The following is a 922,746-nucleotide window of genomic DNA, read 5'->3' on the forward strand; positions in this document are numbered from 1 at the left end:
AGTCTTGGTTATAACTCATGATGAAGAGATTTCAAGAGTATCGAATGGCAAGGGATATATAAAAGATATGACCTTAAAGGAGCTTAAAGATCTTGATTTTAGAAATGGTATGGAGGAATTTGCCCTAGATGATGATACAAGGATACCGACCTTGGAGGAGTTTTTTGATTGGTTTAAGGATACTAATTTCTTAATCAATATAGAACTAAAATCATCTATGATTAGATACGAAGGAATGGTTAATAAGACTATGGAAATGATTAAGGCCTATGATTTAGTTGATAGGGTTATTATTTCATCTTTTAACCATAGGGATGTTGTTTTAGCAAAAGAACTTGTTCCAGAAATTAAGTGTGGATTTTTGACTTGGTCATTATTTTTAAATCCGGGCAAATATACCAAATCTTATGGGATAGACTATTATCACCCAGATTTTAATGCTATGGATGATGAAGATTTTGATGATTGTAAGAAAAATGGAATAGGTATATTGCCTTACACAGTAGATGAAATATATGATATGAAAAAGCTTGTTGACAAGGAAGTTCTATATATTATTACTAACTATCCAGATAGGGCAGTTGGCTTAATAGGAGGAAATCATGCTTAAAAATCCTCAAAAAAGACCAGCCTTTCTTAGACCTGGCAGAATTGGATCTTTTCTTTCTATAGTTTTTGCAGGTCAGCTTGCCTATGCATCATTTGAGGCCTTCAAGGGATCTCTTATGCTACCTTTGACCCAAGCCTTGGGGATAAATCTTCAGGAGTTTTCTTACATGATGAGTATGCTTGGTATTGCTACATATCTATATATACCAGGTGGTTGGGTTAATAATAGATTTTCAATTAGATCTATCCTCGTAACTTGGCTATTTTGGAGAATGGCTACAGGCTTATTTATATTTTTAGTTCCAAACATATCCTTTTCAATCCTCGTTGCTATTGCAATATCGTGGGGTGTGTGGGATGCTATAGGTTGGCCTGCCGTAACTAATGGAGTAAATTTCGTATCATCAGATGCTAACAAAGAGGGCAAGGGTCTTGCCATGGGACTACTTGAATCTATCAGAAGAACCTTAGAATTTGTCATGAATGGAGTTATAATCATCATGATCGCTATTTGGCCTGACAAGAGTCAAATGATAATGAAGATTATGGGTATAATCTATACCTTGACTATGCTTCCAAATATCCTAGCTATACTTAAATATGTTCCTAAAAATGCTATTGCAAAAGTTGAAGGAGAATCTAGCAATGTCGCAGCACTTAAGGGACTAGTAAAGGTTATGAAGATGCCAGCTATTTGGCTAGCGGGACTTTCTGGTCTATGCCTTTATTGGTGTTATATGAATCTTATTTATTCATCAGCTCCATACCTTTCCCTTGTATTTAATGCGTCAGAAGCCTTATCTGGAACATTTGGAATTATAAATACAGGTTTTATGGGAATAATTGGGGGAGCTTTGGCAGGATATTTGGCTGATTATTTATTTAAATCTTCGACAAAGATGCTTGCTGTTGCCCTAGGACTTACATCTCTTGGATCGCTTTTAGTTTACATCCTTCCTAAACAATCAGGCATGTGGATTTCCGTAGTTTTACTTATGGTTATGTCTATAGGAGTATTTATGGGTAAGGCCGTAATGATGGCACCAATTGCAGAGCTTAACTTAGATGAAAGTATAAGTGGTTCAGCTATGTCAGTAGGTTCATTTTTAGCCTACGCCTCAATTTTTTGGGCGCCAATTATTAATGCTAAGTTTATAGAAGCAAGCTACGGTCCTGCTCAAGGTTACAAGTATGTATTTTTAACTACAGTAATCGTTGCAGCTGTCGGTGCAATTTGTGCAGTGCTATTAATCAACTACAAGAAGAAAGCTAAATAAACCTTAACCTCTTATGGTATAATGAAGTAATGTTATACTTTGAGGTGACTAATGAGAAAAAAACTTTATACTATAGGAAATGTAGCTAAAAAAGCGATGATATCTACAAGAACTCTAAGATATTATGAAAAGCTTGGTATAATAGAGCCAGATTTTGTTGGAGATAATTCCTACAGGTATTATGAAGAAGATACCATCTTAAAATTAACTATAATCAAATACTTTAAGCTGATTGGCTTTAGCTTAGAGGAGATTAAAGCTCAGCTTATAAGTCAAGATGTAAACAAAATGATAGCTACGTTTGATAAAATCCTTGCTAGAAGCGATATAGATATAGAAGAAATAATTCAAAGAAAAGAAATCGTAAATGACTGGAAGGATCTCCTCGAAGAAAGCAAGATGCTAGAATTTCATAAAATCGAAGATGTAAATGTTAGATATATGGCTGAAAAAAATCTAATTTCATTTCCTTTTGTCTTTGATTTTGATTATAAATCATCTATCTTAAACCTTGAATTTTCTAGTTTCATAAACAAGAAAAATAACACAATTTCAGGGCCTGTAATGTTTTATTTTGATGATATTAATAAAAGAATTGCCTCAGATGATAAGAACGATAAGATTTCAGCAAACTACATCCAAAAGGCTGTAAAGAAAATAGATTCAGACCTAAACTTTCATTTAGAGCCTAACTTTTGTGCATGTCTATATCACTATGGGTCTTTCGATAGCTTATATTTATCTTACAAGAAACTAATAGATTGGCAGAAAAAGAGCTCATATAAGTTTGTTGGACCAGTGATAGAAAGATTTGTCTTAGATTATTGGACTAGTTTTGATGAAGAAAAGTTTATAACAGAATTGATTGTTCCTATAGAAAAGTTTTGATAAAAAACCAGAGGCTTTGTAGCTTCTGGTTTTTTATTTAAAATATATATGCCTGTTTCCATCAAAATCTCTTATGTCTGTTTCCATATCAAATATTTCTCTAAACATTTTTTCATCCATGACTTCTTTAGAAGAACCTTCTTTATAAATCTTTTTATCATTTATTAAAATTATATGATCGGCAAATTTTTCTATGAGGGCTATTTGATGGAGGCTTATTAGGGTTGTTAGATTTAACTTATAGGTTAAATCTTTTATTATTCTCATTATCTCGTATTGGTTTTTAAGGTCTAGAGCGCTTACTGGCTCATCTAATAGGAGTATCTTGGGATTTGATACTAGAGCCTGACCTATAAAGACCTTTTGTACTTCTCCTCCAGATAACTCATTTATAAATCTATTCCTGTAGCTAGTTAAATTTAATAAATCTAATATTTTTTCTACGTCTTTTTTATCCTCGTCACTTATCTTAAGAGAAAGATTAGCTACCTTGCCTAACAAGATAGTGTCAAAAACTGTAAATCTTATTTTGGAATTTATATTTTGATTTAGGTAGGAGACTTTTCCCGAAGTTTTTATATCTCCATTGTATGATTTGATACCACTAATGGCGTTTAGGATAGTGGACTTGCCTGATCCGTTTCTTCCCATTAGGATATTGACCTTGCCTTCTTCTAGCTTAAATGAAATGTCATCTATTACCTCTTTGTCATAGGATATGGATAAATTTCTAACTTCAATCATGTTTTCCTCCAAAGAAGAATATAAATATTAAAGGAAGTCCTACCAAACTTGCTATGATTCCTATAGGAAGGATTGCTCCCGGTTTAACTAGCTTTGATAATCCTGAGGAGATTACAAGCAGTATCGCTCCAACAAGGCTTGATGATATGAGATAATATCTTTGGTCCTCTCCTATGATTTTTCTTGATATATGAGGTGCTATAACTCCTATAAAGCCAATCACACCTGCAAAGCTAACTCCTATTGAACATAGGATTGAAACTATTATAAAAGTTTTAATCTTTAGAGTTTTTACATTCACTCCAAGGCTTCTTGCTCTGTCTTCACCAAATCTTAGGGTTGTTAGTTTGTGGCTATCCTTTATGATAATTATAAAAGAGAGCAAAAAGGATAGGAGAAGAATTATAATCCCCCTTGGTTTGGTGTTTGAGACCGAACCAAAGAGCCAAAAGACAATAGATGAGAGGGTCTCATCTGTAGATATGTATTGCATGAGACTTGTAAGCGAGTCAAAGAAAAACTTCACTGCAATTCCTGCTAGAATCATTGAGCTTGTATTGGCAAAATTTCTCCTAGATATTAAATATACAAATATTATCGCTATAAGTGCAAATCCAATTGCACCTATAGGAATAAAATTTATAGAAAATCCTAGGAGAAGGAAGAAGGACGCTCCAAAACCCGCAGCAGAAGAAACGCCAAGGGTAAATGGAGATGCTAGTGGGTTATCAAGGATTGTCTGCATACAAGCACCAGCAAGCCCCAAAATAAGTCCTAAGATTAGGGCAGTAGTCATCTCTGGCATTCTTATTTTAAAAAGAATAGTTCTTTGGAGATCGCTTAGACTAAGAATGTCCACTGGCTTAAGATCTCCTACTCCTATGAACAAATCTAAGATAGAAACTAAGGCACTTATGAGAATAAGGATTGAAATCTTCTTATTCTTACTCATATTTAGTAAACCAACAGCCTTCATATTCTATAGGCATGAAATTTTCATAGAAGTCTTTCATATCAGCCTCTGGATCTACATCATCGAATAAATCTGGATGAAAGGTTTTGGCAAGAGATTCATAAGCATAAAAATCACTCATATCACGGGCGAGGTTTTGTCCAATTACATAGACATCCTTATCTTTCATAGCCTTTAGACTTTCCCAGCCATTTCTAGTCTTATACTTTTCAATCTTTTTATTTACATCTTCTGGACTAATACCAAAGCCCATTTTCATAGATTCTGGCTTTTCTACCCATTCAGCACCTGTTAGAAAAATTAGGTCAGGATCGTTTGATAGGACAAATTCTTCTGATACAGGAGTAGCTTCCTTTTCTCCAAGAACATCGCCTGTTAGGTTGTGTCCGCCTGCATCGTTTATAATTTTGCCCCACATCATATTATTTCCATAGGAGTTGCCATAAGCATGTTCTCCTTCATAACCGTGTTCTAGGTAGACATTAGGCTTATCTTTCACATCTTTTAGTTTTTCTTTCATGTTATCAATTTTTTCTTTGTAAAATCCGTTTAATTTATCAAGATTTTTATCAAGACCTGTCGCCTTGGCTATTATTTCAGTTGATTTTATATGATCATCAAAGTCTTGGTTGTGATAGTCTACGTAAAGGACAGGGATATCTAGCTTATCTTCTATGGCATCAATTTGAGCCTTATAAGATACAGGAGCAATAATACCGTCGGCATCTATAGACAACAATTCTTCTACAGAAAAGTCATTGTCGGCAAAGTTTGAAACTCTTTTTATATCTTCAAGCTCTGGAATTTTATCTACTAATCTTTTGTAAAGGTCATTTCTGTCTTTTCTAATTCCATCGTCCATGCCAGCTATTTTCTTGTAGAAGTTATCCTTATCCAGATACATCATAGTCATAAAAGGACCACCTGAACCTGATCCTTGGATTATTACCTTATCTAGTGGCTTATCTAATTGGACTTTTCTACCTAATACATCTTCTATTTCTATTTTTCCTTTGGCTTCTTCTTTTGATTTAGCATCTTCGTTTTTTGCTCCACAAGCTGTGATTATTAACAAAAAAATTGCTAGTAGGCTAATATTTCTTATCTTATTTTTCATAATTTTCTCCATAAATTTGATTTAGTTTATTGAAGGATTCTTTTATAGAAAATCCTTCCTTTTTACAAAGATCTATTGCTGACTGATATTCTGGGTAAACATAGGTATTGCTTTTGTGACTTACTTTCTTATATTTTAAGTTAAGATTATCGTAAGATATATTTATCATTTCCCTATCTAGGATTGTTCTTTCGACAGGGATTTTTCTTATGCCGATAGATGTTGTATTAGAAAAAATAATATCTTCAACTTCTTCTATTTTGTCATAATCGCATAGGACAGAAAGTTTGTAGGCTGGACGGTTTTTCTTCATATATATAGGTGTATAGAAACAATCTCTTGCTACATTCATTAATTCATCCATTACAAAACCTAAGACTTCACCAGTGGAATCGTCTATATTTGTTTCAGCTAAAATTAATCTTTTTTTTTAGAATCTGATACTTCCATTACTCGTAAAACATTAGTAGATTTTTCAAAATCTTTGTTTCCTGCGCCAAGCCCTACTTTTTTGATATTAAACTCATCTAGGGTTTTATTTTTATTAAAGTATTTTACAATAGCTGCTCCAGTTGGAGTGATGTGTTCGCCATCTTCATTTATTATATTTAGGCTAATATCTGATCCTTCTAGGATATTGATAACTGCAGGAACTGGAATTGGCATAAATCCGTGGGCACATTTTTGTCTTCCAATGCCTTCGTATAATTTTGAAAAGTAAATATTTTCTACGCCAAGATCTTCTAGTAGGACACAAACACCGACAATATCAATTATTGAATCTATTGCACCTACTTCGTGGAAATGAACTTCGCCTTTGTCTATGCCATGAGCCTTAGCCTCAGCATCTGCGATGATATCAAATATACCTAAAGAGTCTTTTTTAACCTTTTCGCTTAGTATGTCAGATTTTGAGATAATTTTTTCTATGTCAGAGATATTTCTGTGCACATGGCTATGAGTGTGATTTTCTTTTTCATCATGGTGATGATGGTGATGGCTGTCCTCGTGGTGGTCATGGTGATGATCTTTTAATAAAACATCGAAATTATAAGCATCTATGCCACTTTTTTTAACTCTATCAAAGACTAGCTCGTAACCTTCGATACCTAGAGATTTTATTGCATCAATTAGTTTTTCCTTGCTAGCACCAAGATCTAAAAGAGCACCGATAGTCATATCTCCAGCGATTCCTGAATACATTTCAAAATATAAGTCCATTTATTTCTCCTCTATAAGTTTATTTATTTGACAGGCTGTATAGGCTGCACCATAACCGTTATCTATATTTACAACAGAAATTCCCTCAGCACAAGTTGATAGCATTGTTAAAAGGGCAGATATGCCGTTAAAACTTGCTCCATATCCCACAGATGTAGGCACAGCTATGATTGGCTTATCTACAAGGCCTGCCATAACTGTAGCAAGAGCGCCTTCCATGCCTGCTATTGCTATAATTACATTTGCTTGTTTGATTTGATCGATTTTATTAAGCATTCTGTGAAGTCCTGAAACTCCAACATCATAAAACCTATTTACCTTAGCTCCAAAAAACTCAGCTGTAAGGGCAGCCTCTTCTGCCACAAATAAATCAGCAGTTCCTCCTGTACAAATGGCAATATTACCAATTTGTGGCATTTCTTCGTATTTTAAGGAAATTATCCTCGCTGTCTTATCATAACTTGCATTTGGGATTGCCTTACTTACAAGCTCGTACTGGTGTTGGCTTGCTCTTGTTCCTATAACTGATTGTTGTCTTTTGTCAAAGGCCTTAAAGATTTCCACAAGGGCAAAGTCCTCCTTGCCCTGGCAGAAGATTGTTTCAGGAAATCCTCTCCTGTTTTTTCTCTGGAAATCAAGTTTAGCTATGTCAATATCTTTAAAGTTAAAATCTTTTAGGTAATCTAGACCTTCTTCTATTGACATTTGACCGTTTTTTATATTCTCTAAAAATTCTCTATCTTTCATTTTCTAACCATGGGTTAAGCTTTAGCTTATCTTCCTTACTTACTACTTCATCCATTGATCCTGACCTGTATCCAGCTAAATCTAGGTTTACATATTTAAAACCGAGATTTTTAAGTTTTTCATTTATTTCATCTACTTTTTCAAAAACTATGCCAAAATCTTCTCTGTCTACTTCTATTCTAGTATTATCTCCATAAACTCTTACTCGAACATTCCTAAGACCTAAATCTTTTAGGTAGCCTTCTGCCTTATTTATAGCTTCAAACTTTTCTGTATCTATCAATTCATTATAAGGAAATCTTGTCGCAAGACATGGAGCAGATGGTCTTTTATAAACTGAAACACCTAGCTCTTTGGCGTAGGCTCTTACCATTTCCTTGGTAAAACCGCATTCTTTTAGAGGACTTACAACTCCCTTATCATTTAGAGCCTTTACACCTGGTCTAAATACCTTGTTATCATCTAGATTTGATCCATCAACTACATATTTGTAGCCTAATTTATCCTTTAGTTTGAAAGCTTGGTCGAAAAGAAAGCTCTTGCAGTGATAGCATCTGTCTATGGTGTTGTTTTTGATGTGCTCATTATCAAAGACGTCAATATTTACAACTTCAAGTTTAACTTCCATCTCATTGGCTAAGTTTTGGGCATTGTCCAAGTCGCCATCTGGTGTAGTATTTGTGTTATACATAATAGCTACTACGTCTTTTTCTTCCTCTCTTAAATCGCTTGCAAGCTTTAAGATTAGGGATGAGTCCACACCTCCAGAGAAGGCAAGTACAAACTTATCTTCTAAAAGTTCTTTTATTCTATTATTCAGTTTTTCTTTATTTTCATTAAAGTTGTCCATAAATACTCCTAACTTAAATATTCTAACTATAAAAAAGGGCATAGGAAAAAACCTATACCCTCATGGTTACACATTTAGCTTATACTAAGTAACTAGCTTCATACTAGCATTTTTATAATAACATATTAAAAAAGTGAGGTCAACTAAGGTCTAATATGATAAAATGATTGTATATAAAGGAGAGGACTTATGAAAATTGTTATTATAGATGGACAAGGAGGCTCTATAGGGGCAAGTCTTGTTAGCAAGATTAAGAACAAAAATATAGACTGTACTATATACGGGATAGGAACAAATTATTTCGCTAGCAAGGCTATGAAAAAATCTGGAGCTGATATAATTGCAACAGGAGAAAATGCATCAATAGTTAATTCAAAAGATGCGGACTACATATTGGGCACAACAGGAATAGTAATAGCTGATTCTCTCCATGGAGAAATAAGTGAAAAGATGGCTGTTGCTATAGGAAGGTCAAGTGCCTATAGGATTCTCATTCCTTTTGATTGTTGCAAGACTCACATAGTAGCTACAGAAAAATCAACTATAGAAGAACTCCTAGATATAGCCATAGAAAAATTAATAGAAAATATAGAACAAAAAAAGGGACTATAAGCCCCGTTTATATGTAAATAGCTCCGATTGGAGCTATACATAAACAATGTATCTTAGTGTTAACGATAATTGTAATGCACTAATATTGTACTTATTACAAAGAAAAAAAGCAATCTAATCTTAACTTAACATAGGGCTTTGATCTATGGTATACTTTTACTAGAATAAAAAAAGGAGTGTATATGAAAAACAACGCAAAAAGATGGATAGCTCTTGGTATAACCTTGTTAGTATTTGTGATATCTGCATTTGCCAAGGATAAACAAGATCAGATGGAAGAAGGCATTAGAGATAAGTATATCAAGGATATAACTAGCTTCTCTAACTATACTGAGGAAGTTTATAAGGGAACTAACTCAAAAGAAAAAATTAAAATTGTGGATGTAGATGGAGTAATTCAATCAAATGATGCAAATGACTTTGTTGTTGAAGAGTTAAAAAAAGCCAAAGAAGATCCTCTAGTAAAAGGAGTAATCCTAAGAGTAAATTCACCAGGTGGATCAGTTTATGCATCAGAGAAAATTGCTAATCAAATAAAAGCATTGAAAGAAGCTGAAAAGCCAGTATACACAGTTATGGAAGAGATGGCGGCAAGCGGTGGATACTATATATCTGCACCTACTGACAGAATATATGCGTCAAATGAAACATGGACAGGTTCAATTGGTGTAATCATCCAATCAAAATCTCTCCAAGGCTTGTTTGAAAAATATGGAATAAAAGAGCAAAATATCACGACAGGAAAGATGAAAGATGCAGGAAGTGTCGGTCGAGACATGAATGATGAAGAAAAAGCCTACTTCCAAGGATTAGTTGATTCTGCCTTTGATAGATTTGTACAAATTGTTGCTGAAGGAAGAGGACTTTCTGAAAGAGAAGTTAGAAAGATCGCTGATGGTAGGGTGTACGATGGTAACCAAGCCTTAGACATAGGTCTAGTAGATAAGATAGGAGATCTTGACCAAGCTATTTCAGAGATGGCAAGCGAAAATGGACTACAAGATCCAATGGTTATAGAAAATAATGACGTGATGAGCTCATTTAACTCACTATTTTCAATGGCTATGGACCTTAAGAAAGAATCATCAGACCTTGCGATTTTGGATAAAATGATCAAAGAAAATGATATGAAGCCAATGTATTTATATGGAGCATACAATGACTGAAGTAAACCTAGATTTTAAAGAAAGAGATTATACTTTTGCATATGCTGGGTTTTTTATAAGGCTTGTTGCCTTTATCATAGATATGTTAGTGGTAGGAGCAATTTTTACGATAGTTAAGACCTTCCTTCCAACAGATGTAGAGATTTTATCGTTTAAGCTAGGAGATATTTTAGAAACATTAATAACTCTTGCCTATTTTTGTCTAATGACGTTTTTTACAAATGGAAGGACTTTGGGAAAGATGATTCTAGGACTTAGAACTATATCACTAACTTCAGATAAACTTAGCATATCTCAAGTGCTTTTAAGAGAAATTGCTGGAAGGTATGTAACAAACAAATTTAAAATATTATATTTAATAGTTGGTTTTAGTCCTAAAAAACAAGGACTATTTGATGTTCTCCTAGATACAACTGTAGTTAAGGAAGATATTTTTAACCACCTATATAAAAATTAAATATATTTTTAAAAACTGGTTAAATAGCACAAAATTAGTGAAAAAGCTAATTTGTGCTATTTTCTATTACTTTTAAAAACCACAATATATGGTATGATAATAAGCGGCAAATGAAATAATAGCACTACATATAGTGTTTATAATATATAGTTAATTTAATTAAGGAGAGCCCATGCAGATTATAAAAAGAGACGGAAACAAAGTGGACTTTGAGAAAATCAAGATAGAAAGAGCTATTTCCAAGGCGTTTTTCTCTGTTGATAGTAGCATTACAGAAGAAGAGCTAAGAAAGATGTCCGATAGAATTGAAAAGACAATTAAGCAAAAGTATCCCAAAGACCATATTCCAACAGTAGAAGAGGTCCAAGACCTAGTGGAACTTACCTTAATTGATGAAAATTATTATAGAGAAGTAAAGTCCTTTATTCTATACAGGGCTAAACACAATATGGATAGAAAGGTTTTGGCTGATTTTTCAAGATATATAGAGGATAAGAAGGTCCTTAATATAATAACCGAAGTCCAAGAAGAATTTGACAACCAAAGGTATCCAATAGAGTCTTTGTTATTTAAGTTTGAATCTTTCCTTAAGCCAAACATGACAGAAGAAGATATGCTAAAGGCTCTAACTAGAGCAGCAAGCGAGCTTACCAGCAAGGAATCTCCAGATTGGGAGATTATAGCGGCAAGATTTTTGATGTATCAAATAGATCTTGAAATAGAAAAAAGCGAAGAAAGATACGAACTTTTTGATTTTAAGTCAAAAATTGAGTTTCTAACAGAAAAGGGCTTGTATGGAGCTTATATTTTAGAAAACTATTCATCAGAAGAAATAGATGAGTTAGAAAAATACATGGACTATTCTAGAAACAATATCTTTACCTATTCAGGACTTGACCTACTTAGGAAAAGATACCTAATTACTAATCACAAGGGTGATTTGATAGAAAGAGTTCAAGAAATGTTTATGGGAATAGCCATGCATCTTGCTATACCAGAAACTGACAAGGTAGCCTTTGCCAAAAGACTTTATGATATCTTGTCAAACTTAAAAGCAACTATGGCAACCCCAACTATGACCAATGCTAGAAAGCCATTTAACCAACTTTCCTCATGTTTCATAGATACAGTTCCAGACACATTGAAAGGGATTTATCGTTCAGTAACAAACTTTGCGGAAGTATCAAAACACGGTGGTGGAATGGGTCTATACTTTGGAAAAGTAAGGGCCAATGGATCAGATATTCGTGGCTTTGAAGGAGTTGCAGGAGGAGTAATCCGTTGGATAAGACTTGCTAACGATACAGCAGTTGCAGTTGACCAACTTGGAGTAAGACAAGGAGCTGTGGCAGTATATCTTGATATTTGGCACAAGGATATACCAGAATTCTTGGGACTAAGAACTAACAACGGTGATGACAGAATGAAGGCTCACGATGTCTTCCCTGGAGTTTGTGTGCCAGATCTATTCTGGAAATTAACTAGAGATGATATAAATGCTGATTGGCATATGTTTGATCCTCATGAAGTAGAGAAAAAATATGGAAAAGCCTTAGAAGATACCTATGGTGAAGAGTTTGAAGATTTTTACCACAAGCTTGTAGCTGACAAGGATATTTCAAGAAGAACAATGTCTGTCAAAGATATGGTGAGGCTTCTAATAAAATCATGGACCGAAACAGGAACTCCATTTATATTTAATAGAGATATTGTAAATAAAGCAAATCCTAATAAACATAAGGGAATGATTTATTCATCAAACCTATGCACAGAGATCGCCCAAAACATGAGCCCATCAGAATCAATTTCTACAGAAATAGTAGATGAAAATGGCGATACGATTATTGTAAATAAGACAAAACCGGGAGATTTTGTTGAATGTAACTTAGCGAGTTTAACTTTAGGTAAGGTAGATGTCAATGATCCTACAGATTTGGAAGAAACTGTAAGAACAATCGTTAGAGCTTTGGACAATGTAATAGACTTAAACTACTATCCAACTCCATATGCCAAGGTAACTAACAAAAAATATAGGGCTATTGGACTTGGAACAAGTGGCTACCACCACATGTTAGTTAAAAATGATATCAGATGGCAAGATGAGAAGGCTCATGAAGAATTTGTCGATAGAGTATATGAAGATATAAACTACTACGCGATCAAAGAATCTATGGAGATTGCCAAGGAAAAAGGATCTTATTCTTGTTTTGAAGGAAGCGACTGGCAAACAGGAGCTTATTTCGACCAAAGAGATTACAAATCAGAAAGATGGGAAAAATTAAAAGAAGAAATAAGAGACAGTGGACTTAGAAATGGATATCTAATGGCAGTAGCTCCAACAGGATCAACATCAATTATATCCGGAACATCAGCAGGAGTAGACCCAATTATGAGTCGTTACTTCCTAGAAGAGAAAAAAGGTGCGATTGTACCAAGAGTTGCACCAGGACTTACAACTAAGACTTTCTGGCTTTATGAAAACGCCCACGATATTGACCAAAATATCTCTATGAGAATGGCAGGTATTAGACAAAGACACATCGACCAAGCTCAATCAGTAAATATTTATATAACAACAGAATACACTATGAGACAGATCCTAAATGTATATATAACAGCTTGGGAATCTGGAGTTAAATCAATCTATTATGTAAGAGGAAAATCCTTAGAGGTTGAAGAGTGTGACTCATGTGCAAGTTAAAAATTAAATAAGATTATAAGAAGGACCTAAAAAGGTCCTTTTTAATTTTCATTAATGGAAGTTATACCATCAATGATAAAGTTTAAGACTATGTAAGATAAGGCTAAATAAATAATATAAAATCTTTGATTATCATTTAAGAAAGTAAAAAAATCAATATTTAGCTTATCTTGGATAATTGATAGAAGAATTGTGGCAAAAATTAATATAAATAACGCCAATATCTTATTTCTTCTAGTCTTCTTTCCTCTATAAATTAAATTTTTCTCTCTAAGGGCAGAAATGAAAAATAAAAACATAAGAAATATAAGTATGTAAGTAGGAATTTTCATAAAAAATCCTAAGATAAGAGCAAGTAGATACAAAATTCCGCTAATAAAAATCATAAGACTCCTCCTTTTTAAAATATTGTACTTTAGAGGAAAAAGTTTTCTATCTTGCTCTTATTTTTTAATCTAATATAATAATACAAACAAGAAAAAGGAGTTATTATGATATTATTTATAACAAACACCATAGCTCTTTGGCTTATGAGTTACTTCATCACTCATATTTCATTTGATAAACCAATGGCTTTGGTCTTAACAGCAGTTGCGCTTACAATTATAGAAACATTTGTAAAACCAATCTTAAAGTTTTTATCATTCCCAGTGACAGTTTTAACCTTGGGTCTATTTAACTTGGTTATAAATGCCTTCGTCTTATATTTAGCCTTCAAATTTGTCGATGGAGCACATATAGACAGCAACTTATTTAGCATGATTTTCGCAAGCATTATACTTGCAATACTTGCATCTATTATTCAATCAATATTATAAAGGAGGATTACATGGAAGAAAGCAAAAGAAAAGAAGTTGAAAAGCGTGGTATTTTCAATGAAGATGGTGATATTGATCTAGCAAAAAGAAAGATTATTCAAGGAAATACAACCAACCTAAATGATTTTAACAACTTAAAATACACATGGACTAGTGATTGGTATAGACAAGCTATGAACAACTTCTGGATTCCAGAAGAAATCAACCTAAACCAAGATATAAAAGACTATAGAAACCTAGATGAGCATGAAAAAAGAGCCTTTGATAGGATTCTTTCTTTCCTAACTTATCTTGATTCAATTCAAACAGCCAATTTACCTAACCTACAAACATACATTACAGCAAACGAAATAAACCTATGCTTATCAATTCAAACATATCAAGAATCAATCCACTCTCAATCTTACTCTTATATTCTTGATACAATTTGTTCTCCAGAAGAAAGAACAAGAATTCTTTACCTATGGAAAGAAGACGAACATCTTCTAAAAAGAAATGAATTTATTGGAGAACAATATAATGAGTTTTTGAAAAATGATGACGAATTTAGGTTTATGAAGGCGCTTGTGGCAAACTATATCCTAGAAGGAATTTACTTCTACTCAGGATTCTCCTTCTTCTATAACCTTGGAAGAAATGGCAAAATGCCAGGTACAGTTCAAGAGATTAGATACATCAATAGAGATGAAAACACCCACTTATGGCTATTTAGATCTCTTATAAATGATTTGAGAAAAGAAAGAGAGGATCTATTTACTAAAGAACATCAAGAATACTATAGGGATATGTTAAAAGAAGGTGTAGAGCAAGAGATAGCTTGGGGCAAATATGCTATAGGAGATAATATAGCAGGCCTAAGCGAGAAAATGATAGAAGATTATATCAAGTATCTAGGAAACCTAAGAGCTAAAGGCCTTGGCTTAGAAGCTTTATATGAAGGATACACAGAAATACCAGATTCTATGAAATGGGTAGATGAATACTCAGATCCAAATGCAGTTAAGACAGACTTCTTCGAAGCGAAAGTAACAGCATATTCCAAATCATCAATCATAGAAGATGACCTATAAAACTAAAGCCTAGCTATAGCTAGGCTTTTATGTTTCACATGAAACATTATTTTATGGAGTTTATTATAGATGTAGTCATTATTTTTGTTTGAGCAGTATTTGTTATAGGACCTAGGATAAAGATACTTATGAATTTATCTTCTCCTTCTATGACGATTTTATCCCCTTTTAGACTATAAGCTGGCATGTATAGGTTTGCACCAGATTTTAGATAAGGGAAGTTTCTGACAGTTCCTGCTTCTACTAGACCCTTATTTACGATATTTGCAGGATATATTATAGATCCTGAGTTCTCATCAAAAACATCATTTAGCTTCTTATTATCTTTATCTTGGACTTTTACTATAATTTCTGAAACAATAGTTCCATTTTTCTTTGAAACATATGCTTTCATATCATTTTCATCTTGATTTAAGATGAAATTATCTGGAATATTTAGTGAAAAACTATCTAATTCTACTTTATTTCCTGCGTATATATCAACCGCATCAGTATAATCTGTAAAGTCTTTTCCTACCTCGAGAGGATCATCGTTTGTTGTATAGATTCCTGTTAGGATATCTGCCATAAGGTCGTCTGCTACTTTACTTAAATTTCTATCTTCTTTTATAGTAAAATGTATTTTGGAAGTAGGTGTTTCTACTAAAAAATGAACTAGATAGTAGTCGTTTTGTTTACTAATAAAGTAAGCGGATTTTATATTTGACATGGGGTTACTAGTTATCTTGCTTATAACCTGCTCTTTTGACCCGAGACTTGCAGTTAACATTTCACAAGACTTTATTAAATCATCTTCTTTAAGAATTTCGACATTTTCTATCTTTCTAAAGCTAATATCTAGATTGTATTTGTCAGACTTTGGTAATTCTATCTTGTAAGTTTTATCGTTTTTATTAACTTTAGCTCTAGAAGGGATTCTAATATATACATTTTCAAAGAAAAATTCTTTGCTATAATCTAAATTTTCAAGCTCTTTTAATGAGTAAGGCTCGTTTTCTTTGGTTTGAATATTTGATGGAATACTCAGAGAGCTTGACCTAGTTTCGATATTCCTTTGATTTTTATTGTTTGTTTCTCTTTGATAGGCAATTTCTTCTTTTTGCCCGATGTTTTCTTTAGTTTTTGGGGTATTATTTTGACAGCCTGTAAGTAAGACAGACAAAATTAGTATTGTTAATATTTTCATAATAAGGTTCCTTATATTTATAAATTTATGTTTAAAAAGCTTATTTATCGGTTAATTATATCATATATAGGTATTTTATGATATAATTTTAATAAGGCAAATAGGGGGTGAAAGATGGCTGACGATATTTTATTGAAAGTCAAGGAAGCTGAAGATAAGGCGACTGAGACTATCGATAATGCAAAAATTAAAGCTCGTGAAATAGTCGACCAAGCGAAAGCGAAGGCTGACGAAGAATACAAAGATATTATTGCGAGTGCCAAAAGTAAAGCTACTAAGATTCTTAAAGATGCAGAAGAAGCTGCAAATAAAGACAAAGAGCCTACTATCGAAGAAGCGAAAGCTTATAGCGATAAGATTAAGGATCAAAGTAAGGAAAAAATTGATAGTATAGTTAACTCATTAAGCGAAAGGATTATAGAAAATGGCAATAGTTAAAATGAATAAGTTTAACTTGCTAGCTTTTAAATCCGACAGGGATGAACTACTAAATTCCCTCCAAGCTTTTAACTACGTTCACTTTAATGATCTTAAGAGAGATGAAGAAAAAACTTACCTAGAAGAGGTTAGAAATACAGAAAGACTAAACGCTTTGGATTCAGATATGACAAAGGTTGATTATGTGATATCTATTATTGAGTCATATATGAAAGATAGAGGATTAGATCTTGATAATGATTTTAGTGAACTTTCCCTAGAAGGCGTAAAGCAAAGGGGAGAAAATTTTGACTTTGGCTTAGTTTATGGAAAAATTAAGGACTTAGTCGAAAAAAGAGAAAATGCCTTAGCTAAAAGAAGTGATTACCAAAATAAGCTAAGCGCTCTAAAACCTTGGAAGGATATTGATGTAGATATCGAAAAACTCTATGATTCTAAGAGAGTTTTTGTTGAGACTGGAACTGTTTCAAGTCAGTTTTATGAACAAATACAAAAAGCTCTCGTAGAAAGAAATCTAGAAAAATCTTTAGTTTACAAGGTCTCAGAAGCTGACAAGACCAATTATATTGTCGCAGTTTCAAGCCTTGATGAAAAAGACGATTTAATAGATTTAATCAGAGAGTTCGGTTTTAGCAGAGTTAAAATTAATTCTAACAAGAGGATAGTAGATGAAATTGACGATCTATCCTACAATTTAAAAGAAAATCAAGAATCTATAGATAGTATTGAAAAAGAAATCGTAGATTTTAAAAAATATTTAAAAGATTTATACATCTACAAAGCTTATATCTTAAATAAGAGAAGAAAGGAAGAATCGAGCGAATTTTTCCTTGAGACAAATCTTATGAATGTAATCGAAGGTTATGTTCCGGTTGATAAAACTGAAAGATTTAAGAAAGATGTAAAGGATGTTTTAGGAGAAAACTACATTCTTGATATCAAAGAAGCCGACAAGGATGATAGTAAAGTTCCTATAATACTTAAAAACAACAAATTGGTTGATCCATATGAGGAAGTTGTTAAAACTTACTCTTTGCCAAAATATAACGAGATTGACCCAAGTGGACTTGTGGCTATATTTTATACAATATTTACGGGTTTCATGATAGGAGACTTAGGCTATGGAGCGCTTGCTGTTATAGCAATACTTCTAGCCCTAAAATTCAAAAAATTCCCAGAATCTACTGAGAAGACGCTGAGGTTATTTTTAAGAATATCTATATCAGCCTGTGTTTTCGGATTCATATTTGGATCTGTCTTTGGCGGAATAATAGATGTTCCATTTGGCTGGATTGATACAGCAAAAGACATCAACGAACTAATCGTTATGAGCTTGGTAATTGGTGGTATTTCTCTATTTACGGCTCTTGGAGTCAAGGGATATATGTACCTAAGGGATGGAAAGCCAATGGATGCCTTCTACGATGTAGGCTTTATGTATATGGCAGTAGGTGGAGCTATCGCTCTAGCACTTACCAAATCACCAATAGCCAAATGGGTTATGATAATTGGTATAGTTGGAATCTTGTTATTTGCAGGAAGAGATGCTGCCTCAATAGGTGGTAGACTTGGTTCAGGTGCCTATGATGTATATGGACTAACTGGTTGGATAGGAGATTTTGTATCATTCCTAAGACTTATGGCTTTAGTTCTATCAGGAGGTTTTGTTGCTTATTCAGTAAACATAATCGTAAAGATGGTAGCAGGAGCTGGAATTGGAGGACTAATAGCTGGAGCTATAATATTTATAGTATTCCAATTATTTAATATGTTCCTTTCTTATCTTTCAGCATATGTTCACGGCCTAAGGCTAATATATGTAGAGATGTTCAATAAATTTTATGAAGGTGGCGGAGTTAAGTTCCGTGAAATGATCGAAGATACTAAATTTGTCAAAATATTAAGAGGAGGAGACAATGAGTAATTTTTTTATTGAAAATGGTGGAATAGTACTAGCAGTACTAGCAGCAGCAGTAGCAACATTTTTAGCAGGTATGGGTTCTGCTAAGGGAACAGGTATGGCAGGTGAAGCAACAGCAGCACTTACAGTAGAAGAACCAGAAAAGTTTGGTAAGGCACTTATCTTACAACTTCTTCCAGGTACTCAAGGTCTTTATGGATTCGTAATTGGATTCTTTATTTACCAACAAGTAATAGGTGGAGATATAGATTTTGCTAAAGGACTTTATCTATTAATGGCAGCACTACCAGTAGCAATAGTAGGATATTTCTCTGCAATTAGACAAGCAAGAGTTGCTATAGCTGGTGTAAATATTCTAGCTAAAAATGAAGATGAGTTCATCAAGGGTGTAATTTATTCTGTAATGGTTGAGTTATACGCTATCCTTGGATTCGTTATTTCCCTACTACTTGTACTAAATGCTTAGTATTAGGATAAGATTATGAATAATCTTGATTTAATATTACAAAGCATAAAGGATAAAGCAAGCACAGAAGAAAATCAAATAATAAACGCTGCCAAAGACCAAGCTTCAAGCATTCTAGAAGAATCTAGTGCAAAAGCAAAGGCAGAAGCAGAAGAAATCACTGAAAAAGCCAACAAAGAAGCAAAACTTATCTTAGAAAACGAAAAAGTTTCAGCTAAAAGAGAGGCTAGAGATTTAGTTATTTCCGGCAAAAACCAAGTCATTGATGAAGTTTTGGAAAAACTAATTTCAAATCTTAAAAATATGGACAAGGATTCTTACAAGAAGTTTGTCCTAAATACTATCCAAAACTCTAATATAGAAAAGGGAGAAATTCTCCTTCAAAAAAACCTAAAAGACGCTCTAACAGAAACTGACCTTAAGGGACTTACAATTTCTGATGAGAGCGTGGATGAAGGTTTTATAATTAGAGATGGCAAGATAGAATATGATAATAGATTTTCTTCACTAGTAAAATATAAGATGGACGATATTAAAAAGCAAATATCAGACAGTTTATTTAAGTGAGGTGATTAGATGAAAAAAGATGACTATATAGGCGCATCTATTTCTACAAGAATGTATGAAAAAAACCTCCTTACCAGAGCAGATCTTGAGAGACTAAACGATTATGATTCTCTAAGAGATGTTCTAAATCAGCTAAATGATACAATCTATAGAGAATCTATAAATAACTTAGCTAGGCCAGAAGAATATGAAAATATACTAAAATCTGAGCTTAGAAGGTCTTATGAGGTAATTAGAGATATCGCTCCAGATAAGGATATCTTAAATTACATGCAAGAAAAATATAACTTCCATAATTTAAAAGTTCTTATAAAAGAAATCGTCCAAGACAAAGATTACTCAAATCTTTACTTGGATATGGGAGATATAGATTTTTCTTATATTAAGAAAAACCTCATCAAAGAAGAAGATAAGTCCAATATTTTTGATAATATTGAGGGACTAAAATCTAAAAAAGAAGTAGAAATTTCTAAAAATGTAAATGATACTTACTTAGCTTTTGCTAAAAAAGCTTTGGATAAATTCAAAGAGACTAACAACCCTCAAGATATAGATATATCCTTAGACAAGAGCTATTATGAAAGACTCTTAGAAGATGCTAATAACCTTGGATTAGAAAGTTTGATAGACTTTACCAAAGAGAGAATAGACCTTATGAATTTAAAGAGTCTATTGAGAATAAAAAGCCAAGAAGAAAGCATAGAAAAACTTGATGAAGCACTAATAGATGGTGGTTTTATCGAAAAAGATAAATTTAAAGAATATTTTGATTTTGATATAAATACCCTTCAAGCGGGTCTTTCTAGCCAGAAAGTAGGCAAATACGTCAAAGACGTACTAACAGATAAGGATAAACTCGATAATAATATTCTAAATCTTGAAAAGGCTATAGATGCTCACATGGCAGATTTCACAAGGGATTCTAAGATGGTTACATTTGGACCTGAAGTTTTGATGAATTATATAATTTCCAAAGAAGCTGAAGTTAAAAACTTGAGGATTCTTCTTGTATCTAAGCAAAACAAACTGCCAAAAGAGTTTACTTTAGAAAAGTTGAGGAAATCTTATGTATAAAGTAGCAGTAATAGGAGATAAGGACTCAATCCTTGCATTCAAGGCATTGGGTGTTGAAGTATATACAGCAATAGATGGAGAAGATGCAAAAAAAACTATCAAGAAATTAGCAAAAGGCGAGTATGGAATAATATTTATAACAGAAGCCTTGGCTAAAGAAATTCCATCTACTATTGACAAATATAGAGAAGAAATGACTCCAGCCATTATCCTAATCCCATCCAACAAGGGATCTATGGGTATAGGACTTGCTGATATCAACAAATCTGTTGAAAAGGCAGTTGGAGCAAATATTCTAGATTAAAGGAGCTTAATTTGAATAAAGGTAAAATTACAAAAGTATCTGGACCATTGATAGAGGCAGAGGGATTATCCGAAGCTAATATCTATGACGTGGTCGAGGTATCAAAAGATAAGCTCATCGGCGAAATAATTGAGATGAGAGGGGATGTTGCCAGCATCCAAGTTTACGAGGAGACAACTGGAATTGGACCTGGCGATGAAGTAGTATCTACAGGTCATCCCCTATCAGTAGAACTTGGACCAGGTATGCTTGAGAGAATGTACGATGGTATCCAAAGACCACTTGAAAAACTTGAAGATCTTGCTGGAGAATTCCTAACAAGAGGTGTAACAAGCCCAGCCCTAGATAGGGACAGAGTTTGGGAATTTAATCCAACAGCAAGTGTTTCTGATAAGGTAGAAGCAGGTGATATCATTGGAGAAGTAGAAGAAACAAGTGTAATCACTCATAAGATTATGATTCCACTTGGAATATCTGGAACAATCAAAGATATCAAGGCTGGTGAGTTTAAAGTCGATGAAACAGTTGCAATTATAGAAACTGAAGATGGGGATAAAGAAGTAACTATGGTCCAAAAATGGCCAGTAAGAACTGCCCGCCCATCTAAAAGAAAACTTGACCCTAATGAACCACTAATTACAGGTCAAAGGGTAATAGATACATTCTTCCCAGTAGCTAAAGGTGGTACTGCAGCAATCCCAGGACCTTTTGGTTCAGGAAAGACTGTTGTTCAACACCAAATCGCAAAATATGCTGATGCCGACATAGTTATCTATGTAGGTTGTGGTGAACGTGGAAACGAGATGACTGACGTACTTAATGAATTCCCAGAGCTAATCGATCCAAAAACTGGTGAATCAATCATGAAACGTACAGTTCTTATTGCAAACACATCAAACATGCCAGTAGCTGCCCGTGAGGCAAGTATTTATACAGGAATTACTCTTGCTGAATACTTTAGAGATATGGGATATAACGTAGCTATGATGGCAGATTCCACATCCAGATGGGCAGAGGCCCTCCGTGAGATGAGTGGTCGTCTTGAAGAGATGCCAGGAGATGAAGGTTTCCCAGCTTATCTTGCAAGTAGAATCGCAGACTTTTACGAAAGAGCTGGTAAGGTAGAAGTTTTAGGATCTAGAGATGATATAGGTTCATTATCAGTTATTGGAGCTGTAAGCCCTCCAGGAGGAGACTTGTCAGAACCAGTAACCCAAGCTACCCTTCGTATAGTAAAAGTATTCTGGGGACTTGATTATGACCTATCTTATCAAAGACACTTCCCAGCTATAAACTGGCTATCATCTTATTCTTTGTATCAAGATAAGATGGATAAGTATATCGATAGTGAAGTAGATGAAGATTTCTCTAAAAATAGAAAAAGATCAATGAGTCTCTTGCAACAAGAATCAGGACTTCAAGAAGTAGTAAGGCTTGTAGGACGTGATGCTTTATCTGATGATGACAAACTAAAACTAGATGTTACAAAATCAATCAGAGAAGATTACCTCCAACAAAATGCCTTCCACGATGTAGATACTTATTGTTCACTTAAAAAACAAGATAAGATGCTAAATGTGATACTTTATAACTACGATAAGTCACTAGAGGCATTGTCAAATGGAGTAGAACTAGAAGATATTGAAAAACTTCCAGTTCGTGAGAGAATAACAAGACTAAAACTAATCTCAGAAGATGATATAGATCAAATTAATGAGATTAGAAGTGAAATAGATAAGCAAATTGATGAGCTTATAAGGGAGGCATAATGTTAAAAGAATATAAAACAGTTTCTGAAGTAGTTGGCCCTCTTATGCTCGTTGAGGGAGTAGAAGGTGTCAACTTTGATGAGCTTGTAGATATCGAAATGCAATCTGGTGAACGCCGCCGTGGACGTGTTATAGAAATTAACAAAGATCGTGCCATGGTCCAACTTTTCGAAGGATCTACAGGAATTAACCTAAAATCTACATCAGTTAGATTTTTGGGAAGACCACTTGAGCTTGGTGTATCTGAAGATATGATAGGACGTGCCTTTAATGGTTTAGGTGAGCCAATCGACGACGGTCCTTCTATAATTCCAGAAGAAAAAAGAGATGTAAATGGTACAGCAATAAATCCAGTATCAAGAGATTATCCATCAGAATTTATCCAAACAGGAATTTCTACTATAGATGGACTTAACACTCTAGTTCGTGGACAAAAACTTCCTATCTTTTCAGGGAACGGACTTCCACACAACCAAGTAGCAGCACAAATTGCTAGACAAGCTAGAGTATTATCTGATGATGAGGGATTTGCGGTAGTATTTGCAGCTATAGGTATCACTTTCGAAGAGGCTCAATTCTTCATGGATGACTTTAGAAAAACAGGTGCTTTGGATAGGTCTGTTCTATTTATGAACCTTGCTGATGACCCAGCAATAGAGCGTCTATCAACACCAAAGATGGCCCTAACTGCTGCAGAATATCTTGCTTTTGAAAAGGATATGCAAGTTCTTGTTATAATGACAGACATGACAAACTATGCAGAAGCCCTTCGTGAGGTATCAGCTGCTCGTAAGGAAGTTCCAGGTCGTCGTGGATACCCAGGATATTTATATACAGACCTTTCAACTCTCTATGAAAGAGCAGGAAAACTTCGTGGCAAACCAGGAACAATTACACAAATTCCTATATTATCCATGCCAGAAGATGATATTACTCACCCAATCCCAGACCTAACAGGATATATTACAGAAGGACAAATAATCCTTGATAGAGGTCTCTATAATCAAGGAGTAGAACCACCTGTATCTATCCTTCCATCCCTATCAAGACTTAAAGATAAGGGTATAGGAAAAGGAAAAACTAGAGAAGACCATGCAGATACTATGAACCAAATCTATGCAGCCTACGCATCAGGTGTCGATGCTCGTGAGCTACAAAAGATCTTGGGTGATTCTGCTCTATCAGAAGCTGACCTTGCCTTCGCAAAATTTGCCAAGGAATTCGAAGAAAGATATATAAACCAAGGTTATTACACAAATAGGACTATAGAAGATACCCTAAACCTAGGTTGGGAACTACTAAAAATAATACCAAAATCAGAGCTTAAGAGAATTGACGATAAGTTAATTGAAAAATATTTAGATTAGGAGATAGCCATGGCAAGATTAAAAGTAACGCCAACAAGGATGAATCTAAATACATTAAAAGAAAGACTTGCAACTAGTAAACGTGGCTACAAGCTACTAAAAGATAAGCAAGATGAGTTAATGAGACAGTTCTTAGAGCTAATTAGAAAAAATAAAAAATTAAGGGAAGAAGTAGAAAAAGAACTAGAAGATTCTTTTTCTGACTTCCTAATCGCAAGTGCTTTTATGAGCCCAGAGTTTCTAGAAGAAGCAGTAAGCTTTCCTACACAAAAACTTGGCGTTGATATAAGTATAAAAAATGTCATGAGTGTAAGAATTCCTAAGATGGAATTTAAGGTAGAAGAAAATGAAAATGCCAGCATGTTTCCTTACGGATATGCAGAAACTTCTGCAGGTCTAGATAAGGCAATAAAGGGATTAAATGAAGTAATGAATAGGCTTCTAGAACTTGCTGAGCTAGAAAAAACTACTCAACTTATGGCGGATGAAATTGAAAGCACAAGAAGAAGAGTAAACGCCCTAGAATATAGGACTATTCCAGATCTTGAAGAAACTATCAAATATATAAGGGCAAAACTAGAAGAAAACGAGAGAGCAACAATATCAAGACTGATGAAGGTAAAAGATATTATCTCAGATCAATAAAAGTAAGAAGGCCAGTTAGGTCTTCTTTTTTATATTGTTTAAGAGGTAAAAGACCTTTAATATATATAAAAAATAAGTATAGTATAAGACGCACGGCAATTTATTTGAGTTTATTGTAAGAATTAAAATGTAAAGGATACGACACATGTTCTTTGGCATTTTGTTAGTAAAGCCTGCCTTATAAATATTTAAAACTCATAGAGAGGTCTTTATGGATAGTAAAAAATTGAAACCAGCCCTAGGGATTGCTATTTTATCTCTAGGACTTGCTATATATATTTCAAATACAGGAGTTGTTACTGAGGCTAGTATTTGGTCGCTTTTCCCACCATTGGTAGCTATTTTCGTAGCTTTGTTTACTAAAGAAGTTTTTTCTTCTTTGTTTTTAGGAATAGTAACTGGAGCAATCCTTGCATCAGGTGGATCAGTCGCAGCTTTTCTAAATAATGTAGTATATGAAGGATTTATTACTTCTATTTCACAAACGTCAGGTATATTTATATTTTTAGTTGTACTTGGAATTATGGTAGTGTTAATCAATTTTTCTGGAGGATCCAAAGCTTTTGGAAATTGGGCTAACGCTAGGATTAAAACAAGGAAACAATCGCAGATAGCGACCTTTTTCTTATGTATAATGCTATTTATTGATGATTATTTCAATTGCTTGACAAGTGGGTCTGTTATGAAGTCTATAACTGATTCTCACAAGGTATCAAGGGCAAAGCTTGCCTACATAATAGATGCAACTGCAGCACCAGTTTGTATGATAGCTCCTATATCTTCATGGGCAGCTGCCGTTTCTGGTTACGCAGAAAATAGCCACATGTCAGGTATAGAGCTATTTGTAAAGTCAATCCCCTTTAATTTCTATTCGCTTTTAACCTTGGTTTTTGTAGTATGTATTATTGTTTTTGACAATGATTTTGGTCCAATGAAGACCTTTGAAGAAAAAGCTATGAATGAAGGAGAATTAGGAATAAGTAAGGACGTAACAATAGATGCATCTCATGGACATGAAAGTGGATCTGTAATTGATTTGGTTTTTCCAATTATTACATTAATTGTATCTTGCGTTATGAGTTTAATTAATGTCGGAGGATTTTTCGATGTTAAAAGTCCTTACTATCACGATTTTGTAAATGCTTTTGCAAATACTGATTCATCAGTAGCTCTAGCTATGGGATCACTTGTTGCACTTGTAATTACGATTGGGTTTTTTGTAGGGAAAAAAGCTTTGACTTTTGAAAAGTCAATGGATGCTATTTCGGAAGGTTTTTCTTCAATGGTATCTGCCATTTTGATTTTGACAATGGCAACAAGCCTTAAAAACATATCTAACGACTTATTAGGATCAACTGAATATGTGGGTGGTCTTATGGAAAATGCAGCAGGAAGTCTCAATTCATTTTTACCTGTTGTAATCTTTGTTGTAGCAATATTTCTTGCCTTTGCAACAGGGACTAGTTGGGGAACCTTTGGGATTTTGATACCAATTGTAGTTTCTATGTTTGAGCCTACAAATCCAATATTTTTCATAGGGATATCTGCAACTTTATCAGGAGCCGTTTGTGGAGACCACCTATCACCAATATCAGATACAACTATTATGTCATCGACAGGAGCAGGTTGTATTCATATAGACCATGTCAAAACACAACTACCATATGGTATGACTGTTGCAGCTATTGCTTCTGTGGCTTATATTATAGCAGGATTTACTCACTCAGCAGCCATATCTCTAGCCTTTGGTATAATTGCAATTTTAACTTTGATGTATATATTAAAAACAAGAAATAAGAAGGAGCTTAGCCTATAAAAGGCTGGCTTTTTTTTGTACATAAATGTTTTGACAATAGTAATTTTATTGTATATAGTTATTCTTAGATATAGAAAAAAGAACGGAGAGATATTATAAATGGACCAAGGACCCTACCATAGTTTAGTTACAAGTCTTATTACAATTTTATTTTTAGTAGTTAATGGAGCTTTTACAGCTATACATACGGGATTAATAACATTAAATCCAAGCAAGTTGGAAGAAGAAAAAGAAAACGACGCAAGAGCAAACACTATTTTAAAAGTTATATCTAATCAGGATAGACTAAATCAATCTTTTGATATAATAAACATCATCTTTTCACTTTTAACAATTGCTTATTTTGCCAAAAGATTAAGTGAAGTTAGCTCTGATGGATTTTTCTTTGGTGGTTTCTTATCTTTAAGGTGGATGACCTTTATTGCAATAGTTATATACGCAATCCTTAAAGTTATATTTGTAGATAAAATACCCCAAAGAATTGGAGTAAGATTTCCTATGGAAATAACTAGATCTACTGTAGGTATTACTAAATTTGTAATGTTTTTGACCAAACCTTTGGTTACTATAACGACTTCTGTTACCAATCTTTTGATGAATATATTTGGAATAGAAGCTAAGAATATCCAAAAACAAGTTACCAATGAACAGATCAAGTCTATAGTTCAAATAGGTGAAGACCAAGGTATTCTAAGACCAATGGAGTCAAAAATGATTCATTCTATAATGGCCTTTGATGACCTATTAGCAGAAGAGATAATGACAGCGAGAACTGACGTATTTATGATTGATATAGCTGATAGGGATAGGGAATATCTAGATGAATTTGTAAAGATTAAACACGCAAGGATTCCTGTATATGAAGATGAACTTGATAATATATTAGGGATCGTATATACAAAAGATTATCTACTAGAGGCTACCAGGGTTGGACTTAGAAATGTAGATATAAAGGAAATACTAAGACCTGCCTACTTTGCCCCAGATAAGATTGAAACAGACAAGCTATTTTCTGATATGCAAAAAAAACACATCCATATGGCTATTTTGATAGATGAATATGGTGGATTTTCTGGAGTTGTGACTATGGAAGACCTTATCGAGGAGATAGTCGGAGATATTGATGATAGTTTTGATAATGATACTCCAGAGATAAAAGAAAATGGAAAAAATGTATTTGTTGTAAAAGGGTCTATAGGAATTAAAGATTTAAATGAAAAGGTAGATATAGACATAGACGAAGATAACGAAAACTACGATTCTCTTGGAGGTTTTATAATAGATAGGTTGGGTTATATACCAGATGAAACCTCCAATGTAACCTTAAATTATAATGGTTATGAGATAAAAATCCTCTACATTGAAGAAAATAGGATTAAAGCAGTTAGACTTAGAAAATTAAAAAAACAAAACCAGAAAGAAGACTAAAATAACCCTATTTAAGATGATTTAGAAGTTATCTTGATAGATTTTTTGTAGACTTACTAAAAAACATTTATAATAGAATTAGCCCTAAAGGATGAGAACAATTCTCAAATCCCTCAGGGCTTTTATTTTAATAAAAATGATATTATTTTTTATAATAATAAGAAAATAAAAGAAGTATCGGAGATTTTACTCTTACATTTCTAATACTTATATATTTTTATCAATCATATTTGTTTCAGCCATCTTATCGTATTTTTCGAAAAAGACAAAGGATCCATCTAGAATATAAATATTATCAAAGCCGTAATTAGCTAACAATTTCGCAGTATTTGATGATTTTCCTCCATTTGTATCATATAAAACAATTTTCTTATCCCTAGGAAGAAAAGAGTGGTCATCTCTAAAGTTTATTCCATCAAGGGATTTGGCAGTCTTTATATGAGCTTTTTCATAAGAATTTTTATCTCTTAAATCATAGATTTCATAGGCTTTATAATTCTCTATCAAGTCTTTTATTTTAACAGCTTTAAGTTTACCTTCAAAAATATTTATTGCCTGATTGGCTAGGATATTTGTAGCATCTTCTACAGTTGAATATAAGGGTTGGTAGGCAAGTTCTAAGTCATAGAGATCATATATTGTGGCTTTTCTTTTAATCATTGAAGCTATAACGTCAATTCTCTTATCAACTACACCATATCCTAGGCCCTGAGCTCCATAAATTGTCCCATCATTCTTATCAAAAAGTATTTTTAGGTATATTGGTTTGGAGTCGGGCATAATAGCAACAGAATCCCTATGGGAAATAAGAACACTTTCGTAGGAAAATCCCGACTTTTCTAAACTAGCCTCATTAAGACCAGTCATGGCTATATTTAGGTCGAAGCTTCTTAGGGCAAATGTTCCTATAAATTCAGGAGGATTGGCTTTTTTACCCAAAAGATATTTTGCAAGAAATTTTGCTTGCCTGTGGGCAGGCCAAGCGAGATTAAGCTTAGTTTTTTCCTTTGTTATAAAATTTATAGGATTTATTACATCGCCTATTGCAAAGATAGCTTCATCACTTGTCCTAAAATTAACATCTACACTTATGGACCTGTCTTCTTCGAGATTAAGTCCCGCATTTTTTGCAAGATCACTTGAAGGTCTTGCTCCAAGGGCAAGAATTACTAGGTCGGCGTTTTCTTCTGATCCATCATCGAATTTAACAAAATTCTTATCGATTTCTACAAGAGATTTCCCCTCGATAATATTTACATTATTTTCTTTGATATTTTCTTTAATAAAACCCTTAAGGTCCATATCTATAATTGATAAAAGAGAAGTGTTTTTTCTTATAAGCATAGAAATATTGATATTTCCAAGCTTATGGATTGATTCGGCAGTCTCTATTGCAACAAAACCACCACCTGCTATAAATACATTCTTTACCTTTTCTTCTTCAATATAGGACCTTATTTTCTCAACATCAACTACATTTTTGACAGAAAAAACATGAGGGTTATCATAACCGCTAATAGAAGATGGACGATTTTCCTTACTTCCTGGAGCAAGGATTAGATAATCATAAGTTTCGTTAAAGATGGTATTATTTTCTTTATCTAAAACTTCTACATATTTTTCTTTTCTATTTATTGAAATAACCTCGTGGTATCTCTTAGCTTTTATATTGTATCCCTTCAAAAAAGATTCGGGAGTTCTATTTATAAGAGAAGAGGAGTTTTCTATTTCATAAGAAAGGTAGTAGGGAATCTCACAATTACCGAAAGATAGGTCCCTATCCTTTTCAAACATTACTATTTCACAAGTTTCATCTAACCTTCTAAGATTTGCTGCAAAGGTTGCTCCACCCGCAACAGCTCCAACTATAACAACTTTCATATATACCTCCTCTTTCTTCTTTCTTTTAAAGTTTTACCCTAAAGGAGGAAATTTATTCTTTTTTTAAGTCCTTAGTCTATTATTTTTCTAAATAAGATATTTATAACTAAAACTCAGGTCTTAAAAATAAGCAAAAAATATGTCAGAAGTATTTTGTTACTCCTGACATATTTATTCCTAGAATAAAGCATTTTCATCTATCGCTTTATCTTCATGTAAAGTTCTTACATCTATACTAATATTTTTATCGTTAATTTTCTTAAGAAAAACTTTATCTTCTTCTCCAAGATAAACATTGTCGGTTATCTTCTCTTTGTTAGGTAGACTTCTAATGTTTCCAACATTTACGCTTTTTATATCAAGACCTGCTTCTACTAATTTGTAAGCATCCTCTGGACTTTCAACAAGGATCATTGCCTTTTTATCTTCAAAGCTATCTTCTAGGTCTCTTGTTGTTCTATCAATCGTCCAGAATACTGTTTCTGCAAAAATTGGTGTAGCTATATTCATTAATTTTTGTTGGTCTCTATCTTCTGATATTATATCATTAGCAACTACTATAAGATCGGCACCCTCTTTTTTGACCCAATCTCTACCAACTTGCCCGTGAAGCAATCTATCATCTATTCTTGTAAATACTATTTCTGCCATAATTTACTCCTCATAATTCCTATTTTTAAGTCATCCTATAATTTATATGCTATATTATAAGGTGAAAAAAACTTTTGTCAAATGTTTAAATTTAAATATTTAGAGGAAATTTTCTGTAAATAAGTGGGAAAATATTTCCAATAAAAATTACTATATGAAAGTTTATTTCTAACCCTCGTAGCCGTTAGGATTTTGTGATTGCCACCTCCATGAATCAGCACACATTTCTTCTATTCCATTTTCTGCCTTCCAAGCTAAGAGTTTATAAGCTTTCTCGGCATTTGCGTAGGAAGTTGCTATATCACCATCTCTTCTTTCTACTACCTCGTAAGGGATATTTTTACCTGAGGCTTTTTCAAAAGCCTTTACTACATCTAAGACAGAATATCCATTTCCAGTAGCAAGATTAATTATTTCTAGTTTATCTAAATTATCGAAATTTTCTACAGCAGCGAGGTGACCTTTAGCTAAATCTACTACATGGATATAGTCCCTAACACCTGTCCCATCAGGAGTATCATAATCATCACCGAATACCTTTAGGTAAGGAAGTTTACCTGATGCTACTTGGGCAACATAAGGAAGGAGATTATTAGGTATCCCCTTTGGATCTTCGCCAATTTTTCCCGATTTGTGAGCACCTATTGGGTTAAAGTACCTTAAAAGGACTATCTTCCATTCTGGATCAGAAATGTGTAAGTCAGTCATTATTTGCTCCATCATAGACTTTGACCAACCATAAGGATTTGTACAATCTCTTTTTGGAAAATCTTCTGTAATTGGGAATTTGTCAGGATTCCCATAAACTGTGGCAGAGGATGAAAATATTATATTTTTACAAGAAACTTCATCCATAGCTTCTAAGAGGCAAAGAGTGCCAGCTATATTATTATGATAGTACGAAAGAGGTAATTTTACTGATTCGCTAACTGATTTAAGGGCTGCACAATGAATTACTAGGTCAATTTTTTCATTTATAAGAACATATTTTAGTTTTTCCTTATCTAATATATCAGCCTTATAAAATTTAAGTTTCTTATTAGTAATCTCTTCTACCCTATCGAGGGACACTTTTGATGAGTTTGATAAATTGTCATAGATTATGACTTGGTAGTTGCTATTTAATAATTCTACGGCTATATGGCTTCCTATATAGCCAGCTCCTCCTGTAATTAGTATGTTTTTCATATAATCTCCTATAGTTTGTATGTAGATAAAATTTATTTGTATTCTGTTATAGATCTCTTGCTTGTTCTTAGAATTTCTTCTACAAGGTGATCTTTATCTTTAATATCTAAGGTAAGTGCTTGGTAGAGCATTTCAAAATTTAACCCACAGATAAAACTTACATTTTTCTTCTTAGAAAGTGTTAGGACAGCTCTATTAAAGGGAGTTCCGCCTGTCATATCACAAAGTACTAAGATGTTATCGCAAGAATGTAGGTCTTCGTAGGCTTTAAGTAAATCTTTATCTAAATTTTCGAAGTTTTCTCCATTGTGAAGTTCACATATTTTAACGTTTGGAAAATCTCCAGCTATCATTCTAACGCTAGAATAAACGCCTGAGGCAAGATTTCCGTGACTAGTTAGTATAATTCCGTTTGACATTTAATTTCCTCGTTATTTGTTATATATCTATTATAATTGATAGCAAACTATGGGTCAATTTGCAGTAAATTTAATAAAAATTTGAAAATGTCAATTTTAACGGTAATATAAGTTTATAATTAATATTTGACTAAGATAGGGACCTTTAATTATAGATGTATTTACAGAAAGAAACGGTAGTTGAGATGTTTCAGTACAAAAATTAAAGTACCACCCTAGAGTTTTTCATGTAATGTGAAACGTTTGGGCGCGATAAGCCTTCTAATGAGTTAAAAATTAGGTGGAACCACGAACGAAAGACGTATCGTCCTATAGCCAGACTGGCTGGGAGATACGTCTATTTTTATTTTAAAGGAGATTTTATGATTAATATTAAGTTACCTGATGGATCAAACAAAGAATATGAAAGTGGAGTTCTTGTTGGTGATGTAACAAAAGATATTTCTATGGGTCTTTTTAGAGCGGCAGTTGGTGCTGTTGTTAATGGAAGAGTCATGGGATTTGCTGAGCCAATTGAAGAAGATTGTGATTTTAAAGTAGTGAAATTTGATGATAAAGAAGGAAAAGAGATTTTCTGGCATACATCATCACACGTTATGGCAGCTGCTATAAAAGAACTTTATCCAGATACAAAATTTGCAATAGGACCTGCTATTGATGACGGTTTCTATTATGATATGGAACTTGACCATAGATTTGTACCAGAAGATTTGGAAAAAATTGAAAAGAAAATGCTTGAGATTGCAAAACGAGATCTTAAGCTTGAAAGAGTTGAAATTTCTAGAGAAGAAGCTTTGGAAATGTTTAAAAAAGAAGGTCAAGACTACAAGGTTGAGCTTATAAATGATCTTCCAGAAGATGAGTTGATTACTCTTTACAAAATGGGAGATGCTTTCACAGACCTTTGTAGAGGACCACACCTTCTATCAACAAAACAAATAAAGGCTGTTAAGCTTAAAACAATAGCTGGTGCTTATTGGAGAGGTGATTCTGATAGACAAATGCTTCAAAGAATCTACGGTATTACTTTTGAAAAAGCTAAACAACTAGAAGAGTATGAAGAACTTCAAAAAGAAATTGAAAAAAGAGATCACAGAAAGATAGGTCGTGAGATGAACCTATTTGCCTTCCACGAAGAAGGACCAGGATTTCCATTCTTCCATCCAAATGGAATGATACTAATGAATGAACTTCTTGGTTGGTGGACAGATGTTCTTAATGAAAATGGATACGGAGAAATCAAAACTCCTCTTATCCTAAATGAAGCCTTGTGGCATAAATCTGGTCACTGGGATCATTACAAAGAAAATATGTACTTTACAGAAATAGATGGTGAAGCATATGCTGTAAAACCAATGAACTGCCCAGGATCTGTTCTAACATATGCTGCTAACCAACACTCTTATAGAGATCTTCCTATTAGACTTGCTGAGTATGGACAAGTTCATAGACATGAACTATCAGGTACTTTACACGGACTTTTCAGAGTTAGAACATTTACCCAAGATGATGCCCACGTTTATTGTACGCCTAACCAAATCAAGGAAGAAGTTTATAGAATGATCGACCTTGCTGACCTTCTCTACTCAACATTTGGATTCAAATATACAATCGAGCTATCAACAAGACCAGATGACTTCATGGGAGATATCAAGGATTGGGACTTTGCAGAAGAGCAACTTAAAAAAGCCTTAGAAGAACGTGGAATTGAGTATGAAATAAACCCAGGCGATGGTGCTTTCTATGGTCCAAAGATAGACTTCCATTTACTAGACGCAGCTAAGAGAGAATGGCAATGTGGAACTATCCAACTAGACTTCCAACTACCACAAAACTTTGATTTAACATATATAGATGAAAATGGTGAAAAACAAAGACCAGTAATGCTTCACAGAGCACTTCTAGGTTCTATCGAAAGATTTATCGGAGTTCTAACAGAACACTTTGCAGGAAGATTCCCACTATGGTTAAACCCACAACAAGTAGAAATAATTCCAGTATCAGATAAATTCATAGACTATGCCGAAGAATTAAAACAAAAAATCAAAGAAGCTGGTTTTAGAGTAAATATAGACTACAGAAATGAAGGTGTAGGATATAAGATAAGACAAGCTCAACTTATGAGAACAAACTACATGCTAGTAGTTGGTGAAAAGGAAGAAACTTCTGGAAAACTAACTGTAAGAAACAGAGACGGAGAAGAAACACCAGATGTATCCTTAGATGAGTTTATAGAAAAAATCTCAGAAGAAAAAGCTTCTAAGTCAAAAGAATCTATATTTTAATCATAATATTTAACGAAATTAGGGTTATAATGAATGTACGAACTTTTAGTTCCGTACCATTATTTCCCTTATTTCTTTGACTTTGTAAATTATATAATTTATATAAATAATAGACTAGGAGCTTAAATTTTATGAAAAAATATAATGTAATAATTCTAGGAACAGACATAGCGTGCTATTCACTAGCAAGAAGCTATTACGAAGCATTTGGAGAGAAGGCAATAGTATGTGCCCAATCGATCCTAATTCCCTTTGTAAATACCAAAATAGCAGATATTTACCTAAAAGATGACTTTGCAACAAGTGCTAAAACAGATGACGCGTTTGTAGAACACTTAAACGAAGTAGCCAAGAAAAATCCAGCAGAAGAATATGTAATATTTCTCCCATACGAAGAATACCTAAACAAACTTCAAAGAAATATGGACAAACTAAACTTCAAAGTAAAAATTCCATATCCAGACCAAGAAAGAGCAAATAAACTAATCCACAAATCAGAATTCTATGCATACCTTGAAACAATAGGAGTAAACTATCCAAAAACTCAAGTAATAGACAAAAACACAATAGAAGAGTTAAAACTTGACGGAGATTTGTTTATGAAGCCAGACAACTTCGAAGAATTTGAGAACCTACAAGGCTTAGAAAATCTCAAAAAAGGCTATAAACTATCATCAAGAAAAGAATGCATAGAAACACTAAAAGAAATATACCAAACAAACTACTCCTCAAAAATGATAGTACAAGAATACATAAACGGCGGAGACGGCACAGAGTATTCAATAAACGGCTATAGAGGAAAAAACGGAAAAATATCAATGGTCTTAGCAAGAAACCTATTATCAGATCATAGAGATATGTGGGTAGGTAACCACCTAATCCAAGTAGACTATGAAGATAACAGACTATATGACCTAGCCAAAAAAATAGTAGACGGAATGAACTACAGAGGACTATTTAACCTAGACTTTAAAATAGACTCTAAAACAGGAAAAATATACGTCTTTGAAATGAATATAAGACAAGGCAGGACCTTCTATTACACAACCCTATCAGGAGTAAACCTAATAGAAGCAGCAGTAAAAGACCTAGTATATGAAAAAGCAGAAGAAAAAAGACCAGACAAAGAATTTATGCTAAGAACCCTAAGCGATTCATGCCTAAAGGATAAAATAAAAGATGAATTCAAAGATATCTATGAAAAGAGAGTAGATATTAGTTTAAATCCTATGGAAAATAATTTAGAAAAGTCTCTAAAGAGAAAGTGGCTAGTTCATAGAAGTATAAAATCACTTGAAAAAGAAATATATGGATGATAAAACATATTTGTGTAAGTGATAATTTATTTGTACGAATATAATCGGATGAAATAGAAGAGAAAAGGTGTAGTATTTTATGAAAAAATATAATGTAATAATTCTAGGAACAGACATAGCGTGCTATTCACTAGCAAGAAGCTATTACGAAGCATTTGGAGAGAAGGCAATAGTATGTGCCCAATCGATCCTAATTCCCTTTGTAAATACCAAAATAGCAGATATTTACCTAAAAGATGACTTTGCAACAAGTGCTAAAACAGATGACGCGTTTGTAGAACACTTAAACGAAGTAGCCAAGAAAAATCCAGCAGAAGAATATGTAATATTTCTCCCATACGAAGAATACCTAAACAAACTTCAAAGAAATATGGACAAACTAAACTTCAAAGTAAAAATTCCATATCCAGACCAAGAAAGAGCAAATAAACTAATCCACAAATCAGAATTCTATGCATACCTTGAAACAATAGGAGTAAACTATCCAAAAACTCAAGTAATAGACAAAAACACAATAGAAGAGTTAAAACTTGACGGAGATTTGTTTATGAAGCCAGACAACTTCGAAGAATTTGAGAACCTACAAGGCTTAGAAAATCTCAAAAAAGGCTATAAACTATCATCAAGAAAAGAATGCATAGAAACACTAAAAGAAATATACCAAACAAACTACTCCTCAAAAATGATAGTACAAGAATACATAAACGGCGGAGACGGCACAGAGTATTCAATAAACGGCTATAGAGGAAAAAACGGAAAAATATCAATGGTCTTAGCAAGAAACCTATTATCAGATCATAGAGATATGTGGGTAGGTAACCACCTAATCCAAGTAGACTATGAAGATAACAGACTATATGACCTAGCCAAAAAAATAGTAGACGGAATGAACTACAGAGGACTATTTAACCTAGACTTTAAAATAGACTCTAAAACAGGAAAAATATACGTCTTTGAAATGAATATAAGACAAGGCAGGACCTTCTATTACACAACCCTATCAGGAGTAAACCTAATAGAAGCAGCAGTAAAAGACCTAGTATATGAAAAAGCAGAAGAAAAAAGACCAGACAAAGAATTTATGCTAAGAACCCTAAGCGATTCATGCCTAAAAGATAAAATAAAAGATGAATTCAAAGATATCTACAGCGAAAGGGTAGGTATTAGTCTAAATCCTATGGAAAGTTCTTATGATAATTCACCTAAAAGGTTNTATTACACAACCCTATCAGGAGTAAACCTAATAGAAGCAGCAGTAAAAGACCTAGTATATGAAAAAGCAGAAGAAAAAAGACCAGACAAAGAATTTATGCTAAGAACCCTAAGCGATTCATGCCTAAAAGATAAAATAAAAGATGAATTCAAAGATATCTACAGCGAAAGGGTAGGTATTAGTCTAAATCCTATGGAAAGTTCTTATGATAATTCACCTAAAAGGTTAGAAGGTGTTAAAAAGAGCATAAGTAGACTTGAAAAAGAAATATACAGTTAAAATATTTTAAATAAACATCATTTTTAAAGAAAAGCCTAAAAATTATGGCATCTAGTAAAAAATAGAGTTTAATAGAAAGAGTCGAAAAACTTAGTGGGAATTTGTTTAACTAAATAAGATGTAAGGAGATATCGGCAGGTCCGGTATCTCTTATATTGCACAATTTGAAGGAGGTTTTATGGAAAATATTGAAAGTAATAAAGAAAATATAATGGGTACCATGCCCGTTGGACAACTTCTTGTTAAGATGAGTATTCCAATGGTAATTTCAATGCTTGTCCAATCAATCTACAACGTTGTGGATTCTATTTTTGTGGCAAGAGTTTCTGAAGAAGCTCTTACGGCAGTATCTCTTGCATTTCCTGTTCAAAATATTATGCTTGCCTTTGCTATTGGTATTTCAGTTGGAGCTAGCGCTCTTTTAAGTAGGTATCTCGGTATGGGAGATAAGAGAAGAGTTGGGTCTGTTGCCATGCACGGAGTTGCCTTATCTTTGATTGCGTATGTAGTATTTGCTCTATTAGGATTTTTCTTTACAGATTTTTTTGCAAATAGTCAGGCAGCCAGTAGCCAAATTGTAGCATATACCAAAGATTATTTATGGTTAATAACTGTATTTGGGATAGGAGTATTTTTCCAAGTACTAGCTGAGAAACTACTTCAAGCGACATCGCTTACTTTTTATACTATGATTGTTCAAATATCAGGGGCCTTGATTAATCTTATCTTAGATCCTATTTTTATATTTGGCCTTTTTGGTTTTCCAAGAATGGAAGTAAAAGGAGCTGCCCTTGCGACTGTTATAGGACAAGTTGGTGGAGCTATTATTGGTCTTATTTTAAATAAAACTAAAAATACTGACATAGTTGTTGATTTTAAACATTTTAGGTTTCATGGAGATATTTTAAAGCAAATATTCTGGATTGGTATCCCATCAATAGTTATGAATGCTATATCATCTGTAATTATTTTTATCCTAAACTCTATGCTTAGAGTATTTGGTCAATCAGCCATAGCAGCCTATGGAGTAATGTTTAAACTTCAATCATTTGCTTTCTTGCCAATTATAGGAATATCAAATGCTATGGTATCAATCATATCCTTTAACTACGGAGCAAGACATGTTTCAAGGATCAAAAGATCAATCAAACTTGCCCTAATATCTGGATTTGCCCTAGTAGGAATTGCTACAATAGCCTTGTGGATTTTACCAAATCAAATCTTTGATTTATTTAATGCAACTGAAAATATGAGGAAAATAGGTGTACCTATGATTAGGATAGTATCATTGTCATATATAGTTGCCTCAGTTTCTATAATATCCGTCGGCGTTTTCCAAGCTTTGGGTAACTGGAAGTCAGCTATTTTACAATCATTTTTAAGACAGTTTTTTATACTTCTGCCAACATTTTATCTATTATCACTAACAGGTAATATTAATTTGGTTTGGTGGTCATTTTTAATATCTGAGGGTCTAAATACAATAATGTGTATTTATTTCTTAAGAAGAGATATAACAAATAAAATAGAAGTTCTAGAAGAAAGATAAGAAGATCCAACTAAGCTTAAGCCTAGTTGGATTTTTTAGTTGATTCCTACAAAAATATAGTTAATAAATTTAATTTTAAAATAAAATAAGATTTGTCCTATAAAAAATGTTATGAGAGAAGCTAGTACAAGGATAATAGCAGTATCTGTAATAACAAAACTATTTAGAGCAAGATAAACTGATGGGAAGATGTATATATAGACAAAAATCATAAACTTCTCAAAAGTTAACTCTTGAGGGTTTCTAATTTGTTTTAATACCAAATAAATTATAGCCAAAAAAGAAACCAAGTATCCATAGCTTAGAGAAAATCTCTTGTTTATATAAATTTCTCCAATTAATAATACTATAGCTAAAATATAAAGAATAGGATTTATCTTGTTAGCTGCCCTAACTCTAAGCGCCATAACATATACCGAAAAGTAAAGAAATACATCCTTAAAGCTTACAAGATTAATTAAAAGCTTGCTGTAATCGTAATAGAAGAAAACACCTAGGCATAAGATTCCTAGTATGCTCGTAAAGGTATTTCCAAATATTCTATTTGATAGAAATTCAATTAGGAAAAATATACCCACAAGCCCTATCAAATCATAGAAGTTTCTTATATTTAGGTATATATCTGTAACTAAGTCCTTATTTATATTTGGAGTAAAGCCGTTTACAATAAATAAGTTAATTATAGTAAAGGTTAATAGCGGCAGAAATAAGAGGAGGACTTTTTTAGTATCCATAAAAGAAATCATATAGGCAAGATAAGCTATAAGGTAAGAATTAATTAGCCTAAAGATGGTATCTGTATTTAATTTTATTAAAGGAGCAAGAATTGGGGTAAAAAAACTAGTAATTAGAAGTATCAGCCCTAAAAAACTTGCTAGGTGGATATTAATCTTTTTCATATAACAATAATATCATAAATCGCAAAAAAGTTTAATTAAATGATATAATACTTATAAGAGAGGTAAGTATGAGTAAACAAGACAGATCAAACTATGATTTTAGCTACGATATTGATAGAGATAAACAAAGAGAGTTAAAAAGAAAAGAGAGAAGAAGAAAAAAACGTAGGAGAGAGGCGATAATTCGTCTACTTGCTAGTTTAGCCTTGATTGTGGTAATTATTTTTGCTGTAAGTAAGCTATTTAATTCAAATAAAAAAACTGTAGCAAAGATAGAAACAGCAATAAAGACAAATGATAGGGATTATATAGATAAAAATATGGATAGGCTAGGCCTTATCATGGATGCCCTTAGGACTTCTTATTCAGAAGATGAAAACGAAGGCAAGGAATTTCTAAGCAATTGTTTTAAAAACCTTAAATTAACTTATATTGAGGAAAAAAAGGTAACTGGTGGCAAGGAAATCACATTAGAGATAGAAAATATAAACTATGTCGACGTCTATAACAGCCTAGGTGAGGATAAGAGTCACAAAACTTATATGAGTCTTTTAGCTGATGAGAAAAGTCCAAAGAAAAAAGCTAGAGTTACAATTTTTGTTAGAAATAAAGTTTTCAAGAAAAAAATATATGAGTCCAGACCTTTTGTAAATGCTATCTTGGGAGGAGCATTAGACTATGCAAACTAAGGTAGACTTTATTGAAAATGAATCAATTAAAGAAACTTATAGGGTGATGAAGGATAGAAATCCTGTAATCTTCACCCTTATTCTTTTTCTTATAATGCAAGTTGTAGCGGCTCTTGGGATTTCTCTTTTAGGATTATTAGGTAAAAATATTTTAAATATAGAGTTAAAAGGCGACAGCTTAAATATAGCTATTCTAATATCAACTCTTATGGTTAGCCTAGCTACTTATTTTTTTGTAAAAGTCTATCAAAAAAGAACAACTAAGTCCATGGGATTAGCTTCTGATAATAAAATAAAGTCCTATTTTTTAGGAATAGGGATAAGTTTTATTATGCTTAGCCTAGCATTTTTCTTGGCTACTTTTTTTGGTGGTTATGACATAAAGGTAAATACTGAAAATGTAAACCCTCTTGTGTTTGTATTTTTTATATTTGGATGGATGTGTCAGGGTTTTGAGGAAGAATTTATAGTAAGATCTGCTATAATGAATTATTTTGCTAGTAGAAGTGGCGTATTTGTTGGACTTGTTGCTAATAGCCTTATTTTTGCAATCCTACATTTAGGCAATTCATCTTTTAATCTTTTAGCTTTTATCAATTTATTTATAATAGGCTTAGTGTTTTCTATGCTTTTTTATCTCACTGATAATATATATACATCGGCAGGAGCCCACAGCATGTGGAACTTCATGCAAGCAAATATAGTTGGGATAAATGTTAGTGGAATTATAAGTTCTAAAAATTCGATATTTAAGTCTAACCCAACTGGATACTCTTTAATCAGCGGGGGAGCATTTGGGATAGAAGCAAGTATTTTAGTAACTTTTGTTGGACTCATAAGTCTTGTGATTTTATATAAAATAGCTATAAATAAAAACCTTATAAAAAAATCAAATTAAAAAGACCCTGTGAAGGGTCTTTTGTTTTGCTCTTAATAACCAGGTTTTCCTAGAAGTTTAAACATTTGTGCCTTGTATTCTTCAACCCCTGGTTGGTTAAATGGATTTACTCCAAACATATATCCAGAAACTCCAACTCCTATTTCAAAGAAATAGAATAGTTTTGCGATTTCTTTTTCATCAACCTTATCCATTATAATTCTAATGTTTGGAACATTTCCTTTGACGTGGGCTATAGTTGTTCCTTCCATGGCTTGTTTGTTTACAAAGCTCATAGTCTTTCCAGCAAGATAATTTAGTCCGTCTAGGTTGTCCTTATCTTCTTTGATAGTTAAATCTGATTCTTGGTTTTCAATTTCTATTACAGTTTCAAAGAGATTTCTCTTTCCTTCTTGGATCATTTGTCCTACTGAGTGAAGGTCTGTTGTGTTGTTTACAGATACAGGGAAGATTCCTTTGCCATCCTTACCTTCACTTTCCGCATAAAGTTGTTTCCACCATTCTGCTATATATTTTAGTTTAGCTTCGTAATTTACTAAAACTTCTATATCTTTTCCATCTTCTGCTAGCATGTTTCTAATGGCTGCATATTTTATAGCTGGATTGTCGAAAGATTTTTGAGTATATTCATCCATTCCTTCTTTGAATCCTTCCATAAATTTATCTATATCAAGACCTGCTGCTGCAAGTGGCAAAAGACCAACTGCAGATATTACGGAAAATCTTCCACCGATATCATCTGGAACTACAAAAGTTTCGTAACCTTCTGCATCGGCAAGCTCTTTTAAAGCTCCCTTTTGTCTATCAGTTGTAGCAAAAATTCTTTCCTTAGCTTCCTCTTTGCCGTATTTTTCTTCAAGAGCTTCTTTTAAAAACCTAAAAGCAATAGCAGGCTCAGTTGTTGTACCAGATTTAGAAATAACATTTAAACTGTAGTCCTTATCTTTTAGATAATCTAAAAGCTCACTTAGGTATTGGCCAGAAATTTGGTTTCCAGCATAGATTAGCTTAACTTTTCTCTTAGAGTTAAAATAAGAATCACAAGCTACATCTACTGCCTTGATACCTAGGTAGGATCCACCGATTCCAATTGAAACAAGAACATCAGAGTTTTCGTTAATCTTTTTGGCTGCTTTTTTAATTCTGTCAAACTCTTCTTTGTCATAATCAACTGGTCTTTCGATCCAGCCTAGAAAATCATTTCCCTCTCCGCTTTTATTCATGAGGGTATCAAAAGCATCTAGGGCTTTATTCTCATAGCTATCAATTTTGTCTAAGTTTACATTAGTAAAATCTAATTTCATATTCTCCTCCTATTTTCTATATACACATTATACCCGTAAAAGCTATTTTACATTAGCAAAATAAAAGGCGAAGAGTATGGAAAATGTAATAAAATTGGGATATTCGTAATTATAAATTGTTAAAATATTCCAACAAAAATTATATAAAAGAAATTACAAAAATAAAATTATGAACAAGTAAGTGAGAATGATTATACTTATCATATTTAGAATGATAAAAACTTTAGAATGATTCTTGACAAATTAAAAAATAAATACTATAATATGAATATCAGATGAAAAGTGAATGAAAAGGAGATTACATATGACATTAAAAGGAACAAAAACAGCACAAAACCTTATCACTTCATTTGCAGGTGAAAGCCAAGCAACAATGAGATATAGATATGCAGCTAAAGTAGCTGACAAAGAAGGTTACAAACAAATATCTGCTATCTTTGAAGAAACAGCTAGAAACGAAGTTGAACACGCAGCAAGATTCTACAAATTCTTAAAAGAAGAATTCAAACTTGATGCTATCGAACTAAACCCAGAATACACAGCATTCCCAGTAGTATTCCACGATACACTAACAAACCTACAAGGTGCAATCGACGGAGAAAATGAAGAATGTGAACACATGTATCCATCATTTGCAGACGTTGCAGAAGAAGAAGGATTTGATGAAATCGCTAGAGCATTTAGAAACATCGCTAAGGTTGAAGGTGCTCACAGAGATAGATATCAAAAACTACACGACAATGTAGAAAATGGAAAAGTATTCGAAAAAGACGAAAAAGTTATTTGGAAATGCGGAAACTGTGGATTCCTTTACGAAGGAAAAGTAGCTCCAAAGATTTGTCCAGCATGTGCTCACAAACAAGAATGGTTTGAAGTAGCTGCATTTAACTATTAATATCGATATATCTAAGACTCAGGTTTATCCTGGGTCTTATTTTTATGAAAGTACTTGCTAAACTAATGCATGACTTTGAAAGTATAGCACTTTGACTTTGAACCTGTATAATCTTAATAAGTAAAAGAATTATATAAGGAGCTAAAATGAAAGTTATAGTATGCAAAGACTACGATGATATGAGCAAAAAAGCAGCTGATCTTGTGATTTCAAATATAAAAGAAAAACCACAAATTAAACTAGGACTTGCAACAGGATCATCTCCAATCGGACTTTATAAAAACCTAATAAGAGCAAATGAAGATGGGGAAATATCTTTCAAATTTGCAAAATCTGTAAACCTAGACGAATATATTGGTATTGATCCAGCAAATGACCAATCTTACCAATATTTTATGAATGAAAATCTATTTAACCACGTTTCCTTTGCTGATACAAAACTACCTTACGCACCAGAAAATGACGAAAAGTATGCAGAAGAATACAACAAGTATTTAGATGATTTTGGACAAAGGGATATTCAAATCCTAGGTATTGGGGAAAATGGCCACATAGCCTTTAATGAACCAGGCGAAGTTTTAAATAGAAGAACATCTATTGTAAAACTATCTCAAAGCACAATAGAAGCCAATTCTAGATTTTTTGAAAGTGAAGAAGATGTTCCAAAATACGCAATCTCTATGGGAATGAGCGATATTTTCAATGCTAAAACCATAATATTGCTTGCCAATGGAAAGAAAAAACACGATGCTGTAAAAAAACTAATCGAGGGAGATACAATAGATCCTAAACTTCCAGCAAGTTTCCTTTCACTTCATCCTAATGTATACATCTACGTTGATGAAGAAGCTTATAGAGGATAAATAAAAAATAACTGCCAGAGCTATTGCTCTGGTATTTTTTTTGTTTACACTTGACAAATAAACTTGTCAAATATATAATAATGACAATAATAGTTGTCAAAAGAAGGGAGGATTTATTGAGATTAGTTAATAACCTTTCTAGTTTGAGGAAGGAAAAAGGTATGAATCAGACAGAGCTTGGAGAGAAGGTTGGAGTTTCTAGACAGACCATATCTCTAATAGAAAGGGGAGACTACAACCCATCTATTGTGGTTGCCCTAAGTCTTGCTAGGGTGTTTGAAGTAAAAGTCGAGGATATTTTTAGTTTGGAGGAGATTAATGAATAAGAAAAAATTTGTAATGTTAATTATAGGAGGACTTCTAGTTGGAGCCTTTTCTGGTTGGATACTTGAAAATGTTAGACTAAGTGATTTAGGAGAAGTTATTAAGTTCTTCTTAATAAAAAATGTATATAAGATAGTTCTTACAGTAATAATAATGAGTATTTTGATAGCATTTGGTCTTTATAGGAAATCTAAGGTAGAAATCGAGAAAGGCCTTCAAGGTGATGATCCGATTACAACAAAATACACCAACTATAGCCTAATGGTTAGAGATATAAGTATTTTTCTAATCTTTGCACTTTATTCCGTATTGGCTATGTCTATGGGAGTGTATTCCAATGAAGCTTGGATTAATCTAAGAGAGTCTGTAATTTTGATAGGGGCCTTAGTAGCCTATATAATTCTTATTTCAGTGATTTTTCAAAAAAACTACGAGCTTATAAAGAAAGTAGAACCAAATAGGAAGGCTGATACTCTTGACTTTAGATTTAATAAGAAGTTTATTGAAGAATCTGACGAGATGGTCAAAGCCCATTATTACAAAAAAGGTTACAGAGGCTATAGGGCAATAATTCTTACAAATTTAATAATGCTAGTAGTCCTAGCAGGTCTAGCCCATCATTTAGATGTAGGAATAATCGCACCAATATTTATAGCAATATCTTCAGTTATTGGAATTTAGCAGCAAATAAATAAAAAAAGAAGGCTTCTGTCAATTGCTAACAGGAGCCTTTTATCTTACTTACAGGAAATAGACCTTATTATTGAAATTTAAAATACCTAATCTATAAACTTAGAAATCATCATCCAAGATATCTTCTAAATCTTCTGAAATATTTTCTTTATTTTCTTCTTTTACGGTAGATTTTAGGAAGGAAGAAATATCCTTATAAGTAAGCTCGTAAATTCCCACATAGGCTTGTTCGAAATAAAGTTTTTTATCTTCTTCATAGATGGTATTTCTTATGTAGCCGCCTTCTGACATTTTGATACTTACTAGGATAAACTCGTCTTTATTAGGAAAATCTGATACGCTTTCTTTCTTTGTCTTCTTGGAATCTTCTAGGGTTTGTAGAAATTTTTCTATATCATCCTTATCACTAATCGTACATCTCTCAAGGCCTCTACCATCTACGATATTATAAGGCTAAGGCTTTCTACATCATCTTTCTTAGGAAGATTTGGTCCTTCATTATTAGGTCTTATCTTCTAATAAAAATACTTTTGTCTTTTTATATTGCATATAGAAAGACCTATAAGTCTTATAAACTAATTAAGCTTACCAGTCTTAGATTAAAAAATTTAAATTTGAAGATCGAGTATATATCCCTTATTTAAGTCGTAATTTATAATAAAGAGGCTCTTATGATCTTTTTTATCGACATCTTCTTGGTATACATAGATAGTATTAGGGTCTTTCTCCAGAAGCTCTATTGAATGAAGAATATCGTCATAGTCATCTATTTCTTCCTTACTAGTTTTCATAATTTGCTTAAGGCCTTTTGATTTTTTGTAATAATCATCATCTATGATCTTTCCTTCAATTATATTCTTGTCATCAATTATAATTTCATAGATATCAAAATAATCATCACCAAAGGCCCTCTGAGATTTGTATATTTCTTTTGCCTTATAAGATTTATTTTTCTGTGAATTTATCTTGAATATGGAAAATACAGCTACAAAGCCTAGGATTATGAATGTCAGTATTTTAAATTTCTTATTTTTCATGAGTAACCTTTCTTTTATGTAAAATTTTAATTTAAATTATCTGGGATAAATTGTAAACTTTATCTATTAAAGGAGCTTATTATTTTTTTTTAAGCTTAATCAAGGATAAAATACTTCATTCTAGGTTTAAAACAAGCTCGGTTTCCCGAGCTAGTCTTTATTTGGATAGTTTCTTATTTACCTCATCAATAGTTTTTTTGTCATGGAAGTAGTAAATTATCCCGATTATTATATAGATTATTATAAAAACGCCTATTGGATATATAAGGATTTTGGATGCTTGAAACCATCTTAAATAGATTCCTGCAAATATAAAGTATGAAATTAAGATTAAGAAGTGAATTATTTGTTTTCTTCCACTATATTTTTCTCTTAACTTTAATATAATTGAGCTAAGTTCAGGGATTATGCCAAATCCGCCGTAAATTAAAACTTGGATTAGTCTTCCTGTACCTGGATTTACACTAGAAATAAATTCGGGATATCCTACAAAATCAAAGCCTAGATATAGGGATGCTATTGCTTCTATTATTCCTCCGATTCCAACGCCTACTAGAAATTGTATTAGTAAATTTTTAATATTTTTCATCATTTTCTCCTTATAGACCTAATATTTTCTTAAAATCCTTTAATCTTCTTCTTGAAACATAAGATACTTCATCATTAGTAAACTCTATTGCGATTGTTCCAATAAATGACAGATCTAATCTCTTGATGTAATCAATGTTTACAATTTCAGACCTAGATATTCTTATGAATTTTTTCTTATCAAGTCTTTTTTCAAGTTCAGTTAGGGTAAGCCTTACTTTATAGATTTTATTGTTAGTTTTTACAAAAACATCCCCATCTTGAGCGAAAATTCTTATGATTTCATCAAAGGATATGATAAAAATTTCCTTATCGTAAAAGGCTACGATTTTGTCTAATAATCTATCGGTTAGCATGTCTCTTATATTTTCGATATCTTTAGAATATTTTTTGGCATAAATTGTGATCGTATTTTCATCTAAAGATTCATCAATGATGACTTCAACTTTCATACCCACCTCCTACTTATATTATAGACACTTCTTCGTAGGAAAGCATCAGTTTTTGGATAAGTGGCGGTAATAGAGGTATGAGTGGTAATTTTAGGCACAAAAAAAAATCCTACAAGTTAGCTTGTAGGATTAGTTTTTAGATGGCCCAGTTGCCGTCTTCAAATATTTTAACTTCTTCGTCGTTTTTGTAAGCTGTAATCTCTAGATCATTTGTTCCAACCATGAAGTCTACGTGGATTAGGGAATCATTTAGGCCTGCATTTTTGACTTCGCTATCAGCTAGGTCGCTTGCTCCCTTAACTGTGGTTGGATATGCCTTACCTAAGGCAAAGTGGCAAGATGCATTTTCGTCAAAGAGAGTGTTATAGAAAAGAATGTTAGAGTTTGATATTGGTGAATCATAAGGAACTAGGGCGATTTCTCCTAGGTATTTGCTTCCTTCGTCACTTTCTAACATTTTTCTAAGGGTATCTTCTCCTTCTTTGGCAGAGAAATCTACTACCTTGCCGTCTTTGAAGGTAAATTCAAATTCATTGATTACAACACCATTGTAAACTAGAGGTTTGCTTGCTACAAGTCTTCCGTCTACTCCGTCATATTGTGGAGAAGTAAAAACCTCTTCTGTTGGCATATTTGGGATGAATTCATCGCCTTTGGCATTTTTAGATCCAGCTGACATCCAGATATGATCTTTTGGAAGTTTAACCCAAAGGTCTGTTCCGTTTGATGATGTGTAGTGAACCTTGTCAAATTGGTGACTATTTAAGAATTTTGATTTTTCATTTAGAGTCTTGATGTGCTCTTTCCAGTTTTCCTTAGTTTCTTCCCAAGATTCTGATACTCTTGATACATCAAGGATTGTTTCCCAAAGTTTGTCATAGGCATCATCCTCTTCTAGGTGTGGGAAGACTTTCATTGCCCATTTTCTAGTAGGTACAGATATAACAAGCCAAGATAGGACGTCATTCATTGTATATTTGACGAACTCTTTTGTTTTCTTGCTATTTTCTTTGATAGCTTCGGACACTTTTTCACTATCAAGCCCATTTAATAAATCAGGATCTTCTGCATAGATAGAAATTCTGTTGGATTTTTTGTCGGCAATCTGATATTGCATTTTAGCTATCTTCCAATCAGGAACTTCGTTTAATGTTTCTTGGTCTTGGTATTCGTAAGTTAACCTTGTAATGTCATCATCTTTCCAGTCGATTGCAACATTTCTAGCTCCTTTTTCATAGGCTGCTTTTGTCATTAGTCTTGCAAGTTCTGGGTTTTCTATAGGAGATGTGATTAATACATCTTCTCCTTTTTGTACATTTACACCAATTTCTACAGCAAGTTTTGCGAAATTTTCTATTCTTTTATCCATATATACTCCTTTTTATTTTCTCCTATTATATTCCTACCCCAAATTCCAAATTATGAACTAAGATGCTAAGTTTTTTTAATTGGGTAAAATTAATAGTGAATATTATTAATATATGCTTATTTTTAAGAGGAGAAATTATGAAAAAAAGAAGTGAAGTTGACCTAAAAGAAACTTGGAAAATAGAGGATATGTATGCAAATGATGAAATCTTTTATAAAGAAATAGAAAATGTTAAGAAAAAAGCATTAGATTTTTCTAATAATTATAAAAAGATTGATTCTAAAGAAAAACTCTATAAATCTCTCAAGGAATACTCTGATATTATTGGACTTATGGATGATTTATATACCTTCGCTGGCATATCAATGGAAGTTGATACAACTGATGAGTCTATGGCGAAGAGATATGCCAAACTTTCTGATGAAGGGTCAGATATTTCTGGTATTATTTCTTTCTATGAACCTTACCTATCTAGACTTAGCGAGAAATTATTAGAAGAAACTAAAAATGAGCATCCAGAATTTGCTTATTTTATTGAAAATATAGAAAAGAAGAAAGCTCACCTTCTCGGTGATGAAACAGAAGCTGTGCTTGCAAAGCTTGCCCCAACACTTGATGCTCCATACAAAAACTACAATGATATGCGTTATGGAGATATGGAGTTTGATAACTTCACTTATAATGGGGAAGAGATTGTTCTAAACCACAATACCTTTGAGGAATATTTGGAAACAGATCCAAGGACTGACCTTAGAAGAGAAGCTTTCAAAAGATATCATGATGTTTTAAGAAAATATGAAAATGCAGATGCTTCTGTCTATAATACTCAAATTACTAATGAAAAAAGAGAAGCAGATATTCGCGGTTATGAGTCAGTTTTTCATTTTCTTCTAGCAAGACAAGATGTTGATTTTGATATTTATGAAAATCAGCTAGATACAATTATGGAAAAACTTGCTCCACATATGAGAAAGTACGCCAATATTATCAAAAAACACTACGGTCTTAGCGAAATGACTTATGCTGATTTAAAACTTGGTATAGACCCTAGCTATGAGATTGAAGTAGATATAGACAAGGCTCGTGACTATATTTTAGATGGACTTTCTCCTTTGGGCGAAGAATATGGATCTTATCTAAAAAAAGCCTTTAGCGATAGGTGGATTGATTATTCTCAAAATATCGGGAAAAGGACAGGAGCTTTTTGTGCAAGTCCTTACAATTCTCACCCTTATATAATGACAACCTACAATAACTCTATGAGCCAAGTTATGACACTTGCCCATGAATTGGGGCACGCTTGCCAAGGAATTTATACAAACGACAACCAAGAGGCACTTGTAGCTGATATGAGTATGTACTTTGTAGAATCGCCTTCAACAGCTAATGAAATAACTATGGAAAGGTATTTGTTAAATAGAGCAAATGATAAGAGAGAAAGACTCTGGGTTTTATCAACTATGATTGGAAAAACCTACTACCACAATTTTGTAACTCATTTTCTTGAGGCAAGCTTCCAAAGGGATGTCTATAGATGCATAGAAAAGGGAGAAAGTCTCGGAGCTAATGATTTTAATAGGATTTTTAGAGAAAATTTGGAGAAGTTCTGGGATAATTCTGTAAAACTAAACGATGGAAGTGAACTAACTTGGATGAGGCAACCTCATTATTATATGGGACTTTATCCATATACTTATTCTGCAGGTCTTACAATTGGTACTGTTATTTCAGATAAGATTGTAAATGGAAGTGACAGCGATAGAGAAAAATGGATTGAAGTATTAAAGATGGGCGGATCAAAAGGACCGATAGATCTTGCCAAAGAAGCAGGAGTTGATATGACAAATACCAAGGCTATCGAAGAAACTATAGACTTTATCGGTTCAATCATAGATGAGATAGATAGCCTGTTAGATGAACTTGGTATGTACAAATAGAAAGAGAGATGAATGAAGTATAAAGATTTTATCTATGGAATAATGGCGGGAGTTGTAGTTGGCTTTGGTGGAATCATAAAGCTAAGTGTAGCCAACGAAACTCTCGGTGCCTTCCTTTTTGCAGGTGCACTTTTTATAATACTAAGCTTAGAATATAACCTCTTTACAGGAATGGTTGGCTATTATTTCTATAACGAAAGAATACCTTATATAAAAAGGCTAGCTGTAATTCTTCTGGGAAATCTCATCGGAACTTTCCTTATAGCTAAGCTAATCTTACTTACAAGATATGGTGAAGGACTTAGAATACTTGCGGAAAAATCTGTTGCAGTCAAACTTTCTGATAATCTTTTGAGTATGTTTATTTTGGCGATCTTCTGTAATATGTTTGTAGTAAATGCAACTCATCAGTTTAAGTACAATTCCTTCCAAGTTGGAAAATATCTTGCGATTTTCATATCTATCATGACTTTCGTCTTGTCAGGATTTGAACATTCGATCGCTGATAGTTTCTACTTCTTCTTGGCAGGGGATATAAGTCCTAGAATTATTACTATCTTTTTGGTAGTTCTTTTTGGAAATATTATAGGAGGCGTTATCATACCAACAGTTGCACTTATATATGATGACAGCTTTTATTTGAAAGGTTAGGATTACTTAATATATTTTGCTAGTTTATAATCTTGACAATATTGATTTTTAGAGTATATAGTGGTATAATCAAATAAGTTAGGAATAAGGGGGAGTGTTTACTCTCCCTTTGTTTATCTATTTACTTATATTTTACTTAAAAAAATTTAAGATTTAATATATAATAGTAAGAGAATATATTATTTATAGGAATAAATTTATAGTAATAGAATAGAAATAATAATTAAGGAGAAAAAATATGGGAAATGTAAGAGTAAGATTTGCACCATCACCAACAGGTTACTTGCACATTGGAGGACTAAGAACAGCTTTGTTTAACTACCTCTATGCAAGACATACTGGTGGAGATATGCTTTTAAGAATCGAAGATACAGATAGAACAAGATTTGTAGAAGGAGCTTTGGAAAATCTTCTAAAGGCTTTAAAATGGTCAGGTATCGAGATTGACGAAGGAGTTATGCTTGATGAAAATGGAGAAGTAACTCAAAAAGGAGATTGCGGTCCATACATCCAATCAGAAAGAGTGGAAAAGGGCATATATGACAAATATATAAACCAACTTATAGAAGAAGGAAAGGCATACTATTGCTTCTGCTCTCAAGAAAGAATTGACAAGGTTCGTGACCAACAAAGAGCAGACGGTCTTACTCCAAAATATGATGGACTTTGCCGTTCAATCCCACTTGAAGAAGCTAAAAAGAGAGTTGCAGCTGGTGAACCTCACACAGTTAGACTAAAACTACCTGTAGATCGTGACATAACCTTTAACGATAGAATCAAAGGAAAAATCACCTTTAACACTGATGACCAAGACGATCAAGTATTAATAAAAAGAGATGGATTCCCAACATATCACTTTGCTGTAGTAGTAGATGATCACCTAATGGGAATTACTCATGTAGTTCGTGGAGATGAATGGGTTTCATCAACACCAAAACATGTTTACCTTTATGAGGCATTTGGCTGGGAGGCACCAGAATACATCCACCTACCAACCGTACTAAATAAAGATCACAAGAAATATTCAAAGAGAAATGGTGATGGAATGGTAGAAGATTTCATCGAAGAAGGCTATATGTCAGAAGGACTTATAAACTTCCTAGCTCTTCTAGGATGGTCACCAGATAGTGAAGAAGAAATATTTACCATGAAACAATTGGCTGAACAATTTGATTTCGATAGGGTAAATAAAACAGGAGCTGTTTTTGATAAGAGAAAACTAGACTGGGTAAACGGTCACTATGTAAGAGACTTATCTGTAGAAGAATTAGCAGAAAAAATCAAACCTTACCTAATAAAGTCAGGCTTAATAGATGAATCTTATCCAGAAGATAAACTAAACTTGCTTGCAGCAACATGGCAATCAGCCATAGACAAATTCTCAGATGCACCAGAGCTTGCTAAAAACTATTTCATAAAAGATGAAGATATGATCTGGGATGAAGAAGCTGTTGAAGCAATAAAGACAGAAGATGCTAAGAAGCTAATAGATTCTTTCCTAAATCACTTAGAAGAAGTTGACGAAATAGACAGTGAATTTGCATCAACAATCATGAAGAAAATCCAAAAAGAAACTGGTATCAAAGGCAAGAACCTATGGTTCCCAGTTAGAGCTGCAGTTACAGGATCAGTTCATGGACCAGAGCTATCAAATGCTTTTGTAATTATGGGCAAGGAAAAGATTAAAGAAAGACTAAACTACGTAAAGGAAAATTATTAATGAAAATTCATAACACGCTTACTAGACAAAAAGAAGAATTTATTCCTATAAATGAAAATGAAATAAAAATGTATGTCTGTGGGCCTACTGTTTATGATTATATGCACATTGGAAATGCTAGACCTTTAGTTGTATTTGATACCTTTAGACGTTATATGACCTTAAAAGGCTATGATGTAAAATACGTTGTAAACTTTACAGATGTTGATGATAAGATAATCAACAAATCCATAGCAGAAGGAATAACAACCAAGGAAGTTACGGATAAATATATAAAAGCCTACATGGAAGATGCCAAAGATCTTAATATAGACGAAGAAAATACCATCCACCCAAGGGCAACCGAGGTTATGGATGATATAATTGCCTTTGTCAAAGGCTTGGTGGATAAAAATATGGCCTACGAATCAGAAGGAGATGTTTATTTTGATGTCTCAAAGGCAGATGATTATGGCAAACTTTCAGGTAAAAATATAGAAGACTTGGTTCATGGAGCAAGCAATAGACTAGATACTGCCGATGGATCTAAGAAGAAATCTCCAGTAGATTTTGCTCTTTGGAAAAAGACCAAAAAAGAAGGCGAAATCAGCTGGTCTTCTCCTTGGGGAGAAGGTAGACCTGGTTGGCATATAGAATGCTCAACTATGAGTAAGAAAATCCTAGGAGAAACTATAGATATTCACGCAGGTGGAGAGGACTTAGAGTTTCCTCACCATGAAAATGAGATTGCCCAATCAGAAGGGTTAAACGAAAAGACCTTCGCCAACTACTGGATGCATAACGGCATGATTCAAGTAGATGGAACTAAGATGAGTAAATCCTTGGGAAACTTCTTTACTTTACATGATATAAAGAAAGAATATGACCTAGGTGTAATTAGATTTTGGCTACTTACAACTAATTACAGACAACCAATTAACTTTACAAGAGAGATTATAGAGCAAGCCAAAGCATCTCTAAATAGATTAACTAATGCATATTTTAGGTTAGAAGATTTAATAGCTAAGGCAGAGGAGAAAGCTATTAGTGAAGAAGAGAAAAATCTTTTAGAAAACCTAGATAAGTTTAAGGAAAACTTCATCGAAGTTATGGATGATGATTTAAATACAGCGGATGCTATAACAGTCTTATTTGATATGGCTAAGTTTATAAATACAAAGCTTTCTGAGACTACTTCCAAAGAAGTTTTAGAAAAAACTTTTGACCTATACAAAGATCTATTTGCTAGTTTGGGACTTGTTGCTAAGAAAAAAGAGGCTGATGTAGATGTTGAAAGAATAGAAGAGCTTATAGAAAAAAGATCTCTTGCCAAAAAGAATAAGGACTTTGCCACAGCTGATGCGATTAGAGATGAGCTAACAGCTATGGGTATTACAATAAAAGACACAAGAGAAGGTGTCAAGTGGGAGATTAGCTAATGGATAAGATATACGGCAGAAAACCTGTTTTAGATACACTTGATACTGATATTAAAATCTATAAGGCCTATATTTTAAAACAAAACTCCAAGCTAGTAAACAAAATTATAGGAAAGCTCGAAGAAAAAAATATTGAAATATCTTTTGTAGATAAGAGATTTTTTGATAAGATAGATATAAACCACCAAGGTGTGATGATTGAAGTTGAATCTTTTAAGTATGAGAGCTTAGATGATCTATCAGATGAAAAAAGACTTATAATCCTAGATCAAATAGAAGATCCTCACAACCTAGGTGCTATAATAAGAAGCGCAGAAAGCTTTGGTTTTGATGGAGTAGTAATCCCTGAAAGAAGATCAGCATCTGTAACAAGCACAGTTTATAAAACAAGTGCAGGTGCCATAAACAACATCAAAGTCTATAGGGTAAAAAACCTAACTAGATCTATAAAAGATTTGAAAGATAAAGGATTTTGGATTTATGGTTTGGCAGGAGAGGCGGATTCTTCTATAGATAAGGCAGATTTGACAGGTAAAGTTGGACTTGTTGTTGGCAATGAAGGATCTGGTATATCTAGACTTGTAAGGGACAATTGTGATATGCTTGTAAATATTCCAATGTTAGGAAGGGTTAATAGCTTGAATGCATCAGTAGCAGCAGGAATTTCCATGTATGAGCTATTAAGACAAAATGGCTTTAACTAAAAGAAACATAACCTTTGTAGATGGATACAATGTAATAAACAAATGGCCCAACTTGAAGGATTTATCCAAAGAAAATTTAGCTGATGCAAGAGATCTACTAATAGAAGAGCTTGCAGAATATAAATCTCTATCGGGAGAAGAGCTTGTAATAGTATTTGACGCTTACAATCTCGATAGGATAAAAGAAACTATAATCGAAAAATATGGAATGAAAATTGTCTTTACTAAAAGATTTCAAACGGCTGATACCTATATAGAAAGACAACTAGCAAAGACAGATAGACATCACAACATCAAGGTAGTAACTGACGATGGTGCTGTTCAAACCCAAGCCTCAGGTAAAGGGGCAAGCAGGGTTACCGCTCTTGAGCTTAGGAGCGACTTAAACACTATGAGATCGAAGATTAAAAGACAAAGGAAAGAGGACTTCAACCAAAACTTCAAAACTTTCCCTATATCTGAGAAGGTAAGTGATATCATAGACAAAATAAAGGAAGATTTGGAAAATTAGGTAAATAAATTCAAATGGGTGGTAAAATGGATAAAATAAATTTAAAAGATAAACAAACCCTAGAGAAGTTAAAAGAATATCTAAACTCAGAGGACTTGAGTGAAGAGGAAATCTATACAATTCTTGAGGGACTATCGCAAGAAGAAAAAGATGAAATAATTGATATCATAACTGACGATGAGGAAGATGAAGAAGACGATGATGAATTTATTGGTAGAAATAAAAGTGGAGTCAATACATCTATAACCCCAATTAAACGCAAGGATATGATGAAATTATCAGATCTAACCAATGAACAAATAGTAGAACAATTTCAAATAGGCAATCAAAATGCTCTAGCAGCTCTTGTAGAAAAAAACCAAGGACTAGTTAGGTCTAGAGCCTCATATTTCTTTAGATCTCATGGAAATGACCTAGACCTTGAAGATTTGGTTCAATCCGGCATGCTTGGAATGATCCGTGCAGCTGAAAAGTTCGACCTATCCTTAGGATATAAATTTACAACCTATGCCTACAAGTGGATAGATAAGGCCATAAGAAAGGCAATAAACAAGGAAGGTCATACTATAAGAATACCTGCGGGAAAATATTTGAAATTAAATAAATTAAAACAAATTCTAAAGGCTAATCCTGAAGCAAGTGATGAAGAACTTTATAGGATTTTGGAAAATGAAGGAATCGATAAAAAACAAGCTGACGATCTTTTCCTAATCAATAGAAATCAAGTGAACTCAACATCCTTAAACATCAACCTAGACAGTGAGGATTCGACAGGTGATGAGCTAATGGATATGGTAGGAGATGAATCAACTCCAGTTGATATGCTTATTCTTGAAAAAGATATGGAAAACTTCCTATTAAAGGCCTTAGACCAACTAACCGATAGAGAAAAACAAATAATTATATATAGGTATGGTCTAGATAACGAAAAACCAAAAACCTTGGAAGAAATCGGCAAAATTTATGATTTATCTAGAGAGAGAATTAGGCAAATAGAAAATCAAGCCCTAGGCAAACTAAAAGAATTCTCAGAAAGAGAAGAGTAATAAAAGTGGTAGATACTTATCTGCCGCTTTTTTTGTTTGGGAAAACCTAAGGAAAGCTTGAATCGCTCTAAGGTTGTTGGATTTTAAATAATTAATAAAAATACCAAAAACGTTTGCATTTTTTAATAAAAACTAGTAATATAATAATAGATTATAGAAAAGGAGGTACCTATGTACGAACAAAAAGTAACACTTTCTAATGAAATAGGTTTACATGCTAGACCAGCATCTATCTTTATCAGACAAGCCGTTAAGTTCCCATGTGATATTACAGTTGTTAAAGCTGGTAGAAGCTACAATGCTAAATCTATCATGTCAGTTCTTAGCATGAGTGCTTCTAAAGGCGATGAGATAGTGATTAAAGCTGATGGCGATGGCGAAGAAGATGCAGTCAATTCACTCATTGATTTAGTTGAGAACAAATTAGGAGATTATTAAATAATTGAATAATTTTTACATAAAACGATCTAAGAATTTAGCTCGTTTTTTTGTGGTCAATTTTAGACTTAGATATGTTTAAAAGTATTACAAAATAGGGTAAATTGATATGAGGGAAGTTTGATAATCCCTAGCAAAAGAGTATACTTTAAATAGATTTTTAAAATAATTTACGAAAAAGAGGTAGCTATGACTAATTTATTAAAGATAGAAGATCTTCACGTTTCCGTTGGAGATAAGAAGATTTTAGATGGTATAGATTTAGAAGTAAATAAGGGTGAAGTTCACGTAGTTATGGGATCAAATGGATCTGGTAAGTCCACCCTAATGAATACTATTATGGCAAATCCTGTCTATGAAGTTACAGATGGAAAGATCTTCTTTGAAGGAGAAGATATTACAGATGAATCAGTAGACAAGAGAGCTAGACGTGGTATATTTATGAGTTTCCAACATCCAGACGAAATCCCTGGAGTTAAGCTAAATGATTTTCTAAGAATATCTAAAGAGCAAAAAGATGGCAAGAAACCATCTATCCTTGCTTTTAACAAAGAGCTTGGCAAAGAAATGGCTGATCTTAAGCTTTCAGAAGACTATGCAAATAGATATGTCAATGTTGGTTTTTCTGGTGGTGAGAGAAAGAAATCAGAAATCCTTCAAATGAAGATGCTAAATCCAAAACTTGCCCTCCTAGATGAGACAGACTCAGGTCTTGACGTAGATGCGGTAAGGATTGTAAGCAAGGGAATAAAGGACTTCTTAACAGAGGATAATGCAGTAATTATCATTACTCACCATAGAGAACTTTTGGCAAATATTAAGGCAGATTATGTTCACATCCTAAAAGATGGAAAAATCCAAGAAACTGGTGATGATAGCCTAATGGATAAGATCGAAGAAGAAGGATACGAGTGGGTGTAATATGAAAGAAATTAATATTGAAGATCAACTAAAGGAGCTAGATCGAGGATACTACGACTTCTTTAATGAATTTGAATATGCAGATATAACCGATAAGGGTATAAATGCAGATATTGTTAATGAGATTTCTGATAAGAAAAATGAGCCTGATTGGATGAGAAGAAGGAGACTAAAATCTCTTGCTTTGTATGAAAAGATAGACAATCCTTCATGGGGACCAGATTTATCTGAGCTTGATATGAATGATATTACAACTTATGTTAAGCCAAAATCAGACAAGAAATCTAACTGGGAAGCTCTACCAGAAGATATAAGAGATACCTTTGATAGACTTGGAATCCCTCAAGCAGAACAAGAATCTCTTGCAGGTGTAGGTGCTCAATACGATAGTGAGGAAGTTTATCATTCTATACAAAAACACCTATCTGATCAAGGGGTTATCTTTATGGATTTCTCTACTGCTGTTAGAGAGCATGAAGATATAGTAAAGGCATATTTCCAAAAGGCAATCCCTCCAACACTTCACAAGTATGCAGCCCTTCACGGAGCAGTTTGGTCAGGCGGATCTTTAATCTATGTTCCAGAAGGAGTTGAGGTTGATATTCCGCTTCAATCATATTATAGGCTAAATGCTCCAGGAGCGGGTCAGTTTGAACACACTATGATTATTGCAGAAGATAATGCCAAGGTTCACTTTATAGAAGGTTGCTCTGCACCAAGATATAACGTAGTTAACCTTCACGCAGGTTCTGTAGAGATTTTCGTAGGGAAAAATGCTGAGGTAAGATTTTCTACAATAGAAAACTGGTCAAGAAATATGTACAACCTAAACACCAAAAGAGCCATCGTTCAAGAAGGTGGAAAGGTAATTTGGGTATCAGGTTCTTTCGGATCTAAGGTGTCTATGCTTTACCCAACAAGTGTTCTTGTAGGAGAAGGTGCTAGTGCAGAATACACTGGTATAACATTTGCATCAAACGGTCAATATATAGACAATGGTTGTTCTATGATTCACCTTGCCCCAAATACTTACTCAACAGCCTTGACAAAATCAATCACAGCTGGATCTGGTAAGAGCATGACAAGATCTCTTGTTCAAATGAAGAAAAAATCAGCTGGATCAAGATCAACAGTAGATTGCGAAAACCTAATGATTTCAGAAGAATCTCAATCAGATACAATCCCTGTTCTAGATATTAGAAATGATGATGTAGACTGCGGTCACGAGGCAAAAATCGGTTCAATCGACCAAGGTCAAATCTTCTATCTAATGAGTAGGGGTATTCCTGAAGAAGAAGCAAAATCTATGATTGTAAGAGGATTTGCTGAGCCTATATCTAGAGAACTTCCACTAGAATATGCTGTAGAGATGAATCACCTAATCGATATGGAACTAGAAGGAGCAAACGGCTGATGGCAAGAATTAACGAAATGAGAATGCCTACTTGGGCTACTCTTGGTTTAAATTACCTAAAAGAGGAAAAAGTTGGCATAGAAAATATAGAAAAGAAACCTTATTTCAAAGAAAAGGCTGCGACAGGTATAAAAGAAGTAGAAGAAACTTTCAAAGGATACAAGATCGGAGTTTCAGATATTTCAAATAAGGAAAATAAAGATTACCTTAACTTTGGTCTAGACTTTGAAATCGACGGCAAGAAAGAAACTGAGTTTATTAACTTAGAACTAAATAAAGAAAATAATACCCTAGTATCAAATATAGATATCAATAGCAAGAAATCTAGCGAGTCTTCTTTCCTTGTAAGTATCTTTGATGACGGATCAGATAACATCTACCTAAACTCAAGGATTAATGCAAGACTTGAAGAAGACAGCTTTGTAAAACTTGTTGTAGTAACAAACTTAAATGAAAAAGCAATTAATATCAACTCAATAGCAACCTATCTTAACGATAGGGCAATCCTTGATGTAACTTACATCGAAGTAGGTGCTGGAAAATCTCTAGTAAATATTACCAATATACTAAAGGGAGAAGAATCTCAAGTAATAGAAAATGGTGTTTACTTTAAATCTGGTGATGATTTCCTTGACCTATTAGCTACAAACGAACACTTTGGCAACGACACAGATTCATCTTGTATGTTTAACGGTGCCCTAAAAGATAGGGCAGAAAAGAACTTCAAGGGAATAGTTGACCTAAGAAGAGGATGCAGCAAGGCTGATGGCAAGATTGGAGATTACTCAATGATGCTATCAGATGAAGTGATCAACAAATCTGCTCCAGTTCTTCTTAATGAGGAAAAAGAAGTATCAGGTAATCACGCAGCAAGTGTTGGAAGACTTAACAAAGAAATGCTATTTTATATAATGAGTAGAGGTTTTAGCAAAAAACAAGCTGAGGCAATGATGCTTGAGGCAAACTTCGCACCTGCTCTTGATAAAATAGAAGATGAAAACCTAAGAGCTTCTATCAAAGAAAAAGTTCACCACATGAACACAAGGATAGATTTATGAATGTAGAAGAAATAAGAGCTGATTTTCCTTACCTAAATAGCGAAAAGGTAGGCAAGGAAGTCATCTATTTAGATACAGGCGCTACAAGTCAAAAGCCAGAATATGTTATAGATAAAGTAGCAGATTATTATAGGTATTCAAACGCCAATCCTCATAGAGGAGCCCACTTTCTAAGTTGGAAGGCAACAGAAGCCTACGAACAAACGAGAGAAGTTGTAAGAAAGTTTATAAATGCTAATAAAGCGAGTGAGATTGTATTTACAAGATCAACAACAGAGGCAATAAACCTTCTAGCTTACTCATATGGATTAAACAATCTAAATGAAGGCGACGAAATTTTAATTAGTATCCTTGACCACCATGCTAACCTCGTTCCATGGCAAATGGTAGCCAAAAAAACTGGAGCAAAATTAGTATATGCTTACCTAAATGATGATTATAGCTTAGACTATGATGACTTAAAAAGTAAGATTAACGAAAATACTAAGATAGTATCAATCACAGGCGCAAGCAATGTAACAGGTGAGCTAATAGATTCAAAACTAATCACCAAGTGGGCCCATGAAGTTGGAGCAATATCTATAGTCGATGGAGCTCAGCTTATCCCACATGTAAAAACTGATGTTTCTGATATAGATTGTGATTTCTTAGCTTTTTCAGGTCATAAGATGTTCTCACCTATGGGGATAGGAGTTTTGTATGGTAAATACGAGCTTTTAAAAGACCTTGAACCTTTTAACCTTGGTGGAGATATGATAGAATATGTTTATGAGCAAGAATCAACCTACCAAGAACCAGCCCTAAGATTTGAAGCTGGAACTCCAAATGTCGGAGGAGTGATAGGATTAAAGGCTGCTATAGAATATATAGAAAAAATAGGCATGGATGAAATATTTACCTATGAACATGAACTAACTAAATACGCTTATGATTTGATAAAAGATATACCAAATATCAAAATCTTTTATCCAGAAAATGGAAGAGCAGGATCTGTAATATCTTTTACCTTTACAGATATCCATCCTCACGATATAGCGACGATATTAGATAGCAAGGGAATCGCTGTAAGAAGTGGTCACCACTGTGCTATGCCACTTCACCAATACCTAGGTGTATCAGCAACAGCTAGAGCATCATTTTCTATCTACAATACAAAAAAAGAGGCTGAGATTTTTGCCGAAGAATTGAAAAATGTGAGAAAGGTGATGGGCTTATAATGAATATGGAAGAAATATACAGTCAAATAATATTAGATCATTCAAGAAATCAAGCCAACAAACACGACCTAGCTGATGCAGACATCAAAGAGCCAGGCCACAATCCATCTTGCGGAGATGAAATAGTTCTTCAACTAAAGATGGATGGAGATATAATAAAAGAGGCAGCTTTTACAGGAGATGGCTGTGCCATAAGCCAAGCTGCAACTAGCGTTATGTGTGATATCATAGTTGGAAAAACTAAAGAAGAAGCGAAAAAACTTGCTGATATCTATGTTAGAATGATCAAAAGAGAAGAAGTAACAGATGAGGAGTTGGAATTATTGGAAGATGCAGTAGCCTTCAAGAATATCCAAAACATGCCTCAAAGGGTAAAATGTGCACTTCTATCTTGGAAAACACTAGATCAAACTATTTAATATGGATAAGAAAAATTTCGATAGGCTAGAATTTATAACAAGCTTAGTAACTGCAATCTTGCTTTTTGTTTTAACTTTCCTTCAGTTTAAAAAACAGAGAACTTTTGCTTGGCTTATCCTACTAGCAGCTATAATGATGGCTGCAAATGCCTATACAAAATACAAAAAATATAAAGATTAATGACTTAGCCCCTAGAATCTAGGGGTTTTATTTGTTTAGACAGATTGATACCTAAGTATAATTGAAAAATATCATGAATTGTTTTATAATATAAGCAGCTAGGGGTGCAATTTAGCTGAGAGATGGAATTTCCATTAACCCTTTAAACTTGTTAGGTTAAAACCTGCGTAAGAAAGCTATGATTAAGTGAAAGTTTAAAGACCCCTAGATGGGGTCTTATTTTTATGCTTGAAAGGCAATAGATAAACCCTATAATTTAATAAACTTGTGATGATATTGGCACTGAAGGGGCATACCACCTCGGGTATGGTTGTCCTTTTTGTGCCTTTTTTTGAGGGGGTGAATAAATGCTTACTATAAATGATAAGAAGGTAGAGTTTGTAGAAAATGAAACTTTGAGAGATTTTCTTATAAGAAATAATTTTGACCCGGATTTTTTAGCTTGTGAAGTTGACGAAAAACTTGTAAAGAAAATAGACTTTGAAAAGTTTATTGTAGAAGATGGATCAAAAGTTGAAGTGTTTTCCTTTGTAGGAGGGGGTTGATTTGAGAGATAAAATTCTTAAAAGACAAGATTCATATGTAAATGAAATCTTAAAGGACGCCTCTGTATCCATCCTAGGTTGCGGAGGTCTTGGATCAAATATCGCCATGAGTCTTGCAAGGTGCGGAGTTGGAACTATCTATCTGTATGATTTTGACAAGGTAGAATATTCTAATCTAAATAGGCAAAATTACGATCAGGATGATTTGGGAAAGAGTAAAGTACTTCAAACTAAAAAGAAAATTCATGAAACTATTCCTTACACCAAGATTTACGCTAATGAAGTTTATGTTTCTTTGGATAACCTAGATGAAATAAGTGAAAAGACAGACATTTTCATAGAAGCTTTTGATAAAAAGGAGATGAAAAGCCTAGTTTTTGACTATTTTTTAGGGAAAAAAGACAAGAAATTAATTATAGGCTCAGGTCTTTCTGGTCTTGGAGATTTGGAAGATATAAAAATTAAAAAAATAGACAATGTGACTATGATTGGAGATTTTACATCGAGTCCAGAATCTGGCTTGTACCTACCTTATGTAGGGGTTATTGCAAGTCTTGAGGCACTTTATGCTGTAAAAATAATAAAAGGAGAATATGATGGAAAATAAGGATTATTTGATACTTGGAGATAAGAAATTTGAATCAAGATTCATACTTGGTTCGGGTAAATACTCACCAGAACTAATTGATGCTGCCATAAAATCAGCAGGATCTCAAATGATTACAGTGGCTCTAAGGAGGGCGAACACCAAAGATGTGGCAAACATTTTAAACTATATACCAAAAGATGTAACTATTATCCCAAACACATCTGGAGCAAGAAATGCTGATGAAGCCATAAGAATAGCAAGACTAGCTAGAGAAATGGGCTGTGGCAATTTTGTTAAAATTGAGATCATGAGAGATAGCAAATATCTTCTCCCAGATAATCACGAAACTTTAAAGGCAACTGAAGTTTTAGCAAAAGAAGGCTTTGTAGTCCTACCTTATATGTATCCAGATTTAAATTATGCAAGAGACTTAAGAGATGCGGGAGCTGCTGCGATTATGCCTCTAGCAAGTCCTATCGGATCTAACAAGGGTCTAGCTACCAAAGACTTCATCAAAATTATAATAAATGAAATAGATCTTCCTGTAATAGTTGATGCAGGAATTGGAGTTCCAAGTCAAGCAGCCGAGGCAATGGAAATGGGAGCAGCTGCTATTATGGCGAATACAGGAATAGCAAGTGCTAGCGATATAAATATAATGGCAAGAGCCTTTAAGCTAGGAATAGAAGGAGGAAGACTAGCCTACCTTGCAAAGCCAGGTAGAGTTTTAGAATCAGGAGCAGATCCATCTTCTCCATTGAGGGATTTCTTTGACTGATATGAATATTAAAAGTGTAAATGATTATTTTCCAGAAATGGATATAATCGACTCAGATATAAAAGATAAGGTTAAGAATTCTTTCGAAGAAGTTAAGGAAATTGAGGTAAGCAGAGCGGATGTTATCAGCAGTCTAAAGGCATCTGATCTAAATGAGAGAGACCTTTACAATCTTTTAAGTGATACTGGCTTAGAATATTTAGAAGACATGGCAAGAGTCGCAAAGGATAAGAGGATAAGATATTTTGGTAATAATGTGTGCCTGTTTTCTCCAATTTATATAGCAAATTACTGTGAAAACTCCTGCAGGTATTGTGGCTTTAGAGCTAAAAGTGATATTAAAAGAGCAAAATTAACATACGATGAAATTGAAGAAGAAATGAAGGCTCTTGCTAAAACAGGCATAGAAGATGTTTTGATCCTAACAGGAGAATCTAAAAAATTTTCTTCTGTTGAATATATAGCAGAGGCTTGTAGGATTGCCAAGAAATATTTTAAGGTGATAGGTATAGAAGTTTACCCTGCTAATGTTTCTGATTATGAGATATTAAGAGAAGCTGGGGCTGATTTTGTGACAGTTTTCCAAGAATCTTACAATCCAGAAGTTTACGATTATTACCATCCTTATGGGCACAAGAGAAGTTTTCCTTATAGGTTTGACACCCAAGAAAGAGCGTTAAAGGCAGGTTTTAGAGGAGTTGGATTTGGAACGCTTTTTGGACTTGGAGATCCAATCGAAGAGGCCTTCAAGCTTGCTATGCACGCAAAAGAAATTCAGAAAAAATATCCCCACGCAGAAATTGCTATCTCTCTACCGAGGATTAGACCAACTCATGGAGCAGATGATAGTCTAAATTTTAATCTAGTAGATGATAAGAAGTTCTTCCAGATAATGCTTGCCATAAGGATATTTTTGCCATTTGCATCTATTACTCTTTCCACTAGAGAATCTAAGGACTTTAGAAATCTAGCTGTTCAATATGCAGCAACTAAGATATCTGCATCAGTCGATACTTCTATAGGCCACAGGTCTAAGAAAAGTACAGATGAGGGCGACGAGCAATTTGAGATTGATGATTCACGTTCTACTAACGAAACTTGTGATGATTTAAAAGAAGTTGGCATGACTCCTGTATTTACAGATTACATCGACCTATAGGAGAGAATATGGAGAATAAGAAAAAAATACTGATACTTGTTACATTATCGATGTTTGTGGCAATCGGAGTTGTGATTTCACCTATCCTAAGATTTGAAGGATTCGCTCCGACAGCTCACTTTGTAAATGTAGTTTGCTCTGTGTTTCTAGGTCCTTGGTATAGTTTAGCCAATGCAATTATCACAGCTGCAATAAGAATGACCCTCATGGGCATACCTCCACTTGCTATAACGGGTCAAGTTTTTGGAGCTTTTCTCTCAGGTTTTCTGTATAGAAAAAGCAAGGGGTCAATACTCGCATGTGTAATAGGAGAGGTAGTAGGTACTGGTATCATAGGATCTATAGCATCTTATCCTGTAATGAAACTTTTGTGGGGAAAGGGAGATATCACTTGGTATTTTTACTTGCCAAGTTTTCTAATAGCGACTCTAATAGGTGGAACTGTTGCCTTTATCTTTCTAAAGACCTTGCAAAAATCAAAAGTTTTATATAAAATACAAGAAAACTTGGGAGTAAATGTCTATGAAAAATCTAAAGCAAATCCTAAAAGCTAGAGAAAAATTAAGAGAAGAAAGTCCGCTTATCCATGCCATAACAAACCCTATAGCCATAAATATGCTTGCAAATTCTATTCTTTTTTTGGGGGCAAAGGCAATATGTGCAGCCCACCCAGAAGAAGTAAGTGAGATAACAAGTATATCATCATCTCTCAGTGTAAACCTAGGAAATATAACTAGTGAGAGAATGAAAGCCATAGAACTTGCCGCATCTACTGCCAACAAGAAAGCTATACCGCTTGCCATAGATATGGTTGGGGTAGGATCTTCCACTTTGCGTTATAATTTCGCAAAGAAACTCTTGGATACCAATAGCTTTGATTTGATCAAAGGAAACTCCTCAGAAATAAGGGCCCTTGCCTTGGGTAAATCTCAAGCAAAGGGTATAGATGTAGGAGAAGCTGACAAAATAGAAAAAGAAAATATAGGAAAAATTGCCGAAGAAGCGAGAGATTTAGCTAAAAAATATAAGTCTACAATCCTAATTACAGGAAAAACTGACCTAATTGTAGGCTCTGACTCATATATAATAGTAGATAATGGAGTAGAAAACCTAAGCAAAATCACAGGAACAGGATGTATGCTAACAGGTATTATATCAAGCTTTATGGCAGTTGAAGATCCTGTATCAGCAAGTGTTTTAGGACTTCTCATATTAGAAATTGCCGCAGAGATTTCTGATACAGATAGGCTATATACTTTTTTTGTGAATCTTATGGATGGGGTTGCAACGATCAAAGATGAGGATATTATAAAAGCGGCAAAAGTAAAGGAGATTATATTTTGAAAAAACTTTACCTAGTGACAAACTCTGATAAGCATAGTGAAGAAGAATTTCTCCAAAGGGTAGAAAGTGCTCTAAAAGGAGGAGTCGATATACTACAACTAAGAGAGAAAGGAAAAACAGATATCGAAATACTGGAGCTTGGGAAAAAAGTAAAAAAACTTTGCGATTCATATAATGTTCCTATGTTAATAGATGACAAGGCTCACCTAGCGTGGGCACTTGGGGTTGGGCTTCATCTGGGGGCGGACGATATGCCAGTAGCATTAGCTAGAAAACTTCTAGGTGATAAGGCTATAATTGGAGCAACCGCCAAATCTGTAGACGCAGCGACCCTTGCTCAAAATGAAGGCGCAAATTACTTGGGAGTAGGTGCGATATTTGAAACTAAAACCCATGTCAAGACCAAAATAACTAGTGTAGAAACCCTAAAGGAAATAAAGAAAAGTGTGGGTATAGATGTATACGCTATTGGTGGATTAAATATAGACAATGTCGATGTCCTTGAGAACTCCCATGTAGATGGAATCTGCGTTGTTAGGGCTATAATGGATAGTGATGATGTAGAAAATGACACGAGGAAGTTAAAAGAAAGAATAAATAAAATTTTATAAAAAACGAAAACTAAGGATTTTGAAAGTTTTATGAGAAATTATATTTGGCTTTAACTTAGGCATTTGAATACTTTTCCTAATTTAAAGAATATAGTTGATAAAATTTTGAAATCCTTATTTATTTAGGAAAACATTATTATTTACAAATATACATTATTCGAATCTTATGATTTGAATGTTTGTTTTTGTAAGAAAAAGTTGACAAAATTTCTTTTATAGGTTATATTTGGAGTAGAATAGCAGGGGAATATATATCTACCCTTGCCTAGAACGATTTGCACAATAATCATAAATATAAGGAAATCGTTTGTTACAATATTCAAGGGAGGAAGTTATGAATATTAAAAAAATTACAGGACTTGCACTAGTTATGGCACTTTCTTTAGGCCTTACATCTTGTGGTGGCAACAACAATGCTGATAACGGCAAAGAAGAAACAAAAACAGAAGATCAAGCTAATGCAACAGAAGGAAAAGAAGAATCTAAAGATGAGAAAAAATCTGATGGCAAAGCAAAGAAAATAGCAGTTCTTCTTTACAATGGATCTGATACTTACATAGCATCAGTACGTCAACAACTAGAAAAAATTGACGAAGAAGATGATTCTATCGAACTAGTATTCCAAGATGGTCAAAACAACCAAGGAACCCAAACAGACCAACTAAACAATATCATAGCTCAAGGTGTAGATGGCATATTTATGAATATAGTTGATATATCTGCAGCTCCAACTGCTATGTCTACTATAAAAGCTAGTGGTATTCCAACAACTTTCTTCAACAGAGATATGACAGAATCTATGACAGAAGAAGATTTGAAAGATTTCTTGTTTATAGGAACAGACGCTCCAGAAGCAGGAAAGATGCAAGGGGAAATCCTAAAAGACCTTTGGGAAAAAGGTGACATGGATAGAAATGGTAACGGAGTTTTGGACTATGTAATGCTTAATGGTGGACTTGATAACCCAGAAGCTCAAGCTAGAACAGAATTTTCTGTTAAGACTCTAGAAGAAAATGGAGTTAAAGTAAATGAAGTTGCTTTCCAAGATGCAAAATGGGATACAGACAAGGCAAAAACAGCTATGGATACTTGGCTACAAACAAACCAAGACGATATAGATGCAGTTATAGCTAACAACGATGGAATGGCAATAGGTGCTATTTCAGCTCTTCAAGCTGTAGGTATGAATACAGGTTCATCAAAAGATAACATGGTTGTAGTTGGTGTTGATGCGACAGATCTTGCAGTTGCAGAAATTGACAAAGGAACTATGGCAGGAACAGTTAAACAAGATGCTGAAGGAATGGCTAAAGCTTTAGTAGACACAATGAAAAACAGACTAGAAAAGGAAGATTTCATTGAAGGAACTGAATACAAACTAGGTGAAGATAAAAAATCAATTAGAATTGATTATCAAATTTACACAGGTAAATAATAAAAAAACCCAGCCTATATAAGTCACTTATATAGGCTGTAATACTATAAAGAGGAAGTTATGAGCAATTTATTAGAAATGAGAGGGATTACCAAAACTTTTCCTGGAGTTAAGGCTTTAGATAAGGTCGATTTTACCCTAAAAAAAGGAACGGTTCACGCTTTGATGGGCGAAAATGGTGCAGGCAAGTCTACTCTTATGAAGTGCTTGTTTGGAATTTATACTCCTGATAGTGGTGATATTTACATAGATGGAGAAAAAGTTTCTTATAAAGGAACAAAAGATGCCTTGGATAGTGGAGTGGCAATGGTTCACCAAGAGCTTAACCAAGTATCTATGAGATCAGTTGCAGAAAATATCATGCTTGGTAGGTTTCCTGTTAAACATGGGCTAGTTGACTCAAGGAAAATGTATAAAGAAACCAAGGATCTTTTTGATAGATTAGGTCTTGATTTTGATCCAAAAAAAATAATAGGCAAGTACTCAGTTGCAGAAAGACAGCTTATAGAAATTGCCAAGGCAGTATCATACGATGCCAAAATCTTAGTTTTAGATGAGCCTACAAGCTCGCTTACCGAAAATGAAGTAGATAAATTATTTGAGATTATAAATAAACTAAGAGATGAAGGTGTTGGTATTATCTACATATCTCATAAGATGGAAGAGATTTTATCTATATCTGATTATGTTACTGTAATGCGTGATGGCCAGTTTATAGCAGAAAATAAAGCGAGTGATTTGACCAAAGATGAGATTATAAGACTCATGGTTGGTAGAAAGCTTGACGCAACGACTTTTAATGCGGACAAATACGTAAGAGATGAGATTTTACTTGAAGTTAAAAACTTGACTGGAAAATATAAGCCATCGGCAAATGACGTAAGCTTTACCCTAAGAAAAGGTGAAGTCCTAGGACTTGCAGGTCTTGTTGGTTCAAGAAGAACAGAGCTTGTCGAAACTATCTTTGGAATTAGACAAAAACAAAGTGGACAAATAATCCTTCACGGAAAAGAGATTGAAAACAAAAGCCCAAAAGATGCCATTAAAAATGGGTTTGCCTTAGTAACCGAGGAAAGAAGAGCAACAGGAATCTATCCTTACGCAGACATTAGATTTAACTCTACTATAGCAAATATCAAAGCCTACGCCAAAAATGGTGTCGTAAACGACAAGGCTCTTAGAGAAAATACCGATAGAGTTATAGAATCTATGAAGGTTAAAACACCTAGTCAACATACTAAAATAATGAATCTATCAGGTGGTAACCAACAAAAGGTCATCATTGGTAGATGGCTATTGACTGACCCAGAGGTCTTGCTCTTAGATGAACCTACTAGAGGAATAGACGTAGGTGCAAAATACGAGATTTACAAACTAATAGAAGAGCTAGCAAGTGCAGGAAAATCTGTAATATTCATATCATCCGAAATGGCAGAGCTACAAATGATCTGCAATAGAATTATGGTAATGAGTAATGGCAAGCTTGCTGGAATAGAAGATAACGACGAAAACTTGACTCAAGAAAAAATCATGGCCTTACAGGCTAAATATGTATAGGTGAATTATGGAAAACACAAATAAGAAGCAATTCAATTTTAAGGAATTCATATTAAACAATGCTCTGATAATTATAATTGCAGCCCTTATTGTGGGAATAATTATAGTTGATCCGACTTTTATAACAAATCCAAGAAATATAATTAACATTTTGTCTCAAACAGCTACGAGACTTTTCATAGCCCTAGGAACTGGAGGATTATTAATCCTTGCTGGAACTGACCTTTCAGCTGGTAGAATTGTTGGTTTTACTGCAGCGATAGCAGGTGCTCTTCTTCAATCACCAGACTTTGCTCAAAAATTCTTCCCTAATATTCAAAAACCATCAATACTTGCAGGTCTATTTGCGGCTGTTGCAATAGGAGCGCTATGTGGAGCTTTCAATGGTTTTGGTGTAGCTTACCTAAAGCTTCACGCTTTTATTGCGTCACTTGGTGTACAACTTGCTATATTTGGTATCCTCCAATTATTTATAGCAGCGAACCCTTACGGTCCACAACCAATTGGTGGTTTCGATGAGAAATATGCCAATTTGGTAAGAGGTGGGTTTACTATTCCAGGAACTGAACTTCAATTTCCATATCTTATAATTTATGCTGCGATAGCATCAGTTGTGATGTGGTTTATTTGGAATAAAACAGTCTTAGGAAAGAACATGTTTGCTGTCGGTGGAAACCCAGAAGCAGCAGAAGTATCAGGTATAAATGTAACTAGAACAATAATGATAGTTTTCATCATTTCTGGTATCATGTACGGTCTATCAGGTTTCTTAGAAGGGCCTAGACTTGGTTCTGTAACTACAACTACAGGAGAGGCCTACGACCTTGACGCTATCGAAGCTTGTCTAATAGGTGGAGTATCATTTTCTGGTGGTATAGGAACAATACCTGGTATAGTTTTAGGATCAATTATCCTACAAGTAATAAACTACGGACTCTTATACATAGGACTTAACTCTTATGTACAAATAATAATAAAAGGACTTCTAATAATCTTAACAGTTGCCCTAGATACAAGAAAGAGAATAGTTAAAAAATAAGTAAACGATAGGTTAGGTTAAGGAGAAAATGATGAGAGATATTTACCTTGGAGTAGATGGAGGTGGAACAAAAACGGCCTTTCTCTTGGATGTAGAAGGAGAAAGGTATGAGTCCAAACAAATAACCATCCATCCCAAACAAATAAGTAAACAACAGTTTTTTGAAATAATGAAACTAGGTGTGGGAGAAGTATGTGAGGAAGCTTCAATAAAACCAGAAGAGATTTCCTATACTTTTGTCGCAGCACCAGGTTACGGCCAATATCCAGATACAGAGGCCTATATTGACCAAGGAATAAGAGAAGCTATCGGATCAGACAGGTTTACTGTAGCTAATGATTGTGTAAATGGTTGGGCAGGAAGCTTAAATGCTAAACCAGGTATAAATCTAGTATTAGGAACAGGACAAATCGGATATGGAGTTGATGAAAAAGGAAACTCAATGAGATCTGGCGGTTGGGGCCCTCTCTTAGGAGATGAAGCAAGTGGATATTATATAGGACTTAAGATTTTAAACCATTTTACAAAAATGAGTGATGGAAGAGCTACTAAAACTGTCCTATATGACCTTATCAGGGAAAGATTAAACCTCGATAATGATATGGAAATCATAGACCTTGCTGAGAATATGAAAAGGGATGAAATAGCAGACCTATCAAAAGTATTTACCAAAGGACTTGAAGAAAAAGATAGCTATTGTGAAAGTCTCCTAGAAGAAATTGCATATGAGTCAGATCTAGTAATTGATTCTATCATAAAAGGTTTAGATTTTGATAATGAAGTAAAAGTATCATACTCAGGTGGAGTATTTAACTTAGGTGATAAGTTGATAAGTAAAATTGAAGAAAAATCGAAAAATCAAATAAAAATACTAGAGCCTTACACAAATCCTTCAGAAGGTGCATTGATACTTGCTAAAATGAACAAGGACCTCCAATAATCGGAGGTCCCTTTTTATGTTTTAAATTAAATTATAAAAAATCTACTTCACTCTCATTGATAACCTTAGAAGGAACACCGACCCTACCAGCCTTCCTAGCCTCTTCGTAACCTTCTAGCCTATCTCTAAAATACAAAAATCTCTTTAGGTTTGCCATATTTTCTGTAATATTGTAAAAAGAAATTCCCTCATATTTCTCAGGATTTTTTGTCCTATCTGCCATGATTAATGTACAATCTGGGCACTTATCACTTACAAAAATTTCGATTTTTTCACTCATTTAACCCTCCTATATGTCACATATTCAAAAGATACCCCATCTTCGGTGAAAATATCAGATTTCTCATAGACTTTCCAACTATGATCATCGTCAAAATTATGAAGGAAGGTATCAGCCTCTTTTTCACCATCAATTTTGGTTATTATAGCCTCATCACAATAGGGAAGAAACATCTCTACAATTTTTTCTCCTCCAATAACAAAAGCTTCTTTGTCACTATATTTAACATAAGAAAGGACATCTTTTGGATTAGAAAAAACCAAACCATCATCAATCTTAAAATCCTTATTTCTAGATAAAACCAAGTTTTCCCTAGAAGAAAGACCGCCACCCATAGACTCGTAAGTTTTTCTTCCCATTATGCAAATGTTATTTATAGTAGTATCTTTAAAATGCTTGAGGTCGGATTTAATATGATAAAGCATCTCCCCATCCTTACCAATCCCCCAATTTTTATCAACAGCTAGAATAATTTTCATACCTTCTCCTTACAAAACAAATTTCTCTAAATAATAAGCTATACCGTCTTCTTCGTTTGTTAGGGTTATGAAATCTGATATTTCTTTAATTCCTTCTACTGCATTTCCCATAGCAACACCAACTCCTGCCATTTCTATCATTGATTTATCGTTCATTTCATCTCCGAAGGCTATAATATTTTCATAAGGGATACTATAGATATCTGCTATTTCATAGAGACTTTTACCTTTGCTTACGCCTTTTGGCATTATTTCATAATACCAAGGGGTTGACCTTACTTGATGGGTTATGTCTTTGTATTTTTCGTAGATTATCCTTGATGGTTCTTCTATTCTATTAGGGTTTTGTGATAGCAATATATTGTTGGGTTCAAAGTCTATATCGTCAATTAGATTTTCTCTTAGGACTATTTCTTGATTAGTTTGATCTGCGGTCTCTTTTAGCCAATAGGTGTCCATACTATTTGTATATATTTTTCCATCGTAGTAAATCATTATATCTATGTCAATATTTCTTATAAAATCTAGAAATTCTCTCATAAAGTCAAGACTTAGGGTGTGATTTGCTATGATTTTTCTGGATTTAAAGTCAGTTATCCTACCTCCATTAAAGTTTGATAGGAAACCTCCATATTTTTGAAAATCTAATTCTTCTGCTAGAAATGTAGTTCCGCTATAGTCTCTTCCACTTGCTATCACAAGTTTATGACCAGCTTCTCTTATTTTTTTTAAAACTTCTTTATTTTTATCGCTTATTCTTTTATCATCTGTTAAAAGTGTACCATCTATGTCAACGGCTATTAGTTTTTCCATAATATTCCTTTCTATTGTAAGTCGTCTTTATTTTATTATAAGATAAATATATATAAACTCCACACAAAGATTTCCTTGTATTAATTTTACTTCTTTACTAGAAGGCATATAAAGCTTTAAATTATGACGAAAACTCCTAACAAAGCAAATTCAATTAAAAGGGAAAATGTTTGTGTTGAGGTTTTTTGTGGATTTTATATAATTTAATTGAAAGGTGGAAAGATGATAGAAACTAGAACAAAAGAGATTTTTGATTTTTTGACAAGTGATTATAAGTTTCATAGTTCAGAGGAAATTGGGAATCATCTTGAATTAAGTTCTAAAACTGTTCAAAAAGAAATACTTATTCTTAATTCCTATATTAGGGGGAAGGGGGCGATTGTAGAATCTGAGCCTGGAAAAGGATATCAGTTTATAATCAATGATAAGAAAAAATTTAAAAATTTCTTAAAGCATGATTGGTTTAGATATGCTTATTTCCATCAAGAAAATCCAAGTAAAGATTTCAGGATAGAAAACATATTAAAATTGCTTTTATTTTCTAATTCATATATCAAACAACAAGAGCTTGCAGATATGTTTTATGTTTCCTTGTCTTTGATAAATAAGGATATAAAGAAAGTAAGAAAGCTATTAAAAGATTATAATATCGAGCTTATAAGTAAACCATACTATGGGATGAAAATTAAAGGGAATGAGAAGGATATAAGGCTTGCTATTAGAAATGAAATCGGAGAGGATCCTTCGATATTTGGAGGAGATAACAAAGAATATTTATTTAAACAAATCCAAGCTATAATTAATGATATTGACTTCCCGGATTCATTTTACATGCCTTATGCAAATTTCAAGAATTTGGTCATCCATATTTATATATCTATACTAAGAATAAAAGAAGGAAAATATATAAATCTACCTGAAGATCTTTCTAAAAGAGCCATATCCAGAGATGAGTTTGATATTGCAAATAAAGTTGTTGACGAACTTAGCAGAAAGCTTTATATAGAATTTCCCAAGGATGAGATTTTGTATTTGACAATGCATCTTATAAGCAAAAACGCAGTTACTAATTATGAAAAGGTATCTCAAGAAATATCCGAGCTTGCCCAGTTAATGATTGATGAGATATACAAAGTAACCAAGTATGATTTTAGATCTAATATAGACTTATTCTTTGCCCTTTCCTTACACATTGGTCCTCTTATTGAAAGACTACGATATGGGCTAACTATGAAAAATCCGATACTTGAAGATATCAAGAAAAATCAAATAGCCTTTATGTTAGCAACCATTGCTACAAATCCAATAAGTAAGATTTATAAAAAGAAGGTTTCAGATGATGAGATCGGATATATTGCCCTACACATAGCAAGTGCTATGGAGAGAAACTTTTTAGAAAAAAGAGATATCTTGGTAGTTTGCGGATCAGGTAATGCATCAGCTCAAATAATGAAAACACAAATAGAAAGAAGATATAAGGAAGAGATCAACAGCATAACTCTAACAGATGTTAGCAAACTAGACCTTTATAATTTAGATAAATTTGATTTCATAGTATCTTCCATAGAAATAAAGGGAAAAACTCGAACACCTATTGTCTATGTAGATGTTATATTTAAACAAAAAGATTTTGACTTGATTGAAGATGCTATAAATATTGATGGTATGGCTGAAATCAATAATATATTCATCAACTCTATATTTGTTAGAGATATTGATATAAAAGATAGGAGCGAAGCTTTAGACAAATTGTCGGAAATTGCATCTGAAAAAACAAATCTTTCAAAAGATGAGATAAGAGATCAATACGAAAAAAGAGAGAAGATGGCATTTACCGCTTATGGAAAAGTTGCAATCCCTCATATTCTCGAACAAGTCGAAGTAGAAAGCTTTGCAATTATTCTAATACCCCAAAAAGCTATCAAATGGAATGATAAAGATGTAAATATTATATATTCACTATTTGTAAAAAAAGATATAGGAGATATGAATGCCTACTATGAAAAGCTTGGAGATTATCTAAATAATGATGAACTCATTTACGAGTCAATCAAGTCCAATAACAAAATCGAATTTATGAATATATTTTTAGGAGGAAAGAATAATGAATGATGAAAAATTGTATGAGTTAGCCTTTCAAATCATAGTTCACGCTGGCGAATCGAGAAGCTTATCTAGTGAAGCTATGGATGCCGCAGAAAACTTTGACTTTGACAAGGCAGAAGATCTATTAAAAAAGGCAAACGACGAGTTTCTAGAATGTCACCAAGTTCAAACAGATCTTTTAACCAAAGAAGCTAACGGTGAAAAATCTGATATAAATATCATCTTAGTCCACTCACAAGACCACCTTACAATGGCAACAATGGCAATGGACAATGCCAAAAGATGGATCACATTAAACAAAAAATTACAAAAAATGGAGGAGAAATAATATGAAAAATGTAATGTTGATATGTAACGCAGGAATGAGTTCTTCAGTAATGGCAAAAAAGACTACTAAGTTTTTACAAGAAAAGGGTGAAGATATACAAGTAGACGCAACAACAGTGGCATCTGCTGACAAAGTATTTACATCAGATAAATATGATTTGATACTAGTTAGTCCACAAATAAGAATGAAATTTGATGAATTTAGCAAAAAAGCAGAAAAAAATAACAAGAAACTAGCTCAAGTTCCATTCAATGCTTACGCACCAATACCATCAGGTGTAGAAGCTATGGCAAAAATTGTTCTAGAAAACATCTAATGGCTAAAATAAACGATAAGATAGAGAAAAGTTTTAAGATACGAAGGTACACCCTTCTTAGATATCTAAACGCCTTACTTTTCTTTATGTGTTTACACTGGAGTATAGGATTATTTGTCTATGAAAAATATCTACAATTACTTATCCCAGTAATCATTATGGTTTTAATCCTTGTTACAGTAAAAGACCAATATGCGTCATTTACTGATAAGAAAGTAGATATTAGCAGATCTAAAAAAATATACTTTATTATCGTAATCGGACTTTTGCTAGTGGCCTTTGTATCTATTAGTAATTATAAAATATTTTTCCCATATCTTGGGCAAAGAATGTATTTTTATATCATTTATTTTCTAATGATTGTTATAGCGGTTAGTTTATATATAAAATCCAAGAAGATATATGAAAATACTGATTCGACATATAAAAAGTATATAGAAGTATTAGATAAAGATTATAGTAAAATCAAAAATTTAAAAAGAAAGTGAAGGAAATTATGTTTGAATTTTTAGAGAAATATTTGATGGGGCCTTTGACTAAACTATCTCAATATAAATTAGTTAGAGCTATCCAATCTGCAGGTATGGCATCCATATCTTTTGTAACAATTGGTTCCCTATTTTTAGTATTAAACGTTTTGCCTATGGTTATTCCGGGGCTAGAAGGCTTTTATGCAAGCACTTTTGATAAAGTTACTCCTTTATACATGTTAGCAAATGTTGCTACTATGGGAGTAATCGCCCTATACTTCTTGTTGGTTATAGGTTTTGAATATACTAGATTTATAGCAGAGGAAGAAGATTTAGATTTAAGTCCTATCACAGGAATGCTTTTATCATTATTTGGATTCTTTATGCTAGTTCCTCAACTAGTAAAAGGACCTGAAGGTATATCTAAAGTAAATGATGCAGAAGCAGGAATAATAAATGGTTGGGCTATAGGAGATGCTCCAGCTAGATTTGGAGCTACAGGGATATTCACAGCAATCATAGTTTGTTTTGTAACTGTAAATATTTATAAGTTCTTTATAAAAAGAGATATCAGAATAAAAATGCCAGATTCTGTTCCAGAAGGTGTTGCCAACTCATTTTCTGCCTTGATACCAGTTATAGTAATTTCAATTATATTTATAGTGGTAAATGGAATACTCGTATCACTTGGAACTGATATATTTGGATTAGTTGCTATACCATTTGGTTTTGTTGCTAACCTAACAGGATCATGGATAGGAATGATTATAATTATACTTTTCATCCAAGCTTTATGGCTAGTTGGTATTCACGGTGCAACTATAATAGGCTCAATACTTACCCCTATTTATTTATATAATATGGAGTTAAATGGCTCAGGATCTCATATACCTCTAGCTGGAGAGTTCATGAATGCCTTTTCATATAATGGTGGATCCGGTGCTACACTTGGTTTAGTTATAATGATGGCTTTTCTTGCTAAATCTCAACAATTAAAGTTATTAGGTAGAGCTTCAATAGTACCTGGAATCTTCCAAATAAATGAACCAATCATATTTGGCTTACCTATGGTTTACAACCCAAACTTTGCAGTTCCATTTTTAGTATCACCAATGGTATCAGGAAGTATTGCTTATTTTGCTATCTCATCAGGTTTAGTAAGACCTGTAATTGCTCAACAACCTTGGCCAACACCTGTAGGAATAAATGGATTTATAGCAACAGGTGGAGATTGGAAAGGTTTAGTTCTATCACTAGTATGTGCTATTGTTAATGCTTTGATTTATTATCCTTTCTTTAAAAAACGTGATAACGAACTTTATAAAGAAGAATTAGAATCTGAACAATAAATTAATAGGAGGAGAAATGACATTTAGAGAAAATTTCTTATGGGGAGGAGCGACTGCTGCAAACCAATGCGAAGGAGCTTATGATGTAGATGGAAGAGGTCTTGCAAATGTAGATTTGTGTCCAGTAGGAGCTGATAGAGAGGCTATTATAACTGGTCAAAAGAAGATGTTTGACTTTGATGAAGACCACTTTTATCCAGCAAAACATTCTATAGATATGTATCATTCTTACAAAGAAGATATAGCTTTGTTTGCTGAAATGGGCTTTAAGGTTTACAGATTTTCTATAGCTTGGACTAGAATTTTCCCAAATGGAGATGACGAAAAGCCAAATGAAAAGGGACTTGAGTTTTACGATAACCTTATAGATGAATGTCTAAAACATGACATAGAACCTCTTATTACTATAACTCACTTTGACTTCCCAATGCATCTTGTAGAAGAATATGGCGGTTGGAGAAATAGAAAAGTAGTTGACTTTTATAAAAACCTAGTTACTGCTATATTTACTAGATTTAAAGGTAAAGTTAAATATTATCTAACCTTTAATGAAATCAATGTTATCTTGGCAGCTTCATTTATGGGCGCAGGTTTATATTTCGAAGAGGGTGAAGATGTTGAAAAAACAAGAGCTCAAGCTATACATCATGAACTAGTTGCAAGTGCTTATGCAACAAAAATAGCTCACGAAATTGATCCAGAAGTAAAGATAGGTTGCATGCTTGCTGCAGGAACCTATTACCCACAAACTTGTAAGCCAGAAGATGTATTTGCTGCTCAACAAGCTAATAGAGAAAATTATTTCTTTGTAGATGTTCAATCAAGAGGTTACTACCCACAATATAAATTAAACGAGTACGAAAGAAAAGGCATAATGCCAGAAATGTGCGAAGAAGATGAAAAAATACTTAGAGAAAACACAGTAGATTTCATTTCTTTCTCATATTATACAACTAGAACTATATCCCACGATGCTCAAGAGTTTGATTCTGCAAATCTTGTTAGAACAGTTGATAATAAATATTTAGAAAAAACAGAATGGGGTTGGCAAATAGATCCGCTTGGATTTAGGACAACTATAAACGAAATTTATGATAGGTATCAAAAGCCACTATTTGTAGTTGAAAATGGTCTAGGAGCCAAAGATAATCCGGATGAAAATGGTTATGTGGAAGATGATTACAGAATTGATTATCTAAGAGATCATATAAAGGCTATGAAAGATGCCGTAGAAATAGATGGAGCAGATATCTTAGGATACACAACTTGGGGACCAATAGATCTAGTTTCAGCTGGTACAGGCGAGATGAGTAAACGTTACGGATTTATATATGTAGATCGTGACGATTATGGAAATGGTAGTCTAAAGAGAAGCAAGAAGAAATCATTTGATTGGTATAAGAAAGTTATAGCATCAAATGGAGAAGATTTAGACTAGTTAAATCTTAAAGGAGATTAAATGAAACATACTTTAGGTATTTCAGTATATCCAGATATTAGTTCATTAGAAGATATAAAAAAATATATAGAACTTTCATCTAAGTACGGATTCAAAAAGATTTTCTCATCTATGTTTTCTGTAGAAGGCAGCAAGGAAGAAGTACTAGATTATTTTGAAGAATTGATAGATTTCTCCCATAAACACGGAATGATCGTGGATTTGGATGTAAATCCAGACCTTTTTAAAAGGCTAGATGCGAGTATAGATGATTTATCAGTTTTTTCTGAAATTGGTGTCGACATACTTAGAATGGACCAAAGTTTTGGTAAAGACAAAGACTTTGAGCTCATGAACAATAAATATGGAATAGATATTGAATTTAATTCTAATATCAAGGTTGTTGATGGACTAGTTAAAGCTGGCACAAACCCAGAAGATATCCTTGTTTGTTACAACTTCTATCCTCAAAGATATACAGGATTTGGTTGGGATGTATTTAGGGAAATGTCAGCTGAGTTAAAAAGCTATGGTGATGTCAATATTGGAGCTTTTGTTAGCTCAAATAATTCCAACACTCATGGAGTTTGGGACTCAAAAGATGGGCTACCAACAGTAGAAAGGCTTAGGTATTTGCCTATAGATACTCAAGCGAGAATTTTACTTGCCACAGGTCTAATCAATGACATTATCATTGGTAATGCCTACGCTAGTGAAGATGAGTTAAAAAGCTTAAAAGAAGTTTATGATAATCATTCATTTGATATTTGTAATGAGGGATTAAAAGAAAGTATCGAAAGTGGAACTTTTACTGTGAATTCATCACAAATAATCCAGCTAAAACCTGAGATTTACGAGAAGGTAAGCGATGTAGAAAAGGATATACTCTATAACTTCGCACCTCACATTTCGATTGAGAGAAATAATGAATTTATCTGGAGATCGAGGATGTCTAGAATAGAAGATGAAAGAGCTATTGAACCTAGAACTTCAGATAAAAAATACTTTGACCGAGGAGATGTTTTGATAGTTAATGACAACTACAGACACTATGCTGGTGAAGTTGAAATAGCCTTAGGAAAAGTTGAAAATGATGGAGAAAGAAACTTAGTAGCTAGAATAAAGGAAGATGAGCTAATGATGCTCGATCTGATTGATTCTGGTATTTTAGTTAAGTTTATTAAATAAGTAATCTGCCTGCGGGATATAAATATGTATACCGCAGGCTTTTTTAGGAGATACTATGAGAAAATTATACTTAGTTCGTCACGGACAAACTTTATTTAACCTAAGAGGAAAGACTCAAGGTTGGTGCGATTCTCCTCTTACAGAACTGGGCATCAAACAAGCTGAGATTACAAGATCATTTTTCACAGATAATAATATCAAGATAGAAGAACTTTACTCTTCAACATCTGAAAGAGCGATAGATACTGCAAATATTATATCAGATCTAGAAGTTAAACCTAGAAAAGGACTTAAGGAATGGAATTTTGGAAAGATGGAAGGGACCTTCAAAAGGTACCAAGACATGAGGGGCAAATAACCCATGAAGATTTTTTTGTTCCTTTCGGTGGAGAATCAGATAGACAAGCAGGCGATAGATTTTCATCTGAGATAGACAATATTTTACAAAATACAGATGCTAAGAATATTTTATGCGTGGCTCATGGTGGAGTTTTGTGGCTATATTACCTTAGAAAAGTTGAAAATAGAAATCCAGAAGATAGCAAGTATTTTGGCAATTGTTGTGTTTTAGAGTTCGACATTGATGATAATAACAAAGTTACCTTTGCTAATATTTATAATCCAACAGTTGATTAAAAAGTTTCTATTAATAACAAAAACAGAGCGTAGACAAAATCCAAAAACGCTTACTAAGCTACAGAAATTTAGAAATTCTAAATCTCATAATACTGTAAATCGCAAACTCGCTAATGCTCAAACAGTGCGATTTACGGGCGTATTATTTCGATTTGAATTTCTTAAAATTTCTTCTGAATGGAACGCTTCCTTTTGGATTTTGTCACTTTGTCAACAGCCTGATTTTATTTGTTATTTTCTAATAGATTTTTATAAAACAAATTTTTCTAGATAATAGGCTATGCCGTCTTCGTCGTTAGATAGAGTTATGAAATCTGCTATTTCTTTGATTTTTGGGACAGCATTTCCCATAGCGACACCAACGCCTGCCATTTCTAGCATTGATATATCGTTCATTTCATCACCGAAGGCGATAATATCCTTTTGGTCTATATCAAATATTTCTGCTATTTCTAATAGGCTTTTCCCTTTAGATGGTCCTTTAGGCATTACCTCGTAGAAATATCTGGCTGACTTCATTTGTTCTGTTTCTTCTCCGAACTTTTCCTTTAATTTTTTGATTGGAGGATCTATTCTATCAGGATCTTGGGCAAAGAGGATTTTATTTGGGCAAAAGTTAACTATATCTTCTAAGTTTTCTACCACCTCTAGGTTCATGTTTACATTTTTTGCTTCAGAAACTGCATATTTTCCCTTATATCTTGAATAGATTGTTTCCTCGTAAGGAAGGATAATTTCAAGGTCTAAATCTTTGGAAAATGCTACGATCTCTCTTGCAAGCTTCATATCCATAGGATGACTTGTCAGTGTTTTATTTTCCTTGCAATCTGTGATTGCTCCTCCGTTATAGGTAGAAAGGAGTCCTCCATATTTTTTAAAGTCTAAAATATCTGCCAATTCTCTAGCTCCTGGAGTGGGTCTACCTGTAACTATTACTACCTTGTGGCCTTCTTTCATAGCTTTTATCAGGGTGGTTCTAGTTTTTTCACTTATTTCTTTTCTACTATTGATGAGAGTCCCATCAATATCTAATCCAATTAATTTCATTATTGTTCCTTTATTATATATTCATTTACAAAGTGGGCGATGCCATCTTCATCGTTAGATTTCGTTACAAAATCTGCTATATTCTTTACATATTCTGATGCATTTCCCATGGCTACACCTACACCTGCCATTTTTATCATTTCAATATCATTTATTTCATCACCAAAGGCGTAAGTGTCCTTATGATCTATTTTATAATAATCAGCTATTTCAAGGATGCTTTTACCCTTGTTTATACCTTTTGGCATTAAATCGAGAAATTGGGGCATGGCGTGAATAGGATTTATATCATTTACAAATTGTTTTGCCAACTTTTCTTTATTCTTTTCTATTATCTCTGGCTTTCCCGTAAAGAGAATTTTATTTACAGGAAAGTTTAAATCCTCCCCTAGCTTAGGCTCGATTTCTACGGACATTTTGTTTTTATTTGCTAGAAATTCTAGGCTATAGGTATCTTTCTTTTCTGCAAGAATTTTTCCATCGTGATAGATTATTAGATCAAATCCTAGATTTTTCCCGAAGGATATTATTTCCCTAGCTAAGATATAATCAATTGTGTGATTTATTATTGTCTTATTTTCTCGTGGAGAGTAAACATTGCCACCGTTTGATGAAGAGATAAGACCGCCATATTTTCTAAATTCTAGCAAATCGCCAACGTAGCTTGCTGCATAATAATCTCTACCGGTTATGATTACAACCTTGTGACCTATTTTACTAGCTTTTATTAGGGTCTTTTTGGTAAAGTCTGTAAGATTATTTTTGCTTGTTAGAAGGGAGCCGTCGAGATCTACTGCTATTAGTTTCAAATAATTCTCCTTTCCAATAAAAAAAGGGCTGTTGAGGAGTCCCGCAACAGTCCTAACAATTATTCTTCTAGCTTAACTTAATTAAATCATCTCCGTGGTTTACTTGACCTAAGTTTAATTTTTCCAATGTTTTGCCATCTGCATTAGTTATTATAACTGGAGATTGAGTTTCCTTGCCGCTAGCTTTTATTTCGTCGATGTTAAATTCTATTAGAAGATCACCACGTTTTACTTCTGCTTCGTTTGCTACTTTGATTGTAAATGGTTTACCTTCTAGCTCAACTGTATCTAGCCCAACGTGGATTAGTAGGTCAGTTCCGTTTTTAGATGTGATTCCTACAGCGTGTCCTGTTTCTGCTAGCATGGAAATCTTGCCGTCTACTGGAGCAAACACTTTTCCTTCACTTGGAACTATTACAACACCCTTGCCAACTATTTCTTGGGCAAATACTGGGTCTACACATTCTTTGATGTCTTTTACTTCTCCAGTAATTGGTGCAAGGATGATTTCTTCTGCTCCTACTGTTTCTTTTACTTCTTCTTTTACATCTTCTATTTTTTCGTTAGCGTCGTCTTTTATTTCTTCTCTTTTTTTATCAGAAGAAAATGCTCCTTTTATCTTATCTAAAAATGACATACAAGCCTCCTTTTTGCCTTTATTTATATCATTACTTATATTTAATATACTAACTTTTAAAGAAAATTCACTTTCTGTAACATATGTTACAGAAATAGCTATATAATTATTATATAATGGTGATAGTTAGAAGAAAGATATTAAAATAAAAAGGAGTTACATATGTTTTGTTTTCAATGTCAAGAAACAGCAAAGAATGAAGGATGTACAGTAAGAGGTGTATGTGGCAAGAATGAAGATACTGCTAACATGCAAGACCTATTAGTTTTTGTAACAAAGGGACTCGCTGAAGTTATTAATAATAGTAAAAATGTAGACCCTAAATATTATGATAAGGTATCAAACAACCTTTTCGTAACAATTACAAATGCAAACTTCGATACAGATGCAATCCTTGCCATAGTAAAAGAAACTATAGCTATGAAAGATGAGCTATTAGAAAATATTGATGATAAAGAAAGCTTATCCAAATTTGCCAAATATAGTTCAGATGACGATGAAGAACTAAAGAGAAAAGCTATCGAAGTTGGAGTTTTAAATATAATAAATGAAGATGAAAGATCTCTAACAGAGCTAGTTATCTACGGTCTAAAGGGAATGGCAGCTTACAACCACCATGCAAATGTCCTAGGATATAGAGATAATGAAGTTGACGAGTTTATTTGTAAGGCCCTAGAAGAAACTACAAAAGGTTACACAGATATAAACAAGCTAATAGACCTTGTTATGGAAACTGGTAGTCACGGAGTAAAGGCTATGGCCCTTCTTGATAAGGCAAATACAACTAGCTACGGAAACCCAGAAATAACAGAAGTAGATTATTCTGCAGGAGATAAACCAGGAATATTAATCTCAGGTCACGATCTTCACGATATGAAAAATTTACTAGAACAAAGTAAAGATAGTGGAGTAGAAATATATACTCACTCAGAAATGCTACCTGCAAACTACTATCCAGAATTTAAGAAATACGACCACTTCCACGGCAACTACGGCAATAGCTGGTGGAGCCAAAACGAAGAGTTTGAAAAGTTCAACGGCCCAATTCTTATGACAACTAACTGTATAGTTCCAATGAAAAAAACTAATACCTACAAGGACAGAATGTTTACAACAGGAAATGCAGGATATCCAGGAGTAAGTCATATAGAAGCAGATGAAAATGGACACAAGGACTTTACAGAAATAATAGAATTAGCTAAAACTTGCAAGGCTCCAACAAACTTAGAAGATACAAAGGTTGTTGGTGGATTTGCTCACAATCAAGTCCTAGCTTTAGCTGACAAGGTTATAGAAAAAATCAATGCTGGAAACATCAAAAAATTTGTTGTAATGGCAGGTTGTGATGGTAGAAGCAAGGAAAGATCATATTACACTGACTTTGCTAAAGCCCTACCAGAAGATTATGTAATCTTAACTGCAGGTTGTGCAAAATATAGATACAACAAACTAGGTCTAGGAGATATAAATGGTATTCCAAGAGTATTAGATGCTGGTCAATGTAACGACTCATTCTCTCTTGTTCAAATCGCTCTTGCCCTAAAAGATGCCTTTGGACTTGATGATATAAATGACCTACCAATAGAATATAACATAGCTTGGTATGAACAAAAAGCAGTTATAGTTTTACTATCACTTCTAAGCCTAGGCGTAAAAAATATCCACCTAGGACCAACTCTACCAGCCTTCCTATCACCAACAGTTGTAGACTTCTTAGTTGAGAACTTTGGTATAGCAGGAAATACAAGTGTCGAAGAAGATATGGAAATCTTCACTAAATAACAATAAACTCTAAGAGAAATAAACTTATAAAGCTTTAAAACTACTTGTTTACATGATTTAAATTTAGTATAATTAAATGCGAATTGACATGTAAAGGAGAAAATATGAAGGCAAAGAAAATACTAACAAGTGCAATGGCGGTGCTTTTTGCTTTTAGCTTGATGGCTTGTTCAAATACTGATCAAGAAACCACAGACACAAAAGAAGAAACCAAGGTAGAAGAAAAAGATGCCACAGAATCTAAAGAAGTAAGCAAAGACGCTAACAAGGAAGAAAAGAAATTCGATAGTCCAATTTATGATGTAGAATATTCTTACCTACCAGAAAACTTTGAAGAAAACTTTAGAGATGAGAAAAAAGACCTACTAACCATAGAATTTGGTGAAAAGAACAATCCAGCCAAGAAAATTACAGTTCAACTTTCTGACAACAAAGAAAGATTTGACAAGCTATTTACTATGCCAGAAGATAGCGAAGATGTAAAAGTAGGCGATAAGGACGGCAAATTCTGGGATGATGGTTCCTTTAGACATCTTGTAGTAGAAAAAGATGGATACTCAATCTATGCTAGATCAAGCCTTGACAAGGACGAAACAATTAAGGTTGTAGAAGAAGCAAAATAAGATAATGAAATTAAGACTTGCGTGAGCGAGTCTTTTTTTGTACTCATATTTAGGTAAATTAATTCAAATTTCGGGTAATATTTTATTATCATGAGCTAAGGAGAAGATATGGATCTTAGAAAAATACCTATATTTAATAATTTATCAGAAGATGAAATAAAAGAAATACAAGATATAGCAACTATAGAAGAGAAAACTTACGAAAAAGGAAGTCACATTTTCAAAAAAGGAGACATTAAAGAAGACTTTTACTATCTAGTAAAAGGTAGCATCAAGGTATATAAAATCGACCCTGAAGGCAAAAGATATATAATAGCAAGTTTTAACAAGCCTGTTATTTTTGGAGAAGTGTACTCCTACCTAAAAGAGCCCTTTGACTTTTGGGCGGAGGCAGATAAGGACAGCACAGTTGTAGTAATATCTGATTTTAGAAATCTACTAGGAAGCCTTAAATCTAGAAGCCTGGGCCTAAACTTTATAGATCTTTTAGCAAGAAAAAGTCTGTCCTTATCTAAAAAGAATCAAATAAACTCCCAAAGTACGTTAGAACAAAAAATCGCAGCATATGTCTTAGAAAACGAAAAAGACGGAGTAGTGCACCTGAATATATCAAGAGAAGAACTAGCAGATTACCTAGCAGTAACAAGACCATCCCTATCTAGGAGCCTGTCAACTATGGCAAAAGAAGGATTAATAGCTATAAAAGATAAACAAATAACTATTGAAAATATGGAAGGATTAAAAAGTATTGTCTAGGAAAAGATGTTATATTGTTCTAGACAGTCATACAAATCATTATATATCTTTATAAAAAAGATAAGGAATATAAAAGAACCCAAAATAATTTGGGTTCTCATTGCTTAAAATCTTGGATTGCTTTGATTATATCCTCTACAAATCTTATTTAGGTTTTTGATTGTTATATTTCTTGCTACAAACAATCCTAGTCCACATACCCATCCTCCAAGGAGCCACCATAATAGGAAGTTGGTTCCGTTTTCTTGGATGTTGTATCCATACCTTGATCCATTAGCAGCTAGCCTATTAGCTAGGGCGTAGTCCCAGTATATAGCATATAGACCACATGTTAAGACAGAAAGTATGATATATTTTAAAAGACCACTTGTATTGTCGCCATCTCCATTGCATGCTATGTTAGTATCTTTTGCTGCAGAGTAGACAAAGTAGAATTTATATATACCGAGTGTAATTATATTTAGAACAATAAACAATAATAAAGATCTTTTCTCATTTAACATTCCCTTGAAATCTCCTGCTTCTTCAGTATATTTGTAAGCCTCTTGGTCGCTGGCGCTTTTGTTTTCTCCGATATCCTTGGATACCTTATTGCTGATTTTTTCGAGTTGGTCAATAAAAAGTCCAAATGAAGCCATAATCTCAGACTTTAGGAACTCTTTATTCTTTATTTTTTCAAAGTATCCATCTTCATATATAACCTCACCTGAAGAAGTAGTGATAAAGTATATAGCTACAGGCACTCCAATAGCTATGAGGACTAAGAAAAGACTTAACAATGGTTTGAACTCATAATCGCTAATACTTTTTACTATAAAATCGAAAATTCTTACTAGAACTAAGAAAGCTCCACTGACTACTAATAAGTTAAATAAATCTTGCTTATCGCTAGTAGCCCATTTTTTAGATATAGTGAAAAGACTATAGGCTACAAAGGCTATAGATCCTATTGTAAGCACATTAGCCACCAGGTTAAACATGGTTAAAAATAAAAATCCGAGCATTAGAATATACCTCCTATTGAGTAAAATATCAGCCTAAAAGTATCTATAAGGTAAATAATTGCAAATATTGCCATAACTACCATAGCTACTAAAGATATTGATTTTATGAGACTAGAATCATTTGTAGCTCCCTTGGTATTATCGCTAACTCTTGGCTTTACATTCAGATTATCCCCTGCATTAAAATCTTTGCTATCTGTATTAGAAGGGTTAGTTTTATCTGTTATGTTTTTTTCATTAGGGGATTTGTTTACTTCTTCTTTTACTTCCTCTAATTTTTCTAAGACAGGATCTTTTTTCTCTTCATTTCCACTTGCTGTATTTTCATACATATCTGAAACCTTTGCTCCACATTGGGTGCAGAAATTCGCTCCTAGTTCAAGTTCAGATCCACAATTTTTACATTTCATTAGATCACCTCTTTCTTGTTACTTGTTTAAGATCTGATAGGCCTGATACAATAAAGATTGGTCAGGTCTAAAAACAACGATAGTATTGTTAGGATCCGCCATTCTCCAGATATAGACTATAAAAAACAAGCCTATGATAATTCCAAGGCCAATCTTTTTGCTCTTGTAAGACACTATATTTGGATATAGATAAGCCATTAGAACAAAGGCTGGTAAAGGAAATAGCGGGTGGTAGTAGAAAGCTCTTCTAGGATTTAATCTAAGAAGAGATATCCATGCTCTAGTCATTCCACATCCTGGACAAGATATTCCCGTCAAGGCCTTTATAGGGCAAGTGACACCTAAGAAAAATAGAAAACTATAAAATACTATCATAGCTAATATAAATAATGTAAATTCTCTAAACTTTTTTCTCATATCGGTTCTTCCTACCAATAAACAAACTATATACATAATATTATATCATATTAAAATACTAAACATCAAAAAAACAACAAGCCTTATACCTATCTCAATAAAATGTAATAATAAACACTTATCTTTGCTTTTCATATAAACTAATATGGAAAATATTTTTATAGAAATTCATCTAATTATTGATAAATATAGAATATGTTATAATTCCCTAAAGTAAGCCATATAAAAGACTTTATTAGCTTGCTATTTTTGGGGTTAGAGGTATAATTTTTCTATATATTTTAGTTAAATAAATTATTATAAAATTTTATTATTAAACAGTAATTAATTTATTAAAATAAATAAAAAAAGGAGTAAAGATGAACAAGAAAAAGAACCTCTTAGCTTTAGCCTTGTCAGTATCATTTGTATTGGGTGCAAATAGTATCTCTTATGCAGAAGAAGATATTAATCAAATCCCTCAAGCCAAGGAAGAAACCCAGAACTTAGATAAGGCAGTCAATGAACTTGTAGTAGAAGACAAAGAACAGGAAGAAGTGCCTGCTACAGATAAAGCAGTAGAAAACTTAGAGGAAGAAAAAACTACACCAGTAGATGCTTCTAACAAAGAAAACGAATCTCTCCAAGTGTCTGATGCAGTTAATCCTGAAAATGTTGGAGCAATAGAAGCTGATTTACCAGCACAAGCTTTAGATACAGCTGACCCTAATGATAGGGTTCAAGAACCAACAGATACAAACTATAGCAAGGATGAAAAAGGAATAAAGGACTATAGTGGATCTGAACGTTATAAGGAAACGGATCTTGAGCCGGGAAATACAAATCAAGAATTCGATAAAACTGATGCAAAAGTAGAAAAAGATGGTTTTAAATTTGAACTTAGTAACCCATCTGAAACTTCTCCAAGCAAGACTAAATACGGTTACCAAATTACCATAGACAAGAAGACTGGCCAAAGAACCTATACTAAGGTTTATGTTACAGATTCCGGTCTTATACCTGTAGATCCAGGCGAAAAACCAATGATGGGTCAAGGAGATAGATTAACTTCTGAATCTCCTAATGTAACCTACAAACCAGATAAAAACACTATAATAGAGGCTTCTAGATCACAAAGGAATTTGAATTATGGAGCAAGCGAAGAAACCTTAAAGCACATCAACAACAAGGACAATGACTCTACTTCCTTTGGTTTTAAAGATGATTATTCAAAAGACAACCCAGGAGTTAAGTTTTTTGGTGGTAGCTTTGCTTTAGGTTACAAGGTTAATCCATGGCCAAATGAAAATGACAGCCTTAAGATAATGAAATTAAATGGAGAGTATAACGAAAAAGTCTTTGTCCAAGGTCAAGATATTGACACTGGTATTAAGGTAGAAAATATAGATGAAAATGCCAAAGAAAGATTAGTTGGCCAAGTTTACCATCCAGTAACTGGCAAAGTTGTGCCAGGAGCTAGTGCTTATATTGACGATAATGGCAAGGTACATGTAAAGATGCCAGCAGGCGCTCTAAAATTAGAGGGTGGCAAGTATGTAGTAAATGAAGATTCTATCTTTGCTAAAGATCCAGATTATAAGGGATTAACCCACTTAGATGTAAAATTCTTTGCCCGCCCAAGAACCAAGGATGAATTTACAAATATAGCCAACACACCAGATGAGTTTGGTGAAACAGGAACTTACACAGAAACAGGTGCAGGATCTGCCGACATCAACCATAAGGGAACTAATGTTAAAATCGACAAGCAAGGCATAGACCGCTACGACCACTACAATCTTATTGGCGACTTTAGCCTAAACCTTGACGATACTAGATACTATGACCAAGAATTCAAAGATGAAGATGGAAATAAAATTGATCCAAATGAATCTACAGGTGTAAATCCTGGGAAAAAAGCCACTATAAGAATTTTAGATCCAAGTACACCTGGTGGAACTCAAAAAAAGGGATCGGAAATGGATGCTGCATATAAAGCTGGAGAAGCCACAGGAAAACTTAAGGAAGAATACCTTATAGCAGCAAATAAAAAAATCGCAAGAGAATTAGGAATATCTTACGATGAATTGATGAAGGAAGAAAACAAGGACAAGAGATGGGTTATTGATGGTAAGTCTGACAATATTTCATATTTTGACATAACTGCACCAAAAAACGCAAAGCCTGGAGATACCATAGCCCTACCTGTTGTATATACTTATACCAATGGCTCAACCGATACACGTTGGTTCCACTTTGTAGTACAAGAATCAATATTAAACAAACCAGAGTACGCGGCTCAAGTTAACTTCCCTTCAGAAGAACAGACCTCACTACCAGTGATTACTGAAGATGAAAAGAAGGAAAGCCCTGCAAGATACTCTATAAAAGATGGTTTTGATTATAAGGACGACCACGGCAATGAATGGACTGTTTCTATTGATGAAAAAACTGGCCAAGTAACTGCTCAGCCAAAAAATAGTGGGAACTTTAATGGTGGAGAAAAGCTTTTTGTCCCAGTAGTTGCCCATTATAATGATCCAAAACAACCAGATGAGGACATCACCGATGAAACATTTGCTGAATTTATCATCAAGCAAAGAGCCAACATGACTGTTCGCTATAATGCCAAGGCAGGTAAGACAGGTGATGTGCTTTCTTCTGTTGCTATACTAAACTTGGAAGATGAGTTCAATAGAAAACCTACTAAATTTACCCTTAGTACAAATGCCTATAAAGATGATAATGGAAATATTTGGCAAGTTTCAATCGACGAAGATACAGGTAGAGTTACAACAACTGTCCCAGATGGGGAAAATATTGACGGTGCTCTTCTAAACGTGCCGGTAATTGCTCATTACTTTGAAGGCAACACAGAAGTTGGCACAAGAGAAACAGAAGCTCAATTTGTGGCATCTGGCACAAAAAATACTATCATACACAATGAAGAAATCCCATTTGAAACAGAAGTCGTAGTTGTAGACGACCTAGCAAAAGGCGAGTGGAGATACAAAAAAGTTGACGGTGTTGAGCTTAAAGGTAAAGCTGGAAGTAAAAAAACCACCTATACTATAAAAGACTCCAAGGTTGTAGATACTAAAGTAGATGAAACAAAACCAGAAGCCGCTGTAATAGAAGTTGGTGGAAAAGACTTCGAAGGTGAAGTAGAGCACGTTGAAGAAATACCATTTAAATATCAAGTTAAAGAAGTAGACACACTTAAAAAAGGCGAGTACGAAATTGTAAAACCTGGTAAGGTTGGAACTAAAACTACAACATGGAAGATTGTAAACTCTGAGGTTAGTGGAGAGCCAACAGTCACAACAGTTGATGCAGAAGATGCAATTATTAATGTTGGTAAGGGAACAAATAGCGGTACTCACAAAGTTACAGAAAAAGTTGAAGTGCCATTTGAAACAATAGTAGAATTTGACGACAGCCTAAAACCAGGTGAACAAAAAGTAACCCAAGAAGGTGAGTTAGGTGAAAAAACTAGGACAAATACCCTTACTATAGAAGATGGCAAGGTGACAAAAACTGAAGAAGGCGCATACACTCAAACTAAAGCACCTGTAAATAGAATCATCAAAGTAGGTAGAAACACCGAAGGCAGCCACACTTACGAAGAAAAAATTCCATTTAAATACAATTTCTCTTATGACGAAAATCTAAAATCAGGTGAATACGTAATAGATGTTGAAGGAAAAGAAGGAACAAGAAAGACTACTTGGACTATCAAAAACTCTGAAATAGTTGGAGATCCAAAAGTTGAGACTACTGGTCCAGTAAACGCTGTGATTAGAGTTGGTAAAAAAGACTACACTGGAGAATTTTCTCACAAAGTAACAGAAAAAATTCCATTTACAGTAAGAGTTATAGAAGATGAAACTCTAGAAGCTGGTAAGAGTGAAGTAGTAACTCAAGGACAAGCAGGTTCAAAAACTACTAAGTACACCCAAGCTATTAAAAATGGAGAAGCTGATGGCGAACTAAAATCAGAAGAAACTGCGAGAACTGAGCCTGTAGAACACGTAATAATAGTTGGTAAGAAACCTGCTACAAATAGTGTGACAAAAGAAAGCACTGTTCCAGTAGATATTGTTTATAAATACGACCCTAATTTGGATGTTACTGTTGCAAAACAAGGTAAATTTACTCCTGGAGAAGTAAAGACAGTTGTAACTAATGATTACAATCCAGAAACTGGCAAGATTGAATCTAAAGAAGAAACAGTGGTTAAAAATGCTACTCAAGAAATAATTGTTGGTACAAAGAAATATACTGGTGAATTTAAAAACGTAATTGAAGAAGAAATTCCATACGAAACTGAAGTTATCTTCGATGATGAACTTAAAACTGGAACTATGGTAGTTGATCAAGCTGGTAAACCAGGAAATATCAAAAAAGAATTTATCCAACACTTTGAAAATGGTGAACAAAAATCTACAGAAGAGAAAGAACTCGAAAGAACAGAACCAGAAAAGAGAATAGTAAGAGTTGGATCTAAGACTGAAGGAACTCACCAACATAAAGAAGAAATTCCATTTGGCTACAAAGTAGTATATGACCCTGATATAGAAGCTGGAAAATATGAAGAAGTAACTCCAGGCAGGGTTGGTGAAAGAATAACCACTTGGACAATTAAAAATTCTAAGATAGTTGGAGAACCAAAAGTTGTAGAAACTAAGCCTGTTGACGCAGTAATTAAAGTAGGAAGCAAGGACTTCACAGGTACTTTTGAAACCAAAAAGACTGACTTTATAGAATTTGAAACAGAGTACATTGTAGACAACACTATGGAACCAGGTACAACTGAAGTAATTCAAGAAGGTGAGCATGGTGAAATAGAAACAACAGTTACTCATACAATAAAAAATGGAGAGGTAACCGAGTCTAAAGATGGTGAACCAAGGACAGTAAAAGCAGCTAAAAATAGAAAAGTGAAAGTAGGCGCTGCAAAATCCAACGGAACACATGAATATACCAACAAGATTCCTTATGATGTAGAAGTAAGGGTAAATCCTAACCTTAAAAAGGGCGAATACAAGGTTATCCAAAAAGGAGAACCAGGAGAAGAAAAATACACCCTTACTATAGTAGATTCTAAGGTGACAAATACTTCTGAAGCATCAATAATAAAAACACCAGTTAAAGAAATTATCGAAGTAGGTAGCGAGGACTTTACTGGCTCTGTAGAATCTGTGGACAAAGACCCAATTCCATTTGAAACTGAAATCATAGTTGACCCAAGCCTAGCACCAAATCAAATCGTAGAAGACCAAAAGGGTGAACTTGGTGAACAAGAAACTAAGATTACAAGAACAATTACAAATGGTGAAGCAGGCGAAGAAGTACGTGGAGAAACTAAAGTAATAAAAGAACCAGTTACACGAAAGTTAAGAATAGGATCAAAAACTAATGGCCAATACAAGGAAACAGAAACTATTCCATTTGAAGTAGAAGTTAGAAAAGACCCATCACTTAAAAAAGGTGAGTGGAAATATAACGAGATTAATGGAGTCAAACAAACTGGTGAAAGCGGCCTAAGAGAAAGAACACTAACCATTGAAAATTCTCAAATAACAAACACATCAGAATACACAACAGTTAGAGAACCTAAAAAGGCTGTTATTCTTGTAGGTGACGAGGACTTTACAGGTGTTGTAAAACACACTGAACACTTTGAAATTCCATTTGAAGTTGAAGTTAGATACAACAGTGAACTTCCAGCTGGAACCAGCAAAGAAATTCAAAAAGGTGTCCAAGGTTCCTATGATATAGAATTTAACCAAAATATTAAAAATGGTGCTCCAGATGGTGAATTGCTTAAAGTTGAATCCAACAGAGTAGATCCTAAAAAGCACATCATCGAAGTAGGAACAAAGGTAGAAACTCCTGAAAATAACTACTCCAAGGATGTGGAAGTTGAAATCGAATATGTATACGACGACACAAAAGACAAGGGAGTAGTAGAAACTGGAGAGTTAACACCTGGTAAGGTAGAAACTAAGGTTATTGATAAATACAACCCAGAAACTGGTAAAATCGAACAAACTACAGAAGAAGTGGTGACAAAGGCTAAGCAAAAAGTTATTGTAGGTACAAAAGACTTCACAGGTAAGTACGAATACAGCAAGACTTGCCCAATTCCATTTGAAGTAGAAATCATCGAAGATGACACCTTAGAAAAAGGTAAAAGTGAAGTAAAACAAAAAGGAGTACCAGGTTCTAAGACTACAAAATATGAACAAGACATTAAAAATGGTCAGCCAGATGGTGAAGCTAGGAAAATCAGCGAAGAAACAAGTAAAGAACCTGTAAAACACATAGTTCGTGTAGGAACAAAAGCTGCTGAGCCAACAGAAGGTGAAACTACTAAGACTATCGAAAGAGAAATTCCTTACGAAACAAGAGTGATCTATGACGAAACCCTTGATGCGGGTAGTCAAGTTATAGAAAAAGAAGGTAAGCCAGGTAAGGAAGAATTAACCATTACTCAAAAGGTTAAGGATTCTAAGCCAGTTGGTGATCCAACAGAAGAAACAAAAACTATCACTGAGAAAGAAGATAGGGTAGTAAAAGTCGGTGTAAAACCTGTTGAAAAGATTGTAGAACTTGGTAATGATACCGAATACAGACACAACCCAGACCTAGAAGAAGGCGAAACAAGGGTAGTAGAAGAAGGTTCTAAGGGATTTGTAAAATACACCACAACCTTCAATAAGGAAACTGGTGATCTTGAAGTAACAGAAGAAAGAACTGAACCTACAAACAAGGTTGTTGAATATGGTTCTAAGACTGATGGTGAGTTTACCTACGAAAGTGAAAAGGCTTATGATATTATCATTAAAGAAAACCCAGACCTTGAAGCTGGAAAGACCAATGTCATCCAAGAAGGAATAGTAGGTAAGACTGAAACTACTGTTAAGATTGAAAACTCTAAAGAAGTTGACAGGACTACTAAAACAATCACAGAAAAACAAGATAAGATTATAGAAATCGGAACTAAAAACGTATGTGAAATCCCACCAGTAGAACCTGAGGATCCAACCAATCCAGAAGAACCAGGCGAAGAAGATCCAAAAGATCCAGAAGAACCAGGTGAAGAAGATCCAACCGATCCAGAAATGCCGGGTGAAGAGGATCCAACTGATCCAGAAAAACCAGGTGAAGAAGATCCAACCGATCCAGAGGACCCAGAAGATCCAAAAGACCCAGAAGAACCAGGAGAAGAAGATCCGAAAGATCCAGAAAATCCAGAAGGTGAAGATCCAAAGGATCCAGAAAAACCAGGTGAAGAAGATCCAACCGATCCAGAAAAACCAGGTGAAGAAGATCCAACCGATCCAGAAAAACCAGGTGAAGAAGGTCCAACTGATCCAGAAAAACCAGGTGAAGAAGATCCAACCGATCCAGAAGAACCAGGAAAAGAAGATCCGAAAGATCAAGAAACTCCAGGAAAGCCTGAAGATCCAAAGGATCCAAAACCAGCTGATAAAGATCCAAAAGAGTCACAAAAACCTTCTGACAAATCTAACGACGACAAGGTTATAGTACCTAGCCAACAAGTAAGCAAGGTTGTTAGTAAAGAAGGATCTAAGTCAACCTCTAAAAACAAGAGTCCAAAGACAGGTGTAACAGGTATGTCGAATGTCCTAGGAGGACTTGCTATATCTGTAGCTGGAATTCTTACAACTAGAAAGAAGAAAGAAGACTAATAAAAAAGAGACCCTAGGGTCTCTTTTTTATTCATCTATTTTTTCTTTGATTTTCTTCTCCGCCTTTATCCTCAAGTTAGGGAAGGCTCTAAGGATTCTTCGCTCACTTGATTTTTCAAATATTTCCTTAAGTTTTGCTCTAGCTTCTTCGTTTCTGTGGTCGATTTCTTTTGCGAGTGGAGTATTTTCAAACTCTTCTTTTCTTTCCTTGGCATCGAAGCTTTTCTCAGCGACTCTTACCCCGATTTTATCAGAAAATTCTCTAATCTTTTCAGATGATTCTTCGATTTGTTTGAATTTCTTGTTTATACCCAACAAAGTATTTATAGTTTGAAGAAGGTCAACTAAGAGGACGACAGTCATTATTATGTTAAATACCAGTAAAACATTAACAGAAAAATAACTGACAAGCTTTACTATTAGAGGGTGGATTGCTTCGTATAAGATAAAGGCTAGGGCCGCCCATATTAGGGAAAACTCTAAGCATATGTAGCCACCTATATTAAGAAGCTGGTTTGAATAATCCCACCATTTTTCGTGGAAAAGTTTTTCTAAGATAAAACCTGTTATTAGTTCAAGAACTGTAGTTATTATAAAAGAAGCAAGTAGGATAATTAATTTATTCTCCCCACCAACCCACGATAAAAAACTTAAAACAAGGACGGCGCCTGTTCCGTATATTGGGCAATATGGTCCATTTAAAAATCCACTATTTATATATTTACCGCGACTCATAGCCTTGTAGGATACTTCTAATATCCACCCTACAAATGAGTATATAAAAAAGTAGCTTATAACATGTATTAATTCCATAACTTTTCTCCTTATCTTTTATATAAATTATACCTAGCTGGTATTTTATTTCCAAGATTTGTCCTATCATTTTATATATTAACTAAGAACTATTTGAAAAATTTCAAAAATAATTTGTAATCTCAAAATTTCCTAGTATATTAACAAGCAGCTAGTAAATAGCTTAATTTTTATAAACTAAAAAAAGACAGTCGTTTTCACTAAGAAACGCCTAAAAAATCGTGAAAAAGACTTGATTTTTTAATGTTTATGATGTATTATATATAAGTGCTGTGAAGCGAGATGTTGCTTATGTTCTAGGCCAAAGACATAAGGAAACTTTCGCCAAGCGAGCTTAGGAATGATCCTAAGTGATTTCCAATATTATTATCAAACGCCCGGATGGGCGTAAAGAAAGAGAGAGGGAAAATGGCTAATCAAAAGATAAGAATTAGACTAAGAGCATATGATCACGAAGTGATTGATAGCTCAGCAGAAAAAATCGTAGAAGCGGTTAAAAGATCCGGAGCTGAAGTAAGTGGACCAATTCCATTACCAACAGAGATAGAAAGAGTTACTATCTTAAGAGCGGTTCACAAATACAAAGACTCAAGAGAACAGTTTGAACAAAGAACACACAAGAGATTAATCGACATCATAGGACCTAATGCAAAGACATTAGATGCACTTAAGAAATTAAACTTACCTGCAGGTGTTGATATCGAAATTAAGCTATAACTGTAATTAGGATGATTGAAGATAATCTAGTCATTAAGTAATGACAGATCATCAATCCGCTGTAATTAAGGAGGTACTCAAGTGAAGAGTATATTTACAACAAAAGTAGGCATGACTCAAGTCATCGACGAAGATGGAGTTATTACTCCTGTTACTGTCCTAAAAGCTGACGAAAACGTAGTTGTACAAGTTAAAACAGTAGAAACAGACGGTTACAACGCTATTCAAGTTGGTTACATGGACAAAAAAGAAAAAAATGTTAAAAAACCAGTAAGAGAACACTTCAAAAAAGCAAATGCTGCCACAAAAAGATATCTAAAGGAAGTTAACTTTGGAGAAGAAACTCCAGAATTAAACCTTGGTGATGTTATCACAGTTGAACAATTTGAAGCTGGAGATATCGTTGATATCGTAGCAACAAGCAAGGGTAAAGGAACTCAAGGTGCCATCAAGAGATGGAACTACGGAAGAGGTCCAGCAAGCCACGGTTCTAAATCACACAGAGTTGCAGGTGCAAGAGCTGCAGGTTCAGATCCAGCAAGAGTTTTCAAAGGTAGAAAAGGTTCAGGAAAGATGGGTAACGAAAGAGTTACTATCCAAAACATTGAAGTCGTTAAAGTAAATGTTGAAGATAACTACATCTTAGTTAAAGGTGGAGTTCCAGGACCTAAAGGCGGACTTGTTCAAATCAAACAAGCTATAAAAGCCTAATTAAGGAGGAATAAATGCCTAAAGTAGATATTTTAAACATTAAGGGAGAAAATGTTGGTTCTTTAGAGCTAAACGAAACTCTATTTAATACTGAAATAAGCGAACACACAGTTTATGAAGTAGTTAAAAACCAACTAGCAAATAAAAGACAAGGAACACAATCTGCGAAAACTCGTTCAGAGGTTCGTGGTGGTGGACGTAAACCATTTAGACAAAAAGGAACAGGACGTGCTCGTCAAGGTTCAATCAGAGCTCCTCACTACACAGGCGGTGGAGTTGTATTTGCACCAAAACCAAGAGATTATAGTTACAAAGTTCCAAAGAAACTAAGAAGAAAAGCATTATATTCAGTTCTTACATCAAAGGTTAATGACAATGAACTAATCGTACTTGAAGACTTAAACCTAGAAAATGCTAAGACTAAAGAAGCAGTTGCAGTTCTTAATGCAATCGATGCTGGCAAGAAAGCATACATCGTTACAGCTGAAAATGATAGCAATGTATATAGATCATTTAGAAATATCGAAGGTGTTGATGTTTCAGCCGCAAGCTTAATAAATGTTTATGACTTAGTAAAACACAACAAGTTAGTAATTACTAAAGATGCAGTTGCTAAACTTGAGGAGGTATTTATCTAATGAAATCACCTTACGAAATAATCAAAAGACCAATAATCACAGAAAAAAGCATGGAAATGCTTGATGAGAACAAATACACTTTTGAAGTAGACAAGAATGCAAACAAACCAGAAATCAAAGCTGCAGTAGAAGCTATTTTTGACGGAGTTAAAGTTAAAAATGTAAGAACTATGAACTTTACTGGTAAATCTGTTAGAACAAGATACGGATACGGTAAAAGAGCTGACTGGAAAAAAGCTATCGTTACATTAACAGAAGATAGTGCAGAAATTGAATACTTCGATGGACTATAAGGAGGGTTTAAATGGCTATTAGAAAATTAAAACCATCTTCAAACGGTCATAGAAATATGTCTGTTTCAACATTCGAAGAAATAACTACAGATAGACCAGAAAAAAGTCTTACAGTTGATCTTAAATCAAAGGGTGGTAGAAATAACACAGGTAGAACAACAGTAAGATTCCGTGGCGGCGGAGTTAAGAGAAGATATAGAATAATCGACTTTAAAAGAGATAAAGATAATATCCCAGCAAGAGTTAAAACTATAGAATACGATCCAAACAGATCAGCAAACATTGCTCTAGTAGCATATGCAGATGGAGAAAAAAGATACATCCTTGCTCCTAAAGGACTAAAAGTAGGCGATGTAATCGAATCAGGATCTGAAGCTGATATCAAAGCAGGAAACGCTCTTGAACTTAAAGATATTCCGGTAGGTACAACAATCCACAATGTAGAGCTTAAAGCAGGAAGAGGAGCAATCCTTGTAAGAAGTGCTGGAGTTGGTGCTCAACTTATGGCTAAAGAAGGAAACTTCGCAACACTTAGACTTCCTTCAGGCGAAATGAGAATGGTTCACTTAAACTGCAAAGCTACAATAGGAGTTGTAGGAAACTCTGAACACGAACTAATTAGAGTTGGTAAAGCTGGAAAGAGCAGATATATGGGCAAGAGACCTCACGTCAGAGGATCTGTAATGAACCCTGTTGACCATCCACATGGTGGTGGTGAAGGTAGAACACCAATTGGTAGACCAAGCCCAATGACACCATGGGGTAAAAAAGCTATCGGTGTTAAGACAAGAAACACTAAAAAACAATCTGAAGCTTACATCGTAAGAAGAAGAAACGAAAAATAGGGGGATATAATGGCAAGATCTATTAAAAAAGGACCATTTGTCGATGATCATTTAATAAAGAAAATTGACGAATTAAATGAAAAAAATGAGAAAAAAGTTATAAGAACTTGGTCAAGACGTTCTACAATATTCCCTGAATTTGTAGAACATACTATCGCAGTTCATGACGGTAGAAAACATGTTCCAGTATATATAACTGAAGATATGGTAGGCCACAAACTAGGTGAGTTCGTACCAACAAGAACATTCAGAGGCCACGCTAAAAAGGCTACTGAAATGAAAAGCAAATTAAGATAGGAGAGAAACGATGGAAGTTAAAGCAATAGCTAAGTATCAAAGAATTTCTCCTCTAAAAGTTCACTATATAGCAAGAGAAATCAGAGGCAAACAAGTAGATGAAGCGCTTGATATCTTAAGATTTACTAACAAAAAAGGTGCAAGACTTCTTTCAGACGTACTAAAAAGTGCAATTGCCAATGCAGAAAACAACAATGGACTAGACAGAGCAAATCTTTATGTTAAAAAAGCATACGCAAATGACGCTCCAACTATGAAAAGATGGCACCCAAAAGCTAAAGGTGCTGCATACCCAATACTAAAAAGATCAAGTCACATTGGTGTTGTACTAGCAGATATAGAAGATACGGAGGAATAAGATGGGCCAAAAAGTAAACCCAAAAGGATTTAGAGTAGGTGTTATCAAGGACTGGGATTCAAAATGGTTCGCAGACAAAAAAGATTTCTCAGATCTACTAGTAGAAGATTATAACATCAGAAAAATTGTAAAAAAAGAAGTATATGATGCAGGAATTGCAGATATAGAAATCGAAAGAGCAGTAAACAACCTTAAAGTTACAGTATTTGCTGGAAAACCAGGAATGGTAATTGGTAAAGGTGGTGCTGGAGTTGAAGAACTTAAGAAGAAGCTAGAAAAAGCTGCACCAGGTAAGAGAATTATCATTAACGTTGAAGAAATCAAATACCAAGACCTTTCTGCACAACTTGTAGCTGAAAATATCGCAGGCCAACTAGAAAACAGAGTAGCTTTCAGACGTGCAATGAAACAATCAATGCAAAGAACAATGAGAGCTGGAGCTAAGGGTATCAAAACAATGGTATCAGGTAGACTTGGCGGTGCTGATATGGCTAGAAGCGAAGGATATTCAGAAGGAACAATTCCACTTCAAACACTAAGAGCAAACATTGACTACGGATTTGCAGAAGCAGATACAGAATATGGTAAGATCGGTTGTAAAGTTTGGATCTACAAAGGCGAAGTTCTTCCAGGAGAAAAAGCTCAAAGAGAACCAAAAATGAAACAACCTAGAAATAACAGAAGAAGAAGAAATAATAGACGTCCTAACAATAAATAAGGATATCGCTATTTAAAAGAATTAGGAGAGAATCATTATGTTAATGCCTAAAAGAGTTAAATATCGTAGACAACACAGAGGCAGAATGAAGGGGTTTGCTCACAAAGGTAATGAGCTAGCTTATGGAGAATATGGTCTTCAAGCTACAGAAGCTACATGGATGACTGCAAACCAAATCGAGGCTGCTCGTCGTGCGATGACAAGATATATAAAAAGAGGCGGAAATATTTGGATTAAAGTATTTCCAGACAAGCCAGTTTCAAAGAAACCAGCAGAAGTAAGAATGGGATCTGGTAAAGGTGCTCCAGAATATTGGGTTGCTGTAGTAAAACCAGGTAGAGTATTATTTGAGATGAGTGGTGTTAGTGAAGAAGTTGCAAGAGAAGCTATGAGACTTGCTGCACAAAAACTTCCAATTAAGACTAAATTCATCCAAAGACTTGAAGTTACAGGTACGGAGGAATAAGGATGAAAGTAGCAGAAATCAGAAATTTATCAGACCAAGATTTAGATAAACAATTATATGATTTACAAAGTGAGCTTTTCAATCTTCGTTTTAGACTTGCAACAGGACAACTTGAAAATCCATCAGCTATAGGAACTGTTAAAAAAGATATAGCTAGAGTTAAGACAATCCAAACAGAAAGAAAGCTTAATTTAAATAGGGAGGCTTAAGTTTCATGGAAAGAAATAATAGACACATACTGAAAGGTGTTGTTGTATCTGATGCAATGGACAAGACAATATCTGTTCTAGTTGAAGAAAAGATCCAACACCCAGTATATAAAAAGAGAATTAATAGAAGCAAGAAATACAAAGCTCACGATGAACTAAATGAAGCTAAACTTGGCGATACAGTAGAAATAATGGAAACAAGACCACTATCTAAAACAAAAAGATGGAGACTAGTTCGCGTTAGCCAAGCGGCAGAAATTGTTTAATTAGATATAGGAGATTATTATGATACAACAAGAAACTCGTATGAGAGTTGCAGATAACTCCGGAGCAAGAGAACTTTCAGTAGTTAAGGTTCTTGGAGGAACTGGAAGAAGATATGCTAATATCGGAGATGTGGTAACTTGTTCAGTTAAAAGTGCAACACCCGGAGCAGCGGTAAAAAAAGGTTCTGTAGTTAAAGCTGTTATAGTTAGAACAAAAAGAGGTCTAAAAAGAGCTGATGGTTCAACAATTAGCTTTGATGAAAACGCAGCTGTAGTTATAAAAGATGACCTATCACCAGTAGGAACAAGAATCTTTGGACCAGTTACAAGAGAATTAAGAAGTGAAGGATTCATGAGAATCATCTCACTTGCACCGGAAGTATTATAGGAGGATTATATGCACATTAAAAAAGGCGATAAAGTCCAAGTAATATCAGGTGAATATAAAGGACATGTAGGTGAAGTTATAAAAGCCCTACCTAAAGAAAACAAAGTAATAGTTGAAGGTGCAAACGTAAGAATCAAACACCAAAGAGCAACTCAAATGGGTGGCGAAAGCGGAAGAATCGAAAAAGAATGTCCAATCGATGCTTCTAAAGTACTTCTATATTCAGAAGAACTTAAAAAAGGTGTTAGAACTAGAGTAGAATTTGTAGACGGCAAAAAAGTTCGTGTATCTACTAAGACAGAAGAAAAATTCGACTAGTTCAAAGGAGATATTATGACAAGTAGACTTAAAGAAAAATATCAAAACGAAGTTGTTGGAAAACTTATCGAACAATTCGGTTACGAAAATGTTAACGAAGTTCCAAAACTTACAAAAATTGTTATAAATGTAGGACTAGGTGAAGCTAAAGATAACCAAAATCTTTTAAATGCAGCTAAAGATGAACTTGCTCTAATCACAGGTCAAAGACCAATAGAAATTAAAGCAAAAAAATCAGTAGCTAACTTTAAACTAAGAGAAGGTCAAGCAATTGGTACAAAAGTTACACTAAGAAGAGAAAAAATGTATGACTTCCTAGACAAACTTATAAACATTTCTCTACCAAGAGTTAGAGACTTTAGAGGAATCAATCCAAACAGCTTTGACGGACGTGGAAACTATTCACTAGGAATCAAAGAACAATTGATCTTCCCTGAAATCAAATATGATGATGTTGACTTCCTACACGGAATGGACATCACAGTAGTTACTACAGCAAAAACAGACGAAGAAGCAAAAGCATTCTTACAACTAATGGGAATGCCTTTTAAGAAATAACTAAGGAGCAAAAATGGCTAAAAAGTCACTAAGAGCTAAACAACAAAGAAAACAAAAATTCTCCACAAGAGAATATTCAAGATGTAAACTTTGTGGAAGACCACACGGCTACTTAAGAAAATATGGAATCTGCCGTATTTGCTTTAGAGAACTTGCAAATAACGGACAAATTCCTGGAGTTAAAAAAGCAAGCTGGTAATTAAGGGGGAATAATAATTATGATGACAGATCCAATAGCGGATATGCTAACAAGAATCAGAAATGGTAACAAAGCAAACCATACAAAAGTTTCATTACCATCTTCTAATGAGAAAAAAGCTATTGCCCAAATTCTGCTTGATGAAGGCTTTATTACAGGATTTAACGTAGAAGAAGACGGCAAACAAGGTATTCTTACAATTGATTTAAAATATACTGAAAATGGTGAAAAAGTAATCTCAGGTCTAAGAAGAATTTCTAAACCAGGCCTTAGAGTTTATGTTAAAGCAAATGAAGTTCCAAAAGTACTTAACGGACTAGGAACAGCAATCATTTCAACATCAAAGGGACTATTAACTGACCGCGCTGCAAGAAGCGAAAATGTAGGTGGCGAAGTTATTTGTTACGTATGGTAAGGAGATATATATGTCAAGAATAGGAAAACTTCCAATTGAAATACCTTCTGGAGTAACAATAGAAATAAACGACCGTACAGTTGTTGTAAAAGGACCAAAAGGCGAAGATAGCCTTGAAGTTTCAAAAGGTGTAGAACTAGAATTAGCTGAAAACGAACTTTTAGTTAAAATTCCAGAAAACTACACAAAAGCACAAAACATAGACCACGGTCTATACAGATCTCTAATTAACAATATGGTAGTTGGAGTATCAGAAGGATATGAAAAAACACTTCAAATCGAAGGTACAGGTTACAGAGCTATGAAACAAGGTAACAACCTAGTAATGAACTTAGGTTTCTCACACCAAGTAACAATGGCTGACCCTGAAGGAATCGAAGTAGAAGTACCAAATGATAGAACAATTGTAGTTAAAGGATTTAACAAACAATTGGTTGGTCAACATGCAGCAAACATCAGAAACTGGAGAAAACCAGAACCATACAAAGGTAAAGGTATCAGATACGTTGATGAGCATGTTAGACGTAAAGTTGGTAAAACAGGTAAGTAGGAGATAGTAATGGCTAAAAAAACTAAACAAGAAAGACTTTTAACTCGTAAAAAAAGAGTAAGAGCTAAAATAAGTGGTACTCCTCAAAAACCAAGACTAAGTGTTTATAAATCAAACGCTAATATTTACGCTCAAGCAATTGATGATGTAAATGGTGTAACACTTGCAAGTGCAAATACCTTACAAGAATCAGTTTCAAATGGAGCTAAAAATAACGCTAATGTTGAAGCTGCTAAAAAAGTTGGCGAAGCAATAGCAAAAGCTTTAAGTGAAAAGGGAATCGAAGAAGTAGTATTCGACAGAAATGGTTACCTATACCACGGAAAAGTTAAGGCTATCGCTGAAGCAGCAAGAGAAGCTGGTCTTAAATTTTAATTGGGGAGGTATTAGATGAATTATTTATTAAGAAGCGAAGTAGAAAAACTAAACCTCGAAGATAGAGTAGTAGCGATTAACAGAGTTGCTAAAACTGTAAAAGGTGGACGTAACATCAGATTTTCAGCACTAGTAGTTGTTGGAAATGGAAATGGTTATGTTGGAATCGGAACAGGTAAAGCTACAGAAGTACCAGAAGCTATTAGAAAAGCTAGTGAAGATGCTAAAAAACACATGATCAATGTGCCATTAGTTGGAACAACAATCCCACACAGAATCCACGGACACAAAGGAAGCGGTAAGGTTCTATTAATGCCTGCAACAGAAGGTACTGGAGTCATCGCTGGTGGTCCAGTTCGTGCAATCTGTGAACTAGCAGGATATAAAGATATTAGGGCTAAGAACTTAGGTTCATCAAACCCAAGAAATATTATCAATGCATGTATGGAAGCATTCGCTAACATGAAAACTGTAGAAGAAGTTGCAAAACTTCGTGGTAAATCGGTAGAAGAATTTGATTATTAAGGAGAGTAAAATGGCAAAACTTGAAATCACATTAAAGAAATCTTTTATCGGTAAAAAAGATGGACAAATTGCAACATGTAAAGCTCTAGGCCTAAAAAAAATTGGCCAAAGCGTTGTAAGAGAAGATAATAAAGCAACCAGAGGAATGATCAAAAAAGTTTCATTCATGGTTGATGTAAATGAATTAAACTAAGGGGTGTAAGATGAAACTACATGAATTACAACCTAATGCGAAGTTAAAAAAAGCTAAAAGAAAAGGTAGAGGTCCAGGTTCAGGAAACGGTACTCGTGCAGGTCGTGGACAAGACGGACAAAACTCAAGAAGCGGTGGTGGAGTAAGACCAGGCTTCGAGGGTGGTCAAATGCCTCTATACAGAAGACTTCCAAAAAGAGGTTTTAAAAACATCAACAGAAAGATTTATGAAACAATCAACGTTGAAACATTAAATGCTTTCGAAGATGGAACAGAAATAACACCAGAACTATTATTTGCAAACAAATTCTTAAACGAGAACAAAGCAAAAGCTGGAGTTAAAATCCTAGGTGATGGAGAACTTAACAAAAAGCTTACAGTAAAAGCTCACAAATTCACAAAATCAGCTGTAGAAAAAATCGAAAATGCTGGCGGCACTATCGAAGTAATCGAAGCTAAAAAATGGGTAAAACCATCAAAAAAAGCTTAACAGAAAGCATGGTGAGCAATGCTAGAAATAATTAAAAAAGCAGCAAAAGAAGAGGAAATCAGAAAAAGATTTTATTTCACTCTTCTAATGCTAGTCGTATACAGACTGGGAAATAATATTCCTATACCATTTATAGATACAAAAGCACTAGCAGATGCATATCAAAATATTCAAGGAACTCTTGTTGACTACCTAAACATGTTAACAGGAGGTGGACTATCCACACTTTCAATCTTTGCTCTAGGTGTACAACCATACATCACAGCTTCAATTGTAATGCAACTTTTAACAGTTGTAATTCCAAGACTTGAAGAGCTTTCAAGAGAAGGAGAGCAAGGAAGAAAAACAATTCAAAAATATACAAGATATGTAACAATTGCACTAGCTATATTCCAAGCAGTAGCAATAACAAACGGACTTTATGGAGCAGCCCTATCATCTGCGACTGGATTCCAAAAGGTTGTAATGAACATAGTCCTAATCGGTGGCACTATGTTTGTAACATGGATGGGTGAAACCATCACTGAAAAAGGTTTGGGAAATGGTACAAGTCTTATAATCTTTATGGGTATCATTGCATCATTCCCAAGAACAATAGCTAGATGGCAACAAGGCCTCCACTATGACACAACAAGTATTCTATCAATCATAATAATGGCAATAATTGTTGTACTAATAGTGTTTGCTGTAGTTGAAATATCTGAGGGAGAAAGAAAAGTACCAATCCAATATGCTAAAAGAGTAGTTGGACGTAAGATGTACGGTGGTCAATCAACCCACATTCCAATCAAGGTTAACATGGGTGGAGTAATGCCAATAATCTTTGCATCAGCAGTACTTGCTATACCATCAACCGTTTCACTATTTTTCGGTGGCAACGGAGAAAGTTCAATAGCAAACTTCTTCCAAAACTCAAACTTTGGATTTGCAGTATATCTAATAATCCAATCTATATTAATCCTAGTATTTGCTTATTTCTACAACCAAATTCAATTTAACACTGTAGAATATGCAAAACAACTTCAACAAAACGGGGGATTTGTCCCTGGAATAAGACCTGGAAAACCAACTAGTGATTTCCTAGCTAATGTATCAACAAAGATTACATTTATAGGCTCAATCGCACTGGCACTATTGACCATAGTTCCAGCAATTGCATCAAGAATTTTAGGACTTCAAATCTCATTCGGTGGTTCATCAGTAATCATCGTCGTAGGAGTTATAATTGAAACAATCAAACAAATTGAAGCAATGATGACAATGAAACAATACAAAGGATTTTTAAACAGGTAAGAGATGAATATTATTTTATTAGGCCCACCAGGAGCTGGTAAGGGTACACTATCAAATAAGATCATAGACAAAAAAGAAGCAGTTCAGATAGCTACTGGAGATATATTTAGATATAATATCTCCAATGAAACTGAACTAGGACTAAAGGCTAAGTCCTACATGGACAAGGGCGATCTTGTACCAGATGAATTAACAATTGATCTGGTATGGGATGCTTTCGACAAGCACAAAGACGAAAGTAAAGAAGGAAAGATCATTCTTTTTGATGGATTTCCAAGAAACATTGAACAAGCAAAAGCGCTTGATTTAGGAATGGAAGAAAGAAATCAAAAAATAGATCATGTCGTATATTTTAATGTAGACGAAGAAATTCTAATACAAAGAATAACTGGTAGAAGGGTTTGTACAAACTGTGGCGCAACCTTCCATGTAACAAACAATCCTCCTAAGAAAGAAGGAATTTGTGATAAATGCGGAAGTGAGCTTATCCAAAGAAATGATGATAACGAAGACACAGTTAAAAACAGAATTGATGTTTACAACGCTCACACATCTGTGCTCATTGATTACTACAAGGAAAAAGGTATATTATTTAGTATTGATGGCACAAATTCTCCAGATGAAGTTTTTGAAGAATTTCTAGATAAATTAGGAGAATAATTCTAATTTATGCAAATAAGAAGGAAAGCGGCGATAGAATCTTTAAGAGATTTTTAGTCCTTGATGTCTTATTGATATAAGACAAGTAAAATGGCGTTCAATAGACATGGGAAAGAGAAAAGGAGGTTCTATCGATGTCAAAAAAAGATGCTATAGAAGTTACAGGAGTTGTTACTGAAGCACTACCAAATGCGATATTTAAAGTGGAGCTAGATAACGGACACGAAATCCAAGCTCACATTTCTGGAAAGCTTCGTATGAACAGCATTAGAATACTAGAAGGAGATAAAGTAACAGTAGAATTATCTCCATATGATCTAAGTCAAGGTAGAATAACTTGGAGAAAGAAGTAGTCCCATCATCTTGGGTGATAAATCGAAAGATTTTACATTGGGATACACTTCAAGATCTACTTATTCATTAAGAATAATCGAAAGATGAGGAGTCAAAATGAAAGTTAGAGCATCAGTAAAAAAAATGTGTGATAAATGCAAAATTATCAAAAGAAACGGTAAAGTTATGGTAATTTGCGAAAATCCAAAACATAAACAAAGACAAGGTTAGGAGGGGCTAATGCCAAGAATAGCTGGTATAGATTTACCTAGAGAAAAAAGAGCAGAAATTGGATTAACTTATATATATGGTATAGGTCGTTCAACTGCAAACGAAATACTAAAAAATGCAGGAATCAATCCTGATACAAAAATGAAAGATCTTACAGAAGAAGAATTAGGTAAAATCCGTGAACAATTAAACAACTACAACATCGAAGGAGATCTAAGAAGAGAAGTATCTATGAACATTAGAGCTCTAAAAGAAATCGGTAGTTACAGAGGATTAAGACACAAAAACAATCTTCCAGTAAGAGGACAAAATACAAAGAACAATGCAAAAACCAGAAAAGGTAGAAGGGGTTAAAGAGAATTATGGCTAACAAAAAGAAAGCTACTTCTAGAAGAAGAAGAGTCAAAAAAAATGTTGAACGTGGCCAAGCTCACATTAACTCAACATTTAACAATACAATGGTAACACTTACAGATATGCAAGGTAATGCATTATCTTGGGCTTCTGCTGGACAATTAGGATTTAGAGGTAGCAGAAAATCTACACCATTTGCAGCAAGTGAAGCAGCAGATGTTGCAGCTAAGAAAGCTATCGACCAAGGACTAAAAACTGTAGAAGTTTACGTTAAAGGACCTGGTTCAGGAAGAGAATCAGCAATCAGAAGTCTACAAGCAGCAGGACTTGAAGTTACAATGATTAAAGATGTAACACCAATCCCACACAATGGATGTAGACCTCCAAAGAGAAGAAGAGTTTAATAAGGAGAGATTATGGCAGTATCAAAAGATCCAGTATACAAAAAAGCTAGAGCTTTAGGAATTTCTCCAGCATACCTAGGATATACAGGAGAAAGTAACAGAACACTTCCAAGAAGAAGAGCTAAACTTTCTGAATATGGAATGCAACAAAGAGAAAAACAAAAAGCTAAATTCATTTACGGAGTAAGTGAAAAACAATTTAGAGGATACTACGAAGCCGCTTCAAAAATGAAGGGACAAACAGGTGAACAACTAATCATCCTTTGCGAAAGAAGATTAGATAACGTAGCATTTAGATCAGGACTAGCTAGAACAAGAAGAGAAGCTCGTCAAATCGTAACTCACGGACACCTTACAGTAAATGGTAAGCAAGTAGACATTCCTTCATACCAAATTGAAGAAGGAGATGTTATAGAAGTTCGTGAAAAATCTAGATCAAGTCAACTTTTCAAAGCAATCAAAGAAACAAACGCAACATTTGGTGTTGTTGAATGGTTAACAAGTGATATAGAAAACCTAAAGGTTACAGTAGACAGATTCCCTACAAGAGAAGATATCGACATCCCAGTTGAAGAACGTATGATCGTAGAGTTCTACTCTAAATAGGTAGAATTTAAGTTAGAACTAAGGAGTTACCATGATCGAAAAATTAGATACAAATATACAAATATTGGATATAGTCGAAGAAGAAAATTATGGAAAATTCGCTTTATATCCACTTGAGCGAGGATATGGTACAACCATTGGAAACAGTATGAGAAGGGTGCTTTTATCATCCTTACCTGGTTCTAGCGTCTCAAAAATACTTATAGAAGGAGTTCTTCATGAATTCTCCACAATAGATGGGGTTGTTGAAGACGTGCCTGAAATAGTTCTAAACATTAAAGGTCTAGACGTTACAAAACACACAGATGAAGATGTAACATTGTTTTTAGATGTAGAAGGTCCAAAGATTGTAACAGCAAAAGATATTAAGGCAGATAGCCTAGTAGACATTGCAAATCCTGACCACTACATTGCCACAGTTAACGAAAAATCCAGACTATTTATAGCTATGGATGTAACTGATGGTAAGGGATATAGAATCTCTGAAAACAATAAGGATGAATCAGACCCTATAGGTACTATAGCTATAGATTCATCATTCACTCCAGTTGAAAAAGTCAACTATACTGTAGAAAATACTAGAGTTGGAGAGTCAACTGACTATGACAAACTTATATTAGAAGTTTGGACAAATGGTACAATTTCACCACAAGAAGCCTTAAGCTTAGGATCAAATATCCTAATCGAGGACGTTTCATTGTTTAATAACCTTCCTGATATGAAGTTCCCTCCAGAAGAGGAAATTATTGAGGAAGAAGAAAACAATGAAGAAGAAGCACTAAGTGAAGACTTGAGTATGACTATAGAAGAGCTTGATTTAAGTCTAAGATCATTTAACTGCTTAAAACGTGCAGGATTTGATAAAGTGGCTGATATTGTAGAAGTAAGCGAATCAGAACTAAAATCAATCAAGAATTTCGGTAAGAAATCATTAACAGAAGTAATGGACAAGCTAGACGAATTAGGTCTTAGCTTAAAGGATGAATAGGAGGTAAGTATGGCCGATAAAAGAAAACTTGGCAGAAGAACTGACCACAGAAATGCTATGCTTAGAAACCTTGTGCAATCATTACTAGAAAATGGTAGAATTGAAACTACTGTAACTAGAGCAAAAGAAGCCCAAAAAATGGCTGACAAAATGATTACACTTGGAAAGAAGAATACACTTCACACAAGAAGACAAGCAGCAGCTTATTTATATAAACCAGAAACTGTTCAAAAGCTATTTGAAGAAATCGCACCTAGCTATGAAGACAGAAATGGTGGATACACAAGAGTATTAAAACTAGGACCAAGAAGAGGCGACGGATCTGAACGTGCTATTCTTGAATTAGTATAAGAATAAATACTTAAATTTAAGTATATATAACTTCTAGCATCTTTGAGAGATTGAAGGTGCTTTTTTTTTTGCAAAATTCTATTATTAAGCTTTTTAAAACTTGTAAAATGTGATCAAAATATGATAAAATTTTAACTAAGTATAGGTACTTTATTGATTAATCCATATTAAAAGATATAGTTAATATAACAAGTTTAAGGTAGGAAAAGATGGCAGGCAAAAATAATTTTACTCAGGATAAGAACTTTTTTATACTAAACGCAATGGACGATTGGGTTAGGATAGTTGATAAGGATGGCAAGACTATCTTTATTAACGACGCCTTCAAAAAGGAAAGTCAAAAATCTACCGAGCTTTTCAATTATATTGAGGAAAACTCAGCTATCATTCTTCCTACCAGAAACAAAGATATGAAAAATACAACTATGATAGAAGAAAGACTCATTGATGAGAGGTATTTTTCTATAAAAACTTCTCCAATCTACAATGGAGACGAGTTTTTAGGGATTGTAGAAGTATATAGGGATATAACCAGGGAAAGCCTTATGAAAATAGAGCTTTTCAATACTAATAGGGCTATGCTCGATGATGTCAGGTTTGTAAAGAAAATCCAATCCAATATCCTACCTAAAAATAAAAGCTACGGGAAAATTAGTCTAAAGAGTAAATACCTAGCAAGTGATGATTTGTCAGGAGATTTCTTTGATGTTATTAGGATAGATGATGACAAATACGCCCTATATATAGCTGATATCATGGGTCACGGAGTAAAGGCATCTATCATGACTATGTTTATAAAAGTAACCATGGGAGCCATCCTCGATAAACATCCGGATTATTCTCCATCAGAGATACTTTTTAAGCTAAGAGATAACTTCCAAGCCCTAGGCATGGAGTCATCTCAGTATTTAACAGCTTGGCTTGGTATATTTGACTTTGCTGATGATTCCCTGACCTTTTCCAATGCTGGGCACAATTGTCCGCCTCTTCTTTATTCAAGAAGAGAAGATAAGGTAGATTATCTTCTAGCAAGCGGAAGGATGATATCAAACATCATAGAGCCAGACAATTACGATGAAAAGAAGGTAAAGCTTACAAGTGGTGATAGGCTCTTGTTATTTTCAGATGGAGCTATAGAGGCTAAAAATGAGTCTAGGAAAGAGTACGGCCTTGAAAGGCTAAAGGAGATATTTACAAATTATCACGACTTAGACTTAACCTATGAAGATATAAAAATGTTTACATGGGGCAAGCAAGAGGACGATATAAGTCTTGTCCAAGTAGAATATAAGGAGATATAATGACTAAATTAAATTCATACATTGACCACACAAACCTAAAGCCAGAAGCACAATTAGACGATATCAAAAAACTAGTTGATGAGGCTGTCGCAAATGACTTTTATAGTGTTTGTGTAAATGGGACTTATGTAAAAGATATAAAAGAATACAACAAAGATGTTAAAATTGCTGTTGTTGTAGGATTTCCCCTAGGAGCTATGACAACAAAAGCCAAAGCATTTGAGGCAAAATGCGCCATAGAAGATGGAGCTAGCGAAATAGATATGGTAATAGCCATAGGTAGACTAAAAGATAAGGACTACGACTATGTGCTAGATGATATAAAAGCTGTAAAAGAAGCGATTGGTGATAAGACCTTGAAGGTTATTATAGAAACCTGCCTATTAACAGATGAAGAAAAAATTAAGGCTTGTGAGCTTTCCGAAAAAGCAGGAGCAGACTTTGTCAAGACTTCAACAGGATTTTCTACTGGTGGAGCGACTGTAGCGGATGTTTCACTTATGAAAAAAACAGTAGGAGATAGACTAAAAGTAAAAGCAAGCGGTGGCATCCACACAAGGGATGAAGCTCTATCCTTAGTAGAGGCAGGAGCTGAGAGAATTGGTGCAAGCAAGTCTATAGATATTTGTAAGGAGTAAGTATGGCAAATGAAGTCATGATGCAGTCTTTCGAGTGGGACACAGACGGCTCGGGAGATTTTTATAATAAATTAAAAGAAAACGCCAAAAACCTCAAGGAAAATGGAATAGATGCTCTTTGGCTACCACCAATGACTAAGGGTGGATCTGACATGGACGTAGGATACGGCGTGTATGACCTTTGGGATCTGGGAGAATTTGACCAAAAAGGAACCATAAGGACAAAATATGGTACCAAAGAAGAACTATTAGCTGCTATAAAAGCCTTACAAGAAGCAGGAATTAAGTGCTACGCTGACGTAGTGTTAAATCACAAGGGAAATGCTGATTTCAAAGAAGAATTTAAGGCAGTAATGGTAGATCAAAACAATAGGAGCCATGATGTATCAGATGTGATGGATATCGAAGCTTGGACAGGCTTTAACTTCGAGGGAAGAAATAAAAAATACTCCGATATGGACTGGCACTACTATCATTTTACAGGAGTTGATTACGACGTAAAATCTGATACCTCAGCCATCTTTAGAATTGTCGGCGATGGCAAATATTGGGACGAGGACGTATCAGGAGAAAAAGGTAACTTTGACTTCCTTATGAACTGTGATATCGACCACGATCACCCAGAAGTAAGAGAAGAAATCTTTAAGTGGGCAGATTGGTTTATAGATGAAACTGGAGTAGATGGCTTTAGATATGACGCCCTCAAACACATATCTTCAAACTTCATCCACGATTTGTCAGACCACATTATAAATGACAATGGAGAAGAAAACTTCTATCTTTTTGGAGAATTTTGGCAATATAACAAGGAAGAAATCGCCAAATACCTAGAAACTACCGACTATAATGTAGACTTATTCGACGTTCCCCTACATTTTCACATGCAAGAAGCAAGCAAATCCATGGGAAATTATGACATGAGAAAGATATTTGACAATACAATTGTGGCGGATTTCCCAGAACAAGCTGTAACATTTGTAGACAATCACGACAGCCAACCTGGTCAATCACTAGACTCTTGGGTTGAAGACTGGTTTAAAGAGATCGCATATTCTATGATTTTATTTAGAAAAGACGGCTATCCTTGCATATTTGCAGGAGATTATTATGGACTAATAGGAAATGTCAAGACAGACCCTAAAAAAGATCTTCTAAATAAGATGATGAAAGTTAGAAAAGATCACAACTACGGAGAAGAGGATAACTACTTTGACGATCCAGCTGTTATAGGTTGGGTTAGAAGAGGAGATGAAGATCACACACCACTTGCAGTTTTGATATCTATAAAAGATATGGCAGAAAAACAAATGTTTGTCGGAGAAAACGAAGCTGGAAAGACTTATGTCGACCTTTCAGGTAAAAATGAAGATGTAGTTATAGACGAAAATGGAAACGGACTCTTTACAGTTGCTCCTGGTTCTGTAACATATTGGGCAGCTAAATAAAATGAAATATTACGCAGTAAAAAGAGGCAGAAATCCCGGGATATATACATCTTGGGATTCTTGTCTTAGAGAAGTGAAGGGATTTTCCAATGCCAGTTACAAGTCTTTCAAGAAAAAAGAAGATGCCCTAGCTTTCCTAGAAGGTGATACTAAAGAAGTCACAGTAGATGACGATACCATAATCGCCTATGTAGACGGCTCATACAACCTAAACGAGAAAATATATGGAGCAGGTGCAGTCTACATAACAAAAGACGGGAAAGAAGAGCTATACGCTACTTTCACTGATGATTTCTATAAGCATAGAAATGTTGCAGGCGAGGTAAAGGCGAGCGAACTTGCCATAAAAAAAGCCTTAGATGAGAAGGCAAAGAAGATTGTGATCTATCATGACTATCAAGGAATTTCCTCATGGGCAAATGACGAATGGAAGGCAAATAACGATCTTACCAAATCCTACAAGGACTTTATAAAAAAGGCAAGAGAAAACCTAGAGATTGGATTTGTAAAGGTCAAGGGCCATTCCAATGACAAGTACAATGACTGGGCAGATAGACTTGCCAAAAAGGGAGCGCAAGTTGAATCTAAGTAATTTGTAAGTATAATATATCAGGGAAATGAAGTTCTTCCCAAAATTTATATTTTAAACCGCTATAAGCTAATGACTTCTGCACTTGCAGGGGTTGTTGGCTTTTTTTTATGTTAAGGAGGGTTTATGTTAGTTAATGTAGGAATAATACTCATAGCAGGTCTTGTTGGAGGTAAAATCTTTGAAAAAATAAGACTTGCCCCAATAATTGGCATGCTTTTGGCAGGGATTATCATAAGTCCCAATCTCTTAGGGCTTGTTAGAGGGGATATAACAAACTTATCAAAAGATCTAAGACAGATTGCCCTAGTCGTGATACTTACTAGAGCAGGTCTTTCTCTATCGTTTGAAAAGCTTAGAGAAGTTGGTATATCTGCAGTTCTTATGACCTTTGTACCTGCAAGTATAGAAATTATCGCCATTACTTTTTTTGCAGTAAAGATTTTTAACTTAGATATCCTAGATGCAGCTATCTTAGGATCTGTCCTTGCTGCAGTGTCGCCTGCCATAGTTGTTCCTAGAATGATAAGGTTAATAGAAGAAGGCTACGGCAAAGATAAGAAAATCCCAGAGATAATCCTAGCTGGAGCATCCATAGACGATGTATACACCATAGTTTTCTTTACAGTATTCCTAAACTTGAAACTAGGAGGAGATTTCTCTTGGGTCAATTTTGTAAATATCCCAATATCTATAGGTACAGGCATACTTTTTGGCGTACTTTTAGGACATGTTTTAAATATAGTGTATAGAAAAATAAACTTAACGAGTGTTTACCAGGCGATTGTTCTAATATCAATATCATTTTTTATAGTTAGTTTTGAAGATACAATAAACAACTACCTAGCATTTTCAGGGCTTGTTTCAATCATATCCATGGCTATGACTATCAAAAAACTAAACCCAGACCTTAGCTTGAACCTACTTAAAGTATATGGAAGTTTGTGGGAGATATTTGAAATATTTCTTTTTGTCCTAGTAGGAATAACAGTTGATCTATCTGTAATAGGCAAGGAATTTATTCCGGCTATGGTACTGATAACTATAGGACTTATCTTTAGGATGTTTGGAGTATATTTTAGCCTGATTCCATCAAAGCTTGACAGGAAAGAAAAGCTCTTTACAGGCTTTGCCTACCTTCCCAAGGCGACTGTTCAAGCAGCTATTGGCCCAGTTTGCCTATCCTACGGTCTAGCATCAGGCAAATTAATACTTGCAATCTCTGTTATAGCTATAATTTACACAGCACCTCTTGGAGCAATCCTTACAGATAAGACCTACAAGAGGCTCTTGACTAGACCATAAGCAGGACTTTAATTTATCTTAGATATTTCTTTGTGATATAATATTAGAAAAGCTAAGGAGTTTCATATGGATTTTTCACCAATACCAGTTTCAGATAAGAAATTTTTAAATTATATATTTATAGGCATAGTTGTAGGAGATAAGCCTGTAACAGCCATGTTTGATACTAGGGGAAATACCCTTATTCCTCAAAGTTTGGCAGATGAGCTGGACCTAACATACATTGACAAAGAGCCAATTGACGAAGTTAGAGGCTTTAGAAGAGCGAAACTTAAAAATATGGCAATCGGAGGACTAAAGCTAGAAGGAGTGCCAGTTTTAGTATGTAAAGATAGTGTAATTGACCTAGGAGAAGATCAATTCGGAAACAAATTTCCAGCAGATATGATCCTAGGTTGGAATATCATAAGCCAATTTGTCTTTAGAGGAGACCTCAGAAAGGGACAAATCGAGGTCCAAACCTCTGATTTTAAAAAATCAAAGAGAAAAGGAAAAGATAACACTCCTGTTTTTAAGATAATTTTTGAAGGAAGAGTCTACAAGGCAGCTATAGACACATCTAGACCACTAACAATAATTTCAGAATATATTTACGAAAAAATTAAAATAGAAAATAAAGATATCAAACAAACTATAGATATGCTTGATATAGACCATGACGATGTCATGTATGAAACAAAGTTTTCCTTCAAGATAGACGACAATATTGTAAATATCCCTACTACCCAAGTTGAAAAAGACCTAAATGATAAGGATATCCAAGTCGTATTTGGAGCAGACCTACTAAGAAATACATCTTGGGCCATGTATAATCCTATGGGATATATCAGAGCCAAAAACTAACTCTTATATATTATATATAATGAAGGAAATTGATTTTAATAAAAAAAGAAGGATATAATCCCTTCTTTTTTTATTCCTTAAACTTTATTTCGAATTATTAAAATAACATGCTAAATCCTTGTATTTTTCCCCAAAAACGTATAGAATTATAGTAGGAATATAAGTGAGAGTAGGCTTATTTTTAAATTAGCAGCCTAATATTTATATTAGGAAACTAATAAGTCTATCCAATGAAAATGTTTTATTAGATTATTATACATAAATGATGAAAGGGGTTATCATGAAAAGAAGATTGAGAGATTTTATAGTGAAGTTATTCTCTTTAGTTCTTGCCATAATTATGTGTATACCAACCAATGTATACGCTCTTGGCATAGGTGAATCAGAAGAAGAATATCCAACTATAATGACAGAAGATGAGAACGCTATAGATAGTGAAGAAAATCCTATCATAGAAGAAGAAAAGAGTGAGCCAAAATTAGAAACTGAGGCGAGCTTAAATGAGGCAAATGACACCATAATTTATAAGGTTAAGCTAACAGGAATGTTAAAAGACAAACAAGCAATCTTAAGCCTTGGACTAAACAAGAACCAAGATCTAAAATCACTCGCTGTAAGAGAAGTGAAAGATCTAGACACAGGTGATAGCATAGATTTTGAAGAAGGAAAAGACGAAGAGAGAAAAGACCTTGTTAGTCTATCAGTAAATACAATAGACACACAAAATCTTGAATACACAATAGAGGCTAAGATTGACAAGGACAAGATAGACGATAAGAAGTTCTACTCAATGGATATCTCTGTGGATAATGGAGAAGAAAATATCTTACTTGAAAGAACATCCCACAAGTTCATCGAAGAAGAATCTAAGGAAGATCCAGAAGTTAAAGAGCTAGTCCTAACCAAGGTTAAAGCTAGTGCAGATGATCTAAAGAAAATTTCAATAAAGAAAAACGAAGAAGATAACAAGGATTATATCACATACTCTGACTATATAATATCCAAGGAAAAATCTTCAGACCCTGATGACTCAAATAGAGAAATCACCTATAACATTTCTATAGATGAAAATCAAGATCCATCTACAGCTGAAATTGCCCTAGAATATTATAAGGCAAGCGGAACTGGATTTACTATTCAAAAGGAATTTTCAACCAAGATTCCTTACCAAGAAGAAACAAAGATCGATCTACCAGCAGGATATCTTCTAAAGATAACCTACACCAACCAAGTAGATCCTAAAAATACAAAAGCTAAATCTTACTCTGTAAACAATAGAGAAGTAAAGAACCCACACTTCGTAAAAGAGGAAAATAAATCTACTAAGGAAGATGACCCTCTACCTGAAGAAAATAAAAAAGAAGAAAACAAAGCTAAGGAAGAAAATAAAACTACAGAAAAAACTGATGAGGAACAATCAAAAGACAAAAAAGAAGTAGCTAACAAATCTTCAAAGGAAAACAAAGACCAAGAAAATAAAAAGGAAGAAAAACAACCCCAAGAAAAATCTGAAGAAAAATCAAAAAAGAAAGCAGAAACTAAAGAAGAAAAAAATCCTTTAGATAAAAAAGCAGAAGAAACAAAAACCCCTACACAAGAAAAACAAATAAATAAAAATGGACTAAGCCAAAGCCAAAGCAAAAATGCTGTAGCAGATTTCGAAGAAGAGCTAGACAAACAAACTAAAGAATCTTCCAAGGAACAAGAATCATCAGGAGTTTTAAATACTATTAAAAATGTATTTGGCATGTCTGACCTCCAAAAGGCAGACAGAAAATTAAAAGCTGCCTTAAAAGATGAAGCTAATGGACTTGTAGAAATTCAAAATCTGCTAACATCTTTGGGAAGTGAATATAACCTATCAAGATCTGACCAAGCTAAACTTATGGCAGACAATGAAGATGCCATAAAGGCTCTTATAGAAAAAGATGCTAACATAAACTTTGACCCAAGCCTGCTTTTTGCTAGAGCAAATGAAACTACTACTTCAAACTTAGAAGATAAAAAGTTCACTATAAGAACTCGTTTCGATACTTCTACTAGACAAGGTCCAATCAAGGCTGGTCAATATTTTAATATTCACCTAGATAAAAAACTAACTGTAAAAGATTCATCTAGCCTAGAAGATATTATCCACAATGGAAATGTAATAGCAAAAGCTCGCTATGACCAAGCTTCAAATACTATTAAGTACGAAATAGTAAGAGATATAGATGAAGATATAAATAAGCTTCTAAATATAGATGTCGACTACAACACAAAAAACATTCCAGATGGAGAAAGCTTTACTGTCATAAATAGCATATCTGGTCTAGGAGTTACAAATCCAAAATCTCTACCAGCAGAAAAAATAGACAAAAACGGAAATCCAGCAGGAACTATCATAGAAGAAGGTAGAGATGATGTAGTCCAAATAATTGGTGAAGATGACGAGAACTACAAGGTAAATATGGATATTGTAGGAAATCCTGTAGTTGAAGGAATTGATATGACTGGAATCAACTGGACACTAAGAGTTGACTCTACAGTAGACCTTAAAGAATTAGGCTACAAACTAAACCTAACTACAGTAGAAGGCTCTGGTCTTGGAGAAATCAAGGATGTTAAGGTAAATAGAAAATCTGTTGACCTAACAGATCAATTAGATGGAAAACTTGGAATATCAGACTCCAAACACCACGCTCTAAATGAAAGTGTCAAAACCCTTGTTTATACTTTCAATACTCCAGTAACAAATAAACAAGCTTCATATATGATCGATGTATCAACTATCCTTACAGCTAAAAATAATAAGGTTGGTGCCCTAAGACATATATTAAAAGAAGGATACCCACAAGAGAAAATAGAAGAAAACTCTCCTAACCGTACTAGTATGAATAACAGAACTACTATAAAAGGAGACTTCAAATCAGAAAAAACAGCAGAGTGGACTATAACAGATGCGGTATCTACAGGAGATACTAATAAGGGTCTCCCACTAGAAACAAGAAGTCTGGAAAACCAAACTTTAGCTACTGGCAAAAGAGCAGTTTATGGAATAAATACCACAAGTGGTCAGATGGAAGTTAAAACTGATGAAGCGACTATCTCAAATGTTCCAGCAAAAGAAACTGATCCAGATGGCACACAAGCAGTAGGAAATATCGGAGTATATAAGTTTGATACAAACTTAAATACACCAAATGACCCAGCTGATTACAGCGTTGGTGGAGTTACAATTTCTAAATATAAAGACATAATAGTTGACCAACACTGGTCCTTAGTAGACGGCTATGAGAAAATGCCAGCTCAAGATATAACTATCAAAGCTAATGATGGAACTAAGCTTGGGAAAACCAATGTAAATGAGGAAACTGGCTATCAAAGAGTAATTACAGTTCCAAATGTAAGATTTTGGAATATAACTGGTGACGGTCAAGCTTCAATGATCGACCACAAGGTGGACCAAACTTTACCAACTGAAATTATTTCAGTAGGTGATAAAAAGTATACATTTAAAGAAAATGCTAACTACTATGATGTAAACTCCAAAAATCACTACATCACAAATGCCTTGGTGGAAAATAACAATAAAACACCTGCGACCTTTACTGTAATAAAGGTAGATGCAAATAATCCTGAAAAGAGAATCTCTGGTGCAAACTTCTACCTACTAGGTGCAAAAATGGGAATAACTACAGATTCTAATGGTGAAGCTACCTTTAGTAACATCAAACCAGGTACCTATACTCTAAAAGAGACTAAAGCACCAGCAGGCTACAAGCTTGACCAAGAAGGAAAAACTATCACAATCTCAGATGAAGGCGAAGTTTCCATATCAGGCAAAAACGCTCAATTTTCTTCTGGTTCTGGTAAAACAGATATATTAGAACACTCTGACTATCCAAACTGGAAAGACTTCATGAATACTCAACATTATGGCAAAGTTGATGAAAATGGAAATCTTAAATTCTATGTATATCTAAAACCATATGACCAAAGAGTGGGCGGAAGAACTGACAAGGATACAACATTTAATATTTCAATCCCAGAAGTTAATTTACGAGATTCAAATATTAAAGTATATGATGTAAATCCTTCCAAAAGACCAGATATTTTTGCCTCTATGAATAATCAAAGCGTTGATCAAGAACTATCTAGTCTAGGTCAAATTACTCTAGGAGCTCCAAATAATAACGGAGCTATTGAAGGAAAAGCAAATGCACAAAATCCTTTATCAGGAAATAATGCTTACCAAATAACTTTCCCTCAAGGAAGATTTGGTGACAACTGGGGTTTCTTAGTTGAAGTAAGTGCCAATATTGGAGATAAAGATAGTACAGTTTTATCTTATGATTGGCTTGCAAAAGATGCCCCAGCTAATCAATCTAAGATTAGAGCAAATGTAAACTTAAGCAAAAATTCTGAGAAAAATGGACATCCAACAGTAACAATTTCTAATGAAGAGCTTCCAAAAAGTGAAATAGAAGTGGCTAAATTTGCAGACACTTCTACTGATGGAAACAAAGATAGACTTGCTGGAGCAGAATTTGTCCTAAAAGATGAAAATGGAGTTGTAATCGCCAACAAAATTACTGGCGAAGATGGTAAGGTAAGCTTTGGAAAATATCCAACAGGAACCTACTACCTAGAAGAAGAGAAAGCTCCAGAAGGATATGAAAAATCTAACGTATATTTCAGAGTAACTGTAAGTGATGACGGACAAGTTTCTTACGATGCTAAGTTTAAAGACTCAGATGCATCGCCAACAGCAGGAGTTGACTACTATATAGAAAGAGAAGAAGGTGGTCAAACAGAAGATACTGCTATAGTAACTCGTGTAAATCAAAGCATGGTTATAAATGATGATGAAGGAAGCGGTAACTTTAGAGGAGTATGGGAAGCATACAGACTAGAATCCCTAAAATATCACTTAGATGCTACCATAAGTAATGCAGCACCAGGATCTAGATTTGAAATCCAATTTGATCCTAACCTTGACTTTACCCAATACTTCAAGACTTTCCCAAACCTATATTTCGAAGGAAAGATGATAGCAGAACCATACTTTAATTATAAGACTAACCTATTAACTTATGTCTTTAATGAAAACTCACTAAGCAATGGTCTTACAACATTTAGTATAGATCTTAAGGGTATGATTCCATCTAAGTTCTATGCAACTCACTCTGGAGATTGGGACTTTACCAATGTAGTTGCTCCAAATCAAAAAGCAGGAACAATTGTTGGCAACCAAGTACAAAATATAACAGTCCATGCAGACTACGATGGTTATGATAAGCACACCACAGTAGGCAAATTCCCAAGTCAAGCCTACTACTTTAGAGATGTTTATAAGGCAGATGATGGAAATTGGTATGTAAAAGCTATTGGTTACTACAACCCACTAGGTGATTACAAAACTGGTAATGCCAACAAAATTTGGTTTAACTGGAAATTTGCAAACTACCAAGGTGCTAAGCAAGAAACTTGGCAAGGCCAATACGATCCTCCATACTACTTGGATGATGTTAAAATCTATGAAACAACTATTCCACCACTTAAAAGATACGAGGCTCACCGTGATTACTACCCACCAGTAAATGACTACATGCCATTGTCAATGGGTGTAAGACCTGAACAAAATCCAGATATTTATAGTCTTGTATATCATGCACAAATTGATCATGAAAAAGCTTACAATAGATCACAGGGTGGATTCAATCTAAGCTATGATCCAAGCAAAGTAACAAGCTCTGGTCCACTTTATGATACAAAAAATCCACCACTAACTATATCTGTACCTAAGATTAATCCTACAAAAGATGCTTATTTAATAGAGCAAACATTTAGGATTAGAGATATAGATGAGTTTAACACTCACTGGAGAGCCTTCTATATGGCAAATGGTGATGAAAATGGAAATAGAGCTAAATCACTTAACTCATCATTTGTAACAGGGCCTAATGATAACTATTCTAAGGCAGATCAAACAGGTGAACAATTACCTTCATTTGCCAAAGAAGTAGTTGGTATCATAAATAGAAAATTTGTACCAGGAAGTTTCAAGATAACTAAGCTAAATGAAGCAAACCAAAATGAAAAGCTTCAAGGTGCAACCTTTGTCCTAACAGATTCTGGTAATAACAAAATCTATAGAACATCAGATCAAAACGGAGAGATTAGCTTTGACAATCTTGCTCCTGGCAAATACACCCTAAAAGAATATAGGGCACCAGAAGGCTTCACCAAGTCTACTAAAGAATGGAATGTTACAGTATACAGTGATGGAAATGTGAAAATCACTTCAACTTCAATCATAGGTGGAGGAGAAGAATACACAGGAAAAGATACTATAAATATTCCAGTAACAAACAAGCCAGCAGGACAAAAATTTAGAGTCTACAAAAAAGACAGCGATGGAAAACCACTTGCTGGAGCGAAATTTAAGATATCTGATCCAGAAGGCAAAGATACAAACTTCCCAATATATGCAAAATCAGATCAAAATGGTATTGTAGACTTTAACGGAACTCCACAAGAGAATAAAAACTACGTCCTTGAAGAAGTAGAGCCACCAGCAGGTTACAAGCCACTTAACAAGAAATGGGTTCTAAGAATAGAAAATGGTAAAACAAAAATCTATAACTATTCAAAATCAGAAGGAAATACGATTAAATCAATTCTTGGTGAAGAAGGAACTCATTGGGTTAATGTAAAGGAAAGACCAACAACAGGCTGGTCAAGCTATGATAATAGACTTACAGGCTGGGCTGCAAACTCTAGTGAAGCTAGATACTTAGGTACAAGAATCGTAGCTATCAATAAAGATAAAAATTACGTTATCCAAAGATATGTAATAAACCCAGAAGCAAGACAAATTAGCGATTCTACAGCGATAATTCATAGAGAAAAACCAGAATATCCAAATATGGATTGGTATGACAATGAAGAATACAAAGTATTTACTATTGAACCAAAACAAGGTGGCAACACCAGTGGCAAAGTCACTGGATTTATCTCTGATTTAAGACTTGCGGACTTTAATGAAACAGATATAACTTCATCTGTAAGAAAATCAGTGGATGATTCTCATTATGGAGAAAAAAGGTTAAAACTAGACCTACCAGCTACTAATAAGCCAATAGTAATTGATGTCAAAATACCTTACCAAAGCATATACGGTGGAGTAGGTACAGGAATGGATTGGTACGAAGGCGGACAAACTTACTGGAAATCTGACTACTATGAAAGAGTGTCTGATATTCTAGAAAGTGACCCAACAACCAGAGAAGAAGGATCTATAGTAGGTTCTTACGTAGCAGAAGGATCACTTGATGTTACCAACGAGCCTAAAACTTATGGATTCAAGATTAAAAAGGTAAGAGAATTTGATAAAACTACACCAATCCAAGGTGCAGTATTTAAGCTAACTGGTCCTGACGATAGTCCAAATGAAAGATATATGACAACTGGCTCTGACGGTATGATTGCCTTTGATAACCTAAAACCAGGTGTATATAAATTAGAAGAATCACAACCTGCACCAGGCTATCAAAAGACAGACGAAACATGGACTGTAACTATTGCTAAAGACGGCAAGGCTTATATCAAATCAAACAAGACTAGTGAAGAAAGTACAAATAGAGTAGAAAAATCAAAAGAATTAGCTATAAATAGAGCAAGATATATCTTATTAGATAGACTTAATAAGTTTTCTGATACAGCAGATACAGGTCTAGAGATTGGACCAACTCTACCAGATACAAGAAATCCACTTGGAGCTAACACTAGTAAAATAGACTATGAAGTTTCAAATCTTAAAGATAATGAAAGATTTAGAAATCAAATAGATGTAACTTCAAGTGTAGAATATTTAGGCAATGATGAGTTTAGAGTCAGATATGATATGAAAAATATCACTGGCTCAACCCTATCTAACAAGAGATTCGAAGTAGCCTTCGATAACAATTCCACCTTTGTAGGTGGATCAACCCACACTTGGAAATGGAATACAGATGGAGAAAACGGTAATCCAAACAATCCAGAAAATGCCAGTAGATGGCATAGTGGCTATGATTCAAATCAAAAAATAATAGGGATAAGAAATAATGAGCTAACTATACCTGCTGGTGATACAGCTAGTATCACTTTTAAAGTTAAAGTTAAGTCAGACTTAGGAATAAATGATCCTGTAAATTTAGTCAAATATATTAGGTATGACGGTGCAAATATAACACCATATCCAAGAGTTAAGAAAGTTAAGCTTTATGGTATCAACTATGAGGCAGAAGGTGGAACAATCATAACAGAACCAATGGATTGGGCAACAAATGGACCACTTGTAGAGATAAAAGATGTAAGTCCTAAAGCAGGATATAGAAAAATATCTGGTCCAACTGTAACAAATAACACCACTGGTAGAAATATTAATATTAGAAATGACAATAAGTTCCCAATGCCAGCAAGTGATGTTACAATTTCTGCACAATTTGAAGCTAATACCTATACGGTGAAAAAGGGTAATATAGAAAATGGTTCAATGAGCCTACCAGCTAGTGCAAAAACTGACCAATTAGTTAATATAACTGATATTAGACCAAATGATGGTTATAAACTAGGTGAAATTACTGTAACAGATTCAAATGGTAAGCCTGTAGAAGTAAATAATAATACCTTTAAAATGCCAGCGGGTGATGTAACAGTTAATGCTACATTTGTAAGGAAAGCTTATAAAATAACTAAACAAAATCCTATCAATGGTACTTTCACAGTTCCAGAAACTGCAGAAGTAGGTTCTACTGTTACAATTTCTATAAAACCAAATGAAGGATACGAACCAGATACAATAAGTGTTAGGGGTGGTAATGGACCGATTCCGGTTAATGGAAATACTTTCACAATGCCAGCATCTGACGTTGTAGTTGATGTAACATTTAAGCCTATCCCACCAAAAGTATTTACTATAACAGTAGATCAAGCTACAAATGGTAGTGTAATTGCTAATAAGCAAAGTGCTAAGGAAAATGAAGAAGTTACTCTAACAGTAAAAGCAGATGAAGGATATGAACTCGATAAGCTTCTAGTAAATGGAAAACCTGTTGAAGTAACTAACGATACCCACACATTCAAGATGCCAAAAGGAAATGTAGTTATTTCTGCTACATTTAGGGAAAAACCTATCACTCCTCCAGAAGGATCAACCTTAATTCCAGATACTGGTTACAAGATTACCAACAAACAAACAGGTCTTGATCTTAAGATTATAAAAAGAGGTAGCGATGGTAGAATTCTTGAGAAGGCAGAATTTGAATTAGAAAAATACACTGATGGTACTTACGAAACTAAGGATGGTAACTTTACGAAAGTTCATGGTACATCAGATGCAAATGGTAATGTTAAGCTAGTAGATGATGATGGTAATCCAGTAAGCCTACCAGTTGGTTTCTATAGGTTAACAGAAACTAAGTCACCATCTGGATACAAGAAACCACAAGCTCCTTTTGATATAGAAGTGTACGAAGAAGCAGGTCAACTAAAGGCTAAATACAAGGGACCAGAACATACTTCTTATGACTATATACAAACTGATAAATCTTATGATAATACATCAGTTCAAACAGCAGATAATGGTATCAAGTATAAGTCTAAACTTGTAAGTATCAATACAGAATCTAAAACATATATTCAAAGAATATATATTGATACAAGAAGATATACTGGAAGAAGTGACAAGATTAATATTCAAATTAATCCAAAACACAAAAGAGAAGAAACTGACCGTGGGCCAGGTAATGCACCAACTATAGATGTAGAAGGTGTCAAAACTGCCTACAGATCAACCTACAAGATAACAGGTGCTCCAAATGATGATAGTTTTGCAGACAAAGTTCTAAACAATTATGACTTGTCTAAAAATGATGTAACTATGCTAAACACAGCAAGATGGAGACCATTTGATTGGGGATTTGATGAAGATATAATGAACCTCGATAAAGGTGGCGTATATTATATCGACGTTGAAGGTTTCTATGATGACGCAATTCTTACTGGAATTGATAGTAAACAAGGAAATATAAAGACTATTCCAGAAGAAGATTTGAAAAAACTTGAGCTTAACTTTGATTTCTACGATGGAGCGAGAGAGTTCCAACAAGCAGTCGGTAGAGATAATCGAGGAAATATAATATTTAAAAAAGTTGACAAAGGTTCTTACCAAGCTGGTAACTTAGCCCTTGGATTAACAAAATTTGAAAAATCACCAGATGGACAATTAGGTAAAACAGGTGGACGTATTTATCCTCCACTAAAAGAAAGTGAGAGAACAAGGGTACAAACAAGTATAGATCTTGAATCACTTTACTCATCCAAGTATTACACAAAAATTCCACAAAGTGGCATGAATGTAATAAACGAAGTAGAAAGATACAACGTAACCTTCTCTAAACACGGTCGTGACAATCCAAACGATAAGGTTGATAGTGAAAATGTAACAACAAACAGACTTGAAGGTGCAATATTCAAACTACAAAAGGAAATTGGTAATACCTACACCGATATACCAGGAGCATATGTAGGATCAGCCTTTAACGGATACTTTGGTTTTAGAAACTTAGAGCCAGGTCGTTATAGACTAATGGAAGTGAAAGCACCAGAAGGATATAAGCCAATCACTGATCCACTTCTATACTTCACAATCAAAACTGTAAAGACAAACACAGGGGAAGTAGTAGACCCAGAAAATGGAGATATAGTTGATATCAAAACTGTAAATGTTAGATTTGAAAGTGGTGGAACAACTTATAATCTATCTAACCTTGAAATGGTAGATCCAAAAGATTCTAATAATAAGATTAAAATTAGTGAAGTAGAATCAAAAGATATAAATATAGAAACAAGTAAAATAGTTAACCCTGATACAGGTGAAGAAGTTTTACTAAAAGATATGATAGTAGTAGGTAAGGAACAATTTGATGACAAAGGAAATTCATACTACAATGAATATCCAGTAAACCAAATCAAAATCGTCCCTGCATCTAGTGGTTATATCTCCCTAGAATATGACAATGCAAATGGTGTTTACCAATACGTTCCAGAAGACAAAACTTCTGCAAAAGATGGTAAACTTATAGACTTTGTAACAAGTGCAACTGCCAAGAACATGGGTAAAATCATAAACGAAAAACCAGGCGAAGGTGAAATGACAGTTAAAAAGGTCGACCAAAATGGTAATGAAATTAAGGCAAGCAATCTCTTAGCTGGTGCTAAGTTTAAATTAACTAACTTATCAAATGGTTCAATAACAACTAAAACTGTTGGCGAAGATGGTACTATACTTTTCGATAAATTGCCAATTGGTAACTACAGACTAGAAGAAATTGAATCACCAGATGGATATGTAAATACTAACCAAGTTTGGAACTTCACAGTAGGTGGAGAAGGCTTAGATCCATATGCAGGTCCTATCGCAAGAGATGGAAGAAATTTATCTGATAAGATTAAACTCAGTACTACAGATATGTATGTTCTAAATCCAGACAATAAGTCAAGAAAGAAGATAAACGAAATTCATCCTCACTTTGGTGAAAGTATGGAATTTGCCAACAAATATGAGGTTGATCCTAGTGTAAAGGTAAACCCAGGGGATTATTTCGTACTCAAGATGAGTGATGTAACAGACCTAAATGGAATCTTTGAAAGTGGAATCGAAAACTTAGACATCATTGCAGCTGGTATTGGTACTATAGCTAAGGCTGATTATGATAGGAAAAAGAGAACTATAACCTATACATTTACAGATTATGCAAAAACTTACTCTCTAGTAGAATTTTCAAACAAACTAACTTCCTTTATTGACCTATACAAGGTTAAACAAACAGACGGAAGGTTTAGTAATCAAAAAGTTGGATTCTATATTGGAAATGACACAAGTCAATTAAGGGATATGAAAGTTATCTATGACCTTGATTATGGTCATGAAGAAGATATCTATGGAAACAGGATCAACCTTGTTTCAAAGATTGTAAAATACAATCCAGAAACAGGTGAATTCCTTCATTACTATTATGTTAATAGACTAAAAGAAAATACAGCTGGTCCTGTTGAGTTAAGATATGTATCAGACCAAAATATAGAAAACTTCAATATGTCTGTAAGTTACTTATATAATAACTATGATGTTGCAGAAGATATGCCAGAATCATTTGGAGTAAATGAAAATAGTTCTAACCTATATCCTTTCGAGACTGTAAACTCTTTCCGTACTTTAGAAAAAGGATACTACGCAAGTGTTAACTTTAATAATGGAATATACAAGAATAATTCCTATATAATAAAGGTAACAGGAAGGGTAGCTGAAGAGGATAAGTCTGAGTATACAGCACACGGAACACTCCTTAAATTTAATACTAATTACTCACCAACCTACGCAGAAAGACATGATTCAGTCCGTCGATTTATAAATGAGGCAAGCGGTAGTGTTAAACCAGAAATAGTAGCAGTCAACTCAGAAAACAAAATATTGTTCAGGAAGGTTGACCAAGAAGGCAAGGCTCTAGCAAATGCTGAGTTTAAACTAAAATATAAACAAAAAGCTGTAGATGAATGGTCTTATGTCAAGGGTGAAAATAATGAGGATTTAGTAAAAACATCAGGCGAAGACGGTAAGTTTGAATTTACCAAACTAAAACCAGGCTTCTATGAGTTAGAAGAAGTATCCGCACCAAAAGGCTACAAGATTCTAACAAATCCTGTCTACGAGTTTGTAGTAAATAGTAACGGAAAGATAAAAACAAAAACTACAGATTCTGATGAAAATACTGGAGTAGAGGAAGAAGGACTTGTTCCAATTTATATAGAAAACAAGAAGGAACAAAAAATAAGCTTCAAGAAAGTTGACGCAGCTAATACAGATACTCCACTAAAAGGTGCTGAGTTTGAAATTTGGTATAAGAAGGACAAGGATGGAGAATACTCTAACGCACTTCTTAAACTATATGAAAAAACTACAGATGGAAAAGTTGAACGATTAGTTCTAAAAGAAGGAGAAACTCCTCCACAAGGATTTAACCCAGTAGATAAATTCACTACAGGTGCTGACGGTCTAGTAGACTTCACCTTCTACGAATCTGGATATTATGCCCTAAAGGAAATCAAAGCTCCTAGTGGATATATCAAACCTAAGGATTTCGTAAAAGAATTTGCGGCAATAGATGGCAAGGTAAAAGAGAAAACTAGAACTGAAACAACTATCAGTAAGATAGCAGGAACAACTAATGAAGTAGAATTTAAGTTCGATATAAATAAGGATAAGAATTCTATAACCTACTATCCAAGCGTTGCCTCTACCTTAACTATTAATAAAGATCCTAACTTAGAAGCACTTCTTAAGAGCGATAATTCTTCAATAATAAGCGCGGTAGTTGTTGGTGAAGATGGTAAAGAAAAAGATATAAGTGGTGTGATTTCTAAGAATTCAGCTAACTTTATCAAAATAGATCTTCATAGAGTAGTAGATATTCTATTAAACAATTCTATTGACGTGACTAATGCAAGCAAAGACCCTATCACAACAGATAAACCTATAACTATCAAGGTTAAAGCAAATCTTGCTGACAGCATGTTTGAAACTGGCAACCTAAAAGATGGAATTAAGCTAAGCCAAACTCTAAAACTAGCCAAGGCAGACTATGGCAAGGACTTGATAGAGAAAAGGACAATCACACTTTCATCTAAGGAAGATGGAACTATGATTGATTCTTATGAGGAAATTCCAGAAGGTAGCGATCCAATACAAATTGGAAACAACAAAACTGTTCTACCATTCACAGGCTCTGCTGGAGTTTGGATTGGATTTGCTATATTAGGTGTTATCCTAATGACCTTGGCAGGAATTTATCTTGCGATGAAGGGCAAAGAAAAGAAAACTATATAATAAAAGTTTTAAAGAAGGAAGGAAACTTCCTTCTTTTTTCATGCTTAGAAAAACATAGATAATATTTAACTAATTACTATACGAACTGTATGTAAAAATTATAACAAATTTTAGATTAATTGAAAATAAATATAAAAATTAAATCTTTCATATTTATAAACGTTGAAACTCTAGACTTTCTAAAAACAATCCAAAAAGAAGTTTTTAGATATATTGGTTTTTTGATAAATAAACCTAAAAACGCTGGTTTTTACTTGTAATAAATTTCCGTATAGGTTAAAATTATATTAAGAAAGTGTACTAAGTATATTAATTTAACTTAGGCTCTTGAATCGGTTATGCACATAAAACAAGTGCATATATATCAATTAAATCTCATATAAATAGATAAAAGACAAATGTGGAGGAGATTATGAAAAGGAGATTGAAAGACTTTACAGTCAAGTTATTTTCTCTAATCCTTGCTATTACAATGTGTATACCTACTAATGTATACGCCCTAGCAGATGATAGCGAAGAGGAAATGCCTACTATAATGAGGCTAGACGAAGATAGCGAATCAGGCCAGACAGAAGAAACTAGCGACTCGGAGGATATACCTACCATAAGCGAAGAAGATAGGAACAATTACGATATTTCCTACGATGCTAAGCTTAGCGACAGTTTTGATTCTATTATTTATACTATAAAGGTATCTAAGAAAGAAGAATCAATCCACGATCCAGAAAAGACTATGACACTTGCCCTAGCAACTAACAAAAACCAAAGCCTAACAGACCTACATATTGACGAAGTTAGAGACCTAGAAGAAGGCGAAGTAGATTATTCTGTAGATAAAGAAGAAGAGGGCAACCTACATACCTGTGCAATCACAACACCTACTGCGAAAAAGGGCGTAGAATATACAATCAAAGCTCCAATAGCTAAGGATGCGATTGATACAGAAAAATTATACTCCCTAGATATGTCGGTAGATATAGGCGATGTTAATATTGACCTTAAGAGAATTTCTTACAAATTCATGGAAGAAGCTAGTGAGGACAATCCGGAAGAAGTGCGCCTTGTTTTAACTAATATCAAGGAAGTTGATGATGCCTTCCAAAAGATAGCCTACAACAAAAGCGATGAAGAAGATAAGGCTGACACTCTTGTCTATACTGATTATCTAATATCAAAAGATAAACAAGATGAGGCATCTATTAGCGAGAGGAAAAACGAGGTAAGCTACAAGCTTATCCTTGATGAAAACCAAGACCCAAGTACAGCAAAGATTGCCCTTGATTACTTTAAGGCAAATGACAAGGGTTTTGTTTTACAAAAAGAATTCTCTACAGAAATCGCCTACCAAGAAGATCTTACTCTTGACGTGCCAGCAGGTTATTTATTGAAACTAACCTACACCAACCAAGCTGACAAGACAAAAACTAAGGTAGAAAACTACTCTGTAAACAATAGACAGGTCAAAAATCCTCGCTTTGTAAAAGAAGAAGAAAAGAAGGAGGATGAAGAAGAAGACCCTGCCCCAGCAGAGAAAGAAGAACCTTCCAAGAAGGAAGAAAAAGCTAAAGAGCCAACCAACTTAGAAAAGGCTGATGCAGAACTAAAGAAGGCTCTAGCTGATCCTAAAAACACAATTACAGAAATCCAAGCTCTCCTAGATACATTTGAGAAAAAATACAACCTATCACAAGCTGACCAAGAAAAGCTAATGACAGATAACGATGCTGCCATCAAGGCTCTTGTAGAGAAGGATAGGAAAGAAAACACTAGACTTAACAATCTAAGACAAGAACCTGCGAGAGCACCATCAAATGATTTTTCTAATAAACTTTTCCACCTAAATCTTGATATGAATGTAAAAGCATCTCCAACAAATCCAATCCCAGCTGGTTGGTATTTCGATGTTCAACTTGGATCATATCTAAAAGAAGATATAGGTCAACAACTAAAAGACCTAACAGATGAAAATGGAAGATTTGTTGCTTATGCTACTTACAACAAAGAAAGTCATACTATCAGATATAAATTTATAAGAGATATTACAAGTGAAACAACTCTTACTGTTGACCAATATTTAGGATTTGACACAACAAATATAGGAAATAAAGAAAGCATTGATATCAATATCAAGGTTGCACCAAAAAACAACCCTGTTCAATCAATGGATACTATAACTGTAAAGAAAGATGCACCTTCTCCAGTAGAATCTTCTTATAAAGTAGAAGAACAAGGGCCAACAACAGAAATAACCTACCCTTACCAACTTTCATATGAAACAAAACCTAGCCTTGTAAAAGATTCCAAAGACAATGAAATAAATAACGGAGCAGATTTAAACGGGGCTTATGTAGAATGGAATATAGAAGTTGATACATCAACTATTAATAGTAAATCTGATCTTGAATATAATAAGCTTAACCTAACTGTATTTGGATCAAATAAACAAGGACTTAAAAACTTTAAATTTAAGGCTGCTACAGATGAAGCTGACTTAGACAAAGATGGCGGATATAGATCATCAGCAGATACTAAAGAACTTTTATTCCAAAACTCACTTATAGACAAAAAAGATATTGGAGATAAGCTCTACATTAGAGTAAAGGGATATATTGATCCTAACCATCCACACCCAGAATATTCTATAGGATTTAGGATAAATCCAGACAACAACTATGTTACAAACATGTTAAAGGATATCCAAGATAAGTTTAACAGCCTTCCTACTCCACTAAAATGGCTTGAGGGAGTGGGAAGATGCTAAAAGATTTGCAGATATTCCATTTAACTTAGTAGAAACTATGATTCCTGCAAGAGTGAACCTAAGAGATAACTTTACAAATGAAGGATTCTATTATGATCATTCAAGAACTGTAGTTGCAACTGTAGAATCTAATACAAGAGTAGACTGGCATGCACTCGATTTACTTAGAATCGACGAAACAGAAGACCCTGCTCTTTCAAATCCAGAATTCTTGCTAAACGGATCAAACGAGAAAAATCCAGAAAGAATAAACAAAGTTTACTATGTGCCACTTCAAACAGGATCTTACAGAAGAACAACTAATATAAATGATGTACTTACAGATGAAGACAAGTTCTATCCAGGAACTATAGTAGCTTATGAGTACGTTAATCAAGAAGGTAACGCAGATGATGTCTACAACCTTATAGCAAATATCAAGGAGAAAAAAGTAGATAATTTTGATCCTTCATATAATGCGGCTACTGAAGGTGGACTATTAAACTTATTTATAGAAAGAGTTTCAAATAGCTCACTAAAGGATAACTATGTTGCCTATATTGAACACCCATACAGTATAATGCGTATCAATAAGAACTTCGATATGGTTCAATGTTTCAACTCTGGTATCCAAGATCCAACCTATAAGGGAAGTAAAGGAATCTTCCTTGATATACACGAAGATGTATCAGGTGATTATCTAATATCAAGACTTAATGAGTCAATTGGAAAACCAACTAATAAACACAGGTTGGTAGATATATTAAATGGAAAGCCATATGACGGCGTAAACTTTAACCCAACGGGTAAAGCTCAAGGCGAAGCCATGGAAGATTTGATGAAGAGAGTCTACTTCTATGGTGAAGAAGTTAAAAAACAATACGCTAATAACGACTATGGTGAAAATATCCAAAAAGAAGAAATGCATAGGATGATAGAAACATCCATGTACCAAAGGGTAGTTCACCACCTAACTGACGGCAAGAGCTTGGGAGAAGATTATTTCACAGCTCCTTCAGATTACAACATAAAAGAATGGAAAGTTCCTTATACTCTAACAGGTAAAAGAGAAACTTATCCAAAACAAGGCTATGAAGATCAATATACAGGTAATGGCACTCAAGAAGATCGTTACCTAACTAATCCAGATAAATTAAGAAAATTAAAAGATAATGAAAAACAAATAGCAGATTGGCCATCAGTTCAAGGAACTGAATATAGCATGGCTGAGAAATTGTGGGAGAAGGTAAAGGAATCTTATGGAGCAAACTCAAATTGGACCAAGGCTAAAGCTGATTCTGTTCAATTAGTATTCTACAGCCACACCGAATCAAAAAAATACCAAGAGCTAATCACAGGTCGTGTAACAGAACCAATCCAAATCGACAAATACGACGAATCTGGAAATAAAAAACTAGAAAACGCAGAATTTTCTTTCTACAATATCTACACAGGTGAAGAAGTAAAATGGACATCATCAAAAGATGATAAAGAGCACAAACTTTACCTAAAACCTGGTACTTACAGAGTAAGAGAAACAAAAGCTCCAACAGGCTATCAAAAACTAAAAGACTTCACTATAGAAGTTTCAAGAGAAGAAGTAAATGGAGATAAGGGTCCTTATGACTTTGTTAAACTTCCAGAAATTCATGTAAATGATGGATACAAAACAAAAATAAGCCTAGATGATGTACCAGTTTCTGCCACAGGCAAGAAAATGGTAGAAATTGATGAAAATAACAATATAAAAGTTAAAGTTATCAACATCCAAGACAATCTAGGGAAGATAAGATTTACAAAGAAAAATAAATACACCAAGCTAAATGGTGCAGAATTTACTCTAAGAAGAATAAAAGCTGATACACTTGAAGCAGCAAGAGCACAAGTTGATAAGCCAACTTATGACGAGAAAGCTTACAAACAAGTATCAACTGGTTCATATGGAAATTTCCAATTTGATCAAATTCCAACTGGCTTTTATGTATTAGAAGAAACAAAAACACCTGCTGGCTACAAAAAGGTAGATAACAAACTTATAGTAGCTACACCTGGAACAGACGCTCAAGGAAAAGCTATTATAGATGTCAAATTTGATGATGAAAAAGTCTATCAAAATGATGAAGCAGTTATCGTAAACGAGCCAAAAGATACAGAAATTAAATTTAGAAAAATTAGAAAAGAATATCTAAAGGATAAGAATATTGAACATTTAGGTCTTGCCAATGCTAAGTTCAGACTAGAGTCAATCTGGACTATAGACGGTAGTACCTACTCTAAAGAAGTATTCTCAAATCAACCAGAAAAAAGTGAAGGTGACAAAAAAGTCGACGATGAAAACCTAGTAGGTGGAGGATATTTCTCATTTAAAAACATTCCAATAGGAGAATATAAACTCATAGAGTTACAATCTCCAAGCGGCTATCAAAAAACAGACCTTGCTTATTGGAAACTTGTAGTAAAAGAAAATAAAGAAGAAGGTCATGTTGGTGAAGTAATCTATGAACTATATGAAGTTCCAAAAAATACCGATCCAAATAGCCCTAACCTAACAAAAGTTGATCTTGACCAAGTTCTCTACAATGGAGATAGAATCCCAGCCTTCCAAATTGGAAATGAGCCTAGAAAAAAAGATACTGAGTTTATCAAAAAACTAGGTGTAATCAAAAGAGAGGAAGATGGAAGCATTGTAAAAGGTGAAGACGGAAAGCCAGTTATAGATAAAACTGTCTATGACAGAACAAAACTTGATGGAAAAGATGGTAATCCAGTAAGCTTTAACCTATACAAGGCAGACTATTACGGAGCTATCTTAAAGGATAAAGACGGTAATCCTATCTTAGCTCAAGAAAATATCACCCAACAAGCTGATGGCAAGTTCCACCTAAAAGGACTAGAGTTTGGTGGCTACTATGTACTTAGAGAAATGAATCCACCAGCTGGCTATACAAATGCCAATGACATCTTACTAAAAGTCGAAGCAGAAGCCATTGCCAGTGAAGGTGAAATGAGAATAACTGTTAGAGACCCTAACACAAACACCGAATTTGGCGACCATGCAGTATTTGAAGGTGTAGTTGACTTTAAAGAAGGCGAACGACTGGGAGGATTTTCAATCAAGAAAACAGGTAGAGCCATCGACTATTACGACAAGGATGGAAACTTAGTCAAAGTAGACGAGAACAATCCAATAGACGTAGGATTAAGACGTGCATACTTTAGACTATATACTACCGATAGTAACTTTGAAATAATAAAAGAAGGAAACTTCGCTAAGGAATACATCCAAAAAGTAACTCCTGGTGAACCAATAATAAGATACGAGAAAAAACCTGACGGTTCATTTAAATTAGACAAAAATGGTAACAAGATAAGAATTGGTGTTGACCCATCAAGCCTACCAAAGAATCAAGGTATTGTTACATTTGATAACTTAACACCAGGCTACTATCTATTAGAAGAATACAGAGGACCAGCAGGTTACGAAAAAACTACCGACAAATGGTATGTTAGAGTTTTAGATAATGGAAGAGTAATCAGATCATCTGATAAGAACGATCCTGCCTTTACAGATACTTCCTTCAGATCAAGAAGACTAGTAGAAGTAAACAATCTAAACGTTGGAGATGTTTCAGCTGAAAGCCTAAGAAACAATATCCTAAAAGCACCAAAACCAGTTCCAGCTGACCCTAGGTTAAAAGAAGAAACCTACACAATACCAAGTGATGATGCAACAATCACATTAAATGCTGGTAAGGTTGATACAAGCACAGGTAGTAGAGATATTAATATTTCTATTAAACCAACAGGTCCAGTTTCAACTCTACAAGGAGAAAAAATCCACGCAGTATTTATGGTTGATAGACTAAAAGACCAAAGTGGTGGCAACTTAGATAAAAATATCAACTATTATATAACTCAGCTTGTAGATAGGGCAAAAGCCAATGGATCACAAATTGATTTAACTATCATGCAGTTTGATAATGGTCAAAATAACAATAGATTGTCAGATATTGTAACAAAAGATTCAGACACTATAAGTACAACAACTAAGAAATTTACTCAAGTTAACTTAGATGGAACAGAAGGTAGTGAAGTAAGCTTTAGAGATTACTTAGAAGCTGGAAAAGTTGATCCAAGGAAAACTAATAACCTGAAAGATCCTAGTGCTAGCTTAAAGGATAAATTTAACAACAACAAATTTAAAAAAGACTTTTTAACTAAAGAAGGATACAATAATAAGTATTTATTTGTTATAAATACACACAGAACTCCAACTAAAAGTTCAGCTGATAATTACAAAAATGTCATAGATCAATTTAAGAATAATGGATTTAATATCAAATTTACTCACATAGTAGGTGCAAGTGATTTGGTAGGTAAAACAAAAACCTATGTTGAATTAATGCAAGAAGCTTATGGAAATGACTTTGAACATTACCTTGGTGGTAAAGAATTAGGTAGTACTGGAAATAGTATGTTAGGTCTAGGTATCTTCCAACCATTAGCTGATTATAAATCACCAATAAAAGATACAACAATAAATCTAAACTTGGCTAATTCTATCAAGCTTAATGGAAATATGACTGAAACTATTGATGGAAATCAAAGTTCCGTAAGTCTAGATAATAGATCTTATACAAAGACTTTCTCACTTCCAAAGGCTGATTCAGAATATAAGCTTTCATATAAGATTTATGTAGATGAAAATGCAAAAGATTCTCACGATCAAATCCTTAAGATCAATGATTTGATTAACTTTAAGGCGAATACTACAGCAACAGAAACTAGCCTAGATCCAGATAATAAACTTGTAACTTATAGGCAAAAAGAAGAAGACACACCACAACCACCAGACCCAGAAGAACCTAGTGGCGATGTAGGTCTAAATGTCAAGTTTGTTTATTCAAATTCAAAGGATGGACAAATTGACAATACTATCCCTACTAGTCCAAAATATCCTGGTAGGATTAACCTACAAGTAGAAGAAAATGGAGCATATAGAACTATAAAAGAAGTTGACGCTTTATATTCTGGAAATCTTGATTTAGCAGATATTGAATCAAGCAAAAATTATAGATTAGTTTATAATAGAGATAGTAAAAAAGCTGAAGATTGGTCTTTACCAGTAACTTCAATTTACAACATTGATAGCAAAAACATTGATAAAGATACCAAAACTATTAACCTAACCATCCAAAATGGTAACACAATGGAAATCTTCAATATCGACGAAACTGGATTTAGAATTCCACTAAGAGTTACCAAAGTCAATGAAAACAAAGGATTGTTGACAGGTTCAAGATTTAAAGCTCGTAAGCTAGTCAATGGAGAGCCAACTCCAATCTATGAAGATGGAAAACCAACTGGTGAATCAGAATATCCAAAATATCACGCTGAAGAGTTTGATGCTACATCAGAAGCTACAGGTCTACCTGGAGATAACTACTTTAGAGAATTAACTCCTGGTATATATGAATTGTGGGAAGTTCAACCACCAAACGGTTCTTTCAGACTTCCAACAGATAAAAATGGAAACCCTGTAAAATGGTACTTCAAGGTAAAAGTTAACGAAGGCAAGAAACCATCAGATGATGACTACATGGATATCGAATTTAACTTTGAATATACATTTAAGGGTAAAAATGATAGTTCTTGGAATGATAAAGTTCCAGAATCAGATAGAAAAGCACTAGAAGGTAAAACTATCCACGGTCTAGAACGTACAGTAGATGGCAAGAAAGTTTTCGATCCATATACAGAAGTAGTACCAGATGACCACAGGTCAGACCCAGCCAGACCAGATGCTCCATACAAGGGCATAAACGACGTTTGGGTTACAAACTACATGACAACAACAGAACTTAAATTTATGAAAAAAGACGCCGAAACCCAAAAGAACTTGGAAAACGCAGTCTTTACTCTAAAGAAAGCCCTAGTTGATAAAGATGGAAATGTAGAATTTGATGCAAATGGCAAGGCTAAAGTTGACCCTCAAACAGGAGTAGAAGAAGCTAAAAAGGTAAAACCAGAACCATATAACAAAGAAAAAGGCTACGCAGAGGCTACTGCAAGCAAGGTATCCGGAGTTCAATTTACAAATATTGAAGCTGGAACATATATCCTAGAAGAAACTAAACCTGCAGATGGTTACAAGCTAAATGATGATAGCTTTATAACTATCAAATTCACACCAGGTGAAGACGGTTCTTGGACTCAAGAAGTCAAAGGATATAAGAAAGAAAATGGAAGATATCAAGAAATTCCTAATGCAGATACTTCACTATTTGTAAAATCTGAAAAAGGCGATTTAGAAAGTGTAGCAAACACTCAACTAAATATTGATCTTAACTTTACAAAGATGAATGCTTCTACCAATACAAAATTAAATGGTACAGGCTTTAGGGTAGTTGAAGTTGATAAAAATGGCAAGAGAATTACAAATGGTTACGACAGAGAAATAGCTGGATTTGGTAGTGCAAGTTATAACTTTAGAGATTTAACTGTAGGTCGTTATAGACTTGAAGAAACTACAACAATCGAAGGCTTTGCAAAACCAGAACCATGGTATTTTAAGGTAGTCCAAGATCCTGATAGCTTGAAACTAAAGATAGAATTTGAAAATAAAGATAATTCTATTGAATACAAGACAGATGATCAAGGAAATCTTCAAGATGTTCAAGTAAACAACTATCCAAAGATTCCACTAACTTTCAAAAAAGTAACAGGTGAAAATAAACCACTAAAAGATGCTTACTTTGTACTTAAAAAAGTAAGAGAATCAATGGATGAATCTAGCATGAGCTTTGATTATTATGCAAATGGTAGTCTCAAAAATCTAGTCAAAGATGGCAAGACCTATTCTTACCTAGAAAATGGTGAGCTAGATACAATTGATGAAGAAAAAGTAACTGGCGAAGCAAGATATGATTCTGTATCTGGAGCTACAAAGAAATACTATAAGTCAAATGTCAGATCTCAAGAAAACGGTGAAGTTAACTTCAGAGATTTGGACGAAGGTATCTACGAATTAATAGAAACCGACATCCCTGACGGCTACGAAGACGCAACCCAACAAATCAGATGGATTGTAGAAATTAAAAAAGGTGAAAATGGTCTAGAAGTTATTTACAATAAGGAAACTGAAGATACTTATTATAAAACTTACGATACAGAGTATTACAAGACCTATACAGCAAATAATTTCAAAAATATAAATAACTTTGAAAAACTTGATGGTGATTCTAACTTCGATTACAAATTAACCAACAAGAAAAACACAATTGATTTGCGATGGAAGAAATACAGCGGAAAGGATACAACTAATCTAATCAAAAAATACACAAGATTTGATTTGATTAAGGTCATCCCAGATCCAGACGATCCAAAGGCTGACCCTATGGATGAAAATATAGCTACAAGTGGCGTATCCTATGGCGGAACTAGAAATATAGCTGCAAGTACGAACGGTATATTTGAAGTAAAAGACTTATCCAAAGGTATTTATGTCCTATACGAAACTCAAGCCCCAGAAGGCTATGAGCTAATGGATAGACAGATAGTTATCAAAGTCTACGAAGATGAAAAAGATAACTACACACTAAAGAAGAAATTCTTTGAGATGAAAAAGGATGAAAATGGTAATAATACTTTAGTAGAGGTAGATAATTTTGAATATATCTTCACTCAAACTAATCGAAAAACTCAACAAGAAGAACCATTCATCCAAGACGGATACTTCTTCGTAAATAACCGAGAAAAAACATCATTTATCCTTTCTAAAGGATTTATGACAAAAGTTGATGGTAAGAGTACATTTAACCACATCGACAAGGGAGAATTGCAACTATCATTATACAAAGATCCAACAGATAATAAAAATACTGACACTAATATTTATAGTCACACTATAAACTTAGGTAAAGATCAGTATTACAAATTCCCACTAGGAAATATTCAGTATAATGTAAGATACCTCTTAGAAGAAACCAAAGCCCCAGCAGGCTACGCAAAATCTAAGAATAAATACAAGATAGAATTTAGAAAAGTCGGCACAACAGTTGCCCCATACCTAGTAGGAATAGTAAAACCTGACGGAAAAGATTTAAAAGATAAGGATGGAAAACTAATCACTGATACTGGGTTAAAGATTCCAACTGGTGGTCTAAAGATAGAGCTAACAGGAACACTTGCTGACCCATCATCAAGCTTCAAGATTGTAAACAACAAGACAGAAGTTGAATTTACAAAAGTTGGTAAAGATACTGTAAAAGAAGGAGACAAACTAGTAGATAAAGAAACTAATCTTAAAGATGTCAAATTCTACCTAGAAAAACAAGACCAAGATAGAAACTACTATCCAGTAACAAGCAACTTAGAATTTATCAAAAAAGATGAAAAAAGATACTATATCGAAAAAGCTAATGGCGAGAAAGATTATGGCAATGTCCTAAATCCAGTAAGCATAGAAAAGAGTGCTTACACCTTCACATCAGATGCTAATGGTAAATTCAAGATTGAAAATCTAAACGATGGTTTCTACCAACTAATAGAACCAAATGCTCCAAAAGATGAAAATGGCGAAGAATACATGAAAGTCCAAGGAGCAGTCAAGAAATTTAGAATTCTTGAAGGTGAAGTTTATATCGAAGATGACAAATCTGAGAAAAAACTAAATAATGCCACAGATGTTGAAAAAGAAAAACTTACCAAGATTACAAACGTAAAACCTGGTAAGGGAGAATTTGAATTAAACAAAACTGATGAAGATGGAGAAAGTCTCGATGGTGTAACTTTTGAGCTTTACGATTCTGAAGGAAAGGTTATTAGAACTGAAACAACAAAAGATGGTGGAAAGATTAATTTCACAGGTCTACCTTTCGGTTCATATTGGATCAAAGAAACAAAGACCAAAGACGGCTATGTAGTCGATAGGAAAATCAGACGAGTTCTACTAGGAAAAGATTGGAATGTACCAGAAAATCCAACAAATCCAAAAGATGTAACCAAAGATGTATTATTTGAAGATGACCTACCTGAACTTAAATCTATAGGAGGAGAATCTTCAAGCAGACAAACAGTTTATCCTAACCAACAAGAGGCAATGCTTGCCTACTTCAAATTCAATTTAAGAGAAGGAGTAGAAGTAAAACCGGGAGATACTTTCACCCTTGATTTCTCAGACAATGTTGACCTCTACGGTATATTTGTAGATAACAACGGTGGCGGAAAAGTTGAAGATGACAACTACTTTAACATAATTTCTGACGCAGGTCTTGTTGCAAAGGCACACGTTAATGATAATAAACATTCAATAACCTATACCTTTACTGAATATATTGATAACTACAAACTTGGCACTATGAAACTAAGTGCACAGTTGTATGTAAATAGGTACAAAGTTCCTAATTCACAAGAAATCACAGTTACAGCAAAAGCTGGAAATACCTACAGCGATAAAATAAAGGTAGATTACAGAGGAAATACTCCAGGACAAAGTCATGAAGGCTACCAAGATCCTAGGGTAGATGTTTCATCATATATGTTAAGGTTAAACCCAGAAACCAATACATTTACAACAATAGTATATGTAAACCAATGGAACAAGGCGACCTTCAACAAATATTTGACATTTTCAACAGATAAAGATGTAGAAATCACATCAATGAAAAAATACATCAAATTAGGTTACGGTAGTCACACTGATAAGTATTACGATGGTGATTTGCCAGATTCTTATGGAGTAGATTTGTCAGATACATCTAAATATAAATATGATGGTGACACTTTTGATAAATTAAACAACAGAAAATATAGGATGTTTATAGGAGCGAAAAATCCTAATACAGAATATTATGCTAACGCTTATGTTGTAGAAATCAAAGGAAGAATCACTGAGAAAGATGCTAAAAGCTTAAGAACTAATTCTTACCTATATGCTAATAAAATAGGTAATAATTGGTGGGCAAGCTACGACAATCCGTTTAGAGAGTATGACAACACATACACATATGGTTATTGGACAAATAAATATTGGGAGATAGGAAATTTCGAAACTTGGTCTCAATTCTACAAGCCAGAAGCATCAAGTGAAGGAAGCCTATTATATAACTTCATCAACTACAAAAACAGAATTGAATACACTAAAATCAATTCTGGAATAAGAGGTGAAGCTGTTGACAAGAAAGAAGAAGCTCAAAATGCTGAGGGCAATCAAGCAAGTGGAAAACCAGTTGGCTCTTCAAATGGAATTGGAAGTCCGCTAGCGAAAGCTACATTCGAACTTAGAAAGAAACCTACAATAGGTGCTGCTACAAAAGTAGAAGGATCAGAAGTAACATCAGATAAAAATGGTAAGTTTTTCTGGGAAAAATTAGCACCAGGCAAATATGAAGTTTGGGAAACAAAAGCTCCAGAAGGATTCAAAACACCAGATGAGGCAGTTTCAGAATTTGAAGTTGATAAAAATGGAAACATTATAAATATCAAAGATGGAAAACTAACCATAGAAAACTTCAAGAATGCTCAGATTAGAATCAAGAAAACTGACGAAAAAGGTAATTACTTGGATGGAGCAAAGTTCTTGCTAACACAAACAAGTGGATCAATAGAATATGAAGCAAATTACGGTAAGAAAGATGAAACTGATAACACACTAGTATTCGATGACCTACCAGTAGGAACTTATAAACTAGAAGAAAAACAAGCTCCAACAGGCTACAAGAAATCAGACCAAATTTGGCAGATTGAAGTAACCAAAGACGGCGAAGTAAAATGGCTAAACTCTTTCGATGATACAAATGATCAAATGAAAGCTACCCAAAACCTCACTTATCGAGGAGATAAAACAACTCACCTTGATATAGAAGTTATTGGTATAGATAAAGTTAACAAAACAAAAAGGTCAATAATAACAGTAAAAGCCAAACCAAGTGAACTAAAAAATAAGAGGATATTAGTTGAAAATGGCTCTGCTATCTCTCAACTAAACACCAAAGTTAGACTAGTAGTAAGTGACGATGGAAAGGCTATAAGTGATCCAGATGCCACAAGCTACAAGCTAGAAAGAACAAGTGGTTTCTCAATGGCTCTAACCATAAATCCTCAATTAGGAAATGATGCTGGTACAGCTGATGAGAAAGAAAGATACTACAAATTCATTGTAGACCTACCATATTCTCAAAAAACTGAAGCTATGCCAAAAGTAAAATACCAAGCACTTAATGAAAATGGCGAATTTACCGATGTAGAAACCATAAGAAAAACTTTGACAGCTATATCTTATGATAATATCACTGCTAATAAAGTACCTATGCCAGACGCAGGTAAATACCTAGCCCGTGATATCAACCTATTAACAACAGAAATAGGAAACAAGAAGCTAGTTAACCTATATTATAGAAAGGTAGACTACGCCGATAAGACTAAAGGACTAGAAGGAGCTGTATTTGAACTACAAAATAAAGATGGTACATCTCTAGATCCTAAACGTACTGCAACATCAGACAAAGATGGTTACTTCGAGTTTAAAGACATACCAGACGGTGAATACAAGATAACTGAAATAAAAGCACCGGATGGATATGCTCTTACAAAGAGAACTATAGAACAAGCATTTATCGTAGAAAATGACAAAGTTAGACGTAACAAAGTTACATTTACAAATACAAGTAAAGATAAGAGTAAACTAGTAATCAACCAAAAGGCTCTCTACCCACAAACAGGTGGACCAGGTACATGGCAAGGATTCACAATCATAGGAGCAATCCTAATGTCACTAGCTGCGATATATCTTGCCCTAAAGAAAAAACAACAACTAAACCAAGCTAACCCAACAAAATAACCCTCCATCACGGAGGGCTAGGGTCTAGCCAAACCCCGTCATTCCGAGCGAGCGAATGAAATGAGCGACGAGGAATCTCCAGTATGTACCACGGAGAAAAGGTAGAAATAAAAACCTACCCTAACCTAGTAATTCCAAATGGGCGTGGAAAATAAAATTCAAACGAGAACATTGCCCCAGCTCTGTCATTCCGAGCGAGGGAGGAACGACCGACGAGGAATCTCGAGTAACTACCGTGAGAAACAAACCAGCAATACGTCATTCCGACAGAGAACCCAGAGGGTTCGAGGAGGAATCTCCAGTATGTACCACGGAGAAAAGTAGAAATAAAAACAACCTCAACCCCGCCATTCCAAATGGGCGTAGAAAATAAAACTCAAAAGAGAAAAAATCCACTCATAGCTCTGTCATTCCGACAGAGCGAATGAAATGAGCGACGAGGAATCTCCAGTATGTACCACGAGATTAAACCAAGAACAAAAAACTTTTTAGGGAAATTTACATTTTTAGCAAAATAACCAATATACCTAAAAAATATCCCAGAAAAGTAACAAAAAAACGTACACAAAACAAAATATCTGATATAATATAGATATATAGTATGCAAACCATATAATATAAACATTAGAAATTAAATATCACAGGACAAAACAAATCCAACAGATATTTAATCTCAAAGACCAAGTCCATAGGACAATGAAATTGTATGTAAGCCCTGCCTGAGGGCAGGGATTATATAAAAAGAATGAATTCTCATTCACTTATCCAATCCGGTTGATAGTTGGACAAGTAGGGGAGCCTTACATAGAAGGTTATATCAACAAAATTGAAAAATAAAAAAAAGGAGAGGATTATGAAAAACAAATTATTTTCAATTTTCACAGCACTAGCAATGGTCCTAGGAATCCTAGTATCCCCATTCACAAGTGCTCATGCGGCTGATGAAGTTACAAATTCAGTAACACTTCATAAGATGTTAATTGACAAAGATAATCTAGATCAGTTTCCAAAAGAAGCTGGACAAGAAGGATTAGATAAGTCAATTTATGATGGTAATGCTCTAAAAAATGGATACTTCGGAGCAAATGCGAAAGACATAGGCGGAGTATACTTTGCATGGGCAAAGAAAGACACTGACGGCGAATACTACTGGGCAGACAAAGATGGTAATATCATTGGAGAGAAAAAAGAAGAAGCAGATACCAGAGTAAAAGCTGAAAAAGGCAAATATAAAGATATGCCAGAAAACACCTACGGTGGTCTTACAGAAGATAATAACGGTTTTAAATTTAATACTGCAAAATTTTCAGGAACCTACAAAATTTTTGAAATCGAATCAAAATCAACATATGTAGGTGAAAATAATGACTCAACACTAACAGGATCAAAAGCAGTTCCAGTAGAAATTACACTTCCACTAGTAAACGAAAAGGGTGTAATTGCAGATGCACACGTTTATCCAAAAAATACAGAAGATAAACCAACCACAAACAAAGACTTCTCTAACAAATTTGATCAAACAACTCCAAATGGAAGAGATTACAATACAGATGAAACAGAAGTCCAAGGGAATCCAGAAATATCAGAAAAAGAAAAGAAAGAAGCTTGGGAACCAAAAAACGTTGGTGACAAAGTGGATTACACAGTTAAAACAACAATTCCAGCAAATGCTAGATATGCAACAGCATACTGGAACGACGAAATGACTGATGGTCTTACACTTGACATAAATTCTGTTAAGCTTGCTTATACAGGTAATGATAATGTTACATTAACAATAGATCAAGACTATACTATAAAACCAACATCAAATGGCGGGAAACAAGGTTTCGAACTTGAATTTACTCCTACTGGTCTAGAAAAAATCAACAACAAGCCTAATGAAGGTACAATTACAATAACATACTCAGCAACACTAAACGAAAATGCAGTAGTAGCAGTACCTGAATCAAACGACGTTAACTTCTTCTATGGTAATAACCCAAGAAAAGGTAACACACCAAAACCAAACTATCCAGATGAAAATGGTAATTTAAAAGTTACAAAAACATGGGACGACGGAGTATGGGCAGAAGGCGAAAGTGCTACATTTAGACTTGTAGATGCTCAAACTGGTAAAATGGTTACAGCTGATGATCTAGTTCAAGGTAACGCTACAAAAGAAGATTTTGAAGCATACAAGAAAGAATTTAAATCTGAACAAAAAATTGGATACAACCAAGAAGATAAAACAGCAACATGGAAATACCTAGACAAAAACAAACAATATAAAGCAGTCGAAATTGACATGACAGCTGGTACAGAATCTTCATATGAAGTAAATAATAAAGGTGAGATTGTTGTTGTAAACCACAAAACAAACAACCCAGCACCAATCAACCCAACTGAACCAAAAGTTGTAACATACGGTGCAAAATTCGTAAAAACAAATGCTGATGGAACAGAAAGACTAGCTGATGCTGAATTTGCAGTTAAAAACTCAGAAGGTAAATTCCTAACAGGAACAGCAGCAGACCGTACAGCATATCAAGCAGCTCAAGATGCTTACCTTGCTAAAATTGAAGAATATAACGGCAAAAAAGCAGAAGAACAAACAGATGAATTAAAAGCAGAAATCAAAAAGCTTGAAGAAGCAAGAGACAAAGCTTGGAATGCAACACTAAAAGATATGACTCAATGGGGAGATAAAGATAATGCAATCAAATTAAAATCTAACAAACAAGGTCAATTTGAAATTGCTGGTTTAGCTCCTGGAAAATACACCTTAGTGGAAACAAAAGCTCCAGAAGGATACGTAAACGCAGAAAAAGCAACTCTTGAATTTGAATTTGAAGTTACAAAAGATGGTCAAAAATTAAAAAATATTGACTTTGGCGTAAAAGATGATAAAGAAGCTGACAATGCTCAACAAGTTATCAACAAGAAAGTAACAATCCCACAAACAGGTGGTATCGGATCACTAATCTTTGTAGTAGCAGGTCTTGCAATCATGACATTCGCATACACAGCCTACAAAAAAAGCCAATACCAAGAAGCTTAATTGATAATTAAGTAAATAAATAAAACAAAAAGGGCCTCAGGCCCTTTTCGTTTATAAATAATTACTTAATGGAATATTGTAAGAAAGTAGGATGGATTTAAAAATGAAACTAGATATAACTATAGGGATTGTAACTTTTATAAGGAAATTACATAATGATAGAAAAAACAAAGAATATAATTTAACAAAAAGATAAGAAAAATCTTGAATTTTGTAATACAATATTAATGGTTTTTAATCTTAATAGTATTAGAACAAAAATAGAAATATATAATTTATTTTATAATAAATATATAAAAATATTAATCAGTTACCAACATTCATACAATACGACTTTATTGAATTATATAAATATTACAATGAATATTAATTAGAACTTACATTATTTGGATCAAAATATTATAATGAATCACAACCTGAGGAGAAGATTCTAGATACTGAGAAATCTAGAGATGATCTATACAATCGATATAATAATATATATGAGATATACTGTAAAAACTTAAAATATTGATGAAAAAGTTATTTTATAGAAAGAAAAAATAAAAAAAGATCAAACTATTAATAATGAAAATATATATTATAATAGTTAATATATTAAATTTTTATAATTTTTATGAAATCCATGACTTAAATAATTTCTCTTATATATTTACATACTAAAATGTCATACATAGAATACTGATATTATAAGATAATTTTTAATTATTAGATATTATTGTAATCAATAAGTAACAATATAATATTGAAGTAGTTGAACGAAACTTATAACAAGTGATAAAAGTACTAGTAGTTATGATCTATATTTTATATAGCTGATATAATTAGGAGTTGAAGATGGTTGATTTTAGAAAAAAAGTTGCAAATAAAAATAAATTAAAAGTTACAGATCCTATTAAATTATATGATACACTTGATAGAAAAAGTATCGCTGGACCTTTGAGACCTATACAAGAATATTCTTTAAGAGAGTGGTATGAAAATAGAAAAGAAGAAAAAGACTTAATTATAAAACTTCATACAGGAGAAGGTAAGACATTAATTGGATTGTTAATTTTATTATCATCAATAAATCAAGGTTATGGTCCTTGTTTATATGTTTGTCCTAACATTTACTTAGTTAAACAAGTATGCAATGAAGCCGATAAATTTGGAATCCCATACTGTGTAATAAAAAGTAACAACGAAATTCCTGAAGAATTTATTTCAGGAGAGAAGATACTAATTACTCATGCACATAAAATGTTTAATGGCAGATCAATATTCGGAATAGGAAATAATTTTACGAAAGCAGGAACAGTAATTTTAGATGACTCACATGCGTGTATAGATGTTTTAAAGGACGCATTTACAATAATTATAAGCAAAGATACTAATAAAGCTGTTTATAACAAAATATTGACACTTTTTACTGATGATCTAATAGAGCAAGGGGAAGGTAGCTTTTTAGATATTAAATCTGGAGAATATGATACATTTATGCCAGTTCCATATTGGGCATGGAATGATAAAAGGATGGAAATGCTTAAAATTTTATCTGATAATTCAGCATTAGATGAAATTAAATTTGTATGGCCATTATTAAAAGATAAAATATTAGATTACTCATGCTTTATATCAGGTAAAAAAATAGAAATCTCTCCATATAATATTAATGTTGAGAAATTTGGAACGTTCTCAAAAGCTAGTAGACGAATCCTGATGTCTGCTACAACCCAAGAAGATATATTTTTTGTTAAAGGTTTGAATTTTCCTAGTAGCGTTATAAAAAATCCAATTAATTATCCTTACTCAAGGTGGTCTGGAGAAAAAATGATATTATTACCATCATTAATAGATGAAGATTGTGATAGGGATTTAGTTGCGGCCAGAGTAGGAGTGGGTGAATCTAATAAGCATGGTATCGTTACGATTGTTCCTAGTACAAAAAAAGCTGTATTTTATAATAATTTGGGTTCGATTTATCCTAAAAATAATGATCAACTTTTAAATGCCGTAGAGAATTTAAGAAAAGGAATTTTTGATCGAAATATTGTAATAAATAATAGATATGACGGTATTGATTTACCTGATGAAAGTTGCAGGGTTCTAGTTATTGATTCGATGCCATATTTAAATAGTTATTCAGATCGATATGAAGAACGATGTTGCCCTAACAGCGAAATAATCAATAAAAAATTAGCACAAAAAATTGAACAAGGACTTGGTAGAGCTGTACGTGGAGAAAAAGATTATTGCGCAATTTTAATTATAGGTTCAGATATTGAAAAATTTATGAGAGGAACACTAACTAGAAAATTTTTCTCGGCTCAGACAAAAAAACAAGTAGAAATTGGATTTGATGTTGCAAAAATGGCTAAAGAAGACATTAATGATGATGATCACCCAATGGATCAAATTTTTACACTAATAAATCAGATGCTAAATAGAGACGAAGGTTGGAAAGAATATTATACTAATGAAATGAATGATATTACTGAAGAAAGCATAGATACTAATATATATGATAGATATACTCAAGAAATTGCACCAGAGAAATTATTTTCACAAGGTGAATATGAAAAAGCGGTAGAAATGATGCAAGAATTTATTGATGGTTTTATAAAGGATAAACTAGAAAGAGGGTGGTATTTAGAGCACATGGCAAGGTATGCATATATGTACTCAAAAGAAAAATCCAAGAAATTTCAGAAAATAGCATTTATAAATAATCAACAATTATTAAAACCGAGAAATGTTATCGAGTATTCAAAAATTAGCTTTTTGAATGAGAATAGAATAACAAATTTTAAAAAGTATATTTTAAAATACCAAAGTATTGAAGATTTTCTTCTTAATATTAATGAAGTTATAGAAAATCTTTCGTTTGGGATAGAATCAGAAAAATTCGAATCAGCTTTAAAAGAACTAGGAGATTTTTTAGGATATGTAAGTCAGCGCCCAGATAAAGAGATTAGAAAAGGCCCTGATAATTTATGGAGTGTATCTAATAACAAATATGTTTTTTTCGAGTGCAAAAGTGAGGTCAAAGAGAATCGAGAATTTATAAATAAATATGAAGTAGGACAATTTAATAATCATTGTGGGTGGTTTAAGAGTCAATACGGAGAGATGGTAGATGTATTACGTATAATTATTATTCCTACGAATAAACTATCGTATAACGCAAATTTCACCGAAGAAGTTTATGTAATGAGTATATCGGGACTAATAAAACTTAGAAATAATTTAACAAAGTTTATAAATGAAATTAAACATTACGATTTTGATTCTCTATCCAATGAAAGTATTCAAAAATATTTTAATATGTACTATTTAAACGTTGAGGACTTTAAAAATAAATATCTTGAAGAAATATTAGAACATAAGGAATAATTGTCAATAATTTAGATGATGCTTTATTTTGAGTCAGGGATAACGAAACTGATTAAAGCCACCCAAATCGAGATAAGTTGATCTTATTATAGCTTATAGAAAATCACAATCTGTTTAAGCTTAAAAGATTAATAAAAAACTTAATTTTTAGTATTCCTATTAAGTAGTACAAAGTAAAAAGGGAATCCATTTTTTACTTTGTACCATCTAACTTTAGCAAAATATAATTTTAGAATATTAGGTGTATGCATTATAAGTATATAAATCGTTATTTACAAAACTAATTAATATAAGTTTTCCAAATTGACAATAATAAAATTTAAAAGTGTGGAGTTTATGATAATGATGATTGATATTAATTTCAGGGTGGTGAAAAAGCTTCACTTTTAATTCTTAAGAGAGCATATGAAATTTTTGGTAATTATAGAAGAGAGACTTAGCTTCGTGATTTTAAAGGAGCAGTGTTTGTATAAAAGGTGTGAACTTTGCAATAAGGAGTTTGATGAGTTACAATTGACAAAAGAACATTACCCAGCTAAAAGTGTGGGAAATAATGACTTGGTTCTTATAAATTTATTTGATGTGTGTGAGGATATGATACAAGCTCCTAATTAATTTAGATATATTTTTAATTCTGGTCTAGGATTTTCGGGAATTGAGAATTATTATTCAAATAGTGAAACGTCAGAGAGCATATATCCAGAAGGTAGGTATGCTAGGACTTTGTGTAAACAATGCAATAGTTTTTTAGGTAGATATGACGAGGCTTATAAAAAGTTTTATGATAATGATGGAGATCCAAAGAAGATTAAGTGTTTTTCTAGGGAGACCAAATTAAGAATAATAAAGGCTATTTATGGTAAATTTTTATCACTTCCAGAAACCAATGGAGAAGATTTAGATTTTAGAGATTTCATTTCAGAAGAAAGATGTGAAGAGTGTAGAGGTGAGTGGAGATTATTTTTTATAAAAAGAGATACAATTACAAGTGATATGCAAACTGCAAAACTAAATTATGATAATGGAGTAGTTTATCATTTGAGTTATGATAAATTTATTTTCGACTTATTAAATTTTGAAAAACCAAATAAATATTTTATGAATAATATTTTTGATATTTTGGAAAAAAATTACAAACTGCAAGTTAAATCTGTTGAAAAAGATGGATTTTATAGCGAAGCTTTTATTACAAATCTATTTAGGAATCTTCTCCAATACATAAAATGGAGATATTATTTGGGCAATAGGCAATTAAAATGTAATTAACAGCAAAGTGGAATGTTATCAGTGGTAGTAATATCTGTTTATTTAATAAATGGTAAGGTAAGGGAGGGAAATATCGGGAACTAAATTAAAATTGATTGCACAAGGATATGAAATTTAGGTTATTGCTTATGAAAATCAAGAGGATTATATAAGTTTGACCGATATTGCTAAACAGAAAAATCCGTATGCACCTGCTGATGTTATCAAAAATTGGCTTCGAAGCAGAAGAACTATTGAATACTGAGATCTTTGGAAACATTAAATAATTCTGACTTTATACTGGTCGAATTCGACCAGAATAAAAATGAGTCTGGCATCAATACTTTTGTATTAAGTCCTAAAAAATAGATCGATTCAACTATATCTAGAAAGCCAATGGACTTACCAATCTCAAAATAAACAGAACAATAGAGTTCCCTCGCGTTCGTTCGGGAAGGTAAAGGGGGGAGGTTGGGATGATAGTAGGGGATTCAATCACATTCTCAATATATTAAGAAAAAAGTTAAAGAAAACTACAACTGCAAAGCTTAGTAAACACATAACTCTGAGCGAGAGCATCAATTTTATCTCAACTGGACAGAGTAAAGCTCTGTCACTACCACCTCAACAGAGCGGAGCGACGAGGGGTCTCATAGTTCCCTTTGCTTTAGGTTCTGTTTGTACATTGGGATATTTATAAGGACTAATGTTCCAATCATTACAGATATGTTATAATATAAAAAAAGGAGATTTCCTTATGTATTATGTCTACATCCTAGTCAACAAATCTAACGGCAGAATATATGTCGGTCATACATATGATTTAAGAAAAAGAGTCTGGGAACACAAATACCACGTCAATCCAAATTCTTTTACAGCAAGATACAACATTACTAAATCAGTATATTTCGAGTATGGAGAGGATTATTACGAAACAAGAGCGAGGGAAAAGCAGATTAAAGGATATAGGCGTGAGAAGAAATATGCCTTGGTCGAATCGAACAACCTATATTTTAGAAAATTGTACTATGATTTGTTTTAGATAAGCTTATAAGTGTTACATATAATATATGGATACTAGTAATGTAACTACAACTGGGTATAATAATAGTAACCATGATGTTGTAGAAGTAAATGCATGGTTTCGACCAAACAAAAAAGACGAGCGTAGGGCTCGTCTTTTTTTATGCTAGTTATCATCGAGTTTACTATCTAGCCATTTGCAGATTAAGTGACCAACTACATCTACTGCGATAGTAACTATGATGTTGTAGATTTTTTGCATGATCTCACCTCCTTGCATGCTAATGGAAGCGATGATAACATATGTATTATACTATATTTGTATTAAGAAAAGGAAGATATTTACTGTAGATTCCTCGTCGAACCCTTCGGATTCTCTGTCGGAATGATTTATTTGAAATAGGCATGTAAATTCATACACTTATCAGATTATCATAAGATAAGGGATTAGATAATACTAGAAATTAATTTACAACTGGGTATAATATCATTAACCATGAATTCTAGAAATCTGCATGGTTTCAACCGAAAAAAGACGAGCCTGCACGCTCGTCTTTTTCTTTATGCTAGTTATCATCGTTTGCTTCTCTGTCTAGCCATTTGCAAATAAAGTAACCAACTATACTTGCTGCGACAGATATTATGAATTCTAGAAATTTTTGCATGATTTCACCTCCTTCCATGCTAATGGAAGTGATGATAACGTATATATTATACTATATTTGTATTAGGATAAGGAAAAATATTAACTGTAGATTCCTCGTCGAACCTTTCAGGTTCTCTGTCGGAATGACGTATTTGGGGGACTGTAATTTTTTTATATTAACTATGCCTCGACCTATCATTACTCCAAAAACCCGTCATCCTGAGGAGCGATAGCGACGTGAGGATATCGAGTTTGTAAATTTTGGATTTAACTGAACTGCAAAGTACTAGCTGTAGATTCCTCGTCGCTCCTTTTAGTCGCTCTGTCGGAATGACGTATTTGAAGTATAATTATTTTAACAATGATTTTGTAGAAGTAAATGCATGGTTTAAACCACAGAAAAAGACGAGCACTTTTTGCTCGTCTTTTTCTTTTGGCTATTATATATTCTAATTTACTTTTTTTCCTAGTCCTAATTTTCCCAATATCCATCCTATTACAAAACAGACTAGGGATGGGATAAACCATGTGAAGCCGAATTGGGCTAGTGGTAGGGATTTTATTATTTCTACTAGTGCTCCTAGTCCTAGTTGTTCTCCGAATGTTTCTATTACTGCGACTATCGTTACTCCTATTACCATTAGGATGTATGCCATGTTGTATGGTACTTTTTTGTCAAATATCATGTAGAATACTAGGGCAATTATTATTGGATAACCTATAGTTAGTACTGGTACTGCTAGGTTAATTATTGCGTCTACTCCGAGTGATGATAGTAAAAAGCTTATGATTGTTACTACGATTACTGTGTAGATGTATTTTACTTTGCCGTGGGTTAATTCTTCTATGAAGTTTCCTGCAGATGATGTTAGTCCTATGGCAGTTGTAAGGCAAGCTAGGGTTACGCATACGCTTAGGGCAAATTTGCCGAAGTTACCTAGAGTCATGTAAACTAGGCTTACTAGAATTTCTACACGAGAGTCATCTGCTGTAAATAAGGAGCTTCCGCTTGCGCCAAGATAGGTTAGTCCACCGTAGACAAGACTTAAAAATATTGATGCAACTATTCCTACTGAGATTATGAAGCTTAGGCGGTCTTTAGGGCTTTGCTTGCCATAGCCTTTTCTCATAAGATCAGCTACAACTATTCCTGTAAATAAAGGAGATGCGAAGGCATCTAGGGTTTGATATCCCTCGTAGAAGCCTTTGACAAAGTATCCGCCTTCTACTGGAACGTCTACTGGTTTTCCTATTGGACTTATTATAGCTTTTATTATTACTATAAATAGGAATACTAACAAGGCTGGAGTTATGTATTTTCCGATGATATTTACAACATTGCTTTCCTTGAAGGATAGGGCAAAGGTGATCGCGAAAAATACTATTGTTACAACCCAGATTGGTAGATTTGGGAAAAAACTTTGAAAGCCTACTTCATAGGTTGTGGCTGCAGTTCTAGGTATAGCAAAGGCTGGTCCTATGCAGATTATAGCTAAAAGTGTTAGGATTTTGGCGAATTTATCTCCTACCCTTTTTCCTATGTCTACTGCCCTTCCTCCGGCAGCTGCAGTTACTATTACTGTTAATATTGGAATAACGGGATCTGCTAATAAAAAACCAACCATTGTGGCAAGCCATCCGTCCCCAGTTATTACGCCCAAGTAGGGTGGAAATATTAAGTTACCTGCTCCAAAAAATATTGCAAATAGGGCAAGTCCACTTATTAATATGTCTTTTTTTCTATTGGTCAAAACTTACTCCTTAGTGTAATGATTATCTTAAATCGTATTATACCGCTGCAAGGATAAATGTAAAAAAATTCTTTTATATTTATTATTATGAATTATATTTTATTATTTTAATTTCCTGATTTTTCCTATCAATTAAATTCTAATATGATATAATTAGAGAGAGGTATTATGATTAATTTATTTTTCGATTATCTATTTATGCCACTTGTCATGGTTTGTGTGGCTATGACTTTGTTCAATTCTATTATGGAGAAGAAGAAGACTTTCATTATAGCTTCTGCTATAGTTTTGACGGTGGCTGTTGTGATAATAGCATTAGTGTATGACAAGCTTTACGAGAGGCTTTATATTCAGATATACTTATTCTTATTTATGTTATCTATTGGACTAGTTATCCTTGCCCTAAAAAAGCAGGAGGATACTTTTACAGTTATTGGAATAGTATTGATGCTCGCTATGCTTATTATTTTGTTTGAGTTTTCCTTATTTTAAGTTTTTGAAGAGGTATTATGATTGAGATTAATAATCTAAACAAAGTTTATGAAAATGGTTACGAGGCTCTAAAGAGAATCAACCTTGATATTGAAGATGGTGCCTTGGTTACGCTTTTAGGTCCTTCTGGTTGTGGCAAGTCTACGATCCTTAATATTATTGCAGGTATCCTAGATCCTACCAAGGGAGATATCAAGTTTGATGGGGAATCTATCGTGAATAAACACCCCAAAGATCGTGATATAGGAATGGTGTTCCAAAACTACGCCCTATATCCACATATGACTGTTCTTGAAAATATTATATTTCCCCTAACAGTGGGTAAGAACAAGATTAAAAAAGATAAGGCAATTAAGATTGCTCAAAAGTACATGGATCTTTGCTATATAGATGAGATAAAGGATAAGAAACCAGGACAAATTTCTGGTGGTCAACAACAAAGGGTTGCCATAGCTCGTGCTCTTATCCAAAACCCAAAGACGCTTTTACTAGACGAACCTTTGAGTAACTTGGATGCTAGACTTAGACTTTCTATTAGAGAAGAGATTAGAAATATAGTCAAGGAAGTTGGTGTTACAACTATATTTGTAACTCACGATCAAGAGGAGGCTCTGTCTATTTCTGATTATATCGCTCTAATGGATGGTGGTGTGATCCAACAATATGACAAACCACAAAACCTATACCTAGATCCAGCCAATCTTTTCGTTGCGAAATTCATAGGAAATCCTATTATCAATATTTTTGATTTCAAAAAAGAAGGTGATAGCCTAGTGACAGATGAGATAAAGATTAGCCTAAGTGATTTATCTAAGGATAGGTTTAGGGAAAGTTTGAGTCTGGATAAGTATCTAGTTGGTATTAGACCTGAACATTTCATTTTGGATAAGGACAGCCCAGTTCGTGTCAAGGTTTCATCTGTAGAGATGATAGGTAGATATATGGTAGTGCATTTCGATTTGAACAATCAAGCTACAAAGATGATTGTAGATAGCAAACTTGATATAAAACCTAACGATGAGATTGGCATAGCTATCGATTATTCGTCAATATATATATTTGAGGAAGACGGAAAGAGAGTCTACTAATGAAAAAGCTAAAGTATTCCGCAGAGAAAAATAACAAGGCTTGGTTGTATCTGGCTCCAGCACTTATTGCTATCCTTGTTTTTTCTGTTTATCCTTTAATCAGAACTTTTGTTATGAGTATGCAAAACAATAATATTTTAAATCCTACTTATGTTGGTTTTAAAAATTTCCCTATTGTTTTAAATGATCCGCTCTTTAGGAGGGCTATGGTCAATACCTTGGTGTATTCTGTAACTGTAGTTCCTCTATCAATAATTATTTCTATGTTTATAGCGCTTGTTTTAAACACTAATATCAAGGGTGGCAAGTTCTTTGAAACTTTGTTTTTTATCCCTTATCTAACAAGTGTTATAGCTATAGGTATTGTATTTAGATACCTTCTCCACGGTCAATATGGTTTTGTAAATTACCTCTTGGGTTTTGTGGGAGTTGGACCGATAGATTTTCTAAATGATCCCCAATACAATATGCTTGCCCTAATCATATTTGGAGTATGGAACGCCTTGGCATTTAATATTATAGTTATTCTTGCAGGACTAAGGTCTATAGATAGAAACTATTACAAGGTAGCTGAGATGTTTGGGGCAAGTCCATGGGAACAATTTAGAAAGATTACCCTACCTCAATTAAAGTCAATTATTACATTTTTGTTTTTGACAAGCTTTATTTCAGCTTTCAAGGTGTATAATTCAATCTTTGCTCTATTTAACGGAAGGGCAGGAGTAGGAAACAAGCTAGTAACAGCTGTATTTTACATCTACAACAAGTTCTATGTAGAATACAGGTACGGTCAAGCGATGGCTGCTGGTGTTATATTGTTCCTTTTCCTTTTGGTGTTGACTTTCCTACAAAAGAAGATCATAGAAAGGATTGGTAGATAATGAACAAGGTGCTAAAAGTAATTGGATATATATTTGTAGTTATCATGGCGATTATTACAGTATTTCCATTTTTATATATGATTTCATCATCTCTAATGAGCTTTCAAGAGGTAACTAGTATTCCGCCAAAGCTTATTCCAGAGAAGCTTATGTTTGAAAACTACAGGGAGGCTATGAAGGTTGCTCCTTTTGCTAGATATTTTATGAACACTATTGGAGTTTCTTTAGTAAATACACTAGTTACTCTATTTACGACAACACTTGCAGCCTTTGCCCTTAATTTTATGAATTTTAAATATAAAAAGCTCCTCCAAGGCTTTATGTTATCCCTACTTATGATTCCTTTTGAGATAATTATATTTACGAACTTCTCAACCATAGCAAGGTTAGGTCTGATTGATACTTACGCTGCCCTTATAATTCCATTCTTGGCGTCAGTATTTTATATCTTCTACCTAAAGGAGTTTTTAAGTTCTATTCCTATGGATTTTTATAAGGCAGCCAAGGTAGACGGAGCAAGCGACTTTGAGTTTATAACGAGAGTTATGATCCCAATGAGCAAGTCCACCCTATTTACTATTGGACTACTAAACTTTATTACAGGTTGGAACTCATTCTTGTGGCCAATCCTTGTAACAAACTCAACGAACATGAGGTTAATTTCAAACGGTCTATCTGCTTTTGCTACAGAAGCAGGTCAGCTAATCCACCTTCAAATGGCAGCAAGTACAATAACTATAATGCCAATTTTAATATTATATTTCATATTTAGAAAGCAAATCCTAAGCGGAGTGTCCTATGGAGGTATCAAGAGATAACTTGTTAAAGCTTGATTAAATAGTATATAATACTAGTGAAGGAAATATTTGTAAAATAAAGGAGATTTTATGAAAAAGAAATTATCGTTATTGATGGCTTTAGTTTTGTCATTAGGAGCTTTCACAGCTTGTGGATCTAACAATGACAAAGAAGCTGATACTTCAACAGATACTAAGGTTGAAGAAGAAGCTAAAGATACTAAGGAAGAAGCTGGCAAAGAAGAAACTGGAAAAACCGACGGTCAAACAGAAATAGTATTCTGGCATGCTATGGGTGGTGGACAAGGCGAAGCTCTTGAAAACTTGACTAAAAAGTTTGAAGAAGAAAACCCAGATATCAAGGTTACTCTACAAGGTCAAGGTAAATACGGAGACTTAAACCAAATTTTAGTTAACTCAATGCAATCACCTAAAGATCTTCCAACAATCACTCAAGCATATCCTGATTGGATGATCCAATTTAAAGATGCAGACATGGTAGCAGATATAACAGACTATGTTAAAAATGACATGGACGATTATGATGATATCTTGCCAGGTGTAAGAGAAGAGCTAGAAAAAGATGGCATGATAGAAGCTCTACCATTTAACAAATCAACAGAAGTATTTTGGTATAACAAAACTCTTTATGATGAACTAGGATTAAAAGAGCCTACAAGTTTTGAAGAGTTAAAGGAAAATGCTAAAAAAATCTACGAAGAAAAAGGAATCCCAGGAGCAGGATTTGATTCACTATCAAACTTCTACCTAACATATCTAAAAAACAAGGGAATCGAATTTGATGAAAATCTTGATGTTGCTTCTCCTGAATCTATCGAAGCTGTTGAATATTACCTAGAAGGTATCAAAGAAGGATACTTTAGAATAGCAGGAACAGACCAACACTTATCTGGTCCATTTGCAAACGAACAAGTTGGTTCATTTGTAGGATCAAACGCTGGTGAAGTATATGTAAAAGAAGCTCTAAACGATAAGTTCGAATACGCTGCAGCTCCTTATCCAGCAGAAGAAGCCTTCCAACAAGGTACAAACATTTATATGTTTGATAAAGCAAGCGATGAAGAAAAACAAGCAGCATTCAAATACATGCAATTCTTAGCTAGCAAGGATTCACAAGTTGAATTTGCTATAGCTACAGGTTACATGCCAGCAAGAAAATCTGCTGTAGAAGATGAAACATACAAATCATCTGACTCAAAGATTGCACCAATCCTTGATAAGGCAAGTGAGAAATTATTCTCAAGACCACTTGCTCCAGGTAGCCAACAAGCTTACAACGATGTAGCAAGCTTACTTGAAAGCATTCTTTCAAACCCAGATGCAAATGTAAAGTCAGAGCTTGAAGCTTTTGCTCCACAATACAAGGCAGATTTTGAGCAACAATAATAAGCAAGTAAAAAAGGCAAGGAAACTTGCCTTTTCTTATGCCTAAATTTATGTAGAAAATATTAGTCTAGGTCTAATTTTAATTGGATATTGTATTCGTCTTTTATCTTTTTTATTAGTCTTTGAGCTATTTCTTCTATATCTTCATCTTTTGTAATTTCTTCTTCTTTCAATTTGTCAAAAGGCAAGAGGATATAGGAAAGCTTGCTGTTTTTGATAACTCCAGCATAGCCATTTTCATCTGCATGTCTTGCAAGCTTTGAAAAGTTGGAACTTATTTCTGTTATTGAATAAAAGTTTTCACTGTTGATTTTCATATTGGCCTCCTATTTGATATATAGCCATTTTTAGGAGATTTTAACCAAAAGAAAAAGGGGATGTTGCAAAACTATGAATAATCATCGTACCATCGTTAGAAGGTTCTCTTAGCAAATTTTCAGTGGAGCCTGCCGGCTAATGGAGGCAAAATTTCCGTGGAGGTTCTTCTAACGATAAAGGTACGATTTATTCATTCTACAACATCACCTTAAAAATTTTTTATAAGCTCATTGCATCAACGATTAGTTGTAGGTAGTTAGCTGTATCTTTTAGAGTAGCTCCTGTAACTGCATCGATTGTGCCGTCTTCTTTTTTAGAATCAATTGCTTCTTTGATTTCATCAGCTGTTTTGCCAGCAACGAAGTTTTCTATAGCTTCAAAGTTATCTTTGATAGATACTGTTGATTTTCCTTTTTCGGCCATTTTTTCTGAGTATTTTTCGTTGTTTTCAAGTTTTGAACCAAGAACTTTGTTTTCTTCTGCATATCCTTGTGTGAAGTCAGTTCCTTCTTTAGCAATTCCCATTCCATCTTCGATGTATTGGAATTCGTCAAAGCTTGCAGCAACAACTTTGTCACCTTCCATAGCAACTACAGCATCAGCGAATGATTTTTCTCCGTGTGGAGCACCTACTATAGATTTGAATGTGATTTCTTCTGGGTTTTCAGCGTGACCTACAGAAACGAAATCTTCACTCTTAGCTACTTCTACGACTTGGTTTAGTAGAGATGGTGTAGATTTGAATGTTGCACCTGTTACAGCTTCTATGATTTCATCATCTGATTTTTCTTTTAGGAAATCTTCTAATTCAGAGATTGTTTTTCCTTTTGCAAAGTTTGCGATTCCTTCGTAAGTTTCTTTTAGACTTGTAGGAGATCCAGCTTCTTTCATTTGAGCTGAGTATTTTTCTTCGTTAGCCATTTTTGAAATAAGAACTTTGCCTTCAGCTGTTCCTTCTCCAAATTCCTTGTCAGAGTTGTTTACTCCTTCAAAATCTCCATCTGCTGAATCGTATTGATATTCGTCAAGAGAAACACCAACGATCGTATCTCCACTTGTTGCTACAACGATTCTTGGGAAAGATCTTGATTCATCGCTTTTTGGGTATCCTCTGTGAAGCATTAGGTTACCTTCATCTGTTTCAGCGTCAGTAGATTTTACTTCTTCGTCTTTTTTATCTTCTTTAGCTTCGTCTTTTGTTTCTTCCTTGTTAGCATCATCTTTTGTTTCTGTTTCAGCTTCTTGGCTTACTTCAGTTTCAGCTTTGTTATCAGCTTCTTTCTCGTTTGTATTTGAGCAAGCGCTTAGTACTAAAGCAGATGCTAGCATTAGAGTAGCTATATTTATTTTTTTCATATTTTCCTCCTAATAATATAATAGCCTAATATATATATTATATTATTTAAAGATAAAAAAGCAAATCAAGACAATGGTAACAATTGCATAAAAGTCTTTTATTTTTCTAAATAATTTGATATAATAAATTTATAAAATTAAAGATATTGGCAAGGCTAATTGATTATAGGTAGTTTTTAAGTAAACTACCTTTTTTTTAGGAAATTTTAAGGAGTCTGTATGAAAAAAATCAATGTAAACAATGAAATTAAGCCACTAAAGAAGGTCTTGTTACATAGGCCAGGAGAAGAGCTACTAAATCTAACTCCAAATGCTCTTGATGAACTTTTATTTGACGATATACCAGATCTTGAAAAAGCTATAGAAGAGCACGACAATTTTGCCAAAATATTTAAAGATGAAGGAATAGAAGTAGTTTATTTAGAAGATTTGATGGCAGAAACATTAGACCAAAATAAAAATCTAAGAGAAGAATTTTTAGAAAAATATCTAAAAGAGGCGAATATTTCAGATGAACTAGCCTATAAGGAATCAAAGAAACTCTTAGAATCTATAAAAGATACCAAAGAATTTGTCCTAAAAACTATGAGCGGAATAACTCTCAAGGAATTAGGTATCAAAAATGATAAGGTAATCTACAACCAAAAATATACTGCAATCAACCCAATGCCAAACCTATATTTTACTAGAGATCCATTTTCATCAATTGCAGAGGGTGTATCAATTAACTCAATGTATTCTGTAACTAGGTCAAGAGAAACAATCTATGCTGATTATATCTTTAACTATCACAAGGATTACAAAGGAACTAAAAACTTCTACGGCAGGGGCAAGGACTATCATATAGAAGGCGGAGACATACTAAATATCAACGAGAACCTTTTGATGATTGGAATCAGCCAAAGAACTGAACTTGATGCTATTAGAGTACTCGCTAAAAACGTGTTAGAAGATAAAGATAATGATATAAATGAGATAATTGGGGTAAATATTCCGAATGAAAGGGCATATATGCACCTTGATACTGTCTTTACTCAAATAGATGTTGATACCTTTACCTATCATCCAGGTATAATTTCAACCTTCCACGCTGTAAAGTTTAGCCTAAGAGATGGGGAAATGAGTGAAGAATTTATAGAAAAATCCCTAGATGATTTATTAAAAGATGCCCTAAAACTAGACAAGATAAACCTCTTGCCATGTGGCGGAGGAGATCCAATAGCAGCCCTTAGAGAACAATGGACAGATGGATCTAATACCCTTGCGATAGCACCGGGCAAGGTAATTGTCTATAAGAGAAACACAGTCACAAATCAAATGCTTGAGCTAAACGATATCGAGGTTATAAAGCTAGATTCATCAACCCTAACCGTAGGTAGGGGAGGACCAAGATGTATGTCCATGCCTTTGATAAGGGGAGATTAATATATTTATAAAAAAATATTAAAATTTTATATAAATTAATTTGAAAATTAAATATATTCAAAGTATAATTGAGATATAGTAGAAAAAGGGTTGACCCTGAATTATAGAAAGAGGCTATAAATGTTTGATTATAAGAAAAAATATGATAAAAGAGAAGAAAATACTGTAGGCAAATATCTTTTCACTGCAGCAGCTGCAGTAGTAGGTGGCTATCTATATCTAAAGAATAATAATAAAATCGACGAAGTAAAAGATAAAGTAGACGATATAAAAGACGAAATAATAGATGCTGTAAAAGGCGAAGATCTTTTATAAGATTGCAGTTTAAATCAAAAGCTCCTGAGGGAGCTTTTTTGTTTGACAACATCCCTTTATTTTGCTATGATAATTGGTGAAAAATTTAGGGAGGTATTATGAAAAATTCTAAAAAAATCTACCATGTAGAAGACGAAGTTCCTTTTAAATTACTTTTACCATTGTCGATCCAACATACATTTGCAATGTTTGGAGCTAGTGTTTTAGTTCCTATTCTTTTTGGTATCAATCCAGGAATTGTATTGTTGATGAATGGTATCGGAACACTTTTATTTATATTAATTACTAAGAAACAGGCACCGGCTTATTTAGGTTCCTCATTTGCATTCCTAGCTCCAGGTACAGCTATTATTGCAAGCGAAGGATTTGAATATGCGCAAGGTGCTTTTATTGTACTCGGAATTATGGGATGCCTGCTCGCTTATATTATTTATAAGTTTGGAATAGGTTGGATAGATGTGGTCTTGCCACCTGCTGCAATGGGTGCAGTTGTTGCATTAATTGGTTTTGAACTTGCTGGAAATACTGTAACTGGCGGATCTATTGGAGCAAATCTTATGACAGATACAGCAAGTTCTAAAGACTTTATAGTGTTTTTTGTAACTTTGCTTACAGCGATTATTGGCTCTGTTGCCTTCAAGGGATTCTTCTCAACAATTCCTATTCTAATTTCAATAGTAGTAGGATATGTTACAGCTATATTTTTTGATATGGTAGATTTTACTCCTGTTAGAGAGGCTGCACTATTTACCTTGCCAGACTTTTCTTTGCCAAAGTTTTCAGCAGGCTCAATTCTTGCCATGTTGCCTGTTATTCTAGTTATAACAAGTGAGCATATTTCTCACCAAGTTGTTACTTCTAATATTATCGGAAAAGATTTACTAAACGAACCAGGCCTTCACAGGTCAATATTTGCAGATAACTTTTCATCAGCCCTATCTGGATTTCTAGGTGGAGTTCCAACTACTACTTATGGTGAAAATATCGGAGTTATGGCTATAACTGGAGTTTATTCTGTTCAGGTTATAGGAGGAGCTGCAGTTATTTCTATAATAATGGCCTTCTTTGGACCACTTGCAGCCTTCATCCAAACTATACCAGGAAATGTTATAGGGGGAGTTACCTTCCTTCTTTATGGAATGATTGGTACAAGTGGAATCAGACTTCTAGTTGATCAAAAGGTAGATTACTCAAAATCAGTCAATCTAATTTTAACTTCAGTGATATTTATAGCAGGTCTTTCTGGTCTATCTATAAAACTTGGTTCAATTGAGCTTTCAGGAATGGTACTAGCATCTGTAGTGGCGGTCGTACTATCAGCTTTTATGACTTTACTTAAAAAACTAGATTTGATTAACCAATAATTATTTTAACTAAAAAATCCCCAATTGGGGATTTTTTTTATATATGTAAAGGCTAGTTTGTAGCCATTTTAATTTTTTTATTATTGCAAGAACAAGTGTTCTATTAATATTTTGACTCCAAGACCTATAAGGATTAGTCCACCTATAAGCTCTGAAACTTGCTTGCTTTTTACACCTAGTTTAGATCCTATTTTAAAACCTATTATAGAAAGGATAGCTGTAACTATGCCTATAGTTGAGGTTGATTTTACTATATCTATATTTAAAAAGGCAAGTCCTACTCCAACTGCAAGAGCATCAATTGATGTTGCAATTCCCATTCGAGTTAGGCTCCTTAGGTCGAAACCGTGATTTACTTCGCAATAGGCTTCTCTAGATTCTTTTATCATTTGAAGACCAAGAAATCCTAAAAGAAAGAAAGCTATCCAATGGTCAATTGCTCTTATGGCATCTGCAAAATTTCTTCCTAACAAAAATCCAATAACTGGCATCAAAGCTTGAAAAAATCCAAATACAAAGCCAATGGAAAGACTGTTTTTTATTGAGTGAGTTTTTTCTGACAATCCCTTGCAAATGCTAGCTGCAAGGGCATCCATGGCAAGTCCGACCGATAAAACTAATAATGATCCTGTATCCAAAAAATCCTCCTAATATTTCGATAAATGCTTTACTATTTAACCATATCTTTGATAGATTGCAAGAAATGAGTAAATAAAAACCAGCTTAGTGCTGGTTTTAGTTTGAGTTATTATTGAAACATAGCTAAGTAAGAGTTAGCTTTTTCTATTAGTGCTCTACTATTGGCTGCGCTTGCCTCTGACTCGTTGATTATATTAATCAAATCATCTTCAACTGATTTTACTAAATCAGGGAATTGGTTGATTAATATACTAGCTGCTTCAGATTTGATTTCATTATCTTCGAGTGATTCTTCTAAATTTATCACTTCAATCTTTAAGCTAGCATAAGTAGCTAGACTTTTCTTTGCACTATTTATAGCAACAGTTGCAGCTCTAAGTTTTTCGTAATCGCCACTATTATTAGCCAAGATTCCCTTAGCGTTTGCCACTGCTTCGCTGTATGCATCTCTTAGTTTTTGAGTAACTAGACTATTGTAAACTTCAGTGCTTTTAACGTTAACTGAGTCATCGATAGCCTTTTGAAGTTGATTTTTTTGAGTTTCTAGATCACTTGTAGCTGACCTTGCGGCTCTTGCCATTCTTGGTCTTGGTGCTTCACTTACTTCAAGTTCGTCATCTAAGCTATAAAGGCTAACTTCTCCACCATATACAAGATCATCTAGGTTTTCAGCTGCATAGTAAGCTACAGCAAGATTTTGGGTGTTTTCGACATTTTCCTCTGTCTTAGTTTCCTTATCTTCTTTCTCTAAATCTTCTTTAGTATCCTCTTTTTTATCGGATTTTTCTTCTTCTTTGCTATCTTTTTTATTTTCTTCTTTACTATCTTTGTTTTCTTCTGTTGTATTTTCCTTCTTTTCTTCTTTAGAATCTTCCTTAGCTTCTTTTGTATCTTCCTTTACCTCTTCTTCAGCATAGGAAATATTTACTAGAGGGCTAGTTTCTGATAGACCAAGAACGGAGAAGTTAACTGCTAGTAAGCAAGCTAGTATTTTTTTGTTAGTCATATTAGTATCCTCCGTTTAATAGCTTGTCCGCTTTTTCTAATAAAGCTTCAGATTTAGCTTGAGATTCTTTAGAAGTCTCAACCAATCCTTCTAGATCTGATCTGATTGAACTTACTAGGTCTGGGAAGTTATTTAACAATAATTCACAAGCCTTTACCTTGATTTTATTATCTCTAACAGATTTTCTAAGGGCATCAGCTTGAGCTTGTAAAATTTCACTATCACTTGCAGCCTCACTTACAGCTGTAGGATTTAGGGTATTTACTGGTAAAGATGGTCCTATAACAAATGATGTAGCAAGTGTTAGGGCAAGTACAGCTTTGCCTAATTTATTTTTTCTCATATTTAACTCCTTTTTCTAAATAACTATTTACTTTATTATACCACATAAAAATTGAAGATAAATTATATATTATTTATTGAATAATAATATATGCCATCGGAATCTAGCTTTTCTACAATTTTTTCCTCAGCTACTAGGTGTTTTAGATGAGCTGCGGCCTCTCCTACAGCAAACCATTTTTGGCTTTCAGGAAAATCTGACCAGTTTTTAGCCCTTATATCCCAAGACATAGACTTTGCTATATCTCTTGTATTTGCCTTTTTTAGGCTTTTAACTATGGCTAAGGTATCATTTAATCTTTCTTCGTGGTGACAGATAAGTTCGTCTATTCTGCCATTTACGTCTTCTATTAAGAATCTATGGGAGGAGAATAGGTATTTTATATCAAGGTCTTTTATTTTTTCTATATTTCTTAAGTAAATACCAAGGCTATCGCCGTACTCATCTGCCCAATAGGTTATATTTGGGGTAATTTTTCCTAAGATGTGATCTCCACAAAATAAGATTTTTTTATCTTTTTCTAAAAGTCCAACCATGCCTGGAGTATGGCCAGCTTCATCTAGGATTTCAAAGGAAAACTCGCCTATATTTAATTTATCTCCTGGCTCTAATTTTGTATAAGTGAATTTTTCCTTAGGTCTATTTTTAAAACCCGGATGGTTATTTATATCAACATTTTCTTCTAGTAAACCTTGGAGTTTGGCGTTTTTAAGGATATTCTGCCACTGATAATCATCTACATTGATTCCGTTTTCTATGAAAAAACCATCAACTTTAGACATAAATATTTCTGATATTCCCTTATTTTCTAAATATTTGGCAAGACCAACGTGGTCTGAGTGAAGGTGGGTTAGGAAAAGTTTGGTCTTTGTCATATCAAGGTCAAGATTTTTGATCAAAGCGTCCATGTTTTTCCTATTTTCTTCGTTATTGAAACCTGTATCAATTATTAGATTACAATCTTCTGTCTTTATCACAAAAATATTTATAGACTTTAGAGGATTTCCTGTTAGAGGAAAGGTCGCTTGGTAAATATTTTTGTAAACTTCTTTAATCATCGTTACTCCTTTTTTACTGTCTTTATGTATTTCTTACCCATTTTTGTGATATGATATAGCTAGACTTAATGGAGGTATTATGAAAAAATTAGGAAAAATTATACTAGCTCTAATTTTGGCAGTTGGACTTAGTTTTGCAGGATTTGTAGTTGGTTTAAATCAAAAACTACAAGTAAATAATACAAGTGACCAAGCAGAAGGACATTTGCAGGAAATGGAAATGTTAAAGGGTCTCATTGATGAAAACTTCCTTTTTGATTATGAAGAAAAAGACCTTTATGATGGATCTTTGAAGGGAATGTTTGCAAATTTGGGAGATCCTTACACCCAATATTACACCAAAGAAGAGTTTAGTAAACTTATGGAAAGTATCGACGGAAGATACAAGGGAATTGGTGTATTAGTCCAAGCAAGCAAGGAAGGACTCATCAAAGTTGTCCAAGTCTTTGACGATTCTCCAGCCAAAGAAGCCGGAATGAAGGCGGGAGATTATATAACAAAGGTTGAAGGCGATGAATTTACTGCAGATCAGATGGAAGAAGCAGTAGCTCTTATGAAAGGCGATGAGGATACTACTGTAAATATTACCATCAAAAGAATCAGTGACGACAAGTCAGAAGGAGAAGATATAGACCTTAAGGTAGATAGACGAGATGTAAGAGTTGATACTGTGGATGAAAGCATAAAAGAAGTTGATGGAAAGAAGATAGGATATATTCATATAAAATCATTTGACGATGTAACAAAAGAAGATTTTGATAAATCTTACAAGAAATTAAAAGATGGTGGAATAGAAGGACTTGTTTTAGATCTAAGAAACAATCCTGGTGGATCTTTGGATGTTTGCCTTGATATAGCAGACAAATTCCTAGATGAAGGAACTATAGTTACTACTAAAGATAAAAAAGGAAATGTTGTTACAGAAGAAAGTGACGCTGAAATGGATGATATCCCAATGACTGTTCTCGTCAATGAAAACTCTGCTTCAGCTAGTGAAATCCTATCAGGTGCTCTAAAAGATAGGAAGAGAGCCAAGGTTATAGGACAAAAAACTTTCGGTAAGGGAATCGTGCAAAAACTCTTCCCACTAAATGATGGATCAGGGGTAAAGATTACCATAAGCGAATACCACACTCCAAGTGGAGCTAAGATAAATAAGGTCGGCGTTAGCCCTGATATCGAAGCTACAAATGATAATCCAGACCTTGAGATTAAGGGAGAAAACCTAGATAAGGATAGCCAATATCAAAAGGCTTTAGAAGAATTGCTAAAGGAAATGGGAGATTAGATGGATAGATACACAGATTATTCAAAAAGACTAGACGAGCTAAGGGATTTACTCGAGAAAAAAGACGGGACAAATCTTTCTAAGCTACTAAGAAGAACCAACCCAGTAGATATAGAAGAGTTTATATCTACCCTAAGTGCTGAAGATGCTCTCTTAGTTTTTAGACTTCTAAAAAAAGACGATGCCATAGAGGTATTCGCAGAACTAGAACAAGAAGATAAGGAAAAAATAAAGACTGGACTCAATGATGTAGAATATAGTCACCTCTTGGATGAACTAGACTTTGATGATATGATTGATACCCTTGAGGAGATGCCAGCATCAGTCGTTCAAAAGATTCTTAGAAATACAGATCCAGAGAAGAGAAAAAAGGTAAACCAATACCTTAAATTCCCAGAAGATTCTGCAGCAAGTCTTATGACTCCAGAATTTGTGGAGCTTAAAATAGGTATGACTGTAAAAGAAGCCCTAGATACAATAAAAAGAATCGGGCATGACAAGGTTACTGTCTACACCTGCTATGTGACTGATGAAACTAAAAAGCTTTTAGGTTACGTTTCCCTTAGAAATATCGTAACTAACGACATGGATACCAAGATTTCTACCCTGCTTTACGAGGATGTCATTACAGTCAACACTAGTGATGACCAAGAAGAAGTTGCCCATACCTTCCAAAAATATGGATTTACAGCCTTACCAGTTATAGACAAGGAAAAAAGATTAGTTGGTATTATAACTGTAGATGATATTATGTGGATAATCGAACAAGAGGCAACAGAAGACTTCCAAATAATGGCAGCTACAACACCAGAAGAAGAGGAATACAGCAAGATGAGTGCGTGGGACCTTGCCAAAAACAGGATTCCTTGGCTTATGTTTCTGATGATATCATCTGCCTTTACCTCAACTATTCTTAGAAGTTATGAGGCAGTTATCCAATCTATAATTGCCCTAAATATGTTCATACCAATGCTAACAGACTCAGGCGGAAACGCAGGAAGTCAGGCGTCAACCCTAGTTATCCGTGCTATGGCAACCAAAGATGTTGATTTGTCTGATTGGGCGAAGGTAGTATGGAAAGAATGTAGGGTAGGTTTAATATCAGGATTTTTTCTTGCTCTTGTAGGGTTTTTAAAATGTATGTTCTTTGACAAAGTAGGTCTAGAGATTTCGCTTATAGTTGCAGTTACCCTTTTATTTGTAGTTGTTACTGCAAAGATTGTTGGATCTCTCTTGCCTATGGGAGCAAGCAAACTAGGATTAGATCCTGCAATCATGGCAAGTCCACTCATAACAACTATAGTTGACTCTTTAGGACTTATAGTTTACTTTAATATTGCACAAATGTTTATAGCGGCAGCTCCGCTTTAGAAAATCGAGGTTAAATGATTTTTAATAAAAAATATACTGTAGGCCAAATGCACTGCGATCCTTATTCTAGGATTACAATCAGAAATCTAGCCTTGCTTATGCTAGATACTGCCCTTGACCAAGAAAAAATAGTAGAAAAAGACATCGACATGACAAACTTCAGGTGGATAATTTACAAGTGGGACATTGAATTTCTTGAAGAAATAAAAGAAGGTTATGATATAGAAATAGTGACAAAGCTTACTCACACAAGGAAGTTTTATGCCTACAGAGAATTTATAGTTACAAAAAATGGCGAAATTCTCGCAAGAGCCAGGGCAGTTAATATGTTAATTGATATAGAAAGATTAAGACCTGTCAAAATACCTGAAAAACTTAAAAAATCTTACGGCACTGATACTATTAGCTACAATCCTCTTAAGATAAAATACCAAGAAGATTTAGATCCTGTAGGCGAGATAGCTATTAGATTATCTGATATAGATTATAACTTCCATGTAAATAACGCAGCTTATTTTGATATAATCAAAGAAGTTACTGGAATATTTGACAAAGACATCCAGTATATCGACATAGTATACAGAAATGAGATTAGAAATAAGAAATTTGTTTTAGGAAGTATGAATAGAAATGGCAAGGAGATTGATTTTTCTCTAACAGATCCTAAAAAAGAGAAGACTTATTGCCTTGGAAAGATAAGGACATATGTATAAAGAAGGATACGGAAACATACCTAACAAGGACAAGATAATAGATTATTTAGAAAAAGCCTACGAGAATAATCCTGGAAAATGGATAGCTAAGGCTTGGAGAATGGGACAAATTGCTGAAAAAATAGCAGAAGATTTAGAACTTGATTCTGATATTGCCTTTGCCTGCGCATCTCTTGCTAGACTTTCTGACGGATACGAAGAAGGTTTTAAGGGAAATATTTGTGCCTACGAAATACTTAGGGCAGATTCTTATTTTTTCCCAGCAAGGATTTCCATAACTCGTTCATTTCCCATAAAAGATATAAATTATTGTATAAATGAACTTAATATTTCTGTTAAGGAAAAAGAGTTTGTTAACAATTTCTTGTACAAATATCCCTACACAGACTATGATTATCTGATCCAATATTTAGATTTTTTAGTTGGAAGGGAAGATTTATCTCTTGATAGCTTAAAGGATTTAGATCATCCTCACAGTGAAGAAATTTATTCTAGGATATATGACCTTCATGATTATTTCACTAAAAAACTAGAAAAACCAATAGAAACTTATATGCCAAAAACTAAGAGATACAAGTTTCCCTACAGGCTTTTTCCAAAAGATAAATAGGAATTTGGGCGGGGCTTGTGGTTTGCAAATGAGATAAACAGCAGTATATTATTAATGAATTTATTTTACCAAACCCAAGGAGGCTGTCGCGGAAGTTAATACTGCTTTTGCGCGGTCTCCTCATTTTTTATAAAGAAAGTAAGAGGTTTTATGCAGCTTAAAAATAACAAATATTATGATGATAAAACTCTCAAAAGATGGATAGAAGACGATAGTCTCACAGATGAGCTTAATAAAAAAGCTGACGCTATCAGAAAAGAAATCTATGGAGACAAGGTTTATGTCAGAGGACTTATAGAGTTTTCAAATATATGCAAGAATGACTGTTACTATTGCGGGATAAGAAAGTCAAATGATAGAGTCGAAAGATATAGGCTGACCAAAGAAGAGATTATATCATGTGCAAGGCTTGGCTACCAGCTTGGTTATAGGACCTTTGTCCTCCAAGGTGGGGAAGATGGACACTTTTCTGATGACATAGTTGTTGATATTGTAAAATCAATCAAAGAAATCCACGATGATGTTGCAATCACCTTATCTCTTGGTGAGAGATCTTATGAATCCTACAAGAGATTGTTTGAGGCAGGAGCCGATAGGTATTTACTTAGACAAGAAACATCTGACAAGGACCATTACGAAAAGCTTCATCCAGAATCAATGAGTTTTGAAAATAGGAGAAAGGCTCTTAGAGACTTAAAGGAAATTGGTTTTCAAGTTGGGGGAGGATTTATGGTTGGCTCTCCTTACCAAACTACAGAAAGCCTAATCAAGGATCTGAGGTTTTTAGAAGAATTAGAACCAGCAATGATAGGAATTGGGCCATATATGACTCAACATGATACACCCTTTAAAGATTTTCCAAATGGATCTTTTGAAATGACCCTAAGACTTGTTTCTATCCTTAGAATTTTATTTCCTTATGCCCTAATTCCAGCTACAACTGCCCTTGGCACAATCAATCCTTTGGGTAGGGAAAGAGGTCTTCAAGCTGGAGCAAATGTTCTAATGCCAAATCTATCTCCAACTATGGTTAGAGAAAAGTATTCTCTCTATGATAATAAAATATGTACAGGAGATGAGGCAGCAGAATGTAGAGCTTGCCTTGAGCTAAGGATAAAAAACGCGGGCTATGAAATAGTAACAGATAGAGGAGATGTAATAACCTACGACAAAGAAACAAGAAGATATTCATAAGAAAAAGACCCGAAAGCTAAAACTTTCGAGTCTTTTTTAGTTTGGAAGTTCAATTTCATCTAATATTCCCTTTAGATAAGCTATGGTTATACCATAATTTGTCATAGGGATATTATTTTCTTTTGCCTTTTCTACCTTGCTTAGCATAGTAGTTCTGTTAAACATACAAGCTCCGCAATTTATGATTAGGTCATATCTTTTATAATCAATTGGGTCAGTCCCTCTATTAAATTCAATCTCAATGTTAGGAAATTTTTTCCTAAGCATCTTTGGAATCTTGACTGTACCAATATCTTCATCTATTGGCGGATGAGTGCAGGCTTCTGATATCAAAACCCTATTTATTGGTTGGTCGAATCTTTTTACCGATTTAACAAAATAATCTAAATCGCCCTTGTAGGCTGAAAATAGAACTGAAAAGCTAGTTAACCTTGTTCCTTCTTCGATTATTTCCTTAGTTTCCTTAAAAACTTGGGAATCGCAAATTACAAGATCAGGCTTATCTCTTAAAGCCTTTAGGGTATTTTCTAGGTTAGTTAAATCGCAGGATATGGCAGTTGCATTTTTGTCAATCAATTCTCTTATAGTCATTACTTGGGGTTTGATAAGTCTACCCTTTGGTGCTGCTTTATCTTGAGGGATGACGAGAATAACCATATCGCCATCACGAACCAAATCCTTGGTAATGGTTAGGTCATCTTTTTTGTAAAGCTTTTTAATCTTATCAAAAATCTTTAACCTATCATCTTTATTTCTTATGTCGATCGCAATAGGATTTAAGTTTTTATATTTACTAATTATCTTAGAACCTTCGTCTATATCTTGTTTACTAGCAATATAGATTATAGGCTTATTTGTCTTTTTAATATCAGAAATAAACTTTAAATCATCATCTGAACTTAGGCAATATATGAAAATATCGCATTGGTCTAAAATTTCTTTTGTCTTTGACTCCCTAGCGGTGCCAAGGTCTGTATCATCGCCGACACCTGCTGTATCAATAAAAAGAACGGGACCAAAGTCTGTTATTTCCATGGCTTTTTTGATAGGATCTGTAGTAGTTCCTTTTATATTTGAAACTATGGCAGTGTCTGTTCCTGTCATATAGTTTAGGAGGGTGGATTTGCCGGAATTAGTTTTTCCGAAAATCCCTATATGAACCCTCTCGCTATTTTGTGTTTTCATATCTTAAATGTATAAGTCCCTTTGACCTTGTCTAATTTTTTCTAGATTTTCCTCTGTAGACTTACGAACTTCCGGATTTGGTATAGACATTAGCTCTCTTTTGATAAGAGCTTCTGCATCTCTTGCAGTTTTGTCGCTTGCGTAGTCCATCACATATTCTTCAAGAGTTGTTAGAGCGTTTGGATGGCAAATATTTCCTATACCGTGTTTTTTAACCATTCCCATAAAGGTTTCTCCAGTTCTTCCCATTCTGTAGCAAGCAGTACAGAAACTTGGCACATGGTCTTTTGAAATAAGCCAGTCTATAACTTCATCTAATGTCCTATTATCTGAAAGCTCAAATTGATCGCTGCCCTTCTCTTCGTTTTCTGTGTAACCACCAACTGATGTTTTAGATCCACCAGAAAGTTGGGAAATACCTAAATCAAGGAGTTTAGAACGAACTTGTTCGCTTTCTCTAGTTGAAACAATCATTCCTGTATAAGGAGCAGCAACTCTGATGCATGCGACGATTTTTTCAAACATTTCATCTGATAGAGAATTGTCAAAATCGTTAGGGTCGATATCATCAGCAGGTTGGATTCTTGGAACAGAAATTGTGTGAGGACCAACGTTAAATCTTGCCTCAAGGTGTTCTGCGTGCATCAATTGACCTATAAATTCATATTCATAAGAATCTAATCCATATAAAACACCAAGACCCAAATCGTCTATGCCACCTTCAAATGCTCTATCCATGGCTTCTGTGTGGTATTCGTAGTTGGATTTGGGACCGAACTTGTGAAGATTTTCATAGTTTTCCTTGTTATAAGTTTCTTGGAAGAGGATATAAGTTCCAATCTCTGCCTCGTGAAGCGTTCTATAATTTTCAACGGTAGTAGCAGCTATATTGACATTAAGTCTTCTGATAGCTCCGTTTTTGTGTTTGATATTATAGATTGTGTGAATAGATTCTAGTATGTACTCTAGTGGGTTATTTACAGGATCTTCTCCAGCTTCTAGGGCAAGACGTTTATGGCCTTGATCTTGAAGGGCTATAACTTGTTCACGAATTTCTTCTTGGCTTAACTTTCTTCTAGGGATAGTTCTATTTTGTCCGTGATATGGGCAGTATGAACAGCCATTTACACAATAGTTTGATAGGTACAAAGGAGCGAATAAGACGATTCTATTGGCGTAAAACTTGTATTTAAGTTCTTTTGCAAGTTTAAAAATCTCCTCGTTTAAGTCATCTTCCTTACAAGATAACAATACAAAAGCCTCTCTGTGGCTAAGACCCTTTGCTTTTTTTGCTTTATTTAAAATATCTATAATTAAATCACGATTATTAGCATTTTTTCTACCATAATCGATAGTTTCTAAAATTTCTTCATGGTTTATAAATTCACTAGCCTTGCTAGATTTTGGATTATATACTACCATATTACCTCCCTTTATTTCTTACATGTTATATTATAATACTTATGGACTTAAAAAGAAAATTTACTTATTTTTTAAGGGTAAATTTTTCCTAAAAAACACCTTCTTATAAAACAAAGTAAAACCTGTTATAATTATATTGTTATCATTCCTATACTGGTAACAGTTAGGAGGTGGGTTCGTGAGATTAGTATTTTCTTTATTAGTTGCTATCATGGCAAATATATTAAGCTATTATATTTGCAAGTGGTTAGATAGCAATTCTACAAATAATGATAACTAGCCAAAAATAAAAAAGCAGGAGGTGGTGCTCCTGCTTTTTTTGCTCGTGAGAACGAGTATTTTCTTTATCTGCTTATATTATACTTTGAGAGGAAAAAATAAGCAATAAAAAATACGATAAATATAATGTTAGAATCTAATACTTATACAAATAATTAATAATTTATTTGACAAGGCAAATAATCCATGGTATTATAAACTCATAAATGAGATATGAGTTTTAAAAAACCATTTGAAAAGAAGAGTAATCTAGGTTAATGTTCTACAGAGAGCCCTGTTTTGGTGAAAAGGGTGGACTGAGGTTTAGATGAAGATGGCCTTTGATGGGACGATTCGATATTAGAGTCGTACGGTTCTTCCCGTTACAGAAGTAGAGTATGTATGTACTTGATGAGAGCATAAGTGTGCGAACATTTATGAAATAAGGTGGTAACGCGAAATTTCGTCCTTAGTTTCCTTCGGGAAGCTAGGGACTTTTTTTTATTATTATTTTAGGAAGGTATAGATGATTGAGTTAAATAATATTACGGTTGACTTTGACGGATTTAAGGCAGTTGACGATGTTTCATTAAAAATTGAAAAACAAGATGCCTACGGGATTGTAGGATTTTCTGGAGCAGGAAAATCTACCCTAGTTAGAACTATAAATCTTCTTCAAAGACCAACTAATGGAGAAGTTTATGTAAATGGAGAAAACCTCCTTGATTTAAATAACAAAGAACTAAGGGATAGAAGAAAAAAGATAGGGATGATCTTCCAACATTTCAATTTATTGAATAATATTACAGTTTTGGATAATGTAATTTTTCCAATAAAAAAATCAAAATTGTCCAAAGAAGAAAAGATAAAAAAGGCGAAGGAGCTTTTAGATTTAGTAGGAATAGGAGATAAGGCTGATTCATATCCAAGAGAACTATCCGGAGGACAAAAGCAAAGGTGCGCTATAGCAAGGGCCTTGGCATCAGATCCTGAAATTCTTTTGTGTGATGAGGCAACCAGTGCCCTTGATCCAAAGACAACTAAACAAATCCTAGCCTTACTAAAAGATTTAAATGAAAAGTTAAAATTAACTATAGTTATAATCACCCACCAAATGGAAGTTGTAAAAGATCTTTGCAACAAATGTGCAGTAATGCAAGATGGAAGAATTGTTGAAAAAGGTTCGACCTTAGATATATTCTCAAATCCAAAAGAGGCTCTCACAAGAGAGTTTGTAGAAACATCAACTAACGTCGAAGATACTATAGAAGATGTTAAGGAAAATATCGGCATCCTCAGAGAAGATGAAACCTTAGTTAAGCTTAACTACTTAGGAGCTAGCACAACTGAGCCACTTATTAATGAAATATATGATAAGTTTAAGATTAAGACTAATATCCTCGCTGCAAATATTGAATTTATAAGCGGAACGCCAGTGGGGAATTTGATAGTAACCTTCAAGGGAGAAGATAATAATCTCGAAGAGGTTTTTAAATATTTAGACCAAAGAGAAGTTAGAGTAGAAATTTTAGGAGGTAAAGATGGGATACTTTGATTACGCCCTATCTATTTCAGATAGGATATTAGAAGAAACTAGGGCAACCCTTTATATGTTAATCGTATCTGCTATATTTGCAGGAATATTTGGTTTGATACTAGGAGTTATCCTTGTAGTGACAGATAGAGGTAGGATTTTAGAAAATAAAATCCTATATTCAATTTTAGATAAGATAACTAATACCTTTAGGGCAATTCCTTTTGTAATCCTACTAGCTTTGGTAGCGCCAATCACAAAAATTATAGTAGATACTAGGATTGGACCAAAAGCCGCAATTGTTCCTTTGATATTTTCAACAGTTCCATTTTTTGCTAAACAAGTTGAACAAGCCTTGGCAGAAGTTGATCCTGGAGTAATAGAGGCGGCGGAAGCCATGGGAAAAAGTCCCTTTGAGATAATATTTTCAGTATATCTAAGAGAAGGACTTCCATCATTAATAAGGGCATCATCCATTACCCTAATTTCGCTTTTAGGTCTAACCGCCATGGCAGGACTAATCGGTGGAGGAGGAATTGGTGACATGGCAATAGCTTTAGGTTACCAAAGATACAAAGACGATGTAGTTTTAGTATCTGTGCTTATAATTTTAATTATAGTATTTATAATTCAAGCAATATCTAATTTACTTATTAGAAAAACAAGTCATTAGGAGAAAATAATGAAAAAAATATTTAAAGGCCTAGCCATCCTATCCTTGGCTCTGTACTAGCAAGTTGTGGATCTAAGGATTCTAGTAAAAAGGCAGAAGATGACACACTAAAACTAGGTGTAGTTGGTGAAAGAAATGTAGAATATGAAGATGCCATAAAAAGGTATGAAGAAGATACAGGTAAGCACATAGAACTTGTAAGATTCAGTGACTATAACCAACCAAACGATGCCCTAAAGGATGGCGATATCGACCTATCATCCTTTGCGACCTATATATTTATAGAAGATTACAACAAAAATCAAAATGCTGGTTTTACCTATCTTGCAGATTCGATAATCTCTCCAATGGGAGTGTATTCTTCTAAGCTTAAAAGTGTAGATGAGCTAAAAGAAGGAGATAAGGTAGCTATCCCTGTTGAAACTTCAAATAACTCCAGAGCCCTCTATATCCTAGAGGCAGCTGGTGTGATAAAGATTAAAAAAGATGCAGGAGACTTTATAACAGTAGACGACATAGAAGAAAATCCAAAAAACTTGGAATTTATAGAACTACCTGCAGATCAAGTATCAAGAGCATTAGAAGATGTAGACATAGCTTTAATAAACTCAGATATGGCGATGGAAGCAGGCCTTATTCCTACTGAAGATTCTATATTTTTGGAAGATCCAGAAAATGAAAGATCAAAAAATTTCATCAATGTTATAGCAGTCAAAGAAGAAAACAAGGATAATGAAGACATCAAAAACTTCATAGAAAACTATTACTTGACAGATCAAACTAAGAAAATAATAGAAGAAGAATATAAGGGATCAGTTATCCCAATATTTAAAACACGTTAGGTTATTAAGATTTAAAATCTTTAATAATAAATTATAATTTCATTTAGGGAGGAAATAATGAAAAAATTCGCAAAAATAGCTCTAGCACTAGCAGTATTAGTTGGATTTAGTGCTTGTGGAGCAAAGGATAATGAAAGTAGCAAAGACGCTTCAGCGGAAACAAAAACGGAAGATAAGGCAGAAGGCACAACAATCAAAATAGGTGTAGTTGGTGAGTATAACGAAGTTTTAGAAAAAGTAATCGAAAGATATGAAGAGGCTACAGGAAACAAAGTAGAGTTACAAAAATTCTCTGACTATAGTCAACCTAACGAAGCTTTGATAGCTGGCGATATTGACCTAAACGCCTACCAACACCACAAATTCTTAGATGAATTTAACGAATCAAAAGGATCTGACCTAATCTCAATAGGTGATACAATGCTTGCACCAATGGGTCTATACTCAGAAAAAATCAAATCAATAGATGAACTAGAAGATGGAGCAAAGGTTGCTATTCCAAACGATCCAACAAACGGATCAAGAGCCCTTTTCCTACTTCAAGAAGCAGGACTAATCAAAGTTGACGGCCAAGCTGGAGATTTGATTGGAGTAGATAAAGTAACAGACAATCCAAAGAATTTAGAAATAATAGAAATGGACGCATCTACAACACCAAGAAGCTTAGAAGATGTAGACATAGCAGCAGTAAATGATACCTTTGCCCTAGATAGCGGACTTGATAAAGAAAAATCAGTATTCGTAGAAGATCCAAAATCAGAATCAGTAAAAGAATACATCAACCTAATCGCTGCAAGAAAAGAAGACGAAAACAACGAAGCTTACAAAGAATTTGTAAAATATTACCAAACAGAAGAAACTAAGAAAGACATGGAAGAAATAACAAAAGGTGCTTGGTTACCTGCTTGGGAATAAAATTTATTAAACAAAGCCACTAGCCTTTGAGCTGGTGGTTTTTTTATTAGATTATCTGACAACTACCAAGCTTATTGTATAATGGATATAAAGGAGAATGATATGACAAAAGTATATGACTTTACAGTTTTAGATAATGAAGGTAATGAAGTTTCTTTAGATAGATACAAGGGAAAGGTGCTTTTAATTGTAAATACTGCAACCAGATGTGGATTTACCAAACAATATGACGGACTTGAAGATTTGTATAAGACCTACAAAGACCAAGGTTTTGAGATTTTAGATTTTCCTTGCAACCAATTTGGCAACCAAGCTCCAGAATCAGATGAAGAAATAGATTCCTTCTGTGCTTTAAACTTTGGGACAAGCTTTGATAGATTTAAGAAAATTGATGTGAATGGAGAAAATGAAGAGCCACTCTATACTTACCTAAAGGATGAAAAACATGGTCTTGGCTCTAAGGCAATCAAATGGAACTTCACCAAATTTTTAATTGATAGAGAAGGTAATGTCGTAGCGAGATTTGGATCTAACAAGAAACCAGAAAATATGAAAAAGGATATAGAGAAGTTATTATAATGAAAGAAGATAAATTAGTTAAACTTGCCTTTGATTCCTTAAAATATTACCTAGATACTGGCAAGTATTTAGACGAATACGATGAAGAATTTAAGGATAATCATAATGGCGTAATCATAGAAATTAAATTTGGAGATAAGAGGGAAAGAGCAGGATCAATCTATCCTACTAGAGCAAATATAGCCCTAGATGTAATCTATGAAACTGTAAACTTGGGCATATTTAACAACGCCCTTGCCCTAAGAAAAGAAGATTTAGACGAAATATATATCCAAGTGCTAGAAATAAATAAGGTCAAACCTATTAAGAAACTAGAAGATTTTGGAGTATATCACGGTCTTTACCTAAACTATTCCAACAATCCAGTAATAGTTTATAGAAACGACTATGAAAGCGACTATCAAATGTTTGCTGATGCCAAGGACAGGGCAAACCTTGATGAGTTTGATGTATATAATATGGAAAAGTTTAAAATAGTAAGACACATTTAGATAATAATGGCAAAGTTGACAAAATAGCCTTTATTAGTATTATATAAATAACTAAATAGGACGATGCGAAGAAGAGTAACTTAAAATGAAGCTTTAAGAGAGGCAGGTAAGGTGCAAGCTGCCAGTGGAATTTTTTGTGAAGATCATCTTCTAGTCTAGTAAATGAATTAGTAGTTTATTACGTCACAATTGCGTTAAATTGTTTATTAAAACGGTGGACCGTCCTTTTTAGGACGGTTTTATTTTTAATAATTTTTAAAAAAGGAGAAATAGATGTCAGAATTTAAGTCTTTAGACAGCAAAGATGTTAGAAAAAGAGAAGCTGCCACAGAAAAATATTGGCAAGAAATCGACCTTCTCGACAAAACATTTACCACAAGGAAAGACGCCGAAGAATACATAATCTTTGACGGCCCTCCAACAGCCAACGGAAAACCAGGTATCCACCACGTCATAGCTCGTACCTTAAAGGATATGACAAGTAGATATAAAAATATGAAAGGCTACAAGGTTTTAAAGAAAGCTGGTTGGGATACTCACGGACTTCCTGTAGAAATCGAAGTAGAAAAAACTTTAGGTTTTCATGATAAAAATGATATAGAAGAATACGGCATAGAAAAGTTTAACCAACTTTGCAAAGAATCTGTGTGGAAATATTCAGACCAATGGAGAGAAATGTCAGATAGAATGGCTTATCTCTACAATATGGATGATCCATATATCACAATGGATAATGACTATATCGAAACAGAATGGTACCTACTAGATAAGGCCTTCAAAAATGGATACATCTATGAAGGCGCTAAGGTAATGCCATATTGTCCAAGATGTGGTACAGGTCTTGCAAGCCACGAGGTAGCTCAAGGTTACCAAATGGATAAGACTATAACCCTTACAGTTAAGTTTAAGAAAAAAGGAACAGATAACGAATACTTCCTAGCTTGGACTACAACACCATGGACTCTTCCATCAAACGTGGCTCTTTCAGTTAATCCAGACCTAGCCTATGTCAAAGTTTATGTCAAAGAAGAAGATTCTTACTATTATTGTGCCAAAACTCTTGTAGAAAAACTCATGGGCGATAGGGAATATGAAATAGCTAACGAGCTAAAAGGCTCAGATATGGAATACTGGGAGTATGAACAACTAATGCCATATGTAAATGTTGGAGATGACAAGGCCTTCATCATAACTCTAGCTGACTATGTTTCTGCAGAAGATGGTACAGGTATAGTTCACTCTGCTCCAGCCTTTGGTGAGGACGACTATCAAATCGGTAGAAAATACGGTCTTGCCTTTGTTCAACCAGTGGACCTTGAAGGAAACTTTACAACTACTCCTTGGAAGGGTGAATTTATATTCGACACAAACGAAAAAATATGGAGACACCTCCAAGAAGAAGGAAAAGTATTTAATAAACAAACTATAGAGCACAATTACCCACACTGCTGGAGATGTCACACTCCACTAGTGTATTATGCAAAACCATCTTGGTACATCGAAATGAGCAAGTTCTCAGATGCCATGGTTAAAAACAACGAGGGCGTAAACTGGTTCCCACAAACAATAGGAGATAAGAGATTCGGCAACTGGATTGAAAATGTCAAAGACTGGGCAATCTCAAGATCAAGATATTGGGGCACTCCACTTAACATTTGGAAATGTGATGATTGTGACCATACAGATACAGTAGGATCAAGAGCTGAACTAAAAGAACGTGCAATAGAAGATATATCAGAAGATATAGAACTACACAGACCTTATGTTGATAATGTATCTATAAAGTGTGATAAGTGTGGTGGAACTATGCATAGAGTCTCAGATGTAATTGACGTTTGGTTTGACTCAGGAGCAATGCCATTTGCCCAACTTCACTATCCATTTGAACACAAGGATGACTTTGAGGATTATTTCCCAGCAGACTTTATATCAGAAGGAATCGACCAAACTAGAGGTTGGTTCTACTCTCTAATGGCAATATCTACCATTACTACAGGTAAGGCTCCTTACAAAAATGTTCTTGTAAATGACCTAGTAGTAGATAAAAACGGTCAAAAGATGAGTAAATCTAAAGGAAATACCCTAGATCCATTCGAACTATTTGATAAATATGGGGCAGATGCCGTAAGATTTTATTCCCTATATGTATCTCCACCATGGATGCAAACTAAATTTGATGAAAAGGGATTAATTGAAGTAAAGAATAACTTCTTTAGAACCTTTGAAAATGTCTATAACTTCTTTGGCCTATACGCAAATACTGACAATCTATCAGCATCAGATATAAAAGAATTTACTGATATAGAACTTGAAAAAATAGATAGATGGCTATATTCTAAGCTTAACACATTGATAAAAGACTACATAGAATCAATGGAAGTATTTGACTACAACAAAGTTGTTCACATGATATCTGATTTCGTAGTAGAAGATTTATCTAACTGGTACATCAGAAGAAATAGAAAGAGATTCTGGAATTCAGATCTTACAGCTAGTAAAAAGGCAGTTTACAAGACAACCTATGATGCAATCCTTACTATTTCTAAGCTAATTGCACCAATAACACCATTTATAGCAGAAGAAGTATATAGATCTCTAACAGGAGAAGTTACAGTTCATACAAGCCTTCTTCCAGAAACAGATGAGTCATTGATAGATAAAGACCTAGAAGAAAGCATGGATCTTGTAAGAAAGATTGTAAACCTAGGTAGAGCATCAAGAGAAAAAGAAGCAATCAAGGTTCGTCAACCACTTGCTAAGATTATAGTAGATGGAGCTTACAAGGAAAAAATATCAGATTTAACTGGTTTAATCAAAGAAGAGCTTAATATCAAGGACGTAGATTTTGAAGATGACCTATCAGACTTTATGGATTACTTCCTAAAACCTGACTTTAGAGTTGTTGGAAGAATATTCCAAGCAAAAGTAAATGACTTTGCGAAATTCCTAGCTCAAACAGATGCCAAATCATTCATAGAAAAAGTAGAAGAAGGTCCACAAGAAATTATCCTTGGCGATGATAAATACGAGGTTACAAAAGACTACCTAGATATAAGAATATCAGCCAAAGAAGGCTTTGATGTTGAAATGGACGGCAATGTCTTTGTAATCCTAGATACAGAAATCACAGAAGACCTCCGTGATGAGGGATATGCGAGAGAATTTACATCTAAAGTTCAAAACATGAGAAAAGATAAGGACTTCGAAGTAACAGATAGAATCAACATTTTCTATCAAGCAGATGATGATTTGAACAAATCTTTAGGCAAATTTGCTGAGGAAATCAAGAAAGAAACTCTAGCAGAAAAATTTGAAAGAGTTGACCTTGATAGCGAAGAAATTGAACTAAATGATAAGACAGTTAAAATTGAACTTGAGAGATTATAAAAATTCGTGATTAACTTCCTTGAAATTTAATCGGCATAAAGATATTAAACTTTGTGCCGATTTTTTGATATTAATTTATATATAAATCTCTTGTTTTATAGAGTTGGTTTTTACTTGTCCAAGAATGATATAATAAATCATAATAGAAGTACCGATTTAAACATTACTAAATGTGATATTTTTAGAAGTATATAATTTTTAAATACTAGTCACTAAGACATGCGGAAACTGTGGTATTGATGCGACTAGTGAATTAGAGTGTGTTTATTAAAGATTGGAAGGAATTTTGTGATGCTAGATTCTTATAGACTAGATAATAAAAATATATTAAAAGGGAAGCGGGCTATTTCTTTAAATGAGTTGATTTCAGATGATGGGATTCTATCTGATAAGGCTGTGTCGGGTAATTTAGAATTAAATAATGGAAAAATAACTTTAGATTTGAATGGAAGGTTAGCTGGAGGATCATTTAGCTATATTGATGAGATTGAAAAAATATATGGGTACTTAAGTAATAATCTGTATGTAGTCTTAGAAAGATGCTATCTTACTAGCCAAAATATTATTTCTAATGGATATAATGTTGAGAGATATATTTCGAATTATGCATATATAATTTCATTAACTAATAATGATTTATCATTTCTTAAGGATAAAGATGTTTGTGCAACTAGAACTAAGTTTAGCTTCTCTTATCTAGATGATTGGTATAATATTGATCCTCCTGTATTAAACGATAATACTAGTAGAGATTCTTTTTCTATAAAATACGTTAATGAATATTCTAATGAAAACAGTTTCAATATTTTAGATAATGAATTTACTATAAAAATTAAGAGAGATATTAGGAGAATTTATAAAGTTAATAAAGGTTCTACTGTTAAAATGGATTATTATATAGAAGTTATATCTAATAATTACAAAGAGAAAACTATTAGTGAGTTCTATGAAATCTCACAATGGTTTATGAGACTGATTGATTATTTATCCCAATCTAAAAGAAAATTTTTACACTTCAAATTTTATCTAGAAGATGAAAATAATAAATTTAAATCTAAATATTTAGACAATGGAGATCATGATTATGGATATCCAATATATTATGGTCAGTATATATTTCCTCAATTAGATGCGCAAGTACTAGAACCTAAATTTTATTCATTGAGGTTGAGTGATATAAAAGAAGATTTAGAAGTTATAATTTATAGTTGGTTTAAATATAAAGATAATCTTAAACCTGTAATTGATTTATATATTCAAAATAATATTTCCAGCTTAGATATAGAAAGTATTCTTGTAAACCAAACAAGAATGATGGAAATATTTTATAATAATTTTTTCAATAGTGCTAGAGAAATTAAAAATAACTATACATCAAATTTAGACAATACTATTTTAGCAATTAAAAATTATCTAGATGAAAGTAACATAGAAATACCTATTAAAGAAGAAATAACCAAGAGACTAGGCACTAATAAAAAAAATAATCCTACTTTCAGAGAAAAACTAACTGTTATTTTAGAAAATGTTCCTGATCAGTTAAAAAGTGTATTTAATTTAGTAGAGAAGAAGTGGGAAAATGATAGTTCTATCGAAAAAAACTTTGCTAATAGGTTGAAAGATACAAGAAATCACCATATACATGGTCCTAGAAATAATAAGAATAAATCACGTCTAAAAACTTTTAATGAGTTAAATAATGCTAATACTATTTTAGAATATATAATTTATTACCATGTTGTTAGTCAATTAGGGATAAGCGATGATAAATTATTAAATTATCCATTTATTAAAAATAAAATATATCTCTAGTAGGAAATTAATTATTAATATATTTTAATTGGAAATAATAGAATTAAATGACAATTAATAAGAAAAGTACAGAAAGATTAAGTATTTGAAACGTTTGTAAAGAAAAAGGAAACGTAACAAATGCTTAATTTTGCAAAAAATGGAGAATATTTAATTGAAGAAAATACTAATAATTGAAGATGATAAAAATTTAAATAAAGGACTTTCCATAGCCTTAAATAAAGAATATGAAATTTTTTCTGTAAACACAATTAGTGAAGCTAAAAATTTTATTGATGATGCGGATTTGATTTTACTTGATATGAACTTACCAGATGGAGATGGACTTGAAATAATAAAATATACTAGACAATCTTCATCAATTCCTATAATAGTTTTATCAGCCATAGATCTAGAAGCATATATAATTTCAGCCATAAATTTAGGGGCAGACGACTATCTAACAAAACCTTTTTCTTTGGGGATATTAGAAGCAAAGATAAAAAGAGCTTTTGAAAAAATAGTGTCTAGTGATTTAAATCTTTATAAGAAAGATGGTCTAGACTTTAATTTCAATGAAAATACTTTTTATGTAGACAATAAAAATATAGATCTCACAAGGACAGAGACAATAATTTTACACTACTTGATAAAAAACAAGTCTCAAGTTATTACTAAGGAATTACTATTTGATTTTGTTTGGGGAGTAGATGATGGATTTATTGATCAAAATACATTGAGCGTCAATATTTCTAGGATAAGAAATAAATTAAAACCCTATGACCCAATAGAAACAGTTTTTGGAGTTGGATATAAATGGCAATTTTAATAGGTATTCTAGTAATTTTAATTGGAATTCTTTTATATAAATATATTGTTTTGAAAAATCAAATGAGTGAACTTTCAGCTTATATTGATAAGGCTTTGGATGGAAATTTAGAAATTACAGAATTTGATGAAAAGGAATTATCTAAAATAAAATCAAAACTCATTAAATTCTTATACGCAAACCAAGTAAAAGAAAAGAAGATAAATACAGAAAAAAGTAAAACAAAAGATTTAATAGCAGATATATCACATCAAACCAAGACACCAATTACCAACCTTTCTTTATACATTAGTCTTTTAGAAGATGATCCGAAAGATGAGTATATTGAAATTATAAAGTATGAACTTAATAAACTAGAATTTTTAATACAAAATCTAGTAAAATCTTCTAGGCTAGAATCCGATATTATTTCCTTACAAAAACATCAAGCAAATTTAAAAGACATAGTAGAAGATGTTTTGAGAGAATTTAAAGTAATATTATATGAAAAATGTATAAGCATAAATTTAAAAGACGAAGACTTAATTTTCAATTTTGACGAAAGGTGGCTTAAAGAAGCCATTCACAATCTTGTAGATAATGCTATAAAATACTCGCCCAATGGTTCTACTATTAATATTTCAATTTATAAATCTTACCTAAACTACAATCTAGACATAGAAAATGAGTACAAAGACTTATCAGAAGAAACTTTGCCAAAGATATTTGAAAGATTTTATAGAGGGAAAAATTCAGTTTCCAAGGACGGTTTGGGTTTAGGTCTATATATAGGCAGAGAAATTATAGAAAAACATGGTGGTAATATAAGAGCGTCTTTGGATGAAAATAGAATAAAATTTTCAGTAGACTTCCCTTTGTGAGAAGTCTTTTTTCTTACAAAACTGTAAGAAGTCTTGTAAGTACTTTGTAAGATATGAATGTTATATTAAATGTAAAGAGGTGATAGATATGTTAAAAGTAGAAAATTTAAAAAGATATTATAAGACAAATGACTTGGAAGTAAGAGCTCTTGACGGAGTATCTTTCGATGTGGAAAAAGGAGAATTTATTTCTATAATTGGAGCATCAGGATCTGGTAAATCAACTTTATTACATTTATTAGGTGGGCTTGATTATCCTACAAGCGGAAAAGTTTTAATTGATGATACTGACATTTATGCATTGAAAGATGATGAGAGAACCATTTTTAGGAGAAGAAATATTGGTTTTGTCTTTCAAGCATATAATCTTTTGCCAATGCTAAATGTATATGAGAATATAATTATTCCCTTTGGTCTTGATGGGGACAAAGTAGATAAGAAATATGTTGATTCCGTAATAGACATTCTAGAGATAAGTGATCAAAAAAATAAAATGCCAAACGAATTATCAGGTGGACAGCAACAAAGAGTTGCTATAGCAAGAGCCTTGGTTACAAAACCTTCTTTAATTCTAGCTGACGAACCTACAGGAAATTTAGATTCAAAATCTTCTTCCCAAGTTGTCTATTTATTAAAAAAGATTAATAAAGATCTTGGAAATACTATTCTTATGATTACTCACGATGATGCCGTCGCTCAAGCTGCAGAAAAAACTCTAAGGATAGAAGATGGAAGGCTGGTGGGAAATAATGAAAGTTAAAAATAGAGCTTACATTAAACGTTTAGCAAAAAATATTTTAAATGCTAATAAAAGCAGGAGAAATATTCTCTTATTAGCCATTGCTTTGACTTCTATACTATTTACAAGTCTGTTTTCTGTAGCCTTAGGTTTAGGAAAAAGCATGGAAACCCAAACAATGAAAACTATTGGAACAATCAGCCACGGATCTTTTAAAGAACTTTCTGACGAAGATGTAGAAATATTAACTCACGATAAGGATATAAAGGATTTTTCAGTAAGAGAGAAAGTTGGAATTCTTGACGATGAAAAAATAAGTGCAGAACTATCTTATATGGATAAGAAAGGATTTGAATGGTCTCTAATAGAAAAAGTTAAAGGGAAATTTCCTGAAAAAGAAAACGACGTATTTATAGATTTAGCAACTGCTAAAAAATTAGGTTATAAGGGTGAAATTGGAGAAGAGATAGAAATTCCATACAGTATTGAAAAACCTTACACAGGAGAGATTATTGAAAAGAAAAGTGATAAATTTATTATATCTGGAACTTTTTAAAATCCAATTGACTCCAATGTTGGTGTAGGACAAATCTATTTATCAAAAGCTTATGTAGATAAATTATCACTTCCAGAAAATAATAAAGATTTGGAAGTAATGCTAAAAAATTCCTTTATGATAAGGAATAAGCTTTTAAAAATTGCCGAGAAAAATGGTTATAAAGTGGTAGATGACCCTGGAAATTTATCCGAAAAGGAAATAAGAATTGGTGTTAACTTTGCTTATATTTTTTCTGGTGATAGTAGTTTTGATTTTAAAACATTTCTACCATACTTAGCTTTTTTGATTTTGGTAATAGTCGCAGGATACTTAATAATAAACAATATTTTTAAGATATCCGTTAATGAAGATATTAAACTTCTAGGACTTTTAAAAACAATTGGAATGACAAAGCCACAAATCAAAAAACTTGTTCATCTAGAGTCTATAGCAGCTTCCCTTCCTTCAATAATAGTTGGAGATATAGTGGGAATTTCTATCGGGAAAATTATTTTAAATAAAATATTTGCAAATAATGAGATGTTAACGGATGTAAAATTATCACTCATGGTAATAATCTTAATTATCTTATTTTCGACAGCCTTCACTTTGCTTACAGTATTTCTATCTGTTATGAGACCTGCTAGGTTCGCAGCAAAAGTTTCTCCCATAGATGCCAGCAGATACAATGAAACCACGATAAAAAAGAAATATAAGAGTGAGAATATTTCTCTAGGAAAACTTGCTAGAAGACAAGTCTTTTCCAATAAATTTAGATTTATTTCAATTATTCTATCTATGAGTCTATCCGCTGTTATTTTAAACAGTGTTTTAACTTATACTGGTAATATTGATCTAGAAAAGGGAATTTCTGATGTCATTACAACAGACTATAATATAGCAAGCCCAAAATACTTTAGGTATATGTATTTAGGTAGTGAAGAAGGAATTGATAAAAAGTTTATTGATGAGATAGAAAACTATAAGGGCTTTAAAAGTGGGGGAGCTTTATACTACTATGGTTATGAATACGATTATCCAGATATAAAAATAGAAGATAATAAAGTTGCTCCAATATTATTAGGAATAGATGATTATTTAATAAACAAACAAAAATTTATAGATGGAGAATTTGATAAAGACAAATGGCAAACAGGAAATTATATAATCATAGGAGAATATGGAGATGAAAAATCTGCATTTAAAGCTGGTGATAAAATAAAAATCAATGTTAATAATAAGGTCAAAGAAGTCCAAGTGATGGGCAAGTTTGAGTATAACTTTTCAAATGGTCTTAGATATTTTCCTGTGATTAAGGAAGATATAAATGACGAATCTAGTCCTACTTTAAGTTTGGAATATATTTATATGAATCCGAATGAGTATAGTAAGCTTACAGGAGATAAAAGTATAATGTCCTATGGATTTGATGTAGAAGATAGTGAAAAGGAAAATTTTGATAATCTATTAAAAACTTTTGAAAATGAGCCAGACTTTTCCTATGATTCAAGGGATCTTCAGATCAAATCTACAATGGAATTTAAAAACCTAATAGAATTTGCTGGTTACAGTCTATCTATAGTATTATTCTTAATATCTGTATTGAATTTTATAAATGTTATTGCTACTGAAATACTACGAAACATGGTGAACTTATCAATTCTTGAAGCTATTGGAATGACAAAGAAAAACATCAAAAAATATTTGGTCAAAAAGAATTTGATTTATTCTTTAAGTGGCTTAGTATTTTCTTTCATCATTATGCTTCTTGTAGATAAATTTATCTTGATGGATTTTATGGCAGCAACTAAGTGGACTTCCTATAAATTTGTAATCATGCCGCTTATCCTTGTAAACTTTGTAAATATAATTATTGGGATATTATTTACAGGTAGATTTTATGAAAAGCACAGTCAAAACAGTCTTGTAGATAGGATAAGAAGTTTAGAATAAATATGTTTTATGTTAACTAGAAATAAAAAAGGCTGTGAGCATTTAAACTCATAGCCTTTTATCTTGAAACCTACGACTCTCTAAATCAGGTTATCTAAAATACTTAATTCAATGAGCTTTTCGGCTCACTTTTTTTGTACAAACTTTTATATTTATCTTAAAAATATATAATAGATAGTAAAGGAGTTAGTATGGAAAAAGTAATAGTATTTGGATCTTTTGTTGTTGATCTTATGGCAAGAGCGGATAGGTTGCCAAAGGCTGGAGAAACTGTTAGGGGCAATTTCTTTAAAATGGGACCTGGAGGTAAAGGTTTTAACCAAGCTGTAGCTTGTCACATGGCAGGAGGAGACCTTACAACTGTAATTAAGCTTGGCAAAGACGAATTTTCAAAACTTGCAACAAATCTTATGGATGAGATAAATATGAGTAGGGACTATGTTTTATATAGTGATGACAAGCCAACAGGCGTTGCCTTGATTCCAGTAGATGAAGTAAGTGGCGAAAATCAAATTATGATTGTTCCAGGAGCTAGTGAAACAATAAGTAGCGAGGAAGTATACAAGTTAGAAGATATAATCGAAGATGCATCTTATATCCTTCTCCAATACGAAGTAAATCAAGACGCCAATGAACTTGTAAAAAAAATATCCCTAGAAAAATCCAAGAAGGTCATTGTAAACACTGCGCCTTATGTAGATGTTGACAAGAAGTTTTATGATGGTCTCTATCTTGTTACTCCAAATGAAAGCGAAGCAGAATCTCTTACTGGAGTTAAGGTAAATGATTTGAAATCTTTAAGGAAAGCTTCTAAGCTTATAAAAGATATGGGTGTTAAGAATGTAATCATAACCCTAGGAAAAGAAGGTGTCTTTGTAGATTCTGACGGAAAAAGTGAAATTATCCCTAGTTACAAGGTAAAGGCAGTAGATACAACTGGAGCAGGAGATGCCTTTAATGGAGGCTTGTTAGCGGCCCTATCGGAAGGAAAAGATATCTTTAGTGCAGCTAAATTTGCAAATGCTACAGCAGGACTTGCTGTTACAAAAATGGGAACATCTGTTGCTATGCCAACAAGAGTTGAGATAGACCAATTTATACAAAGGATGGATCATGCAAACTAGATTAATGAACATGGTTATGATAAAAGATGTAGAGAATAATCAAGTTTTGGTTTTGGATAAGGTCAAAAAGTACGGCTGGGAAGGTCTTACCTTCCCCGGTGGCAAGGTCGAAGAAAATGAAAGTCTAACCGATTCTGTCATAAGAGAAGCCAAGGAAGAAACAAACCTAGATATCAAAAATCCAAGGCTAGTTGGTCTTATAACTTGGATAGTTGAAGGAAGAAGAGATATGGGCTTTATCTATGAAACAGAGGAGTTTTCTGGAGAGCTGGTAGAAGAAAATAGAGAAGGCAAACTCTTCTGGACATCTTTTGAAAAGATGAAGGAGATGGACGGTCTAAGTGAATCCATGGATAAAATATTCATGATATATGAAAGACGTGCACAAGAAATCACTTGGTTTTATGATGAGGGAAGAGTAATCTATCAATAGTAAAGATGCTTGATTGAAAAAATATAAGCGATTTGTTATAATTAAAGAAGTGTATGACACAGACCATAACAGTTATTATTAAAATAAAAAAGTAATAATTTTACTTAAAATTTATTTTCAAAAAGCTATAATTTATTAAATTTGTAACTATTTTAGACATTGAGATGAGGTAAATATGATACTTGATAAGAATGATAAACAATTAGTAGAAAGATACCAAGATTTTGTTAAAAACTCACCTTATGGGCATTTTATGCAAGATATGCGTTGGGCAAATATCAAAAGTAATTGGGACAGCGTGTATTTTTACCATGAAGAAGATGGAGAAATCAAAGGAGCACTTTCTGTAATTTACATAAAGGACTCTAAGGTAGGAAAGAATTTCTTTTATGCACCAAGAGGACCTGTGTGCGATTTTAAAGATGTAAAGCTCGTGAAAACTCTTATAGAAGAAGCCAAAGACTTTGCGAGTGAAAACGACGGTTTTCTTCTAAGAATCGATCCTTTGGTTAGAAATGACGAAGATATAGTGAGCTTATATGCGGAAAATGGCATAGAAATTCGCCACGACAAGACAACTTCTTCCCAACCTTTAATGAATATGGTTTTAGATATTAAAGGAAGAGATATTGATGAGATTTTTGCTAATTTCTCTAAAAATACAAGAAAACACACTAGAAAATCTTACAGAGATGGAATAGAAACTAGGGAATTGGGCGAAGAAGGAATTGATATTTTATATTCTGAGGTCGTAGATACTGCCGAGAGAGCTGGCATAAACCACAGACCTTATGAATATTTCAAGAGTCTTTATGATAATTACAAGGATGAAATTAGATTATCAGGATGTTTCTATGAAGATGAGCCAGTATGCACATCAATGCTAATTTGCTATGGAAATAGGGCGACCGCTCTTTATGGTGGATCTAGCGATGAATACAAAAACATGGGTCAAAACTACCAAATAAACTACGAAGAAGTAAAATATGCCGCTGATAATGGCTACAGCCACTATGATATGGGTGGAATATTTGAAGATGACGATAGCGACGGACTATATAGTTTCAAGAGGAAATTTACAGAGGACAATGTAGAAGATCTCATAGGCGAAATAGACGTGGTTATAGATGAGAAACTTTATGACGATTATATAAAAGAAAAGAACCCACACTTTAAGAGAGAAGAAGAAAACTCTGAGGAATAAATGTGAGCCTAATTGAGATTAGGGGGCTAAAGAAATATTATAAGCTAGGAGATAATATTATAAAGGCTCTGGATGGAATAGACCTAGATATAGAAGATGGAGAGTTTGTAGCTCTCTTGGGAACAAGTGGATCAGGCAAATCAACGCTTCTAAATATGCTTGCAGGTCTTGAAAGACCAAGTAAGGGAACGATTAAATATGGAAATATATCCCTAACTGACTTAGATGAAAATCAAATTACAAAATTTAGAAACTTAAATGTTGGATTTGTTTTTCAATCTTATAATCTTTTGCCTTACTTATCCGCTTGGGAGAATGTTTCTTTGCCACTTACCTTTAAGGGGCTTGACAAAGAAGATAGAAAAAAGGAAGCGGCAAAAATCTTAAAGGAAGTTGGTCTTTCTGATAGGATGAATAACAAACCCAATGAGCTATCCGGTGGTCAACAACAAAGAGTTTCTATTGCTAGAGCCTTTGTTGGTAGACCTAGGATAATCTTTGCTGATGAGCCGACAGGAAATCTAGATACCAAGACGAGTTTTGAGATAATGAATCTAATAAAAAAGATAACCAGAGAAAATAATCAGACCTTTATTATGGTAACCCATGATGATGAGATGACAGAATTTGCTGACAAAGTTCTTTATATGAGAGATGGACACCTAGAAAAAGTCCACGAGAAATATACAATTGACGAGGTACTCAATAAATGATGGGTGAAGAAAACACACAGTATGAAACAGTAAGCAATAATGAAATTGCAGAAGAAAATAATAGCGAAAATACTCAATCAGCTATAAGAAATCAACCTAAGCTTATAATATCTGATTACGACCTAAGTCCAAGCATGGTTGAAGCTGGCAAGGATTTTAACCTATCCTTTACCTTGTATAACACCAATAGTGAAAATGCTATCTATAATCTAAAGGTAACAATAGATCAAACCCTTGCTGCAGCTCCTCAAACAAGCGGGCAAAATAACGCCAACTTGACTAGCGATGGATCAGTTTTTACTCCTATAGGTAGGTCAAATACCTTTTATGTAGCAAGTCTTTATCCTTGGGAATGGACTACCAAATACATAGATATGAATGTTCTGCCAAATGCTAATCCTGGAAGTTATGTAGTAAACCTAACTATGGAATACGAGGACTACTGGGGAAATCAATACAAAACTCAAGAATCAATCGGTATTCCTGTAACCCAAGAGGCAAGTGTCAACTTTGGCAAGGTTAAGATGGATGATATAAGTATAGGTGTTCCAAATTCTGTTTCTGTAAATCTATATAACACTGGCAAGTATAACCTAAATACTGTCATGTGTAGGGTAAAGGGCGATGGCTTTAGTGTAGATGAAGATGAGAGATTTATAGGAAATTTCAATGCTGGAAGTCAAGAGACCTTCTCCTTTAACTTGACTCCTGAAAAGGAAGGAAAGATTAAAGGAAAAATCGAGATAACTTATAAAGATTCTACAGGAAAAGAACATACTGATGTCAAGGACTTTGAAAAAGAAGTAAGCCAAAATTTTGACCAAGAGGGAATGATAGACCCACAAACAGGAGAGATGATTGGAGAAGCTCCAGTAGATAATTCTCCATCTCTTGTGACTAGCCCATTTTTATGGATTGGCTTGCTAGTTTTAGTAGCTTTAATAATTGCTCTTATAAGGAAAAAAAGAAAATCCAAAAAAGACGAGGAGCTTATTATAAGCGATGAAGATTAGAGATAGACTAGAGATGGCTCTAAGAAACTTGGTTAGGAGAAAATCAAGGACAATCCTAACTATTTTATCTGTAGTAATTGGGGCAAGCTCTATAATACTTATGATTGCCTTTGCCTTGGGCATCAACCAACAACAAAAAGATATGATTGACTCTTTTGGGGGCCTTAGCTCCATTCAAATCTTAACAGAAGGAAATGGCGGTACAGCAAAGATTGATCAGGCAAATATTACAAAGCTTAAAAACATCGAGGGAGTAGGGGCAGTTGTCCCATCTAAATCTTTCTTTAGTGAGATTTTGGTAAAAGGCGATGAAGATATCAAAATCAGCGGAGAAATCCAAGTAGTTCCAGATGATGTCATAGAAAATTTAAGTAAAGATATGATGGAGTGGGGAGATAGGATAAATAAAGCTGACGATGATAAAATTATCCTAGGATCTCAGCTTAGTGCAGGAAAAACCGTCAAAGATAGCTATGGTTTTAGTCAAGAACCAATCGAAGATTTTGATTTTAAAACTCATGAGTACATTCTAAGACTTGGTTATAAGGAAATGGACGATGACGGAGTTAACTTTACAAATGAGAATGAGGAAAATGGCGAGGAGAAAAAGGCTGATTATATAGATATACCTGTCCAAGTTACAGGCAAAATGAACTCCAAAGCATTTATTAATCCTTGGGCATCTGTGATTAATGAAAGTTTTTATAAGAAACTCAAAAAAGAAGATAAGAAACTTACGAACTCCCAACTTAACCAAAATTTCGATATGGACGGAAAACCTATAGAAGAAAAAGCTGGGGATGGAATTGCCTATGACAACTTGAAAGTTGTAGTAGAAGATGTAGAAAACCTACCCCAAGTAGAAGAAAGAATAAGAAAAGCAGGATTTGATACTCAATCTGAGGCGGGTTCTGCAGAAGAGATTAAGAAAAGCAATATGGTCGTAACAATGATCCTTGGAGGAATAGGATCTGTAGCCTTTATAGTTTCAGCGATTGGAATCATAAATACCATGCTTATGAGTATTTACGAAAGACAAAAAGAAATCGGTGTGATGAAGGTAATAGGAGCATCTGTAGATGATGTTAGGTCTATGTTTCTCATAGAATCTGGCTTTATAGGATTTTTTGGAGGGATTGTAGGATTGATTATTTCCCTATTAGTAGGCTTTGTAATTAATTCTCTTGCGGCAAATTCAGGGTTTTTCGGATCTATGAATGGCGAAGCGAGTAAGATTATCATAATACCTATTTGGCTATCTATCCTAGGAGTTGGATTTTCTTCAATGGTGGGTGTGCTTGCAGGATATATCCCAGCAAGAAGAGCTACGAGATTGTCAGCTATAGAAGCATTAAGATCAAATTAGCAAAATCGGTAGAGAAATCTATCGATTTTTTTATATAAAAAATACTTGGGTATAAATATAAAAAGACTTATAGGAGGATATAATGAGTAAATTAAGCCAAACTATCAAAAACTACCTAGAGGAAAATAATATAGGTCTAGAAGATATTAAGGATGAACTAAAGACAATTGATATTGACCTTGTAGGAGAAATGTTAAAAGATAAGGAAAATACCTATGTAATCAAAAAATCTGGTTCTGTAGAAAAATTTTCCAAAGAAAAAATCGAAAGATCAATTAAAAATGCAGCTGGAGATAACAAATACGACCTAAACACTTCAGACTTAGCTATAATCGTAGGTGATGTTATAAAGGCCCTAGATTCTGATCCAAGAAAGGTTTATAAGACTAGCGAGATTAAAAACTATATAAAAGATGCTCTAATCAAAGAAGGATACAGCCAAGTGTATAAATCTTTTATCTCCTACATCAAGGAAGATTAATGAATATAAAAATCGTAGCAGTAGGAAAGATTAAGGAGAAGTTCTACAAAGACGCTCTAGCTGAATATTTAAAAAGAATGGGAGCCTACAATTCTATCGAAGTTATAGAAGTAGCTGACGAGATGGCTCCAGAAAACTTGTCCTGTAAGGAACTAGAAGAGGTCAAGGACAAAGAGGCAGATAGGATTCTTTCAAAGATTAAGGATGATGCCTATGTCGTAAGCCTAGAAATCTTGGGAAAGGAAATGACAAGCGAAAACTTTGCGGGATTTATAGAAGATGAAATGCTAGATGGCTTTGGCAGAGACTTAGTCTTTGTAATCGGTGGATCCAATGGACTTTCAGCTAGAGTTAGCCAAAGATCAAACAAAAAACTATCCTTTGGCAAGATGACCTATCCCCACCAACTTATGAGAGTGATTTTAGCTGAGCAAATCTATAGGGCATTTAGGATTATCAATAACCACCCCTACCACAAATAGAAAGGATGATATATGAAGAAGTTTTTAGTTCTAGTCGCAAATGGCAACGAAACTATTGAAGTATTGACAGTAGTAGACTATCTAAGAAGGGCAGATATAAAAGTAGATATAGCATCGACAGAAGAAGGACTCGACCTTGTGACAAGTCACGATGTTACTTACAAGGCTGATATAATGTTTGATGATATCGAGGAAGATGACTATTTTGGCCTATATATACCAGGAGGAACCAAGGGAGCATATTCTCTTAGGGATAATGAGAATGTTCTTGATTTAGTTAGAAGATTTAACGATGAGGGAAAAATTATAGCTGCTATTTGTGCAGGACCTGTTGTTTTAAACGAGGCAGGTGTACTTTTTGACAAGAAAGCTACATCTTTTCCATCAATGAAAGATGAAATGGATAAGACTAAAACATATGTCGATGATGAGATTGTAGTAACAGACGGAAATATAACAACCTCAAGAGGTGCTGCTCTTACTAATTACCTAGCATTAAAATTAATAGAAATAATAAAGGATAAGGATACAGCAGGAGATATCAAACACCAAACCCAACATGAGGCAGTGGAAAAATATTTCGGCTTTGAATTTTAACAAAGATAAAACAGGATGATTTTATTCACCTTTTTAGAGCGTAGACAAAATCCAAAAACGCTTACTAAGCTACAGAAATTTAGAAATTCTAAATCTCATAATACTGTAAATCGCAAACTCGCCAATGCTCAAACAGTGCGATTTACGGACGCATTATTTCGATTTGAATTTCTTAAAATTTCTTCCGAATGGAACGCTTCCTTTTGGATTTTGTTACTTTGCAGGCAGCCTGACAGGATGATTTTATTCATCCTGTTTTTACTTTAATATTTTTGAGAATTGACCTTGAGGTACTCATAAAAGTATATGGCAAATAAAATGCTATAGATTAGGGAAAAGGCAACAAAAGATATGCTTAACGAATTGCTATCTAAAAGATTTCCCACAGAATTTATAAAAAATGGACTTACAAATCCGCCGATATTGCATCCTATAAAGATTAAATTATTAATAATTCTATTTTGACTACCTCTAGCAAACCTGCTTGCCTCTGAAAAAAGATAGGGAGTAGACATAGATAGGCTAAAGACATTCAAAACCATACCTAGAAGGTAGACATAGATATTCTCTCCCCAAAAGCCAACCATCATATTAGAGAAAATATAAATTAGTAGAGCCATAAGGATAGTCTTTCCCTTGAGTTTCTTATTGATATAACCAAAGGCAAAGCCAGATGCCATGCCAAATATCGGGATGATCGTCATGTAGAGGTTGGTGTTTATATCTATCCCCTTTGCCATAGTAGCAATTGTTGGAAACCTAACCATAAGACCGGTTAGATTCATAATCATAACTCCTGCAAAAAGAATATAAAATACCACTTGTCTATTCAAGATAAATCTATCATCATATTTTTCTTCTATTGGATCTTCTACATACTTAGTAAATAATACTAATATAAAAAATGCAATTAAATAAACTAAAAAAGCAAGCTCCCATTTTATTTTTATTAATAAACCTGCAAGGATTAGAAATAAAATTTGACCAATAAACTCCATGGAGTTTCTCATGCCATGTAGGCTCGATGCCTTTTCACCAGAGAAAAGTGCGCTGATGTAGTTTGCAGAATGACCATTGAAAAGTCCAATCCCTGCTCCAAGGATTATTCTCGATAGGAAAATACTAATATAAGTTTTTCTTATTACCGGAAGAAGCCCGCTAACAAAAACCAAGAGTAAGCCTATTTGCACGCATTTTTTCATGCCGATTTTCTTGGTTATCTTCTCACTTGATGCTATGGCGATTATGGTGGCTATGGATGATAGAGTTATAAGAAACTCAGCCATCTGTCTACTTATAGCAAGGTCTTTTTGCATAAACACCAAAACACCTGATATGCAACTGTTGCTTGCAGTCAAGAGGGCAATGGATAGAATCGCCATTTCTTCTAATTTATTTTTATCTAAAGTTTTCATAAAGCCTCACTTTTATAGTTGATAGATACAATCATAGCAAATTAAGTAAAACTAGTAAAGAGAAATCCTCCTTAATTTATAAATAATTTTCCAAATATTTATCAGCTTGACAAATCACCCTATTTGTAGCTTATAATGATTATATCAAAAGGAGAAATAATGAAAAATACTTTATTAAAATCGTACTTAAAATACTTAATACCAACTATAACAACTATGATATTATTTTCTACCTACACTATGGTAGATGGAATATTTGTGGGAAGGGGAGTAGGTGCAAGCGGGATATCTGCAGTCAATGTCTCAATGCCTTATGTAACTTTTGCCTTTTCCCTATCAATATTAATATCTGTCGGAAGCTTAAACCTAATAGGCTACCAGCTAGGAAAGGGTGATAAAGAAAAGGCAAATGAGTTTTTTTCTATTTGTATAAGTATGGCGCTTGTCGTTGCCTTTCTATTGGCATCTCTAAGCTATATTTTTATAGATAGATTAATTTACTTTCTAGGAGCAAGTCCTGAGATAAAACCTTTGGTTCATGATTATATTTCTGTAATCATATTTTTTACGCCTTTTTATATAATGAGCTATGCTTTTGAAATTATGGTAAAGGCAGATGGTAGACCAATCGTTTCTACTGTATGTATGACAATTTCTGCTGTGACTAATATAGTTCTTGACTATGTATTTATATTTAAGTTACACATGGGTGTTAGGGGAGCGGCGATTGCAACTGGTATTGCCCAAAGCTTACCTACTTTTGCCTATCTTTTTTATTTTTTATCAAATAAGGCAGGACTTAAATTTAGAAAATACGAGTTAAAGCTTTACAAGATCAAGGAAGTTCTATCTTATGGATTTCCAGCAAGCGTTCAGGAGCTTTCGTCTGGTTTTGTTATACTTTTATTTAACAATGTCATTTCTATATATTACGGAGTAGAGGGTTTGGCTGCCTTTTCTGTAATTTCTTATATAATGATATTTGTTGTAAATGTAATGCTTGCCATAAATCAATCCAGTCAACCTCTCTTATCCTTTTATTTCGGAAAAGAGGAGTATGAAAATGTCCTTGGTATCAGAAAATTTATGCTAAGAACAGTTTTAATCATAAGTATCCTTATGGTTTTAGTCATAGAACTTAGACCAGAGTTTTTTGTAAATGTATTTATAGCTGATTATGAGGAAAGCTTCTTGCCATTTGCAATCAAATCCCTTAGGATATTTGCCATAAGCTTTCTAATAATGGGCTTTAATATAACAAACGCAGGATATATGACGGCGGTTCAAAGACCGAGATATGATTTTTATATAACAATCCTAAGGGGATATGTATTAATGGCTGTCTTAGTTTATCTAATGCCAATGGCCTTTGGCAGGAAAATAATATGGAACGTAGCGACTATAACAGAGGCTATTACCATGATATTTTCGGTATTTCTAGTTAAAAGCGAGCTAAAAGAAATCCACAAACTAACCCAAAGACGAGATAAACATATCAAAGTTAAATACCAATAAAAAAGGACTGCTGCAAAACTATGAATAATCATCGTACCATCGTTAGAAGGTTCTCTTAGGAAATTTTCAGTGGAGCCTGCCGGCTCATGGAGGCAAAATTTCCGTGGAGGTTCTTCTAACGATAATGGTACGATTTATTCATTCTGCAACAGTCCTTTTATCTAGCATCTATTTCCTTGTATTTGTCATCTTCATCAAATTTCTTTACTACATATGAGCAAATTGGAAGGATTTTTTTATCATTTGCCTTGGCGTTTTTTACAAATTCATCCAAGAGCCTTCCTGCGATTCCCTGTCCACCGTAGGCTTTATCTACTACTGTGTGAGTTGCCTTCCATATATTTTCCTCTTCTTCGTATTGAAGAAAGCCTATTTTCTTATCATCATCAAAAGCTTGTGCTTCATTTTCCTTTTCATTAAATATAATTTTAATATCCATTTATATCACCTCTTTATTCTTATACCCATAATGACTCAATTTAGTTTATCCAAAATTGTCATATACTTTTAGGATTTCTTGTGGTAATTATCCATAAATGATATAATTTATTCAAAAGGAGGCTCTATGAAAAGAGAATACAAACTATCCTCTGTCGTTCTTGTGATTTTGATAGGAGCGGTAGTTTCATTTATAACAAGCATGCTATTTGAAAAAATCGGAGGAGATTCAACTGTTATTAAACTTATAGGAACAGCTTTGGCAAGCTTTTTGGCGTTTTTCTTCCAATATGCTCTATCTGCAGGACTTCTAAGAAATAGGATGGGATCTGTAGGAGAATATCTAAATCAAATTAATACAATTAACGGAAGATTTATCTTAATAAATATCATCATGTCACTTATAACAATTGGTTTTACCACATCTATAGGATTTCTGGGTGGTAATCTTGTTTATAATACTATGTTAACTAGTGAAGCTAGATCAGATAATGTCACAACCCTAGTTCTAATGATACTTTTATTTTTAGTATCAGTTGTTTTATCGCTATTGATAACTTATACAAACTTCTACCTAGCTGATGATAACCGTGGTTTAAAGAAAGAAAGCATAGTCACTTCCATTAAAACTATCTTTAAAATAGGTAAAGATCTTTTTGGAAAGACAATAAAGATATATTTAAAATATATAATACTACCTCTACTTATTTATGGAGTTTTGTTAGTTTTAACTATCATTTTTATACCAAATGACGGTTTGGGAGGAATATTTCTTTCTAGTCTAGTGACTGTAATTTTGGTAGTGTATTTGCTATTTGCATCAGCAATTGTTCTTGCGAGACTATCAGATGCCTACATTGACTACACTGAGGAAAAAATAGCAATTGAAGATTAATTTTATATTTTATAATGACAATCGTCCCATCATTGGAATATTTTTCTAGTGATGGGACGATTTATTTTAAGATTTTTTATTTTGTGATTTGGGGAGCCTTGTTTTCTTTTCTTAATATTTCTAGTCTACTTATGGCGTGGGCTTTGGCGTTTTCTGGTGCTTTTGCCATTTTTTTCATCTTAGTTTTGCCAAAGATATTTGTATAAGATCCGTCTGCCCAAAATATATTTCTCTTCATAAAAGCTGTAAGAAGGGCGTAGATTGGATTTAGGAGATTTACGAAGGCGAATGGGAAAAATACCAAAGGACTTACTCCCAAGGTTCTCATTTGATAGGCACCACATGCTGTCCATGGAAACATAACAGCCCACAAGGTTCCAGCATCTTCTAGTGTTCTTGAGAGCATATTTCGAGAAAGTCCCATTTCATCATACTTATCTTCATACAAGGGAGCAGGAACTCCTATTCCTAAGAATTGATCGCACATGGTAGCGTCACAAAATATGGAAGTAGCCATAGTTGTAAGGACAAGTCCTCCAACGGAGTTGATTCTTTCTTTTAGTTTTCTAAATAGTCTTTCTATAACGCCAGCCTTTTCTAAAGAACCTCCAAAGGAGACAGCAAGGAGAATTAAATTTATAGTCCACATTTGATTATCCATACCACCTTTTGCTAGAGCTTCATCTACAAAGTCATTGCCAGTTACAATATCAGGTCCATAGTGGAGGATAGCAAATATTTCTGCAAGAGATCTTTTTTCTTGAAATATCAGAGAAAAGATTATACCTGTAAGAACAGAAATCATAACACCTGCAAGTCCTTCTATTCTTAGAACACACACCAAAATAATTATTAGTATAGGAAAAAGAACTAGAGGAGTGATATTAAAATTGCTGGAAAGGGCAAGCTTTATGCCTTCTGCAATCTCTGGATCATAGTTTAGAGTATTTGCCCTAAGACCAATAAAGCTATATAAAACAAGAGATATCAAAAACACAGGTCCAGTTGTAGATATCATTGCACTAACATGGTCAAAAAGACCTGTCTTAGCTACTCCTGCCGCAAGGTTGGTTGTATCAGATAAGGGAGAGAACTTATCGCCAATGTAGGCACCTGATATAACCATGCCGGCAGTAATAGCAGGATTTATCCCAAGACCCTTGCCTATAGTCATAAAAGCGATACCTATAGTTGCTGTAGCAGTCCAACTTGACCCACAAGATAGACCAACTAGAGCTGTTATAATACAGCCGATAGGCAAAAACAATTTGGGAGAAAGTAGGTCAAGTCCATAATAAATTAGGGCAGGAATTGTTCCTGAAATCATAAATGATGAAACTAATATACCAACTGTTAGTAGGATTAGGATAGCATCTAGGGTTGTAGAAATCCTTTCAACCATTCCTTCTAACATTTCCTTAAAGCTTTTTCCAGTAATAAGACCTACGATACATGAAACAATTATCCCACACATCAAAGGAAGGTGGGCTGCGTCATAGATAGGTTCGCCATCCTTTTTGGCAAAGACAAATACATAGATCATTAGTGAAATCATAGTAACAATCGGAAGTAAGGCCTCAAAAATACTAGGAAGCCTTTTAGTTTTTTCTTTTTTCATAATAACTCCTTATAACATGGTAGCGTGATAAATCATATTTATATCCTACAAGAGATATGTACTTTTGTCAATAATAATCTAAATAGTTTAATAAATCATCAAAATAAAATAAATAAAAATCTTACTTGCTATCATCAATTGTTTTCGATATATTAAGAAAAGAATTTTATCAAAAATAATATAGAAATTAAATTTTACTAATGAGTTAATAGTATAGTTACCATAGAAAGAATCCTATACTTTATAGTTGATTTTAAACAGATAAGTGCTATACTAAAATAATTGTAGGAGGATTTATGAACATTATTATCTTGGGGGCTGGTAAGGTTGGCTCCTATCTTACTAGTGGCCTAGCAGAAGAAGGTCACGATATACTAGTTATTGACCATGATAAGGACGTTTTAGATAAATTATTAGCAAGTAATGATGTGATGGGCATAGTTGGAGACGGTAGAGATCCAGAAGTCTTGATGGATGCAGATGTTTCTTCTTGTGATTTGTTTATAGCAATTACCCTATCTGACGATGTAAACCTCATAGCATCAACTATAGCTAAGAAACTTGGAGCAAAAAATATAATCATAAGACTTAGAGAAAGTCAATATATCAACCAAAAGGAAATCATAGAGGATATAACCTCAGCATCTAGGATTATAAATCCAGAAATGATTGCAGCTAAGGATATCCAAAGGGCACTAAAGTACTCTCACGCCCTAAATGTTGAAAGCTTTTTTAGAGATCAGGCTATCATGATGGAGCTTGTCATATCTGAAGGTTCTAGCCTAGTTGGATCAAAGATATCTGATCTAAATGCATATTCAGCTGAATACCACACTCTAATTGGGATTGTCAACAACAATGGCAAGGTCTACATACCTCACGGGTCTTATGTCCTAGAACAAGGAGAGAAGATTTATATAATAGGAGCTAAAGAGGGAGCAGATAGGTTCTACAAGAAGGAAGTTTTAGATAGGATTGAGATTAAAAATGTGCTAATAATTGGAGCGGGTGCTATTTCAACTCACCTAACTGGGCTTTTACTAGAAAGAGGATTTGGAGTAACAGTTGTAGAAATAGATAAGAAAAGAGCAGAAGAGATTAGCGAGAAGTTCTCAGATGCGGTTGTTATAAATGCCGACGGATCAGACCCTGACGTTTTAGAAGAAGTTAGAATTGAAAACTTCGATGCTATGGTTTGCCTAACAGGAATGGATGAAGAAAATATCCTGATTTCTCTATTGGGTGAGAAATACGGAATAGAGAAAATCATTGCCAAGGTCAATAGAACTAAGCTTTTGAAGATGACAGGCATCCTTGATATAGACACAACATTTACTCCAAAAAGAGTTGCAAGTGACGTTATCAATAGAATCATAAGAAGTAAGGAAAATGCTAGAGGATCTTCTATTACATCTTTGTATAGATTAGAAGATGACCAGGTTGAAGTAATTGAATTTGCTGCCATAGAACATTCCGATATTCTAAATAAAAAGCTAAGAGACTTAAATATAAGAGAAGATACCTTGATAGCTTGTATCAAACATGAGGAGCGTGATGGACAAATCGAAGTTCCAAATGGAGATTCTATGATTTCTCTGGGAGATAGGGTTTTAGTTATAACAACTAACCATACTTTCCAAGTCATAGATGATGTATTGGAGTAGATATGAACGGTTCAATTATAAAATATACAATAGGAAAACTCCTTCAAGTCTTGGCTATGCTTATGAGCCTGCCTCTACTTGTTGGGTTAATCTATAAAGAAGGTTTTACTGATATTAGAAATTTTATAATTCCCATAGCTATTTCTCTTATATTAGGCATGATTTTAGTTAGAAGAGGATCTAGCCAAGGACACATCTTTACCAAAGAGGCCATGTTTATTACTGCAACCTGCTGGATTGTTTTCTCAGTTATAGGATCAATCCCCTTATATCTAACACCAAGTAACTATCCTAGCGTTATAGATGCTTTCTTTGAAATGGCAAGTGGATTTACAACTTGCGGGGCAAGTGTAGCTCACGATTTAGAACTTTTGCCTCATTCTGTTCTTTTTTGGAGATCATTTTCTCACTTTATTGGAGGAATGGGAATCCTAGTATTTACCCTAGCAATCCTCCCTAAATCAAACAAAGAATCATCAAACCTCATGCAGGCAGAAGTACCGGGTCCAACTTTTGGAAAGATAACTCCAAAACTATCTCAAACAGCAAGAGTGCTTTATCTAATGTATATAGCTCTTACTATAGTTACGATGATTTTCTTATTATTTGGAGGAATGGATTTATTTGATGCTATAATTCATGCCATGGGAACAGCTGGAACTGGTGGATTTTCAAACAGAGGTTCGTCCATAGGCTATTATGACTCAAGATATATTGAAATTATTCTATCCATTGCCATGTTAGCCTTTGGTGTAAACTTTAATATCTTTTATTTTGCCCTATTTCGTTCAGCCAAACAAGCCTTCAAGAGTGAAGAACTTTGGTGGTATTTGGGTATAGTTGGTGTTTCTGCCCTACTAATTTATTTTAACGTAAGAAGTATGTATCACGATGAAATCTACTCTGGAGTATCATCTATATTTACAGTATCTTCTATAATTACAACTACAGGTTATGTATCAGTAGATTTTGGATCTTGGCCATTATTTTCTAGAAATATATTGATTTTGCTTATGTTTATAGGTGGATCTGCAGGATCAACTGCAGGTGGACTAAAGGTATCAAGGTGCGTAGTTGTCTTTAAATCAGCTATCAATCAAGTGAGAAAGGCAATCAATCCTCTAAGAGTAAATGTAAATAAAATGGACGGCAAGAAAGTAGATAGAGATGTGGAAGATTCAATAAACAAATATATCCTTGTCTATATATTGTTATTTGTAGTATTTATGCTAATCATAACACTTGAAACTAACAACTTCGAATCAGCCTTTTCTGCAGTAGCTACAACCTACAATAATGTAGGGCCTGGACTAATTGATTTTGGTCCAATAACTACCTTTGAATCAATGAGTAAATTATCTAAACTAGTCTTAACCTTTGCCATGCTTTTTGGTAGACTAGAGCTTTACCCAATGATTCTTCTATTTGCACCAACCACCTACAAAAATTTGACAAGTAAAAACCACAGACTATTGTAGTTTGACAAAATTATACAAAAGAATTAAAATTGACTTAGAATATTGAAAGCAAGGGAGTTCTTGAAAGATCTGAGAGGAGGGTAGTACCCTCGACCTAACCTGATTTGGATAATGCCAACGGAGGAACGTGAGAATTTAGCAGAATGACTTTGTTTATGGAATAAAGTCTTCTGCTTTTTTTATGTAAAAATAATAGGAGGAAATATGAAAGTAGGACTAACAATTGCAGGATCTGATTCATCTGGCGGAGCAGGAATACAAGCAGACATAAAGGCTATGAGTTTTAATGGAGTATTTGCCGAATCGGCTATCACAGCCCTAACAGCTCAAAATACTACAGGCGTTACAGGAATAATGGATGTAAGCCCAGAATTTTTAAAAGAGGAAATTGATGCAGTATTTACAGATATTTTCCCAGATGCAGTCAAAATCGGCATGGTATCCGACAAAAAGCTAATAGAAGTAATAGCAGAAAGACTAAGTTACTACAAGGCTAAAAATATAGTCCTAGATCCAGTAATGGTCGCAACTTCAGGAGCGAAACTTCTAAAAGATGACGCTATAAAAACTTTGATAGAAGAACTCTTCCCTCTTGCGACTCTTATTACTCCAAACATACCAGAGGCAGAATTAATTTCAGGGATGAAAATCAAAAGCGAAGACGATATGGAAAAAGTAGCCAAATATATTTTCGAAAAATATGGGACAAATGTTCTCTTAAAAGGAGGACACGCCATAAATGATGCCAATGATTTTCTCTTTGAAAATAATAAGGGCTTTTGGATAAATGGAGAAAGAATTGATAATCCAAATACTCACGGTACAGGTTGTACCTTATCATCAGCAATAGCTGCAAATCTTTCTAAGGGATATGATCTCTATGAGTCAATTAAAAAGGCTAAAGCCTACCTTGAAGGGTGCCTAAGAGATGGACTAGACTTAGGAAAAGGATCTGGACCTATGAATCACGCTTTTGACCTAAAGGAAGAATATAAGAATTAGTAGAAAAAAGATAAATAATAGTTGACAAATCAAGGCTTTTGTAGTATTATATGTGAGTCGACTTAAGGTTTCTTTTATGAAGCTTTTCGATGAAATCGCAAATCCTGAATGCGATTATAAATAAATGTCAGGACGAGTAAAGCCGCCACCTACTAGGAGCGGTGTCTAAATATAGTAGGCGAAAAATTTATAGGAGGAATTTTATGAAACATCAAAAAACATGGACTGCAACTCCTGATCAAATCGACAGAAAATGGTATGTCGTTGATGCAGAAGGACAAGTTTTAGGTAGACTAGCTAGTCAAGTTGCAGCAATCTTAAGAGGAAAGAACAAACCTACATTTACTCCACACTATGATACTGGAGACTATGTAATTATTATCAATGCTGACAAAGTCGTTCTTACTGGTAACAAAGAAGACCAAAAAGAATACCAAAGATACTCAGGATACAGCGGCGGACTAAAGATTACTAAATTTAAGGATATGAAAGCTAAAAATCCTGAAAGAATCGTAACTCACGCTGTAGAAGGCATGCTTCCACACAACAAACTAGGCAGAGCTATGGCTAAAAAGCTTAGAGTGTATGCTGGCAGTGAACACAATCACGAAGCCCAAATGCCTGAAGTTTTGGAATTAAATTAAGGAGGACTTAGATGGCAGATATTATACAATCAACAGGAAGAAGAAAGACATCTGTAGCTAGATGCACTATGGTTTCTGGTAGCGGAAATCTATTAGTAAACGGAAAAAGCTTAGATGAATACTTTAACTTTGATACATTAAAAGTAATAGCTAAATCTCCACTTGAACTTACAGAAAACCTAAACAACTATGATATCAAAATCAATGTTAACGGTGGTGGATATACAGGTCAAGCAGGTGCTATTAGACATGCAATCGCGAGAGCTCTAATCATAGCAAACCCTGACTATAGACAAGCCCTAAAAAGAGCAGGATTCCTTACAAGAGATTCTCGTAAGAAAGAAAGAAAGAAAGCTGGTCTTAAAAAGGCTAGAAAATCATCTCAATTCTCAAAGAGATAATTATTTACTTTTATACAATATACAAAACACAAAACCGCAAGACTTATCTTGCGGTTTATTTTTTTATAAAGATTAGCTAAAACTAGTATAATAAATTTAATATTACGATATAGAGGTTTTATGCAGAAGATAAATTACAATCTCAAGATGGAAGAGATTATAAAAGAAAATAGAAAAAATGGGAAAAAACCCAAGCTTTTGATGCAAGTTTGTTGTGCTCCTTGCTCAACCGCTGTTATAGACAGGATATATGATGATTTTGAAATTGACATGTTTTACTATAATCCTATGATTTATCCAGCAAGTGAACTAGATAAGAGAGTTGACACCCTAAGAAAGCTAAAAGGCGATTTGAATATAGAATCAGAGATAATTTTTCCGGAAAATTCTATGGCTGATTTTGCTGAAATTGCAGAAAAAAGAAAAGACGATCACGAGGGTGGCGATGCTTGTTATGCTTGCTATAAATTAAGGCTTGAAGAGACTGCAAAATACGCAAGAGAAAATGATTATGAATATTTTTCTACAACCTTGTCTATCTCACCATATAAAAATAGCCAGTGGCTAAATGAAATCGGTAGGGACTTGGAAAAAGAATACGGTGTCAAATATTTGTATTCTGATTTTAAGAAGAAAAATGGCTACAAGAAATCCATAGAGCTTTCTAAAAAGTACGACCTCTATAGGCAAGACTATTGTGGATGCGTATTTTCTTTTAGAGAAATGGAAGAAAAACATAAGGAAAATAAAGAAAAAAACGATTAGTTATAAATAAAAGATAATAATAGTAAAAAGTTAGTTTTTTTGATAAATGGGTAATATTTTATTAGGAGAGGATTATGAAAGATTTACTGCTTATCAAAAAAATTATAGATGAGAAAGAGACAAGTGAGGTCTATCCTGTCACTTTCGACTTAGATGACAGTTTCAAAAGGTCTGTGGCCTTGGATATTTTTAAAGAACTGAGTGATAAAGCTATTATAAAATCTAATAGGTTTACAATCAAGGACCATTCTTTTACTATTGATATCCTCCCAAGCTCAATTACAAGGATAATTGAAGAAATAATCAGAAGAAACATGAAAATATATGGGATATATGTCCTATATGATAATTACATTGAAGAAGGAGAATGATTATGGACAAAAAAATTATGGATTTAATTAATGAACAAATGAACTTTGAGTTTGAATCTGCTTACCTCTACAAGGCTATGGCAGCTTACACAGATGACCTTGACCTTGATGGATTTACAACATGGTTAGACCACCAAGTATCAGAAGAAATCTTCCACGGAGAAGGTATGAAAAACTTCCTTCAATCTGTAGGATACAAACCAGTATATGAAGCAATCGCTAAACCACAAGGAGACTATGAATCAGTTCTTGATGTTATGAAATCTGCTCTAGAACACGAAAAAGAAGTTACTAGAAGAATCACAAACATTGCCAAAGAAGCAAACGGTGTTGATGAAAGAGTAAGAAGCTTTATCCAATGGTACATCGACGAACAAGTTGAAGAAGAAGAAACATTTAACAAAATCATCACAAGACTAGAAAGAGTTGGAGATGATTGGCACTCAATCTATATCCTTGATGCTGAACTTGGCCAAAGACCAGAACCAACAGAACCAAATATCGCTTAATAATGAAAACAATTAAAAATAATAAGCTAGAAGCTCATATAAATTTAGACGGGGCTTATGTGGAAGACTTATCTTACGGAGAAAAGTCTGTATTTTTCCCAAAATCTCGTCTAAAAATGGCTGATAGCTACAAAATTAGGGGCGGTATGCATGTATGCGCCCCTAATTTTTCTGATGATAATTTATTAAACGAACTAAAAAGCCACGGCTTTGGGAGAGACTTGACTTGGAAGAGCCTAGAAGAAGGCGAAGATTATCTTGTTTTGGGCTTGGAAGGAATAGGATCTTACGAAAATGTTTTATTTAAGATTAGTTACAAACTAATAGATAATAGGCTTGAAGTAAAACTTATAGTAGAAAATAAAGATGATAAAAAAGTTCCGCTAGCTCCAGCCTTCCACCCATATTTTAAGACAAGCTATGAAGATCTTTCCATCAGTGGTGTAACTATCAACAAGGAAGATCTTCCAGATTCAATTTTTATAGATAAGAAAGACTTATCATTTAAGATTAAAGATTTTTCTATAGATATTTTAGGCAAGGAAAATGTGTCGGTTTATACTATTTGGTCAGATTTTCTTGGAGAATACATTTGCCTTGAGCCAACATACAACGGCAAAAGCTTTATGGATTTAGACAAAGAAGTTTACTATCTTAATCCAAATGAAATATTTACTCAAAGCTTTGATATTGTAGTTAAAGAAAATTAAAATAATTAAAGAACAATTTAATATAAGTTAAATAACTTGAAAATTTTCTAAATATCTGTATAATGATATTAATAAAATTGATGGAGGAGATTATGATACAAGCATTAATAGCTCTTATACTATTACCAGTATTAGGAGTTGGGATTTTCAAATTTATATTTAAGCTAGGCTTTGGACTTCTAGGGCTAATTTTAGCTGTAGTTTGTCTACCAATCCTTCTAATTGTTGGTATACTTCTTCTTCCACTTATGTTAGTAGGAGGCTTTGTAGGCCTTGCAGTTAAGCTCCTACCAGTAGTTTTAGTAGGTCTATTAATATATTTTGGATACAGATATTACAAAGAAAATTACGAAGTTTGGTAGGGAAATTAGAAAAGAAAAAAGAGTTTGGAATTTATTCCAAGCTCTTTTTATTTGTTTAAAATAAATTTTTCTATTGCTTCTCCCACGGCTCCCTCGACGTTTGTGGATTCTGCTACGTAGTCGGCTGAGTCTTTTACTTGAAGTCTGGCGTTTTTAACTGCAACAGATGTTCCAGCTGCCTCAAGCATTTTGACATCATTATAGTTATCGCCAATGACTAGGGTATCTTTGATGTCTATTCCATAGTGGTCGCAGACTTTTTGTAGGGCGACTGCCTTGTTTACTCCTTTGGCGTTTACTTCCATAAACATATCAGAAGAATAGGCGATTTCGACATCATAGTTGGTTAGTTTTGCTATGTCTACCTCTAAACCTTGCAGATAGTTCATATCCTTGTTTTTTATTATAGCTTTTAGGATTATTTTATCCTTTATAAAGTCTATATTGTTATCTTCTAGGGCAGTTATTTGAGTTTCTGCATAGGAATCACGATCTAGGTTTAGACCGTACTTGTTATCTACAGTATAGATATAACAAGTTTGACCGTTAGCGTAGGCGTAGTCAAGGATTGCCTTGGCGTATTCATATTTTAGGCCCATGGAATGAACTATTTCTTTTGTTACGAGGTTCATTATTATTGCGCCATTGCAACAAATAACAAATCTGTCATCTTCTATGACACCAGCTTGCTCTGGTATATCAAACAACTCGTAAGTCCCGCGACCTGTGGCAAGCATTACGATAATTCCAAGATCCTTGGCTTTTTTGATGGCATCGATATTTCTTTGAGGTACGTTTTTGTCTATATCGACTAAGGTCTCGTCAATATCTGATGCTACTAACTTTATCATCTATTCTCCTTATTTATTTTCCTTTAGGAAAGTAATTATATCGTCTGATTCGTATAGATATTCGCCATCGTGGTAGAGGCAAGGAACTTGTCTTTTGCTACCTTTTTCTATTAATTCTTCCATAGCTTCTCTATTTTCATTTATATTTACAACTTCTAGTTCGATGTTTTCTTCTTCCATAAAGTTTTCTACTTTTTTACAGAAAGGACAAACAGTTCCTACAAATAATTTATAATCTTTCATTGTATACTCCTTATTTTTAAACTTTCATAATATCTTCATTATAGTATATTATACTAAGAATAAGATAAATTTAAAGATATGACAAAGGTGGTTAAATGAAAGAAACATTAAGAAAGGTTATTAGATTTATTCTTTTAATCGTAATCATAGTATGCCTAGCTATCCTTGGAAAGAGAGGCTACGATTATTGGACCAATATACAAAATAATAAACATATAGCAGGGCTTATCAAGGAAAGTCAAGACGAAATAGGTGATGGTGACGAAAACCTTAGTCCAGAAGAGAAGCTTAAAAAGCTAGAAAAACAAAACCTATATCTACTAAAGAAGTTTAAGGAAGAAAACTCAGATGTGGTTGCTGTTATAGAAATACCTGGCACACCTATCAAATACCCACTTCTCCATGCAGATGATAATAGTTTTTACCTAAGAAAAGGACTTAACAAGGAGTATGACTTGGCAGGATCCATCTTTATGGATACTAACAACAATACAGATTTAAATGATGATAATACCGTAATCTACGGTCACCATTTGGAGCTTGAGTCAATGTTTACTCCGCTTGACCAATATAGAAAGCAAGACTTTGCAGAAAAACATACTACAATGTATATCACAACAGAAGAAGGTCTTAGGGAATATGAAATATTCTCTGCCTACGGAATCCCTTCAGATTATGACTACAGAACCTTGGAGTTTATGTATGATGCTGACAAGATTCCATACTTTGAAAAACTTCAAAACAACTCAGAAGTAGACCTTGGAAGTAGAGAGTTTACAGAAGATGATACAATCGTAACTCTATCTACTTGCCAATATGACTATGACGATCAAAGACTTGCAGTACATGCAGTAAGGATAAAATAGTGAACAGATACCAAAGCTTAGAGAAAAGAAAGATAAATTTAGAAAAAACAGATGAGGGGCTTATCCTAAGGGAGGCCTCTTTTAATCCGACTCATATTTTTGAATGTGGGCAATGTTTTAACTTCCACAAGGAAGAAGATGGATCATATACAGCTGTTTTTTTAGATAAGATTATAAATGTTTTAGAATTAGAAGATGGTAGCAGCCTCATTAGAGATATCAGTGAAGAGGATTTCTATGAATATTTCTACGATTATTTTGACCTATCCACTGATTATGAGAAAATCAAGAAAGAAATAGCCATAGATGAAACACTTAAAAAAGCGACAGACTACGGCTATGGGATAAGAATCCTAAACCAAGAGCTATTTGAAACGACAATTTCCTTTATAATATCTGCCAACAACCAAATCCCTAGGATAAAAAAAGCAGTTAGGATAATCTCAGAAAGATATGGCAAGTTCATTGGAGAATATAAGGGGAGAAAATATTATTCCTTCCCAAAAGCGGAAGATTTAATGAATGTTAGTCCAGAAGAATTGAGAGAATATGCGAGAGTTGGATTTAGGGACAAAAGAATAGTAGAAGCAAGTCGCATGATTTATGAAGGGGCACTAGACTTTGACAAAGACCAAGAGCTAGACAGTGCTGATCTAAAGAAAAAACTAATGGAACTTCCTGGAATTGGTCCAAAGGTTGCAGATTGTATCTTATTATTTGCCTACCACAGGAGAGAAACATTTCCAGTAGATGTGTGGATCAAAAGAGTAATGGAAGCTTTATTTATTAAAAAAGAAGTTCCCAAAAAACAGGTAGACGACTACGCAAGAAAATACTTTGGAGATCTTGCAGGTTACACCCAACAATACCTCTTCTACTATGGAAGAGAAGAAAAAATAGGTAAATAAAAGTCTTTGGAAATAATTTAAACTTATTCCTAATATGTATGTAAAAAGAGCAGTATATAATTAATAACTGCTCTTTTTATTTGTCCTATTCGTTTTCTTTCTCAACCCTAAGCACCTCATCTAGGAGAGTTAGGTAGTATTTTTGTGCGGTTTCTATCTCAAATATCGAAGAATCATTAAAGTAAGTCAAGATTTCATCTATTAGACTTGTAACCTTCTCATCTTCGCCGTAAGTTTGTTTTAACCCTTCTGCCTTTTCTATTAGACTATTTATCTTATGGATCAGTCCCATAGTCTTTGCTTCTCTATCATTTTCCATAAGAAGCTCTCTGAGTGTCCATTTGACATTATTTTCTGTAATACCAGCCTTGTGTTGAACGCCAGCTCCATTTTCTCTAATGACATCTAAAAACTCAAACAGTTCTTCGTTTTCAAAACCATTAAACAAAATAAAATCAAAGTCTAGGTCGTAATCTTCCTCTTTAGCGGGAGTGTGACTTTCATCAAAACCTTCAATATTTAACAGATGTCCAATTTTATCATCAAGGTGGTCTTTGCCAACCTCAACAATCTTGATATTTTTTTCATCAGCAATTTTCTTAAATCTATCGTATTTATCCATATCTATTGGATTATAATATAAAATTTCAGCCATATTTACCTCTCTTTTTGTATATACATTATAACTATACTGATCATAAGCTATAAGACAAACTTTAAAAATTAAAGAAAATGGGTATAAATAAAGTAAATAATCCAATGGAGGATACAATGACTGAAACAAGACTAAAAATGGAAGAAGTAAACAAGAATAAAATCCAAGTTGACAAGATGATAATAAAAGCAAGATCTGTCCTAAGGCTATTAAACACAACAGGTAGAAAAGTTGGATCTAAATCTGACTTTACAGGTCTAAATATCTTTAGAGGAAATTTCTTAGGCAATTTCATGAGAGGAAACAAGGCTCACTCAGTAAATAAAAATCTAGATAGAAGTCAAAAAGCCATCCTAGATTTTCATAGAGACCTCTTGTTATTTGATGAGAAGCTTGCAGCTATGGTGTACTTACCAAGCAAAATTTCAGAATACTCTGACATAAATGGCAAGATAGCAGATATCGCATTTAGGACAAATATAAGAATGAAAGAGCTAGATATAAACAAAGCTGCAAGATCTATAGAAAAAATCATAAGACGACTAGAAGCACAAAGCAGAAAGTACGCCTACGAAATCAAAAAATATCAAGAACTAAAAGAACTATAGGAGATATGAGAGAGGGGAAATGTAGCCCCTCTTTTTTTGTTCTTGTTTTGAGGAGGGGATTTATAAATCTCCTTTTATTAAATGAGCGAGGTACAAACTGTAGATTCCTCCCCAACTTGTCATCCTGAGGAGCGAAGCGACGTAAGGATCTCCAGTAGGTACTTCGGGTTCAAATTAACTGCGTGGTACAAACTCTAGATTCCTCGTCGCTCCTTTAGGTCGCTCTGTCGGAATGACGGGATTGGGGGAGTGGAAATCCGTAAGGGATGTCATCAGTTCACTGACGTTCACTGTGACCAGACCCATTAGGAATGATAAAGTTGTGGGAATAGCAATCTATCAAACCAGTCATCCTGAGGAGGGAGTGAAATGACCGACGTGAGGATCTCCAGTAGGTACTTCGGGTTCATCTATACTTCGGAGTATGTACTCTAGATTCCTCGTCGAAACCTAGCAGTTTCTCTGTCGGAATGACTAATTTAGGAAAAAATCCCCAGAACCTGTCATCCTGAGGAAGGGCGAAAGCCCTGACGTGAGGATCTCCAGTAAGTACTTCGGGTTCAAATTAACTGCGTGGTACAAACTCTAGATTCCTCGTCGCTCCCTGTAGTCGCTCTGTCGGAATGACAGGGTTGGGAGGATTAATACTCTTCAATTTAGTCATCCTGAGGAGGGAGTGAAACGACCGACGTGAGGATCTCCAGTAGGTACTTCGAGTTCACCTAGATTGCGGAGTATAAACTCGAGATTCTTCGTCGCTCATTTAAGTCACTCTGTCGGAATGACATTCCCCAATTATTCCCAAAACAAAAAATCCAGCTTTAGCTCCTTTTTATTTATTTTCTTCTACATATTCAATTTTTTCCTTATCCATAACTGAATCTGGGATCATTTTCTTGTTATATAAATTAGAAATGGAAAGACGATTGCATCATCCAAAATTCCTAAAAAAGGAATCATATCATTTATCAAATCGGCAGGCATAACTGCTTATAGAAATTCTCTAAAGCTTTCAAAGGAAAAGGGAATAAAATCTATAGCCTTTCCTTTAATTTCTGCAGGTATTTATGGATTTCCAGAAAAAGATGCGTTTTTTGTAGCAAAAAGAACAATCGATGAATTTTTAAAAGATAATGAAATGGAAGTTTATCTTTCCACTTTTGTAAAAGATATCCTGTCTTTAATTATGGGATTGGAAAAAGGGATATGAAAATTGAAAAAAATAATTTTTTCCAGTATAAATATTATTGTAGAAAATTTACAAATAATTACCCGAGGAGGTAAAATATGAAAATATTTTTATCAATAAAAAATAGATGGGAAAAATTCTTGAAAAATCTAGCAGAAGAAAATAAAAAATCTTTTGGAAATGAAAGATTAGATTGTTGTTCAATGAACAAAAAAGAATATAAATAAAGAAAAAAATGACCATGGCGGAGACTGTGTAAAATTTTGTGTATAGAAACCTCCTGATTAGGGTAAGTGAAACTAATCAGGAGGAATTTTTATGCCAAGAAAAAGACCAGAGACAAAAAGAAGCAAAATAGCAAAAATGTGAATTGAAGAATATCAGCCTAAAAGTTCACAAGATATTCAAGAAGCACTAAAATATCTTTTAGGCGATACAATGGAAGAACTTTTAAAAGCAGAATTAGATGAGCATTTAGACTATGAATATGGAGAAAAACCACTATCATTAAATACAAGAAATGGTACTAGTAAAAAACAGTTAGATCATCATATGGAAATATAGATTTAAACATACCAAGAGATAGAGAAGGAACATTTGAACCACAATCATTAAAGAAATATGAAAAAGACATATCAAACATAGAAAATCAAATAATATCAATGTATGGCAAAGGAATACCCTCGCCTAATAATATCATCAACTCATTTCATTCGTTGGATATTATTGGCTGGGGCAGACCCTGACAACAAGAGACATATCATATCACATCAAAGATATTTATGGTTTTGGCATATCAGAAACAATGGTAAGTAAAATAACAAAAAAATACTACCAAACGTAGAAGAATGGCAAAATAGACCAATAGAAAAAATCTATCCAATGGTCTTTTTAGACGCTATACACTACCACGTAAGAGAAAGCAATATAGTAGTCAAAAAATCAGTCTACATTGACCTAGGCTACAACCTAGAAGGATTTAAAGAAATACTAGGACTATGGGTTGGAGAAAACGAATCAAGCAAATACTGGCTTTAGTATTAAATGATCTAAAAGAAAGAGGACTAGAAGCACAAAGCAGAAAATACGCCTACGAAATCAAAAAATACCAAGAGATAAAAGAACTTTAGAAAATATGAGAGAGGGGATTGCCCCTCTTTTTTTGTGTTGATTTGGGGGGGGTATGCAATTATAAGGATATAAATAAGCCAATAATTTACTGTAGATTCCTCGTCGCTCCCTATAGTCGCTCTGTCGGAATGACAGGGTTAATGGATTGATGCCTCCAAAATAAGTCATCCTGAGGAGTGAGCGATAGCGAATGACGTGAGGATCTCCAGTATGTACTTCGGGTTCATATATACTGCGGAGTATGTACTATAGATTCCTCGTCGAAACCTTGTGGTTTCTCTGTCGGAATGACAAAGTTGGGGGTATGTTCTCTCAAATAGTCATCCTGAGGAGCGAAGCGACGTGAGGATCTCCAGTAGGTTCTTCGGGTTCATCTATACTGCGGCGTATAAACTGTAGAATCCTCGTCGCTCTTTATAGTCGCTCTGTCGACAGTAGTTTTCGGGCTCAGCTCCGCTTCACCTCGAAAAGCCTTGATTAAGGGCTGTCATCAGTTCACTAACGTTCACTGTGACCAAACCCATTAGGAATGACGTATTTGGGGGGAAGATGGATTAGTCTATCATCAGTTTATTATCGAGACCCATTAGGAATGAAAAGTTACAAGAGAATATATCACTAATATCCTTGCTACAATCTTATTAGAAATATCTTCTCCAATTATCCCCAAACAAAAAATCCAGCTTTTAGCTGAATTTCTCTTTGTTATTTTTAAGGAGCATATCAATGGCGTGGCCTACTCCTGATTTTAGGTTAGATTTTGTTATATAGTCTGCGTGTTTTTTTAGCTCGTCTACGGCGTTTCCCATGGCTACTGCAAAGCCTGCTGCTTCTAGCATTGGTATGTCGTTTTTTTCGTTTCCTATTGCCATGACTTCTTCCATTTTGTAGCCGAGTTTGTCTGCCATTTGTGAAATGGCGTAACCCTTGTTGGTATTTTTGTTCATTATTTCTACCAAAAATGGTGCGGTTTGGACTGGATAGTAGTTATTTTTTATTTCATTAGGCATATTTTCTACAAATCTTTTTATCTCACCCTTAGATCCAAGTGCCATAAACCTCCCAAACTCCATATCTTCTGGCAAATTTTCATAGTCAACTATTTTTATGGGCATCTTGTGGATTTTGGCGTCTATCTTTGTATAAATATTTGCTCTTTTCTTGTTTGAATAGAAATTCTCCCCGTCCATGGCAGATATATCGAGCCTATAGTTTTCTAATAGCTTTGCTACTTTTACTAGGTCACTTGGACTTTGAAATGTTCCAAACATTGGCTTTTGGCTAAAGTTGTCGAATACATAGGACCCGTTTTGGCAGATTGTAAAGTGTCCCTTTTTATCAAGTCCCAATCTTTTGTTTAAATCTACCATGCTGTGAAAGGGCCTACCGCTGACTAAGGCTATGTGAATTCCGGCTTTTTTTGCCTTTTCAATGGCGGCTATATTTTCTTTTGTTAATCTTTTTAGTGGGGTAACTAATGTTCCGTCCACGTCTATAGTTATTAGTTTAATCATAGGGATACTATACCCCAAGAGATAAAAATTATTAAAATATAAAATTTTGGGTATAAATATATGTAGAGAAACGAAAACAGATTAACTAATTATAGGAGGAAATATGATAATAGGAGTACCAAAAGAGATAAAAGATCAAGAGTCCAGGGTTGCAATCATCCCAGGAGCAGTTTTAGAATTGACTAAAAATGATAATGAAGTTTTAATAGAAACTGGAGCAGGTCTTGCATCTGGTATAACAGATGACCAATATGAAGAGGCTGGAGCTACTATTGTAGATAGTGCAAAAGAGGTTTGGGAAAAGGCCGAAATGATCTACAAGGTTAAAGAGCCACTCAAGGAAGAATACAAATATTTTAGAGAAGGACTTATCCTTTATACCTACCTTCACCTTGCAAGCAATGAAGAGCTTACAGATGAGCTTATCAAAAACAAGGTAACAGCTATAGGTTTTGAGACAGTTCAACTTGATAACAAACTTCCACTTCTTCGTCCAATGTCAGAAATCGCAGGAAGAATGGCAGTACAAGAAGGTGCCCAATACCTAACAAAACCAAAGGGAGGAAGAGGAATCTTACTTCAAGGTGTACCAGGGGTTCGTCCTGCTAACGTTGTAATCGTAGGTGCAGGTACAGTTGGTACAGGTGCAACTAGGATTGCCGTTGGTATGGGTGCTAGAGTCACAGTTCTAGATGTTAACCTAGATGCTCTAACTGAACTACACAACCTATTCCCAGACAAGATTGAAACACTTTACTCTAACCCACTAAACATAGAAGAAGCTGTCAAAAACGCCGATCTTGTTATATCTACAGTTCTAATCCCGGGTGCTCGTGCGCCACAACTTATCAAAGAGGATATGGTTAAACAAATGAAGGAAGGATCTGTAATAGTCGACGTGGCAATAGACCAAGGTGGTTCAACAGACCTAACAAAGGGTAGACCAACTAGCCACACCAACCCAACATTCGTTGAATATGGTGTAATCCACTATGCCGTTGCCAATATCCCAGGTGCAGTAGCTATGACATCAACATATGCTCTATCAAATGCAACTACAAGATATGCCAAGGCAATAGCAGATATGGGACTAAGAGCAGCTTGTGAGAGATTCCCAGAGCTAATCAGAGGAGTTAACACATACGATGGCTATGTAACATATGAACCAGTTGCAAAAGATACTAACCACGAATACAAAGAGCTAGATATAGCTGAATAATATAAGAAAATCTCAAACTCCCAACCCCAACTTCCAACAAGAAAGGGTTGGGAGTTTTTTCTTTGATATAGACGAAAGTGTCCTAAAGACAGGATCTGAGTATTTTATAAGCTATGCTAAAAGATTTTTAGCTAAGATTTACCATAATATATAAAGATGTTATAATAAAATCATGGAAATAAATAAAAAACGTTATAGGGACTTGGATACCTATCTAAAACTTAAATTTAATAAAAAAATAATAAAACTCCCGCTAGATGGGGGATTTACCTGTCCTAATAGAGATGGGACTTTGGGATATGCGGGCTGTATCTACTGTTCAGAAACAGGTAGTGGCGAATGGACTTTAGCTAAGAAATCTATAGCAGATCAGATAAAAGACCAAAAGATAAAACTATCCAAAAAGGGAAGGGAAGAAGGATACATCGCCTACTTTCAAAACTTCACCGCAACCTACGGAGATATTTCCAAAATGAGAAAACTATTCTACGAGGCAATCGAACAAGAAGATGTATGTGGACTAATGATAGCCACAAGGGGAGACTGTCTATCAGAAGATGTTATAAGTCTCTTAGATGAGATAAACAAAAAGATTTTTCTTGTAGTAGAGCTTGGTATGCAAAGTGTAAATGATAAGACCATTTCACTCATAGAAAGAGGCTACACTCACAGGGAATTTGACAAGGGAGTAGATAAGCTTAACAAACTAGGTATCAAAACCCTAGTCCATGTCATAGTAGGCCTTCCTTATGAAACAATGGATGATTACCTAAGAGATGCAAGATATATCAATAAAAAAGACATCTGGGGGATTAAGATCCACAACCTATATCTCGAAAAAGATAGTCGCTTTTTAAAATTTTATGAAAAAAATGGCTTGAATTATTCCATGACTAAAGACGATTACGTAGGAATCTGCGTACAAATGCTAAGAAATCTCAAGAAAGATATAGTAATCAATAGACTAACTGGAGATGGCATCAGAGAAAAGATTGCCTATCCAACTTGGTCGAAGAATAAAGCGGGTATACTATCAAGTATAGACAAGCTGATGAAAGATGAAAATTATAGACAGGGGGACTTATGTCAAGAAAACTAGACTCTAAATTTTATGTAAACTCACTTCAAAACGACACTTATAGTGATAAAACCCACACACTACTTTTAGTAGTAGATGAACAACCAAAACTAATGGCTACCATGGAAAACGGAGAAGAAACTACAATAAACACCCTTGCCCTAATCAAGGCATTCAAACAATATGAGATGAAATATCTCGCAACAGAACAATATCCAAAGGGACTCGGTAGGAGCGATGAGAGAATATTAGAAGAAATCGAAGAAGATAAAATCTTTGCCAAAAGCCTCTTCGATGCTGCTATTCCAGAAGTAGTAGCTTATATTAAGGAAAATGACATTAGAAAAGTCCTAGTCACAGGAGCAGAAGGTCACATCTGTATCTATCAAACAGTCAGAAGCCTTCTAGATATGGGACTTGAAGTGTTCTTGGTAGAAGATGCAGTAGCAAGCTTTAAGGAAAGCCAAAAACAAACTGCAGCAAACACTTTGGAAAATATGGGAGCAGTTATAGTAAACACCGAAATGGTATTATTTGATCTCGCCCGAGATGCAAAGGATACTAACTTTAAAAATATATCCAATTTGGTGAAAAGCCTTAGATAATTATACACCCACCAGTAGTAGCTGGTGGGTATTTTTTTCTCTATTTTAGATTTATTTATTTTAAAAATCGAAAGTTAAGAAAATTAGGAAATGTGTATTTGATATATATATATATATATATATATATATTATATATCGCTTTATTAAGCGAAAAAGCGAAAGCGTTAAACAAATGAAATAGATAGTTCGGTAATCTATTTTTAGGAAAAATGGGAAAATAAGAAAATAAGGTCAATATATCTAAAAATTAATTGATATCACTTGCCAATGAAATATTTACATATATAATTATAAATAACCAGCGTGGTATATATATACGCTGATTAGTATTGTAGAGATAAAGGTTACTTTGTTTATTATTTTTTAGAAGGGAAATAATAAATGGTAATAATTAATCCGGAGGAATAAATGGATAACAAATTTAAAAGAATTATTGAGTTTAAAAAACAAAAAGGCTCAAACAGAAAACCAAGATACGCAACTAGAAAACTATCTATAGGACTAGTTTCATGCATGCTTGGTTATGCACTTTTAGTATCTCCATCCTCAGTAGAAGCAGCTGAACTTGATAGCGAAAATCAAACTGTAGCTGAAGAATCTGCTGAACCAGAGACTGAAGGTGAAGAAAATTTAGAAGAAAATAAAGAAGAAACACCAGCTGAAGGAAGTGTTGAAGAAAAAACTCCAGCACCAGCTGAAGAAAAACCAGTAGAAACAACAGAAAACACTGAAGCTCCTAAAGAAACAGAAGAAACTTCAGAAAAAGAAGCAGCTGTTGTAGAAGAAAAAGAAGCTTTCACACTAAGAGAAGAACAAAGACAAGCTCTAAAAGAAGCAGGCTACACTAATAGTGAAATCGAGAAGATCGAAGAAGAAATCTCTGGCGAAATAGAAGCTGATTCTAACTTCGATACAGATAGCTTCCTTAAAGAAATCATAGCACAAAAAGCATCAGAGATTGAAATGTCTGAAGAAGCTAAACCAGAACCTGTAGCAGCTGGAGAAAAGAAAATTACTGATATTCAAGGTACAATTGATGGAAATATTAAATCAGGTATTACTAAAGTAAAACCATTAGCTCAAGATGCTGGAGAAGATTATGATACAATCCTTAAAACAGCATTTAGCTTTGGTGTACCAGATTCAATTACAGGTGGAGACACATTTGAAGTAAAAGTATCAGATAACGTAAACCTTCACGGTATTTCAAAAGATCCAGAAATTGATGATTTATACTACAATGGTGAGTTATTAGCTAAAGCAGAGGTTCAAGCAGACGGTAGAACAATTATCTATAGATTTACAAATTATGTAGACAAAATAGCTAATATTAAAATGAATATTTCCTTCCCACTATTCATTGATAAGGTAAATGTACCAGAAAATAGTACGGAAAATGTAGTAGTAACAGTTGATGGAAATGAATTCTCAAAAACTTTCGATGTTGACTATACTAGAGATAGCTATTATAAGAATAAAGATGAAAAAGAAGATGTAGAAACATTAAGTGGTAAAGCAAATCTTGACACTGTAACTGATAAATCATATCACCACACTATTTATGTTAATACAAATAACCAAGAATTAACTAACTCAAAATTAAGAATCAGAAATCAAGATAACACAGATGGTGCAATATTTGATCAAGGTGTTCTTGATTCTGTTAAAGTTTACAGATTAAATGATGGTAAACAATTAAAAGATAGCTTTAACCTTGACTATAATGATTTAACAGATGTAACTGATCAAGCAACTATAAGAAAAGCTTTAGATGAAAAAATGGGAATATTAGTTGATATAAATCAAAAAAATGATAAAGCTTCTTATGTTGTAGTATATGATGGAAAAAGAAAGGAAAATACTAGTCTAAATACCATAGTTGATTTTGCAGCAGCAAACAAAAAGAGAATGGATGGAACTCCAGAAGGATCAATAGCTTTTGCAGATAAAAACTGGTCATGGAAAAATGATGTTCACTTTGACAGAGGTGATGGTAGTGCTACAGGAGAAGATAAAATCTACAAACTTGGTGATAAAGTTTGGATAGATGAAAATTGCAATGGAATCCAAGATCCTGGCGAAAAACCATTAAAAGATGTTTATGTATCTATTGTTGTAGGTGGACAAGAAATTATCCTAAGAACAGATGAAAATGGTAACTATACATTTAACAACCTTCCAAATGGTGAATATGAAGTTACATTTGCTAACTTACAAGGATATAAACCAACTAAAGCAAAACAAGGTACAGACGATGCTGTAGACTCTGATGCTACATTAGTTGATGGTATTTTAAAAACAACAGCTACAATAGCTGACGCTGACAACATGGATGTAGACTTAGGTGTAATCAAAGAAAAAACTTACACTATAGGTGATAGAGTATGGATCGACACTGATAAAAACGGAATCCAAGATGATGGAGAAGTAGGTCTAGCAGGTGTAACTGTAACACTAACTGGCGATGGCATAGACGAGAAAACAGAAACAACAGACAAAAACGGAAGCTACAAATTCGAAGGTCTAACAAATGGTAACTACAAAGTAACATTTGAAACACCAGCAGGTTATACAGTAACCAAAACAGGCCAAGGAGGAGACGTCACTAAAGACTCCGACGGAAATTCAGTTAATGTTACAATAAAAGATGCTGATAATATGTCAATCGATCTTGGTCTAATCAAAGAAACATCAGGATCTTTCGTAGAACACCACATCTATGAAGAATATAAAGATGGCAAACTTGTAAACACTTCTAAGATAGATATAGATAAGAAAACTGGCTCAGAAGATCAAACATTTGAAACATCAGCTAAACCAAACGGAACAGCTGATGATAAAAAAGAAGGATTTACTTTAGTTCCTAATAGAATAACCAAGTCAAAAGAAATCACTGGAAATATTACAGGTGATTCAGTAACAAGAAACTTTATCGATGGAAAAGACCTTGAAGTAACTTATGTATACAGAAAAGATACTACATCAGAAAAAGGTACCTTCCAAGAACACCACATTTATCAAACTGTAGATGAAGAAGGAAAGCTAATTTCTGTAGACTTCATAAATGATAGAGAAGTTAAAACTGGTAAAGTTGGGGAAGAATACACAACATCAAAGATAGATCAACCAACTTATGAACTTAAAGAAGTTAAAACTAAAAATGATGCAAAAGCAAATAAAGATGGTAGCGAAGCTACAGGAACATTTGTCAAAGATAAAAAACAAGAAGTAACTTACATCTACACTAGAGTTCAAAAGAATGGTTCATTCCAAGAACACCACAAATACATCACAAAAGATCAAGATGGAAAAATCATAGAAACAAAAACTGATGATGGTGAAACTACAAAAGGTAACGAAAAACAATCTTATACTACAGGAAAAGTAGAAAAAGATGGATTTGAATTCAAGAGAATTGAAAATCCAATTGGTGGACCAATCTACTCAGGAGATGGAGCACAAACTTCTGGAAACTATAAATCTGGAGTAAAACAAGAAATCACTTATGTTTATGAAAAAGAAGTTCCAAAAGAAAAAGTAGGATCATTCCAAGAACACCACATCTACAGAACTCTTAGAGAAGATGGAACATATATAGTAGATGAAAGAGTAGACGGAGATGTAACTTCAGGTAAAACTACAGATTCTTACAAAACAGCACAAAAAGATAGAGATGGATACACCTTTAATCCTGAAGCTACAATAACTAAAAACGGTGCAACAGCTAATCAAAATGGAAACTATGTAGCTGATAAGAAACTTGAAGTAACATATGTTTACGACAGAAAAGAAAGTCCAAAAGACATCTATGAAATGATCGAAGAAACAGAAGACTTCGAACAAGAATTAAAAGAAAATAAAGAACTTCCTCTTGGAACTATCAAGATTACTCAAGTAGGTAAGAACGCTAGATATAAAGTTCTTTACAAACACGTAAATCCAGATGATGTTCCAGGATTTGATAAAAATAACTTCAAAGAATTTGCTGGAAAATATTGGCAAGAAGTTTCAAGAGAAGAGATAGCTCCTGGTCAAAAACAAATAATCCAATACCACTTAGGAGAAACACCAACAACTCCAACTAATCCAGAAAAACCACTTAAACCAAACGAAACAAATATAACAGTAGAAGATGGTGTAGATGGTAAAAACGTAACAATCACAATCACAAACCCTAACGATGGTAATAAAGTTGTAAAAAAAGAAACATTCTTTATCCCAGATGGTAAAGAAGGTAAACCAGGAAAAGCTGGCGAACAAGGACCTAAGGGCGAAAAAGGTGAACAAGGACCTAAAGGTGACCAAGGTGAACAAGGACCTAAGGGTGACCAAGGTGAACAAGGACCTAAGGGTGATCAAGGTGAACAAGGACCTAAGGGTGACCAAGGTGAACAAGGACCTAAGGGTGACCAAGGTGAACAAGGACCTAAGGGCGACAAAGGCGACCAAGGTGAACAAGGACCTAAGGGCGACAAAGGCGACCAAGGTGAACAAGGACCTAAGGGTGATCAAGGTGAACAAGGACCTAAGGGCGATCAAGGTGAACAAGGACCTAAGGGCGACAAAGGCGACCAAGGTGAACAAGGACCTAAGGGTGATCAAGGTGAACAAGGACCTAAGGGCGACAAAGGCGACCAAGGTGAACAAGGACCTAAGGGTGACCAAGGTGAACAAGGACCTAAGGGCGACAAAGGCGACCAAGGTGAACAAGGACCTAAAGGTGACCAAGGTGAACAAGGACCTAAGGGTGACCAAGGTGAACAAGGACCTAAGGGTGATCAAGGTGAACAAGGACCTAAGGGTGATCAAGGTGAACAAGGACCTAAGGGTGATCAAGGTGAACAAGGACCTAAGGGCGACAAAGGCGACCAAGGTGAACAAGGAAAAGATGGTAAGGATGGAAAAGATGGTAAAGATGGCAAGGATTGCGATAATACAAGCGATCCAGGAAAACCAGGTGAAGGAGATTCATCAATCCCATGGACACCATTAGAACCTTCTGAACCAGTAGATCCAGAAAAACCAGGTGAAGGAGATTCATCAATCCCATGGACACCATTAGAACCTTCTGAACCAGTAGATCCAGAAAAACCAGGTGAAGGAGATTCATCAATCCCATGGACACCACTAGAACCATCTGAACCAATTGAAAAGGATCCAAAAGATCCAGAACCAGGTAAACCAGGAAAAGAAGATCCAAAAGATCCAGAACCAGGTAAACCAGGAAAAGAAGATCCAAAGGATCCAGAACCAGGTAAACCAGGTAAGAAAGATCCAAAGGATCCAACACCAGCTACTCCAGAACCAAGAAAACCAGAAGGTAAGACTTCTGAAGGCGTTAGAGTACCAAAGGTTGAAGGAAGCAAACAAACTTCATCTAAAGGATACAAAAAATCTAACAATCCTAAGATGGGTGTTGAGTCAGCATCTGGCGTAATAGCAAGTCTAGTAGCTGCAACAGGAGCTATGTTTGCTAGCAGAAAGAAAAAAGAAGACGAAGATAAATAAGTAAATTTATCTAGTCGAAATTAGTATCCAATCTAAATACGTAAAGCCTAGGAGTTACCTCCTAGGCTTTTTCCTTTACTTATTTTGATTATTTTTACAATCCCTACCTACCTATGATAAAATGAACGTGATAGAAAAGAATAAAATCGTATATTAGAAAGGAGTTTGTATGATAGAAGTAACTAATTTTTCCAAGGTCTATACTAACGGCAAAAAGGCTGTGGATGATATTTCCTTTACAGTTAATGATGGGGAGATATTTGGTTTTCTTGGACCTAATGGAGCAGGCAAATCTACTACTATAAAGTCTCTTGTGGGGATCAATTCCAAAAGTAAGGGTGAGATTTCTATAAATGGGCTAAAGCTCGAGGATGATCCAATAGCTTACAAGAGCGAGTTTTCCTATGTACCTGACAATCCAGACCTCTTTGAGAATTATTCTGGTAATGAATATATCAATTTCGTAGCGGATATTTACGGCTTGGATGCTGATACTAGAAAAGAAAGACTAGATTATTACCTAGATTATTTTGACCTAAGAGATGCCATGAATGAGCAAATAGACAGCTACTCTCATGGTATGGCACAAAGGCTTGCTCTAATAGCTTCTCTTATCAATGATCCTTTCGTTTTGATATTAGATGAGCCTATGGTAGGTCTTGATGCGAAGTCAGCCTACAACCTCAAGCAAATCCTTAGACAAAGGGCAAGGGAGGGCAAGATTGTATTTTTCTCCACCCACGTTATGGAAATCGCTCAAGAGCTTTGCGATAGGATTGCTATTATAAATAAGGGCAAGATTATAAGCGTAGGTACTTTTGACGAGATAAAAGAGGCATCTCACAAGGAAGGAAGCCTAGAAGAAGTATTCTTGGAGCTAACAAATGAATAGGATAGGGACAATAGTAAAATATGCTTTCAAGGAAGATCTTTTTGCCTTTAATCCCAAGAAGAAGATAGCCAATTTACCTAAAAACTATCTAGGAAGGCTCATCGTACTTTTGTGGACGTATTTGTTCTTAGGATATATATTTTATGGGGTAATGAAGGGAGCATTGCCAGTTTATATAAATCAAGGCGAAATTGCCATGTATTTTACGACCTTTGCTATTTTCGTTGGTCTTATAATATTGTTGATCTACGGACCTAAGATTTATGCAAGCTTTTTTGTTCCTAAGGCAATAAGTGACTATCAAACTATGCCAATTGGTGAGGGGGAGTTATTTATAGGAAAACTGATTGGAGCAGTTTTATCCTTTTTTGACTTCTTTATATTTTTTCTCCTAGGCTTATTTATATATTTTGGAGAGACTGGTTTCGATTTGTCTGTGCTAATTTTTGGTATACTAAACTTCTTTCCTATGGTATTTGTGCCATATAGTTTGATTGCCTTAATTATATTAATCGTAAAGAAGTTTACCAATGTCAACAGGCACAAGAAGTTGATGAAAAACTTAGGCTATGTCCTAATGTTTATCTTTATTGGAGTGATTTATTATTTTGCTTTTTCTTCTGGATATTCATCTGGTCAAAGTGGTGATCCTTCTGGTGGATTCTGGGGCAAGTTATCAACATCCTTTGCTGAGAGTTTAGACAGGTTTAAGGGTGTTTCTAATATATTTTTGCAAGCCAAGCTTTTTGGTCTTGCAGTAGGGGGAAGTATCTTAGTAAAGATAATAGCAAGCTTAGCCCTAATAGGACTTTGTTTAGCACTTGGTCTACTAATTTACAAGCTAGCAGACAGATACTACTATGAGGCGGTATTTGAAAATGAGGCTCTTCCAGAGAAAAAGACTAAAGAAACTAAGAAAAAGGAAGTATCTTTGGTTAAATCTAGCCAATTTATGGCTATATATAAGAGAGATCTAAAGATTGTAACTAGTAACCTTATGTTTTTGTATATGCCAATCCTTATGATTCTAATCTTTGGAATGATGTCATTTACAACAGGTAGACAGATCATAAAGGATGTCGATCCAAATAGCTTAAACACAGCCTACGCTAGACTAATGACCTTTGGTGGATCTTTCCTAATGGGAGTTTTGATTTGGGTAAATGGTTCTACTGCATCTACATCTCTTTCAAGAGAGGGCAAGGGATTTTATATCTTCCAAACTATGCCGATTGATCCCAAAAGCCACATGAGAGCAAGGCTAGCATCTGCTATGACAGTAGCAACTGTGGTTAATCTAATCATGGCCCTTGTAGTTGGATTTTTAATAAAAATTGGCTTTGTAAATAGCCTTATGATCTTTCTTGGACTAAGTCTAGCAAGTTTTGTATCAAACATGGTTGGAGTTTACCTATCAAGCATCAATATAAATACTAATTGGAAGACTCCAAAAGACCTCCTCCAAGGCGGGGTAAAGACTATAGGATTTTACTTTGGATCTATGATTGTAGTTGGAATACTCCTTGGACTATTTATCCTTATTTTAAGCCTAACAGAAGGAAATATATACCTTGCAAGTGGGGTTGATATAATCCTTGTAGGTGTGATTACCTTTATCTTTTATAGGCTCGCGAGATCTAAGTTTAGGGGAGGATTTTTGGATAAATAAATAGAGAGTTTAGAAGAAAGTCAGCTTTGAAAAAGGCTGGCTTTTTTAGTATAGTAAGGTCTGAGTGAGGAAAAATATGGAAAGAGAAAAAGCATTTATATATATAGATACAAATTTTAGTAATGATGAGGCGCTCATGCTCGATATGGCATTTAGGTCTTTTGATTTTGAGATAGTTGGCATATCTTCTGTGGCATCTTTCATGTCGGCTGATGCTGCCGCGAAGAATATCTTGGGGCTAAATGAAGATCACGACCTCTACCTACCTATAGCAAGTGGTAGTGAGGAAAGTCTTGCTGGCAAGGGCATTAGGACAAAAGGAGAAGACACCAGCTTTTATGATAGGCACAGAGATTATCTGGAAGAAGTCGACGTTACAGATCACATCTACGATATAGCATCTGATTGTGGCAAGATAGACATCCTTGCGACAGGGCCTCTTACAAATATAGCGAAGGCTATGGATGAGCATGAAGATCTCGAAGATTATATTTCCCATATTTTTATAAGTGGGGGCAATTTATATAGGCCAGATTCTAACTTCACAGAAGATGTGAAGGCAATAGATAAAGTTCTCAATTCTTCTATCGAGGTTTTCATTTTACCTAAAAACCTTGCAGAAGGAATTGAGTTAAAGGATTCTTTCCTTAAATCTTTGACTAAAGATGATAAGAATATGAAGATTATAAATAAGCTTATCATGGAGAAGAATAATCTATACGCACCCCTTCTCTTATATTTATTAGAAACACCAGAGGCCTTTATCTTTGAAGAGTCTGGTATCAAGATAGATGATAAGGAAAATATTGGAGAGATGATTAGAACTTCTTCTAGGAAAAAAGCCTATCTTGCCAACAGAGTAAACGAAGAAAGCTTCCTAGAATATATCAAGGCAAAGTTATGTCAATAAAAAAACCAGGGGCAAGGATTATAAAAACAGGTCTTGCCCTATTTTTGTCTATGATTGTATCAAGCCTAAGAGTAGCAGGTCTGCCTTTTTATAGTGGGATAGCTGCTATTATCTGTATGCAACAAGATGTAAAGAGCACCTTTACAAAAGGGATAAATAGGGCACTTGGCACTGTGATTGGTGGCTTTGTTGGACTTATTTATCTCTTAGTAGTAGAAAGATTTGCCCTAAGCGAGAGGGAAAATATTTTTTTCTTATCAGTCCTTGTGACCCTTCTTATTTGGATTTTGGCTAATTTTGAGAAAAACCTCGCCATAACCATAGCAGGGATTGTCTTTTTGTCAGTAACAATCAACCACGCCCACGATCTGGGTGGTCCAGTGAGTTTCGCTGTAAATAGGGTTTTAGATACTCTGATAGGTGTATTTACCAGCCTATTTGTAAATTGGGTCGACTTTGACTTTAGGAAAAGAATAAAAGCTAGTGGAAAGAGATAGTCTTAATTTATTAGTACAAAATTTTATAATATAAGAAAAAACTCCCAAAATGAGATGATCCTCAAAATGGGAGCTTTTATTTGAACAAAATGACAAAATTTAAAAGGAAGCGTTCCATTCGCAAGAAATTGTAAGAAATTCAAATCGAAATAAGCCGACCGTAAATCGCACTGTTTGAGCGTTAGCGAGTTTGCGATTTACAGGATTATGAGATTTAGAATTGCTCAATTTCTGGAGTTGGATAAGCGTTTTTAAATTTTGTTACTGTGGTATACGAGGAAAAATATAACAAAGCTATATTTTGATAAAGAAAAAACTCCCAGATTGGGAGTTTTATTTTGCTTAATTTTCTCTTTCTTTTATCTTGTAATTGATACCATTTACAAGCTCTACCTCGTATGGACTTTCTTCTAGGAAACCTTCTATAAAGGCAAGACGCAAGTCGTGGTAGGTTGAGTTTTCATTCTTTAAATTTTCTCCACTTACCTTTCCAACTTCAAAAGATTCGTGGTGGTCGTGGTCGTGACCTCCCTTACATGTATCATCTAGGGAATCTTCTGGATTTATTGCTTCTTTTTGATATTTAGCGTGAAGGTTATTATCTGTTATTAAAAGCAGATTTCCTTCTTCATCTATTCCTGCCCTTAGGGCCCTATCACAAGGCATACCATCTAACATTCTTTGGTTAAGTTTGTCAAATACAAGCTTTAGGTTAGATAGGTCCTCGCCTTTTCCTTCTAGTTTGCCAAGCTCATGCATTTTTTCTCTTGGATTAGCAGAAAGAGCCATAGCCTTTGCTAGCCTATTTTCTACTTGGTCGATCCTCGCTGATAGCCAGCCGTGGATATTGTCTTGGTCTATTAGATCTTCTAGGGGCAAATCTTTGACAGGAGCAAAGTCCTTGTCAACAGCCTCTGTATTGCCATCTAATAGGAAATTTGTTATTTTATCTTGAAATTTGATCTTCTCGTACATCATGTAATGTACTGGACCTAAATTTTTACTCATTATTCATCACCTCTTATATATATTACTAGAAAATTTGTGTTATACTAGAAGGGAAGTAAAAATAAGGAGGGTGTATGTTTAAAAAACTCACTACAAAAAAATTAGTTTATGTTGCGCTGTTTACAGCTTTGGTTTACATATTTTCTAGGTTTTTCCAAATACCTATTGCAACTCCATTTGGACAAACTAGATTTCACTTGGGCAATGTTTTTTGCCTACTAGCAGGTCTTTTGATGGGGCCAGGTTTTGGAGGACTTGCGGCAGGTCTTGGATCAGCTCTTTTTGACCTTTTCGATCCGGTTTATTTTACCTCAGCACCAATTACCTTTATCACAAAATTTGCCCTAGCTTTTGTAGCTGGCCTTATTTATAAGAAGAGGGCAAGTTTAATTGATAAGAAAAAATTAGTTCTAGCATCTATTTGTGGTCAACTTACTTATGTATTTTTGTACCTACTAAAATCGTTTATAACAAATAAGTTTATCATGGGCTTTACCAATGAAGCTGTTATGGCAGAACTTCTTCCAAAGGCAGGAGTTTCCCTAGTGAACGCACTTATTTCTGTAATCATCGCATCAATCATTGCTATTCCTCTCTTAAAATCAGTGAAGTTTGAATAAGGCAAAGCTTTTCGGGTATAAACTGAAAAGAAGTACAAAAGAGGTTTATATGAAAGAAAGATTAAAAGAATTTGAAATGACTTGTCCATCTTGTGGGCATGTATTTAGAGGAGAATTTAATACTGCAGTTTTCTCTGATACTGTAGAAAGAGAAGCGATATTAAAAAATGACTTTGGCGAGGTTACTTGTCCTGATTGTAATCACAAGTTTATCTTAAACTATAGGTTTGTCTATACAGATGACGATCTTAAATATATGATTATCAACGATCCTAAGTTTGTAGATTCTTCTAGTAGGCTTGCCCTTGTATCTTCCTTCAAGCTTTTGGATGCTGTTAGGAAAAACGAGGCCAAGAAGTTTAGAAGGGTGATGACAGCAGATATAAAAGATTTAAGAGAGAAGATTCTTATATTTGAGGCAGGACTAGATGACAAGGTCGTTGAGATTATGAAATATATCCTATTAGAGTCTGATGACTTAGCGATAGACCATGACGATGTCAAAGATTTTACCTACGATGGATTGGATAATTTCATCATAAAGACCAAGACAGGAGATGTTATGAATCTCCCATTTGTAAGGGAAGTTTATGATAGGATAGATGAAAGTTATAGCAAGTATTTTAACGAAAAGGTAGACTTGGTAGACAAGACTTGGGCGTATAATTTTCTTAAAAACCTTGGCTAAGGATTGATTTGTGCTGTAACAGTTAATTTCTTATAGGAGAATATCTAGTGAAATTTTATGTAGAAAATCCTAACAAGAGAAAACAAGTTTACGATATTTTAAATATATTCTTTGACCATGATGAGATAGTTTTTGACGAAAAAGCAAATCTTAAAGTCTTAGAAGAAGAGATAATCTATAACAACGATATTATCATCTATGATAAGGATAATCTAAAAAGAAAGCTCTATGATTTACTTAAAAGTGTTACAGGCTATGAGTCTCCATGGGGATATCTAACTGGATCAAAACCATCCAAGCTACTTAAAAGTTTAAGTCCTAATGAGATTAAAAATAAGTATGACCTATCTGATGATAAACTAAGACTCTTAGTAGAAGTCAAAGAAGAGCAGGAGAAGATTTCTATTGATCCTAGAGATTTCTCCCTATATATAAACATTCCCTTTTGCCCAAGTAGGTGCCACTATTGTTCCTATCCAACTATAGTTTCTCCTAGGGAAGATAGGAGTAAGTATATCGACTCTTTGATATATGAGATAGAAAATATAAGTCTACCTCGAAAGCTCGATGCGATTTATATAGGAGGAGGCACTCCTTCTTATATAAAGACAGATGATCTTAGGAGACTTCTCTTAGCTATTAACGAGAAATTTTCCTACAAAGAATTTACCTTTGAGGCAGGGAGGGAAGATACCCTAGATTTTGATAAGCTAAAGCTACTAAGAGAAAATGGTGTCGGAAGGATTTCCCTAAATCCCCAATCTTTTAACGAAGATATTGTTAAAAGAGCTGGTAGGACTTATGATTTTTCTCACTTTTTTGATATATTTAAAATGGCAAGAGACTTAGGATTTATAATAAACACTGACTTTATCATTGGTCTAATGGGTGAAAAAGCAGATGATTTTAAGAAGAACTTTCTTATCCTAGAAGATTTGATGCCTGATAATATCACCTTTCACACTTTAGCAATCAAGGTTAGTAGCAAATATTTTGAGAAAAATGCTAAGGCTAGTAGAAAAGACGTTATCCTTATAAGCGAAATGATAGATGATTTTGTAAGGAGAAATTCTTACAAGCCATATTACCTATATAGGCAAAAAAACATTGCATCTAACCTAGAAAATGTAGGCTATCAGAAAAATAACACTAGCCAGAGATATAACATTATCATAAATGAAGAATTAGAATCTATTATAGGTCTTGGTATGAATGCAAACTCCAAGCTACTTACTGGCAAGAAGTTTAGAAATTCAAGAAACTTAAGAGATTATTATGAGAAAGTAACAAGCGAAATAGATGCTAAAAATAAATTAATAAATGGGTATAGTAATAATAATTAGGAGGATAAAATGGATATTAAAAATTTAGAACCAAAAGATGTTTTTCAAAACTTTTATGAGTTGACACAAATTCCTAGAGAAAGTGGCAACGAAAAAGAAGTATCAGACTTCCTTGTAAACTTTGCCAAAGAAAGAGGACTAGAAGTAGTTCAAGATGAAGCATTGAACGTAATCATCAGAAAAGAAGCAAGCAAGGGTTATGAGGATAGACCAATCGTTGCCCTCCAAGGCCATATGGATATGGTTTGTGTAAAAGAAGATGACAGCGACCATGACTTTGAAAAAGACCCAATCAAACTTTTAGTAGAAGACGGTTGGCTAACAGCTGATGGAACAACACTTGGCGCAGATGATGGTATCGGAGTTGCCTTTATCATGGGAATTCTAGATGACGATAGCCTAGAGCACGGCCCAATCGAAGCAGTTATCACAACAGCTGAAGAAACATCAATGGTTGGTGCAAATGCCCTTGACCTATCACAACTAAAAGCAGATTATCTAATCAACATTGACTCTGAGGAAGAAGGAGTTCTTACAATTGGTTGTGCTGGTGGACTTGACCTTGAGGTTGAATTTGATAAAGAATATGAAAAAAGCGAAGGCGACTTTGTAGAAATATCACTTCAAGGATTTGAAGGTGGACACTCAGGTATGGAGATTGACAAGTTTAGATGTAACGCAATCAAATCTCTAGCTCGTATGCTTCACAATATTGAAGGAGTACAAATTGCAGAAATCACTGGTGGTGTCAAGAGAAATGCCATCCCAACAACTGCATCTGCAACAGTTTCAGTAGCTAACAAAGAGGAAGCTATCAAAACACTAGAAGAAAGAAAAGCAGAAATACTAAACGAATACAAAGACTCAGATCCAAAGGGAACTATCACTATCAAAGAAGCAAGCTTCGATAAAGACGTAGTTAGCAAAAAGGTAAGTAAAGACGTAATTGATGCATTATTTGCATTACCTGACGGTCTATACAAGAAATATAAGGATAATATAGTAACATCATCTAACCTAGGACTTTTGGAAAATAAAGAAGATACAATAAAGTTTAATACTATGATTAGATCAGAAGTGGATTCTGCTAAGCTAAACAGAGCAGAAATCGCTATAGAAATCGTAAAAAGATTCGGTGGCAAATACGAAGTTGTAAGCCAATATTCAGGTTGGCAAAGAGAAGAAACTCCATTAATCGACCTAGCCAATGAAACATGGAAAGACATCAATGGAAATGACCTAATAGTAGCTACAACTCACGGTGGTCTAGAATGTGGACTATTCAAAAAAGAAATCCCACATGTAGAAATGATTTCATTTGGACCAGAAATAGAAGGTGCTCACTCTCCAATGGAAAGAGTAAACCTAGAATCAGTAGCAAACAACTACAAGTTCTTAGTTGAACTACTAAAGAAAATAAAATAAAACAAAGAAAACTAATCCAGCTAGTTAGATATCTAGCTGGATTTTTTATTATAGAAATTTGAAAAGAATTATTATATTGGAGTAAAATAAAGCGAATAATTAAAAATAAAGGTGTATAATATAAATAAAAAGGAGTCTTTTATGAAGTTTAAAGATTTAAAATACCAAAGACCTGATTTTGACAAGATGGTAGCAGAGATTTCTAGCCTTTTAGATAGGCTAGAAGGTGCAAAAAGCAAGGAAGAGTTCTTCGATACCCACAAACAAATCGAGGAGAAATTTGCCGAATATGATGAGCTTTCGACCATTGCATACATCAGAAATACAATCAACACCAGAGATGAGTTCTACGATACAGAAATGAATGCCTTCTATGACAACGGTCCTCGTTTTGACGAGCTTAACCATAGACTCATGGGAATAAGACTAGAAAGTCCCTTTAGAAAAGATTTTGAAGATAAATACGGCAAAACTATAACCATGAGAGATGAGCTACAAAAAGATATATTTAGTCCAGAAATCATGGAAGATAAGGTAGCCGAATCCAAACTTGTAAACGAATATAACAAGCTAACTGGTGGAGCTGAAATTGAATTTAGGGGAGAGATTAAAAATATCTCAGGCCTTGTTGCCATCACCCAAGATAAGGATAGAGCTACTCGCAAGGAAGCTTTCGAAGCTCTAAATGGATGGTTTGCTGACAATTTGACTGAGCTTGATAGAATCTATGATGAGCTTGTCAAAGTTAGAACTAAAATTGCCAACAAGCTTGGCTTTGACACCTTCACGGAAGTTGCCTACAAACAAATGGGTAGGCTCGATTGGACTAAGGAAGATGCTAAAAAATATAGAGACCAAATCGTAAAGGACCTAGTTCCCCTAAGTCAAGAAATATACGCTGAGCAAGCGAAAAGAATAGGCATAGAAGATATGAAATACTACGACCTACCCCTTGCTTTTCTTTCAGGAAATCCAAAACCTATTGGAGATGAAGATATCCTAGTAGCTGCTGCAAAGAAGATGTATAGTGAGCTTTCTCCTGAAACAGATGAGTTCTTTACAGCTATGGTAGAAAAAGAAATGATGGATCTAACTACCAAAGATGGCAAGGCGCCAGGTGGATATATGACAAGTCTCGCTCTTACAAAAATGCCATTTATCTTCTCAAACTTCAACGGAACAAGCGGTGATGTCGATGTCCTAACCCACGAGGCAGGTCATGCCTTCCAAGGATATATAACTCGTGATATGTATCCATCTGAAAACAACGATTTGACGATGGAAATTGCAGAAACTCACTCAATGAGCATGGAATTTTTCACTCATCCATGGATGGAAAACTTCTTTGGCAAAGATACTGAAAAATATTACTACAACCATGTCATAGATGCCCTAAAATTCATTCCTTATGGAGCAAGCATAGATGAGTTCCAAGAATATGTCTACGAAAACCCAAACGTAAGTCCAGAAGAAAGAAGGAGAAAATATAGGGAAATCGAGAAAAAATACCTTCCTCACCTAGACTATGACGGCAATGATTACCTAGAAAATGGAGGCAGATGGCAAAGGCAACTGCACGTTTACAACTATCCTTTCTATTATATAGACTACACCATAGCACAAGTAGACGCCTTCCAATATTTCATAAAAGATATGGAAAATCACGAAAAAGCTTGGGAATCCTATCTAAAACTATGTAAACTAAGTGCAAAACTCCCAACCAAAGAAACTTTAAAAGAAGTAGGACTAGCAAGTCCATTCGAGGAAGGAACTATAGCAAAAATAACCCCACAACTAAGAAAATACCTAGAAAGCCTAGATATGGAGAAAATAAAATAGCAAGAAATATAAAAGTGAGCCTAAATAAAACAAGGCTCACTTATTTTTCTATAAAATTATTAACTTAACTTACCTAACTTGAATTATTGATATAAGAAACAAAATAAAAGCAAATCCACTTAAAACTAGGGTAATAAGCGGTAGCTTTGATTTTGATGTGTTTTTCCTAAACGAAATATAAGTAACACAAAGTAGGGCGAATGAGCCGATTGTACAAACAAGAGCAGAAACGAACCTGTCTTTAATAAACAAAAAACTAAAGACAATTAAAAATATACAAATAGCCTTTAAAATCTCTAAATAATTAATCTTCTTACTTCTCATATTATCCTCTCAAAATCTAAAATAAAAAATTTATTAACATTAAAACTTTACCCGACAAGAGATAATATAAACACTGAAGTATCTATATAAAAAGAAGATAATAAAAAAGCAATCCGTTATAGATTGCTGTTAATTGGTCGGGGTGAAAGGATTGGGATATTTATGAGCCTCACCTTCTCAAAGCCGCAACCATCAATCGTAAGTGATGTGTATATAATAAATAAAAAGAAGATAATTAGATAAGTTAACATAAAAAACCAGCTATTATAAGGGTATACCCATATTACAAAATCAGATCTTATTGATAAAGAAAACTTAATTTTGACTAAATAGAATTGACTAAAATAGAAATATAAAATCAGATTTATGAGAAGCTTTATTTTGCGTTTTGATAGGTTTTAAAATAAGCATATATGTAGGGAAATGAGGAGGACATTGAGTGGACGATTTGGATATGCTAGAGTTAGCACTACAGATTAAAAGTTAGGAAGACAAAAAGAAGATAATTAAAAATAAGTTAACATAAAAAAAGCAACCTAACTAGATTGGTGTTAATTGGTCGGGGTGAAAGGATTCGGATCTTCCGAGCCTCACCTTCTCAAAGCCGCAACCATCAATCGTAAGTGATGTGTATATAATAAATAAAAAGAAGATAATTAAATAAGTTAACATAAAAAAACCAGCCGATAAAGCTGGATAAGTTTTTGGTCGGGGAGAAAGGATTAGGGCCTTCCGAGCCTCACCTTCTCAAAGCCACAAGTACCAACCGACCGTAAGTGATATATATAATAAATAAAAAGAAGATAATTAAAAAATAAGTTAACATAAAAAAACCAGCTATCAAAGCTGGATAAGTTTTTGGTCGGGGTGAAAGGATTCGAACCTTCGACCTCATGTTCCCAAAACACGCGCGCTACCAAGCTGCGCCACACCCCGTAATCACTTACTTGTATAGTATACGACAATATTTTTCTTTTGTCAAATATTTTTTGGATTTTCTTTTAAAAACTTTATTATTTCTTAGTTTCTAATAGAAGAATCTGATATAATGATACCATAAGGAGGAGAAAAATGAAAGTAAAAAAGTATTTTTCTTATTTGCTTGTCTTTATCCTGTTGATTTTTACAGGTTGTACGCTAGGGCAAAATAATAATGTTGATATAAATAATGTTGAAAAAATTGAAATAGAGGAAAATAATAAGGCTAAAACAATCACGGAGGATGGCTCGTATTATAGCCTAGAAGATGTTAGCGAGTATTTAGTAAAATATAAAAGACTTCCTAATAATTATCTCACCAAAAAAGAGGCCAAGGATTTGGGTTGGATCCCTAAGGAAGGAAACTTGTGGGAGGTAACAGACAAAGGAGTTATTGGAGGAGATTATTTTGGTAACTTTGAAGGAAAACTTCCCGAAGGAGATTACAAGGAAGCGGATGTGAACTATGAAGGTGGCAGACGAAATGGGGAGAGAATTATCTTTGATGATGATATAAATATCTACTATACCAAAGACCACTACGAAAGTTTTGAAAGGATTAATCCATGATAGAAATAGATGCGAGAGATTTTTCTGATAAGGATAAATTTTACGATGTTTTAAATGAAAATATAGACTTTGACTACGAGGTTAGAAACCTTGATGCTTTGTTTGACCAGCTAATCTATGTTGATCCACGTCTAAGAATTATTAATTACAAGGAGATTTACAAGAACTTGGGCGATTATGCGCCTAGGGTGATGAGGGTATTTTTAGATAGTGTTAGAATGTATGATGTAAATATTGATTTTATTAGTTGAGGAAATATGAGATACAGGTCAAAGCAAAATGAGATTAGAGATTTTGTAGCTACAGGAATTATCAATGGTGATTTCAAGGATGGAGACAAGCTCTACGACAAGAGGTTTTTTACTAGCAAGTTTAAGGTAAATCCTAGATATGTAGAAAATGCCCTTTCTAGTATGGAAAAGGCTCATATGATTGAAAAGAGGATTGATTTTTATTATTTTACTATTGATGATACTCTTGTAAGTAGGCTAAAAAATGAGTTTTCCAATAGGTTTGTCAATGATTTCTTGGATGATTTAAAATCAATTGGCATTGATATAGATGATGCTATAAAACTCTTAGAGATGAGGAATGTGGCAAATGGATAAGATATTAGTATGTAAAAATTTGAAAAAATCATATAAGGATACTCCAGCGATTGACGGGCTAGACCTTGAGATTGAAAAGGGAAACGTAGTAGGACTTTTGGGGCCAAATGGTTCGGGCAAGTCTACCTTGCTAAAGCTAGTAGTAGGTCTACTTAAAAAAGATGATGGAGAAATCCTAATAGCAGGAGATAAGCCAAGTCATAAAACAAAGGCAAAGATAAGCTATTTACCTGATAGTTATTATTTGTTTGACAATATCAAGGTAAGTGAGGCAGTCGATATGTATGAGGATTTCTACAAGGATTTTGATAGGAAAAGATGTGATGAGCTTATTGAGATGTTGAAGATTCCAAAAGATAAGTCTACCAAAGATTTATCCAAGGGTCTTAGGGAGAGACTTCTAATAAGCTTGACGCTTGCTAGAAATGCAGAAATTTATATCCTAGATGAGCCAGTTGATGGGGTTGATTCTGTGGCTATGCAAGCTGTAATCAATATTATAATCGACAATATGGGAAAGGATAAGACCTTTATTATAACAACCCACCAGATAAGTGAGTTGGAGAATTTGTTTGAAGATGTCATTTTCCTAAATAGGGGCAAGGTCTTAATCCACAAGGACGCGAACGAGATAAGACAGGAAAATAACCTTGACCTAAGTGATTATTATAAGGAGGTTTTTGGTATCTTATGATTAAATTTATCAAGTATGATTTAAAATCTAACAAAAACTACCTAATGACCATCCTACTTATTCAATTGATAGCCTTGGTGGGATCATTTCTAGTAAGAATGTTTGTGCCTATGAATGTGCTATTTGCTGAAAAGAGGCTAACAGATATTATATTTATAACAAGTATAGTATTTTTTGTAGGGGTAAACTTTGTCTTTATGGCAAATTTTATCTACAAGGACTATTTTACAAAAAGAGCCATGCTTACCTTTAGCCTACCAATGTCGATTAAAAGCTTTGTTTTGGGAAAAGTTATTGGAATTAGCTTATTTTTTATAACAAGTGGAATTTTCCTAAGCCTAAGTCTTTTATTGTTAGGATATACCCTAGGCAGTGACTTTTTCTATTATATGATTTTTGCCTTTATTCTAATAAATGTACTTAGCCTTTGTCTTAACTTAAATATGGCAAGGTCAAGGTTTACTGGCAAGGTTTCATGGCTTGCTATGGTTATGACCCTAGTAGTGTTGATAGCTCCAATATTTATCTACACTAGTTTCAATGCCTTGGTTTTGATAGATGGAGATTTGATTAGGACAAGTGGGATGGGATTTTCCTTTATATTTCCATTTGCTGTTGGAGAAGGGATTCTTTATAAGATCCTTACACCTCTAATATATTATCTAGTAGCTGTCTTCATCTTGTATTTTGTAAATGTAAGTTATATATCAAAGAACTTGGATTTATCTTAGGAGGATTTTTTGACTGATATTAATAAAGTTAAAGAGATTATTAGAAATTCCAACAATATTGTATTTTTTGGTGGAGCAGGAGTATCAACTGCTTCAGGGGTTCCAGATTTTAGGTCAGCGACAGGACTTTACAATAGGAAGAATAACTCTGAGTTTTCACCAGAATATATGCTAAGCCATGAGTTTTTCGTAAATCATCCCGACAAGTTCATGACCTATTGTAAGGAAAATCTTATGTTAGATGGGATAAAACCAAATGCCTGCCACTATGCTCTTGCAAAGCTTGAGAAAATGGGTAAACTAAAGGCAGTCATAACACAAAATATAGATAGTCTCCACCAAGAGGCAGGAAGCAAAAATGTAATCGAGCTACACGGCAACTTGAGAGATTATTATTGCACCAAGTGTGGCAAAAGCTTTGACCTTTCTTATGTCAAAGGCTTTGATACAACTGCAACTTGCGATAGGTGTGGAGGAGTTGTTAGACCTGATATCGTCCTTTACGGTGAGGGGCTTGATCAAAACAACATCAACTATGCTATAAATCTAATAGCAAATGCTGATGTCCTAATTATAGGTGGAACAAGCCTTGTAGTCTATCCTGCGGCAGGATTAATTGATTTTTATAATGGTAATAAATTAGTATTAATCAATAAAGACATGACGCCACAAGATAGTAGAGCTGATTATTTGATAAATGATGATATCTCAAAGGTCATGGAAGAGTTAGTAGAGGGGTTAGATGAATAAAAAACACGGAATAGATGAATACGGGATATTTTTAGTATGGGTTGCAATTATCATAACTGTAATCTCATACTTTACTAAAAGTTCTATCCTAAATATTTTCTCACTTATTATAGTAGCCTACGCTGTATATAGAGCGTTTTCTAATAATCAATACAAGAGAGTAATGGAAAATAGGATGTTTAGGGAAAAGTTCCTAGATCCTATGAAAAAACAATTTAGGATAGGAAAAAGAAAAAGTAAAGATAAAAACTATAAATATATAAAATGTCCATCTTGCAAACAAGAGCTAAGAATTCCGAAAAATAAAGGGAAAATTAAGGTCAAATGTCCAAAATGTTCCCATAAATTTGATGCTAGAAGTTAATTTTAGCATCTTTTTATGTGAAATTATCTGAAATAATAATTTATTTTTTGTACAAATTTAGCAAAATATTTATTTAAGTTTTTTTCTAGGAAAAAAATTTGTTTTTATCATTTAAAAAATAATTTATTAAGGTATTTTATTTTAGGAAAAGTTTCCTAAAAGCTTTAAAATTCTTTAATAACACGCATTGTCAAGGGCTTTTAATTATTGTATAATTCAATCGAAAGGGGAATTAATTATGGAAAGAATAATTGGAACAGCAGCAATGGGCCTTAGAGCCCCAATAATCGAAGAAGGCGACGACTTAGTTTCTACAGTATTTGATGTAGTAAAAAGAGCAAGTGATCAAAAAGATATCACTCTTCGTGATAAGGATGTCGTATGTATTACAGAATCTCTTGTAGCTCGTGCTCAAGGAAACTATGTAACAATCGAAGATATCGCCAAAGACGTGAATGAAAAGTTTGAAGGAGAGGAACTAGCAATCCTATTTCCAATCCTAAGCAGAAATAGATTTTCTATCCTACTAAAAGCTTTTGCCCTAACAGGCAAGAAACTTCACATCTGCCTATCTTACCCACAAGATGAGGTTGGTAACTGGTTAATAGATGAAATGGACTTGTTTAACTCTGATGTTAACCCTTACCAAGATGTTTTGGATATGGATCAATATAAGAAACTTTCAGGAGATTACAAACACGAATTTACTGGAATATCTTATCCTGACCTATATAAGGAAATCGCACCAAACTCAGAAGTTCACTTCTTGAACAATCCAGTAGATGCCTTGAAATTTACAGATCAAGTTCTTGTTTCATCCATCCACACTAGAAATCTTGTAAAAAGACAACTAGAAGAAAACGGAGCAGGCAAGGTTTTAACACTTGATGAAATAATGACATCTTCAATAAACGGATCTGGCTTTAATGAAGAATACGGTCTATTAGGATCTAACCTATCTACAGGAGATAAGGTAAAACTATTCCCAAGAGATGGCAAGACATTTGTAGACAGCCTACAAAAAAGATTAATAGACGAGTTTGATAAACAAATTGAAGTTATGATCTACGGCGACGGAGCTTTCAAAGATCCTGTAGGAAAAATATGGGAGCTTGCTGATCCAGTTGTATCCCCAGCATACACAAGTGGACTAGAAGGAACACCTAACGAAATCAAGATTAAATACATTGCTGACAATGACCTAACAGAACTAAAAGGTGAAGATAGGGACAAGGCAATGAGAGATAGAATTTCTCACAAAGAAAGCGAACTAAAGGGAAAAGACGAAACCCTAGGTACAACACCAAGACAAATCACAGACCTACTAGGTTCACTATGTGATCTTACAAGTGGATCTGGAGATAAGGGAACACCAATCGTATTAATCCAAGGATACTTCGACAACTATTCTGACAATTAAAGGAGAGAAAATTGCAACAAGAACCTAATGAGAAGAGGAAACTCTCTCTAAATTCCTATATTGAAGATAGGAACAGGAGAATATACAACCACGACCCAATGACAAAACATAAGAGGGTATTTCTAATGAGTTTTGCCGCCATTTTTATGGCACTGGGAACACATTTTTTCAAATATCCCAACAGCTTTGTAATAGGTGGTGTCGAGGGAATGAGTATAATAGCGAGTATGTTTGTGCCCTTTTCGAGGCCTCAAATCACGCTTTTTATAAATGTTAGTCTTCTCGTGATTGCATTTTTTATCTTAGGCAAGAAATTTACCCTAAGAACAGGTTATGTTGCAATACTAAACTCACTTACAGCCCTACTTTTAGAAAAGATTGTTCCAATAGATGGAACCCTAACTGGAAATACCATGCTTGAATTGTTCTTTACTCTAATAATGAGTGCTGGAGGATCTGCGATTTTATTTAACATCGCAGCAAGCTCTGGTGGAACAGATATAATAGCTATGATCGTCAAAAAATACAGCCACATAGAAGTAGGTAGGGCCTTGTTATTTGTAGATTCCTTGTTTACTATAGCATCTATTTGGATATTTGGTATAGAAATCGGACTATTTTCAATATTTGGACTCTTGGTCAAGGGACTTTGTGTAGATATAATAATCTCATCCATGAACCAAGCCAAGATGTTTATTATAATAACATCGAAAACTGAGGAAGTAGGACACTTTATCAAAGATGATCTAAATAGGTCAGCAACAGTTATAAATGCCAAGGGTCTTTATAAAGGAAGGGACTTTACAGTTTATCTTTGTACAACAAGCAAAACCGAAGCTCCTAAGTTTAGAATATTTATAAAAAATATTGACCCAAAAGCTTTTATTACGATTTTAAATACATCTACAGTTATGGGCAAGGGTTGGTATCAGACAGATGAGCTTTCTGATTAAGTGATATGTAAAGTTGGAATTTAAAAAGAATAAAGACTTATGATTTTATAATTTACAAGTAACAAAACTTAAAAGGAAGCGTTCCATTCGAAAGAAATTGTAAGGAATTCAAATCGAAATAATCCGCCCGTAAATCGCACTGTTTGAGCGTAAGCGAGTTTGCGATTTACAGGATTGTGAGATTTAGAATTTCTCAATTTCTGTAGTTGGATAAGCGTTTTTAAGTTTTGTATACTATAAAGACTAGCGAAGAACCTCTTAACAGGGGTTCTTTTCTTATACTTGTTTTAAAAATAGGAATAAAAAAAGGGACCCTAGGTCCCTTTGGTTTCTAATTATTCTTGAGGTTCGAACATGTCCTTTGTAGCTCCACAAACTGGGCAAACCCAATCTTCTGGAAGTTGGTCAAATTCTGTACCTGCTTCGATTCCGTTGTCTACATCGCCTTCTTTTGGATCATAAATATATCCACATGCTGTACATACGTATTTCATATTAGAAAATCTCCTTTCAATTTGTCATCTCTCTATTTATATTATACCACGATTAACGATTTCTAAACATAATATTTGTCTAGCCTACTAAGTGGTATATAGTTTTTTGTATGAAAAAAGGGAGACAAATCTCCCCTAAATTTTATTATTCTTGAGCTTCGAACATGTCTTTGCCAACACCACAAACTGGGCAAACCCAATCTTCTGGAAGTTGATCAAATTCTGTACCTGCTTCGATTCCGTTATCTACATCTCCTTCTGCTGGATCGTAGATGTAACCACATGCTGTACATACGTATTTCATATTAGAATGTCTCCTTTCATCGATTATATTTATATTATACCACATATTTATAATTCTAAACATCGTTTGCAATTAATTATCGAAGATTGGTCTTGTAAATTTTGGGTATTATAAATATGGGAGAGCAATATGGATATTATAACTTGTAAGATCAATACAGATCTTGATGAAATTAAAAATTTTAATAAAGAAGTTATAGACTTATCGAAAAAAAGGTACGATGACGATGATCTAATCTTTAAACTAAGACTTATCTTGGATGAACTTATTGTAAATTCCTATAAGCATGGCAACCAGAAGATTTACGATAAGAAGATTGATTGTCTAGTCTTACTTGACAGCTCTTATCTTTATGTAAAAATAAAGGATGAAGGTTGTGGGATAAGTAGTGATAGACATAGGGATCCCTTTGCTGAAAATGGCAGGGGTATTATGCTAGTTGAGGCTATATCTGATAAGTTAATTATTAATGATAATACTGTTGCTGCCCTAATTTTTAACAAATAAATTGCAAATTTCTTATTTGTTTAGATAAGTAAATGCAAGTTTATATATAAATATAACAAAAAATTTGCGAATAATTGTATTAAACATCCGAAAAAGGATGTTTTTTTATCGTTTAATATTGATAAGATATTAACATGGGATATAATATAGTGGTAGATTTGTTAGAAGGAAAGAGGTTTTATGAAAAGAAACGATGTAAGAAATGTAGCGATTATTGCTCACGTAGATCATGGAAAGACAACACTCGTTGATGGACTACTCAAGACAAGTGGTTTGTTTAGGGATAACCAAGAGGTTAAAGAAAGGGTAATGGACTCTAACTCTATTGAAAAAGAGAGAGGAATTACAATTCTTTCCAAGAATACTGCGGTTTATTATAAAGATACTAAGATTAATATTATAGATACTCCAGGCCACGCCGATTTTGGTGGAGAGGTTGAGAGAGTTTTAAACATGGCAGAGTCAGTTGTCCTTGTTGTAGATAGTCACGAAGGACCAATGCCACAAACTAAGTTTGTACTAAAGAAGGCAATCGAGCTTGGTCTACCTGCTATAATTTGTATAAATAAGGTAGATAGACCTGACCAAAGGATAGATGAGGTTGAGGATGAAATCCTAGATTTATTTATCTCTCTTGATGCTGATGAGTCCTATCTCGAAAGTCCTTTTGTTTACGCATCAGCTAAACTTGGTTGGGCATCTAGTGAAAAGGGTGTCGAGAAAAACGACATGACTGACCTACTAGATACAATTATAGACTACACTCCAGCCTTTGAGTCAGATGAAGATGCTCCATTTAAGGTATTAGTTTCTACAACAGACTACAACGAATACCTTGGTAGAATTGCCATAGGTAAGGTTGAATCTGGTGTTATTAGAAAAAATGATAATGCTATTATTACAAACTATAACAATGAGGGCAGGAGATTAAAATCAAAGATTGTTACTATCTATGAATTTGACGGATTGGATAGAAAAGAAGTAGAAGAATCTAAGTTTGGTTCAATAGTTGCCCTATCAGGTATGGAAGATATCAACATCGGGGATACTATAGGTACAGAAGAAGATAGTGAACCAATCGAATTTACTAAAATCTCTGAGCCAACCCTATCAATGACATTTTCCGTAAATGACTCACCATTTGCAGGTCGTGATGGAAAATATGTAACAAGCAGACACCTAAGAGATAGACTAATGAAGGAAAAAGAAACAGATGTTTCCCTTAGAGTTGAAACTACAGATACAACTGAGGCATTTAAGGTATCAGGCCGTGGAGAACTCCACCTATCTGTTCTTATAGAAAATCTTAGACGTGAAGGTTATGAGTTCCAAGTATCAAAACCAGAAGTTATGTTTAAGGAAAATGAAGCTGGCAAAAAGACTGAACCAATGGAGATTGCAACTATAGATGTAGACCAAGAATATTCTGGATCTGTTATAGAAAAACTCGGTAGAAGAAAGGGCGAGATGATTGATATGAAACCATCAAGCTCAGGATACAACAGACTTGTCTTTAGAATTCCTGCCAGAGGATTAATAGGCTATAGGACAGAGTTTATGACTGACACCAAGGGAACAGGTATCCTAAACTCAGAGTTTGAAGGATACGACCTATACAAGGGAGATATGGATCATAGAAGCGTTGGATCACTTATAGCTAGTGAAACAGGAATAGCCACAGCCTACGGACTAAACTCAGCTCAAACAAGAGGACTCCTATTTATAGAACCAAGTGATGAAGTCTACGAAGGTCTAGTAGTAGGAATGAATGCCAAGGGTCTTGATATAGATGTAAATGTCTGCAAGAAGAAAAAGTTAACCAACACTCGTGCAAGCGGTAGCGATGATGCAATCATGCTAACCCCTGCAAAGAAAATGTCAGTTGAAGAAATGATGGAATTCGTTGAAGAAGACGAGCTAATAGAGATTACACCAAACAACCTAAGAATCAGAAAGAGAATCCTAGATTCAGGACTAAGATATAAATCAAAGAAAAATAAGTAGAGGTTTGTATGATTAAAACTAGCGAAAGAAACCTAAGTTTCACCCTAGCTGTGATGAGCCTTTTAGTATTTATCCTAACAATAGTTGGGGTATTTACTGAAAGCGCCATGTTATCTATCTTGTGGAATGTAGTTTTTGTAATATGTTGGGTTTTGATGTTGGTATTTGCCCTTGTAGTTTTGTTTGACAAAAACGCCTACAAGTTCTCAATCTTTGCGGCAGTTATAACAGGTATTGCCTTCTTGGCTCTAGCCATCCACGCTTTGATGATTTTATCAAAGTTTATCCCACAATTGCCAGACAGACTCATAGTACCAAACATGTTTTTAGTAGAATATAACCAGCTAATCTTCTACACAGCCCTAATAATAGTCTACTTTGTCCACTTTATAAACTTTTATAAACTAAACCCTGCTAGGGGTAAAAACGATTTATCGGATAAAGGAAAGGCAAAAGTAAAGAAAGAAAAGAAGAAAAAAGACATAAGCGAAGAAGATAGGGCCATCCTAAATTCTCACCTAGTAGATGACGAAAAATCACTATTTGAAACAGACAACGACTAAAAAATATAAATAGATTGGAGGAAAAATGACTAAGCAAAATATATCACTATCAGTAATCAAGAGATTGCCGAAATATTACAGGTACCTAGAAAGCATCAACGACAAGGGAATAATCAGAGTTTCATCAAAAGAACTTTCAGAAATCACAGGACTAACTGCAAGCCAAATTAGACAAGATTTAAACCACTTTGGTTGTTTTGGTCAACAAGGCTACGGTTACAATGTTTCTGAACTTATAAGTGAGCTTTCAAAAATAATCGGCGTTGACAAGAAATACTCCATGGTTCTAATCGGTTATGGTAATATTGGACATGCCCTTTACAAGTACAGATCATTTAGGGACTTAGGCTATGAGTTTAAGAGTGTATTTGACAAAGATCCTGACCTTGTATCTGAAAAGATCGACGGCGAAGTTGAAGTAAAAAACATAGACGATTTGGAAGATTATCTAAAGGAAGAAAAAATAGACATAGGAATCATTGCAACTCCTAAGGAAGTATCCCAAGATATATGCGATAAGCTTTGCGAAGGCGGAGTTAAGGGAATATGGAACTTCTCTCCAGTAGATTTAAAGGTTAAAAATGGAGTGGTAATAGAATCTGTCCACCTAGATGAGTCCCTCTTTACCCTAACTTACTTTATGAACTCGCCTGAGGACTTTATATTTTAGATGAATTTACTTACAGCATCAAATCTCGCGAAGTCCTATCCCCTAAAGGATATATTTGAAAATGTAAGCTTTAAGATTGAAAAGGGCGAGAAGGCAGGTCTAATAGGAGCAAATGGAGCAGGAAAAACAACTCTATTTAATATTTTAACAGGAGAGCTTCATCCTGATAGTGGAGATATTTACATAGCAGGTGATGTAAAGGTCGGCTATCTCAAGCAGATTCTAAGTCTTGATACAGATATGACCATCTATGAATTCATCCTAGGTGTCTTTGACGAAATGATCATGCTTGAAAAAGAAATGAGAGAGCTTGAGCTAAAAATGGCAGAAGAAACTGACCCAGACAAGCTTGATAGTATCATGCACACCTATGCTTTAAAATCAGAAGAGTTTTCTAGTAAAAATGGTTACGCTATCAAAAGCGAAATCGAGGGAACTCTCACTGCTATGGGTTTTGAGAAAAAAGATTTTGATAAAAATATCTCCGAGCTTTCTGGTGGACAAAAGGCGAGGGTAGAGCTTTGCCACCTTCTATTAGAAAAGCCAGATTTAATCTTACTAGATGAGCCGACCAACCACCTTGATATTGGGGCAATCAGATTTCTTGAAAATTTCATCAAAAACTACAAGGGATCTGTGATAGTTATCTCCCACGATAGGTATTTTTTGGATAATACAGTAAATAAAATCCTAATGATGGAAAATGGGAAACTAAGCACATACAACGGCAACTACACTTCCTTTATGACTCAAAGGAAAAAAGACCTAGAGGTTAGAATCCACCAATACAAATCCCAACAAAAAGAAATCGAACGCCAAGAAGAAATCATAGACAGACTAAAAAACCTCGGTGGATCTAAGAGAAAAAGAGGTATCTCCCAATCAAGATCTAGGCAAAAGCTCTTAGACAAAATGGTAAAAATAGATAAGCCAGTAGAGCTTAGAGATACCATGAGCCTTAAGTTTACCCCAAGAATCCAATCTGGAGTGGATGTACTTAAAGTAAGAGATTTAAGTAAATCTTTCGGCTATGATGAGATATTTAAGGGGATAAGTCTTGATTTATATAGACAAGAAAGATGTGCCATTATCGGAGAAAATGGAGTTGGCAAGACTACTTTGTTTAGGATAATCATGGGAGAGGAAAATAAGGATAGTGGAGAAGTTAGGATTGGATCATCTGTAAATATTGGATATTTTGACCAAGAGCAAAAGTCCTTAGACCTTGACAATACGATGTTTGAGGAGATATCTAAGGCCTATCCTATGCTAACTAACTTTGAGATAAGATCTTACCTTGCCAAGTTTATGTTCTATGAAGATGATGTAAATAGACTTGTAGGTGAGCTTTCCGGAGGAGAAAGAGCGAGGATTTCTCTACTTAAACTTATGATATCAGATACTAACTTTATCCTAATGGATGAGCCAACCAACCACCTAGATATTGACTCTAAGGAAATTCTAGAAGATGCTATCCTTGACTATGAGGGAACAGTCCTAATCATAAGCCACGATAGGTATTTTCTAAACAAGATTGCCACCAAGATATACGATATGAAAAAAGACGGCATGGACGAATACCTTGGCAACTACTCATATTATGAGGAAAAACTTAGGGAAAATTCCTTAGAAGATGTAAAGGAATCAACTCAAACCAAAACTCAAATCAAAAAGCAAAGACAAAAAGAAAATATCAAAAGAAGTGAGATCAAAAAAATCAAGGCAGAGATTAGAGATATAGAAAATAAGATGGAAGAAATCGACCTTGAAATTGAAAGACTAACTAATGAAAGTCTCGCCGAAGGTTTCTATGATGACCAGGACAGGGTCCAAGAAACATTCGCTAAAATTAAACAACTAGAAGAAAAAAAGGACAAGCTAGACCAAGATTGGCTAGAATTATCTCTAGAAATTGAATAAAAAGATTAAAGCACCTATTATGGGGTATCCATATACTAAAGGAGGGCTTATGGGAACATTTAAAAGAATAATATTTTCCCTGATGACTGTAGTATTAATCCTCTTGGGTGCTATTTTTGTATCAGTAGGACTTATAAGAGTCGATGTGCTATATGACATCCTCTACTATTTACAAAATCCAAACGTAAGAATTGGAATTATGATTGTGGGGGCGGTTTTACTTCTCTTTGCGATTATTACTCTAATCGATTTAATTGTAAGCTCCAATGCTGATTACGAATATCTCGAAAAAGACGAAACTGGATCTGTCCTTGTAAAAAGAACTTCTCTTGAAAATAGTCTAAGAGAAGCTGTAAGAAGCCAAGGAGCAAATCCAGTACGCCAAGATGTGAAGATACTTCAAGATGGAGAAAAGATTAAAGCAAAAGCTAAGGTCGAAGTCGATAAGGACACTGACCTAAACATTCTTTCTGAAAACCTAAAAAGAGAAATCAAAAAGAGCTTGGGTTATCTTACAGGGATAACTGATACTGACGTAAGCTTGTATTTCCAAAAGAAAGAAGAAAGCTTTGAGGAAAGATAAGAGGTAGTAGATGGATAAGATTAATAAGGAAAATCAAACAGGTTTTACTGTCTATGACCTAGAGATGAGAAGGATGGATAGGGAAGAAGAAGAAAAGAGAAAAAGACAACTTTTCTATAGAGAAAATAAAGGAAAGCTAATTGCTTTGGCACTTTCTCTACTAACCTTGTTTTGCCTCTTTAACTTTGGGTTCTTCAGGACAATTGGAATCTGGATTGTGATGGTTGTTGGCTACTCTATCGGAGCATACTTTGATAGGGATGTAAAATATATTAACTTTTTAAGAAGATTATTTAGGTAAAGGAGATAATTATGACAGAAAACAAAGAAAGAATTGACCAAGTAAACGACGGAAGAGAACTAGAATACGAAGAAAGCAAACTTATAATCGAAGATAAGGTTGTTGCCAAAATTGCAAGAATCGCAATCAATAGCGTAGACGGAATCCTTGAAATGAAAGGAAATATCGCAGATTCAATCGGATCTTTCTTCTCAAACTCAAATGAACAATCTACAGCTGGTGTAAATGTAGAAGTAGGAGAAAAAGAAGCAAAAATCAACCTAGATGTAATCATCGAATATGGTAAAAACGCTACAAGAATCTTCTCTGATATCAAAAAAGCAGTTGTAGGAAACGTAAAAGAAATGACAGGTCTTGACGTAGTAACAGTAAACGTTGATGTAGTTGACGTTATGACAAGAACTGAATACGAAGAAAGAAAAAGAAAAGCAAGTGATAAGGAAGAAGAAAGAGTAAACAACAGATACTAGAAATATCTGGGATAGTTTTTAATCCTATCATTTAGCTAAGCCTGCGGAAACGCAGGCTTTTAATTGGAGAAAATATGAGAAAAAGAGAGAAATTTCTCGATGAGAAAAACAAAAACATACTAAAAGTCACCATAATAAGTATTTTGGTATTCTTCGCCTTTTGGTATAAGAAAGATGTATCGGCAGGTTTTGTAAGAACATATGCTGTCATTAGACCAGTTTTATATGGACTAGTTATAGCCTTTATCATCAACCTACCAATGAACTTTTTTGAAAATAAAGTCTTTGGCAGATTTATAGATAGGTCTAAGCACAAACACCTAGCTTCTGCCCTTTCCCTAATCCTTTCATGGATAGTATTTTTCGGGATAATTACTATAATTATGACAGTTTTCATTCCAGAACTTGTAAATGCCATAAGCTCTTTGGTTGAAAACATCCCAATCTTTATGGATAAGCTAATAGAATACCTTAACAATCAAAGGTTATTTAAGGAAGTAAGTGCAGAAATTATAGCAAGGCTTAACAAACTAGATGTAGAAAACCTAACTAAGGAAATTACTGCCTTTTTAAATGGCAAAAACATAGGTATTTGGAATAAGACATCAAATATTCTTAGTTCTGTTTCATCTTGGCTAATCGCTGTAATCATGGGATTTGTCTTTTCCCTCTATGTATCGGCTAACAAGAAAGAGCTTCAGACTAATGCTAACAAGATCCTTCTAGCAAACTTTAGGGAAGATAAGGTAAATCACATAAACTATGTGGCAAAACTTTCCTATGATTCCTTCTCAAAGTTTCTAGAAACAAAACTACTTAGCTGTCTGTCTTTAGGTCTAATTTGTTTTATAGGCATGAAAATCCTAAAACTTCCTATGGCAGGTATGATATCAATCCTAGTTGGTGCTTTTGATATAATCCCATACTTTGGACCGATAATTGCAACTGGTGTCGGTATGATTCTAATCTTTATCCAATCACCAGCTCAGTCTTTGATTTTCCTAATATTTGTCCTAAGTATCCAACAAGTCCAAGAGAATATTATCTATCCACTTGTTATAGGAAAGCACCAAGGCTTGCCAGCTATTTGGATATTCCTATCAGTGTTTTTGGGAGCAGGTCTATTTGGTATAGCAGGAATGATAATGTCAATGCCTGTTGCAACTATCCTTTACACCCTAATCCAAGATAACACCAAGAGAAAGCTAAAGATGAAGGAAATAGACCAAAGTAAGGTAGACGAACTAAACCAAAAGTCCTACGAGACAATGCGTGAAGAAAGAATGAACATGGAATACTAAAAAAAGCTCCGATTTGGAGCTTAGAGCATAGAGAAAATCCAAAAACGCTTATCCAACTACAGAAATTTAGAAATTCTAAATCTCATAATCCTGTAAATCGCAAACTCGCCAATGCTCAAACAGTGCGATTTACGGACGTATTATTTCGATTTGAATTTCTTAAAATTTCTTCCGAATGGAACGCTTCTTTTGGATTTTTTCACTTTGTCAACAACGAAAGCTCCTACTTGGGGCTTTTTTCTTGTTTGCTTTTAAATATAAGTGTATGATATAAAAAATTATTAAGGGAGAAAATTATGAAAAATAAAAAAAGCTACCAAGTTCTAAGTGCAGCTCAGCTAAAATACCTAGCCTTTATTTCCATGTTCATAGACCATGTTAATAATGGACTGATAACACCTTTACTAGATGGAAGAGGATCGCTTTTAGTATTATCAAATATTTTTTCTATTCTAGGAAGGATTGCCTTTACTATCTTTATATTTTTTATAGTAGAAGGATATTTTAAAACGAAAAATAGGCTCAAATACCTAATAAGGCTCCTTATATTTGGAATCATCTCAGAAGTACCCTTTGATATGTTTACCTCAAAGGTCTACTATAATCCAAATTGGAACAATATGATCTTTACCCTAGCCTTGTGTTTACTTACAGTTTGGCTAGTTGATTATCTCAAAGGAAAAATCACAAATAAAATTATCTGGTATTTGTTGTCTTTTGTGATAGTAATAGGAATGTCTTTTTTAGCGATGGCACTAAGTCTTGATTATGACTACCACGCCATTGTCCTAGCCTATATATTTTATATCTTCTATGATAGGCTTATCCTTGGAGCAATCTTGGGATATTTATCTATAATAAAAGAAGTCTATTCCTTCTTGGGATTTGGACTAGTAACCCTATACAATGGCAAGGAAGGAAACCAATATAGATGGCTAAACTACGCCTTTTATCCAGCACATCTCTTAGTGCTTGGACTATTGAGGTTTTATTTTAACTTGTAGAATGTCAAAAGAGGGTAAATATTTAATGAGAGCTAAGGAGGAAATATGAAAGATAAAAATGAGATTAGAGAGGCTATTGCAGCTTGTGACGATGTTTTAAATAATATAGACAGAGCCTTGGCTGAATTGTCTAGTGCGTCAAATTGGTCATTATTGGATATGTTTGGTGGCGAGTTTTTCTCAAGTTTTATGAAAAGATCAAAGATAAATAAGGCAAATAGAAATATAAGTGCCTTAAAACTAAGTCTAAACCGTTTGAGAAAAGAACTATCTGATGTTGATATAGACCTACCTTTGGAGATTTCAAACAGTTTAGCTGACAATTTCTGGGATGTGTATTTTGATAATATCTTTACCGACCTTAGGGTTAGGTCAGAGCTTAAGACAAAAACAAAAGAGCTAAGAGATCTTAGAGATAAGATAACTTATATTAAAGGTCGATTAAAAAGAGAAATCTAATTCTTATATGATAAAAGGCTAAAGTTTATTAAAACTTTGTTGATAACTTGACCCTTAAAGCATATAATTTAGTTTATAATCAATTTTAGGAGGAATTATGTCAAAAGCGAAATCTAAACAAGAAATTCGTGAAAAGACTGGCGAGAACAAGGTATTTGGAACGCTTCAAAAGCTTGGCCAAACATTCATGTTGCCAATATCACTTTTGCCTATAGCTGGTCTTTTGCTTGGAATTGGATCTTCTTTTACCAATCCAAGTGTAATAGAAATGTATAATTTAGGAAATGTTTTATACGAAGGTGGAACCTTGTATGGAATACTTTCAGTCCTTGCAAGTGCAGGAAATATAGTATTTAGCCATTTGGGACTATTATTTGGTATTTCTGTAGCAAGTGGACTTGCCAAAAGAGAAAAGGGAGTAGCAGCTCTTTCTGCAATCATAGGCTATTTTGTAATGTATGCCTCAATGACTGCAGCTTTAAATCAATTTAGAGATATAGAAAGCCTAAAACAAACTCAAGGGCTTATCACATCTTACCTAGGTTTTGATAACACAATGAACCTTGGGGTTATGGGTGGAATTATCCTAGGTCTTGTTGTGGCAAACCTACACAACAAATACAATATGATAGAGCTACCTGAGGCTATATCATTCTTTGCAGGTACTCACTTTATTCCAATAATTTCATCACTCGCTGGTATTATTATTGGAATAATCATGACCTTTGTATGGCCTCTAATATCTGCAGGATTTTCATCAATCGGTCAAGTTATTTCAGGAATGGGTATATTTGGTATATTCCTTTATGTATATATCTATCGTGCCCTTATTCCATTTGGACTTCATCACGTTTTCTACCTTCCATTCTGGCAAACAGCTATAGGTGGAACTGCAGTAGTTAACGGACAAACAGTAGTTGGTGCACAAAACATAGTATTTGCCCAACTTGCAGCAGGCGTTCCAATAGATGCTCACGCAGCAGCACACTTTTCATATATGTTCCCAGTAATGCTATTTGGTATACCAGCAGCATGTAAGGCAATGTATGAATCATGTGATCCATCAAGGAAAAAGGACATGAAAGGTTTCTACACCTCATCAGCCCTAACATCCTTTATGACAGGAATCACAGAACCAATAGAATTCCCTATGCTATTTGCATCTCCAGTTTTATACTACGGAGTTCACTGTGTTCTATTTGGAATATCAGGTGTCCTAGCCTACCTATTAGGATCAGGAGTTGCACTAACATTTTCAGGTGGTGTAATTGACTTTATCCTTTACGGAGTTCTACCAGGAAATGCCATAACAAGATGGGTACCACTTCTAATCATGGGACTAGTATTTGGAGTAGTATATTACTTTATCTTCAAATTTGGTATCAAGAAATTTAACTGGAACGTACCAGGTCGTGACGCAATAGCAGCTGACGATGATAAAATCTCACAAAACGCTGACTACAGCAAGCTAAACGACAAAGAAAAAAGAGCCTACAAAATCGTAGCAGGCCTAGGTGGAGCAGACAACCTAGACGACGTAACAAACTGTGCAACAAGACTAAGAGTAAAAGTAAAAGACGGTAGCAAGGTAGACAAAGACCTACTATCAACAACAGGATCTTCAGGAACAGTAGTTCAAGGAAATAACGTCCAAGTCGTATACGGAACAACAGTACCAAACGTCAAAGCATCCGTAGAAGACTTAATCGACAGAGGCCTTGCCCCAAAAGCAGCTGATTTATCTAACGAATCCAAACTAGCAGATGAAAAAGTAGTAGAAGAAAATATAGATGAACCAAAAGTTAAAGAAAATAAAACTGCTGAAGGTAAAATTAAAACTTACGCTCCAGCAGACGGAAGGGTAGTAGAGTTAGAAGAAGTAAGCGATCCAGTATTTAGTGGCAAACTAATGGGAGACGGATACGCTCTAAGACCAACAGCTAAAGACATCTACGCTCCAGTAGCAGGAGAAGTGGTAATGGTAGCAAACACCAACCACGCCATAGGAATTAAAACCGAAGAAGGCCTAGAAGTTCTAGTCCACATGGGAATAGATACAGTAGCCCTAGAAGGACAAGGATTCGATATATCAGTAAAAGAAGGCGACAAAATAACAAAAGATAGCCATATAGCTGTAATGGACCTAGACTATATCAAAGAAAACGGCAAACAAACAGATATAATGGTAATAGTAACCAACAGCGAAAACATCGAAGGTATTCTACTAAACGAAACAAGAGATGTAAAAGCAGGCGAAGAAGTTGGCGAAATAGAAATAAAATAAAAGAAAAACAAAAAGCCCTAGCAAGGGCTTTTTTGCTTGGGGAAATGGCAATCCGCCAAACCTGTCATCCTGAGCCAGGGCGTAAGCCTTGGCGTGAGGATCTCCAGTTTGTGATTCGAGTTTTCCTTAACTGTGGAGTATATACTCTAGATTCCTCGTCGCTCCTTTAAGTCGCTCTGTCGGAATGACACTTCCAAACAGTCATCCTGAGGAATGGAAGCTGGTATAATGATTTCAAACAAATTCCTTAATGACAAAGGAGAGAGATTATGCCAAAAGACTTAAGAAGAACATTTGACCCAGAATTCAAAATAAACGTAGTAGAAATGCATTTAAAGGCAAACAAAAGTATAAGAGAACTATGTGAAATATATGATCTAGATAGGCAAACAATCCATAGATGGAAAAACCAATATCTAGAAAAAGGAAAGCAATCATTCACAAATAAAAATGTAATAAATGAAAAAGAACTAGTAAAACTTAGAAAACAACTAGACGATCTTAGAATGGAAAATGAAATATTAAAAAAAGCCAACGCATACTTTGCTCAAAAGAAAGAGAAAAGATAGACTTTGCCCTAGAAAAACTAAAAGAATATCCCGTAAGCAAAGTATGCAAAACATTAGAAATAAAGAAGACAAACTATTACTACAGGAAAAAACACCCATTAAACAAAAACTTTCGTAAAGAAGAAAAGAAAAATGTAGAAAAAGCATTCTACGAAAACTTTGGAACTTACGGAAGACGAAGACTTAGAATATACCTAAAAAACCATGGTATAAAAATGTCTGAAAACAAAATAAGCAAGATACTAAAAGAGTTAAAATTAGAAGCAAGATATAAGAGAAACAAAATTAAAAACATTCACACAAGCAACAACACAAAAGAATATAGAGCAGAAAACAAACTAAACCACCTAAGCAAAAATGAAAGAGACCAAGAAATATGGTCAATAGACTTCACAGAAGAAAAAATAGCAAACAAAAAAATATACATATGTGTAACAATATCAATAAACACAAGAATGATAGTAGGCTACACAATAAGCAAGAAAAATAACAGCCAAGTAGCAATAGAAACAATAGAAAAAGCCATAAACAAATACGGCATACCAACAATGATATCATCAGACAGAGGCAGTCCATTCGTAAGCAAAACATACCATGACACTTTAAAAGAATACAAAATAATCCAAAGTATGTCACGCCCAAGAAAAGCAGTAGACAATAGATATATAGAGACACTATTTAACAGCATGAAAACAGAAATAGGAAAAACAGACCACTTAAAAATGGACGAATACATCAGAATAGTAGAATATTGGATATACTATTACAACACCCAAAGACTCCATAGTTCAATAGGATATATAACTCCCTTATCCAAATATGTAAAAACCCAATATAGTGAAGAAGAAAAATATGACCAAATAAAGAAAATCCTCACTGAGAGTGAGTTTGTTGAACTAAACTCAAAGTGAGGTAATAAACTGTCACTAAAAATATGAAAAAATAGTTTGAATTTATGTACCACTTTCATGAGCGTAAGCGAATGACGTGAGGATCTACAGCTTATACTTTGGGTTCTCCTTGACTGCGAATTACAAACTCGAGATTCCTCGTCGCTTACTTCGTTTGCTCTGTCGGAATGACGTATTTGGGGGAATCGAATTATATCAAACTAATTCTCTTTAATAAAATTAAAGCTGAAATTATAGAAAATTATCCCCCCAAACCCGTCATCCTGAGGAAGGCTTTAGCCTGACGTGAGGATCTCCAGTTTATACTTTGGGTTCAATTTGACTGCGAGGTATAGACTGTAGATTCCTCGTCGAAACCTATCGGTTTCTCTGTCGGAATGACTGTATTAGGAGAGTATCATTGCCCACGAAATCAATCGTTCTTATTTTTTTCTAATATTTTCCCCACTTAAAAAGCCTCGCTTATAGCGAAGCTTTATTTTTATACAAATATGTTTAGTCCCAAATCTTGGGAGAGGATTTTGAATAGTTCTTTTCCTCTGATGGAGTTTCCTGTTTTGTCGAGTCTTGGTGAGTAGACTCCTAGGCCGCACACTCCTGGGACTACTCCTACTATGGCTCCTGATACGCCAGATTTTGATGGGATGCCTACGTTCATTAGATAGTTGCCGGAGTTTTCGTACATGCCGCATGATGCCATTTGGCTTACTACTAGTTGGACTACTGGTTCTGGTATTAGCATGCTTCTGTCTTCTATGTCGTAGCCTTTGTTGGCAAGGAGCGCTCCCATGGTGGCAAGTGCTGTTATGTTTGTGCCAATGGAGCATGCTTTTACATAAAGCTCTAGGACTTCTTCTGGATTTTGGTCAAATATGCCCTTGCTTTTTAGATAGTAGGCTATGGCTTTGTTTCTGTCTGTTGTTTTCATTTCTGAGTGAAAGACATCTTCCATCAAGTGGGCATCGGGATATTTTGCCATGCCCCTGTAGGTGTTTAGGATTCGTTCGAATTTCTCGTCGTTGTCCTTTCCGACAATCATTGATGTTGTTGTGATGGCACCTGCATTTATAAAGGGATTGGCTGCGGTATCTCCTATTGGTACTAGGGAATTGAATTCATATTTGGTTGGCTCGCTTCCAACCTTGCCGTAGACCTCGCTGGGGTTGTTGTCTGTAAGAGCCATGATTAGATCAATGACCTTGGATATTGATTGGATAGAAAAAACTGCCTCGGTGTCTCCGTAGTTGAAGCTTTCACCATTTGTTGTAACTAGCGAGAAGGCAAAGTTGTCGCTATCTACATTTAGTAGTTCGGGAATGTATGCGGCAGCTTCGCCTAGACCTATGTAATCCTTGCTTTTTTCTATAGCGTTTAATATTTTTTCATTAATTAAATCTCTGTTGTATAACATAAATTCACCTCTCTTATATGATACCCTTTATTAGATATGTTTTAGATGTACAATGATTAAAAGGAGTGATTATGAGAGTTATAGATATTTTCACCCAAGAAGATTGGGTTAGAACATATGATTTCTATGAGGATTTTACCTCATCAGCTTATTTTGATACTTTAAAGAAAGCCTACGAGGATTTGAATGAGGATATCCTCTTTGTATCTAACATTCACGGTAAAGATCACATAGAAAGAGTGATTTTCTTTGCGGTTTTATTATCCTATGCCTACAAGCTTGACGCTACTGATACCAATATTTTGGTAAATGCAGCAAGCCTTCACGATACTAGAAGGGTAAACGATGGTTGGGATACTGAGCATGGCAAGAGAGCTGCCCTTGATTCTATAGGATATGCTAATGGAATATGTGATAGTGATAAGGCGATTCTACAAGGAGTTATAGCCTGCCATTCTTGTGATGATAAGCTTATGGATGATACAATGAAGGAATTTGTAGAAGATGAAAGTGATATGGATAGGGCGATTAGACTTGCCAAGTTCTTTAAGGATGCTGACGGCCTAGATAGGGTTAGGATTAACCACCTAGACCCAGCTTATTTAAGAAATTCTTACTCCAAAGACCTAGTTGATTTTGCCTACGAATTTTATGACAAATTTTAGAAAAATCTCCCAAATAATTAGCCTTCTGTGTTATAATATATATAGAATAAAATTGGGAGAGATAAAGTGAAGTTAAAGAATAAATTATTGGCAGGTTCATTAGTATATTTGGGGATAATGGCAGTGGGCACACAAACATCCCACGCAGATCAGATAATCCTAGATAGGGATAAGACTGAGGGAGTTAATATTAGAAGTGAAAGATCCAATGACGCTTCTATCCTTGGTGGAATCGAAGATTATACAAGATATGATATCAAAGCAGAAGATGGCGATTGGTATCAAATCGAATATGACGGTGAGGCTGCCTTTGTTGGCAAAGATTGGTTTTATAGGATAAATGATGCCAACCTCATAAAAGATGCTGATTTAAAAGCTGAGGCAAACAAAGATAGCGAAAATAGCATTGCCTATACGCTTAAAAAATCAACCAAGGTCAATGTTCTAGCTTTTGATGATGAAACAAATTACGTAAAAGTGAGTTACAATGTAGATGATGCAATAAACAAGGGCATCAATCTTAAGGATAAAAAAGAGCTTGAAGAAAATGACAAGGGAGAAAAGATTGGCTACCTACCGCTTGATAGCCTAAGCATAAGCAAGAAGAAAAAAGAAGACCTTGATAGTCTAAAAGAAACTTACAAGAAACTAAACGAATCAATAGACAAGTACAATGAAATAGACGCAAGAAATAAGGAAGAAGAGGAAACCTACGAGGTAATCTATGTAACCTACTTTACTGATGAAGACGGCGAGGTCATAGACAATGACTCATCAGAGCTAGGCAAAAGCATATACAACTACGCCCTAGACTATGTAGGAAGTCCTTATGTATTTGGTGGAGTATCTAAAACAAACGGGATAGACTGTTCTGGACTTGTCCTAAGAACCTTTGAAAACTTTGGACTAAGCCTACCTCACAGTGCAAAAATGCAAGCAGAATACGGCGAAACCATTCCATTTGGTATGGAACAAGCAGGAGACTTGGTATTCTTCGGATCATCCTATGCCGACATCTACCACGTTGCAATAGCAGATGGTATGGGCAATATGGTCCACGCAGCAAGCCCAGGCCAAGGAGTAATAGTAAGCCCAATATACGATCCATTCGTAATAAAAAGAATATTTGAATAAGAAAACCCCAAGCTAGAAAGCTTGGGTTTTTAGGTTGGCATTTTATAAGGGATTAAATGAAATTGGGGATAGCAAGAGAGGAAATAATTTACTAAGACCCCGCCATTGCTTAGGGGATTTTTTGAGGTGAACGTTAGTAAATTGTTGATTGTTAAACTCGGTAATTTCTAATGGGACTTTTCACAGCGAGTGATAGTGAACTTACGACCGTCACTGTCATTCCGACAGAGCGAGGGACGAGCGACGAGGAATCTCCAGTTGGTACCTCGAGCAATGTTGAACCCAAAGTATACACTGTAGATCCTCACGTCGCTTCGCTCCTCAGGATGACGGGTTTTAGAGAATGTTATTTTCGTAATCCTGTCATTCCTAATGGATCTTTTCACAGTGAACGTAGTGAACTGCTGACATTAAAATACGTCATTCCGACAGAGAAACCGAGAGGTTTCGACGAGGAATCTCCAGTCGGTACTTCGTAGTCAAGTGGAACCCGAATCATAGACTGTAGATCCTCACGTCGCTTCGCTCCTCAGGATGACCGGTTTAAAGGATTAATGGCTCCATTAAAGATGACTCTTTGGAATATTATCATTCTCTCAAACTTGTCATTCCTAATGGGTCTGGTCACAGTGAACGTTAGTGAACTGATGACAGCCCTTAATCAAGGCTTTTCGAGGTGAGCCGTAGGCGAATCCGAAAACTACTGTCGACAGAGAAACCTTTAGGTTTCGACGAGGAATCTCCAGTCTGTACCACGCAGTAAAGCAAAACCCGAATTACCTACCATTCCAAACTAAGGTCTTTCCACTTGCTGTTTGATTCGTTAATCAAATCTAACTTTTTATCTCTACGATAGGCTTTAATTTGTTTTTCTCTTGCTATGGCGGATTCTACAGATTCACTTATTTCGTAGTAGACAAGCTTAGTGGTGTTATATTTACTCGAAAAGCCATCCACTAAGTGGTTTTTATGCTCGTATAGTCTTCTTTCAAGATTGTTGGTGACTCCAGTGTAAAGGACTTTATTTGTTTTGTTGGTTAGTATATAGACGAAATACATATGACTTCCTTTTTTGTTTTATTATACTTGTAACTTGATAAAAGTATGAGCGAGCTATGGAAATTTCAGTTATATTTCGAAGTTAAGTGTAATTCGTATAACTACTGTAGATCCTCACGTCATTCGCTTACGCTCATTCCTCAGGATGACTGTTTGGGGGTGTTATTTTATAATTACTATTACCATTCTATTAAGTATTGCAGGTTTTAAGATATCTTTATCCTCAATCCCGTCATTCCGACAGAGTGAAGCTGGTATAATGATTTCAAACAAATTCCTTAATGACAAAGGAGAGAGATTATGCCAAAAGACTTAAGAAGAACATTTGACCCAGAATTCAAAATAAACGTAGTAGAAATGCATTTAAAGGCAAACAAAAGTATAAGAGAACTATGTGAAATATATGATCTAGATAGGCAAACAATCCATAGATGGAAAAACCAATATCTAGAAAAAGGAAAGCAATCATTCACAAATAAAAATGTAATAAATGAAAAAGAACTAGTAAAACTTAGAAAACAACTAGACGATCTTAGAATGGAAAATGAAATATTAAAAAAAGCCAACGCATACTTTGCTCAAAAGAAAGAGAAAAGATAGACTTTGCCCTAGAAAAACTAAAAGAATATCCCGTAAGCAAAGTATGCAAAACATTAGAAATAAAGAAGACAAACTATTACTACAGGAAAAAACACCCATTAAACAAAAACTTTCGTAAAGAAGAAAAGAAAAATGTAGAAAAAGCATTCTACGAAAACTTTGGAACTTACGGAAGACGAAGACTTAGAATATACCTAAAAAACCATGGTATAAAAATGTCTGAAAACAAAATAAGCAAGATACTAAAAGAGTTAAAATTAGAAGCAAGATATAAGAGAAACAAAATTAAAAACATTCACACAAGCAACAACACAAAAGAATATAGAGCAGAAAACAAACTAAACCACCTAAGCAAAAATGAAAGAGACCAAGAAATATGGTCAATAGACTTCACAGAAGAAAAAATAGCAAACAAAAAAATATACATATGTGTAACAATATCAATAAACACAAGAATGATAGTAGGCTACACAATAAGCAAGAAAAATAACAGCCAAGTAGCAATAGAAACAATAGAAAAAGCCATAAACAAATACGGCATACCAACAATGATATCATCAGACAGAGGCAGTCCATTCGTAAGCAAAACATACCATGACACTTTAAAAGAATACAAAATAATCCAAAGTATGTCACGCCCAAGAAAAGCAGTAGACAATAGATATATAGAGACACTATTTAACAGCATGAAAACAGAAATAGGAAAAACAGACCACTTAAAAATGGACGAATACATCAGAATAGTAGAATATTGGATATACTATTACAACACCCAAAGACTCCATAGTTCAATAGGATATATAACTCCCTTATCCAAATATGTAAAAACCCAATATAGTGAAGAAGAAAAATATGACCAAATAAAGAAAATCCTCACTGAGAGTGAGTTTGTTGAACTAAACTCAAAGTGAGGTAATAAACTGTCACTAAAAATATGAAAAAATAGTTTGAATTTATGTACCACTTTCANAGTAGAATATTGGATATACTATTACAACACCCAAAGACTCCATAGTTCAATAGGATATATAACTCCCTTATCCAAATATGTAAAAACCCAATATAGTGAAGAAGAAAAATATGACCAAATAAAGAAAATCCTCACTGAGAGTGAGTTTGTTGAACTAAACTCAAAGTGAGGTAATAAACTGTCACTAAAAATATGAAAAAATAGTTTGAATTTATGTACCACTTTCAGNTATAGTGAAGAAGAAAAATATGACCAAATAAAGAAAATCCTCACTGAGAGTGAGTTTGTTGAACTAAACTCAAAGTGAGGTAATAAACTGTCACTAAAAATATGAAAAAATAGTTTGAATTTATGTACCACTTTCAGTGAGTGACGAGCGACGAGGAATCTACAGTTGGTACCTCGAGCAATGTTGAACCCAAAGTATACACACTGTAGATCCTCACGTCGGTCCTCCACGAGCCGGACGGGCTAGTTGCTCCTCGACGGTAGTTTTCGGATTCGCCTGCGGCTCATCTCGAAAAGCCTCGATTAAGGAGTTTCATCAGTTCGTTTCACTCACTGTGACAACTCCATTAAGGATGACGGGTTTTGAGGATTGTAATTTTGAAATTTATATTACCATTTCATTAAGGATGACAGGTTTTGGGGGGATTGTTATTCCCTTAATCTTGTCATTCCGACAGAGCGAGGAACGAGCGACGAGGAATCGCGAGTTTATACTACGCAGTCAAATGAAACCCAAAGGATAAACTGTAGATCCTCACGTCGCTTTGCTCCTCAGGATGACTGGATTGGAAGATTTTCCCCTCAAACCTGTCATTCTGACAGATCGAGGGACGAGCGACGAGGAATCTCCATTCTATATCAATTATTCCACAAATATTTCCATCCACAAAAAAACTGGCTCATTTTTAGCCAGTTTTTTTTGATATTACTATCTATTTTCCTTCTTTTTTGCTTGCTTCAAGGATTGCTTTTTGGAGGAGGTCGTTGTAGGCGTCGTAGGCTTCTATGTTTCCGTAGAAGTGGACTCCGTCTGTTCCGTAATAGAATTCTGGGTGGTCCATGGCGAGCTCTTCCCAAGGCATGTAAGTTATAAATTTATATTTTTCGCTTACTTTTTTCATGGCTTGGCTTACCCTGTGAGGTTGGTCGTATCTACTATCGTAACATGAGATAAAGATTAGTTTTTTTCCTTTTGGTAGATCTTTTACTATTTTTTCTAGACTTTCTTCTGGATCTTCTACGGCGTTTGTGCCAAGGGCTATTGCAACTATATCGCCTAGGTTGCCTTCTTCATCTATTTCTTTTATGATTTCAGGGGCTTTTTCTAAGAGCCTGCTTCCTTCGGCGTCGACATAGGTTCCGCCTATAGTTTCTTCTATATATTCTCTGTTTCCTAAGAGAACGGAATCAGCTAATATAGTTGTACTTATTGCCTCATCTTTGATAACCTCGTTTGGGTAGTCATTTTCTATGATGAAGTTGTCTAGCTTTTCCTTATCTTTCTTGATTTTTCCAATATCTTGGTTAATAGATGATAGCCAGATTTGCTTTTCTAGGCTTACCATATCGTCTGATGCTAGTGTTAGACTGATGGATGTTACAAAGGATATGATAATAACAGCTACTAGGGTTATTATCCTCGCTATATCAGGTGGGTTTTTCTTAAATGATAGATATCCAATTTCTTCTCCCCTAAATAGTGGTTCAAAGATATGGTGGTTTATCATTACCAAAACAGCTGTAATTATTATAGTTAATACTAGGGCAGATGGCTTGTTCATTAGGCTTGATGTTATGACATATACTGGCCAATGCATGAGATAGATTGAGTAGGTGTAAGGAGAAATTTTCTTTACAGCTAGAGGATCTCTTGCGTTTTCATCTGAGTAGGCTGCAAGGATTATCATAACTGTTGCAAGGTCAGTTATGAAAAACCCTAGGATGTAGGTTGTTTTCATCTCGTAGGAGAGGAAAAAGGCAAGGATTGTTATTAGGGAAAATGCTATGGCGCTTACAGTTTTGTAAGGGATTTTCCTAAATCCAAATCTTTTGACAAAGCAAGCCACAAAGGCACCTAGGAAAAATGATGACAACCTTGTAAAGTCCGCAAAATATATAAAGGAAATATTTTTGCCAAGACATGTAAGTACAATTGTTAGAGCAAAAGTGATTAGGTAAAGGATCAAACTTATGGCAAAGAACCTGTTGGAGAAGGTCTTTTTCACATTATTAGCCTTTTCACTTCTCTTGTATATAAATTTAATCAAAAGTGGCCAGAGGAGGTAGAAGTGAACTTCTATCGCCAAAAACCAAGTGTGTAGGAAAAGATGGCTTATAAATTGGGATTCGTAGGAGCCTCCTGTTAGGATTTCATAATAATTGCTGGTAAAGGATAGGGCAGCTAAGACTTGGTCAAAGTAATGGACTGTGTAATCTCTATTTACAAAAATTGCCATGAGGCTAACGACAAAGACCATAAACAAGACTCCAGGATAGATCCTCCTGTATCTTTTCTTGTAATAAGTTTTAAGGTCTATATCATCTGTCTTATACACTTCGTTTAGGAGGTGAAAGCTTACCAGAAAGCCTGATAGGACAAACATGATGTTTACCCCGAGAAATCCTGCTGGCAAGAATTCCTTGAAAATATGATAGATGACGACAAGGCTTATGCCAAAGACCCTTAGGTTGTCAAGTCCTTTAATTCTCATCGGAATCTACCTCCTTCCACTTATCTTTCTCTTTGACAAAGACTCTACCATTGTTGTATTTTATGGTGACTGTATCACCCTTTTTGATGTAATAGTAGTCCTTGCCAATAAAGATTCCGTCATTTACAAATCTACCATTTGAAAAATCGCCCTTATATAGTCCGTCCTTAGTAGCGAGGACGCCACTACCTTCAAACTTGTCATGGACAAGCTTTCCTGTATAGGTCATATCGTCATTTACCTTGTAGGAAGTAACTTTTTTTGTATCAGGTTTTATTAGAATATACATGCCAGCTACGATCATAAGTCCTAGGCTAAACTTGGCAAAGTATTCCATAAACTTCTTGTAGTCCATATCAAATTTCATTTAGGAAACCCTCCACGTCAGCGTCACTTGTCCTAAAGGTTGTAACGAGCCTTACTATATAATAGGAATCTTTTTCTTCCATAATTTCAAATTGAGAGATTTCCTTACAGTGGGAAAGGTCCTTGCTAGCTACCTTTACAAATACTTGGTTGGACTCGAAAGGATAGGCAAGGTGATAGCCTCTTTTTTCTAGACCTGCGGCAAGCTTTTTCGCTTGTTTGTAGGCTATCTTTGATCCTTTAAGGTAAAAATCATCTTCGCTAAAGACCCTCTCCCACATGATGCCTGAGATAAAGCCTTTGGCAAGCATGGCGCCTTTTTGTTTGATAAGCTTTAGAAAGTCACTTTTAAGCTCGTCATTAGTTATAACTAGAGCCTCGCCAAACATAAAGCCAGCCTTAGTTCCACCTAAATAAAAGATATCGCACATTTTAGTTAAGTCAGCTAGGCTATAGTCGCATTTGTCAGAGGCAAGGGCAGCTGCCATTCTCGCTCCATCTATAAATAAATACATGTCATTTTCCTTGCAGAAATCATAGATATCCATAATCTCAGCTTTGGTATAGACCTCGCCAAGCTCTGTAGTATTTGATATATAGACTTTCTTAGGTTTAGTAGTGAATTCATTGTTGAAGTTTTTGATTTCTCTTTCTAGTAGACTTCTACTAAGTTTACCTGTAGGAGAGCTAATTAGTTCTACCTTGATACCACAAGCTTCGATTGAACCTGCCTCATGGCCTTTGATGTGACCAGTATTAACTGCAAATACCGAATCTTGGGCACGCATACCGGCTGACACACCTAGAATATTAGCAGGTGTTCCGCCTGGGATAAAGTGGATATGGCAAGATTCATCGTCCAAGGCTTTTCTTATTAGCCTTCTGGCATTGTCACTGTGACTATCAAAGCCATAGCCGATATTTTTCTCATCTAAACAAGATTTCAAACTATCTAGGATTTCTGGATAGCAAATTGAATTATAATCATTAACAAAAAAATACATAGATACTCCTTTGTCTATATTATATCAAAATAGGTCATGTTTTTGAACTTGACCTAGGCTTAATTGTTGGTATATAGAAAAGGGGAAAATATGTAAATATTTAAATTTCAATATTTCATAAGAAATCCCCTTAAATCTATAAAAAAATATTAAAAAAAACGTCATTTGATATTGATTATTGTTTCAGATTGTGATATATTATTCCTAGATAAGGGAACAATATATTTTATTTATATTGTAATATATCTAAAATTTACTTGTAAATTTACATAGATTGGAGTGCATATGCCAATAACATTATTGAATGAAGGTGAGAAAGCGGAGATTATTTCCATTAAGGGAACCGATGCTACCAAAAAACACTTGAGTAACTTGGGTTTCGCTAAGGGAAGAGTAGTAAGCCTTCAAAAATTTGACGGAGTGAACTATATATTCGTTATTGATGATAATCGCTTTGCCTTGAGCAAGGATTTAGCAAAGAGAATTATAGTTAAGGAGATAAGATGAACACATTAGATAAGATTGAAGTTGGTTCTACAGTAGTAGTTGAAAAAATCCTTGGAGATTCCCCTACTAAAAGGAGAATTATGGATATGGGTATTACCAAGAAGACCGAAATTTTTGTAAGAAAGGTAGCCCCCTTGGGAGATCCTATCCAAATAAATATAAGAGGATATGAGCTAACTATTAGAAAAGAAGATGCGAAAAATATTAGGGTGGAAGAAAAATGAATTATAAAATAGCACTTGCAGGTAACCCTAACTCAGGAAAGACAACTCTTTTTAATGCCTTGACAGGATCAAACCAAAGAGTTGGTAACTGGCCAGGAGTTACTGTTGATAAAAAACAAGGAAATCTTAAGGGTCATAAGGACATTGTTATAGAAGACCTTCCAGGAATCTACTCACTTTCACCATATACTTTGGAAGAGGTAGTAAGTAGACAATACTTGGTAGGTGAAAAGCCTGATTTGATTATTAACTTGGTTGATGCGTCAAACCTTGTTAGAAACTTATATTTGACAAGCCAGCTTATGGAACTAAATATTCCAGTAATTATAGCTTTAAACATGATGGATGTTGTTGAAAGTAAGGGAGATAAGATTGATGTAGATGCTTTTTCTAAACTACTTGGATGTCCAGTTGTTAAGACTGTTGCGTCTAGACAAAAGGGTGTCGATGATTTAATCAAGACAGTTATAAAAGAAAAAGATAGGAAAAACAAACCAATCAAACTTAAATATAATGATGATGTAGAAAATGCTCTATCTGAAATTGAACAAAAGTACACAACAAACTTAGACAATGATTTATCAAGATATTATGCAATTAAACTTTTTGAAAATGACGAAGAAACATTAAAACATTTGTCAATGTCATCAAATGACCTTGCTGAAATCGACAAGATGAGAGATAAGATAGAACAACAAGAAGAGGATGATGCAGAAAGCATTATCACAAGCGAAAGATATGAGAAACTTGAAGAAATCTCATCAGAGATCTTAGTAAAGGCTAAGCCAAAACTTTCTCTAACCGACAAGATAGATAAGATTGTTACAAGCAGGATTTGGGGTCTTCCAATATTTGCCCTAGTAATGTTCTTAGTTTACTTCTTGGCAGTATTTGAAAAATCTCCAGGAACATTAGGTACAGAAGCCGTAAATGGATTCTTTGAGGAAAGTTTAATTCCTTGGGTACAAGCAGGAATGGAAGCTGCGAATATCCACCCAGTCCTAACAGGTCTTGTAACAGATGGAGCACTTGCAGGAGTGGGAGCAGTATTAGGATTCTTGCCACAAATGATGGTGCTATTTGCTCTATTAAGTATCCTAGAAGATATAGGATATATGGCAAGGGTTGCCTTTATCATGGACAGACTCTTCAGAAGATTTGGACTTTCAGGAAAATCTTTTATCCCAGCAATGGTAGCAACAGGATGTGGGGTACCAGGTATCCAAGCATCAAGGACAATTGAATCTGATAGGGATAGGAAGATTACAATCATGACATCAACCTTTATGCCATGTTCAGCTAAACTTCCTGTAATAGCCCTAATCGTAGGAGCCTTCTTCAAAGAGCATGCAGCTCTAGTATCATTCTCATTTTATATGATTGGTATAGCAAGCATAGTTGTATCTGGAATAATCCTTAAGAAATTCAAAGAATTACAAGCAGATCCTGCACCTTTTATAATGGAATTACCTCCATACCACGCACCTCGTGCAAAATCAGTCCTTACAGATGTCTACAACAAGTCTAAGGCTTATGTAAAGAGAGCAGGAACAATAATTTTCTTATCAACAATAGTTATTTGGCTCTTATCTAACTTTGACTTTAGACTAAACTTAGTAGAAGCCGAAACAGAAACATCAATCCTTGCAAGAATAGGATCAGCTATTGCAATAATATTTAGGCCAATAGGATTTGATTCATGGCAAGCAACAGTTGCTACAATCACAGGATTTGTAGCCAAAGAAAACGTAGTAGCGACTATGGGAGTAGTTCTAGGACTAGGAGCAGAAGTGACAGAAGAAAGTCAAGAACTTCTCATGGCCTTCAATCACGCCCTAGCTACACCAGTAGCAGGATATTCCTTCCTACTATTTAATATGCTATGTATGCCTTGTTTTGCAGCAGTTGGTGCAATCAAGACTGAAATGGCAGATAACAAATGGACAGCTATAGCCATAGGATATCAAATGGGATATGCCTATGTTATATCCCTAATATTCTATAACCTTGCAAACTATATTGCTTATGGAATATTTAATATTTGGACAGTAGTCGCTCTAATAGCTCTAGTTGGCTTTATCTACCTATTGGTAAGAAAACCAGACAGCGAGAAAAAAGAGATAAACTACGAAACTAGCAAGGTAAAAGCATAAAAAAATTCGCCCCGTTAATTCGGGGCTGGAATTTAGATAGATAGACAAAAGAAAGGAGAGGATATGAACCTACAATCAATCATCGTACTAGTAGTAATAGTGGCAGCTTGTGCCTATGTAATATATACAAGATTTATTGCAGAAGATAGCCATGGTGGATGCAAAGATTGTGCCGCATGTGCTAGTGGTAAATCAAATAGCAAGAGCAAATCTTGTGGATGTGGATCATAGAAGAAAAATTAGGGAGACTTAATTTTTTTTGGAAGAATAATGATACAAATTATCATTATCAAAATATTAATATAAATATAAAAAGGAGATAATTATGGCAAAAATAGCAGTAGTATATTGGTCAGGAACAGGTAACACAGAAAAAATGGCAGAAACTTTCCTAGAAGAAGTAAAGGCAAAAGGATGTGAGGGAGAGCTTTTCTTTGCGAATGAATTTAGTAGAGATAACTTGGGAGATTTTGATGGCTTTGCCTTCGGCTGTCCTGCCATGGGAAATGAAGCATTAGAAGATGGTGAGTTTGAACCAATGTTTGAAGAAGTTGAGACAAAATTAGAAGATAAACCAGTTGCAATATTCGGTTCATATGAATGGAATGACGGAGAATGGATGGATATTTGGCAAGATAGATGCAAGGATAATGGCATAAACCTTGCAGCAGATGGTGTAATTGCCTATGATGATCCAGACGATGAAGCCTTGGATAGGGTAAGAGCCTTGGCAGATTCTCTAGTAGAAAAAATCTAATGCGAGAAGATATCTTAATCGAGCACGCCTCGCCGGTCATAGCTGGCATAAAACCTGCAGGATTATTTCAAATAAGATCAACTGACATCAAATATGTAAGGAAAATCCTAAGCTCTTGGGAAAATTCTTGTAAGAAATGTCCAAGGTGTGATCTTAACTTCAGGTTAGTTTCCAAAAAGAAAAAAGGATTTCTAGTATTTGTCTACAGGAAAAGCCAGCTTTTAGATATCTTAAAAGACAAAGAAATAGAAAAATACATGACAAATTTGGGATACGATTCAAACAACCTTAACAAATGTATGTCATCTCTAACAAAAAGGTTGCAAATCACAGATTTCCCCCATGAAATTGGCATTTTCCTAGGTTACCCCCTAGACGATGTCGAAGGCTTTATCAAAAACAAGGGTCAAAACTTCCTTCTAAACGGTTATTGGAAGGTCTACTCAAACAAAGAAGAAAAAGAAAAAATATTTAAAGCCTACAAAAAAAGCAAAGTTTACAACAAAACTTTAATAAAAAAGGGCTATGACCTCGCCCAACTTGTAAATTAAAATAAAAATCATACGTATAATATTAGAATGCTGCTGCCCGAAATTCGGGCAGTATTTTTTTGCCTTGGTACAATAATATTAGGAGGAGATATGAAATACATTTACACAGAAATAAAAGCCAAAAACAACGACATAATAAGAGGAGTCTTAAACACTCCAGACACTTTCGATAAAAATAAAAAATATAAGAGTTTAATATTCTACCATGGTCTGATGGACGATAGAAACGGGATAAACTACATGTCAATCCAACAAGCCAAGTACCTGACAGCTGCAGGATACCTTGTCTTTAGATTTGACTTTAGAGGGTGTGGCGAAAGTGAGGGGAGCTTCTTTGACCTAACCTTTACCAGACAAATAGAAGATAGCGAGCTAATATACGATTGGGTCAAAGAAAATAACTTTGTAGATATCGAAAATATCTACATCAGAGCCCACTCCATGGGAGGAGCAGTAGCCATAAAAACTGCAGCAGACAAAAACCCAAAAGGACTAATCCTCTACGCTCCAGGCTCAAACTACTCCATCCAAAACTCAAACTTGATCAGAACATTAGATGAGAAAATAAAAAGCCAAGCTGCAGCAGAAAAAGACCTAGGAGGGCTAAAAATATCAGCCAAAATTGCAGAAGATAGCAAAAAATACGACTTCTTAGAAATAGCAAAAACCTACAAGGGAAAAGTCCTAATAGTAAGAGGCGACAAAGACCCAGTAATAGATAGAAAATCCGTAGAAAACCTAAGCAAATCCTTCAAAAACGCAAACTACCAAGAAATAAAAGACCTAGGCCACAACTTCACAAACTACGAAAAAAGACTAGAAATATTTGAACTAACTAATAGATTTATGGAAGAAGAATAGGATAGAACTTCTAAGTTGAAATATAAAGAGAGGTAAGTAGCTTGAACTTGACTGCGTGGTATAGACTGTAGATTCCTCGTCGCTCCATACAGTCGCTCTGTTGGAATGACAGTATAAAGGAAATTACAATCCCCAAACCCGTCATCCTGAGGAGCTAACTAGCCCGTCCGGCTCGTGGAGGATCGACGTGAGGATCTCGAGTATGTACTTCGAATTCACCTTGACTGCGAGTTACATACTGTAGATTCCTCGTCGCTCCTTACGATCGTTCTGTCGGAATGACGAGATTGGGGGGGATGGTAATCCGTCAAAACTGTTATCCTTGATGGAGTTATCAATCTGTCAAACCCGTCATCCTTAATGGAGTTATCAATCCGCCAAATCCGTCATCCTGAGGAAGGGAAGCTGGTATAATGATTTCAAACAAATTCCTTAATGACAAAGGAGAGAGATTATGCCAAAAGACTTAAGAAGAACATTTGACCCAGAATTCAAAATAAACGTAGTAGAAATGCATTTAAAGGCAAACAAAAGTATAAGAGAACTATGTGAAATATATGATCTAGATAGGCAAACAATCCATAGATGGAAAAACCAATATCTAGAAAAAGGAAAGCAATCATTCACAAATAAAAATGTAATAAATGAAAAAGAACTAGTAAAACTTAGAAAACAACTAGACGATCTTAGAATGGAAAATGAAATATTAAAAAAAGCCAACGCATACTTTGCTCAAAAGAAAGAGAAAAGATAGACTTTGCCCTAGAAAAACTAAAAGAATATCCCGTAAGCAAAGTATGCAAAACATTAGAAATAAAGAAGACAAACTATTACTACAGGAAAAAACACCCATTAAACAAAAACTTTCGTAAAGAAGAAAAGAAAAATGTAGAAAAAGCATTCTACGAAAACTTTGGAACTTACGGAAGACGAAGACTTAGAATATACCTAAAAAACCATGGTATAAAAATGTCTGAAAACAAAATAAGCAAGATACTAAAAGAGTTAAAATTAGAAGCAAGATATAAGAGAAACAAAATTAAAAACATTCACACAAGCAACAACACAAAAGAATATAGAGCAGAAAACAAACTAAACCACCTAAGCAAAAATGAAAGAGACCAAGAAATATGGTCAATAGACTTCACAGAAGAAAAAATAGCAAACAAAAAAATATACATATGTGTAACAATATCAATAAACACAAGAATGATAGTAGGCTACACAATAAGCAAGAAAAATAACAGCCAAGTAGCAATAGAAACAATAGAAAAAGCCATAAACAAATACGGCATACCAACAATGATATCATCAGACAGAGGCAGTCCATTCGTAAGCAAAACATACCATGACACTTTAAAAGAATACAAAATAATCCAAAGTATGTCACGCCCAAGAAAAGCAGTAGACAATAGATATATAGAGACACTATTTAACAGCATGAAAACAGAAATAGGAAAAACAGACCACTTAAAAATGGACGAATACATCAGAATAGTAGAATATTGGATATACTATTACAACACCCAAAGACTCCATAGTTCAATAGGATATATAACTCCCTTATCCAAATATGTAAAAACCCAATATAGTGAAGAAGAAAAATATGACCAAATAAAGAAAATCCTCACTGAGAGTGAGTTTGTTGAACTAAACTCAAAGTGAGGTAATAAACTGTCACTAAAAATATGAAAAAATAGTTTGAATTTATGTACCACTTTCANATATAGTGAAGAAGAAAAATATGACCAAATAAAGAAAATCCTCACTGAGAGTGAGTTTGTTGAACTAAACTCAAAGTGAGGTAATAAACTGTCACTAAAAATATGAAAAAATAGTTTGAATTTATGTACCACTTTCAGGCTTTAGCCTGACGTGAGTATCTAGAGTTTATAATTCGGGTTCACATTGACTGCGAGGTACAAACTCGAGATTCCTCGTCGAAACCTAACGGTTTCTCTGTCAGAATGACGGGATTGGGGGAACCGAATTATATCAAACTAATCCTTATTAATAAGATTATCGCTGGAACTATAGAAAACAATCCTCCAAACCCGTCATCCTGAGGAAGGCTTTAGCCTGACGTGAGGATCTCCATTTTATACTTTGGGTTCGCTTGATTGCGGAGTATCTACTGGAGATTCCTCGTCGAAACCTAACGGTTTCCCTGTCGGAATGACGTAATTTGGGGGAATGACGTATTTGGGAGTATGTAATCCCAATACTATCATCAGCACTAACGTTCACTGTGGAAAGACCCATTAGGAATGACGAATTTTAATTGTCATCACTTCACTGACGTTTACCATGAAAAGCTCTCCTTTTGAAATAACACTCTAGCCAAGTTTCCTGTAACTTACAAAAAAGACCACCTTTTTCTAGGTGGCCCTTTTTTATGGAAAGTTTATTTTGTTTAGGTATATTTTTGCGAGTGAATTTTGTTTGGTTATTTTTTCTTATTCTTTTCTATTAGCTAGGTTAAATCAAGTTGTATTCTTTTAGCATTTCTTCTATTTCAGTGCCCTCTATTTTCTTTCCTATTATTGCTTTTGCACCTAGTGGTAGGTCTAGGTCTGGTTTTTCGCCGTCGTTTAGGATGCTTGCTGCATCTAGCATGTATCTTACATCATATCTTGATGCGAATACTTCTGGAACTTTCTTTTCTACTCCTGTTAGGACGTAGACTGCTTCCATTGCGCATCTGCCTGAGTATTCTGTTGTAAATACTGTATCACGGCCTGGATCGTCTAGGGTTTCTACGAATTGTCCTAAAAATGCGAAGTTTACAGCATTTTTTGGTACTACATAAGGTCTATCGCCGAAGCTTCTTGGCATAAATTGGGCTGTGATAAATGGCATAAATACTGGTACGCTTGATGTTTCTTTTACAAGCTCTTCGATTTCGTCAGCTGGTACGCCTAGGTGGTAGAGCCATTCTTTGCTGATTTCTTCACCTGTACATTCTTTCATTGGCTTTTTGATATAATCGCCTTCTTTGTCAGTAAATAGGGCATATACCCATACTGCAAATTCGTCTTCTGGTTGGTCGATGTATTGACCTTGACGGTTGATAGTCCAGCTCATTAGCCAGCTTGAGTCAAGGGCAGTTACGATTCCTCCTGTTACAACCTTGCCTGTGTATGGACTTCTCTTGGTGATTTTTTGAATGTAGTCTGCGATTTTTTCACTTTTCACTGTAACTGTTGCAGATTCCCAGTTAGATTTGTCTATGTCAGATGTAAATACTTCTGGTCTACCAAAGTCGTCAGATTTCTTGGCGATATTTTTCCATAGTCTAAAGCTTTCTTCTGTGTCAATATCAAGGCTAGGTGCTGTTTCGTTGTCACCGTAGGATGAGCTTTCTACAAGAGATCCTGTTGTTACAAATACTAGGTCATTTTCTGTTAGGTCGATTGATTTATCTTCCCCAGTTTTGCTATCGCTTGCTACAATCTTTGTTGCGACCTTCTTAGAACTTGTGATGTCAAATTCTATATCTTCTACATTGTAGTTGTATTTGGTTTCAACTCCCATATCCTTTAGCCAATCCATCATTGGTACTACGATTGATTCGTATTGGTCGTATCTGGTAAATTGTAGGGCAGATAGGTTAGGTAGTCCTCCAACGTGGTGGATGAAACGGTTGATATATAGTTTTAATTCTAGGGCAGAATGCCAATTTTCAAAGGCAAACATTGTTCTGTAATAAGTCCAGAAGTCACTAGCTATAAATTCATCTGATAGGATTTCTTCTACGCTCACCCCTTGAAGTTTGTCATCTGGAGTTAGAACTAATTGGACAATCTCTTTGATTACGTCTTTTGATAGGTTGAACTTGCCGTTGTCATAACGTTCACCTTGGTTTTTGGTGATACGGCAGTTGCTGTAGTTTGGATCGTCGAGGTTGGTGTAGTATAGATAGTCAAGGATTGACATATCAGGATCTTCCCTAGATGGAATTACACTAAATAAATCCCACAATACCTCAAAGTGGTGACCCATCTCACGACCACCTCTCGCAACATAGCCCATATCTGCTAGGTAATGACCATCAAGAGCCCCGCCTGCTACGTCGTCTTTTTCCAAAAATACTATGTTTTTTGGATCCATCTTGGCATCTTTTACCAAAAATCCTGCCGCAGATAGGCCAGCAAGACCTGTACCTATGATGTAGGCTTTCTTATCGTCGATTCCTTCTGGTTTTCTGGAGTTTACAAGTCTATCATAATCTCCATTACCAAGCTTAAGTCTTTCGTCAAATGTTTTAATATTCATAATTACCTCCATTTGTTAACTTATCTGTTAGCTATTTTTAGTATAGCCTCATACAAAGACTGTTACAAAGGGCAAAATAAGGCTCTTGCAAAGCTTTGATGCAAAGAAAATAAATTGGCCAAAGTCTAGGCAAAGGTCCCGATTTGTTTAAAAGCATAAAAAAAGACCCAGAATAAATCTGGGAAATGTATATTAATTATTATGCCCGAAAGGATCTTTCCTAGTTAAATCTTCGCTAATCCTAAGAGATCTTTCGATATTGCCATCAAAAAGCTTGCCTATGCGATAGATTATTCTTTCTGGAGTCTCATTCATACCATCTTGGATCCACTTATCGAGAAGCCCTACCAGAGCCGCCCTATAAAAATCAATTACAATCCTCTTGTCAGAATCACTTGCCTTGATATTTTTGAGTTTACATTCATTTTCTATGTACTTTTCCATAACAGACTCGCAGACCTCATAAAGGTAAGCATCTGTATCCTTCCTGTCGATTGACCTAAAGATATTTTGAGCAGCCTTCTTGTTTTCAAGTAAGAAAGAAACCGCCGCCACCATGCTCTTCTCCCAAGAAGAAGTCGCATCAAACTCCAAATCAACCTTGTCTATCTCATCTGCCAAAAGCTCTTTGACCAAAGTATAGATATCGTCGTAGTGGTAGTAGAAAGTATTCCTATTAATCTCGCACCTATCTGCCAGCATAGAAATAGTAATGCTAGAAAATGGCATCTCCTCAAGCATCGAAATAAATTCTTTTTTGATAAGGTTTTTAGTGTACTGTTTTGCCATATAACCTCCTGATTAATAATAGATACCCGAAATAAGGAAAAACTATCGGGAAAGAATACTCACCTTGCTATATATAACTGAGGAGAAAGATATGAAAATAATTAGAAAAGACAAAAAAGACAACTTCACAACCATAGATAACGCCTACCTACAAAACAAAAAGCTAAGCTTTAAAGCAAAAGGAATCATGACCTACATCCTAAGCTTGCCAGACGATTGGGTCATATACATAGACCAACTCATAAAAACATCAAAAGACGGCGAAGGATCATTTAGGTCGGGATTAGACGAGCTAATCAAGGCGGGTTACATCAAGAGATATCCCATAATAGAAAAAGGACAAATCATAGCTTGGCAGACAGAAGTCTACGAGAATATAGGAGAGATAGAGGAAAATAAACTACTTGGCAAAAATCCAAACGTGGAAAAATCAGATGTGGAAAATACAGAGAAAGAAAAGAAAAAACCTAAAAATACCAAAAACACACCAAAACCTAAGGGAAATAAACTACTTAGCAAAAATCCACATGAGGAAAAACCACAAGAAGAAAAACCAAACGTGGAAAATGAAGATTTAGAAAAACCAAACCTGGAAAACTCCACCCTACTAAATACTAATAAACAAAATACTAACTATACAAATAACTTAGATAAGAAAAAGGCCATCATCGCCATAAATAAGCTGTGGATGAAACAAACAGGCACCCTAAAAGATGAGCTAATAGAAAAAGACACCAGTCAAAAAGCCATAGACCTCTTAGAAAAATACGGCAAGGATACCATGACAAAAGCCATCCTAAACACCAACCGCCTAGCCCACATGAGAAAAAATAAAATCAGCCTCAATTGGTTTGTCAGAGAAAATAACTTCAGAAGGGCAGCCTATTTGGGAAGGTGAGAAGATGGGATAAGTGAGAAGGATAGACTCAAGATTCCTCGTCGCTCCTTATAGTCGCTCTGTCGACAGTAGTTTTCGGGCTCAGCTTCGCTTCACCTCGAAAAGCCTTGATTAAGGGCTGTCATCAGTTCACTAACGTTCACTGTGACCAGACCCATTAGGAATGACAAAGTTGGGGGAGTGACGATTCGTCAAAACCCGTCATCCTGAGGAGCGAAGCGACGTGAGGATCTCCAGTTTATACTTTGAGTTTTCTATACTGCGTATTATAGCCTCTAGACTTCTCATCGCTCTTTTTATTTTCTCGATTATAATAACAGGTTAATGATTCATAGTCATTCGGAATGATAGAATAAATAGAATAACTTAAAAAAGGATTATTTTCAAAGTAAGGTGCGAATTGCTAAGACTTTCATAAATCATAATAAAACTTAATCTACTCTAATTAGTAGGTGTTACGATATACAAATAGATAATTATATTATATAATTAAAGTAATGAAGGGAGTGTGATATATGTTAGATAGTAAAGATATAATCGAAAGTAAAACCTATGCTCGAAATCCAACTAGTTTTTTTAAGGATGTTTCAGATTTAGCAAGACCTTTACTAGAAGATATGGCCAAAGATTTTTACAAGATTGAGGATATACTTTATAAAAGCCCTAGCCTAATAAATATTATAAATCAGGATAATTCTAAAATTAGGTTAGAAGCAGTTTTAAGTAAAGACCAAATGAGAAAGCTTGCTAATGGGAGCCTCAAACTCCTATCCAAAAAAGATGGATCGCTTATGGCGGCATTAATTGATCCCGAAAGTAAAAAAATTGTAGCTAACCTTCCCCTAAAAATGATAAAGGAAAATCCAGAACTTAACCAAGCTATGGTAGGCTTTGCTATGCAGATGCAATTAGCTCAAATAATTGAAGAAGTAAATTCATTAAATCTAGGTATAGAAAATATTATTAAAAGTCAAGAAGATGACAGGCTAGCTCTAGCTAATACTTGTAAGCAAAAATTTCTACAAGCGAGTTGTTTAAAAAACATAGATGTTAAAACATCTCTACTCCTACAAGTAATCTCAGATGCTGAAGAAAGTAGGAATCTACTTATGTTAAGCAATAAGGCTAGTCTTAAATATATCATAGACCAGCCAGAAGGAAACATTAAAAAGCTCTTTAAGGGAGATACACAAGAAAAAATTGACTCTAAAATTAATAATCTTAAGGTTAGTCTAAATGCTATAAATATGGTATCCCTAGTAGAAGCCCTAGCCTACAAGGAATTGGGAGAAGATGAGGCGGCTAAAGAGAGTCTTTTATACTTCTCAAACTTTATAGATAAAGAATACCTAGAAAATTCAAAGATTACAGAGCGTCTACAGTTGATTGACACTGGAAATTATAAGTTTTGGGAAGAGAAATTAACTACTATAAAAAACAATATCGAAATTCTACCCATATATAAACCAATGAAAGAAATTGAAGGGAAAAACTATGAAAAATAAAGAAACAAGAGTATGTAAGAATAAGAAATGTCAAAAACCCCTACCAGAAGATTATAAGCACAGCTACTGTGAAGCATGTAGGAACAAAAGATTTGATAAAATCAAAGATGGCAATAAAATTGCCCTAAGTGTACTGGGTTTAGGTATTATCTTTAAAAAAGCAAAGGACATCATATAAAATAAAGGTTGAAACAAGCTATAAGACTAAGACGGGATGACCGTCTTTTTTATTGGGAAAGAAAAGGCTCACCTAATACAACAATTCTTGGTATTTAGCCATATCAACCAACAGTTTATATAACTCAACCACAAATTCATTGACTTATTCATCACTCCTAGGATAAACTCAAGTTAAGGAGGATACTATGAAGCAAATTGACAAAAAACTCTTTGGAAGTTTCATTGCCCAAAAGAGAAAAGAAAAAAATATGACCCAACAAGACCTCGCTGACAAGGTCTATGTATCAGCTCAAGCTGTGAGCAAATGGGAAAGGGGCAAGTCTCTACCTGATATCACATTACTAATGCCTTTAGCAAATATCTTAGATGTAAGTTTAGTTAGCCTCTTGGAAGGAAAAGAAGAAGTCGACCCCAAAGCAGAAGGTCTTTTAGAAAAAATGGTTGGCATAAACGAAGATGTCAAGGTTAGCAAAGGAAAAATAAACAAAAAAAGATTAGGAATCCTACTAATAATCCTAGCCGCAGTTTGCCTAGAATACCTAATTCTTTACAAGAAATTTAACCTAGAGATAGCAAACTTCCTAACACCGGGCATCCTAGGGGTGATATTTTCAACCTACTTGTGGTTAGCTGTTGATGAGAGACTACCAAGCTATTACGATGAAAACAGAATCTCATTCGTAGCCCAAGGGATATTCAGGATGAACATGGTAGGAGTGTATTTCAACAACAAAAACTGGAAAAAGATTCTAACCTACCTAAGAATATGGATCATCTTACTAATGGTAATCTATCCAATGGCAGGATTTCTAAATGATAAATACGCAATGATAGCCATGTCTGTTGTGATAATAACAACCTTTGCCCCAATTTATGTGATAAGCATGAAAAACCAGTAAGCCTAATAGTATTTTAAATCCGTTAATTCTATCATTCTGAGCAATGAGCGATAGAGATTTATGTATTTTAGGAACTAACAATCCCATAAATCCGTCATCCTGAGGAGCGAAGCGACGTGAGGATCTCCAGTGTATACTTCGGGTATTTATATGCTGCGGAGTATAAACTGTAGATTCCTCGTCGAAACCTGGTGGTTTCTCTGTCGACAGTAGTTTTCGGGCTCAGCTTCGCTTCACCTCGAAAAGCCTTGATTAAGGGCTGTCATCAGTTCACTAACGTTCACTGTGACCAGACCCATTAGGAATGACAAAATTAGGGGAATGGTAATCCATCAAACCTGTCATCCTTAATGGAGTTATCAATCCGCCAAACTCGTCATCCTGAGGAAGGGAAGCTGGTATAATGATTTCAAACAAATTCCTTAATGACAAAGGAGAGAGATTATGCCAAAAGACTTAAGAAGAACATTTGACCCAGAATTCAAAATAAACGTAGTAGAAATGCATTTAAAGGCAAACAAAAGTATAAGAGAACTATGTGAAATATATGATCTAGATAGGCAAACAATCCATAGATGGAAAAACCAATATCTAGAAAAAGGAAAGCAATCATTCACAAATAAAAATGTAATAAATGAAAAAGAACTAGTAAAACTTAGAAAACAACTAGACGATCTTAGAATGGAAAATGAAATATTAAAAAAAGCCAACGCATACTTTGCTCAAAAGAAAGAGAAAAGATAGACTTTGCCCTAGAAAAACTAAAAGAATATCCCGTAAGCAAAGTATGCAAAACATTAGAAATAAAGAAGACAAACTATTACTACAGGAAAAAACACCCATTAAACAAAAACTTTCGTAAAGAAGAAAAGAAAAATGTAGAAAAAGCATTCTACGAAAACTTTGGAACTTACGGAAGACGAAGACTTAGAATATACCTAAAAAACCATGGTATAAAAATGTCTGAAAACAAAATAAGCAAGATACTAAAAGAGTTAAAATTAGAAGCAAGATATAAGAGAAACAAAATTAAAAACATTCACACAAGCAACAACACAAAAGAATATAGAGCAGAAAACAAACTAAACCACCTAAGCAAAAATGAAAGAGACCAAGAAATATGGTCAATAGACTTCACAGAAGAAAAAATAGCAAACAAAAAAATATACATATGTGTAACAATATCAATAAACACAAGAATGATAGTAGGCTACACAATAAGCAAGAAAAATAACAGCCAAGTAGCAATAGAAACAATAGAAAAAGCCATAAACAAATACGGCATACCAACAATGATATCATCAGACAGAGGCAGTCCATTCGTAAGCAAAACATACCATGACACTTTAAAAGAATACAAAATAATCCAAAGTATGTCACGCCCAAGAAAAGCAGTAGACAATAGATATATAGAGACACTATTTAACAGCATGAAAACAGAAATAGGAAAAACAGACCACTTAAAAATGGACGAATACATCAGAATAGTAGAATATTGGATATACTATTACAACACCCAAAGACTCCATAGTTCAATAGGATATATAACTCCCTTATCCAAATATGTAAAAACCCAATATAGTGAAGAAGAAAAATATGACCAAATAAAGAAAATCCTCACTGAGAGTGAGTTTGTTGAACTAAACTCAAAGTGAGGTAATAAACTGTCACTAAAAATATGAAAAAATAGTTTGAATTTATGTACCACTTTCAGGCTTTAGCCTGACGTGAGGATCTAGAGTTTATACTCTGGGTTCACCTTAATTGCGAAGTTCTACTGTAGATTCCTCGTCGCTCCCTTCGCTCGCTCTGTCGGAATGACAAAGTTGGGGAATGTCGATTCGTTAAACTAGTCATCCTTAATGTGGTTTTAAATCCATTAAACCCGTCATCCTGAGGAGGGAGTAAAACGACCGACGTGAGGATCTACAGTTTATAATTCGGGTTCACCTTGACTGCGGAGTACAAATTGGAGATTCCTCGTCGAAACCTCGTGGTTTCTCTGTCGGAATGACGTATTTAAGGTAATGGCGATCCCTAAACCTGTCATCTTAAATAGAGTTTTAATTCCGTTAAATCTGTCATCCTGAGGAGCGAACTAGCCCGTCCGGCTCGTGGAGGACTGACGCGAGGATCTAAAGTAGGTACTTTGGGTTTAACTAAACTGCGAAATACCCACTCTAGATTCCTCGTCGCTCGTTCCTCGCTCTGTCGGAATGACAGGTTAGGCTGTCATCAGTTTACTGATGTTTACTGCGACCAGACCCATTAGGAAAGACAGGTCTAGTGGAGTGATTCTAAAATAAGCCATCCACTCACTAGCATTCTATATCCCAATCCAATTATCCAATTTTTTCCCCAACTTTTAGGCAAAGTTGTGATAATGTCTATCAAAAACTAGTTTATTTTCTTAGAAGTGGAGTATAATGGTAGGGATAGGATTAGGCATTTATGTCTGATTCTTTCTTGAATTTTAGAGGATAATTTAGTTTATATATATTTTATAGATTTTGATAGAAAGGGATATTATGAAGTTAGCTATGGGGCTTGATGTGGGTTCTACCACTGTCAAACTTGTAATAATTGATGAAGATTATAAGATATTGGATTCTGTTTATATCCGTCATAGGTCTGATGTGAAGGAGACTGTCAAGAAAGTTTTCTTTGATTTTTATGACAAGTACAAAGACTGTGATATGAGTGTTAATGTGACAGGTTCTGGGGGAATGTTTTTGGCAGATGATTTGGGCATTGATTTTGTTCAAGAGGTCATAGCTGAAACTAGGGCTATTAGACAGTTTATTCCTGAGACTGATGTTTTGATAGAGCTTGGTGGAGAGGATTCTAAGATTACATATTTGACTGGTTCTGTCGAGCAGAGGATGAATTCTATTTGTGCTGGCGGTACGGGTGCTTTTATCGACCAGATGGCGTCTCTTCTTGATACTGATGCTAGTGGGCTTAATGAATTATCTAAGTCATTTACCAAGGTTTATCCGATTGCATCAAGGTGTGGGGTATTTGCTAAGACTGATATTCAAGCTCTTATGAATGAGGGAGCTAGCAGGGAAGATATTGCAATTTCTGTTTTTCAGTCTGTAGTCAACCAAACCATTTCTAATCTTGCTTGTGGTAGGCCAATCGAGGGCAATATTACCTTCCTTGGTGGACCCCTTCACTTTTTATCTTCTCTTAGGGATAGGTTCGTGGAAACCTTGGGAGATGATAATGGCAATACATTCTTACTACCAGAAAATGCTGAGATATATGTGGCTTTGGGTGCTGCCCTTACTTCTATGGAAGGTGATGCTGTAAGCTATAGGGATCTTGTTAAGAAACTTCAGCTAAATAATGCTGAGAGTAGAGAGGTTACCAAAAGACTTGAGCCACTTTTTGAATCTGAGTCTGAGTATGAGGATTTTAAGAAGAAACATGAAACAGGCAAGGTCAATTATGAAGATATAAGTACTTATGAGGGACCAATCTATGTTGGTATCGACGCAGGTTCTACTACCAGCAAGATGGTTTGGCTAAGCGAGGATGGCAAGATTCTCTTAGATGATTATAGGATGAACTTGGGTAGACCCCTTGAGATTGTTATAAAGATGCTAGAGGAAGGTTATGCCAAGAAAAATCCAAACGCCTATATAGCATCGTCTGGTATTTGCGGCTATGGAGAGGATTTTATCAAGAAGGCTCTTCATATAGACTACGGTGAGGTTGAAACTATTGCCCACTACAAGGCAGCCCAATTCTTTGATCCAGAGGTTGATTTTATCCTTGATATTGGTGGCCAAGATATGAAGGCTATGCATATCAAAGACGGGATAATTGATAGTATCCAGCTAAATGAGGCTTGCTCTTCTGGTTGTGGGTCTTTCCTTTCAACCTTTGCAGCATCAGTCGGTATGAGTGTGGAAGATTTCCAAAAAGAGGCTATTAAGTCAACTGAGCCTGCAGATCTTGGATCAAGATGTACAGTTTTTATGAATTCTAAGGTCAAACAAGCCCAAAAGGAAGGGGCAGAAGTTTGTGATATTGCGGCAGGTCTTTGCTATTCTGTAATTAAAAATGCCATCCAAAAGGTAATCAAGGTTAGAGATCCAAGGACTCTTGGCGAAAACCTAGTTGTCCAAGGGGGAACCTTCTATGGAGATGCAATCCTTCGTGCCTTTGAGAAAATTACCGGCAGGAGTACAACTAGACCTGAGATTGCAGGGCTAATGGGAGCTATGGGTATGGCTCTTATAGCAAGGGATAAGTCCACAGGAGCAAGTTCTATCTCAAGTCTTAGTGAACTAAAGGACTTTTCCTACGAGCAAAAATCTGCTAGATGCGGAAGATGTTCTAACAATTGCTCTTTGATTATAAATATCTTCCCAGATGGAACTAGGTATGTTACAGGAAATAGGTGTGAGAGAGGAGCTGGAGTCAAGACTACAGATGATTTCTCAGGCTACAATATGTACAAGGTCAAATACGACCTCCTCTTTGATAGAAAAACCCTAGGAGATAAACAAAGACTAGGCAGAGTTGGGATCCCTCGTGTCCTAAACATCTACGAGGACTATCCTTTCTGGCACAAGTTCTTTACAAGCTTAGGCTTTGATGTCATTCTTTCAGATAGGTCATCTAGGAAAATCTACGAGAAAGGAATAGCATCCATTTCTTCTGAGACAGCTTGCTATCCAGCCAAACTCGTCCACGGCCATATTGAAAATCTAATCGACAAGGACGTCGACATGATTTTCTACCCTGCTATATTTTACGAATACAAGCAATACAAAAACGCCAAGAACCAAATGAACTGCCCAGTTGTAAGCGGTTATCCAGACCTAATTTCAAATAACGTAGACAGACTAGAAAATGTAAACTACATGGCGCCTTACCTATCCTTCGAGTCAGAAAAGATTATTAGAGATAGGCTAATCGAAGTGTTTGAAGGCTATAGCCACGGTGGACATACCCTAACTAAGAAAGAAATTAAAAATGCTGTGGCCCTTGCTTGGGAAGAATTAGGTAACTATCATGAAGAGATTAAGAAAAAAGGTAGGGAAATCTTAGACTTTGTCAATGAAAATAAACTAAATGCCCTAGTTCTTGCAGGTAGACCTTACCATATAGACCCAGAAGTAAACCATGGTATTGCTGATTTGATTGAGTCAATGAATATCCCAGTCTTATCAGAAGATGCCATTGCCTACAATGCGGACGACCTATCATATGACCTAAGAGTTCTCGACCAATGGTCCTACCACGCAAGGCTTTATAGGGCGGCTCAGTATGTGGGAGATTGCGACAACCTCGAGCTTATCCAACTAAACTCCTTTGGTTGTGGGCTAGATGCAGTAACAAGCGATCAGGTAGCAGATATCTTAAAGGCAAAGGGTAAGATTTACACCCTAATCAAGATTGATGAGGTAAGTAATCTCGGTGCTGTCAAAATTAGGATCAGATCTCTCCTTGAGGCGCTTAACCAAAAAAGGATTGAGGGCATGAGCCTATCAGAAGACCCTAGCCTCTTATCCTATGATAGCCCAGAATTTACTAAGAAAATGGTCGAAGAAGGATACACTATCCTTGCCCCACAAATGGCAAGAGAGCACTTCTCAATAATGGAGCCTGTCTTTAACAAGTACGGTTTCAATATAGAATTCCTAGACCATATCGACTCAAATGTCCTAGATACGGGACTAAAATATGTAAATAACGATTCTTGTTATCCATCAATTACCGTAGTAGGACAACTCCTTGAGGCTGTCAAATCTGGTCGCTATGACACAGACAAGATCGCCCTACTTATGAGTCAAACTGGTGGGGCATGTAGGGCAAGTAACTATGTCGGCTACATCAGAAAAGGCCTAAGAGATGCAGGGCTTTCAGACATTCCAGTAATAGCCCTATCTGCCCAAGGTATCGAGACAAACGCTGGCTTTAACATTAGAAAAGCCTCATCTATACCAATGCTAGAAAAGCTTATCAAATCAATACTTTTAGGAGATTTGATAAATAGAGTATCAAATGCGACAAGACCTTATGAAGTAGAAAAAGGCGAGACTAACAAGCTCAAAAAAGCTTGGCTTAAAAAATGCCAAGAAATCGTCCCAGAAATGACAAACAAGGACTACAAGGCTATGGTAAATGGCATTGTAAAAGATTTTGATAATATAAAAAGGGAAGATAAAAAGCTTGTAAAAGCGGGAATCGTAGGAGAAATCCTAGTCAAATTCCTCCCAGAGGCTAATAACCACCTTCAAGATATCCTAGAAAGCGAAGGAGCAGAGGTAATCCTTCCAGACCTAACAGACTTTTTGATGTATTGTATGAAAAATACAGAACTAAAGGCAGCTTTTTACGGCAAGGAAAAGAGAAAAGGTTGGCTAGGAAGAATCGGAATATCTATGATCGAATCCTACAGAAAACCAATCAGAAAAGCTCTCAAAGAATCAAAGCACTTTGATGAACCTTGCTATATAGACGAGATTGCAAATTACGCCAAGGATGTAACAAGCCTAGGAAATCAAGCAGGAGAAGGCTGGCTACTTGCTGGAGAGATGGTCGAACTAATCCACCAAGACGCTCCAAACATAGTAGTAATCCAACCTTTCGGTTGCCTGCCAAACCACATCACAGGCAAGGGTGTCATGAAAAAAATCAGAAAAGAATACCCAAAGGCAAACATAGTAGCCATAGACTACGACCCAGGCGCAAGCGAAGTTAACCAAGTAAACAGGGTAAAACTAATGATGGCATCAGCAAGAGATGCTATAAAGGAAGATGCGAAAACAAGTAAATAAATCATAAAAAGTAGATGGCGTAAAACCATCTACTTTTACTTTGGAATATTTTAAATATAGATTTATGCTACGAATTTAACTTGAGTGCGTAGTACCAACTGTAGATTCCTCGTCGCTCCCTTGGGTCGCTCTGTCGGAATGACGAATTTGAGGGAATGGTATTATTCAAAAAGTCATCCTTAATGGAGTTGTCACAGTGAGTGAAACGAGCTGATTAAGGGCTGTCATCAGTTCACTGACGTTCACTGTAACCAGACCCATTAGGAATGACAAAGTTCAACAGCCACCAGTTCCTTCTACAAACAACTCTAAACCCAATATCCCATTCCCCTACACATCTATCCACCTATTGCCCGACCTATCCCCGTAGGCTACGTATCTTCTTTTGCCTGAGCTAAGTCCAATATATGACAGCCAAAGGTAGCCTTCGTTTTCTAGGAGTCTGTCGTAGTAGATTACATCTTTTGGTTGGTAGAGGGCCACTATTTGGCTTTTTATCGATGGGGCAGACCTTACATTTGTCGCTTCTCTCACATATGCGATTCCATTTTTTATTTTTTCAGTCCACTTACTATTAGCACCAATAGGTCTAAAGTATCTTTCTTCTTCACTTCTCTTACAGTCCAGATAATAGGTCAGATAGGAGCTTTCGTCGTTTATTGATACGCCCCTGTTTGTGTAGTTGCAGTGAATTATACTACCATTTCTTAAAAATATCCCCGTGTGTCCGTAGGCGCCGTAGCTTTTTCCTTCGACTCCTCTTATGAAGATATCGCCTCTTTTTACGTCTTTGTAATTATAAATTTCTCTAAAGACACTTCCCTTTAATTTGTAGAGGGATTCGGTGTTTCCAATGATATTTGTAGATGGGAGGAAACCTCCCGCAATTAGCGAATAATAGACAAATGACGAACAGTCCATATATTCTGGTCCGAGTCTATCAGGATAAGCCATAGAGTATCCGACCTTTCCCTTTTTACTTTGTGCAAATTCTATCATTTTTTCAATATTTCCCATATTTTATCCTTTCTTTAAGCTAGCTCTGGGATAAACCAGAGCTAACCTAACTTGTTTTTAATCTCCTTGATGTCGATTAAAATTTCCTCGATCTTGCTATTTACTAGAAAGATCATGATCAAACAAATGGCTATTGGAAAGCCAAGGTCACTAATAATTTTAATTAGATCCATTACATATTTCGGCTATTTCTCTTTTACAGAAATTTTCTTAAGAATTTTAGGAAAGTTGATCTCTTACCTATCAAAGTCCAAGAATTGTTAAGAAAGTGCGCCACTCCTTTCTTTTAAATTTCTATTTATAAAACCTCCTCACCTTTATATAACGAAAATCGCCCTTCTTCCCGTTTATCCTATTAGCCTTGTGTTCTATATAATTTGAAAATATTAGCAAATAAGAAAGATTTAGATTAAATAAAAGCCAATTAGCCAATTAAACTTTTTCCTAAAAATCCTTTACTATAAGCTTGTCGACACAAAGAGAGCTCTCGGAAAGGATAAATTATGCAAATAAATTTAGAAAATTCTGAGATGATATTACATGACTACATGCCGCTGATCCTTGCAACTGTTAATAGGTTCAGTAGATACGAAAAGGAAGAGTCCATGGACGAGGCGAGGATGATTCTAATAGAGTCAATCACAAGCTTCGATGATAGAAAAGGAAGTTTTGGCAATTACCTAAAAAACAGGCTAAACTACCATTTTCTCAATAAAGGCAGGGAAAAAAGAACGACTTCCCTTTACGAACTTGATTCAAAAGGTGTGGAACTTATTGAAAATGTGGCAGATCCTAGGGACTTTGAAGAAGAAATCTTCCATGAAGAAAGCATCGCTCATTTGGATACTTACCTTGGACTTTTAGCAAAAAAAGATAGGAGGCTAGTTGAGATGAAATACCTAGAGAAAATGACCAATAAAGAGATAGGAAAGTTGGTAAACCGCTCCCCAAAAACAATCGCCAACCGAATAGCCATGAGCCTTGCTACTATGAGAAAGGCTTGTAACTAGGATAATAAATCATTAAAAATGCTTGAAATCACCTTATAATCGTGCATATTCAATTACTTGGCAAAAATCCAAATGTGGAAATTATGGATGTGAATAATAACAGTTGGAAATTTCTATAAAAATCGACCTAAAATTATCCTATAGATGTGTGAACTCAACTACTTGATTATTTTTCCTATGTGGATAATCCAAATATGTTTTTTTCAAATGTGGAATATCCAAATGTGGTTTTTCTAGATTTAGATTTTCTAAACGTGGATAAACCCGCCCTACTAAGTACTAATATATAAAATACTAATAATACAAAAGACTAAATAATACAAAAGACTAAGAGAATAAACACTAACGGACTTTTAGAGTATATTTAGAGGTGATTTAAGAAACTTATTGATTTATTGTGTTTACTGGTGTATACTATAAGCACACTTAAAGTCTATATTTATATTATACAGGCTATTAGTGTCTGAAAGGAGGTAGAAATGACAGATGATATCATTGCTATCTTGCCTGAGTCTATCGCTGGCGTTGGGATAGGCTCAAGGATTTATAGAGTGGAAAGTACAGAGCTTGATACTAGAACACCAACCCATTATCTAAAGAATATGTACGATGCTAGGGGTAAGACTAAGAAACTCGTCGATAAGTATATCAACAAGCGTATTCAAATTGGAAGAAACTTCCCCTATGTGATTGATACTGACCATGTGTTTTTTGCTATCAAGTTTAGGACAAGCTCCTACGATGAGCAAACCCGTGCCTTTGTCAATGTGAAGTATGTGGATAGGATAGAGGATTCGTCGGTGGTTCTTGTAACAGGGGAGAGGATTGATTCTTTGAATGTAAAGGATACCCTAATTTCAAATAGGATAAATGCCTTGGTCTTTTATCTGGAGCTTATGGCAAAAAGTCTAGCTGATTGCAACAGAAACATAAACTACATCAGAGAAAAGTTTATGGATTAACTTTATATTTTTGTCTAAAGATGCTATAATGAAGGAAACAGTTTTACATGATTTTGATTGAAAATTGGCATAAATTGGGTATAATATGCTCATAAAAATGACAATTACATTGCATTTCTATATCTAAGTTGTGTAATGATTGTAATGAGTGCTTAGGTAAAATAAAGGAGAATTTTAATGAAAAGAAATAAAATAGCTGCTGGTGCTCTTGCACTAGCCTTAGGATTTGGTGCTGTAGCTCCAGTTCACGCTGCTGAAGATAATCCAAGCTCAGAATCAATTAAAGATCTTATTAATGAAATGAGAAACGAAAGAGAAAATCTAGATAGTAATAGCGAAAAAATCATGGATGCTTTGGGAAGAGCTCAAGAAATAGAAAGAGAAAGACAAAGAGCTGCTCAAGAGGGTGGATCCACTGTAGAAGGCAACGATTCCACAGGTGAAACAACACCATCTGATAATAAAGACAATTCAGAAACTGATAAAAATGGTAGTTCATCAAGCCAAAGTTCTGCAGGGAAAAAAGATACTGAAACTACAGATGATGGAAGTGATGGCGGTTCTTTAGATCTTTCACCAGCAGGAGATACAAATAATTTAGGTGCTGGTGCTGGAAAACAAGGAAGCACAGGCAATAATAACCAATCTGGAAAAGAAAAAGACGATAAAAACAAAGGCAAAAAGGATAAAAAAGTTTACGATTTAGCTGATAATGAAGAAAAAGGCTATGATACAAAAGCTGACGCTATCGCAGCTGCTAAACAAGCTCTAGCTGACAAAGAATTCAATAAAGCTGGAAACAACAGCTATGAAGTAGCTAAAAATGAAAATAATGGCAAATGGTTCTTCAAACTTGTAATCGATACAGATAAAGCAATCGCTGAAGAAAACAAAGAAGATAAAAAAGAAGGCAAAAAAGATAATAAATCTCAAGCTCCAGCTAGAAAAGCTGATAGCAACGCTCAAACAGGTGTTGCAGGACTAGTAAGTGTTGCAAGCATCCTTGGTGCAGCTTCAGTTGCATACGTTGCTAGCAAAAAAAGAGACTAATTAAATAACCTAGGGTGCACACTAGGAAATTTAGAAAAAAGAGTTGACCGCGGTACTCATAATTAGACCTCCTAAGGGAGGTCTTTTTTATAGGAAAATAGGGAAAAATCCAAACTTTTGGAAAAAGCTTTCCCTTTTGACATATTTCTTTGAAAGCTATATAATTTAAGTAAAACAATGAGTTAGGAGCGAATATGAAAAAGAGCAAAATAGCAGCTGGTGTACTACTACTTGCGATGGGACTAACACCTGTAAATAGTGGACTTAGCTATGCTGATGATATAGAAGAAACACAAGTAGAAACTAGTGCAGAAGAAAAAGACACTAACAAAGAATTAAGCGATGGATTAATAAAAAATACAAATGAAGAATTAAATACACAAACAAAAGATGTAACTGATGATGATAAAAATACCAATAAAACCGAAGAGGATTTGGAAATATCTGACCCAATATCAGAAGGAAGTCAACAAAAATCTGCCAATGAAAATAATTTTTCTGTTGATGAGTATATAGATGAAAAGGTCAAAGAAATAGAGGCTACTAAGCTATACAAGATAGCTTCAGCTGACGAAATAAAAACATTTGATGAGGCTATAGAAAAGCTAAAAGCTGAATACAAAGACCAAGGTGAAAACAAAACAGCAGAGCTAGATGAAAAAATAGAAAAGGCTCAAGCTGATTTAGGACGTACTGTAGTATTTGCTAAACCCGTTAGAACAAGACTTAGGGTTTTATCAAAGATTGCTGATAACAAATTAGCCAAAGAAAAAGATAGCGAGCTAGAAAAAGCTAACAATAAAGCTAAGGATTTAATCCATAATAAAAACTCAAATCTAGATGATTTATATACAGCTAGTGAAAATCTAGTTAAATTAGTTGGAACATACACACTAGATAAGGATAGCTTAGATGAGACCTATAACAAGGGTGGATATCCATCTGACCTATTAGAAACTTTCACAGAAAAAGATTACAAACGTGGACTAGATGAACTTGAACTAGAAAAAGAAGCCTACCTTGAAGATTCTAAAAGATACTCAGAAGATTCACTAAAACAATTAGAAGAAGGCGAACAATTAGTTACTGATCAAGCAAAAATAGTAAAAGTCTATAAAAAAGCCTTAGAAGATTTAAAAAATGCAGAGGGTTTGGACGGTATTAACGAAAAAATCAATGCCTTGACTCAACCTGCTTACGACATGGACAATATGGTTATCCAATATAATAAGAAGGTAAAAGGAAAAGATGAGGCAGAAGATAAATTACAAAAGGACATAGAAAAGGCCCTAGATGATGCAGACTTTAAAGAAAATGAAGCCTACAAGAGAACAAGTTCAGAAAATAAAGGTAAGTACGAAGAAGCCTATAAGAATTTAAAAGCAAACAAAACTTCTGAAAACCTAAAAGCTCTTAATGATATCAAAGAAGAAATAAAGACAAATACTTTCGAGGCTAAACTTGCACAATTAAGATCTTTAATAAACGATCCAGACGAGGTGAGTGTAAGTGAATCAAAGCTTAAAGAAATTCAAGAAAAATATCTTAAAATGCTTGATGACATAAAAGAAGACGAGACAAAGACTCTAGATGCTTTAAATGATTTTGAAAAAGATGTACTTCCAAAATTCTATGAAGAAGTAAATAAGTCAACAACACCAACTCCAAGAAAACAAAAGAGGAAAGTAGTTACCAAAAAATCAAAAGGCAAAGTTAGAACAGGTGTTGAATCTATCTTGCCAATAGCAGGTGGAGTAGCAGTAGTGGCTGCCATTGCCCTATTTTTAACTAGAAAGAAAAAGTAAGGAGACGCTATGAAAAACACAAAATATATATTCTTAGCCTTGGTTTTAAGTCTAGGTCTAACATCTTGTAACAACCTTAGCCAAAACACAAACAACAAGGAAGAAACTGCTCAAACAGAAGTAAGCGAAGAAAACAAAGACGCTAAGGACACCAAAGACGAGAAAAAAGACAGCAAAGAAGATAAAGAAGCTAAGAAAGATACCGACAAAGAAACATCTGACAAAGATGACGGCATGGAAGATGCCGACGAAGAAGAACTAAGGGAAGAACTTAAAACCCTTGAAGATTCTTTATTCGAAAACAAGGTACAAGTTAGAGCTTGTGAGATTTTATTAAAAGAAAATCCAGACCTAGTAGAAGGAATCAGTGATGATCTCGATAAATTAATAGAAGAATCAAATACCAGCATCGAAAAAAGTGAAGAATTAATCAGACAAGTAAAAGAATACCTAGGCGAAGAATAAAATAGGATAAACAGAGCTTCCTCGAAAGAGGGAGCTTTTTTTGTGAAAAAATTTATAAAAATCGGGAAAAACCTCTCCTCATGTTATATATAGGTGTAGGGCCTACAAAACAAAAAAAGGAGAAAGAAATGAAATTAAAAATAATCTTTGAAGTAAAATCAAAAATCACAGGACAAATGAAAGAAGTATACAAGACCTTCTCGAACTTCGCAGAAGATGTAACAGACGATAGACTCAAACAATTTGCCATAGCCTACGCAGGCCTAGTTGACAAAAACGCCTTTGAATCATACAAAATCATCACAGAACAACTAAACTAAGGAGAATGTAAATGACAAAAACAAGAATAAAAATGCAATTTAAAGATGAAACAGGATCTACAAGAATAATCACAATAGACAGACCTAGAGAAGACATTACAGATACTGACGTAAAAAGTGCCATGGAAGAAATCCTAGCATCAAAAGCCCTATCCACCAAAAACGGTCTATTAGTAGAAAAAGTAAAAGCATTCAAAGAAACAGTAGAACAAACCGACTATCAAATAGCATAAAATATAAAAAAGGTAAGCTAAAAACAAGGCTTGCCTTTTTGCCTGAGGAGAATTTCAATTAAGTTGAGGTTAAACCGTGCGAATTAATTCTCAAAAACACGTCATTCCTAATGGGTCTGGTCACAGTGAACGATAGTGAACTGATGACAGCCCTTAATCAAGGCTTTTCGAGGTGAAGCGAAGCTGAGCCCGAAAACTACTGTCGACAGAGAAACCTCAAGGTTTCGACGAGGAATCTCGAGTGGATACTCCGCAGTTAAGAGGAACCCGAAGCATCTAATGTAGATCCTCACGTCGCTTCGCTCCTCAGGATGACGGTATTTCGAGATTATCATTCCCCCAATTCTGTCATTCCGACAGAGAAACCGCAAGGTTTCGACGAGGAATCTCCAGTATGTACTTCGCAGTCAAGTAGAACTCGAAGTATACACTGTAGATCCTCACGTCATTCGCTAACGCTCATTCCTCGACGGTAGTTTTCGGATTCGCCTACGGCTCATCTCGAAAAACCTCGATTAAGGAGTTTCATCGGCTCGTTTCACTCACTGTGGCAACTCCATTAAGGATGACGAGTTTGGTGGATTTTCTATAAGCGCGTCATTCCGACAGAGCGACTATAAGGAGCGACGAGGAATCTCGAGTATGTACTTCGCAGTCAAGTGAAACCCAAAGTATAAACTGTAGATCCCCACGTGGGTCCGTTTTACGCCCTTCCTCAGGATGACAGGTTTGACGGGTCGACATCCCCCCCAAATACGTCATTCCGACAGAGAAACCGCCAGGTTTCGACGAGAAATCTCTAGTAGGTACTACGCAGTCAAGTGGAACCCGAAGTATAAACTGTAGATCCTCACGTCGCTTCGCTCCTCAGGATGACAGATTTAACGGATTTTAAACTCCATTAAGGATGACTAGTTTAGGAGTTTTATTCCCCTAATCCCGTCATTCCGACAGAGCGAGGTACGAGTGACGAGGAATCTCGAGTAGGTACTACGCAGTCAAGTGGAACTCGAAGTATAAACTGCAGATTCTCACGTCGCTTCGCTCCTCAGGATGACAGATTTAACGGATTTTAAACTCCATTAAGGATGACTAGTTTAGGAGGTTTTATTCCCCTAATCCCGTCATTCCGACAGAGCGACTATAAGGAGCGACGAGGAATCTCAAGTCAGTACTTCGTAGCCAAGTAAAACTTTAATCCAAGTCGTTCTTATATTCTCCTCCACAAATCATCCAAATTTATTGCAATTTTCTTCATTTTAGATGATAATTATAGTAAGAAGAGAAAGGATATTTTTATGAATGAATTGACTGTTTGCTTGATATTTGTGCTGGCAGTGATTAGTTTGATTTCGGCGCTTTTTACTGAGAAGAAGCTTCTTTTTATAGGGGAGGCTGTTATTCTTCTTGTTGTGTTTTACATTTTAAATAACAAGTACAAGGTAGCCGAGTCTTGGCCTTTGGCTATGTTTCTAGCAGGTGCAACTCTCCTTGCTCTTGAGATTTTTATTCCAAGTTTTGGAATTATCGGCATAAGCGGGATTGCCCTTGTGGGTTTTGCCCTTTACCATTCTTATTTTATGGATGGGAGAGAGATTTTCATCATGGTTAGCTCAAGCTTTGCTATCATCTTAACTTTGATAGTCTATGTTATGTTTGGCTTTAGGGTGAATATTTTCGATAGGGGCGTCTTAACTGAGGTCAATTCCAAGGCTAGAGGGTTTAATTCTAGGAAAGATCACAAGGACTTGGTTGGCAAGGTTGGAAAGACTATCTCTATCCTAAGACCAGCTGGAAAGATTGAAATAGACGGATCTTTGTACGATGCTACTAGCCAAGGTGGTTTTATAGAAAATGGAAAGACGGTTGAGGTTGTTAGTTTTACTAACGGAAATATTGTTGTAAAGGAGATACAATGAATTTTATAATTTTAGGTTTGGTAATTGTTTTAGTGGTCGTGTTTTTGACCCTTGTACCTATTGGTCTTTGGATAACTGCTAGGTTTTCTGGGGTTAATATTTCAATGGCAGCCCTTGTTGCCATGCGTTTTAGAAGACTATCACCATCAAAGATAGTTAATGCAATGATTAAGTCTCACCAAGCAGGTATCCAAATTCCTACAAATGATTTGGAAAGCCACTACCTTGCAGGAGGAGATATCAATCAAGTAGTTGACGCTCTAATTGCAGCAGAAAGGGCAAATATCGACCTTTCTTTTGAGCAAGCAGCAGCAATTGACCTTGCTGGTCGTAATGTGTTTGAGGCAGTCCAAGTGTCTGTTACACCAAAGGTTATCAATACTCCAGTCATAGCGGCAGTTGCTAAAAATGGTATCGAGGTTAAGGTTATAGCCAAGGTTACTGTTAGGGCAAATATTGAAAGACTAGTCGGTGGTGCAGGTGAAGAGACAATCATAGCTAGAGTTGGCGAGGGAATCGTAACTACAGTTGGTTCTTCTGATTCTCATGCCCAAGTTTTGGAAAATCCTGACAATATTTCCCAAACAGTTCTAATGAAGGGATTAGATAGTGGAACAGCCTTTGAGATTCTTTCTATAGATATAGCTGATGTGGATGTTGGTAGAAATGTCGGCGCCCAACTACAAAGAGATCAAGCTGAAGCAGACAAGAACATTGCCCAAGCTAAGGCTGAGGAAAGACGTGCCCAAGCTATCGCCCTTGAACAAGAAAACAGGGCTAAGGTTGTCGAGGCTGAAAGCAAGATTCCAACAGCTATTGCTGAGGCTTTCGAAAAGGGTAACCTAGGAGTGATGGACTATTACAACATCAAAAATGTCAACGCCGACACCAAGATGCGTGAGGCAATCTCTGGTGATGATGGGACTGAGATAGATGTTTAGGAAAAAGAAGAAAACAAAAAAGATCTCAAAAGAGACCTTCGACGAGTGGAAAAAGCGTGCAGATGATCTGATAGATAAGTACGTAGCCGAAGAAGGAGCGAATTTGTTTAATCCTACTAAGGAAAATAAGAAAGAGAAAAAGCCAGATAAAGTTATCATCAAAGATTCTGAGGGAGATAATCTATCAGAGGCAAGGATTAGGCAAAGTGAAGCGGCTAGAGAGAAGATAAAGAAAGATAAGCTTAGCAAAAAGAATGAAAGAAGAAAGAAATTAAGACAAGCACTGATTTTTAAAGAAGTGTTGGATGAGCCTGTCTCAAAGAGATCTAAGGCGAAACGAGTATAATATTCCTAATGGAGGGATAGTATTATAGAATTAATAGAAATTACCAGTCCCGATCAAGTGATTAGCTTGTTCGGGAACTTTGATAAGAACAGAAAATATATAGAAGATAGATTTGATACAAAGATTAAGCTAAAGGATAACAGGCTTGAAATAAAGGGAGATGAGGTAAACACAAGGCTTACTAAAAGCTTGATAGAGGGTTTACTTACCTATCTAAAGAAAAATAAGAGCCTTGATTTCCAACAAATCAAATACCAAGCAGACATGCTTGAAAGAGATAATAAGGACGTTATAAAGGGTATGCTTGACGGAGTTGTTGTAACTAGAGCCGATGGCAAGCCAATTAAACCAAAGACCCTAGGACAAAAATCCTACATCGACAAGATCAACTCAAACGACGTTGTCTTTGGGATAGGTCCTGCTGGTACAGGAAAAACATACCTTGCCGTAGCAATGGCTGTAAAGGCCTTCAAGGCTGGAGCGGTTGATAGGATAATCTTAACCCGTCCTGCTGTAGAGGCTGGCGAGAGTTTGGGATTCTTGCCGGGAGATTTACAAGATAAGGTAGACCCATACCTAAGACCTTTATACGATGGACTTTTTGATATCCTAGGCTATGAAACCTACCAAAACTTGGTGGAAAAGGGACTAATAGAAGTAGCTCCTCTTGCCTACATGAGAGGTAGAACCTTAGATAGGTCTTTTGTAATCCTAGATGAGGCACAAAACACTACAGGCGAGCAAATGAAGATGTTTCTAACAAGGCTTGGTTTTGGATCAAAGGCGATCATTACAGGAGATAAGACCCAAGTCGACCTACCAAGAGGAAAGAAAAGCGGAATCAAGGCAGCAGAACATATCCTAAAAGATGTGGAAGGGATCGCCTTTATGGAATTTTCTTCTGTCGACGTCGTAAGACACCCACTTGTTCAAAGGATAATAGATGCCTACGAAAAAGATGAGCAAAGAAGGATAGAAGAGAGAAAAAAGAGGGAAGATTCTTCCGAGGAAGATTAACTTATGCATCTACTCATAGAAAATAAAACAGATGAAGAAATAAAATTTGATATAGACCTTGAAAAGACAGTCGCCGAAGTCCTAAAAACTGAGGGGCTAGAGGATAATTACGAGGTATCTATCACTTTTGTCGATAGAAAAGAAATCCACAAGCTAAACAAGGAGTTTAGGGGAGTAGATAGGCCTACAGATGTCCTATCCTTTCCCCTAGATGATGAAATACTTATCCCTAACGAAGATATAATGTTAGGCGATATAGTAATTTGCCTAGATGTAGCCAAGGACCAGGCGATAGAATTTGGTCATTCCCTAAGAAGGGAGGTCATGTATCTTACATGTCATTCGACCCTACACCTCTTAGGCTACGATCATATGGAAGAAGATGAAAAAAGAGAGATGAGAACTCGTGAGAAGGAAGTTATGAAAAACCTCAGAGTTTTCAAATCAGACAGCAAGGAAACCTTCGACCATGCTGACAAAAACGACTACGCCAGAGAAAAAATCGACCCATCTGGCAAGATGACTACAGAAGAGTTTAAGAGCCTAAGAGATGATCTAAAAGAAGAAATAAAAGAAGAGCTTAGGATAGAACAGCGATATGCCAACGTAGATTATGGCAAGATCTACACCAAGGAAGACTTAACACACGGGCAGAAGTTTTTAAAAGGTTTTGACTATGCCTATGAGGGACTAGTCTTTGCCATAAATCACGAAAAGAATATGAAGTTTCATATCCTAGCCTGCGCTATAGTTTTAGTTGCAAGCTTATTTTTCAATATATCTAGGATAGAGATGATGTTTCTAGTCTTTGCTATAACAAGTGTAATCGCCCTTGAGCTAGTCAACACAGCCCTAGAAAATGCAATAGACATATCAACTGACGGTAGGTGGCTTTACCTTGCCAAGTCCGCCAAGGACGTATCGGCAGCTGCTACCTTTATATCAGCCTTAAACGCTTTATTTATTGGATATCTCATATTCTTTGACAAATTTCTAAACTTTTACGACTCAGTTATCCTAAGGATAGCCAGACGCCCTAGCCATTTGGCACTGATTTCCATATCTCTTATTATAATTATAACGGTATTTTTTAAGGGGATATTTTACGAGGGCCATGGAACTGCCTTTAGGGGTGGCTTTGTAAGCGGGCATACATCAGTCTCCTTTGGACTTGCCACAATGGGAATAATGATGGTCGACAATCCCCTAGTTAGACTAATCCTTTTGGGTCTTGCCCTAATAGTTGCTGAAAGCAGGTATGAGGCAAATATCCACTCAACCAAGGAAATAATAAGAGGAGCGATCCTTGGCATAAGCGTCGCCCTCGTGATATTTGGAGTTTTTTCATGAAAAATATAGAAGAATTAATACAAATTGCCCTAGATAATAAGGAAAATTCCTACTCTCCTTATTCAAACTTTAGGGTATCGGCAGTAGTTATGACTAAAAATGGCGAAATCTACAAGGGAGTAAACATTGAAAATGCTTCCTATCCTGCTACAATTTGTGCAGAAAGATCTGCCCTTGCAGCAGCCATTTCTGAAGGGGCGAGGGATTTTCATACTATAGTTATAACAGGCGATAGCGAGGACACCTATCCTTGTGGAGTATGCAGGCAATTTATGGTAGAAGTTTTGGATATAGACACCAAGGTTGTCATAGCAAACTCACCTACAGATTATAAAACATACTCTATGGAAGATCTTCTTCCTCATAGTTTTAGCAAAAAGGATTTATTATGATAAAATCAGGATTCGTCTCAGTAGTAGGCCGTGCCAATGTTGGAAAGTCAACTCTTATGGAGAAGATTTTGGGAGAGAAAATCTCTATCATTTCCAACAAGGCGCAAACTACTAGAGATAAGATACAAATTATATACAATGATGAGGATAGCCAGATAATATTCTTAGATACTCCAGGCATCCAAACTCCTAGGAACAAACTTCAAGAAAGGCTATTGACCTTCTCTGAGGAAAGCTTGGCAGAGTCTGATATCATAACCTTTGTTGTAGATGATTCAGAAGAGATTGGAAGAATAGATAGGGAAATCCTAGATATGCTTGGAAAAATCAAACTTCCAAAGATCCTTCTTATAAATAAAACAGACCTTGCCGATAGTGAAAAAATAGCAAAGATCAGAGCAAACTTCAGAGCCTATGACTTTGATAGGATTATAGAAATATCTGCCCTAGAGGATAAAAATATCGACATATACCTTGAAACAATCAAGGAAATGCTTGATTTTGGTCCAGCCTATTATGATAGGGACATGATTACAGATAGAAGCGAGAGATTTATAGTAAGTGAAATAATTAGAGAAAAGGCCCTTAGGAACTTATCCGAGGAAGTCCCTCACGGAATAGCTGTAAGGATTGATGATTTTAAACAAAGAGATAATAAGAAATTGATAGACATCAGAGCATCAATCATAGTAGAAAAGCCTAGCCACAAGGAGATAGTCATAGGAAAGAGTGGTTCTATGATTAAGAAAATCGGCATGGATGCAAGATACGAAATAGAGGCGTTTTTGTCATCTAAGGTCAACCTTCAATTGTGGGTTAAGGTTGAAAAGGACTGGCGCAAGAAAGAAAAGCTGGTGGATCGCTTTGGCTACAAGTGATCTCGATGATGTTACAGGTTTCGTCCTTAGAGAGTTTAAATACAAGGAATCAAGTAAGATTGTAGAAGTCTTTACTGAAAAGTTCGGGAGGATTTCAATTATAGCCAAGGGTGTACTAAAGAAAAACGCCAAAAACCTCTCATTGACAGCGAGATTTATGAAGGTAAACTTATCCTTGTACAAGTCTGGCAAGGACTTTTATGGGATAAAGGAAGGACATTTAGTAGAAACTTATAAGATTAGCAATAAAAGCTTCGATATAATCTTATACAAGTCCGCTATGTGCGATTTGCTCCTTAGAACAATTGATGAAACCCAGATACAAACAGTGTATACCTTGCTTGATAATAGTTTTTCTGCTTTTGAAAAGGCAAGGGATAATTACATAAATATCTTCCTAGCCTTTCTCATAAAATACATATCCTTTTCGGGGCTAAAGCCAAACTTTTCTACTTGCGGTATTTGCGGTAAAATTATAGGAAGAAGAGATGGATATTTTTCGATAGAAGAGGCCTCTATGATTTGTGATGATGATATGGCTAAGGTAGGTGATAAACTCTACCTAAACCACGATCAAATCAGATATTTTATGAAGCTATTATATACCAAATCAGAGGACCTATCTTCTATAGATCCCCCAGAGGATTATGAAAAAGTAGCTAGATTGATAATAGATTATTGCTTAAAAAGACTCGAGCTTAGGAACTTTTCTTCTATGGATTGGGTCTATAATAAATTAAGCGAAAGGAATTAGAATGTACTTTGAAGATTTAATATTAAAACTTGAAGAGTTTTGGAAGAAACAGGGATGCTCTGTTATGCTTCCTTATGATACAGAAAAAGGAGCAGGAACAATGAACCCTCATACTTTCCTTAGGGCATTGGGACCTGAACCATGGAAGGTGTGCTATGTAGAGCCATCCAGACGTCCTGCAGATGGTAGGTATGGAGAAAACCCAAACAGACTCTACCAACACCACCAAATGCAAATTCTTTTAAAACCAACTCCAGACAATATCCAAGAGCTTTACCTAGAATGTCTTGAATACATCGGCATCGACCCAAAAGAGCACGATATCCGCTTTGTAGAGGACAACTGGGAAAGCCCAACCCTTGGAGCATGGGGACTTGGTTGGGAAGTATGGCTTGATGGAATGGAAATCACCCAATTTACCTATTTCCAACAAGTTGGAGGAATCAACTGCGAGATAGAAAGCGGGGAGATTACCATAGGTCTTGAAAGAATCTTCATGTACCTAGAAGATGTGGACAATGTATTTGATATCAAATGGTCAGAGGCTTTGACCTACAGAGATATATTTGGACTACCTGAATATGAAAACTCCAAATATTCCTTCGAAGATGCAGATAACGAAGTCCTAGAAAACCTCTTTAACATCTATGAAAAAGAGGCAAACAGACTAATTGACCTAGGTCTTTGCATCCCAGCCTATGACAATGTATTAAAAACAAGTCACACCTTCAACACCCTTGATGCCAAAGGGGCGATATCAGTTTCTGAGAGAAGCCACTACATCAAAAGGGTAAGAGATGTATCAAGCAAGGTAGCCCACAAGTTTATTGAAAAAAGAGAAGAGTTAGGTTACCCTCTTCTAAGAAAGGATAATGATGAGTAATTACTTATTAGAAATCGGAGTAGAAGAGATACCTTCTGATTATGTCAAAAACACCAAAAATCAATTAAAAGAGAAGTTTGAAAAGCTAATAACAGATAACAAACTAACTTGCGATGAGATTGTTGTAGAATCAACTCCAAGAAGATTTGCCATATTTCTAGAAAATATAAATGCAGATACAGAAGAAAAGACAATTTCTGTCAAAGGACCAAGTGTAAAGATAGCCTATGATGAAGGCGGAGAGCCTAAAAAACCTCTCCTAGGCTTTCTAAAAGGTCAAGGAGCAGAGATTTCTGATGTTGTAATCAGAGAGTTTAAGGGAGAAGACTACATCTATGTAGAAAAAAAGGAAAAGGCAAAATCAGTCGCAGAAGTCCTAGAAGAAAATGTCTATGACCTCGTAAAATCAATATCTTTTCCTAGATCTATGAGATGGAGAGGCAAATCAATCCGTTGGGCAAGACCAATCAGATGGTTTGTTTCCTTATTAGATGATGAAATATTAGAATTTGATGCTGAAGATATCAGCGTATCAAACATTACCAAAGGTCATAGAAGTCTTGGTAGCAATTATATAGTAGTAGACAAGATAGAAAACTATGAGAAACTCCTTAGGGAAAACTATGTAATCCTAAGATACAAGGACAGAAAAGATTTAATCCTAAGAGGCCTAAATAGACTTTCTAGTGAAGTTGGCGGAGAATACATGAAAGATGCTGACCTCCTAGATGAAGTTATAAACATAGTTGAATATCCAACAGTCCTAATAGGAGATATAGATAAGAAATACCTAGAACTACCAAAGGAAGTTATCACAACTCCTATGAAAGACCACCAAAGGTATTTCCCAGTAGAAGATGAAAACAAGAACCTTCTTCCATACTTCTTACTAGTGAGAAATGGGGATGATACACACTCTGAAAATGTAGTAGAAGGAAACAAAAAGGTTCTAGTGGCAAGACTTGAAGATGCCAAGTTCTTCTACGATATAGACATGAAAAAGCCACTAGATGCTTATGTTGATGATTTATCTAATCTAGCTTTCTTCGAAGGTCTAGGCGATATGAAGCTAAAGACGAAAAGATTAGAAAGACTAGCTGAAAACTATAGACTTGCCCTAGATATTGGAGATGACATGGCTCATCCTATAGGAAGAGCTGCCTATCTATCAAAGGCAGACCTTGTAACAAAAATGGTAGTCGAATTTACCGAACTACAAGGAACTATGGGTAGGATTTATGCAGAAAAATCAGGCGAAGAAGAAAGAATATCAACAGCCATAGAAGAAGCCTACATGCCAAGGTCAGCAGGAGATAGACTACCTAAGACAATCACAGGGATAGTTCTTTCTATAGCTGACAAGATGGATACCATAGTTGGTCTATACGCTATAGAAAAATACGTTACAGGTAGCCAAGACCCATTCGGCCTAAGAAGAGCTTGCCTTGGAATAATAAATATCTTCCTAGAAAACTCAATAGATGTTGACCTAAGAAAGCTCATAGGAGATGCCCTTCTTATCTATACAGAAGAAAATGAGCTATCCTTTGACTATGATCTAGCAATGGAGAAAACCTTAGACTTCTTTAGAGATAGACTTAGAAACAAGCTAATAGATGACGGGCACAAGTATGACACTGTAAATGCTGTCCTAAAAGATGGCGAGCTAAACATCCTAAAACTAACAAAGAAAGTCGAAGCTTTAGACAAGTTCTTAGAAGAAAATGAAGATCAAATTTCCTACTTTACAAGAATAGTAAACCTATCAGATTCTAATATAGGTGAAGAAGTAAACAAAGACCTATTAGAAGGCGACCTTGAAAGAGACTTCTTTGCTGAAGTAAACGCCCTAGGAGAATATAAGGAAAGTAGCGAAACAGACTATCTCAAAGAACTAGAAAACATCAAGATGACAAGTGAGGTAGGAAACAACTACCTTGACAATACAATGATCAATGTAGAAGATGAAGATCTCAAGGCAAACAGAATTGCCATGCTTAATATCCTTGCCAGGAGGATAAGAGAAATCTTTGATGTAAAAGAGCTTGCAAGGTAGAAATGAAAGAGCTTAAGATCGTAATTGTAAGCGACTCCACAGGAGAGACCGCCCAAAATTATATCAAATCTGTAACTAGCCAATTCCCAACCCTAAAGGCTAATATAGTCAGAAAACCTGGCATCACGACTACAGATGAGATAGATGATATACTAAAAGAAATAGACGAAAAAACAATCCTTGTCCAAACCATAGCCACCAAGAGCCTATCAGACTACTTGAGGGCAGAATCTAAGAAAAGAAACATCGAAGATATGGACATCCTAAACTATGGGATAAGAAAAGTAGAAGAGGCGACAGGGCTTGAGGCTATCAGAGAGGTTGGCCTAACTAGAACCCTATCCAAAGACTATTTCAATATGATAGAGGCCATAGAGTTTGCTATCCAATACGACGATGGCAAAGACCCTAGAGGCTTTCCTCTATCAGACATAGTCCTAGTTGGAGTATCAAGAACAAGCAAGACTCCGACAACCATGTATCTTGCAACCAAGAACCTAAAAGTATCAAACCTACCTTTGGTACCTGAAGTAAGGCTACCAAAAGAGATATTTGAAGTAGATCCAGAAAGGATCATAGGTCTTGTCATAGACCCTAACAAACTATCAACCATAAGAGAAATTAGGAGCAAATCTTTGGGAATCATGGGAGAGTCAATCTATTATGAAGATGCAAGAATCCAAAGAGAGCTTGACTATGCAAGAGAAGTGTTCAAGGATTTAGACTGTAAGGTAATTGATGTAACAGAAAACACCATCGAGCAAACCGCCACAGAAATAGTCCAATACTACTTTGAGAAATTCCCAGAAGAACGTGACAAGCATATCCAATAGGAAAAGCTAAGGAGGTAGAATGAAGAAAGATAAAATATTAGTATTAAACTTCGGTGGTCAATACGACCAACTCATCGTAAGAAGAGTTAGGGAAATGGGAGTTTATGCTGAATTATTCGATTGTGACACACCTGTAGATGACCTTCCCCTAGAAGGAGTAGCAGGCATAATCCTAACAGGTGGCCCACAATCAGTAAACGACAAGAATTCCCTAAAAGCTGACGATAAAATATTCGATCTAGGAATCCCAATCCTTGGAATCTGCTATGGTCTTCAATATATCAACCACTACTACGGTGGAGAAGTTGAAACACCAAGAAACGGCGAATATGGAAAAACACCACTATTTGTAGATCAAAACAGCGAGCTTTTCAAAAACGTACCTCAAGAATCTGTAATCTGGATGAACCACAGAGACAGAGTATCACAAATTGCCGAAGGCTTTAAGAAAATATCTTGGACCCTAAACGCACCAGTAGCAGGAATAGAAAGCAAAGAAAAGAAAATCTACGCAGTCCAATTTCACCCAGAAGTAGTTCACTCAGAATACGGCCGTGAAATGCTAGAAAACTTCGTAATAAACATTGCGAAAGCAGAAAAAACTTGGACTATGGAAGACTTCGCCAAAGAAAAAATAGCAGAAATCAAAGAAAAATATGAGGGTGAGAAGATGATCTGCGGTCTATCAGGTGGAGTAGACAGCTCTGTCGCAGCAACAATCGTATCCAAAGCCATAGGAGATAACCTTCAATGTATCTTCGTAGACCACGGACTCCTTCGTAAAGACGAAGCCAAATCCGTAATGGAAACCTACAAGGACCTTGGCCTAAACGTAAAGATGGTCGACAAATCTGAAGAATTCTTAGGTCTACTAAAAGGCGTAGACGATCCAGAAGAAAAAAGAAAAATCATAGGTAACCACTTCGTAGAAGTATTTGAAGAAGAAGCCAAGAAAATCGGTGGAGCCAAATACCTAGTCCAAGGAACAATCTACCCAGACGTCATAGAGAGTGGGAAAGATAAGGCAAGCGTCATAAAAAGCCACCACAACGTTGGAGGACTTCCAGAAGATATGGATTTTGTAGGACTCGTTGAACCACTAAGAGAACTCTTCAAAGACGAGGTAAGAGCAGTAGGTGAAGCAATTGGAGTCCCACACGATATGGTATGGAGACAACCATTCCCAGGACCAGGCCTTGCCATAAGAGTAATGGGAGAAATCACCAAAGACAAACTAGAAATAGTAAGAGAAACCGACGCTATTCTAAGAGAAGAAGTAGAAAACTTTGGACTAAAAGAAGACATCTGGCAATACTTCACAGTTTGGACCCCAATAAAAACTGTAGGAGTAAAAGGAGATGCGAGAAGCTACGATAATGTCATAGCAGTAAGAGCCGTAACCAGCACCGACGCCATGACAGTAGAAGCAGCCAACCTCCCATACGACCTAATGCAAACCCTCTCCAACAGAATGATAAACGAAGTAGCCGGAGTAGGAAGAATAGTGTATGATATAACATCAAAACCACCAGGAACAATTGAATGGGAATAATCGCAAAATTTTCTAAAATGGCTTGATTACAAGCTATATAGAGAATAAAAAATGGCTACTGGTACTCAAATGGTACTGGAAGCTAAAAAGAATAAACTAAATAATAGTTCCAAGTGGTTTACATTTGGACAAAAAATTAGATCATAACTTAAGTGTTATGGTCTTTTTTATTTGATAGGTTGTACAATTAAAAGCGACATCTAGTATAAAATAAATTTAAAAAATCAACTAAAAATATACTCAACATATGAAGAAAAAGAAATTTATATTATAGACCTAGAACAATTTAGAGATTTACAATGGTCACTTTTAAATGCAACAAATAATATAAACCAGACCGTAAAAGCAACTAATACAACGGGAGTCATTTATAAGAAAGATATAGATTATATGAGAGAAAAAATAGAGAAAATATCCAAGGAGTTGTGGGATGTGCATTCACTATTATTAAGGAGGGAATGAAAAAATGTAGAAATTATGATAATATTTAAACTTCTAGTTCAATAATTAAAGTTTTATAATACTACGATATGCTCTATTTCTATAGGAGTGTATAGATATTTAAAAGCAAAAAATGTATCAACCCTTACCCTTATGTCAGGATTTAGGTTGATACACAAAATTATTTACAGCCCCAGTTAAATATAGACAATCAAGATTAACTAGTAATTATCATTTAATCTTAAATTAGTGCGTTCGATTTTAAATTGTACAAATAAGTGTTGACAATCCAAGGTGTAAAAGTTCGAGGCAAGTTGACCCGATGTGTAGAGGGGCAATAAATTAAAACTTATTTATTATCAATCTCAAATTTTTTTTGTAGCATTTCCAGACTTTGATAAACGATTTTATATTGTTCATCTGTCCATTCTGATGTTAACTTCTGATTAAATTCTTTTAATGCTCTACTTAAAGGTTCATATTTTAATCGTCCCCTTTCTGTAAGATATATTTTTTTGTTTCTTTTATCTTTAGGGTCTGTTTCTCGTGTGATATATCCTTTTTGCTCTAATGATTTAACCATTCGAGCCGTACCAGCCTTATCTACTTTCACAAGCTTTGTTAATTCATCCTGAGTCAATCCATCCTGTTTTGTAAGTGCCATGTAATAAGGCTCTTCTCCGACACTAATGTCAAATGGAACAACTACATTTTTTAATTCTTGCTGAATACATCTCGATAAATAAGTTATAAGTTTTCCGATACTTTTCTCCACTTTATGCCTCTTTTCTTCTTAAAACTTTGTCCAATATCACATTCCAAAAAATACTCGAAAAATATCCTAATACAACATTAATAGGAAATGAGGAAAAATATATTTTCCAGAAATTCTCATCATATCCCTTCATTCTTAACAATCCGCTTACAGACATAATTGTAGTAAAATATATCGCTGGAATTATTGATGAAAGAACTAAAAAAACAATATATGATTTTCCAGTATATAGTTTCTCTGTTACTTTTGCACCTATAAGTCCAGCCGGAAAAATCAAAGATGCTATACTTGCAACTATAGATTGCAATAACATCATTAAAAGTATAGACGGAAAAACAATTTTTCCAGTATTCATCTGAGACATAATGCAACTCATTGTACTCCCCATCAATATAGGGAAAATATAACGTTTATATTTCATTACTCTTACATCACTTTTCATAATAAGTGAAGTATACCACAAATTAGTTGATGCGTCAACTAATTTGTTTTTAAGTTTATATCTCTTAAAATAATATTTTAGTGGTGAATTTCGTAGTAAATACTGTTTCTATAAATTTTTCCTTTCAAAGGGTAGCTGGCGGCAGCCAGTGCAGGGGAAGCGTAGTGTCCTCTTTTTGATTTGGAACAGACCATGACTGCGGAAAATCACAGCCCTCTGGCGAGGAGCCTTCGGAGAACACAATGCACCAACCTCTGGGTGGTGTATAATTACGCCCTTAGTAAACTAAGGGATTTCAGGCTTCTCCCGTTACAGCTGTTTTTTCAATAGTTCCTGCGTGTCCTGCCTGTGAAAAATGAGTTTCAACAACAGCATGACATCATCATCATCATCTGTCAGGCGATCTGGTATGGATACAATAAATTGTGCTATTTATTGTATCCATACCAATTAAGCGAGAAAACCAGAATGGTTTTCGAGAGGAAAGTTGTAAAAAATGGCTACTGGTACTCAAATGGTACTGGGAGTAAAAAAAATAATTAAAATAATAGTTCCAAGTGGTTTACATTTGGACAAAAATTAGACCGTAGTTTCAAGCTACGGTCTTTTGAGTACATATTTTTATTTTAAAAATCTTGATTTTTTAGGATAAGATAACTTCCAATCTTCAAATTCCTCGTCTGTTATCTCATCGTTGTAATGCTTTTTTCTAATCTCATTCCATTCTATAAGAAAATTATTGAAGTCTACATCATTTGATAAAAGTCCATTAATTTCTCCATCACCTGCTAAAGGTCTAAACTTCATGTCTTTTTCATAATCAAATATTATATGCATTATTTCAAAAATAGAATTAGGTTCATGATTAATTAATGCTGATATATCACAATCAAGTGCTTCAGATATTTTTTGTAATTGTTCTTTACTTGGAGATCTATTTCCAAGTTCATAATTTCTTATGGCAGCATCTGTCAAACCAGACTTAATAGCGAGTTCTTTTTGAGTTAAGTTTCGCATAAGTCTTAACTTTTTTAATTTTTCTCCAGAAATCAAACTAACTCCTCCTTATTTCACAATAACTATAAATATTTTATCACAAAATGAACAAAAGCTCAACAAAACTGTTCTGTTGTAAATATTTGCAAGTATCTGAATATTTTAGAAAAAAATAAATAGAAAAAACTTGACAGAACAAATGTGAACTGTTATTATATATACATACCGTTCGATATTGAACGGAAATTGTAAGATATATAAATTAATGCTCGCCCTTTTGAGGATGTAGAACCTTACAAACTATAAAAGGAGGACATTATGAAAGGTATTTTTATGAATGCAAAAGATGTACAAGAATTTCTTGATGTAAGTAGGACAACAGCATATCAGATTATAAACGATATGAATCAAGACCTACTTAAATTAGGTTATCGTGTGCAAAGAGGAAAGGTAAATAGAGAATACTTTATGGAAAAGTATTGCTATAAACCAACAAATGCAAAGGAGGTTTAAAGTGCCAGCATTTAGAGATGAAAGCGGGAACAAGACTTGGTTTTGTAAATTTAATTATACCAACTGGAAAGGAGAAAAATTAACTAAGAAAAAACGCGGATTTTTAACAAAAAAAGAAGCATTAAAATGGGAACAAGAATTTTTAAATCAACATTCTGAATCAATTGAGATGAGCTTTAGGGAGTTTTTTGAACTTTACAAGAGGGATAGAAAACCAAGAATAAGAGAAAATACTTGGAGGACAAAAGAAGCAATTGTAAATCAAAAAATACTTCCTTATATTGGTGATTTAATGCTTAATGAGATTAATAATGTAACCATCATTCAATGGCAAAATGAGCTTATGAAGATTAAGGATAAGAATGGGAAGAACTACTCTCCTACTTATTTGAGAACTATTCATGCCCAGTTATCTAGTATATTAAATCATGCTTGTAGGTATTACAATTTAAAAACTAATGTTGCTCGTGATGTTGGTTCTATGGGAGAAAAAGAAGCTGATGAAATGCTCTTTTGGACTCAAGATGAATATGAAAGATTTATAGAAGCTATTAAAGATAAACCTGAGTCATTCTATGCTTTTGAACTTTTGTATTGGTGTGGTCTTAGAATGGGAGAATTATTAGCCTTAACAAAAGAGAAATTTGATTTTGAAAGGCATACATTAAAAATTGATGAATCTTTACAAAGGATTGATGAGAAAAATGTAATAACTGCTCCTAAGACTAAAAAAAGTATCAGGACAATAGTTATGCCTGAATTTCTAACTGAAGAGTTTAAAGAGTATATAGACAGTTTTTATAAGTTAAAACCAAAAGACTTAATATTTAATTTCTCTAAGAGCCACCTCCACCATGAAATGGATAGGGGATCTAAGAAATCTCAAGTAAAGAGAATTAGAATACATGATTTAAGACATTCTCATGTTTCGCTCTTAATTGAACTAGGATTTTCTGCAACGGCAATAGCTGATAGGGTTGGACATGAATCGATTGACATCACCTATAGGTATGCTCATCTTTTCCCTAGTAAGCAAAAAGAAATGGCTCTGTCTTTAACACAAGTAAGAAATAACAAGGCAAATGATTGGAAAGATTTATTAGAAGAGGACGATCAAGATGTTTAGAAGATATTCATTAGATGACATTTCACAAAAAACTAGAAATAAAGAGAAAAATAGAAAAAGAAATCGCATTTTAAATTTCAGAGTATCTGAAGAAGAATATGATTTAATAAACAAAAAGATTGAAATAAGCGGACTTAAAAAACAAGATTATTTTCTACAAATGTTATTAAATCACGAAGTTAAGTTAGTAAGTGATTACAGACTTTCTGATAATATAGCCAAGGAAATATTTCAACTAGCAAAAATTATTAAGAAGTTTGGTAAACTCAATGACGATGAAGCTGATATTTTAATCTATATTTTAGAAATATATGAAGAAATCAAAAAAGAAAAAAGCCCTTACTACAAAGAGTAAAGGCATACACTCCTGTGAGAAGTGTTCTATAGACAAGTTCATTTTACCACAGGAGTCTTATTTATACCAGACAGGAGGATAAAATGGAAAACACATATAAAACAATAAAGAAATTAGATGATTGTAAAAGGAGTGAGCATTATGACAGATTTTAAATTAAAATTCCCAGAAATAGATCAGACTTACGCCTTTTTAGACTTACAAACTACAGATAAGGGGACGGTTAGACAAATTACTGGGAATATTGTAACAGCTATTTTAAATCCCAAATATTGCCAAAATCAAAAAATCATTGATGGGCAAATATTCTTTGATAAATTTACCAATGAAATAAAATTCCAGGGGAAAATTATTGGAGAAAGAAATATAAAGGAAAATCAAATACGACTTTGGGATGATTCTTTAAATAATAGACTAGGCTTAGAGATAGAAAAACATTTTGGAATTAATTATAACGCCAATAAAATGTGGGAGGCTATTCGTTTTGTAGCTCATCAATATGAAGTGAGTCCACCAAAGCAATATCTTAAAATTTAAAATGGAATGGAGATAAAAATGCCATTAGAAAACTTTTACCAAGGTATTTGGGAGCAGATGATACAGAGCTAAATAATTGGATAATGGAACATATGATATTGGGTATGATAAGAAGAATTTTTAATCCAGGTTCTAAGTTTGATGAGATGATTGTTTTAGTTGGGGGACAAGGTATAGGCAAATCGACTTTTGCAAGATACTTGTCCATAACAGATGATTGGTTTTGCACAATAGAAAACATTCAAGGTAAGGATGCTATTATGAATCTTATGGGTAAAACTGTCGTTGAAATTGAAGAATTTGTTGCCTTAAGAAACGCAAAATCGGCTAATGAAGCTAAATCTTTTTTATCAAAATTAAGTGATAGGATAAGAATACCCTACGAAAAATATGCAACAGATGTGCCTAGAACTTGTATCTTCATAGGGACATTAAATGAAAGAACTTTTCTTAATGACCATACTGGAGAAAGAAGATATTTACCTGTTGAATGTAACTCAAATAAAAGAGAAAGGACTATATATCCGGATAAAAATAACAAGGAAAAACTTTCGGATAAAGAATATATGTCACGTATAAGAGAAGATTTTAATCAGGCTCTAGCCTTGGGATATGAGATCTTTAAAAACAAGACTCACGCATGGACTATACCAAAAAATCTCTTAAAAGACTTGTATAAGGAACAAGAAAAATTCAAATATCTAAACCCAGATGTGGAAGACATTAGATATTTCTTAGAAGAATATAAGCCGAAAAGTGCAGATCCAAATATAACTTGTTTCAAAGAACTAACCATGCAAGGCTACCAAATAAAATCAAAGTCTTTCTCAGAGATTATGGATAATTATTTCCAAGAATGGATTCCAGTTAGGTCATCAAAGACCAAGAGAATATCACCAAGTGGAGTCTCAATTCCAGTAAAACTATACTATGAAAAGAAAAAAGAAAATGAAACTGACTTTATAGAAGTTGACAAGAATTTATTGCCAGAAGAATGGAAAAAAGAAAATCAATTAGAAATAGATACAGCAAATCAAGTAAAGATGCAAATGTAACTTTGTAACCTGTAACCTACCGTTATAAATCTTCTTAAATTAGTATTACATAAATTAATGGCTTGATAATAGAGGGTTGACACAGACTCTTAAAACAAGCTCGCCTAATTTTGGAAGTTTATATTTTATAAGTTACAGTTACACTTATTAATTTCTATTTGAAAAATTATTAGAAAATAAATTAAAGACTTGTTATTAATAGCAAGCACAGTAAGTGAGTACCCACTTACGAAAAAATCAAAAAATCAATAGCTTATAAGGCTATCTAATTTTATGATTTTTACCTTGTTAGGGAGAACCCTAAGACCCCAAAAAACAAATATAAAGGAGAAATGTATGGATAATAGAACAAGAAAAAATCAACTGAAAATATATTTAACAGATGAAGAAAAAGAAATTTTTGAAAAGAAAATGAAACTTGCAAATTGCAAAACCATGTCCCATTTTCTTAGGAAATGCGTATTAGAAAAAGAAATTTATATTGTAGATCTAGAACCATTTAGAGATCTTCAATGGCTACTTTCAAATGCAACAAATAACATAAACCAGATTGCAAAAGCTACTAATATGACTGGTGTTATTTACAAAAATGACATACAGGCTATCAGGCAAGACGTAGACAAGTTATCCAAAGAAATCTGGGATATTCACAGCTTATTATTAAAAAGAATTCAAAAAATACAAGAATATCAGGAGTAAGAAAGAATGAAAATTTATATGAATGAACAAGGATTATTGGAAAAAGAAAGAGAATTATGTTTAGGTTTAGGAGGCATTGAGGATTTTATTAAGGAACTAGACGCCATGAGAGATACCTTCCAGGAAGTACAAGATCGTTACGAGAATTTTGAGAAAGTTTATCACTCAGATATGAAAAATATGTTAGAGGGACTATTCAAGTTTAATCAAAGTTTTGTTAGAAATAATGAAACTTTGATTGATAAAATCGAATAAATAAACCGAGGTGTCGTAGAAATACGGCACCTTTTTAAATGAGAAATTTGATTTTATCTGGTATAATAATCTTTAGTAAGTTGAAGATGAAAACGCTACGGAGTATCTCTATGAATTTTGAGAAAGAATGGATAAAACATTTTACAAAAGATGTCTCTAAAAAAGATTTAGATTTTAGAGTTAGAGATTCAGGTAATTTTATATGGCATGCTTTTTTGGATTTAATTGATAAGGGAAGTTACTTGGTCGGAAATGAAGCGAGAAAAACTTTTGACAAGGTAAATAAAGTAGGTACAATTTATTTTTTCCCTTGGGATGAAAATAAAGTTTTTGAAAATAACATTGAAGAAATTACTGCAGACATGCTCGATAGATATAACGAGGTATATCTTGTCGCTTCCGATTGGTCATGGACAAATATAAAAACGCATGAAGAAGAATTAGGACCTTATTTTTGCTCTAATACAGAGAATCATATTTAGGAGGCTTAGATGAGAAATATACAAAAATATGGCGGAACATGGAAATTTTTTGATAGTGAGAAAACTTTTCAAGGAGAACTGCATATTGATTCGGATAAAAATTTTATTGTTCTTGAATTAATTATTCCAGCCAGTGATAGTAATCCAATGCCTAGACCACCTTATAAAGGAAAGATTCCATATATATGTGGCACTTTATTTTCTGGAGCAAAAGTTTTGTTATATAAATGTGAAACGGGTAAAGAGCACACATATCTATTATCATATACACAACAAATTATTTACTCTGATTTTGCTTTCTGGGGGCTAGAAATAAAGTCTGAAGATGAGGTAATGTTTTCAAATGTTACCGTTGACTTTGGGGAGATAATAAATTGGTCTAGATTGTGCAAATATAACTGGGACTATTCCTCAAATTATGGTGTGAATTTGATTTGGGAACATGAAGATCCTGTTAATTTTAAATTTGGAGATGGTTTACTTATAAAATTTTATCCTGTACAGGGAAGTATGGAAAGCAATTCATATAGTAAGGAGATTATTGCACGTCAAAGTGTTCTTGTAGACTTTGTTTATAATCAACCTAAAGAGATTGATGAAATACTAGATGATATTTTATCTATTCAGTATCTTATAGGCCTTGGTATTGATAATGAGGTAGTTATTGAGAATATTAAATATCAACACCCAACAATATATTCAGAATTTGAAAACAAAGATGGATCTGTTACTAAACATTTTTTAAAAGCTGATTTGTTGTTTGGAAAGGGGGAGAAAAAATCTACTGCAAGTATTAGACCGTTCAAATTTATCTTTACTTTAAGAGATATAAATGATCAAAATATTTTTTTAAATTGGAATAATAGATATTCTAAACTTAAACCAGTCTTGGATCTTTACTTTACTGTTTTTTCTAATAAAATTACAGCACCAGAAGTCTTGTTTTTAAACTTGGTTCAAGCTTTAGAGACTTTTCATGCAAGATTTATCACTGATGATGTAAAAGATTACATTACTAGAGTTGAAAAAATTACTTATAATTTTTGTAGGGGTAATGAGAATCAGAATCAATGGCACGATTTTTTACTTGATGAGCATCAGCAAAATAGTAAAAAGATACATCTAAGAAGTCGCTTGGCTGATTTAATTTTTGCTGAAGGAATATTACCCTTCTGGCCTAGTTCTTACAATAAAGTAGAATATATCAGTAAGGTAGTAGATACGAGAAATTACTATACTCATTATAATATCGAAAAAGAAGAGAAGGCACTTTCAAGAGAAGAATTGCCTTTAGTAAATGCTGAACTAAGGATATTACTACAGTTCCATATTCTAAAGATTCTAGGTTTTTCTACTGACGAATTAAGGAAGAAAACAGTAGAAGAGATGAACAGGCTTAATGATATTAAATTTTTACAAGAAGGAACTCATGAGATAAAAGAGAGACTGTGAGTTAAAAAGCGTGAATAATAATATAGCAATGAAAGAGAAAAATACGGCATTTTATTACAGCAAACTTTGAAAGTTGCTTGACGAGAAGAAAATGTATAAAGAAGACTTAAGACTAGATACAGGGATGTCCTCAGCAACTCTTCATAAGTTAGGTAAGAATGAGATTGTTAGCATGGATGTTTTAGCAAGAATTTGTGAAAGTCTTAAATGTGATGAGGGAGATATTGTTAGCTATATAAATGAAGAGGGTGTGTCAGAATGACTAAATTCTGATACACTCTCTTTTTTATTTGATAGGTTGTACACTTAAAAGCGATATATAGTATAAAATAAATTTAAAAATCAACTAAAAATATATTTAACAGATGAAGAAAAAGAAATTTTTGAAAAGAAAATGAAACTTGCAAACTGTAAAACCATGTCCCACTTTCTTAGAAAATGTGTATTAGAAAAAGAAATTTATATTGTAGACCTAGAACCATTTAGAGATCTCCAATGGCTACTTTCAAATGTAACAAATAATATAAATCAGATTGCAAAAGCAACTAATACAACTGGTGTTATTTACAAGAAAGATATAGATTATATGAGACAAAAAATAGAAAAATTGGCAAAAGAGATATGGGATATACATTCCCTACTTCTTAATAAATCAAAAGAAAGTTATGGTATTTAGTATGGCAATTACAAAAATACATCCTATAAAATCAACTCTAAATTTGTCAATGGATTACATTGCTAAGATTGAAAGAATCTTAGTATATTCATTCAAATGTAATCCATCTATTGACCATATTCAGTTTATGAAAACACGAGAAGATAATGATATTAATGGTTCAGTTATGTCTGGAATTCTAATACAATCTTTTATTTTAGGGTAGTTTTGTGCTATAAAAAGGCTGTGAGTTTAATGCTCACAGCCTTTTTCTTATATACTCTTGAAAGTATTATCTGAGTTTTCATTTATTGTTTTAAGACCACTTTTTATTGCAAGTAAGACACCTGCAATTATAAAGACAAATACTATTAATATAGGAGTATAATTCATATTTATTAGCAGTTCTTTTATTCCAAAGCCTAATTCATAGTTACTCCTATAGGCTCTTAACACAATACCTATAGCAAACATGAAGATATATGCTAAGAAAATATTTTTAAATAATATTTTTACTTCAGCAAATACCATCTTTTCAACTTGTTTTTCTGTCATACCAGTAGTTGATAGAAGTTTAAAGTCATTGGATCTCGCTCGTAGATTTCCCTTAAAGCTATTATAAGCATTGGACAGAGCGATGGTTATAAGAATGATTTGTATAGCTAGGTTTAAAAGTCTTTCATTCCTTGTTTGCTCTTTGCTTGCTGCTTCTCTTAAAATTTCTGTAGCTGTTCCATGGTCAGACTTTGGTACATAATTTGAAATTACTTTTTCGGCATCTTCAAATACTTTTTCCTTGTTTTTTTCAGCCTTTATTTTTACAAAATAATAATAAACAGGATCTGATTTATCTATTCCATACTCATCAATAAATTTCTTCATATTACTTGTGCTTGTGTAGATGGGTATTTCATTATTATTATAAGCTTCTAAGTCATAAGGCATTTCATCAATACTTGCATCAATCTTTATATTCATTGATTTCCCCTGTGCATTATATTTTAAAGAAATATCTCCAGATTCCTTATCAGAAATTTTTATATACTCGCTAAAAGCATAAGGCGTTCTACTGTCTTTTCTTATCTTATTAAGCAGTAAGTAAGATGCATTAGAGATGTTATTTTCTTTTAAAATTTTTTCAAAATCTTCATCTTTTAAAGCATATAAACTTGCATATAGTCTATCTTTTGCTATTTTTCCACTATCAATAGAATTTTTTAAGTCTTTAGAAATAAAGTCTTTATTCTCGTCAAGGTAAAACTTAGTGTCATTTCTTTGATATAGGTGAAGCTCTTTTATTCCGTCAACTTTTTCTAAATCAGCTAATAAGTTTTCATCTAAATTCTTATCAGTGTAAATACTTGAATTAAAATTGTAAGGACTCTTATAAGAATTATATTTTTCATTCAAAGCTCTATAGGACTGACTAACTAAGACTGTGGTCAGTACAAAGGCAGACAGAGCCATTGAAATTACAATAATTCGATAGGTTGAACGATAGGATCTGTAATAATCTTTTGCTAAAGTTTTTTCTATAGCTCCATTTATTTTTGATTTTCCTAATTTAATATTTTTTTCTGTAATACCATTTAATCCCTCGATAACCTTTATCTTTGAGCTTTTCTTTGCAGGAATCAATGCTGAAAAATAAACCATTAACAAGGATAACAAAATAATTATTAAAATAGACCCAATACTTGGTATTACTAATTTAAAGCCTGGAGATTTTAAACTTTCTCCTAAAATATTTGATATTTTTTTATAAGAGATAGCATTGTTAAACCACAACAAATATAAGAGCAGATTTGCAAAAGCCCAAGATAAGACTGTCCCTAAAGCTATTGGCAAGATTGAAAGTTTAATTGCCTTCTTACGAATCATTTGCCTGACTTGCTTTTTAGTCATTCCAGTACTTTTTAAAAGAGCAATTTCCTTTAAATCTCTATTATTCCATACATTAAAAGCACCATAAATTATAAAGGCAAAAAGTACACAGAGAAAGAAAGCCATCCCATATTTTTCTATAGCTAAATTGATTACGCTTTTAGGTGGAATAATTCCTTTGGGATAAACCATACTATGCTCTAAAATATCTTTGTTGTAAAACACTCTTCCAGTATCCAATGCTTGTTTCTCATCAATATTCATTTCAGACAAAATTTTTCGAGTCTTTGTATAGGTATCCCTTATGCTTTTATACCAAATCCATGCTTCTATTCCATCATTGTTTTCAAATAGATAATCCTTTTTATTGCTATCTGCTAAACCTATAAGCATAGTATCTTCAAAAGAATATCCATAATCATCGTAAACACCAACTATGGTATATGTCTTTTTATTTTCAATAATCTCAGAACCTAAATCATACTCCTTATTTTTTAATAAAAATCTCTCTGGTACTAAAAGTTCATTTGAATTTTCTGGTTTTCTACCATTTTTGATTTCATAGCCGAGAAGACTTTCAGAATCTCCATTTTCATATATAACCGCATTTAAGTCTGTATTAATGATTTTATTAAAAGAAACTTTTTCTATGTCTGTATCGTTTTTTAATTTATCATAAAAACTTTCGTCAATTTCAGCTATATCTACATGATAATCTCCAATAGTTTTCTTTACATATTCATACTGTTCAGTGTTCATTGAGTCGAAAATAAAAATAACAGTTCCTAGTAAAATTACTGCCAAAAGTATGGAGATTTTAATGGCTAGAGTGTCTTTTTTATTATTTTTAACAGCTCCACTGGCAAGATCATTAATAATTGTCATAAGACTCATCTCCCAAGAAACTTAACCTACCATCAATCATCTTATAAACTTTATCACATGCATTTGCCACCTTTTCATCGTGGGTGATAATCATAATAGTAGAGTTCAATCTCTTATTTACTAGTCTAAAAAGTCCTGTGATTTCTTCAGAATTTTTTCTATCGAGATTTCCTGTGGGCTCATCCGCTAAGATTATTGCAGGTCTTGTAATCAAACTTCTGGCAATGGCAACTCTTTGTTGCTCGCCACCTGATAATTGTTTTGGATACCTATCAAGCTTTCCTTCTATTCCTAGTATCGATAAAATTTCCTTTAAATATTCTTCATCTGCCTTTTTATTGTCCAATAAAAGAGGAAGTAGGATATTTTTTCTCACATTAATATTTGGAATTAGGTTAAAAAATTGGTAGACAACGCCAATATTTCTTCTGCGAAATACTGTCATTTCGTCTTTGTTAAACTTAGTAATATTTTTATCTTGAATAAATATATCACCACTTGTTGGTGTATCTACTCCTGCAAGTAAATGAAGTAAAGTAGATTTGCCAGAGCCACTGTCTCCAATAATGGCAACAAGGTCTCCTTTTTCTAGTTCAAAGTTTACATTTGAAAGGGCATTTACTTCTACTCCGCCCTTATATGTTTTTGTTAAATCAACTGTTTTTACTATATTCATATTGTATCCTCCTTAACTTGTCTATATAATATTAGGCTTAAGTGACTGGAAAGTGACTAGAAAAAAACTGTGTCTTATTTTAGACACAGTCTTAAAATTTAATTATAAAATCTTAGTTCAAAGGCATTTGATTTCTTCCCCTTATGATATAAAAGCTCTCCATTTTGTCTTTCCATAACAGATTTTGCCATAGGAAGTCCAATACCATAGCCTTTTGAATTTGGATTCGCTTTATAAAAACGCCTAAAAACTTTTTCTAACATTTGTCGATCTAAGCCATCTGAGAAATCTTCTACTAATATGCTCTTATATAAGTTCGTTTCTTTTAAGTGAATTTCTATATGCCTATATTCTGTTGCTTCTAGACCATTTTTCATAACATTAAATGCTGCTTCATAGGTCCATTTCTTATCACATATAAGATTAAAATCATCTCCATCAAGGATAATTTCAACATTATCATTAATAAAATAATCTTTTAGCTTTTGTATGATATCTTCAATTAATTCTCGAGCAGATATCCTGTCTTTTGTCATTTCTATTGTGCCAGAATCAAGGGCGGCAAGTTTTAATAAAATATCAGATAAGTTGTGTAGTCTAATCAAATTATCTCTAAGTCTTTCTATATATTCTTCGGAAAAGTTGTCATCTTCGTCCTCTAATAAGTCTAACAATAATAGTGATCCAGTCAACGGAGTTTTTATTTGATGGGCAATGTCTTCAGTATATTTTTTTAAAGTTTCCTTATTTTTCTCTGCATTTTCAGCTATTTTCTTGTTTTCTATAATAATTTTAATAATCTCATCTCTGAGTTTGCCAAATTCATCGTCTATAATTTCGTAATTATCAGAGTTTATATCAAGTGAATGGAGGAGGCTAAATATATTATTAATCTTATCCTCTAGATCTATTTCTTTTTTCTTTTCAAATTTTCTAATAATTAGAAACAGAATTATATTTATAAGTAAAAAACCTATAAGTGTTAGAATATCAAATCTTGGATTGAGATAAACTACAAACAAAGACATTAATATATTTAAAATTAAGGCAAGTAAAATATTTTTGCTTTTATTCATTGTCCCACCTATATCCTATCCCTCTAAGAGTTTTTATATGACTGCCATAATCTCCAAGTTTAGATCTGAGTCTTTTTATGGTGACAGTTAGGGTATTGTCATTTACTTCATAAAAATCATAACCCCAAACATAATCTAAAATTCGCTCTCTTAGTAGATTTATATTTTGGTTTTCTAAAAGCATTTCCAATATAGCAAACTCTTTTAAGCTAAGGTCTAAATCTTTTCCATCTATCGAAGCTTGTTTTGAAATGAGATCTAAAGATAAATTTTTAAAAGTCAGCTCATTCACTTTTTTAATTTTTCTACTAAAAACATTGTCTATTCTCGCCTTTAGAATAGGAAGAGAAAAAGGTTTTGTAATATAATCATCTGCTCCTTGGGAAAGACCTTTTATTACATACTCATCTTCGTCTTTTACGGTGAGCATTATTACAGGAAGGTCAGAAAATTCCCTCAGCCACTTTAAAAAATTAAAGCCTGATCCATCTGGAAGATTGGCATCAAGTAGAATTAAATCAAAATCATTAAAATTAAGATTTTCTGTCTGAGAAAGATTGTTATAAATAATTGTTTCAATATTATGTTTGTTTAGGTAAGTTTTAACAGCAAAAGCAATTGTGCTGTCATCTTCAATCATTAGTATTTTCAATTCTATACTCCAATATATCCGATATATCACATTTAAAATACCTACAAATTCTACCCAGTATTTCCATACTAACATTTTCATCTCTTCCCATTTTAGCTATGGTATGAGGAGTTGTATTTATGGCTTTTTGTAAGTCTAATTTATTCATCTTTTCATCTATTAATTTTTTCCATAATTTATCATAGGAAAATCCCATAACTCACCTCAAATTAATCTTCTACTTTGTGCAGTATTTCTATAATATTATACCATGTTTATAAGTGATTTAATCTAAACACACTAAAATAGTCGACTTATATAATACATTATAATATCCGGTACTGGGACTGGGACGGGACTAAAAATCTGAAAACGTCCTATAACTAGTTGGATTTAGTGATACTCTAAAAAATAGAATGCAGTATTTTGAATGGTTTGTGATATATCGTACGTTTGGAAAAGAAGAATGGGAATAAAATAGCTTGGAAAGCTATTTTATGTCAGGATCCCATTGTTGAAACTTTAGTTTCAAGAATGAAAGGTCTGCCCTTCTGCAGGGAATAAAAGCCAACGCGACAAATAGGAGCGTTGGCTTTTCTGATTCGCTAATGGGATTGAAAATTACTTAGTAATTTTCAAGAATGATAGTGACCTGCTCAAAGGGAGAGAATGAAAAATGGCTACTGGTACTCAAATGGTACTGGAAGTAAAAAAGAATAAATTGAATAATAGTTCCAAGTACTTTACATTTGGACAAAAAATTAGACCGTAGTCTTTTAGGCTGCGGTCTTTTTGCTTACATATTTTTATTTTAAAAATCTTGATTTTATATAATTATGTAGGTTATTATAAATTAGATTATTAATTAAGGTGAATAAAATATTGGAAATATAAAGACCATGACAGAATATTTGATAGAACATTTAGATTATATAGCAAACAAGTGAATTATACGACAATAAAATGTCGGTTTGAGTGTCGGTTTGAATAAGATTTATCAAAAAGAAAATAAGCATTTTGCAAAAATGATAAGGCACTGTTTTAGTTTATAGATAAGTGGGAATTTTATATAGTGTATGGGCTTGACCTGTCCGTTGGGGACCGTGTTATCCTTTAATCATTGGAGGTAGATAACAATGTTAAGAAGTGAAATTCAAAAAGAAACTGGTCTAACTAGGAAGACAATAGAGTATTATGAGGATAAAGGACTTATCCATCCTAAGAAATCTGAGAATGGTTATAGAGACTATAGTACCAAGGATTTAGAAACTCTGAAAAAGATATCTATATTTAGAAAATTGGGAATGAGCATCTCAGATATTTATCAGTGTATATCATCAGGTGGTGATACCCTGTCTTCTGTTTTAAGGAAAAAACAACATCAATTGGACCTTGATGAAAAAAGGAAGGAAATACTAGAAATGATTGTTAAAGGTGAAAGCAGTGGACTAATCAATGAGAAAGTTTCAATACTTGAGGTGGAAGAAACTATATATGAAAACTAGAAATTGCTTTTCCAGGATATTTTGGACAAATGTTATTTGCTGCCTATCAACCATTTTTGAACGAACCATTAGAAAATGACGGTAAGGATTCCTTTTACAAATATATAGCTTATCTTGATAGGCTTCCTTCGTTTGAATTAACTGAAGAAGAGATAAAATACATTGAGAAGATGAGCTCACCCTTTGATATGAAAACTTTAAAGGATATAAATCAGGCAAAACTCGATGCTATAGAGAGTCCTGAAAATTGGATGAAAGATAATGAAGATGCAATTTCTTCATATGAAAGCTATAAAAATAGTGAAGAGTATCAAAATAGCATGATGAAACAGATCTAGGAAAAGCTTAAAAACTTTCTAAGTAAAATTATTATAGTGTTTTGTCCGGTACTGGGACTGGGACGGGACTAAAAATCTTAATATTACGGGGTGATTTTCAAGGATTCCAAAGTCCAACTAAAACGAAGTGCATATGAGTCCGAAAACTAAGGTAAGTAACTGATAGTTTCTGAGATTATATAGCAAGAGATCTTGTAAAGATTATAATCATGTAAACTAGGACGATTAGCAGACTAGCTATAAAGCTAAGTCTGGTTTTTTATCTTATTATTTTGTATTTCTTATTGTTTTTTAAATTTTTTTGATATATATTGAAACGAATAGGAGGCGGGAATGAAAGATTTTTGGGCATATGATAAAGATGATATTTTAAAAGAGTTAAATATAAGTGAAGCTGGATTATCAAGCAAAGAAGTTTGTGATAGGATTGAAAATTATGGTAAAAACGTTTTTGCGTAAAAGAAATCTAGCTCTAATTTTATGATTTTTTTATCGCAATTTAAAAGTCCAATAACTATGATCCTTATATTTGCGGAAGTTCTATCTATATTTTTGAAGGATTATTCTGATGGTGTTATCATTTTGATTATAATTTTTATTTCTTCATTTTTAAGCTATCTTCATGAAAGTAAGGCAAAGGATGCTGTAAAAAAGCTCCTTTCATCAGTAAGTGTAACATCTGCTGCTTTAAGAGATGGCTCTTTCAAAGAATTGGATAATGCAAATTTGACCATTGGTGATATCATTAGCGTAAAAACAGGCGACATGATACCTGCTGATTGTTTGCTTCTTGAAGGTAATTCACTTACGAACGATGAGTCAAGCCTAACGGGCGAGACCTTACCTGTTGAAAAGCTAGTTGGGAAAGTTCCTGCCGAGACTTCTCTTTCTGAAAGGAAAAATTGCCTTTGGATGGGAACCCATATTATTAGCGAATCAGGAAGGGCTATTGTTGTTAATTTAGCGAAGGATTCTGAGTTTGGCAAAATCACTTCATCTCTTAGCCAAAAGGATGCTGATACAGATTTTGAAAAAGTCATTAAGAATTTTGGAAACTTAATTTTACGTGTTATAACTATTTTAATCGGTTTAATATTTATTTTTAATATTATTTTAAATAAATCTTTCTTAGACTCATTTATGTTTGCCTTGGCTTTATCTGTTGGCTTAACCCCACAGATGTTGCCTGCTATAATAAGTGTGAATTTGTCACAAGGGGCTAATAGAATGTCTGAAGAAGGGGTAATTGTAAAAAAATTAAATGCTATAGAAAATTTCGGCTCCATGACGATTATGTATTCTGATAAAACTGGAACGATAACAAAAGGAAAGGTCAAGCTAGATAAGGCATTAGATTTTAATGGAGAAGAATCTGATTCTTTAGAAAAATTTGCGGCTATTAATTCATATTTTCAAGAAGGCTATAAAAATCCAATTGATGAAGAGATTTTAAGTTCAAATAAGGTCGATTTTTCATCTTATAAAAAGCTTTTTGAAATTCCCTACTCCTTTGAAAATAAACTTTTAAGTATAATAGTAAAGGCAGGATCTGATTTTTCAAATAAAAATTTGATGGTAACAAAAGGGGCCTTCGAAAACATTGTAGAAATAAGTAATTCTTATCAAAAATCCGATGGCTATATTGGAAACATTAATGAAATTAAAAGTCATATATTTGATTTATTTGATGAGTTTTCAAGCAAGGGCTACAGAGTCTTGGGCCTTTCTTATATAGAATTAAGTGATGATTGTAACTTCCAAAAACAAAAGGCGGAAGGCATGATTTTTAAGGGATTCTTGCTATTTATCGATCCATTAAAAGAAGATATAAAAGATGTAATTGAGCAAATGAATACCCTAGGGGTATCTTTAAAAATGATAACGGGGGACAATAAAGAAATTGCCAAAAATATTGGAGTACAAATTGGCCTTAATCCAGACAAAATTCTCCTTGGCGAAGATTTAAGCTCATATTCTATAAGTCAACTAAAAAAAAGTTCTAGACATTGATATTTTTGCTGAAATAAGTCCAAATCAAAAGGGAAAAATAATCAGAGCCTACGAAGAAGCAGGCGAGATAGTGGGCTATATGGGTGATGGTATAAATGATGCACCAGCCATTAAACAAGCTGATGTTGGAATATCAGTCGACACAACGGCTGATACGGCGAAAGATGCAGCATCCATTGTTCTTTTGTAAAATAGTTTAGAAGTTCTATTATCTGGAATAAAAGAAGGCAGAAGGACCTTTATTAACACTTTGAAATATATATTCGTTGCAACGAGTGCCAACTTTGGAAATATGTTTTCAATGGCTGGGGCAAGTCTATTCCTAAAATTTTTGCCACTTTTGCAAAAACAAATTCTACTAACAAATTTATTTACAGACTTTCCATCCTTGCAAATTGCATCAGACTCAGTAGACGATGATTGGTTAAAAAGTCCTGTAAAATGGGATATGAAATTCATCAAAAAATTTATGATTGTATTTGGAATAACATCTTCCCTTTTTGACTATCTAACATTTTTTATAATGATGATTTTCTTTAAGGCCGATGAAAAACTCTTTCAAACCGCCTGGATGTTAGAATCCGTAATCTCTGCAATGGTTGTAATGCTAATAGTAAGAACTGCAAGACCAGTATTTAAAAGCAAGGCGAGTAAGAAGCTTATAGTATCCATAATAGCCGTAAGTATATGCTTAATTGCAATAATTTACAGCCTTATCAACAGCTACTTAGGCCTAATTGCATTACCTATCAAGGTATTAATCGCTATGCTTTCTATATCCCTAATCTACGCTTCAGTCGCAGAAATAATGAAGAAAAGATTCTATAAACATAACTCCTTCTCTAGAAGACTACTAACTAGGCTAATAAAAGTAAATACAAGAGAAAGATAAAATTAAGACTTGCGGTCTTTTTGGCTTGAGGAAATAATTATTTACAATAGCGGCTAAGGCAAAATCAATACTTAATAACTATTAGTTAGAAAATTCAACTGTAAACTTAAAATTGACAGTTCAAAAGGAATGTGGAGAAAATTATAAAGAAGGATTAAGGACAGAGTTTAATCCGCAGAATCTTCTTTAACTACAATTCTAAAAAATCTAAATTATGACAAGCAAAATGAGGGTAAAAATGACGGTAAAAAGTTAAAGACAACAGACAGACGACATAAGAACTATTGAATTACCTCATATATTATTGGTATCTGTAAGTACGATTGAAAGAGATTTAAAAGTTCTTAAAATTGAAAAAACAATCGACTATAATGGCAGCGTTAAAGATGGATATTGGAAAGTAAATAAATAAAGTTAATAAAAAATCAAATTCTCCCGGAAATAATACAATATTCGGGAGAATTACTTTTTTGGTGTTGGCAAATAGGTAAGTCTGTTCTGCACATCACTTTTTTATTGCTTTAATAAATTAATCCCCTTAAAATATAGATTGATCTTCTTATCCATGCACAAATGATAATTATTATCAAAAAATAATTGACAAAAATAAATTGAAGAGCTACAATATAAATAGTTAGGCACGCCTAACTTTTATGGAAATATTAATTCATTGGAGGAAATATGAAATTTAAAAAGATACTTATTATGCTAGCGGTACTTATTTTTGCTAGTTCCTGTTCAAAAAATGATAATAAAGATGCTTTAGATATTAGAAATCAATCAAAGGAGAAGAAAGTTGTTACTGTTACAACTTCATTTTTATATGATATGGTATATAACCTAGTTGGGGATAAGGTTGATAGGGAACTTATAATTCCTGCTGGCGAGGACCCACACCTTTATACTGCAAAGCCACAAGATTTGGAAAAGATTAAGAAGGCTGACCTTCTTTTATATCATGGTTTACATTTTGAGGGAAAGATGGTTGATGTTTTAGAAAAGAGAGGCTCTGCAGTAGCTAGAAGCTTTAAAAAGGAAGATGTTGGGGAGATGGAGCAAGATGGAGAAGTTGTAGTTGATCCACATTTTTGGTTTAATATAAATCTTTATAAGGAAGCAACAAGAAATGCTGCAGAAGATTTAGAAAAACTTCTTCCTGAGGAAAAAGAGAACATTGAAAAAAACTTAAAAGACTATCTAGCTAAGCTTGATGACCTAGATAAAGAAAATAAAGAAAAAATAAATTCAATTCCAGAATCTAGTAGGTACCTAATTACCCCACATGATGCTTTTAATTATTTTTCTAGGGCCTATAACATACCAGTTAAGGCACCCCAAGGAGTTTCAACTGATAGTGAAGTTGCTAACAAAGATATAGAAGATACTGTAAACTTTATTGTAAAAAATAAAATTAAAGCTATTTTTGCAGAATCAACTACTGATCCAATGAGGATGGAAAAGTTAAAGGAAGCTGTTAACGCTAAAGGATTTGATGTTGAAGTTGTATCAGGCCAAGGCAAGGAATTATTTTCAGATTCTCTAGCACCAGAAGGTCAAGCAGGCGACTCTTATATAGATATGTACAAACACAACGTCGATTTAATTGTGGAAAACTTGAAATAGGTGGCTTATGAAAGATGTAATTATTAAAGTAGAGGACATGACAATTTCATATGCAGATAAGCCTGTTCTTTGGGATAATGATATTGAAATAATTAATAATTCAATTACAGCAATAATTGGCCCTAATGGAGCAGGAAAGTCAACCTTAATAAAGGGAATTTTAAATTTACAAAAAAAGTTATCAGGTTCAGTTGCTATTATGGGCAAATCTTTTGAAGAAGTTAAGAAAAAAATTGCTTATATACCTCAAACAGCATCTGTAAATTGGGATTTTCCAACAACAGTTTTAGATGTTGTGCTTATGGGTAGGTATGTCCATCTTGGTTGGCTCAAAAGACCGAGTAAGAATGATTATGATCTTGCAAGATCCGCCCTTAAAAAAATTGGTATGCACGATTTTGAAGACAGACAAATTTCAGAATTATCAGGCGGCCAAAGGCAAAGAGTGTTTATAGCAAGAGCTATTGCCCAAGATGCTGATATATATTTCATGGATGAGCCACTGGCTGGTGTTGATAAGGTGACAGAAAAAGTTATATTTGACTTTATGAAGGATTCTCAAATGAAAGGAAAGACATCCATAGTTGTTCATCACGATTTAAACACTATAGAAAAATACTTCGATCATATCATAATTTTAAATAAAAAAGTAATAGCTCAAGGTAAAGTCTCTGAAGTTTTTACAAAAGAAAATGTTGACAAGGCCTTTGTGAGGTAAGGATATGGATATTTTAAGAAATTATTCATTTATAATAGTAGCTTTAGGCACAATAATTCTAGCCATGGCTACTGGTATAATTGGTTCAATAAGCGTTTTAAAGGGGAAGTCTTTAATAGGTGATGCTATAGGTCATAGTACCTATCCTGGCATTGTCATTGCCTTTATGCTATCAATGGAAAAATCTCCAATCATACTTTTGTTTGGGGCTGCCTTTGCAGGTGCTATATCATTTTTCTTAATTGATATTATTTCAAACAACTCAAAAATAGACCTTGATGCTACTTTAGCCATCGTATTATCAAGCTTTTTTGGACTAGGCATGGTTTTAAAAAGTTTTATCCAAGGCAATCCTGACTATGCTGGAGTTTCCCAATCTGGTCTTAAAAACTATATTTTTGGCCAGGCTTCTTACATTATGAAAAACGATGTAAAGATAATATTTATAGTATCAATTTTTTCAATCTTAATGCTCATAGCCTTTTATAAGGAAATAAAAGTCTATGTATTTGATGAAGTTTATGCAAAAACAATTGGAATAAATCCAGGGTTGATGAATACTGTGATTTTAATTGCGACTATGCTTTTGATTACAACAGGACTTAAACTTGTTGGAGCAATATTGATTTCATCCATGCTTATAGTTCCTGCAATTACGGCCCTACAGTGGACAGATAGGTTTCATATTATGTTAATAATTGCAGGAGTATCTGGTGGAATTTCTGCATGTATAGGTACCTATATTTCCACAGCCTATGACGGTATGAGTACTGGATCTACAATTATTCTGATAATGAGCTTTATATCTTTATTATCAATGCTAGTTGGTCCAAGGGGGATAAGAAAAATGATTGTGAGGAAAAAATATGATTGATTTTCTAAGATACTCATTTATATCGAATTACCAAACCTTATTAGTGCTCTTAGTCACAGCTATAGCTTGCAGTCTTATTGGAGTTTTCTTGGTACTAAGGAGGCTATCAATGTTAGCTGATGCTATAAGCCACTCAATACTTCTTGGTATTGTAATTGCTTATTTTATCGTAAAGGATATTAGCTCAGTTTACCTAGTTTTTGGGGCGGCACTTTTTGGAATAATAACAGTATTTTCTGTAGAATCTTTATCGAAGACAAAACTTGTAAAAAATGATGATGCTGTGGGTATTGTTTTTCCAATGTTTTTCGCCTTGGCAGTTATACTTATAACAAAGTATGCGAGAAATGTCCACCTTGATGTGGACGTCGTCCTCATGGGAGAGGTCATAATGGCACCTCTAAATACTATGAATTTCTTTGGTTATGAAATTCCAAAATCCCTTTTTGAAATGTCTGTGATAGGGATATTAAACTTAGCCTTTATTATAGTTTTCTTTAAAGAGCTAAAACTAACAACCTTTGATACAGAATTTGCAAAAATTGCAGGATTTTCAGAAGTACTTTTATTCTACGCCCTAATGACACTTACTTCATTTACAACGGTGGTCGCCTTTGAGGCTGTGGGAGCTATTTTGGTAATATCATTTCTAATAGCACCTGCCGCAAGTGCATACTTGATAAGCAAAAATCTAAGGGTCATGATCATAATATCAGTCCTTTACTCAATAATAAATTCTGTTTTAGGATTTTTATTAGCCATGTATTTCAACCTATCTATGTCTGGAATGTCAGCAACCATGGCAGGAATTACTTTTCTTCTTACATTTTTATTTAACAAAAATGGATTTTTGATGAAAATATTAAGGCGTAAGAAAGATCATGTGGAATTTAAAAAGGATACATTTGTGATTCACGTTGGCAACCACCAAGAAAGAGCAAATGCAAGTGATGAGTTAGGACTTACAACAATCGCTAAGCATCTATCATGGCGAAAAGAAGATATAGAAAAATATAGTAAAATTTTGATATCAGAAAAAAAGATAAAAGTTGATGGAGACGTTTATAAACTAACTGAAAAGGGTAGAATATTATATATAAATTTGTTAAAAGATTACGCGCTATGAGGTAAACTATGAATTCTATCAGGCAAGATTACATCCAAGCCATATACAGGCTTTCAAAAGATAAGGGATATACAAATAATAAAAGCATATCTGATTATTTTTCAATAAGCAGGCCATCTGTTAGTGAAATGATTAAAAAACTAGTAGAAGATGGCTTAGTAATCCAAGATAAAAACAAGATATATCTAAGTGACCTAGGAGATAGGGCTGCTAAGGAAGTTTTATCAAAACACAGAATATGGGAATTTTTCCTTGTTAATGTCTTAGGTCTTGATGGGGAAGTTATCCATGACCAATCAGATTTATTAGAGCATGTCACAAGTGATGAAATGTTTCTTGCTTTAAATAAGTTTCTAGACTACCCTAAAAAATCTCCCAAGGGAAAAAGAATCTACACAAACGAGAATAAATAAAAATGTTAGAGGCAAGTTAAAATTTATGTATATAAACCTCCTGATTAGATAAAGAGAGACTAATCAGGAGGAATTTTTATGCCAAGTAAAAAAACAGAAACAAGAAGAAGCAAAAAGACCACAAGCTATGACTTGCGATCTTTTTGCCTTGATGAAATAATCAAGTAAAAGCTACTTAGAAAAGTCGATAGATTTTACTATATGATATAATATAAACATGATAATCCCGTATTAAATTGTTTGGGATAAATATGATAAGATTGTTTTAATCTCAGATGAATCTCACCATATAAATACTGTTACTAAGGGTCTTACAAAAAGTGAAAAAACAAACCTAGAAGAAAATGCCAAAAGCTGGGAATACACAATTGAAAAAATATTTAGAGCAAATAGAGATAATGCCTTGTTAGAATTTACAGCAACTGCTGACTTGAAAGACCCTAATGTTGAGAAGAAATATTTGGATAAAATTGTATATGATTACACCTTATCTAAGTTTAGAGAAGGTGGATATACTAAAGATTTTAATAATATGCAAGGTGATTATGGCAGGTGGACAAGAACGCTGCTATCGCTTGTAATAAGTGAATATAGGAGACATTTGTTTGGAGACAATAGTCAAAATATAAAACCTGTTGTTTTATTAAAATCAAAAACTATTAAAGAGTCAAAAGCATTTTATGATGATTTTTACCAAAAATTGAATAATCTCAAGGCTGATGAAATTCTAAAATATAAGGATTCTGATAATGAATACCTTAGAAATTCTATAGATTATTTTCTAAATAAAGACCCAAGTCTAAATGCTCTTGTATCTGATATAAAATTAGGATTTGCAACTGAAAACTCTATAATATTAAATTCTAAGAGTGAATCTGAAGAAAAGGAAAAACAGGTTGCTGTAAACTCTCTTGAAGCAAAAGATAATCCATATAGAATAATCTTCACAGTTGATATGCTAAATGAGGGTTGGGATGTATTAAATCTTTTTGATATTGTAAGGTTGTATGAAACAAGAGATGGAAAAAATGGGAAGCCTGGGAAAACAACTATTAGTGAAGCTCAACTAATAGGTCGTGGAGCCAGGTATTGTCCATTTAAAATTGAAGATGATCAGCCAAGAAATAAGCGTAAATATGATTATGATATATCTAATGAAAATAGGATATTGGAAACACTCTTGTATCATTCAATGCAGGATTCACGATATATTGGTGAGTTAAGGTATGCTCTAAAACAGACAGGTTTATTAGCAGATGCTCCGATGGAAACAAATTATATATTGAAAGATGAATTTAAACAAACAGATTTTTTCAGAGAAGCCTATGTATTTTCAAATAGAAAAGTTGAAAAGTCAAGAAAGTCAGTCACAGGAATAGATAAAAATATACAAAATAGTTATTGCCAGCATAAAGTTTCAACAGGAAGTTCTTTTATATATGGATTGTTTGATGAGGGAAAAGTAAAGGCTAATGGGATGACTAATACTTTTAACTATGAATTTAAAAATATACCTTTAAATATTGCTGAAGGTGCAATGTCAAATTTTGAGGTCTTAAAATTCAATACACTTAAATCATATTTTCCTAACTTAAAATCAAAGAAAGAATTTTTACAATCTGAAAGTTATTTAGGAAATATAAGTTTACAAATAGAAAGTCCATATAAAAAATTGCAAGCTAAGGATATCTATGATGGAACAATTAAAATACTTAAAGAAATATCATTATATCTACAAAAATTAGAGACTGAGTATGAAGGGACTAAGGAATTCTACGCTAAGAGGATTTACGAGGTTTTAAAAGATAAAAAAATATATATATCTAATCCACATGGTGAAGGAGTAGGAGTATCTCAATCCATGATTGCAAATGAAAATGTTTTGGATTTATCATACGAGCCATGGTATGTCTATAATGATAATTATGGAACAGGTGAAGAAAAAGCATTTGTGAAATACTTTAAAGGGATAGTTAAGGATTTAAGAAGTAAATATGATGAAATTTATTTGGTAAGAAATGAGAGAATTCCGTCCTTGGCTATTTATGAATTTGATACAGGAGAAAGATTTGAGCCTGACTTCTTGTTATTCCTACAAAAAAAAGGCACAGATGGATATCTGCAAGAGCAAATCTATATTGAGCCTAAGGGAAGCCATTTACTAGAAAAAGACAAGTGGAAAGAAGATTTTCTGTTGAAAATTGAGGAGCAAGGAATACCAAATAAAACGTATGTGGACGATAATAAATATAGGATAGTAGGACTTCCATTCTTTAATAAGGAATATAAGATGGGAGAGTTTGAAAATGCAGTGTTCGAAAAAATAATTGATTTTTAGGGAGTATAAATTGACAATAACTATTGAAAAAATTAGATTGATAAATTTCAAACGATTTAAGGATTATACAATATGTCCAAACAAAAGATTAAATATATTAGTAGGCGATAATGAAGTCGGAAAAAGTTCCGTGTTAGAAGCTATTGAATTAGTATCATCTGGGAATGTAAGAAGAGTTGAAAATATAGGATTAGATAAACTAATGAATGTTGAATCAATATTGTGCTTCAATAAAAATAGAAAATATGAAAATTTGCCTGAAATGATAATAGAATTATTTTTAAAAGGAAAATTTGATCACACTATGAATGGAAAAAACAATTCATTAGGTGTTATTTCAGACGGTATAAGATTAGTATGTTCTCCGAATGACGATTATAGAAATGAAATAAACGAATTTTTAAAAGAAGAAACTTTGGTATTTCCTTTTGAATACTATAAGATAAGATTTTCTACTTTTTCAGATGAAACTTATAGTGGCTACAAGAAGAAACTTAAAACTGTTTTAATTAATAGCAGTAATGTGGATTCTGAATATGCAACAAATAATTTCATAGAAAAAATGTATCAACGTTATACCGAAGAAAACGAGTTAGAGAGAATAGAACACAGAAGTAAGTTTAGACAAATGAAGTTTAAATTTTGTGAAGAGAATCTTAAACTATTAAATTCAAGAGTTCCTTCCGACAAAAAATATAAATTTGCATTGCAAAACAATTATTCTAAAATATTTAGTAACGAGTTAATGATTTATGAAGACTCAATTGCTTTAAATAATAGAGGAACAGGAGAACAGGTATTAATTAAAACTGATTTCGCTTTAGAGAAAGCGGGTGAAAATATTGATGTTATCTTGTTTGAAGAACCAGAAAATCATTTGAGTCATACAAATTTAAAGAAACTAATATCAAATATAGAGAATAAGCAGACTGGACAAATTTTCGTTACTACACATAGTAGTTTGATAAGTACAGGATTAGATTTATTTAATTTGATTATTTTATCACACAAAAAAAATGATGTTCCACTTTATCTGAAAACTCTAAATAAAGATACTTCAAATTATTTTTTAAAAGCGCCACCAGCAGGTATCTTAGAATTTATATTATCTTCAAAAGTAATTCTAGTGGAAGGCCCGTCAGAGTATATACTTTTTGATAGATTCTATAAATATATTACAGGCAGACATCTAAACGAAGATAGAATTTATGTTTTAGCTATTAGAGGCTTGAGCTTTAAGAGGTATTTGGATATAGCGAAAATAACAGGATCCAGGGTTGCCGTTATCACTGATAACGACTCAGATTACGAACAAAAGTGTATTAAAAAATATGAGAATTACAATTACGATAATATAGAAATATTTTTTGAAAATGATAATGATAAGCCAACGTTTGAATATTATATATATGATAAAAATAGATCTCTTTGTGAAACTAAATTTGGTGTAAATGCATTAGATCATATGCTGAAAAACAAAACGAATTCTGCTCTTATGTTAGCTGAAAGTGAAAACATAACAACACCAAAGTATATAGAAAGGGCGATTAATTGGATAAGAAAGTAATTTTTGCAGTGGCGGGTTCAGGAAAAACTAGCCATATAGTTGAAAATTTATCGTTAAATAAAAGAAGCTTAATTATAACATATACAACAGCTAATTATGACAACATAAAAGCAAAAATATTAAAGAAGTTCAATAATGAATTTCCAAGTAGTATAACTCTTATGACATATTTTCAGTTTTTATATTCATTTTGTTACAAACCTTTTTTATCCGATAGAATAAAAGCAAAAGGTATCATTTTTGAAAGCAATAAATATAAGTACTCAAAAAAAGAAAACCAGACCTATTATATGACGGATTCAGGATATTTTTATAGTAATAGACTTGCTTTTAGTTTTGAATTTTTTGGGATTCTTGATGATATAAAACAAAGAATAGAAAAATACTTTGATGAATTAGTTATTGATGAAATTCAAGATATATCAGGTAGAGATTTTAATTTTCTATTAAATATAATGAATTCTAGGATCAACATGCTTTTTGTTGGAGATTTTTTTCAGCATACTTTTGACACTAGCAGAGATGGTTCTGTTAATAAAAATTTATTTAATAATTATGAAAGTTACAAAAATAAATTTCTAATTAATGGCTTTACTGTTGATGAAACTACTCTAGATAAAAGTTGGAGATGCAATAATCTTACTTGCGATTTTATTAGAAAGAACTTAAATATAAATATCTTTTCCCATAGTAATTCAAGTGACAATATTAAAATTTCATATATAGATGAAAATAAAGAAATCAAAGAAATTTTAAATAATGACAAAATTATAAAGTTACATTATGAAAATTCTAAAAAGCACGGATATAGTCATAAAAACTGGGGAGAAACCAAAGGGGAAGATCAATACAATGATATTTGTATAATTTTGAATAAAACTACGGAAGAACTATTTTTAAATAATTCACTTAATAAATTAGCTCCATCAACAAAAAATAAATTATATGTAGCCCTCACCAGGGCTAGAAGGAATATATTTTTTATAAGCTATAAAAAATTACAAGATATTTAAAAAAACTGGAACTGGACGGGACTAAAAATTTGAAAACGTCCTATAATTAGGTGGATTTAGTGATATTAGAAAAAATAGAATATAGTATTTTGAATGTTTTTGAATACAGCTAACATTATAAAAAGAAAAGTGGGAGTAGGACTAGTAAATAGAAGAAACTTAGTAAAAAATTATCACCAGTATTTTTATAAAATTGATGGAAATGAAGAGAATAGGAGGATAAAGTTTGAATGTGTATGAACCTTGTGAATGTATGATTTGTAAAAATAATAAAAATTTTGATATGCCTGAAGAGATTATTGAGTCTGTTTTGAAAAATAATTTAGTTCTTTTTTGTGGTGCAGGTATAAGCACAGAGTCAAAATCCGTTTTTCCTGAATCATTTTACACCAATGTTTTACGTGAGATAGAAGATAAGACAAATAAGAAAGTTGATTTAGACACCAGTTTTTCTAGGCTAATGAGTTTATATATTGATACATTTCCCAATGGTCGTAGGAAATTGCTAAATAAAATCAAAGAAAAATTTGATTTTATAGATTCTTTTCCTCAATTATTAAATGCAGCTACTAGTTTTCATAGAGAAGTTGCTGCAAATCCTTTCATTCAAACGATAATTACAACAAATTGGGATACATATTTTGAAGATTATTGTGATTGTACGCCCGTAATTAATGATACTGATGCTACTTTATGGAATGTGTTTAAAAAAAGAGTGTTTAAAATACACGGATCAATTCATAATGTTGGATCAATAGTAGCTACTGAAAAGGATTATCTAGAATCATATAATAGACTTTCTAAGGATTTAATAGGAGATAGACTAAAAACTATTCTGGCGAGTAATACTGTTGTCTTTATTGGTTTTTCCTTTGGAGATGAGGATCTTAATAGGTTGTTAGATATATTGTCTGAAAAAATGGGGGATTTTAGCAATCAATTTTATTTAGTCACAATTGATGAAAAATGGAAAGAAAACGCAGACTCAAGATTAATCCCCATTATTACAGATGGAACTTATTTTATTCACCAATTAAACAATATATTAATAGCAGAAGGAAGGCTTGTTTCAAGTGATATTTATGATTATGCAGAAGAACTTTTGTATTTTATCAAAGAAGAGCATATGAAGCTTTTTGAATCAAATACATATAGAGATGAGATTAAAGCTTTTCCTGAATTACTATTATCAATAGCTTATCAAGATGCATTTATTCATGCTTTAGAAAGATGTGTTGCACATAGAAGCAATGGAGAATATTTGATTCCTGGTTACTTTGAGCCTAGGATTCAATCATACAAGAGTTATTATGATAAGCGTATATTAGAAGAAAATTATGCTCAAGCGTTCTATGATTTGGGATATTGTGATGGCTTAATCTCGCTATTATTATATGCAAATGATCCTGAAGAAGCAGGGATACCTGGATTATTTATATATGAAGAAAACTACTTTGAAACAAAAGATGATTTGTTTAAATATATATCAGAGAATAGAAATAAAAAACAATTTGAATATTGTTCAGACAAAGTGCAAAACATGAATGATGTAGTTCCTCATTTTATGCCTTGGTTTATTTAGCTGAAGATTATTTCAATCATTCTATTCACACCTAAAGGGTGTTCCGGTATATTAGTGGGGTAAGAATTTTCTTCCGGTACTGGGACTGGGACGGGACTAAAAATTTGAAAACGTCCTATAATTAGATGGATTTAGTGATACTCGAAAAAATAGAACCTAGTATTTTGAACGATTTGGGATATATCGGACGTTTGGAAAAGAAGAATGGGAGTAAAACTCCCCTGTGTGGGAGTTTTACCCGAAAAATAGCGCAGAGCGCGGTAAGCAGCTTTAGCTGCGATTTTCGTTAATCGCAAAAAAACAAAAAACTTTGTAAAATCAACGGTTACAGAAGATTAAAAACTGTAACTGGGATTAAAATGGGAACATTTGTAAAAAAGAATAAATTGAATAATAGTTCCAAGTGGTTTACATTTGGACAAAAAAAGACCGTAGTCTTTAGGCTGCGGTCTTTTTGCGTACATATTATGGGGATTAATTTATTTAGAGATCTCCAATGGTTACTTTCAAATGCAACAAATAATATAAACCAGATTGCAAAAGCTACTAATACAACTGGTGTTATTTACAAAAATGAAATTGAATCAATGAATAAACAGATAGAAAAATTATCAAAAGAAATATGGCAGATCCATTCCCTACTTCTTAACAAATCAAAAGAAAGTTCTGGTGATTAGTATGGCAATTACAAAAATACATCCTATAAAATCAACTCTAAATTTGGCAATAGATTACATTACTAAGAGTGAAAAAACTGATAAAAAAGTCTTGGTATCTTCATTCAAATGTCATCCATCTACTGCCCACATACAATTTATGAAAACACGAGAAGATAATGATACTAAAGGTACAGTTTTGGCTAGACATTTAATCCAATCTTTTCTACCAGGAGAGGTTGATCCTATAAAAGCTCACGAAATTGGAATGGAGTTATGCAAGAAAATTTTAAAAGAAGATTATGAATTTGTACTTGCAACTCATATAGATAGAGGACATATCCATAACCATATTATTTTTAATAATGTTAATTACAAGACTGGTAAATGCTACCAATCTAACAAAAAAACTTACCATAAAATCAGGTATCAAAGTGACGAATTATGTAAAGAAAATAAGCTTTCAGTTATTGATAAATACTATGAAGCTAACAAAAGAAAATATAAAACTGCAGGTAAATCCTGGTATGAGTATGACCAAAACAAGAATGGAAATTCTTGGAAATCTAAACTTCAATTTGATATAGATAGAATGATTAATAAATCTAGATCTTGGGAAGGATTTTTAGAAAATATGAAATCTCTTGATTATGAAATTAAGTTTGGTAAACACATTGCTTTTCGTCATAAAGATAAGCAAAGATTTACAAGAGCAAAGACTATCGGAGAAGATTATACTGAGGAAAAAATCAAAGAAAGAATAGATTTAGCTATTAAAAACAAAGCTAATCCTATTAAAAAACATGTAGGAAATGTTATTGATATATCTACAAATGAAAAAGCTCAGTCCTCTAAAGGTTACGAAGTCTGGGCAAGAAAACATAATATCAAAACAATGGCAGATTCAATAATTAAACTTCGAGAACAAGGAATTAATTCAATTACTCAACTCGATGACCTGATCAAAAAATCTGCTGATGATAGACAAGACTTATTAGATAAAATAAAGAAGATTGAAACTGAAATGAAGAGTTTATCCGAGAATATGGAAAATATAAATACTATAAATAAGTATCGTGAAATCTATAAATACCAAAAGAAAAATCCTGATGATAAGCAATTTGCAGAAGAATATTATAGCGAACTTTCCGTATATAAAATTGCCGCTAAAGAAATTTTAGAAAACTATAAAAAACTACCAAACACAAAAGAAATACTATCAAACCTCGATAAATTGCAAGAAAAAAAGAACACCCTTATGCTAGAGTATTCTTTGAATAAAGAACAATTTTCTGACCTTGTTCAATATAGGAAAAACTATGAAAATTATTATGGAAAGGAAGTNAAAGAAATACTATCAAACCTCGATAAATTGCAAGAAAAAAAGAACACCCTTATGCTAGAGTATTCTTTGAATAAAGAACAATTTTCTGACCTTGTTCAATATAGGAAAAACTATGAAAATTATTATGGAAAGGAAGTTGAGAGATAAAAAGATATAAGCGCATAAGCCTATAGCTTTTTTAAGATTATTTACAAAATTTTACTATAAACTTATTATCTTACTTAAAGAAATCCTACTAGATGACTAGCAAACATCACTATAGGAAGTAAAAAAATCAAAAGTAGATTCAATACTATAAATAATCTGCCCTTTTCCTTTACCCCAAATGTTAAACCTATTAGTCCAATAATTGGGCAGACAAACATTAAAGTGAGTCTAGTTTGTTTAAGACTTGTATAGCTTTCAAATATTTCTACTGTAAGTAGGTAAGAAATAACAAATATTACTAGTCCAAGTAGAAATATCTTCTTGCTTAATTTCTATTTAATAAATACTCCTCTTTCTTTGAAATTATTCTGTTCTAATCAAATCAATTGTTGGTCTGTCTAAAATTCTCTTTAAAGAAAAATTATAGATTAGTAAGTTGATTGCGTAAACCACAATAGAAAATCCAAGAAATAATTTATAGTCATAATATCTTATTAATATATTCAGACTTAAATTAGGAGCTATACGAGATATTACAATCATGACTCCTAATGTGGTTATTCCCGCAACAATAAATGATTTTATTTGCTCTCCTATAAACTCTTTTCGATAAATATTCTTTAACTCATCTACGTCCATACCGCATGAATAAAGGCTGCCAATTTCCTTCTTTCTACTCATAAGACTTAAATTAATGGATGAATAACCATTTGTCACATTAAGAATAAAAATAATGAAAGCCATCGCAAATTCGACTTTCTTTAAAGATTCTAGATCACTTTTTCGATTCATTTCAATATCTGCTTTTGTGTTAATATCGTACTTTTCATTTGGCATTATCGATTCTCTTATCTTATTATCCAAATAATCCTTTACATTTCTCATCTCCGAGTCTTTTACATTCATATTTAATACATACGGAGCATTAATAAGTTCTTCATCTTTTGACTCATCCATAAGGATGCACACATAATACCAATGTATTCTCCTTCATTTACGTCAAAGCTATATCATCAACGGTGCTGCTGATATTTCCCTTATTTCCATAATATTTTTTCAATATGATGAACTTTTAATATTGTTTTAATTTTCTGCCTACTTATACAATAGTGGTAATGTACCCGATCAAGGCCAGTATCCACAAATGAGCCGGATAGAATATATAGAAGAAATATTTGCTGAATTTTGTTTTTGGTCCCTGTTCTCCATTATATAAATACATAAATGGTAATGCTGTGAAAACCAACCAGTCACTGTTGAACATCATCATCTTTATGGTTGTGTCCATAGATGGATAAATCTCAAAAGTTAGAATGAACAGCAATACAGACAACACACAAATAGCAATATTTCGAATGTTTACTTTATTACGCAAAAAATAACAAATGAGCATAAATGGAACGACAGCCTGGCTGCCTTCATATGCTAGGCATGCATAAACAGTAATCGGAACTGCAACCAGAATACGCAATGCTAATATTACTTTCGAACTGATCTTGTCACTTTTTACAGGATAGCACCATACGTTTAATGCAAGCACTCCCATCGCCAATGTAAAGAAAATATTATTGTCAATTGTCAGGGAATCTACATTTAACAGATGGTTCACTCCAAAGTTACCCGCAAACATAATGCCTGCCCACAAGAACAGACGCCCATTATATTTCAACCTGCTTCGGGTATGAAGAAAGCCTTCAACTGCCATGTAAGCAAAAAATGGTGCAACACATCTTGTTATGACATGAAAGCTTTCTGCCCACCATGGTGGTAAAAGTCCCGGAATATGATCTAAATGATCAAGAACCATAAGCATTGCCATAAATAGTTTCAATTGAAATCCATTAAACCTTTTCATCATATCCCCCTAGCTTGATAGTTTTAAAATCATAAGAATACAAAAAATCTATATCGAAAGAAGGATGATAAATTTCACTTTCTTCCATATCTTTCTCCAATTCTATATTTACCTTTTTAAATATATAGATTATCCACCTAATTATAGCATATAACACAGATTCCTTTCAATCGTATGATTTACCGCGTTAAACTGAGCAAAAAAATAAAGGCAGTCCGAAGACTGCCGATATTTATCTTTCTGCACCTTTGCTATGGTCTTTCTTAGTTGACTTAGTTTTGTCATCTGTCTTAAAGCTTTTTATTTGCCCTAATATGGACTTTTTATCCTTCTCTTGACTCTTTACTTGTTCTTTTGCTTTTAAGGGCTTAGAAGACAAAATACGGACATTCTTATGTTCTTTCCCTTTGTTATCAATTCTTGTTTTTACTTGACCAAATATTTTAACAAAATCTCCTTACTTTAGGTTCTGTAGATCTTTTGTCTTATATACATAGAATGGATAATTACCATGTAATATATTTAGATTTAAACCCTCTAAGCAAAAAGTAAAAATGAACTAAATTCGAAGTGACATTAATTTGAAAACTTGATAAACAAGCTTAAGAGATATTATATTAAAACGATATTTCTCCGGTACTGGGACTGGGACGGGACTAAAAATTTGAAAACGTCCTGTAATTAGGTGGATTTAGTGATAATAGAAAAAATAGAATCTAGTATTTTGAATGGTTTGGGATATATCGGACGTTTGGAAAAGAAGAATGGGAGTAAAACTATTTTTAACTTAGTAACTGTAACTAACAAATAGCTATATTAGTATAAAGGAAATTTGGATAGCTAACCAAATTTCTATTTAAGTATATATTGCTTTGGGTTAAGCTTTAAATAGTATTGATGAAACTTGAGAAAATACTTATTTATAAGTATAATAATAATCATGTATATATTTAAAAGATGAGGGCATTCTCATCTTTTTTTATCATAATTTAATGATAAGGTTAAATGAATAAGAATAATTATATATAATAATATAGTGATATAAATTAATATTCAATATGGAGATTAAGTAATACATGAAAATAATAATATTATATATGTGATTAAACTTGATGATTCGTATATTATAATAGGAACTAATTTAAGGAGAAATTATTAGTAATATGGAACAACTAACCAATGAAAATCTAGCAACTATGGCGATGTCATTAGCTAATCTAGCAGTAAAGGGCACTGCATCTGCTGTTAATAAAAAAATAAAAGCGATTCGAGAAGAAAAGAATATAGATAATTTGCGCGCAACATATGATGAAATTACAAATGAAATATTATTAGAGAGAGAAGAAGCAGTAAGGATAGCGCAAGCATACAAATCGGAAATTGATAGAATACAAATTAAAGATGAAGATATTGAACACCTACACAAAACTGTTGAAAAAATATTAGAAATAATTAATAAATCTCAAATGAAAGAAGCAGAAAAAGAAGGAGAAGAGGCAATACAAAAAGCAAGAGAAACAGCAGAGAGTTTAAATCAAATAAAAGATTTAATTAGTGTAGATACTTTAAAGACTATGCAACTATTAGGTTTTAATTATAAAGCTGCAATCGGAGACCCACTTACACAATTATGTGCTCTTTCTATTCTAAACTGGGGCTCAAGTAATAATATAGAACAATAATAAAAAGTGTAAATAATGAATAATACTAATTTGTGCATTTTAGAACTAAGTTAGTATGTATAAAGAGGTAAAAATTTGCTAGATAAAAAAGGATTCGACTTATGGGCTTATGATTATGATACAATTGTTGGGTTACCTGATGATGATAATACCTATACCTTTGCGGGATATAAACTGATTTTAAATAAGGTTTATAATGAAGTGCTTGATTTGTATAGCAAAAATATTTTAGATATAGGATATAGTGCAGAGACAATTACAATCAAGCTTTATGAAAAATGAATAGAAGTTTACGAACAAGATTTTTCCAAAGGAATGCTTAACATTGCCCAAGCAAAGATGTTAAAAGCAAATCTTTATTTAAAAGATATTTCAGAAGATTTACGTGAGTCCTTAAAAGAAGGACAATATGATGCTATTATTGCGACTTACTCTCTACACCACTTAGAAGATAAAAATAAGATATCACTCCTAAAGTCATTGTTACCATTATTAGTGGATGGAGGAAAGATTTTTATTGGATATGTAGCCTTTGAAACTCGTAAAGAACTAGAGCATTGTAAGCAAGAAGCAGGTACATATCGGTATAGTGATGAAAATTATTTTGTTTATGATTAGATTTAAAGAAATCTTTCAAATGCCGATTTTGAGAAACTTTCACATTGTTTAGGCATAATCACACTTTCATAATGATATATTAAATTTTATAATTGAGATTTATCCACAAAATTGTCTAATCAATAGGAGGAACTAAAATTGCTAAAAATTATTATATTACTAATGTTTATAGTCCCAACAATCTATAATTTCATAAGCCATAGAAATAATATAATAAACATAAAAATGAAACCGATATTTGAATTTATATTAGCTATATTTGCTTTACTTGCTAGTGGTTTGTGCTATAAGCTTGATAATACGGTCTTAGGAAATGCAATTGCTATCACAGCAGTATTATTGATATATACCGTAATGTTCTTTACGGGTATCAGAAAAGATGGCTTCAATATTTTCTTAGGATCGAGTTCAATTTTAAAATTTGTTAGTTTTGATAAGGTAAAGGGTGTTGGCATTAAGTCAAATAAAAATAATGACCTAAAATTGACAATAAGGGCGTATGGCAATACTTATAGTCAAACATATGACTTAAAATATAAAGATTTTATTATAAAAATATTGAAAGAAAAACTAAGCAAAAAACAAATATTTGCACAATAAAATAAGAGTAGTATATTATCATCAACAAATACATACGGAGGTAAATTTATAGTGATTTTATAAGCAATATGGAAATTTTGATACTATTTTTAGCCTATTTAGGCTAGTTTTAGTATGCCATGTTGTGAATAAGATTGCTTTGTTTACGCGAGGAGAAGGTCTATTCACTTATGTGAGTAGGCCTTTTTTGTATTTTATTTTTGATATGGCATACATCCTTAAGGAGGATTTATGTTAGAGATAAGAGATTTAACTATAAAATTAATAGAAGATGATAGGATAATTCTAAAGGATTTTGATTTTACATTAAACGATGGTGATAAGGTAGGTCTTATAGGTGAGGAAGGTAATGGGAAGTCTATACTCATAAAATCAATTGTTAATATAGATGATGTAAAAAATTACTGTGATGTTAGTGGAAAAATATATCTGGGAAATGAAATAGTTGGGTATTTACCGCAAAGTTTAGATGAAGAATATTTTGATTTGACAGCTAATGAATATCTCTTTAGTAAAGTAGATGTAGGGCTTATAGACTATAACAAACTTTATAAATACCTAGCAGACTTTAACTTATCAGCTGATATTTTATCAAATGATATAAAAATGAGAGAGCTTTCTGGTGGTGAGAAAATAAAGTTTATTTTAGTAGTTGAACTATTAAAAAATCCAACTATTTTCCTATTTGATGAGCCTAGTAATGACCTTGATTATGAATCGTTATCTTGGCTTGAAAGTTTTATGAAATGTTTAGAAATTCCCTATATCTTTGTATCACACGATACAAATTTACTTTCAAATATATCAAATAGGATAATACACCTAGAACAAGTTAGAAGAAGGAGTGAGGCTAAACATACAGTATCTAATAATACTTACGATGAATATATAAGAAAAAGACAAAACTTTATAGATTCGGAAACAAATAGAGCCTGCAAGGAAAGAGAAGAATTTGATAAAAAAATATACAGATATAAGAGAGTCCACGATGCAGTCCAGCATGACATTAGAGCTACAAAAAATGATGTGGAAGGTAGGTTGCTAAAGGAGAAAATGCATACTGTAAAATCTATTGGAAGAAGACTAGAAAAAGAGGAAGCAAAGCTTACAAAAATACCTGATTATGAAGCTCCTATAGATATTTTCTTTGATAATAGTATAAAAGTAGCTAATAGCAAGCAAATCCTAGACTACAAATTAGATAGTCTAAGGGCTGGGGATAAGGTCTTAGCTAAGGATATAAATTTAAAAATAATAGGTCCTGAAAAGATATGTATCATTGGCAAAAATGGAGCTGGCAAGACTACACTATTGAAAAAATTAAAAGATCAATGTCAAAATTTAAATCTTAAAGTAGGATATATGCCGCAGTCTTACTTTGAATATGAGAAAAAAGATATAAATGCTATAGAATATATATCTGATTCATTTATAAAAGATAATCATACCAAAGCCTCAAATCTTCTAGCTAGCCTAAACTTTAAAAGAGAAGAAATGTATAGAAATATATCAGATCTATCTGGAGGACAAAAAGCAAAACTATTTTTCTCTAAAATGAATTTAGATAAGGCAGAAGTTCTAGTCCTAGACGAACCAACTAGAAACCTATCACCCCTATCTAAACCTGAGATAAACAAAGCTCTAAGAGATTATAAGGGAGCGATAATTGCCGTTTCTCATGATAAGGATTTTATAGATAAAGTTTTTGATAAGGTCTATGAATTAGGTCCTTTTGGACTAAAAAGAGTCAAGTAATCACTTTGATTATTTGTATTTAGCAACAATATGATTGAGCAAATCTGTCTTTAACAAGTATAGCAAGTAAAATAATATTAGAAAAAATAGAGATTTATCAAGCAAACTGTGTTTCTTGATACCTAAATATATAGATGAAGGAGGATGGTAATTAGATTCTCGAAATCCTTAGAATCCACTACAGGTATTCTGTGAGAAATAAAATCAAAGATCAAGTGTCCTGAAAATATCTTTAATGTGATTGATATGAGTATTTCTACTAACTATTATATATCCTGGCTGAAGTGGATGTGGGAAAATAACTTATAAAATTCTATAGAATTAGGCTCGGCATAAAAGATCTTAATCTAACAAATATTTACTTAAGCTCCAGATATCTAGCATGAAGTGCGAAGATAGATGGATGGCTGCCCTTCTGATTCGCTAATGGGATTGAAAATTACTTAGTATTTTCAAGAATGATGGTGACCTGCTCAAAGGGAGAGAATGAAAAATGGCTACTGGTACTCAAATGGTACTTGAAGTAAAAAAGAATAAATTAAATAATAGTTCCAAGTGGTTTACATTTGAAAGAAAAACAAAGACCGTGGTTTAAAACTGCGGTCTTTTTACGTGTATATATTTTTACATAACTTAGCAAACAAGTAAATTATGCGAAAATAAATTGTCGGTTCGGGTGTCGGTTTGAATAAGATTTATCAAAAAGAAAATAAGCACTTTAGAAAAATGTTTAGGCACTGTTTTAGTTTATAGATAAGTGGGAATTTTATATAGTGTATAGGGCTTGACCTGCCCCTTGGGGATCGTGTTATCCTTTAATCAAAGGAGGTATAAACCATGTTAAGAAGTGAAATTCAAAAAGAAACTGGTCTAACTAGGAAGGCAATTGAGTATTATGAGGATAAAGGACTTATCAATCCTCAGAAATCTGAGAATGGTTATAGAGACTATAGTATAAAGGATTTAGAAATTCTGAAAAAGGTATCTATATTTAGAAAATTGGGAATGAGTATCTCAGATATTTATCAGTGTATATCGTCAGGTGGAGATAGCCTGTCTACTGTTTTAAGGGAAAAACAACATCAATTGGACCTTGATGAAAAAAGGAAAGCAATACTAGAAATGATTGTTAAAGGTGAAAGCGATGAACTAATCAATGAGAAAGTTTCAATGCTTGAGGTGGAAGAAACTATCTATGAAAAACTAGAAATTGCTTTTCCAGGATATTTTGGACAAATGTTATTTGCTGCCTATCAACCATTTTTGAATGAACCATTAGAAGATGATGGCATGGATTCCTTTTACGAATATATATATTATCTTGATAGGCTTCCTTCGTTTGAATTAACTGAAGAAGAGAAAAAATATATTGAGAAGATTAGCTCATCCTTTGATATGAAAATCCTAAAGGAAATAAACCAGGCAAAACTTGATGCTATAGAGGGTTTTGAAAATTGGATGAAAGATAATGAATATGTAATTTCTTCATATGAAAGCTATAAAAATAGTGAAGAGTATCAAAATAGCTTGATGAAACAGATTCAGGATAAGCTTAAAAACTTTATGAAAGAAAATCAATATCATGAAATAGCAATTCCACTTATTAGAAAATTTAGCAAGAGCTATGATGATTACTATAAGAAGCTCATAAAGGCAAATGAACAGTATCTAAATAATAAATATCAATAATCATAGGTAATCACTTACTTGTACTTAGTAGGTGATTTTTCTATGCCCAAATGTAAAGAGTTTCAGGGTCAAGATAAATAGTTTAATTGTATCAAATATGGTTGGAAACTAGGCCTAGGTTGAGTTACTGGGATAGAGACGGGACTAAAAATCTGAAAATGTCCTATAATTAGGTGGGTTTGATATATTTGTAAAATAGAATCTTATATTTTGATTAGTTTGGAATATTTCTTATGCTTGGAAAAGAATAATGAGAGTAAAAGTATCTATAAAGGGTAGGATTTGGTTTACTATTTTTTTATTATTTATAATTTAAAGCTTTCTGCTTACTGGTATTATATTTTTTTAATAAAAAAAACTGGCCCTATTAGTTAGTTTCATTGCTAACTTTTAGGGTCAGTTTTTAAAAGATTATAAGATGCCTAGAACTTTTTCTAGTATTAGGGTTATGGATGTGATTGATATAAAGCACACTCCTCCTAAGGCTAGTGGTTTAGCTCCTGATTTTAATAGTTTTACTATATCACTATTAAAACCAATAGCTGACATTGCCATTACAATAAAAAATTTGGATAAGTCCTTAAAGGGTTTGAAAAATTCAATATTCACTCCTTTGGCTAGGGCTATGGTTGTAATCAAACTTGCAAGGATGAAGTAGATTATAAAGAATGGGAAGATTTGCATTATGGATATTTTTTTATTATCTTCTTGTTCAGTATTTCTCATTCTAATGAAGGCTAGTCCTAAGCATATTGGAATTATTGCTAGGGTTCTAGTCAATTTTACTGTTACAGCCTTATCAAGTGTCTGGCTACCTAGATTATACATTGTATCCCATGTTGATGCGCATGCTGTAACTGATGATGTATCATTAACAGCAGATCCTGCAAATATACCAAAGGCATTACCATCGGTAGTAGAAAATCCAATCATACGACCTAGGCTTGGAAATAAAATAGCAGCTAAGATATTAAAAAAGAATATCACGGATATTGCTTGGGCTATCTCATCTTCATCTGCATCTATAACTGGAGCGGCAGCTGCAATTGCAGAGCCTCCACAAATTGATGATCCAACTCCAACAAGAGTTGCAATATTTCCCTTTATAAGTCCAGACTTGTAGGCTAGGTATGCGATTATAAGTGATGTTGATATGGTAGATAGGATGATTGGAAGTGATTGTTTACCAGTTTTTAAAACAATTCCAAGATCAAGACCAAACCCAAGGAGGATCACAGCATATTGAAGGATTTTCTTTGATGTAAATCTCACACCACCAATATAAGGTTTTTTGTCTTTTATAATTTGACCTAGGAGCATTCCAATTAGAATACCAAAGACTGCTGGGCCTACTAGTGGAATTCTTTTGCCGATTATCTGGGATATTATTGCAATTATAAGGCAGAGAAGAATCCCTTTTATATTTTTTTCTATAGATTTTATCATATATTCTCCTTTCACTTTTTTTATTATATAATAAATATATATAATGTAAAATTATAATTATTTACTATATGATAAAAATTTATTATGATAAATGTGGAGGATGCTATGTTAGATTTTAGGATAGAAAGTTTTTTGGAAGTATGTAAATATATGAATTTTACAAGGGCTGCTGAAAGTCTTAATATAACACAGCCAGCCATATCTACTCATATTAAATATTTAGAAACCTATTACAATTGTAAACTTTTTTCTAGAAATAAGAGGAATTTGTGTCTAACAGATGAGGGCAAGATTCTAAAATCTGCTTTACTTTCTATGTCAAATGATCAAGATAAGTTGAAGACGATATTATCTGAGAAAAAAACTAAGAGTGAAAAAATTTCCTTGGGTTTTACTAGGTCGGTAGGAGAATATCTAATATTGGATAAGCTTATAGCCCTGATTAAAGAAAAACCTTCTTGTGATTTCCATATTTATTATGAAAATACGGACGAGATTTTAAGTGATATTGATAGTGGGAGGATAGACTTTGCTATTATAGAGGGATTTATAAAATCTAGAGATTATTTTATTAAAAAATACAAAAGCGATAGGATTGTTTGCATTAGCCACAAGGATCACAAGTTTAAAAAACAAGTAAAAAAGTTAACAGACTTATTAGATGAAAGAATTATTATCAGAGAAGACGGATCTGGTACTTTAGCTATATTAAAAAATTTTCTAAGAATGGATAATATTGATACGAAAGATTTTGCAAATATCATAGAAATAAATAATATGCGTTCCATAGTAGAAATGCTTAAATCGGATTGTGGAATAAGTTTTATTTTTGAATCTTGTGTAAAAAAAGAACTAGAAGAAGGTATTCTCAAGGTTATGGACCTAGAAGATTTCAATCTAGTTCATGATTTATCCCTTGTTGCCAGTAAAAATTCAATATTTACTGATTTGTATTTGCAAATAGCTGAAGCTTTTTATTAGAAAAAATTACATAGTATTAGGTTAAGCTAAGATGGGTAAAGAAAAATATCGTTTTATAAAAGCAAAAAAATGCCTAATCTCAAGTTTTAAGGTGTCTTACATTAGGTGATATCTTTTAGCGATATAATTAAGCTTAGAGAAAAAGGAATTAGCTCTATCATACAACTCGATGATCTAATCAAAAAATCTATTGAAGCTGAAATGAAGAGTTTATCTCAAGATATGGAAAATGTAAATACTATAAATAAGTATCGTGAAATCTATAAATACCACAAGAAAAACTCTGATGATAAGCAATTTTCAGAAGAATATTATAGCGAACTTTCCGTCTATAAAATAGCTGCTAAAGAAATCTTAGAAAATTATAAAAAACTACCAAACATAAAAGAAATATTAACCAAACTCGATAAATTGCAAGAAAAAAAGAACACCCTTATGGAAGAGTATTCTTTGAATAAAGAATAATGTTCTAACCTTGCTCAGTATAGGAAAAACTATGAAAATTATTATGGAAAGTAAGTAGAAAGATAAAATAAAATGAAATTCTAAACAAGTTAACATACAAAACAAAATTCTAATTATTATGGGAGTCAAGATATTTTTATATTTAATTCAAGATATTAAACATACTCATTTCACTTATACAATAATCCTTTGTTCATTTAGAGACTGTGTGAAATTTCCTAGGGGTAGGAGAGGAAAAAGAAATAGCAGAGCAAGCTTTAACACTAACTCTACTATTAGGTCCAACTTTGTGGGGGCACATTACTAATATAAATTGAGTTATAGGGTCAGTTTTTATAAATTTATTACAAATTTTTAGTTAATTTTTTCATGATTTTTCAAAATCATTTATTTTCATATTTTAAAAATTTATTAGATAGGTAAAGGAACACCATTAATTCGCCGAGGGCAAAAATAGCTAGCAAAGCTAAATCGTGTGAGCTAATAAACCTAAAGTTATTTGCTTCTATTGCCAAATAGCTTAATCCTATTATTTTTAGGGCCTTGTAGGAGGTAGCAAAACCAACCATGGTAAATACGCTGGATAAGAGAACTATTATACCAAAAGACCTTATCCTTATGGCAAGGGCGCCGAATATCCCTATAATAGGCAAAGCCAACAAGATGCTTAGTCCTGTATAATAAAAGTATATACCAAAATCAATTCTCGAAAAGCCTCCTATATATTTTCCTCCCAAGTAGAAAAGTCCTAGAAAGTAAGCTTGGCAAAGGCAAATAATAAGAAAGGCTAAAATCAACTTTGCCCCCACAAAGGCTATATTTTTCTTTGGGCTAAGTCTAATAAATTTTAGTCCTGCTCTGTGTTCTGTCGTCCAAAGACTTGCTATTATGATTGCAATTAAAGGGATATAGAAAAATGAAAAGTAAAATAGACTTACCTGGGTCCACAGACTCTGCCATTCTTGTGTCAATATTTGTCTATTTCCCATATAGTTTATAAGGCCAAATGCGTTGGCTAATAAGGGTATTATCAGACTTACCAACAAGATATTTGTAAATTTTATTTTTTTAAATTCTAATTTTAACATTTTTCCTCCTAGTCTTTATATAAATTGTAAGACTTCATTGCCCTTAGGTATGTTAGACAAGCTATTAAAAGAATAAGGGCAATTATTGGTGTATAAAAATTTATTGGATTTAGAACCTGGATAAATTTTCCACCTTCGTTTACATAGGAAATATTCATTAGACTTGCCATCCATGCGAATGGATTTACAAAAGAAAGAATTTGTGATGTTAGCATGGTGATTACTCCAGTTAGACCTCCAATTATCGCTATAAATGATAGGGTGTAGACTCTTTTTGATTTCATTTCTATTATCATAAATAGGCCCATAAAAAATAAATTTATTATTATGGCAGATATATTTACCAAGCCAAATCTTAATATCATGTCAGTATCCATATTAAAATGAGCTGACTTTTTTGCTAGTAGAAGAAAAACAATAGCTTCTACTATTTGCAGTAAAACTAGTTTTAGGGATAGGTTTTTAAATTTATTTATGAGTATAGAGTTTACTTTTTCTCCAAGACTTACTTGTAACTGCCACATCTTATTTTTTTCCTCGATTTCAATCACTTTTTTAACCAAAGATGAGATTAAAATTGGATTTATCAATAAGGAAATAAATAAATAGGTGTCTAAAATGTTGGCTAGGGGATAATTTCCCTCCGCAAATGATTTTGAATGGCTGACCCCTGCTACCATTAGCATTTGAGCGAAAAATACTATTAGAATTAGGAAATTTATCCCAAGTTTTTTGTATTTTTTTCTTTCTAAATTTGCCATATTAAGACCTGCTTTCTTCAATAAAGAGTTTTTCTAGGCTTTCTTTTTCTTCTTCAATTCTATATATATCAACCTTTCCGTGCAAGAAATTTACTATCTCAGAAATTTTTTGGTTAGAAACTTTGCCCAAAATGACCTTTTTACCATCTATCCTTACCTGATCTAAGTCTAAAAGATTAACAGCTTTTTGATTGTCAGATGTTTGGATTGAAATAAATGGTGGGTGGAGTTTCCTATAGTCTTCCAAGCTTCCATTATAAGTTAATTTTCCTCCCTTGAGGATGCCGATGTGGGTAGAAATTTTTTCTATCTCATCAAGAATATGGGAAGAAATCAGAATGCTTGTAGAAGTGTTTTTTACTATATTTTTAAATAAGCTTCTCATTTCCTCAATTCCCTGAGGATCAAGGCCATTTATAGGTTCATCTAGGATTAATAACTTTGGACTACCGATTAGGGCAATTGCTATTCCAAGTCTTTGCTTCATACCTAGCGAATAATCCCTAGCCTTTTTCTTGCCAACATTAGTAAGGCCAACAAGGTCAAGAGTTTTTGAAATTTCTGCCTTATCTATTCCCTTAAGCTCGCAAATTATTTCAAGATTTTCATAGCCACTTAAGTGGTCGTAGAAAGACGGATTTTCAATTAGGGCTCCGAGATTTTTGTTAAGGTCTTTTTGGTTTTTAGGACTTACTTCTTTGCCAAAAACCCTAATTTCTCCTCCGTCTTTTTTAACAAGTCCAAGTATAAGCTTCATAAGAGTTGACTTACCAGCTCCATTTTTGCCTATTAGACCATAAATAGCTCCTTCCTCTATTGCCAAAGAGTCAATATCTAGGACTTTCTTCTTGTTATATGATTTTTGTAGATTTTTTATTTCTAAGATTTTTTCCATAATTATTCCTCCTACAAAAAGGATACCAGGCTAAGATAAAAATAAGCTTTAAGCAAGGTCACTTTTACATCACAAAAACTAAAAATCAAAAGTTTGGTGTATAATTAGGGTAGCAAGGAGGACTTATGGATTTTAGAAATAATTTTTCTATACTAATAGTAGATGACGAAACAAATTTATTGGAAAATTTATATAATTTTTTGAAGGACAAGGGTTTTAATAGGGTTTATACTGCCAAAAACTTAAAGGAATCAAGGTTTAAACTAGCAAATTTAAAAATAGACCTAGTGGTCCTTGACCTGATGCTTCCAGATGGAAGTGGTTTTGATCTATTGAAGGAAATAAGGAAGACTTCAGATATGGCAGTCATAATCCTCTCTGCCCTTGATGGGATAGATGACAGGAAGGAAGGTTTTGAAAACAAAGCCGACGACTACCTAGTCAAGCCCTTTTTCCCTGATGAACTCCTTTGGAGGATTGATGCAGTTTTAAGAAGAAGCAAAAAAATTAAAAAAGAAGAAAAAATATCTTTAGGCAAGGTTATTTTCGATAAATCCAAGGGCATCCTTATAAAAAACAATGATGAAATTCCCCTAACTGCCACCCAATTTAAAATCCTTGCATATTTGGCTGATAATATGAATATGATTGTATCTATTGACCGTATTTTGGAAAATATCTGGGAAGATTCCTATGGTTATGAAAATACATTGATAACCCACATTTACAGGATTCGTGAAAAACTCGAAGACAATCCGAGAGAGCCAAAAATCTTGATAACTATCAAGGGTTTGGGCTATAAACTTGTGAAAGAAGACTAGTATGTTTAATTATATAATAAAAAGATTCAAAAAAATCGTCATAAGAATCCTTGTCCTGATGTTTTTTCTGACATTTTCGCTAATGGCTTTTCTCTACCTCAATTACAAGTTGGGAAATAAATATCCAAACCCTGATTATGTTTATACTTATATAGATAACAACAAAACAGATACCTATCTCAATGAAAAAAACAAGGAATTTTTAAAAGAAAAAGATATTTGGGCGATAAGGCTAGATAAAAATGGCGAAGTCATCGAATCCTTCAACAAGCCAAGAGAGATTAAAAATAAATTCGAGATCACAGATGTAGCTGGCTTTACCAGGTATTACTTAGCTGATTATCCCGTTTTCACCTATATTATTGAAGGTGGTCTAATCCTTTTTGCCTATCCAAAAAATTCTCTAGATAAGTTTCCCTTTAATTACTATAGCTACAAAAATTTAATTTTTAACCTGTGGATATTTGCCCTATTTTTAATTTTATTTTTACTCTTTGTCTATATTTTTTACAGAATAGATATAAGGAACATCCTTAAAAATATTCTTCCATTTCAAAAGGGAATTGATGAACTTTTTGAAGACGACTATGAAAAATTAGATGAAAGTGGAGAATTAAGAGACCTTGCCCTTTCAATTAACAAGGCAAACGAAAAATATAATAACTTAAAAAAATCACAAAGTAAGTGGATAAGGGGAGTTAGCCACGATGTGAGGACTCCTCTTGCAAAAATTTCCTGGGAACTGAATAAGGAAAACAAAAATGACCTCGATACAAAAAATATCCAAGACCAAGTTTTAAAAATTTCAAATATTTTAGAAGGCCTAAATTTAACTCTGTCCCTTGCCAATATCGATAAAGAAAGTTTCAAGGCAGATAATCCTTTAAAGATAATACGAAAACTAATAGTAGACAAATTAAATGAAAATCCAGGTAGACAGATCATTTTTGAAAATAAACTAGAAAACCAGGACTTGAGGATTAAAATGGATCCTACCTTATTTTATAGGATGAACGAAAACATCTTAAAAAATTCACTAATTTATACTGATGGGAAAATCAAGCTGACTCTTTCTGCTTATGAAGATAAAATAATTATAACTATCCTAGATCAAGGTCCAGGAATTTCCGAGGATATTATAAAAAAAATTAGCAAGGAAGATTTGACCAATGTTACAAAGCATGGTTTGGGGATTTTTATTGCTGAGCAAATAGCTAAATTGCATGATGGAAAATTTATCATAGAAAACAAAAACCCAGGTCTTAAAGTTTCCTTTATCTTTGACCTAGTGAATTGAAAATTTATTATAATAGATAACAATATTTCTACTTTACATGAGGAAAAAAATTAGACCATAGTTTCTAAACTTATCCCTAAACTTAGACCGATTAGCAGAGTTAGCGTTAAAGCTTACTCTGCTTTTTTTAGCTAAGATTATCCTTTTTTGTTATAATTATACTAACAAGGAGTGTATATATGGAAACTACTATTAATCTTTACCAAAAATTATGGCAGGCTTCTGATGATCTTAGGTCTCAGATGGATGCCAATGAATATAAGAACTATTTATTAGGAATAATTTTTTATAAATATTTATCAGATAAGATGCTTGATGAGGTTGGCAAGTTACTGGAAGTTGATGATGCTGATCTTAATGAGATTCAAGCCATGTATGAGGAAGAAATGCAAGGGGATGATGCTGACCTTATTGTTGATGAGCTTAGGAATAAATTTTCCTTTGTAATATCTCCAGACCATACCTTTACCCATTTTATAAAACAAATTGAAGAAGGAAGCTTCCAGCTAGATGATCTGGGTCAGGCTTTCAATGAAATCGAGCGAGCTGATAAGGACTTTAATGGATTGTTTGAAGATATAGACCTCTACTCAAACAAGCTAGGCAAGCTTCCCCAAGAGAAGAACAAACGCATATCAAAGGTTATGAAACAATTTGCCGAGGTTAACTTTGCCAACTATTCTGGCGATGTCCTTGGTGATGTTTACGAGTATATGCTAGCAAACTTTGCCTCAGAATCAGGCAAAAAAGCAGGAGAATTCTATACTCCACAGCCAGTATCAAGGCTTATGGCAATGATAGCTATGGATGGCAAGGAAGATAAGGCGGGACTTACTGTATTTGAAAAAACTGTAGCGTAAATGATACAATTTAACATCATAGAATATGGCTGTTTCAAGCCTTTATAAGATATTTGATTAGTATAGACCATAAAGATTAGGTCTTTTTTTATTGCTCATTTTCCTAAAATTTAGTTTATGCACACCCCTTGGAAATTAAATACTTATTCTTTTTAATGCTTATGAAAAAAAGGGTGTCTTTTGAAGTTGGCAGGGTTTTCAAAAATTAATAAATATTTCGGGACATTTTTCACTATTTTCATATCTATATGTAGAGGGTCATATTTATTAAGATTTATTAGGTGCATCTATATAAATATAGATGCTTGATTAATCTTAATAATAAAAACCTAATATTTTAAATAGGAGGATATTTTTGGAAAATAGTGTGATAATGAATAATGGATTTAATCCTAAATTAATAAAGAATGTGGATTTAGTTGGTAAGTACGATATGCCCTTAATACGCAATGAAGAAATAGGCAAATGTAAAAAGTTCATACCTTTTGATAAAAGAAAAGTATATGGTAATGAGAATGTAGTTGTTCACTTTTATCTTTATGATAGGTCGTTTAAGCAGATAATAAATAAACCAGAAAAATACAAAAATGAGCTTATGAGGTTTAAAGCAGTCGTTAGCCCAGACTTTTCTATTTGTTATGATATGCCTATTACCAGACAAATCTATAGCACATATATGAATAGGGTTTTAGGAGCTTACTATCAGAATCATGGCATAAAAGTAATACCAAATGTAAGATAGGGAGATTCAAGAAGCTATAAATTTTGTTTTGAAGGTTTAGAGAAAAATGGAACTTATGCTATTGGGTCTTATGTACAAATTAAAAAGAAAGAAAATAGATGCTACTTTGAAAAAGGTCTAGAAGAATTTTTCAAAAGACTAAACCCTAAAAAAGTTTATGTATATGGATCAATGCCAGAAAGTATATTTGGGAAATATAAAAAATATTCTAAATTAATTTCCATAGAACTATATATTTCAATAATCCATAGAGGCGTCATATAATGGGAGCAGGTAATAGTGGTTTATAAAAAAACAAATGGAGCATTAAAGCTAGAGCACCTAATGGAGGAGTTGAGACAAAAAGGGGTAAAATTTACAGAAGATGATGTTGTAATGGTGGCCAAAACCCAGACTGATGATCTTGCTTGGCTTGAAAAAGGCAATGAGACTGCTGGACTTGAGCATATTATGAATAAACATTGTGATCAATTTCTTCAGAAGGGTATTACAGCAGAAAGCATGCCTAACTTTTTAAAAACAGCTATAGAAAATGGAAGAATAGTAGGAAATCAAGGAAAATTTTATAGCCAGCCGAGAGTGATATATGAAGTTAATTACAATGGAGAGATGATAAAGGTGGCCATTACTATTAGTGATAATGGCTATATAGTTGGTGCAAACCCTAAATAGAAAGGATGATTATATGAAAACAATTAGTGTAGGATTAGAATGGGGATCTTACCCTTTTCAAGAATTAGACAATAACGGATTTGTTGTAGATGATATAAGTGCTGAAGAATTAGGTATGGATAGTGAATTTTGTGATAAAATTCAAAAATTACAAAATATGTATGATGATTTATTTGTAAATAATGAGAAAGAATTTTCTTATATAGGCAATGAAAAACCAGAAGAAGTAAAAAAGATAAAAAATATATATTTAGATCTAGTTGATGAATTGTTAGGTAAGCTAAATAACAAATTCAATTTTAAAATATTAGACTTAGATATTTAGATGGAAAGTAGCCTGTGAGAGATGATTCTTGCAGGCTATATTTTATATATTTATAGGATAGATTAGTTGATTGTCACATTAATCTAAGCAATATATGAAATTATTAGAGTCTATGGAAATTCAAACTAACATCCCTTTTTGTTATATTAATACCGACAAGTGTGTTTAAAATAATTTGAGAATGTTTGTTTCATAAGTTACTACATCTACAGGATTTCCATTAGTGCCCCAGAGTTCAACTTCACAATAATAAAAATTAGGATAAAAACTTACGATAATACCAATAGTGGTTAGTGGATATTCATATTTTTTTAACTAAAGTTTTGACTTTATCATATTCTTTAAATTTCTTTTTTAACATGATTGTGCGAATAAGCTAATTAAAACTTATTCGCACGAAATAATTTACGAGATTATTAAAATTGGGAAATGCCTAATTATAGCCAATTCTCCTGTGAAAAGAATAGTAAAATAATAATCACACAGAATAATTTTACGCGAATAACTATTCGCGTGATTATTCGCGTAAAATTTATTTGATTATTTTGTATTCTCGTAAAATGAATATATAATATTAATAGAGGTATATATGAAAGAAACATCAAATCTAGAATTAAAAGAAAAATTTAGCAAATCTTTTCTTAAAACTGTCAGTGCCTTTGCAAATTATGAAGGTGGAGAGATAATATTTGGAATAAATGATGATGGCAAGGTAGTGGGATTAGAAAATCCTGATATCCTTGCTTTAAATATAGAAAATACTATAAATGATTCTATAAACCCAAATCCTACATATAGTCTAAAAATAAATGATAATTCAACTTTAACTTTGAAAGTAGAAGCAGGTAAGTACAAGCCATACTTTTATAATTCAAAAGCCTATATTAGACATGGGACATCGAGTATTGAAATGGACATTCTAGAGCTTCAAAGCCTCATATTAGAAAGTTCTAATAAATCGTATGATTCGCTAAAAAGTAATCAAAAAGAATTTACATTTGATTATCTAGAAAAAGAACTAAAAAAAGAACTGAATATAAATGAATTAAATCTAGATATCCTAAAAACATTAGAGCTATACAGTAATGAATATGATTATTATTCAATTGCTGGAGAATTATTTTCTGATACCAATGATATGGTTGGAATTGATATAGCTAGGTTTGGCGAAGATATCAATACCATACTTGAAAGAAAAAATCTCAGTGGTCAATCAATTTTAAAACAGTTTGAAGATAGCCTAGCTATTTATAAAAGCAACTACCAATATGAAAAAATTGAAGGATCGAAACGCAACAAATATCAACAAATACCTGAAGATGCTTTTAGAGAAGCAGTTGCAAATGCCTTAGTTCATAGAAGATGGGATATTAAATCCAATATAAGAATTTCTATGTATGATGATAGGATAGAAATATCCTCGCCTGGAGGGCTTCCAAAAACAATAACTGAAGAAGAGTATTTGAAAGGTGACCTATCTGTAATAAGAAATCCAATTATTGCAAATATATTCTTTAGATTAGATATTATCGAACAATTTGGTACTGGTATTAGAAGAATAATTGAATCCTACAAAAAATATTATACAAAACCAAAGTTTAATATAAGCCAAAACTCTATTACAATAATACTTCCAGTAATTAAGAAGGTAGATTTAACCGATGAAGAAAACCAAATTTTATCATTAATAAGTAAAGGTAATGATACCACGAAATCCATGGCAGAAATAAGCGGATATAGCAGGTCCAAAGTTCTCAATTTGCTAGATGAATTAATAAATAAAAACTTGATTGAAAAAATTGGTGGCGGAAGATCAACTAAATATAAGAAAGTCATAACTTGAGGAGAATACAATGGGAAAAATTATCATAAAAGAACAAGTAATACCAGATATGGACAGTATCATGAATTTATATAGTGACGTTTCTTGGACGGCCTACACATCTAATCCATCAAAACTAGAACAAGCTATAAGCAACTCCTTGAAAGTTTGGACAGCTTGGGATGATGATTTGCTAGTAGGTTTAGCGAGAGTTGTAGGTGATAGCTCGACAATTATTTATATTCAAGATATTTTAGTTTTAGAAGCATACCAAAAAAAAGGAATTGGAAGTCAATTTTTAAAAATAATTCTTGATCAGTATCAGGATATTCGACAAATTATTTTGCTGACAGATGACACTGATAAAACGATAAAGTTTTATGAGAAGAACGGATTTACAAAGGTTAGCAAATATAAGTCTGTGGCTTTTATGAAATAGGGTTTGTTTTAAGTATTTTATCATTACAAAGCTAATAGCAAAGATATATTATGTTTTAGTACACACTGCATAAAAATAATAGGAGTATGATATGGATTTTCAAGAAATTTCAAAAATAGATGATGACTTAAAAAGAAATGAGGAGTTATATAAATTTTTTGATGAAGAAAAAAGACTTTTTAGTAAATCGGGGCAAGTTGAAAAGATTACAACATTAAAAGAAATTTATAGTCTTATAAATCAAGATTCAAAAATTCTAGATGTTGGAGCAGGGACTGGAGTTTATACTATACCTTTAGCGGAAAAAGTAAATGAAGTTGTCGCTTACGAGCCTGCAACAAATAACTATAAACAATTAAAAGAAAAAATCAAAAATAATAAGTTTCATAATGTTACAGTTGAAAATAAAAGTTCACTAGACATGGATGAACTCAGGGATAAGTATTTCGACATTGTCCTGCTTTTTGGTCCTATGTATCACTTGTCTAAAAAAGAAGATAGAAAACAAACAATTCAAGAAGCGAAGCGTGTCCTTAAGGATGGAGGTTATATCCTAGTCTCCTTTATAAACCATGACATGATTCCAATGACGGAAATGCTTTATGAATCAAATTATTTTGAAACAGAAGGATATAACCCTGGCACACAAAGACTTATTAATAGACCTTTTATATTCTTTACCTTGTCAGAATGTATTGAAATGCTTGAAATTGAAAACCTAAAAATCATTAGAAAAATTGCTTCTAGTGGATTTTCTGAATTGTTACAAAAACAGATTAATAATATGAGTGATCTATCTTATCAAAGATATATTGACTGGCACCTCGCTCATTGTGACAAAGAAGAATTATTAGGGGCAAGTAATCATTATCTATTTGTTTGTAAAACCAAGTAAAAATACTTAAAATGTTTGTTGTGGATCAGATTTATTAGTATAGAAGATAAAAAAATGGGAAGGTTTACGTATGTATTTTGAAAAAGTTGTAATTAGTCTATTGCCCATATCAGGGCTGTTTTTATCTTTTTATTATGAATACAAAGCAAAGGGGGATATTGCTAAATATAGTGGGTTTAGAACAGCATTAAGTACAAAATCAAAACAAAACTGGAAGCATGCGCATAAGTATGCAGCTAAACTTTTGAGATTATATGCGATATCTTTTATGTTACTAAATATTATAATAACGTTTAGTAATTGTCTAAATATTAAAACTATTACAATTATAGTTATATTACAAATGTTATTTTACTTCATCATTGGATACAAAGTTAATAAGGCTTTATCAAAAAAAGAAAATAGTTAGAATTTATTAAAAATTGAAGGAAGAAACTTAGAAGAATAATAGCTGGGTATCTTGGTGATGATATAAGCGTATATTAGAATGCTATGTAAGCTTTAAGATGATGTGACTGGTCATATTCTGCAACAGTATGGAGTGAAGCAGAAAACTTTAATAATTTATTAAAAAAATTAATCATCCAACTGGATTGTATGAAATGAGTATAAAAATCTCATAAATCAGCAAAATACAATGAAAAAGCTAAAAAATATAGGAAAAAGTGCCTAAGTTGCCCTATAGTTGCTAGCTTTTTTTGAAAAATTTCCTTACAATAGAAAAAAGGAGGTTTTATGATTGGAGAAAAAATTAAAAATAAAAGAAAAGAATTGAACTTAACCCAGGAATATTTAGCAAAGGAATTAAATATTTCAAGACAAGCTGTATCAAAGTGGGAAAAAGGACTTAGCGAACCATCTATGGATAATTTGCTTAAACTATCTGAAATATTCGGAGTTGATATAGACTATTTTAAAAAAGATAGTGATCAAGAAGAGAATAAGTCCCAAGCTTTAAGAATATTTTGGGATATTTTGTATGCAGCTATAGGACTGGTTTTCTATTTGATATATTACTTTGGCATAGTAGAGGGAGCCTTGAACAAAGATCCAAAACAAATGCCATTTTTAATACTAACAATTTTCCTAGTAATTTCAGTGATAGCTTTCCCACAAGCAGTGAAAAATATGGGAAACAAATTAGAAGATACAGATTATTTTACATTTTCAAAATTAATATTGCCTGTGGTTTTTATAATATCACCCTTTATAGTTTTTTATTACATTTTTAAGAAAGAAAGATAAAAAAACAATGGAAAAGTATACTATCTAAAAGTAGATTAATACTTATAATCAATTGTTAGTAGAACGGATGTCAGATATACAGCAACCAATTAAAACAAGATTATTAGATTTTATTGAAAAAAGTAGAGGAAGTCAATTCGTAATTCCCGTATACCAAAGAAATTACATTTTGATAGCTAATAAAAAGATCAAATAATGTTTAGATGATTTGAAAAGTGTTTTAAATGGATAATTCTCAGTAATTGATGGTGAGAAAACAGGAGTAGACTTCTTAGATATATCAGGAGGAATGTGCCTATACTTTTCCGATGATGACTACTCAGGATTCTTCGACTACCTATCAAAACCAATCTATGATGAGGTAGACATACCAGTAACCCTAACTGGTGGGATCAAAGCTGGCAAAGATATCGAAGATATCTTAAAGCGATATGCCTGCGACCAAGTAGGAGTAGGCGGGGCAGTATTTAAAGACTCTAATTGGATGGAAAATGAAGTAAAACCACTTATTGAAAATTGATTTGTAAATATAAAACTTATAAGCCTAGCGATAGGCTTATTTCTTTGGCTGAAAATTGCCTTTTTTGTTATAATTATACTAACAAGGAGTGTATATATGGAAACCACTATTAATCTTTACCAAAAACTATGGCAGGCTTCTGATGATCTCAGGTCTCAGATGGATGCCAATGAATATAAGAACTATTTATTAGGAATAATTTTTTATAAATATTTATCAGATAAGATGCTTGATGAGTTTTCTAAGTTACTGGAAGTTGATGAGGCTGACCTTGAAACTATCCAGCAAATCTATCAAGAAGAGATGCAAGGGGAAGATGCTGACCTTATTGTCGATGAGCTTAGGAATAAATTTTCCTTTGTAATATCCCCAGACCATACCTTTACTCATTTTATAAAGCAAATCGAAGAAGGCACCTTCCAGCAAGATGACCTGGGCCAAGCCTTCAATGAAATCGAACGAGCTGATAAGGACTTCAATGGCTTGTTTGAAGATATAGACCTCTACTCAAAAAGTCTAGCCAAGCAAACTGAGAAATTTAACCAGAAGTCAACGATATTCGTTAGGGCGACTCAAAAACAACTCAATTTAATATCTAAAATAAGTATCATTTAAAAACTTAGCCAGTGAAAATCTAGTAACCAATCTCAATTCCAGAATATTAATATTTTAAAAGGTTAATTTTAATATTATATTAATAGAGGAAATTATATAGATAATTATGACAACAAATAGAAATAATGGTAATAGGTTTAAATCATATACCTGAAATAAGTTAGATATTAAATTTAGTTAATAATTTATACTAAAATTTTCATAAAAACATAATTTTTTAATAGGAGGATTAATGTCAATACATGCTTTAATCGTAGGTGTTAGTAATTATGATCTAATTGGTGCACCAAATTTAGAATTTTGTAAAAATGATATAAAATATTTTTCTGAGGCTCTTGTTAAAGGTTTATCAGTAAAAGAAGAACAAATAGTTAAATTAGGAGAAAATGATGTTGTGAAAAAACAAAGTTTTATAAGCGCCTTAAAAAAATTTGATTTTGAAGTTGAGGAAGATGAGAATGAAGATACTTTTATTTTTTATTTTTCGGGACATGGTAGAATTAATTGCAATAAGCATCTTCTAACGTTTAGTGATGGATATTTAGAAACAGAAGATTTAATAGAACACATTAATAAAATAAATACAAAGAATAAGTTGTTGATTTTTGATACTTGTCATTCAGGACATTTTAAAATAAATGGTTTACCAGAAGTTGATTATGAATCAAGTTTAAAAGAATTTATCGGTACAGGATATGCTGTTTTAGCGTCTTCTTCAGCTAACCAGTTTTCATATAATTATCCAGATTCTAAAAAACAGTTAAGTCTTTTCACTAGTTTTTTAAACGATGCATTAACAGCTAGAATTTTATTAAAAGAAGGAAAGAAATCATTAGATGATATAATTAATTTGTTATTTCAGTATATGAAAATTCGGAATATAAAACACCCTGAACATGCTCAAACACCAATTTTCAGATCTAAATTAGGTGGCACAATATTCTTTTCAGTTGAAAAATATATACCCTATGTATCAAATAATTATTTTTTAGAAAAAGAAAAATATAGAATCTATAAAGTGGAACCTATTCATACTGCTAGAGCTAAAAGATATGTAGTTAAAGTAATCTTAAAAGATCCATTAACATTAGAAGAAATTTCAATAGTTCATAAAGAAATAGTAAGTATTATAAAAAATATTGAAATATATAAAAGTGAGAATTTTGAAAAGCATTGGAAAGATAAGTTAGCAAATATTATTTTTTGTCACTATGGAAAAAGTGAAGATGATATTTTAAACTCTAATTTTTTATGTAAAACTATTTGGGTAGATGATAATCAAGATAAAGATTGGTGGTATAACTTATCAAATAAATCAAAGTTTGTTAATGATGTGTATTTCGATATAAATTCAAATTACGAAGCATTAAATAAATTTTATGCAGACCATACTGCTGACGATACATATTTGATACAACAAACTAGAGATATAATTATTAATATGATTAATCTAGCAGAAAAACTAATTAAATCATTTGATGAATTATTAAATGAAGAAGCTACTGAAGAAGAATTTATAGAAGAATTTGAAGAAATAAGTCCTAAAATAACTGATTATTACTTTAAAGAATCTAATTTGGATTTACCAACTAAAAAATTAAAAGATTGGAGCTCTGCTTGTACAGGGTTATCAGCTACCATTTATGATTTTACCTTGTTCTATGGAGAACATGCTCTAAAAAATCGTACATATGATAATAGAATAGCCTGTATGAAAATGACAAAAAATCAATATTACAAAGATTTAGAAAAATTAAAAGAGGAAGAGGAGAAAATTAAAGATTTAATCAATGACGTTTTGTCATAGATTTAGAAAATAGATATCATTATTAACGATGATTTACTATGAAGATAATTTGAAGTTAGGAGATATCAGTATTACACAATTATATTTTTTGAACTTATTGATTGTGGAATAATCCATTATCAACGACCTAAGATGTGGGGCAGGAGGTATGTTTGTTCAATCAGCAGGCTTTGTAGAACGCCACCAGGGTAGGGTCAACCAGCTTTCTATCTATGGCCAAGAATTAAATGCCAATACTTGGAAGCTAGCTCAAATGAACCTTGCTATCCACGGACTAGAGGGCGACCTAGGAAAGGGAGCAGCTGATACATTTTTCGAAGACCAACACCAAGGCATGCGCGCAGACTATATCCTAGCCAATCCTCCCTTTAATATGAAAGAATGGGGTGGGGACAAATTAGTAGAAGATGTTAGATGGAAGTATGGTCTCCCACCAGCAGGCAACGCCAACTATGGTTGGATGCAACATATGATCTACCACCTAGCACCAAAAGGAAAACTAGGCTTAGTCCTAGCCTATGAAGATGAGCTAAGACTAGTTGTATATGAAAACAAATTCATTGTAAGCAATTGGCAAAAGAAGGAAGATATAACAACGCCCTCCAAGGCCTAGACCTTACTAAAGTTTGGGAGAACCTAGTAGCAGAAGTAGGGTCTATCAATATAGAAGAAGGAAATACCCTACAAGAACAAATAGAAATAGAAGGTCGAAAAAAACTAAGAAAGCTTATAGCAAGTACAGAAAAAAGGCACGCAGAGAAAAACAAGCCAAAAAGAAATTTGATTTATACAAAGAACTAAAACAATACGAAAAAGAATTGGAGGACCTATAAATGGATAAACTAGACATGCACAGTAGAAACCTAGCAGATGAGAAGTACCAGATTCTAAAAGAACTCTTTCCAAATGCTATCACAGAAACAAAAGATGCAAATGGGGAAGTAGTAAGGGCAATAGATAAAGATGTTCTTATGCAAGAAATCTCTACCCAGGTAGTAGAAGGTAAGGAAGAAAGATACCAATTCACCTGGCCAGATAAGAAAAAAGCAATCTTGAATGCTAATGCCCCTATCAACAAGACTCTTAGACCAGCTAGAGAAGAAAGTGTCAACTTTGATGAGACAGAAAACCTATATATAGAAGGTGATAACCTAGAAGTCCTTAAACTTTTACAAGAAACTTACCTTGGTAAAGTAGATGTAATATACATAGACCCTCCTTATAACACTGGTAAAGACTTTGTTTATAATGATGACTTTAAGGAAAGCGTAGAAGAATACCTAGAGAATAGTGGGCAATATGATGAAGAAGGTAATAAACTAGAAAAAAATCCTGAGACAAATGGAAGATTTCATACTGATTGGCTAAATATGATGTACTCTAGACTGACACTAGTAAAGAATCTTTTATCTGATGAGGGAGCTGTATTTATATCAATTGATGAAAGAGAGCAAGGTAATCTAAAGAAGATTTGCGATGAAATTTTTGGTGAACAAAATTTTGTTTCAAATATAATTTGGAATAAAAAATCAGGGGCTAAAGGTGTTCCCCCAAAAGATATGATTGTAAATGTACATGAATATTTATTATGTTATCAAAAATCAAACATGTTTAAATTTATGGGAGAGAAAAGAGATGCAGAAAAAGAAGGATTCAAAAATCCAGATAATGATCCTAGAGGACCTTGGAGGGAATCAAACATTAAAAGTACTGTTAAGCCTATCGAAACTGCATTTGTAATAACAAATCCAACAAATGGAAAGCAATATAAAAATACATGGGCATTCTCGAAAGAATCTTTAGAAAAAATGATAGAAGAAGATAGAATTATATGGAAAGAAAATTTACCTAAACAAAAAGAATTTCTTTATGAGATGACTAATGTTAATAAGGCTATTAAGAGCACGTGGGGAGTATTTGACCCTCAGAGTACTACTGTATATTTAAAGAAACTTATAAAAGAAGCTAAGTTTGATAATCCTAAACCATTAACACTGATGGATTACCTTTTAAAAGTTACAACCACAAAACAATCTATAGTATTAGATATATTTTCTGGTTCAGCAACTACAGCTCACGCATCTATGAAACTTAATGCAGAAGATGGTGGTAATCGTAAATATATCATGGTCCAACTTCCAGAAGAAACTGATGAAAAATCTGAAGCATATAAGGCTGGATATAAAACAATATCAGAAATAGGAAAAGAAAGAATAAGAAGAGCTGGAAAACAGATACTTGAAGAAAATAAGAATGGAGAAGAAATAGAAAAGCTTGATATAGGATTTAGGGTACTTAAGACTGACTCATCAAATATGAAAGATGTCTACTATTCACCAGCATATACTGAACAAAACTTCCTAGATGATTTGGAAGATAATATTAAAGAAGATAGGACTAGTGAAGACCTACTCTTCCAAGTGATGCTAGATTTGGGTGTATCCTTATCATCAAAAATAGAAAGTCAAACCATAGCTGAAAAGGAAGTATTTGTAGTAGAAGATGGGTTCTTGATAGCTTGCTTTGATAAGGATGTATCAGAAGATACTGTAAAAGAAATAGCTAATAAAGAGCCTTACTATGTAGTATTTAGAGATAAGTCTATGGCAAGTGATAGTGTTGCTGCAAACTTTGACCAAATATTTGCTAGCATCAGTCCAGAAACAATAAGAAAGGTAATCTAGCATGAAGTTTAATTTTAAAATTCAAGACTACCAGACAGATGCTGTGGATGCGGTAGTAGATTGCTTTGAAGGACAAATTTATTCTGATGGATTAACATATAGAAGAGACCTTGGAGATCTATTAACTACTAGCGGTATCCAAGCCTCAGTAACTACAAATGAAAAAGGCGAAAGCTACTTGGACGAAGATCTCTATGATACTGGATTTAAAAATGAAAAAATCACTCTATCACCAAACGATTTATTATCAAATATAAAGGAAATCCAACAGAATAATAATTTAAAGCTATCTAATAATCTTTTGAGAAATATTGGAGCTTGTACTTTAGACATAGAGATGGAAACAGGTACTGGTAAGACCTATGTATATACCAAAACTATGTATGAACTTAACCAAAAATATGGATGGTCAAAGTTTATCATAGTAGTCCCATCTATTGCTATCCGTGAAGGTGTCAAGAAGTCGCTAGAAATGACAGAAGACCACTTCATGGAACAATACAACAAAAAGATAAGATATTTTATATATGACTCAAAAAACCTTAACCAGCTAGATTCCTTTTCTAGCAACTCTGGCATCAATGTAATGATTATAAATATGCAAGCTTTTAATACTTCACTAAAAGAAGGTGGGAGAAGCAAGGATGCCAGGATTATTTATTCTAAACGTGATGGCTTTGGATCAAGGCGTCCTATAGATGTTATAGCTGCCAACAATCCAATTCTAATCCTTGATGAACCACAGAAGATGGAGGGAAAGGCAACTCAAAAAGCCCTACAAAACTTTAATCCTCTTTTTGCCCTAAATTATTCGGCAACCCATAAAACCCAGCACAACCTAGTCTATGCCCTAGATGCTGTGGATGCTTATAATCAAAGATTAGTTAAAAAGATTGAGGTAAAAGGCATTGAGGTCAAGAACTTAAGAGGAACTGATGGATACCTATATTTAGATGATATAATCCTATCACCAAAAGAGCCGCCAAAGGCTAGGATAGAGCTAGAGATAGGTCACAAGGGATCTATAAAAAGAGAAAGTAGAATATTATCAGTGGATGATAACTTATATGAAATCTCTAAAAACATGGACCAATACCAGGGATATAGAATATCGGAAATCGACCCAAGGGAAGCTAAAGTAAGCTTTACTAATGGAGTTATTATAAAAAAAGGTGAAGTTCTAGGTGATATATCTGAAAAAGATATCAGAAGAATCCAAATCAGAGAGACTATCAAGTCCCACTTTGAAAAGGAAGAAAAATTATTTAACCAAGGCATCAAAACCCTATCCTTATTTTTCATAGATGAAGTTGCAAAATATAGGCAATATGACGAAGATGGAAACCCTGGCTTAGGTGAATATGGAAAGATGTTTAACGAAGAGTACCAGCTTGCATTAAATGAATATATAACACTCTTTGATACACCTTACCAAAAATACCTAAAATCTATAAATGCGGAGGATACCCACAAAGGATATTTCTCCATAGATAAAAATGGTAAGTTAGTCGATGGAAAAATAAAGAAAACTACTGGTATGTCAGATGATATATCTGCCTATGATTTGATACTTAAAAACAAGGAAAGACTCCTAAGTTTTGATGAACCTACTAGATTTATATTCTCCCACTCTGCCCTTAGAGAGGGATGGGATAACCCAAATGTATTTCAAATCTGTACCCTAAAGCAAGGCCAATCTACAACAATGAAGCGTCAAGAGGTAGGGCGTGGTCTTCGACTAGCTGTAGATAAAGATGGTACACGTATGGATGCCAATACTCTTGGCAAATCTGAAGTCCACAAGCTAAACAAGTTAACGGTTGTGGCCAGTGAAAGCTATAAAGAATTCGCCCAAGACTTACAAAAAGAAATAAAAGAAAACCTAACAGACAGACCAAGGAGTGCATCATCAGAATACTTTGAAGGCAAAAATATCAAAATCGATGGGCAAAACCATGAGATCACAAAAGAAGAAGCTAAGATTATATATCTATACCTAGCTAAAAATGACTATGTAAGTAATGATGGTAAAGATAGGATTACAAATAAATATCACGATGATTTAGAAAACAAGCAATTGGCTCCATTACCAGAAAGCTTAGTTTACGCTAGAGATGGTATAGAAAAACTAATCCAAAGTGTATTTGACGATAAAGTCTTAGATGACATGCTTGATGACGCTAACAAGACTAAAGTATTTGAAAATGAATTGAATGATAATTTTTACAAAAAAGAATTCCAAGACTTGTGGTCAAAGATTAACCACAAATATACCTACACAGTATCATTTAATAGTGATGAATTAGTAGAAAAAGCTGTAAACTCAATCGATGATAAGCTATTTGTATCAAAACTCCAATACTCTCTGAGTACATCCGAACAAAAGGAAGACATTACAAGAGAGGAATTAGCAGGTGGAAATTCATTTAATCCAGTAACTACAAGTTTCAAGAATGTAGAATATACACAAAGAAGTCAAATTAAATATGACATGGTAGGAAAAATTGCCGAAAACACCAACCTAACTCGTAAGACAGTAGTTAAAATCCTAAAGGGTATCAGATCCGAAAAATTCTCAATGTATAAGAATAATCCAGAAGAGTTCTTCAAAGAAATATCTAGACTTATCAGAGAACAAAAGGCAACCATGATAGTAGAACATATTTACTATGACAAAATAGAAGATGAATATGATGCATCAATCTTTACAGCAGAAAAAAATACTACAATAGACAAGGCTTACAAAGCTCAAAAGCACATCCAACCTTATGTCTTCACAGATGGCACAGCAGAAGAGTCTATAGAAAGAACATTTGCAAAAGACCTAGACTCTCATGGAGAAGTATGCGTATACGCCAAACTCCCAAGAGGATTTAAAATTCCAACCCCAGTAGGCAACTACAGCCCAGACTGGGCCATAGCCTTTAACGAAGGAAGCGTAAAACACATATACTTTATAGCAGAAACAAAAGGAAGCATGAGAAGTATGGATCTAAGAGCGGTAGAAAAAGCTAAAATAGATTGTGCTAAGAAACTATTTAACGAGATATCCACTGAAGATGTTGTTTATCATGAGGTGGATAGTTATGAGAGCTTGATAGGGATAATGCCTACACTATAGAAAGGAATATATGTCAATTAATCAAAATATAAGAGATATTAAAAATATAAAAAGAAGAATATCAAGATTGCAAAAATCTAAAGTAGGTGCAGAAACAAGAGCGGCTAACTGTGATGTAGAAGCTGCTAAGATAAAAATTAATAGCAGCGATTCTAGTTCGAGGATTAAAAGTAAGCAAAGAAAAATGAATAAGCTACAAAATGATGCCTCAGACTATAGGAAAAAGTCTGCAAAGTACTCTAAAGATATAGCAAAAGAAAATAAAAAGTTGTTTGAAACGACTAACAAACTAGAAGACGAACGTCAGAAAGAGTCAAGAAAGCAAGAAAAAGCATTAAAAGATTTTCAAAATTTATATGAATCCAGAGTAAAAGATATGGAAGAAAATATGATTGCAGAAGATAATTTAAATAATGATGTATCAAATGATGAGTTTGATTTTTTTATATCTCATGCATATGAAGATAAGAAGAGCTTTGTAGATGAGTTTGTGAGAGAATTAAGAGAACTAGATTTAAAAGTATGGTATGACGATTCTAACATACCGTGGGGAGTATCTTTAAGAGAAGAAATCGATAAAGGTCTAAGAAATTCTAAATATGGTATAGTCATTTTATCGCCAAGTTATATTGAAGAAGGAAAATACTGGACTAAAAAAGAACTAAGTGGTCTATTCCAAAAAGAAAGTATAGATAAGGGAAAAATTGTTCCTGTTTGGTACAATTTAAATAAATCAGATGTTTACAATTATAGTCCAATGATATCTGATATGAAAGCATTAACTTCGGCCAATTTCACCCCTAGTGAAATGGCTAAAGAATTTAAAAAAATAATTGATATGACTAACTGATTAAATTATAAATAAAAAAATGTACTTTTTAATTAAAGTATAGGTGAGAATTTTTATTCTCACCCTTTTATATTTTTTATTAAATTTCCCTATTGACACCCCCAAATCCACCAGTAATATAACATATAGAGATATTTCTATATGAGGTGGATTATGAGTGTTGATTATGAAAATTTATCTAAAAAGCTAAGGGTGATTTCTGATCCTAAGAGGCTTAGGATTATTGATATGTTATCTTGTGATGAGCTTTGTGCTTGTGAGATACTTGAGAAGTTTGATATTACTCAGCCTACCTTATCTTATGACATGAGAAAGCTCGAAGAAGCAGGTCTTGTGACTAGCAGAAGAGAGGGGAAGAATACTTTTTACTCTTTAGATAAGGATAGTTTGGATGAGATTGAGGATAGCCTAAATTCTATATTTCATATCCAAGATGATTGTATTTGCAAGGAGTAAATCCCAAGCAAATATTTTTTACTCAAACATATAGAAGTATTTAAATATATCTATATGTATTTTCACATACAGGACGATTTTAATTTAAGGAGGATTTTATGAAAAAGATGTATATATATGAAGGTGCTATGTGTTGTTCAACAGGTGTATGTGGACCAAGCCCTGATGAGGAACTTATGAGAGTGTCTAGCCTAGTTGATAAGCTTAATAAAAGCGGAGCTAGCATTGAAAGATATAACTTAACTAACAATACTAAGGAGTTTGTAGAAAACAAAACTATTAATAATCTCTTAGATGAAAAGGGCGAAGATGTCCTACCAATTGTAATAGTGGATGATGAAGTTGTTATGACAGGCAAGTACCCTAGCAATGAAGAGTTTTATGAAATGCTATTTTTATCTGATGAAGCCAAGGAAGAGACAAATAGTGATGATGAATCTTGCTGTTCTGGCGGTGGATGCTGCTGCTAATATCAATAGTAAAAAGGAGGGAGTTTAAGTGAAACAATTTGATATTAAGGAAATTGATTTAACTAAATACTTATTTTTCACAGGCAAGGGAGGAGTAGGCAAGACTTCTACTGCCTGTGCCAGCGCAATAAGCTTAGCTGATATGGGAAATGAAGTCCTATTAATTAGTACCGATCCTGCTTCAAACCTTCAAGATGTCTTTGAAACTGAGCTTGATAACAAGGGTGTTAGGATAGAAGGTGTGGATGGTCTTACTGTTGCCAACCTAGATCCTATAGAAGCTGCCAATGAGTATAAGGAAAGTGTAGTTGGTCCTTACAGAGGGAAGCTGCCTGATAGTGTAATAGAAAATATGGAGGAGCAATTATCCGGATCTTGTACTGTTGAGATTGCTGCCTTTAATGAATTTTCTAAGTTCATAACTGATGCTGCCCTAAAGGACAAATATGATTATATAATATTTGACACTGCACCAACAGGCCATACCCTAAGGATGCTTCAGCTTCCTTCTGCTTGGACGAGCTTTATCAGCGAATCCACTCACGGAGCATCATGCCTAGGTCAATTATCAGGTCTAGAAGATGAGAAGGAAACTTACAAATTTGCTGTGGATACTCTAGCTGATGGCAAGCTTACAAGCCTAGTATTAGTTGCAAGAGCTGAGGAGACTCCTCTTCTTGAAGCAAATAGAGCATCTAATGAGCTAAGAGAACTAGGTATTAACAATCAAATTCTTATCATAAATGGTCTATTAAGTGCCCATGACGATGAAGTGTCAGAAGCTTTCTATAAAAAACAAAAAGAATCTTTAGATAAGATGCCAGAAGGTATTAAGGATCTTAAAACTTTCTTTATCCCACTTAGGGGATACAACTTAAATAGTATCGAGAACCTAAGATCCCTTCTCACTGAGGATAAGGACTATACTAGTGATGTAGATCTTAACATAGATGAAACCCCTAGCCTAAAAGATATTATAGATGACTTATACAAAAATGAGAAAAAAGTTATCTTTACCATGGGTAAGGGTGGCGTAGGTAAGACTACTATGGCATCTGCTATAGCCAAGGGACTTACCGCTAAGGGCGAGAAGGTCCACCTAACTACAACTGATCCAGCCAACCATTTGACTGGTATGGTTCGTGAAGATGACTTGTTAACTATAAGCCATATAGATGAAGAAGAAGAGCTTAGAAAATACCAAGAAGAAGTTTTAGAAAATGCTAGAAAAACCATGTCTGAAGATGATTTGGAGTATATAAAAGAAGACCTAAGATCACCATGTACCCAAGAGATAGCTGTATTTAGAGCCTTTGCGGATATAGTTGATAGGGCGGATGATGAGATTGTTGTAATCGATACAGCACCAACAGGCCATACACTTCTGCTCCTAGATTCTACAGAATCCTACAACACAGAGATAGAGAAAAACCAAGGTAATGTTCCAGAGTCAGCTAAGAAACTTCTACCTAGACTAAAAAATAGTGATGAAACAGAGGTCCTAATTGTAACACTCGCTGAGCCTACTCCTTTCTATGAGTCTCAAAGACTTGAAGAAGACCTAAAAAGAGCAGGAATTTATAGCAAATGGTGGATTATAAACTCATCTATAGCTAAGACTTGCTCTACTAACAAGACTCTACAAGCCAAGGCTAACAGTGAGTTAGAATGGATAAATAAGGTTAACAATCGCACTAATGGAAACTTTACAATAATACCATGGTCATCTGATGAGATAAAGGGATCTAATTTAGATAAATTAATTAGGTAGGTGGATATGACAGAAAAAACAAAAGTTGCCTTTATATGCGTTCACAATTCTTGCAGGTCTCAGATAGCTGAGGCCCTTGGCAAGAAATTTGCAGGAGACGAGATAGATTTTTACTCTGCAGGAACTGAGCTAGTCCCTCAAATAAACCAAGATGCAGTAAGACTTATGAAAGAAATACACGGGATAGATATGGAAGAAAGCCAGTATTCCAAGCTCATAGATGACCTACCAGAAGTAGACTATGTCATCTCTATGGGTTGCAATGTAGTATGTCCATTCCTTCCCTTTAAACACAAAAAGTATGACTGGGGGATAGAAGACCCTACTGGCAAGTCTGATGAAGAGTTTGTTAAGGTAATAGGAGAAATTGAAGGAAAGTTAAAGGACTTGATCAGTGAAATAGATGAGGAGGTAGATAGATGAAAAAACAAGAAGGTATAAGCTTTTTTGAAAAAAATCTTACACTTTGGGTTTTGATATGCATGGCCATAGGTGTTTTAATTGGACGCTTCATCCCTGCTATTCCTGAGTCTTTGGGAGAGCTTGAGTTTTACAATGTATCCATACCAACAACTATACTTTTATGGGTCATGATCTATCCTATGATGCTCAAGATTGATTTTAAGAGTATAAAAAATATCAAAAATAATCCTAAGGGTTTGTTTATAACTTGGTTTGCCAACTGGATTATCAAACCCTTTACTATGTATCTTATAGCCAAGTTATTTTTCTTCGGCATTTATAAAAATATCATCAGCGAAAATCTAGCATCAGAATACCTAGCAGGAGCAGTTTTGTTAGGAGCAGCTCCATGTACAGCCATGGTTTTTGTTTGGAGTAAGCTAACCAGAGGAAATAGTGCCTATACCCTAGTTCAAGTAGCGAGCAATGACTTGATTATATTAATTGCCTATATACCAATAGTAAGCTTTTTACTAAAGAGGGGCAATATCAATATACCTTGGGGAACTCTACTTTTATCAATCATACTATTTATAGTAGTTCCTCTAATCCTAAGCATGATTACTAGAAAATATGTGATAAAAAATAAGGGTGAAGATTACTTAAATAATGATTTTATCCCATCATTTGATAAGTACACTATGGTTGGGTTATTACTAACCTTAATAATCATATTCTCATTCCAAGGAATGAAAATAATCAACCAACCTTTAGATATTGCTCTTATAGCAGTACCACTTATACTTCAAACCTTCTTTATATTTGCCATTACCTTTGGCATGGCATACCTTGCAAAATTGCCTTATTCGATAGCTGCTCCATGCGGGATGATAGGAGCATCTAACTTCTTCGAACTAGCTGTAGCTGTATCTATCTCACTGTTTGGCCTATCATCAGGTGCCACTCTTGCAACAGTAGTAGGAGTATTAGTAGAAGTACCAGTAATGCTATTCTTAGTAAGAATCGCAAACTCAATGGAACATAAGTTTAATAGATAAGTGTATAAATAATTTAAAAAAATATCACAAAAATCAGCCTTAGTTATCCTAGGGCTGATCTTTTATTCTAAAACTTTAAGTGTAAACGATGCTAGATGACTGGATCTTTTTAATAGAAGCTTTTATCTTAATAAAAATGCAAGCTGGTATATTATAAATAACTATAATTTTTTGGAGATCTAATATAAAAAGAGTAAAAATTTCAATCTTTTTTAATGGATGGGGAGGCTACAGGTAGGATAAAGTGTAGCTTGTAAAAATAGACAGGCCTAGCTTAGAAAATTTCTAACCTGATAATTAGTAGATAAGCTAGAGACAATATAGGAGAATTTATAGTTTATTTAAGATTAATATTTACTAAGAATATGATACCAGCGAGACTTATAAGCCTAGGATTAGATCTTGCTGTTTTTGTATCTACTTTGAAAATTAGGGTATGTTTATAGTGGAAGGAGAGATTTTATGGTTTATGATAAATTATTTTCTCTGATTGATAAAAAGAAGGATCAGATGATTAAAGATAGAAGGTGGCTTCATGAGCATCCTGAGCTTTCCTATAAGGAAAAAAATACCAGTGAATACATAATAAAACACTACGAAAATAATAAAAATGTTAAGGTGGATACAAATATTGGAGGCTACGGGATTAAAGTAACGATAGATTCTGGAAAACCTGGCAAAACCCTAGCTTTGAGAGCAGATTTTGATGCTTTGCCTATAACAGAAGATACGGGGCTTGATTATGAATCTGTTAACAAGGGTGTAATGCATGCTTGTGGTCATGATGCCCACACTGCATATATGATGAGTCTGGTGGATAGTCTTTCAGAGATGAAGGATGATTTTAAAGGAAAAGTTGTTATAATCCACCAGCCAGCAGAGGAGATGCCTCCAGGTGGAGCAAGTCTAATGATCAAAGATGGGATCTTGGATGGGGTTGATAATATTTTCGGTTGCCATGTTATGAACCAACTAGATTTTGGTAAGGTATATTACCACAAGGACCCAACCCAGCAAGCCCGAGCAAAGTTTAATGTACTTGTGAAAGGTACTGGAGGCCATGGAGCTGCTCCTCACGAAGCAAATGATGCGATTGTTATTGCTAGCAACCTTGTAATGTGTATCCAAACCATTGTTTCTAGGAGACTAAACCCATTGACTCCAGGGGTTGTAACGATTGGATCCTTTGATGGGGCAGGTCAGTTTAATATTATTAAAGATTCTGTAAGGCTTGAGGGAGATGTTAGATGTATGTCTGATCAGGCAGGAGATCTTATAGAAAGAGAAATTAGAAATATCTGCGAGGGTCTTTCTAAAGCTTATAGCTGTGAGATTGAGCTAGATTATAAGAAAGACTATCCAGTTTTGGTAAATGATGATCAGATGACACAACTTGTTGTAGATGCAATAAATGAAGCAAATATTAAGGAAGTTGTCGGAGTAGAAGATTGTGGGCCACAGGCACAATCAGAGGATTTTGCCTACTATACCCAACATGTGCCAGCAAGCTTTTTCTACATTGGTGCAAGGCCAGATGGAAAAGCCTACCCTCACCACCACCGAAAGTTTGATATAAATGAAGATTCTATGATAATAGCTGCAAAGGCTATGGGTGCTGTTGCTCTTAAATATCTGAGGGAATGTTAAGCTAGAGGATTTTATGAAGTTTATCAAAAAAATTCCAGGTGGGACCCCTATACTTATTCAGCCATCCTCAATACTTTTTTTCCCGATTTGGTGAAAATAGGTGGAGTTACAGAATCATTTCCCCATTTGAAACGCCGGCTGTAGCTATGCTTATTTTTGGCCTTACCCAACCGACAAGTGTCGATTAGATGTCAATAGTATCCCTTGTGGTTCCCCTAGTTTTAGGTATTGTTATAGGAAATATTGACAAAGAGCTTGGAAGTTTTATTTTAACAGGGATGCCCTTTATGATATTTGCTCTAGGTTTTTCTGCAGGTCACGGGATCAATCTCCTGGATTCAGTAAGGGCAGGGTTTTCTGGAGTAGTAATGGCTATCCTTTATTATATCCTAGTATTTGTGCCTATGTTTTTTGTAGAAAGGAAAGTCTTTAAAAGAGCAGGACACTCTGCACCAGCTATTTCAACAATTGCAGGTTTGTCAGCCAGTGTTCCAATGCTTATGGCATCAAATTACCCTAAGCTAATGGCTTATGGACCGAGTGCAATTGCTATTGTAACCATATCATCAATAGTGTCTCCCTACTTATCTAAGAAATTATATAATAAAAACCATGCTAATAAAAAATAAATACCCACAAAAAAACAAACCCGAGTATGGGTTTGTTTTTATTATTTACTCATCTTTTTGATGATTTCGCTTATGTCTTTTTTGTTGATTCTGGATAGGCCTGATCCTTCGCTGTCGAATTTTCTGTTTTCGATTGGATGGCCGTATTCGTCTTCCATTACCTCAAGGACTCTATTTTTACAAAAAGCTCCTTGGCAAAAGCCCATGCCTGCACGGGTTCTTCTTTTGACTGCGTCAAAGCTTTCTAGCTCGATGCCACGATTTAGGGCATCTCTTATTGTTTTTTCGCTAACTTGCTCGCACCTACATACTAGCCTATCAGGATTGCCTAGAGGTAGGTCTACTAGGTCTTTGACTTTGTTAAAGTCTTCTAGATCCTTGTATTCTATGATTGGCTTTCTGTAAGGGTTGTATGTTTCATCTTCTGTTAGATTTATTCCCAAATCAACTAATATTCCTTCTACCATTCTCGCAATTTCTGGAGAGGATGTGACTCCTGGAGATTGGATGCCGACTACATTTATAAAGCCGTTTGTTTGGCTATTTTCTATGATGAAGTCGCCAGTTGAGCTTGCAGGTCTAAGTCCTGTAAATGATCTTATGAATTCTTTTAGGTTTAGGACATCGTCTTTGACAGACATTTGCGCAAGCTTGTAGATTTCCATTAGTCTTTCTTCGTGAGTGCCAAGGTCGATTTCTTCTTCGTCTATGGCATCTGGTCCTATCAAAATATTGTTGTGGTAGGTACGAGTTACAAGGATTCCTTTTGATTTTGGACTTGGAGTTTGGAAGAGAACTTGTTTTATCCTAGATCCAGTTCCTTTTTGCATGATTAGATATTCTCCGCTTCTTGGGTGAATATCAAAGTCAGTTTCTGTAATCAGACTAGAAACCTTGGCACCATTTAGTCCTGAGGCATTTATGACAAACTTAGATTCGTAAGTTTCACCTTTTGAGGTTTCAACCTTGAAAGTATCGTTAGATTTTTCAATATCAACTACTTCGCTGTTTAATTCTAACTTGACACCATTGTCTAAGGCATTTTCTACAAGGGCTATGACATACTCGTATGGGGAACATACTCCAGCTCCCTTACAATAAAGGGCACCTATGGCATCATCTGATACGTTTTCTTCTATAGATCTAAGTTTTTCTTGGTCTATAATTTCCATATCATCGAGTCCATTTTCTAGTCCCATTTGGTAGAGTTTATCCAAAGTTTTCATATCTTCCTCATCGAAGGCTAGAACAAGAGAACCATTGGCTAGAAAACCAAAGTTTAGCTCTTCGTTGAGTTTTTCAAAGCTTTTTCTACCTGGATAGCAAATTCTTCCTCTAAGTTCCTTGCCACTTTCGGCATAGCCACCGTGAACTATGGCAGAGTTGGCCTTGCTTGCTCCCATGGAGACGTCATTTTCCTTTTCTAATATTAGAATATCAAGTTTATATCTGGATAGCCTACGGGCAATAGATGCTCCACAAACTCCAGCTCCTATTATGATTACATCAAACATCAAATCACTTCCTATAAGTTTTATTTTTCTAAGCTATAAATATAAAGTTATATAGAAGTACAGCTATAATTCCTCCTATAATTGGTCCAACTACAGGTATCCATGAGTATGACCAGTTTGCATCAGCCTTGTTTTTAAATGGAAGAACAGCATAAGCGATTCTTGGTCCAAGGTCTCTGGCAGGGTTTATTGCATAACCTGTTAGTCCACCCAAACTCATACCGATAGATACGATTAGTGCATATACGAATAATTTGTCAACGCCAGCTGTTCCCGCACCATCAACTTGTGAGAATCCTAATATTGCAAAAACTAGGATAAAGGTTCCTACGATTTCTGAACATAGGTTTCTAAAAGTATTTGGTATAGTTGGAGCTGTACAGAAAGTTCCTCTTACATCAAGTGGTCTATCGCTAGTTGCATCGTAGTGGTCTTTAAAGAGAATATAGACGATAAGTGCACCAACAAAAGCACCAGCAATTTGAGCTATGATATAAGCAGGTAAATCTCCATAAGCTACATCACCTTTAAAAGCTAAGGCAATAGATAGGGCAGGGTTAAAGCTTGCTCCTGACAATTTGCCAAATATACAAGCTGGGATTAGTACTGCAAGACCCCAAGCAGTTGTAATTTGGACTGGGCCTGCACCTTTTTGTCCACTCTTGTTAAGCAAAACATTTGCTACAACACCGTCACCTAGAATAATAAGTAACATTGTTCCAAAAAATTCACCCATTATAATATCTCTCATAATTTCCTCCTATATGTATTTTGTGAAGTAGATATTGGAAAAGTAAACAAAAAGCAACAAATAAAATAAATTTGTTGCCAGGCTCCTCAGATATTAAGTTGTGAAAACATTTACACATTTAGTATAGCATGAGATTATTTATTTTGCAAGGAATTTTTTTAAAAATATTATTTATTTTTTAAGATAAAAAATTAGCTAAGTATTTATATACATTAAACTAGACAAATACTGAATTTTATTATAAAATTAGACTATAGCAGTAAACATAATTAGGGAGGAATATATGAAAATTAGTAAAATTATGTCTGTTGTTTCCGCACTTACACTTTCATTTGCACTAAGCTCATGTGGAGCAGATAAGGCAAACGATAGCAACGAAGATACTTCGAAAAACGAAACAGAAGTTACAGAAAATGCTGATACAGCTGATACAGCTGACGAAAAGAGTGAAACTCCAACAGGTGAAGTTGTAAAAGTAACTATGGTAACTGATGAGGGTGGAGTTAATGATAAGAGCTTTAACCAATCTGCTTTTGAAGGATTAACAAGCTACAAGGACGAAGGCAAGGCTGATTTTGACTATATAGAAAGTCACAGCGACGCTGATTACCAACCAAACCTAGAATCTGCACTTGATAGTGAATCAGATTTAATCTTAACAGTAGGTTATGCTTTATTCAACGATACAAGCGAGGCTGCTGATCAAAACCCAGATCAAAAATATGCGATCATCGACAATGCCAATGTAAATGAGCAAGAAAACTTGTTAGGTATAACATTTGCTGATCACCAAAACTCATACTTGGCAGGATATATTGCTGGTATGAAAACAGAAGCTAACCACGTTGGCTTTATTGGTGGCCAAAAATCAGACGTAATCGATAGATTTGAATATGGATTTAGGGCTGGAGTTAAGGCTGCTGCTAGAGAAAAAGATACTGATATCAAAGTTGACGTACAATATGCTAACAGCTACTCAGACCAAGCTGCCGGCAAGAACATTGCCAACCAAATGTACCAATCAGGAGCAGATGTTGTAATGCATGCTGCAGGTGGAGTTGGTATTGGAGTAATCGAAGCTGCCAAAGAAAACGACAAATGGGTTATAGGTGTTGACCGTGACCAATCAGACGAAGCACCAGATCATATGCTAGTGTCTACAATCAAGGGTGTAGGCGATGCAGTTAAACAAATAGTAGACGAACTAAACAAGGGAGAATTTGCTGGTGGAACAACTAAACAATTTACCCTAGCTGATGGTAAAGCTGTAGATATTGCCTATGCACCAAACGACTTGGTAGCCCAAGAAGTAAAAGATAAGGTAGAAGAACTTAGAAAAGATATCGTTGATGGAAAAATTGAAGTTCCTCAAAACGAAGAAGAATTTACATCAATGGGATATGACAAGTAGAGTTTAAAGTAGTAGGCAACTTACCCCGAGTGGGGTAAGTTTTCCTGCTCTTTTTTTGTCATGTTTTTTAAAATGTTATAACAGAATAAGAAAACTTGATAGAAATTAGCAGGATAAATTTATATAAGGGGATATTATGAAAAAATATTTTGACCAAGCCCCAGTAGTAAGTATGAGAAATATTTCTAAGAGTTTTGGAGATAACAAGGTCTTGGATAAGGTAGATTTTGACCTACATAAATGCGAAGTCCATGCCCTCTTGGGAGAAAATGGTGCCGGCAAGACTACTCTTATGAATATTCTTTATGGAATGTTTCCTCCAAGTGAAGGAACTGTTACTATAAATGGAAAGACCTTTGCTAAAATGACCCCTAAAAAGGCAATTGAGGCAGGTATTGGTATGGTTCACCAGCATTTCATGTTGATTGAGCCTCTAACTGTAACAGAAAATATCATCCTAGGTTATGAAACAACCAAGGGAGCCTTCATCAATAGAAATAAAGCTTACGCTGAGGTAGAAAAGTTAAGCGAAGAGTACAAACTAACCATCGATCCCAAGGCTAAGGTCGAGGATATATCTGTAGGTATGCAACAAAGGGTTGAAATCCTAAAAGCCCTCTACCATGGCGCTGATATTTTGATATTTGACGAGCCAACAGCAGTTTTAACACCTCAAGAGATTGTAGAATTTATTGAAATCATTAAAAGACTAACAGAGCTTGGCAAGTCAGTTATAATCATTACTCACAAACTAGCTGAGATAAAGGCTATGGCAGATACTTGTACCATAATTAGACGTGGTAAGTTTATCGACAAAGTCGATGTAGCTAGTGTAGATGAAAATATCCTAGCAGAAAAAATGGTAGGTCGTGACGTAAGCTTTAAGGTTGACAAGAAAGATATAGAAGCAGGTGGCGTTGTCCTAAATATAGCTGACCTTTGGGTTAAGGATAAGAGGGGAGTCGATGCCCTAAGAGGACTAAGCTTAAACCTTCATGCAGGAGAAATTTTAGGTATAGCTGGAGTGGATGGCAACGGTCAAACAGAGTTAATAGATGCCATAACAGGAATGACTAAGGTCAGCAAGGGAATTGTTACCCTAAATGGAGTAGATATAACAAACGCCTCTACTAGAAAAATCCTTGATGAGGGAATGAATTCTATCCCAGAAGATAGGCAAAAGCGTGGACTTATTCTGGATTATCCAATAAAGGATAACCTAATATTGGAAAGAGTTAACCAAGAGCCTTTTTCAACAAAGGGTAGACTTAACTTTAAAAACATAGATGACAATGCGACAGACTTGGTAGAAAAATTTGACATAAGACCAACTGATATCAACGAGAGAGCAGAAAGCTTATCTGGTGGTAACCAACAAAAGGTTATAATAGCAAGGGAGATTTCAAACAATCCTGATGTCCTAATTGCAGCCCAACCAACCAGAGGACTTGACGTTGGTGCGATCGAATTTATCCACCAATACCTAGTTGAACTTAGAAACCAAAACAAGGCAGTCCTTTTGATAAGTTTTGAGCTAGATGAGATAATGGACTTATCTGATAGAATACTTGTAATATACGATGGTCAAATCGTAGGTGAAAAAGATCCAAAGACTACAGATGAATTTGAGATAGGAAGATTGATGGCAGGAGGTAAGGATGAATAAGACAAGAAAAACTAATAGCAAACTTACCCGAGGTGCATCAAAGATTTCTTTTACCTTGATATCAATCCTTCTAGGATTTTTAATAGGAGCCTTAGTTTTAGTCATAGCAGGATTTGACCCATTAGAAGGTTTTAAGAACTTATTTTTAGGAGTATTTAAAACACCTAGACATATGGGCTGGGCGATAGTTACTTCAACTCCTATCATAATGACAGGTCTCGGTGTTTGCTTTGCCTTTAAGACTGGATTATTTAATATGGGAGCTGAGGGACAATTTATAGTAGGAACTATAGTTGCATTTTTAGTTGGCTACAAGTTTAACCTACCTCCAATAATCCTTCCAATAGTTGCCATTATCCTTGCAATGATAGCAGGAGCATTATATGGAGCTATAGCAGGCTTTATAAAAGCTAAATTTGGTATCCATGAAGTAATATCTACTATCATGTTAAACTGGGTAGCATATTATTTCCAAAACTTTATCGTTTACAGAAACAGACAACCAAACTCTATGGGGTCTTTCGATGTAAGTGACAATGCCAAGATTACACTATTTACTGATGCTGCCAAAAGATTTGATGGATTCTTTTCGAAATTTTTTAGAGCACCAATCCACTGGGGAACAATCCTTGCAATAGTTGCTGTAATCTGTGTTTGGTATATACTAAACAAAACAACCCTAGGTTATGAACTAAAGGCAGTAGGACTAAATGACGAGGCAAGTAAGTATGGTGGTATCAATTCATCTAAAAAGCTTGTCCAATCAATGGCTATATCTGGAGCCATATGTGCTCTAGCAGGTGTAACTCAAGTATTAGGATTTACCTACAACCTTTCAATCCTAACATCTATGCAAAACTTTGGTTTCGATGGACTTGCAGTAGCACTTCTTGCTAGCAACAATCCAATCGGGGTAATCTTTTCAGGATTATTCTTTGGTTCACTAAAATATGCAGGTAACAACCTTCAAAGAAGCATGGGAGTTCCAAGCGAGATTATATCAATAATCATAGGTACAATTATCCTATTTACAGCAGTGCCACTAGTATTTAGAATAGTAAAGGCAAAAGCGAAGAGAAGAAAAAATCTAAAAAAAGTAAATGAAGACAAAAAAGAGCTTATAGATAAAGAAAACAAGGAAGAAAAGATAGAAATAAAGGAGGATGTGGACAATGATTAATACAACACTACTAGCCCTAATTATAGGAAACACATTCTCAAATGCTGCCCCAGTTCTAATGACAGGACTTGGAGGAATGATTTCAGAAAAATCCGGAGTTGTAAATATCGGTCTTGAGGGAATGATGACCATAGGCGCCCTAACAGGAGCTGTCGTAGGATATTATCTAGGCAATCCTTGGATAGCTTTTCTTTGCGGGGGACTTGCTGGTGCTGTTTTTGGACTAATCCATGCCTTTGTTTCAGTAAGTCTAGCAGGAGATCAGACAATATCAGGTATCGCTATCAATACCCTTGCTCCTGGACTTTCCCTATTTTTGGCAAGATTATTCTTTAAGGGCGCAACTCAAACTCCATCTATTCCCCTAGAAGATAAGATTCCTAGGTTATTTAGAGGATTATCGTCAAATCAAGTATTTAACAATATCTTTAGCCAATATGCCACAGTTTATATATCACTAATAATGGTAGTTGTCCTTTATGTTGTTTTGTATAAAACTAAGCTAGGACTTAGGATAATAGCTGTAGGTGAACATCCAAAGGCAGCAGAAACTCTAAATATAGATGTAAAAAAGACAAGATATCTGTCTGTAATATTTTCTGGCTTTATGGGTGGTCTTGGTGGAGCGAGCATGAGTCTTGCGGTAGTATCAAGCTTTTCACCAACATTAATAGCAGGTCAAGGATACATTGCCCTAGTTACAGTTATCTTTGGTAACTGGAAACCTCAAGGAGTTGTCCTAGGATCACTATTTTTTGGACTAGCCCAAGCTATTGCAACATATTTAGGTTCAACTTCTGTAGGCATACCTATAGAATTTATATCAATGATCCCATACATCGCAACACTACTTATCCTTATTATATTTAAGGGAAGAAGTTACGCTCCAAAAGCAAGCGGCAAGCCATACCTTACTTTGGAAGATGTATAAGATAAGGGGAGGAGATTTCTCCTCCTTTTTTGTAGAGAAGAATTAGGAGGGAAGATGGATTTTAATAATGGCAAGAGCAAGAATATAGTAAAAATTATCATAGGAGTATTCTTTGCTCTTCTTATCTTGTTTGGGATATTTTCACTTTTCGTAAAACCTAGACTAAACAAGAAAGAACCTGTGGACATAAACCTTGCCGATTATGTCATAGTTAAAACAAGTGGGACAAATGGATCAGGCAAGATTAGTCCAAGCCTAAATAAAACTGCCTTTGTAATTGATTATGAAGGTCAAATATATGAAGAAGATAGCAAAAAACCAATCAAAGCTAGAAATTTCATAGAAAGCTTAGATAAAAACATCACCTATGCTATAAGCAAGGAAAACAACCTCAAAAATGGCGATAAGGTCAATATTGTGATAAATTATCCAGAAAATATCTATGACAAATTTAGGATAAACATTAGAAATACTAGCTTAAACTACGAGGTAGAAGGACTAAGTGAAGATAAACCTGCAGAAAATAATAGCGATACAAAAGAAAATGATAGCGAAGATAAGGAAAATAAAGAATCAGAAACAAAACAAAAAGAACCTAACGATAAGGCAAGTAAAGACAAGGCAAAAGACTACAAGACCTATATAGAAGATAGTTTTGAGTCAACAGATACAGTAGAACTCATATCTGTAAGATATGAAGGAAAGATAAAAAGAAGTGACGGAGAATACTTTGCCTATAGGATCAATACTAGAGAAAATCTTGAAAGCGAGAAGAAAGCATTTTCCTACTTTTTGGCTGTAAGTGAAACTGACAATAATAAAGAAATCATAGCATCTAACTTTATCCATAGGATAGCAGACGGCAAGGATAAGAAGATATACGATATTAGTTACGATGGCTTTAGTATGATGGATGATCTCTTAGCCTACCTAGATGATGGCAGCCTAGAGTTAGAAGATATTGAATATTCAGCAAACTTTAGCCCAGAAGATGAAGTAAGCGGCTACTATTATCCAGGAGAATTTACCTTATTTATGGGAGATGATCAAAATATTAGACTGGAAAATAACAATGTCTTATACACTGGATCTTGGCAGAGGAAAAATGGCAAGATTTACCTTGATATTCCTTCCTACAAAGACACAGAAATAGAGGCGACCCTCGATAGTGAAGGTCTTGTATTTGAAGGAGATGTATTTAACTAAAAAAACCAAGTTCAAACAAAGCTAGATATAATAGCCTTGTTTGACTTGGTCTTTTATTAACAGGATTTATCTTCAAATATCACAAGAGCCGCCCCATCACTAACTTCTATCTCAAAATCTCTCTGGTATGTTTCGTTAGATACTCCAAGGGAGTCATCAATAGTCATTGGATATGAGTCAAGCTCATAGTAAAGACCCCTGAGAGTAACTTTTGAGCTGTCTTTTAGGGAAAAAACTGACACATAAAAATCCTTGCCAGTATATTTATAGGAAAAACAATCGTTAACTACAAATAATTCCTTCTTTTCTGACTTGAGTTTTATATCTATCCCACAATTTTTATAGTGATAAATTGTTCTGATATTTGATATTGTGTGGCTCTCTCTGCCTCCCAAACCTCCATAGATGATGATATTTTTATATCCCATATCCTTTGCCATCTCGATTGCGGCAACTGTATCTGTAAAATCCTTGATAGGATTTAGGGAAACCACCTTAGCATCATTTGGCTTTGTAGATGAATCAAAATCGCCTATAACATAATCTACTCTTATATTTTTATCCTTGGCGAGAGTATAACCCCTATCGGCAGCTATCACCAAATCATCTTTTTTTATCTCATCGAAGAGACCATCAAAATCTCCTCCACTAATTATATAACAAGTTTTCATTTCCACTCCTTAATCATAAGTGTATTATAAATTGTAAATTTAGGCAATTATTCTTTGTATTCTATAAAAAATTTTTTTATGGTAAAATGATAATATACTATAAATATGGAGGTCTTATGGCAAGACTTGATAAGAAAAATCAGGATTTATTTAAAATTACTATATATGGAATTATTTTATTTTTTGCCTTTCGGTATTTTCCTGTAATTAAGGAGAGTATAGGGAAAATTCTTTTGGTATTCCAACCCTTTATAATAGGTGCAATGATTGCTTATATCGTTAGCATACCTATGAATTATTTTGAAAGAAAATTAAGTGAGAATTTCCCTGATGCTAAACACAAGAAGAAAATCAGAGGTTTATCTCTGTTTATAAGTTGGATAATAATCTTATGCGTTGTGGTGTTATTTTTAAATATCTTGGTACCTAGGATAATTACAGTTATTATTTCATTTTTTAACAGGTGGCCTGAGTTTGTTAGAGAAACATACGAAGCATTAAATAAATATGATTTGACCAAACCTTTTGCTGACAAGTTTTACGAGTATGTGAATTCTTTTAGCTGGTTTGAGCTTAGAAACAGGGTTTTGGATTTCTTGTCTGGAAACAAATCAAATATTTTAAGTGTAACTACAAATGTGATAAATTCGGTAGGGTCAAGTCTTGTAAATATCTTTACTATTTTTGTCTTTTCTATATTTGTCCTTATTTATAAGGATATGTTAAAGGTAAATGGAACAAAGATCATGTATGCTTTACTAAGTGAGAAAAAGGCAGATTATCTAAACAAGGTATTTTCCCTATCTTATCACACCTTCAAGGACTATATTTTCTCAAGACTAATAGCAGTAGTTACCCTATCAACTTTGACTTTTATTGGTATGTTTATTATGAGGATGCCAAATGCTGGGGTGATTTCTATATTTATCGGAGTGTCAGACCTTATTCCAATCTTTGGACCAATAGTTGGGGCGGGGCTTTCTGCAGTGATTATTTTTCTGGAAAGTCCAGTAAAGGCACTTATATTTTTGATATATGATGTTATAGTTCAACAGATCCAAGAAAATATCATCTATCCTGCCATAGCTGGCGAACAAATAGGACTTCCTGCAGTTTGGGTGCTTGCATCTATTACTATAGGAGGGTCTTTGTTTGGTATTTGGGGTATGCTTGTATCAATCCCAGTTGCTTCAATTATCTACACACTTTTCCATGAGTATATAGATAACAGACTAGATGCGAAAAATATAACCGATACTATAATAGAAATTAAGAAAAATAGAACTTACAGGATTGAGGATATAGATAACAATGAAACTAAGTAGGTCGAAATTTGGCGAATTTGTGCCAGTTATTGAAAATGACAAAACTTATTATGGAGGATATCAAAATTCTCTTATAAGTAAGGATGTATCCAAGTTTTATAGGGATAGGTCTTGTGTTGTAACTGCCTTTACAAATGTGTATTTTTATTTATTCCACAAGGATGATATGATTCCTATGGATTTATATAATGAATACCAATACTACTTCTTTAAGAGACTAAGACCTTGGGCAAATGGTGTGCCTACAGTTAAAAGTCTCGATAGGAGACTTGATAAGGTAAGGCGAGATATGAATCTAAACCTACTCTCTAAGACTTTGACTGAAACAGTTATTAATAGGAGACCTCTAAGTAGAAGGATAGAATTTATAGAAGAGGCTCTAGCAAATGATTCTCCGCCGATTATCATAAATTGGCTATCTAAAGACGTGAGCGTCTTGCGTCACCATGGAGTATGCATCACTGAGCTAAATAAAGTAGGCGACAAGCACGAGGTTGTTGTTTCTAGCTGGGGAAGGATGTATAGGTTCTTCCTGGAAGATTATCAAAAGCAATACAGAACATATAGCGGATTAATTTATTTTAAAGAGAGGTAATATGCTTAGACAAAAAAGACTAGAAAGAGGAAATGGAATTATCTTGCCGATATTTTCCCTTCCTTCTAATTATGGAATAGGAACTTTTGGCAAGAAAGCCTACGAGGCAGTTGATTTCTTGTCAGATGCAGCTGTTAAATACTGGCAAATCTTGCCTTTGGGTCAAACATCTTATGGCGATAGTCCCTACCAATCATTCTCAACCTTTGCAGGAAATCCATACTTCATCGACCTTGATATATTGATAGAAGATGGACTTTTAGAAAAAGATGAGCTAGAAAACCTAAACTTTGGTGACAATGAAAGATATGTCGACTATGGTATCCAATACAACCTTCGTTATAGGATTTTGGAAAAGGCTTATGATATAGCTAAAGATCGTTACAAGGATGAAATAGAAGACTTTAGAAAGGAAGAAGGCTGGTGGCTAGAAGATTATGCCCTATTTATGGCTATCAAAAAAGACAAGCTAGATGTAAGCTGGCTTGAGTGGGATGATAAGCTTAAAGGACGTGATCCAGAAGCTTTGGCTGAATTTTCTGACAAACACAAAGACCTAATAGACTTTTATATCTTCCTTCAGTATGAGTTTTTCAAACAATGGAAGAAACTAAAGGAATATGCCAACAGGAAAAACCTTCAAATCATAGGAGACCTTCCAATATATGTAGCGATGGACTCTTGCGATGCCTGGGTTTATTGTGATATATTAAAGCTTGATCCAAAGACCTTTGATCCACTTATAGTTGGAGGTGCTCCACCAGATGCTTATTCTGAAGATGGACAGCTTTGGGGCAATCCTGTTTATGATTGGGAAAAGTTAAAAGAAAGCGACTATGATTTTTGGGTCAAAAGAATAGGCGCTTGTCTAAGGTTGTATGATATATTGAGGTTAGATCATTTTAGAGGATTTGAAGCCTACTATGCAATACCAGCTAGTGATGACAATGCTAGATATGGAACTTGGGAGTTGGGTAAACCTTATGAACTATTTGACAAGATTATTAACACCTACCCAGATGCCCTATTTATAGCAGAGGACTTAGGATATATAACTAAAGAAGTAGATGATTTAAAGAATCACTACAACTTCCCAGGTATGAATGTCATCCAATTTGCCTTTGGCGAAAAATTCGACAGCAACTACCTTCCACATAACTATGTAAATAACTCTGTAGTCTACTCTTCAACCCATGACTCAGATACCCTACAAGGTTTTTTAGATGTGGCAGATGATGAACTTACTGAACTAATAGACAAATATTTTGGTCTCGATGAAGATGATGACAAACGTTGGAAGATAATCAGAGCCTTGATGGCGTCAGTGTCTGATATAGCCATGTTTGAAATTCAGGATATATTAGGCTATGGTAATGAGGCTAAGATAAATAGTCCTTCAACTATCGGTGTCAACTGGAAGTGGAGGATGCTGGATAGTGATTTTGATCCAGACCTTGCGAAAAGAATAAAAGAAATGTCAAAAATATACGGGAGATATGATAATGGACAAACTGAGAAAAAATAAATTTATAGAAACTTATACTGAAAACCTGCAAAGAATAACCCTAAAATCCTTCGACGAAACATCTGATAAGGATAGATACGATGCCCTTTGCGATACAATAATGGGACTTATTAACCAAGAGTGGAGAGATTGTAAGAGAAAAACTCGTAACCAAAGAAAGGCTTACTATTTTTCTGCAGAATTTCTAATCGGAAGATCTCTAGGTAATAACCTAATTAACCTTGGTATCTACGATGAGGTAAAAGAATTATTAGATGAAGTAGGAATTGACTTTGAAGCTATAGAAAACTACGAGGATGATGCAGCCTTAGGTAACGGTGGACTTGGTAGACTTGCGGCTTGTTTTATGGACTCAGCAGCAACCCAAGGACTAAACCTTGTTGGCTATGGTGTAAGATATAGGGAAGGGATCTTCAAACAAAAAATAGAAGACGGCTTCCAAGTAGAAAGGGGAGATAGCTGGATTAAAAATGGTGATGGTTGGTCAATTAGAGTTGACTCTGATGCCAAAATCGTAAGATTTAGAGACCAACAAGTAAAGGCAGTTCCATTTGATATGCCAGTAGTTGGCTTTGAAAATGGAGTTGTAAATACCCTTAGACTATGGCAAGCAGAACCATTCGAAGAGTTTGATTTTGGAAAGTTTAACAACTACGAGTACGACCAAGCTGTAAGTGAGAAAAATCGTGCCGAAGATATAACAAGAGTCCTATATCCAAACGATATGCAAAGAGCAGGCAAGGTTTTAAGACTTAAACAACAATATTTCTTCTGTTCTGCATCTATCCAAGATATGGTAGAAAAATACAAGAAGGACTACCCAGAAGACCTCAAGTTTGAAAACTTTAGCAAATACCATGTTATCCAACTTAACGATACCCACCCAATCATGGCAATCCCTGAGCTAATCAGAGTTCTAGTTGATGAAAATGGAATCTTCTTTGATGATGCCCTAGCTATAGCAAAAGAAGTATTTGCCTTTACTAACCATACAGTCCTCCAAGAGGCCCTAGAAAGATGGGATAGAGACATAGTCCTTGAAGTTAGCCCAAGGAGCCTTGAGATAATTGAAAAGATCAACCAAATATTAGTTAAAGAATTTAAGCAAAGAGGATACTCAGAAGAGCAAATCGACCCATATAGAATCGAAAGATTTGGTCAAGTCCACATGGCAAATCTCGCTATTTACGTTGGTTTTTCAGTAAATGGTGTAGCTGCCCTTCACACAGAAATTCTAAAAGACGATACCTTTAGTCATTGGTATAAGGTAAGACCAGAAATATTTAACAACAAGACAAATGGTATCACACCTAGAAGATGGCTAGTTTATGCTAATAGAGAACTAACAAGCTTTATTACCCAAAAGCTAGGAACTGACCAATGGAAATACGACCTATCCTTGCTAAAAGACCTAGAAAAATATTTAGACGATGAGAAAGTTCTAAACGAGCTATTAAACATCAAACAAATTAAAAAAGATCAACTAGCAAAATACATCCTAGAAAAAGAAGGAATCAAGGTTGACCCAACATCAATATTCGATATTCAAGTAAAAAGAATCCACGAATACAAGAGACAACACCTAAATATCCTTCACATAATCTACCTATATCACAAATTAAAGAAAAATCCTGACATGGACTTTACACCAACAACCTTTATCTTCGGTGGAAAGGCAGCGCCAGGCTACTTTAGAGCAAAAGGTATGATAAAACTTGCAAATGAAGTGGCAAGAGTCGTAAATGGTGATCCTGATGTAAACAAAAAACTAAAGGTAGTATTTGTTGAAAACTACAGGGTAACTTACGGTGAGAAGCTATTTCCAGCTGCAGATGTATCTGAGCAAATCTCAACTGCCGGCAAGGAAGCAAGTGGTACAGGTAATATGAAATTCATGTTAAACGGTGCCCTTACCCTTGGAACTTTGGATGGAGCAAATATAGAAATATTTGACCATGCTGGCGAAGAAAATAACTACAGATTTGGTGCTACCGTTGAAGAGCTAAACGAAATCATGGATACCTACAATCCGGTAGAATTTTATTCAAAAGATAGCGATATCAAAGATGTAGTAGATAGCCTTGTAAGTGGAGAGTTTAAGGATAATAACACCTACATGTTCCTTGATATCTACAATGAACTAATAAATCCACAAAATGGTCAAAGAGGAGATAGCTACTTCCTCCTAAAAGACTTTAAGTCTTATGCGAAGGCACACGAAAAGATTAACAAGGAATATAGAGATAGATTAGAATGGTCAAGAAAATGCCTTAAAAATATTGCAAATGCAGGATTCTTCTCATCAGATAGAACAATCCTTGACTATGCAAATGACATTTGGAAGATAGACCAAGAATAGGATGAGAAATGGATACACAAAGTATATTAGGTTTATTAATACCATTTTTAGGCACAAGCTTGGGAGCAGCTTGTGTCTACGTAATGAGAGATGAACTAAACAACAAAGTACAAAAGGGACTATCTGGTTTTGCAGCTGGAGTAATGGTTGCGGCAAGCATTTGGTCATTACTTATGCCAGCTATGGATATGGTAGAAGAAAAAATGGGTAGAATGGCTTGGACTCCTGCAGCTGTTGGTTTTATAGCAGGAATAATATTCTTACTTTTCTTAGACTCAGTCATTCCCCACCAACATATAGATTCAGATTCTCCAGAAGGACCAAAAAATGAAAGTCTAAGAAAGACAACTATGATGGTTCTTGCAGTGGTAATCCACAATATTCCAGAGGGAATAGCAGTTGGAGTATCCTTTGCTGGAGCAATCTACGGTCATGGGACTGTAACAATGGCAGGAGCTATGGTTCTTGCTATAGGAATTGCCATCCAAAACTTCCCAGAAGGAGCAATAATTTCCATGCCCCTAAAGGCAGTTGGAGTAAATAAACACAAGGCATTTATTTATGGAATCCTATCAGGAGCAGTTGAGCCAATAGCAGCAATTGTAACAATCCTCCTATCAGGAATAATGATTCCAATCCTTCCTTACCTACTAAGCTTTGCAGCTGGAGCGATGTTCTATGTTGTAGTAGAAGAGCTAATCCCAGAAGCAACAGGAGAAGGAGAAGATCACACAAATATAGGAACACTAGGATTTGCAGCAGGCTTTGTAATAATGATGATTCTAGATGTAATGCTAGGATAAAATATATAAGGCACAAGTTAGAGCTTGTGTTAGAGAGTAGACAAAATCCAAAAACGCTTATCCAACTACAGAAATTTAGAAATTCTAAATCTCATAATACTGTAAATCGCAAACTCGCTAATGCTCAAACAGTGCGATTTACGGACGTATTATTTCGATTTGAATTTCTTAAAATTTCTTTCGAATGGAACGCTTCCTTTTGGATTTTGTCACTTTGTCAACAGTCTGGCACAAGCTAAAGCTTGTGTCTTTTTGTTTACTCAAATATTTGTCGGGTAAGTAGGAGGTTATTATGAAGGATAAATTTATAAACAAGAGAAATGGACTAGCTATTGGAGTTGCTCTTGGATATTTTATTGGAAGTTTGATCGGTCAGCCGATTTTTGGTATGCTTTTTGGTCTAGCTCTTGGATCAGGATTGGGTAATTTATCTGAAAAGAACAATAAGTAGCTCATTTTATAATCTTGCCTTTATAGAATCTGCAGTAAAATAAAAATAAGGAGATTATATGAAGGATAAAAGTCAAGGGAAAAATATGATTATGGGCATCACTTTTGGCATCATTGTTGGAACCTCTATCGGAGCTAACAAGGGAAATATGGCTCTTTGGCTAGGAGCTTTCCTTGCTATTGGTATTGGTCTAGGATTTATGCTAGATCTTTATGAAAATAAAAGATAACTTTACACTTGTAGTCTGAAGATTCAGGCTATTTTTTTTATCTTTTTTTCACATTTCCTACCAATAATTTATTAGAATAGTACATTATTATAAGGAGGAAGTATGAGTTTTTTGGAAAATATTATAACATCTTTGATGTTAATTCGTGTGACAGATATTATTGATATCGCAATTATTGCCTTTGTTATTTATAAACTTTTCTCACTTCTTAGAAATACTAGGGCGGAACAAGTTTTAAAGGGTCTTATTTTTGTTCTTATTTTTGCATCTGTTGCCGATATTTTAAATCTGAATACTGTATCTTGGGTCATGAACCAATTTCTTACAGTATCCCTCGTTTTTATTATCGTTGTCTTTCAGCCAGAGCTTCGTTCAGCCCTAGAAAGACTGGGTAGAGGTAGGAGTATTTTTTCATCTGATAAAATCAAAAGAGATGAAAGAAGTGTAGACGAGATCGTTTCTGCTATGAGTTCTCTTTCAAGACAAAAGATAGGTGCTTTGGTAGTTCTTGAAAGAGAGGTAGGTCTTTCTGATATTATAGAAAGTGGAACCAAGCTTGACTCTGAGATTTCTAGTGAACTTTTGATAAATATTTTTATACCAAATACGCCCCTTCATGATGGAGCGGTTATCATTAGGAAAAACACTATAGCTGCGGCAGCTTGTTATTTGCCCCTATCATCTTCTAACACCATAGCCAAGGAGCTAGGCACAAGACACAGGGCAGCTATAGGAATTTCTGAGAAAAGCGACTCGTTAGTTGTTATAGTATCAGAAGAAACTGGAAATATATCAGTTGCAGAAAATGGCAAGATCAACAGATATTTTGATGAGGAAAGTCTAAGGATTAGGCTAAAAAATGACCTAGTCAATATCGATGAGAAGAAGGGAAATAAAGATGAAAAAGAAAAATGATATAGAGTTAATTATCCTATCAGTTCTTTTGGCAATAGTGATGTGGGCCTTTGTTGTGACATCTACCAACCCTTCAGTAAATAGAACCTTTAGAAATATTCCAATCCTAGTCCAAAACAAGGATGAGCTTGAAAAGAAGGGTTATACTATAACAGGACTAGAAGAGCTTACCAATGTCAACCTCAGAGTAGAAGGATCTAGGGATAAAATCGTAAATATCAAGGAAAATGACATACAAGCAAGTATTGATGTAGAAAATATCCGTGAAGGAATCCAAACTGTTGATGTCAAGGTCGAGACTCCAAGTGGAGTAAGCATCTCAATGATAGATCCACAAGATATAAATATAAATGTACAAAAGATTATTGAAAAGAAACTTCCTGTAAATCTTGTCATAAAAGATAGCCTAAAAGACGGCAAATCTGTAGAGGTCAACGAACAATCCCTAAAAGAAATTACAGTCAAGGGTCCAGTATCAGAAGTAAATAAGATTGACAGGGTAGAAGTTAACATAAATGATCCAGCTTACCTTGATGGCAAAATCCACAACCTCGATATCCATGTTTTAGATAAAAATAACAAGGAAGTTTCAAACATAGAAAAGTCAAATTCTGATATCAATATCTCCTTCAAGGTAACAGAAACCAAAAGATTTAAGGTAAACCTAAAGACCTATGGTGATGTAGCCGAAGGTTATGAGATAAAATCATACAATATGTCACCAGAAGATGTTGTTCTAAAGGGAAACGGTCAAGTTTTGGAAAACATAGAAGAGATCGACACTTATCCAGTAAATATTGATAACCTAAAATCAGATAGGCTAGGCGAGATTAGACTTAAGCTACCAGAAGGTGTGGAGCTTTACGATGGGCAAAATCCAATCAACTACAAAATAATAGTAGACGTAAAAGAAAAATAATGGATAAGCTAAATACTGATATTTCCTATGAAGAAATTATTAAAAGACTAGAGGCTAAGGGATATCCAACATATCCAGTTGGAGGATGTGTAAGAGATAGCATCCTAGGAAGGAAAATAAAGGACATAGATCTAACAACCCTTGCAAGACCCGATGAGATAAAAGAAGTTTTTTCTAGTGAAAAGCTTATAGATATAGGAAAAAAGTTTGGCACAATAAAGGTTATATCAAAGGGCGAAGAGTTTGAAATAACAACTTTTAGGTCAGATGGGAAATACCTTGACGGAAGGCATCCTGATGAGATTTCTTTTTCGGATAATCTCATAGATGATCTAAAAAGAAGAGATTTTACAATAAATGCTATGGCATATGACAAGGGAAAGATAATAGATCCCTTTTATGGAAGGTGCGATTTAGAAAAAAAGATTGTTAGAGCTGTTGGAAATCCCTACGATAGAATAGAAGAAGATTACCTAAGAAGCCTTAGGGCAGTTCGTTTTGCCACAAGGTTAGGTTTTGAAATTGATAAAGATTTAAAAAAAGCAATCAGTGAAAACTCTACAAATATAAATCTCATATCCAAAGAGAGGATTAGAGATGAGATATCAAAGATCTTAATAGAAGATAAACCATCAAGAGGGATTAGGCTTTTAGATGAGCTTTGCTTACTGGATAAAATCTTTCCTGAACTTGCAAGAACTAAGGGATTTGACCAACATTCTTCCCATCACAACCTAGACGTCTATGAGCATAGCCTAAAGGTTGTTGATAGGACAGAATCTGATCTAGTTACAAGAATAGCTAGCTTATACCATGATGTTGGCAAGGTCGATACATTTTTCCTAGATGAAAATGGAGAGGGAAGGTTTTTTGGTCACCAAAACCTATCAGAAAAACTTCTAGAGAAAAGACTCAAGGACTTGAGATTTCCTAAAAAATTTATAGAAGATGCAAAAAGCTTAGTCAAAAGGCATATGGATTGTTCCAACACCTACACCAAAAAATCCATCAGGAAACTTCTAAGAAGGATTGGCGAAGCGAATCTAAGAAGGCTTTTTAATTTGCAAAGGGCAGATATCTTGGCAACAGTCCATAGGGATATTTCAAATATTGACCTAGGAGAGAATATCTTAGAGGAAGTATTAATAGATAATACACCTAAGAAAAGGTCAGATCTTGCTATAAACGGCAATGATTTGATAGCCTTAGGATATCCCCAAGGAAAGATCATAGGCGATATATTAACTAAGATAGAAGAAGCGATTATAGATGATAAATTAGAAAATAATAGAGAGGATATACTGGCATTTGTTAGCAAGAGGAGTTAAACTCTTGATAGCTTAACAAACAAGTAGTATATTATTTCAATGAGTAAGAACTACCAGGAGGAAAAAATGACAGAATTAAAATCACATGAAAATAATATAGCAAAATTCGAATTCGATGTAAGCTATGATGAATTTAAAAAGGCAACAGACACTGTATATAAAAGAAACAAATCTAGATATAGAGTAGATGGATTTAGACCAGGTCACGTTTCTAGAAAAGTTCTTGAAAAAATGTATGGTCCAGAAATCTTCTATGATGAAGCAATCAAGATTGTTTTTCCTAAACCATACGAAGCTGCAGTAGAAGAATTAGATCTTGAACCAGTTGACCAACCATCAGTAGACCTTGACGATATCGAAGAAGGAAAAGACATCACTTTCAAGGTAGAAGTTGAAACAAAACCACACCCAGAACTAGGTAATTATTCAAAACTAATCGTTGAAGAAGTTCCGTCTGAAGTAACAGATGAAGATATTGAAGCTGAACTTAAAAGACAACAAGATGAGAATGCAAGACTTGCTCCAGTAGAAGAAGGCGAAGCTAAAATGGGCGATACAGTAAATATCGACTTTGATGGCTACCTAGATGGAGAAAGATTTGAAGGTGGTAAGGCAGAAAATTACGACCTTGAACTTGGATCAAATACATTTATCAAAGGATTTGAAGAACAAGTAGCAGGACATGCTATTGGTGATAAGTTCGATGTAAATGTAACATTCCCTGAAGATTATCAAGCACAAGAATTTCAAGGAAAAGACGCTAAGTTTGAAGTAGAAATTAATTCTATCACAAGAAAAGAACTTCCTGAATTAGATGACGAATTTGCAAAAGATATCTCAGAATTCGATACATTAGATGAACTAAAGGCTGATCTTAAAGAAAAAATCGCTAAAGAAAAAGAAAATTATGCTAAAAACATGATCCAAAACCAAGCTATCGAAGCTTTAGTTAACAAATCAGAAGTAAGTGCACCAAATGGCATGGTTAACTCAGAAATTGACTTTGAACTACAAAACCTTGACCAAAGACTACAACAAATGGGTATAACACTTGCTCAATATATCGAAATGACAAAAATGGATATCAACCAAATCCGTGACCAATATAGAGATCAAGCCGAAGCAAGAGTTAAGGCTAACCTTGTAATTGACGAAGTTGCTCTAAAAGAAGCGATCGAAGTTACAGAAGAAGAAAAAGAAGCTGAAATCAAAGAAGCAGCAGAAAACTATGGAGTAGAAGACTTAGAGAAATTCAAAGAAATCTTCGCTAAAAACATCTCTGATAAGACACTAGAAGAAAATATCAAGAGAAGAAAAGCTGTTGAAATTCTTGTAGCTAACGCTGAAGTTCTTCCACACGAAGAATACCACAAGGCTGTTGGTGAAGATCACGACCACGACCATGAGGAAGTCGAAGAAAACTAAGCTCCATATTTTAGATAAGGAGATTATATGAACGCTAAAAATTATTTAGTACCAACCGTAGTAGAGCAAACTAATAGAGGCGAGAGAGCCTATGACATATATTCAAGACTTCTAAAGGATAGAATAATCTTTCTATCTGGAGAAGTTCGTGATGAAATCTCGGATATAATCATAGCTCAACTATTGTTTCTAGAAAGTGAAGACCCAGATAAGGATATCCAATTTTATATAAACTCTCCAGGTGGAGTTGTGACAAGTGGTCTTGCCATTTATGACACAATGAATTATATAAAACCAGATGTATCTACAATCTGTATAGGTCAAGCAGCGTCTATGGCGGCAGTTTTACTATCATCAGGAGCTAAGGGCAAGAGATTTTCTCTACCAAGTTCAAACATCATGATCCACCAACCATCCGGTGGTGCTCAAGGACAAGCAAGTGATATAGTAATCCAAGCTGAACAAATAATTAAGATAAAAGAAAGACTAAACAAGATTCTTTCTGATAATACAGGTCAATCCCTAAAGAAGATAGAAAAAGATACAGATAGAGACTTTGCTATGAGTGCGCAAGAAGCACTAGAGTATGGTCTAATAGATAAAGTAATTGAAAGTAAGTAGGAATAAATGTCTGATTACGAACAAAAAGAAATAAGATGTTCTTTTTGTGGCAAGGATAGCTCTCAAGTAAAAAGAATAATTGCTGGTCCTAATGCGTATATCTGTAACGAGTGTGTCGATTTATGTAAGGAAATCATAAGTGAAGAAACTGACAACATTTCCTATGGTGATATTGATTTATCAACACCAAAAGAGATCAAAGACTTCCTAGATTCTTATGTAATAGGTCAAGACGATGCCAAAAAGACCCTATCAGTTGCAGTATACAACCACTACAAAAGAATAAATAGCAATGAAGAAGATTCTGATATAGAACTTCAAAAATCAAATATCTTGATGCTAGGCCCAACAGGATCTGGAAAGACCCTGCTTGCTCAAACCCTTGCTCGTAAACTAAACGTGCCATTTGCTATAGCAGATGCGACAAGTCTTACAGAAGCAGGCTATGTTGGTGAGGATGTAGAAAATATTATCCTAAAGCTAGTCCAAGCAGCTGACTATGATATAGAAGTTGCTGAGCGTGGTATTATCTATGTAGATGAGATAGATAAAATCACTAGAAAAAGCGAAAATCCTTCTATAACCCGTGATGTATCCGGAGAAGGTGTCCAACAAGCCCTACTTAAACTAATAGAGGGAACAGAGGCCAACGTTCCTCCTCAAGGAGGAAGAAAGCATCCAAGCCAAGAATATATCCAAGTTGATACAACTAACATCCTATTTATCCTAGGCGGTGCCTTCGATGGAATAGAAGATATAATTGGCAGGAGATTGTCAGAAAAAACTATAGGTTTTGGTGCAAATGTCAACAAACAAGAAAAGGCAAGCCTTAAGGAAGTAAGCACAGAAGACCTCCTTAAGTTTGGACTTATACCTGAATTTATAGGTAGGGTTCCAATAATAGTAAGCCTAGATGCCTTGGACGTTGATTCCTTGGTAAAAATTTTAAAAGAGCCTAAAAACTCCTTTGTAAGACAATACCAAAAGCTCTTTGAGTTAGATGGGGTAAAGCTTACATTTGAAGATGATGCTCTTTATGAGATAGCTAAGAAATCCTACGACCAAAAAACAGGAGCAAGAGGACTTAGGACAATCATGGAAAATCTTCTCCTAGATTTGATGTTTGAAATACCTTCGATAGATGATTTAGAAGAGGTAATCGTAACTAAAGAATCTATAGCTGACAAGGAAAAATTAATTTATAAGAAGAAATAAGAAAAGGGGACGGTATGCAGGAGTTTTGCAAACGTCCCTTTTGTAACGAGGTAAATTATGACAGATATTTATGAAATAAATAAAAAAGAATATCCTCTGATTCCCTTGAGGGGCTACTGGCCAATGCCAAGTACCTTCCTAAGTTTTGACTGCAAGAGAAGTATATCAACTAATGCTGTAAATGATGCAAGACTTAGGTCGACTAACTTGTTTTTAGTAAACCAAAAGGACGTTTTTGAGGATAATCCCAAACAAGACGACCTCTATGAATATGGAATAGTCGCATCAGTCAAGGAAATGTTTAACCTCCCTGATGGAAGCCTAAGAGTATTTGTAAATCCTATTGGAGTAGGTAGGCTTAAAAAGGTAAACATATCCGAAGGTTTCCTAAAGGCTGAATTAGAGGAATATATATACGATGAAGAAAGTGAGAAAGACGACTTAGAACTAGATGCTCTAAAGAAGATTCTAATTGATGATTTTAAGGAGTATGTAGGTCTAATAAATCAAAACCTAGATGAAATCACTTATTCACTAGTTGAGATTGAAAACTACCAAAGACTTGTAGATGTGATTTGCTTTCACCTAGAGCTTGCTCCAAAGGAGTATTACAGGATACTTTCCACATTAGATACTAAGGAGAGAATGAGTATCTTACATGAGATAATTAGAAAAGAAATCACCCTTAAAAATCTCTCATCAGAAATTGATAAAAAAGTCCAAGAAAATATCAACAAGTCTCAAAAGGACTACTATCTAAGAGAAAAGATGGAAGTTCTAAAAAAAGAAATCAGCGATAACAATGGTGAAGGATCAAGCGAGGCTGACTATTATAGGAAGAAACTTTCAAAACTAAAACTAGATAAGGAAAGCAAGAAAAGTCTTGAAAAAGATATAGATAGAATTGATTCTCTACCAGAGATGAGTCCAGACTATGGCGTGCTTTCTGCCTATCTTGACTTTGTATTCTCCCTACCTTGGAATAAAAAGAGCAAAGATATCATAGATATCAAAAAGGCAAGTACTGTTTTAGATAACGACCACTACGGCCTAACTGATGTTAAGGAAAGAATCCTAGAGTCAATTGCTGTTAGACAAAAAAATAAAAACTCCAAGGGAACTGTAATTTGCCTAGTAGGACCTCCAGGAGTGGGCAAGACTTCCATAGCCAAATCCATTGCCCGTGCCCTTGATAGAAAATTTGTATCAATGAGGCTTGGTGGAGTGACTGACGAATCAGAAATCAGAGGTCACAGGAGAACTTATGTTGGGGCAATGGCAGGTAGAGTACTTGCTAATATAAATAGAATAAATGTCAAAAACCCAGTCTTTCTTTTAGATGAGATAGATAAATTAGGTTCAGACTTTAGGGGAGATCCATCAAGTGCCCTTCTAGAAGTCCTAGATCCTGAACAAAACGATAAATTTATAGATAGATACCTAGACATTCCCTTTGACCTATCAGATGTATTTTTTATAACTACAGCAAACGATGCAAATGAAATCCCAGATGCCTTATACGATAGACTAGAAGTTATAGAGCTTTCTGGCTATACTATGAGCGAGAAAAAAGCAATCGCTAAAAAGTATCTTATAGATAAGGAAAAGAAAAATAACGGGCTTAGTGATAATGAACTAAGTATATCTGATTCTGTAATAGATTTGATTATTAAAAACTACACCAGAGAAGCAGGTGTTAGGGAGCTTGAAAGACTTATAGCTAAAATTTCAAGAAGGGCTGTAAAAGAAATCCTCGAGGGCAAGGAAAAAGTCAGAGTTACTAAAAATAACTACACCAAATACCTAGGCAAGGAAAGATTTTTTGATGATAATATCGAAAAAGAAAATCAAATAGGACTAGTAAATGGTCTTGCCTGGACCTCAGTTGGCGGAACTATGCTGCAAGTTGAGGCAAGTGTTATGGAAGGTAAGGGCAATGTCGAAATGACAGGATCTCTTGGAGATGTAATGAAAGAATCCGGTCAGGTTGCCATGGTATATATAAGAAGCAAAGCGAAAGATTTGGGTATTCGTGGCAAGTTCTACGATAACAAAGATATCCACGTTCATTTTCCAGAAGGAGCAACTCCAAAAGACGGTCCATCAGCAGGTATCACAATGACAACAGCTATGGTATCTGCCCTTACAGGTAAGAAAGTAAGAAGCGATATTGCCATGACTGGAGAAGTGACAATCAGAGGAAATGTCCTACCAATTGGAGGACTCAAAGAAAAAGCACTTGCAGCTTATTCTTATGGGATCAAAAACGTGATTATTCCAAAAGATAACCAAAGAGATACAGAAGATATACCAAAAGAAATTAGGGATAAGATAAACTTTATTCCAGTCGAAAATGTATCTGAAGTTATAAAAGAGGCCCTAGTATGAAATTTAAAGAAATAGAGCTAGAACAAGTAGCAGGTTTTAAGTCCCAATGGCCAAGTGAAGATCTAGTAGAGCTTGCCTTTGTTGGAAGGAGTAATGTCGGAAAATCATCCTTCATCAACTCCTTTCTAGGAAGAAAAAATCTAGCTAAGACTTCATCTAAACCAGGAAAGACCAGAACTATCAACTTCTACAGGATAAATAATAGCTTTAGATTAGTTGATCTACCAGGCTATGGCTACGCCAAGGTATCTAAAAAAGAAAAGGCAAAATGGGATAAGTTAATCAACGAGTACCTCTATGAAAGAGACAATCTCCGTGAGGTATTTCTTTTAGTCGATATAAGACACGAGCCAACAGCCCAAGATAAGCAAATGTATGATTGGATAATAGAATCAGGCTTTACAGGTTTTGTCATAGCCACAAAGTTTGATAAGATTAAAAAAGGTCAGATCCAAAAACACATTAACCAAATCAAGAAAAAACTAAATATAGAAGATGAAGGTCTAATATTTGCCTATTCATCAGAGACAAAACACAACAAAGATGTCCTAGAAGAACAAGTTGATGTGATAGTTAATTATTAAAGTCTAACCCCAAAGTCTAGAAATGTACTGACCCCTATTAGTTGGTTTTAAGTCCAACTTTTGGGGGCCAGTACAAAATAGATGGAGGGGATTTTCTATGGAAAAATTTTCTAACTTTTATTGTTAGTATTCTAACTATAGGTAAAACAGGAGAAAAGTTTATTGTAAAATTATTTACAATATATTAATAAAAATTGGGCTAATATCTGTAATATACACATATATCAAATATTTATAGAAAACACTTTAACCCGCTATTTGAAGGACTTGCAAACATTTCCATAATTTGTTATCATTTATAAGCAGTATTAAAAAGGGAGGATATATGAAGAAGAATAAAATTTTGCCAATTCTTTTATCAGCAGCTATGCTTTTTACTGCATGTGGAAATAACACAGCTGATAATAAGGATGGAGCTAAGGAAGAAACTGCTAAGGCAGAAAGCTTTAAGGCGACAGAAGCAGGACACAACGGAGACATAGAAGCTACAGTTAATTTCGAAGGAGATAAGATAGCTTCAATCGATTTAGTACATAATGAGACAGAAGGTCTAGGAGACGAAGCAGCTGATAAAATCGTAAAAGAAATAGTAGATAAACAATCTATAAATGTAGATACTGTTTCAGGAGCTACAGTTACATCAACTGCTCTAATCGAAGCAGTAAAGGCTGCCATTGAAGAAAGTGGTCGTGACCTTAAGCTTTATGAAAAGGAAAGTGACGAAGCTAACAAGGAAACAGAAACTAAGGACTATGATGTAGTAGTTGTAGGTGGTGGTGGAGCAGGATTTGCTGCTGCTATATCTGCCAAAGAAGCTGGCGCAAATGTTGTTCTTGTAGAAAAACTTGGCCAAGTTGGTGGTAATACACTAATCTCTGGTGGAGAATACGCAGCTCCAGTTAACGAACTTCAAGAAAAAGAAGGCATCGAAGATAGCAAAGAGCTTTATGCCCAAGATATTGAAAAAGCTGGTGGAAAGAAAGAACTTATCGAAGTACTAGCTGACAAGGCTACAGAAGATGCTTACTGGCTAAGAGATGACATCGGAGTAGAATGGCTAGATAGCTTGATGTTCTTTGGTGGTCACTCAGTTAAAAGATCACTTATTCCTAAAAACCACACAGGAAACGAACTTATCTCAAAATACAAAACAAAAGCAGAAGAGCTTGGTATTGACGTTCTAACAAACACAGATGTTAAAGAAATCCTAACAAAAGATGGAAAAGTTTCTGGTGTTAGAGCAGAAAGCGAAGATAAAGACTTAACTATAAACGCTAAGTCAGTAGTACTTGCATCTGGTGGATTTGGTGCTAATGCAGAAATGTGCTACGAAAACGATAACGAAGTTGATGAACACGTACTATCAACAAACTCACCAGGAGCAACAGGAGATGGTATAGTTATGGCTGAAGCTCTTGGAGCAGATACAGTAGATATGGATAAGATCCAACTTTACCCAATCTGTGACGTAGAAACAGGTAAACTTCTATATGTAGGAGATACAAGACTTGTTGGTGGAGCTTTATTAGTAAACAAAGAAGGTAAGAGATTTGTTGAAGAGCTTGACACAAGACGTGCAATCTCTATGGGAATCAAAGAACAAACTGACCACGTTGGTTACCTAATTTGGGATGAAAAATCTAACGAAAAAACTGGAACAATGAAATCAAATCCAGAAGAAGCAGAAAGCCTATACGAAAGAGGACTTCTATACAAGGCTGATACTATAGAAGAGTTAGCAGATCACTTTGAAATCGACAAAGAAGCTCTACTTGAAACAGTAAATAACTTCAACGAAAATTCTAAGAAAGAACAAGACCCAGAATTTAACCTAAGAATGTTAGGCTGGACAATCGACGAAGGTCCATACTACATGCTTAAAGCAGGTCCTGCAGTACACCACACAATGGGTGGACTTGCAATTAACCCAGAAGCAGAAGTACAAACAAAAGATGGTAAATCAATCGAAGGCTTGTATGCAGCTGGAGAAGTTACAGGTGGAATCCACGGTTCAAACAGACTTGGATCAGTTGCTATGGCTGATATCACAGTATTTGGTAGAATCGCTGGAGAAAACGCAGCAGAACACGCTAAAAACTAATAAAATATAAAACCGACCACTTGGTCGGTTTTTTTGTGCCCCAAAATAGGAGAGATTTATAGAACTCTATAGCTTTAATGTTATTATTTTTTTAAGACTTACTTATGTAAATTATTAAAAATGGCAAAAAAATAAGACTACCAAAAGGTAGCCTTAGAGCATAGACAAAATCCAAAAACGCTTACTAAGCTGCAGAAATTTAGAAATTCTAAATCTCATAATACTGTAAATCGCAAACTCGCCAATGCTCAAACAGTGCGATTTACAGACGCATTATTTCGATTTGAATTTCTTAAAATTTCTTCCGAATGGAACGCTTCCTTTTGGATTTTGTAACTTTGTCAACAGTCTGAGACTACCCAAAGGTAGTCTATATATTAATTTTCTTCTTCGACAAAAGTGATCTTTCCGTCTTCTAGTTTAGCAATTCTTGCTAGAGAATATACTTCTAGTCCCATATCATTTTCTATTACACTTCTACCATCGCTGAAGGATTTTTCTATAACTATACCAAATCCAACTGGGTTTGCTCCAGCTTGTCTTACAAGTGCAACCATGCCCTTGGCAGCTTGTCCATTTGCCAAGAAGTCATCTATCATTAGGACATTCTCGTCTTCTTTAAGGAAGTTTTTTGAAACGATTAGCTCATTTGTAACTTGTTTAGTAAATGAATAAACGCTTGAATGATATACATCGTCACCTGTAGTTAGGGATTGTTGTTTTCTAGCAAACACACACTTAACATCAAGCTCAAGAGCTGTAGCTAAGGCTGGTGCTATACCAGATGATTCTACAGTTAGAACCTTGTCTATCTTCTTATCTCTAAAGTGATCAGCAAAAGCCTTGCCCATTTGTTGAATCAAGTGACAATCTATTTGTTGGTTTAGGAAGGAATCTACCTTTAGGATATTTGGTCCAATGACGATACCTTCTTCTAATATTTTTTCTTCTAGTTCTTTCATATTCACTCCTTATGTAGAATTTATACGCTTTTAATAATTATAGTGTTTTTAAGAAATTAGTCAAATTCAGATAATTGAGAAAGGTTTTGAAAGAATTTGATTGATTTTGAAAGAAAATGGTGTTATAATGACAATATGATATTTGAAGAAAGACTAGATGTGATTTTAGACACACTAAATAAAGAAAAGAAAATATCCAACAAAGATTTAATCAAAAAACTTGAAGTTAGCGAATCGACCCTAAGAAGGGACTTAGACTATTTGGTAGAAGATGGCAAGATTAAAAGAGTCCACGGAGGAGCGGTATTAAATATCGAGGCAGAAGAGCTTAGCTTTGATACAAATGAGCTTACCAATCCAACTAGCAAGAGAGAAATTGGCAAAAAGGCAGCAAGCCTTGTAGAAGATAAGATGGTGATTTTCCTAGACGGTGGATCTACTTGTAATCTTGTAATCGACTATCTTAGGGGCAAGGACATAAGAGTTGTAACTCATGGCCTTATGCATATGGCAAAGCTTATGGAAAATAATATTCCTACAACGCTTTTGGGAGGAGATATCAAGGTTAAGACAAAGGTAAACCTTGGACTTGTAACCCTAGATCAACTTTCAAATTATAGCTTTGATATTGCATTTTTGGGAGCTAATGGTTACGACAAGGATTATTACTATACTGCTGATATAAATGAGGCGATACTTAAGAAAACTGCAGCAAAATTAAGCGAGAAAGCCTACATCTTGGCTGATTCAAGCAAGGAAAATCTCATCTATCATGCAAGGATATGTAAAAAAGATGAGTGCGAGCTAATAAGGGAGGATAAATGATTTATACACTTACGACTAATCCATCCATTGACTATATAATGAGATTAGATGAGTTTTGTGATGGCAAAACCCTTAGGTCAACTGCAGAAGAAAAATATGCAGGTGGCAAGGGAATAATGGTAGCAAAAATTCTAAAAAATTTGGGAGATGAACCAATAAACCTAGGTTTCTTGGGAGGCTTTACTGGAGAGTTTATAAAAAACGAGCTAGCTAGACTAGAAATAAAGGAAAACTTCACTAGAATAGCTGCTGATACCAGAATAAATGTAAAACTAAAATACAATACAGAAACAGAAATAAATGCTCAAGGACCTGATATCACAAAAGAAGAGATAGAAGATTTCTACAAGAAACTAGAAGATATCAACAAGGACGACTATCTTATAATCTCAGGATCTTTGCCAAAAAGCCTAGGAAGTGATTTTTACAAAAAAGTCATAGAAAAAACAGGCTGTAAATTTTCAATAGATATAGCAAACAAAGAAGTTTTAGATTATTTAAAATATAAGCCAGTTCTAATAAAACCGAATGAAGAAGAGCTAACTAACATCTTCGAAACTGAAATAAGTAGTGAAGATGATCTTATAAAATACGCCAAGAAGTTAAACTCCTTGGGAGCTAAAAATGTTATCGTATCTCTAGGAAAAGCTGGATCAATATTTGTAGATGATAAGAATATCTACAAGGCAGACGCCATAAAGGGCGATTTGATCAATTCAGTAGGTGCTGGAGATTCTATGGTTGGTGGTTTCATTTATGCAATTAGTAAAGGCTACGATAAGCTAGATGCCTACAAGCTTGCTATCGCTTGTGGAACTGCGACAGCTTTTAGTCCTGATATTGCAAGTCATAAAAAAATCGAGGAAATGAGTAAGAAAGTAGAGGTTAAGGAAATTGGAAATTAGGGATTTACTCAAAGCTGACCTTATGATTTTTGATCTAAAGGCAGATGACAAGATGGGGGCAATTAATGAGATTGCCAAGAATTTTCACGACAAAGGTTATGTGGAAAGCAAGGAAGAATTTAAAAAAGGACTAGTAGAAAGAGAAAGCCAAGGCTCAACTGCCCTAGGTGAATCCGTAGCTATCCCTCACACTAAAAACAAAACTGTCAAAGAACCTGCAGTATTATTTGCAAGAAAGATCGGTGGACTTGATTATGAAGCCCTAGATGGCGAGCCAACAGAAATATTTTTCGCAATAGGTGCTCCTGCCGGAGAAAATAACCTTCATGTAGAAACTTTGGCAGAGCTATCAAAGATGATTATGAAAGATGGTTTTATAGCTGATTTAAAAAAAGCTGAAAACCCAGAAGATATATATAAGGTTATAGAAAAATATTCAGAGCCTAAAAAAGAAGAAACAAAAGAAGTTGTTAGCCAAGAACCAACAAACGATATAAAACTACTAGCTGTAACTGCATGTCCAAACGGCATTGCCCACACATACATGGCGCAAGAAGCATTGGAAAAAGCAGCAACTAAGGCTGGAGTAAGTATCAAGGTAGAGACAAACGGATCTGACGGAACTAAAAACAAACTAACAGCAAGGGAAATAGAAGAAGCTGATGCCATAATCATAGCAGCCGACAAAAAAGTTGAAACAAACAGATTTGATGGCAAGAAAGTTATCCAAAGGCCAGTATCAGACGGGATAAGAAAATCTGACGAACTTGTCAAAAAAGCTATAGAAGGCGATGCTAAAATATTTCATGCAGAAGAAAAATCAAAAGATTCAGATGAGGATAAAGAAGGTCAAAGTCTATGGCAAAAGATATATGGCGATCTTATGAATGGAATAAGCCACATGTTACCATTTGTAATCGGTGGTGGAATCCTCATGGCAATTTCCTTCTTAGTAGAAAGATTTGCTGGAGATAGCTCCCTTGCCTTTACTTTCCTTAATGGACTCGGATCAGATGCCTTTAGCTTCCTAATTCCAATCCTTGCAGGATTTATTGCAATGTCAATCGGAGATAGACCAGCCCTAATGCCAGGTATGGTTGCAGGACTAATGGCAAGCCGTGGAGCAGGATTTATCGGTGGTTTAATCGGAGGATTTCTTGCAGGTTATGTAGTTAATTTACTAAAGAAATCCTTTAGAAACCTACCAAAATCAATTGAAGGCTTAAAACCAATGTTAATCTATCCTGTATTTGGCCTACTTTTAGTTGGTGCTTTGATGTATTTTATAGTAGATCCAATATTTACAGGAATAAATACTGTAATTAATAACTGGCTAATGAGTCTATCTGGTGCAAATATGCTCTTACTTGGAGCGATCCTTGCAGGCATGATGGCAATAGACATGGGTGGCCCAATCAACAAAGCAGCATATGCCTTTGCTATAGGTGCCTTTACAGATACAGGTATTGGTACATTTATGGCAGCTGTTATGGTTGGAGGAATGGTTCCACCAATCGCAATAGCAATTGCTACAACATTTTTCAAAGATAAATTTACAGAAGATCAAAGAAAAACAACAATCACAAACTATATCCTAGGACTAAGTTTCATCACAGAAGGAGCAATTCCATTTGCAGCTGCAGAACCAGGCAAGGTAATCCCAGCAAGTGTTATAGGATCAGTTATAGCAGGTGCAATCGTAGGAGGCTTTAACGTATCAGCTCCAGCCCCACACGGAGGAGTCTTTGTATTGCCAGCTATGTCAAGCTTAAGCCAAGCCCTAATCTTTGTAGGAGCTGTATTAGTAGGAGCAATAGTTGGTGGTCTAATCTACGGATTTATCAAAAAGAAAGACTAATCATAATAATCATAAAAAAAAGAAGTTTTCTATTGGGAAAGCTTCTTTTTTAGTGAAGATTAAATGAAAATTGAAAAAAATTTAAAAATATAGAGAAGAAATGAGATAATCAAATCTTCTCTATAAAGCAAATTTCTAATTTATACTTGAAAGATATTTGTAAACATATATAGGAGCAATCAAAGCACCCAATATACTGTTAAATCTAAATAATAGCCAACTTTCGGTCTTACCTTTATCTGTAGAAATATTTAGAGCTGGAAATATATAAGGGATTACTACAATAGAAAGTATTCGTAGAAATAAGACTAAATACTTATTTAAACTAGTAGTTCCCAAAAATACATTGACTGCGGAAACTACAACTATTACGACAATCCAAGCTATAACTGTAGCTATGTAATCTCCAGTTTTCTCGGGTTTTTCAACAGATTGCCACAAGGCTGCTTTTAACATTTTTATAGGCATTAAAACTCTCCTCTATAATTATAAATGCTTGTCGCTTTGGAAACGTCTTTCATTATTTTTACTACCCTAATATTTTTCAGAGTAAACATGTGATCTGTTGAATAGCAATTTATAATTAAGGTATACTCTATTTAGCCACAAGTCAATATAATTATTTCTTAAAGTATAATTAAATAAGATAATATGTATTGTAGGAGGGAGCATGGAATCAGAAGAATTTAGCTTGTCTAAAATAACTGAGAAAATAATAAATAGAATACAAAAATCAACTGATTTATCTTTTTCAAGCACGATTTTTATATGCCTACTTACTTAAAAAACTTAGAACGAAAAATATGGCATTTAATTTTAGACGACAAAAAAAGGCAGGATTTTAAGATACCCTGCCTTCCCTTATTATTTTCTAAGTAAATTTTTCTTTCGACTAAATAAAAGTGCATATACAGCACCTAAAATAGCCATAATTAATCTAGAAGCACCATAAGGTAAATTTATTCGTGGTATTAATATTACTTCTAGAACAAATAACATATCATAGTATACAATATTAGATTTATGTTTTTTGAATAAATCGTTGTTGTTCACTGTTAATATTATTAAGGATATTACAAATATAGAAATCCAAAAGTAAGACAATGAGTCTTCTCTGCCTATATTACTATAATATCCCACACTTGAAATTATCATAACGATATATGGAAGTAAGTTTAATTTTTTAATCATAATAATCTGTACCTATTAATAATATCCAATGTCTAATGGAGGATATGAAGCTACTGGTTTAATATATATTCCTTGATTTGTAGCTATTGCATAAGTTACTCTAACACATAATTCTGTTAAAGATGGTGCAGCTAATAATGATACTATTGTTGTTATAATTGATCCTACAGGGCCACTTAATGCTGTAGAGATAGATAATAAAGCTGAATACATAGCTGCAGGACCAGCACTAGAAGCTGCCGATAAAACAGCAAATGCACCACCCTGCAAATCACTATGTGAAATATATAGCGTACCATTTGATACACTAGCATATGGTGTTGCAACAGGTTTATTATCTTTTTCATCTAAATTTACCTCTTTGTTTAATACAGTTTCACTTAATGTTTGATAATCTTTTTCTGTAAAACCATATTCATTAATTAATTGATCTTTAGTAAGAGATATTTTTAGAATATTATCATCAAAATAGTAAAATTTACTTACAGAAACAACCTTATTTAAATATTTTAGATCTTCATCATTTAATTCTGCATCACTTGCGAAATATCTATTATCATTTTGATTAATATTAGAGTTATCACTTGCATATGAAATACTGCGTCCTATTGGAGTAAGGACAAATGATGCTACTAGTAGAATACTTAAAAATGATTTTAGTTTACTTTTCATTTATATATTTCCTCCTTTTTATTTTTTAAAATTATCACTTAACAGTTATTCTATTAAAGCTCGAATAACCGTCTTACTTTTTTGTTACCCGAATTGATATAACATAAACAAAAAATATTATATGCCTTAGCGCCTAAAAACGCTTAAAACGCAAAATATGAAGCATAATTGCTAAAGTTTTAAAATTATAATTCCTATAATCGATTATAAAGTATAGTCCTAATAGAAAAAGAAAGGAATGTTTATGACTGATAAGAAAAGAAAAAGTGGGAATGTATTTTTGAGGCTGATATTAGCATTATTTGTTATTTTTTCTGCTGGTATTGGCATGAATAAAGTGTTAAATACCGACTTTGAAGATTTGAGTGATTTGGATAAGGATGTTATTTCTGAGTATGACAAGTTCATAGCCAGTGGTGAAAGCTTGTGGAAAGATTACAAGCTAGAAGATAAGGACTTGGTATTTGTAAATAAGAATGCTTTTGGCAGGGCCTATCTTATCACTAAAAATGATATTTCTAGTATATTTGCGAAAGAGATAAATTTTTATAAGAAAAAACCTTACAAGGTCTATAGAATCTCTAGATTTTATCCCAAAAGAATTAACTATATAATGGGTAATTTCAACACTAATGGCAAAACTTATAAACTCTTAGGTTTAGATAATATTTTCTATGTCAAATACACAGATGAATCTATAAGTAAAAAGCTTACGAGCAAACACTTTATGCCGAATCTTGCTCATGAGGCATACCATTATTATATGCAAGGAGATTGGAAGAATCTAAGTTTTAGAGGTTTATCATATGATGAAGATGAGCTTAATCTTCTGGATAGAGAATATCAAATCTTAGATGAGATCAATAATGGTATTGATAATGATATTTCAAAAGATGAACTATTAGAGCTTACAAGGTCTTACCTTGATATCATGGATGAAAGAATTAAAAATACGGATAAGGAAAAGCTAGGAAGTGAACTTTTTGAAGAATCCATGGAAGGAATAGCAAATTATATTACTATAAAAACATCAAAGATAGTGGGATACGATTACGATGTAATGTATTTTGAAAATACAAAAGATGTCAATTTCTCTGATGTTGTTCCTACTATAAGAAAAGGAGACGTAGGTCAAGATATTTTAGGAGAAAAGATAGTTTACGAATCGGGAGCTGTCCTTACTAAACTAATCGAAAGGTTAGAAGATGACGATACTTGGCAAGATGAGATTAATAGGAGAGGAAGTAAGGATTTAACCTTATACAGTTTCTTAAAAGAAAATTATGGAAAATGAAGGAAATAAATAATTGGGTATCATATTAGTATGGAAAATAAAGAATTTATAAAAGATTTAATAAAATTTATTGACGAGAGTCCAGTTTCCTATTATGCGGTAGAAAATGCTCGCAAGATTTTAAAGGAAAATGGCTACACAGAACTATTTGAAAATGAAAAGTGGGATATAAAAGCAAAGGGCAAATATTTTGTAGTTCGTGACGGGACTGCTCTTTTTGCAATAAACCTTGGAGAAGATATTAAAGATGGTTTTGATATAATTGGCTCCCACACAGAAAGTCCAACTTTTAAACTAAAATCCAATCCGGAAATGGCAGAAAATGGATATCTCAAGCTAAATGTTGAAGTATATGGAGGAATGATTTATTCAACATGGCTTGATAGGACTTTATCACTTGCTGGAAAAGTCGTTTACGAAAAAGAGGGAAAGCTATTATCTAGTTTAATAAATATAGATAAAGACCTACTAACTATACCAAATGCTGCAATTCATATGAATAGAAGTGTAAACAAGGACTTTTCTTACAACCCACAGGATAATTTGTATCCTATAATTACTACTATAAAAGATACTGCCCAAAAGGACGGATACATCCAAAAAATTATAGGAGAAGAGCTAGGAATTGACCCAAAATCCATAATAGATTATGATTTGTCTTTATACGATAGACAAAAAGGGGTGGTCATAAATGACATGTATCAAATAGGTAGGATTGACAACCTTGGATCTGTCCACGCCTCACTTATGGCCTTTGTAAATGCTGATTCTACAAAGACAAATGCCTTAATTTTAAATGATAACGAGGAGATTGGTTCAAGGACAAGAACAGGTGCTTTCTCACCATTTTTAGGAGATTGCCTAAAGAGGTTTACTCTTTTAAGTGGGGGAAATGAGGAAGATTATCAAATAGCAATTGAAAACTCATTTTTGATAAGCGCCGACCAAGCTCACGCAATCCATCCAAACTTTAAGGGATTTTCTGATCCAACTAACGAGGTAAGGATGAATGAGGGACTAGTGATAAAGATTGCTGCAAATGGAGCTTACAGCACAAATATTACTAGCAAGGCAAGAATAGTTAAAATTGCAAGAGACTTAGGATTAAACTTACAAACCTTCCACAACAGAAACGATAAACAAGGAGGATCTACTATTGGTCCAATAGCCTCAGCAAATTTGGGTATAAGAAGTATAGATGTCGGTGAGCCAATTCTTGCCATGCATTCTATAAGAGAGCTTGGCGGAACCTATGATCACTTTGACGCTTATAAGATTTACAAGAGATTTTACGAGGAGGACTAGAAATGGCAGTAGTAGAAGTATGTCTAATACCAATAGGAACAAAAGAAACATCAGTGAGCAAATACGTAGCAGAAGCTGAGAAAATCTTAATGGCAGAAGGTGTAAAATATAAACTAAACCCTATGGGAACAGTAATAGAAGCAGATGCTGACAAGGCATTAGAAGTTATAAGGAAAATGCAAGAGTCTGTCTTTGACAAGGGGGCAGATAGGGTGTATTCTGTCATCAAAATGGACGATAGAAGAGACAAAAACGCTAGTATGGAACAAAAAATTAAATCAGTAGAAGATAAACTATAAATCAGGAATGAACCCTCTAGCGGTTCATTCTTTTTTTATCTAAAATCTTGTTAAAAGTTTATAAATATGTTAAAATATTGTCAATGAATCTTTTGGAGGCGATATGGAAAGGAAATAAAAAATGTCAAAAATAGCCCAATTTCTTTTAGTAAATAAATAAGATTTATGGGGAAAATATTATCTACTAAAGAAATTAAATTTGGCATTGATCGGAATGAAAAAAACAAAAATACAAGTACAATGCGTAAAGGAAATATGAAGGTTACTAGAAGTAAACCTAGTAAGGGCGTGCCTTTTTTATTTAATGGATATTGTTACAAAATTAACTAACAGTTAGATTTTAACTCACATATTAGGAGGAATTATGAAAAAGAGAAATGTACTCTTAGCACTAGCCTTATCTTGCATAATGTTTACATCATGTGGAAAGGCTGACAACACAACAGATGAAAATGCTGACAGTAGTAAACCACTAAAGGTTGCGATGTTTACAGAAATCGACTCCCTAGATCCCTTTAATGCTACAGCAGGAGATACCAAAACTATCATGGACCAAGTATTTGATGGTCTATTTGATGTAGATGAGGATGGAAATCTAGTGCCTGACCTTTGCGAATCTTACGAGATAAGTGAAGATGGTCTAACTTATGATTTTAAATTAAAAGAAGGCGTAAAGTTTCACAATGACAAGGACTTTACTGCAGATGATGTTTATTACACTTATGATACCCTAGCAGGGCTAACAAGTGGTGAACCTAAGTCAAGCAAATTCGCTCAAATCGAGTCAATGGAAGTAGTATCACCTACAGAAATTAAGATTAAACTAAAGGAAAAATCTAACTCCTTTATTTTCCTAAATACTCAACCAATCGTCCAAAAAGATTATGCTGACAACCAAACAAAACCAGTTGGTACAGGTCCTTTTGAGTTTGTTTCCTATACTCCAGGCGAGGGAATGAAACTTAAAAAGTTTGAAAATTATCACAGGAAAGATCACCTAGCAAACTTCGATGATGTAGAAATTATTAGAATTGCTGATAGGCAAACTCTAGTAATGGCTCTAAATAACAAGGACGTTGACCTTGCTACAGGTTTAACTAATGATGAGCTTAGTCAAATAGAAGATGATTGTGATATTCACTCTTTCCCTCAAAACCTAGTTCAAGTTTTAGGTCTTAACAACGCTGTTGCACCTTTTGATGATGTTAGAGTTAGACAAGCTATATCATACGCTATAGATAAAGACGAGATTATAAATACAGCTGCAGGTGGAAGAGCAACAAAACTTTACTCAAACTTCTCACCAGCTCTAAAAGAATACTTTAATGATATGGGAGAAAAATATCCATACGATCCAGAAAAAGCCAAAGAACTTCTAAAAGAAGCAGGTCTTGAAAATGGATTTAGTGTAAAACTAACAGTACCTAGCGATTATAAATATCACATGGATACAGCTGAACTTATCCAAGCTCAACTAGGTAAAGTTGGTATTGATGTAACAATCGACCCAATTGAATTTTCAACTTGGTTAAGCAAAGTATACAAAGATAAAGATTACGAAGCAACAGTATCAGGCTTTGTTGGATATGTTGACCCAATCAGAGTTATAGATAGATATGTATCAACAAATGACAAAAACTTTATAAACTACAAGTCAGAAGCCTATGACGCTGCTATAGAAGCTGCTCAAAGTGCAGATACTAAGGAAGATATAGCTAAAAATGTAAAAGATGCCCAAGAATTTATGGCAGAAGATGCAGGATCAGTTTTCCTAACAGACCCAGACAATAACCAAGCTATAAATAAGGACCTAGAAGGACTTAAATCCTATCCAGTCCAAAAACTAAACCTCGAGGATATAAAGAAGAAAAATGACTAAAGCAATAGTAAAAAAACTATTGTCCATTATATTGACCTTGTTTTTTGTATCTGCCTTAATATTTTTTGTGTTCCAAATAATTCCAGGAAATCCTGCAGAAATTATCTTGGGAACTGAGGCAGACCCAGCCCAAGTCCTAGCTCTTGAAAAAGAGTTAGGTCTTGATAGGCCAATATTTGAAAGATATATAGAATGGATAATAGGACTTTTTAGGTTAGATATGGGCATGAGTCTTAAATATCAAATGCCTGTAGCAAATCTTTTCTTAAAAAAGCTACCTGTAACCCTTTATTTGACCTTTTATTCCCTAGTGCTATCCCTACTGATAGCCATACCTCTATCTATTCAGATAACACTAAAATCAGATAAGTGGTACTCATCAATAATTACAGCCATAACCCAACTTGGAATTTCGATTCCTTCTTTTTGGTTGGCTTTTTTGCTGATTTATGTATTTGCAGTGAAATTAGATATATTTCCAACCTTGTCTTATAATATCATGGCAGGAAGTTTCGGACAGAAATTAAAGAACTTCTTTTTGCCATCCCTTGCCATAGCTATACCAAATATAGCAACTATCATAAGATATATGCAAGCGGCAATATTAGATGAGATTAACAAAGATTATGTTAGGACAGCTAGGATGAAGGGTCTTACCCTAAAAGAAATCCTATATAAACACGTCCTAAAAAACGCCCTTATTCCAGTAATCACAGTTATAGGAATGAGTCTAACATCAAGTGTTGGAGGTAGTTTGATAGTGGAAAATGTATTTTCCCTACCAGGAGTAGGTTCACTAATCGTAGCCTCAATTTCATCTAGGGATTTCCCACTGATTCAATCAGTTGTAGTGGCTGTTGCCTTCTTGGTAATATTTATAAACTTTGTAATTGATATTCTCTATGGAATAATCGACCCAAGGATTCGAGGTGGCAGATGATTAAGAATAATAAAATATCTATAAGAATCGGTGAAGTAATAATAGCCTTATATTTTATTGTATTTTTGGTGGCCTTATTTTGGACACCTTACGATCCAAACGCCATAGAAAGTGCAAACAAACTTATGGCACCAAGTCTCTCTCATCCATTTGGTACTGATAATATGGGAAGAGATATCCTATCAAGACTAATGGAAGGTAGCAAGTATGCTCTTATTTTATCCTTCGGAACTGTGGGTCTTGCCCTAGTTTTAGGATCAATTATAGGAGGTATAGCGGGATATTTTGGTGGCGTAGTAGATGAAATCTTGATGCGTTTTATAGATTCACTAATGGCTTTTCCTGGCATACTTTTTGCCATGATGCTTGTTACTGTATTTGGAGCAGGTCTAATAAATACAATTCTTGCTATTGGTATCATGTCAATTCCTTATTTTGCAAGAGTTGTAAGAAGTGGTTTCCTTCAAGTCAAGGGAGCACAATTTGTAAAATCTGCCCAAGTCAAGGGAGCAAGGCCATTTTACATTGCCAAAAATCACATTATTCCAAATATTAAAAACCAACTAATGGTGGCAATCGTCCTATCCATTTCCCAAGCAATCCTTGCAGAAAGTGGTCTGTCTTATCTAGGTCTTGGTGTTAGACCACCAAACCCATCTTGGGGAAGGATGCTAAAAGAAAGTCAGATTTATTTTAACCAAGCTCCATACTATTTTATATTTACAGGAGTTTGTCTAAGTCTATTGGTATTAGGATTTACACTTTTTGGTGAGAAGTTTAGAAATGAAAGATTGAAGGAGAAGGCTCAACGATGAAATTATTAGAAGTAGATGATTTGACAGTAGCCTTTCCTACTGCCAATGGTGATAAGAATGCAGTAAATCATATATCTTTTGACCTGGAGGAGCATGATTTTATAGGTCTTGTTGGAGAAAGTGGTTGTGGAAAGACAGTTGCAACCCAAACAATCTTAGGGATCCAGTCAAAAGATGCCATAATTAAGTCAGGATCAGTCAAGCTTAGGGGGATAGAAGTCTTAGGTTTAGATGATAAAGAGTGGTCAAAATATAGGTCAAGAAATATAGCCACAGTTTTTCAAGAACCAGCATCTGCCCTAAATCCTTTGATGAAAGTAGGAAAACAAATAGAAGAAGTCCTTGAAATCCACTACGATTTTGACAAAGACAAAAGAAAAAATCTAGTCCTAGACACAATGGAAAAGTGCGGACTAAAAAATGTAGAAAGCCTATATAACAAATATCCTCATGAGCTATCCGGAGGTATGCAACAAAGAATAGTAATCTGTATGAGTCTTATAGCAAATCCAAATGTTCTAATAGCAGATGAGCCAACTACAGCCCTAGATGCCAAGGTACAAGCTCAAATAATCGACTTATTTAAAGATATTAGCCAAATCTATAAGGGAGCTATAGTATTTATATCTCATGACCTTAACTTGATAGAAAGAATTTCAAAAAAAGTTATGATAATGTATGCAGGTAGACTCGTAGAAAAAGGCCCTACAGAAGAAATAATAAATGATCCTCTTCATCCTTACACCAAGGCACTTCTAAAAGCTGTTCCAAACTTTAGAAAAAGAGGAGAAAAGCTATATAATATAAAAGGCCATGTACCAGATCTTAAAAATAGGCCAAATGAAGGATGTCCTTTTGCCGATAGGTGCGATTTTGTAATGGATAAGTGTCTTAAAACTTATCCAGAAAAATATGTTAAGGCAAATCATTCGGTAAACTGCCACTTGTTTGGAGACTAAGATGGAAGATATACTTAGAATAGAAAATATAAAAAAAATCTACAAAGATTCAGCCATACTCTTTAGAAAAAAAGACAATGTAGCCTTGGATGATGTGTCGCTAACAGTAAAAAAGGGTGAGATATTTGGTCTAGTAGGAGAAAGTGGATCAGGAAAGACGACTCTTTCTAATATTATCCTAAGACTGGTAAAAGAAACTAGCGGTAAAATTTACTTTAAGGATAAGGATATAACAGAGTTTAGCAAAGAAGAGCTAAAAGAATACAGGAAAAATCTTCAAGTAGTTTTTCAAAATCCTTACCAAGCTCTAAATCCCAAAAAGACCATTGGTTTTTCAATGAGAGAAATCTTAGAAATCCATGATATTGGAAGTGAAGAAGAAAGAAATGAAAAACTCTATGAAATCTTAGGAGAAATCGAGATGGAAAGAGATGTGCTTAATTATTATCCGGGAAGTTTATCTGGTGGACAAAAGCAAAGAATAGCTATAGCAAGCGCTCTTCTCATAAACCCTGAGTTTCTAATAATAGATGAGGGAGTAAGTGCATTAGATGTTAGTATCCAAGCTCAAATCCTAAATCTAATCAAAGAACTTCAAGAAATCCACCACTTTACAACATTTTTCATATCTCACGACCTAAATGTAATCGCCTATCTTTGTGATAGGATCGGGGTTTTGTATAATGGAAAACTAGTAGATTTGTTCAAGACAGAAGATATAGCAAGTGATGATAGAAGCGAATATACCAAAGAACTTTTCAAATCAATAAGAATATAAAAATAATGAGGTCTATAGAATTAATTTTCTATGAGGCCTCATTTTTCTCTTCAAATATATTTTTCTATTTTTTTATATACATTCATAAGAACTATTCCAAATATTGAATTGACAATGATAGCTATAAGAACGACTGACAATGATGGGAGAAATAGTGCCATCTGATCAGTTATAAATAGGGCTAGGATTAAAAATACAAGACCACTAACCAAAGTACCTAGGGCAAAAAGAATGATTATCTTAGGTGTAGTAAGATTTTTCCCCAAAGCCTTTAATAAATAATAGCAAAATAAAGTCGTAATAATTTTCTCAACCATATTTGGAATTTGTCCTCCAGGAAAGCTTGTAGTTAGAGCACTCATTACACCTCCACAAAGACCAACAAGGATTGCCTCTTTGATATCATCTGTAATAATAAGACACATAAACATCATAGATAAGAGAAAATCAGGTTTTACTCCGCCAAAGATTGGGGGAACCAAAAAGTGCATTACAAGGCCAAGTGCCATAAAAATTGCTGAGATAGTTATGTTTTTAGTTTTCATAAAATCCTCCTTTTCTAAAAACAAAAAAGACCCGCTCCATATAAGGAGCGAGCCTAAGCCCACGGTGCCATCCATCTTGTCGTAAAGACATCTTTAGATACATACATATCCTATCCCTGTAAGGTGGGAAGACCCGCAGGCTACTTTTAATTCACCTTTGATCTAATAGATCCATTCACAAATTATCCGCCGAAAATTTGCATCAACCATTTTCTTTCTGTAGACTAAATAATTTGCTACTACTTCTATTTGCGACTATATTAGTATAAATATAAAACTTTTTTAGTATTTTGTCAAGTTTTATTTTGCCATTAGAATAGTGGCAATAGGTATCTTATGATAAATACGATAGCAAGGCCATATACAACTGGAGAAACTTCCTTGCCCTTACCAGTAAATAGTTTGATAACTGCATAAGAAATCATTCCGAATGAGATACCTTCAGCTATAGAATATGTTAGTGGCATCATTAGAATAGTCATAAATGCAGGAAAAGCTTCTGATATATCTGTAAAATCAATTTCCGCAACGGTTGTTATCATAAATAAACCTACTGTGACAAGAGCAGCTGCTGTTGCTGGTGCTGGAATTATTGAAAATATTGGGAAGAAAAATGCTGCAATCACAAAGCATGCTGCTGTTGAAAGTGCAGTAAGACCTGTTCTTCCACCTTCGGCAACTCCAGAAGATGATTCAACAAAGGTTGTAATTGTACTAGTTCCAAGTATAGCTCCAAAGGTTGTACCTACTGCATCTGACAAAAGAGCCTTGCTTGCTTCTGGAAGATTTCCATCTTCATCAAGCATATTTGCTTTAGTAGCAACACCAGTTAGAGTTCCTAATGTATCAAATAAATCTACAAACAAGAATGAGAACAAAACTGAAAACATTTCAAGTGAGAATATATTTGAAAAATCAAGTTTAAAAAACACTGGTTTAATAGATGGTGGTAGGGAAACAACGTGAGAATCAGGGAAATGTGTAACACCCAAGATTAGGGAAAGAACAGTTGAAACTAATATTCCCCACAACAAGGCTCCCTTAACGTTTCTAGCTGTTAGAACAACCATTATAATAAGTGCAAAAAAGAATATGAAACCATTAGCATTGGTTAGCTCACCTAAGGATAGGGAAATATCGCCAGGAGTGATTATTCCTGTATTTAATAGTCCGATTTCTGCTATGAAAAGTCCAATACCAACTGAAACTGCTTTTTTCAAATTGACTGGGATAGAATTAAATATTGCTTCCCTAACGCCAAAAAAGGATAAAAGTAAGAATAAAATACCTTCTAAAAATACTGCAGTAAGTGCGAATTGCCAAGATTTACCCATTTGCATAACGACTGTATATGTGAAAAATGCATTAAGCCCCATACCAGCTGATAGACCAAATGGAAGATTGGCATAAAATGCCATAAGTAGCATAGCGATAACACTTGCAAGTATTGTTCCTGTAAATACAGCTCCGTAATCCATGCCTGCTTCTGATAGGATTTGAGGATTGACTGCTAGAATATATGACATAGTCATAAAGGTTGTAATACCTGCCATTATCTCTGTTTTAACATCTGTACCATGCTTTTTTAATTTAAAAGCTTTTTCGAAAAACGAATTTTCTGCCATTTTTTCCTCCCTTTTTTATGATACATTTTCATTATATACTAAAACTACCTAAAAGCTAGATAGAAAGATATAGATTTATAATAATAAAGTTATTTGCATATAAGAAAATCATTAGCCTCTAAACTTATATTTTTAGGCTTTTAATTTATTGAAATCTACATTATAATAGAGTAAGGAGGAAGTTTTGACGAGTAAAAATATCATACAACTAATTCTGATTATAATGGGAGTATTGTGTTCTGCATTTTTCTCATCATCAGAAACAGCTTTGACTAGTATAAATACCTTCAAGGTAAGACAAATGGAAAAAAACGGGGTGAAAAACTCCCACATTCTTAAAAAACTTGTTGGAAATATCAACAAGGTTCTAACGACAATTCTAATTGGAAATAACATAGTAAACATTGTAACTACAACTATTGCGACTATTTTCTTTACTGATGTATTCGGTCCAAAGGGAGCAGTTATCTCTCCTATTGTACTTACAATCGTAGTTTTAATCTTTGGTGAAGTTACTCCTAAAAATATAGCGACAGCTAGCAGTGAGAGTCTGGCTCTTAAAGTTAGTAAACCGATAAGGTTTTTCAATGTTATTTTTACACCACTTTCTTATGTCTTGGGACTTATTACAGGTGCTATTTCTAAACTTTTCATAAATGAAAATGTTGATAATGACTTGGTTACAGAAGAAGATCTAAAAACTATAGTAGACGTATCTGAAGAGCAGGGAGTTATAAATAACGAAGAAAGCGAAATGATTAACAATGTTTTCGAGTTTGGAAACTCCGATGTATCTGACATAATGACAGCAAGAACAAATATGGAGGCCATAGCTTGCGATATGCCAAAAGATGAGTTAAAAGATTTCCTAAAGAAATCCAACCACTCAAGAATTCCGGTATATGGAAAAAATATCGACAATATATTAGGGATCCTTCATATGAAAGATTTGGTTAGCCATATGGTAGAAGATAGGGAATTAAAGCTTGTAGATGTGATTAGGCCTGCCTTTTATGTTTATGATAATATGCATATATTTGACTTGTTTACTACTATGAGATCAGAAAATCTCTCCCTTGCTATTGTTATAGACGAGTATGGTGGAACGAGTGGTCTTGTGACTATTGAAGATATTGTTGAAGAGCTCGTAGGAGAAATCGACGATGAGTATGACTCAGCCTATGAGACTATCTATAAGATTAATGATAAGGAATATTTGGTAAATCCTTCGATTCACTTAAATGACTTTAATGATTATTTTGATACTGACCTAGAGGAGATTAAAAACGATTCAATTGGTGGTTTTGTCATAGATAAGCTTTCAAGAATCCCAAAACAGGGTGATAGTATAACAGTTTCTAATATAAATATTTCTGTTCTACAAGTTGACAGGTACAAAATAGAGATGCTCAAAGTAAATTTCATATAAGGAGGAAATATGAGAGAAGTAGTTTATATTACTGGTCACAAGAATCCCGACACTGATTCTATTATGAGTGCCATAGCCTATGCTGATCTTAAAAATAGGCTGGGAGAAGTTAGGGCAATTCCAATTAGACTTGGGAAGTTAAATCCAGAAAGTAGATTTGTCCTAGATTATTTTGGAGTAGAAGCTCCTAAGATAAAAGAATCCATGCAGCTTCAAGTTAAAGATCTAGATATTGATACAGGAAATATCATAGATCCATCAATTGCTATAAGAAATGCTTGGGATATCTTCCAAAAAGGAGAAGCTCATTCCTTATCAGTTGTAGATGCTGACGGAAAGATAGTAGGAATTGCATCTTTGTCTAACATAACTCGTGCCTATATGGACGTGTGGGATGACAAGATATTAGGTAGAAGCAAGACTCCAATAGACAATATCATAGATGTACTTGCAGCTCACATCATCAATTTACCAGATAATCCTAGGTCCTATAATGGCAAGATGACAGTCTTTGCTATGAACGAAGGTGAGGAAAACAACCTAGAGGATGTAATCATTGAAGGTGATATAGTTATTTCTGGAAATAGGGATGATTATTATGAATTTTTGATAAAACAAAAGGTTGGGCTAATTATTCTAACTCATGGGGCGGTTATGAATGAAGAAATGGTAAAGCTTGCTAGAGAAAATAATGTGACTGTTTTATCAACTGAGTACAATTCCTTCATGACAGCTAGACTTTTGCCAATGACTATTCCAATAAGCCACGTTATGACAACTGACAACCTAGTGTACTTTACAACTGAAGATAACCTAGACCAAGTAAGAGATGCGATGGCAAAATCAAGGTTTAGATCATATCCTGTTGTAGATTCGTCAGAAAGAATAGTAGGGTCAGTTTCTAGATACCATCTTATTTCTTCTGAGAAGAAAAAGCTCATCCTAGTAGATCACAACGAGAGAAATCAATCTATAGATGATATAGAAGAAGCAGAAATCCAAGAGATAATCGACCACCACAGGGTTGCAAACATTCTAACAACAGGACCAGTATTCTTTAGGGCAGAACCTGTAGGATCAACTGCTACAATAATTTCTGAAATGTATTTGGAAAGTGGTATTAGACCAAGCAAGAAAATTGCAGGCATACTATGTGCAGCTATAATATCAGATACTCTTCTATTTAGATCACCTACAACAACAGAGACAGATAAGAGAATCCTAGATAGAATGAGCAAGATTGCTGACCTTAACCCAGAAGAATTTGCTGATAAGATGTTTAGAGCAGCCACATCTCTAAAGGGTAAATCTGCGACAGACCTTGTCGAAGGCGATGTAAAAACTTTTAATATCGGTGGAGAAGACTTTAGAGTAGGTCAAGTTATGACTATGAATCCAGAAGAGCTAATCCCTATAATGGATGAACTAAAAGATCTTATGGATAAAAAAATAAAGGCTAAAAATGAATCTACTTTCGTTTTAGTTCTAACAGATATATTTAACCAAAGAAGTGAGCTTTTAGTAGTGGGTGATCACTTTGACTCTATCAGAGAAGAATTTGGTGAGATAACTGAAAGAGGAACTATAAATGCACCAGGAGTTTTAAGCCGTAAAAAACAAGTAATACCAAAACTAACAGCTGCAATAATGGCTGATAAGTAAAATTTATCCTAGAATTTTCCTAAATAATTTAATAAGGGAAATTCTAGGATTTTTTATTATAAAGGAGTAGACCATGGAAATATTAGACTTATATGATGAAAACAGGATAAAAACAGGAAAAACTTACATAAGAGGAAGCAAGATGCCAGAAAATACCTACAGGCAAATTGTCCACATTGCCATATTTGATGATAAGGATAGGATGCTTATCCAACAAAGACAAAGCACAAAAACTATGGCAAATCTGTGGGATGTATCTTGTGGTGGAGCAAGTAAGGCTGGAGAAAGCTCAAAAGAAGCTATAGGTAGAGAAGTAAGTGAAGAACTGGGGCTAGCAATTAACTTTACAAACATAAGACCCATATTTACTGCAAACTTCAAATATGGTTTTGATGATTTTTATCTAGTTCATGAAAATATTGACATCGAGGACTTAGTTCTCCAAGAAGATGAAGTCCAAGATGCAAGCTGGGCAAGTGAAGATCAAGTCCTAAAGCTTTTGGATGAGGGAAAGTTTGTAAAATACAAGAGAAATTTCATAAAATTAGTATTTGACCTTGCCAAAGATTATAGAATAGTAGAGATTTAAAAAATAAAATCAAAATAATATCTAAATTTAATTTATAAGATAAGCAAATATCTAACGACGAAATTATCCTAGGACTTCCTCAAAGATTAGGCTATAAGTTTATTAATTGGCTAGCTAATGGCAACAAATACCTAGCTGGAAGTAGGGTTAAGGTTACAGATGAAATGATATTTACTGCTATTTGGGAAAAAATTACAATCCCTAAAGCTGACGCATCAGGTGATAATAACGATACTACGAAACCAATTGACAAGGATAAATCTGATAATAAGGATAAATCTAACAAAAATATTAACAAAGAAGATAATAATAGCAAGATAGTAGCTAAAAATATTAATGAAAATAATGCTACTGATAAATCTAACAAGAAAAATCCAAAAACAGGTATAACATCTATACTTGCCGAAGTTAACGCTCTTGTAGCTCTTATGTTTGGATACAAAAATCTAAAGAAAAAAGACTGAAAAATAGCCAACCTACATGATTAGTGTGGGTTGGCTTTTGTGCAAATTATTTGTAATCTTATTCAACTTTATGATATATTAATAATAGGATAAGGAGGAGCTTATGACAGAAAATAAAAAGGTCAAAAAATCAAAGTTAACCCGTAATATTTTTATTGCCCTTATTTCGGCGATTGTACTTGGACTACTCTTGCAGAGTCAATCGGAAATTTTAAACCTATACATAAAACCGATTGGTGATATTTTCCTAAATCTAATCAAGTTCATAGTAACACCAATTGTATTTTTCTCTATAATTGGCGGAATCGTTTCTATGAGAGATATCAAAAAAGTTGGAGAAGTTGGTGTATTTACCATAATTTATTATTTCTTTACAACTGCCTTTGCTATCGTGATTGGATTAGGATTTGGTAATATTTTCAAAGGGATCTTCCCAGTTATTGGAACAAGCAATCTAGAGTTTGAAGTACAAGATAAGGTATCATTTATGGATACTATCGTAAATATCTTCCCTAAAAACTTCCTTGCACCAATGTATGAGGCAAACATGCTTCAAATTATAGTGGGAGCTATAATTGTAGGATTCTCAATCCTTGTTATTGATAAATTAAAACAAGAAAAGGCCATCGGTGCTGTAGAAATTTTAAATGAAATATTTATGAAGGCTATGGAGCTTATCTTAAGACTTTCACCTATTGGTGTATTTTGCTTACTAATTCCAGTTATAGCTGAGAATGGTCCTATGATTATTGGATCTTTGGCATCAGTTTTACTTGTAGCTTACCTTGCATATCTAGTGCATGGACTTGTTGTTTACTCATTTACTATAAAAACTTTAGGACACCTAAATCCAATAGAGTTTTTTAAGGGAATGCTTCCTGCAATCATGTTTGCATTTTCTTCTGCATCATCAGTTGGTACTCTTCCAATCAATATGAAATGTTGTGAGGAATTGGGAGCAAACAAGGACGTTACAAGTTTTGTTCTTCCTTTGGGAGCTACTATAAATATGGACGGAACTGCAATCTATCAAGGTGTATGTGCAATCTTTATTGCATCTTGTTATGGAATAGATTTAACCCTTGGACAAATGGTAACTATAGTTCTAACTGCAACACTTGCATCAATAGGTACAGCAGGAGTTCCAGGATCTGGAATGATAATGCTTGCTATGGTTTTACAATCAGTAAACCTTCCTGTAGAAGGAATAGCTCTTGTAGCTGGAATCGATAGAATATTTGATATGGGTAGAACAACCCTAAACATAACAGGAGATGCAACAGCTGCAATCATCAACAGCAATAGACTTAGAAAAAAAGGAAAGATAGCATAAAAAAAGAATTCCCCAAAAATGGGGAATCTTTTTTATTGAAAAACTTCCAAAAGGATAGTTTATTATTTATTTAATTCAGTTAGTAGGTATTCGCAGTCCATACCGTGAACCATACAAGCCTCTTCAAGAGTTTCGTAAAGTGATGATGGACAAGCAATACAACCCATTCCTGCCATCAAAAGTGTGTTGATAGCTTCTGGTTTTATTTGAATTATTTCGCCTATAATCATATCGCGAGTGATCTTAGCATCACCAGTTTTTTCAGTTGTTTTGTTTTCTTCTAAAGCCATATATAGCCCTCCTTGTAGATATTATTTTACTATAAAAATTTTCATAATCAAAGTGTTTTACTAGGGTATGATTAAAGAAGGAGGATTTATGGAAGAAAGAGAAAAGATAATAAAAGAAATTGAAAAAGAAAGAGAAAATCTTTCAAAGATTCAAGAGCAAATGGACTTTAGGGATGGTGGAGTTTTCATCAGATTATTCTTTGAGTCACTTATTATAGATGCGCTAGTTCTTTTGATATTAAGCTTTACAAGGCTTGAAGATTATAAAAAGATTGGAATTTTGCTAGTAGGGTTTTTACTTATTTTTATCATTCTTGGAATGATTTATAAGAAAAAACTAACGAAAAAGAAAGATAAGCTCATAGAAGAAAGAATTGCTTGCCAAAAGAGAATAGTTAGTCTTAGCAAAAAATTAAACTAAATAATCTATTGAAAAAGACCTACTACTTAGTATAGTATTAGCAGTTGATGACTAAGAGTGCTAAGGAGGAAATATGAAACAAGAATTTAAAGCTGAAGCCAAAAAAGTAATGGATCTTATGATAAATTCTATATACACAAACAAGGAAATTTTCCTAAGAGAGTTAATTTCAAATGCTTCAGACGCACTAGACAAACTATATTATAAGGATTTAAAATCAGACAATTCAACTGACAAGTCTGATTATTATATAGAAATTATTCCAAACAAGGATGAAAGAAGCCTAACAATCCTAGATACAGGTATAGGAATGGATGAAAATGATCTAATAGAAAATCTAGGTACCATTGCCAAATCAGGTACAGAGGCCTTTAGAAAAAGTATAGAAGATTCAGATGTCAAAGATTTAATAGGTCAATTCGGTGTTGGTTTTTATTCTGCATTTATGGTTAGCGATAAAATCCAAGTTCTAACTAAGAAGTTTGGAGATGATAAAGCATATTTGTGGGAATCTGTTAATGCAGAATCTTACGAGATAAGTGAAGCTAATAAGGAAGAAAATGGAACAGAGATAAAACTTTTCCTAAAGGAAAATACAGAAGATGCCAATTATGATGAATATTTAGACCAATTTAGGATCAAGAACCTAGTAGAAAAATATTCTAACTACATCAGATATCCAATCAAAATGCTAGTAACAAAAACTAGAAAAGCAGCAGACTTTACAGATGATGATCCAAAATACGAAGATTATAAGGATTATGATATCCTAAATTCAAATGAACCAATTTGGAAAAAGAATAAAAATGACTTAAAAGATGAGGACTATGTAAACTTCTATAGAGAAAGCCACTATGGTTTTGATGAGCCTTTATCATGGATGCACTTTAATGTTGAAGGCTTGGTAGAATTTAAGGCATTGTTGTACATTCCAAAGAAAGCTCCTTTTGATTTCTACTCAAAAGATTACAAGAAAGGCTTGGAGCTTTATTCTCACGGGGTAAAAATCATGGATAGGTCAGAAGACCTACTTGATGATGCGTTTTCCTTTGTAAAGGGAGTTGTTGATAGTGATGATATTAGCTTAAATATCTCAAGGGAAACTCTCCAACAAGATAGACAAGTTAGGGTTATAGCTAAGCAAATCAACAAGAAAATCAGACAAGGTCTAAAAGATTTACTTAAAAATGATAGGGATAAATACGAATCCTTCTTCAAGGAATTTGGAAATAGCCTCAAAGTTTCAATCTATGAATCATATGGTGCTAATAAGGCTGACTTAGAGGATTTATTATTGTTTTATTCTAAAAAAGAAGATAAACTTATAACTCTAGCAGAATACAAGGATAATATGAAATCAACCGACGAAGAAATCCTATATGCTGTTGGAGATAGCTTAGAAAAAATAAAAGCATCACCAGCTCTAGCTATGGTAGATGATGATAGAGATGTCTTGCTTCTTGATGAAAAACTTGATGAGTTCTTGATTAAAATGCTAAAAGATTATAAGGAAATTCCATTTAAATCAATAAACCAAGAAGAAGATACAAATGAAGAAAAGGATGAAGAAGATACTAAGCTTGTTGACTTTGTAAAAGAAAATACCCCAGATGATGTTGTAGATGTTAGATTTACTGACAAACTAGTAGATATTCCAGCTATGATAAAGCAAAGAGGAGAAGTTTCAATAGAGATGGAAAAAACTCTAAAAGATCAACCTCAAGCCATGGGAATTAAGGCAGACAAGGTTCTTGAAATTAGCAAAAACACCAAGGCATACACAATCCTAAAAGAAAATGTAGGAAAAGATGACGATAAAGCTAAGATGATTACAAATCTTTTGCTAGATCAAGCAAGACTAATGGAAGGACTTGAAATAGAAAATCCTGTTGAATATTCTAAAAATATATGGAAATTAATCTAACTAATAAATAACTAATACGAGCGTAAGTTTATCTTAACTTTCGCTTGTATTTTTTTATATATATTTTTGCTTATAAAATTAATTAAAGCTTGTAATAGAGAGGTTTGGACTAGCTTAAAAAATTCAATAAAATATTTGACAAGGACTTTTACAAGCGTATAATTAATTATTTAATTTGACATTACTTATGATTCATAGTATAATAGTACACATAATGAATGAGAGGATGATTAAATGGCACATAAATCAGTTCAAGATATTAGAGATGAAGTAAGAAGTAATGTGGGTAAGGAAGTTATTCTCAAAGCAGATATGGGAAGAAAAAGGATTAAAACCAAAACTGGCGTGATTGTCAATGCTTTCCCAAGTGTATTTACAGTAAAGGTTAACAATGATTTTGATGTTGAAAGAACAGTATCTTATACATACTCAGATATCTTGACATCAACTGTTAAACTTGTAGCTAATTAAAAACTAACTGTTGCAAAAGCTTGCAGCAGTTCTTTTTTTGTCATAAAGGAATTAATATGAAAAAAATATACGCAGATTTACATTCACACACCAACCACTCAGATGGATTATTAGAAATAGAAGATGTTTTAAAAAGAGCCAAAGATAAGGGTGTCGAGGTCCTTGCTATAACAGATCATGACACGAGCAATCACTTTGGAGAAATCAAGAAAAAGGCAGGAGAAATTGGTATAAAAACCCTAAAGGCTCTAGAAATGAGCTGTTACGATTATGAAGTAGATAAGAAAGTCCACATAGTCGCCCTATTTTTGCCAGAAGAAACTCCTAATATTGATAACTTGTGCAATGATTTTCTAAAAAGAAGAGATAGCAATCACAGGAAATTGATTAAGGATTTAAATAAAAAAGGCTATGATATAAGCTATGCTGATTGCAAGAAATTCTCTCCCTATTCAATTGTTTTTAAGTCAAATATAATACAGGCACTTAAGGAAAAGTATCCAGAGAAAAAAGAAGAGATTACTTTTAGTAAAATCTTTGGATCTATGAAAGATAAGAAGAAAAACCTAGAAATGGGATATATTGATGTAGAAGAAGGGATTAAGGCAATCCTTGCTGATGATGCAATACCCATCATAGCTCACCCTTGCCAATATGAAAACTATCCAGAGATAGAAAAATACGTTGGCTTTGGTCTAAAAGGAATAGAGATTTCTCACTCAAAGATGAAAGAGATTGACTATAAGATAACTAAGGATATAGCTAACAAATACGATCTCTTAGAATCAGGAGGAACGGACTTCCATGATCCAGACAAACACCATTTTGGGGAATTTGGACTAAGCAAAGATGAGTTTGAGAGTTTGTTAGAAAAAGCTAACAAGACTATTTAAAAAGATAATACAGAAAGAAAAAACAAACTAGATGACAAAGACCCATAAATCAGAATTTTGGGATTTATGTCAAAATCTAGCTTGTTTTTTCTTTATATTTTCTTGTTAACCCAATCACCTTGGTAGAACCTGTATCTTAGGGTTACAAATCGTGACGTTTGATCTGCAAGGACTCCTGTCCAAATTCCTGCAAGTCCCATTCCTAGGATATGAACAGTAAATAAGGTTACGGCACTTCTTATAAAGGTTACTGAAATTAAGGCAACAGCGAGGGTGTATTTGACATCTCCAGCAGCCCTCAGACAACCTCCATAGATTGTTTGAGATATTTGTAGCAGAACGATTAATGTTAGAAATCTAGCTATGATAAGTCCATACTCAATTATGTGTTGGTCTTTAAAGAAGAGAGCGAATATATTTCTTCCAAATACTATTAATATTATTGAGACAACAACTGATATGATAAATCCTATTTGTTGGCAGACCTTACCATATATCTTGGCACCTTCTTTATCATTTGCTCCAAGTGCATTTCCAGAAAGGGCGATAGCTGCAACTTGCATACCATTACCAAAGGAAAATGTTAAAGATAAGAGATTCATACCTACATTGTGAGCGGCAAATATTTCTGTTCCAAGACCTGCTGCAGTAATGGCTGTTATCATAAATCCTATTCTTGCTGATATGTTTTCAACAAAGATATTAAAACCTAAGTTTGCAATTGATTTGGCAATTGTTTTGCTATAAGCGTATTTTGCTTTGATAATTTCTTTGAAGTTAATGTATGAATCTTTCTTAGTTAAGGATAAAAGACACATAATAGTTGCAACTACAGTTCCAAGCACTGTAGCTATGGCAGCACCTCTTATACCTAAAGCAGGAAATCCTAAGTTTCCGTAGATAAGTAGGTAGTTGAAGGTCATATTTACTATTGAGCTTACTAGGTTTGATACAAAGGCTATTTGAGTATTGCCACAACCTCTGTGAGCTGCATTTATCACCATAGCAAGGGCGTTAAATATCAAACCGCCCATTATTATTTGAAAATATGATATTGAAAGGTCATGAGTTTCTGGATTTGACCCTGCAAATTTCAAAATTGGCGATAAAAATGGCATCATTAGTAAATCAACCAATATTACAAAAAATATAACTATGTATATTGCCGTTATTAGAGTACGGTTAGCCTCTGTCCTATCACCTTCTCCTTGCCTTCTTGCAACCAAGGCTGATACAGCCGCATTTATAGCAAAGAAGAATGATAGTGCAATAAACTTTGGTTGAGTAGTTAGACCGATAGCTGCTACAGCTGATGGTCCCATACCAGATACCATGAAGGTATCTATGATATCTGCTATTGATATGAAGAAAAACTCCAACAGGGCAGGCCATGCTATTGAGATTGATTTCTTCCAATAATCTTTTTTCTGCAAAATCTCCTTCTTTCTAGTCTATAAGTGAGAGATATCTTTCGATATTGATATTTTCATCAGTTGAATATTCTATTACGTCCTTATATATTTTTGAGATGATCTCTACGGTTTTTTTGCAAGCTTCTTCTACAGATTTACCTTCAAGATAATAAATTATAAAGAGTCCATCGAATAAATCTCCAGTTCCTGTAAGTCTTTTAGGAAGTTTCTTAAAAGGAACTTTAAATTCATATCCATCGAATCCTTCTACATAATAATTGTCTCCATCTGAAACAGAAGTAATAAGATATTTTTGTCCATTTTGTTTGAAAGTGTCATAATCTATATCCAAAAACTTAGCTTCTGTAGCGTTTGGAGTTATGATATCAGCAAGCTCTACAAGAGATTTGTAATTGTCTAGGATAGTTTCATCTATAGTTTCATATAAAGAACCATCATCACCCATTATAGGATCAAATAGAACAGTAGTTTCATATGATAAGTTTTTGACATAATCATAGATTATATCTCTTTGCTTGGTATTGTGGATATAACCTATAGAAATAAGGTCAAATTTAAATCCTAAGTCCTCCCAGTTTTTTAGACAATCATCTAAGTAGTCAGTACAATCTAAAACTGCGTTTTTTCCATAGGAAAAGTTATTAGCAATCAAGGCAGTAGGCAAGAAAAATCCCCTGTATTCCTTATAAGAAAGAACAGAGTCCATCATTTTTCCGGCCATCTTACCTAGTGATACAAAGTCATTTATAATAAGTATGTTTTTCATCAATTTTCACCTCACCTTATATCTTATGAATAATAAATCTTATGTCAAATTATATATGTGTAATATCCAAAGGAAAGTGGTATAATTAACCTATGTACAAATTTAATAAAAACATTATTAATAAAATCAATGAAAATAAGTATGTGAAAAAGACCAGAAAGAGTTTGGGAAGTTTGATCTTCTCCCGTGTTGGACTTTTTGTATTTCTAATACTTATACAACTGGGGCTAATGGTCTACTTTTATCATTATCTAAAGGTAGATTCAACTTATCTTGTGGGTGGAGATACAGCATCCAAACTTTTGATTATGCTCATAATTCTTAATATGGAAGAAGTCTCCAATTCTAACAAGCTTTCTTGGTTTTTGCTTATTGCACTTGTTCCAACATTTGGAATCATTGCATTTTTGATGAGTCACTTTTCTATTGGCTATAGGAGGGAGCAAAGAAAAGTTTTAAAGCTAAATAATGATTCCAGAGCCTACACAGATCTTGACGATAAGCTAGAAAAGATGATAAAAAATAGAGAAGAAAGATTTTATCCAATAGCCAAATATTTAGATGATGTTGGCGGATTTCCTACATACAAAGATACATCTTCAACATATTTTAAGGTAGGAGATGATATGTTTGAAGCGATGCTAAAAGACGTAAAAAACGCCAAGGACTTTATCTTCATGGAGTTTTTCATAATAGATTATGGATATATGTGGGGGACTATACTTGAAGAGTTAGTTAAAAAAACTAAAGAGGGAGTAGAAGTTAGACTTTTAATTGATGGATCAAACTTGATTACCAGAGTTAAATCTAATTTCCCAGAGGAGATGGCAAGTCTAGGTATAGAATGTAGGGTGTTTTCTAAGATGTATCCTATAGTATCAACCTATCAAAACAACAGAGACCACAGGAAAGTTATGGTAATAGATGGCAAATGTGCCTATACCGGAGGGATCAATCTTTCTGATGAATACATAAATGTATATGAAAGATTTGGCCACTGGAAAGATTGCGGTGCACGACTAACAGGAAGTGCAGTCAAATCTTTTGCAATTATGTTTTTAAATATGTGGAACTCTATAGATAAAGAGGCGGAAGATTACACACCTTACCTAAAGACTTATCCTCAAACAGAAGGTAAAGGCTTATATATTCCTTTTGCAGACAATCCTTTGGACAATGAAACTATCTCAAAAAATGTCCTTATTGATATAATTAACAAGGCAAAGACCTATGTATATCTTATGAGTCCGTATTTAATAATAGATGAGGAAATTAGAAATGCAATAAAGCTTGCCTCCAAATCAGGCATAGATGTCAGAATCTGCCTACCTCATATACCAGATAAGAAGATTTCTTTTGCCCTAGCCAAAGACCACTACGAAGGAATGCTTGAGGCGGGAGTTAGGATATTTGAATATACACCAGGCTTTGTTCATTCAAAGACTTGGCTTGCCGATGATAGTATTGGCTTTGTTGGAACAATTAACCTTGACTACAGAGCACTTTATCAAAACTTTGAGTGTGGAGTTTTGATGTATGAGTCAAATAGTTTGGTAGAAATTAAAAATGATTTTGACATTTTCTTTGAAATTGCAACTGAAATAAATATGGAAGATGCAAAAAATATATCTAAGGGTGAAAAGCTTCTAGCAAAAATTGCTAAACCATTTTCAGTTTTGATGTAGAATTAAATATGATTTTTAGAACTCCGATATGGAGTTCTTAGAGCGTATACAAAATCTAAAAACGCTTACCCAACTACAGAAATTTAGAAATTCTAAATCTCATAATACTGTAAATCGCAAACTCGCCAATGCTCAAACAGTGCGGTTTACGGACGCATTATATCGATTTGAATTTCTTAAAATTTCTTTCGAATGGAACGCTTCCTTTTAGATTTTGTCACTTTGTCAACAGCCTTAGAACTCCGATATGGAGTTCTTTTTTTGTCTTGCAATATTTTCTTTGCGTGTTATAATATAAATAAGATATGTATGGTATATGACCATACACCATATGGAGGGAATATGTTTAATATAAATTATTCTTCTGAAGTACCTCTATACCAACAAATAGTTGAGCAAACCAAAGGAATGCTTGCGGCTGATTTATTAAAGGACGGGGACAAATTTCCTTCTGTAAGAGAAATATCCAAAAGCCTTTCAATCAACCAAACTACAGTGTCTAAAGCCTTCAAGGAGTTAGATAGGCTAGGCATTATAGAAACTAAGCCTGGTATAGGTACTTTTATTAAAATTGATGAAGAAAAAATAGAAAATAGCAAGGAAGAGTTTAGCTTAAAACTTGAGGATGAATTTAAACAAGCAATATTTTTGGGCTTTGACTTAGAAGAAATAAGTGAGCTTTACAAAAAAGTAGAAAGGAGTTTGTATGAAGATAAGGGCAAATAATGTTAGCAAGGCTTTTGATGATAAAAAAGTTTTGGACGATATCTCTTTTGACCTAGAAGAAGGAATGATAACAGGTCTTGTTGGAAGAAATGGATCTGGTAAAACCACCCTACTAAAGTGTCTGTCAGGTATATATGATATGGACTGTGGCAACTTCACTATAGATGAGAAACTGTTAGCCAAGAATCCTGATTTAATTAAAAACATTGGATTTTTACCAGACAGGTTTGATTATTTTTCTTATTTTAAGGTCAATAATATACCAAGTTTCTATAAGACAATCTATGATGATTTTGATGAAGAATTCTTCTTTGAGGAAATTAAAAAGCAAAATATCGACCCAAATAAAAATGTTAGGAATTTCTCCAAGGGACAAAAAAGTATCCTAGGTCTAATTACAATCCTTGCAACAAGGGCAAAAGTTATTTTAATAGATGAAATACTTGATGGAATGGATGTTTTAAACAAGAAGGAAATTGTAAATTACCTAATAGACGCCAAGGATAATGGCAGGGCAATCCTTGCCTCAAGTCACGAACTAGATCAGCTTTCTGGTATATGTGATTATATCTATTATCTAACTATAAATGGCAAACTTATTAATACGAACGATTCTACTATTAATAAAATCAAGAAAGCCCAAGTTGTATTTAAAGATGAGATTTCAAATGATTTTAGAGACAAAGTTATAGTAGTTAGTGAGATTGGTAGAGTTGCGACTATTCTAGTAAATGCAAGCGATGATAGACTAGAAGATTTATTAAATAGAGATGACATCATTCAATATGATATCCTAACCCCTAAAATAGAGGATTATTTCTATCTTGAAAAGGGAGGCGAGAAAGATGCGTAATTTTACAAAGTTATTTAAGTTTACTGCAAAGAGATTTTCACTATGGTTAGCCCTAATAACTGTATTTATGACTATGACTATAGGACTAACAAGCAGACGATTAATCCAAGATGACTATAAGAGATTTAATATGGATGCTATAGAAATATGGGAAGATATAGAAGGTAAAAAGTTCGACAAAGATTTCATCTTGGATGATAAAACTATGGATGAATTAGATGTTCATGCCATGAAGTACAAGGAAAAATATAAAATCATAGAAGATGATAAACTTTGGCAGATGGACTCAGACTATCAGACTGATTATTATGATAGGCTGGGTGAAGGAGAAAACGGACGAAATGCCCATTATACCTACAATGATTTTATGAGAATCTTCAATAGAACTAGTGATGGCAAGCTAAGTGCAAGTTCTTATTTAGATAATCTTGTTGCTCCAGTAATGGTTATCATAGCTCTTTTTGCAATAACAATTACAAGTATAGAAGAATCCATGCCTATATTTGAATTTACAAGAATGATGCCTTGGAAAAAACGAGACGATCTTTTGATGAAAATTGGGATTGTCTTTAGCTTTGGGATTTTGATCTTTGCAATAAATTCCATAATCCTATCATTTTTATTAAAATCATCTGGATTTGGACCTGTTGTAAGTATGAAAGAATCTTTTAGTCATATCGCTAAAGACATTCTAGTATTTTTGGCAACATCAATACTTTCAACATCACTCGGCTTTATTGCAGGTAACATAATCGGTCATATTGGTTTATTTATTCTAACTATCGGTGGCGTATCTTTAATAAAGGAAGATATCAGCATGCTCTCTAGAGTATTTTCAAACGAAGGTGCTATGGCAATTGACAATGCCTTTGCAAGCTTTATGGATGATAAAAATATATTTGTAAGAACCCTAATAAGCTTAACTAATATAGCAATAGATAACATCATGTCTGTTGGAGCATTTTTAATAATTTCAATCCTTGTGCTACTTTTAGCTCTAACAGTAAATAAAAAATCAACATCTGAAAGAAGTGGATATATGATAGTATCTAAGCCAATAGGGATATTTGCTAAAATAATGGGAAGCTTGACCCTTGCTAATATAATCACTTCAATCCTATCAAGTATGTTAGTTGAATCAGCTGGAGTAGTCTCTATAATAGTATTTGCCCTAGCTATGTTGCTAAGTTACAAATTCTTTGATATTCTATTTAAGATAAGACTTAAATTTTAAGGAGTAATTATGGCAAAAGATAGACTAAGTTGGCAAGAATATTTTATGAAACTTGCAAAAAATGTTGCAATGAGAGGAACGTGTGATAGGGCATATGTTGGTTGTGTTATTGTAAATGAGGAAAATAGAATAGTAACAACTGGATATAACGGATCTATATCAGGCAATCCCCACTGTGACGAGGTAGGTCACACCATGAGAGATGGGCACTGTATTGCAACAATTCACGCTGAGATGAATGCAATATTATATTGTGCCAAGGAGGGAATTGCTCTAAAGGATACTATATGTTATGTAACACATTTTCCTTGCCTTAATTGTACCAAGTCCCTTATCCAAGCAGGTATCAAGAAAATATATTACAACGTAGCCTACAGGATGGACGATTATGCAGTTGAGCTTTTAGAAAAGAACAATATATCCTATGAACAAGTAGAGGTATGTGATTAGATGAAAATTATAGCATCTGATTTTGACGGAACTATCTATATAGATGAAGGATTTAAGGAAAATGATTTAGAGGCTATAAGATCCTTCAAGGCTTCTTCTGGTATCTTTGGAATAGTAACTGGAAGAAGCTACTTTTCCCTAAAAAGCTTGATTGATGGAAAAATTAATCCTGATTTTGTTATAGCTAACAACGGCTCTCATATTCTCGTAAATGATAAAAAAGAGATGAGAGAAGTATATAAGAAGACTTTAGATAAGGATAGGCTAAGAGAGATAATTGATTATTACAAGAAAGATTATCCAATTAAGATATTTACAGATTTGGATAGAAAAATAGATAGATTAGATGATTTAAAAAAAGATGAAGAAGTCTATTCCCTAGCTATTTATAGTTATGATTTTTTAAACAATCCTTTCGGGGATTTATTCTCCTTCCATAAGTCAATTGGAGTAATAGATGTTATAGATAAAGATATATCCAAACAAACGGGTATTGATTTTATAAAGAAATTCTACGCTTATGATAAAGATATCATATCAATTGGTGATGACTACAACGACATAAGTTTTTTAAAAGAAACACCCTTATCATTTACCCTAAATTATGTGACAGAAGAATCTGTAGTAGATGTGTGTAATCATAGGGTAGAGGATATTAGTGAATTGATAGAAAAATACGGACAATAAAACCGACTCTAATTTGGAGTCGGTTTTATTTTTATATATTATTGAAGTTTTTCAATTTCTACCAAAGATAAGATATCCATTATCTCATCACGAGTTGCAAGATCTAATACCCTTGCAGTAGCAGATGCACTTGCTACAGACATTCTGTAGGATTCTACAGGATCTCCATCACGAACTATAGTTCCTAAGAATCCTGCTATCATGGCATCTCTACAAGCAACTGTATTTATGATTTCCTTATCATCTTCTACAGTTTTTGATTGGTAAACTTCATCTTTAGTAAAGAACATTGATCCGCTAGCTCCAAAGGATATGATGACGTATTTTGCTCCCATTTCTACTAGCTTCTTACCATATGGAATGTAGTCTTCTTTATTTTCAATTCTAACATTAAATATTTCTTCTATATCTTCACCGTTTGGCTTTACAAGAAGAGGTTTTTGTTTAACCATATCTAGTAAATATCTTGCAGGAACATCTGCCACGAAGTCTGCACCATTAGCAGTAGCGACTGATACAAGTCTTGTGTAAATATCATTATCTAGGCCATCTTCCATTGGTGGAACAGATCCTCCGAATATGATTGTATCACCTTCTCTAACTCTTGATAGATAATAAACTAGTTCATCTACTTCGTCAGATTTTATAGTTGGACCTGGGAAGTTTATCATAGTTTCTTGCTTGTTTTCAAATATTTTGATATTTGTTCTATTGTGGTTTGACATTTTCACAAAGTTGGTGCTGATATTTTCTTTAGTTAGCCAATCGGTAATGAATTCCCCTTGGAATCCTCCAACAAAACCTGTAGCTATTGTTGGAATCCTAAGAGATGAAAGGATTCTTGATACATTTAGGGCCTTTCCTCCTGGTAGGGATCTTTCAGCTAAGATATCATTTTGTTGGCCTAGGTTGAGATTTTTAAGTTCAACAAATAGGTCAATGGATGGGTTAAGAGTTACGGTATAAATCATTTTTACTCCTTATTCTTTTCTTTTCTTTTTCTATAATTTCAGATTTCCAATACTTTCTATAATTTCTTCCATGTGCATGCCATGACTTCCCTTTACAAAAACGAGAGTAGATTTTGTAACCAAGGATTTTAGTTTATCTATCAAATCGTCCTTGTCAGTAAAATGAAAAGCTCTGTCTTTTGGGAAATTATTTAAAGCACCCTTATACATATGATATGATAAATTTCCGAAAAATAAACAATAGTGAATATCTTTTGGATCGATATCAAGGCCTACTTCATAGTGTAGTTCATCTTCCTTATCTCCAAGTTCCAGCATATCACCAAGGACAACTATCTTGTTATTGTAGCCATCTAATAATTTACAAGTGGCAAGGCCAGATCTTAGGGACTGAGGATTTGATTTGTATGAATCGTCTAAAACGTCAAATCCATCAAGTTCAATCATGCTAGACCTGTTGTTAGCTGGTCTTACCTTAACTAGACCGCTTTTTACTTCATTTGTATCAAGGCCTAGGATATTTGCGATAAGTAAACAGCAAGCGCCATTATAGATATTGTGTCTACCTAAAAGTGGAATATCATAAGTTTCATCGTCATGGCTAAAAGAAACTTTAGCAGGTGTGCTAGGGACTTCTTTAACAACAAAGTCGTTAGCCTCTTCTAGTCCAAAGCTAATTATTTTTTGATCCACCTTATAAGAGGCGATTTCTTTTTTCATAGTTTCATCATCACCGTTGTAGATGAATATTCCATCATCACTTAGTCCTTCGACAATCTCCATTTTAGCCTTTAGGATTCCTTCTTTTGATTTTAGGTTGTGTAAATGGCTATCACCTATATTGGTAATTATTGCAATATCAGGAAGGGCTATATTTGATGTTAAGGATATATCGCCAAATTTATCTGTACCAAGCTCAACAACAGCAACTTCAGTATCTTCATTTAAAGAAAGGATAGTTTTTGGCACACCTATTTCGTTATTTAGATTGCCGATAGTTTTTTGGGTTTTGTACTTGGTACTAAGGACTTCATATAAAAGGTCTTTTGTAGTTGTTTTACCATTAGAACCAGTTATGCCAATTACTTTGACGTCTAACTCTTTTCTATAAGAACGTGCCAAGTCCTGGAGAGCCTTTAGGGTATCGTCAACTCTTATATAAGGAATACTTATATTATTTTTAATCTCATAATCTCTATCTATAAGAAAAGCACTTGCTCCCTTGTCCTCGCACTCTTTTACAAAGAGTCTACCATCAAAAACTTCTCCAACCAAAGGAATATATAAGTTATTTTCCTGAATAGTTCTAGAATCAGTTGAAACTCCGGAAATTTTCACATCTTTATAATTTGGATCGCAAAGTGATCCGCCTAACATTTCTGCTATTTGACCTAAAGTTCTTTCTATCATCTTTGCCCCCTTCTAAGTCCATCTTCTATTAGTATATCTAGAAGCTCAGAGAAAGATTTGTCATACATCAACTCACATAGCCTTGCAAAAAATGATGAAGGAGTAAAACCAGGGAAGGTGTTTATTTCATTTACATAGAAATTGCCATCATTAGCATAGAAGATATCAACCCTAGCAAAACCTTCGCATCCGCAAGCTACATAGCATTTTTTAACAAATTCTTGAGCTTCTTTTAATTTTTCTTCATCTAACTTATAAGGAAGGGATTCCTTTGTAGATTTAGAAAAATATTTTGCGTCGTAGTCAAGGAAGGTGTGATCTGAAATGTAAGCTCCAGGTTCTGATACATCTGGATTCATATCACCAACAACTGCAAACTCAATCTCTTGGCCTTCGATTAGCTCTTCTACTAAAACTTTTTTGTCATATTTTAGTGCCTCTAGAGCAGAATCTTTAAGCTCTTTTCTTGTAGTAACCTTGTTAACACCAACAGAAGAACCATTAGCAGAAGGTTTTACTATAAGGGGAAGGCCAATTTCTTCTATACATTTATCTAAGAAATTATCATCTAAACCTTCTTTATTAGTGTAGAGATATTTTGCTTGTCTTAGTTTATTTTTCTCAAAGATATCGTTACTTGTAACCTTATCCATGCAAATTGCAGAGGAGAGAAGTCCGTTTCCTATATAAGAAAGGCCAGCCACATCTAAAAAGGCTTGGATAGTACCATCTTCACCGTAAGTACCGTGTACTACAGGAAGAATGATAGTATTTGTAAGGTCCTCTTTGCTGATTATATCAAGGAAATTAGAAATTGATTTAGTCTTACTTTCCTTTATATCTTTTACCAGATCAAACTCATCATTAGTTTCGATTTTTTCGAAAGGTTCAGAAAAGGCTCCTTTCTTATCAATATATACAAGTTTAATATTATATTTATTCTCGTTTAAATTGTTGCTAATATTTAGGGCACTTCTAAGGGCGATGTCATGCTCACTAGAAGGTCCACCACATAAAATATAGACGTTTATCATTTGTTGCTCTCTTTCATTTTAATTCTAGGTTGATTATACTACATATTGAAAAGATGGGCGAATATTAGCCTTTTATATATAGAAATTTTAATAATAAAGAATTATTAGAAAATGAAAACGATATATTACAAAATTAATTACATTTGTAACAAATTAATAGCAAAATACATTTTAAAAATGTACAAAAAACTAGAATAGATTTAAAAATTATAGAAAAATTTGATTTATTTCAATTAAGAATCATTTACTTTTTTCTAGATAAGGTTTAAACTCCAACATTCAGAAAAAAATTATCAAAATACTAAAATCTACATAATATCTACACAATTAAAAGGTACAATATCAATTGTGAAAAATACTTGTTAACATTTTGTAACTATTGTAACAAGAAAGTCAAAATAATTTTATAATATATAAATAACAAAAGAAAGTAAGGAGATTATAAATGAAAAATATTACAAAGTACGCACTAGCAGCAGCCTTAGTTTTACCTTCGGTTTTTAGCATAGGAGCAAAAGAAGCAAAAGCAGATAGCGTTGTTATCAACAAAGAAGTAGCAGATGCAGTTAACGTTAGATCATCAGCAGAAGAGAAGGACAATGTTATTGGTCTTATAAATGATGAAAATAGATCTTATGAAATACTAGGAAAAGCAAATGGATTCTTCAAGATTGACTTTGAAGGAAGAGAAGCTTTCGTTGGAACACCTTGGTTTAATGTAACTAAGGAAACAGAAGTTCTTGCTCCATCTAACTTTAGAAAAGAAGATAACCTATCTTCAGAAATCATCAAAGTAGTTGCTGAAGGAAGCAAAGTAGAAGTTCTTGGTGAAGGACAAAACGGATATGTTAAGGTTAAATTTGAAGGTCAAGAAGGTTACATCTACAACAACCTACTAAGATCATTCAAAGAAAAGAAACAAGAAGCTAAAAAAGAAGCGCCAGCTCAACAAGCTCCTCAAACACAAAGCCAACAAACATATGAAGAACCTTCATATGATTACTATGAAGAAACAACATATTACGAAGAACCAGCTGATGCTTACTACGAAGAAGAAGTAAGCTACCAAGGAGATTCAAACTGGGCAAAAGAATGGATAGCTCAAAGAGAATCTGGTGGATCTTATACAGCATACAACCCAGCAGGTGGATACTATGGTAGATACCAACTTAACCCATCTTTAGTAAGCTATGGTGCAAGTCCTGCAGAACAAGAAGCTGCAGCTGATGCTTACGTAGCACAAAGATACGGATCATGGGAAAACGCTCAAGCATTCTGGGCAAACAATGGTTGGTATTAATCAAAAATAATATAAATAGCTAAGGCAGAAGATAGATATCTAATCTTCTGCTTTTTTCTTGGATAAAATACTCTTATTAGCTGGCACAAACTTTTTAATTAAAATTAATTCTGTACACTAATATATAAAAGGGTAAAATCTTAAGTAGATAAAGGCTCTAAGGAGGAGATTATGAAAGCCATACTAACAGTTATTGGAAATGACCAAGCAGGAATTATTTATAAGGTATCAAAAATCTTATACGAATATAATATTAATATTTTAGACCTAAGCCAAACTATCATGGAAGATCAGTTTGTAGGTATGTTTAATATTGATTTTTCAAAGGCTAGTGCAGATTTTTCTGAGATTAAAAAGGCCTTCGACAAATTAGCAGAAGAGACAAAACTTGAGATAAGAATTCAAAACGAAAAGCTTTTTGATGTGATGCACAGGATTTAATATGGATAAGAGTAATATTTTAGAAACAATAAAAATGCTTGATGAGGAAAATCTTGATATCAGAACCCTAACTATGGGGATTTCCCTTTTCGATTGTATAGACAAGGACTACAAGAAAGCTTGCGATAATATTTATAACAAGCTAATTAGAGAATCAAAGGATTTTATAAAAGCAAGCAAGGAAGTTTCAAGGATATATGGAGTACCAATCATCAACAATAGAATATCAGTTACTCCTATTTCATTGATTGCAGCAGCAACTGACCTAGATGATTACACTCCTTTTGCTGAGGTTTTAGATAAGGCTGCAGCAGATATTGGAATTGATTTTATAGGTGGATTTTCTGCTTTAGTTCAAAAAGGAATGACCAAGGCTGACGAGATTTTGATTAAATCAATCCCTAAGGCACTCTCAACTACAAACCTAGTTTGCTCTAGTGTAAATGTCGGTTCTACCAAGGCTGGGATTAATATGGATGCAGTTGGACTTTGTGGGGATGTGATAAAAGACTTGGCTAAAAGAACAGCTGATACAGACTCTCTAGGTTGTGCCAAACTAGTTATATTCTCAAACGCAGTCGAGGATAATCCCTTTATGGCAGGAGCCTTCCACGGAGTTAGCGAGGCAGAAACGGTTATAAATGTAGGTGTATCAGGACCAGGTGTTGTAAAAGAGGCAATTTCAAACAAGAAAGACCTTCCTATCAACGATATTTGCGAGATTATTAAAAAGACAGCCTTTAAAATTACTAGAATGGGTGAGCTTGTAGGAAGAGAAGTTGCCGATAGATTAGGTAAAAACTTCGGTATATTAGACTTATCCCTTGCACCAACTCCTGCTATTGGAGATTCAGTTGGTAGAATCTTGGAAGAAATCGGAATAGATAATGTTGGAGGACACGGAACAGTTGCAGCCCTTGCTCTATTAAATGATGCAGTCAAAAAAGGCGGACTAATGGCAAGTGCTTCTGTTGGTGGACTTTCTGGTGCCTTTATTCCTGTAAGCGAAGATGAAGCTATGATTAAAGCTGCAGACGGTGGGTTCTTAACCTTTGATAAGCTTGAAGGCATGACTTCTGTTTGTTCTGTAGGTCTTGATATGATTGCAATTCCAGGAAAGACAAGCTCAACTACAATTGCTGCAATGATAGCAGATGAGGCGGCTATAGGAATGATAAATGGAAAAACTACAGCAGTCAGAGTTATACCTGTAATTGGTAAAGATGTTGGAGAATACGCAGAGTTTGGTGGATTATTAGGTTATGCTCCTATAATAGATGTAGGAAATTCAAATTCGGATATAATGATTAATAGGGGAGGACACATACCTGCCCCAGTACATTCATTTAAAAATTAAGGAGTATTATATATGGAAAATAAGAACCCAATAGTTACATTTGAAATGGAAAATGGAGATGTGTTTAAGGCGGAGCTTTACCCAGAAATCGCTCCAAACACAGTAAGAAACTTCATTTCCCTAATAAATCATAATTTCTATGATGGTGTTATCTTTCACAGAGTTATAAAAGGATTTATGATTCAAGGAGGAGATCCAGAAGGAATTGGCATTGGTGGTCCTGGATATGCTATCAAGGGAGAATTTTCTACAAATGGATTTAAAAATGACCTAAAACATGAAAGAGGCGTTTTATCTATGGCAAGATCAATGATGCCTGATTCTGCAGGTAGCCAATTTTTCGTAATGCATAAGGATAGCCCACACTTGGATGGTCAATATGCAGGATTTGGTAAGGTGATTGAAGGAATAGACGTTGTAGATAAGATTGCAGAAACAAAAACTAATTTCCAAGATAAGCCAAAACAAGATCAAGTTATGAAGACAGTAACAGTTGAAACTTTCGGTGTAGACTACGACGAACCAGAAACAATTTAACTAAATTTAAAGATAGCAGGTAAAATGTCTGCTATTTTTTTTGATATATATTATATATAATATTTGCTGCTAAATATCTAATTTTGTGGTACAATGATTTTATAGTAAAATGATTTCATAATAAATTGTCAGAATTAGGAGGACTGACGGAAGAATAAAATAGATGTATTATATTGAATACGAAATTTATAGGAGAGAAATTTATGAATGGTAAAAAGAAATTTTCTTTATTATTATCAGCAAGTGCCCTATCAATGGCACTAATGCTACCAGGCATAGACACTTCTTATGCCATTTCTGATTATGATTTTGATGTAAATACAGATTGGACTATGTCAGATAACATCACAACTGACTTTACGGTTAAAGATGGTGTTGATGCCTATTCTACAGGAAAAGCTACAGTAGGCGAAATAGGAGTAACAGCAAAATTTGTTAAACAAGCTGATAGAAATGATGGAGCATCATATTTATCCGGTAACGGAAAGAATCAAGCAGATTATGCTGCAACATCAAAAATGTTTTACGCCAATCCAGATCCATCAACAATTCCAGCCTTAGCTATAAACGCCCAACCAAGTAATGGTGTTGGTGGTAGGTTAAACACATATCAAAAAGCTAACTATGGTGGTAGTGCTGAAGTTGGAACTGTAACACTTACATTTGACCAAACAGTAACAGATCCAGTACTAGACTTATCAGGACTAGGCGGATACGTTAACGCAATCGCTGGATTTCAATTACAAAATGGAGGTTCGGATGTAGTTGGTAGAGGATCGTTTAATGCTACTGATATAGAGCTAATCACAGATGGAGTTTCATTTGAAAAGGGAGCTTCAAATTCTAACCTAAAAGTTACTGATAAGATGATTAAAGTAAAAGATAGAAACACTTTTACTCACGCAACCTTAACACAAGGAGACCATATCATAACTGGACAATATAAAAGTCCAAAATTAGTACCAGCAGGTACAGGAAGTGTTATCTTAAAGGGAACCTTTAAAGAAGTATCATTAAAGCTTTATCACGATGCTACTCCATGGTCTAAATTCCCAACAGAGACTTATGGAACAAGTAGAGCTTTCTTCACCAATTATAATAACCCACAATTCGGTGACGGTATTAATGGTCTAAATGTGATTAATAATGAAGAAATATGGATTGGAAATCAACAATTTACTGGTTTACAAAACTGGGACAAATTCAGAATATCATTAAGATTACCAAAACCATCATCAATAGGTGATAAGGTATGGATGGATAAGGACAAAGACGGTATCCAAGGTGATGATGAAAAACCAGCAGCAGGTGTAACTGTAAAACTATTAGATAAAGACGGAAAACCTGTAAAAGATTTCAACGGAAATCCTGTAGAAGACCAAGTGACAGATGAAAACGGAAACTATAAATTTGAAAACTTGGCAGCTGGAGAATATATAGTAGAAATAGTACCAAAAGAAGGACAAAAATTAACTATTAAAGGTGATGGTAAAAACGCTACAGATGACTCTAACTTTGACAACAAAACAAACAGAACAGATTCAATCACTCTTGAACCAAACAAACATTTAACCGACATAGATGCAGGTTTGGTAGAAGATGACACCTACAAGGTAGATTATGAATTCCAACCATCAAAAGAAAAAGGAACACCAAGTGAATTACCACAAGGCGTAAAAGATCAACTACCAAAAACAGTAGAAAATCTAGAAGATGGTAAATCAGTTCCATCACCAAAAGACTTCACAGAAGTAAGAGATGATGAAAACAAAGGAACATGGACATTTGAAGCGTGGGACAAAGAAACTGCAACAATCGATGGAGCAGATGAACACGTAACAGGAACATGGGTATTCACAAAAGATCCAGTAAAAGAATACAAATTAGACTACGAATTCAAACCATCAGATGCAGAAGGAACACCAGACAAACTTCCACAAGAAGTATTAGATCAACTTCCTAAAGCACAAGAAAAACTAGCAGATGGAACAAAAGTAGACTCACCAAAAAAATTCACTGAAGTAAGAGACGAAGAAAACAAAGGAACATGGACATTTGAAGCGTGGGATAAAGAAACTGCAACAATCGATGGAGCAAACGAACACGTAATAGGAACATGGGTATTCACAAAAGATCCAGTAAAAGAATACAAATTAGACTATGAATTCAAACCATCAGATGCAGAAGGAACACCAAAAATACTACCAAAAGGAGTAACAGATCAACTTCCAGAAGCAAAAGGAAACTTAAAAGATGGTACAGAAGTTCCATCACCAAAAGACTTCACTCCAGTAAAAGATGAAATAAACAAAGGAACCTGGACATTTGAAGCGTGGGATAAAGACACTGCAACAATCGATGGGGCAGATGAACACGTAACAGGAACATGGGTATTCACAAAAGATAAAGAATACAAAGTAGACTACGAATTCAAACCATCAGAAGCAGAAGGAACACCAAAAACACTTCCACAAGGAGTAGAAGATCAACTTCCAGAAGCAAAAGAAAAATTAAAAGATGGTACAGAAGTTCCATCACCAAAAAAATTCACTCCAGTAAAAGATGAAATAAACAAAGGAACATGGACATTTGAAAAGTGGGATAAAGACACTGCAACAATCGATGGGGCAGATGAACATGTAACAGGAACATGGGTATTCACAAAAGATCCAGTAAAAGAATACAAATTAGACTACGAATTCAAACCATCAGACGCAGAAGGAACACCAGAAGTACTACCAAAAGGAGTAACAGATCAACTTCCAGAAGCAAAAGAAAAACTAGAAGATGGTACAGAAGTTCCATCACCAAAAGAATTCACTCCAGTAAAAGACGAAGTGAACAAAGGAACATGGACATTTGAAAAATGGGATAAAGAAACTGCAACAATCAAAGGAGCAGACGAACACGTAACAGGAACATGGAAATTCACAAAAGATGAAGAACCAAAACCAACAGAATACAAAGTAACTCACGAATTCAAATCAGGAACTAAAGGGAAAGAATTACCAAAAGAAGTTCTAGAATTAGTGCCAGAAAACCAAACAGGTAAAAAAGATGGAGATAAAGTAACTCCAACTCAACCAGCAAAAACAGAAGTACCTGTAGAAGGTGGAAAATGGGTATTCAAAAACTACGATGAAACAGATGCAACAATAGATAAAGCAGATGAACACTTCGTAGGAACATGGGTATTTGAAGAAGATAAAACTCCAGAACCAGAAAAAGAATACAAATTAGACTACGAATTCAAACCATCAAAAGCAGAAGGAACACCAGACAAACTTCCAGAAGAAGTATTAAAACAACTTCCTAAAGCACAAGAAAAACTAGCAGATGGAACAAAAGTAGACTCACCAAAAGACTTCACTCCAGTAAAAGATGAAGCAAACAAAGGAACATGGACATTTGAAGCGTGGGATAAAGAAACTGCAACAATCAAAGGAGCAGATGAACACGTAATAGGAACATGGGTATTCACAAAAGATGAAGAACCACAACCAACAGAATACAAAGTAACTCACGAATTCAAATCAGGAACAGAAGGCAAAGAATTACCAGAAGAAGTTACAAATCTATTGCCAGCTAACCAAGAAGGTAAAAAAGACGGAGACAAAGTAACTCCAACTCAACCAGAAAAAACAGAAGTACCTGTAGAAGGTGGAAAATGGGTATTCAAAAACTACGATAAAAAAGATTCAACAATAGATAAAGCAGACGAACACTTCGTAGGAACATGGGTATTTGAAGAAGATAAAACTCCAGAACCAGAAAAAGAATACAAAGTAACTCACGAATTTAAATCAGGAACTAAAGGAAAAGAATTACCAAAAGAAGTTCTAGAATTAGTGCCAGAAAACCAAACAGGTAAAAAAGATGGAGATAAAGTAACTCCAACTCAACCAGAAAAAACAGAAGTACCTGTAGAAGGTGGAAAATGGGTATTCAAAAACTACGATAAAAAAGATTCAGCAATAGATAAAGCAGATGAACACTTCGTAGGAACATGGGTATTTGAAGAAGATAAAACTCCAGAACCAGAAAAAGAATACAAAGTAACTCACGAATTCAAATCAGGAACTAAAGGAAAAGAATTACCAAAAGAAGTTCTAGAATTAGTGCCAGAAAACCAAACAGGTAAAAAAGATGGAGATAAAGTAACTCCAACTCAACCAGAAAAAACAGAAGTACCTGTAGAAGGTGGAAAATGGGTATTCAAAAACTACGATAAAAAAGATTCAGCAATAGATAAAGCAGACGAACACTTCGTAGGAACATGGGTATTTGAAGAAAACAAACCAGACCCAGCAAAAGAATACAAATTAGACTACGAATTCAAACCATCAGACGCAAAAGGAACACCAGACAAACTTCCAGAAGAAGTATTAAAACAACTTCCTAAAGCACAAGAAAAACTAGAAGATGGTACAGAAGTTCCATCACCAAAAGAATTCACTCCAGTAAAAGACGAAGTGAACAAAGGAACATGGACATTTGAAAAATGGGATAAAGAAACTGCAACAATCAAAGGAGCAGATGAACACGTAATAGGAACATGGGTATTCACAAAAGATGAAGAACCACAACCAACAGAATACAAAGTAACTCACGAATTCAAATCAGGAACAGAAGGCAAAGAATTACCAGAAGAAGTTACAAATCTATTGCCAGCTAACCAAGAAGGTAAAAAAGACGGAAGCACAGTAGGCCCAAGCAATCCAGAACAAACAACTGTAGAAGTAAGTGACGGTACATGGGAATTTAAAGGCTACGATAAAAAACAAGCTACAATAACAGGAAAAGACGAAAACTTCGTAGGAACATGGGAATTCACACCAAAAAAAGATAAAGGTAATGTATACGTAAAATACGTAGACGACGAAGGTAATGTTCTAGAAGAACAATCAGTAGTTAAAAAAGATGCTCCAGTAGGAGAAGACTACACAACAGAACAAAAAACATTCGACGGTTACACCTTCAAAGAAATGGATAAAACTTCAGCACCAAAAGAAGGCAAAGTAACAAAAGAAGACCAAACAGTAATATACGTATACACAAAAGAGAAAACACCAGAACCAGGAACTGATAAAGGTAATGTATATGTAAAATACGTAGACGATGAAGGTAATGTTCTAGAAGAACAATCAGTAGTTAAAAAAGATGCTCCAGTAGGAGAAGCTTATACAACTGAACTAAAAACATTTAATGGCTATGAATTTGCAAGAATGGCAGATGGTTCTGCGCCAGCAAATGGAGAAGTTCAAAAAGGTGACCAACAAGTAACTTATGTATACAAGAAGACAGAAGTCACACCACCTGTAGAAGAAATTGGAAGTGTGTATGTAAGATATATCACTGAAGATGGATCTGTACTTGAAGATTACACAGCTGTAAAGGAAGGCGCTCCTGTAGGAGAGAACTACACAACAGAACAAAAAATATTTGACGGATATGTATTTAAAGGGATGTCAGCTGATTCTGCAGGCGCTAATGGTAATGTAATTAATGGTGACTTGTATGTAACATATGTATATAAGCTACCTGAAACTCCTGAAGTTGACCCAGAAGGTGAGAAAGGTAATGTATACGTTAACTATATAACAGTTGATGGAGAACCTTTAGCAAATGATGTAGTTAAAGAAAATGCTCCAGTTGGAGAAGTTTATACAACAGAACAAAGGATATTTGACGGCTATGAATTTGTAAGAATGGGCGATGGATCTGCTGATGCTAATGGCAATGTTCAAGAAGGCGATCAATATGTAACTTATGTTTACAAGCCAATAGAAATTCCTCAAGTAAAAACTGGTAATGTTTATGTAAAATACGTAACAGAAGACGGAAACGTACTAGAAGCTGAAAAAGCAGTTCAGACAGATGCAGAAGTTGGAACAAAATACACAACAGAACAAAAAACATTTGACGGATATGAATTTACAAGAATGGGCGACGGATCTGCTGATGCTAATGGAAATGTAGTTGAGGGAGACCTCCATGTAGTTTATGTCTACAGAGAGAAATCAACACCAAAACCACCAACACCTGGTGCTGATAAAATCACTAAGTATGTTGATGAAAATGGAAATAAAATTTCTGAATCTACAAAAGGTGAGAATCCTAAGAAGGATATAGATGGTTATGAGTTTGTAAAAACTGAAAAAGATAAAGACGGTAATACTGTTCATATCTACAAGAAGAAAGAAACTCCTACTGTCGATAAAATCACTAAGTATGTTGATGAAAATGGAAATGAAATTTCTAAATCTACAAAAGGTGACAATCCTAAGAAGGATATAGATGGTTATGAGTTTGTAAAAACTGAAAAAGATAAAGACGGTAATACTGTTCATATCTACAAGAAGAAAGAAACTCCTACTGTCGATAAAATCACTAAGTATGTTGATGAAAATGGAAATGAAATTTCTAAATCTACAAATGGAGACAATCCTAAGAAGGATATAGATGGTTATGAGTTTGTAAAGACTGAAAAAGATAAAGACGGCAATACTGTTCATATCTACAAGAAGAAAGACTCACAAGTTACAAATCCATCAGGAAAGGCTACTGTAGTTTCTAGACCAGCAACTGTTAAGAAAGGTAATAAGGCAGTTAAAGGCAATGTAAGAACAGGAGTAGGTTCTTCATTAGGTGTACTTGCTACTTTAGCTGGTTCAGTACTCGCTTTATTTAAAAGCAAGAAAAGAAAATAATAGATAATTTGGCGAAAATTAAATATCTAGATTAGGTTAAAAATACCCTCTTTGCAGTATGTTCTGTAAAGAGGGTGTTTTTTATATTGAACTTTTTCAAATCGTGTTGGTAAATAAACGTCAACCAAATTCTTAATCAGGGATAGAAATTTCTATCCCTAAAATTCTAACTAACTAACGATTTCCTAGTAATGAATATTCTAGTTTAAAATTAGCAAAATCCCCGTAGATAAAAACTATCCACTTTAAAACCTTAATAAAATTATTAACTCCTTCAATTGGCACATTGAAATAATCACAGATAAATGAGTTCTTAATATATTCTAGATAATAAAAATAAGTTCCTATTGATGTTTTCATTCTATTACTAACTTTATTTTTAAAATACTTTAAATGAAATGTAAATAATTCAAAATTTATTTCTCAATATCTTCTCTCAAAAATTGAAAACAGTCATATGTATTTTTTAAAGTCTTATAAACATAAAGACTAATTTCAACAATATCATCATCAGATAATAGACTAGCTGTAAAATGAACGCGTTTAAAAAAGTGCATAGGATCAAGCAGCTTGCATGGTTGAAGGAATTGGTAAATAGCTTTATAATATGAAACCAATCAATAATAATTTTTACGTTAACAAATAGTTCTTTAATTAGTAAAACACAGGAGCTATACATAGCTATACATACATTTTTAACCTTATCTCCGATATACCAATGGTAGTATAGGAAATTTTTTTGGAATTTATCTGCCTATTCTCAAGGATATCAAGTACCTTGTTATTACCTGAATTTAGATAAATGAAACTCATAGTTCCATGAGCATATTTAGTTGGCTTAAATTCATCAAAGGATAAGTATTCTGACAGATTAGAAAATCTACATTGAATTCATTATCGAACTTAGCCATAAGCCTAGCAACAGTAGTAGATACATAATTATCATTATAAATATATTTCATTGATAATTTATTGGTTAAACAAGCAAGAAGATGTCTTTTTTTATGAAAAAATCGTGCTGAAAGAAGTATCATTTACTTCTACCAACACGATTTATTATATACACATTTAATATCTAATCATATATATCTAAAAACTTCTCTAAGACATCTATTTTTTCTCGTATTAATTGACCTTCATCAGTATCTTTTTTAAGCATCCTAGGAAGTAGGATTTCGACTTCTCTGATATTTGGAGTGTAGCTGGAAACATCATCTGTTATAGATTTGTATGATTTGTGTTCTGCAAGAGCTACATGGTGAGAGTTATATACTAGGGTGTAACCTGCTATTCCAGTTTTTGCTTGGTAAGGTTTTGAAATTCCGCCGTCTATAACATATAATTTGCCGTTTCCTTTTATTGGACTATCGCCCTTTTTAACCTTGACAGGAACATGACCATTTATTATCCTTCTTCTACTATCTTTTACACCAAACTCATCTAAGATCATATCCACGATCTCTTCTTTTTCACTGAGTTTAAAGTAAGGATTGTAGACTTCTTTTCTAAGGTCCTTGTTATCTACGAAGAGATTTTCAAAATAAGAATATTGACTCTTGCCAAAGATTGGAGAATATCTTCCATTTATCAGATACCACATCACATCTTTTGAGAACAAGTCATCAGTAAAGTAAGCATCTCTAACAACCTTATCCAATGCATCCATTAGTTTCTTACCTTTATAAGACTTGCCCTTTATTGTTATCTCTTGGAACTTTCCGTCTTCAGTTAGAGGGATACAGCCGTGAAATAGGAGTGATCCATTTTCTGTCTTATACATTTGTCCCTTTTTGTATAGGTATCTTATGTGACGGTTAAGTTTTTCTCCTTTTGTGAAATCACTTGTAAGAATATTAATCACAAATTCTTCTGCAGAGGTGAGCTTTAGAGGATCTTTAGGATCTATAGTTGGGAAATGAGTATCCTTCATAGGCTCGCCCTTGTAGGTTCTTTTTTCAAAGTCTATGTATTTTAGGCAATTTCTATCATCTACATTAAACTCTGGATTTCTATTTATAAGTTGACCGTCTAGCTTAAATCTTATTACAGAAATAGCCTTATACATTTTGGCTGCAACTTCTCCACTGACATTGTCATAGATATTTCTATCATAAACCCTTGGCATAAATAGTCTACATGGATCATCCCTGTAGGTTCTAAGGGCAAATTCGTGGAGAGGTCTTAGGTTAATTCCATATCCGTCTTCTAGCATATCGAAATTATTATAAGAAATAGCATTGGCAACACAAGCTGCAACTAGAGCTTCATTTCCGCTAGCAGCTCCCATCCATGCCACATCGTGATTACCCCATTGGAAATCAACATTTGGGAAGTTTAGGAGTTCATCCATTATGATATGTGGTGAAGGTCCTCTATCGTAGATATCTCCAACTATGTGAAGCTTATCAACTGAAACTCTTTGGATTAATTTTGAAATAGCAATTATAAATTCAGCAGCAGAATTATACTTAACTATATTTGCAACTAGGGATTCGTAATATTCTTTTTTATTAAACTCAGAATCATTAGTATATAAAAGCTCGTCTATTATATTAGTGTAGGAACCTGTAAATTTACTTTTGACGTAGGCCTTTGGATACTTGGTTGATACAAACCTAAAGAGATTTATAAGCCTATGAATAGTAATAGTGAGAAAATCATCAGTCAACAAATCGTTTTCTTTGTATTCTTTCAAAAACCTAGCAGGATCATAGATAAGTTCGGCCAATTCATCTTGGTCTTCTTTGATTAAAGTGTCTCCATAAAACTTGCTAATCTTATCTCTAATATTTCCAGAAGCTGACCTTAAAAGATGGAGAAAGGCATCACTTTCTCCGTGAATATCAGAGAAAAAATACTCTGTACCCTTTGGAAGGTAAAGCTTTGAATTCAATGAAATAAGTTCGTCCTTGATACTTGATTTTGTTGGGTAGATATCTTTAAGCAGTTTTAAGTAGTTTTTGTCCATAATTCTCCTCTTTTCTTCTTACAATATTATATACCCATTTTTGATAAGAAAAAAAGGATGATTTTTACCATCCTTTTTCATGTGTTATATTAATGTAAGCTTTTTCCTTATAACTTATTGATTTTCCTTATCAATTAATTTATCTTCATTTGATAAATCTTCTGTTGAGAGTTCTTCTCTAGATAAATTGTCTGCGATTTCTTCTTCTGGTAAGATATCATCTTTTGAAACTTGAATAGCCTCATTTTCATTATCTAAATCAACTATACTAGAATTTGATTTTTCAACTGTACTTTCTAGCTCATCATTTGTCTTGTTTGGAATAGTAACAGGCTCATCTGGATTTTGAGTTTTAGTTATATCCTTAGATTCTTCTATTGGCTTATATACTTCATCATCTCTGGCAAAATCAAGAGAATAATGAATATCTTCATCTATCATTTTCTCATTATCAATTTCTACATTCTCTTTATTTTCCTCTGCTGGTGTATCAGTTTTCTTTAGGTTTTCTTTTCTTCTTGCCTTACCCTTTCTTTTTTTAGGGCCTTTTTCTTTGAAGGTTTGTCCGTATAGACCTTTGGACTTAGCGGCAAGACCCAAAATTGATGCAAAAATTACTAGGATATTTATAGCTATTGGAACATATACTAGTTTTTCTCTAATAAATAAGAGAACTAAAAGGTCTATAACTATAAATAAAACTGAGAAGAATATATTGGATAAGTTTTTCTCACCAGTTTTTCCTGCATAAAATATGTTCCTAGCAACCCTAAAGTTAATTAGAAATCCAATAACTAAAAATACAATTGCTATAGGTTTTACAAAGCCTAAAGAAATATTAGAAAAACCAAGTAAATCTAAAAATCCTGCCAGTAAACTTTTATCTACAAAGGCTGCAAAGATACCTGCAAATAAAAATAAAATTGTAACAACAGACCTAAACAGCCCGCCTATTATCGTTAAAAATCTTGTAGTCTTTTTCATAATGCCTCCATTTATTATAATTATAGCATATAATATTGATTTGTTTATAAATTTTATTAGAGTATAATCAATCCAAAGATTTGCCGGAAGAAGGAGGGTTTTATGCTATTTGATCAAGTAATAGAAAAAAGGGTCTCATATAGGAAATTCACTGACGAAAAAGTTAGTGATGAAGATGTAAATAAACTTTTGGATGCAGCAAACAAATCTCCAATAGCAAATGGAGCCTATGATGATTGCAGACTCACTGTAATTAGAGATAAAGATATCTTATCTGAAATTGTTAGTGAATATCAAAATCTTACAGGAAAAACTAAGGATCCTTTGTTTGATACCAACCTATTTATTTTGTTTTCTTCAAAGAAGGATACCAACGCTAGATATGAAGATGCAGGTTGTATTATCGAAAATATTTGCCTAAAGGCTACTGAAATGGGTCTTGGCTCTTGTTATATTAGAGGTGCTATCAATTCCATAGGTAAAGATGGCAAATATATAGAAAAACTTTCCTTAGATGAGGGATTTTATCCAGTAAGTGGCGTAGTTATAGGCCATGTGGATAGTGAAATACCTCCTAGAAAGCATGAAATAAAAACGAATTTTATTGTATAAGGATTAAAATATATAATAGAAGACAGAAAGAAAATATTAAAAGATTAAAGAAAGGAATCTCGAAAAAGGACTTGAATGGTTGATTATAATATGGTATAATTAACAATTGCTAGAAATCTAATTATCGAGATTTTTTTATTTTTTTGAGTAGATATCAGCAAAGGCTTTTTGTTAGACTAAAAAGCCTTGAAACAGACAAGGAGTAATGATTAATGGCCCAATTCCATGAACAAATGTTTGGAAGAACTAAGAGAAAAAGTTTCTCCAAATTTCCTCAAGTATTAGATTTACCAAATTTATTAAAAGTCCAAAAAGATTCATATGAATGGTTTTTAAAAGAAGGTCTAGGTGAAATATTAGAAGATATTTCCCCAATTGAAGACTATAATGGAAACCTAATTCTAGAATTTATTGGCTATGAATTTGATGAAGAAACAAAATATTCTGTAAAAGAATCTAAATACAAGGATGCAACATATGCCAGAGACCTTAAGGTTAAGGCTAGACTTATAAATAAAGAAACAGAAGAAGTTAAGGAACAAGAAGTTTTCATGGGAGATTTCCCAATGATGACCGATTCAGCAACCTTCGTTATCAACGGTGCTGAGAGAGTTATTGTAAGTCAGCTTGTAAGATCTCCTGGGGTTTATTATGCGGAAGAGACAGACAAGAGCGGGGATATGATGTATTCTTCTACAGTAATCCCTAACCGTGGTGCTTGGATTGAGTTTGATACAGATGCAAGTCATACTGTAAATGTTAGATTAGATAGAACTAGAAAACTCCCAGCTACAACCCTAGTTCGTGCGCTTTTGTTTGAAAGCGATGAAGAAATAATAAACGCTTTGGGTGATACTAAACACCTAAGAAACACTCTAGAAAAAGAAAATTCTGAAACAAGCGAAGAAGCCCTAATAGAAATATATAGAAAGCTAAAACCAGGCGATCCAGCCAGCGTTGAGTCTGCAACAAATTTAATAAACAATCTTCTATTTGATGATAGAAGATATGACCTTGCTAGAGTTGGTAGATACAAATACAACTTAAAACTTGCCCTTGCTAATAGGATTGAAGGTCTTCGTGCAAAAGACGATATCATAGATCCAGAAACTGGAGAGTTTTTCGTAGCAGCTGGAGATGTAATATCCAAAGATACTGCTCAAGCTATTGAAAATGCAGGTGTTGTAACAGTAGATGTTATCAAAAAGGATGAATATTCCGGCGAAGATAAGGTACTTAGAGTTGTAGGAAATAACTTTGTAGATTTATATTCTTTCGAAGAGCTTAAAGATGTAGATGTAAGTGTTGATGACTTTAGCGAGAAAGTTTACTTCCCTGTTATGAGAGAAATAATAGATGAAGCAAGCTCTCCTGAAGAGATTAAAACTCTTATGGAAAGAAGAAAGAAAGAGCTCTGTCCAAAACACATCACAAAATCTGATATCCTAGCAGTAGTTAATTATCAATTTAACTTGTTTGAAGGAATTGGTTATGTTGATGACATCGACCACTTAGGAAACAGACGTGTCAGAGGAGTAGGTGAACTTCTTCAAAATCAATTTAGAGTAGGACTTGCCAGAATGGAAAGAGTTGTTCGTGAGAGAATGACAACTCAAGATCCAGATCTTGCAACTCCACAAGGCTTAATCAACATAAAACCTGTAACAGCAGTTATAAAAGAATTCTTTGGTTCATCCCAATTATCCCAATTCATGGACCAAACAAACCCAATGAGCGAATTAACTCACAAGAGAAGATTATCTGCTCTTGGACCAGGTGGTTTGTCAAGAGATAGAGCTGGTGTCGAAGTAAGAGACGTACACGATTCTCACTACGGAAGAATCTGTCCAATAGAAACACCAGAAGGACCAAACATCGGTCTGATTACATCTCTAACAACTTATGCTAGAGTAAATAAATACGGATTTATCGAAACACCTTACAGAGTTGTAAAAGAAGGTGGAGTAGTAACAGATGAAATCGACTATCTAACAGCAGATATTGAAGATAATTTCATCATTGCTCAAGCCAACGAACCATTAGATGAAAACAATAGATTTATAAATGACAGAGTTTCTGGTCGTGGACTAAAGGGTGAAAATGATATTTATCCAAGAGAAAAAATCCAATACATGGACGTTTCTCCTCAACAGATCGTATCTGTAGGAGCAAGCTTGATACCATTCTTGGAAAACGACGACTCTACTCGTGCACTAATGGGTGCCAACATGCAACGTCAGGCAGTTCCACTAATCAAATCTGAAGCTCCAATTGTAGCTACAGGTATAGAACACAGGGCTGCTAAAGACTCAGGTGTATGTGTAGTTTCAAGATCTAAGGGTGAAGTAGTTTACGTTGGAGATGAGCATATCAAGGTCAAAAGAGACTCTGATGGTGAAATCGAAGATTATGAATTACTAAAATTTGAAAGAGCCAACCAAGGAACAACTATTAACCAAAGACCAATCGTCAAAAGAGGAGATAAGGTTGAGGCTAATGAAATCCTTGCAGATGGTCCATCAACAGACAATGGAGAACTTGCCCTTGGTAAAAATATCCTAATAGCCTTTACAACTTGGGAAGGATATAACTTCGAGGATGCTATGCTTCTAAACGAAGAACTTGTTATGGACGATGTCCTAACATCAGTTCACATAGAAGAGCATGAGTGTGAAGCAAGAGAAACTAAACTTGGTGCAGAAGAGATTACTAAGGATATTCCAAATGTCGGCGATGATATGAAAAAAGATCTAGACGAAAATGGAATCATTAGAATCGGTGCAGAAGTTAAGAGCGGAGACATCCTTGTAGGTAAAGTTTCACCAAAAGGTGAGACAGAACTTTCACCAGAAGAAAGACTTCTTCGTGCAATCTTTGGAGAAAAGGCGCGTGAAGTTCGTGATACATCTCTAAAAGTACCACACGGTGAGAGCGGAATAGTAGTTGACGTTAAAGAATACAACAAAAAAGATGGAGACGAACTATCTCCAGGTGTAAATAAAGTAATCAGAGTGTATGTAGCTGCCAAAAGAAAGATCATGGTAGGAGATAAGATGTGCGGTCGTCATGGTAACAAGGGTGTCGTATCTCGTATTCTTCCTAGAGAAGATATGCCATTCTTGCCAGACGGAACTCCACTTCAAATCTGCCTAAACCCACTAGGTATCCCAAGCCGTATGAACCTTGGTCAGGTACTAGAAGTTCATATGGGTCTTGCTGCAAGAACTATGGGTTGGAAGATAGCTACTCCAGTATTTGATGGAGCGCTCGATACAGAAATAGAAGAAGTATTAGAAGAAGCTAAAAAGACAGCACCTTTCGTTAATAAAACAGGTAAAATCACCCTTCGTGATGGTAGAACAGGACTTCCTTTCGAAAACCCAGTTACAGTAGGTGTAATGTATATGCTTAAACTTCACCACATGGTTGAAGAAAAAATCCACGCAAGATCTATTGGACCATACTCACTTGTAACCCAACAACCACTAGGTGGTAAGGCGCAATTCGGTGGTCAAAGATTTGGTGAGATGGAGGTTTGGGCACTTGAAGCTTATGGTGCAAGTCATACCCTCCAAGAAATCCTAACTGTAAAATCAGATGATGTTACAGGAAGAGTTAAGACTTATGAATCAATAGTTAAGGGTGAAAATATTCCTGAACCAGGTACACCAGAATCATTCAAGGTTCTTGTAAAGGAACTTCAATCACTTGCCCTAGATGTAGAACTTCTTGACAATGAAGGTGAAGTAATCGAGCTTAAAGAAAATATTGATGAACAAGACAGATTTAGTCAAGTAGACAAGATCGATGCTTCAAAGATTAAAAGTATAACAGGAAATCTAGGCAAAGATACAAATAAAGAAAAAACAACTACAAAAGCTACTTCTAAAAAAGAAGGCGAAGAAAAACCAGCAAGTAAGATAGAAGAATAGGGGTATAAATGAGCGAATTAAACCAATTTGATGGGATGAGGATGAAAATCGCATCCGCTGAAAAAATTAGATCATGGTCTCACGGCGAAGTTAAAAAGCCTGAGACTATCAACTATAGAACCCTAAAACCAGAAAAGGATGGACTTTTCTGTGAAAAAATCTTTGGACCTACAAAAGATTACGAATGCTCTTGTGGAAAATATAAGAGAATCAGATACAAGGGTGTTGTTTGTGAAAAATGTGGGGTAGAAGTAACAAAATCTAAAGTTCGTCGTGAAAGAATGGGCCATATTGAACTTGCAGCTCCAGTAAGTCACATATGGTATTTCAAGGGAATTCCTTCAAAGATGGGACTTCTCCTTGACATGAGCCCAAGAGTTTTAGAGAAAATCTTATACTTTGCATCTTATGTAGTAATCAACCCAGGTTCAACAGACCTAATGGAAAAACAAGAAATCTCTGAAAATGAATACCAAGATGTCCTAGAAGCTTATCCAGATGACATGGAATTTAAGGCTGCTATGGGAGCTGAAGCTGTAAAAGAGCTTTTATCAAACATTGACCTTAAGAGAGAATATGAACTTCTACTAAAGGAACTTGACGAATCAACAGGTCAAAAGAAGGTTAGAGTTTCAAGAAGACTTGAAGTTGTAGATGCATTTTTAACAAGCGGCAACAAACCGGAATGGATGATTCTAGATGTTCTTCCAGTAATGCCACCAGAGTTAAGACCAATGGTTCAACTTGAAGGTGGAAGATTTGCAACAAGTGACTTAAACGACCTTTACAGAAGAGTAATCAACAGAAATAACAGACTAAAAAGACTACTAGATATTGGAGCTCCTGAAATCATCGTTCGTAACGAAAAAAGAATGCTCCAAGAAGCTGTTGATGCTCTAATAGATAATGGTAGAAGAGGACGTGCTGTAACAGGTGCATCTAACAGAAACATGAAATCTCTATCTGACCTACTTAAAGGAAAATCAGGTAGATTTAGACAAAACCTTCTAGGTAAGAGGGTAGACTATTCAGGTCGTTCAGTAATCGTTGTTGGACCAGACCTTAAATTTAATCAATGTGGACTTCCTCAAGAAATGGCACTTGAGTTATTCAAACCATTTATCATGAACAAGGTAGTAGATAGTGGAATAAGCCACAACCTAAAATCTGCTAAAAAAATGGTAGAGAAAAAAGACCCAAGAGTATATGAAATCCTAGAAGAAGTTATTAAAGATCACCCAGTACTACTAAACCGTGCCCCTACTCTACACAGACTTGGTATCCAAGCATTTGAGCCAAAACTTGTAGAAGGTAAGGCAATTAAACTTCATCCACTTGCTTGTAACGCCTTTAACGCCGACTTCGATGGAGACCAAATGGCTATCCACTTACCTCTATCAAACGAAGCACAAATAGAAGCAAGACTCTTGATGATGTCAACAAATAACATTCTTGGTCTAAAAGATGGAAAGCCAATCACAACTCCATCTCAAGATATGGTTCTTGGTGCATATTACTTAACAACAATCAAAGAAGGTGCCAAGGGCGAAGGAATGGTATTTGAATCTATAGATGAAATGATGAAGGCTCTAACAGCAGGATATGTTGAATACCAATCTAGGGTTTCAGTTAGAATCAAAAAAGATCCACAAGATCCAGGAAAAGTCGTTGAATCATCAGTAGGTAGATTTATCTACAATCAAGGAATCCCACAAGATCTTGGCTATGTAAACAGAAAAGAAGATCCATACTCTCTAGAAATAGATACAGTTGCAGATTCTGGAACATTAAAAGATATAGTAGATAAATGTTTCAGAAAACACGGCAATATCAAAACAGCAGAAGTGCTTGATTATATCAAACACACAGGCTATAAATACTCAACCCTATCAGGACTAACTGTATCAATGTCAGACGTTAACATTCCAAAAGAAAAATGGGATCTAATAGGAAAAGCTGACGATGAAGTTGATAAATACGATAAACTTTACAGAAGAGGTCTAATAACAGATCAAGAAAGATACGAAAAAGTAATAGATATTTGGGGCAAGACAACAAACCTTGTAACAGATGCTTTGCTTAACGACCTAAAATCAGATAACAACATCAAGATATTTGCTGACTCTGGTGCCCGTGGTTCTACAAACCAAATCAGACAGCTAGGTGGTATGCGTGGACTTATGAGTCAGGCCGATGGTAAAATCATTGAAATTCCAATCAAGGCTAACTTTAGAGAAGGTCTTTCTGTACAAGAATACTTTATCTCAACCCACGGATCTCGTAAGGGTCTAACAGATACTGCTCTTAGAACTGCCGATTCAGGTTACCTAACTAGAAGAATGGTAGATATCTCTCAAGACGTTATCGTAACAGAAGATGATTGTCATACAGACGGCTATGTTGTAGCTCACGAATTTAAGGACGGAAACGAACTTATAGAAAATCTTCAAACAAGAATTACCGGTAGAACATCTTTTGAAGAAATCAAGGATGAAAACGGAGAAGTTATTGTTCACAAAGATGAGCTAATAGATGAAGATATGGCTGAAAAGATAATTGATGCTGGTATAAAAGAAGTTAAACTTCGTTCAGTACTTGAATGTAAGGCTAAACACGGTGTATGTGCAGCATGCTACGGTAGAAACCTTGCAACAGGAAAACATGTCAACGCAGGAGAAGCTGTTGGAATTATCGCTGCTCAATCAATCGGTGAGCCAGGTACTCAGCTAACCATGAGAACCTTCCACTCAGGTGGTATCGCAGGAGTTGGAATTACTCAAGGTCTTCCAAGGGTTGAAGAGTTATTTGAAGCTAGAAAACCTAAGGGACTTGCATATATTGCAGAAAACTCAGGTACAGTAACACTTATCCAAAATGAAAAGAAAACAGACGTTGAAATCTTATCAGAAGATGGCTTTGCTAAAAAATACAACATTCCATTCGGTGCAAGAATTCTTGTAAAAGATGGAGACGTAGTGACTAAGGGAGACCAACTAACAGAAGGTTCTCTAGATCCACATGATGTATTAAATGTACTAGGTAAAGTCGGAGTACAAGATTATATAACCAAAGAAGTCCAAAAAGTATACAGGCTTCAAGGTGTAGAAATCGACGATAGACATATAGAAGTAATAGCTCGTCAAATGCTTAAGAAAGTCAAAATTGATGAATCTGGAGATACCAAATTCCTACCAGGATCTCTTCAAGATAGACGTGAAGTCGATATAGAAAACGAAAGAATGATTGAAGAAGGCAAAGAGGCTGCAACATATACCCAAGAGCTTTTAGGAATAACAAAAGCATCTCTAGCCACAGAAAGCTGGCTATCAGCTGCATCCTTCCAAGAAACAACAAGAGTTCTTACAGATGCATCAATCAAGGGTAAAATAGACGACCTCAAGGGACTAAAAGAAAATATCATCATCGGTAAACTAATCCCTGCAGGTACAGGACTAAAAACCTACAACGACGTAGAAATCGACTATGAAACAAAAGAAGCAGAAGACGCACAAATAGCTATGAATATAGAAGCTATCGAAGAAGAAGCTGAAAGCGAAGAAGCTATACAAAAATAAAACTAAGGCCCGAGCAATCGGGCTTTTCTTGTGGCTAAATTTATTTTTCTTCGTTTGGTATTGATAAAAATATAATATATTAGATTGAATATGATAGATTATGAATTTAGTTTCCTGACTATAATTTGAGAGAATTGTAAATTTCAATTGTAAAATTAACCTAGACAGAATACACTAAATTCATAAATTCTTCTAACGGTGTTTTGTAGTTCAAAAACTTTCTTGGGATATTGTTTCTGTAGCTATCTACAGAAACAATATCCTATTCACTTTTTATCCTAAAGTCAGTTTGTTTTGGTAGTCCATCTTTCCTTAATAAGCCATTTGAATTTTCATTCAATCTTCTTTGGCTTGGGCAGCCTGGATCTGCAAAGAATATTGATATATCATGTTTATTACATATATTTTTCCCATTTGAGAATTCTTTACCACAGTCAAATGACATGGATTTTACCAATTTTATTGGAATTTGTTTTAACCATTTATCTAATCTTTCTGCTATACTTTTAGCTGTACTATTTTTTGGTTTTAGGGTTACTATTGCCTTAGATACTTTTTCAACTATGGTTACCACGAGTTTTTATGATCTTTCCCAACAATTGCATCTCCCTCAAAGTGACCAAATTCAGTGGTAAAGTTTGGATAGTATTTATTTCTATCATGGATGATTCTTTTAAAGGCATGTTTTCCTCTTTTTTCAGCACTAGCATTCTTTTTTCTTTTACCCTTCATTGGTAGAAGTTTTACTTCTAAAGTTTCATCTTTGAACCTCTATAAAGTGTTCTTGAACCCAATGATAGTTTTATTTCATCTCTACCTATTATTACATCAGGAGTCCATTCTTTACTTATTTATCAAGAATATAATCATGTTCTTGATTACTTAATGTGTGATCGGCATGAGCATATTCTAATAGGTGGAAGTTCTAAGTGTACACGGTAGTGGGAAACACATAGCCAAAGGCAAGGGCTGCTAGACTTAGGAGAGATCCAGCAGAATCGGAAGCAAGAAAAATTTTTCTGGGATTTACATTAAGCCTGATAGATTTTTCGTAAATATAGATAATTCCATCGAGGACGTCATCCACATGGATTTTTAAAGTAACCCTCGGCAAAAGCCTGTAGTTTATATTAACCACATTCCCCCCCCTCTTAGTAAGAGAAATACAAAACTCCTAAGAAATCTCCTTAGTCTCATAAACAGTCCACCTCCTTGAAAATAAAGAAGGCTAGGAAGAGATTTTTCAGAAACTTTTCCATAATAAATATCAAAGTCATGGTACAAATCCCCATCGCTATTATAGGAAAGGTCGGAGGGGATTTCAATGCCATCAGTAGAATAAGAAGTATGTGCCAGACGCTTGCAATCTTTTTCCCCTAAAATTTTAATAATATCTTTTAAACCAAAATCAAGATACATATCACAAGTCATATAATCTTCCTTTATTATAATATGAATCATTATATTAGTTTTACAAAGGATGTAAATCTGATATTAACTATTAAATAATATTTTATAACTATATACGGTGATTTTAACAAATGTTAACAATGAATGTAGAAATAAGTGTAATTGACCACAGTTTTAACCTATTATATAATTGGGTCAAATAGATGATCTATTATTTAATCTTAGGGTGGTGATACAATCGAAAGACAATACAAGATATTAAAAATTCTATCTAATCATAATGAACCTATTTCATCTAGGAAATTAAGTGATTACTTGCAAGTGTCTAGGAGAACGGTTTTTAAAGATATCGATAGTTTGAGAACAATAGCAAATAGATACAATATAGATATTGTTAATATTCCTTCGAAGGGAATCTTGCTTAAAACAAATGATACTGAAAATATTTTAAAATTAGAGAAAAAGATTAAAGGAAGAATAGATAGTGATAATTACTCTGTCGATAATAGGAGAGTTTACATTATCAAGCAGCTTTTCTTGACACATAACAATCTAACCTTAGAGAGTTTATCTGAAGAATATCTTGTAAGTAAAACTTCAATTTATAATGATATAAAGGTTATTAATAAAGTAATAGAAGGATATGGATCAAAAATAGTTTCAAATACATCAGGAATTGAGTTAATCGGAGACGAGCTAAATATTCAACGCTCTTTAATAGAGATAATATTTCATTATTCAGATAAGGTTTCATACTTAAGTTCCATAAATAAAGCTCAGTTGGCATTTTTTGATGAAATTATAGTTAATAGCATATACGAAGAATTGTTTCTTAATAGTAAAGATTTGATAGAAAATCTCCCTGATTACTATATTCAATCATTCCTGACATCTGTATTTACATTATGTTCTAGAGTTAAGATAGGATATCATATTGAGGATGATTTTAACTATAATAATCCTGACTTTGAGGATAGTGAATCAGAGACAGTCAAAAGTTTTGTTGATTTTTTAAAAGATGAGCTAAAGCTTAATTTAGAGCCTAAGGATATCACATATCTTAAAAAACAACTTTATGCCCATAGGCTGGTGGATAAACAAATAGGCTACAGAACTGATAATTCTTTCATAGTAAATAAATTTATTGGAAGGATTAGCAAGATTGAAGGGGTTGATTTTAGTAATAATAAAGAGTTGGTTAAGGCACTCTCATATCATATATCAGCTATGGTTGAAAGATTAAAGCTAGGTATTCATATACAAAATCCTCTGTTGAAAAGTTTGCGTCAAGAGTACAAAACATTATTTAGTATAATTTGGTATTCGGCTAATACACTGGAGGACTTCTTTAAAATAAAGATGAATGACGATGAAGTATCTCTGATTTTAATACATTTTCAAATCCAGATAGAAGCCTTAAACAAAGCTAATAATATTTTAGTTGTATGCCAATATGGAGTTTCATGTGCTCAGCTTATATATAACAAAGTAAGAGGATTTCTTCCAGAAAAAGATAACTTATCAGTGAAAACATTAGATGATTTGAGAAAAAGTGATTTAAGTGATGTAGATTTTATTATTTCATCTATAAATTTAGACTATTTAGATTTAGATATACCTTATGTTTTTGTTAATCCTGTAATTAATAATGATGACTATATAAAAATAATATCTGAATATACAAAATTATTTAGTATGGAACATCAGATAAAGAAAGGCAAGATAAATATTGAAGGTAAAAATGATATAGACATTGCCCAGCTAATATCATTAGAAACTATATTTTTGAGCAAAGAATTTGAGAATAAAGAAAAATTAATCGAATATATTGGTAATTCATTAAAGAAAAATAAATTTGTTGAAGATTCTTACTTGAATTCTATCTTTGCTAGAGAAGCTATAGGAATTACCGCATTAGAATATGGGGTAGCTTTACCTCATGCAAGCTCAAAAACAGTTAAAAAAACCCATATAGCAATATGTACTCTTAAGAGTCCTATTGACTGGGATGGGGTTCCGACATCATTAGTTATTTTTATGAATTTTGAAGATGATGAAGAAGAAAATATTCGCTTTGTAGTAGATAAAATATATAAAAAGATAAACTCGAAAGATAAAGTAAATAAATTGGTAGGATTTAATAGCCCTAAGGAATTAATAGAAGAAATTAGAAGTATATGAGGTGAAAATGTATTTTAATAAGAATTTAATAAATACTTTTGTAAGCGTTGATAGTCAGGATGAGTTATTTAAATTTATGTCAGATTGTTTAAATAAGAGTGGATGTGTAAAAGATTCTTTTTATGATGGAATAATAAGTAGAGAAGCTGAGTATCCAACAGGTATACAAATAGGAAATGTTGGATTTGCTATACCACATACTGACTCAAAACACGTTTTGGAGTCACAAATTTGTTTCGCATCTTTAAAAAAACCAATGGATTTTGCGGACATGACAGATGTTAATAATAAATTCCCTGTCAATTTAGTATTTATGCTTGCTATGAAGGAACCTGGCGATCAAATAAAAACCTTACAAAAATTAATGGAAGTATTTGCTAATGAGGAAGTTATAAATTTCCTTCTAAAATCAGATGATAAGGATCAAATTCTAAATATTTTAAAAGAGAATGGAATTGACTAAAAATATAGTTTATCAAGGAGGATAAAATGTCAGTTTTAATTAATTCGTTTCAATGGTTCATAAGTCTTGGATCAAACGTTTTTTTACCAATAATAATCTTTATTTTAGGAATTATTTTTGGTTTAAAACCAGGAAAAGCTCTAATGTCAGGTATAACAGTAGGAATTGGTTCGATTGGTCTTGGACTAGTATTGAATTTATTGTCAGGTAGTCTAGGAAATGCAATTCAAGAAATGGGAAATCATTATGGAAGTTCTCTTAATATATTAGATTTAGGTGTGGGAGTTGGAGGACCTTTAGCTTTCTCTACATCTTTAGGCTTGATGATGATACCTATTTCACTTGTAGTTAATATATTGTTTGTATTTTTAGGGTTAACTAGAACTTTGAATGTAGATATTTGGAATTTTTGGTTTCCAATATTTATGGGAATGATTACTCAATCAATTACAGGTAATTTTGCGTTTGGTCTAGTAGGCGGAATTATTGCAGTGATGATTCAATGGTTACTTGCAGATATAAATCAGAAAAAAACTAGTGAGTTTTTTGGGTATCCAGGTATAGCAATAAGCCACATGATGGTTAATTCAGGAGCAATAATTGCACGTCCTTTAAATTGGGTCTTTGATAGGATCCCTGGTTTAAATAAAATTGATCTTGATGCCGAATCTTTAACTAAAAGATTTGGAATATTTGGGGATACTGTTTTTATAGGATTAGTTATAGGAGCAATAGTTGGTATTTTTGCTAAATATGACGCAGCTAAAGTAGGAAATCTTGCTATATCTACAGCGGCAGTAATGAAAATAATGCCTAAAATGGTTGCTATGTTTATGGAAGGTCTTGGACCAATAGCAGAAGCTGCTTCAGATTTTGCTAATAATAAATTAGGAGGCAGACAAGTTAATATAGGAATGGATGCTGCACTTGTAGTAGGACACTCTGCGGTTATGTCTACTTCAATATTATTAGTTCCAATTTCTTTAGCTCTAGCATTAGTATTACCAGGTAATCAAGTTTTACCTTTTGGAGATTTAGCGTTTTTTGCATTTGCTATAGCAATGATGGTTCCTTTCTTTAAAGGAAATGTTATTAGAACTGTGCTAGGAAGTGCTATATATGTTGTAGCTTGTCTTTATTTATCAACATGGTTAGCACCAATAATGACAGATGTATTTAATTTAGCTAGCTTTGATGTTGGAACAACAGGTTTGGTTACGATGCTACTAGCAGCTTTATGGCCAGTTGTTTTATATGTGTTAGCATTAAAATATTTAGGTATATTTGGGGTTATAACAATAGGAATATTAGTAATACTAATAATGTATTACATCAACAAGGTTAAGAAAATTTCTTATTTTCAATAGAGCATAAAATATAAAGGAGATAAAAATGAAAAAAATATTAGTAATTTGTGGAGCCGGTCATGCAACATCAACAATAGCTGTTTCTAAAATAAAGAATTGGCTAGAAGACAATAATTTAGCTTCTGATGTAAAAATTTATCAATCAAAAATAGCTGACGAACTAAATAAATTTTATGATTATGATGTCGTTGTAAGCACAACCGTTGTGCCGGATTCAGTAAAAGAAAAAGTGATTAATGGTGTTGCTTTATTAACTGGTGTAGGCAGGGATAAGGTGTTTGAACAAATACGTAAAGAATTGGAAAAATAATGATTATACATGATTCTATTAGATTGGAAACAGTTGCAGGAAGGCCATCCTTCCATGATATAACAGATAATATTAAAGCTATTGTAGATCAAAATTCTATAACAGATGGAATAATTGTCATATCAAGTTCTCATACAACTTGTTCGTTGTTTTTTGATGAGGACATGCATGATAGAAATTATTTTGGTGATGACTTTCTACATGTTGATATAGCTAAAATGATGGATAAAATCGCCCCACCAATGAAATCAGAGGGCGATTACCATAGCCCTGGAGAAAAACATATAGAATTTGGATTAAATCTAGGTGATTCGGAATTTCCACCAGAAAAATGGACAATGCTTAATACGGATGCCCATCTAAAATCCTCACTATTTGGAAGCAATTCTATGACTCTTATAATAAAGGATAAAAAAATCTTATTAGGAAAATTAGGAAAAGTATTTTTTGTTGATTGGGATCAGTTAAGAGAAAGAAATAGAAATATCAACATTATATTGCTGGGAGAAAAAAATGGTTGATATATTACCTTCAATTTTAAATAGCGATTTTTGGAATATCAAAGAAACGTTAAATGCTCTGAACAAAAGTAAGATTAAAGAGATTCATATAGACATAATGGATGGTAATTTTGTTGAAGACATGGCTTTTGGTCCCAAATTTGTAAAAACTTTAAGAGAACATACAGATTTAAAGCTAGATTTACACCTTATGATTATCAATCCAGAAAGAAAAGTTGAAAAATTTATAGAAGCAGGAGCTCATAGCATAACTTTTAATGTTGAAAGCACCTTTAATGTTATGAACATTATTCAAAAAGTTAAAGAATGTAATAAAAAAGTTGGAGTAGCTATTAGTCCGCATACATCAATATCCAGTATAGAAATGATTTTGCCTTTTGTAGATCAAGTATTAGTTTTAACGATAAAACCAGGAACTTCAAACTCTCATATAATTACAGAGATGTATAGTAAAATTAAAGAATTACATGAAATAAAAAATAGGAAAGAATATTCATATAGGATAATGGTTGATGGGAAAGTCGATGATAAAACACTTAGACCAATATTAGAAAGCGGAGCTGATGCAGTTGTTTCTGGTGGATATATTTTTAAAAATGAAAAAATTTTAGAAAATATTGAAACTTTAAGAAAGATAGGTATCAAATATGACTAGTCAATCTTATTCAGAATTAATAGAAGGTGAAATTTACGAGTTTTTCAAATTAAATAAAAATCTTGACTTTGAAGAACTATCAAAATATTTTAAAAAAGATAGAAGGATTTTTATAGGAGGGGTTGGGAGATCAAGCATGGCAGCTAGAGGGCTTGTAAATAGACTAGTTCATTTAGGGTACTATGCATATTTAATAGGGGATATTAGCACCCCTCTAGCTAGAAAAGATGACACAGTGTTGCTTATATCTAATTCAGGAAACACAAGCTCACTTTATGCAGTAGCAGAAAGAGTTAAGAAAGATGGAGTCAAAATTTTAAGCATAACTTCTAATAAAAATTCTAAAATTTTTGAGATTAGTGATTTTTCTTTAATATTAAAAGGGGCTGAAAAATCTGTTCAACCTATGGGAAGTTTATTTGAACAGGCTGCCTTGCTTATATCTGATGCGTTCATTTTATTTCTAATGAATCTTAACTCAGAAACTTCTGAGTCAATGAGAAAAAGACATTCAAATTTAGAATAAAAGTTCATTTATTAATATACTAGGTTAGACTATAATAGATATATTCTTCTTTAAAGTCTAACTTAATTTAAGAAAAACAACAAGAGATACTAAATTTAAATACAATTTTGTGAAACTGAAAAAAATTCGTATCTCTTTCGTTTGTAAAATTTTAATAATATCTCTAAGACCCAAGTTATCAGCTGAACCCCAAAATCTGGAATACGGATGGAGGGGTTCAGCTCAACTCTTAGGTCTATTTTAGCTTAATTTTATGCCAAATATTCATTAGCTTCCTTGAGATCTTCGATTATTTCTAGGTTTTGTGGGCAGATTCCTTCGCACTTACCACATTCTATACATTCTGTTGGACTTACTCCATCTTTTAGGTATTCTTGATAGTCTGTCTTGCTTTTTTCTTCTTCGTCATATAAGTATGCCTTATTCCATAGACCAAATACCTTAGGGATATTGATTTCTACTGTGCATGGGAGACAATACTCACAGGCAGTACAACCTATTTGCTCACGAGATTTGTAGATTTTTCTTGCATTTTCATAGAAGGATTCATCTTCCTTAGTGAGGGAATTATAAGAAACTTCGCTTGCTATTTCAAGGTTTTCCCTAACTTGATCTATATCGTTCATTCCGCTTAGAACAACCATTACATTATCTAGGCTAAGTGGAAATTTCAATGCTTCTTGAGCAGGAGATAGGTCAGTAAACTCTTTGAGAGAATTTTTGATTTCTTCTGGTGGATTTGCAAGTCTGCCACCTTTTACAGGTTCCATTATAACCATAGGAATTCCCATATCCTTAGCTAGATTGTAACCTTTCATTCCTGCTTGGTAGTTTATATCGAGATAGTTTAATTGAATTTGGCAAAAGTCCCAAGGATAAGATTTTATTATTTCTTCGAAAGCAGAATATTCATCGTGGAAGGAAAATCCGATGTTTTTAACAAGTCCTTTTTCTTTTATATCATTTAGAAAATCAAATACACCAAGATCTACCATTTGTCTAAATCGTTTGATATCTAGGGAATGAAGAAGATAGAAATCTAAGTAATCGTCCTTAAATTATCTAATTGCTCATTTAATATTTTGTAAAAATCATCATATTCTTTGACTAACCAACATGGAAGTTTGGTAGTTAATTTAATCTTTTCCCTTAAATTATTTTCTTCTAAGAACTCTCCAACGAACTTTTCGCTCATACCGTCATGATAAGGATATGCTGTATCTATATATGTAAGTCCCTTATCAATCGCCTCTAGGATAATTTTACTAGATCTTTCTTTGTCTATCTTTCCATTATCGTCATCTAAAGTTTTAAATCTCATACAACCAAAACCGAGCCTTGAGATTTTTTCACCCTTGTAATCAAAATATTTCATATGTACTCCTTTAATATTTCTATTATATCTAATTGTATCATAAAGCTATTTTATAATGTAGGCTTGATATAAATTCTCCTTAACTGATTAATCTTGTTTTGGTATAATAACAGGTAAGGAGGAGTTATGATAGACAAATCAAAAATTAGAAACGCTTACAAGTCAAATGGATTTCTTACAATCCTTTCCTTCATTATATCGGGAATTATAGTTGGACTAGTTATAGGTCTATTTAAAAAGGCAATCCATCTTCTATCTAGTAAAATGATGAATTTGTTTAATTTATCACATGATAAACCAATTTATATCATTTTTATTTTATTTTTATTTTTACTTATAGGAACTTTTATTTATTTTCTATCAAAGAAAGATCCCTACATAAATGGATCGGGAATACCTATAATATACGGTATGCTTGATGATAAGTTCGATGTTAAGTCAGGAAAAACTCTTATTAGAAAGTTTGTAGCAAGTATTTTAACTATCGGTTCTGGACTAACTCTTGGTAGAGAGGGTCCATCCGTACAAATCGGGGGACTTATAGGAGATATTGTTCACAAACACACAAAATCGAAGGAAGATAAGAGATACTACATAGGTTCATCAGCTGGAGCAGGAATTGCAGTTGCCTTCAATGCACCAATTTCTGGACTTTTATTTACAGTTGAAGAAATATTCAAAAAGACAGATAGAAAGGTGTTCTTATCTACTGCAATTACAGTATTTTCTGCAGTAATAACAGCAGATGTTTGCTTTGGCAACCGCCCAGCTTTGTTAAATGTACCTAAGTTTGAAATAATGAACCTATCTATGATAGGAATGCTTATTGTGTTGGGAATATTTGTAGGATTATCTGGAGTCTTATTTAACTATTGTGTAATTGGATCAAAAGGATTTTTCAAAAAGTTTAAGATTAATCCATATATAAAATATTTGATTCCGTTTTTGATAACAGCGATAGTTTTATTCATAGATATAGACTTGTTCTCATCAAGCGAGCCCTTTATATTCTTGCCACTTACAGGTAACCCAAGTCTTTTTAGGCTAATCTTTTTATATGTAGCAAAGATACTATTATTAGCTTTAGCTTTTGGTATGGGAGTACCGGGAGGAAGCCTAGTTCCACTACTTGTAATTGGTTCTTTATTAGGAAATATTGTAGCGACAAGCCTTGCTATGGGAGGACTATTGGATCCATCATATATATTTGTCTTTAGCATATTAGCCATGTGTGGACATTTCTCAGCCATAGTTAGAGCTCCAATCACAGCTATAATTTTAGTAGTAGAGATGACAGGCGGAGCCTTTGATTATCTATTAGGTATATCAATTGTAAGCCTTGTAGCTTATAGCGTCGCGGAAATATGTAAATCCAAACCATTTTACGAGCATCTTTATGAACTTATGATAAAATAATGAAATTCCATCATGTGATGGAGTTTTTTTATGCCTAAATTAATGAATAATATTTATCTAAGTTAAGATTAATTTAAAATAAACAAGACAATTAATGTACTTGTGGTATAATATAAGGACAGAAAGGAGGGGTTATGAATAAGGTTTCTACAATGGATAAGCTTAAGATTCTAACTGATGCAGCCAAATATGATGTATCTTGTTCATCTTCAGGTTCTTCCAGGAAAAATACCAAAGATGGTCTAGGAAACGGTGCTATGGCTGGTATTTGTCATTCTTGGTCAGAGGATGGCAGGTGTATTTCTCTGCTTAAGGTATTATTTACTAACAAATGCATTTACGATTGTGAATATTGTATAAATAGAAGGAGTAATGACGTCAAGAGAGCTACATTTAGTCCAAGAGAACTGGCTGATTTGACTATAAATTTCTATAAAAGAAACTACATAGAAGGATTATTTCTATCATCTGCTGTAATTAGAAATCCTGACTATACGATGGAATTGCTAATAGAAGTAGCTAAAATTTTAAGATATGAATACAAATATAATGGCTACATACATATGAAGGCAATCCCTGGAGCAAGTGAAGATTTGATAAAAATAATGGGAATATTGGTAGATAGGATGAGTATAAATATCGAGCTTGCCAAGAAAAAGGACTTGGCTCTCCTAGCTCCAGAGAAAAGTTACGACTCTATAATATCTTCCATGGGGGAAGTCAAGGAAAGAAAAAATCAAGCACAAAATGAAATAATGCTATACAAACACGCACCAAAATTCTTGCCAGCAGGGCAAACTACACAAATGATAATTGGAGCGAGTGGAGAAAGCGACCTAGATATAATTAGCCAATCGGAAAACCTCTATAACAATTATTCCCTAAAGAGGGTGTATTATTCTGCCTTTGTTCCAGTAGTTAAGTCAAAGTTTACACAAGGGATAGGTAAAACGCCACTTCTCCGTGAACATAGGTTGTACCAGGCAGATTGGCTTTTGAGGTTTTATGGATTCAAATCAAATGATCTTCTAAATGATAAAAACCCCACCTTTGATCTAAGGATTGATCCAAAGACCAATTGGGCAATTGATAATATTGATATTTTCCCATTAGAGATAAATACTGCAAGTTACAATGAATTAGTTAGAGTACCAGGCTTTGGTAGAGTATATGCAAATAGGATAATAGGAGCTAGAAAATTTAGAAAACTAGACATAAGTTCTCTAAAAAATCTTAAAATTTCCCTAAAAAGAGCCAAGAATTTTATCTTAGTTGATGGAAAATATTATGGAATCAAATTTTCATCAAATGCAGATCTTAAAAACTTAATGGCTTTGGGTGATCCCAAATCCTACGAGCAGCTTTCTTTATTCTAATGAAAATAATAAATTATGATGGGTCGTTGGCTGGACTTTTCACAGTTATTTTTGATTTTTATGGGGAGATTTTTGATATCAAAATTGAAGTTGAAAATAATCAGCTGGACTTTTTAGAGAAAATATTTATAAAAGCCGATGAAAATAAGGCTAGACGTGTAGAAAAAAAGCTAAGGGATAATATACCAGAGGAATTTTTAAGGCAGATTTTACTAAACTTTAAGTCCAAAGATACCAACAAAGATGATTTGATAGCTAGAGTAATAAAATTAAGCTTGTATTATGGTAGAGATTATATTACTTCCTCCCACAAATATGCTATTCGTTTTAGGGAAAACTGTAAAAACTATAGCTCTGAGCTACATGCTTACAAGGGTCTTGTGCGATTTAGACAAATCCAAGAAGGTTTTCTATTTGCAGAAATTGAACCAGAAAACAATGTACTTATTGATTTATCCAAACATTTTATAAAAAGACTTCCCAAGGAGAAGTTTATAATTTATGATAGGACGAGCAAGAAAGCACTAATTTCTATAGAGAGTAATACAGAAATCGTAGATATAATAGATCTTAATATAGAAGAAACCGAAGAAGAAAAATTCTTTCAGGACTTGTGGATAAAGTTTTATGATACGATTACTATAAAGGAAAGGGCAAATAAAAAACTAATGATATCAAATATGCCCAAAAAATACTGGAAATATCTTCCAGAAAAAAATAAGCCTAGGGATTGAGCCTAGGCTTTTAGTGTCTTAGATTAAATTTTTAACTTCTTCTAGTGCTTTTTCAAAGTTAACTTCGTTTGTAACTTCTGGAACGTATTCAACGTATTGGATTACGCCTTCTTTGTCAACTACAACTATTCCTCTAGCTAAAAGTTTTAGTTCGTCTATTAAGAATCCGTATTTTTCTCCAAATTCTCTTTCTTTATAATCAGAAACCATTTCTAAATTTTTGATATCTTCATTTGCACAGAATCTTTGTTGAGCAAATGGTAGGTCTTCTGTGATTGTAACGATTTTAACATCATCAGAAAGCTCTAGGGCGTCCTTGTTAAATTTCTTAGCTTGTAGGGCACATACGCTTGTATCAAGTGATGGTGCTATTGAGTAAACTACAATGCTACCCTTTAAATCTTCCGAATTAAAATCAGAAAGGTCATTTTTTGTAGCTGTAAATGATGGTGCTTTGTCACCTTTTTTAACTTCTGTTCCGAGTAATGTTACCTTGTCTCCTGCAAATGTAATATTCATATATCCTCCTAATATTATCTTTAACAATAATATTATACCCAAATTTTGTTAAAATATTATGTAATTTGTAATAATTTTATGAAAGTAAAAAATTAACAAATAGAAATAATGCTATCTTTTTAACAAATATTACAAACAAATTAAATTAATATGATCACTAATATAAGCAACTAGTTACTTAAATTAAAGTTATAAATCCTATTAAATACAAGACTCTATGGAAAAACGGATCTTATGTGAAATTTCACGAAATCTAAAAATCTTTTATATGCTTTCACTAAATCCCTATATTCCAAGCTTTGATGACTTATCTTAATAATAGTAATATCATATAAACATAAGATAATACGTTTTCACAAAGGAGGACGCCGTGAAAGAAAAAATTCAACGATTTGGTGGTGCCATGTTCACACCTGTAATGTTATTTGCAGTGTCTGCACTACTAATTGGATTTGGAACCCTATTTACTACAGAAGTAATTATGGGACCCATAGCCACAGAAGGTACAGTTTGGTTTGGCGTTTGGGATATGATCTTATCCGGTGCATGGGTTGTATTTAATCAATTGCCATTATTATTTGCGATTGCCCTACCGATAGGTCTTGCCAAGAAACAGAACGCTAGAGCCAGCATGGAAGCATTTGTTATTTATTTAGTTTTCCTAAACTATGTATCTACAATACTAAAACACTGGGGCACTACTTTTGGAGTAGATTTTAGCCAAGAGGTAGGTGGCGCTAGTGGACTTGCTATGATTGCAAATATCAAAACCCTAGATATGGGTATGATGGGAGCTTTGCTGATCTCAGGAATAGCAATTTATCTACATAACAGATTTTTCGATACTAGACTTCCAGAAGCTTTGGGAGTGTTCAAGGGTTCTGCCTTTGTGTTAGGTATTGGATTTATTGTTATGATTCCAGTGGCTTTCTTAGCAGTTTTAATCTGGCCTAAGATCCAAGCTGGTATGAATGTCTTTAGGGATTTGATTCTAGCATCTGGAACAGCGGGAGTTGGAATATTTGTACTGTTAGAAAGACTTCTTATTCCATTTGGGCTTCACCACTTGTTGTATGCACCAATGTTTTATGATAGCTTGGTTGTTCCTGGTGGAATATATGCTTACTGGGCACAAAATCTTCCGCAAATTGCAGCAGCCACAGGATCATTAAAGGAAATCGCACCTTACGCTCAACTTACAGCGACAGGTTGGTCTAAGATCTTTGGATGTGTGGGTGTGGGACTTGCCTTCTACAAGACAGCACTTCCAGAGAATAAAAAGAAAATTGCAGGTCTTATGATCCCAGTTGTACTTACTGCTATCCTAAGTGGAGTTACAGAACCAATCGAGTTTACCTTCCTCTTTATAGCGCCACAACTATTCGTAGTTCACGCAGTTCTTGCATCAATCCTAGCTATGGTTATGAATCTTGCAGGAGTAGTTGGAGTTTTCTCTGGTGGAGTTATCGAAATGGCATCCCTAAACTGGATACCACTTGCGGCTCACCACTGGAAGACCTATCTAGTAATGCTTGTGATTGGACTTGTAGCAATTGCAGTTTGGTATTTCGTATTTAGTTTCCTAATTACTAAATTTGATTTCAAAACTCCAGGTAGAACTACAGCAGAAGATTCTGCTAAGCTTTATACCAAAAAGGATTACAAGGCTAAGAAACAAGAAGAAGGCACTGAGGGTAAAATTGTGAAGTCTGCTGATAAGTTTGAAATAATGGCAGACGAAATCCTAGAAGGACTTGGTGGAGCAGAAAATATCAAAGACTTTACCAACTGTGTTACAAGACTTAGGGTAAATGTAAATGACCCAAGTAAGATTGCAGATGATAGTTACTTTAGAGAAATTGGAACATATGGTACTGCAAGAAGCGGAAATTCCATCCATGTAATCGTAGGTATGGATATCCAATATGTTGCAGATGCCTTTGGCGAATTGTTATAGAAATAGAATAGTTAGAAAATAATAAGTTAGAAATAAGAATAAATTTAGCGAAAAAATAAGGAGATTATTATGACACAAAAACATTCAATCGTAGTAGCTGGTGGTGGATCAACATTTACACCAGGAATTATCGGCATGCTTCTAGATAACCTTGATAGATTCCCACTTAGATCAATCAAGCTATATGATAACGATGAAAAAAGACAAGAAGTTATAGGAAAAGCACTAGAAATCCTACTTAAAGAAAGACACCCAGAGATAGATTTCGTATACACAACAGATCCAAAAGAAGGATTCACAGATGTAGATTTTGTTCTTGCTCAACTAAGAGTTGGAAAATACGAAATGCGTGATAGAGATGAGAAAGTTCCATTGAAACACGGATGTATCGGACAAGAAACATGTGGACCAGGTGGACTAGCTTATGGTATGCGTTCTATAGGTGGAGTTTTAGAAATTCTTGACTACATGGAAGAATATTCTCCTGAAGCTTGGATGTTAAACTACTCAAACCCAGCAGCAATCGTCGCAGAAGCTACAAGAAGACTAAGACCAGATTCAAAAATCATAAACATTTGCGATATGCCAATTGACTTAATGTACAAGATGGCAGACATGGTAGGACTAAAAGAATGGCAAGAGCTTGATTTCTCTTACTACGGACTAAACCACTTTGGATGGTTTACAGAAATCACTGACAAAAAAGGTAACGACTTAATGCCAAAAATCAAACAACACGTTTCTGTAAATGGATTTGCTGATGGAATCGGAACATCTCAACACCTTGATCCATCATGGGTTGAAACATTCACTAAGGCTAAAGATGTTTACGCTCTAGATCCAGAAACAATTCCAAACACTTACCTAAAATACTACTTCTATCCAGACTTTGTAATGGAACATACTGATCCAGAACACACAAGAGTAGATGAAGTTAGAGAAGGAAGAGAAAAAGATGTATTTGGTTTCTGCCAAAACATTATTGACAAGGGAACTGCAGAAGGAGTTGAAATCGAACTTGACGCTCACGCAACATATATCGTAGATTTAGCTATAGCTCTTGCAGAAAACACAAAGGAAAGATTCCTTCTAATAGTAGAAAATAACGGAGCAATCCCTAACTTCGATCCAACAGCAATGGTAGAAATTCCATGTCTAGTTGGTAAAAACGGAATCGAAAGAATCAACCAAGGTTACATTCCACAATTCCAAAAGGGACTAATGGAACAACAAGTATCTGTAGAAAAACTTGTAGTTGAAGCTTGGGTAGAAGGAAGCTACCAAAAAATGTGGCAAGCTCTAACTCTTTCAGCAACAGTTCCATCAGCAAAAGTTGCCAAAGAACTATTAGACGACCTAATAGAAGCAAACAAAGGCTACTGGCCAGAACTTAACTAATAAAAAAACCATCATAATATTAAAAATCTCTACTTGGCGTATAATGCTAGTAGAGATTTTTTGATTTGAGGTGATTGAAATTAGTTTAGAAAAACTTATCAGAGAAAATGAGAAAAAATTTACCCAAACTGACTACACCATAGCCAACCAGATTTTAAAGGAAGGATTAAACTACAATCTTACTATCAATGAATTTGCCAAAATTTGTTATACATCTAGGACATCCATCCTTAGGTTTGCCAAAAAGCTCGGTTTTAATGGCTATAATGACCTAAAATACTACATCCTAAATGAGTCTATAGATATAGTATCAAGTACAACCAGTCCTGTAGACGGCAAGTTGGCTGACCTTTATAAAAAGCTTAGACAGGTAAAAAGAGCCTTTGTCTATGGCAATGGAGCCTACGAAAATATAATAAAAGCAGCTATCAAAAGATATCTTTTTGACCTAGATATCCTTGCGGAAACCTATGCAGGAGCCCAGGAGATTGTAGCTTTTTATGGGGAAATGTTAAAGGATAGTCTGGTAGTGATAGTTGATTTTAACCAAGATAAAAGAAGTAGGGAACTTATGTTTCAAATAGCTAGTATAGATTGTATAAAGCTAATTGTAGGAAGTGAGTACCAGTCCATGACCAAGAGCGATTATAATATATTCTTGCCAGAAGAGAAGAGAAAGCTAAGGTTAATTAGCCCCTACATCCTTGAACTTGAGAAGTTTTTTGCGGGATATTTGGAGACCTTATAGATGTTTTTGCTAAATTTATTAAGAGAAAACTACGACAAACTAAATAAAAACGACCTTAGAATTTATTCTTACATAGTTCAAAACAAGAACGAAGTAATAGACTTAAACATAAATGAGCTAGCTGATACCTTGGATTTAAGCACCAGCTCCATTATGACTTTTACCAAAAAACTGGGCCTTGAAGGCTATAGCGAGCTAAGATATTTGGTAAAGTGGTCGGAAGATGAGTCTAAGACAAGCTTTGATGATAATGAGATAGAATATACAAAAAACGACATAAATCTAACCATGACCATGATGACCTCCCTAAACCTATCTGGGCTTTTTGAAAGCATAAATGCAGCTGAAAATATTTATGTTGTAGGTAATGGTTATACCCAGCTAAATGTAGCAGAAGAGCTTAAGAGAAACTTCTTCAATGTAGGCAAGATTCTAAATGTTATAGATGATCCAAGCTCTTATTATAGCTACAAAGCCTCTTTAAAGGATGGGGATGTGCTTTTTGCCCTATCCTTTAGCGGGGAGAATAAGGAGCTGATAGATCTTATCAATAGTTTAGATGAAAATATCTGTATAGTATCTATCACCGGACTATCTAACAACACCATCTCTCATATGTCTGATTATAATATTTCCTTTGTAACCCATGAGGTTTTTGACTTTGATCAAAGGGTGAAGATTTCTCCCATATCCCAATTTTATGTAGTGATTGACTTTATTATATTAAAATACCTGTCCTATTTGAATGGGAAAAATAAAAAAAGAGATTAAAAAATATGACATCGATCCTATTTTTTATAAATTGTTATCCTCAATAACAATTCTAGCAATTCTTGAGGCAGTCTTTTGGATACATCTTGCATCATTATTATCTAAGTCAGTATTTGTGATGATCATTCCAGTGATAAATAAATTTTTCAAGTATCCGTGTTTTTTGCTTAATGGATTGCACCTTGGCCAAGTTACAGCAATCCCCTTATTATCCTCATCTGCCATTATCATTTCGTTTTTATATAAAGATTCATATAGAGGGATTTTATTAGCTAGACTATCCAAATCAAGGTCAAATCCAGTACAGTTAATGACAATATCAGCTGACTTCTCCTTATCACCAATTAGAGTAAAACTTCCGTCATCATTTTTACTTACAGACTCGCTATTAGTTATGATATCTATTTTATCTTTATCATAAGCATCTAGTAGTAGTTTCATGCTATTGTGTGGAGTTTTGCCACCTAAAAAGGCTAAGTATTGGTAACACTCGTCCATGTATTTTTTTCTATCTATGGGATTCATAAAGTTGACTAAGTCAGCTATATATAAGGTAAATTGGATGAAATAATCTTCTGTGAAGGCAAGAGCTTGGTCGTTTTCTCTGATTGCCTTTCTGGATAAATCTAGAGTGTGATCTTTGTAAGTGTTGTAGGCATATTCTAATTCATAACCAGCCTTTTTGAAATCATCTCTAACGGTATCAAGCAAACAATCTAATTTGATACGAGAATCAGCTCTAAGTTTATCATCAATCCACTCTTGATTCGGTGTGTAATAATCATAAATATTTCCTTCATAAGGAATATCGACAATTTTGTATTCATTCTCTCCTGTGAAAAAGTTTATTGTTTTATCTATATTCTTTTTCTCATTAAGATATCTAAAGACATCAGTAGATGAGGCAGAAGTGCCGAGGATTGCTATACTTTTATCGTATGGAATATTTTTTAGTTTTTCTTCTAGTGGATAAGGATTTTCTATATAATTTTCCTCTCCATTTAACTTGTAAGGATCATTGTAGCAAGTTGCACCAGTAGCAAGAAAAACAAGGTCATAATTATTGCTGTGATTTTCGCTAACTATTTGATAACTTTCTTCTCCTTCTGACAAACTAACATTAATTTCAGTTGCTTCTTCATTTATTATATTTATGGATGGGTCCTTAAGGTAGGCTTTTGCTATATCTTTTAGATATTCTCCAAAATATACTCTAGGTGCCATTTTTTCTTCTGGATCAAGTTCTTTTCCATTTTCCTCCATCCATTTAGGAAAATCATTCCTTTTGATTGGAGGATATATCATTTCTGTGGAATCTACGTTCAAAAGTTTTACGAGGCTATCATTTTCATATGGTAGGCCTACAGAATATTCGCTTCTTTTCTCATAGATATCAATTGTAAGGTTATTATCATTCTTAGTATCTAATATTTCCTTTAGAAAATAAAAGCCTGAAAGGGCAAAGCCAACTATTGCGATTTTCATACAAGCTCCTTTTAATTATAATTGTTGATAATATTATACAAAAGCTTAGAAATATAAGCAATTTACTTGACAATTATATCAATAGCATGTAAAATATTTAAGGATTGGCATATATTGCCAATTATTTAATTATAAAAAGAAAAGGAGGTGCATTATGCCTACAATCAATCAACTTGTTAGAAAAGGTAGAAAGAGCGAACAATCTAAATCTGATACACCAGCTCTAGGTTACAACTACAACACACTTAAAAGTAGAATTACACCAAACCAATCACCACAAAAACGTGGAGTTTGTACATCTGTAAGAACTGTAACACCTAAAAAGCCAAACTCAGCTTTAAGAAAGATTGCCAGAGTTAGACTTACAAATGGAGCTGAAGTACTATCTTACATTCCAGGAATTGGACACAATCTTCAAGAACACAGTGTTGTATTAATTAGAGGTGGAAGAGTAAAGGACCTTCCAGGTGTGAGATACCACATCATCAGAGGTACTCTAGATACAGCAGGAGTAGACGGAAGAAAACAAGGAAGATCTAAATACGGAGCTAAAAAAGCTTAGTACTTAGTAAAATAAGTGCATAATGTACCTATTATATATAAAGGTATATGTGCACACTGACGGTTAATTTTAACCGAGTACTCAAGATATTACACATAATTGGTAAAGGAGGGAAGAAAAGTGTCAAGAAAAGGACATATACCAAAAAGAGAGGTAATGCCTGATGCTAAGTACAACGATAGAGTTGTAACTAAGCTAATCAATAACGTAATGTTAGATGGTAAAAAAGGCCTTGCTACAAAAATAGTTTATGATGCTTTTGACATTGTTGCAGAACAAACTGGCAACGATGCACTAGAAGTATTCTATCAAGCTATGGAAAACATAATGCCAACACTAGAAGTAAAAGCCAGAAGAATCGGTGGTGCAAACTACCAAGTTCCTATGGAAGTTAGACCAGAAAGAAGACAAACACTTGCCTTAAGATGGTTAGTAAACTTCTCAAGAGCTCGTGGCGAGAAAACTATGGTAGAAAGACTTTCTAAAGAAATTTTAGATGCTTCAAACAACGCTGGTGCAGCAGTTAAGAGAAAAGAAGAAATGCACAGAGCAGCTGAAGCAAACAAAGCTTTCGCACACTATAGATATTAATCATAGGGGGACAAATGAAAAGAGAAGTCTCATTAAAAGACACCAGAAATATAGGTATCATGGCCCATATAGATGCTGGTAAAACAACTGTAACAGAAAGAATGTTATACTATACCGGTAAAATCTATAAAATAGGGGATACCCATGATGGTACTGCAGTAATGGACTCCATGGACCAAGAAAAAGAACGTGGAATCACAATCGGATCTGCAGCTACAACCTGCTTTTGGAACGATCACAGAATCAACATCATCGATACTCCTGGACACGTTGACTTTACAGTAGAAGTTGAAAGATCACTAAGAGTATTAGATGGTGCAGTAGCATTATTTGATGCAAAAAGTGGTGTAGAACCACAATCAGAAACAGTATGGAGACAAGCTGATAAATACGACATCCCAAGAATTTGTTTCATCAACAAAATGGATGCTACAGGTGCTGACTTCTTCATGGCTGTTGAGACTATCAAAGATAAATTAAAAGCAAACGCAGTTCCTATAGAAATTCCAATAGGTGCAGAACAACAATTCGAAGGAGTAGTTGATCTTGTAACTATGGAATCTGTAACATATAACACAGAAGATTTAGGAGCTCACCCAATCAAAGGTGAAATCCCAGCAGATCTTGTTGATCAAGCAGAAGAATACAGAGCAAACCTACTTGAAGAACTTTCTGAAATTGATGATAACATCATGATGAAATACCTAGAGGGTGAAGAAGTTTCTGTAGAAGAAATCAACGCTGCTATTAGAAAAGGAACTATTGATAAAAAAATATTCCCATGTCTATGTGGATCAGCATACAAAAACAAGGGTGTTCAAGCACTACTTGATGCTGTAATTGACTTTATGCCAAGCCCACTAGACGTACCAGCTATAGAAGGTACAGATCCTAAAGATGAAGAAGTTGTTCTTGAAAGACACCCTGGAGATGAAGAACCATTATCTGCGCTAGCATTTAAGGTTGTTACAGATCCATATGTAGGTAAACTAATCTACGTTAGAGTGTACTCAGGTATACTTGAATCAGGATCATACGTATACAACGCTACAAAAGGTAAGAGGGAAAGAGTTGGACGTATCATGCAAATGCACTCTAACAAACAACAAGAAGTTGAAGCAGCATTTGCAGGAGATATCGTTGCACTATTAGGTCTAAAAGATACAACTACAGGTGATTCACTATGTGACCAAGATAATCCAATTATCCTTGAAAACATGGAATTCCCAGAACCAGTTATCTCAGTTGCTATTGAACCAAAAACAAGAGCATCTCAAGATAAGATGATTGTAGGTCTTCAAAAACTTGCAGAAGAAGATCCAACTTTCCAAACAAGATCTGACGAAGAAACAGGTCAAACAATCATCTCAGGAATGGGTGAGTTACACCTTGAAGTTATCGTAGATAGACTTCTAAGAGAATTCAAAGTAGAAGCTAATATCGGTAACCCACAAGTAGCATACAGAGAATCAATCACTAAAGAAGCTGAAGCACAAGGTAAGTTCGTTAGACAATCAGGTGGTTCAGGACAATACGGTGATGTTATTCTTCAAGTTATGCCTGGTGAAGAAGGTGCTGGAATCACATTCGAATCTAAAATTGTCGGTGGTGCAGTTCCAAAAGAATACATCAAACCAGTTGAAGCAGGTGTTAGGGAAGCTGCAGCAAGCGGAATCCTTGGCGGCTACCCAATGGTTGATATTCATGTAATCCTAGTAGATGGTTCATACCACGAAGTCGACTCATCAGAAGTTGCCTTCCACGTGGCAGGAAGCATGGGCTTTAAAAACGCAGTTGAAAAAGCTGGTCCAGTTCTACTAGAACCACTTGAAAAAGTTGAAATTACAACACCAGATGAATATCTAGGAGATGTAATGGGTGACGTTTCATCAAGAAGAGGAAAGATTGATGGAATGAATCCTAAAGATGGAATCCATGTACTAAACGCATTTATTCCATTATCAGAAATGTTCGGATATGCAACAGACCTAAGAAGTAAAACTCAAGGTAGAGCAACATACTCTATGCAATTCGACCACTATGCCCAAGTTCCAGAATCTGTAAAAGAACAAGTATTAGATAAATAATTAATATAGGAGAATATAATGAGCAAACAAACATTTGAAAGAAGCAAACCACATATTAATATTGGTACAATCGGACACGTTGACCACGGTAAAACAACAACAACAGCAGCAATCACACAAGCTCTAAACAAAAAATATGGTACAGGTGAATTCGTAGACTACGAACACATCGACAAAGCACCAGAAGAAAGAGAACGTGGAATCACAATCAACACATCAGTAGTAGAATACGAAACAGCAAACAGACACTACGCACACATCGACGCTCCAGGCCACGCTGACTACGTTAAAAACATGATTACAGGTGCAGCACAAATGGACGGCGCAATCATCGTAGTAAGTGCAGCTGATGGTCCAATGCCACAAACAAGAGAACACATCCTACTAGCAAGACAAGTAGGCGTTCCAAAAATCGCAGTATTCCTAAACAAAGAAGACCAAGTAGACGATCCAGAACTAATCGAATTAGTAGAAATGGAAATCAGAGACCTACTAAGTGAATATGACTTTGATGGAGACAATGCACCAGTAGTAGTAGGAAGTGCACTAAAATCACTACAAGAAGGTGGAGAAGGTCCATGGTCAGACAAAATCCTACAACTAATGGATGAAGTAGACGAATACTTTGACATTCCAGAAAGAGACAACGACCAACCATTCCTAATGCCAGTAGAAGACGTAATGACAATCTCAGGACGTGGAACAGTAGCAACAGGAAGAGTAGAAAGAGGAACACTAAAAGTAGGTGATACTGTAGAAATCGTAGGACTTGAAGAAAAAACAAGCCAAGCAGTAGTAACCGGAGTAGAAATGTTCCACAAATCACTAGAACAAGCAGAATCAGGAGATAACGTAGGACTACTACTAAGAGGAGTACAAAGAAACGAAATCTCAAGAGGACAAGTACTAGCAAAACCAGGAAGTGTAAACCCACACACAGAATTTGAAGGCCAAGTATACGTACTAACCAAAGAAGAAGGTGGACGTCACACACCATTCTTCAGTGGATACAGACCACAATTCTTCTTCAGAACAACAGACGTAACAGGAGATATTGAACTAGAAGAAGGCGTAGAAATGGTAATGCCAGGAGACAACGCAACATTCAAGATCAAACTACAAAAACCAATCGCTCTAGAAGAANGATACAGACCACAATTCTTCTTCAGAACAACAGACGTAACAGGAGATATTGAACTAGAAGAAGGCGTAGAAATGGTAATGCCAGGAGACAACGCAACATTCAAGATCAAACTACAAAAACCAATCGCTCTAGAAGAAGGACTAAGATTCGCTGTACGTGAGGGTGGTAGAACAGTAGCATCTGGAGTTGTTACAAAGATTATTGCTTAATCTAAATAACAAAACATTTTTAAAAACAAGCCTAATTTATAGGCTTGTTTTTTTGTAGAAAAATTTAATAAATTCAACAATATACATATAATTTTTGAATAATATATGATTATATTCAATATTTGGGTATATTATAAGTGACGGTAAAAAGTCTGCTATCAATTATATCAAGGAGGAAAACGATGCTAGACAAATTTTTAAGATATATAAGTGTAGATACACAAAGTGATGATACAAACACCAATTGCCCATCAAGTCCTGGACAGTTAGATCTTGCCAAAATCTTGGTAGACGAACTAAAAGAAATGGGTATAGATAATGCTCATATGGATGAAAATGGCTATGTATATGCATCTATAGAAGGAACTGTAAAGGATGCTCCAAAAGTAGGTCTAATTTCACATATGGATACAGCTCTTGAAATAACAGGTGCAGGAGTCAATCCACAAATCGTAGAAAAATACGAGGGTGGAGATATTATCCTTAATGATAAGTACAAATTAACTGAAGAGGATTTCCCATTCTTAAAAGAATTAAAAGGACACAAGCTTGTAACAACAGATGGTACAACACTTTTAGGAGCAGATGATAAGGCGGGCCTTGCTATAATAATGTCAATAGCAGAATTTTTCGTAAATAACAGAGATTTAGAATTTGGAGATATCAAGATTGGCTTCACTCCAGATGAAGAAATTGGTAGAGGTGCTTCTCTATTTGATATTGAAAAATTTGGAGCAGATTTTGCATACACTATTGATGGTGGACCTGTGGCAGAGCTAGAATATGAAAACTTTAACGCAGCTTCAGCTAAGATTCACATAGAAGGAAAACCAGTTCACCCAGGCTCAGCTAAAAACGTTCTAGTGAATGCTCTTCTAATTGCAAGCGAACTTAATGAAATGCTTCCAGCAAACGAAAGACCAGAGCATACTGAAGGCTATGAAGGTTTCTATATGCTTCAATCTATCGATGGAACTGCAGCAGAGGCTGACATGGAATATATTATCAGAGATTTCTTCAAAGAAGGATTCCAAGCTAAAAAAGATTTACTTACAAATGCAGTAGACTTTTTAAACAAAAAGTATGGTGATAGGATAAAACTTGAAATTACAGACTCTTACTATAACATGAGAGAAAAAGTAGAACCTCACATAGAAATAGTAGATCTAGCTAAAAAAGCCATAGAAGAAGTTGGATTGACACCAATAGTTAAACCAATAAGAGGTGGTACAGATGGTGCAACCCTATCTCACATGGGTCTACCAACACCAAACCTATTTACAGGTGGCTACAACTTCCACGGTAGATATGAGATTCTATCAGTAGATATCATGGAAAAATCATTTAACGTAATCAAAAATATCATTATAAATAACGCTAAGGATAATAAATAGCAAACAAAAAACAACTCCGCCGTGGAGTTGTTTTTCTTTGCTTAAATTTAGTTTTAATTATTATCTTTTGTATTGTTTGACTCTTCTGTTTCTTCTTTTGTATCTTCATTATTTTTAAAGATAAAGGATAGTTTAGTTTCTGATATTATAATAGCTGCAAATATCATTACAAAACCTATGATTGAATTAGTTGTTAGTTTTTCAATTCCAAGTAGAACTGGAATTAGAATACCAAATACTGATTCAAATCCTAAAATAATAGCAGCTGATGATTCATCGGTGTATTTTTGTCCGATGTTTTGTAGTAATAGTGCTATTGTTGTACAGAATATTGCTAGATATAATAATTCTGCAACTGGTTTATAAGATGTAATTGCTATCTGTGAATTATCTTCCAAAGTAAATGTTACAATTCCTGCTAGTACTGATGCAGAAGCAAATTGGAAGATAGTCATAAGTATTGGATCTTTACCTTTGGCTAATACGCTTACTGCTACGATATGAGCTGCGAATAAGAAACCGCTTAGTAGTGCTAGTCCATCACCTAGAATCATTTCCTTGTCTGCATCAAAAATTGATGTTCCTGGCTCTACACCAGATTTAGAAATGAAATAAATACCAATAACTGCAATTATAGCTGCTATGATATTGAACTTATCTGGTCTTTCTTTTGTGACAGCCCATGCTAAAAATGGAACAATAACACAATATGAAGCTGACAAGAATGCGCTTCTACCTGGATCTGCATGAGTTACACCCAGTGTTTGGGACGAATAAGCCATGAAAAGGAAAATACCAATTATTAATCCTACTTTTATATCTTTTTTACTAGCTTCTCTGATCTTCTTGTTAAAGATTATGGCAAGGATTATAGCAGATAGTCCGAACCTAACCATCAATATAAAGTTTGGTTCAAAGGTAGCTGATGATTGTTTAACAACTGTTAGGGAAGAACCCCACAAAATAGCTGTTATAAACAAACCAATCTTTGCCAGCATATTTAATTTTTTCTTACTTAAATTTTTCTTCATTATTTCTCCAATTATTTTTCAAGTTACAATCAAACATAATACATTATACGGGAAATATAGATAATTCAACTAATAAATTACATTTCCCATATATTCAATATACAAAAGATATCCTAATCTATATTTACCCAAAAATAGTTGAGATTAACGAGAAATTGTATATGAAATTATAATGTATTAAACATAATAGTATACATAAATTTAGTTATAATTGAATAATACTGTTAAAAAAGTATAATTAAATTTGGAGGAATTATGAATAAAAAAACAATAACTATAATGCTCGCCTATGTAGGAGTTGTAACTGGAGCAGGTCTTGCATCTGGTCAAGAGCTCTTGCAATATTTTGTAGGCTTGGGCCTAAAGGGAATAGTGGGCATTAGTATGGTAGCTATCTTACATATGTTAATTGGAGGATTGTTGTTACAGCTTGGTAGTCACTACCTTGCAAATGATCACTCTGAGGTATTTGATGAGATAACAAACAAATTTATAAGCAAATTTATGGATTTATCTTTGATTTTTACTTGTTTTGTAATCGGCTTTGTAATGATTGCTGGTGCTGGTTCTAATCTTAATCAAGCATTTGGTACACCAAGTGTAATTGGATCTATAATTTGTACAGTACTTATTATCGGTGTAGGTATGCTTGATTTTGAAAAGGTGAGCAAGGTAATAGGATCTTTCACTCCTTTTATTATAGTTTTCACCTTGATAGGAAGTATTTACACCTTTACTCATTATAAACCAGATTGGCAAGCCATAAGTGAAATTGCACAAAATCTACCTAGTAACTTTGATAATTTAGGAGTGTCTGTATTTAATTATTTTGGTATGTGTTTAATGACTGCAGTGTCTATGGCTCTTGTCTTAGGAGGAGATGAATTAAATACAGGTGAAGCTGGAATAGGAGGTCTTCTGGGAGGTCTTCTAGTTGGTATACTTGGTATTTTAATAGTCCTTACTTTATTTATAAGAGTAGATGAAGTTAAGAGTCTTGATATACCAATGTTATATATTATAGAAGATATAAATCCGATTTTAGGAAAGGTTATGGCAGCTGTCATATTTGGTATGATATTTAATACAGCTATTTCACTTTTCTATGCCCTAGCCAGGAGATTTTCCAATGGGGATGAGAAAAAGTTTAAGATACTTTTAGTTACCTTGACCTTAGTTGGCTTTGCTCTAAGTTTTGGTGGATTTAAAAAGCTAGTTTCAGTATTTTACCCAATTATCGGTTATGCAGGAATAATCATGCTTGTAGTTTTAGTCTTTGCTTACTATAGAGAAAAATCTGCTATAAAATATGAAAACATCAGAAGATTTGCTATAAATCATTACATGAGAAAAAAGCTTGACGATGATATGGATTATACCAAAGAGGATAAGAAAAAGCTTAAAAGACTTATAAATAGATCTCACATCGATAATGAAGATATGAAAGAAAAATCAAAAGAAACAGTAGAAGAAATACTAGAAAACGAAGATAACGAATAAGATTAACTACAAGTGGTTTACGCTTGTAGTTTTTTTCTTCCTTAATTTTAATAAAAACATTGTTAAAAATATAAAAAGTATTTTAGTATGCTTTATATTTGGGTATCTATCTAATATAAAAATAATAAGGAGGGAATATGGGAAAGTATTCTGAAGATGCAAGATTGTTGCATCAATATATAGGAGGAGATAGTAATATCTCATCAGTGACCCACTGCGTTACGAGGATGCGTTTTGTATTAAATGATCCAAAACTTGCAGATGTAGAAAAGATAGAAGATCTTCCTTCTGTAAAGGGATCTTTTACTCAAGCTGGGCAATTTCAAGTAATTATTGGTAATGATGTCGACCAGTTCTACAACGATTTTATGGAAATATCTCATGCTACTGAAAAGAGCAAGGATGAGGTAAAAAAAGATGCGGTCAAAAATCAAAATGCCCTACAAAGAATTTCTTCAGTTCTTGCAGAGATTTTTGCTCCACTAATTCCTGCGATTATCGTCGGTGGTTTGTTATTAGGATTTAGAAATATCTTAGGAGAGATGCCTTTTGATAGTCTCGGTGGCAAAACAATAATAGAGACATCTGTTTTTTGGAACGGTGTCAATGATTTTCTATGGTTAATCTGTGAGGCTATTTTCCATTATCTACCTGTTGGAATAACCTGGTCTATCACTAGAAAAATGGGTACAACTCAAATCCTCGGTATAGTCCTAGGTATTTGTTTGATATCGCCAAACTTACTTGCAAATGCATACTCAATTGCAGGTGGTGGAGAAGTTCCTGTGTGGGATTTTGGATTCTTTACAATAGATAGGATAGGATACCAAGCTCAAGTTATCCCAGCAATGCTTGCTGGTTTCTTATTAGTATATCTTGAAAGATTTTTCAAAAAAGTTATCCCACAAGCAATATCAATGATTTTCGTACCACTATTTTCATTAATACCTGCTGTACTTTTGGCTCACTTAGTTTTAGGTCCAATAGGCTGGAAGATAGGTGCTCTTATTTCACAAGGAGTTTATAGTGGACTTACATCTGGCCTAAACTGGTTATTTGCAGCTGTATTTGGTTTCTTCTATGCACCACTTGTTATAACTGGTCTTCACCATATGACAAATGCAATCGACCTACAACTTGCAAATGATTTTGGTGGAACAATTCTTTGGCCAATGATCGCCCTATCCAATATAGCTCAAGCATCTGCAGTAGTTGCTATAATCTTCCTACATATGGGAGATAAGAAGGAAGAACAAATATCTGTTCCTGCAGCTATTTCTGCATATCTTGGAGTAACAGAGCCAGCACTATTTGGTATCAACATCAAATATGGATTCCCATTCATAGCTGGTATGATTGGTTCTGCCCTTGCAGCTGTATTTTCAGTATCAACATCTACAATGGCATACAATATAGGTATAGGTGGACTTCCTGGAATTCTTTCAATCATGGGAGGATCTAGGTTAAACTTTGCTATAGCAATGGTAATTGCGATAGTAGTTCCTGTTATATTGACAGTTATGTTTGAAAAGAAAAACTTATTCCACAACAAGATAGAATTTAAAACACCAAGTTTTAGTTAGGAGTAATATGAACTTAGGAAAACAAGTAATCTACCAAGCTTATCCAAGGTCCTTCAAGGACACTAGTGGAAATGGCATTGGAGATTTAAAAGGAATCAAAGAAAAAATACCCTATCTTAAAGGATTAGGAATTGACATGGTATGGCTAAATCCATTTTTCATATCGCCACAAAATGACAATGGATATGATATAGCTGATTATTACCATGTAGATCCAGCCTTTGGTACAGACGAAGATCTTGATGATTTGATTAGTGAAATGGACAAGGCAGGTATTAAACTAATGTTTGATATGGTGCTAAATCATACATCGACAGAGCATGAATGGTTTAAAAAAGCCTTGGATGGAGATGAAAAATATCAAAACTATTATTATATAAGAGAAGGTAAGGATGGAGGATATCCAACAAATTGGCAATCAAAGTTTGGCGGCCCTGCTTGGAATGAATTTGGAGATACTGGAAAATATTATCTATGCCTATTTGATAAAACACAAGCTGACCTAAATTGGCACAATCCTGATTTAAGGGATGAACTATATAAGATAGTAAACTACTGGATAGATAAGGGGATAGATGGATTTAGGTTTGACGTATTAAATGTAATAGGAAAAGATCAAATACTTGAAGATTCTTCGGGCATAGAGAGTGAAGAGAAAAAATTATACACAGATACACCAATAGTTCACAAATGTATTAGAGAGTTAAACAATCATACCTTTGGCAAAAATCCAGAAATAATAACAGTTGGGGAAATGAGCTCTACCAATATAGAAAATTCTATAATGTATTCATCTGCTGAGGGAAACGAACTATCCATGGTCTTTAACTTCCACCATTTGAAGGTAGACTATGAAAATGGCGACAAGTGGACAGATGCCAGATTTGATTTTTCTAAGCTAAAAGATACCTTAAACAAATGGCAAGTAGAAATGCAAGAAGGCGGCGGTTGGAATGCTCTATTTTGGAACAACCACGATCAACCAAGAGCAAATAATAGGTTTGGAGATGTAGAAAACTTCCCTTATGAAACTGCTACCATGCTTGCTCAAACTATCCACATGATGAGGGGAACGCCTTACATCTACCAAGGTGAAGAAATAGGAATGACTGATCCAGATTTTAAATCAATTGACGATTATAAGGATATAGAAAGTCATAACGCCTACAAGAAGCTTCTTGAAAGCGGTAAAAACGAAGCTGAAGCCTTTAATATAATAAATAAAAAATCTAGAGATAACTCCAGAACCCCTATGCAATGGGATGATACAGAAAATGCTGGTTTTACAAGTGGAAAACCATGGATTGCTGTAAGTGATAATTATAAAACTATCAACACCAAAAAGGCTATGGCAGACAGAAGCTCAATATATTTCTACTATAGAAAATTGATAGAACTTAGAAAAGATGAAAATATAATCTCAGATGGTTTGTATTTCCCAATTCTTAAAGATGATGATAAAATCTTTGCCTATATCAGAGAATATGAAGGAGAAGTCCTTATAAATATGAACAACTTCTCTAAAGATTATGTAGAAGTAGATCTAGAAAATATCCTAGAAGATTATGACAAATTCACCTATCTTTTAGGTAACTATGGAGAAAAGAAAATAGAAAAAATAATAAAACTTGCTCCATATGAAAGTCTTGCTTTTATAAAGAGAGTATAAGAAAATATAGGATATAAAAAAGCTGGTAGATTGCTGCCAGCTTTTTTTTTTATTCTTGAGCTAAGGCCTTTACTGGGTCTTTTTTTGCTGCTATTGATGATGGGATTATTCCTGCAATGAGGGTTAGACCTACTGATATTAATACTAATATCAATCCTGCCTTTGGTGGAAGTGATGAGTAAATATTATCTATCCCGCTCATCTTTTGGATTAGCTTTGATATTGGAATATTTACAAGGGCAGTTGTGCCGATTCCAATTAAGCCTGATAGGAGACCTATGATAAATGTTTCTGATAGGAAAACTTTTCTTATGTCTTTTTTGCTTGCACCGATTGATCTTAGGATACCAATTTCTTTTACTCTTTCTAGAACAGAAATATATGTTATAATCCCAATCATAATAGATGAAACTACAAGGCTAACACCTACAAAGGCAATCAATAGATAGGAGATAGCTGATATTATCTGAGTGATTGATGATGAGATTAGACCAATATAGTCAGTATAGGCGATTTTTTCGTTCTCAGCTTTGCCATCGTTATATTGATTTATGAAGTCTTTTATCTTATCCCTATTTTCAAAATTTTCTACATAAATAGATATATTTGATGGTGCATCTTTAGATACTAGACCAAATTTCTCTAAATTTTTCTTATAGGATAAATCGCTTAGAAACTCTCCATAGATATCTAAAAACAAGGTCTTATCATTTTTCTTTATGGCGTAATCTATAAGAGCATTGTCAGATGCTTGATTTGAGCTTGTATCCTTATTTGCAAGTGCCATAGGATTTTGAGCTTGGATTTTTCTACTTTCTTCTTGGAGTTCTTCCATTAGCTCTGGCTTATTTCTCATAAGATAGGTATTTACTTTTAGCTTTTCGTTTTCTGGAATATTTTCTAGGTATGATTTAGCCAAGTTAATCTTTTCATCATCATTATTTGCTTTAAAGGGAAGGTTATTGAGGATATTTTTATCCTTGTTTTGTATTTGAGCTTGGGCAATATCTGAATCTCCTACATGTTTTATAAGAAGATCTGTCAGAGATTTTGAATATCCTAGAGGAGAATCTACGATTTGATTTTCATCGTTTGTCTTTTGCCTTGCAATACCAACAATCTTTCCAGTTATAGCATTTTTAATTAGGTCGTTTTTCTTAGCTTCATCATTTGAAATATCTATGAAGTTGTCTCCGTCTTTTTGATAATAATCTGAAGGAGTAAGAATTTTATATTCATGACCGATTATATCTTTAGGTTCGATATCCAAATCTTTTAAGTCAATTTTTTCGTTGTTATCTAATTTATTTAAGATTTCTTTATAGTCTTTACTTGGAAGCAAACCTATTTCATATAATTTTGATGTTATAACCTCATTATTGTAATCGGTAAATAATACTAGGTCAGTGGCTTCTTTTGGCCATGTTCCTTCTATTAGTTCATAATCATCAGTAATCATTTTAGATACATTGCCATTTTCATCTGATATTATTTCAGAGAAGTTTTTATTAGATCCTTGAGGTTTTAGGAGATTTTGCATGAAGTTATCTTGTTGCTCTTCAAAATCTGACCCATCTGTATTTATTAGCTGTCCATTAGGATCTTTAGTGAAAATGTCAAAGTTAGTATCGTAGGAATAAGTTATGAAGTTTCCTCCGATTTCGTTTTCTAGCTTATCTTTATTATCTTCTATATATTTCTTAAAAGGTGTAAGGTTATTTTCACTATAGGAAGTTTGTAGTTCACTTCTTCTTTCAAGAATCATATTGTTTGTCATAACCTTGTTAGTATTGTTTGTTTTATCATCCTTATTTGGTGGAGTCATTAGATTTTCAAGGTTTAGTGATTCCTTCTGTATTTGGATAGGATATGATTTTAGGGCGTTTTTTTGCGATTCTTCTATGAAATCATTAGCACCGTTTGATATTGAAATAACTAAGGCAATACCTATAATTCCTATAGAGCCTGCAAAAGCAGTAAGAATAGTCCTTGCCTTTTTGGTTAAGAGATTATTAAAGGAAAGGTTCAAAGCTTGACTAAGCCCTAATGAAAGTTTCTTGGTTTTGAAATTTTCTACATTTTCATTGGCATCATAGGGATCAGAATCATCTAGAATCTGTCCATCTCTAATCTTTACAATCCTAGTTGAATATTTTTCTGCAAGTTCTGGATTGTGAGTTACCATTATTACAAGTCTGTCTTTGGCGATTTCTTTTAAAAGCTCCATGATTTGCTTGGAAGTATTCGTATCAAGGGCACCTGTCGGCTCATCTGCAAGAACTATTTCTGGATTGTTGACGAGGGCACGAGCTATAGCGACCCTTTGCATTTGTCCACCTGATAGTTCGGCTGGCTTTTTATAAATGTGATCTTTAAGTCCAACCTTATCCAAAGCATCTATTGCTCTTTTTTTTCTATCTTCTTTCTTAACACCTGAAAGAGTTAGGGCAAGTTCGACATTAGATAGGATAGTTTGGTGGCTGATTAGGTTGTAAGATTGGAAGATAAATCCAACAGAAACATTTCTATAATAATCCCAATCAGAATCCCTAAAGTTTTTAGTAGACTTTCCATCTATAAGTAGGTCTCCTGATGTGTATTTATCAAGACCACCTATTATATTAAGTAGGGTTGTCTTGCCACCGCCAGATCTACCAAGGATTGAAACAAATTCATTTTCCCTAAAGGAAATATTCACCTTATCTAAAGCTTTTTGTTCAAAATCTCCAGTTTTATAAATTTTAGTAATATCTTTTAAAGTTAACATAAAACCTCTTTTCTACAATAAATAATTTATACCCTATTTGCCAAGACTTTCCATAAAATGTACATTAGATTTATGAAGAAAATAGAGTCTTTACTTATTTATGAGGAAGATACAAAACAATTAAATAAAATTTGCGAGAAGATAGATTTCTACAAGAAGATACCTATTGATACTGTAAAAATATGCTTATCAAATGACATAAATGAGAAATATCTAGAAGATTTATTGTATTTAAATAAAAAATTATCTTGTGAAAATCTACTATTAATGATTAAAATTAATCTTTTAGAAATATCTTCAAATCTCTTAGGAGTAAGTTATAAAAATGAAAGTTTTGACAATCCCAAAATACAAAAAGCATCTTTTTCTTTTCTAAACTTTTTAGTAAAAAGAGGAATACGAGCCTTTGATTTTGGGGATGTCGAATATTTGGTGAAAAATAATCCTAGCGATAAGAAAATAATTGAGACAAGTAGACTTATAAATAAAAATTTAAGAAGTCTTAGTAATGATGTAATAAGTCTTTGCGATTTATCTTATAAGTACATTGACTTTTATGATATCTTAACTGGTGATAGTGGTTTTGATTTTTCATATATTTGTAGACCAATAAATATATTTGATGAACAATCGAGGAAATTGCTAAAAGAAACTTACCAAAATGGTGGGAGAATTTCTTATAAGATAGGTTTTACTAAAAGTAGGTCAAAGAATCTCTCCTTTGTAAAAGAAAGTCTAATTTTAACAAGTCTTACCCTTTTAGATTCGCCTTTATATATGAAGGGTTCGGAATCGTATTTTGATGTAGTTGGACCAATTAAGTCCATCGAAGATTATTTGGAAGAAATTTATACTATAAAAGAAAATTTTTCTGATTTACCTAGAAAAGAGTTTTTTGAGATAATAAAAAAAGATAAGGACATCTTTGCCTATAGCCTAAAAATAGGAGATAATAAGTTTTTATTTATTGGAAACTTAACTCAAAAAGAAATTTTAGTAAATATCTCTATGTATGTTTCAAATTATAGTGAGTACAAACTTCTCCTAGGAAATTATGGAAAGAGATCTATGGTTAAAAATTTATTATTAAGATCATTTGAAGGATTAATTTTTGTCAGAAAATAATTAGAAATATTGGGTAATTATAATAAAAAGCAAAAATCGCCTTTTCTATTCCTATAAGAATAGTATGATATAGCTAATAAAATATAGGAGGGAATATGAAATTTGTTTCGTTATTAATAACAATAGCCCTATATTATGTCCTCAAGAAAATGGCTGATAAAAAAGTTTCATTTGGTAGGAGGGTTATTTTTGCGGCTATTATAGGTCTAGTTTTAGGTTATTTCTTCGCTGGATCTACTGAATATGTAGCGGTATTTGGAAGTATCTATATCAGACTTCTTCAAACTATGGTAATCCCATTGTTATTTGCTACAATCATTAGAACTATGCTAAATACAGGATCTCTGGGTAAATTAAAATCAATCGGTCTAAAGACTGTTGGTATTTTAAGTTTACACAATGTATTGGGATCTACCATCGGTCTTATCCTTGCGGTTAGTTTTGGAATAGGTAAAGGTGCAAATATTCCTCTACCAAAGGCAAGCGATGTAAAGGAAGTGCCAACTGTTGCTGAAACTATAACTAACTTCTTCCCATCAAACATAGTTGCTAACGCAGCTGATGGCATGGTAGTTCCAGTGATTATATTTTCAATATTTGTTGGTGTTGCAGCTTTAAAATTGATTGATAATGGAGAAGAAGGTAAAGTTGTTGCCTTTAAAGATTTTATAGATTCTTTTGCAGAAATTATCTATAAACTTACAAGCATGATTACAAGCTTTACTCCATTTGCAGTTTTATCGTTAATGGCTAATGCTGTTTCAGAGATTGATGTAGAAGCTGTTAAGCCATTATTACTAATTCTTGTATTAAATTATGTAGCAAGTGCTTTCCACTCATTTATAACAACAGGAGCTTTAGTTTCAATATTTGCCAAGGTAAATCCTGTAAAATACTTCAAAAATGCTTGGCCTGTCCAAGTAGTTGGATTTACTACTCAATCATCTATGGGTTCACTTCCAGTAAATATTGACAATCTTGAAAATACCCAAGGTGTTTCAGAAGAAATTTCTTCATTCGTAGCTCCAGCAGGTGCTACTATGGGTATGCCTGGTTGTGCGGGATTCTGGCCAGTTATGAATGCTGTTCTTACAATAAATATTATGGGACTAGATTTTGCAGGTTTTGATTATGTAAAACTAGTTCTAATAGCTTTACTCGTTTCTCTAGGAACAGTTGGAGTGCCTGGTACAGCTACAATAGCTACAACTGCTGTATTTGCAGCTATGGGTCTACCACTTGAGATGGTTGTACTACTTGCACCAATCTCATCTCTTGCTGATATGGGACGTACATCTACAAACGTAGTTGCAGCAAACTCTTCAGCTGTAATTGTAGCAGCAAGTGAAGGAAAATTAAATAGAGAAGTATTCAACAGTTAAGAATAAAGAAAACTAAAACCCTGATATTCATCTTTTGAATTGACGGGTTTTTTATTGTAAAAAAATTTACAGCCTGTAAAATATATGCTAGCAGTATGTTACCTACTTAAAATTATTAAAATACATAGTCGGAGGATAAAATGACAGAGAAAAAGTATATTCCCCAAGTTTACTCCAAACTTAGAAAATCTTTTATAAAAGTTCCAGAAGAAATATACAAGGCAAGCGGGATAATGATTTTTGAAAAAAGAATCAAATCCTTGCTCTTTACTACAGATCTTGCAATTATAAGAAATTCTAATGCAGATTCTATAATGGCAGTCTACCCATACACCCCACAAAACACCATAGCTAGGTCAATCATGGATGTATCTAATGTTCCTTGTTTTATAGGTGTTGGCGGTGGAACAACCCAAGGAATAAGATCAAAATACATAGCCATAGAAGCAGAGCTATCTGGTGCCTATGGAGTTGTAGTAAACTCCCCTATGCCTAACGAAGATATAAAGGCAATAGCTGATTTTGTTGATATTCCTGTAATTGCATCAGTTGTAAGCTTTGAAAATGACTATAAAGGAAAAATCGAAGCTGGAGCTCAGATCTTAAATGTCTCAGGTGGAAAATACACAGCTGATTTGGTTAGGGAAATTAGGAAAAACATAGGAGATGAATTCCCAATAATTGCAACTGGTGGAAAAACTGGTGAGCAAATACTTGATACTATAAATGCTGGCGCCAATGCAATTTCATATACACCACCATCAAGTGCAGAAGTTTTTGGATCTATGATGGATACTTATAGAAATGAGGATATACATTGATTTATCCGGGATATTTAACAGATGTGTGTGGAATAAAGCTAGGTCATGCCTCTGATTTTGAAGGAGGAACTGGACTAAGTGTAATCATTCCTGATCCAAACAACACAGCAGCAGTTGAAGTTAGAGGATCTGCCCCAGGAACTAGGGAAACTGACCTACTAAATCCAATCAATCAAGTAAGTGAGGTAAATGGAATTATTCTATCTGGTGGGTCTGCCTACGGACTAGATGCAGCAACTGGCCTTATGGAAGAGCTTGAAAAAGATGGGAGAGGTTTTGATGTTGGCTGCGGCATAGTTCCGATAGTAAGTCAGGCTGTTTTATTTGACCTTGCCTACAAAAATCCCAAGGCAAGACCAAATGCAAAAATGGCGAAACTAGCCTATAAAAATGCAAGCTATGATAACAAGGAATGTGGAATAATAGGAGCTGGAACTGGAGCTACAGTTGGAAAAGCAATGGGCATGGATAATGCCTTTAAATCTGGTCTTGGTCAGGCTTCAATGACCCTTGGAGACCTAACAGTTTCAGCTATAGTTGCTGTAAATGCCTTTGGAGATATCTTCGATTATGAAAAAGGTAAACAGATTGCAGGACCCATGGTAAATGGCAAGATGCTTTCTACTATGGATAATATAGAAAATATTGCCAAAAGTTTTTCTGAAGTTGAAGGCAAAAATACAACTATAGGTCTTGTTGCAACCAATGCAAGTTTTAATAAGACTGAGCTTACTAAAATTTGTCAGATGACTCATGACGGATATGCAAGATCAATTAATCCAGTCCATACTATGTTTGATGGGGATACTATATTTGCCCTAGCAACAAACAAGGTCAAGGCTGATGTTACAATAGTTGGGGCGTTAGCAAGTATGGTTATGTCAAGAGCCATAGCAAATGCTATTTACACTTCAAAAGAAAAGTAAAATATTATAAAAGTCAAACAAAATCCTTGACATTGAATATGTCATATAGTATTATACATAGGTAAATAATCTCTACTCCGTGAGGATTTAACGGGGTCAAAGACCATAGGGAGGTGAAAAAATGAATAAGTACGAAGCAGTATTGATTTTCAAAGCTGATATGAACGATAGTGACAGAGAAAATCTTCTTGATAGATTTAAAGAAATCATCGGTCAAGATGGTGAAGTAACTAACGTTGATGATTGGGGTAAAAGAAAACTAGCTTACGAAATTAATGACCTAAAAGATGGTTATTACTACATCGTAGACTTCGATTCTAACCCAGACCATATCAAAGAATTTGAAAGAAGACTTAGACTTTCAGATTCTATAATCAGATACATGGTTATAAGAAAAGAGGACTAATTAATGAACAAAGTTACCCTTATCGGAAGATTGACTAGGGATCCAGAGTTAAGATACACTCAATCCCAACAACCAGTGTGTACATTTACATTGGCAGTAGATAAGAGACTTAGCAGAGATAAAAGACAAGAAATGGAATCTCAAAATCGTCCAACAGCAGATTTCTTCAGAATTACCGTTTGGGGTAGACAAGGAGAAAATGCTAGTAGATATTTAAGAAAAGGAAGTCAATGTGCTATAGATGGTAGACTCCAATCAGGAAGCTACGTTGATAAAGAAACAGGTAAAACAATCTATACAACTGATGTTGTAGGTGATAGTGTAGAATTTTTAGGTGGAAAATCCGACAATATGGGCGGATCATCTTACAACAATTCTAATCCTTACGACAATCAAGACATCTATAAAAACGACTATTCACAAGTTAACAATTACCCACAAAACAATCAAAACCAAGATGGTTTCGTTGGGGATGATGATTTCTTTGATGATGACTTTACTGAAATAGAAGACGATGGAAGAATTCCATTCTAAAAATTGAGAAAGGAATTACAATGGCAGGAAGAAGATTCAGACCAAGAAAAAAGGTAGATCCATTTGTAAAAGATCCATCAAAAGTTATCGATTATAAAGATATTGAAACTTTAAAAAGATTCGTTACAGATAGAGGTAAGATCTTACCTAGAAGAGTAACTGGTCTTAATGCAAAACACCAAAGAGAAGTAACACGTGCTATCAAACGTGCTCGTCAAGTTGCATTATTACCATATGAAGAAAACTAAGATAATAATAGATTAAATATAAATAATTTTCAATAAGCAATATTAAGGGATACTCACTTAAGTATCCTTTTTTATTATAAAATTTGAATTTTGTGCCAGTTTACAAATTTTGATCTAAAAAGTTGTCAAAAACACTTTTTTATAATAAGATAAATAGGTGAATAAATAAGGAGGAAATTTATGTTCGTAGAAATTTTAGCTTTGATTGTAGCAATCCTAGCATTACTTTTTATGGGTTTTACAATCAAATCAAAAATTATGCCAGTGTCATCTGGTAATAAAAGAATGACAGAAATTGCTGGACATATTAAAGACGGCGCTATGACATTTATCAGCCGTGAATATAAGTACATTGCAATATTTGTCGTTGTTGTATCAATCCTAATAGCAATTTTTTTAAATGTTAAGGTTATGATTTGCTATATATTAGGATCAGTATTTTCAATGCTAGCAGGTTACATTGGAATGAGAGTTTCAACTGCAGCTAACGCAAGATGTGCTAACATGGCCCTAGAAAAGGGTAGTGATGGTGCATTAAATGTAGCATTTTCTGGTGGATCAGTAATGGGATTTGCTGTAACAGGTCTTGGATTCTTAGGAATTATGATAACTTACTTTATATTCAAAGATCCAGCAATCCTAATGGGATATTCTCTAGGTGCTTCTTCTGTAGCTCTATTTGCTAGAGTTGGTGGTGGTATCTATACAAAAGCTGCTGACCTTGGAGCTGACCTTGTTGGTAAGGTAGAAGCAGGTATTCCAGAAGACGATCCTAGAAACCCAGCAGTAATCGCTGATAACGTTGGTGATAACGTAGGTGACGTTGCAGGTATGGGTGCTGACTTATTTGAGTCATACTCAGGTGCTATTATCTCAGCTATTACACTTGGAATTATTGCAAGTGGTGAAGCAGGAATGAAATTTACATTCTTCTTAGTAGCTATCGGTATTCTTGCTAGTATCTTCTCAAGTATATTATTCCTAACAGGAAAACACAATAATCCACAAAAATCACTAATGAATACAATTTATATTTCAGGTGGAATTGTACTTGTAGCAGCCCTAATCCTTTCATTTACTTACTTTGGTAACTTCAATGCAGCTCTTGCTATTATTGTTGGTATCGTAGTTGGTATTTTGATAGGACTTTTGACAGAATATTACACATCAGATAAGTATAAACACGTTAAGGCAATTGCAGATGAATCTAAAACTGGAGTTGCTACAAATATTATCGCAGGACTATCAACAGGAATGCTTTCAACAGTTTTCCCTATTATCTTGATTGCTCTTGGTATTATGGTAGCTTACTGGGCTAATGGAGTATTCGGTATTGCTCTTTCTGCTGTAGGTATGCTTTCTACAACAGCAACAACAGTTACAGTTGACGCTTATGGTCCAATTACAGATAATGCTGGTGGTATCGCAGAAATGAGTTATCTACCAAGCAACGTTAGAGATATCACAGATGAGCTAGACTCAATAGGTAATACTACAGCAGCTATTGGTAAGGGTTTTGCTATTGGATCTGCAGCACTTACTGCACTTTCACTATTTGTAACTTATTCAGAAACACTAAACCTAGGAGCAATCTCAATTCTTGATGCTAAGGTTGTAGCTGGTATGTTTATTGGAGCTATGCTTCCATTCCTATTTACTGCTCTTACAATGAATTCTGTAGGAAAAGCAGCAACAGAAATGATTGAAGAAGTTAGAAGACAATTTAAGTCAGATGAAAGAATCCTAAAGGGAGAAAAGGAACCAGATTACGCAAGATGTATTGATATTTCTACAACTGCATCACTAAAAGAAATGGTTCTTCCAGGTGTACTTGCAATTATTGTTCCAATTATAGTTGGTAAAGTATTTGGACCTTACTCACTAGGAGGTCTACTTGCAGGTGCTCTAGTTACAGGTGTACTAATGGCTATCTTTATGTCAAACTCAGGTGGAGCTTGGGATAATGCTAAAAAATATATCGAAACACTTCCAGGAGAAGATGGAAAAGGATCTGACGCTCACAAGGCTTCAGTTGTTGGAGATACAGTAGGAGATCCATTCAAGGATACTTCAGGTCCATCTCTAAACATTCTAATCAAACTTATGACTGTTGTATCAGTTGTATGTGCAAGCCTATTTATGTAATAATTTATAAAAATATTTGACAAACATATTCTAGCCTGTACAATATAACCAATCAATTAATTCAGTTAGTAAATGTGTTGAAGAGAAGAGTAGTTAACTAAAAGCTTCAAGCGAATCCTAGATGGTGTGAGAGGATAAGCGGATAGTTAGTGAAAAGAACCTCAGAGCATATAGGTCGATACAAGGAGACCTATACGGGAACTCCCGTTATAGAGTTAGAGTATGGTTGTACTTGAAGAGGTTTATCTTGTGAGAGATAGATGAATATGGGTGGTATCACGAGCTTTCGTCCCTTTAGGGATGAGAGCTCTTTTTTATTATCAAAGTTCTTAAGGCACGTATAACATTAATTGATTAAATATTATAACAAGGAGAATATTATGTTAAAGAATGAATATCAAATGTTAAAAGAAGCGAACAAAGTTATACTTGCCTATTCTGGTGGGCTAGATACATCAGTGTTAAGCTATTGGCTAAAGGAAAATGGGGCAAGCGAGGTTATTTGCGTATCAGTTGATTTAGGACAAGTAGAAAATCCTGACAAACTTAAAGAAAAGGCTCTAGCAGCTGGAGCAAGCAAATTTTACAATGTAAATGTAGAAGATGAATTCATAGATAATTTCGCTTACAAATCTCTACTTGCAGGTGCCAAGTACGAGAATACCTATCTTTTAGGAACAGCTATTGCAAGGCCACTTATAGCCAAGGTCTTGGTAGATATTTACAAGAAAGAAGGAGCAGATCTCATAGTTCATGGCTGCACTGGAAAGGGAAATGATCAAATTAGGTTTGAGCTATCTATAGCTGCCCTAGATCCAGAAATAAAAGTTCTCGCTCCATGGAGGTTCTGGGATATAAAGGGTCGAAGCGAAGAAGAAGCTTATGCAAAAGAGCATGACATCAAGCTTGATTTTACCAAAGATGATGATTACTCAATGGATGAAAATATCTGGCATTTATCTCACGAGGGACTTGATCTAGAAAATCCAGAAAATGAAGCTAACCTTGATAAAGTTTTAAAATGGGTAACTCCACCTGAAAAAGCAATAGATAAAGCAGAAATCATAGAACTTGGCTTTAAAAATGGAAAGCCTGTTTCTTTAAACGGAGAAAATCTAAAGGGAAGTAGCTTAGTTAAAAAATTAAACGAAATCGGTGGCAAACACGGTATAGGTATAGACGATATTGTAGAATCTAGGGTTGTCGGCATGAAATCTAGGGGTGTTTATGAAAATCCAGCTGCAAGTATTTTATACTTTGCCCTAGAAAAACTACAATCTGTAACTATTCACCCAAACGCTCTAGCCTACAAACAAAAAATGAGCCTAGATTATGCAAATCTTGTTTATCAGGGAAAATGGATGACACCTCTAAAGGAAGCCATGGATTTATTTATGGAAAAAATAAATGAGAACACAAATGGCATAGTAAAGGTTAAAATGTACAAAGGAAATATGTACCCAGCTGGTATTTTTGCTGACAAACCTTTATTTGATGAAGAACTTGCAACTTTTGAAGAAGATTCTGTTTACACTCAAGCAGATGCTACTGGATTTATAAATTTATTTGGCCTAAGTACAAAAACTTATGCAAAAGCTATCAAAAAAGATTAGGAGTTATAAATGAAATTGTGGAGCGGAATGCTTACAGGAGATTTAAATAAATTAGCAGAAGAGTTTAACGATTCTATATCTGTTGACAAGAGGCTGGTGTTTTGTGATATAGAAGGATCAATTGCCCATGTGAATATGCTTGGAGCTAAAAAGATCATATCAAAAGAGGAAAAAAACCAGATAATAAATGGACTAAAGCAAATTCAATCTAACTTAAAAGAAGAAAAAGAAGAAGTAGACCAATCTTACGAGGATATTCACACCTTTATAGAAGCAAGACTCATAGAAGAGATTGGGCCAGTGGCTAAGAAAATGCACACAGCAAGATCTAGAAACGACCAAGTTACTACAGATTTGAAACTTTATATAAGAAACGAAGTAGACAATATAAAAAAAGATCTAAAAGGCTATATTGAAAGTTTGGTAAATAAATCAGAATCTAATACAGACACAATAATGCCAGGATATACTCATCTGCAGGCAGCTCAGCCTATTACTTTTGCCCATCATTTAATGGCTTATGCCATGATGGGCCTAAGAGATATTAGAAGATTAGACTCTTATAAAGAATCCATAAATGAACTTCCCTTAGGAGCTTGTGCTCTGGCAGGAACAACTTACGATATAGATAGAGAAATGGTTGCAAATGAGCTAAGATTTGATTCAATTATGGAAAATTCTTTGGATGCTGTAAGCGATAGAGACTATGTGATAGAACTTGCATCAATAATATCTATCATAGCTATTCACCTTTCAAGACTAGCTGAAGAACTTATAATATGGTCATCTCAGCCTTATTCTTTTGTGAAGATATCTGATGATTATTCAACGGGTTCATCTATTATGCCTCAAAAGAAAAATCCAGATATGGCAGAACTAATAAGAGCAAAAACTGCAAGGCTTATTGCTAATTGTAACCAAACAATGATAATGATGAAAGGCTTACCGCTTGCCTATAGTAAGGATATGCAAGAGGATAAAGAAGGGCTCTTTGAAAGTATTGATACAATAAAAATTTGCCTAAAGATAATGGCGGGTCAAATAGAAAGTTTAAGTGTAAATAAAGAACAAATGTATGAAGCATCTAAAAAAGGTTATCTAAATGCGACAGACCTAGCAGATTATCTTGTGAAAAAAGGAATGGCCTTTAGAGATGCCCATCATACATCTGCAAGACTTGTAAAATATGCCATAGCTAATAATATAAGTCTTGACGATATAGATTTGGATACTTACAAAAAAGAATCAGACTTATTTGATGAAGATGTATTTGAAGAAATTGACTTAAATAATTGTGTAAATAAGAGGACATCAAAAGGCGGACCAAGTAAAATAGAAGTTATGAGACAAATTTCTTTAGTAAAAGATAAGTTAGAAAAATGAAGGAGGAGATATGAGAAAGAAATTTTATAGAATTTTATCTATTATATTTATATTGACGATGTTTTTACCTGTAAGAGCATTTGCCAGCGAAGATATAGTAGATGATGGAGTAATAGACCTTGGAACAAGTGCAGACTTTCCACCATATGAATATTATGAAGGAGACGAAATCGTAGGAATCGATCCAGATATAATAAAAGCTATAGGAGATTATTTAGGTGTTGAGATAAAACTTCATGATATGGACTTTAACAATATCATAGCAAGTATTCAATCAGGAAAAATCGACGGTGGAGCTGCTGGTTTTACTGTAACAGAAGAGAGAAAAAAATCTGTTAACTTTACCGATTCTTTTACAAAAACATCTCAAATAATCATTAAAAGAAAAGATTCAGATATCAATGATGTAGAAGATTTGAAGGATAAGAAAAAAATAGGAACTCAGCTTGGGACAATAGGAGATACAATAGCTAAAGACGATTTTGGTGAGGAAAATGTAACTTCTTTTAATAAAGTACCTGATGCAATATTATCCCTTCAAAGTAAAAAGATCGACGCAGTAATCCTTGATGAACAATCTGCCAAAAATTTTACCTCTTCAAATAAAGATTTAGAAATAGTTGACACACCATATCTTGAGGAAGAGTACGCCATTGCTATATCAAAGGATAATCCAGAACTACTAGAAAAAATGAACGAGGCAATAGCAGCTCTCAAGGAATCTGGTGAAATAGACAAGATAATGGCAAAGTATGAGGCAAGTGATAATGATAATTCTGACCTTGGCTTGTTAGGGAGATTTAAGGCTAATATTTTAGATAATGGAGCTTACAAATATCTATTGGATGGTCTAAAAAAGACAGTAATAGTAACTCTAGCAGCACTTGTTATCTCCTTTACTTTAGGACTTATTATAGCTTTAGTAAGATCGGCTGCCCTAGATATGGGAAATGATGTAAGTGGATTTTCTGGTGTATTAATCAAAGTTTTAGATAAAATATTCGGAATTTTTGTAACAATAATACGTGGAACACCTTCTACGATCCAACTTTTGATTATGTTTAACGTAATTTTGGTAAATTTAGATAATATAATGCTCGTTGCGATAATTTCATTTGCTCTAAACTCTTCAGCTTATATGGCAGAGTTATTTAGAGGTGGAATTAATTCTGTAAGTAAGGGTGAAAAAGAAGCTGCACGTAGTCTAGGTCTATCTAATCTTCAAACAATGAGAAAAGTTGTTATGCCACAAGCTATCAAAAATTCTCTACCTGCCTTGGGAAATGAGATTATAACATTATTTAAAGAAACTTCCATAGCTGGATTTATAGGGCTTGCTGATTTAACAAGGGGAGCATCTATAGTAATCAGTCAAACTTTTGATGCAGCAACAGCTTATTTTTCAGCAGCCATAATCTATTTAGTGATAGTAATGATTATGGAAAAACTATTCAAAAAACTAGAGAAAGGATACCTATATGCTTAGAGTAAGAAATGTAGAAAAGTCATTCGAAGACCTAAAGGTACTAAACGGAATAGATTTAGATGTAGAAAAAACAGATGTAATCACTATAATTGGTCCATCAGGTTCAGGTAAGTCAACATTCTTACGTTGTCTAAATCTACTAGAAAAACCAGATTCAGGTGAAATATATTTTGAAGATAAAAAAATAAACGACAAAAATATAGATATTGATAGCTTAAGAGAAGAAATAGGGATGGTATTTCAAAACTTTAACCTATTTTCAAATATGTCTATTATAGATAATCTAACTCTTGCTCCAGTAATGAGAGGCAAAATGGATAAAAGCGAGGCTTATAGTGAAGCTATGAAACTTCTAGAAAGAATTGGCCTAGCGAGTAAAAAAGACGTTTATCCAGTAAGCCTATCTGGCGGACAAAAGCAAAGAGTAGCCATAGCTAGAGCTTTGATGATGAAACCAAAGCTAATGCTTTTTGACGAACCAACAAGTGCTCTTGATCCAGAAATGGTAGGAGAAGTTTTGGAGTTAATGAAAGAGCTTGCCCACGATGGAATGACCATGGTAGTTGTAACTCATGAAATGGGATTTGCAAGAGAAGTTTCAAATAAAGTAATCCTTATGGATAAGGGCGAAATAGTAGAGAAATCTCACAATCCAGAAGAATTCTTCAAAAATCCTAAAGAAGAAAGAAGTAAGCAGTTCTTATCAATGGTCTTATAAAAATTTGACAAAGGTAAATCTTAAGTGTATTATATAAAGGTAATACACGAGCGGGATTGGCGGAATTGGCAGACGCGCAAGACTAAGGATCTTGTGACCGGTTTTAAGGTCGTGGAAGTTCAAGTCTTCTATCCCGCACCAATAATTTATTAGAAGCGTTGAGAAATCAGCGTTTCTTTTTTTGTTTGTGGGAAAAATGTGGGAATTATATATTTTTTAAAATATATTTTGTTTATAGAATCACTTGAAAATAAAGCTTTGATTTAAAATAAAAATAATTAAACATTTATGTTATAATATCTTATGAGGTATACATATGGAAAGAAAATGTTATGCGAAGATTAATTTAACCCTAGATTCTCTAAAAAAAAGAGAAGACGGTTATCATGAGATTGATTCGATTATGACCAGAATTAATCTTTTTGATGAATTGATTATAAAAAGAAACGACGAGAATAGATTTAACTATATAGCATCAAAAGACGATATTTGTGATATAAAAGATAATTTAATATACAAGGTGTGGGACATCCTAAAAGATAGAGTAGATAAGTGTGGAGTTGACGTAAAACTTATCAAAAATATCCCAGTTGCGGCAGGTCTTGCGGGTGGATCAACAGATGCCGCTGAGATGATCAAAGCCTTAAACGAACTTTGGGATTTGAAAATGACTAGAGAAGAAATGATGGATATAGGCAAACAGCTAGGCGCTGATATTCCATTTTTCTTCCTAGAATCAAATGCTAGAGCAAGAGGCATAGGTGAGAAATTAACCAGTTTTTCAAACAAACTAAAGATGAAAATCCTCCTTATAAATGACGGTACAGCCATTTCTTCTGCCTTTGTTTATAAAAGATTAAAAGATTATGGAACTATTGATACTGAAAGAATAATAAAAGACCTAGAAGAAGGTAAGACTGAAGTTATCAAAGACTTTAGAAATGTAATGGAAGATGTAATTTATGATAACTTCCCACATTTATTGGACATAAGAAATAGACTATTAGACTTAGGAGCTGAAAATGCTTTGGTAAGTGGGTCAGGTGCGAGTATTTTTGCAGTATTTTTAGAAGATAAAGCCTTAGAAAAGGCCTATCACACATTAAAATATGACTACCAAAGAGTATTAAAGGTAGGACTTGTCGATGACTAGGATAGGAATTTTCGACTCAGGACTTGGGGGCCTAACTGTATTAAGTAAACTTATAAAAACTAATAAAGCATCATATTTTTACTTTGGTGATACACTTAGAGTTCCTTATGGTGGTAGAGAAAAGGAAGAAATAATATCATTTGCAGAAGATATAGTAGACTACCTAGAAAATTATAACATTGATTATTACATCATTGCCTGCAACACAATTTCGGTTCTTGCGACAGATATATTAAAGGAAAAATATAATAAAGATTTTATTCCAATAACAGATATGGGTCTTAGGGCGAGTCTTTCTTGTGAAGGTGATTTTTTAGTCCTTGGGACAAAAACAACTGTCAATAGTCATTTCTATAAAAACAAGATAGAAAAACTCAAAGATGCAAAGGTGTATGAAGTTGCAGCAACTAAGCTAGTCGATTTGATAGAATCTGGAACTTTAGACGAAGAAAAATTGAAGTTTTACTTAGATGAATACTTAAAAATCGCAAATGAGAAAAAGATACCAAATATAATTTTGGCTTGTACTCATTATCCAATCATAAGAGATAGCATAGAAAAAAGGTTGACCTACAAGGCAAATATTATAGATCCCGCAAGTTATGCCAGCAAATTTCTAAAAAGTGACGATGAAAATTTGGATATCAATATTTTTATGTCTAAAAAGACAGTAGCAACAGAAAATCTATTAGGAAAAATTCTCGATAGTCCATATAAATTAACCTATACTGAAGAAGTATAGAAGGCAGTCAATAGATTGGCTGCTTTTTTTTATTAAAACTTTTCTAATCATTATTTTTCTATTAAAAACTTACAGAAAATAAAAAAGTTTAAAAATCTATATATTTTTATAAAAATATGATAAAAATACCTCAAATTCTTTGAATTTAGACAAATTTACCCTATGTTTTTTTCATGATTCATGTTATAATTAAAGTAAGAATTTAGCAATCTAAAGCAGACAAAGGAAATTGAAATATATTATCCTAATTTGAAAAGGGTTGCTTATCCCAAAAGATTTGACTAAAATATTGAAATAAATAGAGGAAGGTTATGTCTAACAGAGGTATCAGAGAACTAAAGAGAAAAAAGAGAAGACAGAAAGCTAGAAGAAGAAAGAAAATCTTGTTATCATCAGGACTTGCCCTAACTTTGTTTTTAGGTGCAAAGTTTATTTCTAATAATCAGGATGATTTTGAGATTCAAAGGCCCTATGAATATAGGCAAGCCCAAGCAATAGAAGAAAAAGAAGAAGAGATTGAAGAAAGTCCATATAGAGACATTGTTCATGTTGCTACAGAGGCGGGCTTTGAAAATCTTAATATAAACGAAGATAAGAAAATAGAAGATGACAAGTATCAAAAAAGTTTGCAAAGATACGTTAGATGTGCAAAAACTCAATATGCCTACCAATATCCAAATGATTACTCTAAGACTGAGAAGTTTATTGAAGAAGGTGATTATTTAGCTTATTATGGCACTGAAAATGGTTTTTCTAAAATTAAATTAGATGACTCCTTTTACTATGTCAATAAATATGGACTAGAAGAGCTTGACTCTGACAAACAAGTAAAGGTTATAAGCGGTATAGCTTATGTTAGTGAGTCTTATCCGCTTCCAAGTGACTTTAGCCCAGGAGTAGATAAGACCGCCAAGAGAGCCTATGAAACTATGAGACAAGATATGCAAAGACAAGGGCTAGATATCAAAATTGCCTCTGACTTTAGAGACTACTCTTTGGAAGAGAAGATGAATAAAGCAGGCGATATAGATAGCGAACTAGCAGGTTTAAGTGAACACCAACTAGGACAAGCATTTGACTTTTTTACTGAAGCTGACAAATATTCAGAGAAATTTGCTACAACAAAAGAGTACAAGTGGCTTAGTGAAAATGCTTACAAGTATGGATTTATAGAAAGATATCCAAAGGGGAAGGAAGATTCCACAAACCACAAAGCTATGCCATGGCACTTTAGATTTGTTGGTGTGGAAAATGCCAAAGAAATCTATGAAAATGATTTAACATTAGAGGATTATTTGAAGGTTAATTAATTGTATTTTTTCTAAGATTAGATATAATATAAAGTGTAATGTAGTTACATTTTAGATTAAGGAGTTTTTTATGAAATCAATTAATACAAATGACGCACCAAAAGCAGTAGGTGCATACGTTCAAGGAATCGCAACAGATAATTTAGTTTTCACATCAGGTCAACTTCCACTTGATCCAAAAACTGGTGAACTAGTAACAGAAATTAAGGCAGCTACTAAACAAGCTCTATCAAATGTTGAAGCTATCCTTAAAGAAGCTGGTTCAGGAAAAGATAAGGTTATCAAATGTGTTGTTTATCTAAACGATATTAACAACTTCAAGGCATTTGATGAAGTATATGCTGAATTCTTTGCAGATCACAAACCAGCTAGATCAGCATTCGAAGTAGCAAATCTTCCAAAAGACGGTCTACTAGAAATCGAAGCTATAGCTAGCTTATAAAGAGAAATTTAAACGGCAGTTTTTACTGTCGTTTTTTTATACCTAAAGGAATATAGTATGAAAGGTAAGTATATACTAGAAGAAATCAGTAAAGATAAAAATAAATTAATTAATCAAAGAAGAAAACTCCACACTCTAGCCGAAGTATCATCTAAGGAATATAAAACATCAGCCTACTTAAAGGATGAAGTTAGAAAGTTAGGCCTACCTATAGTTGAAGTAGAAGGCACAGGTTTTTATGCAATCCTCGATAGCAAAAAAGAAGGAAAAACAATTGGTCTAAGAACAGATATAGATGCCCTTCCAATATATGAATCAGAAACTAACCTATATCAAAAAAGAATTGTTGTATCAGATGATAAGGAAGTCTTTCATGCTTGCGGCCATGACGGTCACATGGCAATTCTACTATCAACTATGAGGATCCTAAAGAAAAATATAGATAAATTGAAAGGTAAGATTATCTTTATATTTGAAGAGGGCGAAGAAACTGGAATTGGTGTATTTAAAATGATAGATAAATTAAAGGATGAAAACATAGATTTTTTCTATGGAAATCACCTAGCATCATTTTTAAAAACAGGAGAGATTGCCCTAGATCCTGGAGCTGTTATGGCAGGCTTTGCCATGGTAGATTTTACTATAAAGGGAGTCGGAGGTCATAGCTCAAGACCAGATAGAGCTATTAGTCCAATATTTGCCCAAGCAGCTGTAATCCAATCTCTGGCATCAGCTTTTGTCAATAGATTAGATCCAAACCAAACTGTAACCCTAGGCCTATCAACTATCCATGGGGGCAAAGCTCACAATGTAATAGCAGAAGAAGTGAGAATTGATGGAACTATGAGATATTTTGATAGAGAAGAAGTAGATAAAGCATTAGAGCTTATAGAAAATGTTGGAAGTCAAGTGGCAAATGCTCATGGTTGTAAGTTTATAGTAAATACCTTAGAGGCAGAATACGATCCAGTTATAAATGATAGCGATTTAAGTAGGATAATGAAGGAAGAACTAATAGATTATTTTGGAGAAAATCTCAAAGAAGGTATAAAATGGTACGCATCAGAATCCTTTGAACTTTACGGTAAGCTTGCACCAGCTTTATTTTCTTTGGTAGGAACCGCAAATGATGATAAGGGAAGTGGAGCAGAACACCATACTCCACTCTTTGACATAGATGAAGATGCCTTGGAAAATGCAGTTTTTGCCATGGTGAAATTTGCTATAAGATTTCTTTAAAATATATTTTATGAAATTTCTGATATAGTTGGGTATATATACTATGTAGAGATAACTAGGAGGTAATAATGACAATTCAAGTTAATCAAGAAGCAATAGATTTTACACTAAAAGATCAAAACAAAGAAGAAATTAAACTTAGCGAATTAAAAGGAAAAAAGGTAATTCTTTCTTGGCACCCATTGGCCTACACACCAGTTTGTACTGATCAAATGAGATCTCTAGAAAGAAACTATGACAGAATCCAAGAAAAGGGAGATACTGTAGTTATAGGAATTTCTGTAGATCCTTTCCCAGCTAAAGCAAAATGGGCTGATATTCTTGATCTAAAAGACATAAAAATAGTATCAGACTTCTTCCCATATGCAGAAGTAACTAAGGCATACGGATTATTCAACGAAGAAAATGGTGCAAGTAAACGTGCTAATGTAATAATCGATGAAGAAGGAAAAGTACAATGGGTTAAGGTCTATGGAGGAAGCGAACTTCCTGATGTAGAAGAAGTTATAGACAATCTATAGATAAGTATAAAGAATTTAAATCTCGCCGAGGGGCGGGATTTTTTCTTTGTTCAAATATGTTAAAAAAATAATAATTTATGATAATGCAAATCATTCTTGACAAATTATTAAAATAGTGCTATTATAAATTTATCAAGGAAAGTCATAAGAATAAAATAATGATTTACCTACATAAAAATAATAAATTAAGGAGATAAATATGAAAAAGAAAAATACTATTGCCCTAACAGCGATCCTATCATTTGGTTTAATCCTGGCAGCTTGTGGTAATGACCAAGCTCACGATAATGAGGTTAATAACAAAACCCAAGTAGAGGAGAGTAAAGAATCTAATGCTTCTCAAAGTGAAAATACAGAAAGTAAAGAAGAAGTAATAGAAGAATCTAAAAAAGAAGAAGCAAATGAAAAAGTAAGCCTAAGCGATTGGGAAGGAAATTGGAATTCCATGGAAGGATATCTGGATAAAGAAGAGGTCCAAGATGCATTCAAAACATTAGCAGAAAAAGAAAACACTGACCAAGAAACAGCAAAAAAAGCTTATTTAGAAAAAAGAAAATGTGACTTCAAAGGCTTAGAAATAGAAGGAGAAAAGGTAAAATTCTACCAAGAATTTCCAGAAGATTCTAGCAAAGAAAGTTCGGAAGTTGAGTATAAATTTATAGACAAAAAAGAAGTTAAACACGGTTCTCACATGCTAGAATGGGATATCTTTGAAGCAGTAAGCCCAGATGCTGAATATAAATATCTACTAATGATGCCAATACACGGTGAAGAAAGTCTAACACATTTTCACATGAGATATGGAAATGATGTAGACGAATTATTAGAAAAAGATGGTTGGTTCCCTACATTTGTTAAACCAAACACAACAGATTCACAAATTATTGATGAGATTACAGAATAAGTTTACTGGGGGATGGGTTAGCTCATCCCTTTTTGTTATTAAGGAGGACTCATGAAAAGACTCAAAAAAATAAGTCTTATTATTTTTGCCCTGATATTTTTCGTAGCCTGTGGCAAGAATGAAAAAGAGGATAAGAGACCCTTAGTTTACACTTCTTTTTATCCTATAAACGACTTAACTAAAAAAATTGCTGGAGATAGCTTAAATGTCCAATCATTTATGCCAGAAGAAAAAGAAGCCCACCTCTGGGAGCCTTCTGCAAAGGATATGAAAAAGCTTGCCAAGGCGGATCTTTTGGTTGTAAATGGAGCCAATATGGAACCATGGCTTGACAGTGTTAAGGAAAATCTTCCTAACCTTGATATTTTAAAACTCTCAGATTCAGTGGACCTTATTACCTACAAGGGCCAAGCTGCTATTGGAGATTTTCAATATATGGCAAGGATAGATGTGACAGATAAGGTTCAAAAGTTTGACTTTGCCCATACTCACGAAGATATGATGAGGGTTGCCTTTATCAAAGACGAGGGCCTAAGTCAGGAAGAACTAGTCAAAAAGGCCAAAGAGGTCATGAGCCAAAAGGGAGAACTAGTTTCTCAAAAATCAACCATCAATGTTGAGGAAGGAAAGGTATATGGCCTAGAAATGGGACATGAATCTGGTGAAATATTTTATAAAATGCCTAAGGCTGGCAAATGGATTTTTGTCTCAGATAGGATAAGCGAAGACCTCCTTCCTTATTATCTGATGGATGAAAATGGTGACCTTCTAAAGGATACCAACAGAGAAGAATCCCTAATGGAAGGCTCTTCATCTGGCTTTGATAAGATAAGTTACGATCCACATTCTTGGCTTTCTATAACAAACGGCAAAAAATACCTAAATGCTATCCAAGATAAGTTGATAGAGAAATATCCAGAAAATGAGAAAATTTATAAGAAAAATAAATTGAAATACGTTGACCAATTGACAGATATAGATGCAGAATATAAGGAGAAATTTAAGAAATTAGACCAAAGAGAATTCCTTACAATCCACTATGCCTACGCATATATAGCAAGGGATTTTGATCTGATTCAATACCCTCTGCAAGGTCTAACTAGCCTTGAAAGTCCGAGCCTTAAAACAATTAAAAAGGCCGTAAACTTTGCCAAGGATAAAAATATAGACACAATCTTTTATGAATTTGGGAAAAATCCAAAGGAAGCCAAGGCCTTGGCTGAAGAACTAGGTGGTAAAATTAGTCCCCTTGCTTCCATGGAGTTTATGACAAGTGAGCAAGAAAAAAAGAAAATGGATTATATAGACCTTATGAGGATGAACCTGGATAACCTATACGAGTCAATGAAAGGAGATGAAAGTGAAAGCAATTGAAATTAGCGACCTATCCTTTGCCTACAAGGATATACCAGTTATAAAAAACTGCAATCTTGATGTAGCTTGTGGAGAAATGGTATTGATAGTTGGGGGCAATGGATCAGGTAAATCGACCCTAGTTAAGCTTATGCTAGGTGAGCTTAAGCCTGATGAAGGAGAAATTAAAATATTGGGCAAGGATATATCTTCTTACAAATCATATAAAAAAATAGGGTATGTGCCCCAGATAAATATTGTAAATAAAATATCCTTTCCTATAACTTGTAAGGAACTTGTAGTATTAAATCTTTATGAAGACTTTAGCTTTATAAAGATAGCGAAAAAAAGCCACTACCAAAAAGCCTGCCAAGTTCTAAGGGATATGGGCATGGAAGAATATATAAATACCCCAGTCAACGAACTTTCCGGAGGTCTTGCCCAAAGAGCGATGATAGCAAGGGCTATGATAAATAATCCTGACCTTCTTATCCTAGATGAGCCGACAGCAGGAGTGGATAAGGAAAATAAGGAAAGATTTTATGAAACTATAAAAAGCCTACAAAAAAATCTGGGAATAACAATAGTTTTGATTACCCACGAACTTAAAGAAATTGAAGAGCTTGATATAGATAAAACGGAGTACAGGATGAATGAAGGGAGCTTAGAATTATGTTAGAATTTGCCTTTATGAGAAAGGCTCTTATGGTAGGTTTCCTCCTATCCATTATGATTCCTATCATTGGAATTGTAATGGTTAATAGAAAAACATCTATGATAGGAGATGCCCTATCTCATACAGCCCTTACTGGTGTAGGTTTGGGACTTATCCTTGGTTTTGATCCTCTTTTAGGATCAGCCATAGTATGTGTAATAGCAGCCTTTATGATTGAAATTATAAGGAAAAAATTTCCCCAATATGGAGATATGGCCACAGCAGTTATCATGAGTACTGGACTTGGTCTAGCAGCTATACTTTCAGATTTTGCCCCTGGGGGAAACTCCTTTGAATCGTATTTGTTTGGGTCAATTTCTTCTGTAACAAGTTTTGACCTAATAAATACCAGCATTATTTTTGTTCTGGTACTAATACTTTCAATAAGTAGGTATTCGGCTCTTTTAGCCATATCAATCGATACAAATACAGCTAGGCTATCAGGGGTGAGGGTTAACCTTATAGAGGCAATCTTTACATTTCTAGCAGCAGTAACCATTGCCCTAGCAGTAAAGATTATAGGAGCCTTGATGGTAACAAGCCTAATAGTTTTACCAGTTGCAACGAGTCTAATAGTATCAAGAAGTTACAAGCAGACATTTTTTATAACAATCATTTTAGGAATTGTATATATGATGGCAGGTATTATTCTCTCCTTCCAATTTGATATAAAACCAGGTGGAGCAATTGTAGTAAATGCAGTAGTTGGTATGTTGGTATTTACCCTTTATAAAAAACTAATCAAAAAATAAATTATCCTAAGCTAGCAGCATCCTCCCTAAAAGCTGCTAGTTTTTTATATTTAAATTGGGTATAAATATAGAAATAGACCTAAGATATGAAAATAGGAGGAAATAATGAGCAATTTGTACTCTATAATAGATAGACAAAGAGAGTTTTTCTACTCTGGTTATACTAAAACTGAGACTTTTAGAAAAGAAAACCTAGAAAAATTAAGAGATTTAGTGGATCTTTATGAAGATGAGATCTTAGCCTGTTTAAAGGTGGACCTTGGCAAGTCAAACTTTGAGGCTTATGTTAGTGAAATATCTTTTCTTAAGGAAGAGATAAAGTTTGCCTTAGATAATTTATCTGACTGGATGAAGGCAATAAGGGAAAAGACTCCTATCCAGGCTATGCCTGCAAAATCATATACCTTGTATGAACCTTTGGGAGTGAACTTGATAATAGCCCCTTGGAATTATCCTTTTCTTTTAGCTCTTGATCCTGTAGTTTCTGCTATAGCTTCAGGAAATACTGTAATCCTTAAAACTTCTTCTAAGACATTGGCTACAACAGAAGTTATTACAACGATGATTAACAATCATTTCCCAGAAGAATATATCTATGTAGTAGATAATGACAAAGTAAGTCACGAAGAGCTTTTAGCAGGTACTTACGATCATATTTTCTATACTGGAGGAAAGTCAGTCGGTAAACACATAATGAAAAAAGCAAGCGAAAATTTAACTAAGGTTACATTAGAACTTGGCGGAAAAAGTCCTTGTATAGTAGATAGGACAGCTGATCTTGATAATGCTGCTAAGTCAATCGCTTGGGGAAAAACATTAAACGCAGGTCAAACTTGTGTAGCTCCTGATTATATTCTTGTTGATTTTGCTATCAAAGAAAAATTTATAGAAAAACTTAAAAAATATCTAGTGGAGTTTTATGGACTCAATCCGCTTTTATCAAAAGATTATGTATCTATCATAAACACAAGTCACCTCGAGGGACTTGTAGATCTTTTAGATGGTCAAGATATTATTTTTGGTGGTAATTATGATAAGGATACTCTAAAACTTGAACCAACCATAGTCGATGGTGTTGATTTTGATAATAAACTTATGGAAGATGAAATATTTGGACCAATTATTCCAATCATTACCTACGAAAATATCAATTCTATTTTATATAAAATAAAAAGACTTCCAAAGCCACTAGCTTTTTATCTATTTGCAGACGATAAGAGACTGATAGATAAGGTTATGTATAATATGGAATATGGTAATGGTTGTGTAAATGATTGTATCATGCAAATTGCAAGTCCATACTTAGAGTTTGGAGGAGTAGGAGCAAGTGGCATGGGCGGATACCATGGCTACAATGGATTCGTTAATTTCTCCAACAAAAAATCCATCATGCATACACCTAAGAATCTAAAAGTTAATATAAAATATCCTCCTTATGAAGATGGGAAATTGAATCTAGTTAAGAAAATTATGTAAAGAAAAACCAAGGCTTATTTTGTAGCCTTGGTTTTTAAATTAGTTATTTTTGCTATCCATGTCAGCTTTGATTGCTTTAGCTAATTCTTTTATTAGTTCTACTTGTTCCATTTTTACACCAGAGTTGATTTTTACATCTTCTCCAACGTAGTCAAGCTTAGCAGAAGATAAAATTTCTTTAGATATTTCTAGACTTCTACCACCCCAAGACCAGTTGTTTAAGAATGAAACACTTCTGTTTGTATATCCTGTTCCAACTAATTCTCTTAGGAAAGCATCCATCTTGTAGTATAGACCTGAGTTGTAGTTGATTGGTGCAAATACTGAGTGAGAGAATCTGTGACAATCGCTAATTGGATATGATACGTCCCAGTCAGCAACGTCATAAGTTTTGATATTTTCTACTCCAAGTTGGGCAAGGTTTGTAGCAAGGATATCAGCAGCTTCTTCTGTATCACCATACATTGATGCGTAAACTATAACTACACCATCTTCTTCTGGAGTAAATGTTGACCATTTGTTATATTTATCCATGATAAACTCAATTGATTCTTGGTCAGTATAAACTGGTCCATGAAGAGGAAGGATAGCATTTATTGGAAGACCGTCGATCTTCTTGAAGGCATTTTGAACCATCTTTCCAAACTTACCTACGATATTGATGTAATATCTTCTAGCTTGATCTAGCCAATCACCCTTGTGCATTACATCTTTGGCGTGAATGTGACCTTCGATTACATTGAAAGATCCGAAAGCGTCAGCAGAAAATAGGATGCCCTCGTTTGTTTCATAGGTCATCATTACTTCTGGCCAGTGAACCATTGGTGTAAATACAAACTTAAGATTTCTCTTTCCTATATTTAATTCGTCACCATCTTTAACTTCGTAGTATCTATCTTTGAAATCATCATTGTAGAATTGTTCATAGAATTTAAAAGTTTTTGCATTTCCAACGAACTTAGCATTTGGCCATTCTTTCATACAAAAATCAATGTTTCTACAGTGGTCTGGTTCCATGTGTTCTATTACAATGTAGTCAAGTTCTTCTCCGTCTAGGGCAGCTTTGATATTTTCAAGATATCTTCTAGTAAAGGCAGCTTCTACTGAATCCATTAGGACATTTTTTTCGTCTTTTATGACATATGAACTGTATGAAACTCCATTAGTTAATTCGAACATGTTTTCGAATCTATCAATTCTTCTGTCGTTAACTCCGACCCAATAAATATTATCTAAAACTTCTATTATATTGTGCATTATTTCTCCTTTGAAAACTATTTTTTTAACTATATCTACTATACCAGTAAATCAGGAAAAATAAATTATATATAAATGATTATTATTATCGACAATAATCTAAAATAAATTAAATTTTAATATTAATTAAAAAAGTATGTTAGAAATAATTTATTTGGGTATATAATATATGAAAACAATTACAATGAATAATTTAAATGATATTAATATAAGGAGTAATTAAAAATGGGATACAATCTACCAGAAGATTTAGAAGAATTTAGAAAAGTTGTTAGAAGTTTTGCAGAAGAAAAAATCAAACCTATTGCTTTTCACTTAGACCAAAGCAAAGAATTTCCAAAAGAAATTGTTAAAGAAATGGGTGAGATGGGACTTATGGGAATTCCTTTCCCAAAAGAATACGGTGGAGCTGGACTTACTAACCAACATTACGCTATAGCTGTCGAAGAGCTATCAAGAGTGGATGGTGGTGTAGGTGTAATTTGTTCAGCACATACATCTCTAGGAACATGGGGACTAAATGAGTTTGGTAATGAAGAACAAAAGGAAAAATATCTAAGACCACTTCTTACAGGTGAATCAATTGGTGGCTTCGGTCTTACAGAAGAAAATGCAGGATCTGACTCAGCAGGAACAGAAACTACAGCTGTTCTAAAGGGAGATCATTATGTATTAAATGGTAAGAAGATTTTCATTACTAACGCACCAGAAGCTCAAACTTATCTAGTAACAGCGGTTACAACACCTGGTAAAGGAAACCATGGTATTTCAATGTTTATAGTTGATAAAGACTTTGAAGGATTTACTTTCTCAGAACCATATGACAAACTAGGTATAAGATCATCAGTTACAGCTGAGCTTCACTTTAAGGACGTAAAAGTTCCAAAAGAAAATCTACTTGGTGAAGAAGGTAAGGGTTTCAAATATGCTATGATGATTCTAGACGGTGGTAGAATCGGAATTGCATCACAAGCTCTTGGTATTGCTCAAGGAGCTTATGAATCAGCTAAGGAATATGGACTTGCTCGTGAACAATTTGGTGAAGCTGTAGCAAGAATGCAACACAACGCATTTATTCTTGCAGATATGGCAACAGAACTAAAGGCAGCAAGACTATTGATATATGATGCAGCTAAGAAAAAAGATGCTCACGTTCCTTACGGTATGGATGCAGCTATGGCAAAGCTATACGCATCTGATATGGCAGAAAAACTAACTTCTAAGGCCCTTCAATTATATGGTGGATCTGGATTTATCAAGGGTGTAGATGTAGAACGATACTACAGAGACTCTAAGATTACACAAATCTACGAAGGAACAAATGAAATCATGAGGCTCGTAATCTCAGGATATATTTTCCCAAGAATAGCTAAAAAAGAAGCTAAGAAAGATGCTCCAAAGAAAAAACAATCTCAAGTAGGAGATAGGAAACTTGAAATCTTTAAAGGCGATGAAAAAGAAGCCGCTAAAAAACTAGTAGAAGCATTAAAGGCAGAAGGATTTACCTTTGATAAGAAAGATGTTGATCTAGAAGGTGAGATTGAAAGTGCTGACTCTGTTGTAGCAGCAGGTATGGGAATTGGAGAAGAACAAAACTTAGAATTGATCAAAGAACTAGCTAAAGAAACTGGATCTGTTCTTTCATCTTCAAGACCAGCTGCCCAAGTTAGAGGATATGTCCCAACAAACAGATTTATCGGTCTATCAGGTAAGAAATTCTCTGGTAAACTATATATAGGTGTTGGTATATCAGGAGCTATGCAACACTTAAGAGGAATTCCAGATGCTGGAACAATTGTTGTAATCAACAATGACGAAAGCGCAGCATTCTTTGATAACTGTGACTACGGTATAGTAGGAGACTTCCACAAAGTAGTACCAGCTTTAATAGAAGAAATTAAAAATGCATAATTGATAAAATAAAGAGACCTTAATTGGTCTCTTTTATCTTACAGATTTTCTCTTATAAATTCTTTAAGTGCTTCTATCAAATCGTCAGATTTTTTATATATTCTTGGTTTGTCGAAATAATTTCCATTTTTATCTACATAAGATAAGCCAGTTATAAGTTTATTTATATACATAAAGTCATTTTGGAAGACATCTTTTTTTATTTCAGCTAGTTTATCATCTCTGTCATTTCCAGTTAGTCTTATATCTGTATATAGTTGAAATATAGGGATTCCTCTTTCAAAAGCGATTCCCATTTCACCTGCAAGGCCCAAATCAGTTGTATCCATCAAGGCTATTAGTAGATTTGAGCTTTTTAGCCTATCATAATCAGCTAAGAGTATATCAGCACCACTCGCAAAACCAGCAGATTTATCATTGATTTCCAAGTTATCAGCTGGATTGTAGAGGTCAATCTTATCACCAAATTCATTTTCCAAGGCATCTTGTACTTTTTTAGCTTGGAGTCTTTGACCTTCTATAAATAAATCACATCCTAAATATATTTTCATCATATCACCTCTAGATAATTATATCAGATTAGATTATTTACTAAAACTCCTTTATCCAATATAATAGGTAGAGAGGTAATTATGAAAAAAAATATAAAAATTTTATCTACGAATTTTGATATAGCCCTAGGTGATGTTAGAAAAAACCTAGAGACAATTAAAAATATAATAAGTAAAGCAGAAAGTGATGGCGTAAATATCTTATCCCTTCCTGAACTTTCATTAACAGGAGCATCCCTCTATGATTTGTATAAGGAAGATTCACTTATAAAAGCTGTGGAAGAAGCTATAGTAAAATTAAAAAACTATAGTAAAGATTTTGATCTATTAATTTCCGTGGGAGCACCACTTAGATCATCTGGTTTGGTCTATAACACAAGTTTTTTAATAAAAAAAGGAGAAATCCTAAATATATATGTCAAGACCAATCTAAAAGATTATGAGAAGACTGTATTTAGCGATATGATTCCTGAAAGTTTTTTAATTGGTGGAGAAAATATAGAAATAAATCCATTTTATCCAGAAAATATCGGTGGTCTAAAGATAGGAGTAAGCATAGGTGAGGATGAAAAAAGTATTATCCCTCAAAGTTTAACTTTTAAAGAACTGGGAGCTGATATAATTCTAAATCCTAATGCCTTTGAAAAAACAGTCCTATCAACTGAAAAAACAATAAATGATATTAAGTTTTTATCTAAAGATGTAGTTTATATTTCAACTGGTACAGGTATTGGCGAATCATCTACAGACTTTGTATATCAAGGATTAAACGCAATTATCGATGACGGTAAGATACAAGAAGTTTCAAATAATGATAGTGTAGTTTTTAATAAATTATTTGAAATAGATATAGACTCCCAAATAACTTTTACAAACTTTTCTGATAAAAATATAAAGCTTGACAAGTTTCCTTATATACCAAGAAAAGAAAAGGAAGATCTCTTTGTAAAAGATGTATTTGATATTGCATCAGCTGGACTTTTAACAAGGATGGGAAAGATTGGAGTAAAGGATGTATTTATAGGTGTGTCTGGTGGACTTGACTCTACAATGGCACTTTTATTCATTGACTATGCCTTCAAAAAAGTAGGCTTTGAGAGAGAGAACATTCACGCCTACACAATACCAGCCTTTGCAACGAGTAAAAGAACAAAGTCAAATGCAAACTTACTTTGTGAGGTTCTAGATATTAAGCTAAACGAGATAAATATATCTGAAGCTGTCAAAGTTCATCTAAGGGATATTGGTCATGATGGGATAAAACAAGATGTGGCATATGAAAATGCTCAAGCAAGAGAAAGAACTCAGGTTTTATTTGATTTAGCCAACATGCATGGAGGAATCGTAATAGGAACAGGAGATTTGTCTGAGATAATGCAAGGCTTTGCAACATTTAATGGAGATCACATGAGTAACTATTCCTTAAATGCAAGCCTAACTAAAACTCACCTTAGATTTATTGTAGGAAATGTTTCTAAAAATACAGAAAATGATAAATTAAAATCCGTCCTAGAAGATATATTAGCTACTCCAATATCACCTGAGCTTAAAAATGAGAGTGAAGAAACTATAAGCCAAAAAACAGAAGACATAATAGGACCTTATGAATTAATAGACTTCTTTATTTATTACCATCTAGCCTACAAGTTAAGTCCAGAGGATATTTATAAGAAGGCCATCCTTGCCTTTGAAGGTGATTATTCAAAAGATACTATCAAAAAATGGCTTAAATCATATTATAAGAGATATGCAAGTAGTCAGTTTAAAAGAGCAACTGCAGTAGATGGTCCAAGTATTACAGGACTATCAACATCACCTAGACTAGGTTACAAGATACCTTCTGATATGTCATCTAACATTTATTTAGGTGAAATAGATGAAGATTAGTAAGAAAAAGCTTGCTCTTGGCTTGGGGCTTAGTGCCCTAGGCCTAGGCTTTTATATTAATAGGCAATGTTTTCATGCTAAGGAAAAAAAGATCACTTTATACTCCCCAAAGATAGATAGTCCTATAAGGATCACGCAAATTACAGATTTTCATTCAAATGTCATATCGAATCTAGGAGAAGTTATAGAAAACATAAGACAATTTGCCCCTGACTTTATTATACTTACTGGAGATATCCTAGATTATGGAACAGATAGAAAGATTGAAAGAAGTCTGTTTTTTCTAAAAAACTTAAGTGCTTTAGGAATAGAAACTTTTTATATAACTGGCAACCACGAAGAAAGAGGTCCAAAGCTTGATTATTTCCTAGAAGAACTTGAAAAGCTTGGCATCAAATATTTAAAAAATGAATCAGTTCTTGTCAAAGATAATAAAATTAACTTGTATGGAAATACATTTTATACAAGGTCCTTTGACAATTATAAAAAAGATGATAATAAATTAAATATTATATTAAGCCATTATTCAAAACACGTAAGAGACAGAGATAATGTAGATTTTGATTTTGTGTTTTCAGGCCATACCCATGGTGGGCAAGTGAGATTTCCTATCTTAGGTGCACTCGTAAGTCCAGGCGAGGGATTTTTCCCAAGTTTTGACAAAGGGGTGTATCATTATAGAAATGGTATAATATATGTTGATAGTGGGCTGGGAAATACATTCTTGCCACTTAGGTTTCTAAACAAAATAGGATATTCTAATATAGAAATAAAAAATGGGTCTGTAGTTTAGTGGCAAAACAAGGGTGTCCGAAGCCAAAGATGGGGGTTCGATTCCCTCCAGACCTGCCAATTTAAGTTCGATTCGTCGAACTTTTTTTATTTGAAGAAATTATATAACAATATTCACTTTGATGAATTAATGCAAAATATTGATAAAATTTCGCAAAAGTATATAATAATACAATAAACGAAATAGAAAAGAGGTACTTATGATACTTGGAGTTAGAGATAAAATCTGGATAACAGGATCTCATGGTAGACTAGGATCTACTATATACAGATACCTGGATCCAATTGATGCTGAAATAGTAGCAACAGATAAAAATGAAGTTGATATAACTAATCAAAAGGAAGTGTCTACATTTATAGAAAGACTTAGACCAACCATTATTGTAAATGCGTCAGGTTTAACTAAGAAAAATGAATGTGAGAAAAACCCAGACGAGGCTTACTTATTAAACGCTATTGGAGCTAAAAACATAGCTATAGCTGCTAATCGTCACAAGGCAAAAATTGTCCAACTATCTACTGGAGATGTATTCGACGGCAATACCATAAATCCTTACAAGGAAATAGATACACCAAGACCTACAACAGTATATGGGAAAAGTAAGTTCTTGGGAGAAGAATTCGTAAGGAATTTCTCAAACTATTATTATATTATAAGAGTATCAAGACTATATTCTAGGGAAAATTCTTTTGTTGAAAATATAATTGACCAAGCAAAAAAAGGTAAAGTTGTGATGCCTAAAGACAGGATATCATCACCAACACCTGCCTTTGAGCTTAGTAAATTCTTGATAGAACTAATCAAAACAAATAACTACGGAACTTATCATGCCTCATGTGAGGGCTACTGTTCTCACAAAGACTTTGCCCAAGAAGTCATAGATTATCTTGGTCTTGATGCCGAAATAGAAGAAATTATTGATGAAAGTAGGGTAGATATGGTCCCAAGCTTTAGAGGAATAAGCAACTATTATCTAAACATAACTGATGGATATAAGTTTAACGATTGGAGATCTGCCCTTCATGAATATATAGAAAAGGAGGGACTGAATGGTAAAAAATAAGAAAAAGAAATTTGGACTCTCCCAACAAATATTTATATCGTTAATCATAGGAATAGTAGTTGGTATTCTCATACATTATTTCATGCCAGAAGGCCATTTCCGTGATGATATTTTGATAGAAGGAATATTTTACACAATAGGACAAGTTTTTATTAGACTCATGCAAATGCTAGTAGTTCCACTAGTGTTTTTCTCTATAGCAGATGGCTGTAGAAACCTAGGGGATACAGAAACATTGGGTAAGGTCGGAGTTAGAATTGTGGCGTTTTATATATGTACAACGGCCCTTGCAATATTTCTTTCCCTAATGCTTGCAAGAGTTATAAATCCAGGAAAAGGAATGAATTTAAGTCTTGGAGCTAATGAATTTGAAGTAGATAGCGGAGAGGAATTTTCAATATCTAAAACAATTCTAAACTTCGTTCCAACCAATCCAATTGGAGCACTAGCCAATGGAGAAATGATTCAAATTATAATATTTGCAGTTATTGTGGGTCTATTAATAGCATCTATGGAATATAGACTTATGACCCTAGGAAATGTCGTAACAGAAATGAACGATCTTATGATGGGAATGACAATGTGGGTTATGAAACTTGCTCCAATTGGTGTATTTTTCCTAATAACTAGAACCTTCGCATCATTAGGTTATGATGTAATCATATCTATGTTATCATATATGGCTACAGTTTTGGGAGGACTTGCTGTTCAACTAATTCTTGTTTACATGCTATTATTGGCAGCATTTACTAGAGTAAATCCAATAAACTTCTTAAAGAAATTTGCTCCAGTAATGACTTTTGCTTTTTCAACTGCCTCAAGTAATGCCACAGTTCCGGTAAATATCAAAACTCTAGAAGAAATGGGAGTGGATAGAAAAATATCATCCTTTACAATTCCTCTAGGAGCGACCATAAATATGGACGGAACTGCAATCATGCAGGGAGTTGCAGTAGTATTTATAGCAAATGCCTATAATATTGACTTAACAGCAGCAGACTTTGCGACAGTTATACTAACTGCGACAATTGCATCAGTAGGTACAGCAGGTATTCCGTCAGTAGGACTAATAACTCTATCCATGGTACTACAATCAGTAGGACTTCCGGTAGAAGGAATCGCTATGATTATGGGTATAGACAGAATTCTAGACATGGCAAGATCTGCCGTAAATATATCAGGAGATGCTTCAGGGACAATAATAGTAGCAAATTCTGTAGGTGCCTTTGATAAAGAAAAATTTGTAAGAAAAATAGAAAAATAAGAAAAAATCGGCAAAAGCTTATAAAAAGCTTGCCGATTTTTTTGAATTTGAAACAATTTCAGAATAAGGTTTTGAAAAAAGGAAATTATAAAAGAGGCATTAATCCTCATAAGTTAAAACTAAATGTGGGTCAAGATAGTAGAATTTATCATGATTCGCCTTATTTTATTTTCTTCTGACAATCAGGGCAAATACCTGTAAATTCGAAATTGTGGCCGTTTATTATAAAGCCAGTGTCTTCTTGTATTTTTTCTTCTATGGGATGGATTGGGCAATTATCCAGGATAAACTTTTTGTTGCAAATAGTACAAGTTATAAAATGTTTATGGTTTTCATTGTTTACTTGATAGTAGCTTATTCCGTCGACATTTGTTGTTTTTAATAAAATTTCATTTTCTTCTAGGGTATTTAAATTTCTATAAACGGTAGATAGATCTATATTAATTTTATCTTTTATTAAATCAAAAATCTCTTCTGCAGAAATAGGATGACCTTCATTTACCAAGGTTTCTGCTAACATCTTTCTTTGTCTAGTTAATCTCATTCCCTTATCTTTTATGAGTTTTTCTATATCCACGTTCTCACCTCTATAATATTATACTTTTATTTGACAGATAAAAAAATGAGCATATAATCTTAAATGCAAACAATTTGCAAGTAAAGGAGAAATTATGAAAGCAAAAAATTTATTTACGGTTCTTGCTCTAGTTGTTACACTTACAGCTTGTGGAGCAAACACAGATAAAAAGGAAAATGAAAATGTTGATGATTCTAAAAAAATAGAATCTAAAGTAGAAGAGGGAAATGAAAAAAATCAAGAGAATGAAAAAAGTGTAATTTACACATCATTTTTCCCTATATATAACCTTGCTAAACAAATCGCAGGTGACAAGTTTGAGGTAAGATCATTTACCAATCTAAAGACAGAAAGTCACGGCTTTGAACCATCTGCTAAAGAAATTGCAGAATTATCCAATGCAAAATTGATGTTTACAAACGGTGCCGGCATGGAAGAATGGGAAGAAAAGGTAAAAGAATCTACTGATGTTGAATTTGTAAATACAAGCGAGAGTATTGATTTAATAAAGGCAACAGAAGAAGACCACGAAGATCACGATCACGCTCACGAAGAAGACCATGAAGATGCGGATCACGACCATGAAGATGCGGATCATGACCATGAAGATGCGGATCATGATCATGAAGATCATGATCATGAAGAAGGTCATCATCACCACCATGGAGAATATGATCCACATACATGGTTAGATCCAGCTAATGGAAAGGCTCAGGCAAAAGTTATAGCAGATAAATTATCTGAAATAGATCCAGCCAATAAAGATTATTACATGGCAAATTATGAAAAGATTGCGACTGAACTTGATGAAATTACAAGTGAATACAAAGATAAGTTCGCTAATGTAGAAAACAATAAGTTCATTGTTCCTCACCAAGCTTTCGGATATGTAGCTCGTGAATTTAACTTAGAACAAATCCCACTAAATAGCTTGACTTCAACTGGTGAAGCAGGTAGCAAAGTTTTAAAAGAAGTTTCAGATATGGCAAAAGATGAAAAGATCAAAACTGTATTTTATGAAATGGGCGGATCAGATAAGGCAGCTAAAACCCTAGCAGATGAAATAGGTGCTGAGGCAAAACCAATCAGTACTCTAGAGTTTGTAACTGATGAAGAGCTAGACTCAAACAAAACTTACCAAGAAATGATTAAAGAAAATCTCGAAGCTATATACCAATCTTTGTCATAATATAGTATATTATAGTATATGAGATTACTAGAAATTAAAAACCTTAAATTTGGATATGAAGAAAATTTAATATTAAACGACATAAATTTAAATCTTGATGAGGGAAATTTCGTAGCCATCAGCGGAGAAAACGGATCAGGCAAGTCCACCCTAATCAAATTAATACTAAAAGCAATCAAAAAAGACTCTGGAGATATAAAGATTTTAGGAGAAAATATAGAGGACTTTAACAACTATGAAAAAATAGGCTATGTTCCTCAGGTAAACGACTCTTCAAAGATTTCCTTCCCTGTAACTTGCGAAGAGTACGTTAGCCTAGGTCTTTATAAGGAGTTTAACTTTTTCAATATGCCAACTAAAAAAACTAAACAAAAAGTAAAAAATGTATTTTCCTCCCTGGCTATTGAAAATCTTATGAAAAAACCCTTCAAAAATTTATCCGGTGGTCAACAACAAAGAGTTATGATTGCAAGAGCTTTGGTATCTGCCCCACGAATATTAATATTAGATGAACCAACGGTAGGAATTGATGCCAAACACAAGAAAGATTTTTTAGATTTACTTTATGATTTGAATAAAAATCATAAGATTAGTATTCTAATAATCAGCCATGAAATGGAACTTATCAAAGATTACGTTACAAAAACTGTATACCTAAAAGAAGGGAGACTTGTATATGCTTAGTTATGATTTTATGCAAAGAGCCCTTCTTGTAGGGCTTATGTTATCTATAATTATTCCAATGATAGGAATAGTTATGATAAATAGGAAAACATCTATGATAGGCGATGCGCTTAGCCATTCGTCCCTTTCTGGTATAGCTATTGGTTTGATATTCGGGATAAATCCCTTGTGGACGTCGCTTATAATATGTATCATTGCGAGCTTTGCAATAGAGATTATTAGGAGAAGATTTGACCAGTATGGCGATATGGCAACTGCAATTGTAATGTCAACTGGTATTGGTCTTGCGGCAGTACTATCAGATTTCACACCTGGTGGAACAAGTTTTGAATCCTTCATGTTTGGATCAATTACGACTGTTAGCGTAGATGATCTAATCCTTGTTGGTGTAATATTTGTTCTAGTTGTTGCAGTTTCTTTATATTTTTACAATGCTTTATTGTATAACTCTATAAATCCAATGATGTCTAGGCTATCAGGAGTAAAAACTGACCTTGTAGATTCAATTTTTACTCTAATGACAGCTATAACAGTTGCGATTTCTGCAAAGACAGTAGGAGCTTTGATGATAACATCACTTATGGTTATACCAGTTGCAACCTCACTACTTGTAACAAAATCATACAAATCGTCTTATATACTAGCGATAATATTATCCATATTATTTATGATTAGTGGTATAACGGCAAGCTTCTATCTAGGAGTAAAACCAGGTGGCTCAATAGTTTTAGTTGCTATAATAGTTTTAATAATAGTAAGTTTATTTACAATGATTAAAAGAAAAATGTTAGTTAGAAAATAAAATGAATATACGAGAAAGAGTAGGCTTAGGCCTACTTTTTTAGTGTAGTATAATAGATATATAAGGAAGGTAAATATGAAAATTATTATATCACCAGCAAAAAGATTCAAACATTTTGATAACATAGAAACAAGTTCTATATTATTTCCAGAAAAAACAGAACAATTAGTTAAGAAAATTAGAAAACTATCTATGAATGAGATAGGAAATTTAAATAAAACAAATGATAAGTTGACTGAAAAGGCGTATTTTGATTATCAAGAATTCGATTTTAATGATATGCCTAATCCAGCACTTTTTTCCTATGATGGACTCGTATTTAAACAATTTGACATGGGAGATTTTGAGGATAAAGATTATCTAAACAATCACGTTTATATTATCTCTGCTTTATATGGCGCACTAAAACCATTTACAGGAATAAGGGACTATAGACTTTATTTTGACAATGACATGATAGATTTATACAAGTTCTGGGCAGATGATATTTATAAAGAAGTTTTTAGGGATAATGATTTGGTAATAAATCTTGCTAGTAAAGAATATGCCAAAACTATAAAACCTTATCTTAAAGAAAATGATAAATTCATCACAATAGACTTTAAGGATGAGAAAAATGGCAAACTAAGGTCAGTTGTCGCTTGGACCAAACAGATGCGAGGAAAAATGCTTAGAGAAATAATTATAAATAAAATTACTGATTTAGAAGAAATTAAGAAAATTGAAATAGATGGATACAAATTCGAACCTTTTAACTCAACTGAAGATAATTTGGTATTTGTTAGGAGAGAAATTTGAGATTATTACACTTATCAGACCTTCATATAGGAAAAAGTATTGGTAACTATTCTCTAATTGAAGATCAAAGATATGCCTTAGAAGATATAGTTAAAATAGTAGAAAAGAAAGATATAGATGTAGTTCTCATAGCTGGGGATATTTTTGATACAAGTATCCCTAGTTCAGATGCCTTGAGTTTATATTCGGATTTTTTGGATGAGCTTATTTTTAGGCTAGATAAAAAAGTTCTAGCAATTGCTGGCAACCACGATTCTTCCAAGAGACTTGATATTAACAAGAACTTCTACAGGTCTAATAATTATTTTCTAGTAAGTGAGCTTGAAAGAGAACCAATCGTTCTTGAAGATGAATATGGAAAGATTAACTTTTATCTGATACCTTTTATTTCCCTTGCAAAAGCTAAGGCAGAAATTGATAGCGAGATAGAGAATTTTACAGATCTTTACAGACATATACTAAATGATATTTCCTATGAAGATAGAAATGTATTAGTTAGTCATTGTTACGCATCTAATATGGGAATTTACGATGAGGAAATTTATGATGATGGGCAAAAGCCACTTACAATTGGTGGAAGTGATGCAATGGATGCAAATTTATTTATGGAATTTGACTATGTAGCTTTGGGACACCTCCATAGATCACATTTCGTGATCGATCCAAAGATTAGATATTCTGGAACCTTTATGAAATATTCCTTTGATGAAGTATTAGGAGAAAAAAGCGTAACTATAATTGATTTGACTAAGGATATTGACATAGAAAAAATTCCTATAAAAAACTTGAGAGACTTTGAAGTTAGAAGAGGAAAATTTGAAGATATTCTAAAAAGTGAGGCAAGCGATAATTATATCAAGTTTATCTTAGAGGATGATTACACGATTGAAAATGCTATGGCAAAATTAAAGTCTAAATTTCCCCTAGCGGTTTCTATTAGCTATGCTAATAAGGCAGTCTTTAGTAGGGAAGATACCTTAGATATTGATATAGAAAATAAAGATGCTGTTGAACTTTTTACAGATTTTTACAAATTTAAAATGGATGAAGATATGACAAATGACGAAATTGAAACCCTAAAGAGGATAATTGTATGCGACCAAAAAGACTTATAATGAGGGGATTTATCACCTACAAGGACAAGGTTGATATAGACTTTTCAAAATTATATGACAAAAAAATATTCTTAGTCTCTGGAGATACGGGATCAGGCAAAACAAGTATATTTGATGCTATAAGTTTCGCTCTTTATGGGAAAGTAGCAAGAAATATCACAAGCGATAGGTTAAGGTGTGATTTCTTGTCAGAAGATGATCCTTATACTTTTGTAAGCTTAGAATTTGAGGTTAAGGATAAAACTTATCTGATAGAAAGAATACCAAGACAAGTAGCTAAGAAAACTAAAAAAGCTCAAAATATTGGAAATTCAGTGAGCTTTTTTGAAATAATTGATGGAGAGAAGAAATTTATATCTGACAAGCAAGGAGAAACTGATCTTGCTGTAAAAAAAATAATAGGATTAGATGACAAACAATTTTCAAAAGTTATGCTCTTAGCCCAAGGACAATTTCAAGAGTTTCTCTCAGCAAAATCATCTGATAAAGCTGCTCTTTTGGGAGATATATTTAAAACATACGAATATAAAGATATTCAAGATAGATTAAAGGAAGCATCTAGAGATTATTTAACTAAGATGGACTACATAGATAGGGAGCTTTCTAATACCATAGATTATAGTGATGAGGTTAAAAAACTTGTAGATAAAGACAATATCTTAACTCATGAATTCGATTTGATTATAGAAGATATAGACCAAGGGAAAAATAAGCTCGACAACAATTATGAAAAAATTCTATCTAGTGAAGAAAAATTAGATAATAGTCTAAAAGAACTATATCAAAACCTAGAGGAGACTAGAAGCTTCAATGAAGGAGTTAAAAAATACAAAAATCTAGAAAAAGAATTAAACTTATATATTAATGAAGAAGATAAAAATAAAAAGCTACTAAGAGAAATAAGAAAAGGAGAGCTTGCCCAAAATATTCTTGTATATGAGAAAAGGTATAAGCAGGCAGTTTTAGATAAAAATAACTTATTAGAGAGCTTAGAACAAGATGAGATTCGCAAAAGTAAAGAGAAAAATAGGCTAGCTGATTTAGAAAAATCATATAATAATCTTGATACGGACAAGAAGATCCTTGATGAGGTCAAAATTTCTTATGAAAATACAAAAAAGACCTTGATTGAGTTAGAAACTTTTGAGTCCTACAAGAATTCGTATCAAAGTTTAGATACAGATAGAAAAACTCTAGAAGGCTTACTAAATAAAAAAGAAATTTTAGAAGATAAACAGAAAAATAATAGAAAAATCTTTGATTTAGCTAATGAAATGTTAAGAGAAATCAGCGAAAAAGGAACTCTAATTAGTAAAAATCTCGAAATTCTCTTAGAAAACACTAGAAAATTAGAAAACGATTATAAAAAAATATCAGAAATAGATGAATTTAATAAAGAAATTAATAATCTAGAAGAGGATAAAAAGCAAGAAGAAGCTATAGAGAAAAAAGCCTTAGAAAATGACGAGCTTAATACTATTAACAAAATGATAGATAAATTAAATGAAGATAAAGTTTGTCCTGTTTGTAAAACTATCCACAAAAATCCATTGGAAAAATACGATGTAGATTCTTATGACCTAGGAGAAATTAGAAAAAAACTTGCAAATATTAACCAAGCTCTAGCCTTGAGAAAATCTCAAATTGAAAAGATAAGAAAAGAGATATCATCAGATGAGAAACTTGCTGATATTAAAATTCTCCTAGATAAAAACTATGCAAATAAAAAAGACCTTGAGGAAAAATTAATAGACTTAAGAGAAAAATACAAATCCAAGGCTAAAGATATAAAATCATACAAGAAGATAATAGAAGAAACAAACATAGAAATAGAAGAAAATACACTTAAAATCAAAAATATAGAAGAAAAACTAGAAGATTCCAAGGAAAATGAAATCAAATATTTAAGCCTAAAGGATAAAATGGAAGGTTTAAATAAAGATGATTTAGAATATAGTAAACAAAAACTAAAAGAAAAAATAGACAAATTAAGTAAAAACATTGATTCAATAACCAAGTCCTACCAAGACCTAGAACTAAAACTAAGAGAGCTTGATTCAAATATTAAAAATAAAAAGTTATCTATAAAAGATCTTGACCAAAAATCAGAACTTTATCTAAAAGAATTTGAAGAAATTCTCTATAAAAACTTTGAAGATAGAAAAACTTACGAGATTTTATTAATATCTTATGAGGAAAATAAAGAGGAAAAAGATGGACTTGAGGAATTCTTTAGAAAAATGGATAGGTTAAAAACAAGTTTAGAAAATTATGCTAGCTATAAAAATGAAGATGAGAAAGATCTTTTATTAGTAAATAAAAAGATCGAAGAAAAAGCCAACGACAAAGCTATCCTATCAGATAAAAAAGCAGAAGTTTTCTCGGAAATTACCATATTTACTAAAGTTTTGGGAAAAATAACGAATCTTAAAGATGAATATGATAGAAGTTTAAAATCAGCAGAAACTTTAGCAAAACTCTCAAAGCTAGCCGACGGAAGCTTTGGCAAAGTTTCTGGCAGAGAAAAAATTGATTTTGAGACCTTTGTACTAACATTTTATTTCGACAAGGTTCTAAGACTTGCCAACATCAGATTATTAGATATGACCGATAACCAATTTTCTATGGTAAGAAATTCAGATGCGACAGATCTAAGGAGTAAGGCAGGCCTTGACATAGAAATCCTAGATGCAAATACAGGTAAGCTTAGGCCAGTTGCAACTTTGTCTGGAGGAGAAAGCTTTTTGGCAAGTTTATCTCTTGCCTTGGGCCTTTCAGATGAGATTAGTATGGAAAATGGTGGCATAAAGATTGACACTTTGTTTATAGATGAAGGATTTGGAACTTTATCTAAAGATTATTTGACTAATGCAATCACCGCAATAGAAAAACTTGCCTACGAAGATAAATTTATAGGATTAATTTCTCATGTGGATGAGTTAAAAGAGGCTATAGATTCAAAGATTAAGGTAACATATGAGCCAAACCTTGGATCTTATGTGGAGGTAATCTCATGATAAATACAATTATTTCGAAATTTCCCAAGGATAGTTCGATTTATATTTACAAAAAGATAGAAGAAGATTTAAAGCAAGGGAAAAAAGCTATACTTTTGGTACCCGAACAGTATACCCTAGAGACAGATATCAATTTTATGAAAAATATATCATATAAATCTGTAATGGATGCCAAAATTTTAAGTTTTTCATCCCTAAAAAGCTTTATCACAGATAAAATCGGAGAAAGTGACAAGCAATTTTTGAGCAAAAGTGCCAAACTACTTTTGATTACGAATATCCTCCAGGATAAAAATGATGATTTGACTTTATTTAAAAATAATTACAACAATATTGATTTTGTAAATAATATTTCTGCCCTCATATCAAGCATAAAAGATAATAATTTCGATGAAGATTTCTTTAAAGATGTTGAAGGATCTGATGATCCTGTCACCAAAATCAAGTTTAAAGAGATAAAGATGATCTATGATGAGTATGAGAAAGAAATATCTGATAAATTCATTGATTCTGAGGATAATTTGTCATATATAATTGAAAAACTTCCTGAGTGTGATTTTTTAGATGGGGTCAATTTTTATTTTGATAAATTTGATAGCTTGTCAGAACTAAAGCTTTCCTTTGTCGATGCTCTCCTAAAGAGGGGAAATCAAGTGAGTATTTCGTTAAATATGGACAAGACATATCTGTATGATAGGAGGCTAAATGATTTAGAAATATTTGATTCTTCTATAAGTCTTTATCATAAATTAAGAGAGCTTGACCAAACGAAAGATCTTGTTTTAAACGATACGAAAAATCTCGATGACTTATCCCATCTTGTAGATAACTTTGAAAGATATAATTATAAAAAATATAATAAAGCACCAGCTCATATTCGTTTTATAGAAAATACTTCTACTAAAACTGAGGTAGAAACATGTGCTCAGCTAATTAATTATATGGTAAAAAAAGAAGGATATAGGTATAGGGATATAGGAATTTATATATCAGATGAAGATGAGTATAAAAATGAAATAGAAAAAGTCTTTAATAGATATGACCTTCCTATTTTTATGGATTCAGGTAGGAAACTATCTGACAATCACATAGTTAAAACTTTTTTAGCTATTTTAAGATTAGCAATATATAATTTTTCCCAAGACGATTTAAACTATTTTCTAAGGTCTGGTCTTTTTAGCTTTGCGGAAGATTTTGATAAAAAAATAATAGTTTTCCAAAACTTTATCAGAAATAGGAAGATTAAGGGAAAGATGTTTATAGATGATAAATACTTTATTCTTGACAAGGAATTTTACGAAAATCTCTACGAAAATGATCCCAAAAGAGAAGAAAAACTTACTGAAAAGATATTAGAGTATGAAATAGTTAATGAATTAAGAGAAAGAATATTAAAATTAATTAGTCCAATTCTAAGTTTAAATGACGAGAAAACTATAACAATCGCAAAAGCAATATTTGATGTGCTAAATGACGAAGACATAAGAATTGGTATAAATAAATACCAACAAATATTAAAATCTACAGGAAAACTTGATGATTTTAAGGAAAATGATCAGGTTTGGGATAAATTTGTTGAAATCCTCGAAGATTTGGTAGCTCTTATGGGAGAAAGAAAATCCAGTTTTAAAAAAATATATGGTTTAATCGAGGCTACCTGTAGAGATATAAATGTAGGCATTATTCCGCCAAGCAAAGACCACATTATAGTTACAAGTTTTTCTAGGGCAAGGATTTCTGATAGAGGAATAAACTTTGCTCTCGGTTTAAACGATGTATTTTTCCCAAGTGGATTTTCTGCTGATATGATTGTAGGGAAAAATGAGAAGGATAAGCTAAAAGATTTGAACCTAGACTTGAAAGCGCTGGACGAAGACTTGGATGAGAGAGAGAAACTAAATCTTTATAGGCTAATAACAATCTCAGATAGGATATTCTTCTCATATTCTCTTTCTAATAGAAAATCAGAAGCCATCAACAAGTCTGTAGTTTTAAATTCTATCATGAATATATTTAGAGACGAAGAAGGAAAGTTATTCCAAGAATCAATGATATATGGAAATGATCTAAATCTTTCTATAGAAAAATATTCCTTTGAAAAAATTGGAAAATATGCTCTGGAAAATATAAGAAAGATAAAGAAAAACGAAAAGATAGATCCTGATGCTTATGATATTTCTAAAGCTTTTATTAAATATTTAAAAGATAATGATGATTTTGTCCTCATAAAAAAGGGCTTAACTTATACTAATGACAAGGAAAATCTATCCAAAGATTTAAGCAGTAAACTTTACAAGAAGAATCATTTTAATGTAAGCGAGATAGAAAGATATTCTAGGTGTCCTTACCAATATTTTGTAAACTACGGACTAAGACCAAATATCGAGGATTCATACGATGTAGACCACCTAGAAGTAGGAAATATCGTCCACAAATTATTGGAAGATATATCGAAAGTATTAAAAGATACAGATATAGAAACAATAGACCCAAAAAACTTAGAGGAAATATTGATAAAAAACTTTAGGCTCGCTAATGAGAAAAACCTAGATCAAACACGAAGGGTCGATCCACGAAATAAATTTATCTTAAATAACATCTTGAAATCTGGAAAGAGAAATACTGATAAACTTATAGATCAGGTGAAAAAGGGTGACTTTGAAGTATACGCAGTAGAAAAAGACTTTGGATATAAAAGTGAGGAAAGCCTACCGAAAGTTTATATAGACGGAGAAAATTACCTAAGAGGAAGGATAGATAGGATTGATAAATCAGATGATTTTGTAAGAATCATAGATTATAAAACTGGGAATAAAGAATTTAAAATAGTCAATCTCTTAAATGGATTAGACCTTCAGTTACTGGTTTATATGATGGCAGCATCCTTAAATGACAAGGAAATCATGGTTCCAATTGGATCTTTCTATATGCCTTTGGCAGATGAGATTACTACCTTAAAAGAAGGATATTCAAAAGAGGCAATAGAATCATCTAATCTTGATAAGTTTAGGATAAACGGGCTGATCATAAAAATAAATGAAGAAATCTTTAAATTAATAGATAAAGATAGTGATAGCCTAAAAGATTCATCTATTATAGATATGAAAAAATCTGACATCCTAGATCCAAACCAAGCAGAAAAATTGCAAGAATTTGCCAAAAATCTCGTAGCAAAATATATAAGAAATATCAAAGATGGAGATATAAGACTGAATCCTTTAAGCTACAGCAAAGATAAGAATGAATGCCAGTGGTGTGATTACAAGGGAATATGCAAGTTCGATCCAACAATTGACCAGCTGAGATTTAGACAGTTCGATGATAACTTGAGTCTAAAAGATTTGGGAGGTGAAAGAGATGTCTAAGATGGAATTTACTGATAAACAGAAAGAAGCCATAGCTACTAGAAACAAAAATATAATAGTATCAGCTGCTGCAGGATCAGGTAAGACAAGCGTCTTGGTTACAAGAATTATTAGACTTGTTATAGATGATAAAAAAGACATATCCAAATTTATCATTGTAACCTTTACCAACAAGGCGTCAGTAGAAATGAAAGATAGGATTAGGGCAGCTCTTGAGGAAGAACTAGGAAAAGATGGAGCAGATTATAGCTTCATAAAAGAGCAGATTAAAAACTTAAAATACGCACAGATTAAGACCCTCCATTCTTTTTGTGCAGATATGCTTAGGGAAAATTTCTATTATTTCGATAATCTCTCACCAAGTTTTAAGGTTATATCAGACAATACATCTACAATTCTTATGGCAGAGGCCATGGACGATGTATTTAGTAGAGCTTATGAAAAAATGGATACTAGCTTTGAGAATTTCCTTAAAAACTTCTCAGAAAATAAAAATGATGACAAGGCTAAGGATATCATATATAAGACCTATGATAAAATAATGTCTCAAGTTAGACCTATCATATGGCTAGACAAAATGTGTGAGGATCAATTTAGTTTAGATGATTTCAAAAAAGAAGTGAAAAAAACTCTAAGTGAGATTTTAAAGGTTGCTATATACAATTACCAATATACTTTGGATATGGACATGAGAGATAAACATCAAGAATTAATTTTTGATGACTTCTCTAAAATTAATGATTTGGACCTATTAATAGATAAAGATTGGGACAGATTTATAAAAAACATCCAAAAAATATCCTTTGGCGCGATTAGAAAAAGCAAAAAAGATAATGTCGATGATTATGACTTTATAAAAAATACCAGAGATAATTACAAAAATAGCCTCAAAGAGATGAGTAAGTTCGTGAAAAATACTGATAGTGAAACTATTGAGATTTTTGTCAAAAAAGAAATTGAGATTCTATCAGAAATAAACACACTGGTAAAAGATTTTATGACTAGCTACCAAGTCTTAAAGGAAGAAAAGTCTTACCTAGATTTTTCAGATATGGAGCATAAATTTATTGATCTGATCGATATAGACGAAGCACGTGAGAAACTAAGATCTAGCTTTGATTATATATTTTTTGATGAGTATCAAGATTCTAACGAGATACAAAACTATATAATTGAGGCTATCAAAGGCGAAGATAACCTATTTTTTGTAGGAGATGTGAAACAATCCATATATGGATTTAGAAGGGCAGAACCAAGGCTTTTCTTAGAAAAGTTAGAAACTTATGATGAAAGCAATAATTCTCTAAGAATCAATTTAAACAAAAATTTCAGGTCTGAAAAGGACATACTAGATTTTGATAACTTTATTTTTGATAGACTGATGACTAAGGAAAGTTCAGACATAGATTATAAAAATGGAGGTCACAGGCTAAATCCTGCCAAAGATACTAAGACAGAAAATAAAAAAGTCCATGTAAATGTAATTGATCAAGATATAGCAGAGGAAGACTACCTAGTAGAGCTTATAGAAGAGATTGTAAGTGATGGATATGATTACAAGGATATAGCTATTTTATTAAGGTCAGGAACAAAATCATATCTCTATGAAGAAGCCTTCAAGAAAGCTGAAATTCCATTTTTTAATGATATAAGCAAGGTTTCATTTGGAGCTGTTGAAGTTAGCTTTTTTATTAATATGCTAAAATATCTGGTAAATCCCAAGGACGATTTGACTCTACTTTCAATCCTAAGATCTGAGATTTTTAACTTTAGTGAAGAAGATTTGGTTAAGATAAGACTTGCTAGTGATAGTTATTCTTTTGTAAAGGCCTTTGAAAGTTATGATAATGATGATGAGCTAGTAGCTAAGATTAATGATTTCAATACCATATTTACAGATCTTTCCTATATTTCATCTTTAGTTAATCTATATGAATTTGGTAATTACTTATTTGAAAAAACTGGATTTTACAAGTTTCTTCTGGCAAGAGACAGGGCAGAAGAGAGAATAGCAAATGTTGAAGGATTTATAGACTTGATGGATGATTACGATAGGTCTAACGACAACGGTCTTTATGGATTTATATCATATGTCGATAAGCTAAGTAAGTACAGGTCTGATGATATGAAGACAAGTAGAGATTTATCAGAAAATGAAAATCTAGTTAGGATAATGACAATCCATAAGTCAAAGGGTCTAGAATTTCCTGTAGTTATCCTTGCCGAAGCAAGCAAGAGATTTAGTAATCAAGACTTAAAACAAGCTATAGTTTTTGATGATGAATTAGGTATTGGTATCAACTTATCTGACTATGATAACAAATTGAGATTTCCATCAATCAAGAAAAATCTTATTCTCGATAGGATTACGGAAAATAACAAAAAGGAAGAGATGAGAGTCCTCTATGTTGCAATGACAAGAGCTGAGGAGAGATTGTATATAACAGGTAATAGAAATCTAAAAACAATTAATAAGCTTGACCTAAGAAGAGATTTTCTAAAAATGAGCAATTATCTAGATTGGATTTTGGCAATATTATCAACTGATAAAGTGAGTGAAGACCTATTCGACAATTATGAAACTGACTTGTTGGGAGATTTTGCTGAAATAAATATAATTACAGAAGCAAGTCCAATAGATAAGTACGAAAATACAGATATTAACGAGTTTTTAGAAGATGATTATGTAAACTTTGAAGTATATATAAAATTTAAGGAGATTTTTGATAAAACCTACCCTTATACGGAAGATACAAATGAATCTATCAAAAAATCTGTCACTGAAATAAGCAAGGACTTTGACCCATCCGTGGACGGATATAGCCTACCTACTTATGAGAGTGACTTGATAGCAACAGATTTTAAAAAGCCTAATTTTATTGAAGATGTCAAAGTCTATAAGCCAGTGGATAAGGGAACTATAATTCATAAAGCCTTTCAGGCCTTGGAATTTAAAGATTACGATGAAAATGAAATATCAAAGTCCTTAGATAAACTCATGGAAGAAAGAAAAATTGATAAAGATACTAAAAATATAGTAGAAATAGATAAGCTCTTAGCATTTTTCAACGATCCTTATATAAAGAAAATAAGTAAAGAAGCCAAAAACATCAGAAAAGAAGAGTCCTTCCTCATGGAAATTGATGATTATTATGTAAATGGGCAAATAGACTTGTTATTTGAGATGGATAATGATCTTGTTCTTATAGATTTTAAGACGGATAGGAAGAAGCGAGATGGACTGTATGATAGACAAATTGCTATATATAAAGAAGCAATCGAGAAAGCTTTAGGAAAAAAGGTTAAAAAATCTATGATTTACTGGTACAACATCAAGGAATTTTCTGAAATTAAATAATAAATACAAAAGTCTGGAATTATTAATAAACTCCAGACTTTTTATTTTAGGAAAATGATCCGTTTATATTTACAATCTCTCCTGTTATATAACTTGCCTCATCTGAAATCAAATAATGGATAAGACCTGCAATTTCATCTGCACTTGCAAAACGACCTAGTCCAACTTCACCTTTTAGTAACTCAAGTTCTTTGCTAGAGAAATCATTTCTCATCATGTCTGTATCTACTATTCCTGGAGCAACTGCATTTACTCTTATACCACTTGGAGCAAGCTCTTTTGCTAATGATTTAGTAAAAGAATTGATTGCACCCTTTGATGCAGAATAAGATGCCTCCATACTAGATCCAAGCTCACCCCAAATAGATGACATGTTGATAATAACACCGTCTTTTTTACTTATCATATTTGGAATTGCTCTTTTACTAGTTAGAAAAACAGAATCAAGGTTAGTTGATAATATCTTCCTCCATTCATCAAAGTTTGTATCTTGGATGAGAGAAAATGAAGAAATACCAGCGTTATTTATAAGGACATCGACAGATCCAAAATTATTCTCAGCAATTTCAAACATTTCATTTACTTCATCTTCCTTAGATACATCTGCCTTTATAGCAAGGACATAAGGATTTGTTTTTCTAAGCTCATCCAAGAGATCTAGGGCTTCTTTCTTACTATTATTATAATTTATAACTATTTTGTATTCTTTATTTAATCTTCTCGCGATAGCTGCCCCAATACCACGCGAAGATCCTGTAATTAAAACTGTTTTCATAAGATGATTGTACCATAAAAGACTTTTGAGAAAAATGTTTGTGGGTATCAATAGTATAAGAAGATACTATTTGGAAAGGAGTTTACATGAAGTATATAACATTAAATGACGGAATCAAAGTTCCAGCTATGGGACTTGGAACATACAAGATAGAAGGTGAAAAAACAATGGATGAAGTTATAAATGCAGCCCTAGACTTCGGTTATGAATATATTGATACAGCAAAATTTTATAATAATGAAGAATTTATCGGAAAAGCACTCAAGAATTCTTCCAAGAAAAGAAGTGACTATATGCTGGCAACAAAAGTTTGGCCATCAGACTTTGGAGCTGACAAGACAAAAAGATCAATAGATGAATCACTTAAAAAACTTGATACTGACTATATAGACGTAATCCACCTTCACTGGTTTGGAGAAGACTTTGATAAAGCATGGAAAGTTTTCATGGACTACAAAGATCAAGGTATTGTAAAATCAATTGCAGTATGTAACTTTATGCCAGAGCAACTAGTAAAACTTTTTGAAGTTGGCGAAAAACCATCTATGGACCAACTAGAAAGTCATTTGTACTTGCAAGATCCAGAGACAATTAACTTTCTAAATGAAAATAAAATAACCCACCAAGCTTGGAGTCCGCTAGCTAGAACCCAAGGAGGAATATTAGAAGAAGAAATCCTAAACAAACTAGCAGATAAATATAATAAAACTCCAGCACAGATTGCCCTAAGGTGGCACATAGATAGAGGAACAATGATTATACCAAAATCAGTCCATAAGGAAAGATTGAAAGAAAACATAGACATTTTCGATATTGAATTAGACGAATCTGATTTAAACTCTCTTGCAAGTTTAGATAAGAAAAAGAGATTTTCAGGTGATCCATTAGATCAAGAATGGTTAGAAAAAGCAAGAAATATGTAATAAAAAAGAGATTTGAGTAAGGCTCAAGTCTCTTTTTACTTGCCTAAATTTCTAAAAAATAGATAAAAATTAATATTTGATATATAGAAAAATGGCTATATAATAACAGTTAGTGCATAATATATGGAAAAATAATGATGATATTTATAAATTTAAGAATTTACATATAATAATTAAAGTTTATTTAAAGATAAATAAATTTAGCAAAGATAAATTACTAAAGGAAAATTATGGGGCGTACTACAATAATCTTGATGATAATTACGATTCTCTCGAAAGTCTTGGGTTTCGTTAGAGAATCAGCTATGGCTGCTTTCGTTGGAGCAGGTGAGCTAAAATCTGTATACACAACAGCAATTACAGTTCCAACATTTTTAAGTGGAATTGTTATTAGTGGAATAGTTTCTGGATACATACCTATTTTTAACAAGGTAAAAAATGAAGAAGGGGAAGAAAAGGCACAAGTATTCACTAACAATTTGTTAAATATACTGATGATATTTGGTTTTGTTGCCTTTACTATTTCTTTTATTTTTGCAAGACCTATTTCCAAAGCTTTTTCACCAGGATTAAGAGGAGATGCTCTAAGTCTTGCAGCAAATTTTACGAGGATAATGGGACTTACCATATTTACATTTTTGTATTCATCTGTCATAAGAGGATACCTAAATATCAAGGGAAACTTTGTTGTTCCCATAGCATCGGGAGTTATTTTAAATATAATAGTAATCATAACTCTTATGTTTTGATAGTAGGATCGTTAATAGGTTATGCTTTTCAATATATAAGATTTCCATTCGTTGCTAAAAAACTAGGATTTAGATATAAGAAGATAATAGACTTTAAAGATAAATATATAAAAGAGCTCTTGATTTTGATAGTTCCAATTATTATTTCAGGTGCTGCGGACCAATTGTTTATTATAGTAGATAATTCTATGGGGTCGGCTTACTTTGGTCAGGATAGTGTATCGCAAATATACTATGCTAAAACTATGCTAAGCTTTATAACAGGCGTTGCGACTCCTACTATTACAACTGTAACATTTCCAATGATTGCAAGGCTTGCCCAAGGAGGAAAGATAGAGGAGATGAAAAAAGAAGTAGCTTCCTCCAATGTCCTAGCAATGTTAATTGTAATACCAGCAACTCTTGGAATGATGGTTTTCGCAAGTCCAATTATTAAACTTGCCTTTGAAAGAAATGCTTTTACTAGCAGTGACACTATGATAGTTTCATCCCTTATGGCAGCATATGCTCCATATATAATATTTGTCTCTGTCATAAAAGTATTCTCTAATGCCTTTTATTCAATAGGTGAATCAAAAATACCAGTTTTAGTAGTTTTAATCCAACAAACTATCAACTTTATCCTAAATTTTGTTATGATTAAATTTAGTGGAATAAATGGTCTCGCATATGCAACATCTATATCGAATGCTTTAGGAAGTTTTATGATAATATTTGCTTTTTACAGTAGATTTGGTAAATTAACTACCGAGGATAATTTTAAGGCAATACTAAAAGTTGCAGTTGCTTCAATGGTAATGTCATTTGCAGCTTATTTTATTTTTAATAAATTGGTATCACATTTGGGATCAAATATAAGTTTATTAATAGCAATTATTTTATCAGGCCTTATATATATAGTACTTGTAAGCATTTCTAAGATTAAAGAAGTAGAATATCTAAAGGAAGGTTTTCTAAAAAAGATAAAAAACAATAATTGAGGAGTAACTAGTCAATGGAACTACCAAAGAAAATAACAAATAAAAGAATAACACTCGTCGTTTTAGACGTTCTAATTATAAACTTAGCATATTTTTTAGCCTTGTATTTTAGGTTTGATCTTAACTTTACACAAATACCTATTTTTTATCTAGATGCTTTCAAAAAATACGCACTAATAAATACAGCAATAAGTATTTTGATATACACTCAACTAAAACTATACAACATGGTATTAGAATATGTATCATATAATGAACTTGTAAGTATAACTAAAGCAGTATTGCTATCACTTCTAAGTCATATACTAATAATAAATATCTTCTTTAATAGAATGCCTATATCTTATTTTGTATTTGGATTTTTAATCCAATATACATTAACAGTAGCAGTAAGATTTGCAGAAAAGATGCTACTAGAAAGAAAGTATAAATCACTAAGGAGAAATCCGTCATTCAAAAACGCCCTAATAATAGGGGCAGGATCTGCAGGTCAAACACTAAAAGAAGACATCAACAAATCCAACAGACAAGGACAAACCGAAATTAGAGTAATAGGATTCATAGACGATGACCCATCTAAAAAAGACCTATACATAGATGATGCAATCATATTTGGTGGTAGGGATAAGATAAAAGAAGTAGTCAACAAATATAACGTAGACCAAATATTAGTAGCTCTTCCATCTGTAGAAGATAATAAAAAGAGAGAAATACTAAAAATTTGTAATGACACATCTTGTGAAATAAAAGTCTTACCAGGAATATATCAACTTGTTTCAGGTAATATTTCTATGTCAACAATGAAAGACGTTCAAATAGAAGATCTACTAGGCCGTGATCCAGTCAAGATATTTTCAAATGAAACATTTGAATACCTAAACGATCAAGTAGTACTCGTTACAGGAGGTGGCGGATCAATAGGATCTGAGTTATGTAGACAAATTTCCCAATACGGTCCGAAACTTCTAATAATATTTGATATTTACGAAAACAATGCCTACGAGATAGAACAAGAGCTAAAAAGAAATAACAAAGACTTAAACTTCATCACCCTAATAGGATCAGTAAGAGACTACAACAGGGTAAAGATGATATTTGAAAAATATAGACCAGACATAGTATTCCATGCGGCAGCTCATAAACATGTTCCTTTAATGGAAGTAAGCCCAGTAGAGGCAATCAAAAACAACGTAAGAGGAACATACCTAGTAGCACTATTATCACTAATATACAATGCTAAAAGATTTGTACTAATATCAACAGACAAAGCAGTAAACCCAACATCAATCATGGGAGCTACCAAAAGAGTATGCGAGAAGATTATCCAAGCTCTAAATGATATAAGAGAAAACAAAGAATACGATAAACTAGCCAAGGTAAACGTCCATGATGGAGATAGAAACATAACAATAAACCCTAAAGATCTTCTAGAAGGAAAGAATCAAAGGACAGAATTTGTTGCAGTTAGATTTGGTAATGTGCTAGGATCAAATGGATCTGTAATTCCATTATTTAAAGAGCAAATCGCATCAGGCGGGCCAGTAACAGTAACGCACCCTGAGATAATTAGATACTTCATGACAATCAAAGAAGCAGTAAAACTTGTATTACAAGCAGGATCTATGGCAAAGGGTGGAGAAATATTTGTACTAGACATGGGAGATCCAGTAAAAATCGATGATTTAGCTAGACAACTAATAAAACTATCAGGGTTTAAACCAGATATAGATATGCCGATAGTTTATACAGGACTAAGACCTGGAGAAAAACTATACGAAGAAAGGTTGATGGATGAAGAAGAACTAAAAGATACCGAGATTGATGGAATATCAGTTGGTAGACCATTAGAATTTTCTAGAGAGGATTTCTTTACAGATCTTGATCATGCAATAAACAAAGAAGATATAGAAGAAATAGATATAATTTCAATAATTACAAGTTTAATAGATACCTATATTGGAAAAGAAAAATAAAAGGAGAGAAATATGAACATACCATTTTCACCACCAGACATCAGCGAGGAAGAAATTGAAGAAGTAGTTGACGCTTTAAAATCAGGCTGGATAACCACAGGACCAAAAACTAAAAGACTTGAAAAAGAACTTTTGAAATTTACTGGAACAAATATTGGAGTTTGTTTAAACTCTCAAACTGCTGCAGCTGAAATGACTCTTAGAGTGTTAGGTATTGGAGAAGGTGATGAAGTAATCACTACATCATACACCTATACAGCAACAGCATCTGTCATAGACCATGTAGGCGCAAAAATTGTGATGGTTGACGCTCAAGAAGATTCTCTAGAAATGGACTATGACAAACTTGATTCTTTAATTAACGAAAAAACTAAGGCAATAATTCCAGTTGATCTAGCAGGTATTCCTTGTGATTATGATAGGATATTTGAAATAGTTGAAGCTAAAAAGAACTTGTTTAAAGCAAACAATGATATTCAAAAAGTCTTTGATAGAGTGATAGTAATTGCAGATACAGCTCACGCATTAGGTGCAGAATACAAGGGTAAAAAGGTTGGATCTGTAGCAGACTTTTCAAACTTCTCTTTTCATGCTGTAAAAAACTTCACCACAGCAGAAGGTGGTTATGCAACATGGAGAGATAGAGAGGGTATTGACAATGAAAAACTTTACAAACAATATCAACTTCTATCCTTGCACGGTCAATCAAAAGATGCTCTAAATAAGACAAAACTAGGATCTTGGGAATATGATGTTATAGGTCCTTGGCATAAGTGCAATATGACAGATGTTTTGGCATCAATTGGTCTTGCCCAAGTTAGAAGATATCCTGACCTACTTAAAAGAAGAAAAGATATCATAGAAAGATATGATGAAGCATTTAGAGCTATAGGTGTAGAAACTTTAGATCATTTTACAGACGATTATTCTTCATCAGGACACTTGTATATAACAAGAGTGCCAGGTATTGGCGAAGAAGAGAGAAATAAAATCATAGAAGAGATGGCGAAAGCAGGGGTTGCATGCAACGTTCACTACAAGCCATTGCCACTACTTACTGCATACAAAAACTTAGGATTTGATATTAACAATTATCCAAATGCATACAAACACTATCAAAACGCAATAACTCTACCACTTCATACAAAATTAACGGATGAAGAAATAGACTATGTAATAGAGAATTATTGTAAAATCGTGGAGAAATATATTTAATAGAAGGTTTATATGGAAAAATTAATGATTTTAGGGGCAAGTGTATTACAAATACCTGCTATTCTTCAAGCGAAAAAAATGGGCATATATGTAATAGCAGTGGACATGAATCCTAATGCAGAAGGTTTTTCATATGCTGATAAGAAAATAGTTGTAAGTACAACTGATATTGATGGGGTCTTAAAAGAAGCTCGAAATAATCATATCGATGGAATAATGACTATTGCAAGTGATAGGCCAATGATGACTGTAGCGAAAGTATGTGAAGAATTGGGTTTAGTTGGCATTGATATAAAAACAGCCATAAATGCAACTAACAAATCAAAAATGAGGGATGCACTAAGAAACAACGATGTCGCTATTCCAATGTATTTTTCAGTAGAAAACTATAAAGACTTCTTAGAGGCTAGTAAAAAAATTATGGATAAGGGCTACAAGTGCATAGTAAAACCTAGTGATAACTCAGGCAGTAGAGGTATTAGACTAGTAAAGGATTCTGATAACTTGGTAGAAGTCTACTCATATTGCAAGGAAAACTCAATATCAGGTACACTTGTAGTAGAAGAATACATGGAAGGCGAAGAAGTAAGTGTAGAATCTATATCTCACGATGAAAATTGTGAAGTAATTCAGATTACAGATAAGATAACCACAGGTGCTCCATATTTTGTAGAAATGGTTCATACCCAACCTTCTATGTTATCAGATGAAACAAAAGAAGAAATAAAAAAGCTAACCCAAAAAGCTACCAAAGCCATTGGAATAACAGATGGACCATCTCATACAGAAATAAAAGTAACTAAAGATGGACCTAAAATTGTAGAAATAGGAGCAAGGTTAGGGGGAGATAATATCACTACTCACCTAGTTCCGTTATCTACAGGAGTTAACATGGTAGAAGCCTCCATAAAAATTGCTCTAGGCGAAGAAATTTCTTTGAAAAAAACTTTAAACATGGCTTCAGCTATCAGATATAAAGATTGCAAACAAGGAAAAATCATTGCTATAAATGGCGTAGATGAAGCTAAAAAAGTCAAAAATATAAAAGAAATAAAAATTGTCCACGGTCAAGGGGAAACATCTTCAGAAATTAGAAATAGCAATGACAGAATCTGCTACGCAATAAGCCAGACAGATACAACAACAGAAGCAATAAAATCCTGTGAAGAAGCTCTGGAAAAGATAGTCGTAGAAATTGAAGAGTAGGATTACAAATAACGTAAACAAAATCCTATAGACAATTGCTAAGTTTTAATTGTACATACAGACCCATAAATAAAAGGTTGGTTATTATGAAATTTACTCTAAGAAATATAATAGAATTTACCACTGTAATAACAATTATAGTTTTAAGTGTAGCTATACCTAGTGTAGACCCACTATTTTCTATATTATTAATAATTTGGACAGCATGCATGTTCTATAGTTTGCGAGAAATAAAAAAAAGAGCTATGCTTTTTGCATTTTTAGTATCTTTCTTTATTTTCCTAATAGGACGTGATTTTGTGAAGCAGTTTTTAGCATACAAGGTTGAAATACTACCTAGAAATTCAGAGGTTCACACATGGATTAGCTTGATAATATCATTGATTACACTAGTTTTATCTTTCAACTTTTTTTCTGAGAGGCTAATAAATAAAGATGTATTTAAGAAACAGTTAACAGAATTAGGTAGTTTATATAAATTAACAGTAAGGCAAAATAGTTTAATATTCTTCTATTTTTCTTATATATTTGCAATAATTTCTAAAGTAGCAGTTATTATATATGTTAAAAATTCAAGTTTTACTCAGTATTATATTGGTTATTCAGATTATTTAAGGAATAATTTCATTTTATATATAATGAGTAAAATTGAAATAATTATGCCTATTTCTTGGGCAATATATTTAGGTACATTTCCAAAGAAGAAAGAAATTAAATTTCCACTATTTTTGTACGTAGTTTATTTAATTATATCTTTAGGAACAGGGCAAAGGTCTACATCTATGCTTGGTCTACTTTTTTTAATGATTTATTTTCTCTTTAGAGATAGAGAAGGCGAGGTATGGATAACAAAGAAAATGGTAATAATAGTTTTACTATCTCTGCCATTTTTAGCCTTTTTTATATCTTTTTATGAAGTGTACAGACAAGGATTTAGGTTTACGTCCAATAACATATTTGAAGGTATGTTAAAGTTTTTTTATGATCAAGGTGTAACTAGCACTGTTGTAAAAAAGGCGTATATATATAGGGATTTTATTCCTGACCAGATATATACATTAGAATTTATGCATACTGGTATTTTACCAAGATTATTTAATATTCCTGTATACCATGGTAATAATGTTGAACATGCTTTATATGGTGGTAGCTTTACGCATTCATTATCTTACACCATAATGATAAACTCATATTTATCCGGAAGAGGAGCAGGCTCATGTTACATTGCTGAATTATTTCAGGACTTTTCATATCCTGGTATAATTTTAGGAAATATTATATACGGATATTTAATATATAAAATTTCAGATTTAAGTGAACATAAATATATAAGTAATGGATACAAACTGTTCATTATTCCGTTTATTCTATGGGCTCCAAGAGGAAGTTTCACAAATTTCATTTCTCAAACATTGGTTCCTTCTACATTGATAACATTTTTATTTATTTTCACTTTATCATATGCTATGATTTATAGATATATAAAAGCAAAGAATATAAGTAGAACTAATTTTTAATTTATAATTGTGCAATTTAGGTATTTTTAATATATTATAACCATATTGTGAAATTGATAAATATTATGTGATTTTTAAAATAATATAATAATTTAATGCTATTTAGATTAAGTATACTACTAATTTATTTTTAATAGTAATATACTTATGACTGGATAAAAACTTTCGTTGGAAGTTTATATATAAAAAGTAGGAATCTAGAATGGGACAAACAACAATTATACTAATGATCATTACCATTTTATCAAAAATATTTGGTTTCGTTAGGGAATCGGTAATGGCTGCATTTATTGGAGCAGGAGATTTAAAATCAATATATACTACTGCAATGACTATACCATTAATAATGACTGGAATAGTTGTAACTGGTTTAAAATCAGCGTATATTCCAGTTTACAATAAAGTAAGAAATGAAAAGGGAGACGATCAAGCTAACAGTTTTACTTCAAATCTTATAAATATATTGTTGGTATATGGTGCAATATCTACAATATTAATCATTATATTTTCTAAGCCACTATCGTTAATTTTTTCTCCAGATTTAAGTGGAGATTCACTAAGACTTGCTACAAATTTTACTAGGATATTATCTCCAGTAATATTGGTAATTTTAGTAAGTTCCGTTATAGGTGGATATTTAAATATTAAAGGTAATTTTGTCGACCCAGCTGCTGTTGGAATCATATATAATATTATAATTGTTTGCTCGATACTTTTTGCAAATAAGAAAAATAATCCTTATTATCTTATTTGGGGTACTTTTTTAGCTATGGTTTTGCAATATATTAGATTTCCGTTTTCTAGTAAAAAACTAGGCTTTAAATATAAAAAAGTTTTTGATATTAAAGATCAGAATGTTAGATACTTATTGGCTATTCTTCTTCCAATCATGATATCAAGTGCAGCAAATCAAATTTCTCTTATATTTGATAACTCTATGGCGTCTGCTCTTTTTGGAGTAGCTAGTGTATCTAAAATATTTTATGCGAAAACAATGCTCAATTTTATAACTGGTGTGGTTACAATGTCTGTAGCTACAGTAAGTTTTCCTGAGATAGCTAAACTTGGCCAAGAGAATAACATTAATGGAATGAAGAAGTCTACTATTAGGGCTATTATATTTTCTATGATATTAGTTCTTCCATTTACATTCGGAATGATGACATTTTCAAATCCGATAATTAAGTTAGCCTTTGAGAGAAATGCTTTTACACCTGATGATACTTTTATAGTTGCTGGTTTACTTGTTTCATACGCACCTAGTATAATATTTGACGCATTTAATAGAATACTTACGAATTCTTTTTATTCTGTAGGTGATTCAAAAACTCCTGTAATAATAGTTGTTATTCAACAATCTATTAATATTGCTTTGAATTTTATACTTTCTAAAATATTTGGTCTGTACGGCTTAGCTTATGCTACAAGTATTTCATCAATAATAGCTACTTTAATGATGACATTATCATTTATTAGAAAATTTGGGTCTTTCCAGATTAAAGAAAATTTAATTTCTTTATTAAAGATATTATTATCCTCAGTTGTAATGGTTATTTTAGCTGATATTCTCTATAATAATATAATAGTTAGAATACCAGAAACCTTGAGTTTAATTATTTCGGTTGGATTTGGAGGGTTACTATATTTTGCTATAATTAGTTTTGCTAAAGTTCCAGAATTTGAACGATTGCTTACATCTATTAAGAATAAGATTAAAAAGAATAATTAATGTATTTAGACATATAGATTGAAATCACATTATATAATATAAAAAATGAATTCTTGTTGTACAAAGGATATTGATTGTAGAAAGAAAGTGTTACATGGTATATAAAAAATATATAAAAAGAATATTAGATATATTGTTAGCTCTTGTAGTATTACCTTTTGTGCTTGTCGTTTGCTTGATTTTTGGAATATTAATATTTGCAGAAGACAGGGGAGATATATTCTACATAGCTAATAGAAGAGGACGAAATGGATCAGTATTTGGCATGTATAAATTGCGCTCTATGAAAATGAATGCTCCAGACATTAGAAATAAGGATAATTCAACTTTTAATAGCTCTGATGATCCAAGAGTCACTAAAATTGGGAAAATAATGAGAAAAGCATCTATAGATGAATTACCACAAATCTTTAATATATTAAAAGGTGATATGAGTTGGATTGGACCTAGACCAAATCAACCAAGTAAAAAATATGATGAGATGACAGACATAGAAAAAGATAGATTATCAATTAGACCAGGTGTTACAGGTTACAGTCAAGCCTACTATAGAAATTCTATTAGTCAGGGTGAAAAACTGATAAAAGATCTATATTATGTTAACAATATAAGTTTCTTGCTAGACTTTAAGATAGTTTTACAAACCATTAAATCAGTTTTGTTTCAAGAAAATATAAATACTAATTAAAGTGAGGGTTTTATGTTAAGTTTAAAAGGGAAAAAAATACTATTTTTGGGAGCATCCAATTACTTTTATGAGGCTGCGCAATATGCAAAGGCTAGAGGTGCTGAAATAATAGCGATCGATAAAAGACCCAAAGAAGAATGTATAGTAAAACAAATTGCAGATAAGGAATTCTCTATAGATACAACAGATATTGAATCAATAGTTAGTCTTGTGAAAAGAGAAAATATAGACGGCATCTATTCTGGTGCAAGTGAGGTAAATATTCCTGTGTCTATAAAAGTTTCAGAGAGAACCGGTATTCCTAAATATTGTGAAAAGGAGCAGTGGGAACTTGCTACAAATAAATTAATATTTAAGAATACGTGTATAGAATATGGATTGCCAGTAACACCAACATATAAGGTTACTGATATAATGGATAAGGACCAAACAAAAGATATTGAGTATCCTGTTGTTACAAAACCTACTGACAATAACGGCTCAACAGGTATCACTATTTGTAATGACGAGAAATCTCTGATAGAAGGTTATAATTTTGCTAAAAAATCGTCAAAAAAGGGTGAAGTTCTCATAGAGAAGAAAATGGAGTTTGAGCATAGTTTAATAGCTCATTATACAGCTCAAAATGGTAAAGTTATATTTTGTGGTTTGACAGATAAAGAGTCGAAGAAAATAAACAAAAATTCAGCTCCAGTAATGTCAATCCAATTTATGCCATCTAAACTTACTAATAAATTTATAGATGAGGTAAATGAAGGCATAATAAACATGCTCGAAGGATTAGGTATTGAGTATGGTCCTATATGGATTGAGATTTTTTATGATGATAATGGATTTTATTTAAATGAGATAGGATACAGATATGGTGGATCATTAACATATTATCCAGTTGAGTATTTCTACGGAATCAATCAAATGCATCTATTAATAAATTACCTAGCAACTGGAAAGCCTCTATATGAAAATTTTGCTAACAATAAATTAGTTACTGAAAATAAGAACAATATTTATTGTATTTTACCAATACAAATCAAAGAAGGAACGATAAGTGCAATAAAAGGATTGGACAAGATATTAAAAAATGATTATGTCCATGCTTTTATCCAATCACACATAGTAGGAGATATTATTGAGTCTACAGGAACTACTCACCAAGTATTTGGATATATGCATTTAGTTTCTGATAATAAGGAAGATCTATTAAATTTTATAAATTACATTAGCAAAAACCTTATAATAGAAGATGAGATGAGAAGAAATATGTTGGATATAATATATTTAAGATAAGTAATAATTAGGGGAGTTAAAGTGAATAAAGTTAAGGTTATTTCAGAAAATGAAGTACAAGAAATAATGAAGGGCCATTGGGCCGAAGGATTAGATGTAATTAAGGAATCTTTTATAGCTAGAGAAAAAGAAAGAGTAATACTTCCAGAAAAAACTTCTCAAATATTCGATAAAGAAAGTTCAAACAGAATAAATTGTATGCCATCAACTCTAATAGATGAAAAAATATGTGGAGTAAAATGGGTATCTGTTTTTCCTACAAATTACAAAAAAAATATTGAAAATGTTAGTGGAGTAACAATAATTTCTGAAATCGAAACAGGTAAGCCTATTTCAATAATGTCTAGTACTTGGTTAACTAAATATAGAACTGCTGGAGTTGCAGTTTTAGCTTCTAAATATTTGTCAATAGAAAATAATTCGAGCATAGGATTTATAGGTGCAGGTGAAGAAGCTAAGATGCACTTTGAATTATTCAAGTTAATATATCCTGATATTAAAGTATGTAGAGTTTCATCAAGAACTGAAAAAACATGTGAAAAGTTTATAGATGATTTTTCAATAGAATACCCTGATTTAAAATTTATTAATTGTGGGAATGATTTTGAAAAAGCAATTAAAGGTAGTGATGTTATAGTAACAGCAATTTCCGGTCAAGAGCCAGTATTAAAAGCAGATTGGATAGATCAAGCAAATTTCTATGTACATGTTGGTGGATATGAAGATGAGTACAAAGTTGCATTGATGTCTTCTAAAATTGTATGCGATGAATGGCAAGCAGTAAAGCATAGAGGGTCTCAAACATTAAGCAAAATGTATCGCGATGGAATAATTGATGACAGCAATATATATGCTGATTTATCGGAAATTATTGTTGGAAATAAATCTGGAAGAACAAGTGATGATAGTTTAATATATTTTAACTCAGTGGGTATGAGTTATGTCGATGTTTTGTTAGCAAAATTTGTTTATGATAATTCCAAAGATATTGGTAAAGTATTATATTTGTAAAGGTGGAAACTGATTTGACAAATAACGATGATATAAAATTAACGGGTTACATTGAAGATGAAGGCATAAAATCTTACATAAAAAATCGCTTAGATAAGTATAAACTTCTAAAAAGAACTTTTATTGGAAAAACTTCTGGATGGGAAAGTTTTAAAATATTTGTAGATTTTTCACTTTCTGTTATTATCTTGGGCTCAGGAATAAATGACTATTTTCAGTACAATTTTTATAAGAAACCTTATTCTGAAAGAAAAAAGTTTATAGTCGGTAGAACTTGGAAAGAAATAATCAAAGATTGTAATGGATCTTTGAATGTAGACTTATTTGATGATAAGATTAAATTTAATACAAAGTTTAATAAATTTCTTAAAAGAGATTGGCTTGATATAGATAAATCAAGTTATGATGAGTTTTCACAATTTATATCAGATCACGCACATTTTTTTGTTAAAAAAAACAAAGGTAGTGGTGGAAATGGTATAGAAAAATATGAAGATACTGACATTAAAGATAAAAGAAATTTCTATGAAAATTTACACGGTAAATCATATATAATAGAAGAATCAATTATACAGAACAAAGAGCTGTCAGACTTTAATCCAACTTCTGTTAATACTATTAGAGTTGTAACTATAAAAACTAATACTGATGTTAAAATAATGGATGCTGTACTTAGGATGGGTAATGGTAATAAATCAACGGATAATTTTCATAAACATGGTTTAGCAATGAAAGTTGATGTTTCAAGTGGTGAAGTTGTTAGCAAAGCTATTGATAAAAGTAACAATCACTATGAATATCATCCACTAAGTAAGAAAAAGCTTATTGGATTTAAAATTCCTAATTGGAATAAAGTAATAGAAACTGTTAAAGAAGCAGCAAAAGTATCAAATCAAACGAGATATGTTGGGTGGGATATAGCTATTTTAGATAACGGTGAAGTATCAATTATAGAAGGAAATTGTTCCTCAGATCCAGACATAACTCAGATGCCATTACAAATAGGTAGGTATGAAGAGTATAGAAAAGTAATTAATACAATAGATAATTAATGCTTTGTTTAGTAGAAAAGGATATGGAATGACACTAATCTTAGTCTCAGATTTTATGCAAGATGAGATATATTTAAATGAGGAAGTTAAATATTACAAATCTATAGATAGACCAATTTTATTTACAGTAAGGGGTCACGTTTATAGCAATTCACGAATGGACATACCTAATAATTTTGAGATAGGAAAACTTGATATTCAGTACAAATCTAACCTAGACAGATTAAAACATTTATTCAAGGGTGTATTTAACAAATTAACATTTAATGATTTTAAATACCTTGTAAAGAATAATAAGCTTTCATATAATTCGTTTAAAAGTTTGATGCTATTTGCAGCAAAGAGTTCTTTAGTATATGATAACATGATTAAAAGAATGAAGAGTCTAGATATCGAAGATGATGAGGAAATAACTCTATACAGTTATAGAGTTGGTTTTTCTACCTTAGCAATCTGTAAGCTAAAAAAAAGATATAAAAATGCGAAAGTGATTTCAAGAGCGCACGCCCAAGATATTTTTGAATTTAGAAACAAGGAAAATTATTTACCATTTAGACAATATTTATATGAAAGTATTGATGAGATATGTTGTATTTCATTAGATGGTATGAATTATTTAAATGATAATTATGAAGTTTTAAAAAATAAAACATCACTATATCGACTCGGAACAAGAAATGTTCCATTAAATGAGAATGTAAATAATAGTGATTTTACAATATTAACTTGTTCAAGAATAGCTAGGATCAAAAGACTAGAGTTATTAGCAAAATCTCTGTTACACATTGATAAACAAATCAGCTGGGTACATTATGGAGATGGAGATACTGCTTATTACGAAGAAATAAAAGGTATCATTGACAAATACAATTCAAATATAAATGTGGATTTTGTAGGATTTTGTGATAATGAAAAATATTTAGATATAATAAGCAAAAGTAACCTATCAGTATTCATAAATGTGAGTGAATCTGAAGGATTACCAGTATCTATAATGGAGGCAGAATCAGTTGGCTTACCTATAATAGCAACAGATGTTGGTGGAACATCTGAAGCGGTAATCGATGGTTATAATGGGTTCTTAGTAGATAAGGATATAACAGAAGAAGATTTAGCAAAAAAAATCTTAGAAATAAAAGATATGCCAAAAGACAAATACGATAAAATGAGATATAGCTCTAGAAAAGTCTGGGAAGAAAACTTTGATTTGTCCAATAACTATAATGAATTTGTCAAACATATATGAAATAAAACTGATGTGATTTATTAGGTTATAAATTGATATATAAAGGGACTTAATAGGGTCTCTTTTTTAGTGTAAATCAAAAAATATAGAATTTAAATATATCAAACAATTATCTACAAAATATTGACAAAATTATTTTGTTAAGTACTATATTTAGGGAAATAAGTTAAAGGAAAAACAATGGAAAAATCGAAAAGTTTAATAACAAAAATAGTTGTAGGAGTTTCTCTGATAATTAATATCTTTTTTATATATTTCGTTTTCAAATATAAAATACTACCATTGAAATATAGAAGTGTGTTAGCTATATTTATAGGCATAATTTTGTGTGTTTTTATCTATATTGGTTTTATTAAAAAGAGAAAAACTAAACCGCTGAAAATAATATCTATAATATTTTTGCTTATCCTTAGCATTGCTCAAATTTCATTCATATCTTATGCTAAAAAGTCCATAGATACATTGGAAAAAATAAATAGTAAAGTTGAAGAACAAAATGAGATGTCTTTGGTAGTTCTAAAAGATTCTAATATCAAAACTACTCAAGACGCTATTGGTAAGGAAATAGCAACGGCAGAAAGTTTTGATAAAGAAAATACTGAAAATATACTTTCAGAGTATAGAAAAAAATATTCATCTGATTTAAAAACGAAAGATTTTGCCAACTATATACTGGCATCTAATAGTCTAATGAACAAAGAATCTGAAGTAATGCTACTTAATGAGTCATTTAGGTCTATATTAGAAGAAAGCATAGATGGATTTTCAGAAAAAACTAGAGTATTAGATTCTAAAGTAGTAGAAGGAAAGAAAATAGCTACACAAAACAAGAAACAAGTTGAAGAAGATAAATCGTTTAATGTTTATATATCGGGAATTGATACATATGGTAGTTTATCAACAGTCTCAAGATCTGATGTTAATATGATTCTTAGTGTAAACCCAGTTAAAAATAAAATATTGATTACAACTATTCCAAGAGATACTTACCTTGCCATTGGTGGGGATAATGATAAATATGATAAATTAACGCATGCTGGTCTTTTCGGTGTGGATACATCAATTAAGAGCCTAGAAAGTCTATTGGATATAGATATTGACTATTATGGAAAGGTAAACTTCACAAGTTTAACAGAGTTAATAAATGCTCTTGGAGGTATAAAAGTAGATAATCCCGTAGCTTTTGAATCATCATCGGGCAAATATTATTTCCCACAAGGTAAGATAGACATGGATGGAGACATGGCGCTTGCTTTTTCTAGAGAAAGATATCATCTAGAAGAAGGTGATTTTGATAGAGGGAAGAATCATGCGAGAGTCCTCACAGGCATAATAAATAAAATGCTAAGCTACGACATGTTAATGAATTTTAATCAAATATCAAATATTGTGCTAGAATCAGTAAACACAGATATATCCTATGACAAAATGATAGAGTTAGTTAATAAGCAACTGTCTGATGGTGGTGATTGGGATATAGAAACTCAAGCCCTTAAAGGTTGGGGCGAGAGTGGGCTAAGTTCCTATCTAATGCCTGACTTTAATCTTTATATGATGAGAGTAGATGAAGACTCTGTAACAGAGATTCACGATAAGATAATAGAGAATAATAGATAATAAGGAAAGAATAATGGGTCAAACTACAATAGTACTGATGATAATTACAGTATTATCTAAAATATTTGGATTTGTAAGAGAATCAGTAATGGAATTCCAAGAATTGCAGTATTTGTATTTTAGCATTATTTAAATAATATTTTAAGGAGCAGATTATGAATGAAAAGGAAATTTATTTAATTGATTTAGTTGATTTGATTAAAAAGGTATTTAAGCATCTATTTTTGATTATTATTTTGACAATTTTGTTTGGACTAGGTAGCTTTGCTTATTCCAATTTTATTGTTACACCTTCCTACAATGCAAATGCTACTATGATAATAAGTAGTTCTAGTAAGAATGATGATCAGCAGGACTTAGCTGATATTGATTTTTATCAAATTCAGGCAAATAAAGCACTCATATCAACATATTCTGAAATAGTTAAGTCAAAAGGGGCTGATCAGGTGATTAAAAATTTATCATTAAATATGGGTTATGAAGAGTTTTCTAAGAAAGTATCAATAGAACCGGTCAAGGACACCCAAATCATATCAGTAAATGTAGTTGACAGTGTTCCTGCCAGAGCTATGGATATAGCAAATGAAACTGCAAATATTTTTAAAAGCTCTGTTGGAGATATTATGAAGGTTGATAATGTGCAAATACTTGATGGGGCAACAATCCCTGTAGAACCAGTATCACCAAATGTATCTAAAAACACAATTCTTGGAGCTATAATTGGACTTGTGTTAGGTATTATTATATCTATGTTTAAGGAACTCTATGATATTTCAATAAAAAGTGTAGAGGAAGTGGAAGAATATTTAAATCTTCCTGTGATAGGTGTTTTACCTGATAGAAAAGAAGGGAATTAATATGAGTAAAAAAGGAAACAAATATTATACTGCTTCTCTGTATGATGAAGCTATCCGTTCTCTAAGAACAAATATACAATTTTCAAGTTTAGATAATAAAAATAAGGTTATTGCTATTACATCAACAAAGCCTAGTGAGGGAAAATCTACTGTCATATACAATCTTGCCAAATCATTTGCTCAAAATGGCGAGAGAGTCATATTATTGGATTGTGATCTTAGATCACCATCTATATCTGAAGTGTCTGGTATTAAGGATAATGTAGGGCTAACTAATTATCTGACAGGAAAAGTTAGCCTGGAAAGGGCTATAAATGCAGATACTAGTCAAGATAGTTTAGATATTATACTTACTGGACCTGTTCCTCCAAACCCAGCTGAGGTTTTAGCATCAAATGTATTTAAGAAGTTAATAGAAAAGTTATCTAGTATGTATGACTATGTACTAATAGATACGCCACCAGTAGGATTGTTTACGGACGCATCTATTGTATCTACCTTAAGTGATGCAGTTATATTTGCAATCAAGTCTTCAGATACCAAAAGAGATGAAATAAGTCAAGCTTTAGATAATCTAAAGAAAGTAGATGCACATATCTTAGGTTGTGTACTAACTCACATGCCTAAAAAAGATAATCAATACGGATCTTATTATTAAAATGATTGATATACACAACCACATTATATATGGAGTAGATGATGGTTCTAGAAGTATTGATGAAAGTCTAGAGATGGTTAATCTATATAAAAAAGCTGGATTTAGTGAGATAATAGCCACAAGTCATTATGATAAATCAAGATATATCACACATCCTGATGATATTATAAAAAAAGCTGATATACTAAATAATCGTTTCGAAAAGGAAGGGATAGATTTTAAGATTTATCCTGGACAAGAGATTCAAGTAGAAGTAGACACACTAAAAAAAATTAAAAATGGTGAAGTATTAAGTCTAAATAATTCTAGATATGTTTTATGTGAGCTTTCATTTGCAAGTAAACCTAGCTTTTTAAAAGATCTAATTTATCAAATGCAACTAGAGGGATATGTTCCCATTATTGCTCATGCGGAGAGATACCCTTATGTAAGTGAGAATATCAATTGGTTATTGGATTTTATAAATATGGGCGCTCTTATCCAAGTGAATTACTCATCAATTAAATCTCATCACGATACTATGAGGCAACTATTAGAGAGAAATATGGTTCATATTATAGCAACAGATGCTCACCAATCCAAATGGAGAAGTCCATATATAGTTGAATGTAAAGATGAAATTATAGATATAGTTGGAGAAGATAAATTTGACAAATTATCTAGGACTAATCCTAGTTTAGTTATAGAAGATAAGTATATAGATAGTGAGTATGGTAATATAATTAAAGAGCGTAAGAAAGAAAAAAGAAGTTTTCTAAGATTTTGGAGAAAGAAATGAAGATAAAACTTTTATTTTTGATATGTTTAATATGTTTGGGACTCTCATCTTGCAACAAGGAAGTAGAGCAGTACGAGAGTAAGAATATCCAAGTAGATTCTGTTTTCAATAAGGCAGAAAATCAGTCTAAGGAAAATCAAAATCAACAAAACCAACAAGATCAAAATAATAAAAAACAAGATGATAAAGCTCAGCAACAGACTCAACAGCAAGCAAGCCCATCTAATCATACTAATCAGAAAAAATTTAAGACAGTAGATACTACAAATTTGAGGAGAAATCCAACAACAAACGATGAAGTTTTAGTATCAGTTCCAGCCTCTGTTGAGATAGAAGTAATCCAGGAAGTTAATTCTGAAAATGAAGTATGGATAAAAACAAAATATAATAATTCTGAAGGTTTTATTAGAAAAGATTTACTGGAAGAGATAAATAATTAACAACAGCCGCTAATTAATTAGCGGTTTTTTATTTGGGCAATTTTATTGTTTTGCCTAATTTTGTACATATTTTTATGAAAATGGTTAGAATTTATATAAAAATCTTTGTGAATCTGGTTGAACTGTGTTCATTAGGCTTGTACCATATGAATGTAGCATTTGATGAACGAAGTTTATTTCAGAAAGGAGGGGATTATGGAGATTAGTTTAAAAGAAGATAAGGGTGAAATCATAATGGATGCAGCTCTTAAAGTTTTTAAGTCGAAGGGAGCTGACAAAACCTCTGTAAGAGATATTATGAGTAAAGCTCATTTGGGACTTGGAACTTTCTATCTTTATTACACTGACAAGAAAGATCTTGAGGAAAAGATGGTATTAAATATTGCTATGGATGTAATTATCAAGGCAGAGGCCATGTGTTTAGATAAGGATCCTATTGAAAGGTATATTTCATTTTTGGATTACATAATTGATTATCTTATAGCAAATCCATTTGAACTCGATCTTGTTAGCAGAAATATTACATGGGCTTTATATACAAAGATAGAAAATGATTCAAGGCTAAAGGAAGCTGATTCGGGACTTAAGTTTATTCTTAGCAAGTATGAGAATCTTTTTACTAATAGCTATACCGAGTCACAGAAACTATATATCCTCTCATTGACACTAGAGATTGTGATGTCTACATGTAAGAGTGCAATCATGGATGAGTCAATTTTATCAATTGATGAAATGAAGGCTGTTTTATATGCTAATATAAGAAAAATGTTTAATAGAACAGGAGAGATTAAATGAAAAAGATAACAAAGTTTATATCACACCGTCCTAGACTTGTTTTATTTGTAATGACTTTATTACTTATACCTTCATGGCTAGGTTACAAAAATACTGGTGTGAACTATGATATCTTGTCATATTTGCCACAAGATCTTGAAAGTACTCAAGGTCAACAAATCCTAGATAAGGATTTTAAGAATGCCGCAACCGGTATGTTGATTTTAAAGGGCGATGATTACGACGCTGATAAGTTAAAAAATCAAATACTTGAGATTGATGGTGTAGAAGATGTTATTTCAAAAACATCTATAGTTGGTAATACGGTGCCAAAAGAGTTCTTGCCAGATGAGATTAGAGATGTCTTTTATGCAGAAGATTCTACTATGCTTATGGTAAAGTTTAGTGAGTCATCATCATCATTTAAGACAATGGAGGCAATAGATAAGATTAAGGCTATCGAGTCTAAGGAGAAATTTTTAAGTGGTATGTCTTCTTTGGTTAAGGATACAAAAGATCTTATAGATAAGGAGACACCAATCTATGTTGCTTTGGCAGTTGTCCTTGCTCTAATAGTTTTAAGTTTAACCAATGAATCTACAATCATACCTTTCTTACTTTTGCTAAATATTGGATATGCGATTTTGTATAATTTCGGTACTAATATTTTCTTAGGTGAGATTTCCTATATAACTAAGGCTATTGCTGCTGTTTTACAACTAGCTGTTACTACTGACTATTCAATATTCTTATATCACAGATATGTTGAGGAAAAGAAGAGCCATGAATCTAAAAACGAGGCTATGGATATTGCCATCCAAAAGACAGTATCTTCAATTTTTGCTTCATCACTTACAACATTTGCAGGCTTTATCGTTCTTATAATAATGAGATTAAGCCTTGGTAAGGATATTGGACTTGTAATGAGTAAGGGTGTGCTTTTGGGACTTATTTCAACTGTAGTCGTATTGCCACCATTGATTCTTATTGCAGAAAAGCTTGTTGCAAGATTTAATCATAAGGTATTGTTACCTAAGTTTGAAAAAACTTCAAACTTTGTTTTAGGTCACAAAAAATCATTGTTTGTAGTATTTATACTACTTTTCATACCTGCTATATATGGTGCGAGAAATACAGATTTGTATTATAACTTGGATAGGTCACTACCAGAAGATTTGGATTCAATAGTTGCTTTAAATAAAATGAAAAATGACTATAACATGGCTTCAACACATTTCATAGTAGTAAAAGATGATTTAAGCAAGCAAAATGTTAATGGCTTAGTAAGCGATCTAAAAGATGTTGACGGCGTAAATAGTGTATTAGGTCTTGATTCACTCACTGGCTTGACAATACCTGATAGTGTGATTCCAGATAAGTTAAAGGAAAATTTCAACAAAAATGGCTATCAAATGATTATGTTAAACTCTGAGTATCAAACAGCATCTGACGAGGTTAACGATCAAGTTAATAAGATAAAAAAAATAGTAAAAGACCACGATCCTGAAGGTTATCTAACTGGAGAGGCAGTTCTAACAAAAGATTTGACTACAATATCAGATAGAGACTTTAAGATGGTAAACATAGCATCTATATTAGTAGTGTTTGTAATAATTGCAATTGTATTTAAGTCAATTGGAATTCCACTAATTCTGATAGCAGTTATAGAACTTGCTATTCAAATAAATATGGGAATACCATTTTACTTAGGTCAAACAATTCCTTTTGTAACATCAATAATCATTGGTGTAGTTCAATTGGGATCAACTATAGATTATTCTATACTTATGATGGATAGATTCCTCGTAGAATATAAAGAAAAACAAGATGTAAATGAAGCACTTAGATTAACAGTAAAGGAAACTTCAAAATCAATAGTTACTTCTGCCTTATCATTCATGGCAGCAACTGTTGGTGTAGGTATATACTCAAAGATGGAAATTGTATCAACTATATGTATGTTCCTAGCTAGGGGAGCTATAATCAGTATGTTATCTATTATATTCTTCCTACCAGTTGTAATTAGCATAGCATTTCCATTGATCAAGAAAACTACAAAAGGATTAAATTAGGAGGTAAATATGAAAAACAAATTAGTAAAAAGCGTATCTCTAGCTCTTGCTGGATCAATGTTAGTTACAAGCGTTGCCTTCGCTGATGGTGAAGTTAAGAAAAATGAAACAGTATATGTAACTAAAGAAGCAAATGAAATATTAAATAAAACAGCATCAATTTGGATAAATTCAGATGGAAGCATCAAGGTTAAAGATAAATCAAACCTAAAAGATATCAAAAACCTAAAGACTGACGAAACAATCAAAACTAAAGATGGTGATATTGATTGGAACGTCGACGATAAGGATGTATTTTATCAAGGTGAAACTGACAAAGACCTTCCAGTTGATATTAGTATAAAATATTTCTTGGATGGAAAAGAAATAACAGCAAAAGACCTTGAAGGAAAATCAGGCCACCTAAAGATAGAGATATCTGCAGTAAATAAGACATCTGGCATAGTTGATGTCAATGGAGAAAAGAAGAAAATTTTCTCACCATACCTAGTATTATCTGAAATAAACTTTGACACAGATAAAGTTACTAATATAACAACAGATGATGGCAAAATCATAAAAGATGGTAAAAATGAAATAGTTGCTGGAATATTGACACCAGGTATTAGAGAAAACTTCTCTGGTGTTGTAGATGATGACAAACTCGATACTTTCAAAGACAAGATAGATATGGAAATGGACGTAAAAGACTACAAGCCAAGCGAAGTATACGCGGTTATAACTAATGAATTGTTCCAAGATTCTGCTAATATTTCTTCTCTAGATGATTTGAAAAATGGTGTAAATGAATTAGAAGAAAATGCAGGAAAGCTTGTTGATGCAAGCAACAAGCTAGATGATGGTGGTAAGAAATTAAATGATGGTATTGGACAGCTTAGTGATGGGGCTATAAAACTTCAAGATGGATCAGGAAAGATTGTTTCATCTTTTGATAGATTAGCTAGTGCTTTTGCAGGACTTCCAGATCAAGTTGGTCAAATGACAACTGCTATAGATATGCTTAGCGAAGGTGGATCCTCACTAAATTCTGGTATAAACCAATATACAGGTGGTGTCAATCAAATTAATGCTAGCATGCCAAAGCTAACTGATGCAAGTGCTAGTATCGAAAGTGGAGCAAGCGAATTAGACAGCGGGCTTGCTAGATTAGACCAAGCAACATCAACTCTAAAAGAAAAAGTTGGCATGTCTAGTGGAAAAGATGATTTATCCAAACTTACAGAATCTCTAGGTTCTCTAAAGGCAGGACTTGATGACTTATCAGCAGGCATGGCTCCTTTACAAGAGGGTGCAAATAATTTAAGTGCAGGTCTAGGACAAATCGAACAATCTTCACAAGAATTAAGTAATGGTGTAACAAACCTAATTGATGTAGCTCAAAATGCTCCAAACATGAATGAAAGTGCAGCAAACGTTGAAGCCCAAGCAGCTGCTATTGACGCAGTTATAGCAGAACTTGCTAGTAATAATGAAGAAGGCATCAATGATGCTCAAATTCAAAGCCTTGAAGCTATAAAGAATAATTTATATGCTGAAAGTCAAAATATATATGCAGCTCAAGGCTCACAAGAAGCAATAACTGGCGGTCTTGGAGAAATAAGCAAGGGAGCTATTGGACTAAACTCAGCTATATCTAGCGCAAGTGCTGGTGCAAGTGAGATTAGCACTAAAATAAGTGCATCAAGTGAAAAAATGAGTCAAGCATCAGCTGGACTTTCTCAAGGAATTGACAAGATTAGCCAAGGTTTTGACAATACAGACCTAGCTAAACTAGGAGAAACAATCGGCATGCTCGATGAAGCAACTGGAAAACTTAAGGCAGGATCTGGCAAGCTAAAAGAAGGAGCAAGTCAAAACCGTGCTGGTGTTGAACAATTGGCACAAGCTATAGCTGAACTTGATGGAAATTCAAGCTCTCTACAAGAAGGCTCAAACGAACTTTATAATGGATTATTAGAATTCCAAGAAAGATCAAAAGCATTGTCTTCATTAGGAGATATAAACGAAAAAGCTATCAATCCAATGGCAAATGGTCTAAGAGAATTAGATCAAGGTATCAATAAATTAGGATCATCTACAGGTGAGTTAAAAAATGGTAGCGATCAATATATGGCATCTTTTGAAGAGTTCAAAAATGGTCTAGCAGATTATAAGGCAAAGGGAATCGATGAGCTTTCAAATAAAACAGGAGACATTGATGAAATTAGTCTAATTTTAGATCAAATGTCAAAAATGGCAAAGGAAAATAATTCAATTACAGGAACAAATGATGAATTTGAAACAAGATCTAGAATTATTGAAAAAATAAAATAATTTATCTGTTAAAAAGAGATCCTTGCTTGGATCTCTTTTTTCTTACTTATTTTTAAGATATTTGTCAATATTTTTGGCAGCTTTCTTGCCAGCTCCCATGGCGAGGATTACAGTTGCAGCACCGCTTACTGCATCTCCACCTGCAAAGACTCCATCTTTGGTAGTCATTGTTGTATCATCTATTATAATTCCGCCCCAATCTTCGGTTGATATGTCTGAGTTGGTTTGCTTTATGAGTGGGTTTGGTGATTGACCTATGGATATTATAACTGAGTCAAAGTCTACAATATCATATTCACCAGTTGGAACAGGCCTTCTTCTTCCGGAAGCATCAGCCTCACCAAGTTTCATCTTCTCAAGTTTGACTTGTTTTACCCAACCATTTTCACCGATTATTTCTACAGGATTGGATAAATTCATGAAGTTAATTTCTTCTTCTATGGCGTGGTGGCTTTCTTCAGCTCTTGCTGGCATTTCATCAAAACTACGTCTATAGACAACTGTTACATCAGCTCCCATTCTTTTGGCAGATCTTGCGGCATCCATTGCAACATTTCCACCTCCAACAACACATACCTTTCTTCCAATGTGGACAGGAGTGTCATATTCAGGGAATTTGTATGCTTTCATTAGATTCATTCTTGTTAAAAATTCATTGGCAGAATATACCCCGTTTAGATTTTCTCCAGGAATATTTAAAAATCGTGGAAGTCCTGCACCTGTTGATAAGTATATGGCCTCAAAACCTTGGTTGAATAAATCTTCTAGCGATAGAGTTCTACCAACTATTGTGTTAGTTTGAAGCTTTACACCTAAACCTATGACATTTTTTAGCTCTTTTTGAACTAAGGTTTTAGGAAGTCTAAATTCTGGAATCCCATACATTAAAACTCCGCCGGCTGTATGGAAGGCGTCAAATAAAACTACCTTATAACCAAGTTTGGATAGATCTGCTGCAGCAGATAGGCCTGATGGGCCAGCTCCAACTACAGCTACTTTTTTACCTTGGCTTGTTACTTCTACTGGTTTATTGTATTTTTTGTTATTTCTATAATCAGCTACAAATCTTTCTAGCCTACCAATCCCTACGGGTTCATCTTTTATTCCTCTGGTGCATTTTCCTTCACATTGGTTTTCTTGAGGGCAAACTCTACCGCATATGGCAGGAAGGTTGTTTGTTTCGGCTATTTTTTCGTATGCTTTGTCTAAATCATCTTCTAATATCAACTGGATAAAATCTGGGATTTGTACTCCTACAGGGCAACCTGATACGCAAGGTTGGTTTTTGCAATTGATACAGCGTGAGGCTTCTTCTTTTGCCATTTCTAAAGTATATCCAAGGCTAACTTCATCGAAATTCTTGTTTCTTACTTTTGGATCTTGTTCTGGCATAGGAACTTTTGTTTTAGCCATATTAAATTTTGCCATTTCTAACCTCCCCAGTTATATTGCAGATATGTTCTCTTTCTTCTGTGGAATAGTTTCTTGACCTATTCATAGCTTCATCAAAGTCTACTAAGAAACCATCGAAGTCAGGACCATCTACACAGGCAAATTTCATTTCTCCTCCAACCGTTAGCCTACAACATCCGCACATACCAGTTCCGTCAACCATGATTGAATTCATACTAACTGTTGTTGGTATGTTACTTTCCTTGGTAACCTTGACTACATTTTTCATCATTATAGCAGGTCCAATAGCTAGAACATGGTCATAATCTTTGCTATTATTTATATTTTCTTCAAGAACTTGGGTTACAAATCCTTGTTTGCCGAAAGAACCGTCGTCTGTTGTTATGTACAAGTTATCAGAAGATTCTTCTAGTTCATCTTTTAATATAATTAGGTCTTTATTTTTAAAACCCATTATTACATCGACATTGGCTCCGATTTTGTGAAGGTATTTGGCTTGGGGATAGGCAATTGCGGTTCCAAGTCCACCGCCAACTACACAAACATTTTTTCCTTTGAGATCGTCGAGGTCAGTAGGTTTACCCAAAGGTCCTACAAAATCTAAGAATCCATCTCCTGCCTTTAGTTCATTCATTCTCATAGTTGTACCACCTACGACTTGAACTATGATTGTAACATTCTCATCGTCTGTTTCTGAGATTGTAAAAGGAACTCTTTCACCTTTTTCATCTAGTCTTAGAATGATAAATTGTCCAGGCAAGGCTTTTTTTGCAATAGCTGGTGCATTGACTACAAATTTAATCGTAGTATCATTTAAGTTTGTTTTTTCAATAATTCGTGCCATACTTCCTCCTAATATAATATTATCAAATAGCAAGATCATTTACAATATAGGTGAAAAACCTTAGTTAAATAGTAGAGTATATCTTAGTTAATAAAAAAGGAGGAAAAATGCAAAAGAATAAGAGAGAATTTTCGAATAAGTATTTGCTCAAGAGATTTATCCCTTACTACAAACCTTATAAGAAAATACTAACTATAGATTTGATTTCTGCTGCACTTACAACAGTCAGCCAACTTATCCTTCCTCTATTGCTATCCTATCTTACAGATTGGGCTCAGCTTGGCCTCCTAGATGTAAGTAGAGTAGTAAAAGTTGCAATAGTTTATGTAGCAACTAAATTTATAGAGGTCGTTTCAAGATATATAATGCAATCATTCGGTCATATTATGGGAGCTAAGATTGAAAGAGATATGAGAGGAGATGTATTCAATCATCTATTAAGTATGGATACCGAATTTTTCAATGAGGCAAAAATCGGTCAACTTATGACTAGGATGACGACAGATCTTAACGAAATTACAGAGTTTTCCCACCATGTTCCAGAGGAATTTTTGGTAGGAGCTATCAAGCTTTTGGTCTCCTTTGTGGTACTTCTTAATATAAATTGGAAACTTTCACTTATTATATACATTCTAATTCCTGTAATGTATATAGTTTCTAGAAAATCAAGAGCAAAATTTAGGCTTGCGACAATGAATACCAGAAAGCAAATAGGTGCTATAAATTCTGGTATAGAAGATACACTTCTAGGTATTTCAGTAGTTAAGTCCTTTGCAAACGAGCATATAGAAAAGGAAAAGTTTGGTAGAGAAAACGAAAAGTTTGCCGATATCAAGAAAGACCAATATTTCAATATGGCAAAATATTTCATGGTCAAGGATGCATTTTCAGGAATAATGTATGCTGTCTTGATACTTGTAGGTGGTGTATTTGTAATAAATGGATATATAAGCGCAGGAGATTTGATAGCTTTCACCATGTATCTAAACATGTTAGTTGCAACCATTGAAAGACTAATAAACTTTACAGATACTTATGAAAAGGGAACTACAGGTATTGAAAGATTTGTTCAGATCATGAATCTTGAAAGAGATATATTTGATAGTGAAGATTCTAGACAACTAGAAGATGTCAAAGGAAAGATTGAATTTGACCATGTATATTTCAAATATCCTGACACTAGTGAAGCAGATCCTTATGTACTAGATGATATGTCCTTTACCATAAATGTAGGAGAAAATATTGCCCTAGTTGGACCATCAGGTGCAGGAAAAACTACAATTTCTAAGCTTATTCCAAGATTTTATGATGTAGATAAGGGTGAGATTAGAGTAGATGATGACAATATTAAAAATCTAACTATAGACTCATTGAGAGATAATATAGGTATAGTCCAACAAGATGTATATTTATTTAGTGGAACTGTCAAGGATAATATCAGATACGGCAAGGAAGACGCTACAGATGAAGAAATAATAAAAGCGGCTGAGCTTGCTGGAGCAACTGAATTTATCAAAGACTTACCAGAAGGTTTTGACACCTATATTGGAGAAAGAGGAGTCAAACTATCAGGTGGACAGAAACAAAGAATATCAATAGCTAGAGTTTTCCTAAAGAATCCACCAATTCTAATATTAGATGAGGCAACAAGTGCCCTAGATAACAAGAGCGAAGCGATTGTTCAAACATCTCTTGAAAAACTAAGCAAGGGTAGAACAACTCTTACTATAGCCCACAGACTTTCTACAATAATAAACGCAGATGAAATATTAGTATTAACCTATGATGGTATTGCAGAAAGAGGAAGTCATAAAGAGCTTTTAGCTAAAAAGGGAGTGTATTATAATCTATACAATTCTAACAATGAAGAACTTTTTGGCTAAATTTATAAAAGGCAGGTTAAATCCTGTCTTTTATTTTGCAAACTTTTCTTAATCTTGATGAATTTAACTTGTATTAATGTATAATCTATATATAAGAATAGGAGATAATATGGGGAAATTTTTCGGTAAAGTTTTACATATATTAGCCACGATTTTGGGTAGTATATTTAACTTTTTAATAAATTTAATGAATGTAATAACAATGATGTTTGAAAGTATAAGGCAATTATTGCTTTTGATATTTGTCTTTGGTTGTTCAACATTTTTCTTTTTTCCGGTAATAGCACTTGCTATTCCTAGAAAATGGTGGACGGTAATATTTATAATTTTGATAATACCGATCTTGGGACCTAAGTTTATTTCTATGTTAAAATACGGAAACTACACTTTAACTGAATGGATGTATGATAGAGCAGATTCTCTAATAACAGGAAAAAAGGTCGGATATGAGTCCTTATCAGATTATTCAAATAAGTACAAATACGAGAGAGAACAAGCTAGAAGATGGCAAGCTGAACAAGAAGCCAGAGCTAGACAAGAAGAGATGAACAGAAGATTTGAAGAGATGTTTAGGGGATTTACCTATACAAATTATAATCAAGGCAACTGGCAAGGTTACAACCAACAAGGTTATTATGAAGGCTACGGACAAAGTAGAGATATAGGTTTTAAGGAAAAATACGAAAAAGCTTGCGAGACACTAGAGCTTGACTATAACACTGATATTTACCAAGTAAAACTAAACTATAGAAAATTAGCTAAGAAATACCATCCAGATATAAACAAGGATCCAAACGCAACTGAAAAGTTCCAAGAAGTAAACGATGCTTATGAATTTTTGACAGAAGAAAATATAAACAAATACAAAAATAACTATAGGTAGGTGCGATGACAACAGATATAATAACAAGTCAAGATAGTGCTGTTATCCTATCAGAAATAGCTTCAAATGCTGGAGCTATCATGCTTGCCAATGGTGCAGAGATTTATAGGGTTGAGGATACAGTAGAAAGAATAATAAGAAGTAAAGAAAATATCAAAGACGTAGATGTTTATTCGGCAGCCAACGTCATAATAATATCCTTCTCTTATAAGGATGAAATCCATACAAATATAAGGAGGGTAAAAGCGAGAACACATAATTTATACTTTATAAATAAGGTGAATAGTTTTTCCAGAAATTTCGTTAGAGGAGATTATACTCTTCAAGAGGCATGGAAAGAACTACAGCATATAAAAAACGATCCAGGTCAGCCTATGTGGATGCAGGTTGCAGGATCTGCTATATCTTCAGGAGCTTTCCTATTGCTACTTGGCGGACACTTTCCAGATGTACTTATTGCTTTTTTTGTAGGACTTGTCTCTTATATAATAAGTAACGTATTCCACGAGGCTAAATTTGGATTTTTCTTAGTAAATTTCATAGCGGGCTTAGTCGTAAGTATTATAACTCTTAGCTTTAAACAATTTATACCTACAATAGAAGTAGATAAAATTGTGATAGCATCAATGATGGCATTTTTGCCAGGAATAACCCTTACGAATGCTATGAGAGACCTTATGAGTGGAGATGTGACTAGTGGACTAACTGGAGCAACTACTGCGATACTCATATCGACAGCCTTGGCACTAGGCGTTGCTATGCCAATTACCATTGTAACTTATATAATGTAAGGAGGATAAATGTTTTATATTAGTCAATTTATAATTTCATTTATATGTGCTATAGGATTTTGTCTAGTATTTCAGACTCCCAAAAAACCAATGATAATCTCGGGGTTGAATGCAGGAATAGGCTGGCTAATCTATAAATCAGTAACGATAAAAACAGGCTCAGCTTATATGGGGACCTTTTTATCAGCTTTCGTTATAGCTTTTATATCTGAGTATTGTGCGAAGGCTTTTAGATATCCAGCGGTAATATTTATAGTTCCAGGAATCATCAACCTATGTCCAGGAGAAGCAATATTTAATACTATGAAATATTTTATAAACAACGAAAACACACTAGTCCTACTGACATTATTTAAAGCGATGGCTCTAGCAGGAGCAATAGCCTTTGGGGTACTACTATCGACATCATTTTCTACCAATATGAAAAACTTTAGAAGAAGAGGCACAAAGAGAACAAATTATACAAATTATTTTAGGAGAAAAAAATGAAACAAACCATATATTTAGCTGGCGGTTGTTTTTGGGGAGTAGATGCTTATTTTAAAAATATCGAAGGAGTATTAGAAACAGAAGTGGGTTATGCTAATGGAAATACAACAGAAACCTACTATGAAAATCTAAAAAACACAGATCATGCAGAAACAGTAAAGGTAACTTACGATGATAGCTTAACAAGTCTTAGTAAACTCCTCGAGTATTTCTACTATATAATAGATCCATTCTCAATTGATAAGCAAGGAGCAGATACAGGTAGGCAATATAGAACAGGAATATATTCGACAGATAAGAATACTTTAGGAAAAGTAGAAAGCTTTATTGAAGATAAACAAAAAGACGAAGATAAAAAGATTCAAATAGAAGTAGAAGAGATTAAAAATTATATAAAAGCAGAAGAATATCACCAAGATTATCTAAAAAAGAATCCAAATGGCTATTGCCATGTGAATTTATTAGATGTGCCTGAGGTGTAAAATAGCTATAAATAGACTAAAAATAGGAATGTTTAAAACATTCTTATTTTTTCATAAAAAATATTTGACACAAGAAAAAAAGCGTGGTACTATATATAAGTCGGCGATAGCTGACAGATATGAACCAAGTAAATTAAATAGCAATAACATAACCTTAAAATTCTTTTGATTTAAAAGGATAACAAAATTTAAATCACGCATCAGACGAATGTCAGATGTAAATGAAAGAGTCAGAATTAGCCTGTCCGGCTCCTAGAGGACCCTCCACGGAGTGGTCGAGGACGAAGGACGAGGAAAGATTCTCATAACAAACTATATATGAGAGTTTGATCCTGGCTCAGGATAAACGCTGGCGGCGTGCATAACACATGCAAGTCGAACGATGAAGATTAAAAGATTTCTTCGGAATAAACTTAATTGGATTAGTGGCGGACGGGTGAGTAACGCGTGAGTAACCTGCCTTGTACAAGGGGATAGCCGTTGGAAACGACGAATAATACCCTATGACATCAAATAATCGCATGATAATTTGATCAAAGATTTATCGGTATAAGATGGACTCGCGTCTGATTAGCTAGTTGGTGAGGTAACTGCTCACCAAGGCAACGATCAGTAGCCGGCTTGAGAGAGTGTACGGCCACATTGGGACTGAGACACGGCCCAGACTCCTACGGGAGGCAGCAGTGGGGAATTTTGCACAATGGGGGAAACCCTGATGCAGCGACGCCGCGTGATTTAGAAGGCCTTCGGGTTGTAAAAATCTTTTGTATGGGAAGAAAATGACAGTACCATACGAATAAGGACCGGCTAATTACGTGCCAGCAGCCGCGGTAATACGTAAGGTCCGAGCGTTGTCCGGAATCATTGGGCGTAAAGGGTACGTAGGCGGATAAGCAAGTTAGAAGTTAAATCCTATAGCTCAACTATAGCAAGCTTTTAAAACTGCTCATCTTGAGGTATGGAAGGGAAAGTGGAATTCCTAGTGTAGCGGTGAAATGCGCAGATATTAGGAGGAATACCGGTGGCGAAGGCGACTTTCTGGCCATAAACTGACGCTGAGGTACGAAAGCGTGGGTAGCAAACAGGATTAGATACCCTGGTAGTCCACGCCGTAAACGATGAGGGTTAGGTGTCTGGAATAATCTGGGTGCCGCAGCTAACGCATTAAACACTCCGCCTGGGGAGTACGCACGCAAGTGTGAAACTCAAAGGAATTGACGGGGACCCGCACAAGCAGCGGAGCATGTTGTTTAATTCGACGCAACGCGAAGAACCTTACCAAGTCTTGACATAATACTGAAGCTTTTAGAGATAAGAGCCTACATCTTCGGATGACTGTATTACAGGTGGTGCATGGTTGTCGTCAGCTCGTGTCGTGAGATGTTGGGTTAAGTCCCATAACGAGCGCAACCCCTATTGTTAGTTACCATCATTAAGTTGGGGACTCTAGCAATACTGCCGGTGATAAACCGGAGGAAGGTGGGGATGACGTCAAATCATCATGCCCTTTATGACTTGGGCTACACACGTGCTACAATGGCAGGTACACAGGGATGCGAAACTGCGAAGTTAAGCGAAACTCAAAAAGCCTGTCTCAGTTCGGATTGCACTCTGCAACTCGAGTGCATGAAGTTGGAGTTGCTAGTAATCGTGGATCAGAATGCCGCGGTGAATGCGTTCCCGGGTCTTGTACACACCGCCCGTCACACCATGGAAGTTGGCAATACCCGAAGCCTGTGAGCGAACCTTTTAGGAAGCAGCAGTCGAAGGTAGGGTCAGTAACTGGGGTGAAGTCGTAACAAGGTAGCCGTATCGGAAGGTGCGGCTGGATCACCTCCTTTCTAAGGATGAGAAGCTGGTACGCTAGCTTCTCACACAGAAAAGAAAATAAAGATCGTTGGTATTAAAATATTAAGGTATTTTTAATCTAAAAACAAATAAACATCATTAAGCATGGGGATATAGCTCAGCTGGGAGAGCACCTGCCTTGCACGCAGGGGGTCAAGAGTTCGAATCTCTTTATCTCCACCATGAGCAAGTCCGTCCGGCTTTGAGAGGACCCACCACGGAGTGGATTCAAACGCTGAGTATATTAATACGAAGAGACGGTAAGCTCAAAATCGAACCAGCCTAAAGAAGTGAAAAAGTTATTAGTAAGTAACGTTATTTTATCATTTGACGCTAAAGCGACAAATTCTAAAATAATTCGAAATCAAAGATTTCGAACCCACTCAGCTTAGGCATAAAACTAAATAGCAAAAAATATTTCCAGTCAAGAAACAAAGGGCGCAAGGTGGATGCCTTGGCACATGAAGGCGACGAAGGACGTAAGTGAACGAAAACTAGGGAAAGCTCACAAAAAGCACTAACCACTAGGTCTCCGAATGGGGAAACCCGGCTGTGGAAGACACAGTCATCACAAGATGAATACATAGTCTTGTGAAGCAAGACCCTGTGAACTGAAACATCTAAGTAACAGGAGGAAAAGAAAGAAAACTCGATTTTCCAAGTAGCGGCGAGCGAACAGAAAAGAGCCTAATCCAATAGTGGAATATTTAAGAAGTTGAATCATCTGGGAAGATGAACCAAAGAAAGTGACAGTCTTGTAAACGAATCTTAAATAAACCTAGGAGGAAAGTAGCACCGGACACGAGGAATCCGTTGTGAAGATAGGGGGACCATCCCCTAAGGCTAAATACTAACATGTGACCGATAGCGAACAAGTACCGTGAGGGAAAGGTGAAAAGAACCCCGAAAGGGGAGTGAAATAGAACCTGAAACCTAGCGCCTACAAGCAGACAGAGCACTAAAGTGTGATGTCGTACCTTTTGTAGAATGGGCCAGCGAGTTATTGTATTAAGCAAGGTTAAATCTTTAAGAGATGAAGCCATAGCGAAAGCGAGTCTTAATAGGGCAAATAAGTTTAATGCAATAGACCCGAAACCGGGTGATCTATCCATGACCAGAGTGAAGGTGAAGTAAAATTCACTGGAGGCTCGAACCGGGTACGGTTTAAAACGTATCGGATGAGTTGTGGTTAGGGGTGAAAAGCCAAACGAACTCGGATATAGCTGGTTCTCCTCGAAATAGCTTTAGGGCTAGCCTTTGACGAAAGATTTTAGGAGGTAGAGCACTGAATGGTCTAGGGCGGCTTACCGTACCGAAACCTATCAAACTCCGAATGCCAAAAAATCAAGTCAAGGAGTCAGACTTAGAGGGATAAGCTTCTAAGTCGAAAGGGAAACAGCCCAGACCGACAGCTAAGGTCCCCAAATCTGGATTAAGTGGAAAAGGATGTGAATCTACTAAGACAACCAGGACGTTGGCTTAGAAGCAGCCATGCATTTAAAGAATGCGTAATAGCTCACTGGTCAAGTGGGTTTGCGCCGAAAATGAACGGGGCTAAAATCCAGTACCGAAGCTTCGGATTGATAGAGGAATTAAATCTACGAAATAAAGAAAGAAATACTTGAACTAGGAAATATTAAAACAATCAAGATAAACGAGTAAAAAACATCAAATTACGTAAACCAAAAGGTAAGTTGTAAATAAAAAAATACTCAATTATCACCGAACAGTTATATAAGATTAAAAAATATAACCTGGTAAAAAAACGTCAAACAAGTATTCCAAACTTTATGTCTAGATTTAATACCTCTATCAGTGGTAGAGGAGCATTGTATAAGCGAAGAAGCCAAAGCGAAAGCAACAGTGGAGCGAATACAAGAGAGAATGCTGGCATGAGTAGCGAGAAGGGATGTGAGAATCATCCCCGTCGAAACCCTAAGGATTCCTGAGCAAGGCTCGTCCCCTCAGGGTAAGTCGGGACCTAAGCCGAGGCCGAAAGGCGTAGGCGATGGATAACAGGTTTAGATTCCTGTACCGCTTAAAGTCGCTATAGAGAAGTGATGACGCAAAAGGATAAGCTAAGCTAGCTGATGGAATAGCTAGTCTAAAGATAAAGGCTTGTGTGTAGGCAAATCCGCACACTTTAAGGCTAAAATCTGATAGGTATCGAAAACATGAGTAGAGAAGTAGCTGACTCCATATTGCCAAGAAAAGTCACTATCAAGACCAAAGCGCCCGTACCAAAACCGACACAGGTAGGGAGGTAGAGAATACCAAGACGCGCGGAAGAACCTTTGTTAAGGAACTCGGCAAAATGTCCCCGTAACTTCGGGAGAAGGGGAGCCAGAGCGATCTGGCCACAGAAACCAGGCCCAAGCGACTGTTTACCAAAAACACAAGTTTCTGCAAAATCGAAAGATGAAGTATAGGAGCTGACACCTGCCCGGTGCTGGAAGGTTAAGGGGAAGGCTTAGCGAATGCGAAGGCTAGAACTTAAGCCCCAGTAAACGGCGGCCGTAACTATAACGGTCCTAAGGTAGCGAAATTCCTTGTCGGGTAAGTTCCGACCCGCACGAAAGGTGTAACGATTTGGGCACTGTCTCAACAAAGGATCCGGTGAAATTGTAGTAGTCGTGAAGATGCGACTTACCCACGCTAGGACGGAAAGACCCCGTGGAGCTTTACTGTAGGCTGATATTGGACTTTGAGATTAGACGTACAGGATAGTTGGGAGACTAAGAAACTTGCACGCCAGTGTAGGTGGAGTCATCCTTGGGATACCAACCCTCTAATATTAAAGTTCTAACTTTGACCCTTGAATCAGGGCAAAGGACATTGTCAGTTGGGCAGTTTGACTGGGGCGGTCGCCTCCCAAAAAGTAACGGAGGCGTTCAAAGGTTCGCTCAGAATGGACGGAAACCATTCGCAGAGTACAAAGGCAGAAGCGAGCTTAACTGCAAAACCTACAAGTTGCGCAGAGTAGAAATACGGACTTAGTGATCCGGTGGCACCGCATGGAAGGGCCATCGCTCAACGGATAAAAGCTACCCCGGGGATAACAGGCTTATCTCCCCCAAGAGTCCACATCGACGGGGAGGTTTGGCACCTCGATGTCGGCTCGTCTCATCCTGGGGCTGAAGTAGGTCCCAAGGGTTGGGCTGTTCGCCCATTAAAGAGGCACGCGAGCTGGGTTCAGAACGTCGTGAGACAGTTCGGTCCCTATCCAGCGTGGGCGTAAGAAATTTGAGAGGATCTGTCCTTAGTACGAGAGGACCGGGATGGACATACCTCTGGTGTACCAGTTGTTCCGCCAGGAGCATAGCTGGGTAGCTACGTATGGAATTGATAAGTACTGAAAGCATCTAAGTACGAAGCAGGCCTCAAGATAAGATTTCTAAGAGTAGGTAAAGAAAATACCTTTGATAGGTCCAAGGTGTAAGTGCAGTAATGTATTAAGCTAATGGATACTAAACTTTAAATCTTGACTGGAAATATTTTTGCTTGTCCCTAACCCGATTTGCAAAGCAAATCGATGGTAGGTCAGCCGTCAGGCTTTCCCAAGAGCACGAAGTGCGATTGGTAAGAAAGCTACGACGTAGCTAGTAGGGATGAGGTCTAGTAAAAATACTAGACGCTATTTAGAAGGTTCAAAAATATGGTGATGATGGCATAAGGGATACACTTGTTCCCATACCGAACACAGAAGTTAAGCCTAACAACGCCGATGGTACTCGGAGGGCAACCTCCCGGGAGACTAGGTAGTCGCCAAACAAACCAGACTGGATATATTCCAGTCTTTTTTTGTATCTAAATTTATTTTAAATATAAGGATCAAGATTAAGGTAATGAATTATAGAAAATTTTGTAATAAATATGTGGATATGATAAAATTACTTTAGTAAATTAATTGATATAAGGAGTAGTTATGAACTCAAATAATAAAAGGATGTTATTAGCTTTGTTAATTTTTGCTGGCTTTCCAACAATAGTTTATGCAGATGTAGATGGTGATATATTAAATGGGACCAACTATTCAGAGGTAAAGACATATAATAGCAATTCTTATGACAATAATTCTAATAGTGAACCTAAAACCAATTCTGTAAGTATGAATGAAATAAATGAGGCTAGTTCTTATAGTGTAAAGGACAATGATGTAGTTTATTATAATGATAAAAATCTAGATGATGTTATAACAGAAGCTGGACTAAGTTATGACAAGGATAGGGTTAAGGCTCGTAAAGATGCGTTAACAAAAGGTGAAGATTTGCCAAGTTTTCCAAATGACTATGATAAACAAATAAAAGAAAAATATAACAGAGAAAATGAGGAAGCTAAGAAAAAAGCCCAAGAAGAATACGAAAGACAAAAAAGAGAGGAAGAAAAAAGAAAACAAGAATCTAATATGGATGTCACAAAACCATTGGTAAACTCAGATTATTATCCAAAAGTACCTATATATGATAAGGTAGTAGATATGAGTGTACATCAAACACCGAATGCTATAGATTATGATAAATTAGCTAGTTCAATTGATGGAGCTATTCTTAGAGCATCAATACGAAACAAGGATTTGGTTAACAGAAAAGATACAGCTGTAGAACGTCACTATCACGAGCTAAATAAAAGGGGGATTCCTCTAGGATTTTATCATTATTCCAGAGCTATAACAGAGGAAGAAGCTATAGCTGAGGCAAATTTTGTCCTAGACATAGTTAAAAATAAGAAAGTTTCACTACCAATATATATTGATATAGAGGATCATGATAGGCAGCTAAAATCTACCAAGAATCAAATATCAAAAGTAGCGGATGCTTTTTGTAAGGCAATTAGGAGGAATGGCTATGTAGCTGGTATCTATTCCTATCCATGGTTTGCGGGTGAATACTTAACTAAAGAAGTTAGAGATAATAACGAGTTCTGGATTGCAGAATGGAAAAAAGATCAAAAATATCCTAATTATAATAAGAGCCATTATGACTCATGGCAATATTCATCCACAGGTGGAGTAGACGGTTATAACTATGATATAGACAAAAATGTCTTGTACAGAGATTATCCTTTAATAATGACAGGGAAAACTCACAAAGGCTATGATAAAGTAGCAGCTGAAATAATTTCTGGAAAATGGGGCAATGGTCTAGAAAGACAGAAAAGACTAGAATATGCGGGATATAACTATAATCTAATCCAAGAATATGTGAATAAGCTGCTAAAATCTAATACTATATAATGAAAAGACTCACTTAGAAATTCCTAGGTGAGTTTATTTTTACTTGATTATAATAGATAAACATATACAGTAATTATTGAATTTAAATTTATAGAAGGAGTATTTTATGGCTGGAATTAAATATGATATAGTAGAAAATCTTGGAATTCTTTCAACTAATGCCAAGGGATGGACTAAGGAACTTAATCTAGTATCTTGGAATGAAAGGGATCCTAAGTATGATATTCGTGATTGGAATGAAGATCATACAAGAATGAGCAAGGGAATTACACTAACTACTGAAGAAGCTGAGGTTTTGAAAAATATTTTAGCTGATGAATTTAATTAATGAGAAGAGGGCAATTACATTATGTAATCGCCTTTTTTATTTGAAGCTTTTAATATGCTTATAATCTTGATTAAGACAAGTAAAAAAGTATATTTTATGAATGAAGAAGATTTATTTTGATTATGCAGCAACAAGCATAAAAAGAAAAAAAATTTTAGAAAATATATTAAAAAATGCAGAAAGTTTTGATGGCAACCCTGATTCCACTCATGCTTATGGAAGAGAAGCTAAGAAAATTCTAGAGGATTCCAGAAGAAAAATAGCTAAAAGCATAGGAGCAAATCCAAATCAAGTTATATTTACATCCGGCGCGAGCGAATCAAATAATACAGTTATAAATGCCTATAAAAATAATCATATAATATCAACGAATATTGAGCACGACTCTATATTAAATACATTAAGTGGTAAAAATGTATCATACCTAAAAGCAGATAGGGAAGGTATGGTTCACCTAGAAGATTTAAAAAAACTAATAAATGACGATACAAAACTAGTAATAGTGATGTTTGTAAACAATGAGATTGGAACTATTGAACCGGTCAAGGAAATTGGAGCTTATTTAAAAGATAAGCCAATTCATTTCCACGTCGATGCAGTCCAAGCTTACGGCCACATAGACATAGATGTTGATGAAATAGGATGTGACTCTATATCCTTGTCGGCCCATAAAGTTGGTGGGATAAATGGATTTGGAATTTTATATTTAAGAAATAATTTAAGCCCTCTAATTCTTGGAGGAGAGCAGGAAAAACATAGAAGGGCAGGGACATCCTTTACCATGGGAGCATATTCTATGGCCAAAGCTTTTGAAAAGACCCAAGAAGAAAGATCAAAGATAAAAGAACTTAAGGAATATTTTATAGATAATTTAAAAAATACTGGCCTTAACTATCAGATAAATGGAAGTTTGGAAAAATCATCTGACCATATAATAAATATATACTTTGCTGATTATAAGTCAGATTTTTTACTTACCTACCTTGATATGAACGGGGTATGCGCATCAGCAGGATCAGCTTGTAGGGCAGGTAGTTTCTTACCAAGCCATGTCATTTCAAATATGTATGATGAAAGTAGGGCGAATCACTCCATAAGATTTTCCTTTGGTTACCAAAATAATAAAGAAGAGATAGATAAGGTCATAGAAGTTTTATCAAATTTATAAAATCAGCCACGACGGCTGATTTTATTGTGCCTATATTTAAGGAAGATTTAAGATTAGTTTAAGTTTAAGCAAATGTTAGTAACTTATAATACTTATAAGGAGGAAGGAATATGCTAACAGTAAAGAACTTAAATAAAAAATTTGATGAAAAAATTATCTATCAAAATTTAAATCTTGAATTAAAAAAAGGAGAGATATTTGCTTTAATAGGGCCAAATGGGATTGGAAAGACCACACTTATTCGCATGATGCTTGGACTTGATAGAGCCTATGAAGGAGAGATTAGTAAAGGCCAATACAAAATTGGCTACAGTCCAGAAACTCCAGATTTTCCAGAAATCTTAACAGGCAAAGAATTATTAGACCTCATTAAATACCACCATGAATCAGAGGATAATATTGATCAATTGATGAAAAAAGTAGGTTTAAATCCAGCTAATAATACTAAAATTTTAAATTACTCCAAGGGGATGCTCCAAAGACTAGCAGTAGCTCAGTCACTGATTGGTGATCCTGATATAATTCTATTGGATGAACCTGCAAGTGGACTAGATTTTTTTGGACAGATGGCCATGCAAGATTTAATAAATGAACTAAAATCATCGGATAAATCTATACTTTTAAACTCTCATTTACTCTATGACGTAGAAAAAATAGCAGACAGAGGTCTTATAATTATGGGGTCTAAGGATTTTAAAGAATTTTCTAGGGATGACTTTAAGCAAAAACTACTTTCTCAAATATTTTTAGACTTTGCAAAGGAGATAGGTTATGAACCTCACTAAGTTACATATAAAAGAAAATTTGAGCAAATCATCATTTGTTATTTTCGCGATAATAGGATTAATAATTACATTTTTAGCTAGAGGGATGGAAGTCACTGCTCCTGGAATGAATACTAGTGGCGATATTGGTAGATACGGACTGCAATGGACGATTATAAGTTTAATATCTTCTTTGGCCGCAGTGACATTATCTTCAGGAAGCTTTAAAAAATATTTAACAAGTGATTTACCAGATATCTTAAGTGTCCATGGATTAAGTCTTAAAAAACAAATCAGTCAAATATTTAAAGCAGATGTTTTTATAAGTATGTTTATGGGCATATTGCTTCTAATAGGAATGCTTATAAATATTATAATACAAAGACCAAAAATAAGTCTGATAGGCTTTCTACTAGCCATATTAATTTATCTGTTTACTATATTTTTAGTAAATTTACTGATGGGCATTTTAAATTTACTATTCAATCCTGCAGCTGGGGCCTTATTTGGAATATTTTTTGTAATAATTGGTGTACTTAGAGGATTGTTAACTTTTATTTTAGAAATGCAAGGTGGCATTATTTCAGAAATTATGGTTAGGATTTTATATATATTCCCACCTATAGATGATTTTGGAAAGATTGCTCGTGATTTGTTTTTAGGAGAATTTACTAATATGAGATTACTAGTCCAATGCTTGCTTTATGTATGGATTTTAGTAGGTATATATTATTTAGCAAAGAAATGGAAGGTAGGAGATGAAAAATAAAATAATTTATTTCTTAGTTGGAGCTTTCCTAATAATTTTTAACTATCAAAATCGCATAACCACCATTGATGAAACTACCCTAGATTTAATAGAGGAAGTAAATACTTATAATACTGAAAAGCTATGGCCAGAGTTTAAAAATAAAGATTATATGAAAGATATTAGGTATAATTCTAATAAAGAGTTTAGATATGACCATGGGAAAATTATCAAAAAAACTTCAGACCAACCAGTAGCAAGTATTGAAGCTTTAAAAGAAGGAAACAAACCACTAATAAAGGCCGTACCCTTTGAAAAATTTAGGGATATTACTGACCAAGGAGCTTCTACAAATGCGAGCCTACAAAGTAAATATAAGTCAGTTATAATTCATGAATCCTTCCATTGCTTTCAAATGGAGCATGGGCTGAGCGAAGTGGTAGATATTCTAGATAATGATATTGATTATAATGACCCAGCTTATGATAAATTTATAATAGTCTGCAATAAGCTAGATGAGGATAAAACCTATAAGAAACTTTGGGAAGATGAGTATAGGGCTTTGCTATCCTTGTATGAAAATAAAGACCCAAACCCATATAAAAATGCTAGGGATAAGCGTTTATCTTATGTGAAAACAAATTTTCCCGATCATTATGATTATTTTGTAGAAATGGAAAATTATAAGGAATTTATAGAAGGAACAGCAAGATTTGTAGAGGAAAAATATATGGTTGCTATAGCAGATGATCCTTATATAAAATATAGTGATAGAGTTTTTAACAGTATTGATGAGTCATATTACTCGAAAGGCTCTTTAAAAGCTAAAATATTGGATAAACATTATCCAAGATGGAAAGAGAATTTAGATTTTAGTAGAAAGAATAATTTTGATCAAATGTTTAAAAAAAGAAATATTTTGTGAATGAGAAAATTTTAGTAGTTGATGATAATGATGAAATCTGTAATATAGTTACTCTTTATCTAGAAAATAGTAGTTTTAAAGTATTTGAAGCTAAAAATGGAAAAGAAGCATTAGAATTTTTAAAAAATGATAAAATCTCTTTGATGATACTTGATATAATGATGCCAGAAATGGATGGGATAGAAGTTTTAAAAACTATTGGCAATGACAGAGATTTTCCTATAATATTTTTATCAGCCAAATCCAGTGTAAAGGATAAGATAGAAGGTTTATATCTTGGTGCGGATGATTATTTAGCAAAACCCTTTGATCCAGCAGAGCTGGTGGCAAGGGTTATTGCGCTTTTAAGAAGAAATAACCACAGGTCTAATAATATTATAAAAGTAGGGAATTTAAGTTGGGATAAGGATAAAAGACTGATTTATAAGAATGGAAATGTTTTAAATCTACGTTCCAAAGAATATGAACTTTTAACAATGTTTATGACCACTCCTGGCAAAGTATTTACTAAGCAAGAAATATATGAAAACTTGTGGCAATCATATTATTTTGAAGACGATAATACAATCATGGTTCATATCTCAAATCTGAGAGAAAAAATAGAAGATAATCCTAGAAATCCAACAAAAATAATTACCATAAGAGGCCTAGGTTATATGCTTAGGAAAGAATAATGAATACAAAAAAAAATATTTTCAAGAACACTATTGTCTTTATAATAGTATTTATAATAGCAACTGCCTTATTTTTTATCAGCCTATCAAAAATTTTAAATGATAATACCTTTGATAATGTTTTTGGTGAATATATACCAATTTCTGATAATGTTGATGAAAGTTCATTAAATTGGGAAAAAATAGCAGAACTTGGCGGATCTGGCTTTGTAGTGGATGGTAATAAGGTAATAAGGACTTACAATAAAAATTATAACAAAGAATATTCAAATTCTGAGCTTTTAGATTTTGTAACTCTTGGCGAGGAGGGTCAAAGCACCTTTGTTTTTAATACCTATGATGGAAACAAGTTTTTTTTAAGCTATCCCAATGATAAGGTTTCGCCAACTATAAATTTTAATCTAAACAAGGGAGAAAGTACCCTTAAAAAAAATATATTAATATTTTTATTCTTAATTATTGGTGGTTATATTTTAATCATCTATTTCATAGTCCGCTGGCTATCCTATAAAATTAATAATGAACTAGCAGAAATCTATAAAAAACAAGAAAGAGATAGGGATCTTTTATTTAAAGGCATTGCGCATGATGTAAAAACTCCCCTAGCAGTTATATTATCTTATACTAAGGCATTGGATGAAAATCTAGTTATTAATGAAAAAAGAGAATCATATCTTAAGAGCATTGTAAGAAATGCAGCAATTTTAAATGATAGAGTAGATGAGCTCTTAGAATTTTCAAGTATTGATAACCTTACGATAGAAAAAGAAAATAAAGATATTTTAGAGCTTGTACGTAGATACGTTGGAGATAATTATTCTTATTTTTTAGACAATAAAGCTTATATAGAAATATTATTTGCTGAAAATGATAAATTTTTTGTAGATGTGGATTATAAGTTATTCCAAAGGTTACTTCAAAATTTAATCCAAAACTCCATAGACCATAATGAAAAAGATGCTATAATTACAATTGACTTTAAGGATGATAAACTTATTTTTAAGGACAATGGTAGAGGTATAGATTCTAAAGATATAGAAAATATTTTTGACCCTCTATTTACAGGAGATACAAGCCGTCAGCGGGAAAAACTTCGTGGCATGGGTCTTGCTAATGTTAAGAAGATTTGTGAGCTCCATAAATGGAAAATTTCCTATAAAGATGGCTTTGTAATCAGCTTTTAATATAGTATAGTGATTTTCTAGTATACAAGGAGGGGCTATGAAAGAAAAAAAGGATACGAAAGTAGTTGTAGGTATCAGTGGAGGGGTAGACTCCTCAGTAGCTGCACTACTTTTAAAAGAAGAAGGCTACGATGTAGTAGGAATATTTATGAAAAACTGGGATGATACGGATGAAAATGGTGTTTGTACTGCAGAAGTGGACTATGAAGACGCGGTAGCCGTTTCAAATCAAATAGGAATTCCTTATTATTCAATCAACTTTGAAAAAGAATACTACGACAGGGTTTTTACCTATTTTTTAGATGAATACAAAAAAGGTAGGACACCAAACCCAGATATAATGTGTAACAAAGAAATAAAATTCAAAGCATTTTTAGATTTTGCCAAATCATTGGGTGCAGATTATGTAGCTACAGGACATTATGCGAGAGCAGATAGGTCTAACGGCGAAACTGTTATGCTAAGAGGTGTTGATAATAATAAAGACCAAACATATTTCCTAAGTCAACTATCTCAAGAGCAAATCAAAGATGTGCTGTTTCCTGTTGGAGAATTGGAAAAGAAAGAAGTTAGGGAAATTGCCCACAAGTACAATTTGGCTACTGCTGACAAGAAAGATTCTACAGGTATTTGTTTTATAGGAGAAAGAGATTTTAACGAATTTCTTTCAAATTATCTCCCATCCCAACCAGGAAATATTGTCGATACTGAAGGAAATGTTTTAGGTAAACACGATGGACTGATGTTTCATACAATTGGCCAAAGAAGAGGCCTTGGTATTGGTGGAGAGGGTGAAGCTTGGTTTGTTTGTGGCAAGGACCTAAAGAATAATGAACTTATAGTTTGCCAAGGTAAGAATAATCCACTTTTATTCTCAAATAAGCTATATGCAAGTGAATTTTCTACAATAAGTGATAAAAAATGTCCAGAAGAATTCGATTGTACGGCTAAATTTAGGTATAGACAACAAGATATAAACGCCCATGTCAAAGTATTGGGTGAAGGCAAAGTCGAAGTAACTTATGATAAAACAAAGGCCGTAACTCCAGGACAAGCAGCTGTATTTTATCAAGGAGAAGTTTGCCTAGGTTCAGCTATAATTGATGAAGTCTACAATGATGATAAAAAATTAATGGTATAGGAAATTATTATGAAAAAATATTTGCTAGCTATAGGATTTGCCATTTTAAGTCTAGGCGTAAATGAATCTTATGCTTCTGATGTAGTTTATTATGATGACTCTGATTTAGATATGATATTTGAAGAAAATGATATCGAATATGATAAAAGAAAAGTATATGAAAGAAGGATAGAATATCTAAGGGAAGATGAAAATATAACAAATAGTGATGATCTAATAAGTGAGTATGAGAGAGAAATTGATAGATTAGACCGAGAAGAAGATAAAAACCAAGAAAATCAAACAGATAAGGAAATAGAAGTAGAAAACCACAGGAAAAACGAAGATCTAAATAAAGAAATATCAAATATTACTAGAGAAGAAATGAATAAGGTTGATGGTCTCTATCAAGTAGCAGTAAAAACTCTTGATGGAGATAGTGATGTTGACTTTTCTTATAGAAATACTAATGGTTCTTTGCCTTCTGCATCTACTATCAAGGTATTTATAGCAATAAGTGCCTATGAAAACATTGAAAGTGGAGATTTAAAGGAGACAAGTTCCTTAAAAAAAGATATACACTTGATGCTAAATAGATCTGATAACTATGCGACCAATAGAGTTATAGATGCTTTAGGTGGATTTTCTACAGTAAACAAAACAATCAAGAGATTGACAAATTCTAATAGAACCTCTCTAAACAGGAAATTAGCTTATTCTGGCAAAGAAAATATGGTCGATGTCGATGATTTAATTATAGCTATGGAAGAGTTAAATAATCCAAACATTATAAGCTTAGAAAGTGCTGAAAAAATCAAAAAATCTATGATAAATACTAACACAAGTACAAAAAAACTACTCGCAAATTTACCAGAATATGCAAGTGGAATAAATAAATCTGGTGAAAACCCTGACAGAGGTCAAGACTTAGATGTAGCTATAATTGACGTAGGTAGTACTAGATTTGCCTTGGCTGTTGCTATGAAAACTAACAAAATTTATGATAACCAAAATGAACTTAGGGTTCTTAGAAACATTGGTAGGAGAATTACAGAAGCTTTTTACAGGTTTGAGAATTAATAAGAGAGTTAAAATACTCTCTTTTTCTTTATAGGAATTTAATAGGCTAAGTGCTAGTATTAGCTTAAGGAGGAAGTTATGAATATCAAAAAAATAATTTTAGCATTGACCATAGTACTAGCAGGATTTTTTGGTTCAAATATATCTTTTGCTAGTGGTGAAACAATTATAGAGGATAATTTTATAGTAAAAGAAGTAAATGAAGAGGGAGTTACTTTAGAAAAAAAGGGCTACGAAGGAGACTTATATAGAGTAGATAAAAAAGAATTTAAACAGGACCCAAAAGTAGGGGAAGAATATATCATAAAACACAATGATATAATTTTACCTTCAAATCCGGCCCAATTTAACAAAATATATGAGATAAAAAAGGTTGAGGCTGGAAATAAACCTAGCAATAAAATATATTTTGGCATAGGACTTCTATTGGTGATTCTTTTCGCTTATTTTAGAATGAGGAAATAAAAAATGAGACTGTTTAATCTATGATATTTAGTAAGATTAAACAGTCTTTTTTAATTCAATATTAGATATCAACAGCCCTGATGACCTCATCAAGAGATGTCACACCATCTATTACTTTATCAAGCCCTTCAGCTAGCATTGATTTGAAATTATCATTCTTAAGTTTTTCTTTAATTTCTTCAGTATCTTGGTATCTGAGGATATTTCGAAGGTCTTCATCAATTACCAGAACTTCTGCTATGGCTTCACGACCGCGATAACCGTTTTTACATTTTTCACATCCATTTGGTCGGTAAATGACTTGATTTCTATCTATATTTTTGTAATTTTTAATAAACTCATATTCCTCATCTGTAAGAGTATCTTTTTTCTTGCAATCGCAAAGTTTTCTAACTAGCCTTTGACTAGCTAGTAGACTAATACTTGCATTTATTAAGTAGTCATCTACACCCAAATCTTTAAGCCTAACAATAGATGATAGGGCATCTTTTGTGTGTACGGTTGTGAGAACTAAATGTCCTGTAATTGCAGCTCTTATAGCAATTTCTGCAGTTTCTTTATCTCTAATTTCACCAATCATTATTATGTCTGGGTCTTGTCTTAGGATAGATCTTAAAGCAGTATCAAACGTTAGACCTATTTTTGGATTTATAGGAACTTGATTGATGCCCTCAATTTTGTATTCGACTGGATCTTCGACTGTGATTATGTTTTCGTAGCCAGTGTTTAATTTATTAAGCAAAGAATACAAAGAAGTAGTCTTGCCAGATCCAGTTGGTCCAGAAAATATTATCATCCCAGATTTTTTATTTAGGGTTTGTTCGATTTTTTCAATAGAATCCTTAGAAAATCCTAAGAGATTATTAGTTTTCTTAAATTCATTAATAGATAAAATTCTTAGGACGAGTTTTTCTCCGTTCACAGTATTTATAGTAGACAAGCGAAAATCAATATCTGGAAATTGGTCTATCTTAAGGTTAGCATCTTGGGGACGTCTTTTTTCTGCTATATCTACCTTGGCACTTAGCTTTATTTTAGTAATTAGCTTTTCATAATTTTCCCTTCTAAGCCTCATGTACTCAAATAAAGCTCCATCTATCCTAAATCTAATCTTGCCGTAATCTTCAAAAGCTTCTATATGAATATCACTTGCTCGTTTTTTGATAGCCTCACTAAACAATTCTATTAAAAAAATGTCGATATTTGTTTCAATATCTCTCTCGCTTATCATCAGTTGCTCCAATATTTTTCATCTAATGTTCTATAGCGGATAGCTTCTAGGAGGTGTTTTTGATTTATTTCTTCGCTTTGATCTAAATCAGCTATTGTTCTTGCCATCTTTATAACCTTGTTAAAAGACCTAACTGAAAAGTTGTATTTATTAAAGGCAAGCTTTGCAATTTTTTCAACTTCATCTGATAAGTGAATATATTTTTTCATTTGCTTGGTATTCAGTTCAGAGTTTGTTGAGATTTTCTCATCCTTGTATCGTATCGATTGAATTTCTCTTGCAATAGTTACTTCCCTTTTTAGCTCAGCTGAACTTTTTGATTTAGAATCATCTCTCAAATCATCATATTTTACAGGTTTTATTTCTATATGTATATCAATTCTGTCTAAAATTGGTGAAGATATTTTATTTAGGTATCGTCTGATTTCATTAAATGAACAAGTACATTCCTTTAATGGATTGCCGAAATTCCCACAAGGACAAGGATTCATAGCTGCTATCAAAATAAAATCTGCAGGATATTTTACAGAAGCTTGAGATCTTGCGATATTTATTTCCTTATTTTCCAAGGGTTCGCGGAGGGCTTCTATAACATTTTTTCTATATTCTGGAAATTCATCTAAGAGTAAGACTCCCTTGTGAGCTAAAGTTATTTCTCCAGGTCTAGGTACTGAATGACCTCCACCAATGAGGGCAACTTCGCTTGATGTGTGATGAGGTGATCTAAATGGTCTTTCGCTAACAAGATGGCCGCTTTCTAAAAGTCCCATGATGGAATATATTTTTGTTACTTCGACTTTTTCTTCAAAACTCATATCAGGAAGAATAGTTGGAAGGTGTTTAGCAGAAAAGGTCTTACCAGAACCAGGAGCTCCAATCATTAATACATTGTGGTTACCTGCTGCAGCAATTTGCAAAGCTCTTTTTAGACTTTCTTGTCCCTTGAGGTCTTTGAAATCATAGTCGTAAGAAATGCTATTATCAATTTTACTAAGGTCAATCTTATAAGGAGATTTCTCTTTTTCCTTATTTATAAAAGCTACTATTTCATTTATATTATCAAAAGGGTAGATATCTACATCAGAGATAATAGCACATTCATCTTTGTTACCATCTGCTATTATGAATTTAGTAAAACCAATTTGTCTCATAGCGATTATCATAGCGAGTGAGCCCTTTATAGGAACAATTCTTCCATCAAGAGATAACTCTCCTAAAAAAATATACTCATCATAAGGAAGGTTTATTACGCCCATTGATGCTAATAAAGAAATAGCAATAGGTAAGTCTAGCTGTGTTCCTTCCTTTTTTAGATCAGCTGGCGATAGATTTATTGTGATCCTACCTGCAGGAAATTTGTAGCCAGAATTAATAAGAGCTACCCTAACCCTATCTTTTGATTCTTTTATTGAAGAATCGGGTAGACCTACAATATTAAAGGAAGGTAGACCTGAGGTTATATCAGATTCAACCTCAACTAATTTGCCTTCTAATCCTATGAGAGTTGTCGTATTAGTTTTCGAATACATTTATATCTCCTAATCCTAATATTTTCTGGTATTTTAAAAAGTCTTCGTGAGGATTTGCTATGTAGGAAACATATTTTCCTTCCATATCAGTAAATCCTATGTAAGCACAGTGGAGCAATTGATGGTCTAAGTTAAAATTATGTTTTACATTTCCATAAACAGGATCTCCCAAGATAGGATGGTTTAAATGAGTCATATGGACTCTAATTTGATGGGTTCTACCTGTAACTATCTTAACCTTAACTAGAGAATAGTCATTAGTTTCTGCTACTACTTCATAATGGCTAATTGCCTTTCTTCCAGAAGAAGTAACAGCCATTTTTCTTCTATTGTGAGGGTCTCTATCCATAAAGGTCTCTATTGTATCAGATTTCTTATCAAAAGTTCCAAAAACTATGGCATAATAAATTTTATCTACTTTTCTAGTTTCAAACATCTTTTTAAAATACTTGTAAGATGTATTATTCTTAGTTATAGCAATAAGCCCTGTCGTATCCTTATCAAGCCTATGGACAATACCAGGTCTATCATCTCCTCCAATATGAGATAGGCCGTCGTATCCATATCTATCCAGAAGTCCATTTACCAAAGTCCCTGTAACTATTTTTCCAGCAGGATGGACTATAACATTAGAATCCTTGTCTATTATGGCGTAATCGTCATTTTCATAGACAACTTTCAAATCCATTGCTTCAGGGTCAATTGTAGGAACATGAAAGAGAGAGTCATCTATTTCTATTTCGTCTCCTTCTTTTAACTTAAAGCTTGGCTTAACTATTTTATCATTAACTTTTATTTTTTTATCTTTGATAAAGTCTTTAATCTTTTCCCTAGGGATTTCTTCTAGTTCGTCAGATATAAACTTATCAATTCTTATTATTTCATCTGCAATCATTATCATATTTTAATTATATCACAAAACTCATACATCCATGTAGCTTGCAAATACTTATGATTATCCTATAATTATATAGTGATTGATAATAGAGATTATAAAGGAGAGAAAATGAAATTTATTTCATGGAATATAGATTCTCTAAATGCAGCCTTGACTAGTGATTCAAATAGAGCTGTCATGTCTAGAGAAGTACTTGAAACAATAAAAAGAGAAGATGCTGATGTAATTGCCCTACAAGAGACCAAGCTTCCTAGCAGTGGACCTAGTAAGAAACACAAGGAGAAATTAGCTGAATTTTTCCCAGACTATGACTATGTTTGGACATGTTCTTGTGAGGGAGCTAGAAAATCTTATGCTGGAACAATGACCCTTTACAAAAAAGATTTAGATGTGATAGAGACTTTTCCTAAAATAGATGCGCCTGGAACAATGGATTTTGAAGGAAGAATTGTAACTTTGGAATTTGATGATTTTTATTTTACCCAAGTTTATACACCAAATGCAGGAAATGGACTAGTTAGACTAACTGATAGACAAATATGGGATGAAAAATATGCTGATTATTTAGAAGGGCTTGATAAAATAAAACCAGTAATTGCAAGTGGAGATTTCAATGTTGCTCATACTCCGATAGATCTTGCTCATCCTGAAAATAACCACATGTCACCAGGTTTTACAGATGAGGAAAGAGAAGGATTTACAAGACTTTTAGCTAGAGGTTTTACTGATACCTTTAGATTTTTAAACAAAGATTTAGAAGGAGCTTATACTTGGTGGGCTCAGAGAGTAAAAACAAGTAAGATAAACAATTCAGGCTGGAGGATTGACTATTTCTTAGTATCTGATAGGTTGATGGAAAGAGTAAAATCATCAACTATCATTGATTCTGGAGATAGACAAGACCATACTCCAATTATGCTTGAAATATAAAAATTAAGTTAGACTAGTGCTTGTCACTAGTTTTTGTTTTATAGAGATAAGTTATTACTTATTTTTAGTAATAGAAATAGAAAGATTCTTTGAGTATAATGGACAAAGATAAACTAAAAAAAGGAAGATTTATGGAAAATACTAATATACCAAAACATGTTGCCATAATTCTTGATGGAAATGGACGATGGGCAAAGAAAAGACTTATGCCTAGGACTTTCGGTCACAAGAATGGGGCAGACAATGTAGTAGACATTTGTCTATATGCTAAAGAAAGAGGAGTCAAGTATCTGAGTCTATATGCTTTTTCTACTGAAAATTGGAAAAGACCCGATGAAGAAGTTGGCTACCTAATGAAACTTGTCATTAAATTTATTAATGAAAAGATTGATATATTAATGAAAGAGAACTGTAAGTTATTGTTTTTAGGAGATTTGTCAAAGCTTCCAGAAGATACTAGAGAAATCTGCCTAAAAGGAATGGAAAAAACCTCTAAAAATGATGGTATTACTCTAAATATCGCTTTAAACTACGGTGGACGAGACGAGATAGTAAATGCCTTCAAAAAAATGCTAGATGATGGGGTAGATAGAACTGATATCACCGAGGAATTAATATCAGATTATCTATATACGAAAGGTCAACCTGATCCTGATTTATTGATTAGACCAGGTGGAGAGCTAAGACTTTCTAATTTTCTAATATATCAACTAGCTTATTCCGAGCTTTATTTCACTGATACCTTGTGGCCAGATTTTACTAGAGATTCTTTTGACCAAGCTTTGGAAGAATTTGCTAGGAGAAATCGTAGATATGGTGGTTTATAATGAATCTATTTAACAGAGCTATAGGTGGAGCCATAATACTTGCCCTACTTATATTGATTACTTATTTAGGTAGAATTTCCCTATCCATAGGGGTTATGATTTTTTCATTCATAGCACTTCATGAAATAAAGGAAGCTTTAGCTAAAATTGAGATAAAACTTCCAATCAAGCTTTTATATTTTACTAACACTTTGATAATGATAGCTGCGTTTATCAATAATTCTGATATCTATATTGCAAGCCTTGCATTTTCAGTCTTATTTATGCTTATGTATATAATATTTAAACCAAAATATAGTCTATACGATGGATTTGCGACTTCATTTGTAATGATGTATGTATCATTTTTGATGAGTCATATCCTAAGGATAAAAGATGTTAATTTTGTATGGTTACTTTATATCACAGCTTGGGGATCTGATACTTTTGCTTATCTTGTGGGATCATTGCTTGGCAGACACAAGATTGAAAAGATAAGTCATATTAGCCCTAACAAGACGATAGAAGGATCTATCGGTGGAATAATAGGAGCTTGCATATTAAATTCTATTTTCATAAACGAATTTCACTTGGGAGTAGAAATTTATGAGGTTGTTATATTTACTATAATTGCGGCTGTTTTATCTCAAATAGGAGATTTGATAGCTTCATATATTAAAAGGAAAACTGGTGTTAAAGACTTTGGTAACATTATCAGAGGCCATGGGGGAATATTGGATAGGTTTGATTCTATGCTATTTATTGCCCCAGTTTTATACCTTTTTTCTAGGTTATAAGGAGATTTGATGATTAAAATTTTAATAGCTATATTTATGTTCCTTTTTCTAATTTTGATTCACGAATTTGGACATTTTATAGTTGCAAAATTGTCTGGCATAAAGGTTAATGAATTTGCCATAGGCATGGGGCCGGCAATTTTTACTAAACAAAAAGGAGAAACACTTTATTCACTAAGAGCTATTCCAATGGGTGGATATTGTGCTATGGAAGGTGAAGATGACGAAAGCAACGATCCAAGAAGCTATGATAGGGCAAGGCCAATAAATAAATTTCTAACTATCCTTGCAGGCCCTGTTATGAATCTTTTACTTGCTAGCATAATATTTTTCATAGTTGGACTAAACACTGGAATTACTACAACAAGTATTGGCAACTTCACCGACAATTCTCCAGCCAAAGAAGCTGGTATGGAAGTTGGAGATGAGATTATAGAAGTAAATCATACAAAGATAGAAAATTTCCCAGAGATATCCCAAATAGTAAATGAATACTACAAGGATAAGGATATTAGTGAACCAATAGAGGTTAAAGTTTATAGAGAAAGTTCTAATGAGGAAATGACCTTCGACATAAAACCTCAAAAGGAAAACGGTAATGTGTTTTTTGGAGTAGAATCTAAGCTTAGAAAGGCTAGTTTCTTTGAAGCAATCAAGCTAGGATTTATAGAAACTGGTAAAAATATTGCACTGATTTTTATTATCTTAGGTAGATTATTTACAGGTGAAATTGCAGTATCAGCCTTATCTGGACCTGTAGGAGTTGTAAAAGAACTTGGCAATCAAGCACAAAATGGATTAATGAGTCTCTTATATTTTCTAGGTTATATTAGTGTAAACCTTGGTGTATTTAATCTATTGCCAATACCAGCTCTTGATGGTTCCAAACTTGTAAGCTCTATTTATGAGATGATTACAGGAAAAAGAATCAACAAAAAATTAGAAGAAAAAGTGACCATAGTAGGTTTTGTCCTTTTAATAGGACTTATAATCCTAATTTCAATAAAAGATATAATTTCATTATTCTAAAGGAGAAAAAATGAGAAAAAAAACTAGAAAGATTTATGTAGGAGATGTTGCAGTAGGAGGCGACTCTCCTATTTCTGTTCAATCCATGACAACAGCAAAGACAAGTGATGTAGATAGTGTCGTTGAGCAAATTAATGCTTTAGAAAAAGCAGGTTGCGATATAGCAAGATCTGCAATTAACTCTATAGAAGATGCCGAAGCTATAAGAGAAATTAAAAAAAGAGTAAATCTACCACTAGTAGCTGATATCCAATTTGATTACAAATTGGCACTAGCTGCAGTTGAAAATGGTTGCGATTGCCTTAGATACAATCCAGGTAATATTGGTGGATCTGATAAGGTGAAACTTCTTGTAGAAAAATGCAAGGAGAAAAATATACCTATAAGAATTGGTGTAAACTCAGGTTCTATATCAAGAGAGATTGTAGATAAATTCGGAGGAGTTAATGCTGATTCCTTGGTAGCATCTGCACTTGAAGAAGTGAAAATATTAGAAGATCTTGATTTTAGGGATATAAAAATATCTGTAAAATCATCTGATGTAAACACAATGATAGATGCCTACAGAAAATTATCAGAAAAAGTAGATTATCCACTTCACCTAGGTGTTACAGAAGCAGGTCCTTTGTATCAAGCACTTGTAAAATCATCAATAGGAATTGGTAGTCTACTAAAAGACGGAATAGGCGATACTATAAGAGTCTCTATAACTGGAGATATCCTAGAAGAAGTTAAGGCGGGAAAAGCAATCCTAAAAGCTCTTAATCTCAGAACAGATGGACTAGACATTGTATCATGTCCAACATGCTCAAGAACAACAGTCGACCTTCCTAAAATTGTAAAAGAAGTAGAAGAAAAGACAAACGGTTTGGATGTTTCATCAAAAGTTGCAATAATGGGTTGCCCTGTAAATGGACCAGGAGAAAGTAAAGAAGCCGATTATGGAATATCTGCTGCCAATGGTATGGGATTTTTATTTAAAAATGGAAAGACAATCAAGAAAGTTAAAGAAGAGGAAATAGTAGATACATTAATAGAAGTATTACAAGAAAGCAAGAACAATGAAAATTGATCTAGCAGATTTAATTGATATTGATAGTAATAATTTCTTTGTAACTGAGGCGATTTTTTACCAAAAAACAAATATATTAAGTCTAGAAATAGAAGGCAACACTTATAATTTCACCAGAGAAGATAGAGAAAAACTATACGATTATTTTTCCTTTGTAAATCTTGAGATAAATATAAGAAGAAAAGAAGATTATCAAGAGTTAGAAACTGGTAATAATGAACTTTCTCTAAGTGACATAGATCAATCTAGAGAAGATGTTGAAGATAGCCTAAGTGAAGCTGAGCTTCTAATCAAGCAAAGAGAAAAAAGAATTGACGATCAAATAAAATCAGCTATTCAAAATAGAGAAGAAGAAAAAAAAGAAGAAATAAAGGTTGAAAATATCAACTTTGGTAGAAAAATAAAAAACGATGTTATAAATATCAAGGATATTTACGGCCTAAAGGGTGTAGCTACAGCTTTAATTGGAAAGGTCTATGGACTTAGTGTTCTTGAAACAAAAAATGGATATTTTATCTATACCTTTGACCTAGAAGATAAAACAGACGCTATATCTTGTAAACTCTTTGCCAATAAAAAAAATAACTTCAAATTGCAACAATTTAGCGAGGGATCAGAGGTCATGGTTGAAGGTGTCCTAAACTACGACAAGTTCTCTCAAGAAGATGTATTTACTATAAATGCTATGGTTGATGCTACCTTGGGCAAACACACTGATACAGCCTTAGATAAGAGAGTTGAGCTAGAAGTTCATACAAAAATGACAAACCTTGATGGCTTTGTAGACAATAAAGACCTAATAAACACATTAAAATCATGGAAGATGGATGCTGTTGGTATTACAGATACAGAAACTCTCCAAGCCTTGCCAGATTTATATGATGCTTTAAGCAAAGAAGGCATAAGAATGTTACCTGGTGCGGAGCTTTTATTGGTAGAAGATGAGCTTAGAGTTTTGACTAACCTATCTGATAAGAATATTCCTGATGTTTCTGACATAAAAGATACATCATTCGTTGTATTCGACTTGGAAACAACAGGTTTATCTAAATATAAGGATAGAATAACAGAAATAGGTGCAGTCAAAGTTGAAAATGGAAAGATAACCGAAGAATACAACCAACTTGTCAATCCAGAAATGGTGATATCAGAAAAAATAACAGATATAACTGGAATCACAAATGAAATGGTGGAGGATTGTCCTAAGATTGATGAGGTTATGAAGGATTTCTTGAAATTTTGTGGAGATTCTATACTGGTAGGTCAAAATACTGATTTCGATGTTGGATTTATCAAGGAAAACTGTTTTAGAATGGGGATAGAATTTAACCCTTTATATCTAGATACCTTGCCAATGGCAAGAGCATTATTTTCTGATATGAAGAAATTCTCCTTAGATAAGATTGCAAGAAAACTAGAAATACCAGCCTTTAACCACCACAGGGCAAGTGACGATGCACGAGCAACTGCCCAAATATTTATCAAGATGTTTGATAGAATTATGAAAATGGATGGCATAAGTCTTTCAAATATAAATGAGCTAAAAAGCTACTGGCCAAAGGCAAAACATGAGTATTTTTCTGTTACAGTTTATGCTAAAAATAAAACTGGCCTTAAAAATCTTTATAAATTAATTTCTGAATCTAGGATGAATCACTTTAATAACGAAGCAAAGACTCCAATTTCTGCTCTTGAAAAATACAGAGAAGGTCTAATAGTTGGATCTGGTGGAGATGAAGGAATATTATTTTCTTATCTTGCCCAAGGTAGAAATAAAAGTGATATTAATAAAATACTAGACATGTTTGATTTCTACCAATTAGCACCCCTAGGAGTGTTCAGTGATGAAATAAATAAGGGTAGACTTCGTGACTTTGACCAAGTTAGACAAATAAATAAAAATATTTTAGCTATGGCAAAGGAAGATAATAAACTTGCTGTAGCAACAGGTGCTGTTAGATACCTTGAAAAGGACGATTATATCTTAAGAAATATCCTCCATAAGGGGCAATATTTTAAATATCATGAGTCAGAACCCTTGTATTATTTTAGAACAACCAAAGAAATGCTTGATGAGTTTTCTTATCTAGATCCGCTTGACCAAGAAGATGTAGTAATTAGAAATCCAAAGAAAATAGTAGAATTGATCGAAGATATTAGACCAATTCCTAAGGGAACTTTCCCACCAAAGATTGCAGGTTCAGATAAAGAACTAAGAGAAACTTGCTTTAATAAAGCACATTCAATCTATGGCGATCCTCTACCTAAAATAGTAGAGGATAGACTAAATAGAGAGCTTAATTCAATTATATCTAATGGATATGCGGTTCTTTATATAATCGCCAAAAAGCTTGTAGGAAAATCAAATGACGATGGATACTTGGTAGGATCTAGAGGATCTGTAGGTTCATCATTTGCAGCGACAATGGCTGATATCACCGAAGTAAATCCTCTATCTCCACATTATGTATGTCCATCTTGTAAACATTCAGAGTTTTTTGAAGATGACCTTTTGGGAGCAGGAATAGATTATCCAGATAAGGCCTGCCCAGAATGTGGAACAATGATGAAAAAAGACGGGCACAATATTCCGTTTGAAGTATTCTTAGGATTTGAAGGAGACAAGGAACCGGATATAGACTTAAACTTTGCTGGAGAATATCAACCAACCATTCACAAATATACAGAAGAATTGTTTGGTGAAGGAAAAGTATTTAGAGCAGGAACAATTGGAGCTATCCAAGATAATACTGCCTTTGGATATATCAAAAAATATAGCGAAGATTATAATGTAGAATTTACCAATGCGCAGATAAGAAAGATTCAAAGGGGACTAAAGGATGTCAAAAGAACGACAGGTCAACATCCGGGTGGACTAATTGTCGTACCTGATGATATAGAGATTTTCGATATTTGTCCAATCCAATATCCTGCTGATGATGGCAGAGGAGATATAAAGACTACTCACTTTACTTATAACATGATGCATGAGACCCTCTTAAAACTTGACCTATTAGGTCACGATGTACCGTCAATTATTAGGGCACTTCAAGATTTGACTGGTACAAATCCACTTGAAATAACTATGGGAGATCCAAAGGTGATGAAGATTTTCTCATCTACCGAAACATTGGATATAAAACATGATTTTTCCAACAATGAAATAGGAACTCTAGGCATACCAGAATTTGGTACAAACTTCGTTAGAGGAATGTTAAAAGATGCCTACCCAACAAAGTTTTCAGAAATGACTAGAATATCAGGCCTATCTCACGGAACTGACGTGTGGCTTAATAATGCCCAAGACCTTGTTAGAAATGGAACGGCAAGCTTTGATGAAATTATTTCAACTCGTGATGATATAATGAACGCCCTAATCCAACAAGGATTAGATAAGAAAAAATCATTCTCAATAATGGAAAAAGTTAGAAAAGGAAAACCACTTTCAGATGAAATTCTATCCTATATGAGGGAAAATAACGTACCAGAATGGTACATAGAATCATGTCTTAAGATTCAATATCTTTTCCCAAAGGCTCATGCGGTTGCCTATTGTCTAATGAGCTATAGGATAGCTTATTACAAGGTGTATTACCCAGAAGCTTTCTACGCGACTTATTACAATACAAAAATTAATGACTTCAAATACTCAACCATCATAAAAGGGCTAGAAAGCATCCAAAAAGCATTGGATGAAGTAAGAGATAGTTTCGACTTATCTCAAAGAGATAAGCAAATTAGAACAGTCTTAGAAGTTGCAGAAGAAATGGCAGCAAGAGATATAAAATTAGAAAGGGCTGATATATACAAATCTGACGCCACCAAATTTTTACTAAGCGATAGAAAAGGCTACATCCTTCCACCCTTATCATCAGTAGATGATGTAAGTGAAGCTATGGCATACGACATAGTAAGAGAAAGAGATAAGGGAGAATTTATATCTATAGAAGATTTAAAACAAAGGACTTCAGTAAATAAAAACGCCCTAAATAGCCTAAAATCGCTGGGAATAATAGAAGGAATCCAAGAAAAAAACCAAATGTCTTTATTTGATGGATTGTTTTAACAAAAAAGGAGCAAAATATATGCTCCTTTTTACTTGTTTAATTTTTTAATTTGATTTTTAATCAATCTAGCTCCTGCGTTAGCTAAGTTATTTAAATCATTTATTCGGACGAAATCTTTATAGAAAAGATAGGCGGCGTTTTCTGGATTGTCTTTGTGGATAAGAGCTGCTATTTTTATGTTTTTCTTTCTTAATTGATTTATTTCTTCTTTGTAATCTGTAAGGGCAGTTTGTCCCTTGTATGGTTTATTTAAAGAAAATCCTTCTGTTATCAGTGGCTTGATATCACTGGGACTTGCATCTGTTAATATTAAAAGAAGTTCGTTTTTAGCCTTTTTTTCTGTAATTGAGGAGATTGCTCTCATTGCTAACCCGTCTCTGTTAAATCCAATTGTTTTATAAGAAAATATTCTGTTGACGTCTGTTCTTTCATCAAAAGCTTTTAGAAAGGTAAGAGCTGTGTAATCGTTAACGGTAGAATAGCTTATAATTCTATGATTTATATTATTTTTACTAAGTGCCATGGAGAGGATATAGGCTTCACTTGCTACGATTTCTTGTTTGTAAAGAAGGGAGTTAGATCCATCTAAAAGGATCGTTACTCTAAATGCATCTTTATTATCATAAGTTTTTTTAGAAAAAATTTTTGGATTATTTCCTACTTTTGCTTTCCATGCAAGAGAACCCACGAGCATTCCTTCTTTTGCAGTATAAGTGTCAGAGTCATTTATAGAATTTAGTGATAGTTTTATATTTTTGGCAAGTCTATTAATTATTCTCTTATTTTTATTTTCATTTTCTTTGTAGTAGGTATAATTTCTTTCTCTTGCTTTTTGATTTAGACTATTTATAATATCATAAGAATTGGTAGTTTCACCTTTGGTAAAGTATACATGTGATTTCTTGTGCTTATCAACAGCGCACATTTCGTTTATTAGTAGTTCTTTTTCTAAGCTAAATAGCGGCATACCAAAAGTCCTAATTATTTCTTCTCTCTTTGAATTTCTTCGCCTAGCTACAAATTTTTCTATGAAGTTATTGGTTGACGCATTTTTATTTTTAAAAATATCTGCTCTATTAGATCTTTCTAGTTGGTAGACACCTTTTATATTAAATAGAGAAAAGCTAATATTTAATGGACTAATATATTTCTTTTTTTCTGAGAAATTAAGATATTTTTTAAATAGATATAGAATTTCACAAGATAAATTCATAGGATTTGTAGAAGAATCTAAGGAAAAATTATTATATATCTGGTTTTCTTTTTCTGATAATTTATATTTTATTCCAAGGATATCTGAACATTTTTTCATTATTAGACTGTAATATAAGTTTTCCTTAAGGGCTAGGTTTCTTCTTCTAAGGTCATTTTTATCCGCTAGGAATTCTCTTGCATAATCGTATCTTAAGGTTTTAATATGAGGCCTATTCTGATATTCTCTTTTGTAGCAGATATCTTCCAATAAATATATTGCAAAAAGGTCAAACCTATCCCTATTCTTATTATTTTCCCGAAGACTAAATAGCTTATCTATGGTGTCTTTACCAAAATATTTTATGGATAGACCTATAATTAGATTAGTATAAAAATCAGGATTGCCACTTAGATCGAATCCAACAAGAGGAGGTTTAAAATTATATAACTTTGCTCCGTTGTATATTTGGTTATATATTCTATTTTCTTCATTAAAAGACCTATTGTTCAAACATATCTCCGTAATATATTTTTTCTTTAAATCTGGATTTGATAACATCTGTAATTAAAGCCTGTTCGAAACTATCAAACACTTTGTTTACAAGACACATTTTAAGAGCCTCATTATATTCGAGTCCATTCTTGGCGAGGTCTATAGAATCAAATATTCCTCTAAGATCAATCGCATTTTCAGATATTTCATTATTATCTGCTTTTAATTTGATATCGTAGAATAATTTAATAATCTGGCTTAGCATATCTTCTTTTAAATCAGGATAGTTTTCTTTTAGCAATAGTTTGAGATTTTCTTCTTCAATTGTAGGCATATCAATTATTACAAATCTAGATAGGAGAGCTTCGTTTAGCTCTCGTGTTCCTTCGTAGTTATAATTCATTGTTGCTATAAATCTAGTTGCAGGATGAATTTCAATCAAATCATATGCTGGTATATCAATTATTCTCCTGTAGTCTAAGACGGAATGTAGAGTCGCCATAGCTTCATTTCTAGCCATATTTATTTCATCCAAAACGAGAAATCCTCCAGCCTCACAAGCTTTAGTTACGGGACCTTTCCTAAAGATAACTTCACCATCTTTTAAAGTATCAGTTCCTATGAGGATTGATGTGTCGATATTTACATGAAAAGAAACATTCCACATTGGCCTATGAAATATAGCTGATAAATTCTCAGCTAATACATTCTTCCCAGTAGATTTAGCTCCCACTAAGAGTATATTTTTACCTGATAAAATAGCTGTAATTGCTTTGTGAATAACTGAGTCTCCGCGGTAAGTATACTTTGGATGTGCAATTCTGTTTTTGTATTCGGGTTTTGTAGTATAATTATTTATAAATTGTCTTATTTTATTATCATTATCTAGCATTTTATTTCTCTATTGGTATTTCATTTGCAACAAAAAGTTTCTTAAAACTACCTAGTCCAAAGGCAGATATGGTAATCTCTTGATCGTCTTTTATATACATGGAAATAGTTGGGTTATAAAAGATGTCTATATTTTTAATATTTGTTTTTAAATATCTACTTATATCATCATCTTTGAAACTAACATCGAAATCTACAGTGCCTATACCACAACAAGCTGCCTTTTGGTCAAGGTCAGGATTTATATATATCTTATCGAGTTTCTTTTTATCTAGAAAATCTATAGCTTTTTTGTCTAAGATAAATTTCATTTTTCCTCCTAATAAAAAAGGGGATGGCAAATGCCACCCACCTTTATATCTTTTAGTCTAATTTAATGGCTTCAATTCTTCTTCTATTTTTCTTAGATACTTTTACAACGTAAACTGCATAAGCTATTGCTAAAATACCTGCTATTGGATAAGCTATTTTGAAATCTTGACCAAAACCAAGACCTTTAACATTGATTATAAATGAGAATACTATGAAAGTATAGAATATTCCAGGAATCAATGTGATTAGGTAGTTTTTGTTGTTATAGATTAAATAGCTTGTAGCTACAGCTAGAGCGAATATTGCTACGAATTGGTTAGTAAATCCGAAGTATCTCCACAAGATGTTGAATCCTTTTGGATTTGACTTAGCAAAGTAAAGAATTGCTGCTGCTGGAACAAATAGACAAGCTGCAAGACCTGCTCTCTTAGCTGGAACTTTTTGGTCTATATTTAATTCTTCTGCAATTATAAGTCTAAGTGATCTAAAAGCAGTATCTCCTGATGTGATTGGTAGAGCGATAACACCGATGATTGCGATAAGACCACCAATATTACCCATAAAGTATCTAGAGATTTCTCCAACCATCAATGTACCTGGAGTGTCAAGTGCAGCAGTTCCTGTTGAGAATATAACCATAGCACCTGCAGCCCAAACCATAGCGATAATACCTTCAGCTATCATTGTAGAGTAGAATGTTCCTCTAGCTTCTCTTTCTGTCTTTACGGTTCTAGATACTAGTGTAACTTGAGATCCGTGGAAACCAGAAAGGATACCACAAGCAACTGTAATAAAGAATGATGGGATAAACTTTTGTCCTAGTGGGTGCTCTGCAAGTAAACCTTGTCCTTCAAATGAAAGATTTGCATTTCCTTTAAATATAATTCCTATGAATACTCCAATCGCAGATATGATTAGGAAGGCACCAAATATTGGATAGATTCTTCCGATTAGTTTATCAATTGGTAGTACAGTTGATAGGATATAATAAGCGAAAATTACAGCATAGATAATCCAAATCACATTTGAGTTAGGATCAGCGCCCATTACGTCGTTTGCAATTAAATCTCCAGGAGTATAGACAAATACAACACCTGTTAATAGAAGTAGGATAGCAATTACTATATTGTAAAACTTCCTAGCTCCTTCACCTATGTATTTACCAACAAGTTTTGGAACTTGGCTACCACCATTTCTCATAGAAATGAAACCTGTACAAAAATCGTGAACTGCACCAGCAAACACACAACCGATTGGAATTGCAATAAATGCAATAGGTCCAAATAAAATACCTTGGATAGGTCCTAAGATTGGGCCAGTACCAGCGATATTTAGTAGGTTTATTAGCCAGTTTTTCTTTTCACTCATAGCTACAAAGTCAACACCGTCAGCTTTTCTAACAGCTGGAGTTTCGCGGTCATCTGGTTCAAGTTGTTTTTCAACATACTTAGAATAACCAATACCACCGACAATTAGTATAATAATACCGATAATAAATAATGTCATGATTACCTCCTTTTATTATCTTAATTTAATTATAAATGTTTTAATGAATAATTACAAGACAATAACGATTTCATATTTGTAATATCTATATTTAGCAAGCTAAATTTATATTAGCATAAAAAATTAAATGTAAATCTTAAATATTGAATATCAGCTATTATAAAGTATAATGAATGTAGCAAAAGAGTGGGGGTTGGTTTCCACTCTTTTAATATGTTATGAGGTGAAGGAAGGTAGTATGGATTTAACAAATAGACTTAGGGAAATCTTTGAATCTGATATTAGTGAATTGGGATATGAACTAGTTGATATTGAATATAAGGGCAGTAAAGGAAATAAAATTCTTACATTTTTTATATTCAATGAAGAGGGTATCACAATTGACGATTGCGAGAAGGTGAGTGCTTTTTTAGATACTAGATTAGATGAACTTGATCTTATTAAAGATTCATATTATCTTGAAGTATCTAGCCAAGATTTGTCAAGACCACTTAAAACTGATAGAGATATCGAAAGAAACATCAACGAAGTATTGAAGGTTAAAATGAAAGATGGAGAAGTTTTTCTTGGCAAGGTTAGCGATATAAATGAAGATACTTATGAGTTTGATTTAGAAGATGGAACTTCTAGACAAGTAAATAAGAGCGATGTAAAGCAAATAAACATAGAGATTGTTTTCTAAGGAGTATGTATGAACAATGATTTTATGCTAGCTTTAGATGAGCTATGCAAAGAAAAAGGGCTGGATAAGGCAACAATTTTAGACGCCTTGAAAAAAGCTCTTATAAAAAGCTATCAAAAAAATTATGACAATCAAGAAAATGTCGATGTAATAATTGATGAAGAGAGTGGAAAAATAGAAGTATTTGCCCTAAAAAATGTTGTAGAAGAAGTTGAAGATTCTATTAGTGAAATATCTATAAAAGATGCTAAGAAAATCAATCAAACATATGATTTAGGTGATGTAGCAAGAATAGAGCTTACTCCAAAGAATTTCGGTAGAGTGGCAGCTCAAACTGCAAGGAATATTGTCATCCAAAAAATTAGAGATGCCCAAAGAGATTCTTTGTATGGCGAATACATTGAAAGATCAAATGAAATGATTACAGGTCTAATCCAAAGGGCTGATAATTATAATTTGTATGTTAATTTAGATAAAATAGAAGGCGTAGTTCCACTAAAGGAGCAAGTTCCAACAGAAAATTATGCACCAAATGAAAGAATGAAATTCTTAATTAAAGAAGTTAGAAATTCTTCAAAAGATCCACAAATAATCTTATCTAGATCTAGTCAAGATTTAATTACAAGATTGTTCGAGCTAGAAGTTCCAGAAATCACAGAAGGAGTTATTGAGATTTATTCAATAGCTAGAGAAGCTGGTTCTAGAACTAAGATGGCAGTATTTTCAAATGATGAAACAATAGATGCTGTCGGTGCTTGCATTGGATTTAAGGGTGCTCGTGTAAATTCTATAGTTGAAGAACTTCAAGGAGAAAAGATCGATATAATAAACTTTGATAAAGATATCAAGGTGTTTATATCAAATGCATTATCTCCTGCAGATATAATTGATGTAATTGTAAATGAAAAAAATAAACAATCACTAGTAGTAGTTTCATCAGACCAACTTTCCCTTGCAATTGGTAAGGAAGGACAAAACGCAAGACTTGCAGCAAGACTTACTGGTTGGAAGATAGATATCAAGAGCAAGGAAGAATTTGATACTTTAAGTCAAGATGATATAGATGAAATATTAGGATTAAACGAAGTTGAAGATCCTGATATAGAAGAATCAGAAGAAGACGAAGAAATCCTTGATATAATAGATGAAGAAAGTGAAGGAACTAGCGAAAGTTCCAACATAGTAGATGATGAAGAATCTTTAGAAGAAGATGAGACTTTGGAAGAAGAATCTGAAGAAGACTATATAGAAAAAATAGACAGTGAAGATGATATTCATGAGGATTAATTAAATGAAAAAAGCTAGAAAAATCCCACAAAGAAAATGTGTCGTTTGTGGTAAGCTTAAGGATAAAAATGACCTTCTAAGAATTGTAAACAACAAAGAAGAAGGGATTTTAATTGATGAATCAGGAAAGAAAAATGGACGCGGAGCATATATTTGTAAGAGCAAAGAGTGTCTTGAAAATGCAAAGAAAACTAATAAGCTAAACCGAGTTTTTAAACAAAAAGTTTCAGATGAACTTTACGAGGAGTTAGAAGCTTATGAAGTAAATTGAGGAGATTTATATGGCAGATAAAATTAGAGTATATGAATTAGCAAAAGAAAACAACATGGCAGCTAAAGAGATGGTTAAACTATTAAATGATGAGTTTGGCTTAAATATAAAATCTCATATGTCAATGGTTGGCGGTTCTGATCTTGATATAATAAACGAATATTTTGACGAGCTTAAAGGTGGAAAAGAAGATAAGAAACCTAATAAAAACAAGTCAAATAAAAAGGAAAATAAAAACCACAAGAAGAATATGGCTAAGGCTATAGAAGAGGAAGATTTCGAAGAGTTTGAACAAAAACCTAAGAAAAAGAAAAGAAAGAAAAAATCTAAAAATAAGAAAACTTCCAAAGTGAGCAAAAAACAAGCTGACGAGAAAAAAGATGATGGAATTATTGAGATTCCTGAAACTGTAAACGTAAAAACTTTTGCTGATAGAATTGGCGAAAATCCAAATTCAGTTATAGGAAAACTAATCGGTCTTGGAGTTATGGCAGGATTAAATGATCAAATTGACTTCGAGCAAGCCCAATTAGTTGCCCTTGACTTTGGCAAGGAGATAAGCCTAGAACAAGAGTATGATGCCATTGAAGAACAACAAGTAGAACTAGACTATGAGGATAAGGAAGAAGATCTTGTAAAAAGACCTCCTGTTGTTTCAGTAATGGGACACGTTGACCACGGTAAAACATCTATCTTAGATAGTATTAGATCAACAAGAGTAACTAGTGGAGAAGCGGGCGGAATAACCCAACATATAGGTGCATCTGTAGTTGACCTTGATGGAAGAAAAATATCATTCCTAGATACTCCAGGTCACGAGGCCTTTACAGAAATGAGAATGAGAGGAGCTCAATCTACAGATATTGCTATCCTTGTAGTAGCTGCAGATGATGGTGTAATGCCACAAACAGTTGAGGCAATTAACCACGCCAAGGCTGCTGATATTCCAATAGTTGTAGCAATCAATAAAATAGATAAAGAAGTAGCTGATCCAAATAGAGTAAAACAAGAACTGATGGAACATGGTCTTGTATCTGAAGAGTGGGGTGGAGATACAATAATGGTTCCAGTATCTGCTCATACAGGTGAAGGAATCGAGGAACTCCTTGAAATGGTACTTCTAGTTGCTGAAATGAGAGAGCTAAAGGCAAATCCAAATAGAAATGCAGTGGGAATTATAGTTGAAGCTCAACTAGACAAAGCAAGAGGGGCAGTTGCAACTGTTCTTGTCCAAAAGGGAACCTTACATGCAGGTGATTATGTTGTAACAGGTTCATCTTCAGGAAGAATTAGAGCTATGTTTAACTCACTAGGAGAAGCAATAGAAGAAGCGACTCCATCTATGCCAGCCCAAATTTTAGGTTTATCCGATGTGGCAGAGGCAGGAGATATGATTTATGCAGTTGAGGATGAAAAACTTGCTCGTGAATTTGCTCAAAGAGCAGCAGAATTTAAACGTGAAGAACACCTTAAAGCAAAGGCAAATACTAACCTTGAAGATATGTACTCTGATATTGCAGAAGGTGAGCTAAAAGAGCTAAATATCATAGTAAAAACTGACGTTAAGGGAACAGTTGATGCTGTAAGTCAATCTTTAGTTAAACTTTCAAACGAAGAAGTTTTAGTTTCTGTTATAGCTGGAGCTGTAGGAGGAATTACAGAATCAGATGTACTTCTAGCTCAAGCATCTAATGCGGTTATCATTGGATTTAACGTAAGACCAACTCAAGGTGCGCTAGAAAGAGCTAAGGATAATAACATCGAAATTAGAACATATTCTGTAATATATGAAGCTATCGAAGATGTAGAAAAAGCTATTAAAGGTATGCTTGATCCTGAATTTAAGGAAGTTGTCCTAGGACGTGCTGAGGTTCGTGATACCTTCAAGGTACCAGGAGCAGGTACTGTAGCAGGAGTTATGGTAACTAATGGTTCTGTTCCTAGAAGGGCAAAAATCAGACTACTTCGTGACAATATAGTAATATTTGATGGAGATATTGCATCTATGAAGAGATTTAAAGATGATGCCAAAGAGCTTGCCCAAGGTTATGAAGGCGGAATCGGTCTAAATAGATTTAATGATATCAAAGTAGGCGATGTAATGGAAGCTTACGAAATGGTTGAAAAGGAAAGAGATTAATGAATAAAAGAAGAACAGAAAGAATTTCTTCTGAAGTAAAAAAAGAATTGTCCAAAATTCTTAGAGATGACCTAAACGATCCAAGATTAAGCATGGAGGCTATGGTATCTATAACAGATGTTGAGGTTACAAATGATTTGTCATATGCTGATTGCTATGTCAGTGTTCTTGGAGATAGCCACAACAAAGAAGATGTATTAGAAGCTTTGGAACAAGCCAAAGGTTACATCAAAATTCTAATTGGCGAGAGAATGAGACTTAGGTCAATGCCAGAATTTAGGTTTAAGCTTGATGAATCCATAGAACGTGGTGCTTACATGGATAAACTTATAGAAGAAACAATTGCAAAGGATAAAAAAGCCAATGAAGATAGAAAGAATCAGTAAAGAAAAATTAGATAAATTCAAAGAACTTGTTGATAATGCAGAAACAATAGCTATTGCAAGTCACATAAACCCAGATGGAGACAATCTGGGTTCTACCCTTGCTCTTAGAAAAAGTTTGGAGCTTTATGGTAAGGATGTAGAAGTTCTAGCAAATGACACAATTGATGATTATTTACAATTTTTACCAGAAAAGGAAAACTATAAGGCACCTTCTAGAGATTCCTATGACTTGTTTATGATCTTAGATTGTTCAGAATTTGATAGGATTACTGATAAACTAACACCTATAGCTAAAGCATCTAAGAATACTTTGGTTATAGATCACCATGTTGGCGGTGGAATAGATACTGACCTAAATCTAATCTATGATACTGCACCTGCAACATGTGAGTTGGTTTTTGAAATTATAGATAGGTTAAATCTTCCAATAGATAAAGATATAGCTACCTTGATATATACAGGTCTATGTACTGATACAGGTAGGTTCCTTTATGCAAATGTTAGTGAATACACCTTTAATGCTGCAGGAAAACTATTAACATTAGGAGCAGATAGCGAATATATCTATAGAAATCTTTACCAATCAAAACCAATAAAGGTTATGAAATTCCAAACAGAAGTTATTGCTAATGCTGAGTTTTTTGACAAAAAAGCATACTCTGTCATATCAAAAGAACTTGTAGAAAAACACGGAGTTCAAATGGGTGATAGTGAAACAGTTGTAGGTATGCTAAGAGACCTAGATGAAGTAAATGTATCCATGATATTAAAAGAATACGATAATGGAGAATACAAGGTATCACTTAGAAGTAAAGACTGTGATGTAGCCAAAGTTGCAAGAGAAAATGGTGGCGGTGGCCACATAAAGGCAAGTGGATTTTCAATATTTGATGATTCATTAGAATCTGCAAGTGCCAAGGCTCTAACTATATTAAAGGAAATAGATGCATAGCGGTATCTTAAATATAAACAAGAAAAAAGGTATATCTTCTGCTAAGTGCGTTTCGCTTGTAAGAAAAGCCTTAAATCAAAAAAAAGTTGGACACACGGGAACTCTTGATCTTGAAGCATCAGGAGTTCTTCCTATAGTTGTAGGAAAAGCTACTAGAGTCTCTGACTATATGATGGGCAAGGATAAAACTTACGAGACGCTAATAGAATTCGGCAAGAAAACAGATACCTTGGATGCATCTGGAGAAGTTATAGATAAGAGTGATAAGCAAATAACAAGAAGTGATTTAGAAGAAGTCCTTAAAAATTATGAGGGTGAGATTACTCAAATACCACCTATGTATTCAGCCCTTAAAGTAAATGGCAAAAAACTTTACGACCTAGCAAGGGAAGGTATAGAGATAGAAAGAAAAAAACGAAAGGTAACTATATATGATATAGAACTTCTTGATTTTAACTTTCCCTATGCAAAATTAAAGGTAACCTGTTCCAAAGGTACTTACATCAGAACCTTGGTTGACGATATAGGAGAAGAATTAGAAACATTTGCCTATGTTAAAGACTTGTGCCGAGTTAGGGTGGGAGATTTTAGAATAGAAGATTCTATCGACTCAGACGATATTTTAGAAATGGATAAAGAAACTCTTATTAAAAGCCTTAACAATTTGGATATGGCGCTAGATAATTTTCCTAGATATGATCTTGACAAGAAATATTTTTCTAATGCAATAAATGGAATGACAATAAGAATAGAAGATAAGCTTGAAGAAAAGGTGAGAGTTTACCTCGGTGATGAATTTATAGGACTTGGCAAAAGTTTTATAAAAGGGGATGAATATTTTCTAAAAATGGAGAAAGTATTTTATGATAGAAAAGATTAAAATATATGACCTAAATATAGACTTGCCTGACCTTGAGAGAAAGGCGGTTTCTCTAGGAAACTTTGATGGTGTACATTTAGGTCATCAAAAATTAATGAAAAACAACTTAGAAATAAGCAAAAAATATAATCTAGAGCCTGCGGTTTTGTTGTTTAAGGAAAATACAAAACTTAGACTAAAACAAGAAAAAGAATACATGACAAGCCTAGAGGATAAGATTGAAATATTGGCATCTATGGGAATTGAGACTTTTTGCTTGATAGATTTTGATGAAAAGTTTATGAATCTGTCACCTAGAGAATTTATATCAGAAATAATTAATAAAAAGCTCAATGCATCTTATGTGATTTGCGGCAAAGATTATAGATTTGGTAAAAAAGCTTCAGGCGATATAGAAACTTTGGATAAATTTGAAGAACGATATGATTATAAGACATCTGTTGTTGACTTCGAAAAGGAAGATCATGACAATAAGATATCTTCAAACCATATAAGAGACATAATTAGAGAAGGAAATATCAAAAAAGCAAATAGGCTCCTTGGCAGAAATTATAAAATAAAAGGAAGAGTCGTTGATGGAATGAAAAGAGGTAGAACCCTAAATTTCCCAACAGCAAACCTTGATTTAAGCTTTAATTACGTTTTGCCGGTAGATGGAGTGTATCTTACTAAGGTAAATGTTGATAATGAATTCTACTATGGATTGACCAATATTGGGACAAATCCAACTTTTGAAAATGCAGATAGAAAGATCGAGACATATATTTTAGATTTTGATAAAAATATATATGGCAAGGATATAAGTATAGAGTTTATTGACTTCTTTAGATATGATATCAAGTTTGATTCAAAAGAAGCCTTGATAGATCAAATGAATTCTGATAAAGCTAAGGCACGATTATATTTAGAAAACATAGATAAATAGATATATTTAATTTTACAAAATAATTTTATCTAGTATAATATTTTACGGTACCTTTACTAAGTGATTGAAACCTCGACTTTTACTTGGTATTGGCAAATACAATAAACGGAGGAAATTATGTTAAACACAGAAGAAAAACAAGCAATAATCAAAGAATATCAACTAGAAGAAGGAGATACAGGTTCTCCTGAAGTACAAATTGCAATCCTTTCAAAAAGAATTGCTGACTTAACAGAACACTTAAAATCAAACAAAAAAGATCACTCTTCAAGAAGAGGTCTTTACAAAATGATTAGACGTAGAAAAGGTATGTTAAACTACCTAAGAGACAACGATATCGAAAGATACAGAGCAATCGTTGAAAAACTAGGTTTAAGAGGTTAATTTTTATGGCGGGGATTTACCCGCCTTATTTTATATAGGAGTAAAGATGGTAAAAACTTATAAATACACATCAAAATTAGGAAAAGACTTTGAAGTTACCATTGGAAAGTTCGCTGAACAAGCTAATGGTGAATGTTACATAAGAAGTGGAGATACTTCAATGCTTGTAACAGCAGTAGCTAGCGAAAAGCCTAGAGAAGGAATTGACTTTTTCCCACTAATTTGTGATTTTCAAGAAAAACTTTATGCAGTTGGAAAAATCCCAGGTGGATTCTTAAGAAGAGAAGGAAAATCAAGTGATGAAGCTACTCTTATTTCTCGTCAAATGGATAGACCTCTAAGACCACTTTTCCCAGAAAATTATTATAACGATGTACAAATCATAGCAACAGTGTTATCTATGGATGAAGATAACCTTCCTGATCCACTTACAACAATAGGAGCATCTATTGCACTAGGTATATCAGACATACCTTTTGATGGTCCAGTTGGAGCTTGTATGGTAGGCAAGGTTGATGATAAATTTATAATAAATCCTAACAAGGAAGAAAGAGAAAAATCCACTCTAGAGCTAACTGTTGCAGGTAAAAAAGGTGCAATCAACATGGTTGAAGCTGGTGCCAATGAGCTTAGTGAAAGTGATATGCTAGAAGCTATGCTACTTGCTCTAGAAGAAATTGGACACATTTCTGATTTTATCCAAACTATAATTGATGATATTGGAAAAGAAAAAGCTGAAGTTAGCGAAATTGAAGAAACAGAGCTAGATAGATTAATATCAAAAGATTTTGAACAAGATATTAAAGATTCTATAAGAACTACAGATAAAACTGAAAGAGAAGATAATATCTTTAGGATAGAAGAAGAAGCAAAAGCTAAATACCTAGAGGAATACCCAGAATCAGAAGATGAAATTCATAGAAGAATAGATAATATTATGAAAAAAGAAGTTCGTCGTATGATTTCTATAGACAAGATCAGACCAGATGGACGTGATCTAACAGAAATAAGACCTTTATCAGCAGAGGCTGGACTTCTACCAAGAGTACATGGATCTGGATTGTTTAAAAGAGGACAAACTCAAGTTTTATCAGTAGTGACATTGGGTTCTCCTGCTGATGTTCAAATAATAGATGGACTAAATCGTGAAGAAATAACAAAAAGATACATGCACCAATATAACTTCCCACCATTTTGTGTAGGAGATGTTAGACCACTAAGAGGACCAGGACGTCGTGAAATCGGTCATGGTCGTTTGGCAGAAAGAGCTCTAGTTCCAGTTCTTCCAGATGAAAGTGAATTCCCATATACAATCAGAGTTGTATCTGAAGTTCTATCATCAAACGGATCAAGCTCACAAGCATCTATCTGTGGATCTACTCTATCTTTAATGGATGCAGGTGTTCCAATCAAAAAGCCAGTTGCAGGTATAGCTATGGGGCTTATCAAAGAAGATGATTCTATATCAATTCTTACAGATATCCAAGGCTTAGAAGACCACCTAGGAGATATGGACTTTAAGGTAGCAGGTACTCGTGACGGTATTACAGCCCTTCAAATGGATATGAAGATTTCTGGTATAACTAGAGAAGTATTAGAAAAATCTCTAGCTGATGCTCACAATGCTAGGATGAGAATTCTTGATGTGATTGAAACAGCAATCAAATCACCTAGAGCAGATATTTCCGACTATGCTCCAAGATTATATACAATAGATATTGATCCTGAAAAGGTTCGTGACGTTATCGGTTCTGGTGGAAAAACAATCAACAAAATAATTGATGCGACAGGTGTAAAGATAGAAACTGAAGATGATGGACATATAACTGTTGCTTCAGATAATGGTGAAAGTGGCAAGAAGGCAATCGAGATGATAAAGGCGATTGTTACAGATCCAAAACCTGGTGATATCTACACTGGAAAAGTCGTAAGAATCATGAACTTTGGTGCATTCGTAGAAATTGCAATCGGTAAAGAAGGACTCTTGCACATATCACAAATCGACCATCACAGAGTTGAAAAGGTTGAAGATGTACTCAGTGTTGGAGATGAAGTAAAAGTTAAGGTAACTGAAATTGATAGACAAGGTAGGATAAACCTATCTCGCAAGGCTCTTTTGGAAAAACCTGAAGCTTGGCCAGTAGACGAATCACCTTACAAGAAGAATAAAGATAAGTAAGATACAAATACGATAAACTGTCTTCGGGCAGTTTATTTTTTATGTCCTTTATTATATAATTGAAATAGAGGTGAAAATGACCAATAAAAATCAAAATAGAATTAGAAAAAAGTCAAATAAAAAATCGCCTAATAGAACGAAGGCGAAAAAAACTAGAGAATTTACTTTTGATTTGAAGAAATTTTCCGTAATAATGATGTTCATACAGATTATATTATTTGTATTTATTTTAAGTTCGAATACTGGAATTATGGGAGATTTTCTTTCAGATTATTTCTCTAAAATATTTGGAAAACTTGCACTACTTGTTCCAGCTATAGTATTTCTTAGCTTTTTATTTGTTGCTAAAGGAAATTTTAGGAAGAACATCTCAAGGTTTCTATTAACCTATCTAATATTTCTTTTAACCTTGGCTATCTTATCAAGATCAACTATTAGAAATGACCTAGAGTGGACTATTCAATATGCTATGGTTCAAAAAGCAGACGCTGGTGGAGCTGTAGGTGGAATTATATGTTATTTTTTAGTTAACTTGATAGGAAATGTGGGTCTTTATATATTATATGGACTAAGTATTGTTTTCTTGATAGTTGACCTAAGCCCCTTTACTTATATTGAGTTTTTAAATCAAATTAAGGAAATGATACAAACACTCTTTAGTAAAACAGCTGAGTTTGCTAGACAAAAAAGTAAAACGATAAAAGAGAGGAAAGCTTCAAGAGAAAAAATAGATAAGGAAATAAACCAAGAAGAGATAAAAACTTACGATCCTTTACCAGTAGAAGATGATAAAATTAAATCTAAAGAAGTAAAGGAAGAAACAAAAGTTAAGAGAAAACCATTAAAGACCTATGATTTGGATAGTTTGGGCGATGCCAAGGTTAATAATTATAAGTCAAGGCAGGTTGAATTTGCTGATTTAAATGAGAACTTTAGGAGAGAATTTGGCAACTATACCTACCCAGCAATAGATCTTTTAGAAGATAGAAATAGCGACGGTGGAGTAGATGATGGAGAAATCAGACAAAGAGCTGTCGCTATAGAAGAAACATTAGATTCTTTTGGCATAGATGGAAAAGTTGTTCAGATAGATGTAGGACCAACAGTTACTTGCTATGAGCTAAAACCACAAAGAGGTGTGAAGGTAAGTAAGATTGTAAATCTAGCTGATGATTTGGCTCTATCTCTTGCCACAAGCGGAATAAGAATCCTAGCACCTATTCCAGGCAAAAGCCATGTAGGAATTGAAGTGCCAAATGACAAAAAGGAAGTCGTAGGCCTAAAAGAAATATTAGCATCTGAAAAATACGTCAAATCTAAATACAAGATTCCCTTTGCCATGGGAAAATCAATCTCTGGTGATGTTGAAGTATCTGCTATTGAAAAGATGCCTCACCTTTTAGTATCTGGAGCTACAGGATCGGGTAAATCTGTTTGTATAAACACCATAATTATGTCAATTTTATACAAACATTCACCAAATGATGTAAAACTTCTCTTGGTAGACCCAAAGGTAGTAGAGCTTTCTATCTACAATGGAATCCCACATCTAATTATGCCAGTTATAACAGATCCTAAAAAGGCATCATCTTCATTGTTTTGGGCTATATCTGAAATGGAAAAAAGGTACAAACTTTTTGAAAAACATCATGTTAGAGATATAGTAGGATACAAAAAAGCTCAAGAATCAGACGACTCAATGGAAAATTTACCATATATAGTTATCATAATAGACGAGTTAGCTGATTTGATGATGACTGTGGGAGCTGAGGTTGAGGATTATATAACAAGACTTGCCCAAAAATCAAGAGCTTGCGGAATCCATCTAATAATAGCAACCCAAAGACCAACTGTTGATGTAATAACAGGAACAATCAAAGCAAATATCCCATCAAGGATTTCCTTTGCAGTTACAAGTCAAATTGACTCTAGGACAATCTTAGATGCTCAGGGAGCTGAGAAACTCCTTGGCAAGGGTGATATGTTGTATCAATCTAGTGATTCAATGAAACCAACTAGGATTCAGGGAGCATTTGTATCTGATGATGAGGTAATGAATGTAGTACAATCAATCAAAGAGGGAAACGAAAGTGACTATGACCAAGAAGCCATAGAGAAGGTAGAAGAAGTTTCTGTAAAAGAATCAAATCCAAGTGATGATGAAGATGAATTAATAGATGAAGCAATTAAAATTATTATAAATGAAAATACAGCATCTGTTTCAATGCTTCAAAGAAAGCTTAAGGTTGGTTATGCAAGAGCAGGAAGAATAATAGATCAGCTCGAACAAAGAGGAGTAGTCGGAGGATATGAAGGATCAAAACCAAGAAAAGTTCTTGTAGATAGGTCCTATTTTGAAGGAGAAAATAATGAATATAGCTAATAAGATAACACTTGTAAGACTGTTTTTGATACCAGTTTTTGTAATTGTATTTATGATTGAGGGCAGAAGTATGAATATAGCTGCCATTATATTTATAGTTGCCTCTCTAACAGATGCCCTTGACGGGCACCTTGCTAGAAGCAGAAATTTAATCACAAATTTTGGTAAATTTGTAGATCCTTTGGTTGATAAGGTTTTGACTATGGCAGCATTTTTAGTACTAGTAGAAGATGGAACAATAGCAGCTTGGCCAGTTATTATAATAATTTCAAGAGAGTTAATTATAACAGGATTTAGAACCTTAGCTGCTGATTCAGGTATTACAATAGCTGCAAGCATGTGGGGAAAGGCAAAGACAACCAGTCAAATGATTGCTTTAGTTATGCTTTTATTAAATTCTCAATTACTAAATGGAATTGGAATGTATGTTTACTACCTAGCTGTAATATTGACAGTGATATCTGGAGTAGATTATATAGTTAAAAATAAAAAAGTTCTAGATTTAGAAAATATATAACTTATATAACCCTGCTTAAGGCAGGGTTTAACTTTGCCCAAAATACTTTAAGAAAAGTAAAAAAATGATATAATAAAAGTAATTGATAGTGTACAGATTATAGAAAAATATAGGAGTTTATTATGGATAAAGAAAAACAAAAAGCCTTGGATCAGGCATTTAAAAATATAGAGAAAAAATATGGTAAGGGAGCTATCATGAAGATGGGAGAAGCTCCTAAGATTTCTGTATCAGCAATACCAACTGGAGCTGTAAACCTAGATATGGCACTTGGAGTTGGTGGGATACCAAGAGGAAGAGTCATAGAAATATTCGGACCAGAATCATCTGGTAAGACAACACTTGCCCTTCATATAGTAGCAGAAGATCAAAAAGAAGATCAAACTTGCGCCTTTATAGATGCGGAGCATGCCCTTGATGCAGAATATGCAAAAAACTTGGGCGTAGACATTGATAATTTAATTTTATCTCAACCAGATACAGGAGAGCAGGGTCTTGATATAGCAGAAAGCTTAGTTAGAAGTGGTGCTGTAGATCTAATAGTAGTAGACTCTGTTGCAGCCTTAGTTCCTAAGGCGGAAATAGAAGGGGAAATGGGAGCAAGTCACGTAGGACTTCAAGCAAGACTTATGAGTCAAGCTCTAAGAAGACTTACTGGTGTTATTGCAAAGTCAAATACAACAGTAATATTTATCAACCAACTTAGAGAAAAAGTTGGGGTTATGTTTGGTAATCCAGAAACAACACCAGGTGGTCGTGCTCTTAAGTTTTATTCTTCTGTTAGACTTGATATAAGAAGACTTAAGACAATAACTCAAGGTGATGAATCAATTGGTTCTAGAACTAGGGTTAAAATTGTAAAAAATAAAGTTGCACCTCCATTTAAGGTAGTAGAATTTGATATTATGTATGGTCAAGGTATTTCTAAGTCGGGAGTTTTATTAGATACTGCTGTAGATTTAGATGTAGTTGATAAGGCTGGTTCTTGGTTTTCATACAAGGATGAGAAATTAGGTCAAGGTAGAGAAAAAGTAAAAGATTATCTTGAAGAAAATCCAGAACTTGCAAGTCAAATAGAAGCAGAAGTTCGTGCAACTATAAATGCTAAAGATGATGAAGATGAATCTCACGAAGAAGATAGCAAGGATACAAAAGATAAAGAAGATAAAAAAGTAGAGAAATAAGAAAAATCCTAGAAATTTTGGAGTTTGTCCAAATTTCTGGGATTTTAATATGAGTAAATTTATAAAAATGATAGTTGGTTTAAATCTCTTTTGCTCAAATTTGATATAGAAACACCTATAAGCCTTAGATATTCACCCTTATAAACCTCATTGAGAAGTCCTACAGACTCATTATATATATCAATTGCCGTGTATATTGGCTCTTGGAGGGTGATCGCCTTAGTATGAGTCTTAAATCTTTCATCTTTAATCTTTATATTGACAGTTTTACCTTGAATATCTTTTATATTCATCTCATCTTCTATCAATTCTGATAAATTTTTAAGGTAAGAATATAAAAGATTTATATCATTAGTATTTTTGCTGAAGGTTCGTTCTTTACCGATACTTTTTCTCTTCCTACTTGGATTTACTTTCCTGTCATCGACTCCCCTTATCACATGATAAATGTAAGTTCCTTGCTTGCCAAAATTATCAGTCAAATATTCTTCATCTAATTTTAATAGGTCACCTACCTTGCTTACACCTATCTTATTAAGCTTCTGACTAGTTTTCCTTCCTATACCATGAACCTTATCAATAGAGATATCAGGAAGCATTTTATCAAGGTCTTCTTTATTTATTTGGGTGATACCGTGAGGTTTTTTCCAATCACTAGCTAATTTTGCTAGAAACTTGTTATAAGATATACCAACAGAAATGCTTATACCAGTTTGCCTATGGACTTTATCTTGTAAAATATGGGATATTTTTTGTGGATTATCATTATCAACTACTAAATAAGCTTCATCCACAGACACTTGCTCCATTACTTTTGAAAAAGTTTTAACTATGGCAAACACTTCGCGAGATTTTTCTCTGTAGTATTTATGGTCAACAGGAATTATAATAAGATTTGGGCAAAGTGTTTTGGCCATAAAAACAGGCATAGCTGAATGAATACCAAAGGTGCGAGCCTTATAATTTGCTGTAGTAATTATTGATTTATTTGAAAGTCCACCAACAGCTAGTGGCAAGTTTTTTAATTTAGGATTTCTTAATTCTTCGCATGATGCATAAAAAGCATCACAATCGACGTGAAATATGTATCTCATAAACCCATTATACTTTAGATTGTTGGTATAGCTTGTTTTATAAATTGGCATATCATTTTTATAAGTTTTGCTATAAAAGTTTAAATAAAGTAAGATATAGGTATGAGAATAGATAAATTTTTGAAAAATTCAAGGATAATTAAAAGAAGGCAAGTGGCAAAGGAAGCCTGTGAAAATGGTAGAGTTACCATCAATGATAAGATAGCTAAAGCAGGTAGCCTTGTAGAAGAAGGAGATGTGGTGGAGGTTGTATTTGGAACAAGCACATTAAAAGTTAGGGTGCTTAGCTTGATTGATGGAGCTAAAAAGAATACTGCCACCAGCATGTATGAGGTAATAGATGGCTAAGAAAAATTCATACCTTAAAAGGAGAAGAAAGCAAAACCAGAGGTTTTTGTTAACGATTTTTGCTGTTTTACTAATATCTGGTCTTTCATATTATGCCTATGGAGTTAAGGTAAATAGAGAAATGGTTAGTCTAGATAAGGAAATTCATTCCTCAGTAAAGAAAAAAGAAAGTCTCCAAGCAGAGATTAAAGAGCTAAAAGATGATTACGAAAAAAGAAATACTGATGAATTTAAGGAAAAAATAGCCAGAGATAGACTTGATATGGTCAAAAAATCAGAAGTGGTCTACGAAGATGACAATAATTGATGATATAAGAAAAACTATTTTAGATAATAATCTGATAGAAAAAGATGATTTGATTATAGTTGGTGCCAGTGGAGGGCCTGATAGTCAGTTTCTTGTTTATGCTCTAAATGAACTAAAAAATGAATTGAAATTCGATATAATTCTTGCTCACTTTAATCACCTTCATAGGAAGGAAGCTAAAGAAGATGAGATGCTTGTTAAAGAAACAGCAGAAAAATTAGGTCTTCGTTTTGTGACAAAATCCCAAAGTATGGATGATTTTGCTAAAAAGATGAAAATATCTCCAGAAGATGCTGGCAGAAGATTGAGGTATGAGTTTTTTAGAAGTATTGAAAAAGATAGAAATCCTAAGATTGCAGTAGCTCACACCTTAGATGATCAAGCAGAAACAGTTCTAATGAGAATAATTCGTGGAACAGGAGTAAACGGTCTGGTAGCTATGACCTACAAAAATGATGATATCATAAGGCCTATTCTTGATATTAAAAAACAAGACCTTCTAGTTTATTTAGATGATAATGGCATTAGATATCACATAGATAAAACAAACAACGAGACAGACTATACTAGAAATAAAATAAGGCTTGATATTATTCCACAAATCGAAAAAATCAACCCCAATTTTAAGAAATCTTTGGTAAACTTATCTCATATAGCATCTGACGAAACAAGTATTACTGATAGATATATAGAAAATTTGTATGCTGAAGTATTGCTAGAATCAAAAGATAGTTTTGTAAGTCTTAATAGGAGAGATTTTGATAAATTAGATGATTCATTGAGAGCTAAGATACTAAGAAGAGCGATTTTGGATATCAAAGGCGAAATCAGAGATATCAGCAAAGAAAATATAGATAGATTTTTAGAAATTATTAGTCTTGATAATGGTAAGTCTATCATAAAAGATGATTTAATCCTTACAAAGTCATATAATCAATATAGGCTTTATATTAATAAACCAAATGCAAAAATTTTTGCTGATGTTTCAATAGATATAGGAGATGAAATTAGATTTGGAACTTATAAAATAAAGGTTACAAAGGTAGACTCTTATAGAAAGAAAAAAGCCAAAAATGTCGAATACTTCGATATGGATAAGCTTAGCTTTCCTCTAAAGGTAAGATTCAGAGAAAACGGTGATTTTATAAAACCTATAGGCATGAACCATAGAAAAAAGCTCAAGGATCTTTTTATAGACTATAAAGTAGATAAGTTTAAAAGAGATAATATACCAATAATATTGTCAAAAGATGATATAATTTGGGTAACTGGTTTAAGAAGCTCGGAGGATTACAAAGTTGATCCTTCAACAAAAAATATTATAAAAATAGAGGTAGAAGATGATAACTGATTACAGTGAAATTATTGACAGAGTGTTAATAGATGAAGAAAGCTTGAAGCTTAAAATAAAACAATTAGCAAAAACAATCAACGACTACTACAAAGACAAGGACGAAGTTATTCTTGTAGGTATTCTAAAGGGATCTGTAATGTTTATGGCAGAACTTGCCAAAAGTTTAAAGATTGATATGAAGATGGACTTTATGGTTGTATCATCATATGCAGAAAACACTTACTCTTCCGGAAATGTTAAAATCCTAAAAGACTTAGATATTGATGTAAAAGGTAAGGAAGTGTTGATTGTAGAAGATATAATTGATACAGGATACACATTAAGAAAAACAAAAGAAAATCTAATCAATAGAGAAGCAAAAGATGTTAAAATTGTAACTCTTTTAGATAAGCCTGAAAGAAGAGAAGTAGAAATAAAACCAGATTGGTCAGGCTTTAAAATACCAAACGAATATGTTGTAGGTTTTGGTCTAGATTATGATCAGTTATACAGAAACTTGCCTTACATAGGTATTTTAAAGAGATCATTTTATGAAGATATTGAGGATGTAAAATAGGTCTTTGGCCTATTTTATTTTTAAGGAGTTAGTATGAAAAGTTTTGATTCGATGATAATTATACTTTATGGTGTTATAGTTGTATTTTTCTTATATAGAATTATTAAACAAATGAAAGATAAGAAAAAACTTGAAGGAAATATCGAAAGCTTTAAACGTCCTTCATCAACTTTTGAAGTTATTCTATTTTCTGTATTAACTGTTACGGGAATTGTGAACTTATATTTTGGATATGTGCAAAATAACAAGCAAAATATGCTAACTGCTGTAGTTATGATTGCCCTTGCTGTAGTATTTGCAATCTCAACAAGGTCAAAATTATATGTGGCAGAAAATGGAATTTTGTCAAATGCAGCATTTTCAACATATAAACAAATCAAAAAATGGGGATTTGACCCAGAAAACGGCGATTTTGTAATGTTAGTTAAAGATCAAAAAGGTGAAAATAGAGAAGTAACGAAGGTAAATAAAGCTGATATCGAAAGAATAAATACCCTTATTAGAAAATATAAGTTAGGCAAGTAAGCTTGAAATTTGCTCCAATAAACGTATTATATTAGGGTTAATTTGAATGTGAATTGGAGCGACGATGTTACTAGTAATAGATATTGGAAATACAAACACAGTTATAGGTGTTTATGAGAAAGAAAATTTAAAATCTAAATTTAGAGTGGCGACCGATTTGAAAAAAACAAGTGACGAATTGGTGGCTACTTTATTTAATATGTTGGCAATTAAAAAAATAGACGTAGCAGATATCGAAGATACGATTATGTCATGTGTAGTACCGGATGTTATGTATAACTGGCAATCTGCAAATAGAAAGCTATTTAACAAGGAAGCTATAGTGGTGGATTCTGAAACTCCTACTTTTCTTACAATAGAGTATGAAAACCCAAAAGAAGTTGGAGCAGATAGAATTGTCGATGCAGTAGCAGCTTTTAGCAAATATGGTGGTCCAGCCATAGTCGTAGATATGGGAACAGCCATTACATTTGATGTGATTACCGAAGATAAGAAATATCTAGGAGGATCAATTGCACCAGGCATAAGGATTGCCCAAGACGGACTATTTGGTTCAACTGCTATGTTACCTAAAATTGAATTGATGCAACCAGAAAGTGCAATAGGGAAAAACACGCCAGATAGCATTAATGCAGGTATAGTTTTTGGATATATAGGAATGATTGATAGTATTATTTCTGTATTAATTAATGAAATCAAAGAAAAATACAAGATCAATCCAGACGATATTAAAATCGTCGCTACTGGTGGGTATTCAGAGTTGATTTCAGCTTCAAGTAAATATATAGAAATAATAGAACCTGACCTAATGCTTGAAGGTCTAATGCTAATTTATGAAAGAAATCATGATAAATAAACCAATAATGTTAGCTCCGCTTGCTGGAGTGACAGATGCAGCCTTTAGGATAATCTGTGAAGAAAATGGTGCTGATAAAACCTTCACTGAAATGGTATCTGTAAACGCTTTGTTATATGATAACAAAGCTACTCGTGAGATAATGTATAGGTCAGATCTTGAGAAAAATTGCAACATACAAATTTTTGGCAACGATCCAGCCATTATTGAAAAAGTTGTAAAAGAGAAAATAAATCCTAGGGATGATTTTAAAGAAATAAGTTTTAATATGGGATGTCCTGCTCCCAAGATTTTTAAAAATGGTCAAGGATCAGCCCTTATGGGTGATATAAGAAAAGCTCAAGAAATTGCAAAAACATTGGTTGATGCAACTGATAAAAAGGTAAATGTCAAGTTTAGGCTAGGGATAGATGAAAGTTCTATAAATTATATTGATTTTGGTAAAGCACTTGAAGATGCTGGAGTTGATTATGTCATCCTACATGCTAGGACTCGTTCTCAACAATACTCTGGCAAGGCGAATTGGGATGATATTAGAAAGCTTAAAGAAGCTTTAAGTATTCCAGTAGTCGCAAACGGAGATTGCTTCTCAGTTGAAGATTATATAAAAATAATCGAAACTACAAGTGCAGATGGAGTAATGATAGCCAGAGGTGCAATGGGAAACCCATTTATATTTAGGCAAATTAAAGATTATCTAAAAGGTGAAAAAATAAAAGATCCAACCTACGACGACATATTAGATACTATCAAAAGACAATATGACTTATCTCTTACTTACAAGGAAGAAAGACTTGTGATAAATCAGATGAGAAAACACGTCGGTTGGTATATAAAGGGACTCCCACAAGCTGCATCATACAGAGATAGGGTAAACAAACTTAGAACAAGCGAGGAGATTTTTGATCTACTCGATGAATATAGGAAATATTTAGAGGATAATTATGACAGAAAATAAAGAAGTAATATTAAGTAAAGAATATCTTGAAAAACTTGAAGATGAGTTAGAATATCTAAAAACAAAAAAACGTCCAGAAATAGCAGAGAAAATTAAAGTTGCAAGAAGCTTTGGTGACCTTTCAGAAAATGCTGACTACGATGAAGCCAAGAATGAACAAGGTGAAGTAGAATCAAGAATAGCAAAAGTTGAAGATATGATTAGAAATGCCAAAACAATCGAGGTAAACGAAAATTCAGATGAAGTTGGCGTTGGTAATACAGTAACTGTATATGATGAAGAATTCGACGAAGATTTAGAATATAAAATCGTAGGTACTGCTGAATCTAATCCACTAGAAGGATATATTTCAAATGAAAGCCCAGTTGGAGCAGCATTAATAGGTAAGAAAGTTAACGAAAGAGTTGAAGTAAGTACACCTAATGGAAAGATGTATTTTGTAATCAAAAATATTAAATAAAGGAGAGAAAATGGCTGACAACAAAGACTTAAATGAGATGCTAAAGATCAAAAGAGACAAGCTTGAAGATCTAAAAAAAGAAGGTCGTGATCCACACAAAATTGTTAATTTCAAAGGTAGAATATCATCAAATGAAATTAAAGATAACTTTGACGACTACGATGGCAAAGAAGTAAGAATTGCCGGAAGAATCATGGCTAAGAGAGGTCATGGAAACATGAGCTTTATGGATATCCAAGATGAATCCGGTCAAATCCAAATTGTAAACCGTAAAAATGTTATCGGTGAAGAATTTAAGCAAGTAAAAAAATATGATATTGGTGATATAGTTGGTATAGACGGCAAGGTATTTAAAACTAATCAAGGTGAAATATCAATAGAAACTGAAAAACCAGTACTAATGACTAAATCTCTACAAATTCTTCCAGAAAAATGGCACGGTCTCAAAGATCCAGACCTAAGATATAGACAAAGATATCTAGATCTTATAGTTAACCCAGAAGTAAAGGATGTCTTTGTACAAAGAAGCCAAATAATCTCAGAAATTAGAAGATTCTTGGATGGTAGAGGATTCTTGGAAGTTGAAACTCCAATCCTAAATACAATTGCAGGTGGAGCAACAGCAAGACCATTTACAACTCACCACAACAGTTTAAATATTGGGATGTATTTAAGAATCGCATCTGAGCTATATCTAAAAAGACTAATCGTTGGTGGATTTGATAAAGTTTATGAAATAGGAAGAATGTTTAGAAACGAAGGAATGGATGCAACTCACAATCCTGAGTTTACAACAATGGAACTTTACCAAGCTTACGGCGACTTTGAAGATATGATGGAAATAACCGAAACTATGGTTGAAACAGTTGCTCAAAAAGTAAAAGGCACAACTGTAGTGGAGTTTGACGGCAATGAAATCGAACTAAAAGCTCCTTGGAAGAGAATGACAATGATTGATGCTGTCAAAGAATATTCTGGTGTAGACTTTAATGAAATCAGTGATTATGACGAAGCTGTAGCCAAAGCTAAAGAAAACAACGTTGAAGTAAAAGGAACTATTGGAGAAATCATTGCAGAATTCTTTGATGAATTTGTAGAAGATAAACTAATCCAACCTACATTTATTACTGATTATCCAGTAGAAATATCTCCACTTGCAAAAAGAAAAAATGATGATGATAGCTTGACATACAGGTTTGAAGCATTCATTAATGGTGCAGAAATTGCCAATGCCTTCTCTGAATTAAATGATGCAGCAGATCAAAAAGGTAGATTCTTAGACCAAGTTGCAAAAAGAGAAGCAGGTGATGATGAAGCTCAAATGATGGATTATGATTTTGTAAATGCCTTAGAAGTAGGTATGCCTCCAACAGGTGGTTTAGGAATTGGTATTGATAGACTAATCATGATTCTAACAGGTCAACACTCAATTAGAGACGTATTGCTATTTCCTACAATGAAGCCAATAGGTCAAGAAAAAGAAGAAGCTTCAAACAAACAAAAACTTGATTCTATTGATGAAGAACCAATAGAAATTGATTTCTCAAAAGTACAAATCGAAGATATATATGAAGACGTTGACTTTGAAACATTCACTAAATCAGACTTTAGAGCAGTTAAAGTAATAAATTGTGAGGAAGTTCCAAAGAGCAAAAAACTTCTAAGATTTACTCTTGATGATGGTACAGGTACTGAGAGAACAATTCTTTCTGGTATTAAGAACTATTACGATGCCGAAGATTTAGTAGGAAAAACTCTTCTTGCTATAGTTAACCTCCCAGCAAGAAAGATGATGGGCGTAGAAAGTCAAGGTATGCTACTATCTGCAGTACACAAGGAAGAAGATGAAGAAAGACTAAATTTAATCATTCTTTCAAATAGAATACCAGCAGGTGCTAAACTTTATTAGTTAATACAAGCGGAAAGTTTTTATAACTTTTCGCTTTTTCTATGAAAAAATTTAGAGATAATGTATTTTTTTGAAATAAACACTAAAACAATTATGTAGAGAATTTGACTTTGTCATAATAAGGGGTAAAAATATTAGTGATACAAGAATATGTATTATTTGTGTAAAGTATATTTAGAAAAAATGTAAATAGATCCACATAATTTGCTTGCATTTTCTACACAATTAGTATATAATTTAAGTATCAAAGATGAAAATAAAAAGGAGATTATCATAATGAAAAAAAGAAATGTATTAGCATTGGCACTTGCTGCTGGTCTTGTTCTTGGTGGAACATCTTATGCAGAAGAAGATCCTACACCAGCAGAATCACAATTTGCTCTAACAAAAGAAGAAAAACAAGTTAAAGAAGATGTAGCTAAAAATAACGCTCCTCTAACAGATGCTGAAAGACCAAAATTCAAGGAACCAGGTTACAACCTTGACAAAAATGGTAATGTTAAGGAACTAACTCCAGCTGAACAACCTTCATTCAAATTTGAAGATTCAAAAGGAAATCCAAAAAATCCTGAATTTACAGAAGCTGAAGCTCCAAAGTTCCAATATCTAGAAAATGGAAAAGAGTTTAACAATGTTGAATTAAACAAAGCTGAAGATCCATTTGGATCAGCAAATGTTAAAAAAGATGCTCCAAAAACTTCAAAAGAAAATAACCCAAGATATTTTAAGAGTGTTCAAGAAGCAGTAGCAGCTTATCCAGGATCTACACCAATGTATGAAAATGGTAGATATGTAGTATACTCTGACAAAGCTCCACTAATCGGATACGAATTCGACTCAGTAGAAGCTGCAACAGATGTATTTCCTAACCTAGAAGTAGAAGCTAAAAATGGTAAATACTACGTTTACACATCTCAAGCTCCACTTCTAAAATATACATTTGATACACAAGAAGAAGCTTTCGAAGCCTTCGAAGATTTAAAACCAATGTATGAAAACGGAAAATACGTAATCTACACTCAACTAGCTCCAAAAGTAACATACGAATTTGCTACAGCTGAAGAAGCTCTAAAGGCATTCCCAGGAGCATTCGTAGAAGCTAGAGATGGTAAATTCTACGTCCACACAAATTTCGAACCAGTTGAAGGAACTGTTGCTAAAAAAGTTGTTGGTAACCCAACACCACTTAAGAAAATCAGCTCTGAAACAGGTGAAGTTATTGAAGAAGCTAAAGCTTCTAACAAAGTAGCTGGCAATGCTAAAGCTCCAGTTAAAGAAACTAAAGTTGTAGCTCCAGCTAAAGCTAACACAAACGTTAAAACAGGTGTTGCTGGACTTACAGGTGTAGTTGCAACTCTTGCAGCAGCATCAGCAGCTTTATTCAAATCTAAAAGAAGATAATTTATTTTAAAAATAAATAAACACAAAAAAGCGAGATTGTTTCTCGCTTTTTATTTACCAATGATAAATAATTGTATTAATATAGTAATCTAAAAGTCCCTAGAGATTTCTAGGAACTTTTTTTAGTTGAAATATATCCAATTGATTGCTTTTTTTAGAACTTTAAAGTCTATTTTATCTGTTTCAAATATTTCTCCGTCTATATTAGCTAAGAATGATTTACTGGATTTTATAACACCCTCACAAGTTTTGTACTCATTTAAATAAGGGCTTTTTTGGTGTTTGCCATTTTTATATTTTATTATCATATTTGGCAATTTGTAAAAGGGTATTTTACTTGCAGTTATTAGGTTAATATGCCCGTCATTTATCTTAGCTAGGGGAGCTGGATTGAAACCAGATCCATAATATGATCCATTGCAAAGGGCGCTAATCAGATATTTACCCTTTATAGTTATTATATTACCGCACAGGTCTTTTAGCTCAATTTCTAAATCTTCATAAGTTATTTCTTTTAAGGAATTAATTACAGAATATATATATGCTTTTTTACCTAGTGATGAATCTTTTTCTAGTATATCATAAGCTCCTTTTAAAACGTGTGTATCAAATCCTAGACTAGTTACATTTACACAAAGCTTGTTATTTATTCGAATAAGGTCAATAGGACTTGTTGTAAACTTAAATATGCTATTGACATTAAAATTCGTATAATCGAAATTTTTTGCAAAATCATTTCCTGTACCTGTTGGTACGAGTCCAACAGCTATATCCTTGCCATAACAAGCATTTACAAGCTCATTTAGTGATCCATCACCACCACAAATGATTGCATATTTATTTTCGAAATTTTCCTTATCGAAATCGTCTATTAATTTTTCTATGTGTCCCTTGTAGAGTGTTTCCTCAATTTGAACTTCGTAATCTATATTATTTTCCTCATATACCTTTAGTATATCTTCTTTTTTTATTTCTAGCTCGCTCTTACCGGCTTTTGAGCTAATTATTATCAATACTTTTTTCATAATTTCTCCAGATTTATTATACTAAATATACTTATTAATTAAAGTAGATTAATTTTGTATAATTGTAGTTAAAAAGTCTAAAATTAATAAGATAGTGTGGTATGGTTATTGTATCTTCAAAATTAAACTCTAGTTTGGTATAGATTAGAGAGTTTTCTTTAATTATGTTAAAATAGATTAGAGGAGTGTTTATGAAAAATAAAAGATTTAGAATAATGACTATATTTTTGTTAGTGCTCTTATTTGCGTCTTGCTCTAACAAGGATGATAATATAGATACAAGTCCAAAATCTGTAGATGAGCTTATAAATAATATAGATAATATTGCTAAAAAGCCAGATACTACTGAAAAAGCTTCTAGTAAAGAAGAAGTTAAGGAAGACAGGTCTGAGGCTAAGAAAAATTGGGAAAAGTCATTAGCAAAGAATAAGGATAATGAAAAAAAGAAAGAAAAACCAAAGAAGAAAATCCTAAACTTTGAAGATGAAGATAATGAAGAATATTCTAAAAAAGCCAGGATAAAGTTCTTTGGTGATACTATGGCTCACTTTGAACAAGTTCAATATGCCCTAAATTATGGAGGAGGAGAATATGATTTCTCCAACCAGTTTTCTTATATATCAGACTATGTAAAAGATGCCGATCTTTCTATAACAAATTACGAAACTACGACAAATCCTAATAGAGAATACGCTGGTTATCCTGCGTTTAATACACCAGGAGTTTATCTTAAAAATATAAAGGATGCTGGTTTTGACGTAGTTACAACAGCTAACAATCACACTCTTGATACTGACGAAGAAGGAGTATTTAGTACAATTGATGCCATAGAAAATGCTGGGCTTGATTATGTAGGAACTCATAAGGATGATGGTGAAAGAATCTTATACAAAGATGTAAACGGCATAAAAGTTGCTATTTTATCTTATACCTACGGGTGTAATGGCAAGGTTGACCTACTAACTGTAAGAGATGAAGTAGATTATGTAAATTATATTCATGATGACTTAATAAAGGAAGATATCAAAGAAGCAAAAGATAAGGGAGCATACTTTGTAATAGTATATCCTCATTGGGAAATTGAGTATGAATCTTATCCTATACAAGAAACTGTAGAAAGAGGGCACGATATGATAGATTGGGGAGCTGATTTAGTAATAGGAAATCATCCGCATGTCGTTCAGCCTGTTGAGAAATATACTACTGATGATGGTAGAGAAGGACTTATAGCATATGCTTTAGGTAACTTTGTGTCAATGCAATCTTTAGAATCGTTTGGCGATGCTAGAGTTGAACAGAGCCTTAGCATAGACCTTAATATTGAGCTTGATGAAAAAACAGGTAAGAAGAAAATATCAAATATTAAATATAATCCTTTATGGGTGGGTACTACTTATGATGAATATGGAGCTAGTGTAAAAACCTACAGATGCGAAGATTTCCTAGAAGGCGGAGATAAATACGATCTAGTAGATGAAAATCAAAGAGCTAGGATAAAACAAGCCTATGATATGACTATGGAAACTGTTAATACCGAGGTTATTGAATGAATTTTTTAAACCAATACGAAATAAATATCTTAAACGCTATACAAAATATGAGAACAGACACACTAGATGATATTATGGTAACAATTACGGCCTTGGGTAATGGCGCTATATTTTGGATAAGTTTAATATTTGTTTTTTTCTCTATTAAATCATACAGAAAAATTGCAGAAGTAATCACCATATCATTTATTCTAAATCTTTTGATTGTAAATATATTATTAAAAGTATCTGTTGGAAGAGTTAGACCCTACGAGGCATTTGAGTTTACTGATTTACTGATAAGACATCTATCAGATAACTCCTTTCCATCAGGCCATACTTCATATGCATTTTCATTTGTAACAGTTTTATTCATGTTATCAAAGTCAAAAATTATAAATTGGTATATGGCAATAATTGCAATACTAATTGCATTTTCTAGGTTGTATCTTTATGTTCACTTTCCAACTGACGTATTGGCAGGAGCTATAATAGGTATATTACTTGGCATATTGGCACTTAAGATATATAATACGAATGCATATAGAGAAGTACGAAGGAAATTAATTTACAAAATGATGAAGTGATGGTATAATATAAAGGTATTAGGCCGGTGTGTTGGAATTGGCAGACGAGACAGACTCAAACTCTGTTGTCCACCAGGGCGTGTGGGTTCGAGTCCCACCACCGGCACCAATACTTTTTTTTATTTAAATCAAGTTAAATACGATTAACCCCAAAATCTAATAGGTGATTTTGGGGTTTTTATATACAATATTTATTTAAAATTTAGCAAAAAAATGGAGCTAGAAACAGGACTTGAACCTGCAACCTTCGGTTTACGATACCGCTGCTCTACCACTTGAGCTATTCTAGCATAGTTATATATTACCACAAATTTATTATTTTGTGTGCATTTTCTATATTTTTATTGTAAGTTTGAGGATATTTGATATAATTATTAGTATGGAGTTATTATGGATTTATCAAACATATTAAACAATTTAGGTGATTTATTAATAAACAATCGAATAACCTTAATTCCAATAGTATTTATTGTAATCTTACTAATTCTTTACATAGCCTCAAAAGCTTTTAGGAAAAGTGGATTGATGATATTAGCTATAACATTTGCTATTGACTATGGAATAAGATCATTACCTATAAATCTATACGAGGTATTTCCTATATTAAATAATGTGATAGCTGGGATGTATCTATTAGGTGCTATAGTTTTTGTTTTTAAAATAGGAAAGATACTGTTTAAAACATCAACTAACTTAGTTAAGGCAAGTAAATACAAGGGTAAGAAAAAGGGATTTTTCGCATATACCGGATCCTTGGCCTTTATTATAATGGTTTTAGTAAATATCATAGATTCTAATAATTATATTCCTCAAGAGATTAAAAGTCTTTTGACTTCCCTATCATTCTTGTATATGATTTTTAGAACGCTTTTTTCAACCTACAAACATCTTAACGATAAGGATGTTAGACTTATAAATGACAAGATGGAGTTTGATGATATAGATGAGTATTTAAATGAAAAGAAAGAAGATTTACCTAAAAAGAACTCTACTAGAAGAAGAATTAGAAGAAAAAATCTAGATGATGATATTAAGATTTATGACGGTTTAGATAATAGTCATGAGTATTCCAATGCTAACGATTATGACAGTAAAGTTAGGGATGATTTTTTCGAAGAAACTAGCAAGGAAGAAAAGATTGAAGAGATTGAAAGGGAGCTTTCAAATACTGATATCATTCATCTTGCAACTAGGGATGATAGCAAAGCTAAGAACTTCACAACCTTAAAAATAACAAACATAAACACTGGAGATAGTTCTTCTTATACTAGCAAAAATGCCAAATTTAAAATGGTAGAAGAAAAGGAATACAAAGTTGATTTAGAGTTTGAGCAATATAATGATTATGATTATGGTAGGTTTATTGATATTTTGATTATGTATTCAAAGGATAGAGATAAGTATAAGTTTGAGCTTATAGTAGAACCATCCGATATGAAACATTCAAAGATAGTATTATATGATCCTTCCAATATCTTTGATTTTGGCGGAGAAAACTATCAAAACATTGGAGGAAGAATTATTAGCATGAATTTCCCGAAATATAAGATTAATTTTATAACTGGAAATTAGCAAATAAACAAGCGCTTAGGATAGGAGTTGTCCTATCTTTTGCTTTTTAAAGGAGTTGTTATATAAAACTTTATGGATATTAAAGAAATTTTATCAAAACAATTAGATATTAGTGAAAAAAGAATCGAATCTGTTATAGATCTATTAGATGATGGGTCTACTGTAGCATTTATCGCTAGATATAGAAAAGAAGTAACAGGAAACCTTACCGATGTTGAGATTAGAGAGATAGAAAAAAACCTTAAAAAATATAGAAATATTGAAAAAAGACAGGAAGAGATAATTAACTCTATAGAATCTCAAGGAAAGCTTACAGAGGAACTAAAGGAAGAAATCCTATCTACCCATAGTTTAACAATATTAGAGGATATATATGCCCCTTACAAATCCAAGAGAAAAACTAGGGCTGATATAGCTAGAGAATTTGGACTAGATAAGCTTTTAAATCAAATATTTACAGAAGTAGCTAGCATTGAAGAGGCACTTAAACTAGGTGAATCATATTTGTGCGAAGGATTGGATACACCAAAAGAGGCAGTTGAAAGATCTCTAGATATATTAGCTGAGGATATTGCAAATAGTATACCTGCTAGAAATATTATAAGAAGAGATGGATTTATTAGAGCAAAACTTATAGTCAGTGAAAAAGAAGATGAAAAAGGACTTTATGAAAATTATTATGGATTTTCTAAAAAATTAAGAGAAGTTAAATCATTCCAAACGCTAGCTATAAACAGAGGAGAAAAAGAAAATGCTCTAAGTGTAAAACTTGAGTTTAGCGATGAGTACAACAAGAAACTCATAACAGATTTATTTAAAGAAGATAAGGCCTATAATGAATTTCAAACTGATCTTTTAAAATCAACTGTTGATGATGCATATAAAAGGCTAATGCTTCCTTCTATAACAACTGAGATGAGAAATTTCTTAACTGATAATGCCGAAGAAGAGTCGATAAATGTATTTGGCAAAAATTTAAAACCTTATTTATTGCAAAGGCCAATAAAGGGAAAAGCAGTTATAGGACTTGATCCAGGATTTAGGACTGGTTGCAAGGTTGCTGTAGTTGATCAATTCGGAAAATATTTAGATTCTACTGTAATTTATCCTGTAGAACCTCACAAGAAGGAAAGAGAAGCAATAGAAACTCTTAAAAAACTTATAGAAAAATATGACGTAAGTCTCATTGCTCTTGGCAATGCTACCGCATCAAGAGAAACTGAACTTGTCGTAAACAAACTACTAAAAGAAGTAGCTCATGTTAGCTATGCAGTCGTAAATGAAGCTGGAGCTTCAGTTTATTCTGCATCAAGTCTAGGAGAAGAAGAATTCCCAGATTTAGATGTAACAATTAGAGGAGCTATATCCATGGCAAGAAGGCTTCAAGATCCTATGGCTGAGCTTGTAAAAATTGAGCCTAAACATATAGGAATAGGTCAATATCAACATGACCTAGATGGAAAAAAACTTGATGAACAACTTCAAAAAGTTGTAGAAGATGCTGTAAATGAAGTTGGTGTTACAATTAATAATGCCTCATACAAACTACTTGGTTATGTATCTGGTCTAAATCAAAATCTTGCTAAAAGAATAGAGGAAGATTTCAAAGATGGTAAATTGGTTTATAGGAAAGACCTTAAAACTGTAAAAGGTCTGGGAGATAAAACTTATAAGCTTGCAGCAGGATTCTTAAGATTTCCAGATTCACCTGAAATGTTAGATAATACAGCAGTCCATCCAGAATCTTACGATATTGCAAGACAAATAATGGATAAGGACCTTGATAATACTAACTTAGAAGAAATAGCAAAAGAGCTTGAGGTAGGACTACCGACCCTACAAGATATAGTAACTGAACTTAAAAAGCCCGGCAGAGATCCGAGGGAGGATAATCCAGAAGTCATTACTAGACAAGAAATCATGGGTATTGATGATTTGAAAGAAGGAATGATACTTAAAGGAAAGGTTAGGAATATAACTGACTTTGGGGCTTTTGTCGATATAGGTGTAGGAATAGATGGTCTAGTACACGTTTCAAAGATTTCAGATAAGTTTATCAAAAATCCAAACGAAGTTCTAACCAATTCACAAATTGTTAATGTTAAAGTAATAGAGATAGACAAGAAAAAAGAAAGAATAGGTCTATCAATGAAGGATGTAGGAGAAATATGAGATTATCAAAATATTACATGCCAACCCTAAGAGAAGACCCAGTGGATGCTGAAACTGCAAGTCACAAGTATTTAACTAGGGGAGCATTTATAAGAAAACAAGCAAGTGGTGTCTACTCATTTTTACCATTAGGTAAGAAGGTGATCAATAAGATTGAAGCAATAGTAAGAGAATCTATGGAAAATTACGATTCTATAGAAGTGTCAACTTCAATTCTTCAAGCTAGAGAAATATGGGAAGCATCTGGTAGATGGGAAACTTTTGGGCCAGAAATGTTTAAGCTAGAAGATAGGCACAATAGACAATATTGTCTAGGTCCAACTGCCGAAGAGGCCTTTACTGATCTTATAAAAAATGAATTGAATTCTTATAAGCAACTTCCACTAAATATATATCAAATAGTCGATAAGTTTAGAGACGAGAAGAGACCAAGATTTGGTATAAATAGATCTAGAGATTTCCTAATGAAAGATGCCTATTCTTTTGATGCTAGTTATGAAGGGCTCGAGGTTTCTTATCAAAAAATGTGGGATGCCTATGTTGAAGCTTTCGATAAAATGGGACTTGAATATAAAATCGTAGAAGGTGATTCTGGAAGCATGGGTGGTAGAAAAAGCCATGAGTTTATAGCCTTATCGGAAACTGGAGAAGGAGTAATCCTATATACAGATTCATCAGATTATGCTGCAACAGATGAGAAGGCAAGATTTAAACAAGAATTTGTAGATGAGTCAGAAAAAGAATTAGAATTAGTTGAAACTGTTGGAAAAACAACTATAGAAGAAGTTTCAAGCTACTTATCAGAAGATTCAAAACATTTTGCAAAGGCAGTAGATTTGAAGGTAAAAGGTGAGCCTATAATTGCCTTTGTTCCAGGTGATAGAGAACTAAATATGGTAAAACTTATATCCTATCTACAAGTACCTGAACATGAGATAGAAATGTTAGACGATGAGGAAATTGAAAAAATAAGTGGAGCTAAAGCAGGTTATACTGGTCCAATTGATTTAAAGGGTGAAGTAAGAGTTTTAGTTGACGAGTCACTAACAAAGATTAAGAATCTAGTAGTTGGAGCTAATAAAACAAATTATCACTACAAAAATGCTAACTTTGGCAGAGACTTCAAAGGTGAAGTCGTAGAAGATTTATTAACTGCAAAAGAAGGCGATATGGCCTATGATGGATCTGGCATATTAAAGGCAGCTAGGGGAATCGAAGTAGGTAATATTTTCCAACTGGGAACAAAATATTCTGAAAGCTTAGAAGCTTACTTCCTAGATGAAAATGGTAAGCAACAACCATTTATAATGGGATCTTACGGTATAGGGATATCTAGGTCTGTATCAGCTATAGTAGAGCAATATCACGACGACAAAGGCATCTTATGGCCAACATCTGTAGCTCCATTTGAAGCTATAGTGACAATTATAAATCCTAACAAGGAAGATCAAAAAGAACTTGGTGAAGAAATTTACAATAAATTAAAAGAAGAAAGAATAGATGTTTTATTAGATGATAGAAAAGAAAGAGCTGGAGTCAAATTTAACGACAGAGACCTTATAGGAATTCCTTATAGAATCACAGTTGGAAAAGACGCTAGTGATGAAATTGTAGAATACTCTACAAGACGTGAAATGGAAAATGAAAAAATAACTGTAGATACTGCTATAGAAAAAATAATTTCATCTGTAAAAAAAGACCTGTCTTTTAATTAAAAAACGGGTATTATTATACTGAAAGAAAATTTGAACAAGAACTATAAGGAGACAAAATGTTAGTTAATGCAAAAGAAATGTTAGATAAAGCTTATGAAAATGGATATGCAATTGGTCATTTCAATACAAATAACCTTGAATGGACAAAGGCAATCCTAAATGCAGCTGAAGAAAAGAAAACTGCAGTTATAATTGCAGGTTCTGAAGGAGCTATCAAATATATGGGTGGCTTTAGAGTAGTTGCCGATTTAGTTAAAGCAATGCATGATGAAATGGGAATTACAGTTCCAGTTGCTATTCACTTAGACCACGGCTCATACGAAGGTGCTAAGAAAGCTATTGAAGCAGGATTTACATCAGTAATGTTTGATGGATCACACTTCCCATTAGAAGAAAACCTTGAAAAAACTAAAGAAATAGTTGAATTAGCTCACTCAAAAGGAATATCTGTAGAAGCAGAAGTTGGTGGTATCGGCGGAGAAGAAGACGGCGTTACATCAGCAGGAGAACTTGCAGATGTAGAAGAATGTAAAAAGCTTGCAAGCTTAGGAATAGACTTCTTAGCTGCTGGTATTGGTAACATTCACGGTGTTTACCCATCTGATTGGCAAGGTCTAAACTTTGAAAGACTACAAGAAATTTCTGATGCAGTTAAAATGCCAATAGTTCTACATGGTGGTACAGGTATCCCAGATGATCAAATTAAAAAAGCTATCAGCCTAGGTGTATCAAAAATCAACGTAAATACAGAATGCCAACTTGTATTTGCTGAAGCAACTAGAAAATATATCGAAGCTGGTAAGGATCAACAAGGTAAAGGATTTGACCCAAGAAAATTATTAGCTGACGGAACACAAGCTATCGTCGATAAAGTTGAAGAAAAAATCGAAATGTTTGGTTCTACAAATAGCGCTAAATAATAAAATAATTAGAAATGGGGGCCTTTTGGCCCTCTTTTTTCTACAAAGGAAATTATGGATAATTTAAAAGAGAAAAAATTAGTTGAACTTAGAGAAATAGCAAAAGATTTAGGTATCGAATCTATAAGCAAATATAGAAAAGATGAATTGATTAAATTAATTGAACAAGAAAACATAAACAAAGACGAACAAAAAAAGGAAGATGAAGAAAACGACCTTGGAGAGAAGTTTGACTGCGAGGGCATTCTTGAAATTCTTCCTGATGGATATGGATTTTTAAGAACCGAAATGTATGAAAGCGGTGATGACGATATCTACGTTCCACCTAAACAAATCAAGATGTTTAGATTAAAAACCGGTGATTTCATAAGAGGTATAGCAAGAGAAAAATACGCTAGAGATAAGTTTGCACCTTTAATATATGTATCAGATGTAAATGGAATAAAACCGGGTGTAGCCTTCAACAGGCCTTTGTTTGAGGATTTGACACCAATATATCCTAATGAAAAAATCAGTCTAGAAACTGGCAAAAATCATTTTTCTGAAAGAATCATAGATTTTATTAGTCCTATAGGTCGTGGTCAAAGAGGGTTGATTGTCTCCCAACCTAAAGCAGGAAAAACTACTCTAATAAAAGATATAGAAAGATCTATAGAAAAAAACTACGATGATATAAAAATAATAGTTCTACTCATAGATGAAAGACCTGAAGAAGTTACTGATTTTATAAGATATGTAAATGAATATAGAGACCCTAATAATGAGCTTATGAGAACTGAAGTTGCAGCATCAACATTTGACAAGCCACCTCAAAGTCATATAGATATGGCGGAGATGGTATTAGAAAGAGCAAAAAGATTTGTCGAAGAGAAAAAAGATGTGGTAATACTCCTAGATTCAATTACAAGGCTTGCAAGAGCTTATAATATAATGACTCCTCAATCAGGAAGAACCCTTTCTGGAGGACTTGATCCACTTGCTCTAGTTGGACCAAAACAATTCTTTGGAGCTGCACGAAATATAGAAGGAGGCGGATCTCTTTCTATATTAGCTACTGCCTTGGTAGATACTGGATCTAGAATGGATGATATGATCTTTGAGGAATTTAAGGGAACTGGCAATATGGAAATCCACCTTGATAGAAGACTTGCTGATAGGAGGATATTCCCAGCCATAAATATTGAAAAATCATCAACAAGAAGAGAAGATCTGCTCCTAACAGATAAAGAATTAGAAGCAGTAGTAAAACTTAGAAAGTCAAACATGTCCAATGCAGAATCTATAGTTGAGCTTATAGATTGGATGAAAAGAACTGAAAGCAACAAGCAATTTATAGATTTGATAAATAAATCTTATTAAGTCTTGAAATATTAATATATCCATGGTACAATATTTATTGCTTATTGAAAGAAGAAACAAGAGGTGTTCATATGAAAAAAGAATTACATCCAGAATATCACCAAGCTAAAGTAACTTGTATTTCATGTGGAAATGAATTTACTGTAGGTTCTACTGAAGAAGAAATCAAAGTAGAAGTTTGTGGTAATTGTCATCCATTCTACTCAGGAAAACAAAGAAATGCTGAACGTGGTGGTAACGTTGAGAAATTTAACAAAAAATACGGTAGAAAATAATCAAGATAATAAGGTAAGGCAACTTACCTTATTTTTGTGTAAAAAATAATAAATATGATTATAAAAGAATACTTAGATAAAAACTACGATATAAGTCTAATAGCCCTAACATATCTTTTGGATACCAATAAGAGCAATATAATACTAAGAAGTGGAGAAGAGCTTGATAAAGATATTTCCACTAGGCTTGATGAAATAATAGATAAATTTGAAAAAGGATACCCTCTCCAATATGCTATAGGTGAGTGGGAGTTTTATGGGCTTAACTTTAAAGTTGACAAAAGAGCTTTAATACCAAGATTTGAAACAGAAATTATTGTGGACTATCTCATAAATTCAGACTGGAAGAAAGATAAAATCCTTGATATAGGAACAGGATCAGGTGCTATAGCCTTAAGTTTAGGAAAAAACTTAGAAAAAAGCGAGATACTGGCAAGCGATATAAGTGATGATGCCTTAGGTCTTGCAAGAGAAAATAAAAAAAGAATCGGCGTAAGAAATGTATCTTTCATAAAATCTGATATATTTGAAGAAATTTCTGGAAAATTCGATATAATAATATCAAACCCACCATATATAAATAAAAGTGACTACGAAAATTTAGATCAAAGATTATACCATGAGCCAAAATCTGCTTTATTTGCAGAAGAAAATGGTCTTTATTTCTATAAAAAGATTGTAAGTGAGGCAAATAATTATCTAAATTGTGGTGGTAAGCTCGTTTTTGAAATCGGATATGATCAAAAGCAGAGTTTATTTGAGCTTTTGAACAAATTTGATTTCAAAAATTTGAAATGTATTAAAGATTACAACGATTTTGACAGGTTTATAATCGCTGAGAAAGGATAAGAGATGTTTGAAAATATTGAACATATAAAAGAAAACTATAAGGATCTTGAAAAAAAGATGATAGATCCTGAAGTTTTATCAGACATTGCAAAATTAACAAAAATTACAAGAGAATATAACTCTTTAAAACCAATAGTTGAAAAGTATGATCAGATAAAAGAAGCTGAGGAAACTATTGAAGAAAATAAAGAGCTTATTAATGAAGCTGACGATCAAGATATGGTCGAAATGCTAAAAGAAGAAATCAAGGAAAATGAAAAACTCTTAGATGAATATAATGAAGAGATGAAAATTCTTCTGATTCCTAAAGACCCTAACGACTCTAGAGACGTTATCATAGAGATTAGACCAGGAGCAGGTGGAGATGAGGCTGGATTATTTGCAGGTGATTTATATAGAATGTATCACATGTATGCAGATAAGGAAGGCTACAAGACAGAAGATGTCGAAGTAAGCTCTCAAGGTGTAGGCGGAATAAAAGATGCAACCTTTATGATCAGAGGAGAAGGAGCATATTCTAGATTCAAATATGAATCCGGAGTTCACAGAGTTCAAAGAGTGCCAGAAACAGAATCTGGTGGTAGAATCCACACATCAACAGCAACAGTTGCCGTTTTACCTGAAGTAGACGAACTTGATGTGCATGTTGACCCTAACGACATTAGAACAGATGTATTTAGATCATCTGGTAATGGTGGCCAATCAGTAAACACTACTGACTCTGCTGTTAGACTTACTCATATTCCTACAGGAATTGTCGTAAGTATGCAAGATGAAAAATCTCAAATCAAAAATAAAGAAAAAGCTATGAGAATTCTTTTGGCTCGTATTTATGAACTAGAAGAAGAAAAAAGAAATAAAGAAATAGCTGACAATAGAAAAAGTCAGGTCGGTACCGGTGATAGGTCTGAGAGAATAAGAACCTATAACTTCCCTCAAGGAAGAATAACCGATCATAGAATTAACAAGACAATTTACCAATTAGATGACTTCCTAAACGGAAATATCGGTGAAATGATCGATTCATTAATCGAAGAAGATCAAACAAGAAAACTAGAAAAAGTTGGCGAGGACGAGTAATTGTTTAATTTTTTAGCTAGAAAGTTTATAAAAAAAACTCAGAGTGAAGATGAGTTTACCCATAGACTTTCACTAATTTCACTATCTTCTATTATAGGAATAATAATCAATGTTTTGTTATTTGCTATGAAGATAGCCCTTGGGTTTGTAATTAATTCCCAAGCGATTATAAACGATGCTTTTAACAACTTATCAGATTCTGTAGTTTCGCTGATGGCTCTTTTGGGATCAAATATCAGCAAAAAACCAGCGGATAAAGAACATCCCTTCGGCCACGGTAGAAGTGAATATGTCATAAGTCTACTAGTTTCAATACTAATTATATATGTTGGTATCACTCTTTTTATAAATTCGGTAAGAAGCTTTGGGAAAGACTCATTTTCAACTTTAAGCGTGATATCTGTTATAATCCTACTAGTTTCAATTGCTTTTAAGATATATATTTATATTTTAAACAGGTCTTTATACAAGAAGCTTGATAGTGACTTAAACCTTGGAGTTATGCTAGATGCAAGAAATGATATAATTTCAACATCAGCTATTATCATAACTGGCTTGTTACAAAAATATGTAAACTTTAACCTTGATGCTATAATGGGTGTTGTAATATCATTTTTTGTATTACAACCTGGTCTTGAGATGTTTAAAGATACAGTAGAAATTCTTTTGGGGAAAAGAGTTGACAGTTCAATTGAAAATGAAATTAGCCAAATTATTATGGCAGAAGAATTGATAGAAGGACTTCATGACCTTCAGATTCACGAATATGGAAAGGGGAGACTTGCAGGATCTGTCCATGTAGAAGTACCTGCAAATCTTACTGTAGAAAAGGTTCATAATGCTATTGATAAGGTTGAAAAGAAAATTTTATCAAAAACAGGAGTCGAGATTACTATCCATATGGATCCAACATATTGTTTGATAGATGAAAACGAAAGAAGATAAAATGGAAACAGAAGTTTTAAGAGTTGATAGAGACAATATCGATCAAGAAATTATAAAAAAAGCAGCTAATTTACTTAAAGAAGGAAAGTTAGTTGCAATTCCAACAGAAACTGTCTATGGACTAGGAGCAAACGGTCTTGATGATTTAGCCTGTAGAAAAATATTTGAGACTAAAAATAGACCAGCAGATAATCCTTTAATTTTACATATTTCTAATATAGATATGTTATATAATCTAGTAGAAGGGGTCAGTGATGAGGCGAGAAAGCTTTTTGATCTCTGGCCTGGTCCTTTGACAATGATATTTAAAAAGTCCAAATTAATACCTGACGCAGTAACTGCAGGGGGAGATACAGTAGCGATTAGATTTCCTGTGGATAAGATTGCAAGGGCAATTATATCTGAGGCAAATCTTCCTATAGCTGCACCATCTGCTAATATCTCAGGTAGACCATCCCCAACTAATGCTGATGACTGCTATTTTGACCTTAAAGGTAAAATTCCTTTGATAGTAGATGGAGGAGAATCTAAAATAGGTATAGAATCTACAGTAATAGATTTGTCAGAAGATGTTCCGACTATACTAAGACCAGGATTTTATACTTTAGAGATGCTTAGAGAAATACTTCCAAATGTAAGGTTAGACGATGCATTAGTAGATGACAATGTTGTTCCAAAATCTCCAGGACAAAAATACAAGCATTATGCACCAAAAGCAAGAATGCAAGTCTATGTTGGAAAAAGAGCATCTGATTTTATTTACAAAAAAGCAAAATCTTACAAAAATCAAGGCATCCATGTTGGAGTTCTTGTATTTGAAGAAGATATAGATAGGTTTGATGAATTTGATAGGATTTCCTTTGGATCTAGAAATGATTTAAACCAAATGAGTCACACTCTCTTTTCATCTCTAAGACAGATGGATAAGCTTGGAGTTGATCTAATCCTTGCTGAAGGTGTTATGGATTATAACTTGGGCAAGAGTATAATGAATAGAATGAAAAAATCTGCCGCAGGCAATATTGAATATTTATAGGAGAAGATATGGGAAAAGTAAACGTACTAAATCATCCAGTAATTAAACACAAAATAAGCATATTAAGAGATAAAAACACAGGAGCTAATGAATTTAGATCTATAGTTACAGAGATTGCAATGATATTAGCTTATGAAGCGACAGAAGATTTAAGCCTAGAAGAGTTTGAAATGGAAACACCAATTACAAAGACAACTGGTTACAGACTTGCGGGCAAGAAACAAGCAATCGTACCAATTCTTAGAGCAGGACTTGGCATGGTTGATGGTGTATTAGAAGTTCTTCCGGCTGCAAAGATTGGTCATATTGGAATGTATAGAAATGAAGAAACTCTAAAACCAGTTGAGTATTATTGCAAACTTCCAAAAGACATTGGCAATAGAGATATCCTTGTAGTTGATCCAATGGTAGCTACAGGTGGATCTGTAAACGACGCCATAGAAAGACTTAAGGAAAGAGGATGTAAGTCTATCAAACTATTATGTATAATTGCTGCTCCAGAAGGAATAAAAGCTATCCAAGATAAACATGACGATGTAGATATTTATGTAGCTCAATTAGATGAGAAACTAAATGAAAATGGATATATTGTTCCAGGCTTGGGTGATGCTGGCGATAGACTATTTGGAACAAAATAGGTTTTAATATGAGTAAAGAAATATTAGTTATAAATTCGAATGGACCGTTAAAAGGAGAAGTTGAAATCTCTGGAGCTAAAAACTCAGCTTTACCTATACTTGCAGCTTGTGTACTAGGAACAGAAGAAATTATCTTAGACGGAGTACCAGAGTTAAAAGATGTTGAGATAATGGTAGAAGTTTTGAAACACTTAGGTTCAAAAGTCGAATATATCGGAAGAAATAGTTTGAAGATTGATTCAAGTGGCATAAATACTTGTGAGACTCCTTATGAATTAATGGATAAAATGCGTGCATCTTTTGTAGTTATGGGACCGCTTTTATCTAGATTTTCTAGTGCTTATACTAAGGCACCGGGTGGTTGCAATATTGGATCTAGACCAATTGATTTACACATAAAAGGATTCAATGCACTTGGAGCAGAAACTAGGATAAATGACGAAGAAATTTCTATAGAAGCAAAGGAAGGGCTAATAGGAGATGAAATCTATTTAGATTTTCCTTCTGTAGGTGCAACTCAAAATATAATGATGGCAGCAACACTCGCTGATGGAGAAACAATTATAGAAAATGCCGCAAAAGAACCAGAAATTGTTGATCTTGCATCTTTTCTTTCAAAAATGGGAGCGAAGATAAAGGGAGCTGGGACATCAACTATTACAATTAACGGTGTAGAAAAGCTTACAGGAACAAGACATACAATAATCCCTGATAGAATTGAAGCTGCGACATATATGCTTGCAGCTGCAATGACTAGAGGAAATGTAAAAATCACAAATGTTATTGGATCTCATATTAGACCAGTTATAGCAAAGCTTATAGAAATTGGAGCTGATGTAGAAGAGATAGAGGAAGAAGATATAATATATGTAAATGCACCAAATAGACTTAAATCTACAAATATTCAAACACTTCCTTATCCTGGTTTTCCAACAGATGTTCAAGCTCAATTCATGGCGCTACTAACTCTAAGTGATGGAGAAAGCAGAATCCAAGAAACTGTTTTTGAAAATAGGTTTATGCATGTAGCTGAACTTTCAAAAATGGGAGCAGTAATCGCAACATCAGGCAATAGAGCAACAATAGCAGGTGTTGAAAAGCTTCACGGAGCAGATGTAAAAGCAACAGACCTTAGAGCAGGTGCAGCACTTGTAATGGCAGGCCTTGTTGCAGAAGGAGAAACTAGAGTATCAGATATCTATCATATAGATAGAGGCTATAGCAATCTAATAGAAAAACTTACAGGTCTTGGAGCAAATATAAAAAGAATAAAAGTTGATTAGGATATAAAATGAAATTAAAAGGCATAGTAACCAACATAATTTTTAGAAATGACGAAAGTGGATATTCCATTATGGCTGTTGAAACTTCTGATTCTGATATTACTTGTGTTGGAACTATGCCTTTTTTTAATGAAGGTGATAGGGTAGAAATGGATGGAGACTTAGTTTATCATGACAAATATGGTGAACAGTTTAATATTTCATCTATCCGCCTAGAAAAACCATCTGATAAAGAATCAATCATTAAATTTTTATCATCAGGAAATCTTAAAGGAATAGGCAAAAAGACTGCTAAGGCAATATATGATAAATTTGGTAAAGAATCTATAGATATAGTTTATAACAATCCAAACCAGTTGCTCGAGGTTGAAGGAATTGGTAAGAAAAAACTTGAAGATATAATCCTTTCTGCCGAGGAATCAAGAGATTCTAGGAGAGCCTTAGAATACCTTCAAAGTTTAAATATATCTTATAACCTATCCATGAAAATTTACAATAAATATGGAGATAATACCATAAGCCAAATAAAAGCAAATCCTTATAAACTAATTGAAGATATAAGTGGAATCGGTTTTACTATGGCAGATAAAATAGCTTATAATATGCAAATGGATTCTAGTTCACGATTTAGGATATCTGCTGGAGTCTATTATATATTAAATACTGAGGCCGACTTTAACGGTCATACTTCTCTTAAAATTGATTACTTAGTAAATAAATCCAGTAGTTTACTAAAAGTAAGAGAAGACAGGGTAAGAGAAGTTGTTGATGAAGATATTATCTCTGGAAAACTTGTTCTTGTGGGAATAAATGAAGATAAATACATATACCTTCCCAAGATTCTAAAGGCAGAAAAATCGGTGGCATTAAGCCTTGCTAGTAAAATGAAAGAAGAATACATATTTGATATAAAGATTGATTATGACTTATCAATATTTTCGACAGAGCAAAAAGAAGCTATCAACAAAGCCTTTGAGACTATGGCCCTTGCTATTACAGGAGGTCCTGGTACTGGAAAAACTACAATTATAAATGCTATCTGTAAGATTCTTTCAAAAAATAATCTTACCTATGCCCTTGCTGCTCCAACAGGTAGAGCTGCCAAGAGGATAAAAGAATCTACTGGAGAAGATGCCCATACTATTCATAGGCTAATAGGGATTAGACCAGATGGAAGCATAGCAGAATTTAACGAAGAAAACCCCATTGATAAGGACTATATAATAGTTGATGAGATGAGTATGGTAGATATTTATCTGATGAATAATCTATTAAAAGCAGTTGGGGAAAATACAGCTATAATTTTAGTAGGTGATAGTGATCAATTGCCGTCAGTTGGCCCCGGTAATGTACTTTCAGATATTCTAGATACCAGTTTAGAATCAGTTAGACTAAAGAAAATATTTAGGCAAGCGAGCGAATCTAATATCATAGTAAACGCTCACAGAATAAATAAGGGAGAATATCCTATATTAAATGAAAAAGGTAAGGATTTCTTTTTCATTGATACAAACGCTCCTAATTTTATTGATAATCTTATAGGGCTTGTAAAAGATAGGCTGCCTAAATATTATAACTTTGATCCAATAACAGATATTCAAATCTTATCACCATCTAAGAAAACTGACCGGGGAGTAGCTAATATTAATAGTAAAATACAGGAAGTTCTTAACAAAGAGAAATACTTCCTTAAATACAATGACAAGGTATTTAAACTTCATGACAAAGTTATGCAGGTTAGAAATAACTATGATTTAAGTCCTATAAATGAAAGTGACGATTACGACGAGGGAGCCTATAATGGTGACATAGGAATAATAGAAAAAGTTGATCAAATTAACGAAAGTCTAGATGTTAGATTTGAAGATGGGAAGCTTATAAGATATAAAAAGGAAGATATAAAAGACTTGGACCTATCCTATGCTATAACTATCCATAAATCTCAAGGATCTGAGTTTAACTGCGTTATCATACCAATGATGCAAGTTGCTCCTATGCTTTTAACAAGAAATTTACTGTATACAGGTGTGACTAGGGCAAAAAAAGTTGTTATTCTATTAGGTAATAAGACCATACTTAAGAAAATGGTAGATAATAATTTTTCAAATAAAAGATATTCAAATTTGTCTTATTGGATAGAAGAAATGGGGAATGTGATTGATGATTGATTTCTTGTTTTTAGATAAGGGTAAGTGTTATTGCTGCAAAAAAGATGAAATATATAAGTATCACCTGTGTGAGAATTGCCTTAGGAAACTCGACTATATGGACAGTAAATATGATCTTTGCGGAAATATTTGCTATAGCATATATTTTTATGATGATTTCATGAAACGAATGATTTGGGATTATAAATTTAACAGAAATACTTCTTTGTACAAAGTTTTCTCGGATATGATATATGACTTTATTATAGAAAATGATCTTTATAATTTCGAGTATATATTAGGATCTCCTTCTTCTAAACAAACTATAAAAAATAGAGGCTTTGATCACATTAGACTAATAGTAGAAGATGTAGCTAAAAAACTAAACATGGCTTATCTTGAAGATTTTAAAAAATTGAAAAATACTAAGACTCAACATACTTTAGATAGAATAGAGAGAAAGAAAAACCTTAACGGTGCTTTTTGTATTGATAAGGATCTAAGTGGAATGAAGATTTTACTTATAGATGATCTAATAACAACTGGGAATACTTGTTTAGAAATAATTAAAGAATTGAAAGATAAGGGTGCAAGCGAAGTTTTAGCACTTAGCCTTGCGACTGAACGTGGTAAAAGAAGATAAAAAAGAGATGATATCGACTAACTTAATTTCTGAAATACAGATTTAAGTAAGCCTATTAATCATCTCTTTTCTGTTATTTATTTTTTGAAGGTTTTACCATGCTATAATCTATCAGTCTGATAGCTTCTTCATCTACAATACCATCATCGTATTGTTTCTTTTGCATGGATGCTGATAATGCCAGTCCAATATTAATTAGAGTTATAAGTTGGAAAGTTCCTCCGTATGAGAAAAATGGGAGAGGTATTCCAGTAACAGGCATAAGTCCTATAGTCATTGCTATATTTTCAAAAATATGGATAAACAACAATCCTGCAATACCTGTTAACATGAGTGTTATAAAGGTATTATTAGAATCTTTAGCAATCATTACTAGTCTCATTATAACAACTGCAAAAAGGATTATAACTACGATTGATCCTATAAAACCAAGTTCCTCAGCTAAAACTGAGAAAATGAAGTCAGTTTCCTTTTCGGGTATATAGCCATATTGAGATTGGGTTCCTTGAAGGTATCCTCTACCTTTTAACATACCAGATCCAATTGCAATAAGTCCTTGTTGTTGTTGCCAGTTACTACCAGAAGTATCTCTAGTTGGATCTAGGAAGTTTTCAATCCTATCAAGCCTGTATCCAGATAAGTTAGTTAAAACAACAAAACCTACAATTAGACCGGCTCCAACAAATATACCAATCCATTTCCAAGATATTCCACCAATAAAAATCATAGCAGCGATAAAGAATACATAAACCATCGCTGTACCAAAATCTGGCTGAGCAAGTATTAGTCCTATTGGAACTCCTGCCATTATTATTACTTTAGCCATGGTCTTTTTATCATTAATATCAAACTTATGTATATCAAGATAAGCCGCTAATGAAAATATAATTCCTACCTTTGCAATTTCTGAAGGTTGGAAAGAAAAAGATCCGATGTAAACCCAAGAGTTAGATCCCCATTCGTCTAGTCCTCTACCTAAAAACAAGGTCATAAGTAAAAGCAGGAGCATAAGCCCATAGACAAACTTATAAGATTTCTTGATAACATCAAGATCCATTGTACATAGGATTAAAATTACTACAAATCCTAAGATGGTGGCAAATAATTGAGTCATAATAGGTTTGATCTCGCCACCATAAGCTGAATAAAGAACAACTAAACCAAAAATACTTAGAGCAATAGTTGCGAAAAGTAAGATTAAATCTAGTTCCTTTAAGTCTTTTTTCTTTAAATTAAACATTAAATCACTCCAATTCTCTAGTTATTATATAACATGAAAGAAGCTTAATCAATCAAAATGTTATTTAATGGGCAAAGAGTATAATAAATAAAGAGGTGATAGTATTTTAAATTCGAGTGAGATTAAGGAAACTTTAGAAATTTTAGATAAGATGTATCCAGATGTTGACTATTCAATGCTTAATTTTACAACACCATTTGAGCTATTGATAGCGACAATTTTATCTGCCCAATCAACCGATGTTAGGGTAAATAAAGTGACAAAAGTGATGTTTGCTGACATGAATACACCTGAACAATTTGCTAAAGCTGATATAAAAACAATAGAGAATTATATAAGAACAGTAGGAATATACAAAAACAAGGCAAAAAATATCTCAGCAACAAGTAAGATTTTGTATAATGATTATGACAGTGAGGTACCAGCTGATATAAAAGAGCTAATGAAACTACCTGGTGTTGGAAGAAAAACAGCTAATGTTGTAGCATCAAATGCCTTTGGTATTCCAGCTATTGCAGTTGATACTCATGTTTTTAGGGTTGCAAATAGACTTGGCTTTGCTAATGCTAAAAATGTAGAAAAAACCGAAGACCAACTTATGAAAAATATTCCCAAAGAAAGATGGAGAAAGACTCACCACCAACTTATCACTCATGGAAGGGCAATCTGCAAAGCCAGAAATCCCCTATGTGAAGAGTGTAATATGAAAATCACTTGTGAATATTATAGGAGAGAGAATGATTAGGATTTTAGCTATTGATATAGATGGAACTTTACTTAACTCCAAATCAATTCTAGATAAAAAAACTATAGATCCTCTAAGAGAATTAGAAGAAATAGGAGTGAGAATAGTTTTAAACAGTGGTAGGGTATTTTCCTCTGTAATGTACTATGCTAATCAAATTTCTAAAAATTCTGTAATAATTGCAAATAATGGAGCTATTCTAGGTACTTATTATGAAAATATAATAAAATCCTATCCTTTAGAAGATGATGTAGTTGATAGATTATATAATTTATCAAAGGAAAACAATCTGGATTTTCATTTTTATGATTTAGACACTTACTATTCTGATACATTTAATGAAAGAAAACTTAAACATTTATTGAAAGATTCAAATGTCAATGGTGATTATTCGGTAAATCTGTCGATTTCTGATAATCCTTTAAAAGATTTAAGATATAAAAATCACAAGGCCTATAAGTTTCAGATAAACGGTGTAAGCGAAGATGATGAAATAGTAAAAATTATTAAAAATGAATTTAACGATAAACTATATTTCACATCGTCCATAAATGGAGTAGTTGAGATGATGACAAAGAATGTGTCAAAACTAGAAACTCTAAAGGAATTTGCGAAAATTACTGGACTAAAGACTTCTAACATTGCAGCTATTGGCGATGGTCTAAATGATTATGAAATGTTAAGTGGAGCAGAAATATCTTTTGCAATGGGAAATAGTAAGGATGAATTAAAAGAGATTGGAAATCATGTAGTAAGGGATAACGATAATGGTGGAATTATAGAAGCTTGTGAGATTATAAAGGAGTATAACCGTTGTTTAATATAGTATTAATTGCTCCAGAACATCCTGGAAACGTTGGAAATATCGGTAGAACATGTGTATTGACAGAATCGAGACTTCACTTAATTAGACCCTTTAAATTTGATTTTTCTGATAGATTTTTAAAAAGAGCGGGTATAGATTATTGGGAACACGTAGATCTAGTTATTCACGATTCTATAGAAGAGTTTATGGAATATATAAAAGATAAGAGATTTTTCTTTGTGGAAACTGGCAGTGATAAGAGATATACAGATGTAAGCTTCAAGGATGGAGATTATCTGATATTTGGCAGAGAAAAAGAAGGAATTGACCAAAAACTTTTGGATGAATATAGTAAACAAGTTATTACAATTCCTATGACTAAAAAGATAGATAGGTCACTTAACCTCGCTAATTCAGTAAGCATTATCCTTTATGAAGCACTAAGACAAGATGGATTTAAATTTTAGTAAGGAGAATATATGTACGATATAATTATAATAGGTGGAGGACCAGCAGGTCTAACTGCAGGACTTTATGCTGGAAGAAGTAAATTAAAAACATTGATTATTGAAAAAGCTGTAGCAGGCGGTCAAATTTCTGGAACAGCTTTTGTAGAAAACTACCCGGGATCAATCCCTGAAGCAACAGGTATGGGATTATCTGAAAGAATGCTAGAGCAAGCAGAAGAATTCTGTGATATCAAATACGAGGATGTTAAGGAAGTTGAGCTTGAAGGCAAGGTAAAAAAAGTTGTAACTGATGGCGGAGAATATGAAGCTAAAGTTATAATTATATCATCAGGAGCAACTCACAGAAAACTTGATGTTCCTGGTGAAGATGAATTTGCTAATAGAGGTGTTTCATATTGTGCGACATGTGATGGACCTTTCTATACAGGTCTTGATATTTACGTTGTAGGTGGAGGAGACTCAGCCCTTGAAGAAGCAAGCTATCTTACAAGATTTGGTAGATCTGTTACAATAATCCACAGAAGAGATGAATTTAGAGTAAGCGGTGTTGTTGTAGACAACATCAAAAAGAACGATAAAATTAAATTAGAATTAGACTCTGTTGTAAAAGAAATCAAAGGTAGCAAGGAATCAGAAGTTTTAGTAGTTGAAAATGTCAAAACTGGTGAAATAAAAGAATTAAAATCTGATGATAATTCTCCAATTGGGGTATTTATATTTATAGGATACATTCCACAAACAGAGATATTTGAAGGCAAGATTGAAATGAATCACGGATACATCCTAACAGATGAAGATATGAAAACAAATGTCGAAGGTGTATTTGCCATTGGTGATACCAGAGAAAAGAAGGTTAGACAAATGGTAACTGCAGCAGGAGATGGATGTATTGCAGCGGTTCTTGCTAACAGATATCTTGAGGGCGTGAATTGGTAAAAAAAGTTGACAAATTTCTAACAAATAAGTAAAGTGTATTTGTAGAAAGAATTAATTAGGAGGAAATAATGGCAACAAAAGTAGCAATTAATGGATTTGGTAGAATCGGACGTCTCACACTAAGAAGAATCGCCGAAGTAGAAGAAAATATCGAAGTTGTAGCAATCAACGACCTTATTGATAAAAAAGGTCTTCTATATGCTTTCAAATACGATACAGCACAAGGTAGATTCAATGGAGACGCTGAACTAACTGAAGACGGATTCAAAATCAATGGCAAAGACATCAAAGTATTTGCTGAAAGAAACCCAGAAGATCTTCCATGGGAAGAACTTGGAGTTGATATAGTACTAGAATGTACAGGATTCTTTACAGAAAAAGAAAAAGCAGAAGCTCATATCAAAGCAGGAGCTAAGAAAGTACTAATTTCTGCACCAGGTAAGGGTGATCTAAAGACAATCGTATACGGAGTAAACCATGAAATTCTTGATGGTTCAGAAACAGTTGTTTCAGGTGCAAGCTGTACAACAAACTGTCTAGCACCAATGGTTAACGTATTAAAGAATGAATTCGGATTTGTTTCAGGTCAAATGTCTACAATCCACGCATACACAGCTACTCAAGCTATCCAAGATACACCAGCTACTAAAAAAGATTTAAGAGGTGGTAGAGCTGCAGCACAAAATACAATTCCTGCATCAACAGGAGCAGCTAAAGCTGTAGGTAAAGTTCTTCCAGAAGTAGAAGGAAAAATTGACGGATCAGCTCTAAGAGTTCCAACAATTACAGGATCAATCACAGAACTTTACTCAGTACTAGAGAAAAAAGTAACTGTAGAAGAAGTTAATGCAGCTATGAAAAAATACTCAAATGATGCATTTGCTTATACAGAAGATGATATAGTATCAAGCGATATCGTAGGTTATCCAGCAGGTTCAGTTTTCGATTCTCAACTTACAAAGATAGTTGAAGGAGAAAACGGAACACAAGTTGTTAAAACAGTTGCTTGGTATGACAACGAAATGGGATATGTTTCTAACTTAGTTAGAACACTTGACTATCTAGCAAATCTTTAAGAGTTAAATTAGGCGAGGTAAGTCTCGCCTTTTTTTAACGAAAATTACGAGGAGACTTATGAATAAAAAAACTGTAAAAGATTTAGACGTAAAGGGCAAAAAAGTACTTGTTAGAGTTGACTTTAATGTACCACTTTCTAAAGAAAACAACGAAGAAATCGCTGATGACACAAGAATAAAAGCAGCTCTTCCAACAATTGATTACCTATTAGAAAATAATGCTAAGGTTATTCTTATGAGCCACCTTGGTAGACCAAAGGGAGAAGCTAAACCAGAATTTGCTCTAAAACCTGTAGCAGATTGGCTAGAAAATCATTACAAAGATAAATTCCACTTCTTCCCAAGCCCAGAAGTTGTAGATGACAAGGTTAAAGAAGAAGTAGCAAATCTTAAAGATGGTGAAGTTTGCTTAATCGAAAATACAAGATATGTTGCTGGTGAAACTAAAAACGACCCTGAATTTGCTAAAAAACTAGCATCTCTTGCAGACTTATATGTAAACGATGCATTTGGTACAAGCCACAGGGCACACGCATCTAACGTAGGTGTTGCAAGTATACTTCCTTCAGCTGTAGGATTTTTAATTGAAAAAGAAATCGACGTTATGGGTAAAGCTCTAGAAGATCCAGAACATCCATTTGTTTCAATCCTAGGCGGAGCAAAAGTATCTGACAAAATCGGTGTAATTGAAAACTTGATTACAAAAGTTGATACTATCCTAATTGGTGGAGGTATGGCTTACACATTCTTAAAGGCTCAAGGAAAAGAAATAGGTAAATCCTTATTAGAAGAAGACAAGATGGATTTATCCCTTGAACTAATCAAAAAAGCAGAAGAAAATAACGTAGAAATCTTACTTCCAGTAGATGTTGTTATTGCTGATGAGATTAAATCAGGAGTAGAAACTGAAGTTGTTGACATAGATTCAATTCCAGAAGATAAAGAAGCTCTAGATATAGGACCAAAAACAGCAGAACTATTTGCATCAAAGATTAAAAATGCCAAAACTGTTGTATGGAATGGACCTATGGGAGTATTTGAAGTTAAAGAATTTGCTAACGGAACAAACAAAGTTGCTGAATCTTTAGCAGAATCTGATGCAATTACAATAGTAGGTGGAGGAGACTCTGCACTTGCAATAGAGCTAGCAGGATTAAAAGATAAAATTACTCATGTATCTACTGGTGGTGGAGCAAGCCTAGAGTTTTTAGAAGGTAAAGATCTACCAGGAATTAGTTCAATAGAAGATAAGTAAGGAGAATTGATGCGTAAACCAGTTATAGTAGGAAACTGGAAAATGAATATGACAGTTTCTGAAGCAGAAAAATTATTAGATGAAATAAAAGCTTTAGATTTAGATGAAAATGTTGAAGCGGGCGTTTGTACACCAGCTATTGACCTATTAGTAGCTAAAGAAAAGTTGAAAGATACGAGTGTTGGATTTGGTGCACAAAACATGTACTTTGAAGAAAGCGGAGCATTTACAGGAGAAATATCTCCAACCATGCTTACAGATATCGGAGCAAAATATGTAATATTAGGTCACTCTGAAAGACGTGAATACTTCAAAGAATGTGATTGTTTAATCAACAAAAAAGTAAAATCAGCCTTAGATCATGATTTAGTTCCTATCCTTTGCTGTGGTGAAACTCTTGAAGAAAGAGAAGCTAACGAACATGAAGCAAAAGTAAAAGCGCAAATTGAAAAAGACTTAAAAGATGTGTCAGCTGAAGATATTGAAAAGGTAATAATTGCTTATGAACCAATTTGGGCAATAGGAACTGGTAAAACTGCTTCAAGCGAAGATGCAGACAGCATGTGCGGATATATCAGAAGCTTAATTGCTGAAACTTACGGTGATGAAGCTGCATCAAAAGTAAGAATCCAATATGGTGGTTCTGTAAAACCAAATAACGTAGTTGAACTTATGGGCAAAGAAAATATCGACGGTGCCCTAGTAGGTGGAGCAAGCCTAAAAGCAGAAGATTTTAAAGCTTTAGTTAATTTTAATAAATAAGGAGAAATAGATGAGTTTAATAACAGATGTATATGCAAGACAAATTCTTGATTCAAGAGGAAATCCAACAGTAGAAGTTGAAGTTTATACAGAAGACGGTGGCTTTGGTAGAGCAAGTGTACCATCAGGTGCGTCAACAGGTGAATGGGAAGCTGTAGAACTTAGAGATGGTGACAAGAACTATTTCTTAGGAAAATCAGTTCTTAAAGCTGTTGAAAATGTAAATGAAATTATTGCAGAAGAACTTGAATTTACTTATGATGTTACAGATCAAATCGGAGTAGACAATGCTATGATCGAACTTGATGGAACAGAAAACAAGGGTAAACTTGGTGCCAATGCAATACTAGGTGTTTCTCTTGCAGTTGCAAAAGCAGCAGCAAATGAACTTGGAGTTCCTTTATATAACTACATCGGTGGAACAAATGCAAAACTATTACCAACACCAATGATGAACATTTTAAATGGTGGAGAACATGCTGATAACTCAGTTGATATCCAAGAATTTATGATTTTCCCACTTGGAGCAGAAAGCTTTGCTCACGCTCTACAAATAGGTGCGGAAGTATTCCACAGCCTAAAATCAGTACTATCTAGCAAAGGATACAACACAGCTGTAGGTGATGAAGGTGGATTTGCTCCTAACCTTAAATCTAACGAAGAAGCACTAGAAATCATCTGTGAAGCTATCAAAGCTGCAGGTTATGAACCTGGAAAAGATGTTTATATAGCAATGGACTGCGCATCAAGTGAGTTCTACAACAAGGAAGATGGTAAATATCATCTTGAAGGTGAAGGAACTGTTAAAACAGAAGATGAAATGATTGACTGGCTAGAAGAATTAGTTGGTAAATACCCAATCATATCTATCGAAGACGGACTAGATGAAAATGACTGGGAAGGTTGGGCGAAACTTACAGAAAGACTTGGCAAGAAAGTTCAACTTGTAGGTGATGACCTATTTGTAACAAACACTAAAAAACTTGAAAAAGGAATTAGCGAAGGTGTTGCTAACTCAATCCTTATCAAAGTTAACCAAATCGGTTCACTAACAGAAACTCTAAATGCTATTGAAATGGCTAAAGAAGCAGGATATACTGCTGTTGTTTCTCATAGATCTGGTGAAACAGAAGACGTAACAATCTCTGATTTAGTTGTAGCTGTTAATGCTGGACAAATCAAAACAGGTGCACCATCAAGAACAGATAGAGTTGCTAAATACAACCAACTTCTAAGAATTGAAGATGAACTTGGTGATGATGCTAAATTCAAAGGAATTAAAGCATTCTACAATATAAATAAATAATAGAATTAAAAGGCGGCCTTTAAGGGCTGTCTTTTTTGTTATTTATTAAACTAATTATACCATACTTAAAAATAAATAAATTGATGGTATATTCATTGTGATAGTTGTTATACATAAGCATAGGCTTAGAAGATAAGTTTGTATTTGAAAGGAAGTGTAAACATGAAGACAGATATAGAAATAGCAAAGGAAATTGAGCTTAAAGATATAGATGATATCTGCCAAGAGTTAGGGCTAACTAACTATGAAAAAATTGGAAATTATAAGGCTAAGATTGACTTAGAATATTCTAAAAATATGAAAGAAGATTCAAAGTTGATTCTAGTTACAGCTACAAACCCTACTCCAAGTGGTGAGGGAAAGACAACTCTAAACATTGGCTTATCTATGGCTCTAAATAGGATTGGAAAAAGTGCAATATCAGTTCTAAGAGAACCTTCCATGGGACCATCCTTTGGTAGAAAGGGAGGAGCTGCAGGTGGCGGTTACAGTCAGGTACTACCTATGGATGAGATTAACCTTCACTTTACGGGGGACTTCCATGCTATAACTTCTGCTGTTAACTTAGTTGCTGCAATTTTAGATAATCATATTTATCAAGGAAATGAAAAAAATATTGATCCAAAAAGAATTGTATGGAGAAGATGTGTTGATTTAAACGATAGAGCACTAAGAAACATCATTATTGGTCTTGGAAATAGAACGGATGGTGTAACCCGCGAGGATAAATTTGACATAACTGTTGCAACAGAGATGATGGCTGTTTTATGTCTTGCTACAAGTATAGAAGATTTTAAAAATAGAGTAGCGAAGATGATAGTTGCCTTTGATTACGACAACAATCCTGTAACAGTTGATGATATCAGAGCAACTGGATCTGTAGCTGTAGTTATGAAAGAGGCATTAAAACCAAACCTTGTCCAAACTACAGAACATACACCAGCTATTATCCACGGTGGACCTTTTGCAAATATTGCTCACGGTTGTAATTCCCTTCTTGCTACAAAAACAGGACTTGGACTATGTGAATATGTTGTAACAGAAGCAGGATTCGGAGCGGATTTAGGAGCTGAGAAGTTTAATGATATCAAATGTAGGCTGGGTGGACTTAAACCGAATGCAAGCGTTATTGTAACCTCTATTAGATCATTGAAATATCATGCTGGTATGGATCTTGAAAATATTGGCGAAGAAAATCTAGATTATTTGGAAAAAGGATTTAGAAATCTAGAAATTCATATTGAAAATATGAGAAAATTTGGAAATAATATTTTAGTTGCTATCAATAAATTTGCTAGCGATACTGATAAGGAAATTGCATTATTAAAAGAATTAACAGATAAAATGGGAGTAAAGGCCGTGGAAACTACTGTATTTACAGATGGTGGAGAAGGTGGAGTAGAACTTGCCAAAAGCCTTGTAGAGATATGCGAAAATGAAAATGAATTTAAGTTTTTATATGACTTGGATAATTCTATCAAAGAAAAAATAGAAACAATTTCAAAAGAAATATATAGGGCAAGTGGTGTAGTTTACACTAAAAAAGCTGATAAGGAAATTAAAAGATTAGAAGATCTTGGCTACAAAAACCTACCAATCTGTATTGCAAAGACACCATATTCACTTTCTGATGATCCAAATATTAATATCAATGACAAAAATTATGAAATAACAATTAGGGATACTAGAGTAAATGCAGGTGCTGGATTCTTGGTAGCATATACTGGAGATATTCTAACTATGCCAGGCCTTCCAAAGAAAGCAAACGCCTATCAAATAGACCTTGACGAGAATAATGAGATAGTTGGCTTATTCTAGTTAGTGAACTATGATTTTTGTAAAAATTTGAAAAATTTATTACAAAGACTTGCAATTTTTTGAAAATTATTTATAATATACTTATATTAAAAATTTAGGGATAGATGGAGGGTATTATGACAAACAATTTTTTATTTAAAAAGAAGTCTAATTTTGAATACATTTTTTCATGTATTTCATACTCTATCTTTGCCTTTATCAAGAAGCTTAGATTTTTAATTGTAATAATTTTCTGTGCGCTTAAAGAGAGTCCAATTTTGGACTCTCTTTTTCTATGGAAATTTAGTTAGAGGAAAGGGTAAATAATTTAAAATATGAGTGGTTTAGTAGCGATCAAATCAAAAAATAACAAGGCTAAAAAGTTATTTTATGCACTAAGCTCTATCCAACACAGGGGTCAAGATGCTGCTGGCATTATTCTCTCAGATGGACACAGCTTAACTAGGATAAAGGGACTCGGTCTTGTAAATGAAATCTTTGATGACGATAATCTAAAAGATTGTTCAGGTGAGTTTGCCATAGGGCATGTACGAAGTTCACCTGAAGGAGCTAATAGAGATTATAATGTGGAACCTTTGGTAAGTTTTGCTAAGGGAAACGAGTTTTCTATCGCCCATGATGGAAATTTGGTTAACTATTATAGTTTAAAAGAAAAAGAAGAAGAAATGGGGATGGCCTTTCATACTCATACCGATAGTGAGTTGATTTTATTATTGATAACTAGATATTTTGAGGGCGATATTGTTAAAGCTATAAGAAGGGCAATGGAGGATATAAAAGGGGCATATTCTTGTGTCTTGTGTTTACCAGATAAAATAGTTGGATTTCGAGATTATCACGGCATAAGACCGTTATCTATAGGATACGATGATGAAAATACTGTCATAGCTAGTGAGAATTGCTCAATAGAAATCCTAGATATTGATAATTATAGAGATGTCAAAGCTGGTGAAATTGTAGTAGTAGATAAAGATGGAATAAAATCTTATCCTGCAGAAGAAAAAGTAAATTGTAAACATTGTATTTTTGAATATGTATATACAGCAAGACCTGATGCAAACATTGAAGATATAAATGCCTACATGTTTAGGAGAAGAAGTGGTGAACTACTCTATGATCAGGCACCTATAGATGCTGATCTAATTTGTCCGGTACCTGATTCTGGTACACCCTCAGCTATAGGCTTTGCCCAAAGATCTGGTATTCCTTTTGCAGCGGGACTTGTAAAGAATAGATATATGGGAAGGACCTTTATAAAATCTAGCCAAAAAGAAAGAGAACTTTCTGTTAGGTTGAAGCTAAATCCTCAAAAATCTGTCCTAGAAGGAAAGAGAATAGTCTTGGTTGATGATTCTATAGTTAGAGGAACTACTAGTGCAAAGCTTATCAAAAGAATAAGGAATGCTGGAGCAACTGAAGTTCACTTTAGGGTTACATCTCCACCTTTTGTATATCCTTGCTACTATGGAGTTGATACTCCCGATAGGGATAAGCTCATAGCATCTAAATTATCTGTAGAAGAAATAAGAGATCAAATAGGAGCTGATAGCTTGGAATTTCTGTCTTTAGATAATATTTTAAGACTTACAGGAAATCCAGATAATTTCTGTAAGGCTTGTTTTACTGGTGACTATCCAGTAATAAAGGAGAAGGTATGAATTTAGCTGTATTTATTTCGGGGACTGGCACCAACCTCAAGGCATTAATAGATGCACAAAAAGAAAAATTCTTTGATAGCCAAATAAAATTGGTCGTATCTAATAAAAATGCCAAAGGCTTAGATTTTGCAAAAGACAATAATATAAACTACATAGTAAGTAAAGATGATGACGAAATATTGGGTGAACTTAAAAAATACGATATAGATTTGATAGTTCTCGCAGGATACCTACCTAAGATTAGTAAGAAGCTAATAAATTCATATGAAATAATTAACATACATCCTTCTCTACTACCAAAGTACGGTGGAAAGGGATATTACGGAATTCACGTTCACGAAGCAGTTTTTGAAAATAAAGAAACTATTAGTGGTGTAACTATTCATCATGTAAATGAGAATTTGGATGACGGAGATATAATTATTCAAAAAGAAGTCGACATAAGTACTTGTAAAAGTGCTCAAGAGATAGCAGATAAGATTCTTAAGATAGAACATAAAAGTTTAAAAGAAGTTATAAAGAAAATGGAGGAAGAAAATTGAGAGCTTTATTATCAGTAACTGACAAGACAGGGATTGTAGAACTTGCTAAAAACCTTAATTCCTTGGGTGTTGAACTAGTATCAACTGGAGGAACGTATAAAAAAATCAAGGAAAATGGTATAGATGTAACAGAAATTGATAAGATTACAAACTTTCCTGAAATACTTGAAGGAAGAGTTAAAACTCTATCTCCATATGTCCATGGAGGAATACTCTATAAGAGAGATAATGAAAAGCATGTAAATACAATAAATGAATTAAACATAAAACCAATTGATATTGTAGTTGTTAATCTATATGAATTTCAAAAAGCTCTCGAAAAGGGAGATCCAGATGATATCATTGAAAACATAGATATCGGTGGTCCATCAATGGTTAGATCAGCTGCGAAAAATCACAAAGATGTCCTTATAGTTACAGATCCTAAAGATTATGATGAACTTATTGATAGGCTAAAAAATGATAATATAGATCTCGCTTACAGACAAAAATTGGCAATGAAAGCTTACAATTTAACAGCCTTCTATGACTCAGTTATAGCTAGATATTTTTCAAAACTTACTGGTGAAGATTCAACCTATAAAACATATGGTTTCGAGAAAGAATCAGATCTCAGATATGGAGAAAACCCAGGGCAAAAGGCAGCTTTATACAATGATCCATTTGTTAAAGGTCTAATGGAAAATATAGAAGTTATTCACGGCAAGGAAATGAGTTATAATAACTTCAACGACCTAAATCCAGCAATAGAGCTTGCAGAAGAATTGGGAGAAAATGCAGTTGTTGCCTTAAAACATCAATCTCCTTGTGGAGTAGCAGTAGGAGAGAATGTTTATGATTCTTATATGAAAGCCTTTGAATGCGATAGCCAATCAATCTTTGGAGGAATAGTTGCTGTAAACGGAGTAGTAGATAAAAAAGCTGCTGAGAAAATGCACGAAATATTCCTTGAAATTATAGCTGCGAGTGATTTTACTGACGAAGCTTTAGATATTTTAACTAAAAAGAAAAATGTAAGACTTGTTAAGGTTGACTACTCTAATGAGCTTGTTACAGAAGAAGTAAAATACTTAAATGGTAAAGTTCTAATCCAAGACAAAGACAATGGAGAAGACGAGGTTAATGTAGTTACTAACAAAAAACCTACTGACGATCAAATAAAAGATATGTTATTTGCTCAAAAGGTAGTAAAATACGTGAAATCAAATGCTATCGTTGTAGTAAAAGATATGAAAACACTAGGCTGCGGTGCTGGTCAACAATCAAGAGTATGGGCACTAGAGTCAATCAAAGATCATTTCAAAGATAGAGACTTTACTGGTGCTATCCTTGGATCAGATGCCTTTTTCCCATTCCCTGACACTGTTGAAATTGCTCATGAGATGGGGATTGACGCTATAATTCAGCCAGGCGGATCAATTAAAGATCAAGACTCAATTGATAAGTGCAATGAATATGACATGAGCATGGTATTTAGTAAATCTCGTCACTTTAAACATTAAGGATAGGAATTTATGAATATATTAATTATAGGATCAGGAGGGCGTGAACACGCCTTAGGAAAGAAAATCTGTGCAGATAATAGAAAAATATTTTTCGCACCAGGTAATGCTGGAACTAGCGAAATTGGAGAAAATATAGACATTGCTGCTAATGATATTGATAGCCTCGTAGATTTTGCTAAAAATAATTCGATAGATTATACAATAGTTGGTCCAGAAGATCCTCTTTGTTTAGGAATAGTAGATAGGTTTGAAAGAAACGAACTTAAAATCTTTGGAGTTAATCAAAAAGCATCTAAGTTTGAATCTAGTAAATCCTACACCAAAGAATTTTTAAATAAGTATGGTATAAAAACTGCTTCATATCTTAAAACTGAAGATAAAAAAGAAGCTATAGTTTATGCTAGAAACTTACTAGATAAAAACGGAAAGGTAGTTTTAAAAAGAGACGGTCTTGCAGCAGGTAAGGGAGTTTTCATAATAAACGACGAAGATGAATTAAAGTTAAAAATAGAAGAGATATTTTCAAAAGATAAATTTATTGTAATTGAAGAATTTGTTAGTGGATTTGAAATGAGTATGCTACTTCTTACAGATTCAAAAACTATAATTTCATTACCAACAAGCAAAGACCATAAGAAAATATTTGATAAAGAAGAAGGACCAAATACTGGTGGAATGGGAACTTACGCTCCAAATGTTGAGGCTGAAGTTTTCAAAGATGAAATTGTAAAAGAAGTTCTTCCAAAAATCATAGATGGCTTTAATAAAGAAAATATCGACTATAGGGGTGTTTTATTTATAGGATTTATGATAAATGAAAGTGGAATCTACGTTTTAGAATTTAATGTTAGATTTGGAGATCCTGAAACGCAAGTAGTCTTAGAATTAATTGACAATGACCTTTTAGAATTACTAGAAAAAACGTCTAATGGCAAGCTTTCTGATGTTAAACTTAAAATAAACGACAAGAAATCTGCTTGTTTAGTACTTACATCAAGTGGTTATCCAAACTCTTATGAGATAAATAAAGAGATAGAATTTGAACCAAATATTAAATCTACTATCTATCATGCTGGAACTAAGAAAGAAAACGAGAAAATTTTAACAATCTCTGGAAGAGTTTTAAATATTGTTTCTACAGGAATTTCTTTTGATGAAGTTATTAAAAGTGTTTATGAAGATGCAGATAAAATAAACTTTGAAGGAAAATACTACAGAACAGATATTGGTCCAACTGTTAAGAGAGTTTATGTCAAGAAAAAGGATGAATTTGATTTTGAATCAAAAAATCTAAAGCAAAACATCAAAAATTCTTTGGGAATTGATTTAGAAGACCTCAAAATATATAAAAGATATGATCTTGAAACTAAAGATGAAAATGTTAAAAAATTACTATACACTGTTTTAGCCGAAGCACCTGTAGATGAAGCTTACGCTTTTGAAGATGCGATTAATCTTCAAGGAAATTTTACAACTACTATCGTAAGCGAGTATTTGCCAGGGCAGTTTAACCAAAGAGAGCAAGGTGTAATTGATGCTTCTTCCTTAGTTATTGATGATGAAAACTTTAAAGTTAGAGCTGCTACTGTATATGAACTAGAAAATGTAAGCCAAGATGATTTAGAAAAAATAGAAAAATTCATAATAAATCCAGTAGATTCACACAGGGTTAGCCTTCTTGGAATTCCAACTACACTAAATGTTAATCATCAAAAAAACTTAGAAAATATTGTTTACGATGGATTCGTAGATTATAACGAAGATGAACTAATTAAATTTTTAAATGATCATTCCATGGCTATGAGTCTTGATGATATAAAACTTGTGAGAGACTATTTTAAAGAAGAAAATAGAAATCCTAATGAAACTGAAATAAAAATCTTAGATACTTACTGGTCCGACCATTGTAGGCACACAACTTTTAATACATTCTTAGATATTGATATCAAGGCAAATACACTCTTAGATGAGGCAATACAAAAATCTTTTGATAAGTATCTAAAGATGAGAGAAGAGTTAAACATTACAAAACCAATCAACCTCATGAGTTTTGGTACAATACTTGCAAAGTATATGAGAGCAAATAACAATTTTGATGACCTTGAAGTAAGCAATGAAATAAATGCGTGTTCTGTATACACTAAAGTTAGAGTGCTTAAAGATGGCAAAGAAACTACAGAAGATTATTTGTTGATGTTTAAAAATGAAACTCACAACCATCCTACAGAAATTGAACCATTTGGTGGAGCATCTACTTGTTTAGGTGGAGCTATTAGAGATCCACTTTCTGGTAGAGCTTATGTTTATCAAGCTATGAGATTAAGTGGCGCAGGTGATATAAAACAAGCTTATGAAAAAACACTTGTTGGTAAGTTACCCCAATCAAAAATCACAAAAGAGGCAGCACTTGGTTATTCTTCCTATGGTAACCAAATAGGGCTTGCCACAGGTTTGGTAGATGAATTTTACCATCCAGGTTATACAGCTAAGAGAATGGAATGTGGTGCGGTTATGGCAGCTGCTCCTGTAGAAAATGTCAAAAGGCTAGATCCTGTGGCTGGAGATTTGATAATTTTACTTGGTGGAAGAACTGGTCGTGATGGAATAGGTGGAGCAACAGGTTCATCTAAATCTCATAAGATTAGTTCAATAAAAACAGAATCAGCTCAAGTTCAAAAAGGAAATGCTCCAGAAGAAAGAAAAATCCAAAGACTATTTAGAAGAGCAGAAGTAGCAAAACTAATTAAAAAATGTAACGACTTTGGAGCTGGTGGAGTATCAGTTGCTATAGGAGAACTTTCAGATGGGGTTGATATTTACCTTGATAGAGTTCCTCTAAAATATGAGGGGCTAAAACCATTTGAAATAGCTATTTCAGAATCTCAAGAGAGAATGGCTGTAGTAATTGATAAAAATGACCTTGATGAATTCTTATCCTATGCATCAGAAGAAAATCTAGAAGCAACTCATGTCGCAACTGTGACTGATAATAAGACAATGACAATTTATTATGAAGATAATATCGTAGGAAAACTTTCTTATGACTTCATAAATACTGATGGTGCCGAAAGATTTGCTAAGCTAACTTATGTAAGTGAGAAAACTCCAACAATTCTAACTGATAAGGATAATGATCCAAACAAATTCTATAAAAAGATCAAAAAACTTCCTAATTTAAGCAAGAAAAACCTCATAGAAATGTTTGATCCATCTATTGGAAGAAATACTGTGCTAAATCCTTTAGGAGGAAAGAAACTCCTAAATCCAGCCCAAGTAATGGCAGCAAGAATTCCAGTTGATGAAGGAATCTCAAAAACTGTATCACTAATGAGCTATGGTTTTGATCCAAACTTATCTTCTGAGAGTCAATATCTGGGTGGCTATTATGCTGTAGTTGAGTCTATATCAAAGCTTGTAGCGTCAGGATCTGATTTAGATAAAATAAGATTGTCTTTCCAAGAATTCTATGAATCTATGGATGATGAAAAAGCTTGGTCTAAGCCTTTTAAATCATTATTGGGAGCTTTTGAAGTATCATCATTCTTTGAAACAGCTCCAATTGGTGGTAAGGATAGTATGAGCGGAACATTTGAAAATATAAAAGTTCCACCAACCCTTATATCTTTTGCAGTAACAACTGAAGATGTTGAACATATTATATCTAATGACCTTAAAGGTGAAGGAAAAATAGGTTTAGTTAAAACTCCTTATCAGGAAGATGGAAGTCTAGACTTAGAAAAGCTAAAGGAAAATTACAATAGAATAACTGATGATATTAGGAAAGGTAATATAATTTCAGCTATTTCCCTCACACGAAAAGGACTATTGGTAGATATTTACGAGCAAGCTGTTGGAAATACAGGTTTTAGTATAAATTGCGATAACTTATACAATCCTATGTTTGGATCTTTCGTTGTTGAATACAAAAGTGATAGAGACTTTATAGAAAATATCGGTGAATTTAGCGAAGGAATAACAGTTAATGGCGTAAGTTTAGATGTAAAAGAGCTTGAAGATTCTTATGTACACGGATTAGACGAGATATTTAAACCTTATGAAGAGATAGAATACACTTGTTTAAGTCCTAAAAAAGTAGAAAGGAAGCTTAAATCTGATAAACCTACTGAAAATCCAAGAGTTCTAATACTAGCAGCTCCTGGAACTAATTGTGAGATAGACAGCGCGAAAGCCTTCAAGAAAGCCGGAGGTGAAACCGAGATATTGGTTTTTAAAAATGAAAGTCAAGAAGATATCAAGAATTCTATTGATAAGTTGGAAAAAGCACTACTAAATTCACAAATATTTATGATTCCTGGAGGATTCTCCCTAGGAGATGAACCAGATGGATCTGCTAAGTTTTTAGCTAATATTTTAAGAAATGAAAAGATAGCTAAGGCAATTGACCATCTACTATATGAAAATGATGGTCTTATGATAGGTATTTGTAATGGATTCCAAGCTTTAGTTAAAACTGGACTTTTACCTTATGGAAAGATTACTATACCAAAGGATGACGACCCAACCTTAACCTTTAATACATCTAGTCGTCACATAGCAACTTTTGTAAATACAAAGACCCTTACAGACAACAGTCCTTGGACAGTAGGAGTTGATTTAGATAGAACATATAGGATTCCAGTATCCCATGGAGAGGGAAGATTTATAGTAAACGAAGAAAAGTTAGAAGAACTTCTCGACAATGATCAGATATTCTCAGTTTATGAAACATCTTTAAATGGTTCTAATTACAACATAGAGGGAATTATATCCAAAGATGGAAAGATTCTTGGAAGAATGGGCCATGCTGAAAGAATTGATGACGACTTGTTCAAGAATGTTTATGATGTAGATAGAGAAAAAATATTTGAAAATGCAGTGAATTATTTTAGAAAGGATGCTGAATGAAATTTTTAGGAGAGGGATTAACATTTGACGATGTACTTTTAGTACCAGGACCATCAGAAGTTCTACCAAATGAGGTAGATACAACTACTTACTTAACAAAGAACATAAAACTAAATATTCCAATGATGTCAGCAGGAATGGATACTGTAACAGAATCACAAATGGCAATAGCTATGGCAAGACAAGGCGGTATTGGAATAATCCATAAAAACATGCCAATAGCTGAACAAGCAAGACAAGTTGATGTAGTTAAAAGATCAGAACATGGAGTTATAACTGATCCTTTTTACCTTCACCCAGATAATATTTTACAAGATGCGCTAGATATTATGGCAAACTACAGAATATCTGGTGTTCCAATTGTAGATAAAGAAATGTACTTGAAGGGAATTCTTACTAACAGAGATGTAAGGTTTGAAGAAGATCCTACAGTTCAAATTGATTCTATCATGACTAAAGAAAACTTAGTAGTTGGTTATGAAGGAATCAAGATGAAAGAGGCAATCAAACTAATGGAAGAAGCAAAGATTGAAAAGCTTCCTATAGTTGATGATGATTACAAGCTAAAAGGACTAATCACTATTAAGGATATAGAAAAATCAAAACAATATCCTAAATCAGCTAGAGATAAGAATAATAGACTTGTAGTTGGTGCAGCAGTTGGAATTACAAATGATATGATGGAAAGGGTAGATGCTTTGGTGAAGGCAAACGTAGATGTTATTACCCTAGATACTGCTCACGGCCATTCTAAAAATGTACTAAAGGCTATTAAGAAGATTAAAGAAAAATATCCTGACCTTGACTTGATTGCAGGAAATGTAGCCACAGCAGATGCAACTCATGATCTAATAGAAGCTGGAGTAGATGCAGTAAAAGTTGGTATTGGTCCTGGTTCAATCTGTACAACAAGAGTTGTAACTGGTATCGGTGTTCCTCAAATAACTGCAATTATTGATTGTGTAAATGAGGCTAATAAATACGATATTCCAGTAATTGCTGATGGTGGTATTAATAATTCTGGAGATATCACCAAAGCCCTAGCTTGTGGAGCAAAGGTAATAATGGCAGGTTCATTATTTGCAGGTACAGAGGAATCACCAGGAGAAACAATTGTTTTTGAAGGTAGACAATACAAAGAATACCGTGGTATGGGATCTCTTGCTGCTATGAAAGATGGATCAGGAGATAGGTATTTCCAAACAAATACTAAAAAATATGTACCTGAAGGAGTCGAAGGAAGAGTCGCTTACAAGGGACCAGTTGGAGAGGTTGTATATCAACTTCTTGGTGGATTAAAATCCGGTATGGGATATGTTGGAAGCAAAGATTTGGATGAACTATATGATAAGGCTAAATTTGTAAAAATTACTTCCGCATCACTTATAGAAAACCATCCACACAATATAACTATTACAAGAGAATCACCAAACTATTCTAAAAACTAGGAGGAAAAATGACAGACGTAAGAGTAATAATGGGTTCAGCATCAGACATTGAAATTGCAAAGAAGGTTACTTCAATATTAAAAGATTTTGATATTTCTTATGAGGTTTCTGTCATATCTGCCCATAGAGCTTTGAATGTACTAGAAGAAACTATGGGAAAAGACGATGCCAAGGTTTATATTGGTATTGCAGGTATGGCAGCTCACTTGGCAGGTGTTATGGCAGGAATGACTATAAAACCTGTTATTGGAATACCTGTAGGTGGAACAAACACAGCAGGACTTGATGCTTTGTTATCAATGGTACAAATGCCAAAGGGCGTTCCAGTTGCAACTGTAGCTATAAATGGTGGAAATAATGCAGCCCTTCTTGCAATTCAAATACTAGCTTTGGGAGATGAAAAATTATCTGAAAAATTAAAGAACCATAAAAAAGAAATGCTAGAAAAAGTTTTGGAAGATGATAAGGGTATCGGTGAGATTTAATGGCTAAATTAACTTACAAAGATGCTGGTGTTGACAAAAACAAAGGCTACGATGAAGTAGAATTAATCAAAAAAATTGTAAAATCAACTCATGGCAAGGAAGTGTTAGCTGACATTGGAGGATTTGCTGGGGCTTTTGCCCCAAATCTTTCAGGAATTTCTAATCCAGTTCTTTTAAGTGGGACTGATGGTGTCGGTACGAAGATAAAACTTGCCATGGAAATGGATAAACACGATACAGTTGGTATAGATTGTGTTGCAATGTGTGTAAATGATATTTTGTGCCAAGGAGGAAAACCTCTATTTTTCTTAGATTATATAGCTACAGGAAAATTAGATCCTAGAAAAATGGCAGAACTAGTTAAAGGTGTAGCTGATGGGTGTAAAATTGCAAGTGCAGCTCTGATAGGTGGAGAAACTGCTGAAATGCCAGGCATATACAAGGAAGATGATTATGATTTGGCAGGCTTTGCAGTAGGTCTTGTAGATAAAGATAAAATAATTGACGGAAAAGATTTAAAAGAAGGAGATATCGCAATTGGTCTTTATTCTTCAGGAGTCCATAGCAATGGATTTTCTCTTGTAAGAGCTAGTATGGATCAGGCCGGCGTATCACTTACTGATAAGTTTGATGAAAATATTACAATAGGAGAAAAACTTCTTACTCCTACCAAAATATACGCCAAAGAGATAGAAGATTTAATAAACAATATAGAAGTAAAAGCAATATCTCATATAACTGGTGGTGGTCTTTATGAAAATGTACCAAGAGTATTAAAGGATGATCTATCAGTTGAATTTAACCTATCAAATCTAAAGCTAGACCCTATATTCGAAAATATTCAAAAGTGGGGCAATATCGACACTGATGAAATGTATAACACCTTCAATATGGGGGTTGGTATGGTAATCTTTGTAGATCCTAAGGATTGTGATAAATCTTTGGAAATCCTAAAAGGTAAAGCAGAAGTTGTTGGACAAGTAACTAAAGGAAATAAAAGTATTAAAATTAATTTATAAGGAGAATTAATATGGAAAAAGTATACACAGGAAAAACAAAAGACGTTTACAAACTAAATGATGAAGAATATTTACTAAAGTTTAAAGATGATGTAACAGGAAATGATGGTGTATTCGATCCAGGCGCAAATTCAGTAGGTCTTACTATGGAAGGAGCAGGTCACCAAGCAGTAGCAATGACAAAATTCTTCTATGAAAAACTAAATGAAAAAGGTCTTACAACTCACTTTATATCTGCAGATCTTGATAAAAACGAAGCTATTGTTAAAAAAGCAGAAGTTTTTGGTCAAGGTGTTGAAGTTATAGTTAGATATTACGCTGTAGGATCATTTATCAGAAGATACGGTAAATATATAGAAAATGGTACAAAAATTGATCCTTATGTAGAAATTACATTAAAAGATGATGAAAGAGAAGATCCACTAATAACTAAAGATGCACTAGCTTTACTAAAAATCATGACAGAAGATGAATACGAAGAACTAAAAGAGCTCGCCCTAAACATAGGTGAGATTGTAAGAGAAGAACTTGCTAAAAAAGATCTTGACTTATACGATATCAAATTTGAATTTGGTAGAATAGAAGATGGAAAAGTAGCTTTAATAGATGAAATTTCTGGTGGAAATATGAGAGCCTACAAAGGCGATAAATATATAGAACCTCTAGAACTAGAAAAAATAATGTTAGGATAATATCAGACTCCCGTTTTGAGCTGAACCCGTAAACACGGAATAACTTAATAATATTTTAAGCGGAATGTAATCTGTAATCAATAGGTGACATTCCGTTTAATTTTGCTTTAATCCTGTCTTCGTTGTACCATTTGATATATGATTCTATTTCTTTTCTTAACTCTTCATAATTCTTAAATTCTACACCATAGTACATTTCTTGTTTGAGTATACCAAAGAAGTTCTCCATTGGTGAATTGTCTAGACAATTGCCTTTTCTTGACATACTTTGTGTTATGTTTAGTTTGCTAAGTCTACTTGACCATGAACTATGTTGGTAATGGAATCCCTGGTCTGAGTGTATTACTAGATCATCACTTTCTTCTATTCTTTTAGTTGCTTCTTCTAGCATTGTATTTGTTAGTTTAATTGTCGGACGGTGACTTAGTGTATAACTAATTATCTCGCTATTGTATACATCTAGTATTGGTGATAGGTAAAGTCTTTTCTCATTTCCTTTGATTCTAAATTCTGTTACATCTGTTAACCATAGCTTATTAGGTTTTTTAGCTTTAAAGTTACGATTTACTAGATTAGGAGCTACTTTACCTACCTGTCCCTTGTATGATGAGTATTTTCTTGATCTCGTTTTAAATTTAGCACATAGAAGTCCTTCTTGTCTCATTATTCTTAATACTCTTTTATGATTTACTATTAAACTTTTGTTTCTTAAAGCTTTACAAACTCTTCTGTATCCATATCTTCCCTTAGTTGCTTTAACAATTGACTTGATTTTTTCTCTAATCTTCTTGTCTTTGTCTATTGGATTTTCTAATTTTATCTTCCATTCATAGTATGAGGATTTAGGTAGTTTAGCTACTTTTATCCATTCACTTGCTTTTGTTTCAGCATGTTCTTTAAGAAGATTAAGTATTATCTTTGTTTTTTCCTTGCTTCTGCCTCTTCTTCCAGTAGCAAGGCTTGATACTTTTTTTCGAATAGTATTTGCATCTTTAAATATTTATTTTCTTCTCTAAGTCTAATTAACTCTTCTCTTTCAGACTCTTTTATTGGTTTTTCTTTCTTAGGTTTCTTATCTGATTTAGACATATCTTTCTTTGGCCTTCCTCTATTATCTTCTAGCCCAGATAAACCACGCTGTTGATAAGCTTTCTCCCACCTATATACCATAGATCCATTAGAAAGATTGAAGTGCTCGGCGGTTTCTCTAAGCGAAGTATTATTGATTTGTCTATATTGTATTACAGATAGTTTAAATTCACTAGTGTATTTATTATTGTTTAGATTCTTAGATAAGTTATCAAACCCTCCTGATCGATATTTTACTATCCAACTTTCAAGTGTTGAATTGGGAATATTATATTTTTTGGCAACCATTTTATGGCCACCATACTCTCCTGATAAGTATTCTAATACTAATTTAATTTTAAATTCTTTTGTGTATTTTGACATGAAAAAACCCCTCCATCCGTATTCCGGATTTTGGGGTCCAGCACATTTGGGAGTCTTTTTGTTTATGTTTTTTATCAATAAATATTAATAATTTAAAAACTTTAATTTATTAAAATAATAAGAAAAAATTGAAATATCAGGGGTTTTGTGGTATTATAACAGGGTATGAATCGGAGGTGTCTATATGGTAAATTTCTTAGCGATTGTACTAGTTATTGCATCAATAGTTATCATAACAGCAGTAACACTACAAGATCCTAAAACTGAAGGTCTAGGAGCTCTATCAGGAACACAAACTAACGTATTCGGTAGAAGCGCTCACAGATCAAAAAACGAAATGTTAGATAAGGTTGCTATTGCAGGTGGTATACTTCTATTTTTAGGAAGTATAATAATGGTAGCAATTAACTAGGAAGGGGTAAGCTATATAATAGCTTAGCCTCTTTTTTATTATAGACAATAGGAGTTTCAATGAATTTAAAAGAATTAATACTTAACTTGGTATATGACAGTGATTATATTCCAATGAGTAAGAAAGAACTGTTTTCTTATCTAAAAGTTGATAAATACACAAGAAAAGCGGTTGAAGATATACTAAAAGATTTAGAAAAAGAAAATAAAATAAGGATATCAAATAAAAAAAGAATAATGCCTTTGACTGAGGAAGAACTATCTCTAACAGGCAAAATTTCTATTGCCCAAGGAGGATATGGATTTTTCATATCTGACAATGAAGATTTTTCAGATGTTTTTATTAAAAAGGATAATCTTAACAACGCCCATAACAACGATAGGGTAAAAATAGAAATCATCAGAGAAAAAGCAGAAGGAAAAAATGCCGAAGGTAGGGTAACTAATATAATCGAAAGAGCTAATGAAGAAGTAATAGGAACCTACCAAAAAAACAAAGGTTTTGGTTTTGTTATAGCTGATGATAAATCCTTTGGCGATGATATCTATATCGAAGATAAGTTCTCCAAGAAGGCGAAAGACAAAGACAAGGTTGCAGTTGAGATTATAAATTATCCTAAAAAAGGTAAACCTGAAGGTAGGATTACTGAAATAATTGGTAGCAAAGGTGATAAGAATATAGATGTTTTATCATTAATCAGAGCTCACAATCTTCCATATGAGTTTTCTAAAGAAACAAAGAAGGAGACCTTATATATTGATGACTCCGTATCAAGTATTGAATTAAATGGCAGAAAAGATCTAAGAGATTTGTTTACAGTAACAATTGATGGTAGAGATTCAAAAGATTTTGACGATGCCATTTCCATAGAAAAAAATGGAGAAAATTACGATCTTTATGTTCATATAGCAGATGTTGCTCACTATGTAAAAAAGGGCAGCGCAATAGATGATGATGCCTACGAGAGAGGAAATTCTACTTATTTATTTAATGTTGTAATATCAATGCTTCCAGAAAAGCTTTCTAACGGAATTTGCTCACTTAACCCAAACGAAGATAGGCTTAGCCTGAGCTTAAAAATGACAGTAAATCCCAAGGGAAAAGTTATAGCAAATGACTTTTATGAAGCGGTTATTAACTCAGATTATAGGCTTGTATATGATGATGTAAATAATTTTTTAGATGATAATGATGATAATATTTATGAAGATGAATTATTAAAAGAAAAACTAAGAGACTTTGACAAACTTAGAGAAATATTAAGCAATATGAGAAAAAAACGTGGATCCATTGATTTTAACTTTTCAGAAAGCCAAATAGATGTTACAGATGATGGCAAAGTCTTAAATATTTCTAATCTTGAGAGAGGATCTGGAAATAAGATGATAGAAGAATTTATGCTTTGTGCAAATGAATGTGTAGCTAGTTTATTTGCCTATATGGATTTTCCGTTTATATATAGAATTCACGAAAAGCCAAGCGAAGAGAAATTAGAGTCATTTAAAAAAGATCTTCAGGCTGTAGGATTAAATATAAAGGGTAGTGAGCTTCATCCTAAAGACTTCCAACAAATACTAGAAGATGTAGAAGGAAAAGATATAGAAAAAGTAATAAATCTTTTGATGCTTAGAACTATGCAAAAGGCAAAATATTCTGAGACTAGGGATATACATTTTGGCTTGTCTACAAATTTCTACACTCACTTTACATCACCCATCAGAAGGTATCCAGATCTTATTGTCCACAGACTTCTGAAAAAATATATTCATAACAAGATTGCAAAATTAAACCAAGCAAGTCTAGAAAAAAGTTTATCTAAAAATGCAGAGCACTTGTCTATGACAGAAAGAAGAAGCGAAGAGTGCGAAAGAGATGTAGAAGATCTTTTCAAATGTAAATATATGAGAAGATTTGTCGGAGATGATTTTTACGGTAATATTTCTTCAATCACTGATTTTGGTATGTTTATCGAGTTAGAAAACACTGTAGAAGGATTATTTATGTATAAATTTTCTGAAGACAGGTATGATTATATAGAAGAAACTATGAAGGCATTTAATGCTGATACCAAGAGGTTTTATTCTATAGGAGATAGAGTTAAAATTAGAGTAAGAGATGTAGATATGTATCAAAGAAATATAGATTTTGATATGGAGGTAGATGATGAAATTATTAGCTAATAATAAAAAGGCCTACCATGATTATTTTATAGAAGAAAAATATGAAGCAGGTTTATCTCTTTTAGGTAGCGAAGTAAAATCTATAAAAAAAGGGAAAGTATCAATAAAGGAATCTTTTATTTCTGATAGAAATGGAGAGATGTTTATATATGGTATGCATGTAACACCGTATGAACAAGCCTACGAAAAAGATATTGATCCAACGAGAACAAGGAGACTTCTCCTTCATAAAAAAGAGATAAATAAGCTAATAGGTCAAAAAACACAAGCTGGATTTACTATAGTTCCACTTAAGATTTATGAAAGAGATGGATTAGTTAAGCTAGAGCTTGCTCTTGCAAAAGGTAAGAAACAGTTTGATAAGAGAGAGTCTATCAAAGCTAAAGATGACAAGAGAAAAATAGATAGAGCACTTAAAAATTATAGATAAGGACTAAAAATGACAGAACTTAAGGTAAAACTTTTAAATTATACTCCGGATGGAGAAGAAACAATAGCCCAAGCAGGCAAGCTTTGCTATTCAAGAGTAGGTGTAGATGAAATTGGAGAAAAACAAGATGAAGAATCAATAGCAAGGTATGTTAAAATGCTTTCTGATATGGGCCATCTTTCTCCTATAGAGCATGTATCTTTTACATTTGCGGTTGAAGGAGTATCAAGAGTTTTGACTCATCAACTTGTTCGTCACAGACTTGCATCATATTCTCAACAATCTCAAAGGTATGTCAAACTAGACCAATTTGATTATATTATTCCTCCAGAAATAGAAAAAGACAAAAGTGCAAAAGAAATTTATGTAAATCACATGATTGCTTGTCAAAAGGCATACGATGATCTTGTTGAAATTCTAGAGAAGAAGCATTATGAAGATTTCATAAAAGAAGGGATGGATGAGAAAAAAGCAAGAAGATCTGCATCTAAAAAAGCAATAGAAGATGCTAGATATACTTTTCCAAATGCTTGTGAGACAAAAATAGTATTTACTATGAATGCTAGAACTCTTTTACACTTCTTCAATGTAAGAAGCTGTCTACGAGCTCAATGGGAGATTAGAGAAATGTCTGATCAAATGCTAAAGCTTGTAAAAGATATATATCCAAATCTATTTTCAAATGCAGGTCCATCTTGCATAAGTGGTCCATGTCCTGAGGGCAAGATGACTTGTGGCAAAATAAAAGAAGTCCGCGAAAAATTTTCTAATATGTAATAAAAACTAAGGTTAAGAGGGATTTTATGGCTTACATACAACTGAATAATTTAAGAAAAGAATTCAAGTCAGGAAATACAACTATAGTTGCTAATGACGATATAAATTTTTCCTTGGTAAAGGGGAGACTTTTAATTATTGTAGGAGCAAGTGGTGCAGGAAAAACTACTCTTCTAAATCTATTGGGAGGTATGGATAAAGCTACCAGTGGAGATATTATAATAGACGGCAAAAATATAGCCGATTTGGATGATAAAAGTTTAACTGAGTATAGGAGAGATGATGTGGGTTTTGTATTCCAACATTATAACCTTATTCCAAACTTAACCGCTATTGAAAATGTTGAAATGGCATCAGAAATTTCATCAAATCCCTTAGACCCAGAAGAAACTCTAAAAGAAGTTGGACTTTCTCATAGACTTAACAATTTTCCATCCCAATTATCTGGTGGGGAGCAACAAAGGGTTGCTATTGCAAGAGCCTTAGCAAAAAATCCTAAACTTTTATTATGTGATGAACCAACAGGTGCTCTTGACTATGAAACTGGTAAAAATATTTTGAAATTATTAGAAAAAGCTTGCCACGAAATGGGTGCAACAGTTGTGATCATTACACACAATTCATTGATAAAACCTATGGCTGACCAAGTAATAGAAATTAGAGATGGAAAAATTGTAGAAGATTATATAAACAATAATCCATTGCCAGTAGATGAAATAGAGTGGTAGTATGAATAAAACTTATATAAAAAGTATCTTTCAAGATATGAAAAAAACCAAGGGAAAAATATTTTCCATAATGGTAATGGTTGCCCTTGCAACAATGGTTATAGTTGGACTTTTATTATCTGGCGTTAGTATGAGAAAGACCTTATCAAATAGTTTAAGCAAATATCAACATCCAGACATAATAGTTAGGTCTACTTATGGACTAGATTTTGAAGATAAGAGTTTATTAAATAGTGGAAAAGGTATTGATAAAATAAACTTTATAAAAGCAACTGACCTTAAGGAAGGCGATAAGATAATCAGAGTAAAAGAATATGATTCTAGTATACCAAAATCAATTTTATCTGATGGAAAATTACCTGATGAAAACGATGAAATAATACTTGATGAGAATCTCAAAGATTACTATAAATTAGGAGATAAAATTACATTTTCATATATAAATAGTGATCAAAAAAAAGATTATGAAATGGGTAGACTTACTTATAAAGTGTGTGGTTTTTATAAATCATCAGATCATTTTATGGAAAACATGAAAGAGGTATCACCATTAGGTAAAAGTGAGCTTACGGGTTACGCTTATGTTTTAAAGGATAATTTTCTTACCGATAAGTACCATGAGGCAAACATATTTTATAAAGACTTATCAGGACTAGAACGTACTTCAGATGCTTATAAGAAAAAAGTAGAAGAAAAAAGAGACCAACTTGAAATAAGGATTAAAAATAGACCTGAAGAAGTTCTAAATAAAATTAAAAAAGACGCAAATAAAGAGATAAAAGATGCTGAAGATGATCTTGATAAGGCAGATAAGAAGATAAGTGATAATGAAAAGAAACTTGCCGAAGCGGAAGTTTTATTAATTGATGGCTTTATAGAATATCAAAATAGTAAAGATGAATATGAGACTAAGATAAACGATGCTAAGGCAAATCTTGATAATTCAAGACAAACTCTTGATGATGGGTGGGCAAAGTTGGAAGAAGGAAAAAATGCCTACAACGATAATAAAAAAGCGTTTGATGAGAAAATTTCACAGGCAGAATACGACTTAGCAGATAAGGAAAGCGACTTAAATCTTGGCTTTGCAAAATTAGATGGACCTTCTCAAGAAATTAGCGATGGGTATATTGAGCTTAATAAAACATATGAAAATTCATTGGCAAAGCTTGATGAGGCCAAAGCTAGTTTAGCTATGGAAGAAAACTTACTTCAAGAGAAAAAATCTGAACTTGAAGCATTAAAACTAGAAGAAGCAACAGAAGAAAACCTCATTAAAATTCAAACACTAGAAAAAGAAATATCCCAAATAGAAGAAGCCTTAAATAATGCGAGATCAGAGTATGAAAGTAACAAAAACCTTCTAGATGAGAAATACAGTGTAGAGAAATTTAAGCTAGATCAAGCATTAGGAGAAATTAGAGCAAAAGAAGATGAACTAATAAAAGCTAAAAATCTCCTAGAAGAAGGCAAGGAAGAGTTAAATAGAGAGAAAGAATCTGGAAGCAAACAATTATCTGATGCGAAAAATGAGCTTATTTCTAATGAAGAAAAGCTTAGAAATGGTGAAATAGAATATCAAAATGGACTAAGTGAGTTTAATGATAAAAAACAAGAAGGCAAAAATAAATTAGAGGAAGCCTACAGCAATCTTTTAGAAAAGCAAAATGAACTTGGTGAGAATAAAGAAAAGTTTAAAACTGAGAAGTCAAAAGCAGAAAAAGATATAAAAAATGCAAGATCAGATATAAAAGATTCTAAGGAAGCTTTACTTAGTTTAATAGATCCAGAATATACTGTAGAAAGCATATTTGATAACCAAGGTATAAATACTTACTATCAAAACTCTCTCAATATGGATAAATTGTCAAAAGTATTTCCAGCATTTTTCTATCTAGTAGCAATGCTTGTTACTTTGACAACGATGAAAAGATATATTGAAGAACAAAGAACAATAAATGGAACTTTGAAATCATTAGGTTATTCTAATAATGATATAGCAAAGAGATTTTACATCTATGGAATAACTCCAACTATCGTAGGAGCAATACTTGGAGCTATTTTAGGAAGATTTATTATTCTAAATGTAATATTTAAAGCTTACTCTACTGGATTTAAGGTTGTTGATATGAACGTATCTAATAGTCTATCTGTAATATTAATTTCCATATTAGTATCTACAGCTCTAATTGCTTTAACTGTAAGAATTAGTTCAAAAGAAACTGTTAAAGAAGTTCCAGCAAATCTATTAAGAAGAAAGGCACCTGATTCTGGAACAAAAATCCTATTAGAAAAAATTAGACCATTGTGGACTAAACTATCTTTTATGCAAAAAATTACAGCTAGAAATATTTTTAGATATAAATCTAGGATGTTAATGACTGTTTTTGGAGTAGGTGGATGTACAGCACTCCTGTTTTTTGGATTTGCAATGGTAGATGCTATAAAAGATACATCTACAATCCAACAAAACGAGATTCTTCATTATCAAGCAGTTGCAATGATCAATACTTCTAGTAAAAAAGAGGACCTAGCTGCTCTCGAAAATGATTTATCTAATTATCAAAATCTAAAAGTATACAATGAAAGAGCAAAATTAAAAAATGATGGAAAAACAGAAGAGCTTTCTCTGATAGTTCCTGAAGAAGATAAAAAGGTAAAAGATTTTATAAGCCTTAGGAATCTAAAAAGAAAAAATATTGATTTATCAGATAAAAAGGTGGTTTTAACTGAAAATATTACCAAAAAACTAGGCTTAAAAGTAGGCGATAATATAAGAGTAGATATTGACGGAAATAACTTAAACCTAAAAATAGGGGATATAAGTGATAACTATATAAGTGATTATCTCTATATCTCAAAGGATTACTTAGGAGAAGAAATAAATGAATTGCCAGCTTATAATTCAAATCTTATAAAAGGAAATCCAGTAGAAATAAAGGAAAAACTTGAGGATAACAAGGCAGTGAATGCTGTAGTAAATAAAACAGGAGCTTACGAATCTATGGATGCCTTGTTATTTAATCTAAACCTTGTTATTACAGTTATAACAGTTATTTCATCTGCTCTGGCTATAGTTGTACTTTATAATATAACTAGCATAAATGTAGGAGAAAGAAAAAGAGAACTTGCTACAGTCAAAGTATTAGGTTTTTATCCAGTGGAAGTTACATCTTATATCTATAGAGAGATATTTATCCTAACAGTTTTGGGAATCTTTGTAGGTTTTATATTAGGATATGCGATGTTTAGATACATCATAGATATTGTAGCTCCAGCAGAGATTATGATATCCTATAGAACTCACCTTAAATCTTATATCATTTCTGGAATAATAACTTTTTTAATATCTCTAGCAATTTTAATATTTGTTCATAGAGATTTAAAGAAGATTGATATGGCAGAAGCAATGAGTTCAGGTGAATAAAATTAAATAATTATATTTTGGAAAGGACACTAATAGTTAGTGTCTTTTTTGTGTCTGTAAAAGTACTTTCAAAATTAAAATAGATATTGAAAATAATTTTATCGTAATATATAATAACACCATAAGGAAAATGTTTTAGCAGAAATAGATTGGAAACTGTTAAAAATTTTACGTAGTATATTATTGGGAGGAGAAATGAAAAATAAGAAATTACTTGCTCTAGCATTATCAGCAATAATGTTACTAGCATCATGTGGCGGCGGAAATGACAAGAAAGCTTCTGACGGTGAAGTAAAACCTGAGACCAAGACAGAAGAAAAAGAAGGTGCAAAAACTACGGACGACGGGAAAGCGTTAACTCTTTTATTTAATAAACAAAAAGAAGGAACAAATTTCGATACACCTTGGTGGAACCGTGGGGATATCTACAAAGTAATTACATACAGAGGATTATTTAAGGCAGACCCAACACTAAGCGAATTTACACCAGAGTTGATTTCAGACTACACTGAATCAGACGATGGTCTATCTTATGAATTTACATTAAAAGATGGATTAAAATGGTCGGACGGAAAAGACCTAACAGTTGATGATGTTAAGTTCTCTATAGAAGGTGCTCTAAAAGGTGCTTATGTAAATACAATCTACACCAACGCATTTTCAAGAATAAAAGGTGGTCAAGATTACAGAGATGGAAAAGTTGACAGTGTAGAAGGTTTAACAGTTGAAGGAAACAAAATTAAGTTTGAAATGGATAAACCAGTAGGAAACATGATCAATGTTTTAGCACAATTTGCTATCTTACCAAAACATGGATTTGAAGGTGAAGATATGACAGAATATGCCAATTCAGACTTCTGGAAAAATCCTATAACAAATGGAATGTACAAGGTTGATGAAGTTGTAACAGACTCTTATATAGCACTTTCTCCAAATGAAAATTATGAGGGAGAAGCTCCAAAAATTAACAAAGTTGTTGTTAATATAGTTCCATCAGATGCTATACTAAATGCTGTTTTAGGAAATCAAGCAGATGTATTTAACTCAAAGGTTCCAGCAGAGATCGCAGCAGTTAAAGAAAAAGATAATTGGGAAGCACAAACAGTTGATACACTTTTCTATTATTCTTTAATATTTAATGAAACTGGATCTGACGATGGAAAGGCTAACGAATTTATAAAAGACTATAAATTTAGACAAGCAGTTTACTATGCTATAGATAGAGAAAACTTATCAAAGAACATTTTCCCAGAAATCTCTACAAAACTAACATATGGTGTTCCAGATTCTGATAGCAAAAACAAGAATACAGATCTTGAAATGTATGACTACAATCCAGAAAAAGCAAAAGAACTATTAAAAGAAATTGGATTTAAACAAGACAAACCACTACAATTCAAATATTACATGGGAGACCAATCATCTGTCGATCTATACAATGCTATAGCTCAAAACTTAAAAGATGTTGGTATTGATGTAAACGTTCAAAAATTTGCAGGAGATGCAGGACAAGAATTATTTGAAATCAGAAACTACGATATAGCCCTAAAAGGACTATCAGCATTTGGATATGAAGAATACTTTGGTGAGTATGCTTCAATAAACAAAAACTTCCAAAAGCTAATCGGTGATGTTGGAAAGAAATACGACGATGTATACACAGAATTCTTAGCAGAATCTTATCCTGACAAGAGAAGCGAACTACTAAAGAAAATGCAAAAAATCGAGTCAGAAGACTTATCAAAGATGAACATATTCATGCTTAAAAATGTTGTATTTACAAATACTGATAAAGTTGATACTAAGGGTGCCCAATTCTCTAACCCATGGTATGCAGCTGATATCGGATTTGAAAAATGGGAATTAAAGTAAAGCACATCAGACGAGCAATTAATTAATTGCTCGTCTCTTTTAAAAAAGAAAGGAATAAATATGAATAAAGGTGGATCAATATTTAAGTACATATTAAAGAAATTGATATTTATGATCCCAATGTTAGTGATAATATCATTTTTGATATTTATGGCGTTGCAATTCATGCCGGTAGATCCTATAAACTATCTTTTACCACCTGATGCTGCTCAAAATGAAGCTCTAAGGGAAAGCTTAAGAGAAACCTATGGATTAAATGATCCTGTTATAGTTCAATACGGTCGCTGGATAACAAATATTATGAAGGGTGATTTTGGATATTCAATTACCAATGGTCAACAGATTTCTACAATACTAGCTCAAAAATTGCCAGCTACATTAGAGCTTGCAATTACAGCCCTTATTATTTCATCAGTATTGGGAATATTATTAGGAATACTTTCTGCTGTAAACCAAAATGGTGTAATCGACTATATTGGAAGGGTTATAGGTGTAGTTGGTCAATCCATACCACAATTCTTGTTCGGTATTATTTTGATAGATATATTTGCACTTAAACTAGGAAAGTTTCCGGTAGGAGGAAGAAATTTATATGGTCTAGTAACATTTGGAGATAAACTTCACAATATGTTTCTTCCATCCCTAGCATTATCATTAGGAATGATAGCAACAGTGCTAAGATATACAAGAAACTCAATGTTAGATGTAATGAATAAGGAATACATAAAAACTGCTAGGAGCAAGGGTGTTCCAGAATGGAAAGTATATTTAAAACACGCATTTAGAAACTCAATTGGACCAATTATGGTAACAATTCTTCTAAGAATTCCTGGTCTTATTGGTGGATCTGTAGTAATAGAATCAGTTTTCAACTGGCCTGGTATAGGATCAACACTGATGGGAGCTGTGACTAGTGGTGACTATCCGATAATTATGGTAATCACTTTACTTATAGCAACAGTAATGCTTGTCGTTTCCTTCATGGTAGATGTACTAAGCGCAATACTTGATCCTAGAATAAGATTGGATTAGGAGGAGATTATGACAGATAAAGTTATAAAAAAAGAGAAAAAATCATCTCTAGCGAAACGTTCACTTAACAAGTTCTTGGATAACAAACTTGCAATTTTCGGTATGCTAGTAGTAATAATAATGACTTTGATGAGTATATTTGCTCCACTAATCACAAAAGTCGATCCAAATGCTATAGATATGGCTATGATAAATCAAGCGCCATCTGGAGAGCATATTTTTGGAACAGATTCTACTGGTAGAGATTTATTTGCTAGACTCTTATACGGTGGAAGGATATCAATTCTAATTGGAGTAGTAAGTGCTATGACAACATCAATCATTGGTACTATCATAGGACTTGTATCTGGTTACTATGGTGGAAAAGTAGACACACTTTTCCTAAGACTATCAGAAATCCTTCAGTCATTCCCAATGACAATTTTAGTTATGGTTCTTGTAACAATAGTAGGACCTTCAGTTAAGAACATGATCGTTGTTTTCACCCTAATTGGTTGGATGGCCGTATTTAGAATTGTAAGAAATGAAGTTCTGAGACTTAGAGAAGAAACATATGTACAAGTAAACAAGGCATTCGGTATAAATGATGCTGCGATTATGTTTAAAGAAATATTTCCAAACACAATAAGCCCTATTATAGTTGCAACAACAATAAATATAGCTTTCTTCATACTAGAAGAAACAGGTTTGTCATTCTTAGGACTTGGAGTTCCAACAAATGTTCCAACTTGGGGAACAATTATAAATTCAGCTAAATCAATAACGGTTATACAAATGTATAAATGGCAATGGCTAATACCTGGAGCTGTAATATCCTTATTTGTAATGAGTGTAAACTTCTTGGGTGACGGACTTAGAGATGCCTTAGATCCAAAAAATTAGGAGTTTATTATGGAAAATATATTAGAAGTTAGAAATTTATCTACAGAATTTAAAGTAGGAAAGAAATACAATAGAATCGTAAAAAGTGTTTCTATAGATATTAAAAAGGGTCAGATATTATCAATTGTAGGAGAATCTGGATGTGGAAAATCTGTAACGGTTCATACAATGGTAAATCTACTTCCTAAAAACGGAAAAATCACCTCAGGCGAAGCTATTCTAAAACTTGATGATGGAGATGTTAATCTAAGTAAGCTTAAACCTCATGGTAAAAAAATGAGAAAAATTAGAGGTTCTGATATTGGAATGATTTTCCAAGATCCTATGCAATCCCTAAACCCAGTATATACAGTTGGAAATCAAATAGAAGAGAATATTTTACAACATAAGAAGGTTTCTAGAAAAGAAGCTAGAGAAATTGGTATAAATATGCTTAAAAAACTAGGTATACCAGAAGCGGAAAGTAGATATGACAATTATCCACACCAATTCTCAGGTGGAATGAAACAAAGAGTTATGATTGCAATAGCAATGGTTAATAACCCTAACTTGTTAATAGCAGATGAACCTACTACAGCTCTCGATGTAACTATCCAAGCACAAATCATGGATTTAATGAAAGAAATGCGTGATAGAGATGGCAAATCTGTAATACTTATAACTCACAATATGGGTCTAGTTGCAGAAGTAGCTAATCAAGTAGCGGTTATGTATATGGGTAGAATTGTCGAGTACGGACAAGTAGAGGACGTATTTAACAACCCGACTCATCCTTACACCAAATCATTATTAAAATCAGTACCAGTCCCAGGAATGGATAAGAATAAAAGACTTGAAACTATTCCAGGGGAGACTGCTGATCCTGGTGAATATGTAATTGGTTGTGAATTTGCAAACAGATGTGATTTTTGCATGAAGGAATGTACTGATAGAGACATACCTTTATATGATTTAGGAAACGGACACGTAGCAAGATGCTTGTTACTTGAAGGAGATAAGGAGCATGTAGATGAAAGACAATAATAAAGCTAATGAATACGTATTTGAAGTAGAAAATCTACAAACTCATTTTCCAATTTATGAAGGTTTCATAAAGAAGAAACAAGTTGGAGCAGTAAAGGCTGTAGATAATGTTTCCTTTAAGGTTAGAAAGGGAGAAACCCTTGGTATAGTAGGTGAATCTGGTTGCGGTAAGACTACTCTAGGTAAGTCTATAATGAGACTAGAAGAACCAACTGGCGGATCTGTAAAATACAATCTAAACGGTGTTATGACAGATATTACAAAGTTTAACAAAGAAGAACTTTTTGAGTTTAGAAAAGAAGTTCAAATGGTATTTCAAGATCCATATTCAGCTCTAAATCCAATGAAAAAAATCTATGATGCTTTCAAGGGCCCACTAGAAGTTCACGGAATAAAAAGCGAAGCTGATCTGAAGATGGTTATAGATGATAGATTGAAAAGAGTAAATCTTAGAAATGATTTTGTCTATAGGTATCCACACGAATTTTCTGGCGGACAAAGACAAAGACTTTGTATAGCTAGAGCGTTGTCAGTATCACCAGAAGTTGTTATTCTAGACGAACCGGTTTCTGCTCTTGATGTATCTATACAAGCTCAAGTAATAAACCTTCTTCAAGATATTCAAAAAGAATTGGAACTAACATATATTTTTATTGCCCACGATCTTTCAGTAGTTGAGTACATTTCAGATAGAATTATAGTAATGTATCTTGGAAATATAATGGAAATTGCAACTAGCGAGAAAATGAATAAGAACCCTCAACATCCTTATACTCAAGCTCTACTATCAGCTGTACCAATTCCAATTGTAGGCAGAAAATCCAACAGGATTGTCTTAGAAGGTGATGTTCCTAGTCCAATTCATAAGCCAAAGGGCTGTCCTTTCCATAATAGATGCCCTAAAGCGATGGATATTTGTAAAGAAGTTACACCAAGCCTTATGGAAACAGAAGAAGATCATCAAGTTGCTTGCCACTTATATCAAGGAAATGAACAATGATAAAAAAACATTTTGATAGCGTAGATGAAATGACCTACACCACGCTTTCTAATCATAAACCAGAAGACTTTGATATATTTTGGAAGAATCAAATAGATGAGATTAAGGATATTAATCCTAAAATAAAACTAGAAAAAGCTTTTGAAGATGATTTCGAAAGAGCGACTTACTATCATTTGTACTTTGAAAGTTTTGATAATAGTAAGATACATTGTAAATACTTAAAACCAAAAACAGACAAAAAAACTCCTTTAGTTATAATATTTCACGGATATCCTGGTGCAACTCGTTCATACTTTGAATATTCCTCCTTTTTAGACCAGGGTATAGCAGTTTTGGCAATGGATTGTAGGGGCCAAGGTGGACGCAGTTTTGAAATGCAAGCACCTAAATTAAACATGGGCCCTACAGTTTCTGGCCACATAATAGATGGGTTATTTGGTAAAAAAGAAGACTTATTCTACATAAATATTTTTAAGGATGCCTACCTTAGTGTTAATGTAGGTAAAAATTTAGAAAATATAGACAAGGATAAAATTTATTTGGCGGGATCTTCCCAAGGTGGAGGCATATCAATTGTTACAGCAGCTCTTCATGAGGATGTCAAAAAAGTATATCTCTTATATCCTTTTCTTACAGATTATAGGAAAGTTTTTGAGCTAGATTATGATGAGATTGCCTATGAAGGGCTCAGATATTACAGTAGATGGTTTGATCCTCAAGGAAAACACCTAGAAGAAACATTCAGCAAATTAGATTATATAGATGCAGCGAACTTTGCATCAAAGATAAAATCTCCAGTTATATATGGAATTAGCCTAGCTGATGAAATAATACCACCAGAAGTTCAATTTGCTGTATTTAACGAGATAAAATCAAAGAAAAAACTTTGTCAATTTAAGGGATTTGGTCACGAGAAAATATGTGATATGGAAGATTACGCCATAGCATTTTTTAATGATAATAAGTCAATAAATGATGACATAAAAATCAAATGTGAAGAAAAAGATAAGAACTTTTCCTATAAACTCATAGATAATAGTAATGACAGATTGATGATATATCTAAATCAAACAATAGATGTGGGAGCTCATTATCTAAGACGCTTTAGTAATTTAAATATGGATTCTATATCCTATGAATTTACTAATGATGCAGAATTAGATAAGGATAATATAGAATATCTGCTTAATAAATATATGGGTAATTATAGAGAAATTTATATAATCGCTCATAGGGAGTTTTGTGACTTTGCAATAGATTTAGCTAATAAATATGATATTAAATCACTGATACTCCAAGGAATGACATTTACTAAAGAAACTATAGTTAAAGCTAAAAATATAAAAAGTGAAGTACTAATGGCTTCATGTGGTCTAGATTTCATGGAAGATATGGAAATAACCAAAGAAGTTTCAGATGCAATTGGAAAATCAAAGCTAATTTATTATCCAAAATATGAATATGAAAGAATAAACGATTACGAAGATGAAAAGATGGTATTTTTAAACAAATTAATAAGAGGAGAAAATATAAATGAGTAAATTTAGTATAAAAGATTTTAATGGAGTAATACCTGCAGCGATCACCCCATTTGATATTAATGAAAACATTGATTTAGACGCGACTAGAGAATTCACAGAATTTCTTTTAGGTCATGATATTCACGGCTTATATTTAACTGGATCTACTGGAGAAGGTTTCTTGATGAAAAGTGAAGAAAGAATGAAAGTTGTTGAAACTGTAATGGAAGTTGCAAAAGATAAGGTTCCTGTAGTAGTTCATGTTGGAAACATTGGAACAAAAAGGACAATTGAACTTGCACGTCATGCGAAAGAAGCCGGTGCAACAGCAATTTCTTCAGTTCCTCCATTTTATTGGCATTTTGATAGCAAACAAATTTTTAATTACTACAAAGATATAGCTGAGGCTGTAGATATACCAATGATTATATACAATGTACCTCTAGCTGGAGTTCTACCTATTAGCTTAATAAAAGAATTGGGGAAAATTGATAATATTGTTGGTGTAAAATACACAAACACAGATATTTACCAAATACCTGTTATCAAAGATGAACTTGGTGATGATTTTATGATTTACGGTGGAGCAGATGAGCTTGCAAGTTCTAATATATTAGTAGGTGTAGATGGTATAGTTGGATCATTCTATAATTTATTTCCTGGCTTATTTGTAGATATTTACAACGCTGTAAAGAATGATAATGTAAAAGAAGCCTACAAATTACAAGAAAAAGCAGTTAGATTAATTAATTATGTTGTTTCTACAAACAATATGGTTGCTGGTATAAAATCTATACTTAGAGATGCTGGGATAAACGCAGGATATGCTAGAAAACCATTCTTAAACTTTTATGACAAAGACCAAGAACAATTATCAAAAGGAATCATAGAAATTGCCGACAAATACGATATCAATGGTGTAACTGTTATAGATAAGTTGAGAGAAAAATACCAAGGATAAGCTATGAATGTTTTATGTTTTGATATAGGTGGTACAAATATCAAATCAATGCTAATAGGTACTGATGAGAAAATAGAGCTTCCGATAATAGAATCAAAAGCTAAAGAAGGAATAGAACTTCTTAAAGAAGATATATTCAATTGTATAAGAGATGTAAGAAAAAATTATGAAGTATACGGGATTGCCATTTCAACAGCTGGAATGGTCGATCCTGTAAGTTACAAGATAGTCCACGCTAACTCAAACTTTAAAGATTATATAGGATTTGATTGGAAAGAAGCTATTAATAATGAATTTAATCTGCCTGTTGTCGTAGAAAATGACGTAAAATCAGCAGCACTTGGTGAGTATAATTTTGGCAGAGCCAAAGGATATAAGTCAGTGTTCGTGCTTACACTTGGCACAGGTATAGGCGGTGCTCTAGTTGTTGATGGAGAAATTTATAGAGGATCTAGTGGACATGCAGGTGAAATTGGATATATGCAAATTGATGGCAATGAATTTGAAAAAATAGCATCTGCAAGTGCCCTAGTTAGAAGAGCCAAAAGTGAATATCCTAATAAAGATTATACTAACGGGATAAAAATATTTGAAGCCATAGATAAAAATGAGAGGGAAGCTATAGATCTTCTCGATTATATGACAGACAAACTATCAGTTGGCATAGCAAATATTATATTAATTGCAAACCCAAGTATGATTTTAATTGGAGGCGGGATATCTGAGCAAAAAGAAAAATTGATTGATCCTATAAAAGAAAAAGTAAAAAAAATAATACCTGAAAATCTTTATGAAAAAACAGAAATAACCAATACCAGTCTAGGCAACAAGGCAGGTATATTTGGAGTTTATAGTATTTTTAGAAAAACTTATGAGGAAAGATAATGTTAGATTATGACTATATGCTACCCTTAATCGAATCTAAATATGAAGAACTAACTGAAAGTGAGAAGATAATAGCTGATTACTTCTTAAATACAGAAGATGAGGACCTTTCATCTAAGACAGTTTCATCAAAGCTATATGTATCAGAATCTGCTCTTACAAGATTTGCCAAAAGGTTAGGACTTTCAGGTTATAGAGAATTTATATATTTTTTAAATCGAAATAGAGACAATCAAGCAGATAGTATAGTTTATAGAAAATCTCCAGTATTTGATACATATGAAGAAATTCTAAAAAAAACTTATAACTTATACGACGAAGAAAAATGTAAAACATTAACACAATATATATTAAACTCAAAAAGAATCTATATCTATGGAGTAGGGAGTTCTGGTTATTTGGCAGAAGAATTCGCCCACAGATTGATTAGGCTTGGTTTAGATGCCGAAGCAGTAATTAACACTCATGAGATATTGCTCAATCAGGTAAGGATAAAAGCAGATGATTTCATAATGGGCATATCCTACAGCGGGAAATCCATAGAAGTAATAGAGGCTTTAAAGTCAGGAGCAGAAAAAAAGGCAAAAACAGCTTTATTAGTGGCAAATTATTCTGAAATATTGGATGAATACTTTGATATTATTATTTTATTAGCTCACAAACAGAATTTGGAATATAGTAATATCATTTCACCTCAATTTCCAGCAATGATTCTATTAGATACACTCTTTAAAGATTTGTATGATAAAAGACAAGAATCAGGCGAAGTATATATGGAATCAGTTAATAAAATGCTATCAATAGTAAAGGAGAAAGACAGTGAACTTTGAAGATAAAGTAAAAAATAAATTAATAGTGTCATGCCAAGCCCTAAGTGATGAACCTCTCCATTCATCATTTATTATGGGAAGGATGGCACTTGCAGCAAAAACAGGCGGAGCTTGTGGAATTAGAGCAAACTCCGTTGAAGATATTAAAGAAATTAGAAAAACAGTTGACCTACCGATTATAGGAATTATTAAAAAAGATTATGATAATAGTCCAATTTATATAACACCTACAATGGATGAGATAGATAAGTTAGTTGAAAGCGAGGTAGATGTTATTGCCCTTGATGCAACAGATAGAAAAAGACCAAATCATGCTAATTTGAAAGAATTTTACGATGATATAAGAAAAAAATATTCTGAAATAAAATTGATGGCAGATTGTTCTACAGTTGATGAGGCAAAATATGCTGATAGTTTAGGGTTCGATTTAATAGGCACAACTTTGGTTGGATATACTCCTCAAAGCGAAGGAAATAAAATAGAAGAAAATGATTTTGAAATCCTTAGGACTATAATAAAAGAATGCAATCATCCAGTTGTAGCAGAAGGAAATATCGACTCACCAGAAAAAGCAAAAAGAGTATTAGAGCTTGGTGCTTTAACAGTTGTTGTTGGAGGTGCAATAACTAGACCTCAAAATATAACGAAAAAGTTTGTAGAAAAAATTGCTGCTATTTAAATAAAAAATAAGAACCTTTCAAGTAATCTATAAATAGCTAGTACTATATATAGTACTATTAAAATATGAATTATAAGGTTTTTAATTTTTATAAACAAGAGGTATATATGATTTGTGATGACATAAGCAATTTAAATAAATATGAAAGTATAAATGAAAATATAGCTGATATAATTAAATTTTTAGATAGTTTCGATAAAAGTAGTTTTACAAATGGTAGGGTTGACATAAACGACAATCTTTTTGCAAATATTCAAACTTACGAAACAAGCACTGCTAATGAGAGACAATACGAAGTGCACGAGGAATATATTGATTTACAATTTATAGTAAGTGGAGAGGAAAGAATAGATTACGCTTTCAATAAAGAATACAAAAATCCATACAAGATAAATAAAGATGGTGACTATTTCCTAACTAATGATATAGAATATTTTTCATCACTAACTATGAAAGAAAATAGTTTTGCTATATTTTTCCCGGGAGAATTTCACAAACCTGGATGCAGTCTAAATGATGATGTCAAAGTATCAAAAATAGTTTTCAAAATTAAATATGAGTAGGATTTTGTTAACTCTCCTTATTACACCTACTTATGCTTACACTAGAAAGTAATTACTTTTAAGCTCTTTCTAGTGTATTTTTATTTGATATCATATATAATAGAAATTCGTAATAATGTTTATTTTTGTTATAATAGTAAATGAGGTGTTTATGAAAATTATTTTAGTTAGACATGGAAAGACTCAGGCAAATATAGACTGGAAATATTCGACAGACGATACAGTTCTTGCCAAAGATGGTCTTTATATATTAGATAAAACAAAAAAGTTATTAGAAGATTACGATATTGATGAAGTTTATACATCAGCTTTAATTAGAAGTCAAGAAACTGCAAAACATCTAGGATTTACTAATTTTACTATTGATAAAAGAATAAATGAGATGAACTTTGGAGATTTTAGAGGCGAAAGTATAGATGAAGTAAGACTTAAACAAAAATTATTTTTTGAAAATGAGAGAAAAAATTATTTTGGTATAAAATATCCTAATGGTGAATCGAGAAATGAAGTTATAAGAAGAACGAGTGAATTTTTGGATGAAATTTCCCAAAAAGATGATAAAACTATCTTGTGTATTTCCCATGGCATAGCAATAAGATCTACTCTATTTTGGGTGTTGGAAGATCTTTCAAATTGGAATAGTTTTTGGATAGACAATGGATCTCTCACTGTTTTTAATGTAAAAGATAATAAGAAGCTTATAGAAAGCGTCAACAAAATATGAAATTTATCCATCTAGCAGATTGTCATCTAGCAGATTCTTTTAATTTCGATAAAAACCTATCTTCAAAAATAAGAGATGCGTCTTGGAAAAGTTTGGAAACTATTTTTAAGGACAATAAAGATGTTGACTTTGCTCTAATTGCTGGAGATCTATTCGAGAGATCCTATTTTTCATCTAGAGATTTTCACAGGTTATTTTCAATAATCAGAGATTTTTCAAAAGATGTTTATTATGTATCGGGCAACCACGATTATTTTGATGATTATAATTCTCTATTTTTAAAAGAGTCGCCAAATAATTTTCATGTTTTTGGATCAAGTGAGATAGAAGTATTTGAAAGTGAAGGTCTAAGGATCTATGGAATATCTTATGATGATAGGATTTTTGATAAAAAAGTAAATCTTAATATAAATTTAGATGATAAATTCTTCAATATATTTTTAGTTCATGGTGAAATAGATAACATTAACTCTAATTATTTTAGTTTAGATAGTGGTGAAATTTCTTTAGAAAGATTTGACTATATAGCTATGGGGCATATCCACAAAAAAGGAAGCTATAAAAATATATACTATTCAGGAAGTATTGAGCCTCACGATTTTTCTGATATTTATGATTATGGATATATACGTTATGAAGATGGAAAAGTTAATTTTATAGATTCTTCTATATTGAAATTTTATGATTTTTCTATTAATTTTTCAGATTACAATAGTTATGAAAATCTCATTTCTTATCTAAACTCTAAACTAAGAGATGATAAAAGGAATTTTGTTAGGATCAATATTAATAGCCATGAAAATATAGATAAAAGCTTAATTAGAAAAAATCTACAGGCGGATTTTCTTGATATTAGGCTAAATGAAGAAAAAAGCCTCGATGAATTTGTAAATATATTTCCTAATTCGTTATTATCAATGTATGATGAAAAGTTTCATGGAAAAACTGATGAAGCTAGTCTTCTTGCGAGGAAAATTGGACTTGATGCAATTTTAAGGAGCAGAGATGACTAGAGTATACATTAAAGAGCTAAATATAATATCTTTTGGTAAATTCGAAAATAAGAACATCAAGTTTGACAAAGATTTTAACTTGATATTTGGAAAAAATGAAAGTGGGAAATCAACCCTAGCAAGTTTTGTTGAAGGACTCTTGTATGGATTTGATGAAGGCAAATCCAAAAGGAATTTTTCTTATAAAAAAGAAGCATATAAACCAATAGCATCTTATAAATATGCAGGGTGGGGGATATTTAATAAAGATGGAATCGATTTTAAAGTATTTAGAAATTTTGATGATGGATCATATAGCCTTGTAAATTTGACTAGTGGGGAAGAAGTAGAATCTAAAGCGTCTAACTTAAATTTCCCAGGAGAATATATTTTAGATATAGATTATGATATTTATAAAAATTATGTATCTAGTTTTCAAAACCAAATAAGTGATTCAAATGCGAGCAAAAAGCTTATAGAAAAACTTGCTAATAAAGATATAGATTATGATTTTTCCATAAATAAATCCCTACAAATTCTAGATAAAGAATACAATAGGCTTGGTTCATCAAGGGCATATACAAAGCCATATCTAAAGACGAAAACAGAAATTGAAGAACTTGAAGAAGATCTATACGAGATTAGATTACTTAAAAAAAATTATATAAAAGATTTTAAGAGACTGGATTCAAATAAGGAAAAGATAAGAGATTACCAAGATAAATATAATAAACTTAAAACTCTAACCAACTCTTTTAAAAGCTATAGAGCAACATCTAACTATAGAGATTATAAAAAATGGACGGATGAGCTATATAGATTGAATGAGAAATTAGCAGATTATCAAGATGTGCAGGGTTTAGATGATGAGTATTTTGATAATTTGGAAGAAAATCTAAATAGTATTAGAAAAACAGACGAAAGCTTAATAAAATATCTATTATTTGCTCTCCTAGTAATATGTATTATTCTAGGTATTCTGTTGAATAAATATTTTTATTTAGGTGCTTTATTAATCCTTTTCGTTTTCTTAGTAGTAAATAAAAAATCCAAGAGTGAGATTGGTCTAAATGAGCTAAATCAGTATAGTAAAAAGAAGTCAAGGTATTTAAGATACAAAAATCTATTGAAGGAAAAAGAAAAAATTGAAGAAGTCCTTTCTATTTTAAAAAAACAGGATATTAAAGACGGGGGTCTAGATATAGATGATGAGGACTTTGAGGATTTTGATATCGAAAAAAGTGAAAATGACTTGGATCAGTTACGTCTAATGATTGATAGGACTAATAAAGAGATACAAATAGATGAGAAAAATCTCGTTAGCATTGAAGAAAAAATAAAAAACGAAGTTGACTTAGTCGATCGAATAAACTATCTAAAGAAAAAATTAGATGCGATTTCTAAGAAGAAAACCGCAATCAAGCTTGCCAAAGAAACTATTAATGAAATAAGTGAAGAAAACAAGGGTGACTATTCTAAGCTTAATTTTAGACTTAATAATATAATTAGGGAAGTAAGCAAAAATTCTTACGAGTCGATTGGACTTGATGATAATTTAAATCCTGAGATTGTGACTGCAGAAGGATACAAGCTTAGTTTGAATCAATTATCGAAAGGATTTATAGATCAATTGTATTTTGCCCTCAAATTGTCTTTAAACGAGGAAGTATTTTCTAAGATATTTATGGTTTATGATGATGCCTTTATAAATTATGATTTGGAAAGATTGAGAAATGCTTTGTTTTTCTTACTAGATGCGTCTACTTTTAGACAAGTAATATATTTTTCTTGCCATACTAGAGAGCTTGAAGTATTTAAGTCAGAGGGAATAGATATTAATTATATAAATATGGAGGATGTATGATATATGCAATAGCAGATTTACATCTTGATTATACAGAAGAAAAATCCATGGAAGTTTTTGGAGAAGGATGGGCCAATTACCAAGCAAGGATTTTTGAAAATTGGGAAAAGAAGATAACAGATAAAGATACAGTTCTAATCCCTGGAGATATATCTTGGGCAATGGACATTAAAAATGCCAAGGTTGATTTATCTAGGATAAATAATCTTAAGGGAAAGAAGATCCTGATGAAAGGTAACCATGATTACTGGTGGTCGTCTTTAAAAAAGCTTGATGAACTTAATTTAGAATCATTACATTTTCTACAAAATAATCATTTCGAAGTTGAAGATTATGATATATGTGGGACTCGTGGATGGATATCTAGAGACAACAAGGATTTTAACGATCACGATGAGAAGATTTTTAATAGAGAGCTGATTCGACTTGAAAATTCTTTTAAAGAAAGTAAAAGTGAAAATAGAATAGTACTGCTCCATTACCCACCTTTAAATGTGGATGGTACTTTTAATGAGTTTTTTGATTTGTGTAAAAAGTATAAGGTCAAAAAGCTTTTATACGGTCACCTTCATGGAGCTGGACATAAGTTAGTTAAAGAGGGAAATATAGAAGGCATAGAGGTCTTTTGTGTTGCAGGAGATTATATAGATTTTATGCCAGTAAGGATAGGATAATGCAAAGAGAAATTGAAGTAAAAGTATTAAATATTGATATAGATCAAATGGCTAATAAGCTAGAAAGTCTGGGGGCTGTTAAGATAAACCACGAATTTCAGAAGAATTATACCTTTATTCCACAAGGGGAAGGTTCATTTTCTGATGGGTATCTTAGAATAAGAGAAACAACTAAAAAATCAACCGAAGAAAAAGAAATAGAATTGACTTTTAAGGAAGTAAAGACAGTTGATGATGTTAGAATTAATAATGAATATACAACTAAGATTGACTCTGTGACTATGATGACTAGAATCCTTGAGCATATGGGTATTGAGCTTGAATACAAGGGTGAAAAAGAGAGAATTTCATATAGATATAAAAATCAAAGATTTGATATAGATATTTGGGATAAAGATACCTACCCAGATCCATATATGGAAATTGAGTTTAGTAACCAATCTAAAATTGACGAAATCATAGATGATTTGGGTATAGATAGATCTGATGTTACAAACAAGTCTATTACTGAACTTAGGGAAGATTTGTAAAAAACATTTTGACTTTCGTTTATTTCGTGATATAATAGGAAAAAATTAAGGAGTAAACGATGATATCTATTAAAAATTTATTGAATTCGTATGATTTGACAAAAGATGATCTTTTAGAAATAATTGAATTAGGTAATGCTATTTATAAGAGTCCTGATGATTTTTCTCATTGTGCTGATGGAAAAATTTTAGGGACTCTTTTTTTTGAGCCTTCAACTAGGACTAGGCTATCATTTGAATCTGCCATGCTTAGGCTAGGAGGATCTGTGGTAGGATTTTCTGATTCAAATGTTTCTTCATCAACAAAAGGTGAAAGCTTAGCTGATACTGTTAGAACAGTTAGTCAATATGCAGATATAATTGCTATGCGTCATCCTCAAGAAGGAGCGGCTTATCTTGCTAGTAAAACTGCTGATTGTCCTATAATAAATGCTGGCGACGGTGGACACCAACACCCAACCCAAACTCTTACTGATATTCTTACAATTACAAATTACAAAAAAGACCTATCAGGACATGTTATAGGTTTATGTGGTGACCTAAAATACGGTAGAACAGTTCATTCACTACTTAAAGTTATGAGCATGTTCCCAAACAACAAATTTATATTAATATCCCCAGATGAGTTAAAGCTTCCAGAATATGTTAAGAAAGAAGTATTTTCAGATGGAACTAACAATTATGAAGAAGTTAGAAGTTTAGATGATGTAATAGACCAATTAGATATTTTATACATGACAAGAATCCAAAAAGAGAGATTTTTCTCTCAAGCCCAATATACAAGGCTAAAGGATTCTTATTTATTGGATAAAGATAAACTAAAACATGCAAAGAAAGATTGTATTGTACTACATCCACTTCCTAGAGTAACAGAAATTGCAACTGAAGTTGACAGTGATCCTAGAGCAGTTTACTTTAAACAAGTTAAATTTGGTATGTATGTAAGAATGGCGCTAATCTTAAAACTATTGGAGGCAAATAATGATAGAAATAACTAGTATAAAAGACGGTATCGTAATTGATCATATAAAACAAGGTCATGGCATGGAAATCTTTGAAAAACTTAACCTAAGTGAATTAGAAGACGAAGTAGCTATAATATTAAATGCTAAATCAACCAAAAACGGGAAAAAAGATATCTTAAAGATTGCAAATAATATAGATATAAATTTAGACATAGTTTCTATAATAGATCCAAGTGCTACAATTAATATTATAAAAAATGAACAAGTAGTAGATAAACTTACATTAAGTCTACCTAAAGTTGTAAGAGGCATTTTAGAATGTCAAAATCCTAAGTGTGTTTCTACTAGTGAAAGATCAGTTGATAGTGAATTTAACTTGATCGATGAGAAAGAAAAAACATATTCATGTGCCTACTGCGGTCACATTTATGATGTGGAAGAATAAATGAAACAAATTTTTACTAATATGTACGCCTTTGACGATAAAACAGTATCCAGAAAAGATATTTTTGTCAAAGATGGAATAATTGTAGGAGAATTTGAAAAAGATAAGGATACACAAGTAATCGACTGTGAGAACTTAGCACTTTTGCCAGCCTTTACTGATCTTCATGTACACTTTAGAGACCCGGGATTCACTTATAAGGAAGATTTAGAAAGTGGATCTAAGGCAGCACTTAAGGGTGGATATACATCAGTTCTTCTTATGGGAAATACAAATCCGCCTGTCTCAAGTCCAGAAGTATACGAAGATATCAAAAAAAGAGCTAAAGAATTGGATATGATTGATATAGAGCAAGTTTATACCATAACTGAAAATCTAGATGGAAAAACCTTAGTTCATCTTGATTCTTTGCCTGAAACTGTTAAGTTCCTATCAGATGATGGAAGAGGAGTAAATGATGATAATCTAATGTATGAAGCTATACTAAAGGCTCAAAAGTTAGGAGTAAAGCTTGCTCTACATGAGGAAGTTAGTAGAGTTTCTAGCAAAGATTATGAGATAGCAGAAGATGCTATGACTTTGAGGGATTGTTATTATGCATATAAACTTAACTCACCTATTCATTTTTGTCATGTATCAACGAAAGGTTCAATGACAGCTATCAAGTATTTTAAGGATTTGGGAGCACCAATAACATGTGAAGTTACACCCCATCACTTGTATTTCTCTGATAAAGAAAGAGAAGAGATGAAGGTAAATCCTCCTATAAGAAAGAAAAAGGATAAAGATTTTCTTATAGAGATGATAAAGGAGGGATATGTAGATGCTATATCAACTGACCATGCGCCTCATTCCAAAGAGGAAAAAGAGAAGGGAGCTCCAGGCTTTATAGGAATCGAAACAGCCTTTTCAACTTGCTATGAAGTTTTAGTAAAATCTGGGATAATCTCACTAAATCAACTAGTAAAAATAATGTCAACCAATCCATCCAGAATCCTAGGTCTTAATAAAGGAAAGTTAGAAGAAGGATATGAAGCTGACTTTGTATTAGTAGATTTGGATGAAGAATATACTTATAGTGAAGAAGAAATTAAATCAAAATCTAAGAATTCTTTGATGATAGGAAAAAAACTACCAGCAAGAATTAAAAAAGTGTACAAGAAAGGTAGGTTAAAGTATGAAGATAATTGATAGGTTATATGAAAAAGTAAGAGAAAATGGCTTTGTATGTGTAGGTTTAGATACATCGCTTGATTATATTCCAAGCCATATGAAAGAAGGAAAATCAGTTACAGATGCAATCTTTTCTTACAATAAAGAAATAATAGATAATACTTACGATGTTTGTGCAATATACAAGCTTCAAATTGCTTATTATGAATCATACGGAATCGATGGAATGCTTGCTTACAAGAAAACATTAGCTTACCTTAGAGAAAAAAATCTTTTATCAATAGGAGATGTAAAAAGGTCAGATATAGCCGCAAGTGCAAAAATGTATGCCAAAGCCCACTTTTCTGGCGACTTTGAGTGTGACTTTATAACCTTAAACCCATACATGGGCATGGACTCAATAGAACCTTACGAGGAATATATCGAAAGTGGAGATAAGGGAGTATTTGTTCTGCTTAGAACTTCAAATCCCGGAGCCAAAGACTTTGAAGTATTAGATGTTGATGGAGAAGAATTCTTCTATAAGATAGGCGATAAATTGAAAGCTCTAAACGATAAATACCTAGGAGAAAATGGTTACGGTCCAATAGGTCTAGTAGTAGGTGCAACTCACAGTGAAGAAGTGGAAAAAATAAGAAAAAGATATGATAAAATGTTTTTCCTAATACCTGGATTTGGCGCCCAAAAGGCAGATAGCTTAAATGTATATAAGCTTATGGAAAACTTGAATGCTGGTGTAGTTAATTCATCAAGAGCAATACTTAAAAATTGGCAAAATTACGACGATGGAAGTGAAAAAGTTGGCTTTTATGCAAGAAAAAAAGCTATAGAAACATATGAGGAAATAAAGGCAAATGAAGTCATATAAAAAAGCTATCATTATAGAAAATAAAAAAATATCTAATGATATTTACTTAATGAGACTATCTTGTGATATGAAAGCTAAGCCAGGTCAATTCTTTATGTTTAGATCTGACTCATTTAGAAATGATCCACTATTGTCTAGACCATTTGGAGTTTGTGATGAAGAAAACGGAGAATTATCTTTTCTATATCAAATAGTCGGTAGAGGTACAGAGATAATGGCTAGTTTAAAAGAAAATGCCGAAGTACAACTTTTGGGACCTTTGGGGAATGGATTTGATATAGAAGAAAAGAAAAAGATAGCAGTAGTAGGTGGTGGAATTGGAATAGCTCCATTATTATACTTAGTCAAAAATTTAAAAGATAAATGCGATTTTTACGCTGGTTTTTCAAAAGATTCTTATTTTATGGAAGAATTTAAACCTTATGTACATAAGATAGTAACCACATCTGACTTGTACGATCATAAATTTATAACTGATGAAATAAATCCTCATGAGTATGACTTGATTTACGCATGTGGTCCAAATCCAATGTTAAAAACATTATTCGAAAAATCAAAATCTACACCAATTAAAGTATCAATGGAAGCTCATATGGCATGTGGTATTGGAGCATGTCTAGGATGTACAGTTGAAACAAGTAATGGAGAATTCCTGAGAGTATGTAAAGATGGTCCTGTATTTGATGCTATGGAGGTTTTTGGATGAAAACAAATGTTACGATAGCCGGAGTAGAATTCAAAAATCCAGTGATAGCAGCAAGTGGAACTTTCGGTTTTGGTAAAGAATTTTCTGAATATCTAGATTTAAATAAACTTGGAGGCATATGTTCAAAGGGTTTAACTTTACATAGAAATCTGGGAAACAAGGGCATTAGAATTTACGAAACTGCATCAGGAATAATGAATTCGATAGGATTGCAAAATCCAGGAATAGAATATTTTGTAAAAGAAGAATTGCCTTTTATGAAAAAGTTTGACACTGTGACTATTGCAAATCTAGGTGGTCATTGTGTCGACGATTACATAAAAGGGGCAGAAATTTTAGATCAAACGACAAGTGATATGATAGAGCTAAATATATCATGTCCAAATGTCAAAGAAGGTGGAATGGCTTTTGGTACTGACCAATCAAAGGCAAAAGAAGTTATTAGAAAAGTTAGAAGTAAAACGAATAAGCCACTAATTGTAAAACTATCACCAAATGTTGGATCTATTGCTGAGTTTGCAAAAATTGCAGAAGATGAAGGAGCAGATTCTATATCACTTATAAATACAATAAATGCACTTGCAGTTGATATAAAAAGTAAAAAAACTATATTTGCCAACAAAACTGCAGGACTTTCTGGTCCGTGTGTAAAACCAATTGCTCTTAGAATGGTATATGAAGCAAGTAACGCTGTTGATATTCCAATAATAGGCATGGGTGGCATAATGAATTATGAGGATGCTTTAGAATTTATTATGGCTGGAGCAACAGCTATACAGGTTGGAACTGCAAATTTCATAGATTATAAATCTATGGAAAACATAATTAGTGGAATTGAAAAATATATGAAAGAAGAAAACATTTCATCCCTTGATGAAATAACCGGAATAATTTAGGAGAAGATATGGATAGAACACAAGAATTACTTAAAAAATCTGATGCTTTGCTTGAAGGACACTTTATCTTATCAAGTGGCAAACATTCAAATAGATATATACAATGTGCAAAATTAATTGAAAATCCAGTATATTGCGAGGAAGTTGCAAAAATAATTGCTGATAAAATTAAGGAAAAAGGAATCAAAGTTGACCTATGCGTTGGTCCAGCTATGGGCGGGGTAATAATTTCCTATGAACTGGCCAGAGCTTTAGGGGTAAATGCAATATTTACAGAAAGAGAAAATGGTAAGATGACACTTAGACGTGGCTTTTCTATAGAAAAAGATATGAACGTTATAATTGTGGAAGATGTAATAACAACAGGAAAGTCATCGTTTGAAACAGTAGATGTAATCGAATCTTGTGGAGCAAATGTTGTAGCCTTAACATCTATAGTAAATAGATCAAATAAAGATGAAATTAATGGCTTACCTATTATTTCTGCAAGTAAAATTGATGTCGAAGTATGGGATGAAGAAAATCTACCAGAAGAAATTAAGAAAATTCCAGCTACTAAACCAGGATCAAGGTCTTTAAAATAAGCTAATTCTTGAATTATCTATTTTTTATAATATAATCATTAAATAGATAAGGGGAGAGTTATGAAGATAAAAGATTTTACTAAAAAAATTATAGCCCTATCATTTGCCTTTTCTTTGGTATTTCTTGCTTGTGATTCTACTTCTCACGCAAGTACAACTAATAGGAAAGATTTAATGCACTATGGCTTGCAAAAAATTAACAGAGAAACCTTTAACCTAAGGGATATGAAAGAAGAGAGATTCAACAAGTTAGAAAATGACTTAGACAGTGTTCTTGAAACTGGTGTAGATAATGCTGATATCAATAGCTATTTCTACTTGACAAATAATTTGCCATTTACATCCAAAGAGTTAGAATATGGACTCCAAGATACAGGACTTAAGGGTCTTGGAAAAGATTTTAAATAAGTATCTGAAAAATACGGGATTAATCCGCTGCTTCTTATGGCTATGGCTAAACACGAGACAGGTAATGGTACAAGTGATTTATTTTTAGAAAAGAACAATCTTTTTGGTTTCAATGCAATTGATCATGATCCATACAATATGGCAAGTGACTTTAAAGAACCAAAAGAATCAATAGAAACAGTAGCAAAACACTTAAAAGAAGAGTATTTAGCTAAAAATGGTACATATTTTAATGGTGTATCAGCTAAGGGAATCGGGACACGCTATGCTTCAGATCCTGATTGGTCAAAAAAGGTAAATTCTATGATGATAGAAATTGCTGATAAAATGATAGAATCTTACAAAGCAGGGGAATAAACCTGCTTTTTTTATTTACCAAAATAAAGTATAATTAATCAAAGGAGTTAATTATGAACACAAGAGATTTTTTGGACGGTAAGTCTTTCGACGGTTATAAATTTTTTGGAGCCCACAAAAAAGATAAGGGATATATATTTAGGGTTTTGGCACCGAATGCAGATAAAGTTTCAATCATTGGTGATTTCAATGATTGGCAAAAACAGAGCATGAGAAAATACTCTACAGGAGTCTTCTCAATTACTATTGATGAAGCCAAGATAGGGGATACTTACCAATATGTTATAAATAGTGGTAATCAAGAATTTAAAAAAATAGACCCTTTTGCAAAGTCTATAATATATGATGAGAAAGCGTCTCAAATAGTAGATGACTCATATAAGTATAAATATAAAAGTAAGAAAAATTTGCCAAATAATATTTTACAAGTTTATTTGGGAACTTTATTTAATAATAAAGAAAAAACTGCTGATGAAATATACAGAGATATTATAAATCATGCAAAAGAGAATTCTTATACATCAATTTTGTTAATGCCTGTTAACGAATATCAGAATTATAAGTCCTTGGGTTACTCATCCTTAAATTTATTTTCTTTTTCTAAAAGATATGGAGACATAAAAAGTTTTAGAAAATTTGTAGATGAATGTCATAAGGAAAAGCTTCAAGTTATTGTCGAATTAGATATAAGTGAATTTGACCCAGACAAATGTGGGTTAAGCGATTTTGATGGGACAGATTTGTATAATTATAAATATGAAGATATCTACTTTAATTATTATGAACAATCAAACTTTGATATAAGTGGACCAGTGTCTAAATCTTACATCAAATCAGCGATTGATTACAATTTAAATGATTACAATCTTGATGGCGTATATTTTCCTTCAATTGAGAATTCGATTTATTGGCAGGGTGATGTTGCTAGGGGCATAAATAAAAATTGTGTTGATTTTATAAAAGAAATTAACGATTATATTTTATCAAAAGGAGCGGTTTCCCTTGCATCATTTAACGGAATATATGAGATGGATTTAGGATTTTCCTATGTTTTTGATTTTAAATCCAAAACCCTTGTCAATATTCTAAAGGATGAGCCATATAAAAGAGATTATTATAAAAATTATATTACAGATTTGATTAAAAATTCTGATAGTAACGGAATATTAGGATTTTCATATGTGGATTCTTACCAAAACGAAGCAAATCTTGCAATGAAAATATATTCTGATGATAAAAAGCTTGATCAGTTAAAAACATTATTTTTATTTTTATTCTCGCTAAAATCACCAAAATTATTATTTATGGGGGATGATAGCGGGGATTTAAGAACTTTTTCTCAGTATCAAATATTTAACTTTGATGATAAAAGTGATAAGATATCAGGTTTAAATGATTTTTATAGAGATATCTCAAAGCTTTATTTAGATACAGATATCTTGAGTCATCCTTTAAGTAAAACTGAACTTCTGGATGTAGAAGGATACAGCATATATGCTTACAAAAGAACTTACAAAAATAAGTCTTATTTAGTTGTAGTAAACTTTACAGATATTGATTACCAAATAGAAAGCTCTTTTAATTTAGATGAGTTAATTAACACACAAGATCTATCATATATCGGCTCTGGAAACATCAATGGAAATATTTCCAAGGGAGATACTATTAATATAGAAGCTTACTCATCCGCAATCTTTAAAATAAAATAAAACTAAGCTCTTGCATCATCATGCAAGAGCTTTTTTAGTAGAAGTTTTCAACTTTAGCTTTCAATTCATATTCATTATCTATATTGTGGGCAATATGGGTAAACCTCTCTAGGGCGATTTTTCTAGGTATAATGCCTAAAAAATATCCGTTTGTATGAGTTATACAAACAAAGTTATTATTTATTAATAACCTTAGTACATCTTCTAAATCGTGATTATCAAATAAGATTGGTACTACTTGATTCATAACTTCCTTGACTTTAATTTTAAGAAGTTTATCCTCATCGAAAATTGATAGGTCGTCAAAGCTTGTTACTATATTAGATATTGATATTAGACCTCTAACATGCTTGTTGTTATCAAGGACTGGAATAGTTTGATATCCAGAATTTGATAGTACTAAAACAGCATGGAGCAAAGAATCATCTTCATTACAAACTGCGACTTCAGAAGCAGGTATCATTAAATTTTCAGTAGGTCTATAAAACATATCTTTAATTTCTTCACTAATCATAATTACCTCAATTCCGAATACTTTGATTATTATAATCCTCATTACTGATTATAAGATAAATTTGTGTATATTTGATGTAAAAAAAGAGTTAGTAGAATATTCTACTAACTCTAAAATATGTAAGCACACCCAAGGTCGAACATAAGTCTTTTAAAAGTGTCTTAGAACAACGACTCATGTTAGGTGACCTTACGGCACACAGAAAGTACTGCTTAATGCTGCTACGTTCCCGTCCTGACATGATTCACAGCTTCCTGTTGCGTAAGACCCAACAATCAACACCGATATTTTAAGTCTTAATAAAAAACTTAGGCCCTAACTTGGGAATTAAACCCTGCTGTAGCGGATTGCAGGTTACAAGGCACCGCTAGTTCCCCGTCTAGTGCATGGCGGAGAGCATGGGATTTGAACCCATGATACGCACAAACGTATACACGATTTCCAATCGTGCTCCTTCAACCGCTCGGACAGCTCTCCTCACTACATTTACTAACTATACCATAGATTATTATTATTTGCAAAAGATTTACATTATAAGGTAAACAATTGTTACAGGTTTCTTCTTTTCATTATAAGTTATACTTGTGGTATAATAGCTTAGTAGAAAGGAAATTTTATGGCAAAAGCTTTGTATAGGCAGTACAGACCCAAGACCTTCGATGAAGTCCTAGGCCAAGATAGGGTTGTAAATGTCCTTAAAAATCAAGTAAAAAATAATAATTTTTCCCATGCTTATATATTTGCTGGAGAACGTGGTTGCGGAAAGACCACCTGTGCGAAAATATTTGCTAAGGCTATCAATTGCCTTCATCCAAAAGATGGATCGCCTTGTTTAGAGTGTGAGAATTGTAAGGCTATTGATGATGAATCTACAATCGATATTATCGAGATGGATGCTGCAAGTAATAGAAGAATAGATGATATTAGAAATCTTAAAGATAATGTAATATACCCACCTAATAAGTTGAAGTATAAGGTATATATTATAGATGAGGCTCATATGATTACAAGAGAAGCTTTCAATGCTCTCTTAAAAATCATGGAAGAGCCTCCAAGTCATTTAGTTTTTATTCTTGCAACAACTGAGATTGACAAAATTCCAAATACAATTTTATCTAGAGTTCAAAATTTTGAGTTTAATAAAATAGATTCAAGTAAAATTAAGGAACAAATCAATATTATTCTAGATGATAAAGATATAAAAATGGAAAATGAAGCTATTGATCTAATTATTAGAAAAGCAAATGGCGCTATGCGTGATGCTTTAAGTATACTTGATCAGGTTATATCATATGATAGCAAGGATTTTAAGATATCTGATGTTGAGGAGCTTTTGGGAGTAGTAGATTTCTATGATATTGATAAACTTACATCATCTATCTTTTCTTTTAATCAAAAAGAAGCCTTGTCTTATATCTTTAGCCTAAGAGAGAATAATAAGTCAAATAAGGATATACTCGATTCTCTAACTTATTACCTTAGAGATATAATGGTATATAAGATGACTGAAGATGAGTCAAACTTTGAGAACAAAGAAAGACTAGATTTTATTAAAAAAAGTTCTGAAAATATTGATATTGAAAGATTGCTGGATATGTTAGATATCCTAAGTGAATACTCTAACAAGCTAAGATATTCAGAAAACACTGATTTAATCATAGAGCTTTTAGTTGTTAGACTTATTAACACCAAGGATATATCTTCTCTTGATTCTAGAATTAGATATCTAGAGATGAGAAATGCTGATGATCTTGTTAGTCTGGTCAATGATTTGGTTAATGATAAACTAAAAAATCTAGATAAATTAGATTTATCTTTGCAAGGTAATTCAACTAGCAGTAATCTTGTAAACGTAGGAAATGAAGATGATACTCAAATAATGTCTACTAAAGAAACTATTATCGAACCTGAAGTAATAGAGTCTAAAGATGAATCTGAAAAAATCGATCAAGATAACATAGATGATCATAAAAAAAATCCTGAAATAGTAAACTTACCAGAAAATATGATTGAAGACATAAAAAATGTTATAATCAATATAGCTGGTAGAATGCTAAAGCCGATGTTTGATTCAGATGGGTTTTATTATACCTATAAACCTGGAGAATTTATCTTATATCTAAAGGATGATTTCTATGGTATTTTTGTCCAGACCAAAACTGAAGAGATTAGCAAATCTTTGGGAGAAATATTTTCTAGGGAAATTTCCTTTAGTTTGGGAGATTACAAAGATTTAGAAAAATCTAGTCAAAAAAAAACTTCTGAACTAGAAAGTGAAAGTCAAACGTCTACTGAAGTAGAAAACATAGAAGAAACTTTAGATGTAGAAGAAAAATCAGTTTCTATAAATTCAAGTGATGAAGATATAGTAGACGAAAGTAAAAATATAATAAAAAATGATGGTGATACTTCAAATATAGAAAAAAATGCTGAAATTTATAAGCTTAAGGAAATATTTGGAGAAGATCTAATAATTAAGTAAAGGAGAAATAAAATGGCAAGAGGCGGATTTAGAGGTGGCGCACCTAATATGAACAATATGATGAAACAAGTAAAAAAGATGCAAGAGCAAATGGAAAAGGCCCAATCTGAAATTGAAGAAAAAGAATTTTCATCATCAGCAGGTGGTGGAGTAGTAGAAGCTACAGTCAATGGGAAAAAAGAAGTACTTAGTGTAAAAATTAATCCTGATGTAGTAGATCCAGAAGATGTTGAAATGTTAGAAGACTTGATTATGGTTGCTATAAATGACGCTATGACTAAAGCAGCTAACTATAACGAAGAAACAATGGGTAAACTTACAGGTGGAATAAATATACCTGGATTAATGTAATGGCTTTATTTCCAGAATCTTTGACAAATCTAATAGAACAGTTTCAAAAACTTCCAACTATAGGCAGGAAAAGCGCGGAAAGGTTGGCTATGTCTATAGTAGATGATGATAGAAAAAAAGTAGAAGATTTTTCTAAAAGTCTATTAGAAGTTAAGGATAGAATTCATAAATGTGAGATTTGTGGAAATTTGACTGAAGAAGATATTTGCGATATATGTAAGGATATAACAAGAAACGAAGAATATCTTTGCATAGTAGAAGATGTTAGAAATCTCATAGCTATAGAAAAATCTAATGCCTACAGGGGACGCTACCACGTTCTCGGTGGGCTTATTTCACCTTCAGATGGGATAGGACCAGATGAGCTAAATATTGACAAATTACTAGAAAGAATCAAAAAAGAAGACATAAAAGAAGTTATTATAGCGATTTCTTCTACTATAGAGGGTGAAACTACAATTTTATTCTTATCAAGCATTCTATCAAAGCTCAATGTAAAGATTACTAAGCTTGCTCAAGGTATACCAGTAGGTTCAAACTTAGAGTATTTCGACCAGTTAACCTTAGAAAGAGCTTTAGAAGATAGGAGGGAAATTATTGATTAAGATAAAAAGATTAATAATTATGATGTGTTTAACCCTGATACTAGTAGCTTGCTCTGTTAAAAAAGAAGATAAAATTGACGAAAGTTTTAGTCAAACAGATCCAAAACCAATAGCAAGTGCGATTGATATCAAGTCAACAAGTTTTGCCTCTAGTATTTTATTAGACTCAATGAAAAATAACGATGATTTTTCCTATAATCCAACTGATGTTGATGATTTAGAAAAAATAATGGATGGTAATTTTGATATTGCAATAGTACCAGCGATTTTAGCACCAAGCATATATAATACAACTAACTCTGGCGTTAGCATTGCTGCTATTAGTCTTGTAAATAACCTTTATGCCCTTAGTGATACTCAAATAAATTCACCCAAAGACATGTTTGGAAAAAAATTATTAATTAGAGATATGGGAAGTGTGTACAAAAAAGCATTAGATTCAAAACTATCAATAATAAAAGGTGTATTTGGGATTGATGTTTTATTTTATGAGAACATAAAAGAATTAGAAGATTATATCAATGCAAATGATTCATATATTGCTGTAGTGTCTGAGCCTTATCTAAGTAAAATCAAGAATAATAAAAAAAGTACAGTTTATAACTTGACTGAAATTATGCCTTATCTATCAGATGAAAAATTAAGTGTTGATAGTGATATAGTTTCCGAAGTAGTACTTGTTAACAATAAATTTTTAAAAGACAAAAAATCTACTTTTGATAGATTTTTAGATGATTTAAAAGTAACTACAGAAAAGCTTAAAGATAATCCCGAAATCTCAGCTAACATTATCAATAGATATGATTTAAGTAGCGACGATGCAATGAATATTTATAAGAATATGGATGTAGTTTATATTGATGGGGACACTATGAAGGGACTGTATAATATATATCTTGATGGCATTGATAAACTTAAACTAGATATTTGTCATGGAGATAGACCATCGGATGATTTTTATTACTATAAATAATAAATACAAGAAAGAGTTATAAATGCTTGATAAAAAATACTACCATAATAATTTAGATAAGCTGAAACAAATGTCTGAAGAAGTTTCTAAAGACCCATTCTTACCTTGTTTTCATATATATCCTAAATCAGGTTGGTTAAATGATCCAAATGGTTTATGCCAAGTTGATGGAACATATCATATATATTTTCAGTACTCACCGTTTGATGAAAATAAAAAAGATATATTATGGGGGCATGTTTCAAGTAAAGACTTGATCAATTTTACTAGAGAAGAACCTTTCATATACTCGGATAGTGAGTTTGATAGAGATGGAGCCTACTCAGGATCAGCTTTTGTAGCTAATAATGAAATTAACTTTTTCTATACTGGAAATGTCAAATACGATGGTGATTATGACTACGTAAACGATGGAAGAGAACACAACACAATCAGAGTTAAATCAATAGATGGAGTAACTTACGGTTGTAAAGAGCTTTTGTTAACTAATTCAGATTATCCTAAAAATATGACTAAACATGTAAGAGATCCTAAAATATTCAATGAGAATAATTTTTATTATATGTTTTTGGGAGCAAGAAATAGAGAGGATAAGGGACTAGTTTTAGTTTATAAATCTAGTGATTTAAAAGATTTCTCATATTTTATGACTATTGAAAGTGTAGAAAACTTCGGTTACATGTGGGAGTGTCCAGATTATTTTAAACTAAATAAGCAAGGAATCCTCATATGTTGCCCTCAGGGAGTAGAGAAAGAAGATTTTAAATATCAAAATATCTATCAAGCTGGTTTCTTCCCTATAAATATGGACTTAGAAAATAAGAAGTATGAGTTGGGAGATTTTTACGAATTAGATTATGGATTTGATTTCTATGCTCCTCAAACTTTTGAAGATGAAAATGGTAGAAGAATTCTGATAGCTTGGATGGGTATGCCAGATGCTAATTATACAAATCCTACCATAGAATATAAATGGCAACATTGTCTAACTATACCAAGAGAATTGAAATATGATGAAGGAAAGCTATATCAAAAACCAATATCCGAACTTTGTAAGTTAAGAGAAGAAAAGTTAAGCCTTGAAAGAGGAGGTAAGTGTAACTTACAGGTTTATGAGGCGTTTTCTAATGATATAAGTTCTGACTTTGAGATAAATCTAAGAAAGGATGTTAAATTATCATACCAAGAAGAAACTTTAACTCTAGATATGGGAGAAAGTTCTTATGGGAGAAAGATTAGAGAAATCAAAATAGAAAATATTGAAAACATTAGAATTTACTCAGATAAGTCTTCATTAGAGATATTTATCAATGATGGCTCCTATGTATTAAGTACTAGAGTTTATTCATTAGACTATTTATTTTATTCGAAAGATTTAGACTTTACCATTTACCCTTTAAAAAATATAATTATAAAATAATTAGAACCTAACTTTTACTTGAAGTTAGGTTTTTTATTTGAAAATTCTAAAAAGGGTAAGGATATAAGGTAAGAGATAAATTTATATCCTAAGGAGGATTTATGATAGAGACTAAAATTATTGAAAATATAGGAGTGATTTACCTAGCGAAACCAAATCTTATAAATGCTTTAGATATAGATATGGTAAGAAATATAAAAAGTACATTAGAATCATGGGAAAGAGATGACAATGTAAGAGCGGTTCTACTTGATTCTACATCTGATAAGGGATTTTGTTCTGGAGGAGATTTAAAATCCTTATATGATGATCTTATAAATAATGAAGATTTATCTAATAAAGAAAAATTTTTCGTAGAAGAGTTTGATTTAGACAAGTACCTTTCGATATATAAAAAGCCTGTAGTTAGTCATTGGTATGGAGTAACTATGGGTGGAGGAATTGGACTTACTATTAATTCTGATTTTATAATTGTAGATGAAACTGTCAATTGGGCAATGCCTGAGACAAGACTTGGGTTTGTGCCAGATGTAGGAGTGTGTCATTATATATCAATGCTACCTCAAGCAGTAGGTCAATATGTGGGACTTTTAGGGAAAAGTTTAGGGGCAAGCGATGTAATGGAATTTGGTCTTGCTGACTTTTACATCAACTCTAATGATTATAATAAAGCAATTAAAAACTTATTTAACTTATCAAGAGATTATTCTGGAGATAAGTTGATTGAGAAATTTAGAGAATCAATCATAAAATATCAAAATACCGAAAATTCATCAAAAATCAAAAAAAACTTGGATGGTATAAATAAATATTTTAATGGAGAAAGTATAGAAGATATATTTGAGAAATTAAATAATAGCAAGGATGAATTTGCCAAAGACTGTTTAGAAGAATTTGACGAAAGATACCCATTAATGCTAAAAGTTCAGTTTGAAAAATATTTTGTTTGTAAAAATCTAAATTATCAAGATACAATAGACTTAGATCTTAAAATATTACGTCATAGTGTAAAGTCTGGATCAATGCAAGAAGGAATAAAAGCGGTCATTATCGATAAAAATCATAAGGCGAATTGGCCAGAAGATTCTTTAGCAAAGGTTGATGAAGAAACAGTAAAGAATCTTTTATCAATTGATAAAACTAATAAGGAAAATATAAATTTATAATTTCTAAAAACAGCTGTCAATACGGCTGTTTTTTATGGTTAATTATAAGATTTGGGTATAAATATAGAAACAGAGGAGGAAATTATGAGAAAAACAAAGGTAAGTATGGTATTTTTTATAATTGGAGTATTACTTTTAGCCGTATCATTTGTTGTTCCAACAGATATATTAAATTCTTACACTAATTTAAAACCAATCGGTCTTAGTACATTGTTTTTGTGTCCAGCTTTTGGAATAATAGGCGTGCTATTTTCTATTAAGGAAAAATCGTTGGTATTTGGGATATTAAATGCATTGCTAATGCTAGCATTTCCTATTATGATGTTTATTGGTTATAATATTTTATAACTTATATATTAGATTTATATGGAGATACTATGAGTGAAGATAGGATGAAAATTGCAATTCAAGATACTTATGGTGAAAGATTTAAGCACTGTTGGGGCTGTGGTAGCAAGAATGAAAATGGACTACATCTAAAATCATATCCAGGCGATGAAGAAAATACTTGTGTTACTGAGATTGTGCCAGATGGTCAATACACAGGTGGAGTTCCAGCAAATCTATTTGGTGGAATGATTGCTATGATATTTGATTGCCATGGAACAGCCTCAGCTGCTTATTTTAACCACATAAAAAATGGATTAGAACTTAGGGAAGATACCATTATTAAAAGATTTATCACAGCTAGACTTGAAATTGACTATAAAAAACCTACTCCTATGGGTGAAATAGTAAAAGTTATAGCTAAGCCTCTTGAAATGACTGATAGAAAAGTTATTTTATTGATGCAAATGTATGCAAAAGATGAACTTAGAGCTGAAGCTAAGATGGTTGCAGTAGGAGTAAAGGATAATATGTAATCGGAATTAGACATTTAATTTCATAACAATACAACATCTAGTTGAAATTTTCAAAAGTAACGACTGCTCGAATGAAACTGTAGTCGTTATTTTTTTATATATATGAAAAAATATTCATTGTAAATTAAAGTTAGATAATATAAACTATAAATAATAGGAGATAAATTATGGTTAAAATATTACAATTTCCCAATACTGATAATTTAAGTGAATCTGTAAAAATCTTGCGAAAAGAACTTCTAGATACTGTTTATAAGTATGATGAAATTTTGGTACACGAATCTTATCAACTTAAAATTAAATATATTAGAACATTTGGATCAATAGAGTATAAATATTTGAGCAGAAAACTAGTTTATAATAAATTAAAGGAAGAAAAGTATCTATTAGGAAAATATATAGATAAATATGACTTTGTTGACTTTAAAAGGCTAGATAAGATTATAAGTCAGAAATTTCACAAGGAAGAGATTGAGCTTGATGAAAAACTTATGGAAATAAACGAAGCATTAAATGAAAACACTAAAAGTTCTTTGTCTAATCGAGATCATGGACAATTTGAAAAATCTTACAAGAATATAATTACAAAGATTCATCCTCTAATAAATAATAACCTTAGCCCTAGTAAGGCAGATTTATATATAAATTCTTTGTTGGCATTCACATATTATGATTTTGCATCTATTAGGACAATAGATAATATGCTGGAAAGAAATCTAGGTGAAAATTATAGGTCCAAACCTACGAATATTTTATATAAAGAAAAGCAAAACCTCGAAAAATCAATTGAAGATGTAAATATAAAAATTGATTCTTTGTATGAAAAAGATCCGTGGATTTATAAAAAACTTTTAGCAAGTACCGGGGATATAAATAAGAAATATAATGAAATATCAAAAAAGATTGATTCTTTAGATGTAGCGATAAGAAGTCTTCAAGAAGAAATAAAAATACTGCTGGAAAAGTGTCATGAAAAATAATCACAATTTAAAGATAATTAAACCTAACAGAGTAAGAGAAGAAAAAGCTAGAGAAATTTACCTATTTGACACTCATGTTGCAGGGACAAGTTATATTGAAAATATAGAAGAAATTGCTGAAAATCTAAACTTTGATGATAAATTAACTTGCATAAGAGAAGAAGATAATGAATACGACCTTCAAGCTATAAAGCTAATTACAGATAATGATGAGAAAATAGGCTATATTCCACAGGCTGACAATGTAATTTTTGCAAGACTAATGGATGCTGGCAAAAAACTTTGTGCGAGAGTTAGGTCTATAAAACTTAAGGGAAAATGGTATAAGATTGAGATAGCTATATTTTTGCTAGATAATGAGAAATAAAAGATACGGAGGGCATGTGCTTAGAGGAATAGGATTTTTATTGATAGCAATTGGATATGCAGGTAATTATAAGAAATACTTAGAAAGTTATAAAAAAGACAAGAGCAAAGAAAACTTATTCGAAGTGATTGGAATCAGTTTAATTATTGTAGGGTGTTTTCTTCTAGGAATTGCTAATATATTTGGATAGGATAATTATTGGTAAATAGTAGTTTGTATTTAATTAAATAGGGTATTAATAAAACAGAGATTGATAGGAAAAAAGAAAGGATAATTATGAGAAAAGATATTAATAGAGAATGGGACTTTGAACTATATTTTAAACCTGATTGTCCATTTTGTTTAAAAGTGTTGAATTACTTTAGGGATAATGATATTATTAAATATCCTTCCTATAATATAGAAGATCAAACTTCTGGCTATGAAAATCAAGATAAATTGATTGAAGCTGGTGGCAAAGTACAAGTGCCATGCATGGTTATTGATGGAAAAGCAATGTATGAATCTGATGATATCATTGCTTACGCTAAGGAAAACTTTTTGGAAAAAGCACAAGAAAATAAGAAGAATAGAAAATAAAAGTAATTTAAAGATAATTTTAAGATTAAAAGGAGTGGTAGATAATATTACCACTCCTTTATATATTACTTGAATCTTAACTATGAAATATATTTACAACAACTATCCTTCTAATATTTCTATAGCACATTTTACTCCATCAAGTGCAGATGAAACTATCCCACCAGCGTAGCCGGCACCTTCACCAATTGGCCTTAGGTTTTTATATTTTGTTGAGTAATTTTCTCTTTCTATTCTAACTGGAGACGAAGTTCTGGTTTCAACACCAGTAAGTATTGCATCAGGATTTAAAAAGCCCTTCAATTTTTTATCAAATACTTTGATTGACTCTTTGATTGCATCATTTATAAATTCTGGGTAAATCTCGTTTAAATTAGCCAATGTATATCCAGTTTGATTGCTAGGTTTAACTTTCCCGATACTTTCGCTAGGTTTGTTTTCGTAAAAATCTCCAAGTCTTTGGACAGGTGCTTTGTTATTTGATCCACCGAGTTTAAAAGCTTTCTTCTCGATATTTCTCTGAAACTCTATTCCTGCCAGATTTCCTTCTCCTATGATATTACTATTTACAGTACATACTATAGCAGCATTTGCATTTGTATTTGACCTATCATGGTAGCTCATTCCATTTACACAGAGTTCTTCTTTTTCACTAGAGCCATTTACGACATAACCACCAGGACACATACAAAAACTATAAACAGAAAACCCTTTTTCTTTATTCGTGTAATTTAATTGGTAGCTTGCCTGTGGTAGTCGAAAGTCTCTTATATTGTATTGGCTAAAGTTAATGTAATCTTGTAGGTGCTCTATTCTAAAACCAACTGCAAATGGTTTTTGGATTATTTTAATATATTTATCTAGCATAATAAAGGTATCCCTAGATGAATTTCCTAAAGCTAAGATGTATTCATCTGCTTGGTAAGTAGATTTGTCAGTAATAAGACCATTGACTTTTTCATTTGCAATGTCTATGTCTATGAATTTTTCATTAAAATGAAATTTTCCTCCCAGGCTTTCGATTGATTTTCTTATGTTAATTATAACTTTTCTTAGGATATCTGTACCAACGTGAGGGAGATGATCATATAAAATATCTTCTGGAGCTCCATTTTCAACCAAAATTTTAAATATTTCTCTATAACGCTTGTCTTTTGATCTTGAAGTTAGCTTTCCGTCAGAAAAAGTACCAGCACCTCCTTCTCCGAATTGGATGTTAGATCTTTTATTAAAATTATTATATTCTATAAAATCTTCTATAGTTTTTAACCTATCTTCTATTTTTTGACCCTGCTCTATTATATCTACCTTTACATTTGCCTTGGCAAGGCTTATAGCAGCAAATAAACCAGCAGGGCCAGCTCCAACTATTACTGCAGATTTAACCTTGTTCTTATTTTCTAAAGTTAGGTTTTCCTCTTTATATTCTGATACATTATGTTTAAGCTTTTTGATTGTTTTAGGATTTAGCTCTGTATCAATTAACACTTGATATACATAATAGACACCCTTTCTAGCATCTATTGATTTTTTATATATTTCAAAAGAGTCTATTTTCTTTTGTATTGTTTTTTCTATTTCTTTTTTAAGTTCACTTTCATTAGCGTCATAAGGCACTTTTATATTTCTAAGAAGTAACATATTTCCTCCGTTTCTTATATTATTTTACCAGAAGATTACCGTATTAAGAAAAATAATGATTTTGGGTATAATTACCTTATAGGATAATGGAGTTAGGAGATATGGTATGTGGTTGATTTTATCAATATTATCAGCATTTTTTGCGGCAGTCACATCAATTCTTGCAAAAATTGGAATTGAAAATGTAAATTCAAATTTAGCTACAGCAATTAGAACTTTGGTTGTGGTTATTATGAGCTGGCTTATAGTATTTACTACAAATGCTCAAACAGGAATACACGATATATCTAATAAATCATGGTTGTATTTAATTCTGTCGGGACTTGCAACTGGACTGTCTTGGTTATGTTATTATGCAGCAATTAAATCTGGGCAAGTATCTAAGGTTGTAGCTGTTGATAAGGCGAGTGTTATATTGACATTTATAATGGCTTTTATTTTTCTTGGGGAAAAGTTTACACAAAAATCAATTATAGGAGCTATACTTATTGGAATCGGAACATTTATTATGGTTATTTAGAATTAAATTTAATAAATTAAACAATATTTTAAAGCAAGTATTAAAATTTCTATAAAGGAGAAAAAATGAATAACAAAGACCTAAATGCAAGACAAGCTATAGAAAGAATTAAAAAGGTATATAAAAATATGGAAAAAGTTCTGGACTCTCTTCCTGATGCATTTCCAAAAAGTATGAAAAATCAAATAAAAGAGCTTGTTTTTGATGATGAAGATCTAAGCAAGCTAATGAGTGAGCTAGACCATCATAGACCACCTAAGATATTTTTGATAGGAAGAACTGGTGTAGGGAAAAGCTCACTGATAAACGCCATTAGTGGTAAATATCTCGCACCTGTAAATGATGTTTATTCCAATACACAATATGCCAACAAATACGATTATGTAGATGATGGAAAAGTCTTGATGGAAATCTTAGATACTAGGGGAATTGCCGAATCAATTGCTATAGACAACAAAATTTCTGCCGAAGATATGATTAAAAAAGAAGTTAATACATTTCTACCTGATGTTTGCATCTTTATGCTAAACGCGAGCCATAGAGATGATATAAACTCTGATGTTGATTTCTTAAGAGAAATAAGCGAAGATTATAGAAAAAATAATGGAGTTGAATTACCTATTATTACTGTAATTAACAAGGTTGATGAACTTGCACCTTCAAGATTTAAAGACCCAAAAGAATACCCAATTAGTAAAAATAATAATATAGATGAAGTTATAAAATATTATGGACAAATTATTATGGAAGGTGGGCTTGAGGTAAACGAAATATTACCAGCTTCTTCTCTAATTGAATGGCAGATAGATGGGGAGTTTATAGATACACTTGCTATAAATGATTTACCACCGGCAGAACTAGAAGAATTAGAGATTGGATTTGATGGTAGATATGGAATAGAGAAACTCCTAGATGCTTTAGAAAACTCAATATCAGATTACGACGCTTTAATTGGATTAAAGATAGCTTGTAGGATGGAAAATATTTTAATAAACTTAACCGATAAACTTATTAAGATATTTGCAGGCTTTGCCGGAACTATCGCATTAACCCCAATCCCTGTTGCAGATGTATATCCTCTAATCGCTATACAAATACTTCTAGTTAGTTTGATAGCAGGACTTGGCGGTAGAGATGTATCTGCAAAAAGCGCAAGAGAATTTCTAGTATCCATAGGTGCTGTAGGAGTTACCGGTAATATTTTTAGATTTACTGCTCAACAAATATTGAAGTTTGTTCCTGGAGCTGGAAGTGCTATCAGTGCATCAATAGCAGCATTCGGAACTAAAACAATAGGAGATGCTGCTAAAAAATATTATATTGAAGGAATAGATATAAAGAAAGTAAGCAAGGATTATAAAAAGAAAATAAAGGAAGAAAAGAAGAAAAGTTAGGCTCATCGCCTAATTTTTTTGTATATAAAATTAATTTGACTAATTGATATCAAAGAAATATAATCATTAAATGTGTAAAAAATTTGTAAAGGAGGTTAGCAATGGCTAACAAAAACAAATCTAATGACAACTCGTCAAAAGGTTTTCTTGCAGGTGTAGAAAGAGTGGGTAACGCCCTACCGCATCCTGCTATGATATTTGTAATTATGATTGCAATTCTTGCAGTTATATCAGCCCTAGCAGCAAAGTCTAACGTTACAGTTAACTATTACGATGCTAAGGCAGAAGAAAATGTAGAGCTTGCAGCAATAAGTTTATTAAACGCTGATGGTATCAGATATATGGTAAACTCTGTTGTTGAAAACTTCACAAGTTTTGCACCTTTGGGTACTGTACTTGTAGCAATGCTCGGTGTAGGAGTTGCAGAATATGCAGGATTCTTTGATACAGGACTTAAAAAGTTATTATCTAATGTTCCATCTGTATTATTGACAGCCGCAGTTGTTTTTGCCGGAATTATATCAAATATTGCATCAGATGCAGGCTATGTTGTTGTAGTTCCACTTGGAGCAATGATTTTTGCATCAGCTGGTAAACATCCAATTGCAGGACTTGCAGCAGCATTTGCAGGTGTATCTGGTGGATTTTCTGCAAACCTAATATTTGGACCTACAGACGCATTACTTGCTGGTATTACTAACGAGGCTTTGAGAGCGTCTAAAATATCTGAAACTGTAGATGTAACAGGCAACTGGTATTTCTTGATAGTATCTACATTTATATTGACAATAGTAGGTACATTAGTGACAGAAAAAATAGTAATTCCAAACCTTGGTGAATACAAGGGATCTTATGTTCATGATGATAAGCCAATTACAGATCTTGAGAAAAAAGCTTTAAGAAACTCTCTAATCGCAATTCTTATTTTTGTAGTTATTCTTATTTTAGCTATGGCACCACAAAATGCTATCTTAAAAGAAGCTGACAAGAGTGGGGATGTCAATATCCAACACTTCCTAGGAAACGGTTTAATATTTGCAATTTTGCTATTATTTTTAATCCCAGGTGTTGTTTATGGAAAAACTGTAGGAAAGATCAATTCATCAAATGATTTAGTAGAAGCAATGAGCCAAGCTATGAAATCAATGTCAGGTTTCTTAGTGTTAGCATTTTTCGCAGCACAATTTGTATCTTTCTTTGCTTATACAAATCTTGGAACAGTACTTTCAGTAAAGGGAGCAGAATTCTTAGAAGCAATAGGATTAACAGGAATACCACTAATTATTCTATTTATAATTCTATCTGCATTCATAAACTTGTTTATAGGTTCGGCATCTGCAAAATGGGCTATAATGGCACCAATATTTGTACCAATGTTCTTTAAAATGGGACTAAGCCCAGAGTTAACTCAAATGGCTTATAGAATCGCAGATTCATCAACAAATATTATTTCGCCACTAATGAACTATTTTGCTATGATTGTAATTTTCATGCAAAAATATGATAAAGACAGAGGATTGGGTACTTTAATTTCTACAATGTTACCTTATTCAATGGCCTTCTTATTACTTTGGTCAGTATTGTTAATAATTTGGATGGCTTTCGGAATACCACTTGGCCCTGGTGCACCACTTACTGTATAACAATTAAATAAGATTTAAATTAAGTGATAGCATTGAGGATAATTAGTGCTATCTCTTTTTTTATAATTTAATACAAATTAAAGTAAACATGTTATAATGATTAATATATTATAAAAGAATTTTAAAACTTACATAAATTTATTTTAGAAAGAAAGAGACATAAGAATGGAGTATTTTTTTAGACATACGCCAGACCCTAAAACTAATATAAGTATGGGCATGGTGTGGATATTTTTGATTATATATTTGTTATTTTCTTATAAATTTAGATATAGCAAAAAACTCTTAGAATTTCAATTTGTTTTTATAATATTAGTAGAATTATCTTTGATTTACTGGTATTACAAAGGAAAAGTTATATTTTTAAAAGAGGGATTGCCACTATACCATTGTAGAGTAGCTGCATTTATGATGCCCATAGCTTACTTTACTAAAAAATATAAGTTGGCTAGTTATTTTTCCTATATGGCAATTATCGGACCATTAGTAGCTTACTCAATACCAGATCCATCAAAATTCATGTGGCCACATATTACAAATGTAACTTATGTTTGTGCACATACCATGCTTATTGCAAGCGGGCTTATGTTTATAACAAATAATAGGGAAGATCTTGACCTTAAATATATAATAAAAGTTACTTTAGGAATCAATTTAATAATTTACTTAGCAAATTATATTTTTGATGCAAACTATGGATATTTGAGAAACTTACCAGAATCCCTTGGAATTGATATTCCTAGCATAGTTTTATTATTAGCTATCAGTTTGCTGTTAGTATTAGGCATTTATGCTTTAAATGGCATAGCAAGAAAAATTTTAAGGAATAAATTGAAATGTTAAATATATGAACAAGATAATATATCAAGTTTCCTATATATTAAAAAGTGGTGTTGGCCAATAGATGTACTTATTAGCCAACACCACTTTTATTTTAATATAAATTTCATCGTAACTGGATTATGATCACTATTTTTAAATCCTAAATCTTCTACCTTAACGCCTTACACTTCAATGTTTTTACTTACTATGAATCCATCTATAATACATTCGTAAGAATCATTAGGATTATAGGGAGTATTGTTAAGTCTTGATGAATTGACATTATCGCCATATACAAGTTTAAAATCTTTTGTGACTATATCATGTGGGAAATCACTAGGATTCCAATATTCACTAATCCTTTCTGCCTTATAATTTTCTCTCAACTCCTGATTAAAATCTCCTCCAACTACAACATAGTTACCCATGTCATATTCGTTTTGAATAAAATCAAATATCTGTTTAATCTGGGCAATTCTACCGTTGTTGCCATTTTCATAGGCGTCTAGGTGCACATTTACTAATGCTAATTTTTTATCAGTGCCTTCAATATCTAAATAGCTTACGCCAAATCCTCTTTTTAGGTTTGCAAGCCTTGTAGGAAATTTGTGAGGAATTGGTTGTTGATATCTAAATGCTTCTGATATCTTAAATTTAGTTTGAGTAAGAATACCAGAATTCATTTTTCCCATTGGTGGTATTGGATATGGAACATACTTAACCTTATAGTTATAAGCGAAGATAGAATTACCTAATAAATTTTCTCTGAACATCTCTACTTCGTTGATGTTATATGTTCTCTTTGAATCTTCATCTATTTCTTGGATTAGATTAAAATCTGCATTTATATCTTTTATACTTTGAAGTATTCCATCAAGGGCATTTTCTACATGTTCTTTACTTATAGGCAGAACCATCTTTCCACCATCCATAAAAAAGTCAGTATCTTTATCTAACCCTCCGTAGCCAATATTCCATGTCATTATTTTGTATTCATTGTTTATACTTAGTATATTCTGAGAATTTCCATCAATATTTAGTTCTTCCTTATCATTTGGTTTATACTCAGTTACCCACAAATAAGATAGTAGAAGAATAAACAAAATAATAATTAGATACAATATATATTTTAATATTCTCTTTGCCATAGATCCTCCTTGTATAGGTTTAAGTCTATCACTAATATAAGTTAAAGTAAATAATATATATATTTAGTTTATTTTGTTGAATAATCTATGATACAATTAATGTTGTTAATGAGTAAAGACTATAATAAGCAAATAATAATTATATGACAGGAATAAGATTTATGAAATTTGTATATGATTATGAAAAAAATGGAGAACTAGGAAAAATACAATCTGTAGTTCTAATGAGCAAATCCCCTAGAAGGAGGGAGTTACTTAGTTTTTTAAATCCTATATTATCTTCTATCGAGATAGATGAAAGAGCTATAGAAGATAGATATATGGATTTATATAAGAATGATGATTTTCTAATTAGAGCTGGCAAAACTTGTTGTGAAATAGCAAAGGAAAAATCAAGTATTTCTAATTTAGAACCTAATACTTTGTATATTTCATCTGACACAATGGTTATAATAGACGATAAAATATATGGAAAACCCAAGGATTTGGATCAAGCGAAAGCTATGTTTATGTCTTATTTTTCGAAATCTCATCATGTTATTACGTCTGTTTGCCTTAGATCTACAAGCTATATAGATGTGTTTTTTACTGTTGCTGAAGTTAGGTTCACTGACTACTATAATAGTTTAGATGAAGTTATAGATAATTATATAAATGAGAAAAATGTTATGGATAAGGCTGGAGCTTATGGGATACAAGATCTTGATCCAAGATTAGTATCTTATATTTGTGGTGATGTCAATACAATAATAGGACTTCCTGTGGCTGAATTATCAAAAAGAATTGGAGATAAAATTTGATTAAGTATATATTATGGGATATAGATGGAACGCTACTTAATTTTTCTATGGCAGAAGCTAATGCTATGAGAGCATGCTTTGCCGAATATAATTTAGGAGAATTAAGTGATGATAGGTTGAAAGTGTATAAAAATATTAACGATAAATATTGGAAGAGACTTGAAAGAGGTGAGATTTCAAGGATTGAAGTACTTGAAGGAAGGTTTAAAGAGTTTTTCTCACAATATGGATACAATACTGATGTTGTAAGTGATTTTAATATATCTTATCAGGAAAATTTAGGTAAAACCTATGTATTTAATGATAATGCATATGAAACTGTGATGAAACTTAATGGAAAGTACAACCAATATGCAGCAACAAATGGATCGATTATTGCTCAGAAAGGAAAATTAAAAGGTGCCGGTCTTGATGGGGTTTTAAAAGATGTTTTCATATCTGAATTAATTGGTTATGAAAAGCCTAGCGAAAAGTTCTTTTCTTATATTTTTGATAGCATAGGTTCATTTAAAAGAGAAGAATATGTTATTATAGGAGATTCTTTAACTTCAGATATAGCTGGAGGAAATAGAGCAGGTATCAAGACGATTTGGTTTAATCCTGATGGTTTATCTAATCCTAATAATGTCGGTTATGATTATGAAATTAAAAATTTGAGTGAAGTTCTTAATATATTGTAGGCTTATATGGACGAAATAATTATTAAACAGAAACTATTAGATAATTTTTTAAAATATGTTAGTATACCAAGCCAGTCAAATGAGAGTAATAAAAAAATACCTTCAAGTGAGGGCCAGCTTACTTTAGCAAAAATACTATATGATGATTTATATTCATTAGGTATAGAAGATGTAAGCTTAAATGATTATGGAGTAGTTCAAGCTTATATTTCTTCAAACATTGGCACAAAAGAAAAATATCCCTCTATAGGTTGGGTTTGCCATTTAGATACTGTAGATGTAGGTTTATCAGAAATTGTTAATCCTAGAATAGTAAAAAATTATGATGGTGGAGATATTATCTTAAATAAAGAAAAAGATATAAAGGTAACCCCTATAGAAGATGAAAATGTATTGGCCTATGTAGGAGATGATATTGTTGTAACTGATGGAAATTCTGTTTTAGGTGCAGATAATAAAGCAGCTATAGCAAATGTCATGACAGCTGTAAGTTATATTGTAGAAAATCAACATTTAAGACATGGAGATATATACTTAGCTTTTGTACCAGATGAGGAAATCGGTCTAAGAGGTGTTAGAAAAATAGATTTTTCAAAGTTTGATGTTGATTTTGCCTATACCATAGATTGTTGTAAATTAGGTGAACTGGTTTATGAAACATTTAACGCTGCTAGTGGGAAGTTAAAAATAAAGGGTGTAAGCGCTCATCCCATGAACTCAAAAAATAATCTAGTTAATCCAATAATGATAGCTCATGATTTTATAGCTATGCTTGATAGATCAAAAATGCCTGAGAATACAGAGGGAAGAGAAGGATATATCTGGGTTACGGATATTCATTCAAATGTTTTAGATTTAAGCTTAAATTTTAATATAAGAGATCATAATAGAGATAATTTTGAGAAAAGCAAAAAATACTTAATGAATATAGTAGAATATCTTAGAAAAAAATACGAAAAAGCTAAGATAGAAATTGAAATTGAAGATGTTTATAGAAATATATGTGATTGTATAGATGATGAAAATGTTTTAGCAATAGAAAAATTAAAAGATGCTTACACTTTGCTAGGAATTGAGCCTGAAATAATACCAATGAGAGGTGGAACTGATGGGTCTTATCTTTCAACGAGAAATATTTTAACGCCAAATTATTTTACTGGAGCGCTCAATTTTCATTCCAATAAAGAGTATTTGCCAATAAATTCTTTTTACAAATCATTTTTAGTTACATTAGAACTTATGATAATAAAAGATTGATACTATGAATAAAATTCCTATAATGGTATGATATATAAGTAATTTATTTTTAGGAGGAAATATGGATTTAAGTGAGCCTTGTCCGAGGCGAAAATTAAAAAAATGAGCTGATTGAGGTTTCATTAATGCCTCAATTGGTAAAATATGGAGGTATTAATGACTGAAAGAAATTATAATGTTGATCAACTCAACAAAATCCAAGAAACCATAAATAAAATGGATCCAGTTGATATTGCTGATAAATTAGAAATTTTACCTGAAAAGGATGTCGCAATCTGGATAAAACTATTAAACAAAGATCTCCTTGCAGATTCATTTACAGAATTAAGAGCTGAAAATAAAGCTAGAATAGTAAATATTCTATCTGAAGAGAGCATCAAAGATCTGGTTAGAGATTTGGACGAAGATGAACTCGTAGATACCTTGCAAGAGCTACCAGCTAATATAACTAAAAAACTTATGGATACGCATATTGACGACAATAGAAGAAAAGTTGTAAATGAACTTTTAGGGTATCCTCAAGAATCTGTTGGATCTATCATGACGGTTAACTTCCTGTCTGTAAAAGAGACTGATAGTCCAAAGTCTGCACTAGATAAAATTATGGCTTCTCAATTAGACGCAGAAAAGCTTGAACAAATATGGCTAACAGATCAATCACTTGTATTGATTGGTTTTGTTTATATAGCAGATATAATAAGAAATCAAAATGAAAGTCTCAAGGAATTAGCTAAAAGTATAACAGCTACAGTAACTCCTTATGAAGATCAAGAGGTTGTTGCCAAGCTTTCTTATAGATATGATCTAGGTGAAGTACCAGTTGTTGATTCGGAAAATAGACTTATAGGAATAGTACCAGCTGAAGATGTAATAGACGTTGTTCATGATGAGTTACAAGAAGATATGTCTAATATTACAGGTATTTCAGATCAATCAGAATCATATTTAGAAGAATCTAGTTTTAAAATAGCAAAAACTAGAACAACTTGGCTAATAATTTGTCTACTAACAGCTACAATGACAGGTTTCATTATCCATAGATATGAGAGTTTATTAGCATCAGCTGTGGCACTGACAGCTTATATACCAATGCTGATGGATTCAGGTGGAAACGCAGGAAGCCAAGCGTCTACAACAGTGATAACTTCACTATACAGCGGAGAGTTATCAGTTAAGGATTTTTTCAAAGTTGTAGCTAAAGAAGCAAGTATTGGATTAATAACAGGCATAATATTAGTAATAATTAACTTCATTAGACTAATGATTGTCGACCAAGCCAAAATCAGAGTTAATTTAACAGTTTCAATTACCCTAATTTTAACTATAATTTTCTCAAAAGTGATGGGAGGTATTTTGCCACTAATTGCGGATAAACTTGACGTTGATCCAACAGTAATGGCTGGACCACTTATAACAACAGTTGTCGATACACTTGTACTTTTGATTTACTTTGAAGTAGCTTCACTATTATTAGGAATATAAGATAAAGATCATGATTATTCATGGTCTTTTTAAATTGAAATTTTGAGATTTATATCTAAAATTGCTGGTATAATTAATCATAGAGGTTGTTATGAAAAAAGGAATGGTAGAATTAAAGGACAAAACTAATATTTTCTATGAAGAGCTAGGTAGTGGAGAAAATCTATTTCTTCTTCATGGAAATGGCGGTGATAGTTCATACTTTGAATACAATATTAGCGAATTATCCAATCATTTTCATTTGTATTTAATAGATTTCAGAGATCATGGAAATAGTGGAAATACAAGAGATAAACTGACATTTGATCTAATGGCAGATGATTTATTTGAAGTATTTACTAAATTAAAAATTAAAAAAGCTCATGTACTTGGGTTTTCTGACGGTGCAAATTTGGCCTTGGTTTTTACTTTAAAGTATCCTGATTGTGTTGATAAGGTGATTTTGAATGCACCAAATATAAGGTTTGATGGGACTAAATTATTAAGTAAAGCTATTAGCTTATTTGAAAATATCTTTTGGAATATTCTTCCTTTCTTTAAAAGGAATAAGAGAGTAGCAGCTTTATTGCTAAAAGATTTAAAGATTGATAGAGAAGATCTAAGAAGTATTGATAAAAAGGTACTTATAATAGTTGGTTCTAGAGATTTGATTCGCGTTGATCATGTAAAAAATATTGCAATGAACATAAGTGATTCACGACTAATAGTAGTAAAAAAGGAAAATCATAAGCTTGCGAGATTTAGACCGGAATTATTTAATAAAATGGTAATTGAATTTTTGAAGGAGGAATAGGTGAATTTATTTGTAAATAGAAATAAGATAAGAACATTTTTGCTCTTAATACTATTAGTTCTAGTCACTTTCATAATTGGAGAATCGACTAATGATAAAAAAGTTAATTTATTACTCTTGCTTGTAGCACTTTTAGTCTTTTGTGGAATTATATATCTATCACGTGACTTGCTAAGAGAAATAAAAGAAAAATATGGTGAATTTTCTTTAAAAACTAGTAAAGAATTTCTACAAAAATTAAGTAGCGTGATTTTGTTTATATATGGTTGCTATTTGACACTTTCAATTATTTCATTTAATTATTTTGAAAATATTGAAAGTTACTCACAAAATATGGAAATTAAAAGCATGATTATTGTATCCATTGATTTAATCTTAGGATTTGTCTTTATACTCTTATCAAAACTATTGTTTGATAAACAGAAGAAAGCAATCAAATTGCTCACTCCCGTAGGTGTATTTTCGTTGTTTTATCTAATAATAACTGGTGAGAGATTCACCTCAGTTCTACCTTTACTTTTGGTAATTTTGCTATCAAATTATACTAAAGAGATTTTAGATAAAGAAAGATTTATATATAGTTGGGAAGAGATTAGTATAGATCTTATTATTACTTTAGTCATTGGATTTTTCTATATTGTAAATATCAATAACAATGAATACAGCGGGGGAATTAAGATCTATCGATGGATGTATTTGATAGTGACATTAGTGGTGCTACTTGTAGTTGCAAAAGTCATTCTATCATATATGAAACGCGGTGGAATCCTAGATAATGACACAGACTTAAACGAATTAAACACACTAATAGAAAAATTTGGGAGTAGTCAGTCTCTTGCTTCTGGTCTTGCATTTTTAGGAGATAAGTATTTATATTTTTATAAGGACAAAAACAAGGAAAAAACTGTAGCTTTTCAATACGGTATCATCAACAACAAGGTGGTAGTAATGGGAGAGCCTTTTGGAAAAGATCAAGATATAGCTGATGCTCTTTATGATTTTAATAATACTTGTACTAAATCGGGATTAAATCCAATATTTTACGAAGTGGGAGAAAAATTCACCCTGAATCTTCATGACTATGGATACGATTTTATGAAATTTGGTGAAAATGCTTTAGTCGATTTGGAGGCTTTTTCGCTTGCTGGAAGGAAAAAATCCACTGAGAGAAACATATTAAATAGATTTACTAAAGATGGCTATCAATTTAAGGTGGTTAGCCCTCCTTATTTGGATGAATTCTTAGATGATTTAGAACGAATTTCAAACTCTTGGCTTGATGGAAGAGATGAGAAGGGTTTTTCACTTGGATTTTTCGATAAAACTTATCTTGGAAAATCTGACATAGCACTAGTTATAGATAAAGATGGGATGATAACGGCATTTGCGAATATTATTCCTGATAAAAATAGGGAAGTATTATCTATTGATTTGATGCGATATGATTTAGCTAAAAATGTAAATTCCATGATGGACTATCTATTTTTGAATTTATATATTTATGGAAAAGATAAAGGCTATAAATATTTTAATTTAGGTATGGCGCCGCTTGCTAATGTTGGAATAAATAAGTCAGCTTACTTATCGGAGAGAATGGCATATATTGTGTACAAGCATGCTAATAGCATATATTCTTTTAAGGGACTTAGAAATTATAAACAAAAGTACGCTACAATATGGGATCCAAAATATATAGTATATGCAAAGGGAAATTGGCTATTATATGCACTAATTGCCTTAGGGCTTATAGACAAAAGAAATTCAAAAAGAGATTAAAAAATTTTACCATTTATTTTCTAGAAGTATAATATATTATATACTAGTAAAAGACTAGGATATAGTGAAAGGAGACCTTTATGAAAGATAGTAAGGTAATTTTAATAGGTGATGGAGCAGTAGGCTCATCATTTGCATACGCAAGTACCATTCTAGGAATAGGAAGGGAACTTGGTATTATAGATATAAATGAAAATAAGGCGGAGGGTGATGCTATGGATTTATCTGATGCCATAAGTTTTACAAAACCTAAGTCTATATATAAAGCAAGTTATGCTGATTGCAAAGATGCAGAAGTAGTTGTAATAACAGCTGGTATTCCTCAAAAAGAGGGAGAGACTAGGTTAGATTTAGTTGAAAAAAATCTAAATATATTTAAAGATATGATAAAAAGTGTAGTTGACTCTGGATTTGATGGAATATTTGTAGTGGCAAGTAATCCAGTAGATGTACTAACTTATGCAACTTGGAAATATTCTGGATTCCCTGCAAATAAAGTTATAGGAACAGGTACAACACTAGATTCATCAAGATTTAAAAAAGAAATAGCTTCACTTATTGGGATAGATCCAAGAAGCGTTGATGCATATATTTTAGGAGAACATGGCGATAGTGAATTTGCAGTTTGGTCTCATACAAATATCGGCGGACTTCCAATATATGAGTGGATAAGCTCTAATAGTGAAGTAGATGAGATTGCGCTACTTAATACTTTTGAGAAAACAAAAAACGCAGCATATGAAATAATTAAGAAAAAGGGTGCTACTTTTTATGGAATAGGGATGGCACTTGCAAGAATAGTTGAGGCTATTATAAATGACGAGAATGCAGTATTCTCAACTTCTTCTTATCTAAATGGGGAATATGGATTGAAAGATATATATATTGGCGTGCCAACTGTAATAGGAAAAGATGGTGCAAAGTGGGTAATTGAAATTCCATTAACTGATATAGAAAATGAAAGAATGGAAAGTTCTGCTAAGACATTAAAACAAATATTAGAAAAATCATTTTCATAGGATTAAAAGAGCATTAATTAATGCTCTTTTTTCTTGGAATTAATCATTTACCAAGGTAAACAAATACATTTATAAAACGTTATCATACTTAGTTTATTGCAGTTAATAATCAAAACAAATACTAGTGAAATAGTAATATATAGATATTGAAATATGAAATATTATCAAAAAAAATATATTGACATGAAAACGTATATCTGATATTATTTAAGTGATCAATAGATCAATTTCATTCAGGAGGAAGAAATGAAAAAATTAGGTTTATTGCCAAGGCTAATTATAGCCATCATTGTAGGTATTTTAATTGGTTTATTTGGACCAGCAATTATTGTTAGAATACTTATTACCTTCAATGGTTTATTTGGTAACTTCCTAAACTTTGTTATTCCATTAATAATTATGGGCTTTGTAATTCCGGGAATAGCAGACTTAGGAAACGATGCTGGAAAGACACTAGCTATTACTGCAGGTATCGCTTACTTATCAACAGTAATATTTGGTACTGCTACATATTTCACAGGAAGTTTTGTATTGCCAAACTTTATTACAAAGGGTGCTATAAACTTCAACCCAGATGCTAATACTGGTAGAGTTCTAGAACCATTCTTTGAATCACCAATGGATCCTATTTTTAGTGTAACAACTGCACTAATTATGTCTTTCATACTTGGTGTTGGTATTGCAGTTTGTAATGCAGATGTACTCAAAAAAGCTGTTCATGAGTTTTCTGACATAATTACAAGATTGATATCTTCTATAGTAATACCACTACTTCCAATTCATATCGCTGGTATTTTCGCTAATATGGCATACCAAGGAACAGTTGCAACAGTATTGAAAGTTTTCTCAAAAGTTTTCATAATGGTATTGATACTTCACTGGCTAACAATACTAATTCAATACACAGTAGCAAGTTCTATGTCTGGTGGTAGTCCATTTAAGAAAATCAAAACAATATTCCCAGCTTATATGACAGCTGTAGGAACACAATCATCAGCAGCTACTATTCCAGTAACATTGAGACAAACCTATAAGATGGGTGTAAATAAAGGTATAGCAGATTTTGTTATTCCGTTATGTGCAACAATCCACTTATCTGGATCAACAATTACACTTACATCATGTGCAATGTCAATATTGATGCTTCAAGGAGGAGATGTAACTCTCCATCATATATTCCCATTCATACTTATGCTTGGTGTGACTATGGTTGCAGCACCAGGTGTTCCAGGTGGAGCGGTTATGGCAGCTTTAGGTATCTTGCAATCTATGTTAGGATTTACAGAACCAATGACAGCTCTAATCATTGCTCTTTACGTAGCACAAGATTCATTTGGAACTGCTTGTAATATTACTGGTGATGCTGCAATAGCTTGTATCGTAAATAAAATAAGTGGTTTTAAATTAGACCCACAAGCAAATGAAGCTTATATTGAAGAATTAGTTAAATAAAAGTTAACAAAGTTAAAATAGGACTCTTATGAGTTCTATTTTTCCGCTTATTACATATACTTAAAAAGGAGAACTTATGACAATTACAAGAAAAAAGAAAACTATGGACGGTAATACGGCAGCAGCTCACGTATCTTATGCATTTTCAGATGTTGCTGCAATTTATCCAATAACACCTTCTTCACCAATGCCAGAGTTTATAGATAAATGGGCAGCTCAAGGAAGAAAGAATTTATTTGGAAATGAAGTTTCAGTTACAGAAATGCAACATGAGGCTGGAGCAGCAGGAGCAGTCCACGGATCTCTAGCAGCAGGAGCACTAACATCTACATACACAGCAAGCCAAGGCTTTTTACTTATGATTCCTGACATGTTCAAAATGGCGGGAGAAAGACTTCCAGCAGTGTTCCACGTCGCAGCTCGTTCATTATCAACATGTTCTATCAATATGTATGGTGATCACCAAGATGTTATGGCAGGTAGACAAACAGGATTTGCAATGCTTGCATCAGGATCAGTTCAAGAAATTATGGATTTAAGTCCTGTTGCTCACCTTGCAGCTATTAAAGCGAGAATCCCTTTTGTGAATTTCTTCGATGGTTTTAGAACAAGTCACGAAATACAAAAAATAGAAGTTTGGGATTATGACCAATTTGAAGATCTAGTAGACTATGAAGCAATTGATGCTTTTAAAAACGATTCACTATCTCCTCATAGACCAACAATGAGAGGTGTATTTGAAAAGGGTGGATATTTCCAAAGAACTGAAGCTCAAAACGAAGCTTATGCATCACTACCAGGTGTTGTTGAAGATTACATGAATAAAATTAATGAAAAAATCGGTACCGATTATTCATTATTTAACTACGTAGGCGATCCTGAAGCTACAGATATTATTGTTGCTATGGGTTCTGGTACAGATACAATTAACCAAACTGTTGATAAATTAAACGAAGAGGGCAAAAAAGTTGGTTTAGTTAAAGTTCATTTATATAGACCATTTTCTGCTGAACATTTACTAAATGTAATTCCAAAAACAGTTGAAAGAATAGCCGTACTTGATAGAACAAAAGAAAAAGGATCAATAGGTGAACCACTATACTTAGATGTTGTTGAAGTTTTAGCTAAATCAGACAGAAATCCTCTAATAATCGGTGGTAGATACGGTCTTGGACAAAAAGATACTAACCCATCACATTTCAAAGCAGTATTTGATAACTTAGCAAGTGAAAACCCTAAAAATCATTTTACAGTAGGTATAGATGATGATGTTATGCACACTTCAATAGAAGTAGATAAATCATTTGTTATAGATGATGGTAAAACAAGCAGATGCGTATTCTGGGGAAATGGTGGTGACGGTACAGTTGGTGCTAACAAAAACGCCATCAAGATTATAGGCGATAATACTGACCTATTTGCTCAAGGATATTTTGACTATGACGCTAAGAAGAGTAACGGTTTAACTCTTTCTCACTTACGTTTCTCACCAAATCCAATCCATGCTGCTTATTTAATAGATGAGGCTGACTTTGTATCTTGCTCACCTCAAGCTTATGTAAGACAATATGATTTAACTAAAAATCTAAAAGATGGTGGTATATTCTTACTTAACACAATTTGGAATATGGAAGAGTTAGAAGAACATATACCAGATAAAATGAAAAGCGATATAGCAAATAGAAACATCAAATTCTATACTGTAAATGCTTCAAAAATCGCTCAAGAAGTAGGATTAGGCCACAGAACAAACATGGTAATCCAAACTGCCTTCTTTATGCTATCAAAAGTTTTACCAATAGACGATGCTATAGAATATCTTAAAGATTCTATCCAATCTTCATATGGAATGAAGGGTCAAGATATTGTTGATATGAACAACAAAGCTGTAGATAGAACTAGAGAAGAATTAGTGGAAATAGAAGTTCCGGAAGCATGGAAAAATCTTAAACCTGAAGCTATAGAAGATATATCAGATGAACCTGACTTTATTAGAAACATGGTTAAACCTATAATTAACCTTCACGAAGATGATCTTCCAGTATCAGCTTATCTTCCATACGATGATGGACAATATATGCCAGGTACAAGCCAATACGAAAAGAGAGGTATTGCATTATTTGTTCCAGAATGGAAAATTGAAAATTGTATTCAATGTAATCAATGTTCATTCGTATGTCCTCACGCTACTATTAGACCATTCCTATTAGATGAAGAAGCTAAGAAAAATGCACCAGAAGGATTCGAAACTAAAAAAGCAATTGGTAAAGGACTAGAAAACTACGAATTTAGAATTCAAGTATCACCATATGATTGTATGGGATGCGGAAATTGTGTAGATGTTTGTCCAGCTCCAACTAAAGCTCTTGAAATGAAACCTATTGACGAACAAATAGAAAAACAAGCAGATAATTGGACTTACGCTCACAATGAGGTTGGCTATAAAGATGATGAGATTGAAGCTAACAATGTTAAGAACTCACAATTCTCAAGACCACTATTAGAATTCTCAGGAGCATGTGCAGGTTGTGGTGAAACTCCATATGCTAAATTAATTACACAACTTTATGGTGACCACCAAATGATATCAAATGCAACAGGTTGTTCATCAATCTGGGGATCATCAGTTCCATCAATGCCATATTGTACAAATAAAAACGGTGAGGGTCCTGCATGGGCATCATCATTATTTGAAGATGCTGCTGAGTATGGATACGGAATGCTACTTGCAGATAAGGCTAACAAACTTGCTTTAGAGAACTTGATGAAGAGATTTATAAACCTTCACATTTCATCACCATTAAACGATGCATTTAATGAATGGTTAGAAAATAACGATAAGTTTGAAGAAAGCAAAAAAGCTGCTATTAAGATAATTTCTCTATTAGCAAATAAAACTAATGACGAAGAAGCTGATAAGATAATTGGAAGAGTTAAAGCTCTTAAAGATTATCTAGTTAAGAAGAGCCAATGGATATTCGGTGGCGACGGATGGGCTTACGATATAGGATTTTCTGGCGTAGACCACGTTTTAGCTAGTGGTGAAGATATAAACGTAATTGTATTTGATACTGAAGTTTATTCAAACACTGGTGGACAAAGTTCAAAAGCTACACCACTTGCAGCAGTTGCTAAGTTTGCGGCATCTGGTAAGAAAGTAAGGAAAAAAGACCTTGGATTGATGATGACAACTTACGGATATGTTTATGTTGCACAAGTTGCTATGGGAGCAAACCAAGCTCAAACATTAAAAGCTATAAAAGAAGCTGAAAGTTATCCAGGACCATCATTGATTATTGCTTACGCACCATGTATTAACCACGGCATAAAAGCAGGTATGGGTAAGACTCAAAGAAGAGAAAAAGAAGCAGTAGCTAGTGGATATTGGCACTTATGGAGATTCAATCCATTGCTAAGTCTTGAAGGAAAGAATCCATTTGTACTAGACTCAAAAGATCCAGAAGAATCTTTCCAAGAATTCTTGCAAGGAGAAGTTCGTTATGCTTCACTTAAGAAAGCATTCCCAGAATCAGCAGATCAATTATATGCTGAAGCTGAAGAAGCAGCAAGAGAAAGACTAGAATCATATAAGAGAATGGCTAACAATAATTAAGGAGTAAATCATGACAGCAAATTTAGATATGATAAAAGAAGCTAGAGAAATTCTAGATGGAAATATAGAAAAAACACCAATTTATACAGCATCAAGAATGGGCGAAAACCTATATATCAAGATGGAAAACTTGCAAAAAACAGGATCATTTAAACTAAGAGGAGCATTTAACAAAATTGCCCACTTAGATGATGAACAAAAAGCAAAGGGTGTAATATCATGTTCTGCGGGTAACCATGCTCAAGGTGTAGCATTATCTGCAACTAAACAAGGTATCAAATCTTATATTTGTATCCCATCAATTGCTCCTTTATCAAAAATAGAAGCGACTAGAGGTTACGGTGGAGAAGTAATCATAGTTGATGGTACATTTGATGATGCTCAAGCTAAAGCTTATGAATTACAAAAAGAAAGAGACTTAACATATGTAGCACCATTTGATGATGAGTATGTGTTATGCGGTCAAGGAACAATTGGTCTTGAGATCCTTGAACAATTGCCAGATGTTAAATATATTGTAGTTCCTATAGGTGGAGGTGGATTAATTGCAGGAATTGCGCTTGCAGTTAAATCAGTTAAACCAGATGTTAAAATTATTGGTGTAGAACCAGAAAATGCAGCATCAATGTTAGCTTCAAGAAAAGCAGGCAAAATAGTAACTTTAGACTCTGCAAATACAATGGCTGACGGTATTGCAGTTAAAAAACCAGGTGAAATCACATTCGACTTAGTAGAAAAATATGTTGATGAAATAGTAACAGTTTCTGAAGATGAAATAACAAATGCTATCTTAAGACTATTAGAAGAAAGTAAAGTAAGTGCAGAAGGAGCAGGAGCTTCATCTGTAGCTGCAGTACTATCAGAAAAATATGACTTCTCAGATGGAAAAGTTTGCGCAGTACTAAGTGGTGGTAATATTAATGTAAATACAATATCTCAAATAATAAATCAAGGTCTATTTAAAACCGGTAGACTATGTGAAATCACAACTACTATTTCAGATAAGCCAGGTGAATTAATTAGACTTCTTCAAATTATCAAGGACGAAGGTGCCAATATTATGGATATTGACCAATTCAAATCATCTGAAACAGTTGGTTTTGATCATGCAGTTGTAAGAATTATTGCAGAAACTTACAATAAAGAACATAGAAATAAGATTTATAGAATATTAGCTGAAAATGGCTATGAAGAAAGTCATGCTAGAAGAGCTGAATAATATATACAATATAAGGAACTACCGTTTTGGTAGTTTCTTTTTTGTGCGTAGATTTATAAGTATGGAATTTTAAAATTTTGGTATATTCTTTGATGTGGTAAAATAATATTAATTAGATATATTATAAGGAGGATTTATGACAGACTATATTATTAGTTCTGAATCTATAATTGATTTACCAATTGATTTTGTAGAAAAACTAGACGTAAATATAATCAACTCAAACTATATGATTGATGATAAGATATACTTAGATGACTTTGGAAAAAGTTTGGACATGGAAACTTTTTATGAAAATATGGAAAATGGTGCAGCACCAACAACATCTGCTATAAACACCGGAGAATATGTTGAATATTTTAGAGAGATATTGAAAACGGAAAAAGATATAATCCATGTTTGCTTATCCTCAGGTATTTCTGGTCAATATAATTTCTTACTTCAAGCTATTGATATCCTAAAAGAGGAATTTCCTGAAAGAAAAATATATCCAGTTGACTCAAGAATGGCATCATCTGGAGTTGGACTTTTGGTTATAAAATTACTTGAATTAAAAGAATCAGGTATGGATATAGAAAGCCTATATAATTGGGCTATGCAAAATAGACTTAAAGTTATCAACTGTACAAGCAACGAAAACCTAGAATATGTTGCTAGAGGTGGAAGAATATCTAAAACTGCAGCAGATATCGGTACTCTATTAAAAATATGTCCTATAATTGAAGTAAACAATGATGGTGAGATGATTGTTACTACTAAAATTAGGACTAGAAAAAAACTTTTCAAAAAAATGATGGAAATGATGAAAGAAAACGCAATCGATGGTACAGATTACGATGATTACATCATTATTACCCACGCTAAAAATCTCGAGTTTGCTCAAGATTTCGAAGAAGAAATAAAAAAAGACTTTCCAAAAGCAAAGGTAATGATTGCAAACAACGGGCCAACTATTGGCTCTCATATAGGGCCTGGTACTATAACTTTATTTTATTGGGGAAATAAAAGGTTCGGTTAAGATTAACTAATTTATAATATTTATGTAAAAAGGAGAAAATAAATGAAATTAATATGTTATAGCAGATGTACAACATGCAAGGGTGTTGAGAAAATGCTTGATGAAAAGAATATTTCTTATCAACTTAGAGATATAAAAGAGGAAAATCCAAGTAGAGATGAATTGAAATCATGGCATGAAAAAAGTGACTATGATATCAAAAAATTCTTTAATACCTCAGGAAAAATATATAGAGAAAATAATCTAAAAGATAAATTAAAAGAAATGTCCTTGGATGCAAAGTACGATCTTTTAGCCACTGATGGAATGCTTGTAAAAAGACCAATAATGTTTACAGATGATGGAGAAATATTAGTTGGTCCTGACGTTAAAAAATACATCGAGAGGCTATAAAATGTCTTTTGAGTTAAAGGGACTGGGTAAACTTGATGATAAAGGAAGAATGGATGAATTAATTAACTATGTAAAAATTCAAGCAGAAGATGAAGACGATCCAATTGCTCTTATGAGTAATATATCTTCCTTTATAATGGCAATAATTAGCGACCTAAATTGGTCTGGGTTTTATATAGTAGGCGATGATAATCTAAAACTAGGACCCTTTCAAGGGCTGCCAGCATGTACACGTTTAAATTTTGATAGTGGCGTATGTGCAAAGGCATACAGAGATAAGAAAATTACAAATATCGAAGATGTAAGTAAGTTCGACGGTCACGTAGTTTGTGATAATAATTCAGCCTCAGAGCTTGTGGTTCCTATATTTAATGACGGAGAGGTAGTTGCTGTAATAGATATGGATTCGCCATCAGTTGGTAGATTTACTGAAATTGAAGAAAATGGCTTTGAAGAAATTTCAAATATACTTAAAGATAAAATAAATGTTTAAGATAAATTATAAGTTAGTTCTAAAAGGAGCAAAATGAGATTAAGACACAAACCAAATGCAATACCAGAAATGAAAGAAAATTCCTTCATATATTTTGATGGAGATGTAAACAAGGGTAAATGGAGAGAGAGTTTTGGAAATAATAACCCAATCCACTTAGAAATAGGTGCTGGAATGGGGGATTTTATAATTCAAAAAGCCATTGAGAACCCTGATATAAACTACATAGCTTTAGAAATGAACACTAATGCTTTTGTAGTTTGTAGTAGAAAAATACTAGATAAAGAACTCACAAATATTCGAGGGATCATAGCAAATGCTGAAAATATTGAAGATATATTTGCAAAAGATGAAATAGATAAGATTTATCTAAATTTTTCAACTCCTTGGCCTAAAAAACGTCACAACAAAAGAAGGCTATCCCACCAAAGATTTTTAGATAGATATGTAAATATTATAAAAGATAATGCAGAAATAGAGCTTAAAACTGATAATGAAGATTTCTTTGATGCAAGTATTGATTATTTTACAGAGTATGGAATGGAAATTAATGAAGTTGATAGAAATCTCGATATTAAAAATTCTGTGGTAACAGAATATGAGAATAAATTTAGAAATAAAAATATGCCTATATATTTTGTTAGAGCAACTTTTAAAGAAGGAGATAATTAATGAAAAAGATTGGAAAAACAATTATAGGATTTATACTCTTAGTTGTTCTTATATTTTCTAGCTACTTTTTTGGAATGAAGGCTGGATTTTTCAAAAATGAGCCTACTATTAATTCAGAAATTATCAAAAATCAAATAATTGAAGCGAAAGAGCTTACTACTTTAAAATATAAGTATACAAATGTTGGTTCTTTCGAAAATACAGAAGAGTTTTACGGATTTAAGATTCCATTTACCTCTAAAAAGTTCATAGTTTCTTATGATGGGGAAGTTAATGCTGGCGTAAATCTTGAAAATATTGATGTTAAGGTAGACGATGTAAATAAAATTATAAATGTAACTTTACCTGAAGCAGAGATATTAAGTCACCAAATTGATGAAGACTCACTTACTATATTTGATGAGAAAAATTCTATATTCAATCAATTGGAAATAAAAGATTTTTCTGATTTCAGAAAAAATGAGATAAAAAAAGTCGAACAAGATTTATTAGACAAAGGGTTTTTAGATGAGGCAAACGAACGTAGTAAAGTAGCAGTGGAAGAAATTTTAAGTATAAATCCAAAAGTCAAAGAAGAATACACAGTAAAAATTAAGTAAAATAAGCTAGTTGATTGACCTAAACCCAAGTTTTATATTTAAGGATTTAGGTCAATATAGCTTATTTTTTATTTAAAAAATAAACTTACTATAGGATACAAGATAACTTGATGGATCAAATATATAGGCATAGAATACCTGCCGATTTTGGCGAGCGAACTATCTGTTCCATATTTATTGTAAAAGCTTTTCTCATGTAGTAAATTTCCTAAGCTTATACCAGAAAAATAGGCAAATATCCAAGGAATTATAGGAAAATAATCTGCTGATACAAACTTATCAGATGGAAAACCTAGTGGGAATATATTTTTTTCATATAGATGATTAAAAAAACTTACATCAATCAAACTATTTCTTGGAATATTATAAGTTAAAGCGAAAAAAATCAAAAATACAAAAATCATTTTCTTGGAGAAAATTTTATCATTCTTAATTATTCCTCCTATAATCATGGATAAACCCAATCCATTCATAACACCCCATACAATAAATTGATCTCTTGCAAAGATAAATGTCGCAATACTTATGAGTACTCCAATTATACTAGTCTTTATTCCTCTTTTAATATTTTTTTTAACTGGTAACAAAGTTGATGTTATACCCGAAATTATAAAAAAGGATAAGGCAATAGATAATTGCCACACCTTATTAAGAAGGGTGCCATTATACCAACTAATTTCCCTAAAAAAATTAATATTGTACATCAAATGAAAGAGAACCATGGATATAATTGTAAGTCCTCTTATTTTATCTAAATTATATATTCTTTTCATAAAAACCTCTTATATAATTATACCATTTTGACAAATGACAGTTAACTCTTGCTCTAATTCGTTTTATTACTTATAATAAACTTAGCGGAGGGACAGATGAAAAACTTTGATGATTATTATAAATATATAATTAATAGGGGTTCTACTGGTGGCAAGCATACTTTAGATAAAATTAGATTGCTTTTAGCTGAGTTTGATAATCCACAAGATAAAATAGAAGTAATACACATAGCGGGGACTAACGGCAAGGGATCTACAGCTAATATGATAGCTAATACTTTGTCAAGGAAAAACAAGGTTGGTTTATTTACATCTCCATATATGACTAAGATTAATGAAGCTATATCTATAAATGGTGTAAATATAAGTGATGAGTATTTAATGAATATAATTGATAGGCTAAGAGGTCCAATAGATGAACTAGATAAAAAAGGCTATCATAATTCATATTTTGAAGTACTAACAGCCATAATGTATATATATTTCAAAGAGCAAAATGTCGATGTAGCTATAATAGAAGTAGGTCTTGGTGGTAGCCTTGATTCAACTAACATAATTAAAAATCCATTAGCCGCAGTTATAACTACAATATCTAAAGATCACATACAAATTCTAGGTAATTCTTTAGTTGAAATAGCTAATAATAAAGCTGGAATAATTAAAAATAATAGCCAAGTATTTTTGTATCCTAAAGAGGGTGAAGTAAGGAAAGTTTTTTATGATAAAGCTAATGAAACATCTAGTCAAATGCATACTTTTTCTAAAGATGAAATTGATATTATAAAAAATGGACCTGATCTTAATGAATTTTCCTTTAGGTCTTATAAAAATATTAAGACAAAGCTAATTGGAAACCATCAAATATATAACGCTGCAACAGCTTTAATGGTTATAGATTTTTTTAAGGATAAATTTAATTTAACTGATGAAGATATTTATAAGGGAATGTTAGAAGCTAAAAATCCAGGAAGATTGCAATTAATATCAACTAATCCAAGAATTTTGGTAGATGGATCTCATAACAAAGAAGCCATAGATGCTTTAGCTAGCTCAATTAAAAACTATAATTACGATAAATTGATTGTTGGCTTCTCAATATTAGAAGATAAAGACTATACTTATGTAATTGATAAATTAACTAGTATAGCTGATGAAGTTGTAGTAACTGAAATAACAGAAAATCCTAGAGCATTCGAATTGGATAAGTTGTACTCTTTAGTTAAAAGTAAACTACCAAATACCATTAGCATAAAAGATAATATGGAAGCTTTTGAATACACAAAAAATACTGCAAATGAAAATGACTTGGTCGTTTGGTGTGGGTCTTTGTATTTGGTAGGAGATATTTTAAAATACAATAGTTGAAAGCGTTAAGTCCCTAAATTATTTTAGGGACTTAACTTCATTTACAAATATTGAAGGATTTAGGTTTATACCTGATCTTTTCTTTATAGAAAGTAAAAACAATTCCTTCTTTGCTCTTGTCATTGCCACATACATAACTCGTCTTTCTTCTTCTAAATTTTTATTATAATCATCACCGTCACCAATCATAGGAAATTCATTTTCGTTTAAGTTTATTACAAACACCTTATCATATTCAAGTCCCTTGGATTTATGGATGCTAGATAAAATTATATTAGAATTATTGTTGTTTATATATCTATTAAGATTATTCACTTTATCTTCAAAGTCCTTTTTATCATTCAAATCTTTTGTAAAGTTTACGAGAGACTCAACGAAAAGATCTTTATTTACAACTTCTTCCTTATATCTTTTTGAAAAGTTACTTATATATGATTTATATCCGAGATATTTATAGATAAATGATATCTTTTTACTTAGAATTAAATTTCTTATATGTTTTAGTTCTTTTTCTGTTTTAATTAAGGCATCTATTTTATAATCATCAATTTCTGAACTATAGTAAAAATCAAAAACATCCTGATTAATTGGTTTAAATTCAAGTTTTAAAATATCTTCTTTAGATAAAAATGTTCCGATTTTATAATATATTTCTTTAAAGATTTCAGTTTTAGAAAAATCATTTGAAAACTCAATTATATCGAAAAAATCTTCTATGATTTTAGACTCTAAAAAATAAGGATCAGATATTTTGAGGTTAAAATCAATTCCATCTTCCATAAAAAACGAAATCATATTTAGGGCTTGGATATTATTTCTAAATAAAATAGCACATTTATAATCAGTTGAGATATTTTTTCTAATAAATTTATATTGATCGTAAACATTTTTAAAAGATTTTGTAGTAATATTAGAATTGAAAGTGTTATTGGTATATAAATCTTTTTTGTATCTAAAATTATTTTTATCAATGAATCTACTAGAAATATCTACAATATTTTTACCAGACCTATGGTTTTCATTTAATATTATAGTTTTTGACTCTGTATATATGTTTTTGAAATTTAATAAATAAGAAATATCAGAAGCTCTAAAAGAATAAATAGATTGGTCATCATCGGCTACGATCATCAAATTATTATTTGGAGCTGCAATCTTTTCTATTATTTTAAATTGTATTAGTGAAGTATCTTGACCTTCATCAACTTGAATGTACCTATATTTATTTCTAATAGAATTTAAAAGATTTTTATCATTTTCTATTAATTTTAGAGCTATAACTTGCATATCGTCAAAATCCATATAGAAATTTTTAATCTTAAAGTTTTCGTAGGCTCTATATATTTTAACACACTCTTTGACTTTAGAATTTTTGAGATAATTTTCATTAAGCATTGCGTTTTTCATATATGAAATATCCTTAAAAAACTCCTTAAGATCTTCATTTGTGATTTTTTTATTATTAAGTCTATAATAAATATTTCTGATTAAATCATACTTACTATAGAGGTCATCTGTTTCAAGTAGCCTCAAACTTCTATTATTCTTTTTTAAGTAATTTCTAATAATCAAATAGCAAAAGGCGTGGATAGTCATAAAGTTAGTTTCTTTTCCATCATATCTTTCCTCCATGTCTATAGCTTGATTTTTAGAAAAAGTTACAGTTAAGATATGAGCTGGATCAATTATCTTTGATAAATTTTCAATTCTATGAAGAAGCATAGTGGTTTTTCCTGCTCCTGGCCCTGCCAATACTAAAATTGGACCGTCTATGTGATTTGCTGCTAAATTTTGTTGGTTAGTTAAATTCATATCTTTATTTTATCATATTAATTTTTTTAAATATATGTTAAAATATAATAAGAAGAAAAAATAGATGGGGGATATAATGCTAACACAAAATTTTTTGAAATCTAGAACTTCAACAAGAGACTTTAAAGAAGAAAAAATACAAGATATAACTTTAGAAAAATTAAACAAAGCAATGCTTAAGTCAGTGGAAAATCACGGCAAAGATGATATCAAATTCATTTTGATAGAAAATGGAGAAGACGTTTACCAAAAACTTCAAGGACTAGCTGGCTACCAAGGTGTAATGATAAATGCTCCTTCATACATTGCTTTAAATACTTTAAACGAAGAACCTGCTACATATGTAAAAGCAGCTTATGCTATGGAAGAGCTTATTACAACATTAAATGAATTAAACTTAGGAAACTGCTGGATAACTGTAGAAGATGTTGATGATGAAACTAAAAAATCAGCTATAGGCTATGACAATGGCGATGTATCTATACTCCTTGCTATAGGAAATCCAGTTGATGGAAGCGAAAGAGAACATAGATATGACGATAGATTAGCTAACTCTGATTTAGTATTTATTGACAATCTAAATACACCAGCAAGTGATGAAGACTTGGAACAAAGGGGTCTAAACGTTATATTTGATTATGCGAAATACGCTCCATCAGCATATAACTCTCAACCATGGAGATTTTTGGTAGAGGATGATAACTTATCAATTTATATCAAAGATTTTAAAGGAAATGTAAATCTAATAGATGCAGGTATAATAATGTATTATGTAGATGAACTAGGAAAATCAATTTCATCAAACAGTAACTGGGACATAAAACCTGTTATAGATGGAAGTGAATATACCTATATAGCTACAAAAAAACTATAGAATAATGGACGCTTAAGCGTCCTTATTTTGATGAAAGGATTTAAATTGATTAGATTATATACTGAAAAAGATTTTGAGAAAATGAGGAAATCGGCAGAAATACTTTGTCAAACACACCTAGCTCTTGGAGAGCTTATTAGACCAGGTATTACTACCTTACAATTAGATAAATTTGCTAACGAGTTTATTACAAAACACAAAAAGGCTATTCCTGCTCAGCTTGGTTATGGCGGATTTCCTTATACACTTTGTATATCAGTAAACGATGAAATATGCCATGGCTATCCTACAGATTATGTCCTAAAAGAAGGAGATATTGTTTCAATTGATAACGTGATCGACTTAAATGGTGGACTTGCCGATTCTTGTTGGACATATACAGTTGGTAAGATGACAGAAGAAGATCAAAGGCTCGTAGATGTAGATTTAGAAGCTCTAAATAGAGGAGTGAATGCAGCCGTAGTTGGCAATAGAATAGGTGATATAGGTCATGCTATCCAAGAATATGCAGAAGTAGAAAATGGATTTTCTGTTATAAGAGATTTCATAGGTCATGGAATTGGTAATGAAATGCACGAAGATCCTCAAGTGCCACACTATGGCAAGGCAGGAAGAGGTCCAAGAATAGAAGCTGGAATGGTATTTACAATTGAACCAATGATAGCGGCAGGTGATTGGAAGATGCAAGTAGATGATAATGGCTGGACAGCAAGGACAAGAGATGGCTCCAAATGTTCACAATTCGAACACCAACTTATAATTCATGAGGATGGTCCAGAAATTATTACAGATCAAAGCAAATATAAACTTACAGACGATGATGTCAAATTTATAAATATCTATAAAGAAAGACATAATTTGTAGATTTATCGGTTTTATTTGATAAAAATATTAAACTTTATTTTATTTAAAAAACGCATGGAAGTTAACCATGCGCTTTTTTAATTTAATTCTTCAAGAGATATTTGATTTTTATATTTCTCACGTTCTTTCATTTTTTTGCTATAGCAAGACCTACAAAGTGGTTCATAGAGATCTTCTGAACCAATTTGAATTCTTGAGTCTTCAGCTGATTTTCTATATGAAGCCCAAGCGTCTTCTCCACAAGATGCGCAGATAGCATGATGCTTAACAAGCTCATCCGCAATTGGCATCAATTCCTTAATTATTTCAAAAGGCTTTGTCATGTAGTCCATATCAAGACCGGATACAACCAAGGTAATATTCATACTCATGAGTTTGTTGAATATATCTATAACTTCATCAGGGTCATTTGGGAAAAATTGAACCTCATCTATACCTATTGAATCCACGTCATTGTTTTTTGCGTATTCTAAAATATCTTTTAAGTTCTCGACTTTTATAGCATCTAGCTCTAGATTATCATGGCTAACTATTTTTTTCTCATCGTCTCTACTATCAATTGATGGTTTAAAGGCAACTACATTGTATTTGGCGATTTTCATCCTGTAAAGTTCTCTCCACAAAGATGTAGTTTTTCCAGAAAACATGGATCCAGTATGGACGATCAATCTGCCTTGTTGTTTCATTTTATTTCTATACATTGAATTTAAAGTTGACTACATCGCCATCCTTCATGATATAGTCTTTTCCTTCCTGTCTTAGTAGGCCTTTTTCTCTGGCCTTATTTTCTGATCCAGAGTCTACTAGGTCATCATATGATACAATTTCAGCTTTGATAAATCCTCTAGAAATATCAGAGTGGATTTTACCAGCTGCATCTACTGCCTTGGTCCCATTTGTGATAGTCCAGGCCCTAGTTTCCATTTCGCCAGTTGTTAGGAATGAAATTAAGTTTAAAGTCTTATATGAATCTCTTATAACTTTATCAGTACCAGATTCTTCTAGACCTATCATTTCTAAAAATTCTTCTCTTTCTTCTTCACTTTCAATCTCAGATATTTCTTGCTCAATCTTAGCTGATACTATAGAAACTTCTGCGCCTTCATTTTTAGCAAAATCTCTTACTTTTTCAACGTAAGGATTTCCTTTTCCATCATTAGCAGCGTCTTCTTCGTTTACATTGCAAACATATATGATAGGCTTAGTGGATAAAAGTTGGTAGGCCTTTAATAATTTCTTTTCTTCATCATTTAAATCTAGAATTCTTGCTGATTTACCCTCTTCAAGAACAGCTTTTATTTTATCTAATAGTTCAACTTCAGCTCTAACACTTTTATCACTTCTAGCAACTTTCCTTCTTTTTTCGACAACCTTATCTACAAGCTCTAAGTCAGAGAATATTAGCTCAAGATTGATAGTTTCAATATCTCTTAGTGGATCTACCGAACCGTCTACATGGGTTACGTTAGGATCATCAAAACATCTAAGAACTTCTACTATAGCGTCTGTTTCTCGAATGTTTGACAAGAACTTATTTCCTAGTCCTTCTCCTTTTGATGCTCCCTTTACTAGTCCTGCTATATCGTAAAATTCCACGACAGCTGGAACAATTTTCTTACTGTTTGACATCTCAGCTAATACATTTAAACGAGGGTCTGGCACGTTAACTAGGCCAACGTTTGGGTCGATTGTAGCAAAAGGATAGTTTGCTATAAGGGCCCCTGCTTTTGTAATGGCATTAAATAATGTTGATTTTCCAACATTAGGCAAGCCAACAATTCCTAATTTCATATAATCACTCCATACACATTTTATTTTTCACAATGATAATATTATAATTGTTTTACTCGAAATATCAATTAATAAAAAACTTAGAAATGCTTTTAAATATTATTAAATAATTCAAAAGATGAGTATATAATTTATTTATAATTAGTATAGTGTATTATAGAAGAATTATAAATTTCATAAGGAGAATTGTCATGAATATCAATCAAAGAATTGAAAAGTTAAGAGAGTTAATGAAAGATAGAAAAATTGATGCATATATTATATCAACTTCTGATCCTCATCAATCAGAATACTTGGCAGATTACTATAAGACTAGAGAATTTATATCTGGTTTTACAGGATCAGCTGGAACTGCTTTAGTTACTATGGATGATGCTAAACTATGGACAGATAGCAGGTATTTCATCCAAGCTAGCAAAGAATTGAGAGCATCAGAGTTTGAACTTATGAAAATGGGTGTTGAAGGTGTACCAGATTTAATTGACTATTTGGATCAAAATATATCTGAGTTCGGTAAAATTGCTTTTGATGGCAAGTCCTATTCTGTAGAAGGCTATAAAAACCTAAGTGAAAATATGGGGGCAAGGATATTGATATCAGATGTTGACTATATTTCACAAATATGGACAGATAGACCAGAATTAAGTAATGATAAAGTCTGGATGATGGATGAGAAATATACTGGGGAGAGCTTAAGCGATAAAGTTGATAGACTTAGAGCTATCATGGAGTCTAACGGATATGATTATACATTTATTGGTGCTCCTGAGGATATTTGTTATCTTCTAAATCTAAGAGGAAATGATGTTGATTATAATCCGGTTGTTTTATCTTATCTACTAATATCAAAAGACGATATTTCATTATGCATAGACGTAGATAAGCTAAGTGGCGAAGTTAGAGATTATTTAGATGAAAATAAAGTAAAAGTTTATTCATATGATTCAATTTATAAGTTATTAAAAAATATACCAGGTAAAAACAGAATATACTTAGATCTAGAGAGAACTAATGTAGCTGTATATGATAGCATCAATGCAAATGTGAAAGTAACAATGGGAACAAATATTACAACTAGTATGAAAGCAGTAAAAACTGATACAGAGATTAAAAATATCAAGGATGCCTACATTAAAGATGGAGTTGCCTTAGTTAAGTTCTTTAATTGGCTAGAAGTTGGTGCAAAGACAGGTTCATTAAATGAATATTTAGCCAGCAACAAATTACAAGATTTAAGAAAAGAAGATGAATCTTATATTGAGGATTCTTTTGAAACCATTGCAGGATACAAGGAAAATGCAGCTATAGTTCATTACGCACCTACTATTACAGGCTCAAAAACAATTAGAGATGAAGGAATGATATTAGTTGATTCAGGAGCTCATTACAGTGGTGGAACAACAGATATTACTAGAACTGTTGCTTTGGGTAGGTTAACTGATGCTGAGAAAACTGATTATACCTTAGTATTAAAATCATTCTTAACATTATTCTTGGCAAAATTCAAGGATAAAACAAGTGGTCAAAGGCTTGATGCAATAGCTAAATATCCATTGTGGCAAGCGGGAAAAGACTTCTTCCATGGAACAGGCCATGGAGTTGGATTTGTATTGACGGTTCATGAAGGTCCACAAAGAATATCAGAAAGAGATAATACTGGATTTATAGTTAATATGACTACATCTATTGAGCCAGGATTATACATTGAAGGTTCGCATGGAATTAGGATAGAAAATGAAGCGTATGTTACAAGAGCCTATGAAAATGAATTCGGTAAATTCAATCAATTTGAAACGTTAACTTATGTACCAATTGATACAAGACCAGTAAAAACAGAGTTGCTCAATAGAGATGAGATTGACTGGTTAAATAATTATAACAGTGAATGTTATGAAAAACTAAGTCCATATTTACAAGGACAAGATTTAGATTATTTGAAAGAGAGTTGTAAAGAAATTTGACAAAATTACAGATTAAAGAAAAACTAAAAGAACTACCAGAGCTTCCTGGTGTTTATATTATGAGAAATGCTGACGATGAAATCATCTATGTAGGAAAAGCTATTTCCTTAAAGAAAAGAGTCCGTCAGTATTTCGACAATAGTAAAAACAAGGGTGCAAAAGTTTTAGCTATGGTAAACAACATCGACCACTTTGAATATATTATTGTTCAAAACGAGGTTGAAGCTTTAGTTCTAGAGAGTAATTTAATCAAAAAAAATAGACCCAAATATAATATCGTATTAAGGGATGACAAACAGTATCCTTATATTAAAATTTGCAATGAGAAATATCCAAGGATTAAAAAAGTAAGGCAGGTATCAAAGGATGGCTCAAAGTATTTTGGGCCATTCCCAGATGCCTATGCTGTTAATGATGCAATCGACCTATTTCATTTATACTATCCTTTTAGAACTTGTAACTTAAATTTTGACAAGGGAGCAAGCTTAGACAGACCATGCCTAAATTATTTTATAAAAAAATGCAAAGGTCCATGTGTAGGAAAAGAAGATGAGAAAGAATATCTGGATCATATGAAGGATGTTGAGAATTTCTTGGCAAATAAGGATGATAAAATTCCTAATTGGATACTAGAAAAGATGAGTGAAGAATCCAAAAAACTAAATTTTGAAATGGCTGCGAAATATAGAGATTATTATAGGGCATTATCAGTAATATCTGAAAAACAAAATGTAACTGAAACTAATGGCGATGATATGGATATAATAGCCATGAGTAAGGGCATGAATACTATAGTAGTACAGGTATTTTTTATGAGACAAGGAAAAATCGTAGATAGGCAGCACTATTTTATCAAGAACGATTTTATGGAAAGGGACTCAGAAATTATTTCATCATTTATCAAACAATTTTATTTAGATATATTGTATATTCCTAGAGAAATTCTCGTACAAACTTTACCTAATGATATTGATTCTATAAGTGAATTTCTAACTAACAAGAGAAAAACCAAAGTAACTATTCACGAGCCAAAAATAGGTAAGAAGAGAGAGCTTGTAGATATGGCTGCTAGAAATGCACTGGACATGAGAATTAAACACGATAAAAGAGTAGAGAAAAAAGAAAGAAAGAGATCATCAGGTATAAGTCAATTAAAAGAAATCCTTGGCTTGGAGGATGTGTTTAGACTAGAAGCATACGATATATCAAACATCTCTGGTGTACGTTCTGTCGGGTCAATGGTTGTATTTGAAGATGGAATCCCTATGCCAAAAGAATACAGGAAATTTAAAATAAAAACAGTAGAGGGTCCAAATGATTATGCTTCACATAAAGAAGTACTAACTAGGAGACTCAAACAAGGAATAGAAGAAAAATCTAAGGGTAATACTCAAACAGGATTTGGCTCTCTGCCTGACTTAATACTCATGGACGGTGGCAAAGGACAGGTTAACATAGCTAAAGGCGTACTAAATGAACTAGGGCTTAATATCGAAATAGCAGGTCTTGTAAAAGATGATAAACATACAACTAGAGCAATTATCTATAATAATGAAGAAATTCCAATTAATAGAAGAGACCCTGTATACAAATTAATATATGAAATTCAAGAAGAAGCTCATAGATTTGCGATTAACTACCATAGAAAACTTATGCAAAACACTATGAAAACAAGCGAGTTAGATAATATAAAAGGCGTAGGCAAGAAAACTAGGAAGAATCTATACACCCACTTCAAAACAATTTCAAATATTAAAAAAGCAAGTGTAGAGGAGTTAATGGAAGTGCCACTAGTTGGCAAGAGTCAAGCTTTAGAAATATATAAATACTTTAGATTGAAAGGATAAATAATGTCGGACATAAATGATATAAACGATTTTAGTGAGCATATAGATAAAGAAATAATAAGTGGAATTGATAAAAAAACCGTAAAACTAAGTAAGATTGTAGAGAAACTAAAGCTTGAGGCAGTTCATAAATCATCTGATTTTGAAGAAGTAGAACTAGAAAGTGCTGAAGTAAATAGACCGGGTTTGCAGCTTACAGGATACTTGGAAAAATTTCCACATGAAAGGCTCCAACTAATAGGTTCTGTTGAATATACTTATCTAACAAGTCTAGACTCTAGAATGCAATATGAAAGATTTCGTGGGATACTTTCATATAAATTGCCTGCAATAATTTTTACTTACAACAAAGACATTAACAAGGACATAGTAGATTTGTGTGATTACTATGATGTGACATTATTAAGGTCACCGCTAAAATCAACTAGATTAATTTCCAAAATATCTGATGAGTTAGAATATCAACTTGCTCCAACAAGCAATGTGCATGGTGAACTCTTGGAGGTCTTTGGTGTCGGAGTTTTAATCATGGGTAAATCATCAGTAGGTAAAAGTGAAACTGCTTTAGATCTAGTAAATAGGGGACATCGCTTAATAGCAGACGATATGGTTGATATCATAGCTTCTAATAATAGATTAACTGGATCATCTCCGGAAAATATTAGACACTATATGGAAATTAGGGGGCTTGGAATCATAAATGTTAGGAGATTATATGGTTCTGGAGCTGTTAAAATGAGCACAGAAATTGATCTAGTTATAGAGCTTGAGCAATGGAAAGAAGATTTTGAATACGACAGACTTGGTCTAGATGCACATAGTATTAAGATACTAGACGTTGAAGTACCACATATTGTAGTACCGGTAAGAGCAGGTAGAAATCTCGCACTAATAGTAGAAGTGGCAGCGATGAACCAAAGGGAGAAAAATCTGGGCTACAACGCAGCTAAGGTAATGACAGATAATATTTTTAGACAAACAAATGGTCTAGAAATAAGTGAAGATTTAGATATCGAATAGATACATTCTCACAGTAGAAGAAAAACGAATTCATTAACCACTTAGGTTGGTAAAATAACGATAAACAATCCATGGTGATCTATTAATTAATTGATAAGAGATTGTTAAATTTTGATTAATTAATAACGCGTCATAAATCACATAGAATATAAACGACAATAAGTATCATCTAACAAACCTAAAAGCAGTATAAGGTTAAAAAGTCTTTCAATTATTCCTTGACAATACGACAAATAAACCTTATACTTTAATTAGTGTTAACGATATTTGTTACTAATATTATAGGAGGTCTTAAATGACAGTTAAAAGAGCTATGAAGACTATGGATGGTAACACAGCAGCTGCTCACGTATCATATGCGTTTACAGATGTTGCAACAATCTATCCAATCACACCTTCATCACCAATGCCAGAAGCAGTAGATGTTTGGGCTGCAAATGGTAGAAAAAATATTTTCGGTAGACCAGTTCAAGTTAAGGAAATGCAATCCGAAGCAGGAGCAGCAGGTGCTGTACACGGAGCACTAGCAGCAGGAGCGCTAACTACTACATATACTGCAAGTCAAGGATTATTGTTAATGATTCCTAACATGTACAAAATTGCAGGTGAAAGATTACCAGGCGTATTCCACGTTGCGGCAAGAACTTTAGCTACACACGCACTTTCAATCTACGGAGATCACTCAGATGTTATGGCAGCAAGACAAACAGGTTTTGCAATGCTTGCATCATCATCAGTTCAAGAAGTAATGGACTTATCACCAGTTGCTCACTTAGCAGCAATCGAAGGAAGCATTCCATTTGTTAACTTCTTTGATGGATTTAGAACAAGTCACGAAATTCAAAAAATTGAAGTTTGGGATTACAAAGATCTTGCTCCACTTGTTGACTATGAAGCAGTTGATAGATTTAAAAACAATTCATTAAACCCAGAAAGACCAAAAACAATTGGTACAGCTGAAAAGAACATTTTCTTCCAAAGAATGGAATCAAGCAACAATGCTTATATAGACATCGTTGGAATTACAGAAAACTACATGAACAAAATCAATGAATTAATCGGTACAAACTACGGATTATTCAACTACTATGGTGCTGATGATGCAGAAGAAATCATCGTTGCTATGGGTTCTGTTTGTCAAGCAGCTGAAGAAGCAATTGACGTATTAGTAGAACAAGGCAAAAAAGTAGGTATGATTGAAGTTCACCTATTTAGACCGTTCTCTAAAGAACACTTACTAAAAGCTATTCCAAAAACAGTTAAGAAAATTGCTGTTCTTGATAGAACTAAAGAAAAAGGTTCAATCGGTGAACCACTACTATTAGATGTTAAATCTGCTTACTATGATCAAGAAGAAAAACCTCTAATTATCGGTGGTAGATATGGACTATCTTCAAAAGATACAGTTCCAGCTGATATCGAAGCAATATTTGTTAACCTTGCACAAGATGAACCAAAAGAAGACTTTACCGTTTCAATCAATGATGATGTAACACACAAATCACTTGAAAGAACAGACCTTAAAGTTAGACAAGAAGGTACAACAAGATGTAAATTCTGGGGATTCGGTTCTGACGGAACTGTTGGTGCTAACAAACAAGCTATCAAAATCATTGGTGATAACACAGACATGTATGCACAAGGTTACTTTGACTATGACTCAAAGAAATCAGGTGGTCTAACAGTTTCTCACTTAAGATTTGGTAAAGACCCAATTAGATCAACATATCTACTTGACGAAGCTGACTTCATGTCTTGTTCAAAAGTTGCATATGTAAATCAATATGATCTACTTAAAGGTCTTAAAGACGGTGGTAAATTCTTATTAAACTGTGCTTGGACAGATGAAGAATTAGAAGAACACCTACCAGCAAACATGAAACGTTACATTGCTGAACACGATGTAGAATTCTACACAATTGATGCTTCTCACTTAGCAGCTGAAATTGGTCTAGGTTCAAGAACAAACATGATTATGCAATCTGCATTCTTCAAACTTGCAAACGTAATTCCATTAGAAGATGCTGTTAAATACCTAAAAGACTCTATAGTTAAATCTTATGGTCACAAAGGTGATGACATCGTAAACATGAACTACAAAGCTGTAGATAGTGGAATTGATGCAATGCACAAAGTAGAAGTTCCAGAAAGCTGGAAAGATGCTGTTGATGAACAAAAAGAAGAAAGAGAACTTCCAGAATTCATTAGAGAAATCGTAAAACCAATGCTTGAACAAAAAGAAGACGATATTCCAGTATCAGCATTTGTTGGTAGAGAAGATGGTGCTTTTGAATCAGGTACAACTCAATACGAAAAGAGAGGAATCGCTCTTAACGTACCAGAATGGCAACTAGATAATTGTATTCAATGTAACCAATGTTCATTCGTATGTCCTCACGCAGTAATTAGACCTTTCTTAGTAACAGAAGATGAAAAAGCTAATGCTCCTGAAGGTTTCGATACTAAAAAAGCTATCGGAAAAGGCATGGAAGGATACGAATTTAGAATTCAAGTATCACCATTAGACTGTACTGGATGTGGTAACTGTGCAGATGTTTGTCCAGCTCCACAAAAAGCTCTTCTAATGAAACCATTCGAAGAACAAGTAGAAAAAGAAAAAGACAATTGGTATTTCGCTCATGAAGAAGTTGGATACAAAGAAGATGTTATGGATCCAATGACTCTAAAAGGCAGCCAATTTAAACAACCATTACTTGAGTTCTCAGGTGCATGCGCAGGTTGTGGTGAAACACCTTACGCTAAACTTGTAACACAATTATTTGGTGATAGAATGTACATTGCAAATGCTACTGGTTGTTCATCAATCTGGGGAGCAAGTGCACCAGCTATGTCCTATACAAAGAATTCATGTGGACAAGGTCCAGCTTGGGGTAACTCACTATTCGAAGATGCTGCTGAGTATGGATATGGTATGAAACTTGCAGCAGATGCTAACAAGTCATTACTTGAAACTTACATGAATAACTTCTTAGAACTTGGTCTTGATACACCATTTAATGAAGCATTCAAGGCTTGGTTAGAAGGAAAAGAAACTGTTAATACTTCTAAAGAAGCTACAGCTAAGATTATGAATCTAAAAGAAGAAACTGTAGATAGCGAAGAAGGAAAAGACTTATTAGATAAAATCTTCCAACTAAAAGATTACATGATTAAAAAATCAATCTGGATCTTTGGTGGTGACGGATGGAGCTACGATATCGGATTCGGAGGAGTTGATCACGTTCTAGCAAGTGGTGAAGATATCAATATCCTAGTATTCGATACAGAAGTTTACTCAAACACAGGTGGACAATCTTCTAAAGCTACACCATTATCTGCAGTAGCACAATTCGCTGCCGCTGGTAAAAAGGTAAGAAAGAAAGACCTTGGTCTAATGATGACTTCTTATGGATATGTATACTGTGCACAAGTAGCTATGGGTGCTAACCAAAACCAAACACTTAAAGCCCTAAAAGAAGCTGAAAGCTACAATGGACCATCTCTAGTTATTGCTTATGCGCCATGTATCAACCATGGTATCAGAATTGGTATGGGTAAATCACAATACAGAGAAAAACAAGCTGTAGATGCTGGTTACTGGCACTTATGGAGATTTGACCCAAGACTTGCTGACGAGGGCAAAAATCCATTCCAACTTGATTCTAGAGAACCTAAAGAATCATTCCAAGAATTTATCCAAGGTGAAGTAAGATACTCATCACTTAAGAGATCATTCCCTGAAACAGCTGATGAATTATATGCAGAAGCAGAAAAAGCTGCAAAAGAAAGATATGAAACATATAAGAGATTAGCTGGAAAATAGAAAATAGTAATTTAAACCGCCATTTATTTGGCGGTTTTTTTATATTTATCTTATAAAAATATACATAAAGGTACATATAAAAGTAGCTTATGGTATAATATAAACAAAATACTATGAGATTTACTAATCATAATGGAGGTATTATGACTATTAAGTATGTTAATAATTTAGGAAAAGTAACTATTGATGATTCTATTATAACCAACATTGCAGTATCCACAGTTATGAAATCGTATGGAGTTGTTGGTCTTGCTAGTGCTTCTGCTAAAGATGGTATATATCAACTCTTAGGAGTTAATAATATGCAAAAAGGAGTTACAGTTAAAAGACTGGATAATGGAACTATAGACATTAATATTTCTTTATTTTTGAAATATGGGGTTAGAATTCCAGTGGTTTGTCAAAATATAATAGAAAATGTAAAATATAATATTGAAAAATCTTTGAATGTTCGTGTTTCTAATGTAAATATTTTTGTTCAAGGAATTAATAGGTAGGAGCGTAAATGAAAAGTATAGATGCAAGTAAACTTCAACAAATGATAATTGGAGCTTATGAATATTTAGATGAGAATAAGGATTTAGTCAATGAACTGAATGTTTTTCCTGTTCCTGATGGTGATACAGGAACTAACATGAACATGACTATAAAATCAGGTTTAGATAAAGTGAATAAAACAAGTATTTCTTCCGTGGAAGAAGTGTCAAAAGCCTTAAGTCAAGGAACCCTAATGGGTGCAAGAGGTAACTCAGGAGTAATTTTATCTCAACTTGTAAGAGGAATGAGTAAAACATTAAAGGGCAAAGATATAATTGAAATAGCCGATATCAGGGAAATATTTCAAACAGCAAATAAAACTGCCTACAAAGCAGTCATGCAACCTACAGAGGGAACTATACTTACTGTCTCTAGGATGATGGCAGAAAAAGCTGAAGATGCTTTTGATGAAAATATAGAAATAGATGATTATCTAATTGAGATCATAGGTGCAGGACAAGTTGCTCTTGACAATACACCTAAGCAATTGCCCGTTCTAAAAGAAGCTGGAGTTGTGGATTCAGGTGGTCAAGGACTTATATTTTTATTAAGAGGAGCATTAAATGCGCTAAATTCTAAAATTGAAAGAGATATAGACTTGTCAAAATCAGCAGATTCAGACGATGAAACCTATACTTACAAAATAAGTTTTGAACTTTCTGGATCTAATAGTGATTTAAAATCTTTAGATGAGAACCTAATGAGAATGTGCAAAGACTACTCATCAGATTTTGAAGATGATACATTAAAAGCAGAACTTAAGACTGATAGTCCACAAAATATAATCCAAATGATTCTATTAGAAGGCGTTATATTGAATATTAATCTTGAAAATTTGAAGCCTGAAATCGAAAATGAATCAAAAAAAGGTCAAAAACCAAGTAAAAAATACGGATTCATAGCTGTTTCCAGAGGTGAAGGTTATAATGCAATAATGGAAAGCATGAACATAGATAAGATTATTGCAGGTGGACAAACTATGAATCCTTCTACAGAAGATATTTTTAATGCAATTGAAGAAATTGATGCAGAAAATATAATAGTATTCCCAAATAACAAAAATATTATAATGTCATCAAAACAGGCAGCTGAAGTTTCTGACAAAAATGTTTTTGTGGTTGAAACTAGATCTATACCAGAAGCATTTACTGCTTTGCTAGAATTTGATGAAAATCTTGATGCTAATAGTAATATCGAGAATATGAATGAAGTAATCGAAGATATCCATATAGCTGAAGTTTCTATTTCAATTAGAGATACCAGTGTTAATAACATTAATATCAAGAAGGACGACTATATAGGTATATTAGATGGAGATATAGTTGCAACTGATTCATCTATAGAAAAGACTGCAGAAAAAGTTTTATCTAAGGCTATTGATGATGAAGATATTTCTCTAATAACTGTATATTATGGTGAAGATGTAGAAAAAAGAAAAGCGAAAGATTTTGTAAAGAAATTAGAAAGAAAATTTAAAGATATAGATTGTGAATTAGTATACGGTGGTCAACCTGTTTACTATTATACAATTACACTAGAATAATGAAGATTACAGCTTTAAAAGGTATTGGTCCCAAAAAAAGCAAAGACTTAAAAAAACTAGGTATAGTTGATGTATCAGATCTTTACAATTATTATCCAAAATCTTATGAAGATAGGAGTAAGTTAAAAAAGCTTGCTAATGTTACTGATAATAGAAAATGCTATTTTGAGTGGAAAATTGTAAGCAGATTATTTACAAAATATATAAATGGCAAATCTGTATCTTATATATATGCAAGAGAAGATACCAATAAGATAAGATTGATTTGGTTCAATGATAGATTTTCTCCTAGAAAACTTGTTAAGGGAAAAATATATAAGTTTTACACTTCGATTAGCAAAAAATCAGAAACATATGAAGCTATAAATCCTATTTTTTGTGATTTAGAAGATGACGAAATAGGATCTATAGTATCAATGTATAGTTTGACTAAAGGTTTAAGTAACAAACAGTTAAGTGGATTCATTGCGGAATCTCTTAAGTATTATGATGGCAAAGAAGATATATTGGACGATTATTTGTTAGAAGAGTTTTCGCTAAATGATAGGCTGGGAAATCTCAAAGAAGTTCATAGTCCGACGTCAATAGATAGCTTAACTAAAGCCAAAAGTCAAATTAAAATCATAGACTTATTAAAAGATCTCTATATATGTGAGTTTCTAAAGCAAATGACTAAAAGTAGTCAGGATTTAAAGCTTGAATATGACTTAAACGATATATTATCTCATCTATCTTTTGATTTAACTAGAAGCCAAGTGTCATCTTTGAAAGAGATATTAAAAGATTGTGAGTCTAATTATACTTGCAATAGGCTTTTAGTTGGTGATGTTGGTAGTGGTAAGACAATTGTAGCTCTTATAGTAATGTTAATATTTTCTATGAATGGTTATCAATCAGCAATGATGGTCCCTACTGAACTTTTAGCTATTCAACAGTACGAAAAAAGCATTGACTTGTTTAATAAACTAGGAATAAGTGCAGAAATACTAACGAGCAGTAGCAAAGATAAAAATATGATAAAAGATAAACTCGCAAAGGGTGATATTGATATTTTGATGGGAACTCATGCTCTTATCCAAGAAGATGTAATTTTTAAAAATCTAAAATTTGTAGTAAATGACGAACAACATAGGTTTGGTGTTAGTCAAAGGCAGTTACTTGCCTTAAAGGGTGAAAGAGTAAACTACCTTACAATGACTGCCACACCAATACCTAGAACCTTATCTTTGAGGATTTCAGATATTATAGATTTATCCATAATAGATGAACTACCTAAAGGTAGGAAGTCTATTGATACTTATTTGCTTGGATCTGATAAAGAAGATTTATTATATGAAACTATAGCAAATAATATTGATGATGGTAGACAAGTTTATGTTGTTACAAACAATATTGACTCAGATGACAGATATTCTTTAGAAAACTTATATAAGGTATATAAAAAAAGATTTAAGTCTTATAGAGTTGAGATGCTTCACGGAAAACTAAAGCCAGACATAAAAGAAAGTATTCTAAAAAAGTTTCAAGATGGGGAAATTGATATACTACTAGCTACAACAGTTATAGAAGTAGGAATTGATGTTAGTAATGCTAATACAATGGTTATATATAAGGCTAACAATTTTGGACTTTCAACACTTCATCAGCTAAGAGGTAGAGTTGGTAGAGGTGAGTACAAATCGTTTTGCTATTTGATTACTGATAATCCTAGTCCATCTAATAAATTAAATATCTTAGTTAAAAGTAACGATGGATTTGAAATTGCAAAAAAAGATTATGATCTTAGAGGGGGAGGCAAGATTTTATCTTACCTTCAACATGGAAAAAACTTATCGAAGATTGAATATTTGAATATGAACAAAGATGAGATTGATAAGGCTTTTTACATTTATAAAAAAACAAAATCTAATGATTATGAAGGTGTAAATTTAGATTTTATAAAAGATTTTTATAACGAAGAAAAAAGGATGATTTTAAATTAATGAGAGTAGTTGCAGGCAAATACAAGGGTTTCAATCTAAAACCACCAAAAGAAAATACTTCTAGGCCAACAGATAATAAAGTAAAAGAAGCAATATTTGATATGTTGTACCCACTTAAAAGTAATTGTGTTGCTTTAGATTTGTTTTCTGGTACGGGTCAAATGGGGATAGAATTTTTATCTAGAGGAGTAAATCTAGTTTATTTTAACGAGAGAAACTTTTCGACTTATCAAATCTTAAATGAAAATTTAAGAAAAATAAATTCTGATGGCATAAAAGTATCTAAGCTAGATTTCAAGAAAGCTTTAAAAAAGTACAAAGATAATAATATAAGTTTTGATTATATATTTTTAGACCCACCTTATATGGGAGATTTATTAAATCAAGCTATTGAATTGATAGTTGAGTATGATTTATTAAATGAAGAAGGTATAATAGTTACGGAATCCGATAGGGATTTAGATTTTTCTTATATTGAAAGATTAGAAAAAATCAAAGAAAAATCTTATGGAAGGAAAATTATAAAATTTTATATAAATAATGAAGGTAATATATCCAGGTAGCTTCGATCCACTAACACTTGGACATATAGATATGATAAAGAGATTATCTAATATGTTTGATGAAGTGATTGTAGCTGTATTAATAAATGAAAACAAAAAATCTGTTTTCACTTTAGAAGAAAGAAAAGAGATTATTAAAAAACAAATAAAACGTGATGGTCTAGACAATGTAGTTATCAAATATTTTGATGGACTGTTAGTTAATTTTGCAAAAGAAACAGGTGTCTATACTGTAGCTAGAGGACTTAGAGAAGTAACCGACTATGAATATGAAAAAAATATTGCGATGTTCAATTCAAAGCTTATGAATGGGTTAGAAACGATTTTTCTGTTAAGCGATCCGAAGTATTCATACATAAGTTCTAGTGGCGTAAGAGAAGTAGCTAAGTTTCATGGTGATATTTCATCTTTTGTAAGTAAAGACGTAGAATTAGCAATTAAAGAAAAATTTAATTATTAGGGGGATGTTATGGCGCAAAAAAATTTAATGAGTTTGATTAATGAAATGGAAGATGTAATGGATGAGTCTTCATCTGTTCCTTTTTCTAGAAAAGTATCTGTTGATCCAGATGAGATTTATGAGCTTCTAAATGAAATGAAAGATGCTTTGCCAGAAGAAATCAAGCAAGCTCAATGGGTAACTGATGAGAAAGATAGAATCATTGGAGAAGCTAAGAGTGAAGCTGAGAATAGAATAAATGAAGCTGAAGCAGAAATTAATAATATAAAAGATCAAGCTAGAAATAAATTTAAACAACTTGTTTCTGAGCATGAAATTACTAGAGAAGCTAGAAATGAAGCAGATAGGATAATAAATGAAGCTAATGCTCAAGCAGAAAAATTAAGACAACAATCTTATGATTATGTTGATAGACTTTTCCAAGCTTCTACAGAAAACTTCAGTCAACTAGCTCAACAATTAGACAAGAATAGAAGAAGTATACTTGAAAGCAAATAATAATTAAACCTATGAGGATTACTCATAGGTTTTTGTTTTGTTTGTATAATCAGTATTGAATTGTCTATCAGTTATTAGAGAGTATAGGTTACTTGAGTCAATCATTTTTTGATAAACTAAGAGATTTTCATTATCCATATTGTCGGCATCAGATTTTCTTATCACAATTGAAAGCTTACCTTTTAGCTCAGAAAAAAGTTTAGCACCATTTTTATTAAAGGCAAGAACTTTTATAAATTTCACATCTATTTTATTTAAATCTAAATTTTGATCTAATATATAATTTACTACCAATCTTTTGATCCTAGATTTGGTAAACCTAGAAGAGGTCGATCTACTTAGGAATTCATCGTGATTTTTCGAATGTAAAATATTTTTCTTAAATAATTTATCCATACCTTGTTCAAAGCAAAGTGTATTTTCCATTGGTTTATTTTCTATTAATAATTTATATCTAAAAATATCATAGATGATATTGTCATTCCTTCTGTTATTTTCTCTTAAAAATTTAACTAGGCTTTTATATGATACATTAGGCATGTATTTTTTAATTGAATCTGACAGATTGTTTCTTATAGCTGTCGAAGAAGCAAAGGTAGAATTTGTAAAATAACTATCTTTATTATATGATCCTCGTCGAGTAATAGGAAATATCTCTATATTTGGATTTATTATAGAAATTGCCCTAAAATATTCTAAAGCAAGTATATTATTAGATGTTATAAATTCATCTGTTCCTAGAATTTCATTTATTGCATGTGACCTTGATTTTGTAAAAGAATTTTTATTTTTTAGATACTTCGCAGTTAATCGTTCAACTTCTTCATTCTTATCAATTAGTTCGTAGGAATATTTTTTGAAATCTTCACTTTTTATATTTTCAATACCAAATGCCAAATAATCTATATCTAATTTATTAAGAATCTCAATGGACTTAAAAGCAAAATACTCAGCAGATTGCAAGCTAATATAGGAAGGCATTTCTATAACAAGATCAAAACCATTTAATACAGCAACTTCTGCTCTAGAAAACTTATCTAGTATTGAGGCTTCTCCACGTTGAACAAAATCGCCACTCATAAAACTAATAAATAAGTCAGCATCTGTTATTTCTTTACATTTATCCAAGAGATACCTATGACCGTTGTGAAAAGGGTTGAATTCTGATATTATAGCTAATTTTTTCATATTATCACCAATACTATTATACACTAATAAATTAAGTCCGTATATTTACCTTTAGAAATATGCGAATAATTTTAAAAATATAAGTTGGTATGGTATAATAATGTAAGAAACATGCGTAGGAGGATATATGATTTCAGCAAATGATTTAAGAAAAGGTGTAACCTTTGTATATGATAATGATGTTTATCAAATAATTGATTTTCAACACGTTAAACCTGGTAAGGGAGCAGCATTTGTTCGTGCAAAAATAAGATCTGTAATGAACGGTGGGGCTAAGGATGTTACATTCAATCCTAATGAGAAATTTGAACAAGCAGTAATTAGCACAAAAGAAATGACATATTTATACAACGATGGCCAATTGTATTACTTTATGGACCCAGAAACATTCGAACAAATCGGTATTGAATACGAATCTGTTAAGGATGCTATAATTTATGTCAAAGAAAATGATATGGTTCAAATTAAATTCTATGAAGGAAAGCCATTCCAAATAGAGGCTCCAAACTTCGTTGAACTTAAGGTTGAACAAACAGAACCTGCTATTAAAGGTGATACAGCTACTAACGTAACAAAACCTGCAACAGTTGAAACTGGTGCTGTAATACAAGTTCCTGTATTTGTAAATGAAGGTGATGTTATTAAAATAGACACAAGAACTGGAGATTATTTATCAAGAGTTTAGTTTAAGGAGGCTACAATGGCAAGTAATTTTGTAAATGGATCAGTTAAGATTGCTGATGAAATACTTGATCAAATAGCAGTTGCAGCAGCAAGTGATGTTTATGGTGTTTACTTTGAAGATGATCAAGCCAAAAACTTCAGCTTCCATTCTAAAAATCCTAAAAGCAAAGTAAGTAAATATGGAAACAACTTGCATTTTAACTTGAATGTTAATTTTGATAGAGATGTAAATGTTAGAAAATCTGTCAAAAATATACAAGAAAATGTTAAAAATGTAGTAGAAAATATGACAGGAATATCTGTTACTAGAGTGGATGTTAATGTCTTAAATTTAGATATCTAATGAATAGAGTTGAGCAAAGAGAATGGGTATTTAAACTCATCTATCAAGATATGATAAGCCATACAGACGATATTGATAAAATAATTGAAAAAAATGGTTTATCAGATGAGGAATTTGTAAAAGAATCTATAAATTCATATTTTTCGAATATTTCTAGCATTGAAGAAAAACTAGAAGAGAATTTAGATTCTAGAAGCAAAAGATTAGCTAAAGTATTGAGAGCAATTTTATATCTAAGTCTAAATGAAATATATTATTTAGGAGTTCCTGTTTCTGTATCAATAAATGAAGCAGTCAATTTAGCTAAAAAATATTCCGATAAAGATGATTACAAGTTAATAAATTCAATATTAGGTTCAATTGTTAGAAAAGATGGAAAATGAGAAAGCCACTAAGTGTTAAGCAGTTCAATGAGTATTTTAAATCTAATATAAAACACGATCCTATATTTCAAAATCTATATATAAATGGGCAATTATCGAATATTAGGGTCAATAATTCCCATTTATATTTTTCTTTAAAAGAAGACAATGAAATAATTGATTGCGTAATTTACTATTTTGAAGATAAAGATATAAACTTTGATTTTGAAGATGGGATTGATGTAAATGTCAAGGGAAATGTTTTTTATAATAATTACTCTTCTAGAATTATTATTTCTGCAAAAGAAGTATCGGAAGTTGGAATATCAGAAAATTATAAAAAATTTTTAGATATGAAAGAAGAGTTTAGGAAATTAGGTTATTTTGATGAAATAAACAAAAAAGAAATACCTAAGTATCCTAAAAAAGTTGGACTAATTACATCCAAAGACGGAGCTGCTATCATAGATTTTATATCAGTCATTAATCAAAAACCTAATGATATAAATATTTTTCTATATCCAGTGAAAGTTCAGGGGCTTGAATCTTCGAATTTGATAAAGCAAGCCATATGTGATTTAGACCATAAAAACCTAGATGTAATTGTTATTACAAGAGGCGGCGGTTCAAACGAGGATTTATCAACTTTTAATAATAGAGACATTGTTGAAGCTGTATTTGATGCTAAAACTCCTATAATATCTGCAATAGGACACAAGATAGATTTAACTCTATTAGATTTGGTAAGTGATCTAAGTTTGCAAACACCAACTGAAGCTGGCTCTTATATAATAAAGTCTTATGCAAATCTTGAGAAGGATTTAGATGATGTAATTCATAAGATGAAACAAATTATTGGAGCTGAAATTGATAGTTTTGAAAGAAATCTTTTGTTTTTAGAGAGAGACTTAAGGAGCTTTCATCCTTTAAATAACCTAAATAATATTGAATTGGAGTTATCTTTTATCAAAAAAGAATTAGATACAAAGATTAAAAATAGTTTATCGATAAACGAAAATCGACTTAAGCTTATAAAATCTAATTTGGATCATCAAAATGATGTTATCAATCTTAAGAAGAGCATGATATTTGTTAAGGCGAGGGATAAAAATATATACTCAGCTAAATCTTTATATGTTGGAGATAAAATTATATTAGGTTTTAGTGATGGAGATGTAAAGGCGGAAATTATAGATGGATAAATCCTTACAAGAGAGTTTTAATGAAGTTGAAAATTTATTAGAACAATTAGATGAAAACAAAGATAATCTAGAAAAAAGCATAGAAATATATCAACAAGCCAATGAGATTTACAAGGATTTAAAGAATAAGCTTAAAAGTTACAAAGCTAAGGTTGAAATAATAAGTAGTGATGAATAAAGAGTACAAAGAGATATTTTTACAAAATAAAAACTTAATAGACCAAGAAATTGCTAAATATTTTAATAATGAATCTAAAATAGAAGAAGCAATGTTATATTCTATGGAAGATGGTAAAAGAGTTCGAGCAACACTGTTTTTAGAGACAAGAAAACTATCTATAAAAGAGATTAGTAAAAAAGATTTTCTATTTGCTCTAGCTATAGAAATGATTCAGGCCTATTCATTAGTTCATGATGATCTTCCAGCTATGGACAATGATGATTATAGAAGAGGTAAAGAAAGTGTACACAAGCATTTTGGCGAAGATCTTGGTATATTAACTGGTGATGCTTTACTAAACGAAGCAAGTAAGATAATCATGGAGGTTTCTCTAAATGATCCTTCTTATCTAAGAGCTGGAGTCTACCTTTTAGAAAAAGTTGGTCTTAGTGGGATGATAGAAGGCCAGATATTAGACCTTAGAAGGAGAAATAACTATGATAAAGATTTTCTCATAGAAGTATATGACAAAAAAACCGCCGATTTCTTTAAGGCGTGTACTGTAGCTGCTGGTCTTGTAAATGGATTTAGCGATCAAGAAATTAAGAGCTTAGAAAATTACGCCTATTATTTAGGACTAGGTTTTCAGCTACAAGATGATCTATTAGAAGAAGATTATGGTGATGAAATTAATATTTTAAGTCTAATGGATTATGACCATGCGAAAAAATGGCTTGATGAAATAAATGAAAAGTGTAAAAGTGAAATAGAAAAATTTGATAATAATGGAATGCTTTCATTTTTAATTGAATTTCTATCTAAAAGAGAGTATTAGAGGCTACTATGAAAAAGTATACAAGACAAAGATTAATATTAGATATTATTCAAAATAACGATGTAAAAACTCAAAGTCAACTTTCTGATATGTTGAAAGATCACGGAGTAGATGCTACACAAGCAACTATATCTAGGGATATCAAAGAATTGAGGATATCAAAAGTTCAAACTGACGATTATGAATATAAATATACCGTAGTAGATACTGTATATGATACCTTAACTGAAAGAATGGAAAAAATATTCAAAGAGTCTGTACTATCTATTGAAAAATCCTCACAGCTTATTGTTATTAAGACAATATCTTATTGTGCTACTGTATGTGGAGCATATATTACAAACGAAAAGTTAGAAAGAGTTGGAGGAATTGTAACAGGTATTGATACAATATTTGTCACTCCTAGAGAGTCAGAAAATATAGATGATCTCATTGAAGATTTAAGGAATCTTATCAAATAATGCTACTTGAATTATTTATAGATAATTTCGTCATAATTAAAAAAAACCATATCTTCTTTGAAGATGGATTTAATGTTCTTACTGGTGAAACTGGGTCTGGCAAGAGTCTTATACTTAAGGCTATTAATCTAGCTTTGGGGGATAGGGCTGATAAAGATAGTATAGGAAAATTTTCTGATAGAACTATTATAGAAGCAGTATTTCAGGTATCTGAGGCAACAAAGCTACAACTTCAGAAAATGGATATATACCCAGAAGAAGATAAACTAATAGTAACGAGGACTATATCAAAGAAATCTTCAAGTCTTAGAATAAACGGTAGAATAGCTAATCTTTCTACCTTAAGAGAAATTTCATCTTTTCTAGTTGATATATATAGACAAGGAGATAGCAATTATTTTATGAATAGTCAAAATTATATAAATTTAGTCGATTCATATACAAAAGATTCTAAAACTATTAAACTTAAAAATGAACTTAAAGATTTATATAGAAAAAAAGATGAACTTCTTGAAAGGCATGACAATCTTGACTTATCAGATGAAGAAATCACTAGAGAAAGAGATTTGATTAGTTATCAAATAAACGAAATTGAAGAGATTGATATATTTAATATAGACGAAGAAAGTCTTGACAAAGAATATAGTAAATTAAATAATATTTCTTCAATCATAAATTCTTCTAATAAAGTTAAAGAGATTTTAGATGCAAGTGATTTTGATCAAATTTCTATAAACAAACTAATAAATGAAACAATAGCTGAGCTATCTCCATATACTTCGGTTGATGAAAAACTAGAGTTGATATATACAAACTTAGTAGATTTATCTGAGCAAGTCAATGATTTGTATCGTGATATTGACTATTATGAATCATCTCTTGAATCAGATCCTGAGAGAATGTATGAACTCGATATGATAAATCAAACTATATTCACTCTTAAGAGAAAATACGGTTCTTCAATTGATGATATTAGAAATTACTATGATGAGATTACAAGAAGAATTAAAGAATTAGACGAAATAGATGATTTAAGAAGAGATATTGACAAAAATATTGAAAAAATTAATTCTAAGATGCTAGAAACTTCTAAAAAACTGACAGATATTAGAAAAAATAAGGCAAGTTTATTAGAAAAAGAAGTAAATAAATCAATAAAAGAACTAAATATAAAAAATGGTAAGTTTAAAATTGACATAACTGAAAGAAATGAAGTTAAAGCTAACGGCAAAGATGATGTTGATTTTCTAATTAGGACTAATAAAGGTGATAATCTAAAGTCACTGTCAAAAACAGCATCAGGCGGTGAAGTTTCTAGAATAATGCTAGCATTTAAGGAAGTATTTTCTGATTCAGACAGTGTTGATACATTAATATTTGATGAGATTGATACAGGTATTAGCGGTAGAACTGCACAAGTTGTTGGAGAGAAAATACTTGATTTATCAAAGAAAAGGCAAATAATTTCAATTAGCCACTTGCCACAGATTGCATCTCTTGCGAATAATCATATACTCATTAAAAAAGAGGATATAGATGATTTAACTATAAGTACAACTGAAGATTTAAGTGAATTAAGTCGAGTTAATGAAATAGCTAGGATGATAGGTGGAGTGGATATTACTTCAACTACGGAGCAATCAGCAAGAGAAATGTTAGAAATGGCGGAGGATTTAAGAAATGACAGAAGATAAGTTTTACGAGAAATCTATAAAATCTGATACTATTTACGATGGTAAAATATTGAAACTAAGAGTAGATACTGTTGAACTAGTTAACAAAAAATACTCTAAAAGAGAAATAGTTGATCATCAAAAAGGCGTTGGTATAATTGCTTTTGATGAAGATGACAAGTTGTGGATGGTCAAGCAATATAGGAAAGCAATTGATAAAGTTACACTTGAAATTCCAGCAGGACTGGTTGAATCAAATGAACTTCCAATTGAAACAGCAAAACGAGAATTGCAAGAAGAAGTTGGCTTTTATCCTGAAGAAATTTCTTACCTTTTTGATATGCACGCTTCACCAGGTTTTACAAATGACAAGTTGTCATTTTTCCTTGCAAAAAATCTAGTGAAATCGGAACTCGAACAAGATGAGGACGAGAACGTAGAAGCTCGCTTATATGAACTTGACGACTTATACAATATGATTGAAAACGGTGAGCTTACAGATGCTAAAAGCATAATTGCAATCTTGTATGCTATGAAGTTAAAAAATGAGAAGTAATGATTTAAATATCGAACTAGAGGCCTTTACAGGCCCTTTTGATTTGCTATTAAAGTTAATAGAAAAAAAGAAAATAGATATATATGATATAAATATTGAAGAAATAACAAATTCTTATCTAAACGAAATCAATAAGCTCGGAGATATTGATAATCTATCTGAATTCATATATATAGCTTCAATACTTTTGAATATAAAAGCAAATAGGCTTTTACCTAAGGAAGACTCAGATGATTTGGAAGAAGAATTTATATCATACCTACTAGCTTATAAGAAAATAAAATCTGTTGAAGATGATTTTAAACTTATGGAAGAAGAGGCTAGGAAAATATATTGTAAATATCAAGAAGATCTTAGTCAATTCGAGATAGAAGAAGAAGTTACTATAGAAAAAGATATAAATATCTTAACAACTGAATTTAAAAAGTTAATTAAAAATCTTGAGAAAAGAAATAATAAGCCAATAGTTCGTAGTTTAAAACAAGAAGATGTAAATGAATATATAGAAAAAATTAGAAAGACTCTTAATTTTACTAAAAGTTTGGATTTGAAAAATATAACAAGTAGAATAAAGTCTAAAAATGAATGTATTGCAACATTTCTGGCTTTACTTGAATTAGTGAAGTTAAAGGAGATCTTGCTAGAAGATAAAGGCACAAATTCGTTTTGGGTTGTAAAGAGGTAATATGGATAATAATTATTTAAAGGGTCTCATAGAAGAAATACTTTATATCTGGGCTGAGCCTATAGATATTGATGATTTAAGTTCAATCATATATGACTATAATAAACCTGAAATAAAGAAAGCTCTATTTGAATTAATAGAAGAGAGAAATAATAGGGAAAGTGGCCTTATAATAAGAGAATTTTCTGGATCATATCAATTTACAACTAGAAAGTGTCATGATAAATATTTTGAGAAAGTTATAAAAAAGACAGAGAAAAAATTAGGGACTTCGACACTTGAAACTTTGTCTATAATTGCATACAAACAACCAATTACAAGAGCAGAAATTGATAAGATTAGAGGAGTCAATTCTCAATCAACTATTGATTCTTTGATGGATAAAGGATTGATTGAAGAAAATGGAAGGCTCAATAAGATTGGAAAACCGATAATTTATATAACTAGTAATTATTTCTTGCAATATTTCAATATATCTTCTTTAGACGAATTACCAGAGATATCATTTGATGAAGAGGCGAATTTAAATGAGGATTAATAAATATATAGCAAAATCTGGATATACATCAAGAAGAAAAGCAGACGATTTAATTAAAGCTTCTAAGGTTAAAGTTAATGGAATAGTAATAAATGAACCTGGCTATGAAGTAACAGATGATGATATTTTAGAGATTGACGGGAAAAGATTATATCTAGAAAAAAACTTCTACAAGAAATTATATAAACCAGTTGGCTACGTTACTAGTAATTACGATCCACATAATGAAAAAGACCTCAATTCATTAATAGATATGAAGGAGAGATTTTTCGCTGCAGGTAGGCTTGATAAGGATAGTGAGGGGCTTCTAATAATAACTAATGACGGCCATTTTACAAATGGAATTATTCATCCGCGTAATGAATTGGAAAAAACTTATATAGTTACTGTAAGCAGAAAATTAAGCAAGTCACAAGAGAAAAAATTCGAAAAAGGTATAGATATAGGACGAGGGGAAATAACTTCTAATTCAAAAATTAAATTATTAGATTCTAAAACAAATAAGTATGAAGTTAAAATTCACCAAGGTTATAACAGGCAAATAAGAAGGATGTTTGACTATTTTTCGAGCGAAGTTATTAGGTTAAAGAGAATAAGTATAGGGTCTATTAAATTAGATGATATGAAGGAATATGAGATTAGGGATTTCAGCGAAAAGGAAATGGAATTCGTAAGAATAATCAAGGGATAGGATACTATCTCTTATTTTTATGGTAAAATTAATAATATGATGAAAATAGGAATAATTGGTGCTGGTCCATCAGGTATATTTACAGCTATAAATTTAAAAAATGAGAATAATGAAGTTTATTTGATAGATAAAAATAAAGAAATAGGTAAGAAGCTAGCAATAACAGGAAATGGAAGGTGTAACATAACTAATATTGCACCTTATGAAGATTTTCTAGATAATATTATTAGAAATAGAAATTTTATGTATTCTTCTTTTTCTAAATTTGATAACTATAGCCTCATAGATTTTTTATCTGATAATGGAATTGATACTGTCGTTGAAAATGATGGCAAAGTTTTTCCGAAATCAATGAAATCTACTGATATAATAGAAATGTTTAAAGATATTATATTAGAAAAGAAAGTAAAATTTATATCTAATACTGAGGTTAAAAGTATCAATAAATCTAATGATTTTGTAGTTACCACTAATAAGGGAGAATTTGAATTTGATTATCTAGTATTAGCTACTGGAGGCAAATCATATCCAAAAACAGGTTCAACGGGCGATGGCTACACTTTTGCAAAAAGATTGGGGCATCAAATTATAGATCAAACTCCATCTTTAGCTCCTATACACATCAGTAATGGATTTAATATAAAAGCTTTAAATCTCAGGGATGTAACGCTAAATGTTAACTTGATTGATAAATTATACTCTGAAAGAGGTGATTTATTGTTGACAAATAGATTTCTGACAGGTCCAATAGCTTTGAAAGCACAAGCTAGAGCTTCAAGAGATGACATTACGGATATGTTGATAGACTTATTTCCAAATTATAATTATGAATCTTTAGAAGAAATACTTCTAGAATTATTAATTAAAAATCCTAAGAAGAATATATCTAATGTTTTAAAAGAAATAATAAATGAGTCATTGGCTATATGTATACTCGATAGATTAGATATAGATATAAACACAAAGGCTAATCAATTAGAAAAAGAAAATAGAAAAGCACTTATTGATTGTCTAAAATGTTTGAGGTTTAAAGCAGTTAATAACACAAGTTTCAGTAGTGCTGTAGTAACAAGCGGAGGAGTAGATGTATCAGAAATAAACCCCAAAACTATGGAATCAAAATTGGTAGATGGTTTATATATTGTTGGTGAATTATTAGATGTAGATGCTCTAACAGGCGGTTTTAATCTACAGGTCGCCTTCACTACTGGATATGCTGCAAGTCTTGCGATAAGGGAGAGAATATGAATTATATAATAGCGATTGATGGCCCTAGCGGATCAGGAAAATCAACAATTGCAGAGAAAATTTCTGACATACTAGGAATAGAATACCTAAATACTGGCTCTATGTATAGGGCTGTAACAAAATATTTTCTAGATAGAAATATTAATGAGAAAAATGTTGAGCTTATTGAAAAAAGCTTAAATGATATTGAGATAAAAATAGTAGATGGTGAAGTTTTTCTAAATGGAAAAAATGTAAGTAACGAAATAAGAGGAGATTTAGTCACAAAAAATGTTAGCTGGGTGTCTGCTAATCAAAAAGTAAGAGAAAAACTAGTGAGCTTACAAAGAGATATTGCCAAAGATACATCTTTCGTCTTAGATGGGAGAGATATTGGAACAGTTGTATTTCCTGATGCTAAATATAAGTTTTTCTTGACTGCATCTCCTAGGGTTAGAGCGATAAGAAGGTTGGAGCAAAACGAATCTAGTTTAAGTGTTGATGAACTAGAAGAGTCAATCATAGCTAGAGATAAATATGATTCATCTAGGAAAACTTCTCCCCTAAAAAGAGCTGAGGATGCTATTCTTATTGATAATTCCGACATGACAATAGATGAAACTCTAGAAGCGATAATTTCAAAGGTAGACACTTCCTATGCTATATAATATCTTGGTTGTAATTCTTAAAATACTATTCATACCATTATTTAGGATAAATATTGAAGGTCTTGAAAATATAGACGAAAATGATAAAATTATCGTATGCGCAAACCATAAGTCATTACTAGATCCGATATTTTTAGCGATAGCTTTGCCAAGAGATCTATATTTTATGGCGAAGAAAGAATTATTTGATGTGCCTGTACTTAAAAGTGCATTGAAATCTTTTGGAGCTTTCCCTGTAGATAGATTTGGTAGAGACTTAAAAGTCTTAAGATATTCGGTTTCATTATTAAAAGACGGAAAGACACTTGGAATATTTCCAGAAGGAACAAGGGTCAATGAGCCTAAAAGAGAAAATGTCAAAGACGGCGTCGCATTTATAGCTATAAAATCAGATGCAGACATTGTTCCAGTAGAGGTTGTATCAACATATAAACCTTTTAGAAGGACTGATATTTTGGTAAAACAACCTATCAGGGTAAATGATTTTAAGTCTATGAAAAATAAGGACGCTATGAAACTTATAACTGATAAAGTTTATGAGAAAATTTATGAAAATCACACAATCATAGAAAGTGAGAATCAATGGAAATAATTATTGCAGATTATTCGGGATTTTGTGGAGGCGTTAGAAGGTCAGTAGAATTAGCTAATATAGCAATCGAAGAAAATGATTTAACATTTTCTGTAGGGCCTCTTATACATAATCCTCAATTAGTAAGTAAGTTGGAGAAGAATGGGCTTAAGGTAGTTGATAAACAAACAGCTAAAAATATCAAGGATTCGAGTGTACTTATAAGAGCGCATGGAGAAAGTGCTGACTTTAAAGATGAGCTTTTATCAAATGGAAACACTGTCATAGATGCGACATGCCCAGTGCTCACTAATATATACAAGAAAATAATGGAAAAAGAAGATGAAGGATATCAAGTAGTAATTGTTGGAGATAAAACACATCCAGAAATAATTGCTATGGAATCTTTTCTAAATCATGGTATAATAGTGTCAGATGAGACTGAAGCAAAAAATATAAAGAATTATAACAAGCTATATGTTGTTAGCCAAACAACCAATAGACTTGAGTATTTTTATGATATTGCTAACAAGTTAAAAGAAAATAATGATAGTGTAGTAATAGAAAACACAATATGTAAAGCAACTGAAAATAGGCAACAAGCAGCCAAATCCTTAGCTAAGGAAGTTGATTGCATGATTGTAGCTGGTGGTTTTAATAGTTCTAATACAAACAAGTTATATCAAGTAGCTAGTATGTATTGCAAACATGTTTTTAGGATTGAAACTGTTAAAGATCTACCTTTGCAAAAGCTCTCTAAATTTAAAAAAGTTGGTATAATCGCAGGTGCCTCTACACCTGATAAGATTATCGAGGAGGTAGTAAGTAGTATGGATGAATTCACAAAAGAAGAATTTATGAACAGTCTAGAGGATAGTTTAAAGAAGGTTTACCCTAAGGAAATCGTAAAAGGTACAGTAATTGATGTTAAGGATGATGAAATATTCGTTGATATTCAATTCCGTGCTGATGGAATTATCAAACTAGACGAAATGACAGAAGAAGAAAGAAAAGATCCAAAAAGCAGTTTCAACATCGGTGACGAAATTGATGTATATGTTATAAAGCTTGATGATGGAGAAGGTAACGTTGCTCTTTCTACAAGAAGAGTTGAAGGCATGAGAGTTTGGAAAGATTTAGCTGAAAAAGCTGAAAATGACGAACTAGTACATGGTGAAGTTACTGGTTTTAACAAAGGTGGACTTACAGTTAATGTTGATGGAGTAAATGGATTTGTACCAGCAAGCCAAATCGCAACATACTTTGTTAAAAACTTCAAAAAATTTGTTGGAGAAGATTGGGATCTTAAGATTGTTAGCATAGACGAGAGAAAAAATAGACTAGTTCTTTCTAGAAAAGATGTAGTTGAAGGTCAACTTGACGAACTTTGGGATGAACTAGAAGAAGGTCAAGTAGTAACAGGAAAAGTTGCAAGACTTACTGACTTCGGTGCTTTCGTTGAAGTTAACGGATTAGACGGACTTCTACATGTATCCGACATTGCATGGAGCAGAGTAGAACATCCATCAGATGTATTAAATGTTGGTGATGAAGTAGAAGTTAAAATACTAAAACTTAACAAAGAAAAGAACAGAATTTCTCTTGGACGTAAACAATTACTTGAAAAACCATTCGAAGCTTTTGCTAATCAACACGAAGTTGGAGATGTAGTAACAGGAAAAGTTGTTAATCTTTTAGACTTTGGTGCATTTGTAGAAGTTGCTGATGGAGTTGAAGGTTTAGTTCACGTTTCAGAAATTTCTTGGGAACATGTTGAAAAACCTTCAGATGAATTAAATGTAGGCGATGAAATTGAAGTTAAAATCATTAGCTTAGATAAAGAAGAAGAAAAAGTAGGATTAAGCATTAAAGCTCTTAAAGAGGCACCAGAAAGACCTGAAAGAAGAGCTAAGAGACCTGCTAGAAATAATAACAACGATAGACCAAGAAGAAGACCTGAAAGAGAAACATCATCTAACTTTGGAGACGATGATTTAAATAATAACCTAGGAAACCTTCTAGAACAAGCATTGTCAGAACAAGGAAACGATAGTTTACTTGAAGGTGAAGAAGAATAAATATAATTCTCAAAACTATGAGGAGATGAGTAAATTCATCTCCTTTTTTGGTGGTAGGAGTAATATGAATATAAAAGAAAAATATAGAGATTATTTTAAAGGAAAAAAATATAATATAACAACCTTTGGTTGCCAAATGAATGAGCACGATTCTGAAAGAATATCATATATTCTTGAAGAATTAGGCTATGAAAAGACAGAAAATAGAGAATCTGCTGACTTTATACTTTTTAATACCTGTCTTGTAAGGGAAAATGCTGAGCTTAAGTTGTATGGACAAGTTTCATCACTAAAAAAATTAAAAAAAGAGCATCCAGAAAAAATAATAGCTGTATCAGGATGTATGATGCAAACTTCGACAGCTAGACAAGTTATAATTGATAAGCACAAGGAAGTAGATATTATTTTTGGTACTAAAAATATTAATTCATTAGCTGATTTGATATTTAGATACCTTGAAACAAATGAGAGAGTTATAGATATATCAACAGATGTTGTTAAGGATGATTTTGTTAACTATAACACTCTAAATAACTTCCAAGCTTATGTTAACATTATGAGAGGATGCGATAATTTCTGTTCATACTGTATAGTTCCTGAATCTAGAGGTAGAGAAGAGTCTAGAAGGCCATCAGCTATCCTAGAAGAAGTAGAACATCTAGTTAGTGAAGGTTATAAAGAGATAACTCTTCTTGGACAAAATGTTAATTCATACGGAAATAAGGCAGACTTTGATGTGACTTTTCCTGAATTGTTACAGAAAGTAAGTGATGTAGCAGGACTAAAAAGATTGAGATTTACAACTAGCCATCCTAAGGACTTGTCTGATGAGCTAATTGAGGTTATCAAAAAAAATGATAATATCTGTAAATATTTCCATTTGCCGCTACAATCTGGTTCTAGCAAAGTTTTAAAAGATATGAATAGGAAATATGACCAAGAAAAATATATCGAAAGAGCTAAAAAACTAAGAAAAGAAATACCGGGGATTGCAATATCTACAGATATAATAGTTGGTTATCCTACAGAAACTGAAGAAGATTTCGAGGAAACATTAAAAGTATGCAAAGAGATTGCTTATGATTCGGCATATACTTTTAAATATTCACCTAGACCAAAAACAAGAGCGGCTAAACTTACACCAATAGAAGATGATATTGTACAAGATAGATTCGATCGTTTATTAGATACTCTGTATCCAATATTTTATGAAAAGAATAAACAATACATTGGAAAAACTGTTGAGGTTTTATTAGAGTCAGAAAGTAAGAACAACCCAGATATATTAACAGGTAGAACTGACACATTTAAACTTGTACATGTAAAGGCAGATAAAAAATTAATTGGTGAATTTGTTAAGGTTAAAATTACAGAAAATACATCGTTTACAATTTCGGGTGAATTAGTACAGTAATAAATTTTAACGTTAGAAATTATATAATATTAAAATTCAGTGAAAAATGAAAAAGATTTCATTGTTCATGAATAAATCAATAAATTATATAGAATATTTTTTATTGTTTTAATATTATTTTACTAGTGTTAAAATGTATGAGTGCCAAAGAAAGAGGTTCTTATGAGAGATGTAACTGTAAAAGCGAAAGCTAAATTAGGCAAGCTACCGAGTGATGATTTTTACAATAAAATGATTCATGAGAACAATTTGGATACAAAAATAGATTTGCTTAAAAGAGAATATAGTTTCTTAAGTGATTGCAATAGCAAAAAAGATATAGAAACTAATTTATTTAAGCATTTTTACAAAGAGTTAAAGAGTTTAGATTTTTTTCTGGAAGGTATTGATCATGAATTCTTCATTGAGTATTTTAGTATTTATGAAATATTTGTTATTCAAGAATGTATTCAGTCTATCCTAAACAATACTTTGGAGAAAAATTTATTAAACTTAGTCGAAAATCCTTTTTCCAAAGATATAAAAATTGAAATTGGAATGTCATTGGAAGATTTTGTAGAAGGTCTCAAAGATAGCAAATATTATAGAACTTTGTTGCCTTTTATTAACAAGAATATGGATAAAAACTCTTTGATATTTTTATCCAGTAATGCTTTAATGAAATTTTATTATAGAAATCTACTCAAAATGGCTAAGAGATTTAAAGCGAAAGAGAAAGTTTTGATAGAAAACTTTATAGGTGAATTGATTAACTTATCAAACTTAGAAATGCTCTATAGGCTTAAGAAATACTTTAATTTAAATAATAATGAGATATTTAATTATTTGATTGAAGGTGGTAAAAGTTTTAGAGCTGATAAGTTAAAGTATGTATCTAACTTACCTATGGAGGACTTCTTAGACTATCTAGCCAAGACTAAATATAAAGATTTATTTGAAAGTGGTATAGATACACATATACAAATTAAAAGAAGAAAGATGAAGATGTTCAAAGATGAAATAATCAAAGGAAAATCTGATATTCTTTATGTAATTTCTGCTATGAGTATCATCCACATGAATATTCAAAATTTAGTCAGTATATTAGAAGTCGACGAAGACTTTACTCTTTCAGAAAGATACGAACTAGTGATTGTGAGGTAATTATGGCAGTTGAAAAAATGCACCTAGTTAATATAACTTCAAGGCTAGAGAATTTAGATTCTTTCCTAGAAGATGTTATAGAGCTAGGGGATATTGAACCAGTTGATGCATTTAATCAAGTAGCATCAAGAGCCTTCTCAATTAGAGCTAGTAAAGAAAATGTTGAATTAACAGAAGACATATCAACTATTTCAAGTTTTGAAAAACCAAATAAGACAATAATTGATAAACTAAATGTTATGAAAGATTTCTTCAACATTGAAAATGTCACAAATAATAAAAATAAATTTATTGAAGCAGACAATGTTGATGAAATATATGATAATTTACAAGCTTTAATTGATAAGAAAAATGAATTAGAGAAAAAATTAGATAAACTTTATGAATATAAAGCTAATCTGGAAATACTTGATAAGTATGGAATTGATATCTCTAAAGTTAAAAACTTAAAATATTTTGATCATAGGTTTGGTGAAGTAAGTAAGGATGGTAGATTTATCTTAAAGAATAACTACGATAATATTCCATCATTAATCCTTCATCTAGACAATAGTTTGGATAATATGTCTTTAGATTATTTAGATGAATTGATTTCACTAGACAACGAGACTGCTAAGCTTAGAAGAGATACTGATCAAATCGTCGGCAATGAAAAAGACAACACCTTTAAGGTTATAAGTGAACTAGATAGAAAATATCAAAATTTAACTAAATCAAAATCTGATGAAGCTTATACAAGTATTATGAATGAAGCTGAAGCTAAGAAGTTGGAAATCGACAATGAATACAAGGCTGAGAAAGAAAAACTTGGTAAAATTTATGATGATCATAGTGATGATATAGTTGATGATATTACTAAATCTATTTTAGAAGAAAGGTATAGATAATTGGCAAATAATAAAAAAAATAAACAAATAGACAGCAAAGAAAATTATTTGTTAGTTTATCCTAAACAAGTTAAAGAAGATATTAATAGAGCTGTCAATACTATGGGTTTTATAGATAAAGAAACACCAGATTCTGATAATCTTGAAACTATAAATAGTAAATTAGAAGAAACTAACGAAGAAATCAAAAAGCTAGAAGAAAAGATTGAATCAATTAAAAATGAAAATAGCGAATTGATTGAAAATATTCCTTATTCTATAGACTACTATGAAAAAAGTGGCCAGATTAAGGATAAGATGGCAAAAGGTGACAAGTACTTTTACCTTAGTGGATGGGTTCCTAAATCAAAAGTTGATGATTTTAAACAACTTGAGAATAAGTATGACAAAACTAAGGTTAATGTAAATGAAAGGAGCTATTCCCAGCAACCGCCGACAAAATTAAAAAATAATATTTTATTTAAACCATTTGAATTTTTGGTCAATATGTACGGCGCACCAAATTATAATGAGATAGACCCTACGCCATTTTTTGCTATAACATATCTGTTATTATATGGAATGATGTTTGGGGATTTGGGCCAAGGATTAGTTTTTGTTCTTTTAAGCTTTTATGTAGACAAAATAAATAAAACTTTTGGTGGACTTATAAGAAGAATTGGTATTAGTTCATCAATATTTGGATTAATGTACGGTTCATTTTTTGGTATAGAAACTTTGATACCTACTTTATTAATCAAACCATTCGATAATATTATGACTGTTTTGATAGCTTCTGTTGCATTTGGTGTACTCCTTATGATTATATCGTTTATTATCGGTATATATAACAAGGTTAAAAAGCAACATAATATTGAAGAAGGTATTTTTGGTAAAGAAGGCCTTGCTGGTTTAATGATGATGGTTTCATTTATCCTAATTATTCTAAATATAGTTGGTAAGAATCCATTGCCTATGCCAGTGGGAATTGTAATATTAGTTCTATCAATAATTATGATTATATTCAAACAACCTCTAGCAAGAAGACTTGAGGGAAGTTACCCATTATACGATAGTTCAAAGGGAGACTATTATGTAGAAAGTTCATTTTCTATAGTAGAAGCCTTGCTATCTGTTTTCTCAAATCTTGTATCATTTACAAGAGTTGGAGCCTTTGCTATAAACCACGTAGGTTTATATATGGCTTTTGAGGTTATGGCAAAACTTGCAGGGGGTGGAATACTTGGAGTAATAATACTTATTCTAGGTAATATCCTAATTATTGGTCTTGAAGGAATGATCGTATTTATTCAAGGTCTAAGACTTGAGTTTTATGAAATGTTTAGTAAATATTATGAAGGAAATGGTCGTAAGTTTAGACCAATTAGAGAAATTAAGGAGAGATTATGATTTTTAAAATTGCTATATTAGCATTAGCTGTTGTCGTTATGACAATTTATTCAGGTTTGTACCTATTAAAAACAAATGAAGATGCATCAAAAAACAAAATTAGAAAGGCACTAAAAATAAACCTATCTACTTTTGTTCCTATAATGGTTATGATGATAGTTTTATTATTACCATCAACTTCTAAAGCAGCAGAAGCAGGAGCAAGCGCTGCAGCAGCTACTGATGGCTTAAAATATATAGGAGCTGCTCTATCAACAGGACTTGCAACTATAGGTACTGGTTATGCAGTAGGTACTGTAGGATCAGCAGCATTGGGTGCTATATCAGAAGATCAATCAATTCTTGGTAGAACAATAATCTTCGTTGGTCTAGCTGAAGGTATTGCTATCTTTGGTGTAATTATTTCTATTCTTATTTTATACGCATAAAATGAAGGCAAAGTTAATAAGTAATGATCCAAGCCTAAACTTAATGTTTAGGCTTGGTGCTATAGAAACAGAACAGGTAGAAGATTTGAATTACAGTCTAGAGATTTTTGATAAATCTGTAGAAGACAATGAACTAGCTGTTCTTATATTAAGTAAACAAGTATATAATAGTATATCTACGCGAGTAGAAAATTATAGAGAGAATGAAAGTAAGCCTTTGATCGTAGTAATTGATGGTTGATTGGAGGAAATATGCTAGACTTAGAAGCTAAAATATCATCCTTTAGAAAAATGGTTTGGGATGAAGAAAAAGAAAAAAGTGAAAACGAGTTATATAGTTCAACCGAAGAAAACTCTAAGTTAATTGAAGATAAGAAGAGCAACTTAGAAAATGATTTGGAAACTAGCGTTAGAGATAGAAAAACTTTTGCTGAGATGAGAAAAAATGAAAATGTCTCAAAGAAAGAGTTTGAATCTAAGAACAGTTTGTATCTATACAAACAATATCTATTAGATGATTTAAATAATAAAATAATTGAAAAATTAGTTACCTATACTGATAGTGATGAATACAAAAATAACCTTGAAAGTAATATCAAAAAATCTATAGAAGAATTAAATCTTTGCTCTGAAGCTGTTATAGTAGGCGTTAGAGAAAAGGATAAAGATTTACTAAACTTTCCAAACGTTGAAGTTATCGAAGATGATTACATCGGAGGTTATATTATATCTGATTTAAATCATGAATTTAGGTACAATTATACATTTTTAAATAAGTTGAAAGATAAAAAATATGAAGTTGGTAAGAAACTAAATCAACTTCTTGAAAGCGAGAGTTTTAATGAATCCAAGAATTAAAACAATTAATGGTCCAGTAGTAATCGCTGATAATGCAAGAAAGTTAACAGTTCGTGAAATGGTTTCAGTTGGTGATTTGAAACTAATAGGAGAGGTAATCTCACTAGAAGGCGATGAAGCTACTATTCAAGTTTATGAGGATACTTCTGGACTAAAAGTAAACGAAAATATTATGCCTACATCACGTCCTCTATCTGTTAGACTAGGACCTGGTATGTTAGGAAATATGTTTGATGGTATTCAAAGACCTCTAAAGAAAATAATGGATGAAAATGGAGCCTTTATACCATCAGGAATTGGTTTTGAAAATCTTGATGAAAATAAACAATGGGATGTCAAGATAGTAGCCAAAGTTGGTCAAAAAATAAGTAAAGGCGATATTTACGCAACTATTAAAGAAACAGAAACTATTGAGCATAGACTTATGGCTTCTGTAGATGGTGAAGTTGTTGAAGCAAAAGAAGATGGTCTTTACAAGCTCGAAGATACTGTAGTTAAGATTAAATCAGGCAATAAAGTTGTAGAAGAAAAGCTATATCAATATTGGCCAGTTAGAAAGCAAAGACCCGTTAAATCAAGTATGCCTATAGAAAAATTATTTGAAACAGGTCAAAGAGTTTTAGATGTATTTTTCCCGTTAGCTAAAGGTGGAACAGTTGCTATACCTGGTGGATTTGGTACAGGTAAAACTATGCTCCAACACCAACTAGCTCAATATTCTGATGTAGATATTATTATTTACATTGGTTGTGGAGAACGTGGTAACGAAATGACACAAGTTTTGGAAGAATTTCCGGACTTGATAGATCCTAACACTGGAAAAGGTCTTATGGAAAGAACTATCCTTATTGCTAATACATCTAATATGCCGGTAGCAGCAAGAGAAGCGTCAATTTATACTGGTATTACTATGGCTGAGTATTTTAGAGATATGGGATATGATGTAGCCTTAATGGCAGATTCATCATCACGTTGGGCAGAAGCTTTGCGTGAGATATCAGGTAGACTTGAGGAAATTCCTGCTGAAGAAGGATACCCAGCTTATCTAGGCTCTAGACTTTCACAATTTTATGAAAGAGCTGGTTACTTTAAGAACTTAAATGGAAGCGAAGGATCCGTTACCCTTATTGGTGCTGTATCTCCTTCTGGTGGTGACTTCTCAGAACCAGTTACAGAAAATACAAGAAGATGTGTTAATGTATTCTTAGGGCTTGATAGAAAGCTTGCCTACTCAAGACACTATCCAGCAATTAACTGGCTTTCATCATATTCTAATTATATCGAGAAGATTAGATCTTATTATGAAGAAAGACTAGGTAGAGATATAATAGCCATTAGAAACAAATTAATGAATGTATTGTTAGAAGAAGATGAAGTTAGATCTATAATGATGCTTGTAGGGGAAGATGCCCTTTCTAATAGTCAAAAAAATACTCTAGATGTATCTAGTTTAATTAGAAATGGCTTCCTCCAACAAAATGCTTACAATGATATAGATAAATATGTACCTCTTGAAAAGCAAGTGAAAATGCTTGATGTAATTTATAATTACTATGTAAAGAGTACTGATGCTATAAAAGCTGGTGTAAGTCACAAAGATATATATAATTCAAAATTAATAAATGATATTACTCAAATGAAATATAATATTAAAAATGACGAATTAGACAAATTCTTAGATTTAAATTCAGAAATAGACAATCATTTTATTAGTATCAAGAAAGGTTAATAGATGAGAAAAGAATACACTAAAATCAAAAAAATTGAATCATCTATGATTGAAATCGAAAAGGTAACTGATATTTCATATAAAGCAGTAGTATCTGTTCATGCTTTAGGAATGGACTTTGTAGGTCAAGTTGTAAAGATTGATGATGATACAGTAACCATTGAAGTATTTGGAAATACAGAAGAGTTTTCCTTAAATGATATAGTGGTAAGTTTCCATGAAAAACCATTAGAAATACCATTAAACGAATCAATTTTAGGTAGAACCTTTAATGGTATTGGAGAACCTATAGATAATGGTGGTTATATATATTCTGATGAATTGTTTTCAGTTGAAGGCCTCCCACTGAATCCAGTTGCTCGTGAATACCCAAGAGATTTTATACAAACAGGTATATCTTCAATTGACACTCTTACAACTTTGATTCGTGGTCAAAAGCTTCCTATATTTTCTGGTTCCGGTCTTTCTCATAATGAAATTGCAGCGCAAATTGTTCGTCAAGCGAAATTAAAAACTGATGAGGACTTTTGTTTCGTTTTTGCTGCTATGGGAATCAAAAAAGATGAAGCTATGTTTTTCGAAGATGCCTTTAACAAAGCTGGAGTTCGTGATAAGGTAGTAATGTATCAAAACTTGGCAGATTCACCTATAATGGAAAGATTGGTTGCTCCTAAATGCGCTTTAACAGCTGCTGAATATTTAGCCTATAAAAAACACTATCACGTGTTAGTTATAATTACAGATATGACTTCTTATTCTGAGGCTTTGCGTGAAGTATCATCAATCAGAGGTGAAGTTCCTTCTAGAAAAGGATACCCAGGTTATTTATACTCAGATCTTGCTTCTTTATATGAAAGAGCAGGTATGATTGAAGGAGTAAATGGTTCCGTCACCCTAATACCTATTTTAACAATGCCGAATGATGATATAACTCATCCGGTTGCGGATTTGACAGGTTATATAACAGAAGGGCAAATTGTTATTGATAGAGCTCTATCAAACAAAGGAATATATCCACCAATAAATGTATTGCCTTCACTTTCTAGACTTATGAAAGATGGTATCGGAGAAGGATACACAAGAGGCGATCATGAGGATTTGATGAACCAAATATATGAATCATATTCTAAAGTTCAAGATGTAAGAAATATTTCACAAATCGTTGGTGAAGATGACTTATCTGATGTTGACAAGAAATATCTTAAATTTGGTGATGAGTTTGAAAGAGAGTTCCTAGCGCAAGAAAAAAATGAAAATAGAGAACTTGAAGAATCTCTTGATTTAGGTTGGGAAATTCTTAAGATCCTTCCAAGAACTGAGCTTCACAGAGTTTCTAAAGAAAATTTGGATAAATTTATAGGTGAATAGTATGCAAACAAATAATGTTGCAGCTACAAAAGCTAATCTAATAAAAACTAAAGATGAGCTAAAACTACTTGTTGGTGGTTATGATATATTAGATAAGAAAAGAAAAGCTTTGATGCAAGCTTATGATTCAAAGATAAAAGAAAGAAACGAACTTAACGACAAAGTTAATGAAACGATAAAGCTAGTAAGTCATAAATTTAAAAAGGTACTTGCAAGTATCGGTGAAGCTGATTTAGACTCTATTTCAAAGACAGTTCCGATAGACAACAGTATAGATATTAAAGTAGATAAGTTTATGCAGACAGAGATATCTGAAATTACATTCGAAGATGTCAAGCTAAACCTTTCGTATTCTTTTTATGAGACAAATGCTTCTTTTGATGAGGCAGTATTATCATTTAATGAACTTAGATCTAAAATCTTTAAGCTTGCTGAGCTTGATACAACTATTAAGTCTTTGGATAGGGAGATTAAAAAAACTAGCAAGAAAGTTAATAGCCTTGATAAAGTACAAATTCCTAAGTATAAAGAAATGATAAAAACTATAGGTCAAAGTATAGAAGAGAAGGAAAGAGAAGAATTTTCTAAAACAAAGATTGTTAAAGAAAATAAGATTAAAAAAGAAAAAATGTAAAAAAATAGCACCGAGCTTTATGAGCTGAACCCGTAAACACGGAATAACTTAATAATATTTTAAGCGGAATGTAATCTGTAATCAATAGGTGACATTCCGTTTAATTTTGCTTTAATCCTGTCTTCGTTGTACCATTTGATATATGATTCTATTTCTTTTCTTAACTCTTCATAATTCTTAAATTCTACACCATAGTACATTTCTTGTTTGAGTATACCAAAGAAGTTCTCCATTGGTGAATTGTCTAGACAATTGCCTTTTCTTGACATACTTTGTGTTATGTTTAGTTTGCTAAGTCTACTTGACCATGAACTATGTTGGTAATGGAATCCCTGGTCTGAGTGTATTACTAGATCATCACTTTCTTCTATTCTTTTAGTTGCTTCTTCTAGCATTGTATTTGTTAGTTTAATTGTCGGACGGTGACTTAGTGTATAACTAATTATCTCGCTATTGTATACATCTAGTATTGGTGATAGGTAAAGTCTTTTCTCATTTCCTTTGATTCTAAATTCTGTTACATCTGTTAACCATAGCTTATTAGGTTTTTTAGCTTTAAAGTTACGATTTACTAGATTAGGAGCTACTTTACCTACCTGTCCCTTGTATGATGAGTATTTTCTTGATCTCGTTTTAAATTTAGCACATAGAAGTCCTTCTTGTCTCATTATTCTTAATACTCTTTTATGATTTACTATTAAACTTTTGTTTCTTAAAGCTTTACAAACTCTTCTGTATCCATATCTTCCCTTAGTTGCTTTAACAATTGACTTGATTTTTTCTCTAATCTTCTTGTCTTTGTCTATTGGATTTTCTAATTTTATCTTCCATTCATAGTATGAGGATTTAGGTAGTTTAGCTACTTTTATCCATTCACTTGCTTTTGTTTCAGCATGTTCTTTAAGAAGATTAAGTATTATCTTTGTTTTTTCCTTGCTTCTGCCTCTTCTTCCAGTAGCAAGGCTTGATACTTTTTTTCGAATAGTATTTGCATCTTTAAATATTTATTTTCTTCTCTAAGTCTAATTAACTCTTCTCTTTCAGACTCTTTTATTGGTTTTTCTTTCTTAGGTTTCTTATCTGATTTAGACATATCTTTCTTTGGCCTTCCTCTATTATCTTCTAGCCCAGATAAACCACGCTGTTGATAAGCTTTCTCCCACCTATATACCATAGATCCATTAGAAAGATTGAAGTGCTCGGCGGTTTCTCTAAGCGAAGTATTATTGATTTGTCTATATTGTATTACAGATAGTTTAAATTCACTAGTGTATTTATTATTGTTTAGATTCTTAGATAAGTTATCAAACCCTCCTGATCGATATTTTACTATCCAACTTTCAAGTGTTGAATTGGGAATATTATATTTTTTGGCAACCATTTTATGGCCACCATACTCTCCTGATAAGTATTCTAATACTAATTTAATTTTAAATTCTTTTGTGTATTTTGACATGAAAAAACCCCTCCATCCGTATTCCGGATTTTGGGGTCCAGCACATTAANTATTGTTTAGATTCTTAGATAAGTTATCAAACCCTCCTGATCGATATTTTACTATCCAACTTTCAAGTGTTGAATTGGGAATATTATATTTTTTGGCAACCATTTTATGGCCACCATACTCTCCTGATAAGTATTCTAATACTAATTTAATTTTAAATTCTTTTGTGTATTTTGACATGAAAAAACCCCTCCATCCGTATTCCGGATTTTGGGGTCCAGCACATTAAACTCGATGCTATTTTTTATGCTGGTTCTTGTTCACTATCTTTCATATATTCATAAATCTTAACTGCAATTGCCATTTCTATTCTTTTTCTAAATAGTTTACATGAGTAATCATAAACATTATTTATATCACCAGTTGCATTATATGAATTTGCTGCACATCCACCAGAACAGTACATGTTTGCCCAGCAAGATCTACATTCGCTCTTTGAATAGCAATTGCAAGTTTTAAACTGCTTTACAAGGTCATTATTTACAATTCCTTGGTCAAGATTACCTATTATAAAATCAGGATTTCCTACAAACTGATGGCATGGATATAATTCTCCAGTTGGAGTAACTGCCATATATTCTGTTCCTGAACCACATCCAGATATTCTCTTGTGAACACATGGGCCGTTTTCTAAATCTATCATATAGTGATAAAAGATGAATTCTTCATTGTTATCAATTTTTTCCATCATCATATCTGCAAGTTTTTCATACTCACTATATATTGTATCTAAATGTTCTTCTTTAAGAGCGTATTCTTCGTTTGGATTGCCGACAACAGGCTCTAGTGATGTTCTAATAAATCCTAAGTCTAAATATGTCCTGAGGTCTTCTGTGAAGTCTAGATTGTTTGCTGTAAAAGTTCCTCTTATATAGTATTCCTTGTCACCACGCTTGTTTACAAAATTTTGGAATTTTGGAACTATTGTATCAAATGAACCTTTGCCATTAAGAGTTTTTCTGAACTCATCATGTTTTTCTTTTCTACCATCTAAAGATAAAACAACATTTTTCATATTTTCATTTAAGTATTCTATAACTTCATCATCTAATAACAATCCATTAGTCGTAAGTGTGAAGTTAAAGTGTTTGTTATATTCTTCTTCTTTGCTTCTGGCATAGGATACAGTATCTTTAACCAAGTCAAAATTAAGTAGAGGTTCGCCTCCGAAGAAGTCTATATCAAGATTATAATGACTTCCTGAATTTTCTAGTAGAAAATCTATGGCAGATCTTGCCACTTCTTTTGTCATAATTGCATCAGGCCCAGAATATTTTCCACCTTTTGCAAAGCAATATTCACACGATAAATTACATGTATGAGCAACATTCAAACATAAAGCTTTGATAGTAGTTGGTTTATTAGTGATGTCTATTGATAAATCTTCATAGATATCATCTGAAAATAGAAGACCTTCATTTACTAATTCATTAACTTCTTCATATGCTTCTAAGAATTGGTCATAGTTTATATCATATTTATTTATAATCATATTTTTGATTTCATTTTTATTATTGTCTTGATACAGGGATATTATATCGTAGGTTAAATCATCCACAGCATGCACAGATCCGCTGTATACATCTAAAACAATATTAAAGCCTTTGGCTTTGTATTGGTGTATCATAGTTTCTCCTTTATATTTACTATAGTATTTTACTAGGAATTGAGAATCTTATAACAAATTTCTAGCAAATAAAAAACTTATCTAAGCTATTAACTTAGATAAGTTAAAAATTATTATTTATTTTTTTTGCTAACACATTCTTGATTAGCAACACCACAGCTTGTTTTACATGCTGATTGGCAAGATGTTTGACATTCACCGCAACCACCATGTTTTTTGCTTTTGTGGAGATTTCTTGTGTTTAAAGTTACAATTCTTTTCATATGTACTCTCCTTTTCTTTTATTAATAATAACAGTTTTTGTAAATTTTGTCAATTTATACAAGAAATATTCTCATCAATGATGTTCATATTTATATTGTTTGCTAGTAAAAACTTAATATTTTTAATTATATCTTCATCAATTAATTCTCCAGGTACAAGTATTGGTATGCCAGGGGGATAAGCGTAGATAAAATCTCCACAAATTTTGCCGATAGAATCTTCTAATGTGTAAATATTTTTGTTTAAGTTGATGCATTCGTAAATTTCTAAGGATTTATTTGGTATTTTAAAGGTAAAACTGCTCTTATTATACATCCTCGATATATCATTATCTATTTTATAAAGGGCCTTAATTAGTCTATCAAAACCTTCTTTCCTATCAAAAATTGTTGAGATTAGCAAAGCATAATTTGGATAGGCCATCTCAATTTCAATCTTTTCCTCTTTTAAAATACTAGCTAGTTTACTGCCTGATATATTAGTATTATTTGTTGATATTAAAATCTTACTCTTATCCTTAAATTTATTATCAATAACTTGTAAGTTTTTAAAATCTTGACTATATAAATATAACAGGTTATTCATAAGGTTTTCATATAATTTATTAAAAGTAGAAAATTTTTCAATCATCTCATCTATAGATTGCAATATGACATATGAAGGTGATGAGGTTTGAAAAATCGCCATATTTCTCTTGACTTCATCATATATATCTAAATCATTAACAAGAACTGCAGCTGCTGGTGTTAGAGCTGACAGATTTTTGTGAAATGATGTTATAGCAACATCAAAAGAAATATTATAACAATCTGTCAGTGGAAAGTGACTGCCGTGCGCCATATCGACAACAAGCTTTGTAGAGTGCTTCTGGCAAAGCTTATATATTTTATCAAGATCTAGTATATAGCCCTCATAGGAAGGGGATGTAATAACTACGCATGAAAAATTTTTACTAGATATTTTTTTCTCAAAATCATCATAATTAATATCTACAATAGCAGAAATTTCATTAGTTATGATATCAATGTATGAAACATCAAGTTTATTCAACTCACAAGCGTTATATACGGCCTTATGAGAAGATCTTTCTATTAGGATATTTTGATTATCATAAGTAAGTGCTCTTATAACTGATAATAATCCGGAAGTTGACCCGTTTGTAGATATGATAGTTTTATTTACATCATAAATTTTAGAAAGCCTATTTTCCATAATTACGAAAATATCTTTAGGGTCGTTTAGATTATCAAAACCATCTATTTCAGTTAGATCCCTTTCATAAGGTAAATCATTTCTTAGCACATTTGTCCTTTTTGATCCTGGCATATGGAAGGGATAATAATTTTCCTTTAAATATAAATCTAATTTCTTATTTAACATAATAACCTCCCATACATCTTACTATATTATTAAGATAATGAAATTTTGTTTTGTTCATATTATGGGATATAATGATACATAGGAGAAAATAATGAATACAAGTTTTAAAAGAATTTTAAAGATGATTTTATTATTTTTGATGTTTGTAGTTTTGTTTAGTTCTGTAATTTTACTTACTAATTTCTTCAAGCCTAAAAATAATATAGATCAAGATAATAAAAATGAGTTTCTATTTCTCATGGCAGGAGTAGATGATAATGGAGAAGAGTTTGGCACAAGAACCGATACAATGATGCTTGTGAAAGCTAATCTTAACGAAAAGAAAATTGACCTTATTTCAATACCAAGAGATAGTCTGGTAAATATCAACGGATATATGGATAAAATAAACGCAGCACATTCTTATGGTGGAATTGATTTAACTATTGAAACAGTAAGAGATTTTTTAGGAATAGATCTTACTAATTATGTAGTTATTCCTTTTGATGCTGTTGTTGATGGAATAGACGCACTTGGTGGAATAGATATAGATGTAAGTGAAGATATCGCATCTGCAATGGACATTACTCCAGGAACTCATCGTTTTACAGGAAGTGAGGCACTGGATTATGTAAGATTTAGAAAAGGATATGCCAATGCTGATCTTGGAAGAATAGCTACTCAACAAGATTTTGTAATGCAATTTATCCATGAAGCGACAAGAGCTAAGAATATACCTAAACTTCCTATTGTTTATATGTCTATGAGTGATAAGATAAAAACAAATATGAGTTTTTCTCAAATGTCAAAACTCGCCTTTGCTTTTAGAGGAATAGATAAAGATAATATAAATCAAGTCAGGTTAGAGGGAGAAGTAGTAGATATAGATGGTATAAGCTACTATGATATATATGATTATTCAATAGAAGATGTAAGAAATAATTTCTTAAGTAACTTTTCTTATTAAGGGTATATTAATAAAGACAATAAAAGTGGAGGAATAGATGGATATTAAATCAAAAATAAGAGTCATAGAAGATTATCCAAAAGAAGGAATTTCTTTTAAGGATATTACAACATTACTTAAAGACAGAGAAGCGTTCAAAGAAACTTTAAACCAACTAGAAAAGGCCTTAGAAGATTACGAATTTGACTATATAGCTGGAATTGAATCAAGAGGCTTAATCTTTGGAGCACCTTTGGCAGATCGATTAAATAAAGGTTTCATTCCAATAAGAAAACCTGGCAAATTACCTGGAGAAATCGAAAAAATCTCCTATGAATTAGAATATGGATCTGGAGAATTGGAGATGCACAAGGATGCAATAAACGATGGAGATAGAGTAGTAATAATAGATGACTTGATTGCAACTGGAGGCTCTGCGAAAGCAGCAGCTAATTTGATTGAAGCTGTTGGTGGAGAAGTTTCATGTTTTGAGTTCTTGATAGAGTTAACAGAGTTAAATGGTCGCTCATATCTTGGCGACTATGATGTTATTTCTTTAATCGAGTATGGTCATTAAAAAATAAGGGTTCCCTGAGGAACTCTTTTTTAGTGAAATTTATTATTTATTTCTTGCAAGTAGTAGTTCACATAGTATAATTTTATTAAGGTCAGAGATAGTCAGACTAGATGGAGGTTAACATGAAATACAGAGATTATTATGAAATATTGGGCGTGGACAAGAAAGCAAGCCCTGATGAAATAAAAAGAGCATATAGAAAACTAGCAAAGAAATATCACCCAGACCTTCATCCAGACGATAAAGAAGCAGAGAAAAAATTTACTGAGATAAATGAAGCCTACGAAGTATTGTCAGATGAAGAAAAGAGAAAAAAATACGATATGTTTGGTAAAAACGCAAACTTCCAAGGCGGACAGAATTTCGATCCAAGCGATTTTGGATTTGATTTTGGAAACTTCGGAAATGGTTCTTACACATATACTAGTTCTAACTCTAATGGATTTTCAGATTTTTTTGATGGTTTATTTGGAGGATTTAGTCAAAATTCAAATTCTTATCAAAGAAGTGGATCTTCTAGATTTTCTAATTTCGGTCAAGGATTTGGCAGGAAGAAAAAAGAAAATATCACTACATCGATAACAATTAGTATAGATGAAGCTATGAATGGTACAAATAGAAGTATCAAAGTTAAAAATGGCGAGAGATTAATTGATGTAAAAGTAACTGTTCCAAAGGGAATTAAAAATAATAATAAAATCAGAATTGATGGATCAAAATATGGAATAGATGCAAATATAATTGCAAAAGTTAGCATAAAAAATGATGATGATTTATCTTTAGATGGAATTGATTTTATAAAAAAGGTTAAGATTTATCCTTGGGATGCGTATTTTGGAGTTAAGAAAAAAATTGAAACGAATGCAGGAGCTTTCATGGTTAAGATTCCAGAAAATTCTCAAGCAGGTAAAAAAATTAGGTTAAAAAATAGAGGATATAAAGATAGAAAAGGAAATATAGGAGATTTGATAGTTGAAATAGTAATTGAAAATCCAAATACACTTAGCGAAAATCAAGTAAATCTATACAAAAAACTAAAAGAGGAGGAATAGTATGGACTTCAATAAATATACACAAAAATCACAAGAAGCTATAAATGATTCACAAGCTATAGCTATAAAAAATTCTAACCCAGAAGTAAATGAAATACATTTGGCTTACTCTTTGGTAAGTGATTCAAACTCAATTGTTAGTCAAATACTTAAGACAATGAATGTTGACTACTCATCATATAAAAATGCAATTACTAAAAAATTAGATGCAATGCCAACTCTAGAGGGAGGATCTGATATATATCCAACACAGGTCTTTCAAAGGATTCTCCTTAAAGCAGAAGATGAATCCAAAAACATGGGAGATAGTTATGTTTCCACAGAACACATTTTCTTAAGCTTGTTAAATGAAAAAACAGAGATAAGTGATTTAAATAAGGAATATAAGATATCTTATAATGACTTCAAAAAATCTATAACAAATGTCAGGAATGGTCAAAAAGTGACAAATGATAATCCAGAAGAAACAACAAATCCACTTGAAAAATTCGGTAGAAACCTAACTCAAGAAGCTCGTGATGGAAAAATAGATCCTGTTATTGGTAGAGATTCTGAAATTAGAAATGCCTTAAGAATTTTATCAAGAAGAAAGAAAAACAACCCTGTTCTAATAGGTCAACCTGGTGTAGGAAAAACAGCCATAGTTGAAGGGCTAGCTCAAAGAATTGTAAATAACGATGTTCCTGAGCCACTTCAAGGAAGAACAATATTTTCACTTGATATGGGTTCACTCGTAGCTGGAGCAAAATATCGAGGCCAATTTGAAGAAAGACTCAAAGCGGTTATAGATGAGGTTAAAAAGTCAGATGGCCAAATTATAATGTTTATAGACGAGATTCATAATATAGTGGGAGCAGGTAAATCTGAGGGGGCAATGGACGCATCTAACATCATGAAACCAATGCTTGCCCGCGGAGAAATAAAAGTCATAGGCGCAACTACTCTTAATGAATATAGACAATATATAGAAAAAGACGGTGCCTTAGAGCGTCGTTTCCAAAAAGTTATGGTAGCAGAACCTTCAGTTGAGGATACTATTAGCATTCTTAGAGGTATAAAAGACAAATACGAAATATTCCATGGTATAAGAATTCAGGATAGTGCAGTAATTGCTGCAGCTGAATTATCTGATAGATATATTTCAGATAGGTTTTTGCCAGATAAGGCTATAGACCTAATGGATGAAGCTTGTGCAACAGTAAGAACAGAAATAGACACAATGCCAACATACTTGGATGAACAAAAAAGAAAACTATTACAACTTCAAATAGAAATAACAGCTCTAAAAAAAGAAGATGATGAATATTCTATAAAAAGGAGAGAAGAGCTAGAAAAAGAAGTAGCAGACTTGTCCGAGAAATTTGACCAAGACTTTATGAAATGGAAAGAAGAAAAGTCTGCTATAGATGATGTAAAAAGCATAAAAGAAGAAATTGATAGGGTTAATGTTCAAATAGAACAAGCTGAGAGAAACTATGATTTTGAACGCTTATCTGAGCTAAAATACGGAAAATTAGAAGAGCTAAAAAAGAAACTCGAAGAAGCAACCAACAATTCAGACCAAGCAGAAAATGGTTCAATAAAAGAGGAAGTTACAGATGAAGATGTTGCTGATGTTGTAAGCAATTGGACAAATATTCCTGTAAATAAACTAGTAGAGAGTGAAAGAAGCAAAATCTTACATTTACCTGAAAAACTTCACCAAAGAGTAATTGGACAAGAAGAAGCTATCCAAGCTGTTTCTAATGCTATTATTAGGGCTAGATCAGGTCTTAAGAGTCAAAATAGACCTATAGGTTCATTCATATTCTTAGGTCCAACAGGTGTAGGTAAAACTGAACTTGCAAAGTCACTAACAGAAGCCATGTTTGATGATGAAAGAAACATGGTTCGTATAGATATGAGTGAATACATGGAAAAATACTCTGTATCAAGACTAATAGGGGCCGCACCTGGTTATGTAGGATATGAAGAAGGAGGACAGCTAACAGAAGCGGTTAGACGTAAGCCTTATTCTGTAATATTATTTGACGAAATCGAAAAAGCACACCCAGATGTATTCAATATTTTATTACAAGTATTAGATGATGGTAGACTAACCGATTCTCAAGGAAGAACTGTAGATTTCAAAAATACTATTATTATAATGACAAGTAATATTGGGTCAGAATATCTAATAGATGGATTAATTGAAGATGGAACTATAAACGAGGAAAACAGAGAAAATGTTGATAAGGTTTTAAGAAATTCATTTAAACCAGAATTTTTAAATAGAATTGACGATATTGTAATGTTTACTCCACTTACAAGTGATCAAGTCTACGAAATTATTGACCTACAAATTGAAGATATTAAACATAGACTAGAAGACAGAGATATAAACTTAGATATTAGTCCAAGGGCAAAAGAATATATCTTGGCTAATGCTTATAATATCGAATATGGTGCAAGACCTGTTAAAAGATTCCTACAAACACATGTTGAAACAGACCTAGGAAAATTAATTATTGAAGGAAAAGTAGCTGAAAAAGATACAGCATTATTAGATCTTGATGAAAATAATAAATTAAAGTTTATTATCAAATAAGATTTTTAATATTTAGTAACCCTCAAATCTTAAGATTAACAAATAGATTTGAGGGTTATTTTTATGTTTTTTTAAATGTATAAATATATTAAAATAAATAAATTGAAGCCCTCAATCAAGACGACAACTCTATATATAGTATTCATTTTTTGCGAATGCCACTATATATGGTATAATTGTAATTGCTAATATATAAGTAGGAGGGCACCATGTTACAAGTAATTAAGAGAAATGGCTTAAAAGATCCATTCTATAAATATAAAATAGTAAATGCAATAGAAAAATCTATGAATTCTCCTAGTGGAGTTTTTGTTTATAATCAAGCAGAGGAGATTGCTAGGGAAATAGAGAATGAATCAAAAGATTTAGAGGAAATTTCTATATATGATATAGAAGATAAAGTCTATTATAAACTAATAGAAAGGAAAAATCCTGCAACTGCAAGAGCATATGAATCTTACAAATCAGTTCAAGCTTATAAGAGGGAGCAAAATACATCAGATAATGATATACTCGGCTTATTAAATCAAACAAACATAGATGTTATGGATGAAAATTCAAATAAAAATCCTATAATCGCTTCAACTCAAAGAGATCTTATAGCGGGTGAAGTTGCAAAAGACATAGCAAAAAGAAAATTAATCCCAGCTGATTTAGTAGAAGCACACGAATCTGGTGCGATGCATATACACGATCTAGATTATTTAATCCAACCTATCTTTAACTGCTGTTTAGTTGATATGAAGGATATGCTTGATAATGGAACTGTTGTTAATGACAAGATGATTGAGACTCCTAAATCATTCCAAGTTGCTTGCAATGTTATGACACAAATTATTGCACAAATTGCAAGTAATCAATATGGTGGTCAGTCAATAAATATCTCTTGCTTAAGTCCATATCTTAAAAAATCTTATGATAAAAATTTAAAATTAAGTAAAAGCATGTTAAGTGATGAAAATAAAGCTGTAGAAATGGCAAAAGCTCTAACAAAAAGAGACCTTGAAAGTGGTATACAAACTATTCAATATCAGATAAATACCTTAATGACAAGTAATGGTCAATCTCCTTTTGTCACTTTATTTATGCATACAGATGAAAAAGATCCGTATTTAGATAATACTGTAAGAATAATTGAAGAAATTCTAAAGCAGAGAATAAAAGGAATTAAAAATGAGCAAGGTATTTATGTTACGCCTGCTTTCCCAAAGCTCATATATGTATTAGATGAAAATAACATACATAAAGATTCTCCTTACTATGAATTGACAGAACTTGCGGCAAAATGCACTGCTAAGAGGATGTATCCTGATTATATTTCTGCTAAAAAAATGCGTGAAAACTACGAGGGGAATGTATTTTCTCCTATGGGATGTAGAGCCTTTTTACCACCTTACAAGGACGAGAATGGCGATTACAAATTTGATGGAAGATTTAACATGGGTGTTGCTACAATTAATCTTCCACAAATTGCAATACTTGCAAACGGAGATGAAGACAAATTCTTTGAAATTTTAGATAAAAGATTAGATCTCATAAAAAGAGTTGGGTTATTAAGATATGAACATTTATCAAAAGTAACCAGCGATTCATCTCCTATACACTTTAGATATGGAGCGATTGCAAGACTAAAAAGACATGAATCTATCAAACCGCTTTTAGAAAATGGATATGCTACCGTAACAATTGGCTATATTGGTATTTATGAAGCAAGCAAATTAACTGTAGGTAAATCTCACACTACTAAAGAAGGACACGACTTTGCATTAAAAATAATGAAAGTCCTTAATGAAAAGAAAAAAGAATGGTCAGATAAATATGGTATTGCCTTTGCAGTTTATGGAACACCTGCAGAAAGCTTAACTCATAGGTTTGCTTCAATTGACAAAGATAGATTTGGAGAAATAGAAGATATTACAGATAAGGGATATTACACAAACTCTTTCCATGTCGATGTAAGAGAAAAAATATCAGTTTTTGATAAATTTAAATTTGAATCTGAATTCCAAGAATTATCTACTGGAGGTTGTATTTCTTATGCTGAAATACCTAACATGACCTCAAATATTCCTGCTGTAATGACTATGATAGAATATATTTATGATAATATTCAATATGCAGAGTTTAATACCAAATCTGATTATTGTGGTGAATGTGGCTATGATGGAGAGATACTACTGGATGATGAAAATAACTGGTATTGTCCAAATTGTGGAAATAAGGATAGGAGCAGTCTAACAGTAGTTAGAAGAACTTGTGGATATTTAGGTGAGAACTTCTGGAATGAAGGTAGAACAAAGGAAATCAAGGCAAGGGTTCTTCACATATGAAATATGGTCAAATTAGAAAATATGATGTAGCAAATGGCCCTGGTATAAGAACTACATTTTTCATATCTGGTTGTGATAGAAATTGTAAAAATTGCTTTAATAGGGATTATATGGATTTTAATTATGGCAAGACATGGAATGACGAATCTTTAAAAGAAGTTTTATCTTATTTAAAACTAGAGGAAGTAGAAGGTCTTACGATACTCGGAGGAGAACCATTTGAAAGCCCAGAAGGTCTATATGATGCCCTAGTACAGATAAGAAAAGAATCTGATAAGTCAATATGGATTTATTCAGGATTTAAATTTGAAGTTCTCAATAATATCAGATTAACAAGAAAAATATTAGAGTTGGTAGATGTTTTGGTCGATGGCGAATTTGTTGAAGAACTTAAAGACTTGAAATTGAAATTTAGAGGTTCATCAAATCAAAGAATAATCGATGTTAAAAAATCTTTAAAATATAATAATGTTATTCTCCTAGATGGGTATAATTAATAAAAAGGAGGAACTATGAGAGAAAATAAAAAGCACAAAGGTTTTTCAGCAATTATTGCTGTAATTGCAATAGCTGTTATTTTATTAATCGCTATTGTACCAACTTATAACAATTTAGCTACATCAAGAGAAAATGTAAATCAAGCTTACGCTCAAGTACAAAACGTTGTTCAAAGAAGGGCAGATTTGATACCAAATCTAGTAAACACAGTTAAAGGTTATACTGATCACGAATCTGAAACTCTAACTAAAGTTACTAATGCTAGAGCAGGAGTTCAAAATGCGAATTCTCCGCAAGAATTAGCAGAAGCTAATGATGAATTAACAAGAGCTGTAGGTGATATTAATGTTGTAGTTGAAGCTTATCCAGAACTAAAAGCTGATAAGCAATTTGTTGCATTGATGGATGAATTAGCTGGTAGTGAAAATAGAATATCAGTTGAAAGAAAAAACTACAACGAGGCTTGTCAAGAGTTTAATACAAAACTAGTTAGATTTCCTACAAATCTAATAGGCAAAATAACTGGATTTAAACCTGCAGAATACTTCAAAGCTAGTGAAAGCGCGCAAGAAGCTCCAACTGTTGACTTTAATAAATAGGAGATAATATGAAAAAGGCTAAAATAATAAAACTCAACATAATTTTCATAGTATTATTCTGCCTTTTTCCTAGCCTTGCTAAAGCAGATAGTATATATGATGGTATAAAAGACTATTGCTATGATGAATTATCTATAATAGATGACGAAACAAAAGAAAATATTAAAAAAACAAATTTGGAATTAGAAAGTAAAACTGGAGCTCAAATTGTGGTGGCGACCTTAAATAATCCTGACGGCCTCGAAGGTATGGATTATGGAAGTGAAATATTCAACAAATTAAAAATTGGTGACAAGCAAAAAGACAACGGTATTCTAATCTTTTTTTTAGAAAACAAAAATACTGGCCAAAGAGAAATTTCTATTATTCCTGGTTATGGCCTCGAAGGTAAGTTAAACGATGCCAAGGTAGGAAGGATAATAGATGATTTCATGCTAGATTATTTTAAACAAGGTGATTATTCTAAGGGAATAAACGAAGGATTTAATGCTGTTGTTGGACAGGTAATTGATGAATACGGTATTGAGTTAACAGGAGATTATGATTACTATCAGGATAGAGTTAATGAAGATGATGGACTCACAATTACTGATATTATTATAATATTGTTCATTTTCATAATATTTTCTAGATTATTATCAAGATTATTTATTAGACCTAGCTCTTATTATAGAGGTAGGGGTAGAAGAAACTATGATTATCCTTATTGGACTGGAGGATCATTCGGAAGTGATGACGATGATTCATGGACTGGCTGGTCTTCAGGAGGAGGATTCAGCGGCGGAGGAGGTAGCACAGGCGGTGGCGGTGCTAGTAGAAAGTTTTAATAGAAAAAGAGTATTACGAAATGTAATACTCTTTTAAATTTATTTAATTTTAGGAATTAGCTTCTCATAAACTAATAAAAGTAATATATAGTTTACTGTTGCATCTGGGATCACTTTGACAGCCCTACCAGCTAGAAGTACCTTGTAAGGAGTTCCATACAGTTGTGTAAGCCATAGTGGAGTCAAAAGTCCATGATTAATTCCGTAGACAAATAAAATCACCAATAAAATTAATAATTTGGTACTTAAATTTTTCTTTTTGCCATATTTAAAGATTATACCAGGAACCATGCCTGTTAGTATTGCTCCTAAAGTAAATCCTGGGTGATAAGTCCCACCAATATTAATCATGATTCCGATTAAATCTGATGCCAAACCTGATAAAGTCCCTAGCATTGGTCCAAATAAAACTCCTGTAAGCATCAAAGGTAGAGTTCCAAATGAAATCTTAATATTTGGAGTTATTTGTATCCCCAAAACTCTAGATAGGATAATGCTAAGCGCTGTAAGCATGGCCGCCTTTACTAAATTGTTTACTAATATTTTGTTTTTCATATTTCCCCTTTCTATCAGAGGGCAGCGGTTGCGATAAAGAATCATGCATTTGCTTCGTTTAAGAACAACAACCCATTTCTTAACACTTAATGCTCTTTATCTACTCTGATATATTCATTATAGTATATATTTATGAAAAACAAAAGGATATTTAATTAATTGCACTTAAAAATCGCTATTCTACTATAAAACCTTGTTTTTTTAAAGTCTCAAACATTTTGCTCCTATTAGCAATTATAGTTCCTTGTTTTTTAGGGATTTGAAGTGAAAAAGAATCACTTCTCTTATTAGATTCTCTAAGATCATAATATGTTGTCATTTCTGCATCATAATCTTTAATTTTTTCATTATAATTATCAAAAACTTTGTAGGTATTGGTAAATGATTTTAAGGAAATTGGCATCCTAGGTTTTAATTGTGGATTTTGATTAGGATATCCAAAACCAAGACCTACTACTGGATAAGTATATTTAGGAAGCTTTAACAAATTTATAATGTCTTGGGTAGAATTGTGGATATTTCCGTAATAATTAGTTCCAAGTCCAATTGATTCTACAGAGCTAACTACATTTTGAGCTGCTATTACAGAATCTGTAAAAGCTTGAATAAATTTATCGAAACTAATCATTTCATCATTTTCTGTACCATTTTCTTTGGCTATAGAATAGTTTCTATACAAATCTGCAACAAATATCCAAAGTTCAGGAGCTCTTCTCATATATTCTTGTCTTCCAATTTCAGATAATTTGTCTTTAATCTCTTGATCAGTTACTCTTATTATTGTAAATAGCTGCATTCCATTTGAAGATGCTGAGTGATTAGCAACCTCTAAAAGACTTTCTACTATATCTTTATCAACTTTTTGGTCTTTAAACTCTCTAATAGTTTTGTGGTTTAAAGCATTTTCTATATTATAGTTCATCATAGATCCTTTCTGTTTTTTATTATTCTACCCATTTTTTATGATATAATTCATCTAAGGAGATTTATAATGTTAATTAAGATATCTGTTAGAAACTTAATAGAGTTTGTAATGAGATCAGGAGATATAGATAATACTTTTAAAGATAATACAAGAATGATTGAAGGAATTCGTGCTCACCAAAAAATACAGAAATCCTATGGTGATAATTATTCTAGTGAATATTATCTAAAAGATATAACTGAGTACAAAGATGTTACTTTTCATGTTGAGGGAAGAGCTGATGGTATTATAAGAAATGGAACATCATATATAGTCGATGAGATAAAATCGACTAAAAGAAACCTAGAAGATGTAGATGATTCTAATTCACTACACTGGGCTCAGGCTATGTGTTATGCTTATTTTTTGTCGAAAAACAAAAATCTAGAATCTGTAGATATTCAGTTAACTTATGTATCAACAGAAGATTACAATACTAAAAATTTTAAGAGGAATTATTCATTTATAAATTTAGAAAATTTTTACATGAATCTATTAAGACAGTATATCGACTTTTCAAAGATACTTACAGAAAATATAGAAAGTAGAGATTTTACAGCCAAAAATTTGGATTTTCCCTATGATAACTACAGAAAAGGTCAAAGAAAAATGGCAGTAGCTATATACAAATCTATACTAGATAATAATAATCTTTTTGTGGATGCCCCTACTGGCATTGGCAAGACAATATCTTCTATATTTCCATCTGTAAAAGCTATAGGAGAAGGTCTTATTGATAAGATATTTTACTTAACATCTAAATCAACTACTGGGAATGAAGCTATTAAAGCATTAAAACTATTAGAAGAAAAAGGTCTTAAGATGCTTTGCCTTCATATAACATCAAAAGAAAAAGTATGTTTAAACGACGAGGTAAAATGTAATCCAAGTGATTGTCCATTTGCCAAGGGTCATTTTGACCGAGTAAATGAGGCTATAAAAGATATAATTTCCAACGAAACTATAATAGATTATGATACATTAACATCATACTCAGAAAAGCACAAAGTATGTCCATTCGAATTTGAACTTGACGTTGCTATTTATTCTGATTTTATTATATGCGATTATAACTATGTGTTTGACCCTAATGCATATATGAGAAGATTTTTTGAAGAAGTTATATCAAGATACATATTTTTAATAGATGAAGCTCATAATCTCTTAGATAGGTCTAGAGACATGTATTCCTTTAAATTTACTAATCAAGAGTTTATCCAACTAAGAGAGTACTTCGATGAAGATAAGGACAAAAGTATTCTTAATAATATAGGTGATATAATAGATGAATTTGAAAAGAATTATATTAAATTTGGTAAAAAACTTAATTATTCAACTAATAAGCATCTAGATGATATTGATGAAAAGCTTATAAAATTAAATAAAAGTTTGGAAAAGTTTTTAGTAGAAGAAAAGACGAACAAAAATTACGATATAATTTTAGATGAATATTTTAATATAACTAAATATCTTAAAATATCTGATAATTTTATGAATGGTTTCTATCATATAATTTCTTACGATGACATTGAGAAAGTAAAGACATTCGAAATAAAATGTATAGATCCTTCCGATATTTTAAAAAATAAGTATAAGTTAGCTGTTTCTACTATATTTTTCTCTGCTACTCTTTCACCAATTTTATTTTATGTAAATATTTTAGGAGCAAGTGATGCGTTAAAACTAAGACTTAATAGTCCGTTTAATTCAGATAAGCAACTCATAATGCAGAAATCAATAAGTACTAGATATAAAGATAGAACTAATAGCGTAACATATATATCAGATTCAATTAATGAGTTTGTTAATACAAAAAATGGTAATTATTTTATATTTTTTCCATCATTTAATTATTTAGAAACTATTGCTGGAGATTATATGGTTAGATATGATGACAATATTATTATTCAAGATAGAAGTATGACTAAAATTGAAAGAGACAATTTTTTAAATAAATTTACAGATAAAAGTTCTGAAATAGCCTTCTTGGTCTTAGGCGGTATCTTTTCTGAAGGAGTAAATCTAGTAGGAGATAAGCTAATTGGTACTATGATTATATCAGTCGGAATGCCAGGGGTATCTTATGATAGAAATTTGATAAAAAAACATTTTGATGAAAAAGGTTTAAATGGTTTTGATTATTCATATACATATCCTGGTATAAATAGGATATTTCAAGCAGCTGGTAGAGTTATAAGAAGTAATGAGGATTATGGTATAGTATATCTTGTTGATGATAGATTTTCTTGGAATAAATACAAGAAGTTATATCCTCCTCACTGGAAGAATATATTATATTTAGACGGCGGAAGTAATGTGAAAGAGATTACCGATAAGTTTTGGAGAAATAATGAGAAAAAAGGCAATTAAAGAAGTAAAAATAGAAAAAGTTAAATACCCTAATATATCACAAGGTCTTGATGAAAATGGAAAAGTAATTGAATTTAAGGGTGGTGTATTGGGACAAACTGTAAAGATTAAAACAACTAAAAGAGGAAAAGATAAGATAAAAGCAAAATACTTGGATTTATTAGAGCACTCAGATTTAGAGAATAACACCAATACCTGTTCAAATCCAGATATATGCGGAGGCTGTGCTTACCAAAGACTAGCCTACGAAACTGAACTCATGCTAAAAGTAGACATGATTAAGAAAATGTTTGAGGAAAATGGCATAAATTATCAAGGAGATATCAAAATTAATCAATCTCCTAAAACTAAAGCCTATAGAAACAAAATGGAATATACTTTTGGAGATAGGGAAAAGGGAGGAGAATTAGTTTTAGGTCTTCATAGACAGAATAGATTTTATGAAATAGTGGGCCCCAAAGATTGCAATATCGTAGACAATGACTTTAACATTATTAGATCAAATGTAGAGGAGTATTTTAGGGATAAAAAAACAGATTTTTATCACAAATCTACTAATGAGGGACTACTAAGACATTTAATAGTAAGGAAAGCTCATAGGACAGGTGAGATTATGGTAATCCTAGTTACAACAAGTGATACTAGTTTTGACGATATAAGAAAAAATCTATTATTAAATAAATTACTAGACTCTAAAGTAGAAGGAAAAATTGTGTCTGTTTTTCATGTGATTAATGATTCAGTTGCAGATGCAGTCATTCCTCAAAAAATCAACCTCATGTATGGTAAAGACCACATAGTAGAAGAAATGTTAGGATTAAATTTTAAGATTTCTCCATTTTCATTTTTTCAACCAAATATATACACAGCAGAAAAACTTTATCAGAAAGCTTTTGACTTAGCAAGCATTGATGGTCAAATGGATGTTCTTGACCTATATTCAGGGACTGGAACTATCACACAGGTTATGGCAACCAAGGCGAAATCAGCTACAGGAATAGAAATTGTAAAAGAAGCTGTAGATAAGGCTTGGGAAAATGCAGCATTAAACGATATTAAAAATATAGATTTCCTTTGTGGTGATGTCTTAGAAGAGATAGAAAAAGTTGGAAATAGATATGATATAGTTATTTTGGATCCACCGAGAGCTGGTATTAGCTCAAATTCTTTAGAAAAGATACTTAAAATTGATACTAAAAAGTTTATATATATATCCTGCAATCCAAAAACTCAAGTAGAAAATATAAAGGAATTTATAAGTGCAGGATATAAAATAAAAGATTATGAATTATTCGATCAGTTCCCACGTTCTAGACATTTAGAGGCAATAGCCTTATTAGAAAAATAGTATGAGATATAATTTGGAAAAAATATATTCTTACGCAATAGCACATACTAAAGCAAGTTCTCTACTAATATACGATAACAAATCAGACATCTTATTGGGTGAGCCTAATTATATAAGTTTTAATACTAGATCAATAGCTAAAACAGTAATGGCTATTGCTTATGGTATACTAATAGAAAAATCAAATGAGAAATATAATTTAGAGACATTTATTTATCCTTACTTAGAGAATGAACTAACTATAAATAATACTGAAAATTTAGAATATATTAAAAAATTAAAGGTTAAACACCTTCTAACTCACACCATGGGTTATGGTGAACCTTTGCTAATGTCAAAAGATATACCAACAATCGATAATGATAAACTTGTAAGTTACTCGCTAAATTATCCTATTAAATATGAGCCTGGAAGGTATTTTAAATATTCAAATGTTGGATATTATATTCTTTCATGTTTAATGGATAAGCTTTTAAATGAAGGAGCTTATGAATTTATTAATAATAATTTATTTGGTAAGATTGGAATTACAAATCCTAGGTGGGATAGGTACGGATCTCATCTTGCAGGAGCTACCAAACTATATTTAAGTGATTTAGACCTTTTAAAAATTGGAAAAATAATATTAGATAAAGGAAAATTTGAGGGTATAAACCTAGTAGCTAGTAAATATATTGAAATGATGAATACACCTATAGTATATACTTCTAGTTTTTCTAAGTACAAATATATATCAGAAAACAGCTACGGTTTAGGCATACGGATCAGTAATGAAGGGGTCATTTTTGCTATTGGAACCGGTGGTCAAATGATAGCTATTCTACCAAAAGAAGAAATTATTATAGTAACTACTAATCAAGGTGATGAAGAATTTGCTAGCATTATAAAAGATGATGTAGAAAAAATAATCAGCTGTATCAAAGGAGAATAAAATGGATTTTACTTATTTAAATGAACTAAATGATATTTATGATAACCACAAAAAGGTAATTGAAGATCTAAAAAAGTCGCTAGAAGCCTTTGAAGATCATCAAGAAGAATATAAAAAGCTTGTAAGCTATTATTACAGCGATCAATTCACTAAAGATTTGGATGCATCAAACAGAGGGGAGATGGGAGAAGATATAAACCAAGCTATTCTAACTGAAGATGCAATATATGATTTGATGGGAGATAATTACTATACAGGGCTTGCTCTTCTAGAAGCAGCTAACGATGTTCTTCAAGATAAATAGATACTAACCTATACTTAATCGTATAGGTTTTTTGTTTACCTTATAATGGGTATAAATTGTGTAAGGCGTTAATATAAATAGGAGGAATCATGAACAATTTTACTTATGATATACCAACAAGAGTTCATTTTGGTAGAGACGCACTAGACTTTATTGGAGAGGAAGTAGGAAAATATTCAAACAAGGTATTATTAACCTATGGTGGCGGATCCATAAAGAAAAATGGCGTCTATGACAAAGTTATAAAAGAATTAAAAAGTAAGGACATAGAAATCTTTGAGCTATCAGGAATAAAGCCAAATCCACGAATTGACTCTGTAAGAGAAGGTGTAAAATTAATCAAAGAAAATGAAATAGGTGCAATCTTGGCTGTTGGTGGAGGATCAACTATTGATGCATCAAAGATTATGGCTGCAGGAGCAAAAGTTGAATTTGATCCTTGGAAATTTATATCAGAAGGAAAAGAAATAAAGGATGCTATACCTTTATTTACTGTATTGACGATGGCAGCAACAGGCTCAGAAATGAATGGTGGAGCTGTAATATCAAATCCTGAAACTAGTGAAAAACTTTCTGCTGGAAGCTATTACACACGACCAAAAGTGTCATTTTTAAATCCAGAATTAACTTATACTGTAAGCGAATTCCAAACAGCTGCGGGTAGTGCAGATATTATGTCTCATCTATTTGAAATATACTTTAATAACAATGATAATATGTATATGTTAGATAGAATGATGGAATCATTGATGAAAACAGTTATTGAATATGGACCAAAAGCAATAAAAGATCCTAACAACTATGAAGCAAGGGCAAATCTAATGTGGGCATCTTCATGGGCTATTAATGGATTCTTATCTGCATCATCTAATGCAGAATGGTCAAATCACCCTATGGAACATGAACTTTCTGCTTTCTACGATATAACACACGGACTAGGACTTGCTATATTGACACCAAGATGGATGGAGTACGTTCTTAGTGAAGATACAGTAAACAAGTTTTATGATTTAGGTGTAAATGTATTTAACCTAGACCAATCTGAAGATAAAATGGAAGTTGCAAGAAAGACAATAGATAAAGTATCTGAATTCTTTTTTGAAAAATTAGGTCTTGATAACAACTTAAATGCTGTAGGTATAGATGATGAAAACTTTGATGCTATGAGCAAAAAAGCCTGTGGTAAAAATGGTGTTATAAAAGGATTTATAGATTTAAAACCAGAAGATGTAAGAAAAATTTATGAAATGAGTTTAAACTAAAATATAATAATAAAAAATCGGAGTTATTTAATAGCTCCGATTTTTTATCTAATCTTTAATAAATTTTAACAAATAAAAAAGAGGCAAAGCCTCTAAATGAAATGGTGCACCATCAGAGACTCGAACTCTGGACACCCTGATTAAGAGTCAGGTGCTCTACCAACTGAGCTAATGGTGCGTATCAACTACCTTTATATAATAACACTATATATGGCAGTTGTCAAATATTTTTTAAGAAATTTTCCAAATGTGAACAATTTCATCTTTCAGATGCTCATAGTCCCATTCTCTCATTGTATTTTTTACACTATTTGGGTCGTTTATAATAAATTTACCATCCTTATAAGAATCAATAACTAAAATATGTCCAGAAAGTGTAAAATATCCTCTTTGTACTGAAACAATTAAAGGACCGTCTTTTAATGATTCGATGATCTTATCTTTATCGTTTGGAATATCTTCGCATTTAAACCCATATTCGTTCGCTTCGTGCTCGAAAAACGACCACGCTATACCTTCTTCTACCATAAATTCTTGAGCGTCTTTTGCAATCAATTTTGGAGTTATAGATGGGTCATTAGTTAATCTTGATAAAACCATCGATATTGATGTAGGACCGCATCCAGCTATTCCTATATTTGAATCTGATAATTGATCATAAGCCCACCTATTATCCCATTGTAAATAGTAGGGAGTAGATCTATTTAGTTTAATGCTTTCTCCTTCTTTATATTCAAATTCATTGATATTATTATTTAAGTTATAGACAAATTCGACAGTATCTGTGTCGTTTCCAACCAAATATGCTTGAATATTTGGTAATTTGTTATAATTGTCATAGATCCATTTTGCTTTTGGATCAGTTTTTGCTGGAATTTCGAGATTTTTGATTAAATCTTCTTTTCGGTCTGATTTATATTCTGGCTTGGATTTATTTATAAGATCCATATTCTTAATTAGTTCTTTGCCTTTTTTAAAAGTATCGCTAGCTAAATTATTTATATCTTCAATCATCTGCACATTTTCCTTGTCCAAATAACCATTATCAATGGTTTTTGATTGACAAGATGTGAGTACTAGAAGTAATAATAAAGCTATTTTTTTATTTAACTTCATAAGTTAACATTACCATTACAAAGCTAATTTATCAATTTATTATCCTTATCATTTTTAAACTAGTGACTTTAATTAATTTCATGCAAGTTGAAAATTAAATGATTTAAATTCTACTATATTAAGAGTATATTATTATAATACGGACTGGGGGTTTTTATGAAGAATAACTTTAACTATGATAAACTTACACCTATGCTAAAACATTATGTTGATATTAAGAATGATTTTAAGGATTCAATTCTACTCTATAGAGTTGGTGATTTTTATGAAACTTTTTTTGATGATGCAATAATTACTAGTAAAGTCTTATCTTTAACACTAACAGGCAAGGAATGTGGCCACAGTAAAAAGGCGCCAATGTGCGGTGTCCCTCATCATGTAATAGATACATATGCCTTTAAATTAGTTAAACACGGTTACAAAGTAGCTTTGTGTGATCAAGTCGAAGATCCAAAGGAAGCTAAGGGGTTAGTAAAAAGAGCTATAACTAGAGTAATTACTCCTGGGACAATTACTGATATGGAATCTTTGAACAAGAAAGAAAACAATTATCTCCTATCTTTATTTCAAAATAAGTATGGTCTATCTTTAAGTTATTGTGATATATCAACAGGTAAACTTGTAACCTTAGAAATAAGAGGCATGAGTTCTTCGATAGGTAGAAGAGCAATAGATCAAATAGAAAAGATTAGCCCCTCAGAAATTCTAATAAATTCAGATTATGATGATAAAATTTTAAAATCATATTTTAATGATAATGAGGTATTTGTAAACTATATCCAAAATCCAAAAGACTATAAAAGTAGGGCAAAATTAATTGAAGATCATTTAGGAATAGATAATTTAAAAAAAATATCAGATTTGCGTCTTTCGATTATTTCCTTAGCGAATTTAATAGACTATACATATAAATACCATAAAGATAACCTGAGTCATATAAATAACATTGAAATATTAGAAATAAATAATTATATGCAATTAGAGGCAAGTACTAGGAAAAATCTTGAGCTTCATAGAAATCTTAATAATAACACTAAAGAAAACAGCCTTTTAAGCATTTTGGATAATGCTGACACAGTTATGGGTTCAAGGATGATAAATGAATATTTGGAAAGGCCACTAATTGATAAAGTACAAATAGAAAAAAGATTAGATATTGTTGAAACATTGCTAAATGATTCTATTCTTTCAACTAATATATCTAATTACCTATCAGATATATATGATCTTGAAAGACTTGTAGCAAAGATTTCATATAAAAGAGCGAATGCCAGAGATTTAATAAGTATCAAAAATTCCATTTATAATATACCAAAGCTTAAAGAAATATTAGTTAATCATGATGATCAAAATATTAAAAATATAGGAATAAATATACCTGATATTGACTCTATTTATGATTTAATAGATAAATCAATAGTCAGTGATCCTCCTATAGCTATTACTGAAGGTGGAATGATTAAAAAAGGCTATGATAAGAGCTTAGATGATCTAAAAGATCTTTCTAGTTCAGCACAAAGCAAATTAATAGAGTATGAAAATAGCGAAAAAGAAGCTACTGGTATTAAAAACTACAAGATAGTTTACAATAAAAATAATGGGTATTCTATAGAAATCACTAAATCAAATCTTGATAAAGTTCCAAGCTCATATGTTAGAAAGCAAACTCTCAAAAATCAAGAAAGATATACTACTGAAACATTAGAAGAAATATCAGAATTGATTTTGGGAGGAAAAGATAAAATAAACAACCTTGAATATGAAATATTTAAAAAGGTTCGCGATGAAATACTTAAGAATACCATTAAACTTCAAGCTCTAGCTAAGATGATAGCAAATATTGATACTTTAAATACCTTTGCTAAAATCGCTAGAGATAATGCTTATGTTAGACCTGAAATAAGGACTGATAATTTGATAAAAATAAAAGATGGTAGACACCCTGTAATAGAAAATAACCTTAATGAAAACGAGTTTATTCCTAATGATACCGATATCGGTGAAGTTGACAATTTAATTCAGATAATAACAGGTCCAAATATGGCGGGTAAGTCTACTTATATGCGTCAAATGGCTATTATAATTATTCTTGCTCAGATGGGATCATTTGTACCTGCTACATCTGCTCAAATATCCATATGCGATCAAGTATTTACTCGAATAGGTGCTAGCGATAATATTTCCAAAGGTGAATCAACTTTTATGTTAGAAATGAATGAAGTTTCTAGTATCCTCAAAAATTCAACTGAGAATTCTTTTGTTATTTTAGACGAGGTTGGTAGAGGTACTAGTTCTGATGATGGTTTAAGTATAGCAATGGCTATAGTTGAATATTTAAGTAAAAAGAAAAAAGTTAAAACCGTATTTGCTACACACTTTCATGAGTTAACCATAATGGAAAATGAGCTAGACAATGTTAAAAACCTTAAGATAGAAATTTTGGAGGAAAATAATAACCTTGTATTTCTAAGGAAAATAAAGAAAGGTAAATCTGATAGATCTTATGGAATAGAAGTTGCGAAGTTAAGTGGATTACCAGACGAAGTTATCGAAAATGCCAAACTTATTATGGAAAAACTCGGAAGCGAAGATGTATTTGATACTGACAAGAAAGCAGGAGTAACAGAATCTATTACAGAAATCTCTGATAATAAAATAAGAGAACTTAAAAAAGATGCTTCAATTGTCGACGTTAACAATTTAACTCCGATAGAAGCTATGAATGAACTTAATAAATTATTAATTAAGATTGGTGAGTTATAATGCCTATAGTAAAATTAGACAACAAAACAATCGAAAAAATAGCAGCTGGTGAAGTAATAGAATCGCCAATGTCTATTGTTAAAGAATTAGTAGAAAATTCCATCGACTCTAAGGCTGACTCAATCACTGTTGAAATCAAAAATGGTGGAAAAACATATATTAGAGTTACCGACAATGGTTGTGGCATAGAAAGAGATGATTTAGATTTAGCTTTTAGCAAACACGCTACTTCTAAAATAAAAGATTTTAACGATTTATTTGATATATATTCCCTAGGATTTAGAGGAGAGGCCCTATCAAGTATCGCTACTGTTAGTAAAGTCACTGCTATCACCAAAACCAAGGATCAGGATATAGGAAGTAAGATTGTAATAGATAACGGAATAAGCAAAATCTCAAGCATAGCGACTAATGTTGGAACTAGTATAATAGCTGAAGATATTTTTAGAGATATACCTGTTAGACGCAAATTTTTAAGATCAGACGCTATAGAAGCCAATAAAATAAATAGATTGATGTATGCTTTTGCTATAGGATATAATAATATTTCTTTTAAATATATTAAAAATGACAATGTATTGTTTACTACGAACAAATCCTACGATTTCAAAACTAAGGTTTCTGATTTACTAGATGATAGCCTTGGAGACAACTTACTAGAAATTAATGGTTCTAATGACGAATACAAGATAAGAGGGTTCATTTCAAATTCAAATTATTACAGAGGAAATAGGTCGTTACAATACTTATTTATCAATAATAGGTTAGTAGATAGTGAAATTATTGTGAGCACTGTTGAACATGCCTATAAAAATAATATACCAAGTAATAGATTTCCAGCATTTTTCTTGTTTGTTACAACTGATGCTAAAAATCTTGATGTTAATATTCATCCAAACAAAAAAACGATCAATTTTAATTACGAAGAATCTCTATTGAATTTGATTGAAAACAGTATTTTAAAAGCTATATCAAATAATTACAAACCTAATGAAATCAAGTTTGTAGAAGATAAAGATGATGAATTGATGGACTTTACTGACTACTCTAAATTGTTAAATGAATACAATAACACCAATAAATTTGTAAAAGAAAATTATAATGAAACTAAATATGAAAGCCAAAGTCAGAATAATGAACAATCTCAAAGTAACGTGTTAGAAGATGATTTTTTCGATTTAGAAGCAAATATATTAAATGAAGATAGGCGTTCACATATAAATACTAATCATAAGAAAACTGAATCTAAGCAAATTCCAACTTTATCAAAAGATTCATTTATTGATGAAATTGATCATATAGAATACAAGACATCCTTTATGGGGCGATATTCTTTATTTGAACAGGACAATACTTTATATATTTTAAATCATAGGAGAGCATCGGAAAAAATTAACATCACCAAATTTATGAATGATTTTAAGAGTAAGTCTGTTGCTAGTCAAATTCTAATGGATGCTAAGATAATAAATCTTATGCAAAATGATGTAGAGAAATTCAAGCAAAAACAGGAATTTATAAAGAAATTAGGTTTTGATGCAGAAATTATTGGTGAATCTTCTATAGTTATCAGATCTGTTCCAGTCATATTTGAAATCCCTGAAAATGACGATTTTTTCTATGATTTATTAGATATTGATTATGATATGGGGACAGATTATATCTATAAAAAGATTAAAAAATCAAAGCTTAACCTTTTATTTAGAAAAGGCAACAAGATAGGCGAGAAGGAAGCGACAACTTATTTAAAAGAGTTGTTTTCAATGGAAAATCCATATAAAACTTTAGATGGAAAACCTACTATTATAAAAGTGAGTGAAGAAGATTTGGAGAAATATTTTGAAAGATAAATTGGTAGTTATCACTGGTCCAACAGCAAGTGGTAAAAGTGACATTGCAATAAATATCGCTAGATATCTCGACAGTCCAGTTATTTCAGCTGACAGTCAACAAGTTTACAGAGATATGGATATAGGAACGAATAAAACTTATAATTTTGAAGTAAATCATTTTATGATAAATATAGTTGATCCTGACCAAAATTATTCTGTAGAAGATTTTTCGACTGAGGCTAAATCTATAGTAAGAGATATAAATAATAATCTTAGAATTCCAATCATAGCTGGAGGAACTGGATTTTATATAGATTCTCTTCTTTTTGACATGAATTATGGAAATGTCAAGAAGGATGAAAATTATAGAAGAGAGTTAGAAAACTTAGCAAAAGAAAAAGGAAATCAATATTTATATGATAAATTACATTCAATAGATCCTATTACAGCTAACAGATACCATCCTAATGAACTAAATAGAATTATAAGATCGTTAGAGATACATCATGTAAGTGGCAAATTACCTTCAGATGTGAGGATAGGAGAAAGAAAACTAAATCAAGATATTGAACCTATTGTTTTCTTTTTAAACTATAATGATAGAAACTTATTATACGATAAAATAAATAATAGAGTTTTAAAAATGATTGATGAAGGGCTAGTTAGTGAAGTTGAATCATTAATAAAAGCATATAGCCTGGATGAAAATTCTCAATCCATGGCAGCTATTGGTTATAAAGAGGTTCTAGAATTTATTGATGGATCTATTGGTATGGACGAGATGATTAATCTTATCCAAAGAAATACTCGTAGATATGCAAAAAGACAAATAACTTGGATGAAAAAATATCTTAAGTATGGATTCGGCCATGAAATAATGATGGATAATTTAAGCAAGAATGATGCTAGTGATATAATATTAGATATAATTAAGGGAGCTTATGAATTATAGCGATATTTTTAACAATTTTAAAATAGATTATGATTTTACTGATAAAATCAAACAAATAGAAAGTAAACTAGATGATAAATTTAAGTCTATAGATAAAATATCTGAATACAATCAAATGAAAGTATTAGCTGCATTTAAAGCTTGTGATCTTCAAACATCAGATTTTAATCAAGCTACAGGATACGGTTACGCAGATAATGGTAGAGATAAAATTGAAGCGATATTTTCAAATATTTTTAAGGCGGAAGACGCTTTAGTTAGACCAAGTATAGTTTCTGGTACACATGCACTATCTATAGTACTATTTTCTTTACTAAATTATGGTGATAAGATGGTATCCATAACAGATGATCCATACGATACCATGCAACAAGTAATTGGTATCGCAGGAAACAAAAAAGGAAATTTAACTGAAAGAGGCATAATTTACGATAAGTTAGATTTGACTAAGGATAATAGTATAGATTATGATAATATAAAAAATATAGTTGATTCAAATACAAAACTTGTTCTAATCCAAAGATCAACTGGATATACATTAAGAAGGGCTTTTACTATAGAAGAAATTGAACAAGCAATTCTTGAAATTAGAAAAGCAAATCCTGATGCCATAATATTTGTAGATAACTGTTATGGTGAATTTACAGAAACAAAAGAACCTATAGAAGTTGGTGCTGATATTTTAGCGGGATCACTTATCAAAAATTTAGGCGGCGGTCTTGCAATAACTGGTGGATATATTTGTGGCAAACAAGATCTTATAGAGTATTGTTCTAACTATTTGACTGCACCTGGCATTGGAAAAGACGAGGGATTAAGTTTTGGCACAAATAGATTAGTTGCGGAGGGACTTTATTTTGCTCCTCATGTTGTAAAGGAAGCCATGAAAGTTGCACTCTTATTTGCAAATACATTTGATGAATTGGGATATAAAGTAATACCAGCTGTAAATGATCCTAGGTCCGATGTGGTTCAGTCGATCATGTTAAAAGATCCTGAAAAAGTCAAATTATTTTGTAAGTCCATTCAAGAAGCATGTAGTGTAGATTCTAATTTTGTTCCAGAAGCTTTTGCGATGCCAGGCTATGAAGATCCAGTAATCATGGCTGCAGGAGGATTTGTTGAAGGCGCAACATCAGAGCTATCAGCAGATGGCCCAATAAGAGAACCTTATATGGTATATCTACAAGGTGGACTTAATTATAATCATGGAAAATTAGCCTTGAAGGTTGTTTTAGATAGATTTAAAAAAGATAATTATATTAATTAGATTAATAAAAGCTTAAGAGTAATTTCTTAAGCTTTTTAAATATCTAAATTCGATAAGGGATTTTTATTTACTGCATTTTTTAAATCATCATCATCTAAGTGTGTATATATTTGTGTCGTAGATACATTGGAGTGGCCTAAAATATCTTTTAAAGCTCTTATATCAACGTTTCCGTATTTATACATGAGAGTAGCAGCTGTATGTCTAAGTTTGTGTGTAGAATAAATCGAAGTATCAAAACCAGCTTTTTTAAGATATTTATCAATAGTGCTTTGGACGGCTCTATTAGATATTCTTTTTTTTCTGGTGGATATAAAGAGGGCATCAATATCCTTATCTCCAATATATTTTGCTCTAACTAGAATATAGCTATATATAAGTTGCAAACAATTATCTGTTAGATAAACAGTTCTTTCTTTATTACCTTTCCCTATAATGTTAAAATGATCATTAACTATATCTGTAATATCTATGCTAACAAGCTCTGAAAGCCTCATGCCAGTAGTTAGGAAAGTAAATACAATAGCCAAATCTCTAGATCTTAGAAAGTCATTTTTTTCATTATTAATTGTATCAAAAAGTCTTTCAGTTTCTGTTAATGTGAGGTAAACTGGCTGTCTTTGGCTAATTTTAGGATTTGATAACTTTTCACTGACATTTGAATTAATCACTTCAATTTCAGAGTAAAGATACTTATAAAAAGACTTTATTGCAGATATTTTTCTAGCTCTAGTAGATGCAGTATCATTTTTTTCGTTGTCCAGATAACTAAGATAAGAATAGAAATCTTGCAGGGTCAATGTTTCAAAAAAAGAAGGATTAATAATACTATTAATCTCATCATCATTAAACTCTTTGCTAAACTTAACTATATTGCCGAAATATATTTTTCTTACAATCATAAACCTAATGAGTAAATTAAGATCATAAGAATATTCTTTTATTGTATTAGAAGATAAGCCTCTAATAGATTTTAAATAATTCAAATAATCTGTTAAGAGAATAGGCTGGATAATTTCTTTCATAATAAAACCTCATTATATATAAAATTTATATTAATTGACTTTAGTCTGTTTATATATAGTAATTCTACCTTTTTTGTAATTAATTACAAATTATTGCACAAAATTACTATTTTGTGCAATAATTATTACGTCATTATACCTCTCTTCTTATGTAAAAATATCTTATTTAGAAACATTATTGTCATTTCCGATTTTTTACTTAAATATATTGTCTAATAGGAAAAAACATATATGGTCAAACCAATTCTAAAATCTAGTTAATACAATAAATAACGCTTCATATTTTGCGTTTTAAGCGATTTTAATTTTTAATTGATATTAATATACTCTTTATATAAGACCTAAACTTATAAATTTAATATTTTTATATTATTTTTCTTTTTTAAATTCGATTTAAGGAACCATTATAAATTATTTTATTATCATAAAAACCCCTCAATCTTATAATTTAGATTGAGGGGTTTGTTTAATTATTTTTGTTAAATACAATATTTATTTAGCAAAATCTATCGCTTTTGACTCTCTTAGTACGTTTACTTTTATTTCACCAGGATATTCTAATTCATCTTCAATTCTTTTTGCAATTTCTCTAGCAATTACAACCATTTCATCATCTGATATTTTATCTGGTTTTACTAAGATTCTCAATTCTCTACCCGCTTGTAGAGCAAATGATTTTTCTATACCATCAAATGAATTAGCTATTCCTTCTAAATTTTCTAATCTTTTAACGTATTTTTCCAAACTTTCGCGTCTAGCACCTGGCCTTGCAGCTGAAATTGCATCTGCTGTTTGTACTAATATCGATTCCACACAATTAGGCTCGACTTCTCCATGGTGAGATTCTATAGCATTTATTACATATTTATTTTCACCATATTTATTGGCCATTTCTACACCTAAACTAACATGAGTTCCTTCTTGTTCACGATCTATAGCTTTTCCTATATCGTGTAACAGACCTCCACGTCTTGCTGTTTGTGGATTAGCTCCAATTTCTTCAGCTAACATACCTGCTAGATTCGCTACTTCTACTGAGTGTTTCAGAATATTTTGGCCATATGAAGTTCTAAACTTCATTTTTCCAACTAATCTTACTAACTGAGGATGAAGATTAACAACTCCAGCCTTATTTACTGCTTCTTGTCCATCTTCCATAATTCTCTGTTCAACTTCTTCATCAGCTTTATTAATCATTTCTTCAATTCTAGATGGATTGATTCTTCCATCTTGGATCAATCTTTCTAGGGCAACTTTGGCCACTTCGCGTCTTACTGGTTCAAATGAAGAAATTACTACAGCTTCTGGAGTATCATCTATAATAAGATCAACCCCAGATACTTGTTCAAAGGCTCTAATATTTCTTCCTTCTCTACCAATAATCCTACCTTTCATTTCATCATTTGGTAAAGAAATAACTGAAACAGTATTTTCTGCTACTTGTTCAGCGGCATATCTTTGTATAGTAGTCGCCAATATTTCTGTTGCAATTTTTTTGCTTTCAGCTTTTACTCTTTCTTCAGCTTCTTTTATTAACCTTGCTGATTCATGAATTGTTTCACTTTTTACATTTTTAAGAATTATTTCTTTAGCTTCACTATTGGTGAGTCCAGCGATGTTTTGTAATTCCAATTGCTGTTCTTCTATTAACTTATCAATTCTGTCTTCTTTTTGTTTTAACTTTTTCTGATCACTAGAGATTTGATCAGATTTTTTGTCAATCAATAAAGAGCGATTGTCTAGACTTTCTTCCTTCTTTAACAAACGAGATTCTCTTTTATCGAGATCCTTTTTAATTTGTTTAAATTGTTCTTCATTTTCAGATCTAAGCTGAGATATTTCTTCTTTTGCTTCAAGAAGAGTTTCTCTTCTTAAAGCTTCAGCTTGATTGTTCGCATCTTCAATTATTTTTCTGCTAAGTTCTTCAGCAGAGTTAATTTTTGATTCACCAATCTTCTTACGATAAAGATATCCAGAATTAAAAGCTAGCAATACGAAGGCGACAGCTATGATAAGAATAACAATCGGGTTAATACTTTCAAACATCATATCACCTCCTGATTAGGAATTTTGTATTCCTATAACATTATACCATATTTTTATATTTATACTAAAATATGAAAGCAATTTTATAGCAAATAGATTAGTTCATAAAAAAATAGGAAGTATGCACTTACTTCCTATAAATAATCTTAGCTGGAGCACCAACAGCTGTAGTATCATCTGGAATATCAGATAGAACTACTGAATTTGCTCCTATTTTTACATTATTACCAACTCTTATATCACCTAACAGAACAGCGCCTGCTCCAAGCATGACATTGTTTCCTACAGTTGGATGTCTTTTTCCTTGTTTGTCAGAAACTGCACCTAGCGTAACAGAATGGTATATCAAACAGTCATCACCTACTTCAGCTGTTTCACCTATTACAACTCCCATACCATGATCTATGTAACATCTTCTTCCTATCTTAGCTCCCGGATGAATCTCTATCCCTGTTTCTATTCTCGATTTATAGGACATTTCTTGAGCCTCATATAGGCTACCATCTAGAAATAGTTTATGTGCGTACCAATGATTTAATAAAGCTCTTATTCCTGGAGAGAAGAGAGCAGCCTCTTCCCTGCTTTTTAAAGCAGGGTCTCTCTTTAAGGCGTTTTCTATTAGCTCTTCTTTATACTTTTTATAACTGTTCATTGTTATATAATTCAGTAGATAAGTATCTTTCACCCGTATCTGGTAGTACAGTTACCACTGATTTCCCTTCACCTAATTTATCTGCTATTTCTATTGCACCGCACACATTTGCTCCTGATGAAATTCCGACTGCTAGACCCTCATCACTTGCTAGTTGTCTACTCATTGCAATAGCGTCATCTGAAGCAACATCAACTATCCCGTCTAGTATTTCAAAATCTAAGTTCTTTGGTACAAAGTTGCCTCCGATACCTTGTATTTTATGGCTATCAGCTTTTCCTCCAGAAAGAAGTGGACTTTCTTTTGGTTCTATAGCATATATTTTAGTGTTTTCATTATTCTCTTTTAATCTCTTTCCTGTTCCTGTAATAGTACCACCAGTACCAACTCCTGCTATAAAGGCATCTGGAGTTAATTCTTCTAGTATTTCTGGTCCTGTGGTTTCGTAATGTGCTTTTATATTGGCAGGATTAGAAAATTGATCTGGGAAGAAATAGCCCTTTTCATCAGATAATTCTTTTGCTTTATCACAAGCACCTTGTAAAGCATTTTCTGTAGTTCTAATTACCTCTGCACCATAAGCCATAGCAAGTTTTGCTCTTTCTATACTCATAGATGCAGGCATTGTTAAAATAAGTTTGTAACCTTTTGCTGCTGCAAGAGCTGCCAAAGCAACTCCTGTGTTTCCACTAGTTGGTTCTACTATTGTTCCACCTTCTTTTAAATCACCATTTTTCTCGGCTTCTTCAATCATGTATAGAGCAATTCTATCTTTTATAGAACCTGCTACGTTATTTTTCTCAACCTTAACATATATATCAGCTCTACCATCTTTTTTTAATGATTCTAGCTTTAATAGAGGTGTATTACCTATTAACTCTTTGGCATTGTTTTTTATAGTCATATTATTCCTTTCATATAATATTTAAGTTGTTATATTAGTTATCCTTCTATATATACCCAAAAACTATATTTATAATAAAAAAGAGAGCACTAAGCTCTCTTTAAAATATTACATATTCATTTGGCTTTGAACTTCAGCTGCGAAATCTTCTTCTTTCTTTTCGATTCCTTCGCCTACTTCAAATCTTGCAAATCTTCTAATTTGTATGTTTTCTCCAACATCATTTGCTGTGTTTCTTAGATATTCTTCTATAGAAATGTCAGGGTTTTTAACGAATGGTTGATCTAGTAAGCAAACTTCAGAGAACCATTTTTTCATTCTTCCTTCAACTTTCTTTTCAGCAATCATTTTTTTCTTATCTTCTGGCATGTTGTCATTAGCTTCATTAATAGCTTGATTTACAAGGATTTCTTTTTGTTCAGCCACTACAGTTTCATCAGCATCTTCTTCAGAAATAAAAAGTGGGTTTACAGCTGCAATATGCATAGCTATATCTTTTGCAAAGTTTTTAACTGTATCAGTATTTGCTGAGAAATCTGTTTCTGTATTAATCTCTACCATTACACCAATTTTATCATTGTGAATGTAAGATCCAATTACACCTTCAGCTGCAACTCTTCCAGATTTTTTATCAAGAGTAGCTTGTCCTTTTTCTTTAAGGATTTTTTGGGCTTGGTCTATATCACCATTAGCTTCTTCTAGAGCTTTTTTACAGTCCATCATTCCTGCTGCAGTTCTTTCTCTTAATTCTTTAACTAATTTTGCACTAATAGCCATTTATATCTCCTTAATTTTCTTCTGATTCTTCAAGTGATTGTGACTTTAATTCTTCTGTAGCTTCTTTTATTTCATCGTCAGAAACTTCTTCTTCTGATTGTTGAACTTCTTCTTTTTCGTCTGTTTCATCTTCAACAAAATCTTCTTCTGATCCATCGAATTGGCTACCTTGATTTGCTTCTACTACTGCATCAGCCATAACTGAAGTTATTAATTTTACAGCTCTTATAGCATCATCATTTCCTGGGATAGCAACATCTACCTTGTCTGGATCACAGTTAGTATCAACTATTGCTATTACTGGAATACCTAGAATTTTAGCTTCATGAACTGCTATTTCTTCTTCACCTGGGTCAACAACGAAAAGTACATCTGGTAGTTGTTCCATTTCTTTGATACCACCAAGGTTCTTTTCTAATCTATCCATTTCTTTTTGATATTGAAGAACTTCTTTCTTAGGTAGAAGATCAAATGTGCCATCTTCTTCCATAGCTTCATATTTCTTAAGTTTTTCTATTGATTGTCTAATTGTACCAAAGTTAGTTAACATTCCACCTAACCATCTGTGAGAAACGTAGAATTGTCCACATCTTTTAGCTTCTTGTTCAATAGAATCTTGAGCTTGTTTTTTAGTTCCTACAAATAGAACTCTTCCGCCATCAGCAACTATATCACGAACTTCTTTATAAGCTTCTTCTATTTGGATAGCTGTTTTTTGTAAGTCGATGATATAAATACCATTTCTTTCAGTGAAGATGTATTTAGCCATCTTAGGGTTCCATCTTCTAGTTTGGTGTCCAAAGTGAACGCCTGCTTCTAATAATTTTTTCATTGAAACTACTGCCATAAATATTACCTCCGTTTATTTCTTCCACCCTCTTCGACTGAAGATATAACCTAAAAAGGCAACGAAATCTTCATCCAAGGATGTGTTTATTCGTAGTACTAATTTATAATACCATTTAATACGCTACATTTCAAGCTTAAAACATTGCTTCTACAAAACTTTCTGAATCAAAATGTTCTAAATCATTAACGCCTTCTCCAACACCTATATATTTTACAGGAACTTTTAGCTCTACTTGAAGAGGAAATATTACTCCGCCTTTAGCAGTTCCATCAAGCTTAGTAAGGATCAATCCACTTATATCAGTCACATTTTTAAACTCTCTTAATTGGCTTACAGCATTTTGTCCTGTAGTAGCATCTAATATTAGAAGGTTATCTCTATTTGCATTCTTTGCATGAGTATCTATTGTTTTGTTGATCTTTTCTAATTCTTTCATAAGATTTTTCTTGTTATGAAGTCTACCTGCTGTATCGCAAATTAAAACATCGACGTTTTTAGATTTAGCAGATTTTATAGCGTCAAATATTACAGCTGATGGATCAGAACCCTCTTGGTGTGCTACCATTTCAATATCAGATCTGTCAGCCCATTCACCTAATTGTTCTATAGCTGCAGCCCTGAAGGTATCTGCTGCTGCAAGCATAACTGATTTTCCTTCGTTTTTTAAACTATTTGCAAGTTTACCAATTGTTGTTGTCTTTCCTACTCCGTTTACTCCTATAACCAAAATAATAGATAGCTCATTATCTTTAATATTTAATTCATTGTTTAAATTATTCTCATCTAATTTTTCTATCATTATTTCTTTTAGAACAGGATATATTTCTTCTGAATTTTTAATATTTCTCTTTTTGATTTCTTCTCTTAATTGGTCTACAATTTCAACAGTTGATGTCATACCTATATCAGCAGAAATTAATATTTCTTCTAATTCATCATATAAATCATCGTCAATTTTTACATTTCTAGTAAATAAATTCTTAAGATTGCTAGTAAAACTATCCCTTGTTTTTGTCAATCCATTTTTTATTTTAGAGAAGAAACCAACATTTTCATCTGTATTTTTATTCTTATCATCTACTGAACTTATATTTTCAGGTTCTTTTATTGTATTATTATCTTCTTCTAAATTATCTTCGACTCCATCTAATGATCCATCAAGCAGTTTAGAAGTATCTTCGTTATCTTCCCCGAAATCACTTTCAGTAGATTCTTCTTTTGATAGTTCTACTTTTTCATCTTCTTTTTTTATTTCATCATCTTTTTTCTTTTTCTTAAAAAAATCAAACATATTTCCTCCTAATTTATATTTACAGGGTTAAGTGCAGGTATAAAGCTAGTATCTTTGTATAAGTTTATATATTCTTTTCTAATTTCAGTTATTTTACTTAATACATTATCTAAATCATAATCTCCAACTTTTATAAGTATATTATACCTAAACTTATTATTAATTCTTGATATTTTACACGGATTTGGTCCAATTATATCAACATTGTCGCTATATATTTTATCAATTAGTTCATTATGAAGTTTTTTAGAAACATTTATTGTTTTTGAGCGTGATTCATTTATAATTTTAATAGTAATTATATTTTTATATGGAGGATAATTAAAAGATTTTCTTAAATTCAATTCATGATTATAAAAAGAATTATAATCGTTATTCTTAGCAGATTGGATTACAAAGTTGTTTGGCTTATAACTTTGAATTATCACTCTACCATCTAACTTATCTCTTCCTGCCCTACCAGATACTTGAGTTAGAAGCTGAAAGGTTGTTTCATTTGCCTTAAAATCTCCAACATTAAGGCTTAGATCTGCAGATACGATTCCTACTAGTGATACATTTTTAAAGTCTAAACCCTTAGCAACCATTTGTGTACCAATCAGTATATCAATTGTATTTGATTTCATCCCTTCATACATTTTAAAGTAGCTTTCTTTGTTAGTGGCTGTTATTGAATCCATTCTCATTATGTTAGCCTTAGGAAACAATCTTCTAATTTCTTCTTCTAACTTTTCTGTACCTGCCCCAAATTCCTTAATTTTCTTAGAATGACAAACAGGACAAATCTTAGGTTGCTTATATGTTCTACCACAATAGTGACAAACTAGTCGATCAATATGTTTATGATAAGTCATCGCAACATCGCAAGCATCACATTTTATAACATGACCACATGACCTACAAAAAGTAAACGAATCATGCCCTACTTTATTTAAAAACAAAATTGTTTGCTCAGAATTTTCTAGGTTGTAGCTTATTTCATTAAAAAGCCTCCTAGATATCATCGAATAGTTTGATGCTTTTAATTCATCTTTCATATCCATTATTTCTACCTTAGGCATGTTATTGTTAACCCTGTTTTCAAGTTTTATAAGTTTAAGCTCACCTTTATTTACATCTTGCATGCTTGTTATAGATGGAGTTGCAGATGCTAAAATCAGATTACAAGAATTATAGTCAGCTCTTTTCTTAGCTATTTCTGCTGTGTGGAATTTTGGATCCATCGATGATATATAAGATTGGTCGTGTTCCTCATCAATAATTATTATTCCAAGATTTTTAAAAGGCGCAAATATAGCAGATCTTGCACCAATAGCTATATTTACCTCGCCATTATTTATCATTCTCCATTGATTAAACTTTTCTTTAGGAGTCAAATTCGAATGAAAGATTGCTATTTTTTCATTAAACCTACCCCTAAACCTTTCTATGGTTTGAGGAGTTAGGGAAATTTCAGGTACTAATATTATAGCTTGCTTTCCTTCTTTTAGTATTTCTTCTACAACTTGGAGGAAAATTTCTGTCTTTCCGCTACCCGTTACCCCATATAACAGGAATTTACCTTGCCTATCTTCATTTATTAAATTGAATGCTTTTTCTTGTTCATAATTTAAATCGAATTTCTTATAATCACTTTTTGCAAAGTTTATTTCCTTACTTTTTTCAATTTTCGTAATAAAAACAAGAGATTTTTCTACTAAAGAATCTAAACTTGACTTACTTGATTTTGTTTCTGATAATAATTTTTTAATATTAGTGCTACCATTTTCTTTTAGGTAATTAACTATTTCCATCTGCTTTTTAGCATTTGAACTAAGTTTTGTATTAATGTTATCATTTAAATTTGCTATCTCTTCATAAGAAACTCTTTGACTAGATTTTATATCAAAGGTCTGCTTTATTAAATTATTATCCAGATAATAGTCTAGCTTTTGCTTGTAATCTTTAAATTTCTTAGATACCTCACTTAGTTCTCTTTTTTTATTTAAGTAATCTAAAAATTCATCAGATTTATCACTTATATTTTCGTAAAATATTTTAATGTCTTTTACTTTAGTTGGCGGCATAACCTGTTTTAAGCTTGCTTTTATAGGAGACATATACCTTTTAGACATAAAAAAAGCTAAATCCATTAACTCATCTGAAATTAGCTTTCTATCATCAATTATCTCAATTATCTCTTTTATAGTGTAAGATGCATCAACTTCTTCTACAAGTTCGTATACAAAAGCTACTACTGTCTTATCACCCTTACCAAAAGGAACTAAAACTCTAGTAGCTGTTTGTATATTATCTAAAAATTTATCAGGTACTTTATATGTAAAGCTCCTATCTAAAAATCTACTATTGCTATCAATAATTACTTTTGCGTACAAATCATCACCTTAGTAAGTCTAAAATTTCATTTGCCAAATCTTCTTTTGTCATAAGATCAAGTTTCTTAATACCGTCATTTGATATTATTGAAGCTACATTTGTGTCAACGTTAAATCCAGCGCCCCATCTAGTCAAGTCATTCGCAACTATGTAGTCTAGATTCTTTCTTTTAAGCTTAGTCGTAGCATTTTCAATCAAATCATCTGTTTCTGCAGCAAAGCCTATGATTGTTTGATTTGTTTTTACATTTGCAAAGTGCTTGATAATATCGTTGTTTTCTATTAAATCCAAAGTTAGATTGTTTCCATTTTTCTTTATTTTCCTATCACTAGGATTTTCTACCCTGTAATCTACTGGAGCTGCAGACATTATAAGTGCATCCGCATCAGAAAAATCTCTTTCTATAGCTTCTTGCATTTCTTTGTTAGTGCGTACCTCTATTCTTTTAATACCATCAATTTCGATTGGATCAACAGGACCTGATACCAAAACAACTTCTGCGCCTCTTCTTTTGGCAGCTCTTGCTATATTGTATCCCATTTTACCGCTTGATTTATTAGTTATATATCTTACGAAATCAATAGGTTCTACAGTAGGACCAGCGCTTATTATTACTTTTTTCCCAACTAAGTCTTTATTTGTAAAATAATCTTCTAGATATTCAACTATTTTTTCTGGTTCTTCCAATCTGCCATCACCAACAGTATTACATGCTAAAAGTCCTGGCTCTGGTTTTATTACTTTTACTCCATAATCAACTAATGTCTCAATATTCTTTGATGTAGCTTTGTTCTTTAGCATATTAGTATTCATAGAAGGTGCAATGATTACATCTTTATCACAAGCCAAATATGATGATAATAGGAAATTGTCTGCAATACCATTAGCCATTTTTGCAATCGTATTAGCACTAGCTGGTGCAATTAAAAAAACATCCGCCCACTTTGGTAAATCTATGTGGTGTACACTTTCGTGGCTACCTTCGAACAAATCAGTGTATACTTTGCACTTGCCCATGGTTTCAAAGCTAAGTGGCTTAACAAATTCACAGGCTGAGGGAGTCATAATAATATTTAGATTTACATTTTTCTTCTTTAACCTAGAACATAAGTCTAAAATTTTATATGAAGCTATGCCTCCACAAACACCAATAAGTATATTTTTTCCATCTATCATTTTTTAGTAACTTTTTCTTCTATTATTTCGTGTAGAGCTTGAGTAACTGGTTTAGCCTCTACTTCTTTAGTTAAAGCAGCAGATCCATTTACGATTCTTCTAGCTCTTTTTGCACACATCATGCAAATTTCATATCTACTTGGACTTATTTCACCTAATTTTTTAAATGATGGATTATTCATCTTCACTCTCCTTAAAATCAATTTCACTCTCTCTAAATACTCTATGTTTTTCTGCATTTATTATTTCATTAACAGATGTAATAGCAGAGTTTAAGTGGTCATTTACAACCAAATAATCATAATCTTTAATATATTCTAGTTCTTTTCTGGCGTTATGCATTCTGATTTTAATATCTTCATCAGTTTCTGTTCCACGACCTACAATTCTATTTTTCAATTCAGTAAGAGAAGGCGGCGCCAAAAAAATAAAGACCCCATTATCAGTATTTTTCTTGATATTTAGAGCTCCTTGTACATCTATTTCTAATATTACAATTTTTCCTTCATTAATTTTATTTTCCACGAAATCTTTTGGAGTACCATAATAATTATTGTGAACATGAGCATATTCTAAGAACTTACCTTCTTCAATCATTTGCTCAAATTCGTCATGGTTTTTATAAAAATAACTAACACCCTCAATTTCGCCTTCACGTTTCTTCCTTGTAGTAGCTGATACAGAATAAACTAGATTGGTCTGTGTATTCATTAGATCATGTAGAACTGTACCCTTTCCTACACCAGATGGACCTGATATTACTAATAAAAATCCCTTTTTCATTCCGCCCCCTTATTATAGTTATTCTACTTTTAAGACTATTTTACTTCAAGTATGTAAAATTAATTGTATAATGCTAAAGAGGTGATTGTATGAGCTATGATGGAATAGTTACACGAAAAATAACTAACGAACTAAAAGAAAAGCTACTTGGAGGAAAGATTCAAAAAATAAGTCAACCTTCCAAGAACGACATAGTCTTTAATATATATTCAATGGGAAATAGCTACAAGCTTTTATTAAGTGCAAATAATAACGAAGCTAGAGTAAATATTACAAATATAAAATATGAAAATCCTGATGTTCCACCTAATTTTTGTATGGTTCTTAGAAAACATATAAATCAAGGTAAAATTGTTGATATTAACCAGAAGGGACTAGATAGAGTTATTATTTTTTCTATTTCTTCTATTGATGAAATGGGTTATGATACTTCTAAAAAACTTATCATAGAAATCATGGGAAAATATTCAAATATAATATTAGTTGATGATGATTTTAAAATAATAGACTCTATCAAAAGAGTAAATGATAAAATGTCATCAGTTAGGCAAATACTTCCTTCTCTAACTTATAGATTTATAGATGACAATAAAATTGATATTAGCGAGGATAGCTTTGTTAAAGATATAAAATATTTAGACCAGAAATTAGCTGACACACAAGTTCCTTATAAAATATTTCATGAAAACTACACAGGATTCTCTCCATCAGTTGGTAAGGAATTAATATATAGAGCCGGAATAGATGAAAGAATAAACTGGGGCTTAGTTAGTGAGAGTGAAAAAGAAGCTCTAAATAATGAGCTTTATGTTCTTAGGGAAAATATTCTTAATAATAAACTCTCAAGTTTCGTATATAAAAACAATATTAAAATCAAAGATTATCACACAATAGAATTTAAGCATCTAAACTTTGAAAAAGAAAAATTTAATTCTATGAGTGAATCTATTGAATTATTCTACAAAACCAACAAGACTAATGATAGATTAAATCAAAAGAAAACAGACCTAAGAAGAAAAATTGATTCTAATATAAAATCAATTAATAAAAAAATTAAAATTCTTGAATCAAATTTAGACCAAAAGCAAACTATAGATAAATTTAAAAAGATCGGAGATTTATTAGCAGCAAATATATATAAGATAGATAAAGGAGATAATAGCGTAACTGTTCTTGACTATTACAATAACAACACAGAAAGAGTTATAGATATAGATCCTAAAAAAAGTCCTTGGGAAAATGTAGACAGTGCTTATGCTAGATCTAAAAAACTTAAATCTTCTTATGATTACGCAATAAAAGATTTGCCTAAACAAAAAGATTTACTATATTACCTTGAGCAAACTAAAGATTTTATTACACGTTCTTCTAGCATTGATGATTTGGAGGACATTAGAACAGAACTTGAAGAATATAACATTATAAAGAGAAAGTCTAATAAAAAGAAAAAATCATCAAGAAAATCTAAACCATATCACTATAGAACAAAGAATGAATGTGATATATACGTGGGCAAAAATAGTAAGCAAAATGATTATATAACATTAAAATTAGCTAACAAAGATGATTATTGGTTTCACATAAAAGACCATCCTGGAAGTCATGTCGTCCTAAGAAATGAAGATATAAAAGATAATGATATCATTCTTGCAGCTTATCTTGCAGCAATTAATTCTTCAGTTAATATAGGAACTAAAATTGATATAGACTATACAAAAAAGAAAAATGTCAACAAACCTAAAGGTGCAAAACCTGGAATGGTATATTACACAGATTTCAAAACAGTAACAATAGATACTTCTTTAAGTTATATGGATGAATTAAAAGAAATTAAATAATTAAAAAAACCGGTTCTTTATTTCAAGACCGGTTTTTATTTTCTAAATTATAAACTATTTATTAACAGCTTCTTTAAGAGTTTTACCCGCTTTAAATACTGGAGCTTTAGAAGCTGGGATTTGAATTACTTCTTCAGGTTTTCTTGGGTTTCTACCTTCTCTAGCTTTTCTATCTCTTACTTCAAAAGTACCAAAACCGACTAATTGAACTTTTTCACCTTCAATTAGTGCTTCAGTTACAGTTTCTAAAAATGCATTTAAAGCTTTTTCTGATTCGCTTTTTTTAAGTCCGCTTTTTTCTGAAATATTAATTAATAATTCTGATTTATTCATATTTCCTCCTATAAATCAATATAATTCTGTTTAACTCTAAGATAGATTATACATATGAAATAAATTAATTTCAAGCTTTGTCTAGATATACACCTTTATTTTACTAGACTTTATTAATTTATTTAGATAATCTTCATAAGCCTTTTTTTGATAAACACTTTTTGCGTTCATAAGTAACTCATTTTCATTTTCGTTATATGAATTGATCATAGCTATAATGTATTTATCATTATATTTAAACACATCACTAGGTCTATTTTTTTCTGTTAATTTAGATGCTTTTAACACTTCATCATCCGAATATGCAAACTCTGAATTAACTATATCATAGTTTCTGACACTTTTATTAAGATATTCATTGAATTTCTTTGCGTTAGTTATGTTTTTTTTGATATCTTTAGCTTCATTTTCATCATCAAATACAATGAGATTATACTTATACATTTTTTGATATTTTTTATTCTTTTTATAGAAATCTAAAACATCTGAATCTCTAACACTTTGTTTTGAAACAAACATTTCGTAATGAGATTTTCTTATGGCATCATTAAATATAATTTCATTGAACAAATTACCATTGGCATTCAAAGCGTCAACATTAGCTCCTAGGGAATCTTCACCATTCATAGATTTTTTTAAATTATCGGTTAGCTTTATGACATTGTTATCATCAAGTTTTATTTTGTTTTTCTCCAAATCTGACAACATTATTTTATCTTTTATCATAGAATCTAATAGTTCTTTTCTTAATATTTCGTCATTAGTTAAACCATTTTTATTCTTCTCAGATAGGTAATTATCTCCATAAAGCTTACTATAGTAACTTTGATAGAATTTCAATTCCTTGGAATAGTCCTTGCTACTTATTTCTTTACCATCGACAACGGCAACAGCGTCAGTTTTATTTGACGATCTTTTGCATCCAGTAAGTACTAAAAATGCTAAAATAGCATAAAAGATTAGCTTATTTGTTATCGCCCTTAGATTCTTCATCGTTATTTTCTTTAGCATCTTGATCGTTAGACTCAGCTTTGTTATCTTCTGTTTTTATTTCAGTTTCAGATTCTTTATTGTCCTTATCAGTAGCTTCATCTGTTGTTTGATCTGTTACAACATTCGATTCTTCATGTAATTTTTTGATGTAATCTGCATATTTTTGATCTTTGATTTTTTTGGTAATTTCTTCTTTTGAATCTTCAAATGAATCTTTGATAGAATTTACTTTAATGATGTGATATCCAAATTGAGATTTTACAGGAGCGCTTATTTCTCCTTCTTTCATAGAAAATGCAGCATCTTCAAATTCTTTAACCATTTGTCCCTTAGCAAATGCTCCTAAAGCACCACCATTTTGTGCACTTGCGGTATCTTTTGAATATTCCTTTGCAAGGCTTGCGAAGTCTTCACCATTGTCAAGTCTAGCTTTTATGTCATTTGCTGTTTGTTCATCTTCAACTAATATGTGAGATGCATCCACCTTGGCAAACTCATCTTTGTTATCTTCGAAGTATTTTTTTATTTCATCATCTGTTACTTTGTTATTTTCATCGAACCATTCTCTATGTTTTTTATACATTAAATCTTTTTTTAATGTTTCCTTAAATTTATCAAGTTCCATATTGTAGTCATCTAAAGTTTTATCAAAGTTTTCTTGACCACCGAAATTTTGAACAGATTGCATCAATGCATCTTCAACTTCTTTATCATCAACTTTGATATCATTTTTCTTGATGTCATTAGCAATTAGCTTATCTTGAACCATCATAGTTACAATAGAATTTTTAAGTTGTTGTTGACTAGCTAGCATAGATGCGTAGAAACTAAGCTCAGATTTATAATCATCTTTGCTGATTTTTTCACCGTCTACTATAGCAACAGTTTTATCATCTAATTTTTCTGATGATTTCTTATCTGCTTGTTCAGTTTGTTCAGTTTTGTTAGTATCCGCCTTGTCACTATTATTATTTGAACTACATCCTGCAAATAAAAGTGATGCCATAAGCATTACTGGTATAATTTTGTTTTTCATTGTTTACTCCTTACTTTCTTAATAATTTTCAATAATTCATAAGTATCCATTAGTTTAGTTTTAGATACTGGAATCATAAAGGCTGGTTTAGTTGAAAGGTCAAGAGACATATCTCCCTCAAACGTTTCATTAATCTCAGCTAATTCTTCAAAGCTAAATTTATCTTTATCTTTGAAATATATGTTCACATTACCCTTTTTTTCACGAATTTCACTAAATTTCAGTTCATCTGCTAAAGCTTTTATCATAGAAATATACATTAAATTATCTACCATAACTGGTATATCACCATATACGTCAATTAAGTCTCCAACCAATTCATTATAATCGTCATCACCCTGTATAAGTGCTATTCTTTTATAAATCTCGATTTTTTGGGATTGATCTTCGATATAGAAACTAGGGATATATCCATCTACCTTGATGTCTATATAAATATCTTCTTTATCTTTTATTGTTATTTCCTTACCACTTGCTTTTTCAACTGCCTCTTGAAGGAATTTGACATATAAATCATATCCTATAGCCTCTACATGTCCACTCTGACTTTCTCCTAAAAGATTGCCAGCTCCTCTTAGTTCAAGGTCTTTCATTGCAATTTTATATCCAGAACCAAAATCAGAAAAGTCTCTTATAGATTTTAGCCTCTTCTCACTTATATCTGTTAATATTTTTCCAGTTCTATAGGTGAAATAAGCATATGAGGATCTATTGCCTCTCCCAATTCTACCCTTAAGTTGATAGAGCTGGCTTAGTCCCATCATGTCTGCATCATAGATAATCATTGTGTTAACATTTGATATATCCATACCTGTTTCTATGATTGTGGTTGATAATAATACATCAATTTCACCATCAATAAACTCAAGCATAGTTTTTTCAATTTGCTTAGGACTTACTTTACCATGGATTATAGCAACTGTAGACTCAGGAACTAGGTCTTTTATATGGTTATATAATTTCTCTATATCATTTACTCTGTTATATACAAAATAGACTTGTCCACCTCTAGAAATCTCTCTTTCTATAGCTTGCTTTATAATTGAATTATCATATTCAATTACATAAGTATTAACAGGCATTCTCTCTTCTGGTGGCTCATCAAGAGTTGATAGATCTCTTATACCTGATAGAGACATTTGTAAAGTTCTAGGTATAGGAGTAGCTGATAAAGTCAATACATCCAAAGATGACTTGAATTCTTTTAGCTGTTCTTTATGTTTCACACCAAATCTCTGTTCTTCATCGATTATGAGTAAACCCAATTTTCTGTAGGACACATCTTTAGATAAAAGCCTATGGGTTCCAATGACCAAATCAACTTTTCCCGCCTTTAGGTCTTTTATTATTAGATCATTCTTATTCTTTGAATTAAACCTTGATAGCATCTGTACATTTACCGGAAACTTTGCAAATCTTTTTCTAATAGTCTCATAATGTTGATTAGCAAGAATTGTAGTTGGTACCAAGAAAGCGACTTGATAACCATCCATTATAGCTTTAAAAGCAGCCCTAATTGCTACCTCAGTTTTGCCATATCCAACATCACCACACAACAATCTATCCATAGGTTTATCTGATTCCATATCAGATTTAATTTCATTTATAGATCTTATTTGGGAATAGGTTTCCTCAAAAGGAAATGAGTTTTCAAAATCATTTTGCCAAGCTGTGTCTTTTGAGAAAGCATGACCCTTAATTTTTGACCTTTCGGCATAAAGTTTAACAAGGTCATCTGCTATCTCGTCGACAGCTTTTTTCGCTCTCGCTTTGGCTTTTTGCCATGTTGGCGTTCCTAGAGAAGATAATTTTGGACTTTCTCCCCTGCTACCGATATATTTGCTTACCAGGTTCATTTGATCTACAGGAACAAATAGTTTGTCTGTGCCTCTGTACTCGATAACAACAAAATCTTTCTCAGTATTATTTACTTCGATTTTTTCTAAACCTTTATATAAGCCTATACCATTATTTTCATGAACTACATAATCCCCGATTTCAAGATCAGAATAATTTATTATATCCCTAGATGATGTCTTTTTCTTAGAATTCCTTACCTTGCTTTTTCTTACATTTCCATATATCTCTTTATGGGTAAATACATAAAAGTCCAAAGCAGGTATATAGTAACCATTTGAACTCGATTTTTCACTTATTTTAATAGGATTTATTGAAAAATCAGCTTCATAATCAGTTTTTGAAACTTTAAAATGGTCTTTCTCAAGATATGCTTCATATAATTGATCTCGAGTTTTTTCATTAGATGATAGCACCAATATTTTAGATCCTCTATCCGCTAATTCTATAGTTCTGTTTATAAAAAAATCAACTTTTCTATTGAAATTTTCAGATTCAATTGACTTTATTTCAATAATCTTTTTGGGATTAAATTTTTTAGATTTTTTTAAAATTGATGTTAGATTTAGTAATCTAAACTTTTCCAATCCGTTATAAATATTTTCTATAGGAATTCTTACATTCTTGAAGTTTCTACTTACTTCACCATTTTCCATTTGTAAAGTTAAATCTTCTAAGAAACTTTCGGTAGTTTTTTCATAATTATCTATTAACCTAGTTACATCATCAAAAAATATCAATGAATTTTTCGGAAGGTAATCTAAGAAATTATCATAATTACAATTCCTATAAGCATTTATAAGATCTTGGTTTGCAACATACATACTGTCTCTAATGTATGAGATTATCTGCTTATACTTATTAATAAATTTCTGTGTGTTTGAATCACCATTCTTTTTTTTAGAAGATATATCCTTATCAATGTTATCAATTACTTTATTATAATCTTCATTACTATAAATCAGTTCGCTTACAGGACCAACTTCAACATCAGATATAATTTCTAAGGTCCTCTGACTATCCTTATCAAAAAACCTTATAGAATCTACCTCGTCATCAAATAACTCTAACCTAATAGGATTGTCATAGTGAACTGGCCAAAAATCTATAATTGATCCTCTTTTTGCGAAATCACCTTTACTCTCAACAAGATTAGTTGGGTTATAACTTAAACTTATAAGTTTTTGAATAAAGTAATTAACATCAATCACATCTTCATCCTGTATTTTAACAAACCCATTGTTAAATTCGTCTAAAGTCGTTAGCTTATTGGTGATAGCATCTAAAGATGTTATTATAACATATTTTTCATTTTTGGATAATTTAGTTAGAACATTTATTCTCTGTGAAAGGTTTTCATTATCAACAGCTTTTATATTGTAAAAATTAATATCTAAATTCGGGTAGTAAATGGCCGAATCTTCACAAACGCCATTGATATCATTAACGTATTCTTCTGCTTTTTTTTCGTTTTCAGCAATCACTAGACAAGTTTCGTTAAACTTCTTAAACAAAGTAAGGACTAAATGAGGTTTAAATCCATCAGTTAGTCCTGATAAGTATATAGGTGAGTAATCATCTATATAATGTTCAATTTCTTCGACTTGCTTTAAAGAATTTATATTTTTTAATATATCATCCATTAATTATCTTCCAATAGTTTTACTGAATTAAACTTATTCATAGACATGTCAATGCTGGATTCAATCATAGTTTCAATTGAATCAGCAGCAAGTTTTATCTCTTCTCTTATAGCCTCGGCTTCTTTTTCTGTAAAACCGCTTAGAACAAAATTAGCAAGATCCATATACTCTGGCTTTTTGCCTACTGCAATTTTTATTCTAGGAAATTTATCATCTTGAATTTGGTATATTATAGATTTCATTCCATTGTGTGTTCCAGCTGAACCTTTTTTCCTAATTCTGATAGTTCCAAATTCAATATCAATATCATCATATATTACTATTAATTTATCTATATCAAATTTATAAAAATTTATAATTTCTCTAACAGCTTCTCCAGAATTATTCATATAGGTTTGGGGTTTTACAAGCATTACTTTTTGGCCAGAGATTACTCCCTGGCCGTAAAGTGACTTAAATTTTGACTTCTTAACGTCGATCCCAAATTTATTAGCTAAATAATCTATTGTCAAAAAACCTGCGTTATGTCTAGTATTTTCGTATTTTAATCCAGGATTACCTAATCCTACAATACAATACATCTATCTACCATCCACAAATAAACCGCTTATAGATTCGTAAGTATTTATTCTATGAATTGCCTCAGATAAAAGTGGAGCTATTGACATTTGTGTAATCTTATCTATTTTCTTTTCTTCTGGTAGAGCAATTGTATCTGTAACTACTACTTCTTTAACGTTTGATTTGTTAATTCTTTCAATTGCATTACCACTAAATACACCATGAGTAGCCACAAGATATACATCTTTTGCACCGTTATTTATCAAGAATTCTCCAGCATTAGTAATGGTACCTGCTGTATCAATCATATCATCAACAATTATTGCATGTTTACCTTTGAAATCACCAATTACAGACATTACTTCTGATACATTTGGTTTTGGTCTTCTTTTTTCAATTATAGCTATAGGTAATTTTAAGTAATCTGCAAATTCTCTAGCTCTTCTAACCCCACCCAAGTCAGGACTTACTACAACGAAGTCATCTGGTTTATCATAAGCAATATCTTTAAAGTGTGTTGATAGATGTCTAATAGCTGAAAAATGATCAACAGGTATATCGAAATATCCTTGGATTTGACCTGCATGAAGATCCATTGTAATAACTCTATCCGCTCCAGCTGTTGTCAACAAATTTGCAACAAGTTTTGCTGTTATGGGTTCACGGCCTCTAGTTTTTCTATCTTGTCTGGCATATCCATAGTAAGGAACTATAGCGTTAATATATCCAGCTGATGCTCTTCTACATGCGTCAATTAAAATTAACAGTTCCATCAAGTTATCATTAGTTGGATTTGATGTTGGTTGCATTATATATACATCTTTTCCTCTAATTGATTCATTAATTTTTACAGATATTTCACCATCTTGGAATTTTTCGATATCTGCTTTCCCTAATTCTACACCAAGATATTTTGCAACGCTTTCAGCCAATGTTCTATTAGAATTACCTGAAAGTAGTTTCAATTCTCCTCTTTGGATGTATGAGCCACCATTACAGTTAGATGTCATTTCTTCTCCTTTGTCTTTCTTCATCTCTTTTTTTCTTCTTTTCAACATAACCAGCGATATTCTTTTGCTCAGCACGTTCTATTGATAATTCACCTTCACTAATATCTTTTGTGATTGTAGAACCTGCTGCAACATAACCTTCGTCGGCAATATTTACAGGCGCAACTATATTGGAATTTGATCCTATGAATGCATCATCTCCAACAGTAGACCTATGTTTAAATTTACCATCATAATTGACAAAAATCACGCCGCAGCCAATATTTATATTTTTTCCAAGATCTGCGTCGCCAATATATGCCAGATGTCCCGCCTTTGTTCCATCTCCTAAACTTGCATTTTTCACTTCTACGAAGTTACCTATATGGACATTTTTTCCAAGTTTTGCTTTAGGTCTTAGGTGTGAGAATGGACCAATATCACTCGATTCTTCCATCACGGAATCTTCAATAACTGAATTATCAATTTTAACATTGTCATGTATAATTGAATTCTCAATCCTACAAGAACCTTCAAGAACACAATTACTACCTATTACAGTATTTCCTAAAATCTTAATATTTCCTGACAATACTGTATCACTTCCTATCTTAACATTAGGATCTATAGTTACTATATCAGGTGTCTCGATTATAACACCATCTAACATGAATTTGTCGTTGATTCTTTTTCTAATTATTTTGCCAGCATCAGCTAATTCTTTCTTATTATTAATACCATAAAATAAACTAGGATTAGGGTTTACAAATGCACTAGCTTTCTTTCCAGCATTTGCTATTATTGATATACAATCAGTAAGATAAAGTTCATTTTGATCATTGTCAGTTTTTATATTTTTTAGAGATTCTTTCAATTCTCTACCTTTGAAAATATAAATACCGGTATTAATTTCATCAATATCAAGCTCATCATCAGATAAATCCCTATGTTCTGTGATTTTTAGAAATTCTCCATTAGATGATCTTATTATTCTGCCATAACCACTTGGATCAGTTACTTTTGTTGATAGCACAGATACACCGCTATCACTTTCCTTGTGGCTTTTGACAAAACTTTCTAAAGATTCTTTATTTATAAGAGGTATATCACCATTTAAGACCAGTACATCATCTTCATCTTCTATATAATCAGTTGCAAGCGAAACCGCATATCCTGTTCCATATGGGTATTCTTCTCCAATTTTTTGTTCAATAACTATATCATTGTCAAACATTTCTTGAATTATTTTTGTGTTTTTCCCAGAAATTATAATAGTTTTTGAATCTTTGATCTTACTTGCATCATATACATATCTTACTATTTCTTTATTATTAATTTTGTGAAGGACCTTAGAAATGTTAGATTTCATCCTTGTACCTTCACCAGCTGCCATTATTATAACTTTTAACATATTTTATTCCGGAGCTACTTCTAAGGCAAGTTTCATCATGTTTGTATATGAATTTTGTCTATTTTCTGCACTATCAGCAACGTTTTCTACCAAAGAGTCACTTATAGTAAATATACCTAGGCCCTTTTTGCCGTGTTTTCTTGCTGCCATGAAAAGTCCATAGGATTCCATTTCTACACATAAAACGCCATATTTTTGAAGATTTTCAAATACTTCTTTAGGCATATCATTATAGAATTGATCAGATGAGTGAACTTGTCCACAATGAGTTGTATATCCTAGTTTATTTGATGTTTCGTATGCTTTTAACAGCAAATCAAAGTCAGGTGTTGGTGAGAAATGTACATTTCCAAATAAGTTGTCATTTATTGAAGATTCTGAACACGCTGAGTTAGCTATTACTATATCATGAAGTTTAACATTTTTTTGCATACTTCCTGCTGTTCCAACCCTAATAATTGTATCAACGTCATAGAAAGCGAATAACTCATTATAATAAATCATAGCTGATGGTATTCCCATACCGCTGCCCATTACTGAAACTCTTTTTCCATTATAATATCCAGTAAATCCAAGCATTCCTCTAGTATTGGTAAATTCTTCAACATCTGTCAAAAAATTGTCCGCAATAAATTTAGCTCTCAAAGGATCTCCTGGCATCAATACTGTTTTAGCTATTTGATCAGCACTAGTTGCTGAAATATGTGGTGTAGGTATTGTCATTTAAACTCCTTTAAATTTAATCTCAACTTATATAATAACATTTTTGATAGAATTATAAAACTTAATTTAAGTTTTCTTCTATAGCACTAATTTTATCTACTCTTCTCTGATGTCTGCCGCCTTCAAATTCTGTTTTAGCAAACTCATCAACTATCATCTTGCAAGTTTCACTTCCAATAACTCTTGCTCCCATGCAAAGTACATTTGCATTGTTATGAGCTCTGCTCATCCTGGCGGAAAATGCTTCAGAAACACAAGCTGCACGTATTCCCTTTATTTTATTTGCAGAAATACTCATTCCTAATCCAGTACCACAAATTAAAATCCCCAAATCAGCATTCTTGTCTAAGATTTCTTGACAAGCTTTTTTTGCAAAATCGCTATAGTCAACAGATTTATTTTCATAGGCACCTACATGGATTACCTCATGTCCAAGAGACTCTAATTCTTCCTTTACAACTTCTACCAAATCTAGACCACCATGGTCATTTCCTATTACAAATTTCATATAAACTCCTTCATTTATAGTATACTTTTAGCTTAATTCTAATCAATATTATAAAGTTACTTGACATATTTGTTTGTTTAAATATGGTATAATAATGTTAAATAAAACATAAGAAAAAAAGTTAAGGAGCATTTATGTTTAAATTTAATTTAGATAAACATGATTATAAATATATACATTTTATAGGTATTGGTGGTATATCCATGAGCGGGCTTGCCCAATTATTAATATCAAAGGGATATAAAGTATCAGGATCTGATAGATCAGAAAGTAAAATAATTAATCATCTAAGAGAAATTGATGCTAAAATTTACATAGGTCAAAGAAAAGAAAATATAACTAATCCTGATCTTGTTGTGTATACTGATGCAATTCTTGATGATAATGAAGAATTAATAGCCGCTAAAAATGTCGGTTGTCCTGTAGTTACAAGAGGAGTATTTTTGGGTGCACTTATGAGAAATTATAAGAATTCAATTGCAGTATCAGGATCTCATGGCAAATCTACCACTACATCTATGATTTCAAAGATTCTTATGCATTCTGATGTAGATGCTACTATCCTTTTAGGTGGAGAGTTAGACGAGATGAAAGGTAATGTTCGTGTTGGTAGTGAAGATTATCTAGTAACTGAAGCCTGCGAATATAAGGGTAACATTAAATACTACTATCCACAAACTGTAATTGTCCTTAATATTGATGAAGACCATCTTGATTATTACAAAGATTTAAACGATATAGTTAATACTTTCAAAGAATATTTATCTAACCAAGATGAGAATTCACTTACTATAACAAACCTAAACGAAGAAAACAATAAACTCATATTTGATTCGGTTAAAGGTAGATTAATAACCTATGCTCAAGAGAATGAAGATGCTGATTACAATGCTATAAATATCAAATTCGATGAAGTTGGAAGACCTAATTTTGATTTAAGATTTCCAGATGGATCTATTGAACACTTCGAACTTGGTGTTATTGGAAGACACAACATAAACAACGCTATGGCATCTATAATATCCACTTATGAAAATGGCATACCTGTCGAAACTATCAAGACTAACTTGGTAAAATACACTGGTTTAGATAGAAGAATGCAAATAATTGGTTTTGTAGATGATGCTACTATAATGACTGATTATGGTCATCATCCATCTGAAATTCAAGTAACCTTGGATGCCTTAGCTGAACACACTAAGGGGAAGCTTATATGCGTTTGGCAACCACATACTTATAGCCGAACTAAAACTCTATTCAATGATTTTCTAAATTGTTTTGATTCAGCTGATGAAGTAATAGTAACAGATATCTACGCAGCAAGAGAAAAATTCGATCCTACTATTCACTCTAAAGATGTGGTAGATGCATTAACCAAAAAGGGAATAAATGCCAAATACATTGGTGAATTTGAGGATGCTAGAGATTATATTTACAAAGATATTGAAAAAAATGATTTAGTATTAACCACAGGTTGTGGTAATCCAGATGTACTTGCCAGAATGATTGTTGAAGATCAAAATAAGTAATTTAAAAGACTTTCTATAACAACATAGAAAGTCTTTTTTATATGTAATCTTTAATTAACTACTAAATCTAAGGATATCGCCATAGCTTCATCAATTTTTACCATAACATCGTGATTAAAACTACCGATTTTTTCCCTAAGTCTCTTTTTATCTATAGTCCTTAGTTGCTCCATCAAAGCTACACTATTTTTAGGCAATCCAAATTCATTACCCTTAAGTTTTACATGAGTAGGAAGTTTAGCCTTATTTAATTGGCTAGTTACTGGTGCAACTATAATTGTAGGAGAGTATTTATTACCTACATTATTTTGGACAATTATTACAGGTCTTACTCCCCCTTGTTCACTTCCAACAACAGGAGATAAATCGGCATAAAACAGATCCCCCCTTTTAATCTTCATAAATTTCTCCTATGTAATCATCTACTTTAACAACTTTTCCATCTTTCTTGTAAACTCTTTCTAATCTAATATCAAATGATGTCATCAATTCATAAGCGATCGTATCAATCTTATTAGCTTCTTTATAAATATCAGAATATATTTCAACTTCATCGCCAATTTTACATTCGATATTACTTACATCAATCATCATTTGGTCCATACATACTCTGCCACAAACTCTTGCATTTTCTCCATTTACAAGAACTTCTCCTATATTAGAAAATGCTCTAAAGTAACCATCTGCATATCCTATAGGAACTGTGGCAATTTTCATGTCTTTTTCAGTATAGAAAGTTCTACCGTAACTAATAGGCGTTCCTTTTTTAACATCTTTTACAAAAGCAATCCTTGACATAAATCTAAACACTTTATCAAGATCAATTCTGGAAGTATCTTTTAAATAATCAGATGGATATATTCCATACATAGAAATTCCAAGTCTAATCATATCTGACTTTACATCAAAACTAATACCAGCTGCGGAATTTGCTATATGGACATTTTCAATGTTTAACTCATCTTTTACCTTAGATATCGTCTCTTCAAATAACTTTGTTTGTAACTTAGAAAAAGATGTATCTTCTTCATCAGCAGTTGCATAATGAGTAAAAGCACCTCTAATTCTAATATTTTTTAAGTTATTTAGAGATAAAATTTTCTGAGTTTCATAAGTCCTAAATCCCAAACGGGTATGACCTGTATCAATAGCTAAATGTCCGTTAAGTTTTTTATTCAAAGCCTTATCAATTTCAAATGTATAATCCATGTCAAATATACAGATATCTATATCATATTCAGCACATTCTATAGCTTCTTCTAAGCTAACGTATCCTAATATTAAAATAGGTTTTTTTATGCCTGATAGTCTCAATGCTTTAGCTTCAGAATATCTAGCAACTGCAAAATATGAGACATAATCTTCTATGTATGTAGCAATTGGCGCTGCTCCCAGTCCATAAGCATTTGCCTTAACAACTGCACAAATTGGTGTTTGGTTATTCATGCTTTTAACTTTTTCTATATTGTTTATAATTTTGTCAATATCTATTTCGATATAATTAGTTAACATATTTACCTCAAAAGTTTTGTAGCCTCATATAAATTATTTACTATATCTGATGCTATTAACGAGTCTTCACTCAACTTATAGGATGCAATATCTCCAGCTAGTGAATGTATGTAAACACCTAAACATGATGCATCATACGGATCTAATCTTTTTAAAAAGCTAGAAATAACTCCTGTTAAAACATCACCGCTGCCTGCTGTAGCCATGCCTGAATTTCCTATTTCATTTATATATACCCTATCACCATCTGTAACTATAGTTTTTTCTGATTTCAAAACTAAAATCACCTTATATTTTTTTGCAAACTTCTTAGCATAGTAGCATCTGTCCTTATTTATAGTTGAAATAGGTAAGCCTATTAGTCTTTCAAATTCCTTAAGATGCGGAGTTAGTACAATATTCTTATTATTATGTAAAATTTCCTTATTTAAGCTAATTGCATTTAATCCATCCGCATCTATAATTATTTTACCACTAAATCTATTTAAAATGCTAGATATAAATAAATTTAGTGAATTATCTCTCCCCATTCCTGGTCCTATAGCTAAAACATCCTTGCCTGCTAAATACTTATAAATATTAGCTAAATCTAATTCATTAAAGGTAAAATTAGGTGAATTTACAGGAAGAATTATTTGCTCATTACACTTTATTTGAAGAATTGTACTTATTGACTTAGGGCATATTATATAAACAAGTCCTGCTCCTGATCGTAATGCCGCTAAGGATGAAAGATAGACAGAACCACTCATTCCTTCACTACCACCTAGTATTGCAATTCTACCATAATCGCCCTTATGGCTATTACTATCTCTTTTAGGCATCATTTGTTTAAACTTATTATCTGAAATTAAATTATGATTTTGTCTGTTACAAACAGCAATGGCAAAATTTCCATCGTGGCTTATACTTATATCTTCGCTTAAAAATAAACCATCTAGGTATAAAGCGGGTTTATTTTTAGAATGTTTTATTTCTATTCTATTTTTTATTATATAAGATAAAGATAAACCGCAGGCTTTAATAGCTGCTTCTTTAGCTGCATATATCCCAGCTAGAGTTTGGAAATAATTACTTTTTTTTTCAGCATAAGTAATTTCATCTGTAGAAAATACTCTTTTTATGAAATTTCGATCCTTAGCTTTCAGTCTTCTAACATCTAATATATCAATGCCTATCATTATCTATTCCTAAGATCACAAAAAGTATAATCGATGTTATTAACTAATTCTTTTTCATCTATATTTAAAAATTCACCATTTTCGTATACTATGTTTCCATTAATTATTACATTTTTAATATCACTTTCATAAGTAGAAAAACATATAGATGATAGTATTTCATTAGTAGGACTATGATTTATATTATTTATATCAATCATAATTAAATCTGCATTATAACCTTCTTTTACTAGTCCTACTTTATCATCTATTCCTAAGGCGCAAGCTCCATTTATGGTTGCCATTTTAAGAATTTCAAAACATGATAAAGGCCTAGAAGAGAAAAGTTTTGATACTAAAATAGCATTTTCAATTTCTCTAAGCATAGACAACTTGTTATTGCTTGATGCAGAATCAGTACCTAGACATACATTTATTCCCTTATCAATTAACCTACTAACATCCAAAAATCCAGAAGATAATTTCAAATTGCTGTTAGGATTGTGTACTATGCTGACATTATTTTCTTTTATAATATCAAGGTCATCATCTGATAAATATATACCATGTGCTGCAATAGTTTTATTTTTAAATATACCAGATTTTTCAAATACTTTAGTTGGGCTCATTTTATATTTTTCATAACATTGGTCATTTTCTGTTTTAGTTTCAGAAAGATGTATATGTATTGGCAAATCATATTTTTGAGCATAATCTGATACTTTTTTTAGATAATCTATATCTGTGGTATATATTGCATGAGGTCCAAATCCTATGTCTATTAAATTATTACCTCTATATTTGTTTGCTAGCTCTAGGTTCTCCCTTATTTTTTCAAATCCTAGATCGGGTATAGATAAACCTCTTGATATTTGTGCTCTCATTCCTACATCAAGTGCTGCATTTACAGTTTCCTCACAGAAAAAGTACATATCAGCAAAAGTAGAAGTTCCTGATTTTATCATCTCAAGTATAGCTAGCTTTGAGGCATTGTACACATCGTTTGCTACTAATTTATCTTCCAATGGCCAAATATAATCATTGAGCCATGTCATCAGGTCTGTTTCAGGTCCATAGTTTCTAAATAATGTCATAGCTACATGAGTATGAGAGTTTATTAGGCCTGGCATTGTAATGTATCCTTCACCATCTATTATTTTATCAGCTGGAAAATCATCTAAGTAACCAATTTTATATATTTTATCGTCCTTTATATAAATATTAGTTGTAGTGATATTTTCATCTTCCATACTTAATAATTTTGTATTTTTTATTAATATCTTCATTTTTTAAAAAAAGAGAGTGGTGCAATCACCACTCCCTACTCTCCAATCTTCTCTCTTAATAGTTTATTAATTTCTTGTGGATTTCCTTTACCCTTAGTTTTCTTCATTGATTGACCTACTAAGAATCCAAAGGCTCTATCTTTACCTGCCTTGATGTCCTCAATTGATTCAGGATTTTCTTTTAAAACTTCTTCTACAATTTCTTCTAGATAAGATGAATCTGATATTTGAAGTAAGTTTCTTTCCTCAGATAACTTTTGAGGATCTTCATTTGTTTCATATATTTCTCTAAGTAGCTTTTTAGCGACATTATTATTTATTTTGTTGTCTTTAGCTAATATTATTAATTTAGCAAAATTCTCAGTAGACAAATTCATATCTGAAGGAGTTTGTTCAAACTCATTTAGTCTTCTTGATAGTTCAGATAAAATCCAATTTGCGCATGTATTTGGATCATCTACAATTCTATTAGTATCTTCGAAAAGTTTAGCAAGTTCTCTATCATTTGCTAGAAGATTTGAATCATATTGGCTAAGCTTTAGAGTATCGATGTATCTTTTCTCTTTATCTTTTGGTAGTTCAGGAAGATTTTTTCTTATATTTTCGATAAATTCATCGCTAAGTTCAATTAGAGGGATATCGCCATCAACTGAGAACCTATAGTCGTTACCCACTTCCTTATTTCTCATGTGAATTGTTTCAAGTTTTTCATCATCCCATCTTCTTGTTTCCTTAACTCCAAGATCTCCTTGTTTAAGTAAATTAACCTGTCTTTCAACTTCATAGCTTAGGGCATTTTCTATAGCTTTTATAGAGTTAATGTTTTTAATCTCAGCTATGGCAGTTCTTTCACCGTTATCAAGATTCTCTAAGTTTATATTTACATCAACACGCATTGATCCTTGTGCCATTATACAATCAGAAACACCTAAGAATCTTAATGTAGAAGCTAAAGTTTCTACGTATTCTCTAGCTTCGTCAGGAGATGATAAATCTGGTTCACTTACAATTTCAATCAAAGGTACACCCGATCTATTATAGTCCATTAGAGTTGCGTTTTTCTCATCATGATTAGATTTTCCAGTATCTTCTTCCATATGAATTTCAGCTATTCTAATCTTTTTGCCTGATTCTAGCTCTATAAACCCATTTGTAGCATATGGCTTATCAAATTGTGTTATCTGATATCCTTTTACAAGATCAGGATAAAAATATTTCTTTCTATCCATTTTTTGATCATTTCTAATATCACAATTAAAAGCTAAACCAGCCCTTACTGCAAGCTCTACTGCTTTTTCATTCATTTGTGGTAAAGCACCTGGATGACCTAAGCATACTGGACATACATTAGTGTTAGGAACGGCACCGAACTCATTTTTACAGGAGCAAAACATTTTTGTATCAGTGGCCATTTCCACGTGAATTTCTAATCCTATTATTGTTTTAGTTTTCATTTATACTCCTTAAAAATTTTTCACTTGCATTTAATAAATTATTATCCTCAAACCTATCTGCTATAAGCTGAACAGAACCAGAAAGCCCTTTTCTAACTGGTAATGATATTCCACACATACCTGCCAAATTAACTATTACATTAAATCCATCTGATCTAAAATCGCTCAAAGGATCATCATTAGCTTCACCAAGTTTTGGTGCAAGATTTGTTGTTGTTGGGGTAATGATAAAATCATATTCTTTAAATAGATCTTCTAATTCATTTCTTATTAGGCTTCTTATTTTTAGACCTTTTTTATATATTTTTTGATCATCGTTAGCGGATAAATACATAGTTCCAAGAGCTATTCTTCTTTGCACTTCTTCTCCAAGTCCCTCTGATCTAGATTTTACAAAAAGTTCCTCTACATTTTCATATTTATCTGCTTGGTATCCGAATCGTACTCCATCAAATCTACTCATGTTTGATGATACTTCTGAGCTCATAACTACATTATATACAGGATTTGCATATTTTGCGTATTCTAACTTAACTTCTTCTAACTCAGCACCTAGTTCTTTTAATTGATTTAGGGCTTTTTCATAGTCCTTTCCAACTGTATCCTCAATTCCCTTATATAAATTTGACGATGTATTTATATAACCAATTTTTTTACCTTTAAAATCATAATCTTCATATTTGTAATCATATTTTTCTAGAATAGATGTCATATCTTTAGGATCAGGTGATGAAGTTGTGTTTGCTAACACCCTTATATCTTCGATATTTTTAGCAAATAATGACACTTGGTCCAGAGTATTTGCCATAGATACTACTCCAGACCTACTCATAAGTGAGTAAGTAGGCTTATATCCGATTATATTGCAGTATGATGCAGGACATCTAACTGATCCACCTGTATCAGTTCCTAGTGAAATTAAAACATCATCTTTGGCAACAGCTACAGCTGAACCTGATGAAGATCCACCCGGTACTCTTGATTCATCAAGCGGGTTTTTTGTTGGACCAAAATATGAACTTTCGCCTCTACCACCCATTGCAAATTCGTCCATGTTTGATTTAGCTACAATTATAGCATCTTCTTTGATGAGATTTTCAACTACTGTAGCATTAAAAATAGGAGTAAAATCTTCTAACATTTTTGAAGCACAAGTCATCCTCATTTGATCGTAGGATATATTATCCTTAACTACAACAGGAATACCAAATAATTTTCCTAGTTTTTCTCCATTTTTTAGTTTTTGATCAAGTTCTCTAGCTTTATTTATAGCGCCATCACCATCAACGCTAATATAAGCATTCAAAGTATCAGCTTCTATTTTATCTATAGTAGATTTAATATGATCTTCTACACTTAAATTACCTTTTTTATATTCATCTATTAGATTTTCAATATTCATTATAGCTCCTACAATTTCCAATCAAGTCTAAAGTAACCAAATTCAGTATCTCTTGCATTTTCTAATGCTTTTTCACGACTTACTGAATCAATAGCCACATCTTTTCTAAAAACTGCTTTGTGGTTCGGTAGTATTTCAGTCATATTAACTTTATCAGTATCAACAATAAATATATCTTCGATGAAGTCAATAACAGTATTAAATTTTTTAGATATCACTTCCACATCTTTTCCATCAAGACTAAGATTAGAAAGTCTATATATTTTTTCTACTTCTTTGTTATCCATTTTTCTTCCCTTCTAATTTCTCTAAAAACTCGTAAAGTTTATCACCTTCGTATATTTCAATACCTAGATTAAGAGCCTTGTTCTTTTTTGATCCAGCCTTATCTCCACATAAAACATAGTCAGTATTCTTTGATACGGAGCCAGTAACTTTACCAGCATTTTTTTCAATTAGGTTTTTAATATCATCTCTCTTGTAATTTTCTATAGTTCCTGTAATTACAAAAGTCGTACCTTCTAAACCATTACTATTATTATCTTCTTTTGGATTAGAAATTTCTATACCTTTTTCTAATAAAATATCTATTGACCTTTTAATATTAGGATCATTAAAATATTCGATTATATTTTGAGCAGTGATTTCACCTATGTCTTCGACATCTACAAGCTCATCTTCCTTTGCTTGTCTAAGCCTATCAAAGCTCTTAAACTTATTTGCTAAATCTCTTGATGTTCTTTCTCCTACATTAGGTATACCGATAGCATATATAAAATTATGAAGGTCTACTTTTTTACTAGCTTCAATAGCATTTAAGAGATTCTTGGTTTTTTTATCGCCAAATCTATCGAGATTAATTAGCATATCGTAAGTCAAATCGTATATATCATCTATTTCATTTATATCTAAAGCATCCATCAATTGACTTATAGTCTTCTCAGATAGGCCCTCAATATCCATTGCATTTCTTGAAGCGAAGTGCTCCATTCTTGCAAGAAGTTGAGGTTTACAAGATATAGAATTGGGGCAAATTATATGAACATTTCCCTCAATAAGTTCGCTTCCACAGTATGGACAATGCTTTGGTTTTTCTATTTCTAAGGTTTCAGGTTGATTTTCATCAACAACTCCCAATATTTCAGGTATTACATCGTTAGATCTTCTAATAAATACCTTTGAACCAATCTTAACCTTTTTTCTTAATATGTCATCATAATTATTTAGGGTAGCTCTAGTAACCGTCACTCCTGAAAAGTCAACTGGTTCAAGAATTGCACTTGGAGTAACTTTTCCAGTCCTTCCAACATTCCATACAACTTCTTTAAGAGTAGTTGTGAATTCTTCCGCTTCATATTTATAAGCAATAGACCATCGCGGAAATTTGTTGGTAGTTCCAAGAACTTCTTGAGTTTTTTTGTCATTTATTTTTATAACAACTCCATCAGTTAAAATATCTAATGTCGTTCTTTCTTCTTTAATTCTTTCAAGTTCAGCTATTATTTCATCTAAATTGTTAACCTTTTTATGGTAAGGATGAGTTTGTAAACCTTGTTTTTTTAGAAATTCTAACATTTCTTCTTCACTTTTGAAGTCAAGATTATTTGTTGGGATTGAATAAAAATATGCTGTCAGATTTCTTTTTGCAGTTTCTTTTGGATTCAAATTTCTTAAAGCACCTGCTGCTGCATTTCTTGCATTTTTAAGTTGTACTTCATTGTTCTCATTATATTTTTTAAGCTCACTTAATGGCATAAGAGCTTCACCTTGGATTTCAAGTAAAGATTTTTCTTTTATTATCTTAGGTATTGATTTTATTGTATTTACTTGAGCTGATATTTCTTCTCCAACTGTTCCGTTGCCTCTAGTTGCAGCATTAACCAGAACGCCATCATCATAGGTTAGATTTACGGTCAACCCATCAAACTTATACTCCATTATAAATGTGAGCTCTTCCAGTTGTTTATCATGGCTATTATTGTAATCTATTCTTAATCTATTAGCTCTATTGATCCAATCCTCAAGTTTATCATATGTTTGAGCCTTATCTTGAGATAAAAGTTTTGTTATATGAAAATGCTTCTCAAACTTTTCTAAAACCTGTCCACCAACTTTTTGTGTAGGAGAATTTTCATTTATATAGCCACTCTTATCTTCTAGCTTAACTAGTCTATCATAAATCTCATCGTATTCACCATCTGAGACCAAGGGTTCATCCAAAGTATAATAATGATAATTTAGTCTATTAATTTCTTCGATTAGTTGATTGATTTCTTCTCTAATATCCATTTTTAAACCTTTTCTATTGGTGCATAGTCCTGATTTAGTTTCTTCAATCCTTTTTTATCAAAAGCAACAACAAGTTCATTACCCTTATCTTGTTCCTTTATTTGGACTATAGTCCCCATTCCCCACTTACTATGCCTAATCTTATCTCCAACTTGGAAATCACTGTCGCTAGCATCTGTTTTAACCAACTTTTTATTTAAAACTGACTGCCTTGTTTTCTCACGCATATAATCTTCAGCCATTGCTTTTTCATATTCTCTAGATGTATATCCATATGAGGAAGAATCTTCTTCAACGATAACTTTGTCGATTATTTCATATACAAATCTTGATGGCTTATAGAAAATAGGCTTGCCGTAATTTCTCCTAGACTTAGAACTTGTTAGAAAAAGTTTTTCTCTAGCTCTAGTTATTCCAACATAAAATAACCTTCTTTCTTCCTCTACATTTCCCTCGTCTATGCTTCTCTTTCCGGGAAATAGTCCTTCATCCAAGCCAACCACGAAAACTATAGGAAACTCCAAGCCCTTTGCTGCATGCATAGTCATTAGCGAAACAGAATTATCTTTATCTTCTGTCTTATCCAAATCAGATAGCAGGGATAAATTCTCCAAATAATCAAAAATAGTATCATCTGGATTTTCCTCTTCATACTCTGCTGCAGATGATATAAACTCATTGATGTTATCAATTCGAGACCTATCTTCGACAGAATATGAAGTTTCAAGCATTTTTAAATAGCCAGATTTATCCAAAACTTCATTTATTAAATCAACTATCTTATATTTCTCTATGTTGTCGAATATGTCCTTAAGTGGCATATAAAATTTATCAGCTAACTTCTTAAGTCTATCATTTAATAGAGGCCTAAACTCGTCTAATCTTATTAAATCAAGCATTGATATTTCATGTAAAGATGAAATACTCTCTAACTCTGCAATAGATTTATTACCTATACCTCTTTTAGGTTCATTTATAATTCTTTTTAAAGCTAAGTCATCTTTAGGATTAACTATTATTTTCAAGTATGAAACTAAATCTTTTATTTCTTTTCTGTCATAGAATTTTAGACCACCTATAACCTTATAGTTTATAAGATTTTTCATAAGAATTTCTTCAAATGACCTAGACTGAGCGTTTGTTCTATATAATATTGCAAAGTCTTTTGCGTCATACCCTTGATATGTCAATTCCTTAATATTATCCAAAACAAATTTGGCTTCTTCGCTTTCAACATTAGTTGTTCTATATATTGGCTTTGAACCATTTTTATTGTCCGTCCATAGATTTTTATCTTTTCTTTCACTGTTATTTTCTATAAGGACATTTGCTGTATCCAGTATTTTATCCGTAGATCTATAGTTTTGTTCAAGTTTTATTACATCCGCATCTTTAAAGTCTTTTTCAAAGTTCAAAATGTTTGATATATCAGCTCCTCTAAAACTGTAGATAGATTGGTCGGCATCGCCCACCACTGTTATATTATTATGAAAACCCGAAAAATATTTAATAAGCTCATATTGGCTATTATTCGTATCTTGATACTCATCAACAAAGACATACTGGAACTTTTCTTGGTAAAACTTTAGGGTTTCTATATCTTTTGAAAAAAGGTATAAGACCTTGTCTATCAAGTCGTCAAAATCAAGGGCATTATAATAAAACTTTTTTTCTTCATACTTCTTATATATTTCATAGTATGAATCGCCCTTTGTATAGTATGTATTTAATTGCAAAAACTCGTCCGGTGACATGGATTTATTTTTAGCTTGAGATATTACATTCAAAGCTTCTCTAGGTGTTATATCTTCATTTAATCCTAATTCATTTATAATTTCTTTTACTAATGTTTTTTGGTCACTAGAATCGTATATAGTAAAGTTTTTATCATATCCAATTTTATCTATATTCATCCTTAGAATTCTAGCGCATATAGAGTGAAAGGTACCTATCCATAGATGTGAAACATCCATATTTAACAAGTTAGAGATCCTTTCTTTCATCTCATTAGCAGCCTTATTAGTAAAGGTAATTGCTATGATATTTCTAGGATCTATATTTTTTTCTTCAATAAGATAGGCAATACTTGTAGTTAGAACCCTTGTTTTTCCTGATCCTGCTCCAGCAAGAACTAGTAAAGGTCCCTTATCATGAAGTACTGCCTTTTTTTGCATATTATTTAAACTATCTAACTTCATATTCCACATCCTTCCATCTATGACATTATACCACAAAAAATAAAAGAGTAAGTTGTACTCACTCTTTGTTTTTTTCTTCTTTTAGGTTTTTTTCTATTAGCTTCTCTAGTACAAGATCGTATCCATTTGCTCCATAGTTTAGTGATCTATTGACTCTAGAAATTGTGGCTGTCGAAGCACCAGTTTCTTCTTCTATTACACTATAAGTTTTTCTAATTTTTAAAAGTTTTGCAACATGTAATCTTTGAGCTATTGATTGAATTTCTCTAGCTGTACATATATCAGTAAAGAAATCGTAGCATTGCTCAACATCTTCTAACATTAATACTGCTTCAAATAATTCATCAATTTCATTATTTCTTAATTTATTTTCTTTCATTTACTTCTCCTCTTATTTACAATATCAAATAGACTTTCACACAAATTTTTATTTTTAGCTAGCAAAGGACCATGAAGGTATGTACCTATGGTATTTTTATAAATGAAGCCTTCACTTAAATCATTTCCATTGTTACCATTTCCTTCAACAACCTCTCCAAAAGGTTTTTGATTTTCAGATAGAAACGTTTGTCCTCCGTGATTTTCAAATCCAGTATATATTTCATTAGGATCTAAGCTAGATTTTATTTTAATATTGCCAGTAAACCTATTTTTATTTTCTTGATTTATTGTATAGTGGTCGAATATCTTTAGACCCTCTATTTTTTCGTTATGGGCATCATAATAATACTGTCCCAATAGCTGATAACCCCCACATATAGCTAATAATATACCATAATTTTCGATGTATTCTACTAAAGAATTTCTTTTTTTTATTAAATCCTTTTGTACGATACTTTGTTCATAATCTTGACCTCCACCAAAAAATACAAAATCATATTTTTGGGGGTCAAACTCATCACCAATACTTATAATATCCGTGTTAACTTCGTAGTTATTTTTTCTAGCTTCGTGGGAAAATGCCATAACATTTCCCACATCACCATACGTATTAAGTAAGTTTCCATATAAATGTGCTATATTAATGATCATGATAATTTAAGAACCTCTCTAAGTTTTAGCATAGCTGTATAAGTAGATAAAATATAAACTTCGTCACTTTTACAATTGTTTATTACATCAACAATATCTTTTTCATAATCAAATTCTTCTATATCTCCATCATATATCTCAGCTATTTCAAGTCTTCTTTTCATATCAAATGATCTTTTTCCAGATACATATATATCGGTAATATTCATATTTTTAAGCTTTTCGTAGTGTGAATCATATATCCAGCTTACATCAAGACCATCAGCATAGTTATCATTTAAAAGGCAAATAAGACTTACATTATTCTCGTTTAAGAGCATAAGTTCAATAATTTGGTTTAATCCTGCTGGATTTTTAACTAGATTTATTATCACATTCTTACCGGAAATATTAATATTTTCTTGCCTTCCAAAAACATTTTTCTGAGTCCTAAGACCGTCACTAATTTCCCTGTATGATAGACCTAGTTTTTTAGCAGTAGCAGCGGCTGCTAGCGCATTATATACGTTATAAAGCCCTCCGACATTAACCTCGTATTCTTCATCTCCAATCATGAATTTGGAATAATCACTTGATAGTTCAACAAGTCTATCAATGGTATAATCAATATCTTTAGATTTGAAGTCACAATGTGGACAAGAAAAATCTCCTAGGGAAGAATAATTAACAACCCTATATTTAAGAATACTATTACATTTAGGACATAGTATTCCATCAGAATTCATTTCAGCTTCTAGAGTATAATCCTCAACTATCTTATCCGTATCTCTGATAGCATAATAAGATGTATCATATTTATCCATTTGCTCATAAGCAAATATAGGAAGGTCACCATTCGCAATTATTTTGGCATCAGGTATTGTTTCCATTCCTTCCATGATTTTATCGAAAATATTATATATTTCTCCGAATCTATCCATTTGATCTCTGAAAATATTAGTAAATACTACATAATCAGCTTTTAAGAATTTGCCAATTCTGACTAAGTTAGCTTCATCTACTTCTAAGACAGCTACAGTTTCTTTGTTAGAAGGGTTATCTAATAGCGATGTTATTATACCTTGGACCATATTTGATCCAGAATCATTGGTATAGACATAGTCATAATGTTGTCTCAAGATATTTGTGAGAAAATGTGTAGTCATAGTCTTACCGTTTGTTCCTGTAACAAAAATAAACTTTGTATTTTGTGACAGCTCATCTAAAATATCCTTATCTAACTTGTAGGCTATATAGCCTGGAAGCGATGTAGCCTTATGATTTGTCAATCTCAATGTAGATCGTATTAATTTTGCTATATTTTTTACTATTTTACTTTTTAATCTCATAGTTTTACTATATACCAAAAAAAACTATTATGCCATATCAATACAAAATTTCAAAAGATTTTTCATTATCATCCACTTCTAATTTCATAATATCAACAGATTCAACTCTTATAAATCTTTCATTTTTTATTGCATCTATGAATGCATCTATATTGCGTCTTTTACCTTGAGCATGAACTACAACACTTCCATCGTACATATTTTTAACGTTACCAGTTAAATTAAGATTATTTGCTATTCTAAAGGCTTGGAACCTAAAACCAACTCCTTGTACCCTCCCTTTAAAATTAATCTTTAGTCTTTCCATTTTCACTCCTTTAATATAATATAACATTAACAAATAAACTTGTAAAGTATTTCTTTATATGATTGTTTCCTTGACATATGATTTATTTATACTATAATTTTCATATACCCCATAGGGGTGTAAGGAGGTAATATGAAAGAACGTTTTGATGTTAGCGGCATGACTTGTTCTGCTTGTCAGGCTAACGTTCAAAAAGCTGTGGAGAAACTTGGAGTTGATAGTGTAAATGTCAACCTCATAAATGAATCTATGGTTGTTGATTATAATCCTAGTGAGATCACTAATGACGATATAATTAATGCTGTTGACAACATTGGCTATCATGCAAGTTTGAAAAAAAATAAGACAAAAAATGAAAATAAGGAAGATTTAAGAGAAGCAGAAGAAATGTCCACAAAAACTAGACTAAAGATTTCTTTTGCCTTCTTAATTCCTTTGATGTATCTAGCAATGGGGCCTATGATAGGTTTACCTATTCCTAGTTTATTTATTGGATCTAATGGCGCTGTTAATTACGCTTTTGTTCAATTTCTATTGGCATTACCAGTTATATTTGTAAACAGAAAATTCTTTGTTAGTGGATTTAAGGGGTTAATAAACAGAGCGCCTAACATGGATACACTTGTAGCTCTTGGATCCAGTGCCGCTACCCTATTTGGAATATTTGCCATAATGAGAATGAGTCACGCACAAGGACTTGGTGATTTAGATACAATAAACCACTACAGACACAATATATATTTTGAAACAAGTGCTACGATTTTAACCCTAATTACGCTAGGTAAATATTTTGAAGCAAGAAGTAAGGGTGAAACAAAATCATCTCTTAAAAACTTGATGGAGCTTGCACCGCAAACAGCTAATGTAATTCGAGATAACAAGGAAGTTACTCTTGATATTAGCGAAATTAATGTAGGTGATATTATAGTTGTTAGACCAGGTGAAACTGTAGCTGTAGATGGAATCGTAGTAGAAGGAAAATCAATTGTAGATCAATCTTCAATCACAGGAGAAAGTATTCCTGTATCCAAAGAGGTTGGGGATGAAGTTATTTCTGCTACCATAAATAAACATGGTTCGTTCAAATTTAAAGCTAGTAAGGTTGGAGAAGATACAACTATTTCTCAAATTATTAACCTAGTTAATGAAGCAAATGACACAAAAGCACCTATAGCAATGATGGCTGACAAAGTTGCTGCTGTTTTTGTTCCGGTTGTAATAGCAATATCAATACTAACATTTGTATTGTGGTCTATATTTACTAAGGATTATGAATTTGCTTTAAATTTAATGATAGCTGTATTAGTTATATCATGTCCATGTGCTCTTGGCCTTGCTACTCCAATGGCCATAATGGTATCTACTGGTAAGTCTGCAGAACTAGGACTATTATTTAAAAGTGCTGAGAGTCTAGAAAATCTGTATAAAACTGATGCTATATTGCTAGATAAAACTGGTACAATTACAGCAGGAAAGCCTATAGTTACAGATATATATACTAATATGGATGAAAAAGATTTTATTTCTATAGCAGCAAGTCTAGAAGAATCTTCAGAGCATCCACTAAGTAATGCAATAACAGAATATGCAGATGAGAATAATATTCCTATCACAGAGAGTCAAAAATTTGAGTCAATTACTGGAAAAGGTATCAAAGCTAAGTTAAACGGTGATATATATTTTGCTGGAAATATAAACCTAATTAGAGATAACAATATTGATATTTATAATTTTGAAGGAAAATCTAATGAATACTCTTCCGATGGGAAAACCTGCATGTACTTTGCAAATGAAAATCAAGTAATTGGTTTAATTGCTGTTCAAGATCAAGCCAAGGAGGATTCAAAACTTGCAATAAACGAGCTAAAGTCACTTGGTTATAAAGTTATTATGATAACAGGCGATAATGAGAAAACTGCAGAATCTATTAGGAGAAACTTAAATATAGATGAAAAATATGCAGAAGTGCTACCTCAAGATAAAGAAAAAGTTGTGAGAAAACTTCAAGATGAGGGTAAAAATGTAACAATGGTTGGTGATGGAATAAATGACGCCCCAGCACTAGCTAGAGCAGATATTGGGATTGCCATAGGAAGCGGTACCGATGTTGCTATAGATTCTGCTGATATAGTTTTAATTAAAGATTCTTTACTTGATATAGTAAAATCTATAAAACTATCTCAAATGACAATAAAAATAATCAAAGAAAATCTTTTTTGGGCGTTTTTCTATAACATTATACTAATACCATTAGCTGCTGGGATTTTGTATCCATCTACTGGATTGACATTAAATCCAATGTTTGCAGCATTCGCTATGAGTATGTCATCTGTCTTTGTTTGTCTTAATTCACTAAGACTCAGAAAGTTTAAAGACGACTATGCTAATAGCAAAAATACTAATATAAATAATATGGAGGAAAATATGAGCGAATTAAATAAAATGATAGTTAAAGTAGAAGGAATGAGCTGTGAAAATTGTGCTAAACATGTAACAGAAGCACTAGAAAAATTGGCTGGCATTGAAAGTGTAAATGTAAATCTAAAAGACAAAGAGGCAGTTGTTGATTACTTCGGATCAGTAGAAGAAAAAGAAATTGAAGCAGCAATCACAGAAGCTGGATATGAATACAAAGGAATCGAATACAAGTAATGCAAGCTGATAAAGATAAAACTATCAGAAAACTTAAAACCGTCGGTGGCCAAATCGACGGTTTAATTAAAATGGTTGAAAATGATAGGTACTGTATAGATGTCTCTAACCAACTGATGGCATCAATATCAATACTTAAAAATATAAATAAAGAGGTTCTTCACGCTCATCTAAAGCATTGCCTATATAACTCCGTTAATAACAAAGATCCTGATGACTTAAAAAATAAAATTGAAGAAATAGAAAAAATAATAGATAAACTAAATAAAATATAATTAAGTGGGTATACATAAAGTACAAGGATGACAAAAATAAATATTAAGGAGATGTTTTATGACAGAAATAAATAAAAATGAAAATTTTGCTGGAGAAGTAAGTGAATATGTAGTTAGTGATAAAGTGCTAGCTAAAATCTCTAAAAAAGTTGTAGATAAAGTTGACGGTGTTTTAGATATTCAACGCGGATTCTTTGATAACATCACAAGTACTTTTTCTACAGACTCTGAATCAACTAGTGGAATTTCAATCAGTCAAAAAGATATGGATTCAGTTGTTGAAGCTGGCATTATCTTAGAGTATGGAAAAAGAGCTGAAGAAGTATTTAGAAATCTAGATAAAGCAATTAAGACAGAAATTAAAAACTTAACTGGTATTAATGTTAAAGCGGTAAAAGTTAATATCGTTGATATCTTAACTAAAGAAGAATTTAAGAAAAAACAAGAACAAGAAGAAAAGAATAAATAAAAGTAATATAATAAGCTCCCCTCTATTTAATAAATAGAAGGGAGCTTTTAAAATTCGTAAATATATTTCATAAAACCATCGTTTTTTTCAAGTATTTTAAATACTAAAACTCCAATAATACTTACCATAACAAATTCGCTTGCCATAAATTGTCCTGCCATTATCCAAAAAGAAATACTATTATCTAATATAAAATATGTTCCTAAAGCTGGAACTATTACCATTAGAACAGGCCAAAGTGATGATGTAAATAGATTTTTAGTTCTTTTAATCAACTCAAAAGCAATAAATGATGATAAGGTACCTAAAGTAACATCGAAGGCTGCCATAGGTGAAAATAAGTTTGCTATAGCGCATCCTAAAACTAAACCAGGTATAAACCTTTTGTTATAAAACACTAACAGCACCATAATTTCACTAAATCTTAACTGTATAGGCCCATATGACGCCATAGGCAACATTATAGTAAGTACAGCATATAAAGCTGCTACCACCGCTGATTTTACCAAATAATTGGTATCTAAATTATTCTTCATATTAAACTCCTTGATATTTTTTACAATGGGTCCCAAGAAACATTGCCTATATATTATAGCATAAATCTATTAGTTATCAAACTAAAATAGCTAATAAAAAAGAGAGATTAAATCTCTCCTAATATTCTTTAATCATTATTAACTTGATTTGATATAAAAACCATTCAGATAACTTATTGGATACTAAGTACCTTTGCGTCTTTTATCCGCGAGTCTTTACTTTTATCTGTAGTATCAATTAAAGTAAAAGATCCCAGAGTTTTGTCGTAATCCTTATTAGCTTTGCCATTGATTTTATATACTACTAGTATTCTATTTACTTCAAGAGCAACTGACATTGGTAATGTTTCAGTCTTACCATTAGAATCTTCAACGAGTATTTCTGGTGACTCTTCTAAATTGTACGATAAATCACCTAATAATTGTTCAAGTGGCACACCTGTAACATTCACTTCTTCTCTATTATTATTTAAGCTTATTTTTTGATCTATATTCTTATAAGATCTTAGTTCCTTTAGAGAAAAAGACTTTTGATTATCATTGTTATCTTTGACAATTAATATATCATTCTCATAATTCTTTAAACTATGATTAGATATCCCATTTTTTATAAATATTAATAAAATAAATAATACGAAAAGTCCAATTAAACCTAGATATATTCTATATTTATTCTTTTTGAAAGTTTTAGACCAATTATTCTTACTCATTTTCCGGTTGAACCGAATCCTTCCTCTCCTCTTGCTGTATCTTCAAGTTCATCAACTAATTCTATGTCAAATTTTTGGTATGGTTGAATTACAAGTTGGGCTAGTCTGTCACCGTTTTTTATAACTTGATTTTCTTTTCCATAATTGTAGAAGAAAACCATAATTTCTCCCCTATAATCAGAATCAATGACTCCTATTGTGTTGGCTAACATTAATTGCCTCTTAACTCCAGTAGATGATCTTGGATAAACTCCTCCAAAATATCCTTCTGGAATCTCAACCTTAACTCCAGTATGTACCTTTACAGTTTCTCCTGGTTTTATAACAATATCATCTTTAGTATAAGAGTATAAATCTATCCCTGCAGAATGAATAGTTCCATATGATGGAACTTTAGATTCTACAATCATTTTTAATCTTTTATTATTCATAATATCCACCTTTTCCTTTAATAATATACCAATTTTCGATGATTTTACAACGATACTTTAGTTACGATTTTACCAAAGGTCTTATCTGTTATATAGAATATATAGATAAAATATATTATTGCAAACGATAACTAGTGAAATTTTTATTAATATCTGTTATAATATAAATGTAAGTAAAATTTAAAACATAGAAGGAGAGATTTTTATGACAGATGATAAAAAAGTAACTAATGATAACCAATACAGAGGAAATGACGAACTTGACAAAAAAGTTAGGGATGAAAACAAAGAAACTGGTGGAGAATCATTAGATAAAAAATTAGGACCAGATCAAGAAAATCTAAGAAGCATTAGCGATGAAGCTGATGAAAACTCAAATGTAGGCGTTGAATCACGTAGAACAAGAGCAGACTTCTCTGAAAATCCATCAGAAGATAAATAATTACATAAAAGCCCAAGATTAATCTTGGGCTTTTAAAATATCTATTTTTCAATTTTTCTTCTTAACATGTCTCCTTTTTCTAGAGGAAGATCAATCTTTATGAAAATTTCTTCCTTAGGTTGATTAGCAACCTCTATATCCTCTCCTTTTTTATTTTTCATATTGTCTATTTCTAATTCATAAAAGTCTGGAGAGTTAGAGAATATTTCAATCTTATCACCTAAGAAGAACCTATTTCTCTGCTCAATTGTTGCAATTTTTGTTTCCTTGTCGTAATCTAAAACTGTACCTATGAAATCATAATATCTAATATATGATGAGTTTTCATATATTTGAGCACTTGAATCTGGTTTGTTATAGAAAAATGCTTTCGTAAAGTGTCTGTGGCTAGCCTTTGTTATTTCATCATAATATTTTTTGGCAACTTCTTCATTGAATGTACCAGCATAGTAACTATCAATAGCTTGCCTATAGCTTCTAATAACTGTCGCTACATAAAAGGCTGTTTTCATTCTTCCTTCGATTTTAAAGCTATCTATGCCTGCCTCTATTAATTTATCTATTTCATCTATCAAGCATAGGTCTTTTGAATTCATTATGAAAGTGCCGCCCTTACCATCTTCTTCTATTGGATAATATTCTCCAGGTCTTGTCTCTTCTTGTATAGAATATTTCCACCTACAAGATTGTGCACAGTCTCCTCTGTTAGCATCTCTACCTGTCATATAATTTGATAGTAGGCATCTACCTGAATATGATATACACATAGCTCCATGGATAAAGCATTCAATTTCCATATCCTCTGGCGCATTTTTCTTAACCTCTTTAATCTCTTCAAAAGAAAGTTCCCTAGCTAGAATAACTCTCTTAGCTCCCATATCATGCCAGAATTTAACTGTTGCAGAGTTTGTAACTGATGCTTGGGTACTTATATGAAGATCAATATCAGTATGCTCCTTAGCTAAAGAAAAAATACCAGGATCTGAAATTATTAAAGCATCTACCTTTATAGAATCCAAGAATTCAAGATATTCTACAAGACCAGTCATGTCATCATCGTGCGGTAATATATTCATAGTAACATGTACTCTTACATTGTTATCATGAGCAAGTTTGACGGCTTTTGTTAATTCATCCTTATCAAAATTTTTAGCATTTGCTCTTAATCCAAAACTATCTCCTGCTAAAAATACTGCATTTGCTCCAAATTTTATTGCTGTTTCTAATCTTTCCATATCCCCCGCGGGCGCAAGCAATTCTACTTTTTTGTTTGTTGTCATTATATCTCCTTATAACTAATACTTAGTCCATCTCCAATCGGAACTATACTTGTTTTATAATCTTCTCTTTTAGTAATATCTGCTAAAAAATTTCTCAATCTTTTTACAATAGTGATTTTTCTTTTTTCGATCAAATCATCATTACATACTTCGCCTCTAAATAAAATATTATCTGCAACTATGATTCCACCTTTATTTAGTAGATATTTATCTACATAATCGAAGTAAAATTTATAATTTGATTTATTAGCATCTATGAAAACAAAATCAAAGCCTTGATTTAAAGTAGTCAAGGCTTTTTCTGCATCATCATTTATTAAGTTTATATTTTTATCATATTTTTTGAAATTATCTTTTGCAATATTCGCCATTTCACTAGATAATTCAATAGTTGTAATGTCAGCATCAGAATATTTTGAAAATACCAAAGAAGAATAGCCAATTGCTGTACCTATTTCTAAAATAGATTTAGGCTTTGATATTGAAACTAAAGTTTTTAGAAATTCCTTAGTTTCAGTTTTCATTATAGGCACATTATTAGCCTCTGCATACTCTCTTAGTTCGAGATAATCCATATCTTCTGATAAAAAGTTTATAAATGATGATACATACTCATTATTTATATGACTCATTTGTTTCAAGCTCTGAAATTACAGGTAGAATCATAGGGTCACGACCCAATTCATTATAGATATATGATTTTAGGTCTTCTCTTATCTTGTATTTTATTTGGCTAATAGCTCTTATATCTTTGTCTGCACATCTTTTTATTGATCTTATTACAACATCTTTTGCATTTTCAATGATATCTTGATTTTCTTTTACATATACGAAACCACGAGATACTATCTCAGGGCCAGCAAGTAGTTGTTGTGTATGTTTATCAAAAGTAATAGATACAACCATTAATCCGTCTTCTGATAGGTGTTTTCTATCCTTTAGAACAATATTCCCAACATCACCAATGCCTGATCCATCTACTAGTATGTTTCCTGCTTGTACTCTTCCATTTATTGCACCAGATTTTTTTGTAAACTCATATACATCACCGTTTTTACCTATCAAGATATTTTCTTTTGGCTGACCCATATCTTCAGCTATTTCTGCGTGTTTTTGAAGTTGTCTAACTTCTCCATGGGCTGGTAGTAAATATTTAGGTGTTGTCAATTGGTACATCAATTTAATCTCTTCTTGGCAAGCGTGACCAGAAGCATGGACCTTAGCTAAAGATGAATAAATAATCTTGCAACCAATTTTTGTAAGATTATTTATTGTATTATTGATAGCCATTTCATTACCTGGTATAGCTGACGAAGATAAAATTACTGTATCAGTTTCATTTAGGTTTATTTGTTTATGTTCTCTGTTTGCCATTCTTGTAAGAGCAGATAGTGGCTCACCTTGTGTACCAGTAGATAATACTACAATTTCATCGTCTGCATAATTCTTTATACTCTTCATATCAATTATAGTATTATTTTTAATTTTCAAATATCCTAAATCACTTGCAATCCTAACGTTATTTAACATAGAGCGACCTGATAAGGCTACTTTTTTATTGTATCTTTCAGCTGCATAAATTATTTGTTGTACTCTATGAAGGTTTGAGGCAAAAGTAGCCACAATTATCCTAGATTTTGCTCTACCAAATATTTGTATAAATGTGTCACCAACGGTTTTTTCACTTACTGAATAGCCTTCTCTTTCCACATTCGTACTATCAGCAAATAGAGCTAGAACTCCTTTTTTTCCTAATTCAGCTAATCTTTGTATATCAGTTGGATCATTATCAATTGGTGTAAAATCCATTTTAAAGTCACCAGTAAATATAACCGTTCCTACAGGTGATTTAACTGCAATGGAGCAAGCATCTGGAATAGAATGGCTAACTCTAATAAACTCACATGATAAAGAACCAGCTTTAACAGTGTTATTTACATTAACCATCTTAATTTTATTTGGATTTAGTCCGTGCTCTTTGAATTTATTTTCTAATAAACCCTTTGTTAACTTAGAACAATAAACATTTGTATCTATATTTTTTAAGAAATATGGAATAGCACCTATATGGTCTTCATGACCATGGGTTACAAATATTCCTTTTAGTTTCTTTTTATTTTCTTCTACATAAGTAAAATCTGGTATTACGATATCAACTCCCAACATTTCTGCATCAGGAAAGGTCAATCCGCAATCAATCATAATCATGTCATTACCATATTCTACTACAGTGCAGTTTTTACCTACTTCTTGTAATCCCCCCAAAGGGATTATTCTTAATTTCTTGTCATTTTGCATTTTTACTCCTTGTATTTTTACAATCGGAGCAAGTTCCAAAGATTCTTAAAGAATAATAATCAAGATCAAAATCATACTTCTCTTTTAATGATTCTTTTATTTCGTCTTTTGACAAAAATTCTTCTTCAATGATTTTTCCACATGAAGTACATATTATATGATCGTGGTGATCATTTTTAGGATCTATCAGTTCATAAGTGTAAGCTTGGTCGGTAAATTCTTGTTTATTAACAATTCCTAGCTCTTCAAAAATATTTAATGTTCTATAAATAGTTGCTATACCTACTTGTTTATGATCCTTGTGTACTGATGAAAATAGTTCTTCAGGGGTAATATGTTTTGCCTCTGAATTTTTAAGTGCGTTGAAGATTATTTCTCTTTGTTTAGTAAACTTTTGATTATTTTCCTCAAAAATTTTTCTAATCTGATCAGTATTCATCCAAATCTTCTTTCATGTCTTCATATAAAGCAATTATTTCATCTAATTCATCTTGGTCTTCTATAGCTTTGAATATAACTTCTCCGTCACTTTCAATAAGCTCAACCATAAGTATTAGATCATCGTCAATTTGCTTTAAGGCTGCATAATTAGCCTCATCTACTCCGAATGTATCTATTAGTTCAAATTCGACTTCATTATTCTCTTGGTCAAGTAAAATGATTTTATCCATTTTTTCTCCTATCCAAATAAGTTTGCAATATAAAAGTCGCCGCAATCTTGTCTATATACTGCTTGCGGTTTTCTCTTCTGACTTTCATATCTATCAGAACTGACTCTGATTGAATAGTAGTCATTCTTTCATCTTCATATACAATTTCTACATCAGTTTGTTTTTTTAATAAATCCACAAAACTCATTACCTTCATAGATTGAGGTCCGATTGTATTATTCATATTTTTAGGCAAACCTACAACTATTAGGTTAACATCATTTTCATCAATGATTTCTAGTAGTCTTTGTATATCTAAACTTGCTTTTTTTCTTTTAATAGTTTCTTTTGCTTGTGCCAGCAAAAACATAGGGTCACTAAGAGCAACCCCAATTGTTTTATCCCCGACATCAAGTCCCATTATTCTACTCATTTATATATGCTTCTAGTAACTCTTCAAGGATTTTATCCCTATCAACTGTTCTAATTAGCTTTCTGGCTCCGTCATGAGCTGTAATGTAAGTTGGATCTCCTGATAATAAATATCCTACTATTTGACCTGTTGGTTTGTACCCCTTATCTTCCAATGCTTTGTAAACAGTTGTTAGAATTTGTCTAATATCTTTATCTTGATCTTTTTCTCTTTTAAAGAGCATGGTCTCATTGAAGTTATTTTTATCAGTCATAATTTCTCCTTAAATAATTTCGTTGACTTTGTTTAAAGCTTCATCAAGCTTGGAGATATCCTTTCCTCCAGCTTGGGCAAAATTCTTTTTGCCTCCTCCATTTCCACCAGTTACTTGAGCGATTTCTCTTACAATTTTTCCTGCATTATACTTATCAACTAACTTATCATCAACCGAAACAGTAAACACAATTTTATCGCTAACTGATGCAAATATAATTATCATATTATCGAATGAGTTTTTGATTCTATTTTCATAGTCTCTTAACTCATCCATTGAAGCATTTTCAAATTTCTTTACTAAGAGATTAATTCCTTTGACATTCCTTACGCTATTTTTAAGCTCGTTTATTATGTCGGATGAATTAGTACTCTTTAGTCTAGAAATTTCACTCTTATAGTTTTCTATCTCTTTTTCTATACTATCAATTCTATTAGAAATGTTATTGACATTGGTATTTAACTTGTTTGCAATTGTTTTAATTGATTTATCAGAATTTTGTAGTAATTCGTAGGCTTTTCTACCTGTAATAGCTTCTATTCTTCTTACACCCGCAGAAACAGATGATTCTTGAACAATCTTAAACATTAGAATGTCACTTGTATAATTTACATGGCAACCACCACATAATTCTTTAGAGTAATCTCCCATTGATACCACTCTAACCTTATCTTTATACTTATCTTCAAATAATCCGATGGCACCCATTTCTTGAGACTTCTTGTAGTCAACAACTTCTTTTTTTACGAAATTTTGTTTAGCTATTTCATTATTTACTATATCTTCTACTTGTCTTAATTCTTCTGTTGACAAAGCTTTATTGTGAGTAAAATCAAATCTCAACTTGTTTTCATCAACTAATGAACCAGCTTGTTTGATACTTTCTCCCAAAACATCTCTTAACGCTTGATCTAGTAAATGTGTCGCAGAGTGATTTCTTTGGATATCAAATCTTTTATATCTATCAACCTTAAACTTGGCGGTGTCGTTAACACTAATTTTTCCACTTATTACTTCTACATAATGGAAATAAATATCTTTTAATTTTTGAACATCCATTACTTTAGCTTCAAAGTTATCAGAAGAAATAACTCCTGTATCAGCAACCTCTCCGCCACCTTCGGCATAGAATGAAGTCTTATCACTAATTATTATACCCTTAGATCCTTCATTAATCGAAAATACTTGGTTGTTTTCAACAAATATATTTAATATTTTACCATCTACATCTAAATCATCGTATCCAACAAAGTCAGTTTTTCTAATACCATCTGTATTTAAATTATCTAATGACCACCCAGCATCCTTCTTTCTAGCTTGTCTAGCAGTTTGTTTTTGGATATTCATTTGCTCATTGAATACTTCTTCATCAACTTTTAGATTCTTTTCTTCTAAAATCTCTTTTGTCAAATCTAGTGGGAAACCATAAGTATCATAGAGCTTGAAGGCTTCCTCACCATTTAAAACATCTTTATTTTCTTCTTCCATATCAGAAATTAGATCTTCTAATCTCTCAAGACCTTGATCGATTGTTTTTTGGAATCTATCTTCTTCGTCTTTTATAATTTCTTTTATCTTTTCTCTATTTGTAGCTAATTCTTCATATTCAACTTTGTAAGTATCTATAACTTTGTCGATAATATTTGTTAAGAATTCTCCTTCGATTCCTAAAAGTTTACCGTGTCTATATGCCCTTCTTATGAGTCTTCTTAGAACGTAGCCTCTTTTCTCATTTGATGGGATAACTCCATCAGCAACTAGAAAAGTCATAGCCTTAGCATGGTCAGCAATTACTCTTATAGATACATCAGCTTTCTTATCTTCTTTATATTTTATTCCAGCTAATCTTTCTATTTCAGAGATAATTTCAACCATTACGTCTACTTCAAAAATATTGTCTTTATTTTGTAAAACCATGGCTATTCTCTCAAGTCCCATTCCAGTATCTATATTTGGATGAGCAAGAGGAGTGTAATTTCCTTGGGCATCTTTATTAAATTGGGTGAACACTAGATTCCAAACTTCCATAAACCTATCTGAATTGTCATTACCAGGTTTTACATCATTTTCATCTACTGCTCTATCGCTTCCTCTATCTACAAAGATCTCAGAACATGGACCGCATGGACCTACTTCTAGTTCCCAGAAGTTATCTTCTTTACCTTCTCTTAAGATTCTTTCTGCGTCAAGTCCAATTTCATCATGCCAAATATTGTAAGCTTCGTCATCTTCTTTAAAGACTGTAACCCAGATATCATCTTTTGAGATTTCTAATTCTTTTGTCAAGAATTGATACGCCCATGTAATAGCTTCTCTTTTGAAATAATCGCCAAAAGAAAAATTACCTAACATTTCAAAGAATGTTCCGTGACGTTCAGTCTTACCAACTCTTTCAATATCTGCAGTTCTTACACACTTTTGAGAAGAAGTCGCTCTATTATTTTTCATCTTTTTCTCACCAGTAAAATATTTTTTTAGTGGTGCCATACCAGCATTTATCAATAATAGCGAATCATCATCTACTGGTATTAATGGAAAGGATTTTAATAAAGTATGTCCATTCTCATTCGCAAAAAAATTCAAATATTTACTTCTTAACTCATTCATTCCCAAGTTCTTCATCATTTACCTCAAACTTCCTGATTTATCATATTTTTTAAACTAATTGAATCAACAGCATCATTAATCACTTGATCGATTCTGTTGAAAACATAGTAAGCATCGCATTTATCATCGCAAAAATGCTCTCCACTTACACAATCACTCATAGTAATGTTGCCTTCAAGAACCCTTAGGACTTCACCTACTGATATCTCGTCTAGATCCTTAGTTATTTTATATCCGCCCTTAGGTCCTCTGGCCGACTTTATGAGTCCATCATTTTTCAATAATCTTATTAATTGTTCTAAGTAATTTTCAGATAAGTTCAACTTTTCGCTCATTTCTGAAACAGAAATATAACCCCTATCTTCATTACTGGCCAAGTAACACATGGCCCTTAGCCCATACCTTCCTCTAGTAGATAATTTCATCTTATTCACCTATACAGTAATCAAATCTTTTAAGGCTTCATAATATTTTTCGCCTATTCCAGTAACATTTTTTATATCTTCAATTTTTTCAAACTTTTGAGTTTTCCTATATTCGATAATAGCATCTGCCCTTTTATCTCCTATATTAGGAAGACTCATAAGTTCATCTTTGTTAGCAGTATTTATATTGACTAAACTTGAATCAGTATTGCTTACGGGCAAAGCTTCTTGATTACGATCAGTATTTTCCAATGAATTCTCTTCATTTATGTTTGGTATGTAAATTTTCATTTGATCTTCTAATCTTTGAGCTAAATTTAGATTTCTATCATCTGCCTCGTTTGTTAAGCCACCAGCCTCTTTTATTAGATCTTCAAGTCTTTGTTCATCACGAATTTCATATACGCCAGGATTATTAATTTCTCCAGATATATGAACTTTCTTAATAGATTTATCTATAGACTCATCTTCTACATCCAGACTGTCATCAATTTTATTACTCTCTAACTTATCTTGATCTATTAGACTAATTCTATTGTCATTATCGAAAAAGCTACCTACATCATTCGTATATATAAAATTAGCAAGTAAAATCACAACAGCCACTATGAGTCCATATATAATCTTATCTTTCTTATCATCAGACATAAAATACTCCTAGTAATTTATGAGAGATTAGTTCTCCCATAAATTATCTAAATCATAAAATTCACGTTGTCTTTGAGTAAATATGTGAACAATAACTTCACCTGCATCGAGTAATATCCATTCGCCTTCTCTAAGCCCTTCTTTGGATAACAAGTGATAACCTTCTTTTTCTAGATCATCTTCTATATAATCAGCTAAGGCTTTAGTTTGGTTAATGCTACCTCCACTTGCAATGATAAATGTGTCTGCAATCGAAGAATTATCTAAATTAACCACTTTTATATCTTCAGCTAATTTCTCATCTAATGTTTTTAAAATAACTTCTACCTTATCCATTTTTCTCCCTTATCAAATAATTTCTTGCATTTAGTGTAAGAGGATCTATAAAAGCTTCTATATCAATTAAAAATTTAATGTTGTGATTTAGTGTCATAAGCACAGCTTTATCTAAATTTTCAAATGCCATCTGCCTAATATCTTCAACACCAGGGTATGATCTTTTCTCTTCTACAGCATCAGCCATAAACACAACTTTTTCCAATGTTGTCATGTTTTCTCTACCCGTTGTATGATATTTAATAGCTTTTAATATCTCTTCGTCTTTAACATTATACACTTTTTTAGCTACTTCCGCTCCTAAAAATGAATGAATAACAGATTTTGAAAATTCATTGTTTATTTCATCAAACCCTTTGATATTTAATTCCTTCATATATTTAGCTTCGTTGTATTTGGCACAATCATGAAGAAAAGAGGCGATTTTAACTTTTTCCAAATCGACCTCTTTACCTTCACTTAATTTAATTGCACAGTCTACAACCCTTAGGCTATGATTATAGCGTTTTTCGCCAATATCAGATAACAATTTATCTTTATACTTATTATAATCAAACATATAGACCTCTTTTTTCAATTATATACTTAACCTCATCACTCACTAAATATTTTATACTTTTTTTATTCTTTACTAGTCCTCTTATTAGAGTAGATGAAATATTAATATTTAGATTATTAATTAAAAATATATTTGGATTATCTTTTTTTATTATTTCTACTTTTTTTACAAGTTCACTAGCTGAATCAATATTGCTTCTAGTAAACACTATAATATTTTCATCTAATATATCTTCGTAGTTTCTCCATGTATCTATTGTTAAAAAGGAATCCTCACCAAGTATATAAAAAATCTCATCTTCAGGAAAGTACTTTTTAAAATATCCAATTGTCTCGTGAGTATACCTTACGGTTTGATCAGTTGACTCGTAAGTTGATAGAATTATTCTGTCGTTGTCTTTTATAGCTTCAGCCACCATCTCAACTCTAATATTTGTGGCTGTCTTTTTTTTATGTTTTTTATGTGGCGGATTCGAACTAGGAAGGATTATAACCTTATCTAAATTCATATAGTTAATAGCATTTTCAATTACAATCAAATGCCCTGTATGAATAGGATCAAATGTACCACCATAAAGTCCAATTCTCATTATAATTCGTATTTATTGTCTTTATTTTTTCTGTAAATTGTTATAATTGATCCTAAATGAGATATAAACTCTGCATTAGTTTTTTCAAGAATTGTATCTACAATCTCATCTTGATCATCCATATTATTGTTTAATATTTTTATTTTAATAAGCTCTCTAGCTTCAAGAGCTTCATCAATAGCTTTGATGAGCTCATCTGTTACTGAAAACTTACCAATGTTTACAACTGGTTTAAAATCATGTGCCTCTTGTTTTAGATAGGCTCTTTGTTTTCCTGTTATCATAAATGACCTCCTATTCGTAATATTCGAAAACTAAATCTCCAAAAGCTACGCTGTCACCTTCTTGTATACCCATTTCTTTAAGTTTATCAAAGACTTCCATTTTTCTCAATGTTTTCTCAAAGTACATTTGTCCGTCATAATCATCTAGGTTTACTTTAGACATCAAGTTGTCTACACGTTTTCCATCTACAACATATATGTCATTTTCTTTTCTAAAGTTTAAGTCATAGTCGATTTCTTTATTGTAGTAATTATCTAAGAACTCAGAATCAACTTCTTCCATAGGATCAAATTCCTTAATTTTACTTGTTGCAAGAAGTTCTGATATAGCATCAACTAATTCTTTTATACCTGATGTAGTTGCCGCTGAAATTTTAAATATTTGATATTTATCACCAAACTCTCTAATAAATTCATCACAGTTATTAGAAAAATCCAAATCAGATTTGTTTAGTGCTACAATCATTGGCTTTTCGGATAATTTTTCATTATAAAGTTTTAATTCTTCATTGATCATATTAAAATCTTCAATAGGATTTCTACCTTCTATACCAGAAATATCTACAAGGTGAACTAAGACTCTGCATCTTTCAACATGCTTTAAGAAATCATGGCCTAGGCCATTACCTTCGTTTGCACCTTCTATTAAACCTGGTATATCAGCAACTATAAAAGATCTTTCTCTATCAATATTTACAACTCCTAAATTTGGATCAATAGTAGTAAAGTGGTAGTTAGCGATCTTTGGTTTTGCCTTGGATATAACAGATATAAGTGTAGATTTTCCTACATTAGGAAGACCAACCAAGCCAACATCCGCAAGTATTTTAAGCTCAAAAATCACTTCTATTTCTTGACCCTTCTTGCCATTTTCTGCAAAACGTGGTGCTTGTCTAATAGAATTTTTGAAATGAACGTTTCCTCGTCCTCCTCGGCCACCCTTAGCAATAATAAATTCTTCTCCGTCAGTGTTCAAATCTTTTATTATGGTATTACTTAGGGATTCTCTTATAAGAGTACCAACTGGTACGTTAATGATTAAATCATCTCCCTTTCTACCGAATTTCTTGCTTTTTCCGCCAGCTTCACCATTTTGGGCTTTATAATTTGTTTTATATCTAAATTCATCAAGAGTAGATAGGTTTCTAGTAGCTCTAATAATTATTGATCCACCATTTCCGCCGTCTCCACCAGCAGGACCACCACTTGGCTCATATTTTTCACGCCTCCAAGCAACTGCGCCATTGCCTCCGTCTCCTGCTTTAAGACTTACTTTCGCATAATCTATCATAATTATATCCTCTCATAAAAAAAGGCTTGCCAATTGGCAAGCCGTAAGTTCTTAAGCGATATCTTCTTTGGCATAAACAGAAACTTGTTTTCTGCTCTTTCCTTTTCTTTCGAATTTAACAACACCTTCACATGAAGCGTAAAGAGTATCATCAGCACCAATTTTAACATTGTTACCTGGGTGAATCTTTGTTCCTCTTTGTCTAACTATTATAGTTCCAGCATTAACAAATTGTCCATCGCTTCTCTTAACACCTAGTCTTTTAGCACGGGAATCTCTACCGTTCTTTGAAGAAGATACTCCCTTTTTGCTTGACAATCTTTGTAGATTAATATTTAACATCATTTTATGTCTCCTTATATCTTAATTTTACGTAATCGCTATAATTACCTAGCAAAGTTTGTATACCAGTCTCAAAATAGGTAAATACTGTATCAATTTCTAAACTACTATCTGACGTCTCAAGATGAAGTATGTCACCGTCATCTATAAACTTAACCTCATCGGAAAATTTATCTAGAGTATTGACACAAGTATAAGCAAGTATTGTGACTGCAGAACAAACTATATCACTACCATGCTCACTAAAATCTGCATGACCTGTAATGAAATATCCTATAGTCTTCTTATCTTTGATTAATAAATCAACATTAATCATTAAAGACTTATGCTATCAATTTTTACTAAAGTATAAGGTTGTCTGTGACCGTGTTTTTTTCTGTATTGCTTTTTTGGTTTATATTTGAATACAACAATTTTCTTATCTTTATTTTGATCTTCTACTGTTGCAGTTACTTTAGCATTTTCAATCACTGGAGAACCAACTTTAACTTCATCTCCTGCTACTAAAAGAACTTCATCAAATTCAACAGTGTCACCAACTTCGTAAGGAAGTTTTTCAACTCTTACTAAGTCACCTTCTGATACTTTGTATTGTTTTCCACCTGTTTTAATAATTGCGTACATGGAAACCTCCTATTACTTAAATTCTCGCCAGTTTTGGGGATCAGTACCCGGACTGAGCGGTTTACTTGATTATAATACTATCTGTATAAGTAAATGTCAAGCAATTTCTATTATTTCCATGTTATTAATTGCCTCATCTTCTAGGCTTTCTATATCTAAATTTTCTTCAGATTTTTCTATATATTTTAACTTTGGTTTTGTTACTGGTGAGTCAGGGGCAAATATTGAACAACAGTCATCATATGGTTCGATTGCTTTTTCATATGAACCGATTTTTTCACTTATTTCAATTATATCTTTCTTATCCATAGCAATTAAAGGTCTAAGAATTGGATATTCACTTGATTCATTAATAACTGACATTGATTCAATAGTTTGACTTGCGACTTGTCCTAAGCTTTCTCCTGTGATTAAAGCTTGATACTCATATTTTTCTGAGATTTTGGAGGCGATTCTCATCATAAATCTCCTAGATAAAATTGTAGTTTCTCTTCTAGGGCAGTTTTTGCTAATAGCTTTATAAATTTCTGCAAGATTTATAGAATAAACTGTCATCTTGCCAGTATATTTAGATAGTATTTTTGCAAGATCCATAGCTTTTTGATGAGCTCTTTTGGATGTGAAAGGATAAGAATGAAAATGGATAGCATTTATGTTCATTCCTCTTTTGGCCATCATAAAGCCCGCCACAGGAGAATCTATTCCTCCAGATAAGAGAAGGAGCCCCTCTCCGCTTGATCCAAGAGGAAGTCCTCCAAGTCCCCTAGTTCTTTTAATATAAATATAAGCAGAACTTTTTACATCTATAAAAACAGTAAAATCAGGATTGTGTATATCTACTTTCAGATCATTATATTCTTTTAATATATCTCCACCAATTTTAGCATTAAGCTCGGGAGATGTTAATGAGAAAGATTTATCAGTTCTTTTGGATTCGACTTTGAAAGTTAACTCTTTCTCTTTTTCATAATACTTAATCATCTCTTTTGAAGTTTTGCTTATATCTTCTAATGTTTTTTCACACTTAACAACCTCAGAAATATATACAATGCCAAATACTTTTTTAATTTCTTCTGTAAGTCTATCAAAATCTTTTCTATCAGCTTTTATATATAGCTTAGATGACTCAGAGTACATATCCTCATAGCCAATATCTTTAATGTTTCTTTTTATATTATTTGTTGCTGTTTTATAGAAGGTATTCCTATTTCTTCCCTTTAGAAATATTTCTCCAAAACTAACGGCAAGTAACCATTGCATTAAAACACCTCTCTTATCATTTCAATTCCATCTTTTAATACAGCTATAGTTTTATCTAAGTCATCAATACTTACAAATGATGAAAAAGAAAATCTAATAGCTCCATCTATATAATCTTTATCTACTCCAAGATTTGTCAATACTCTATTGTCTTCACCATGTGAGCAGGCAGATCCAGAAGATACATATATCTCATTATCTTCCAGATAATGAACTAATACTTCGCTTTTTATATTTTTGAAGGCAACATCCAAAATATAAGCTGACGAATTATGAGTTGGAGAAATAATATACACATCGTCTATGGTTTTAGATATGTTTTCTCTCAAATGTTTATTTAACTTAGAAATATACTCATATTCTTTCTCATCTAACTGCATTTCTAAGGCAAGTGCTGCAGCATAAATAGCAGGATGATTATCTGTTCCAGAGGAGATTATTTGTTGCCTACCCCCGTATAAAACAGGCTTAATTTTCGGTAAAAAATCACTTCTTATGTAAAGACCACCAACTCCCTTTGGACCGTGAAATTTATGCCCACTAAAACTCATTACATCTACGCCTAATTTATCTACATCACATGATATTTTTCCAAGTGCTTGAGTAGCATCGATATGAAGACAAATATTCATGTTAAAATCTTTTACTATTTTACTAATTTCTCCTATGTTCTGGATCACTCCGGTTTCATTATTAACATATATAATTGAAACCAGTCTTACATCTTCATCGAGGCTTTCTCTCAAATGATTTAGGTCTACAAATCCTTCGTTATCATTTTTTAGAAAAATAACGTCTTTGTAATTAGCATTTGTAAGAGCATCATATATTGATGGATGTTCGATGCTAGTAGTGATTGCTTTATTTTCACTAGTTGAAAATGAGTTTACCACTATATTATTTGATTCAGTTGCACCTTTTGTAAAGTGTATTTCGCTCTCTTTGCAATTTATTTCTCTAGCAAAAATATTCTTTGCTTTCTTTATTAAATTTTCTGATTCCATACCAAAAGAATGAATAGCGGATGAGTTTGCATAATAATTTTCCAACACATCCATTTCTTTTTCTATAACTTCTCTGTACATTTTAGTTGTAGCAGCATTGTCTAAATAAATCATCACTTACTCCTTAACTACAATATTATATTATTTCCCACTCATTTTACAAATACAGTATAGTCACTATATGATTACATTTAAGAAAAGATATTATTTTAAAAACTTAAAAGACAATGAAATAGTCTTAGATATAGAAACGACCGGTCTTGATTCATCAGTAGATAAATTAGTTCTTTTAGGGATTATACTTGTTGAAAACAATAAATCTTACCTAGTCCAATACTTTGCAGAAAATGACTTAGAGGAGAAAAGACTATTAGATATATATGAAAAGATAATTCCTAACAAAACTATCATTACATATAATGGTGATACTTTCGATATTCCATTTTTAAATAACAGACTAATTAGAAATAATATGCTTCCCGTATTTCCAAGAAGCATTGACTTATTAAAGGTTATAAAGCCCTATAGATATTTCTTTGATTTTGATTCTTTAAGGCTAATGGATATCGAAAAAATCATTGGATTTGAGAGAAACGATCCATCCAGATATAAATCTATCAGCAAACTTACCGAAGAAATAAAAACCAGATCCAACCCTTTCCCTATTATGAAGCACAACGAAAATGATCTAGTAGCGACTGAGCTTTTGATTGATGTAGGTGATTACCTTGATACTAAACTTACGATTAAGGCACAATTTGGAGAGATAACTCTAAAGTCAGTTTTTATAAACAATGACATTGCAAATATTATTGCAAATTCATGTGTAGATTTGGGTGAGGCATACTTTAGTGGAGAAAATTATGAACTAATGGTAAAAGAAGATTCTATAACAATAAACCTTCAAGTTCTTTATGGCAAACTTGATAAGAGAACTAGAGGATTTGTCTGTCTTAATAATTTTGGAATAATTAATAATACGGCTCTCGATATTGATGAACACTTTCTAATAATTAAGGAAAATAGAATTTATAACTATAATAACATTCTAATTTTATGTAAAAAAATAATAGAGAATCATCTTTGATTCTCTATTTGCCAATCTATCTCTTTCATATCATTTTCTTTTAAAAATTCATTACTCTTTGAAAATACTTTTGATCCAAAAAATCCTCTATATGCCGATAGCGGAGACGGATGAACCGACTTTAATATTAAATGATTAGGGTTAGTGATTAATTTTTCCTTAGATTTTGCATTTGTACCCCACAAAATGAATACCATAGGTTTTTCTCTCTCATTTAATAACTCTATTATTCTATCAGTCAAAAACTCCCAACCTCTACCCTTATGAGAATTTGGAGTTTTCTCTCTGACTGTTAATACGGTATTTAACAATAGAACACCTTGCTCAGCCCATTTTATGAGATTTCCATTATCAGGTATATAACAACCTAAATCATCGTGTAATTCTTTATAGATATTCTGTAAGGATGGTGGTATAGCAACATTATTTTGAACAGAAAAAGAGAATCCATGGGCTTGACCTCTTCCATGATAAGGATCTTGACCAAGGATAACTACCTTTACATCTTCATATGGAACATATTTTAAAGCATTAAATATGTCATACATATTTGGAAAAATACAATGATGTTTGTATTCATCAATCAAGAATTTTCTCAAGTTTCTATAATATGGCTGTGACCATTGGTCTTTTAAAAGATCATCCCAATCATTACCAATTTCAACTGCCACTTAGGACCTCTTTTCTCCGTGAAATAAGATATATATTATAAGTAATCCGCATCCTACAGTAACTAAAATATCCGCTATATTAAATACTGGGAAATCTATAAAAGCAAATTCTATAAAATCAACTACATATCCTTGGAATAATCTGTCATAAAAGTTACCCAAAGCTCCTGATATTATCAAAGAAAACGCAATATTTAAAACAAGAGGATTGGATTTTAAGTTAGTAATAAAGTAATACAATAGATACAAAACTATGGCTATAGTTAGTATAACAAATAAAATCCTTTTATCTTGCAAAATTCCAAAAGCAGCCCCTCTATTTTCCAAATAAGTTAAATTTATTAGTGAGCCACTATGAGGATTACTTATAAAGTGCTTTACAGCATATATTTTAGTAATCCTATCTAACACTATTCCTGCTATTATAATTAATATATATATCATACAATCTTCCTATACTCAATATGGTAATTTCCTTTTTTGCTTACACCACTTATATTATCAAATATAAATCTACCTTCTTTTCTTATAGATATTAAGGATCCTTCTTTTAACATAAAACTTGGATCTGTAATATACTGAAAATCTACTTTAACTAATCTTGAGTTTATTATATTTTTAGCTTTTGTCCTAGAAATATTTAAAACTAAGGAAACTATATTGTCAAGTCTAAGAGAAGATACAAATCCACTCTCCTGTAAGTAATCTAAATCTTTTAAATTTAGGGAGTCATCTTCTTTTATTTCGACCGAAATGTTTTCTCTTTTAATCTTAGTTAAATTATATTTTATAAATGCCGCATCTTCATCTAAGACAGCAAATTCTATAACGTCATTTATAACAGAAATGTCCCCAATTGAACTTCTATCAATGCCTAAATGAATCAAAGCTCCCAAAACATCTGGGTGACTAATATTTTGACTGCTAAATTTTAGTATTTTAAGGTAATTTCCTTCAAACAAAGGTTCATAATAAAAATTAGCGACAAAAATTTTTCTCTCGCTTAATTCATTTCCACCAATAAATAAAATGTCAATATTATTTTTCTTAGCTATTTGACCTATAACCATCTGTTCAAAAGGATCTAAGAAAAAACTAGATGTTTCCTGATGTGAATAGTACGCTTTCTCAAGAATAGAGATAGCTTTTTTTATATTTGATTTTTTTTGACTTATCAATAATAAAATCTAAATTATAGTCTAAACTCATAAGCAAAAATAAAGATCGATATTAATATCGATCTATAGTTGGTTATAATTTCCTTCAGAAATTTGTTCAGTCACTGATGAATCAACTTGTACACCACTTGGACTTATAACAAAGATTCCCTTTGTAACTTTTTCAACTGATCCATTTAGTGCATAAACAGCTCCACTTACGAAATCGAATATTTGTCTTCTCAAATCAGAGTTTACCATTTCAAGATTTAAAACGACAACCTTATTGTTTAAAATATCGTCAATTATTTTTGGACCGTCTGTTTCATAGTCTAAAGGTTCTTGAATTGAAATCCTCATTGAATTTGATCCTGAAAAATTTTGTTTACTCATACTTACTACATTATCTCCTCTTCTAGATGTTTTGCTGCTTTTAAATGTTGAAGAATCATCGCTGGTGTAGCTATCAGAGAAAGATGGTTTATAAGTGCTTGTTTTCTCTTCACTTGTGTAGCTATTATCTGAGAAAAAAGATCCATAAGTTTCTTTTTTTTCTTCTTTTACATCATCTTTCACTTCATTTTCTTCTACATCATCGTCAAAGTACAACTGATCTTCATCATAATCATCGTATTTGTCATCGATTCCTATAAATTCTTTAAACCTATCTAACATAATTACTTCCTTTATTTTTTCTACTTGTCCTATTATCTATTATAACGTATATTAGAAATTTTTTCGAATTTAATATTCATTTTTTAAATCTCTATTCATCAAATCGCTTACAGACTGATGAGGTGATTTTCCCATAAATAAAACTTTGTAAAGCTCTGTAGTAATTGGTAAATCAATATTATTTTTCTCAGCTAAATCATATACAGCCTTGGTAGTTGGAATTCCCTCAACAACCATTTTTATTTCTTTACTTGCTTCTTTGACACTCATACCTTTACCGATTAATTTTCCTGCTCTGTTATTTCTTGAATGATTACTTGTTGCAGTTACTATAAGATCTCCTATTCCTGCCAAACCATTTATAGTTTTTGGATCAGCATCAAAAGATCTAGCTAATCTTTCCATCTCATGAATCCCTCTAGTAATCATCGCAGCCTTTGAGTTATCTCCGTAGCCTAATCCATCTGCCATGCCAATTCCTAAAGCCAAAATATTTTTTATGCTGCCACCAATTTCAACCCCAACAACATCAGTTGAAGTATATACTCTAAAATAATCTCTGTTAAATATTTTTTGAACATCTTTTGAGAGACTGAGATTATTTGAGGCACATACGATTGTAGTAGGCATTTCATTAATTACTTCTTCAGCATGAGATGGGCCACTCAATACTACATATGAAATTTCTCCAAAAATACTTTCAAATATCTCTGATATTCTATAATTACTTTCTAATTCAATTCCTTTTGATAAGTTTATCAGAACCTTTTTGTGTAAAATATTTTTATCAAGCCCGCTGTAAACTTGTCTAATGTTTTGAGTTGGAATTGCATTTATAATATATTTATTAGAAAGTACAGACTCTAAACTAGAAGTTGCCATAACATTTTTTCTTAATTTTTTGTCCGGAAAATACTTCTTATTTATATTTTCATTATTTATTGAATATACTTGATTTATATCTCTAGCATACATTAAAACATCATATTTTTCGGATAGAACATTTGCAATTGCACTAGCCCATGATCCTGCTCCGATTATTGAAATTTCCATAATACTCCTTAGAAAATCTTTTTCTCTTCTCTTGCTTTAAGTCTCTTTATATTAGATTTATGCTTATAAACTATGAGGCTTGCAATCAAAAAGATTGATATGGATAAGGGCGAAAATCCAAACCATACAAATCCTAAAATACCAGAAATTGTAGCTGCTATTATTGAAGCTAAAGATACTATTCTAAATAGTAGTAAAATCACAATAAAAATCGCAAGCAAAAGTAAAGCAAACCTGTAATCAATGGCTAAAAGCGAACCAAATGCGGTAGCAACACCTTTTCCCGCTTTAAATTTCAGTACGAAACTATACATATGGCCAAGTACCGCAAATAATAAAGCCACAGCTTGACCAAATTCGCCACCTAATTTTTTTCCTATATAGCAGGCTAGAGTTCCTTTTAGAAAATCAAACACAAAAGTTACAAATCCTGGTCCTTTTCCAAAATTCCTAAACACATTTGTTGCTCCAACATTTCCTGACCCTAATTTCCTAATATCTGTCTTAAACACTAGATTACTTATTATAAAGCCTGCTGGTATCGAACCTAAAATATAGGATATTACAGCTACTAAAAAAATCATTTTTTCTCACCTTTTTGCTTAAATACGAAACTAAAAGGAACACCTACTAGGCTATAGTTTTGTCTTATTTGATTTTCTAAGTATCTCATGTATGAAAAATGTACTAGTTCCCTATCATTAATAGACAATAAAAACTTTGGTGGTGCTGTTGCTACTTGTGACATATAGTAGATCTTTAGTCTCTTTCCCTTGTCTTGTGGAGGAGGGTTTAGCAAAATAGCATCCTGTAATATATTATTTAAAACTCCAGTTTTTATTCTTGTGTGGTAATTGTTAGATACAACTTCAAATAGTTCCAAAAGTTTATCTATTCTCTTATTTTCTAAAACAGAAATGAATACAATTGGAGCATAAGGGGCAAAAGATAGTGTTTTTCTTATATCTGCTTCGAGCTCTCTCATTGTATTTGTATCTTTATCTACTAGATCCCATTTATTTACTGCTATTATCATAGCTTTTTTATTATTGTGAGCATAGCCAGCAATTTTAGCGTCTTGTTCTGTTACTCCAACATTTGCATCTATCAAGAACAAGCAAATCTCGGCACTATCAACTGCATCAAAAGTTCTTTGGTTTGCGTAGTATTCTACATTTTCTTTTACTTTTGACTTTCTTCTAAGGCCTGCAGTATCTATCAATACATAGTTGTTGTCATTATAAGTCCAATAGCTATCCACAGCATCTCTAGTAGTACCAGCGATATCAGTTACAATCATCCTTTCTTCATTAAGTAGAAGATTAACTAGGGATGATTTTCCCGCATTTGGTTTTCCGATGATAGCAATTCTAGTTTCATCTTCGATTGCCTCATAGGCTGAGAAATCTATAAAAGAAATTATTTTATCTAGTAAATCTCCCAAGCCCTTGCTTTGCTCAGCAGAAATCATTGATAAGTCATCGAATCCAAATTGGTAAAAATCATAAATATCATCTGGTATTTTAAATGAGTCTAATTTGTTTGCTACTATTATTACTGGTTTATTATATTTTCTTATTTCATTTGCAATGTCTATATCATAAGGATTTACTCCTTCTTTTCCATCGACAACAAACAAAATCATGTCAGTCTCAAGCAGAGCCTTCTCTACCTGAGACTTTACTTCTGTATTCATTATTTCCTTGTTAGAAATGTCTAACCCGCCAGTATCAACTAGCAAAAATTCATTGTTTTGCCATTCAACCTTATCGACAATTCTATCTCTGGTAACTCCAGAAACATCTTCGGTTATGGATTTTTTCTTTCCAACAAGCCTGTTAAATAGGGTAGATTTACCCACATTGGTCCTACCGACCAGTGTTACCATAGGCATCGCCATAATTTGTCTCCGTATCTTAAAATATAAATTATTTGAAATAAACTAATAATTAGTTAATTTTTCTAACTTTCATTATATTTCTATCTTTTACTTTGCTATCTAATCCTTTTACAAAAACAAGTGATATAAGTAAGAAAACTAATACAGATAGAAGTGTCAACAAGTTTAAATCAATTCCTGTATTTTTGAGAAATACATTTGGTAAAATTGCACCAATTAGAATCATCACTACAGGAAATATATAAACTACAGCTGTTAATTTTGTAACATCACTAGATTCACCTTCTATCATAACTCTATCACCCTTTTTAATATTTTCGTGAGTGAAAAGTTCAATTTCAGTTGTCTTGCTTTCAGCACATGAACCACTCGCAGAGCATGATCCGCAAGCGCCATTTCTAAAAATCTGAACGGTCAAATGACCCTTATTATTATCTAATACAATCCCTTCTTTTGTAATTTTGTCCATATTTACCTACTTTAATTTTATGTTCAATTCATTTAGAGCTTTCTCATCTACAATACTTGGTGCCTCTGTAAGTGGGCATGTAGCAGATTGTGTTTTAGGGAAAGCTATAATGTCTTTAATATTGTCAGTTTTCGCAAATAGCATCAACAATCTATCAAGTCCATATGCCAATCCAGCATGTGGAGGTGTACCATATTGAAGAGCTTCAATGAAGAATCCAAATTTATTCTTGATATCTTCTTCTGAAAGTTTTAGTGATTCAAATACTTTTTCTTGAAGTTCAGAATTGTTAATTCTAACAGATCCTCCGCCCATCTCATCACCATTTATAACAATGTCATAAGCTTGAGTTCTTACCTTTTCTGGCTCTGTTAGAAGTAGATCTATATCATCTTCATTAGGCATAGTAAATGGATGGTGTTGAGCTATATATCTATCTTCTTCTTCGCTATATTCAAACATTGGGAAGTTGACTACCCAGCAAAGTGCATATTCTTTCTCAATAAGGTCGTTATCTTTTGCAACCTTTCTTCTAAGTGCACCCATTGCCTCAAGTACAACTCTATCTTTGTCTGCACCAATTAAAATAAGGTCGCCGTCTTCCATGTTAAGTTTTTCTTTTAAACCTGAAATTATATCATCAGTCAAGAATTTTTTGATAGAAGATTGAATCTCATCAGAATATTTTATATATGATAGACCTTTTAGACCATAATCTTTGACAAAGTCAGTAAGTTTATCTAGTTGTTTTCTAGAATAATTATCAGCTATACCCTTGAAGTTTAAGGCTCTAACAGATTTTCCATCATTTGTATTATCTGCAAATACTTTAAAATCACTATCTACAAATACTTCACTTACATCTTCTATCTTATAACCATATCTTAGATCTGGTTTATCCGAACCATATGAATTCATTGCCTCAGAATAATCCATTCTATCTATTGGCAATGTTAGATCATAGTCTGTATACTTGTCGAAAAGCTCTTTTAGCAAACCTTCATTCATAGCAATAACATCATCTTGATTTGAAAAGCTCATTTCAAGATCCATTTGTGTAAATTCTGGTTGTCTATTTGCTCTCAAGTCTTCATCTCTAAAACATTTAACAACTTGGAAATATCTATCTAGTGAACCAATCATCAATATTTGTTTTAATAATTGTGGTGATTGTGGGAGTGCATAGAACTTACCAGAGTTTATCCTTGATGGAACAAGATAGTCTCTTGCTCCTTCTGGAGTTGGTTTTGTTAAAAATGGTGTCTCTACTTCAGTAAAGTCATTTTCATACATGTATTCTCTAATGGTTCTAACGATGTCACTTCTAAGCTTAAGATTTCTTTGTACAGATGGTTTTCTCATATCCAAGTACCTATATTTTAATCTTAAATTTTCACTAACATCATCATCATCTTTAATATAAATAGGTGGTGTTTTAGCCTTATCTAAAATATTGATTTTATCAGCGATAATTTCGATATCACCTGTAGGTATATCCTTGTTTTTAGATTCTCTCTCGCTAACTTTTCCCTTTACTTCAATTACGTATTCTTGTGATATCTCACGGGTTTTAGCATAATTTTCACTATCTTCTTCTCTTACTACAATTTGAGTTATTCCAGTTTTATCTCTTAAGTCAATAAAAACTAGTGAGCCCAAATTTCTTTTTTTGGCAACCCATCCCATTAGGACGACTGAATCATTGACATTTTCGATTCTTAGGTCACCACACATATTTGTTCTTTTAAATTCCATACATCCTCCTATTATATTAAAAATGGATTATTGTTAAATTCATAGGATATGGTAGTTTCTTCACCATGTCCTGATAAAACTTTAGTATCTCCATCAAATTTACTAAATTTATTTTTGATTGAGTCAATAATTTGATGATAATTTCCACCAGGAAAATCTGTTCTCCCTATTGACTGCTTAAATAAGGTATCTCCAGAAAACAAAACGTCACCGACTTTATAAGACATCGAATCCAATGTATGACCTGGAGTTTTAATAGCTAATATATCATACTTGCTAAATACCTCTCCATCTTTTAGGTAATTATCAATTGGTACATTTACATCATATGAATAAGCTAAGTTGTAGTCTTTATCATTAGCTATTTCTTTGCTATCTTCAGATGCATATACACCAACATCATACAAATCCTTGAAATATTCAAGCCCCAATACATGGTCAAAATGAGTATGAGTCTGAATGATAAAGTTTATTTTTATATTATTATCTTCTATATATTGTTTGACTCTCTCACTAGGATAGGCACAGTCAACTAAAAATCCCTCATTGTTTTCGTCACTAACAACATACATATTAGTCATTACTGGTCCTTCAACAAATCTACGAATCTTCATTAAACTATCCTTTCGCTGTCTAAAATAATAGTAACTGGTCCATCATTTACTAAACTTACTTCCATATGTGTTTGGAATTGACCAGTTTTCACATCAAATCCATCATCACGAAGCCTATCTATTAGTATTTCATAATATTTTATAGCCTTCTCCGCCTTAGCCGATTCAGTAAATGAAGGTCTATTTCCTTTTCTAGCATCACCATATAATGTGAATTGAGATACTAAAAGTATCTGACCACCGACATCTTTTAAAGATAAATTCATTTTACCATTTTCATCTTCAAAAATTCTAAGATTACTTATCTTTCTTTTGATATATTCAATGTCGCTATCTGCGTCAGTTTCTTTTACACCTAGTAGAACCATAAAGCCTTCTCCTATTTCAGATACTAGCTTATTTTCTACTTCAACTTTTGCTTTACTTACTTTTTGTATTATTGCTCTCATTAATTCTTAATCCTATATACATTATCAACTGTCCTTAATGATTTTAATTTAGTAATCACATCTGACAATTGATCCATATTATTTACTTCAATTATTAAATCTATAGTACCCTGCTCTTGGTCAGTTCTTGCATTGATTCCTAAGATATTTACATTAACTGTAGAAATCATCTTAGTTATGTCATACAATACTGAAGGCGCATTAGATGTTAGTATCTGGATTTTAACAGGGAATTTATCTTCCTTGGAGTTTTGCCAGTAAACATCTATAAGCCTTTCTGGAGATTTGAGGTTAATAATGTTTGGACAGTTCTTAACGTGAACAGAAATTCCATTACCTTTAGTTATAAATCCTATAATTGGATCTCCAGGAACAGGCGTACAACATTTAGCAAATTTTACCTCTACATCTTCTTCAAGATCGCTTACTCTAATTTCACTAGAGCCATTATTAGAAATCTCAGCTTGATTGATTTCTTTTGGTTTGACCTCTTCATCTTTTTTCTTTTCATCAGATTCAAATTTGAGAAGTTTTTGAGTAACCTGTTCAACATTCGTTTTGCCATAGCCAATAGATGCATACATCTCATCTTCGCTAGGATATCCTAATTCCTTACAGATTATATCAAGCCACTCATCTTTTAAAACAGCCTTATAACCTTCTCTATATTTTTTGATATCCTTAATTACTGCATTTTTACCAATTTCAATGTTTTCTTCTTTATCATTTCTTTTGAAAAATTGCTTGATTTTGTTTTTGGCTTGGTTACTTTTTACAATCTTTAGCCAATCTCTAGAAGGTCCATGAGAATTTTTGCTAGTTATTATTTCTACCAAATCTCCTGTTTTTAATTTATGAGTCAAAGGAACCATTCTACCGTTTACCTTAGCTCCCACACAATTATTACCCACTTCTGTGTGAATCTTATAGGCAAAATCAATTGAACAAGAATCCATAGGTAGTGAATAAACCTCACCAGCAGGAGAATATACATAGATTTCCCTTGAGAAGAAATCTTTTTTCAGAGTCTCCATAAACTCTTGATTGTTCTCGTCCTTGCCACCTTCTTGTTGCCATTCTACTATCCTTCTTAGAAAACTCATGGCATCATCGAAATCAGATTGCGTGTTGTTATTTTCCTTGTATCTCCAATGGGCAGCTACACCATACTCACATTCCTTGTGCATTGTCCTTGTTCTAATTTGAACTTCAAATGGTCTCGAATCATCACCAAATACTGTTGTATGAAGAGACCTATAGCCATTAGGCTTAGGTTGACCAATATAATCTTTTATCCTATTTGGAATTGGTCGCCATAGTGAGTGAACCTTTCCTAAAACTGCATAACATTCTGCAATCGTATCTACAAGAACTCTTACAGCTGTTAGATCATATATTTCCTCAAAGGCAATTCCATTTCTCTGCATTTTCTTATTTATTGAATAGAGTGATTTAGGTCTACCAGATATCTCAAAGTTAATATCAGTTCCTTCTAGAGATTTAGATAGAGATTCAATTATTTCATTGATATATGCTTCTCTTTCTCGTCTTTTGACATTAACCATCTCAGCAAGTTCGTAATATTTTTCTGGTTCTTGATATCTAAAGCACAAATCCTCAAGCTCCCATTTGAGGGAATAAATACCAAGTCTATGAGCCAGTGGTACATATATTTCAAGGGTTTCATCAGCTATTTGAATCTGTTTTTTCCTAGTCATATATTCAAGAGTTCTCATATTATGAAGCCTATCAGATAGCTTGATAAGAACAACTCTTACATCATTTGACATAGCCATTACCATTTTTCTGATATTTTCAGCTTGTTTTTCTTCTCTAGAAGTATAATTTAGGTTTTTAAGTTTGGTTACACCATCAACTAAGAAAGTTATCTCTTCACCAAAAACTTCAGCCATTTGATCTCTTGTGACATCAGTATCCTCAAGTACATCATGCATTAGGCCTGCACATATGGTTTGATCATCTAATTTCATCTCAGAAAGTTTCTTAGCTACTGCAATTGGATGGATAAAATAATCTTCTCCAGAGTTTCTTTTTTGTCCTCTATGGTGTAGCTCGCCAAAATCATATGCTTTTTTTATTAATTCAATATCTGCTTTTGGATTATTTTTTATAATGTATTCTTCGAATATCTCATATTCTTTTTTGAAATCTGTTGCCATGCTATCACCTTATATCTATTAACCTTAATTGTAAGTTCTTGTTTCCTCTAAATTCATTAACATCTGGATAATAAACAATATCGATTTTATTGCCTTTTATATTATTATTAAACTTTAGTTTTAGATATTCGTAGTCATCAACTGCATTAAACTTAATTGAGTTAAAGTATCGTCCGTTTTGGTGAAGGTTGATTCTCATAGTTTTTTTATCTTTCCCTATCATCTGGATATCAGCTATATCAACACCTTTGTTAGCAAACACAGGTCTTGGATTGTCTTTTCCAAATGGTCTATACTTATCTAACTTCTCTGCAAACTCTAGTGATAATTTGCTGATTTTGATTTGAGTATCTATGTTAATAACCTCTTCCAGATCATTTTTAGTTAATTTTGATTGGGAGTTAAGAAAATTTCTAAAGTCATCAATCATATCATTCTTTATAGATAAACCACATGCCATTGGATGACCACCAAATGATTCTAACTTGTCTTCAAATGGAAGAATTGCTTTATGCATATTATATGTTTCTATTGACCTACCTGAGCCTTTGAGTATCCCATCTTCGGCTGAATTAGTTAGAACAATAGTTGGCCTATAATACTTTTCTTTAATCCTACCTGCGACTATTCCACATATGCTTTCATCTATTGATGGCTCGTAGACAACTATTACATCACCCTTATCATATGAATTTTCCTTGACTAGTTTATCGCATTTATCGAGCCCTTCTTGGGTAAGGTTTTTCCTTGTGTTATTAAGCTCTACTAGTTCTTTGGCTAACTGTCTAATCCTATCCATATCTTCTTCCATAAGAAGTTCTATAGCAAGTTTTGCTGTGGATAGTCTTCCAGTAGCATTCATCAATGGACCGATTATAAAGCCCAGTGTGTACTCATCTATTTCTTTATTCCAACCAGCCTCTTCTAGTAAAATTTTTATGGCATATTTTTCTGTCATATTTAGTCTCTTAAGACCTTCTATTACAAAAATCCTATTTTCATCGGTAAGAGAAACTATATCACATACAGTTCCCATTGCTACGTATTCTAATAAGGATGCAAGGTACTCAAAATCACCATCAAGCTTCATATATAAAGCCTGCATCAACTTAAAGGAAACACCAGCTCCACATAAATCTGTGAAAGGATATTTGCTATCTAGCCTGTGAGGATTTATAACGCAATCTGCATCAGGTAGGATTTGATCAACCCATCCGTCTTTATCTTCCTTTTCAATTTGGTGGTGGTCTGTCACTATTACTTTAATTCCATTTTCTTTAAGTTTTTTAACCTGATCAAACCCAGTAATTCCATTATCACAAGTGATAACTAAACTAACCTTATCTTCTACGGCCTTATCACTCATGCCACTTGATATACCATATCCCTCGTCTACTCTGTGTGGGATATCGTAGCTAATATTATCATAGTAAAATAAAAGTCCATCTAACAAGGTCATAACAGATGCTATTCCATCTTGGTCATAATCTCCAAAGATTCTTATCTCGCCATTTTCTTGTATGGTTTCTATGATAATATCAATAGCTTCAGTCATATCTGGAAGATCGTATGGATTGTGGAGTTTATTTAAACTTGGATTAATATACATATCAACTAGTTTAGGATCGACTATATCTCTATTTCCTAAAATAAGAGCATCTAGCTTTGTAATTCCTTCAATCTTTGAATTATTTATGTAATTTTCTCTCTTATTATATATAAACCAATTTGCCATAGACCTTCCTTTCTTCTTATTAACTATACTACTTAAATCTTTCTTATAAAGAAAGGAGGCTTTAGCCTCCCTTACATTCTACATGTCCAAAATTGATTTAATTGAATCTTTTTCAACCTTAAGATATGTTATATTATCCAAAGTTCCTGTTGCTATCATTACATAACTATCGTCTATCTTCGTCACTTCGCCTATTATTCCTGATTTAGTTACAATTTTAGAACCTTCAGACAAATTATTATCTATAAATTTTTTATTCTTCTTTTCAATCATTTCATTTTTAAGACTAGTTTCATAAAAATAGTATAAAATTATTATTATGATTAAATATTCTAATTTCATTAATAACCGTATTTACTATAAAATTCTTCCTTGTATTCTAAAAATCTGTCTTCCATTATTGCTTGTCTGATATTTTCACATAGTTTCAACAAGAAATAAAGGTTATGATAGGTTAATAATCTAGCACCAAGTATTTCATTAACATTCATCAAATGTCTAATATAAGCTCTTGAGTAATTTCTACAAGTATAACAATCACACTCATGGTCTAGTGGAGTAAAATCTTCTTTAAATCCTGCATTTTTAACTACTAGTCTTCCATGTGAAGTCAAGGCAGTACCATTTCTTGCAATTCTTGTTGGAAGGACACAATCTGCCATATCTATTCCTGCTTGGAAAGATTCAAACAAGTAATCAGGAGTACCCACACCCATGTTATATCTCGGTTTATTTTCTGGTAAAAATGGAGTTGTAAAGTTCAAGATATCAATCATTTCTTCTTTAGTTTCCCCAACAGATAATCCTCCTATAGAATATCCATCGAAATCCATAGCTGTAGTTTCTCTCGCTGATATTTCTCTTAAGTCCTTAAACATTCCACCTTGAACTATTCCAAAGAGAGATTGGTCTGGGTGGGAGTTTTCTTTGTGATAATCAAGACCTCTCTTAGCCCATCTTAATGTTCTTTTCATAGAATTTTCTACATAGTTATAATCAGCTCTAGCATCAACACACTCGTCAAAACTCATCATTATATCTGAATGAATATCATTTTGTATACTGATTGATTTTTCTGGTGTAAACAGGTGCTTGGATCCGTCTATGTGAGATCTAAAAGTAACTCCCTCTTCTGTTATCTTTCTATTATCAGATAAAGAAAACACTTGAAAACCACCTGAATCTGTAAGAATTGGCTTATCCCAATTCATGAATTTGTGTAGTCCTCCGGCTTTTTTCATAATGTCCATTCCAGGTTTTAGATATAAATGGTAAGTGTTTCCAAGGATTATTTTTGCACCCATCTCTTCTAAGTCTTCTGGTGTCATTGTTTTTACAGTACCAAGGGTACCTACAGGCATAAATATTGGAGTAGGAATATCTCCATGAGCTGTATGGATCACTCCTACACGAGCATTAGTGTGTTTGTCTTTTTTAATTAATTCGTATGTTAAAGCCATAATTCTCCTTATTGAATTAGCATACAATCTCCAAAGCTAAAGAACCTATATTTTTCTTTAACTGCGTAATTATATGCATTTAAAATTATATCTTTGCTAGTAAAGGCAGCAACTAACATTATCAGAGTTGATTTAGGTAGGTGGAAGTTTGTAATAACTGAATCTACAACTTTATACTCAAAACCAGGATATATAAAAATATCTGTCCAACCAGAATCTTCCCTAATCTCACCGCATTTTTTATAAACTGACTCCAAGGTTCTGATACTTGTAGTACCAACTGCTATTATTTTTTTATTATTTTTCTTAGCATTATTTATTATATCAGCAGTTTCTTTATTTAGAGTGTAGAATTCTGAGTGCATTTTATGATCTGTAATATCTTCTTCATTGACAGGTCTAAATGTTCCAAGTCCAACGTTTAACGTTAGAAATGCAAGCTTTACTCCCTTTTCTTCTATTCTTTTAAGAAGATCTTTAGTAAAGTGAAGTCCAGCTGTAGGTGCTGCTACAGATCCAGGGTTTTTAGAATAAACTGTTTGATATTCTTCAGGATCCTTTAATTTTTCCTTAATATATGGAGGAAGTGGAACATTTCCTAGTTTATCAAGTATTTCATTGAATATTCCTTCATAAGAAAATTCCACCACCCTATTTCCGTCTTCTTTGATATCAATTACTCTTGCGCTAAGTTCATCTGAGAATATGACCTCAGTTCCTATTTTCATTTTCTTCCCAGGTCTTACCAAGACTTCCCACTTTTTGCCTTCTATATTGTGAAGTAAAAATACTTCGATAGACTCATCTTTGCCCTCTCTATGACCAAATAGTCTCGCTGGGATAACTCTGGTATCATTCATAACTAATACATCACCTGGATTTAGGTAATCTATAACATTATAAAAGTACTTATCGCAAATTTCTCCAGTTTTCTTATCTAAAACCATCATCCTAGCTTCATCTCTTTTATCTGATGGATGTTGGGCAATTAAATCTTCTGGTAAATAATAATCAAAATCTTCTGTTCTCATCTTACTCCTCTATTTTTAAACCATAATGTTCATATGCTTTTCTTGTTAAAACTCTACCCCTAGGAGTTCTAGTTATAAATCCTATTTGAAGCAAATATGGTTCATATACATCTTCTATTGTTACATTTTCAATACCTGTTGATGCGGCTATAGTATCCACACCTACAGGGCCACCACCAAAATTGTCATACATGGTCATAATTATTTTTTTATCCATTGTATCAAGACCCATTGGATCAATCTCTAACAATTCAAGGCCCTTTTTACTAGTATCATAATCTATCTTTTCATCAGCCTTAACTATAGCAAAATCTCTAACTCTTTTTAGCAATCTATTTGCTATCCTTGGTGTCCCTCTTGATCTTCTAGCTATCTCTATAGCTCCTTTGTCATCAATTGGAATATCTAAAATTTGAGCAGACCTTTTAACTATCGTAGTAAGATCTTTTGTATCATATAAGTTTAGAGCAAGCAATACTCCAAATCTATCCCTAAGAGGAGCTGAAAGCATTCCAGCTCTAGTTGTAGCTCCTATAAGGGTGAATTTTTCCAAATCAATTCTAATAGACTGAGCATTAGGACCTTTTCCAACTATGATATCTAAAACAAAATCTTCCATAGCTGAATATAGAATCTCTTCTACAGACCTATTTATCCTGTGTATCTCATCTATAAATAAAACATCCCCACTAGAAAGATTGGTTAAGATACTCGCCAAATCAGAAGGACGTTCAATAGCTGGCCCACTTGTTACTCTAAGATTTACACCAAGCTCGTTTGCTATTATAGTCGACAAGGTTGTTTTACCTAGGCCTGGAGGACCCTGAAGCAAAACATGATCTAGCGGCTCATTTCTAGAAAGTGAAGACTTGATGAAAATATCTAATTTTTCTTTAACTTTATCTTGACCTATGTAATCTTTTAGCCACTTTGGTCTTATGCTATTTTCAGCAAATAAATCTTCTACTTGTTCATTACTGCTTACTATTCTATCATTTTCATCATACATTTAATCACCTAAATCAATCTTTTTAAACTTTCTTTTATTAGTCCCTCTAGACTTAATTCATTATCTTTTAGCTCCAAGAGAACTCTATCAATGTCATTTTTCTGATAGCCTAGGTTTAATAGTGCTTCTTTAGCAACATCGAAGTCTTCATTTACTACGCTTACATCCTCTGATTTTTCTATTGGAATAAAATTCATCTTTTTAACTTTATCCACTAATTCCAAAATTATTCTAGAAGCAGACTTCTTACCTATTCCTTTTGCTACAGTTAGCTTATTTATATCGTTATTTAATATAGCATTTTTAATCTCATTAACTGATAACGAAGACAATATTCCAAGAGCTGTCTTAGGACCAATTGTAGAAACACTAGTAAGATGTAAAAACATTTCTAGCTCATCTTTACTAATAAATCCAAAAAGGGAAATATCGTCTTCTCTAACTTGCATAGAAGTATAAATCTTATACTCGTTATTTATTTCAATATTAGCAAGAGTTGTAAGTGAAGAAAATATAATATATCCCATATTGTTATTTTCAATTACGAAGTTATCTTCATTTATCGCTCTAATTTGACCTATAATATATGATATCATTAATTCAACCTAAAACTTTCTTTAAACCTTTGACTTAGGGCATGGCACAAGGCTACTGACAAAGCATCTGCCGCATCATCTGGCTTTGGAATTTCTTTCAAGTTAAGAAGCTTAGTAATAGTTAGCTGCATTTGTCTCTTATTAGCTCTTCCGTATCCTGTGATTGCCTGTTTGATCTGTAATGGTGTATATTCATAGATTGGCAAATTATTTTTTTGTGCACAAAGGACTTGAATTCCTCTAGCATGCCCAACAGTTATCGCAGTTTTTACATTAGCATTAAAAAATAATTCTTCAATAGCAAATTCATCTGGATTAAATTCGTTTATTATATCATCTAAATTATCATATAACAACTCTAGTCTTTTTCCTGTCTTTGTTTTTGATGAAGTTGTTATTACACCATTTTCTAATACTTTAACCTTATTATTTTTAAATTCAATTACTCCATAACCCATAATTGCTATTCCTGGGTCTATTCCTAATATAATCATAATCTCCAAAATAAAAAGGGCTATAAGCCCTATTGATATCTCCTAAACACTTCCCTAATTAGACCTCTAAAGTAATACTCAGCATAAGTGTCAACTATTGATTTATATAAATATGTAAGTGTTTTTTCATACATTTTTTTAGATTGTTGACTTGTTATGTCTTCAGTAAATATAGAATCAGTGTCGAAACTAAGCTGTTTGTGAGTCGTTGTATCTATATTGTAAATCTTTTCTTTAAGCATCAAATCAGCATAAGCCTTGATGTCTTTATTTAATTCTTTTACAAGTCCTTTATTATCGTATATTTTTCTTTTAAACTCGTTACTTATATCGATAATTTTAGGATCAAACCTATTATAGTAAAAATTTGTAGATTCTATTAAGTAGTCGGCACCAAATTCATCTATCAATGTATATTCTAATTTATCTACTGCCTTTTTATCTCTGAACGCTCTAAATTGAGCTTTAATTGATATGACATATTCATATCTATATATATCAGAAGATATTAGGCTATCTAAAGAATCTATTATTTGATCGATGTCTCTAAGATTCCAGAAATATTTTTTCAAATTCTTTAGTACATAATCATTAACATAAAAAGAATTCTTTGAAAAATTGATAAAGTTCTTATCATGTAACAAAGACATAAGTGTGTTCAATGAGTATATATCTTCATTTACTAAAAAATTATATTCAAGTTTTTCAATTATTGGATATTGTTCACTTAAATTTGCCTTCATTACATTCCTACCTCTTATACTATTTTACCATAAAATCCATTTATTTTATTGATTTTCTTGTTTGCTTAGAATTAAAAAAGCTAAATTAAAGAAACAATATTCATAGAAAATTAATTTTCGTATATTTTTCTTTCAATTTAGCCAAAATAAATTAAATAGTAAAAGTATATTCATCTAAAATTCTTAAAACTTTTTAAATTCCACCTGCATATCTTTTAATCTAAAATTATAATTGACATCTTTTCTTTCGATGTTTATAACAGCTTTATTCCTCAAATCTTCATCAGAAAAAAGCTTATCAATCAGCTCAAAACTAGGATTTATAGCATGAGGATTTCCAACCATTTGAAACATAGTTATATCTCCATTAGTATCCCCATAAGAATATGAGCTGTCCAAGTCAATATTATACCTCTTATCTAAATCAATGATAGCCGAAAGTTTACTTTTTCCATCCCACATAGGGTTAATTTTACCAGAAAATTTATTATTTTCATCAAAAACATAGGATGTAGATATTGATTCTGTAGCGCCATAAAACTTAGAAAAATCATCGACCAAAAAATCAGGAGAACCAGAAATAAAGAAAATTAAATCACCATTTGCTCTATGCCACTCAACAGCTTTTCTAGTTACCATGTAAACTTTATTCTTGTTTTCTTCGATTACCTGCTTTGAGAATTTTTCAATAACACTTTTATCTAATCCAACTATGCTTTTTTGATAAACTAGAGCTGCTTTATCAAGATAATCTTCATAAGCTCCTAATCTATTTTGATATTTCTCAAATAAAGGTCCAATCTCATCAGACCATGCATTATCAGAAAGTATGCCATTTTCACTAAGCTTTATAAAATGCTCAACAAGCAAAGAATTTCTAAATAATGTTCCATCTATATCAAAAAAGGCTGCCTTTCTTTTTGCCATACTAAGCTCCTTTATTTTTTGATTTCTTAATAGCTTGACGTTTCTTCGCTACTCTTTTATTACCATTAGGATTGATATTATTATTTTCCTCGTCAATATTTTCAAGATTATCTTTTATTTTAACGATTAATTCCACCATAAAGGCAACTATTATGCCTGTTAAAGAAGCACTCACTAAAAATATAGCAATCCAAGCCAAATTTAGCCCATTTTTGCTTGTAAATGTTATTAAGGATATGATTCCTATTATTAATCCAACAATTCCAACTCCAATAGATGGAATGAATTTAACTATCCTTTTCTCATTCATAAAATATAGGACAACTGATATAGCTCCCATTATAAAAGCAAAAATTGGCAATATTGCTAATCTTGATGAGTATTGAGAAACTAAATTAATTAATCCAGCCATAAACCCTCCGTTAATCCAAACTTACTTTTGTTACATTAATTTTATCATTTATATCGAGAATAATAAAGCTACCTACTCCATCTCTAGGTAGAGATGGAGATCCAGGATTTAACAATAAAATATCATTTTTAATTTCATTAACATAGGTATGTATATGACCAAACACAATTATGTCGCAGTTAAGTTCATAAGCCTTTTCAACTAAATTTTCATAAGTATATCCTACATCATATTTATGACCATGAGTTAAAAACAACCTTTTACCATCTATATCTATTACCTTTTCATATTCTTCATTAATAAAAAAATCATTATTACCCTTTACAGCGTAGTAGTTTAATCCTGTTTCATAATAAATGTTTTTCACATCTTCTAAGCCATCTCCTGCATGGATAAGTAAATCAATATCTTCATGACTTAAAATATAATCACTAACAGAATCATACATACCATGGGTATCACTTGTAACTAATATTTTCATTTGATATCCAAAAATTCTTTAAACTTTTTCATAGCTCTTGCTCTATGAGATATTTCATTCTTTTCTTCTATAGTCATCTCACCAAGAGTTTTATCAATATCTTCTATTAGAAAAATCTTGTCGTAACCAAATTCACCCTCACCACGGTCTTCGCTACTAATTTTGCCTTTCAAAACTCCATTAAAATAATGATCATTTCCATTCTCATCAATATAAGCTATTACAGTTTCAAAATAGGCATCTCGATTTTCTTTATATTCTAATTCGCTTAATAGTTTATTTCTATTGTCAAGATAACTTGCATTATCACCCGCATACCTATGAGAATAAATTCCTGGTCTACCACAAAGTGCTTCTACAAAAAGACCTGTGTCATCAGCAAATACAGCTCTTTTAGTTAACTCATAGAGTGCATTAGCTTTTTTATAGGCATTTTCTTTTAAGGTGCTACCATCTTCTATTACATCAAAATCGTCTATACCAATATCTTTAGGCATCTTTATAGAGTCATTAGCGAGCATTTTTTTCACTTCTTTTAGTTTGTCCTTATTTCCAGTTGCGAATAATAATTCCATATAGTCTCCTCTTAAAATAATAACAGATTTATCATTTTACAGTCAAATAAATCAGTTCTTGCCTTCTATAATTTCATTATAGTTTGTAAAGGCAGTCTCGAGATTTTCTGCACTTGTTCCTAGCTGTTCTTCAACACTAACAATAGTTGAAGAATTTATAGTTGGAATTGAGTATATTGGGTTTTTCTCAATTAAATTATCTTTAATTCTATGAACCAATATTTCATCAGGAGTTTGTATAACAATATACTTTCCATTAGATAACACATAATAATCCTTAAATTGATTGTTGATGTTTCTAACCATATCTCTAGTTATTGAATTGCCGGTAGTATTTTTATTTAACATTTGATTACCTATGGCAATTTCCATAGGAAAGAAATTCTGTACAAAACTATCGCCATCGCCAGTATGAATTGAGGATTGAAAAATCCATTGCCCTTGATTTCTAACTATTCCAAAGTTTGTATTATCAAAAGCTACTTTTTCTTTGTCTATATTTTCAAATTCTGACTCTGCTTCATCTAATACTCTTTCTTTAAATATCAAGTCAGAATCCTCTTCCCCTGTAAATTCTTCTAAGGATAAAAATTTCGGATTCTTCAAATTTTTAGTTTCTAATATAGCATATTTTCTTATAGGATTCTCATTTTCACTTCTCGTATAATCTATCGAAACAAAATCATCTGAAACGTAATTTATTCTCATATCGAGATTTATATCCTTAAAAGAATAAGTAGTTCTAGTAGCTGAATCAATCATTCTATCCCTGAGTCTAACTGGATATGAAATAATTTCGTCATAATTACTAGTAATATTATTATTTTTAGAATTAACTGACCAATATTCCTCATTATTTTTAACAAAAATATTATAAACTTTTTTATAGGAAATTGTATCCGAATCCTTTATTCTTAATAGATAAGTGTAGTAATTATATATTGATTCTTCTTCGGAACTATCTATTCTTTCTCTCACTCCTAATAAAAGGGCAGCATCTTCTTCTACTTCTTCACCATCAGGTGTAGTTGTTCTATCTTTGCTAGCTTTCTTAGAATAGTCAGCGAGTACTTTTGAATCTACTTTATTAGAAATCTTTTCAATTTCTATAAAATTATCATTTATAGTAAAATACATTTTTGTTTCACTTTTCTTAATGAAATCTTTTGAAAAAAGTTGCCCTTGTGATGCATTAATTACTACTACATTTTCATTTTTATCTATATTATGAGTTTCAATTCCTCTGTTAGCCAAATACTTAGATAGATTTACATACTTAGAGGAATAAGTTGGTGGAAATGCATAATTATCGCCTATTGCAGCCAAATTTTTGTCAATATATACTAAATCACCAATTTTGTAATTATCTTCTGACCCAGTTTTTTTACCATTTTTGATATCGACAACTTTCCAAGTTCCTGTTATAGATAAATCATCTTGTTTAGGCATCTGTATTAGACTATTAAGTTCCTCAGGACTTTTATTTGTACATGAGGTTAGTAAAATTATAATTAACAAAACAAATAAATTTTTAACTATTTTCTTCATCTACTAACCTCGGAATTTCTACTATTACTGATGTACCAACGGTATACTTACTCTTAATAACTAGTTTTCCACCATGTCCTTTAATTATTTCTTCGCAAATTGAAAGACCTAATCCAGTATGTGATTTTGAAGAAGAACCTTTGTAAAATTTACTTGCTACAAAAGCTATTTCATCTTCTTTGATTCCTTCACCATTATCCTTAACAGTAATCAGGACCTTATCTTCGTTCTGATCTATTATCAAATCTATATTTCCACCTTCGTCAGTGAACTTTATTGCATTATCTATTATATTTATTAGAACTTCCTTCATCCTATTTTTATCAGCATATACCATTATATTTTTGTAGATAGTTACAAACTTAAAATCAATATTTTGACTTTGAGTCCTTGGATAAAGTTGTGTATGGATTTGTTTAGAAAGCTCTACGATATCAAGTTTTTCTTTATCGTATTTATAGTTAGTAGAAGATAATCTAGAGAAATCTAATAAATCTTCAACCATCATCGAAAGCCTATCGCCTTCGTCTTCTATTATTTTTAAACCCTGACTCATCATATCATCATTCTTCTGAATTTCTGGAGCTTGTAGGGTTATAGCCCAGCCTTTAATAGATGTTAGTGGTGTTCTTAGTTCATGAGATACTGAAGATATAAATTCATTTTTCATATCTTCTCTTTTTACAATGTTTTCACTCAGATTATTTAATGTGATAGCAAGTTCTGATATCTCATTATTTCCCTTTACATTCGCTTTTACTGAATAGTCACCTGTAGCTAATTTTTCAGAAACATCAATTAAGTCATTTATTGGCTTTATGAAGTTCGTTGCTGCAAAAAAAGAAATAATTAGAGCAGCAAATATTACTATTAGCCCAAATAATATATACCAAAATGTATCATCACTTATTCTCTTGTCCACTTTTTCTAGTGAACTTGTCATTCTAATAATACCAACTTGTTGCTCTGAGGATACCAAGGGATAGGAAAGTGATAATACCTTGTCTCCAGTAGACTCTCTTTTTGACTTGATAAATTCTTGCTTTCCTTCAATTGCAGAGTTTACATCAATAGTTTCAAGTTTTTTTCCAACTTGATTGGACGCTTGAGAATCAAATAAAACAACTCCAGAATTATCCAGAATTTGTACTTGAGTATCGTTTTGCCTATAAAATAAGTTCTTATCTCCGATTATAATATCACTCAAGTCGTACCTATTCATATAGTTACTATATTGGAGCTGATTTATTCTTGCTTGATTTTTCATAGAATCAGCCAAGGCAGATTCATAGTAAATTCTTATGCTGTTAAAAGAAAAGATTTCGAATCCAATAACAACTGTAATAACAAATAACATTACAATTTTAATAACAGAAAATTTAATACTATCATTTGGATTTTGATTGTTATAAGATTTTATCTCTTTATCTATAAATTCTTCGTTTTTTATTATTTCCATCTATAACCTGTGCCCCATACGGTTTCTATATATTCTGGTTTGGCAGGATTATCCTCTATCTTAGCTCTTATCCTTCTTATATTTACATCTACAATTTTTGTATCGTTACTATAGTTATTGCCCCAAGTCATGGCCATTATCTCATCTCTAGTCATTGCTTTTCCTTTATTATTAATAAAGTTTTCAAGGATTGTAAATTCTGTAGGGGTTACATCAATTTCTTTATCGTTTTTAAAAAAGCTCTTTGCATATATATCAAGGGTAAAGGGTCCATCAGTTATAGTTTGCTTGGTCTTTTCTTTATCTTGATTGCTTGTTAGATTAACTCTTCTCATTAGAGATCTAATTCTAAGAATCAACTCCTGTGGGTTAAAGGGTTTAATAATATAATCATCAGCACCTTTCTCTAAACCTAAGATTTTATCTATATCTTGAGATTTAGCTGAAACCATAATAATTCCAGTCATAGGTGAAATATCTCGTATCTTCTCGCATACTTCATATCCACTTATTCCTGGAAGCATAATATCTAAAATAGCAACCGCTGGCCTTTCTGCTTCAAATACCTTTATAGCTTCCTCGCCGCTTGCAGCTTCAACAGTTTGATAACCTTGATAATCAAGGTTGATCTTCATAAACTGTCTTATTGGATCTTCATCATCAACAATAAGTATCTTGTTATTTTCCATCAGTTGTCCTCTCAAAGGCAATCTTAGCAGCCCCAATAACACCTGCGTTATTTAAAAATTGAGCTGGTATTATTTCAACATCACCTGGCTTATTACAATATTCTTGAAATCTTGATATCATACCATCCCAAAATACATCTTTGGCATGGATTACTCCTCCGCCTATTACTATAACTTCTGGATCGAATATATTTCTTAGAGATGTAAGCAAGAATCCAAGATTTTTTTGATAATTATCTAGTACCTTTTTAGCATTATCGTCACTATCAACTAAATCAAATATTGCCTGGCCACTCAATTCCTTACCAGTAAGATTTTTATAGTCTTTAGTTAGAGCAGAACCTGCACAATAGCTTTCTGCACACCCATTTTGCCCACATGTACATGGATCTCCATCAGGATGTAGAAGCATGTGTCCTAATTCAGCGCCTTGGAAGTTAGATCCTTTTAATAGACCACCTTCTTTTGTGTATATAGCACCGCCCAAACCAGTTCCTAAGGTTATCATGACTATATTATAAAAATCCTTACATGAACCAATCCATTTTTCCGCAATCAGAGCTATATTTGCGTCATTTTCTACAAAAACAGGAACATCTACGAATTCTTCTACGGCTTCTTTTAAGTTAAGTCCAGTCCATCCCTTTATATTTCCAGCAAAAGTTACAAGGCCATTTTCTGAATCTATAAATCCAGGTGTACCAATTCCTATCGCACTAGCTTCTTTGTAATTTAGAGCATAGATAGCATTTTTAATATTATCTAAAACTACTTCCCTACCTCTATTTGCATTTGTAGGAACTTCTTTTCTTTCTAGAATTTTTCCTTCTTCATCTATTAAACAAGCGTTTATCTTTGTACCACCAATATCAATTCCAATAACTTTTTTCATTCCTACTCCTTAGTAAAAATCTTTTCTTTTAATCTATATATTTCTTTTTTCTTTTCTGAATAAAACTCTGTACCTTCTAGATATTCCAAACCCTTTATTTTTGAAAATTTAACTTTATATGCAAGTAATATTTGATTATGTACTCCATATTTGTTTAGGGTGTCATTAACAGATTTACTCCCATATTTTCTATCTCCTATAATTGGAGTTCCATTTTCTCTTAGGGAAAATCTTATTTGGTGAGTTTTTCCTGTATCTAGCTTACATTCTAGAAGTGTAAATTTGCCGTTACTTTCAATCGGTCTAAAGAAAGTTCTAATCCTAGATCCACCAGTAGCCTTTTTTATTTTATTTTTATTTTCGTTTTTCTTAATATTTGTATCAATAGTAAATTCTTTTGCTATATTACCTTTTACAATTGTTAGATAATATTTATCTATCAAATTATCTCTTATTGCTTTATTTAAAGCTCTTAGAGACTTAGCATTTTTTGCTCCAATAACTAACCCCGCAGTATTTCTATCAAGTCTATTAACTACAGCTGGTTTAAACGTCTTATCTGACATGTCAAATGATTTGGTCTTGTACAAATAAGATAGCATATTGTCAACAAGGTTGTTTCCATAATCTTTTTTTGATGAACTATGAGTTAGAACTCCTCGATCTTTATCCATTATAATTATATTTCTATCTTCATAGATAATATTGAGGTCAAAGTCTTGAGGTTTAAAATCTGTTTTAGTTAGCCATCTCTTATAATCCTCATCCTTGATATACATCTTGACCTTGTCATTGGCATACACAAAGTCATCTTTTTTAGCTCTTTTATCGTTAATTTTGAAATTTTTCTTCCTTATATTTTTTTGTATAACAGAAAGTGGAGCATTTTCAAAATATTTTCTTAAGAATCTATCAAACCTTTGATTTCCATCATTTTCACTTATTTCTATTTCTATCATAATTAGTATGATTTATTGACGTATGAGTCTATTATAGACTCTTTTGAGTCTTCATTAAATACTCCCTTTTCCCTTAGTTTTTCAAGCAACTTTTTATTCTTCGAATGTAGCACAGTTTTTTCCATATCAAGAACATTAATTTCAAATATACTGCCTTTAAGTCTTTTTGATTTAAGAATTATATAATAGGACTCCATGTTTTTATAATCAATTATTTCCAATAATCTTTGGGTAGCTATATCTTTTAAATAGTAGTAATTTTCCCTATCATTTATTAATTTGTTATAATTCTTTTTTTTCTTCTTAACATTTTGACATAATCTAGCTTCAAAATTACATCTTTTTGCCATTATATTGTAATACTGATAGTTATAAATTGCTTCTTTTGCAGTGCTTATATGAGAAAAAGGTTTGAGGTCAAGTTTTTTAATAAAATTATAATTTAAGTTTAAAAACTCATCTTTATCAATTTTAGACTCATCTAATAAACCAATGGATTCCTTTCTCCAATTTTCAAATAAATTTAATTTCTTTTCTTCTATATTCATAATAAAAAACCGTCTCAAGTGAGACGGTTACTACTAATCTTCTAGTTTTAATTCAATAGTTTCTGCATCTAGAGAACTAGGAACGTCTTTACTTGTCCAATCTAATCCTAGGTATATGTCAGCTTTTGAATATTCAGATAAGTTTTTAAGTCTATTGCAAACTTCTTCTATATTATCATCGTTAATATCAATAATATCATATATACCGTCGATGTAGATTTTTCCGATATCATAGTCACGAGCAAGTATTCCACCAACAAATCCTAATAGTCCATCAACATTAGCTACTTTGTAGCTTTTAGCATTTATTAGTCTTACTTTGTAGTCAAGAGTTGTAATTTGGCTATCATCAGCATCTATAAATACTATGTTGTTATTACCTTTTTCTTTTTCTTTGTTAGCTTCTTCTACTAGATATTTTGTTTTACCAACACCTTGCTCACCTAATACTAAATAAATCATTTCAATCCTCCTTTATTTTTTCAAAAATTTTATTTTTGCTTTTATCACCTTGAACAATTTCATTGTCATTCATATATTTAACAATCTCATCTCTTATTAACCACCAAGACGTATCCCAATTACAAAACAAAGTCTCTTCTTTTGGAGCACGCCCAACAAGTCTAGCTATTGCAACATCCTTATCCAAATGTCTTAGAAACTCAATTACATTTCTCTGATATTCTTCCTTGCTAATCATCTTTATTTCATTGTTTAAATACATATTAGCAAGTTTTGTATCTTTAACTATAAATAATGAATGCATCTTAACTTCTTTGACAGATAGGGCGTTTATAACCCTTGCACTTTCTATCACATCCCTGATATCATCCCAAGGAAGTGATAAGATGACATGTGTGCACACTCTTATATTAAATTCTTTAAGTAGACTTACAGCTTTTATAAAATCAGCTAGAGATTCACCTCTGTTTAAGATATCTAGCGTTTTATAATTAGCAGTCTGCAAACCAAGTTCAAATGTAATATCTATGCCTGTTTTTTCTCTAAATTCATTTAGAAAAACTAACTTATCATAAGTCACACAATCACTTCTAGTTGAAACAGCGATAGCAACTATATAGTCCTTGTTGCAAGCATTTATTACTTCTTTAAACTCACTAAGTGGCATGTAAGTATTTGAAAAATTTTGAAAGTAAGCTATGAATTTGTTCGCTTTATATCTACTACCTATATAATCTTTGTTACTACTTAACTGTTCCTCTACAGTCATACTTGTTGGAAGATTCTCAAATGAACCTCCTGCCTCTGAACAGAAGATACAACCACCAACTCCACAAGATCCATCTCTATTTGGACAAGTTAGTGATAGTTTTATAGGCAGTTTATATACTTTTTCTCCGTAAGTATCTTTATAATACTCACTGACTGAATAATAAGGTATATTATTCATCTATCATTTCGTCTTCGTCCATATCACTTTCATAATCATCAACTAGATTATCGAGGGCTTCTTCGTCCCAATAGTGACTAAATATATGGAAAACTTCGTCTAGTTCTTCTTCATCATCTATTATTTCTAAATTGATATCGTCGTTGTCAAAGGAATCATTGTAGTAAAATAAGTAAATTTGTGAACTATCGCTAGACAACAAGGCAACGTAGTCTGTTTCATCAACTGTGAATATATCAACTAAATAACATTGATCTGTGTTTTCATCAAATCCTATTTCAATGATGGCCTTGCCTTGGTTCTTACCAAATTCTACTTCATGACCATGTAGATTGAATTTTTCTGTCATAGTCTCTCCTAACTTTAATAAATTTTATTAAGTACTTTTTCAAGTAAATTTACAACTAAAAATAAGTCTTCAACACTTGAATAATATACATTATCTGCTTTCTTATATTTTACCCCAATTGATATGATTTTCACATTTAAGTCATTGAATATAATACTACTGTCTAGCGAATATTGGGTCTTTACAACATTTAATTCATCATTATTTATTTCACTATAAGCCGTTTTGAAAACGTCAGTCAAATAAGTATCTTTATTTTTCCATTTATCAATATGGAATTTCTCATTTAAAATAGAATTAGATATTGAAGAGGCGACATTTATTCTTTCAATCATAGAATTCATACTGTCTTCTGATAAAGATCTGAGTACTATAATTAAATTAACATGATTTTTAAGACTTCTAGCTGCCGCAAGATTACTTGAGCTAATAGTTTTATCATCAATTGAGTTTACAAAAAAGCTTCCCATTGGAATCAATTCAATAAATGATGCTAGATAATTAAACGATTCTTTGGTTATAGGATCTTTTTTCTTTGTATCTATTTTAGTTAGACTGAGTTTCATATCAGGCTCATACTTTAAGTTCTTTTCTAAACTCTCATTTTTAACTATCTCAAATATATTTAATAGATCCGCTTCATATTGTCTATCAACTACGAAATCTATATAAGACGTCGAAGGTATATACTCATATCTTTCACCGCCAACTAAAGAAACTATATCTATGTCTACTTTAGCTTTTATTTTTCTAATAATAGTTACCAAAAGCTTAATTGAATTTAATTTTACTTTATCTGACTCTTCTCCAGCATGTCCTCCACTTAAATCATGCAAGCTAATCCTGTAGCTACCAAATTCATATGCCGGTTTAAATCTTTCAACCTTTACTTGATTTAAGAAAAGTTTCAATGATGAAAACTCATCTGCTATGCAATTTGCTTGTCTTAAATTAAAGTTTATTACATTATCAGTCCTAAGTATATTAGCTACTGCATTGTATTTCATATCACACATGTCAATGTTGTTATGAGTTATAAGAACATCAAAGCTCTCATGGCTAAAATCTAATAAATAACAAATTAGAATGGATGAAATTATCAGGTTTATACTATATTCAGATTTTATTATTTCTTTATCATAATCTTCTATCGAAAAAGATAAGTTGTTTTTATTATAATCTATGTTTAAATGCAAGAGAGCCTTGGGTTTCTCGCCTTTTTTTATATAATAGCTATCATCAACATTAACAATATCAAGCTTTAAATCTCTTGCGGTATCTAATATTAAAGTCTCTATTAAATTACTGGATTTATTATTAGTATATTTTTCAGTGAGACCTTTTACATATTCGCTTAGATTATCTTTATCTGTTACATAATCCATAGCTTATCCTAGTAATATTTCTTTACTTCAATATCCTTTTTAATTTCGTCAAGCTTGTTTAGATAAGCCTCTTGTCTTTTAATCATTAAAACTCTTTGTTTAACTTGATCTTTAATTTCATCATATGAAGGAGTCTCGACATTTTCTATATTTTCGAGTTTAATCAAGTGATATCCGAACTGAGACTTAACAGGATCTGATATTTGACCGACTTCTATAGAATCTAAACCTTCTTGGAATTCTTTTACCATTACACCCTTAGGGAATTTACCTAGTGATCCTCCATTATCCTTAGATGGATCTATGGAATATTTCTTGGCTGCTTCAGAAAATTCTAGACCTTCGTCTATTTCTTTTTTGATTTTATTAGCTTCATCTAAATCTTTAACTAAAATATGGGATGCTTCATATAATAAAGGTGGATTCAAATTCTCTTTGTTTTTTTCATAATAAGCTTTTATTTCACTATCATCTAACTTAATTTCTTCAAAAATCTTGTGCATAGCATAATTCTTAAGCATATTATCTTTTACAGCTTCTAGCTCTTTCACAAAGTCTGTTTCTTCGTCAAGTTTCTTATCTACAGCATCTTTTAAAAGAATTTCTTGATTTACAATTTCATCGCAAAGAACTTTTATACCTTCTTCATTATTAAATCTTTGGCCATCTTCCATATTTGTCATTAGTTTATAAACATCTTGTGTATAAATTTTCTTGCCGTTTACTTCTGCTAGCAGTTTGTTATTTTCTGTCATTCTTACCTTCTTTCAATTCTATTCTATTATTATATATAACAATATCGTTATTTTTATAAAGTCTACCGATAGCTCTCTTGTATGCAGATTTGCTCATGTTAAATATTTTAAATATCTTATCAGGGGAAGATCTATCAGAAAGATAAACAACACCATCATTTTCATATAAATAATCTAGTATCCTATCACTATCAGCATCCATTTGTATATGAGCTCTTTGTCTTAAGGATAGTTCAATTTTTCCGTCTGATTTAACTTCTTTAACCCTTGCTTCAATGAGTTCACCTTCAATATGAACACCTCTTAGCTCATGGATTCTTAAAAGAGAATCATACTTATTATCTATTGCTATAAATGCTCCAATTGCCTTATTTATGGAATATATTCTTCCACTAACCTCATCATTTTCTTTGTATTCATGATCATTTGATAATAGATCTCTAATTTTTGAACTTAGATATACATACCCGGCATTATTTTCTTTTATTACTACAGGATATGTCATATCCATTAGAACCTTATATGTTCTTTCTTCAAAAGGCATAAATAAATTTCTATTATCACTAATTTTAAAATAAACACCTTTTTTATCAATATCAACTGCTGTCAATGACTCAATGCTTCCAACTTCATAGGGAAAATCTATACTAGCCCTAAGAACTTGATTTCTATCATGATATAAGACCGCATCAACTTTATCACCAATTTTTTTATCTTTGACAAGGACTTTGTCAATAACAGCATCCCCCATCTTTGTTTTCAGATAAGCTTTATTTTTATTAAATCTTTTTATACTAAACTCTTTAATTTTTTTCTCCTAATTCTCACTAAATTGGTCAAAGGTAAATCCTTCTCCCAATACTTCTGATACTTGATATGTGAATATAAACGCTTTTTTATCAACATTTATAATTTCTTCTCTAATTTTCGGATACATTCTAAACGGTGTAACAGTCATAACAACTTTTTTGTCATCATAAGAATATCCTCCCTCGGCCTTTAGCAAGGTGACACCTTTTTTATGTTTAGAAATTATTAATTTATTTATTTCTTCATATTTATCAGATATGACTAGTATAGCTATTTTTCTACCAAAACCTTGGATAAAGTAATCGATACCTATCGATTGAATCATAATCGTCAAAACAGCATATAGACCTAATTCTACTCCAAAAACAATCATTGATGAAATTACAACTACAAAATCAGCTAAAAACATCGATATATGTATTGGTATTCCTGTAAGTTTATTTAATACAGAAGCTATAAGATCTGTT

859 protein-coding genes, 7 tRNA genes, 3 rRNA genes, 1 other RNA gene, 11 pseudogenes, 3 riboswitches and 2 other annotated features (2 of these 886 running past the window's edge) are annotated in these 922,746 nt (G+C 32.9%); of the genes and pseudogenes, 646 read left to right on the plus strand and 235 right to left on the minus strand.

The features are described 5' to 3' along the window. The 3 genes in view from E0D87_RS03330 to E0D87_RS03340 are tightly spaced (at most 51 nt apart) and all read left to right on the plus strand, a layout consistent with a single transcriptional unit that may run on beyond the window. Positions 1 to 610: the 3' portion of a glycerophosphodiester phosphodiesterase gene (locus E0D87_RS03330; protein ID WP_130819331.1), read on the plus strand. The gene continues 128 nt to the left of window position 1, outside the view; the window shows 610 of its 738 coding nt (coding positions 129–738); its start codon lies beyond the left edge, outside the window; it ends in the stop codon at positions 608 to 610. Further along, positions 603 to 1,886 (plus strand): MFS transporter, encoded by a 1,284-nt coding sequence (locus E0D87_RS03335; RefSeq protein ID WP_130819332.1) that lies wholly within the window; start codon positions 603 to 605, stop codon positions 1,884 to 1,886. The genes E0D87_RS03330 and E0D87_RS03335 overlap by 8 nt, the downstream gene beginning before the upstream one ends. A 51-nt stretch (positions 1,887 to 1,937) precedes the next feature. Then, positions 1,938 to 2,774, plus strand: coding sequence for a MerR family transcriptional regulator (locus tag E0D87_RS03340; RefSeq protein WP_130819333.1), 837 nt, complete (start codon positions 1,938 to 1,940; stop codon positions 2,772 to 2,774). A 33-nt stretch (positions 2,775 to 2,807) separates the two neighbouring features. Here the strand turns inward: E0D87_RS03340 and E0D87_RS03345 are convergent, their stop codons facing one another. From E0D87_RS03345 to larE, 7 genes are read right to left on the minus strand one after another with little or no spacing between them, the layout of a single operon-like run. Further along, entirely contained in the window at positions 2,808 to 3,518 is a 711-nt protein-coding gene (locus E0D87_RS03345) for an ABC transporter ATP-binding protein (protein ID WP_130819334.1), read from the minus strand. Next, positions 3,511 to 4,470: a FecCD family ABC transporter permease gene (locus tag E0D87_RS03350; protein WP_130819335.1), complete on the minus strand. Its 960-nt coding sequence runs from the start codon at positions 4,468 to 4,470 to the stop codon at positions 3,511 to 3,513. Before E0D87_RS03350 ends, E0D87_RS03345 begins: the two co-directional genes overlap by 8 nt. After that, complete coding sequence (locus E0D87_RS03355) at positions 4,463 to 5,608, minus strand: ABC transporter substrate-binding protein (protein ID WP_130819336.1); 1,146 nt, start codon at positions 5,606 to 5,608, stop codon at positions 4,463 to 4,465. Before E0D87_RS03355 ends, E0D87_RS03350 begins: the two co-directional genes overlap by 8 nt. Further along, complete coding sequence (gene larC2 / locus E0D87_RS09305) at positions 5,598 to 6,026, minus strand: nickel pincer cofactor biosynthesis protein LarC2 (protein WP_130819337.1); 429 nt, start codon at positions 6,024 to 6,026, stop codon at positions 5,598 to 5,600. The genes E0D87_RS03355 and larC2 overlap by 11 nt, the downstream gene beginning before the upstream one ends. After that, positions 6,026 to 6,829 (minus strand): nickel pincer cofactor biosynthesis protein LarC, encoded by an 804-nt coding sequence (larC, locus tag E0D87_RS09310; RefSeq protein ID WP_130819338.1) that lies wholly within the window; start codon positions 6,827 to 6,829, stop codon positions 6,026 to 6,028. Before larC ends, larC2 begins: the two co-directional genes overlap by 1 nt. Then, positions 6,830 to 7,576, minus strand: coding sequence for a nickel pincer cofactor biosynthesis protein LarB (larB, locus tag E0D87_RS03370; protein ID WP_130819339.1), 747 nt, complete (start codon positions 7,574 to 7,576; stop codon positions 6,830 to 6,832). Beyond that, the gene (gene larE / locus E0D87_RS03375) at positions 7,566 to 8,426 is read right to left on the minus strand and encodes an ATP-dependent sacrificial sulfur transferase LarE (protein WP_130819340.1); all 861 of its coding nucleotides are present in this window, start codon (positions 8,424 to 8,426) and stop codon (positions 7,566 to 7,568) included. Before larE ends, larB begins: the two co-directional genes overlap by 11 nt. A 189-nt stretch (positions 8,427 to 8,615) precedes the next feature. Between larE and E0D87_RS03380 the strand changes: the two genes are divergently transcribed. The 4 genes from E0D87_RS03380 to E0D87_RS03395 all read left to right on the plus strand — a co-directional run bounded on the left by E0D87_RS03380 (position 8,616) and on the right by E0D87_RS03395 (position 13,362). Then, positions 8,616 to 9,038 (plus strand): DUF3842 family protein, encoded by a 423-nt coding sequence (locus E0D87_RS03380; protein WP_130819341.1) that lies wholly within the window; start codon positions 8,616 to 8,618, stop codon positions 9,036 to 9,038. 182 nt (positions 9,039 to 9,220) lie between these two features. Further along, positions 9,221 to 10,204, plus strand: a complete 984-nt coding sequence (gene sppA, locus E0D87_RS03385) for a signal peptide peptidase SppA (RefSeq protein ID WP_130819342.1) — start codon at positions 9,221 to 9,223, stop codon at positions 10,202 to 10,204. Further along, positions 10,197 to 10,661, plus strand: a complete 465-nt coding sequence (locus tag E0D87_RS03390; RefSeq protein ID WP_130819343.1) for an RDD family protein — start codon at positions 10,197 to 10,199, stop codon at positions 10,659 to 10,661. Before sppA ends, E0D87_RS03390 begins: the two co-directional genes overlap by 8 nt. 172 nt (positions 10,662 to 10,833) lie before the next feature. Continuing rightward, positions 10,834 to 13,362, plus strand: a complete 2,529-nt coding sequence (locus tag E0D87_RS03395) for a ribonucleoside-diphosphate reductase subunit alpha (RefSeq protein WP_130819344.1) — start codon at positions 10,834 to 10,836, stop codon at positions 13,360 to 13,362. Between the two features lie 41 nt (positions 13,363 to 13,403). Here E0D87_RS03395 and E0D87_RS03400 read toward each other — a convergent pair whose 3' ends face one another. Beyond that, entirely contained in the window at positions 13,404 to 13,748 is a 345-nt protein-coding gene (locus E0D87_RS03400) for a hypothetical protein (protein WP_130819345.1), read from the minus strand. 105 nt (positions 13,749 to 13,853) lie between these two features. On the opposite strand from E0D87_RS03400, the gene E0D87_RS03405 reads away from it, so the two are divergent. Both E0D87_RS03405 and E0D87_RS03410 read left to right on the plus strand, forming a co-directional pair. Next, positions 13,854 to 14,180 carry a phage holin family protein gene (locus tag E0D87_RS03405; RefSeq protein ID WP_130819346.1) on the plus strand — a complete coding sequence of 109 codons (327 nt, stop codon included), beginning with the start codon at positions 13,854 to 13,856 and terminating at the stop codon, positions 14,178 to 14,180. 11 nt (positions 14,181 to 14,191) lie between these two features. Further along, on the plus strand, positions 14,192 to 15,250 hold the full coding sequence (locus tag E0D87_RS03410) for a ribonucleotide-diphosphate reductase subunit beta (RefSeq protein WP_130819347.1): 1,059 nt from the start codon (positions 14,192 to 14,194) through the stop codon (positions 15,248 to 15,250). A gap of 46 nt (positions 15,251 to 15,296) precedes the next feature. On the opposite strand, the gene E0D87_RS03415 is transcribed toward E0D87_RS03410, so the two are convergent. Beyond that, positions 15,297 to 16,436: a hypothetical protein gene (locus E0D87_RS03415; protein WP_130819348.1), complete on the minus strand. Its 1,140-nt coding sequence runs from the start codon at positions 16,434 to 16,436 to the stop codon at positions 15,297 to 15,299. 114 nt (positions 16,437 to 16,550) lie between these two features. On the opposite strand from E0D87_RS03415, the gene E0D87_RS03420 reads away from it, so the two are divergent. The 11 genes from E0D87_RS03420 to E0D87_RS03470 all read left to right on the plus strand — a co-directional run bounded on the left by E0D87_RS03420 (position 16,551) and on the right by E0D87_RS03470 (position 28,231). Further along, positions 16,551 to 16,874, plus strand: coding sequence for an ATPase V (locus E0D87_RS03420; RefSeq protein ID WP_130819349.1), 324 nt, complete (start codon positions 16,551 to 16,553; stop codon positions 16,872 to 16,874). After that, entirely contained in the window at positions 16,861 to 18,798 is a 1,938-nt protein-coding gene (locus tag E0D87_RS03425; RefSeq protein ID WP_130819350.1) for a V-type ATP synthase subunit I, read from the plus strand. Before E0D87_RS03420 ends, E0D87_RS03425 begins: the two co-directional genes overlap by 14 nt. Beyond that, positions 18,791 to 19,261, plus strand: a complete 471-nt coding sequence (locus E0D87_RS03430) for a V-type ATP synthase subunit K (RefSeq protein WP_004835039.1) — start codon at positions 18,791 to 18,793, stop codon at positions 19,259 to 19,261. Before E0D87_RS03425 ends, E0D87_RS03430 begins: the two co-directional genes overlap by 8 nt. 15 nt (positions 19,262 to 19,276) lie before the next feature. Next, a complete protein-coding gene (locus E0D87_RS03435; protein ID WP_130819351.1) occupies positions 19,277 to 19,828 on the plus strand; it encodes a V-type ATP synthase subunit E in 552 nt (183 codons plus the stop codon). Between the two features lie 9 nt (positions 19,829 to 19,837). Beyond that, entirely contained in the window at positions 19,838 to 20,902 is a 1,065-nt protein-coding gene (locus E0D87_RS03440; protein ID WP_130819352.1) for a V-type ATP synthase subunit C, read from the plus strand. Then, positions 20,895 to 21,206 carry a V-type ATP synthase subunit F gene (locus tag E0D87_RS03445; RefSeq protein WP_130819353.1) on the plus strand — a complete coding sequence of 104 codons (312 nt, stop codon included), beginning with the start codon at positions 20,895 to 20,897 and terminating at the stop codon, positions 21,204 to 21,206. Before E0D87_RS03440 ends, E0D87_RS03445 begins: the two co-directional genes overlap by 8 nt. Before the next feature lie 11 nt (positions 21,207 to 21,217). Continuing rightward, a complete protein-coding gene (locus tag E0D87_RS03450; RefSeq protein ID WP_130819354.1) occupies positions 21,218 to 22,975 on the plus strand; it encodes a V-type ATP synthase subunit A in 1,758 nt (585 codons plus the stop codon). Further along, entirely contained in the window at positions 22,975 to 24,342 is a 1,368-nt protein-coding gene (locus E0D87_RS03455) for a V-type ATP synthase subunit B (RefSeq protein ID WP_004834967.1), read from the plus strand. Before E0D87_RS03450 ends, E0D87_RS03455 begins: the two co-directional genes overlap by 1 nt. Positions 24,343 to 24,351: 9 nt before the next feature. After that, positions 24,352 to 24,987, plus strand: coding sequence for a V-type ATP synthase subunit D (locus E0D87_RS03460; RefSeq protein WP_130819355.1), 636 nt, complete (start codon positions 24,352 to 24,354; stop codon positions 24,985 to 24,987). Positions 24,988 to 25,198: 211 nt separating this feature from the next. Next, complete coding sequence (locus E0D87_RS03465; RefSeq protein WP_130819356.1) at positions 25,199 to 26,803, plus strand: Na+/H+ antiporter NhaC family protein; 1,605 nt, start codon at positions 25,199 to 25,201, stop codon at positions 26,801 to 26,803. Between the two features lie 99 nt (positions 26,804 to 26,902). Next, a complete protein-coding gene (locus E0D87_RS03470; protein ID WP_130819357.1) occupies positions 26,903 to 28,231 on the plus strand; it encodes a hemolysin family protein in 1,329 nt (442 codons plus the stop codon). Between the two features lie 207 nt (positions 28,232 to 28,438). Here the strand turns inward: E0D87_RS03470 and E0D87_RS03475 are convergent, their stop codons facing one another. The 4 genes from E0D87_RS03475 to E0D87_RS03490 all read right to left on the minus strand — a co-directional run bounded on the left by E0D87_RS03475 (position 28,439) and on the right by E0D87_RS03490 (position 32,370). After that, on the minus strand, positions 28,439 to 30,112 hold the full coding sequence (locus E0D87_RS03475; RefSeq protein WP_130819358.1) for an FAD-dependent oxidoreductase: 1,674 nt from the start codon (positions 30,110 to 30,112) through the stop codon (positions 28,439 to 28,441). A gap of 177 nt (positions 30,113 to 30,289) precedes the next feature. Then, on the minus strand, positions 30,290 to 30,763 hold the full coding sequence (locus tag E0D87_RS03480) for a PTS sugar transporter subunit IIB (protein WP_130819359.1): 474 nt from the start codon (positions 30,761 to 30,763) through the stop codon (positions 30,290 to 30,292). Between the two features lie 168 nt (positions 30,764 to 30,931). Next, positions 30,932 to 31,951 carry a UDP-glucose 4-epimerase GalE gene (galE, locus tag E0D87_RS03485; RefSeq protein WP_130819360.1) on the minus strand — a complete coding sequence of 340 codons (1,020 nt, stop codon included), beginning with the start codon at positions 31,949 to 31,951 and terminating at the stop codon, positions 30,932 to 30,934. Positions 31,952 to 31,983: 32 nt separating this feature from the next. Further along, positions 31,984 to 32,370: a PTS sugar transporter subunit IIA gene (locus tag E0D87_RS03490; RefSeq protein WP_130819361.1), complete on the minus strand. Its 387-nt coding sequence runs from the start codon at positions 32,368 to 32,370 to the stop codon at positions 31,984 to 31,986. Between the two features lie 362 nt (positions 32,371 to 32,732). Here E0D87_RS03490 and thrS point away from each other — a divergent pair, with 362 nt between their 5' ends. The 4 genes from thrS (at position 32,733) to E0D87_RS03510 (ending at position 39,012) form a co-directional block, all read left to right on the plus strand. Then, positions 32,733 to 34,655 carry a threonine--tRNA ligase gene (thrS, locus tag E0D87_RS03495; RefSeq protein ID WP_130819362.1) on the plus strand — a complete coding sequence of 641 codons (1,923 nt, stop codon included), beginning with the start codon at positions 32,733 to 32,735 and terminating at the stop codon, positions 34,653 to 34,655. 131 nt (positions 34,656 to 34,786) lie between these two features. Next, positions 34,787 to 35,971 carry a carboxylate--amine ligase gene (locus tag E0D87_RS03500; RefSeq protein WP_130819363.1) on the plus strand — a complete coding sequence of 395 codons (1,185 nt, stop codon included), beginning with the start codon at positions 34,787 to 34,789 and terminating at the stop codon, positions 35,969 to 35,971. 682 nt (positions 35,972 to 36,653) lie between these two features. Beyond that, a complete protein-coding gene (locus E0D87_RS09355; protein WP_423190628.1) occupies positions 36,654 to 37,463 on the plus strand; it encodes an ATP-grasp domain-containing protein in 810 nt (269 codons plus the stop codon). 178 nt (positions 37,464 to 37,641) lie between these two features. Further along, positions 37,642 to 39,012, plus strand: a complete 1,371-nt coding sequence (locus E0D87_RS03510) for an MATE family efflux transporter (protein ID WP_130819364.1) — start codon at positions 37,642 to 37,644, stop codon at positions 39,010 to 39,012. 35 nt (positions 39,013 to 39,047) lie between these two features. Here E0D87_RS03510 and E0D87_RS03515 read toward each other — a convergent pair whose 3' ends face one another. Beyond that, positions 39,048 to 39,911 carry a hypothetical protein gene (locus E0D87_RS03515; protein WP_130819365.1) on the minus strand — a complete coding sequence of 288 codons (864 nt, stop codon included), beginning with the start codon at positions 39,909 to 39,911 and terminating at the stop codon, positions 39,048 to 39,050. A 68-nt stretch (positions 39,912 to 39,979) separates the two neighbouring features. On the opposite strand from E0D87_RS03515, the gene E0D87_RS03520 reads away from it, so the two are divergent. Together E0D87_RS03520 and E0D87_RS03525 are read left to right on the plus strand one after the other, a co-directional pair. After that, complete coding sequence (locus E0D87_RS03520) at positions 39,980 to 40,600, plus strand: hypothetical protein (RefSeq protein ID WP_130819366.1); 621 nt, start codon at positions 39,980 to 39,982, stop codon at positions 40,598 to 40,600. Beyond that, positions 40,590 to 41,498: a CPBP family intramembrane glutamic endopeptidase gene (locus E0D87_RS03525; RefSeq protein ID WP_130819367.1), complete on the plus strand. Its 909-nt coding sequence runs from the start codon at positions 40,590 to 40,592 to the stop codon at positions 41,496 to 41,498. Before E0D87_RS03520 ends, E0D87_RS03525 begins: the two co-directional genes overlap by 11 nt. 32 nt (positions 41,499 to 41,530) lie before the next feature. Here E0D87_RS03525 and E0D87_RS03530 read toward each other — a convergent pair whose 3' ends face one another. Continuing rightward, on the minus strand, positions 41,531 to 42,802 hold the full coding sequence (locus tag E0D87_RS03530) for a glucose-6-phosphate isomerase (RefSeq protein WP_130819368.1): 1,272 nt from the start codon (positions 42,800 to 42,802) through the stop codon (positions 41,531 to 41,533). Between the two features lie 304 nt (positions 42,803 to 43,106). Between E0D87_RS03530 and rbr the strand changes: the two genes are divergently transcribed. The 4 genes from rbr (at position 43,107) to E0D87_RS03550 (ending at position 45,565) form a co-directional block, all read left to right on the plus strand. Next, entirely contained in the window at positions 43,107 to 43,697 is a 591-nt protein-coding gene (rbr, locus tag E0D87_RS03535; protein WP_130819369.1) for a rubrerythrin, read from the plus strand. Positions 43,698 to 43,843: 146 nt separating this feature from the next. Next, complete coding sequence (nagB, locus tag E0D87_RS03540; protein WP_130819370.1) at positions 43,844 to 44,560, plus strand: glucosamine-6-phosphate deaminase; 717 nt, start codon at positions 43,844 to 43,846, stop codon at positions 44,558 to 44,560. Positions 44,561 to 44,676: 116 nt separating this feature from the next. Next, a complete protein-coding gene (locus E0D87_RS03545; protein ID WP_130819371.1) occupies positions 44,677 to 44,886 on the plus strand; it encodes a helix-turn-helix transcriptional regulator in 210 nt (69 codons plus the stop codon). After that, entirely contained in the window at positions 44,879 to 45,565 is a 687-nt protein-coding gene (locus tag E0D87_RS03550) for a DUF3169 family protein (RefSeq protein WP_130819372.1), read from the plus strand. The genes E0D87_RS03545 and E0D87_RS03550 overlap by 8 nt, the downstream gene beginning before the upstream one ends. A 111-nt stretch (positions 45,566 to 45,676) precedes the next feature. On the opposite strand, the gene E0D87_RS03555 is transcribed toward E0D87_RS03550, so the two are convergent. From E0D87_RS03555 to E0D87_RS03575, 5 genes are all read right to left on the minus strand, one after another. Continuing rightward, complete coding sequence (locus E0D87_RS03555) at positions 45,677 to 46,021, minus strand: DUF5301 domain-containing protein (RefSeq protein WP_341272806.1); 345 nt, start codon at positions 46,019 to 46,021, stop codon at positions 45,677 to 45,679. 164 nt (positions 46,022 to 46,185) lie between these two features. After that, complete coding sequence (locus tag E0D87_RS03560; RefSeq protein WP_130819373.1) at positions 46,186 to 46,614, minus strand: hypothetical protein; 429 nt, start codon at positions 46,612 to 46,614, stop codon at positions 46,186 to 46,188. Positions 46,615 to 46,771: 157 nt separating this feature from the next. Beyond that, positions 46,772 to 47,203, minus strand: a complete 432-nt coding sequence (locus E0D87_RS03565; RefSeq protein WP_130819374.1) for a DUF3021 family protein — start codon at positions 47,201 to 47,203, stop codon at positions 46,772 to 46,774. A gap of 10 nt (positions 47,204 to 47,213) precedes the next feature. Then, the gene (locus tag E0D87_RS03570) at positions 47,214 to 47,654 is read right to left on the minus strand and encodes a LytTR family DNA-binding domain-containing protein (RefSeq protein WP_130819375.1); all 441 of its coding nucleotides are present in this window, start codon (positions 47,652 to 47,654) and stop codon (positions 47,214 to 47,216) included. Positions 47,655 to 47,790: 136 nt separating this feature from the next. After that, the gene (locus E0D87_RS03575) at positions 47,791 to 49,023 is read right to left on the minus strand and encodes an aminopeptidase (protein ID WP_130819376.1); all 1,233 of its coding nucleotides are present in this window, start codon (positions 49,021 to 49,023) and stop codon (positions 47,791 to 47,793) included. 137 nt (positions 49,024 to 49,160) lie between these two features. Here E0D87_RS03575 and pepF point away from each other — a divergent pair, with 137 nt between their 5' ends. From pepF to E0D87_RS03700, 25 genes are all read left to right on the plus strand, one after another. Next, positions 49,161 to 50,960 carry an oligoendopeptidase F gene (gene pepF / locus E0D87_RS03580; protein ID WP_130819377.1) on the plus strand — a complete coding sequence of 600 codons (1,800 nt, stop codon included), beginning with the start codon at positions 49,161 to 49,163 and terminating at the stop codon, positions 50,958 to 50,960. Between the two features lie 12 nt (positions 50,961 to 50,972). Next, entirely contained in the window at positions 50,973 to 51,611 is a 639-nt protein-coding gene (locus E0D87_RS03585; RefSeq protein ID WP_130819378.1) for a formate/nitrite transporter family protein, read from the plus strand. 238 nt (positions 51,612 to 51,849) lie between these two features. Next, entirely contained in the window at positions 51,850 to 53,331 is a 1,482-nt protein-coding gene (gltX, locus tag E0D87_RS03590) for a glutamate--tRNA ligase (protein WP_130819379.1), read from the plus strand. Continuing rightward, positions 53,331 to 54,749 carry a cysteine--tRNA ligase gene (gene cysS, locus E0D87_RS03595; RefSeq protein ID WP_130819380.1) on the plus strand — a complete coding sequence of 473 codons (1,419 nt, stop codon included), beginning with the start codon at positions 53,331 to 53,333 and terminating at the stop codon, positions 54,747 to 54,749. The genes gltX and cysS overlap by 1 nt, the downstream gene beginning before the upstream one ends. Continuing rightward, positions 54,749 to 55,453, plus strand: coding sequence for a 23S rRNA (guanosine(2251)-2'-O)-methyltransferase RlmB (rlmB, locus tag E0D87_RS03600; RefSeq protein ID WP_130819381.1), 705 nt, complete (start codon positions 54,749 to 54,751; stop codon positions 55,451 to 55,453). Before cysS ends, rlmB begins: the two co-directional genes overlap by 1 nt. Beyond that, the gene (locus E0D87_RS03605) at positions 55,440 to 55,964 is read left to right on the plus strand and encodes a YacP-like NYN domain-containing protein (protein ID WP_004834646.1); all 525 of its coding nucleotides are present in this window, start codon (positions 55,440 to 55,442) and stop codon (positions 55,962 to 55,964) included. The genes rlmB and E0D87_RS03605 overlap by 14 nt, the downstream gene beginning before the upstream one ends. A gap of 14 nt (positions 55,965 to 55,978) precedes the next feature. Next, positions 55,979 to 57,010 (plus strand): sigma-70 family RNA polymerase sigma factor, encoded by a 1,032-nt coding sequence (locus E0D87_RS03610; RefSeq protein ID WP_004834698.1) that lies wholly within the window; start codon positions 55,979 to 55,981, stop codon positions 57,008 to 57,010. 171 nt (positions 57,011 to 57,181) lie between these two features. Next, positions 57,182 to 57,448, plus strand: a complete 267-nt coding sequence (locus E0D87_RS03615) for an HPr family phosphocarrier protein (protein ID WP_130819382.1) — start codon at positions 57,182 to 57,184, stop codon at positions 57,446 to 57,448. A gap of 189 nt (positions 57,449 to 57,637) precedes the next feature. Continuing rightward, positions 57,638 to 58,369: a Fe-S cluster assembly ATPase SufC gene (gene sufC / locus E0D87_RS03620; protein WP_004834729.1), complete on the plus strand. Its 732-nt coding sequence runs from the start codon at positions 57,638 to 57,640 to the stop codon at positions 58,367 to 58,369. A 1-nt stretch (position 58,370) separates the two neighbouring features. Further along, entirely contained in the window at positions 58,371 to 59,783 is a 1,413-nt protein-coding gene (sufB, locus tag E0D87_RS03625; protein ID WP_130819383.1) for a Fe-S cluster assembly protein SufB, read from the plus strand. Beyond that, positions 59,783 to 60,841, plus strand: a complete 1,059-nt coding sequence (locus tag E0D87_RS03630; protein ID WP_130819384.1) for a SufD family Fe-S cluster assembly protein — start codon at positions 59,783 to 59,785, stop codon at positions 60,839 to 60,841. The genes sufB and E0D87_RS03630 overlap by 1 nt, the downstream gene beginning before the upstream one ends. Continuing rightward, complete coding sequence (locus E0D87_RS03635) at positions 60,838 to 62,058, plus strand: cysteine desulfurase (RefSeq protein ID WP_130819385.1); 1,221 nt, start codon at positions 60,838 to 60,840, stop codon at positions 62,056 to 62,058. Before E0D87_RS03630 ends, E0D87_RS03635 begins: the two co-directional genes overlap by 4 nt. Further along, a complete protein-coding gene (gene sufU, locus E0D87_RS03640; protein WP_004834723.1) occupies positions 62,058 to 62,477 on the plus strand; it encodes a Fe-S cluster assembly sulfur transfer protein SufU in 420 nt (139 codons plus the stop codon). Before E0D87_RS03635 ends, sufU begins: the two co-directional genes overlap by 1 nt. 1 nt (position 62,478) lies before the next feature. After that, a complete protein-coding gene (locus E0D87_RS03645; protein WP_130819386.1) occupies positions 62,479 to 62,658 on the plus strand; it encodes a hypothetical protein in 180 nt (59 codons plus the stop codon). Positions 62,659 to 62,748: 90 nt separating this feature from the next. Further along, a riboswitch (TPP riboswitch) is annotated at positions 62,749 to 62,849 on the plus strand. A gap of 156 nt (positions 62,850 to 63,005) precedes the next feature. After that, positions 63,006 to 63,203 (plus strand): sulfur carrier protein ThiS, encoded by a 198-nt coding sequence (gene thiS / locus E0D87_RS03650; RefSeq protein WP_130819387.1) that lies wholly within the window; start codon positions 63,006 to 63,008, stop codon positions 63,201 to 63,203. Between the two features lies 1 nt (position 63,204). Continuing rightward, positions 63,205 to 63,810, plus strand: coding sequence for a sulfur carrier protein ThiS adenylyltransferase ThiF (thiF, locus tag E0D87_RS03655; RefSeq protein WP_130819388.1), 606 nt, complete (start codon positions 63,205 to 63,207; stop codon positions 63,808 to 63,810). Next, a complete protein-coding gene (locus tag E0D87_RS03660) occupies positions 63,800 to 64,570 on the plus strand; it encodes a thiazole synthase (protein ID WP_130819389.1) in 771 nt (256 codons plus the stop codon). The genes thiF and E0D87_RS03660 overlap by 11 nt, the downstream gene beginning before the upstream one ends. A gap of 1 nt (position 64,571) precedes the next feature. After that, a complete protein-coding gene (gene thiH / locus E0D87_RS03665) occupies positions 64,572 to 65,729 on the plus strand; it encodes a 2-iminoacetate synthase ThiH (RefSeq protein ID WP_207278257.1) in 1,158 nt (385 codons plus the stop codon). A gap of 8 nt (positions 65,730 to 65,737) precedes the next feature. Continuing rightward, positions 65,738 to 66,283, plus strand: coding sequence for an energy coupling factor transporter S component ThiW (gene thiW / locus E0D87_RS03670; RefSeq protein ID WP_130819391.1), 546 nt, complete (start codon positions 65,738 to 65,740; stop codon positions 66,281 to 66,283). Beyond that, a complete protein-coding gene (gene thiM, locus E0D87_RS03675; RefSeq protein WP_130819392.1) occupies positions 66,252 to 67,073 on the plus strand; it encodes a hydroxyethylthiazole kinase in 822 nt (273 codons plus the stop codon). The genes thiW and thiM overlap by 32 nt, the downstream gene beginning before the upstream one ends. Continuing rightward, positions 67,070 to 67,684 (plus strand): thiamine phosphate synthase, encoded by a 615-nt coding sequence (thiE, locus tag E0D87_RS03680; RefSeq protein ID WP_130819393.1) that lies wholly within the window; start codon positions 67,070 to 67,072, stop codon positions 67,682 to 67,684. Before thiM ends, thiE begins: the two co-directional genes overlap by 4 nt. A gap of 334 nt (positions 67,685 to 68,018) precedes the next feature. Further along, complete coding sequence (locus E0D87_RS03685; RefSeq protein WP_004834732.1) at positions 68,019 to 69,119, plus strand: galactose ABC transporter substrate-binding protein; 1,101 nt, start codon at positions 68,019 to 68,021, stop codon at positions 69,117 to 69,119. Between the two features lie 60 nt (positions 69,120 to 69,179). Beyond that, entirely contained in the window at positions 69,180 to 70,676 is a 1,497-nt protein-coding gene (locus E0D87_RS03690; RefSeq protein ID WP_130819394.1) for a sugar ABC transporter ATP-binding protein, read from the plus strand. Positions 70,677 to 70,683: 7 nt separating this feature from the next. After that, a complete protein-coding gene (locus E0D87_RS03695; RefSeq protein ID WP_130819395.1) occupies positions 70,684 to 71,715 on the plus strand; it encodes an ABC transporter permease subunit in 1,032 nt (343 codons plus the stop codon). A gap of 31 nt (positions 71,716 to 71,746) precedes the next feature. Next, positions 71,747 to 72,655 carry an N-acetylglucosamine kinase gene (locus E0D87_RS03700; RefSeq protein ID WP_130819396.1) on the plus strand — a complete coding sequence of 303 codons (909 nt, stop codon included), beginning with the start codon at positions 71,747 to 71,749 and terminating at the stop codon, positions 72,653 to 72,655. A gap of 31 nt (positions 72,656 to 72,686) precedes the next feature. On the opposite strand, the gene E0D87_RS03705 is transcribed toward E0D87_RS03700, so the two are convergent. Genes E0D87_RS03705 through E0D87_RS03715 form a run of 3 tightly spaced genes read right to left on the minus strand, consistent with a single transcriptional unit; the run spans position 72,687 to position 74,227 of the window. Next, on the minus strand, positions 72,687 to 72,935 hold the full coding sequence (locus E0D87_RS03705; RefSeq protein WP_130819397.1) for a hypothetical protein: 249 nt from the start codon (positions 72,933 to 72,935) through the stop codon (positions 72,687 to 72,689). Continuing rightward, on the minus strand, positions 72,932 to 73,414 hold the full coding sequence (locus tag E0D87_RS03710; protein WP_130819398.1) for a dihydrofolate reductase: 483 nt from the start codon (positions 73,412 to 73,414) through the stop codon (positions 72,932 to 72,934). Before E0D87_RS03710 ends, E0D87_RS03705 begins: the two co-directional genes overlap by 4 nt. Positions 73,415 to 73,423: 9 nt before the next feature. Beyond that, positions 73,424 to 74,227 (minus strand): Cof-type HAD-IIB family hydrolase, encoded by an 804-nt coding sequence (locus E0D87_RS03715; RefSeq protein ID WP_130819399.1) that lies wholly within the window; start codon positions 74,225 to 74,227, stop codon positions 73,424 to 73,426. A 222-nt stretch (positions 74,228 to 74,449) separates the two neighbouring features. Here E0D87_RS03715 and E0D87_RS03720 point away from each other — a divergent pair, with 222 nt between their 5' ends. Genes E0D87_RS03720 through E0D87_RS03760 form a run of 9 tightly spaced genes read left to right on the plus strand, consistent with a single transcriptional unit; the run spans position 74,450 to position 82,058 of the window. Beyond that, positions 74,450 to 76,339 (plus strand): BglG family transcription antiterminator, encoded by a 1,890-nt coding sequence (locus E0D87_RS03720; RefSeq protein ID WP_130819400.1) that lies wholly within the window; start codon positions 74,450 to 74,452, stop codon positions 76,337 to 76,339. Further along, the gene (locus E0D87_RS03725) at positions 76,332 to 76,661 is read left to right on the plus strand and encodes a PTS lactose/cellobiose transporter subunit IIA (RefSeq protein ID WP_130819401.1); all 330 of its coding nucleotides are present in this window, start codon (positions 76,332 to 76,334) and stop codon (positions 76,659 to 76,661) included. Before E0D87_RS03720 ends, E0D87_RS03725 begins: the two co-directional genes overlap by 8 nt. A gap of 1 nt (position 76,662) precedes the next feature. Next, complete coding sequence (locus E0D87_RS03730; protein WP_004834721.1) at positions 76,663 to 76,977, plus strand: PTS cellobiose transporter subunit IIB; 315 nt, start codon at positions 76,663 to 76,665, stop codon at positions 76,975 to 76,977. Then, positions 76,977 to 77,465 carry a hypothetical protein gene (locus tag E0D87_RS03735; RefSeq protein ID WP_130819402.1) on the plus strand — a complete coding sequence of 163 codons (489 nt, stop codon included), beginning with the start codon at positions 76,977 to 76,979 and terminating at the stop codon, positions 77,463 to 77,465. The genes E0D87_RS03730 and E0D87_RS03735 overlap by 1 nt, the downstream gene beginning before the upstream one ends. Before the next feature lie 8 nt (positions 77,466 to 77,473). Further along, entirely contained in the window at positions 77,474 to 78,796 is a 1,323-nt protein-coding gene (gene celB, locus E0D87_RS03740) for a PTS cellobiose transporter subunit IIC (protein ID WP_130819403.1), read from the plus strand. A gap of 16 nt (positions 78,797 to 78,812) precedes the next feature. After that, positions 78,813 to 80,234 carry a 6-phospho-beta-glucosidase gene (locus E0D87_RS03745; protein WP_004834672.1) on the plus strand — a complete coding sequence of 474 codons (1,422 nt, stop codon included), beginning with the start codon at positions 78,813 to 78,815 and terminating at the stop codon, positions 80,232 to 80,234. A gap of 21 nt (positions 80,235 to 80,255) precedes the next feature. Then, a complete protein-coding gene (locus E0D87_RS03750; protein ID WP_130819404.1) occupies positions 80,256 to 81,422 on the plus strand; it encodes a MupG family TIM beta-alpha barrel fold protein in 1,167 nt (388 codons plus the stop codon). Positions 81,423 to 81,477: 55 nt separating this feature from the next. Then, the gene (locus E0D87_RS03755; protein ID WP_130819405.1) at positions 81,478 to 81,780 is read left to right on the plus strand and encodes a histidine phosphatase family protein; all 303 of its coding nucleotides are present in this window, start codon (positions 81,478 to 81,480) and stop codon (positions 81,778 to 81,780) included. After that, positions 81,720 to 82,058 carry a histidine phosphatase family protein gene (locus E0D87_RS03760; RefSeq protein ID WP_130819406.1) on the plus strand — a complete coding sequence of 113 codons (339 nt, stop codon included), beginning with the start codon at positions 81,720 to 81,722 and terminating at the stop codon, positions 82,056 to 82,058. The genes E0D87_RS03755 and E0D87_RS03760 overlap by 61 nt, the downstream gene beginning before the upstream one ends. Before the next feature lie 249 nt (positions 82,059 to 82,307). On the opposite strand, the gene E0D87_RS03765 is transcribed toward E0D87_RS03760, so the two are convergent. The 3 genes from E0D87_RS03765 to E0D87_RS03775 form a co-directional block, all read right to left on the minus strand. Next, positions 82,308 to 83,105 carry a Cof-type HAD-IIB family hydrolase gene (locus E0D87_RS03765; protein ID WP_130819407.1) on the minus strand — a complete coding sequence of 266 codons (798 nt, stop codon included), beginning with the start codon at positions 83,103 to 83,105 and terminating at the stop codon, positions 82,308 to 82,310. After that, on the minus strand, positions 83,105 to 83,914 hold the full coding sequence (locus E0D87_RS03770) for a Cof-type HAD-IIB family hydrolase (RefSeq protein ID WP_130819408.1): 810 nt from the start codon (positions 83,912 to 83,914) through the stop codon (positions 83,105 to 83,107). The genes E0D87_RS03765 and E0D87_RS03770 overlap by 1 nt, the downstream gene beginning before the upstream one ends. A gap of 67 nt (positions 83,915 to 83,981) precedes the next feature. Then, the gene (locus E0D87_RS03775; RefSeq protein ID WP_130819409.1) at positions 83,982 to 84,551 is read right to left on the minus strand and encodes a PTS sugar transporter subunit IIA; all 570 of its coding nucleotides are present in this window, start codon (positions 84,549 to 84,551) and stop codon (positions 83,982 to 83,984) included. A gap of 162 nt (positions 84,552 to 84,713) precedes the next feature. On the opposite strand from E0D87_RS03775, the gene hcp reads away from it, so the two are divergent. From hcp to E0D87_RS03790, 3 genes are all read left to right on the plus strand, one after another. Then, complete coding sequence (gene hcp / locus E0D87_RS03780) at positions 84,714 to 86,333, plus strand: hydroxylamine reductase (protein ID WP_130819410.1); 1,620 nt, start codon at positions 84,714 to 84,716, stop codon at positions 86,331 to 86,333. 104 nt (positions 86,334 to 86,437) lie between these two features. Next, positions 86,438 to 86,956 carry a DUF4367 domain-containing protein gene (locus tag E0D87_RS03785; protein WP_130819411.1) on the plus strand — a complete coding sequence of 173 codons (519 nt, stop codon included), beginning with the start codon at positions 86,438 to 86,440 and terminating at the stop codon, positions 86,954 to 86,956. Between the two features lie 108 nt (positions 86,957 to 87,064). Continuing rightward, complete coding sequence (locus E0D87_RS03790; protein WP_130819412.1) at positions 87,065 to 87,712, plus strand: Crp/Fnr family transcriptional regulator; 648 nt, start codon at positions 87,065 to 87,067, stop codon at positions 87,710 to 87,712. A gap of 104 nt (positions 87,713 to 87,816) precedes the next feature. Here E0D87_RS03790 and E0D87_RS03795 read toward each other — a convergent pair whose 3' ends face one another. The 3 genes from E0D87_RS03795 to E0D87_RS03805 are packed head-to-tail and all read right to left on the minus strand — an operon-like array spanning position 87,817 to position 89,543. Next, positions 87,817 to 88,716: a DUF4234 domain-containing protein gene (locus tag E0D87_RS03795; protein WP_130819413.1), complete on the minus strand. Its 900-nt coding sequence runs from the start codon at positions 88,714 to 88,716 to the stop codon at positions 87,817 to 87,819. Further along, entirely contained in the window at positions 88,716 to 89,126 is a 411-nt protein-coding gene (locus tag E0D87_RS03800) for a zinc ribbon domain-containing protein (RefSeq protein ID WP_130819414.1), read from the minus strand. Before E0D87_RS03800 ends, E0D87_RS03795 begins: the two co-directional genes overlap by 1 nt. An 18-nt stretch (positions 89,127 to 89,144) precedes the next feature. Further along, positions 89,145 to 89,543 carry a DUF2752 domain-containing protein gene (locus E0D87_RS03805; RefSeq protein ID WP_130819415.1) on the minus strand — a complete coding sequence of 133 codons (399 nt, stop codon included), beginning with the start codon at positions 89,541 to 89,543 and terminating at the stop codon, positions 89,145 to 89,147. A gap of 359 nt (positions 89,544 to 89,902) precedes the next feature. On the opposite strand from E0D87_RS03805, the gene E0D87_RS03810 reads away from it, so the two are divergent. Then, positions 89,903 to 97,240, plus strand: coding sequence for a G5 domain-containing protein (locus tag E0D87_RS03810; RefSeq protein WP_130819416.1), 7,338 nt, complete (start codon positions 89,903 to 89,905; stop codon positions 97,238 to 97,240). A gap of 27 nt (positions 97,241 to 97,267) precedes the next feature. Here E0D87_RS03810 and E0D87_RS03815 read toward each other — a convergent pair whose 3' ends face one another. Then, complete coding sequence (locus tag E0D87_RS03815; protein WP_130819417.1) at positions 97,268 to 98,053, minus strand: putative ABC transporter permease; 786 nt, start codon at positions 98,051 to 98,053, stop codon at positions 97,268 to 97,270. Positions 98,054 to 98,461: 408 nt separating this feature from the next. Between E0D87_RS03815 and rpsJ the strand changes: the two genes are divergently transcribed. The 44 genes from rpsJ (at position 98,462) to E0D87_RS04035 (ending at position 156,116) form a co-directional block, all read left to right on the plus strand. After that, positions 98,462 to 98,770, plus strand: coding sequence for a 30S ribosomal protein S10 (rpsJ, locus tag E0D87_RS03820; RefSeq protein WP_004834653.1), 309 nt, complete (start codon positions 98,462 to 98,464; stop codon positions 98,768 to 98,770). An 81-nt stretch (positions 98,771 to 98,851) separates the two neighbouring features. Further along, positions 98,852 to 99,481 carry a 50S ribosomal protein L3 gene (gene rplC / locus E0D87_RS03825; RefSeq protein WP_004834674.1) on the plus strand — a complete coding sequence of 210 codons (630 nt, stop codon included), beginning with the start codon at positions 98,852 to 98,854 and terminating at the stop codon, positions 99,479 to 99,481. A 14-nt stretch (positions 99,482 to 99,495) separates the two neighbouring features. Continuing rightward, positions 99,496 to 100,119, plus strand: a complete 624-nt coding sequence (rplD, locus tag E0D87_RS03830; RefSeq protein ID WP_130819418.1) for a 50S ribosomal protein L4 — start codon at positions 99,496 to 99,498, stop codon at positions 100,117 to 100,119. After that, positions 100,119 to 100,412: a 50S ribosomal protein L23 gene (rplW, locus tag E0D87_RS03835; RefSeq protein WP_004834647.1), complete on the plus strand. Its 294-nt coding sequence runs from the start codon at positions 100,119 to 100,121 to the stop codon at positions 100,410 to 100,412. The genes rplD and rplW overlap by 1 nt, the downstream gene beginning before the upstream one ends. 11 nt (positions 100,413 to 100,423) lie before the next feature. Next, the gene (rplB, locus tag E0D87_RS03840) at positions 100,424 to 101,257 is read left to right on the plus strand and encodes a 50S ribosomal protein L2 (protein ID WP_130819419.1); all 834 of its coding nucleotides are present in this window, start codon (positions 100,424 to 100,426) and stop codon (positions 101,255 to 101,257) included. 9 nt (positions 101,258 to 101,266) lie between these two features. After that, positions 101,267 to 101,554: a 30S ribosomal protein S19 gene (gene rpsS, locus E0D87_RS03845; RefSeq protein ID WP_004834697.1), complete on the plus strand. Its 288-nt coding sequence runs from the start codon at positions 101,267 to 101,269 to the stop codon at positions 101,552 to 101,554. A 10-nt stretch (positions 101,555 to 101,564) separates the two neighbouring features. Next, positions 101,565 to 101,912: a 50S ribosomal protein L22 gene (gene rplV, locus E0D87_RS03850; RefSeq protein ID WP_004834662.1), complete on the plus strand. Its 348-nt coding sequence runs from the start codon at positions 101,565 to 101,567 to the stop codon at positions 101,910 to 101,912. A 1-nt stretch (position 101,913) separates the two neighbouring features. Further along, positions 101,914 to 102,630: a 30S ribosomal protein S3 gene (gene rpsC, locus E0D87_RS03855; protein WP_130819420.1), complete on the plus strand. Its 717-nt coding sequence runs from the start codon at positions 101,914 to 101,916 to the stop codon at positions 102,628 to 102,630. Positions 102,631 to 102,667: 37 nt separating this feature from the next. After that, complete coding sequence (rplP, locus tag E0D87_RS03860; protein ID WP_004834687.1) at positions 102,668 to 103,096, plus strand: 50S ribosomal protein L16; 429 nt, start codon at positions 102,668 to 102,670, stop codon at positions 103,094 to 103,096. Positions 103,097 to 103,098: 2 nt separating this feature from the next. Beyond that, positions 103,099 to 103,305 (plus strand): 50S ribosomal protein L29, encoded by a 207-nt coding sequence (rpmC, locus tag E0D87_RS03865; RefSeq protein ID WP_004834657.1) that lies wholly within the window; start codon positions 103,099 to 103,101, stop codon positions 103,303 to 103,305. A 5-nt stretch (positions 103,306 to 103,310) separates the two neighbouring features. Next, entirely contained in the window at positions 103,311 to 103,571 is a 261-nt protein-coding gene (gene rpsQ / locus E0D87_RS03870; RefSeq protein ID WP_130819421.1) for a 30S ribosomal protein S17, read from the plus strand. Positions 103,572 to 103,590: 19 nt separating this feature from the next. Beyond that, positions 103,591 to 103,959, plus strand: coding sequence for a 50S ribosomal protein L14 (gene rplN, locus E0D87_RS03875; RefSeq protein WP_004834648.1), 369 nt, complete (start codon positions 103,591 to 103,593; stop codon positions 103,957 to 103,959). Positions 103,960 to 103,968: 9 nt separating this feature from the next. After that, positions 103,969 to 104,277 (plus strand): 50S ribosomal protein L24, encoded by a 309-nt coding sequence (rplX, locus tag E0D87_RS03880; protein WP_004834675.1) that lies wholly within the window; start codon positions 103,969 to 103,971, stop codon positions 104,275 to 104,277. Positions 104,278 to 104,292: 15 nt separating this feature from the next. Further along, entirely contained in the window at positions 104,293 to 104,835 is a 543-nt protein-coding gene (gene rplE, locus E0D87_RS03885; protein ID WP_004834685.1) for a 50S ribosomal protein L5, read from the plus strand. Between the two features lie 13 nt (positions 104,836 to 104,848). Next, positions 104,849 to 105,034: a type Z 30S ribosomal protein S14 gene (locus E0D87_RS03890; RefSeq protein WP_004834680.1), complete on the plus strand. Its 186-nt coding sequence runs from the start codon at positions 104,849 to 104,851 to the stop codon at positions 105,032 to 105,034. Between the two features lie 19 nt (positions 105,035 to 105,053). Next, positions 105,054 to 105,449, plus strand: a complete 396-nt coding sequence (gene rpsH / locus E0D87_RS03895) for a 30S ribosomal protein S8 (RefSeq protein ID WP_004834722.1) — start codon at positions 105,054 to 105,056, stop codon at positions 105,447 to 105,449. Positions 105,450 to 105,459: 10 nt separating this feature from the next. Continuing rightward, positions 105,460 to 105,999, plus strand: coding sequence for a 50S ribosomal protein L6 (gene rplF / locus E0D87_RS03900; RefSeq protein WP_004834707.1), 540 nt, complete (start codon positions 105,460 to 105,462; stop codon positions 105,997 to 105,999). A 9-nt stretch (positions 106,000 to 106,008) separates the two neighbouring features. Next, complete coding sequence (rplR, locus tag E0D87_RS03905; RefSeq protein WP_004834679.1) at positions 106,009 to 106,374, plus strand: 50S ribosomal protein L18; 366 nt, start codon at positions 106,009 to 106,011, stop codon at positions 106,372 to 106,374. Between the two features lie 15 nt (positions 106,375 to 106,389). Next, positions 106,390 to 106,899, plus strand: coding sequence for a 30S ribosomal protein S5 (gene rpsE, locus E0D87_RS03910; RefSeq protein WP_004834666.1), 510 nt, complete (start codon positions 106,390 to 106,392; stop codon positions 106,897 to 106,899). Positions 106,900 to 106,909: 10 nt separating this feature from the next. Further along, positions 106,910 to 107,092, plus strand: coding sequence for a 50S ribosomal protein L30 (rpmD, locus tag E0D87_RS03915; RefSeq protein ID WP_004834703.1), 183 nt, complete (start codon positions 106,910 to 106,912; stop codon positions 107,090 to 107,092). A 10-nt stretch (positions 107,093 to 107,102) separates the two neighbouring features. Then, positions 107,103 to 107,582 (plus strand): 50S ribosomal protein L15, encoded by a 480-nt coding sequence (gene rplO / locus E0D87_RS03920; RefSeq protein WP_004834730.1) that lies wholly within the window; start codon positions 107,103 to 107,105, stop codon positions 107,580 to 107,582. A gap of 18 nt (positions 107,583 to 107,600) precedes the next feature. Further along, positions 107,601 to 108,875 carry a preprotein translocase subunit SecY gene (gene secY / locus E0D87_RS03925; protein WP_004834629.1) on the plus strand — a complete coding sequence of 425 codons (1,275 nt, stop codon included), beginning with the start codon at positions 107,601 to 107,603 and terminating at the stop codon, positions 108,873 to 108,875. A 3-nt stretch (positions 108,876 to 108,878) separates the two neighbouring features. Next, positions 108,879 to 109,535, plus strand: coding sequence for an adenylate kinase (locus E0D87_RS03930; protein ID WP_004834677.1), 657 nt, complete (start codon positions 108,879 to 108,881; stop codon positions 109,533 to 109,535). 134 nt (positions 109,536 to 109,669) lie between these two features. Next, on the plus strand, positions 109,670 to 109,888 hold the full coding sequence (infA, locus tag E0D87_RS03935) for a translation initiation factor IF-1 (protein ID WP_004834664.1): 219 nt from the start codon (positions 109,670 to 109,672) through the stop codon (positions 109,886 to 109,888). Positions 109,889 to 109,985: 97 nt separating this feature from the next. Then, on the plus strand, positions 109,986 to 110,099 hold the full coding sequence (rpmJ, locus tag E0D87_RS03940) for a 50S ribosomal protein L36 (protein WP_004818043.1): 114 nt from the start codon (positions 109,986 to 109,988) through the stop codon (positions 110,097 to 110,099). 9 nt (positions 110,100 to 110,108) lie between these two features. Continuing rightward, positions 110,109 to 110,453 (plus strand): 30S ribosomal protein S13, encoded by a 345-nt coding sequence (gene rpsM, locus E0D87_RS03945; RefSeq protein WP_004834686.1) that lies wholly within the window; start codon positions 110,109 to 110,111, stop codon positions 110,451 to 110,453. Between the two features lie 8 nt (positions 110,454 to 110,461). Next, positions 110,462 to 110,857, plus strand: coding sequence for a 30S ribosomal protein S11 (rpsK, locus tag E0D87_RS03950; protein WP_004834632.1), 396 nt, complete (start codon positions 110,462 to 110,464; stop codon positions 110,855 to 110,857). 12 nt (positions 110,858 to 110,869) lie between these two features. Further along, positions 110,870 to 111,463, plus strand: a complete 594-nt coding sequence (gene rpsD, locus E0D87_RS03955; RefSeq protein WP_004834676.1) for a 30S ribosomal protein S4 — start codon at positions 110,870 to 110,872, stop codon at positions 111,461 to 111,463. A gap of 31 nt (positions 111,464 to 111,494) precedes the next feature. Then, positions 111,495 to 112,451, plus strand: a complete 957-nt coding sequence (locus tag E0D87_RS03960) for a DNA-directed RNA polymerase subunit alpha (RefSeq protein ID WP_004834667.1) — start codon at positions 111,495 to 111,497, stop codon at positions 112,449 to 112,451. Between the two features lie 9 nt (positions 112,452 to 112,460). After that, the gene (gene rplQ / locus E0D87_RS03965) at positions 112,461 to 112,802 is read left to right on the plus strand and encodes a 50S ribosomal protein L17 (protein WP_004834644.1); all 342 of its coding nucleotides are present in this window, start codon (positions 112,461 to 112,463) and stop codon (positions 112,800 to 112,802) included. Positions 112,803 to 113,011: 209 nt separating this feature from the next. Next, positions 113,012 to 114,103 (plus strand): PP2C family protein-serine/threonine phosphatase, encoded by a 1,092-nt coding sequence (locus E0D87_RS03970; RefSeq protein WP_130819422.1) that lies wholly within the window; start codon positions 113,012 to 113,014, stop codon positions 114,101 to 114,103. Next, positions 114,103 to 114,741 (plus strand): deoxyribose-phosphate aldolase, encoded by a 639-nt coding sequence (gene deoC, locus E0D87_RS03975; protein WP_130819423.1) that lies wholly within the window; start codon positions 114,103 to 114,105, stop codon positions 114,739 to 114,741. The genes E0D87_RS03970 and deoC overlap by 1 nt, the downstream gene beginning before the upstream one ends. Positions 114,742 to 114,743: 2 nt before the next feature. After that, positions 114,744 to 116,186 (plus strand): alpha-amylase, encoded by a 1,443-nt coding sequence (locus E0D87_RS03980; protein WP_130819424.1) that lies wholly within the window; start codon positions 114,744 to 114,746, stop codon positions 116,184 to 116,186. 1 nt (position 116,187) lies between these two features. After that, complete coding sequence (locus tag E0D87_RS03985; protein WP_130819425.1) at positions 116,188 to 116,778, plus strand: ribonuclease H1 domain-containing protein; 591 nt, start codon at positions 116,188 to 116,190, stop codon at positions 116,776 to 116,778. Between the two features lie 12 nt (positions 116,779 to 116,790). Further along, positions 116,791 to 116,864: riboswitch (Fluoride riboswitch) on the plus strand. Positions 116,865 to 116,901: 37 nt separating this feature from the next. Then, positions 116,902 to 118,080 (plus strand): cation:proton antiporter, encoded by a 1,179-nt coding sequence (locus E0D87_RS03990; RefSeq protein WP_130819426.1) that lies wholly within the window; start codon positions 116,902 to 116,904, stop codon positions 118,078 to 118,080. Positions 118,081 to 118,146: 66 nt separating this feature from the next. Beyond that, positions 118,147 to 118,923 carry a retropepsin-like aspartic protease gene (locus tag E0D87_RS03995; protein ID WP_130819427.1) on the plus strand — a complete coding sequence of 259 codons (777 nt, stop codon included), beginning with the start codon at positions 118,147 to 118,149 and terminating at the stop codon, positions 118,921 to 118,923. A 280-nt stretch (positions 118,924 to 119,203) separates the two neighbouring features. After that, positions 119,204 to 132,835: a SpaA isopeptide-forming pilin-related protein gene (locus E0D87_RS04000; RefSeq protein WP_242618432.1), complete on the plus strand. Its 13,632-nt coding sequence runs from the start codon at positions 119,204 to 119,206 to the stop codon at positions 132,833 to 132,835. A gap of 412 nt (positions 132,836 to 133,247) precedes the next feature. Further along, positions 133,248 to 135,596 carry an Ig-like domain-containing protein gene (locus tag E0D87_RS09090; protein ID WP_165442723.1) on the plus strand — a complete coding sequence of 783 codons (2,349 nt, stop codon included), beginning with the start codon at positions 133,248 to 133,250 and terminating at the stop codon, positions 135,594 to 135,596. Beyond that, complete coding sequence (locus tag E0D87_RS04010; protein WP_130819428.1) at positions 135,574 to 147,414, plus strand: SpaA isopeptide-forming pilin-related protein; 11,841 nt, start codon at positions 135,574 to 135,576, stop codon at positions 147,412 to 147,414. The genes E0D87_RS09090 and E0D87_RS04010 overlap by 23 nt, the downstream gene beginning before the upstream one ends. Before the next feature lie 853 nt (positions 147,415 to 148,267). Further along, positions 148,268 to 150,454: a pilin N-terminal domain-containing protein gene (locus tag E0D87_RS04015; RefSeq protein ID WP_130819429.1), complete on the plus strand. Its 2,187-nt coding sequence runs from the start codon at positions 148,268 to 148,270 to the stop codon at positions 150,452 to 150,454. 837 nt (positions 150,455 to 151,291) lie between these two features. After that, positions 151,292 to 153,829, plus strand: a complete 2,538-nt coding sequence (locus E0D87_RS04020; RefSeq protein ID WP_130819430.1) for a DEAD/DEAH box helicase — start codon at positions 151,292 to 151,294, stop codon at positions 153,827 to 153,829. Between the two features lie 465 nt (positions 153,830 to 154,294). Next, positions 154,295 to 154,444 (plus strand): hypothetical protein, encoded by a 150-nt coding sequence (locus E0D87_RS09095; protein ID WP_165442724.1) that lies wholly within the window; start codon positions 154,295 to 154,297, stop codon positions 154,442 to 154,444. 108 nt (positions 154,445 to 154,552) lie between these two features. After that, a complete protein-coding gene (locus E0D87_RS04025) occupies positions 154,553 to 155,095 on the plus strand; it encodes a hypothetical protein (RefSeq protein ID WP_130819431.1) in 543 nt (180 codons plus the stop codon). 736 nt (positions 155,096 to 155,831) lie between these two features. Continuing rightward, the gene (locus tag E0D87_RS04035; protein ID WP_130819432.1) at positions 155,832 to 156,116 is read left to right on the plus strand and encodes a GIY-YIG nuclease family protein; all 285 of its coding nucleotides are present in this window, start codon (positions 155,832 to 155,834) and stop codon (positions 156,114 to 156,116) included. A gap of 1,076 nt (positions 156,117 to 157,192) precedes the next feature. Here E0D87_RS04035 and brnQ read toward each other — a convergent pair. Then, positions 157,193 to 158,494 carry a branched-chain amino acid transport system II carrier protein gene (gene brnQ, locus E0D87_RS04040; protein WP_130819433.1) on the minus strand — a complete coding sequence of 434 codons (1,302 nt, stop codon included), beginning with the start codon at positions 158,492 to 158,494 and terminating at the stop codon, positions 157,193 to 157,195. A gap of 168 nt (positions 158,495 to 158,662) precedes the next feature. Here brnQ and E0D87_RS04045 point away from each other — a divergent pair, with 168 nt between their 5' ends. The 5 genes from E0D87_RS04045 (at position 158,663) to E0D87_RS04065 (ending at position 163,159) form a co-directional block, all read left to right on the plus strand. Continuing rightward, positions 158,663 to 158,986: a hypothetical protein gene (locus E0D87_RS04045; protein WP_130819434.1), complete on the plus strand. Its 324-nt coding sequence runs from the start codon at positions 158,663 to 158,665 to the stop codon at positions 158,984 to 158,986. Between the two features lie 17 nt (positions 158,987 to 159,003). Beyond that, entirely contained in the window at positions 159,004 to 160,074 is a 1,071-nt protein-coding gene (locus E0D87_RS04050) for an ABC transporter ATP-binding protein (RefSeq protein WP_130819435.1), read from the plus strand. Beyond that, positions 160,074 to 160,955 carry a carbohydrate ABC transporter permease gene (locus tag E0D87_RS04055; RefSeq protein ID WP_130819436.1) on the plus strand — a complete coding sequence of 294 codons (882 nt, stop codon included), beginning with the start codon at positions 160,074 to 160,076 and terminating at the stop codon, positions 160,953 to 160,955. The genes E0D87_RS04050 and E0D87_RS04055 overlap by 1 nt, the downstream gene beginning before the upstream one ends. Continuing rightward, positions 160,955 to 161,773, plus strand: a complete 819-nt coding sequence (locus E0D87_RS04060) for a carbohydrate ABC transporter permease (RefSeq protein ID WP_130819437.1) — start codon at positions 160,955 to 160,957, stop codon at positions 161,771 to 161,773. Before E0D87_RS04055 ends, E0D87_RS04060 begins: the two co-directional genes overlap by 1 nt. 69 nt (positions 161,774 to 161,842) lie before the next feature. Then, a complete protein-coding gene (locus E0D87_RS04065; protein ID WP_130819438.1) occupies positions 161,843 to 163,159 on the plus strand; it encodes an extracellular solute-binding protein in 1,317 nt (438 codons plus the stop codon). A 62-nt stretch (positions 163,160 to 163,221) separates the two neighbouring features. On the opposite strand, the gene E0D87_RS04070 is transcribed toward E0D87_RS04065, so the two are convergent. Together E0D87_RS04070 and E0D87_RS04075 are read right to left on the minus strand one after the other, a co-directional pair. Beyond that, complete coding sequence (locus tag E0D87_RS04070) at positions 163,222 to 163,476, minus strand: type II toxin-antitoxin system Phd/YefM family antitoxin (protein ID WP_130819439.1); 255 nt, start codon at positions 163,474 to 163,476, stop codon at positions 163,222 to 163,224. 220 nt (positions 163,477 to 163,696) lie between these two features. Then, complete coding sequence (locus E0D87_RS04075) at positions 163,697 to 164,833, minus strand: peptidoglycan-binding protein (protein WP_130819440.1); 1,137 nt, start codon at positions 164,831 to 164,833, stop codon at positions 163,697 to 163,699. Positions 164,834 to 165,052: 219 nt separating this feature from the next. On the opposite strand from E0D87_RS04075, the gene E0D87_RS04080 reads away from it, so the two are divergent. From E0D87_RS04080 to uraA, 3 genes are all read left to right on the plus strand, one after another. After that, the gene (locus E0D87_RS04080; RefSeq protein ID WP_130819441.1) at positions 165,053 to 166,258 is read left to right on the plus strand and encodes an arginine deiminase; all 1,206 of its coding nucleotides are present in this window, start codon (positions 165,053 to 165,055) and stop codon (positions 166,256 to 166,258) included. A gap of 120 nt (positions 166,259 to 166,378) precedes the next feature. After that, the gene (locus E0D87_RS04085) at positions 166,379 to 166,573 is read left to right on the plus strand and encodes a hypothetical protein (RefSeq protein WP_004834803.1); all 195 of its coding nucleotides are present in this window, start codon (positions 166,379 to 166,381) and stop codon (positions 166,571 to 166,573) included. Positions 166,574 to 166,671: 98 nt separating this feature from the next. Next, positions 166,672 to 167,937: a uracil permease gene (gene uraA, locus E0D87_RS04090; RefSeq protein WP_130819442.1), complete on the plus strand. Its 1,266-nt coding sequence runs from the start codon at positions 166,672 to 166,674 to the stop codon at positions 167,935 to 167,937. An 80-nt stretch (positions 167,938 to 168,017) separates the two neighbouring features. Here uraA and E0D87_RS04095 read toward each other — a convergent pair whose 3' ends face one another. The 4 genes from E0D87_RS04095 to E0D87_RS04110 all read right to left on the minus strand — a co-directional run bounded on the left by E0D87_RS04095 (position 168,018) and on the right by E0D87_RS04110 (position 170,983). After that, a complete protein-coding gene (locus E0D87_RS04095) occupies positions 168,018 to 168,533 on the minus strand; it encodes a manganese efflux pump MntP (protein WP_130820175.1) in 516 nt (171 codons plus the stop codon). A 152-nt stretch (positions 168,534 to 168,685) separates the two neighbouring features. Continuing rightward, positions 168,686 to 169,582 carry a hypothetical protein gene (locus E0D87_RS04100; RefSeq protein WP_130819443.1) on the minus strand — a complete coding sequence of 299 codons (897 nt, stop codon included), beginning with the start codon at positions 169,580 to 169,582 and terminating at the stop codon, positions 168,686 to 168,688. A 1-nt stretch (position 169,583) separates the two neighbouring features. Further along, positions 169,584 to 169,925, minus strand: a complete 342-nt coding sequence (locus E0D87_RS04105) for a hypothetical protein (protein ID WP_130819444.1) — start codon at positions 169,923 to 169,925, stop codon at positions 169,584 to 169,586. 62 nt (positions 169,926 to 169,987) lie between these two features. After that, positions 169,988 to 170,983 (minus strand): MBL fold metallo-hydrolase, encoded by a 996-nt coding sequence (locus E0D87_RS04110; RefSeq protein WP_130819445.1) that lies wholly within the window; start codon positions 170,981 to 170,983, stop codon positions 169,988 to 169,990. 79 nt (positions 170,984 to 171,062) lie between these two features. Between E0D87_RS04110 and E0D87_RS04115 the strand changes: the two genes are divergently transcribed. The 5 genes from E0D87_RS04115 (at position 171,063) to hydE (ending at position 176,159) form a co-directional block, all read left to right on the plus strand. Continuing rightward, positions 171,063 to 172,271 carry a S41 family peptidase gene (locus E0D87_RS04115; RefSeq protein WP_130819446.1) on the plus strand — a complete coding sequence of 403 codons (1,209 nt, stop codon included), beginning with the start codon at positions 171,063 to 171,065 and terminating at the stop codon, positions 172,269 to 172,271. Next, complete coding sequence (gene mgtE, locus E0D87_RS04120; RefSeq protein WP_130819447.1) at positions 172,272 to 173,642, plus strand: magnesium transporter; 1,371 nt, start codon at positions 172,272 to 172,274, stop codon at positions 173,640 to 173,642. Between the two features lie 14 nt (positions 173,643 to 173,656). Beyond that, positions 173,657 to 174,355 (plus strand): acyl-[acyl-carrier-protein] thioesterase, encoded by a 699-nt coding sequence (locus E0D87_RS04125; RefSeq protein WP_130819448.1) that lies wholly within the window; start codon positions 173,657 to 173,659, stop codon positions 174,353 to 174,355. Further along, positions 174,348 to 174,965, plus strand: coding sequence for a hypothetical protein (locus E0D87_RS04130; RefSeq protein ID WP_130819449.1), 618 nt, complete (start codon positions 174,348 to 174,350; stop codon positions 174,963 to 174,965). Before E0D87_RS04125 ends, E0D87_RS04130 begins: the two co-directional genes overlap by 8 nt. Positions 174,966 to 175,115: 150 nt before the next feature. Next, positions 175,116 to 176,159 carry a [FeFe] hydrogenase H-cluster radical SAM maturase HydE gene (gene hydE, locus E0D87_RS04135; RefSeq protein ID WP_130819450.1) on the plus strand — a complete coding sequence of 348 codons (1,044 nt, stop codon included), beginning with the start codon at positions 175,116 to 175,118 and terminating at the stop codon, positions 176,157 to 176,159. 36 nt (positions 176,160 to 176,195) lie between these two features. On the opposite strand, the gene hydF is transcribed toward hydE, so the two are convergent. Further along, on the minus strand, positions 176,196 to 177,344 hold the full coding sequence (hydF, locus tag E0D87_RS04140) for a [FeFe] hydrogenase H-cluster maturation GTPase HydF (RefSeq protein ID WP_130819451.1): 1,149 nt from the start codon (positions 177,342 to 177,344) through the stop codon (positions 176,196 to 176,198). 3 nt (positions 177,345 to 177,347) lie between these two features. Beyond that, positions 177,348 to 178,766: a [FeFe] hydrogenase H-cluster radical SAM maturase HydG gene (hydG, locus tag E0D87_RS04145; RefSeq protein ID WP_130819452.1), complete on the minus strand. Its 1,419-nt coding sequence runs from the start codon at positions 178,764 to 178,766 to the stop codon at positions 177,348 to 177,350. 502 nt (positions 178,767 to 179,268) lie between these two features. After that, positions 179,269 to 179,498 (plus strand) — a binding site (T-box leader). A 52-nt stretch (positions 179,499 to 179,550) separates the two neighbouring features. On the opposite strand from hydG, the gene E0D87_RS04150 reads away from it, so the two are divergent. From E0D87_RS04150 to E0D87_RS04250, 22 genes are all read left to right on the plus strand, one after another. Continuing rightward, the gene (locus E0D87_RS04150; protein ID WP_130819453.1) at positions 179,551 to 180,579 is read left to right on the plus strand and encodes a methionine ABC transporter ATP-binding protein; all 1,029 of its coding nucleotides are present in this window, start codon (positions 179,551 to 179,553) and stop codon (positions 180,577 to 180,579) included. Then, the gene (locus E0D87_RS04155) at positions 180,566 to 181,231 is read left to right on the plus strand and encodes a methionine ABC transporter permease (RefSeq protein ID WP_130819454.1); all 666 of its coding nucleotides are present in this window, start codon (positions 180,566 to 180,568) and stop codon (positions 181,229 to 181,231) included. The genes E0D87_RS04150 and E0D87_RS04155 overlap by 14 nt, the downstream gene beginning before the upstream one ends. Positions 181,232 to 181,386: 155 nt before the next feature. Further along, positions 181,387 to 182,073: a MetQ/NlpA family ABC transporter substrate-binding protein gene (locus E0D87_RS04160; RefSeq protein WP_242618467.1), complete on the plus strand. Its 687-nt coding sequence runs from the start codon at positions 181,387 to 181,389 to the stop codon at positions 182,071 to 182,073. A gap of 57 nt (positions 182,074 to 182,130) precedes the next feature. Then, positions 182,131 to 182,988: a MetQ/NlpA family ABC transporter substrate-binding protein gene (locus E0D87_RS04165; RefSeq protein ID WP_130819455.1), complete on the plus strand. Its 858-nt coding sequence runs from the start codon at positions 182,131 to 182,133 to the stop codon at positions 182,986 to 182,988. Between the two features lie 102 nt (positions 182,989 to 183,090). Then, positions 183,091 to 183,567 (plus strand): glutathione peroxidase, encoded by a 477-nt coding sequence (locus E0D87_RS04170; RefSeq protein ID WP_130819456.1) that lies wholly within the window; start codon positions 183,091 to 183,093, stop codon positions 183,565 to 183,567. After that, positions 183,567 to 184,058: a hypothetical protein gene (locus E0D87_RS04175; protein ID WP_004834790.1), complete on the plus strand. Its 492-nt coding sequence runs from the start codon at positions 183,567 to 183,569 to the stop codon at positions 184,056 to 184,058. The genes E0D87_RS04170 and E0D87_RS04175 overlap by 1 nt, the downstream gene beginning before the upstream one ends. 273 nt (positions 184,059 to 184,331) lie before the next feature. After that, positions 184,332 to 187,445, plus strand: a complete 3,114-nt coding sequence (gene ileS, locus E0D87_RS04180; RefSeq protein ID WP_130819457.1) for an isoleucine--tRNA ligase — start codon at positions 184,332 to 184,334, stop codon at positions 187,443 to 187,445. 291 nt (positions 187,446 to 187,736) lie between these two features. Next, positions 187,737 to 189,257, plus strand: a complete 1,521-nt coding sequence (locus tag E0D87_RS04185) for an ApeA N-terminal domain 1-containing protein (protein ID WP_130819458.1) — start codon at positions 187,737 to 187,739, stop codon at positions 189,255 to 189,257. Between the two features lie 154 nt (positions 189,258 to 189,411). After that, the gene (locus E0D87_RS04190; protein ID WP_130819459.1) at positions 189,412 to 190,065 is read left to right on the plus strand and encodes a response regulator transcription factor; all 654 of its coding nucleotides are present in this window, start codon (positions 189,412 to 189,414) and stop codon (positions 190,063 to 190,065) included. Then, positions 190,053 to 190,925 (plus strand): sensor histidine kinase, encoded by an 873-nt coding sequence (locus E0D87_RS04195; RefSeq protein WP_130819460.1) that lies wholly within the window; start codon positions 190,053 to 190,055, stop codon positions 190,923 to 190,925. The genes E0D87_RS04190 and E0D87_RS04195 overlap by 13 nt, the downstream gene beginning before the upstream one ends. Before the next feature lie 88 nt (positions 190,926 to 191,013). Further along, the gene (locus E0D87_RS04200; RefSeq protein ID WP_130819461.1) at positions 191,014 to 191,685 is read left to right on the plus strand and encodes an ABC transporter ATP-binding protein; all 672 of its coding nucleotides are present in this window, start codon (positions 191,014 to 191,016) and stop codon (positions 191,683 to 191,685) included. Then, positions 191,675 to 192,220, plus strand: a complete 546-nt coding sequence (locus tag E0D87_RS09200; protein ID WP_242618433.1) for a hypothetical protein — start codon at positions 191,675 to 191,677, stop codon at positions 192,218 to 192,220. The genes E0D87_RS04200 and E0D87_RS09200 overlap by 11 nt, the downstream gene beginning before the upstream one ends. A 117-nt stretch (positions 192,221 to 192,337) precedes the next feature. Continuing rightward, complete coding sequence (locus E0D87_RS04205) at positions 192,338 to 194,155, plus strand: ABC transporter permease (protein ID WP_242618434.1); 1,818 nt, start codon at positions 192,338 to 192,340, stop codon at positions 194,153 to 194,155. Positions 194,156 to 194,346: 191 nt separating this feature from the next. Then, positions 194,347 to 195,279: a ribokinase gene (locus tag E0D87_RS04210; RefSeq protein ID WP_130819462.1), complete on the plus strand. Its 933-nt coding sequence runs from the start codon at positions 194,347 to 194,349 to the stop codon at positions 195,277 to 195,279. Beyond that, complete coding sequence (locus E0D87_RS04215) at positions 195,269 to 195,712, plus strand: 8-oxo-dGTP diphosphatase (RefSeq protein ID WP_130819463.1); 444 nt, start codon at positions 195,269 to 195,271, stop codon at positions 195,710 to 195,712. The genes E0D87_RS04210 and E0D87_RS04215 overlap by 11 nt, the downstream gene beginning before the upstream one ends. 175 nt (positions 195,713 to 195,887) lie before the next feature. After that, entirely contained in the window at positions 195,888 to 196,916 is a 1,029-nt protein-coding gene (locus E0D87_RS04220) for a lipid II:glycine glycyltransferase FemX (RefSeq protein ID WP_130819464.1), read from the plus strand. Between the two features lie 2 nt (positions 196,917 to 196,918). Beyond that, positions 196,919 to 197,629 (plus strand): ABC transporter ATP-binding protein, encoded by a 711-nt coding sequence (locus tag E0D87_RS04225; RefSeq protein ID WP_004834756.1) that lies wholly within the window; start codon positions 196,919 to 196,921, stop codon positions 197,627 to 197,629. After that, positions 197,626 to 198,642 carry a COG1361 S-layer family protein gene (locus E0D87_RS04230; protein WP_130819465.1) on the plus strand — a complete coding sequence of 339 codons (1,017 nt, stop codon included), beginning with the start codon at positions 197,626 to 197,628 and terminating at the stop codon, positions 198,640 to 198,642. Before E0D87_RS04225 ends, E0D87_RS04230 begins: the two co-directional genes overlap by 4 nt. Then, positions 198,632 to 200,008: an ABC transporter permease gene (locus tag E0D87_RS04235; RefSeq protein ID WP_130819466.1), complete on the plus strand. Its 1,377-nt coding sequence runs from the start codon at positions 198,632 to 198,634 to the stop codon at positions 200,006 to 200,008. The genes E0D87_RS04230 and E0D87_RS04235 overlap by 11 nt, the downstream gene beginning before the upstream one ends. An 82-nt stretch (positions 200,009 to 200,090) precedes the next feature. Next, positions 200,091 to 200,489, plus strand: coding sequence for an ATP cone domain-containing protein (locus E0D87_RS04240; RefSeq protein WP_130819467.1), 399 nt, complete (start codon positions 200,091 to 200,093; stop codon positions 200,487 to 200,489). Beyond that, positions 200,489 to 200,971: a 23S rRNA (pseudouridine(1915)-N(3))-methyltransferase RlmH gene (gene rlmH, locus E0D87_RS04245; protein WP_130819468.1), complete on the plus strand. Its 483-nt coding sequence runs from the start codon at positions 200,489 to 200,491 to the stop codon at positions 200,969 to 200,971. Before E0D87_RS04240 ends, rlmH begins: the two co-directional genes overlap by 1 nt. Positions 200,972 to 200,983: 12 nt before the next feature. Further along, a complete protein-coding gene (locus E0D87_RS04250; RefSeq protein WP_130819469.1) occupies positions 200,984 to 201,568 on the plus strand; it encodes a DJ-1 family glyoxalase III in 585 nt (194 codons plus the stop codon). A 263-nt stretch (positions 201,569 to 201,831) separates the two neighbouring features. Here the strand turns inward: E0D87_RS04250 and E0D87_RS04255 are convergent, their stop codons facing one another. Continuing rightward, positions 201,832 to 202,983, minus strand: coding sequence for an MFS transporter (locus E0D87_RS04255; protein WP_130819470.1), 1,152 nt, complete (start codon positions 202,981 to 202,983; stop codon positions 201,832 to 201,834). 159 nt (positions 202,984 to 203,142) lie between these two features. Here E0D87_RS04255 and E0D87_RS04260 point away from each other — a divergent pair, with 159 nt between their 5' ends. After that, a complete protein-coding gene (locus tag E0D87_RS04260; RefSeq protein ID WP_130819471.1) occupies positions 203,143 to 204,498 on the plus strand; it encodes an MATE family efflux transporter in 1,356 nt (451 codons plus the stop codon). 157 nt (positions 204,499 to 204,655) lie between these two features. On the opposite strand, the gene E0D87_RS04265 is transcribed toward E0D87_RS04260, so the two are convergent. Continuing rightward, entirely contained in the window at positions 204,656 to 204,937 is a 282-nt protein-coding gene (locus E0D87_RS04265) for a GNAT family N-acetyltransferase (RefSeq protein ID WP_130819472.1), read from the minus strand. 126 nt (positions 204,938 to 205,063) lie between these two features. On the opposite strand from E0D87_RS04265, the gene E0D87_RS04270 reads away from it, so the two are divergent. Then, positions 205,064 to 205,831 (plus strand): hypothetical protein, encoded by a 768-nt coding sequence (locus E0D87_RS04270; RefSeq protein WP_130819473.1) that lies wholly within the window; start codon positions 205,064 to 205,066, stop codon positions 205,829 to 205,831. 76 nt (positions 205,832 to 205,907) lie between these two features. Here E0D87_RS04270 and nhaC read toward each other — a convergent pair whose 3' ends face one another. Continuing rightward, positions 205,908 to 207,449, minus strand: coding sequence for a Na+/H+ antiporter NhaC (gene nhaC, locus E0D87_RS04275; RefSeq protein WP_130819474.1), 1,542 nt, complete (start codon positions 207,447 to 207,449; stop codon positions 205,908 to 205,910). Between the two features lie 296 nt (positions 207,450 to 207,745). Here nhaC and trkA point away from each other — a divergent pair, with 296 nt between their 5' ends. The 10 genes from trkA to E0D87_RS04325 all read left to right on the plus strand — a co-directional run bounded on the left by trkA (position 207,746) and on the right by E0D87_RS04325 (position 215,355). Then, positions 207,746 to 209,113 carry a Trk system potassium transporter TrkA gene (gene trkA, locus E0D87_RS04280; RefSeq protein WP_130819475.1) on the plus strand — a complete coding sequence of 456 codons (1,368 nt, stop codon included), beginning with the start codon at positions 207,746 to 207,748 and terminating at the stop codon, positions 209,111 to 209,113. Between the two features lie 2 nt (positions 209,114 to 209,115). Then, the gene (locus tag E0D87_RS04285; protein ID WP_130819476.1) at positions 209,116 to 210,591 is read left to right on the plus strand and encodes a TrkH family potassium uptake protein; all 1,476 of its coding nucleotides are present in this window, start codon (positions 209,116 to 209,118) and stop codon (positions 210,589 to 210,591) included. A gap of 204 nt (positions 210,592 to 210,795) precedes the next feature. Next, the gene (gene thiD, locus E0D87_RS04290; RefSeq protein WP_130819477.1) at positions 210,796 to 211,593 is read left to right on the plus strand and encodes a bifunctional hydroxymethylpyrimidine kinase/phosphomethylpyrimidine kinase; all 798 of its coding nucleotides are present in this window, start codon (positions 210,796 to 210,798) and stop codon (positions 211,591 to 211,593) included. Between the two features lie 203 nt (positions 211,594 to 211,796). After that, entirely contained in the window at positions 211,797 to 212,237 is a 441-nt protein-coding gene (gene rplM / locus E0D87_RS04295) for a 50S ribosomal protein L13 (protein ID WP_130819478.1), read from the plus strand. 11 nt (positions 212,238 to 212,248) lie between these two features. Next, the gene (gene rpsI, locus E0D87_RS04300) at positions 212,249 to 212,638 is read left to right on the plus strand and encodes a 30S ribosomal protein S9 (RefSeq protein ID WP_130819479.1); all 390 of its coding nucleotides are present in this window, start codon (positions 212,249 to 212,251) and stop codon (positions 212,636 to 212,638) included. A 120-nt stretch (positions 212,639 to 212,758) separates the two neighbouring features. Beyond that, on the plus strand, positions 212,759 to 213,403 hold the full coding sequence (locus E0D87_RS04305; protein ID WP_130819480.1) for an epoxyqueuosine reductase QueH: 645 nt from the start codon (positions 212,759 to 212,761) through the stop codon (positions 213,401 to 213,403). 74 nt (positions 213,404 to 213,477) lie between these two features. Next, positions 213,478 to 213,774 (plus strand): hypothetical protein, encoded by a 297-nt coding sequence (locus tag E0D87_RS04310; RefSeq protein WP_130819481.1) that lies wholly within the window; start codon positions 213,478 to 213,480, stop codon positions 213,772 to 213,774. Positions 213,775 to 213,776: 2 nt separating this feature from the next. Then, entirely contained in the window at positions 213,777 to 214,283 is a 507-nt protein-coding gene (locus E0D87_RS04315) for a ferritin (RefSeq protein ID WP_130819482.1), read from the plus strand. Between the two features lie 2 nt (positions 214,284 to 214,285). Continuing rightward, positions 214,286 to 214,993, plus strand: coding sequence for an aldose epimerase family protein (locus E0D87_RS04320; protein ID WP_130819483.1), 708 nt, complete (start codon positions 214,286 to 214,288; stop codon positions 214,991 to 214,993). 92 nt (positions 214,994 to 215,085) lie between these two features. Beyond that, on the plus strand, positions 215,086 to 215,355 hold the full coding sequence (locus E0D87_RS04325; RefSeq protein WP_130819484.1) for a hypothetical protein: 270 nt from the start codon (positions 215,086 to 215,088) through the stop codon (positions 215,353 to 215,355). 47 nt (positions 215,356 to 215,402) lie between these two features. Here the strand turns inward: E0D87_RS04325 and E0D87_RS04330 are convergent, their stop codons facing one another. Then, the gene (locus tag E0D87_RS04330; protein WP_130819485.1) at positions 215,403 to 216,206 is read right to left on the minus strand and encodes a Cof-type HAD-IIB family hydrolase; all 804 of its coding nucleotides are present in this window, start codon (positions 216,204 to 216,206) and stop codon (positions 215,403 to 215,405) included. A gap of 9 nt (positions 216,207 to 216,215) precedes the next feature. Next, positions 216,216 to 216,449, minus strand: coding sequence for a glutaredoxin family protein (locus E0D87_RS04335; protein WP_130819486.1), 234 nt, complete (start codon positions 216,447 to 216,449; stop codon positions 216,216 to 216,218). A 95-nt stretch (positions 216,450 to 216,544) separates the two neighbouring features. Here E0D87_RS04335 and srtB point away from each other — a divergent pair, with 95 nt between their 5' ends. Together srtB and E0D87_RS04345 are read left to right on the plus strand one after the other, a co-directional pair. Continuing rightward, positions 216,545 to 217,315 carry a class B sortase gene (gene srtB / locus E0D87_RS04340; protein ID WP_130819487.1) on the plus strand — a complete coding sequence of 257 codons (771 nt, stop codon included), beginning with the start codon at positions 216,545 to 216,547 and terminating at the stop codon, positions 217,313 to 217,315. Next, the gene (locus tag E0D87_RS04345; protein WP_130819488.1) at positions 217,315 to 218,223 is read left to right on the plus strand and encodes a DNA-3-methyladenine glycosylase family protein; all 909 of its coding nucleotides are present in this window, start codon (positions 217,315 to 217,317) and stop codon (positions 218,221 to 218,223) included. Before srtB ends, E0D87_RS04345 begins: the two co-directional genes overlap by 1 nt. A gap of 85 nt (positions 218,224 to 218,308) precedes the next feature. Here E0D87_RS04345 and E0D87_RS04350 read toward each other — a convergent pair whose 3' ends face one another. Next, positions 218,309 to 218,878: a DUF3783 domain-containing protein gene (locus tag E0D87_RS04350; RefSeq protein WP_130819489.1), complete on the minus strand. Its 570-nt coding sequence runs from the start codon at positions 218,876 to 218,878 to the stop codon at positions 218,309 to 218,311. Positions 218,879 to 218,994: 116 nt separating this feature from the next. Between E0D87_RS04350 and E0D87_RS04355 the strand changes: the two genes are divergently transcribed. Next, positions 218,995 to 219,486, plus strand: a complete 492-nt coding sequence (locus tag E0D87_RS04355; RefSeq protein ID WP_130819490.1) for a hypothetical protein — start codon at positions 218,995 to 218,997, stop codon at positions 219,484 to 219,486. An 888-nt stretch (positions 219,487 to 220,374) separates the two neighbouring features. Here E0D87_RS04355 and E0D87_RS09360 read toward each other — a convergent pair. Then, entirely contained in the window at positions 220,375 to 220,470 is a 96-nt protein-coding gene (locus E0D87_RS09360; protein WP_423190622.1) for a DUF1232 domain-containing protein, read from the minus strand. A gap of 52 nt (positions 220,471 to 220,522) precedes the next feature. Between E0D87_RS09360 and E0D87_RS04365 the strand changes: the two genes are divergently transcribed. The 3 genes and pseudogenes from E0D87_RS04365 to E0D87_RS09365 form a co-directional block, all read left to right on the plus strand. After that, positions 220,523 to 220,696: a macro domain-containing protein gene (locus tag E0D87_RS04365; protein WP_242618468.1), complete on the plus strand. Its 174-nt coding sequence runs from the start codon at positions 220,523 to 220,525 to the stop codon at positions 220,694 to 220,696. 77 nt (positions 220,697 to 220,773) lie between these two features. Next, on the plus strand, positions 220,774 to 220,902 hold the full coding sequence (locus E0D87_RS09315) for an LDCC motif putative metal-binding protein (protein WP_278044792.1): 129 nt from the start codon (positions 220,774 to 220,776) through the stop codon (positions 220,900 to 220,902). A 142-nt stretch (positions 220,903 to 221,044) separates the two neighbouring features. Next, a pseudogene (locus E0D87_RS09365) lies at positions 221,045 to 221,745 on the plus strand (transposase); the annotation flags it as partial. Between the two features lie 747 nt (positions 221,746 to 222,492). On the opposite strand, the gene E0D87_RS04375 reads toward E0D87_RS09365, so the two are convergent. After that, a complete protein-coding gene (locus E0D87_RS04375) occupies positions 222,493 to 223,320 on the minus strand; it encodes a Cof-type HAD-IIB family hydrolase (protein ID WP_130819491.1) in 828 nt (275 codons plus the stop codon). Between the two features lie 103 nt (positions 223,321 to 223,423). On the opposite strand from E0D87_RS04375, the gene ald reads away from it, so the two are divergent. From ald to E0D87_RS04415, 8 genes are all read left to right on the plus strand, one after another. After that, entirely contained in the window at positions 223,424 to 224,539 is a 1,116-nt protein-coding gene (gene ald / locus E0D87_RS04380) for an alanine dehydrogenase (protein WP_130819492.1), read from the plus strand. Between the two features lie 172 nt (positions 224,540 to 224,711). Continuing rightward, positions 224,712 to 225,638, plus strand: a complete 927-nt coding sequence (mnmL, locus tag E0D87_RS04385) for a tRNA modification radical SAM protein MnmL/YtqA (RefSeq protein ID WP_130819493.1) — start codon at positions 224,712 to 224,714, stop codon at positions 225,636 to 225,638. Further along, the gene (locus E0D87_RS04390) at positions 225,623 to 226,222 is read left to right on the plus strand and encodes an isochorismatase family protein (RefSeq protein ID WP_130819494.1); all 600 of its coding nucleotides are present in this window, start codon (positions 225,623 to 225,625) and stop codon (positions 226,220 to 226,222) included. Before mnmL (E0D87_RS04385) ends, E0D87_RS04390 begins: the two co-directional genes overlap by 16 nt. 408 nt (positions 226,223 to 226,630) lie before the next feature. Continuing rightward, the gene (locus E0D87_RS04395; RefSeq protein ID WP_130819495.1) at positions 226,631 to 231,730 is read left to right on the plus strand and encodes an SdrD B-like domain-containing protein; all 5,100 of its coding nucleotides are present in this window, start codon (positions 226,631 to 226,633) and stop codon (positions 231,728 to 231,730) included. A 169-nt stretch (positions 231,731 to 231,899) separates the two neighbouring features. Then, positions 231,900 to 232,622 carry an ABC transporter ATP-binding protein gene (locus E0D87_RS04400; RefSeq protein WP_130819496.1) on the plus strand — a complete coding sequence of 241 codons (723 nt, stop codon included), beginning with the start codon at positions 231,900 to 231,902 and terminating at the stop codon, positions 232,620 to 232,622. Continuing rightward, positions 232,615 to 234,291 (plus strand): hypothetical protein, encoded by a 1,677-nt coding sequence (locus E0D87_RS04405; RefSeq protein WP_130819497.1) that lies wholly within the window; start codon positions 232,615 to 232,617, stop codon positions 234,289 to 234,291. Before E0D87_RS04400 ends, E0D87_RS04405 begins: the two co-directional genes overlap by 8 nt. A gap of 76 nt (positions 234,292 to 234,367) precedes the next feature. Beyond that, on the plus strand, positions 234,368 to 235,201 hold the full coding sequence (locus tag E0D87_RS04410) for a nucleoside hydrolase (protein WP_130819498.1): 834 nt from the start codon (positions 234,368 to 234,370) through the stop codon (positions 235,199 to 235,201). After that, the gene (locus E0D87_RS04415; protein WP_130819499.1) at positions 235,192 to 235,698 is read left to right on the plus strand and encodes an FUSC family protein; all 507 of its coding nucleotides are present in this window, start codon (positions 235,192 to 235,194) and stop codon (positions 235,696 to 235,698) included. The genes E0D87_RS04410 and E0D87_RS04415 overlap by 10 nt, the downstream gene beginning before the upstream one ends. Before the next feature lie 342 nt (positions 235,699 to 236,040). Here E0D87_RS04415 and E0D87_RS04420 read toward each other — a convergent pair whose 3' ends face one another. Further along, the gene (locus E0D87_RS04420) at positions 236,041 to 236,706 is read right to left on the minus strand and encodes a hypothetical protein (protein ID WP_130819500.1); all 666 of its coding nucleotides are present in this window, start codon (positions 236,704 to 236,706) and stop codon (positions 236,041 to 236,043) included. A gap of 74 nt (positions 236,707 to 236,780) precedes the next feature. On the opposite strand from E0D87_RS04420, the gene E0D87_RS04425 reads away from it, so the two are divergent. The 5 genes from E0D87_RS04425 to E0D87_RS04445 all read left to right on the plus strand — a co-directional run bounded on the left by E0D87_RS04425 (position 236,781) and on the right by E0D87_RS04445 (position 242,621). Continuing rightward, positions 236,781 to 237,326: an ECF transporter S component gene (locus E0D87_RS04425; RefSeq protein WP_130819501.1), complete on the plus strand. Its 546-nt coding sequence runs from the start codon at positions 236,781 to 236,783 to the stop codon at positions 237,324 to 237,326. Positions 237,327 to 237,375: 49 nt separating this feature from the next. Then, positions 237,376 to 238,014, plus strand: coding sequence for a CpXC domain-containing protein (locus tag E0D87_RS04430; protein ID WP_130819502.1), 639 nt, complete (start codon positions 237,376 to 237,378; stop codon positions 238,012 to 238,014). A 47-nt stretch (positions 238,015 to 238,061) separates the two neighbouring features. Next, positions 238,062 to 239,357, plus strand: coding sequence for a coproporphyrinogen dehydrogenase HemZ (hemZ, locus tag E0D87_RS04435; protein ID WP_130819503.1), 1,296 nt, complete (start codon positions 238,062 to 238,064; stop codon positions 239,355 to 239,357). 9 nt (positions 239,358 to 239,366) lie between these two features. Continuing rightward, the gene (locus tag E0D87_RS04440; protein WP_130819504.1) at positions 239,367 to 240,782 is read left to right on the plus strand and encodes an aminoacyl-histidine dipeptidase; all 1,416 of its coding nucleotides are present in this window, start codon (positions 239,367 to 239,369) and stop codon (positions 240,780 to 240,782) included. A gap of 141 nt (positions 240,783 to 240,923) precedes the next feature. Continuing rightward, positions 240,924 to 242,621, plus strand: a complete 1,698-nt coding sequence (locus tag E0D87_RS04445) for a M3 family oligoendopeptidase (RefSeq protein WP_130819505.1) — start codon at positions 240,924 to 240,926, stop codon at positions 242,619 to 242,621. A 1,183-nt stretch (positions 242,622 to 243,804) separates the two neighbouring features. Here E0D87_RS04445 and E0D87_RS04450 read toward each other — a convergent pair. Continuing rightward, positions 243,805 to 243,881, minus strand: a tRNA-Pro gene (locus E0D87_RS04450). A 135-nt stretch (positions 243,882 to 244,016) separates the two neighbouring features. Here E0D87_RS04450 and E0D87_RS04455 point away from each other — a divergent pair. The 9 genes from E0D87_RS04455 (at position 244,017) to E0D87_RS04495 (ending at position 250,013) form a co-directional block, all read left to right on the plus strand. Then, entirely contained in the window at positions 244,017 to 244,493 is a 477-nt protein-coding gene (locus E0D87_RS04455; protein ID WP_130819506.1) for a ribonuclease domain-containing protein, read from the plus strand. Further along, positions 244,490 to 244,744: a barstar family protein gene (locus tag E0D87_RS04460; protein ID WP_130819507.1), complete on the plus strand. Its 255-nt coding sequence runs from the start codon at positions 244,490 to 244,492 to the stop codon at positions 244,742 to 244,744. The genes E0D87_RS04455 and E0D87_RS04460 overlap by 4 nt, the downstream gene beginning before the upstream one ends. Before the next feature lie 6 nt (positions 244,745 to 244,750). Beyond that, entirely contained in the window at positions 244,751 to 245,101 is a 351-nt protein-coding gene (locus tag E0D87_RS04465) for a GntR family transcriptional regulator (RefSeq protein WP_130819508.1), read from the plus strand. Then, positions 245,094 to 245,795: an ABC transporter ATP-binding protein gene (locus tag E0D87_RS04470; RefSeq protein ID WP_130819509.1), complete on the plus strand. Its 702-nt coding sequence runs from the start codon at positions 245,094 to 245,096 to the stop codon at positions 245,793 to 245,795. Before E0D87_RS04465 ends, E0D87_RS04470 begins: the two co-directional genes overlap by 8 nt. Beyond that, positions 245,792 to 246,526: a hypothetical protein gene (locus tag E0D87_RS09100; protein ID WP_165442725.1), complete on the plus strand. Its 735-nt coding sequence runs from the start codon at positions 245,792 to 245,794 to the stop codon at positions 246,524 to 246,526. The genes E0D87_RS04470 and E0D87_RS09100 overlap by 4 nt, the downstream gene beginning before the upstream one ends. 9 nt (positions 246,527 to 246,535) lie before the next feature. Further along, on the plus strand, positions 246,536 to 247,276 hold the full coding sequence (locus tag E0D87_RS04480) for an NAD-dependent protein deacylase (RefSeq protein WP_130819510.1): 741 nt from the start codon (positions 246,536 to 246,538) through the stop codon (positions 247,274 to 247,276). Then, positions 247,269 to 247,640 carry a zinc ribbon domain-containing protein gene (locus tag E0D87_RS04485; RefSeq protein WP_004833846.1) on the plus strand — a complete coding sequence of 124 codons (372 nt, stop codon included), beginning with the start codon at positions 247,269 to 247,271 and terminating at the stop codon, positions 247,638 to 247,640. The genes E0D87_RS04480 and E0D87_RS04485 overlap by 8 nt, the downstream gene beginning before the upstream one ends. Positions 247,641 to 247,878: 238 nt before the next feature. Beyond that, entirely contained in the window at positions 247,879 to 249,060 is a 1,182-nt protein-coding gene (locus E0D87_RS04490; RefSeq protein ID WP_130819511.1) for a coenzyme F420-0:L-glutamate ligase, read from the plus strand. Between the two features lie 98 nt (positions 249,061 to 249,158). Next, a complete protein-coding gene (locus E0D87_RS04495) occupies positions 249,159 to 250,013 on the plus strand; it encodes a YitT family protein (RefSeq protein WP_130820177.1) in 855 nt (284 codons plus the stop codon). Between the two features lie 335 nt (positions 250,014 to 250,348). Here E0D87_RS04495 and rd (E0D87_RS04500) read toward each other — a convergent pair whose 3' ends face one another. Both rd (E0D87_RS04500) and rd (E0D87_RS04505) read right to left on the minus strand, forming a co-directional pair. Then, positions 250,349 to 250,507 (minus strand): rubredoxin, encoded by a 159-nt coding sequence (gene rd, locus E0D87_RS04500; protein WP_130819512.1) that lies wholly within the window; start codon positions 250,505 to 250,507, stop codon positions 250,349 to 250,351. A gap of 145 nt (positions 250,508 to 250,652) precedes the next feature. Beyond that, entirely contained in the window at positions 250,653 to 250,811 is a 159-nt protein-coding gene (rd, locus tag E0D87_RS04505; RefSeq protein WP_004833839.1) for a rubredoxin, read from the minus strand. 129 nt (positions 250,812 to 250,940) lie between these two features. Here rd (E0D87_RS04505) and E0D87_RS04510 point away from each other — a divergent pair, with 129 nt between their 5' ends. The 14 genes from E0D87_RS04510 to E0D87_RS04575 all read left to right on the plus strand — a co-directional run bounded on the left by E0D87_RS04510 (position 250,941) and on the right by E0D87_RS04575 (position 264,357). Further along, complete coding sequence (locus E0D87_RS04510; protein ID WP_130819513.1) at positions 250,941 to 251,318, plus strand: ATP-binding protein; 378 nt, start codon at positions 250,941 to 250,943, stop codon at positions 251,316 to 251,318. 180 nt (positions 251,319 to 251,498) lie between these two features. Then, positions 251,499 to 253,322 (plus strand): translational GTPase TypA, encoded by a 1,824-nt coding sequence (typA, locus tag E0D87_RS04515; protein ID WP_130819514.1) that lies wholly within the window; start codon positions 251,499 to 251,501, stop codon positions 253,320 to 253,322. An 8-nt stretch (positions 253,323 to 253,330) separates the two neighbouring features. Continuing rightward, positions 253,331 to 253,885: an AC76 family protein gene (locus E0D87_RS04520; RefSeq protein WP_130819515.1), complete on the plus strand. Its 555-nt coding sequence runs from the start codon at positions 253,331 to 253,333 to the stop codon at positions 253,883 to 253,885. A gap of 25 nt (positions 253,886 to 253,910) precedes the next feature. Further along, positions 253,911 to 254,555, plus strand: a complete 645-nt coding sequence (locus E0D87_RS04525) for a redox-sensing transcriptional repressor Rex (protein ID WP_130819516.1) — start codon at positions 253,911 to 253,913, stop codon at positions 254,553 to 254,555. Beyond that, entirely contained in the window at positions 254,556 to 256,475 is a 1,920-nt protein-coding gene (abc-f, locus tag E0D87_RS04530; RefSeq protein WP_130819517.1) for a ribosomal protection-like ABC-F family protein, read from the plus strand. Between the two features lie 49 nt (positions 256,476 to 256,524). Continuing rightward, positions 256,525 to 257,058: an alkaline shock response membrane anchor protein AmaP gene (amaP, locus tag E0D87_RS04535; protein WP_130819518.1), complete on the plus strand. Its 534-nt coding sequence runs from the start codon at positions 256,525 to 256,527 to the stop codon at positions 257,056 to 257,058. 10 nt (positions 257,059 to 257,068) lie between these two features. Further along, entirely contained in the window at positions 257,069 to 257,359 is a 291-nt protein-coding gene (locus E0D87_RS04540; RefSeq protein ID WP_004833843.1) for a DUF2273 domain-containing protein, read from the plus strand. A gap of 11 nt (positions 257,360 to 257,370) precedes the next feature. Then, entirely contained in the window at positions 257,371 to 257,829 is a 459-nt protein-coding gene (locus tag E0D87_RS04545; protein ID WP_130819519.1) for an Asp23/Gls24 family envelope stress response protein, read from the plus strand. Between the two features lie 74 nt (positions 257,830 to 257,903). Then, the gene (locus tag E0D87_RS04550; RefSeq protein WP_130819520.1) at positions 257,904 to 259,130 is read left to right on the plus strand and encodes an AI-2E family transporter; all 1,227 of its coding nucleotides are present in this window, start codon (positions 257,904 to 257,906) and stop codon (positions 259,128 to 259,130) included. 296 nt (positions 259,131 to 259,426) lie between these two features. Continuing rightward, positions 259,427 to 260,134, plus strand: a complete 708-nt coding sequence (locus E0D87_RS04555; protein WP_130819521.1) for a TraX family protein — start codon at positions 259,427 to 259,429, stop codon at positions 260,132 to 260,134. 45 nt (positions 260,135 to 260,179) lie between these two features. Beyond that, entirely contained in the window at positions 260,180 to 260,593 is a 414-nt protein-coding gene (locus E0D87_RS04560) for a hypothetical protein (RefSeq protein ID WP_130819522.1), read from the plus strand. Between the two features lie 97 nt (positions 260,594 to 260,690). After that, a complete protein-coding gene (locus E0D87_RS04565) occupies positions 260,691 to 262,877 on the plus strand; it encodes a PTS sugar transporter subunit IIABC (protein WP_130819523.1) in 2,187 nt (728 codons plus the stop codon). Between the two features lie 269 nt (positions 262,878 to 263,146). Further along, entirely contained in the window at positions 263,147 to 263,446 is a 300-nt protein-coding gene (locus E0D87_RS04570; protein WP_130819524.1) for a transposase, read from the plus strand. Further along, positions 263,443 to 264,357, plus strand: a complete 915-nt coding sequence (locus tag E0D87_RS04575; RefSeq protein WP_242618469.1) for an IS3 family transposase — start codon at positions 263,443 to 263,445, stop codon at positions 264,355 to 264,357. Before E0D87_RS04570 ends, E0D87_RS04575 begins: the two co-directional genes overlap by 4 nt. A 481-nt stretch (positions 264,358 to 264,838) precedes the next feature. On the opposite strand, the gene glsA is transcribed toward E0D87_RS04575, so the two are convergent. Beyond that, the gene (gene glsA, locus E0D87_RS04580) at positions 264,839 to 265,768 is read right to left on the minus strand and encodes a glutaminase A (RefSeq protein ID WP_130819526.1); all 930 of its coding nucleotides are present in this window, start codon (positions 265,766 to 265,768) and stop codon (positions 264,839 to 264,841) included. 71 nt (positions 265,769 to 265,839) lie between these two features. On the opposite strand from glsA, the gene E0D87_RS04585 reads away from it, so the two are divergent. Beyond that, positions 265,840 to 266,433 (plus strand): hypothetical protein, encoded by a 594-nt coding sequence (locus E0D87_RS04585; RefSeq protein WP_130819527.1) that lies wholly within the window; start codon positions 265,840 to 265,842, stop codon positions 266,431 to 266,433. A gap of 66 nt (positions 266,434 to 266,499) precedes the next feature. Then, positions 266,500 to 267,567 carry a C40 family peptidase gene (locus E0D87_RS04590; RefSeq protein WP_130819528.1) on the plus strand — a complete coding sequence of 356 codons (1,068 nt, stop codon included), beginning with the start codon at positions 266,500 to 266,502 and terminating at the stop codon, positions 267,565 to 267,567. A 780-nt stretch (positions 267,568 to 268,347) separates the two neighbouring features. Here the strand turns inward: E0D87_RS04590 and E0D87_RS04595 are convergent. Beyond that, positions 268,348 to 268,626, minus strand: a complete 279-nt coding sequence (locus E0D87_RS04595) for a GIY-YIG nuclease family protein (RefSeq protein WP_130819529.1) — start codon at positions 268,624 to 268,626, stop codon at positions 268,348 to 268,350. A 300-nt stretch (positions 268,627 to 268,926) separates the two neighbouring features. On the opposite strand from E0D87_RS04595, the gene E0D87_RS04600 reads away from it, so the two are divergent. The 3 genes from E0D87_RS04600 to E0D87_RS04610 are packed head-to-tail and all read left to right on the plus strand — an operon-like array spanning position 268,927 to position 270,365. Then, positions 268,927 to 269,226: a transposase gene (locus E0D87_RS04600; protein ID WP_130819524.1), complete on the plus strand. Its 300-nt coding sequence runs from the start codon at positions 268,927 to 268,929 to the stop codon at positions 269,224 to 269,226. After that, positions 269,223 to 270,137 (plus strand): IS3 family transposase, encoded by a 915-nt coding sequence (locus E0D87_RS04605; protein ID WP_242618469.1) that lies wholly within the window; start codon positions 269,223 to 269,225, stop codon positions 270,135 to 270,137. The genes E0D87_RS04600 and E0D87_RS04605 overlap by 4 nt, the downstream gene beginning before the upstream one ends. 36 nt (positions 270,138 to 270,173) lie before the next feature. Further along, a complete protein-coding gene (locus E0D87_RS04610) occupies positions 270,174 to 270,365 on the plus strand; it encodes an integrase core domain-containing protein (RefSeq protein WP_130819530.1) in 192 nt (63 codons plus the stop codon). Between the two features lie 772 nt (positions 270,366 to 271,137). Here E0D87_RS04610 and E0D87_RS04615 read toward each other — a convergent pair. From E0D87_RS04615 to E0D87_RS04625, 3 genes are read right to left on the minus strand one after another with little or no spacing between them, the layout of a single operon-like run. After that, positions 271,138 to 272,916 carry an acyltransferase family protein gene (locus E0D87_RS04615; RefSeq protein ID WP_130819531.1) on the minus strand — a complete coding sequence of 593 codons (1,779 nt, stop codon included), beginning with the start codon at positions 272,914 to 272,916 and terminating at the stop codon, positions 271,138 to 271,140. After that, complete coding sequence (locus tag E0D87_RS04620; RefSeq protein ID WP_130819532.1) at positions 272,906 to 273,283, minus strand: hypothetical protein; 378 nt, start codon at positions 273,281 to 273,283, stop codon at positions 272,906 to 272,908. Before E0D87_RS04620 ends, E0D87_RS04615 begins: the two co-directional genes overlap by 11 nt. Continuing rightward, positions 273,273 to 274,286 carry a threonine aldolase family protein gene (locus E0D87_RS04625; RefSeq protein ID WP_130819533.1) on the minus strand — a complete coding sequence of 338 codons (1,014 nt, stop codon included), beginning with the start codon at positions 274,284 to 274,286 and terminating at the stop codon, positions 273,273 to 273,275. The genes E0D87_RS04620 and E0D87_RS04625 overlap by 11 nt, the downstream gene beginning before the upstream one ends. Before the next feature lie 285 nt (positions 274,287 to 274,571). Between E0D87_RS04625 and E0D87_RS04630 the strand changes: the two genes are divergently transcribed. The 9 genes from E0D87_RS04630 (at position 274,572) to E0D87_RS04670 (ending at position 281,004) form a co-directional block, all read left to right on the plus strand. Beyond that, positions 274,572 to 274,793 (plus strand): FeoA family protein, encoded by a 222-nt coding sequence (locus E0D87_RS04630; protein WP_004833876.1) that lies wholly within the window; start codon positions 274,572 to 274,574, stop codon positions 274,791 to 274,793. Continuing rightward, positions 274,790 to 275,017, plus strand: a complete 228-nt coding sequence (locus E0D87_RS04635; protein WP_130819534.1) for a FeoA family protein — start codon at positions 274,790 to 274,792, stop codon at positions 275,015 to 275,017. The genes E0D87_RS04630 and E0D87_RS04635 overlap by 4 nt, the downstream gene beginning before the upstream one ends. Next, positions 275,014 to 277,170, plus strand: a complete 2,157-nt coding sequence (gene feoB, locus E0D87_RS04640; protein WP_130819535.1) for a ferrous iron transport protein B — start codon at positions 275,014 to 275,016, stop codon at positions 277,168 to 277,170. The genes E0D87_RS04635 and feoB overlap by 4 nt, the downstream gene beginning before the upstream one ends. Positions 277,171 to 277,233: 63 nt before the next feature. Continuing rightward, positions 277,234 to 277,401, plus strand: a complete 168-nt coding sequence (locus tag E0D87_RS04645; protein WP_130819536.1) for a FeoB-associated Cys-rich membrane protein — start codon at positions 277,234 to 277,236, stop codon at positions 277,399 to 277,401. Between the two features lie 94 nt (positions 277,402 to 277,495). Continuing rightward, the gene (locus E0D87_RS04650; protein ID WP_130819537.1) at positions 277,496 to 277,927 is read left to right on the plus strand and encodes a flavodoxin; all 432 of its coding nucleotides are present in this window, start codon (positions 277,496 to 277,498) and stop codon (positions 277,925 to 277,927) included. Continuing rightward, a complete protein-coding gene (locus E0D87_RS04655) occupies positions 277,927 to 278,478 on the plus strand; it encodes a DUF3793 family protein (RefSeq protein ID WP_130819538.1) in 552 nt (183 codons plus the stop codon). The genes E0D87_RS04650 and E0D87_RS04655 overlap by 1 nt, the downstream gene beginning before the upstream one ends. Positions 278,479 to 278,568: 90 nt before the next feature. Next, a complete protein-coding gene (locus tag E0D87_RS04660) occupies positions 278,569 to 279,339 on the plus strand; it encodes an alpha/beta hydrolase family protein (RefSeq protein ID WP_130819539.1) in 771 nt (256 codons plus the stop codon). Between the two features lie 454 nt (positions 279,340 to 279,793). Further along, positions 279,794 to 280,093: a transposase gene (locus tag E0D87_RS04665; protein WP_130819524.1), complete on the plus strand. Its 300-nt coding sequence runs from the start codon at positions 279,794 to 279,796 to the stop codon at positions 280,091 to 280,093. After that, complete coding sequence (locus E0D87_RS04670; protein ID WP_242618469.1) at positions 280,090 to 281,004, plus strand: IS3 family transposase; 915 nt, start codon at positions 280,090 to 280,092, stop codon at positions 281,002 to 281,004. The genes E0D87_RS04665 and E0D87_RS04670 overlap by 4 nt, the downstream gene beginning before the upstream one ends. Before the next feature lie 813 nt (positions 281,005 to 281,817). On the opposite strand, the gene E0D87_RS04675 is transcribed toward E0D87_RS04670, so the two are convergent. Both E0D87_RS04675 and E0D87_RS04680 read right to left on the minus strand, forming a co-directional pair. After that, positions 281,818 to 283,614 carry an oleate hydratase gene (locus E0D87_RS04675; RefSeq protein ID WP_130819540.1) on the minus strand — a complete coding sequence of 599 codons (1,797 nt, stop codon included), beginning with the start codon at positions 283,612 to 283,614 and terminating at the stop codon, positions 281,818 to 281,820. A 192-nt stretch (positions 283,615 to 283,806) separates the two neighbouring features. Continuing rightward, the gene (locus E0D87_RS04680) at positions 283,807 to 284,403 is read right to left on the minus strand and encodes a TetR-like C-terminal domain-containing protein (RefSeq protein ID WP_130819541.1); all 597 of its coding nucleotides are present in this window, start codon (positions 284,401 to 284,403) and stop codon (positions 283,807 to 283,809) included. Positions 284,404 to 284,494: 91 nt separating this feature from the next. Here E0D87_RS04680 and E0D87_RS04685 point away from each other — a divergent pair, with 91 nt between their 5' ends. From E0D87_RS04685 to E0D87_RS04715, 7 genes are all read left to right on the plus strand, one after another. Further along, positions 284,495 to 285,301 (plus strand): hypothetical protein, encoded by an 807-nt coding sequence (locus E0D87_RS04685; protein WP_130819542.1) that lies wholly within the window; start codon positions 284,495 to 284,497, stop codon positions 285,299 to 285,301. 515 nt (positions 285,302 to 285,816) lie between these two features. Next, complete coding sequence (locus tag E0D87_RS04690) at positions 285,817 to 286,806, plus strand: hypothetical protein (protein WP_130819543.1); 990 nt, start codon at positions 285,817 to 285,819, stop codon at positions 286,804 to 286,806. Continuing rightward, positions 286,796 to 286,984 carry a hypothetical protein gene (locus E0D87_RS04695; protein ID WP_130819544.1) on the plus strand — a complete coding sequence of 63 codons (189 nt, stop codon included), beginning with the start codon at positions 286,796 to 286,798 and terminating at the stop codon, positions 286,982 to 286,984. The genes E0D87_RS04690 and E0D87_RS04695 overlap by 11 nt, the downstream gene beginning before the upstream one ends. 187 nt (positions 286,985 to 287,171) lie before the next feature. Beyond that, complete coding sequence (locus E0D87_RS04700) at positions 287,172 to 287,885, plus strand: helix-turn-helix domain-containing protein (protein WP_130819545.1); 714 nt, start codon at positions 287,172 to 287,174, stop codon at positions 287,883 to 287,885. Positions 287,886 to 288,329: 444 nt separating this feature from the next. Then, positions 288,330 to 288,629 (plus strand): transposase, encoded by a 300-nt coding sequence (locus tag E0D87_RS04705; RefSeq protein ID WP_130819524.1) that lies wholly within the window; start codon positions 288,330 to 288,332, stop codon positions 288,627 to 288,629. Next, on the plus strand, positions 288,626 to 289,540 hold the full coding sequence (locus tag E0D87_RS04710) for an IS3 family transposase (RefSeq protein ID WP_242618469.1): 915 nt from the start codon (positions 288,626 to 288,628) through the stop codon (positions 289,538 to 289,540). Before E0D87_RS04705 ends, E0D87_RS04710 begins: the two co-directional genes overlap by 4 nt. A gap of 873 nt (positions 289,541 to 290,413) precedes the next feature. Then, positions 290,414 to 294,682 (plus strand): acyl-CoA dehydratase activase-related protein, encoded by a 4,269-nt coding sequence (locus E0D87_RS04715; RefSeq protein ID WP_130819546.1) that lies wholly within the window; start codon positions 290,414 to 290,416, stop codon positions 294,680 to 294,682. A 330-nt stretch (positions 294,683 to 295,012) separates the two neighbouring features. Here the strand turns inward: E0D87_RS04715 and E0D87_RS04720 are convergent, their stop codons facing one another. Then, positions 295,013 to 295,699 carry a peptidoglycan amidohydrolase family protein gene (locus E0D87_RS04720; protein ID WP_130819547.1) on the minus strand — a complete coding sequence of 229 codons (687 nt, stop codon included), beginning with the start codon at positions 295,697 to 295,699 and terminating at the stop codon, positions 295,013 to 295,015. Positions 295,700 to 296,202: 503 nt separating this feature from the next. On the opposite strand from E0D87_RS04720, the gene E0D87_RS04725 reads away from it, so the two are divergent. The 20 genes from E0D87_RS04725 (at position 296,203) to E0D87_RS09205 (ending at position 314,927) form a co-directional block, all read left to right on the plus strand. After that, positions 296,203 to 296,709 carry a sigma-70 family RNA polymerase sigma factor gene (locus E0D87_RS04725; protein WP_130819548.1) on the plus strand — a complete coding sequence of 169 codons (507 nt, stop codon included), beginning with the start codon at positions 296,203 to 296,205 and terminating at the stop codon, positions 296,707 to 296,709. Positions 296,710 to 297,188: 479 nt separating this feature from the next. After that, entirely contained in the window at positions 297,189 to 297,671 is a 483-nt protein-coding gene (locus E0D87_RS04730; protein ID WP_130819549.1) for a hypothetical protein, read from the plus strand. Positions 297,672 to 297,848: 177 nt separating this feature from the next. Beyond that, positions 297,849 to 298,721, plus strand: coding sequence for a DUF5633 domain-containing protein (locus E0D87_RS04735; RefSeq protein ID WP_130819550.1), 873 nt, complete (start codon positions 297,849 to 297,851; stop codon positions 298,719 to 298,721). A 194-nt stretch (positions 298,722 to 298,915) separates the two neighbouring features. Then, entirely contained in the window at positions 298,916 to 300,526 is a 1,611-nt protein-coding gene (locus E0D87_RS04740) for a hypothetical protein (RefSeq protein WP_130819551.1), read from the plus strand. Between the two features lie 9 nt (positions 300,527 to 300,535). Then, on the plus strand, positions 300,536 to 300,991 hold the full coding sequence (locus tag E0D87_RS04745; RefSeq protein ID WP_130819552.1) for a hypothetical protein: 456 nt from the start codon (positions 300,536 to 300,538) through the stop codon (positions 300,989 to 300,991). An 80-nt stretch (positions 300,992 to 301,071) separates the two neighbouring features. Next, complete coding sequence (locus E0D87_RS04750; RefSeq protein WP_479722803.1) at positions 301,072 to 301,311, plus strand: DUF1659 domain-containing protein; 240 nt, start codon at positions 301,072 to 301,074, stop codon at positions 301,309 to 301,311. Positions 301,312 to 301,322: 11 nt separating this feature from the next. Beyond that, positions 301,323 to 301,544 (plus strand): DUF2922 domain-containing protein, encoded by a 222-nt coding sequence (locus E0D87_RS04755; protein ID WP_130819554.1) that lies wholly within the window; start codon positions 301,323 to 301,325, stop codon positions 301,542 to 301,544. A 1,298-nt stretch (positions 301,545 to 302,842) separates the two neighbouring features. Next, positions 302,843 to 303,463: an NfeD family protein gene (locus E0D87_RS04760; protein WP_130819555.1), complete on the plus strand. Its 621-nt coding sequence runs from the start codon at positions 302,843 to 302,845 to the stop codon at positions 303,461 to 303,463. Next, positions 303,460 to 304,404 carry a flotillin-like protein FloA gene (floA, locus tag E0D87_RS04765; protein WP_130819556.1) on the plus strand — a complete coding sequence of 315 codons (945 nt, stop codon included), beginning with the start codon at positions 303,460 to 303,462 and terminating at the stop codon, positions 304,402 to 304,404. Before E0D87_RS04760 ends, floA begins: the two co-directional genes overlap by 4 nt. Continuing rightward, positions 304,397 to 304,750: a hypothetical protein gene (locus E0D87_RS04770; protein ID WP_130819557.1), complete on the plus strand. Its 354-nt coding sequence runs from the start codon at positions 304,397 to 304,399 to the stop codon at positions 304,748 to 304,750. The genes floA and E0D87_RS04770 overlap by 8 nt, the downstream gene beginning before the upstream one ends. Before the next feature lie 57 nt (positions 304,751 to 304,807). Next, positions 304,808 to 305,767 carry a PhoH family protein gene (locus E0D87_RS04775; protein ID WP_130819558.1) on the plus strand — a complete coding sequence of 320 codons (960 nt, stop codon included), beginning with the start codon at positions 304,808 to 304,810 and terminating at the stop codon, positions 305,765 to 305,767. Between the two features lie 3 nt (positions 305,768 to 305,770). Then, complete coding sequence (ybeY, locus tag E0D87_RS04780; protein WP_130819559.1) at positions 305,771 to 307,117, plus strand: rRNA maturation RNase YbeY; 1,347 nt, start codon at positions 305,771 to 305,773, stop codon at positions 307,115 to 307,117. Continuing rightward, a complete protein-coding gene (gene cdd / locus E0D87_RS04785; RefSeq protein ID WP_130819560.1) occupies positions 307,114 to 307,509 on the plus strand; it encodes a cytidine deaminase in 396 nt (131 codons plus the stop codon). Before ybeY ends, cdd begins: the two co-directional genes overlap by 4 nt. After that, positions 307,506 to 308,387, plus strand: coding sequence for a GTPase Era (era, locus tag E0D87_RS04790; RefSeq protein WP_130819561.1), 882 nt, complete (start codon positions 307,506 to 307,508; stop codon positions 308,385 to 308,387). Before cdd ends, era begins: the two co-directional genes overlap by 4 nt. Further along, a complete protein-coding gene (gene recO, locus E0D87_RS04795) occupies positions 308,374 to 309,141 on the plus strand; it encodes a DNA repair protein RecO (protein WP_130819562.1) in 768 nt (255 codons plus the stop codon). Before era ends, recO begins: the two co-directional genes overlap by 14 nt. 1 nt (position 309,142) lies before the next feature. After that, on the plus strand, positions 309,143 to 310,024 hold the full coding sequence (gene glyQ / locus E0D87_RS04800) for a glycine--tRNA ligase subunit alpha (protein WP_004835548.1): 882 nt from the start codon (positions 309,143 to 309,145) through the stop codon (positions 310,022 to 310,024). After that, positions 310,017 to 312,080: a glycine--tRNA ligase subunit beta gene (glyS, locus tag E0D87_RS04805; RefSeq protein ID WP_130819563.1), complete on the plus strand. Its 2,064-nt coding sequence runs from the start codon at positions 310,017 to 310,019 to the stop codon at positions 312,078 to 312,080. Before glyQ ends, glyS begins: the two co-directional genes overlap by 8 nt. Before the next feature lie 2 nt (positions 312,081 to 312,082). Next, the gene (locus E0D87_RS04810; protein WP_130819564.1) at positions 312,083 to 312,913 is read left to right on the plus strand and encodes a pyruvate, water dikinase regulatory protein; all 831 of its coding nucleotides are present in this window, start codon (positions 312,083 to 312,085) and stop codon (positions 312,911 to 312,913) included. 19 nt (positions 312,914 to 312,932) lie between these two features. Beyond that, positions 312,933 to 314,465 (plus strand): glutamine-hydrolyzing GMP synthase, encoded by a 1,533-nt coding sequence (gene guaA, locus E0D87_RS04815; RefSeq protein WP_130819565.1) that lies wholly within the window; start codon positions 312,933 to 312,935, stop codon positions 314,463 to 314,465. Between the two features lie 210 nt (positions 314,466 to 314,675). Next, on the plus strand, positions 314,676 to 314,927 hold the full coding sequence (locus E0D87_RS09205; protein ID WP_372341026.1) for a plasmid mobilization relaxosome protein MobC: 252 nt from the start codon (positions 314,676 to 314,678) through the stop codon (positions 314,925 to 314,927). Positions 314,928 to 315,255: 328 nt separating this feature from the next. On the opposite strand, the gene E0D87_RS04825 is transcribed toward E0D87_RS09205, so the two are convergent. From E0D87_RS04825 to E0D87_RS04840, 3 genes are all read right to left on the minus strand, one after another. Next, positions 315,256 to 315,681, minus strand: a complete 426-nt coding sequence (locus E0D87_RS04825) for a MarR family winged helix-turn-helix transcriptional regulator (protein ID WP_130819566.1) — start codon at positions 315,679 to 315,681, stop codon at positions 315,256 to 315,258. A gap of 1 nt (position 315,682) precedes the next feature. Beyond that, the gene (locus tag E0D87_RS04830) at positions 315,683 to 316,057 is read right to left on the minus strand and encodes a hypothetical protein (protein ID WP_019116623.1); all 375 of its coding nucleotides are present in this window, start codon (positions 316,055 to 316,057) and stop codon (positions 315,683 to 315,685) included. A 687-nt stretch (positions 316,058 to 316,744) separates the two neighbouring features. Continuing rightward, the gene (locus E0D87_RS04840; RefSeq protein WP_130819567.1) at positions 316,745 to 317,176 is read right to left on the minus strand and encodes a helix-turn-helix domain-containing protein; all 432 of its coding nucleotides are present in this window, start codon (positions 317,174 to 317,176) and stop codon (positions 316,745 to 316,747) included. 261 nt (positions 317,177 to 317,437) lie between these two features. On the opposite strand from E0D87_RS04840, the gene E0D87_RS04845 reads away from it, so the two are divergent. The 12 genes and pseudogenes from E0D87_RS04845 to E0D87_RS09215 form a co-directional block, all read left to right on the plus strand. Further along, complete coding sequence (locus tag E0D87_RS04845) at positions 317,438 to 317,632, plus strand: hypothetical protein (RefSeq protein ID WP_002839721.1); 195 nt, start codon at positions 317,438 to 317,440, stop codon at positions 317,630 to 317,632. Then, on the plus strand, positions 317,616 to 318,758 hold the full coding sequence (locus E0D87_RS04850) for a site-specific integrase (RefSeq protein WP_479722804.1): 1,143 nt from the start codon (positions 317,616 to 317,618) through the stop codon (positions 318,756 to 318,758). The genes E0D87_RS04845 and E0D87_RS04850 overlap by 17 nt, the downstream gene beginning before the upstream one ends. Next, a complete protein-coding gene (locus E0D87_RS04855) occupies positions 318,751 to 319,113 on the plus strand; it encodes a plasmid mobilization protein (RefSeq protein WP_099950059.1) in 363 nt (120 codons plus the stop codon). The genes E0D87_RS04850 and E0D87_RS04855 overlap by 8 nt, the downstream gene beginning before the upstream one ends. A gap of 141 nt (positions 319,114 to 319,254) precedes the next feature. After that, the gene (locus E0D87_RS09210) at positions 319,255 to 319,650 is read left to right on the plus strand and encodes a hypothetical protein (RefSeq protein ID WP_242618436.1); all 396 of its coding nucleotides are present in this window, start codon (positions 319,255 to 319,257) and stop codon (positions 319,648 to 319,650) included. A 47-nt stretch (positions 319,651 to 319,697) separates the two neighbouring features. Then, complete coding sequence (locus E0D87_RS04860; RefSeq protein WP_242618437.1) at positions 319,698 to 320,705, plus strand: virulence-associated E family protein; 1,008 nt, start codon at positions 319,698 to 319,700, stop codon at positions 320,703 to 320,705. A 336-nt stretch (positions 320,706 to 321,041) separates the two neighbouring features. Continuing rightward, positions 321,042 to 321,404 carry a plasmid mobilization protein gene (locus tag E0D87_RS04865; protein ID WP_130819569.1) on the plus strand — a complete coding sequence of 121 codons (363 nt, stop codon included), beginning with the start codon at positions 321,042 to 321,044 and terminating at the stop codon, positions 321,402 to 321,404. Between the two features lie 6 nt (positions 321,405 to 321,410). After that, on the plus strand, positions 321,411 to 321,659 hold the full coding sequence (locus E0D87_RS04870) for a hypothetical protein (protein WP_004826786.1): 249 nt from the start codon (positions 321,411 to 321,413) through the stop codon (positions 321,657 to 321,659). A gap of 86 nt (positions 321,660 to 321,745) precedes the next feature. Beyond that, a complete protein-coding gene (locus E0D87_RS04875) occupies positions 321,746 to 322,141 on the plus strand; it encodes a DUF4275 family protein (protein WP_130819570.1) in 396 nt (131 codons plus the stop codon). Between the two features lie 9 nt (positions 322,142 to 322,150). After that, the gene (locus tag E0D87_RS04880; RefSeq protein WP_019034270.1) at positions 322,151 to 323,593 is read left to right on the plus strand and encodes an ApeA N-terminal domain 1-containing protein; all 1,443 of its coding nucleotides are present in this window, start codon (positions 322,151 to 322,153) and stop codon (positions 323,591 to 323,593) included. Between the two features lie 73 nt (positions 323,594 to 323,666). Continuing rightward, positions 323,667 to 323,855 (plus strand): helix-turn-helix domain-containing protein, encoded by a 189-nt coding sequence (locus tag E0D87_RS04885; RefSeq protein ID WP_257877040.1) that lies wholly within the window; start codon positions 323,667 to 323,669, stop codon positions 323,853 to 323,855. Between the two features lie 75 nt (positions 323,856 to 323,930). Beyond that, positions 323,931 to 324,269, plus strand: a pseudogene (locus E0D87_RS04890) (plasmid mobilization protein); the annotation flags it as partial. A gap of 1 nt (position 324,270) precedes the next feature. Further along, positions 324,271 to 324,471, plus strand: a pseudogene (locus tag E0D87_RS09215) (hypothetical protein); the annotation flags it as partial. A gap of 50 nt (positions 324,472 to 324,521) precedes the next feature. Here E0D87_RS09215 and E0D87_RS04900 read toward each other — a convergent pair. The 5 genes from E0D87_RS04900 to E0D87_RS04920 form a co-directional block, all read right to left on the minus strand. Then, positions 324,522 to 327,017: an ABC transporter permease gene (locus E0D87_RS04900; RefSeq protein WP_130819572.1), complete on the minus strand. Its 2,496-nt coding sequence runs from the start codon at positions 327,015 to 327,017 to the stop codon at positions 324,522 to 324,524. Further along, positions 327,004 to 327,693, minus strand: coding sequence for an ABC transporter ATP-binding protein (locus E0D87_RS04905; RefSeq protein ID WP_019116612.1), 690 nt, complete (start codon positions 327,691 to 327,693; stop codon positions 327,004 to 327,006). Before E0D87_RS04905 ends, E0D87_RS04900 begins: the two co-directional genes overlap by 14 nt. Positions 327,694 to 327,791: 98 nt before the next feature. Further along, positions 327,792 to 328,769 (minus strand): sensor histidine kinase, encoded by a 978-nt coding sequence (locus E0D87_RS04910; RefSeq protein ID WP_019116611.1) that lies wholly within the window; start codon positions 328,767 to 328,769, stop codon positions 327,792 to 327,794. Continuing rightward, entirely contained in the window at positions 328,762 to 329,421 is a 660-nt protein-coding gene (locus E0D87_RS04915) for a response regulator transcription factor (RefSeq protein ID WP_019116610.1), read from the minus strand. The genes E0D87_RS04910 and E0D87_RS04915 overlap by 8 nt, the downstream gene beginning before the upstream one ends. Continuing rightward, the gene (locus tag E0D87_RS04920; protein ID WP_004826776.1) at positions 329,402 to 329,617 is read right to left on the minus strand and encodes a helix-turn-helix domain-containing protein; all 216 of its coding nucleotides are present in this window, start codon (positions 329,615 to 329,617) and stop codon (positions 329,402 to 329,404) included. Before E0D87_RS04920 ends, E0D87_RS04915 begins: the two co-directional genes overlap by 20 nt. A 919-nt stretch (positions 329,618 to 330,536) precedes the next feature. Here E0D87_RS04920 and E0D87_RS09220 point away from each other — a divergent pair. The 14 genes and pseudogenes from E0D87_RS09220 to E0D87_RS04990 all read left to right on the plus strand — a co-directional run. Continuing rightward, entirely contained in the window at positions 330,537 to 330,905 is a 369-nt protein-coding gene (locus E0D87_RS09220; protein ID WP_242618439.1) for a MerR family transcriptional regulator, read from the plus strand. Positions 330,906 to 330,934: 29 nt separating this feature from the next. Beyond that, positions 330,935 to 331,243 (plus strand): hypothetical protein, encoded by a 309-nt coding sequence (locus E0D87_RS09225; RefSeq protein WP_242618440.1) that lies wholly within the window; start codon positions 330,935 to 330,937, stop codon positions 331,241 to 331,243. Between the two features lie 333 nt (positions 331,244 to 331,576). After that, positions 331,577 to 334,145: pseudogene (gene mgtA / locus E0D87_RS04930) on the plus strand (magnesium-translocating P-type ATPase). Between the two features lie 681 nt (positions 334,146 to 334,826). Then, on the plus strand, positions 334,827 to 335,768 hold the full coding sequence (locus E0D87_RS04940) for a metal ABC transporter solute-binding protein, Zn/Mn family (RefSeq protein WP_130819573.1): 942 nt from the start codon (positions 334,827 to 334,829) through the stop codon (positions 335,766 to 335,768). Between the two features lie 7 nt (positions 335,769 to 335,775). Beyond that, positions 335,776 to 336,486, plus strand: a complete 711-nt coding sequence (locus E0D87_RS04945; RefSeq protein ID WP_130819574.1) for a metal ABC transporter ATP-binding protein — start codon at positions 335,776 to 335,778, stop codon at positions 336,484 to 336,486. A 4-nt stretch (positions 336,487 to 336,490) separates the two neighbouring features. Continuing rightward, a complete protein-coding gene (locus E0D87_RS04950) occupies positions 336,491 to 337,360 on the plus strand; it encodes a metal ABC transporter permease (protein ID WP_004835598.1) in 870 nt (289 codons plus the stop codon). Next, positions 337,353 to 338,486: a metal ABC transporter permease gene (locus E0D87_RS04955; RefSeq protein WP_130819575.1), complete on the plus strand. Its 1,134-nt coding sequence runs from the start codon at positions 337,353 to 337,355 to the stop codon at positions 338,484 to 338,486. The genes E0D87_RS04950 and E0D87_RS04955 overlap by 8 nt, the downstream gene beginning before the upstream one ends. 8 nt (positions 338,487 to 338,494) lie before the next feature. Continuing rightward, positions 338,495 to 338,899, plus strand: coding sequence for a metal-dependent transcriptional regulator (locus E0D87_RS04960; RefSeq protein WP_130819576.1), 405 nt, complete (start codon positions 338,495 to 338,497; stop codon positions 338,897 to 338,899). A gap of 403 nt (positions 338,900 to 339,302) precedes the next feature. Further along, positions 339,303 to 341,237, plus strand: coding sequence for a DEAD/DEAH box helicase family protein (locus tag E0D87_RS04965; RefSeq protein WP_242618441.1), 1,935 nt, complete (start codon positions 339,303 to 339,305; stop codon positions 341,235 to 341,237). A gap of 10 nt (positions 341,238 to 341,247) precedes the next feature. Further along, positions 341,248 to 342,804: an ATP-dependent nuclease gene (locus E0D87_RS04970; RefSeq protein WP_130819577.1), complete on the plus strand. Its 1,557-nt coding sequence runs from the start codon at positions 341,248 to 341,250 to the stop codon at positions 342,802 to 342,804. Continuing rightward, a complete protein-coding gene (locus E0D87_RS04975) occupies positions 342,789 to 343,817 on the plus strand; it encodes an AAA family ATPase (RefSeq protein WP_002840587.1) in 1,029 nt (342 codons plus the stop codon). Before E0D87_RS04970 ends, E0D87_RS04975 begins: the two co-directional genes overlap by 16 nt. Before the next feature lie 232 nt (positions 343,818 to 344,049). Next, a complete protein-coding gene (locus E0D87_RS04980) occupies positions 344,050 to 345,399 on the plus strand; it encodes an SIR2 family protein (protein ID WP_242618470.1) in 1,350 nt (449 codons plus the stop codon). A 359-nt stretch (positions 345,400 to 345,758) separates the two neighbouring features. Then, positions 345,759 to 346,076, plus strand: coding sequence for a MobC domain-containing protein (locus E0D87_RS04985; protein ID WP_423190623.1), 318 nt, complete (start codon positions 345,759 to 345,761; stop codon positions 346,074 to 346,076). 1 nt (position 346,077) lies between these two features. Next, a pseudogene (locus tag E0D87_RS04990) lies at positions 346,078 to 347,406 on the plus strand (relaxase/mobilization nuclease domain-containing protein); the annotation flags it as partial. Between the two features lie 215 nt (positions 347,407 to 347,621). Here E0D87_RS04990 and E0D87_RS09230 read toward each other — a convergent pair. The 4 genes from E0D87_RS09230 to E0D87_RS09410 form a co-directional block, all read right to left on the minus strand. Next, entirely contained in the window at positions 347,622 to 347,864 is a 243-nt protein-coding gene (locus E0D87_RS09230) for a hypothetical protein (protein ID WP_130820180.1), read from the minus strand. A gap of 46 nt (positions 347,865 to 347,910) precedes the next feature. After that, complete coding sequence (locus E0D87_RS05000) at positions 347,911 to 348,504, minus strand: ABC transporter permease family protein (RefSeq protein ID WP_207278267.1); 594 nt, start codon at positions 348,502 to 348,504, stop codon at positions 347,911 to 347,913. Between the two features lie 142 nt (positions 348,505 to 348,646). Beyond that, positions 348,647 to 349,402 (minus strand): TraX family protein, encoded by a 756-nt coding sequence (locus tag E0D87_RS05005; protein ID WP_130819579.1) that lies wholly within the window; start codon positions 349,400 to 349,402, stop codon positions 348,647 to 348,649. A 232-nt stretch (positions 349,403 to 349,634) separates the two neighbouring features. After that, positions 349,635 to 349,781 (minus strand): hypothetical protein, encoded by a 147-nt coding sequence (locus E0D87_RS09410; RefSeq protein ID WP_456152262.1) that lies wholly within the window; start codon positions 349,779 to 349,781, stop codon positions 349,635 to 349,637. Positions 349,782 to 350,565: 784 nt separating this feature from the next. Between E0D87_RS09410 and E0D87_RS05015 the strand changes: the two genes are divergently transcribed. The 6 genes from E0D87_RS05015 to E0D87_RS05035 all read left to right on the plus strand — a co-directional run bounded on the left by E0D87_RS05015 (position 350,566) and on the right by E0D87_RS05035 (position 355,746). Then, the gene (locus tag E0D87_RS05015) at positions 350,566 to 351,084 is read left to right on the plus strand and encodes a hypothetical protein (protein WP_130819580.1); all 519 of its coding nucleotides are present in this window, start codon (positions 350,566 to 350,568) and stop codon (positions 351,082 to 351,084) included. A 75-nt stretch (positions 351,085 to 351,159) separates the two neighbouring features. After that, on the plus strand, positions 351,160 to 351,366 hold the full coding sequence (locus E0D87_RS09235) for a hypothetical protein (RefSeq protein WP_242618442.1): 207 nt from the start codon (positions 351,160 to 351,162) through the stop codon (positions 351,364 to 351,366). After that, entirely contained in the window at positions 351,367 to 351,702 is a 336-nt protein-coding gene (locus tag E0D87_RS09240) for a class I SAM-dependent methyltransferase (RefSeq protein ID WP_278044798.1), read from the plus strand. Between the two features lie 138 nt (positions 351,703 to 351,840). Further along, a complete protein-coding gene (locus E0D87_RS05025) occupies positions 351,841 to 352,302 on the plus strand; it encodes a hypothetical protein (RefSeq protein WP_130819581.1) in 462 nt (153 codons plus the stop codon). A 231-nt stretch (positions 352,303 to 352,533) separates the two neighbouring features. Continuing rightward, on the plus strand, positions 352,534 to 354,057 hold the full coding sequence (locus tag E0D87_RS05030) for an ATP-binding cassette domain-containing protein (RefSeq protein ID WP_130819582.1): 1,524 nt from the start codon (positions 352,534 to 352,536) through the stop codon (positions 354,055 to 354,057). A gap of 837 nt (positions 354,058 to 354,894) precedes the next feature. Further along, positions 354,895 to 355,746, plus strand: coding sequence for a MerR family transcriptional regulator (locus E0D87_RS05035; RefSeq protein WP_130819583.1), 852 nt, complete (start codon positions 354,895 to 354,897; stop codon positions 355,744 to 355,746). A 411-nt stretch (positions 355,747 to 356,157) separates the two neighbouring features. On the opposite strand, the gene E0D87_RS05040 is transcribed toward E0D87_RS05035, so the two are convergent. Further along, positions 356,158 to 357,192, minus strand: a complete 1,035-nt coding sequence (locus E0D87_RS05040; RefSeq protein ID WP_130819584.1) for a YeiH family protein — start codon at positions 357,190 to 357,192, stop codon at positions 356,158 to 356,160. 105 nt (positions 357,193 to 357,297) lie between these two features. On the opposite strand from E0D87_RS05040, the gene E0D87_RS05045 reads away from it, so the two are divergent. Both E0D87_RS05045 and E0D87_RS05050 read left to right on the plus strand, forming a co-directional pair. Beyond that, entirely contained in the window at positions 357,298 to 358,173 is an 876-nt protein-coding gene (locus E0D87_RS05045) for a LysR family transcriptional regulator (RefSeq protein ID WP_130819585.1), read from the plus strand. A gap of 123 nt (positions 358,174 to 358,296) precedes the next feature. Then, positions 358,297 to 358,638, plus strand: a pseudogene (locus E0D87_RS05050) (hypothetical protein); the annotation flags it as partial. A gap of 383 nt (positions 358,639 to 359,021) precedes the next feature. On the opposite strand, the gene E0D87_RS05055 reads toward E0D87_RS05050, so the two are convergent. Genes E0D87_RS05055 through E0D87_RS05065 form a run of 3 tightly spaced genes read right to left on the minus strand, consistent with a single transcriptional unit; the run spans position 359,022 to position 361,382 of the window. Further along, positions 359,022 to 359,726, minus strand: coding sequence for an ABC transporter permease (locus E0D87_RS05055; RefSeq protein ID WP_130819586.1), 705 nt, complete (start codon positions 359,724 to 359,726; stop codon positions 359,022 to 359,024). Between the two features lie 8 nt (positions 359,727 to 359,734). Then, a complete protein-coding gene (locus tag E0D87_RS05060) occupies positions 359,735 to 360,487 on the minus strand; it encodes a hypothetical protein (protein ID WP_130819587.1) in 753 nt (250 codons plus the stop codon). 1 nt (position 360,488) lies between these two features. Continuing rightward, entirely contained in the window at positions 360,489 to 361,382 is an 894-nt protein-coding gene (locus E0D87_RS05065) for an ABC transporter ATP-binding protein (RefSeq protein ID WP_130819588.1), read from the minus strand. A 125-nt stretch (positions 361,383 to 361,507) separates the two neighbouring features. On the opposite strand from E0D87_RS05065, the gene E0D87_RS05070 reads away from it, so the two are divergent. The 27 genes and pseudogenes from E0D87_RS05070 (at position 361,508) to E0D87_RS05195 (ending at position 386,530) form a co-directional block, all read left to right on the plus strand. Next, complete coding sequence (locus tag E0D87_RS05070; protein ID WP_130819589.1) at positions 361,508 to 362,203, plus strand: response regulator transcription factor; 696 nt, start codon at positions 361,508 to 361,510, stop codon at positions 362,201 to 362,203. 1 nt (position 362,204) lies between these two features. Next, positions 362,205 to 363,500, plus strand: coding sequence for a sensor histidine kinase (locus E0D87_RS05075; RefSeq protein WP_130819590.1), 1,296 nt, complete (start codon positions 362,205 to 362,207; stop codon positions 363,498 to 363,500). 179 nt (positions 363,501 to 363,679) lie between these two features. Next, complete coding sequence (locus E0D87_RS05080; RefSeq protein WP_130819591.1) at positions 363,680 to 364,360, plus strand: type I restriction-modification system subunit M N-terminal domain-containing protein; 681 nt, start codon at positions 363,680 to 363,682, stop codon at positions 364,358 to 364,360. 373 nt (positions 364,361 to 364,733) lie between these two features. Beyond that, positions 364,734 to 365,366 (plus strand): annotated as a pseudogene (locus tag E0D87_RS09245) (DUF4417 domain-containing protein). Positions 365,367 to 365,381: 15 nt separating this feature from the next. After that, positions 365,382 to 365,774 (plus strand): hypothetical protein, encoded by a 393-nt coding sequence (locus E0D87_RS05090; RefSeq protein WP_130819592.1) that lies wholly within the window; start codon positions 365,382 to 365,384, stop codon positions 365,772 to 365,774. Positions 365,775 to 365,787: 13 nt separating this feature from the next. Then, positions 365,788 to 366,099 carry a hypothetical protein gene (locus E0D87_RS05095; RefSeq protein WP_130819593.1) on the plus strand — a complete coding sequence of 104 codons (312 nt, stop codon included), beginning with the start codon at positions 365,788 to 365,790 and terminating at the stop codon, positions 366,097 to 366,099. A gap of 589 nt (positions 366,100 to 366,688) precedes the next feature. Continuing rightward, positions 366,689 to 367,942 (plus strand): ATP-binding protein, encoded by a 1,254-nt coding sequence (locus tag E0D87_RS05100; protein ID WP_130819594.1) that lies wholly within the window; start codon positions 366,689 to 366,691, stop codon positions 367,940 to 367,942. A 10-nt stretch (positions 367,943 to 367,952) separates the two neighbouring features. Next, on the plus strand, positions 367,953 to 368,360 hold the full coding sequence (locus E0D87_RS05105) for a GNAT family N-acetyltransferase (RefSeq protein ID WP_130819595.1): 408 nt from the start codon (positions 367,953 to 367,955) through the stop codon (positions 368,358 to 368,360). Between the two features lie 91 nt (positions 368,361 to 368,451). Beyond that, positions 368,452 to 369,255, plus strand: coding sequence for a class I SAM-dependent methyltransferase (locus E0D87_RS05110; RefSeq protein WP_130819596.1), 804 nt, complete (start codon positions 368,452 to 368,454; stop codon positions 369,253 to 369,255). 70 nt (positions 369,256 to 369,325) lie between these two features. Then, positions 369,326 to 369,664, plus strand: coding sequence for an SdpI family protein (locus E0D87_RS05115; RefSeq protein WP_130819597.1), 339 nt, complete (start codon positions 369,326 to 369,328; stop codon positions 369,662 to 369,664). Between the two features lie 326 nt (positions 369,665 to 369,990). Next, entirely contained in the window at positions 369,991 to 370,500 is a 510-nt protein-coding gene (locus tag E0D87_RS05120; RefSeq protein ID WP_130819598.1) for a helix-turn-helix domain-containing protein, read from the plus strand. Positions 370,501 to 370,567: 67 nt separating this feature from the next. Further along, positions 370,568 to 370,696 carry a hypothetical protein gene (locus E0D87_RS09330; protein ID WP_278044794.1) on the plus strand — a complete coding sequence of 43 codons (129 nt, stop codon included), beginning with the start codon at positions 370,568 to 370,570 and terminating at the stop codon, positions 370,694 to 370,696. A gap of 93 nt (positions 370,697 to 370,789) precedes the next feature. Continuing rightward, positions 370,790 to 371,020, plus strand: coding sequence for a hypothetical protein (locus E0D87_RS05125; RefSeq protein ID WP_130819599.1), 231 nt, complete (start codon positions 370,790 to 370,792; stop codon positions 371,018 to 371,020). 96 nt (positions 371,021 to 371,116) lie between these two features. After that, entirely contained in the window at positions 371,117 to 371,635 is a 519-nt protein-coding gene (locus E0D87_RS05130; protein ID WP_130819600.1) for a type I restriction-modification system subunit M N-terminal domain-containing protein, read from the plus strand. A 232-nt stretch (positions 371,636 to 371,867) separates the two neighbouring features. After that, positions 371,868 to 373,442: a caspase family protein gene (locus E0D87_RS05135; protein WP_130819601.1), complete on the plus strand. Its 1,575-nt coding sequence runs from the start codon at positions 371,868 to 371,870 to the stop codon at positions 373,440 to 373,442. Between the two features lie 118 nt (positions 373,443 to 373,560). Beyond that, positions 373,561 to 374,055 carry an N-6 DNA methylase gene (locus tag E0D87_RS05140; RefSeq protein ID WP_278044799.1) on the plus strand — a complete coding sequence of 165 codons (495 nt, stop codon included), beginning with the start codon at positions 373,561 to 373,563 and terminating at the stop codon, positions 374,053 to 374,055. Next, the gene (locus E0D87_RS05145; RefSeq protein WP_130819602.1) at positions 374,013 to 374,243 is read left to right on the plus strand and encodes a hypothetical protein; all 231 of its coding nucleotides are present in this window, start codon (positions 374,013 to 374,015) and stop codon (positions 374,241 to 374,243) included. The genes E0D87_RS05140 and E0D87_RS05145 overlap by 43 nt, the downstream gene beginning before the upstream one ends. Before the next feature lie 32 nt (positions 374,244 to 374,275). After that, positions 374,276 to 376,126: a site-specific DNA-methyltransferase gene (locus E0D87_RS05150; protein WP_207278271.1), complete on the plus strand. Its 1,851-nt coding sequence runs from the start codon at positions 374,276 to 374,278 to the stop codon at positions 376,124 to 376,126. 1 nt (position 376,127) lies between these two features. Then, positions 376,128 to 379,247 (plus strand): type III restriction-modification system endonuclease, encoded by a 3,120-nt coding sequence (locus E0D87_RS05155; protein WP_130819603.1) that lies wholly within the window; start codon positions 376,128 to 376,130, stop codon positions 379,245 to 379,247. Between the two features lie 10 nt (positions 379,248 to 379,257). Next, positions 379,258 to 380,097, plus strand: a complete 840-nt coding sequence (locus tag E0D87_RS05160) for a toll/interleukin-1 receptor domain-containing protein (protein WP_130819604.1) — start codon at positions 379,258 to 379,260, stop codon at positions 380,095 to 380,097. 153 nt (positions 380,098 to 380,250) lie between these two features. Next, positions 380,251 to 380,553, plus strand: a complete 303-nt coding sequence (locus E0D87_RS05165; RefSeq protein ID WP_130819605.1) for an ArsR/SmtB family transcription factor — start codon at positions 380,251 to 380,253, stop codon at positions 380,551 to 380,553. Between the two features lie 98 nt (positions 380,554 to 380,651). Then, complete coding sequence (arsD, locus tag E0D87_RS05170) at positions 380,652 to 381,023, plus strand: arsenite efflux transporter metallochaperone ArsD (protein ID WP_130819606.1); 372 nt, start codon at positions 380,652 to 380,654, stop codon at positions 381,021 to 381,023. A gap of 28 nt (positions 381,024 to 381,051) precedes the next feature. Beyond that, the gene (gene arsA, locus E0D87_RS05175) at positions 381,052 to 382,794 is read left to right on the plus strand and encodes an arsenical pump-driving ATPase (protein ID WP_130819607.1); all 1,743 of its coding nucleotides are present in this window, start codon (positions 381,052 to 381,054) and stop codon (positions 382,792 to 382,794) included. Between the two features lie 6 nt (positions 382,795 to 382,800). Next, the gene (locus E0D87_RS05180; protein WP_130819608.1) at positions 382,801 to 383,217 is read left to right on the plus strand and encodes an arsenate reductase ArsC; all 417 of its coding nucleotides are present in this window, start codon (positions 382,801 to 382,803) and stop codon (positions 383,215 to 383,217) included. Further along, on the plus strand, positions 383,214 to 384,254 hold the full coding sequence (gene arsB / locus E0D87_RS05185) for an ACR3 family arsenite efflux transporter (RefSeq protein WP_130819609.1): 1,041 nt from the start codon (positions 383,214 to 383,216) through the stop codon (positions 384,252 to 384,254). The genes E0D87_RS05180 and arsB overlap by 4 nt, the downstream gene beginning before the upstream one ends. A gap of 462 nt (positions 384,255 to 384,716) precedes the next feature. After that, complete coding sequence (locus E0D87_RS05190) at positions 384,717 to 385,901, plus strand: amidohydrolase (protein WP_130819610.1); 1,185 nt, start codon at positions 384,717 to 384,719, stop codon at positions 385,899 to 385,901. Positions 385,902 to 386,089: 188 nt separating this feature from the next. Further along, a complete protein-coding gene (locus E0D87_RS05195) occupies positions 386,090 to 386,530 on the plus strand; it encodes a 2-keto-3-deoxygluconate permease (RefSeq protein WP_242618445.1) in 441 nt (146 codons plus the stop codon). Between the two features lie 41 nt (positions 386,531 to 386,571). On the opposite strand, the gene E0D87_RS05200 is transcribed toward E0D87_RS05195, so the two are convergent. Together E0D87_RS05200 and E0D87_RS05205 are read right to left on the minus strand one after the other, a co-directional pair. Further along, entirely contained in the window at positions 386,572 to 388,044 is a 1,473-nt protein-coding gene (locus E0D87_RS05200) for an NAD(P)/FAD-dependent oxidoreductase (RefSeq protein ID WP_130820182.1), read from the minus strand. Between the two features lie 28 nt (positions 388,045 to 388,072). Then, the gene (locus tag E0D87_RS05205; RefSeq protein WP_130819611.1) at positions 388,073 to 388,795 is read right to left on the minus strand and encodes an MIP/aquaporin family protein; all 723 of its coding nucleotides are present in this window, start codon (positions 388,793 to 388,795) and stop codon (positions 388,073 to 388,075) included. Between the two features lie 283 nt (positions 388,796 to 389,078). Here E0D87_RS05205 and E0D87_RS05210 point away from each other — a divergent pair, with 283 nt between their 5' ends. The 5 genes from E0D87_RS05210 (at position 389,079) to E0D87_RS05230 (ending at position 395,189) form a co-directional block, all read left to right on the plus strand. Next, positions 389,079 to 390,206, plus strand: a complete 1,128-nt coding sequence (locus E0D87_RS05210) for a BMP family lipoprotein (RefSeq protein WP_130819612.1) — start codon at positions 389,079 to 389,081, stop codon at positions 390,204 to 390,206. Positions 390,207 to 390,342: 136 nt separating this feature from the next. Continuing rightward, positions 390,343 to 391,872, plus strand: coding sequence for an ABC transporter ATP-binding protein (locus tag E0D87_RS05215; RefSeq protein WP_130819613.1), 1,530 nt, complete (start codon positions 390,343 to 390,345; stop codon positions 391,870 to 391,872). After that, the gene (locus tag E0D87_RS05220) at positions 391,865 to 393,052 is read left to right on the plus strand and encodes an ABC transporter permease (protein ID WP_130819614.1); all 1,188 of its coding nucleotides are present in this window, start codon (positions 391,865 to 391,867) and stop codon (positions 393,050 to 393,052) included. Before E0D87_RS05215 ends, E0D87_RS05220 begins: the two co-directional genes overlap by 8 nt. Beyond that, positions 393,045 to 393,983 (plus strand): ABC transporter permease, encoded by a 939-nt coding sequence (locus E0D87_RS05225; protein ID WP_130819615.1) that lies wholly within the window; start codon positions 393,045 to 393,047, stop codon positions 393,981 to 393,983. The genes E0D87_RS05220 and E0D87_RS05225 overlap by 8 nt, the downstream gene beginning before the upstream one ends. Before the next feature lie 54 nt (positions 393,984 to 394,037). Then, positions 394,038 to 395,189 (plus strand): hypothetical protein, encoded by a 1,152-nt coding sequence (locus E0D87_RS05230; RefSeq protein ID WP_130819616.1) that lies wholly within the window; start codon positions 394,038 to 394,040, stop codon positions 395,187 to 395,189. Positions 395,190 to 395,245: 56 nt separating this feature from the next. Here E0D87_RS05230 and E0D87_RS05235 read toward each other — a convergent pair whose 3' ends face one another. Then, on the minus strand, positions 395,246 to 395,860 hold the full coding sequence (locus tag E0D87_RS05235; protein WP_130819617.1) for a thiamine diphosphokinase: 615 nt from the start codon (positions 395,858 to 395,860) through the stop codon (positions 395,246 to 395,248). A 116-nt stretch (positions 395,861 to 395,976) separates the two neighbouring features. Here E0D87_RS05235 and E0D87_RS05240 point away from each other — a divergent pair, with 116 nt between their 5' ends. The 16 genes from E0D87_RS05240 (at position 395,977) to E0D87_RS05305 (ending at position 414,643) form a co-directional block, all read left to right on the plus strand. Continuing rightward, positions 395,977 to 397,185 (plus strand): AI-2E family transporter, encoded by a 1,209-nt coding sequence (locus E0D87_RS05240; RefSeq protein WP_130819618.1) that lies wholly within the window; start codon positions 395,977 to 395,979, stop codon positions 397,183 to 397,185. Further along, positions 397,172 to 397,780 carry a hypothetical protein gene (locus E0D87_RS05245; protein WP_130819619.1) on the plus strand — a complete coding sequence of 203 codons (609 nt, stop codon included), beginning with the start codon at positions 397,172 to 397,174 and terminating at the stop codon, positions 397,778 to 397,780. Before E0D87_RS05240 ends, E0D87_RS05245 begins: the two co-directional genes overlap by 14 nt. A gap of 1 nt (position 397,781) precedes the next feature. Next, positions 397,782 to 399,305, plus strand: a complete 1,524-nt coding sequence (malQ, locus tag E0D87_RS05250; RefSeq protein WP_130819620.1) for a 4-alpha-glucanotransferase — start codon at positions 397,782 to 397,784, stop codon at positions 399,303 to 399,305. After that, a complete protein-coding gene (locus E0D87_RS05255) occupies positions 399,283 to 401,664 on the plus strand; it encodes a glycogen/starch/alpha-glucan phosphorylase (RefSeq protein ID WP_207278273.1) in 2,382 nt (793 codons plus the stop codon). Before malQ ends, E0D87_RS05255 begins: the two co-directional genes overlap by 23 nt. A gap of 8 nt (positions 401,665 to 401,672) precedes the next feature. Beyond that, positions 401,673 to 402,467: a ZIP family metal transporter gene (locus E0D87_RS05260; RefSeq protein WP_130819621.1), complete on the plus strand. Its 795-nt coding sequence runs from the start codon at positions 401,673 to 401,675 to the stop codon at positions 402,465 to 402,467. Between the two features lie 292 nt (positions 402,468 to 402,759). Next, entirely contained in the window at positions 402,760 to 402,918 is a 159-nt protein-coding gene (locus E0D87_RS09105; RefSeq protein WP_165442726.1) for a hypothetical protein, read from the plus strand. Between the two features lie 58 nt (positions 402,919 to 402,976). After that, a complete protein-coding gene (locus E0D87_RS09110) occupies positions 402,977 to 403,147 on the plus strand; it encodes an HPP family protein (RefSeq protein ID WP_165442727.1) in 171 nt (56 codons plus the stop codon). A 102-nt stretch (positions 403,148 to 403,249) separates the two neighbouring features. After that, on the plus strand, positions 403,250 to 404,062 hold the full coding sequence (gene cdaA / locus E0D87_RS05265) for a diadenylate cyclase CdaA (RefSeq protein ID WP_004833890.1): 813 nt from the start codon (positions 403,250 to 403,252) through the stop codon (positions 404,060 to 404,062). Continuing rightward, entirely contained in the window at positions 404,046 to 404,981 is a 936-nt protein-coding gene (locus E0D87_RS05270; protein ID WP_130819622.1) for a CdaR family protein, read from the plus strand. The genes cdaA and E0D87_RS05270 overlap by 17 nt, the downstream gene beginning before the upstream one ends. Further along, a complete protein-coding gene (locus E0D87_RS05275) occupies positions 404,981 to 406,309 on the plus strand; it encodes a CCA tRNA nucleotidyltransferase (RefSeq protein ID WP_130819623.1) in 1,329 nt (442 codons plus the stop codon). The genes E0D87_RS05270 and E0D87_RS05275 overlap by 1 nt, the downstream gene beginning before the upstream one ends. A gap of 66 nt (positions 406,310 to 406,375) precedes the next feature. Next, the gene (gene tig, locus E0D87_RS05280) at positions 406,376 to 407,734 is read left to right on the plus strand and encodes a trigger factor (RefSeq protein WP_130819624.1); all 1,359 of its coding nucleotides are present in this window, start codon (positions 406,376 to 406,378) and stop codon (positions 407,732 to 407,734) included. A gap of 27 nt (positions 407,735 to 407,761) precedes the next feature. Next, the gene (gene clpP / locus E0D87_RS05285; protein WP_130819625.1) at positions 407,762 to 408,355 is read left to right on the plus strand and encodes an ATP-dependent Clp endopeptidase proteolytic subunit ClpP; all 594 of its coding nucleotides are present in this window, start codon (positions 407,762 to 407,764) and stop codon (positions 408,353 to 408,355) included. Between the two features lie 6 nt (positions 408,356 to 408,361). Next, entirely contained in the window at positions 408,362 to 409,570 is a 1,209-nt protein-coding gene (gene clpX, locus E0D87_RS05290; RefSeq protein ID WP_004833922.1) for an ATP-dependent Clp protease ATP-binding subunit ClpX, read from the plus strand. Between the two features lie 57 nt (positions 409,571 to 409,627). Next, entirely contained in the window at positions 409,628 to 411,958 is a 2,331-nt protein-coding gene (gene lon / locus E0D87_RS05295) for an endopeptidase La (RefSeq protein ID WP_130819626.1), read from the plus strand. Beyond that, positions 411,955 to 412,542: a ribosome biogenesis GTP-binding protein YihA/YsxC gene (gene yihA, locus E0D87_RS05300; RefSeq protein WP_130819627.1), complete on the plus strand. Its 588-nt coding sequence runs from the start codon at positions 411,955 to 411,957 to the stop codon at positions 412,540 to 412,542. The genes lon and yihA overlap by 4 nt, the downstream gene beginning before the upstream one ends. Positions 412,543 to 412,867: 325 nt before the next feature. Then, on the plus strand, positions 412,868 to 414,643 hold the full coding sequence (locus E0D87_RS05305) for a flavocytochrome c (protein WP_130819628.1): 1,776 nt from the start codon (positions 412,868 to 412,870) through the stop codon (positions 414,641 to 414,643). A gap of 377 nt (positions 414,644 to 415,020) precedes the next feature. On the opposite strand, the gene E0D87_RS05310 is transcribed toward E0D87_RS05305, so the two are convergent. Next, positions 415,021 to 415,605: a xanthine phosphoribosyltransferase gene (locus tag E0D87_RS05310; protein ID WP_004833945.1), complete on the minus strand. Its 585-nt coding sequence runs from the start codon at positions 415,603 to 415,605 to the stop codon at positions 415,021 to 415,023. Between the two features lie 135 nt (positions 415,606 to 415,740). On the opposite strand from E0D87_RS05310, the gene E0D87_RS05315 reads away from it, so the two are divergent. Genes E0D87_RS05315 through E0D87_RS05325 form a run of 3 tightly spaced genes read left to right on the plus strand, consistent with a single transcriptional unit; the run spans position 415,741 to position 419,193 of the window. Beyond that, a complete protein-coding gene (locus E0D87_RS05315) occupies positions 415,741 to 416,430 on the plus strand; it encodes a DeoR/GlpR family DNA-binding transcription regulator (protein WP_130820184.1) in 690 nt (229 codons plus the stop codon). Next, entirely contained in the window at positions 416,427 to 417,335 is a 909-nt protein-coding gene (gene pfkB / locus E0D87_RS05320; RefSeq protein WP_130819629.1) for a 1-phosphofructokinase, read from the plus strand. Before E0D87_RS05315 ends, pfkB begins: the two co-directional genes overlap by 4 nt. After that, positions 417,325 to 419,193, plus strand: coding sequence for a PTS fructose transporter subunit IIABC (locus E0D87_RS05325; protein WP_130819630.1), 1,869 nt, complete (start codon positions 417,325 to 417,327; stop codon positions 419,191 to 419,193). The genes pfkB and E0D87_RS05325 overlap by 11 nt, the downstream gene beginning before the upstream one ends. Positions 419,194 to 419,328: 135 nt before the next feature. Here the strand turns inward: E0D87_RS05325 and E0D87_RS05330 are convergent, their stop codons facing one another. After that, a complete protein-coding gene (locus tag E0D87_RS05330; protein ID WP_130819631.1) occupies positions 419,329 to 419,661 on the minus strand; it encodes a hypothetical protein in 333 nt (110 codons plus the stop codon). 738 nt (positions 419,662 to 420,399) lie between these two features. Next, entirely contained in the window at positions 420,400 to 421,056 is a 657-nt protein-coding gene (locus E0D87_RS05335; protein ID WP_130819632.1) for a hypothetical protein, read from the minus strand. Positions 421,057 to 421,300: 244 nt separating this feature from the next. Here E0D87_RS05335 and E0D87_RS05340 point away from each other — a divergent pair, with 244 nt between their 5' ends. The 8 genes from E0D87_RS05340 to E0D87_RS05375 all read left to right on the plus strand — a co-directional run bounded on the left by E0D87_RS05340 (position 421,301) and on the right by E0D87_RS05375 (position 429,325). After that, positions 421,301 to 422,350 (plus strand): hypothetical protein, encoded by a 1,050-nt coding sequence (locus tag E0D87_RS05340; RefSeq protein ID WP_130819633.1) that lies wholly within the window; start codon positions 421,301 to 421,303, stop codon positions 422,348 to 422,350. Positions 422,351 to 422,380: 30 nt separating this feature from the next. Continuing rightward, positions 422,381 to 423,655 (plus strand): M18 family aminopeptidase, encoded by a 1,275-nt coding sequence (locus tag E0D87_RS05345; RefSeq protein ID WP_130819634.1) that lies wholly within the window; start codon positions 422,381 to 422,383, stop codon positions 423,653 to 423,655. 2 nt (positions 423,656 to 423,657) lie between these two features. Next, positions 423,658 to 423,954, plus strand: a complete 297-nt coding sequence (locus E0D87_RS05350) for an MTH1187 family thiamine-binding protein (protein ID WP_105301773.1) — start codon at positions 423,658 to 423,660, stop codon at positions 423,952 to 423,954. Positions 423,955 to 424,318: 364 nt separating this feature from the next. Next, on the plus strand, positions 424,319 to 425,833 hold the full coding sequence (locus E0D87_RS05355; RefSeq protein WP_130819635.1) for an ABC transporter substrate-binding protein: 1,515 nt from the start codon (positions 424,319 to 424,321) through the stop codon (positions 425,831 to 425,833). Continuing rightward, positions 425,826 to 426,773 carry an ABC transporter permease gene (locus E0D87_RS05360; RefSeq protein WP_130819636.1) on the plus strand — a complete coding sequence of 316 codons (948 nt, stop codon included), beginning with the start codon at positions 425,826 to 425,828 and terminating at the stop codon, positions 426,771 to 426,773. The genes E0D87_RS05355 and E0D87_RS05360 overlap by 8 nt, the downstream gene beginning before the upstream one ends. Next, positions 426,770 to 427,588, plus strand: a complete 819-nt coding sequence (locus E0D87_RS05365) for an ABC transporter permease (protein ID WP_004833952.1) — start codon at positions 426,770 to 426,772, stop codon at positions 427,586 to 427,588. Before E0D87_RS05360 ends, E0D87_RS05365 begins: the two co-directional genes overlap by 4 nt. Then, positions 427,585 to 428,547, plus strand: a complete 963-nt coding sequence (locus E0D87_RS05370) for an ABC transporter ATP-binding protein (protein ID WP_130819637.1) — start codon at positions 427,585 to 427,587, stop codon at positions 428,545 to 428,547. Before E0D87_RS05365 ends, E0D87_RS05370 begins: the two co-directional genes overlap by 4 nt. Before the next feature lies 1 nt (position 428,548). Next, a complete protein-coding gene (locus E0D87_RS05375) occupies positions 428,549 to 429,325 on the plus strand; it encodes an ABC transporter ATP-binding protein (protein WP_130819638.1) in 777 nt (258 codons plus the stop codon). A 50-nt stretch (positions 429,326 to 429,375) separates the two neighbouring features. Here the strand turns inward: E0D87_RS05375 and E0D87_RS05380 are convergent, their stop codons facing one another. Together E0D87_RS05380 and E0D87_RS05385 are read right to left on the minus strand one after the other, a co-directional pair. After that, positions 429,376 to 429,870: a tryptophan transporter gene (locus E0D87_RS05380; protein ID WP_130819639.1), complete on the minus strand. Its 495-nt coding sequence runs from the start codon at positions 429,868 to 429,870 to the stop codon at positions 429,376 to 429,378. A gap of 311 nt (positions 429,871 to 430,181) precedes the next feature. Continuing rightward, positions 430,182 to 431,495, minus strand: a complete 1,314-nt coding sequence (locus E0D87_RS05385; RefSeq protein ID WP_004833944.1) for an NCS2 family permease — start codon at positions 431,493 to 431,495, stop codon at positions 430,182 to 430,184. A gap of 184 nt (positions 431,496 to 431,679) precedes the next feature. Between E0D87_RS05385 and E0D87_RS05390 the strand changes: the two genes are divergently transcribed. The 5 genes from E0D87_RS05390 to E0D87_RS05410 all read left to right on the plus strand — a co-directional run bounded on the left by E0D87_RS05390 (position 431,680) and on the right by E0D87_RS05410 (position 436,972). Further along, complete coding sequence (locus E0D87_RS05390) at positions 431,680 to 432,924, plus strand: hemolysin family protein (protein ID WP_130819640.1); 1,245 nt, start codon at positions 431,680 to 431,682, stop codon at positions 432,922 to 432,924. 9 nt (positions 432,925 to 432,933) lie between these two features. Next, on the plus strand, positions 432,934 to 434,586 hold the full coding sequence (locus E0D87_RS05395) for a putative manganese-dependent inorganic diphosphatase (RefSeq protein ID WP_130819641.1): 1,653 nt from the start codon (positions 432,934 to 432,936) through the stop codon (positions 434,584 to 434,586). 73 nt (positions 434,587 to 434,659) lie between these two features. Further along, complete coding sequence (locus E0D87_RS05400; RefSeq protein WP_130819642.1) at positions 434,660 to 435,175, plus strand: NUDIX hydrolase; 516 nt, start codon at positions 434,660 to 434,662, stop codon at positions 435,173 to 435,175. Positions 435,176 to 435,339: 164 nt separating this feature from the next. Beyond that, positions 435,340 to 435,639, plus strand: a complete 300-nt coding sequence (locus E0D87_RS05405; RefSeq protein ID WP_130819643.1) for a hypothetical protein — start codon at positions 435,340 to 435,342, stop codon at positions 435,637 to 435,639. Between the two features lie 103 nt (positions 435,640 to 435,742). Beyond that, positions 435,743 to 436,972 carry a dicarboxylate/amino acid:cation symporter gene (locus tag E0D87_RS05410; protein ID WP_130819644.1) on the plus strand — a complete coding sequence of 410 codons (1,230 nt, stop codon included), beginning with the start codon at positions 435,743 to 435,745 and terminating at the stop codon, positions 436,970 to 436,972. A 62-nt stretch (positions 436,973 to 437,034) separates the two neighbouring features. On the opposite strand, the gene E0D87_RS05415 is transcribed toward E0D87_RS05410, so the two are convergent. After that, positions 437,035 to 437,262: a DUF1858 domain-containing protein gene (locus tag E0D87_RS05415; protein ID WP_004833946.1), complete on the minus strand. Its 228-nt coding sequence runs from the start codon at positions 437,260 to 437,262 to the stop codon at positions 437,035 to 437,037. An 88-nt stretch (positions 437,263 to 437,350) separates the two neighbouring features. Here E0D87_RS05415 and E0D87_RS05420 point away from each other — a divergent pair, with 88 nt between their 5' ends. The 4 genes from E0D87_RS05420 to E0D87_RS05435 all read left to right on the plus strand — a co-directional run bounded on the left by E0D87_RS05420 (position 437,351) and on the right by E0D87_RS05435 (position 440,971). After that, on the plus strand, positions 437,351 to 437,683 hold the full coding sequence (locus tag E0D87_RS05420; RefSeq protein WP_130819645.1) for a hypothetical protein: 333 nt from the start codon (positions 437,351 to 437,353) through the stop codon (positions 437,681 to 437,683). Between the two features lie 73 nt (positions 437,684 to 437,756). Continuing rightward, on the plus strand, positions 437,757 to 439,607 hold the full coding sequence (gene htpG / locus E0D87_RS05425; protein ID WP_130819646.1) for a molecular chaperone HtpG: 1,851 nt from the start codon (positions 437,757 to 437,759) through the stop codon (positions 439,605 to 439,607). Positions 439,608 to 439,841: 234 nt separating this feature from the next. Next, positions 439,842 to 440,078, plus strand: coding sequence for a Veg family protein (locus tag E0D87_RS05430; RefSeq protein WP_004833901.1), 237 nt, complete (start codon positions 439,842 to 439,844; stop codon positions 440,076 to 440,078). Between the two features lie 56 nt (positions 440,079 to 440,134). Continuing rightward, positions 440,135 to 440,971 carry a PHP domain-containing protein gene (locus E0D87_RS05435; protein ID WP_004833931.1) on the plus strand — a complete coding sequence of 279 codons (837 nt, stop codon included), beginning with the start codon at positions 440,135 to 440,137 and terminating at the stop codon, positions 440,969 to 440,971. Between the two features lie 92 nt (positions 440,972 to 441,063). Here the strand turns inward: E0D87_RS05435 and E0D87_RS05440 are convergent, their stop codons facing one another. Together E0D87_RS05440 and E0D87_RS05445 are read right to left on the minus strand one after the other, a co-directional pair. Continuing rightward, positions 441,064 to 442,404 carry an MATE family efflux transporter gene (locus tag E0D87_RS05440; RefSeq protein WP_130819647.1) on the minus strand — a complete coding sequence of 447 codons (1,341 nt, stop codon included), beginning with the start codon at positions 442,402 to 442,404 and terminating at the stop codon, positions 441,064 to 441,066. 13 nt (positions 442,405 to 442,417) lie between these two features. Continuing rightward, positions 442,418 to 443,170, minus strand: coding sequence for a PfkB family carbohydrate kinase (locus E0D87_RS05445; protein ID WP_004833908.1), 753 nt, complete (start codon positions 443,168 to 443,170; stop codon positions 442,418 to 442,420). Positions 443,171 to 443,262: 92 nt separating this feature from the next. On the opposite strand from E0D87_RS05445, the gene cls reads away from it, so the two are divergent. The 6 genes from cls (at position 443,263) to E0D87_RS05475 (ending at position 448,805) form a co-directional block, all read left to right on the plus strand. Beyond that, positions 443,263 to 444,855, plus strand: coding sequence for a cardiolipin synthase (cls, locus tag E0D87_RS05450; RefSeq protein WP_050812111.1), 1,593 nt, complete (start codon positions 443,263 to 443,265; stop codon positions 444,853 to 444,855). A 342-nt stretch (positions 444,856 to 445,197) separates the two neighbouring features. Beyond that, entirely contained in the window at positions 445,198 to 445,581 is a 384-nt protein-coding gene (locus E0D87_RS05455; RefSeq protein WP_004833915.1) for a GntR family transcriptional regulator, read from the plus strand. Beyond that, positions 445,562 to 446,434, plus strand: coding sequence for an ATP-binding cassette domain-containing protein (locus E0D87_RS05460; protein WP_004833933.1), 873 nt, complete (start codon positions 445,562 to 445,564; stop codon positions 446,432 to 446,434). Before E0D87_RS05455 ends, E0D87_RS05460 begins: the two co-directional genes overlap by 20 nt. Further along, positions 446,427 to 447,668 carry a hypothetical protein gene (locus tag E0D87_RS05465; protein WP_130819648.1) on the plus strand — a complete coding sequence of 414 codons (1,242 nt, stop codon included), beginning with the start codon at positions 446,427 to 446,429 and terminating at the stop codon, positions 447,666 to 447,668. The genes E0D87_RS05460 and E0D87_RS05465 overlap by 8 nt, the downstream gene beginning before the upstream one ends. Before the next feature lie 9 nt (positions 447,669 to 447,677). Continuing rightward, a complete protein-coding gene (locus E0D87_RS05470) occupies positions 447,678 to 448,118 on the plus strand; it encodes a deoxycytidylate deaminase (RefSeq protein WP_130819649.1) in 441 nt (146 codons plus the stop codon). Beyond that, complete coding sequence (locus tag E0D87_RS05475) at positions 448,119 to 448,805, plus strand: HAD family hydrolase (RefSeq protein WP_130819650.1); 687 nt, start codon at positions 448,119 to 448,121, stop codon at positions 448,803 to 448,805. It begins immediately after the preceding gene. A gap of 38 nt (positions 448,806 to 448,843) precedes the next feature. On the opposite strand, the gene E0D87_RS05480 is transcribed toward E0D87_RS05475, so the two are convergent. Genes E0D87_RS05480 through E0D87_RS05490 form a run of 3 tightly spaced genes read right to left on the minus strand, consistent with a single transcriptional unit; the run spans position 448,844 to position 452,220 of the window. Then, positions 448,844 to 449,776, minus strand: a complete 933-nt coding sequence (locus E0D87_RS05480; protein WP_130819651.1) for a 1-phosphofructokinase family hexose kinase — start codon at positions 449,774 to 449,776, stop codon at positions 448,844 to 448,846. A 30-nt stretch (positions 449,777 to 449,806) separates the two neighbouring features. Further along, positions 449,807 to 451,186: a UDP-N-acetylmuramoyl-tripeptide--D-alanyl-D-alanine ligase gene (locus E0D87_RS05485; RefSeq protein ID WP_130819652.1), complete on the minus strand. Its 1,380-nt coding sequence runs from the start codon at positions 451,184 to 451,186 to the stop codon at positions 449,807 to 449,809. Next, positions 451,183 to 452,220, minus strand: coding sequence for a D-alanine--D-alanine ligase family protein (locus E0D87_RS05490; RefSeq protein WP_130819653.1), 1,038 nt, complete (start codon positions 452,218 to 452,220; stop codon positions 451,183 to 451,185). Before E0D87_RS05490 ends, E0D87_RS05485 begins: the two co-directional genes overlap by 4 nt. Positions 452,221 to 452,665: 445 nt before the next feature. Between E0D87_RS05490 and E0D87_RS05495 the strand changes: the two genes are divergently transcribed. From E0D87_RS05495 to E0D87_RS05515, 5 genes are all read left to right on the plus strand, one after another. Further along, the gene (locus tag E0D87_RS05495; RefSeq protein WP_130819654.1) at positions 452,666 to 453,520 is read left to right on the plus strand and encodes an aggregation-promoting factor C-terminal-like domain-containing protein; all 855 of its coding nucleotides are present in this window, start codon (positions 452,666 to 452,668) and stop codon (positions 453,518 to 453,520) included. 171 nt (positions 453,521 to 453,691) lie between these two features. Continuing rightward, positions 453,692 to 453,961 carry an ACT domain-containing protein gene (locus E0D87_RS05500; RefSeq protein WP_130819655.1) on the plus strand — a complete coding sequence of 90 codons (270 nt, stop codon included), beginning with the start codon at positions 453,692 to 453,694 and terminating at the stop codon, positions 453,959 to 453,961. Position 453,962: 1 nt separating this feature from the next. Continuing rightward, positions 453,963 to 455,318, plus strand: coding sequence for a PFL family protein (locus E0D87_RS05505; protein WP_130819656.1), 1,356 nt, complete (start codon positions 453,963 to 453,965; stop codon positions 455,316 to 455,318). A gap of 12 nt (positions 455,319 to 455,330) precedes the next feature. Continuing rightward, positions 455,331 to 455,855: a peptidylprolyl isomerase gene (locus E0D87_RS05510; protein ID WP_130819657.1), complete on the plus strand. Its 525-nt coding sequence runs from the start codon at positions 455,331 to 455,333 to the stop codon at positions 455,853 to 455,855. A gap of 203 nt (positions 455,856 to 456,058) precedes the next feature. After that, positions 456,059 to 462,565 carry an SHIRT domain-containing protein gene (locus E0D87_RS05515; protein ID WP_130819658.1) on the plus strand — a complete coding sequence of 2,169 codons (6,507 nt, stop codon included), beginning with the start codon at positions 456,059 to 456,061 and terminating at the stop codon, positions 462,563 to 462,565. A 174-nt stretch (positions 462,566 to 462,739) separates the two neighbouring features. Here the strand turns inward: E0D87_RS05515 and E0D87_RS09370 are convergent, their stop codons facing one another. The 5 genes from E0D87_RS09370 to E0D87_RS05535 form a co-directional block, all read right to left on the minus strand. Continuing rightward, positions 462,740 to 462,985: a transposase gene (locus tag E0D87_RS09370; protein WP_423190629.1), complete on the minus strand. Its 246-nt coding sequence runs from the start codon at positions 462,983 to 462,985 to the stop codon at positions 462,740 to 462,742. A gap of 46 nt (positions 462,986 to 463,031) precedes the next feature. After that, complete coding sequence (locus E0D87_RS09375; RefSeq protein ID WP_423190630.1) at positions 463,032 to 463,277, minus strand: transposase; 246 nt, start codon at positions 463,275 to 463,277, stop codon at positions 463,032 to 463,034. Positions 463,278 to 463,374: 97 nt separating this feature from the next. After that, positions 463,375 to 463,527, minus strand: a complete 153-nt coding sequence (locus tag E0D87_RS09115; protein ID WP_165442728.1) for a hypothetical protein — start codon at positions 463,525 to 463,527, stop codon at positions 463,375 to 463,377. A gap of 113 nt (positions 463,528 to 463,640) precedes the next feature. Next, positions 463,641 to 465,533: a fructose-1,6-bisphosphatase gene (locus E0D87_RS05530; protein ID WP_130819661.1), complete on the minus strand. Its 1,893-nt coding sequence runs from the start codon at positions 465,531 to 465,533 to the stop codon at positions 463,641 to 463,643. Positions 465,534 to 465,647: 114 nt separating this feature from the next. Further along, positions 465,648 to 466,517, minus strand: a complete 870-nt coding sequence (locus E0D87_RS05535) for a hypothetical protein (protein ID WP_130819662.1) — start codon at positions 466,515 to 466,517, stop codon at positions 465,648 to 465,650. Positions 466,518 to 466,619: 102 nt separating this feature from the next. Here E0D87_RS05535 and E0D87_RS05540 point away from each other — a divergent pair, with 102 nt between their 5' ends. From E0D87_RS05540 to rpoC, 3 genes are all read left to right on the plus strand, one after another. Beyond that, positions 466,620 to 467,129, plus strand: coding sequence for a nitroreductase family protein (locus tag E0D87_RS05540; protein WP_130819663.1), 510 nt, complete (start codon positions 466,620 to 466,622; stop codon positions 467,127 to 467,129). Positions 467,130 to 467,341: 212 nt separating this feature from the next. Beyond that, on the plus strand, positions 467,342 to 471,061 hold the full coding sequence (gene rpoB, locus E0D87_RS05545; protein ID WP_130819664.1) for a DNA-directed RNA polymerase subunit beta: 3,720 nt from the start codon (positions 467,342 to 467,344) through the stop codon (positions 471,059 to 471,061). Between the two features lie 8 nt (positions 471,062 to 471,069). Next, complete coding sequence (rpoC, locus tag E0D87_RS05550) at positions 471,070 to 474,636, plus strand: DNA-directed RNA polymerase subunit beta' (protein ID WP_130819665.1); 3,567 nt, start codon at positions 471,070 to 471,072, stop codon at positions 474,634 to 474,636. A 160-nt stretch (positions 474,637 to 474,796) separates the two neighbouring features. Here the strand turns inward: rpoC and E0D87_RS09380 are convergent. The 3 genes and pseudogenes from E0D87_RS09380 to E0D87_RS05565 form a co-directional block, all read right to left on the minus strand. Then, positions 474,797 to 475,475, minus strand: a pseudogene (locus E0D87_RS09380) (IS30 family transposase); the annotation flags it as partial. 86 nt (positions 475,476 to 475,561) lie between these two features. Next, positions 475,562 to 475,774 (minus strand): alpha/beta hydrolase, encoded by a 213-nt coding sequence (locus E0D87_RS09385; RefSeq protein ID WP_004834924.1) that lies wholly within the window; start codon positions 475,772 to 475,774, stop codon positions 475,562 to 475,564. Then, positions 475,762 to 476,067: a hypothetical protein gene (locus tag E0D87_RS05565; protein WP_130819666.1), complete on the minus strand. Its 306-nt coding sequence runs from the start codon at positions 476,065 to 476,067 to the stop codon at positions 475,762 to 475,764. The genes E0D87_RS09385 and E0D87_RS05565 overlap by 13 nt, the downstream gene beginning before the upstream one ends. A gap of 234 nt (positions 476,068 to 476,301) precedes the next feature. Here E0D87_RS05565 and E0D87_RS05570 point away from each other — a divergent pair, with 234 nt between their 5' ends. The 7 genes from E0D87_RS05570 to E0D87_RS05600 are packed head-to-tail and all read left to right on the plus strand — an operon-like array spanning position 476,302 to position 482,069. Next, entirely contained in the window at positions 476,302 to 478,227 is a 1,926-nt protein-coding gene (locus E0D87_RS05570; protein WP_207278311.1) for a BglG family transcription antiterminator, read from the plus strand. Between the two features lie 7 nt (positions 478,228 to 478,234). Next, on the plus strand, positions 478,235 to 478,690 hold the full coding sequence (locus tag E0D87_RS05575; RefSeq protein WP_130819668.1) for a PTS sugar transporter subunit IIA: 456 nt from the start codon (positions 478,235 to 478,237) through the stop codon (positions 478,688 to 478,690). Positions 478,691 to 478,716: 26 nt separating this feature from the next. Then, positions 478,717 to 480,057 (plus strand): PTS galactitol transporter subunit IIC, encoded by a 1,341-nt coding sequence (locus E0D87_RS05580; protein WP_130819669.1) that lies wholly within the window; start codon positions 478,717 to 478,719, stop codon positions 480,055 to 480,057. Positions 480,058 to 480,082: 25 nt separating this feature from the next. After that, entirely contained in the window at positions 480,083 to 480,367 is a 285-nt protein-coding gene (locus E0D87_RS05585; protein ID WP_004834925.1) for a PTS sugar transporter subunit IIB, read from the plus strand. Then, on the plus strand, positions 480,367 to 480,888 hold the full coding sequence (locus E0D87_RS05590; protein ID WP_004834929.1) for a YjbQ family protein: 522 nt from the start codon (positions 480,367 to 480,369) through the stop codon (positions 480,886 to 480,888). The genes E0D87_RS05585 and E0D87_RS05590 overlap by 1 nt, the downstream gene beginning before the upstream one ends. Further along, complete coding sequence (locus tag E0D87_RS05595; protein ID WP_004834941.1) at positions 480,881 to 481,543, plus strand: ribulose-phosphate 3-epimerase; 663 nt, start codon at positions 480,881 to 480,883, stop codon at positions 481,541 to 481,543. Before E0D87_RS05590 ends, E0D87_RS05595 begins: the two co-directional genes overlap by 8 nt. Next, positions 481,536 to 482,069 carry an SIS domain-containing protein gene (locus E0D87_RS05600; RefSeq protein WP_004834937.1) on the plus strand — a complete coding sequence of 178 codons (534 nt, stop codon included), beginning with the start codon at positions 481,536 to 481,538 and terminating at the stop codon, positions 482,067 to 482,069. Before E0D87_RS05595 ends, E0D87_RS05600 begins: the two co-directional genes overlap by 8 nt. A 251-nt stretch (positions 482,070 to 482,320) precedes the next feature. On the opposite strand, the gene E0D87_RS09390 is transcribed toward E0D87_RS05600, so the two are convergent. Further along, positions 482,321 to 482,713 carry a 4Fe-4S dicluster domain-containing protein gene (locus tag E0D87_RS09390; RefSeq protein WP_423190631.1) on the minus strand — a complete coding sequence of 131 codons (393 nt, stop codon included), beginning with the start codon at positions 482,711 to 482,713 and terminating at the stop codon, positions 482,321 to 482,323. Next, positions 482,711 to 483,444: pseudogene (locus tag E0D87_RS09395) on the minus strand (aldo/keto reductase); the annotation flags it as partial. The pseudogene E0D87_RS09395 and the gene E0D87_RS09390, both read right to left, overlap by 3 nt. 126 nt (positions 483,445 to 483,570) lie before the next feature. Here E0D87_RS09395 and E0D87_RS05610 point away from each other — a divergent pair. The 3 genes from E0D87_RS05610 to E0D87_RS05620 all read left to right on the plus strand — a co-directional run bounded on the left by E0D87_RS05610 (position 483,571) and on the right by E0D87_RS05620 (position 486,970). Continuing rightward, positions 483,571 to 484,860 carry a ClC family H(+)/Cl(-) exchange transporter gene (locus tag E0D87_RS05610; RefSeq protein ID WP_130819670.1) on the plus strand — a complete coding sequence of 430 codons (1,290 nt, stop codon included), beginning with the start codon at positions 483,571 to 483,573 and terminating at the stop codon, positions 484,858 to 484,860. 134 nt (positions 484,861 to 484,994) lie between these two features. Next, on the plus strand, positions 484,995 to 486,236 hold the full coding sequence (locus tag E0D87_RS05615; RefSeq protein WP_130819671.1) for a putative DNA modification/repair radical SAM protein: 1,242 nt from the start codon (positions 484,995 to 484,997) through the stop codon (positions 486,234 to 486,236). Continuing rightward, positions 486,236 to 486,970, plus strand: a complete 735-nt coding sequence (locus tag E0D87_RS05620; protein ID WP_130819672.1) for a TIGR03915 family putative DNA repair protein — start codon at positions 486,236 to 486,238, stop codon at positions 486,968 to 486,970. The genes E0D87_RS05615 and E0D87_RS05620 overlap by 1 nt, the downstream gene beginning before the upstream one ends. An 18-nt stretch (positions 486,971 to 486,988) precedes the next feature. Here E0D87_RS05620 and tpx read toward each other — a convergent pair whose 3' ends face one another. Further along, complete coding sequence (gene tpx / locus E0D87_RS05625) at positions 486,989 to 487,489, minus strand: thiol peroxidase (RefSeq protein WP_130819673.1); 501 nt, start codon at positions 487,487 to 487,489, stop codon at positions 486,989 to 486,991. Between the two features lie 370 nt (positions 487,490 to 487,859). Here tpx and E0D87_RS05630 point away from each other — a divergent pair, with 370 nt between their 5' ends. The 4 genes from E0D87_RS05630 (at position 487,860) to E0D87_RS05645 (ending at position 492,363) form a co-directional block, all read left to right on the plus strand. Next, a complete protein-coding gene (locus E0D87_RS05630; protein ID WP_130819674.1) occupies positions 487,860 to 489,446 on the plus strand; it encodes an alpha-glucoside-specific PTS transporter subunit IIBC in 1,587 nt (528 codons plus the stop codon). 69 nt (positions 489,447 to 489,515) lie between these two features. Then, entirely contained in the window at positions 489,516 to 490,844 is a 1,329-nt protein-coding gene (locus E0D87_RS05635; protein ID WP_130819675.1) for a 6-phospho-alpha-glucosidase, read from the plus strand. Positions 490,845 to 490,914: 70 nt separating this feature from the next. After that, positions 490,915 to 491,592, plus strand: coding sequence for a MurR/RpiR family transcriptional regulator (locus E0D87_RS05640; RefSeq protein WP_130819676.1), 678 nt, complete (start codon positions 490,915 to 490,917; stop codon positions 491,590 to 491,592). Beyond that, a complete protein-coding gene (locus E0D87_RS05645) occupies positions 491,593 to 492,363 on the plus strand; it encodes a MurR/RpiR family transcriptional regulator (RefSeq protein WP_130819677.1) in 771 nt (256 codons plus the stop codon). 24 nt (positions 492,364 to 492,387) lie between these two features. Here E0D87_RS05645 and E0D87_RS05650 read toward each other — a convergent pair whose 3' ends face one another. After that, positions 492,388 to 493,848 carry an FAD/NAD(P)-binding protein gene (locus tag E0D87_RS05650; RefSeq protein ID WP_130819678.1) on the minus strand — a complete coding sequence of 487 codons (1,461 nt, stop codon included), beginning with the start codon at positions 493,846 to 493,848 and terminating at the stop codon, positions 492,388 to 492,390. A 154-nt stretch (positions 493,849 to 494,002) separates the two neighbouring features. Here E0D87_RS05650 and rpsL point away from each other — a divergent pair, with 154 nt between their 5' ends. The 5 genes from rpsL (at position 494,003) to pepT (E0D87_RS05675) (ending at position 499,835) form a co-directional block, all read left to right on the plus strand. Then, positions 494,003 to 494,410 carry a 30S ribosomal protein S12 gene (rpsL, locus tag E0D87_RS05655; protein WP_130819679.1) on the plus strand — a complete coding sequence of 136 codons (408 nt, stop codon included), beginning with the start codon at positions 494,003 to 494,005 and terminating at the stop codon, positions 494,408 to 494,410. A 120-nt stretch (positions 494,411 to 494,530) separates the two neighbouring features. Then, a complete protein-coding gene (rpsG, locus tag E0D87_RS05660; protein ID WP_130819680.1) occupies positions 494,531 to 495,001 on the plus strand; it encodes a 30S ribosomal protein S7 in 471 nt (156 codons plus the stop codon). A 14-nt stretch (positions 495,002 to 495,015) separates the two neighbouring features. Next, positions 495,016 to 497,088 carry an elongation factor G gene (gene fusA / locus E0D87_RS05665; protein ID WP_130819681.1) on the plus strand — a complete coding sequence of 691 codons (2,073 nt, stop codon included), beginning with the start codon at positions 495,016 to 495,018 and terminating at the stop codon, positions 497,086 to 497,088. A gap of 18 nt (positions 497,089 to 497,106) precedes the next feature. Then, on the plus strand, positions 497,107 to 498,441 hold the full coding sequence (gene tuf / locus E0D87_RS05670; protein WP_207278275.1) for an elongation factor Tu: 1,335 nt from the start codon (positions 497,107 to 497,109) through the stop codon (positions 498,439 to 498,441). 182 nt (positions 498,442 to 498,623) lie between these two features. Further along, positions 498,624 to 499,835: a peptidase T gene (gene pepT, locus E0D87_RS05675; protein WP_130819682.1), complete on the plus strand. Its 1,212-nt coding sequence runs from the start codon at positions 498,624 to 498,626 to the stop codon at positions 499,833 to 499,835. Positions 499,836 to 499,888: 53 nt separating this feature from the next. Here the strand turns inward: pepT (E0D87_RS05675) and E0D87_RS05680 are convergent, their stop codons facing one another. Next, a complete protein-coding gene (locus tag E0D87_RS05680; protein ID WP_130819683.1) occupies positions 499,889 to 500,866 on the minus strand; it encodes a DMT family transporter in 978 nt (325 codons plus the stop codon). 255 nt (positions 500,867 to 501,121) lie between these two features. On the opposite strand from E0D87_RS05680, the gene E0D87_RS05685 reads away from it, so the two are divergent. The 3 genes from E0D87_RS05685 to treC all read left to right on the plus strand — a co-directional run bounded on the left by E0D87_RS05685 (position 501,122) and on the right by treC (position 505,618). Then, a complete protein-coding gene (locus E0D87_RS05685) occupies positions 501,122 to 502,366 on the plus strand; it encodes a YkvI family membrane protein (RefSeq protein WP_130819684.1) in 1,245 nt (414 codons plus the stop codon). Positions 502,367 to 502,503: 137 nt separating this feature from the next. Next, positions 502,504 to 503,949, plus strand: a complete 1,446-nt coding sequence (gene treP, locus E0D87_RS05690; RefSeq protein WP_130819685.1) for a PTS system trehalose-specific EIIBC component — start codon at positions 502,504 to 502,506, stop codon at positions 503,947 to 503,949. Between the two features lie 7 nt (positions 503,950 to 503,956). After that, complete coding sequence (gene treC / locus E0D87_RS05695; RefSeq protein WP_130819686.1) at positions 503,957 to 505,618, plus strand: alpha,alpha-phosphotrehalase; 1,662 nt, start codon at positions 503,957 to 503,959, stop codon at positions 505,616 to 505,618. A gap of 49 nt (positions 505,619 to 505,667) precedes the next feature. On the opposite strand, the gene E0D87_RS05700 is transcribed toward treC, so the two are convergent. Then, the gene (locus E0D87_RS05700; RefSeq protein ID WP_130819687.1) at positions 505,668 to 508,385 is read right to left on the minus strand and encodes an ABC transporter ATP-binding protein/permease; all 2,718 of its coding nucleotides are present in this window, start codon (positions 508,383 to 508,385) and stop codon (positions 505,668 to 505,670) included. Between the two features lie 72 nt (positions 508,386 to 508,457). Here E0D87_RS05700 and E0D87_RS05705 point away from each other — a divergent pair, with 72 nt between their 5' ends. The 24 genes from E0D87_RS05705 (at position 508,458) to E0D87_RS05820 (ending at position 531,779) form a co-directional block, all read left to right on the plus strand. Then, positions 508,458 to 509,510, plus strand: a complete 1,053-nt coding sequence (locus E0D87_RS05705; RefSeq protein ID WP_130819688.1) for a hypothetical protein — start codon at positions 508,458 to 508,460, stop codon at positions 509,508 to 509,510. A gap of 95 nt (positions 509,511 to 509,605) precedes the next feature. Then, the gene (locus tag E0D87_RS05710) at positions 509,606 to 510,892 is read left to right on the plus strand and encodes a dicarboxylate/amino acid:cation symporter (protein WP_130819689.1); all 1,287 of its coding nucleotides are present in this window, start codon (positions 509,606 to 509,608) and stop codon (positions 510,890 to 510,892) included. 140 nt (positions 510,893 to 511,032) lie between these two features. Beyond that, positions 511,033 to 511,713, plus strand: coding sequence for a hydrolase (locus E0D87_RS05715; RefSeq protein WP_130819690.1), 681 nt, complete (start codon positions 511,033 to 511,035; stop codon positions 511,711 to 511,713). Further along, complete coding sequence (locus E0D87_RS05720; protein WP_130820185.1) at positions 511,713 to 512,639, plus strand: P1 family peptidase; 927 nt, start codon at positions 511,713 to 511,715, stop codon at positions 512,637 to 512,639. The genes E0D87_RS05715 and E0D87_RS05720 overlap by 1 nt, the downstream gene beginning before the upstream one ends. A gap of 121 nt (positions 512,640 to 512,760) precedes the next feature. Then, positions 512,761 to 513,045, plus strand: coding sequence for a 30S ribosomal protein S6 (gene rpsF / locus E0D87_RS05725; protein WP_004833804.1), 285 nt, complete (start codon positions 512,761 to 512,763; stop codon positions 513,043 to 513,045). A 3-nt stretch (positions 513,046 to 513,048) separates the two neighbouring features. Then, positions 513,049 to 513,579: a single-stranded DNA-binding protein gene (locus tag E0D87_RS05730; RefSeq protein ID WP_130819691.1), complete on the plus strand. Its 531-nt coding sequence runs from the start codon at positions 513,049 to 513,051 to the stop codon at positions 513,577 to 513,579. Between the two features lie 20 nt (positions 513,580 to 513,599). Further along, complete coding sequence (rpsR, locus tag E0D87_RS05735) at positions 513,600 to 513,827, plus strand: 30S ribosomal protein S18 (protein ID WP_004833791.1); 228 nt, start codon at positions 513,600 to 513,602, stop codon at positions 513,825 to 513,827. A gap of 180 nt (positions 513,828 to 514,007) precedes the next feature. Next, a complete protein-coding gene (locus tag E0D87_RS05740) occupies positions 514,008 to 515,972 on the plus strand; it encodes a sodium-translocating pyrophosphatase (RefSeq protein ID WP_130819692.1) in 1,965 nt (654 codons plus the stop codon). Between the two features lie 68 nt (positions 515,973 to 516,040). Continuing rightward, positions 516,041 to 516,269 (plus strand) — a binding site (T-box leader). An 83-nt stretch (positions 516,270 to 516,352) separates the two neighbouring features. After that, the gene (locus tag E0D87_RS05745; RefSeq protein WP_130819693.1) at positions 516,353 to 517,585 is read left to right on the plus strand and encodes an argininosuccinate synthase; all 1,233 of its coding nucleotides are present in this window, start codon (positions 516,353 to 516,355) and stop codon (positions 517,583 to 517,585) included. Positions 517,586 to 517,594: 9 nt separating this feature from the next. Continuing rightward, complete coding sequence (gene argH, locus E0D87_RS05750) at positions 517,595 to 518,968, plus strand: argininosuccinate lyase (protein WP_130819694.1); 1,374 nt, start codon at positions 517,595 to 517,597, stop codon at positions 518,966 to 518,968. Between the two features lie 10 nt (positions 518,969 to 518,978). Continuing rightward, on the plus strand, positions 518,979 to 520,454 hold the full coding sequence (locus tag E0D87_RS05755; protein ID WP_130819695.1) for an ABC transporter substrate-binding protein/permease: 1,476 nt from the start codon (positions 518,979 to 518,981) through the stop codon (positions 520,452 to 520,454). Beyond that, complete coding sequence (locus E0D87_RS05760; protein ID WP_130819696.1) at positions 520,447 to 521,172, plus strand: amino acid ABC transporter ATP-binding protein; 726 nt, start codon at positions 520,447 to 520,449, stop codon at positions 521,170 to 521,172. The genes E0D87_RS05755 and E0D87_RS05760 overlap by 8 nt, the downstream gene beginning before the upstream one ends. Before the next feature lie 50 nt (positions 521,173 to 521,222). After that, positions 521,223 to 521,313: transfer RNA gene (locus E0D87_RS05765), tRNA-Leu, on the plus strand. A gap of 175 nt (positions 521,314 to 521,488) precedes the next feature. Beyond that, complete coding sequence (ispE, locus tag E0D87_RS05770) at positions 521,489 to 522,325, plus strand: 4-(cytidine 5'-diphospho)-2-C-methyl-D-erythritol kinase (RefSeq protein ID WP_130819697.1); 837 nt, start codon at positions 521,489 to 521,491, stop codon at positions 522,323 to 522,325. Continuing rightward, complete coding sequence (gene murI / locus E0D87_RS05775) at positions 522,318 to 523,067, plus strand: glutamate racemase (protein ID WP_130819698.1); 750 nt, start codon at positions 522,318 to 522,320, stop codon at positions 523,065 to 523,067. Before ispE ends, murI begins: the two co-directional genes overlap by 8 nt. 311 nt (positions 523,068 to 523,378) lie before the next feature. Continuing rightward, the gene (locus E0D87_RS05780; protein WP_130819699.1) at positions 523,379 to 524,377 is read left to right on the plus strand and encodes a M15 family metallopeptidase; all 999 of its coding nucleotides are present in this window, start codon (positions 523,379 to 523,381) and stop codon (positions 524,375 to 524,377) included. A 70-nt stretch (positions 524,378 to 524,447) separates the two neighbouring features. Next, positions 524,448 to 524,819 carry a Rid family detoxifying hydrolase gene (locus tag E0D87_RS05785; protein WP_130819700.1) on the plus strand — a complete coding sequence of 124 codons (372 nt, stop codon included), beginning with the start codon at positions 524,448 to 524,450 and terminating at the stop codon, positions 524,817 to 524,819. 57 nt (positions 524,820 to 524,876) lie between these two features. Beyond that, positions 524,877 to 526,058: a M20 metallopeptidase family protein gene (locus E0D87_RS05790; RefSeq protein WP_130819701.1), complete on the plus strand. Its 1,182-nt coding sequence runs from the start codon at positions 524,877 to 524,879 to the stop codon at positions 526,056 to 526,058. A gap of 68 nt (positions 526,059 to 526,126) precedes the next feature. Further along, entirely contained in the window at positions 526,127 to 526,579 is a 453-nt protein-coding gene (locus tag E0D87_RS05795) for a redoxin domain-containing protein (protein ID WP_130819702.1), read from the plus strand. Positions 526,580 to 526,778: 199 nt separating this feature from the next. After that, positions 526,779 to 527,483, plus strand: coding sequence for a ZinT/AdcA family metal-binding protein (locus tag E0D87_RS05800; protein ID WP_130819703.1), 705 nt, complete (start codon positions 526,779 to 526,781; stop codon positions 527,481 to 527,483). Positions 527,484 to 527,534: 51 nt separating this feature from the next. Then, a complete protein-coding gene (locus tag E0D87_RS05805; RefSeq protein WP_130819704.1) occupies positions 527,535 to 528,857 on the plus strand; it encodes a metal ABC transporter substrate-binding protein in 1,323 nt (440 codons plus the stop codon). After that, the gene (locus E0D87_RS05810; RefSeq protein WP_130819705.1) at positions 528,844 to 529,515 is read left to right on the plus strand and encodes a metal ABC transporter ATP-binding protein; all 672 of its coding nucleotides are present in this window, start codon (positions 528,844 to 528,846) and stop codon (positions 529,513 to 529,515) included. The genes E0D87_RS05805 and E0D87_RS05810 overlap by 14 nt, the downstream gene beginning before the upstream one ends. Then, a complete protein-coding gene (locus E0D87_RS05815) occupies positions 529,509 to 530,303 on the plus strand; it encodes a metal ABC transporter permease (RefSeq protein ID WP_130819706.1) in 795 nt (264 codons plus the stop codon). Before E0D87_RS05810 ends, E0D87_RS05815 begins: the two co-directional genes overlap by 7 nt. 105 nt (positions 530,304 to 530,408) lie before the next feature. Beyond that, positions 530,409 to 531,779 carry an aldehyde dehydrogenase family protein gene (locus tag E0D87_RS05820; protein WP_130819707.1) on the plus strand — a complete coding sequence of 457 codons (1,371 nt, stop codon included), beginning with the start codon at positions 530,409 to 530,411 and terminating at the stop codon, positions 531,777 to 531,779. A 39-nt stretch (positions 531,780 to 531,818) separates the two neighbouring features. Here E0D87_RS05820 and E0D87_RS05825 read toward each other — a convergent pair whose 3' ends face one another. Next, entirely contained in the window at positions 531,819 to 533,036 is a 1,218-nt protein-coding gene (locus E0D87_RS05825) for an FprA family A-type flavoprotein (RefSeq protein ID WP_130819708.1), read from the minus strand. Between the two features lie 225 nt (positions 533,037 to 533,261). Here E0D87_RS05825 and E0D87_RS05830 point away from each other — a divergent pair, with 225 nt between their 5' ends. Beyond that, the gene (locus E0D87_RS05830; protein WP_130819709.1) at positions 533,262 to 534,947 is read left to right on the plus strand and encodes an acyl-CoA dehydrogenase family protein; all 1,686 of its coding nucleotides are present in this window, start codon (positions 533,262 to 533,264) and stop codon (positions 534,945 to 534,947) included. Positions 534,948 to 534,985: 38 nt separating this feature from the next. On the opposite strand, the gene E0D87_RS05835 is transcribed toward E0D87_RS05830, so the two are convergent. Next, positions 534,986 to 535,498: a nucleoside 2-deoxyribosyltransferase gene (locus E0D87_RS05835; RefSeq protein WP_130819710.1), complete on the minus strand. Its 513-nt coding sequence runs from the start codon at positions 535,496 to 535,498 to the stop codon at positions 534,986 to 534,988. Positions 535,499 to 535,579: 81 nt separating this feature from the next. Here E0D87_RS05835 and nadE point away from each other — a divergent pair, with 81 nt between their 5' ends. From nadE to E0D87_RS05860, 4 genes are all read left to right on the plus strand, one after another. Further along, complete coding sequence (gene nadE, locus E0D87_RS05840) at positions 535,580 to 537,385, plus strand: NAD(+) synthase (protein ID WP_130819711.1); 1,806 nt, start codon at positions 535,580 to 535,582, stop codon at positions 537,383 to 537,385. Continuing rightward, positions 537,375 to 538,178 carry a metallophosphoesterase gene (locus tag E0D87_RS05845; protein WP_242618446.1) on the plus strand — a complete coding sequence of 268 codons (804 nt, stop codon included), beginning with the start codon at positions 537,375 to 537,377 and terminating at the stop codon, positions 538,176 to 538,178. The genes nadE and E0D87_RS05845 overlap by 11 nt, the downstream gene beginning before the upstream one ends. Before the next feature lie 199 nt (positions 538,179 to 538,377). Next, positions 538,378 to 539,241 carry an SDR family oxidoreductase gene (locus tag E0D87_RS05855; protein ID WP_130819712.1) on the plus strand — a complete coding sequence of 288 codons (864 nt, stop codon included), beginning with the start codon at positions 538,378 to 538,380 and terminating at the stop codon, positions 539,239 to 539,241. Next, positions 539,228 to 540,505: a dicarboxylate/amino acid:cation symporter gene (locus E0D87_RS05860; RefSeq protein WP_130819713.1), complete on the plus strand. Its 1,278-nt coding sequence runs from the start codon at positions 539,228 to 539,230 to the stop codon at positions 540,503 to 540,505. Before E0D87_RS05855 ends, E0D87_RS05860 begins: the two co-directional genes overlap by 14 nt. Positions 540,506 to 540,665: 160 nt before the next feature. Here the strand turns inward: E0D87_RS05860 and E0D87_RS05865 are convergent, their stop codons facing one another. Continuing rightward, the gene (locus tag E0D87_RS05865; RefSeq protein WP_130819714.1) at positions 540,666 to 541,082 is read right to left on the minus strand and encodes a Fur family transcriptional regulator; all 417 of its coding nucleotides are present in this window, start codon (positions 541,080 to 541,082) and stop codon (positions 540,666 to 540,668) included. A gap of 94 nt (positions 541,083 to 541,176) precedes the next feature. Between E0D87_RS05865 and E0D87_RS05870 the strand changes: the two genes are divergently transcribed. From E0D87_RS05870 to addA, 8 genes are all read left to right on the plus strand, one after another. Further along, a complete protein-coding gene (locus E0D87_RS05870; RefSeq protein WP_130819715.1) occupies positions 541,177 to 542,271 on the plus strand; it encodes a metal ABC transporter substrate-binding protein in 1,095 nt (364 codons plus the stop codon). 18 nt (positions 542,272 to 542,289) lie between these two features. Further along, positions 542,290 to 542,955, plus strand: a complete 666-nt coding sequence (locus tag E0D87_RS05875; protein WP_130819716.1) for a metal ABC transporter ATP-binding protein — start codon at positions 542,290 to 542,292, stop codon at positions 542,953 to 542,955. Continuing rightward, on the plus strand, positions 542,948 to 543,757 hold the full coding sequence (locus tag E0D87_RS05880; RefSeq protein WP_130819717.1) for a metal ABC transporter permease: 810 nt from the start codon (positions 542,948 to 542,950) through the stop codon (positions 543,755 to 543,757). Before E0D87_RS05875 ends, E0D87_RS05880 begins: the two co-directional genes overlap by 8 nt. A 75-nt stretch (positions 543,758 to 543,832) precedes the next feature. Further along, positions 543,833 to 544,555, plus strand: coding sequence for a peroxide stress protein YaaA (yaaA, locus tag E0D87_RS05885; RefSeq protein ID WP_130819718.1), 723 nt, complete (start codon positions 543,833 to 543,835; stop codon positions 544,553 to 544,555). Continuing rightward, positions 544,552 to 545,670: an exonuclease SbcCD subunit D gene (locus E0D87_RS05890; protein ID WP_130819719.1), complete on the plus strand. Its 1,119-nt coding sequence runs from the start codon at positions 544,552 to 544,554 to the stop codon at positions 545,668 to 545,670. The genes yaaA and E0D87_RS05890 overlap by 4 nt, the downstream gene beginning before the upstream one ends. Then, positions 545,649 to 548,687, plus strand: coding sequence for an AAA family ATPase (locus tag E0D87_RS05895; RefSeq protein WP_130819720.1), 3,039 nt, complete (start codon positions 545,649 to 545,651; stop codon positions 548,685 to 548,687). Before E0D87_RS05890 ends, E0D87_RS05895 begins: the two co-directional genes overlap by 22 nt. Continuing rightward, positions 548,684 to 552,052: a PD-(D/E)XK nuclease family protein gene (locus E0D87_RS05900; RefSeq protein ID WP_130819721.1), complete on the plus strand. Its 3,369-nt coding sequence runs from the start codon at positions 548,684 to 548,686 to the stop codon at positions 552,050 to 552,052. Before E0D87_RS05895 ends, E0D87_RS05900 begins: the two co-directional genes overlap by 4 nt. Continuing rightward, positions 552,045 to 555,410 (plus strand): helicase-exonuclease AddAB subunit AddA, encoded by a 3,366-nt coding sequence (gene addA, locus E0D87_RS05905; RefSeq protein ID WP_130819722.1) that lies wholly within the window; start codon positions 552,045 to 552,047, stop codon positions 555,408 to 555,410. Before E0D87_RS05900 ends, addA begins: the two co-directional genes overlap by 8 nt. A gap of 46 nt (positions 555,411 to 555,456) precedes the next feature. On the opposite strand, the gene ymfI is transcribed toward addA, so the two are convergent. Further along, on the minus strand, positions 555,457 to 556,185 hold the full coding sequence (gene ymfI, locus E0D87_RS05910; protein WP_130819723.1) for an elongation factor P 5-aminopentanone reductase: 729 nt from the start codon (positions 556,183 to 556,185) through the stop codon (positions 555,457 to 555,459). Positions 556,186 to 556,271: 86 nt separating this feature from the next. On the opposite strand from ymfI, the gene E0D87_RS05915 reads away from it, so the two are divergent. The 20 genes and pseudogenes from E0D87_RS05915 (at position 556,272) to E0D87_RS06010 (ending at position 581,270) form a co-directional block, all read left to right on the plus strand. Beyond that, entirely contained in the window at positions 556,272 to 557,108 is an 837-nt protein-coding gene (locus E0D87_RS05915; protein WP_130819724.1) for an aldo/keto reductase, read from the plus strand. A 305-nt stretch (positions 557,109 to 557,413) separates the two neighbouring features. Then, positions 557,414 to 558,837: pseudogene (gene murJ, locus E0D87_RS05920) on the plus strand (murein biosynthesis integral membrane protein MurJ). 14 nt (positions 558,838 to 558,851) lie between these two features. Continuing rightward, positions 558,852 to 560,810 carry a polysaccharide biosynthesis protein gene (locus E0D87_RS05925; protein WP_130819725.1) on the plus strand — a complete coding sequence of 653 codons (1,959 nt, stop codon included), beginning with the start codon at positions 558,852 to 558,854 and terminating at the stop codon, positions 560,808 to 560,810. Between the two features lie 12 nt (positions 560,811 to 560,822). Then, positions 560,823 to 562,025, plus strand: a complete 1,203-nt coding sequence (locus E0D87_RS05930) for a DegT/DnrJ/EryC1/StrS family aminotransferase (protein WP_130819726.1) — start codon at positions 560,823 to 560,825, stop codon at positions 562,023 to 562,025. Between the two features lie 12 nt (positions 562,026 to 562,037). After that, entirely contained in the window at positions 562,038 to 563,231 is a 1,194-nt protein-coding gene (locus E0D87_RS05935) for an ATP-grasp domain-containing protein (protein WP_130819727.1), read from the plus strand. Positions 563,232 to 563,317: 86 nt separating this feature from the next. Next, a complete protein-coding gene (locus E0D87_RS05940) occupies positions 563,318 to 564,748 on the plus strand; it encodes an O-antigen polysaccharide polymerase Wzy family protein (RefSeq protein ID WP_130819728.1) in 1,431 nt (476 codons plus the stop codon). A 202-nt stretch (positions 564,749 to 564,950) separates the two neighbouring features. Then, positions 564,951 to 566,477: a murein biosynthesis integral membrane protein MurJ gene (murJ, locus tag E0D87_RS05945; RefSeq protein WP_130819729.1), complete on the plus strand. Its 1,527-nt coding sequence runs from the start codon at positions 564,951 to 564,953 to the stop codon at positions 566,475 to 566,477. A gap of 94 nt (positions 566,478 to 566,571) precedes the next feature. Further along, entirely contained in the window at positions 566,572 to 567,165 is a 594-nt protein-coding gene (locus E0D87_RS05950) for a sugar transferase (protein WP_130819730.1), read from the plus strand. 12 nt (positions 567,166 to 567,177) lie between these two features. Next, positions 567,178 to 568,452 (plus strand): ATP-grasp domain-containing protein, encoded by a 1,275-nt coding sequence (locus tag E0D87_RS05955; RefSeq protein WP_242618447.1) that lies wholly within the window; start codon positions 567,178 to 567,180, stop codon positions 568,450 to 568,452. Positions 568,453 to 568,473: 21 nt separating this feature from the next. Then, positions 568,474 to 569,463 (plus strand): ornithine cyclodeaminase family protein, encoded by a 990-nt coding sequence (locus tag E0D87_RS05960; RefSeq protein WP_130819731.1) that lies wholly within the window; start codon positions 568,474 to 568,476, stop codon positions 569,461 to 569,463. Between the two features lie 14 nt (positions 569,464 to 569,477). Further along, positions 569,478 to 570,515, plus strand: a complete 1,038-nt coding sequence (locus E0D87_RS05965) for a sugar-transfer associated ATP-grasp domain-containing protein (protein WP_130819732.1) — start codon at positions 569,478 to 569,480, stop codon at positions 570,513 to 570,515. 28 nt (positions 570,516 to 570,543) lie between these two features. Next, positions 570,544 to 571,761 (plus strand): glycosyltransferase, encoded by a 1,218-nt coding sequence (locus tag E0D87_RS05970; RefSeq protein ID WP_130819733.1) that lies wholly within the window; start codon positions 570,544 to 570,546, stop codon positions 571,759 to 571,761. A 180-nt stretch (positions 571,762 to 571,941) separates the two neighbouring features. Further along, positions 571,942 to 573,378 carry an LCP family protein gene (locus E0D87_RS05975; RefSeq protein WP_165442730.1) on the plus strand — a complete coding sequence of 479 codons (1,437 nt, stop codon included), beginning with the start codon at positions 571,942 to 571,944 and terminating at the stop codon, positions 573,376 to 573,378. A 155-nt stretch (positions 573,379 to 573,533) separates the two neighbouring features. Beyond that, positions 573,534 to 574,235 (plus strand): YveK family protein, encoded by a 702-nt coding sequence (locus E0D87_RS05980; protein WP_130819734.1) that lies wholly within the window; start codon positions 573,534 to 573,536, stop codon positions 574,233 to 574,235. 1 nt (position 574,236) lies between these two features. After that, complete coding sequence (locus tag E0D87_RS05985; protein WP_130819735.1) at positions 574,237 to 574,893, plus strand: CpsD/CapB family tyrosine-protein kinase; 657 nt, start codon at positions 574,237 to 574,239, stop codon at positions 574,891 to 574,893. Between the two features lies 1 nt (position 574,894). After that, positions 574,895 to 575,671, plus strand: a complete 777-nt coding sequence (locus tag E0D87_RS05990; protein WP_130819736.1) for a tyrosine-protein phosphatase — start codon at positions 574,895 to 574,897, stop codon at positions 575,669 to 575,671. After that, a complete protein-coding gene (locus E0D87_RS05995; protein ID WP_130819737.1) occupies positions 575,668 to 576,111 on the plus strand; it encodes an SH3 domain-containing protein in 444 nt (147 codons plus the stop codon). Before E0D87_RS05990 ends, E0D87_RS05995 begins: the two co-directional genes overlap by 4 nt. Positions 576,112 to 576,306: 195 nt before the next feature. Beyond that, the gene (locus E0D87_RS06000; RefSeq protein ID WP_207278278.1) at positions 576,307 to 576,906 is read left to right on the plus strand and encodes a TetR/AcrR family transcriptional regulator; all 600 of its coding nucleotides are present in this window, start codon (positions 576,307 to 576,309) and stop codon (positions 576,904 to 576,906) included. Next, the gene (locus E0D87_RS06005; RefSeq protein ID WP_130819738.1) at positions 576,903 to 578,957 is read left to right on the plus strand and encodes an efflux RND transporter permease subunit; all 2,055 of its coding nucleotides are present in this window, start codon (positions 576,903 to 576,905) and stop codon (positions 578,955 to 578,957) included. The genes E0D87_RS06000 and E0D87_RS06005 overlap by 4 nt, the downstream gene beginning before the upstream one ends. A gap of 9 nt (positions 578,958 to 578,966) precedes the next feature. Continuing rightward, positions 578,967 to 581,270 carry a YhgE/Pip domain-containing protein gene (locus E0D87_RS06010; RefSeq protein ID WP_130819739.1) on the plus strand — a complete coding sequence of 768 codons (2,304 nt, stop codon included), beginning with the start codon at positions 578,967 to 578,969 and terminating at the stop codon, positions 581,268 to 581,270. Positions 581,271 to 581,312: 42 nt separating this feature from the next. On the opposite strand, the gene gltA is transcribed toward E0D87_RS06010, so the two are convergent. Beyond that, entirely contained in the window at positions 581,313 to 582,698 is a 1,386-nt protein-coding gene (gltA, locus tag E0D87_RS06015; RefSeq protein WP_130819740.1) for an NADPH-dependent glutamate synthase, read from the minus strand. Next, positions 582,685 to 583,527 (minus strand): sulfide/dihydroorotate dehydrogenase-like FAD/NAD-binding protein, encoded by an 843-nt coding sequence (locus E0D87_RS06020; RefSeq protein ID WP_130819741.1) that lies wholly within the window; start codon positions 583,525 to 583,527, stop codon positions 582,685 to 582,687. The genes gltA and E0D87_RS06020 overlap by 14 nt, the downstream gene beginning before the upstream one ends. A 107-nt stretch (positions 583,528 to 583,634) precedes the next feature. Here E0D87_RS06020 and E0D87_RS06025 point away from each other — a divergent pair, with 107 nt between their 5' ends. The 20 genes from E0D87_RS06025 to E0D87_RS06120 all read left to right on the plus strand — a co-directional run bounded on the left by E0D87_RS06025 (position 583,635) and on the right by E0D87_RS06120 (position 603,592). Then, positions 583,635 to 585,410 carry an ABC transporter ATP-binding protein gene (locus E0D87_RS06025; protein WP_130819742.1) on the plus strand — a complete coding sequence of 592 codons (1,776 nt, stop codon included), beginning with the start codon at positions 583,635 to 583,637 and terminating at the stop codon, positions 585,408 to 585,410. A 109-nt stretch (positions 585,411 to 585,519) separates the two neighbouring features. Next, positions 585,520 to 586,293: a DnaJ domain-containing protein gene (locus tag E0D87_RS06030; protein ID WP_130819743.1), complete on the plus strand. Its 774-nt coding sequence runs from the start codon at positions 585,520 to 585,522 to the stop codon at positions 586,291 to 586,293. A 5-nt stretch (positions 586,294 to 586,298) separates the two neighbouring features. Beyond that, on the plus strand, positions 586,299 to 587,084 hold the full coding sequence (locus tag E0D87_RS06035) for a threonine/serine exporter family protein (protein ID WP_130819744.1): 786 nt from the start codon (positions 586,299 to 586,301) through the stop codon (positions 587,082 to 587,084). A 9-nt stretch (positions 587,085 to 587,093) separates the two neighbouring features. Then, a complete protein-coding gene (locus E0D87_RS06040; protein WP_130819745.1) occupies positions 587,094 to 587,573 on the plus strand; it encodes a threonine/serine exporter family protein in 480 nt (159 codons plus the stop codon). Next, positions 587,570 to 588,055, plus strand: coding sequence for a peptide-methionine (S)-S-oxide reductase MsrA (gene msrA, locus E0D87_RS06045; RefSeq protein ID WP_130819746.1), 486 nt, complete (start codon positions 587,570 to 587,572; stop codon positions 588,053 to 588,055). Before E0D87_RS06040 ends, msrA begins: the two co-directional genes overlap by 4 nt. A 314-nt stretch (positions 588,056 to 588,369) precedes the next feature. Further along, positions 588,370 to 589,896 (plus strand): 16S ribosomal RNA (locus tag E0D87_RS06050). Between the two features lie 114 nt (positions 589,897 to 590,010). Continuing rightward, a tRNA-Ala gene (locus E0D87_RS06055) sits at positions 590,011 to 590,086 on the plus strand. A 239-nt stretch (positions 590,087 to 590,325) separates the two neighbouring features. Next, positions 590,326 to 593,392, plus strand: a 23S ribosomal RNA gene (locus E0D87_RS06060). Positions 593,393 to 593,557: 165 nt separating this feature from the next. Then, positions 593,558 to 593,674, plus strand: a 5S ribosomal RNA gene (rrf, locus tag E0D87_RS06065). Together the 16S, 23S and 5S rRNA genes with 1 tRNA gene alongside form the textbook arrangement of a ribosomal RNA operon. Before the next feature lie 154 nt (positions 593,675 to 593,828). Continuing rightward, positions 593,829 to 595,136 carry a GH25 family lysozyme gene (locus E0D87_RS06070; protein WP_130819747.1) on the plus strand — a complete coding sequence of 436 codons (1,308 nt, stop codon included), beginning with the start codon at positions 593,829 to 593,831 and terminating at the stop codon, positions 595,134 to 595,136. A 106-nt stretch (positions 595,137 to 595,242) separates the two neighbouring features. Continuing rightward, positions 595,243 to 595,464, plus strand: coding sequence for a YdbC family protein (locus E0D87_RS06075; protein WP_004834313.1), 222 nt, complete (start codon positions 595,243 to 595,245; stop codon positions 595,462 to 595,464). Between the two features lie 100 nt (positions 595,465 to 595,564). Further along, positions 595,565 to 596,632 carry a cysteine desulfurase family protein gene (locus tag E0D87_RS06080; protein WP_004834319.1) on the plus strand — a complete coding sequence of 356 codons (1,068 nt, stop codon included), beginning with the start codon at positions 595,565 to 595,567 and terminating at the stop codon, positions 596,630 to 596,632. A 110-nt stretch (positions 596,633 to 596,742) separates the two neighbouring features. Continuing rightward, positions 596,743 to 597,417, plus strand: a complete 675-nt coding sequence (locus tag E0D87_RS06085; protein ID WP_130819748.1) for an ABC transporter ATP-binding protein — start codon at positions 596,743 to 596,745, stop codon at positions 597,415 to 597,417. Beyond that, positions 597,404 to 598,165, plus strand: a complete 762-nt coding sequence (locus tag E0D87_RS06090) for a hypothetical protein (protein ID WP_130819749.1) — start codon at positions 597,404 to 597,406, stop codon at positions 598,163 to 598,165. Before E0D87_RS06085 ends, E0D87_RS06090 begins: the two co-directional genes overlap by 14 nt. After that, entirely contained in the window at positions 598,155 to 599,069 is a 915-nt protein-coding gene (locus E0D87_RS06095; protein ID WP_130819750.1) for a hypothetical protein, read from the plus strand. Before E0D87_RS06090 ends, E0D87_RS06095 begins: the two co-directional genes overlap by 11 nt. Further along, the gene (locus tag E0D87_RS06100) at positions 599,066 to 599,743 is read left to right on the plus strand and encodes a response regulator transcription factor (RefSeq protein ID WP_130819751.1); all 678 of its coding nucleotides are present in this window, start codon (positions 599,066 to 599,068) and stop codon (positions 599,741 to 599,743) included. The genes E0D87_RS06095 and E0D87_RS06100 overlap by 4 nt, the downstream gene beginning before the upstream one ends. Beyond that, positions 599,743 to 600,927: a sensor histidine kinase gene (locus E0D87_RS06105; protein WP_004834466.1), complete on the plus strand. Its 1,185-nt coding sequence runs from the start codon at positions 599,743 to 599,745 to the stop codon at positions 600,925 to 600,927. The genes E0D87_RS06100 and E0D87_RS06105 overlap by 1 nt, the downstream gene beginning before the upstream one ends. A 37-nt stretch (positions 600,928 to 600,964) precedes the next feature. Continuing rightward, on the plus strand, positions 600,965 to 602,068 hold the full coding sequence (gene mnmA / locus E0D87_RS06110) for a tRNA 2-thiouridine(34) synthase MnmA (RefSeq protein WP_130819752.1): 1,104 nt from the start codon (positions 600,965 to 600,967) through the stop codon (positions 602,066 to 602,068). 9 nt (positions 602,069 to 602,077) lie between these two features. Beyond that, positions 602,078 to 603,127, plus strand: coding sequence for a serine hydrolase (locus E0D87_RS06115; protein ID WP_130819753.1), 1,050 nt, complete (start codon positions 602,078 to 602,080; stop codon positions 603,125 to 603,127). A 78-nt stretch (positions 603,128 to 603,205) separates the two neighbouring features. Next, positions 603,206 to 603,592: a hypothetical protein gene (locus tag E0D87_RS06120; RefSeq protein ID WP_004834369.1), complete on the plus strand. Its 387-nt coding sequence runs from the start codon at positions 603,206 to 603,208 to the stop codon at positions 603,590 to 603,592. Between the two features lie 61 nt (positions 603,593 to 603,653). On the opposite strand, the gene E0D87_RS06125 is transcribed toward E0D87_RS06120, so the two are convergent. Genes E0D87_RS06125 through E0D87_RS06135 form a run of 3 tightly spaced genes read right to left on the minus strand, consistent with a single transcriptional unit; the run spans position 603,654 to position 607,253 of the window. Next, positions 603,654 to 604,823 carry a GspE/PulE family protein gene (locus E0D87_RS06125; RefSeq protein ID WP_130819754.1) on the minus strand — a complete coding sequence of 390 codons (1,170 nt, stop codon included), beginning with the start codon at positions 604,821 to 604,823 and terminating at the stop codon, positions 603,654 to 603,656. Beyond that, positions 604,823 to 606,352, minus strand: a complete 1,530-nt coding sequence (locus E0D87_RS06130; RefSeq protein ID WP_004834519.1) for a YifB family Mg chelatase-like AAA ATPase — start codon at positions 606,350 to 606,352, stop codon at positions 604,823 to 604,825. Before E0D87_RS06130 ends, E0D87_RS06125 begins: the two co-directional genes overlap by 1 nt. Beyond that, a complete protein-coding gene (locus E0D87_RS06135; protein WP_130819755.1) occupies positions 606,336 to 607,253 on the minus strand; it encodes an RluA family pseudouridine synthase in 918 nt (305 codons plus the stop codon). Before E0D87_RS06135 ends, E0D87_RS06130 begins: the two co-directional genes overlap by 17 nt. Positions 607,254 to 607,358: 105 nt before the next feature. Here E0D87_RS06135 and E0D87_RS06140 point away from each other — a divergent pair, with 105 nt between their 5' ends. The 6 genes from E0D87_RS06140 (at position 607,359) to E0D87_RS06165 (ending at position 615,950) form a co-directional block, all read left to right on the plus strand. Continuing rightward, positions 607,359 to 608,180, plus strand: coding sequence for an exodeoxyribonuclease III (locus tag E0D87_RS06140; protein WP_130819756.1), 822 nt, complete (start codon positions 607,359 to 607,361; stop codon positions 608,178 to 608,180). 131 nt (positions 608,181 to 608,311) lie between these two features. Next, positions 608,312 to 609,007: an isoprenyl transferase gene (locus E0D87_RS06145; RefSeq protein ID WP_242618448.1), complete on the plus strand. Its 696-nt coding sequence runs from the start codon at positions 608,312 to 608,314 to the stop codon at positions 609,005 to 609,007. Beyond that, the gene (locus E0D87_RS06150; RefSeq protein WP_130819758.1) at positions 609,007 to 609,783 is read left to right on the plus strand and encodes a phosphatidate cytidylyltransferase; all 777 of its coding nucleotides are present in this window, start codon (positions 609,007 to 609,009) and stop codon (positions 609,781 to 609,783) included. Before E0D87_RS06145 ends, E0D87_RS06150 begins: the two co-directional genes overlap by 1 nt. Positions 609,784 to 609,792: 9 nt before the next feature. Further along, positions 609,793 to 610,812 carry an RIP metalloprotease RseP gene (gene rseP / locus E0D87_RS06155; RefSeq protein WP_130819759.1) on the plus strand — a complete coding sequence of 340 codons (1,020 nt, stop codon included), beginning with the start codon at positions 609,793 to 609,795 and terminating at the stop codon, positions 610,810 to 610,812. 10 nt (positions 610,813 to 610,822) lie between these two features. Then, positions 610,823 to 611,884 carry a flavodoxin-dependent (E)-4-hydroxy-3-methylbut-2-enyl-diphosphate synthase gene (ispG, locus tag E0D87_RS06160; protein ID WP_130819760.1) on the plus strand — a complete coding sequence of 354 codons (1,062 nt, stop codon included), beginning with the start codon at positions 610,823 to 610,825 and terminating at the stop codon, positions 611,882 to 611,884. Then, positions 611,874 to 615,950 carry a PolC-type DNA polymerase III gene (locus E0D87_RS06165; protein ID WP_130819761.1) on the plus strand — a complete coding sequence of 1,359 codons (4,077 nt, stop codon included), beginning with the start codon at positions 611,874 to 611,876 and terminating at the stop codon, positions 615,948 to 615,950. The genes ispG and E0D87_RS06165 overlap by 11 nt, the downstream gene beginning before the upstream one ends. A gap of 29 nt (positions 615,951 to 615,979) precedes the next feature. On the opposite strand, the gene E0D87_RS06170 is transcribed toward E0D87_RS06165, so the two are convergent. The 4 genes from E0D87_RS06170 to E0D87_RS06185 are packed head-to-tail and all read right to left on the minus strand — an operon-like array spanning position 615,980 to position 620,347. After that, the gene (locus E0D87_RS06170; RefSeq protein ID WP_130819762.1) at positions 615,980 to 617,656 is read right to left on the minus strand and encodes a vWA domain-containing protein; all 1,677 of its coding nucleotides are present in this window, start codon (positions 617,654 to 617,656) and stop codon (positions 615,980 to 615,982) included. After that, positions 617,646 to 618,530, minus strand: a complete 885-nt coding sequence (locus E0D87_RS06175) for an AAA family ATPase (RefSeq protein ID WP_130819763.1) — start codon at positions 618,528 to 618,530, stop codon at positions 617,646 to 617,648. The genes E0D87_RS06170 and E0D87_RS06175 overlap by 11 nt, the downstream gene beginning before the upstream one ends. Before the next feature lies 1 nt (position 618,531). Further along, the gene (locus E0D87_RS06180; RefSeq protein WP_130819764.1) at positions 618,532 to 618,840 is read right to left on the minus strand and encodes a hypothetical protein; all 309 of its coding nucleotides are present in this window, start codon (positions 618,838 to 618,840) and stop codon (positions 618,532 to 618,534) included. Between the two features lie 52 nt (positions 618,841 to 618,892). After that, a complete protein-coding gene (locus E0D87_RS06185) occupies positions 618,893 to 620,347 on the minus strand; it encodes a carbon starvation CstA family protein (RefSeq protein ID WP_130819765.1) in 1,455 nt (484 codons plus the stop codon). A gap of 238 nt (positions 620,348 to 620,585) precedes the next feature. Here E0D87_RS06185 and E0D87_RS06190 point away from each other — a divergent pair, with 238 nt between their 5' ends. The 13 genes from E0D87_RS06190 (at position 620,586) to recA (ending at position 634,517) form a co-directional block, all read left to right on the plus strand. Then, positions 620,586 to 621,029, plus strand: coding sequence for a ribosome maturation factor RimP (locus E0D87_RS06190; protein WP_130819766.1), 444 nt, complete (start codon positions 620,586 to 620,588; stop codon positions 621,027 to 621,029). A 9-nt stretch (positions 621,030 to 621,038) separates the two neighbouring features. Beyond that, on the plus strand, positions 621,039 to 622,316 hold the full coding sequence (gene nusA, locus E0D87_RS06195) for a transcription termination factor NusA (RefSeq protein WP_130819767.1): 1,278 nt from the start codon (positions 621,039 to 621,041) through the stop codon (positions 622,314 to 622,316). A gap of 4 nt (positions 622,317 to 622,320) precedes the next feature. After that, complete coding sequence (gene rnpM, locus E0D87_RS06200; RefSeq protein ID WP_004834489.1) at positions 622,321 to 622,587, plus strand: RNase P modulator RnpM; 267 nt, start codon at positions 622,321 to 622,323, stop codon at positions 622,585 to 622,587. Between the two features lie 10 nt (positions 622,588 to 622,597). After that, a complete protein-coding gene (gene infB / locus E0D87_RS06205) occupies positions 622,598 to 624,727 on the plus strand; it encodes a translation initiation factor IF-2 (RefSeq protein ID WP_130819768.1) in 2,130 nt (709 codons plus the stop codon). Next, on the plus strand, positions 624,727 to 625,113 hold the full coding sequence (gene rbfA / locus E0D87_RS06210) for a 30S ribosome-binding factor RbfA (RefSeq protein ID WP_130819769.1): 387 nt from the start codon (positions 624,727 to 624,729) through the stop codon (positions 625,111 to 625,113). The genes infB and rbfA overlap by 1 nt, the downstream gene beginning before the upstream one ends. Beyond that, entirely contained in the window at positions 625,091 to 626,065 is a 975-nt protein-coding gene (locus E0D87_RS06215) for a DHH family phosphoesterase (RefSeq protein WP_130819770.1), read from the plus strand. Before rbfA ends, E0D87_RS06215 begins: the two co-directional genes overlap by 23 nt. Beyond that, positions 626,058 to 626,945: a tRNA pseudouridine(55) synthase TruB gene (gene truB / locus E0D87_RS06220; RefSeq protein ID WP_130819771.1), complete on the plus strand. Its 888-nt coding sequence runs from the start codon at positions 626,058 to 626,060 to the stop codon at positions 626,943 to 626,945. The genes E0D87_RS06215 and truB overlap by 8 nt, the downstream gene beginning before the upstream one ends. Further along, positions 626,929 to 627,870: a bifunctional riboflavin kinase/FAD synthetase gene (locus E0D87_RS06225; protein ID WP_130819772.1), complete on the plus strand. Its 942-nt coding sequence runs from the start codon at positions 626,929 to 626,931 to the stop codon at positions 627,868 to 627,870. Before truB ends, E0D87_RS06225 begins: the two co-directional genes overlap by 17 nt. 117 nt (positions 627,871 to 627,987) lie before the next feature. Continuing rightward, positions 627,988 to 628,254, plus strand: coding sequence for a 30S ribosomal protein S15 (gene rpsO / locus E0D87_RS06230; protein WP_004834226.1), 267 nt, complete (start codon positions 627,988 to 627,990; stop codon positions 628,252 to 628,254). Between the two features lie 46 nt (positions 628,255 to 628,300). Beyond that, positions 628,301 to 630,433 carry a polyribonucleotide nucleotidyltransferase gene (gene pnp, locus E0D87_RS06235; RefSeq protein ID WP_130819773.1) on the plus strand — a complete coding sequence of 711 codons (2,133 nt, stop codon included), beginning with the start codon at positions 628,301 to 628,303 and terminating at the stop codon, positions 630,431 to 630,433. A gap of 76 nt (positions 630,434 to 630,509) precedes the next feature. Further along, positions 630,510 to 632,816 (plus strand): FtsK/SpoIIIE family DNA translocase, encoded by a 2,307-nt coding sequence (locus E0D87_RS06240; protein WP_130819774.1) that lies wholly within the window; start codon positions 630,510 to 630,512, stop codon positions 632,814 to 632,816. Continuing rightward, positions 632,803 to 633,333 (plus strand): CDP-diacylglycerol--glycerol-3-phosphate 3-phosphatidyltransferase, encoded by a 531-nt coding sequence (gene pgsA, locus E0D87_RS06245; RefSeq protein ID WP_004834277.1) that lies wholly within the window; start codon positions 632,803 to 632,805, stop codon positions 633,331 to 633,333. The genes E0D87_RS06240 and pgsA overlap by 14 nt, the downstream gene beginning before the upstream one ends. Positions 633,334 to 633,455: 122 nt before the next feature. Continuing rightward, the gene (gene recA / locus E0D87_RS06250; RefSeq protein WP_130819775.1) at positions 633,456 to 634,517 is read left to right on the plus strand and encodes a recombinase RecA; all 1,062 of its coding nucleotides are present in this window, start codon (positions 633,456 to 633,458) and stop codon (positions 634,515 to 634,517) included. A 59-nt stretch (positions 634,518 to 634,576) separates the two neighbouring features. Here recA and E0D87_RS06255 read toward each other — a convergent pair whose 3' ends face one another. Continuing rightward, on the minus strand, positions 634,577 to 635,611 hold the full coding sequence (locus E0D87_RS06255) for a DNA polymerase IV (protein ID WP_130819776.1): 1,035 nt from the start codon (positions 635,609 to 635,611) through the stop codon (positions 634,577 to 634,579). Positions 635,612 to 635,713: 102 nt separating this feature from the next. Between E0D87_RS06255 and E0D87_RS06260 the strand changes: the two genes are divergently transcribed. From E0D87_RS06260 to E0D87_RS06305, 10 genes are all read left to right on the plus strand, one after another. Next, on the plus strand, positions 635,714 to 635,959 hold the full coding sequence (locus tag E0D87_RS06260; RefSeq protein ID WP_130819777.1) for a S4 domain-containing protein: 246 nt from the start codon (positions 635,714 to 635,716) through the stop codon (positions 635,957 to 635,959). After that, on the plus strand, positions 635,952 to 636,266 hold the full coding sequence (locus tag E0D87_RS06265; RefSeq protein WP_130819778.1) for an FtsB family cell division protein: 315 nt from the start codon (positions 635,952 to 635,954) through the stop codon (positions 636,264 to 636,266). Before E0D87_RS06260 ends, E0D87_RS06265 begins: the two co-directional genes overlap by 8 nt. After that, positions 636,253 to 637,617 (plus strand): tRNA lysidine(34) synthetase TilS, encoded by a 1,365-nt coding sequence (tilS, locus tag E0D87_RS06270; RefSeq protein ID WP_130819779.1) that lies wholly within the window; start codon positions 636,253 to 636,255, stop codon positions 637,615 to 637,617. The genes E0D87_RS06265 and tilS overlap by 14 nt, the downstream gene beginning before the upstream one ends. Continuing rightward, a complete protein-coding gene (gene hpt / locus E0D87_RS06275) occupies positions 637,607 to 638,176 on the plus strand; it encodes a hypoxanthine phosphoribosyltransferase (protein WP_130819780.1) in 570 nt (189 codons plus the stop codon). Before tilS ends, hpt begins: the two co-directional genes overlap by 11 nt. 33 nt (positions 638,177 to 638,209) lie before the next feature. Then, positions 638,210 to 638,701 carry a DUF986 family protein gene (locus tag E0D87_RS06280; RefSeq protein ID WP_130819781.1) on the plus strand — a complete coding sequence of 164 codons (492 nt, stop codon included), beginning with the start codon at positions 638,210 to 638,212 and terminating at the stop codon, positions 638,699 to 638,701. 64 nt (positions 638,702 to 638,765) lie between these two features. After that, positions 638,766 to 639,557 (plus strand): type III pantothenate kinase, encoded by a 792-nt coding sequence (locus E0D87_RS06285; RefSeq protein WP_130819782.1) that lies wholly within the window; start codon positions 638,766 to 638,768, stop codon positions 639,555 to 639,557. Continuing rightward, on the plus strand, positions 639,535 to 640,515 hold the full coding sequence (gene dusB / locus E0D87_RS06290; protein WP_130819783.1) for a tRNA dihydrouridine synthase DusB: 981 nt from the start codon (positions 639,535 to 639,537) through the stop codon (positions 640,513 to 640,515). The genes E0D87_RS06285 and dusB overlap by 23 nt, the downstream gene beginning before the upstream one ends. Beyond that, on the plus strand, positions 640,502 to 640,975 hold the full coding sequence (gene greA, locus E0D87_RS06295; RefSeq protein ID WP_130819784.1) for a transcription elongation factor GreA: 474 nt from the start codon (positions 640,502 to 640,504) through the stop codon (positions 640,973 to 640,975). Before dusB ends, greA begins: the two co-directional genes overlap by 14 nt. A 10-nt stretch (positions 640,976 to 640,985) precedes the next feature. After that, complete coding sequence (lysS, locus tag E0D87_RS06300; RefSeq protein ID WP_130819785.1) at positions 640,986 to 642,884, plus strand: lysine--tRNA ligase; 1,899 nt, start codon at positions 640,986 to 640,988, stop codon at positions 642,882 to 642,884. Positions 642,885 to 643,160: 276 nt separating this feature from the next. Next, positions 643,161 to 644,285 (plus strand): hypothetical protein, encoded by a 1,125-nt coding sequence (locus E0D87_RS06305; RefSeq protein ID WP_130819786.1) that lies wholly within the window; start codon positions 643,161 to 643,163, stop codon positions 644,283 to 644,285. A 122-nt stretch (positions 644,286 to 644,407) separates the two neighbouring features. Here E0D87_RS06305 and E0D87_RS06310 read toward each other — a convergent pair whose 3' ends face one another. Further along, positions 644,408 to 645,310, minus strand: a complete 903-nt coding sequence (locus E0D87_RS06310) for a diacylglycerol/lipid kinase family protein (RefSeq protein ID WP_130819787.1) — start codon at positions 645,308 to 645,310, stop codon at positions 644,408 to 644,410. A 191-nt stretch (positions 645,311 to 645,501) separates the two neighbouring features. On the opposite strand from E0D87_RS06310, the gene E0D87_RS06315 reads away from it, so the two are divergent. From E0D87_RS06315 to E0D87_RS06325, 3 genes are all read left to right on the plus strand, one after another. Then, positions 645,502 to 646,860, plus strand: a complete 1,359-nt coding sequence (locus E0D87_RS06315) for a CapA family protein (protein ID WP_130819788.1) — start codon at positions 645,502 to 645,504, stop codon at positions 646,858 to 646,860. Continuing rightward, positions 646,857 to 647,426, plus strand: a complete 570-nt coding sequence (locus E0D87_RS06320) for a phosphatase PAP2 family protein (RefSeq protein WP_130819789.1) — start codon at positions 646,857 to 646,859, stop codon at positions 647,424 to 647,426. The genes E0D87_RS06315 and E0D87_RS06320 overlap by 4 nt, the downstream gene beginning before the upstream one ends. 22 nt (positions 647,427 to 647,448) lie before the next feature. Next, positions 647,449 to 647,535, plus strand: a tRNA-Leu gene (locus tag E0D87_RS06325). 105 nt (positions 647,536 to 647,640) lie between these two features. Here E0D87_RS06325 and E0D87_RS06330 read toward each other — a convergent pair. After that, a tRNA-Thr gene (locus tag E0D87_RS06330) sits at positions 647,641 to 647,716 on the minus strand. Positions 647,717 to 647,816: 100 nt separating this feature from the next. Between E0D87_RS06330 and E0D87_RS06335 the strand changes: the two genes are divergently transcribed. From E0D87_RS06335 to E0D87_RS06400, 14 genes are all read left to right on the plus strand, one after another. After that, a complete protein-coding gene (locus E0D87_RS06335; RefSeq protein WP_130819790.1) occupies positions 647,817 to 648,998 on the plus strand; it encodes a hypothetical protein in 1,182 nt (393 codons plus the stop codon). Positions 648,999 to 649,070: 72 nt separating this feature from the next. Continuing rightward, positions 649,071 to 651,170 carry a Tex-like N-terminal domain-containing protein gene (locus tag E0D87_RS06340; RefSeq protein ID WP_130819791.1) on the plus strand — a complete coding sequence of 700 codons (2,100 nt, stop codon included), beginning with the start codon at positions 649,071 to 649,073 and terminating at the stop codon, positions 651,168 to 651,170. Further along, positions 651,167 to 652,885: a proline--tRNA ligase gene (locus tag E0D87_RS06345; protein WP_130819792.1), complete on the plus strand. Its 1,719-nt coding sequence runs from the start codon at positions 651,167 to 651,169 to the stop codon at positions 652,883 to 652,885. The genes E0D87_RS06340 and E0D87_RS06345 overlap by 4 nt, the downstream gene beginning before the upstream one ends. Positions 652,886 to 652,941: 56 nt before the next feature. Continuing rightward, on the plus strand, positions 652,942 to 653,805 hold the full coding sequence (fba, locus tag E0D87_RS06350; RefSeq protein WP_130819793.1) for a class II fructose-1,6-bisphosphate aldolase: 864 nt from the start codon (positions 652,942 to 652,944) through the stop codon (positions 653,803 to 653,805). Positions 653,806 to 653,859: 54 nt separating this feature from the next. Next, positions 653,860 to 655,164, plus strand: coding sequence for a transcription termination factor Rho (gene rho / locus E0D87_RS06355; protein WP_130819794.1), 1,305 nt, complete (start codon positions 653,860 to 653,862; stop codon positions 655,162 to 655,164). 71 nt (positions 655,165 to 655,235) lie between these two features. Further along, positions 655,236 to 655,439: a 50S ribosomal protein L31 gene (rpmE, locus tag E0D87_RS06360; RefSeq protein WP_004834351.1), complete on the plus strand. Its 204-nt coding sequence runs from the start codon at positions 655,236 to 655,238 to the stop codon at positions 655,437 to 655,439. A gap of 54 nt (positions 655,440 to 655,493) precedes the next feature. Further along, positions 655,494 to 656,288 carry a peptide chain release factor N(5)-glutamine methyltransferase gene (prmC, locus tag E0D87_RS06365; protein ID WP_130819795.1) on the plus strand — a complete coding sequence of 265 codons (795 nt, stop codon included), beginning with the start codon at positions 655,494 to 655,496 and terminating at the stop codon, positions 656,286 to 656,288. A 3-nt stretch (positions 656,289 to 656,291) separates the two neighbouring features. Beyond that, positions 656,292 to 657,368 carry a peptide chain release factor 1 gene (prfA, locus tag E0D87_RS06370; protein WP_130819796.1) on the plus strand — a complete coding sequence of 359 codons (1,077 nt, stop codon included), beginning with the start codon at positions 656,292 to 656,294 and terminating at the stop codon, positions 657,366 to 657,368. After that, on the plus strand, positions 657,369 to 658,313 hold the full coding sequence (locus E0D87_RS06375; protein WP_130819797.1) for a cation diffusion facilitator family transporter: 945 nt from the start codon (positions 657,369 to 657,371) through the stop codon (positions 658,311 to 658,313). Position 658,314: 1 nt separating this feature from the next. Then, positions 658,315 to 659,349 (plus strand): L-threonylcarbamoyladenylate synthase, encoded by a 1,035-nt coding sequence (locus E0D87_RS06380; protein ID WP_130819798.1) that lies wholly within the window; start codon positions 658,315 to 658,317, stop codon positions 659,347 to 659,349. Positions 659,350 to 659,357: 8 nt separating this feature from the next. Beyond that, the gene (gene upp, locus E0D87_RS06385; protein WP_130819799.1) at positions 659,358 to 659,987 is read left to right on the plus strand and encodes a uracil phosphoribosyltransferase; all 630 of its coding nucleotides are present in this window, start codon (positions 659,358 to 659,360) and stop codon (positions 659,985 to 659,987) included. Positions 659,988 to 659,995: 8 nt separating this feature from the next. Further along, positions 659,996 to 661,270: a UDP-N-acetylglucosamine 1-carboxyvinyltransferase gene (murA, locus tag E0D87_RS06390; protein WP_130819800.1), complete on the plus strand. Its 1,275-nt coding sequence runs from the start codon at positions 659,996 to 659,998 to the stop codon at positions 661,268 to 661,270. A gap of 8 nt (positions 661,271 to 661,278) precedes the next feature. After that, the gene (recD2, locus tag E0D87_RS06395) at positions 661,279 to 663,438 is read left to right on the plus strand and encodes an SF1B family DNA helicase RecD2 (protein ID WP_130819801.1); all 2,160 of its coding nucleotides are present in this window, start codon (positions 661,279 to 661,281) and stop codon (positions 663,436 to 663,438) included. Between the two features lie 97 nt (positions 663,439 to 663,535). Further along, positions 663,536 to 664,060 (plus strand): ComF family protein, encoded by a 525-nt coding sequence (locus tag E0D87_RS06400; protein WP_242618449.1) that lies wholly within the window; start codon positions 663,536 to 663,538, stop codon positions 664,058 to 664,060. Between the two features lie 73 nt (positions 664,061 to 664,133). On the opposite strand, the gene rodA is transcribed toward E0D87_RS06400, so the two are convergent. Then, positions 664,134 to 665,300: a rod shape-determining protein RodA gene (gene rodA, locus E0D87_RS06405; protein ID WP_130819803.1), complete on the minus strand. Its 1,167-nt coding sequence runs from the start codon at positions 665,298 to 665,300 to the stop codon at positions 664,134 to 664,136. Positions 665,301 to 665,451: 151 nt separating this feature from the next. Here rodA and nth point away from each other — a divergent pair, with 151 nt between their 5' ends. The 17 genes from nth (at position 665,452) to E0D87_RS06490 (ending at position 686,727) form a co-directional block, all read left to right on the plus strand. Continuing rightward, positions 665,452 to 666,045 (plus strand): endonuclease III, encoded by a 594-nt coding sequence (gene nth / locus E0D87_RS06410; RefSeq protein WP_242618450.1) that lies wholly within the window; start codon positions 665,452 to 665,454, stop codon positions 666,043 to 666,045. Further along, complete coding sequence (locus E0D87_RS06415) at positions 666,038 to 666,871, plus strand: Cof-type HAD-IIB family hydrolase (RefSeq protein WP_130819805.1); 834 nt, start codon at positions 666,038 to 666,040, stop codon at positions 666,869 to 666,871. Before nth ends, E0D87_RS06415 begins: the two co-directional genes overlap by 8 nt. Further along, positions 666,859 to 667,317: a tRNA (cytidine(34)-2'-O)-methyltransferase gene (locus E0D87_RS06420; RefSeq protein WP_004834572.1), complete on the plus strand. Its 459-nt coding sequence runs from the start codon at positions 666,859 to 666,861 to the stop codon at positions 667,315 to 667,317. Before E0D87_RS06415 ends, E0D87_RS06420 begins: the two co-directional genes overlap by 13 nt. Before the next feature lie 12 nt (positions 667,318 to 667,329). After that, positions 667,330 to 668,256 (plus strand): thioredoxin-disulfide reductase, encoded by a 927-nt coding sequence (trxB, locus tag E0D87_RS06425; RefSeq protein WP_130819806.1) that lies wholly within the window; start codon positions 667,330 to 667,332, stop codon positions 668,254 to 668,256. Between the two features lie 68 nt (positions 668,257 to 668,324). After that, positions 668,325 to 669,332 (plus strand): type I glyceraldehyde-3-phosphate dehydrogenase, encoded by a 1,008-nt coding sequence (gene gap / locus E0D87_RS06430; RefSeq protein WP_004834330.1) that lies wholly within the window; start codon positions 668,325 to 668,327, stop codon positions 669,330 to 669,332. A gap of 58 nt (positions 669,333 to 669,390) precedes the next feature. Then, complete coding sequence (locus E0D87_RS06435) at positions 669,391 to 670,587, plus strand: phosphoglycerate kinase (RefSeq protein WP_130819807.1); 1,197 nt, start codon at positions 669,391 to 669,393, stop codon at positions 670,585 to 670,587. Positions 670,588 to 670,596: 9 nt separating this feature from the next. After that, positions 670,597 to 671,349, plus strand: a complete 753-nt coding sequence (gene tpiA / locus E0D87_RS06440) for a triose-phosphate isomerase (RefSeq protein WP_130819808.1) — start codon at positions 670,597 to 670,599, stop codon at positions 671,347 to 671,349. A 10-nt stretch (positions 671,350 to 671,359) separates the two neighbouring features. Beyond that, the gene (gene eno, locus E0D87_RS06445) at positions 671,360 to 672,655 is read left to right on the plus strand and encodes a phosphopyruvate hydratase (protein ID WP_004834359.1); all 1,296 of its coding nucleotides are present in this window, start codon (positions 671,360 to 671,362) and stop codon (positions 672,653 to 672,655) included. Positions 672,656 to 672,817: 162 nt separating this feature from the next. Beyond that, complete coding sequence (locus E0D87_RS06450) at positions 672,818 to 674,473, plus strand: formate--tetrahydrofolate ligase (RefSeq protein WP_130819809.1); 1,656 nt, start codon at positions 672,818 to 672,820, stop codon at positions 674,471 to 674,473. Between the two features lie 314 nt (positions 674,474 to 674,787). Further along, entirely contained in the window at positions 674,788 to 676,131 is a 1,344-nt protein-coding gene (purF, locus tag E0D87_RS06455) for an amidophosphoribosyltransferase (RefSeq protein WP_130819810.1), read from the plus strand. Continuing rightward, positions 676,128 to 676,673, plus strand: coding sequence for a phosphoribosylglycinamide formyltransferase (gene purN / locus E0D87_RS06460; protein ID WP_130819811.1), 546 nt, complete (start codon positions 676,128 to 676,130; stop codon positions 676,671 to 676,673). The genes purF and purN overlap by 4 nt, the downstream gene beginning before the upstream one ends. Further along, on the plus strand, positions 676,670 to 678,175 hold the full coding sequence (gene purH / locus E0D87_RS06465; protein WP_130819812.1) for a bifunctional phosphoribosylaminoimidazolecarboxamide formyltransferase/IMP cyclohydrolase: 1,506 nt from the start codon (positions 676,670 to 676,672) through the stop codon (positions 678,173 to 678,175). The genes purN and purH overlap by 4 nt, the downstream gene beginning before the upstream one ends. 12 nt (positions 678,176 to 678,187) lie before the next feature. Then, positions 678,188 to 683,083 (plus strand): phosphoribosylformylglycinamidine synthase, encoded by a 4,896-nt coding sequence (locus tag E0D87_RS06470; RefSeq protein ID WP_130819813.1) that lies wholly within the window; start codon positions 678,188 to 678,190, stop codon positions 683,081 to 683,083. Continuing rightward, a complete protein-coding gene (gene guaB / locus E0D87_RS06475; protein WP_130819814.1) occupies positions 683,080 to 684,531 on the plus strand; it encodes an IMP dehydrogenase in 1,452 nt (483 codons plus the stop codon). Before E0D87_RS06470 ends, guaB begins: the two co-directional genes overlap by 4 nt. 8 nt (positions 684,532 to 684,539) lie before the next feature. Then, positions 684,540 to 685,016, plus strand: a complete 477-nt coding sequence (gene purE, locus E0D87_RS06480) for a 5-(carboxyamino)imidazole ribonucleotide mutase (RefSeq protein WP_130819815.1) — start codon at positions 684,540 to 684,542, stop codon at positions 685,014 to 685,016. Next, complete coding sequence (gene purM, locus E0D87_RS06485; protein WP_130819816.1) at positions 685,016 to 686,035, plus strand: phosphoribosylformylglycinamidine cyclo-ligase; 1,020 nt, start codon at positions 685,016 to 685,018, stop codon at positions 686,033 to 686,035. The genes purE and purM overlap by 1 nt, the downstream gene beginning before the upstream one ends. Before the next feature lie 11 nt (positions 686,036 to 686,046). Then, the gene (locus E0D87_RS06490) at positions 686,047 to 686,727 is read left to right on the plus strand and encodes a phosphoribosylaminoimidazolesuccinocarboxamide synthase (protein ID WP_130819817.1); all 681 of its coding nucleotides are present in this window, start codon (positions 686,047 to 686,049) and stop codon (positions 686,725 to 686,727) included. A 55-nt stretch (positions 686,728 to 686,782) separates the two neighbouring features. On the opposite strand, the gene E0D87_RS06495 is transcribed toward E0D87_RS06490, so the two are convergent. Further along, positions 686,783 to 687,727, minus strand: coding sequence for an IS3 family transposase (locus E0D87_RS06495; protein ID WP_130819818.1), 945 nt, complete (start codon positions 687,725 to 687,727; stop codon positions 686,783 to 686,785). After that, positions 687,640 to 688,179: a helix-turn-helix domain-containing protein gene (locus tag E0D87_RS06500; protein ID WP_130819819.1), complete on the minus strand. Its 540-nt coding sequence runs from the start codon at positions 688,177 to 688,179 to the stop codon at positions 687,640 to 687,642. Before E0D87_RS06500 ends, E0D87_RS06495 begins: the two co-directional genes overlap by 88 nt. Before the next feature lie 184 nt (positions 688,180 to 688,363). Here E0D87_RS06500 and secG point away from each other — a divergent pair, with 184 nt between their 5' ends. From secG to E0D87_RS06655, 32 genes and pseudogenes are all read left to right on the plus strand, one after another. After that, on the plus strand, positions 688,364 to 688,591 hold the full coding sequence (gene secG, locus E0D87_RS06505; RefSeq protein ID WP_004834463.1) for a preprotein translocase subunit SecG: 228 nt from the start codon (positions 688,364 to 688,366) through the stop codon (positions 688,589 to 688,591). Positions 688,592 to 688,650: 59 nt separating this feature from the next. Then, a complete protein-coding gene (gene rnr / locus E0D87_RS06510; RefSeq protein WP_130819820.1) occupies positions 688,651 to 690,771 on the plus strand; it encodes a ribonuclease R in 2,121 nt (706 codons plus the stop codon). Continuing rightward, positions 690,755 to 691,201, plus strand: coding sequence for an SsrA-binding protein SmpB (gene smpB / locus E0D87_RS06515; protein ID WP_004834190.1), 447 nt, complete (start codon positions 690,755 to 690,757; stop codon positions 691,199 to 691,201). The genes rnr and smpB overlap by 17 nt, the downstream gene beginning before the upstream one ends. A 9-nt stretch (positions 691,202 to 691,210) precedes the next feature. After that, entirely contained in the window at positions 691,211 to 691,978 is a 768-nt protein-coding gene (gene thyX, locus E0D87_RS06520) for an FAD-dependent thymidylate synthase (RefSeq protein ID WP_130819821.1), read from the plus strand. A 26-nt stretch (positions 691,979 to 692,004) separates the two neighbouring features. After that, the gene (locus E0D87_RS06525) at positions 692,005 to 692,706 is read left to right on the plus strand and encodes an ABC transporter ATP-binding protein (RefSeq protein ID WP_130819822.1); all 702 of its coding nucleotides are present in this window, start codon (positions 692,005 to 692,007) and stop codon (positions 692,704 to 692,706) included. 1 nt (position 692,707) lies between these two features. Then, entirely contained in the window at positions 692,708 to 696,133 is a 3,426-nt protein-coding gene (locus E0D87_RS06530) for an FtsX-like permease family protein (RefSeq protein ID WP_130819823.1), read from the plus strand. 195 nt (positions 696,134 to 696,328) lie between these two features. Further along, the gene (locus E0D87_RS06535) at positions 696,329 to 698,005 is read left to right on the plus strand and encodes an ABC transporter substrate-binding protein (RefSeq protein ID WP_130819824.1); all 1,677 of its coding nucleotides are present in this window, start codon (positions 696,329 to 696,331) and stop codon (positions 698,003 to 698,005) included. A gap of 60 nt (positions 698,006 to 698,065) precedes the next feature. Beyond that, positions 698,066 to 699,037: an ABC transporter permease gene (locus tag E0D87_RS06540; RefSeq protein ID WP_207278282.1), complete on the plus strand. Its 972-nt coding sequence runs from the start codon at positions 698,066 to 698,068 to the stop codon at positions 699,035 to 699,037. A gap of 9 nt (positions 699,038 to 699,046) precedes the next feature. Further along, positions 699,047 to 699,919 (plus strand): ABC transporter permease, encoded by an 873-nt coding sequence (locus E0D87_RS06545; protein WP_130819825.1) that lies wholly within the window; start codon positions 699,047 to 699,049, stop codon positions 699,917 to 699,919. A gap of 9 nt (positions 699,920 to 699,928) precedes the next feature. After that, positions 699,929 to 700,942: an ABC transporter ATP-binding protein gene (locus E0D87_RS06550; protein WP_130819826.1), complete on the plus strand. Its 1,014-nt coding sequence runs from the start codon at positions 699,929 to 699,931 to the stop codon at positions 700,940 to 700,942. After that, positions 700,929 to 701,942, plus strand: coding sequence for an ABC transporter ATP-binding protein (locus E0D87_RS06555; RefSeq protein ID WP_130819827.1), 1,014 nt, complete (start codon positions 700,929 to 700,931; stop codon positions 701,940 to 701,942). The genes E0D87_RS06550 and E0D87_RS06555 overlap by 14 nt, the downstream gene beginning before the upstream one ends. After that, positions 701,939 to 703,486 carry an acetylxylan esterase gene (locus E0D87_RS06560; RefSeq protein ID WP_130819828.1) on the plus strand — a complete coding sequence of 516 codons (1,548 nt, stop codon included), beginning with the start codon at positions 701,939 to 701,941 and terminating at the stop codon, positions 703,484 to 703,486. Before E0D87_RS06555 ends, E0D87_RS06560 begins: the two co-directional genes overlap by 4 nt. Then, positions 703,479 to 704,426: a dihydrodipicolinate synthase family protein gene (locus E0D87_RS06565; protein WP_130819829.1), complete on the plus strand. Its 948-nt coding sequence runs from the start codon at positions 703,479 to 703,481 to the stop codon at positions 704,424 to 704,426. Before E0D87_RS06560 ends, E0D87_RS06565 begins: the two co-directional genes overlap by 8 nt. 3 nt (positions 704,427 to 704,429) lie before the next feature. Further along, complete coding sequence (locus tag E0D87_RS06570) at positions 704,430 to 705,311, plus strand: ROK family protein (RefSeq protein WP_130819830.1); 882 nt, start codon at positions 704,430 to 704,432, stop codon at positions 705,309 to 705,311. Next, positions 705,311 to 706,141: a MurR/RpiR family transcriptional regulator gene (locus E0D87_RS06575; RefSeq protein ID WP_130819831.1), complete on the plus strand. Its 831-nt coding sequence runs from the start codon at positions 705,311 to 705,313 to the stop codon at positions 706,139 to 706,141. The genes E0D87_RS06570 and E0D87_RS06575 overlap by 1 nt, the downstream gene beginning before the upstream one ends. Further along, the gene (locus tag E0D87_RS06580) at positions 706,131 to 706,820 is read left to right on the plus strand and encodes an N-acetylmannosamine-6-phosphate 2-epimerase (RefSeq protein ID WP_130819832.1); all 690 of its coding nucleotides are present in this window, start codon (positions 706,131 to 706,133) and stop codon (positions 706,818 to 706,820) included. Before E0D87_RS06575 ends, E0D87_RS06580 begins: the two co-directional genes overlap by 11 nt. 107 nt (positions 706,821 to 706,927) lie before the next feature. After that, positions 706,928 to 707,383 carry a NanQ anomerase/TabA/YiaL family protein gene (locus E0D87_RS06585; RefSeq protein ID WP_165442731.1) on the plus strand — a complete coding sequence of 152 codons (456 nt, stop codon included), beginning with the start codon at positions 706,928 to 706,930 and terminating at the stop codon, positions 707,381 to 707,383. A gap of 151 nt (positions 707,384 to 707,534) precedes the next feature. Then, the gene (locus tag E0D87_RS06590; RefSeq protein WP_130819834.1) at positions 707,535 to 708,107 is read left to right on the plus strand and encodes a histidine phosphatase family protein; all 573 of its coding nucleotides are present in this window, start codon (positions 707,535 to 707,537) and stop codon (positions 708,105 to 708,107) included. Next, on the plus strand, positions 708,104 to 709,120 hold the full coding sequence (locus E0D87_RS06595) for a metallophosphoesterase family protein (RefSeq protein WP_130819835.1): 1,017 nt from the start codon (positions 708,104 to 708,106) through the stop codon (positions 709,118 to 709,120). Before E0D87_RS06590 ends, E0D87_RS06595 begins: the two co-directional genes overlap by 4 nt. Further along, a complete protein-coding gene (locus E0D87_RS06600) occupies positions 709,113 to 710,963 on the plus strand; it encodes an ATP-binding protein (protein WP_130819836.1) in 1,851 nt (616 codons plus the stop codon). The genes E0D87_RS06595 and E0D87_RS06600 overlap by 8 nt, the downstream gene beginning before the upstream one ends. After that, positions 710,960 to 711,637 carry a metallophosphoesterase gene (locus tag E0D87_RS06605; protein WP_130819837.1) on the plus strand — a complete coding sequence of 226 codons (678 nt, stop codon included), beginning with the start codon at positions 710,960 to 710,962 and terminating at the stop codon, positions 711,635 to 711,637. The genes E0D87_RS06600 and E0D87_RS06605 overlap by 4 nt, the downstream gene beginning before the upstream one ends. Then, positions 711,637 to 712,167: a class IV adenylate cyclase gene (locus E0D87_RS06610; RefSeq protein ID WP_130819838.1), complete on the plus strand. Its 531-nt coding sequence runs from the start codon at positions 711,637 to 711,639 to the stop codon at positions 712,165 to 712,167. The genes E0D87_RS06605 and E0D87_RS06610 overlap by 1 nt, the downstream gene beginning before the upstream one ends. A gap of 59 nt (positions 712,168 to 712,226) precedes the next feature. Next, the gene (gene pyrB / locus E0D87_RS06615) at positions 712,227 to 713,165 is read left to right on the plus strand and encodes an aspartate carbamoyltransferase (protein ID WP_130819839.1); all 939 of its coding nucleotides are present in this window, start codon (positions 712,227 to 712,229) and stop codon (positions 713,163 to 713,165) included. Continuing rightward, positions 713,149 to 713,577, plus strand: coding sequence for an aspartate carbamoyltransferase regulatory subunit (locus E0D87_RS06620; RefSeq protein WP_004834487.1), 429 nt, complete (start codon positions 713,149 to 713,151; stop codon positions 713,575 to 713,577). The genes pyrB and E0D87_RS06620 overlap by 17 nt, the downstream gene beginning before the upstream one ends. Continuing rightward, positions 713,578 to 714,768, plus strand: a complete 1,191-nt coding sequence (locus E0D87_RS06625; protein WP_130819840.1) for a dihydroorotase — start codon at positions 713,578 to 713,580, stop codon at positions 714,766 to 714,768. Then, positions 714,755 to 715,618 carry an orotidine-5'-phosphate decarboxylase gene (pyrF, locus tag E0D87_RS06630; protein WP_130819841.1) on the plus strand — a complete coding sequence of 288 codons (864 nt, stop codon included), beginning with the start codon at positions 714,755 to 714,757 and terminating at the stop codon, positions 715,616 to 715,618. Before E0D87_RS06625 ends, pyrF begins: the two co-directional genes overlap by 14 nt. Next, on the plus strand, positions 715,605 to 716,324 hold the full coding sequence (locus E0D87_RS06635) for a dihydroorotate dehydrogenase electron transfer subunit (RefSeq protein ID WP_130819842.1): 720 nt from the start codon (positions 715,605 to 715,607) through the stop codon (positions 716,322 to 716,324). Before pyrF ends, E0D87_RS06635 begins: the two co-directional genes overlap by 14 nt. Further along, positions 716,321 to 717,220 (plus strand): dihydroorotate dehydrogenase, encoded by a 900-nt coding sequence (locus tag E0D87_RS06640; RefSeq protein ID WP_130819843.1) that lies wholly within the window; start codon positions 716,321 to 716,323, stop codon positions 717,218 to 717,220. Before E0D87_RS06635 ends, E0D87_RS06640 begins: the two co-directional genes overlap by 4 nt. A gap of 8 nt (positions 717,221 to 717,228) precedes the next feature. Further along, positions 717,229 to 717,804, plus strand: coding sequence for an orotate phosphoribosyltransferase (pyrE, locus tag E0D87_RS06645; protein ID WP_130819844.1), 576 nt, complete (start codon positions 717,229 to 717,231; stop codon positions 717,802 to 717,804). Positions 717,805 to 717,864: 60 nt separating this feature from the next. Beyond that, positions 717,865 to 718,212 (plus strand): hypothetical protein, encoded by a 348-nt coding sequence (locus tag E0D87_RS09260; RefSeq protein ID WP_242618451.1) that lies wholly within the window; start codon positions 717,865 to 717,867, stop codon positions 718,210 to 718,212. Between the two features lie 15 nt (positions 718,213 to 718,227). Beyond that, positions 718,228 to 718,569: pseudogene (locus E0D87_RS09265) on the plus strand (glucosaminidase domain-containing protein); the annotation flags it as partial. A 53-nt stretch (positions 718,570 to 718,622) separates the two neighbouring features. Further along, on the plus strand, positions 718,623 to 720,278 hold the full coding sequence (locus E0D87_RS06655) for a glycogen-branching protein (RefSeq protein ID WP_130819845.1): 1,656 nt from the start codon (positions 718,623 to 718,625) through the stop codon (positions 720,276 to 720,278). 34 nt (positions 720,279 to 720,312) lie between these two features. Here E0D87_RS06655 and cbpB read toward each other — a convergent pair whose 3' ends face one another. From cbpB to E0D87_RS06670, 3 genes are all read right to left on the minus strand, one after another. Next, positions 720,313 to 720,792 carry a cyclic-di-AMP-binding protein CbpB gene (gene cbpB, locus E0D87_RS06660; protein ID WP_130819846.1) on the minus strand — a complete coding sequence of 160 codons (480 nt, stop codon included), beginning with the start codon at positions 720,790 to 720,792 and terminating at the stop codon, positions 720,313 to 720,315. Positions 720,793 to 720,913: 121 nt separating this feature from the next. Further along, positions 720,914 to 721,180: signal recognition particle sRNA large type (ffs, locus tag E0D87_RS06665), an RNA gene on the minus strand. Continuing rightward, positions 721,180 to 721,269: transfer RNA gene (locus E0D87_RS06670), tRNA-Ser, on the minus strand. Before E0D87_RS06670 ends, ffs begins: the two co-directional genes overlap by 1 nt. Positions 721,270 to 721,408: 139 nt before the next feature. Between E0D87_RS06670 and dnaX the strand changes: the two genes are divergently transcribed. The 12 genes from dnaX to E0D87_RS06725 all read left to right on the plus strand — a co-directional run bounded on the left by dnaX (position 721,409) and on the right by E0D87_RS06725 (position 730,578). After that, positions 721,409 to 723,274 (plus strand): DNA polymerase III subunit gamma/tau, encoded by a 1,866-nt coding sequence (gene dnaX, locus E0D87_RS06675; protein WP_130819847.1) that lies wholly within the window; start codon positions 721,409 to 721,411, stop codon positions 723,272 to 723,274. A gap of 12 nt (positions 723,275 to 723,286) precedes the next feature. After that, complete coding sequence (locus E0D87_RS06680; protein WP_130819848.1) at positions 723,287 to 723,625, plus strand: YbaB/EbfC family nucleoid-associated protein; 339 nt, start codon at positions 723,287 to 723,289, stop codon at positions 723,623 to 723,625. Next, positions 723,625 to 724,230, plus strand: a complete 606-nt coding sequence (recR, locus tag E0D87_RS06685) for a recombination mediator RecR (RefSeq protein ID WP_130819849.1) — start codon at positions 723,625 to 723,627, stop codon at positions 724,228 to 724,230. Before E0D87_RS06680 ends, recR begins: the two co-directional genes overlap by 1 nt. Next, positions 724,223 to 725,203 carry a substrate-binding domain-containing protein gene (locus E0D87_RS06690; protein ID WP_130819850.1) on the plus strand — a complete coding sequence of 327 codons (981 nt, stop codon included), beginning with the start codon at positions 724,223 to 724,225 and terminating at the stop codon, positions 725,201 to 725,203. The genes recR and E0D87_RS06690 overlap by 8 nt, the downstream gene beginning before the upstream one ends. A gap of 22 nt (positions 725,204 to 725,225) precedes the next feature. Further along, entirely contained in the window at positions 725,226 to 726,623 is a 1,398-nt protein-coding gene (locus E0D87_RS06695; RefSeq protein WP_130819851.1) for a glycoside hydrolase family 32 protein, read from the plus strand. A 101-nt stretch (positions 726,624 to 726,724) separates the two neighbouring features. After that, positions 726,725 to 727,789, plus strand: a complete 1,065-nt coding sequence (locus E0D87_RS06700; protein ID WP_130819852.1) for an enoyl-CoA hydratase/isomerase family protein — start codon at positions 726,725 to 726,727, stop codon at positions 727,787 to 727,789. 84 nt (positions 727,790 to 727,873) lie between these two features. Then, entirely contained in the window at positions 727,874 to 728,137 is a 264-nt protein-coding gene (locus E0D87_RS06705; protein WP_130819853.1) for a hypothetical protein, read from the plus strand. Positions 728,138 to 728,166: 29 nt separating this feature from the next. After that, the gene (locus E0D87_RS06710) at positions 728,167 to 728,652 is read left to right on the plus strand and encodes a hotdog domain-containing protein (protein ID WP_130819854.1); all 486 of its coding nucleotides are present in this window, start codon (positions 728,167 to 728,169) and stop codon (positions 728,650 to 728,652) included. A gap of 167 nt (positions 728,653 to 728,819) precedes the next feature. After that, positions 728,820 to 729,632, plus strand: a complete 813-nt coding sequence (locus tag E0D87_RS06715; RefSeq protein ID WP_130819855.1) for a hypothetical protein — start codon at positions 728,820 to 728,822, stop codon at positions 729,630 to 729,632. Next, complete coding sequence (locus tag E0D87_RS06720) at positions 729,622 to 729,999, plus strand: HIRAN domain-containing protein (RefSeq protein WP_130819856.1); 378 nt, start codon at positions 729,622 to 729,624, stop codon at positions 729,997 to 729,999. The genes E0D87_RS06715 and E0D87_RS06720 overlap by 11 nt, the downstream gene beginning before the upstream one ends. A 16-nt stretch (positions 730,000 to 730,015) precedes the next feature. Continuing rightward, complete coding sequence (locus E0D87_RS09125; RefSeq protein WP_165442732.1) at positions 730,016 to 730,189, plus strand: hypothetical protein; 174 nt, start codon at positions 730,016 to 730,018, stop codon at positions 730,187 to 730,189. A gap of 86 nt (positions 730,190 to 730,275) precedes the next feature. Next, entirely contained in the window at positions 730,276 to 730,578 is a 303-nt protein-coding gene (locus tag E0D87_RS06725) for a glutaredoxin family protein (RefSeq protein WP_004834363.1), read from the plus strand. A gap of 102 nt (positions 730,579 to 730,680) precedes the next feature. On the opposite strand, the gene E0D87_RS06730 is transcribed toward E0D87_RS06725, so the two are convergent. After that, on the minus strand, positions 730,681 to 732,219 hold the full coding sequence (locus E0D87_RS06730) for an NAD(P)/FAD-dependent oxidoreductase (protein ID WP_130819857.1): 1,539 nt from the start codon (positions 732,217 to 732,219) through the stop codon (positions 730,681 to 730,683). Between the two features lie 106 nt (positions 732,220 to 732,325). Between E0D87_RS06730 and E0D87_RS06735 the strand changes: the two genes are divergently transcribed. From E0D87_RS06735 to E0D87_RS06750, 4 genes are all read left to right on the plus strand, one after another. Continuing rightward, entirely contained in the window at positions 732,326 to 732,739 is a 414-nt protein-coding gene (locus tag E0D87_RS06735) for an EamA family transporter (protein ID WP_130819858.1), read from the plus strand. A gap of 65 nt (positions 732,740 to 732,804) precedes the next feature. Beyond that, positions 732,805 to 734,133 carry a YcjF family protein gene (locus E0D87_RS06740; protein WP_130819859.1) on the plus strand — a complete coding sequence of 443 codons (1,329 nt, stop codon included), beginning with the start codon at positions 732,805 to 732,807 and terminating at the stop codon, positions 734,131 to 734,133. Between the two features lie 101 nt (positions 734,134 to 734,234). Further along, positions 734,235 to 735,776, plus strand: coding sequence for an AbgT family transporter (locus E0D87_RS06745; RefSeq protein ID WP_130819860.1), 1,542 nt, complete (start codon positions 734,235 to 734,237; stop codon positions 735,774 to 735,776). 219 nt (positions 735,777 to 735,995) lie between these two features. Continuing rightward, positions 735,996 to 736,619 (plus strand): YwaF family protein, encoded by a 624-nt coding sequence (locus E0D87_RS06750; protein ID WP_242618474.1) that lies wholly within the window; start codon positions 735,996 to 735,998, stop codon positions 736,617 to 736,619. Positions 736,620 to 736,780: 161 nt separating this feature from the next. On the opposite strand, the gene E0D87_RS06755 is transcribed toward E0D87_RS06750, so the two are convergent. Beyond that, positions 736,781 to 737,746 (minus strand): endonuclease/exonuclease/phosphatase family protein, encoded by a 966-nt coding sequence (locus E0D87_RS06755; protein ID WP_242618453.1) that lies wholly within the window; start codon positions 737,744 to 737,746, stop codon positions 736,781 to 736,783. Positions 737,747 to 737,907: 161 nt separating this feature from the next. Here E0D87_RS06755 and E0D87_RS06760 point away from each other — a divergent pair, with 161 nt between their 5' ends. The 15 genes from E0D87_RS06760 (at position 737,908) to E0D87_RS06830 (ending at position 755,012) form a co-directional block, all read left to right on the plus strand. Further along, positions 737,908 to 738,546: a Maf family protein gene (locus tag E0D87_RS06760; protein ID WP_130819862.1), complete on the plus strand. Its 639-nt coding sequence runs from the start codon at positions 737,908 to 737,910 to the stop codon at positions 738,544 to 738,546. Continuing rightward, a complete protein-coding gene (locus tag E0D87_RS06765) occupies positions 738,543 to 739,226 on the plus strand; it encodes a YjjG family noncanonical pyrimidine nucleotidase (RefSeq protein ID WP_130819863.1) in 684 nt (227 codons plus the stop codon). The genes E0D87_RS06760 and E0D87_RS06765 overlap by 4 nt, the downstream gene beginning before the upstream one ends. A gap of 6 nt (positions 739,227 to 739,232) precedes the next feature. Then, positions 739,233 to 740,483 (plus strand): peptidase T, encoded by a 1,251-nt coding sequence (gene pepT, locus E0D87_RS06770; RefSeq protein WP_130819864.1) that lies wholly within the window; start codon positions 739,233 to 739,235, stop codon positions 740,481 to 740,483. A 156-nt stretch (positions 740,484 to 740,639) separates the two neighbouring features. Beyond that, positions 740,640 to 741,965 (plus strand): magnesium transporter, encoded by a 1,326-nt coding sequence (gene mgtE / locus E0D87_RS06775; RefSeq protein WP_130819865.1) that lies wholly within the window; start codon positions 740,640 to 740,642, stop codon positions 741,963 to 741,965. A 91-nt stretch (positions 741,966 to 742,056) separates the two neighbouring features. Beyond that, positions 742,057 to 742,758 (plus strand): alpha/beta fold hydrolase, encoded by a 702-nt coding sequence (locus E0D87_RS06780; RefSeq protein ID WP_130819866.1) that lies wholly within the window; start codon positions 742,057 to 742,059, stop codon positions 742,756 to 742,758. Next, positions 742,759 to 744,534, plus strand: coding sequence for a phosphatidylglycerol lysyltransferase domain-containing protein (locus tag E0D87_RS06785; RefSeq protein ID WP_130819867.1), 1,776 nt, complete (start codon positions 742,759 to 742,761; stop codon positions 744,532 to 744,534). A gap of 80 nt (positions 744,535 to 744,614) precedes the next feature. Then, positions 744,615 to 745,553, plus strand: a complete 939-nt coding sequence (locus E0D87_RS06790) for an L-lactate dehydrogenase (RefSeq protein ID WP_130819868.1) — start codon at positions 744,615 to 744,617, stop codon at positions 745,551 to 745,553. Between the two features lie 246 nt (positions 745,554 to 745,799). Beyond that, entirely contained in the window at positions 745,800 to 747,005 is a 1,206-nt protein-coding gene (locus tag E0D87_RS06795; protein ID WP_130819869.1) for a dicarboxylate/amino acid:cation symporter, read from the plus strand. Between the two features lie 76 nt (positions 747,006 to 747,081). After that, positions 747,082 to 750,618 carry a pyruvate:ferredoxin (flavodoxin) oxidoreductase gene (gene nifJ, locus E0D87_RS06800; protein ID WP_130819870.1) on the plus strand — a complete coding sequence of 1,179 codons (3,537 nt, stop codon included), beginning with the start codon at positions 747,082 to 747,084 and terminating at the stop codon, positions 750,616 to 750,618. 10 nt (positions 750,619 to 750,628) lie between these two features. Beyond that, on the plus strand, positions 750,629 to 751,837 hold the full coding sequence (ilvA, locus tag E0D87_RS06805) for a threonine ammonia-lyase (RefSeq protein WP_130819871.1): 1,209 nt from the start codon (positions 750,629 to 750,631) through the stop codon (positions 751,835 to 751,837). 136 nt (positions 751,838 to 751,973) lie between these two features. Next, complete coding sequence (locus E0D87_RS06810; RefSeq protein ID WP_130819872.1) at positions 751,974 to 752,855, plus strand: DegV family protein; 882 nt, start codon at positions 751,974 to 751,976, stop codon at positions 752,853 to 752,855. Between the two features lie 42 nt (positions 752,856 to 752,897). Next, positions 752,898 to 753,248, plus strand: coding sequence for a Spx/MgsR family RNA polymerase-binding regulatory protein (locus E0D87_RS06815; RefSeq protein WP_130819873.1), 351 nt, complete (start codon positions 752,898 to 752,900; stop codon positions 753,246 to 753,248). 1 nt (position 753,249) lies between these two features. Next, complete coding sequence (locus E0D87_RS06820) at positions 753,250 to 753,741, plus strand: GAF domain-containing protein (RefSeq protein WP_130819874.1); 492 nt, start codon at positions 753,250 to 753,252, stop codon at positions 753,739 to 753,741. Between the two features lie 33 nt (positions 753,742 to 753,774). Further along, positions 753,775 to 754,413 (plus strand): tRNA (guanosine(46)-N7)-methyltransferase TrmB, encoded by a 639-nt coding sequence (trmB, locus tag E0D87_RS06825; RefSeq protein ID WP_130819875.1) that lies wholly within the window; start codon positions 753,775 to 753,777, stop codon positions 754,411 to 754,413. Beyond that, complete coding sequence (locus tag E0D87_RS06830) at positions 754,413 to 755,012, plus strand: DUF4230 domain-containing protein (protein WP_130819876.1); 600 nt, start codon at positions 754,413 to 754,415, stop codon at positions 755,010 to 755,012. The genes trmB and E0D87_RS06830 overlap by 1 nt, the downstream gene beginning before the upstream one ends. A 68-nt stretch (positions 755,013 to 755,080) precedes the next feature. Here E0D87_RS06830 and E0D87_RS06835 read toward each other — a convergent pair whose 3' ends face one another. Further along, positions 755,081 to 755,785 (minus strand): heparan-alpha-glucosaminide N-acetyltransferase, encoded by a 705-nt coding sequence (locus E0D87_RS06835; protein WP_130819877.1) that lies wholly within the window; start codon positions 755,783 to 755,785, stop codon positions 755,081 to 755,083. Positions 755,786 to 755,881: 96 nt separating this feature from the next. Between E0D87_RS06835 and E0D87_RS06840 the strand changes: the two genes are divergently transcribed. After that, entirely contained in the window at positions 755,882 to 757,150 is a 1,269-nt protein-coding gene (locus E0D87_RS06840) for a bifunctional folylpolyglutamate synthase/dihydrofolate synthase (protein ID WP_130819878.1), read from the plus strand. 18 nt (positions 757,151 to 757,168) lie between these two features. Here the strand turns inward: E0D87_RS06840 and E0D87_RS06845 are convergent, their stop codons facing one another. After that, positions 757,169 to 758,962, minus strand: coding sequence for an ATP-dependent helicase (locus tag E0D87_RS06845; RefSeq protein WP_130819879.1), 1,794 nt, complete (start codon positions 758,960 to 758,962; stop codon positions 757,169 to 757,171). A 76-nt stretch (positions 758,963 to 759,038) separates the two neighbouring features. Here E0D87_RS06845 and E0D87_RS06850 point away from each other — a divergent pair, with 76 nt between their 5' ends. Both E0D87_RS06850 and map read left to right on the plus strand, forming a co-directional pair. After that, the gene (locus E0D87_RS06850; protein ID WP_242618454.1) at positions 759,039 to 759,836 is read left to right on the plus strand and encodes a nitroreductase family protein; all 798 of its coding nucleotides are present in this window, start codon (positions 759,039 to 759,041) and stop codon (positions 759,834 to 759,836) included. A 45-nt stretch (positions 759,837 to 759,881) separates the two neighbouring features. Continuing rightward, positions 759,882 to 760,700: a type I methionyl aminopeptidase gene (gene map / locus E0D87_RS06855; RefSeq protein ID WP_130819881.1), complete on the plus strand. Its 819-nt coding sequence runs from the start codon at positions 759,882 to 759,884 to the stop codon at positions 760,698 to 760,700. 77 nt (positions 760,701 to 760,777) lie between these two features. Here map and E0D87_RS06860 read toward each other — a convergent pair whose 3' ends face one another. Both E0D87_RS06860 and ychF read right to left on the minus strand, forming a co-directional pair. Then, positions 760,778 to 761,386, minus strand: a complete 609-nt coding sequence (locus tag E0D87_RS06860) for a thymidine kinase (protein ID WP_130819882.1) — start codon at positions 761,384 to 761,386, stop codon at positions 760,778 to 760,780. A gap of 7 nt (positions 761,387 to 761,393) precedes the next feature. Then, complete coding sequence (ychF, locus tag E0D87_RS06865) at positions 761,394 to 762,491, minus strand: redox-regulated ATPase YchF (protein ID WP_130819883.1); 1,098 nt, start codon at positions 762,489 to 762,491, stop codon at positions 761,394 to 761,396. Positions 762,492 to 762,682: 191 nt separating this feature from the next. On the opposite strand from ychF, the gene E0D87_RS06870 reads away from it, so the two are divergent. From E0D87_RS06870 to E0D87_RS06915, 10 genes are all read left to right on the plus strand, one after another. Further along, on the plus strand, positions 762,683 to 764,452 hold the full coding sequence (locus E0D87_RS06870; RefSeq protein ID WP_130819884.1) for an aminopeptidase P family protein: 1,770 nt from the start codon (positions 762,683 to 762,685) through the stop codon (positions 764,450 to 764,452). Further along, a complete protein-coding gene (gene uvrC, locus E0D87_RS06875; protein WP_004834362.1) occupies positions 764,449 to 766,299 on the plus strand; it encodes an excinuclease ABC subunit UvrC in 1,851 nt (616 codons plus the stop codon). Before E0D87_RS06870 ends, uvrC begins: the two co-directional genes overlap by 4 nt. A 3-nt stretch (positions 766,300 to 766,302) precedes the next feature. Further along, the gene (gene hprK, locus E0D87_RS06880; RefSeq protein ID WP_004834299.1) at positions 766,303 to 767,319 is read left to right on the plus strand and encodes an HPr(Ser) kinase/phosphatase; all 1,017 of its coding nucleotides are present in this window, start codon (positions 766,303 to 766,305) and stop codon (positions 767,317 to 767,319) included. Between the two features lie 295 nt (positions 767,320 to 767,614). Further along, a complete protein-coding gene (nifJ, locus tag E0D87_RS06885; protein WP_130819885.1) occupies positions 767,615 to 771,142 on the plus strand; it encodes a pyruvate:ferredoxin (flavodoxin) oxidoreductase in 3,528 nt (1,175 codons plus the stop codon). 143 nt (positions 771,143 to 771,285) lie between these two features. Then, positions 771,286 to 771,639, plus strand: coding sequence for an Asp23/Gls24 family envelope stress response protein (locus tag E0D87_RS06890; protein ID WP_004834183.1), 354 nt, complete (start codon positions 771,286 to 771,288; stop codon positions 771,637 to 771,639). 8 nt (positions 771,640 to 771,647) lie between these two features. Then, positions 771,648 to 773,222 (plus strand): DAK2 domain-containing protein, encoded by a 1,575-nt coding sequence (locus E0D87_RS06895; RefSeq protein WP_130819886.1) that lies wholly within the window; start codon positions 771,648 to 771,650, stop codon positions 773,220 to 773,222. Continuing rightward, positions 773,222 to 775,204: an ATP-dependent DNA helicase RecG gene (locus E0D87_RS06900; protein ID WP_130819887.1), complete on the plus strand. Its 1,983-nt coding sequence runs from the start codon at positions 773,222 to 773,224 to the stop codon at positions 775,202 to 775,204. Before E0D87_RS06895 ends, E0D87_RS06900 begins: the two co-directional genes overlap by 1 nt. Further along, complete coding sequence (rsmD, locus tag E0D87_RS06905) at positions 775,204 to 775,767, plus strand: 16S rRNA (guanine(966)-N(2))-methyltransferase RsmD (RefSeq protein WP_130819888.1); 564 nt, start codon at positions 775,204 to 775,206, stop codon at positions 775,765 to 775,767. Before E0D87_RS06900 ends, rsmD begins: the two co-directional genes overlap by 1 nt. Continuing rightward, entirely contained in the window at positions 775,745 to 776,227 is a 483-nt protein-coding gene (gene coaD / locus E0D87_RS06910; protein WP_130819889.1) for a pantetheine-phosphate adenylyltransferase, read from the plus strand. Before rsmD ends, coaD begins: the two co-directional genes overlap by 23 nt. Before the next feature lie 9 nt (positions 776,228 to 776,236). Next, positions 776,237 to 776,725 carry an ATP synthase subunit B family protein gene (locus E0D87_RS06915; RefSeq protein WP_004834616.1) on the plus strand — a complete coding sequence of 163 codons (489 nt, stop codon included), beginning with the start codon at positions 776,237 to 776,239 and terminating at the stop codon, positions 776,723 to 776,725. A gap of 18 nt (positions 776,726 to 776,743) precedes the next feature. On the opposite strand, the gene E0D87_RS06920 is transcribed toward E0D87_RS06915, so the two are convergent. Continuing rightward, the gene (locus tag E0D87_RS06920; protein ID WP_004834505.1) at positions 776,744 to 777,913 is read right to left on the minus strand and encodes a nucleotidyltransferase family protein; all 1,170 of its coding nucleotides are present in this window, start codon (positions 777,911 to 777,913) and stop codon (positions 776,744 to 776,746) included. A gap of 127 nt (positions 777,914 to 778,040) precedes the next feature. Here E0D87_RS06920 and efp point away from each other — a divergent pair, with 127 nt between their 5' ends. The 26 genes from efp (at position 778,041) to E0D87_RS07050 (ending at position 800,497) form a co-directional block, all read left to right on the plus strand. Beyond that, entirely contained in the window at positions 778,041 to 778,598 is a 558-nt protein-coding gene (efp, locus tag E0D87_RS06925; RefSeq protein WP_004834440.1) for an elongation factor P, read from the plus strand. Positions 778,599 to 778,613: 15 nt separating this feature from the next. Then, positions 778,614 to 778,940 carry an Asp23/Gls24 family envelope stress response protein gene (locus E0D87_RS06930; RefSeq protein WP_130819890.1) on the plus strand — a complete coding sequence of 109 codons (327 nt, stop codon included), beginning with the start codon at positions 778,614 to 778,616 and terminating at the stop codon, positions 778,938 to 778,940. Next, positions 778,940 to 779,323, plus strand: a complete 384-nt coding sequence (locus E0D87_RS06935; RefSeq protein ID WP_130819891.1) for a transcription antitermination factor NusB — start codon at positions 778,940 to 778,942, stop codon at positions 779,321 to 779,323. Before E0D87_RS06930 ends, E0D87_RS06935 begins: the two co-directional genes overlap by 1 nt. Then, on the plus strand, positions 779,320 to 780,504 hold the full coding sequence (gene xseA, locus E0D87_RS06940; RefSeq protein ID WP_130819892.1) for an exodeoxyribonuclease VII large subunit: 1,185 nt from the start codon (positions 779,320 to 779,322) through the stop codon (positions 780,502 to 780,504). Before E0D87_RS06935 ends, xseA begins: the two co-directional genes overlap by 4 nt. Beyond that, positions 780,497 to 780,682, plus strand: coding sequence for an exodeoxyribonuclease VII small subunit (gene xseB / locus E0D87_RS06945; protein ID WP_004834217.1), 186 nt, complete (start codon positions 780,497 to 780,499; stop codon positions 780,680 to 780,682). Before xseA ends, xseB begins: the two co-directional genes overlap by 8 nt. Beyond that, positions 780,675 to 781,499, plus strand: a complete 825-nt coding sequence (locus E0D87_RS06950) for a polyprenyl synthetase family protein (protein WP_130819893.1) — start codon at positions 780,675 to 780,677, stop codon at positions 781,497 to 781,499. Before xseB ends, E0D87_RS06950 begins: the two co-directional genes overlap by 8 nt. An 8-nt stretch (positions 781,500 to 781,507) precedes the next feature. Continuing rightward, complete coding sequence (locus E0D87_RS06955; RefSeq protein ID WP_130819894.1) at positions 781,508 to 781,960, plus strand: arginine repressor; 453 nt, start codon at positions 781,508 to 781,510, stop codon at positions 781,958 to 781,960. Continuing rightward, positions 781,960 to 783,654 (plus strand): DNA repair protein RecN, encoded by a 1,695-nt coding sequence (gene recN, locus E0D87_RS06960; protein WP_130819895.1) that lies wholly within the window; start codon positions 781,960 to 781,962, stop codon positions 783,652 to 783,654. The genes E0D87_RS06955 and recN overlap by 1 nt, the downstream gene beginning before the upstream one ends. Then, complete coding sequence (locus E0D87_RS06965) at positions 783,641 to 784,189, plus strand: NUDIX hydrolase (RefSeq protein ID WP_130819896.1); 549 nt, start codon at positions 783,641 to 783,643, stop codon at positions 784,187 to 784,189. Before recN ends, E0D87_RS06965 begins: the two co-directional genes overlap by 14 nt. Then, on the plus strand, positions 784,179 to 784,874 hold the full coding sequence (locus E0D87_RS06970) for a segregation and condensation protein A (protein WP_130819897.1): 696 nt from the start codon (positions 784,179 to 784,181) through the stop codon (positions 784,872 to 784,874). The genes E0D87_RS06965 and E0D87_RS06970 overlap by 11 nt, the downstream gene beginning before the upstream one ends. A gap of 1 nt (position 784,875) precedes the next feature. Then, positions 784,876 to 785,412, plus strand: coding sequence for an SMC-Scp complex subunit ScpB (gene scpB, locus E0D87_RS06975; protein WP_130819898.1), 537 nt, complete (start codon positions 784,876 to 784,878; stop codon positions 785,410 to 785,412). Beyond that, positions 785,402 to 786,103, plus strand: coding sequence for a pseudouridine synthase (locus E0D87_RS06980; protein WP_130819899.1), 702 nt, complete (start codon positions 785,402 to 785,404; stop codon positions 786,101 to 786,103). The genes scpB and E0D87_RS06980 overlap by 11 nt, the downstream gene beginning before the upstream one ends. Before the next feature lie 36 nt (positions 786,104 to 786,139). Continuing rightward, a complete protein-coding gene (locus E0D87_RS06985; RefSeq protein WP_130819900.1) occupies positions 786,140 to 787,351 on the plus strand; it encodes a BaiN/RdsA family NAD(P)/FAD-dependent oxidoreductase in 1,212 nt (403 codons plus the stop codon). After that, positions 787,348 to 787,998, plus strand: a complete 651-nt coding sequence (gene cmk, locus E0D87_RS06990; protein ID WP_130819901.1) for a (d)CMP kinase — start codon at positions 787,348 to 787,350, stop codon at positions 787,996 to 787,998. The genes E0D87_RS06985 and cmk overlap by 4 nt, the downstream gene beginning before the upstream one ends. Continuing rightward, on the plus strand, positions 787,988 to 788,590 hold the full coding sequence (locus tag E0D87_RS06995; protein ID WP_130819902.1) for a lysophospholipid acyltransferase family protein: 603 nt from the start codon (positions 787,988 to 787,990) through the stop codon (positions 788,588 to 788,590). The genes cmk and E0D87_RS06995 overlap by 11 nt, the downstream gene beginning before the upstream one ends. Beyond that, a complete protein-coding gene (locus E0D87_RS07000) occupies positions 788,581 to 790,647 on the plus strand; it encodes a bifunctional 4-hydroxy-3-methylbut-2-enyl diphosphate reductase/30S ribosomal protein S1 (protein ID WP_130819903.1) in 2,067 nt (688 codons plus the stop codon). The genes E0D87_RS06995 and E0D87_RS07000 overlap by 10 nt, the downstream gene beginning before the upstream one ends. A 64-nt stretch (positions 790,648 to 790,711) precedes the next feature. Beyond that, positions 790,712 to 792,061, plus strand: a complete 1,350-nt coding sequence (gene miaB / locus E0D87_RS07005) for a tRNA (N6-isopentenyl adenosine(37)-C2)-methylthiotransferase MiaB (RefSeq protein ID WP_130819904.1) — start codon at positions 790,712 to 790,714, stop codon at positions 792,059 to 792,061. A gap of 162 nt (positions 792,062 to 792,223) precedes the next feature. Beyond that, the gene (locus tag E0D87_RS07010; RefSeq protein ID WP_130819905.1) at positions 792,224 to 793,204 is read left to right on the plus strand and encodes a V0D/AC39 family V-type ATPase subunit; all 981 of its coding nucleotides are present in this window, start codon (positions 792,224 to 792,226) and stop codon (positions 793,202 to 793,204) included. Positions 793,205 to 793,206: 2 nt separating this feature from the next. Next, positions 793,207 to 794,091, plus strand: a complete 885-nt coding sequence (locus tag E0D87_RS07015; RefSeq protein ID WP_130819906.1) for a V-type ATP synthase subunit I domain-containing protein — start codon at positions 793,207 to 793,209, stop codon at positions 794,089 to 794,091. Continuing rightward, entirely contained in the window at positions 794,092 to 795,480 is a 1,389-nt protein-coding gene (locus E0D87_RS07020; protein ID WP_130819907.1) for a V-type ATP synthase subunit I, read from the plus strand. Then, positions 795,477 to 795,908: an ATP synthase subunit C gene (locus E0D87_RS07025; RefSeq protein ID WP_004834608.1), complete on the plus strand. Its 432-nt coding sequence runs from the start codon at positions 795,477 to 795,479 to the stop codon at positions 795,906 to 795,908. Before E0D87_RS07020 ends, E0D87_RS07025 begins: the two co-directional genes overlap by 4 nt. A gap of 1 nt (position 795,909) precedes the next feature. Then, on the plus strand, positions 795,910 to 796,149 hold the full coding sequence (locus tag E0D87_RS07030; protein ID WP_004834244.1) for a V-type ATP synthase subunit F: 240 nt from the start codon (positions 795,910 to 795,912) through the stop codon (positions 796,147 to 796,149). A gap of 11 nt (positions 796,150 to 796,160) precedes the next feature. Next, positions 796,161 to 796,766, plus strand: coding sequence for a V-type ATP synthase subunit E (locus tag E0D87_RS07035; RefSeq protein ID WP_004834419.1), 606 nt, complete (start codon positions 796,161 to 796,163; stop codon positions 796,764 to 796,766). Beyond that, a complete protein-coding gene (locus tag E0D87_RS07040) occupies positions 796,750 to 798,495 on the plus strand; it encodes a V-type ATP synthase subunit A (RefSeq protein WP_130819908.1) in 1,746 nt (581 codons plus the stop codon). Before E0D87_RS07035 ends, E0D87_RS07040 begins: the two co-directional genes overlap by 17 nt. Positions 798,496 to 798,498: 3 nt before the next feature. Then, positions 798,499 to 799,863, plus strand: coding sequence for a V-type ATP synthase subunit B (locus E0D87_RS07045; protein ID WP_130819909.1), 1,365 nt, complete (start codon positions 798,499 to 798,501; stop codon positions 799,861 to 799,863). 1 nt (position 799,864) lies between these two features. After that, entirely contained in the window at positions 799,865 to 800,497 is a 633-nt protein-coding gene (locus E0D87_RS07050) for a V-type ATP synthase subunit D (protein ID WP_130819910.1), read from the plus strand. Between the two features lie 59 nt (positions 800,498 to 800,556). On the opposite strand, the gene E0D87_RS07055 is transcribed toward E0D87_RS07050, so the two are convergent. The 6 genes from E0D87_RS07055 to E0D87_RS07080 form a co-directional block, all read right to left on the minus strand. Next, positions 800,557 to 801,501 carry an IS3 family transposase gene (locus tag E0D87_RS07055; protein WP_130819818.1) on the minus strand — a complete coding sequence of 315 codons (945 nt, stop codon included), beginning with the start codon at positions 801,499 to 801,501 and terminating at the stop codon, positions 800,557 to 800,559. After that, the gene (locus tag E0D87_RS07060; protein WP_130819819.1) at positions 801,414 to 801,953 is read right to left on the minus strand and encodes a helix-turn-helix domain-containing protein; all 540 of its coding nucleotides are present in this window, start codon (positions 801,951 to 801,953) and stop codon (positions 801,414 to 801,416) included. Before E0D87_RS07060 ends, E0D87_RS07055 begins: the two co-directional genes overlap by 88 nt. 45 nt (positions 801,954 to 801,998) lie before the next feature. Next, on the minus strand, positions 801,999 to 802,181 hold the full coding sequence (locus tag E0D87_RS07065; protein WP_242618455.1) for a transposase: 183 nt from the start codon (positions 802,179 to 802,181) through the stop codon (positions 801,999 to 802,001). Between the two features lie 64 nt (positions 802,182 to 802,245). Beyond that, a complete protein-coding gene (gene scfB, locus E0D87_RS07070; protein ID WP_130819911.1) occupies positions 802,246 to 803,628 on the minus strand; it encodes a thioether cross-link-forming SCIFF peptide maturase in 1,383 nt (460 codons plus the stop codon). Positions 803,629 to 803,741: 113 nt separating this feature from the next. Further along, the gene (gene scfA, locus E0D87_RS07075) at positions 803,742 to 803,891 is read right to left on the minus strand and encodes a six-cysteine ranthipeptide SCIFF (RefSeq protein ID WP_004835906.1); all 150 of its coding nucleotides are present in this window, start codon (positions 803,889 to 803,891) and stop codon (positions 803,742 to 803,744) included. 49 nt (positions 803,892 to 803,940) lie between these two features. Beyond that, the gene (locus E0D87_RS07080) at positions 803,941 to 805,272 is read right to left on the minus strand and encodes an aminotransferase class I/II-fold pyridoxal phosphate-dependent enzyme (protein ID WP_130819912.1); all 1,332 of its coding nucleotides are present in this window, start codon (positions 805,270 to 805,272) and stop codon (positions 803,941 to 803,943) included. Between the two features lie 91 nt (positions 805,273 to 805,363). Between E0D87_RS07080 and E0D87_RS07085 the strand changes: the two genes are divergently transcribed. From E0D87_RS07085 to E0D87_RS07120, 8 genes are all read left to right on the plus strand, one after another. After that, a complete protein-coding gene (locus E0D87_RS07085) occupies positions 805,364 to 806,218 on the plus strand; it encodes an LCP family protein (protein ID WP_130819913.1) in 855 nt (284 codons plus the stop codon). 37 nt (positions 806,219 to 806,255) lie between these two features. Beyond that, on the plus strand, positions 806,256 to 806,774 hold the full coding sequence (locus tag E0D87_RS07090; RefSeq protein WP_130819914.1) for an adenine phosphoribosyltransferase: 519 nt from the start codon (positions 806,256 to 806,258) through the stop codon (positions 806,772 to 806,774). Between the two features lie 122 nt (positions 806,775 to 806,896). Next, positions 806,897 to 807,826, plus strand: a complete 930-nt coding sequence (locus tag E0D87_RS07095) for a J domain-containing protein (RefSeq protein ID WP_130819915.1) — start codon at positions 806,897 to 806,899, stop codon at positions 807,824 to 807,826. A gap of 1 nt (position 807,827) precedes the next feature. After that, positions 807,828 to 810,413 (plus strand): ATP-dependent chaperone ClpB, encoded by a 2,586-nt coding sequence (clpB, locus tag E0D87_RS07100; RefSeq protein WP_130819916.1) that lies wholly within the window; start codon positions 807,828 to 807,830, stop codon positions 810,411 to 810,413. A 209-nt stretch (positions 810,414 to 810,622) separates the two neighbouring features. Further along, entirely contained in the window at positions 810,623 to 812,743 is a 2,121-nt protein-coding gene (gene nrdD, locus E0D87_RS07105) for an anaerobic ribonucleoside-triphosphate reductase (protein WP_130819917.1), read from the plus strand. Next, on the plus strand, positions 812,740 to 813,240 hold the full coding sequence (nrdG, locus tag E0D87_RS07110; RefSeq protein WP_130819918.1) for an anaerobic ribonucleoside-triphosphate reductase activating protein: 501 nt from the start codon (positions 812,740 to 812,742) through the stop codon (positions 813,238 to 813,240). Before nrdD ends, nrdG begins: the two co-directional genes overlap by 4 nt. A 15-nt stretch (positions 813,241 to 813,255) precedes the next feature. Continuing rightward, positions 813,256 to 813,840, plus strand: coding sequence for a LemA family protein (locus E0D87_RS07115; RefSeq protein ID WP_130819919.1), 585 nt, complete (start codon positions 813,256 to 813,258; stop codon positions 813,838 to 813,840). An 8-nt stretch (positions 813,841 to 813,848) separates the two neighbouring features. Then, positions 813,849 to 814,667: a TPM domain-containing protein gene (locus E0D87_RS07120; protein ID WP_130819920.1), complete on the plus strand. Its 819-nt coding sequence runs from the start codon at positions 813,849 to 813,851 to the stop codon at positions 814,665 to 814,667. A 39-nt stretch (positions 814,668 to 814,706) separates the two neighbouring features. Here the strand turns inward: E0D87_RS07120 and E0D87_RS07125 are convergent, their stop codons facing one another. Both E0D87_RS07125 and E0D87_RS07130 read right to left on the minus strand, forming a co-directional pair. Further along, complete coding sequence (locus E0D87_RS07125; RefSeq protein ID WP_130819921.1) at positions 814,707 to 815,222, minus strand: folate family ECF transporter S component; 516 nt, start codon at positions 815,220 to 815,222, stop codon at positions 814,707 to 814,709. Between the two features lie 20 nt (positions 815,223 to 815,242). Next, positions 815,243 to 815,332, minus strand: a riboswitch (THF riboswitch). Positions 815,333 to 815,397: 65 nt separating this feature from the next. Next, complete coding sequence (locus tag E0D87_RS07130) at positions 815,398 to 816,144, minus strand: nitroreductase family protein (protein WP_130819922.1); 747 nt, start codon at positions 816,142 to 816,144, stop codon at positions 815,398 to 815,400. Positions 816,145 to 816,213: 69 nt separating this feature from the next. On the opposite strand from E0D87_RS07130, the gene E0D87_RS07135 reads away from it, so the two are divergent. The 5 genes from E0D87_RS07135 to E0D87_RS07155 all read left to right on the plus strand — a co-directional run bounded on the left by E0D87_RS07135 (position 816,214) and on the right by E0D87_RS07155 (position 822,401). Then, complete coding sequence (locus E0D87_RS07135; protein ID WP_130819923.1) at positions 816,214 to 818,556, plus strand: ATP-dependent DNA helicase; 2,343 nt, start codon at positions 816,214 to 816,216, stop codon at positions 818,554 to 818,556. Then, positions 818,537 to 819,904: a 23S rRNA (uracil(1939)-C(5))-methyltransferase RlmD gene (gene rlmD / locus E0D87_RS07140; RefSeq protein ID WP_130819924.1), complete on the plus strand. Its 1,368-nt coding sequence runs from the start codon at positions 818,537 to 818,539 to the stop codon at positions 819,902 to 819,904. The genes E0D87_RS07135 and rlmD overlap by 20 nt, the downstream gene beginning before the upstream one ends. Before the next feature lies 1 nt (position 819,905). After that, the gene (locus E0D87_RS07145; RefSeq protein ID WP_130819925.1) at positions 819,906 to 820,835 is read left to right on the plus strand and encodes a serine hydrolase domain-containing protein; all 930 of its coding nucleotides are present in this window, start codon (positions 819,906 to 819,908) and stop codon (positions 820,833 to 820,835) included. Position 820,836: 1 nt separating this feature from the next. Further along, on the plus strand, positions 820,837 to 821,139 hold the full coding sequence (locus tag E0D87_RS07150) for a DUF4298 domain-containing protein (protein ID WP_130819926.1): 303 nt from the start codon (positions 820,837 to 820,839) through the stop codon (positions 821,137 to 821,139). 89 nt (positions 821,140 to 821,228) lie between these two features. Next, complete coding sequence (locus tag E0D87_RS07155) at positions 821,229 to 822,401, plus strand: iron-containing alcohol dehydrogenase (RefSeq protein ID WP_130819927.1); 1,173 nt, start codon at positions 821,229 to 821,231, stop codon at positions 822,399 to 822,401. 102 nt (positions 822,402 to 822,503) lie between these two features. On the opposite strand, the gene E0D87_RS07160 is transcribed toward E0D87_RS07155, so the two are convergent. Both E0D87_RS07160 and E0D87_RS07165 read right to left on the minus strand, forming a co-directional pair. Beyond that, positions 822,504 to 822,579, minus strand: a tRNA-Lys gene (locus E0D87_RS07160). 53 nt (positions 822,580 to 822,632) lie between these two features. Further along, positions 822,633 to 823,517, minus strand: a complete 885-nt coding sequence (locus E0D87_RS07165) for a C39 family peptidase (RefSeq protein ID WP_242618456.1) — start codon at positions 823,515 to 823,517, stop codon at positions 822,633 to 822,635. 156 nt (positions 823,518 to 823,673) lie between these two features. Here E0D87_RS07165 and mutS point away from each other — a divergent pair, with 156 nt between their 5' ends. From mutS to E0D87_RS07185, 4 genes are read left to right on the plus strand one after another with little or no spacing between them, the layout of a single operon-like run. Further along, the gene (gene mutS / locus E0D87_RS07170) at positions 823,674 to 826,280 is read left to right on the plus strand and encodes a DNA mismatch repair protein MutS (RefSeq protein ID WP_130819928.1); all 2,607 of its coding nucleotides are present in this window, start codon (positions 823,674 to 823,676) and stop codon (positions 826,278 to 826,280) included. After that, positions 826,280 to 828,130, plus strand: coding sequence for a DNA mismatch repair endonuclease MutL (mutL, locus tag E0D87_RS07175; RefSeq protein WP_130819929.1), 1,851 nt, complete (start codon positions 826,280 to 826,282; stop codon positions 828,128 to 828,130). The genes mutS and mutL overlap by 1 nt, the downstream gene beginning before the upstream one ends. Then, positions 828,120 to 829,064 (plus strand): tRNA (adenosine(37)-N6)-dimethylallyltransferase MiaA, encoded by a 945-nt coding sequence (gene miaA / locus E0D87_RS07180; protein WP_130819930.1) that lies wholly within the window; start codon positions 828,120 to 828,122, stop codon positions 829,062 to 829,064. The genes mutL and miaA overlap by 11 nt, the downstream gene beginning before the upstream one ends. Next, positions 829,054 to 830,334: a methionine gamma-lyase family protein gene (locus E0D87_RS07185; protein ID WP_130819931.1), complete on the plus strand. Its 1,281-nt coding sequence runs from the start codon at positions 829,054 to 829,056 to the stop codon at positions 830,332 to 830,334. Before miaA ends, E0D87_RS07185 begins: the two co-directional genes overlap by 11 nt. 35 nt (positions 830,335 to 830,369) lie before the next feature. On the opposite strand, the gene E0D87_RS07190 is transcribed toward E0D87_RS07185, so the two are convergent. The 11 genes from E0D87_RS07190 to gmk all read right to left on the minus strand — a co-directional run bounded on the left by E0D87_RS07190 (position 830,370) and on the right by gmk (position 842,214). Beyond that, positions 830,370 to 831,359: a tyrosine recombinase XerC gene (locus E0D87_RS07190; protein WP_130819932.1), complete on the minus strand. Its 990-nt coding sequence runs from the start codon at positions 831,357 to 831,359 to the stop codon at positions 830,370 to 830,372. Positions 831,360 to 831,851: 492 nt separating this feature from the next. Continuing rightward, on the minus strand, positions 831,852 to 833,393 hold the full coding sequence (gene rny / locus E0D87_RS07195) for a ribonuclease Y (RefSeq protein WP_423190632.1): 1,542 nt from the start codon (positions 833,391 to 833,393) through the stop codon (positions 831,852 to 831,854). Between the two features lie 139 nt (positions 833,394 to 833,532). Continuing rightward, on the minus strand, positions 833,533 to 834,057 hold the full coding sequence (gene epsC, locus E0D87_RS07200; RefSeq protein WP_130819933.1) for a serine O-acetyltransferase EpsC: 525 nt from the start codon (positions 834,055 to 834,057) through the stop codon (positions 833,533 to 833,535). After that, entirely contained in the window at positions 834,044 to 834,961 is a 918-nt protein-coding gene (cysK, locus tag E0D87_RS07205; protein ID WP_130819934.1) for a cysteine synthase A, read from the minus strand. The genes epsC and cysK overlap by 14 nt, the downstream gene beginning before the upstream one ends. A gap of 108 nt (positions 834,962 to 835,069) precedes the next feature. Then, on the minus strand, positions 835,070 to 835,738 hold the full coding sequence (gene tsf, locus E0D87_RS07210) for a translation elongation factor Ts (protein ID WP_130819935.1): 669 nt from the start codon (positions 835,736 to 835,738) through the stop codon (positions 835,070 to 835,072). Between the two features lie 10 nt (positions 835,739 to 835,748). Next, positions 835,749 to 836,585 (minus strand): 30S ribosomal protein S2, encoded by an 837-nt coding sequence (gene rpsB / locus E0D87_RS07215; RefSeq protein WP_130819936.1) that lies wholly within the window; start codon positions 836,583 to 836,585, stop codon positions 835,749 to 835,751. A 136-nt stretch (positions 836,586 to 836,721) separates the two neighbouring features. Then, positions 836,722 to 837,879, minus strand: coding sequence for a signal recognition particle-docking protein FtsY (gene ftsY / locus E0D87_RS07220; RefSeq protein WP_130819937.1), 1,158 nt, complete (start codon positions 837,877 to 837,879; stop codon positions 836,722 to 836,724). A gap of 8 nt (positions 837,880 to 837,887) precedes the next feature. Then, positions 837,888 to 840,254 carry a primosomal protein N' gene (priA, locus tag E0D87_RS07225; protein ID WP_130819938.1) on the minus strand — a complete coding sequence of 789 codons (2,367 nt, stop codon included), beginning with the start codon at positions 840,252 to 840,254 and terminating at the stop codon, positions 837,888 to 837,890. Between the two features lie 4 nt (positions 840,255 to 840,258). Continuing rightward, positions 840,259 to 841,431 carry a bifunctional phosphopantothenoylcysteine decarboxylase/phosphopantothenate--cysteine ligase CoaBC gene (gene coaBC / locus E0D87_RS07230; protein WP_004834457.1) on the minus strand — a complete coding sequence of 391 codons (1,173 nt, stop codon included), beginning with the start codon at positions 841,429 to 841,431 and terminating at the stop codon, positions 840,259 to 840,261. Continuing rightward, positions 841,428 to 841,613 (minus strand): DNA-directed RNA polymerase subunit omega, encoded by a 186-nt coding sequence (gene rpoZ / locus E0D87_RS07235; protein ID WP_004834261.1) that lies wholly within the window; start codon positions 841,611 to 841,613, stop codon positions 841,428 to 841,430. The genes coaBC and rpoZ overlap by 4 nt, the downstream gene beginning before the upstream one ends. Continuing rightward, positions 841,606 to 842,214 carry a guanylate kinase gene (gene gmk, locus E0D87_RS07240; RefSeq protein ID WP_004834222.1) on the minus strand — a complete coding sequence of 203 codons (609 nt, stop codon included), beginning with the start codon at positions 842,212 to 842,214 and terminating at the stop codon, positions 841,606 to 841,608. Before gmk ends, rpoZ begins: the two co-directional genes overlap by 8 nt. Positions 842,215 to 842,303: 89 nt before the next feature. Here gmk and E0D87_RS07245 point away from each other — a divergent pair, with 89 nt between their 5' ends. Next, the gene (locus tag E0D87_RS07245; protein ID WP_004834541.1) at positions 842,304 to 844,052 is read left to right on the plus strand and encodes an Rqc2 family fibronectin-binding protein; all 1,749 of its coding nucleotides are present in this window, start codon (positions 842,304 to 842,306) and stop codon (positions 844,050 to 844,052) included. Positions 844,053 to 844,106: 54 nt separating this feature from the next. Here E0D87_RS07245 and E0D87_RS07250 read toward each other — a convergent pair whose 3' ends face one another. From E0D87_RS07250 to rpiB, 9 genes are all read right to left on the minus strand, one after another. Next, complete coding sequence (locus tag E0D87_RS07250; protein ID WP_004834584.1) at positions 844,107 to 844,385, minus strand: HU family DNA-binding protein; 279 nt, start codon at positions 844,383 to 844,385, stop codon at positions 844,107 to 844,109. 81 nt (positions 844,386 to 844,466) lie between these two features. After that, positions 844,467 to 845,378, minus strand: a complete 912-nt coding sequence (locus E0D87_RS07255) for a SurA N-terminal domain-containing protein (protein WP_004834255.1) — start codon at positions 845,376 to 845,378, stop codon at positions 844,467 to 844,469. Further along, positions 845,350 to 846,414: a peptidylprolyl isomerase gene (locus E0D87_RS07260; RefSeq protein WP_130819939.1), complete on the minus strand. Its 1,065-nt coding sequence runs from the start codon at positions 846,412 to 846,414 to the stop codon at positions 845,350 to 845,352. Before E0D87_RS07260 ends, E0D87_RS07255 begins: the two co-directional genes overlap by 29 nt. After that, a complete protein-coding gene (gene mfd / locus E0D87_RS07265; RefSeq protein ID WP_130819940.1) occupies positions 846,411 to 849,914 on the minus strand; it encodes a transcription-repair coupling factor in 3,504 nt (1,167 codons plus the stop codon). The genes E0D87_RS07260 and mfd overlap by 4 nt, the downstream gene beginning before the upstream one ends. Then, positions 849,914 to 850,495 (minus strand): aminoacyl-tRNA hydrolase, encoded by a 582-nt coding sequence (gene pth / locus E0D87_RS07270; protein ID WP_130819941.1) that lies wholly within the window; start codon positions 850,493 to 850,495, stop codon positions 849,914 to 849,916. Before pth ends, mfd begins: the two co-directional genes overlap by 1 nt. Then, a complete protein-coding gene (locus E0D87_RS07275) occupies positions 850,496 to 851,485 on the minus strand; it encodes a ribose-phosphate diphosphokinase (protein WP_130820192.1) in 990 nt (329 codons plus the stop codon). Next, positions 851,475 to 852,875: a bifunctional UDP-N-acetylglucosamine diphosphorylase/glucosamine-1-phosphate N-acetyltransferase GlmU gene (glmU, locus tag E0D87_RS07280; protein WP_130819942.1), complete on the minus strand. Its 1,401-nt coding sequence runs from the start codon at positions 852,873 to 852,875 to the stop codon at positions 851,475 to 851,477. Before glmU ends, E0D87_RS07275 begins: the two co-directional genes overlap by 11 nt. A 3-nt stretch (positions 852,876 to 852,878) precedes the next feature. Further along, positions 852,879 to 853,598 (minus strand): purine-nucleoside phosphorylase, encoded by a 720-nt coding sequence (gene deoD / locus E0D87_RS07285; protein WP_004834290.1) that lies wholly within the window; start codon positions 853,596 to 853,598, stop codon positions 852,879 to 852,881. A 61-nt stretch (positions 853,599 to 853,659) separates the two neighbouring features. After that, entirely contained in the window at positions 853,660 to 854,106 is a 447-nt protein-coding gene (gene rpiB / locus E0D87_RS07290; RefSeq protein WP_004834575.1) for a ribose 5-phosphate isomerase B, read from the minus strand. A 134-nt stretch (positions 854,107 to 854,240) separates the two neighbouring features. Here rpiB and murC point away from each other — a divergent pair, with 134 nt between their 5' ends. Continuing rightward, entirely contained in the window at positions 854,241 to 855,635 is a 1,395-nt protein-coding gene (gene murC / locus E0D87_RS07295) for a UDP-N-acetylmuramate--L-alanine ligase (protein WP_130819943.1), read from the plus strand. Between the two features lie 50 nt (positions 855,636 to 855,685). Here the strand turns inward: murC and E0D87_RS07300 are convergent, their stop codons facing one another. From E0D87_RS07300 to E0D87_RS07360, 13 genes are read right to left on the minus strand one after another with little or no spacing between them, the layout of a single operon-like run. Beyond that, positions 855,686 to 856,036 carry a type II toxin-antitoxin system PemK/MazF family toxin gene (locus E0D87_RS07300; protein ID WP_130819944.1) on the minus strand — a complete coding sequence of 117 codons (351 nt, stop codon included), beginning with the start codon at positions 856,034 to 856,036 and terminating at the stop codon, positions 855,686 to 855,688. Further along, complete coding sequence (gene alr / locus E0D87_RS07305) at positions 856,026 to 857,147, minus strand: alanine racemase (protein ID WP_130819945.1); 1,122 nt, start codon at positions 857,145 to 857,147, stop codon at positions 856,026 to 856,028. Before alr ends, E0D87_RS07300 begins: the two co-directional genes overlap by 11 nt. A 2-nt stretch (positions 857,148 to 857,149) precedes the next feature. Continuing rightward, a complete protein-coding gene (locus E0D87_RS07310; RefSeq protein ID WP_130819946.1) occupies positions 857,150 to 858,328 on the minus strand; it encodes an NAD(P)H-hydrate dehydratase in 1,179 nt (392 codons plus the stop codon). Then, a complete protein-coding gene (locus E0D87_RS07315) occupies positions 858,328 to 859,593 on the minus strand; it encodes an amidohydrolase (protein WP_130819947.1) in 1,266 nt (421 codons plus the stop codon). The genes E0D87_RS07310 and E0D87_RS07315 overlap by 1 nt, the downstream gene beginning before the upstream one ends. 35 nt (positions 859,594 to 859,628) lie before the next feature. Further along, on the minus strand, positions 859,629 to 861,047 hold the full coding sequence (gene gatB, locus E0D87_RS07320; protein WP_130819948.1) for an Asp-tRNA(Asn)/Glu-tRNA(Gln) amidotransferase subunit GatB: 1,419 nt from the start codon (positions 861,045 to 861,047) through the stop codon (positions 859,629 to 859,631). Continuing rightward, entirely contained in the window at positions 861,037 to 862,449 is a 1,413-nt protein-coding gene (gatA, locus tag E0D87_RS07325; protein WP_130819949.1) for an Asp-tRNA(Asn)/Glu-tRNA(Gln) amidotransferase subunit GatA, read from the minus strand. The genes gatB and gatA overlap by 11 nt, the downstream gene beginning before the upstream one ends. Positions 862,450 to 862,457: 8 nt before the next feature. After that, the gene (gene gatC / locus E0D87_RS07330; protein WP_130819950.1) at positions 862,458 to 862,736 is read right to left on the minus strand and encodes an Asp-tRNA(Asn)/Glu-tRNA(Gln) amidotransferase subunit GatC; all 279 of its coding nucleotides are present in this window, start codon (positions 862,734 to 862,736) and stop codon (positions 862,458 to 862,460) included. Then, on the minus strand, positions 862,729 to 864,738 hold the full coding sequence (gene ligA / locus E0D87_RS07335) for an NAD-dependent DNA ligase LigA (RefSeq protein ID WP_130819951.1): 2,010 nt from the start codon (positions 864,736 to 864,738) through the stop codon (positions 862,729 to 862,731). The genes gatC and ligA overlap by 8 nt, the downstream gene beginning before the upstream one ends. A 2-nt stretch (positions 864,739 to 864,740) precedes the next feature. Further along, positions 864,741 to 866,936, minus strand: coding sequence for an ATP-dependent helicase (locus E0D87_RS07340; protein ID WP_130819952.1), 2,196 nt, complete (start codon positions 866,934 to 866,936; stop codon positions 864,741 to 864,743). Between the two features lie 58 nt (positions 866,937 to 866,994). Further along, complete coding sequence (locus E0D87_RS07345) at positions 866,995 to 867,315, minus strand: YerC/YecD family TrpR-related protein (RefSeq protein ID WP_130819953.1); 321 nt, start codon at positions 867,313 to 867,315, stop codon at positions 866,995 to 866,997. Then, positions 867,312 to 867,968: a type 1 glutamine amidotransferase gene (locus E0D87_RS07350; RefSeq protein WP_130819954.1), complete on the minus strand. Its 657-nt coding sequence runs from the start codon at positions 867,966 to 867,968 to the stop codon at positions 867,312 to 867,314. The genes E0D87_RS07345 and E0D87_RS07350 overlap by 4 nt, the downstream gene beginning before the upstream one ends. Then, entirely contained in the window at positions 867,965 to 869,296 is a 1,332-nt protein-coding gene (locus E0D87_RS07355; RefSeq protein WP_130819955.1) for a Mur ligase family protein, read from the minus strand. The genes E0D87_RS07350 and E0D87_RS07355 overlap by 4 nt, the downstream gene beginning before the upstream one ends. A gap of 37 nt (positions 869,297 to 869,333) precedes the next feature. After that, positions 869,334 to 869,603 carry an acylphosphatase gene (locus E0D87_RS07360; protein WP_130819956.1) on the minus strand — a complete coding sequence of 90 codons (270 nt, stop codon included), beginning with the start codon at positions 869,601 to 869,603 and terminating at the stop codon, positions 869,334 to 869,336. A 132-nt stretch (positions 869,604 to 869,735) separates the two neighbouring features. On the opposite strand from E0D87_RS07360, the gene E0D87_RS07365 reads away from it, so the two are divergent. From E0D87_RS07365 to E0D87_RS07375, 3 genes are read left to right on the plus strand one after another with little or no spacing between them, the layout of a single operon-like run. Then, entirely contained in the window at positions 869,736 to 872,255 is a 2,520-nt protein-coding gene (locus E0D87_RS07365; protein ID WP_130819957.1) for a heavy metal translocating P-type ATPase, read from the plus strand. Then, positions 872,255 to 872,530: a metal-sensing transcriptional repressor gene (locus E0D87_RS07370; RefSeq protein WP_130819958.1), complete on the plus strand. Its 276-nt coding sequence runs from the start codon at positions 872,255 to 872,257 to the stop codon at positions 872,528 to 872,530. Before E0D87_RS07365 ends, E0D87_RS07370 begins: the two co-directional genes overlap by 1 nt. Positions 872,531 to 872,588: 58 nt before the next feature. Further along, positions 872,589 to 872,999 (plus strand): Asp23/Gls24 family envelope stress response protein, encoded by a 411-nt coding sequence (locus E0D87_RS07375; RefSeq protein ID WP_004834423.1) that lies wholly within the window; start codon positions 872,589 to 872,591, stop codon positions 872,997 to 872,999. A gap of 47 nt (positions 873,000 to 873,046) precedes the next feature. Here the strand turns inward: E0D87_RS07375 and E0D87_RS07380 are convergent, their stop codons facing one another. The 3 genes from E0D87_RS07380 to dut all read right to left on the minus strand — a co-directional run bounded on the left by E0D87_RS07380 (position 873,047) and on the right by dut (position 874,676). After that, positions 873,047 to 873,535, minus strand: coding sequence for a QueT transporter family protein (locus tag E0D87_RS07380; RefSeq protein WP_130819959.1), 489 nt, complete (start codon positions 873,533 to 873,535; stop codon positions 873,047 to 873,049). Between the two features lie 173 nt (positions 873,536 to 873,708). After that, positions 873,709 to 874,245, minus strand: coding sequence for a hypothetical protein (locus E0D87_RS07385; RefSeq protein ID WP_130819960.1), 537 nt, complete (start codon positions 874,243 to 874,245; stop codon positions 873,709 to 873,711). Continuing rightward, positions 874,242 to 874,676, minus strand: coding sequence for a dUTP diphosphatase (gene dut, locus E0D87_RS07390; RefSeq protein ID WP_130819961.1), 435 nt, complete (start codon positions 874,674 to 874,676; stop codon positions 874,242 to 874,244). Before dut ends, E0D87_RS07385 begins: the two co-directional genes overlap by 4 nt. Positions 874,677 to 874,881: 205 nt before the next feature. On the opposite strand from dut, the gene E0D87_RS07395 reads away from it, so the two are divergent. Beyond that, positions 874,882 to 875,118: an elastin-binding protein EbpS gene (locus E0D87_RS07395; protein ID WP_130819962.1), complete on the plus strand. Its 237-nt coding sequence runs from the start codon at positions 874,882 to 874,884 to the stop codon at positions 875,116 to 875,118. A 41-nt stretch (positions 875,119 to 875,159) separates the two neighbouring features. On the opposite strand, the gene E0D87_RS07400 is transcribed toward E0D87_RS07395, so the two are convergent. The 20 genes from E0D87_RS07400 to E0D87_RS07495 form a co-directional block, all read right to left on the minus strand. After that, entirely contained in the window at positions 875,160 to 876,398 is a 1,239-nt protein-coding gene (locus E0D87_RS07400; RefSeq protein WP_130819963.1) for a peptidase U32 family protein, read from the minus strand. After that, positions 876,398 to 877,030 (minus strand): O-methyltransferase, encoded by a 633-nt coding sequence (locus tag E0D87_RS07405; RefSeq protein ID WP_130819964.1) that lies wholly within the window; start codon positions 877,028 to 877,030, stop codon positions 876,398 to 876,400. The genes E0D87_RS07400 and E0D87_RS07405 overlap by 1 nt, the downstream gene beginning before the upstream one ends. Next, complete coding sequence (locus tag E0D87_RS07410; RefSeq protein WP_130819965.1) at positions 877,014 to 878,696, minus strand: ribonuclease J; 1,683 nt, start codon at positions 878,694 to 878,696, stop codon at positions 877,014 to 877,016. The genes E0D87_RS07405 and E0D87_RS07410 overlap by 17 nt, the downstream gene beginning before the upstream one ends. Further along, positions 878,686 to 879,135, minus strand: a complete 450-nt coding sequence (locus E0D87_RS07415; RefSeq protein ID WP_130819966.1) for a Fur family transcriptional regulator — start codon at positions 879,133 to 879,135, stop codon at positions 878,686 to 878,688. Before E0D87_RS07415 ends, E0D87_RS07410 begins: the two co-directional genes overlap by 11 nt. Then, positions 879,125 to 879,367: a DUF1292 domain-containing protein gene (locus tag E0D87_RS07420; RefSeq protein WP_130819967.1), complete on the minus strand. Its 243-nt coding sequence runs from the start codon at positions 879,365 to 879,367 to the stop codon at positions 879,125 to 879,127. Before E0D87_RS07420 ends, E0D87_RS07415 begins: the two co-directional genes overlap by 11 nt. Further along, positions 879,360 to 879,779 (minus strand): Holliday junction resolvase RuvX, encoded by a 420-nt coding sequence (gene ruvX, locus E0D87_RS07425; protein ID WP_004834111.1) that lies wholly within the window; start codon positions 879,777 to 879,779, stop codon positions 879,360 to 879,362. The genes E0D87_RS07420 and ruvX overlap by 8 nt, the downstream gene beginning before the upstream one ends. Then, a complete protein-coding gene (locus tag E0D87_RS07430) occupies positions 879,772 to 880,032 on the minus strand; it encodes an IreB family regulatory phosphoprotein (protein ID WP_130819968.1) in 261 nt (86 codons plus the stop codon). The genes ruvX and E0D87_RS07430 overlap by 8 nt, the downstream gene beginning before the upstream one ends. Before the next feature lie 9 nt (positions 880,033 to 880,041). Then, positions 880,042 to 882,654, minus strand: a complete 2,613-nt coding sequence (gene alaS / locus E0D87_RS07435) for an alanine--tRNA ligase (RefSeq protein ID WP_130820193.1) — start codon at positions 882,652 to 882,654, stop codon at positions 880,042 to 880,044. A gap of 8 nt (positions 882,655 to 882,662) precedes the next feature. Beyond that, the gene (locus tag E0D87_RS07440) at positions 882,663 to 883,064 is read right to left on the minus strand and encodes an RrF2 family transcriptional regulator (protein ID WP_004834309.1); all 402 of its coding nucleotides are present in this window, start codon (positions 883,062 to 883,064) and stop codon (positions 882,663 to 882,665) included. Positions 883,065 to 883,073: 9 nt separating this feature from the next. Further along, positions 883,074 to 883,712 (minus strand): DUF655 domain-containing protein, encoded by a 639-nt coding sequence (locus E0D87_RS07445; protein ID WP_130819969.1) that lies wholly within the window; start codon positions 883,710 to 883,712, stop codon positions 883,074 to 883,076. A gap of 27 nt (positions 883,713 to 883,739) precedes the next feature. Further along, complete coding sequence (gene rsfS / locus E0D87_RS07450; protein ID WP_130819970.1) at positions 883,740 to 884,048, minus strand: ribosome silencing factor; 309 nt, start codon at positions 884,046 to 884,048, stop codon at positions 883,740 to 883,742. Then, complete coding sequence (gene yqeK, locus E0D87_RS07455; RefSeq protein ID WP_130819971.1) at positions 884,041 to 884,607, minus strand: bis(5'-nucleosyl)-tetraphosphatase (symmetrical) YqeK; 567 nt, start codon at positions 884,605 to 884,607, stop codon at positions 884,041 to 884,043. The genes rsfS and yqeK overlap by 8 nt, the downstream gene beginning before the upstream one ends. Next, a complete protein-coding gene (gene nadD, locus E0D87_RS07460; protein WP_130819972.1) occupies positions 884,600 to 885,196 on the minus strand; it encodes a nicotinate (nicotinamide) nucleotide adenylyltransferase in 597 nt (198 codons plus the stop codon). The genes yqeK and nadD overlap by 8 nt, the downstream gene beginning before the upstream one ends. Then, positions 885,196 to 885,480: a ribosome assembly RNA-binding protein YhbY gene (gene yhbY, locus E0D87_RS07465; protein ID WP_130819973.1), complete on the minus strand. Its 285-nt coding sequence runs from the start codon at positions 885,478 to 885,480 to the stop codon at positions 885,196 to 885,198. The genes nadD and yhbY overlap by 1 nt, the downstream gene beginning before the upstream one ends. A 10-nt stretch (positions 885,481 to 885,490) precedes the next feature. Next, complete coding sequence (gene obgE, locus E0D87_RS07470) at positions 885,491 to 886,771, minus strand: GTPase ObgE (protein ID WP_130819974.1); 1,281 nt, start codon at positions 886,769 to 886,771, stop codon at positions 885,491 to 885,493. A gap of 51 nt (positions 886,772 to 886,822) precedes the next feature. Beyond that, positions 886,823 to 887,116: a 50S ribosomal protein L27 gene (gene rpmA / locus E0D87_RS07475; RefSeq protein WP_130819975.1), complete on the minus strand. Its 294-nt coding sequence runs from the start codon at positions 887,114 to 887,116 to the stop codon at positions 886,823 to 886,825. A 1-nt stretch (position 887,117) separates the two neighbouring features. Next, complete coding sequence (locus E0D87_RS07480; protein ID WP_130819976.1) at positions 887,118 to 887,429, minus strand: ribosomal-processing cysteine protease Prp; 312 nt, start codon at positions 887,427 to 887,429, stop codon at positions 887,118 to 887,120. Next, positions 887,429 to 887,737: a 50S ribosomal protein L21 gene (gene rplU, locus E0D87_RS07485; protein ID WP_130819977.1), complete on the minus strand. Its 309-nt coding sequence runs from the start codon at positions 887,735 to 887,737 to the stop codon at positions 887,429 to 887,431. Before rplU ends, E0D87_RS07480 begins: the two co-directional genes overlap by 1 nt. Positions 887,738 to 887,833: 96 nt before the next feature. After that, positions 887,834 to 888,997, minus strand: a complete 1,164-nt coding sequence (gene thiI, locus E0D87_RS07490) for a tRNA uracil 4-sulfurtransferase ThiI (RefSeq protein WP_130819978.1) — start codon at positions 888,995 to 888,997, stop codon at positions 887,834 to 887,836. Continuing rightward, a complete protein-coding gene (locus tag E0D87_RS07495; protein ID WP_130819979.1) occupies positions 888,997 to 890,115 on the minus strand; it encodes a cysteine desulfurase family protein in 1,119 nt (372 codons plus the stop codon). The genes thiI and E0D87_RS07495 overlap by 1 nt, the downstream gene beginning before the upstream one ends. A 67-nt stretch (positions 890,116 to 890,182) precedes the next feature. Between E0D87_RS07495 and E0D87_RS07500 the strand changes: the two genes are divergently transcribed. Further along, positions 890,183 to 891,088, plus strand: coding sequence for a ribonuclease H-like domain-containing protein (locus E0D87_RS07500; protein WP_004834524.1), 906 nt, complete (start codon positions 890,183 to 890,185; stop codon positions 891,086 to 891,088). On the opposite strand, the gene E0D87_RS07505 is transcribed toward E0D87_RS07500, so the two are convergent. The 37 genes from E0D87_RS07505 to E0D87_RS07685 form a co-directional block, all read right to left on the minus strand. Then, the gene (locus E0D87_RS07505; protein ID WP_130819980.1) at positions 891,079 to 891,759 is read right to left on the minus strand and encodes a uracil-DNA glycosylase; all 681 of its coding nucleotides are present in this window, start codon (positions 891,757 to 891,759) and stop codon (positions 891,079 to 891,081) included. The genes E0D87_RS07500 and E0D87_RS07505 overlap by 10 nt on opposite strands. Then, complete coding sequence (lspA, locus tag E0D87_RS07510) at positions 891,760 to 892,203, minus strand: signal peptidase II (protein ID WP_130819981.1); 444 nt, start codon at positions 892,201 to 892,203, stop codon at positions 891,760 to 891,762. It lies immediately after the preceding gene. Next, positions 892,200 to 892,937 carry a YlmH/Sll1252 family protein gene (locus E0D87_RS07515; RefSeq protein WP_341272803.1) on the minus strand — a complete coding sequence of 246 codons (738 nt, stop codon included), beginning with the start codon at positions 892,935 to 892,937 and terminating at the stop codon, positions 892,200 to 892,202. Before E0D87_RS07515 ends, lspA begins: the two co-directional genes overlap by 4 nt. A gap of 63 nt (positions 892,938 to 893,000) precedes the next feature. Further along, a complete protein-coding gene (locus tag E0D87_RS07520; protein ID WP_130819982.1) occupies positions 893,001 to 893,591 on the minus strand; it encodes a cell division protein SepF in 591 nt (196 codons plus the stop codon). A gap of 69 nt (positions 893,592 to 893,660) precedes the next feature. Continuing rightward, positions 893,661 to 894,644: an NAD(P)H-dependent glycerol-3-phosphate dehydrogenase gene (locus E0D87_RS07525; RefSeq protein WP_004834269.1), complete on the minus strand. Its 984-nt coding sequence runs from the start codon at positions 894,642 to 894,644 to the stop codon at positions 893,661 to 893,663. 8 nt (positions 894,645 to 894,652) lie between these two features. After that, positions 894,653 to 895,228 (minus strand): glycerol-3-phosphate 1-O-acyltransferase PlsY, encoded by a 576-nt coding sequence (gene plsY / locus E0D87_RS07530; RefSeq protein WP_130819983.1) that lies wholly within the window; start codon positions 895,226 to 895,228, stop codon positions 894,653 to 894,655. Then, on the minus strand, positions 895,225 to 896,544 hold the full coding sequence (gene der / locus E0D87_RS07535; RefSeq protein ID WP_130819984.1) for a ribosome biogenesis GTPase Der: 1,320 nt from the start codon (positions 896,542 to 896,544) through the stop codon (positions 895,225 to 895,227). The genes plsY and der overlap by 4 nt, the downstream gene beginning before the upstream one ends. Positions 896,545 to 896,593: 49 nt before the next feature. Then, positions 896,594 to 897,013, minus strand: coding sequence for a SoxR reducing system RseC family protein (locus E0D87_RS07540; protein WP_130819985.1), 420 nt, complete (start codon positions 897,011 to 897,013; stop codon positions 896,594 to 896,596). Between the two features lie 6 nt (positions 897,014 to 897,019). After that, entirely contained in the window at positions 897,020 to 898,768 is a 1,749-nt protein-coding gene (aspS, locus tag E0D87_RS07545; RefSeq protein WP_130819986.1) for an aspartate--tRNA ligase, read from the minus strand. Positions 898,769 to 898,779: 11 nt separating this feature from the next. Further along, positions 898,780 to 899,382 carry an MBL fold metallo-hydrolase gene (locus E0D87_RS07550; RefSeq protein WP_130819987.1) on the minus strand — a complete coding sequence of 201 codons (603 nt, stop codon included), beginning with the start codon at positions 899,380 to 899,382 and terminating at the stop codon, positions 898,780 to 898,782. After that, positions 899,382 to 899,831, minus strand: a complete 450-nt coding sequence (gene dtd / locus E0D87_RS07555) for a D-aminoacyl-tRNA deacylase (RefSeq protein ID WP_130819988.1) — start codon at positions 899,829 to 899,831, stop codon at positions 899,382 to 899,384. Before dtd ends, E0D87_RS07550 begins: the two co-directional genes overlap by 1 nt. Next, positions 899,831 to 902,011, minus strand: a complete 2,181-nt coding sequence (locus E0D87_RS07560; RefSeq protein ID WP_130819989.1) for a RelA/SpoT family protein — start codon at positions 902,009 to 902,011, stop codon at positions 899,831 to 899,833. The genes dtd and E0D87_RS07560 overlap by 1 nt, the downstream gene beginning before the upstream one ends. 4 nt (positions 902,012 to 902,015) lie before the next feature. Beyond that, complete coding sequence (gene recJ / locus E0D87_RS07565; protein ID WP_130819990.1) at positions 902,016 to 903,746, minus strand: single-stranded-DNA-specific exonuclease RecJ; 1,731 nt, start codon at positions 903,744 to 903,746, stop codon at positions 902,016 to 902,018. Between the two features lie 78 nt (positions 903,747 to 903,824). Next, positions 903,825 to 904,088 carry a preprotein translocase subunit YajC gene (yajC, locus tag E0D87_RS07570; protein ID WP_130819991.1) on the minus strand — a complete coding sequence of 88 codons (264 nt, stop codon included), beginning with the start codon at positions 904,086 to 904,088 and terminating at the stop codon, positions 903,825 to 903,827. Beyond that, positions 904,088 to 905,206 carry a tRNA guanosine(34) transglycosylase Tgt gene (gene tgt / locus E0D87_RS07575; RefSeq protein ID WP_130819992.1) on the minus strand — a complete coding sequence of 373 codons (1,119 nt, stop codon included), beginning with the start codon at positions 905,204 to 905,206 and terminating at the stop codon, positions 904,088 to 904,090. Before tgt ends, yajC begins: the two co-directional genes overlap by 1 nt. An 8-nt stretch (positions 905,207 to 905,214) precedes the next feature. Beyond that, positions 905,215 to 906,237: a tRNA preQ1(34) S-adenosylmethionine ribosyltransferase-isomerase QueA gene (gene queA / locus E0D87_RS07580; RefSeq protein WP_130819993.1), complete on the minus strand. Its 1,023-nt coding sequence runs from the start codon at positions 906,235 to 906,237 to the stop codon at positions 905,215 to 905,217. A gap of 1 nt (position 906,238) precedes the next feature. Then, positions 906,239 to 907,246, minus strand: a complete 1,008-nt coding sequence (ruvB, locus tag E0D87_RS07585) for a Holliday junction branch migration DNA helicase RuvB (RefSeq protein ID WP_130819994.1) — start codon at positions 907,244 to 907,246, stop codon at positions 906,239 to 906,241. 8 nt (positions 907,247 to 907,254) lie between these two features. After that, positions 907,255 to 907,842: a Holliday junction branch migration protein RuvA gene (gene ruvA / locus E0D87_RS07590; RefSeq protein WP_130819995.1), complete on the minus strand. Its 588-nt coding sequence runs from the start codon at positions 907,840 to 907,842 to the stop codon at positions 907,255 to 907,257. Further along, a complete protein-coding gene (gene ruvC, locus E0D87_RS07595) occupies positions 907,842 to 908,336 on the minus strand; it encodes a crossover junction endodeoxyribonuclease RuvC (RefSeq protein ID WP_130819996.1) in 495 nt (164 codons plus the stop codon). Before ruvC ends, ruvA begins: the two co-directional genes overlap by 1 nt. A 29-nt stretch (positions 908,337 to 908,365) precedes the next feature. Continuing rightward, a complete protein-coding gene (locus tag E0D87_RS07600) occupies positions 908,366 to 909,079 on the minus strand; it encodes a hypothetical protein (protein WP_130819997.1) in 714 nt (237 codons plus the stop codon). 183 nt (positions 909,080 to 909,262) lie between these two features. Beyond that, on the minus strand, positions 909,263 to 910,006 hold the full coding sequence (locus E0D87_RS07605; RefSeq protein ID WP_130819998.1) for an HAD family hydrolase: 744 nt from the start codon (positions 910,004 to 910,006) through the stop codon (positions 909,263 to 909,265). Between the two features lies 1 nt (position 910,007). Continuing rightward, the gene (locus E0D87_RS07610; protein ID WP_130819999.1) at positions 910,008 to 910,418 is read right to left on the minus strand and encodes a hypothetical protein; all 411 of its coding nucleotides are present in this window, start codon (positions 910,416 to 910,418) and stop codon (positions 910,008 to 910,010) included. Positions 910,419 to 910,428: 10 nt separating this feature from the next. After that, positions 910,429 to 910,899 carry a YfcE family phosphodiesterase gene (locus E0D87_RS07615; RefSeq protein WP_130820000.1) on the minus strand — a complete coding sequence of 157 codons (471 nt, stop codon included), beginning with the start codon at positions 910,897 to 910,899 and terminating at the stop codon, positions 910,429 to 910,431. Continuing rightward, the gene (rdgB, locus tag E0D87_RS07620) at positions 910,896 to 911,474 is read right to left on the minus strand and encodes an RdgB/HAM1 family non-canonical purine NTP pyrophosphatase (protein ID WP_130820001.1); all 579 of its coding nucleotides are present in this window, start codon (positions 911,472 to 911,474) and stop codon (positions 910,896 to 910,898) included. Before rdgB ends, E0D87_RS07615 begins: the two co-directional genes overlap by 4 nt. 51 nt (positions 911,475 to 911,525) lie before the next feature. Continuing rightward, on the minus strand, positions 911,526 to 913,022 hold the full coding sequence (locus tag E0D87_RS07625) for a hypothetical protein (protein WP_130820002.1): 1,497 nt from the start codon (positions 913,020 to 913,022) through the stop codon (positions 911,526 to 911,528). After that, positions 913,006 to 914,481: a sensor histidine kinase gene (locus tag E0D87_RS07630; protein WP_130820003.1), complete on the minus strand. Its 1,476-nt coding sequence runs from the start codon at positions 914,479 to 914,481 to the stop codon at positions 913,006 to 913,008. Before E0D87_RS07630 ends, E0D87_RS07625 begins: the two co-directional genes overlap by 17 nt. Beyond that, positions 914,472 to 915,170 carry a response regulator gene (locus E0D87_RS07635; RefSeq protein WP_130820004.1) on the minus strand — a complete coding sequence of 233 codons (699 nt, stop codon included), beginning with the start codon at positions 915,168 to 915,170 and terminating at the stop codon, positions 914,472 to 914,474. Before E0D87_RS07635 ends, E0D87_RS07630 begins: the two co-directional genes overlap by 10 nt. Then, a complete protein-coding gene (locus E0D87_RS07640; protein WP_130820005.1) occupies positions 915,160 to 916,062 on the minus strand; it encodes an ROK family protein in 903 nt (300 codons plus the stop codon). Before E0D87_RS07640 ends, E0D87_RS07635 begins: the two co-directional genes overlap by 11 nt. 2 nt (positions 916,063 to 916,064) lie before the next feature. Next, on the minus strand, positions 916,065 to 917,021 hold the full coding sequence (locus E0D87_RS07645) for a pseudouridine synthase (RefSeq protein ID WP_130820006.1): 957 nt from the start codon (positions 917,019 to 917,021) through the stop codon (positions 916,065 to 916,067). A gap of 2 nt (positions 917,022 to 917,023) precedes the next feature. Next, the gene (locus E0D87_RS07650; RefSeq protein WP_130820007.1) at positions 917,024 to 917,569 is read right to left on the minus strand and encodes a DUF6648 family protein; all 546 of its coding nucleotides are present in this window, start codon (positions 917,567 to 917,569) and stop codon (positions 917,024 to 917,026) included. Positions 917,570 to 917,602: 33 nt separating this feature from the next. Then, positions 917,603 to 918,031 (minus strand): hypothetical protein, encoded by a 429-nt coding sequence (locus E0D87_RS07655; RefSeq protein ID WP_004834232.1) that lies wholly within the window; start codon positions 918,029 to 918,031, stop codon positions 917,603 to 917,605. Position 918,032: 1 nt separating this feature from the next. Next, positions 918,033 to 918,980, minus strand: coding sequence for a tRNA modification radical SAM protein MnmL/YtqA (gene mnmL / locus E0D87_RS07660; RefSeq protein WP_130820008.1), 948 nt, complete (start codon positions 918,978 to 918,980; stop codon positions 918,033 to 918,035). After that, complete coding sequence (locus E0D87_RS07665; protein ID WP_130820009.1) at positions 918,973 to 919,329, minus strand: DUF1292 domain-containing protein; 357 nt, start codon at positions 919,327 to 919,329, stop codon at positions 918,973 to 918,975. Before E0D87_RS07665 ends, mnmL (E0D87_RS07660) begins: the two co-directional genes overlap by 8 nt. A 14-nt stretch (positions 919,330 to 919,343) precedes the next feature. Then, the gene (locus E0D87_RS07670; protein WP_130820010.1) at positions 919,344 to 920,714 is read right to left on the minus strand and encodes a zinc-binding metallopeptidase family protein; all 1,371 of its coding nucleotides are present in this window, start codon (positions 920,712 to 920,714) and stop codon (positions 919,344 to 919,346) included. Between the two features lie 8 nt (positions 920,715 to 920,722). Further along, complete coding sequence (locus E0D87_RS07675) at positions 920,723 to 921,469, minus strand: peptidylprolyl isomerase (RefSeq protein ID WP_130820011.1); 747 nt, start codon at positions 921,467 to 921,469, stop codon at positions 920,723 to 920,725. Then, on the minus strand, positions 921,456 to 922,220 hold the full coding sequence (locus E0D87_RS07680) for a S1 RNA-binding domain-containing protein (protein WP_207278284.1): 765 nt from the start codon (positions 922,218 to 922,220) through the stop codon (positions 921,456 to 921,458). The genes E0D87_RS07675 and E0D87_RS07680 overlap by 14 nt, the downstream gene beginning before the upstream one ends. 66 nt (positions 922,221 to 922,286) lie before the next feature. Then, positions 922,287 to 922,746: the 3' portion of a YitT family protein gene (locus E0D87_RS07685; RefSeq protein WP_130820012.1), read on the minus strand. It continues 386 nt past the right edge of the window; only the last 460 of its 846 coding nucleotides appear in the window; its start codon lies beyond the right edge, outside the window; it ends in the stop codon at positions 922,287 to 922,289.

It is taken from the genome of Anaerococcus vaginimassiliensis, from assembly GCF_900626155.1.
Taxonomy (GTDB): Bacteria; Bacillota; Clostridia; order Tissierellales; family Peptoniphilaceae; genus Anaerococcus; species Anaerococcus vaginimassiliensis.

What these genes read in the sequence shown, in the direction of transcription:
- hydE (WP_130819450.1), top strand. Translation starts at nt 175,116, where the DNA reads ATGCAGCTTAAAAATAACAAATATTATGATGATAAAACTCTCAAAAGA.
- E0D87_RS05515 (WP_130819658.1), top strand. Translation starts at nt 456,059, where the DNA reads ATGAATGGTAAAAAGAAATTTTCTTTATTATTATCAGCAAGTGCCCTA.
- E0D87_RS05805 (WP_130819704.1), top strand. Translation starts at nt 527,535, where the DNA reads ATGAAAAGACTCAAAAAAATAAGTCTTATTATTTTTGCCCTGATATTT.
- E0D87_RS04735 (WP_130819550.1), top strand. Translation starts at nt 297,849, where the DNA reads ATGAAAAGAAATAAAATAGCTGCTGGTGCTCTTGCACTAGCCTTAGGA.
- rpmA (WP_130819975.1), bottom strand. Translation starts at nt 887,116, where the DNA reads ATGATGTTAAATATTAATCTACAAAGATTGTCAAGCAAAAAGGGAGTA.
- nadE (WP_130819711.1), top strand. Translation starts at nt 535,580, where the DNA reads ATGAAAAAAAATATAAAAATTTTATCTACGAATTTTGATATAGCCCTA.
- E0D87_RS04430 (WP_130819502.1), top strand. Translation starts at nt 237,376, where the DNA reads ATGAAAGAAAGATTAAAAGAATTTGAAATGACTTGTCCATCTTGTGGG.
- E0D87_RS04650 (WP_130819537.1), top strand. Translation starts at nt 277,496, where the DNA reads ATGGCAAAAATAGCAGTAGTATATTGGTCAGGAACAGGTAACACAGAA.
- E0D87_RS05340 (WP_130819633.1), top strand. Translation starts at nt 421,301, where the DNA reads ATGACTGATAAGAAAAGAAAAAGTGGGAATGTATTTTTGAGGCTGATA.
- E0D87_RS05800 (WP_130819703.1), top strand. Translation starts at nt 526,779, where the DNA reads ATGAAAAAGAAAAATACTATTGCCCTAACAGCGATCCTATCATTTGGT.
- E0D87_RS06750 (WP_242618474.1), top strand. Translation starts at nt 735,996, where the DNA reads ATGGTGTGGATATTTTTGATTATATATTTGTTATTTTCTTATAAATTT.
- ileS (WP_130819457.1), top strand. Translation starts at nt 184,332, where the DNA reads ATGTCAGAATTTAAGTCTTTAGACAGCAAAGATGTTAGAAAAAGAGAA.
- E0D87_RS03470 (WP_130819357.1), top strand. Translation starts at nt 26,903, where the DNA reads ATGGACCAAGGACCCTACCATAGTTTAGTTACAAGTCTTATTACAATT.
- E0D87_RS06565 (WP_130819829.1), top strand. Translation starts at nt 703,479, where the DNA reads ATGAGTAAATTTAGTATAAAAGATTTTAATGGAGTAATACCTGCAGCG.
- rlmH (WP_130819468.1), top strand. Translation starts at nt 200,489, where the DNA reads ATGAATATAAAAATCGTAGCAGTAGGAAAGATTAAGGAGAAGTTCTAC.
- xseB (WP_004834217.1), top strand. Translation starts at nt 780,497, where the DNA reads ATGGATAAATCCTTACAAGAGAGTTTTAATGAAGTTGAAAATTTATTA.
- mfd (WP_130819940.1), bottom strand. Translation starts at nt 849,914, where the DNA reads ATGGATGATATATTAAAAAATATAAATTCTTTAAAGCAAGTCGAAGAA.
- E0D87_RS06070 (WP_130819747.1), top strand. Translation starts at nt 593,829, where the DNA reads ATGAACTCAAATAATAAAAGGATGTTATTAGCTTTGTTAATTTTTGCT.
- nhaC (WP_130819474.1), bottom strand. Translation starts at nt 207,449, where the DNA reads ATGAAAAAAGAAAAAACTAAAAGGCTTCCTAGTATTTTTGAGGCCTTA.
- rpsJ (WP_004834653.1), top strand. Translation starts at nt 98,462, where the DNA reads ATGGCTAATCAAAAGATAAGAATTAGACTAAGAGCATATGATCACGAA.
- ruvA (WP_130819995.1), bottom strand. Translation starts at nt 907,842, where the DNA reads ATGATATCATATATTATAGGTCAAATTAGAGCGATAAATGAAGATAAC.
- E0D87_RS07670 (WP_130820010.1), bottom strand. Translation starts at nt 920,714, where the DNA reads ATGGATTATGTAACAGATAAAGATAATCTAAGCGAATATGTAAAAGGT.
- E0D87_RS07255 (WP_004834255.1), bottom strand. Translation starts at nt 845,378, where the DNA reads ATGAAGAATCTAAGGGCGATAACAAATAAGCTAATCTTTTATGCTATT.
- E0D87_RS04730 (WP_130819549.1), top strand. Translation starts at nt 297,189, where the DNA reads ATGACAGATGATATCATTGCTATCTTGCCTGAGTCTATCGCTGGCGTT.
- E0D87_RS03440 (WP_130819352.1), top strand. Translation starts at nt 19,838, where the DNA reads ATGAAAAAAGATGACTATATAGGCGCATCTATTTCTACAAGAATGTAT.
- E0D87_RS09220 (WP_242618439.1), top strand. Translation starts at nt 330,537, where the DNA reads ATGTTAAGAAGTGAAATTCAAAAAGAAACTGGTCTAACTAGGAAGACA.
- E0D87_RS03455 (WP_004834967.1), top strand. Translation starts at nt 22,975, where the DNA reads ATGTTAAAAGAATATAAAACAGTTTCTGAAGTAGTTGGCCCTCTTATG.
- E0D87_RS04215 (WP_130819463.1), top strand. Translation starts at nt 195,269, where the DNA reads ATGCAAACTAGATTAATGAACATGGTTATGATAAAAGATGTAGAGAAT.
- E0D87_RS05615 (WP_130819671.1), top strand. Translation starts at nt 484,995, where the DNA reads ATGAATAAGGTTTCTACAATGGATAAGCTTAAGATTCTAACTGATGCA.
- E0D87_RS06185 (WP_130819765.1), bottom strand. Translation starts at nt 620,347, where the DNA reads ATGACATTATTTATTATCGGTATTATTATACTAATTGTCGGTGGTATT.
- arsD (WP_130819606.1), top strand. Translation starts at nt 380,652, where the DNA reads ATGAAAAAGATGTATATATATGAAGGTGCTATGTGTTGTTCAACAGGT.
- tpx (WP_130819673.1), bottom strand. Translation starts at nt 487,489, where the DNA reads ATGAATATTACATTTGCAGGAGACAAGGTAACATTACTCGGAACAGAA.
- rpsH (WP_004834722.1), top strand. Translation starts at nt 105,054, where the DNA reads ATGATGACAGATCCAATAGCGGATATGCTAACAAGAATCAGAAATGGT.
- E0D87_RS04110 (WP_130819445.1), bottom strand. Translation starts at nt 170,983, where the DNA reads ATGATTAAAGAAGTTTACAAAAATATTTACCAAGCGACCTTTCCTCTA.
- htpG (WP_130819646.1), top strand. Translation starts at nt 437,757, where the DNA reads ATGAAACAAGAATTTAAAGCTGAAGCCAAAAAAGTAATGGATCTTATG.
- rplP (WP_004834687.1), top strand. Translation starts at nt 102,668, where the DNA reads ATGTTAATGCCTAAAAGAGTTAAATATCGTAGACAACACAGAGGCAGA.
- E0D87_RS04740 (WP_130819551.1), top strand. Translation starts at nt 298,916, where the DNA reads ATGAAAAAGAGCAAAATAGCAGCTGGTGTACTACTACTTGCGATGGGA.
- E0D87_RS09210 (WP_242618436.1), top strand. Translation starts at nt 319,255, where the DNA reads ATGACAGATTTTAAATTAAAATTCCCAGAAATAGATCAGACTTACGCC.
- E0D87_RS05490 (WP_130819653.1), bottom strand. Translation starts at nt 452,220, where the DNA reads ATGATAAACGTCTATATTTTATGTGGTGGACCTTCTAGTGAGCATGAC.
- ftsY (WP_130819937.1), bottom strand. Translation starts at nt 837,879, where the DNA reads ATGTTTGATTTTTTTAAGAAAAAGAAAAAAGATGATGAAATAAAAAAA.
- E0D87_RS07525 (WP_004834269.1), bottom strand. Translation starts at nt 894,644, where the DNA reads ATGGAAATTTCAATAATCGGAGCAGGATCATGGGCTAGTGCAATTGCA.
- E0D87_RS03490 (WP_130819361.1), bottom strand. Translation starts at nt 32,370, where the DNA reads ATGTCAAACGGAATTATACTAACTAGTCACGGAAATCTTGCCTCAGGC.
- E0D87_RS05575 (WP_130819668.1), top strand. Translation starts at nt 478,235, where the DNA reads ATGTATTTTAATAAGAATTTAATAAATACTTTTGTAAGCGTTGATAGT.
- rplM (WP_130819478.1), top strand. Translation starts at nt 211,797, where the DNA reads ATGAAACATCAAAAAACATGGACTGCAACTCCTGATCAAATCGACAGA.
- E0D87_RS05645 (WP_130819677.1), top strand. Translation starts at nt 491,593, where the DNA reads ATGTTTTTGCTAAATTTATTAAGAGAAAACTACGACAAACTAAATAAA.
- E0D87_RS04495 (WP_130820177.1), top strand. Translation starts at nt 249,159, where the DNA reads ATGACAAAACATAAGAGGGTATTTCTAATGAGTTTTGCCGCCATTTTT.
- E0D87_RS07400 (WP_130819963.1), bottom strand. Translation starts at nt 876,398, where the DNA reads ATGACAACAAACAAAAAAGTAGAATTGCTTGCGCCCGCGGGGGATATG.
- lysS (WP_130819785.1), top strand. Translation starts at nt 640,986, where the DNA reads ATGGCTGACAACAAAGACTTAAATGAGATGCTAAAGATCAAAAGAGAC.
- E0D87_RS07520 (WP_130819982.1), bottom strand. Translation starts at nt 893,591, where the DNA reads ATGTTAGATAGGTTTAAAGAATTTATAGGAATCGATGACAAATACGAT.
- E0D87_RS07080 (WP_130819912.1), bottom strand. Translation starts at nt 805,272, where the DNA reads ATGTTAAATAAGAAATTAGATTTATATTTAAAGGAAAATTATTATCCC.
- E0D87_RS05710 (WP_130819689.1), top strand. Translation starts at nt 509,606, where the DNA reads ATGAAATTTGTTTCGTTATTAATAACAATAGCCCTATATTATGTCCTC.
- E0D87_RS04680 (WP_130819541.1), bottom strand. Translation starts at nt 284,403, where the DNA reads ATGGCAAAACAGTACACTAAAAACCTTATCAAAAAAGAATTTATTTCG.
- E0D87_RS05270 (WP_130819622.1), top strand. Translation starts at nt 404,046, where the DNA reads ATGAAAAAGAAAAATGATATAGAGTTAATTATCCTATCAGTTCTTTTG.
- E0D87_RS03800 (WP_130819414.1), bottom strand. Translation starts at nt 89,126, where the DNA reads ATGAAATGTAAAAATTGTGGATCTGAACTTGAACTAGGAGCGAATTTC.
- E0D87_RS03685 (WP_004834732.1), top strand. Translation starts at nt 68,019, where the DNA reads ATGAATATTAAAAAAATTACAGGACTTGCACTAGTTATGGCACTTTCT.
- E0D87_RS04750 (WP_479722803.1), top strand. Translation starts at nt 301,072, where the DNA reads ATGTTATATATAGGTGTAGGGCCTACAAAACAAAAAAAGGAGAAAGAA.
- clpP (WP_130819625.1), top strand. Translation starts at nt 407,762, where the DNA reads ATGAACGCTAAAAATTATTTAGTACCAACCGTAGTAGAGCAAACTAAT.
- E0D87_RS06950 (WP_130819893.1), top strand. Translation starts at nt 780,675, where the DNA reads ATGAATAAAGAGTACAAAGAGATATTTTTACAAAATAAAAACTTAATA.
- E0D87_RS05760 (WP_130819696.1), top strand. Translation starts at nt 520,447, where the DNA reads ATGCTTAGAGTAAGAAATGTAGAAAAGTCATTCGAAGACCTAAAGGTA.
- E0D87_RS06840 (WP_130819878.1), top strand. Translation starts at nt 755,882, where the DNA reads ATGAAAAACTTTGATGATTATTATAAATATATAATTAATAGGGGTTCT.
- E0D87_RS06555 (WP_130819827.1), top strand. Translation starts at nt 700,929, where the DNA reads ATGAAAGACAATAATAAAGCTAATGAATACGTATTTGAAGTAGAAAAT.
- E0D87_RS03705 (WP_130819397.1), bottom strand. Translation starts at nt 72,935, where the DNA reads ATGAGTGAAAAAATCGAAATTTTTGTAAGTGATAAGTGCCCAGATTGT.
- E0D87_RS03735 (WP_130819402.1), top strand. Translation starts at nt 76,977, where the DNA reads ATGGCTAAAATAAACGATAAGATAGAGAAAAGTTTTAAGATACGAAGG.
- E0D87_RS07410 (WP_130819965.1), bottom strand. Translation starts at nt 878,696, where the DNA reads ATGCAAAATGACAAGAAATTAAGAATAATCCCTTTGGGGGGATTACAA.
- E0D87_RS07430 (WP_130819968.1), bottom strand. Translation starts at nt 880,032, where the DNA reads ATGACTGATAAAAATAACTTCAATGAGACCATGCTCTTTAAAAGAGAA.
- E0D87_RS07350 (WP_130819954.1), bottom strand. Translation starts at nt 867,968, where the DNA reads ATGATCATTAATATAGCACATTTATATGGAAACTTACTTAATACGTAT.
- E0D87_RS07045 (WP_130819909.1), top strand. Translation starts at nt 798,499, where the DNA reads ATGAGAAAAGAATACACTAAAATCAAAAAAATTGAATCATCTATGATT.
- rpiB (WP_004834575.1), bottom strand. Translation starts at nt 854,106, where the DNA reads ATGAAATTTGTAATAGGAAATGACCATGGTGGTCTAGATTTGGTAGAA.
- guaB (WP_130819814.1), top strand. Translation starts at nt 683,080, where the DNA reads ATGAAATTTTTAGGAGAGGGATTAACATTTGACGATGTACTTTTAGTA.
- thiD (WP_130819477.1), top strand. Translation starts at nt 210,796, where the DNA reads ATGAAAGTAGGACTAACAATTGCAGGATCTGATTCATCTGGCGGAGCA.
- E0D87_RS05430 (WP_004833901.1), top strand. Translation starts at nt 439,842, where the DNA reads ATGGCACATAAATCAGTTCAAGATATTAGAGATGAAGTAAGAAGTAAT.
- E0D87_RS04695 (WP_130819544.1), top strand. Translation starts at nt 286,796, where the DNA reads ATGAAAAATAAAGAAACAAGAGTATGTAAGAATAAGAAATGTCAAAAA.
- E0D87_RS04150 (WP_130819453.1), top strand. Translation starts at nt 179,551, where the DNA reads ATGATTGAGTTAAATAATATTACGGTTGACTTTGACGGATTTAAGGCA.
- E0D87_RS03480 (WP_130819359.1), bottom strand. Translation starts at nt 30,763, where the DNA reads ATGGCAGAAATAGTATTTACAAGAATAGATGATAGATTGCTTCACGGG.
- pfkB (WP_130819629.1), top strand. Translation starts at nt 416,427, where the DNA reads ATGATTTATACACTTACGACTAATCCATCCATTGACTATATAATGAGA.
- E0D87_RS05795 (WP_130819702.1), top strand. Translation starts at nt 526,127, where the DNA reads ATGACAATTCAAGTTAATCAAGAAGCAATAGATTTTACACTAAAAGAT.
- E0D87_RS07315 (WP_130819947.1), bottom strand. Translation starts at nt 859,593, where the DNA reads ATGAAGATATTAATAAAAAATACAAAATTATTAAGTATGGAAGATGAA.
- E0D87_RS03445 (WP_130819353.1), top strand. Translation starts at nt 20,895, where the DNA reads ATGTATAAAGTAGCAGTAATAGGAGATAAGGACTCAATCCTTGCATTC.
- E0D87_RS06730 (WP_130819857.1), bottom strand. Translation starts at nt 732,219, where the DNA reads ATGTTACTTCTTAGAAATATAAAAGTGCCTTATGACGCTAATGAAAGT.
- E0D87_RS05310 (WP_004833945.1), bottom strand. Translation starts at nt 415,605, where the DNA reads ATGAAAGAACTAGAAGAAAAAATATTAGAAGAAGGTATCGTCATTGGA.
- E0D87_RS06340 (WP_130819791.1), top strand. Translation starts at nt 649,071, where the DNA reads ATGGATATTAAAGAAATTTTATCAAAACAATTAGATATTAGTGAAAAA.
- E0D87_RS06920 (WP_004834505.1), bottom strand. Translation starts at nt 777,913, where the DNA reads ATGAAAAAATTAGCTATAATATCAGAATTCAACCCTTTTCACAACGGT.
- E0D87_RS05150 (WP_207278271.1), top strand. Translation starts at nt 374,276, where the DNA reads ATGGATAAACTAGACATGCACAGTAGAAACCTAGCAGATGAGAAGTAC.
- E0D87_RS07415 (WP_130819966.1), bottom strand. Translation starts at nt 879,135, where the DNA reads ATGAATACTGATCAGATTAGAAAAATTTTTGAGGAAAATAATCAAAAG.
- dut (WP_130819961.1), bottom strand. Translation starts at nt 874,676, where the DNA reads ATGAATAATAAAAGATTAAAAATGATTGTAGAATCTAAAGTTCCATCA.
- E0D87_RS06025 (WP_130819742.1), top strand. Translation starts at nt 583,635, where the DNA reads ATGCAAAAGAATAAGAGAGAATTTTCGAATAAGTATTTGCTCAAGAGA.
- E0D87_RS03475 (WP_130819358.1), bottom strand. Translation starts at nt 30,112, where the DNA reads ATGAAAGTTGTTATAGTTGGAGCTGTTGCGGGTGGAGCAACCTTTGCA.
- rho (WP_130819794.1), top strand. Translation starts at nt 653,860, where the DNA reads ATGGATAATTTAAAAGAGAAAAAATTAGTTGAACTTAGAGAAATAGCA.
- rplQ (WP_004834644.1), top strand. Translation starts at nt 112,461, where the DNA reads ATGGCCGATAAAAGAAAACTTGGCAGAAGAACTGACCACAGAAATGCT.
- E0D87_RS07035 (WP_004834419.1), top strand. Translation starts at nt 796,161, where the DNA reads ATGCTAGACTTAGAAGCTAAAATATCATCCTTTAGAAAAATGGTTTGG.
- yqeK (WP_130819971.1), bottom strand. Translation starts at nt 884,607, where the DNA reads ATGTTTGATTATAATAAGTATAAAGATAAATTGTTATCTGATATTGGC.
- E0D87_RS05055 (WP_130819586.1), bottom strand. Translation starts at nt 359,726, where the DNA reads ATGTTAAAATTAGAATTTAAAAAAATAAAATTTACAAATATCTTGTTG.
- E0D87_RS04720 (WP_130819547.1), bottom strand. Translation starts at nt 295,699, where the DNA reads ATGGGAAATATTGAAAAAATGATAGAATTTGCACAAAGTAAAAAGGGA.
- E0D87_RS04065 (WP_130819438.1), top strand. Translation starts at nt 161,843, where the DNA reads ATGAAAAAGAAATTATCGTTATTGATGGCTTTAGTTTTGTCATTAGGA.
- E0D87_RS04445 (WP_130819505.1), top strand. Translation starts at nt 240,924, where the DNA reads ATGAAGTTTAAAGATTTAAAATACCAAAGACCTGATTTTGACAAGATG.
- ispG (WP_130819760.1), top strand. Translation starts at nt 610,823, where the DNA reads ATGAGAAAAAAAACTAGAAAGATTTATGTAGGAGATGTTGCAGTAGGA.
- E0D87_RS06595 (WP_130819835.1), top strand. Translation starts at nt 708,104, where the DNA reads ATGAAATTTATCCATCTAGCAGATTGTCATCTAGCAGATTCTTTTAAT.
- E0D87_RS07050 (WP_130819910.1), top strand. Translation starts at nt 799,865, where the DNA reads ATGCAAACAAATAATGTTGCAGCTACAAAAGCTAATCTAATAAAAACT.
- E0D87_RS05830 (WP_130819709.1), top strand. Translation starts at nt 533,262, where the DNA reads ATGGGATACAATCTACCAGAAGATTTAGAAGAATTTAGAAAAGTTGTT.
- E0D87_RS06915 (WP_004834616.1), top strand. Translation starts at nt 776,237, where the DNA reads ATGGCGCAAAAAAATTTAATGAGTTTGATTAATGAAATGGAAGATGTA.
- clpX (WP_004833922.1), top strand. Translation starts at nt 408,362, where the DNA reads ATGTCTGATTACGAACAAAAAGAAATAAGATGTTCTTTTTGTGGCAAG.
- E0D87_RS06380 (WP_130819798.1), top strand. Translation starts at nt 658,315, where the DNA reads ATGGAAACAGAAGTTTTAAGAGTTGATAGAGACAATATCGATCAAGAA.
- E0D87_RS03980 (WP_130819424.1), top strand. Translation starts at nt 114,744, where the DNA reads ATGGCAAATGAAGTCATGATGCAGTCTTTCGAGTGGGACACAGACGGC.
- E0D87_RS04565 (WP_130819523.1), top strand. Translation starts at nt 260,691, where the DNA reads ATGTCAAAAGCGAAATCTAAACAAGAAATTCGTGAAAAGACTGGCGAG.
- E0D87_RS04760 (WP_130819555.1), top strand. Translation starts at nt 302,843, where the DNA reads ATGAATGAATTGACTGTTTGCTTGATATTTGTGCTGGCAGTGATTAGT.
- efp (WP_004834440.1), top strand. Translation starts at nt 778,041, where the DNA reads ATGATTTCAGCAAATGATTTAAGAAAAGGTGTAACCTTTGTATATGAT.
- E0D87_RS07600 (WP_130819997.1), bottom strand. Translation starts at nt 909,079, where the DNA reads ATGAAGGCAAATTTAAGTGAACAATATCCAATAATTGAAAAACTTGAA.
- rpoC (WP_130819665.1), top strand. Translation starts at nt 471,070, where the DNA reads ATGAGCGAATTAAACCAATTTGATGGGATGAGGATGAAAATCGCATCC.
- E0D87_RS03750 (WP_130819404.1), top strand. Translation starts at nt 80,256, where the DNA reads ATGAAACATACTTTAGGTATTTCAGTATATCCAGATATTAGTTCATTA.
- E0D87_RS03560 (WP_130819373.1), bottom strand. Translation starts at nt 46,614, where the DNA reads ATGAAAAATAAGAAATTTAAAATACTGACATTCATAATCCTAGGCTTT.
- E0D87_RS05460 (WP_004833933.1), top strand. Translation starts at nt 445,562, where the DNA reads ATGAAGATAAGGGCAAATAATGTTAGCAAGGCTTTTGATGATAAAAAA.
- E0D87_RS03985 (WP_130819425.1), top strand. Translation starts at nt 116,188, where the DNA reads ATGAAATATTACGCAGTAAAAAGAGGCAGAAATCCCGGGATATATACA.
- E0D87_RS06450 (WP_130819809.1), top strand. Translation starts at nt 672,818, where the DNA reads ATGAAGACAGATATAGAAATAGCAAAGGAAATTGAGCTTAAAGATATA.
- E0D87_RS04810 (WP_130819564.1), top strand. Translation starts at nt 312,083, where the DNA reads ATGAAAGAGCTTAAGATCGTAATTGTAAGCGACTCCACAGGAGAGACC.
- deoD (WP_004834290.1), bottom strand. Translation starts at nt 853,598, where the DNA reads ATGACAATACCTACACCACATATTTCAGCAACTAGTGCTGATCAAATA.
- xseA (WP_130819892.1), top strand. Translation starts at nt 779,320, where the DNA reads ATGAGAAAGCCACTAAGTGTTAAGCAGTTCAATGAGTATTTTAAATCT.
- rpmE (WP_004834351.1), top strand. Translation starts at nt 655,236, where the DNA reads ATGAAAAAAGAATTACATCCAGAATATCACCAAGCTAAAGTAACTTGT.
- E0D87_RS04195 (WP_130819460.1), top strand. Translation starts at nt 190,053, where the DNA reads ATGGCAATTTTAATAGGTATTCTAGTAATTTTAATTGGAATTCTTTTA.
- tig (WP_130819624.1), top strand. Translation starts at nt 406,376, where the DNA reads ATGACAGAATTAAAATCACATGAAAATAATATAGCAAAATTCGAATTC.
- E0D87_RS05590 (WP_004834929.1), top strand. Translation starts at nt 480,367, where the DNA reads ATGATTATACATGATTCTATTAGATTGGAAACAGTTGCAGGAAGGCCA.
- E0D87_RS03755 (WP_130819405.1), top strand. Translation starts at nt 81,478, where the DNA reads ATGAGAAAATTATACTTAGTTCGTCACGGACAAACTTTATTTAACCTA.
- E0D87_RS07010 (WP_130819905.1), top strand. Translation starts at nt 792,224, where the DNA reads ATGAGAGATGTAACTGTAAAAGCGAAAGCTAAATTAGGCAAGCTACCG.
- rplV (WP_004834662.1), top strand. Translation starts at nt 101,565, where the DNA reads ATGGAAGTTAAAGCAATAGCTAAGTATCAAAGAATTTCTCCTCTAAAA.
- E0D87_RS06965 (WP_130819896.1), top strand. Translation starts at nt 783,641, where the DNA reads ATGACAGAAGATAAGTTTTACGAGAAATCTATAAAATCTGATACTATT.
- E0D87_RS07125 (WP_130819921.1), bottom strand. Translation starts at nt 815,222, where the DNA reads ATGAAAAACAAAATATTAGTAAACAATTTAGTAAAGGCGGCCATGCTT.
- E0D87_RS06720 (WP_130819856.1), top strand. Translation starts at nt 729,622, where the DNA reads ATGAAAAATAATCACAATTTAAAGATAATTAAACCTAACAGAGTAAGA.
- E0D87_RS05040 (WP_130819584.1), bottom strand. Translation starts at nt 357,192, where the DNA reads ATGATAAAATCTATAGAAAAAAATATAAAAGGGATTCTTCTCTGCCTT.
- larC (WP_130819338.1), bottom strand. Translation starts at nt 6,829, where the DNA reads ATGGACTTATATTTTGAAATGTATTCAGGAATCGCTGGAGATATGACT.
- celB (WP_130819403.1), top strand. Translation starts at nt 77,474, where the DNA reads ATGTTTGAATTTTTAGAGAAATATTTGATGGGGCCTTTGACTAAACTA.
- E0D87_RS06700 (WP_130819852.1), top strand. Translation starts at nt 726,725, where the DNA reads ATGATAGAGACTAAAATTATTGAAAATATAGGAGTGATTTACCTAGCG.
- E0D87_RS05180 (WP_130819608.1), top strand. Translation starts at nt 382,801, where the DNA reads ATGACAGAAAAAACAAAAGTTGCCTTTATATGCGTTCACAATTCTTGC.
- E0D87_RS05415 (WP_004833946.1), bottom strand. Translation starts at nt 437,262, where the DNA reads ATGGCTTTAGAAGAAAACAAAACAACTGAAAAAACTGGTGATGCTAAG.
- E0D87_RS05715 (WP_130819690.1), top strand. Translation starts at nt 511,033, where the DNA reads ATGACAGAGAAAAAGTATATTCCCCAAGTTTACTCCAAACTTAGAAAA.
- nadD (WP_130819972.1), bottom strand. Translation starts at nt 885,196, where the DNA reads ATGAGAATTGGACTTTATGGTGGTACATTTGATCCTATTCATACAGGG.
- E0D87_RS07640 (WP_130820005.1), bottom strand. Translation starts at nt 916,062, where the DNA reads ATGAAAAAAGTTATTGGAATTGATATTGGTGGTACAAAGATAAACGCT.
- cmk (WP_130819901.1), top strand. Translation starts at nt 787,348, where the DNA reads ATGAATTATATAATAGCGATTGATGGCCCTAGCGGATCAGGAAAATCA.
- E0D87_RS03380 (WP_130819341.1), top strand. Translation starts at nt 8,616, where the DNA reads ATGAAAATTGTTATTATAGATGGACAAGGAGGCTCTATAGGGGCAAGT.
- E0D87_RS07395 (WP_130819962.1), top strand. Translation starts at nt 874,882, where the DNA reads ATGACAGATGATAAAAAAGTAACTAATGATAACCAATACAGAGGAAAT.
- galE (WP_130819360.1), bottom strand. Translation starts at nt 31,951, where the DNA reads ATGAAAAACATACTAATTACAGGAGGAGCTGGCTATATAGGAAGCCAT.
- rseP (WP_130819759.1), top strand. Translation starts at nt 609,793, where the DNA reads ATGATTAAAATTTTAATAGCTATATTTATGTTCCTTTTTCTAATTTTG.
- treC (WP_130819686.1), top strand. Translation starts at nt 503,957, where the DNA reads ATGAACTTAGGAAAACAAGTAATCTACCAAGCTTATCCAAGGTCCTTC.
- E0D87_RS07000 (WP_130819903.1), top strand. Translation starts at nt 788,581, where the DNA reads ATGGAAATAATTATTGCAGATTATTCGGGATTTTGTGGAGGCGTTAGA.
- typA (WP_130819514.1), top strand. Translation starts at nt 251,499, where the DNA reads ATGAAAAGAAACGATGTAAGAAATGTAGCGATTATTGCTCACGTAGAT.
- fba (WP_130819793.1), top strand. Translation starts at nt 652,942, where the DNA reads ATGTTAGTTAATGCAAAAGAAATGTTAGATAAAGCTTATGAAAATGGA.
- pth (WP_130819941.1), bottom strand. Translation starts at nt 850,495, where the DNA reads ATGTATTGTATTGTAGGATTAGGTAATCCTGGATTAAAATACGAAAAT.
- E0D87_RS03690 (WP_130819394.1), top strand. Translation starts at nt 69,180, where the DNA reads ATGAGCAATTTATTAGAAATGAGAGGGATTACCAAAACTTTTCCTGGA.
- cbpB (WP_130819846.1), bottom strand. Translation starts at nt 720,792, where the DNA reads ATGATTAGTGAAGAAATTAAAGATATGTTTTATAGACCTACTGAAAAT.
- E0D87_RS05995 (WP_130819737.1), top strand. Translation starts at nt 575,668, where the DNA reads ATGAAGATAAAACTTTTATTTTTGATATGTTTAATATGTTTGGGACTC.
- E0D87_RS04075 (WP_130819440.1), bottom strand. Translation starts at nt 164,833, where the DNA reads ATGAAAAAAATAAATATAGCTACTCTAATGCTAGCATCTGCTTTAGTA.
- E0D87_RS06470 (WP_130819813.1), top strand. Translation starts at nt 678,188, where the DNA reads ATGAATATATTAATTATAGGATCAGGAGGGCGTGAACACGCCTTAGGA.
- rpsK (WP_004834632.1), top strand. Translation starts at nt 110,462, where the DNA reads ATGGCTAACAAAAAGAAAGCTACTTCTAGAAGAAGAAGAGTCAAAAAA.
- E0D87_RS06605 (WP_130819837.1), top strand. Translation starts at nt 710,960, where the DNA reads ATGATATATGCAATAGCAGATTTACATCTTGATTATACAGAAGAAAAA.
- E0D87_RS06850 (WP_242618454.1), top strand. Translation starts at nt 759,039, where the DNA reads ATGCTAACACAAAATTTTTTGAAATCTAGAACTTCAACAAGAGACTTT.
- E0D87_RS06180 (WP_130819764.1), bottom strand. Translation starts at nt 618,840, where the DNA reads ATGAAATTTATCTTAGACAAAAAAGCTATAGATTTTCTAGATAAAAAG.
- E0D87_RS05205 (WP_130819611.1), bottom strand. Translation starts at nt 388,795, where the DNA reads ATGAGAGATATTATAATGGGTGAATTTTTTGGAACAATGTTACTTATT.
- E0D87_RS06005 (WP_130819738.1), top strand. Translation starts at nt 576,903, where the DNA reads ATGAAAAAGATAACAAAGTTTATATCACACCGTCCTAGACTTGTTTTA.
- E0D87_RS03585 (WP_130819378.1), top strand. Translation starts at nt 50,973, where the DNA reads ATGAAGTATAAAGATTTTATCTATGGAATAATGGCGGGAGTTGTAGTT.
- rpsS (WP_004834697.1), top strand. Translation starts at nt 101,267, where the DNA reads ATGGCAAGATCTATTAAAAAAGGACCATTTGTCGATGATCATTTAATA.
- E0D87_RS04055 (WP_130819436.1), top strand. Translation starts at nt 160,074, where the DNA reads ATGAAAAAGCTAAAGTATTCCGCAGAGAAAAATAACAAGGCTTGGTTG.
- E0D87_RS06995 (WP_130819902.1), top strand. Translation starts at nt 787,988, where the DNA reads ATGCTATATAATATCTTGGTTGTAATTCTTAAAATACTATTCATACCA.
- E0D87_RS06120 (WP_004834369.1), top strand. Translation starts at nt 603,206, where the DNA reads ATGAATATCAAAAAAATAATTTTAGCATTGACCATAGTACTAGCAGGA.
- E0D87_RS09105 (WP_165442726.1), top strand. Translation starts at nt 402,760, where the DNA reads ATGAAGGATAAATTTATAAACAAGAGAAATGGACTAGCTATTGGAGTT.
- E0D87_RS03615 (WP_130819382.1), top strand. Translation starts at nt 57,182, where the DNA reads ATGTACGAACAAAAAGTAACACTTTCTAATGAAATAGGTTTACATGCT.
- E0D87_RS05095 (WP_130819593.1), top strand. Translation starts at nt 365,788, where the DNA reads ATGAAAACAATTAGTGTAGGATTAGAATGGGGATCTTACCCTTTTCAA.
- E0D87_RS04525 (WP_130819516.1), top strand. Translation starts at nt 253,911, where the DNA reads ATGACTAAGCAAAATATATCACTATCAGTAATCAAGAGATTGCCGAAA.
- malQ (WP_130819620.1), top strand. Translation starts at nt 397,782, where the DNA reads ATGCTTAGACAAAAAAGACTAGAAAGAGGAAATGGAATTATCTTGCCG.
- E0D87_RS04905 (WP_019116612.1), bottom strand. Translation starts at nt 327,693, where the DNA reads ATGAATATAGTAAAAACAGTTGATTTAACAAAAACATATAAGGGCGGA.
- E0D87_RS05950 (WP_130819730.1), top strand. Translation starts at nt 566,572, where the DNA reads ATGGTATATAAAAAATATATAAAAAGAATATTAGATATATTGTTAGCT.
- E0D87_RS06895 (WP_130819886.1), top strand. Translation starts at nt 771,648, where the DNA reads ATGAAAAGTATAGATGCAAGTAAACTTCAACAAATGATAATTGGAGCT.
- der (WP_130819984.1), bottom strand. Translation starts at nt 896,544, where the DNA reads ATGGCGATGCCTATGGTAACACTGGTCGGTAGGACCAATGTGGGTAAA.
- guaA (WP_130819565.1), top strand. Translation starts at nt 312,933, where the DNA reads ATGAAGAAAGATAAAATATTAGTATTAAACTTCGGTGGTCAATACGAC.
- E0D87_RS09225 (WP_242618440.1), top strand. Translation starts at nt 330,935, where the DNA reads ATGTTATTTGCTGCCTATCAACCATTTTTGAACGAACCATTAGAAAAT.
- yaaA (WP_130819718.1), top strand. Translation starts at nt 543,833, where the DNA reads ATGAAAATTATTATATCACCAGCAAAAAGATTCAAACATTTTGATAAC.
- E0D87_RS07245 (WP_004834541.1), top strand. Translation starts at nt 842,304, where the DNA reads ATGAGCTATGATGGAATAGTTACACGAAAAATAACTAACGAACTAAAA.
- gltX (WP_130819379.1), top strand. Translation starts at nt 51,850, where the DNA reads ATGGGAAATGTAAGAGTAAGATTTGCACCATCACCAACAGGTTACTTG.
- E0D87_RS06890 (WP_004834183.1), top strand. Translation starts at nt 771,286, where the DNA reads ATGACTATTAAGTATGTTAATAATTTAGGAAAAGTAACTATTGATGAT.
- rbfA (WP_130819769.1), top strand. Translation starts at nt 624,727, where the DNA reads ATGAATAAAAGAAGAACAGAAAGAATTTCTTCTGAAGTAAAAAAAGAA.
- E0D87_RS03790 (WP_130819412.1), top strand. Translation starts at nt 87,065, where the DNA reads ATGGATCTTAGAAAAATACCTATATTTAATAATTTATCAGAAGATGAA.
- E0D87_RS06085 (WP_130819748.1), top strand. Translation starts at nt 596,743, where the DNA reads ATGCTAACAGTAAAGAACTTAAATAAAAAATTTGATGAAAAAATTATC.
- E0D87_RS06075 (WP_004834313.1), top strand. Translation starts at nt 595,243, where the DNA reads ATGGCTGGAATTAAATATGATATAGTAGAAAATCTTGGAATTCTTTCA.
- cdd (WP_130819560.1), top strand. Translation starts at nt 307,114, where the DNA reads ATGAAAAATATAGAAGAATTAATACAAATTGCCCTAGATAATAAGGAA.
- E0D87_RS05495 (WP_130819654.1), top strand. Translation starts at nt 452,666, where the DNA reads ATGAAAAATATTACAAAGTACGCACTAGCAGCAGCCTTAGTTTTACCT.
- E0D87_RS05160 (WP_130819604.1), top strand. Translation starts at nt 379,258, where the DNA reads ATGTCAATTAATCAAAATATAAGAGATATTAAAAATATAAAAAGAAGA.
- rplW (WP_004834647.1), top strand. Translation starts at nt 100,119, where the DNA reads ATGAAATCACCTTACGAAATAATCAAAAGACCAATAATCACAGAAAAA.
- tsf (WP_130819935.1), bottom strand. Translation starts at nt 835,738, where the DNA reads ATGGCTATTAGTGCAAAATTAGTTAAAGAATTAAGAGAAAGAACTGCA.
- E0D87_RS05480 (WP_130819651.1), bottom strand. Translation starts at nt 449,776, where the DNA reads ATGATTTATACCGTAACTCTTAACCCATCCATTGACCTATTTGTTGAA.
- E0D87_RS05730 (WP_130819691.1), top strand. Translation starts at nt 513,049, where the DNA reads ATGAACAAAGTTACCCTTATCGGAAGATTGACTAGGGATCCAGAGTTA.
- era (WP_130819561.1), top strand. Translation starts at nt 307,506, where the DNA reads ATGATAAAATCAGGATTCGTCTCAGTAGTAGGCCGTGCCAATGTTGGA.
- E0D87_RS06255 (WP_130819776.1), bottom strand. Translation starts at nt 635,611, where the DNA reads ATGAGATACATATTTCACGTCGATTGTGATGCTTTTTATGCATCATGC.
- mnmL (WP_130819493.1), top strand. Translation starts at nt 224,712, where the DNA reads ATGGAAATAAATAAAAAACGTTATAGGGACTTGGATACCTATCTAAAA.
- E0D87_RS05375 (WP_130819638.1), top strand. Translation starts at nt 428,549, where the DNA reads ATGGAAGATATACTTAGAATAGAAAATATAAAAAAAATCTACAAAGAT.
- E0D87_RS06955 (WP_130819894.1), top strand. Translation starts at nt 781,508, where the DNA reads ATGAAAAAGTATACAAGACAAAGATTAATATTAGATATTATTCAAAAT.
- E0D87_RS03530 (WP_130819368.1), bottom strand. Translation starts at nt 42,802, where the DNA reads ATGAAATTAGATTTTACTAATGTAAACTTAGACAAAATTGATAGCTAT.
- E0D87_RS03805 (WP_130819415.1), bottom strand. Translation starts at nt 89,543, where the DNA reads ATGAGAAAAAAGTTTAGAGAATTTACATTATTTATATTAGCTATGATA.
- E0D87_RS05065 (WP_130819588.1), bottom strand. Translation starts at nt 361,382, where the DNA reads ATGGAAAAAATCTTAGAAATAAAAAATCTACAAAAATCATATAACAAG.
- cdaA (WP_004833890.1), top strand. Translation starts at nt 403,250, where the DNA reads ATGAGTTTTTTGGAAAATATTATAACATCTTTGATGTTAATTCGTGTG.
- E0D87_RS03415 (WP_130819348.1), bottom strand. Translation starts at nt 16,436, where the DNA reads ATGAAAATATTAACAATACTAATTTTGTCTGTCTTACTTACAGGCTGT.
- lspA (WP_130819981.1), bottom strand. Translation starts at nt 892,203, where the DNA reads ATGATATATATATTAATTATAATAGCAGGAATAGTGTTAGATAGGATT.
- E0D87_RS04390 (WP_130819494.1), top strand. Translation starts at nt 225,623, where the DNA reads ATGTCAAGAAAACTAGACTCTAAATTTTATGTAAACTCACTTCAAAAC.
- E0D87_RS06790 (WP_130819868.1), top strand. Translation starts at nt 744,615, where the DNA reads ATGAAAGATAGTAAGGTAATTTTAATAGGTGATGGAGCAGTAGGCTCA.
- E0D87_RS04585 (WP_130819527.1), top strand. Translation starts at nt 265,840, where the DNA reads ATGAGAGTTATAGATATTTTCACCCAAGAAGATTGGGTTAGAACATAT.
- E0D87_RS04395 (WP_130819495.1), top strand. Translation starts at nt 226,631, where the DNA reads ATGGATAACAAATTTAAAAGAATTATTGAGTTTAAAAAACAAAAAGGC.
- sufU (WP_004834723.1), top strand. Translation starts at nt 62,058, where the DNA reads ATGAATATGGAAGAAATATACAGTCAAATAATATTAGATCATTCAAGA.
- rsfS (WP_130819970.1), bottom strand. Translation starts at nt 884,048, where the DNA reads ATGGATAAGGTAGAAGTTATTTTAAAAACATTAGATGAGAAATTAGCT.
- E0D87_RS07015 (WP_130819906.1), top strand. Translation starts at nt 793,207, where the DNA reads ATGGCAGTTGAAAAAATGCACCTAGTTAATATAACTTCAAGGCTAGAG.
- rpmC (WP_004834657.1), top strand. Translation starts at nt 103,099, where the DNA reads ATGAAAGTAGCAGAAATCAGAAATTTATCAGACCAAGATTTAGATAAA.
- gltA (WP_130819740.1), bottom strand. Translation starts at nt 582,698, where the DNA reads ATGGCAAAATTTAATATGGCTAAAACAAAAGTTCCTATGCCAGAACAA.
- E0D87_RS04200 (WP_130819461.1), top strand. Translation starts at nt 191,014, where the DNA reads ATGTTAAAAGTAGAAAATTTAAAAAGATATTATAAGACAAATGACTTG.
- cysS (WP_130819380.1), top strand. Translation starts at nt 53,331, where the DNA reads ATGAAAATTCATAACACGCTTACTAGACAAAAAGAAGAATTTATTCCT.
- nifJ (WP_130819870.1), top strand. Translation starts at nt 747,082, where the DNA reads ATGACAATTACAAGAAAAAAGAAAACTATGGACGGTAATACGGCAGCA.
- E0D87_RS03725 (WP_130819401.1), top strand. Translation starts at nt 76,332, where the DNA reads ATGAATGATGAAAAATTGTATGAGTTAGCCTTTCAAATCATAGTTCAC.
- E0D87_RS03695 (WP_130819395.1), top strand. Translation starts at nt 70,684, where the DNA reads ATGGAAAACACAAATAAGAAGCAATTCAATTTTAAGGAATTCATATTA.
- scpB (WP_130819898.1), top strand. Translation starts at nt 784,876, where the DNA reads ATGGATAATAATTATTTAAAGGGTCTCATAGAAGAAATACTTTATATC.
- E0D87_RS04845 (WP_002839721.1), top strand. Translation starts at nt 317,438, where the DNA reads ATGAAAGGTATTTTTATGAATGCAAAAGATGTACAAGAATTTCTTGAT.
- E0D87_RS03335 (WP_130819332.1), top strand. Translation starts at nt 603, where the DNA reads ATGCTTAAAAATCCTCAAAAAAGACCAGCCTTTCTTAGACCTGGCAGA.
- E0D87_RS04655 (WP_130819538.1), top strand. Translation starts at nt 277,927, where the DNA reads ATGCGAGAAGATATCTTAATCGAGCACGCCTCGCCGGTCATAGCTGGC.
- E0D87_RS04310 (WP_130819481.1), top strand. Translation starts at nt 213,478, where the DNA reads ATGAAAGATTTACTGCTTATCAAAAAAATTATAGATGAGAAAGAGACA.
- E0D87_RS04725 (WP_130819548.1), top strand. Translation starts at nt 296,203, where the DNA reads ATGCAAATAAATTTAGAAAATTCTGAGATGATATTACATGACTACATG.
- E0D87_RS05900 (WP_130819721.1), top strand. Translation starts at nt 548,684, where the DNA reads ATGATAAATACAATTATTTCGAAATTTCCCAAGGATAGTTCGATTTAT.
- E0D87_RS06030 (WP_130819743.1), top strand. Translation starts at nt 585,520, where the DNA reads ATGGGGAAATTTTTCGGTAAAGTTTTACATATATTAGCCACGATTTTG.
- mgtE (WP_130819865.1), top strand. Translation starts at nt 740,640, where the DNA reads ATGACTGAAAGAAATTATAATGTTGATCAACTCAACAAAATCCAAGAA.
- E0D87_RS05030 (WP_130819582.1), top strand. Translation starts at nt 352,534, where the DNA reads ATGTTAGAGATAAGAGATTTAACTATAAAATTAATAGAAGATGATAGG.
- rd (WP_130819512.1), bottom strand. Translation starts at nt 250,507, where the DNA reads ATGAAATACGTATGTACAGCATGTGGATATATTTATGATCCAAAAGAA.
- hcp (WP_130819410.1), top strand. Translation starts at nt 84,714, where the DNA reads ATGTTTTGTTTTCAATGTCAAGAAACAGCAAAGAATGAAGGATGTACA.
- E0D87_RS04755 (WP_130819554.1), top strand. Translation starts at nt 301,323, where the DNA reads ATGACAAAAACAAGAATAAAAATGCAATTTAAAGATGAAACAGGATCT.
- E0D87_RS06400 (WP_242618449.1), top strand. Translation starts at nt 663,536, where the DNA reads ATGGACAGTAAATATGATCTTTGCGGAAATATTTGCTATAGCATATAT.
- rsmD (WP_130819888.1), top strand. Translation starts at nt 775,204, where the DNA reads ATGAGAGTAGTTGCAGGCAAATACAAGGGTTTCAATCTAAAACCACCA.
- E0D87_RS06845 (WP_130819879.1), bottom strand. Translation starts at nt 758,962, where the DNA reads ATGAATTTAACTAACCAACAAAATTTAGCAGCAAATCACATAGACGGT.
- E0D87_RS05260 (WP_130819621.1), top strand. Translation starts at nt 401,673, where the DNA reads ATGGATACACAAAGTATATTAGGTTTATTAATACCATTTTTAGGCACA.
- E0D87_RS04320 (WP_130819483.1), top strand. Translation starts at nt 214,286, where the DNA reads ATGAAAACAATTAAAAATAATAAGCTAGAAGCTCATATAAATTTAGAC.
- E0D87_RS03775 (WP_130819409.1), bottom strand. Translation starts at nt 84,551, where the DNA reads ATGTCATTTTTAGATAAGATAAAAGGAGCATTTTCTTCTGATAAAAAA.
- cysK (WP_130819934.1), bottom strand. Translation starts at nt 834,961, where the DNA reads ATGACTATAAAAAACAATGCCAAAGAGTTAATAGGTAATACACCTCTA.
- E0D87_RS05990 (WP_130819736.1), top strand. Translation starts at nt 574,895, where the DNA reads ATGATTGATATACACAACCACATTATATATGGAGTAGATGATGGTTCT.
- E0D87_RS05610 (WP_130819670.1), top strand. Translation starts at nt 483,571, where the DNA reads ATGATAGACAAATCAAAAATTAGAAACGCTTACAAGTCAAATGGATTT.
- ruvX (WP_004834111.1), bottom strand. Translation starts at nt 879,779, where the DNA reads ATGAGTAGAATAATGGGACTTGATGTCGGGGATAAAACAATTGGGGTT.
- E0D87_RS07155 (WP_130819927.1), top strand. Translation starts at nt 821,229, where the DNA reads ATGAACAATTTTACTTATGATATACCAACAAGAGTTCATTTTGGTAGA.
- rpmJ (WP_004818043.1), top strand. Translation starts at nt 109,986, where the DNA reads ATGAAAGTTAGAGCATCAGTAAAAAAAATGTGTGATAAATGCAAAATT.
- E0D87_RS04000 (WP_242618432.1), top strand. Translation starts at nt 119,204, where the DNA reads ATGAAAAGAAGATTGAGAGATTTTATAGTGAAGTTATTCTCTTTAGTT.
- E0D87_RS05110 (WP_130819596.1), top strand. Translation starts at nt 368,452, where the DNA reads ATGGATTTTCAAGAAATTTCAAAAATAGATGATGACTTAAAAAGAAAT.
- E0D87_RS04355 (WP_130819490.1), top strand. Translation starts at nt 218,995, where the DNA reads ATGACTGAAACAAGACTAAAAATGGAAGAAGTAAACAAGAATAAAATC.
- E0D87_RS05880 (WP_130819717.1), top strand. Translation starts at nt 542,948, where the DNA reads ATGCTTAGTTATGATTTTATGCAAAGAGCCCTTCTTGTAGGGCTTATG.
- E0D87_RS05540 (WP_130819663.1), top strand. Translation starts at nt 466,620, where the DNA reads ATGCTATTTGATCAAGTAATAGAAAAAAGGGTCTCATATAGGAAATTC.
- E0D87_RS07370 (WP_130819958.1), top strand. Translation starts at nt 872,255, where the DNA reads ATGCAAGCTGATAAAGATAAAACTATCAGAAAACTTAAAACCGTCGGT.
- E0D87_RS07190 (WP_130819932.1), bottom strand. Translation starts at nt 831,359, where the DNA reads ATGAAAGAAATTATCCAGCCTATTCTCTTAACAGATTATTTGAATTAT.
- gatC (WP_130819950.1), bottom strand. Translation starts at nt 862,736, where the DNA reads ATGGATAACAAAGAAGTAGAAAAAATATATAGACTTTCTAATCTTAGT.
- E0D87_RS04560 (WP_130819522.1), top strand. Translation starts at nt 260,180, where the DNA reads ATGAAAGATAAAAATGAGATTAGAGAGGCTATTGCAGCTTGTGACGAT.
- E0D87_RS03345 (WP_130819334.1), bottom strand. Translation starts at nt 3,518, where the DNA reads ATGATTGAAGTTAGAAATTTATCCATATCCTATGACAAAGAGGTAATA.
- E0D87_RS05165 (WP_130819605.1), top strand. Translation starts at nt 380,251, where the DNA reads ATGAGTGTTGATTATGAAAATTTATCTAAAAAGCTAAGGGTGATTTCT.
- E0D87_RS04405 (WP_130819497.1), top strand. Translation starts at nt 232,615, where the DNA reads ATGAATAGGATAGGGACAATAGTAAAATATGCTTTCAAGGAAGATCTT.
- E0D87_RS04705 (WP_130819524.1), top strand. Translation starts at nt 288,330, where the DNA reads ATGCCAAAAGACTTAAGAAGAACATTTGACCCAGAATTCAAAATAAAC.
- prmC (WP_130819795.1), top strand. Translation starts at nt 655,494, where the DNA reads ATGATTATAAAAGAATACTTAGATAAAAACTACGATATAAGTCTAATA.
- E0D87_RS03990 (WP_130819426.1), top strand. Translation starts at nt 116,902, where the DNA reads ATGTTAGTTAATGTAGGAATAATACTCATAGCAGGTCTTGTTGGAGGT.
- rpsQ (WP_130819421.1), top strand. Translation starts at nt 103,311, where the DNA reads ATGGAAAGAAATAATAGACACATACTGAAAGGTGTTGTTGTATCTGAT.
- E0D87_RS04305 (WP_130819480.1), top strand. Translation starts at nt 212,759, where the DNA reads ATGCAGAAGATAAATTACAATCTCAAGATGGAAGAGATTATAAAAGAA.
- ispE (WP_130819697.1), top strand. Translation starts at nt 521,489, where the DNA reads ATGGAAAGAAAATGTTATGCGAAGATTAATTTAACCCTAGATTCTCTA.
- E0D87_RS07185 (WP_130819931.1), top strand. Translation starts at nt 829,054, where the DNA reads ATGAATTATAGCGATATTTTTAACAATTTTAAAATAGATTATGATTTT.
- recD2 (WP_130819801.1), top strand. Translation starts at nt 661,279, where the DNA reads ATGAAATTAAAAGGCATAGTAACCAACATAATTTTTAGAAATGACGAA.
- upp (WP_130819799.1), top strand. Translation starts at nt 659,358, where the DNA reads ATGGGAAAAGTAAACGTACTAAATCATCCAGTAATTAAACACAAAATA.
- E0D87_RS04900 (WP_130819572.1), bottom strand. Translation starts at nt 327,017, where the DNA reads ATGACAATTATTAATGATCTTGCCAGTGGAGCTGTTAAAAATAATAAA.
- rpmD (WP_004834703.1), top strand. Translation starts at nt 106,910, where the DNA reads ATGGCAAAACTTGAAATCACATTAAAGAAATCTTTTATCGGTAAAAAA.
- E0D87_RS05685 (WP_130819684.1), top strand. Translation starts at nt 501,122, where the DNA reads ATGAATAAAAAAACAATAACTATAATGCTCGCCTATGTAGGAGTTGTA.
- E0D87_RS06145 (WP_242618448.1), top strand. Translation starts at nt 608,312, where the DNA reads ATGGAAAATACTAATATACCAAAACATGTTGCCATAATTCTTGATGGA.
- ymfI (WP_130819723.1), bottom strand. Translation starts at nt 556,185, where the DNA reads ATGAAAACAGTTTTAATTACAGGATCTTCGCGTGGTATTGGGGCAGCT.
- E0D87_RS07375 (WP_004834423.1), top strand. Translation starts at nt 872,589, where the DNA reads ATGACAGAAATAAATAAAAATGAAAATTTTGCTGGAGAAGTAAGTGAA.
- E0D87_RS05790 (WP_130819701.1), top strand. Translation starts at nt 524,877, where the DNA reads ATGAAAGGTAAGTATATACTAGAAGAAATCAGTAAAGATAAAAATAAA.
- E0D87_RS06715 (WP_130819855.1), top strand. Translation starts at nt 728,820, where the DNA reads ATGGTTAAAATATTACAATTTCCCAATACTGATAATTTAAGTGAATCT.
- rpsR (WP_004833791.1), top strand. Translation starts at nt 513,600, where the DNA reads ATGGCAGGAAGAAGATTCAGACCAAGAAAAAAGGTAGATCCATTTGTA.
- purE (WP_130819815.1), top strand. Translation starts at nt 684,540, where the DNA reads ATGACAGACGTAAGAGTAATAATGGGTTCAGCATCAGACATTGAAATT.
- E0D87_RS06705 (WP_130819853.1), top strand. Translation starts at nt 727,874, where the DNA reads ATGAGAAAAACAAAGGTAAGTATGGTATTTTTTATAATTGGAGTATTA.
- E0D87_RS07340 (WP_130819952.1), bottom strand. Translation starts at nt 866,936, where the DNA reads ATGAAGTTAGATAGTTTAAATAATATGCAAAAAAAGGCAGTACTTCAT.
- E0D87_RS03765 (WP_130819407.1), bottom strand. Translation starts at nt 83,105, where the DNA reads ATGAAATTAATTGGATTAGATATTGATGGGACTCTCATCAATAGTAGA.
- E0D87_RS03395 (WP_130819344.1), top strand. Translation starts at nt 10,834, where the DNA reads ATGCAGATTATAAAAAGAGACGGAAACAAAGTGGACTTTGAGAAAATC.
- E0D87_RS06710 (WP_130819854.1), top strand. Translation starts at nt 728,167, where the DNA reads ATGAGTGAAGATAGGATGAAAATTGCAATTCAAGATACTTATGGTGAA.
- tgt (WP_130819992.1), bottom strand. Translation starts at nt 905,206, where the DNA reads ATGGCTTTAACATACGAATTAATTAAAAAAGACAAACACACTAATGCT.
- E0D87_RS05745 (WP_130819693.1), top strand. Translation starts at nt 516,353, where the DNA reads ATGTTAAAGAATGAATATCAAATGTTAAAAGAAGCGAACAAAGTTATA.
- E0D87_RS06135 (WP_130819755.1), bottom strand. Translation starts at nt 607,253, where the DNA reads ATGATAATGATTGCAGATGAAATAATAAGAATTGATAAGTTTATATCT.
- E0D87_RS04460 (WP_130819507.1), top strand. Translation starts at nt 244,490, where the DNA reads ATGATAGAAATAGATGCGAGAGATTTTTCTGATAAGGATAAATTTTAC.
- E0D87_RS04940 (WP_130819573.1), top strand. Translation starts at nt 334,827, where the DNA reads ATGAAATTTAAAAAGATACTTATTATGCTAGCGGTACTTATTTTTGCT.
- ilvA (WP_130819871.1), top strand. Translation starts at nt 750,629, where the DNA reads ATGACAGCAAATTTAGATATGATAAAAGAAGCTAGAGAAATTCTAGAT.
- E0D87_RS07540 (WP_130819985.1), bottom strand. Translation starts at nt 897,013, where the DNA reads ATGGACAAAATTACAAAAGAAGGGATTGTATTAGATAATAATAAGGGT.
- alaS (WP_130820193.1), bottom strand. Translation starts at nt 882,654, where the DNA reads ATGAAGAACTTGGGAATGAATGAGTTAAGAAGTAAATATTTGAATTTT.
- E0D87_RS05210 (WP_130819612.1), top strand. Translation starts at nt 389,079, where the DNA reads ATGAAAATTAGTAAAATTATGTCTGTTGTTTCCGCACTTACACTTTCA.
- E0D87_RS04070 (WP_130819439.1), bottom strand. Translation starts at nt 163,476, where the DNA reads ATGAAAATCAACAGTGAAAACTTTTATTCAATAACAGAAATAAGTTCC.
- E0D87_RS05465 (WP_130819648.1), top strand. Translation starts at nt 446,427, where the DNA reads ATGCGTAATTTTACAAAGTTATTTAAGTTTACTGCAAAGAGATTTTCA.
- rplN (WP_004834648.1), top strand. Translation starts at nt 103,591, where the DNA reads ATGATACAACAAGAAACTCGTATGAGAGTTGCAGATAACTCCGGAGCA.
- larE (WP_130819340.1), bottom strand. Translation starts at nt 8,426, where the DNA reads ATGGACAACTTTAATGAAAATAAAGAAAAACTGAATAATAGAATAAAA.
- treP (WP_130819685.1), top strand. Translation starts at nt 502,504, where the DNA reads ATGGGAAAGTATTCTGAAGATGCAAGATTGTTGCATCAATATATAGGA.
- clpB (WP_130819916.1), top strand. Translation starts at nt 807,828, where the DNA reads ATGGACTTCAATAAATATACACAAAAATCACAAGAAGCTATAAATGAT.
- E0D87_RS05970 (WP_130819733.1), top strand. Translation starts at nt 570,544, where the DNA reads ATGACACTAATCTTAGTCTCAGATTTTATGCAAGATGAGATATATTTA.
- E0D87_RS07130 (WP_130819922.1), bottom strand. Translation starts at nt 816,144, where the DNA reads ATGAACTATAATATAGAAAATGCTTTAAACCACAAAACTATTAGAGAG.
- ychF (WP_130819883.1), bottom strand. Translation starts at nt 762,491, where the DNA reads ATGAAATTAGGAATTGTTGGCTTGCCTAATGTTGGAAAATCAACATTA.
- E0D87_RS06600 (WP_130819836.1), top strand. Translation starts at nt 709,113, where the DNA reads ATGACTAGAGTATACATTAAAGAGCTAAATATAATATCTTTTGGTAAA.
- E0D87_RS04685 (WP_130819542.1), top strand. Translation starts at nt 284,495, where the DNA reads ATGAAAATAATTAGAAAAGACAAAAAAGACAACTTCACAACCATAGAT.
- E0D87_RS05680 (WP_130819683.1), bottom strand. Translation starts at nt 500,866, where the DNA reads ATGAAGAAAAATTTAAGTAAGAAAAAATTAAATATGCTGGCAAAGATT.
- scfA (WP_004835906.1), bottom strand. Translation starts at nt 803,891, where the DNA reads ATGAAAAGAATTGTAACTTTAAACACAAGAAATCTCCACAAAAGCAAA.
- E0D87_RS05825 (WP_130819708.1), bottom strand. Translation starts at nt 533,036, where the DNA reads ATGCACAATATAATAGAAGTTTTAGATAATATTTATTGGGTCGGAGTT.
- E0D87_RS06435 (WP_130819807.1), top strand. Translation starts at nt 669,391, where the DNA reads ATGAATAAAAAAACTGTAAAAGATTTAGACGTAAAGGGCAAAAAAGTA.
- rplO (WP_004834730.1), top strand. Translation starts at nt 107,103, where the DNA reads ATGAAACTACATGAATTACAACCTAATGCGAAGTTAAAAAAAGCTAAA.
- E0D87_RS03815 (WP_130819417.1), bottom strand. Translation starts at nt 98,053, where the DNA reads ATGGAATTAATACATGTTATAAGCTACTTTTTTATATACTCATTTGTA.
- trmB (WP_130819875.1), top strand. Translation starts at nt 753,775, where the DNA reads ATGAGATTAAGACACAAACCAAATGCAATACCAGAAATGAAAGAAAAT.
- E0D87_RS06620 (WP_004834487.1), top strand. Translation starts at nt 713,149, where the DNA reads ATGATAGAAATAACTAGTATAAAAGACGGTATCGTAATTGATCATATA.
- E0D87_RS04410 (WP_130819498.1), top strand. Translation starts at nt 234,368, where the DNA reads ATGGAAAGAGAAAAAGCATTTATATATATAGATACAAATTTTAGTAAT.
- E0D87_RS05005 (WP_130819579.1), bottom strand. Translation starts at nt 349,402, where the DNA reads ATGAAAAGGTTTAATGGATTTCAATTGAAACTATTTATGGCAATGCTT.
- E0D87_RS06570 (WP_130819830.1), top strand. Translation starts at nt 704,430, where the DNA reads ATGAATGTTTTATGTTTTGATATAGGTGGTACAAATATCAAATCAATG.
- E0D87_RS06635 (WP_130819842.1), top strand. Translation starts at nt 715,605, where the DNA reads ATGAAGTCATATAAAAAAGCTATCATTATAGAAAATAAAAAAATATCT.
- E0D87_RS05200 (WP_130820182.1), bottom strand. Translation starts at nt 388,044, where the DNA reads ATGTTTGATGTAATCATAATAGGAGCTGGAGTTTGTGGAGCATCTATT.
- greA (WP_130819784.1), top strand. Translation starts at nt 640,502, where the DNA reads ATGACAGAAAATAAAGAAGTAATATTAAGTAAAGAATATCTTGAAAAA.
- E0D87_RS04015 (WP_130819429.1), top strand. Translation starts at nt 148,268, where the DNA reads ATGAAAAACAAATTATTTTCAATTTTCACAGCACTAGCAATGGTCCTA.
- E0D87_RS04265 (WP_130819472.1), bottom strand. Translation starts at nt 204,937, where the DNA reads ATGGATATTAAAATTATATTTAATGAAAAGGAAAATGAAGCACAAGCT.
- murA (WP_130819800.1), top strand. Translation starts at nt 659,996, where the DNA reads ATGAGTAAAGAAATATTAGTTATAAATTCGAATGGACCGTTAAAAGGA.
- E0D87_RS05420 (WP_130819645.1), top strand. Translation starts at nt 437,351, where the DNA reads ATGGAAGAAAGAGAAAAGATAATAAAAGAAATTGAAAAAGAAAGAGAA.
- rbr (WP_130819369.1), top strand. Translation starts at nt 43,107, where the DNA reads ATGACATTAAAAGGAACAAAAACAGCACAAAACCTTATCACTTCATTT.
- E0D87_RS04205 (WP_242618434.1), top strand. Translation starts at nt 192,338, where the DNA reads ATGATAAGGAATAAGCTTTTAAAAATTGCCGAGAAAAATGGTTATAAA.
- E0D87_RS09200 (WP_242618433.1), top strand. Translation starts at nt 191,675, where the DNA reads ATGAAAGTTAAAAATAGAGCTTACATTAAACGTTTAGCAAAAAATATT.
- ruvC (WP_130819996.1), bottom strand. Translation starts at nt 908,336, where the DNA reads ATGATTATATTAGGAATAGACCCAGGAATAGCAATTATGGGTTATGGA.
- rodA (WP_130819803.1), bottom strand. Translation starts at nt 665,300, where the DNA reads ATGTTTAATTTAAAGAAAAAAGACTTAAAGGAACTAGATTTAATCTTA.
- E0D87_RS04095 (WP_130820175.1), bottom strand. Translation starts at nt 168,533, where the DNA reads ATGGATGCCCTTGCAGCTAGCATTTGCAAGGGATTGTCAGAAAAAACT.
- E0D87_RS07610 (WP_130819999.1), bottom strand. Translation starts at nt 910,418, where the DNA reads ATGGCTGGATTAATTAATTTAGTTTCTCAATACTCATCAAGATTAGCA.
- E0D87_RS05915 (WP_130819724.1), top strand. Translation starts at nt 556,272, where the DNA reads ATGAAGTATATAACATTAAATGACGGAATCAAAGTTCCAGCTATGGGA.
- E0D87_RS05875 (WP_130819716.1), top strand. Translation starts at nt 542,290, where the DNA reads ATGAGATTACTAGAAATTAAAAACCTTAAATTTGGATATGAAGAAAAT.
- E0D87_RS06970 (WP_130819897.1), top strand. Translation starts at nt 784,179, where the DNA reads ATGAGAAGTAATGATTTAAATATCGAACTAGAGGCCTTTACAGGCCCT.
- E0D87_RS05740 (WP_130819692.1), top strand. Translation starts at nt 514,008, where the DNA reads ATGTTCGTAGAAATTTTAGCTTTGATTGTAGCAATCCTAGCATTACTT.
- pgsA (WP_004834277.1), top strand. Translation starts at nt 632,803, where the DNA reads ATGAATATAGCTAATAAGATAACACTTGTAAGACTGTTTTTGATACCA.
- E0D87_RS04335 (WP_130819486.1), bottom strand. Translation starts at nt 216,449, where the DNA reads ATGAAAGATTATAAATTATTTGTAGGAACTGTTTGTCCTTTCTGTAAA.
- E0D87_RS07025 (WP_004834608.1), top strand. Translation starts at nt 795,477, where the DNA reads ATGATTTTTAAAATTGCTATATTAGCATTAGCTGTTGTCGTTATGACA.
- E0D87_RS07365 (WP_130819957.1), top strand. Translation starts at nt 869,736, where the DNA reads ATGAAAGAACGTTTTGATGTTAGCGGCATGACTTGTTCTGCTTGTCAG.
- E0D87_RS05435 (WP_004833931.1), top strand. Translation starts at nt 440,135, where the DNA reads ATGAAAAAAATATACGCAGATTTACATTCACACACCAACCACTCAGAT.
- thiS (WP_130819387.1), top strand. Translation starts at nt 63,006, where the DNA reads ATGCTTACTATAAATGATAAGAAGGTAGAGTTTGTAGAAAATGAAACT.
- E0D87_RS05070 (WP_130819589.1), top strand. Translation starts at nt 361,508, where the DNA reads ATGGATTTTAGAAATAATTTTTCTATACTAATAGTAGATGACGAAACA.
- E0D87_RS06530 (WP_130819823.1), top strand. Translation starts at nt 692,708, where the DNA reads ATGAATAAAACTTATATAAAAAGTATCTTTCAAGATATGAAAAAAACC.
- E0D87_RS05510 (WP_130819657.1), top strand. Translation starts at nt 455,331, where the DNA reads ATGGAAAATAAGAACCCAATAGTTACATTTGAAATGGAAAATGGAGAT.
- E0D87_RS04425 (WP_130819501.1), top strand. Translation starts at nt 236,781, where the DNA reads ATGTTTAAAAAACTCACTACAAAAAAATTAGTTTATGTTGCGCTGTTT.
- tpiA (WP_130819808.1), top strand. Translation starts at nt 670,597, where the DNA reads ATGCGTAAACCAGTTATAGTAGGAAACTGGAAAATGAATATGACAGTT.
- E0D87_RS05115 (WP_130819597.1), top strand. Translation starts at nt 369,326, where the DNA reads ATGTATTTTGAAAAAGTTGTAATTAGTCTATTGCCCATATCAGGGCTG.
- addA (WP_130819722.1), top strand. Translation starts at nt 552,045, where the DNA reads ATGTCTAAGATGGAATTTACTGATAAACAGAAAGAAGCCATAGCTACT.
- E0D87_RS05135 (WP_130819601.1), top strand. Translation starts at nt 371,868, where the DNA reads ATGTCAATACATGCTTTAATCGTAGGTGTTAGTAATTATGATCTAATT.
- E0D87_RS05305 (WP_130819628.1), top strand. Translation starts at nt 412,868, where the DNA reads ATGAAGAAGAATAAAATTTTGCCAATTCTTTTATCAGCAGCTATGCTT.
- E0D87_RS03355 (WP_130819336.1), bottom strand. Translation starts at nt 5,608, where the DNA reads ATGAAAAATAAGATAAGAAATATTAGCCTACTAGCAATTTTTTTGTTA.
- msrA (WP_130819746.1), top strand. Translation starts at nt 587,570, where the DNA reads ATGAAACAAACCATATATTTAGCTGGCGGTTGTTTTTGGGGAGTAGAT.
- E0D87_RS03570 (WP_130819375.1), bottom strand. Translation starts at nt 47,654, where the DNA reads ATGAAAGTTGAAGTCATCATTGATGAATCTTTAGATGAAAATACGATC.
- E0D87_RS06745 (WP_130819860.1), top strand. Translation starts at nt 734,235, where the DNA reads ATGGCTAACAAAAACAAATCTAATGACAACTCGTCAAAAGGTTTTCTT.
- deoC (WP_130819423.1), top strand. Translation starts at nt 114,103, where the DNA reads ATGACTAAATTAAATTCATACATTGACCACACAAACCTAAAGCCAGAA.
- E0D87_RS05500 (WP_130819655.1), top strand. Translation starts at nt 453,692, where the DNA reads ATGAAAGCCATACTAACAGTTATTGGAAATGACCAAGCAGGAATTATT.
- E0D87_RS04270 (WP_130819473.1), top strand. Translation starts at nt 205,064, where the DNA reads ATGAAAAGAGAATACAAACTATCCTCTGTCGTTCTTGTGATTTTGATA.
- E0D87_RS04960 (WP_130819576.1), top strand. Translation starts at nt 338,495, where the DNA reads ATGAATTCTATCAGGCAAGATTACATCCAAGCCATATACAGGCTTTCA.
- E0D87_RS06225 (WP_130819772.1), top strand. Translation starts at nt 626,929, where the DNA reads ATGATAGAAAAGATTAAAATATATGACCTAAATATAGACTTGCCTGAC.
- E0D87_RS05785 (WP_130819700.1), top strand. Translation starts at nt 524,448, where the DNA reads ATGAAATCAATTAATACAAATGACGCACCAAAAGCAGTAGGTGCATAC.
- E0D87_RS03460 (WP_130819355.1), top strand. Translation starts at nt 24,352, where the DNA reads ATGGCAAGATTAAAAGTAACGCCAACAAGGATGAATCTAAATACATTA.
- dnaX (WP_130819847.1), top strand. Translation starts at nt 721,409, where the DNA reads ATGGCAAAAGCTTTGTATAGGCAGTACAGACCCAAGACCTTCGATGAA.
- murJ (WP_130819729.1), top strand. Translation starts at nt 564,951, where the DNA reads ATGGGACAAACAACAATTATACTAATGATCATTACCATTTTATCAAAA.
- E0D87_RS06040 (WP_130819745.1), top strand. Translation starts at nt 587,094, where the DNA reads ATGTTTTATATTAGTCAATTTATAATTTCATTTATATGTGCTATAGGA.
- E0D87_RS07495 (WP_130819979.1), bottom strand. Translation starts at nt 890,115, where the DNA reads ATGATTTATTTAGACAATGCTGCTACAACTAAAATGTACAGAGAAGTT.
- E0D87_RS03645 (WP_130819386.1), top strand. Translation starts at nt 62,479, where the DNA reads ATGGATAAGAAAAATTTCGATAGGCTAGAATTTATAACAAGCTTAGTA.
- E0D87_RS05755 (WP_130819695.1), top strand. Translation starts at nt 518,979, where the DNA reads ATGAGAAAGAAATTTTATAGAATTTTATCTATTATATTTATATTGACG.
- thyX (WP_130819821.1), top strand. Translation starts at nt 691,211, where the DNA reads ATGACAGAACTTAAGGTAAAACTTTTAAATTATACTCCGGATGGAGAA.
- thiH (WP_207278257.1), top strand. Translation starts at nt 64,572, where the DNA reads ATGAATATTAAAAGTGTAAATGATTATTTTCCAGAAATGGATATAATC.
- E0D87_RS03630 (WP_130819384.1), top strand. Translation starts at nt 59,783, where the DNA reads ATGGCAAGAATTAACGAAATGAGAATGCCTACTTGGGCTACTCTTGGT.
- E0D87_RS07120 (WP_130819920.1), top strand. Translation starts at nt 813,849, where the DNA reads ATGAAAAAGGCTAAAATAATAAAACTCAACATAATTTTCATAGTATTA.
- E0D87_RS05955 (WP_242618447.1), top strand. Translation starts at nt 567,178, where the DNA reads ATGTTAAGTTTAAAAGGGAAAAAAATACTATTTTTGGGAGCATCCAAT.
- E0D87_RS07500 (WP_004834524.1), top strand. Translation starts at nt 890,183, where the DNA reads ATGATTACATTTAAGAAAAGATATTATTTTAAAAACTTAAAAGACAAT.
- E0D87_RS06830 (WP_130819876.1), top strand. Translation starts at nt 754,413, where the DNA reads ATGAAAAAGATTGGAAAAACAATTATAGGATTTATACTCTTAGTTGTT.
- E0D87_RS03605 (WP_004834646.1), top strand. Translation starts at nt 55,440, where the DNA reads ATGGCTTTAACTAAAAGAAACATAACCTTTGTAGATGGATACAATGTA.
- E0D87_RS07040 (WP_130819908.1), top strand. Translation starts at nt 796,750, where the DNA reads ATGAATCCAAGAATTAAAACAATTAATGGTCCAGTAGTAATCGCTGAT.
- rpoZ (WP_004834261.1), bottom strand. Translation starts at nt 841,613, where the DNA reads ATGAATAATCCATCATTTAAAAAATTAGGTGAAATAAGTCCAAGTAGA.
- E0D87_RS07150 (WP_130819926.1), top strand. Translation starts at nt 820,837, where the DNA reads ATGGATTTTACTTATTTAAATGAACTAAATGATATTTATGATAACCAC.
- E0D87_RS03795 (WP_130819413.1), bottom strand. Translation starts at nt 88,716, where the DNA reads ATGCTCGGATTTTTATTTTTAACCATGTTTAACCTGGTGGCTAATGTG.
- E0D87_RS05355 (WP_130819635.1), top strand. Translation starts at nt 424,319, where the DNA reads ATGAAAAAGAGAAATGTACTCTTAGCACTAGCCTTATCTTGCATAATG.
- E0D87_RS04545 (WP_130819519.1), top strand. Translation starts at nt 257,371, where the DNA reads ATGACAGAAAACAAAGAAAGAATTGACCAAGTAAACGACGGAAGAGAA.
- E0D87_RS06000 (WP_207278278.1), top strand. Translation starts at nt 576,307, where the DNA reads ATGGAGATTAGTTTAAAAGAAGATAAGGGTGAAATCATAATGGATGCA.
- purF (WP_130819810.1), top strand. Translation starts at nt 674,788, where the DNA reads ATGAGTGGTTTAGTAGCGATCAAATCAAAAAATAACAAGGCTAAAAAG.
- E0D87_RS04210 (WP_130819462.1), top strand. Translation starts at nt 194,347, where the DNA reads ATGGAAAAAGTAATAGTATTTGGATCTTTTGTTGTTGATCTTATGGCA.
- E0D87_RS07650 (WP_130820007.1), bottom strand. Translation starts at nt 917,569, where the DNA reads ATGAATATAGAAGAAAAGAAATTAAATTTATTTGAAAATTGGAGAAAG.
- E0D87_RS03350 (WP_130819335.1), bottom strand. Translation starts at nt 4,470, where the DNA reads ATGAGTAAGAATAAGAAGATTTCAATCCTTATTCTCATAAGTGCCTTA.
- E0D87_RS03405 (WP_130819346.1), top strand. Translation starts at nt 13,854, where the DNA reads ATGATATTATTTATAACAAACACCATAGCTCTTTGGCTTATGAGTTAC.
- E0D87_RS06585 (WP_165442731.1), top strand. Translation starts at nt 706,928, where the DNA reads ATGATTTGTGATGACATAAGCAATTTAAATAAATATGAAAGTATAAAT.
- E0D87_RS03930 (WP_004834677.1), top strand. Translation starts at nt 108,879, where the DNA reads ATGAATATTATTTTATTAGGCCCACCAGGAGCTGGTAAGGGTACACTA.
- E0D87_RS05895 (WP_130819720.1), top strand. Translation starts at nt 545,649, where the DNA reads ATGCGACCAAAAAGACTTATAATGAGGGGATTTATCACCTACAAGGAC.
- pyrF (WP_130819841.1), top strand. Translation starts at nt 714,755, where the DNA reads ATGAAGATAATTGATAGGTTATATGAAAAAGTAAGAGAAAATGGCTTT.
- E0D87_RS05385 (WP_004833944.1), bottom strand. Translation starts at nt 431,495, where the DNA reads ATGGCAGAAAATTCGTTTTTCGAAAAAGCTTTTAAATTAAAAAAGCAT.
- pnp (WP_130819773.1), top strand. Translation starts at nt 628,301, where the DNA reads ATGGTAAAAACTTATAAATACACATCAAAATTAGGAAAAGACTTTGAA.
- ruvB (WP_130819994.1), bottom strand. Translation starts at nt 907,246, where the DNA reads ATGTATGATGAAAATGATAGAATAGTAAGCAGTAATGAACAAGTAGAA.
- E0D87_RS04615 (WP_130819531.1), bottom strand. Translation starts at nt 272,916, where the DNA reads ATGAGAATTAAAGGACTTGACAACCTAAGGGTCTTTGGCATAAGCCTT.
- E0D87_RS07625 (WP_130820002.1), bottom strand. Translation starts at nt 913,022, where the DNA reads ATGAAGAAAATAGTTAAAAATTTATTTGTTTTGTTAATTATAATTTTA.
- E0D87_RS07665 (WP_130820009.1), bottom strand. Translation starts at nt 919,329, where the DNA reads ATGACAGAAAAATTCAATCTACATGGTCATGAAGTAGAATTTGGTAAG.
- E0D87_RS09100 (WP_165442725.1), top strand. Translation starts at nt 245,792, where the DNA reads ATGATTAAATTTATCAAGTATGATTTAAAATCTAACAAAAACTACCTA.
- E0D87_RS06150 (WP_130819758.1), top strand. Translation starts at nt 609,007, where the DNA reads ATGAATCTATTTAACAGAGCTATAGGTGGAGCCATAATACTTGCCCTA.
- E0D87_RS06260 (WP_130819777.1), top strand. Translation starts at nt 635,714, where the DNA reads ATGAGAATAGATAAATTTTTGAAAAATTCAAGGATAATTAAAAGAAGG.
- E0D87_RS03550 (WP_130819372.1), top strand. Translation starts at nt 44,879, where the DNA reads ATGAATAAGAAAAAATTTGTAATGTTAATTATAGGAGGACTTCTAGTT.
- E0D87_RS06190 (WP_130819766.1), top strand. Translation starts at nt 620,586, where the DNA reads ATGGATTTAACAAATAGACTTAGGGAAATCTTTGAATCTGATATTAGT.
- E0D87_RS04485 (WP_004833846.1), top strand. Translation starts at nt 247,269, where the DNA reads ATGAATAAAAAACACGGAATAGATGAATACGGGATATTTTTAGTATGG.
- E0D87_RS03510 (WP_130819364.1), top strand. Translation starts at nt 37,642, where the DNA reads ATGGAAAATATTGAAAGTAATAAAGAAAATATAATGGGTACCATGCCC.
- infB (WP_130819768.1), top strand. Translation starts at nt 622,598, where the DNA reads ATGGCAGATAAAATTAGAGTATATGAATTAGCAAAAGAAAACAACATG.
- truB (WP_130819771.1), top strand. Translation starts at nt 626,058, where the DNA reads ATGCATAGCGGTATCTTAAATATAAACAAGAAAAAAGGTATATCTTCT.
- E0D87_RS05410 (WP_130819644.1), top strand. Translation starts at nt 435,743, where the DNA reads ATGACAGAAAATAAAAAGGTCAAAAAATCAAAGTTAACCCGTAATATT.
- E0D87_RS07115 (WP_130819919.1), top strand. Translation starts at nt 813,256, where the DNA reads ATGAGAGAAAATAAAAAGCACAAAGGTTTTTCAGCAATTATTGCTGTA.
- yihA (WP_130819627.1), top strand. Translation starts at nt 411,955, where the DNA reads ATGAAATTTAAAGAAATAGAGCTAGAACAAGTAGCAGGTTTTAAGTCC.
- secG (WP_004834463.1), top strand. Translation starts at nt 688,364, where the DNA reads ATGGTAAATTTCTTAGCGATTGTACTAGTTATTGCATCAATAGTTATC.
- E0D87_RS03400 (WP_130819345.1), bottom strand. Translation starts at nt 13,748, where the DNA reads ATGATTTTTATTAGCGGAATTTTGTATCTACTTGCTCTTATCTTAGGA.
- ald (WP_130819492.1), top strand. Translation starts at nt 223,424, where the DNA reads ATGATAATAGGAGTACCAAAAGAGATAAAAGATCAAGAGTCCAGGGTT.
- E0D87_RS06780 (WP_130819866.1), top strand. Translation starts at nt 742,057, where the DNA reads ATGAAAAAAGGAATGGTAGAATTAAAGGACAAAACTAATATTTTCTAT.
- E0D87_RS04540 (WP_004833843.1), top strand. Translation starts at nt 257,069, where the DNA reads ATGGATAAGATTAATAAGGAAAATCAAACAGGTTTTACTGTCTATGAC.
- nrdG (WP_130819918.1), top strand. Translation starts at nt 812,740, where the DNA reads ATGAAATATGGTCAAATTAGAAAATATGATGTAGCAAATGGCCCTGGT.
- E0D87_RS07445 (WP_130819969.1), bottom strand. Translation starts at nt 883,712, where the DNA reads ATGTCTGATGATAAGAAAGATAAGATTATATATGGACTCATAGTGGCT.
- larB (WP_130819339.1), bottom strand. Translation starts at nt 7,576, where the DNA reads ATGAAAGATAGAGAATTTTTAGAGAATATAAAAAACGGTCAAATGTCA.
- E0D87_RS06795 (WP_130819869.1), top strand. Translation starts at nt 745,800, where the DNA reads ATGAAAAAATTAGGTTTATTGCCAAGGCTAATTATAGCCATCATTGTA.
- rplR (WP_004834679.1), top strand. Translation starts at nt 106,009, where the DNA reads ATGGCTAAAAAAACTAAACAAGAAAGACTTTTAACTCGTAAAAAAAGA.
- thiM (WP_130819392.1), top strand. Translation starts at nt 66,252, where the DNA reads ATGAAAAATCTAAAGCAAATCCTAAAAGCTAGAGAAAAATTAAGAGAA.
- pepT (WP_130819682.1), top strand. Translation starts at nt 498,624, where the DNA reads ATGCTAGACAAATTTTTAAGATATATAAGTGTAGATACACAAAGTGAT.
- E0D87_RS04165 (WP_130819455.1), top strand. Translation starts at nt 182,131, where the DNA reads ATGAAAAAATTCGCAAAAATAGCTCTAGCACTAGCAGTATTAGTTGGA.
- E0D87_RS09360 (WP_423190622.1), bottom strand. Translation starts at nt 220,470, where the DNA reads ATGCCTGCCGATTTGATAAATGATATGATTCCTTTTTTAGGAATTTTG.
- E0D87_RS03730 (WP_004834721.1), top strand. Translation starts at nt 76,663, where the DNA reads ATGAAAAATGTAATGTTGATATGTAACGCAGGAATGAGTTCTTCAGTA.
- E0D87_RS07135 (WP_130819923.1), top strand. Translation starts at nt 816,214, where the DNA reads ATGTTAATTAAGATATCTGTTAGAAACTTAATAGAGTTTGTAATGAGA.
- E0D87_RS06575 (WP_130819831.1), top strand. Translation starts at nt 705,311, where the DNA reads ATGTTAGATTATGACTATATGCTACCCTTAATCGAATCTAAATATGAA.
- E0D87_RS05000 (WP_207278267.1), bottom strand. Translation starts at nt 348,504, where the DNA reads ATGGATGAGTCAAAAGATGAAGAACTTATTAATGCTCCGTATGTATTA.
- E0D87_RS03390 (WP_130819343.1), top strand. Translation starts at nt 10,197, where the DNA reads ATGACTGAAGTAAACCTAGATTTTAAAGAAAGAGATTATACTTTTGCA.
- recJ (WP_130819990.1), bottom strand. Translation starts at nt 903,746, where the DNA reads ATGGCAAATTGGTTTATATATAATAAGAGAGAAAATTACATAAATAAT.
- E0D87_RS04550 (WP_130819520.1), top strand. Translation starts at nt 257,904, where the DNA reads ATGAGAAAAAGAGAGAAATTTCTCGATGAGAAAAACAAAAACATACTA.
- E0D87_RS06080 (WP_004834319.1), top strand. Translation starts at nt 595,565, where the DNA reads ATGAAGAAGATTTATTTTGATTATGCAGCAACAAGCATAAAAAGAAAA.
- rpsM (WP_004834686.1), top strand. Translation starts at nt 110,109, where the DNA reads ATGCCAAGAATAGCTGGTATAGATTTACCTAGAGAAAAAAGAGCAGAA.
- E0D87_RS05635 (WP_130819675.1), top strand. Translation starts at nt 489,516, where the DNA reads ATGACACAAAAACATTCAATCGTAGTAGCTGGTGGTGGATCAACATTT.
- E0D87_RS04945 (WP_130819574.1), top strand. Translation starts at nt 335,776, where the DNA reads ATGAAAGATGTAATTATTAAAGTAGAGGACATGACAATTTCATATGCA.
- E0D87_RS03465 (WP_130819356.1), top strand. Translation starts at nt 25,199, where the DNA reads ATGGATAGTAAAAAATTGAAACCAGCCCTAGGGATTGCTATTTTATCT.
- E0D87_RS03785 (WP_130819411.1), top strand. Translation starts at nt 86,438, where the DNA reads ATGAAGGCAAAGAAAATACTAACAAGTGCAATGGCGGTGCTTTTTGCT.
- rlmD (WP_130819924.1), top strand. Translation starts at nt 818,537, where the DNA reads ATGAGAAAAAAGGCAATTAAAGAAGTAAAAATAGAAAAAGTTAAATAC.
- E0D87_RS06545 (WP_130819825.1), top strand. Translation starts at nt 699,047, where the DNA reads ATGACAGATAAAGTTATAAAAAAAGAGAAAAAATCATCTCTAGCGAAA.
- E0D87_RS03340 (WP_130819333.1), top strand. Translation starts at nt 1,938, where the DNA reads ATGAGAAAAAAACTTTATACTATAGGAAATGTAGCTAAAAAAGCGATG.
- E0D87_RS04665 (WP_130819524.1), top strand. Translation starts at nt 279,794, where the DNA reads ATGCCAAAAGACTTAAGAAGAACATTTGACCCAGAATTCAAAATAAAC.
- feoB (WP_130819535.1), top strand. Translation starts at nt 275,014, where the DNA reads ATGAATTATAAAATAGCACTTGCAGGTAACCCTAACTCAGGAAAGACA.
- E0D87_RS06625 (WP_130819840.1), top strand. Translation starts at nt 713,578, where the DNA reads ATGAAACAAATTTTTACTAATATGTACGCCTTTGACGATAAAACAGTA.
- E0D87_RS04045 (WP_130819434.1), top strand. Translation starts at nt 158,663, where the DNA reads ATGATTAATTTATTTTTCGATTATCTATTTATGCCACTTGTCATGGTT.
- E0D87_RS04235 (WP_130819466.1), top strand. Translation starts at nt 198,632, where the DNA reads ATGAAGATTAGAGATAGACTAGAGATGGCTCTAAGAAACTTGGTTAGG.
- E0D87_RS07095 (WP_130819915.1), top strand. Translation starts at nt 806,897, where the DNA reads ATGAAATACAGAGATTATTATGAAATATTGGGCGTGGACAAGAAAGCA.
- E0D87_RS05475 (WP_130819650.1), top strand. Translation starts at nt 448,119, where the DNA reads ATGAAAATTATAGCATCTGATTTTGACGGAACTATCTATATAGATGAA.
- murC (WP_130819943.1), top strand. Translation starts at nt 854,241, where the DNA reads ATGTTTAAATTTAATTTAGATAAACATGATTATAAATATATACATTTT.
- E0D87_RS07420 (WP_130819967.1), bottom strand. Translation starts at nt 879,367, where the DNA reads ATGGATAAAATCATTTTACTTGACCAAGAGAATAATGAAGTCGAATTT.
- E0D87_RS06315 (WP_130819788.1), top strand. Translation starts at nt 645,502, where the DNA reads ATGAAAAATAAAAGATTTAGAATAATGACTATATTTTTGTTAGTGCTC.
- dtd (WP_130819988.1), bottom strand. Translation starts at nt 899,831, where the DNA reads ATGAGAGCAATAATACAAAAAGTAAGTAAAGCAAAAGTTGAAGTAGAA.
- E0D87_RS07090 (WP_130819914.1), top strand. Translation starts at nt 806,256, where the DNA reads ATGGATATTAAATCAAAAATAAGAGTCATAGAAGATTATCCAAAAGAA.
- E0D87_RS09330 (WP_278044794.1), top strand. Translation starts at nt 370,568, where the DNA reads ATGTCAGATATACAGCAACCAATTAAAACAAGATTATTAGATTTTATT.
- E0D87_RS07260 (WP_130819939.1), bottom strand. Translation starts at nt 846,414, where the DNA reads ATGAAAAACAAAATTATACCAGTAATGCTTATGGCATCACTTTTATTT.
- E0D87_RS06265 (WP_130819778.1), top strand. Translation starts at nt 635,952, where the DNA reads ATGGCTAAGAAAAATTCATACCTTAAAAGGAGAAGAAAGCAAAACCAG.
- E0D87_RS07355 (WP_130819955.1), bottom strand. Translation starts at nt 869,296, where the DNA reads ATGAGATTAAAAAGTAAAATAGTAAAAAATATAGCAAAATTAATACGA.
- E0D87_RS04285 (WP_130819476.1), top strand. Translation starts at nt 209,116, where the DNA reads ATGAACGGTTCAATTATAAAATATACAATAGGAAAACTCCTTCAAGTC.
- E0D87_RS05935 (WP_130819727.1), top strand. Translation starts at nt 562,038, where the DNA reads ATGGAAAAATTAATGATTTTAGGGGCAAGTGTATTACAAATACCTGCT.
- rpsE (WP_004834666.1), top strand. Translation starts at nt 106,390, where the DNA reads ATGAATTATTTATTAAGAAGCGAAGTAGAAAAACTAAACCTCGAAGAT.
- lon (WP_130819626.1), top strand. Translation starts at nt 409,628, where the DNA reads ATGACAGATATTTATGAAATAAATAAAAAAGAATATCCTCTGATTCCC.
- E0D87_RS05125 (WP_130819599.1), top strand. Translation starts at nt 370,790, where the DNA reads ATGTGCCTATACTTTTCCGATGATGACTACTCAGGATTCTTCGACTAC.
- purM (WP_130819816.1), top strand. Translation starts at nt 685,016, where the DNA reads ATGGCTAAATTAACTTACAAAGATGCTGGTGTTGACAAAAACAAAGGC.
- E0D87_RS04635 (WP_130819534.1), top strand. Translation starts at nt 274,790, where the DNA reads ATGAACACATTAGATAAGATTGAAGTTGGTTCTACAGTAGTAGTTGAA.
- rpsF (WP_004833804.1), top strand. Translation starts at nt 512,761, where the DNA reads ATGAATAAGTACGAAGCAGTATTGATTTTCAAAGCTGATATGAACGAT.
- rplF (WP_004834707.1), top strand. Translation starts at nt 105,460, where the DNA reads ATGTCAAGAATAGGAAAACTTCCAATTGAAATACCTTCTGGAGTAACA.
- glmU (WP_130819942.1), bottom strand. Translation starts at nt 852,875, where the DNA reads ATGTTAAAAGTTATAATAATGGCAGCTGGTGAAGGTACAAGGATGAAA.
- E0D87_RS06310 (WP_130819787.1), bottom strand. Translation starts at nt 645,310, where the DNA reads ATGAAAAAAGTATTGATAATAATTAGCTCAAAAGCCGGTAAGAGCGAG.
- E0D87_RS05445 (WP_004833908.1), bottom strand. Translation starts at nt 443,170, where the DNA reads ATGAAAAACATACTTATTATAAATGACTTTGTATCACTAGGTAAGATG.
- arsB (WP_130819609.1), top strand. Translation starts at nt 383,214, where the DNA reads ATGAAAAAACAAGAAGGTATAAGCTTTTTTGAAAAAAATCTTACACTT.
- E0D87_RS07250 (WP_004834584.1), bottom strand. Translation starts at nt 844,385, where the DNA reads ATGAATAAATCAGAATTATTAATTAATATTTCAGAAAAAAGCGGACTT.
- E0D87_RS04625 (WP_130819533.1), bottom strand. Translation starts at nt 274,286, where the DNA reads ATGTATTTTTTTGTTAATGATTATAATTCAATTTGCTATCCAGAAATC.
- E0D87_RS03700 (WP_130819396.1), top strand. Translation starts at nt 71,747, where the DNA reads ATGAGAGATATTTACCTTGGAGTAGATGGAGGTGGAACAAAAACGGCC.
- E0D87_RS04035 (WP_130819432.1), top strand. Translation starts at nt 155,832, where the DNA reads ATGTATTATGTCTACATCCTAGTCAACAAATCTAACGGCAGAATATAT.
- mutL (WP_130819929.1), top strand. Translation starts at nt 826,280, where the DNA reads ATGCCTATAGTAAAATTAGACAACAAAACAATCGAAAAAATAGCAGCT.
- E0D87_RS04675 (WP_130819540.1), bottom strand. Translation starts at nt 283,614, where the DNA reads ATGAATATTAAAACATTTGACGAAAGACTTAAGCTTGGTAATGGAGAT.
- E0D87_RS04520 (WP_130819515.1), top strand. Translation starts at nt 253,331, where the DNA reads ATGATTAAAACTAGCGAAAGAAACCTAAGTTTCACCCTAGCTGTGATG.
- E0D87_RS05780 (WP_130819699.1), top strand. Translation starts at nt 523,379, where the DNA reads ATGTCTAACAGAGGTATCAGAGAACTAAAGAGAAAAAAGAGAAGACAG.
- rplB (WP_130819419.1), top strand. Translation starts at nt 100,424, where the DNA reads ATGGCTATTAGAAAATTAAAACCATCTTCAAACGGTCATAGAAATATG.
- E0D87_RS07030 (WP_004834244.1), top strand. Translation starts at nt 795,910, where the DNA reads ATGAAGGCAAAGTTAATAAGTAATGATCCAAGCCTAAACTTAATGTTT.
- floA (WP_130819556.1), top strand. Translation starts at nt 303,460, where the DNA reads ATGAATTTTATAATTTTAGGTTTGGTAATTGTTTTAGTGGTCGTGTTT.
- glyQ (WP_004835548.1), top strand. Translation starts at nt 309,143, where the DNA reads ATGTACTTTGAAGATTTAATATTAAAACTTGAAGAGTTTTGGAAGAAA.
- E0D87_RS06525 (WP_130819822.1), top strand. Translation starts at nt 692,005, where the DNA reads ATGGCTTACATACAACTGAATAATTTAAGAAAAGAATTCAAGTCAGGA.
- E0D87_RS06105 (WP_004834466.1), top strand. Translation starts at nt 599,743, where the DNA reads ATGAATACAAAAAAAAATATTTTCAAGAACACTATTGTCTTTATAATA.
- E0D87_RS05105 (WP_130819595.1), top strand. Translation starts at nt 367,953, where the DNA reads ATGGGAAAAATTATCATAAAAGAACAAGTAATACCAGATATGGACAGT.
- rplE (WP_004834685.1), top strand. Translation starts at nt 104,293, where the DNA reads ATGACAAGTAGACTTAAAGAAAAATATCAAAACGAAGTTGTTGGAAAA.
- E0D87_RS06820 (WP_130819874.1), top strand. Translation starts at nt 753,250, where the DNA reads ATGTCTTTTGAGTTAAAGGGACTGGGTAAACTTGATGATAAAGGAAGA.
- E0D87_RS04600 (WP_130819524.1), top strand. Translation starts at nt 268,927, where the DNA reads ATGCCAAAAGACTTAAGAAGAACATTTGACCCAGAATTCAAAATAAAC.
- E0D87_RS04415 (WP_130819499.1), top strand. Translation starts at nt 235,192, where the DNA reads ATGTCAATAAAAAAACCAGGGGCAAGGATTATAAAAACAGGTCTTGCC.
- E0D87_RS06900 (WP_130819887.1), top strand. Translation starts at nt 773,222, where the DNA reads ATGAAGATTACAGCTTTAAAAGGTATTGGTCCCAAAAAAAGCAAAGAC.
- hprK (WP_004834299.1), top strand. Translation starts at nt 766,303, where the DNA reads ATGTCGGACATAAATGATATAAACGATTTTAGTGAGCATATAGATAAA.
- coaD (WP_130819889.1), top strand. Translation starts at nt 775,745, where the DNA reads ATGAAGGTAATATATCCAGGTAGCTTCGATCCACTAACACTTGGACAT.
- hydF (WP_130819451.1), bottom strand. Translation starts at nt 177,344, where the DNA reads ATGAAAACACAAAATAGCGAGAGGGTTCATATAGGGATTTTCGGAAAA.
- E0D87_RS05870 (WP_130819715.1), top strand. Translation starts at nt 541,177, where the DNA reads ATGAAAGCAAAAAATTTATTTACGGTTCTTGCTCTAGTTGTTACACTT.
- E0D87_RS03515 (WP_130819365.1), bottom strand. Translation starts at nt 39,911, where the DNA reads ATGAAAAAGATTAATATCCACCTAGCAAGTTTTTTAGGGCTGATACTT.
- rplD (WP_130819418.1), top strand. Translation starts at nt 99,496, where the DNA reads ATGCCTAAAGTAGATATTTTAAACATTAAGGGAGAAAATGTTGGTTCT.
- trkA (WP_130819475.1), top strand. Translation starts at nt 207,746, where the DNA reads ATGAACATTATTATCTTGGGGGCTGGTAAGGTTGGCTCCTATCTTACT.
- murI (WP_130819698.1), top strand. Translation starts at nt 522,318, where the DNA reads ATGACTAGGATAGGAATTTTCGACTCAGGACTTGGGGGCCTAACTGTA.
- E0D87_RS04100 (WP_130819443.1), bottom strand. Translation starts at nt 169,582, where the DNA reads ATGACTAACAAAAAAATACTAGCTTGCTTACTAGCAGTTAACTTCTCC.
- epsC (WP_130819933.1), bottom strand. Translation starts at nt 834,057, where the DNA reads ATGAACAGTTATAAAAAGTATAAAGAAGAGCTAATAGAAAACGCCTTA.
- gatA (WP_130819949.1), bottom strand. Translation starts at nt 862,449, where the DNA reads ATGAATATTGAAAATCTAATAGATGAATATAAAAAAGGTAATTTAAGT.
- E0D87_RS04490 (WP_130819511.1), top strand. Translation starts at nt 247,879, where the DNA reads ATGGAAAGAATAATTGGAACAGCAGCAATGGGCCTTAGAGCCCCAATA.
- E0D87_RS05700 (WP_130819687.1), bottom strand. Translation starts at nt 508,385, where the DNA reads ATGTTAACTTTAAAAGATATTACTAAAATTTATAAAACTGGAGATTTT.
- E0D87_RS06740 (WP_130819859.1), top strand. Translation starts at nt 732,805, where the DNA reads ATGAATAACAAAGACCTAAATGCAAGACAAGCTATAGAAAGAATTAAA.
- abc-f (WP_130819517.1), top strand. Translation starts at nt 254,556, where the DNA reads ATGAATTTACTTACAGCATCAAATCTCGCGAAGTCCTATCCCCTAAAG.
- aspS (WP_130819986.1), bottom strand. Translation starts at nt 898,768, where the DNA reads ATGGAATTTAAAAGAACAAATATGTGTGGTGACCTAAGAATCGAAAAT.
- E0D87_RS05245 (WP_130819619.1), top strand. Translation starts at nt 397,172, where the DNA reads ATGAAACTAAGTAGGTCGAAATTTGGCGAATTTGTGCCAGTTATTGAA.
- plsY (WP_130819983.1), bottom strand. Translation starts at nt 895,228, where the DNA reads ATGATTTTTTTAGTAGCTGTAATATCCTATATTTTAGGTTCGATACCA.
- E0D87_RS04910 (WP_019116611.1), bottom strand. Translation starts at nt 328,769, where the DNA reads ATGAATAAAAGCAAAAATATTTTACTTGCCTTAATTTTAAATATATTA.
- E0D87_RS07440 (WP_004834309.1), bottom strand. Translation starts at nt 883,064, where the DNA reads ATGAAATTATCTACTAGAGGAAGGTATGGGCTAAGGGCCATGTGTTAC.
- smpB (WP_004834190.1), top strand. Translation starts at nt 690,755, where the DNA reads ATGAAATTATTAGCTAATAATAAAAAGGCCTACCATGATTATTTTATA.
- E0D87_RS09115 (WP_165442728.1), bottom strand. Translation starts at nt 463,527, where the DNA reads ATGAAATATATTTATAATGATAATTATGTATCTACTACTGTTGCTAGG.
- E0D87_RS04630 (WP_004833876.1), top strand. Translation starts at nt 274,572, where the DNA reads ATGCCAATAACATTATTGAATGAAGGTGAGAAAGCGGAGATTATTTCC.
- E0D87_RS03575 (WP_130819376.1), bottom strand. Translation starts at nt 49,023, where the DNA reads ATGGATAAAAGAATAGAAAATTTCGCAAAACTTGCTGTAGAAATTGGT.
- rnpM (WP_004834489.1), top strand. Translation starts at nt 622,321, where the DNA reads ATGAAAAAAGCTAGAAAAATCCCACAAAGAAAATGTGTCGTTTGTGGT.
- E0D87_RS06640 (WP_130819843.1), top strand. Translation starts at nt 716,321, where the DNA reads ATGAAAACAAATGTTACGATAGCCGGAGTAGAATTCAAAAATCCAGTG.
- E0D87_RS05365 (WP_004833952.1), top strand. Translation starts at nt 426,770, where the DNA reads ATGATTAAGAATAATAAAATATCTATAAGAATCGGTGAAGTAATAATA.
- gmk (WP_004834222.1), bottom strand. Translation starts at nt 842,214, where the DNA reads ATGAAAAAGGGATTTTTATTAGTAATATCAGGTCCATCTGGTGTAGGA.
- E0D87_RS06550 (WP_130819826.1), top strand. Translation starts at nt 699,929, where the DNA reads ATGGAAAATATATTAGAAGTTAGAAATTTATCTACAGAATTTAAAGTA.
- E0D87_RS03710 (WP_130819398.1), bottom strand. Translation starts at nt 73,414, where the DNA reads ATGAAAATTATTCTAGCTGTTGATAAAAATTGGGGGATTGGTAAGGAT.
- mnmA (WP_130819752.1), top strand. Translation starts at nt 600,965, where the DNA reads ATGAAAGAAAAAAAGGATACGAAAGTAGTTGTAGGTATCAGTGGAGGG.
- mnmL (WP_130820008.1), bottom strand. Translation starts at nt 918,980, where the DNA reads ATGAATAATATACCTTATTATTCAGTCAGTGAGTATTATAAAGATACT.
- argH (WP_130819694.1), top strand. Translation starts at nt 517,595, where the DNA reads ATGAAATTGTGGAGCGGAATGCTTACAGGAGATTTAAATAAATTAGCA.
- E0D87_RS03430 (WP_004835039.1), top strand. Translation starts at nt 18,791, where the DNA reads ATGAGTAATTTTTTTATTGAAAATGGTGGAATAGTACTAGCAGTACTA.
- E0D87_RS06035 (WP_130819744.1), top strand. Translation starts at nt 586,299, where the DNA reads ATGACAACAGATATAATAACAAGTCAAGATAGTGCTGTTATCCTATCA.
- E0D87_RS04325 (WP_130819484.1), top strand. Translation starts at nt 215,086, where the DNA reads ATGATACAAGCATTAATAGCTCTTATACTATTACCAGTATTAGGAGTT.
- E0D87_RS07635 (WP_130820004.1), bottom strand. Translation starts at nt 915,170, where the DNA reads ATGGAAAATAACAAGATACTTATTGTTGATGATGAAGATCCAATAAGA.
- E0D87_RS05370 (WP_130819637.1), top strand. Translation starts at nt 427,585, where the DNA reads ATGAAATTATTAGAAGTAGATGATTTGACAGTAGCCTTTCCTACTGCC.
- recN (WP_130819895.1), top strand. Translation starts at nt 781,960, where the DNA reads ATGCTACTTGAATTATTTATAGATAATTTCGTCATAATTAAAAAAAAC.
- E0D87_RS04555 (WP_130819521.1), top strand. Translation starts at nt 259,427, where the DNA reads ATGAAAAATAAAAAAAGCTACCAAGTTCTAAGTGCAGCTCAGCTAAAA.
- E0D87_RS03500 (WP_130819363.1), top strand. Translation starts at nt 34,787, where the DNA reads ATGAAAAAATATAATGTAATAATTCTAGGAACAGACATAGCGTGCTAT.
- E0D87_RS06490 (WP_130819817.1), top strand. Translation starts at nt 686,047, where the DNA reads ATGGAAAAAGTATACACAGGAAAAACAAAAGACGTTTACAAACTAAAT.
- rdgB (WP_130820001.1), bottom strand. Translation starts at nt 911,474, where the DNA reads ATGGAATTATTATTCGCAACTGGAAATAAGGACAAACTAAAAGAAGTG.
- pyrB (WP_130819839.1), top strand. Translation starts at nt 712,227, where the DNA reads ATGATATCTATTAAAAATTTATTGAATTCGTATGATTTGACAAAAGAT.
- srtB (WP_130819487.1), top strand. Translation starts at nt 216,545, where the DNA reads ATGAAAGAAACATTAAGAAAGGTTATTAGATTTATTCTTTTAATCGTA.
- E0D87_RS06735 (WP_130819858.1), top strand. Translation starts at nt 732,326, where the DNA reads ATGTGGTTGATTTTATCAATATTATCAGCATTTTTTGCGGCAGTCACA.
- E0D87_RS04085 (WP_004834803.1), top strand. Translation starts at nt 166,379, where the DNA reads ATGTTTGATTATAAGAAAAAATATGATAAAAGAGAAGAAAATACTGTA.
- E0D87_RS09260 (WP_242618451.1), top strand. Translation starts at nt 717,865, where the DNA reads ATGAAGATAAAAGATTTTACTAAAAAAATTATAGCCCTATCATTTGCC.
- E0D87_RS05565 (WP_130819666.1), bottom strand. Translation starts at nt 476,067, where the DNA reads ATGACTTGTGATATGTATCTTGATTTTGGTTTAAAAGATATTATTAAA.
- hydG (WP_130819452.1), bottom strand. Translation starts at nt 178,766, where the DNA reads ATGGTAGTATATAATCCAAAATCTAGCAAGGCTAGTGAATTTATAAAC.
- E0D87_RS04080 (WP_130819441.1), top strand. Translation starts at nt 165,053, where the DNA reads ATGAAAAAAATCAATGTAAACAATGAAATTAAGCCACTAAAGAAGGTC.
- E0D87_RS04330 (WP_130819485.1), bottom strand. Translation starts at nt 216,206, where the DNA reads ATGATAAAGTTAGTAGCATCAGATATTGACGAGACCTTAGTCGATATA.
- E0D87_RS06130 (WP_004834519.1), bottom strand. Translation starts at nt 606,352, where the DNA reads ATGTATTCGAAAACTAATACGACAACTCTCATAGGATTAGAAGGCAAA.
- E0D87_RS06140 (WP_130819756.1), top strand. Translation starts at nt 607,359, where the DNA reads ATGAAATTTATTTCATGGAATATAGATTCTCTAAATGCAGCCTTGACT.
- E0D87_RS06125 (WP_130819754.1), bottom strand. Translation starts at nt 604,823, where the DNA reads ATGATAAGCGAGAGAGATATTGAAACAAATATCGACATTTTTTTAATA.
- E0D87_RS07480 (WP_130819976.1), bottom strand. Translation starts at nt 887,429, where the DNA reads ATGATTAATGTTGATTTATTAATCAAAGATAAGAAGACTATAGGATAT.
- E0D87_RS04440 (WP_130819504.1), top strand. Translation starts at nt 239,367, where the DNA reads ATGGATATTAAAAATTTAGAACCAAAAGATGTTTTTCAAAACTTTTAT.
- E0D87_RS06540 (WP_207278282.1), top strand. Translation starts at nt 698,066, where the DNA reads ATGAATAAAGGTGGATCAATATTTAAGTACATATTAAAGAAATTGATA.
- E0D87_RS05600 (WP_004834937.1), top strand. Translation starts at nt 481,536, where the DNA reads ATGACTAGTCAATCTTATTCAGAATTAATAGAAGGTGAAATTTACGAG.
- E0D87_RS07605 (WP_130819998.1), bottom strand. Translation starts at nt 910,006, where the DNA reads ATGGCAAAAAGAAAGGCAGCCTTTTTTGATATAGATGGAACATTATTT.
- ybeY (WP_130819559.1), top strand. Translation starts at nt 305,771, where the DNA reads ATGCATCTACTCATAGAAAATAAAACAGATGAAGAAATAAAATTTGAT.
- sufB (WP_130819383.1), top strand. Translation starts at nt 58,371, where the DNA reads ATGAAAGAAATTAATATTGAAGATCAACTAAAGGAGCTAGATCGAGGA.
- E0D87_RS03565 (WP_130819374.1), bottom strand. Translation starts at nt 47,203, where the DNA reads ATGAAAAATATTAAAAATTTACTAATACAATTTCTAGTAGGCGTTGGA.
- coaBC (WP_004834457.1), bottom strand. Translation starts at nt 841,431, where the DNA reads ATGATAGATGGAAAAAATATACTTATTGGTGTTTGTGGAGGCATAGCT.
- E0D87_RS04715 (WP_130819546.1), top strand. Translation starts at nt 290,414, where the DNA reads ATGAAGTTAGCTATGGGGCTTGATGTGGGTTCTACCACTGTCAAACTT.
- E0D87_RS04880 (WP_019034270.1), top strand. Translation starts at nt 322,151, where the DNA reads ATGAGAAATATACAAAAATATGGCGGAACATGGAAATTTTTTGATAGT.
- E0D87_RS05345 (WP_130819634.1), top strand. Translation starts at nt 422,381, where the DNA reads ATGGAAAATAAAGAATTTATAAAAGATTTAATAAAATTTATTGACGAG.
- E0D87_RS05315 (WP_130820184.1), top strand. Translation starts at nt 415,741, where the DNA reads ATGATATTTGAAGAAAGACTAGATGTGATTTTAGACACACTAAATAAA.
- E0D87_RS06930 (WP_130819890.1), top strand. Translation starts at nt 778,614, where the DNA reads ATGGCAAGTAATTTTGTAAATGGATCAGTTAAGATTGCTGATGAAATA.
- E0D87_RS03995 (WP_130819427.1), top strand. Translation starts at nt 118,147, where the DNA reads ATGGATTTTTCACCAATACCAGTTTCAGATAAGAAATTTTTAAATTAT.
- fusA (WP_130819681.1), top strand. Translation starts at nt 495,016, where the DNA reads ATGAAAAGAGAAGTCTCATTAAAAGACACCAGAAATATAGGTATCATG.
- hpt (WP_130819780.1), top strand. Translation starts at nt 637,607, where the DNA reads ATGATAACTGATTACAGTGAAATTATTGACAGAGTGTTAATAGATGAA.
- E0D87_RS05470 (WP_130819649.1), top strand. Translation starts at nt 447,678, where the DNA reads ATGGCAAAAGATAGACTAAGTTGGCAAGAATATTTTATGAAACTTGCA.
- E0D87_RS05380 (WP_130819639.1), bottom strand. Translation starts at nt 429,870, where the DNA reads ATGAAAACTAAAAACATAACTATCTCAGCAATTTTTATGGCACTTGGC.
- rpsL (WP_130819679.1), top strand. Translation starts at nt 494,003, where the DNA reads ATGCCTACAATCAATCAACTTGTTAGAAAAGGTAGAAAGAGCGAACAA.
- pepF (WP_130819377.1), top strand. Translation starts at nt 49,161, where the DNA reads ATGAAAAAAAGAAGTGAAGTTGACCTAAAAGAAACTTGGAAAATAGAG.
- E0D87_RS05595 (WP_004834941.1), top strand. Translation starts at nt 480,881, where the DNA reads ATGGTTGATATATTACCTTCAATTTTAAATAGCGATTTTTGGAATATC.
- E0D87_RS06815 (WP_130819873.1), top strand. Translation starts at nt 752,898, where the DNA reads ATGAAATTAATATGTTATAGCAGATGTACAACATGCAAGGGTGTTGAG.
- E0D87_RS06610 (WP_130819838.1), top strand. Translation starts at nt 711,637, where the DNA reads ATGCAAAGAGAAATTGAAGTAAAAGTATTAAATATTGATATAGATCAA.
- E0D87_RS04400 (WP_130819496.1), top strand. Translation starts at nt 231,900, where the DNA reads ATGATAGAAGTAACTAATTTTTCCAAGGTCTATACTAACGGCAAAAAG.
- sppA (WP_130819342.1), top strand. Translation starts at nt 9,221, where the DNA reads ATGAAAAACAACGCAAAAAGATGGATAGCTCTTGGTATAACCTTGTTA.
- E0D87_RS04660 (WP_130819539.1), top strand. Translation starts at nt 278,569, where the DNA reads ATGAAATACATTTACACAGAAATAAAAGCCAAAAACAACGACATAATA.
- rd (WP_004833839.1), bottom strand. Translation starts at nt 250,811, where the DNA reads ATGAAATACGTATGTACAGCATGTGGTTACATCTACGATCCAGCAGAA.
- E0D87_RS05100 (WP_130819594.1), top strand. Translation starts at nt 366,689, where the DNA reads ATGAAAGAAACATCAAATCTAGAATTAAAAGAAAAATTTAGCAAATCT.
- tilS (WP_130819779.1), top strand. Translation starts at nt 636,253, where the DNA reads ATGACAATAATTGATGATATAAGAAAAACTATTTTAGATAATAATCTG.
- E0D87_RS04465 (WP_130819508.1), top strand. Translation starts at nt 244,751, where the DNA reads ATGAGATACAGGTCAAAGCAAAATGAGATTAGAGATTTTGTAGCTACA.
- E0D87_RS05395 (WP_130819641.1), top strand. Translation starts at nt 432,934, where the DNA reads ATGAGAGAAGTAGTTTATATTACTGGTCACAAGAATCCCGACACTGAT.
- rpsI (WP_130819479.1), top strand. Translation starts at nt 212,249, where the DNA reads ATGGCAGATATTATACAATCAACAGGAAGAAGAAAGACATCTGTAGCT.
- E0D87_RS05045 (WP_130819585.1), top strand. Translation starts at nt 357,298, where the DNA reads ATGTTAGATTTTAGGATAGAAAGTTTTTTGGAAGTATGTAAATATATG.
- nifJ (WP_130819885.1), top strand. Translation starts at nt 767,615, where the DNA reads ATGACAGTTAAAAGAGCTATGAAGACTATGGATGGTAACACAGCAGCT.
- purN (WP_130819811.1), top strand. Translation starts at nt 676,128, where the DNA reads ATGAATTTAGCTGTATTTATTTCGGGGACTGGCACCAACCTCAAGGCA.
- E0D87_RS07085 (WP_130819913.1), top strand. Translation starts at nt 805,364, where the DNA reads ATGAATACAAGTTTTAAAAGAATTTTAAAGATGATTTTATTATTTTTG.
- miaB (WP_130819904.1), top strand. Translation starts at nt 790,712, where the DNA reads ATGAATATAAAAGAAAAATATAGAGATTATTTTAAAGGAAAAAAATAT.
- E0D87_RS04570 (WP_130819524.1), top strand. Translation starts at nt 263,147, where the DNA reads ATGCCAAAAGACTTAAGAAGAACATTTGACCCAGAATTCAAAATAAAC.
- E0D87_RS04170 (WP_130819456.1), top strand. Translation starts at nt 183,091, where the DNA reads ATGACAAAAGTATATGACTTTACAGTTTTAGATAATGAAGGTAATGAA.
- E0D87_RS06090 (WP_130819749.1), top strand. Translation starts at nt 597,404, where the DNA reads ATGAACCTCACTAAGTTACATATAAAAGAAAATTTGAGCAAATCATCA.
- E0D87_RS03745 (WP_004834672.1), top strand. Translation starts at nt 78,813, where the DNA reads ATGACATTTAGAGAAAATTTCTTATGGGGAGGAGCGACTGCTGCAAAC.
- nagB (WP_130819370.1), top strand. Translation starts at nt 43,844, where the DNA reads ATGAAAGTTATAGTATGCAAAGACTACGATGATATGAGCAAAAAAGCA.
- E0D87_RS04255 (WP_130819470.1), bottom strand. Translation starts at nt 202,983, where the DNA reads ATGAAAACTTTAGATAAAAATAAATTAGAAGAAATGGCGATTCTATCC.
- E0D87_RS05350 (WP_105301773.1), top strand. Translation starts at nt 423,658, where the DNA reads ATGGCAGTAGTAGAAGTATGTCTAATACCAATAGGAACAAAAGAAACA.
- E0D87_RS06415 (WP_130819805.1), top strand. Translation starts at nt 666,038, where the DNA reads ATGATTAGGATTTTAGCTATTGATATAGATGGAACTTTACTTAACTCC.
- E0D87_RS04830 (WP_019116623.1), bottom strand. Translation starts at nt 316,057, where the DNA reads ATGAGTTGCATTATGTCTCAGATGAATACTGGAAAAATTGTTTTTCCG.
- E0D87_RS05195 (WP_242618445.1), top strand. Translation starts at nt 386,090, where the DNA reads ATGTCAATAGTATCCCTTGTGGTTCCCCTAGTTTTAGGTATTGTTATA.
- nth (WP_242618450.1), top strand. Translation starts at nt 665,452, where the DNA reads ATGTATCCAGATGTTGACTATTCAATGCTTAATTTTACAACACCATTT.
- mutS (WP_130819928.1), top strand. Translation starts at nt 823,674, where the DNA reads ATGAAGAATAACTTTAACTATGATAAACTTACACCTATGCTAAAACAT.
- E0D87_RS04220 (WP_130819464.1), top strand. Translation starts at nt 195,888, where the DNA reads ATGATACTTGATAAGAATGATAAACAATTAGTAGAAAGATACCAAGAT.
- E0D87_RS03635 (WP_130819385.1), top strand. Translation starts at nt 60,838, where the DNA reads ATGAATGTAGAAGAAATAAGAGCTGATTTTCCTTACCTAAATAGCGAA.
- E0D87_RS05620 (WP_130819672.1), top strand. Translation starts at nt 486,236, where the DNA reads ATGAAAATAATAAATTATGATGGGTCGTTGGCTGGACTTTTCACAGTT.
- E0D87_RS09110 (WP_165442727.1), top strand. Translation starts at nt 402,977, where the DNA reads ATGAAGGATAAAAGTCAAGGGAAAAATATGATTATGGGCATCACTTTT.
- E0D87_RS04690 (WP_130819543.1), top strand. Translation starts at nt 285,817, where the DNA reads ATGTTAGATAGTAAAGATATAATCGAAAGTAAAACCTATGCTCGAAAT.
- E0D87_RS04920 (WP_004826776.1), bottom strand. Translation starts at nt 329,617, where the DNA reads ATGGGATTTTCCTATGATAAATTATGGAAAAAATTAATAGATGAAAAG.
- E0D87_RS04315 (WP_130819482.1), top strand. Translation starts at nt 213,777, where the DNA reads ATGGACAAAAAAATTATGGATTTAATTAATGAACAAATGAACTTTGAG.
- E0D87_RS05400 (WP_130819642.1), top strand. Translation starts at nt 434,660, where the DNA reads ATGGAAATATTAGACTTATATGATGAAAACAGGATAAAAACAGGAAAA.
- E0D87_RS03435 (WP_130819351.1), top strand. Translation starts at nt 19,277, where the DNA reads ATGAATAATCTTGATTTAATATTACAAAGCATAAAGGATAAAGCAAGC.
- E0D87_RS06335 (WP_130819790.1), top strand. Translation starts at nt 647,817, where the DNA reads ATGGATTTATCAAACATATTAAACAATTTAGGTGATTTATTAATAAAC.
- E0D87_RS07645 (WP_130820006.1), bottom strand. Translation starts at nt 917,021, where the DNA reads ATGATAGAAATAGAAATAAGTGAAAATGATGGAAATCAAAGGTTTGAT.
- yajC (WP_130819991.1), bottom strand. Translation starts at nt 904,088, where the DNA reads ATGAAATTAGAATATTTAATCATAATAATAATTTTATACTATTTTTAT.
- E0D87_RS03420 (WP_130819349.1), top strand. Translation starts at nt 16,551, where the DNA reads ATGGCTGACGATATTTTATTGAAAGTCAAGGAAGCTGAAGATAAGGCG.
- E0D87_RS04185 (WP_130819458.1), top strand. Translation starts at nt 187,737, where the DNA reads ATGCTAGATTCTTATAGACTAGATAATAAAAATATATTAAAAGGGAAG.
- rplU (WP_130819977.1), bottom strand. Translation starts at nt 887,737, where the DNA reads ATGTACGCAATTATTAAAACAGGTGGAAAACAATACAAAGTATCAGAA.
- E0D87_RS05060 (WP_130819587.1), bottom strand. Translation starts at nt 360,487, where the DNA reads ATGGCAAATTTAGAAAGAAAAAAATACAAAAAACTTGGGATAAATTTC.
- thiI (WP_130819978.1), bottom strand. Translation starts at nt 888,997, where the DNA reads ATGCAATGGTTACTTGCCGTTAGTTTTGGAGAAATATTTCTAAAGGGA.
- alr (WP_130819945.1), bottom strand. Translation starts at nt 857,147, where the DNA reads ATGTTAACTAATTATATCGAAATAGATATTGACAAAATTATAAACAAT.
- E0D87_RS04875 (WP_130819570.1), top strand. Translation starts at nt 321,746, where the DNA reads ATGAAAACGCTACGGAGTATCTCTATGAATTTTGAGAAAGAATGGATA.
- obgE (WP_130819974.1), bottom strand. Translation starts at nt 886,771, where the DNA reads ATGATAGATTATGCGAAAGTAAGTCTTAAAGCAGGAGACGGAGGCAAT.
- pepT (WP_130819864.1), top strand. Translation starts at nt 739,233, where the DNA reads ATGGACGAAATAATTATTAAACAGAAACTATTAGATAATTTTTTAAAA.
- E0D87_RS06345 (WP_130819792.1), top strand. Translation starts at nt 651,167, where the DNA reads ATGAGATTATCAAAATATTACATGCCAACCCTAAGAGAAGACCCAGTG.
- E0D87_RS07275 (WP_130820192.1), bottom strand. Translation starts at nt 851,485, where the DNA reads ATGACATCTAACTGTAATGGTGGCTCATACATCCAAAGAGGAGAATTG.
- E0D87_RS05080 (WP_130819591.1), top strand. Translation starts at nt 363,680, where the DNA reads ATGGAAACTACTATTAATCTTTACCAAAAATTATGGCAGGCTTCTGAT.
- recA (WP_130819775.1), top strand. Translation starts at nt 633,456, where the DNA reads ATGGATAAAGAAAAACAAAAAGCCTTGGATCAGGCATTTAAAAATATA.
- E0D87_RS06215 (WP_130819770.1), top strand. Translation starts at nt 625,091, where the DNA reads ATGAAGATAGAAAGAATCAGTAAAGAAAAATTAGATAAATTCAAAGAA.
- E0D87_RS05215 (WP_130819613.1), top strand. Translation starts at nt 390,343, where the DNA reads ATGAAAAAATATTTTGACCAAGCCCCAGTAGTAAGTATGAGAAATATT.
- E0D87_RS03410 (WP_130819347.1), top strand. Translation starts at nt 14,192, where the DNA reads ATGGAAGAAAGCAAAAGAAAAGAAGTTGAAAAGCGTGGTATTTTCAAT.
- E0D87_RS05855 (WP_130819712.1), top strand. Translation starts at nt 538,378, where the DNA reads ATGATACTTGGAGTTAGAGATAAAATCTGGATAACAGGATCTCATGGT.
- E0D87_RS07630 (WP_130820003.1), bottom strand. Translation starts at nt 914,481, where the DNA reads ATGGAAATAATAAAAAACGAAGAATTTATAGATAAAGAGATAAAATCT.
- pyrE (WP_130819844.1), top strand. Translation starts at nt 717,229, where the DNA reads ATGGATAGAACACAAGAATTACTTAAAAAATCTGATGCTTTGCTTGAA.
- E0D87_RS07380 (WP_130819959.1), bottom strand. Translation starts at nt 873,535, where the DNA reads ATGAAGAATAATTTAGATACCAATTATTTGGTAAAATCAGCGGTGGTA.
- sufC (WP_004834729.1), top strand. Translation starts at nt 57,638, where the DNA reads ATGACTAATTTATTAAAGATAGAAGATCTTCACGTTTCCGTTGGAGAT.
- E0D87_RS06165 (WP_130819761.1), top strand. Translation starts at nt 611,874, where the DNA reads ATGAAAATTGATCTAGCAGATTTAATTGATATTGATAGTAATAATTTC.
- E0D87_RS04950 (WP_004835598.1), top strand. Translation starts at nt 336,491, where the DNA reads ATGGATATTTTAAGAAATTATTCATTTATAATAGTAGCTTTAGGCACA.
- gap (WP_004834330.1), top strand. Translation starts at nt 668,325, where the DNA reads ATGGCAACAAAAGTAGCAATTAATGGATTTGGTAGAATCGGACGTCTC.
- E0D87_RS05120 (WP_130819598.1), top strand. Translation starts at nt 369,991, where the DNA reads ATGATTGGAGAAAAAATTAAAAATAAAAGAAAAGAATTGAACTTAACC.
- E0D87_RS07385 (WP_130819960.1), bottom strand. Translation starts at nt 874,245, where the DNA reads ATGAGTAAGAATAATTGGTCTAAAACTTTCAAAAAGAATAAATATAGA.
- E0D87_RS06655 (WP_130819845.1), top strand. Translation starts at nt 718,623, where the DNA reads ATGAACACAAGAGATTTTTTGGACGGTAAGTCTTTCGACGGTTATAAA.
- E0D87_RS04595 (WP_130819529.1), bottom strand. Translation starts at nt 268,626, where the DNA reads ATGTATTTCGTCTATATACTAACCAACAAAACAAATAAAGTCCTTTAC.
- rpoB (WP_130819664.1), top strand. Translation starts at nt 467,342, where the DNA reads ATGGCCCAATTCCATGAACAAATGTTTGGAAGAACTAAGAGAAAAAGT.
- E0D87_RS05820 (WP_130819707.1), top strand. Translation starts at nt 530,409, where the DNA reads ATGAGCAATTTGTACTCTATAATAGATAGACAAAGAGAGTTTTTCTAC.
- E0D87_RS04175 (WP_004834790.1), top strand. Translation starts at nt 183,567, where the DNA reads ATGAAAGAAGATAAATTAGTTAAACTTGCCTTTGATTCCTTAAAATAT.
- rpsC (WP_130819420.1), top strand. Translation starts at nt 101,914, where the DNA reads ATGGGCCAAAAAGTAAACCCAAAAGGATTTAGAGTAGGTGTTATCAAG.
- E0D87_RS04855 (WP_099950059.1), top strand. Translation starts at nt 318,751, where the DNA reads ATGTTTAGAAGATATTCATTAGATGACATTTCACAAAAAACTAGAAAT.
- E0D87_RS05155 (WP_130819603.1), top strand. Translation starts at nt 376,128, where the DNA reads ATGAAGTTTAATTTTAAAATTCAAGACTACCAGACAGATGCTGTGGAT.
- E0D87_RS05240 (WP_130819618.1), top strand. Translation starts at nt 395,977, where the DNA reads ATGGCAAGACTTGATAAGAAAAATCAGGATTTATTTAAAATTACTATA.
- E0D87_RS06095 (WP_130819750.1), top strand. Translation starts at nt 598,155, where the DNA reads ATGAAAAATAAAATAATTTATTTCTTAGTTGGAGCTTTCCTAATAATT.
- E0D87_RS07300 (WP_130819944.1), bottom strand. Translation starts at nt 856,036, where the DNA reads ATGAAGATTAAAAGGGGGGATCTGTTTTATGCCGATTTATCTCCTGTT.
- E0D87_RS07550 (WP_130819987.1), bottom strand. Translation starts at nt 899,382, where the DNA reads ATGAAGATTCGTAGATTTGTTGAAGGACCAGTAATGACTAATATGTAT.
- rpsO (WP_004834226.1), top strand. Translation starts at nt 627,988, where the DNA reads ATGTTAAACACAGAAGAAAAACAAGCAATAATCAAAGAATATCAACTA.
- E0D87_RS06810 (WP_130819872.1), top strand. Translation starts at nt 751,974, where the DNA reads ATGACAGACTATATTATTAGTTCTGAATCTATAATTGATTTACCAATT.
- E0D87_RS07145 (WP_130819925.1), top strand. Translation starts at nt 819,906, where the DNA reads ATGAGATATAATTTGGAAAAAATATATTCTTACGCAATAGCACATACT.
- E0D87_RS05190 (WP_130819610.1), top strand. Translation starts at nt 384,717, where the DNA reads ATGGTTTATGATAAATTATTTTCTCTGATTGATAAAAAGAAGGATCAG.
- E0D87_RS05015 (WP_130819580.1), top strand. Translation starts at nt 350,566, where the DNA reads ATGGAACAACTAACCAATGAAAATCTAGCAACTATGGCGATGTCATTA.
- recR (WP_130819849.1), top strand. Translation starts at nt 723,625, where the DNA reads ATGGCTTTATTTCCAGAATCTTTGACAAATCTAATAGAACAGTTTCAA.
- E0D87_RS05940 (WP_130819728.1), top strand. Translation starts at nt 563,318, where the DNA reads ATGAAATTTACTCTAAGAAATATAATAGAATTTACCACTGTAATAACA.
- E0D87_RS05845 (WP_242618446.1), top strand. Translation starts at nt 537,375, where the DNA reads ATGAAGATTAGTAAGAAAAAGCTTGCTCTTGGCTTGGGGCTTAGTGCC.
- E0D87_RS07675 (WP_130820011.1), bottom strand. Translation starts at nt 921,469, where the DNA reads ATGACAGAAAATAACAAACTGCTAGCAGAAGTAAACGGCAAGAAAATT.
- rpsB (WP_130819936.1), bottom strand. Translation starts at nt 836,585, where the DNA reads ATGGCAGTAGTTTCAATGAAAAAATTATTAGAAGCAGGCGTTCACTTT.
- E0D87_RS05035 (WP_130819583.1), top strand. Translation starts at nt 354,895, where the DNA reads ATGTTAAGAAGTGAAATTCAAAAAGAAACTGGTCTAACTAGGAAGGCA.
- E0D87_RS06305 (WP_130819786.1), top strand. Translation starts at nt 643,161, where the DNA reads ATGAAAAAAAGAAATGTATTAGCATTGGCACTTGCTGCTGGTCTTGTT.
- E0D87_RS04420 (WP_130819500.1), bottom strand. Translation starts at nt 236,706, where the DNA reads ATGAGTAAAAATTTAGGTCCAGTACATTACATGATGTACGAGAAGATC.
- E0D87_RS03970 (WP_130819422.1), top strand. Translation starts at nt 113,012, where the DNA reads ATGGCAGGCAAAAATAATTTTACTCAGGATAAGAACTTTTTTATACTA.
- E0D87_RS03960 (WP_004834667.1), top strand. Translation starts at nt 111,495, where the DNA reads ATGATCGAAAAATTAGATACAAATATACAAATATTGGATATAGTCGAA.
- E0D87_RS05275 (WP_130819623.1), top strand. Translation starts at nt 404,981, where the DNA reads ATGGATAAGCTAAATACTGATATTTCCTATGAAGAAATTATTAAAAGA.
- E0D87_RS06680 (WP_130819848.1), top strand. Translation starts at nt 723,287, where the DNA reads ATGGCAAGAGGCGGATTTAGAGGTGGCGCACCTAATATGAACAATATG.
- mgtE (WP_130819447.1), top strand. Translation starts at nt 172,272, where the DNA reads ATGGATAGATACACAGATTATTCAAAAAGACTAGACGAGCTAAGGGAT.
- E0D87_RS05130 (WP_130819600.1), top strand. Translation starts at nt 371,117, where the DNA reads ATGGAAACCACTATTAATCTTTACCAAAAACTATGGCAGGCTTCTGAT.
- E0D87_RS06755 (WP_242618453.1), bottom strand. Translation starts at nt 737,746, where the DNA reads ATGGCAAAGAGAATATTAAAATATATATTGTATCTAATTATTATTTTG.
- E0D87_RS03810 (WP_130819416.1), top strand. Translation starts at nt 89,903, where the DNA reads ATGAACAAGAAAAAGAACCTCTTAGCTTTAGCCTTGTCAGTATCATTT.
- E0D87_RS05455 (WP_004833915.1), top strand. Translation starts at nt 445,198, where the DNA reads ATGTTTAATATAAATTATTCTTCTGAAGTACCTCTATACCAACAAATA.
- infA (WP_004834664.1), top strand. Translation starts at nt 109,670, where the DNA reads ATGTCAAAAAAAGATGCTATAGAAGTTACAGGAGTTGTTACTGAAGCA.
- E0D87_RS04350 (WP_130819489.1), bottom strand. Translation starts at nt 218,878, where the DNA reads ATGGCTGAAATTTTATATTATAATCCAATAGATATGGATAAATACGAT.
- E0D87_RS05925 (WP_130819725.1), top strand. Translation starts at nt 558,852, where the DNA reads ATGGAACTACCAAAGAAAATAACAAATAAAAGAATAACACTCGTCGTT.
- E0D87_RS07360 (WP_130819956.1), bottom strand. Translation starts at nt 869,603, where the DNA reads ATGGAAAGACTAAAGATTAATTTTAAAGGGAGGGTACAAGGAGTTGGT.
- rpsD (WP_004834676.1), top strand. Translation starts at nt 110,870, where the DNA reads ATGGCAGTATCAAAAGATCCAGTATACAAAAAAGCTAGAGCTTTAGGA.
- E0D87_RS04870 (WP_004826786.1), top strand. Translation starts at nt 321,411, where the DNA reads ATGAAAATTTATATGAATGAACAAGGATTATTGGAAAAAGAAAGAGAA.
- E0D87_RS03425 (WP_130819350.1), top strand. Translation starts at nt 16,861, where the DNA reads ATGGCAATAGTTAAAATGAATAAGTTTAACTTGCTAGCTTTTAAATCC.
- glsA (WP_130819526.1), bottom strand. Translation starts at nt 265,768, where the DNA reads ATGTTATACAACAGAGATTTAATTAATGAAAAAATATTAAACGCTATA.
- E0D87_RS05530 (WP_130819661.1), bottom strand. Translation starts at nt 465,533, where the DNA reads ATGGACAAAAACTACTTAAAACTGCTTAAAGATATCTACCCAACAAAA.
- E0D87_RS05330 (WP_130819631.1), bottom strand. Translation starts at nt 419,661, where the DNA reads ATGCCTATAAAAATGTTAAAAGCAGCCTTGTGGCAATCTGTTGAAAAA.
- E0D87_RS06760 (WP_130819862.1), top strand. Translation starts at nt 737,908, where the DNA reads ATGAAATTTGTATATGATTATGAAAAAAATGGAGAACTAGGAAAAATA.
- E0D87_RS04470 (WP_130819509.1), top strand. Translation starts at nt 245,094, where the DNA reads ATGGATAAGATATTAGTATGTAAAAATTTGAAAAAATCATATAAGGAT.
- E0D87_RS04115 (WP_130819446.1), top strand. Translation starts at nt 171,063, where the DNA reads ATGAAAAAATTAGGAAAAATTATACTAGCTCTAATTTTGGCAGTTGGA.
- E0D87_RS04125 (WP_130819448.1), top strand. Translation starts at nt 173,657, where the DNA reads ATGATTTTTAATAAAAAATATACTGTAGGCCAAATGCACTGCGATCCT.
- E0D87_RS03715 (WP_130819399.1), bottom strand. Translation starts at nt 74,227, where the DNA reads ATGGAAAAACTAATAGCCGTTGACATAGATGGTACACTTTTAACAGAT.
- E0D87_RS07310 (WP_130819946.1), bottom strand. Translation starts at nt 858,328, where the DNA reads ATGATAGGCATTGATATATTAGATGTTAGAAGACTGAAAGCTAAGGAT.
- E0D87_RS04260 (WP_130819471.1), top strand. Translation starts at nt 203,143, where the DNA reads ATGAAAAATACTTTATTAAAATCGTACTTAAAATACTTAATACCAACT.
- gatB (WP_130819948.1), bottom strand. Translation starts at nt 861,047, where the DNA reads ATGAAAACTAAAACAATAATAGGATTAGAAATTCACGTGGAAATGGCC.
- E0D87_RS07615 (WP_130820000.1), bottom strand. Translation starts at nt 910,899, where the DNA reads ATGAAAATATTAGTTACAAGTGATACCCATGGTATGTATGATTCTGTT.
- E0D87_RS06115 (WP_130819753.1), top strand. Translation starts at nt 602,078, where the DNA reads ATGAAAAAATATTTGCTAGCTATAGGATTTGCCATTTTAAGTCTAGGC.
- dusB (WP_130819783.1), top strand. Translation starts at nt 639,535, where the DNA reads ATGAAAGAAATCATGATAAATAAACCAATAATGTTAGCTCCGCTTGCT.
- E0D87_RS06280 (WP_130819781.1), top strand. Translation starts at nt 638,210, where the DNA reads ATGAAAAGTTTTGATTCGATGATAATTATACTTTATGGTGTTATAGTT.
- E0D87_RS03610 (WP_004834698.1), top strand. Translation starts at nt 55,979, where the DNA reads ATGGGTGGTAAAATGGATAAAATAAATTTAAAAGATAAACAAACCCTA.
- E0D87_RS05815 (WP_130819706.1), top strand. Translation starts at nt 529,509, where the DNA reads ATGTTAGAATTTGCCTTTATGAGAAAGGCTCTTATGGTAGGTTTCCTC.
- E0D87_RS04865 (WP_130819569.1), top strand. Translation starts at nt 321,042, where the DNA reads ATGGATAATAGAACAAGAAAAAATCAACTGAAAATATATTTAACAGAT.
- queA (WP_130819993.1), bottom strand. Translation starts at nt 906,237, where the DNA reads ATGAGAACAGAAGATTTTGATTATTATTTACCAGAAGATTTAATTGCC.
- glyS (WP_130819563.1), top strand. Translation starts at nt 310,017, where the DNA reads ATGAGTAATTACTTATTAGAAATCGGAGTAGAAGAGATACCTTCTGAT.
- E0D87_RS07405 (WP_130819964.1), bottom strand. Translation starts at nt 877,030, where the DNA reads ATGAGTCATATAAATAATGAGTATGTATCATCATTTATAAACTTTTTA.
- E0D87_RS05975 (WP_165442730.1), top strand. Translation starts at nt 571,942, where the DNA reads ATGGAAAAATCGAAAAGTTTAATAACAAAAATAGTTGTAGGAGTTTCT.
- E0D87_RS04985 (WP_423190623.1), top strand. Translation starts at nt 345,759, where the DNA reads ATGGGAACATTTGTAAAAAAGAATAAATTGAATAATAGTTCCAAGTGG.
- E0D87_RS05535 (WP_130819662.1), bottom strand. Translation starts at nt 466,517, where the DNA reads ATGAAAAAGACTACAAGATTTTTAACGATAATAGGCGGGCTGTTTAGG.
- E0D87_RS05860 (WP_130819713.1), top strand. Translation starts at nt 539,228, where the DNA reads ATGGTAAAAAATAAGAAAAAGAAATTTGGACTCTCCCAACAAATATTT.
- E0D87_RS04240 (WP_130819467.1), top strand. Translation starts at nt 200,091, where the DNA reads ATGAGTAAATTAAGCCAAACTATCAAAAACTACCTAGAGGAAAATAAT.
- E0D87_RS06725 (WP_004834363.1), top strand. Translation starts at nt 730,276, where the DNA reads ATGAGAAAAGATATTAATAGAGAATGGGACTTTGAACTATATTTTAAA.
- E0D87_RS04645 (WP_130819536.1), top strand. Translation starts at nt 277,234, where the DNA reads ATGAACCTACAATCAATCATCGTACTAGTAGTAATAGTGGCAGCTTGT.
- E0D87_RS04050 (WP_130819435.1), top strand. Translation starts at nt 159,004, where the DNA reads ATGATTGAGATTAATAATCTAAACAAAGTTTATGAAAATGGTTACGAG.
- E0D87_RS06980 (WP_130819899.1), top strand. Translation starts at nt 785,402, where the DNA reads ATGAGGATTAATAAATATATAGCAAAATCTGGATATACATCAAGAAGA.
- E0D87_RS03660 (WP_130819389.1), top strand. Translation starts at nt 63,800, where the DNA reads ATGGAAAATAAGGATTATTTGATACTTGGAGATAAGAAATTTGAATCA.
- E0D87_RS06860 (WP_130819882.1), bottom strand. Translation starts at nt 761,386, where the DNA reads ATGAAACAACAAGGCAGATTGATCGTCCATACTGGATCCATGTTTTCT.
- E0D87_RS05650 (WP_130819678.1), bottom strand. Translation starts at nt 493,848, where the DNA reads ATGAAAATCGCAATAGTTGGCTTTGCCCTTTCAGGCTTTTATTTTCTA.
- E0D87_RS04060 (WP_130819437.1), top strand. Translation starts at nt 160,955, where the DNA reads ATGAACAAGGTGCTAAAAGTAATTGGATATATATTTGTAGTTATCATG.
- E0D87_RS05985 (WP_130819735.1), top strand. Translation starts at nt 574,237, where the DNA reads ATGAGTAAAAAAGGAAACAAATATTATACTGCTTCTCTGTATGATGAA.
- E0D87_RS05580 (WP_130819669.1), top strand. Translation starts at nt 478,717, where the DNA reads ATGTCAGTTTTAATTAATTCGTTTCAATGGTTCATAAGTCTTGGATCA.
- nrdD (WP_130819917.1), top strand. Translation starts at nt 810,623, where the DNA reads ATGTTACAAGTAATTAAGAGAAATGGCTTAAAAGATCCATTCTATAAA.
- E0D87_RS06285 (WP_130819782.1), top strand. Translation starts at nt 638,766, where the DNA reads ATGTTACTAGTAATAGATATTGGAAATACAAACACAGTTATAGGTGTT.
- E0D87_RS06590 (WP_130819834.1), top strand. Translation starts at nt 707,535, where the DNA reads ATGAAAATTATTTTAGTTAGACATGGAAAGACTCAGGCAAATATAGAC.
- E0D87_RS05485 (WP_130819652.1), bottom strand. Translation starts at nt 451,186, where the DNA reads ATGATAGAAAGAACTTTAGGTCAAATAGCAGAAATGTTAGGCGGATCA.
- E0D87_RS04375 (WP_130819491.1), bottom strand. Translation starts at nt 223,320, where the DNA reads ATGATTAAACTAATAACTATAGACGTGGACGGAACATTAGTTACCCCA.
- secY (WP_004834629.1), top strand. Translation starts at nt 107,601, where the DNA reads ATGCTAGAAATAATTAAAAAAGCAGCAAAAGAAGAGGAAATCAGAAAA.
- E0D87_RS06240 (WP_130819774.1), top strand. Translation starts at nt 630,510, where the DNA reads ATGACCAATAAAAATCAAAATAGAATTAGAAAAAAGTCAAATAAAAAA.
- E0D87_RS06835 (WP_130819877.1), bottom strand. Translation starts at nt 755,785, where the DNA reads ATGAAAAGAATATATAATTTAGATAAAATAAGAGGACTTACAATTATA.
- E0D87_RS06020 (WP_130819741.1), bottom strand. Translation starts at nt 583,527, where the DNA reads ATGGCACGAATTATTGAAAAAACAAACTTAAATGATACTACGATTAAA.
- eno (WP_004834359.1), top strand. Translation starts at nt 671,360, where the DNA reads ATGAGTTTAATAACAGATGTATATGCAAGACAAATTCTTGATTCAAGA.
- E0D87_RS05705 (WP_130819688.1), top strand. Translation starts at nt 508,458, where the DNA reads ATGAAGAAAATAGAGTCTTTACTTATTTATGAGGAAGATACAAAACAA.
- thrS (WP_130819362.1), top strand. Translation starts at nt 32,733, where the DNA reads ATGATTAATATTAAGTTACCTGATGGATCAAACAAAGAATATGAAAGT.
- E0D87_RS05255 (WP_207278273.1), top strand. Translation starts at nt 399,283, where the DNA reads ATGGACAAACTGAGAAAAAATAAATTTATAGAAACTTATACTGAAAAC.
- E0D87_RS04745 (WP_130819552.1), top strand. Translation starts at nt 300,536, where the DNA reads ATGAAAAACACAAAATATATATTCTTAGCCTTGGTTTTAAGTCTAGGT.
- E0D87_RS04105 (WP_130819444.1), bottom strand. Translation starts at nt 169,925, where the DNA reads ATGAGAAAAAATAAATTAGGCAAAGCTGTACTTGCCCTAACACTTGCT.
- trxB (WP_130819806.1), top strand. Translation starts at nt 667,330, where the DNA reads ATGTACGATATAATTATAATAGGTGGAGGACCAGCAGGTCTAACTGCA.
- E0D87_RS06535 (WP_130819824.1), top strand. Translation starts at nt 696,329, where the DNA reads ATGAAAAATAAGAAATTACTTGCTCTAGCATTATCAGCAATAATGTTA.
- E0D87_RS04455 (WP_130819506.1), top strand. Translation starts at nt 244,017, where the DNA reads ATGAAAGTAAAAAAGTATTTTTCTTATTTGCTTGTCTTTATCCTGTTG.
- E0D87_RS09315 (WP_278044792.1), top strand. Translation starts at nt 220,774, where the DNA reads ATGAAAATATTTTTATCAATAAAAAATAGATGGGAAAAATTCTTGAAA.
- E0D87_RS03890 (WP_004834680.1), top strand. Translation starts at nt 104,849, where the DNA reads ATGGCTAAAAAGTCACTAAGAGCTAAACAACAAAGAAAACAAAAATTC.
- E0D87_RS06175 (WP_130819763.1), bottom strand. Translation starts at nt 618,530, where the DNA reads ATGCTAGATAATGATAATAAAATAAGACAATTTATAAATAATTATACT.
- thiW (WP_130819391.1), top strand. Translation starts at nt 65,738, where the DNA reads ATGGAGAATAAGAAAAAAATACTGATACTTGTTACATTATCGATGTTT.
- E0D87_RS05585 (WP_004834925.1), top strand. Translation starts at nt 480,083, where the DNA reads ATGAAAAAAATATTAGTAATTTGTGGAGCCGGTCATGCAACATCAACA.
- rnr (WP_130819820.1), top strand. Translation starts at nt 688,651, where the DNA reads ATGAATTTAAAAGAATTAATACTTAACTTGGTATATGACAGTGATTAT.
- E0D87_RS04020 (WP_130819430.1), top strand. Translation starts at nt 151,292, where the DNA reads ATGGTTGATTTTAGAAAAAAAGTTGCAAATAAAAATAAATTAAAAGTT.
- nusA (WP_130819767.1), top strand. Translation starts at nt 621,039, where the DNA reads ATGAACAATGATTTTATGCTAGCTTTAGATGAGCTATGCAAAGAAAAA.
- E0D87_RS09090 (WP_165442723.1), top strand. Translation starts at nt 133,248, where the DNA reads ATGAAAAGGAGATTGAAAGACTTTACAGTCAAGTTATTTTCTCTAATC.
- E0D87_RS05335 (WP_130819632.1), bottom strand. Translation starts at nt 421,056, where the DNA reads ATGAAAAGTAAACTAAAATCATTTTTAAGTATTCTACTAGTAGCATCA.
- E0D87_RS05235 (WP_130819617.1), bottom strand. Translation starts at nt 395,860, where the DNA reads ATGAAAACTTGTTATATAATTAGTGGAGGAGATTTTGATGGTCTCTTC.
- E0D87_RS04850 (WP_479722804.1), top strand. Translation starts at nt 317,616, where the DNA reads ATGCAAAGGAGGTTTAAAGTGCCAGCATTTAGAGATGAAAGCGGGAAC.
- E0D87_RS04155 (WP_130819454.1), top strand. Translation starts at nt 180,566, where the DNA reads ATGGGATACTTTGATTACGCCCTATCTATTTCAGATAGGATATTAGAA.
- yhbY (WP_130819973.1), bottom strand. Translation starts at nt 885,480, where the DNA reads ATGATAACAGGAAAACAAAGAGCCTATCTAAAACAAGAGGCACATGAT.
- E0D87_RS04770 (WP_130819557.1), top strand. Translation starts at nt 304,397, where the DNA reads ATGTTTAGGAAAAAGAAGAAAACAAAAAAGATCTCAAAAGAGACCTTC.
- E0D87_RS07680 (WP_207278284.1), bottom strand. Translation starts at nt 922,220, where the DNA reads ATGGGGGATGCTGTTATTGACAAAGTCCTTGTCAAAGATAAAAAAATT.
- E0D87_RS05405 (WP_130819643.1), top strand. Translation starts at nt 435,340, where the DNA reads ATGATATTTACTGCTATTTGGGAAAAAATTACAATCCCTAAAGCTGAC.
- scfB (WP_130819911.1), bottom strand. Translation starts at nt 803,628, where the DNA reads ATGATACACCAATACAAAGCCAAAGGCTTTAATATTGTTTTAGATGTA.
- E0D87_RS06985 (WP_130819900.1), top strand. Translation starts at nt 786,140, where the DNA reads ATGATGAAAATAGGAATAATTGGTGCTGGTCCATCAGGTATATTTACA.
- E0D87_RS07345 (WP_130819953.1), bottom strand. Translation starts at nt 867,315, where the DNA reads ATGAAAGAAAATAAATTAAGAAATAATGAAATTGATGAATTATTTGAA.
- E0D87_RS03760 (WP_130819406.1), top strand. Translation starts at nt 81,720, where the DNA reads ATGGAATTTTGGAAAGATGGAAGGGACCTTCAAAAGGTACCAAGACAT.
- E0D87_RS05075 (WP_130819590.1), top strand. Translation starts at nt 362,205, where the DNA reads ATGTTTAATTATATAATAAAAAGATTCAAAAAAATCGTCATAAGAATC.
- E0D87_RS05230 (WP_130819616.1), top strand. Translation starts at nt 394,038, where the DNA reads ATGGATTTTAATAATGGCAAGAGCAAGAATATAGTAAAAATTATCATA.
- E0D87_RS05835 (WP_130819710.1), bottom strand. Translation starts at nt 535,498, where the DNA reads ATGAAAATATATTTAGGATGTGATTTATTTATAGAAGGTCAAAGACTC.
- E0D87_RS06560 (WP_130819828.1), top strand. Translation starts at nt 701,939, where the DNA reads ATGATAAAAAAACATTTTGATAGCGTAGATGAAATGACCTACACCACG.
- E0D87_RS05225 (WP_130819615.1), top strand. Translation starts at nt 393,045, where the DNA reads ATGATTAATACAACACTACTAGCCCTAATTATAGGAAACACATTCTCA.
- E0D87_RS03720 (WP_130819400.1), top strand. Translation starts at nt 74,450, where the DNA reads ATGATAGAAACTAGAACAAAAGAGATTTTTGATTTTTTGACAAGTGAT.
- E0D87_RS07560 (WP_130819989.1), bottom strand. Translation starts at nt 902,011, where the DNA reads ATGGCAACAGATTTCAAAAAAGAATATGAGATATTCGAAGAATACATT.
- E0D87_RS03520 (WP_130819366.1), top strand. Translation starts at nt 39,980, where the DNA reads ATGAGTAAACAAGACAGATCAAACTATGATTTTAGCTACGATATTGAT.
- E0D87_RS07165 (WP_242618456.1), bottom strand. Translation starts at nt 823,517, where the DNA reads ATGAAGTTAAATAAAAAAATAGCTTTATTATTACTTCTAGTACTCACA.
- E0D87_RS05930 (WP_130819726.1), top strand. Translation starts at nt 560,823, where the DNA reads ATGAACATACCATTTTCACCACCAGACATCAGCGAGGAAGAAATTGAA.
- E0D87_RS04230 (WP_130819465.1), top strand. Translation starts at nt 197,626, where the DNA reads ATGATGGGTGAAGAAAACACACAGTATGAAACAGTAAGCAATAATGAA.
- E0D87_RS06320 (WP_130819789.1), top strand. Translation starts at nt 646,857, where the DNA reads ATGAATTTTTTAAACCAATACGAAATAAATATCTTAAACGCTATACAA.
- E0D87_RS04510 (WP_130819513.1), top strand. Translation starts at nt 250,941, where the DNA reads ATGGATATTATAACTTGTAAGATCAATACAGATCTTGATGAAATTAAA.
- E0D87_RS05980 (WP_130819734.1), top strand. Translation starts at nt 573,534, where the DNA reads ATGAATGAAAAGGAAATTTATTTAATTGATTTAGTTGATTTGATTAAA.
- E0D87_RS06500 (WP_130819819.1), bottom strand. Translation starts at nt 688,179, where the DNA reads ATGTCAAAATACACAAAAGAATTTAAAATTAAATTAGTATTAGAATAC.
- E0D87_RS07060 (WP_130819819.1), bottom strand. Translation starts at nt 801,953, where the DNA reads ATGTCAAAATACACAAAAGAATTTAAAATTAAATTAGTATTAGAATAC.
- E0D87_RS03525 (WP_130819367.1), top strand. Translation starts at nt 40,590, where the DNA reads ATGCAAACTAAGGTAGACTTTATTGAAAATGAATCAATTAAAGAAACT.
- E0D87_RS09390 (WP_423190631.1), bottom strand. Translation starts at nt 482,713, where the DNA reads ATGGTTGTTCTAAGCGGAATGAACGATATAGATCAAGTTAGGGAAAAC.
- E0D87_RS07655 (WP_004834232.1), bottom strand. Translation starts at nt 918,031, where the DNA reads ATGATTTATTTAGTATTAGGTGAGCAAGGTGTTGGTAAAACAAAATAT.
- E0D87_RS05360 (WP_130819636.1), top strand. Translation starts at nt 425,826, where the DNA reads ATGACTAAAGCAATAGTAAAAAAACTATTGTCCATTATATTGACCTTG.
- prfA (WP_130819796.1), top strand. Translation starts at nt 656,292, where the DNA reads ATGTTTGAAAATATTGAACATATAAAAGAAAACTATAAGGATCTTGAA.
- E0D87_RS04700 (WP_130819545.1), top strand. Translation starts at nt 287,172, where the DNA reads ATGAAGCAAATTGACAAAAAACTCTTTGGAAGTTTCATTGCCCAAAAG.
- E0D87_RS06870 (WP_130819884.1), top strand. Translation starts at nt 762,683, where the DNA reads ATGAATATCAATCAAAGAATTGAAAAGTTAAGAGAGTTAATGAAAGAT.
- E0D87_RS05220 (WP_130819614.1), top strand. Translation starts at nt 391,865, where the DNA reads ATGAATAAGACAAGAAAAACTAATAGCAAACTTACCCGAGGTGCATCA.
- E0D87_RS06935 (WP_130819891.1), top strand. Translation starts at nt 778,940, where the DNA reads ATGAATAGAGTTGAGCAAAGAGAATGGGTATTTAAACTCATCTATCAA.
- amaP (WP_130819518.1), top strand. Translation starts at nt 256,525, where the DNA reads ATGGGAACATTTAAAAGAATAATATTTTCCCTGATGACTGTAGTATTA.
- E0D87_RS04955 (WP_130819575.1), top strand. Translation starts at nt 337,353, where the DNA reads ATGATTGATTTTCTAAGATACTCATTTATATCGAATTACCAAACCTTA.
- rplX (WP_004834675.1), top strand. Translation starts at nt 103,969, where the DNA reads ATGCACATTAAAAAAGGCGATAAAGTCCAAGTAATATCAGGTGAATAT.
- E0D87_RS04620 (WP_130819532.1), bottom strand. Translation starts at nt 273,283, where the DNA reads ATGAAATTTGATATGGACTACAAGAAGTTTATGGAATACTTTGCCAAG.
- ligA (WP_130819951.1), bottom strand. Translation starts at nt 864,738, where the DNA reads ATGGATATTAGAGAAGAAATCAATCAACTAATCGAAGAAATTAATAGA.
- E0D87_RS06010 (WP_130819739.1), top strand. Translation starts at nt 578,967, where the DNA reads ATGAAAAACAAATTAGTAAAAAGCGTATCTCTAGCTCTTGCTGGATCA.
- rlmB (WP_130819381.1), top strand. Translation starts at nt 54,749, where the DNA reads ATGGATAAGATATACGGCAGAAAACCTGTTTTAGATACACTTGATACT.
- E0D87_RS04130 (WP_130819449.1), top strand. Translation starts at nt 174,348, where the DNA reads ATGTATAAAGAAGGATACGGAAACATACCTAACAAGGACAAGATAATA.
- E0D87_RS05505 (WP_130819656.1), top strand. Translation starts at nt 453,963, where the DNA reads ATGGATAAGAGTAATATTTTAGAAACAATAAAAATGCTTGATGAGGAA.
- E0D87_RS04250 (WP_130819469.1), top strand. Translation starts at nt 200,984, where the DNA reads ATGAAGAAGTTTTTAGTTCTAGTCGCAAATGGCAACGAAACTATTGAA.
- E0D87_RS06695 (WP_130819851.1), top strand. Translation starts at nt 725,226, where the DNA reads ATGCTTGATAAAAAATACTACCATAATAATTTAGATAAGCTGAAACAA.
- cls (WP_050812111.1), top strand. Translation starts at nt 443,263, where the DNA reads ATGTACAAATTTAATAAAAACATTATTAATAAAATCAATGAAAATAAG.
- uraA (WP_130819442.1), top strand. Translation starts at nt 166,672, where the DNA reads ATGAAAAATTCTAAAAAAATCTACCATGTAGAAGACGAAGTTCCTTTT.